The organism is Peribacillus sp. NPDC094092, assembly GCF_050279365.1.
Classification (GTDB): domain Bacteria; phylum Bacillota; class Bacilli; order Bacillales; family DSM-1321; genus Peribacillus.
Genome location: NZ_JBNNUC010000001.1, coordinates 57,672 through 980,417 on the forward strand (window position 1 = coordinate 57,672; position 922,746 = coordinate 980,417).

Genomic DNA, 922,746 nt, shown 5'->3' on the forward strand with positions numbered 1-922,746 from the left:
TCCCATGTGCGTAGATAACAACTAGTGGATAGCATAAAATCCTCCTCTAATCATTTGGTTTAAACCTTCATTTGACCAGTCAATCTAGAGGAAAAATACCCTGGAGTATAAAATAGGATGTTAATCGAGGTCCATTTAATTATAGTAGATTATGTATCCGCTTACAATATATAGATTTAGTTTACACAAAAAGCATCATGTGATCATTCACACGATGCTTCTCCATCTAACAATATAATGCGTTAGTTTTATGAAAATATAACCCCGCCATCAATCATGATGGATTGTCCTGTCATATAATCCGAATCCGGCGAAGCGAGGTAGGAAACGAATTTCGCAACATCTTCCGGCGTTTCGGAGCGTCCTAAGGTTATGGAATCTGTAAACTTTTTAAATGTTTCACCTTTCGCAAGATTCATATATTGACCCATTTTTTCATCGATTAAATCCCACATTTGAGTGCCGACAATTCCTGGACAGTATGCATTCACCGTAATGCCAAACTGGGCTAATTCCTGTGCAGCTGCTTGTGTAATGCCTCTTACGGCAAATTTAGTTGCCGAGTATGTACCTAGTAAACTAAAGCCTTTGTAACTGGCGATGCTGGCAGCACTTATAATTTTCCCGCCTTCTTGCTTTTTCATTTGTTCAGCAGCGGCTTGCAGGCAAAAGAGGACTCCATTTACATTTATATTGAAAATCTGTTCCAGATCCTCTTGAGTTACCTCCAATAGCGGCTTTATTTGGGCAATTCCCGCATTTGAAACCATCACGTCCAATTGTCCAAAACGTTCAACCGTTTGATTCACCATATCGAATACTTCCTGTCTATTGCTTACATCCGCTTTAACGGCAAAGCTTTCACGCCCAATTTCCCTGATCTCATTCACGACCGATTCAGCCGTATCCAAATTGACATCGTTAATGACCACATTCAATCCATCTTGAGCTAACCTTAATGCAATGGCACGTCCGATACCTCGTCCCGCACCAGTGACTATCGCCGTCCGTTGACTGCTAACCATACAAAAACCCCCTTTTTGTTTTTTTTATGAATGCACAGCTTGACCTACAACGTTCAAAAGTGCTTCATGTATGGATTCCGACAAGGTTGGATGTGCCGCTACAAAATCTCCCATCATATCTGCGGTTATCTCTGCATGCAGCATGACTGTACCTTGACCAATCAATTCTGTCGCATGTTGACCAACAATGGTAAAACCTAGAATTTCATTATATTGTGGGTTCACTAGGACTTTGACCTTTCCTGCCGGTTTATCGGAAAGGATCGCTTTCCCATTTGCAGAAAATGCGAATTCACCAACATTAATTTCCCTATATTTTTTACGCGCTTCTTTTTCAGTCAAGCCTACACTTGCAATCTCCGGGGAGGTATAAATGCAGCGAGGGATTGCACGGTAATTCACTTGTGCAAATTGACCACAGGCATTTAGAGCCGCAACTCGCCCTTCATGAAAAGCAACATGGGCAAGTTGAATACCTCCGATCACATCACCACAGGCATAAATCGAGGGATTGCTTGTTTGCATTCGATCATCCACCGAGATGCCAAGTCGGGAAAAATCAATATCATTTCCCTCTAAGCCCATTTCATTCACTCTTGGTTTTCTACCTATTGATATGAGTACGTAATCTGCATGAAATTCTTCCAATTCGCCATCGCTTTTCTCTAAAAATACTGTCTTACTGGCTGCATTGATGTTTTTGACAGATGTGGATGTATGGACCGTTACACCTTGGTTTTTCAATTCTCCATGCAGGATGCTCGAAATATCATCATCTTCCCCCGGAAGCAGCTTTGGCCCCATTTCAATAACGGTTACCTTGGTACCCATCCTGCTATAAATACTGGCAAACTCACATCCGATGACGCCGCCTCCGACAATTAGCAGCGAATCGGGGATGGCAGGAAGTGACATGGCATGGCCGCTGTGGATGATCCATTCACCATCAAACGGCGCAAAAGGTAAGGGAATCGGTTCGGACCCCGTTGAAATGATGATCTTACTTGCTTCAATCTCTTCATTTTTATTTCCGTTCTCGATCCGCAGCCGATGGCTTGTCAGGATAGACGCCCTTCCCTGAATGACTTTTATTTTATTCTTATTCATTAAATATCGAATACCGTTCACTAGTTTAGATATGACATCTTTCTTCCGTTCCTGTACGGTTTCCCAATCGACTTTAATCGGATTGGGCAGGCGAATTCCCATATACCCGGCATTTTTCACCAAGTCATACGTATCGGCAGTTTTCAATAAGGATTTCGTCGGCATGCAGCCTTCGTTTAAACAGGTGCCCCCCAACGGCCCATCGACTATCAATATGACTTCCTTATCCTGCTGGGCAGCAGTGATTGCCGCTACATACCCAGCAGGACCGCCGCCTATAATAGCTATACGATTCAAGAGCTTTCCCTCCTTTTCTATAAAATCACGGTGAACGGCTCTTCTAAATATCGTTTTAGTATTTGTAAAAAGGCGGCAGCGGGTGCCCCGTCGAGTACACGGTGATCAAAAGTTAAACTGAGTGGCAAGATCGTTCTTCTCTCCAATTTCTCGCCAATATAGAGCGGGGCATAGTATGCAGAGCCAATTCCCAGTATCCCCGTTTCAGGTGTATTGAGAATCGGTGTAAAATGCTCAACGCCATATGCCCCAAGGTTACTGATGGTAAAAGTGGACCCTTGCATGTCTTCAATAGGCAATTGACCGTCACGTGCACACCGGGCCAATTCTTTACACTTATTCGATAACTGCCTTAGGGTACAATTTTCGGCATTTCTTATGACAGGAACAACGAGACCATTCTCCAAAGCCACCGCAATTCCAAGGTGGATATGCTCATTCAAAATGATATTATCTTCAATATAAGCACTATTCATTTTAGGATGATCTTTAAGTGAAAGCACGATAGCCTTGGCAACAAAGTCCGTTATGGTCAATTTAGTTGATTGATTTTTTTGTAGGGCTTCAGAGGCTTGTTTTTGCAAAATGACTAAATCGGTGACGTCAACTTTCATCGTTAGAGTTAATTGGGCACTGCTTTGCAAGCTCTCTTTCATACGTTTGGCAATGATTTTCCTCATTCCGGTAACAGGGATCTGCTGCCGGCTCTCCAAAGTAGGTTGGGGAGAAACTATTCTTTCTTCTGTATTTACCGACATGGAATCCCTCTTATCGATTACTTTCTGTACATCTTCTTTAGTGATTCTTCCTCCTGGCCCGGTGCCTTGAATCTTCTCAATGTCAAGATTCGCTGCCTGGGCCATTTTTCGTGCAACAGGGGTGATCATCAAACGATCTCCCATTGGCAAAATCGGTGACTCTATTGTTTTCGGCTTTTCTTGTTCAGCAATTATCGACTGGGTTTGTTCAGCAACATGATCATTTATCACTATTTCTTCATTCGGATTTCCGATGTGACAGATTACGGTTCCTGGAGGTACTCCTTGTCCTTCTTGAACAGCTATATTCAGAATCGTACCTTCCGCCGGAGATTCAATATCCATTTCGATTTTTTCTGAATTGATGCTGGCTATTGCTTCACCCTTTTCTACCGGATCCCCAACAGCCTTACTCCACAACGAAACAGTTCCTTCTTTCATTGCCATGCCTAATTTCGGCATTACTACTTCGACCGCCATATCTTTTTTCTCCCTTCAGATTGGTTTCTGTGTCCATCATTGGTTTTGTTGCTCCAACTTTTGCCGTTCTATCCCGAAAAAGCTGGAGCATGCATCATATTGATTTATTTACACCCCAAGGATGGTATTTTCTCCTAATAATTCTGAAACCACTTGTATCACTTTTTCTGATGTCGGAAGGTAAATATCTTCTAGCGGTGGAGAAAAAGGTACAGGTGTATGTGGTGCCGTAATCCTCTTGATTGGCGCATCGAGCGTGTCAAATCCCTTATCCGCCACCAGAGCGGCAATATCCGTTGCGATGCTGCATCTTGGATTCGCTTCATCGATGACGATCAAACGATTTGTTTTTGCCACAGAGTTGAGAATCGATTCTTCATCCAGTGGTGACAAGCTCCGCGGGTCGACAATCTCAACTTCAATGCCTTTAGCAGCAAGTTTTTCAGCGGCCTCCATGGCGGTGTGAACTTGTTTACCGATGGCAACGACCGTCAAATCCGAGCCTTTCCTTTTAATTTCAGCTTTGCCGATTGGGATTGTATAGTAGCCTTCCGGAACCTCCCCGACCATATTGTATAGCGTTTTATCTTCAAAAAAGATGACGGGATCATTATCTTCTATGGCTGAAAGTAAGAGCCCTTTTGCGTCATAGGGGGACGAGGGAATAACGACCTTCAATCCAGGTATGCTAGTGAACAAGGCATAAAGGCTTTGTGAATGCTGTGCTGCAGCCCTGAATCCTGCACCGTGCATCGTACGGATTGTGACGGGAACCTGAGCTTTTCCTCCAAACATATAGCGGAACTTCGCGCCTTGATTCAATACTTCATCCAAACAGCTGCCAATGAAATCGTTGAACATTAGCTCGGCAATCGGTCGTAAGCCTGTCGAAGCGGCTGCCATGGCAGCTCCCATATAACCGGCTTCCGCAATGGGCGTATCAAGGATTCTATCGCGGCCAAACTCTTGAACCAATCCTTTTGTGACACCTAAAACACCACCCCATGCTTCGTCATCCTGCAAATGATCAACCTCTGCGCCTCCGGCTACATCTTCTCCCATAAGGATGACATTTTCATCTTTTCTCATTGCCATGGCCATCGCTTCATTTATTGCCTGTGACATACTGATTTTTCTACTCATCTCAATTCCTCCTTTTCATTTAATAGGATACATAAACATCTTTTAATAAATCGGAAGCCTCTGGATATGGGCTATCTTCACTGAACTTGACTGCTTGTTTAATAGATTCCTCAACGGTAATCTCAAGAGAAATCAGTTCTTTTTCCGCCAGCAGATTCTGTTTGAGTAAGTAATTCCTAAACAGGGCAATCGCATCTTTCTCTTGTTTATGCTCCTTTTTGTCTTGTTCTTTTTTATATTTCTGTGCATCTCCCTCGAAGTGTCCATAATTACGATAAGTAACGCATTCGATCAATGATGGACCTTCTCCCCTGCGAGCCCTCTGAACGGCTTCTTCAGCAGCCTTATACACAGCCAAAACATCTTTCCCATCCACTCGGACACCCGGGATATTGTAGCTAATCGCCCGATCGGCTATCGTTTTACAGCTAGAGGCATAATTGAATGGCGTGGCCTCACCATACCCATTATTTTCTGCGATGAAAATTACGGGTAGCTTCCATATTGCCGCCAGATTTATCCCTTCATGGAATGTCCCGTGATTATTGGCACCATCACCAAAAAAACAAACACTAACATGATCGGTCTTTTTATATTTCGCAGTTAATGCTGCACCGCATGCAAGTGGAAAGCCTCCACCAACTATCCCGTTTGCACCTAACATCCCCTTATCCAAATCGGCAATATGCATGGAACCGCCTTTTCCCTTGCAAAGCCCTGTCACTTTCCCATAGATTTCAGCCATCATCCCGTTAAGGTCACATTCTTTTGCAATACAGTGGCCATGCCCCCTGTGAGTGCTTGTAATGCTGTCCTTTTCGGAAAGGTGCGCACATACTCCTACAGCTACCGCTTCTTCCCCAGCATATAAATGGACAAAGCCTGGTAAAATCCCTTTTGCAAAAGATTCATGAACTTGGTCTTCGAATTTCCTGATCTCCAGCATTTTTTTGTACATCCAATAAGCCTTTTCCTGTGATAGCTTGATTTCATTCGATTGAACCGTTTCCATTTTTCAGCCCCCAATCAATAATAATGAGTCCATCTTTATATTGATATTGCAAATGCCGTGCCAAGTTGGGAGGACGATAAAATGAAGGTTTTATCTAATTTCAGTCGAAACAAAACGAGACAAAATGAGATTGTTGTCTCGTTTTGTCTCGTTTTTAAAATTTTTTATCCCAATACACGTATCCATGAAATGAAAGATTTATCACCTTCAGAAACAAAAAAAGACGGAGCTTTATTGCTCCGTCTTGATGCTAGAATATTTTTTTCTCATTCAACTCGAGAGCTAATTCTTTAAAGAACTGTAGCGATTCTGGATTTCCCATGGAGTCTGCATTCACTACCTTATCAAACTCAAACCCTAATAACAATTTACGAATGGGGACTTCCATTTTCTTTCCGTTCAATGTTTTTGGAATTTGTTCAATGACATGGATTTGGTCAGGAATAAAGCGGGGGGACACATGCCCTCGGATTTGTTCCTTGATTTTTGCCGTCAATGCTGTATCCAGGGTTTTATCGGGTTTAAGGACAACGAACAGCAGCAGTGAGGAACCCCTGCCAAGCACTTCCCTATCAATGACAAGGCTTTCCATAACCTCGTCTATCGCTTCGACGACCCGGTAGATATCGCTGGTTCCCATCCGTACACCAGAACGGTTGATGGTCGAGTCGGACCGTCCATAAATGATGCAGCTGCCCTTATCATCGATTTTTATCCAATCACCATGTTTCCATATGCCGGGATATGTATCGAAATAACTCTCGTAGTATCTTGCCCCGTCTTGATCATTCCAGAAGTATAGCGGCATGGACGGCATTGGTTTGGTTATGACCAATTCACCGACTTCATTAATCAATGTTTGACCATGCTCATCAAAGGCTTCCGCACAAACTCCTAAAGCCCTTCCTTGTATTTCACCGATTCTCACGGGCAATGTTGGGACACCGCCAACAAAACCGGCACAAACATCGGTTCCGCCACTGGATGAACTGAGCCAGATATCCTTCTTGACATTCTCATACACCCATTTATAACCGTCGCCAGACAATGGTGCTCCAGTAGAAAAAAGAGCCTTCAATTTGGATAAATCATATTTTCCCATTGGTTTGTTTCCTAACTTCATGGAATTGGTAAGGAAAGGTGCACTGGTTCCAAAGAAAGTCATGCCTGTATCTTCCGCCAATTCCCAAAGGACATCCATATTCGGAAAAGAAGGACTGCCGTCATAAATGACGATGGTCCCTGCATTTAGCAAACCTCCCATAAGGAGATTCCACATCATCCAGCCGGTCGTCGTAAACCAGAACACAGTATCCTCGGAAGTCATGCCTTGATGGATTCTTGTTGACTTAAAATGCTCCAATAATATCCCGCCATGCCCCTGTACAATTGGTTTTGGCATCCCGGTTGTACCTGATGAATAAAGAATCCACAGCGGATGATCGAACGGAACGCTTTCAAAAGATAATTCTGCCTTTTCTTTTAACAGGTCATCCCAAGGAATCACATCTTCCAGATTCACTTCCAAAATCTTCTTTTCTATGTAAGGAACCAACACGGTATGCTTGACGGTGATCAATTCCTGGATAAGCTGTGTGACGATTGATGTTTTATCATATACTTTTCCGTTGTACTGATACCCATCAACCGCGAGTAATACAACCGGTTCAACCTGTTTGAAACGATCTATGACACTTCTTGCCCCAAAGTCAGGTGAACAACTGGACCAGATGGCACCTATGCTTGCTGTTGCCAAGAAAGCTATGACCGCTTCAGGAATATTCGGCATATAGGCAACAACACGGTCACCGGGTTTCACACCGAGTTTCCTTAATGAATGGGCGACAGAAGCTACTTTTTCTTTCAGTTCTTTCCAGGTAACCTCTTGCTGCCTAATATGTTCGGAGCGAAAAAAAATCGCCGTTTTCTCTTCTTGATCATTCAATAATGAATTCTCAGCATAATTGAGCCTTGCCCCCTCGAACCATTTCGCACCTGGCATGGATTGCTCCGCGAAAACCCTGTCATATTTCCTTGTTGCTTTTACATCACAATAATCCCAAATTGAAGCCCAAAATTCCTCCAGTTCATCTACCGACCATTTCCATAATTCTTGATAACCATGAAATGTTAAACCTTTCCTTTCTTTTAACCATTTCACATATTGAGTCAATACCGTTTGCTCGATTTGTTCCTTTGTCGGTTCCCAAATGATTTGTCCATCTGTAAGCGATTTCATTTCGTCATCTCCCTTAGGTATCAAATGCGTTATTGAATCATTTCATAATATTGGTAGTTTACTTAAATTGTAATCTATGAGTTTAAAACAGTCAATTTACACTAAACTTACATAAGCTCGTTTCTATGTATTGGCAGGTTAATAGAGAAACATGTCCCTTTCCCTTGAACACTTGATACATGTACCGTTCCATCCATGCTTTTGATAACGCTATATGAAACCATCATGCCTAATCCCGTCCCTTTATTTTTTGTCGTGAAGTAAGGCTCACCTAAACGGTATATTTGTTCCTGTGTCATCCCGATTCCCTGATCTTGAATCTTAATTTGGATGGTGGTGGCAGCATGAATTAGATGGATGTATATTTGACCATCATGTTCCATCGATTCTATGCCATTCTTTATGATATTGAACAAGCACTGCTGGAATTTCTTCCTTTCGCCCATGACATAATAAGCCCCATCTTCGATTAGGGATAGCTTCAATTCTGTTCGATTATTGTTAGCCAATGGTTTTATGCTGTTCACGACATGCTGAATTTCCTCTGATACCCTTAATCGCTCTGTGTTATCAGGGCTTATGGCAGCAAAAGTCAAATAATCATTAATGACATCCGTGGCCCGATCTAATTCATTCAGTGCAATATTTGCATATTTGACCTTTGTATGGGAAGAAACGTCTTCGCTTAACATTTGAATATAGCCCCTGGTAACTGTAAGGGGATTTCTGACTTCATGAGATATGCTTGCAGCCAGATGACTAACGACCTGCAATTTTTCCGCTTTCACTAATTTTTCAAGAACCTGAAAGTTTGTGAGGATGACTTCCCATAATAAGATCACAACAACGATTCCTATGACATGAATCGAGAAGTATTGTTTCCATAAACTGATGCCGATCGTAAGTTCAAATACTACAGTTGAAATAAGCTGTGTGAGAATATGAACAATGAATATTAAAGATATACCAATGCAGATTTTTTTACTGACAGACATTTTTAGATAGTATTTAGATATAAAAAACAAGGAAACTCCCATTAGTGGAAATGTGATGCATGATATATAGAATCCATTATCCCCCCCTGATAAAGAGCGAATAAAAAGAGTGATGACGATCAATATGATTCCTAACCGGTAGCCTCCATATAATCCGCCTAAAAGAAAAGGGATCCATCTGAGGTCCCAAACAAAATCCTCTTCTATAACAACGGGAAATAACATGCATAGAACAAGTGAAAGAATAGGGAAAATCGATAGGAAGGATCCTTTTAAAGCATCTAAACGGTATACGTACTTCACTAGATAGCTCATTTGCAATAAAAAGATTGGAAAAAGGATAATTAAAAAGTTAATCAGTAAATCTTTTGTTATAAGATTCATTTTCACACCGAACTTTCGATATTTTTCGAAGATTTAGACAGATATATCAATCATAACAAGTTAGAGAATGATAAGCTAGTGAAATTTCCATGCGGGAACTTAAAAGGTTCCTCTACCGACATCCAGGAAAGAATTTGAGGTGATGTGATGTTATAAAAAATACCCGTTCGTAAAAGTGTACGTTTACGAACGGGTATTTTCTTCCCATAAATAATACTGTTGAATATTTAATTTCTCTATGAGCAAGTCTAGTTAGAATTCTTGTAGTTCCTAATTTATTTTATTTAGCTTTCTAATAAATATTTTCTAATCCTTCTGACAAAGACGCTTGTGCCATTTCCGAAATTTCCAGTTTTTCCGAGAGGACAATTTTCAATTTTGCATTAATGGGAAGAAGAAAACCCTATTGATTGAAATATGGACTGATCGATAAAAATGATCAGTCCAAAATTTTTCTTATTCGAAAAACGCCTGTACAGAAACCCTTTTTAGATATAGAAGTAAGATGTTACAGTTCATTCACTCTCATTGTTCTTGAATGTTTTCCCATCATGGTAATAAAGTTCAGAGCCTAAATGAACAGTGTCATTTTCTTTCAATTGACGAATAAGTTCTTCACTTTTTGTTTTATTCAGTTCTTTATACCAGGTTCCTTGTGGATATAGAACAGCGATCGGACCATGCTTGCATTGGCCGTTGCATAATGTTTTTGTTGTGTGAATCTCCTTTTGCAGCTCTAAGTTTTTCAATTCTCCCCTAATGGTCTCCGTTACTTCTTCTGCTCCATTTTTCGTGCATGTTTTCCCGTTACAAATTAATAGATGTTTGCTAACCCCATCTAAGTTCATAAAAATTCCCCTTTTTCGTTTTTATTTGACCTCTATAACAAATGGATAGCTATTGACTTTGCCATCAAATTTAAATTCTCCCCACACTTTGTAGATCCCAGCTTTATCAAATTTTGTTTCAAATAGTGTCTTTTCTTCTGATGTAGGGTGCACATGAACAAATTTTTTACCCTTATCGTCCAAAATAACAACATGGCCTAGAGCACCCAGATAGGGCTCTGGAGTAATCCCTTTCGTATCAAAACTTAACGTCACAGCTTTGTTTATTCCTAGCTCTGTAGTGGTTAATTCAACTGTTTTTTGATTGATTGTTTTTGTCAAGTTTGTATCAACCTTAAGTGGATTTTCCTTATGTTCACTATGACTTTTCCCTACCTGCAGCCCCACCGGACTAACCTGATAGGCAAGGTTTTTGGGTTTAATATCAACAAATGCTTTATAAGAGTTTTCAGGTAGGTCGAAATTCAGAGTATAAACGCCATTTCCTTTTTCCTCAGGATGTAAATGATAATAGTCTTCTAAGTCGGCACTTACAATAATTAAATGCATAATCTTTTCATGTGATATTTCTAAATTAGGTGAATTTTGTTTTTTATCCTTCACATCAATGGTAATTATACCTTTTTCATATTTTACGTTAGTGACCACTTCACTTTCTGAATGAGCTACATGATCTGAATGCTTATCATCACTTTTTTTGCTCGTATGATTACCGTTATGTGCTTTCTCATTATTAGATTCTTTTTCTTCGATACCATTTGTTTTTGCCGCATGGGCATCCAAGTGATCGTTATTACTGTTCAAGCTTGCATATATGAAATAACCGCCAATTACTAATCCAAGATACACAATGGCTGAAATAGCCCAAGTCAACATGTTTTTTTGTTTCATGAAAAAACCCTCTCTATTAAATTGATAGATTAACCTTTTAACTTAATCCTTTGTAATCTGAGTGCGTTTAAAACAACTGAAACTGAACTAAATGCCATGGCTACTCCTGCCAGCCATGGTGCCAGAAAGCCTAGTGCTGCAATTGGAACTCCTATAGCATTATAAGCAAAGGCCCAAAATAAATTTTGCTTGATATTTCGAATCGTCATTTTACTCATAAAGATGGCATCGGCAATACTATTTAAGTCTCCTCTAATTAAGGTAATATCAGCAGCCTCCATTGCAACATCCGTACCAGTACCGATTGCCATGCCAATATCTGCAGTAGCTAACGCTGGAGCATCGTTAATTCCATCACCGACCATCGCCACTATCTTTCCAGCTTTTTGAAGCTTTTTAACTTCCTCTGCCTTTCCTTCTGGCAGAACTTCTGCTATAACATGGTCAATCCCGACTTCATTTGCAATCGCTTGAGCTGTCTGCTTGTTATCCCCTGTAATCATAACGACGTCAAGACCCATATTTTTTAGCCTTTCAATCGCTTTTTGAGATGTATTCTTAATTGTATCTGCAACTGCAATCACTCCGGCAAATTGATAATCAATTGCAACTAGCATTGCAGTCTTACCTTGCTTTTCTAAGTTTTCCATCTTAGGTAATATGTTTCCAACATCAATGTTGTTTTTCTCCATAAGTCGGCGCGTTCCGATAAGTAAGGATTTGGTGTCAACTTTAGACTCGATTCCAAAGCCAGGAATGGCTTCGAAGTGTTCTGAGCTGCCTAGTTCAATACCTTTTTCTTTAATCCCCTCAACAATCGCCTCAGCTAATGGATGTTCAGAATTCCTTTCTGCAGCACCGACTAACCTTAAAAATTCCTTTTCTTCAAACCCATTTGAGAGAATAACATCTGTAAGTGTTGGTTTTCCATTTGTTACAGTTCCCGTTTTATCAAGAATCACTGTATTCACCCGATGAGTTGTTTCAAGATGCTCCCCGCCTTTAAACAAAATCCCATATTCAGCTGCGCGACCTGACCCTGCCATAATGGACGTCGGAGTAGCTAGGCCTAGAGCACATGGACAGGCGATGACTAATACGGCAATTAACTTTTCAAGAGCTACTGCAAACTCTCCCGGACTTACAGCAAAGTACCACAAAAGACACGTAATAATTGCTATCCCCACTACAATAGGGACAAATATTCCTGAGATGACATCGGCTAAGCGTTGAATAGGCGCTTTTGATCCTTGTGCTTCTTCGACTACTTTGATAATTTGAGCTAAGGCGGTATCCTTTCCTACCTTTGTTGCCTTGACCTTCAGAAACCCGTTTTTGTTAATGGTTGAGCCAATTGCTAAATCTCCTACTGTTTTATCAACAGGAATACTTTCCCCTGTAATCATTGACTCATCTAGGGCAGATCTCCCTTCAAATATTTCTCCGTCTACAGGTACCTTTTCACCTGGTTTAACATAAACGATATCTCCAGCTATTACCTCTTCGATAGGTAAATTCATTTCTTGACCGTCTCTTAAAACTGTGGCTGTTTTGGCTTGCAAACCCATAAGCTTTTTAATGGCTTCCGATGAACGTCCCTTTGCTTTTGCTTCAAATAACTTACCTAATATAATGAGAGTAATTAACACTGCACTTGTTTCAAAATATAATTCAACCATGTGCGCATCGGATCCTATTGACAAAATGCTTAAGTAAACACTATAGAAATAAGCTGCAGAGGTTCCAAGTGCAACTAAAACATCCATGTTTGCACTTTTATTCCTTAATGCTTTAAAGGCGCCTACATAAAACTGACCTCCAACTAAGAATTGAACAGGAGTAGCAAGGGCGAGTTGGACCCATGGATTCATGAACATCTCTGGTAGCCAAATAAATGATGTAAATTCAAAATGACTGACCATCGCCCAAAGTAAAGGGATGGACAAAATAGAAGAGAAAATGAATTTCCCTGTTTGTTTCTCAATTTCTTTCTGTCTATGATCAACCTTTTCGCCTGTAGTTTCTTGCTTTTGTTCTAAATGATAACCCAATTTCTTAATAGCATCCTTCATATCTGTGACCGAAACTTCGTCAGAATTATATTCTACAAGGGCTGATTCTAAGGCGAAGTTTACAGTTGCATTTTGTACTCCATCTACCTTGTTTAAACGTTTTTCAATCCTGTTAGCACATGCAGCGCATGTCATACCAGATATATCAAATTCCGCTTTTTCACTAACCACTTTATACCCTAAGGATTCAACTTTATCTTTAAGTTGGTTAACACTTGATTTGGATGGATCAAACGTTACTTTTGATTTTTCTAACGCAAAATTTACGCTTGCATCCTCTACTCCATCTATTTTTTTAAGACCTTTTTCTATTCTAACTGCACATGCAGCACACGTCATGCCAGCTATTTGAAGTGTTGTTTCTTTTTTATCGCTCATAACCTTACACTCCTATCACCACATACTATAGTGGGGTATATTTTTTTTGGAAGAAAACGTGCCGGGACGAGACAGCACGTTTTTTCAATTCCTTAGTGACAAATTTGATCTTTAGGTAATTTACTCAGCTCTACATCATAACCTTGGCCCTCTATAATGTCAGTAATTCCCTTTAAAGAAACTACTTTCGAATCAAATGATACATCTACTTTTTCTGCATTTAAGTGAACCTTTACAAAATAAACTCCCTTCATTTTTCCTACGTTCCCTTCAATTGAATGAATACAATGCCCACATGACATTCCTTTCACTGCTAATCTTACATTCTCCATTCTATTGTCCTCCTTAATTTATGTTAGATGATCTATCTCAATAACATAAACCATACCCGTGTATAGTATATTTCTTTCTAAAATAAATCGTGCTTTAATCAGCACGTTCTTTATTAATATTATTGTATATCATAACCGTGATCTTCTATAACGTCAGTAATCCCCATTAAAGAAACCATTTTTGAATTATATAATACCTCTACTTTTTCTTCATTTAAGTGAACTTTTACAAAATGCACACCTTTTAATTTTCCTACATTTCCCTCGATTGAATTTATACAATGCCCACATGACATTCCTTTCACTGTTAATCTTACATTCTCCATTTCTTACTCCTCCTTATTTTATGTCAGATGATCTATTTCAATACCATAAACCATACCCCTGTATAGTATATTTATTTCTAAAATAAATCGTGCTTTTTTCAAGACGTTCTGTATTAATTTTATTGTACATCATAACCTTGGTCATCAATTGTTTCTTTGATCTTATCAATACTAACTTCGTTCGGATTAAACTCCACACTAACAGTTCCAGAATCTAAGTTTACTTTAACAGTCGTAACTCCAGATAATTCGCCTACATTGCCTTCAATTGAATTTATGCAATGTCCACATGACATTCCCTTTACGTTAAGAGTCATTTTTTCCATATCGCTTAGTCTCCTTTTATTTTTTCATTAATTTTTGTATTGTCACCATTACCTCATCTAAAATCTCCGAATCCCCTTCTTGAATTCCTTCAATAACACATGACTTCATATTCCCTTCAAGTAAAATACCAACGGCACTATTTAAAACTGATTGAGTCGCAGATATTTGAGCAATGACATCTTCACAATACGTATCCTTTTCAATTAATCCTTTTATTCCTCGAATTTGTCCTTCAATTCAATTCAATCTTGTTACTAAATTATTTTTCACTTTATCTGAATGATGGCTCTTTCTTTAACCGTCTGATGAGCAGCATTGATCGATTTCAACAAATTCATCATAACTTTCTGAATTCACCGAATTGTCCCACCTCCTTAATTATATAATATTATACCCCGCCATGGTATGTGAAGGGTTTTTATAAAAAGTTTTAAAATAGGTATTTGACATAGATATTTATTTACGTTTCTACGGTTTGCTTAAAAATACTTAAGTGTATCTATACTAACCTAATGCATGTATAAATATATTTTTCATGTTGTTGGTTAAAGATTATTATAAAACTTTTACCAAAATGAAATTTCTGATGAAATCAAAATATGCCACCTAAAAGTTATAATTCTTTTAAATCTCACTCTCGATATTCAATAAAACTCCATTATGCTAAAGATACCTTTATTTAATTATCTTCCAGTTCCTTCGATCGTTTGACATGCATTGGATTTACCATGACTAGTGGTATGCCGTAATGATCTAAGTATTAGCTAAGTTCATCCAGTAGTGGCCTGTTGGCTCAATTACAACAATTACTTCTGTTTTCTTAGCTTCATTCATCGTTTGACGAATCTTTTCATTCAGGTGTTCAAAGCCCTCTTTTGATTGATGTACTGCGAAGGCTTTTTCTATCACGCGGCCTCGTTCATCAACAAAACAAGCGTAATGAACACGCTTTGACCAATGTTGTACTTAAAAACAACGAACTTACTTTTCTTAACGAAAAAAAGAGCATTAAACCTTTGTTTAATACTCCTTCTCAGCTATATAAATCGTAACTTATTCAAATAATGCAAAATAACGTCTAAAGTGACATTTACCCAATCCACTGCTTTACTCGGTGAATCCGGCGTGTCACCAGCCAATCCAAAAGAAAAACAAAAAGCAAAGATACTCCTACCAATGGAAATATAATACTAAAAATTACAATAATCAAAGCTAAGCCTTTTTCCATCTTGAAATTCTTTGGTTGAGGCGGTGCACCTAGTTTGTTGTTTGGTTTTCGTTTCCACCACATCAAAATTCCTGTAACAACGATGAGCACGATTCCTATACAGATGATGAGCCCCACAATTTGATTTATCAAGCCAAGCTCGGCTCCAATGTGAAGATAATATCCCGTGGTAATGGCCTTTCCTAGAAGACCATAATCTTTGTATCGAGAATCGCTTAGTACTTTCCCATTGTATTGATCGATATGTAATGTAGCTTCATCTGTAGATTTGGGAAGGAAAACCTGTACAGTGTAGACTCCTTTTGGAGCATCAGGGAAGTACACATCATATCCCGGATATAATTTCCGGGATTCAGCAATCCTTACGATCTCATCGATGGAAATAGAGGAAACATTCCCTTTTTCCGGTTCAATCGACTTCGGTGTTTCTCCCCATACAGGGGCTGGAATTCCCGTACCTGTGTTTGTCCCTATTTGTTGGACTTGCTGCCCCCAAAACCCAGTCCAAGGTAAACCGGTCAAGATTAAAAAAACAATACCTAATGACATGAGAAAGCCCGTCACTGCATGAATATCCCGCCAAAAGGCTCGCTTGCCCCGTTTTTGCCGGAGAATCAACCTTTTGAATACCCCCTTTCGATCCTTGGGCCTCCAGAGATACATGCCGGTGATTGAGAGAATCAAGCCCCAACACACTGCAAGTTCTATCAGTAGATCGCCAACTTTACCTACCATCAATTGACCATGCAACTTCTCTATTTGAGGCATGAATCGATCGGCGTCATCTAGTTCCCCAACGATTTTTCCATTATAGGGATTGACAAAAACCGTTAGTGATTTATTACCATCAAGAATCCCCACTTCTGAAGATCGATTTCCTTCAACACCAGGCTTGTATCGTGTGAATTGACCATCTGGATGAGATTCTTTTACTTTCTCAAATTGTTTGGAAGCTGGCAACTTCAGACCTTCTGCTTGAACATAGTAATAATTTTTATATAGGAGTGACTCGATCTGAGGCTTGAATAGATAAACGCCTCCAGTTATTGCTAAAATAATCAAAAATGGAGCGAATACCATCCCAGCGTAAAAATGCCACCTCCAAATGGCTCCAGACAAGGTGTTTACGGTCCTATGTTCGTTATTTAGGGCAATATTCAAATTGATATCTCCTTTCTTTCGGGGTCATACCAGCAAAGTGTTGGCGGTATAAAAATGACAAAAAAATGGGGTATCACTTATTTATATCTTTATTACTTAGTTTAGCTATATTTTCCAAGCTTTTTGCTTTTTTTCTTGTCATTAAACGCTTATAAAGTGGATAGCCCACCATATAATACCCGGAAAATGATAGTAGAATGAGAGATAAACCTGCGAATGTTAGTGCACTGTATCTATACCAATTACCAAAGAAGGATCCATCATGCAAAGTAATGAGGAAAGTTGAGTAATCTGGGTTTGTAGATAATACTTTTCCGGTACTCGCATCGATTTGAACACCTTGACTGTTATTAAAGCGAATCTGGTAAACATTTGCACTTGGTCTATATTCTATTCTAAAGATATCTTCTACCGATGTTACACCTGGAAGCCCCTGAGACGTGGCAATGGACACCACCTTATCCATAGGTATCGATTGACTTGGACTCGCCTCTTTCCCCGTCCTTAACTCATCAGCCACTCCGAGTGGTATCATATAAACAAGCAAAAGGCCTGTGACTGCTATGAACATAAAAAAAACAGATAAAATTAATCCTGCCCATTTATGTACTTTTCGACTTAATTGATATAACTTTACAGCATTTGACACTTTTCCTTCACCCCTTTTTTGAATTTGTTTAAACCCTTTATAAAGGCACTAGAGAACAAAAACATTAACAGAAATCCTAAACAGTACGGAGAGACAATTTGCCTCTTGCTAAATAGTGCATGTTGCCTTTCTTTCTTCAAGTAAACGCAATTTGTTGTGGCTCATTTGATTTCCGTCAAGGTCGATTATAAGGGGTTTTTTTCAAGTATCTTTTGCTTCTTTCATCAAGTGGTTTTTAAACTACTGTAGCTATAGTTCCAAACCGAAACTGTTGACCTGTTCACCGAACTCACCGGAACACTCGACTATGAAACCGGTGATCTTTTTTGCATAGATGAAGAACAGTATCACGCGAAGTTGATTCGACCTTATTAGAAGAGCATCAACTTCGCTTAGAACTGTTGATTTTTTACTTTAATTAAATCTGATTGAGGGATTGTGGAAAGGCTCAAATCAGATGTTGTTTATAATGTGTTCTATCAGTCAATGAAATCTCGAAAAATGTACAGGCTTTTAACCATCAGCTCAATCAAGTGCCTGAAAAATATTGAACGGTTATGCTCTAGAAGATAAATTCAATATACAGATAAAAAAGTTTAAGTGGATTTGGATATGTTATTCAACTTTTCTCTTAGTTGAAGCGCATTCTTTACCTCTTTTATACTCTTCCTCCCAGTAATCGGCATTCTTAATCCCCAAAGCTTTTGGATCAAATACCGGGTCTAGTATCCCTTGCTTTTTCTGATTTTCATAGTCTTTCAAAGTAATTAATGCAGGTTTGGCGAGTATTAAAATCGCAATAATATTTAGCCACACCGTAATCCCTAAACCAGCATCTCCTAATGCCCAGGCTAAGGTGGCTTCATTAGCAGCTCCATAGATAGATGCGGCTATAATAACAAATTTTAATATTAACATTGGCCAGCTACTGTTTTTACCACGGGTTAAGTAAGCGATATTTGTTTCAGCTATATAGTAATAAGCCATAATCGTCGTAAAAGCGAAGAAGAATAAAGCAACAGCCACAAATCCTGCACCAAATCCAGGGAATACACTGTCAATAGCAGCCTGAGTAAACCCAGGACCTACTTCGACTTCTGGTAAGTTATTTACCAGACGAGTGCCATCCGCTGTTTCTGTATTGTACATCCCGGTAAATAGAATCATAAATGCTGTTGCAGAGCACACAAATAATGTATCAATATAAACAGAAAAAGCTTGAACTAATCCTTGTTGTGCCGGGTGCGACACTTCAGCAGCTGCCGCCGGATGTGCCCCTGTTCCTTGGCCTGCTTCATTTGAATAAAGTCCACGTTTTACTCCCCATAAAATCGCCATTCCAATCATTCCGCCAAACATAGAATCCATGGCAAAAGCACTCCTAAAAATTAGAGAAAATATCGCTGGGACTGCTGTAATATTCATGGCTATGATAACGAGAGCTAACAGGATATAACCCAAAGCCATAAACGGAACGATGATTGTAGCAGCGGTAGCAATTCTTTTAACCCCACCAAATATAATGATAGCTAATAAAAGACCAATAACTATTCCGGTTATATTCTTATCAATTCCAAATGCAGTATCGATCCCTAGCGCTATCGAATTTGACTGAACACCCGGCATAAGAATGGCAAGCGCAACAAGCATTGCTAAAGCAAAGGCAACTGCAAACCATTTCCAGCCAATTCCCTTTTCAATATAATAAGCTGGACCACCACGATATTGCCCATCTTGCTTTACCTTATAAATCTGTGCAAGAGTAGATTCAATATATGCACTAGATGCACCAATGAAAGCAATGACCCACATCCAAAAAACAGCGCCTGGGCCGCCGAAAAAAATAGCTGTTGCTACACCAGCGATATTCCCAGTTCCGACTCGGCCTGAAAGTGCTATAGATAAAGCTTGGAAAGATGACACTCCTGCTTCCGAACTTTTCCCTTGAAACATAACCCTTAACATTTCCTTAATTTGTCTGACCTGCACAAAACGTGTTAAAATTGAAAAAAATAACCCAACACCCATTAACGCATAAATAACAGGAGTACTCCACAACAATCCATTTAATCCATTAACGAACTCTTCCAAAAATAATCCCCCTCGTATTGTTCTTTAAAAATCTATAAAAAACTAGTCATATAAAAAGACCAAAAAAGTAAACGCTTTCAAATTAATTTAGTTTTAAAAACTTAAATCTTCCTCGGCTGAAGCCGACAAACGCATTACCATATAATACTTTTTCACCTCTTTAATTGTTAAGGACTCGCCCGTCACACAATCATTTCCTACACCCCCTCATTCTTTTTTAAAACAATAAAAAGGAGGCCATATTGACAGACGGATCCCGTCCTCAATACAGCCCCCTATTTTCACTAAATAACTATAGGCTTTTAATTATTATAATGTGGTCTTTTTTTTGTAACTCCATTAAACCGACTTTTCCTTCTCCAAACGCCGATACATTCGCGTTCGCTCGCTTGTTAATGAGGATTCTTCCTATTTTTCTGCAAAAGTGTAAATGATTTCTTAGTGTTCGATTCTTCTGTCGAAATATTTTTTTAATTTTCTGAATTAACTAATAACTAATTTCATTTTACGCGTATACATACTGTTTAGTCAACTATTTTTATCCAAGTGGTTCTTCATAATCCTCTAGAAAAGCATTTAGTTTAGCCTTATTGGACATATCAGACCTTGCAAGAAAAGTTACTATAAGAATAAAGGTAATCACGTAGCTAGAATAAGGAGAGAATAAAATATCCATTAATTCACCTCGTTGACAACAACAATTTAAAAACCTGTTTTACCATAAAAAGAACCAATTAATTTGATTTAAATATCATTTACACTTTCATTGTTTAGTATTTATTGCACAGTTCGAATACACTATGCTGGTTGAACAATCCTGTCCCTTTACTTCCATAAAAAAAGGCCGCCGCAGCGCCCTTCTTATTGAAGTAAAAAACCCCGTTAGCCATCCATGAATCGCAAAGAATGAAAATGGTTAGAAAGTGTCAATAAATTGATACTGGCCTTAATCAGTCAACCCTAATCCATAGGCTAATTAATTAACTCTCTCCTTTTTTTAAAACGATTGAGCAGGGTCTTCTTAAGTATTGTCATTTTCATTTTTAAAGAAACTTATTTTCATGGAGTTTAACTAGATTTCTTCACAAACTTTTTAGTAGTCAATTAATACAGGAATGCTGTGCCTTTAGTTAAAAATCAATTATCTATAGAATATAATCCAAGATTATTTGACTTCCATCAATAGTACTTTATTTAACCTCTTTTGATATAAAGTGTTATATTTATTTTTCTTCATTTTTTCTATATTGCATTTCCAATTACATAACGGACTTGAAGTATTTTGCGAATTTTATTTAATATTGTTATTAAAAATATAACTGTAGAAATCTGGATATTCACTTATTATATTTTTAATTGATTCAGGCCGTTGTCATTACTTTTACTCTGTACTTCTTCAGTCAATTCACTTGAAATTTCCTCAGCCAATAACGGTCATTAAATCCAACCTCGTAAATTAATGTACCATTTTTCGAATTCACACCATACTTTATCATTTTTTGTATTAACTTTAATTCCGTTATTACATCTTCAAATTCTTTTTTATCATCAATGTATTGAATTAGTTCAATAAAAGAACCAACTACCATTCCGGTTTCCTTTTAATTTTAGCATAGAGGGATTTAGATAAAAAGAACAGAAAAAAACTGAAACGACTTAGTCATTTCAGTGCCATCAAAATATCCGAATACGAACTTAATAAAGAGCTGACTTTGCGAGCATGGTGATTGTCGCATCATCCATCGGAGGATTATGAAGTCCTGCTCGTACATCCCTATAGTAACGTTGCAGGGGATTATTTCGTTGTAAACTTTTAGCTCCGACAACCCTCATCGCTTTATCGACGATGGAAATCGATTTATTGACGACCGATAACTTAACAGCACCCAATTGCTTTGATAATTCATCATGATCTTCAGGGTTACGCACCCATTTTTCTGCGACAGAGTAGAGGAAATGGTGTGCTTCGCTCAATTCCAGTTCCATCTCCCCAATTGTCCTTTGAACATTCGGAAGATCCCTGATTGGTCCTGGTAAGCTATTGGGAGAATAGGTTTTCGCAAATTCGACTGCGTAATTTCTGGCAGCCACTGCGATCCCCAAGTAGCAAGCCGGTATATGTAATAGCCACGCTTCAGGTTTTCTTTTTTCACCAGGATTGCTTTTCATGACATAATATTTTTCAGGCAGGCTGACGTCTTTTAATATCAAATCATGACTTCCTGTTCCCTGCATCGAAATCATATCCCAAGTTTCTTCTATGCTTACTCCCAATACATCACGATGAATTAAAAATGTGCCTAGCCGTTCATCCTCGGGAACCCATGCCGTTACTAGAAAAATATCAAGGACGGGAGAGAGTGTAGTGAAAGTCTTTCTGCCATTCAAATTCCATTGTTGACCCTTTTTGATAGCGATTGTTTCCGGTCGGCCTCCGCGCGTCGGGCTTCCCGTTCCAGCCTCGGATGCCGCCGTGTTGATGAGAGCGCCTTTCGACACTTCATTAAACAATTCATTCATGACGCCTTTTTCCCATGGTCTCTTCTCCGTTAAGGATAGGACCGTTCCGACATGCCAGCCTATTCCTAAGGCTGTCGGGCCGCAATATTGGGCTATTTTTTCTTGGCATAGGAGAAAATCATATAAGGAACCGCCATATCCGCCATCTTCTTTTGCTAAAGTTAATTGGGGATATCCGAATTCCTTTAACTCCTGAATGTTTTCAAAAGGAAAGCCCTTTGAATCATCAAGCGCTTCAGATCGGCTGGAAAAGGACTTAATCGCTTCCTCTAATTTTTGTATATATTCTTTTTGCTTCTGTGATTGAAAAAACGACATGAAGATCATCCCTTCTGTAGAAAATCCTGAACCATACAGCAGCAGCAGTAACAGAACTGCCAACTCCACTTTATCATATCACCTTAGTGTAGTTTATGGTTTGAATCTGCCCATTAAGAATCAATATCTTCATTTTTATATTCTTTGTTTGCGTTCTTGTAAGCTTCCTTCGCCTGATCAATATCCTTGTTTTCAAGAAAGTAAGCTATCGCTGCTTGCCCGATTCCATATGTGACCGCGCCCGCTACCGCACCGGAAACGGCTAGACCGGCTCCTGGGATGAAACGGACTGCAGCCCTGACACCTTCCCTGACAAGGAGACCGATTCCAACATTGATCCCTAATGCAGCAATGAATTCACTTGCAGTTTTTGTATTGATTTCTTTATCGGCGATAAATCCAATCACCACGATCATCAAACCTTGAATGCCAGTCAAAATGGGGAAATCGGCGAAAGGTATTGGCTCTGCCCCTATTAAACCGGCTATTGCCGTAAACGTCCCCACTATCGTACGCGCGAATTTCCTCTTAACGAATTGGCTCTGCATCGCTTTGGCGGTCTTCAGCTTCGCCTCACTGGGTAAGGCCTCGATCAAGTAATCTGAAAGCAAATCTATGTTCCAACGCATATCATATTCAATATTTCCGTTTTCATCAAAATCAATATACGAACAAATAGGGATGATGTTCAATAGTGGTATGTCACTCTCTTTAAATCGTTTTGACATTAAAGCGATGGCTTCATCAATATTCTGTTTTTTCTTAGGATTGGCATCAAAAGGTGCTTGTTTATAATGTGGCGGATCTAATTCATCCACTTGGGTGACCACACAGATGACGGGTACATCATAATGGTGATTCTCCTTAACGATTTTGCGTAGCTTATTCAACTCTTGTAAATCTTCTTCAACCCTTGAATCCGTTTCTTTTGCTTTAATCAAGAAAAGCAACACATCAGGCTGTTCTTCGGTAACCGCTTTTATCAATTCATCCATTGGTGTTTCTTCTTCGAACTCTTCTGTAGGAGCTTCACTCTCACCCAGTCCCCGGGAGTCCAGCAATCGGATTTTAGGCTCGGCATCACTCGGGTACCAAAGCCATTTTCCCTTACCCGTGCCGGATTTAACGGAACTGACATATTGCCGTTCCTTACCAAACATCGCATTGATCAGTGATGATTTTCCGGACCCTCGTCTGCCGACCAGAGCAATTCGCGGTTCCCTTGCATCAACTGTCATCGTTTTTAGCTTTAGGAGCTGTTCGAGCATTTTGTTCTTTTTCGATTGTGAAATGGGGAGCTTATCTACCTGGCCTTTAATGAAACTGAATATGCTTCCCATTTCTTCGTGTTTTTCCGCCATCAGTCATTCCCCCTTGTTAAGAAGTTTTTAAGTAACATTTACCCTTGAAGGATTCATTTTAAGCATGTAAACTCATTCTCCTTGCAAAATTAAGGGGCACCATCTTCTAAATTCATTTAACTCTTTTCTTTTAAGAACATAACAACACTGGCCAAGTATTTTTGGATTTCCTGGACTTGAAAGGCGGCTGAATCCGCAATTTGTTTGTAATGATGCTGTCCTTCATCGGTGATTCGTAAATACCGTTTAGTTCGTTTTTCACTTTCCCATCTTCCGACAAGAAGGCCGTTCTCTTCCATTTCATGAGATAAATCATATAAATAGCCATTTGAAGCAATCCAACCGAACTGGTTTTTAAGCAAATCGCCAATTTCACCCATGTAAATGGGCTTCTTAGTGAAAGCGGCTTTTAATGTTACATAACGGACAAGGTCCTTCACCGATATTATTTTCGAGAAATATGACCTGTATTCTTCAGGAAGTTCATTAATAACCGTCGGGTTTTCACCAGAACCTCTTAAATCGAACATGAAGCGATCAATGACCTTTTTCACTTCGGAAAACCGTTCCAGGAAATTTTCTTGGTACCATATGTAAAGGTCTTTGCCTTTTTCAGTAATTTGATAATAATTTCTTCCTTTATTCGTATATAATGATAAATGGTTGGATTCGACTAGCGTATTGGATATTTTACATAGATAGTCATAGCTATGCACCTTTCCAGTGAACGTATTTTTTAGGTCCTGATGAATCGCCCTTGGATAATTCGCTTTTATTCTCAAAGAGTGCAGTAAAAAAATCGTTAAAAATTCCCGCTGGCTTAACCCAACCGTTTCAACTGTTGCAGACAGTTTCTCCCCTTTCTTCACTGTCAACCCCCCTTTATATATTAATGATTTCTTCCTTCCCCTTATTATCCTGTGCTCCCACATAATAGTAAAGTTTTTAATGCCTAATTGCCTAGTACTAATTTTTCGATTTTGATTTATTGTGGGATGAACCAATTCGGAATATTTAATAAAAACAAAAAGAAGAAACGGCACATGAAAAGGCCATTTCTTCTTTTTGTTTACTGTTCCGTTAAAATGATTGGATCTTCTTTTGTAATGACGAGGGTATGTTCATATTGGGCTGAGAGTTTTCCATCTGCCGTTCTCGCCGTCCAGCCGTCTTGGTCCATTTTCATATGCCATGTTCCTGCATTCAACATTGGCTCGATCGTGATGACCATTCCCTCTTTTAGACGGGCACCTTTACCTGGCTTACCATGATGTAGGACAGTTGGGTCTTCGTGCATGGTTTTACCGATTCCGTGCCCTGTAAAATCGCGAACAACAGAAAACTTTTCACCTTCGGCATATGACTGGATTGCATGACCGATGTCCCCAAGGCGATTTCCTGCCCGTGCAACTTCGATGCCTCTATATAAAGCATTCTTCGTTACATCCATTAAACGCTGAGCTTCATCGGAAACCTCACCGACTGCATATGTCCAAGCTGAATCCGCCAACCCTCCGTTAAGGTTCACCACCATATCAATCGTAACGATGTCTCCCTCTTTTAATGCTTTCTTTTGCGGAAAGCCGTGGCAGATTACATCATTCACAGATGCACACGTTGCATATTTGTAGCCGTTATAGCCCTTTTGTTCAGGAGTGGCACCATGCTCTGCCAAGTACTTATCGACAAATTCTTCGATTTCCCAAGTCGTGATGCCCGGCTTTATCATTTTTGCAATTTCTCTATGCGTCGCAGCAAGAAGTTTTCCCGCTTCATGCATTAAATTTATTTCTCGTTCACTTTTAATGGTTATCATTTAAAATCCTCTTTCGTTTTATAACTTTTCTGATTGAGACTCCTTTTTAATCATATGCTTTTTTTTATATAAAAAGCAACCAAAAACCCGGTAAAATATCACCGGGTTAATTAATTTATGACCTTTTCCGATACTGAAATTCAGAGAAAAATAAGCTTTGGAAAGACAAAAGCGATAAAAACACTTTATCCTATTCCATTTGCTCAAAGATTATTGTTCCGGGGTGAATTACATACTTCAAGATGATCATTATGGGACTTAATTGTCTCAAAGTTCTAGATAGGCCCATGGGCATTAATTGGATACAGATTCCCATTGAATGCGAATGAAACTCTTCCTGTTTCCTCTGATACTACCAATACAAGGGCATCACTTCGTTCAGATAAACCTAAAGCAGAACGATGGCGTGTCCCAAGTTTTTTTCCCTCTGTTGGCCTTTCTGAAAGCGGAAGGACATTTGCTGCGGAAACAATCTGATTTTGACTAACCAATACGGCACCATCATGCAGTGGATTTCCAGGGAAAAAAATTGATTCCAATAAAGAATGGGTTAACTCCGCTCCTATTGGAATACCTGATTGAATCAAAGTATCAAGTGAATCTCCTCGTTGAATAACAATCAACCCGCCATGTCTGGAATTTGACAAATTTTGTACGCAAATTGACAATTCGGGATATTTGTCCGTAAAAGGTGACAAATAACAGTTCAAATAAAATGTTGCTGCTTTCATATCGATGTATACGAATTGATCCTTTATTTTCTCGAAATTTCCAAGAAGGCAATAATTTTCATCACCCATTGCTTCTAAATTATCCTGTAATGCCGATATCACTTGACGAATTTCCTCTTTTAACATTTGTTTCATTGGAGAAAAATCACAATTGCCATTAGTCACAGGCATGCACCCCCTTTTTATCATAGGCTCTCTAAAGAACGACTTTATTTTCCATAGCTCTGTTTATGCCTCGATGAATTTATCATTATGAATGTACTTAAAGTTTGTCTTCAAGATAATTAATTATTCATCTTCACTATCAATCAGTAATGGCTTCACATTTTTTTATGTCATATGGACAAGGTAAGAGAATAGATATGTTAATGACCTTTTGAAAGATATCTTATAATAAGAGGTGGTTTTTCGATGCCTTACGTAACAGTATTTGACCATGGAACGTTTGAAGTTGAAAATGGAAAAAAGTTAGTATTAGCATTGGAAGATAACGGAATAAATATTCTTCACCGATGCGGCGGCAAGGCTAAATGTACAACTTGCAGAGTGGAAATATTGGCAGGTGATTTTATGGAGGTCACTCATAAAGAAAAAAAGGTCTTTGAAGAAAAAGGGATGGAGGATCATTTGCGTTTATCTTGTCAAATTTATGTGAATGGAGATATAACCGTCCGGCCGATCAAGACGATTGAGAACTCTGGACTTACTGCTGGGCCAAGACCCGAAGACTAAATAGCAGTATCAAAAAAACATCAAAACGACAAAAAATATTTTTTCTAGTCGTTTTGATGTCTTTTATCTTTAGCTAAATGATTTACTTCTTTTCCATCACCGCAAAGTAATTATCTTCATTATCAGCAAAATTGAAGACTCTTCCAGAAGGCATATTCACAAGTTCCCCCACTTTGATATTCTTCTCCGAAAAGTCTTTATATAACTCATCAAGATTATCCGAGTAAAACATTAACGAAGGTGTATGAAGATTTAATTCTGGCTGCATTTTAGCAATGAATTCCTTATTATGCAGGATGATACTCGTTTGTGCTTCCTTTGTTGGGGCTATTTCAATCCATCTTAGTCCTTGGCCATTATCTTCTTCAGATATGACACTAAAACCGAATTTTTCCGTCCAAAATTTCAATGACTCGTCTTGGTTATTTACATATAACATGATTTGACCGACTTTATTTATCATTTGCTTCTCTCCCTTTCTGCTGGCTCGTTATGAATGATATCCATAATGTAAAAGCATATTGTTGATTGGAAATATATAACTAATTGAATCGTATAATAAATACAAGATTTAATCAATATTTACCAAGATACCATTTCCGGACTTCGGAAAGTCCATTTCATAAGAATTTTGCTTAATTATTTCTTCCGTATGTGCGAATTCCCATACAGATACGCGTTACTGCCCTTTATGGGTACTAAAATTCCATCTCTCATATTGAAGTAAAAACCTTCTTTGTTTTAATGCTCATAATTTTTAGGAAGCTGTCCCCGGTAATTGAAAAAAGCTGTGGAAACTTACATACATAAATTTGCAGGACTTTTCGATTTTCCCCAGAACTTCTATACAGAGTAATTCTCAAAGGAGAGTGAAATGGTGGTTCTATCGAAAGAGGGTTTGTTAAATATATTAGAAAGCAACAGGAGATTAACGATGCGGGTGGTTGAAGCCTTTCCTGAAGAGGAATTATTTCACTATACCCCGGCTGGGGAGCTTCGCCCTTTCGCAGAGATGGTTAAAGAAATCATGAACATTGAGACTGGATATATGCGTGGTATCGCACTTAGTGTTTGGGAGTATCCAGATTCGTTCGCAGGAATTTCCACCAAAGGGGAACTAGTTTCAACTTGCGAAGCAGTAAGGGATGATACTAGGAAACTGTGGGAGGAAATAACCGAAGAAACGCTTGCAATGGTGGAAAAGGATCCCTTTTTCGGTCCCTCACAAAGCCACTTTGGTAGACTTCAATATGCTTTGGAAAATGAGATCCATCATAGGGGACAAGGCTATATCTATCTTAGAACGCTCGGAATTGATCCACCGGAATTTTTCGTCAGGTAATAATGAAACATGATGTCATTAAACTTGTAGCAACGAATAAAAAATAGGAGTGAGATAAATGTCAGTTGATGCATATCTTAATTTTAATGGAAATTGTCGAGAAGCAGTAGAATTTTACGCAGAGGTTTTTGGAACGGAACAACCAAATATCATGACCTTTGGGGAAACACCGCCTAATCCGGAATTTCCTCTTCCAGAAGCAGCGAAAGATTTAGTCATGCATACAAGGCTTAATATTAATGGAAGCAATGTCATGTTTTCCGATACTTTTCCTGGTATGCCCTTTGTTGAAGGTAACAATATCAGCCTGGCATATGTCGGTAATGATTTGGATGAAATTAAAACGATCTTTAACAAACTAAGTGTAGGCGGCACGGTTGGTATGGAGCTCCAAGAAACATTCTGGAGTAAAATTTACGGTCAGTTAACCGATAAATTCGGAATCAAATGGCAATTTAACTTCGAGAGCTAAGAATTGAACATGACCTTTTATTGATTAATCTTCATTTGGATATAGGTCTTTTCACTGGTGAAAAGTTTCTATATCCTTATTTTATTTTCATCAGCAGAGGCAAAGATACTGTTTCTAACATAAGGAAATAATACTCCGTTAACCTTAAGCGATGCTATAAATAGGTTATCAGTTAAATGATTGCCTAGTAAAAAATGAATGCTCAAAACGGTTTATTACTTCACCCTAACCCTTACATAATTTTCTTGGCTCCTGATAAATGGGTTATGGTAATAGGGTTCTTCCTTAATCGAAAAAACAAATTTCACTTATAACCCCAATGACGGAAGGGTTTAGTTATCAAACACTTGCTAAATATGTAACCGAAAGGAGAAATTATGAAAAACAAAATTCAAAAAATCACAACTAACTTGTGGTTTGATATTCAAGCTGTAGAGGCGGCAAAGTTCTACACTTCCATCTTCGAAAATTCTAAGATTGGAAGAATCACTCGCTATGGAAATGAAGGAAATCAAATCCACGGGAAGCAAGAGGGATCAGTGATGACAGTGGAATTTGAATTGGAAGGACAAGCATTCGTAGCATTGAATGGCGGTCCTCAATTCAAATTCACAGAGGCAATATCATTTATCATCCATTGCGCGGATCAAGAAGATGTGGATTACTATTGGGAAAAACTTTCCGAAGGCGGAGACGAAAATGCGCAAGTATGCGGTTGGCTGAAAGATCAATTTGGTGTTTCATGGCAAATTGTCCCTGCGGAACTAACCGAGATGGTAAACGACGCCAATCCTGAAAAATCGGAAAGGGTTATGAAAGCTTTGCTTCAAATGAAGAAAATTGATATAAAAACTTTAAAGCAGGCGTATATAGGTTAGGTTCCGTGCGAATTTGAAGTAAAATAAGCCTAGTTTTCCAGTACAGATGAGGTTTTTATATTTGAATTACCTTAAAGCTGTTAATCCCCATTTCCCTGGCAATCCCCCTAACAGAAACATTATTAAGTATAATGAAAGAAATGATAAGTTTTTAAGGGAGAAATAGAAACGATGGACAATTTATTTACACCAGCACTACAGCGTGGAGATGAAATAATAGAAAGAAAAATCCGCCATGACTCCTTAGTTGTGGAATATAACTGTTTGCTGTTAAAGGCACAAAATCAACATGTCGTGCTTTTTCATGAAATCATGGATTCGTTCACGATGAAAGCGGGTCCTAGAAAATTAACCATTCCTATGGGCAGTTATACGATTGCTCATTATTGGAAAGACCGTCCTTATAATTTATACATTTGGAGGGATAACCAAGGGAATTATTTAGGATCCTATTTCAATATTGTAAGGAATACATTTATGGAGGATAAGTTGGTATCCTTTGAAGATTTAATCATCGATATCTTGGTGCTTCCGGGTGGGGCCCATTTTATTTTGGACGAGGAAGAGTTACCTGTGCCTTTAGAGCAATATGAAAATGGTTCAGTTAAACTAGCCCTAAACTCTTTACTTGATTCCATCGATGTTCTTCTTTCACAAATCATTTCAGAATCCGAGAGACTCTATAACCATAAAGACCTCATTCCGTGGTTGAACAACAAATGACATTGGATTCCACAGAGCCCCATGAACAAAAAGCCTACTTCATTCAGTAGGCTTTTCGTTCTCCCTCACTCTCCATCAGCTTGGGCCGATATACTGTCGGCAAGCTCCTCCATGTTCTTAGATACCTTCTCACTGTATGAGTAGTCACCGTAGCAATATGGATATCGGAAATTCTCTTTGTCTCCGCCGCAATCATAAAGGGTAGGATTTTTTTCGACCTGAAGCATGGAAAACTTCTTCGCAAGCTCCTCGGTATGCTTGCCCCCTTTATTCGCGACGAAATCAATATAACCAATTCCCATGTTATATGCTTGAATGATCGTGGCAAAATCCACGTCCTTTTCATTGCCATATTCATTGATCCTCTTAAAATGTCTCACTCCATACTTAATGCTTTCCGTTGGATCTGTGATTGTATTGGGATCAAGACCTGCTGACTCAGACGCCTGCATTGGGTCACCGCCCCGTCCACGGCTTTCCTGCTGCATCAAAGCAATCAAAGTCGAAGTATGCTCCTCAAGCCCGTATTTAGCCAACTCGTCCCGGAGATGTGAACTATACTTTTTCACGTTCGCAAAAGAATCAAGCGTATGTACTGATGTGGAAACATTTTCGGAATTGGGTGTTCGCATGATTTCCTTTATTAGCAAAAAGGCGAAGATGAGGATAAAAATGATAAAAACATTCTTTGATTTCTTACGTTTCTTATTCACAATCTCTCTCCGTTATCTCTAAGTTATATATTTATATCTTAACAAATAGGAAGAGTAATAACTATTTAGAATACCAATTAAATGTTCTTGAAAATGAGATTACTAGCAATGAATGAGTATTTTATCTTTAACTCTTAACTTAAACGCAAGAAAACTTAGAAAGACCTGGTCATTCAGCGTATGTTTTTCGGATAATGAGACACCCTATTGTGTGGAGGTGATATGTATGGATAGGAAGAATGATAAAGAAGAAATCCTTGATGATAAAAAGAAAAAAAATACAAATGAGTTTGGTGCGGATCCTGATGAACAAGAAATGAATGGTCTGTATGGTATGTTGGAAACTGAATATGAAGATAAGCTTCATGATGAAGAAAAATAACGATTGGTTTCTTGAAATTTTGTTAAGCGCCTTGTATGGCGTTTTTTTATTGAGTTCATCTGTTTTGAGCTTCTTGAATCTATTCTAAAGGTTGTTCGCATTTAGACTATAAACAGTTTTTTTGCAAAAATGCCAATAAAACGAACACCCAGAAAGTCTTCGTTTTTTCAAAATTTGCATACGTTTGTCATAAACTAAAAAGGATACCATGAAAAGGGAGTGACCATATGCTGCCACTCCCTTGGTTTAATTAGTATTGTGAAGATTGTCCGCCATCAATCGGGATGACTACCCCATTGATGAACTCTGATTCCCCTGATAATAAGAAAGCGACTAAACGGCCGACTTCATCGGGTTTACCAAAGCGTTTCTTAGGATTCACACTGACGAAATCCGCCATTGCTTCTTCCCAATTCTCCCCTCCTATTTGCCTGAATGAACCTTCTACCATCGCTGTTAAAATAACTCCGGGTGCTATGGCATTTATGCTGATTCCGTATTGACCATATTCTATGGCAGCTGTTTTTGTTAATCCTGCCACAGCGTGTTTACTTGCAACATACGCAGCTTGGTTAAGCACAGCACGAATTCCGCCTACAGAAGCCACGTTCACCACTGCCCCAGATCCTTGTTCTTTCATGATTGGCAAGATGTATTTCATGCCATAAAACACACCATTAATATTGATGTCCGTTACCTTGTTGAAAACGTTGCTATCGTATTCAGCCATAGGTGCCTGTTTACCTTCGATACCCGCATTATTATAAAAACCATCGACTCTGCCATATTTGCTGACTGTTTGGTCTACATAGTTCTTTACTGCTTCTTCATCCGATACATCTGCAGTGATCAGAAGCACGTCTGAATTTGGTGCAATATCAAAGATTAATTTTTTTGTTGCTTCCAAAGATGCATCGTTTAAATCAACTAATGAAAGTTTAGCTCCTTCTTTAGCCATTTCCAAAGCGGCAGCTTGTCCTAACCCTGACCCTGCACCTGTAATGATTACAACTTTGCCATCGAATCGTTTGCTCATATGTTAAAACTCCCTTTTTAAGTTATCTGGAAAATCTTTTTGATAATAATGATTACCCCTTAAAGCTTAAGAATCCATCATCAACAGGAATGACTTGTCCATTAATGGCATCCGCTTTTTCTGAGAACAAGAACGTTACAACTTCAGCAACTTTTTCTGGCTGAATCAATTTTTTCCTCATATGAAGTTGAGCCAAACTGTCCAGGAACTCTTGATCATCACCAATGATCGGTGTTTCGATAAACCCTGGAGCAACACCGACGACACGAATCCCATATTGAGCAAGTTCAATTGCTCCAGATTTAGTCATGGCGATGACTGCAGCTTTTGCAGCATGGTAATTAAAACTGCCGATTGAAACCATCGTCCCATATATTGAGGCTGTATTAACGATTGTTGCGCCAGTTACACCAAGCTCAACCATCTTCCTTGCTGCATAATACATGCCATAATAAACGCCGTGTTGGTCAACATCTACGACTCTGTGGTAAGACTCTGGATCCATCTCTAAAAATGGTTTTACTAGTCCTATTCCAGCGTTGTTGAAAATGCCGTCGATGGTGCCATGATTGGCAACTGCAGCTTCGACCATCGCTTCCACTTCTTCCGATTTAGCTACATCCACTTTCACAAAAGAAGCCGTTCCTCCCTTTTGTTGAATAGATTCAGCCGTTTCTTTAGCAGCACCATCATTGTAATCAGCCGCTACGACAACAGCTCCCTGTTCAGCTAATTTAAATGCCGTTTCCTTTCCAATTCCGCTGCCTGCTCCAGTAATTACTATGACTTTTCCTTTTAAACTCATGGATTCGTCCTCCTATAATAAAGTTTATTGTTTATCAGGTTAAAATGGCCCCGCCGTCAATTACAAGTTCTTGACCCGTAATGTGGCTGGAAAGATCTGATACTAAGTACATCATTAGATTGGCAATTTCCTGCGGCTCAGCATACCGACCATCCGGAGTCGTTGCTTCCAATTGTTTTCTGGCCATTTCAGCTGCCGTGGAATCACCTTGACCAAACCCGCTTTCAATGGACCGCATCATAGCCGTGTTGACGACACCAGGGCAGACGGCATTCACCCGTACGCCATGGGGAGCAGCTTCGACACCGGCAGTTTTCGTCATTCCAAGAACCGCATGTTTACTTGCACCATATGCCACCATGTTTGGCGTTGCGAGTAAACCGGCTCCAGAAGCTGTATTCACGACCGCCCCGCTTTTTTGTTCAATCATATAGGGCAATACATGTTTCAAACCCAAGAAAACGCCGCGTACATTTATTGACATTAATTGATCGAAAACTTCAGTAGGATAATCGACAAGTGGCGTGATTTTGCCTTCCCACCCGGCATTATTCAGGAAAATATCAATTTTCCCATAAGAATCTATCGTTTTTTGAACATAATTTTTTATATCGTCTTCATTTGTAACATCGGCTTTAACGAACTTCGCTTCGCCGCCTTTTTCTTTGATTTCATTTACCGTTACCATGCCAGCCTCTTCAGAAAGGTCAACAACAACCACTTTGGCCCCATTCTCTGAAAGTGTAATAGAAGCTGCCCGGCCGATACCCCCGCCGCCGCCGGTAACAATTGCCACTTTTTTTGTAAAATCAAATGCTTGCATAATATTCTCCCTTTCTCCCTTAGATCTTGTGATGATATTCTTGTTTGAATACGATTACATTATATCACTATATTTGTCGATTGTCGACAATTTGGTTTTAGAGTCAAAGACTCTACATCACTCCACGATTCAGAGCTTCATGAATTTCATTTTTTGCCTTAACGAAATCGTCTTCGAGAATGGCCTCAATAGACATTTTTAATCTGAAATGAAAATTTTCCATCGTTTCTGTATTCCATTGACTTTGGGCAAAAACCATGAGGATTTGACTGGCTTCCTCAAAAAATCTTGATAACGCTTTGTTATTAGCGATTGAAAAAATATATCGAAATATCTGTTCAGCTTTTTTTTGATACTCGATCACATTACTTTTCTCACATTCATCCGTTGCACTTTCCAAATGCTTTCGTAATGATTGCCTATTTTCTTCGTGCCACTTTCCTTGGGAAAATTCAATGCCCATCTGGATCAGCCCGATTGTAACATCATTATATTCAACGATTTCCTTTTGTGAAAATGGCTTGACGATCGTTCCCCGCCTCGGTATCCTCTCAACAATACCGTCAACCTGCAATAGATAAAGGGCTTCACGTACTGGTGCACGGCTTGTATTCAATTCTTTGGAGATGTCTTCTTCGACGATTTTCTCTCCAGCTTCTATTTCCCCTTCAATGATTTTTTTTAAAATGTGTTTAGCGATTTGTTGTGGTAACGATTCCCCAAAATAAATGCCCTCTGTCAAATTGGAAGTATTTCCAAACATCTTTCAGCACTCCTATACTTCTATAATTGATTTTAGTTCTACTAGTATAACATATGGATAGGAATTAACTTCCTTAAAAATTACACTCCTTAATGTTAACCAACCAATAAATACGTATTAAACCATGCGAAGCTCATAAAGAAAGTTGACCGAATGCTTCTTCGAAGAGAGTAACAATCCTACTGAGCTTGAAGTGGAATTCAACTGATATGAGCCCCTTTTATAGAAAGGGCTCTATGGTGCACTTTTTTATTCCACTAACCTAGGTTTCGCTGGATCGCAGTTTGGCTTTTCTGTGTCTGTCGATTCAGCGAGTTTTGTTAAATAATAACATTCTTCCCGCCACATATGATCTGCCATTAATGGCGAAAACGTTCCAAGAGCCTGCGCACTGAGGTCAAGCTCCTCCAATTCAAGCAGAAAGTGTTGAAATAATTTAATTTCCAATGCAACGTCCTGATTCATTTTTTCCAATGCTGGGAATGTTGACAGATTGGTTCGTAAATATCCAGCCATTTCAACAGCTTTTAAATAAAAATCATTAAAATGCTGTTTATATTGGTCACTTTTCTCCTTTAATCTTTTTTCAACTTCATCCATATTGGATGATATTGCACTTGCATGCCCAGCTGCATCTAAAAGCCAAATCAAATGATGATGAAGTTCATGGAAAACAGGCGGCATTTGTTTGGAATTGAAGTATTTCAATAATCTTAAATATTCTTCTAATTCGTTCACCATATGATTAATGAATGAAGGTGAAAGATGTATTTTTATTTTACCTACCAGATGTTCTTTAAGTAGGCATAGCTTAAACTCTCGAAACCTTAATGCCTCTTCTTCTGCCGTGGTAGTTAGTTGCGAAATCTCTTCTGAATTGGCTTTACCAAGGAGATTATCAAAAATTTGAATGAATTCTGAGGCAATTTCAATGTTTTCCACTTCAACCGGAGCTAAAGAATCATGGATAAACCTGCCATGGTCCCCTAAAATTTGCAGCCAAAACCGATGCTCGAATCTTGCTGTTTTTTCTAGAAACTCGTTCATTCGCTCTCCCCCATGAATAAAAATATCGAAACTCACTTATAATTTGTATTCTAAAACCTGCAAACTTATTAATATAAATTGTAAGGTAGCGTAACAAAGCTTAAACTGCACGGATGATTTTCCCCACAAGAACTTAAGTTGTTCTTTTAAGTAGATTTTTCATTTACCTGAATATTTCGCTTAAAATCCCGCCTGCAGCGAAGGAAGTCAAACATGTGCATACTTTCTTCAAACTCGGTCATTTTAGTATTTATTTAACACCCTGACTGTTATCTGCAAATACAAACATCATATGTTTGGAGGAAGGTAGATTGTCAAAGGAAATAATGAGTTACATTGACTGTCTCATGGTGAAAATTCCAGGGGGGAAAATAGAATTAAGGGACGATAGAATTAAAAGCAAATGGAAAGCTGAAATTGGACCATTCCTTCTTGCCCGTTATCCTGTTACTACGGATTTCTACTATTCTATTACAAATAAATCGCCTAATTCTTATGTTCAAGATCAAAAACCTATTGTGAATATTTCTTGGAATGATGCAATTTCATTTTGTAATCTGCTTTCACGGGAAACTGGACTGGAAGAGTGTTATTCTACAAATGGTGAAAACATGGTGTGTGATTGGGAATCAAGCGGTTTTCGACTTCCTTCAGAAGCAGAGTGGCAATATGCATGTAAAGCTGGGACTGCTGGTTATAGATATGGTGAGCTGAATAAGATTGCCTGGTATAACGAAAATTCAGGGGGCATAATCCATGAAGTAGGAACAAGGGAACCGAATCCATGGGGGCTGCATGATATGTTAGGAAATGTTTGGGAGTGGTGTTGGGATTTATATGATGAAGAAGTGTACGGCACCTACCGTATTTTTCGGGGTGGTAGCTGGGCTGAGGTTGCCAGGGGTTGTGGAGCTTCATGTCGTCGGCGTAGCCACCCGACATTTTATATAGACGACCTAGGATTCCGTCTTGCCCGGTCTTTATAACTTCAGCAATCAAGCCAACTTCATTCAAGGTTTTTACAGTTTTACTAACGGATAATGGGAGTGAAAACAAAGAGATCAGCTGTATTTATTTGTGATGAACCCCAAAATAGGAGTAGGTTCAACAAAAGAGATCGATTAGAGATTTTATCCAGAAAAAAGAACTGTCTTACATGTATTTTAAGTCGTAGTGCTATTCATATTTCTTTCCAGTTTTTTTGGTTGGTTCCGATTGTGAACAAAATAAAAAACCTGATCATGTTTCAGGTTTTTTAATATTATCATCATTCGATTACCAGAGAAATGCAAGAAAAACTAAAGATGCAATTGCCCCAAAAGCAAATCCATTTGCAGCACCCCAACCAAATCCTGCATTAAAACCTCCATAACCAAACCCACCAAGGTTTCCACCACCGTTAAATGGACGAATATATACACGGTTCGGCGTAACCCGGTGTATGATTCCCCGATGAACGGTTCCTCTACTTGTACGAATTTCAACCGGCCTTCCAACACCTTGCCTGCATTTATGATAATAATTATGATAACCCATTTTACATCCCCCCCTTTTCCGTCGATTATACATCGTATGCATTCGGGGACTAGCCTGCATAAATTAAATACCCAGCGTACCTTTAAAAGTCTTTCCCGATGGTTAAACACTCTTTGAAACCAAAGCATAAAATACATTTATACATGTACAGAAGGAGTTTATGCCATGAACCACTCATATCAAGACGCGCTAGCCATAATTGGAATTGAAGGGGCACACCCTGGTGGATTTGAACTGACTAAGCAGCTTTTGAAAAATGAAGAAATCGATCAAACGTCAATAATCCTTGATGCCGGATGCGGGACTGGGCAAACCTCATCTTACTTGGCAAAAACGTTTCTTTGCCAAGTATCCGCGCTTGATAATCACCCAGAGATGGTGAAACATGCAAAAAAAAGATTCCAACAAGATAACTTAAGCATTGACCTATATAAGTCTTCAATAGAAGAACTGCCTTTTGACAATCATTCTTTTGACTTTATTATTGCCGAATCAACGACTGCATTCACGAATATACAAAAATCCCTCGGTGAATTTTTCAGGGTCCTTAAACTAGAAGGAACTTTGTTAACCATTGATATGACAGCAGAAACCAGCCTTGATTCTGCCTCAAAAAAAGAAATCATGGACTTTTATAATTTAAGGGAATTATTGACGCAATCAGAATGGTTAAAGGTCTTCCAACAAAACGGATTTACAGATTTAAAAATCTTGAGATCGAGTACCGTAATAGAGGAATTAATGAATTCTTCATCATCAAAAAGCCTAGTTCAACCATTGAACGGATTATTGGAACGAGTCATGGACGAACATTACCGCCTCATTCTATCTTATGGAAACAGCCTTGGATATAGAGTATACAGAGCAAGTAAAAAGTAGAGAATTTATTATCATTACACAGCTATAGATTATCAGGAATTATGAATACAATAAAAAAAACCTAGAACAAGTTCAAGGTTTAAAGAGATGGTTTTATTATCTTAAGTGATGATCTTTACACAATTTCGTCCATTCTTCTTTGCGGCATATAAGGCTTGGTCGGCACGTGGCATCAATGTTTTGATGGATTGGCTTCGGTCACCAGCTTGAATTAAGGCATGGGTCACCCCGAAACTGCAGGTAACGGAAATCTTCTTTTCGTTAACAACAGCAATGCTTTCAGAAACCTTTTTCCTTATACTATCGGCCAACTCATATGCAGTGGCTAAAGCGGTATCCGGCAAACATATGATAAATTCTTCACCGCCATAACGCCCCAATAGATCTGCATCCCGAATGTGTTCCTTTGCAGTATTTGCAACAAGCGTTATAACCGCATCCCCTGCTTCATGTCCAAAAGTATCATTTACATTTTTGAAATGATCGATATCGAACATGATGACTGAAACACTGCCGCCTTCCATGCCTAGGGCATCGAATAACATTTCCGATTTATTGATGAAAAATGTTCTATTCAATATTTGGGTTAATCCGTCCAAACTGGCCAGTTGTTTCAACTTTTCCAGCATAAGCACTCTTTCAGTTACGTTGGCGAAGGTGATGATCTGTCCGATAGGCAGGTTACTTTTGTTGAGCACGGGTGAAAAACCAATATGGTAATGTACCAACATACCATTCATGCTGCAATTAAAATCACTGTCCTTCTTATGGTCGATTATTTCGCTAAGATGATGATTCCCATTTAGCACACTTGTAATCGATTTACCTATGGAATATTGATCCAACATGGGTATGACTTTGCGCATTCCGTGGTTATAGTCAACAATCAAGCCCTGTTGATTTAAAACGATGACACCATCTTTCATACTTTCAAAAACAGTTTCCCGAGCGATCGGGGCAACATTGAACATTTGAAAAGTCAAAAGTGCCGCACCATGAAGGATAAACGTGATACTCATGGATACAGGTCCAAGATCGATACCATATGAGCTTAATCCATTTATATAATAGTAATTTGCCATTATAGGAATAAGAAGGCCTGCCACCATCATTGATATTTGCATCCTGAATCTGAATGAGGATTTTTTTACCTGCTTTAGCAATATGATTATACTTATCATGACACATAAAAAAAGAAAAAGGGATTGGACATAAAACCAAGGACCTCCCACCAATTTTATAACTGGAAAAGGACTATCGCTTCTCAATTCCATTGACTTGTAATACAAGTGATGAAGGTCATTTGTATAATGCAAGAAGATGGTGATGAACGGAATGATGAAGAGTGCATATTGCCAAACCTTCTTAATTCTCTGCTCTACATATTCAAGGCACATCAACAAAAGAAATACCGGGATGAATGGTAAGGCCAAGTACTCGACCCTTAACCAGAATATGATTTGTTCCAAAGATGTACTGGAAAGTTCGAAAGCATAAGAAAAAGTAAAAATGGAAGACAATAATGTCACGAGAATATAGGGTTTTGCTCCAGGTGCATCCTTGAACCTTAATTGTGCAAATAAACATAGGAACAAGCTTAAAACACCTGCCATTATAACTACAAGTATGTATAACAATAATTCCCGTGGCAATGCGACCAACTCCGTTTAGCAAAAAATACTTTTTCCGTATATTATATAGCACTTTGTGACTATGTGACCAGAGTTTATTCAGGGAATTCTGAATTATAATTTCAGGATTTTATAAACACGTCATCTGATAAATACATGTACTAACTTCCCAAACCGCCGAACCTAAAATGAAACAAAAAACCCTGCTTCATCGCTTGAACGTGGGTGGCAGGGTTACCAATTAAATTGTATATAATCGAAGTTTTAGAATTATATCTTCTCTGTTACTGCAGTGAATCGCTTTAAGAATGTGAGTATTTTTTGATAAACGGCAATTTCATTTTCTTTTTTGGAAAATCCATGTCCTTCATCTTCCAAAAGCATATAATCGACATCTCTTCCTTTTTCCTTCAACGCTTTAACGATTTGATCAGATTCTGCCTTGACGACACGGGGGTCGTTTGCTCCTTGAATGACAAGCATTGGCTTTATCATGGATTCTAAATAGGTGATAGGCGAATACTCGATTAGTTTTTCTTTATCTTTTTCCGGATTTCCTACCCACTGATCCATGACCGGCTTCCAGTCTTCTGGAACAGAATTAATAAATGAGAAGAGGTTGGATGGTCCGAAAATATCGACAACCGCTTTAAAATAATCCGCATGTCGTCCGTGTAGCAAAAGTGCCATATACCCTCCGAAGCTTCCGCCCATCAATAGAATGTTACCTTTTTGTGCATACCCTTGGTTTATGAGCCAATCAAGGCCAGCTACATTATCAAGTCTTGGTCCAGTTCCCCAATCTCCTTCCACCATTTTCATGAATTCCAATCCATAGCCAGTAGAACCGCGGAAGTTTGGCGCAAAAATACTGAAACCATGATTCAGGAAAAATTGAAATGATGCCCTAAAGGACTTCCGTTCTGCCGCTTGAGGACCTCCGTGTGGCCAAAAAATGACTTCACCATTGTCATTTTCCTTTTTTGCCCTAAAAAATAACGATTCGATCTCCAGGCCATCAAAGGAAGGGTATGTAATGATGTCCGGTTCAACCAATTCATCGGAATCGACGCCAGGAACAGTATATTTAGTTAATGATACCCAATCATCATCGGTTTTTTTATAGATATTATGAGGCTTTGTTGCGCTCATGCCAAATAAGTAAAGCGTGCCTGATGCAGCAACCTCAAGTTTATTAATGACGCTGCACGGAACAGGGATATTTCTCCAATCCCCATTTTGCAGATTGAATTCATATAATTGATCCTCTACACCCTTTTGACTGGTTATATATAATAGTTGATTCTCTTTACTATATTTAATGGCAGTAAAACTCTCATTCTCCAATACTTTAATTTTACTGAATTTGTTTGTTTCAAGATCATATGAAGCCAAATAGGTAAAGTCCGAATCATAATCAGTCAATAAATATATCATCGAATCCGAAACAAAAACACCATCATTCACTGTATGTTGTTTTTCAGAGGGCGGGGTAAGCAGGATTTCTTCGTTTCCTTTTTTTGCATAGAGAAGAGTATATGTATTAGCAAAGTGTTTATAGTAAAGGAAGGTTTCTTCATCTGGGCTGAAACCAAATAAATAGGTCGCTGCGTCTTTCCCCTCCAGTACCAGCACCTCCTGTCCTGATTCTAAATCTAAACAAAAGGAATTTAGAAAGGAAGGATTTCCTCTGGATGTCGTGTAATAGAGCTTTTTACTGTCATTCGATAATTTTGGCATGAAATTACGTGTATTTTCATGATGGACGATTTCCTTCATTTTCCCTCCATTCAAAGGAACTCCGTAAAACTGGGTATTTTCATTACCGTCTTGATCGAATCCAGCAATTATAAACCGGCTCTTCTTATCATATATCAGCCCTTGGCAGCTTTGATCAATGGATGTAAGCGGATATGGAAAAGAGTCTGGCAAATCCATTCCCCATAAATTATACTTGCCGCTCAAATTGGTACTGAAAACCAGATGTTTTTCATCTGGACTTACAGCAAAATCAGCAATGGAAAAGGTTCGTAAAAATTGCTCAACATCAGGTTTTGGAAAAGTGATCATTTTGGCAACCCCTCACATTTATAATATTAAGAAATATCCGCAAATAAATTATACCATATTTTCCCTCTCTGATATATGGAATTCGTAACCTAAGGAAGTAGTGAAATTAATGGATAATAATCATCCCTGAAAATATATTTAGTGTCATTTAATCTTAACTAAACACACTATAAGTATCCGGAACATCCAGGATATTCAAAACTATTCCTTTATAAAGACATAGGAGCATCGTTATGTCTCGATAGACTGAGAGAATATGAAAAAAGCTTAAGAGCCTTGGGCTCTTAAGCTTTTTAAGCATCAATCAATATATCTTCTTGCTCCGGCATATTCCTCTCCGTATCCCGATGTTTTTATTTCATCTATCCTTACATGTGTTGAGCTGTTAGGCGAATGGATCATTTTGCCGTCACCGATATACATGCCGACATGATGGACCCTTCCTTTCCCTTTATCATAGGCAAAAAATAGTAAGTCCCCTGGTTGAAGATTTTCTTGTTCCACCTTTTTTCCATGTTGCGCCTGAATGGAAGAGTCCCTTGGAATTGTTATTCCATTAGCATGGTACATTGTATAGGTAAATCCAAAACAGTCAAATCCAAAACCGGACATTCCAGCCCATAGGTAAGGAAGACTTAAAAACTCTTTTCCTGATTCAACGATGTCCATTCCGGTTGGAGCAGGTATTTGATTTTCATTTTGATAGACTGACACGTCTTGCTTTTCTATCCATTTTGCTCCATTACTCGGTGTCATTACCTTCACTTTATCTTTTTTCACCTGCAATAGCGGAAGGCGGGTATTGAAGCTGACCTCCATGAATTTGGACCGATTTTTCGAATCCGAATAAAGCCAAGTCTTCGGGGCCTTTACAAGGGCAAAACCTCGTTTAAATTGCTTTTCAAAAGAATTTCCGGCTTTTAATTGTGCCTTTGGCATCCATCCTGGATAACCAATATCATTTCGGGGCGTCGGTTGATTGGCAACGGCTACTTTCACCCATTCACCCCGATCTTCAAGAATTGTCACTTTAGATCCATATAAAGCTTGTGTTTCCAGGTTACCTACAAGCCACAGCTTGTCTTCATAATTCATAGAGCCGATCCAGGCATCCAAATCAACGGGATTCGATGCAGAAGGAGCATCGATATCCCTTAATAATCCCGGCTCAGTCCAAAGAGTTGCCACGGCTACATCTACATAGGCGATTCTCTCTTTCTCTCTTGAACTAGCTTCATTGGGACTGAATACTAAAATACCAATAGCAAATAAAGATAGCACCACAACGGTTAACCTTTTCAAAATACTCACCCTTTCGAGATTGTTTTTATTGAGTTAAAGAGGATTTCCTCTTGACTCCTGATCCAGGTTTATCGGAAATGAAAAGTTGATCTTTTAAAAACTGAATGCCTTCAAATGGTTCATCCTTAATCCATAAGGGGGCATCTAAATCAATCTTCGTTATATTTGGATGGGCAGTTGCCAGATGAGCAGCGGCCGCTACACTAACGGATGATTCCATCATACTCCCAATCATGCATTCCACTCCGGCTACTTCTGCCATATCGGCGATTTGGAGCGCACGTCGAATTCCGCCTGTTTTCATTAATTTAATATTAAGGAAATCAACAGCATGCTCATTCAGGATTCTCATGGCATCACGAGGGGAAAACAAACTTTCGTCGGCCATGATCGGCACTTGTACAGACCTTTTTATTTCTTTCAAACCTTCGATATCGTGGGCTTGCACGGGCTGTTCCACCAAATCAATGTTTAGCTTTCTTTCCTCGAATTGATGAATGATGGAAATCGCTTGTTTTGTTGTCCACCCTTGATTTGCGTCAATCCTGATCATAACCTGGTCGCCAACAGCAGCACGAATGCATGCAACCCGCTCCACGTCACTCTTCCAATCTTTCCCCAGTTTTACCTTCATCGTAGAGAATCCATCATCGATAAGGGACAATGCCGCCTTTGCCATTTCTTCGGGGTCATCAACGCTGATGGTCATATCATTTTTCAGTACATTAGATTCACCGCCAAGATATTGATATAATGGAAGCTGCCATCGTTTGCTGACTGCGTCGTACAAAGCGATTTCAACAGCTGCTTTTGCACTTGTGTTACCTACACAGGATCGTTGGATCAGCTGAGACAATGCATTGATATTCTCGATGTCACGTCCAATTAGATGTGGGGTGATTACCTCTTCAATGACCGTCATGATTCCTTTTGTAGAATCACCCGTTATGGCAATCGTAGGGGCTGCAGCCCCCAAACCTTCCGTTCCATCCTCCAATTTTACGGAAACCATGATGTTTTCAATTTCCATTGCGGTGCGTAATGCAGTTTTAAATGGCTTAACAAGTGGCAAGGTTTCCACTGATACTTGTAAACTTTCAATCTTCATATTAACAACCCTTCCTTAAAAGCTTGAGAGTATATATGATGTAAGAATTCCAAAATAGGTGCCCAGAAGACTGCCAAGTACAGCCATCAATATCCCGACCGGTATTAGCGCCCGGTTGAATGCACCTGCCAATATAGGTGCTGATGCCACACCCCCTATATTGGCCAATGAGGCAACTCCCATTGTAAATAGATCCAACTTAAAGATTTTGGCCAAAATGACCATGATCAATCCATGAAAGAATAGAATCATAAATCCGGATATAATATACACTGGTGCTTGAAACAGCTGTGAAAAATCGGCATGGGAAGCAATTAAACCAATGACTATATAAAGCATGACTTTGGAAATTTCCATGGAACCGGCAATACGTCCAACCTTCGTGACAGCCGGAATTAATCCTACGGTCGAAGCGATGATGATCGTCCATGTGGTTCCATTCACAGCTGCACCAAGTACCGGCAGCTTATCCCCAATTTTGGTTGCCCCTGCTGAAACAATTAATGCCAGCGCCAAGAAACCGATCAATTCCACGAATCCAAATTCCGTCTTGGCGGTTTCCCCCGCTTCAAGCTCGGAAGTCATTTGATCAATGAAAGATGTATCCGCTTTAGTCCAAATATTGAATTTTCCAGCAAGAGGCACCAGCCAAAACAAGAACATGACCCAAATGGAATAATTGACTGTATCCATGATCAACGCATAGCCAAAAATATTTTCAGGCACATCGAGTATGCCCTGCAAGATCACCATATTGGCAGATCCTCCTGTCCAGCTTGCGCTCAAAGCCGAGAATGCCTTCCAAGTTCCTTCCGCATAAAAGCCATGCATTAAAACGTAAGTAAGAGTGAACCCTCCAATGATGCTGAATGAAGCCGCAAAAAAAGTTAAAAGCATCTTTGGTCCAAGCCTTATGATTTTCCGCATATCGCATTGCAAAAGCATAAGCATCAACATGGCAGGCAGCAGAAGCCCCCGTATGGTGCTATATGCACTTTCGACTGACTCGCTATCTGAAAAGACCCCGAATGTTTTCATCAGTGCCGCTCCAATATAAATAAGGACAATACCTGGAACATACTTGAAGAACTTTCCTCCTATCTTTTTTTCCACAACCGCAATCAAGGCAGTAAATGCCAATAAAAAGCAGACAAACATCACACCATCTTGAATCATATTCCATACCTCCTTAAATTTTATAGCAATATGCAATTTCCATTTTACTCACACTCATCAATGAATTTTTGCATGCACTACATAGAAAAATCCAGCTGCCAAAGAGCGCCTACGCACTCTTTAACAGCTGGATTTCAATTGCGACTGACAAAAGAAGCAGCTATAACTTATAAAGTTGCTGATATTTGATGCTGGCATTTCTTAGGGCGACGGTCAGTGCTTTCTGAGATGAACCAAAGTACCGTTGCTCAATTTCTTTCTCCAATTCATCTGGCCGAAGAATAGATTTATCAACTAACATGGAATGAATGAAGCGTGAAGTAATCGATATCGTAGTCGAGCATTCCGCATCCACTATGTCATGCGTATCACGATCAATGACGATCCCGATAAAAAAGCAGTTGAATTGCTGTGTAATTGGATTATTGGACGCCGCCTTCGATTCGCCAACTATATATACTGTATTCTGTTGATACATAATTGTTGTGCCTCCTGCCATTACAGACATCATAACAGGTATAAATAGGGTGACTATCTATATTATTACAATATGGAATGGTTATATATATATTAATATATATAGTAAACATTTGACAATATATTTTGTATATTTAGTCAATTCTCGATTCCTTCGGCAAGAGAATAGATAAGTTCTATAACTATTACGCCGGAAAAATCACAAAGAATATCTAGGAATTGTTAAAGAACACGTTTCAGGGGTCATTTTATGATCTCCCCACTCACTTTATTGGACCTTCACATTCATCATTCGGACTATGTTTCGGGATTCAACACATTATTTCAGCCCTTCATAAGGCTCATATTTCGCATACATATCCTTTCGGCGATTACGATCTTTGAAAGTGGTCGCCGCACCATTCTTTCGGTTCTCATATAGTTCGTCCAGATCGACCGTACCGGAAATGATTGTATGTTCATTCATTTCCGCCTCTGCTACTACTCCATTTGCTGGCCAAGCGCTGTCACAGGGGCTAAGTATACTGGCGCGGCCGTATCCGTTCGGCAACGGTGTCCCTGGTTCACCAACAGTGGGGCAATGAACAAAATATACCTGATTCTCGATTGCACGTGCATGTGCGCAATGGCGAACCCGCCAAAAACCAGCCTCTGTAAATGTGTATGATGGGCAAAAAATGATGTCGGCCCCTTTCACTGATAATATCCTTGAGATTTCAGGTATTTCCGCTTCATAACATACCGCTATTCCTATCTTAACCGGACCTACGGAGTAAACTTCCAAATCATCACCTTCAGAAGTATGCCAATTCGCTTCAGCAGGAAAGATATGAGTTTTTTTATGCTCAACGACCGATCCGTCTTTATCAAAAATGTAGGCAATATTGAAGTATTCATTTTCCCGGCGTACCAGATGCGTACCCGCAATGATGACCTGCTTTCTCTTTTTTGAAAGTGTACTAAAAAGCTCTTTGTATTGATTGGTATATTCATCAATCCTGATAACGGACGAAGCATCTTGTTCTCCAAATGCCGCTGATAACCCGAGGGTTAACAGTTCAGGAAAAATGATATAATCCGAGTTTTCGGGAACTTGGGTGATCAAGTCTTCTATTTGTTCCTGAAATTCATTGAAATTTGACACTTTTTCTACTCGAAATTGACAAGCCGTTATTTTTATTTTCACAAAAGCCCTCCCAAATCATCTTCTTATTCCATTAGCCCTAAAAGAAATTAGGATATCTTGTCCAGATCATTTATTTCGGTCTGTTGCATAGAGATATGTTTAGTCAGTGCACTTAAAACGAATGTTACTAGAATATTAAACAACAAAGCTATGACGCCTGTACTGATATCATTAATTACATGTGGGATATCCGGCAGGAATGTAGCAACCTTCACATCTGCAATTGTCGCATATAAAACAATCAGGACGCCTGCCAAAATCCCTGCCATTGCACCATACTTATTGATTATGTTGGTTTTTGGTAAACTGCAAAACAAGGAAGGAGCCAGTTGTGTAATTAAACTGTATGACATGATATTCAAGATGGCCAAAGCCTCGCCGCCTGTTACCGTTACAAATAAGGCAATGATCGAGATACCGATGATGATGATCCTGGAGACAATCAACTGATGCGTTTCAGTCGCAGCAGGGACGAGAACTTTGTAAAAGCTATTTGTCAGACCTACCGATGCAGCCATAAGCATGACTGAAGCCGGTACTAGGGCCGTCAATAAACCTGCAGCTCCGATAACCCCTATCACCCAAGGATCGAATGTTTGAATCGCCAGCCTTAAGAGTGAGAGATCCCCATCAGCCCCTTGCAAACCCGGGATTTCCATGATGGCAGTAAATCCGATGAAAAATACGAATAGCAGTAACAATGTGTATAAGGGTAACGCAATCGCATTTTTTCGAAGGGTCCTTTCCCCATTGGACGATAAAACGACCATGAATGTTTGTGGCAGCAAATAAAATCCTAGTGCATTGAGCAAAACGGTGGACACAAACCAGGATTGGCTCAATCCCTGATCCGCCAAAACCAACATTTCCGGTTTAGCAGCTTGCACGGTCTCGAACATTGGCTGTATGCCTCCGAAGTAATGAAACGGAATGTAAATGCCTAAAAAGATAACGACTACCAAGATCATGAAATCTTTAAGTATGGCTGTCCATGCTGATCCATGAATGCCTGAAATCATTACATAGGTAGTTACGACAACAGCACCGATCACGCTTGCAGCAACTGGAGAAATCGCTCCATAAGATGCTTCAGAAACAATGATACCTAATCCTTTGAGCTGTATGACTATATACGGCACGAGGGCTAAGCTTCCCAATACAGCAACGATCATCCCCATTGATCTGCTCTTATATTTAGATGCAAAATACTCTGGTTGAGAGATGATGGAATGGCGTTTTGAATATCTCCATATTTTAGGGACGAGCCAATACGATAGGACGTAGGCTAAGAAAATATAGGCGGGAACATAATAAGCAGCGGCACCCTTCGAGTAAGCCCACCCACTTCCGCCCAGGAATGTAAAAGTTGTATAAATTTCACCTGCTATCAAGAGAAAAATGAAGAATGTACCGAAGCCCCTGCCCCCTACGGCAAATTGCTCCATGTCCATATCCTTCCCATTTCTTGCTTTTATCCCTAAATAAAGTGCCAGGACCAAGAAGATGGCAATGATGAGTAATGATAAATTCATTCAGACTCACTTCCTTTATTATCAGGATCGAACTTATAGACAATCATTAAGATGATCGACGCCATGACCATCCAAAATGCAACCCAAAATAACAAAAAAGGCATCCCCAATATGTACGGTTCTATTTTATTTGCATAGGGCAATAAACCTAAGAACCCTATAAATGGAACAAAAAGCAATAGCTTAATGGCATCCAAATTATACCCTCCCCTAATTAGGTTCCTAACATGGATGTATCCCCATCAGTCAAGCCTGTTTCAAACTAAACTGATGGTTTGATAGCATCCGTGGCTTACTGTCATTAGCTGCTTTCAACCAACCGTATATGCCCCTTAAACAGACTGGATGGCAAGGACCGTTTCCAATATTACATTGACGCCTTTTTCACAATCTTCCCATGTAGTCAGTTCCTCTTCACAATGACTTTTACCGTTGATGCTTGGAACGAAAACCATGGCAGTCGGTATATAACTGGCTATAAACTGGGCATCATGTCCTGCACCGCTTACCATTCTTTTATAGGGTAGACCTAATGTATGGCTCGATTGCTCTAGCAAATTGCAAATGGACTTGTCAAACCAAACGGTATCCCTGTCCCATAATTTTTTCACTTGGATGTCGCAGCCGCCTTCTGAACCTGTAGTTGTAAGGCTTTCAATGATTTCCTCCACCTTTTCGATGACTTTGGAATCTTTATGTCTCGCTTCTAGCGAAAAAACCACTTTATTAGGGATAACCGTATGGATATTAGGAAACACGTTTACCCTTCCCATCGTATAAACCAAATCGTCATCAAGCATGCCTAGCTTCTGACGAGCTTCCATAATCAAGCTATTCGCTGTGAAGAAAGCATCTTTTCTCATATTCATCGGGGTTGTTCCGGCATGATCGGATTCTCCTGTAACTTCTATCTCATAGCACACCATACCAAGGACACATTCTACGACACCGATCGTTAGTGATTCACGTTCAAGAATCGGCCCTTGTTCAATATGCAATTCTAGAAATGCAGTCGCTTCTTTTAAACGATTCTCTTTATGTCCTGCGTATCCAATGGCATTCAAAGCACTTTCGAAAGTCGTTCCGTCACTATCTGTTTTTTGCAGCATGATGGATTTTTCGAATTTACCTGAAAGAACTCCCGAAGACATCATGGAAGGTTCGAATCTGGCTCCTTCTTCGTTCGTAAAATTGACAATCATTACAGGAATATTAGGTTGGATATTATTTTCAACCAGAGTCCGCACGACCTCCAGGCCTGCAGCTACACCCAAGATTCCATCAAATCGCCCGCCTTTTTTTACAGTATCCATATGTGATCCCATCACAATAGGCGGTTTGTTTCCAAGTCCCGCTAATGTAGCGTAAATATTCCCCATATCATCAAGCTTAATGGTCATACCCAATTCTTTACAGCAAGCGCAAAAGTAATCACGGACTAATCGGTCTTCTTCGGAAAGGGATAGCCGTGTGACTCCATTGTTTTCTGTCCTTCCAAAATCAGCAAATTTCTCGAGCGTACGACTCAGCCTCTCACCATTAATTAATAATTTTTGCTTTTTCATAGCGAATATCCTCCTTTTTGATAAACTGCCAAATCTTACATACGTTCGCTAAAATGAAAGTGAAGGTATTGTTGTTTTAGAATGGTTACGCTAGATTTATATTTCTACTAATGTTTCCCTATGATAAAGAATCTCCCCATTCAAGACCGTTGACTCAACTTTCAACTCCTTGATATTTTGGAAATCCACTTTCAATATACTATCATTCAATACGACTAAATCGGCCAGCTTGCCTGCCTCCAGGCTGCCTTTGACATCTTCATCGAAACTCGCAAACGCGCCATTCCATGTGTATAGTTTTATCGCTTCCAATACGCTAATAGATTGATACGGACCTATTTTCGTACCTGACCTGCTTGTTCTATTAACAGCAACGTGTATGCCTAATAAAGGGTCGTGATCAGTTACGGGAGCATCGGAACCTCCTGCGGCCAAGATGCCATTATCAATATAATCACGGGCGGCGTACATGTGGTTGACCCTATTGCCGTAGTGTTCAATATATATATCACCGAATTCATAAGGAAATGGGGGGTTGGGGATTGGGATGACTCCAAGTTCTTTCATCCTCATTTGTAAATCTGGCGAAGATATTCCAGCATGCTCGATCCTATGTCTATGATTTTTTCTGGGCGATTCATTCAAAGCCTTTTCCACGCAATTTAAATACATCTCTATCGCTTTGTCGCCTTGGGCATGGACTGTGATCTGATAGCCTTTTTTATGTGCCTGACCTAATACTTGATAGATCTCCTCTTCTTTATAATAAAGAATGCCAAAATTGCCAGGATCACTCGAATAAGGCTCACGGGTAGCGATTGTCGGACCGGTACTGCTGCCATCCGTAAACAATTTAGCTGGTCCGATTTTGAATCTTTCGTCCCCAGTTCCGGTTATGACTCCCGAATCCACCATTTTATTAACAAATTCATGAGAATTATTCAATGAACCGACCATCGCATAGATACGGACACGAATATCGTTATTTTTTATGGCCTGCTGCATTAAACGGAAACTTTCAGGGCCATGAGCACCAGCTTCATGAATGCTTGTTATGCCTGCTGCGATGAAATGTTCCGACGCTATTTTCACTGCTTTCAACAGTTCACTTTCTGAATAACTTGCTCTGTCGGCCATTATCATATTTGCTGTTTCAATGAGTTTGCCTGTAATCCTCCCCGTCCTATCCTTTTCAATGATCCCTCCAGTTGGATTCTCTGAGTTGTCATCAATTCGGGCAAGCGCTAACGCCCTGCTATTCACTACGCTTATATGGCTGCATGTACGGGTTACCATGATGGGATGTTCTGTTGAAATAGCATCCAACTCCTCTCTAGTTGGATAACGTTTTTCTCTCACGGCGGTCTCATTAAAGCCCCAGGCGCGAATCCATTCACCTTTAGGGATCGTCGAAGCTTTTTTCTTGAGATCGATCAATAAATCTTCTACAGATTTGATATGTTCAGCTTTACAACTTACAGCCAGTTGATTGACTCCGTACAATATAAGATGAATATGAGAATCAATAAACCCGGGAAGTAATGACTTTCCCTGCAAATCAATCACATTTGTTTCTTCACCGATAAATGCCTTGATTTCATGATTCGTACCGACTGCCGAAATACGATTACCTCTAATCGCCAGGGCTTCTGCGACTTCATTTTTTTGATTTACGGTTATGACCTCGCCGTTTATGAACACGATATCAGCTTTCAAACAACACACCCCTTCCTTATTGTTTCACCTCTATTAGCATTTCCTCTTCCGTTTCGTCTCCCGTTTTCACTTATCGGAATATTCTGTTTTCAACAGATTCATTATATCCACACCAGATTTTGAAATCATTAGACAAATAGTCAAAAATTTCTTCGTTTTTTTATACCTTTTATATAATAATGTCATATTCCCCATGATTCGCTGATCCAGTTCCCTTTAATCACGCAAAATGCATTGATCATGTTCCTAAGGGGTCTATAACCAATCAAAAAAGGGATAGGTATAGCTGTTGATATGCTTCCCTATCCCGCCTTTCATTTTTTTACATTCCATTCAATCTTCCGATAATGCCAATGGTCAAATACTGTTTGTTTGCATTAAAATCCCATGTCCAGTAGCGAAGGCTTAATTCGCTTTTATCTACATTTTCAATAAACGTTTTTATCCCAATCAATGCTGCCCCATATCCCACGTTCGAGGCCAATGCAAAAATGGCATTCATTCCTTCATTAATTGTATCCATATACTCAGGTTCGATTTTTAAGATATCAGTCCATGTAATACAGAATCCATTTTGCTTGGTGCATTTAGAAATTGAGTGATTCATTTTACGTACGATTTCATCCCTTAAATCTAAAATTCCATTTTTAATCTCTTCTGTTTCTTTTTTCTGATATTGGTGTTCATAATCAGAAAACAGTTCCTTCGCCCAATTATAAAATAGTTGGGTATAAATGGCGGATGTTGCCACGATATCAAAATCATTATAATAATTAGCAAAAACACTTTCAGAAAGCTGACCTAACCGATTCTCGGTTTCCTTTAAATATTGAATAATCCCCTTTGCCGTTTCACCACGATCCAGCATGGAAGATAGGTGTTGATCAAAATCCACTTTATCAAGCCCTGTTGCATCGATTTCAACAAGTTGAATTTTCTTCCTGGTCCGTTCAGGCAAATTAGCTGTACCCTTTTCCATACTTTCCATATCAATATCAAATAAATATATGGATTTGCACTTAGCCGCCAGATACTCTAAATCCAAATCATCGCAATTGCCTGCCCCGACGATAGCCACTTTATCTGCGAACGCTTTTTTCAAAAAAACGGCATCGAATAGCCCTGTAACTTGTAGACGATGCTGCTGCCACCGCAACTTTCTGTATTCATCCCGATTATGATTCATTTTTCTTTGATAGATTTCCATGTCAATCTCTCCCTTTAGGGTACTAACCATTTATTAATTGTAACAAAGTATCCCGATATTTTGGAGGAAGGCAATATAGATTTCGCACAGGGAAATGATCGGCTCAAATTCCATGGTAAAATGAGCGATAATAATGTTAGAATAATATGGTAATTATTAATAAGTAGCAGAGATTACAGGAGGGTTTTCCTTGAGCAAAACAAAAAAGATTCTACTTGCTTTACTAGGTATTTTTTCAATCACTGTCGCTGGGGTGGTGATACTTGTGTTTTCATTCACACAGAGTATGAAAGCAGATCCCGCTGAAGAAAAGAAGGTCCGTAATCAAGCTGAACGATATTTAGAGAAAACTTTTGAAGATGGAACCGAAATATATGATGTCCTATACGACAATATGGGAAACCGGGGCTATTTTGAATACGCTGCTAAAGTTAAACACGAAAAATATGATACTCAATTTCTAGTTTTCTTTAATGATGAAACAGGGGAAATGGAGGATACATTCATATCTGATAAATGGCAAGATGATGCAGAAAAAGAAATCAGGCCTTATGTTGAAAAAGAACTTGGTGAAGTATTGATTTCCAAGGAAATGGGAGATATTGCAGAGAGTGATGAGTGGAAGGAGATTCAGGAAAAAATAGGCGATCATAATCAATTACTCTTGGTCTTTGATGAGGAGATCGGGAAAGAATTGAAGATTGACCCGAATAAACCAGCCAGCTATAAAGATTACGAAGTGTCGCCAACCATTCGGATTACCCTTTCACGTAAGAAACAGGACGCCGATGAAGGCCGCTTTACCAAAATTATCAATGCCCTAATAAAAGATGGCGTTCTTAAACATGGAAATATGATTGTAGAATATATTAGTACCAATGGTGTGCCACTTGAAGATGAGGAATGGAATAAAAAGTTTTAAAACAGTTTAACAGAATGGTAAAGAGCGGCATTCCAGCCTGCCGCTCTTTACCATTTTTGTTTTCGGGAAACAAGCCCATCAATATATTTTCTTTCTCTAGCAGTCTATACTATTTTTTGGTCGGGAATATTTTTGATTTTGCTGATTGTCTTTTTTTTCATCCCATTTGCCGTTAGTACGCATACCATGCTGAAGATGAATAAACAAAGGAAAAAGATCCAAGCTGCACGATAGCTTTCTGTCAAATCATAAATGAAACCCGAAACGATCACTCCAAATGAGCCTGCTGCCACAAAAAAAACTTGCACAATGCCAAAGATGGAGCCGAAGTCTTTCTTTCCAAAGATATCATTTGTCATGAAGGGAGGCCCTAGGGTGGATATCACAATGCTAAAGCCAAAGGCGATGGCGAATAGGAAAGCGAATGCATGTGTTTTCGCTAACAATAGTGCTGCCATTGCGATCGTCATGCAAACTCCTACATAAATGGCACCTCCTGCCGTACCGAACTTATCCAATACAGCTCCTAAAATCAATTTCCCTACCGTATTTGCCAAAGATAGTATTCCAAAAATGGTTCCAGCAAAGATGGCTGGATGCCCTATATCGATCAGGTATGCCGGAATATGCATTTGCACCCCGCCTGCAACCAAAGCAAAACAAACGATTCCAAGGACGAAAACCCAAAACATTGCCGTCTTCTTTGCTTCTCCCATCGTTAAGCCATTCTGTTCAGATTCCACATTAGATTCGGCCATTTCCATTTTGTCAGAGCCCAGTGGAGCAAGCCCCTTTTCTGCAGGACTTTTCTTTGCAAATAGTAAAACCAAGGGTAATGTTAAGACAATTATCAGTATCCCTGCTATTACGTAGGCCGTTCTCCAACCGTAATTTGAGATTAATTTTGTAATGATCGGACTTAGTACCGCTGCCCCGATCCCCGATCCCGCAAATGCCAAACCCATGGCCTTTCCTTTTTTCTCATAAAACCAATTGGTTAACATGATTGATATGGGAATATTGGAAAAGCCTGCAACACAAATGCCAATTACAAAGCCGATGATACAAAAATATACAGCTGAATTGGCAAGTGAGTATGACATGAATCCTGCTCCGGCCATTACTACACAAATTGACATGATCAATTTCATGTTCCCTTTAGCGAGTAGTTTACCCATGATTGGAGAAGCAACAGCCACTCCAAGACCAGCAATGGAAAGTGCTATGGAAAAAGTGGTTCTGCTAATTCCTAAATCTTCTGTAACCGGGACCATGAACAAACTGTGCAGGGAATTTATTATCGAGAAACCGACGAACATTATGAAAAAGCCACACAATACCACATACCATCCATAAAAAATGCCATTAGAATCTTGTGCCATTTACATAACCCCCAGTCGACTATTTCCAGTGAATCCCCTCATCCTATTTCCATATAGATGGTCTTCTCACGGGTATATTCAAGAATGGTATCCGTTCCGAATCCACTGCTTTTTTGGCCTCCGAATGGGAGTTCAGGTCCCACCCTGCGAAACAAGTTCACCCACACATTACCCGATTCCAGTTTGCGGACCATCCGATGTGCCCGATCCAAATTCGAGGTCCATACTCCAGCTCCTAAACCATAATCACTGTCATTAGCTATGGTGACGGCTTCCTCTTCCGTATCAAAGGGGATAACGGTCGCTACCGGACCGAAGATTTCTTCTTGACAGATACGGAGGGAATTACTATGGACCTTGATCAGTGTCGGCTCAACCCAATATCCATCAGCTAATTCAGGTTCATCAGGTAAAAGACTAACACCTCCATGCCGGCCACCGATGATGATTTCCCCTCCTTCCTTTTCACCTAATTCTATATATGAGAGGACTTTTTCATATTGAGCAGCGTTAGCGATCGGTCCCATTGAAGTGGCTGGATTCATTGGATCACCCAGGTGAATTTGCTGTTCTATCACTTCTTTCATCCTAATGATCATTTCATCGAATATGGACCTTTGAATCAGAATCCTCGATCCCCCTACACATAGTTGGCCTGCGTTGCCGCTAAATATCCCATATTTCGTCACCCCTTGTGCTGCTTTTTCAAGATTAGCATCCGCAAAGACAATGTTTGGCGATTTCCCACCAAGCTCCAAAATCATGGGCTTAGGATTTCGTGCAGTCGATTGTGCTATCGCCCTTGCCGTTCCACCAGAACCGGTCAAACTGATCTTGTTCACTTTTGGATGTCTTACTAGAGTATCTCCCACTTCCGCCCCGGTTCCTGATACGACATTCAGGATTCCTGGCGGGAGGATTTCATTAATCAGGTCCCCGTATCTTAATGATGCGATAGAAGCCAATTCAGATGGTTTGATAATGACTGCATTTCCTGCTGCAATTGCATAAGCCGCTTTAATGGTAAACGTGAAAAGCGGTGAGTTCCATGGAAGGATTCCTACTACTACACCTAAAGGTTCCCTCAATGAGTAGCCTACACTTGAGGGTCCCAATTGAACAGTATCTCCCTTACTCCCAATAGCTGTAGCACCTGCTGCATCATACCAAATGCTTGCTAAGCTAGGAATGAGGCCGTGGCTCGTTTCCCTGATCACCCAACCATTGTCTCTTGATTCCAACTCAGCTAGCTCTTCACCATGCTTTACGACTAAGTCACCTATTTTCCTCAGGTAAGCTGCCCTGTCCATGGCTGGCCTCGTAGCCCAATCGTCAAAAGCACTTCGGGCTGCTTCTACCGCCGCTTCAGCATCTTGTGCCATACTGCAAGGAATGGTCGCCCAAACTCTGCCTGTTGACGGATCGAAGCTCTCGATCCGCTTTCCGGAAGAAGAGGGAACCAGATTGCCATTAATCATATTCTGAAACTCTTTCACTTTATATGATATTTCCAATATTCATCTCCACCTTTCGTCTTAGCAAAACATGAACGTAACCCTTCTACTTTTCTACCAAGCTAATGCCGTAGCTGCCTGTTTGTAAAATTGTTCAGTACTTCCTAAATAATTCTCATAAAATCTGGCACGTTTAACAAAAAGGTGGCAATCAATTTCTTCTGTAAACCCGATTCCGCCATGAATCTGAATATTGTCTGATGAAATACGTACGAATGCTTTCGTGGCAAATATTCGTGCGCAGGAAATGGCTTGAACACGATCTTCTGCACCGCTTTCCAAAGCCCAGTTAGCATAATAAGCTAAAGATCTTGCTGTTTCGAGATCCAGTTTCATATCTACGATTCTATGTTTAATCGCTTGGAATCTTCCTATGGGCTGACCAAATTGTTCACGGATCTTCGCATACTCTGCTGCCATCTCTACCACTTTCTCCATACACCCGACAATTACTGCTGAGAGAGCTGCATTGAAATATAGTAACCCTTCTTGAAGGGCATCCCAACCTTGATGCATGGATCCAAGTACCTGATCCATGGGAATTTCAACATCATTGAAAGCCAAAGCTGCCAAATGCCGGGTTTCATCAATGTTTTTCTGGCATTTCGTAATATTCATTTCATTTCGATTGACGATAAGTAGTGTGATCCCATCCTTTCGTTTACCTTTGCCAGTGCGGACCAATACTATATAATGATCAGCCAACTCTGCATCGGGAACCATTGTTTTCACTCCACTCAATATCAGCTGACCGTTTAGGGATTTCGCCTCCATGTTAATGTCAGAAGGATTGTAACTTCCACCTGGTTCTAACCAAGCTAGCGAGAATGTTTTTGTACCAGCCGCAATTTCTGCTAAATACCTATCTTTTTGTTCTTCCGTACCGAATTTCTCTATTAATGGCACAGCCAGTGCATTTGTTTCTAAAAATAAACCCGGCAATAAAGAACGGCCGGTTTCTTCAAGTACAGGTATTAAATCAAGAGGACCTAAACCCATTCCCCCGTGATCTTCCGAAATATTAATACTTGTACATCCTAGTTCGGCAAGCCCGGATAATAAGGTGCTTAGAGATCCAGTTTCACCCTCTATGTAGGCGCGGGCCGTTTTAGTTTCACCAGCACCATCTAAATATTTCCGGACATAACCACGAAACATTTCTTGTTCTTGATTTAAAGAAAAATCCACCTTAATTACCCCCTTTTCATCTTAACGTCCCATATCTTTCGGTAAACCTAGAATCCTTTCCCCAATCGTGTTCTTTTGTATTTCGCTCGTTCCACCTCCAATTGTTTGTCCAAAAGAATAAAGATAATTATCCTGCCAATATGAGTTGGATGAGATGGCATCTTCTTTCCACAGAACACCCTTATGTCCCTGTAATGAAATAGATTGGGACAGCAGCTCTTTAGTAAGTTCACTTACCATCAATTTATCCATAGAACCTTCTGCACCTGGATGACCGTTTTTTAATGTCTTTGTCAGATTCCGATAATAGTTCAAAAGTGAACCGCGCGTGCGAGTATATAAATCTACCATTGTATGACGAACAAGCGGATTGTCCATCAACGGCTTATCATCTTCTTTCAATTCTTTAGCTAAGGCTACAAGTTCCTTGAATTGCTGCTCCAATGTAAAAACTTGCGCTCCGATTCCCGTTCTTTCATGCATAAGCAATGCAATCGTAACCTTCCAGCCTTCATCTACTTCCCCAACTATTTCGGCATCGTATGCAGTCGCATCATTCAGATAGACTTCATTAAAATCATGCTGACCATCCATTTGAATGATGGGCCTAGTTTCCACCCCCGGCTGATTCATATCTAAAAGGAATACCGTTATCCCTTTATGTTTTTTATCGAAACGATTCGTCCGAGCCAGTAAAAAGCATCGGTCAGCTAAGTGGCCAAAGCTAGTCCAAACCTTCTGACCGTTAATGATCCACCGATCACCGTCCTTTACTGCGCTAGTTTGAATGGCAGATAAATCAGACCCGGCATTCGGTTCGGAATATCCTTGACACCATACTTCCTCACCTGTAAGAATTTTTTGGATATATTTTGCTTTTTGCTCGTCCGTTCCAATCTGCATAAGAGTGGGGCCCACCATATGGATGCCCACATAATTCACAAGTGCCGGAGCCTTTACTCTAACCATTTCCTGTTGATAAACTATTTCCTCCATCAACGTCGCTTCCCGACCGCCGTATTTTTCGGGCCAAGCAATCGCTGCCCAGCCGCCTTCATATAATTTCCTTTGCCAATTCCTCAGGAAAACGGCATACTCACCTTCATCTTTAGAAACATTATTGGTTCCTTCAATCCAACCTTCAGGTAAATTCGCTTCAAGCCACGCTCTCAATTCAAGACGGAATTCTTCTTCTTTGGTTGTAAACGAAAAATCCATAGATTACTTTCCTCCTTTAATGCTTGCAAAATACACTTCTATAACTGAACCCATTGCGGCATTGACCGTTCATCCGTAATTTCCTTCCAAACCATCTTTACTGGCATGCCCATTTGTATTTCTTCTGGTGAGCAATGCAGAATATTTCCGATTAACTTGACCTGGGGCAACCTGTCTAATTCGACTATGGCAATTACTAGCGGTAAATCATCCTGGAATCCAGGTAAAAAGGGGCGGTAGGAAACGATATATGAATAGACTTTACCGTTAATATCACTGCCTTGGCTTTCCCAGCCAAGTTCAGAACTGCCACATTTTGCACAGCTCGGACCTGGAGGATGGGAATATTGATGACAGCAATTGCATATTTGAAGAATCAGTTCATGACGATCTGCACCATCCCAATATGGGCTATTGTCCTGTGTTTTAAGCGGAATTGGTTTTTGATATTCCATTTTGTTCCCTCCTAATTTCTTAAAATCATGGCCCCCGCCATATCGGGTCCAGCCCAACCAGTACAGATTCCGATTTCACAATCTTTCACTTGACGATCGGTTCCTTTGTATTCGTGGCGAACTTGACGAACGATTTCCAAAACGTTATTCATTCCATGTGTATATCCTTCAGATAGCATTCCGCCTGCGGTATTCGAAGGTAATTCCCCACCGATTCGCAGGTTTCCTTCGGCTACAAAGTTACCGACCTCTCCACGTGGAGCAAATCCATAAGCTTCCAACTGCCGAAGTACAACCCAGCTATAACAGTCATATATGGATGCAACATCGATATCTTCAGGTTTAACTCCAGCCATTTTATATACTTCAGGCGCGACATAGTCTGCAGCCACTTCAGTTAAATCATTCCAATAATGTGCGTGGGACACACACTGCCTAGCAGATAGACCCATGATAAATACCGGTCTGGACTTGCATCCTTCAGCACGTTCTGCTGTAGTGACAATGATTGCATTTGCTTCATCCGATTCCAGGCAGAAATCATGTTTTTTAAATGGATAGCTTAAATATGGCGTTTTAAGATATTCTTCCATCGTCAGTGGTTTACCGTAGAAGTATGCTTTAGGATTCCTTTGAGCATGTTCGTAAAAAGCTAAACAGACATGCCCTAGATGTTCCTGGGTCAGCCCGGTTTCATGCATATGTCGCGTTGCAAATAGTCCGAACCACTGAGCCGGACCGCCAGCGCCGTAAGGAATGATGAAGCTTCCGCCTTCTATGGCTGTTTGAAGCATATTCACATCCCAGCCGCCTCCGCCCATCCGTACTCCTGAGCGTCCATTCATGGAACGATAAATCAACACCGTATTCAATTGGCCTGATTCGATTAAGCCAACAGCGTCAGCTATCAACATTTCAGTACTGCTTCCCCCGCCCAGAATATCCTTAACATATTGGGGACGGACCCCTAAATAAGTTGCTAATTGATGAGATGTACAAGAATCGTTTTCTGAATAACTCATGAACCCATCGATATCTTTCGCTTTTAGCCCAGCATCATTCAATGCAGCTCGAGCAGCGTCCAATGCCAAATGTAACGGGGTTGTACCGGAATTCTTAGAACGCTCACTTTCGCCTACACCGACAATGGCATAGCGATTTTTAATGCTTTCCATACTAAAAACCTCCCTTATTGAATCCGTAAAACGACTTCACCTGAACCCACAACTTGCTCTGGTTCCTTTTCTGCAATAAGGTCCAGTCTTACAAAGCGTTGACCTCTTTTTTCATACAAACTTTTAACGAAAGCAGAACACGTGATTCGATCTCCTGGTACTGTTACGGCACCAAATCTCATTTTAAAGTTTGCCGGTGCAGCATGTTCACCAGCCAGTTGCATTACATATTCACCAAGAAAGCCCATTACCAGCATTCCATGTGCAATCACACCCTGCATGCCAATCTCTTGTGCGAATGCATCATCTGTATGTAATGGATTAAAATCCCCTGAAGCTCCGGCATATTTAACAAGTTGTACCTTGGTTACAGGTGTCTTGATGAGAGGTTCAAGTCTTTGACCTTCATGTAAACTTTCATATTTCAACATCTCTGATTCCTCCTGCTTGCAGTTTGCTAGAAATTAATATTGATACTTTAAATTTATAACTATCAGCATTTTTTCAAAGAGAAGCATGATCGCTCCTGATGGGCCGATAAATGATATTTGTTCGGCTTATGACCACCATTTCACCTGACTCATCCTTCATTTCTGTATCAAGTACCAAGAACTGCATCGTTCCTTTTCTTCCTTCCCGTTCGTATACATTTGAGACTTTCATCCGACAATGTAACCTATCACCAGGTCTAATGGGGCGGGAATAAATAAACTCCTGCTCACCATGAAGCATTCTCCTTTGTTCGAGGCCCAGGTCAAGACTTTCGCCACTATCCTGACCAATGGCAATCGGGAAGGTCGGCGGAGCTATAATGCCTCCATATGAAGTTCTTGCAGCATATTCTTCATCCACATATAAGGGATTAAAATCACCAATCGCCTCAGCAAATTGTCGGATATGCCTCTTTTCGACTTCAACTATAAATTCAGCTCCCGTTAAACCGTTCAAATGATCAAGTTCCATTTGCTTTCTACCCCCTAATAACGGTATTTTCATTCACATTATTTTTTACGACAATCATGGCATCAGCGGCTTTGATTCCGGTTTCATATACCATCAAAGGATTAATATCCAATTCGTCGATGGAATCTTTATAATCTGTAACTAGAGCGGAAACCTTTAATAACACATCAATGATGGCCTCGATATCAACAGAGGCTTTCCCGCGTGCTCCCTTTAAAATGTCCTTCCCCTTGATTTCTTCAATCATTTCAAGTGCATCCTGTCTTGACAGCGGAGCGATCCTGAACGAAATATCTTTGTAAATCTCAACAAATATTCCCCCTAGACCAAACATGATAACCTGTCCAAATACGGGATCATAACTTGCACCAACAATGATTTCCACTCCATCAGGTAACATTTCCTGAACGGAAATGCCATTTATTGTAGCCTCAGGGTTATAATTCACTGCATTCCGCTTAATATCTCTGAAAGCTTTCCTGACTTCAAGGTCAGTACTTAGATTCAATCGAATCGCATCCGCTTCCGTCTTATGTGGTATATCCGGCGAATCAACCTTTAACACAACCGGATAACCGATACTGTTAGCGAATTGTACAGCATCGTTTTCATTTTTAGCTATAACACGCTTCGTGGTAGCAATCCGATATCGTTCCAAAACAATACTTGCTTCGAATTCACTTAATGTAGTACCCGGCTTCAGCAAGTCCTGCAAGCTTTGTTTCTCCATTTTCTTTTTACTGTCAGAAACTTGAACTGCTTGATTTTTTCGATAATATTCACTGTATTCAACTAGTTTCGCCAGCCCTCTTATCGGATTAAGGTTTCCCGGAATCACTGGTATGCCATTTTTCATGAGCTCATCGGTACAAGGCGGGAGTGTCATGCCATCTAATGGAAATGTGGTAATGCATACAAATTTATCTGAGCATCTGCAAATTTCAATAAACTCTTGAAGCAAAGGATGCTCGGCAGTCCAATTAAAAGGAAACTCAGTAAAAATGATGTTATCGACATCCGGATCTTCTACAAGTGCCCGCAATGGTGCAAGGAATAACTCAGGATTGGAAACAGAAGCAGCCGCTGTTAGATCCACCGGATTGGAAGCGCTTGCATATTCAGGTAAATTACGTTTGATTTCTGTTATTGTCTTTAAGCTGAGTGGATTGATGGTAAGCCCGTATGATTCACAGCGATCCGCTTCATTTATCCCCCTCCCGCCAGAACTAGTGATGATTACCGTATTGCGTCCATTTGGAAGCTTCTTTGATAGGAATAGCTTTGAAAAGGATATGATATCTTCATAATCGTCGGCCCTTACGATGCCAGATTGTTTAAAAAAGGCATCATATACCTGATCCGAACCCGCAAGAGATCCTGTATGAGAAGCAGCCGCTCTGCTTCCGGCCTTGCTCCTACCGGTTTTCATGACAATCATGGGCTTGTTTCTATCCAATGCTTCCCTAGCAAGGCTTCGTAATTTATCCGGGTTTTTAGCACCCTCCAAGTAGCCGCTTATCACATTTGTTTTTGAATCATGAACCATATATTCAATTACATCCGAGAATTCAGTTTCCATTTCATTTCCTACACTCACGAAGTAATTGAAACTCAATCCATTCTGAGCTGCTGCCATATAGGTCAAAACACCAAATGCACCGCTTTGGGAGACATAGCCGACCCCTCTATGGTCATTTAATGGCACTGATAGGATGGCAGGGGAAAAAGTACCAATCAAACCATTCGACAAATTCACTAATCCAACACAGTTGGGACCCACTATCCGTATTCCATTCTTTCTTGCAATATCTGTTAGCAATTCCTGTTGCTTAATGCCTTCCATACCTGTTTCGGAAAAACCAGCAGCAAAAATGATGGCTGCTTTCACTTTCTTTTGTGCACATTCCTCTAATCCTTGCTGCACCTGGTTCGCCCCAAGGCAAAAAATGGCTAAATCAACTTCATTCGGGACATCTGACAAAGATTCATAGCACTTTATTCCTTCAATCTCTTTTGCTTTGCGATTGATCGGGTATATTTCCCCATTAAAATGACCATCCAAAAGGGCTTTGACCTGTAAATTCCCGATTTTGTATTCACTCTTGGAGGCACCTAGGATGGCGATGGATCTTGGATTGAATAACGGCTCAAGAGTTTCATGAGAATTGTTTGAATGTTGATTTTCTATCATGAATCTTCCCCCCTACATATAAAAAGATATCTTTGAACCCATCTTACATGGAGGGCGTTAATATTCTGAAAATCATGGTTTGTTAAATTCATTTAAAACATTAGGCAGTTAATTATTGTTAAAAGACGAAAATCCACATATTACACCAGGGTCAAAAGAATGGAATGAAAAATATGTGTTCTTGATGACCCCGACTTCTTACAGTGATAGCCCCGACATTGGAACAAGATAAACGCCCATGTTTTTTGTGTATACGGCAACACAAACAGGGGTATTCTTAAAATCCGGTTATCACAACACAAAAAAACCCCCCTCCTTATATGGGAAAAGGGTTTAATTTGTTTAAGATCCATTAATATGTTCCTGTTTTTCAAGCCATTTCTTCATTTTCGTTTGAATTTTATAGGATGGAATTTTCATTCCTCTCTCAATGTTACTGACATATGGCGCTGATATCTCCAGTTCTTCTGCTAATTGATATAAAGAGAGGTTGAGTTTTTTTCTTGTAATTCTTATCCGCTCACCAATATGTTCACTGCTCGTTAGATTAGCAGGGGCTTGCTTTGAAAGCCTATTTCCAGTGTGAGATTTTTGTTTTTTTTCTATAGAACGATATTGCTCCTTTATGATATCAGGCGGTTCTATTAATATCATCGAATTCAGCCAAATACTGGCCCAGCCTTTATAATCGGCTATGGATTCATCCCATTTTTCATAATGCCATGATGCGATTACGCCATCATCCAGTAAAACATCCAACGCTTTCTCGAAACGTTCCCTAGTACGGGATGGTGTACGGGCATTTAATTTTGCACCGATCGATTCCAATAAGGTACTAGTTTTATTCGGCTGTAAAAAGTCTCCTTTTCTTGCTTGGGTCCTCCAGCGCCAGCTTAAATATCTTGTAAGCCTTTTTTCCCAAAGTTGCTTATATGGATTATATTGAAGTGCTTTTATCGAAAGAAGGGCGACCTGTCTCGCAGAACCATTAAGATACTTAGCGAAAACCTTATCTATCGTGAACGTTATCTTTTTCCTGCAAGCTTCTTCAGATATATCATATTCCACACCAGCACGATCCTTAAAGATAAACGTCCTTCCTTGTAGCTTTGTCTGAACAGGCTTACCTTTATCATAGATGGTAGCTTTGTTAATGTTGATCCAGATGCTTTGTATATTTGTAAGCGATTTCAAAATTTGTTCACGCTGTTTAGCTTCGTAACCACCACGACGCCCGAATCCGCCAAGTTTTGGCTTTAATCCTCTTAGTGAAAGGAGGTCATTTAAATAAATTTCCACTGTTTCCTCATTATGAGCGGCCTTTGACAGGAAAAGGCTGCAAAGAGCATCAAAAACATCCACATCCACATCAGATAAAGAGTGGAATCGGTTCCAAGCTTCTTTTACATCCGTATGCTCAAAGGTTGTTTGATCGTTCCGAAAAGGGAGTATTTGTATGGAACCTTCCGTATTCCCCTTTAATATTGGTGTTGCAGGCCAAGGGTCGTTTCCGATGATTTCGAATTTTTTTTTATAAATTGCATCTCTAACCGACTGATATGGAGCACTATTCATTACAAGCAAATGATTTTGGACGGTAAAGTTGAAAGCAAAATCCCTCATCGTGGATAATAGTAAATCCGATGGTTGAAAGTCCCTCTTAAAACATAGTAGGTTTTCTATCTTTTCTATCGTATTGTTTTCGATATTAAATTCAGTCATGATCTTATCGATCCACTTTTTAATATACTCATTAACGATATCTGTTACTTTCGATAAAAATTCAGTGTTTTCAGTAAAATGTTTTGTGAGATGACTGTAAAATAACTTATTTAATGCTTGATCATCAAGTCTTTCCATTTCTTTAAAGCCTATTGTTAAGGCTATTTCCTCTAGGATCCATTCTTTTACCAGCAGTCTAAACCAGCTGTAAAAATCCTCCCAAACCGATTTCTCAGCCAAAAAGGTTTCATTTTTTAATTTTTTTTCCATTTGGTAAATCGAATCTTCCATTAAGTGTTTATCTTTTAAAATAGCATGATTTTTTGTAGAAATCCTTTCGTATTCTCTTAATAGATAGAATACGACATGTTGGGCAATATGTGATAATGTTTCGTTTCTCGCCGTTAACCTCAGCTTGGCAAATAGCTCTTCGTTCTCTTTATATGCATGTTCCCAAATAACGAAACTTTTGTTATTCAATCCTTCTTTAAAGGTTAGAAACCCTTTCGAATCTTTTAACTTGTGTGAGTTGAATTTATTATTGAAATCATGATGTTGGTTGTTTTGCTCATATATGCAAAGAACCAAAAAATTATTTATTTTGCTTGACAAGCGATTTGACTCAAGTCTTTGATTCTTTAAGTTCGGTTCCATTTTTCCACTATGTCTATCATTGCTATTCAACATGAATACCTCCCAATACAAACTGCTAAATACATAGTACTCAGTGTATTAGATGAAAAAAATTCGTGAAATTCTTTTAAGCTACTAAAATTTTTTTTGTCTTTTTTTATATATTCCATATAAAAATGAAAAATCCTTCCATGCATTTCATGTGAAACCGCCCTTTTTTTATGAATAAATGTAACTAGCAAAAAATACCTAATTCCTTCCGAATCACCCCTAGGAAAGATTCAGATCGGGAGCGCTACCACTTTCATCCTTGAGATGAAAATCTCACCAAACTCCAGATATAATGGGATCCAAACCACTTTCCTCATTAACCAACATACCCTGCATGGTAATGATTAAATGCTCATGAATAATTAATTGTAGGAAATTTAACCCAAGACTTTTACCCTTTTTTCAATCGTATAAATATTCAAAAAAATGTCTAGTTGAGTCATCCATCCTTTTACCCTTATACTAGGGAAGAAAAATCGAAGGAGGAATTACACATGAAGAAAGAAATTTCAATTATTGGTGTTCCAATGGATCTTGGTCAAACTAGAAGAGGAGTGGATATGGGGCCTAGTGCCATAAGATATGCAGGATTGAGCGAAAGACTAGAAAACATTGGCTATACTGTCCGTGATGAAGGTGATATTAAAGTAGAAATACAGGAAAGAGCACAAAGTGATATCGACACAAATTTAAAGAATCTGCAGGACGTTGCGGAAGGTAATGAAAAATTGAGTCAAAAAGTGGATGAAGTCATCCAATCCAATCGGTTTCCTTTAGTATTAGGCGGGGATCACAGTATAGCAATCGGGACATTAGCCGGTTTAGCGAAGCATTCTGAAAACTTAGGGGTAATATGGTATGATGCACATGGAGATTTAAACACTGCCGAAACTTCTCCATCAGGAAACATACATGGTATGTCCCTAGCAGTAAGTTTGGGTCTTGGCCACCCTGCACTGACTAACATTGGCGGATATTCTCCAAAGGTCAAACCAGAAAATATTGTCATTATTGGTGCCCGTTCTTTAGACCAAGGTGAGAAAGAGTTAATCAGGGAAAAAGGAATTAAAGTCTATACGATGCATGAGATTGATAGAATGGGTATGACAAAAGTGATGGAAGAATCGATTGCCTATCTGAAGGAACGTACGGATCTTGTTCATTTATCACTTGATCTTGATGGTCTTGATCCAGATGATGCTCCAGGGGTCGGAACGCCTGTAATGGGAGGTATTAGTTACCGTGAAAGCCATCTTGCCATGGAAATGCTAGCTGAAGCTAATATCATTACATCAGCAGAGTTTGTTGAGATAAACCCAATATTGGACGAGCATAACAAAACGGCTGAAGTTGCTGTCGCATTAATGGGATCATTGCTTGGGGAAAAATTACTTTTTGGCGCGGAAGACCAATTTAATACTGCTGATTTACTGGTTGATGTTAAATAGTCGACATCTTTTTAGATAACTGGTATTGTAAGAACTTATGAGAGATTTCGTTAAATAGATGGCCCAGTGGAAATAGCCCCTACTTCAACAGGGTGCTTGTTTCCCATTGAAGGATGGTCCACTTGAATCCATTCATCCCTAGTTTCCTGACGCTTGGCTTCCTTTTCTTTATAAGCGGCGCTACCTGAAATTAATTCTGCATTGGAACCTATCTATCTCTAAATGCAGAAATAATCTCTTATTCTAGGGAATTCAATTACATCTAAGATTCAAATCAAATCTTTTACATTTGTGAGTAAAATACACAAATTCCCTAATAACGTCCAGACATAAATGAAACCGTTTGCACCCATCAGGTAAAGGAGTTTTTCAATGAAGACAATAGAAAATCAACCAAATGAATTAAAACGGAGCATGAAAGCAAGACATTTATTTATGATTTCAATAGGGGGATGTATTGGTACGGGCTTTTTCATTGGTTCAGGCTATACCATTCATGAAGCAGGAGCCTTCGGTGCTATCCTCTCTTACATAGTCGGCGGCTTCATCATGTATTTAACGATGCTTTGTCTAGGCGAATTATCCGTTGCCATGCCTGTTTCCGGTTCGTTTCAGACATATGCGACAAAGTTCATCGGTCCTGGAACCGGGTTTGCCATCGGATGGCTTTACTGGTTAGGTTGGGCCGTAACAGTTGCTTTAGAGTTTTTGGCAGCAGGACAGCTTATGCAAAGATGGTTTCCCGAATCACCTGTTTGGATGTGGTGTGCAATCTTTGCTTTTCTCATATTTTCACTAAACGCCTTATCTGCAAAGGCATTTGGCGAATCTGAGTTTGTTTTTTCCAGCATAAAAGTATTGGCCATCATTTTGTTCATCATCGTTGGCGGTGCTGCTATGTTTGGAATGATTGATATGAAAGGTGGACAAGAAGCTCCATTTTTCTCCAACTTTTTCGCTGAGGGTCTTTTCCCCAATGGGATATCAGCCCTGCTAATCACAATGATTACAGTGAACTTTTCCTTCCAGGGCACAGAATTAATCGGAATTGCCGCTGGAGAAAGTGAAAACCCGGAAAAAGTCATACCAAAATCCATCAAACAAACCGTTTGGCGAACCCTTTTCTTCTTTGTTCTTTCTGTCACTGTACTTTCGGCGATGATTCCGAGGGAAAAAGCCAGCATCACAGAAAGTCCATTCGTCGTTGTACTAGATAGTATCGGAGTTCCGTATGCAGCTGACATCATGAACTTCATCATTCTAATAGCGCTTTTGTCCGTTGCAAACTCCGGACTTTACGCGGCAACACGTATGCTTTACTCGCTTTCTAAGGAAGGCATGGCAAGTCCAAAGCTCGGTCTAGTGAATAAGCGAGGAATTCCGCTTAATGCCTTGCTTATCACCCTTGCAATAGCTGGTTTGTCTTTACTTTCAAGTGTAGTAGCCGCCAAAACAGTGTTTGTCTTTCTTCTCTCCCTTGCAGGATTAGGTGCACAAATAGGCTGGATTGCCATATCGGCTAGTCTTCTTGCATTTAGAAAATCCTATACCCGCCAAGGTGGAAAGATAGAAAATCTGAAATTCAAAGTTCCGCTATACCCATTCATCCCCATTCTAGCTTTACTAACAAACTGCATCGTCATGATCAGTCTTGCGTTTGTTCCTGAGCAGCGAATGGCCCTTTACTGCGGGGGAACATTCTTCCTTGGATGTTATGCGGTTTATCACTTTAAAGTGAAGAAAAACAAGACCATAGAAACTCCCAAGCAGGAAGTTGAATTAAATGCCGGTAAAAAAATGGTCATTTAATCATGAAGGCTAAGGAGTTGAGTAAAAATGGTGAAAAGCGATTTTTACAATTCATAAAGATTGCTTTTCAAAGAAGAAAAACCCTGTATGTTTTCACATTCAGGGTTTTTCTTTTATTTAATCACCGTTTCTTACATAGCTATCCAATGGTAAACCGCTTTACAAATTCCCCCTTTCCCCTTCCAGCTTTTTTAGTTCCCCTAACTATACCCTTAAATATTATCTCCCTGTCTATGATAATACGCATATAATAGGAAGTTAAATTTCCAGTTCCATTTAGGCAATAAAAACAAGTGTCAAAACAAAAAAATCATCTTAATCGATGATTTTATTTTGTGCATATTCCTTTAATCTAGGCAGGATAGGCTCTAAAATTTCCTTGGCTATGTAATCCGTATCCAATCCAATGAAACGTTCACTTTCCATGTCGACCGATCTCGCGTTTTCCGGGTCATTACAAAATATAAACGATATGATCCCTTTATCTTCCGTCATATCTACATATTTAAATGTAATGTCATGTTCCGTAAGACAACTTTCAAACGCAATGCACAATTCATCTATATTTGATTGACTAATAGATGTGAATTTCATATTGATCATCCCCTCTGCTAAAGGATAGCAAAATAAAGCATGAATTTCAAAGCGAAATTCAAGTTCCATTTTTAAGATCATGATTCATCTGACACTATCGACCAAAGGGACATTAACAAAAACATGCCCTTGTATGGAATATCACCCTTTGAAGAATTTTGATAAAATACGGCATGTGTAGGACTTTCCCAAAATACGAGAATGTAACCAATCGATTTCATTCAAATCCCAACCCTTACCCTGATTTATTTTTTTTCTCACAACAACGAATAATAAGGATTCCCCTAGGCATAACCGCATTTTGTATCGCCGGGATAAGCTGTTCCTCATGAATATTCCATGGCATGTCTCATATCTTTATACAAACACCTTGTTAGGAGTGGGCCAACCATGAAGTCTTTTTATAAAGGAACGCTCATTTTGATCGTAGCAGCGTTTTTTGGTGAGTGTATCGAATTTTTAGTGAACATGCTCCTAGCCAGGGAATTACACGAAGAGGGCATGGGGCTATATATGTCCATATTGCCAATTTTCTTTTTGATATATGTGATTGCCAGCCTTGAATTACATATTTCCATTTCAAAATTCGTTGCGGAAAATAAACAGGCAATGCATTATAATCTTATCATTCATGCACTAAAAATGGCTGCAGTCGTCGTATTGGTAATGTGTATAGTCATGCCTTTCATACTTTCCTTTTCATCGATAATGGACAGATACCATCCCTATATTAAATGGCTGCTTATCACGTTGATCCCCATAGTTTCCTTTTCATCGATTGCTAGAGGCTATTTCATGGGTGTCCAGCAAATGGGAAAGATTGCCTTGTCCAACTTTTTAAAAGACATCATTCAATTCGGTTTGCTTTTCCTCATGTTTAATTTATTTCATTTTAACCAGGAAAAGTCATTATTGATGGCCTTTTTTGTTTTGATTGGCAGTGAGTTCCTCGTTTTTCTATACTTGATAAACCTTTTGGTTCTTCAAATGCGGATCATGAGGCGCGGTACGAACTCGTGGACAACCGGTAAACATGCACGACAAAAGTTATTGGCGGTTTCGCTGCCCACAATGGGATTAAGGATTTTTCATGCGATAACGAATGCCATCCAACCTTTTTTGATCCATACCGCCCTACTCTCGGCAGGATTCGGTGCAGTAGTGGCTACAGAGCATTTTGGAATGCTGACTGGGGTTGCGATGACGATTGGCTTCTTTCCGGCCTTTATCGCGCATTCCTTAATGATCATGCTCATTCCGAATGTTTCGAATGCCTACAAGAAGCAGGATAAGGAAAAATTGAGGGTACTATTGCAAAAATCAATGTCTTTCACCGTATTATATGGCGTTCCGGCCGTGATTTTCATTTATTTCTTTGCTGAACCTTTGACCTCCCTCTTTTTTTCTTCAACATCTGCCGCATACTATTTAAAATTATTATGTCCTTATTTCCTTTTTCATTTTTTTGTCATTCCCATGCAAGCTTATCTCATCGGTCTGGGTTTAGTGAAGGATGCTTTCATCCATACCGTATGGTCCCATATTGTTGCCTTTTTAATGATGTACATCCTGGGGTCTCAGGCTTCCCTTAATATGGGAGGAATCATTTTAGGAATGAATACCGGGGCTGTATTATTAACTTTCATGCACTACTTGACCATTTGCAAAAAAATCGGCATAAGCATCTTACTGACGAAGACGAGATCCATATCGATAAAGTAAGGCAAAAACCCCGCTTTATTGGTTTATAACGATTTAGATTAAAAATATTGAGCCTTTCCCTGTACATATCACATTCGTTACTGTATATTTCAACATACTTGGGTAATAATCAAGTAAAATGGTTTAAACTAACCATACATTTGTAATGGAGTGATTTCATGAGTAAAGCTAAGGCTAAGAGTGGAACGGGTAAAGGTACGGGGACTGGAACGGGCAAGAAGGGCTGGAATCGTTGGAAATCAAGTGCCAACAAGAAAAAAAGCGCCAAACCATATGTAAGTAAAGGCGTCAAGCATGCCAATGATTCAAAAACATCCGGAAAATAATTGCTTGTCCTATAATTAATCCAAACAAAAATGACTGTTTGTTCCATATTCATTCTCATACAGAGTGTTAAGAGATCTGTATGAGAGAAATGGGTCTTATAGATATAAACCACGGGCATTACCCATATGAAGCACATACTAGTACAGCTATTATACATCCCATCAAAAAAGACACTCCGAATCGCGGTAGTGTCTTTCATTTTTTAATATTTTCTTTTTATCTAAATTAATTTTTGGGTTTGATAGCGTTGATCTTCTTCGGGGAAAACTCTGTACGGAAACCGTTAGTGGCCTTTTTAACAGAGTCTGTAACTGAATGTATAGCTTCACCAACATCCTGGGCAGAATCCAATAATGGTTCAACCGTTTTCATTTTAGTTTTTACATCGTCCGTGATTTCGTTTGCAGTTTGCAATAGTTGTTTTGATTCGTCGGACAATTCGTGGATGGCATTTCTAACCTCAACCAATGTTTGATTGGCTTCACCTATCGTGATCATTCCTTTTTGAAGAGTACTGATTAAAAAAACGACCAACCAAATGAAGGCTAAAGCGATCGCAGCCACACTATATTGAATTATCAAGATAAAGCTCCCCCTCTAAATTAAATAATAGTAGAAACGATTATTTTTATTATGTTAGTGAATCCTGGGGTGCTTGTTTTTTAATGATAAATGATGATACTATTTGATTATTATTTGAACCCCCTCATCTCCAGTTCGAGTTGAAGGAACTTTCGGAGTGGATAAATCCTTAGGGCGGCCTTTCAAACTGGCTTCTTTCATGGAATTGGTTACATTATGAATCATTTCCCCAACATCTTGAGCTGATTCCAGCAACGGATCGACATTTTCCATCTTCCCTTTTACATCCGCTGTAATTTGATTGGCAGAGTGGATCAATTGTTTGGACTCCTGCGTCAATCCATGTACCGCATTTCTTACCTCTTCCAGTGTCTTATTTGTTTCTTCGAGCGTTCCCATTCCTTTACGAAGCGTCTGGTTGACATTATATATCAAATACAAGACGGCTCCGGAAACACTGGCCACACTTAATTTAATGAACATTTTCATATATCCACTCCTTTCATTTAAATTTATGCACCGCTCCTTCCATTAATTACCTAACACCCTTATCTTGTCCGGTATGTTTTATAAAAATTACCATTACCATAACCTAAAAAAGTTTAAAGGGTAATTTAAAGGATAATAGTAAGGGAGAGACAATACTATAGGAGGAGATTTGTTCATGTCACTTGAGAAATATTCATCTGTTATCGAGACTTTAAAAGATTGTATGACCGCATGTAATCAATGTTATGACGCATGCTTAAGAGAAGATCATGTAAACATGATGGTGGAGTGCATTCGATTGGATCGGGAATGTGCGGATATTTGCTCTTTTTTAGAACAGGCGATAGGAAGGGGTACCCCGTTTATTTCAGAGTTGGCTGCAGTTTGTGCCAAGATTTGTGAAAGCTGTGGGCATGAATGTAAAAAACACGATCATGAACATTGTCAAAAATCTGCTGAAGCATGCTTGAGATGCGCAGAAGAATGCAAAAAATTAGCCGCCTGATGTAAGGAATAGCACTAAGCTATTCCTTTTATTATGCTTCCACCTTACATACCCATTATTTTTTTAAACCTTTTTAAAGGATGATGATATTATCTATATATTCTAGCGAGGTATATGTTGGAATGTTTAATCTACATAAATATTTTAAAAATGAAATTTGTAAAAAAACACATAGTGAAAACCGCCATTTTTAGGCAAACTAGTAATAAAAACAGGAGGATATTATGACACCTCGAAATGTCCAGGCTAAAGATGATTTAGAATTGAAAGATTCCCCCGCTACATCTGATAAGGAAAGTGAAGTAACCAAACTCAATCGATTATTAGGTGCAGTCATGCGATATTTATCGGATGATGAGCAAGAAGAAATTGATATAGAGTATCTTCTCGAAAACACTGAAGGGCTGCGGGAATGGTGGAGCGAATATAGGGAGCTTGATCGAAAAAGGGTCGAAGAAGAAATAAAAAATTCCCTGACAGATCTATCCCTTGAAGAACTTGAAAGCATCCGTGAACAAATACGCAAAAAGGAATGATAAAAAATCCCTGCACTTGGATTTAACCAGAATCATGCAGGGATTTTTAGTTTCTTCCATATACAAAAATCATTCCGTTCATGAGGCACCAGAAATCATTTGATTTAATGACCACTCAATGAATGTAGTTGCAGATGATTGATCATGGAATCAACTAATGCTGGCAATGGATTCAAAACTGTCTTTCCTGTCAGAAGTTCATATCTTTTAGCTGCTTCGACCATTGATAGTTGAGCCAACGACAACTGTCTATTTTCGTCATTAGACTGGTATAGGAAGTTCAAGGTTTCCTGGTTATACCTCTCACCCAATCCCTGCATAATGAATTCAAAGGCCTTGTCAATGATGATCACTTCAAAATCGACAGCCCCATATTTATCAACATGGGCATTTAAACGTTTGACTGTTCCTTCAACAGTGGCAGGGTTCGTGAATACTATCATTTGCGGTTGCTGTAAATTTTCTCAAAATATGGTTCATCGATTTTAATGATTGGTATGGGTAAGGATAGCTGCTCTTCGTTTAAAAATGCGACGTAGTTTGTGCAGGTTATCAGAATGGCCTCCACTTTTACATTCTGCCATCCATTCGACTTGTTGCTTAACCCTCTTTTAAGCTTCCGAATCCTTAAAATTTTCATCCGTTGACACCCGCTGCATCATTCCTGGATCTACAAAATGAAGCCATTCAATATCGATTCTCGAGAATTCGGTTTCTATGTATTCTATATTTGTATAGTGTGCATGCAAACAGCCTATCTTTTTTCATGAATCTCCCGTTTTCACAGTTAGTATTCTGTTTAATCTAACATAAAAAAACGGCGTTACACTGACCTCTATCATCGGGAGTCAAAAGGCTGCTTCTTAGTGACAGTATGTTCAGTTGGTATGAATCCGGCTCTTGAGCATATATTTATCAATGCGATAGCAAGAGATAGCATGAGGAAAATGCAACTTCAGTAACCGAATTTCTTTTCGATTCAAGTAAAGCATATGTTTTATAATAAAAAAATATCGATAAGAGAAAAACAAACCGTAATCGTCATATAAAAAATTATATTGGAGAGTGTTCACCATTCTGTATTTAATTGCGATTCTTTTCCCTCCATTAGCCGTATTATTAGCCGGGAAACCCATCCAGGCTGTATTTAATCTGGTCCTTACACTATTTTTTTATGTCCCTGGTTTAATTCACGCAATCTTGGTTGTGCATGATAAGAAAGCTGATAAACGAATGAAGCTGCAAGCAGCACTTATTGCTAAGACGAAAAAAACGACAAAGTGATTGATACAACCGCTAATAACCCGAATGCCGGCATTCGGGTTAACAATTTGGCTAATTGTATCTGTGCGTCTTCCTAAGCCCTCTATGATAACAAGCATCACATATATGAAAACGTGAGTCATCCGGAAGCCTTTTTCCACAGCGCTTGCATTTTTTTTGATAATTCAACATTTCGTCTTTTAACTGATCATGAACGCCATCACTGATTTCTTCACGGATACGCTCCCAATAAACAGCTTCCGTCCGCTTACGCATCCGATATAAAAAGAGTAGATGAAGACCTATCGCTTTATAAGATAGCTCCAATTCCTCCAGATTTCTAGTCTTGATGATCGGTTCAGGAAGGTCACTGTTCTCGGCAATCGCCTCGACCGTTTCCAGCCACTGTCTGATCAAACTTGGTTCTTTTGCCGAAAAAGGAATATGCAGGAAACCATATAAATCCATTAAAGAAAATCGCGCTTCGATTTCAGTATCCCGTATCAGTTCGTAAAGCTCCCTTTCTTCCGATAAAGATGCCTTTTTCGTGCCTTTAGGAGGCTCAAACCTCTCCCACATTTCAAAAAATGTCCCTAGGTTCCGGTAATATTTTTGAAAACGTTCAAACACTGCAGAGGTTGGGGCAATAGTGAAGGTTTGAACTGGTTCATCTACTTGTTCCAGCAACTTATTCATGATTTTGATTTCTGCTGTAAAAGCTACCTTTCCAGTGTCATAAATTCCTTTTCTACCCGCTCGGCCTGCGATTTGTTTGATTTCTTGAGACGTCAATCTTCTTCTCCGTGTCCCATCGAATTTTTCATTTTCAAGAAAGACGATTCGGCGTATTGGCAAGTTCAATCCCATACCAATCGCATCTGTTGCAACGACAACTGATGTTGCGCCACGATTGAATAACTCTATTTGCCGTTTTCTATTTTCAGGAGGCATACTGCCGTATATCATACTGACATTATGTCCACTCTCTTTTAACCGGGACGCAGTTTCCAGTACCTGCCTTCTCGAAAAACAAATGAGGGCATCCCCTTTTTTTGTATACTTCAGTCCAAACTCCCTTTGTTCTACCTCAAGCGGTATTTCCCGTCTGTATTCGTGGAGTTCCAAATCAGCTTCATTCAGAAGGTTCAGAAGCATCATTTTGATATTATTGCTCCCGATTATGTGTACTTCTTTCGCATTAGCTTGCGTGATTGCCCTGAACCATGAAAAGCCTCGATCTTTATCAGCAATCATTTGGGCTTCATCTATGACGATTACTTCATGGTAGTCTTTCTCATGAAACATTTCAACGGTGCTGGAGACATGTTTAGCCCCTTCAACTGCCTTTTCTTCTTCACCGGTTTTTAATGAACAAGGTACACCATCCGCATTTAATTTATCAAACACCTCGAGGGCCAACAGTCTAAGGGGAGCTAGATACATTCCGCTTTCCGCTTCTTTCATTTTCTCCAAAGCCTTATGCGTCTTCCCGGTATTGGTTTCCCCGATATGCAAAACATATCTTACTTTTTTTCCTAATGAAGGAGTATAGGCCTTACCGATGATGTCATCGATCATCCTTTGCTCTTCTGCCCGCTTCTTGGCTTGCTCTGCCAATACTTCAGCTTTTCTTCTCTCCCTGTTCTCCACGTCTTTATCGTATATTTCTTCGTGCAATGTTTCATTAAAAGGAATTCCTTCAAGCTTCAGTAAATCAGAAAGGTATTCTTCCTGAAGTTCATCAAAACAGGACTGAGACAATTCAGACAATTCATCGCTTAGTATACCTTGGAGGGCAACAACGGTCAGCCTTTCCCCATAGTACTCAAAGAAATCATGATGCAGTGCAGCAGATAGATATTGCAAGTATTTGTCAGGGGCTGATTTCATAATGAAATCCGAAACTAATCTTTCATACCTGTAGAAGTAATTTTCATATTCATATCGGTTTCTTCCCCAACCGACTAATGAGTGAATATCGCCTGTCAGCTCTTCAAAAAAATCAGTGACCATTAAGTATTCGGCAGCTTGAAAGCCCCCCTCTTCAACCAATTGTTCTTCAAGCAAGTATGGATCGACATATTGGAATTTAGGCTTATTCTTAAGATCTTTTGTCAAAATTCCAGCAATATAATACCTGACATGTAAATATAAAAGAAGTGAGTTACTTTCGAAAAAACTATTGGCCTCTTCTTGCAGTCTTGCGCGTATCTTCCAGCGCTGCTTGGCAAGCCGCTGTTCTTCTTGTCTCCTAAAGAATTTTTCCCTTGCATTTTTATATCTCTTCTCCCAATCTTCTTGATTATCAGCAAAGGTTTTCTTTAACCACGTTAAGCCATCAAACGGGCGATACTTCTTTAATTCGTTCCGGAACATGCTATTGATCAGCTTATGATCTGAACCTTCCGTTACAAATCCCCTTTCGCTTAAAAACGCCTTTTTTTCCTTTCTGGGCACATCGTTAGATGCTTTATTTAGCCAAACATTTATCCAAATTTGTTCAATAAAAGTCGTCCTGTCTGATATATAAGCCGAATAAGAAGGCATGGTCTCTTGATTCTCTAAATAATAATCCATATCCTGGATTATTTTTCCCTTTGTATTCTCTATAGCAATAGGATATATACTTTCTAATTTTCCCATAATGATCCCCTTTTGAATTATCCAATATGTACTGTATTGCTTCCTTTTATCCTCCCCAAATTTTTTTTATAAATGAGCTCGACACATTCGTTTTATCTAAATTCATTTGTACCGTTATCATGAGAAGGTGCAGAAATACCAAGTTGCTTTACATTCGTATACTCCAGGGTAAATCAGAAAAGTAATCAAGATTGCACATCAAAGGTACTCTCCCCTTTTCATTTACAGTATAATGCATGATGAATAGTCTGAGATCATCACCTTAGACTTTATGGATCATGAAGTGATATCCGGATACGGAATGTTAGCTAGTTGATAATCCGGCGAATGAAATTCAATGATATTAAAAAAATGCCGAAAATAAAGAAAAGGCCTATTTTTCATCTTTCCCATTTACATGATTCATGAATAAAACGAATACAACCCTTAATTGAGTTTAGTGGAAATCCGGAAAACTGTCACGGTTTTCAGAATCCGCTTTTGTGTCTTTGTCGTTCAATATGAGAATTAACATCCGAAAATCTAAAAAGACTATATATAAAGAGGAGCCTGAGAATGATCCAGCAAGATATCAACTATTATAAAAATTTCGACTCTATCGCTAAAGAAGTATTAGCACTATTAGCTCAAACCATTGAGGTCAATACATTCTTCCTGTCTTTATTGAATCCCACCCAAAGTTTTATGATCAAATCCTTCAATAGAAATGCAATGTTAATTTGTGAAGGTGACATCCTTCCCTATAATATGGTTTACTGCAAATTAGTTGTTGAGAATGGCTTGGAGCCACTTGTTATCCCAAATTTGAGGGAACATGAATTGACTAGTGGCCACCCCGCGACGAAGTTTATAGGGAATGGATGTTTTATGGGGGCACCCCTAATAAATGAGGGTGAAATCATTGGGACACTATGTGCATTCGACATTAAACCTCATGTTTTTAAAGAATATGATCTGATACTCATTAAATCTTTGGCTGCTTTGATTAGCCATACCATACTTCTTGAAAAAGGGATTATCAGGGATCCTTTGTCAGGTCTATATAATCGGCACTTCATTGACCATTATTTCGATTATCATAAAGATAAAACAAACGATGAAATGGCCCTTCTTTACATCGATCTTGATCATTTTAAATTTTTCAATGATTCCTTTGGTCATGATGCTGGTGACGACGTTATTAAAAAGGCGGCGGAATGTTTTTTGCAAACCGTCCCCGAAGGCAGTCATGTAGCTCGAATTGGAGGAGATGAATTCATTGTATTATTACATCCATCGGATGGTGAAGATTTATTGAAAAACACTCAGCAAAACGCTGAATCATTACTGAACCATTTATCCACCATGCCCATTACGATTAATGGAAATGATCATTTTGTATCGGCTAGCATAGGGATAAGTTTTTATCCTCATAATGGTACGGAAATGGAGTCACTTTTGAAAAAAGCGGACCGTTCCATGTATATGGCTAAAGAGTCTGGACGTAAGAAAATTCAATACTTCCACCAGCAGCTATCATCTGAAAAATAAAAAAACCAGTTCTCCTTGGAGACTGGCTTTCTTTTACCTTAAAAAAATCCAACGTTTAGCTTTCAGCCTTTGTAAAAGCTTGATCAGATCAGCATTTCCCTTATGTATCCGTTGCTCGGATGGTGAAGCGGAGGGGACCGGGATGTTAACTCTCTCGGGTTTTTTGTTCATATTCTGAAAGACCCTTCCTATTCTTTGATTTTGAATAGTATATGCGGGTTCTTCATTAAATATCATAAGGAAAGGAAAAACACCTTTCCCTTCTTATAAAACATTTTTTAATCGGCTGAAGCGCGCAGCTTTTTCTTTTTGTTTCAGGATAATGCGTTCGTTCTGTTTCATCACTTTTTTTGTGTGGGGACTTAAACCTACATCCGGTATTTTCACCTGTGGTTTGATTACGGCAACTGACACATCATTGCCGGCTTTATCATAAATGCTCATTTATCCTTCACCACCTGGTTTTTGTTTTATGACCATATCGAACATCATGATTAATAATGCTATTAATAAACAATCGACTTCCGAAACGAAGCTTTCCGATTTAACGTCAAGGATATAAGGTTCCATTAAAATACTAACAGGCTGCAATGCCATTTTTTCTTCATCATTATAATACGTATCTTCTCTTTCCAATGTAGCACGAATGGTACTGCCATTCAAGTTCGGATGCCCATTTATCACCAATTGCTTGTCCTGTTCCGTCTTGAAAGGAAGGATTTTCACGCTCATCCCTTCCTTTGCCGCATAAGCTTGGAGGAGAATGCTCAAATAAGCCAGATATTCCTTATTCGTTTGATAATACTCAGGTATTCCTTCTTTTTTCAGGAGATGAAACATATTCTTGACCTTTTCCCTATTATCCGTTAAAAGTTTGTCACTTTCCGCAACGGCTTTTGTTGCATAGGATAGCTCGTTATCGCCAATCTTGGATATATACATGCTCAAGAACACAAACATATCAATCAGGATGAATACAATAGCCATAATCAAGAAATTTTTCCACTCATTAAAAATGCTCATAGGATAAAAATTCCAATAAATCAATGCACCCAGTATAAAAATGATATACCAGGTTTTTCGAATTGCTTCAATCCTTTTACTTACCTTTTCTTTATATTTCCAAGAAAGAATGACATAGGCTAATAAAGCAATGAATACTACCCATACAAAGACTCTGAAAAACATTAACAATCGATTTATCACCCTACCCTTCGGCTGCTACCTTCCTTATACCTCACTCTATATTATTCATTATATATACCTCTTTTCCCTGCCTGGGACGGGTGAAACTTAAACATTAGTCAGAAGTTTTCACTTTAGAAAAAACACTGTCTCAGAAGGGTTGATCTTTATCATTTTTCTAGTGGGTCATCATAGTAAATAACCTAATAAATTATGTGATATGATATGTTTTAAGAAAAGGTCTGATCAATACGGGAGGAAACTATCATGATGAAATTTATTAAGATTCTCATTTCTTCTTTTATAATATTGTTACTTTTTCTAAACCTCTATCCTCCACTTGGAAGACGGACAAACAAAGAAAAAGTGAGAAGTTTCACTGCAAAAGAGAATTTTGCCAAGGGAAAATTCCAAAATCAGATTCCTGCAAGTCAAGCGATGAGTTTTAAGCATACTGGTTCCATTTTACGTGATTTCATTAAACCTAATCCAAAAAGGAGGCCTGAGCGTCCCATTGTAATTGGATCAAAAGAATCTGCATCTGTGAATTCCAGTAAAATCACCTGGTTTGGTCATTCTGCATTCATGTTGGAATTAGATGGGAAAACTCTATTAGTGGATCCCATGTTTGGCAAAGCACCCACTCCCTTTCCTTGGTTTGGGAACAAGCGCTTTAGCGGGGAGCTGCCTATCGATTTGGATATGCTGCCTCCTATCGATGCCGTCCTCCTCTCGCATGATCACTATGATCACTTGGATTATTTCTCAATAAAGAAAATAAAAGATAAGGTAAGTCAGTTCATTGTCCCACTAGGTGTCGGGGGGCATCTTGAAAGATGGGGCGTTAAAAAAGAACTGATTCAGGAACATAATTGGTGGGATGAAGTTTCTTTCAAGGATTTGCAATTTGTTTGTACGCCTGCAAGGCATTTTTCTGGCAGAAGTTTACGCGATGGCAATACGACACTTTGGTGTTCTTGGGTAATTAATGGAAAACAAGAAAAGGTATTTTTCAGCGGCGATAGTGGATATGGCAGCCATTTTAAAGAAATCGGCGAAAAATACGGACCTTTTGATATAACTTTAATGGAATGCGGCCAATATGATGAACGCTGGTCAACCATTCATATGCTTCCAGAAGAAACCGTTCAAGCACACATCGATGTGCAAGGAAAACGGATGATCCCCATTCATTGGGCTGGGTTCACCTTGTCTTTCCATGACTGGACTGATCCGATAGAACGGGTAACAAAAGCGGCCAATGATCTTGGTGTCGAGGTCTGCACACCTCAAATAGGCGAACAAGTAGAGATTGATTCAACAGATTTCCCTCAAACAAGATGGTGGAAATGAAAATGGCCCATTCAGTTTGTATAAAAAAGGGAGTCGTAAACGTTTCTTTCATCAAAACATGTTCCAGAACCAACTGACCCAAAGCAAGCCTCTCAAAACCTAAGGTTCTTTTCCGTTTAAAGGGTATACCTATATTGATCGGAGCGTGTGGGCCGCTCCTGCTTAGAAAAGCGCGTCCAAGTGAGGCACCAAAGGAGGCAATTCAAAGGCGGGCCGCCCGCGAAAAGTGAATTCCTGGAGCGGAAACCAACGATCACATTGTACAAGACATAAAAATACCGTAGACAAACTGAATGGTCCATCCCTAATGGGACGGACCATTTTCATTCACATTTTCCCTTCAGTACATTCCAGATTCACTTTTATTGCATCCTCTTTCTTCAAACCAAAATAATTCGTGCCTATTACACCTAAAATGATTAATATCGACCCCAAAATATCGTAGATGGTAATCTTTTCATTTAAAATGAGCGCTCCTGCTGTTATCGTGACAACAGTGGAGAGATTAGCAAACACACTCATTTGGGAAGCTTTGATTTTTGATAAAATCGTATTGGATAATAACGAAGTGACCAATGAAGCCAAGATTCCCAAGTACAAAATGGAACTGATGAATTCCATGCTCGACCATGGTGAAAAGAATTCCGCCATCGATCCTTGTTTTAAGTTGGTGAAGAGCGCAGCCACGTTAAAAATGACAAAACCTGTTCCCATCATGAAAAAGGACATTTCACCTGGTGTATAATCCTTGGAAAGTGAACGCGTCATCGTTGTGTAACAGGCCGTTGCAATACAGGATAGCAAGATCAACAGCATCCCGAGCATGTCGGAAAAATCGATGGTGCTCCCTTTCATCACAAAAATAAAAATGACCCCGACTACCGACAAAACAATCGAAAGCTTTTGATATAAAGTAGTTTTCTCCTTCAGGAAATATCCAGCTATCATCAATGTTAGAATTGGGGTGACGGCAGACAGAATTCCAGCATCGGTGGATTGTGAATACTTAAGTCCAAAAGTTTGAAAGGCAAAGAAAAGAGTTGGGAACAACAAGGATAGCGGGATCAGATTTTTAACCGACTCCCAGGAAAAGTTCACCTTAATGACTTTAACGGCGACCAGGAATAAAATGATGACGAAAGAAACCGTGAATCGAAACGCCAAAGTATCAAGCGGATTCGATTCTGCAATCGAAATTTTCGTAAATAAAAAAGATAGGCCGACAATACTTGAATGAAATAGCGCTAACATGTATGCAACTGTTCGGGATTTCATGGCTGCAACTCCTCAACTAGATTACTATATTCCTATTTAGGTATAGTACCCTTTGCATCTGTTTTGCAATCCAAGTTACAGTTAAAAATCCTGGCCTTATTTTGGATATTTTACGTATTTAAAATGTTAAAAAGACAACAATGTAGTGTTGACATGCTCTTTTGTTGTTTTAATTTGTAAGAATACAGGAGAAAAATGGATGATCGCTCATCATGAGGTGCAAAACCCCCATTTTTCATTTAGTTTGAAATAATTGAGGATTATGAATGCATTTTTTGTTATGCAAGTTAAAGCCTATTACTATAATGTATGGTTGAATTAAAACTGAATGCATCATATCGTAAGAAAGTAATAATTATTAATCGACAATGACAGAGTTTTTTGGATAGGTTTCTTCTAATTCAATGCTATTGTAGGCAATCGGTTCTTCAAATGTGGTATGGGCTTTCCGTTTTCTTTTCAAATACATGCTAATTGCATAGGTAACGGTGAAGTTGATAAATAAAGCAATTAAGCCAATATTAATATTCAAGAAATTCACCTGCGCTAAATGCATACATATGGCGAACAGATCCCCTGCAATGAGGCCTGCTGCAATACCTGCAGGTCTTATGGACCGGAAAAAGAAAATCGATAATAATCCAGGCAGGAATTGCCCAAATCCATAATATGCCGTGTTAATCAAATTCAGCATCAAGCTTGGAGCCAGCAAAGTTAACCCCATCGAACACAACAGATAGAGAAGTACAATGATTTGGACCCATTTTCTCTGAGATTTTTCCGGAACATTACTTAATAAATTCCTGGAAACTAAGCCTCCAACTGCCAAACTAGTTACAGCAAGTACTAAAATACCTGAAAGAGCTGCCCCAGCAGCAACTAAACCGACTGCCCAAGGTGGAAGGATACTTGTTACCGTTGCCATGAAGGCATGGTTAGGATTATCTAAATTAGGTATGGATACAAGCGCAAAATATGAAGCTAGTATGAGAAAAGGATACATCAACATGTACAATGGCATGAATCTTTGAGTTCGCTTAATCGTTCCTTCTGACTTACTAGTGAATACGACAGCAACGATGATCGGCATGCAGTAGAAAGCTAATGATTGAAAAAATATAGTGGTCATACTAAAAACAATATCTTCCGATTTGTCTATCGTAACCATCGCCCCATGTTGCTTTGCCAAATTGAATAGGTTTGATACTCCATTGATTTCCTTTATAACTACTATCCCGGTGATTATGATCGCTAGAAGCATAATTATATCTTTAAGGATAGAAATGAGTGCGGGAGCTTTCACACCAGAAATCGATATATAAATAAATGCTAAGCACCCTGAAATAATGACTGACAGTGTTGGGGATAAATTAAAACCTAGGGCATGGAGAGCAACGACGAGTCCCTCAAACTGCAACTGCCCCCAAGGGATCATGAAGAGCAATGCGGAAATTGCCACTACGAGTTCCAAACCTCTATGGGAATAATGCCCTTTGAATATATCCGGAAGAGTCATTGCTCCATACCTTTTCCCCGCTCTCCAAATTAAAGGGGCTATATAATATCCAATGGGGTAAGCAAGGAGAATATAACCTAGAAACCAGATGCCATATCCCGGACCTTTGGCGTATATTCCTCCTGGAAATCCAATCATCGTTCCTATACTATAAATTTCGCCTACTGCGAGGAAGAATAGCAATATTCCGCTGAATGATCTGCCTCCAACCAAATATTCCTCAACACCAATTTTCCCTCTTCCACCTCGACTGTTCAATGCGATTCCAATTGAAAAGAGTATAATTGATCCAAACACAATCGCCGCCATTATCCATTCCTCCTTATCTACCCCATCTTTTCATTTTTATATTGATGACGATCATAAATATGCCAAGATACACAAAGACAAAGGGTAGTTAGTGGAAACCACATAAACACCCAAAAATAAAGGATGGGTATTCCCAGTACACTAAAATCAAGTTTCGCAATAAAAGGGATGATTCCGATAATGGCCAGAAATGGAATTATCACACCTATGAAGATACCAGCTAATTTTCGGCGAGACATCATTTTCTCCACCTTTCCTAAGATTTTTAGGTATGCGATTCCTATCGCATACTTTGCTAAGCGGGAGCATTTTTTTAGCGACTTAGGTTCAACAAATTAAACTCCAATCCTTTTGGTGAACAACTTGACCATCCACAATGGTGGCCATTACCGGAATATCCTTAATTTCTATTGGGTCGACCTTCAATGGATCTTCTGAAAGAATAACAAAGTCCGCTCTCTTTCCAATTTCAATACTTCCGCTGTTCTTTTCATCAAAATTAAGTTCAGCTCCCCATATCGTCATGGACCTCAGTGCACTTTCTACGTCTATCCTTTGTTCAGGCCCTAATACTTCCCCTCCCATCGTCTTGCGATTAACTGCAGCCCAAACTGAAAATAATGGTGAGATGGGTGTTACTGGACAATCGGAATGCAAAGTAAATAGTAAGTTATTTTGAAGTGCGTCTCTTAAGGGGTTCATTTTTCTGGCTCTTTCAGGTCCAAGAAACATTTTTTTATGCCTATCCCCCCAATAATAAACGTGATTAATGAAAAATGAACCTGCTACGCCAAGCTTTTTCATTCGATCTAAATCGTATTTAGTCACAGTTTGCAAATGTTCAATTCGATAGCGGTGATCTATACGTGGATTTTTTTTCAATGCGAATTCATAAGCATCTAAAATGGAGCCAATGGCCCTGTCGCCATTTCCGTGTGTTGTTATGCGAAACCCCCTTTTGTTTAAATCAAGAACTTCTTCATTGAATTCATTTTGTTCATGTAATAGTTCACCGGAAACTTTTGGTTTACAATGGTATGGCTGCCGCAATGCTGCTGTTAATCCTTGAATTGACCCATCTTGAAACAACTTAGCACTATCCAGGCGGGCACGACCATATGATTTTTCAATAATCTCCATATTGAGTTCACTAGCTGTATATTCCCCCAATTCATTTCCTTCCCGCAGGAGATTGTGCATGACCATTAATTGCATCCGCAATGGATTTTTTCTTTCTGCCATTGCCTGAAGATGGGCTTCTAGTTCAACTATGCCCATATTCAACCCTACACCGGCATCAGTATTTGTAGTGATGCCTTTTTCTAAGTAATCCTTCGAGCCCTCGCTTAATAGTGAAACCAATAAATCCAAAGACGGTGCCGGAATCTTCGTTTCCACCAAATTCATGGCAGGCAGTTCATATAAAATACCATTCAGTCGCCCTGAACTATCCCGACCTAGATGTCCACCAGGAGGGTCCAAAACAGTTTCATCAATACCTGCCATTTTAAGGGCTGCAGAATTTACCACTCCGAAGTGTGCGGAAACATGCCTGATAAAAACGGGATGATCTGGTACGACTGCATCCAATTCAGCCCGGGTTGGATGCCTTTGTTCTTTTAAAAGAGTATCATCATACCCAAAACCTAAAATCCAATTCTCTTTTTCAGTTTGTTTAGCCATAGAAAGAAGGCGGGCTTGTATATCTTCAATATTTTGGTTTAGAGGTGTGCTGCAGTTTGCTTGTTTACGAAACTGGGAATACATCAATAAATGGTTATGGGTGTCGATAAAACCAGGCAGCAATGTCGCGCCTTTTAAATTGATAACTTGGGTCCGGTTGGAGTATTCAAATGACGCGCGAGGAGGTTCCAATTCACTCCAGATTCCGATGATGATTCCATTACTTACCGCTACAGAACCTCCAATCCGACTTTTTTTATCTAATGTCAAAACGTTTGCGTTCGTTATCACGAGATCCACATGAACCATAAAAATGCCTCCTTAAAAGAGTTATTAAGTTTAATGGAGATAAAAGAAATTACATCATAGCGTTATATTTTCGCTTGTCTCTTTGGCTTTTAATAACCTGATCATCATCAATCAGGCGCATACATCCTTTCACTATACGTAATAACAATTCCGCTATTTAATTTCCTCCTTCTTTTAAATTGAATGTATTTTTACCACATTCACACTAACTCATCATAACGTCAGTACCACTCCTTAGTGAATGATACACACAACGTTTTAAAAAGTCAATTAAAAATTCAGAATATTCAGCTATATATGTTTTAATCGTTTTTTACTTTTATTTTTTTAAAATAGAACTTCACAAACAACCTCATAAATATTTCTTTTTAATGAATAAGCACGCTGTTGCTACTTTCAATAAATTAGAACTTTGTTGAAGTATGATCTATTACAGTTCATATATGATAAAATTTCAACGAGGAAGCGAGGTATATATTTATATGTTAGTTACTATTTTAATTTTCATTCTGGCTGGCCTTGCGGAAATTGGCGGCGGTTATCTAATTTGGCTTTGGTTAAGAGAAGGTAAATCCATTTTTCTAGGTTTAGCCGGAGGTTTCGGCTTGGTGTTATACGGCACCATTGCAACTTTCCAAACATTCCCTACCTTTGGACGTGTCTATGCTGCATATGGCGGTGTTTTCATTGTTTTATCGGTTTTATGGGGGTGGGGCATCGATAAGAAAACCCCCGATTTATATGATTGGGTTGGTGCAGTAATCTGTTTGGTCGGGGTTTCAGTCATTATATGGGGTCCTAGACACTAAAAAAATCAAAGGGCATGGGTCCTTTGATTTTTTTACCGAATTATCCACTTATTGTTTAACAGATCTACTTCTTATTTTCATACAGTGACTAAGCCTTCGCGTACGTTATATCAATTTCTTTTTCTCCTTGATTACAGTCATGTTGCTGAAATTATCCTGAATGAACCAAATCGCCGCTGCTGCAATGATGCATGGTATGGCAAAAGCTAAAAAATTGACTTGCAATGACAATTTCATATCAAGCAAGATCCCGCAGAAAGTAGGCGCCAGTATTCCGCCAATTCTGCCGATACCCAATGCCCAGCCGACACCTGTAGAACGGATTTCATTCGGATAATACTGGGATACATATGCATTCGTTACGATTTGTGTACCAGTTGTCGTACCTCCTGCAATGGCAATCAGGATATAAAGCATGATCATGCTTGGCTTGAAACTCAGCATCGTAAGGCTAATGAATCCAATGACCAAAAAAGTTACCAGAATCCTCTTGGAACCATATCTGTCTGCAAGCTTTCCTCCAACAATTGCTCCAAATACAGCTCCAAGGTTCAATACGACTAAGAATGTCAAGCTTGATCCTAATTCATATCCTGCCCCTCCCATGATCTTTGGAAGCCATGTACTCAAGCCATACATTACGAACAAACACATGAAAAATGCAATCCAGAACAAGAGGGTGCTTAATGTCCTCCCATTTTTGAATAACTGTTTAACTGGAAACCCTTTCATTTCACTTTTTAGTTGCTCATGAAGGAGGACATAATTATCATTCATGGTGTATTGCCCGTTTACATTCACTCGATTCAGAACGTCCACCAATTTGCTTTTTTTGTTTTTTGACATTAAATAATTAATCGACTCTGGCAACAATTTATATAATATGGGCATGAAGATTAAAGGGAGTGCACCGAGCCAAACCACTGCCCGCCAACCATAGTTCGGAATCAGATACATCGCTCCCATTGAAGCGACAACTCCCCCTAGAGCGTGCCCGCTGAACATGATTGCGACCAGGGTACTTCTAAGTTTTTTAGGAGCATATTCAGTAATGATTGCAATTAGGTTCGGCATGACCCCTCCCAGTCCAAGTCCTGCCGCAAAACGTTGTGTTCCAAAAGAAGTTGGTTCATTTGCAAAGCCCGATGTAAATGTAAATACGGAAAAAATGACCGTACAAATCAAAATGACGTTCTTTCTGCCGAACTTATCGGCCAGCGGTCCAAAGACCAACGCTCCTATCATCATTCCAAACAATGCATAGCTGCTGAATAACCCTGCCTCTACTGCAGATATCCTCCACTCCGCCATCAAAGATGGCAGGATTGTCCCAAGCATGAACATATCATACCCATCACAGATGATGATAAAGATACAACATAATAAAATCTGTAAATGAAAGCGGTTAAATTTTTGTCTATCAACCATTTCAGGCACTTGGATCGTGCGCATTTCCTTCCCCTCTTTCTGCTTTTCCTTGTGACATAGTCTTAAGGATGTCCCGATTTTTTTGGTAGAACTAATGTCAGCTGATCATGTAGTTGCAATCATTAATTATACATATATAGAACTAAGTTCACTATATATTAACTTAGTTTTTAGAATATTGTCAATAATCAAAGTTGAGCCATCTTAATCAACAAAAAATAGCCCTCTTATCAAAGAGGGCTTTTAACGAATATAAGGGTTAAGCTTCCAAGGCTTCTTTACGCTTTCTTTTCCTTGATTCTGTTATAAGATCATAACCAAGATAAAGGATGATGGCTCCGCCTAATAATTTAATATATAACGGAATGTCCGCGACAAAGAAATAAATCATTGAGAATAATGTCCCTATAATGCATAACCAAAAAATTACATGTTTTAAAATTTTCAAAGTAAGACTCCTCACAAAAGATGAGATTATTTTCTAGTTCGCTCCACTTCAAGGAGGAATATATTATCCGCACCATCATTCTAACATTTATTCTTTATATTAAGAGTGACTCATATTACGAAATTATGAACATTTAAGCAACTTTTCTCAAGAAAAGGTCAGGACCTGAAAAAATTAACTATATTTCTAGTAAATTTGCCATTTCATTACTACGTTAAAAGTCAAAAAAATATGCATGAAATGGCAGCGATGGTATCCGAGCACTGCATTTCATGCAATTAATTTTACAATACGTTCATTTTATTGGATTCTACGGCCATTTCTTCAGTTGGTTCCGAATGATCATGTTTATAATAAGCCATTTTCACTGGAACGAATGATAAAGCAACCGCAGCAATGAGACCCGGAATGGCAAAGGCAATGAAATTCAATTGGATGGGTAGCGAGATGGATAATAAAAATCCGCCGAGTATGGGCCCGAGCATACCCCCAATCCTTCCGATACCAGACGCCACCCCTAGTGCAGTCGATCTAATATTTGGTGGATAGTACTGGGAAACATAAGCTTGTACAAGGTTTTGGGCACCAATGGTACAGGCCCCTGCAATCGCTACCAATGTGTAAATCACAAAGGAGCTTCCGCCCATTCCTAATAAAGTCAAACTTACAGCCCCAAGCGCATACATCGGCACAAGCATTTTCTTGGAACCGTAACGGTCACAAAGTTTAGCGATGATAAGCGTGCCTACGATAGCACCACCTTGAAGCACGATCAAGAAGCCTAAGCTTGAATTCAGCGCATACCCTGCCTCTATCATTAGCTTTGGAAGCCATGTATTCAATCCATATACCATCAAAAGGCACATGAAAAAGGCAATCCAGAACATCATTGTGCTTAGAGCACGGGAATTCTTAAACAATCCAACAATCGGCATATTGGCTTCTGTTTTTTTCACTTCCACAAGTTCGTCCTTGATGTCGAATTTACTCTCAGGACTGACCTTGGATAATATTCCGATAAGTTCTTCCTTTTTGTTAATTCGGATCAGATGGGTCGAAGCCTCTGGTAAACGTTTCATCATGAAGGGTAAAAATAACAAGGGTATTCCGGCAAACCAGAATATTGATTCCCAACCAAGTGTCGGCATAACAAGGATGCCCAGTATCGGCGCAAGCATCCCGCCGAATGAGTAACCGCACAAAACGATGGAAACGACCATGCTACGCATCGTTTTCGGTGCATAATCCGTCAATAAGGCAATGACGTTAGGCATGATGCCCCCAAGCCCTAATCCCGCTAGAAATCGGAAAGTCGAAAACATCGTAGGCGTATCCGCAAATCCACATAAAAGCGTAAATAAACTAAATAAAATAAGTGTAATCGCGATTACGTTTTTTCTGCCAATCCGATCTGCCAATGTGCCAAAGAAGATGGCCCCGAACAACATCCCAAATAGACCGTAGCTGCCCATAGCCCCCGCTTCCACGGAAGTGAGGTTCCATTCCTCCGTCAATAATGGGACGACCGTTCCGTAAACGACAAGGTCATAGCCGTCAAAAAGGATAATGATAAAACACCATGCCAGCAATCCAAAATGAAAGCGGTTAAATTTACTGTTGCTAATTACCTCGGTCGTATTAATTTTAGCCATAAAATTTTTCTCCTCTCTAGGTGACTGCAGTAATCCCATCCAAATGATAGCGCTTACGTAATCATTCAAAAAATATTCGACTCACATATTTTTATACAAATAGTGAACCGAGTTATCTAATTATTATTATAAATGCTAATTCTCTGATATTTCAATAAAAATTTTCATATATTTTTCATACATATCTTAAAAAGTTTTCTGATCCTCCCGTTATATATAAACTTCCGAAAATAAGTAAAAACAACAAAAAACCAGTTCCTTATCGGAACTGGTTTCTAATTATAAAAATAGTAAGCCGCCATTGCCGTATTCAAGTAAGAAAGTTTTAAACCACCACTCCTCAAAGTGGGTGTTTGCAGAAAAAATCCTGTTGTCCAAGTCAGTGACGAGGCATAACATTCCTATTTCAATATAAAACTCCCTATTACAGCTTAAAGGTTAAAACTTAATTATCATTACGAACAACGCAGCTTGTATAGTTATAATACCGAAATATCTTCAATCTTGCAAGTTTAATCATTCCCAGACAACAAAAAAATTTCATGTTACACATTAAGCTGCTGGAGCCAATTTGTCATGCCCACACGGCAAAATTTATGGATGCACTCTGATTTCACATACTGTCCCCCTACTTTCATTGATATCTTTTAAAGGAATAGCATCCATGGGTAGGTAGTATTTTCAGATAGAATGTACAGAATAAAATTGGGACGAAATTGAAAGTGTTTGTTTTGCAAAAAATCACCGGATGCTGAACTGTATAGGATATCCTAAATAACATTTGCAAATACATGGAAGGAGTCTATAATATTAACTAACAGAATTGATTGGAGTGACTAGTTATGCTTTCAAACATTGGTTTTCCCGGTTTGATTTTAATCCTTCTTTTAGCTTTAATTGTTTTTGGACCGAACAAGCTACCTCAAATCGGTCGGGCAGTCGGCACCTCGCTAAGGGAGTTTAAGGATGCAACCAAAGGAATAACGGAAGAAATACAAGAGGAATTCAAGGATGACGTACAAGCTGCAAAAAAAGAATCGATAAAATGAAAAAGACGCCTGCACGCAGCAGGCGTCTTTGATGCGTTTGTGGCGCAGAACCGTCAGGCCACATCCCGACGTTTAGCTAAAAGCTTGTTCTTCGGCTTACACAAATTAGCTCATCGCTTTATTAATATAACATTAAACTTATTTTATATCAAGTGATTTATTGAGCAGCTTATTTACCAGCATCCTGGATTTGATTTTATTTCCTTCATGTTTGTTGCTACTCTATAAACCGCTTTAGGGCTTTTTACAAATATTCTATCGAGTTGTTTATTGAAATATGAATGTAACCCGATAAGGTGTTCTATTTAACAAAATTGCTAAACTTCACTACAAGTTTAGCGTCAATTGAGTCAATTGATCCGAGGAAACGGCCACTTGATTGAACGCTTCATTAATATCATCGAATATATCATTAAGCTCTGTCATCTCCTTTGTGATCTTAATATTCTGCTCTTTAACAGAAAGCATGGAATTAACTATTTCAGTAAAAAATATGCCAGTTTCTTTTCCTTGTTTCGTTCCTTTAGTAATTTCCCCGCTAACCAATGAAATGGACGTATTCATGACATCGGTAAAATGTGCAATTCCATTAACTAGTTTCACTACTTCCGAAACTGATTCCTTGGTATTTTCAGAAAGCTTCCTGACCTCACCAGCCACAACTGCAAATCCTTTACCATTTTCACCGGCTCTTGCCGCTTCGATCGCTGCGTTCAACGCCAACAAATTCGTTTGCTCTGCAATAGAAGTGATGATCGTGACAATTCGTTCAATTTCCTTTGACGTATTGGATAGCTGTTCCATATCTTGGGAGATGATCGTCATTTGCTCTTGTGTTTTTGCCAATCTTTTCTCTAATCCTAGTAACAGTTCGACACCCTCATTTGATTTTTCCTCTGCATGTATGGCAATCTCTGACCCTTTTTGAGTGAAATCATGAATTTCGCCTACCTTATTTGCCATTAATTGAGTTGCTGAACTAGTCTCTTGACTAATTGCTGCCAATTCCTTAGCATTATGATTGACCTGTAGTTTAATCGTTTCTTTTTCTGCTAAGTTATTTTGGCGAAGCTTCTCATTTTCAAGTTCATATGCCTCTAAAACTATTTGCTGCTCTAAATTTAAAATTTTAGTGACAGCCAGAATGTTTTCTTGATATTGCTCAATATTTTTTATATCGGAAATCACATGAATGATTAACGATTGCAATAAATCCTGAAAAGCGCTCATATACCATTTTGGCTGCAGTCCAATTCGAACATGTACTTGTGCGATAATATAACGCTGTTTAACGTACTCATCATCAATGGTACCGCTAAACATTTCGAACATATGGCGATGCAGTGTTTTTTTTAATCTCTCAACAGAACTATTGTCTGAAATGATTTTCATTAAAGAGGGTTCATTTTCTAGATTTTTATAAAAATTCCCTACAATTTGGTTCAAGTGTTCTTTCACTTTTTCCTGTAAAGATCGAATAATGCACAAATCCCCGATCGTCAAATGAATCATGTCCACTTGATTCAATACGCTTGGATATTCCCTGATATTGATACCTACTTGTTCTTTATATTGCATATAGTCTATTGGATCGATCTTTTGTTTACTTCTCCATATACTTTTCATGATTGAATTGCCTCCAATTTTTTCTGCCCATATATACTATTTCGACATAAAGTCTGTTAATCTTAATTCAATTTGATAAATCCCCCTCTTTCACACAAAACTTATGAACTATTTATGTCCAAAAAAAAACACTCCAGGGAGTGTCAAAAAAGAAATTGTCTGCCAAGCCTCCCCGCCACAAGCATCTAGCGGGGTCTCGACTTCCAGTTATTCGGCAGGAGTGTCGCAAATTTCTTCAATCCAATAAGGTTTACGGAAAAACATTAAGGATAATCAAGTCTTGTTTAACATCATGGTTTGGGGGGAGAGCATTCCATACCCCTTTTGACTTCAAGCTGAAATACTCCAGAGTATTCTCAATGATCATTTTCCTGTTAATTAAGATTGGAATGCTTACGGGAATAAGTGAAGTAAATGACGACTCCAATAGCCATCCAGATCAAGAACCTTATCCATGTATGACTCCCAAGCTGAACCATCAAGAATACGCAAAAAACGATTGCCAATCCTGGAACGAGCGGTACAGCCGGACAATAAAAAGCACGTTTTATATCAGGTCTTGTTTTCCTTAAAACGATGACCGCTATTGAAATCATCGTAAACGCAGTCAATGTCCCAATGTTGACCAACTCAGCCAATTCACCAAGCGGTATGAATGCTCCCAATAAGGCCGCTATCAAACCAAATATCCATGAAGCCGCATAAGGTGTTTTATACTTTTTATGAAGTTTTGATAAGGATTTTGGCATCAGCCCATCACGCGACATAGCGAACATGATACGGGTTTGTCCATACAACATAACCAAGATCACCGTTGTCATTCCGAGGAAGGCACCTAGATCGATGATCCCTGCAACCCAATTTTGTCCTGCGCTTTGCAAGACCAAAGAAATCGGGTGGTCGAGAGCCTTGCTGAATTGTGCATACGGTACCACACCAGTCATGATTAGACTTACAATCATATAAAGCGCAACACAAATGACTAAGGAACCGAGGATTCCGCGTGGTAAATTCTTTCCTGGATTTCTTGTTTCTTCAGCAGCAGATGCGACTGCATCAAAACCGATGAAGGCAAAGAACATTAATGCGGCAGTTGAAAATACCCCATCGATTCCAAATGGCATGAATGGCTGCCAGTTTTCCGGTTTCACATAATAAATAGAAGAAACGATGAACAATAAGACAACCAACACTTTAATAACGACCATAATATTATTGATTCTTGTCGTTTGTTTCGTACCTATGGAAATCAAAAAGGTTATCGCCATGACTATCAAAAAGGCTGGCAAGTTCATATAAGTCGTGACACCTTCGAGGGAACCCGGTGCCGCCGTCAATTTCTCCGGAAAATTAATCCCGAATCCACTTAAAAATGATTGGAAATAGCCCGACCATCCGGCCGAAACGGCACTAACAGCCAATAAATATTCAAGGATTAAATCCCAGCCGATTATCCAAGCGGCGAATTCACCTAAAGTTGCATAAGCATACGTATAAGTCGAACCGGATACAGGCACGGAAGCCGCAAATTCTGCATAGGAAAGTGCCGCGAATAAACAGGCAAGTCCAGCGATGACGAACGATAATGAAAGTGCAGGACCAGCATTCACTGCACCAGTACCTGTTAATACAAAAATGCCTGTCCCGATAATCGCTCCAATTCCTAGCATCGTTAAATCCCAAGCCCCTAGTTCCCTTTTCAATCCCTTACCGCCGGAACCTGCGGTTTTCAACAAGTCCTCAATGGACTTCTTTCTAAAAATACTCATGTTCTCTCCTCCATAAATTTTATAAACTATTCTGAAAACTACAAACAAATAAATTCACTTACATTTATATCAGAGAAATTTCGACAAATTTCTGCAATTCCTGAATTATCTGACTTTTAAATTATACGAATTACCCTTTCCTTCGTCAATAAATTATTATTGTAAAATTCTGTTTTTTAACCCCCTCTGGAATGTAACCTTTATTTTTCAATAAGATTATCCCTCATTAACAAAGAAAGATTAAAAAATCGTTATATTAATATCGAAAAATGAACTATTGAAGTATATTCCCTTAATTTGTTCTTGTAAAAGTTCTACTATTTTTTATCCAATAGAAAATCACTATTTATTTTTCCCTATGTATTTTTGAAATAATTCATCAATATTATTCTGTTCATTCGTGCACCAATCGTTTGACGGAATCAAAGTACATCACTATACTTATTAAGTCTTTAAAAAAGTACGGGATCATGCTTACTAATTGAAGAAGGTGACATTCATGGATTTTACGATTACCTATCTGTCTTTTTATCTAATTCAAGTTGATGGAAAAGGCGATCAGGCTGATAAGCGTTTTAAACATTTCCAAACTCTTGATACCCAAGAATACGAGGAAAGTCCTCTAAAGGATTTTTTGGATGGGGAATTAATGAAGATTTCCAAGCGAAAAGTGGACCGTCATCCAAAAACTGAACAAATACCGACGAAAATCGGTTCTTTTATTGTCGAAGAAGGACATGCACTTGATTCCAACCCTAATTACAATGTATTTAACCGTGTTCGATATGCCAAAACGAAAGAAGAATTCCAAGAGGAAAATGAACAATTCACGAGGTCCTATATTGATACAAGTGCCGTACGTGGCGGTGTTTTCATAATTGCATCGGCTAAATTAACGAAATATCTTGATGAGCCATTCGTTTTCTTATTAAAATGTGATTTCGAGCCCAAAGTCGCTTCCATTTCGGATGAAAGGACATTGATTAGGCACGTTGAAATGGCCATCACCACTAAAAATATGAAGTCCATTCAATACCCATACATGCCCGAAGAAGGAATGGTCGAAGAAGGCGAACTGAAAATCCATCAGGCCTCACATGCACGCTACTTCGAGGACTTCCTGAAATTCGTCGAGTACGGCGAGTCGATGCCTGAAATCATGAAAAACCAGGTCATCCACATGGTTCATGAACATGTATCCGCACAATTTGAAGAAAACAGTGACGAACTGCAAAAGTTCGAACAGGACCTGGAAATCTGGGAAACGAGTGAAAAGCGTGAAATCCAGGAACGTCTTGAAACCCATCAGGTCGTCGAAGCCACAGCCCAGATTGTCGAGCATACACCTGAAGCCGAACTGCGTATGAAGCTTGGCAGTACATCCATCAAAGGACTGTTAGCCGATTTCGGCGACAGCATTCATTTAGGGAAAATTAACGGGAAGTATGTATTAATGATAGAATCCGATACAATAGAGTTCGATAAAGGCGTTTCGCCGATTGAATTTCATAGGCCGGATGATCTGCAAGTTCTAATTGAAAAAATCATAAATAAAAGTTAAGAAATAGTCCGAGTTTTGTGAGCAAAAATGTGAGCAGTATGTGATCAATTTTAGACCTTAAAATACTATTAATACTCTTAAATCTAACTACTGACTTTTGTTAGTAGTTTCTCCAGTTTGTTTATTTTTCCCAAGTCCTATTTCCAATTAAGAAGTTGAATATATTTTTTAGAATGGAAGTTAAATATTTTCAAACTTTAACGAACATAAATACTGGCTGTTGTGAGGTAAATAGAAAGTTTCCTTATTATTTAAGTGATTTTTACAATACTCGGCAAAATATAAGTACTATTTGATTTATACAAAAAGCTCGGTTAGTCAAAAAGCCGAGCTTGTGTTACTCTATTTTTTCCATTTTTTAAAGCATTCATAATAACATTCGTAAATATTTTTCGAAGTTAACTCCTTCTACTTTAGGAATTTGCTCTAAGGAGGAATCATTGATAGCCTCTGTCAGGAATGCCACTGCGAGCTGTACGGATTTTTCTAGGTTCTCTCCACGCATCATGCTTCCCATAATCACAGATGCAAATAAATCACCAGTACCTGAATAGCTTTCACCGTTATACTGCGTCGCACTATAAAAGGTTCTACTTCCGTCCAAATACATATTTCCGATAAACTGCTTCTCTGAATCTGCTGACGGTGGATTCATTCCAGTGATGATAACCTGAGCTCCCGTTTCTTGCTGCAACATATTCCCTGCTTCTTCTATCCCTTTAATATAGTCCTCTTCGTTTGAATAGCTATGCAGCTTTTCATAAGACAATCCGGTTAATAAACAGCACTCTGTAACATTTGGTGTAATGACATCTGCACGCTTCACCAGTTCTCTCATAAGTACCAGTAATTCATCGGTAAAAAGTTTATAGACTTCTCCTATATCCCCCATTACTGGATCAACAAGTAAAATGGTTTCTTTTGTATAAAATTTATCTAAAAAATGGAAAATATTATTAATTTGCTCTTCACCAGTAACGAAGCCGGTATAGATTCCATCAAAGGTTACATTAAGCTTGCTCCATTCTTCTATGAAGTATTTCATTTTGGATGTAAAATCTTCACAAAAAAAACTTGGATATCCGGTTTGCGCAGTCAGTATGGCCGTTGGTAAAGGGCATGCCTGCACGCCCATGACCGAAAGAACCGGAATTGCAGCTGTTAATGAACATTTTCCAAAAGATGATAAATCCTGTAGTACAGCAACTTTTTTCATAATAACCTCCATATGGCCTATCCACTTTAAACTTTATTTATCTTATCATAAATCAGCTAAAAACAGTCACCTCCTCTCTCTTTTCAATACGTATAATATCTGTATTTTTTATCAACTGACCTCATAGTTTTTTAATAAATTGACACTTTTATAGACACCAGTCTTTTGCTAAAATCATAGGAAAATTCTAGTTAGGAAGGTTTACAGATATGCAAAATACACAAAGTTATTCAAGGTCAAGTCAAAAAACTATGGATTTAATTATTACCGCAATGTTGATTGCACTTGTGTTCCTATCTACTTTCTTTTTGAATATTAAACTGCCAATTGCCGCAAATGGAGGGTTAGTTCATCTAGGAACAGCTATGCTTTTTATTGCATCTATTTTATTTGGTCCTAAAAAAGCAGCTCTTGCTGGTGCGATAGGAATGGGGTTATTTGATATAGTTGGAGGGTGGGCATTGTGGGCACCTATCACCATTGTGGCGCGTGGTTTGCAAGGATATATAGTTGGTAAAATCGCTTGGTCAAAGGGTCGTAACGGTACTAGCATTGCTTTCAATGTAATAGCAACAATCGTTTCCATTCCATTTATGATAGCTGTTTATTATATTGGTGAAGGGATTCTATACGGTAATTGGATTGCACCTTTAGCTTCAATACCTGGAGATCTCGTTCAAAATATATTAGGAATTATCGTTGCCGTTCCAGTTTGTGTGGCTTTGAAAAAGGTTCCTTATTTTAAGTAAATTTGCTATAAAGGTAAACGTCAAGTAGTCCCCAAATACTACATGGATGGTGTATTTCGGGACTATGTTTTGTTTGCTTCCCTTTTTATCGGTACTCTGCATGCAGAGGGTAAACTAGATGACCACGACAAGACTTTATCTATTTCTTTTTTTCATTCTTAAGTCTTTTAACGTGAGCTCTCATTTTATCTAATTCCTTTTGTTTCCCTTCTTCATCATTTGCCAATGCAGAAAATAAAGCTATCGTGCCTAATTTGTCGAATTCTACATCTCCAGATCCACCTTTAGTAAAACTAAAGTATAGTTCCGTAAACGCCTTAGCCATTAATTCGTAGTTAGGTTCATTTACAAAATAGCCATTTCCTAGCAGTTCTTTTCTTGGTTTACTCTTTTTCACATTAGAATAGTCCTTTCAATTAAACTATTTATTCTTTTCCTTATACAAAAACAGCCTACTTTCTTCTTTGGCTATACACTCGAGAAGCTTCTTTCTAAAATATTCATTAATATCGATATTCTCCGTTGAAATAACTTCTACATCGGTCATTTCCACATCATTAAGATTTATTTTTGACTTTTTATCCAATCAATTATCACTCTCCTGTCCTACATAATAATCTCCAAACAAAATAACTTATATTCACATTTCACTAAATTTTCTATGAAAATAGTAACAAGTAAAATTATATAAAATAAAAAATCACTAATCGTTATAACTGGTGATTTCTATTCATTTTGTATATTTAGCTAAGATTTCCTTCACTTCTTTTTTCAAGTACTCATCTACTGTAAATTCATTTAGGAATGTTCTACTTTTAATCCACATTTTTCTTTTTGGTTTTGCTTTAGTCATTTTTTCACTCCATTACCTTCTACCGCTACAAGATCTTCAAACTTCACCTTAATAATATGTCCCTTCTCATTTTCCAGCTCCAAATATATCGCCTTTGTGAATGGATCTAGCCTGTGAATCATCCCTGTATACTCCCGATCAAATCCATCTTCCCAAACTGTAAACTTCACTGGTGAAGCAAACTCCATAGCAACATGTATTTTGTTCTCAAACTCCTCTAATTGATACTCATCTAATATTGGCTTTATTGACGGTAATAATCCTTATTTACGTCATTTAATAATTTTACGTATTCAGGCAGCATCAAACCAGGTTGCCATTTAAGCTTTCCACGATCTTTTATAGACATAAGAACATCTCCATTTCATTCTATAAATACACTACAGAACATTTGTTCTTAATTTAGTCAAAAAAATGAAGGGGGAAAATTTCCCTTCTAAAGATAACGTAGGTATTTTTCCTGTAACAGTGTTTTAATTAACTTCTCCATATCCAAGCTACCTTCTTCCGTTGCTATTCCAATTCCTTCGATTACTAGCGTTTTATCTGCTGCATTATCTTGCAAGTTTTATCACACTAACTATCTATTAGTTGGCGGGTATGGATCGAGTAAAACCAGTCAACAAGTTTAATTAAAACAATTGGGTCACTCCCTGCTTTGATTTTCGACAGTTTGAGGGAAATAAAGATTTATATCAAGCATTCATTACAATAAAACAAGCTTGTTGTTTTTCTTATTCAACCGATTCATTGTTGGAAAATTTATCCCTAATTTCTTCGAAAAACATATTGGCGGCATTGGAAAAAACCTGATGTTTCTTCCAAACAATATTTAATCCGGATTCAAGTCTCGGTTCTAATGGTCTAAAACAGAGGTTACTATCACTAGATGTATTTGCTATTTTATCAATGGTGACTGCGTATCCTATTCCTTCCTCAACCAATATGGCAGCATTATAAACAAGGTTATATGTAGTGACCACGTTTAATTTATCATAATCTTCCCCAAACCACTCAGAAAATTCATTTCTAGTTAATTCCGGTTTAATAGCTTGCCTTGATAAGAGAAGAGGGACATCTATTAAATCAGTCCTCTGTATGCTTTCTTTTACAGCTAGGGGACTATCTTTTCTCATAACAACTCCCCACACATCTTTGGCCGGGATATTGAAATAATTGTATTTTGACAAATCGGCTGGTTGAATTAGAATTCCAAAATCAAGTAATCCCTTATCAAGTTGCTCTGTCACATCATCGGAGTTTCCACTGTAAAAGTGATATCTGATAGTTGGATATTTAAACTGCAAGCCTTTTACTATCTGCGCTATTAGCTTCATAGCCTCTGTTTCTCCACCCCCTATGTAAATATCTCCCCCTATCGTTTCTTCCATAGAATAAAATTCCTCTTCTACTTTAACAACCATATTTATGATTTCTTCTGCTCTCTTTCTTAGGATCATTCCTTCCTCTGTAAGAACGATATGGTGACTTTTCCGGATAAATAATTTCTTTCCCAACTCCTCCTCCAACTCTTTTAATTGCCTCGACAAAGTTGGTTGTGTAACATGCAAGAAATTTGCTGCTCCTGTAATACTTCCTTCTCTTGCAACAGTAAGAAAATAACGAAGAACTCTAAATTCCATAATTCTCTCTCCCTTAGATATAAATTAATATACCTTTCAAGCATATCACAATATAAGATATAGGCATTGGTAATCCCTCAATAGTGAAAGTAAAATAAAAAGAGAAGATGTGCAAGAGAGGAGCTATTTTTTAATGAAAAGAAAAAGTTTACAAATATTTATTTTGACAGTTGGGGTTTTCGGTATCTTAAATACCGAAATGGGTTTTATAGGGATATTACCTGACATTGCCACCAACTTCGGTGTTAGTGTTTCAACAGCGGGATGGTTGGTAAGTATTTTTGCCATAGGCGTAGCAATATCGGCTCCAACAATGCCATTATTATTCTCAGGGATTAATCGAAAGAAAGTGATGATACTTGTATTAAGTGTTTTCGTTGTGGGGAACATCATATCTATATTTACATCCAATTTTACCGTTTTATTAATTGCCAGGATCATTCCAGCCCTTTTTCATCCAGTTTATGTTTCTTTGGCATTTTCAGCGGCTGCTGATTCGGTTAGCAAAGAGGAAGCCCCCAAAGCAGTATCAAAAATTTTTATAGGTGTGTCAGCGGGGATGGTAGCAGGCGTTCCAATCGTTAGTTTTATTGCTAGCGTGTCTAATTTACAAATAGCGATGGCGTTTTTTGCAGTTGTTAATATTATTGTACTTATTGCAACATTATTATTCGTTCCATCCATGCCGGTTAAAGAAAAAATCTCTTATGGAACTCAATTAAATGTGTTGAAAAAATCTGTTACATGGCTGTCTATTATAATTGTCATTTTGCTAAACTCAGCTGTTTTTGGGGTTTACAGCTATCTTGCAGATTATTTACAAAACGTAACGAATATATCACCAAATATAACTAGCTTGATGTTATTCATTTTCGGTGCAGCAAATATTATTGGTAATATTTTTGCTGGAAGGCTACTTACTATTAACCCTATCAAAACAATCGTATCTCTTCCTTTTCTATTGGGAGTTGTATATATCATACAATTTTTCATGGGACAACTTACCATTCCTATGATATTTATTATCTTACTTTGGGGAATACTAGCTGGAATAGCAGCAAACATTAATCAATATGTGGTTACATCTGCAGCACCTGAAGCTCCTGACTTTGCTAACGGCTTGTTTTTATCATCCGCAAATATAGGAACAACAATCGGTACGTCTGTAGGGGGCTTATTCATTTCAGCGATGGGAACGCAATACGTTATCCTAGTTGGATTATTATCCGTAATATTGAGTTTGGTATTTATTTTTTTAAGAAACAATATGTATAGTTCTAAATAAAAACTGTCGAGGAGAGAAAAATCAAATAAACAATTTGTTCCAAAACTTCAAGAAACCCAGTTAATCTTCTCTTATGAAAGTAGCTGGGTTTTAAAATTTACATGTGCAAATAGCACTTGAAATAAGGGTGAATTATCACCTAAGTAACATAAAGCAAATAAGACAGCTATTAACCTGCCTTACTCTTCTTCATAATCTATATTACCCTCGGAAAACTTAAACCATGGATTTTATAATAAAAAAAGACAATAAGAAACTAACCCCACTTAATACATTTAAAAAAAACTTAAAATATCCCTTTATCCTTTATCCTTCACTTCCATTTGGAATTTTCTAATTTTAATCTGTAATAATCCATTCAATTACTTCTTACTTCCTTTGGGAAAGATTCGATCGAAAAATGTTTTCTTTTTCTCAGGAGGCACAGGGAGAAAGAAACGATTCTTACTTGTCACATCAAGATAAGGGATTAATATGTCAGCCTTCTCCTCTACAGAAGTTGCCGTATTTAACTGTTCTTCAATTTTCGCAAAATGTTTTGCTATTGAGCCTTTTGGCGTATAGACAAAACGCCCATCTGGGAATTTTTGTGATTGAGCTGTTTCTTTATCAGTATATGCATGGACAGACGGACGTGCCCAAAAAACATTTTTCCGCACGACACGTGCAGGACTTCCTGCGGCTGCTACATTTGATGGGAGCGATTTTGCGACGAGTGACTTTGCACCTAAAATGGAACCAGTACCAACTTCCACTCCTTTAAGAATCATGACGTCCTGCCCAATCCAAATGTGGTCACCTAAGTACACACTCTTTGTTGGGTTAATCCGTTTTCGAGTTGTTCCATCGTATATCAAATGTGGATCTGCCAACCGAACGACTACACCAGTTGAAAACATATTATCATCACCGATGAATAGATTCTTTTGCTCAGAGAGAATAAATCTCGCTGCTCCATTAAATGAATAGTTGCGACCTAGGAAAAATGTATTGTCATTCCAAACATTGACTCTTATCGTTGCATTGCGTTTGGATTTCCCAATGATTATGAGCGAGTTATTGCCATTAAAACTTAGCGTCGCATCTTTAAATTCGGCTCCACGTTCAATAATTAACCGATTTCCTTCACCAAACCATTTGATTTTGCTATTCACAAACGAAATCGTATCTTCGGTATTTCCTATAAAGTGAATTTCATTATTTGTTTCTGGTTTTTGAAATATATTCGAAATGATTTCCATGCAATTCGTACCCTCTTTTTCTAAGTGTTGAAAACGTGTTCATTATACATCATTTTTCACTCAACACAAAGACCGCTTAAGAAAACCTGAGGAGATGTAAAGCTGAAGCCTGCAGATTTACTTTGATTAGTGCCATTATTTGGAAAAAAATAATTTTCTTTGGTTTGTATTGACTAAACGTTCATTCAATAATAAAATAATACTGAAAATTCAGTGAAAAATGGAGGGGTTGCATTGGATTTACATTTTGAGCTTACCGGCAGTGGTCATCCGGTTGTTCTTATTCATGGCGGTGGTGCTGATTTGCGGCAATGGGCATTTTTGGCTTCACTTTTATCTAGGGATTACAAAGTTATTGCTTTTGATGGACGTGGTGCTGGTAAATCACCATCCCCTATAAAACATGCAAACTATGTTGATGATGTATTGGCATTAATGGATTACCTGGAACTTAATCAGGCAACGCTTATAGGCCATTCCATGGGCGGTCAGATTGCAACTGATTTCGCTCTTAATTACCCTGAAAGAGTATCAAAACTTGTATTAATTGCTCCTTCTTTAACTGGTTTTCCCTATTCAAAGGAGTTTGTACAATATCATGACAAGATATTGGAAAGTGCCCCCAATATAGATGAGATGTTAGATCTTGCCCTTCATTCACCAACTTATCAGGTTGTTATCGATAGTCCGCACAAAGATCTCTCTGTTCAAATGCTCAGGCATCATTTCGGGCGCATGCTTAAATGGCCCGCTGATTTCTGCATGAAATGGCCTCATCCTCCAGCAATGGGACGATTAGAAGAATTGAACCCCGAAACTTTATTTTTTATCGGCAAAAAGGATTTGGAAGACAATTTTCGGGTTGCCGATTGTTTCCGTAAGGTTCCAAACATCCGTTTCAGCGAACTAGAGAATGCCGATCATATGCTGCCCCTCACCCATTCTGAAGTTTTATATCAAGAATTCACTGCTTTTATGGAGGATTGAAGTTAAAATGCCACGTACACCCGAAGAGAATGACCGCATTCGCCAAGCATCCAAAGAAAAAATCCGTGCTGCAGCCATGGAGTTATTTATGAAACAAGGATATTACGCTACTTCTATTAGCGATATAGCTAAGAAAGCGGGTATTTCTAAAGGGTTGCTCTATAACTATTACAAAGGAAAAGAAGGATTGCTATCTGAAATGGTCGAGGCCAGAATCAGGGAAGTGGTTGAAGTCATGGAAGAAGCGTTCACCTTAACTACACCTCGTGAACAGCTTGAACATATAGTCAATGGTGCCATTGATAATATCCACAAAAAACCGGATGTCCACCGCTTCTATCTACACCTGCAAACACAGCCAATGGCTGATGAAGAGTTGATAAAATACAGTCATCTCATAATTGAAGAAAATGCCAGACAATTTGAATTTCAATGTAAAATATTTGAACGTATGGGGGAAAAAGATCCAAGGAAACGATCATTATACTTTTCATCTGTGCTACAAGGTATTATGTTGATGATCTCCACCTATCAACAAGGGTTTCCGATTGAAGAAATAAAGAACCAGATTATAAGGGAGTTTTGTAACTAGTCTACCGTTTGAAAGGTTAATATCTTGAATAAAGATTATATGAGAAACTTCAACAATCGGGGTCTAAAATGTAGTAAAAGAATTCGTCAAATGAAAACAATCACATGATTAACCTTTTATTATGCCTCAATTTCAAACAGCAATAAATAACTTCATTCTTCGTGATCTTAGTTTGATGATCTCCATTCTAAAAAATCTCTTCAGCAAAATCTGAAGAGATTTTTTTTAGTTTATTCATGACGGCCGGTTTAAACTAAAACGAATATCACTACTTAAAGTTATCTTCTGAATATATGAAGAAGTTACTCTTTATCTCCTTTTATGTTCATCTATTATTTTACTAACAATATTCCGTCGGCAATCGGGCGTTCACCTGTCGCGTCAGACGGTCTTGTGACTCGGTCAGCGCCAACTGTCATGGTCGTCGATCCGCCGCCGTCAAGATTGATGGCATCTACTGCCCCTAATGACTTCATGACTTTTGCACTTTCTTCAAAATTTGCCCCCACACTCCATCCTGGTGCCCGTCCATCGATAGTGACAAATAATAGATTGCCATTCTCTTTTATTCCTGCAAGCGTTCTAGGGTTACGACGTTCCCCAAAACGATAATAAAACCCAGGATCTTCTTCCCAGTGAAAGCCTTCCTCTACGGCATTTATGGAAATCTCTCCGTTTTCCAATAATCGAGGACCTCCGTTAATCATGCTAGTTGTTTGGTCTAATTTTAATAGCTTTCCATCCCCGGTGATTTCACTCTTCACCTGAATCTTCATCCCTTGTCGGGCATGGTCACGAAGCCATACTGCCGCTTCCCCAGTACCCGCGAGAACAGACCCGCTGCTTGGAATTATTCCCCCGCGATGGTTACGAATTTCCGCCACTTCCCCGGCATGATTCACTACCACTTCCACACCATCGCCCGATTCTGTCATTTCTCCAAACACGGATGTATATTGAATAAGCTCACTTTCATCCATGCAAGTATAATCATGTTTCGGCCGTTCTGTTGTCGTATCTCCTCCAACTCCGCCACAATTGCGGATTAATCCCGGCTTACGATTTAATCCATCCACTTCCCTCGCCGTACCATCAGATGCTGTAGCCTGAATCGAAGTGGAAACAGACGCAATGTTTGCTTTCTCTTCAATAGAAGATAAAATCAGAGCCGAACGGCCCTTTATCGCTTCACTGACAAGTTCACCTTTGCTGGCGAATATACCGGCAAGATCGCCTGGTGTTCCGTCCTTGGCTACAACAACAAAGTATCCAGCATTAACACCTGCAATGGCATCCTTTCTGTCAGCCATTTGGGTCAATGTTTCTTTTCCCGACACTTCATCATTTGTTAATTCAGGCACAACATGCCCTTGAAATCGATCCTGATCCACTTCAAGTACGTTCACTACCCATGGTCCTGTTGTTTTCTCCCCGTCTTCACCCGTATACACAGTCCTTAGACCCGAATATCCCTTTTCGGATAACTTGTTTCTCATTTCGGCTGCATCCGCTTCCTGCTGATATTTCCCGATCCGAACAATGTATCCAAGCGGGCCATTTTCCCGGTCATCCAAGGCCCGATCCGGTTCCCTTATAATGCGAGCATTTTTGAAACCGTCTCTCTTTAAATTTCCCAACAATATCTTTGCCTGCTTCTGTGTTTCTTGAAATGCCACATCCACTGTGAAATAGTCTTTCGAAGATGTTTCACCACGATTGATTTTTGTATACGTCACTCCTGGTGCTGGATTCACTGAAGTTCTACGCTCATGCAAATTAGACGTTCCCAGCGGAAGCACTTGATTTTTCATTTGCACTTGTGAGTGAACATTCAATTCTGCTTTAACTGGAGTTTCTGGAATCGCATTTACAATCATCAATGATGCTAGACTTATAGAAGCGATAGGCAAAATTGGCTTTTTCCATATTTTTTTCATCTTTTTCCTCCAATAAAGTTATGTCCTCCTTTAACTTTATTGTCTAATTGTGATGGAAAATTAAAAAGACTATTATATTTCAGTCAATTTTAAGTGAAAGAAAATGAGCATAATTACTCGATAAATATTACAATTCATCATGCAAAAAGAAAAATTCCGGATATTTTTTTCTACTTAGTAAATCAACCTTTACTTTTAACAAATCCTTAACCTTGCCTAGTTTCCTAATCATTGGATATTATAAGATATCGAGTGGTGACTATCACTTAGGAGGTGAAATATATGGAGACAGTAAAAAAGAATTTGTTATTAATACCAACCATTTTGTCGGTTATCAATGTTATCTGCCTTGCTTCATTCCTTATTGGACTTAGTATTATGAACTATCCAATTTCAAGGATTTTAACAGATCTTGGTTTGCTATGCCCCATTATCTCAACCATATCATTCTTTTATTTAGTGATTAAACTCAAGGGTATAAAGCATTCCGTTTTAAATTACTTCCATATCGTAAATGCGGTTACATTTCTTGTCCCAGTATGTATTCTAACTTTTCTAATACTACGTTTCTTGAACGATTGGGATATTTACTTTTAACAAATTGCCATTATAAAAACCATTTTTTATTCAAACAAAAAAAGCCCTCATCTTTAGAGCTTTTTTTCTAAGCCATTTGCATTTAAGCATTATAGTTTTATTCTCATATATTATCCAAATAGTTTTGCAAACGTATTTTCACCTGCAATACCGTCTGCAGGTATCCCCTTGGCCCTTTGAAATGCCTTAACCGCTATTTCCGTTCCGCTTCCAAAGATACCATCTATGCCATGTGGATTTTGCCCTTCCAAATAAAGTGCAGCTTGAAGGATATAGGTGATATTCCCTTTCGCCCCTTCCCTAACATTAGGTGATGCCGCTTTTGTTTGGGGTCCCCATAATCCATCAACATCAATCTTTGCAGCATATTGTTTATTTAATTCGGTTTGAAAACCCTTTATCAAAGCTTTTTTAGTATTAGGACCATAATAACCGTCAACATCTATTTTTGCATTATAACGGCTATTTAATGTCTTTTGGATGGATTTGATCGTTTGATTTCCGCTGTCCTTTGGAGCCGTATCCTTTACAATGACCTCCGATTCGACTTGTGTTGCTGGAGGAGTGGTCCCTTCCACTTTTGATATCAATCCAGGCTTTGTCCCAGCTTTTAACTGAGAATAAGTTAGTCCGCCCGTCATATCCAAGTGCGGATAATCTTTAAAGCCTGACCAATCCCCGCCCCATGCAAAGCCTAAGGATTTACCGATGGCTGCTACCCGTTTCCAATTTGCATCAATTGTCCAAATGGCATTCTTTCCATCATCGCTGACTATGAAATAATCAATGGCTAGTCCATAGTTATGGTAAGATTGACCTGGCATCGCGTTGGTCACTCTCGGTTTCGATAAATCACCAAAGTTTTTTCCATCGTAGAAATAACCTAGGCGACCTTGACCATATAGCTTTGCTTGCTCTTCCATAGACCGATAACCTGCGCTGATTTGTACAAAAATGCCTTCTTCGTATGCCCGTTTAACCATTTCTAATGCTGATTCTTTTACGACTGGATGAATTCCGCTGCCCATATTCTTTTCCGAACGATCCAATAAGGTTTCTAATTTAACTGTCAATTTTATCACCTCCTAATATGTTATGGTTCTTATCAGGAAATGCTTGTACACCTAACTTGACGTTACAAGAAAACGTCCTTTTATGGATTTAGCATGGGTTCATCATCCATATAATTCTGGTAAAAAAAGCACAACCCTTAAGGGGGCTGTGCTCTTATTTTATAAAGGCTAATTTTGATTTTCTTTATAATTGCCTTTGCCAATAACTTTTATCAATTCATCCAGCTTTTCATTTCTTTCTTGATCCAACCTTGTCTTTGCATTGATGAATTTTATTATCTTAATTATGAAATAAACACTTAAAACAATAAGTCCCAGATAAAACAAAATCGGTATGATTGCAAAAAGCCCTATTAAACTACTGGCTTGGTCCATAAATAATTCCTCCTGAATGTAAAATATAGTAGTATTATACAGGAAAAACAGGCTAAATAGACCCCGTTCTAAATTTAGGACGGGGTTAAAACATTGTCGTTTAATTTTAAGTAATCGTGCTCATAAACTATGGTAAAAATAATGCTTGAATAAATAAAGTAAACAGATAATCAATAATATTAAATAACAAATTAATATTATTGATTTTTTTAGATTTAAAATTTAATTTTATTATTTATATTTTTAATTTATTATTATATAATCGAATCAAATGAAAGAAAGGAATGTCATTATGGCTTATAAAGTAATCACAAATTGTCCTGTCTGCAGTGAAACATTGAAAATTACAAAGTTGCAGTGCTCTCATTGTCACACCACGATTGAAAATGAGTTTGAATTATCTAAGCTGGCATCCTTATCAAAGGATCAGCTTCATTTTGTGGAAGTATTTTTAACATGCAGAGGGAATATCAAAGAAGTTGAAAAGGAACTGGGGATTTCGTATCCAACGGTTCGAGGCAAGCTGACAGACATCATTTCATCCCTTGGATATGTGCAGAAGAAGAAAAATGAAGTTGACGAGAAAAAAGTTATCACCATGTTGGAAAATGGAGAAATTACACCAGAAGAAGCTATAAAGCTCTTAAAAGAGGAATAAGGAGGAATTTATCATGAAAGAGGAAATTACAAAAGTGTTAACCATGGTTCAAGAAGGGAAGATTGATGCAGATAAGGGATCAGAACTGATTCAAGTATTAAAAGAGAAAGAAGAAACAGGCAACAAGCTTTTTGAAAAACCGACTAAATTTTTAGATAAAACATTAAAAATTCGTGTTGTATCAACAGAAAATGATAACGTCACGGTCAATTTGCCTATAAAACTCGTCAAGGTCGTATTAATGGCTGGACACAGCATCGCAGCTAGTATTCCTCAATCGGAAAAATACGTTAAAGATATAAACATAAATCTTATTATTGAAGCAATCGAAAACGAATTGGATGGCCAAATCGTTGATATTAAATCGGCTAACGGGGATACCGTTTCGGTCATCATTGATTAGTGATTTGCCTATGATGCATGTAAAAGTGAAAGCAAAAGACGTTCGGTTTTCCATCCCAATTCCATATGCTATTTTAAACATTGTTATTTCAATTTTGTCTTCAAAATTTTTTCAGCAAAATGCAAATAAATGGACAAGAGAGCACTTTGAAAGAAAAAAACTGGACTTTACCTTTCCGCTAATAGACAAAAAAATGCTAAAGCCTATCGTCAAGGAACTGAAAAATTATAAAGGGATCGTGCTAGTAGATGTCAAAGCTAAGGACGGCACTGAGATTAAAGTTAGACTATAAGTTTATGTAGGATGCACCTTGATTAAAATATCCATTAAAAGATGAGGTACATATAATCAAACTTTAAAAATCTCATACTTAGCATAGAGAGTGACTCCATTTTGAATCGATCCTTTTTCAAAATGGTTTTTTTACATTTGCTATTAATAAAGCTTAATACACTTTTTTAATCGCTCTTTATTTTAAAGCTACAAAAATGTTCTTATTAAATTATCGTGCAACTTATCACTAAAACAGATGCAAATCATCTCCTAAAGTGGCAGCTTCAGTTCCAATAGTCATCCAGCCACCAGCCCCCTTCGCCAATCATCAACCAGCGTTCGAATAATTTTCATTCGTTTTAATCCATTTTCAACCCCCAATGATTAAGCTGGCATATCCTTAATAAAGACGGGCATATAAACATACATCACGATTGATTGTACTTTCATCTTTATAGTTGCACTAATACATCTTATTCTAATCTACAACTGCATGTCTAATTAAAAAAGGCAGCCACAAGGACTGCCTCTGCTGAACAACTTTTTACGTTGCTTCATTTTTTTAGTGATTAATGGTTACGGTGCTTGTTTTTTTTGCATTTGCATTTACATTTACAACGCTTTCCAGGAAACCATACTGTACTGGGATCATTGTCCTCAAAACATTTTTCCTCAAAACAACAATTCATCTCCATCCTAACACCCTCCTTACTATTGTATATGCATGTATTGGTGGAAGGTGTGGACAAGTTGCTTAAAGTTTAGAAGTGAATGCAAATTATACATTTTCAAAGTATAAGGAAACAAACTAAATCTCCCCAATTTTTATGGCGATTTTTGGAGCTTTATATACCTATAAAAACTACTTCATTGATGATTCCAGAATTCTTTTGTTCAAGCATGAAAATCATATCACCAAATAGTAAATTATACTTTGGCAGCCATGTTGGTTTCACTGGGGGAGTATGATTCGATTTTCATATTTCCAACTGTTAACGATGTGCTATTGATTCCAGTCAAGGGGCAGGAGTTGTATGAAACCATACATCTTTTTTTATTACTTCCAAATGGTCTTCCATGATCCCTTATTTAATAGTTCATAATATAATTATGTTAACAACTATGCGAAAAATTGCATTATATAAACTAATCAACCTTTAAAAGGGGGGCATATAATGGCCAATACCAGACAACATCAAATCTATGAGCAGAAATATGCCTTTTTATATCCTTGAATATGTTGACAATATATTGGATACCCGGTCCCCTCCACCCTCTTGAAGTACACTCTAATGTCATCAATAGGTTCATGAAAAAACGGGGCATGATTCCTTAACATTTGAAGCGATACTCGGTTTTCATGTCCTAATTTACTCACTAATAAAAATATTCTTTTCGTTAATCATGGTTATTATTGGAAGCTTCCAGTTACACCCAACTTTATAAATGCAAAAAATTAACAAAATCCTGTTTTCACCCAAAATGGGACGAATCCAAGGCTAATTTCTATGGGCTTGAATATTAATAGTCGTTCCAAGATCTACTTATCAAGTACCATTTCTTTTTTTAGCCGGTCCATATAATAGTATTGATATAATCCCGGAAGCTTGTCCCTTTTCTCCAACCAGCCTCAAACATGTTGCTACAAGTAGTGTGACACTTTGGTTCACCGAGTTTAGCAATCTTCCAAAAGTTATTGACAATGATTATCATTACTATTAATATGTTGATGTAGTTATTGAAAATGAATATCATTATTAATTAGATGCTTTTTTGATATGTTTTTAACCTACACTATAATTAATAAGGAGAAAATCAGAATGAAAAAGCTATTCATCCCCTTTCTGCTCTTGTTCGTACTTATTCTTAGTGCTTGTGGGAACAAAGAGACAGCGAACGAAAATAATGAATCCAAGACAAAAACAGACACAATTACATATCAATCAGAAACTGGCCCTGTTGAAATTCCTAAAAACCCAAAAAGAATAATTGCTCTCTCCAATGGACCTAATGTATTGGCTCTAGAAGGTAATGTCGTCGGGATAGATCAATGGACTAACATGAATCCCCTTTTTCAAGAAAGGCTAAAGGGAGTCGAGGTCGTATCAGAAGATAACCTGGAGAAAATCATTGAACTGGAACCAGACCTAATCATTGCCGGATCCGAGATGAAAAATATTGCAAAGCTAAATGAAATTGCTCCAACTGTAGTATTCACTTGGGGAAAATTAGATTATTTATCACAGCAAATAGAAATTGGAAAACTATTAAACAAAGAAAAAGAAGCAAAAGAATGGGTTGATGATTTCAAAACGCGTGCAGAATCCGCAGGAAAAGCGATACGTGCAAAAATTGGTGAAGATGCAACCGTTTCTGTCATTGAAAATGATGCTAAAGAGTTTTATGTATTCGGAAATAATTATGCACGTGGGACAGAAATATTGTATCAAGCAATGGATTTGAAAATGCCTGAAAAAGTAAAAGAAAAAGCACTTAAATCCGGCATTTATGTCCTCTCATCGGAAGTGCTTCCTGAGTATACTGGAGATTATATTATCTTTAGTAAAAACCCGGATGTGGCAAATTCATTCGTGGACACTGATACGTGGAAAAATATACCTGCAGTCAAGAACGATCGTATATTTGAAATAAATAGTAAAGCATCCACATACAGTGACCCAATCACTTTAGAACATCTTCTCGAATTTTTCGAAAAATCATTTCTTAACAAATAGTATGCGAAGCAGGAATTCTTTATATAAGGATCCTGCTTTAGTGTGTTTTATACTTGAATTTCTTCTCAGAAAAACAAAAAGCACCTGTTGCCTTAAAGGCAATCAAGTGCTAAATCTAAATCTAATTGATATTCATATCAACAATGAAAAGACCTTAAACTTTGGCGTTAAGGCCTTACAAAAAAACAAGCTTTTCTTGCCCTACATCATTTTTTCTTAAGGTATTCTTCTAAAATACTCTTATCATATTCAGATTCAGGTAAAAGGTCCAAACGAGTATATTCCCAAATAACTCTTCTTTCATGATCATCTGCATCTGATAGATTTTCATAATCATAGTCAACTTTAAATTTTCCTGTACTTTCTAAAGTGAAAGTTAAATTGGTCCATTGTTCTTGATTATTATTTTTAAATTCATCTGACAATATTTTTAATTCATCTAATAATTGATACCATAATTTATCGTATTCTTCTTCATTTAAACTATATATTTCAGGTATATCATGACTATAAATAGGCACTTCACTTTTAGGAGTATAATAAAAAAAGAATGCAGTACCGGTACCGTCAGCAATTTCACCGTACATTAATACCTTTGACCACTCTTCTGGTATAGTTTCATTAATAATTTGAGCTATTTGTTGGTAGTTTTGATTCATACAATTCTTTTACTCCCATGCTCTATTAGTTCCACTCTCTTCTCTTGTTGTATATTTCCTCGACCCGGCCGATTCCATGCACTATCATCAACGCTTTCTGATGCTATTCTTCAATTTGTTCGTTTTTCTGAATGATATTAATAGCCATTAACCAATGTTTATAATTCTTTTGACCTTTTATACAAAAATAAACCAAATCTTAACTTTTATCAGGTAGCGTCTTATTTATCTACATATTAATTGTTGTATTCTCACACACAATATTCAGGCTTTATTTACTTGGCGACAAATAAATTGTCCATGAACTCTTTAAAATTTCCAGATATCGGTTTAATAAATTCTTTCCTTAATTCGTTATCCTCCTCAAAGTAGTCCATGTCACAAAAATAAACTTTACCTTTTTGTTCTCTATCTAAAGATAAACAGATTAAACTATTAGCCGGATCTAATCCTATAGGGAGAAAATCTTTCGGTACAATCCTACTTTCATTATACTTAATGAAAGTACTTTCTAAATTTTCTTCTATTTCATTAGATAAAGGAAAAAATAGTATAATCGAGGAAGTTATTGTTCGATCTTCTGTTTGAAATCTTCTATTTACAGCTTTTCCACCATTATTAGATAATAAAAATCTACTAAAATCTTCCGGTAGTACTAAATTAAATTTTTTCTCGAAATTTTCAAGTTCATTTACTGATATTTTTTTATATGTATATTCAAACTTATATTCCATTTTACAATTGCTCCCCCTTCTACTTTGTATCTTCTAAAGAATACATTTGCTCCAGCAAATCACTAAATGTATCACACACTTGTGATAACGCTTCTTCTTCATGATTGAAGAAAATTATTTTTGGAGAAGAATAATTATTTCTATAATCAAAACATAAGTAGTTTCCAAATGGATCTCTGGCAAAAGGCACAATTCCTTTTAACGCTGGACTAGAAAATTGCTCATAAAACATCCCTATATTTATATCATTATCAGTAAAGCTAATTAAATCATTAAATACTCCCTGTTGCCCTTCACCAAAATTAAAGATATTAGGCTCAGGAAAACCTCCGTTATATTTCATAACACACATTTTGTAATCATCAGGATATTCAATCTCAAACAATCTTTCAATCGAAGCAATTACACCCTCATCGGGTTTTTCTTCCTCTACAAATAGCCACTTTTTTAATCCCATGTTACCATCTCCAGAATTTCTTTTTTTATAATACCTTTTCTGCCCGATTCACCACCGCCCCATATAGCTCTCCCACCAGTATGTCCGGCTGCTTGGTGTTCAAAATAATCCACAATTTGCATTTTACCTGTTTCCTGATGATGATGCCAAGTAAGTGTTTTTGGAACTCTACCTTCTTTTAACACCTCATATTCCTTCGCTATGAACTTTTCAGCTAATTCTGGATTCCTTATAACTACTTCAGATAAGGTTTTAGATAAATATACAAATTGTGCAGCATCTGTTTCTAAAAAATACTTTTCTGGTAAGTAAATTTCAAATTTTGAATGAAAAATTGGGAATCCATCTTTATCATAAATTACTTGATATTCTTTTCCATTTTTGGTTGAAATAAAAGTGTACAGTGTAGTTCCGTCTTCATTACGTTCTTTATACTTATAATTTCTTGGTTGGTTAGGTCTTCTTGTATATGCTGGGAGTTTTCGAGCTGCTTCAACCATCGCATCGTCAGCCTTTGCCTGATTTACGGTAGACAGTCTCTTCACTGCAAACTTCTGTACTATATCCTTAATAGTCGTTTTATCAAAAGTGACGTTGTTTCCATACGCCGTGGCTAACTCTTCGACCCTGATACGAAGAGGTACTTCTACATTGCCGATTTGCCGGCCGAATGCTTTAGCGTACTGAACCTGCTTTTGCGCAAATTCCCTACTGTAAGGGACGAACTTTGTACCACTTTTTTAGACCTGACGGCCTTTTATCTGAGGTACATATGGCTTAATAGGGTACCTGTTTTTAAAGTTATTTTTATGTACGATAAATTACATTATTTATAACTAATAAGTGTAATCTCTGCTCTCTTAGTACCAAACTATTTATTCGGCACTAGGTAGCTCCCCAAAAAAAGAAACCTTGAAAGGTAATTAGCCAATCAAGGGTTTAAAAAATTATTTCAATGTTTTATTTTAGGTATTCAGCTTCCTATTTAAAGTTCTGCAATATCCTCATATCCATAAATATTTTTCATTTTTCCTGTGTTATCTAAAACTAGGGTGGTACCATCAAAGATTAAGTGATAAGTAGTGGTTAAATCCTTATAAAATCATACCAATCTCGCTTTTATTCATCACACTATGAACTTTTGATATAAATAAAAATTTATTAACTTTCTTGCCTAATTATTGTTTTACCTTTTTCTTTGGGCCACCTTCACGTCAAGGAAGTAGAACAAAAACTTAACTTAATTCTCAAAACCTTCATTTTCTATAAATAAAAATGAGCTAAAACATCTGGTACTTCTTGTTATATTACTCCACCTTAGAAATAAATTCACTAAATGTATTAGCTATAAAATATGTTTTGGGCTCTAATTCAGCTGATTCTTCATGATTCCAAACAACAACCATTGGATTTTCTCTATCTTTCCGAAAATCCAAACATACAAAATCACCTGCAAACAACACAGCAATTGGTAAAATATCTGCACCTATCAAATCTTCATTATCAGTCAATCTATCTTCAAGCTGTGTTAATGTAACATCAATATCATACATGCCTAACCTATGTTCCCTAGGTGTTTTTAATAAACATAAAAAGCGATCTATTGCGTATTCGTGGTTATTACATTTAAAACCTCCGTCTATTGTTCTTCCTCCATTATTTTCTTTCATAAAATCAATAAAATCTTTTGGAAGCTTCACTCGCCAAAATTTCTCTTTTCTCTCAAACAATTCATCTGTCGGCAACGGAAGTGTTATAGTCGACTTATCTATTTTCACATAAATTCCTCCTTAATAAATCATCTAGGGGCATCTGCCCACATACCAGTTGTCCTTCCACCATTATGCGGCGTAATATTGTGAATTCCATAAGGAACCAATTCCATTTTCCCGGGTATTTCAGTATGGTGCCAAGTCATTCCTTCACGGTGACCTCCAATTTGTTCATCAAGCCATGTAAATTGTTTTCTATCAGATAGCTTCCAAAAATCTTTTGGTAAATAAACAGTTTCTTCAACTAAACCAGCCCCAAAAAAATCAGCAAATCCATATCGCATTCCAGCAGCTTTATTTACTGTAATTTGTGGAATATGCACATCAGAAATAGCTTGTTCTTTGATAAGTCGTTTTTGTTTTAACGTTAGATTCTCTCCACCTAATATATCCTCTCCCCAAGACCAAGGTTCATTAGATTTTATTTTTTCAGCATATAGTTTAGCATAAACTTCAAGTACATCTTCAAAGTTTTTTTTACCTTTGACGAATTCTTCTATATTTTCTAGGTTTAGTTTTTTAGTTCCACTAGCTCTAACTTCACCCGTACCCTTAGGAATATTCTCCCTTGAAACACCCTCTACTTTACAATCCTTCACCGTAAATTTCTGATAGGCTTCTTTAATTGTCTGCTTTTCCATCACTACTTGGGGAAGGTTTGGTCCTCCTGCGAGGGATACTTGTTCCATACTTATCCATTTTGGGATTCTTTTTTACCGATTGTTTCACCTATATTTTTTAACGAGGTTTTTCCTGATCTCGCTATGTCTGTTATTATAGCTTGAGCCTTCCGAACCTGCTTTTGTGCAAATTCCCTACTGTAAAGGACGAACTTTGTACCACTTGCTAATATTTTTCCTTAGCCACCTTGCCTGAAGTAATTCTATATGATTTTAAGTCCTCACGGCCTATTATCTGAGGAACCGATAGATGCTACATATTCTATTTCAACAATGAAAAGACCTTAACTTTTGCGTTAAGGTCATAAAAAGAACAAGCTTTACTTATCCTCCATTATTCTTTCTTGAGGTATTCTTCTAAAATCCTCTTATCATATTCAGATTCAGGTAAAAGATCTAAACGAGTATATTCCCAGATAACCCGTCTTTCGTGATCATCTGCATTGGATAAATCCTCATAATTATAGTCAACCTTAAATTTACCGGTACTTTCTAAAGTAAAAGTTAAATTGGTCCATTGTTCTTGATTATTATTTTTAAATTCATCTGATAATTCTTTTAAGACCTTTATTAACCTCCGCCATGTATCTCTATACTCCCTTCTACTAATACTATGTATTTCAGGGATATCATGGCTATATATGAGTGTATCATTAATATTAGACTGATAGAAAAAGAACGCAGTTCCTGTCCCCTCCGTAATTTCTCCATACAAAACTACTTTACTCCATTCTTCAGGAATCATCTCGTTTACAGTTTGAGCTATTTTTTGATAATAATCATTTAGTTTTGATTCATTCAATTTTTTATCCCCCTGCTATATTTTCAAATGTTCTTAACTCCCAACGACCATGGTCAATTTTATACTCTATGTCGAAACTTTCAGGTCGAGTTGAATTTCCCTCATACACAGGATATATTTTCACTTCAACTGTTTTAGGAGGATTACTGTCTAAAGCTTTAGCCCAAGATATTTCGAGTTTTTTCCATTCCCCCATATTCAGGTTTGCATTCATAGGAACAAGGTTGTCTAGGTGACCAGATCCTTTAAAAATGCTTGCAATTAAATGACCCCCTTGATCATCTGGCAAGCGATCTTCTCTTCCGGCAATCCGCTGTGCATAATTGTTTCGTTTGCCACTGCCTAAGTCGAGAGAACCTTCTACACTTGTTATCCGACCCTTTTCGTCCGTTTTATATACATGACCACCAGGGGATGTATATTCAATATTCGGTTTTAAAACTTTCTTCATTCGTTCTCTTGTATAGTGCTTTCCATACGCCACTTTTGTAATTTCATTCGATCCTTTTGCTAGCACTACTTTGCCTGTACCCTTACCACCATCACCCTTCACCGCAAACTTCTGTACTATATCCTTAATAGTCGTTTTATCAAAAGTGACATGCTTGTAGTTGTTTCCATACGCCGTGGCTAACTCTTCGACCCTGATACGAAGAGGTACTTCTACATTGCCGATTTGCCGGCCGAATGCTTTAGCGTACTGAACCTGCTTTTGCGCAAATTCCTTGCTGTAAGGGACGAACTTTGTACCACTCGCTACTTTATCTGCGACCTTCGCCGCACCAGCCACACCGCCGATACCAAGTGCCATCAACAGGCCGTTCTGGCGCTGTTCCTCGGTTAGCTGGTTGCCGAACATGTCTTTGCCGGTTACGGCTTCGCCGAGGCCGTTGGCTGCGAGGAGGCCGTATATGCCGTATTCGGTTTTCTGGAGGAGGCTAAAGCCTTTTGTCGTTTTATAGGCATCGAGCGCGTGGTTCGCTGCGTTGAGTCCTTTGGCCGTTTTGTAGATGGCGCTGCCGCCTTTGATGGCACGGCCGGCCCAGCCGACGACGGGGATGAATCCAGCGGCGGCCATGGCGCCGGCGGCGATTCTTTCAGCATCGGACAGCTTGCGGCCGGTTACTGGATCGACCCCGGTTGAGGCCCTGATTGAATCATAATATCCCGTGAATTCGCCTGTAAAGGTTTTTGTCGTATCCCAGGCTTTTTCGTACCATGGGCGGTTTTCGAGTTCTTCCATTTCTTGTTCGATTTTCCGGGCTTCGGCTTGCTGCTTTTTGAAGGTCTGATAGTCTTTCATCTGACCGGCGACTTCATCCTTCACTTGATAGACATCACTTTTCTTGAAGGCCGATTGATTGAAGGTCATCGGCGAAACGTTGCCGTCCTGTTTGGTGGCATCGAGCAAGGCGCGGAAGAGGCCAACGGCCACGTTTTCCTGCCCGACGGACACATCATATTCCTCGACCAATTGCCGGTCGACATTCCCGACCTTTGTCACGGTGTCATCCAGCCTTTGTCCGGCCAGCGTGATTTTTTCATTAAAGTCTTTTTGGTCGAACATATCAAGAGGCAGGATATCGTCAATGCTGTTCAGGATCCTTTGGAGATCGTTCGCTTGTTCATCGACAAGTGACTTCGCTTGGTTGATGCCATTCGAGACTTCCCCATCTAAAAAGGGAACCTCGACCACCGTATTTCCGGAGAGGTCCGCCTCTTCCAGACTGGCCGGAATGCCTTCCAAAAAACTGATCTGGGCCGTGAATAGTTCCATCCAGGCGTCCGCCACCTCGATTTGCGCTTCATAGAAGCTTTTGATGGCGGCGGCACCGGCCCCTTGAAACTCGTTATCCAGGCCGACGATGCCCTGAAATTCCTTTTTCAGGGCTGTGACTTCCTTCTTTAGTTCTTCATATTGCTTGGCGCGCGACTTGGTTGCGGCCGTCAATGTCTCGGCTTCATATATTTTCATCGCGTAGGGTACCCATGTGAAGACGTATGGGCGATGGCTTCATCCTGTTCTTTTAATAAGTCAATGTTGGCACGGGTATCTTCCACATTTTTCTGGACGATTTTAATATATTGCTCGAAGACCTTCTCCAGGTTCGTTTCCCGGTCGATCCATTTCGAGGTGAATTCCAATTTATTGCTGCCAAGTTCGCCTGCCGGCAAATTTCCAAGCGTGACTGTACCAAGTGCCGTCTTCACCTGATCGACTTGCTTCATTACGGCAGGATGATTCAGTTTGATTGTCGTCATTAAAACAACCGCCTTTTTAAATCTGATATTTTACTCTCCAGCTGCTCAAATGCCTCTTCGCCTTTGCTCAAAAGGGAGTCGGCTTCTTGGGCTATATTCCCCGCTATGCTCAGAAGAGTATTTTCGGCATTCAACTTTGTAATCATTGCCTCGATTTTCCATTGGTAATCGTCATAATCGTCATGAATAATACTGAACATCACATTATAGGCATCATGACGGGCTTCCTGAAATTGATCCGAGCGATTCCCTGTCCAGCTGCCGCCCAGCTCAGGTGCTTTTATTTTCCTAATCTCGTTCAGACACATACTTTGCTCTTTTATAATATCGTTTTTCGCATTTTCTAAACGTTCTATTTTCACATTTAAATCAGCTTTCTTACTGGAGATAGCAGAGTGTATATTACTCAAAATATCTGCATAAACCATGAAACTCACCTCAGAAACAGTATAATCCTACACTAAATGTCATATTTTCCTATTTAATATTATAAGGATAAAAGTCCGTAAGTTAAATAGGGAGAAATATGCTATTTTGTCAGTTAAAAGAGAAGATTGGCATAAAAAAGTTCCTGCATACCATATTCTTTATACCCTGCATTTTACCAATTTTAAACAAGTGAACAGAATATCATCTCATTGAATTCTCTACAAGAATTGCCCTACTTCATTCAAACTGCCCTAAATTGTATCTGTGCAACAAATCATCCCGAACAAATTCCCTGCAAGTCGAAGATAGATGTGACCGCTCAGGATGTATCAAATCCCCAAAAGGCAAATCGCCGACAAATTTAACTTCACCTTCAAAATCCAGTCCGGATTCACCATCGAAACCGATGACTTTCACAAAACAAGTTTTGTGTCCGGTTTTCATAAAATCAATTACCGTTAACACATGATTATGTACATCATTCATTCTTTTTTCCTCCGACCATGAAAGTATTAAGTAAAATAGGCACTCCTATTTTCCATGATTCGCTATATTTTATTTATATTATGTATATTGGTTATTCTATTAACTATAACCTTATTAAAACTGACGTTGCATTTCCTGTCTTCCCAATTCATTCACTTATGCTTTTTTTACGTTACCCTGAATATACTAGCTTGTATATGATTTCATATTACTTCCATCGAAGGACAGGCTGGCAACCCACTCTTCTATATAGATTTATAACCTGCTATAATCTAAGGATTGGAGGTGTGAAAAATGAAAGAAATCATCCAGATATTAGCTGAAATCGTCAATAATCTTCACGATTTCATTTTATTCTTTGTGAGTGACACATTAAATTCAAATGCAACGGACAAAGATTTGCATTTTTGGATAATGGGAATCATCGGTATCATCATATTTTTGTTCGTGTTATTTCTATCTAATTTAATTTCCCGGATGCGTTTTGGGATAACGATACTTTCTTTCCTTTATACCTTTACGGTCATGGTTGTTTTAGTATTTGCCATTGAAATACAGCAAGCCCTTACCAGCAGGGGAAATATGGAGTTTCAGGATGCGGCGGTAGGACTTTGGGGGTTCATCGTATTTTTCATGGTTTTTGCTGTACTATCATCCATTTTCCTTTTGGTGAAAAACTTTTTCAAGCGATCAAAATAAAGGTAACGATGTCACCTTGCTTAAAACATTCCAAATGGCCTTTCAATAACTTTAAATTCGGATTTTGTATTGGCGGGAATGATAAACTCTCTGTAGCATCATCTTAAACCGGAAAGAAGGTTACAGAGAATAAAATTTGATTCGGGGTAAATAAGCATATACTATCAATTACTTCGGATCACTTTCATTGAATAAATCAATGCTAAACAGATTGAAAGAATCGTCGTCATTAATACGTTCCCGGTCATTTCCGGATAGATCAGGACTATTTTCCCTGCGGCGGCGATTTACTTCCTTTAATTCCGCTTCAAGAAATTCAGCTTGTTCGTGGGAAAGCTTGATCGTGATTTCATTATTTTGATCATCTGCAGCTTTCAAGAGGACATAACTATCCGCCGCATTACGTAAAGTCACATTGCTTACTGTTAAGTTCATGTTCGCGAGTTCATATCTTGCCTTCATAAAGTAAAAAGAACCTCCATCGGAAAATACCGGTTAAAATAATGTAATATTAAATATACTTTACTTCAAGATATCTAAATATACAAATTCTTTGTTTGGAAAAGCCTTGAAACACAAAGAAAACTGCCTCCTTATTGAAAAAAGGTACAGGTGAAGTATCCACTTGAAGAACCAGGAGTTCTGGAAACAATCGGGCGACTGAAAACGAATTCATCCCTTACCTTAAATCTAAAACAGGTTCTCGATGAATGAATTCACATTGACTATAAACAAAGGGAACCCTTCACAAGCAGAAAGGTTCCCTTTGTTTATAGTTCTTTCTCAATCGCGCAAGCATTATGGTATGGACCCAAGCTTTCATTAGAAGTAATGACGGTTTTCAATTGACTTGCAGTTTATACAGCTGAATTGAAACTTACACCAGGGTCATACCCCATAAGATGATATTTGAAAATCGCTTCATTTTTTTTACTGATCCATATGCCATATCCATAGTATTCTCCTTCATCTTCCGCAGCAATATGGGGTTCCAATAAAAGATTGGTATATTCTTGATTCACTAACTGATTCGAAAATAAGCCCTCCCAAAACCTGAACATATCCGATGTTGTACTATACGCCCCTCCATCTGCACCGCCTTTGTTCGGAAGGGAATAAACATTTGTTCTCCAGGCTCCATTTTCTTCGTCTATGTATCTTAATGCAGTATTTTTTGGGAGCTGGTCCATGGAAAAACAACCGGAATTTTTCGTTTCACAAGGCAGAAAGATGTTGTTGTCTATATATTCGGAAAATTCAAGTCCGGTAAGTTCCTTGCAATCAATCCTAATAAAATATAGCCTGCATTATTGTAATGAAATCTTTCCCCGGGTTCGAACATCATCTCCTCATCTTGAAACATTGGCAGGAAATCTTTTACTCTTTTTATATGGTACATCGGATTTTTCTGCCAAAGCTCTTCAAAATCAGCCATCACTTCTTCATCAAAGTAATCAGGAATGCCTGAAGTATGTGAAGAGGTGATGTATGCTTACATTTTGGTTGAAATTAGGAAACCCGGTTGGAAGACAGTCTTTAAGCTTAGAACTGAACATAAGTCGCAAATGGCTACCGCCGTATACAGTTTACAAGCAGAAGCATTTCCGAACCTTGTTTCGGTCGTATTCATGATTTCATCCGCTCGATTGGAATAGCCATATGCGCAGCTATGGATCAGGTCATCTCCCGCTTTCACACCGATTACACCAGAGAATACAATTCCCTTGCTGGTTTCTATTCCTGGATATATCCATATGTAGAGTCGGCATTTTGTTTTCCCCTTTGCCGGTAAAATTTGAATACTGATGCGTTGGCCAAGGTGCTCGTTATGTTCTTGCAAAAAAACCCGCATCTTATTTGATGCGGGAAAACTTTTCAGCTTCTTTTATTTCCACCAAGTATCATAAACGTTAATGGCTTCATTGCGTTTATGTTCGGTTTTAGTATACCAACCTTCGATGATTTCAGCAGCTTCCGTTCTGATTTCCTTGCCTTCAAGGTAATCATCGATTTCATCGTAGCTAACGCCTAATGCCACTTCATCAGGAAGTAACGGTTTGTCATCTTCCAAATCGGCCGTTGGTATTTTCGTATAAAGACGCTCAGGTGCACCGACGAATTTCAGGATTTCTTTTCCTTGCCTTTTATTTAAACGGTATAATGGAATGATATCCGCTGCGCCGTCACCATGTTTCGTAAAGAAACCTGTGATCGCTTCTGCTGCATGGTCCGTACCAAGCACGACGCCTTTATAAAGTCCGGCCAAATCATATTGTACCTTCATTCGCTCACGCGCTTTAACATTTCCCCTTAAGAAATTCGATAGCTTTTCAGAAACTGCTTCTTCCACAGCTTTTACTGAGGCATCAACCGCCGCCTTGATGTTGACTGTAACCGTTTGGCTTGGCTTGATGAATTTTAATGCAAGCTGCCTGTCTTCTTCATCAGCCTGTACTCCATATGGCAAGCTTACAGCAACAAACTTATAGTCGCTGCCATTCGTTTCTTCATTCAATTCGTTGACAGCGGTTTGGGCAATATACCCCGCCAGTGTTGAATCTTGCCCTCCAGATATTCCAAGTACAAAGCTTTTCAGAAACGTATTTTTCTTCATATACCCTTTTAATAGATCAACACTTTTCCTGAATTCTGCTTCAGGATCTATCGTTGGTTGGACAAGTAATTTTTTCACGATTTCTTTTTGTAATGGACGCATTGGCAAAGCCCCGCTTTCTAATAAAATAGGATTGTCATTTCGTTAGCATTCTTTCTACATTGGCTTTAACTTCATCTATATTCCTCATTTTATTATCCCAACAATCCTGGCTTAGATCTACCGGGTATTCCTCAGGATTAAGTGCACGCAGGTACTCCGGCCATAATACTTGGAGATTTTTTTGCGTGAATGCCTTGATTTCATCTATGGTTGGCAATTCGTAAATCAAACTTCCATCCTTGAAAATATCCATATGGAGATCGACCGCATCGAAATCCGTGACGAATTTACTTAGGAAGGTATGGACAGGATGAAACATTTTTAATTTTTCCTGTTCCTGAGGCTTCTCGTATTCCATCGCCAAATAATCACCTTCAGCATGATGGTTCACTTTATTGATGATGCGATATACTCGTTTTAAGCCAGGTGTCGTAACCTTTTCAGGGTTAGAAGAAATTTTGATGGTATCTCTCATATTCCCATCTTCGCCCTCTATTGAAACCATTTTATAAACGGCACCGAGCGCTGGCTGGTCATAAGCTGTGATCAATTTGGTTCCGATGCCCCAAATGTCAATTCTTGCCCCTTGTTGTTTCAGGTTGATGATCGTATATTCATCCAAGTCATTGGAAGCGACAATCTTCGCATCATGGAACCCTGCAGCATCAAGCATACGTCGTGCTTCTTTTGATAAGTAAGCTAAATCACCGCTGTCAAGACGGACGCCAATGAAATTGATTTTATCGCCCAGTTCCTTGGCAACACGGATTGCATTCGGGATGCCAGAACGCAATGTATCATAAGTATCAACCAAGAATACACAGTCTTTATGGGAAACAGCGTATTTATGAAAAGCGGTATATTCATCTTTATAAGCTTGGATCATGGAATGTGCATGAGTCCCTGAAACCGGAATGCCGAACAGCTTTCCAGCACGTACATTACTAGTGGAATCAAAGCCAGCAATATAGGCCGCTCTCGCTCCCCAAATTGCAGCATCCATTTCTTGCGCCCGCCTTGAACCGAATTCAAGTGCAGATTCTTCACCGATGACCTGTTTGATGCGCGACGCTTTTGTTGCAACGAGTGTGTGATAGTTCACAATATTAAGCAGGGCAGTTTCTATGAGTTGAGCCTCACCAAGCGGTGCCTCCACCCGTAAAATCGGTTCATTGCCGAAGACCAGCTCCCCCTCTTTCATGCAGCGAATAGCTCCCGTAAAACGGATGTTCCGCAAATAATTCAAGAATTCTTCATCATAGTGCAGATCATTTTTTAAATAGTCGATATCACTTTCCGAGAAGGAAAAGTTTTGAAGGTAATGGACGATTTTTTCAAGTCCCGCAAAAATCGCATATCCGCTATTAAACGGTAGCTTTCTGAAAAATACTTCGAAAACTGCCTTTCGGTTATGTGTTTTGTCCTGCCAATAAGTTTGGGCCATATTGATTTGGTAAAGATCAGTGTGTAATGCGTAACTGTCGTCGTTGTACTTTTTTTCCATGGATAGTTCCTCCCAAAAAGAGAAGCCTTCGCTTCCCTTCTATTCTGTTTCGTTAATGGATACTATAGAATGGTTGCTCCAAGAGATCCTTTAAAATGTCCAAGCGCCCAATGGTGACCGGCATCATTGAACGAGGCCACTGCATTTTCATATACAAAGATTTTATAGCCAGAATTATAAGCGTCGATTGCCGTATGTAAAATGCAAATATCTGTACAAACCCCGACTAAATATACATCGGTAATGTGACGTTCCCGCAGGCGGATATCAAGGTCCGTTCCTGCAAAGGCTGAATAACGTGTTTTATCTATATAATGAACATTCTTTTGATTTTTATTTGTTTCATATTCCTCTTTTAACGCCCCGTATAGGTCTCTACCCATTGTACCGTTAATATTATGCGGTGGAAACAAATTCGATTCGGGATGTAAGCGGTCACCTTCTTCATGTAAATCAATCGCGAATACCGTGTATTCACCTTGTTCGATAAAATCCTTGGTTATACTGACAAGAGCCTTCTCGATATCCTGGCCTGGCTTCCCGCAGGTCAATGCACCCCCGTCTGCCACGAAGTCATACGTATAATCTATATTTATCAATGCCTTTTTTCCCATAGCACAATTCCCCCTCAATAGTAAATAGAGTCCATGACAACCTCTGCATTAAATCGGTATAGCTGTGAAGGCCGATACGAATTACGTTTCGTTTTCTTCTGCATTCCCTTTTCATCCAAGACTTTCTCCAAAAACGGGAGTTTCGGGGCTTTTGCATAAAAAAGTGAGTCCGCGCTGATTTTTGCATCATCTCTGGCTGTCAGCAAAACCCGTTGCAATTCAGAAAGTGTAAATTCATCCGGCAGGAATTTTTGGGCTATCGTCGTTTGCACCATTTCTTTTTTCATTAAATTCATCGCATCGTTAATAATTGTATAATGATCGAATGCAAGATCTAATTGTAAGGCTTCCTGGATCGTGAACAATTCAACCTCGGCTGCATCGTCATTCGCTTTTCTTTGATGAAGAAATTCTTCCTGGACAATTGCATAAAAAGCATTGGATATGATCCATCCTCTGGGATCGCGTCCAGGCTGGTCATAAACCCCGAAATGCTTGAGATGGAATCCAGCTACACCCGTTTCTTCCTTCAATTCTCGCTTAGCAGCTTCATAGGCAGTCTCACGTGCATTGACAAAGCCTCCGGGCAATGCCCATTTATCTCCCTCTACATTGGGTCCTCCTTCCTTATCTTTTGTGGCACGTTTGATTAATAATAGCTTCAAAAACATTTCAGGCGGGGCTTTCTCTGCCGTTTTCTTCGTAGTAATCGTAAAGATCGCAATATCTGCTGTATAGCCATCTGGAGTAATATATTTCTTTTTTTCCTGCTGACCCATGGCAACTCTCACTTTCTTTCACTAAGTATGGGATTAAGTAATTAGTAAATCATTAATTACTAATTATAGTACTCTTCCTTGTGTCATTTAGCAACTCATTTCAGAAAAATTTTCTAATTATTTAAAAAACCATTAATTTTCATCCATGATAAAAAGCCCGGTCAAAATGACCAGGCTTGTTTATTGTACTCTTTAAACGGGATAGACCCCATGTTTACGATCGGTAAATGTCAATTGCTTACTGCTATACGCCTCAAACCTGGCACTCAATTCGTCACGCAGGTCATTTGGTTGGATGATGCCATCAACAATCATTTCGGAGGCTAGGCGGTAGATATCGATATCTTCATTATACTCATTGCGCTTCTGTTCGATGAATGCTGGGCGCTCTTCTGGTTCCATCGCATTTATTTTATTGGCATAGACTGCATTGACAGCGGCTTCTGCTCCCATGACTGCAATCAATGCCGTCGGTAAGGCAAGAACACAGTCAGGTTCAAAAGCGGGACCGGCCATCGCGTATAGTCCAGCACCATAAGCCTTACGGACTATGACAGAAATCTTGGGAACGGTGGCTTCGCTCATCGCCGAAATCATTTTCGCCCCATGGCGAATGATCCCTGCCTGTTCGACCTTCGTCCCAATCATGAATCCTGGAATATCAACAAGGAACAACAGCGGTATATGGAAAGCATCACATAAATTGATGAACTTGGCTGCCTTATCTGCTGAATCATGGAACAGGACGCCGCCCTTGACACGCGGCTGATTGGCTATGATCCCTATCGTTTGTCCATTTAGCCTTGCAAGCCCAGTAATCAGTTCTGGTGCAAATAGTTTCTTGATTTCACAAAACGATTGCCTGTCTATAACCCTTTCGATCAGGTCATACATATTGAATGGTGCATTCTGATTTTTGGGAATCAGGTCTTCCAATGTTTTTTCGAAATCCGCAGGCAGCTCAGGTTTTACGCTTTTAGGTTTTTCTTGATAATTTCCTGGAAAATAGCTTAAGTATCTGCGCGCAAACGCGATGGATTCTTCTTCCGACTTAACAAGCACATCCCCGCATCCTGACACAGAACAATGCATTTTCGCCCCGCCCATTTCCTCTTCGCTTACCTTTTCGCCAATGACCATTTCTGCCATTCTCGGTGAACCTAAATACATGGATGCATTGCCCTCAACCATTACGACGATATCACAAAAAGCTGGGATATATGCCCCGCCTGCGGCAGACGGACCGAACAATAGACAAATTTGCGGGACTTTTCCTGATAACTTCACTTGGTTGTAAAAGATGCGTCCTGCTCCGCGGCGTCCCGGAAACATTTCTACTTGATCCGTAATTCGTGCCCCGGCAGAATCGACTAAATAAAGAAGGGGCAGCTGCAACTTTTCAGCTGTTTCCTGAATGCGAATGATTTTCTCGACGGTCCTTGCTCCCCAGGAACCAGCTTTTACAGTCGAATCATTGGCCATGACACATACCCTCTGACCATTGATTTTGCCGATGCCTGTTACTACACCATCAGCAGGCAATCCATCACTGGCACAATTAGCAAAGAAAGCGTCCTCGATTTCAACCCCTTCATCCAAAAGCAGCTCTAGCCGTTCACGTACGAAAAGCTTTCCTTTTTCAGCGTTTTTTTGATGATATTTTTCTAAACCGCCTTTTTTAATCGTTTCAACCGTTTCGGTTAGTTTATCCGTCGTTACCATCCCTGTTCCTCCTTTAACTGAAATCATTGGCCCTTAAAAACCGGTTTGCGCTTTTCCTTGAATGCTGACAGACCCTCCAGTCGGTCACGGGTTTTTAAAGTTGTCTGATAGCAGTCTTTTTCAATTTGCAATCCGGTTTTCAAATCAGTCTCAGCCCCTTGATTGATCGCCGCTTTAGCAGCCCTTAGTGCCAATGGGGCATTGACCGCAATTTCCCGAGCCAATTTTTTCGCTTCCTCAAGTAAATGTTGGGGTGAATATACATGACTGATGATTTTCAAGGCATGTGCGGTTTTTGCATCCAACCTTCTTGCCGTGTAAATCAGTTCTTTCGCTGTCGGCATTCCGACTATCCGAGGCAGGCGCTGAGTACCGCCGGCACCAGGTATGATGCCTAATGACGTTTCTGTCAGTCCAACCTTAGCCGTTTCCGATGCGATGCGTATGTCACAAGCAAGTGCCAACTCCAGACCTCCGCCAAAAGCCGAACCGTTAATCGCGGCAATGACTGGAACTGGAAGGTTTTCTACAGCCGTAATCGTGTCACCAATCAACTTGACTGTCTCCCTGACTTTATCATCATTCATACCTGCTCGTTCCTTAAGGTCCGCACCCGCACAAAACGCCTTTTCACCTGCTCCCGTAAAAATGACCGTTCGTAAATCGGAATCTCTTTGCAATTCATACAGCCCCTCGACTAAACAATGAAGCAGTTCTGTGGAAAGGGCATTAGCAGCATCCGGCCGGTTCAAAGTCACGAGGGCAATCCCCTTATCTTCATGACTGATCTCCACTAATGAAGTCATACATTCACCTCAATTTCTCTTATTGTGCGTTATAAACAGCAATCTGATGGCTAGGCAATGGTTTTTTCAAAAAGTTTTGCATCATGGCCGCAGCCTTCATTAATTTTTCTGAATTGATTCCCGTTTGAATTCCCATTTTATGTAGCATATGGATCAGGTCGTCCGTTGCCACATTTCCGCTCGCACCTGGTGCATACGGACATCCTCCTAAACCTCCGAGCGAAGAGTCGAAAGTATCAACACCATAATTCAGTGATTCAAGGACATTTGCGAGTGCCATTCCCCTTGTATCATGAAAATGGAGGGCAATTCGGCTTATATCATATCTTTTTACTGCCTGTTCAAGGAACAAGGCAACTTGTTTTGGAGATGCCACCCCAATGGTATCACCCAATGAAACCTCATCGATTCCATGCTCAAACAGTTGATCACAAACACGGAAAACCTGATCGGTCGAAACCTCCCCTTCATAAGGACAGCCGAAAACGGTTGAAATATAGCCCCTAACCGTTTTCCCGCTGTTTGCTGCTGTCCCGATGACATCCTTCATTATTGGAAAGGTCTCGGAAATAGATTTATTAATATTTTTCAGGTTATGCGTTTCACTGGATGACATGAACACGGAAATTTCATCGATATTGGCTTCAAGAGCCGACTCCAGTCCCCTTTGATTGGGTACAAGGGCCGCATAAGTGATACCGGGATTGCGCTTTATTCCCTTAGCGACCTCAACGGCATCGCTCAATTGGGGAATCCACTTAGGATGTACAAAAGAAGTTACTTCAATATAAGATAATCCCGTATCAGAGAGCTGATCTATCCAATCCATTTTGCTTTGTGCAGGTATCATGACCTTTTCATTTTGCAGCCCGTCACGTGGACCCACTTCCTTAATTGTCACTTTTTCAGGCCAATTCATCTTACCCCTCCGTCCTTTTATTCAATGACGGCCAAAATGTCGCCCTCATTTACGAAATCCCCTTCATTCACTTTAAGTTCTTTGATGGTGCCAGCTTCTTCGGCCGAAATGGGGATTTCCATTTTCATCGATTCCAAGATAATGATGTCCTGTCCGTCTGTTACACTTTGCCCTTCATTCGCTACGATTTTCCAAACGCTTCCTGCCATGCTTGCCTTTAATTCTGCCATTTTACATTCCTCCTGATCATTAAGTTTTATAATATGCGTTATACAGTCAATTTTTTAATATATTTCGCAATGAAATCCGTAGTCGTATCTCCTTGGGAAAAAGCTTCATGAGAAATTATCTCCATAAGCAATGGAAGGTTTGTTTTTATTCCTTCTATTTTATAGTTTGCCAGCGCTTCTCTTAATCTCTTGATCGCCTTATCCCTTGAATCGCCGCTCACTACCAATTTGGCGATCATCGGATCATAAAAGTGGGATACGACGGAAGTTCCATGTACCGCCAATTCATGACGGATCCCTTCCCCTTCCGGAAGTTCCATGCTGGTGATTCTGCCCGGTGCTGGATAAAATGTTTTCGGGTCTTCAGCGTATATGCGAACTTCAATGGAGTGTCCATCCTGTTTAATTTCACTTTGAGTGAATTCCAATTTGTTGCCCGATGCAATGTTAATTTGCTGTTCGACCAAATCCAGCCCCGTAATTTCTTCGGTGACAGGATGCTCAACCTGAAGACGCGTATTCATTTCCAGGAAATAAAAGTTTTTATCACCATCAACTAAAAATTCGAGGGTGCCCGCATTGCTATAACCGATGGATTTTACCGCTTTGACTGCAGCCATTCCCATCTTGGTTCTTGTTTCTTCATCTAGGAAAAAAGAAGGGGCCTCTTCCACGACCTTCTGGTGGCGCCTTTGAACGGAGCATTCCCTTTCCCATAAGTAAACAGCATTCCCAAAGGAATCCGCCAATACCTGAATTTCGATATGACGAGGCTTCTCAATCAGTTTTTCTATGAACATATCTCCATTGCCAAAAAACAATTGGGCACGTTTTTGATTCCCTTCGAAGGCCTTGGTCAATTCATCTTCATTAGCAACGGCCTGCATGCCGATACCCCCGCCGCCTGCTGCTGCTTTTAACATGACTGGATAGCCAATCTTTTCGGCAACGGCTGCCGCTTCTGCACTATCAATTAACGGACGTGAAAATCCAGGCACCAACGGAAGTCCCGCTTGTTCCATCTTTTTCCGTGCCTCGACTTTATTGCCCATCTGTTGGATGATTTCTGGTTTTGGACCAATGAATATCAAGCCTGCTTCTTCGCATGAACGTGCGAAATCTGCGTTTTCACTAAGAAATCCGTATCCAGGATGAATAGCTTCCACTCCCGTTTTCTTAGCTATTTCCAAAATCTTATTGACGTTTAGATAGCTTTCCTGTACTCTCGGGCCACCCAATAAATATGCCTCATCCGCCAAACCCACAAATGGCGATTCCGCATCTGCTTCAGAATGGACGGCGACAGTAAGTATTCCCAACTTCCTGCATGTACGAATAATGCGTGATGCTATTTCTCCTCTGTTTGCGATAAGAATTTTTCGAATCATTCGATACCCTCCTTATTTAGTGCGTTCCGATAATAGATCAAGAGTTTGTTGCCTAAGCTTATACTTTTGGATTTTCCCTGATGCAGTCATGGGATACGCATCGGTAAACTGAATGTAACGGGGGATTTTATGAAAAGATATTTTCCCTTTGCAATACTCTATCAATTCTTTCTCCGTCATGATTTCTCCTGCTTTCAAAATGATCCATGCCGCTACCTCTTCCCCATACTTCTGATCTGGAACGCCGAGTACCTGGACATCGACAATTGCAGGATGTTGATAGAGGAATTCTTCGATCTCCCGGGGATAGATATTTTCCCCTCCGCGAATGATCATGTCTTTCAGCCTGCCTGTAATCTTGCAATAACCCCTTTCATCCATCACCGCCAGATCACCCGTATGAAGCCAGCCTTCCCGGTCAATCGCCTGCTCAGTGGCCTCTGGGTTATTATAATATCCCTTCATTACATGGTATCCCCTCGAACAGAGTTCCCCTTGTTTGCCCCGTTGGACTTCTTCCCCGGTAACTGGATCGACAATTTTCACTTCCACTTTCGGTAAAGCCCTTCCCACTGAGGAAACACGAAGTTCGATCGGATCGTCCGTTCTTGTCATCGTAATTCCTGGAGACGATTCGGTTTGACCATAAGTAATCGTGATTTCCGAGATTCCCATCTTATTCAACACGCTTTTCATGACTTCAATCGGACATGTGGAGCCTGCCATGATTCCAGTCCGCAATGAACTTAAATCAAACTTATCAAAGTCATCGAGATTAAGTTGAGCAATGAACATCGTCGGAACACCATGAAGTCCCGTACATTTTTCGGCTTCAACGGTCTGAAGGACTACTCGTGGATTAAATTCCACGATTGGCACCATTGTTGCCCCAACAGAAACCGAGGCCATCGTACCTAGTGAACAGCCGAAACAATGAAAAAACGGAACCGGGATGCAAAGCCGGTCAACTTCGGTAAGTTTCATGCATTCCGCGACATTCAATCCGTTGTTGACCAAGTTTGAATGCGTCAGCATTACTCCTTTTGGAAATCCTGTCGTCCCTGATGTATATTGCATATTAATCACATCATCGGGAGCCAATTCCTCCATCCTCATGTCCAGTGACTCTTCCGAAATGAATTCACTTCCGCTTATGACATCATCCCATGAAAACGTTCCGGGATAACGCGCTTCACCTAAAACGATGATATTTTTCAATTTTGGCAGTTTCTCAGATTGTAATTTTCCTGGTTCTGCATTTTTCAATTCAGGTACGATTTCATACAGCGTATCTATATATGAATGATCCTTATATTGTTCCATCAGGATGATCGTCGTCGAATCCGATTGCTTAAGCAAGTATTCCAGTTCACTTGTACGGTAATTAGTGTTGACCGTAACCAGCACCCCGCCCATTTTCGCGGTGGAAAATTGGGATATAAGCCATTCCGGTTTATTGGATGCCCAAATGGCGATATGTTCCCCTTTTTTTATATCGAGTGACATGAACCCCCTGGCCGCCTTTCGGCAAATCTTTTCAAATTCGCGGTAGGAATGGCGGAGTCCCAGTTCATGGTACACCACCGCTTCATTATCACCATATTGTTCAGCTGTCCTCTCAAGCAATTTACCGATAGTAATATCTAGCAAATCAGACATCAAACTCCTCCTAATCAAATAAAAGTAAGAATGAACACGTTTTGCTGTATAGATAAAATCTGCTTTCCACTAAAATGAACCAAAGCATCATCGTTCATTTTACGTTCCATAAAGATTAACAGCCTAATTGTCTGGCGATAACGATTCTTTGAATTTCGGATGTTCCTTCACCAATTTCCAATAACTTAGCATCTCTTAAATAGCGCTCCACTTCATATTCACGCATGTATCCAGAACCGCCATGTATTTGGATCGCTTGATTGCTGGCACGGAAAGCGGTTTCACTTGCAAAAAGCTTGGCGTATGCCGCTTCCTTTGCAAAAGGCTTTTTATTGTCTTTTAACCACGCCGCCTTATATACCATATTCCTCGCCAGTTCAATTTCCATCGCCATGTCTGCCAGCTTGAATTGAATGGCCTGGAAATTTGATATCGATTTACCGAATTGTATGCGCTCTTTTGAAAAAGCTAAAGCTTTATCAAAGGCAGCCTGAGCGATACCGACGGCCAAAGCTGCAATGGAAATCCTTCCTCCATCCAGAGTGAATAAGAATTGTTTGAACCCTTTGTCTGGATCTCCCAATAAATTTTCCTTTGGTACCCGGACGTTATCCAGAATGATTTCACAAGTATTGGAAGCCCGAACTCCCATTTTTTCATAATTGCTATTGATCGTAAGTCCTTGGGTATCCGTTGGCACGATGAATGCAGAGATGATATTCTTGCCCTTGGAATCTTTGCCAGATACAGCAGTGACGGTAACAGTTCTTGAATAGCTGGCATTTGTAATCCATGTTTTCTCACCATTGATCACATATTCATCACCTTTCAACACAGCAGTGGTTCTCGTACCGCCAGCATCGGAACCCGCATTGGGCTCTGTCAACCCGAAAGCTGCCAGAGTCTCACCGGTCGTGATTGGAACCAGATATTTTTGCTTTTGTTCTTCGGTTCCAAAATAGTAAATTGGACTTGCTCCGAGCGAAACTGCTGCAGCATAACTTAAGCCGGTTCCCCCGCACGCCTTGCCAACCTCTTCAACTGCAATGGCATATGAAATCGTATCTCCGCCCGAACCGCCATATTCTTCAGGAAATGGAATTCCAAGCAATCCGAGTTTCCCCATTTTTTTGAATACATCCTCCGCAAACATGGACTTTGCATCCAGCTCAATCGCAATGGGTTTAATTTCCTTTTCGGCAAATTCCTTAACCATTTCCTTAATCATCTGCTGTTCTTTTGTAAGTGAAAAATCCATGTTCATTCCCCTTTCAATTGAGACCGACTAGTTGGTCTGTACAAATCAAGTTAATTGTTTAATCGACAACAACATTGTTCTTCAGTAGAAATGGCTGGGTGATTTCTGCATCTTTTTCTTCATTTGTCAATAGGGCATTCAGAATTAAATCTACGTAAATATCACCGATTTCATCAATCGTTTTTCCACCGTCCCTTTTGTACCATTTGTAGGACCAGTTCACCATGCCTAGAATTGACATTCCGGTAATTTCCACTGGCAATTCGCTGCGGAACACTCCCTTGTCAATGCCTTCTTTAATGACGGAAAAAATGATTTCTTTATACATTTGACGCTTTTTTTTAATTGCTTCAACATAAGGTGGTTTTAAGTAAATGCTTTCTTGATAGAAAACTGAGATGTGTGGTTTATAGAGGTCAAAAACTTTAACGAATGATTGAATGATCTTTTGCATTTTTTCTGTTGGATGGGTACTTTCTGAAATGGCTTCCTGTGCTTTTATTAAAACATATGAAATAAAGTAATCATGAATGACAAATAGGAGTTCATCTTTGGAAGAGAAATGGTGATAAAACCCCCCCTTGCTAGTTCCGCATGCCTTAACGATTTCGTTAACGGAGACACCATGAAAACCATGCTGATCGAAGAGAGTCAGCGACGTTTCAATTATTTTTTCTTTTAACTCCGTAAGACTGCACCCCCTTTGTATCCGCTTACATTTAACAACATAAAAAGTGTGGTTATGTAGTTAATTTATTTAGATTTTACCAAATATTTAAAAATTGTCAATTTTTAAATATAAGCAAAAAAACAGCTCTCAAAGCCAAGAGCTGTCTTCCTGCCTTATTCAACTAAGAAATGCCTCATCTATTTCACAGACAAATCCACTATTTATTTCTTTCCTTGACCGGTTTAACTTGGGCTTTTACAAGCTGCCATCCATTGTTATACTTCCATACTGATTTGATTTCCAGAATCGAATCACGTTCATCGAATCCTTTTACATTTTGGACTCCCACAAGCGCTTTCCCTTTTCCAAAAACGTTCTTTAAGTCCAGGGAAGAATACGGATCAACCAAAAGCTCTGTCGGTTCATTTAATTTTCCATTTAGATAAATGCCCATTTCATCATAAGCTTGTTTTCTGGAACTGACATCTATCACCACAGGCTTCTGACCTTCTATAATGATTTCCGCTTTGTATCCGTCAAGAAATTGGGCCATTACAGGAACGGATGGAGGAATTTCCAGTTCCTTTACTTTTCCATCCTTGAACGTATAGGCGTAACTGGTTATCAACCTCTCTCTCCCTTCCATCAAAACCGTGACCAATACATCCTGAACCCCATCATTATTCAAGTCGGCAACCTTAAGGTCTGGATTATATCCAGCTTCAAGCGGGACGCTGATTGTACGGCGATTGCTTTCCACACTTAACTCAATTTTCTTCAGAAACTTGCTCCCTTCCTCATATGGCAAACCCTGAACCTGGATGATGTCTATTTTCTGGTCACCTGTTACATCTCTTTTTGTTGAAATATAAGTGCCATCGACCTGAAAATTTTTATCATGCGCTTCAACCGCTTGATAGCTCAAAAAGAGTGAGATGACTAAAACCGCATATTTTAGCAGATCTAACTTTTTCATAGTGATAACCTCTCTTTTCCAAGATGAACTAATTTGACATTTGCCGACGTTTGAACTTTCGACGCTGATCTTTCATGAAGATGGACCAGAAAAAATAGAATCCTGGCACTAATATCGCAAAGCCCACGATATAGGTGGCAAAAACGGCCCGGAAAGATGTTGGATCGGTAAATCCTGAAAGAATCGTGACATTTGGATATATGATATAAGGTAAATGTGCGATACCATAAACATAACTGCCGATTAAATACTGAATGATAATCGCTATTACGGCGACACGAGGCATCCCTTTAACCTCCTGCTTGGAAAAATGAGGTAAATACAGTGCTATCCCGCTAATGATGAAAAAAACGAGCGAGACGAATAACAATGCCGAGTTTTTCATCATTCCTTCATAAATCCAATTCGCTTCGTTTTTTAACGTGAGCATAACCAACAGAGCCATGACTAACATAAGCGGTCCCGTTATCATCGCATCCCTGCGATATATTTTGTATGCTTTCATTTCGTCTGCCTGTTTTGAGTAATCAGACAGGAGCAAAGATGATAAAAAAAGCGTGCTCATGATTCCAAACCCCACAAAAGCATACTCATTCGGACTCGTGAAAAGTTTAGATAGATTCAATTCTTCATTTCCTCTTACGCCTTCGACAAATCCAAGGTGGGTGATGGGCAATACACTGATTAATAACCCGGGTATGATCAATCCCGTCAATCCTGAGATATATGTTAACGCTTTTTCATATTTGTCTACGCTATGCGAGAAAACCAAGAAAGCGCTCCTAATACATAGCAGGACCAATATCAGGCTCGCAGGAACGATCAAGGCTACCCCAATCGGGAACACCGCACCAGGAAATAAACTGTAAATCGCAATAACAAGACCAACTACAAAAGTATTAGTCACTTCCCAAGTCGGTGATAAATAGCTATTTGCGATCTTCGTAGCATTTGTTTCTTCGTTTTTAATGTAAGTCATTGCCCAGAAGCCAGCGCCAAAATCCATAGAGGCCATGATGGCATAAAGAAATATAAAGCCCCAGACCAATGTTATTGCAAGAAGAGCATCACTCAACCGCCTTCCCCCCTTTTATGTATTCGAATCGAAATGCCTTACATCTTTCTGTTCTGCCTTATAAATATCATCCATAACGGAATGACGTTTGAAATAATACAAAAGTGTGAATACAACAGAAACGCATAAAATGATATATACAATAATGAACATCGTAAATAAAAATCCAAGGTTTTCGTACGAAGTGACTGAATCCTCCGTAGTCAGCATCCTGTATATCGTCCATGGCTGTCTGCCTGTACAAGCAAAAATCCAACCGCATTCAATCGAAATCACAGAAAGCGGACCTGCAGCAACAAACAGCCAGAGAATCCATTTCGGATAAGTCTCCTTTTTCAGCCATTTATTCCATACCAATGCAAACAGTGCCAAGGCGATTAAGCCGGAACCGATGACGACCATGGCGTTGAATAAAATATGGACATAAAGCGGAGGCCAATATTCTTCTGGAAAATCGTTCAAGCCGGTCACGACCGTATCGAAGCTATTACCGGATAGAAAGCTTAATAACCATGGGAATTCAATCCCATACTTCACTTTCTGGGCTTCCCTATCGGTATAACCGAACAAGGTAAGCCCGGCATGGTCCTTTGTTTCAAACAACCCTTCAGCCGCCGCCAGTTTCTCAGGCTGTTCCCTATATAAATGCTGTGTAGTCGCATGACCGTTCAGTGCCGTCAAGAAAGAAAAAACCAAACCCAATACAATACTGAGCCTCAATGCTTTTTGGTGAAAATTAAATTCAGCAGTGCCATATTTATTTTTCAGCATCTTATAAGCTGCAACGGCCGCTACGACAAATGCACCTGTCGTATAAGCGGTCAGGGCTGTATGACCTGCTGTCACCAAGAAACTTGGGTTGAAAAATGCCGCCCAAGGATCGACATCGACGATTTCCCCATTTTCAAACCGAAACCCAGCAGGTGTCCCTTCAAAAGCATGGACATTAGAAATCAAAACCGCCGAAGCCATTGCACCGAATGCAACAAAGAATAAACTCACGATACGGGCCCATGGCTTAATTTTTTCAGCAGCATACACGTAGATTGACATGAATAGCGCCTCAACCATAAATGCATAAATCTCGATCTGGAATGGAAGCGCCATGACACGTCCAATCACTTCCATGAACCCAGGCCATAATAGTGACAGCTGCACACCCGCAATCGTACCAGTCGGAATCCCGACCCCAAGCAAAACCCCTAATGTTTTGGTCCAGCGTTTAGCCATGACAACATACTGTAAATCCTTTGTCCTTTGATACATCAATTCCGCTGCCAACATCATCATCGGCAATCCGACCCCGATCGTTGCAAATATGATATGTACAGCCATATTCGTCCCGAACATCGCACGGGCCATTTGTATATGATCCATACTGTCTTCCTTTCTAATCTTTGTCTCTTGGTAGTATCTCCTCTGTAAAGGAAAATATTTAATAATATTCCACAAACTAAGTTTTCAAGATTTTGCAGAAAGACAGTATTTAACTTGATGGAGGTTTTGGTTATTTGTATTTCATGAATATTCTATCGAGGTTTATATTAGTATATTTACACTGGTTTATGGCTTCTTAACATTCCTTAGGTGCCGTCAAATCAGATCATTACTCCACTTCCACTCCACCAATACACCTGGTTGCCCTAATACGATATACTGCATGTTCCCTTCTATATTTCCCCGCCTGGTACCTGGCTGGCACCGTCAAAAAGCAAGATCGGTTGAAAGATTTCACTTAGAAACCTCCGTCCAAACCTTTTGGCTTGCCAGAACCATCTGTCAATTTATGGTTTCGGGCAACGAACAGGCCACCGAACAAACACTAACGATAACAATAGAGACACTCGCTAAATACACGAAATGTTCTTAATTTTCAATTTATATATTCACATGGCGCTAAATTAGAAAAGTCCATATTCAAGATTCCTAATCTTAAATACGCACCTTTTTATCAAATATTAGTCAATCATTTCAACAGGTTTCTTCCAGCACAAAGTTATCAAATAGACATTATGCGGCAAGCTGCTTACATGGCCAGGTGTAAAGATGATATTTGGAATCTCTCATTTATGTCTTTAGAAAGAGAGGTTTTTAGGGTGAAAAGAGTTATAGAACCTGTCAATTATCCTTGTTGTGGAAAAATTGAAAACATATTTGTTAGTCAGGGGCTTATTTTTATGAATGGGAAAAACGAAAGGTAGTTCATACAACGGACAATAAAAAAGTAGAAATGGAGACTCGTGTACGTGATTATGTTAATTAAGTAACAAAAAAATCAAATGTAATTTTTGTGCCATTCTTTCTGTCCAATAATAGCCTGATTGATTTGCATCCATTCAAGTATGCAGCCGTCAATCAACCAGACTAATTGTAGCCAAATTCCCTCGACTTAACCGATCTATTTCAAAAGTGGACATGTTACGGGGGGAACGTTACAAACAATAATCCTTAATTTTACATTCATCCATATGGATTCATCCTTTATTTCTGGATGAAAACGAACTCGTCCCTTTGTAGGACCAACTATTCATTATGTTGTGAATGATAGCCGGAGATAAGACTGGGTTGAACTTGGCAAATCTAATACTTCACTTTGCTTAATGTCCGGCTTTTCAAACTTGATCGATATTGATGGGGTTAACTCCACTTGCCTTCCATGCACCTAGTAGGTTATAAGTGTTATCATATGCAAGTTAAGGATAATCTACGTTCAAAAACATAGCCACATCTTTACTTTTTTGTTTTCTCTGTTGCCGCATACTTGCTCGATCTAATGCCGTTTCATGTAATTTTTTTTCTTCTTCTGTCTCCGGAATAACTTTTGGAACACGTGTTGGACGTTTATGTTCATCAAGTGCAACAAATGTTAATAGAGCAGTCGCTGCAATTCTACGAACACTGCTTTTTAAATCTTCAGCAATAATTTTAACGAAAACCTCCATTGAAGAAGTGCCGGTCCATGCCACATACGATATAAAACAAACTGAATCTGTAGTACGAATGGGGTGTAAAAAGTCAACTGAATCTGTTGATGCAGTTACACATTCACTTCGACTATGACGTGCTGCAGAAATGGATGCTACTTGATCGACATCACTCATTAATCTGCCGCCAAATAATGTATTATGATTGTTCACATCATTTGGAAATATTCGACTCGTTCTTATGACCCTTGATTCTCTGCAATATTTTGCTTCTATAAACCCGTCCTCCTAAAACATGGGACCTGAAATCATCACCTATGTAATCTTTTAGTATATGGTTATATTATGATACAATTTTGAGCTTTTTATCCTAAAAACACCCTCGTCGTACATTGCCTAGGAATGCGCAGCTTGCTTTCACCACCTGCTCAAGCCCATCCCTTGAAACAAATTCCCCTAAATGATCCAGTGTAAAAATCAAGCCTTCTTCACAAAATCATACTTTAAAAAGTTATTCTTTATATAGTAAAAACTCTATCATAGAATAGAGTTTTTACTATATGTTCAGGTTTTAACCGTTTTACGAATGATGATTATAGTGATATCCCCCCACCCTAGTAAAATAAAATAATTCAGAGGTCCGGAGTTTAAAACCTTTTTGTTACTTTTATGTACTCTCGGTAAAATATGAAACTATACTAACAATTGTCGCAATCAAAGTTCGGTTTCGAAAGAGCGATAATTGCTCAGTATTTAATATCCACTTTATTGCTTAATCAACTTTTATTGATCTATTTATATTGGCGGTTTTTCCCGAAATAAGGCCGCGAATAGCATGCTTCGTTATTTCATCCCATGTTCAAAAAAGCGGAACACTGCTTCCATAACATTCCAAATAAAATTCGGCGCCCTCATAAATCGTAGCCTTTAAATAGTTCGCCCTAAAAAATGCCAGAATATTTCGATAATAAATCAACATATTCATCCTCTGCATCTTTAAATTATCTAATAATTGAGGATTCCACATAAAAGATAAACCTAGAGGAATATGATAGAAGTAAACAATCATGACAAATTAATGAAGATTCTTCATAAATGGTGACCCAATAGGAATAAGATAGCTTAATCCCATATAGGAAGTGTTACAAGAGAGGAGAAAAACACTTTGTCCTTTTTCAATGATCCGCTATCACCCGATCAAATGCTTGCTGTTATCAGAAATGGCCTGGGGCCTTCCCAGATCCCCAAAAAAATCATTATCATTGGTGCCGGCATGTCTGGGTTGGTTGCAGCATCCCTTTTAAAACAAGCGGGGCACGAGGTTACGATATTGGAAGCAACCGGGAGGGTCGGAGGGCGTGTTTTGACCATACGTGAGCCATTTTCAGAAGGTTCCTACCTTGAAGCCGGTGCCATGCGCATTCCGAATTATCATTACTTAGTTGCTGAATACATCAAGAAGTATGGTTTACGAGTCAACACTTTTGTGAATGCGACTCCTAATGATCCCATTTATGCCAACGGAATCAAGACAACCGCTGCCATATATCAACGGAACCCGGATATACTGAGGTACCCTGTAGCTCCGCATGAAAGAGGTAAAACAGCTGAAGAATTACTCAACATGGCAATTAAGCCTGTGACTGACTTCATCCTTCAAAACCCACGTAGAAATTGGGAAATAGTAATCAAAGAGTTTGATAAATACTCCATGAGCTTCTTTTTGCAGTACAATCCGGTAGGAATCAGTCTTTCAACAGGGGCGATCGAAAGCATCAAAGTCCTAATGGGTTTAGAAGGATTTCCGGAACTTTCTTTTCCTGCCATACTTCGGGAGCTTATGCCACTCTTTAATCCAGACATAAAATTCATCGCAATCGATGGAGGAAACGACCGGCTTCCCTATGCTTTTCTACCGGAATTGAAGGATAATCTCAACTTCAGATATGAAGTGACAAAGATCATCCAACATGATAATCAAGTCACCATCCACTCTAAACATACTCAAAGCCAAAACCCCTTAACCGTTACCGGTGACCTTGCCATCGTGACTATCCCGCTTCAATTGTTGCAATTTATGGATATTGAGCCCCGGAATTCCTTTTCCCATAATAAGTGGAAGGCAATAAGGGAACTTCATTATGCTGCATCCACGAAAATCGGACTTCAGTTTACACATAGGTTTTGGGAAGATGAAGGAATCTTCGGTGGTAAATTGACCACTGATTTACCCATCAGATTTTCTTATTACCCCAGCCCAACGGGCAACCAGAATGAATCCGGTCTAATCTTGGCAAGTTATACATGGGAAGATGATGCCACTCTGTGGGATATACTTCCTGAGAATGACCGTATACAACACGCATTGAAAAACTTGGCTAAGGTCCATGGAAAACAAGTATACGATCATTTTTTATCAGGGGCTTCTTATAGCTGGACACTGAATCAGTATTCATACGGTGCTTTCTCCATGTTTAAACCTGGTCAGGAAACGGACTTGTTTCCATACATCCCGACACCTGAAGGCAGGGTCCACTTCGCCGGTGAGCATACCTCAACAGTTCCAGCATGGATTGAAGGAGCCATTCAATCCGGCATCAGGGTTGCACATGAAGTGACGAATCTGCCTAGATCATTCAGAGAGCCATGAATAAAGCTTTTCTTTGGCTAATAAGTAAACGATCAACTATAGAGCATTTACAGAGAAACCTTCCCATTCGGAAGGTTTCTCTGTAAATGCCCATTCACTTTATCCCTCCTTTTGAACCGAAGTCTATGACCCTTAAGTCCACTTCATAATTAATATCAGCTTTACTGAAAATTTCGTCCCATTTCTTTTTATTTTTCTCCCAAAACTTCGGATGCTGATTTTCCACATAACGAAACAATCCTGCTACTCCTGTTTTATATTCATGCTGTAATTTGTATACGACTTTCCCGACATCTTTCTCAACTTCAGCCTCGGCAATCCGCTCAACCTCTTTTAAATAGGCAGCTTCAAATGAATTTTCCTTGCCATACCAATCTTCCGAAAGTCTTCCTGTGTAACCGACTTTAACATTGATCGTTAGATGATCTCCGTTCAATTCCGTCGTGATTTTCCTCCTTGTCCTATTAATCACTTCAACACTTAAAGGCTTACCGTGTTGTACCGCTTCGATTATTCCGCCCTTCAAATTTCCGTTCAACCAATTTAATGCAGCTATATCTTCATCATTCATGACCCCGACCAACTTTGAATTGTTGATCACGCCTGCGCCCTCCAATATTAACTTACCTCCCCTAATATCAACGGCTTGAATGGCAAAGCTTCCATCAGATTGCAAACTTGAGGAAGCTTTGCCCAGTGTTAAAGGGGGGAGAATCTTATTTGTCCTGTTCTCATTATCTTTCAATTCATAAATTACATTTGAAGGGATCTCCCCGTCGCTGGAAAGTCCCAAGATTTCTTTCGTCGGTCTTTTTGTTAAATAAACAAGACAGCTTCTCCTTGTATTATTATCGCGAATTGCCTGATTAATGATCGCTTCCATCGGGATTTTCCTTAATACATCCTCATTAATGAGCATGATACGCTGATGATTGGTTAAAACCGTATTGGTTATGAGCAAAGAATCCCTAATTGCTTCATGCAGCGTTTTGGAACTGACGGTAACATTCTTAAATTTTAATTGAGCCTGATTCTCCGAAACTCCATTACTTGGAGGCACCAGAATTTGCTGGGTTAACATGATTTCGTCTTTCTTTTTCCCTTTATCGATCCCCATTCCCACGACAAGGGATAACTCTTCTATATTTTCACTGTCCCAACAGCCTGCAAGCAACGGAATAAGCAAGATCAACCATAATCTTTTCATCCGCTTCTTCTGCTCCTTTTCACTTGAACGATTACGAATGTAATAATTGGCAAGCCAATCAATATAAAGGGAAATACATATCCCAGCATATCGCTCATTTTAAAAATTTCGATTGTATTTTTAGGGATTTTGGCCAGAAAAAAAACAATTGGAACCAAAACAATAAGGTTCGTTGAATATGAATTGTTGAATATCTTCGTCATGCCTTCTGCCGCGAAGTAATAATAGATCGCATGTGTACAAAAGAACTGAAGAATCCAGGTGATTAAGAGAAACAGCTCTAAACGCTCTATAAATATCCCTTTAACTTCATACGATTGAATGAAGGAAATGGTTGGCCATGTTACAGATTGGACTTCTGGCACAGTCAGTGTACCGACTACCAGAACATATGTAATTACATATAATATCAGCGGAATGAAAAAACCGATTAAAACGCCACTTTTTACCTTATTTTGATTTTTAACGACGCCAAACAAAAAGATGAAAAGTTCAACTCCAAAAAAAGACAAAGTTCCGGAGCCCATTCCTTTCATGACAGGGAGCAATCCTTTTGAAAGAACAGGCTGGAGGTTTTTTAACTCTACTACTCTGAGACTGAACAAATAAATGACCAAGACGATGACTATTGTCAAAGGTAGAAAAAAGACACACGCCTTTGCTATGGCTTTAATTTTACCTGTCAAAAGATGCACACTTGCTAAAATCAAGGTAAGTATCACGATCTCAACCGGGGTTTCCTCCAACAAATAAAATCGGACCATTTCACTCATCGCAAGTACTTCAAAGCTGGCTACGCCTATAAAGTACATCACCAAGACTAATCCTATAAGTTTGGAGAACCACTTTCCATAGGCCTCCTCCATGTATGTGTAATAGTTAACGACCTTATGTTTTTTCAACAGTACAACCAATAGGCAAATCAAAAGGGCAATAGCGATCCCATTAAAAATCAGGACGATCCAACCATCGGACGAATGGATTTTTTCCGTTATCGTTCTAGGAAGCGTCAGCATCCCAATTCCTAACATGGCGCATGAAATGATTCCCGCCAATTCCCCACTAAGAATTTTGCCGTCGGATTGGCTCAAGAGAATTCCCCCCTTTTTTCCGCTTAGGTAACCTTAAGAACGCATCCTGCCAAGTTTTTTTACCGATAAAATCCATTGGTTGAAAATAAGGTTCTTGAAAGCTTGTCAATTTTGACAAATGGCTAATAATGATGATAAAGAATAATGTGGTTCCGTATAAACCTAAAACGGCGGCAAAAATCATCGCGCCGAACCTTAATGCCCTGAACGCCAGTCCAAAACTATATTGTGGTACCGTAAAAGAGGTAATTGTCGTGATCGCAACGATTATGACCATCTGGGAACTCACAATATTTGCCTGAACGGCGGCTTGGCCAATAATGACTCCACCAACCAATCCAACCGTTTGCCCAATGGGTGCCGGTAGCCGGATGCCTGCTTCTCGCAGCAGTTCAATCGTCAATTCCATGATGATTGCTTCTACAAAAGGCGGGAAGGGAACGTTCTCCCTTGTACCTGCTATTGACATGGCCAGTTCTGTCGGAATCAATCCAGGGTTGAACGAGACCAAGGAGATATAAATCCCTGAAAGAAAAACGGTAATAAATAAAGAAAAGTAGCGAAGCACACGTAAAAAAGATCCTGCAACCCATCTTTCATAATAATCATCCGGTGACTGCAGCAGCATCGTCATTGTCGTAGGTGCCATTAATGCAAATGGCGAGCCGTCAACCATGATGACCACTCTTCCCTCCTGCAGTGCAGCCAATACTTTATCTGGACGCTCCGTATTCTGAATTTGCGGGAAAGGAGTAAACGCTGTATCTTCAATTAATTCCTCAAGCATGCCCGAATCTTGTAGATCGGTAGCTTTCACTTCATTTATCCGTTTATTCACTTCTTTTAGCAAAGAATCGCTTGCTTTTCCTTCATAATAGATCAACGCAATTTCCCGCTTTTCCAGCGCCCCTAACTTCTGTTGTTTGACGATTAGGTTGGGATGGTTTGAATATTGCCTGATCAAGCCGAGATTTTCCTGGAGGCTTTCTATAAAGCCCATTTTCGGTCCCCGGACCACCCTCTCCGTAGAAGGTTCACCAAACGTTCGGTTTTTCTCCTTTTCCAGACTCAAGACATAACCATTTGCCATTCCATCTATAAATAAAAGCGTTTTCCCATCAAAAATATGCATTTTCGCTGTTTCATACGTTTCCACATCTTGTTCCCTGACAGAACAGATTTTGGAAATGACCAGCTGTTCGATGGAAACCGGATGCCTTGATTCGACTTGGGCAGCCGATAAATCCAGGACTATCTCATTGAAAGCTGCATAATCCATCGTTCCACTGACAAATACGAATAATCCCGAAATATCATAACCGGGAATGAATATCTGTTTAAAAACTACATCATCCTGCATATCCAATTCAGATTTCAATTTCTCCTGCTTTTGATCCAATTTAATATGCAAGGGTGTGCTTTTCATGGTGAACTCCTTTGGTTATTTGGGGTTTACTTAAGTTTCCACTTTCTTCAATATTTTATTCTAAAAGGAAATGGTGACAGTTTTTATAACTATATTTTTTTCAAAGTATACCCATTTCCTTTAACGAGGAACATTAACATTGTAAATGGTTAATTTGTAATTAAATTGCAAATGCTAGGATAACCAGCTTTAGATTAGAGGTGACAACTTTTGTTCAACCGCGGAAAGTTCAAAAAAAAACCCAATCAACCAAACGATAAAAATGATGAATTAAATAAAGTTTCGGAAGTAAGGGACTTATTCAATACCCTTTCTTCATCCACTGATTTCGTAAACCATCAAGGAACATATAATGGCAAAGGTTATTGGGTATCCTTTTATCGCTCTTTAATCGATGCAAAGGAACTTCACGAAAGTATTCTCTCTGTCATACCGACACTGGAAACGATAAATTTGGAGCAAATTAAGGAAAACGTCCCTATTGAAAATACACTGATTACCAGCACCAGGATTGTAATCGAAGAAAGGATCATGAGAGGCGAAATTGCACTTCGCTTAGATGGAAATCTTGATGAATGTTTATTGATCAATGCTGCGGCCCAACAAGGAAGACAAGTTGAAAAACCTGAACTAGAATTTGGGATCATAAGTGCTCAAGAAGCGTTTGTCGAGGATATTGATATCAATCTGAATCTAGTTAGAAAAAGGCTGCCTATCCCTGGATTGCAAGTAAGTGAAATGACTGTGGGATCCTTGTCTAAAACGAAAGTTGCCGTTTTATCGATCGAAGGAATCGTTGATCAGGAAAATGTCGATAATGTCATACAAAGGATCAATGACGTAGAATTTGATGAAATATTGGATGGGTCCTATCTCGCGCAAATGCTCTATGATAATTCATCTACCTTATTTCCCCTTTTTCTAAATACGGAAAGGCCTGATCGCATCGCAAGTGCACTGGCTGAAGGTAAAGTAGCCTTGTTAATCGATAGGTCGTCCTCAGTACTCATTACTCCAACCATTTTGTTGGAATACTTCATCACCATGGAAGATTATAATATGCCTTGGATTCCGGCATCTGCTTTCCGTTTATTAAGGATATTCGCGGTCGCTTTTTCGATATTTGCCACTCCCATTTATGTTGCCGTGCTGACTTATCACTATGAACTGATCCCGAAAGACCTTTTGGAAACGATTGTCACTTCAAGGAACTTAATCCCCTTTCAGCCATTGATTGAAGCATTATTCTTGGAGATTTCCATTGAGCTATTACGGGAAGCGGCTGCCAGGCTGCCAACGAAGGTAGGTCAGACATTAGGTATCGTCGGGGGTATCGTAATCGGTCAAGCAGCCGTTGTAGCTGGTTTGACCAGTAATATCTTATTGATCATCGTTGCTCTCTCGGCATTGGCATCATTTGTCACGCCTATTTACAAAATGGGTAATGCCATAAGACTGCTGCGGTTCCCCTTTTTAGTGGGAGCCCAAATTTGGGGACTTCTCGGAATTACCATAGCAGCCGTGTTTTTGATGACACACCTTATCAAATTAACGTCGATGGGACACCCGTACCTTGAACCGATATACCCATTTCGCTTGCAAGATTGGAAAGACAGCTTTGTTCGGCTTCCCTTTAATATTTTCAAATCTAGACCTGTAAATTTACGTCCTGATGATATATCCAGACAGCCACAGCCCAAAAAAGCAAGAATCAAAAAAAATGATTTTAATGAATGATTTAAATGAGGGGCCAATATGAACCAAGCTGGAGTTAATGAAAAATATAAGGTGTCACCGTTCTATGTGTTTTTTTTAGTGCATTCCATGCAAACGGGAGTAGGCGTTTTAAGTTTTCAAAGGGTTTTAGCGAAGATAACGGGAACGGACGGTTGGATTTCGATACTATTAGCCGGCCTGATCGTTCATATATTGATTTGGGTCATATATAAAATCTTCAGTATCGTGCCTGGAGATATCATTTCGGCAAATAATCACGCATTCGGGAAATGGTTCGGGAATTTCTTCAGTCTAATATTCATTGTTTACTTTTTGCTCCTTGGGATGACAGTCATGATTAGCTATATTAATGTCATACATGTATGGATGTTTGAAGAGGTAGCATCTTGGGCGTTTGCTTTAGTATTCCTGATCCTGATTTATTATATAAATACGGGGGGGTTCCGTACAATAACGGGAATTGCCTTTTTAAGCGTCATTTTGACATATTGGCTTTTATTTGTCCTTTTCTATGCCATGAAATACTCTGAATTAACCAATTTATTTCCTGTATTCCACCACACTCTATCGGATATATGGAATGGTACCAGAAATACTTCATTAACGATGCTTGGTTTTGAAATGATCATGATGTATTATCCGTTCATTAAAAATGCCAAAACTTCACAAAAATATGCCCATGGGGGGGCCATGACAACAACCTTAATGACCATATTTGTTTATTTGGTTTCACTTGTTTTTTATTCACAAAAACAGTTGCAGCTGAATATATGGCCGACGCTGTCATTGACCAGCATTGTCGAATTGCCCTTTATCCAGCGATTTGAATATATAGAAGTATCTTGGTGGGCCATCGTCATCATACCTAACATGACCATAGCCTTGTGGGCAGCAAGCCGAGGTTTCAAACGCTTATTCAATGTTCAGCAAAAGTATCCATTATGGGGGATGTCCATCATTATCCTGCTAATCAATATATTTGTTTTTGATGTCGATTCCCTATATATACTGAATAAAATAATCAATCCATATGGCGTGCTCTTCCTTGTTTTATACTTGCCTCTTCTTTTGGTCATCATCTATATAAAGAAAATGAGGGAACGCTCATGAGAAAATTATTTCCTTTTATTTTGGCTTTTCCCCTCCTATGGAGCTGCGCCGAACCAAGGGTGGTTGACGAAGTCAATATGTCCCAGGCCATCGGCTACGATATACTCAAGAATGATAATGTCGAAGGAATGTTCGTCATCCCTATCTTCCAACAGGACAAGATAGGTAAATATCAAATTTTAACTGGAGCATCGACGACAACGAGTGATGTCCAGGCTGTCGTTTCCAAAAAAGCGGATAAGCCGGTATTTCTAGGACAGACACGCATCATTTTATTCAGCGAGAAAATGGTTCGTGAAATCGGAATGACAGAACTTACCGATTATCTCTACCGTGAACCACAACTTGGAAACAGGGTCATACTGGCCATCGTCGAAGGAAAGGTCAAAAATGTCATAAATACGAAACCACCAAATACGAATGTGAATATTGGAATCTTTTTATCGGATTTGATCAATCAACAAATTGAAACAGGGAACGGGCCGGATACAAACCTCCATCTTTTTTTAGGAAACGCTCTAGAAACTGGCGGAGATTCTAATCTTCCTTTATTTAAATTAATTAATAATGAAGTTGCGGTTTCTGGAGTGGCCCTATTTCATGAAAATAAGATGGTCAGTAAAGTTCGAACGGAAGATATGTTCATTTTCAAGACATTAGTTCAACATCATAGGCGAGGGATATACAAATTCAAACTAAAAGACAAGAAAAAAAGCGATATTGTAGTGGAAAGTATCCGAAGCGGTTCAAATTATAAGGTATCAGGCTCAGATAAAAATCCCTCGATCACGATTAAGCTCAAAATTAAAGGACAAATCAAGGAATCCATGCGCAGTGACAACCTTACCAATAGAAAGATGATAAAAAAAATTGAAAAGGAAATGGAAGCTGATTTAACCAAGCAAGCAAACCGGCTTATTAAAGATTTCCAGAAAAAAAGCCTTGACCCGATTGGCTTAAAGGAGAAATATCACGCCAAAAATAAAAAAATGACCTATGAGCATTGGAAACAGATTTATCCGGGGATGGACATTCAAGTAGAAACTAAAGTTGACATCCTCCAAACCGGGGTCTCCGAATAATAAATGATTAGAAAAACTTGATAAGGAGCTGACTTTATGAAAAAAAACATGAAATCAGTCATTGCTACTTCAGTATTGGGTTTAAGTTTAATCACAGGAATCTCTTTTGCTTCCGCAGCTAAAGATAAAAATGGATTGAACTCAGATAAAGTGACCTTCTTTGGCTCCCCTACTTCTGAGATTTCCAGTTCGGTTGCTATACCTCAAAGTTATAACCGGTTATTGTTTAGCGGAACAGTCCCTCCTCTTTTAAACAAGGAAGGAAAAACCACTTATGAGAGATATGGCAATACAGAAAGACAGGCTATCGGAATCTTAGAAAAATTAAAAGCAGATTTGAAAGCTAAAGGACTTTCCCTCGCTGACGTAACCTATCTTCGTGTATATGTCGCGCCAGATCCACACAAAGGAGAAAAGCCAGATTTTCAAGGTTGGTTTGATGCCTATGCCCTGTTCTTTAATACAAAAGAAAATCCAGTAAAAACAGCTCGTTCTACAGTAGGGGTGCAAAGTCTGGCTTCGCCGGATTATCTTATTGAGATTGAAGCAGAGGTAGCCTATAAAAATAACAGCAAGTCAAAAAAATAGACGATGAGAGCGAAAAGTCATATTTAAATACCGGTGTTCCAGGATTAGTACTACGGAAAACTATTGAATTCAAAAAGAGACAGGAATTTATACCTGTCTCTTGCTGAATTTAATCAATCATGAAAATTCATTCCATCCGTCACTTCTTTAACAATGCCCGCATTGATGACAAAGTCTCCGAAATGCTCTCCTTGCTGACGTTCTTTTGCATACCGGGAAAGAAGTACACGCAACTCTTTCAATATCTCATCTTCACCGATGTTTTCACGATACATTTTGCTTAATCGGCTTCCGTCGAATGCAGCACCTAGATACATATTGTATTTGCCAGGTGCCTTACCGATAAAACCTATTTCCCCTAGTGCATGCCGGGCACAGCCATTCGGGCAACCGGTCATGCGTATCGTGATTTCTTCGTTTTTCAGCCCGTTTTCATCTACGATGGCCTCTACTTTATCAAGCAGAACCGGCAAATAACGCTCTGCTTCTGCCATTGCCAACCCGCATGTAGGAAGCGCCACGCATGCAATCGAACTGCGTCGGAGCGCCGAATGATGTGCACCATCCGTCAAACCGTATGTTTCAAGCAATTCTATGATTTTTTTCTTCTTCTGACTTGACACATCTGCAATGATCAGGTTTTGATTGGCCGTCAAACGGAAATCACCGGTATGGATCTTTGCGATTTCACGCAATCCGGTCATCAGCTTGTAATCATTGGAATCGGCAATTCGGCCACCCTCGACAAATAATGTAAAATGCCATTTTCCTTGCATGCCTTTTACCCATCCATAGCGGTCACCATTATTATCAAAATGATAGCTTCTCGCTTCATCCAGCTTCCATTCTAGACGATTTTCCAATTCTGCCTTTACCGTTTCGAGCCCAAGCCTGTCGACCGTATACTTGAACCGTGCATTTTTCCGTACGGAACGGTTTCCGTAATCACGCTGAATCGTAATGACCTTTTCAGCAACATCCAGTATTTGATCAGGGGTGCAAAAGCCGATTATTTTGGCTAGTTGGGGATATGTCGCCTTATCACCATGGCTCATTCCCATACCACCACCTATCGCCACATTAAAACCAATGAGTTTTCCATTTTCAACAATTGCTATGAAGCCAAGATCCTGGGAGTAGACATCAATGTCATTGGATGGAGGGACCGCAATGCCTATTTTAAACTTCCTTGGCAAATAAAACTTTCCGTACATTGGTTCTACTTCCTCCAATTCAGGAGTACCGACCACTTTTTCTTCATCCAGCCAGATTTCATGGTACGCCCTTGTACGTGGCAATAGATAATCACTCAACTTTTTCGACCATTCATATACTTCGGAATGGATTTCGGATTGAAATGGAATTGAATTGCACATTACGTTCCGGTTTACATCTCCGCAAGCAGCGATTGTATCCAGCATGGAAGCATGGATTTCCTGAATGGTCTTTTTCATATTCCATTTTAAAATACCATGCATTTGAAATGTTTGTCTTGTGGTCAATTTCAAGGTCCCATTACCGTATTTTTGGGCAAGGTCATCCATAACAAGCCATTGAGAAGGCTGTGCCACCCCGCCGGGCATACGGACACGCAACATAAACTGATAGGCAGGCTCCAGTTTTTGTTTCTGACGCTCATTGCGTAAATCCCGGTCATCCTGCAAATAACTGCCGTGATGCTTCATTAGTCGATTGTCATCATCCGGAATACCGGCACTAATCCGATCTTGCATTACTTTTCCTAGCGTCCCTCGCAAATAATCGCTTTTGTGTTTAATTTGCTCAACATCACTAGGCGGGCCTTCTGGTGCTTTCAATAGTGCTTTCAATAGTGGGTTCACCATGTTGTTATCTCCTTTTCCTCTAAATTTTCAGTACACATCACGTTGATAGCGTTTATTTTGTTGCAATTCTTCAAGATAAGCTTGCGCATCAGCATGGCTCATATTGCCTTCTTTTTCAATGATTTCAATAAGCGTATTATGGACGTCATGTGCCATGTTTTTCTCGTCACCGCAAATGTATACTGCCGCCCCTTCTTGAAGCCATTCATATAATTCTCCACTGTGCTCGCGCATCCGGTTTTGAACATACACTTTTTCATCAGTATCACGTGAAAAGGCAACATCCATTTTCGTAAGTACGCCTGTTTCCAACCACTTTTGCCATTCAGTCTGATAAAGGAAATCCGTCACGAAATGCTGATCGCCGAAAAAGAGCCACGTTTTCCCTTTCGCTTCCGCTTCTTCGCGATCCTGGATAAAGGATCTGAATGGAGCTATGCCCGTTCCCGGTCCAATCATGATTATTGGAGTGTCTGGGTTCTTTGGCTGCTTGAAATTCTGGTTATGCTGAATGTAAACAGGCAGCATGTCCCCAGGCTGTAATCGGTCTGCACATAAAATGGAGCAGACACCTTTTCTATCGCGTCCGTGACTTTCATACCGGACAGCTCCGATTGTCAAATGCACTTCATCCGGATATGCGGATAAGCTACTCGCAATTGAATATAGGCGTGCTGGAATTTTCCGGAGAATTGATACGAATTCTTGGGCCGATTCACCCCATGAGCCAAAATCACGGATAAAATCAAGCAAATCACGGCCTTCACGATATTCCTTTAATCTGTCTTCATTACCCGGCACTAAAAGTTCCTTTAAATCCTCGTTATCTGATAGCTGGGCCGCTTGTTCAATGAGGGATTTTGTCAAAACCGTAATTTCAAAATCGGAGATGAGCGATTCCCTAAGCTGACGAACTTCTCCCTGCTTATTGACCTTCACGGTTTCTTCTGGGTCCCAATTGAGTTCTTTAAGAAGCATATCCACCAAATCCGAATCATTTTTCGGATAAACGCCAAGGCTGTCTCCAGGTTCGAATGTAAGACCAGAGCCCTCAAGAGATAACTCGAGATGATGTGTCTCTTTATTGGAGCCACGACCGTTCAGGTTTATATTTTCAAGCACTTCCGCTTTAAACGGATTTGTTCTTGAATACGTTTGTTCACCTACTGGAGCCATCGTTGCGGGAACTGCAGCAACAGAACTGCCTTGCCCTTCATTTAAACTAGAAATGACTCCTTCCAGCCATTCGGAAGCAGGCTCATCATAATCAAGGTCACAGTCCATTCGCGGAAATAACCGTGTCCCGCCAAGTTCCTCCAACCGTTTATCGAATTGTTTTCCCGTTTCACAGAAAAACTCATATGAGCTGTCCCCAAGCGCCAAAACTGAAAAGCGGAGACCTTCAAGGCTTGGTGACCTCCTTCCATGAAGGTACTCATGGAAAGATAATGTATTATCCGGCGGATCACCTTCCCCATGCGTGCTAACGGAAATGAGGAGATTTTGGACTTTTTTCAAATTGTTGAATTTAAAGTCACTCATGGATGAAATGGTAACCTGAAAGCCATTACCCTCAAGCTTACTCGCCGCATTTTCTGCCAGCCCTTGAGCATTGCCCGACTGTGAACCATAAAGTATGGTCACTTCTTTTGATACTGTCTTTCCGCTGCTTTGAGCTTCCATTACCGGAGCGTCGGCTGAACTCATATTCGAAACTGACAAAGTTGCAGTCAGATAACCGCTCAACCAAACTTTTTGTGTTTCTGTCAAGCTAGGCAGGAGGCTGTTAAGGCGCTCTGCCTGCTCATTATTAAAGGGACTGTTACTTACCTGAAGTTGCACGATTTCCACCTCACAAAGGGATATTAACTTATCTTAGTTGACACTTTGGTATAACGAGTGGGTTAAACATTTTTCTTTCCATCCATAAAATAATTAACTCGTTTACTCCTATAGACGAAGTCGGTTTTAAATCCAAAAAAAATTGAAAATACAGTCTTATAGGTTCATAGCACGCTACAAATAAAAAATAAGGTTATAAAGGACCTTAACCATCCCCAGCTTATACTCTTCCTAAAATAAGTTTCTCATTAAAACTTTACTGGAAGGCACATCATTAGTAAAATATATATAATTTATTGTAACTATTAAGAATATTAATAATAAGGGGAAATTTCTATGTACTATGATGCTCTAAAAACATTTGTGACCCTTGTGGAAGTCAAGAATTTTACAAAAACAGCAGAAATGCTTCTTATGTCGCAACCAAGTGTTAGTTTGCATATAAAAAAATTAGAAGAAGAGTTCCAAACCAAATTATTTCTCCGTTCTCCTAAATTCCTAAAAGTCACCTTAACGGGAGAAATTCTTTACGACCGGGCCAAGCAAATGATCACAATCTATGAACAGACCAGACAAGACATTCAGGAACACGATAGGTCCATCAAGGGCGAATTGAAGATAGGAGCAAGTTTTACAATAGGAGAGTATATCCTTCCTTCTTTACTCATCGACCTTCAAGAGGACTATCCTGAGCTTGAACTTCAAGTCGTAATCGGAAACACGGAAGAAATCGTTCAAGCCGTTCGGCTATACGAAGTGGATATTGGTTTAATCGAGGGGCAAACTAATGAAAAAGAGCTTTCTGTTCACCCATTCATGCAAGATGAGCTATTCATTGTATCTTCTAACAACCATGAACTCGCTAATAAAGACGAAGTCGAGATTACTGATTTACATGACCAGGCATGGGTAACAAGGGAAGTTGGATCAGGGACACGTGAGTACCTTAACCACGTCATACGTTCAAATGGATTGAAAATTAAATCGATACTCACGATAAGCAGTAATCAAGGAATTAAAGAAACACTTATAAAAAACGGCGCAGGGCTAGCTCTGCTTTCCCGAAGTGTGATAGAAAGGGATGTACAAAATCAAATCCTCTCTATTATTCAGGTGAAAAAAGAATCCTTTAACAGAACACTTTCGTACGTCTATTCCCCAATTATGGAAGATAAAAAGAATGTCAAAACTTTTATAACTGAATTAAACAAAAAATGGCCTATGAAAGCAAAGCCCATAGGATGATCATTGAGAAAAATGCTCGCTTATTAATGCTGTATGAAAACCCATTGATAGGGTGATAGCTAAGTTTAGAAATTAAAATCGATCTAAAAACTAATATAAACAAGGGCAACGTGTAATTCTTCTACCTGTAACCTTAAGAACCTGTTTATTTCCAGGAAGCAGAACTATCTTAGATATCCTCCATTATTAATATCAAACGTTGCGCCTGTATAATGTTTGGCTTTATCTGATAATAAGAAGACGACAGTATCAGCCACATCTTCTGGGAGGACAGGTGTATGGATAAGTTGGTGACTTACATACTCCTCTTTTCTCCATTCAGGTATAGTACCCATCATGGGAGTATTAACCATCGTTGGAGCAACAGCATTAACTCGGATGAATGGTGAAAAATTCATGGCACAGCTTTTCGTTAAACCTAATATGGCAGCTTTTGATAACCCATAGATTGCATCTGAACTGCCCTCTATTCCTGACACTGAAGACATATTAACGATAACTCCCTCACTTTGGGCATGGAACAATCTTTTGCCGAACATTTGTGTGAGATAAATAAACCCTTTAACGTTTATATCCAGGACTTTATCAATTTCATTTACTTGATAATCCAGTATATTTTTCGCCAAATAAATTCCAGCATTATTCACTAAACCATATACATCAGAATGCTCTGCTTCAACATATACAAAAAATTTAACCACCTCTTCATGATTAATTACATCTAACTGATATGTATGCAGGGGATATCGATCGTCCATTGACAGCATTAAATCATTTAAAGAATGTTGATTAATATCGCATGCAAGTACTGAAGCCCCCTCAAATAAGCATTGTTTCACTATTTCCTTTCCTATACCAGAAGCTGCGCCTGTTACGATTACTTTTCTATTCTTGAGCACTTATTAAAGCTCCTCTCTATCTATTCTTTACTGCTATTAACTAAATTGTACCATGAGAGTTACCCATTAACATTGTCAACTCTCCTAAAAGGCCTTCAGATTTCCAAAATTACCCATATTAAACGATCCATTGATCGGCCCTTTTTAATCATCATAAATAACTTTATCCATATTTTGTTTCAGTTAATATATTTTTGCTTTTTAATATTGCGTGAATGCTTGTCCAAATAAGTTGTATATAAATAAAAAATTTGTTTAAAATTGTACTTTTATGAACGCAAACGATAAAAACAACAAAAAGAAAGCCTGAAGCGTTTTCGCTCCAGGCTAATTCTATATATTATAACTTTTAGAAAGCAGCAGTAAACAAAAATGCAATTTTAAAAAATTGTTTACTTTTCTATTTTTAAAATCATTCCTGCAACAAGGAAAAGAGCCAAACCTTTGGTAAACATAGATAAAGCTCTTGGATCTTTTTGTTAACTTAGGATTCAGTCGAGATACGTGTAGTTCCTGCTATAAAGTGTATTGTAATCATTTTTTCTGTTTCTTTGATTGTTTAGTTAATTCCACAAGTGTTGTAACGCAACCTGATTGTAAATTATCAGTAAATGTAACTTCACCTCCAATAGTTAGAGGTACTTTAATCGTTAGATTTCTATTATTAGGATCTAAACTAGCTTCTAGTTCACAGTTTCCACAATCAATGAAAGAATCTACAAGTAAGCGAGAACTTAAATTGTAAATAAGAGTTAAACAAATTGGTTGAGTTAAACCTTTTATCGTACAAGTCATTTTATCGTCATCTCCTTTTCTCTTTACTGCTAAAATGTCTAACATGAGAAATTTGAGCTTTGTCAAATGTCCCTCGTAAAGAGCATTTTAATCCTATATTCTATGAATATATGGACAATCTGTTTGTGCTTAAAAGGAAAATAGTGTAGAGGACTAAGCCTTTTCAGAATCGGAAAATACATGTCCCCTTAGAACGCTCTATTTTGCGTTTTAAGGCAATTCTCCTTTCTAAAAGTTACAAGTTCTAGAGGCTTTACCTTCGTTAGTTGCAATAAAATTCGCGAATTAACTTCAGGTGAATACAGAAGAAAAGCTACCCCAATAGGGTACGAAAATGATTCGATGAGTTAGAGGTCATTATGGTAGTAAATACCATTGAAACAATTTTGATAAGTGTATTTGAGACTCTTTAATGCCTTGATGGTGGGGTTTTAAATTGCCGTCCAGCTATGCTGAATTAATTATAAGGAAAAAAAGCAACTATTAAATATCCCAATCTCTCAGTGATATAAATGAGAAATTGGGATATTTAAAAATTAGAATCTGTCTGTTTCTTTAACTCTATAAGGCAGCACCTGTTTTTAAAGTGGTGGATGTTGTACACCTAGATGAATCCAATCTTCTTTTGGCGGTCCATAAACCCCAGAAGGTTTTATTCCTGCTTGGCGCATCAGAACCGTAACTTGTCCGCGATGATGAACAATATGCTTGATTAGACCCATAAGAATGGAAGCATTTGTTTCCTGTCTTCCAAACGCTTCTTGTGTTTGTTCAAGGGATTCGTCTGTCCATTGCTGTTCAATAATTGCGGCAGCATGAGAACTTACATTTTTAAAAGTGATAGCAATTTCCTGGGCTGAAGATGGGACGTTTACTGAACTTTCTATCCGGTCTATCTTGAACCCGAAATGAGCTAGATAATCTGGGATATTCGTGGTGAAATGCCATGCAATTCTTCCTAAAGTGCGACCTTCGGGATAAACTTGTTGTGCTAATGAATCATCAGTCAAACTATCCAAAACATTTTGGGTCAGTATCGCTTCTTTATTCCACTCTTTAATAAAATCCGAAATTGTACTATACATATAATACCTCCCCTTTTTCGATAGGTAATACTTTCTCAAAGCACATTATAAAACATACGTTCCCTCATTACAAATTCCTGATGCAATCCAGTTCCTTTTGAAACTAAACTTTTATTCTTTACCCTCATCCAACTTTATCACGCTTTATACAAGTCACCAGGAAAAATGTTGAACTGGGTTTTGCTACGTCAAAAGAAAACAATTTTTGCTATTCCATCCTTCAGGGTTGTAATGGTAAGCCCACGTCCATAAAATTGCAGCTCAACCTTTCCGTCCTGTATTCGACTTAAACCTGGAAGTGGAATGCAATCATCCTACTATTGGCTATACACAACAAGAATCACTACTTTATAATAAGAGAAAATCATGTTATTAATATAGATAAATTCTGTGTTGGTTAGGAGAAAAAGCCATGCAAAATAAGCTGAGTATAGGAGAAATGGCGAAGTTGCGAAGTGTAACGGTAGATACATTGCGTCATTACGATAAAATTGGATTGCTAAAGCCCTATCATATTGATCCTGAAACTGGCTATCGTTATTACTCCATTTCCCAGTATGAAGTTCTCGGAACGATAAAAGAATTAAGGGGAATCGGGTTTTCCTTAGGGGAAATCAAGCAATTTCTTACGAATCGCAATGTCAAAAAGTCGGTTCAATCACTTCAAAAATCAATGGCCGATATACAGGAAGAGATTAAGAAATTGCAAGATATCCATAATATATTGATGACACGATTAAACAATATTGAACATTTCACCAACAGTTACAGGAATTCGGATATCGTGATAAAACAATTTGAAGAACGGGAATACATCCAGCTAGCCAGGCCGGTAAGTTGGGGGGATACAGAAAATCTGTACCTTGGATTCTTGGAGCTCGAAAACAGGATAGGTGGAATCATTCCTGCATTGGCCAGCAATAAATTTGGAGATTTCATCAAGAAAGAGTACTTTGATATTATTCTTCAATCATCTGACTTTTCCGGTAACCTAAGTGACTATAAATCTCAATTATTCATTCTTGTTCAAGATGGAGAGTCAGAGCAACTAACCCAAAAGATTGAAAAAGGGCTATTTTTATGTTCCTATTATGGAGGACTCACAAGGGAGAAAATGCTAACCCAGCTTAAAAAGCTACTCCATTATTGTGATACTCATGGCTATGTTATTACTGGTGATGCCTTTCGAATCATGCAGGTTGACGTTTCTCTGACTGATCAATATGATGAAGCTTATTATGAAATACAAATTCCGATTCAGGAAAAAGTAAACTAGAAGTGAGCAGCCCTCGAAATGAAAGTATTATCATTTCAGGGCTGTTTTTTTGTATTGTAACTGTTTACTCTGGTGTTAGACGAGACTTTATAATGGATTTATACATACAGAATGGAGTGATGCTTTCCTATATGAAGCAGCAAGGAATTATTTGAAAATATCATTTTGTTTTTAAGGAGTGATGCCATTCATTAAAAAGTTTAAAATCAAAAAAAGACAATGCCGTTTTGATCGTGTTCCTGTCTTTTTCCTACTCTTCATTACCAACTCCCCTATGCGGCTAATTAGAGGACACACAATAGAGGAATTATGAAAACGCTTAAACAGCATCCAATCATAGAAGCTGTCTCCGTTCACAAGTTGAATTAAACTTTTCGAATATATACGGAATTCTAAATTTAATATTCGGAATAATCTATCAATTAGCGTAGTGACCGTTAGCAATTAATTTAAAAGGAGGATTGATTTATGGAAAATACGAATTCAGCAACTCTAAAACGTACTCTCACTTTGAAGTATGTCGTCTTTTTTGGATTGGCTTTCATGGCTCCAAAAACGTTTTTCTCCACCTATGGGGTCGCTGTACACAGTACCGACGGAATGGTGCCAACGGCTTATGCCATTGCTTTAGTTGTCATGTTATTTACAGCTTATAGCTATGCCCAATTAGTGAAAGCGTTTCCGAACGCAGGAGCAGCATATACGTTTACGCAAAAATCCATAAGCCCGCATCTTGGGTTCATCGTTGGTTGGACAATCATCATTGATTATATATTTAGCCCGATGATCAGCGCCCTAATCGTCGGAATTTCACTGAAAGCTTATTTTCCATCACTTCCGATGTTTGTTTGGATCATTTTATTTATTGTGGTTATTACCGCTGTCAACATTCTTGGCATTAAATTAGCAGCGAAACTTAATACGTATATGCTTTTCTTGCAATTTTCATTGTTTGCACTATTTTTTATTTTGTGCATTAAAGGGCTTCTTGCCGGAAAAGGAACAGGGACATTATTTTCAACCCTTCCCTTTTATGACTCTGAAATTAGCGTACCTGCTCTTCTTTCTGTCATCCCTATTCTATGTTTTAGCTTTTTAGGCTTTGATGCAGTAACTACATTGTCAGAAGAGACGAAGGATCCTAAGAGAACATTGCCAAAAGCGATTTATTTCATAACAATGATTGGCGGTTTTTTATTTATCACAGGTTCTTATTTTGCACAACTAATTTTTCCAAAGTTTCATTCTTTCAATAACCCTGAATCCGCCTATTTAGAAATCGCGATGTATATTGGCGGAAACATTTTTGTGAGCTTCTTTGTTGCCGTGGGGCTAACATCCACTACTGCTTCAGCCGTTGCATCGGGAACGAGCGCCTCCCGTATTTTGTATGCGATGGGAAGGGAAAATGTATTGCCGAAAAAAGTCTTCGGCTATCTTTCCCCTAAATACCGGACACCTGTGTTCAATATTTTACTCATTGGTGTGGTTGCGTTAAGTGCTCTTTTCTTAAATCTTACGACAGCTGTATCGTTTATTAGCTTTGGAGCGTTTTTTGCCTTTTTCTTTGTGAATCTTTCGGTTGTTTCTTACTATTTTCTTCAAAAGAAGCAGAGGTCTTTTAAAGGAACGGTTCAATATTTGATTATCCCGCTTACTGGTGCTGCATTAATTGGATTGTTTTTTATAAAACTAGATAAACATTCACTAATGCTAGGTGGAACTTGGCTTCTAATCGGTTTTATTTATCTATTAAACTTAACAAAAATGTTTAGACAACCGCCTCCTGAGCTTGCCTTTGAAGAAGCTTAATAATGAAGCTAAATAAAAGAAGGGATTGATTGATGATGAGTCAACGACTAGCTGACATAATTATTTCAAGCAATACTGTATTTACTGGTCTTTCCGACCTACCTGCACCCGCTTCCATTGCGATCATGGACAACAAAATTATTGCGATTGGTTCTGACGAAGAAATAAAAAAATACGCGGGTGAGCACACGAAAATCCACCAGTTTATGGACCAATTAATAATGCCGGGATTCCATGATTTCCATCTTCATATTATGCAAGGTGCCGTTGCCCTCAATAGTGTCAATCTGTTTGCAGCTCGTTCAGAAGATGAAGCGCTAGAAATGATCTCTGAATTCGCTGAGTCAAAACCGGAAAATCAATGGGTAATCGGATTTACATGGGATGCAGGTTATTGGGATACACAACAATTGCCGGCTCGGCACTCATTGGATCGAATTCTCCCTAAACGGCCAGCACTCATGTTTCACGCAGAAGGCCATTATGCATGGGTGAATACGAAAGCATTGGAAATTGCAAATATTACTCGTCATACGGAAGATCCTTCTTATGGCATTATAGGAAGAGACGAAAATGGAGAACCCAATGGTATATTATTTGAAAAAGCAATGGATGCAGTTATCCGTCACGCATTCAATTTTTCAAATGCATATAAGAATGAAATCTTCTCTAATTTCTTGGCACACACCGCAAGTTTAGGGATCACAGCTGTCAATGATTTACATGGTTTAAAAACAATAGAATCACTGGATGTTTTCAAAGAATTTGAAGACAAAGATAAATTAACAACACGTATTCATTTATGGCCTGCTTTAAATGGCGATCTTGAGCACTCCAAACACTTACGAGAGACGTATCAATCGGATAAGCTCCGTGTGTCTGGGCTGAAACAATTTATCGATGGCGTCATTACCGCCCGGACAGCTTATTTACTCGAGCCATATGCGGATCAACCAGAAACACGCGGTGAAACGTCTTTCCCTCCTGAAACGATTAATAAATGGGTCGTTGATGCCGATAAAGAGGGCTTCAGCATTCGTTTTCATGCGATTGGAGATGGAGCAATCCGTCTAGCTTTAGATTCTTATGAAGAAGCACAAAGAGTGAACGGTAAGCGAGATTCACGTCATTCCATTGAGCATATTGAAGTGATTCATCCAGATGATATCCATCGTTTCAAAGAGCTTGGTATAACTGCTTCGATGCAGCCAGATCACTTGGCGATGTCAGAAAGAGGAGTTTACATCGAGCGAATTGGTACAGAACGTGAACAGCATGTTTTCTCGATTAATGCCTTGCAAAAAGCCGGAGCGAATTTGGCATTTGGAACGGACTTCCCCATTGATATCCTTAATCCGCTTCTACAAATCTATCGTGCAGTAACGAGAATCGATAGCAGCGGAAAAACGGTATGGCATCCACATGAGCGCATCACACTTGCCGAAGCATTGAAAGCTTATACAGCCGGTCCCGCTTACGGTGCATTTAGAGAGCAGGAATTAGGAACATTGGAAGTAGATAAGCTTGCCGATATTGTAGTTTTAGAACGAAATCTCTTTGAGGTACCCGTGGAAGAAATATCAGATATTAAGGTACAGTTAACGATTGTGGATGGAAAAGTAGTTTATGATATTCTGGGGCAATAATAAACGGCTTCAAATTTAGATGCTCCACTAATGAGCGCCTTTATCACCTAATGTTTACTTTTTATTGAAGTAGCCATTTAAATATGGGGGACTGATATATGAATAACACAAACTCACCAACTTTAAAACGTACACTACCATTAAAAAATGTCGTGTTTTTTGGTTTGGCCTTTATGGCTCCAACTACTTTATTTTCAACATATGGAATAGCTGTTCAAAGCACGAACGGGATGATTACAACCGCTTATATCGTTGCCTTAATCGTTATGCTATTTACAGCATACAGCTACGCGCAAATGGTTAAAGCCTTTCCAAATGCTGGCGCTGCCTATACGTTTACGCAAAAATCCCTAAGTCCTCACATTGGTTTTCTCGTAGGTTGGACCATCATACTGGATTATATGTTCAGCCCAATGATTAGTGCTCTATTGTTAGGAATTGCAATGAAGGCCTATTTCCCTTTGATTCCTATGTACATTTGGATTATTCTATTCATCGTCACGGTTACGATAATAAATATTCTTGGGATTAAGATAGCAGCCAAGCTTAATACGGGGCTTCTATTCTTGCAATTCGGAACACTTGCGTTGTTCACGATTTTTTCAATAAAGGGTCTTTTAAATGGTCAAGGAGCAGGAACGCTTTTTTCTATCCTCCCATTTATTGATGCAAATATAAATATGCAGGGCTTCATGTCCATAATTCCTATTTTATGCTTTTCCTTTTTAGGATTCGATGCAGTGACGACTCTTTCTGAAGAAACGAAAAACCCCCGAAAATCTATACCTAGGGCCATCTATCTTGTAACAATCATTGGTGGAGTATATTATTTTATCGGTTCATATTTTTTACAGCTTGTCTGGCCAGACTACCAATCATTTAAAGCCCCGGAATCTGCCTATATGGAAATTGCCATGTATATCGGGGGTAATTTTTTGATAAGTTATATTCTTGCTGAAGGAATCATGTCAAGCTTTTCATCTGCCATTGCATCGGGAACAAGTGCTTCACGTATTTTATATGCAATGGGACGTGAACGTGTACTTCCTGCCAAAGTATTCGGATATCTTTCTCCTAAATTTCGTACACCTGTTTTCAACATATTGATTATAGGGGGCGTAGCTTTAAGCTCTCTGTTCTTAAGTCTTACGACAGCCGTTTCTCTGATCAATTTTGGTGCATTATTCGCTTTTACTTTCGTTAACTTCTCGGTTATCGCTCACTATTATTTCCGGAAAAAACGGCGTTCTTTAACGGGGACGATCCGGTACCTTATCATTCCGTTAATTGGTGCTTCTTTGACAGGTTTCTTTTGGATAAAGTTAGACATCTATTCGCTAATGCTAGGAGGAACTTGGTTTGCGATCGGATTTGTGTACCTTCTAAATCTTACGAAAATGTTTAAACAACCGCCTCCTGAGCTTGCCATTGAACAAGCTTAATAATATGGAAGCTATTCCATGGATTTGAAAGGAACGATTGATAATGAATCAACAACTTGCTGATGTGATTATTTCTAGTAATGCTGTATTTACAGGTCTTAATGATCAACCGGAACCCGCTTCGATTGCGATTAAGGACAACAAAATCATTGCGATTGGTTCTGAGGAGGAGGTTAAATCTTATTCAGGCGAGAATACGAAAATCTATCAATTTAATGAGCAATTAATTATACCGGGTTTTCATGATTTCCATCTTCACATGATGGATGGGGCCGTTTCGATGAATAGTGCCAATTTATTCTCAGCACGTTCAGAAGAAGATGCGTTGGAAACAATTCTTGAATTTGCCGAATCACGTCCGCAAGATCCATGGATAATCGGCACTTCATGGGATGCAGGATATTGGGATACGCAGCAATTACCGAATCGGCATTCATTGGATGGTATTCTCCCAGATCGTCCGGTGCTCATGTTTCACGCCGAAGGACATTACGCATGGGTAAATTCAAAGGCGCTTGAAATCGCTAATATCACCCGTCATTCGGAAAACCCTTCGTATGGATTTATTGGAAAAGACGAAACCGGTGAACCTAATGGTCTTTTATACGAAAAAGCAATGGACGCAGTTATCCTCCATGCCTATGATTTTACTAAAGAACAAAAGAGAGAACTTTTCACGAGTTTCCTCGCTTATGCAGCTAGTTTAGGAGTAACATCCGTTCACGACTTATTTGCTATGGAAGCATTGGAAATGCTTAATGATTATGATGTTTTCAAGGAATTCGAAGACAATGGCGAATTAACAGCCCGCATTCATTTATGGCCTGCTTTAAATGGCAATCTTGAACGAGTGAAACGATTACGAGATACGTATCAATCCGATAAACTTCGTGTATCAGGATTGAAGCAATTTATCGATGGCGTCATTACCGCCCGCACCGCTTATTTACTTGAGCCTTATGCTGATCAACCGAAAACATGCGGTGAATCTTCGTTCCCTCCTGAAACGATCAAAAAATGGGTCGTTGATGCAGATAAAGAAGGCTTCAGCATTCGATTTCATGCCATTGGCGACGCAGCGATCCGCCTCGCTTTAGATGCCTATGAAGTAGCGCAAAAGACAAACGGTAAACGTGATTCACGTCATTCTGTTGAACACATTGAAGTGATACACCCGAATGATGTTCATCGTTTCAAACAGCTAGGCGTGACTGCTTCCATGCAGCCGGATCACTTTGCAATGTCCGAAAGAGGAGTTTACACCGAGCGAATTGGTACAGAACGAGAAAAGCATGTTTTTCCGATTAAAACATTGCAAGAAGCCGGTGCAAAATTGGCATTTGGAACGGACTTCCCAATCGATACCCTTGATCCGCTACTGCAAATTTATCGTGCAGTAACGAGAATTGACAGCAGCGGAGAAACGGTATGGCATCCACATGAGTGCATCACACTTTCCGAAGCATTGAAAGCTTATACAGCTGGATCCGCTTATGGTACTTTTAGAGATGAGGAACTTGGTACATTAGAAGTGGGGAAACTTGCAGATATCATAGTATTGGAACGAAATCTCTTTGAAGTTCCAATAGAAGAAATCCCCAATATAAAGGTACAGCTAACGATCGCTGATGGAAAAGTCGTTTTTGATCATACGACGTCTTTAATCGAAAAGTAACAAAATCATAAAAGAGGATTCTACAAATGTAGAATCCTCTTTTATACATGGACAATAGTCTAATCCGCTATCAATTCGTTAGCACATTGGAGAACCGTTTCCTATTTCTTCTTTAAAATTCTTCTTTTAAGCGCTCTCCACTTGATCATAACAGGGCCTCTAAAAAACACTTAAATTCCATCAAGCCGTTTTCACACCAAGCAAAATTCAGCATGAAAGATTTCGATACATATGTTGATTAAGGCATACTAAATGATAAGCATTTCAATTAAATAGGGAAGTATTGGCGTATAACGATGAAGCACCGCCAGAGTGAACAAATAGGATGTTATCTTCGGGCTTAAATGTGCCTTTTTGTATTAAATCAATGAGTCCTGCTGCCGCTTTACCCGTATATACCGGATCCAGCAATATCCCTTCTGTTCTTGCCATTAGCTTGACTGCTTCCACCATTTCAGGTGTAGGCAAAGCATAACCCGGTCCGACATACTCATCAAAACACGTAACAGCCTCACGAGGTATCGAATTTGGAATGCCGATATGTGTTAAAGTTTCTTTAACAAGCTGAAAAACCTTCTCTTCTTGTTCCGCTTTTCCTCTGCTTACGTTAATTCCAATAACGGAAACTCCACTTTGACTTCCATGAAATCCCGACACCAAACCAGCATGCATTCCCCCACTGCCGCTTACACAAATCACTGCTTTCAAATCAATCCCTTGGTCAAAGGACTGTGCCAAGATTTCCTGAGCGCATGCAACATATCCCGTTGCCCCAATGACATTGGAGCCCCCAACCGGAATGATGTAAGGTCGATGTCCTTTCTCTGTTACCTCTTTAGCCACTTTCTGCATTTCTTGCATCAAGTCTGCTCCATTAGGGACGACTATTATTTGGTCAGCCCCCAATAAATGATAAAGAAAATAGTTACCGTTAAAATCCGGCTCTGAATTTTTTGAAATTCCCTCTTCCAACACAAGGATGCATTTCATTTTCTCTTTAACCGCAGCAGCCAGTGTCAAACGGCAATGGTTTGACTGAATGCCTCCACATGTAATCAATGTATCCGCGCCTTTTTCCAATGCATCGGCAACAAGGAATTCCAGTTTTCTTGTTTTATTTCCCCCGGCAGTCAGTCCTAGCATATCATCACGTTTCACATAAATGGATGGGCCCCCAAGAACTTCAGAGAAATGATCTAATCTCTCAACTGGTGTATATGTAGGTGTATATCGTTTTCTGGGAAATTGTGCTAAATTCATTTTGAACTCCTCCTGTTTCCTCTATGTATATTAAAGAAAAGCAAATATCAATCTGACATTCTCTTTTCTTTAAAATAAGCTTCGATTTCAATCATAGCATCTTTATGTAATCGAGCAACATGAATCTCACTTCTTGCATGGTAATATGCATTAAGAATCCCTTTATACATCATTCATCGAGGTATAGTGACCCATATCAAAACCGATGACTATATAACCTACTGTGACCTTATCTTAATACTCCATGTCACCCCTGTTTTCCCAAAATGGATCAGGCAGTTCCATAGTTTCAGCATGGGATGAGTGCTTCCCTGGATTTTATTCCCTGACAAATTATAATAGTTTCATAACTCCTCCCCCTTCCTTTAGTGCCGCAACAGAAACGACCCCTTGTATAAATAATTAAAAGTCTGAAGCATTGCAATGACTTCAATCGTTTTTTAAGATAAAATGAATATACTTGTATATAATTGGATTTTAGAAAGGAGCACCATGGAAACCAATCACTATCAATATATTACAGAACAAATAGAACATTATTCTTCTAAGCCCTTAAGGGAAGCTATATTTTTTGTAATAAAAAATGCGATCATTGAAGGGATATTTTTGCCTGGAGACCGTTTAACGGAAGATGATATCGCCCAACAATTCAATTGTAGCCGTACACCGGTTCGTGAAGCTTTGAGGAAATTGGAACAGGAGAATTTACTTCAGGTGAAACCTGGTATAGGGATGGTCATATCCAATGTGGATATTGAACTTTTACATCAGGAATTGGAAATCAGGAAAATGCTCGAAAACTATTCGATACAAAAAGCTTGTGAAGGAATTACGGAAGAGGAATTAAAAAAACTGGAATGGGCAACGGATAAACTGCAACAGGCAATCAATAGTAATGACCGAATAGCGGCAAGCCGTGCAAATATTGAATTTCACCGCTTATTATATTCCTACTCGAGAAATACCTTCCTCCAAAAAACGACGGATTCATTATGGTTATCTTTTCGAATTTCCTTTTTATCGGCCCGTAATGAAGATGTTACAATGGTTGATAAATCTTGGTATGAGGAACGAAACAACGAGCACTTGCAGGTAATCCATGCCATCCGTGACAAAGATGCAGAAAGAGCAATAAAGGTCAATACGATCCATATCCAAAAAAACTATGATTATTACCTTGATTACATAAAACGTGTTTCCGAATAAAATTAACATTAAAGGGTGCCTATTTGCGAGAATTCAGTCCGCAATTGTAGGAACCCTTTTACTAAATAGCTTTTCAGCATTTTGAAAGCTTCGGGGAATATTTCGACCTTCCCTTTTTTTTCGTCCTGCGTGATCTTTCACCAGGAATGACTCAGAGCATTTCAATGATTTGATTTCAAATGCAGTTTCACTTTAAGGAAGTCTTCAGGCGTGTCAATATCAAATCCCCACATCGAATTGTCAAAAGAAACGGTCTCAGTCACTGCATCATATTTTTTAATGATGCTTTTACCCCCTTGATCACCTTCTATTGAATGAAATTCCTTGAGTATTAGTGAATCCACTAGTATGGGATGTCCTAACTCTCCTTTATATTTCGGCCGGACGATCCGTACTCCTTCGTCTTTACACTCTATATATTTTTCTAGTAAAGCTTGTATGACGTCGAGGGAAATAAGGGGCTGATCCGCAAGGAAGATCATGACTGCATCCACATGTTCTTTAATGGACTGAACTCCAAGTTTTAGAGAAGTGGACATTCCATCTGCAAAATTCGGATTATGAATGATCTTCAATTCTGGATAATCTTCACTATGTTGACGGATTTCTTCTATATAATTTCCGGCAACCAAATAGATGGGATGCATGGAGCTGCCAAGGATGGAATCAATGACATGGCGAAATAGAGGTTGGCCACGTAAAGGAAGTAGCAGCTTAGGTTCTCCCATTCGAATCGACATGCCTGCCGCAAGGATGATCGCGCCTATATTAGGCATGAATCTTCACTTTTCCATGCAAGGGTGCGGGTATTCTTCCATTTCTAATCGACATCAATTCAGACACAATACTTATTGCGACTTCTTCCATCGTTTCGGCACCGATATCCAGACCAATTGGCGAGTGGATTGGACCGCTGTTGAAGTCTTCACCAATTATTTTGAGCATTTCCGTTGTACGGGAGATTGGTCCAAGCACCCCAATATATCGTGGGTCACTTTTCAAAGCCACTTGTAAGGTCTTCTCATCTAAGGACTGGACATGATTCATGACTACCCACCATGCCCCCGTGTAATCGCATGGGTTTATTTCATCTGGGCATTTTTGCAAATTAGAAGCCAAAGGAAACAACCGGTCATTATTGAAATTCTTGCGTGAATCCAATACCGTTACGGAAAACCCAGCTTTTGCTGCCAATTCGACAACTGGGACAGCATCCCTGCCAGCACCGGCAATAATCAAGTGCTCACTGGGGTTTATAGCATCAATCAAATATCGTTTTCCCTCCAGGTTCATCAATTCCGCCCGAGTTTGTGTATCCATTACCCTCCTTGCTTTCTCAACGACTTCATATGGCAAACTTCCAGAATTCCCAATAAGTTTGCCATATTTATCGACGATTAAACCATTACCGGAGGATACATCCAATATCATCGTGAATTTCTGTCCTTTCTGGACAATTTGATTTGTCATGCTCCAGAATTCGTCATCTGGCTCAATAGGGAGAATACATATATCCAATTTACCTTTGCATCCTATTCCCAACCCCCAAATTTCATTCTCGCTCAAGTCATATTGGTGTGTAACGCAAGCGTTAGTTTCCATAGCCTTTTCCGCCCAGCCATATAAATCGCTTTCCAAGCATCCTCCGCTTATCGTGCCGTACATACGACCGTCCGATGCCATCATCATCTTTGCACCTGGAAGTCTGTATGCTGAACCCTTTACACCTATCTGCATGACCATGGCTGCTTTTTCCTGCCGCTCCCATGCGGAGCTTATATTTTCCAACACGTCTTTTAATTCTTGTAACCTTGACATCATTAACCCCCTCCTCTAATTCTGGTATTTACATATTTGGAAGCAGAAAAAGGGAGACAAATAGAATATGCTATTTGCCTCTCCCCCATTATTCATTTTCAATGATTCTTCATAGCACTAATATCCCTTTCTGACTAAGAAAACACTTAAGAAAAGGGAAAGGGCAACAAAACATAAAAGGGCAATGAACCCGCCATTATATGAACCGCTCATTTGACTGAATAAACCGACAACAATGGGTCCAAGAGCCGCAATTAAATACGATACACACCCGAAAACCCCACTGATGCTCCCCATCACCTCGGGTGAAGCGACACGATGAAGCATGGTCATGGTCAGGGCAGCTGGCATAAATAGAAGACCTATCAATAAAATGCTCAAGATGGCCGCAAATGTGCTGTTAGAAGTGAAAAGGGAGAAAAGCATGAAAACGATGATAAGCCCGCATGCCCCTCCTACAAAAATAGCCCTCTTCATGAATCGATCGGAAAGAAAACCCGCCACCATTTGTACAACAATGGCTAATGCGAATCCTCCTGCATTTATAACAGCGGAATTAACAAAGGCAATCCCTTTTTCTTCTGTCAAATAACTTGGTAAAAAGGTCGAAATCCCATAATAAGCAATGGAAATGCAAGAATATACAATCGTTAAGATCCAGAACATCGGACTAGCAAGAACCGCTTTAACATTATCTTTACTTGCGGTTGGAGTTTTCCCCGTTTTTTGATTACTTTGAATATAGTTTAATTCCATTGAATTAACCGCATAATGCTTAGCTGGATTATCTCTTGTCATGATTACAAATAATATCAAACAGACGACAGATAAAGCTGCAAGAATAAAGTAACTTTCCCTCCAGCCATATGTGGACGCTATGATCGCTATTAACGGAAGCCCCAGAACTGGTCCTATCGCATTTCCGTTATACCAAGTTGTCTGTGCCTTTGCTTGTTCATTCTGCGGGAACCAGCTTGAAGTCAATTTCAATGCCATTGGATACAGGACTCCTTCACCTATTCCCAATATGGCCCTGGACCATAAAATCGCACTGATGGAATCGGCCATTCCACCTAAAACCATTGCAAAAGCCCACAGAGCGATCCCGATGAAACCGCTGCGCAATGCACCTATTTTATCAACGATGAAGCCCCAAGCTAATTGACCAAAAGCATAAGTGACTAAAAATATGCTGCTAAGTGTTCCTTTCACTAAGTTACCATCAATGCCCAAATCCATTAGAAAAGGCTTGTTGGCTAGCAAAATATTAATATTTGCCTTATCCATCATGGAAACAGTGAAAAGAACAAGCAAAGGAAAAGCCGTAAAGATCCAACGGGTATTCGTCATTTTGCCCGATGCATCATGCAGTTGTGGATTTAAATTATTCAAAAAATCAGCCCCTATTATCATGAAATGTTCAAAAACTAGTGTAATCCCCTATTTACACTTCCATTTTCATGCTCGTCTGTTCTTCTGTCATGGCATAGGGCATTATCCATCAACAATGAATTCTAAACGCCAAATGAATTTTTTAACCTATTTCGATTTTGTACTTTTTCGATTCCGCATCCTTAATCCAATTACGGAGTTTACTTGGGCTAATGGGCAATTGATTGATCGTGATTTCTAATGGTGCGAGCGCATCGACGACAGCATTCGCTATGGCTGCAGGCGGGGAAATGGCCCCTCCTTCGCCTACTCCCTTGATTCCAAGTGGATTTCTGGTAGAGAGGAATTCTTGATGGGACTTTTCAACAGTCGGAATCTCCATGGAAGTCGGCAATAAATAATCCATATAAGATCCTGTCAAAAGTTGGCCTTTCTCATCGTATACGACTTCTTCATATAGTGCTGCACCAATCCCCTGTGCTATGCCACCCTGCACTTGACCATCCACGATCATTGGATTGATGACCTTACCAGCGTCATGGACCACACTATAACCCTTCAACTCGACAAAACCCGTTTCCTTATCCACTTCCACCATGGCAATGTGGACGGACGAAGAAAAAGTAACGGTGGGCGGAACGAAGTAATGTGTGACTTGCAGGCCTGGTTCCATTCCAACAGGCACCTTGCATCTGTTTCCTGGACGCGCCGCTTCCGCAATTTCCTTATAGTTCACACATTTTTCAGGTTCGGCCCTAACGAAGACTTTTCCATTTTCCATTTGTAAATCAGATGATTCAACATCAAGCATGGCAGCTGCTACGGCCAATACTTTCCCCCTTAATTTCGCTGAAGCAATTTGAATGGCAGATCCGGCATTCACTGCACTCCGGCTTGCGTACGTTCCGGCACCAAAGTCCAAGTTCGCTGTATCCCCGACCCTTATTGTAATTTCATTTGGGCTAAGCATTAATTCATCCGCACAGATTTGGGAGAATACCGTTTCGTGACCCTGCCCCTGCGGGGATGCCCCAAGGTATGCCACAACCTGACCGGAACCATCAACCGTGACATGGGCACTTTCGAATGGACCTGCACCGGTGCCTTCTACATAAGTGGAAATGCCGACACCGAATAGCTTTCCTTGCTTTTTCAACTCTATTTGCTGCTCTCTAAACCCTTCGTAATCGACCATTTTCAACCCTTGATCCAGTGCAGCGGGATAGTCCCCGCTATCATAAATCAGTTTTGCTCCATCTTTAACCAAAATTCCTTGGTCATAGGGCATATCCTCTGCTTGAATCATGTTCTTTCGCATTACTTCCACTGGATCTTTTTTCAACTTTCTTGCGACCATATCGATTATTCGATCCATTACAAAAACGACCTCTGGTCTCCCTGCTCCCCGGAATGGAACATTCGGTGTTTTATTCGTCAAGACAATCTGGCAAGTAACATCATAGTTTGGAATCTTATATGCTCCCCTTAGATGGTAGGCACTATTGTAGGCACATGTTAATCCGAAATAATTGACGGCGCCACTATCAATAATGAAGTGATCTTTAATTCCCAAAATGGTTCCATCCAGATTATAAGCTACCTCAACATCATGGATTTGATCCCGTGAATGGCGGGCACTTGTCAAATGTTCCAGACGGTCTTCAATCCACTTGACAGGTCTCCTCAGTAACTTGGATAGATATGGAATCATGATTTCTTCTGGGTGTACCCCACCTTTTGGACCGAAACCGCCACCTACATCAGGTGCTGTCACCCTGATTTGCTGTTCAACCAAACCCAATGATCTAGCAATATACGTTCTGATTTCAAAAGGAAGTTGAGTGGAAGAATATACATGAAATTGATCTGTACGGTTTTCATAGGTGGAAACGACCCCCCTCGTTTCAAGCGGGTTGGATGAAACTCTAGGAGTTTGAATTCTTGCCTTCAGAATATGATCCGCATCTTTAAGCGACTGTACAGCATCTCCTGTCGCAACATGGAAATTTGACTGAACGTTATTCTGTAAATGTTCTTGAATCAAAGGTGCTTCTTTTTCCATTGACTTGAATGGGTCGACAACCACTGGTAACGTCTCATATTCCACTTTTATTAAATCGGCTGCATCTTCGGCCACATACCTGTTTTCTGCAACGACGACTGCAATGGGCTGCCCTACATACTTCACCTTATTCTTGGCCAGGACATCTTCATAGCAATAATGGATGGTGGGATTGATCGCTTCCTCCAGATTGGGAGGCAATGCACAGTGTGATTCAAATTGGACAAGAGGCTTTATGATACCATCTATATCCATTCCCGTGAGAATGGCATGCACCCCTTCCAATGCCTGAGCATCAGAAATATCAATCCCTTTGATTGTGGCATGTGCATGTGTGCTGCGGACAAAGACTGCTTCAACCATATTTGCCATTCGGATATCTCCCACGAATTGCCCTGTACCTGTAACCAAACGATAATCTTCCTTCCGCTTAACACTTTGGCCAACGTATTTTGTCATGCTGTTCCCTCCTTAATTGGACACAGTTTGGGCAGCCTGCTTCACAGCTTTAATAATATTGGAGTAACCCGTGCATCGACATAAATTTCCTGAAATGCATTTTCTTATTTCTTCTTCACCTGGATTTGAATTTTCTTTCAGAAAACTCGAAACAGTCATCAAAAATCCCGGTGTACAAAATCCGCATTGCAGGGCATGATTATCCGAAAAAGCTTGCTGTAGGTGATTAAGATTCCCATTTTCATTGATAAGGGACTCCACAGTCTTGACTTCACATCCATCCGCTTGGACTGCAAGCATTAAACATGAGCGGACAGGAACACCGTTAACATGGATTGTACAAGCACCGCAAACTCCATGTTCACAACCAATATGTGTTCCAGTAAGTAAGAGGTTTTCCCTGATAAAATCCGATAATAGCAATCTAGTGTCTACTACCCTCGATATATCTTGTCCGTTTACTTTTAGATTTATCTTAACTCCATCCATCACATCACCCTGCCCCCTTTTGCACGAACGGTCGCTTGCTTTAAGGCACGGATAACCATCGTACCGGATAGTTCCCTTCTATATTCAGCAGTACCATGGAGGTCGGATTCAGGTTCGATCATCTCCATGGTTAAGAAGCTCGCTTCCTTAAGAATTTCTTCAGTCGGTTCCTTTCCAACCAAAAGCTTCTCCACATCCTCTAAAGCTGTAGGAATGGAATTAACGCCGCCAATGGCTAATTTAACTTCGGAAAAACTTCCATCTTCACCCAACTCCACTACTGCTGCCACCTCAACCAAACCAAAATCCCCATGCCTTCTAGCCACCTCAACAAATGCAGATCCACTAGTCGGCTTCAATATCGGGAAACGGATCTCTTTAACCAATTGATCCGGCTGTAAAGATGTAAGCATATAGGTAAGGAAGAACTCTTCAGGGCTTACTATTTCTTCTCCGTTCACATCGGCAAGTACTATTTCTCCTCTCAAAGCGGTTAAAACGCATGGCAGCTCCGCAGATGGATCACCATGGGCAATGCTGCCGCCAACAGTTCCCCGATTGCGTATTTGTTCATGGCCTACCCACTGGATCGCTTCCGATAGCAATGGACACTTATCCTTGACCAATCCCGATTTTTCTATTTCCCTGTGTTTCGTCAATGCTCCGATGACCAGTGATTCACCATCTTCTTGTATATAACGCAACCCTTCTGCCCTGCCTATATCAATAAGGTATTTTGGAGTTGAAAGTCTCATATTCAATAATGGAATCAAACTTTGTCCCCCGGATAAAACCTTGGCATCTTCGCCATATTCCGATAAATAGTGGACCGCTTCTTCCAAGCTCGAAGGCCGAAGGTAATTAAACTTAGCTGGTTTGATAGGAACCCCTCCATTCGTAATTGAATGACCGGCATCAAATTCTTTGATGCGTTTTTAGCTGTTTCTCCATATCTTTAAAGAATTTACCTGCCATGAATTTTGCAATGCCACCAATGACCCTGCTTCCCACACCAGCGATCATTCCACCTATATCTGCCTCACATTCCCAAATTAATTGACAACCATCACCATCAGGGATGATTTTACAGTCCATTTCAGCAGAAACAAATCCTGGCTTCCCGCTGCCTTCAGCATTTAAAATATACTGATGTGGCACTTCCAAATCCTTCAATTTCACCTTTCCCGTGTAGTCACCTTTTACAGCTGCAACACCAAGCTTAAGTTCAACATCATATTCACCATCTGCAACTAATGAAAGGTTTTGACATCCTGGAATGGCATTCTTGAGTAATTCCGGATTATGCATGGCTTCCCAAATCACTTCGGCACTATAATCAAAGTTTATTTTTCCGGATATCTCCAATTCTCTTCGCCCCCGATCGTACAAATTTTTCATACCCATTTGCTTCTTAGAAAAAAGAATATCTCACCTGCATACATGTATACATCTTAGTATAAAAAAATCCAAGCCGATAACTACTTTTAATAATATTAATATTCAGAATTATTTGTCAATGGTTTTTTCCTATTTTGTTGTTAACTTTTCCACCTTTATGCCAACCGTACAAGGCCATGGTTGAAGTCCCCTTCCTGCCCATTGCCTTGTATTTGCTTTTTACAGTTTCACTTGACTAGTAAGTTGATCAGCTGATTAGGAAGGAAATGGCTAGGTTTTCGATTTAATGACAATTGGAGTTCTTTCCTCTAAACAATTGTATCCGGAAACCTTTTGATGTTCCATTGGTACATGATTACTCATCAAATCGTTCTAAAAGTTCAATAATCACTTTAAAGGTCGATGTTGTATCCATATAGGCATATCGGCCTTTTCCGTTAAAAAAGTTACCTGTCTGTATGACCGGATAGCCCATTTCTTCTAACATCTCCATTTTATCCTCCATGTCTTTAACGACAAAAGAGATATGGTGAACACCCTCACCAAATGCTTCAAGATGATCTTTCCACGTACTAGGTGATTCTCCCGGCTCGATCAATTCAATTTGAATCAACGGGGTATCGATGAACATATATTTTGATTTTCCTTCAGTGGGCTTCCCTTTGTATATCACGTTTGTAATATCGGTTGAACCAGAATGGATGATCGGAGGTTTTTGAATCCCCAACAACTTACAATATGCATCTGCAGCCGCATCCAGGTCTTTTACCACTAACGCAATCTGTTCCACTTTGTTAGTCCCTAATAGCGGCTGAACGCTTGCATCTTCCGGTCTCTCCCATGCCGTTTTTCTTGGCTCTGCACTTTCAAGCAGTTCAACTAACGTTTTATGATCATCTAATGTATCCACATATACATATCGGCCGTCACTTGAAGTGAATTCACCCGTTTGCAAAGCTGGGTATCCGCATTTCTCCATGACTGGCAGCCTCTTTTGAATAGAGTCTACATCAAAAGCTATATGGTGGATCCCTTCACCTACTTTATCCAGGAACTCACGCATCGTTCCTGGATTTTTATCGGGCTCTATTAGTTCAAATTGGACCGTTGGTGTATTCAGAAAAGCCAGTTTGGATTGTGATTCCGTTGGTACACCTCTAAAAGTGACTTTCGAAACAGAACTGTCACCAGTTAAAAATGGCTCTGCCTTCTTTATGCCCAGCAGTTTTGTGAAAGCTAGATTAGCAGCTTCAATATCTTTTACAACAAATGCTAATTGATTAATATTCCTATTTCCCAATAGTGATTCAGCCATACTTATAAACCTTCTTTCCAAAGTTTATTTTGTAATGAACTCAACCCAGTCCGCGAACTGACAATCCTCCATCACTGGAGATGACTTCGCCGGTAATCGCACGAGCTGCGTCCGATGCTAACAGTACATATGCTCCTACATGATCTTCGGGCATCTGTGCAAGCTGAAGAGGGTTTCTTTTTTTTATGCTATTGGCCTTCGTTTCATTATCCACGATTTTAACGAATGGACGTAGGGGAGGAATGACCGATAATGCTGTAAGAGTGCCACCAGGCGCTACAGCATTCACCCTAATGTCAGGAGCAAGTTCAAAGGCTAGTTGGCGCATCAACCCTATTTGGGCATGCTTGCTTGCTGTGTACCATACCCCGCCGCCATCCGGATAAAAACTAGCACCGGATACGGTGAAAATAATATTGCCATTCGTTTTTTGCAATTCTACAAGAGCGGCTTTAGCACCGAAGAAAGATCCTTTAACGTTAATATCGATCAGAAAATCATATGCTTCGGAAAGTGCATCGGGAGTTACGTCGGCAAATTTAGCAAATCCATCAAAAACACCTGCATTAGCAACGAAAACGTCCAGCTTTCCAAATTGCTCGACTGTAGCCTGGACAGCCCTCTCATTGTCTTCATATTTGCTTACATCGCCTTGGTTAATGAGAATCTCATCACCAAACTCCTCTTTCATTTTCTTCAGCGTTTCCATCGAGCGGCCGATGATGCTGACTTTTGCCCCTTCTTGTATGAAACGTCTCGTGACAGCTTCCCCGATTCCTGAATTGCCCCCGGTAATCAACACTACTTTATCCTTTAACGCCATTGCCATTGTAGCCAGCCTCCTTGTTATCTCTTTTTATCCAAGTCAATAATTATACGAAGATAGCAAGATTTCTGGTATTTATCGTTGATTGATCAACAATGAATATCCGTTTGGAAAGTTTCCATTTACCTTCTTCGAAGATGAATTCATCATTTCGTTCCCCCGAAATCAAATCATGTTGAATATCCGTGCTGCGGCTTCGATAGATTAGCAGATAGCTCTTCACGACTGCCTTTTCACCTTCTACAAAGTCTTTAACACGTACATTAGAGACAAAACGCCGTGTTCTTGATGGCGGTATTTCCGCCCAAGCATAATCCGTTTTCAAACGATCCACGCGCAATTTAAGAAGCTCAATATCATCATTAAATGTAAACATTTCCGTTGAATAATCCGGGCGTTCCACCCCTTCTTTATTAACACGTACAGGCATTTGGTAACGCAAGCTCGGGTGCATTAAATCGAACCAATCATCAAATTCAATATCATCCAGCAGTTGAGCTTCATCATACAGCCACTGTTCAAATTCACATTTGAGCAACATTTTTTCCACATTCATTTCCGTTCCCCCTCCCGCTTATCATTTCGTCATTAATTCAAGCCAGTACTTGTAAAAATTCCTTTGACTCGCTTCAGTGAATTTATCATCGTAAGCAACACCCGGTCCTATAAAATCAACTGGTTCACGATGAAGCCCCATTGTATAATTGTAGGTTAAATTCTTTAGGAAAGGCATTGGGCCTTGAGCTGCTTCAGTAATATCCGTAAACACTTCCGTATCATCCTGTTCGAAAATACCGGATGGGCTAAAGGTCAATATGAATGAATCCCTTGATCTATCTTTCCAATCTTGGGAGGCGTTCTTTTCCACGAGCATCCAAGCGATCACTTCCATTTTATTGTGACCGATTGGCCGCCACATTCTAATTGAAGTGTTGGAGATGAATTGGTCTTTGATTTTTGTATGGGATATTAAAAATGATAAGTTAGGGAAAACGTTACCGATCATATTCTTTAAGTTTGATAACACTCCATACTGTTCTTCAGACAAATTAGTTTTAAATTCCTCTTTCAATTCTTCCGGGAAAGCGAATTCAGGGTTAGGTGTCCCTAAGTTCAGTCCATGACCGTTATCCGTATGGATTTGAAAACCACGCTTTGAATAGGTAGCATTGGGAACCATGCCCAGTTTTGCAATGGAGCCGTGTGTGACCATCGTGTGATAGGAATCACCAACAAAGTTATCTGAACCAACTTTCCAGTTGGAATTGACAACGAATCTTTGCGGGACCCCGATTACTTCCATTTCTGCACGGCCTACAAGTATATCCAAATACCATTTAATGTCTCCAAGAAATTCTTCAAGCGGCTCTGCATCTTCATTCCAAGTTCCAAATAAAAGACCTTTATAGGATTCAAGCTTCACTTTATGAAGGCCCATTTCCGACCGGTCAAGGTTGCCCCCGTATATGTCCTTTTGTAATGGCACCCCTACGAGCTCACCAGTGTTTTTAAAATTAAACCCATGGTAGGGACACGTAAATAATGACTTGTTCCCTTTATCTGCACGGCATAGTTTCATTCCGCGATGTGTGCACATATTATAAAACGCCCTGATTTCCCCTTCGGCATCACGAGTGATGATGAGCGAGTAGCCAGCCAGTTCACGGGTCATGAAGTCTCCTTTGTTGGGTACTTCAGAATCATGACCGATAAAAACCCATGTTTTCAGAAACACTTTTTCATGTTCTATATCATAAACCTTTGGGTCTCCAAGGAGGTATGCAGGTATAGCGCCTTCCTCTGGTTTAACCGTTTCGTTCAGATAGTTAATAACTTGCTGTTTCGACATTTCTTCTAAGGATTTATCAGTTTTAAGCATACTTTTTCTCTCCCTTCCAAGCTTAAAATCATAAGTCTACCCGATTTGAACGCTCTTTTCCTTATTTTGCAGAGTAGCCAAAACACTTAATGCCGCTAGATAACTCGTTTTCGGATTATTTGGCATTGGATCATTTTCCACTTCCAGTTTCAGTTTCCCGAACGAACCTGACGCTTCTATCAAGTGATTGTTTTTTAACACATTGGGATCGGCAATGATTTTCACTTTCGTCTTTTCAGATCCAAGACCAGCCATAGACAGCACAATCGCAACATTAATGTTTCTCGGAAACTGTTTGATCGCTTCTGCAGCAGATCCTTCAAATAATACCGTTTCTTCAGTCACTGTAGAACCTGCTGGCAATGCGTTTGGCGGTTTTCTTGTGGTGATGCAAACAGATTCAAGGCCATTCACCGCTTTTGCAGACTTAAGTACATCGAGTCCTCCAATCGCACCAGACGGAAGGAGAATATTCACGTCATTCATTTTACAAATCGAATTTGATTGTTCTTCAAAGGCAGGATTCGCCATCACGCCAATACTGCTCAGCAAAAGATCCTTCCCGCTTTTAAGCACTTTCAATGCATACTCTTCAGCTGCTTCAATCGTTGCAGCCTCTATGACTAAATCTACATCGGTTTTAAGGAGTTCATCGACATCACTATATGGCTGTGTCCTGAATTCTTCAGCTAGTTGTGCCGCGATTTCTTCACGGCGGGCATAAATCGCAACGATTTTCCCACCTGGAAGAAGCCCGTCGTTATTAATGGCCTGAAGCAGAAATTTTCCGATATTACCGCACCCGATTAAACCTAATTTCATGTAATTTCATCCTTCCTCAATCAGCAAACCCGTATGAGTCCGCAAAGAATTCCAATCCGCAATGTCTTGTTTCCCGCGAAACACCACTTTCTTTTAAGCCAGGGAAATCCAGAGCCAAGTCGCTGAAAACGGTATGATTATTATGGAAAACCGCACCAGCTTCGAGGCGATCTGCCATTTCGACAGCGATATCTTCATTCTCGGTCCAAACAGATGCACGCAGCGCAAACTCACTATCATTCGCTAATTTTACAGCTTCATCAATATCTTTGAAAGGTAAAATTGGAATGATGGGTCCAAATTGTTCCACCCGAACCAGTTCGCTCTGCTGATTGACGCCAGTAATAATGGAAGGAAGCATATAATAACCTTTATCCCAAGTTTCCGGATTCAGCTGTATGCCGGTTGTGATTATATTCCCTCCTGCCTTAGCCGTACGTTCGATCAAGCCATTAACAAAGTCATATTGCGTTTTATTATTCAATGGACCCATGGTCACGTCAGGCTGAATGCCATCACCAATTACCATCCGGCTAAACTCTTTGGTCAGCTTTTCCACAACCTCATCATAACGTGATTCTTGGACGTACACCCTTTTTACTGCAGAACAGACCTGACCCGCTGCCCGTAAAATCCCCATCCTCAAACGTTTGATGGCCGCTTCATCCAAATTGGCATCTTCCAAAATGATGGCAGGATCATTTCCGCCAAGTTCCATATATATTTTTTGCAAATGTCCAGCCGATTTCTGCATGATATCTTTTCCGGTTTCCGTACTCCCGACAAACGCCAATGTCCGTACACGTGAATCGGAACAGAGTTTGTCGCCTATTGCTTTTCCTGATCCAGAGACTATATTGATGACTCCTGGCGGAAAATGTTCAGCAACTACTTTTAAACAGGTCATTATCGTTAAAGGACAATTCGTTGCAGGTTTTACGACAACGGAATTGCCTGCCAAAACAGCAGGTATCACACGTTTAAATGTTAATATCATCGGAGAATTCCACGGTGTGATTATAGCCGTGACACCTCTTGCCCTTCTCCGGACCTGAACTTTTTGATTTCCATGGAGCACTTCAGGCTTCCACCAATGTAGTAACTCTGCTGCACAGCCCCTCATGACTTCAACACAGCGCAGGAAATCCTTTTTAGCTTCAACAAGTGTTTTCCCATTTTCACGTACAAACACTGTAACATTTTCCTCGATTACTTTTGTAAGTTCTTCTGCAGCTGTGTTCATCCTGTTTGCACGGTCCCCAATATCAGAACGAGACCACGTTTCAAAAGCATTTTCTGCCGCTTCAATGGCGTCATTCGCGATTTCCTCTGAGCATTTTGCCACCTGGCCAACTACTTCCGATGTATATGCCGGATTTACTACATCGACTTTATCCGCCGATGTTTTCCATTCTCCATTAACTAGATATTTTCCTGAAACAAATGGATATGTCGAAATCATTGTCAATCCTCCTTATAGTTTTTTTGGCTTGAATGCTTCCGCAGCTCCTGGCGGTCCGCCAAATGGCTTGGCCATTGGCCCCACAGCTTCCATATCAACAACGATCATTGAAGGTTTACGTCTTTCCTTTGCCTTTTTCAGTTCGGATACGAATTCATCTCCAGAACCAATACGGACAGCATCAAAATGCATGGACTCAGCCAGTTTCACAAAATCAGGACTCAATAAATCAACGGCTACTTGCCGACCATATGCGGCGGTTTGAATATTACGAAGAACCCCATAGCCTGAGTCATCAAACAATACGATGATAATCGGTAAGTTTTCTTCAGCTGCAGTAACCATTTCCCCAACATTCACCATAAACCCACCATCTCCAGCCATAAGAACGACGGTTTTATCCTGACATCCCATTTGGGCACCGATTGCTGTTGGAAGACCTTGACCAATTCCGCCGCCTGATGCATGAATGGATGTTCTCGGTTCATAGATTTCAAATAAACGGCTGCCCCAAACGTTTGCCTGTACGGTTACATCACGAACCAGAATGGTATCGTCTGGTAATACCTCCCTCATACCATCCACAAATTGCTCATAAGGTCCAAGCGTTTCCCTGAGTTGGGCGCGCACTTCATTTCTAAGTGAAAGAACTTCTTGTAAATAAGAAGGTTCCGCATGAACTGAATGTTCTTCAAGCTTTTGAATGATGGCAGCCAGCATATCTTTTGCATCGCCAACCAAACCTAACGAAGCTTTATAATTCCGGTTAATGGCCTGCCAATCCGCATCGATTGCTATATGTTCTTGTGGCACCGGCACTTTCCAGTTGGATGTTTCATTCCCCCTAAACCTTACACCTACGCTAATCAATAAATCTGCATTTCTTAAAAACTCTTTTGTTGTTTCATATGCTGCAAAGTGTCCTATGCATTGTTCATGGTTTTCTGGAATCGCCCCTTTTCCAGACTGACTTGTTATAACCGCTGCACCAAGGAGTTCCGCTAATTTTTGCAGCTCTTGCGAAGCATTGGCACTGATGACTCCACCACCAGCCCATATTACTGGACGGCGTGCACCTACTATTTTTTGCACGGCTTGTTCAGGAATAAATGGCAATGGATTTGAATCAGAAGTTGAAGCCCGCAGCCCCTCGAGTGAAAGATCTTCAATGATCGCCGATTGATAGTCTATCGGGATTTCTAATGTAACCGGACCAGTCGGTGCGGTTAACGCTTCTTGGATCGCCTTCCTTACAACTGCTGCACATTGCTCAGGGTTTCTAAGCCTTACTGCACTTTTACAAGCTCCGCTCATCATTGAGAGCTGGTCTTTACACTCATGTATGTATCCTTTGCCCGTACCAAGATAAGAAGAAGCTACTTCACCGGTAAGATGAAGTAGGGGGACGCCAGCTGCCCATGCTTCAACCAGTGAACCAGCAGCATTTCCTGCCCCTGTTCCGGTACTCGTAATCACTACACCCAATTTCCCAGTGGCTCGGGCATATCCATCAGCCATGTTGACTGCGCCGCTTTCGCCGCGTGAACAAATGAGTTTGATGCTCCCTTCTCTTAGAATTGCATCATAGATGGGCATATTGTGAATGCTGACAATCCCGAAAGCAGTTTGCACTCCTGCTTGAACCAGCTCCTTTACGATGGAATCGGCGGTCGTAAACTCTATTTCTTCTTGTATTTTCATCGCGTTATCCTACCTTTTTTTGTAATATATTATAGTGCCTTTCCAATCGCTCCTGCCGTCTCAATCGTCGAACCCGCTACATAACTTGCTTTGTCTGAAGCAAGGAAAACAATGACACTGGCCACTTCTTCCGCTTCACCAACCCGGCCGAGTGGGATATTCCGTTTTTTCGCAAGGTTTCCGTAATACTCTTCAGGGTCCATATCGGGCGCATTTTTCAATCTTCTTCGCTCCCATTGATCGGTCCGGATCAATCCAAGACTCACTGAATTTACCAATATATTGTCTAAGGCCAATTCCTGGGACAAGGTTTTACTTAAATTAAGGAGACCAGCCCTTGCTGCTGCAGTCGCTACCATATGACGTTCAGGTTCTTTAGCAAGCGTTGCATTAATATTAATGATCCGCCCACCTCCCCTTTTCACTAAATGGGGATGCGTAGCACGAACAGCATATATGATGGCAAAGAACTTTAACTGAATCTGTTCATCCCACTGCTCATCCGTTATGTCAAAAAAGTGACCCATCACGCTTTGACCGGCTGCATTCACCAATATATCGATTCCGCCAAACTTCTCAGCGGTACCATTAATGAAAGAATCCACATCCGATTTTGAGGTGACATCACATGTTGATGCAAATATATCTGCCTTTTCACCAAATGAGAGCAATTGGGTTTGTGCACTTTCCATCCGCTCTGCACTTCTGCCGCATATAGCCACTTTAGCACCTTCAGCCAGAAACATTTCTGCTGTTTTTAATCCCACGCCCGACGTGCCGCCCATTATGACAGCCACTTTTCCTTGCAATCCTAAATCCACTTTCGCCACTCCTTTTCATAGCCATTTTCCTTAAACGCTGTCCTAACTACGCGCAAGAATAATGGGAGGAAATCAAATCAATATCCACTCATTTTTCCGCCATGACTGAATCATCTATATGAGAATCAACCCAGCCCGGATCGGGATCTCCTCCCATTGCTTTGCGGGCTTCTGGTTTCGGCGGACCTGCAATCCCCCACTGATCCATTAAATGCGGGACCCGTTTCCATACACGTGCTCTCCACTCCGATTCATCTTCAATCGTTTCCAGATAACATGTATACTCCATAACAAAACCGCCTGGATCTTGAAAATAACAGAAAATATTGTCTCCAGGCCCATGACGTCCAGGTCCCCAAAGTTCTGACAAGCCCGCTTTTCGCACATTGCTTATTCCACGCATCAGTTCATCCACGGAATCGACCTCGTATGCGATATGATTGACTGACGCATGCTCATCCTGATTGAAGGCAATGGAGTGATGTTTCCTGTTGCACCGCAGGAATGACATTTGGTGCTCACTCCAATCAGTAACTTTAAAACCAAGTACGTCCGTGTAAAACTCAACGATCATATCCAAGTTCTTCGTGTTCATTACAACATGGTTCAATTTCACTGGGTCAACATTTTTCTTGCTCCAAATAGACGTTTGCACTTCCACCCAGGCCGAAAGCTCTATTACGCGGTTTTCCGGATCAATAAACCGCAGGCCATAACCGGCACCTGCTTCATCCAAATATCCAGGCGGTTCAATAATTCGAACGCCCTTCGATTGTAAGATCCCTGCTGCACGATCCACCGCATTTTTATCGACCATTCCAAAAGCTATATGATGCAAACCCCTTTTTTCTCCCTTGTGAAGGCTTAAAATATGATGTTCCGGTCCAGCCCCGCGGAAATAAACCGTATTCTCCTCTTCCGGAACATCCACTCTATCAAGTCCCCAAACCTTTTCGTAAAACTCTGCTTGATCATCGAAATTCGGAGTTATCATGCTTATATGCCGTAAATGAGTAATCCCAAGCATTTTTTATACCTCCCTTAATTTAGATTGGCCTTTTGATTATTTGCATGGGCCATTTTTTACAATCTAATCGAAAAGGGCGCCTCATTAATTTTCATAATGCAGGTGCCCTTTTCAGCTAAATGATCAGTCTTTAATAATGGCTTCTCTTTCTTTAGCGCGCTGTTTACGCAGTTCTTCCAGGTCACTGCCTTCAGGATAAGTCGGTAAGTTAGGCTTCACTGCCCCTAGCATCACGAGCATGCGCGCCTCCACATCCCCATCATTCCTAATTCCCCGATAAACCCCTGGTGGGCTGCTGATGCAATCTCTGGCACTTAATTTAATTTCATGCACCTCGCTGTAGCTATCCTCTTGAATTAATGCCGTGACTTCACCCTCAAGAATGAAAAATACTTCTTCAACATCATCGTGAAGGTGCAAAGGCCCGATGCATCCCGGAGGAAGAACCATTGTACTTAAAGTGAAATGTACACCTGCAATTACATTCGTATCGTTATTGGCAGTTGCTCCACGTCCGATATATCTCATCTGTGCACGTCTATATGCGGGATCGATTTCTTCTTGGAACTTCAAGACATCCCAATCAAGCGAACGGTCTTTCAATCGGGCAACATATTTTTTTTCAAAATCCTTCACTGAAAAAGCTTCTTTAGTCATTTTAAAAATCCTCCCTTATTGGTTGTTTCAAAACTAGATTATGTTTCATAAGCAAAACATTGTTTTGTCTATGAATTAAGTCTAAAATGAAACCGCTTCATTGTCAATGAGTTTTTAGAATATTAAAAACTATTTTTATTATCGGAACGCTCAGTGCTTTGGGATAAACTTGTAACGTTCTAATCTAATATCCGCTTTTCTTCAACACAAAAAAGTGTGGATACCCTGTTGGGAGATCCACACTATTGAAAGAGGTTATTCACTTATTGACGATTGTCACTTTTAAGTTGTTCAGACATCTTCGTGCTGATATGGCTTAACCCCGCTATATCCCATATAGGCGGATAATTCACGAGATACTTCCAACAGTTTCGGCAAGGCAATTTTATCGATGAAATCCTCCTGATAAGCAGACTCAGTTGCCACGACATTTAAGGCAGCCAATACTTTCCCAGTCCTATCAAAAATCGGAGCGGCAACAGAACGGATGCCCGGGTGGAATTCCCCGCTTGTCATCGAATAACCATTCTGCCGAATTGAATCCAGCTGTTTTTGAAATTCACCCGGCGCGGTGAGTGTTTTGTCTGTATAAGGAGTCAGGTTTGAGATTTTGAACATTTGCATCAGCATTTCTTTCGGTTGATATGCCAAAAGTAATTTTCCATTGGCCAAAGCATGTGCCGGCAGCCGCAAACCTATGTTCACATTGACAGCGGATACACCTCTGATCGGGGCACTTCCAACATAAACAACTTCCTGTCCATCCAAAATGGATAAATGGCAGGAGGCTCCGATTTCATCACGCAAGTTCTCCATATATGGTTGGACGATTTCCTGGAATTTCAAGCTATTCAAATAGCTGAATCCCAATTCTAGAACCTTTGGCGTTAAACTATAACGTTTGGTATGTTCATCCTGAGACAAATAACCAATATTTTGTAATGTGAATAATAAACGATAAGGTACCGTTCTGCTTACTCCCAGTTGTTTTGCAATTTCTGAAAGAGACAAACTCGGCTGTACTTCATTAAAGAGCTTTATGATTTCCAATCCTCTAACCAATGAATTAGCACTATATTTCTCTTTCTCTTTTTCTTCGCTTGCCATTCGAGTATTCCCCCCGTTGTGAATAAATCTCATTTTCTCCTGAATATAACCCATTCAGTAAAGGCTTTCTTCATAAAAAGAAATGCGTTATATGTACATTTTTTTTCTGGTAGTCCATTTGGTGAATGTTTTGGATGCATACTTCCAATGGCTTGTCTATTAAACCCGTACCATAATCATTAACACACTTGGATCCTGTCGATAACATAATTAGACCAAATTCCCGAACAATGAAAAAACTGGAATTAGGAATCAATGTCCAAAAAATCCTTGACACACTATCAGTTCTCAACACAAGACCAAAGGCGGAACAGATATTGAAGATAGGATGTCCACTTGGTTTGAATTTGATAAAGAGAAAGAAAAATGACCGGTATCCTAAGCGGGAGCACTTGCGGCCAGATGCGTTTCGCTTCCATTACCAGACAGAAACACAGGCGCCAGTAGTGCACTGCCTCTGCTTTGCATATTGGTTAACGCTTCGATAGATAGTAATCATTTCAACTTTCCTCCATACTAACAACAGCTGCCCCAAGAGTTGCATTAGATAGAATCAACGCCTTGACCACTAAAGGAAAACGGCTAGTTGAATCGAGAGCGATAGCCACCCATCGAATGACCAGGCTCGTATCTCCTTGTTTCCAAACACTGCAGGATAACAAGCGCTTATCCTTATCCCTATTACAGATAATGAATCGGGCATTATTCTAATTGTCTAATTGGCATCCCTTCCACCCTTTATTCTTCATGTTTATATAGAGTGTATATGTGTCAATTAAAGCATATTTACATATATAAAACTATTTGGAAGGCCTAACTTAATTGTCGTATCGATAGAAAAGCTCGATACAACCAAATATAACCAATTTCACAAATGAAAACAAATAAAGAATTTTAATACACCGATATTTTCTGGCAAACCATGTTTTTTTCCATATTAAGTATTTCATATACAAAACAATATAAATGAATTATAGATTTTCCTGATTTTAAATTCAATATCAATAAGTCAGAATTTTTAATACTTTAATGATAATTTGTTTTTTGTCTCAGAGAAATGGATTTTCATTCATTTTAAGTCCTTGCTTGATAGTGGCCCATTTACTTAATGGGATGAAACGGATGTTCGTTTTCAAGTGAAAGCGCTTATAATTTTGTTTATTCTAAAGATAGAAAATTGTCTAAATATTAAATTGACAATCAAAATATTTTAATTTATCGTTAAGAAAGTAAAACTTTGTTTTCCTTACAAAACATTTCTGTGACTTATTATCTATCAAAATAATAAAGAAAGGCGGGAAAGCTCTTAAATGAAAAATCAAAACTAGTACCTTTCTAAAGGGAAAACCGTAATTCACTTATTCGCAATGGTAAGTGTTTTAAGGAAGGCTAAAAAGCGACAAGGAGATGGTATTATGTTAAAAGGGCAAAAAAGATGGTTGTATATTGCCGTTCCAATTTTTTTCTTTTGGTTTTTCGGACAAATTGATAAGGTTGGCATTTCCATCATTCAAACAGATCCTGAATTCTTGCATGCACTCGGTATGACAGGCGATGACAAAAATGCAAAGATCGGTCTTCTATCTTTTGTATTCACCATTGCTTATGGAGTTTCCAATCTTTTTTGGGGCTTCATCATTGATAAATTAGGTGCCCGAAAAACTGCCATTGCCGGTTTATTCGTTTGGACACTCACGATGATTATGTCAGGCCTGGCAAATTCATATGAAATGTTTTTAATAAGCAGGATCGTTCTTGGTTTTGGTGAAGGGATGATGATTCCAGTTTCAGGGAAATTCATTTCTAACTGGTTTAATAAACGCGAATTGGGGAGAGCCCAGGCATCTTGGCTGACCGGCAACTATTTAGGTCCGGCAATGGGAGCCGTTGTTTTGGTGCTCGTGATATCTTTACTCCACTGGCAAGCAGCTTTCTTTATGCTTGCAGCATTCAACTTATTGATAAATATCCCGATGTTCATCTTTATGACGCGTAATACACCAGAAGAGCACCCCCGTATAAGTAAGGAGGAACTGGCTTTCATTCGTCAAACGGATGATGGAGTGAAAGAAACCGCCGTCTCCGAGAATAAGAGTTTCGCCCAAGATTATCGTTTCTGGATTGTTTGGTTCGGCATGCTTGTATGCTCCTTCTTATTTTTCGGAATCAGCATTTGGCTTCCTACCTACCTCATTGAAGCAAAAGGATTCGAAAAAGAAGGAATGTCGAGCATCACTTCACTTTCCTGGCTATTCGCTCTGGGATTTGTCTTGGCATGCGGTTTTCTGGCTGACAAAACCAGACGTCCAAGTTTGATGGCCACGATTCTTTTTTCATTGACGGCAGTCTTTCTATCTGTAGCGATTTTCATCCCCAATCCTATTTTGGCCGGACTATGTATGGGACTGGCAATGGGATGTCAAGGCGGTGTGTTCCATTTAAGTAATATGCTCATGGTAAAATACTCAACACCTGAAACGGCAGGACGGGCCGCTGGTCTAATTGGATTCACGAATATCATGGGCGGCTTTTCGAGCTATATCATGGGATGGCTACGTGACTTGTCTGGCGGGGATTTCAGTTCATCGATCGCCATGCTGATTTTTACAGCCATCTTAGGTTTGGCAGCTTATTTATTTTCCATTAAGAGAGAAGCTGCAGAGCTGCGCTTATCACCTATACCTCTACAAAAGATACAAGCATGAAGCTGAAGTTCCAAGTAAAATCATTGCCAACATTTTTTATCATTTTGAGAACTATCCAACCCTTGAATTTCAAGGGTTTTTTCTTGAGCCGGTTTTTAAAAAAAGACGGTAGGATAGAAGTTAGCAAGTGTCCATACCAGTAAGTTTCGCTCTTTTTTTCATATCCCGATAATATTTTGTCCATTTTCCCATCTTGCCCGAATCATTTGTATAAATATGTCGATAGTTAAAATATTCAAAAAATGATATTTTCTTGAATAACCATGTTATATTGTTAATGGAAAAAAATACTTGTCAAGTAAGGTGAGTGTGTGAATATAGAAGTTTTAATCCTCCATTATATTCAGGAAAAACGTCAAAAGCCTAACCATGCCAATGAATTACTCGATTATATTCAGAATGAATATGTAAACGGGAAGCTGTCAATCTTCCAATATAAAAGTCTCTGTCAAGACTTATATATTCGAGGGGCAAAACAAACGTCTTCGGGATGAAATTACTTTTCACAGTCATTCTATTTCCTATTCTGACTTTTGTTTCTGATTACCGCAATCGACCTATCCTTTAGAGCTATGCCATTCATTTACTCCCTCCCCAGTACGTTCATAACTAAATAAAAGCCTCCTTATCTGTCACCAAAGACAGATCAAGGAGGTACTTTGTTTACTAAATGAATATATCCAAAATTAAAACCAAACCGAATGCCACGAAGGAAAGTAAAGTTTCCATGACTGTCCATGTTTTGAATGTTTCTTTAACGGTCAATCCCATATATTCTTTTACTAACCAGAAACCGGCGTCATTAACATGGGAAAACATTAATGAGCCTGCGCCCGTGGCAATAACGAGTAATTCTAGATTTACACCTGTCATATTGGCAACGACCGGTGAAACGATACCTGCTGCAGTAGTCAAAGCGACGGTTGCAGAACCCGTGGCAATCCGAATCAATCCGGCCACAAGGAATGCAAGAACGATCGGTGATAAAGAAATTTCTTCAGACATGGAAGCGATTGCATTCCCTACGCCACTATCAATCAAAATTTGCTTGAATCCTCCGCCTGCACCGATAATAAGGATTATGGAGGCTAATGGCAATAAGCATTCTTCCGTCAACTTTTTAATTAGCGATTTGTCCATTCCCTGTCTGTAGCCCAAGAGATAGTAAGCTGCAAAACAGGAGATTAATAGGGCAATCACCGGACTTCCGATAAACAAGAAGAATTTTTCAATGGAGCCTGGTAGCTGCAAATAAGGTGCCAAGACAGTTAAAACCATCAACAATACAGGCAAAAGGATGATGAAGAACGAAACTCCAGTCCCTGGTAACCCACTTGACTTTGTTACCACCCGAATCAATTCCGGTTCACCAACAGGAATAACCCGTTTTTGAACCCATTTTGCGAATAGAGGTCCGGCAATTACAGCAGTCGGGAATGCGATGATCAATGAGTACAGAAGTACGTGTCCCATGTTGGCATTATAGATCCCAATAGCTGTCATGGCTCCCGGATGCGGAGGTACCAACCCATGTACAATCGATAAACCAGCAAGTACTGGAATACCGATTAACAAGATGTTCACCTTGGTTGATTTCCGAATGGAAATGACCAAAGGCAGCAATATTACTAAACCAACCTCGAAAAACACCGGAATGCCTATGATGAAACCAGATAAAAGCATGGCCCATGGCAGGTTCTTCACGCCGAATTTATTAATGAAAAAGTCTGCAACCTGCATACCGGCTCCAGAATCGGACATCATCTTTCCTAAGATGGTCCCTAAAGCCAATATTCCAATAAGATGACCAAGGACTGCTCCTACACCCGTTTCATATGCTCCTACAATCTTGTCCATCGGCAGTCCAGAAAAAACCGCTAAAAATAAACTGGCTACAGTCAAACTAATGAATGCGTGCCATTTCCACCATGATACCCCCAAAATAACAATTACGATCGCTATCAGCGTAATTCCTAATAAATATAGATCCATATGTTCTCCCCACCCCATTGAAATCGCTTACAATCACTCCGATACAATAATTGGATTATTGTACCGGCTCATTATATGTCACGATGTAGTTCTGTTTAGCCGTATTGTAATACCCTTCACTGTATTCCATAACATTTCCGTCCCCATCACTTGAAATCCGAATCCTTTTTAGTACAGGACTATTGTTTTCGATTTTTAGTGTTTCGCAAATGTGATCCGGAGCGATATCAACGGCAAATTCATCTCTGAATGTTTCAAGTTTGACGTTTTGATCTTCCAAAAAGCGGTACAAAGAATTGATCTGGACCTCTTTCATATCTTCTTCGTTCATATCGAGTGAAACATAATGTGTAAAGTAAATATAAGGTTCATTGTCCAATAAATATATCCGTTCGATACTTATGCAATGGTCACCAAATAAAGAATGCAGCTTAGAGCCTGAAGAAAGGTCAACATGACTTATGTTTAACACCTTTTTTAAAATGGTGTGCCCTTCCTCCACCAACAGCTCTGTGAAACGCTTTCCTTTGGAAAGTTTGACAATGGAACCATTAGCTATGACCCGGGTGCCTTTACCGCTTTTCTTTTCAACATACCCCTCTTGCACAAGTTCTTTAATGGCATTTCGGACAGTGACCTTACTTACGTTAAATTCTTCTTCCAAAAGAGGCTCGGAGGGAATGTTTGTGTCGATGGCATAAACCCCATGTAAAATACGATCCTTTAATATTTCTTTTATTTGTAAATACATCGGTCCATTTTTTCTGTTCACATTCATTCCTAATCTCCTGCCTTTTATCTCTTAATATCTTCCATTTTACCTTTCATTGCCGAGAGTATCTCCTTTTCGGTTGCCAAAGGAGTATCTCCGACGACAGTACATGCCAGCATTCCTGAAACAGCCGCAAACCGAACTGTCTTTTCAGGGGAATATCCTCGTAATTCACCATGTAAGATTCCACTGGTGTATGCATCGCCTGAACCTATTCTATCATATACGGAAAATGATAGAATATCGGAAAAGTAAAATGTTTCTTTCTTGTATATATACCCCCTCAGCGTATGGCTATTATCATTGTTGATTGAACGATGTGTCCCTGCTATCGACTGAATATTGAATTTCTTTGCCACCTCAGGGATAAGCTCGATTAGCTGTTCTTCCCTTGTGGAGCCTTCAGACTTCATTCCTAAAATATATAGGGCGTCTTTCTCATTCATCATGACGATATCAGCCAAAGAAAGCATCTCTTCATAATGGGGCTTTGCATCAGCATAACCTCCCTCCCATAAAGAGGGGCGGTAATTGCAATCGAAACAGACTGTACCGCCTTTTTCTTTGACTTTTCTGGCCAGGACCTTCATACTTTCCCGTACACTTTCCGACATTGCAAGCGTGATTCCGCAAAAATGGATGATATCGGTATTTTCCGAAACCATATCCATATCATAATCAGATAAGGAGGCTGTATTAAAGCTGCTTTCCAGCCGATTGGAATATGTGACACGGCTCGCCCGCTGTCCAAAACCATTTTCCAAAAAATACATCCCCAAGTATTTGCCACCTCTAGAGATGAAGTTCCTTCCAATTCCTAAGCGCTGCAAAGATGAAATTGCTGAATCGCCAAGGGGGTTATCCGGTAACTTTGTCACAAGATACCCATCATGTCCTAGCTTTGTCATCGCAGAAGCAACATTTACCCCCGTGCCTGAAAAGGAGTATTGCAGAGTGTTGGCCTGTGATAGCAATTCATGGCCTGGTACCTGCAAACGCATCATCACTTCCCCGAATGCCACAATCCTTTTAGGCATATTTTTCAACCAATTTTTTCGTTATGGCCAATAATTTCCGTACATCCTCCCCATTCGTTTTTCCATTCTCTTCATCGATGATGGAAGAATATACATGGGGAATGACTTTAGGCACGTTTGCTTCTAATGCGATTTCTAGAATGGTCTCGAAATTATTTAAATCGATTCCGCCAGTTGGTTCCAAAGCAAATCCCTCTTCACCACAAGCTTTTGCCACTGCACGATATTCATCTTCATGCTTCAGGCCTTTCATCGGGAAGTATTTCAATGCATTTCCTCCCATATCGCGAACCAGCGCGATGGCAGCTTTGATTGGCACAATGGCAGTTTCGCTTGAACCTGCACTTACTGGACCAGTGGAAATGTTCACAAAACCTACTTTCCCAGTTGGGGAAACAAGTGAATTTATCCAGCTGTCCTTCTCACCTAAATTGGCCCTCGTAGCACCAACAGCGGGAAAAACCTGATTAATGTGACTGCCTGGATAGTATTTTGCTATTTCTGCGACAACCGCTGCCTGTCTATTATCGCCCGCACCCAAACCTATTGAAACGGCCTCATCAATGGCTTCCCCGTATTCTTTCATTGCTGTAACACCAGCTTCCACAGTTGGGTAATCCTTTGAGAGTACACCAACCAATACATGGCCTTCCGCTGCTTCAAAGACTTCCACTGCATTTTCCACACTATTTGCAAGTACATTTAAGGCTACACGATCATTCAATAACCGTTTATTTATCTTTGTCATCCTTGTTTTCCTCCTAATATGGTTCTTAATTGTGCTTCAATGACATGTATATCATCACCTTGCAATGGACGCGGATCTATATCGAAAAAGCCTTGGCGTATCCCATAATCACGTGTGTAAATGGCGATTTCCCCATTTCTGAGCCGGTCGTTCACTTCCTTCGCCGTTGTTTCCGTTATTAAAGGATCAATGGAAATACGTGCTCTATATATGGCACGCCCGGCTTCATCCTGAACTACCGTTACTTTTACGCCCTCAATGGATTCAAGTGATGTGAGAACTTGTAAACTAGCTTTTTCTTTTTCGCTATTATCCGTCTTGACGAAATATTCATCCAATGCCTGAAGCAGCCCAAAGGTAGTTTCCTTTCCAACCTTCATGCTCCTTCCGATACAGTGCAATTGAACCTTTACCCATTCGATATATTTTTTTCTGCCAGCAACGATACCGGATGTAGGTCCTTCAATGGCTTTTGATCCACTATAAATCGCCAAGTCGGAGAATTGTATATATTTTTCCAAATCCTCTTCCGCTGCTGCATCGACAATCAGAGGGATGTCATTCGTTTTGGCCACTTCCCATGCTTCTTCGACCGATATCATATTTTTCTGAACAGCATGATGCGATTTCACGTATAAAATGGCCGAAGTATTATCATTTATGGCATCCGCAATATGTTCTGCCTTCCCTTCGTTTGCATACCCAACTTCGACCAATTTTCCGCCACCAAGGGAAATCATGGTTTCTACCGGTGCACCATACTGAACGTTATGGCCTTTCAGCATGATGATTTCATTCTTTTGAATGAGATCTTGATGAAGCCTTTCGCTTTTCCTTCTATTTCCTTCAGTAACGATTGCCGCTACTGAAAGTGCGATTCCACTTGATGCTGAGTTGACGACGACTGCTGCTTCAGAATGTAACAAATTCGCTATATGCTGGCCTGACTTATCGACTAAATCAGAAATTTCAACATAATTTTGCCCACCTTTTTTCATCGCGTCCATCACTGTGTCAGTTGGGGCAGAGACACCCAATATGCTCATTCTTCCGCTGGCATTTATGACTCTTTTCAAACCGTATTTAGCATTCAATGAATTCTCCATTTATAACCACTCCTTTTACGACAACTCTTTTTTCTGCCATCCTTTTTTCTCCTTCGGAATCCATTAAAAGGGTCGGCTTATTCTTGATAGAGAATAAGGTCAAGTTCGCAATATCCCCAGTTGCAATCCTGCCAAGCTCGGGTTTATGCAACCAAGCCGCTGCATTGACCGTAACGGCATCTATTACTTCCTTTAATGGATAACCCAGATACAAAAATTTTGTAAGCACATTAGCCATATTAAAAACTGGTCCATTCTCTCTGTTTTTCCGGTATATATCGGTGCTGATCGTATTGAAGCGTATTCCCCGCTTTTTCGCCATTTCTGCAGTTTTAAAAGAAAAGCTTGCCGTTCCATGACCTACATCCAAATGGACACCACGTTCAATCGCCTTACTGAGCTCAGGCAGCGGTTCTTCTTTTTCATCAAATAAATTATTCGCTTTACCATTTAGGAAATGTGTAATAATGTCCTTTTCCTCAAGTAATTCAAGGACTTCCTTAATATCGGGCGGCCCTGAACCGATATGAACCATTAATGGTAAACCAGTTTCAGCCGAGAACTTCCTAGCGATTTTTAATGGCTCGACACCATTTGGACCAACCACGCTTTTACTTATTCTCGCTTTAAGTCCAATTACAAAATCCCCGTACTTGGAAATTGCCTTCCTTAATTCTCCTTCGTCCAGCCATGAAATATCCGATAACTCATCAATCCTTTTCAAGCCGATCCGCGAAATATTCAGAAAGGCAAAAACATTCGTTTTGGAATTTTCACAGCTGTTAACGAGATCAGATATCCTATCTGCCCCCGTGCTTCCCGCATCAATGACCGTTGTTACACCAGTTTTATATCCAATCTCATCAACCTTATCACCATAAGGATCGAATTCCGGGAAAGCATGTACATGCATATCAATCCATCCGCTGGAAATAAAAACTTTTTGATCATAATCTATTATCTTATCCCCTGTTGCAGTTCCGGGAAGTGCGATTTCTTTAATCATCCCATTTTCCAGTATGATATCCGCTGCATTTCCCTCTAACATCTTTACATTCTTCAGAACTAACGTATCTGTCATTTCCCTCATCCTTTTCGGTACATCCTATCAATCGCAAATACTTTGTATACGGTTACACTGAATTGTGTGAGAATTCATTTCATTTTTCTTTACAAAAATAGATTATCATATTTTGTTGAACTAATCAATATAACGTTATAATGTTTAAATAAATTTACAGAATTTTTAATGGATTTTCACTTATTTTTTCTCTGTGCTCTCTAGTTTCTTCCTTATATCGTGATCTAATTTAGTTTTTTTAAAATTTACCGTGCTATTCTTTACCAATTTTTACACAATAATGATTAATGTAAGTCTCTACTCTAATTACCCAGAAAAAATGCTTTTCCTTTTTCCGATAAAACACGCTTATCATCTGTCTCTATGCTAATGGTAAAAAACCAAGTTTATTTAAAATAACGGATAAATATTGCACTAAGTCAAACCTTTCATTGGGATGCATTCGTTCATTACTCTATGGTTCCCAGTAATGCAGAGGAAATGGCGCTTTCCATAATAATAAAGGCCAAGAATGCTTTTTAAATGCATTCTTGGCCTTGTTGGTTGCCGTACTCTATTTGATTTTAACAATTTATTACAACCCCGTTCATATGATGAAAGCCTTTAATTGACCTTTTTCGTTCCTTTCCAATGGATTTCCCTCAAACGGTATTTTTGGAGCTTACCTGTTGCCGTTTTCGGTAAAGACTCTACGAATTCAACCGTTGTTGGTGCTTTAAAGTGAGCCATTTTAGAGCGGCAAAAGGTAATGACCTCATTTTCTGTCACTTCCGCATTGGGGTGCAGCACAATGATTGCCTTAGGCGTTTCTCCCCACTTATCGTCTGGGATGGCAATAACAGCCGCCTCCAAAACATCTGGATGTTTATACAATACTCCTTCCACCTCTGTTGAAGATATATTTTCTCCCCCTGAAATGATTAAATCCTTAGCCCTGTCCTGTATTTCAATGTATCCATCAGGATAGGTCACTGCCAGATCTCCTGTATGAAACCAGCCATCCCTAATTGCTTCGGCCGTCTTTTCCGGATCCTTATAATATCCTGCCATTACAACATTGCCGCGCGTAATGATTTCCCCCAGTTCCTTTCCATCCCAAGCGACTTCTTTCCCATCTTGATTGATTACCATCGTTTCCCCATTGAAAACCAATTCAATCCCTTGTCTTGCCTTTATTATTGCTTGTTCGTCTGCCGATTTAGCTTCAAACTCAGCCTTCCACTCGTTATATAGGATGAAAGGGGAAGTTTCTGTTAATCCATATACGTGAATCATTTTCAGACCAAGGATTTCTTGCGCCTTTTGTATAAGCGCTGCTGCTGGAGGTGCACCTGCTGTCGCCATCCTTGTGCGCACTTTGATATTTGTTTCTTTTGCTTTAGGATCATTCACTAGCATATTGACGACAGTGGGTGCCCCACATAATAATGTAATATTATGACGGGCGAATAATTTGAGGATAAGTGGGGGATCGACTTTCCTTAAACATACATGAGTCCCGCCAGTAGCTGTTACCGACCATACACCTCCCCAGCCATTAGCGTGAAACATCGGCAGGGTATGCAAGTATACATCATCATGATTCACTCCAAGATGATAAATGAAATTAGCGGCGTTCATGTAATTTCCACGATGGGTTAACATTACCCCTTTTGGTTTTGACGTCGTTCCACTCGTATAATTTATGGTTAAAAGTTGATTTTCATCGATTGTAACCTCTGGCAGTGCCTCATCAATTGCATGCAAAATGAAATTTTCATAGTCTATTCCAGGTAAAGTGGTTTCATGTCCTTCAACTGGCACGATAATGATTTTTTCCAATGAAAGTCTAGTCATGATCTTTTCGATCGGAGCGGTGAATTCTTCATCGACTATTAACATTTTTGAATCGCTATGCTTGATGATATATTCCAAATCCTCTGCAGCAAGTCTATAATTCAAAGGAACCATTACCGCTCCCATTTGACAAATGCCATAAAAACATTCCAACATATAATGCGTATTTGGCAACATTACTGCAATATGGTCGCCTTTTTCAATTCCTGAAGAATACAGCGCTTTGGAAAGTTGATCTGTCCGCTGCCCGAATTCCTTGTATGTAAACTCTTTCTCTTCATCGATGACTGCCACTTTATGAGGATAATATTTTATGGCCCTGCGTTTCCAATCCATTGGAGTTAATGGGGAAAACATAATACCTACCATCTCCTTCTTTTGAGAATCTCTGCTTACAGCACACTTCCTCTGCCTGGTTCATCATGATGAGTCATTGAGAAAAAAATTTCTTAACCTTTTTGATACATATTCATTTTCAAAAATTCATATCTTCTTTAATGGATTTCTTCCATCCTTTAAAGAATCATTGAATACTAACCGTTATACTCAGGGGATTGCCCAATCCGGATATTATTTTTTAACTATTCTGATAATTCACCTCCTAAAAACAGTGGAATTCACTGCTTTAGTAAATAGTCTCTCTTCTTTCTATTATAATGGAAACTATACACGTCAGGAAGACTATATTTCATTCTCTATGCATGACGCTGCATGTTCGGTCAGTTTCCCAACGATTTGTTTGAGCCGTTGCGTTTCCTCTTCATTTAGGACGCTGTAAAAGTCACGAAAGATTTTGGCAAAACACTTATTTATGGAATGATAGGTTTTCCTTCCACTTTCGGTGGATTGGATAAAAACGAACCGCCGATCATCCTCACTGTGCACCCTCTCGATCAACTTCTTCCGTTCAAGCCGGTCAATTAGTGAAGTTCCTGCAGCAGGTTTGATTTTCAAATGATTCGAAACATCTTTAACTGCTATGGATTCAGTCAAGACAATTAATTGCAATGCGCGATACTGTACTGAAGTTAAATCATATTTAACCAATAACGGTTCCACCAATTCCTGTGAGAGGCTGCTTAGTTCCTTGATTTCTAGATGTAAATTATACAATTCACTTGAATGCATGTTTGACAATCCTTTCTTATTGACACTATCTATCTAAAACTATAACATAATTAACGTATCAAAAAATTAACCATGCGAATTAAATTGGTTATTGATTTTTAAAGAGAGAGAGAGGCTGTCCATGTCAGCAGAACAACGCAAAAAGATCATTATCCTCATGATCAATATGTTTATAGCAATAGGAAGTTTCGGTATCATCATTCCCATTTTACCAGCATATCTGGCCTCTATTAATCAAGGAGGAACCGCCGCTGGCCTAATGATTGCCATTTTCGCTGGTGCACAACTTATATTTTCACCAATTGCCGGAAAATGGACTGACCAATTCGGGCGCAGAAAAATGATTATTTATGGGTTGGTCGGTTTGACACTATCCATGTTTATTTTTTATGCAGTCAATTCCATTTGGTTATTATATGCTTCACGCATCATTGGCGGGATCGGGGCAGCATTGCTTATACCTGCAATTTTTGCTTATGTAGCCGATATCACCACATTTGAACAACGCGCTAAAGGCAATAGTTTAGTATCTGCCGCCATGTCACTGGGAATTGTAGTCGGTCCAGGAATTGGAGGTTTTTTAGCTGACTTTGGCTTGAAGTTTCCCTTTTTGATTTCTGCGCTGGTGTCCCTATCAGCTGTTGTATTTTCCATTTTTGTTTTAAAAGAAAGCGAAGCGGCACAGGTTACACAAGCCATGGATGCAAAAAACGAATCGATGGTTCGGAAGATTGCCTTATCCGTGAAAATGCCCTATTTCATCCCACTCATCATTACTCTTGTAATGAGCTTTGGGTTAATGGCATATGAATCTGTCATAGGCCTTTATCTTGATAATCAATTCAATTCAAGCCCTAAGGACATCGCCGTCATGGTTACAGCCACCGGTATCGTCAGTGTAATTGTACAATTGTTTGTCGTCGACCGGATTGTACACCGTTTCGGGGAAGTGAATGTGCTGAATATCTTTATCAGTGTTGCAGCCATCGGTTTCCTCTTATCACTTTTTGCTTCAAGTTACCTGATTTTCTTTTTAATTTCACTGGTCATCTTCCTTTCCACTTCCATCTTACGTCCAGTTCTTAACACACTTATTTCCAAGATGGCAGGAAATGAGCAGGGCTTTGCAATGGGTATGAATAATGCATATATGAGCATCGGAAACGTACTCGGACCTACACTTGCCGGAATGATGTATGATGTCCACATTACCTATCCGTTCATGTTGGGCCTTATCCTCTTATTCATTACTTTGATGATTACCATGGCTTGGCAAAAGCGATCTCTTCATGCAAAAGCATTATCCTAGGACTTAAAAGGTATTTCAAGTTTTATACCTAAACGAAACCCCCGAGTAGCAGCCGCCATTCGTGGGTTTTGTTTTTGTTTTTGTTTTGATTTTCATTTCAATTTAAATCCTCCAAAAAGTATATCCACCAGTTAAATACTTCTATCCCTTGAATATCCGCTCCGACTTCATGTGGAAAGTGTACTAAATCTTACGTAACATTCGAATTCACAAGTAAATGCGGCAAACTCACGAGTATTTGCTCCCATTTCACGAGTATATGGCACGAATTCACGAGTAAACACTCAATCTCTCGAATATCCACTCCAATGTTATGAGGAAACAGCTCCAATTCATACGTAGCATTCGAATTCACGAGTTATGATTTAACTTATAATTCGGAAAATCATGCATATGACCAAAATAAAAAGCGACCTTATTTCTGCAAATAAGGCCGCTTAACATTCCGTTTTCTCAATTCATATTGTTATAAGGGAAAATTGAATTTCATTTAATATAAATGGCTTTCTTTCCTTTACTGCTTTCAAAAGCCGCATCAATGATTTTAATGACCGATAACCCCTCGTGGGCAGTGACTGGAGCTTTTTTTCCGCTCAATATACTATCGGCAATTGCCTGGTAATAGGTTAAATAAGAACCGTGAAGTGTTTCAATGGTTTCATGTATCTCATTTTCTCCTTCGACCGTAACCAGCTTTCCATAGTGTTCGGGATCATCTGCACCCCAAGTGTCATCCATCGGTTTTTTCCCCTCACTTAGGGCGGCCTCTTGGCAATCAAGCCCGTACTTGATAAATGATCCTTTACTTCCATGCACCTGATAGCGCGGTCCATTATACGGAACGATTGAGCCTGAATGCAAGATAACCCTCAGCTTTTCATAGCCTAATATCACATGGAAATAATCATCCGTTTCGGCATTTTCTTTTTGGGAAAATACATCTGCCCAAACGAATTGCGGCAATCCAAACAAATACAGTGCTTGATCGATGAGGTGTGATCCTAAATCAAAAAGCATACCTGATCCCGGGCCTGGTTTTTCCCTCCATCTATCCCTGACCACAGGCCTGTATCGATCATAATGGACTTGGTATGTATTGATTTCCCCAAGCACTCCATCATCCATCAGTTTTTTCACTGTCAAAAAGTCATTATCCCATCTCCTGTTATGATAGACACTTAATAGCAGATCCTTTTCCTCGGCAATCTTAATGAGCTCCTCTGCCTCCGAAGCTTCCACTACCATCGGCTTCTCGAGGATGACATGCTTCCCGGCTAACAAGCTTTGTTTGGCCATTTCATAATGCAAACCACTCGGTGTGGTAATAACAGCCAAATCAATGGACGCGTCTTCAAGAATCTCCTCTAAGCTGCTTACCACTTCCACATCTTTCAAATCTTTTTGGACTTTTTCCTTCTTGGAGCTGACAACTTTCGTTATTTGAAACTGCCCTAAAACACTTAGTAATGGAGCGTGAAATGTAGCTCCTGACAATCCATAACCAACTATGCCCACTTTAATTTTTCTCATTTTCGTTCCCACTCGCTTTCTTGTTCCTCTTAAACATACATTTTATTATATTTCATTATCCGGGTATGTATCTCTCAAGAACTTGACAGATTGATTGATCAATTCTTTCAATACATTAATATCGATATCTGCCACTTTATTGATGTACACACACCCTTTTCCGGAAGTGTGTTTTCCAAAAGCCTGTAACAACTCTTCTCTTTTTTTATCCCCTGGAGAGAAATATAAACTGATTTTTGCTTTTCGGGGGGAAAAGCCTACCAAGGGTGCATCCCCTTCGTGACCTGATTCATATTTATAATGATAGGTACCGAACCCAATGATGCTCGGCCCCCACATCTTTGCCTCATAACCTGTCGTTTTGGTGAAAACATCCAACAATTCATAAGCATCTGCACGCTTTTTTGGATTATCGACGTTCTCAATGAACTCAATGACACTACTATCCGTTTCTTTGGTTTTTTGTTTATACAAGACCAGAACCTCCCCACACTAAACGTTTCGAAAAAAAATATACCTTGCTCAAAACTTCGTACACTATATGATCGTGTCTTTAGATTGACGTGTATGTATACTGCCTTTATTACCAAGGATTCCCTAATTATTTTTAATGATTGGCGGACGAGCTTCATTACTAATTCTCCAAGCTTCATGGCAAATCCTTCATTCTATTATAGAACATTGATTCGTTTTATTCTAATTTAAGCCAGAGTTAATAAAAGTACTTTATCATAAAAATCTCTACGATCAGAAAATATAATCCTGATCGTAGATTTTTAGTGTTTCAGCTATCGCCGCCGGATCTTTTCAATTTCATCAGCTATGAATTGTACTTGTGTCCCTACGATGACTTGAATGCTTTGGGGACCCACGATATGGATTCCGGCAACCCCAGTAGATTTGATTTTATTCTGATCTACAGCACCCATATTCTCCACCTCAACCCTTAATCGGGTAACGCAGTTATCTACTGATGTTACGTTAGCGTCTCCGCCTAAACCCTCATAAATAGCTGAAGCCATTACAAAGAATTTACTCTCATCATTCCAGCCATGACTGCTGTCTGCTTCCGCAATCACTCCTCCGTCATCAAGCTCATCTTCTGTATCATCTTCTCTGCCGGGAGTCATTAAATTGAACCTTTTTATCAAGAATCGGAATAAGAAATAGTAAATGACAGCAAAAGCCAGTCCTTGAAGAAGTAGCATATATGGTTCATTTGCCATTGGCAATCTTGAACTTAAAACAAAGTCAATGAATCCTGCACTAAAACCGAATCCGGCTGTCCATTGGAAAGTCGCAGCAATGGCCAACGATATTCCCGTTAATAAAGCATGCACAACAAACAGGGCTGGTGCAACAAACATGAAAGCAAATTCCAACGGTTCAGTAACGCCTGTGAAAAATGAAGCGAAACCGGCTGCGAGCATTAATGAGGCCACTTGTTTTTTCTTCCGTGATTTTGCCGAATGGTACATGGCAAGAGCAGCAGCCGGTAAACCGAACATCATGACGGGAAAGAATCCTGCTTGATACATGCCTGTGGTCCCTTTTATTCCAGTTCCAGCCCAGAATTTACCGATATCGTTTAGTCCTATTACATCGAACCAGAATACGGAGTTTAACGCATGATGAAGACCTGTTGGTATCAAAAGCCGATTGAAAAATCCATAGAGTCCTGCTCCAGCTGCCCCTAATTCACTTATTCCTTCCCCAAATATAACTAACCAGGAGTAGATGAGTGGCCATACGAAGAATAATATAAGAGAAACGAGTAACATGGCCACCGCAGTAACGATCGGGACAAGGCGTTTACCGCTAAAGAAAGCGAGTGCATCCGGCAGCTCGACCTTACTGAACCGATTATACATAGCTGCCGCTATAAGGCCCGAGAGGATTCCGACAAATGCATTTTCTATTTTCACAAATGCTGGATTTACATCTTTTGCATCAATTCCTTGCAGCATCGCTACCGAGTCCGTGGAAAGCAATGTCGTTACGACTAAATAAGCTACAAGCCCGCTCAAAGCGGCGGCTCCATCTTTTCCTTTCGACATCCCCAATGCAACTCCAACAGCAAACAAGATAGCCATATTATCAATGATCGAAGAACCCGCTTTTATTAAGAAAGCTGCTAACGGACTTCCCGCTCCCCATCCCGCTGGATCTATCCAATAACCGATCCCCATTAAAATGGCGGCTGCCGGCAATACGGCTACTGGCAGCATCAAGGAACGTCCAATTTTTTGAAGATATTTTTTCATCCCGCTTTCCTCCTGACATACTGATTTAGGGCAAACCCCATATTCTATTAGACATCGGTTCCTTCCATTTTAGAACTGCATTTCATTTATAAATTTAGCTTTATCCAGAAATAAAGTCTTAGAGATTTTCTCCTCCTTCAGGAGTTCATAAAAAAAGAAAAGTCCAATCGGACTTTTCTTTTTTCACTTATTTATAGAGCAAGTAATTTTTACGCACCTTTTTAAAAGCATCCTGCTTTTCTTGATATTCTTTCATGATTTCATTTACTGATGAACCTTCTTCGATTCTTGACATTACCCAGCCATTGCCAATCAATAAATTGAAATTTTTGGCTGCAAGGAATTCGAAGTCACCAGGATATAGATCCTGAATGGTCTTGATGATGTGAAGTCCGGTAGGGACAGCCTTGAATTCCTCTCTATCCGTTATATAGATTTCCACTCCGTGGCTGAGTTTGCCTGCATGTTTTGAAAATGTAGGTGTAAAAGAGGCTGCCCTGAATTTTACGCCAGGTAACCTTAATGCATTTAATTTCCCAGCAAGCTCATCACTATTTATATAAGGAGCACCAATCAACTCGAATGGTTTAGTCGTTCCTCTGCCTTCAGAGACATTCGTTCCCTCGATCAAGCCTGTAGCCGGATATACGAACGTAGTGGAAACTGTTGGCATATTCGGTGACGGCAAGACAAAAGGAAGACCAGTATCGTCATAATCCATATCTCGCTTCCAGCCTTTCATCTTGATGACCTTTAAATCTGCACCAATTTTAAATCCCTTATTGAACAAAGTCGCGAGTTCCCCAACAGTCATTCCATGTTTAAGCGGTATTGGGTACAAACCAACAAACGAAGAAAATTCCGGTTCAAGTACAGGCCCATCTACCGACTCCCCGCCTTGAGGGTTGGGCCGGTCCAGCACAATAAAGGGAATATCATTTTCTTTGGCTGCTTCCATTGCATAAGCCATCGTGTAAATATATGTGTAATAGCGTGTTCCGACATCCTGTATATCAAAAACAAGGACCTCAACATCCTTTAACATTTCAGGCGTCGGTTTTTTCGTTTTGCCATATAAGCTATAAACGGGCAACCCTGTTTTTTCATCAATATAATATTCAACGCTTGCACCAGCTTGCGCATCTCCACGCACTCCATGTTCAGGACCAAATAACGCTGTCAAATTAATATCCGGATCATCATTGAGCAGATCGACGATGCTGGTTAATTTAGAATCGATGCCAGTTGGATTCGTAATCAAGCCGACTTTCTTTCCTTTTAACATGTTCTTTTCTTCTTTTAAAAGAACTTCAATACCGGGACTGACCTTTTGTTTTTTCTTCTCTTTAACAGCGGTTACACTTTTTGAGGAAACCATGCCGAAAGTCAACAGACAAATGGTAAATAGGATTATCATTCTTTTCAAATTGCATCCCTCCTTATTTTTTTATGGGTCTTCCAGATTTAATATCTAATCCATATCCAAATTTATAAAGGCTTTCATTGGGCTTGGTTACTGATGGTATATCGACCGGCAACGTGCCCTTAGGTTTTGATTCCCCAAAAATGGTCGAGATGCCTGCCGGGATATTCGGCTGTCTATAACGCCCATTCGAATACCCTTTGAATCCGTAAACAGCAAGAACCGCTTTCGCTTCCTCAAAATTTGCAACATCATAAGGGTTTCTTAAACTCATTAAAACAAATTCTTTATCTTTCTTCTTAGCATGATTCATGACCGCCCTAGGGAAGGCTGTTGCCCACGCCGACGAATCTTGAATGCTATCATCTATCACTCCATCATTGACAGCCGGATCGTTTTTGACAATATAGGAACCAGTTATGACAAAGTCCGATTCAGCAATGAGCCTGGCCACTTGATCTGAAAATGACTTTCCTGAAAAACTCATGCCCGTTATTTGGACTTTCTTGATTTTCTTTTTATCAGCCAGTTCGCTGATGCTCCTGGACATGGATTCAACTTGGTCATCAAAAGGAGCAAGTATTAAAACTTTATCATTTTTCTTAGGTTTGAAAGGCAATGTTTTGTCTTCATTTTTCAAAAGAGTGATGGCATCTTCCGCGATTTTGCTTTCTTTTTCCAAGTGATCTTCATTCCCGACCACTTTGATCGCGGTTTCGATTTTTTTATCGATCGGAGTATCATCAGGGTTTAATATCCCTCTCTTCCCTTTCAGTTCAAGTATCCTCGTTACAGATTGATTGACTTGACCAAGTGGAATTTCCCCGCTTTCCACTGCTGCCTTCACTGCATTGAATACAGATGTTATATTCTTTTCCATTTGAAGCGAATTAACCTGTGCAGGCATCAGTGCAATATCAACCCCGGATTTCAGGGCAAGGACCACAGCTTCTTCCTGTCCGAAGTTGTCCGCAATGGCTTTCATATTCAAAGCATCTGTAACTACAACACCGTCAAAGCCCATTTCTTCACGTAAAAGACCCGTGATGACCTTTTGTGACAATGTTGCAGGAACCATAATTTCCTGACCGTCTTTTTTACTGATATACTTAGTGTCATCGAATGCTGGAAATTGAACATGTGCAGTCATCATCATATCGACTCCAGCATCGATGGCCCTTTGGAAAGGAACCAACTCGATGGAACGCAAACGTTCTTTATCATGAGAAACAAGGGGGAGACCATAATGACTATCGACTGCTGTATCTCCGTGTCCGGGGAAATGCTTGGTCGTCGCTATCATGTTCTGATTTTGCAACCCTTTTATCGTTTGTATGCCAAGCTTTGATACAAGTTCCGGATCAGAACTGAAGGAACGAACACCAATAACAGGATTCCCGGGATTATTATTGACATCGACAGACGGTCCGAAATTGACATTTATGCCAAGTGACGACAGTTCCTTGCCAATGATTACTCCAGTTTGATAAGCGTAACTTTCATTTCTTGCTGCACCAAGTGCCATATTACCAGGAAGGTTCGTTCCGGTTTGAAGGCGAGTTACGATCCCTCCTTCCTGATCGATCGTTATGAATAGCGGCAGATCCGGGCTTGCCATCTGCAAACCCTCTGTTAGCCTAACCGTTTGTTCGGTATCGACTACATTCTCAGCAAACAGAATCACACCTCCCAGATGATATTTTTTGATGATGCTTGCAACTTCCGAGTTCATTTCAATAAAACCGGTCGCCTTCGTTTCTCCTTGTTTTTGCCAATTTCGAAAATCCGGCATGAGCATTTGACCGACTTTTTCATCGATTGTCATGTTTTCTACGATTTCCTGAATATTCGATACAGATTTTCCATCCTCTGATCCCTTTGCTGTTGCATTCCCTCCCAGAATGGTTAAAACAAAGAATAATGCGATCCCAGCAGGGGCACATAACCTTTTTATCATTTAGGCTCTCTCCTTTGTATACTTTTTAGTTCCGTTAGAAACCACTCCATATCCACTTTCATGAAGGGGTAAAATGACTGGAAATGAACGATATAGATCCTATAAAGAAATCAAGGCAGCATTGGAAACCCAGCAGCCGCCTCATTTTACAAGCCTTCATGAAATATACCCATTTACCCCTTGTATAATTTGATTCAATTGGTCACTCAATTATAAGGTTTATCGTTTGACCAGGCCTTAGAAGGGACAGCAAGGGAATATCTTCTTCTATAACTTGACCTATCACATTAACTCGATGATTTTCCCCTAGTTCTCTCTTGCAAATTTGGACCTCTCCCCGATATCTTCCGTATGCATCATTGTCCATCGTTATGGACCCAGGGCTGCGAGCAACTGTATTATTCGGCTCAACATTTGCTGTGACCCGGGTATTCTGGAGCCGAAAAACATCTTGAGAAACATCTGGCCTCAATTTATACTGACCACTTTGTAAGATCCGGGATTCCATTCTAACAGTTAGAATATTTAGATTTTTATAAGCGATTAGATTCTCAAGCAGATTATTCTCCGTTCCTTGATCTCCAACGTAAACTCCTTCCACATGCTGAACCATCTCAATACCGGCAGCGTAAGGATTCATCAACCTGTGTTTTTCAAGTGTTGGAAGGCCCTCATGAAGGGGACCGCGTTTACTTCCTGCACCCGGGATGAAAGCAAAGATCGGTATGCCGTATTTCTTGAACATTCGATTTTGTTCATGAAAGAACTCTTCCTCAAGGCCCGTTTCAGGCCTCGGATAAAAGTTGTGCCAAGCTATCAGACTTTCCGTTCCCACACCGTCCCGAAGCACGGATAAAAGGTCTTCTTCATTCAATGTACTTGCATTTAGTGAGAGCGAAAACACCTTAGATAAAGATATGACCATTTCTTTATCAAACCCATCATCAAGGCGAATCCCTTTAATGCCTAATGACCTTAAATCCGTAAATTCGCTAATCCCCAAATGATCAAGCGTGTTTAATGAGACATCTGCATGGATTTCCATTCCATAGGCATCTGAAAGCTTGAAAAGCTTGATCATCCTTTTCACGAGATCACCCTTTTCTTCAGGAATATGAAGTGAAGTGAATGCTTTTTTCACTCCCAGGCTAGCAGCATGGATGATTCGTGTTTCTGCAAGCGGGTCTTGGAGATAAAAAGAGATTCCGATCACTTGAATTCAACTGCCATTTCATCTTTGAATCCAAACAAATACGTAAAAATAAATCCTGCTATATAGGAAATGAACAACCCAGCGAGGAACAGTCCGATTTGGTTTGGATGAACTAAAAAGGTAAGCGGCAGTCCGGACACACCGATGGATGACGTTGCGATTCCGAATTGAGCTTGGAAGGCTCCACCAACTCCTGCACCTAAACATGCAGTTAAGAAAGGCCTGCCCAATGGCAGGGTCACTCCAAATATAAGGGGTTCACCGATACCTAGCATCCCGGAAGGAAGGCCCCCTCCGATAGCTCGCTTCAAACTTGCTTTCTTCGTTTTCATATAGATGGCAAATGCCGCTCCAACTTGGCCCGCACCACCCATCGCCAAAATGGGGAGCAGTGGATCATCACCAATTGAATTGATCAATTCTAGATGGACGGGCGTTAAACCTTGATGCAAACCAGTAATGACGAGAGGGAGGAAGGCCGCACCAAGCACGAATCCAGCTACGACACCACCGAAATCCAAAACATTCAATAACCCAGTTGTAATGGCATCCGATAAAAACCCTCCTACCGGCATAAATACAATGTAAGTGACAATCCCTGTAAGGAGTAAAGCGATGGTTGGAGTCAAAATGATATCCAATGATTGTGGAATGAATTTCCTGACCTGTTTTTCCACCAAGGCTATGAAAATAGCTGCAAAGAGGACTCCTATCAACCCACCGCGGCCAGGGAGCAAATTTTCACCGAACAATGAAATGTCGCCGACGGCCGGGTTTATGACCAAGATACCTGCAAGTGCACCAAGTGCAGGTGATCCACCGTATTCTTTTGCTGCATTGGTCCCGACCAGAATCCCCAAGTAGGCAAACAGCCCCGATCCGATAACGGTTAATATGATGGCTAATTGCGATTCTGCTGCAAGCCAGCCCGCTTGAACGATTGCTTTTGTAATACCGGTAATCAAACCTGATGCCACTAAGGCGGGAATTAAAGGGATGAAAATGCTTGCAATCCTGCGTAAAAATAGTTTAAACGGTTTTGCGTTTTTCCTATCAATCTCTGATTTATTCTTCGATGCTACTTCTTTTAAGTTCAAGTCGCCAGTAGATTCCTCCAGAAGCTTTTGAAATTCTGTATGAACCTTGTTCACCACGCCGGGACCGAGGACGATTTGTATCGTTTCCTCTTCAATGACGCCGAAGACGCCTTCCATATTTTTTATATCATCCATATTTACTTTCGAACGATCGATAGGCAGTACCCTGAGTCTGGTCATACAATGTGCAACATCGGCAACATTAGATGCCCCACCTAATTTCCCCAATAACGCTTCTGCTAAACTGGCGTACTTATCCCCCTTACCCATTCAAAAGCCCCCTTTGTCAAATCTCGTATGAATCATTTATATCGATCTGTCATCGATTTAATGGCAGACCTGGTATTATCGATATATTTGACAGTCTCTTCATATTGTTCTGAAGCCATCCCCAAAAACAAAATGTCAATCATATATAATTGCGCCAATCGTGAGGAAGTTGCTGCACTTCGAAATGGTGCTTCATTCGAATAGGATGTATACAGTGTGGCGTCGCACAAAGAAGATACCGTTGTTTGGCCATAATGAGTCAGCCCGATTGTCTTGACCCCACGTTCTTTTGCCAGCTTCAATATATTGATAACTTCAGGTGTTTCCCCTGAGAATGAAATGGCAAAAACGATGTCATTTTCATCAGCATTTGCAATCAAGGTTGCAACTAAATGCATATCTGTAAAAGCGGTTGCCCCTTTATTGACGCGAAGTAATTTTTGCTGAGCGTCAGCTGCAACTATATTCGAAGCACCCACTCCGCAAAAGTGGACGGTTTTAGCATTCAGCATCAGCTTTATCGCATGTTTGAGATTATCGTGATCGATTATTTCAGATGTGTCCCTAATCGTCTGAATCGAATTACTCGTTGTTTTCTCCACGATCCGATACAGTGATTCGGAAGGCTCGATATCCCGATACCCCTGTTCAGCGGTCTTCATCAAATCTCCCGCAATCCTTATTTTCAAATCTTGAAACCCTTTTATTCCAAGCGATTTACACAACCTAATAACTGCGGCCCCGCTAGTTTGGGCAGACGTACTTAATTCCTGTACAGTGCTGTTCACAACTTCATGAGGATTCTGTAGAATATATTCCGCTAGTTTTTGTTCTGATTGCGGCAGCTTGCTCAACATCGTCTGTATGATGGATAATCCTCCCGTAGCCATTGCTTCCCTCCTTACCCTTCATAGATCGAGATGGCTTTTCTGACATCCCCATCCGCATTCTCCAGTAACTCCATTGCTTTTTCATAATCTGTTGCCGTTTTTATCATGACAATCGCTGGTTTAACTTGATTATTTGCCTTTTCAAGCGTATTCAAAGCTTGATCATAGTCAGCATCCGTAACTGATTCTATGATGCTTATTGCACGGTCCTTCAGTTTTTGATTACTGACATTAACATCAATCATCAGATTTTCATAGACTTTTCCCAACCGGATCATGGTTGCAGTTGAGATCATATTGAGTACCATTTTATGTGCGGTTGCCGCTTTCATTCTCGTGGATCCTGTTAACACTTCCGGTCCGACCACCACTTCGATCCCAATATCAGCCGCTTCCGTGATGCTCGCGTTTTTATTGCATGATAATGCCACCGCTTTAGCCCCAACTTTTCTGGCATAACGTAAAGCGCCCCTCACATATGGGGTACGGCCGCTTGCCGCGATGCCAATAACCGTATCATTTGCTGTAAGTTCCACGTCAATCAGGTCACATTCCCCGAACTCTTCTTTATCCTCTGCTCCTTCAACAGCCCGAACAAACGCCTTTTCCCCTCCTGCGATTATTCCCAGCACCCTGTCAGGTGGTGTGCTGAAAGTCGGGGGACATTCCACGGCATCCAGAACACCGAGCCTTCCGCTCGTTCCTGCTCCGATGTATATGAGTCTCCCTCCGTTTTTTAATGATTCACAAGCCCAATCAACTACCGTTTCAATCTCTGGCAATACCTCCTTAACCGATGCTGCCACTTTAAAATCTTCCTTATTGATTGCAGAAATGACTTCCATCGTATTTACACTATCGATATTCATCGTCTTTTCATTCCGTAATTCAGTCGTTAATGAACGCAAATGTTCCTCCATAGACAATTAGATCCCCCTATCAACAATTACTTAAATATAATTTCATTTTTTAGTAGAAAATAATGAAATTATATTTCATATTATATTCAATGATAGCGTTTTCATTACTCGGATACAAGTCATTTTTGTAAAATTTGTTAATTAGCATATTCTTTCCTCAAAACCTCACTGCCGGCGAACTCCTTAATAATAAAGTATGCATCTATGTATGGCCGCTTTCTGAATGCCGTAATTTACCCATAGAAGCCTACTATTTTTGGGTGTGGATTTTCTCAACAATAAAAAAACGTGTACCGTCCCTCTAATCAGGAACGATACACGAACAAGTAATTTAATAAAATGCTAATCTCGAATTATACTACACAGGATCCGGAACACCTGCATCCATTACCCAGTTAACGGACAGGGACTACTTTCCCGTTTTCTACTGCACCTACGACAATAGTTGATGCAAAACCTCCATTTTCATCAATTGTGGGAATATCGTATATTTTTTGATCTGGCCCTATATTTGAAAGTCCATCTTGCATATGTTTACGGATGGTCTTCGCATCATCAACGCTGCCTGCGGATTTCATCGCTTCCACAAACGCATACATGGCGATATAGTTCAATCCCACTTCGGAGCTTGGATCTTCCTTATACTTCTTTTGATATTTCTCGACGAATGCAGGCACTGCTTCTTCATCTGAGTCCATCAGTGGCAGAACGCCAATCGAGCCTTCCAATGTTTCATATGACCCCGCTATCGGCTTCATTTGATCCAGCTTTGCTTGATCCATGATGATGAAACCGCCTTTAAATCCTAGCTCCCGAGCTTGCTTCGCCACTTTTGCCGTAGGTTCCGAAGCACCACCGATAAATAGCACATCAGGATCTTTTTTCAAGGCATTGGTGACAATCGTGAAGAAATCGGTTTCTTTGGCGAAATCAATCGAGGAATTATAAACGACTTTTCCGCCTTTCTTTTCCCAATGTGGAAGCACGGCTTCCGTCCAGTCTTTACCGTATTGCGAAGAGGTTGGCAAAGCGGCAATTTTCTTGCCGAAATGTTCCATTGCATATGTTGTAAAAGGTTCGATATACCCCTCGTAATTCGGTGGAATCCGAACGGTTAATGAATTTCCGCTCTCAGTCACTGCCGGCTCACTCGTATACGCCCCAATGATGAATTCCTCTTGTTCATTAAAAACCTGAAGTGCCAGCACACCTCCGCTATGAGGTGTGAAAATAATCGGCGTATCATATTCCTGAATTAATCGTTTAGCATTCGAGCCTGTTTCATTAGGTAAGTATTTATCATCCAACGATACTAAATTCAGCGTGTATTTCTTACCATCTACTTCAAATCCGCCAGCATCGTTAATTTCATTGACGGCCATTTCGACACCGTTCAATGTCCGTTTTCCATATAAGGCTGCTGCCCCGCTTAAAGGACCGCTAAAACCGATGTTAACGACATTTCCACTTTTTCCTTTACTGCCACTGCTTGACACTGAACTATCCCCTTTATTGCAGCCGGTCAAAACAGTGATGATTAGCAGGAGAAAGACAAATAATACTTTCAGTTTCTTCATAAAAATCCCCCATTCAATTTTTTCAGGCCCCAATATACGCTTTCCTTACTTCATCGTTGGCTAATAACTCACTTGCTGTCCCTTTAACGACAATTTCACCATTTTCGAAAACATATCCTTTATCTGCAATGCCGAGAGCGGCATTCGCGTTTTGTTCAGCAAGCAGGACCGTGATTCCCTCGCGGTTTATTTCTTCAATGACTTGAAACATTTGTTCGACAATAAGTGGAGCGAGTCCCACCGAAGGTTCATCAAGCATCAACAATTTCGGTTTTGACATCAAAGCTCTTCCAATTGCGAGCATTTGCTGTTGGCCTCCGCTCAAGCTTCCCGCTTCATCATGATGTTTTTCTTTTAAAATCGGGAATAAGTGATAGACGTATTCTAGGGAATCCTTGATCTCCGATTTCTTCTTTCGATGTACATAAGCACCCATCCTCAGATTTTCCTGGACGGTCATCTGGGGAAACAGTTTTCGTCCTTCGGCACACTGGACGATTCCCTCCCGAACATTCTTATCCGGGGCACGGCCCCCTATCGGCATGCCCAGAAAATGAATTTCCCCCTTGGACAGCTTACTGATTCCGCTTATGGAACGAAAAGTCGTACTTTTCCCTGCCCCATTCGCTCCTAATAAAACTACGATTTCTCCCTTGGCAACTTCGATATTCACATGTTTTATCGCAGTAAAACTTCCATAATTCACGGCGACATCGGTTAACTTAAGCACTGGCACTACCTCCCAAATAGGCTTTAATCACCGCTTCGTTTCCGCGGATTTCCTTGGGTGTGCCCTCGGCGATTTTTTCTCCGTAATTAAGGACCATGATGTGATCTGCCAAGTTCATGATCATATGCATTTTGTGCTCGATTAAACAAACGGTAAGTCCAGATCGATTCAATTTTTTAATCAGTTCTGTCAGTCCTTCCGTTTCATCCGGGTTGATTCCTGCAGCAGGTTCATCAAGAAAGATAATTTCCGGTTCCGTTGCAAGGGCAAGGGCAATGGCTGTCCGTTTCTTTTCCTCCTGCGAGATGCTGGAGACCATTCTGTCAGCCGATTTCGTCAATCCAACAATATCAAGTACCTCCATTGCCTTATCCCTGCATGCCGCTTCCTCCCGTTTTAATCGTTTTGTTCTCAGAATGGCATCCACCAGATTGGATTTAGTTCGCAGTCTATGACCGACAATGACATTATCCAATACGGTCGATTGATCAAAAAGGCTTGTCGTTTGAAAGGTTCTTGAAATTCCATGTCCCGCTATTTCATTGGCAGGAAGTTTGGTGATATCAATCCCTTTAAAAAGGACCGTCCCAGAAGTTGGTCGATGAAAGCCGCTGATCAAGTTAAAAAAAGTTGATTTCCCTGCACCATTTGGTCCGATTATTGCATTGATTCTACCTTTTTCAATCGTAAAATCAACATTATTGACGGCCGCCAATCCTCCAAACCGCTTTGTTAAATTCTTCGTTTCGATTAGCAAATTCATCCCTCCTCAGCTTTTATGTGCATTTCGCCCCTCACCCCGGACAGCTCATTATCTTTTCGCTTTCTTCGCCAATCAAAGAAGGCCCCTGCGATTCCGCGCGGATAAAAGATAATGATCACTGTAAGCAATGGCCCGAATATCAACATTCGATATTCTTGAAGGAATTGCAAATTCTGCGAAAGGATGACTAACAATAATGTTCCTACCAACGGACCTGAAAGTGTCCCGATTCCACCAACCAATAAATACATCAATAGATCGAACATTATGGCAGTTGACCCGATATCAGGTCCAATGAAACGGATGAATGAAGCATACAAGGCGCCTGCCAATCCTGCAAAAAATGCGGATAGGACAAATGCGGTTAACTTATTCTTCATTGTGGATATACCAATCGTTTGTGCAAGATCCTCGCTGTTCCTGATGGCCATATACGTCCTGCCGGTCAACGAGCGTATAATTCGATACACGATTAAAATCACTGCAAGCAGGAAAATGAGTACTAGATAATATTGGGATGCTGCAGTATCGAATGTGATTGGCCCTATGTTCCCAGGAGCAGGGATACCTATCAATCCCCTAACCCCCTCTGTAAGTCCCTCCCATTTATCGATGACCAGATAGATGATGTAACCCACACAAAGAGTATAAATCGCGAAAAAGTGTTCCTTTGTCCTCAGCGCAATCAAACCAATCAAAAAACCAATGGCACATGTGATCAAACATGCCGCTAGAAGTGCCAGCCAAAAATTCATTCCCGCTTTTACCGTAAGAAGGCCAAGTGAATATGCTCCAATCGCAAAAAAACCAGCATGTGCAAGCGAGAGATATCCGGTATAGCCTGATAATAAATTGATTCCATAAACAGCTATCGCCCAGATGAACGAAAGTGTCAGCATATGGAGATAATAGTCGTTTTGCGCGATAAAGGGGAATGAAAAAGCAAAGATGATAAGTGCGATAATCCCATTTCTTTTCGTCAATATCTTCACGCTACCTCTCCCCCTTGGCAAAAAGTCCTGTTGGTTTCACGGTTAATATTACGACTAAAAGAATGAAGGCAATGATGTCTTTATAATCATTTGAGATATAAGTTGCGCCCAAGCTCTCACTGAACCCTAGTATATATCCGCCTACGATCGCCCCCGGGATGCTCCCCATCCCACCCAAGATGATAATGACGAATGCTTTTAGGATGACTAAATGCCCCATTCCCGGAAAAACAAGGTTAATCGGTGATGCAAGGGATGAAGCGATCGCTGCCAATCCACCCGATATCATGAAGGTAAGCATTGCAACTTTATTAATGTTGATTCCCACTAATGAAGCCCCTTCACGGCTTTGGGACATCGCTATTATCGTTGAACCTGCATAAGTTTTCTTTAGGAAAAGGTAAAGTAAAACCATCACTGCGATCGCTGACACGATGATCAATAATCGCTGAAGTGTGAATGTCAGGCCCATGATATTGACCACTTGGCCGTATGGGGATGTCATTGTATGGAAGTCGGCACCCCAGACAAATTGGGCAAAAGCTTCAAGAAAAAGGAGAATTCCGATTGCTGCAATCTTATCGTGCAATGGAGGCGCCTCCCTTAACAGGCGGAATACAAAACGTTCCAAAAGGACTCCCAACAAACCAACAACGATAATGGATACGAACATGGCAATCCAGTAATTCACCCCATATAATGTCATCATTGACAATGTGATATATCCACCCAACATATATAGGGCACCGTGGGCAAAGTTCGGGATATGCAAAATTCCATATACTAGCGTCAATCCCAGGGCAACAAGACTATATACGCTGCCAATCGTCAAACCATTAAAAAGCTGCTGGGTCAAAATTTCCATTTACTTCCTCCTTGAAAATTATTGAATTTCACTTTGCTGTTCATACCCTTGCCCACAATCCTGTACGCGCTCATCTGCGACGAAGAACACTTTCACTTATTTCCCCACAGGCTCAACCTCTTCGAAGGAACAGTAGGTTTTATTTCCCTATATTCACCACCAACAGATATAGCTTGGGTCGTAGCGGAAAAAGCCCCTCCACCGCTTGTTAGCGCTTTCATTTCTTTTGACCACTTAATTCAATTGGATAACATCAGAAATCAGTAACATTGACTCTATTTAAGTATTAAGTGGTATGCTGAAGGCATATGCCGTTTTGGGGTTAGCCAATGATTCCATCTTTTCTTGAATAAAGGCTTAGCCATCGCAATCCCTGGTTCGTTCACCCCTTTCACCTCGAACCTTCAATAGGAGGATCATTCCGTAGAGTAATTTCCTGTTAATAAATGCAAGTGCCGTGCCAAACATTAAATCACGTCAATAAGTCTATTTACCAGTCAGTGAATTCATTATTGAATTGTAAAAAATCAAAAGTATCGATACCTTATAGGATGTCCGTCATTCACTATTGACTGAAAAAATCATTTCTGAATCAATAAAAAGAATTAATTGAAAACATCAAATGAAAAGGATTCAAGAAACCCCCTTTATGACTACAATCATTTCATGTACCATCAGGTAATATTGCACAAAAAAACAACTTTAAAACCAATAAATTTCTTAGGCAATAAAACCGTTTCCTCCAAAATAACGTAAATATAGTTTGGAGTTTCAGTCCAAAAAACAGCACCTGCATTGTCGAATAATGTCCAACAATGCAGGTGCTGTTTATACTTACCTATTCTTTTCCACTGACCTTTAATCGATATTTTTTAAGTTTTCTCACAATTGTTGCCTGACTGGAATCTAGGGCTTCCGCGATTTCATATGTAGTTTGGTAGGTTTGAGCCGCTTTCGTCAAAATTTCCTTTTCGGCCCTTTCCACCGCTTCTTTTAAAGTTAGGGTAGCATTGAGGTTCGGATGATTCCGATTTTCCGGCTGGTATTCTTCCGGAAGGTCGTTAATCGATAATATTTGATTATCCGTCAGCACGACGAGCCTTTCCACTATATTAATCAATTCACGGACATTTCCTGGCCAATCATGTTGATAAAAATATTCCTTCAACCGAGAATCTATTTCTTTTGAGAATTTATATTGTTCGTTTGCCTTTGTTAAAAATAAGTCAGTCAATGCCAAGATATCCTCTCTTCTTTCCCTTAGAGGAGGAATCGTAATCGGAATGACATTCAGCCTGTAAAAGAGATCTTCACGAAAATCACCCGATTTGACCATCTCCGATAAATTTCGGTTCGTGGCCGCTATTATCCGAACATCGATTTTCTTTGGCTTTGTACCTCCAATTCTTTGAATTTCCCTTTCCTGAAGGGCCCTAAGCAGCTTCACTTGAAGTTGCAAGGGAAGCTCACCGACTTCATCCAAGAATAAGATCCCACTCTCTGCCAGTTCAAACATTCCTGGTTTGCCTTTTTGATTGGCTCCGGTAAATGCCCCTCCTTCATACCCAAAGAGCTCGGATTCCAATAAATCAGCGGGAATTGCCCCACAATTTATTTTAATGAAATCCCCTTTTTTAGATCGGATGCTCCGATTATAAATATTACGGGCAAGAACATCTTTTCCAACACCCGTTTCCCCCAGAATGAGTACGGTCGCATCGATATCCGATATTCTTTCAGCAATCTCATAGATCATTTTCATTTTATCACTGACAAATACGACTCCATCCTTGCTTGTTATCTTCCGCAGTTTCTCAATTTCCTGCTTATATTGATTATTCAGCTCATTAACTTTCGTCAATTCATGCATCAGTTCATTTAAATCAGATAAATCCCTTATATTCGTGACGACTTGCTCTATTTCCCCTTCGGCATTAAAAACGGGACTTCCTGTAATCAATGTTTCCTTTCCAGCAAAATTATCCTGTACGACCGATACCGTTCGTCTCAGCTTCACTACCTTATGCGTCACCGAAGCATTCAAGATGCCGCGTTTAATCAATTGGTCCACCGATTTGCCGATATAATACTCTTTTGGTATGCCAGTGATCCGTTCAATTGCCGAATTGGTATAAAGCGTGACTCCATCTTGATCGGTGATGTAAATCCCATCATAGGAATTTTCGATAATGGCATCCAGTGCGCGATTCAATTTATCCGTTTTATGAGCATCAATCAATAAATCGTCCAAAAATTCTGTTTCACTGCCTATATATAGAATATTATCAGTATCCATTTGTTTCATTAATAAAAATAAATACCGTTTATCATGCAGCCTTGCAGCTGCAAGCCTTTTATTATCGAGAAATTGCCACTCATCGAATTGTTCGGTTAGTGTAGTATTACCGTTATGTCTTAACAAGTGATTAAAATAGGTGCCGCAATCCTTTATCCGATTTGCAGAATCCACGACTAGTGCAGGAAAGGTCCACTCTTTGAGCAAATTAATCTGAGAATCCTGTTTCACTTGATTCATTACTATTCACCGCCGCAAAAAGAATTCTTTTTAAGTACAATTCTGGATAAATTTCGAAACTCCTTTAAAATTGTCGAATTTCGCTCCTAAAAAAAGTAGTGATGAAATAATTTTCATCACTACTTCCCCTCAGTAAATCTTAAAAATAACCTCTCCACTGATTGCTTCCTTACCTGACTGGTTAGTGGCCGCCACATTGAAAAAATATCTATCACCATTTTTTTCTTTCAAATCCGCATGAAGAGTTATGACATCATTCAAAAATACCATTCCTTTGAAGCGAATCTTGTATTCTTCGATAAACCCAGTTTCATAAAGATTACTGAAAAGCTTTGCAAGGTTTCCCATTGTCCACATTCCATGTGCGATGATACCGGGAAGACCAGCATTTTTTGCTTCTTCATCAATCGTATGAATGGGATTGAAATCACCTGATGCGCCGGCATATTTAATGAGGTCCAATCGCGTTACAGGCGGAAGCTCGATTGAAAGTAACGAGTCACCAATATGAAGTTCGGTTAATGTCGTCACCTACTCATCACCATCCTTCTGATTGTTTCATTTAAAATGACAAGCTGTTCAGCAATGAAGACTATTTCCCCATTTGCATCCGCCCCATAATTTTTAAAGGCTAGAAATCCCATTTCCCCTTGTTTCCCCTTTTTCTCATAGTAGTCTTTCACTTCCGTATAACAGGTGATTTCTTCCCCCACCTTCAGCGGCCTGTTATAGCGATATATCTGCTCACCATGTATCAATCCTTTACTCGGGAGATTTAAACCTTCAATCGTCCCGAAATCAAAGACCCTTGGGAAAGTTGGTGGAGCTATATTCGTTCCGTATCGTGATTGCCTGCCTATTTCTTCATCAATGAAAATCGGGTGGGGATCACCAATTGATAATGCGAATTTTTTAACGGCTCCCCGTTCAACTATATTTTTAACGGGGGTGGATCGTTTTCCAATGCTTTCGTTGAACATAACATCCCGCCTTTTCCCTTAATTTTTCGGACCGCCTGCAACATATAAAACCTGCCCACTAATGAATGAGGAAGCTTCATCGGCAAAGAATGCAACAGCATGGGCAATATCACTTGGCAAACCGCTTCTTGCAACCGGAATACTGTTTGCCCTATCCTGGATGAATTGCTCAAAACTCACTCCCACCCGCCTAGCTGTTTCTTTCGTCATCTCGGTTTCGATAAATCCTGGTGCGACCGAATTAGCCGTTATCCCGTATTTACCAAGTTCAATCGCCAGTGTTTTCGTTAACCCCTGAAGCCCGGCTTTAGCAGCTGAATAATTAGCCTGACCGCGGTTCCCTAGGGCCGAGGTGGATGATATATTGATAATTCTTCCGTATTTATTTGCAACCATATGCTTCTGAGCGGCACGCACTGCATTGAAGGTACCTTTTAAATGCACATCCATTACCGTCTGCCAATCTGAATCGGTCATTTTGAAAAGTAGATTATCACGGATGACCCCGGCATTATTCACGAGAATATCAAGCGATCCGAATGTGTCGGCTATTTCTTTTATGGATGCTTCCACCTCATCGGAATTGACCACATTGGCCACTTTGGTAAAAATGGTATGACCCTTATCCCTTAATTCATTTCCTGTTGATGTCAAAACCTCTTCATTGATATCGATAATCGCCACGTTTGCGCCTTCACTGGCAAATAGTTCGACGATCGCCCGGCCAATCCCCCTGCTTCCGCCTGTAACTAAAGCCGTTTTCCCTGAAAATCTCCCTGTCATGATCGTTTCCTCCTAATCTATTATAAGAATTGTCCTAATTTAACATGCCCCTTAATCAAATTGCGGGAAATGATCATACGCTGTATTTCATCCGTACCATCATAAATTCTCCAAAGCCTGGCCTCACGGTACCAACGCTCGATGGGAAGTTCCTTCGTATAGCCCATGCCTCCGTGTATCTGCAATACGCGATCAACGACCCGATTACCCATGTTGGCTCCATAAAGTTTAGCCATTGAAGCTAAATGGCGATTGTCTTCCCCATTATCAAGTGTAAAAGCGGCGTTCAATACAAGCCATCTTGCAGCTTCGATCTCTACGGCCGAATCAGCTATCTGCCATTGAATGGCCTGGCGCTCTGCGATCGGTTTACCGAAGGTGACTCGTTCTTTTGCATATTCTATAGCCATTTGCAGCAATCTTTCTGCAGAACCGACAGCGCGTGCGCCCACGATCCACCTTGCAAACCCAATCCATTCCAAGCCTAGTTGATAACCGCCATGCACTTCCCCTAAGATGTTTTCTTCGGGTACCCTGACATTATCAAAAACTAAACCGGCCGGCCCCCATTCTCCCATCGTATTGATATACTCTGATCTCCAGCCCATATCACGGTCTACAATGAAACAGGTTACCCCTTCCGTTCCGGTTGCCTGATGACGTTCTTTGTCGGTTACAGCAATGACCATGACGAAATCGGCATCATTTCCTCCGGTAATGAAAGTTTTTTCACCGTTAAGCACCCATTCGTTCCCTTCTTTTACTGCCGTCATTTTAATATTTCGCGTATCGGACCCAGCCCCCGGCTCCGTCATGGCAAAACAGGACTTTTTCTCACCGTTAATCGTAGGGATCAGATATTTCTGTTTCTGTTCTTCATTTGCATAATAAAGTATGTTATCAGCCGAACCTCCAAAGCTGAAAGGTACAAACGTTTTTGATACTTCCATCAAGACAATTGCCATCATAAGCTGCCCCAGGTCTGCCCCGCCATATTCCTCCGGGGTATTGATTCCCCAAAACCCAGCTTTTTTTGCTTTTTCCTGTAATTCTTTCAATGTCCCCTCTGGTAAACTAGGTTTGCCAGCCATTTCATTGCGAAGCACTTCATTTTCCAAGGGAATCAATTCATTTTCCACGAACTTGCGTATTGTTTTTTGTACCATTTTTTGTTCATCCGATAGTCGTAAATCCATATTTACCCCTCCTCTTTCCAATAAGACTAGTTTTGATATTTTCTCTTCAATTGTCCTGTAATGATATTTTTTTGGATTTCGGACGTGCCTTCATATATTCTAGTGATTCGGGCATCCCTATAGAAACGTTCAACCGGATAATCCTTCATGTATCCCATCCCGCCATGAATCTGAACGGCCTTATCAGCGACACGATTATATACTTCCGAACCATACAACTTAAGCATTGCCGCTTCTTTAATGATTTTTTCTTTCTGATCGACCATCCATGCTACCCGGTAGGTGAATGATCGCAGTGCTTCTATTTCCATTGCCATCTCGGCAATCATATGGGATACGGCCTGATGATCAATGATCGGGACATTGAATTGTTCACGTTCTGTGGCATATTTGGTAGATAGGTCGAGCAAGTATTGACAGGACCCCAAATTACGGGCAGCAAGGCCTGCACGGCCATTTGCAAGGATTTTCAATGCATTTACATACCCTTGGCCAACGTCCCCCAGTACGTTTTCGGCAGGAACCTCGCAATCTTCAAAAACCAATTCGGCAGAATGTGAACCTCGAAGACCCATCTTCCTTTCCAGGCTACCAACTCTAAAACCCGGAAAATCCTTTTCTACTATGAATGAGGTGATTCCTTTCGCCCCTTTATCTTTTTCCGTTACGGCCATGACTGTAAAAATATCCGCTACATCTGCATTCGTTATATAATGCTTGGTCCCATTTAGAATATATTTATCGCCATTTTTGACAGCCGTCATTTTGAGATTCGTTGCATGGGATCCCGCTGCAGGCTCAGTTAAAGCAAAAGCGCCAATTCTATTACCGCTTGCCATATCTGGTAGATACTTTTCCTTTTGCCTTTCATTGCCCATTTCAACTATCCCCACCGTCCCTATACCGGTGTGGGCCCCTATCAGAGTGGTATATCCATTATGGGTTTTGCCGATTTCCTCATATAAAGCACATTTTCCCACCATCCCGATTCCAAGTCCGCCATACCTTTCCGGGATACTAAGTCCGAATAGCCCCATTTCCTTCGATAAATTTATTATGGATTCCGGGATATGATCTTCATCCTCTATCTGCATGGAAAATGGATCGATTTGCTCTTCGATAAACTGGCGTATATTTTCTTTTAATAGCAAGATGTCTTCATCTAAGCGAAAGTCCATTTACATTCCCCTTTATCTGTAAATTAGTGTTAACGCTTTCATATTTTATCCTGATAAGCGATATGTTTTTCTTGAAGTTTGCGTTTTAAGATTTTACCGACCGCCGTCTTCGGAAGTTCACTTTCAAATGTGATTGCTTTTGGGACTTTAAAGGCAGCGAGCTGCTTTCGGCAATAATCCTGCAATTCATTTTCAGTTATTCTTTCATTTGGTTTTAGAACTACCGCAGCATGTACCGTTTCACCGCGATATTGATCGGGAACGCCAAAGACGGCAGCTTCCAGAACCTTAGGATGGCTGTATAGTATATCTTCAATTTCAATTGGATAAATATTGAAACCACCAGCTATGATCATCTCTTTCTTCCGACCCACAATGTAAAAGAAGCCATCTTCATCCATCTTGGCCATATCACCGGTATGCAGCCATCCGTTTTGAATCGTCTGCCGCGTCTCTTCAGGCACGCCCCAATAGCCTTTCATTACCTGTGGACCCTTTATGACCAATTCACCTGGTGTATCAACCAAAAGGGCTGGCTCTCCTGTAATACTGTCAATGATGGCAGCATCGGTATTTTGTATAGGAATCCCAATACTTCCGGGTTTTTGCAGGCCACTAACTGGATTCCGGTGCGTGACTGGTGACGCTTCTGACAGGCCATAACCCTCTGCAATCTTTGTTCCACTCAATTCGTTGAATCTTGACAGTACATTCAATGGCAATGGTGACGAACCCGAAACGCAAGACTTCAATGTATCCAAATCAAATGGATGGGACTGGTAATATTGTAATAAAGCAATATACATCGTGGGTACCCCTGGAAAAATAGTCGGTTTAAGATTATTGATAATATCGACGATCTCCGCCACCTGAAACCGGGAGACTAGAATTAATTCCCCGCCATTATAAAACGTCAGGTTCATCCCTGAAGTCATGCCGTAAACATGAAATAATGGGGAAACGCCAAGTACCTTTTCCTTCCCCTTTTGAGTATTGATTCTTGAAGTGGCTGCACTTTGCAGCGTATTGGCAACAATATTACGATGGGTTAGCATCGCCCCTTTAGAACGCCCTGTCGTTCCTCCTGTATATTGGAGAACGGCGACATCTTCGGCAGGTTCAATCTCCACAGTGAAATCCGCCTCATTTACAGATAGTAGCTTTTTTGTCATTTCACATTTGCCGATTTCCAGCGACACGCTCAACACCTTTTCAACATCGGTTTCAGCTAAAACGGCTTCGACTATTGGCATTAAATCGTCGAGCACAATGATGTGACTTGCACCTGAGTCTTTTAGGACATGTTTTAATTCGTTCGCCTTATACATTGGATTGATTTGGACAACAATGGCTCCATTCAAAAGGGTTCCAAAAAAACCAATTGGATATTGTGGACAATTGGGAAGCATAAGAGCCATACGATCTCCCTTTCCAATACCTTCATCAGCAAGCACGCGTGCACATCTTTTCACTAACCTCCCCAACTCCGAATATGTATACCTTTGCTCCATGAACGTAACCGCTGTTTTATTCGAATATTGTTCGACTGATTGATAAAATAGTTCAGTCAAAGACATTTCAGGAATATCAATCTCAATTGGATTTCCTTGCGGGATATGTTTTTTCCAAGGTCTATCCATCGGTCCTCCCCTTTCTTCATTCAAAAAAATAAAGAAGTCATACTAAACAATATGCAAGGAGTGTGCCAAAAATAAATCCTTATGTTACATAGATTTACTTCATGGGAAAATTCAAAATTGAATTATTTGCAGTCCTCTTAATCATATTAGGTTCATAATATTAGGATTTAAATTTGACTCGATAAGTCATTTTTGAATTGAGTGATTACTCTCGTAAAAGGACTCAACTTGTAGTGCGGGGCAGGTGGGGATTATTTTCCGAAAAGATATAACTTGTCATTTACAGAAAAAAAATGGGATGCTGATAAGATCAGCATCCCGTTCAAAAAAATGATTCACTGCTCTATGGCGGAGTCATCTTCCAATGATATTTTCCATAATTCTTTCGCTTTTCCACTAACCGTTTCATCAAAAACAAATGATCCATTCGTATATCGATCATGATTTTTTAATGAAGCGGCATGAATCGTTTCAATGGTTCCCTTCTCAGAAAGGATGAATAGGCTGTCGGTTTTGTTAATAATATCGAAACCAATGACCCTATGAGGATTCGATTTCAATTCCCTCAAGACCACGACACCCCGTTTTGCCCGGCTCGTCTTTTCAAACTCGGTTAATTTCATTTTCTTTATGGCCCCGCGCTGTGTAACGATAAAGATCGATTCTTTACTATCCTTGGCCAAAACCTTTCCGCCAATGACATAGTCATCTTCTTTCAAATTAATCCCTTTGACTCCTGCTGCCCGGACACCGACAACACTTACTTCTTCTTCATCAAACCATAAACCGTATCCGTTATGAGTGACGAGGAAAAGGTCAGCCTGTCCATCTGTATGGTGGACATCGACCAGTTCATCGTCACCTTTTAAATTGACACCAACCAGCGGTTTTGAATGACGCTGGGCTTTATAGGAAGCTAATTCTGTCTTTTTCACCATACCATTTTTCGTGATGAACACTAAGAATTCCGGCTGGGTAAAATCTTTGATAGGAATCGCTTTTATGATTTGCTCTTCCCTATCGATTGGGATGATGTTCGCGATATGCTGACCGGTTTCCTTCCAGCGAATATCAGGAAGCTGATGAACTGGACAGTAGAGGTAGTTCCCTTTGGAAGTGAACAGCAATAGGACATCTGTTGTATTCATCTCCAGCCTCTGGAGCAGGCGATCGGAATCCTTCATGCCAAAATCAAGACCTCCTGAGGCTGCATAGGATCGTAACGATGTCCGTTTGACATAGCCTTCTTTCGTCACGGTGACCATCACGTCTTCACTCGCAATCAAGACTTCAAGATTGATTTTGATTTCTTCAATTTCTTTTTCGATTTTGGAACGCCGTCCGTCATCAAAGCCCTTTTTAATGAATCTAAGTTCTTTTTTAATTACTTGAAGAAGAACTTTTTCACTGCCAAGAATCTTGGTCAATTCCTCAATTTTGTTCTTCAATTCCGCTGCCTCTGCTTCAAGTGCTGTAATATCCGTATTTGTCAGCCTATATAACTGCAAAGAGACAATGGCTTCAGCTTGCGCTTCTGTAAAAGCGAATTTAGCAATAAGGTTATCTTTAGCATTTCGTTTGTCCTTAGATGCCCGGATGACGGCGATGACTTCATCTAATATGGATAAAGCCTTCACTAAACCATCGACGATATGTGCCCTGTCATGTGCCTTTTGCAACTCATAACGTGAACGGTTCACGATTACCTCTTTACGGTGTTCGATATATGCATCGAGCATTTTGGGCAGGCTCATCAATGTTGGCCGTTTTTTATAAATCGCAACCATATTGAAATTGTATGCGATTTGAAGATCGGAATTTTTGTATAAATAATGCAGGACGCCATTGGCATCTGCTTCTTTTTTCAGTTCAATGACAATACGCAGTCCTGTACGGTCGGTTTCATCCCTTACTTCGGCGATGCCTTCCACTTTCCGGTCTAGACGGAACTCATCCATCTTCTTGACAAGGTTTGCTTTATTGACTTCATATGGGATTTCAGTGATGACGATTTGCTGCTTGCCGCCCCGAATCGTTTCCACTTCAGCCAAACCGCGAATGATTATTTTCCCTTTACCTGTTTCATAGGCCTTACGAATGCCTTCAATTCCTTGAATGATACCGCCAGTAGGAAAATCCGGTCCTTTAATGACCGTCATTAGTTCAGCGACTGTCGCTCCCGGCTTATCGATCCGCATAATGGCGGCATCAATGACTTCACCTAGTTGATGTGGCGGGATTTCAGTGGCATATCCGGCTGAAATTCCTGTAGAGCCGTTTACTAGGAGGTTAGGGAACATTGCAGGCAATACAATGGGCTCTTCTGAAGTATCATCAAAGTTCGGTACGAAATCGACCGTCCTTTTTTCTATATCCCTCAGCATCTCGGAGGCAATCGATGAAAGCCTTGCTTCCGTATACCGCATCGCAGCAGGAGGATCACCATCGATACTTCCATTGTTTCCGTGCATTTGGACCATGACCTTCCGCAGCTTCCAGTCTTGGCTCATTCGAACCATTGCCTCATAAACGGATGAATCTCCGTGAGGGTGATAGTTACCAATTACATTACCGACCGTTTTTGCGGATTTCCTGAATCCTTTTTCCTGAGTATTTCCTTCGACATGCATCGCATACAATATCCTGCGCTGCACCGGTTTTAAACCGTCCCTGGCATCCGGAAGTGCCCGATCTTGGATAATATATTTACTATAACGCCCGAAGCGGTCACCAATTACCTCTTCAAGCGGCAAATCTCGAAACGTTTCTTCAAATACCATCTTTAATGACCTCCTCTTCAATCGACATATTTTCATTATCTAAAATATTCGATTCTTCTTCGAGACCAAAAGCGACATTTGCTTCAATCCACTTACGACGCGGTTCAACCTTATCACCCATCAACGTTGTCACACGTCTTTCTGCACGGGCACCATCATCGATTTTCACACGTATCAATGTCCTTGTTTCCGGGTTCATGGTAGTATCCCATAATTGGTCGGCATTCATCTCACCCAGCCCTTTATAGCGCTGAATCAAATAGCCTTTCCCCACCTTGTCTATCGCTCCCTGAAGTTCTTCGTCACTCCAAGCATATTCAATGACTTCTTTCTTCCCGGTTCCTTTGCTCACTTTATATAGAGGGGGCAAGGCAATGTAAACCTTCCCTGACTCTATTAATGGCTTCATATAGCGATAAAAGAAAGTCAGCAGCAGCACTTGGATATGGGCGCCATCCGTATCGGCATCAGTCATGATGATCACTTTATCATAGTTAGTGTCAGGCGTGTTGAATTCAGCCCCGACACCACCGCCGATGGCATGGATGATCGTATTGATTTCCTCGTTTTTAAAAATATCCGCTAGTTTTGCCTTTTCCGTATTGATAACTTTTCCCCGTAATGGCAGTACTGCTTGGAAACGGCGATCCCTCCCTTGTTTAGCGGATCCGCCAGCAGAGTCCCCTTCCACAAGATACAATTCATTCCTTTCGGGATTTTTCGATTGAGCTGGTGTTAATTTCCCAGAAAGGATGGCATCGGATTTTTTCCGTTTCTTCCCGCTTCTTGCGTCCTCACGAGCTTTTCGTGCCGCTTCCCTTGCTTGGAACGCTTTAATCGCTTTTTTAACCAATAGGGTACTCGTGTTCGGATCTTCCTCAAAAAAGTAGGCTAAGTGCTCTGATACGATGGAATCGACTGCAGAACGGGCTTCACTTGTTCCAAGCTTGCTCTTGGTTTGTCCTTCGAATTGAAGAAGTTCTTCAGGGATACGTACTGAAATGATTGAAGACAAGCCTTCACGTATATCGGTACCTTCGAGGTTTTTATCTTTTTCCTTTAATAGACCCATTTTTCTGGCATAATCATTGAATGCCCTTGTCATGGCCGTTTTTGCCCCAATCTCATGGGTGCCTCCGTCTTTTGTACGAACGTTATTTACAAAACTTAAAATATTTTCTGAATAACCATCGTTGAATTGAAAGGCGAGTTCGACCTCTATCCCATTTTGTTCCCCTTCCAAGCTGATTACACTATGAAGGGTCTCTTTTTCTTCATTTAAATAATCAACAAATGCTTCTATTCCATTTTCATAATGAAAAATTTCATTATGGTCGTTACGCTCATCCGTCAATTCTATCTTCATGCCTTTTAAAAGAAAAGCCGATTCGCGAAGACGCTCACATAAGATATCATAATTAAAAGTCGTCACCGAAAATATTTTTGGATCGGGCTTGAAGTGGATTTTGGTCCCAGCTTGATTGGTTTTACCGATTTTCTCCAGTGTGGTTTCTGGCTTTCCGCCGTTGAAAAAACGTTGTTCGTAAATGAACCCGTCCCTTTTGATCGTCACGACAAGCCATTCAGACAACGCGTTAACGACCGAAGCACCTACTCCATGAAGGCCTCCACTCGTTTTATATCCGCCTTGTCCAAATTTACCTCCAGCATGAAGAATCGTCAAAATGACTTCAGGCGTCGGTTTACCTAATTTATGCATGCCAATAGGCATTCCACGTCCTTTATCAGACACACTTACACTGTTATCTTTATGTATTTTCACACTAATTTGGTCTCCATATCCAGCTAAAGCCTCATCTACGGAGTTATCTACAATCTCATACACTAAATGATGAAGTCCGCGTGCATCAGTACTGCCGATATACATACCGGGACGTTTTCTGACCGCTTCGAGTCCTTCCAGTACCTGAATTGCATCATCATTGTACTCGATTGTCTTTACTTTCTTTGCCACAGAAATTCCCCTTTCCTTACTAAACACAATTTCCGGGCCAAATCATACTGCAATGAAATGACTCACTAGCTTAACAAATCCATTAATACGTTAATATTATATAAAAAGTATAATACTTTCCGGAGAAAAGAACAAGCGTTCTGTTTTTCTGTCCTTTTTATTAGCATTTGCACATTTGTGTGGAACAAAACGTATCATAGCTACCATTCTAATTGTAGCGGTAAATTTTCATTTGGCAAATATACTTTTATTTTTTTAATCAAAATAAGCATGAATGGCCTAAATTTTCCCGACTGCTCCACACCCGCCATGGCTTCCTTTTGGTTTTCTCCGGTTGAGATACAGCGATGCCTAAAAAAAGAACGGAAGTTCCGCTCTTCATTTTACTTGGTAAGGGCGTGTTCGACTTTTATGCATCGATTCATGATGACAGTATATCCTTTTTCTTTCAAGAAATTATAGGCTTCTTCATTTTCCACCCCAAGCTGCGCCCAAAAGATATCTGCATCAATTTCTGCAAATTCCTTGGCTATCTCCGGAAGGAACTCTGAACGGCGGAAAACATTTACGATATCGACGTGACCTTCAATATCTTTCAGGGCTTTAACTGCCTTGACACCTAGCACTTCAGATATAGCAGGGTTTACCGGGATGATTTCATATCCGCTTTCCTGCATGGCCTTCGATACCATATAAGATGTACGCTCAGGGTTATCGGATAAACCAACGACAGCGATGCGCTTTGATTTTTTCAACATCTTACCCATTTCTTCTCTGCTTGGATTTTCTATCATTCTTTTCAATCCCCTTTATAATAAAATGTAATAGTTGACTATAGAGTATTCCTAACAAAGGTATTTTACAGACAAAAGCTGTTTATTACCATTATTAAGAAAAACCATTATACAAGAAAGAAAAAGTTTCGAAAAGGCATGACCCACTTAACTTTCTTATGTTCATACAGACTGCCACGTAATGTAACAATTTATACAAGGAGGCATCCTTCATTTTATATTGACGAAAATTAGGAAGGCTAAACCTTTCACCCTTCATGAACTTAACGTATATCAAATGTTGTAAGTTCATCAAGGAAAATTCATTTTTTTAGTGGATTTTTTTTGGACAGCCGTACCATTTTGTCACGAAAATGTTACAATAAGAGAAGCTTAACAGGTATTTTAAGGCTGTTTTTAGCTATTTCTTCACGTTTATTTTTAAATATGGGGGACAATCGACCCTTAAACGTGATAAAAAAAGAAGATTTTCTTAAAAGAAAGGGTAATAGAATGCTTACATTTATCACTATACTGGCTGCCTACCTGATCGGCTCGATTCCTTCCGGTTTAATAATTGGTAAAACATTTTACAAAATCGACATCCGGGAGCATGGCAGTAAAAATCTGGGCGGAACAAATACCTTCAGGACACTTGGTGTCAAGGCAGGGCTAACCGTTACCATCATGGATATACTTAAGGGTACCCTAGCAACTTTTCTGCCGTATATGCTAGGCGTGGATATGCATTTATTGCTGGCCGGGGTTATTGCGGTAATCGGTCATATGTTTCCAATTTTTGCAAACTTTCGGGGCGGAAAAGCGGTGGCAACTTCTGCTGGTGTCATTCTAGCTTATGAACCATGGTTTTTTGTCTTTGCCGTCATCATTTTCTTTATATCCTTATACATTTCCAAATATGTCTCGCTTTCATCCATGATCGCTTGTCTACTTGCCCTCATCTATAGTTTAGTTTTTCATAGTGATGATTTGGCGCTCATGATTGTAATCAGTATAATAACGATCTTCATTTTTTACCGGCATCGCGCAAACATCAAGCGGATTATCGATAAAACGGAACCGAAGGTAAAGTGGTTGTAAGAACATGCGCATATCCAAGTGAAGATAGGCCCGTATGCATGGGCCTATTTTCCATTATACAAATCATTTAGGCAGCCTTGAAACCTTTTCAGCAGCATTCCCGATTTCCTGGATGAATGTCACAAATCCCTGATTGATGTTTGAACGATTTGCACCTATCTCAGCTATTGATTTTTTTAATCTGTTCAGCAAGATTCCTGACTTTATTCGCCAAAAGCCGAATCCATTACGATGAGCCATCTTTTTTTGCTTTTTGTAGCCAAATTGCTTTTTCGGCTTCTCTTTCTTGAAAATCGCCATCTCCCGCCCCCTCTGGGTTTGTAACTCACATACATAAAGTGCATGCTAGAATCGCATTTACTTGACAGGTTTCTTTCTATCCATTTAATCAAAAAAAATGCCTTTAAAATAAATAATTCATTTAGACTAAAATATATTTATTTTGGCCTCATTTTAATTTCTTCGTCAAGGTAAAAGGGCCTAGATCATTTCCACATTCACTTCCCAGAAAAGGAATAGTATCGATTTCATTTAATGGAGAAATGGTCAAGTAAAGATTGAATAATAGTAGAACACAGGCTACACTGTAACTAGTTATTAAATATCGTTAGGAGAAAGTGCCATGAAGCCATTGCAAATATCACCTGAAACCGCATTAAAGTTATCCAAATCACTTAACTTGCCTTTAGAGCAAATCATGCATATGCCTACACCTGTCTTGCTAAGAAAGCTTGCCGAGGCAGAAGCAAAAGAAAATACAAAATAGCTGCAGGAATCTGCAGCTATTTTTGTGGGCATTCATATGTATGCAATCGACCTTACGGAGTATATTTTGAAAAACGTTCCATTCTGCCATTGATCTTGAAACTGAGCATACCCTTCCAGCCTTCTTAAAGGTGGGTATAGCATGCCTTTTTTTTAAAAGTAAATAACCATCCTTAACTGTTTGAGTTGTTCGATCATTCCATACCCTTACATATCCTTTTCAAACCAAAAATGAAAGCGGCACCATCTTCGTACTCCCTTTTAACGGGTCCTTTATCCCCAATGGAAATTAATTAGATGGTTTTTCACCTGCAGCTTAATAATTTTCAGAACCTTTCTTACCCCACTAAATATACCAATTCCCCGAATATTCCAGGAATCAAAATAAGCAAAAAAACCGCACTTGCGGTTTTCAATTGGTGAAGATCAATTCTTTTGCCAAATCAGGCAATGGCATCTTTTTGACTGATATCAAGAGTTCATCTTCATAGGTACAGGCAAACTCTTGTGTTGGTTCATCCTGTAAAATATCTTTAAGATAGTGCTTTATGTTGGATACAACTTCATTTGACTCCAAAACCCATTTATATGGCTTCCAGGCAAGTTCCCCTTCATCACAGGCAGATAGTCCGCCACCTGCATCTTCAGCCCTGTAAACATACATTCCGCCCGTTTGATTCCATGTCACGATCCCTCGAAAGGCCATCCCCCTTACCTTCAATCCAGTTTCTTCAAGAATTTCGCGTTCCATCGATTCATCGATGGTTTCACCTTGTTCAATTTTCCCGCCTATACCATTCCATTTATGCCTATTCGGATTCTTTTGGCGAAACAGCATCAACACTTCAACTTCGTTAGATTTTTTTCGAGTTATGAAACAAATATTATAAATGATATCCATGGTTGTTTCCTTTCTTAAACGCACATTATTCGCATCTACCTCATAATTACTTTATACTTAAATAACGAACCTCTAGGAAGGAGAATTAGTATGAAACTGACCATTTCCGATGAAGCAGCCAAGTGGTATATTGATGAGCTGGGGCTTCAAGAAGGCTCTCATTTGCGCTTTTATGTAAGATATGGCGGGCATAGTACCGTCCAAAGCGGCTTTTCATTAGGTATCATGCAAGAAGAACCTGAAACTGCAGCAGCAGTAACAACTATGAATGAGATTAATTTTTATGTAGAAGAAAAGGATTTATGGTACTTTGATGATCACGATTTACTTATTACTTTTAATGAAAAACTGACTGAACCAGAATTCCACTATGAAAAAAGTGCCTGACAATAAAGCAGCGGTGTTAACTGCTGTTTTTTCTTGTTCAATCGAGCAGGCGCTCTTTTATATGTTCCGCCCTTAAAATTTCCGCTTGCTTGTCCCCTAATAGATCGAAATGGGAATAGCCATCTTTCCTGTGGTGAATCCACTCTTTTTTAAGTCCGTATTTCTTACCCCACTCCGATAAACGCAGTAAATCCTTGCATCCCACTTTTGTAACTGTCTTGCAACCAGGAAATCGGTCATCTAGCCAATAATGAGTTAAAAAAGCTATGTGGCCTTGATCGATTTTCTGCTTCCAGGCTACTACGTCTCCCCGTTTAATCCCAAAAGCCATTACTTGATCACCTCAATAAATATAATTAAACCAATTCATCCTGCTTTTTATTTTTCTCATAGGCCTCATGCCATTCAGGATACATGCGTTTAATGGATATCGGGCGGAAGCTCTCCTTTTTAACGCAAACGTGAGAAGAATGACCTGTAGCCGCCACTTCATTTTTCCCATTAACGATTTCATACCCATAAATGACCCGTAAGCCGTCATACTTTTCGATCCAGGTTTTAACTTTTACCTTATCACCATATCTAACAGGGGTTTTATACGAAGCCTGAATATCCATAACAGGAGAGAGGATGCCATCCGCTTCCATATCAGCATAATAAAATCCTAAGTCATTTATCAATTTTGTCCTGCCTAATTCCATCCATATAAAATAATTCGCATGGTAAACAACACCCATTTGATCTGTCTCTGCATACCGCACTTCAATTTCGTTTTCAGCTATGAACATTATGTTTCCCCACTTTCATTTCTATTGCAATAAACATTCTACCATAACAAATGCGCAAATTTCATTTAAGCTGACTTGATTGATCTTCCCTGCCATGAAAAATTAAAAGTAAAGAGGAGAAAGATTGTGCTCCTCTTTCTCCCCTTTACTTAGTTGATTAAATATTATCGTTTCTATAACCGCTTTCCCGTGCTTCTTGCTCATCTTGCATTTCTTCTTTCATTCCTTCAATGCTCTTTCTTCTTCGCTCATTTTTGGCCTCAATTGCCTGTTTCTCCACACCTGAAGAGAATGATAACGTTTCATTTGCAGCGGATATGTTTTCTTCTGTATTTTGAATCGCATCCTGAATTTTTTCAACATTATCCAAACGGTTATCCTGATTGTGTTTATAAGAGCCCATTAATTTCACCTCATGTTTTTTTTCATAATTGTATTACGACATTTTTATTAAGGATTACTCGCCTTTAGTTTGAATGACCTGAGGATGTTTTCCTGATTTGTCCTGCATTTTCTTACCGTTATTCCCACCCGCTGCTATTGGTTGTGTTCCTAGATGGCTTGGTCTAAAGTGTTTGGAATCTTTTTTTGGATTACCCATTCTATCGCCTCCTTCTCTTATCATGGATTAAAAAGAGGAAATTCATGAATGCCAGTTTTTGAAAAAGCCATGAAAAAAGAGCCAGCACTTTGAGGGGTACTGGCTCTTTTTAATATATCTTTTGCAAAAACTATTCAGCCTTTTGCATATGTTTTTTTTCAAGACGTTCCTCAAGTCTTTCCATTTGTTTAACGTCCATCAATAATTCCCTTTTATTTTCTTTTATTAATTCTTCAAATGTCCTTTTTCTTTTTTTCATGCTTTTCACCTACTTATTTTAATATACTATTCAGCATTGCCAAATTAACGTAAAATTATGACTATATGGCTTTACCATAAAATTGTCATAATTATCAGATTTTTATCCCGGCAAAATTCCATTTCTCCACTCTCTATACTTTAACCCTTTTTTCATAACATTAACCATAATTTTTTAAATTTTTTGATTTTTTTCATTAAAATTTGACAACTTTGTTAACATACAATAAAACGGAACCTTAATTAGGTTCCGTCCAAAAACGTTCCTGTTCTTTTTCAGATATTATCTGATCCCCTACCGCCGACTGTCTGCCAAGTGAGGGTAGCTTGTTCAATACTGACAGAACTTCATAAAGGTTCCCCTACTGCATACTATTTATATTTCGCTCCATATCTTTAAGTTGCATGGCGGAAATCACCTTATTCCTGATAATGCCTTCTTTGTCGATGAAGTAAGTGGTTGGTATGCTAAGAATCTTGTAACGCTCATTCACTGGATTCTTGGCACTTTGACTGTCCAGCGGTATTGTAAAAGTAATTCCATTATCATCTACAAATGCTTGTACATCGTTTTCAGGGTCAATATTGACGGCTAGAACGACGACATCATCACCAGCTTGCTGTGCATATTTCTCCATATCCGGCATTTCCTTCTTGCAAGGCGGACACCATGTTGCCCAAAAATTCAGCATTACCTTTTTACCCTTATAATCAGATAATTCAACTTGTTTCCCATCCAAAGTTTTCAGGGAGAAATCCGGTGCTTTAGCGCCAATTTTCAATCCGCCCAAAGCATCTTTTTCGTCATTTCCCTTTTGTTCATTATCCATCGCCTGCACGATCGCTACCGTAATAAGTGACAGTAAGGCCACCGAAGCAATAATTTTTTTAAGCATACTCGTCCTCCTAGTCCCATTACAATAAAAATATTAGTCCATTTCCAGAAATAGAACAACTTCCCTATTCCCTATCTTAACAATAAAAGGACTTCCGGAAAAGTGTAATTCCATCAAATCATATCATGATATCGCTTTGTTTCATAATCTTGACACAAAAAAAAGCGGTAAACCTGACAAGTAGGTTTACCGCTTTCTAAAGCTTAAATTAGCCTTTTAATTTATTACGTAATACCATTTGAAGGATACCACCGTGACGGTAGTAGTCGATTTCGATTTCGGAATCGAAACGAACAAGTACATCAAATTCTTTTACGTTTCCAGCTTCATCAGTAGCTGTAACTTTTACGATATCACGCGGTTTAACTGTTTCGTCGATGTTAACTGCGATCGCTTCTTTACCAGTCAATCCAAGCGTTTCAGCGTTTTCGCCTTCTTTGAATTGAAGAGGAAGAACACCCATTAATGCAAGGTTAGAACGGTGAATACGTTCAAAGCTTTCAGCGATGACTGTTTTGATGCCAAGAAGGTTAGTACCTTTCGCAGCCCAGTCACGAGAGCTTCCCATACCATAGTCTTTACCAGCGATGACTGCAAGACCTGTTCCATCAGCTTTGTATTTCATACAAGCATCATAGATAGCCATTACATCGCCTGTTGGCCAGTAAGTTGTGAAACCACCTTCTGTTCCTGGAGCAACTTGGTTACGGATACGGATATTTGCGAACGTTCCGCGCATCATCGCTTCATGGTTACCACGACGAGAACCGTAAGAGTTAAAGTCACGCGGTTTCACACCGTTTTCACGAAGGTAGATACCAGCTGGTGTATCTTTACCGATTGCACCTGCAGGAGAAATGTGGTCAGTTGTAACTGAGTCACCGAATTTACCAACTACACGCAAGCCAGAAAGCGGGTTAACTGAACCTGGTTCTGGTGATAATCCTTCAAAGAATGGAGGATTTTGAATGTAAGTTGATTTAGAATCGAAAGCATAGATTGCTTCGTTGCTCGTTTGGATTTCGTTCCAACGTTTGTTATCGTTGAATACCGTTTCGTATTCTTTACGGAATAATTCCGGAGTTACAGTTGCTTTAACAGCAGCGTTAACTTCTTCTTGTGATGGCCAGATATCAGCAAGATATACATCGTTACCATCTTTGTCTTTACCAAGTGAATCGTTGTTTAAATCAAAGTCCACTGTTCCAGCAAGTGCATAAGCTACAACCAAAGTAGGTGAAGCAAGGTAGTTTGCTTTCACAAGTGGGTGAATACGCCCTTCAAAGTTACGGTTACCTGAAAGTACAGATGTTACCAGAAGATCTGCTTCAGCAACTGCTGCTTCGATTTCGTCAGCCAATGGACCTGAGTTACCGATACATGTAGTACATCCGTATCCAACTACGTTGAATCCTAATTGATCAAGGTATGGTTGAAGACCGGCATCACGAAGGTAACCAGTAACAACTTTAGAACCTGGTGCCAATGATGTTTTTACATAATCCGGAACTGTTAAGCCTTTTTCAACTGCCTTTTTAGCAATAAGACCCGCTCCAAGCATTACATATGGGTTAGAAGTGTTCGTACAGCTTGTGATAGCAGCAATTGCAATCGCACCTGTTTTCATCACTGTTTCTTTACCATCGGCAAATTTAACAGTTACTTCTTTATCCAATTCAGAATTGTCCATGCCGAAACCTTGGTTGCCCATTGGTGCATTGATAGCGTCATGGAAAGATTTTTTCATTTGAGAAAGTGGAATCAAATCTTGCGGGCGTTTAGGGCCTGAAAGGTTTGGTTCAATTGCTGAAAGGTCGATTTCCACAACGTCATTGTATGCTGGATCTTCGTTTTCAGGAGAGTAGAACAATCCATTTTCTTTGCAGTATGATTCAACCACTTTAATTTGTTTTTCATCACGGCCTGTTAAGCGCATGTAATCGATCGCTTCTGCATCAACAGGGAAGAAACCAACTGTAGCACCGTATTCAGGAGCCATGTTAGCGATTGTTGCACGGTCAGCAAGTGGAAGGTATCCTACTCCTGGGCCGTAGAACTCAACGAATTTACCAACTACGCCGTGAGCACGAAGAACTTGTGTTACTTTCAATGCAAGGTCAGTAGCCGTTGTTCCTTTAGGAAGTTCGCCAGTCAGTTTAACACCAACGACTTTTGGAACTGGGAAGTAAGAAGGCTGTCCAAGCATGCCTGCTTCTGCTTCGATACCGCCGACACCCCAACCAAGAACACCAATACCGTTGATCATTGTAGTATGTGAATCTGTACCGAAAACAGAATCAGGGAATACTTCGAAGTCGCCGTTTGGAGTTTCAACAGCATGAACCACGTTCGCAAGGTACTCAAGGTTAACTTGGTGAACGATACCAGTTGCCGGTGGAACTGCACGATAGTTGTTGAATGATTTTTGAGCCCAGCTTAGGAACTGGTAACGCTCTGCATTACGTTCGAATTCAAGATCCATATTGGCATCAAGGGAATCCATTGTACCTGCTCTATCAACTTGTACAGAGTGGTCAATTACAAGGTCAACCGGGATTTCAGGGTTGATTTTGTCAGGATCTCCACCAAGTGCTGCAAAAGCATTACGTAAAGAAGCTAAGTCAACAACAACTGGAACACCAGTGAAATCTTGTAGGATTACACGTGATGGCTTGAACGGAACATCTATATCTTGTTGCTCGCTTGTTCCCCATTTAGCAAGGTTCGCAACGTGTTCTTTTGTGATTACTCTTCCGTCCACTTGGCGAAGTACCGCTTCAAGTAGTACTTTAATGGAATATGGAAGGCGTGATACTTTGCCATCCCCTGCTTTTTCAATAGCGTCTAAGCTGTAGTAGTTGTAGCGTTGCCCATCAATTTCAAAGGACTTACGCGCTTGGTATACGTCATTTTTCGTCATGAATATTACCCCCTATTAAACTGTCAGAACTTATTCTGCACATAAAAGTAAAACCTGGTTCACTGAAACCATGTTTACTATAAATATAAATAAAAAAGTTAGTTTGTCGAATTTTCTCTCTCTTCTCCCATCCTAACTCTTCCTTCAACTTAATACTAATATAGAAATGAGTATAAGTAAATAACAAGAAAGTTATTGTTTTTTATAAGTTTCTCTTATAGAAAAAATTTCCCCACATATTAAAGTGCATTTAGGCAGGCTTGCTGTCCTGCATTTTATTGAAAATACCCCAATTTGTAGCCTGATAAATTATTCCAACAAAACATATTAGCACTTCATACATAATCATTCAACATTATCACATTCTATGGGTGGAGGTGTCGAAATGACAAAACAAAAGGCAAATCATGTTATACCCGGTATGAATGCTGCAAAAGCGCAAGGTAATGGAGCAGGATATAATGATGAACTGGGAAATGAACCGCCATTAACGGAAATGCAAAGGCAAAATAATAAAAAAAGAAAGAAAAATCAATGATTTCCCTCATTTCTAGGCTTTAAATAGGATAGGCTTTTTGAAGTGGCAGATGTACTGCATTTTTCAAAAAGCCTATTCCATTCTAAAATCAGGAAACGCATAAGTAAAACGCGAAATATTCATGAGTACAGCGCATGAACTCACGATGGAGGAACCTGTCACTCAATAGTCCTCAGAATTGACCTCATTGACGATTGCCTGAATATCCTGTTCGAATTTTTTCAGTTGCTCTTTCTGATGTTCGGAAGCGGTGACTAAAGCGGATTGTATTTGCTGATAGGCCTCGTTCACTTCCTGCTTCACATGTTTCAATTCCGTTCCGTAATTCGGTGCGTTCTTCTCAATGGATGAGTATACATCAAATACTTGTTGATAACTTTGCTGGGCTTCCTGGAAAGCCCTACGCTTATCTTGTTTATCCTGCATTTGGTTCAGCTCCTTAATTAGTGTCCATCCATAGCATGTACGAGGATTGCAAATATATGTATGTGAATAAAATTTCACGGACTGATTATCTTAAGAGATAGGAGGGATCGCACATGAACAAAAACGATGGTAAAGATATTCGAAAAAATGCACCTAAAGGAAATAACTCAGGTCAACCTGCACCTTTAAGCGGTTCTCATAAGGTGAAAAACAGGCAGCACACCCGTCAGAAGCATAATAGCAGTCATGATATGTAGGCTGCTTAAATAAACGCTCCAAAATAAAGCGGTGCCGCCCAGTAAAGGCAGACACCGCTTTCGTTTTATGTTTGCACAGCAAATGAGTAACATTAAAAATGTTCGATACCTTCCTATTATAAGGGCCACGGATTTTAACGTTTTAAGTCTTTGTCATTCCATTATTACAGTTCAGCCAATATAACGATGATATAACGTTTTTGCTTCTGCAATATCTTTTGTTCCATGAATCAACGCCCGCCCATCTTTAAAAACGACCAACCGATGGGTCCCGATCGTAAATGAAAGTAAATAAGGATTCCTAACAATCTTACCACCTTGTGCGACAAGATTTTTTTCGATTTCCGCCAAGTCTCTTTCAAGAATCATCGCAGGCCGAATCTGGACAGAATCCCTTCCGCATAAAACGGCTGTTTTCGTTCGATTTGAATAGGAGAGATGGGGGTACGTCCGATTTGGCCCGCATGACAAACAAGTATCTTTTTTTAATGGTGCTACATTTATGGATGAATGTTCATTTTTCCAAAGATCGAATGATATGATTTTGTTTCTTATTGATTCAAGATCTCCCACAAGGATTTTCAATGCTTCCGCCAGTTGATGGGCAACGACCATTTGAACAGCGGGGCTGATGATTCCCGCCGTATCACATGTCAGTCCTCCGATTGGAACCGTTTCCAGCAAACAATTCAAACATGGGGTCACCTCGGGGATCACCGTGTAACTTATCCCATAACTCCCTACACAGGCCCCGTAAATCCAAGGAATTTTATATTTTTGTGCAGTATCGTTTATAAGCATCCTTGTATCGAAATTATCTGTGGCATCCAATATTAAATCCACGCCTTCAACAAGGTTCGCCAGTTCATCGACCGAAACATCCGCCACATGCGATTTTACGATAACGTCAGAATTTAGCGCATTCAAACGATTCTTCGCTGCCACTGCTTTCGGTATTCTTTTTTGTGCATCATCTTCACAGTACAGCTGTTGTCTTTGAAGATTGCTCCACTCTACATAATCCCTGTCCACAATGGTGAGTTTCCCAATTCCTGCTCGTACAAGGCCTTCTGCACTTCCCGTACCGAGAGCACCCGCACCAATCACCAAAACGTGTTTTTTGCGAATATTCAATTGCCCTTCTTCCCCTATAGGGCCAAAAAGTTCTTGACGCGAATAACGTTCATTCATCCAATGCTCAATCCTTCAACTGGGCTGCTTGCTATCGCGTAATCATTTTTTGCGATTCTTCCTGCTTCATAGCCTAATCGACCTGCCTCAATGGCAAGTTTCATTGCCTTCGCCATTTTGACGGGATCTTTTGCACCGGAAACAGCAGTGTTAAGCAATACGCCATCCGCCCCTAATTCCATGGCGATCGCCGCATCGGAAGGCGTTCCAATCCCTGCATCAACAATTACGGGAACCTCAGATTGTTCCATGATGAATTGTAAGTTCAGTGGATTTATAATGCCTTGACCAGAGCCAATTGGTGAAGCGCCAGGCATAATTGCATGGCACCCCACTTCTTCCAGGCGCTTAGCGAGCAACACATCATCCGAAGTATAGGGTAATACGGTGAATCCCAGTTTCACTAATTCCTCAGCAGCTTTTAAGGTTTCAATCGGATCAGGCAGCAATGTTTTTTGACAGCCAATGACTTCTACCTTAATCATGTCACATAAGCCAGATGCCTTTGCAAGATGGGCTATTCGCACTGCTTCTTTTGCTGTTTTAGCTCCTGCAGTATTGGGAAGGAGTGTGTATTTTTTCAGGTCAAGCTTTTCTAAAAAATTGGGCTGACTGGCTTCAAAAATATTCATTCTCCGGACCGCAAACGTTAATATTTCCGTCTCCGAAACCTCAACTGATTGCTTTTGAACATCGAAGTTCGGATACTTTCCTGTACCTAATAACAATCTTGAAGAAAACTCATAAGTACCTATCTTTAACATATCATCCGCCTCCTACAAAATGTACAATCTCTACCTTGTCTCCATTTGACAAAAGTGTTTCACTTAGTCTTTCTTTTGCTAATATTTCATCATTCAATTCAACAATCACCACTTTTTGATTTAAATCAAAGTGTTGCAAAAGCCCCGTAACTGTTGATTCATCAGCAGGAATACGTATTTTTTCCCCGTTAATAATCAATTCCAATTCATCCACCTCCATTAAGAAAAAAGGGCGTGTATCGAACGATCCAATCGAAATGCGGCCCATTCGGCACTTGTCTTTTTCTCTAAAAGATCGGCTATAAGTACACCTGTAATTGGAGAAAGCAGGATGCCATTCCTGTAGTGCCCCGTTGCAACGAAAAGTCCTTTGCATGCTGGATGTTCACCAAAGTACGGCAATCCATCCCCAGTTTGGGGGCGTATACCTGCCCATGTCTTTTCCAATTCGGTTCCTTTAATCGCCGGAAGCAATTGCGTTGCCTTTTCTATTAACGTAGAAATTCCGTCAAGACTTACCCTTTGATCGAAAGTATTCGCTTTAACCGTTGCCCCGACAATGATTCTTCCGCCAACTTTGGGCACAAGGTAACAGCCATGTGAGAAGATTGTCTTTTCAAGCAATGGACGATCGGTCAGGACGGAAAAGCACTCACCCTTTACTGGATAACTGTCGAGTCTCACCCCTGATTTTTCAAGGAGGAAAGCACTCCAAGCCCCACCTGCCACGATGACATTTTCACTTGAAAATCCACCTATGTTCGTGACCACTCCCGTTACACATCCGTTTTCCGTAACTAAATCGGAGACATGAACAAATTCCTTTATATCTACACCAAGGGTAGCTGCAGATTCAGTAAAAGCGAGCGACAGCCTAGTGGCTGAAACTTGTCCATCCTCCGGAATGAACATGGCCCCCTTAATCTCATCCGATAGAAGCGGTTCCGTTTTTCTTATTTCGGCAGTCGATAGCCATTCAGCCTCAAGTCCCGCTTCTTGCTGGACTTTGATCATGTTCTTCAACTCGGCTACTTGATCATTCGTTAGCGCCACCTTAAACATGCCCTTGTTCACTAATTCGATGTCTATTCCACTTATGTCTTTTAATTCTTCCGCCAGTGCAGGAAACAACCCCCTGCTTCGGCTTGCCAATGTAAAAAGCGGGTTATCGGCATCCAACTCGGATTGTGCCCCTAACATCCCGGCTGCAGCACTGGATGCTTTACTGGCGAGTCTATCTTTTTCCAATAAGAGGACCTTTTTACCCCGTTTGGCTAATTGAAAAGCGATGGATCCGCCAATTACTCCTCCCCCAACAATGATTGCATCATATATGGAATTCATCTTATGTCTCCTTTCCCAAAGACTTCGAATATTCTTTAACGGCTCTAATCGGATTTTCAGCTTCAAGCACACCTGACATGACGGCAATTCCGCGTGCCCCCGCATCCAGCACGGCTTGGCAATTGAATGGTGTTATTCCGCCTATCGCAATTATCGGAAGATTGACATTTCTTGTGATTGCATGAAGTTCCTCAACTCCCTTAGGAGGAAGCCCGATTTTTGAACCTGTTTCAAAAACATGTCCATAAATCGCGTAATTGGCCCCTTTGCTGAATGCAGCCTTCGCTTCATCCATGGAATGAATCGAACAGCCAACATTCATCCCTGGAAATGCTCCTTTTACGACTCCCGCATCTAAACTATGAAAAGCCAATTGCACACCAAATACTTTGTGTACCCAAGCTACATCCACCCGGTCATTAATGATGATCTTTGAAAGCGGAATCTTATTATCATGTAATAGGGTCACTGCTCGATAGAGTTCCGATGCATTCAGATGCTTTTCCCTTAGATAAAAGAAATCAACATGTCCCTGAATGTTTGAAGCGATTTCAACAAACTTTTCAATTGGCTGTTTCCCAGTAGAAATAATATGCAATTCATGAGCATTCATACTAAGAGCCCCTAACTAGTAAATTACAATCTCATAAAATCAAATAGATACTAACGGGAATTGAATCGATAGATAAAAGCCGGCCAACAGCAGGATGATAAAATACAAAATGAAACCATGGTCCTTTTTTGAAAACCCAAATTCATAATAGTATGTTCGATCCCGAGTGTCTGTAAATCGCTTTGCCTCCATCGCAACCGCGATTCGGTGAGCACGTCTGATGCTTCCGGATAACAACGGTATGGAATAGGCTTTCATTTTAAAATATACCGTTCTTATCCCTTTTCCCCTTTCGAAACCGCGTACCTTCATCGCGTTTCGTATCGTTTGGAACTCCTCCATCATGATGGGAATCAGCCTTAATGCCGCCATGAAACTATAGGCATATTTCGGTTTAAGCTTAACTTGCTGCATTAACGAATAAAACAAGTTCACCGGCCTCGTCGTCAAGGAAAAAGTTAAACCAAGGGCCGCAAAGAACAACGCTCGAAAGCCCACCAATAATCCCCTCATGAAGCTTTCCTCCGTAATCGAAATGAGGCCCCACTCAAACCAGAGCGTCTCACCTTGCCCGAATAATATCATTGCTGAAGAGGTGGATATAAAAATGAAACAAAAGGGAATCGACAAAAGTAAGATTCGTTTTATCGAATGCCCGGTAAAAAACAAAAATAAAAGTAATACGCCAATGGTGATATTCATCATATAATTCAGGTCATGTATGAATAACGCCACGATGCATAACACAATCAGTACACCAAGTTTAAGGCTTGGATTAATTCCATGGAGCCATGTTTCTGCATTTGAAACATTCATCTACATGACACTCCTTTTAACTTTGGTCTCCAATAATCCTGATTGCGCAATCTTTTCATCACTAATTACGTTTCCGTCCTTAACCGTCCAGACCCTGGTTGCAAAGTTTTTTGAAATTTGATCATCATGAGTTACCATGATCACTGTTATTCCACGCCTTCGATATTCCTCAAACCATTCCAGTAAAGCAAAGGTATTTTTCGAATCTTGGCCAAAGGTTGGCTCATCAAGAAGAATGATTTTTTTGTCTATTACGATTGAGGCGGCTACGCTTAAGCGACGCTTTTGACCCATTGATAATTGAAACGGATGTTTATCCCGATGCGCCTCAAGGCGGAACACTTTAAGCAATGAGCGGACTCTCTCATCTATTTCTTGTTGCGGCCTTTTGTCCATTCGCAATGAATAGGCAATCTCTTCGTATACAGTATTTGCAACGAACTGAAACTCAGGATTTTGAAACACAAACGTCATATGATCCGTTGGTTTTTTCACCCTATTAATGGGGGTCCCCAATAATTCATACTTACCATTCGTTTTTATGAACTGCATAAGTGCATGCAAAAGAGTACTCTTCCCCGCGCCATTTTCTCCCCTGATAACAATCCATTCCCCTGAATGAACCTTCAGCTCTTTAACCTTGATTTTTTCCTCTTTATTCCGAAAACCGCTAAATCCTTGCACATGCATAAGGAGTGAACCATCTGTAAATTGTTCACGAATGGGTGCATAATTCTGTAAATATTCATCCCAAACACCAGGGAACCAAATTCCATGTTCTTTCATTTCATTTTTATATCGTGAAAGAATGGTGTCTCTCGGACCATCAGCCATAATTTGGCCTTCATCATTAAAAAGCACGATTCGTTCGATGAATTCTAAAACATGGTCGATTTTATGTTCGACGATAATAACCGTTTTGTCTCGTCCGACTTCCTTCAATAAGTCCCAGATTTCTTTTGTTCCTTCCGGATCAAGCATGGCGGTCGGTTCATCTAAAAATATCACTTCTGGTTCAAGGGCCAATACTGAAGCGATTGCCAGACGCTGTTTCATTCCGCCTGATAATGTTTCTATACTTGTATGGCCCAGGTTCAATCCTACATTACGGATATGATTTTGGATCTTCTCTCTCATTTCTTCCCTAGGGACGGAAAGATTCTCAAGTACGAAGGCAATTTCCTCATCGGCATATGGCATGCAAAACTGACTATCAGGGTCTTGAAAAACATATCCCCATGAAGAAGGGCATTTCAATTTCTCCGCTTTCATCGGTACTTCGATGGAATTCGGAATCAATCCGCTTAACACTTGCAAAAGTGTGGATTTACCACATCCAGATGGTCCCAACAATAACACTTTCTCCCCTTTATCAAACGATAAGGATAGATCCTTGAATAACAAAGATTCGTCACCGGGAAATTTCATTCTTAACTTCTCAACTGAAACGATTGGTTCCATGGCCCTCAACCTCTACTTTTGATCCAGTTCTGCATAATCTTTACTTGTAACCGGGCGAACAAGATTGGTTACTCCTGTTGCTTCCAGAACTTTGACTAGATAATAGGCAATCACACCTGCAAAGAATATGGAACCCACAAACCTCGCTATCATGAACAACAAAAGATTCCAAGTAGAAAGCGCACCTATTTCCCCGTATGCAAAATCCATTAGTACTGATGCAAGGCAGGAAGCTACCGCAGCTAAAACAGCCACCGACATATTGAATTTTTTATATTTGAACGCCATGAACACCAGTTCCGCGAACAAACCTTGTACCACCCCATATAACAGTACGGTCAGCCCCCAAGGAGAACCTAGAAAGAATTCCCCGGAAGCTGCAGCAATCTCCGCCAAAAGTGCCACACCCGGTTTCCGTAAAATTAAAAAGGCGACGGGGCCAGCTATAAACCACATTCCATAAATAAGTTGGTCCAAATGTAATCCTAATGGTTTAACGGAATAATAAATCGAACCCCAAAGGATGTAAACGATTCCGAATGCTACCGCAATCACGATCGTGACTAATATATCCGTTAATTTCAATCCTTTTTTCATTATTTCATTCTCCTTTATACTTCTAGTTTTTCTTGATGCACTGGCCATGTCTCTAAACGATAAGCCATTTCCCAAAAAGAGTATTCATATTGGCTGCTTAGGATAAAATGCTCTTTCATCCTTTCCTTATCTTCCTCTGTTACTTTTTCAGCAATCTCATCAAGCCTCGTAATTTGTTCTTCCACCAAAGTGCGGAACCACTCTCCTCCGTACGCCGCTATCCATTCTTGATAAATCGGCTCTTCAGGTGTGCATCCTTGCAGCCTTTCGCCTATTTCATAATACAGCCAGTAACACGGCAAGATAGCTGCAATAACATCCCCTAAATGTCCCGAATAAGCTGCACGATACATATGGGAGGTATAGGCGTACGCAGTCGGGGCGGGTTTGAAATTTTCCCTTTCCTCTTTTGTGATGCCTAATCTCTCAGAAAAATTCTCATGAAGCTTCAACTCCGCTTCATATGTTCCTTGTGCATGGCCGGCAAGCCTGCTTGTTGTATGTAAATCTGTAGCTTTGACTGCCCCTAGAGCTTGAACTCTAGCAAAATGAGATAAATAATAGGCATCTTGCATGACATAAAAACGGAAACATTCCAATGGCAATGTACCATCTCCTATTCCTGCAACAAACGGGTGATTAAAACTAGCTTCCCAAATATGATCAACTTCACGACGGATTTCCTCTGAAAACTTCATGTCCATTACCTCCAAATTGTATTTTTCAATGAATCTTAAAGAAAAAAAACTTTTATCACCCCTTTTTTTGCAAACAAAAAACCACTTTCTTTAACGTAAGAAAGTGGTTGTACTTGAAAAAATACAGAAAAGTATTGTTCCAGACCCCACTTCCCTACGCTGGTATAAACCAGATCAGGTTCTAAGGGTCTTAAAGTCATCTTTAATCTCAGCTTCTGCGGTAAAATCAACTTTTACCAATAAAGCACCCCTAGTGGTACAAATTGTATATTTAATTTCCATTTGCCTTTATATTAACACGATAAATCCAATTGTCAAACGTATTAGAAAAAGTTTTCACCTTAATTTTTTAGATCCAGTCTTGCATAAACACCTAACTTGATTGATTAAACCATTGTTAATCCACCATTTACGGAAAGAGTTTGCCCCGTAATATACCCTGCATCTTCCGAAACGAAATAGGCAACAGCACTGGCAATGTCCTCTGGTTGTGCTAACCGACGAAATGGAATCGCTTTTTCCAAGGCACCTGCTATACCTTCATTATAAGAGCCTATTTCTTGAAATAGGGGCGTATCAGCAGGACCTGGCGCAATACAATTTATGTTGAGTTTGTGACGTGCCATTTCTCTTGCTATCGTTTTTGTGAAGGCAATCACCCCTCCCTTTGCAGCCGAATAAACTGCCTCTCCACTTGATCCTACTCTAGCTGCATCGGATGCAATATTCACTACCTTTCCGTAACCATTTTCAATCATGAGAGGTAAAATTTCCTTGCAAGCATGGATCTGCCCAAGTAAATTAATATCGATAATCCTTTTCCAAGTGCTAGGATCACTTTTTAAAAAAGGTTCCACCTTATCCCAGCCAGCATTATTAACCAATATATCTATTCTTCGATAATGGTTCACTGATTCTTCAACGGCTTTTTTAACACTTTCTAATTTCGTTACATCACAATGGACCGCTCTTGCTTCAAAGCCCGACTTTTCGATTAAAGAAACCGTTTCCTCAGCATTTTTATGATTTATATCCGCCACGATGATGTTAAAATTTCGAGAAGCCAATTTTTTTGCAATCTCCCTGCCAATTCCGCTTCCGGCACCTGTAATAAATGCTATTTTTTTATTCATCTTAGTCCCCCTCCACTTACAACATTTAGTAAATATGGATATAGTTAAGCTGCTTATATATTGTCGATTATCTTTTCATTTATCATTTCCCGGAGCCGGAATTTCTGAATTTTCCCGCTTGCCGTACGGGGAAAATCATCCATTATTTCTAGAAATTCAGGCCAATATTGTTTGGCCAAACCCTTTTCCGAGAGAAATTCCTGCATGGACTCCATCGTGATCGGACTCTTCCCCGTTTTCATGCTGATACATGCACATGCTTTTTCCTGAAGACGGGAATCTGGAACTGCAATAACCTGAGCGCTGGAAATATCCGGGTGTTCATACAATACATTTTCTACATAAGCGACTGGAATATTTTCACCGCCCCGTATGATTATGTCTTTGTTTCTTCCAGATATTCGAATATACCCGTCTTCATCAATGAATGCTCGATCACCGGTAATGAACCATCCGTCCCTATACTCAGCTAAAGTATCATCGATTCGTTTAAAATAGCCGACAAAAAGAGCTGGCCCCCTTACTAATAAAGAGCCTTCTATATTCGGGGCGCAGACCTCTCCTTCAAAATCGACGACCTTTAGCTCCATTCCCGGAAACGGAATTCCGTCAGTATTCGTCAGTTTTTCTACTGGATCTTCAAGTCTTGTCAAGGTTACCAAGCCATCTTCTGTTTGCCCCCATCCTGACAAAATCTTGAACGGTATTTTTTCCATGGCTTCCTTTACTAAATGCCTGGGAATCGGAGCACCTAAAGCCACGAAGACTCGTAGCGAATTAAGGTCAAACCTTTCTACCCCCTCCATTTGAACCGTATCTTGCAGAAAAGGAGTAGCTCCTGCCGTAAACGTTATCTTTTCCCTCTCGACCCATTCAATAAATTCCCTCGGATTCCAAATGTCTTGATAGACTCCCGTACCTCCAATATGAGTAGGGAGCCTAACTCCATAACCAAAACCTGTTTGATGGGCGAATGTAGACGCCATGAAAAGAACATCATCGGATGTTAAATGTAAACGGTCAATCCAATAATTCGTTGATATACAAAGAGTATTATGTGTATGCATAACTCCTTTTGGACTCCCTGTGGTTCCCGAGGTAAAGATAATTTCAGTCACATCATTGGGGTCATGTGTGATTTCATCCAAAATGGATGAATCCATCCGTTCTTCCCAAGGTTCCTCAAATAAGGAGGAGAACAGTTTCATCCCATTAGGTGCACTGTCACCAATCACATAAATATGTTTCATTGACGGCCATTGTTGGCTTAGTCTTTCAATCATGTCAGGGTAATAAAACCCACGGAAATACTCTGGTACAACAATCATCTTAGATTCTGCCATCCTGACCATATAGCCAATTTCCCTATCTCGATAAATCGGTATCAATGGATTGCTAATGGCACCGATCCTCGTAACAGCATAGTGCAAAATTATAAATTCATTCCAGTTAGGCAGTTGAAAAGAGACAACATCCCCCTTACCCAATCCTATATGCAAAAGGCCCAAAGCGATTCGATCGACCAACTTACCAAGCTGCTTGTAAGTAAAACTACTTTTTTTATCGATAATCGCCACCTTATCTGGATGCTTTACTATAGCATCATTCAAATAATCCAAGATGGTTCGGTTTGGCCAAACGCCTTGAAATTCTGCCACATATTCCTGAGTCAAAATCGTCTCCAATTTCACCAGTTTTCATCCCCCTCATCATATTCTGAATTTTTTAAAATCTACAGGCCTCTTTTCTAAGAAGGCGTTTTTTCCTTCTTCCGATTCTTTAGTATTGTAAAACATCGCTAAACTGCCCATCGATAGTTGTGAAATCCCTTGAATGTTGGCACTATCTGCATTAAAGGAATATTTGAGCATTTTTAGCGCCGTAGGACTCTTATCAAGGATCTTTCTTGCCCATTCTTCTGCTGCATCGTGCAGTTGTTCCGAGGCAACGATTTTGTTCACAAGTCCCATTTCCTTTGCTTCTTGTGCAGAATATTGTTCACATAAATACCAGATTTCCCTTGCTTTTTTTTCTCCGACAATTCGTGCTAAATAAGCTGAACCAAACCCTGCATCATAACTACCGACCTTTGGCCCGCTCTGGCCAAATTTTGCCGTGTCAGATGCAATTGTTAGGTCACAAATGACATGAAGGACATGCCCGCCTCCGATGGCAAACCCATTAACCGCTGCAATGACAGGCTTAGGAATGTTCCGGATCGTTTGGTGCAGCGTTTCGATTTCCAGTCCCATTCCACCTCCTAGACCACCCGAATGATCATACCCCCCTTCTTCTCCCTTTTCTTTTTGATCGCCACCTACACAAAATGCCTTCTCACCTGCTCCTGTTAAAATCACTATACCGACACGATTATCATCCCAGGCGTCCCGGAAAGCCCAAATTAATTCCTGAATGGTTCTGGCACGAAAAGCATTATAAACTTTGGGTCTGTTCATTGTTATCTTTGCAATTCCATCTTTTTTTTCATAGATTACATCTGTTAATTCCATCGTTTTCATTCCCTTCATTAATCTTCGTCTATTAAGGATGTTTTGCCTTGTATTACATCAATTCACCGTTAATTAGGTTTATCGGTACCCAATACGACTGTGAATAATTTCAGTTTCTTCGTAATAGATTCCGTTTCAACTGAATGTAAAAATACTAATGCATTGGATTAATGAGAACGGAACTCCTTTCCTATAATGTCCTTTGCAATGACCATCATATTGGCCTGTGCAGTGCCATCACCAATTTCCAACCCAATCACATCACGCAAGCGTTGCTCTAGAGGCATTTCCTTCGTATAAGCATAATGACCATTCAACAGTAAACATTCATGGATAGCTTCTACACTATATTTAGGACCTAGCCACTTAACGGAAGCCGATTCTTTACTATGATTCAGCCCTTGGTCACGCAGCCAAAGTCCTCGGTAGGCTTGCCACTTCACCAATTCTAATTGGGTATAGTGGGTCACAATGGGGAAGGAGACCCCTTGATATGTCGCCAGCGGTTTACCAAATGAATGCCTGATTTTCACATATTCGATGGTTTCATCGATACTTTGTGAAGCGGTGCCCACACATTGCAGCCCTATTAACAGCCGACTTAAATCGAATCCATTCATCACTTGGGAAAACCCTTTGTTTTGAAGACCGATCATATACTCTTTTGGAACCTCGACATCGGTTAAATATATCGAACCTCTTCCAATGGGGATATTCCCCATGTCCGTGTACCCTCTACATTCAACACCCGGAATATCGGCAGGTACCATGAAAGCGCTTATCCCTCGATTTCCCCATTCAGGTTCGGTCTTTGCAAATAAAACAAAGGCATCTCCACAAGTAGCCACACTAATTCCAGACTTTTCTCCATTAAGCACATACTTATTCCCTTTATGTACAGCCGTTGTTTTAATTCCGCCCGCATCCGTACCGGCGGATGGCTCCGTAATGGCTATGCCAACAATTTTTTCACCACTTGAAATTTTGGGAAGCCACTCCTTTTTCAGTTCCTCGCTAGCATGATTATTGATAATTTCACCGATTAATGCATTCAGCATCACCGCGTAAGTAAGATTGAAATCTCCACGACCTATCTCCTCAGCAGCTATCCCCGTTGTCACACAATCCGCACCGCTTCCGCCATATTCCACTGGAATCCGAAGACCATTCACGCCAAGTTCCCCTAGCTTTTTCCACAAATGTTTTGGAGTAATCTCTTCGCGATCCCATTTTGTATAATGTGGAAGCAACTCTTCCTTCGCAAATTCTTTCAATATTCTACGAAAATAATCTTGCTCTTCCGTAAAAGAAAAATTCAGCACATCATTACCCCCTTGATTAATTACTAATTTATCTAACGCCCATATTTTGAACATTCTATGAAACATGAAACCTCTTACATGACAAACTATTATTGCAAGTTGTGTGCCAAATTGAATCCGCTGCAAATTTTGCCATGGTTTCCAAAATCATTCGCAAGTTTGCATTTTTTCTCATTTCTGCAAATCAAATTTGCGAAACTTCACAAAAAAATACACACTTTATAAGTGTGCCTAAATGGTTACCCTGATTACATTTCATTGGATGATACGGCTATTTCAATTTGTATTTGGCAATTTTCCTATATAAACTAGCAACATGAATTTTCAGCTTTTGAGCTGCTAAAGAACGATCACCTTCCGAATCTTTTAATGCTTGCTGAATGGCTGATTTTTCAGCATTCCCTACAACTTCATCCAACGTACCGGATATAGAATTATCCATGGAAGAGGAAACCCCCGATATGAAATCAGGTGTAAAAGATAAAGAATCCAGAGTTAGTGTCCCTCCATCCACGATATTCATTCCGCGTTCGATTATCGCTTTGATTTCACGGATGTTACCAGGCCATTCATATTGGATAAGCCAATCTTGAAGTTTAGGATCCATTTCTTTCACAGTGAATCCTAATTTGTTATTGAAATACTCGATGAAATGATATGCCAAAGGAAGAATATCTTCGTGCCGTTCCCTTAGAGAAGGAATTTTCAATTCAAAAACAAAAAGTCGATAATATAAATCTTGGCGGAATTTCCCTTCTTGAATAAGGGTTCTTAAATCTCTGTTCGTCGCCGCGATTATACGTATATCAACATTTTTAGTCCCTGTCCCGCCCAGTCTTTCCACCTCCCTTTCCTGTAAAACTCGTAATAGCTTTCCTTGAGCCTGATAAGGCAATTCAGAAATCTCATCTAAAAACAACGTACCATTTTGGGCTAATTCTATTTTTCCAGGCTTACCTTCTTTCTTCGCCCCGCTAAAAGCGCCAGCTTCATAACCAAATATCTCCGATTCAAATAATTCATCTGGTATCGCGGCACAATTTACCGGGACAAAAGGCTGTGCTTTTCTTGTACTCAAACCATGGATCGCTTGGGCAAAAAGTTCCTTTCCCGTTCCCGTTTCCCCTGTAAGCAGTACTGTTGAACTGCTAGTTGCTATTCTGGCGGCCAGCTCTTTTACCCTCTCAATCGCCTTACTCTTTCCAACAATCTCTTCGAAGCTATATCGACTTTGAACCCGGGAATTTTTCTTGGCTTTATTCTTTTCCAATGAGTTGGCAAAATACACTAAATCACTGTATTCCAGTTCGTCTTGGCGGATGATTATGGTATAAACGGTATCAGCTTCTCGTCGAAATACCCTTATGAAACAAGACTGTCCGCTGATCACACCAGAAAACACATGTTTGTGGGCAAGACCTTTCAAAGAAAAGGTGGAAGAAGTGTGAATGACTCTCGTAATGTACTTTCCTATTAAATCAGTCGGCATAATCTTGAAATATTCATAAAAATCAGCAGTTGCGCCTATAATCCTTCCATTTTCATCAACTTCAATCGATCCCCAATTCCTTATGATGTTTTTAACATTTTCCATTCACATCACCTAATACCTTGATTACTTAAAACAAAAATTACAACTTGCCCCTTAATGACTTCAATGCCTGCCTGATTAAAGCAAGTCACCTTTTGCGTAACCCAATCTCTATGCAAATTAATATCAATGACCTCCAGTTCCGCTGAAATCATATCGCCTATATGTACTGGATGATAAAAGACCAATTCCTTCTGTAAAAGTATACATGCACTACCAGGGAGTTTTTCACTGATCACTTGAGTGATAAGGCCTTCCGTCAACAAACCAGGTACAACCGGCTTACTGAAATTACTTTTCCAAGCTTCTTTATTCACTTGATAAATCGGACTGTAATCTTTTGTTAGTTCATTACATAATTTTACGTCAGATTCATTAAATGTACGTTGCATTCTAGCAACCTGGCCGATAAACAAATCAGTGATTGTTAAACTCATAACACCACTCCTCATTTTTCAGAATATTCAATTTCAATATAATTCTAACTATACATAACTTTCCAATCAAATACTATACAATGGAGGTCGTTTGCGGTTTTACTGTGAATTCTTATATTTTCTAAAAAATGACCTAAATGTCAGGGAACAGTTGCATGACTGTCCGCTGACATTTAGGTCATCTACTAAAAAACAATATTATACATTCGATGTTGCTTTTAGTTTTATATTTTCCTCAATCTGCGGTATATCATAGCTGCCATACCTCTCTTTCACAACGAGCAACGCCAGGGCAGCCATTATGCTCGGGATTGTGAAGGCCATGAATGCATTTTGTGGCGAATAGTTTGCAGCCAGTAATAATCCTATTAATGTAGGGGCCACTATCGCTCCAATTCTACCAAAAGCCAAGGCCCAACCTATCCCGGTGGTCCTTATTTCCCGCGGATAATACTCGGATATATACGTATTGGCTAAATTCATCGTGCCAACTGTACAGGCCCCTCCAAAAGCGATCAGAATATATAATGCCAGTACATTTGAGGTTAATCCCAATATCACAAAACAGACCGTGCCTATTGCACAGAGGGAAACAAGTACTCTTCTATGGCCTATTTTCCCAACTAAGTACCCTCCAATTATCGAACCGCCAATTTGTCCTATTCCCGATATAAGATTGAAAGATAAACTCGATGAAAGGCCATATCCGGACTGCTGCATGATTTTGGGTAACCATGTATTGAGTCCGTATACCATAAGTAAACAATTAAAGGCAGCTACCCAAAAAGCAAATGTGCTGAGAGTACGCTTATTTTCAAAGAGTTTCTTGACTGGAAAGCCTTTTGCCCTTTCTTGGACTTTGGCAAACTCATAATCGTCCGACTCTTTATAGTCGCCGTCAGGGTCGATGCGATTCAGAATTCCAGCAAGCTTCGCTCCTTTTTTTCGAATAACATAATAGGAAAGCGATTCAGGAAATTGCTTCATGAAGAATGGCAGTGCCAGTAAGGGGAGAGCCCCTATCCAATATAAAACCCTCCAACTCATTTGCTCCATTACATACATTCCAATTAAAGAAGCAAGTATACTTCCGATGGAATAACCACAGTACATAGTGGTTACAATGAGCACCTTGTTCTTTTTGGGTGAGTATTCCGCCATTAAGGATATGACATTTGGCATCAATCCTCCCATTCCCAAGGCTGCTATAAATCGCATGAACGAGAAAAAGGCGGGATTCGGCGCAAAACTTGATAGTAATGTAAAAACACTGAATAAACATATACAAATGGCAAGCACTTTTTTTCTCCCCAGTTTATCCGCCAGGGGGGCAAAAATGAGGGCTCCCACCATCATTCCGAACAATGAATAACTTGCTATTCCACCAGCTTCGACGGGCGTCAACTCCCATTCCTCCATCATTAAAGGTAAACCTACTCCATACATGGCTATATCAAATCCATCGAAGGTAATTGCGAACAAACACCACATAAAGACCATTAAATGAAAACGGCCAAATCTACTATTACCTACCACTTCCGAAGCATTAACTTCACGCAATCAATACCCTCCCCTTTGCCATATTTCACGATATAACATGTAATGTCAGTTTCCCTAGTTCACCGTAATCCGCTATTATTTCATCGTTTGCCTGTATGGAAATGGCATCTGTAATTCCGCCTACCAATACAATCATTCCAGCGTTAATGGAAAGTCCTTCACGGCTAATCATTTTTACAAGTTCCACAATCGAGTGAATCGGATGATCGAGTACAGCTTCTCCAAGACCCCTCTTTTGCATTTCACCATTTTGATAAAGCGTAACTTCTGCTTGAGCCCAGTCCGTGTGGTACGGAGAATAAGCTTGATTGCTAAGCAGGATTTTGGCTGAGGATGCGTTATCCGCCACTACATCGGTAAGTGTAAAAGAAAAGTTTTTATAACGACTGTCAATAACTTCCATCGCAAGAAATACACATTCTACAGCCCGCCAGACATCTTTCGCCGTTATATTTGCACCTTTCAGTTCGTCCTTGAACAAAAAAGCAAATTCAGGTTCCACTCTCGGATGAATGAGTTCCCCAACTTTTAATACCGGTTTAGTTAGTTCCATGGCAGATGTCAACCTGCCATAGATCGCTTCCTTCACTCCCACTTGCTGTTGTTTGGCTTTACTCGTCAAGCCCATCTTCCACCCGATGAATCTGTTATCACCATTGATCGTCTCATTTATGCTCAACTTCTGAATTTCATATGCTTGATTTACTGTTAGTTCAGGATTGGATAATGTCAGCTTATCCATTTCATGTCCGCTTTTTTGCGATTCGGCTACCCGTTTTGCTAGTTGATCTAGTTTCATCTTAAAGTCCCTTCTTTCTGAAACTTCATTTGCTCAGCAACTTCAATTATGGTATCTTCCTGACCGCCAACCACTTTTTGTCGACCAAGCTCCATCAATATATCCCGGGCATCCACTCCATACTTTTTCGCGGCTTTATTTGCATGCAATAAAAAGCTGGAGTATACGCCGCTATAACCCATGATTAAACTCGAGTCCGTTATTTCCTGGGGCTTGGACATGATTGCGTTTCCAACTTCCTCCGATAGATCGAGCATTTTATATAAGTCAATTTCGGTACGGATACCCATCCGATCCAGAACGGCAACAAGCACCTCCGTCTGGGTATTACCAGCACCTGCGCCGAGACAGCGGATGCTGCCATCGATTCTATTCGCACCTTCTTCAATAGCCATAAGCGAATTTGCCACAGCCAGCGATAAGTTATTGTGGGCATGGAAACCGATATCGATATTCAGCTTTGATCTTAATAACCGGATCCTCGTCTTCACATCTTGGGGCAAAAAAGATCCTGCGGAATCAACAACATATACAGCATCCGCTCCATAGGATTCCATTAACATGGCTTGTTCAAGAAGTTTTTCCGGTGATGCCATGTGAGACATCATTAAAAATCCGATGGCTTTCATACCGAGATGTTTCGCAGCTTCCAGATGTTGCTTTGAAACATCCGCTTCCGTTACGTGGGTTGCAATACGTGCCATTTTCGCCCCAACATGAGCAGCTTCCCTTAAATGTGCGATTGTCCCTATTCCAGGGATTAAAAGTACTGAAATAACGGATTGCCCTGCAGCTTCAACAGCGGCTTCCACCAATTCAATATCATTCACTTTTGAAAAACCATATTGTAAAGATGATCCGCCCAGACCATCTCCATGCGACACTTCAATATAAGGGATACCAGCAGCACTAAGTTTCCCGGTCATGTTCTTTACTTGATCGATGGTGAATTGATGTGCCACTACATGGCTCCCATCCCGCAATGCAACTTCAGTCACCAATACATCTTTACGCAAATGAACCCCACCTTTACAGTTCCGATTACCTTTTTCAAACAAATTGTTCGAATTGGCTTTTAGCAATTTCTTCCCCTACTTTTACAGCTGAAGCCGTCATTATATCCAAATTACCTGCATATACGGGAAGAAAATCCCCTAACCCTTTCACTTCCAGAAGGACTGTTATTTGTTTCCCATCAAATATCGGCTCGGTCTTCAGGCGATATCCTGGAACATATTCAGAGACTTTTTCCGCCATCTTATTTATGGACGTTGTTATTTCTTCCACATCAAAGGAGTCCGATTCAAGCAGGCAATGAATGGTATCCCTCATGATGAGTGGCGGTTCGGCCGGATTTAGCAAAATGATGGCTTTTCCTTTTTTCGCTCCACCCACCTGCTCCAAGGCCCTAGCCGTCGTTTGGGTGAATTCATCAATATTGGCACGAGTTCCCGGACCGGCACTCCTGCTGGAAATTGTCGCTATTATCTCGGCATACTCGACCTGGGCCACCCGACTGATCGCATGAACGATGGGGATTGTCGCCTGGCCTCCGCATGTAATCATGTTAACGACCGTCTCATTCAAATTTTCTTTTAAATTCACGGAAGGAACGATAAACGGCCCGATTGCGGCAGGCGTCAAGTCTATCAGCTTCTTGTTCACCTTTTTCAACGCTTTGCAGTGAAAAACATGCGCCTTTGCAGATGTGGCATCGAATAAAATGTCTGCAAGCTCCGGCTTTTCCAAAAAACCATCCATGCCATTTTCAATGACATGATGTCCGTGCATCCTAGCCTTCTTCAAACCCTCTGATTCCGTGTCGATACCAATCATGACTGACATTTCGAGTACATCCGACCGATGAATTTTCATCATTAGGTCCGTGCCGATATTCCCTGATCCTATAATGCCTACTTTTAGTTTTTTCAAGTCCGCTGGGCTCCTTTCACTCAAAATTAACCGTAACCTTTCCAAGTTTTTCTCCAAAGTCAGCAGAAAAACGGTCACCTGGTTTCGCTTCAATTGCTGCGGATAATGCACCGGACAAAATTACTTCTCCCGCATTCAATGAACCTTTAAACCGATGCAGTTTATTTGCCAGCCAGGCTACGCACGTTGCTGGATTTCCAAGTACTGCTTCACCTGTTCCTTGGTTCATGAATTCCCCATTTTTATATAGGCTCATTCGAATGGAGGGAAGGTCGATTTCACTCAAGTGAATTTTGCGATCTCCCAGAATATATAGACCCGATGATGCATTATCCGCCACAGTGTCCGGAAGTTTAATCTTCCAGTCCATCACCCGGCTATCGACCACTTCGATCGAAGAAACCACATAATCAGTGGCTTCAATTACATCATCAACCGTAATATTGGGACCATGTAAATCTTTCTTTAAAATAAAAGCTACTTCTGCCTCCACTTTCGGTTGGATCAACCGCAGCCTCGGAATATAGCCATTATTTTCTATCTTCATCCCATCAAGTAAATGTCCGTAATCTGGTTCATTCACTCCCAGAACCTCCTGCATGGCCTTTGAAGTCAAACCTATTTTCTTACCTGATATTTCAAGACCGGACTGGGTTTTCCTTCGAATCGTTTCTAGCTGAATTTGGTAGGCATCTTCCACGTCCAAATCAGGAATTTCACTAGTGGGGGCCGAAATCCCAATTCCTGTTTTTTCCGCTTTCAAAAACCTGGAAGACCATTCTGTTAAACTAGCGTTCATGTTGCTTCCCTCCTTTTTTATAATTTAATCGTGACGTTAGACAGTTCACTGTAAAATTCGAAACTATGAGACCCGCCTTCACGGCCGATGCCACTGTGCTTCATACCACCAAAAGGTGTGCGCAAATCACGCAAGTACCAGGTATTCACCCAGATAATACCCGCCTCAATTTTAGAAGCAACACGATGCGCTCTCCTTAAATCATTGGTCCAGATCGTTGCCCCCAGTCCATAATGAGTATCATTAGCGTGATCCAGTACTTCTTCTTCCGTTTCGAAAGGCATGACCGTTACAACAGGACCAAAAATTTCTTCCCGTACACAACGGGATTCACGCGTGACTCCGGCAATGATTGTCGGCTCAATGAAAAAACCTTTGTCAAACTGTTCGGCTCTCCTTCCCCCAGTTACTATTTTCGCTCCTTCTTCTTTCGCCAGGTCAATGTAACTCATCACTTTTTTATAATGTTCTTTACCTATAACTGCTCCTACTTCCGTTTCGGAATCAAACGGGTTCCCGACTTTTAATTTTTTCGTTCGCTCGACCATCTTTTCAAGGAATACGTCATACAATCCTTGCTGAACATAGATTCGTGATCCACATAAACAAACTTCACCTTGATTCATGAAACTTGATTTCATTGTCGTTTCGATTACTTCATCAAGATTCGAGTCTGCAAACACAATATTCGGATTTTTCCCACCCAGTTCAAAAGAAATTTTTTTCAGCGTGGGCGCGGCAGCTTTCATAATTGCCGTTCCCGTTTTTGTTTCCCCAGTGAATGTTATCGCATCGACGTCCGGATGCTCACTTAATGCAGCTCCAGCTGAATTTACACCATGTCCATGGACAAGGTTGACAACTCCATCGGGAACTCCCGCCTCCTTGCATATTTCCATTAACTTTGTCGCTGTCATCGGTGTCAATTCAGCCGGTTTCATAACGGCTGTATTGCCAGCTGCCAGGCATGGAGCCAATTTCCATGTCAACAATAGCAAAGGTAAATTCCAAGGATTGATCATCCCTACCACCCCTACAGGCCGCCTAATGGAATAATGAAGTGCAATATTATTCTGATTGAAGGATTCATTACCAAGTGTAGTGATATAGTCAGCAAAAAAGTGGAAATTGTGAGCTGATCGCTTAATGTCCATTTCCAGTGCAAGGCTATATGGTTTCCCAGTATCAAGGGTTTCCAACATTGTCAGTTCTTCTTTCTTTTCCAAAATGAGATCGCCGATTCTCCTTAGAACCGCAGAGCGTTCATTATCGGTAAAAGATTTCCAAGGACCTTTAAGCGCTTGTCTTGCTGCAGAAACAGCCTGATTCACCTCCTCTTTTCCCCCTTCTGCAACCCATCCAAGTATTTCTTCCGTTGCAGGATTGATATTGTCAAAAATCCTGGATTGATCTGGATTGAGGAATTCCCCGTTAATAAAGTGCCGGCAATCTATTGATTTAGTTGTATTTATACTATCTTTTGCTGCTTGCATGAAACATCCCTCTCCTTTATTGAGACACCCGCTTGGTTCAAGCGCCTCAATCTTGTATTTCCACTATCATTTCAATCTCAATTGCAGTGTTATTTGGAAGCTGTGCCATTCCCACCGCTGACCGGGCATGTCTGCCCCTCTCTCCAAATACGGCCACAAGCAGGTCTGATGCGCCATTCAATACTTTGGGCTGTCCTGTGAAGTTTTCGGCTGAATTAACCATTCCGAGAATTTTGATTACCTTCTTTACTCTGGATAGTTCTCCAAGCTCTTCCTTCAGGACCCTCAGAAGATTAATCATTGACTGCCTCGCTGCCTGATAACCTTCCTCTTCCGTCAGCTCTTTGCCAAGCTTGCCGTGATATTCATCTACACCTTGTCCGGATGTGAAAATCAAATTTCCCACCCGGACGCGGCTAACGTAGTTGCCGACCGCTTCCCTTGGCGGCTCAAGCATGATTCCAAGTTCTTCAAGGATTTGTTCTGGTGCTTTTATCTGTTTTTCCATGCTTCTCCCCTCGTGATTCCAAATTTAAAAACCTCAATGCATTTCTCCCTAGAAGATTTTCTTTCACTTCATCTGATAGATTTAGAGTGTCATCAATTACTTGACCTGGGGGCTTCTCTCTCAATAAAAATGGATAGTCGGAACCCATCAGCACTTTCTTATATCCAAAACGATCAATCAGATACTGAATATTCCGGGCATCATAGTTCAGGGAATCGAAATAAAACTTTTGCGCATAGTAACTTGGCGGCATGGATGTTTTTCTTAAATCAGGCCATACTTCCCATCCCTGATCGATCCGGGGTAGAATATATGGAAATGAGCCCCCGCCATGTGCAAAACAGATTTTCAGATCCGGGAACTTTTCCATGACGCCACTCCATAAAATGCTTGCTGCCGCCAATGCCGTTTCACTCGGCATCGCCACTGTATACATGAGGTTATGCCGTTCCGTTCGGTCTTTTGCCATTGTCTCCCATGGGTGTATAAACAGTGGGACATTCCACTTTTCAGCCATTTGGAAGAATTCCAATAAAACAGGAGAATCCAGGTTTTCTCCATTTACGTTAGTACCGATTTCGATTCCCGCCAGGCCAAGCTCGAATTTACAGCGCTCCATTTCCCCAATTGCCACTTTCAAATCCTGAAGCGGTACAGTACCTAGACCGATGAACCTGTCAGGATGCCTGTTCACTGTCTCGGCAATGAAATCATTCTGAAGCCGGGACATGTAAAGCGCCTGGTCAATTGGCGCCCAGTATGAAAATGTCACTGGCACCGGTGAGAGCACCTGCATATCGACTCCTTCCGCATCCATATCCTGAATACGTTTTTCTGGGTCCCATACCTGGTCAGTCACTTTCCTGAACAGCTTTCCGCTCACCATGATATCCGCCCCGCAAGAACATTTATGCTCTAGCACTGGCCAGCGTCCCTGACCAAATTTACAGGTAAAATCAGGCAGGTCCAACGGAAGAATATGTGTATGAAAATCTATTCGCATTTCCATGCCTCAACGTTTTCTGACATGACATGACCGCATTGACTACATGTGCGAAGTTCCTTACTTCCGTTGAAAGCCTCGATCGCCTCTTTCACCTGGACCTCAATATTCGTCAATTGGATTGTAACTTTGTGCATCTCATGATTACAATTCCCGCAGAACCAAACAAAATCTTCAAGTTCATCTTTAGCACGCTTGCGCTCTATGACAATGCCGTAAGTATCAGATACTCGATGAGGAGAATGAGGTACATCAGCTGGCAGCATAAACATTTCCCCCTCTTTCACCTCCACTACTTCACGCTCCCCGCTTTGGTTGATGCATTCTACATAGCAGGAGCCTTTTATCTGATAAAACAACTCGTCAGAAGGGTCTACATGAAAATCACGCCGATAATTCGGACCACCAAGAAGCATGACTATGAATTCGGAATCTTCCCATAGCACTTTGTTATTAACCGGCGGTTTCAATAAATTTTTATTGTCTTCAATAACTTTTAGTAGATTTAATGATCTAGCCTGTAATTTTGAAGATTGAGCATATCCTTTCATGAATAAACTACCTCCAATATTCTTAATAGTCGGAAAATTCAAGTTAACGACATATAACCAACCTGTTTTGAAATCATTTGTGCCGATCGTATCACAGACTGAATAATTCTCGTTTTTTCTTTCCCAATCATATAATTTCGATCCCCGACAAGGTTAAGTGCTGCAATAACTTGGCCATTATATGATTTAATGGGTGCTGCAACGCCATATAAACCATAATCATTTTCATCATCACTAATCGCAAATCCTTGTTTGCGGATGTCCTTTAATTCTTCATTCAATTCGTTGATGCAAGTAATCGTGTTAGTTGAGTGCTTCAATAGCCCTTTAGCAAGCGTAGGCTGAATAAAGGATGGGTTAAAGGCAAGTAATACTTTCCCGCTGCTCGTACAATGAGCAGGTTTTCTTGCTCCTATATATGTGGTCATATGCTCGGCATGAGGGGACGACATTTTCATCACAAACCTGACTTCGCCTTCGTGAAACATACCAATGTGAGAATTACCTTTGAATTGCAGGACAAGATTACTGATAATAGGACCTGCCTCATAATGAATATCCTGCTGATACATGACTTTACTGCTCCACTCAAGTAACTTCCATCCAAGCCGATACTTTCGATCTTTGCCTTGGATCAGCATCCCTTCCTTGCACATGGTTTTCACCAGATGATGAGATGAGCTTGGACTCATATTCAATTTTTCAGCTATTTCCTTATTTCCAAGTGCGGGTTCTTCATTAGTGAATAAATCCAGTATCTTTATAAGCTTCTCAACGGACGAAATCATGACGGCCCCCCCTCCCCATTCAACTATTAAAATTACTGGTTAACCGCATCGATGGCTACTTGCATCGGTTTATTAAGCACTTCATCAACCATGTTAAAGTTCTTGTTTTTCTTATATTTATTATAAAAAATGGCTCTTTTCCGAACTGGATCACCTGTGTAATAGCGTTCGTATTGAAGGAGGCGCTGCCCAAACGCTTCCCCGCATAAATCCCAAGCTAGTTTAAACACGCGAACGCGCTCTTCCGCTGAAACCCCGCTACGTCCTCCATAATATTTATCGATATCACTGCGCAATTCGGGATTATCAAAGTCAGCCCCTGTCGGAGACATCAACAGCCCACCAGCTCCAATGGTCTGGATAACCTCTATGGCACGTGGATACATCTCCGGAAGGAAACCGCGGATCGTTTCCAATGCATCCGGATTTGGCCGGGCCTCACCGTAGTCATTAATCGTGTACTCATATTCCGCTACCCGAAGCAGTGAACGGATGACTTCGACAGATTGAACAAGTTCACCCAAATCACGCTGTACATGCAGGAATCCATCGACTCCGATAGAGTCTGCCACTTTACAAGCGACTTCAACGGCAAATGCCAGTTTAATATATCCACGCACGCCTGATTGGTGAGCAGGCTGTTCAGCGATTCCGGTCATTGGATACAAGCGGTTTGCCGCCTCCACATTGTTGTATAAGAAGACACGATTCCAAGGAACCAGGACATCATTAAATACAAGCAGGGCATCCATTTCCTCATAGCGGGAGGCCAGTGGATGGTCAAACATCGAGCGTGTTCCGTCCTGCATTGGTTCCCGGCAGATTATGCGCAGTCCGGGCGTATCGATCGGCAGTGCAAATGCTACCGCATGACGTTCATCCCCTGGTGTGAATCCCGGGAAAGAATAGATGATTACCTCATCTGTAATCGGTGCAAGGGTTGCTAACATCTTTGCACCGCGTACAAGTATGCCTTCTTCTCTTTCCTCAACAGTCCCTAAGTGTGTATATGTTTCTTTTTGTTCATGAGATTGCTTGCTTCGATCATTTTGAGGATTTATGATTGCATGAGTCAAGAATAAATCATTGTCACGAATATAGGCATAATAATCATTGATGTTCTTAGACCAGTCTTTGTTGTACTTATCAAGAAACCAGGCATTATGTGCCATGGAAGTGACCACGACATTTAAAAAGTCAGGTGTTCTCCCCATTAGTCCATATGTCATCCTTGCATACACTTCAAATAATTTACTTCTTTTTTGCAGATCCTCCGATGTCTTCGGGAATAAGAAAGCATTGTTGACACGTTCACCGGTTTCTTTGCAAATGTGGGTGATTTCATCTTGATATTCCGGGTCATGTTGAATGTCATACAACTTCGCGATTTCTTGTATCGGCTGTTTAAAAATTGGCTCATTATAAATATCCTCAACCACTCTTCCACCAAGCCAGACTTCTGGCTTTCTGGATTTAATTCTATTAATATATTCTTCACCAGTTTTAATGCCCATCCGAATCCCCCTCATTTTACAAGTTGTTTAGCAGACCCCATTTTCCCTCGATAAAAAAGTAAGCGCTTCCAAATTTTCAAAATGTATCTCACCGACGAACAATACATGATTACCATCCTCAAACTCTATCCATGGTTTGCTTCCATCCAGGCAACACATCCATTTATTTTTGGCAAAATCCCCTTGTCATCCCAGTCAATTTCAAGTGTTTCCTGTTTACTGCGCTAGTGCAGGCTTTTGCTGTTTATGAATCGATACTAAAGCAGGCGGGGGGTCCAAGGAAACCGAGGGAACGAATTCACCGTAATGCCCTTTTGAACTTTCCCATCAAACCAGCTCACTATCGTGACTCCGGTTGGGAATTTACCAAAGCAATTTCTCAACTCGCGCCCATCCACCTTATCACCTCCTACTCTTTTATTATGAATTTATTATAGTAAACTTAATAATTTTAAAAATCATATAATTTCATAATATGAAATTTAAGGAAATTTTTTTAATAGCTCTTTTTGTGAATCATCGTAAAAAAGACTTTCATTACCGCATTACCAAAAATCAGTGTTAAACTATCCATGATCATTCATATTTCCAGCTTAATGAATAATGATCTTTTTCGACTCGAATATATGAAAGTGGTGAGGGAAGTTTCAATTTTGCGTTCCTTAAGAAAGATCTACCAATTTTTTGTGGATATTCCTTTAAAAAAAGGCGTGGTTTTGAATGGCCGTTACGAGGTGAAAACTGTAATCGGTACGGGAAGCTACGGTATTGTTTATCTTTGCAATGATTTGAAAATGAATGAAAATATAGTGATCAAGCAGCTCCGGAAAAGTAAGCGCCGCAGCAAAAAAGAGTTGAAACAGTTTGAAAATGAAATGATCATATTACGAATGTTAAACCACAAAAACATCCCCAAATTTCACGAGAAATTTTCACATGACGGAAATGTTTATTTTGTGATGGATTTCATAGATGGGGATAATTTGGAAGACCATATTTTCTTGAATCAATTAACGTTCAATGAGAAAGAGTCTCTATTTTTTCTGGATGAGCTGGTCGGTTTAGTATCTTATCTACATGACCATGACATTTGCCATCAAGATTTACGTATACCAAATATTTTACTTAAGAACCGTCAGCCCATTTTGATAGACTTTGGTTTGTCTAAAATGATCAATTCGGCCGATCTTGCAAAAGAGTCCATTTTGCAGATGAAAAGGCAGGATTTTTACGATTTGGGGGAAATACTTCTATATGTACTTTATACGACGTACGCTTTCAATAGTAAAAAGGCTCTTCCTTGGACAGAAGAGCTTTCGTTAGAAAAAGAAACCGTGCATATACTGAAAAGGTTATTAAGCATCCAAGAACCTTATTCAAATATTAAAGAAATCTCAATGGACCTGCAGGCTGCATTGAAAAGGGAATTGAATTAGCTGCTGCTGCCCCGCCCCTTTCTCTTGTAGCGGTCACTTCCACTCATGGGATACCTTTTATACCCTCGACTGCTGCTACTGCTGCCTCGGCGATAATGACCATGTCTTCGCTCACTGCTTCCTTGGGAAAGTTGTTTGATTTTTTTCATTATTTTCTTCAGCATATCTTTCACCTCTTTTATAATGGTTTTAAAGCTTGTTATTCATTTAGCCTAACATAGTCACAGTATAAAACTTATTAATTTGTACTATAATTTTTTTCATTTGTGTTACATTCCATCACTGCCTATTTTGTTCATGGAGTGGACATATTTCATTGTTGATCAAACGAGAAAATGGAATATTTAAAACAATCAATTAAAGAGACTTATAATGGCCTCTTCAAAAAATATCTTGATCACCAATAGATGGAAAAACGTTTTTTTATCTTACCATTAAAAATGAACCGGGTTAATTGTAATGACAGTATACAGAAAAAACCTGGCGAGCATTGCATCGCCAGGTTTTTTTCTTCATTCATCATTTATTTTACAGCGTCTTTTAATTCCTTACCTGCTTTAAAAGCCGGTACTTTACTAGCTGCAATTTGTATTTCTTCGCCAGTTTGCGGGTTTCTTCCTGTACGGGCAGCGCGGTCACGCACTTCAAATGTACCAAAACCAACTAATTGGATTTTTTCTTCTTTAGCAAGTGTAGCCGTGATTGTTTCAAACAATGCGTCCACTACTTTTTTTGCGTCGTCTTTTGTCAGTTCAGCTTGTGCTGCAACACTGCTCACTAATTCTGTTTTATTCATATGAACACCTCATCCTTTTATTTTGTATAAAGTATGTAGAGTAGACAACATAACATATCTTGTATGCCTCTGTCACTTATTATGGCTAAATAAAAGGAATCGCAGCTCTAATTGGAGCTTTTTTGGAAAAAAAAGCTTTGATTAACTTTCTGCAGTTTCCAGCTGCAGCCATTGATAGATGGTATCCATATCAATGTTTTCCTCCAAGTGGGAAGCCAAGAGATTGTACGCTTCCTCCCTGCGCTCCGAGTCGCTTTGGACGTTTTCCTTCACTTCTTCCAACCCCTTGTTCCGTCGAATCTGATTAACTAGCAATCTAGTGAACAGGCGATTATGGAATATCCCATGAAGATATGTTCCCATTACCTTGTTGTCATTGGAAATGGCTCCATCCTCTCTTCCATCCTTCAATAAAAGGAAGGGCCTTACTTGCGACTTCAATGTCGTTCTGCCTAAATGTATTTCGAAACCGTTAAGATTCATTTGACCATCCATTATCCCGGCAGAAAGGACCCCTTCCATTTGTACCGTTTTCTTTTCTGCTTGAAAAACGGTTTCCACCGGAAGAAGCGAGAGCCCTTCTGCGTTCTCGCCGTCACCTTCGACCGCATCAGGATCGAAAAGTTTAGTACCCAGCATTTGAAAACCGCCGCATATGCCAAAGATCATCGTTCCTTGTTTCCGCAGTTCATTGATGGCCCGATCTAACCCCATACGATTCAACCACTTTAAATCTTCAATCGTGTTTTTTGTACCAGGCAAAATTACCAAATCGGGATTACCTAGCTCACGGACACTGCTTACCAGGCGGACACCTACTCCGGGTTCATCAAAAAAAGGATCCACATCTGTAAAATTGGAGATTCGCGGAAATCTCAAGACGGCTACATCGATCGGAAACTCAGCCTTTTTAGGTTTTTTAAAACGTAAGGAAGAGAGGGCAAGTGAATCTTCCGCTTCAATATTGACGTCTAGATAGGGCAGCACACCGAGAACCGGAATCCCGGTTTCCTTTTCCACCCATTCAATGCCATCGTCCAACAATTCACGCATGCCCCGAAATTTATTGATGATGATTCCCTTTACACTATCTCGTTCCTCTTGATCCAATAAAGCAAGTGTGCCGATGATGGACGCAAATACTCCACCACGATCAATGTCGGCAACTAAAATGACAGCCGCATCCGTGAGTTTAGCCATTCGCATATTCGCGATATCCCGGTCCTTAAGGTTAATTTCAGCCGGACTCCCTGCACCTTCGAGTACAATGATGTCATAGTCTTCTTGAAGTTTTTGGACCGATTTACGGATGATGGGCATGGCTTCCTGGACAAATTGCGACCGATAGCTTTTTGCATTCATATCAAGAAAATGCTTTCCGTGCACGATGACTTCCGAAACCATATCCTGCTTCGGTTTAAGTAATATCGGATTCATATCGGTCGTTGCCGTGATCCGTGCTGCTTCTGCCTGTACTCCCTGAGCCCGTCCGATTTCACCGCCATCCAGGGTTACATAAGAATTCAAAGCCATGTTTTGTGATTTGAATGGGACGACACGTAATCCTTTATTGGAAAATACCCGGCAAAATGCCGTACAAATCAAACTTTTCCCTACATCAGATGACGTCCCTTGTATCATGATGGATCGTGCCTTCATTACGTTCACCCCCTAAAACTCTAATCCTTTGACAGCGCCGATGCCCTCGTCATAATAATGCTTGACCGCCTCAATCGATGAAACCAAATCGGCCATTTCCATAAGCTCCGGCCTGGCATCCCTGCCGGTAATGACTATATGCATATGAGCGGGACGATTTCGAATTGCATCAATGACTTCAGCCAATGGCAAGACATCTTCAATCGGGAATTTGGAGATCGCTAATGCATTATTCAACTCATCCAAAACAAGTAAATCAATGCCGGGATCACTAAGGGCCAGCCTCGCCTTTTCCCAAGCTAACGATAATGCGTTGCGATGTTCTTCTGGAGTTTTGGTCCATGTAAAACCAATGCCTAGCTGTTCCATTTCAACTCCTAATTTTTTCAAAGCCAATGCTTCCCCATATGTACGCTCTGGAGATTTTATGAACTGAAGGTATTTGACATTCATTCCTCTGCCGATTGCCCTTAAAGTCACCCCTAAAGAGGCAGTCGTCTTCCCTTTCCCGTTACCTGTATAAATAAGCATCAATCCTCTGCGTGCCACTCACTCACCTACCTTCATAGCCATACTGTTTTTTCTATGTAGGAAGTCCTTTTAGTGGCAGGAACCGGTTGATCGCCTTTAGGGTATCCGACAAAAATGGTGCCGATCACTTTTTTGTTTTCCGGTGACCCGATAAATTCGTACAGGCGTTCATCCCTGACTAGACCCACTCCTCTAGTGCGCCAAACGAATCCGAGACCAAGTTCTTTTGCGGCAAGCCACATCGAATGGACGGCACAACAAGAAGCGAATACATTGTCTTCGGATGAATCTGGATCTTCAGGCAAAATATCGGAAGTCACGACAATCATAAGCGGTGTCGTCTTTACAACTTCCAGTGAACTTTCTATCAATTTTGGTTTGGTCGGGAAGCGTTCATGTAAATACCTTTCTGCCAATCTTTCATAACGGTGCTTCGCTTCTCCCTTGATTACATAAAAACTCCAAGGTTCACGCAATCGGTCGTTAGGGGCATAGGTAGCCGCCTCCAATAACTGCCTGATTTTTTGGTCTTCCACTTCTTTTTCTTCGTAATTCCTTATTGCCCGGCGTTCCTTCAATTCTTGAATGATGGACATTCCGCCTCATTCCCTTCAATAATGGACTCTGATTCAATCACTCTTTCAAACCAATGGATTTTTTCCCTTAATTGGACGACATCCCCTACTAGAAAGATTGATGGATTTTGAATTTCTTCTTTTATAGCCTTCAAAGAAATCGAATTCAATGTACCGGTAATCGTCCTTTGTTTATTTGTCGTGCCCCATTCAATGACAGCCACTGGCGTATTGCCGTCCCTGCCATGCTCCATCAATTTTTCACAGATAAACGGCATATTACCTATTCCCATATAAAAGGCGATGGTATCGATGCCCTGAGCCAATGCCTGCCAATTCAGGTTATCCTGCCCCTTGTAATCACGGCCATGACCTGTCACAATGGCATAACTTGAGGCATGATCACGGTGGGTAACCGGGATGCCCGCATAAGCCGGTGCTGCGATTCCCGCTGTGATTCCTGGGACGATATCATATTCAATCCCGTTAGCAGCCAGTATCTCCGCTTCCTCACCGCCCCGCCCAAAGACAAATGGATCTCCGCCCTTCAGACGAGTGACGTCTTTCCCCTGTAAGGCTTTTTCCACTAAAAGTTCATGTATTTCATTTTGAATGAGATGATGCTTTCCTGGTGATTTCCCGCAATACACCAGTTCTGCACCTTCTTTTGCATAAGTTAATAACTCTGGATTGACAAGCCTGTCATATGCAATGACATCCGCCTTTTGGATACATTCCAGTCCATATACCGTAATCAGTTTCGGATCTCCGGGACCCGCACCGACCAGATGAACTTTTCCCGGTTTCATGCTCGCGCCTCCTCTTAATCTTCAAAAAATATCTTTTACTTATTGATAGTTTCATTGGCAGATCTGTTTTTTTGTTTTATGCAAGCATCGATCCAGTTCTTTGCAAGTGTTGGATTGGAAGCAAAATGAAAGTGAGTATACCCAGCAACAAGGTTACCCAATACACACCCTTCTTGTTTCGAACCGAATCGGCCTTTGGCTTCATAAGCATGTGTAAGATCATCATCCGCTTCGAATGTCGAGTAGTGGAATTCATGTCCTTTTGCCTGCTCCATTTCATTGATCAAAAAATTGCCTGTAGTTCCTGTAATTTCTCGATACCCAAGTGCTGCAAGTTTTTTCTGCATTTTAACCCTGCCGGGTATAATTCCTGCCATCTGATGCGTTTCTTTGGAAGTTGTTTCAATCGATTTGCTCAAAAACATGAAACCGCCACATTCCGCTAGAGTCGGCATCCCCTTTTCAATGGAGCTTCTGATGGAATTGATAGCACCCACGTTACCGGAAAGTTCAGCTGCAAATTCCTCAGGAAAACCGCCTCCAAGGTATAAACCATCAGCATCCAATGGTACTTCATCCCCTTTTAATGGGGAAAAATACTTGATGTTCGCCCCAAATGCTTCAAGCAACTCAAGGTTTTCCTGATAATAAAAATTGAAGGCTGCATCTTTTGCGACGGCAATGCACACTTCCTTTTCATTTTGCGGTTGAAATATATTTAGGTTACCACTGGAAATGGCGCTTGTCTTGGATAAATGGTACAACTGATCGATATCGATCGTTTCCATGACTAATTGTGCAAGCTTATCGAAAAACGGATTTAGTTCCCCGCGTTCAATAGCAGGAATTAGACCCAAATGACGGCTTGGAATATCAATATCCATTTCCCGCTTCATATAGCCCAGCACCGGTACATCGCATTCTTGCTCAATGGCTGATTTGACAATTTTGTAATGCCCTGCACTTCCCACTTGATTGGCAATGACACCAATGATGTTCGGACCGGTCGAAAAGTCCTGAAATCCTTTTACGATGGCAGCTGCACTCCGTGCCATGCTGGCACAGTTGACTACCAACAGGACAGGGCTTTGCGTGATGATGCTGATTTCAGCCGTCGATCCTGTATTGGATAAAGGACTTTTACCATCGAAGAAGCCCATGACTCCTTCGATGATCGATATATCAGCTCCGGTCCCTGCTTTGCTAAGGATTTCTCGGACTGTGTCCTGTTCGAACATCCAACTGTCAAGATTGCGAGAAATCCGTCCTGTAACTGCTGTATGATAAGTAGGGTCAATATAGTCAGGACCACATTTGAAACCTTGAACAGTATAGCCTTTCTTCTGGAGGGCTGCCATGATCCCGATCGTCAATGTCGTTTTACCGACACCGCTCCCGGTACCCGCAATTACCAATCTTCTATTATTCATATTTGCTTCTCCCTCCTCAAAAAGGAATGATCCCAACTGAAATGGTTACGTTCCCCGATTTTTTCTTAACCAGCTCCAATTTCTCTGCTTTAGTATAAATCCTCACAGCCGGTTCACTCACACCATATGCCCCCGTGTATTTAAATACCGTTTCCGATGGCGCTTCGATTTTGGCTTGATTAAGCTCTTCCGGTTCATAATGAACGAATTCCCACCCATATTTTTCAACCACTTCAATCAAGCCGATTTCGTCTTTCTTTAAGGAAATTGTACAGATTGCTTTAACGCTTTTTAAGGATAACGATAATTCCGCTAGCGTTTCTGCAATCACCTGCTCAATTTCAGCTGCCGCTGTTCCCCTATTGCACCCGATACCTAGAGCAATAACTTTTGGACGATATACGATCCCGTTTTCAAGGATCCTCTTTTCCGACTGGCCAAGAATACGGTGAGTTACGACCAGCGCTGCTTGCGGCTTTGCATGAAGGGCTTCTTCAATGGATGGGTATACGATTATTCGTTCAGGTAATGCCGTTTCATAAGTCCACCAATTCCGTTCACCTGATTCCTGTACAACGGCAACATGCTCTTCATTTACAACGGACGCACTTACTGGTGTCAACTTTTCTGCTGAATCCCAAATCCAGCCGAAGCGCTGGCCGAATAAATCGACAGAAATCGTTTTTTGCACATCTGAAGCCGTGGTGATTATAGCTCTTGCATCAAGGGCTGCAGCAACTTCCTTTGTCAGTTCGTTCGCTCCTCCCAGATGCCCTGACAGTACACTGATAACATTTTCCCCTTTATCATCAATGACAACGACACCCGGATCCGTTTTCTTATCCTTCAAAATTGGGGCAATCATCCTGACCACTGCACCGAGTGAAATAATCAATATGATTCCTTTATATTCCTTGAATAAAGCTGGTAATAGCATACGGACACTACCCGAAAAAAGCTGGATCTGTTTATGATCTTCGTCCCCTTTTTCAAACTTGCTCATGTAATATAGATCCGAATTCGAAAAAACGGTATGTAATTTCCGTGCCAGCTCGACACCATGTTTTGTAATCGCCACGATCGCATAAGTATGGGAACGTTTAATGGGAGCAAGTTCCGCTTCTTTCAGTTCAATGATCATGGCTTGACACCTTTTCTGAAACCGTGGGTAAAACTTGCGTCATATAATTTGGAACGGTATTCATCTTTATCATGAATGTTCGGATCCAAAGCCCATCCAGCCAAAATCATCGCATGCTTGCGGATACCATTTTGACGCATATCATCATCTAAGTTCACTAACGTGGTACGAACGATCTTTTGGTCCGGCCATGTTGCCCGTTGAATGACTGCTACCGGAGTATCATCCTTCCAACCGGCTTCCTGGAGTTCTTTAACGATTTTTTTGGTCAAGGTCGCACTCAAGAAAAGGGCAATCGTACAGTGGTGACTTGCCAAATCACGTAACTTCTCAAATTCCGGAACAGGCGTACGTCCTTCAGCCCTCGTCAATATGAGTGTCTGGGTTAAATCAGGGATAGTCAGCTCTGCTCCTATTGCCGCTGCCGAGGCGAATACCGAACTTACGCCAGGAATCACCTCATAACCAATACCCTCTTTCTTCAAAAGGACAATTTGTTCCATGATCGCACCGTACATGGCAGGATCCCCTGTATGGATTCTAGCAACCATCTTTCCTTCTTTAACACGCTCAACCATGATGCCAACAATTTCCTCCAAATGCATTCCAGCCGTTTTTAATACCTCGGCATCAGGTTTTGCCTTAGCGATCAATTCTTCATTCACTAATGAATCCGTATATAAAATCACATCAGCCGTCTGGAGTATGTTCAATCCTTTTACAGTAATCAAATCCGGGTCACCTGGGCCAGCACCTACAATATATATCTTCATTTTCTCACCACCATCAATGTTAAGTATTCTAGTTCAAGTCCTTCCAATTCACTCACTTTCCAAATCACTTCTTCATCGGAAGTGACTTTGGTTACGACCGAGGCCTTTTCAAGCAAGTCCAAATCTTTTAAAACATTAATCATTAAATCGATGACCTTAGCCACTTTGATGAACACTACGGCATCATGATCTTCAATCGCCTTCTTCATCGCTTCATAGTCATCCCTTGCAGGAACTATCGCAACATGATCATCACCATCAGCCAAAGCGATGCCCAGCCTTGACGCTGATCCATTAAACGAAGAAATGCCTGGGACCGTCTTGATTTCGACTTCGGGATGCAACTCCTGCATCAATTTCATCATATGTATGAACGTACTATATAAAAGCGGATCGCCTTCCGTAACGAAAGCAACATCTTTACCTTCATTTAATTTTTGCCAAACTTTTTCAACCGTTCCGTTCCATTCCCGATCCAAAATCGCTTGATCTTTCGTCATCGGAAAAACTAGACCCAGCATATCCTTCTCTTCAGGACGAATGTAAACTTCCACAATGCGGTGGGCGTAGCTTTTACTCCCTTTTCTTTTTTTTGGATACGCAATGACCGGGGATTCCTGAATCACGCGAAATGCCTTTACTGTAATTAGCTCTGGATCGCCCGGGCCCACGCCTAGGCCATATAATGTACCAAGATTACTCATTCATGTCTTCCTTTCGTTGTGCAGTAATGATATATACCGGATTAAGCGGAACAAATCTGTTCATACCCAATATTGGCTTACTTCTGGAGATTTGGGCATGCATGATGGAAGTGTGAAAACCAGCTTCAGCAAATGCCTCAATAGCTCGGTAAAGATTCTCAATCGTCGCAGCATTTAGAACAATCCTGCCGCCTTCTTTAAGCCGTTTGCAGCATGTATTGATTAGATCAACCATTTCGCCGCCAGTACCGCCAATGAAGATTGCATCAGGATCCGGAAAAGTTTCCAGTCCTTGCGGAGCTTTTCCATGAATGGCAGTTATATCAGTACGGAATTTACGCTGGTTTTGATAACAGTTTTCTAAATCGGGCTCATTTTTTTCAATTGCGAAAATTTGGCCTTCGGATGCAAGCTTGGCCGCTTCAATTGCCATCGAGCCTGTACATGTCCCAACATCCCAAACGATGCTGTTTTTCCTGAGTTTCAACGCATGCAGGCTTAGTACCCGAATTTCCTTTTTGGTTATGAGACCTTTGTCAGGTTTACGCTGCGAAAATTCTTCATCATCTATCCCCAAGGACCAGCTTGGACCTTCTGATTTTCTTTTCAAAATGACGACATTCAACGGGGAGAATTCCCGTTCCATCATTTCTTCAAGTTCATACCAGCCAGAATCTTCGGTTTCTCCTTGGAGATTTTCAGCCACAAATGCCCGGTATTCAGTCATTCCGAATGAAATGAGATATTTAGCAAGTTGATTGGGACTATTTTCGATGTCGGTAAGCAAAGCTACTTTCGCTTTCCCATCAATCCTTTGAGCCAGCCCTTTCATACTCCGGCCATGAACACTGACTAGGAAGGCATCTTGCCAGCTTTCACCCATTTTTGCAAAAGCAAGCTGTATGGAACTGAAATATGGGTAAACCTCTATGTTGATTTTGCTGGAAAGATAACCTCCAATTCCATAAAACATTGGGTCACCGGAAGCTAGGACAACTGTTGGACGAGTTTCATCCTGCAGTTGTTCCACCACATTTTTCAAACCGCCCTTAATGACAATCTTCTTGCCAGAATAGTTCGGGAAAAACGATAAGACCCGTTCACCTCCGACCAGCACTTCACTTTCTTCTATCCATTGGGCATATTGGGGCAGCAAGCTTTCCTGACCGTTATCCCCTATCCCGATCAATTTAATCGATTGACTCAATTCCAACAGCCCTTCCCAGTAATTGTCCTTTCAACGAATAAATCGCCGTTTCCATTTCAATTCCGCCCTTCACTTGCTTTATGGCAGAGTGACAGCAGGATTCACATAGTTTATTGAAAAAATCAAAATTATTTATCGCTGACATCATGTCCCCGACTTGTGACGCAGTGTTTGCATTCTTGATTTCAAGAACAAGGTCGCCTCCAGCTCCCACGCTTTGAGCTATTTCCGATAGAAAACCGAAGTCGACCGGGGCACTTTTTGAATGCACCATCATCACACCTTGGGCCACTTTGGAGAATTTCCCCATCATGCCGACCAATGATACCTTTTTAATTCCCTGCCTCTTACATTGCTTAAGTGAGAAGCCCACAAAGTCACCCATTTCAATAAAGGCTTCCTCAGGCAAATCCTGGAGAAGGCCCATCGCATACTTTTCACTGCGCCCGCCAGTAGTTAAGACAAGATGCTCGCACCCACTTGCTTTGGCAACACTGATAGCCTGGACGATGCTTGCCATATAGGCTGAACTGGAAAAAGGGACGACAGTGCCCCTTGTTCCTAGAATGGAAATGCCCCCCACAATCCCCAAGCGGCCATTTAATGTTTTTTTCGCTATTTCTTCACCTGCAGGCACGGAGATGACCACTTTCACTCCTCTATCGATCTTAAATTCTTCCAATGTTTGTTGCACAGTTGTTAAAATCATTTTGCGCGGAACAGGATTGATGGCCGCTTCTCCTACAGGAACAGGAAGCCCGGGTTTGGTCACACGCCCCACACCTATCCCTCCATCCAGGATAATCCCAGGGGCATCCGACCAGCTGACAGTAGAGATAATATGTGCCAGATGGGTGGCATCTGGATCATCTCCGGCATCTTTGATCGTTTCAGCACTAACCGCATTTTCCGATATTTCATATTTCTCAATAGTGAAAGTGGCATCTCGCCCTATGGGCAAGGAAATCGTGGCTTCCTCAAGTGCATCCCCCGTGATCAATGCAGTCAATGCCGCTTTGGTCACGGCAGTCGAACATGCCCCTGTCGTATACCCATGACGCATTTGCGAGGGGTCTTTTTTCACTTTCTTTTCCATGATTTTTAACTATCAGCTAAAAGGGAAATCGCGTTCAATGCAGCAACAGTGACAGTACTTCCACCTTTTCGGCCAATATTCGTAATGAATGGGACTTCCGTGATTTTGGCGAGTTCCTCTTTCGATTCTGCTGCAGAAACAAACCCAACAGGCATTCCAATGATTAAGTCCGGTTTAGCTATCCCCTCTTTAATAAGGCGAATGAGTTCAAGTAAAGCTGTAGGTGCATTACCAATGGCATAAATGCCCCCTTCATTTTCCTTTACGGCTTTTTGCATCGAAATGATCGCCCTTGTCGTATTCAAACGTTTTGCTTCGACCATCACATCCGGATCTGAAATGTAGCAATGAACGTCCCCGCCGTGTTTTTGAAATCTTTTTTTGCCTGTACCGCTCTCGATCATTTGCACATCCGCAATTACATGTCTACCTTTGCGAATGGCTTCCACACCAGCTTGAATGGCATTTGGATGGATGATGACACTTCTTCCCAATTCAAAATCCGCTGAAGCATGAATGACCCGGCGGACGATCTTCCATTCATCTTCAGAAAAATCATGATTGCCCATTTCTTCTGCTATGATCGAGAAGCTATAATCATATATTTTGTCTGGGTCTACCGTTAGTGGTTTAAAATCCGTTTTAAAATCCATCTTGCATTCCTCCTATTTTTCATTTAGTTGCTTATTCAACTCGGTGATGACATGATCAAAACTGGAATGGACATTTTGATAGTCAACATCCGGTCGAGATATCATAATCGTCTCTATTCCACATTCCAACGCAGCTTCCAATTTCTCATCAACCGCACCGACCTTGCCACTTTCTTTCGTTATCATCAATGTAACCCCATACTGTTCATATAGAGCTTTATTTAATTCTTTGGAAAATGGACCCTGAATCGCAACGATATTTTTTTGTTCAATGCCCAGCTGCGCACATTTTTCCATATTGTCCATTCGTGGCAGCATTCTCGCTATGACTCTGGTATTCTCTAGCCCTACCAATACTTTTGCGAACACCGCTAGCGTTTTACTTCCGGTCGTGAGCATGATGACTCCCCGTTTTTCAGCGGCAAGTTTGGCAGCCTCCTCATAATCACGGACAACTATCAATTTATCATTCTGAAACCGTTGACTTTCACGCTCATAACGAATATAAGGGACATTTGCTGCCTTTGCTCCGTTAAGGGCGTTTTTGGATGCTTCTTCGGCAAATGGGTGACTTGCATCAACTACAGCCTGAAAACCTTTTTCAAAGATTAAAGATGTCATATCCTCTGCAGTTAATCGGCCAATCCGGGTGGATATGCCTGCATCGTGCAAACTTTTAGCCGCCGATTCGGTTACAACAGTTGCCAAAACCTTGAATCCCACCTGCTGCATCTCAATCGCTAATTCCCTTGCATCACTTGTGCCCGCCAAAAACAAAATCATTTTGACGTCCCCACCACTTGTCCATCGTGATCATGGTGATGATCATGATCGTGGTTATGATCGTGATCGTGATGATGATCGTGATCATGATGGTGATCGTGATCATGATGGTGATCGTGATCATGATGGTGATGATGGTGGGCATGTCCATGTTCCTCGACATGTTTACGATAGTTTTCCAAATCACGTGCCCCGCTTGATCTGCCTTCACTAGCTTCAATTACACGTTCATGCAGAATGTTCTGTAACGTTGGATGATATCCAAAATACTTTGCCAAAATGAATTCTTGATCTTGATATTGCTCTTGATAACCTTTCAGCATATCTTCCATTCTTTCCATCAACACCCCTGTGAAGAGGAAATATGGCAGCATCACTACTTTTTTCGCCCCTAAGCGGATGCATCGTTCAATACCTTCGTCAACGTGTGGGTCCGTTACACCCATGAAAGCTGCTTCGACCCAATTTACGTTCAACTTTTCCCATAATAATCGTGAAATTTTATATATATCACTATTTGCATCAGCATCACTGCCACCTCGGCCAATTAGCAATACTGCTGTCCCATCCTGTTCAGAGGTTGTATCGAATCCCGCTTCCTCAAGACGGTCTGTCAGGATTGTCAATATATCATGGTGGACCCCGATCGTTTGGCCATATGTGAATTTCACTTCTGGATACTTTGTTTTCCCATCCTCTATTTCAGCTGGGATATGTAATTTCGAATGTCCTGCATGCAACAAAATGATCGGTATGACGATAACTTCAGAAGCCCCTCGTTTTACACAATTATCAATGCCTTTGGATATATTCGGTGCCGCAAATTCCAAGAAGCACGTTTCTACAAGGAAGCGCTCTTCCAATGCCGGAATCATATTTTCAATAAAATGAAGGACTTCTTCGTTTCCCGAAGCCAAGCGGCTTCCGTGTCCTACGAACAAAACTGCTTTCATTTACTTTCCCCCTCTTGATTAGTCTTCACAAGGCGCAGGCTCTATGTTTATTTTGGGAGCGATGTCCTGATAAGAAAAATTCTGTATCTTTTTCGAACGTTTGAAGTATTTAAAAAGCCGCTCATTTGGATGGGCATTTTGCTTATACTCCGCGACAATGTCCGTAATCAGTTCAACCAGCTGTTCCGGTTCGATGCCTTCTGCAACAGGCTGACCTGGATGGGCTGTTCTTCCAACCGGTTTAGCCCCAAGAAATAAGTCAAACTTCCCTTTTCGGAAGACAATCCCGATATCATCCATCACAGCACTATAACAAGCCATCCCACACCCATTAAAACCGATGTTAAGTTCCTTGGGCATTTTCATTCCGCCAAGCACCCGATGTATTTCATCCGCATAAGGAATGGATTCGGTTTTTTCACCATCACAGAAATCACATGCTTTTAATGACAGTACATCCCCAATCGGTGACAATAAAAAGTTTGCAGATTGCAATTTTCCCGTAATGACTTCCGGATCCGTTGTCGGAATCTTTAATACGATTTTATGATTTGGCGTATATTCCATCGTGCCCTTTTCCCCGACAACTTCCGCAAGTGTCATCATTTGTTTGGGAGTGAATTGTTTATTCGCCACACCTGGACTAACGGCAAGTTCGAATACCGACTCCATTTTTTGCTGAACAATTGGCTCAATGGATTGCAAAACGGTTTGACCCTTGACTCTTGACAGTGCTTCCATTGCCATTTCAAAGGAAGCTGGCTTCTTTTCAGGTGCTTTTGTAAGTAATCCAACTCCTCCAGCAGATTCGGTAAAGGCTTCTTGATCTAATGCCCACGGTTCCGCTTCCTTTTGCAGACGCTGATGCGGCTTCAATGGTTGCTTTTCCGAATTCAAAGTATATTTCCTTTGATAGCCTCTTGGTGTGATGATTTTGTCATCATATAAAAAGGTGGATGAATTACCAATGATGACGGTGGTCAGCATCCCAATATCGTGATTCAACATATCTTTCAAATTGGTTATGACAACATCCTGCCTATCGCGATATGCACTTTTCACCAACCCGACAGGTGTATCGGGCGAACGGTAGCGAAGGAGAATTTTCTGTGTTTCAACAATTTGCCTGGTCCGCCTGCCGCTGCGCGGATTATACAGGGCAATGACAAAGTCTGCCATTGCAGCTGCTTCAACCCTTTTAGCGATCAGTTCCCAAGGTGTTAAATGATCACTGAGACTGATCGTACACGAATCGTGCATGACTGGTGCCCCAAGTAAAGATGCACAAGAATTGATTGCAGAAATGCCAGGAATGACTTCAATGCCCACTCCAGTTTCTTCTTTCCAGCCTTTTTCAATCAATACTTCATAAACCAACCCAGCCATCCCGTAAACTCCGGCATCCCCGCTGGAAATTACCGCAACTTTCTTACCCAGCTCCGCTTGTTTCACTGCTTCCTGTGCACGTGATACCTCTTCTGTCATCCCCGTACTAATAATCGTTTGATCTGTAAGCAGTCCCTGAATGAGTTCAACATAAGTTTTATAACCAATGATGTAGTCACTTTCTTGAAGGGCTTCGACAGCACGTTTGGTAATGTGTTCAAAATTCCCTGGCCCAAAGCCCACGACGAATAATTTACCTTTTGTACTCATTAAGACATCTCCTTTTACGCTTTGTTCTTTGAAATACCCGTATGAGCAGGAAAATCTGGATTGGGTGTCATTTCCCCATCATTGAATTGGTAGATCATTTGTGGAACAAACTCCCCATCATCGATATGGCTGACAATCTGGCGACCGAAATCAGGCGTTTCCACTCGATACCAGTTTCCTTGGGGATAGGCAATCACAACACATGCATCCTTACATCTTCCGTTACACCGTGTCCTGGTTGTATGGATTTTCAAGTCCAGTCCTTTGGAAGCAATTTCATCGCGAATCGCTTGAGTTACTTCTTCCCCGCCCTTTTTCATGCAGCTACTCCCATTACAAATCAACAAATGTGTATTTGTACCCATTAAGTTCCAAGTAGTCATCTTCTTCCTCCTGCTTCAGGGAAAAGGCAAAATAAAAAACCTTAACAATAAGAGTTAAGGTTTAAAAAAACTATATGAATGAGGAGCACCAGGCAAGAATGCCCAATCTCCCAAAATCGTCATAGTCCTTCTACCTTTCCCTCCGAAAAGTATCATGCAATTTTAAAAGCAGGTTTCCTGGCTAACGCTTCATTTTACTTTGTCCCTTCCCGGCAACAATGCCAGTGGTTATCGACAATTTCATCAGCGTTTACAGTAGCGGGGGCTGCATCGGATTTTCACCGATTTCCCTATTATCCCTTGCTTATTCAAACAAGAGCACTTTTAAAATGAAATATTTGGTTTTAATATACATATATAACTAACTTTATCTATCATATAACAACTTTATGAAAATTCAATAGTTTATTCCGACTGTTTAGAAAAGTTTAATAGTGTATATTCTGCCACAAGCCTTTCCTTGCAACAAACTTAGTCAAAAAAAAAAAAGATAGTGTAGCTGGAATTATTTCTTTATGGTACACTATACGAGAATTTTCTAAATAATTACATAAGTTTTATGGTGTTGAATTTTTCGGAATTCAGCTTAAAAGGGAAGCCGGTGAAAATCCGGAGCGGTCCCGCCACTGTAAAGGGAAGTCCTATTACTTTAACTTTAATCCACTGTCAAATGAGATGGGAAGGATGTAATGGGATGATGAACCAAAGCCAGGAGACCTGCCATGAAGCGTGAAACTGTTTCAACCTACGAGGATGGGTGTGCGGATCAGGCAGAAAGGCCCATTGTTGGTTTATGCTGCAAAATTCCTGTTCATTACGCACTTCTTTCCTTTGAGAGAAGTGCTTTTTATGTTGGGTGCGCCTTTCTTCTCAAGATTGATCAGAAAAATTAAAAGTGTTGAAGGGAGAAAGAATGAAAAGAACCAATTGGAAAACCATTTATTTTGTCATTTTACTGCTTTTTGTTCCAAAACGGGCCATGGCCATGCATATCATGGAGGGCTTTTTACCCATTGAATGGGCAATATTCTGGTGGGCCGTGACGCTTCCATTTTTAATCTTGGGTTACCGGTCCATTAGAACCAAAGTAAGGGAAAATCCAGAAACAAAAATGATGCTTGGCCTATCGGGTGCATTTGTATTTATTTTATCGGCCCTAAAGATCCCTTCCGTTACGGGAAGTTCTTCACACCCTACCGGAGTTGGTTTGGGTTCCATATTATTCGGACCATTGGCCATGAGTGTCGTTGGCTCAATCGTTCTGTTATTTCAAGCTGTTTTACTGGCTCACGGAGGATTGACGACATTAGGGGCCAATGCATTTTCCATGGCTGTTTGCGGACCGCTCATTGCTTACTTCGTCTTCAAGGGCGCAACTAAATTGGGATGGTCATTTTCACTTGCCGTTTTCTTGGCAGCTGCTTTTGGAGATTTGGGTACTTATGTGGTAACTTCCGTTCAACTTGCTCTTGCTTTTCCATCCGAGGTAGGAGGATTCATGGCCTCTTTCAGTAAATTTGCAGGGATTTTTGCCCTGACCCAAATTCCCTTGGCAATCAGTGAGGGGTTATTGACAGTCGTCGTGATGAATTTCTTGAAAAAATACAATTTGGGCGAATTGAAATTGCTGCGAGTTTTATCTAAGGAGGCCCGTTAACATGAAAAAAAGTTTATTGCTGCTTTTCCTGGTCGTCGTTCTTGCCACCATACCGTTAATCACACAACAAGGAACGGAATTTGGCGGTGCCGATGGGGAAGCTGAAGAAGCCATCACTAAAATCCAGCCGGAATACAAGCCATGGTTCAACAGTATTTGGGAGCCGCCCGGTGCAGAAACCGAAAGCTTATTATTTGCGCTGCAAGCTGCAATCGGAGCTGGTTTCATTGGTTATTTCATAGGTGTAACGAGACAAAGGAATAAGCAAGCCAAACAAGAAATTCCTGAAAAATCGAAGCATGTTACTCATTGATAAATATGCCTATTTCAATGGGCTAAAGGATGTACATCCGTTGGAAAAGATGGTTTTTGCACTCTCCCTTTTGCTATTTTCGTTAACGGTAAGGGATATGATCGTTTCGCTCATCACTTTTACGGTGATGAGCGCTTTAATCATTTTTGCGGCAAAAATCCCGCTTTCTTATTATCTTAAATTACTTCTATTACCAGGATTTTTTATACTATCAGGAACAATTACCATCCTTATTTCTTTTACAAGCAAATTTACTTCGATTTCGAATATAAGGTGGTCCTGGAAGGTCGGGAACTGGCAAATATTCATCAGCGATGACAGCGTAGGAACAGTGATCAATTTGATCACTGTCGTATTAGGCAGCATCAGCTGTTTATATTTCCTTACCTTAACTACACCCATTACCGTCATCTTATCGGTGATGAGAACACTTAAAGTGCCTTCCTTATTGATCGAATTGATTGAATTGACCTATCGCTTCATCTTTATCTTTTTAGAAACAGCTTTGGCCATTCACCAATCACAAGCTTCACGGCTGGGGTATGGTTCGTTAAGGAAAGGCATTCGATCTCTTGGATTACTGATCTCATCATTATTTTTAGGAGTATTGCAGCGCTCTGGACATTTGACGATGGCCATGAACGCAAGAGGCTATCAGGAGAACCTTTCCTTTATCGAGGATACTTACACCTATTCCTTACGCAATTGGCTTATCGCGATTTTCATACTGGGAAGCTTGATATTCATTAATGGAATTTTGTAAATTGGAGGCAAACCAAGAATGGACGAGCATATTTTTCATATAGAAGGCCTCACCCATCAATTCGCAGATGGAACGTTCGCTTTAGACAATCTTTCGCTAACGATCCAACAGGGTAAAAAGATAGCATTATTAGGCAATAATGGTGCCGGCAAATCGACTTTATTCCTCCATTTAAATGGGCTTTTACAACCTACATCAGGTAAGATCAGATTTAAAGGCAAGAAAATGAAATATGACCGTAAATCATTACTATCATTACGAAAGCAAGTCGGGATCGTTTTTCAAGATCCCGACTCGCAGCTTTTTTCCGCTAATGTACAACAGGATATATCGTTTGGACCGATGAATTTAGGATGGGATAAAAATGCAGTCCAGGAGAAAGTAAATTGGGCAATGGCAGAAACGAAAGTAACCGAACTGAAAAACAGACCCACACATTTTTTGAGCCTAGGGCAAAAAAAACGTGTCGCCATTGCAGGGGTACTCGCCATGGAACCCGATGTGTGGCTCTTGGATGAGCCTACTGCTGGATTGGATCCTTATTTCTCAAGACAGATCATGGGTCTGCTGGACAGTATCCACCTCCCTGACAAAACGATAATCCTATCAACTCATGATGTTAATTTAGCTTATCAATGGGCTGATGAAGTCGTTGTCATGAACGATGGTAAGGTCATATACCAAGGAGACCCTGTTTCCGTTTTCCATGATGAAGACGTTTTGCTGCAGGCACATCTGGAGAAGCCATGGGTTTTTGAAATGTTTCAAGCCCTCCTTCAATCAAGGGAACCTGCAGAAGTGCACCTTTTCCCAAGAACGAAGGAAGAATTGCTTTTAATGTTGGAGACTGAAAGGATCTATTAATTAAGCATCCCCTAGCTTTTGTTTCATCCAAAAGCTAGGGGATATCTTTAAAATAGCAGGCGATAATTCTTGATCCAAAAAAACGAAAATCTATAATTACTTATCTTCCTCAGATCTTTCTTTTGCAAGCTCAATATCACTTCCGTTTACATCATCAACGACTGCTTTTATTTCGCCTTCCGCATAAGTATCCGAAACTTGTTCGTGGGTTGTAGCCAGTCCAGAAGATAAATCATCTTCCCGCTTATAATCATTAACTTCATATGTTCTTCCTGCGATTTCTGAAGATTCATTTTTTGTTTGCTTGCTATCCATTTTTTTCACTCCTAGTTTTTAAATTGTCCAATCATCAATTGACAGCAGTATTAAAGACAAAGGTATTTTGTGTAAAAACTGAAGCAATATTCAATAATGATAAAAAAGGAGGGAAAAGGCAAAAAAAGCTTACAAGTAAAATCCCCTTTCAAGGACTTTACTTGTAAGCTTATTGAGAGTTTAGGCTTACTTCTTCACATCCGTATTATCGGAAGGGTCACCCCAACATTCCACATTCTTCAAACCTTTAATATTGTTCACATGGAAGACAGGATTTTTCCCACTTTTCTTTTGCTTTTGATAATCCGCCAGTGCAGCAAATGCAATCTTCCCCAGTAATGCTATGGCAACCAGGTTGATAATGGCCATAAGCGCCATCAGCAAGTCAGCCAGTCCCCAAACAAAATCCAATGAGGCAAGAGAGCCGAATATCACCATCCCTACGACTGCTATACGATAGATGTTTAACCAAACCTTATTTTCATTGATGAAGCCAATGTTTGACTCTCCATAATAATAGTTGCCCACAATGGAGCTAAAGGCGAATAACAGTACAATGATGGCAAGGAATATACCCGCCCAAGATCCCAATGCCGTTCCAAGGGCATTTTGGGTAAGGACGATTCCATCCGTTTCCTTCGATGTATAAAGACCTGAAAACAAAATGATGAAGGCAGTCGAACTGCAAATGATGAGCGTATCGACAAAAACACCTAGTGACTGAATGAGCCCTTGCTTGACGGGATGACTGACATCCGCCGTCGCGCCGGCATTAGGTGCACTACCCATCCCTGCTTCATTTGAAAATAGGCCGCGCTTGATTCCCTGCATCATGGCTGCTCCCAGTACTCCACCAGCCACTTCTTTTATTCCATTAAATGCACTTTCAAAGATCAGAACAAAAACACCCGGTAACTCGGTAATATTCATGATGATGATAATCAACGCCACTATCACATAGGCTCCTGCCATGATCGGAACGATGACTTCAGAGACCTTTGCAACCATTTTGATCCCGCCAAAAATGATGACAGCCGTGACGATTGCCAGAATGACAGCCGTCACCCACTTTTCAATCCCAAACGATTCGTTGAATGCGCTTGTAATCGTATTGGCTTGCACCGAATTGAAAGCTAGTCCAAATGTAAGCGAAATCAACACAGCGAAAGTGATGCCCATCCAGCGGGCATTCAATGCTTTTTCCATATAATACGCAGGACCGCCGCGGAATGCATCCCCATCCCTGACCTTATAGATTTGAGCAAGTGTACTTTCAATGAAAGCCGAAGCAGATCCGATCAGTGCTATTAACCACATCCAGAAAACGGCTCCAGGGCCGCCCGTCGTGATCGCTATGGCAACACCTGCAAGGTTACCCGTTCCTACCCGGGAAGCCGTACTAATACAAAATGCCTGAAAGGATGTCACACCTTTTTTTTCCGCAGTGGCCCCTTCGCCCAATAGCCGGAACATTTCCCCTACCATTCTGAATTGAACAAACCTCGTGCGGACGGAAAAATAAAGACCCAATCCAATCAACATGATGATCAGTATGGAAGACCATAACACATCATTTGTCCCACTAATAAAATTTTCTAAGATCTCCATTAAAACAAACCCCTCTACTTCATGCTAATTATTATTATAAAAACATATACAGCTATAGTTTATTTCCCTATTCATTGGGGAGATAAACAAATGAAGCCATAAAAAAAGGAAATTCCGTAATGAATCTCCAATACAATAATATATTATATCCTAACATTCTATTTTTTTCATTCATGAATTGATGGAATCTATCGAAATATATACTATTTCAATATCATTTCCTTTGATTAAAAATCTTTCTTCACTTCATTTAACATTGTCTGCAACGTTAATTAAATACCTAATCAAATCAACTTAAATATAGAAAAGCCTCACACGACCTGTTTCCAGGTTAACGTGCGAGGCTTATTTTGCATTCCTCTCTCTTATATTCTGGTTAGCTGTTGGCCTCAATGTTGAAATTAGATCTTTTATGTCTGCCACTCCTATATGGTTAGAATACCTTGTGCAAACATCTTTCTTAATTCTTTCTTATCAATTTTTCCAATTGGCGTTAATGGAAACTTATCTAGAAAATAGATTACTTTTGGAACCATATACTTTGAGGTTCTTTGTTTGCAGAAAGCAATTAATTCCTCACTAGTACAGTTCAAACCTTCCTGCAGTGTTGCAATCACACACACTACTTCTCCCCAATCTGGATGGGGAACACCTATGCAAGCACTTAATGCAACAGAAGGGTGCAGGTTCACCACCCGCTCAACTTCTGAAGAATATACGTTCATCCCGCCTGAAATGATCATATCTTTCTTTCGATCCACAATATAAAGGTAACCGCTTTCATCCCATTTACCAATATCACCTGTGTAGAACCAGCCATCACGGATGTATTCCTCGGTAAGATCGGGTCTTTGATAATAACCTGCCATCATCGCTGGCGATTTTACGATAATTTCGCCAAGCTCGGAAGGTTTTACATCATTTCCTTCATCATCAATTAGTCGGATTTCCGTAAGAATGCATGGTTTTCCACAACTTTTCAAAACTTCCGAATTGTTATGATAAGCCCATACATGAGCGCTTTTCGATAGTCTTGTAATGACAATATTACATTCAGTCATGCCATATTGCTGGCGCATGATGGGCCCGAATACTTCAAAAGCCTCTTTAAGGCGCTTTTGTGAAATTGGTGACGCGCCGTAAAAAATATTGCGCATGGAGCTCATATCATATTCCATCTTCTTTGTCTGATCAAGTAGTCTATATAACATGGTCGGTACCATGAATGTCGTCGTAATTTCATATTCCTTTATCGCCCGTATGAATTCTGCAGCGTCAAATGAGCCCATCACATGGACATGGACGCCTGAAACTAGGGATCTCCAAAGTAATGAACCGGCTGAATGCACAATAGGCGTACTTAGCAATACCCGGTCTCGGTCGTCAAGTGGGTCTTCGATAGCGGCAGAAAGTATGGCAGCGCCGAGTCCCTTTTGGGAATGCATGACGCCTTTCGGTGTACCCGTTGTCCCGCCTGTATATGACAGAAGGGCAATGTCTTCCGCTTCAGCTAATGGCAAGTCTAAATTATTTATTTCAACGGGCCATTGAAACCGTTCAAACTCATCTGGATAATTAATATTAAAGCCAGGAAGCCCAATGACATGGACCTCTTCCTTCTTCATTTCTTCCAAATACTCAAAGAAGGTGTCAAAGTGTGTCTTTGTAGCTATTATGACCACTTCTGGTTTTGCTTCCTTTAGGATGAATTGCACTTCACGTTTCCCCAATTTTTCACTTAATGGCACTAAGGTAGCTCCACATTGCTGGATGGCCAAACCAAACATCACACTTTCCAAACTGTTTGGAATGATGGTCGCTATGCGGACACCTCTTCCTGCACCTATGCGAAGTAAATAAGAAGAGATAAGTTCTGTTTTCTTCCATAACTCGTCGTAGGTCACCGTTTCCCCGGTTGGCAGCAAGGTAATGGCAGGCAGTTCGCCGAATCGTTTCATTCCTTTATTCAACAGTGACTGAAATGTCAACTTATGAAGCATGTATTTTTTCCTCCCCCGAAAAAGGTTTTACCCTTTTAATAATGCTTTGGCAATTGTATTTTTTTGAATTTCCGAGGTTCCGCTCAGAATCCGATACATCCTTGCACTCCTGTACATTTTTTCTACAGGATGACCTTTTACCAAGCCTTTGGAGCCAAAAATTTGGATGGCCTTATCAGCCACACGGCTATTTACTTCTGAAGCAAATAGCTTTGCCATGGACGTACCGGCCCGATCCTCTTTTCCTTGATCAATTTTTTCAACCACATCATAGACCATGCACTTTGCTGCATAGATTTCCGTCGCCATTTCTGCGAGCATATGCTGAATTGCCTGAAAATCACCAATGGGCCGGCCGTGTTGGATTCGCGTTTTAGCATGCTCAATGGATAAAGTGAGAAGGTGTTGAGCCATTCCGATAAAGCCGGCCGCATGGGAAGCGCGATTTGTGTTTATTCTCTTCAATCCGAGCAGCAACCCTTTTCCTGGTTCTCCGATTATATTGGCGGCAGGCACTCGACATTGATCGAAATTCAATTCAGCATGTATGCGCTCTCCTGATAAGGGAACTTGAATTTCTCCTAGTTCGAACCCCGAATGGTTGGGAGTTTTTTTATCTACTAGGAAAGCAGTGATTCTTCCTTTATCTCCTTCCTGATATTCTTTCGCTATGACAATGGCGAAATCAGCATAGGGTGCAGCACTGATAAAATGCTTTTTTCCATTCAATATATAATCATTTCCGTCTTTAACGGCCGTTGTTTCGATAGCAAAGGCGTCAGATCCGGCATTTGGTTCTGTAAGGGCAAAGCAGCAGCCCGCTTCCCCCTTCACGACGGGCATCACATATTTTTCTATTTGCTCCGGTGTAAAGCTTTCCAACATCTGACCAATTCTTAGCGGCCCGCCAATCTCGCCGATAACCTGACCCCATAACACCGCTCCGGAACGGGCCAATTCCTCCTTGAACATGCATAATCCTTTTAAGCTAACATCTTGTCCACCATACTTTACAGGGAGGTTAATTCCGTAAAAACCCAATTCCCTTGATCGTTTTCTTGCCCATCTTATGGCTTCCATCGGGATATCCTCTTCAGCGTTCAATCCATGCTCCTGTTCATATGGAAGCAATTCATTTTGAATGAAATCCTGCAACTTTGCTTGAAGTACCTCTAATTTCTCTTCCTGCGTTGTTACCATATGTTTCCCCTTCCACTTTTTGATTTTTGTTAACTATTCAAATATTTAAAATGTTATAAAATTAATTTTAAATGTAAATAAAATTTAAGTAAAATAATGATATATGATATAAACATAAAAAAAATTGATATAAATAAAAAAAATATTAGTTCCCCTTGATCATGGGAAACTAATACTTAAGAGTAGTATAGAATTCGAGACATTTAATAAACTCCCTTGCAGCTTTTGAAAAATACTGCTTCTTAGAGCGAACATAACCGAATTCCATTGTATTATTTTCTAACTCCACCAAAGGAATGGCCACAAGTTCCCCGCTTAGGAAATAGGGGTCGCTGTTAACACCAATATCATAGGAAAAGGCAATGGCTAATCCCTCAGCGACGGTTTTTTTAATGATTTCTGTATTATTTGTAAAAAACAAAATATTCATCTCACCGTAATGATCAAAAAAACCTTTGATGAACGCCTTCATTCTTGGTCCGTTGTATACGACCAAATTTTCGTCCATCAGCTCTTGTGGGGTTATGCTTTTACGGGTAGCTATAGGGGAATTCTTACTGACCGATACAATCACTTTCGCTTCCATTAAAGGTTGAAATTCCAACTCATGTTCTTTTGGCTTAACCTTTGGAATGTTCAAGAGCCCTATGTCTATCTTATCATTCAGTACTTCTTCGGTTATCTCTTGTCCCCCTTTTTCTTCAATCACAATTTTCACCTCGGGATACTTCTTCTTAAATAAAGCCAAGGATTTAGGTAAAACCGTAAGAAATAAACCCTGTGTAGAGGATAGGCGTAACTCTTTTTCCATCGTATCTGAATGTATTTGCGCACTGTCCCTTATTTCTTCCAATTTACTTAATACTTCAAGAGCTTTCTGGATGATTTCCTTTCCGTCTTCTGTAGGTATGGTGCCTAACCGTGACCGCTTGAAGATTTTTATGCCTAATTCCTTCTCCAGACTGGTAATGGCCATGCTGATTCCAGATTGAGAGATATGGAGGCTCTCTGAAGCCGTGGAAATCGAATTTACCTCGGCCACCTTTATGATATATTCCAACTGTTCAATATTCATGGTTCATTCTCCTTCTAGCCTATTACCAATATCATACCTCGAACAGAAAGCCCTTTCAATTTTAGAGAAGAAGAATCAGGACATCTCGAACTGTCTTCTCGAAAGCAGTGTGCCGGTTTTATACAATGGTAGTCGTTTTCTCGTATTCTTTAACGGGTTGTTCCCGATTATTTTTAATAGAAACGGCAACAACAGTTCCCAATAACGCCATTATCACCAAAAACAGGAAAGCTGCATTATAGGAATCATTAAACAAACTGATAATCAAACCGAGGGCTAAAGGAGAAACCGCACCTGCAATTTGACCGGCAAAAGTTACAAGTCCGGAGGCAGAGCCCGTAAGTTCCTTTGGTGAGTATTTTATGATAATCGTATATAGAACGGTTCCAAAGAAAGACAGCGCTATGGAGTTGAGAGTGAGATAAGTGATGAAAAGTGCTATGGATGTGGCGTTAGACATTAAAAAGAGAAAAATTGCCGATAATAAAGCTCCTGCAGCAGCAAGATACTTCTCCCGGTTAGCCATATGCTTATCCAGAAGCCAACCGCTTACATTGAACATCAAGAAACCAAAAACATAAGGGATTGCCAATAAACCCCCGGCGGCTATTAAATCAACCCCTTTTTCCTTAACCAAATATATAGGCATCCAAGTGATCAGCCCATAGTTGATAACATTTGAGATAAACTTGAAAGTTATGAGTTTCCAAATGTTTTCTATCTTAAATAATAGTTTCAGAGCTACTTTTTTTTGTTTCGGGTTGTCTTTTTTAACCTCTTGAGTTCCTTGAGGCTTTAGAATGAACCAAATACCGAAAGAAATTAATATCCCTAGAACCCCAGCAATGGTAAACATGCCCCGCCAACCGAAAGTTACAACCATCGAAGCTGCAAGTGCAGTACCTAATATCCCGCCAATATTCTGGGCAGACAGGAAAAACGAATTCGCCCGGCCCCGCTCTTCTTCCGGGAAGTTATTTCTTATAGTGGACATACTGGCAGGATAGAAAGGCCCTTCCCCTAACCCGAACAGAAAACGAATGAATAATAAAGACATAAATGACCAAGCAAACCCAGACATAACAGTGAACAGGGACCAACTAAACAAAGAAACAGTAACCATTACCCTTGCTCCATATTTATCGGTCATCCATCCGCCAAGCGGTTGCATGAGTGAGTAACTAACAAAAAATATACTAATTAAAAAACCTGTCTGGGACGTATTGAGATGAAACTCATCTGCAATAGGAATAATTCCGACATTTATGGCCACGCGATCAAAAAAGCTTAAAATCATTCCAACAAATAAAAGGCCGCTGATCATTAATTTTCGCTTCTTACTTGCATACAGCTGCATTCCTCATCACTCCATCTTATATATTTTCACAAAACTTTTGAATTATAGGTGAAGCGCTTACAATTCCTTTCAAAATGCCAAAGCCTGAAAATTTACTTTTCACTTATTGATTTTTGTTCTGTGACTTTCAGGAGCGTTTCTTTCATTAAAAAACAATGAATGAATTAACGAAACTGGATGCCTACAAGATTATTTGATACATTCAAACCCACGAGACTAATAATTAGACTCGTGGGTAACCGATCCATTCCGTTTACAGAATATAATATAGTTGATTATCACGGAGTAACGATATTAACCTTTGGTTGAAATTGATCCAGCAAAGATAGGAAATCTTCAAACTGTTCTTTATCACCGGAAATGGAAACTTTACCGGCCGCTTCCATTTTGGATAAATCTTCGCGTCCTAGTGCAATTTGATAGAAGGTTATTCTATCCAGTGTTAATGTTGCATCAGCGGTGGACGCCATTTTCCCTTTCTTGAAATTCAATACAGAATTATTTAGATCCATTCTGTAATTGGTTTTCGAATCTGTAAATGTCAAATTGAATGTCATATTTTTATTTTCCGCTTTTGTTCCGTTTAATTTAATGGACAGGAATTTCATGAAATCATCCATTGGCATATTGAGCAACGTATCAAGACTCATCATTCCGCCAGTTCCCTTGGAGTCTGCCACACCATTCCTTAACTCATCTGCGCCTGTTAGATAGAAATTACGCCACACAGAAGATTCAGCTGTGTATCCTAATTGTTCATAAGCATTAGCCAGTAAATTTTTTGCTTCTTCATTTTCGGGGTTAGCCATGACCACATGCTTTAAGACTTGAGCCACCCAGCGATATTCCCCTTTTTTATAATCAAGTTTTGCCTGTTTAATAACCTTCTTTTCCCCACCCATATATTCTATATATTTAGCGCCCGATTCCTCTTGTGGTAAAGTATCCAAGTCGGATGGATTACCGTTGAAATATCCTAAATAAAAGTTATACACCGCTTTTACGTTGTGTTTCAATGTTCCGTAATACCCCCGATTGGCCCAAACTTTATCCAACTTTTCAGGAAGCTTTATCTTTTCAGCAATTTCATCAGGCGTTAGTCCTAAATTGGCTAATCGTATGGTTTGGTCATGAATATATTTATATAAATCACGCTGACTTTCCAACTGCTCCAGTACATGGTCCCTTCCCCATATGGGCCATGTATGGGCCGTAACCATAGCATCTATCTCTTCATTTCCAAACAAATCAACCGTTTCATCAAGTGCTTTCACCCATTTTAAGGTATCTCTGGTTTTAGCTCCCCTTAATGTATAAATGTTATGTAACGTGTGTCCGGTGTTTTCGGCTACCACTAACGTTTTGTAATCATCGATATAATAATGCATCTCAGATGGAGCTTCTGAATCCGGCGTCAATAAAAATTTAAATGTTATCCCGTCTACTTCCACCGTTTGAATATTATCCTTTATTTCCATTGTTGGAGGTAAATAGCTAAAAGTTCCGTTACTCAATCCCGGGCCAATACCAGAAGTAACAAATCCCCTTTCATTTGCGGGTAAAAGATTTCCGAACATATAACCTGCACGGCGAGACATTATATTGCCTAAAAGAATGTTTTCACTTAGCGCTTCATCGTTAAAACCTGCGGGAACGATAATGGGCACATTAGCTGGATTTTCAGCGTACTGAGCAATGCCTTTTATTCCACCAAAGTGATCCGCATGGCTATGACTAATAACAATGGCACTTACCGTTTTTTTGGGTCGATGTTCAAAATACAGCTCCATCGCAGCTTTGGCCGTTTCAATTGTAGAAAGTGCATCCAAAACTATTATTCCTGTTTTTCCTTCCACAATGGTAAGCACTGATAAATCCTGGCCCCGAACTTGATAAACGCCATCAACCACCTTAAATAAGCCCGTTATATTCTGTAATTGTGCTTGTCTCCACAAGCTAGGGTTTACGGTATTACTTGCCGGCTGGTCTTCTTTTATGAATGAATATCGATTACTATCCCATACTACGGCACCTTTTGAGTTTTTTATTGGATTCATATTCAAGGGTGCAATGAATCCTTTATGTGCATTCTTGAAATCTTCCTTGTCTTTAAAATTCAACTGTTCATAAAAAGCCTTATTTGCTGAAATAGTTGCATTTGTTGCCGGCATTGGCTCAACGGATGCAGCATTTGTAACACAAGATCCCGAGAGTATAGCAAAAATAATGGGAACGGAAACAATTCCTTTAATAATAGATACTTTGGACATTTCATACCCCTTTCTCGTTTGAATAGCAGATATCATGTCTATATTCCGTGTGTTGTAAAAGTAAACTTTCTCTTTTTATAGAAATTTTTAGAATAATATGAATTTATTTTATAATTAATTAGCCATTAAGTATATTTCCTATTTCTAATAGTAACTTCAATTTTATTTATATATAAACTGCTCTTTCCATACTTCGGTTAACCGTAAACTGAACATCCAACTACAAAATGCCCCTCCCGATAGAGAAGAGCTTTTATGATATTTCATGCGGTTATTCAATTTTCCATGACTTTTTCTAGGTAAGGTGGGGGCACATCGTTAACCGCGAAACCGAAAACGCTGCCAAATTGTAATGGTGAACCAAAGTGCCTTTCCTTCCTTATTGAAGAAAATGAACAAATTTAGAAACCCCTATTTTATTAAAACGATTGTTTTTCCTGACTAGCCATAAATTTCTTTTTATATCTATTCTGGAAATACCCACTTCCCGCAAATAGCCTTGCTGCAATTCCCTGGCCACTGTCAACCTTGGCAAAATGCTGATTCCAAGTCCAGCCTCAACCGCACTTTTTATCGCTTGTGTGCTACCAATCTCCATGTAGCTGTCTATTTTTTCTAAAACCCCATGCTCCCTTAACATGTTTTCTACTATAAGCCGTGTTCCTGAAATGGATTCACGCCAAATCATCCTTTCATTTCCCAATTCCTCAAGCTGAATTTCCTTTCTGTCCTTCCATGGGTGGTCAGACGGACATACCAATATCAATTCGTCCTCGGCGAACTTGTCTACAATAAAATCACTGTTTTCTACTAGTCCTTCCACCAAGGCCAAATCAATGACATCATTTGAAAGATCCTCCAGAACCCGGGGGGTATTTTTTATCGTTAATGTCACTTTTATTTCAGGCTGTTGTTTTTTAAATCTCCCAAGCAAGCTCGGCAACAAATACTCACCGATAGTCAAGGACGCCCCTACAATGAGGTTTGCATTGTACTTGCCAGTTGATTGCTGAATCACTTCTTTTGATTGGTTGAAGTCATTAACGATAGCTTTTGCAAAAGGGTATAACAACTTCCCTGCTTCTGTAACTCTCAGCCTTCCTTCCTCACGGTCGAATAACAAAGTGTTATAATAATTTTCCAATTGATGGATTTGTCTTGTTACAGCGGGTTGAGATAGGAAACTTAACCTCGCTGCCTGGCTTATGCTTCCTTCATCCACCACTAAACAAAACATTTTTAGATTTTCCAATTTCAAGAAAACGACCTCCATGTTTTTAGATAGTTTATTAAAATGATAGCATCATAAAGGTAAATGGTGAAATGAAATAAGAGTGCTGCATCCCTGAATAAGTAAGGCTGATAAATTATTGGCGACATTCTTTATAAAACGGATAAATCTTCTGGGTATAACGTTTTGTTATACCCGATGATTTTGTTGCAATTTACCCATTCCTTTTTCTTTGATATGTTAGTAATAAGATTTAATCTTAGCGGCAAAGGAAGTGACTGATGTCAATGAAAGGACAATGGAAAACTCTATTCCATTTATTTTGGACCTTTGTTAAAATAGCACCTGTCACATTCGGAGGCGGGTTTGCGATGATCCCATTAATCGAAAAAGAAGTGGTCGAAAAGAGGAAATGGATGAAAAGCGAAGAAGTTACGGATGTTTTTGCTTTATCTCAGTCCGTACCGGGAGCTGTCGCCATTAACTCCGCCACCTTTATCGGACATCGAATTGCCGGAATGAAGGGGGCAATGGCCGCTATGATCGGTGTTTCATTACCTACCTTTTTCATTGTTCTGGCCCTAGGCATTTTGTATTTTTTCATTCAGGATAATCCAAAGATAGAATCTGCATTCATATCGATCAGAGCTTCCATAGTAGCCATCATCGCCTATGCGGCTATGAAGATAGGAAAAACGGCTGTTGTAGACAAATCAACTTTATGTATTTTACTAGCAGGAATTCCAGTCCTCTTCTTTCTCCACCCTGTGATAGTAATTGTAGCAGGAGCTGTAGTCGGTATTGTGACAATCTCCATTAAGAGAAAATTAGGTTACGATGTCAAGATGGACAGAAAAGATAGAGAAGAAGAAAATGATTTCGAACCTTTCATGGGTGCTGGCATATAGGCAAATCCAAAAAAGGGATCTAACTAATTTTCAAGAAAGCGTGTGATAGAATGATGGAATTGTGGGAGTTGTTTAGCACCTTCTTCATTATCGGCTTTGTATCGTTCGGAGGCGGATACGCCATGATTCCCGTAATTGAATCGGAAGTCTCACAGCATGGATGGATGACGACGCAACAATTTACCGATATAATCGCTATTTCCGGGATGTCCCCAGGACCTGTCACAGCCAATAGTGCCATTCTCGTTGGCTATTCGACTGCTGGATTAGCAGGAGCCATAGCATCGGCTCTCGGAATCTTGTTACCTGCTATTATATTCGTGACCGTTATTGCCACCTTCTTCTGCAAATTGAACCATTATCCAGTTATTCAATCCATGTTTTATGGATTAAGACCCATTGTCACTAGTTTAATCCTCTTTGCAGCAATAAGTTTAGCACTTTCCAATCATATGATTGCACGGAGCTTTTCATGGCATACGATAAGCTTATTACTTGTTTTTGGATTATCGTTATTTGCCCTAATGAAATTACGCTGGCACCCAGCCTATGTAATTATTCTTTCTGGATTAGTTGGTGTCGTCCTCTATTCATGACAAACAATATGGACCGGAATGATCATGAAAATAATGGTTTAACATAAATTAAAGAAATACCAAACAGATGAATTGGAATTTTCAGTTCAGCTGAAGACGGCCTTGACTAGTTTCTGGACACTGAGGAACACGTATGCTGAAAAAAGCAAGGATGACTTCCTGATATTTTTTAGATGTTTCAGTATTCGTTCATACAGAAAACACCCTGTATCCAATGATTCAGGGTGTTTTTTCATTATTATCCTCTTTTTAAGAAGTCCGTTTCTTCGTTTCATCATTTCCCGGCTGAAACCGTGGATAACCAATCAAGATGGCCACTACTCCACAAAGTCCAATTAGGATTGGGTAATATGAATACGGCAAGATGCTTATCGGAGAAATCTTAGCTACCCCTGCTGCAACAAGCAGTTGTGCCCCATATGGAATTAACCCTTGGATACAACAGGCAAAAACGTCAAGTAAACTCGCCGATTTACGCGGATCAATCCCATACTTTTCAGCGATATTTTTGGCAAGCGGCCCGGCAATAATAATCGAAATCGTGTTATTTGCCGTTGAAAGGTTCGTCAAACCAACAAGCCCAGCAATGCTGAATTCCGCCCCTTTTTTGGATTTGCTATTTCGGGTCACGAGTTGGAGCAGATAATCGATGCCACCATTATGTTTGATTACAGCAACCATTCCTGCAATTAAAATGGCAAGGAAGGATATTTCATACATTCCCGCCATTCCTTCACCAACTTTTTGAATGACACCCAACAGTTGATAACTTCCATCCGCCAAGCCGATAATTCCGGCAAATACGATTCCGATGGAAAGGACCAGGAACACATTGACTCCTGCCAATGCAGTGATCAATACGCAAAGGTATGGAAGAATCTTCACCCAGTCATAAGAATTTTGGGTGATGTCGGCTTGTTCACCCATCGTTAATATTCCTAGAATGGCACATGTGATGATGGCCGCAGGTAAAACGATGAAAAAATTCACTTTGAACTTATCCTTCATTTTCGTTCCCTGTGTTCGAACTGCAGCGATTGTCGTATCCGAAATGAAGGATAGGTTATCCCCAAACATTGCACCACCAATAACGGCAGCCATTGAGAGGGCAAGCGAAATATCGGTTTGCTCGCTAATTCCCACCCCGATAGGTGCTAATGCTACAATCGTTCCCATGCTCGTCCCCATAGATAGAGAAATAAAACAAGCGATAATGAAAATCCCTACCATTAAAAGATTTTGCGGAAAAACCGCTAAGGCAAGATTCACCGTTGATTCAACCGCCCCCATGCCATTCGCAACTTCGGAAAAAGCGCCTGCTAAAAGGAAAATGATAACCATTAACATTATATTGGCGTCACCGGCACCTTTACAGAAGATATCAACTTTTTCATTTAAAGTCTCTTTCCGATTCATTGCCAATGCAGCTGCTGATGCAATGGAAATCGCTACAATTACCGGAAATGAATAAAAATCTTTAGTGATGATTCCGGACCCTATAAATAAAAATAAAAATACGACAAATGGGATCAATGCCCATGGATTCCCTTTATTGTTTGCACTCATGATGTACACCTCTTTTTATTTTTCCCATGACATGTGTCACAGCTTTTATTTTTCAACAGTTATCACAAATAACACCAATTCGATTTTGATTCTCAAGTCATGGAGCTATAGTTAACAAAACTGTCAGCATAAAAAAGACCCCTTCTATTAAACAACAAGAAGAGGTCTTTTAATTTATAAAAAACACCCTCCTTATCTTTCAGGCAAGAATCAGCCTGCTGGATTTGGCACAGCACTCCTATTAAGTCCGCTGCCGAGACATCTTCGGGCCAGTCCCTCCGTCTCTCTTGATAAGAAGATCAAAATTATATATTTATCAAATAATACGATACCTGCCAGAAAAGTGCCAGGCTGGAAATTTACCGAAACCAAACTGAGTTTGTGAAAGTGACATCGAAGTAGTTTTGAAAAGCAAATATAAGAGTACAGCATTTTGCCTATTTTCGCAAGGTTTAGTTTTAAACTTTTTCACATGCACTTCTTACCTATTAATAAGTGATCTTGACTTAATCAGTACAATGAGTTTTCTGTGATTTTTATCGGGACGGAATTAATATAAAAAGAGGTCTAATGACCTCTCAGCAAATTTGTTGTATTAAGTTAGGTGAATTATTTTTAGTCGAGTTCACATCAGTTGATACCTCAAAAGCTTCCATTTGTTCCGAATCGAATGACTTTAAATATTGTTGCAGATATGCAGGATCATTAATGGATGGATTCAACCAATCTTTTTCATCTTCTGGTTTAAGGATGACAGGCATACGATCATGAATGCTGGTCATCAGCTCATTAGGAACGGTTGTTATGACGGAGCACGAGTAGATGCTGAGGCCTTCAGGAGATTTCCAGGATTCCCATATCCCGGCCATTCCAAATGGAGCATGATTCTTCAGTTTTATCCGCATCGGTATTTTTCTTTCTGGTGTCTTCCTCCATTCATAAAATGAGTCAGCGATTATCAAGCATCTCTTCTTCTTATACGCATTCTTGAAGCTTGCTTTCTCTGCAATGGTTTCCGCTCTGGCATTGATCATTTTATAGCCCACTTTTTCATCTTTTGCCCAGAAAGGAATGAGTCCCCACCGAAGATATCCAAGTCGGTTCCTTGCCCCGTCATTAATGACCGATAGCACGGATTGGGAGGGAGCAATATTGTAGCTGAATTGGTATTCCTCATCAAATGATCCTTGTACATCGAACCGATCTTTTATTTCCTCAATGCCAGTGAAAAGGGTGAAACGTCCACACATAATATCGCCTACCGTATTAAGATTTATTACAGTGTAACAAATGGAATAGGAAGCCACAAATCAGCGTTCCAAAATCCTGATGTCGGTAAATGGCTGATTAAATAATTCGCTGGAAATCAAAAGGGTGCCTAGGACTTCTCTTTCATCTTCAGCTTTAATGATTTCCGATAAAATTAAGGTACTGCCATTCCTTACCGTTACTTTATATTCATTCATGGAATCCCCCCTCTAAAGGCTAGATGGTTGTTATTATAAACTAAAAACTTATAAGTATCAGTATTGAACTTTGGCAGAGTCATGGCTACTCCTTTAATTGGTCTAGGCAGCGTAAAAAAGACTGTCCATGAAATGGACAGTCAGGCGCCGGAAACGGGTTTCCTCTTCAATACTGATAATTGATTATGGAGATGGCATTGAGAAAAGCCATAAATTATTTAAAATGCAATAAAACCTCATTTATTAAATGTGCTGCCAATGTAACGGTTTTATTATTTTCGTCCAACGAAGGATTCACTTCCGAGATATCAAAGGAGAGGATCTTTTCATTCGATACGATATGCCTGATAATGGCACGGACCAATTTCGGATTCAGTCCAAACGGCGATGGAGCACTTACCCCAGGTGCATAGGCTGAATCAATAACGTCCGTACATAATGTAAGAATAATGTAGTCATTTTCCTTGGCGAATTCATTTATCCGCCGCTTAGTTTCATCCATTTCTTCCAATGATAAATCTTCTTCCAAGATGTGGTCAACCTTACTTCTCTCGGCCGTTTCAAACAGTGCCTTCGTATTCCCCTGCTTCTGAATTCCGATACATAAATAGCCACAGCTTTGATCTTCGTCCAAAATCTGCTTAAACATCGTTCCTGATGAACTTTCTTGTTCATAAGGCCTCATATCAAAGTGAGCGTCAATATTAATGATTCCCAATCTAGCTTTTGGTCCAATGTATTTCCTAATACCAAGATAATGGCCATACAAGGTTTCGTGCCCTCCCCCAAGTATGATAGGAATCGATTTACTCTCCAATATCCGGGTAACAGCCGACCCCAGTTGGGATTGGGCGGCCTCCATCTCTGTACCTTCACATATTACATCACCAGCATCCACCAGTTCGGTTTGGGAAGGTAAATGACAGGGTAATTTTGCCAATGACTGTCGAATATGATCAGGACCCTCTGCAGCACCAATCCTGCCTTTATTCCTTTTGACGCCTTCATCGCATTTGAAGCCGATCAATCCAAAGGTCCTTGATGCATTGGAAAGGGTGGCTAATTCCGAAATCGGTGCCAAGCGTACTCTTTGGTGGTATCTGAAGCTGTCCATGTCAGATTGGGAATCAATTCTTCCATCCCAATACTTTAAAGTTGGATTAGTATACATAATTTCTCCTTTATTTAAAAAATTCCGAAATATCTTTTTTTAAAATTATAATTGAGATAATATATAATTACCAATACAAAATTTCAATATATCTATAGTTTAAAGCTATAGAAAGGAGAATAAATGGATCTTCGTCAACTTCGATACTTCACTACCATTGTCCGGGAAAAGAATTTCTCAAAAGCGGCAAAAATGCTGCATTTATCACAACCTTCCCTAAGTAATGCCATAATGAAATTAGAAAATGAAGTTGGTTTTCAGCTTTTGGAACGCAATACAAGGGGGCTTGAGCTTACGGAAGCAGGGGGGATTTTTTATACGAGATCTGTTGATCTGTTAAGAAGATTCGAAAATATGCAAGTGGAGCTTATGGAAATGAAGGATGTTGGAAGCGGAACCGTATCAATAGGTTCCATCGAATCATTCAAATTTTGGTTCCCGAAGATAATCAGGAATTTTAAAATCAATTATCCTAATGTTCATTTAAAAGTCAGGGAAATATTAGGGGAAGAGAAGGTTTTCGATTCATTAAATCGGTATAATGTTCATTTCACCATCACGAACCAGCCCATCAACAACGATGAAATTCTGTCCACTCCCCTTTATAATGAAAGATTCATGCTTTTGATCCATAAAGATGACGAGTTAAACGAAAAAGAGTCCGTCACTTTCCAAGACATAGCAAAGAAAGAATTGATCATCAGTACAACTGGATTTCAAACGAGTGACGATATCTTAAGAGCATTTAAGGATGAAAATGCAATTCCCAATATCCTTTACGAAATAGAAAGGCTAGAAACGGCTTGCAGTTTGGTTGAAGCAGGGCTTGGGGTTACAATTTTACCGGAGAACTATATAAGATCCGCTGCCCCCCCCAATACTGCAATCCGCGCGATCGATTCGAATTATTTGGAAAGGACTGTTTACCTGGCTTATTTGAAAGATCGATATCTGTCTCCTGCAGTATGTAGGTTAATCAAGGACATACATAGCTTTTTTAAGAGCGATGTCAGGAACGATGACTAAAAAAATACGATAATGCAAAAAAACATCCCCCTTTTATGCACATCGTACAAGGGGAATGTTTGATTTAATTTCTCTAGCCATTTTCCTTGGTTTCCTTAATAACGCCTTGCTAGAGGAATTTCAAAAAAAATCGTCATGGTAAAATTAATTCGTGACACTGCCATCATCGTCTGTATCTTCAATATCCGCCGGATCTTTTTCCAATAGTGCCTCTTTTTCTTTTTCCTTCCATTTTGCTTTATACCCTAATGATTGCGCTACTCTTAACACAGGTAGATACGATTTTTTATCCGGTTTAAATGTTTCCAAGTCCCCTGTTCCAATTGCACCCAAACCAAGTAACAATTTGTCTGATTGGATATAGGGTTTTTCATCTATCAGTTTCATTTGTTCAGCTGTATAAGGATAAACGGCTCCATTCACTTTTAAGGTAAACGGTCCCTTTTTTTCTTCCTTTATTTCTTTTGGCTTTTTCGATTTATAGGAAACATTATACACTCCTTGAACAGTTCCTTCTCTCGTATTATCGGCTCCTCCATACATTTTCCCCTTTTCATAATCATAAATAACAGCTTGCACATTTCCGATATGCTGGGGTTTTTCTTCATAAACATGGCCTTTTGCCATTAACTCCAACCTTGTATTTTGTTCAATTCCCGGTTCCCATCTAACTGTCGGATATCCAGCAGAATAAATACGTGGCGCTAATATGGCATCTTGAATTAGCATTTTATGATCAAGCACGTTCATAATCGTTTCAGATACAGATGCTATTATCGTCGCTCCCCCTGGTGAACCAATGGCCATGAATGGATTGCCATCTTTTAATACGAAGGTCGGGGACATACTGCTTCTTGGTCTTTTTCCTGGTTCCACCTGGTTAACTCCACCCGGTGTTGCATCAAAATCTGTCATTTCATTATTTAGCATGAATCCATAATCAGGTACCATGATACCTGATCCGAATACTTGCTCGATTGTAGTCGTATAAGCAACCATATTTCCCCATTTATCCATTACTGAAAAATGGGTTGTTTGACCGATCGGTGTTTTCTCCTCTTTTACCTGCTTCATTGAAACGGGTTCTTTACCCTCATACTTCCATGGATCGCCTGCTTTGACTTCAGCTGTTGATCTATTTGGATTGATGAGTTTTCGTCTTTCTTTAATATAGTCTTCATCCAAAAGTCCTTTTGTAGGTATATCATAAAAATCTTCATCTGCCATATAGGCAGCCCGATCGGCAAAAGCGAGATGCATGGCTTCCGTGAGATAATGAAGGTACTCAGGTGTGTTCGCCCCCATCTTTTGTACATCGAATCCTTCCATAAGCTCCAGGATTTGTAGAACGGTCAAACTGCCTGAGCTTGGTGAAGCTGCCCCTACCACTTCAAATCCCCTATATTCCGATTTAATCGGCTCTCTTTCTTTCACCTGATAGTTTCGCAAATCCTCAGTCGTCATCGTTCCTTCACGCTTTTGAACTTCTTTGGTAAGCGCTTTCCCAATTTCACCTTTATAAAAAGCCTTGGAACCTTGTTTTCTTATTAACTTAAAAGTCTTTGCAAGATCTGGCTGAACGAGGGTGTCCCCCTCTTCCAATGGCTTTCCGTCTGGAACAAAAACTTTTGCTGCCGCTTGGTTATTTTTAAGCTTTGTAACATTTTCATCGATATATTGTGCTGTTGCCCAATTGACTTTTACCCCTTGTTCAGCTTGTTTAATGGCCGGGCCTATGACCTGTGATAATTTCAATGTTCCATATTTCTCAAGAGACGTCTCTACGCCCATCAGAGTTCCAGGAACAGCAACCGCTTTACCAGATGTGTGCCGCTTACTAAAAGGAATAGGTTTTCCCTTTTCATCTAAAAAAAGTTCAGGCGTAACATTTTGCGGTGCCATTTCGCGATTTTCAATCATCGTTATTTTATTTTCCTTTTTATTATAAATCATGATAAAACCACCGCCACCGATACCAGACATCATTGGTTCAACTACATTCAACGATAATTGAATGGCTGCTGCTGCATCGACTGCGTTTCCACCTTGTTTTAATATCTTTATGCCCGCTTCAGCTGCTAACGGGTGGGAAACTGATACGATTCCTTTTGTTGCTCCCTTTCCCATTGACCCATCCACTCCAGGGACACTTGCAAAAGCTGGTGTGATCATACAAAAGAAACTGAAAGTAACTAAAATAAAACTTTTTAAAAATTTCATGAATTAGTCTCCTTTCAAAAATAAAACAAATTGGGTTTTACCATAAGTCAACTGAATTTACGAGCAAATGACTATACTTCTGCAAATAGGGATATGCTGGTCGACCTCTATAATTGCAGCCTGCACATTCCCGGCCCTCTTTGGTGTTTCACTTCAAAATATCACCCCCCGATTGCCGCGATAATACCTCTTAACATCAAAATCATGAGCAAACACTTATGAATTTTTTTATAAAACTCCATCACATGTGTTATCATCAACTGCAAAAAATTATAATGTTATTATTCTACCAACCACCTTATTTTCCTTTTTTTCACAAAGTCAGGTGCACACTTCGAAAGCACTAGTCATCCATGAAAAAGCCTTATATAAATCAAAACAACAAGCATAAATGTGTAATAACACCTATTAAAAACAAGATAAATCAGTGATTTTATAGGGAATTTTTACCTTTTATTACCTTTTCTTCCTTTCTTTAAGGATAATATTGACTCTTCCAATTTAGAAATATATTATTGTTATAAACTTATAAGACAATGTTATAAAATCAACATCCTAGCAATCCTATCCTTTAATCTTTATTTCCTGCTTTTGTTAGAGAGGGAATTAAAAGTCCACCCTTTCTTTTACCATCCGGTTTTAGCCTTGTTTTTTCAAATCCAACTGAAGTGGGTGATTGTTTGAATTTCCTATCCCTCCGCTATTTCATAGAGGTTTCTAACCATCTTAGTTTCAGTGAGGCTTCAAAAACTCTGCATATATCCCAGCCCGGACTTAGTCAACAGATTTTATCCCTTGAAAAACAATTAGGCTTTAAACTATTGAATCGAACGACAAGAAAAATTACATTGACGGAAGAAGGGGAGTACATCTATAAAAAACTAGCTCCTTCCTTTGAAGATATTGAGAAAACAGTGAATTACATAGTTGAAAATAAAGCCATCCCCAAGCCTAAACTGAAGATTGCTACCGTCCCTTCTGCAGCTAGTATATATATCCCGAAATTGTTGAAAAAGATCGTGGGGGAATACCCGGATACAGAATTTTATGTGCATGAAACAACATCTTCAAGGGCTGTAAAACTCTTAAACCATCAAAATTATCACATCGGTTTCATCCGAACGCCCATTCACAGTAACATCATTGCCAATGAAGGATTAAGTATGATTGAATTCATGAGGTTTCCTTTACAATTAGTCGTCTCCATTGATCATCCACTAGCACAAAAAGATGCTATACATTTATACGAAGCAAAAGATGAACCTTTTATCCATTATGATGCCGTTCATGCACATTCCCTTCAATTCCTTTTGGAAAAGGCTTGTCTGACTGCTGGGTTTTCACCTAAAGAATTATGTAAAGGCTCAGAATTACTGACGATCGCCAATCTAATATCCAATAACTTAGGCGTAGCCCTTATGCCGGAAGATATGGTGAGTTTATTGGGAAAACGCCAAGTCAAAGCCTTGAACATCGATAACTCGGAATTATCAAGTTCCATATCTGCTGTTTGGAAAAACACGGATGAATCAAATCTGACTAAGCATATTTTGAATACGTTAAAAAATGACCATGCTTTTAGCAATATATGAGTATCTTGTTTAAAAAACCTGAAGCGACCCGGGATGAAAAAGGGTCAATTAGAATAAGAACCATACTAATCGGTATAAAAAAAGCCCCATTTCTCTTGTGGCACTGAGAAATGGGGCTTTTTTTATGGGATAATTTCAACTCTTAAACTTCTAATTCGAGATGTGGCGGGAATCTACTTTAACTTATTAAAGTTAAAATAGCAAACTCTCCATAGTGGCAGTGACAAATTATATCAATGCATAGCCTGCTTTGACTTAAGAAAATATAAATACTCCATACCCTCTGGGGTGATCTTAGTGCCGGCCCTTCCCCTGCCTTTGACGACAAATCCTTCGATTTCTAAAATATCCAGACGGCGGCGGATTTGCTGAGGGGACAAGACAAAGTTCGATTCTTGACTCTTACTAGAAATAAGTTCTCTGCTTGCCGCTTTTCCTTTATCATTGTATTGCTTTATTACTTCCAGGATGAAAGTGCGCTCCTGAATTTCCAGCATACTTTCACAGACGGGATAATCTGCCGTAACACTTTCTTCCGCATGCCCGTGCATGAACGGAAGATCACTTTTCGTCACGACAGTCCCCTCACATATCGTCAGCATGTAATCAATCGTGCTTTTAAGTTCCCTTATGTTGCCGGGCCATTCATATTGCATGAAATATTCCAGAACGTCTTGCTCTACTTTTACCCACTTCCCGCTTTTTGTGATGAGATGCTTTATCAAAAGTGGAATGTCCGCTCTTCTCTCTTTTAGTGACGGTATGTAAAGGTTAAGTACATTCAGTCGGTAAAACAAGTCTGTTCTGAATGTACCGTCCCGCATCTTTTCATGAAGATTTTTATTCGTCGCGGTGATCACCCTAACATTTATGGGAATGATTCTCTTGCCGCCAATTCTGCGGATTTCACCCTCCTGAAGAACTCGAAGCAGATGGGATTGAACTGTGAGACTTATGTCACCAATTTCATCCAAAAAGATCGTCCCGTTATCCGCCATTTCAAACAGTCCTTTCCTGCCTCCCCTTTGTGCTCCTGTAAATGTCCCTTCTTCGTATCCAAACAATTCACTTTCAAGTAAAGTCTCTGTTAAAGCACTGCAGTTGACCGCTAGAAACGGCCCGTTCTTTCGCAATGAATGCTCATGGATCGCATGAGCAAACAGCTCTTTTCCTGTTCCGGTCTCTCCCTGAATCAAAATCGGATGCTCAGACAGGGCAAGCTTCTTGGCAATCTGCTTACGCTCTTTCATCACTTCATTCTCGCCAATAATATCTTCAAAGCAGTATTTTGAATAAAAGCCTTGATTTCGCATCTCTCTTTGTGCAGTCTTTTCTATTTCGAAAGCTTGATGTACACTTTTGAAGGTTGCGACGATTGTATTTTCTTTCATCATTTGCAAGCGAAAAATCACGACATCCACTCCGTCAATATTGAAGAACTTGCTTTCATCAATACTTCCCATGATGAAATCGATAATATCCCGGCGATTCAATACATGCTTCAGATACTTATTAACCACATCTTTTGCATCAACATGGAACAATGCAGCAAGCTGGTTATTGAATACCGTTATCAGCCCTTCCTCGTTAACGACCAATATGCCGTCATCGACAGTCCCCAACACATTTTGGATATGATCGCTCATTTGCTTGGCATCTCGCTCTGCATATAACAGCTTACGTTGTAATTCAATGATATTGCTAATATACCTTTCTGAAATCTTCGAGGATATATCCTTATGTAAACCACAGCATTCTACAACTTCCAAAATTGTTGTTATATCAAAAAGACGAACCCCTATATCGATCACTTCTTTTATGTAAGAGGGACATAGGTGAGTTTCTCCTGGTGAAACGGCTATTTGGACATTCTCATAAAATAATATCCCCTTCCTGAATGGGATAAATTGAACATGATCAACACCAAGCTGATATAGGGATTCAATAAGGTTCATAGTTGCATCGTCATCATCATTCACCAAAAGAACTGCCGAACCATCCGGTATTCTTAATAGCTTGTCAATGTATTCATGATTAACAGTTCTCTTTCCCACGATTATTTTCTCGGTATTTATGCTATATTTTCCCTCTTTCTTATCATAGGCGGCATCTGATGAAAACAAGATAATTCCATCTTCCAGAGAACGAGGTATTCCCTCATCGGTTGAATGGCTTTTGATATGCACGTAGTCTCCAAGCAGTTGTTCCAGTTGCTCCTGCAAGGCTTCCTTTGTTTTTGAGCTTCCCGCTATAAGTGTAAGTGAAGATTTTGACATAAAACACCTACCTATCTTTAATTGGTACTATTATATCACCAAAAAGAACCAATAAAGACCTAAAACTTCAATTCACCCATTAAGTTTTCATAAAAAACAATTACCCCGTATTGGCACAGATTTTGCATATATTGAAATTGACATTGACGTGCCAATGGTTTTGAAAAGGAGGAAAACAGCAGAATACTAGAAAAACAGATGAAAGGTGATAGGCCGGCAATATTTTGTAAATCTATTAGTTTCGTGCACTTATTTTAAATTCAAAGGAGAGACACTTATGAGCCGAATAGAAGAGAAAGCTGTTTTGCTTGAAACATCGGGGAAAAAAGAGATAAAAATCAATGTTTTTGTATTGCTGCTCTGCATTCTCGCCATATCAACTCTATTTACTTACATTTTGCCGGCCGGGGAATATACACGGGTCGAAGCGGATGGACGGACAACTGTTGACGCCACTTCTTTTAAATGGATGGAATCTGCACCGGTGGAATTTTTCGATATGATAAAAGCTATTCACACAGGAATGGTTGAAGCCGGCAATATCATCTTTTTCTTATTGATTATCGGAGGGTTTTTCGGTGTTTTAAGAGCAACAGGGACGGTTGATGTGCTTATCGCCACAATGGCTCGGAAGTTGGCGACACGTGAAAAGCTATTAATTCCTGTCGTGATGCTGTTTTTTGCTGCAGGCGGTTCCTTAATGGGAATGGCGGAAGAAACACTAGCATATCTTCCTCTTATCATTCCACTGGCGTTGGCTCTCGGATTCGATACAATTACAGGCACCGCCATCGTCATTGTTGGAGCATTGTCGGGGTTCACGACTGCCATCATGAATCCATTCACAGTAGGACTTGCGCAAGGAATTGCTGAATTGCCGATGTTCTCAGGAATAGGATTGCGCCTTATTTTATTCATTATCGTCTACCTCGTTTCCGTTCTTTATATCCATCGTTACGCAATGAAGGTAAAGAAAAATCCTTCCATCGGAATCTATGGAAAATATACAAAAGAAGAATCGAAAAAACTGCTGCAATCAAGTGTGAAGTTAACAGCGAGACATAAGTTCATCTTAGGCAGTTTCTTAATTAACTATATCGTCTTGGCGTTTGGAGTCATTAAGTTCCAATGGTACATGACAGAAATCGCTGCCTTATTCATTATATTGACAATTGTCATTGGAATTATCGGAAAATTGTCTGCGGATCACATCGTCAGCTCTTTTACCAATGGATCTGCAGCCTTGCTGGGCGGTGCGTTGATCATTGGCGTATCCCGAGCCATTCTTGTTGTATTGAATGAGGGACATATCGTCGACCCTATGCTCCATCAAATATCTGAAGCCATTCAGCATATTCCGGCCTATTTAAGCGTTGCTGGCATGTACAGCTTCCAAACTCTCATTCATTTTATTCTAGCTTCCGGAACCGGTCATGCGATGTTGACCATGCCAATTATGGTTCCGCTCGCAGACTTATTGGATATTACACGCCAAACTGCAGTGTTGTCTTTCTCTTTTGCGGATGGAATTGGAAATATGATTTTCCCGACCGCTACCACCTTGATGGCGAGCTTGGCAATTGCAGGCATACCATGGACAAAATGGGCGAAGTGGATTCTGCCCCTGGTACTCATTCACTATCTCATCGGATTAATAGCCGTCATCATGGCTCACTTCATCGGATATGGCCCATTCTGATAAAAACACGAATTAATTACAGGAGGAGAAACACATTGCTTACTTTAATCAAAAATGGCGAGATATACTCACCCAATTACTTAGGACGGAAAGACGTTTTGATCACAAATGATAAAATTGCATACATCGATGACAGAATCGAAATTCCTGACAACTTTGCTCCTATTCATATCATTGATGCGGCCAATCTTTTAGTTGTTCCAGGTTTCATAGATTCACATGTTCATATTATTGGCGGAGGCGGTGAGGGAGGATTCAAAACCCGCACCCCTGAACTGATGCTTACGGATATTACGACTTCCGGCATTACAACGCTGGTCGGCCTGCTCGGTACGGACGGAACTACGCGTAGAATGGAAAGCCTGCTCGCCAAGGCCCGGGCGCTTGAAGAAGAGGGTATTTCCTGTTTCATTCATACAGGTTCCTACCAAGTGCCAGTAAAAACATTGACAGGTAAAATCGAAGATGACCTTATTTTCATCGACAAAATCATCGGTGTCGGGGAGATTGCCATTTCCGACCATAGATCATCGGAACCCACTTTTGAAGAATTGACCAAAATCGCCGCAGCGGCACGCAACGGCGGTATTCTGTCAGGAAAAGCAGGTATATTAGAAGTTCATGTAGGAGACGGAGATGGCGGGCTCTCGTTGTTACATTCAATTGCTGATATAACCAACATTCCGATTCGGCAGCTCCATCCGACACATATCAACCGAAATGAGGAATTATTCAAGGCGGGAATTGATTACGCTAAGCGCGGCGGGTATGTAGACTTTACAACAAGCACCATACCTCAGTTTCTGGATGATGGCGAAGTGAAGTGCAGCATTGCCTTACGGAAGATGCTTGAAGAAGGGATACCAGTCGGACACATAACCTTCTCTTCAGACGGACAGGCCAGCCTTCCGTTTTTCAACATCCACGGGGAGTATGCGGGCCTTCAAGTGGGAAAAGTATCTTCGCTATTTCAAGAAGTGCGTGATTCTGTTTTAGAAGAAGGAATCCCCCTTGAAACGGCACTGAAGGTCATCACCACGAATCCTGCCCAAGTGCTGAAACTATCAAATAAGGGCAGTATCCAAACCGGGAAGGATGCGGATATCGTACTATTACAAAAGGAAACTTTGGCAATTAGCACTGTAATGGCAAGAGGACAAGTTATGGTAGAAAAAGGTATTCCTTTGATAAAAGGAACATTTGAATGAGTTATTAATATTGGGAACCTTTAACGGGGCGTTACTTTGACCAAACTAAAAAGTCGAATTCCTAACCGTGAAGGAATTCGACTTTTTTTCAGTCATCTTAGCCTGTCCCTTATGCTGAACTATCAACCAAATAAGGAAGTGCTATGCAATGGCTGAACTTTCGCCATGGGATCAATATAAGCTTTGGCATTATTAACTGCCGTAGGACCTTCACCAAATCCCGAAGCAATTAATTTAACCTTTCCATCATACGTACAAATATCCCCGGCAGCGTAAATGCCTGAAATGTTTGTTTCTTGTTTGGAATTAACGATGATTGCATTTTTATGGATGTTCAGACCCCATTCTTTAATCGCTCCAAGAGAAGAGACAAAGCCATAATTAATAATTAAATCATCAACATCAACCACTTCTTTTTGTTGAGTCTTTGTCTGTTCTAAAACAATCTGAGTAATTTGATCTGCTCCAACCAGTTCGGTGGGAATATATGGTGTTTTGACCTCAACAGAGGAATTCACCAATTTTTCTACACTATGTTCATGGGCCCGGAATTTATCTCTCCTATGTATCAATGTTACCTTTTCTGCAATCGGCTCTAACATGAGGGCCCAATCAACAGCAGAATCCCCACCGCCTAGGATCGCCACTTTTCTTCCTTTAAATCGGTTCATATCATTCACGAAATAATGCAAATTCTTATTTTCGAACTGTGTTGAATCTTCCAATTCAAGTTTACGGGGTTGAAAGGCACCATTTCCAGCAGTAATGATCACTGATTTAGAATAATGAGTATCGAGGTTTGTGGTGATCTTAAATGTTCCATCTTCTTGCTTTTCCATCTGTTCAACTGCTTCTTCAAGACAAATTGTCGGTTCGAATACTTTCATTTGTTCTTTTAAATTCTCTATCAATTCCTGTGCCCTTACTTTTGGAAATCCAGCAATATCATAAATGAATTTTTCGGGATAAAGAGCCGAAAGCTGTCCTCCCAATTGAGGAAGACTTTCAAGAATTTTAACCTTTGCTTGCCTCATTCCGCCATAGAACGCAGTAAACAAACCAACTGGGCCGCCGCCAATAATTGTTATGTCATAGACCTTTTTATCTTCTGTCAATGTAATCACTCCTTGTTTTTCTAGGTTGGTTGTTCATAATGTACGTAATCTACAGGTTGTAAGGGATTGACTTGTAATGTTTATACAAGCGGTACTTCCTTTTCCCCTACTAATAATGATGGATTAGATCGTTAAATATCCACCCTTTCAAACTAGTGACGTCAATTCCCCCAGTTTCAAAATCTTTCTATCTATTATCAGAACAAACGCCCTCATTGAATATATAAATATCATTCAAATTTATTAGGGTTCCCATCAAAGGATACTTGAGCCACTTTTATAGAATCGGTTGGACAGCCTTCTGAAGCATCTATCATATCTTCCTCGAGTTCTTCAGGTATGATCGCTGCCCCGACATTATTATCCAATATAACAAACGCAATTCCTTCTTCATCGTAATCATAAATATCCGGAGCCGAAGCACCACAGGCTCCGCATGCAATACAAGTTTCTTTATCCACGATTGTATAATTAGCCATTTTTACTATCCATTCCCCTCTATAACCTAAAACCTGTTTTTTTACTAAGGCATTTATAGAAACCTTAAACAATCGAATTCGTTTTTTGCTTACTCAATATCGTTCAAAAATCCCAAAATGCTTGAATTAAACTTTTCAGGGTTTTCCTGGTAACACAAGTGACCGCCTTCTGGAATTATCACTAGCCGGGAGTTTATTAACCTTTCATGAATGGCTTCCGACTCCTTTATAGGAGTTACAGTATCCAACTCACCACAAATCACGAGAACAGGTACAACTATATGGGATAACGAATTCATTTGATTTAGATGATAAAGTGAATACGCTACCGAACGATATCCTGCTGGTCTTATCTGTGTCATAATCTCTTTTACTCGTGCATGGACTTTTTCTGAAGCATGGGGAGAAAGCAATGCTTGTATCCTCTTCTCAGCTATCTCCTCAGTAGATAGGTTTTCAATTGAAAATAAACGATTTTTCAATTTCGTCTGGTTCTCTTCTGGGGTTAGAGCAGCAGCCCCTCTTGTAGAATCGGCTAATATTAGTTTATTAATCTTATCCGGGTACAGACTACAATACTCTATCGCAATTGCCGCTCCCATTGAATGGCCGAGCAGATGGATTTTTTCCAAATTTAGCTGATCCACCATACCGTTCAGAATACGCGCAAATTCTTTAAAATTTCTAAATTCTTCTGCTGGATCTGAACTTTTCCCATAACCCGGGGCATCCCATGCAATGACTGTATATTGCTCCTTTAATTCCTGGATCTGTTCCTTCCAGGACTGTGAATTATTGCTCATACCATGCAATAATACTAACGGTTCCCCCTTGCCTTCCATTTCATAATGTATACGTAAATCTTCGACTTTTACATATGGCATACTATCAGTCCCCCTTATTTGTTTTTGGCATAAACTTTAACAATGTTTAGGATAGCTGAAATAACTTGAAATATATTTCTTAAAATAGCAAATGATCTACTAAATTAACATTTTTCCCGGAAATAGCTTTCTTTTTGTTTGATAAAGAAAGTGGTTCCTTTTTCTTGAGGGTAAGCAGAAAAATGCCTTCCATTCCCGTTTTACAACTTAACTAATACAGTATTCAAAACTCTGCCAGTTAGCCAAGTCCTCGCACTGACAATCCGCCGTCGCTGGAAATGATTTCACCTGTGATCGCGCGTGATTCGTCAGAAGCTAACAGTACATACGCCGCAACGTGATCTTCCGGCATCTGGGCAAGTTGAAGAATGTTACGCTTTTTAATGCTGCTTGCTTTCGTATCATTATCCACGATTTTCACAAATGGACGCAGCGGCGGAATCACCGTGAGTGCTGTCAATGTCCCCCCTGGGGCTACCGCATTTACCCGGATGGAAGGAGATAGTTCGAACGCAAGCTGGCGCATCAAACCAATTTGGGCGTGTTTACTCGCTGTGTACCAAACACCGCCGCCATCTGGATAAAAACTTGCACCGGACACGGTAAAAATAATATTGCCATTTGTTTTTTTCAGTTCTTCAAGAGCGGCTTTCGCTCCGAAAAAAGAGCCTTTTACGTTAATATCGAGAAGGAAATCATACGCTTCGGAAAGCGCCTCAGGAGTCACATCGGCAAATTTGGCAAATCCATCGAACACGCCGGCATTCGCAACGAAAACATCCAACTTTCCGAATTGCTCAACAGTAGCTCGGACCGCTTGCTCATTGTCTTCGTATTTGCTTACATCTCCTTGATAAGTAAGGATATTTTCACCAAATTCTTCTTTCATTTTCGCTAACGTGTCTATAGAGCGGCCGATAATGCTCACTTTTGCTCCTTCTTGTATAAAACGGCGTGTGACAGCTTCTCCTATTCCAGAAGCTCCCCCTGTAATCAAGACGACTTTATCTTTTAAGGCCATGCCCATTGTCTCCACCCCTTCTTTTATCTTTCAACCGTGATGAACGGTTATCCAAATACATTCAAGTATACGATCTAGTAAGCGAGCACATTTTTTCATAATGATCGCATTTGTTTTGTATACAAAACAATGTTTTTCTATATAAACAATTCTAAAATGTAATCGCTTTATTGTCAATGTAAGCTGTAAAAAAACTAAAGCCATCGTACAGAAAAACGTTACTTATTCCCTATCAATCTGTGGGTATCTTTACTACTATGTACTCGTCAATGAGCATTTAAGATTTTATTGTGGTTTCTCAGCAAGAACCCATCGCCCTTTCTTACTGAGAAACCCAACTGAAAAACGTATGATATTAACTTTTTGCTCTCTATAAAGTTAGTTTGTTTCCTGTCGTATTGCTTAGGTGATTTTCGGCAACTTCTTGTTTAATCATAAACAAGTACGCCACAAACCCAAGAGTGGCTGCTACGATCAGCATGGCAATTGAGGGACCAAAATCACCACCGGACAAATCGCGGCTCCACCCCATAATATAGCTTGAAAATCCACCCATAATATTCGTGAATCCCATTAAACCGGCTGCGCGGCCCGCTGTTTCAGGTGTTGAAAATTTGATGATGAAGAAATTGGTTAGATGAAACATCCCACCCTGAGTTCCCATTGCGAGCCCCATTGAAACGCCGGCAAAAATAGGATTCGGTGCAATGACAGCGATTGTCAAAAATACAGCGGTTAGTATGAACAGAATCGTCGCAAGCAAACTCGGGCGCTTCGTTTTGTCCGCCAAAAATCCGCCAGCCAGGACGAATCCAAGCGCGAATAGCCACGATAATGAAGTGATGCCAGTCATTGCCTCCCTTTCAAAGCCTTTTGCCTCAACGAGATATGTAGGCAGCCAAATACTGATTCCAAAGAAAAGAAAGGACGACATCAAATTGCCGAACCAAACAATCCAATAACGATAATCCTTAGCGAAGAATTGCTTCGACTGAATATCTTCCGCTTCGCCTTTTTGGCGAATATAGGAAACTTCTTCTTTACTCATGCGTGGATGTTCTTCTGGCGTATTACGAGTCAAAAACAGGAACATTGGAATATTTATAAACAAGTTAAAGGCAGCGAGAACAAAGAACGCGGCCTGCCAATGAAACGTTGAAATAATTAGAATGAGTATAACGGTACCCACTGCCGGGCCAAGGTAGTTTCCAGTTATCCAGAATGACTGTGCCCTTCCAAGCTCTCGTTTATTAAACCAATTCGAAATGAATTTACCCGATATCGGGATCATCATACCTTCCCCAATTCCGAGGATGACTCTACTAATTAAAAACATTTCGTATGAAGTGGACAGACCTCCCATGACCATTGTCGCTGTCCATACCAGTAAACCTAGAACTGCCGTTTTCCGTGCCCCTAACTTATCGATAATAACTCCCCAAAAAATGTTGGAACAGGAGTATGAAATCATGAATATAAAGGAGATCAAGCCAATTTTTGCATTTTTATCCGGGCCAGTTAAACCAAGATCACTTAAAAATCCAGGATCGGTTTGGATAACAGAGATGCCTACTTTATCAATCTGGCCGAAAAACCAGAAGAAAAAAATAGGAATCGCAATGTACAACCATCTTTTTTGACCTTGTAACATTTTATTTCCCCCTTATAATAGGCTCATTTGAATGCGCTTTCATGATTTTCAATAATGAAAATGACTGTCATTCCATCAAACTTCACCAACTCCCCCTTAAAAATATCAGCCACTATTGTTTTATATAAAAAACAATGTTACCGGTATTTAATGTTATATTGAATTTTCATAATAGTCAATAATATTCAGATTAATATTTTCACAACAAAAAGTAGTTTTATATACAAAACTAAATAAGGGTGTTGTTTCGATGAAAACAACCCGAAACAACACCTTAACCAAGCTTAAGGTAATGCAGCTCATTAATTATTTGAAACTTCACTAACCGAAGCGAGTGTCCATCATGCCTAAAATCCTGGGATACTACGGACTGAAGCTCTCCCTAGTGTCCTTTCAAGCAAAAGGTTTTAACCGGGAACCGTATGGCTGTTTCTCCAAAGGAATAACCTTGGATTCATGTCAATACCACAGCATATGCTGCCGCTTGAGGTAAACCGTAATTACACAAACACGCGATGGGTAACCCCCATGATGAAGTATGATTCTCCACTATATCGCCTCATTCATTGCCGTATTTCCTTTTATAATGATTCTTTATACATATATAAAAATTAACTATTTTTATTATTTATCACTCAATGTTAGCATTTTGTTATAAGTTATTTGAAAGGATGAGAGATGAATGACAATACAATTTTCTGAATTCACAGTATTCGGGCTAGGTCCCATCGGAATCGAAATCCTGCGCAGTGCTTATCAAACGAATCCTCAATCGATTATCGGTGTTGTCGATATTGATCCCAAAAAGGCAGGAAAGGATATTGGCTTACTGATCAATGAAAAGGAAACGAACAAGTATGTAGTCTCCCATATACAGGAAGTAAATACCGAAGCTGACCATCCTATTGCATTACATGCAACCGGTTCCAACGCAAAACAAGTATGGCCTCAAATCAAAGAGCTTCTAGATCACGGCTTTTCAGTGGTATCCACCTGTGAACAGCTTTCCTTCCCTTGGCATCGCTACCCTCTACTTTCAAAGGAAATAGATGATTATGCCAAAGCAAAAGGGCTTAGTGTCATTGGGACCGGAATCAATCCAGGTTACATCATGGATACTATGGCCATTTCTTTTACAACAGTATTGACCACGGTTAACCAAATCAAAGTCAATCGTAAAGTTGATGTTTCGAAAAGGCGCCTCCCCTTACAAAAAAAGGTCGGAATCGGGATGACCAGAGAAGAGTTTGAATTTTTAGCTGAACAGAATAAAATTGGGCATGTAGGTCTTGAGGAGTCTGTTAGGTTAATCGCTTATGGACTGAATTGGGAACTTTCAAGTGTTATCAATACCATTGAACCAACGATTGCATGTGAAAATATGACCGTTCCGCTTACCACTATAAAACCAGGGGATGTTAATGGGCTTCATCAAATCTCCACGGGCAAGACCATGAACGGGAAGGAAATTTCCTTGGATTTAACGATGTCTGCAGGCATTAAACAAGAAGATGAAATCGTTATTGATGGGAACGAAACCCAAAGGCTGATTATTCCCAACGGAATTTTTGGGGATACCGCAACCGCTGCGATGATTATCAATACCGCTAAGCAAATTGATGCCCTCCGTAAACCAGGTTTACTTACAATGGCCGACATCGGGGTGCCGAGAAATATAAATCAATCTGACTATGTGCATATTTAATGGTTAAACAACAATCTTGGGTATAAGTCTTGCTATATTTGAAAAGGTGAACCGCTCATTGTTCACCTTTTCGTCCTGGCCAGATAGTATTGCAGCAACATGCCAAAAAACCACCATAAGCGGTGGCTCTGCTTCTTACATATAGAATCATTAACTTATGTACTTATCTTATTTAAGGAAAATATATTCCGAAAATGACATGACTTTTCCATTTTCGTTATTGTGTTTGAGAACCCAGTTTAACGGAAATGGCCTTGGCGGCTTTCGTTACTTTGTCAATCAATTCAGGCAAGCGATCTTCCTGAAATCTTGCTTCAATCCCAGCCACACTTATACCAGCTACTATTTGTCCTTTACCATTGAGTATCGGCGCACTCACCGATTTTGTATAATCCTCAAGTTCTGATGAAGTTATCGTATAACCATCCAATCTAGCTTCATCCAAGACATGACGGAGTTTAGTTTTATCTGTTATCGTTCCAAAGGCTATTGGTTTTAATTGAACGCTTCCCAAATAATTTTCCCGCTCTTCTTCCGGCAAATACGCTAGGATGATTCGTGAATCGCCAGCGTACAATGGCGAACGTCTACCAATGGACGTATAAAGTCGAACAGGATGCAAGGTGTCCACCTTTTCAATATACATCGCTTCATCCTTATCCCTCACAATTAAATTCACCGCTTCTTCAACATCATCCCGAAGGTCTTTCATGATGGGATAGGCGATTGACCTGATATCCAAACGCTCTCCCACCAATTGGCCAAACTGCAGGAATATCAGTCCAAGAGAATAATGGCCATCATCGTCCTTTGTTAAAAACCCCATTTCCTCCAATGACCCCACCATACGGTGTAACGACGTTTTCGGCAAATTGGAAAGTTCCATCATTTCATTAAAAGTCAACTTCGGATGATTTATGAAAAGGGTTAGGATTTGCATGGATTTCACGACGGTTTTGTTATGTGCCTGCATACGTTGTCTCCTTTCATGATACATGTTTTCCTTACCTATCAATCTATTATAAAACATGGAAGAAAGGATGTAATGCAATATAAGCGTATTCATTGTTTTTTCGAAAAAAGCCCTGACTGTATTCTCGTTTGATTTTTAAGCTTTATTTTCATTGTGATCGAATCATTTTAACATCCTGCAAGTTCATAATAAGAGCATCTACAAAGGCATTTTCAATATTACTTTTGTTCCTTTCCCTTCACCAGAATGAAGGATAAGGTTTCCTCCGGAAGCTCTGGCTCTTTCCTCCATACTGAATAAGCCTACTCCGCGGTTAACTTTTTCAATATCAAAGCCCTTTCCTTTATCTTCTATTTCCACACGAACTTCTTCGTCTATTTCCCGGATCGTCACCGTAGCATTTTCGGTTTGAGCATATTTCCGTATATTTGTTAATGCTTCTTGAATAATACGGTAAATGGTAATTTCTTTGTTTGTATTCATACGGCAATTCAAATAGCAGTCAAAATGGACCTTGATATGATGATGCTCTGAAAATTGCACCAATAAAGAGCGAATCGCAGGGAACAAACCAAGATCGTCAAGTACGGATGGCCTTAATTCCCAGGATAGATGCCTGAGTGCTTCGATAATTTCGGTCGTTTCATCCTGCATCTGATCTAACAGGGGGTGATCCATTTCTGTCTGCAGCCTGTTAATCGTTATGAGGTGGCTGTATAAGTTTTGTCCGATATCATCATGAAGCTCCCGGGAAATGCGTTTTCTTTCATCTTCCTGCACATCAATGATTTTTCCTGTCATTTTCTGAATCTCTTCTTCCGCAAGCTTACGCTGGGTCACTTCATGACGAATCGCTAAATATTGGTAAGGTTTATTGAACTCATCAAGAAATGGCACGATTGTCGTATCCACCCAATAATAAGTACCATCCTTGGTCTTATTTTTAATCTCGCCTTTCCATACCTCCCCAGCTGATATCGTTTTCCATAGATTGTTGAAAAACTCTCTTGAATGAAATCCCGAGTTAATAATTCGATGATCTTGTCCGATCAGCTCTTCTTTTGAAAACTTTGAAATACGGCAAAATTGATCATTGACATATTTGATCGTCCCTCTTTGATCGGTTATTGCCACAATTGAGGAAGAATCCAAAGCAAATTGAAAATCGGCCATTTTATTAACGGATTTTCCTAATTCCTCCAAAACTCGTTTATATTCTGTGATTTCCTTCCGGATAGCCAGGTATTTATAAGGGATCCCGTCTTCATTTAAGAAAGGGACAATCGTGGTATCCACCCAATAATAGGTTCCATCCTTCGCTTTGTTCTTAATTTCTCCGCGCCATATACTTCCTGATGAAATTGTTCGCCAAAGATCTTGCATAAATCCCTTTGAATGAAAACCTGAATTGATCATTCGGTGATCCTTCCCGATGAGCTCTGCTGCTGAATATTTGGATACCTCACAAAATTTCTTATTCAAGTATATTATCTTGCCCTTTTCATCCGTAAATGCAACAATCGTTGATTCATCAAGTGCGTAAATTAAATCAACCAGCTCATTTATCGGATAGGATTGCTGCTGGTTGATCCGGGATTGGTCTTTCACTTTATGGACCACGATTAAATAATAGAGCTCTTCTGCAAGCTGAAAGGAGTTCACCCTGAAGAAAAGCGAAAAAGCATGCCCATCCCGGTGGATTCCAAAATGGTGGATAATTTCCCCTTCCCCACTTGACTGAAGGTTTACCCCTGGTATAAGATTCAGGATCTTTTCCCCATTCAATTCATGATGTTCATAGCCAAAGTTTTCATATACTTGTTGATCCGCAAAAGAGATGACTCCTGATCCATTAACAAGAATTGTCGCATCGCTTGATCCAGGAGAAATCCCTTTTTTCATTTCCAAATGTTTATTCAAGTCCATACATAATCCTCCTTGCTGCCATGTTAAATCGAGCTGTTCATTTCCTTTTCCAATTTTTTCGCTGCATCAAGGATCGTATGCTGGTCACTTTCAGAAATAGGCTGATCTGTCCTTTTACCTACTAATAATACCCCTTTAGGAACACCTTTAAAATGAATGGGTACTGCGAAGGCGCAATTGAGATTTTCCGCAAGCATGATGGGATACTCTAAGGCTTTGCCGTGAATATTATTTGGAAAACCTTCGATTTTCATTGGCCTCCCCGTTGATATGACCTTACCCGCTATTCCTTTTCCATATCGAACAGTTATCCTTTTGTATTTATCATTTCTGTTTCCGGCGGCATGATGCCAGCTTATGTCAGGACCTTTACTGTTTTGTAAGGCAAGGCCTACAAAGTCACAGTTCATTTCTTCTAATGCATGTTCACATGCTTCTTTAAACGGTTGATCCCCTTTCGATTTACTGCCCCCGCTAAATTCCATACCCTAATAACCCCTTTTTTAAAGCGAATGCAACAAGTTCATGCCTTGTTTTCATCTTGAGCTTTTCCATTAGGTTTCCTTTATGGCTTTCAACCGTTTTCACACTTATGACAAGCTGTCCGGCAATCTCTTTATTGGAAAACCCTTTCGCTATCAACGTCAGTACTTCTTTTTCCCGGTCAGACAATAGATTGAAAGAATCCGCGGCCCCCTGCTTAACACTGCCTAAGTATTCTTCCATTACTCTTTTTGTTGCAGATGGATGAAGGTAAGCATTTCCGTTCGCCAAAGATCGGATGGCTACCAATAATTCTTCATGTGGTGCGCTTTTTAAAATACAGCCTGAAGCCCCCGCTTGGATAGTTCTGAACAAATATTCATCATCATCATGCATGGTAAGTATTAATATGGCCACCTCAGGCATCAGTTTTTTCAATTCGGAAGTCGCCGATAAGCCATCTTTCCCATGAGGCATGCTTAAATCCATGACCACCACATCAGGCTGAAGTTCTAGTGCTCGTTGTATTCCCTCGTTCCCGTCTGAAGCTTCCCCTATGACTTCCATATCCGCATGATTGTTTAATAGCATCTTTAAGCCCATTCTTACAACGGCGTGATCATCGCAAAGCAAAATTTTTATCAAAGCAGCTCCCCCTTAGCTTTGTTCGTATTCTATCGTAATTAATGAATATGAAACAACAATGGGGATTGCAAAATTCGCAAACCCCTTGTTTAGCATTTTAATATAATGGCAGAGAAATCTCTATAGAAGTCCCGTCATCTATTTTTGAAACAATGGTACAATTTCCGCCGATCAAATGCATCCTTTCACACATGGCAGCAAGCCCGCTCAACTTATTCAAAGCGGCTTCAACCTCAAACCCTTTCCCTGAATCTTTAATCATAATCAATAACCTGCTTTTTTCCCATCTAAATATCATACATGCCTTCGTTGTGTCAGCATACCTTGCAATATTCACCAATGCTTCTTGGCAGACCCTGAATAGAGTAATGCTTTCTCTATCAGAGATTTGCGATTCAATCCCATGGTTCTCCAGCTCAACCTCAAGACCATAGGTTGAAGTGTATAATTTTATGTAGCTTTTTATAGCTGAAATAAGTCCAAGAGTCGTAAGGGTAGGAGGATGCAATTCTACAGCCAAAAGCCTGATTTCTTGAATTGCCTTTTCCAATAACTGATTCATATCACTTGCATAGCTTTTCATGGCAGGCTGATCGATTGCCGATTCAATGAGCTGCAATCCGGAAAAGAGACTGGAAAGGGACTGCCCCACGCCTTCATGAAGCTCCATGGCAATTCTTTTAATCTCTTCTTCATGTGTTTGTATGATATAAGAACTGAGGTTGTTTTTGAGTGGCTGAGTATTCATTCCCACCCTCCTTCTTCGATAGTCGCTGATTATTGGCCATTCAATTAGAATTTCTTGTTCTTGAAAGCTCCCATTCAGCCTTCAAATCCAATGATTTCATGTACGCAGTTCATTTTATGCCTTTTTCACCCTATTACCTGAAATGTCACTAAACATCCCTGCATATTGAACGACATCCCCCGCATCATTCTTTATCGAACTAATGGTCAGCCATTGTAGATATTGCTGTCCATCCTTTCGGCTATTCCAGATTTCACCTTGCCAGGACCCATTTATCTCAATGGATTTCCACAAATCCTCATAAAAAGTTTGAGGCTGTCTACCTGACTTAAGTATACTAGGGTTCTTTCCTATTACCTCATTTTCCTGATAACCCGTAATACTGCAAAACGAGGGGTTTACTGAAATGATCTTGCCGGTGGTATCGGTAATAAGAATCCCTTCTATTGTATGATCAATCACTTCTTTGGCAAGCCCCATTTTGCCTTGGAAATACATCCAGACAACTAAAATCAAACTTGCAAGGGCAACTTCTGACAATGCCATGAACCCGATTGCATAATGTCCTGTGATATTGAATAACAAAGATAAAATTAATGGCGGAAAAAAACCTCCCAAACCGCCCATTGCGGAAACGATACCATTCACAATACCAGCCTGCTTTTGGAAATACATGGGCACCAGTTTAAAAATGACACCATTTCCCATTCCTGCACAGAGGGCAATGCTCAGACAACCAAAAGTGTACCAGCCAATCGATGGAGCAAAGGATAGAATCATCGCTGAAACCGTATACACTCCGAAAACGAACATGAGAAGAATGAGGGAATGAAAGCGATCTGCAAGCCATCCGCCAATTGGTCTCATTAGAGTAGCAAGAACAATAAAGCCTGCTGTCCTCAAACCGGCGTCAACTTTATCCAATCCAAAGTTCGCTACAAGAAAATTTGGCAGATAGATAGTAAATGCAACAAAAGAACCGAATGTTATAAAGTAGAATAAACTTAGCAGCCATAGTTTTTCATTTTTGTAGACACTCTTCACTTGTTCTAAAAGCGGTGTTTTTACTTTCAGCTCTTTTTTGTCCCCTAACAGAAAGTTACCTGCGATAAAGACCGCCAAAATGACAAGATAAAGCTGTACAGTTGTTGACCACCCAAAATTCTCGGCTACAACAGGTGCTGCAAAAGCCGATACGGCCGTGCCAAGGTTCCCTGCACCGTAAATTCCGTTAACAAAGCCATGACGTTCCTTTGGGTAATACTTAGGTAAAGAAGTAACCCCAACAGAGAATACGGCTCCGCCAATACCTAGGAAAAGTCCTCCAATCAACAAATCAGCAAGAGAATCGGCAATACTGATATAATAAACAGGGAACAATAGTAAAATAAAGCTAATCAGGAAAATTTTCCTTGCCCCGAACTGATTGGCGTAAAAGCCAAGGGGGATACGAAGTACTGATCCCAAAATAACCGGAACGGCTGTCACCAGTGCAAGCTGACCTTCAGGTATAGCAATGTCTTCTTTAATAAAAGGCATCAGGGAAGAAATTAATACCCAAACCATAAATCCTACTACTAAGTTTAAAGTCTGTAATGGAAGCTGTATTTTCCTAATCATTCTGATCACACTCTCTTCTAATTACATATTGTAATCCTGTGCTTTCGTCAAAAGCTGACCACTCATTTTTGTTTTTAGCGATATGGCATGCCAAAGGGACAGCGAAAAAATTATGGTGGTCAAAATATATCCGCAGATGTGTCATGTCAGGACAAATCTCCATCTTAACAATCGTTTTAGAAACAAAATTCGCTTTATCCTGCCCATCATCATCCAAGATTGCCACTCTAGCTTTTTCCGAGACTAATGATTGTAAACTTTCCAATTTAATGTTTTCCACATGTATTGCACCCTCTCTTTGCGCTGTATACATATATTTGATAACCGTGCAAACACTTCCATAATCTATCATCTGCATGATTCTCGATAAATTCAATTGTTTCCTCTTCAGATTCCCAACCACTCATACCCTTTACTTCTGCAACTACAATATCTAACCCATCTATTGACTTTTCATCCAAATACCAGTTAAGGCGGGAGCCTTTAAATAGGTCCGAAAGGAGCTTATCGATTTCAGAAGAAAAGTTTACGGATGCTGCTTTTACAAAACATAAATCAATGTAAGTTTCGCTGTTCATTTGATTCACGCCTTTTCGTATTTAGTTTTTTTATACGTAAATAACGCTAATGGAAACACAACAATGTTTAATCCACCAAATATCAGGACATTTATATAATTTTCATAATAATATTGATGAACCATGAATTGGGTGAATACAATATTCATCATCAAGAAGGCACAAAGCAACGTGACACCGATAAACTTAAACTTCATAACGCTTCACCCTTACTGCGTATACCGCCCCATTTTCCACTTTCACCTGAATCTCAGGGAGCGGCCTTCTTGGCGGCCCCGCCGTCGGAACACCTGTTTCAACATCGAATTTCCCATGATGGCAAGGACAGATCATCTCCCCCTCTTCCTTCACCCAGAAAACCGGGCACCGAAGATGTGTGCATGCATTTTGGTATGCTACGTATTTCTTTTCTGACAATCTGATTAAAATGGCATCATCATGATCACCTGGAAATTTAAAATTCATTGCGTCACCAATGGCTAGTTTGCTTACATCTGTGATTTTTTTGTGAGGGTACTCCTTCTCCCCAAGCCCCATTAATTCTTTAGCCGCTATTGCCCCCCAAGGGAGGGAGGAAATGGCGAATACGCCAGCAGCACCCACCAATGTTTTCATGAACCCACGTCTGTCAAGCTTTCTTTCATTATTCCGTTCAATATTATGAGTGTAATTATCTTCATTAAAGGGAATTTTATTATTTTTATCTGACGGCATCTTAATCCCTCCTAATATAGCTTAGTTATCCCCTGTAAAATACCCGAGAGATTTACCTTGACGTTCGTTTCACTTTCAAGATAAGGAAGGCTGGTCACCCATTTTCCATTATCTAAATTAAATTGTTTTCTCTTATTTTCAATTTCTTCATCTGTCAACCATTGAAGTGTATTGGATGGACAAACACTTGCACACATTGGCGGGATACTGTCTTTTGTCCGGTCGATACATAAATCGCATTTGTACATTAAGTTTTGTTCAGTGTCAAATTTCGGTATTCCATACGGGCAAGCAATCGTACAATTTTGGCAGCCGATACATTTTTCAACGAGTGCTGATAATACGGCCCCTGTCTCATGGATTTGGATTGCCTGGGCCGGACAACTCCTTGCACAGGCAGGATTTACGCAATGAAGGCACATAAGAGGCATCGTTTGCCTATTGACCAGAGGGTTTACATCATATACATAGTTTCTGTTCCGCTCTTCATGCCCTCCGCATTGTGTACAAGCCGCCAGGCATGACCTGCACCCTATGCAGTTTTCAAGTTCTAAGTAGAGCCTCTTTTTCATTTATTGCACCTTCTTTATTTCGACTTTTTCCATTTGGGCTGCACAGACCTTGAATTCCGGCATACGGGACATTGGATCAAGCGCGGCAATGGTTAATAGATTGATTGATTGCTCGTGCCCAAAGTGGTATGGAACAAATACCGTATCTTCACGAATTGCTTCTGTAATCTTCACTTTATAGATTGCCTCGCCTCTTCGGGTATACAGGCGGACCTTATCCTCATGGTCCATATTGTATTTTTTTGCTGTATCCGGATGTACTTCCACGTAAGGTTCCGGACACATATCACGAAGGAACTGAATTCTTCTCGTCTGGTTCCCTGATAGATAGTGGTAAACGACACGTCCAGTTGTTAAACGAAGCGGATATTTTTCATCTGGCTCCTCGGCAGGGGGACGGTAAGGAAGTGCACATATTTTCGCTTTACCGTCTGCGTGATAGAATTTTTTATCCAGGAACATATGCGGCGTTCCCTTGTCATTTTCATCCTTACAAGGCCAAAATACCCCGTCCTGTTTGTCAATTTTATCCCATGTGGCGCCATAATAATCGGCATTTCCCCCTTTACTAGCCAGTCTGAATTCTTCTGCGACATCTTTTGCAGTTTTCAAATGTGAAAAATATCTTCCCCTCCCAAGACGTTCTGCAAGCTCTACTTGTATTTGCCAATCGGGCTTAGATTTTCCGATTGGCTCTTGTGCCTTATTTATCTTAATAATTCGCCCTTCAAGGTTTGTAACTGTACCTTCATCTTCCGACCACGTTACGGAAGGCAGGATCACATCAGCAAACTCTGCTGATTCGGAAAGATAGAAATCTGAACACAACATAAAATCCAGGTTTTTCATCGCCCTTCTGACAAAATTCAGGTTAGGCGCAGATACTGCAGGATTGGAACATAGCAGATACAATCCGCGAATCGTTTTTTGCTCCATCAGTTCAAACATTTCATATGCAGAAACACCAGGCTTAGGCATTTCCTCCGGAGTGATATTCCATACGTTACAAACTTCTTTCACATGCTCAGGATTCGTGATTTTCCGGTAACCTGGCAATAAATCCGCTTTCTGACCATGCTCGCGTCCACCCTGTCCGTTTCCTTGACCAGTGAAAGTTGCTACACCAGACTTCGGGCGGCCAATCTTACCTGTCACAAGCGCCATGTTTGTATATCCAGATACATTGTCAACGCCCTTATGCTGCTGTTCAATTCCACGGGCAAACATGACAACTGCATTCGGTGATTTTCCATAAATCTCTGCTGCGCGAATGATTTTTTCCGGTGCAACACCTGTAACCTCACTCGTATATTCCGGGGTAAATTCTTTTACAAGTTCTTTTGTTTCTTCAAATCCATTCGTATGATTATTAATAAATTCTTCATCTGCATAACCCTTTTGAATTAATTCATTTAAGATTCCATTAGCAAGGGCAAGGTCCGTTCCCGGTTTCAAGTCAAGGTGGACATCCGCCCTTCTCGCAACAGGCGTTTCGCGGGGATCCGCCACGATAATGTAACCGCCCCTTTCTTGAACGTTCCAGATTCTGAACATGGAAGTTGGATGGCATTCTGCTGTGTTGCTTCCTGCAAGAAATAAGCAATCAGTTTCATGAATATCCGTCCAGGGTAATGTTGAACCTCTATCTACGCCGAAAGAACGAAGGAATCCCCCGGCCGCACTGGACATGCAGAATCGGCCATTATAGTCAATGTAGCGTGTGCCAAGAGCCACACGTGCAAATTTCCCTGTTAAATAACATTTTTCATTCGTCATTGATACGCCGCTGAAAACGGATATTGAATCTTTTCCATAATTTTTTTGAAGCTCACTGAATTTTTTCGCGATTAAATCATATGCTTCATCCCAGCTCGCTTCCCGGAAGCCTTCCTTTGTTCCCTTTAATGAAGCATCATCACGAATAAGCGGTGTTAAAATGCGATCATCATGGTTCGTCTGCTGGTAAGCTGTAACCCCTTTTGGACACATTTTCCCAACAGTTACCGGCCAGTCATAACGTGGTTCAACCCCTATGATTTTATTTGTCGCTTTGTTTACCCTTAAATTCATCCCGCACTGCATTCCACAATATGCACAATGCGTTTTAACCAATGTTTCATTAGGGTGTAACACATTCTCTACTTCTTTGAAAAACTTATCCCTTTGCATTCTGGTTAGCCTCCTTAACTTTTAACTCGTGGATAGGAAAACCGGAAAATTGGGCAATCCGGTATTTTCTTCGGCAAGGTAGGCACATTTCGGCGAGATGGTGGCCATCTTTCGTTTGAAATTTTATATCATTCTTACCGAGGACCTCTATGACATCTTTTGATTGTTCTGTTGAAACAAATTCATTACCACAAACTTTGCATTCTTTCATGGATTGTTCCGCATAATGCTCTCTGTAGTTTCTAGCAAATACACTCAGTGGGCGGAAAGGTATGTGAGCAAGTTTTCCGAACGGAAGATAAATCAATGTAATAATGACTGACCACTGGTGAATCAGGGACATGGCTGGCTGTCCTGAACCGTGCATAAAGATGTTCATAAACGTTAATGCCAATCCTGTAACGCTGACCAATAACAACATGAATAATGGAAGGAAGTCATACATGAATTTTTGTTCTGCCCTTGCCTGCATATTTTTCAAGCGGCGGTAAAGAGCCATGCATACTCCGGCAATTACCATTACAGCCGTAATGTTCAGAGCGTTATATGATAAGTACGCAATGATTCCATTAGCTGGTACTGTCATTACTTTCGTTCCCATTGCGATGATGTTGTAGTAACCGTTGTCGTCCATGGTGAAGTACATCCATCCAAATACAAGCGGAAAAGTCACAAAGCAAGAAAGAATGCATCCCCAACCCATTAGAACGTGCTGAGTCCATCGGTAAATTCCCCTGTTCCAGATGAAGTTATATGTTGCTAGATGTTCAACTGTAGTTTTAGGCGTTGATTTTCTAAATAGGATCTTGATTCCTTTTTTTATAAAAACCTTTGTTGGCGGCCTTTCTCCCCAAGCGATAAATCTGTAAAAGAAACCCCCAATAAAAATAAACGTCCCCACCATATATCCATAAAGGTTTAAATCTACATGTGTAAACATTCTCGTACCAATAAACGATAAAATAACAAGTCCGCAAACTGTAAGAAACATAGACTTGGCAAAATGTGATGCAAAAGCATTATCAATCGATTTTCCTGTTTTTTGATTTACTGCGACTTTTGCCTGCATGACGATTCCTCCTTATTACAAACAATTACCATACCCATATTGTAAGCTCTTCCCCGGTTGTTCTAAATCGGGGAACTGCCCTATCCTTTTGGAAAAATCCCCTTAACTTTTGAAAATAAAAAAACCGTTCTGATGTTAGAACGGTTGTTATCATAAATTCCCATTATTACCCTTTTAGAAAACTCTTAATTGGGAGTAAAGTGCATATCAACTTTCCCCTTCTTCCGAAAAAAAGCCAGTATTGGTTAAAGAGGAAAGAAATGAAACGTTTATCATTTAGTTTGTATAATGAAACAAAAAAGAAAGCCTCTTAAAGAGTACTTTCTCATCGTTTGCGATTGGAATTATCTATCCAGCCATTTGTTCAGGGCTAAGGAAATCGAAACCTGTAATTCCTTCAATTGTCGTTCTTTTTGCAGCAAAAGCTTTTCAGCCTCCTTCAAGTTCACCCGTGAGAACTGAATGGATTCCCCTGGTTTAACCTGCGCGATAATTGGTAAATCTGCCGTGATCACCTGTGCTATCTTAGGATATCCACCAGTCGTTTGGCTATCCGCAAGGAGAATGATCGGGTTTCCATCAGGCGGAACCTGAACGGACCCATTTGTGACCGCTTCAGATAATAACTCCCCATTATCCTTTAATTCCAGTGTCGATCCTGATAATCTATATCCCATGCGGTCGGATTGATTGGAAACCTTATATGTCCCCGCTACAAAACTATCTTTACTTGAATCTGTGAAACGTTCATATTGGCTTCCATCGATGAAGCGGATGAGAGGTTTTCCTCCTGGCATGAACTCCTTCTCATTGACAAACCATTTTGGGAAGGAAAATGAACCTTTGAACGCCCGATCACCAATAATTTTTAAAGGTTCATCAAACGCCAAGACATCGTCAGCCTTTAATGCCCTCCCCATATAGCCGCCAATCCCAGCCCTTAGATAAGTGCTTTTACTCTCCATAACTTCAGGAATGGCGAAGCCTCCCGACACTGATAAGTATGCCCTGCATCCTGATTTACAACCTTCAAATCGAAGTATCGATCCTTTTTTCACAAGAATAGGCTTCCACATCGGTACAGCCCGATTATCAATTGCTGGTGATAAATTTCCACCCGTTATCGAAATCAGGCAATTTTTCTCGATCATAATGGTCGGACCCATTAAAGTAATTTCCAAGACCGCTTCCCCTTCTTCATTGCCAACCAACATATTGGCAATCCGTAAAGAATGTCCATCCATTGCCCCGCTGACAATCACCCCATGTTGCTGAAATCCTTTTCTTCCAAGATCCTGTATACTCGTCAATAATCCCGGTTTGATAACTCGCAGGCTCACTGTAATCCCCCCTTAAGGATCATTTCTTTATATTCTTGATCCGAAATCGGTTGGAACTTCACGATGTCCCCTGCTTGTAATAGACTTGGAGGATTTACATTCGGTAAAAATAGTTTGGTTGGCGTCTGTCCGATCAATTGCCATCCACCAGGTGTTGATATAGGATATACACCCGTTTGCATACCTGCGATTCCTACAGCCCCTGCGGGAATGGTCATTCGGGGAGAGGAACGCCTAGGTGTAGCGATTTCCTCCGACATTCCGCCAAGAAACGGGAAACCAGGTGCGAACCCGATCATATAGGCCAAATACTCCCCGGTTGAATGAATATGGATGACTTCATCAGTAGTCAAATCATTATAACGGGCAACATATTCCAAATCCGGTCCATATTCCTTCCCATAGCACACGGGAATGGAAACTGTTCGATGTGAGAGATTCTTAGTTTCTTTTAAATCCTGTAATTTCATTTCCAGGATGGAACGGACCACTTCATAAGGAGATATTTCCGTATCATTTCTTTGTTTTTGATCCTTATGAACAACAAATGGATCATAAAAAACCGTTAAATTAGTAAATGCAGGTACACATTCTATAAATCCAGTAAAAGGTTCATCTTCAAGTAAATCCATTAACAATTTTATTTTTTTGTGTATGCTGTATTCCATTCCATTCCCGAATGTGATCACGATTGCGGAATCGCCCAATGGAGAAAGTGTACATGCAGTTATATTCAATAGCTTTTCTGGCATAGGGACTCATCTCTTTCTGTCAGTTATAAAACTCCTAATTTTTCATCACGAATGTCCGTAATGAACATATGTCCAGGTGCATGCGTGATCATGATCTCCGGTTTGGTCTCCATAGCAATGGATTGCGGCGTTACACCACATGCCCAAAAAACAGGGACTTCCCCATCACGAATCGTGACTGGATCACCAAAATCAGGATGCTGAATGCTGGAAACACCGATCGCCTCAGGCTCACCAATATGGATTGGTGCCCCATGAACTGCTGGAAACCGAGATGTCACTTGCGTTGCCCTCACCACATCCTTTTGCGGAATCGGCCTCATGCTAGCAACCATTTTCCCATGAAATATACCTGCTTCAATGCATGGAATATTGGTTTTATACATAGGTACATTGCAACCCTCTTCAATATGACGAATCGATATATCATTATTCAAAAGGGCGTGTTCGAATGTAAAGCTGCACCCGATTAAAAATCCAACCATATCATCTTCCCAGTAGTTTGAGATATCCGTTACTTCTTCCACTAATTCTCCATATTTATATACCCTATATTTAGGTATATCGGTACGTATATCCCCAGACTTTGCTGCAAATGCAGGAATGGGTGAACCAATTTCCGTAACGTCCAGCAATGGACAGGATTTAGGGTTGCGCTGACAGAATAATAAAAAATCAAAAGCATGCTCTTTTTTTAGGATGGCTAAGTTCGCTTGTGCATAACCGTTGGCCATGCCGGCAGTCGGTTTTATCAATTCATTGTTTCGAATCATTGAACGCAACTCAGCCGGGGTAGCTTGAGAAAGATCGATCATTAGTATTCATCTCCTATTAAGAACTGGCAGTCAGTGACAAACTGGCAAACCACTTCGACCTGTATTTATGGATCTTCGTTCATTAATCATGAAAAGAGTGCGGGAAGTTGTTTCATGATTGTATATACGCCCATTAACGCCATGATGATTACCACGAACACACCGGAAATCGTTAACCATAAAGGATGCTTATAATCACCCACGATGTTTTTCTTATATGCAGCGATTAGCAAAGTTCCAAGAGCAATTGGTAAAATGAGCCCATTTATGGCCCCGACTATAAGCAGTACTTTAACCGGTTGACCAATTAATAGAAAGCAAATGGTCGAAACGACGATAAAACCAATGATTATCCAGTTCGCCTTCTTATTTATTTTTTCGCTGAATGTTCTGATAAAAGAAACGGAAGTATATGCCGCTCCGACTACTGATGTGATGGCGGCAGCCCACATGACGATACCGAAGATTTTATATCCCACATTACCAGCTGCGAGTTGAAAAACGGATGCTGCAGGGTTACCCGAATCGATTTGTAAACCTTTCGATACAACACCCAATACAGCTAGAAATAACGCAATACGCATGACCGTAGTGATCAATATCCCCATAATCGAACTCTTTGTGACCTCAGGTAATGCTCCAACACCTTTCACGCCTGCATCCAAGAGACGGTGTCCCCCTGCAAATGTAATATAGCCGCCTACAGATCCACCCACTAATGTAACGATTGCGATAATATCGATTTGATCAGGCACAAAAGTCCTCACTACCGCTTCCCCGACAGGAGGAGAGGTTGTCCAAGCAACGTAAATCATCAAACAAATCATGAAAAAGCCGGCAATTTGCGTAAAACGGTCCATCGCTTTTCCTGCTTCTTTTACTACAAAAATCAGTATGGCAATGACTGCACTTATTGCCGCCCCGGTTGTTGGGGATATTCCAGTCATCGCATTTAGACCTAATCCAGCTCCTGCGATATTACCAATATTAAATGCCAGCCCGCCCATAACGATCAGTGCTGCCAGTACATAGCCCAGCCCTGGAAGGACCATGTTTGCAATTTCTTGTCCCCGTTTTTCGGAAACAGCGATAATGCGCCATACATTTGTTTGGGCAAATATATCAAGAATGACCGAAATAAGAATAACGAATCCGAAACTTGCCGCAAGACTTTGGGTATAAACGGTTGTTTGCATTAAAAAACCGGGTCCTATTGCCGAAGTTGCCATTAGGAATGCTGCACCTAACAATAAAGTGCGATTTGTTTTTGGCTTTGTCGGATTGCTTTTCTGTTCTGTTGTATTTTTGATTGGCTCCAATGGAATCTACCTCCTGATGGTTTTGATTTTCAAGAAAAGGACTTGACTGTTATTTCAGATAATTTTAAAGATTCTTTAACATGCCGAGCAAAGGTTAAAGCATGCGCCCCGTCCCCATGAATGCAAATGGTATCTGCTTTTAAATCCACATCCGAGCCTTGTTGAGACAGAACCTTTCCTTCCTTCACCATGCGAATGACTTGCGCAACGGCATCATCATCGTTTTCGATCAATGCGTCCTTTTCCAATCGGGATGTCAATGAACCGTCATTTTGGTAGGTGCGATCGGCAAATACTTCACTCCCTGTTTGCAATCCGATAGCCTGTCCGGCACGTATTAATTCACTGCCTGACAAACCAAATAAGATAAGCTCGGGATTCACATTATAGACCGCTTCGGCGATGGCCATGGATAACTCTTTGTTCTTTGCGGCCATATTGTATAAAGCCCCATGCGGTTTCACATGCTGCATTGTTCCGCCTTCCGATTGCAGAAATCCATTTAATGCACCAATTTGATAGACGACAATATCATAAGCTTCCTGTGGTGAAATATTCATATTGCGTCTGCCAAATCCTATTAAATCCTGTAAACCTGGGTGGGCTCCGATTTTGACATCTTTACCCAAAGCAAGCTGAACCGTTTTTCTCATGACTGTCGGATCACCAGCGTGGAATCCACAAGCAACATTGACAGATGTTACATAATCCAAAATTTCTTGATCATTGCCAATACGGTAAGCGCCAAAACTTTCTCCTAAATCACAATTCAAATCAACTGTGTTCATACGACCCTCTCCTTTTTTAACGGAAATTCCAGTAAATAATCCATATGAATATGTAGGTACTCTTTCATTCATTTAAAACTATAAGGTCCGAAATTCGGAATTGTAGTTTCGTATTTCGGAATATTCTTATTCTATCATATTCTAATTATTTCGACAATACTTTGTTAGATAACCTAACATTAAAGTTGGTTTAAGATCAGCTCTTAATAAATTATTAAGCAATACTTAAAAAATGCCGTTGTTTCCTTTGGAAGGAAGCAACGGCCTGATTAGAACATTGAAGTTTGAAGAATATTATGACATTCAATGATTGAATCGATTAATAGAAAATAATGAAATATCTTCCTTGCTAGTACCGGAGATAATCAAGTCACTCAAAATTTCACCGATGACACTGCTGAATTTAAAACCGTGTCCAGAAAAACCTGCCGCTATTGCAATGTGTGGATAATAAGGATGTTTATCCACTATAAAATGCTCATCAGGGGTCATGGTGTAGATGCAAGTTTTCCCATATTTCAATTTTTGATCAGAAGGCATATATTCTCTTAAAAATTTCACCAAATCACCCTCATCATCATCCAATTCACCAAACCCTTCAATACAGCCATCAGGATTTATACGGTTCCCTCCATCATGTCTCCCTATTTTCAATCCAGAACCATTTATACTAGGAAAGCCATAGTATGTACCAACTGAAGTATCAAAAGAAAAAGCAGGAAAATCATTATGATTATATAATTTTTCATTTGCATGAAACCAAGCAAAAGTTTTTCTAAGGGGTTCTAGCGGCAGATTTAAATCTAACATCGCCAGTATTTTCGGAGCCCATGCCCCAACTGCAACCACTAAAGATTCTGAGTGGAATGTCCGTTCATCCGTTTTAACCGTGACCCCATCTCCATGAACAACTATCTCCCTTGCTTCACTGTTTACAATGATGTCGGCACCATTAGATTTCGCAAGTTGTTGATACGCCCTTATGCACTCTTCACTTTTCAACACGCCCGAAGTCGATTCATAGCACCCAATGTAATCTTCTGGCAGTGTGATACCAGGCCATCTATCATGAATTTCTTGTGAATCCAAGATTTCCATAGGTAAACCATATTCCTTTGACCCCGCTTTCACTTGTTTAATAAAAGTGGAATTTTCGCTTCCGGCATTCAGGACCCCCGTTGGAAGAAATAATTGTCCCCCCGAATTTCTTTCCAATTCACCCCATAGCTTTTGGGCTTTAAGTGCCAACGAAACATACTCCCTTCCTTCACCATAAGCATGTCTAATAATTCTTGTTTCCCCGTGATGGCTGCCCTTATTATGAGGTGGAGCAAAGGAATCCAATAATAATACTTTTTGTCCTTTTTTTGAAAGGTAATAACCTGAGGACATGCCCATAGAACCAGCTCCAATTACAATTACATCATAGTGCATCTTACATCCCTCCCCTTTTAAATATGAACCTTCATTTAAAAAAAAGGAAGCCGCTTTACCTTATAAAATAAAGTAAAACAGCTTCCCCATGGCTTTTAGCACTCTAGTTCCCCGATTTTCATTTCAACGAGTTTCACTATTTCCCCTTCATGGATTTGCCTATAGACCTCTTCAATGTCAGGATGGAAAAAGCGATCTTCGTCAACCATCGGGACCTCGCTCCGAACTAATTGATATACCCCCTCCGTGACCGGTGACGGTTTCAATGGCAGATGAAAATCCATTGCTTGCGTTGCCGTCATCAGTTCAATGGCTAAAATATATTCAACTTTCTTCGACATCCGATAGGCTTTCTTTGAAGCGAAATAAGCAAAACTTATCACGTCTTCTTGATTTGCGCATGTAGGGGTATTATCTATTGTGGCTGGATGCGAGAGCACCCTGATTTCATTTAATAGCCCGGCAGCTGTATATTGCGGAATCATGTAGCCACTGTTTAAACCTGGATTAACCACTAAGAAATTAGGTAATTCACTAAGATGATGATTTACAAGCCGATCTATTCTGCGTTCTGTAATTTTTGCTAAGTTTGCTAGTGCTATGGAAATTGCATCCGCATAAATCCCCACAAATGAACCATCAAAATTTCCAGCCATCAGTGCAATCCCATCTTCCTCTTCCGGAAAAATCAGGGGATTGTCACTTACGGAGTTCATTTCATTCTCAATTGAAACGGCAGCGTCTTTCAGTACTCTTTTGATAGCTCCATGGACTTGTGGAATGCATCGTAAGCTAAGTGCATCTTGTAATCTATGATCCTTGTATGTTTCAATGATTTGGCTTCCATCAAGAATCCTTGTTACATTTCTGGCTGTCTTTGCCTGTTCCTCATGTTTTTTCAATGTATGGGGACGGGGATCAAATGCTTTTATTGTACCTTTTAGCACTTCTAAGGACATAGCTCCCGTAATGTCCGCGGTCTTCGCCGCTTGCATGCTATTGTATAAAGCCAGAACGGCCATCGCAGTGACGGAAGAAGTTCCGCTTATAAGTGCGAGTCCTTCTTTACATCCAAGCGAAACTGGCTTCAATCCAGATTGCGCTAACGCATCCTTTCCCGGGACAAGCTCACCGTTGTACCATGCACGCCCCTCCCCGATCACCAATAAGGACATGTGTGCTTCAGGAGACAGGTACCCAACAGACCCCTCACCTGGAACATAGGGAAGTATATCGTGATTTAACAGAGAAGCGATCAGCTTTAAAACTTGTAAACGGACTCCTGAATAACCCTGGCCTAAATTCACCAGGATCATCAATTGAATGGCCCTTACAACTTCTTTTTCAAGAGTTTCCCCTACTGAAACAGCATGTGAACGAACAATATTCCGTTGAAGGGTTTCTGCGTCCTGTGGAGAAATCACTTCTGTCATATTACTGCCAAAACCAGTCGTTACTCCGTAAATCAATCTATTATCATCTAAAAACTTTTCTATTAAGCTTCGTGATTTATTTACCCTTTCACAATATGTCTCAGTGAAAGTAACTTTTGCACCATATCTTGCAACCGCAATTACCTCTCGGATCGAGATGGCACCTTCCCCAAGTGCCACCTCCTTAATGTCCATAGGATGTAAACAATCGGTAGTTGTCATCCTTACACCTCTCCTCTCAAATGACTCATCAAGAAGGAGAAAAAAGTTTTGGTCCTTCTCAATTATTTGCTGGAAAATTAAGCTTATGTTATTTTTTCATTTTTTGTAAAGGGAATTTCGGTTTCCACCGGAGGGTTCCCCGCTTCAAGTAAAGGATTACTGGCATCATTAAGTGAAAGTGATTTTGTCTCAGGTGCCAAAGCGATCGATACGATCAAGCCGACCAGCAGAATGGCAGCCATTCCTGCCATTGAGGCACTTAATCCAAATGAACTTAAAGAAACAGGCAGCAGAAATGTTCCAATCGCAGATCCAATTCGACTAATTGCCGTAACCATGCCTATTCCCGACCCTCGAATCTCAGTTGGAAAAAGCTCTGCTGGGTATACTAATGTAAGGTTCGATGCTGCTGACATGAAGAAAGTAAAGATCAAAAAGGCTATCAACATTAAGATTTGAGAACCATTGTGTAAGAAGCTGAGTGAAAACAATGAAACCGTAAGGATTGTAAATGCCCCAATGGTAAATCCTCTACGAGAGAATTTTGCAAGCAGCCAAAGACCAACAATTGCCCCAACAAGCAAGAATAGATTCAGCATCGTATCGGCAAAAAAGTTTTGTTCAAAACCCATTGTACTTAGGATGGATGGAAGGAAAGTGTAAATAGCAAAGTACGGAATAACAAGAGTTAATTTGAATATTCCGCCAAAAGCCATCCGCTTACGAAGCTTTTTACTGAAAAGTCCACGAAATCCTAAAGTCTTTTGGTTTTCAGTGCCAGTCGTCGTTTCTCCCATTTCAACGTTCGGTCCAAGGTGTTTTTTTACTATCTGGCGAGCTTCTTCGACACGCCCCATGCTGACAAGCCATCTTGGTGATTCAGGGGTTCCGATTCTTAAGATTAAAACCACTATAGCTGGAATGGCAGCACTGACAAGCATCCAACGCCATGAGTCTGAACCACCCTGCCCCAGGTAATGACCAACGAAGTTTGATGCTACATATCCCAGCGTCCAGACTACGTTTATGGACGCGAGGAGCGAGGAGCGATACTTTTTTGGTGAAAACTCGGCGAGTAAAGTCGTACCGACAGCATAATCTCCTCCAAGTCCAAAACCAATTAGCAACCGTAAAATAAACAGCTCTTCTGGACTGCTGACAAAAAATTGTAAAATAGTAGCGACCGTAATAAGTAAAAAGTTTACGAGAAAGATTTTCTGTCTGCCTACACGATCGGAAAGTCTTCCAAGTATTAAAGATCCCGCAAACAGGCCGATTAAAGCAGAACTTCCGATCAGCCCTGTCCACATCGCATTCATATTCATTTGAGGTCCGAATACTGTCAAGGCCATCGCGATGATTCCAAGGGAATAGCCATCACAGAAACTTGAACCGAATGTAAGTCCAGCAATTCGAAAATGAAACTTTTTAAATGGGGCATCGTCTATCGTGTATTTTTGTTCGTTCAATGAATTCCCTCCATTTTTTGATTGATCAGATTTATGAATCAAAAAAATTTTACTGCAATACTCCGGGATTGACCTTGAAATTAATGAATAGATTTCCATTCACACTAAATAATGGTATTTTACTGACCTTCCCAACATGGAAGCTACTCCTGCATGCATGTTAGAAATCTAGCACTTACAGGCAGTTTTCATTTTATGGTTAAGACTAGTACTAAAATGAAATTAAGCAAAGAATATTATGAAATAGCAATCTTTTTATGATCTATTTCATAATATTCTACCTCCTTCACACTTCGATTTAACTTATGAAAATATAGTTTTAGGATTTGATCATTTGTATATCATTGAAATAAATGACTTCACTAAGGATTTTACAGCCTTCTATTACCTCAAATTTTTCCCTAGCTTCCTTTTCAGTGGTAAACTCGAACATTTTTATGCCATTTTTCGAATGGATGGTAATTACCCACATAAAATTCCCTCCACATGGAAGATTCATTTCCACGATTTCCTTAAAACACTTTCATTTAATTTCACTGTAAAGCAGTAAAGTGTTTACCCCTGCCAATGGGTAGGATGATGACCACCATCCTACGATTCAGCACCATTACATGTGATACATACTTCTAAAAGCCCAATTCATTAGCCATAACTTTTTTAGTGATTCTTAAAAACCAGTCATGCTTTAGCAATTACTCTCAACAAATGGCGTTAAAAATGTTTCACTTGAAAAATTCATGCACGGCCTTTATTATCCCTTGGAGCTGCATGGGCTCTCAAAGAAAGTGATTACTAGATCAATCGGATGTTCCTCTTGTAAATTTCTTCTGAAAGTGAAATACATAATCCGTAATCAATAGACATCCATTCATGCCATATCTTGCCTAACCACATTATTTTCCGATGAGTTACCTTGTTTGCCCGGCTTCACGAAAACCATGGCTATCATGCCAATCGTGACAGCTATTGAAGCTGCAGTAAACATGGCATTATATCCATATATGGCGACAAGACTACCTGTCAAGGTAGGGGCAATAATGGTAGCCAGATTGGCAATGAAATGAGTGACCCCGCCAAATGTTCCAGCTTTATTCGGCTCTGTATCCAGAACCACGATCCAATAAATGGAATTAGGTAAATAATTAAAGGCATTCCCTATACACATTAAAGCAAGTACGGCCGCCGCACTCTCGACAGTCGGAATCAACATAAAACATACAGCTGTACAAAATAAGGAGACTACTGTGAACCAAGATCTGGCAATACGTAAATTCCCTGTTTTTCTACGTAATATATCCGAGATTTTACCACCTAATAATCCAGTGATAATAGCTCCTACCCAGGGAATCATACCAATATATGAAAGAGAAGAAAGTGAATAATTAAATTCATCTTGCAGATATTTGGGGGTCCATGTAAGTAATAGAATATTTACATATAAAAAGGCAAAATATCCAATTGCATTAAATACTAATGTAGGGTTTTTAAAAAAATGGTACCATGGTACATGAATTTGTTCGTCTAATTTCGTCTCACCTTTTATTAAAATATCCGCTCTTCGAATTTCTTCTAGTTCGGTTTTCGAGACTCTTGGATGATCTTCAGGTAAGTTTGTAAATACTTTGTTCCAAATTGCTACCCAAATAAAGCCTACTATACCGAGAATAACAAATGTTACTTTCCAGTTAGTGAATGTTAGAAGACCTACTACGATGGGTGCAGTAATTAATGCTCCAATTGGCGTTCCAACTAATCCAAGTGCTACAGCAAACCCTTTTTCTTTAGGAGATACCCAGTTTGCCATCGTTCGGTTCATCGTTGATAAAGTAGGTCCTTCAGCTAAACCAAATAAAACACGAAACACCGCAAATCCTGCCAATGCAGATCCTCCGAATAATGCTGCACCTATGTGACCTGCGAATATTGTCCCAATTTCAAAAAAAGACCATGTAGTTCCGGCAATGATCCACATGAATTTAGGACCTTTCTTATCTGCTAATGCACCACCAAATAGTGCACCGAATATATATCCATATCCAAAATACCCCAGGATCGCGCCCCAACTTACTGGATCTAAATTGAACTCCTTGATTATTTCAGCTTGGGCATATGAAAGTGCACCTCTATCAATATAATTTATGATCGTAATAACAATAATCATAAAAATGATAAAATAACGATAGTTATTTCTCAACATGTAATCACTCCTTGATGTTTGTTAGAGAGCAGCAATACTGACTGATTTTAATCATAAAAACAGTAATCTTAATACCCTAAATCTAGCCCGCATTATTCAGCCTGTAATTAATTGAGCCAAGAATGCCCTGGTCTTGACGGTTTTGCTCCCCATAGATCAGCTCGAATCAAGGCAGAAGAAATCAATTTGCATGACAATCTTATACTGGCCAAATTCTAGTAAAATATTAAAAAACCCATAGCACGCATTCCACCAAGGGTAGAAGCGTATACTAGTGCAACTGAAATATCAGATACATCTCTAGTTTGGCATTAAATCATGTTGTACGTATCAAAGCCTTTTTACATCCGCCAAAATTCCAGCGGATGTAAAGAGGCTCCTGATACATTGATTGAAGTTCATTAAATGGGCATTTCATGAGAGATCCGGTCACCTAATGATGGGTCGACCGGTATAGCCTCTCTTCTTTTAGCGAATTTTATAGACCAGTCAGGCTTTTGGAATCTGTATTCACTTCATCATTCACAACCTGAACACCATTTTTCCATACAGACTTAACGTGATTGACCCCAAATAAATATTGCAACTCCTGATAGTTTTCAACATTCCATAAGACGACATCCGCTTGTTTTCCGACTTCAAGGGATCCGACCCTTTCTTGCCTGTTGATTGCACAAGCAGCATTGTATGTCGCCGCCGTCAGAGCTTCTGCAGGGGTAAGCCGCATCGAAATGCATGCCAGATTCATGACAAGAGGCATGGATGTTGTCGGTGAAGATCCAGGATTGCAATCGGTCGAAATGGCAACAGCCACACCTTCATCAACCATTCGTCGTCCCGGGGCCGCTTCTTCTCGTAAATACAAGGCAGTGGCTGGAAGCAAGCAGGCAATGGTGCCTGACTTCGCCATAGCATTAATCCCCTCATCGGAAGCTTTTAACAAATGCTCAGCTGAAATGGCTCCCATCTTCGCAGCTAATTCAGCTCCACCGTATGGCTCAATTTCATCAGCATGAATTTTAGGGATCAAGCCGTACTTTTTCCCCGCATTTAAAATCCGCTCTGATTGTTCAGGGGTAAAAACCCCCTTTTCACAAAAGACATCATTGAATTCAGCAAGCTTTTCTTCAGAGACGATTGGAAGCATATCATTAATCAAATGATCGACAAATTCATCCTCACGGCCTTTATAATCCTTTGGAACCGCATGGGCTCCCATAAAAGTAGGAACTAGATCAATCGGATGCTCTTCCTGTAACTTTTTCATCACCCGCAACTGCTTCAATTCGGTTTCCAAATTCATTCCATAACCGCTTTTACCTTCTACTGTAGTCACGCCATGAGCTAGAAACGAATCAAGTCGGCGCATGGTTTGCTCCATCAATTCTTCTTCACTTGCTTCCCTTGTCATGCGGGTGGTAGCATGAATGCCCCCACCTGCGTTCATAATGTCCATATATGTTGCGCCTTCAAGACGCATTTCAAATTCACGTTCCCGACTCCCGCCATATACAACATGAGTATGTGGGTCAACTAGCCCAGGTGTCACCAAATGGCCAGTTGCATCAAAGACTTCAGCTTCATGCATTCTATCTGCATAGAGTTCTTCCAATTCTTTGGTCGTACCGATCGCTTGGATCAAACCAGATTCCATCCATATACTTCCATCTTCAATCAATCCAAGCTCTGACATTGCCTCTTTGGAACGAGGACCTTTCATATCAGAGGTAAGGGTTGCAAGTTGAGCGGCATGTTTTATCCAAATTGGTTTTGTCATTATTTATCAATTCCTTTATCAAGCATCGGGATATTAATACCTCTTTCACGTGCTGTTTCCTCTGCCAGTTCATATCCTGCGTCAACATGACGCACTACACCCATCCCAGGGTCCGTTGTCAACACTCGCTCAATCCTTGCTGCTGCTTCTTTTGTGCCGTCTGCCACAATTACAACGCCTGCATGCATGGAGTAACCCATTCCTACGCCCCCGCCATGATGTACGGAAACCCAGGTTGCACCGCCCACAGCATTCACCATTGCATTTAGGATCGGCCAGTCAGCCACTACATCGGAACCATCCTTCATGGCTTCCGTTTCGCGATTCGGCGAAGCGACAGAGCCAGAATCCAAATGGTCACGCCCAATTACGATCGGGGCTTTCAATTCACCGCTTGCAACCATATCATTGAGGATTTTACCAAAACGGGCGCGCTCCCCATAACCAAGCCAGCAAATGCGGGAAGGCAGACCTTGGAACTGAATTTTTTCCTGAGCCATTCTAATCCAGTTACATAAATGTTCATTATCAGCGAATTCGCGTAAAATGGCTTGGTCTGTTTTATAAATATCTTCTGGATCACCAGATAATGCCACCCAGCGGAATGGACCTTTACCTTCACAGAATTGTGGACGGATATAAGCTGGAACGAAGCCCGGGAAGTCAAAAGCATTCTCTACCCCTTCATCTTTCGCAACTTGACGGATATTGTTGCCATAATCAAACGTCACAGCTCCTTTTTCCATCATTTCAAGCATCGCTCTTACATGTTTGGCCATCGAAGCTTTAGAGAGTTTAATGTACTCTTCTGGATTTGCATTCCGTAATTCTGCAGCATCCGCCATTGAAAGGCCTGAAGGAGTATATCCATTTAGCGGATCATGGGCCGATGTTTGATCAGTCAAGACATCAGGAATGAAGTTCCTTGCGATCATTTCCGGAAGAATATCTGAAGCATTCCCAATCAAACCAATCGATAATGCTTTCCCTGCAAGTTTAGCTTCATTGGCTAAACGAATGGCTTCATCCAATGAATCCGTTTTCACATCGGTATAACGAGTCTCAATCCTCCTGTCAATTCTTGTCTCATCTACATCGATCCCGATACAAACACCACCGTTCATCGTAACTGCCAGCGGCTGTGCTCCTCCCATTCCGCCTAAACCTGCCGTTAGAGTAATGGTGCCTTTTAACGAGTTATTGAAATGTTGTTTTGCAAGCTCGGCAAAGGTCTCGTAAGTACCCTGTACGATCCCTTGAGATCCGATATATATCCAGCTGCCTGCTGTCATCTGCCCATACATCATCAATCCCTTTTTATCAAGTTCATGGAATGTTTCCCAGTTCGCGTATGCAGGGACGATATTTGAATTTGCTAGCAGGACACGTGGTGCATCAGAATGCGTTTTAAAAATGGCCACCGGTTTCCCTGATTGGACAAGTAAAGTTTCATCTTCTTCAAGCTCTTTAAGTGATTTGACGATTGCATCAAAGCATTCCCAGTTACGAGCTGCTTTCCCAATCCCTCCGTATACCACCAAATCTTCTGGACGTTCAGCAACTTCAGGATCTAAATTATTCATTAGCATTCTAAGCACTGCTTCTTGTTGCCATCCTTTAGTATGCAATTCTGTTCCTGTATATCGGATAACCTTGTTTGTAATCGTGTTCATTTTCATTTCCCCCTTGTTTTTGTTATATATTCATTTTATAAGGAAAATTCAGAATAATTAATTATAATTTAATGATTATTTTATAATTTAAATCAAGTTTTTGTAGTTAACTTTATTTTTTTATGAATAATTGCAATAATTACATTGTTTATGAAATAAATAAAAAAGGACGATTCATTGATTGAATCGTCCTTTTTTATAGTCCAGACCGATATGCTGACGGTGTACAACCTTCAAGCAGTTTGAATTTGGCATTGAAATAAGTTTGATGGGAATAGCCAGCTAATTGTGAGATTTCCTCCAATGATAAATCCGTTTCCTTTAATAGGCGTTTAGCTTCCCTAATTCGAACTTGATGCAGGGTATTTCGAAAAGACTCGCCGGATTCAGCCACAAAACGACGGCTGAGTGTGCTTTTATTGATACGCAGCGTATCTGCACAACTCGCTAGATTCCACTGGGCATCCCAATAGTTTGACTCGATCAGCTCCCTTGCTTTTTCGCTAAGTGTGCGTGCCCCTTCCTGTAATTGTCCATGATCCTGCAGAAGCATATGGGTGGTGAACGCATGCAGCTCTTTTACTATTTGATGGATGACAGGTTTATGTACAATTTGCTGAAATACATCATAGTATATTGCTTCTAGAGAAGCATTTTGCAAGTTGTATGATTTCATATGCCTACGAATTTGTGCGAGTACACTTGTAAGGCGGATACGAACGATTTCCGGGTCGGGGTATGGTCGTTCAAAAGTAAGGAATTCACGTTCAATCCAGTTCCTGATGGCTTTCGCATCCCGCCTTTCGAGCATTTCTATCCAAAGTCTTTGTTCAAGAGGCGTGAGGAATGGGTCCATCTCTAGAGGCGAAGTCTGTTGACTTTCGGCTAAAATGATATCATATCCATCGAAAAAGATTTGTCTCGTAAATTCACGTGTTTGCTGATACATCCTTTTTAAAGACTCATCTGAAGTTGCCGCTTTTATTATGATGGCAAGGGGCTCATCCATTCTTTCTTTCCAGTGAGCAAGGAACGCTTGGTACTCTTCCTTATATACTTCATTATCCTTTGTTTCCTGGACACATAAAATAAAATCCGATAAAGCGAAGATTTGATTCTTCCCAGTAAAAGAATATCGTTGCAGTTCATCATAAACTAAAGGTAGGGTCTTCTTATCAGGTGTCAAAAAAGCGACCATGGTTATTCGACTTTCATGCCTCCGGTCTGTCAAGAAGAAATCCGGATATCCAATATCCAGAGCATTCCCATCATCCATCGTGTTTGCCGAAAGAAGACCTGGACCATTTCTCAATTGAAATCGCAATTGTTGGATATGTTTTACCAAATCCGCCGAAGAAAAGGGACGGAATAAAACATCTTCAGCACGAAAACGCAAGGCTCGATAGGCCGTTTGAAAGATTCGCTCAGATGAAATGCCTAACCATCTAATTCCCCTCCGCTTTAACGAAACACCCATCGCCTCACTTTCTTCCGTCCAAATATCCATATCCAAAATAACGAATTCCGGTTGCTGATTGCGGATGCCCTTTTCAAATTCTTCAATCGTTTTCCATAAGATCAGTCTAACTCCCGTTAGGTGGGACTCCACTATCCAACGAATTCCTTGAGCCTCAATTTCATCTTTCGCCACCAAATGAATTTCCACATCATCACCTCATTTCTGCTGTTATTCCTGTAATGAATGAATTGAAGTCAGTACATGAAAAGAAAAGGACTCCCTTGCCTTTTCGAAAGCACTTGTATCTCATCTCCATTCTAATCCCGCCGAAAACCACAAACAAGACTTATTGGGCAGAACCATCGATTTAGTTTGAATTTTGACATGCCCAACCGGGATTTTCATCACATATATTTGTACTTCCTATATGAAAATATAAAAAACATCATGGAAACCTTATGATTTCCAATGATGTTTCTATTTTAGGCATATTTATCTTCCATACATTTGGAATCTTTATAATTCTTTTAGATTGACTTCAACTTCTTTTACGATATTTTCATCTGAAGCACTTGTCAATTTTAATGATAATAGGGTGATGACCCCTATCATAAGTAACCCGGATAAAATAAACATCCCTTGAGTAAATGCAACAGTTCCGAGAATCATCGGTCCTACAAAACCGCCTAAAGCCGCAAAAGAATTGACTATGGCTATTCCAACTGGCGCAGTGGACTCGGTGAAGAAAAATGTCATATAGGCAAAGAAACATCCACTGAACCCGTATAACCCGAAAGATGTAATCGTTAACATAAGCACCATCATAAAGACGCTATCTGAAAAGCCGCACCCGATAAATCCGACCACCGCTATCATGAGGCAAACGAGCAAGTGTGATTTATGTTCATTGGTCCGATCTGAATTCCAGCCTACAAACATAATGGCAGGAATACCGACTAACGATGGAATCATCGCTAACCAGCCAATTTCCAAATTGGTTGTGGCATTTTCCGATAAAGATTTTATGATGGTTGGCATCCAGAATGATAATCCATAGATAGATGTGTACCCTGCGAAATAAAAAAGGGCCAACTTCCAGATTTTCGAATCTTTCAGCATAGCAAGCTTAGTAACTTTATTTATATTCGAGCTAACTTTTCTTTCCGCAATCAATTCCGCTTCCAGCCACTCACTTTCTTCCTTAGATAACCATTTAGCGTTGGCCGGTCTATTAGTTAAATAGAAAACAACAACAATTCCAATAATAATGGCCGGAATTCCTTCAAGAATGAACATCCATCTCCACCCTGCCATACCCAACCAGGAAATATTGTCAAGAATCCATGTCGATGCAGGAGCACCAATCAATCCGCCAACCGGCAGCGCTAAAAGCAAAACCGCTGTGGCCCTCCCTCTTTCGCTGGCCCTGAACCAATAAGTTAAATACAAAATTATTCCAGGAAAAAACCCCGCTTCGGCGACACCTAGTAAAAAACGGAGAATATATAAGTGCATCGTTGTTTGCGCAAAACCTGTTAATATTACCACGAGTCCCCACGAAATCATTATACGGGCAATCCATATCCGAGCTCCCACTTTATGCATGATCATGTTGCTTGGAACTTCGAAGAAGAAATAACCTATAAAAAAAATGCCAGAAAGCAATCCAAAAACTTCAGCGGATAAGGCTAATTCTGCATTCATTTGCAAAGCAGCATAGCCTAAATTGACCCTGTCCAAGTATGCGATGATATAAAGGAGCAAGATAAATGGAAGAATGCGTTTCATCGTTTTACTGGTCGTTCTTTTCTCTACTTCAGCTCTCGAATGATTCATGATTATTTCCTCCCTTTTCATGCTACTATTTCCCCAAAAATAATCCGTTTACCGCACATCTCTTTTCCTGCTTCCCGACACTCCGGTACCTACCCAGTCCCTTCAATTCACCCTGGTCCCCCTCTATTTCATACAATCCATTTACTCATGGCTATAGTGGATGACCGTAATTAATTGTATAGGAATCTTCCTTTTCACCTAATTCTCCTACTTAAAAACCTCAAATTTAAACTGAATCAGCCTCCCCCCATACTTGACCCCAATATTTTGTAAACGCTTTCCAAAATTACTAAATACAATTAAGAAAGCGTTGTGATTATTGATGATCTACGTTAGATTGAATAGACCACCAATCGTTTAACTAGACTGTAGTCTGATATTAAACTAAACAGGAATATTCTGTCAATTATCATTTGGAGGTTTTTTATGATGGAACCTAGAAAGAAACAGCTTAGGGGAGAAAAAACTCGTGAAAAAATTTTAAAAATATCTTTAAAGCTATTTAGCGAAAAAGGTTATGATAAAGTTACCGTTGACGAGATCGTGGAAAAAAGCGGCACATCAAAAGGGTCATTTTACCAACACTTTTCAGCGAAATCGGACATTTTTTTAGTGAAATTCATAGAAGTCGATGATTACTATCGTGAAGTCTTCCGTTCGTTCCCAGTCGATATGGACGCTACAGAGAAATTGTTTATTTTCATACGCAAATTGATGCGTTTTCTGGAAGAAGAAATGGGCAAGGATTTAATGAAAGTAATTTATAGTTCCGCCCTAGATTCAAAAGAACATACTTACTTTATAAATTCAAATCGCTCACTCTTCCAAATTATTCGTTCATTACTTGAAGAGGCGAAAGAACAAAACGTCATTGGCACTGACCAATCAGTTAACGAAATTTCACAACTTATCACTCAAAGCCTGATGGGAATCATCTATCATTGGGGATTAAACAACTCAGAACAAAGCTTGGAATCACTATCCATACCGCTAACCAAAACAATCATAAATGGGATTAAAACCAAGAAGTAATACATAAATCAAAAAATTCATTTTCAATCACACTGAATGGTCAAGTAGCTCCCTTAATCTATAAGTCCATGCATTTTCATTATTTCAATTGAGTGTCAGACATTTTAAAAGAGGAGTCGAAAGCCAGTTATCATGAAACAATTTTTCTTTATCGTCCTATATGCACTATTATTCGGTTCATCACTGCAGGCTTTTAATTTCAAGCTTGACCACCCTATTGCAGAAGATATAAGCCGTCTGATGCCAGTTAAAATGAAAGCGATAAAAGCAGAAGATAGTGAAGAAGCAATCAAAATGGTCGTTTTGGATGCCCAAAAAAACGATGAACCCATTTCCATCGCCGGAATGCAACATAGCCAAGGTGGTCAGACATTATATCCAAATGGTATTCTTCTCGATATGAAACATTACGATAAAATACTAGATTTGGATATAAAAGAAAAACGCATCACGGTCCAAAGCGGGGCAACCTGGGCTGCTCTCCAGGAATATATCAACCCATATGGACTTGCGCTGAAGGTCAGTCAATCCCAGAACATTTTTACCATTGGCGGTTCTTTGAGCGTAAATGTCCATGGCCGCGATATTCGTCATCATGCCTTAATAGAAACCGTGGAATCTTTTAGGTTGCTTAACGCAAAAGGAAAAATCCTAACAGTGAGCCGCAAAGAAAATTCGGAGCTCTTCCATTCGGTTATTGGCGGGTATGGTTTGTTTGGAGTAATACTTGATGTAACACTCCACCTCACCGATGACGAACTTTATAAAATAAAAACCAAATCACTCCATTATGATGAATATACTTCGTACTTTAAAAGAGAAGTTCTTCAAAACGATGATGTTAAAATGCATCTTGCAAGAATATCTGTGGCTCCTGGCTCCTATTTGGATGAAATGTATATAACGGATTATTATAGGAAAAATGACCAAACACAGCTATCTAACTATAATACTCTCAAACGGGAAACGATCATTGCCGTGCCTAAATTCTTTCTTGGTCTTTCACGTTATAGTGACTGGGGTAAAGAAAGGTTTTGGGAAACGCAAAAAACCTACACATCCAATATTGATGGTAACTTGGTTTCGAGGAATAATGTGATGCGGTCGGACTCAGCCTTTATGGATTACAGTAATCCGACCAAAACTGATGTGCTGCAAGAATACTTCGTTCCGATTGATCAATTTGCTGATTATATCGATGATATAAGAAAAACTCTATCTGATGAAAAAGATTTTAACTTATTAAATATTACAATTCGTTATGTGGAGCATAATGATGAATCACTCATGTCCTATGCCAAAGATGATATGTTCGCTCTTGTAATGCTCATCAATCAAGGGACAGATAACGAAAGTAAGGCACATACGGGAAGGGTCATCAGAAACATGATTGATGTGACGCTAGACCATAACGGCAGCTACTATTTGCCCTATTATGGCTATCCAACCAAGACACAATTATTTGAAGCGTATCCGCGCACTGAGGAATTCTTTCAATTAAAAAAGAAATATGATCCTGATAATCGCTTCTTGAATCTTTTCTATGAGGAGTACCATCCATGAATTATAAACGTTTTGTTTTTTACCAAGGCACTGTTGGCATGGCTGCAAGCATGATTTTCCCTTTTTATATTTTGCTAATCAAAAATGTAGGCACCAGTTATTCGCAGTTCGGTTGGGCATATGGAATATTCTCACTGACTGCTGCACTTAGCTATCCGTTAATCGGAAAATTCACTGACAAATCCGGTGACAAAGCATTTCTCCTTATCTATTCATGGGGGATGGCACTTATCCTTCTTGCCTTTCCCCTCGCATATGAAATTTGGCATGTTTATCTCCTGCAAATCATTATGGGGATACTTGGGGCAGTACAAAAAAACACAGAAAAAACGGTACTTGCAAGATATGTTACGAAGAAAACAGCGGGTGAGGAAATTGGAAACTACCATGTTTGGACATCCATCGGTGCAGCAGCTGCGGTTATCGCAACCGGATATTTAGTCGACTTTTTAACGATCGGCAGCATCTTTTACATTGCTTCCTTAATGTTTGCCTGGAGTGGATTCATGATAATGAAGATGGAAAAAATCACACCACAGCCGTTGGAGGAATGAAATAAAACACGCCATCCCTCTTTTGCAAAGACAGGAAACAGCAAAGCAACAGACTTTCTTAACTATAAAATTGCCTGTTGCTTTGTTTTTTATTTTGTTTGGCCAGCCTTTGTGAATGCTCCGGCTTTTGTGGGAAAGTACTTGGAAAGTGACTTCATCTCGCTCATTTATAAAATTTTATACGATCCTCAAGTGGTTTGAATTCTTTATCACCCGGTTGAGCTGTTGGATTTCCAAATGGCATTTGCGCAATCAATTTCCAATTACTTGGAACATCCCATTCTTTTTTCACTTCATCATCAATTAGAGGATTATAATGCTGTAAAGTTGCCCCCAACCCTTCTGCTTCAAGTGCAGTCCAAACAACTAATTGGTGCATGCCTGATGTTTGTTGTGACCAGATTGGGAAGTTATCGGCATAAGTTGCAAATTGTTCTTGAAGTGATTTCACAACGGATTCATCTTCAAAGAATAATATTGACCCATATCCAGCTTTAAAGGAATCCATTTTTTGTTGAGTTCCAGAGAAATCTCCCTCACCAACCGCTTTCCTTAAAGCCTGTGTCGTAATATCCCACAATTTATCATGGGCCGAGCCTGTCAAAACAACAAGGCGGGAAGATTGGGAATTAAAAGCCGATGGCGTGTGTTTTACCGCAAACTCAACAATTTCTTTAATTTTTTCATCCGATACTTGGACCTCTTTATTGATTCCATAAAATGAACGTCTCTCTTTAATGGCCGTGTAAAAGTCTTTTGTCATGATTCATTCCTCCAGAGAATTTTTTCTTTTTCAAATGATTCCATCTTTTATTTCTACCTGTTTTAGTATGGGCATAAACCCATATATCATTCGCTATAGAATGTCAATCATTCCTTAATGAATTCCTTGGTGCTTCTTACTGTATCAATGGGACGGACCAACTTTTCGATTTGATCCCTTTTCGGTTCCAAGAACGGTGGTAAAGATAACTTTTCCCCAAGCGTTTCATACGGCTCATCCCCCATAAAACCAGGACCATCCGTGGCAAACTCGAATAATATTTGCGGCGCCACTCGTACGTAAAGCGACTCAAAAAAGTGGCGATCAACATAACCGGACGTATGAAATTGGAAGCTTTCCATTCGTTTGATCCATTGCTCCAGAACGGAACGGTCTTCAACACGGAAGGCTGTATGGTGAACAGTCCCGAAACCCTGCCGTGCCTGAGGAAGGATCGAATTATGCTCGACAATCACTTGTCCACCATTCCCGCCTTCCCCTACTTCAAATAGGTGAAAAGATCCTTCCTTGTCTATTTCTTTGAATAATAGAACTTTTTCCAACATTTCTTTAAAGTAATCGAAGTTGGCGATCCGAATGAAAATGGGACCTAATCCTGTAATGGCATATTCAAGGGGAATCGGTCCTTTTTGCCAAGGAATCCCTGCTGCAACCCCTTCATTGTTTTCATCGGAGATCAATTGATATTGCTGATCATCAAAATCCATAAATGAAATGACCTTTTTACCAAATTGCTCCTGGATCCCTTCATTCCTTACTTCCAAACGGTCGAACCGCTTAACCCAATACTCCAGTGCCGCATCATTCGGTACACGGAAGGATGTTTTTGAAATCTCATTAGTCCCATGCACGCCTTTAGGAATACCAGGAAAATCAAAGAATGTCATGTCAGTACCTGGTCCGCCAACATCGTCTGCAAAAAACAGGTGATAAGTTTGGATATCATCTTGGTTAACTGTTTTCTTGACTAAACGCATGCCTAATATATTTGTGAAAAATTCATAGTTCTTTTCTGCACTACTTGTTATGGCCGTGACATGGTGTATACCTTTTAGTCCATTCATAAAATATTCCTCCCATTAAAACGATTCCATTTTTGGATGTTCAGCTTTTGAATAAACCCCCTATATTTTCCCTTCAAGAAGAGTGGCTATTCATTAAAGGTAGTGCATATGGTTTTTCATGATTTTCATTATCTTGAATTAAATTATCTTTACTTAAAGATAATTTACCATGAATAAAATCCACTGTCAACAACTTATCTCAAATTAAAATATCTCAGAGATGAAATAAATTCTAAAAAAACTCTGCCAATTTTCATTCTAAATATCTTTTGAAAGAATTATGGAAACAGAGTATCCTTTCTAAAGCAAATTCCATTCTGAATATGGGTTACTGTCTATAGCTATGATTCGCGGCTTGACAATCAATACGAAAGTCCCCCAGGCAAAAACAAAACCTTTACGTGAGGGCCATTTCGTTTTGGTTTCTTATTTTACATGACGCAAATCCCCTTGTTTTCCCGATGAAGAGTTAGCACCATCTTTTTCTTTTGACTTCTTAGAAGAAAGATAAACCCCTGCGAAAATGATCAACTGGCCAATAATTACATGAGGATTAATCGCTTCTCCAAGCAGGACATAGCCCCAAACCATAGCGCTTGCTGGAATAAGGTATGTAACCGTTGCGGCTAACTCTGGGCTCCCATTTTTATTGATGTAGAAATAGATCAGCTGGCCGAGCCCCGAGCCAAAGCACCCAAGACCGACTATGGAGAAAATCGTTAGCGGATCCATCAACAACACTGGCTTGATCGGCCCTGTTATTAGCATCCCGATCAAACCGATAATGGCACCCGTGAGCAGCGTAAACGTAGTAATGACCAATATGCTTGTACTGGAAAGAAATCTTTTCGTATATTGGCCGGCAAAACCATAACAGGTGGATGCTAGCAGCATTGTCCCGACCCCGATGAATTCCTTGCCGAAAAGCTGACCGACTTGAAAATCCATCAATACTAGAATTCCAAAAAAACCGATAAGAATACCCATCCACTGTCGGGCGGTTAATACATAAGAAAAAATGATAAATCCGATGATACCCGTCCAGATCGGAGTGGTTGCATTAAGAATCGATGCCGTGCTGCTGTTAATCTCGGTTTCACTTAAAGCTATTAAACCCCATGCTAATCCGCAATTGAAGATTCCGACAACAACCAGCGCTTTCCATGGTAATTTCCAGTTGATTTCATTGCGCTTCCACCATAAAATGGGAAGCAGAACAACAGCACCCGCCAAGCAGCGGAGAAACACAATCCCCCAAATACCCGCGGGCGGGAGCAGCCACTTCATAAAAACAAACGATAAACCCCATATCAAACTAAGGCCGATTAAAGCCCCATATAATCGAATCATGATGTTCCCCCTTCCTACAATCTTATTATGACAAACATTGTTATGGATTTCATATCAAATCTTGCTATTTAAGATTAACCTGAAAGTTATTTTCTGCCAAATTCAGTATAGAATAAACAAAACGTAATAATGGCAGGGTAAAAAACGCGTCCGTGCGATTTCTCCTATAATTTTTTAGCTCTGTTACCCTTTATTTTTTTTCATGTCTTAAAAACTAAAAAAGCTGGAAATCATTAAAGAAGGCAAGCCAGTGTATAGGCTTGCCTTAAAAACGCAGCATGTTATTTCATTTCCTTCTACCGTCCGTTTATATTCAGTGCTAAAGTAATTCGATTGACTAGACTTAAGATAGTGATAGTAGTCTTAGCTCGTTTTACCTTTTCAATTATTTTTATGTTTGTCGCCTAATAAACGAAGTGACTACTATATTTTCACATTCGCATCAGAATTGACCATTATTTTCATGTTGGCTATGGCTACAGTTACTCCGTTTTGTTTTTTAATTTCTTGGATGACTGTTACAACACCTTGATCTCCCTTTTCTAAAAGGTCGATCACCTTTAATTCAACATGTATCGTGTCCCCAATAAAGGTAGGGTTTATAAATCGAACTTTCTCCAATCCGTACAATGCAACAACGATTCCCGGTTCAAAATGAAATAAGCCGGTTGCAACCGAAAGTACAAGCATTCCGTGGGCTATGCGCTGCTTGAATTGTGTATTTGCTGCATACTCTTTATCAGTATGGAGAGGAAACCAGTCACCGCTAAATGAAGAAAACATGACTAAATCAGCCTCGGTTATAGTACGTCCTTTCGACATCCATGTTTCTCCGATTTCATATTGATGAAAATATTTATTAAACATTACTTCATCCTCCTTTATTGTAATCGAACCATCTGTCGGAAAATTCTGATATTAAATGTTAAAAGTGATATTTCTAAAAACCAACACGTATAAATTTTTTTTCCTTTAGGAGATGTATTATTCCATAAATAGCGGTTAAAGCTAGAAATAGAAATGTATATTCCTATGTTCAATGGTTAAACGATAGCAAACAAGCTGAATATACCAATTACAAAGAATACAGCAAGTGTCTTTATAATGGTAATAACAAAAATGTCTTTATATGCCTGGCGATGTGTGAGTCCCGTAACAGCTAGAAGAGTTATTATAGCTCCATTATGTGGCAAAGTATCAAATCCACCTGCTGACATTGAAATGACACGATGTAAAACTTCCAACGGGATGTCAAAATGAGCAGCAGTTTGTATATACGTATCCGCCATTAAGCTCAACGTAATGCTCATCCCACCAGATCCTGATCCAGTGATGCCACACAAAACATTTGTCATGATCGCCCCATTAATTAAAGGATTCGAAAACATTCCAGTGAGATAATCTTGTACCACAGTAAAGCCGGGTAAAGCTGCAATCACACCGCCAAAGCCATATTCGGTTGCCGTATTCATGGTTGCTAGCAATGCTCCACTTATGCCTATATTAATACTCGAATTGAAATTTAATTTGACAGCTTTAAAGTTTAATAAGACGATTGCCATTATCCCGAGAATCAGGGCCATCTCTACAGACCAGACACCAATGACTTTAGACATATCGACAATACCGTAATCTTTTAACCCAATCGTAGCAAAATCGAATCCTTTGGCATACCAAAGAGGAAAAGAATCAGTAAAAAACTTATTCATCACTCCGACTAAAACCAACGGAATAAAAGCAAGCCAGTCTTTTCTACTTATAGCTTTTTCAGAATCCATTCCCAACTTATTAGCCGTTTCCACTGATATAGCAGAACTGGCAGCCATTTCTGCTTCAGCAGCTTCCTTATCAATAGCTTTATCACCAATTCCAAAATACCCTTCACCATTTCTAGCTGCCTTATGCCGACAATGATTTAAGTATAAAAGACTCAAGGAAATGATAAATATTGCCCCAATAACTCCTAATGTCGGTGCAGCATAGATGTCAGTTTTAAAGAAACCAGTTGGAATGACATTCTGAATTTGCGGAGACCCTGGAAGTGAATCCATGGAAAAGGTAAATGCACTAACCGCTATTGTCGCAGGAATTAATCGCTTTGGAATATTAGCCTCGCGAAACAGCTGAGCAGCAAATGGATAAATGGCAAACACTGCAACAAATAAACTAACTCCGCTATATGTCAGGATAGCGCCCATTATCACAATGGCTAGAATGGCTTGTTTAGCACCGATAAAACGGACGATGATTTTTGCTATGCTCTTTGCAACACCGCTTATTTCAACCAGTTTCCCAAAGATAGCACCTAGTAGAAAAACCGGGAAATATAATTTAACAAATTCAACCAACTTAACCATAAATATATTAGAGAAGAAAGGTAAAACATGACCAGGATCTGTTAAAAATACAGCAAGCAAAGCGCACAATGGTGCAAAAAGTATAACAGAAAATCCTCGATATGCTAGAAACATAAGTAATCCTAGTGAAATAATTATGATCATTACATCCAATTCGACTTCCCCCTTTTTCTCAAAATATAATATGTTATCACTTGTTGCTGGGTTGAATGCTTTGCCCTAAGACTTATTGGGCATTATAGGATAGTTTTCCAGTGTACATTTAGTAAAAAACTCTCAAGAGTAAATCCACTGTTTCTATTAAACGATTTTGTTTATTAACAAAGATGAGTTAATTTAGAATCTGCCCTTTTTCCAATCCCTGCATCAGGACCTTTTTTAAAATTGGACTTGTCTTGTTTGGTCATGAGGGATTACTGATCAATGAAGTTTGGCTCTCTTTTATTGATAAAGGCTTCAACTCCCTCCTTTACGTCCTTAGTCTGAAAAACATGACCAAAATTTTCAGCTTCAATCACGAGTCCATCTTCAAGTGTTCGTTCATAACCAAAATCAATAGAATGCTTTGCAAAAGTTAAAGATTGTAAAGAATAATTGCAAATACATTTTGCCATTTCCTTTGCCTTTTCTAAAGATTCACCCTTTGGCACAACATGATTAACAAGCCCTATTTGTTTGGCTTCTTCTGCATTCAGTGGCTCTCCTGTAAAGATCATTTCTTTTGCTTTGGCTTTACCTATCAGTCTAGGAAGTCTTTGAGTTCCACCTGCACCTGGAAACAATCCCAATTTAATTTCAGGAAGCCCAATCCTAATATGTTCCTCCGCAATTCGAATATCACAACTTAAGGCAAGTTCACACCCTCCACCTAGTGCTAACCCGTTGATTGCAGCAATAGTTGGTCGAGATAACCGTTCTATTTTATTGAGTGGTTCCTGAAGCCAAAGTGATTTCCCCCTTCCTTCCTCCACTCCTTTTCCAATCCATGCCGGAAATTCTTTAATATCTCCTCCAGCAACAAAAGCCCTTTCCCCTTCACCGGTAAGTATAATGACCTTAATATTGTAATCGCTTTCAATTTCATCAACCACCAGATTCAACTGTTCTATAACCTCTGCGCTTAATACATTAACAGGTGGATTATCAATCATAATCGTTGCAATATTACTCTGTTTTGACCATGAAACAACTTGATCCTTATTCTTCATCGGCTTTCCTCCTAAACCTAAAGTGCACTTCCGGGTTCCATATACTCTGGCATTATTAAACGTGAATCAGTTGATGGCTCCAGATATCTATGATAGAATCCTTTGTGGTTATGTGACTATTAAAACAAAGTGAAATAATGTATTCACAAACCTTTTTCACCCCTCCATAAACCCCTTATTTATCCATTCCACTAAATTGTTTACGAAGAATAAACTTCTGAACCTTCCCGGATGGGGTACGTGGTATTTCATCAACAAATGTGACCTTTCTAGGCTTTTTGTAGCTAGCAAGATGTTCCTTACAGTAGTTAACAACATCTTCCTCCGTCAGTTTGGCTCCTTCTTTTTTAACAATAACAGCACATACAGCCTCAATATATTTGGGATCAGGAATACCAATTATTGAAACTTCCTTCACTTCCTCATGGCGATATAAGACATCTTCAATTTCCGCTGAATAAATGTTTTCGCCACCGCTCCGAATCATATCCTTTTTTCTGCCTGCAATTGATAGATACCCATCATGATCGAATTTTCCCATGTCTCCTGTTTTACACCATCCATTCACGAAGGTTTCCATTGTGGCATCTGGTTTCCTCCAATACCCCTCAGAAACCGCTGGACTTTTAATAGCGATTTCACCAATTTCACCAACTGGCAAAGAGTTTCCATCCTCATCGATAATATTTATTTCCGTAAGTGGCATCGGCTTTCCAACGGTATTTCCTTTTGTAAAAGCGTCCTTTGGTTCAAGCGAAGCCGCAATTGGCTGTCCTTCAGTTAACCCGTAAACTTGAACAACTCCAATTTGAGGAAACCTCTTTTTTAATTGTTCCAGTGCCCATGGCATTAGCGGGTCACCACCAGTATAAATAGTTTTTAAAGATTTCAGCTTATACTTTTCAATTTCAGGCAAATTTAGCATTTCATAAATCATGAAAGGAAATAAAAAAGAATCGGTCACATTTTCCTCTTCAATAACGGAAAGAATTCTTCCAATCTCGAATTCTTGGCTTTTTGTAATGATTACCCTTCCACCCATCAGGAGAATGGGGAGTGCGATATCTTCCATCGCTCCAACATGGTATAGTGGTCCTGTCGTCATCGCAACTTCCCGCCCCGTAAATTTCCATTTCAGAGCTTGTATTGTGGAAAACCAGAAAGTTGTATCATGTGTCCAAATCGCACCTTTAGGTCTTCCCGTTGTTCCTGATGTGTACATAAGCATGACTGGGTCGTTTAATTTAATGTTATCGACTTTGACCTCATCTACCGAACCACTTTCTAAAACACTCCATGATTCAGCCCAACCCGGGGTTGATCCATTTCTATGAGGAAGACAAAAATAACGCTCAACGGAAACATGATTACAAACTGATTCCAGCTGATCGGCTAAGTTAGAATGGAAGCACAATATTTTTGTCTGTGAATCATTTAATGCATACTCAAGCTCTGCACTTGAAAGCCTAAAATTAAGTCGAACTGCAATTGCCCCGATTTTCGCAATGGCAAAATATAGACTAAAATATTCGAGACAATTGTAAAGTAAAATACCGACACGATCCCCTTTTCGCACTCCCATTTCGTGTAGCTTATTTGCATACGCATTTGATATAAGGTGAAGATCCATGTACGTCATCGAATTTCCCGCTTCTTCTTTTATTGCTATTTTTCTAGGATTTATATGATTTAAATCATTCGCCATTTTTCTCGTGATAAAACCGACATCCAATGAAATTCCTCCTTTTCAATTAAAAAAATACAGACAAAAATTCAAGCTGCAAGGCCGCTAAATTCAGTTCAAATCAATTCTCATACTTCCAAGCCATTAACTTGACCACTCGTCTTTATCGTTTTCTTTCCTCCTTTCTTCTAATTTTGAATGCAAGATTCATTCCAAAACGGAAATAACCCTTACAGACTTACTGTCCTTAATAATCAAGGAAAACCCAATAAAAAAATTTCTGTTTTTTCGGAAAATAACCAAAAAAAAATCAACTGAAGTAATGTCAGCTGATTTTTCATTCATTGATTTTCATCATTTATTGCCTTGTTCCTCCTGTAATGAAAACTATATTAACTTTAAGTCGGAAATAAAAAGATAAATCCGGGATTTAGGAATGAATTCTGTAATCCCGGATTTATTTTTATTGATCAGAAATCTTATATTTTCGAATTTTATCGTAAAGGGTAGAATTCCCTATTCCAAGAGCTTCCGCAACCCTTTTTTTATCATACTTAAACTTCATTAACGCTTTTTCGATTGCCTTCTTTTCTGCTTCCTCTACACAATCCTTTAAACTTAATTCTTTCATATTCACATTATGAACTTTAAGATAATCAGGTAAAGCATCCTTTCCCATCACCTCTTCATTTGATAGGTGAACACCTGCATCAATCACATTCTCTAGTTCTCTGATGTTCCCTGGCCAGTTATATTGTTTTATTAATGAAATCACCTCTGGGTGTATGGAGGTTACTCGTTTTCCTAGTCGAGATGTGATTTTTTTAAAAAAATAATCTATAAGTAAAGGGATATCTTCCATTCTATCTCTTAAAGGAGGAACAAATAATTGGACAGCATTTATTCTATAAAATAAGTCTTCACGAAATAGCTTTTCTTCAATCAATTTTTCTAAAGGTCGATTTGTTGCAGCTATCACTCGAACATTCAGTTTTTTTGGATAAAGCGAACCTACAGGCTCAAACTCTTTCTCCTGAAGGACCCTTAATAACTTGACTTGCATTTGCTGAGGCATATCACCAATCTCGTCAAGGAAAACCGTTCCACCCTCGGCAAATTGAAACTTTCCCATTTTACCTCCCTTTTTTGCCCCTGTAAAGGCACCTTCTTCATAACCGAAAAGTTCAGATTCCAACAAGTGTTCCGGAATTGAACTACAATTTATTTTCACAAGCGGTTTGTCGCTTCTTCCACTTAACTGATGAATGCTATGTGCTATTATTTCCTTTCCTGTACCGCTTTCTCCTCTAATTAGTACAGAGATATCACCGCTGGCCAACCTTTTCACACGTTCTTTTAACTGTTGTATTTCTTCTGCATTTCCAATTATGTTGTGTAATGAATACTTTACTCCATTTGTAACATCTATTTCATTTCTGTAAAAATTATGTTTTGTCAGTATCTCCTTAATGTGACTATTCATTTTATTCCAGTCATCAAGATCCCGAAACATTATAGTCCCTATTGCACCAATTATTTCATTATTTTCGATGATAGGAATGCGATTAGCGATAACAAAATCTCCTCGAAGAAAATGTATATCAGCGATTTCCGATTTACCTATTTGCACTACCAGATGTAGTCTAGTATTCTCAATTATATTCGTCACATGTTCACCAATCACTGTGTCGCGTTCAACATTTAAAAATTCACAATATTTATTGCTGATATATTGAATTTTCCCATTACTATCGACAATTACAATTCCATAATATGTACTTTCAAACACCATATCTAATAGTTTATTATTGGAGAATTGTCCAGTATTCATCTTAAGCTCCTTTGCCTAGAATCGTTTACCATATAATACCACGCATTTCGTTCAATATATATTTACGAAGTGAAAATTCATTAAAAAACACAACTAAATAAAAGAAATCGGTGGGGATATTATGTGCCCTCCCTAGTGTACGGATTAGTTATTTACGCTTCTATAATCGAAAAAAAAGCCTGACAACCTTTTTATAGGTGTTAGACTTAAGTTCATTTTTAAGATTCAACCCCAATATAAACACTCTTAATCATATGAACTAATATAATGTTCACCTTTTCCATTCCCCTTACAATTCCATTCAAGTGCTTGGTCTATACGAATCGCTATAGCCTGTAGTCTCGCCTTCAATAAATACTGGTATAGTTTATTTTGCCGACTTGCTTTACCCTATAAGATTCGGGAAAAGTCAAATGCCGTTTCCTTGATTTTCATCGGCATGATCAATCACGGGAACAACAAAGCATCCCACAGATGCAGGATGCTTCATTTGTTCTATATTAAGGTTCGTTCAATAGGCAACAAGGTCCCTAAGTGCCTTTTCCACTTTTTCAGGATTCACCATGAAGGATTTCTCCAATGATGGTGAATATGGCATAGCTGGGACATCCGGTCCCGCGAGTCTCATGATTGGGGCATCGAGATCGAAGAGGCAGTTTTCTGCAATGATCGCCGATACTTCACTAATGATGCTTCCTTCCTTATTATCTTCAGTAACCAATAGGACTTTTCCTGTTTTAGATGCAGCTTCCATAATGGCTTCTTGATCTAATGGATAAACGGTTCGTAAATCAAGAATATGAACGGATATGCCATCACTGGCCAGCCTTTCGGCTGCCTGAAGCGCAAAATGAACACAAAGGCCGTAAGTAATCACTGTAACGTCCTCGCCTTCACGTTTTACATCCGCTTTACCAATCGGTAAAACATAATCATCATTCGGCACTTCTTCTTTAATAAGCCGATAGGCACGTTTATGTTCAAAGAAAAGGACCGGATCTTCATCGCGAATGGCCGCTTTCAATAAACCTTTCACGTCGTAGGGTGTAGAGGGCATGACAATTTTTAGTCCCGGTTGATTGGCAAAAATGGCTTCAACGGATTGTGAATGGTATAACGCCCCATGTACACCCCCGCCGTATGGGGCTCTTATGACGATAGGGCAATGCCAGTCATTATTAGAGCGATAACGGATTTTTGCAGCTTCCGAAATGATTTGGTTGATTGCGGGCATGATAAAATCAGCGAATTGCATTTCCGCAATCGGCCTCATTCCATACATGGCCGCGCCGATGCCAACTCCTGCGATTGCGGATTCAGCAAGCGGGGTATCAATGACACGCCGTTCCCCGAATTGTTCGTATAACCCTGAAGTCGCTTTAAACACGCCGCCTTTTACCCCTACATCCTCACCTAGTACAAATACACGGGGATCACGTTCCATTTCTTCCCGCATCGCCATTATCACGGCATCTATATAAGATATCACTGCCATATTCTTTCCTCCTTACTTACCTGCGTAAACGTAATTAGAGAGCGTGTCTTCATTTGCAAATGGAGCATTTTCCGCATAATCCGTCGCTTCGTTCACAACTTCCATTATTTCCTCGTTCATTTGTTTCTCCATTTGATCATCCATGATTCCAACTTCTTTTAAGTAGGCACCAAAAGTGATGATCGAATCTATTTTTTTGGCCTCCGACACTTCATCAGGCGACCTGTATTGACTATCATCATCATCGCTTGAGTGTGGTGTAAGCCTATATGAAACTGTTTCGATTAAGCTTGGTCCTTCACCACGCCTGCCTCTCTCTGCCGCTTCTTTCACTACCCGGTATACTTCGATCGGGTCATTTCCATCAACCGTCACCCCTGGCATGCCATAACCAATGGCCCGGTCCGACACTTTCCCGCAAGCCAATTGCTTTTCAATCGGTACGGAAATGGCATACTGATTATTCTCGCACATCAAGATAACCGGAAGTTTATGTACACCTGCGAAATTCGCCCCTTCATGGAAATCACCTTGGTTTGATGAACCCTCTCCGAATGTAACGAATGAAACAATATCTTTTCCTTCCATCTTTGCAGCGAGTGCAATCCCCACTGCATGTGGCACTTGAGTGGTAACTGGCGAAGATCCCGTCACGATGCGATTCTTTTTTTGCCCAAAATGCCCAGGCATTTGACGCCCGCCCGAATTTGGATCTTCCGCTTTTGCAAAACTGGATAACATTAAATCCCTTGCTGTCATCCCAAACGCAAGCACCACTCCGAGATCCCGGTAATAAGGAAGGACATAATCCTTTTCACGGTTCAATGCAAATGCAGCTCCCACTTGAGCTGCTTCCTGCCCTTGACAGGAAACGACAAAAGGAATTTTCCCAGATCTGTTCAACAGCCACATCCGTTCATCTATACGTCTTGCCAACAACATTATTCTATACATCTCAAGCACCTGCCCATCACTTAGACCTGCCTGTAGATGACGGTTTTCAACCATATGTCATCATCCCTCCTGGTATTAAATCATTTTTCTGTTAAAACAAACTTTAAAATCCGGTTATTTATCTAAGGAAGAAACATCTCGTTTATGTATGTATGCTTGCCATCTAACACCCTCAAATGCGTTATCATCTAGTATTATTACCTGGTACTAACTCAATGCAATCTTATCCTACCACTTTTTATCTCAAATTTCCAACTAATTTCACTCTATTGAAAGGACATTTTTATGTCTATTGAATCAAGTACATGAAAAAGTGGGTGTTTTCACACGAAACAATGATGAATTGCCTAGACAACTCAGATTTTACTAGAGTTTTATGTACGACCAAGATTTAGATAAACACCGAAATTATGTGATCGTTTTTTATTGACTACGCGGAAAAATAGCTGTAAATTAAATTGATTCATAAAATTAAATGTTCGATATGGAACAGTTCAAAACAGAAAGAATGGTGATGTTGAGTGGAGAATGAAAAACAATTGATGCGTTCCGTACAACTATTGCGTTCATTTTGGAACGTGCAGAAAAATATAATGCGGTTCGTTCAAAAGACAGCCGCAGAAAATGGATTAACAGTTCCTCAATATTCCATTTTGATGACCATTACCCTTTACAAAGAGACCACTCAAAAAAATGTCGGGGAGAAAACATTTCTTCCAAAAAGCACCTTGAGCCAAGCGGTCGATGGACTCGTTCGGGCCGGCATGCTCCATCGTGAGCATGTGGAGGGCAATCGGCGTGAGATTCAGTTGTCAATCACCGATCAGGGGAAAAATTTATTAAAAACGATTCATTTTCACGAAGGAAGCATTCACCAAGTCTTTCAAACGGCCATTGAAATGCTTTCCGAGGAACAGTTTGAAGAATTGCTAGAAACGCATCTTCAAATTACAAACTTTTTAGAAGCACAAGCTACCGAACAGGGAGAGTGTTCAAAATGATAAAAATACTGAAAAATTTATCCGTTTATAAGTGGATCATTTCAGCAGTTATCTGTCTGGTTTTTATTCAATCCATGTCGGACCTCTTTTTGCCTACACTAATGGCTGATATTATTGACAAAGGCGTCGTTCGGGGAGATACTCCATACATTTGGAAAATTGGTGGTTTGATGCTGTTGGTTTCCGCACTTGGTGCCTGTGCATCCATAATCGCAAGCTACTATTCGTCCAAAGCGGCAATGGGAATGGGACGCGATCTCCGTCTAAGGGTCTTTAATCATGTTGAAAAATTTACGTTACAAGAATTTGATGAAGTCGGTACGGCATCATTGATTACACGGACGACCAATGATATAACGCAAGTCCAGCAAGTGGTTATCATGATGCTTCGTATGGTTATCAGTGCACCTATCATGTTAATCGGCGGAGTGATCATGGCTGTATCCATGGATGCTAAATTATCCCTTGTCATTGTTGTCACAATGCCTTTATTAATTGGGTCGATCTTACTTATTCTATATAAAGGTGTACCGCTCTTTCAAACGGTGCAAAAACGATTAGACCGGTTGAATCTTGTATTACGAGAAAATTTAACTGGTATTCGCGTCATTCGAGCCTTCAATCGTGAAACACAAGAGAAAGAACGTCTAAAGAAAGCGAATAAAGAATTGACGGATGTCTCGATCAAAGTCAATAAAATCATGGCATTCATGATGCCTGTAATGATGCTTGTAATGAACTTGACAGTTGTTGGCATCATTTGGTTTGGTGGGATACGTATTGATAACGGCGGGATGCAGATCGGGGACTTAATGGCATTTATCCAATATGTCATGCAAATCATGTTCGCTCTCGTTATGGCATCCATGATGTTCGTTATGGTTCCACGGGCGGCCGTGTCGGCAACAAGGATAAACGAAGTCCTTGACATGAAACCTTCATTCCTGGATGAGGGGACAGAAAAGGCAGATCATGAACACGGTACAATTGAATTTGAACATGTGACGTTCAGTTACCCAGGAGCAGAAGAGCCTGCATTATCGGATATTAATTTTACTGCAAGTCCTGGTGAAATCACCGCAATAATCGGTGGAACAGGATCAGGGAAAACAACGCTCGTCAATTTGATCCCTCGCTTCTATGATATTTCAAGGGGAACGATTCGCGTAAATGGCGTTGATATTCGTAAGTCATCACAAGAAGAAGTTCGTTCAAAAATTGGCTTTGTACCACAAAAGGCCGTCCTCTTTACAGGTACGATCGCTGAAAATATTCGCTTTGGAAAACAAACGGCCACACAAGAGGAAGTTGAGCATGCGGCTCGGATTGCGCAAGCGGAAGATTTTATCAGAAACATGAAAGACGGTTATGAGGCAGAAATCGAACAAGGCGGTTCAAACCTATCAGGCGGGCAAAAGCAACGGCTTTCGATTGCAAGGGCACTCATTCGAAAACCCGATATTTATATATTCGATGATAGTTTTTCTGCACTTGACTTCAAGACGGATGCCAACCTTCGCTCAGCCTTGAAAGATGAAACGAAAAAATCGACGGTACTGCTCGTTGCCCAGCGTGTCAGTACGGTGGTTGATGCTGATCGAATCATTGTGTTAGACGAAGGACACATTGTTGGTATGGGCACACACCAAGAGTTGCTAAGTACAAACGACATATACCGTGAAATCGCCTTATCACAGCTTACGGAGGAGGAAATTGCATGAGTAATCAAAAAAAACCTCAAAGCGGTGGTCATGTTGGGCATGGTCCTGGTGGCGGTAACATGATGATGATGGGTCAAAAAGCAAAAGATTTTAAAGGAACACTAAGACGTCTCTTAACTTATTTAAAACCTCGGCGCAACAAATTGATTTCCGTGTTCTTTGCTGCAATCATGAGTACGATTTTTATGATTGTCGGACCAAAAATCATGGGTACGGCAATTACGGAATTATTCGAAGGGGCATACGGAAAGTTCCAAGGAATACCAGGGGCAGCCATTAACTTTGATAAAATTGGCCATATCCTCCTACTCCTTGCTGGACTGTATGCCTTAAGCAGTCTTTTCAACTATGTACAACAATACATTATGTCAAGTGTTGCACAAGACACAGTATATGATCTTCGAGAAGATGTTAACGAAAAGCTCAAGAAACTTCCACTCAAATATTTTGAAGGACGTCCAAACGGAGAAACACTTAGCCGAATGACAAATGATATTGACACAATTGGGAGCACCCTTCAGCAAAGCTTAACTCAGTTCATCACATCAATCGTAACGATTTTGGGGATTATCATCATGATGCTTTCAATTAGCCCGTTATTGACATTAATCTCGATAGTCAGCTTGCCTTTATCAATATTTGCAATCCGGCCTATTTTGAAGAAATCCCAAAAGTATTTTGCCGATCAGCAACGTAAACTCGGACAATTAAATGGACACATTGAAGAGATGTATACCGGCCATCAAGTCGTTAAAGCATTCGGACATGAAAAAAAGGCGAGTGCCCAGTTTACTGCGGTTAATGATGAATTGTATAAAGCGGCAAGCAGAGCCCAGTTCATATCTGGTATCATCATGCCCCTGATGTTCTTTATCGGAAATTTGAGCTATGTCCTCATCAGTGTTGTCGGCGGAATATTGGTAACGCAACGCTCGATTTCAATTGGTGATATTCAAGCATTCATCACTTATTCAAAGCAGTTCACCCAGCCAATCACACAAACGGCAAACATCGCAAACATTATTCAGTCGACGGTTGCGGCAGCTGAGCGTGTATTTGAACTACTTGATGAAGAAGAGGAAATGAAAGAACAAACCACAGCTAATTTAAAAAGGGCAAATGGTGCTGTCTCTTTCGAACATGTGGACTTTGGATATGGGGAAGAAATGTTAATTAAAGATATGAACATCGATGTCTTGTCTGGGCAGACGGTCGCTATCGTTGGACCGACTGGAGCTGGAAAAACGACCATGATAAATCTCTTGATGAGATTTTATGAACTCAATGGCGGAAAGATTACGATTGATGGTCTTGATACACGGAATATGTCACGGAGTGATCTTCGAAAGAGCTTTGGGATGGTGCTTCAAGATACATGGCTCTTTAATGGCACGATTAAAGAAAATATCGCTTATGGAAAAAATGGAGCGACTGATGAAGAAATTTTCGCAGCTGCTCGTACGGCACATGCCGACCATTTCATTCGGACACTGCCTGATGGTTATGAGACAGTATTAAACGAAGAAGCTTCTAACATCTCGCAAGGCCAAAAGCAGCTTTTGACAATCGCCCGAGCAGTTCTGGCAGATCCACCAATCATGATATTGGATGAAGCGACGTCCAGTGTGGACACTCGGACCGAAGTCTTTATCCAAAAAGCCATGAACCGGCTGATGGAAGGCAGAACTAGCTTTGTCATTGCCCATCGCCTCTCAACGATTAAGGATGCAGATTTGATTCTTGTTATGGATCAAGGAAAAGTGATAGAGCAGGGAACGCATTCCGACCTTTTAAGTGTGAATGGTTTCTACGCAGATCTTTATAATAGTCAGTTTACTGAAAAGGCAGCTGGATACTAAGAAAGAGGCTCAATTCCCATTCGGAATCGAGCCTCTCTTTATAAATTCTCCATTCACAACCATTCCTTCGATGCTGACACCAATTAGGCATCCATGAATCAGTGATAGCTTTTAAGCTGTATCAATACCCCCTTTTGTTTCCCTTTTTCACAAATTCCCAATCTACCTCAATATTTTTTCTGACCCTTTCAAGAAGATGCAACATCGTTTCCGTTTCTTCCATAGAAAATCCCGATAATGCAACCTTGTCGGTATACTCCCCTTCTTTTTTCAAAAAGGGATAGACCTTTTCACCTTTATCAGTAGCATATAACTTTTTAATTTTTTTGTTGTCCTCATCATTTTTCTTTTCAATAAAACCTTGGATTTCAAGTTTTTTAATGGCACGAGCCGCCGTCGTTCGGTCAACCTTTATCATTTCTGCTAACTTTTCCTGAATGATTCCTGGATTTTCACAGATTCTGACAAGATACAAATACTGCCCTTTTGTAAGGTCAAATTCTTTAAATTCAATATTACTTATAGAGTCCAATGCCCTTGCTATCATTCCAATTTCACGGAGTATTTCTTTCATTCAAAGTGCCCCTAACTTTTTTGTTGTATTTACAACAATAATATTTTCATTTATACTAAAAAAGGATATACATTTATTATGACTTGTCTTATTACATAAATCTAGAAAAGGGATGAAGAACATTGGATTCAAAGAAAATTACTACAGAAACTGATTTAAAAATAGCCTTTCATATCAGAAAAGAAGTATTTGTTGAGGAACAAGGTTTCCAATTAGAAACTGAATTTGATGAATTTGACGCACTTAATGCTTCTTCTGAACACATATTAGTCTATTATAATGAAAAACCAGTCGGAACTGGAAGATTAAGAGTTGTTGATGGTGCAGGTAAATTGGAGAGAATTTGCATCTTGGAGCCTTACCGTAAATTTGGCCTTGGAAAAATAATAATTAAAACGTTAGAAGAGATTGCAAAGGAAAAGGAACTATTCAAGGTTAAATTACATGGACAAACACAGGCAGAGGGTTTTTATAAAAAACTCGGCTATCGGACTTCATCCGATGTCTTTATGGAAGATGGCGGTCCACATCTCTTAATGATAAAAGAATTATATAATGAATAAGGGTTTAGTTGTGTTATCGTCAGTTCTGCGGCTTTTCCAGTCTTCGAGGCAGTGATATTTTTCATTTTGGCGGGGACAACATTTTAAACACCAACAACGGGCAATAGGAATAAGCGCGAACAAGCCCTTAATAACATGAAATGTTATTAAGGGCTTGTCATTTATTACACAACGGGTGCTGTTTCATGAACAATCGGGTGAAGTGCCCGGGTTTCATCAATGTAAATAAAAGCATCATATCTATCTGATATTACAGAAGGTACATAGTTTCCATATTGTTCATATTCCGGTCTGTATACAACCCCAATCGCCCGATGTCCGATCCTATCTTGGAATAGATGCCGATTTTCATCAGTGAAAATGAGCAGCTTATCATACGCCCCCGAAAGGTGCATAGCCTCCTCCCAACTTCCATTAATTGCAGGGGGTACTGTTTTTATTTCAAGGTCCTTGCCCCACTCATCTGCTGCAATGACGGTTCCTCTGTAAGTTCCGAATCCTGTGATAAATACATCCCCAGCTGGGTTTTGCTCACGAATGACCTGACCTACATTAATCATCCCGGAATCTCTCATATCAGTAGCGCTGGCATCGCCAACATGTGTATTATGTTCCCATATAATCGCCTTGCCTTTTGAACCGTAAAAATCCATAATTTCATTAAGTGCATCAACCATATGCATATCTCGAATATTCCATGATTTATCATCATGAACCACCATTGTCCTGTAATAATTTTCTGCATTATACGCTACTAATGCATTCACTTGAAGATTCAAATTCAATTCTTCATGATGAGGGTATTTTTCTTTTTTCCGTTGTATGGTTGTCAGTAATTTGGCCACTTCCTCTATACAGCCCTCTGAAAAAATGCCTGCGGAAACTGCGTACTCCTCATTATTGCGATTGAATGGCTCAAAACATGTGAACGCCTGTCTTGCAGCTTCGAGGTCAGGCGAATCAATTTGTTTTAAGTAATGGATAACTTCATCCATGGATTCCCAAAGACTATAGATATCTATCCCATAAAATCCAACTTTTGTTTGACTTTGGCCAGACTCATTATATTCTTTCATCCATTCAATCAGGTCTATCATTTCCTCGTTTGCCCACATCCAGGTCGGCCAGCGGTCAAAAATTCCAAGTACATCCTTTGCCGATTCAGATACTTGGTCATAGCCTTTAACATACCTATTGATTGCCTGGCATGCGGGCCAATCTCCTTCAACGGCTACAAAGGTGAACCCTTTTTCTTGAATCAGCTTTTTTGTTATTTCGGCTCGGGCCGTGTAAAACTCGGATGTTCCATGCGATGCCTCTCCCAGCAAAACAAATTTTGAATTTTTAACTTGTTGAATGAGCTTATCCCAATCCGCTTCACTTGTAAGCTTTACCGATTGTTCGATTATTGATTGAACCAGATTATGGTGCACTGTTTTTCCTCCTTGTTCTTTTACGAACATTATCGTTTGTATTCTGCATTATAAGAATTTGAACCAGCGTGTACGGAGAGTAAAGTATCAGCGTATCCTACTAGACGATTAATAAGTTCATCACAAATAGAGTAAACCAGCTGAAAATTTTCTTCATCAAAGAGAATAGGGTCATCCAGAATTACTGTCGTATTAATGAACATATCTTTGTTTCCATATAGATTGTAGTGAACTATAGCCTTTCCTGCAGCCCCTCCAGTAACTGGATCATTAAAGCCGGGAATGAAAACAAACCATTCTTCAGCAGTAGCGGACCTGAAGTTTTTTTGTAAAAGACATTCGCTCGGTTACCATCATGATCTCTTCCGGATTTATATCCTTGATCTTGTTCATTCCATTGCCACCTTAACACCATGGTAATAATCCTCCATTATATATTTACCTTAAGTGACCCATCCTATAAATATTTAGAAAAGTCGAACACGCACACTCAAAAAAGGATCATTATTTACATGAAACTTGATCTTAAATAACAGCCGATAATCATGGAACAACTGCATATAAAAATTATTATTGGGGTATCAAAAGAGGGAAGATAATATCCTGGATTGGGTTGGACTGGTCTGGAGTGGAGGGATTGCTCATGGAAAAGATGAATCGGGGAATTTTAACGGCGCTGTCAGCAATCGGCATTGCGCAAGGGCTGAAGATTTTAACGCATTATAAGCTGACGGGAAAGTGGGACTTGAAGCAGGCTTTCACAACAGGCGGCATGCCTAGTTCGCACTCTGCCGGCGTGGCCGCACTGGCATCCTATGTCGCAGCGAATAAAGGCTGGCTGCATACGGAAACAGCGCTTGCGACAGTGTTTGGCGTGATTGTGATGTATGATGCTCAAGGGATTCGACGCCATACAGGCGAAATTGCCAAGCTTGTGAATGATCTTGAAGATAATATGGCGAAGTTTTCGGGAGAGTTTCCGAGCTTTGAGTTTGTGGAGCGTGAGAAAGAACTGAATGAACTGCTCGGACATCAGCCTGTCGAAGTGGGAGCAGGTGCGCTGCTAGGAGTGGCACTTGGGCTTATTTCAGCTAAATTGGAGGATCGCAAGCCCTCCATAATCAAACGCTTGACTAGATATTATAAATATTGAATAAACATAGACTAAATTAAAACATACCTATGTTATCATTTTTTCAATATAATTCCTTTTGATATGGGAATTTTAAACGGTTCAAACCAACTCAATAGCAAAAATGACCTAAGCCTCTCTGCTTCTTAGAAAGACTTAGGTCATTTTATGTGCAAAATCAATTCTTCCGAGACATTTTCATTGCGAATGAGTACATATCCGATCGGAATAACCCTTTATAATATTCTACTAAGTTTCCGTCAGAATCAAAAATCATCCGTTCTGTAATCAGTAAGCACATCGTTTCGGCTATACCTAAATGTTCTGCGTCTTCTTTCGTTGGAAAGCCGCAGGTTATGATTTGTTCCGCTTCACAAAAGTCAATATTCAGATCACCTTCGAGTGCATCATACAATACGGTTGTACTTAAATCGAATTTCGTCAATTTTTTTCCTAGATCCAAAGAATAATAATGCAATTCTATGGCTATTGGGACATCCCCCTGCAACCGCAGCCTTTTAATATGGTAAGATTCATCATCAAACCCATTTGCATCAGCTATATTTTCTGGTGTCATTACACGGCCATGATCTAGTAGTTCAATCCCCATGCTTTTAGTGGTTTCCGTAAAACTTATCATCTTAAGCCATTCTTGTACAGGTTTAAGGGAAACGAACGTTCCCTTCCCATGCCTTTTTTCCAATATCCCCTCACGAACCAGGATGGATACGGCTTCCCGTACAGTGCTCCTGCTGACAGAATACATATCCATGAGTTCCCTTTCACTTGGGATTTTATCTTTATAATAACCTTCCAAAATCTGATTTTCCAATATGGTTTTCAATTGAGCATGTAAAGGGATTGGATTTTTAAAGTCTAACTCCATAAAATTTCCTCCAAACAGAAAAAGACATCGTAATGTTCGTATCAGTTCTTATATTGTAAACCAAATAATTATAATATTCAAACATGCCAGCGGTCGATTTTTCCTTAAATTAGGATTTTCGCGATTTCCACTCCTTCTTTTCCAATAAAACGTTTCTTCAGATGAAAAAAAACCTGAATAGATCTATGTATTCAGGGCTTATCCTATATGCATCCTTCATCAAGTTTAAGGCCTATTTAATGGGCAAAAATAGACCTTATCTATTAAACGATAAAGTATGAGATTATCGAGAGCAGCAAAGAGGTAATGGTCATGGCTAAAAGAGGACGCATGGCTTTTGTCCGCAGTGCCTGCAGGCTAACATTCAGTCCAAGACCGATCATGGCCATCGTCAAAATAAATGTAGTCGTTTTGGAAATACCATCCATTACGAGAGGAGACACCGTGATATACGTTCCAAACACATAACTTCCTATTAAACTCATGATTATAAAACCAACGAGGAACCATGGAAAATCAATTTTGGCATCTTGGCCCATTTTCCCGGATGTGCGTTTTTTCATCCAATACATAAAAATGAAACATAATGGGATAAGTAAAAAGACACGGCCCAATTTTGCAAGAAGTGCAATCGCTAGCGCATCTTCACCAGCCGGGGCTCCCGCCAAGGCAACATGGGCGATTTCATGAAGACTGATCCCGGACCAAATTCCATAATCCAAAGCAGATAGCGGAAGGATAGGACGTAAAAGTGTATAAACAATGGAGAAAAGTGTTCCCATTAACGCGATTATCCCGACGCCTATGGCTGTATCTTCTTCCTTCGCTTTCACGATTGGAGATATTGCCGCGATGGCTGCTGCACCGCATATCCCGGTTCCTACAGCAAGAAGTAGGGAAATGGAGGCATCTGCTTTAAACCACTTTGCAATCAAGACCATCACGACTATAGCAAAAGTCACTGTTCCTATGTCACGTACCAGCAATGGCAGACCCTGATTGAAAATCACATCGATATTTAATTTCAACCCGTATAAAATAATGGCAAAACGCAAAAGTTTTTTTGCGGAAAATTCTATTCCCGTCCGGAACTTTTCAGGATATCCTGCAATTTGACGATATATCACGGCAATGATGATCGAGCAAGCAAGTGGACCGATTCGATTGAATCCTGCAATCTTGGACAGCCCCAAGCCTAAGAGAGCAATAAAAAAGGTGAAAGCGATACCGCCCAGCCATAAAACCACCCTGTTTTGAAGCAATTTTTGCTGCTCTTGTGGTGTTTCTTCCAGTGGCTCATATTTTTCTAATTCCATATATTCCTTCCCCCTTTCCAGATAAACTAAAGCCCAAATTACGTATCATCCCATCCTTTCAATCGTTTGAAAAAAATCGGTTTCTTCTATATTAGTAGGTGAATTCCCTTTGATAAAACACTCGGATTTCTTTAAAAAAGGCAAGCTTGAATTTTGCTTCCCCCACAATTCAGGAACGGACAGGGTCTGGGAACGATGGGACCTTAAGGCACGAATCTTTTTCTGTAAAGTCCCTGCTATATTCACTCTTGTGATACTGCTCAGCCCGTTTTCCTTTATCCATTCATCATAAAAAGCATGCCAAAGAACAAAGTACAGACTATGAACCTTAAAAGCTGGAAAAACTGGATCTGGATAAAAATCGGGATCACCGGATTTTAGAAAAGCAAATTCGGCAGCACGGCCAATCGCACAATGGTCTGGATGCCCCCCATATTTCCCGTGGAATGTTACTAGTGCATCCGGTTGTACTTCACGAATCACCTTTACGATTCTCTCCGCCAATAAATCGAAGCTTTCAAATTCAATCGTTTTATCCCTTACGTTTAAAAATCGCAGGTCGTTTATCCCCAATTCTTCACAAGCTCTTTTTAACTCCTCTACCCTTAGTTCAGGCAATGCCTCCCTTGTTGTAAGAATGGGATTTCCCATGCGCCTGCCCATTTCGCCTTTTGTCGCACAAAGTAATGTAATATGAACACCTCGCTCAGACATTTTGGCAATGGTTCCGCCACACAGGAATGACTCATCATCGGGATGTGCAAGAACTACCAATAACCTATGTTGTGATTGCATATTTCCTCCTACTTCGGATTCTCCAGTTTTCCCACTGCTAGACCCTCCATGAAAAAATGGACATGGATGCCATAACGGTTAGACAAATCATGCCCATCTTCATTTTTCTAAATAGCCCCGAAAGCTCAATCATCTATTTTGGTTAGCATAATTCATATAAAACGGATTTAACCGTTTCTATGACAAAGCGTAAATCTTCAACGGTCGAAGATAAAGGCGGTGCAATGATCAATACATTTCCATATCCAGGAACTGTATCACCATTACGGCCGATGATAAGACCCTTTTCCTTGCAAGCACCGATTATTTTACCCATGAATTCATCGGAAACTGGCGTTTTTGTCTTTTTATCTTCCACTAATTCAATGCCATATAAAAACCCTACTCCCCGAACTTCCCCAACTTTATCCAGGGCTGTCAATTCAAAGAGCTCACTTAGTGTCGATTCACTAAGCTCAGAAACACGTTGAACGATTTTTTCATCTTCCAAAATTTCAATGTTCTTTAACGCAACTGCGCAAGATGCAGGGTGGCCTCCATATGTTGACACATGCCTGAAATGATTTAAATTTCCGCTCTCCTTGAATTTCTCATAAATCCTGGAATTCACTGCCGTTGCTCCAAGCGGAAGATAACCGCTGGTCAACCCCTTCGCCATTGTAACTATATCAGGCTGAACCCCATCCGAATGCATGAATCCGAACATTTTTCCGGTTCTCCCAAAACCTGAAACCACCTCATCCACAATTAAAAGAACATCATGCTTCTTACAGATTTCCGAAACCCTCGTTAAGTATTCTTTCGAAGGAATAAGGACCCCGCCACCAGAGATGAATGGTTCAAGAATAACACCAGCTACCGTTTCAGCCCCTTCAAAGTTAATGACCTGATCGATATATTCAGCTGCAAGCAAGTCGGAGTTTTCAACATTTTCCCCAAACGGACTCCGATAACTGTACGGTGGCGGAACATGCAGGAAGCCTGGAACGGCAGGATCATATTTCACTCTCCGATTTGCCTGTGCGGTTGCGCTTAGCGCGCCAAAAGTATTACCATGATAAGCTCTGTACCTAGAGATGAATTTGTATTTACCCTGATTGCCATTTTGGGAATGATATTGCCTGGCTATTTTAAAAGCTGTCTCATTCGCCTCAGAGCCGCTGTTCGTAAAAAACGTTGTATAGGAGCCCTTTAAATGTTCACTTATTTTTGCAGATAATTCGATTGCCGGCTTATGGCTTAACGTTAAAGGGAAATAAGATAGGTTAATCATTTGTTCATAGGCTGCCTGCGCAATCTCTTTTCTCCCGTGCCCCAGGTTCAAGCACCATAACCCGGAAACCCCATCTAGATATTTATCACCTTTTGTATCCGTAAACCATGAGCCTGATCCTTCTGTAGCCATCATGGGAGCATCCTTCTCATTATAGCGATGCATCGCATGCCATAAATGGTCTTTATCCATTTGAACAAGGTCTTTCGTTTCAGTCTCCATCTTCACAATTGAAACCCCCTTATTATTCATTGAACGCAATTAAGTTAAGTTCCCATGCTGTTACAGACCTTTATAGAGGCGAATTGGTGATGGTGCGATGACCAAAATAGTCCATCCATTCATCGCACCTGTCATATCACCTTTTCACACCATTATTTATCCCAGTTTTTATGATCTAAATGAGAATATTTTTCTAACAATCTAGTAGGCATTTTTAATGCATCTTTTCTAAACGGAGGAGCTAGTTGTGTTCCATCCACTTGTATATCAATGACAGTCGGTTTGTTTGATTTTATTGCTTCTTCAATGACAGCACCTAACTCCTCAGGTTTTTCCACTCTAATGCCAACAGCACCCATGGATCGGGCGACTTCCGCGAAATCAGGATTTTGGATATCCGCCCCTACAAAACGATTATTATAAAAATCAACCTGATTCTTTTTCTCTGCACACCATGCATTATTATTGAACACACATGCTATGACCGGTATGTTTTCTTCAACGGCCGTACTCACTTCATGTAAGCTCATGCCCCAAGCGCCATCTCCAACAATGGCTAAAACAGGCGTGTTCGGTTCAGCTAATTTTGCACCAAGTGCGGATGGGTAAGCGAATCCCGTGTTTCCGAATGTAAGCGCAGCGATATGCCTGCGGCTCTGATTGAATTTTAAGTAAGCGTTTGCAGTTGACGATACATTACCGATATCTGTAGTAACGATGGCATTTTCCGGCAACACTTTAGTCAATTCCAAAAGGGCTCGACGCGGATTGATCGGGGTTCCATCGATCATCGCAAGTTTCACCAATTCTTCTTCCCATTTTTGTTTTTCATTCGTTACTTCGACCATCCTCTTTTTTTCTTGTTTTAGGTTAGGTTTACTGGCCTTCAACCGTTTCAAGATTTCATGGCTCGCTTCACGGGCATCTCCGATGATCCCAACTTCCACAGGGTGTGTCCTCGCTATTTGCCTTGGATTAATATCTATTTGGATGATTTGTGCATTTTTAGGGAAATAATCAATGTCATAGCATGGTAACGTTCCAAAAACCGATAATCTTGTACCGACCGCCAATATGACGTCCGCTTTCTTTAGTGTATTCATGGCTGCCTTTGAACCCATGTACCCGATTGGGCCGACTGACAATGGATGATCTGCAGGAAAAGCATCATTATGCATATAGGAGACAGCTACCGGAGCTGTTAAATATTCTGCAATATTCTTAATTTCCTCGATGCCATCTGAATCAACCGTTCCTCTCCCGGAAATAATGACAGGATACTCAGCCTCAGCTAAAATTTCTGCCGCTCTATCCAAGGATGCAGATGATCCGCAGCCACGTTCATCTACGCGATATTGATGTGGTTGAAGTATTTGATCTTCCACTTCACCATAGAAGTAATCACGTGGGATATCGAATAAAACCGGTCCCCTCTCGGCATAGGCAATCCGAAATGCTGTCCTAAGGCAATCAGCGACCCGGCCTGGGTGTGTCACTCTAACCGTTTCCTTAGTGATGGCCTTGAAGATGGAAACCTGATCACATTCTTGGAATCCATCCCATCCAACCGTTGGTGTGCCGGCAGAAGGTGATATGACCACCATTGGAGTATGAGCTTGATTGGCCGCTGCAACAGAGGTGACCATATTCGTCATTCCAGGTCCATTTTGCCCGATGACAACACCTGCAACACCAGAGACACGACAATAGGCATCTTCCATATGTGCTGCACTTTGTTCATGGCGGACACCGATGAAACGAATGCCTGCAGTTGGCAATAAATCAAGCATATCCATGAATGCAGATCCCAGAATTCCCGAGATATGTTTAACTCCCTCGGCCACTAATGTCTCAACGATGGCTTCACTTGGTGTCATTTTAACTTTCGTTCCTCTTAACATTTTTGTTTCGACCATAGCACATTCTCCTTAATTATAATTATTTCTGATAATGACGTTGCGACGTCCGTACCAGTTATAAGATGTATAATACTATCATTGGATGAAACAGTCAATGAATAAATTGAATATTTTGAATTTATTTAAAATATCTTACCATCATCGCCACTAACTCACGTATTTGAATCTTTCTTCCTTATCCAATAAATATATCCTTTTTTTCTGTCAATCTATAATTAATCCTATCGATGATTTCCAGTAAATCACCTATTTCATCAATTACGAAATCAGCTCCAGCATTCCAAAATCGATTTTCTGCATGTTTCATCCGTTTTTGTAGTTCATATGGCTCCATTTCGTTGATTTCCGCTTCTGAAAGGCCGATTTCACTGCCTCCTTTCAATACGGCAACAGTCCACATTCCCGCAGAAATACCTTCTTTGATGTCACTGATCGTATCACCGACTTTAACGATTTTACTGAGTGGATACACTTGGAGATTCATCGCCGTCTTAAAGCACATCCAAGGGGCAGGCCTTCCTGCAGGCACTTCATTGGACGCAACGATGGAATCTGGTTGATAGCCCCATTTCTCAGCCTCTTGTTTAACAACATCAATCATTTCACGAGTATACCCTGTCGTCGAACCGATTTTTATTCCTTGCTGCCTTAAACGGCTGACTAATTCAATTACTCCTGGTATTGGCTTGGCGTTTTCCTTGAGAACCTTAAAAAGCAAAGCCTCAAATTCCATATATAATGTTTTTAGATCTTTTTCGTCCGGTTCTTTCCCGAATTTAGCCATCCATAAATTGGAGATTCTTTTCATTTTAAGGAGTTCCATGATATGATCCATTTTCAATAAACCCATAGGTTCCCTTGCTTCCTTAACGGTAATATCTATTCCCCTTATCCTGAATATCTCAACAAATGCCTGGACCGGCGCAAAACAACCATAATCCACCGTCGTTCCTGCCCAATCAAAGATCACTGCCTGAACCTCTTTGCATTCTTTTGCACTTTCCAACCTATGTTCCCCTCCTCATCCTTACCCCCTTAAAATCACTAAACTTGCTAAATTCATTTCACTTCTTCCAAAAATAACTGTAAATCTTTTTTAGTAGCCTCAGAGAGTCGTTTCATTTTTTCAAGGTCCTTATCCGGATTCCCGGACTCCCCTATTAATGGGTAAAGGTTTTTCTCAATCCGCTCATACCATTCGGGGTATTCATCTTCCACTTGCTTTTCTATCGAATCCCATCTAGAACTGATTTCTTTTCCCATTTCTTGAATTTCCCCTGAATCCGCTTCCGTACTTATTTCTGATTCCAATCCTTTTATGGATTGAATCACATCGCCGACACCTTTTTTAATAACCTCTGCATACTGGGTTTCACCCGTATTTGCATCCGAATTTTCATTCATGACTGGACTTTTTTCTTGTTGAGACTCGTCGGGTTCACTTGAATTGTTGCAGCCTGTTAGCAATATCGTTCCAAGGATAACCCCACTAGTCATTACACGGAAACCATTCAACATAATCCCTCCTTCATGATTTAAAAGACAGATGGCGCCAAGCACCTGTTGGCACGACTCTCTTTTTCTATGGGAATCACATTCTAGTTGTTTAGTGATTGAAGAATTTTGTCTGAGGAGTTCCATAGAAGCAAACAAAGCATTTCGTTAAAATGGTATAGAGCAAGCTATAATTTTTCAGAATTAGGGGAACTAGAAACAATATTTAATTCATTCTCCATATACTTCGCTTTTTTTCGCCGTATGAAAAAGAATGAACAGATAACGATCAAGCTAAATAGCATGGTAAAGATAAACTGTGGACGCTGCGAATCGATAAATGCCATTAATATTAAAACGGAAACCATGGAAAGTATGGTTGCATAAGTCAAATAAGGGAATAACCACATTTTGATCTTGAAAATTCCCGGATTCTCTTTCTCCATTCTCTTCCTTAATCGGAGATGGGAAACCGCAATGGCCAGATAAACAAGAATTCCCACTCCACCCGAGGAATTCACTAAAAAGAAAAAGATTTTATCGGGTGAAACATAACTGAAAATGGTGCTGACAAAGGCAAATAAAGTGGAGCCGAATACAGCAAATATAGGAACACCGTTCTTGCTCACTTGTGAGAATAGCTTTGGAGCATCTCCCTTTTGTGCAAGTGAAAATAACATGCGTGAACTCGTATATAACCCCGAATTCAAACAGGAAAGCAATGCAATGAGAATCACTATATTCATGATCAAGGCAGCAGAAGGAATTCCCAGCAATTCAAGTACGGCAACAAATGGACTTTTCAGCAAAGAAGCCGAGTTCCAAGGTAATAGTGTCACTAGAATAGCGATGGACCCAATATAGAAAATGAGGATTCGCCATACGACACTATTCAATGCACTTCTAACTGACTTAACCGGATCACTCGTCTCACCAGCGGCAATCGCTGGGATCTCCACTCCAACAAATGCATGAAAAACAATTGCGACGCCAACAAGTACAGAACTTAGCCCGTTCGGAATAAAACCGCCAAAATTCAAAAGATTAGAGGCGCCAGGTGGTTCTATCGTCGGGATAAACCCTAATATCACTGCCACACCCAGGCACAAAAATAGGATGATACTGATTATTTTAATGATTGAAAACCAGTATTCGAACTCACCAAATGATTTTACGGAAAAAATATTCGTCAGTTTCAATAGTATAATCAAAGATAGACTTATGACCCAGACGGGAACGGAAGGAATCCAGCTGTGTATGATTGCAGCCCCCGCTGTTGCTTCCAAAGCAATGACGATAACCCAAAAGAACCAATATAACCAACCGGTTGTAAAACCGGCCCATTCACCAATCCCCTCTCTTGCATAAACGGCAAAAGATCCAGTATTGGGATTAACTGTGGCCATTTCCCCAAGCATCCTCATGACCAGAACAACGATCAAACCTGCCAAAACATACGATAATATCGCCCCGGGGCCAGTTTGACCAATAATGATACCGCTTCCTACGAACAAACCAGCGCCTATGACACCACTTAAGGATATCATCGTTAAATGTCTTTGTTTCAGACCTGGTTTCAGTTCTTCCTGTTGATGTTTCATACCCTCCACCAACTTTCAATATTTTGGGGAATCAACTAAAATAATCGCTACTTGCATGTAAAAACAAAGCTTTTTCAACTGCCTGTCCTTTACACTTTCACAAAAATAGTGGGAACTTGGAAACATGGCATTTTAAAACGACACAGGAATGAAGCTATGAAATTAAGGCTCTATATCATTATTCCCCCTTCCTAAAGGCTATTTTGAAATTCAAAGCGGATATAACATCACTACGTCATGATGTTAGTACCACTTTCTATGTGTATAATACACTCTGATTTTTTTAAAGTCAATTTAAAAATCAGAATATTTAGATAACAAAATGAAAATTTTCAAATAAAAAAATGCCCATTAATACTGCAAAACCTCAAATATATTTCATTTTACTTCTTTCACATTGGAGGATTCGTCTAACACGCTTTCCGTTGCCAATTTTACGATATTCTGCTTCCTATCCAGCATTTTCTTTAGCAGGTATGAAAAAAGCAATGTAAATGCAATGCCCTTAACGATCGATGTATAACCATAAACAAGAAGGCCCAATATCAGTACGGTAATATTAATAATCCTTATTGTCGCTGCAATATCTATTTCTTCATTTTTATGATGTAAAATTAAGGCAATTACATCAAAGCCAACGGTGGAGGCATTTGCTGTTATACATAAATAATATCCTATCGCTATCAAAATGGACGAAATGATAATCACTAAAGCGATATTTATATCAAAATTAATATTCAATGAATAGAAAAAATTAAAAAAAACCATATAGCTAAGCGAACTTACAATCGACTTAAAAAAGTACTCTTTCCCTAGAAAGACTAAACAAATGATTAACAGTAAACCTGTAACGATATTGGCTAGCATGGCAATGTTATAACCCGATAACGCATTCAATAATAATGCCGAGCTAGTTACCCCGCCATTGATAATCTCATTGGGAACGATTAAATAAGCATAGGCAAAGGTCATGGAAATGTTTCCTGCAATAATTTTCACTAAATCCTTCATAAACTTCTCACCATCCCGATCGATATTTTGATAATGCTTTCCCCCCCTAAATATATATTAATACTTGAACCATAAGATACACATTCACCTCTTACAACCATTTATTCGAACCTGAATTTACGAAGTATGCATTTTATGGTTCAAGTGAATACAATAATTCGCTAACCGGAATCCTCTCTCCTTCTTATAAATAAAATAAAACATCCCCCTTAAAACTTGAGGATGCTCATGTTTACTATTTTTTGTACAACATAACGCTGTTCAGAAGCCTTTAAGTTCACATGAATGAATAAGACATTCCAAAAAATCCCCAAATGGTTTTACAAGGAGAAGTCTATTTATAAACTCGCTTAAATAGACTTAGTCCAATATTGAACAATGTGACATAACAAGTAAGAAAAGCATTTATGTAAGAAGGAAACGCAAGCACAAGTCCCCTAATTATTCCCTTCAAGCATTATATCGCAATAAAAAAGTTGAGGGGTATGCCCCTCAACTTTATAGTGTTCAATAACTATTTCCCAAGAAATGTTTCTTAGATTGTGGATGATCCTTTTCATGTAACAGGTAATGCCGTCTCTTCTTTCATTAGCCTTTTTCGGTAAACCATATTGGACAGCTGTACGCTCACTTCATAGAGTGCAAGCAATGGGACGATAACCAAAATGTCCGAAATGATATCGGGAGGCGTAATCAGGATCGAGATGACAACCAGAACGAAATAAGAAATCTTACGAGACTTTTTCAACACTGTTGGATTGATGATGCCTAATCTGGTCAGGAACATGACCACAAGCGGCATCTCGAATAAAATTCCGAAAGGTAAAATCAAATTAATCATGAACCGAAAATACTTTTCCGCTGTGAACATCATCTCGAACTGCCCGGCCGATAGGGAAGTGAGAAAACCCAGCACTATTGGAAACAACACAAAATATCCAAATGAAATACCAGTGATGAATAGAATGAAGAGCCCGGGTATGAACCGAAATGTAACTCTTCTCTCTTCCGGTTTCAGCGCTGGAGCCACAAAGCGCCATAATTGATAGGCTGCTAGCGGAATCGTTGCAGCTATTGCACATACTGCCGCGATAATCATGTATACCCATAAGATTTCACTTGGTCCGAGCACGGCAAGCTTTCCGTCCAAATCCTTAATGAGCAGTTCATAAATATCCTGTACGAATATGAAACTCACTATGAAAAAAGCCAGGAAACCGATCAGTGTTTTGATGATTCTGCTTCTGAGCTCCTCCATATGCTCAATAACGTGTAAATCCTTACTTTCCACCTTCACTCCTCCTTTTTAGACATTTTACTTGCACTATTGCAAATAGCTTCTCCCTCGAACTCTTTTCATGAAAAGAAGGAGGCGAGTCTTTCCGCCCGCTCTCCCCCTTTAATTCATCCCTCTTTTTTAACAGCTCTTAACGCAGCTTTATTCTCGTTTTCATCCTCTTTTTCTGAATCATTCACCAATCCCTTTGTTGCACTTTTGAATTCGGACAATGTCCGGCCAAATGCACGGCCGATTTCCGGCAGCTTGGACGGTCCAAAAATAATCAGTGCAATCACGAGTACAATCACCAAACCGGGTATTCCTATATTTGAAAGCATTCATATTCACTCCTCTTATTTTCTCATTTTTCTTTGCTATATTCTTGTCAAGCATCACTATGGTTTCCTATCAATTAGTCACTTTCCCCTGCTTTTTCATTCTTTGTTTTTCATGTGCGCGATTATGGGCACGTGTCCGATCTTCCTCGACCTCGTTCGTTTTTTGTACCCCTTCCATAACCGCTGCTGATGCAACCTTACGCAGCCCTGTTTGATCCTTATCGAAAACAAAGGATGCTCTTGTCGATATGTCCGCGCCTGGTTCTGTCACGAATGGGACTACACGGTAGTCAGCCTTCCATTGTTCTGGGGTTACTTTACAGCGGACATATCCCCGGTAATCATTAAAGAACTTTATATGTGGATTCTGACTTAGTATTTTATCAGTATCCGCACGCTTATCCGCTCCATTTCCACCAGAAGTGATGGAAGTTCCGACAAACTCCACACCGAAAATCTTTGAATTTGGATCACCGAAATCCGCCTTTAAATTGGCTGCCCAGCTAGCATGTACATCACCGGTCAACACGACCAGATTTTCTAGATTGTTACTTTGGATTACATCAATTAAGCGATCGCGTGCAGCCGGGTAGCCATCCCAGGAATCCATGCTGAATTTTGGAGCGGTTGGCGTTCCATAATTCCTTTGTGCAAAGAAAATCTGCTGAGGCAGAACGTTCCACTTCGTATTAGATTTTGATAGATTGTCAGTTAGCCATTGTTCCTGCTCTGGACCTAGCAATGTCCGTTTCGGATCAAGTGACTCAGCCGTTTGCGGGGAACTTCCATCGCCGTTAGCCTGATCATCCCGGTATTGACGGGAATCCAATACAAAGAAAGAGGCCAGATCTCCATATGTGAAATTTCGGTATAACCGCATATCCGCTCCCTTAGGCAAAGACGATTTACGCAGGGGCATATGCTCATAGTAAGCCTGATAGGCGGCGGCCCTTCTCTTGATGAATGCTTCTACCGACTGTCCTTTTTCCGGGATGACATTTGCATAATTGTTCTCAACTTCATGATCATCCCAAGTCACGACCCATGGGAAAGCTGCGTGTGCCGCTTTTAGATGGGTATCAGAGCGGTATTGTGCATATCTATTTCGATAATCCTCAAGCGTGATGATCTCCGGACCACTATGTACACGGACATTACCTGTAGATGAAACATATTCATTTGGTCCATATTCATATATATAATCGCCAAGGTGAAAGACAATATCCAGATCTTCTTTTGCCAAATGTTTATAGGCCGTATAATAACCATGCTCAAATTGCTGGCATGAAACAAACGCGAATGACAAGCTCGATACACTTGAACCTATTGGCGGAAGTGTTTTCGTTTTCCCAGTCTGACTTACTTCCCCTCCGCTTTTAAAACGATAAAAATAGACCTTATCAGGTTTTAACCCGCTTACTTCCACATGAACGGAGTGGCCAAGTTCCGGCCTGGCTATTTCCTTGCCTTGCTGGACAATCTTTCTGAAATTCTCATCCTTCGCCACTTCCCATTTAACGGAAATGGCTTCTTTTGGCATTCCTCCGCCATTCAACGGATCAGGTGCCAACCTTGTCCATAAAACTACACTGTCCGAAAGCGGATCACCTGAAGCTACTCCGAGAGTAAATGGATAATCACTGAATTTCGGGGCAGCATTCACTTCAATCCCTCCCATTGATTGGGCAAGGGCAAGACCTAATGAAAGTCCGGCAAGCTTACTTGCTCCCTGGATAAAGTTTCGGCGGTCCATATTCTTGCCTAATTCGCTCCAATTCTTAATTAAATCATCCATTGCTCTTTCATTATTCATTGATCTTTCCCTCCTAATATTTAAATCTGGTTCAAGTATAGAAGGGCATTTTTAAAGGTGTATGAAGAAGTGTAAATCAATAAGTTCCCATTTAGGAATTTTCAAGCAGGACTAATGGTCCGCATCTAACACAACAAGAGAAATGATTCACCCATACAATACCATTCACCTACAAACTTTTACATATATCGACAGTCTTTCATCCTATTTCTCTTCATGAATCATTTATTTAATCGTTACAAATAACTGCCATGGGTTATTTTAACAATAACAAAACTTCAATAAACTTATAGTATTTAATCTGTTTATGTAAAGTTTGTGAATAAGTAGAATAAAAGCACGATCGATATCAGACTAACGAATGTACAGGAATTTCATGAGTGATTACTCACTTTTTATTTAAAAACATCCTAATTTATGTAATAATGGTTTCATAATAAAAAATGAAAGTACTTGAGGGATTCTGCTTTGAAGAGTTTGGAAGAATTACATGAAAAAATTGAAATATTGAGGAAAGAATTAATATCTACGGGAATGTTATATGGTTTTACAGCCCCAACAACATTATATAAAAGCCAGGAACTAGATAAACTATTGAATTTACTTAAGAAATGAAAAAAATCAATTGATTAAAAAATGCCTAATTCTGTAATAATTCTTGGAATCATTACAACTGCATACTTGGAGTTATTTTAGAATTATTTTTTAATGGTCACTATGTAGTTCATGCAGCATATTTCTATCACTTAATCACCTCGTAAACTTTCTTGTGCCCGCTGACTAATTTTTCTGTAATATCCGATCACTCCTCCTTTTGGAACGGTTTATCATACATAAAACTTACCTAGACAAGTCTTCAACGTCTTAATTTGTTGGTTGGAATCGTGCCGTGGAACAAATGGTTTAGAGTCATTTTTGAACTTTCTTTCTCCCCCATTTAAAAAGCATCCACATTGAATGGATGCCAAATTTAATCGAATTTTCTTTTATATCCTGCTTTTATAAAAAACGATCTATCTGAGGTAAGTTTTTGAATGGTATGAGTTTTTAATTGTCATGGACAACCTAATATTTTCGCTGTGTTAATGATTTTTTACTATTTTAGTGACTGATGCCCCTTCAATTCAGGGACAACATTGCTTACCTCCCTTCCGGTAACCGCTGCAATGAGGTTCTTTGCCGCAAGCATGGCCATATCAAATCGTGTTTGATAAGTAGCTGAGCCTATATGCGGCAGGGTAACCACATTCGGCATGGCTAAAAGCGGATTGTCGGGCGATACGGGTTCCTGTTCAAATACATCCAAACCGGCTGCAAGGATTTCCTTATTTTGCAGTGCTTCAATAAGGGCCATTTCGTCCACCGTCTGACCGCGGGATGTATTGATAAAAATCGCGGATTTTTTCATCATTGCGAATTGCTCACGTCCCATAAGATGCCTGGTCTCCGGAGTATATGGGACCATTAAAAGGACGAAATCGGATACCCGTAATAGACTCTCTAAAGAGGAGTAGGTTGCACCTAGCATTTCCTCCACTTCGGATTTTCTTCGCCGATTATGATACAAAACTTCCATGTTAAAACCGAATTTGCCTCGTCTTGCAATAGATTCCCCAATTCTCCCCATACCGATGATGCCCAATGTTTTTCTATGAACATCAACGCCAAAGAGGGGTTCATCACCTTCATTTCCCCACTTGCCATCCTTTACAAGCTTGTCCAGTTCCGGAATACGGCGGGCTGCTGAGAGCATTAAGGTTAAAGCTAAATCAGCCACGGTTTCATTGAGGACATCTGGTGTATTTGTACCGATTATGCTTCTCTTTTTCATTGCCTCTAGATCAAAGTTGTTGTAGCCTACCGAGATATTGCTGACAGCCTTTAGACACGGTGCTTGATCTAGAAATTCATCATCTATTTTTTCTCCGGTGATGAGCAGTCCCTCCACATCGGAAATTTCCTTTAACAGCTGGCTCCTGGTGATTGGTTCAGGGCCGTTCCATTTTTCATACTGGCAATACTTCGAAATAAATGCCTCTACTTCGGGCGGTACTGGTCTTGCAATATACACTTTTGGCATCAATTTATGTCCTCCTCTGTTACTCTATTCTTGAATAGGTTGTTTTACAATGAACCAATAACAGATTGCAGCGCATCCGGCGATTAAACCGCCAGATATAAAGGCAAGTGAGTAAGAACCAGTTGCATCCACGATCATGCCTGCCACAACAGGGGAAAAGGCTCCACCAAAATAACCGCCAAAATTCTGAATTGCACCTACGGAAGCAACCATGGAAGGAGGAGCGATGTCGCCGGCAAGTGCCCACGCACTGCCTGTAATGGCAGAAATAAAACAAAGAGCAAGGGTCAGTAATGTTAAGGTAATGGCGAGCCCTTTGACAAGTGGAACTGCACAAACAACGATAGCGGCCGAAATGGCACATATACTAATTAAGGCACGCTTTGCTTTAATAGGTGTAGTAATTCCCTTGTCCACCCATTTTTTAGTAAGATATCCTCCGAAAATATTGCCAAAGATTCCGCCAAGCCAAGGAATACCTGCATATATACCCATTTCTTTAAGTGAAACATGATGGACATCAAACAAATAAAGGGGAAGGAAGACAAGGAAAATGTTCCAAATCCAAATGGTACAGAAGAAGCCCAGAATCATTCCCCACACGCTTCGATATTTAAATAATGAACCCCATTTTATTTTTGATGATTGAATGCCTTGCTCCACCCCACCTCCTTCCGACTTAATGTAATCAAATTCCTCCTTGGAAAGCTTTTGGCTTTTTTCAGGATTTTTATAAAAAATAACAAAACCGATCGCGAAGATGATGCCGATCACACCCGTTATATAAAACAATGCCCTCCACCCAAAAGTCACCATGATGAAAACGAGAATAGGCGGTGCGATGGCTGGCCCCCATTTGGACGAAGAATCCCAAATTCCAGTTGCCAAGCCTCGTTCCTTTTTAGGAAACCAATACGAAGTGATTTTAGCCATCGTCGGAAAACACGGTGCTTCTCCCACTCCGAGTAAAATCCGTGCAGCAATAAATGAACTCATTTTATGAACGGCTCCGGTTAAAATGGTCGCACCGCTCCACCAAATAAGCGCAATTGTATACACCTTTTTGGTCCCGAACCGATCAATCAGCCAGCCGGAAGGAAGCTGCATTAATGCATAACTCCAAGAAAAAAAGGTTCCCAATAACCCGATTTCGGTCACGCTTAGTCCGAGATCCTTCATCATTTCAGGAGCTGCAATGGAAAGGTTGGCCCGATCTAGGTAGTTGATTATCCCCCCAATCAATAACCAGATGACGACGGTCCAGCGAAATTTCCGGCCAAAATTTAATGGCTTTTCTTGCTTTGTTTCCATTCTTGCTTCCATACCTTATCCCCCCTTGTTATATAAAACGCCATAATTGGCAGCGCTTCCAAAATAAGAAAAAGTCAGAGTTCACGCTTGGAGAATATGTAAAAACAAGGAGGTTGTTGTTTTATAATATAAAACTAGGTTTTTGTTTTGTGGCAAAAAAATAAAAAGAAAATTCTTTTTATTCTGTAAAGTATCGTATTATGAGGATGTGTAATTGTCAATCTTTATTCTTATTTTCGGGATTTTATTCCTAGTGATCGGTTTTATGCCAAGTGGGGAAATTGGTAGATCGGTTTTTTTGAGAATAAAACCATTACAAACTGTTAGCCCAAGATCCATTTCCATCACTACCTTTACTGCCAGAAAAGCATAGACGTTTTTATTATATTTCTATAAGATAAAAAAATGCCCTGTTACTTGCAGGATGTCCCTAGACGTACCTGACAAAGCAGTACGATGTGTACAAGATAAGTGGGACGCTGCTTGTTTGCTTGGCGCTGCTGAATTTATCTTTCCAATGGTATTATTAAATCTTAATGGAGTTTCCACAACTTCCTGATAAGCAACCGGAATACTGAATTCATCCCTTTGCATATGTACTGCAACTATATTTTTTAATAGAGGTATGAAAAGGCTGGCTCATCATCCGTTCCTCACAGTGACATTGAGTTACTCCTATCTCTTCCCCTTTAGGCTGTTCATAATTTATAGCGGAAACGATGCATTCGTTTGATCCATCTCCTGAATCCGGTAAGGAAGTTCTTACTCTTATATTTCCGTTTTATTCATTTAAAAAATTCTAAAATAATATATCATGTTAATTTTTTACGATTTCGTATATCCACTTATTGCTTTTAAGCTCAAGACTTCCATGCCTCATATTAAACTATTGATCGTTCGTTCAATAAGAAAAAGAGCCGTTGTAACAGCTCCTTGCCACTTATTTGAAACGAATGCGAATGTTTCTCCTACTTATTTTTTACTCTTAGCATCCGTTTGAGCTTATATTGTTCAAAATCCCACTCTGACAAAAATTCTTTTGCAGAAGTATAGCCTGATTGATAGAGAAAGTCGATTTCATCCTCACTTAGTTCAAAATCCGTTGCGTTGATGCCGCCAGTAGGAATCTGAATCGTGCGTTCAATCGTTTCTTCGTTCATATGTCGTAAATCATGGGCTTGAAGCATCGTTTTAAATATATTTTTGAAAAGGTGGATTGGCGTTGGTATGACCGGATCTATATTAACTTCATCTTTCACAAAATGGAATCCAAATGTTGGAAAGCGAGGATTATCTGTATCGAAAATCCATATTGGGAAGTTACTAAGTAAACCACCATCTAAAATGTAGGATTTTTTCCGGTCTTTTGATTTCCAGATAACCGGACGGAAGAAAAATGGTAGAGAGGCACTCATCATTACGGCAGTTGAAACTTTTAAATCAGCAGGGGACATTCCATAGCGTACCAAATCATCTGGCAAAATAAGCATCTGGCCATTCGTAACATCAGAAGCAATTATCTTCAACTTTCCATCTGGAAGATCCGCGAATGTCTTAATCCCTTTTTCTGAAAGAAGAGAATCCACCCATTTTTCCAAATAGTCGTTTTTGAAAATCCCAAGATGAACCATAAGTTCCAAAAAGAAACCCAAAATGGGAATTCGATTCAGAATTGTCCTGCCTCGCATCTTTGAGTAGTTGATTTCACTAAACCTCTCTCTAATTTCATGGCTTTTATAGCCACTCGCCAAAAGAGCTGCTATTACAGCTCCTGCTGATGTTCCAGCAAGTCTCTCCCATTCTACTTTTTCCTCTTCCATTGCTTGTATCGCACCAATAAAAGCAATTCCCCTGACCCCCCCACCTTCAAAAACGGCATCTGCTTTCATTTTTATCCACCTCTCTCGATAAGAGTTATACTAATTATTAACAATAATTTCATATAAAGCGAATTTACACACTCTTGAATTCCAAAAATCAACCCATTGATTGAAGAATAAAACAGCTTGTTTTCCATGGTTGGAATTAATGACGGTTCTATTTTCTAACAAATTAATTCGCTAGTTTATGCTTTCCATCCCTGAATGACAATTAGTTGCATATCCACCCGTTTTTTTTATTTTATATCACCTTTTACCATTACTTCATGTCTGTGGATTTCCTCCTTGAGGAAACCCTTAATCATTTACAGTAGTAGGATGTCATCTTCTATCATGGTATGTATAAAACGAGGCATTGGCATGGACAAATTATCAGATATCTACTAAAAAACTTCATCGAATCAAAATATTAATTATAATATCGAACCCATGCCTCAAAATGGGTAAAAAAAATAGTAAAGTGTCTACTCCATCACTTCTTTTATTTAGGTCTGCTAAACTTAATTTTATTGCTTGTCTTACTAAACTTAATAGACTGAATCCATAAAAGAGGCAAGCCAGCTGCCCATATGAAACGTTTTCTATTGATAAACCAGTACTTTTTGGTGAAAAAGCAGTTTATTCACTTATCAAAAAAGTAATTTTTTTACAGGATGACCGTTATTTTTTTAGAGGTATTTTTTTAAATATGTCGAAAAGGATATGTAACAATTGAAGGAGTGAAAAAATGGAAATGAACCGTGTAAGGAAAATGTATGATTATCATGTGTGGGCTAATCGGCAAGTGTTTCAAAACCTAAAACAATTACCGGACGGAGTCTATGGTGACACAATAAAAAGTGTCTTTCCATCCATCAAAGAAGTCCTTGTTCACCTTTATTCAACAGATCTTACCTGGTTGGAGATAATGAAAGGAAGCACCGTTCAAGATACTTTTAAGAAAGTTGAACAGCGGCGAAAAGAAGTGGGTGGGTTCTCACTTCTTGAACTTGAATCCTCCTATGATGAACTTGCAAAGGATTATGATAATTTTTTCACTTCACAGCCTGATCTTGAACGGACCATTGTAACCGAACATCCCAAAATGGGGGTTTGTGAGTTTGTACTTGCCGACCTCATCCATCATGTAGTGAATCATGGGACCTATCATCGCGGTAATGTATCAGCGATGCTCCATCAACAAGGCGAGCGAGGCGCACCAACCGATTATGTATTCTACTGTTTAAAATGACGATTTGGCAACCGAAAGGATGAAGGAACACCATTTAGGAGTCGTTATAAACATAAAAAAGCACGGCTCCAGATGAAAGCCGATGATTCATTGCATGGAATCATCGGCTTTTATTTGTTGGGTATGAAAATCCCAACGCTCGTGGCCTGGTTATAATCAGTCAGTACAACTGCCTTTTATATGTTACATGATTTTTAGAGCTTTACCCGTTGAAGGCGAAGAGCATTCAATACGACTGATACAGAACTGAAAGCCATGGCAGCACCAGCTAACCAGGGGGCAAGCAGTCCGATTGCCGCAATTGGTATCCCGATCACGTTATAGGCAAAAGCCCAGAATAGGTTTTGTTTGATATTCCGCATCGTTTTCCTGCTCATGAGGATTGCATCTGCAATACTGTTCAAATCCCCCCGGATCAAAGTGATATCGGCAGCTTCCATGGCTACGTCTGTCCCGGTTCCTATAGCCATTCCTATATCGGCTAGTGCCAGCGCGGGAGCATCATTGATCCCATCTCCGACCATTGCCACTCTTTTACCGTCGGCCTGAAGTTTTTTCACTTCTTCCGCTTTCCCTTCTGGAAGGACTTCTGCAATCACTTGGTCAATCCCCACTTGATGCCCGATGGCATTTGCTGTCCTTTGATTATCCCCGGTTATCATGATGACCTGGATATCCATGGCTTTCAACCTTCTAATTGCCGTTAGCGAGGTATCTTTTATCGTATCGGCAACGGCAATGAGTCCTGCATATTCACCCTCAATGCTAGCGAGCATTGCTGTCTTCCCTTGCTCTTCAAATGCTTCCATCGCTGTTAGGGCCTTAGAAATATCCACGTTATTTTGCTTCATCAATTTACGAGTTCCAACGTACAAAACTTTTTGATCCACTACAGCTCTAACGCCGTGACCAGGAATCGCTTCGAATTCCTCAATCGCAGCAAGTGATATCTGTCTTGCTTGAATTCCTTGAACGATTGATTGCGCAAGAGGGTGTTCAGATTGTTTTTCAGCTGCGCCGATTAGAGATAGAAACTGTTCTTCCTCCATACCGTTCTCGATGAGGACATCGGTCAACACAGGGGTACCATTTGTCACTGTTCCCGTTTTATCCAAAATGACCGTATCTATATGGTGTGTGGTTTCCAAGTGTTCCCCGCCTTTAAATAAAATACCGAATTCAGCGGCCCGGCCTGATCCCGCCATGATGGATGTGGGGGTGGCCAGACCTAAAGCACATGGACAGGCTATGACTAGCACTGCAATCATCGCTTCAAAAGCTGGTGTGAATTCTCCAGGGTTAACCCATATCATCCAAACCAGAAAAGTTAAAAGAGCGATTCCGACAACAATGGGAACGAAGACCCCGGAAATTTGATCAGCCAGACGTTGAATCGGAGCCTTGGACCCTTGAGCATCTTCGACCACTTTTATGATTTGAGAAAGAGCTGTATCCCTTCCGATCTTTGTCGCTTTCATTTTGAGAAAACCATTTTTGTTCAATGTTGAACCGATCACAGTATCCCCGTTTGTTTTATCCACTGGAATGCTCTCACCCGTTAACATGGATTCATCAACCGCTGAGTTCCCTTCGACCACTTCTCCATCGACAGGGATCTTTTCACCCGGCTTCACCAATATCGTATCTCCCACGATTACTTCCTCAAGTGGTATTTCACGTTCTTCCCCATTCCTAAACACCAGTGCCGTTTTGGCCTGAAGCCCCATCAATTTTTTGATGGCTTCGGAAGAACGTCCTTTTGCTTTTGCTTCAAAAAGCTTCCCTAAGAGAATGAGGGTGATAAGAATCGAACTAGTTTCGAAATAAAGTTGTGCCGTATTGTGATGGGATCCCATCGAGATGAGCGCCTGATAAACACTGTAAAAATAGGCTGCGGATGTTCCCATTGCGACTAATACATCCATATTGGCACTTTTATTTTTCAAGGCTTTATAAGCCCCAACATAAAATTGCTTTCCAATCAGAAATTGCACAGGGGTGGCAAATGCCATTTGCACCCAAGGATTCATGAGGAAATCAGGCATATAGATAAACGAAGTAAAACTAAAATGGCTTACCATCGCCCATAACAATGGAAATGATAATATGACCGAAAAAATGAATGTATTCTTTTGTTTTTGAATTTCTTTTTGACGGAAATCCTCGGATTCGGGGTTATCTTCCTTGATGATTGCCCCGTATCCTAACTTCTCCACCCGTTTAATGATGTCAACCGGGGAGGTTTCGGAAGGATCATATTCGACTGTCGCATTTTCGAGCGCAAGGTTCACATTGGCCATGCTTACTCCATCCAGCTTATTTAACCCTTTTTCAATCCGGTTAGCACAGGCAGCACAGGTCATGCCCGTAATCGTAAATTCCTTTGTCTCTTTTACCACATCATAGCCAAGATCTTGAATTTTCTTTTCAAAGTCCTTGTTGCTTAATTTTTCCGTATCATATTTAATGACCGATTTCTCAAGAGCCAAATTAACGGTGGCTTCCTCAACGCCTTCCATCCGGTTTAGCCCTTTTTCAATCCGATTAGCACAGGCAGCGCAAGTCATACCTGTAATCTGCATGGTTGTTTCTTTTATTTGGCCCCTCACATCATCCCCGCCTTTGTATACCGTTATGGGGTATATTTTTTTGTAAAAAAAAGTGCTTAAAAGCACTCCCATGACCTATTCGACATCGTAGCCTTGATCATCGATTGTTTCTTTTATTTTCTCAAGTGTTACTTTTTCCTTATCAAACGCTACATCTACTTTTCCTGCGTCCAAATGCACTTTTACGCTTTCAACACCTGCAAGTTTTCCTACATTCCCTTCAACTGCATTCACACAATGACCACAAGACATTCCACTTACACTCAATGTTACATTTTCCATTTCCACATCTACTCCTTTATTTTTTCATTAATTTTTGAATCGTTACAAGCACTTCATCTATAACCTCTGTGTCACCTTCATTCAGGCGTTCGACCACACAATTCCTTAGATGGCCTTCCAATAATATCTTGGCTACACTATTCATCGCGCTTTGTGTAGCTGCTATTTGGGTAATCACATCATCACAATACGTATCTTTTTCAATAAGACCCTTTATACCGCGGATCTGACCTTCAATTCGATTTAACCGGGTCGTTAAATTCTTTTTTACTGCTTCTGAGTGATGACTTTTTCGGCCGTAGGAAGAGGTCGTACAGCATTCTTCTTCATTCACAGAATCTTTACCATTCAACATTTCATCCATTTCCCATCCCTCCTCGAAAATAATATACCATACCCTACTACCCTATGCAAAGGAAAAGATTTATGTTCCTTATTTATTACTATTTGTTTAATAATGTTTTCTATTCTTACGCTAAGAAATGTACATTTTTTGTATGTTGCACTTTCATGGACCTAAAACGCCAAAAACCTATTTGCCTAAGAAAAGGAGTGGTATGTCTAATTAAACCAGATAACATAAAAACACTGAGGACAAACAAACAACATACAGATGATTTCAGAAATCCCCTCCCTTTCCGATTTGGCTGCCAATCGTCTGTGGGATCCCGACCAGCCACTTTTACTGCAGGAGTGCCGCAAATTCCTTCAATCCCGAATCGTCGGGGAGGCTCCCAGACCGCCCGCGGAAAGCAAGTTCCTGGAGAGGAAATAAACCATTCCCGGTTCGGGGTGAGAGCATTCCGAACCTCATTATGTCAAAAAAATGACTGAGGATACTAGTGCATCCTCAGCATTTTTATTTTCTTATAAAAAGCAATGCCTACTGTTCTTTTGAAATATTATTATTCCTATTCTTCTTCACTAAAAGAATGGTGGCAATGATAAAGGCTACTGCGCTATATATCCAGGTAAACATAAAGGCGAGGCCCAATCCGATATTTGCATCGATATAATCATTTTTCACATGATCAATAGCTAAATATAGAAGCGGTGCCCCTCCAATTATGAGCAGGATGACCCAGAGTACATTCATTTTCAGATTCCTGCTAGATAAAATAATAATGATGAAGGATAGCAAGAGAAACGCTTCTGAAGCTATCGTCAACGTTACCAGATTGCTCATAATCATTCACTCCTAATCGTGGTTGCCTCAATGGAATATATTTATGTTCCCTAATATCTATGTTGCTTTTCATTCCTTTTTTATCTTAGTAAAAAACCTTCATGTTAATTTTTCTTTGATAATTGCAAGGCATTCTTGATGCTTTTCAGTGATTTTGAGCTTCCGTACATCAAGACTCCGCCACGATATATTTTTGCCCCGATTATGCCCAGTAAAACAATGGTTAAGATCAACAGAGCAATGCTGATGGCGATTTCCCAGAATGGAACTTCAAGCATCCCTACGCGTAAGAACATGATCATTGGCGTGAAAAATGGAATGAATGATGTAATCGTAATATAACTCGCTGACGGATTCCCCAGTCCAAACATCGCAATCATGAAGGCAATGACGACTAACATGGTCATCGGTGAAATCATTTGCTGGACATCTTCAATTTTGCTGACAACGGATCCAAGACATGCCGCAAGAGTCGCGTAAAGAAAATAACCAAGCAAAGCGAAGATGATCGCATAAATGATTGTTGAGATATCGATGCTTCCGAAACCGAAAAATGAAAAGAATCCTTCATCCATACCAGTCAAGTTTTGTTTAATCGAGAAATAGCCCACACCAAAAAATAAAATCATTTGCGTAAGACTAAGCAAAGCAACACCCATTATTTTGGCAAACATCTGTGTGACTGGCGGGACACTTGAAATCAGGATTTCCATGACCCGTGATGTTTTCTCAGTAGCCACTTCCATTGCAATCATCGTTGCATACATCAATACTCCGAAGTAAATGACGAATAGGAGCACATACACGAGACCGCGTGCTTGGTTGAGATCCTCTTCCGTTTTTGCATTTTTCTGAAGCGCAATCGTATCAAATGCTGGCGGCGCATTCAATTGAGCGATTTGCTGCTCTGTCAAATTCAATTCCTTCGCAGTTATTTGACCCTTCAATTGGGTAAGCGCTAAAAGCAAGTCATTACTTACCGCAGAGTCCGAAATCTGATTCGCTTTATACGTTCCCTTGAAGCCGACGGTTTCATCCTTTTCTATTAACAAATACCCAACGATATCTTCCGCGCTTACCATTTCTTCCGCTTTCTTTTCATCCTGGGCGGAAATTATCGATAGGTCGTCGTTCACACCTGCTACCGCTTTTTTGTAAGAATCAAATAAGCTACCTTCAGTCTTATCGATGACGGCAACCTTTTCCTGTTCATCACTGTCGAATTTATCAATGAGATTCGAAATATTCGTAAGGACAAGAATCAGGGCCATCATGATGATTGTCGAAATGATAAAGGATTTCGTTTTTAATTTTGATAGATATGTATGGGAAAGGACAATCCAAAAGTTATTCATAGACGGCACCCACTTTTTCAATGAAAATATCCGTTAGTGATGGTTCTTCCAATTCGAATTTACGGACGAAACCTCTTGGAACAAGATCACGAATCATGTTCTCAGCCACATCTTCCCCAGTTACTTGAAGAATTTTTCCTTCCATCGTGTTCTTTACTTTTGTTACACCTGAATAATTATCCAAAAAGGATAAATCAAAATCAGCTTTAATTGACACATTCTTTTTACCAAAAGAACGCTTGATTTCTTTTAATTTTCCAGCCACAACGGGGGAACCTTTATGCATGATGCAAAGATGCTCACACATCTCCTCAACATGCTCCATGCGATGGCTCGAGAAAACGATTGTCGTACCGCTGTCCCTTAAGTCGATGACGGCTTTCTTCAGTATTTCCACATTTACTGGATCCAGTCCGCTGAAGGGTTCGTCAAGGATAAGTAATTCAGGTTTATGAATCATGGACGCGATTAGCTGGATTTTTTGCTGATTTCCCTTTGAAAGCTCTTCAACTCGCTTATCGATATACTCGGGAACCATAAAGCGGTCTAGCCAATACTCTAATTCTTTCAAAGCATCCCTTTTGTTCATCCCTCTTAATCTAGCCAAATACACAATTTGGTCACGGACCTTCAGTTTTGGATATAGTCCGCGTTCCTCAGGAAGATAGCCAATCAATGAACTGGTCGTATAATCGATTTTGTTACCATTCCATGTCACTTCCCCTTCAGTCGGGTCAAGCAGGCCGAGTATCATTCGGAACGTAGTCGTTTTCCCCGCTCCGTTCCCACCTAAAAAACCGAACATTTCTTTCTCGGGGATAGTTAAATCAAGCTGATTGACAGCTGTGAATTCCCCGAATTTTTTCGTAACTTCTTTAATTTGTAAAGCCAATGGACAACCTCCTATTCTATGATTCTTAATATATGCTACCGGAAAGGTTTTCCAATTTCAACTGTCGAGAAGACTTTAAGAACTCTTCCCCCCATCATTATTGACATTTCCAAGAAACAAATTTCCACTATCCACCCTTTGAAAAGAAATGCAAAGTTTGCAATAAGATTTTTCTAAGAATCTTAGGAAAATACCACCTTTCCCCTTCTTATTGCGTGACATAGAGCTATTCACATCCCGTAACGTCTCCATCCTACACCTAACAGTAATTAAGTCATGAATCTGAATAGCCTTATGTACTCTATCGCTTCCGGTTTACTCATTTTCAAAGTATACGATTGCAAAGCAAGGTATATGTCAGCTTTGCTATTCATCACTTCGACAAAATGTTGTCGATGAAATATAAATGGTGGTCACCTGTTTCTTCAAATTTTTTTTATCTTTCGATTCACTCTTAATAAACAAATATACAGTGTTCCAACGTAACAAAAAATAGATTGGGTACCTTAACCTCTATAAATTATAGATTGCTCGCTTTAAAGGACACATTTCCCAACTGTCGCTAATGAGTCTATCTTATTTTACACTCGTTACTTTTACATTTCTTTTTTCAAGCAATTTTCTTGATACTTCATCTATTTCTCTATCCGTAATGACCTCATCCACTTCAATAGCTAGTACGATTAACGAAAACGCCTTTTTTCAAAACTTTGAGGAATCCACCATCAGGATCACGTGTTCGAAAACATTCTTGACTCCTCCTGATACACCAGTTGCCTTAAGGACGTAAACACTCTCTCTATGATTTAAGGATGTTATAATAACCACTCCACTTCATTTCAAATTTTTTAAATGCTTCAAAGTTTTTTTGCATGTAAAATGGGTTTTTTTGATGCCCACCTCTTGTTTTTCCTTCCAAATGGATTGCAGCAGCTTGACCGCAGTAAATCACTTTCCACCCTTTCAATCTCGCTCTTAAGCAAAATTCTACGTCTTCATAAGCAGTAAAATAATCTTCAGAGAAGTGTCCTAAATCAGCAATTACATCTTGATAAATCAAAAATAGGGCACCTGTAACAGCTTGAACCTCCTCAACGACTAAGGCCGGTGAATATTCTGCTGGGAGTCCAACATATCTATGAAAAAAATCTGAGCTCATTCCTCCATGTTGAATAGTTTGATCGGGATAAAGTAATCTTGCTCCTACAACACCAATTTCAGAAGAACTTTGCATTGTATGAATCATTTTCCCAAGCCATTCAGGCTCACTAAAAATAATATCATTATTTATCAATAATACATATTTACCTTTGGCCTGTTTTATACCCTGGTTAACAGTACAACTAAATCCTTCGTTTGATTTTTTTAGAATAATTTCTACATTTTCCTCCTCCCCCCAGTCAAAAAGCTGCCGTTGGATTTGTGGTTTGCTTCCATCATCAACATCGATAATTTCATAAGAAATTTGAGTAGTTGTAGCTTTGAGTGATTTTAAGCATTGCTTTACTAATGCAACTTGATTAAAGGATGGGATAATACAACTTACTATATTTTCAAAATGTTTTTTCCAAGTTGGACTTGAGGAACCTAGAATTGAAATGCTTTCTTCTGAAGTTAAAATTGCTATCAAAACAGAAAAGCGTGATTCTCCTGCCATAAGAAAATTTACAAAACCTTGAAATCCCGCTTGATCAGGTTCACGATATAGGAATTCCCGGTATAGACATTTTACAAATAATGTTTCTTTGGACTGGGAATACGTTCTCAATATTCCGACAATCGTTATATTATTTCTATTAAGAATTACAGGTGGTTGATTGTAATGTTGCACACATTCCTCAATTTTTAGAATTGACTCGATAATAGATATTTTGCTGTGCTTCGAAGTAGCTAGGTTAAAATAATGATCCAATTCAATTGATTTCGGTTCCCTTAATAATAACTCCTTAAATAAGCAAACAACAAACTTCTTCCATTCCTTTTGATAAATCTCATAAAACTTTTGAATGATTTCTCAAATAGGATATTAGTTTATTGATAATAGAATAATCACATTTGGATGTCATGAAGAGAAATAAAAAGGTAAATTTTTTTATATCCATGGAGGATTTTTATGAGTAAGAAGTTCAGTGCATTCTGGAGATGTTAAAATAGATTCTATTACAGTAGTTCGACTTCCTCCATGCCTTAGATAGGTGACAAATCCGTGTAGTCCCCCTTCATCAGGTTCACGAAACAGCAATTCTTGGTACAGGTTTTGTACAAAGTCTACATCAGGTAAGCAATATCCTCCAAATCCACACCCCGGATATACATAATTAGTCATACCTGCCGGTAATCCTGACCAGCTTTTGTCAAGATGAAGTAATTTAAAAGCTTCTTTGATATCAATTCCACCAATTGTTTTTGCAATCATGGAAAGTTCATTTGAGAAACAATTAGCGAAGCTAAAAGTTTATTAGATAAATATTTAGTAAACTCGGAAGTATTTAATGAAACTCTAAATATGGGTGCATGAAATAGTTGATATAGTTCTTCAATTAAATCCCCACTTTTCTTGTCACTTTCACCAATAATAATTCGATCTGGATTCATAAAATCATTCCAAGCGTGTCCCTCCCGTAAAAATTCAGGATTATTTACGATTCCTAAATCTTCTCCTACTTTAAAACCTAAGCTTTTAATATATGGTATTATTTCTTGTTCTGTAGTTGAGGGAGGAATCGTTGATTTTATCACGAAAACCTTGTGTGGTTTATTTTTCATACATTTCAATGTTTCATCAATTCCATTAAACATATATTCTAAATTACATGAACCATTCTCTTTACTTGGTGTACCCATGCAAAAAAATATGATGTGACTGTTTTCTATTGCACTTTCCAAGTTGTTAACTAATTTTAAATTTTCGCCTAAATGTTTTTCTAAATAGTTCTTTAAGTGAGGTTCATAAAAAGGTATCTCACCTCTTTTTAACTTTTCTATCTTTTCCTTATTTATATCATAACCATAAACAATTTGTTTTTTCTCACACAATCCCAATGCTGTAGTTAGACCAACAAATCCCATTCCCAAAACAGTTATCAATTGATATCACCTCCTGTTGTTAAGAATGTTAAAAATTTATACACTCCTTCCTCCACTTCAATTGTTGGATTATAATTTAATAAAGACTTTGCCTTAGATATATCTGGACACCTTCGAGTAGGATTATCCGATAAGTAATTGGGATCATTAGATGTTTTATAAACGATATTTTTATTAAAGTTCAACAGACTTTTACCAATCGTTTCGTATATTTCGGCCAATTTCTTAATAGAGATTTCTGGTTTATCTATCCCGATATTAAAAACATCGAAAGATTGATATAACATCGCTTTAATATAACCAACAATTCCGTCAGTTACATAACAGAAAGTTCTAGTTGGTGAACCATCGGAATACACAAATATATTTTGATTATTAATAACTGATTGAGCGAAATCTGCAGCTACTCTTTTATCATTAAGCCTCATTCCTGGGCCAAAAGTATTAAATGGACGGGCAATTTTTATAGGTAAAGAATATTCTTTGGAATAAAGATAGCAGAGTGTTTCTCCAAATCTTTTGGATTCATCATAAGATGCACGAGGGCCAATTGTAGATACATAACCTCTATAAGTTTCAGGAGTGGGAATGAAGGTTTGATCAGGTTCACCATATATTTCACTAGTAGACATATACAAAAATCCATTAATATCTTTATTTATATAGATATCTAATAGATTTCTAAGACCCCAAACATTGGCTTCTACTGTCTTTAAAGGGTATTTTCTGTAAAAAGGTGGTGAGGCAATGGAAGCCATATGAATAATGTAATTACAATTATACAGATTTTTAGCATCAGCTACTTTAATATTGGCTATATCTAAATTTAAAATTTGTACATTTTTATTATTTATTTTTTGAACCCATAAAGGACATCCAAGCTGGAAATTATCTATACCAATAACTTTTTTCAATTTAAGTTCATTGAAAAATTCTGAAAAAAAAGACATGAAATAAAAGCCAAGTAGCCCAGCACAACCAGTAATTAATATTGACGAATTTTCAAACTTTTTTTTTTCTTCTTCACTTAATTTTGCAAGTATATAGTTTAAATCAGAATAATATACATCATTTTTAAAAGAACAATCCAAATTATTCATCTACCTTTGTAATATAAAATCTCAGTTTACCCCCAAATTTTCCAAGGAGCATTTTTTTGCTTCCACAATGTTTCTAAATGATTCTTATCTTTTAGAGTATCCATAGGATGCCAGAATCCTTCATGTTTAAAAGTGAATAACTCCCCCATTTTTGCAAGTAACTCTAAAGGATCATTCTCAAAAACAGTATAATCTCCTTCAATTAACTCAAATATTTCGGGTTCCAATACAAAAAAACCTGCATTGATTCTCTTATCTTCATTATCCTTTTTTTCTTTAAAATCTATTACTTTGTTTTCGGCTGATATTGTTAAACTACCAAATCTTCCATTAGGTACAACTGAAGTTAGTGTAGCTATTTTTCCATGCTTCTCATGGAACTCAACTAATTTAGGAATGTTTATATCTGCAACTCCATCACCATAGGTTAACAGAAACCTCTCATTACCAACATATGGTTTTATTTTACGAATACGACCACCAGTCATTGTTTCAATACCTGTATCTACTAGTGTTACTTTCCAAGGTTCTGCATTTCTGGAATGTATAGTTTTATTATTATTATTAAAATCAATGGTTATATCTGAAGTATTCCAATAATAATTACAAAAATACTCGATAATACAGTTACTTTTATATCCTAAACAAAGTACAAATTCATTAAAACCGTAAAAAGAATAAACTTTCATAATGTGCCAAATAATAGGGAACTGTCCTATTTCTATCATTGGTTTGGGTTTTATATCTGTTTCTTCACTGATTCTTGTTCCATAGCCACCTGCTAGGATAACGACCTTCAATTGGGATACTCCTTTCCTAAATGATTTCTTTGCTCAAAGTTCATCCTTGATTAAGATACTTTTGTTTAAATTCATCAAAATATTTTTGCATTAACTCCAATCTTTGTTCATAAGGAAAGCCTGGAAAGTGAAAAATTACAGGATTTTCAGAAGAATCACCATGTCTACTATTCCACTTTAAATCTAATGTTCCCACCCAATCCGAATATTTCGTTGTGCCTTCGTATTTCGGTTCACCTAAAAATGGATTTCTATACCCAATTAGCTCTATTAAGGCATGCTGCTCCCACCAGGCTGAATTAATTGTATGTGTTTGTTGCCAAATCGCGTCCAATAAGTCATTTGAACGAGAATCTTTTTGCACTACCCAAACACCAGTATTTGGGAATATCGGGTTAATATTATTATGTGTAACCAACTGCATAGGATAATTAGTATTAATATCACCCCTTATATCAATAGTTGGGTTATAAATAAGCGCATCAGAATCTATCCAAATGACCGTTTTATAAAAGTTTAACAATTTTTTAATTATTATGATTTTTCCCCAAGGCGCTGGGCGAGTAGAATCAAGAGGAGTAGGGAAAACTTTTAGATAGTAATCCATCTTGTGCAACTTTGTATATAATTTAACTGTAGGTTCCATTAATTCAAATAATTTTTCTTGTAACGGACCTACAGCTGAGCTACAAAAAACGATTTCATTACTTGGCCTAATCGTATCATTGAAATCAGGTATTGTTAAATTGTTCAAAGTTTTCCTCCTTATTATCATCATATTGATCATTATTTTTTATATTAATGGATTTGCATTAGATAATGAAGTTAATCGTAACCAGCGCATTCCGCTAGGTCGAAGTTCATCTAAAACTTTATGTGGATAATGATAATTATTTAATATTGGATATTTTTTTGTGCTTCGTGGATAATCTACAATCATTTCGATTCGATGTGTATTATAAAATTCATTGATAAGAGAGTCAGTAATACCAGCTTCAATAAAATCATGTGTTTCAATAATTAAATCTGATTTTATCAAAGATGCACTCTTTTTTAGTGAGAGTAAATTCTTTTCAGCCCCTTCAACATCACAAATAATTAATGTGTTTTTATCTACAATATTGTCTAGTTCTTCATGCGTACATTCACCTTTTAATTTAATTCGGTTAACGACCTTATTTCTAATTGCTAATTCATAACATGCATTTCTTGCCATCTCATCAATATCAAATGCATGAATTTCAATATCTGCCATCCTATACGCTACTCCAACTGCATAAAATCCTTCAGCACAGCCAATATCTATTAATTTACTATAATTTTTAGTGATCGCTTCACTAATCCAATGCTGAATTGGTTCTTCATAGGAACCTAATATTTTAGGTAATAACTGGCTTCCTAGCGATTTATTTATATATTTCATTCCAGCAAAAGGACCGTACCTTACCGATAGATCATTTCCAAAAAAATCTTTTATTACATCATTGTCCGTTAACATACTTCACCAACCTAATTCAGTAAATAAAATATTTTCAATGTTTCGATACTGTTTTTTTTTAGCAAATAAACATGATAAACTATTTTAATACAGTTCCACACAATTTGGATCGTCATGACCCGTAATTCCAGTGAATATTACAACTTTCAGTGTACAACACCTCAATATTCTTATTTACAAACCCAATTAACAATACTATATGTGTTCAACGAAATATCGTTTGGATTAATGTCTCTATTTACGGAATTTGTTCTTTTTCAAGTTGGCATAACCTTTTTGTACTAATGCTTAATTTAAGGTTTACACATACTAATGGCAGTGAAACAAACAGATAAATTTTTTCACCAAATTTATATGTATTTCAAAAAATAATGAAAAAGCTTGTACCAATCATATATAAATTCATAGAAAACAGTATCACCAGAAAGGGAGTGTGAAAAAATTCCTATTTTATCATCTACTAGATTAATAAGTGGTTCTGGAGCGGGAACTTTTAGAAAATTTGTAGCATTAGACAGACCAACAGCAATTGCAGAAGCATTAGCTGGAGCAGGAACGATAGCAACCAATGTAGCAAGATTTCCACAGTGGCCTCAATTGCTGCCGTACACCAATGACAACTCAGGTCTTACTTTGCTCCAAACTATGTTTAGGATTCATTTACTACCTCTCCACAAATTAGATTTTTCGCAATAGCATCAAACATTGTTGTTGGGGCCCTTACAGAGATTGCAGTTGCTTTACGAGATTTTTGCGATAATGCTCATGACGTACAAATTGGTATATATAATGCTCTTGTTTTTTTATCGATACCATTCTATCGTCTTTTTAAAAGAGACAGTTGGCATCCAACCTAATTCTCTTGTGATTTTTGAAGAATCCATAGAGTATCGACGATCATGCCCTTTTCGATCTGTTACATGTTTGATTAAACTTTGGCCTTTTCCTAATTCCTTCAAAATACAGGCTATAATTTCGTGATTCGTTTTTTCTTTAGAGCCACCGATCTCCCTTTTCAAGTACAGTATGAATGGCACTGCAATGATCCTCTACATAAATCCAGTTACGAATGTTTAATACATCACCATAAAGAGGGATTTCTGTATTATTTAAAGCATTGGTAAACCTTACTTTTCTGTATGTTGCATCGAACCAAAGTTATTGCTACGAGTTATCGCTACTTGAAGGTGATGAGTTTTATTATAGGACCTTACTAATAAATCAGCACAAACAATCCGAGAAAATTAGAAGCCCACCAAAACTCAGGAGCCAATGTTGTAGGCAGAGTTCCGTTATGGGAGATATTTCCGGGTTTAATGAAAAATATTTAAAAACTAAAGTGGTACGTTCCGGTCATTTAAAAGATAATAAAAATGAATGACTGATTTGTTTTATATGAAATTGTTTATACCCCTGATTAGGTTTATACGAATATTTCCGAATTGTTGGAATAATCGGGGGAACCACAAGAATCATTGAATGTATTATCCTTTAAATATTCTTTAAAAAATCATTTGTCATGGAAATTAAATGTGTTATTAAAAGATTATTTGATAAAAAGTAAGAAAAGATTTTCGATTCGACCAAACTAGTTGTTGAAAAAAGAATTTATTCCATAAAGACATATTCCACACTGAGTTCCTCACAATGGCATTCAATCTCAGATTTTGGATGAATTTAAAAAAAGAGGGAATATCCTCCCTCTTTTTATATTAGCATAACAAATAAGGTTATAACCGCAGCGACATAGATAATATCTATTCCTAATGGATTACCGATAAGATGCCACTGCTAAAACGCGGGAAATAAATCATCAAAACAACAATAACGGCTAGAGTGTTTCTTAATGCCATAGCAAAGAAGATAATACTTAGTATATTTGGAGCAAAGATCGCTAATTGAAGGAATCGGCTCTATAACAATTGTGGCAGTCCTAGTAAATCGCAGTGATTTCATGTCATTATTTCTTTATTAAAAATTAGATTGTAGAAATTCTTTAGAAGAGTAGCTGGAGTCAAATTACCAAAAATTCCTTAATGTATTTCCTAACCCTTCTCAATTAATCTTGGATTTTTCCATTATGACAACACACTTCCCATTTGTAGGTTGCTTTATCATCTTTCCATCCTTGATGTATATAGTGTAAGTATTATTGACTTTAGCATCTAATCTTGCTATGTCTCCCATTCCTGATATGATATTTTTGACAGCTTCCCTCTTCAGATTATTCATAACTTGCTTTTTCCATTGTCCCCGTTTGTTTTTTTGTTTATTTTCATCAACCATCAGGATCCCATCCTTCTTGTTTGATTTATGTCTTCTCCGATAAATGAGCAAAATAAAAAGCCCGCCAGTCGTTAGTCTTCCCCGACTTCTGGAAGACTCTTTTTTGCAATCTTATCTCATCATTGATAAAGAAACTAAAAAGCGAATAACCTCTCTTAGTCCATACCTCATAGCATTTGGATTATTGCGCTTTCAAATCTGTACGTTAATTGTCTATGATCGCTTTTATCTCCGGATCTGCAGGAACATTTGTGACGTCGTAGAGGATTCCATCGGATTCGTCCAAAGTCAATTTGCCGGCAACGACTTTAAAAGTCAAATCCAGGCGGCCCAAATAATGTTCTTCATCTCCGATGGCTTGAGTAATTGGCACCATCACTTCTCCGTTGAATTCGTATTCGGGAGTTTTGATAGCCTTGTGTGTATCTGCGACGATTACCGCTGAAACTCCTGAAAACTTTGCCAACTTGAGGTCTTCAGTGTTTCCGGCATGCGAAAGGACAATATTAATGTCCGACTTTTCACTCACTTCAGGAAGTGTATGTACTTTCCTGTTTCCCTGTCAATGACATTACCTGTAAGGATTCGGAAATTTACGTTAGGTGGTAATCCTTTAAATGGTTCATATCGGCTGACTGGTGTGCATTCCCCGGCATGGTAACGCTGAAGTCGTTATTTCCGAGAGCCATTGCATCATAGTTCAAAGCTTTCAAAAGAGACATCTCCAACTCTCCTTGATCCGCCTGAAACCGTGCAGGAAGACATCCCCGCCATCGACGAGAAGCATATTCTCCTCTTTATAGTGCACATTTTCGATGATTGTTACATACTTGGCACTAGAAATTGTGATGAGCGGTTCCATAATCCAGCGTGACGATGTCATCCAAATGGCCATGAAAGTCATTAGTCTGGAGAATGGTGGGTTCAAACTTCTCTCCCTCCTTGAGTTTTTCCACAGCATCTGAGTAACAGGAATAGTCACAATAGCGACAGTCATCGCTAGCGAATAGCAGCCAGAAAATGGAATCCCCCCCATTTCATTCATGATATTTCCTCCAATCAATGACCCTATTATTTTGTTGTTAGGAAATCAAAAATCTATTGAAAAACAAAAAAGGAGTGCAAAAATAAAAAGACTAAAACCCCTTATATATCTAGAGTTCCAGCCTTTATAACAAGATGATCTTTGAGAAATTCGTAACCACGCCCCCTCCCTGTCAAGGTCAAGTCAGATCGTTCCTCAAGACACGATTCCGACCCATGTTTTCACAGCCGTCGCTAAAATCAATAGAGCCAGTATGACTTGCAGGACTTTTACATTCATTTTTTTACCGGCCATCGCCCCGAGCGGAGATGCCACTAAACTAGCAACAACCATGATTAATGCCGGATAGTAATCAACTTGTCCCGTCGAGATTTTCCCTACGGTTGCACCGATGGATGAAATGAAAGTGATGGCTAATGAAGATGCGATCGTCACCCTGGTTGGAATTCTTAAAACGATAAGCATGATGGGAACTAATAGAAAGCCCCCTCCGGCACCGACAATACCAGCGCCTATTCCGACGATTAAGGCAAGGATGGCAGCAAGCCATTTGTTGAAAGTAACTTGATCCAAAGGAATGTCATCTAGCCCTTTCTTCGGAATGAACATCATGACAGCCGCTATCAACGCCAAAACGCCATAGACGATATTCACTCCGTTTTCCGACATCGATCGTGATCCAAAACTCCCAACCACGCTTCCGATTAACACAATGATCCCCATATAGAGAATAAGCGTTTTATTTAAATGTCCGCTCTTACGATAGCTCCATATACCTCCGATGGAAGCGAATAAGACTTGTACAGCACTTATTCCTGTCACATCATGGGCACTAAATGCCGCTAAACCAAAGATCGGGGGAATGAACAGCAGCATTGGATAATTTATTATCGAGCCGCCGATGCCGAGCATTCCAGAAACGTATGAACCTATAAAACCAATCAAAAAGATGGTCATGATAAAGGTGATATCCATTGTAAGTGCCTCCCTTAAAAGAAGGGAACCCTAATGGTTCCCTTCCCTTCATCAGCCTTTTCTGATCCAAAATTTCAGTATATCATTTTCTTCTGCGGTTTCCACCAGTTCATGGCCACCAGATCTTGACCAAGCCGCTAAATCGGCTTTTGCTCCTTTATCTGTTACATGTATTTCCAGCACTTGTCCTGTTTGCAATTCATTCATCGCTTTTCTCGTTTTGACGATTGGCATTGGACATGCAAGTCCCTTAGCATCTAACACTTTATCTGAATTCATATTTCTTCTCTCCCACTTTCTTGGATTCTATTTTTACTAGTATTAGCGAACCGCACAGCGATTTGGTCCGATTTCCATTTCGCGCTGTTTTTCATCATCAGGCTCGATTTTCCCCATATTGGTTTCGCGAATTTCTTGATAAGCGTTTGGTTGAGGCGGTAAATTCCTTGTAACCAGCTCTCTGAATTCCGTTTCATCTTCAATGTTCAATCCATGATTGTCAGCAAACAGCGAACCCAGCTTTTTAGCGACACTTCCATCTTCATTCAGTTCATCGATGATCATGAAATGTGATGGCAATACAATTAACTCGTCTGATAATTCCCTATAACGTGCATAAAGTGTTTCTCTCAAGTCCCCTACCCAATCCTCAGCCAAGCCAGCTAGGTCCGGTCTGCCAATGGAATCGATGAATAGTATATCCCCGGAGAGCAAGTATTTTTGATCGACCACAAATGAAGTGGATCCAATGGTATGGCCCGGGGAGTATAATGCTTGGATATCAATCGCCGTATGACCGATCGTTATCACTTTACCGCTTTCTAATGGCTGATATTCAAAAGCTACTTCAGCCGCATCTTTTGGCGGCAGCCAATAGGCTGCATTTGTTACTTCCGCTATTCGTCTTCCACCTGAAATATGGTCGGCATGTAAGTGAGTATCCAGTACATGCGTAATTTTCACTCCGATACCTTCGGCGAAATCAAGATAAGCATCTATCATTCTTGTAGAATCAATAACGGCTGCTTCACCATTGGAGATGACCATGTAAGATAGACAGCCTTTACCAAGTCGAACAAATTGATAAATTTCTGCTCCATTGGTCAATTCACCGACCCTCACTGGTTCCAAGTGTTCACTCCATGCTTTCATGCCGCCCTTCAAATATGAAACATCCAATCCTGCCTCAGATAGCATTTCAGCCACCATTACAGATGAGCCTTCCTTTGCACATACTACCAGGATTTCTTTATTGGCCGGGATTTGATCAAGGATTTCTTCCACGCCATCCAGTAAATCAAAGTAAGGGATATTAAGGAATTCAAAGTTCTGCCCTTCAATTTTCCAATCATGAAAGTCACTTTCATTTCGTACATCCAAAATAAATAATTCTTTTTTATTAATTACTTTCTTTGAAACCTCAGCGGCTGTCATTTGCTTAAATGCCATTCTATATACCCCCTATAGTATTAAAAATCCTAAATTTTTTTAAAAGGTCAATGTAACATCAGCATCTTTAGCGAACTCTAAAAATGTGATTGCCCCACCTACTTCGATACCGTCAACGAAAGCTTCTTTTTCTATGCCTAAAACGTCCATGGTCATTTGACACCCAATAAACTTGACATCCATTTCCTGTGCCATAGTAACTAATTCCGGAATTGAAGGAACATTAGTCTTTTTAAGACCTTCGGCAAAGTGCTCCTTACCTTCAGGCAATGGAAGTTTTCCATTCATTTCTTTATGAATTAAATTCAAGCCTTCAAAAGTAAAGAAAATGGCCACTTCTTGATCTGTTGCTGCCGCTGCCGTTGCGATGTTAAACACTTTATATGCGTCAAATAAACCACCATTACTTGCAATTATCGCTACTTTGTTAGTCATGATATTTTCCTCCATTATAGAGTCACCTTTATTCTTTAACGGATTTTTGCGTAGGTCCGTTCCATTGGCTCATGCCTGGTACAACATTCAATACCTGTTCAAATCCTGCCGACGTCAGCTTTTGTGCAGCAAGATCACTTCGGCTGCCAGAACGGCAAATCACGAAAATCTCTGACTCTTTATCAAGTTCACCCATACGTTGTTCCAATTCACCCATTGGAAGGGATTTCGCTGCTGGAATATGATGAAAAGCATACTCTGCGGATTCTCGCACATCCAGAATGATCATATTTCGATTTTCTTCCATTACTTGAAGAAATTTTTCATTTGAAATGATTTTTTCATGCTTCTTCACTTCTGTTTCTTCTCCGCTCGCTTTCCGAAGATAATGTTTTAGTGTGGACCCTTCTTCCACTGTACCTATATATTGATGACCTGTACTTTCCGCCCAGGCTTTCATATCGGCAGTTGACCCTTTATCAGTCGCTTGAATTTCCAGTACTTCACCTGCTTCCAACCCATTCATGGCTTTTTTCGTTTTTACGATTGGCATTGGACATGCTAAACCTTTAGCATCCAAAACGGAATTTGTTTTAATCATTTTATTTCCTCCTTGTTTTCCCTATAGGGGTAGGGGTATATACGAACTTAAAATTATTCTATGGGACCTTCCCATTCATTCATACCACCCACCATGTTCAACACTTTATATCCATGACCCTCAAGTATCTGTGCGGCCATTGAACTTCTGCCTCCTGACCGGCAGACCATGATATACTCTTTTGATTTATCCAGATCCTGCATTCTAAATTCCACAAGACCCAGCGGGATATTCAAAGCATTTGGTATTTTCCCTGCCTTTACTTCCTCCACCTCCCGCACATCAATAACGTGGACTGGCGAGTTTCCCTTCAACAATGCACTTACTTCATTCGGTAAAATTTCTTTCATCTTTTAAGATCCTCCCTTTTATTCGCGCCAAGAACTCATGCCGCCTTTTACGTTGGTTACTTCTTCAAACCCTGATTTTTTCAATACTTTACATGCATTACTGCTCCGCATCCCGCTTTGGCAGATCACAACCACTTCTTTATCTTTTGAAAGTTCTTGGGCCCTTTTGCCAAGTTCGCTTAAGGGTATATTTTTAAAGTCCTTAATATGATTGCCCCTATATTCATTAGGAGTACGGACATCAATGAATTGCTTATTTCCTTTGTTACTCAGCTCAGCTTTTAACTCTTTTGCATTTATATTTTTAATCCCCTTAGCCGGGACAAATCTCTGATATAAAAACCAAACGATGAAACCTAATATGATGAGATTGAATATAGTTCCCATTTGAACTCATTCCTCCAGTACCCCAAATTTATATAAATAAGTTTACATTTCCATCCTCTGCTTCAGCTAAATAAGCCGCAACACCTGCATATTCAATTCCATCCAATAATTCCTCTTGCTGCAAACCCAATAAATCCATTGTCATCGTACAGGCTATTAGTTTGATTTCTTGTTCTTGGGCCAACTCAATTAAATTTGGGAGTGACATGGCGTTATGCTTTTTCATCACATGTTTGATCATTTTAGGACCCATCCCAGCAAAATTCATATTGGAAAGACCCATTTTATCTGAGCCACGCGGCATCATTTTTGCAAACATTTTTTCCAGGAATCCTTTTTTTAATAAAACCGGCTCATCCTTCCTTAAGGCGTTCAATCCCCAGAATGTATGGAAGATGGTCACTTCATGATCATAAGCCGCCGCCCCATTTGCAATGATATAAGCAGCCATTGCCTTATCATAATCACCACTAAATAATATGATTGTCGTTCTTTTCTTTTCAGTCATTATGTTTTCCCCCTGATCGATATTTCATTTCCCTTTATACCCCACAGGGTATATATTATGCTAAAAAATATAGTTCGTCAACCTACTTCACTGAAAAATGAATGGAATAGGTTTTTCTTTATTTAATTGGTCCATGATTGATTGAAGTCAAACCTTCATTCACTTCGAATATTTTTCCATTAACCTTCTCGATACCAAACCCTTTTAACCGAGCTATGTGCATAGTCAAGTACTTACTTGCGAATGCCTTCGTTTCAAACAAATAAATGCCACCAGCTTCCTTTGCCTCATTGTCTTCGGTCCAAATTTTCCAGATCAAGCCTTCTTCATCATTAATGCTTTTTGCTAAATCAGTAAATTCTTTTACCATTTCGTTGCCAAATGGTCCATCCATTTTAAAATCCACTTGTAAAATATAAGCCATGGATAACACTCCTTTTTCTAAAGTTCAGGTCAGATTCTTTTACCTGCTTTTTATCAGTAAATTAACCGCTTCCTTGACTAGATGATCAGTGCCTTCGCCTTTCTCAACGTTTTCCCGAACGCATTGCTCAAGATTGGCACTTACGATAACACCCATGGTCCTATCGATGGCATTACGTGCAGCCGACAATTGAGTGACGATTTCCCTGCAATCTTTTCCCTGCTCCATCATTCCAAGTACACCCTTGATTTGTCCTTCAATCCGCTTCAAGCGATTAATGACACTTTTATCATACTCCATACTCTGCCCACCCATCTATTTACAAATGCAATTACTAACCTCAACTGATTGCCTTATTTCTTAACCGTTTAAGAAGCGAAGCCCTAAGTTTACTTCCAATATCATCCCTTCGCATAAGTAATATGCAAGACCTTCACGATTTCCTCGTGAGTTTGAGTGCTTTGCTCGTGAAATTATGCATTTTTAACTTGTGAGTTCATATTATACCTATGGGGGTATAATGTCAAGCCGTTTATTCCCACTTTTATTTAAAAATAAAAAGCCGCCATATACGGCAGCTTTCACTAATTATATGTCAGCACAAAAAGAATAGCGTTTTTTCGTTATTATATTATGTTAATTTTTTGCCAAGGTTTGATTGAAAGAACCTGAAACAAAATTCCCTTTGTGCATAACCGCAAGCCGCCTTGCACGTCTTGCGACTGCTTCCGCTGAACAGCTAGCTTCCACAAAAACAGCATCCGCTTTATCACCAATGGTCGGCCAAACTCGCTCCCCCTCTGAATTGAGAGGCATTTTCCCGCCTGTAATAAAACCAAGGGCCCGTCCTAAAGACCACTCATCAATCCAAGCGAAACGTTCAGCCATCAGACTAGCTTTGTAAAGAACGTCCCCTGTGCCAAATGGGTCCCAATGATCCGTTATGCTGTCATTCACAAGCGAGACATTTATACCCTTTTCATGAAGCAACGGTATGGGAATTGTGGGAATATCGATAGGTACAGTAGAAGCAATTGAAATACCCGCTTGAGCTAAAGTTTCCGCCGCATCGGCTGCCGCTTCAACTGGAACTTCCCCGAGTCCAAACGCGTGTCCAATTGTTACTCGTCCCTGCCAGCCTGCTTCTTCCGTAAGTTTAGCCAATCGTTTCATCGTATAAATTCCCAGATGACCGGGTTCATGTAAATGCAAATCTATATCTGCATCCGCTTCAACTGCAAGTTCTATGAGTGCATGCAATGAAGCCTCAATATTTTCATCTACTATGGCCGGATCCAATCCCCCTGCAGCAGTAGCTCCCATTCGCAATGCTTCCCTTACAAGTGGAACGGAATTACTTCGCAAGAGTCCATGCTGAGGAAAAGCAACTAACTCGTAAGAAATCTGTCCATCGTATGATTGTAATGCCTGTAAAACTGCTTCCATGTTTTTCAACCCAATTATGGGGTCCACATTACACTGAGCCCGTATGTGAGTTACCCCATTGTGTAAAAGCAGCTCCAAAATCTTCTTCGCCCTTTCTTCCGCAACAGGAAGAAGAGAAAGAAGCATGTCTTCTTCTTCTTTCATTCGGCCAAATACATCCACAAATGGGGTACATGCTTTCCATTTACCTCCATAATATGTTTTGTCCAAGTGAATATGCATATCCTGAAAACCTGGAAGCATAAGCAGTCCGCCCGAATCCTGAACTGGCAAGTCAACGGGTAATTTCTCATGGGCTGGGATTATTTTAGTGAACTTTCCTTCTTCAACTAGGATATGGCAGTTTTCCGTTAGTGTTTTTGTAACCAATCCACCTTTACGAAGGAAACCGCTTTCAAGTAAAACATTTGCTAACCAATATGATTGTGTCATTAAAGTATCATCCTTTCATTTCATTCATATTTAATTCCGGTGGTAGTTTTTTGAAGAAATTCGTATTGAGTCCTAAGTAAATAACTCCAACAGTCAACCAAATCAAACCTGCAGTTTTAGCATACATATCCAACTTGTATAAAAAGAATAGCGTGATCATTGCTCCAACGGAAGGGAATAACAAATAGCGTACAATATTTATGCCTTTACGCTTTTTCTGCTTAATAAAATAATAGAATATAACGGATATATTTACGAAGGTACAGCCAAATAGTGCGCCGAAGTTCACTAAGGAAATGACTGTTTTTACATCAAGAAACAAAGCAGTTAAACTAAGCGATCCGATAAATAAAATACTATTTGCCGGAGTAGCCTTTTTAGGGTGAATGTAGCCAAAAAACTTTGGTATAATTCTGTCGCCACCCATTTTGCACAACATACGGGAACAAGAGGTTTGTGCAGCTAAAGGGCCCGCTATGGCTCCAATCAAGGTGAAGAAAGGATAGATAACAGCGAGTATCCCTATTCCAATCTTTTTAAATAATTCAAGTGCCCCCGTATTTACATCCGTGAATTCACTCCAGCCTGCAGGCCAGGCTAATAGCATTAAATAAGATACGGTTGTAAATAAAAGCCCCGCACCCGCACAAATTATCAATACAGCTCTTGGAACATTTACTCTCGGATTGATAGCTTCTTCCGCTACCATTGTTACAGCATCAAAACCAAAATATGATAGTACCAGTATAGATGCACCAGTAAAAATGACGCCCCATCCTACTTCCGGTTTAGCAAACTCACTAGAGTTTACAAATACATCCCACGAGAAAAAGGATCCCATTCCCCCTCCTTGGGCGATAAATTTAATTAAAAAAATCGTTACAATCGCTATAATGGAGAGCTGAACCAAAACAATTATATTGTTTACTTTGGCAGTAACGTTAATGCCAACGTAACTAATCGTTGTCACAAGGACAGTTAATCCGAGGATCCATATCCAATTAGGTATTTCAGGGAAAATCGCATTCATATAATTAGCAGCAATAACGTAAGACAGCATGGGTACAAGAAGATAATCCATCATAACAGTCCAACCTGTTAAAAAGCCGATATATGGATTTATCGCCTGTTGGGCATACGTGTATGCAGAACCTGAAACCGGGAAAGCGGCAACCATGCTTCCATAACTAAATGCTGTGAACAGTATGGCTAATGCTGTTAACGCGTGAGTTAAGGAAAACATTCCGTGAGTTATATTCGATACAATTCCATACATATCAAATATTGTAGTAGGTATTAAATAAGCAAGGCCGTAAAATACAAGGGAAGGGAGGGTTAGAACTCTCTTAAAATTTGGCTCTTCTTGAATTAAACCTGAATTAACGATGGTTTTAGCTTTCAATTTATTTCCCCCTATTATTGGTATCAGGTGTGAGTGTTTTGTACGCTCTTATACTCCTCTACCATTTTGATATAATGGCTTTTCACATCTTCGATATGTTCTTTCATCAATTCAGAACTTCTATCTGAATCCCCTTTTTTCACCGCCTCCAAGATTTGCTGATGGTAATATAGTGCATTTTTTGCATCATCATAAGTTGCCATTTCAATCCTAACCTTTTTGAAAAATTCCGAAATATTATTGTACATATCAATAATCACTTGGTTATTAGTCGATCGTGCAAGCGTTCTATGAAATACAAGGTCGGGAACGATAATAGAGGATCCCATTTTAATACATACTTCTAAGTCGACAAGAGATTGTTCAAGAATATGGATTTCACTCGGTTTTATCCTTTTTGCAGCCAAATAAGCGATTTCAGCTTCAATTACTTTGCGAAGTTCTAATAAGTCTAGAGAATTATCGATATTGACAGATATTTCGAACGTGCTTGAAAATGCCTTGTCATGGAGATGTAAACTTTTCTTTACATACACCCCCTTCCCTACTTTTTTTTCTATAATTTCTTTTTCAGAAAGTGATTGCAATGCCTCTCTTACAGAAGACCTGCTTACTTCTAATAGTTTTGCCAATTCTCTTTCAGATGGGAGCTGGTCACCACTCATAAGATTGTTCTTAAGAATAAAATCACATAAAAATTTTTGAACAGTTTCACTTACAATTGTCATCTTTAAGTTCAACTCCATAGCTTTAAATATCAGACCGGTCAGACCAGTTTATACAAAAAATAACCTCGTTATTTGGAAATATACATTTCCCTCGTCCCCTTTCTTATTTGTTTGAATTTTCTATCTATTTAATATGCAAATCCTATTCCAAATTAACAAAATACCGTTTTAACAGCTGTTCATCAGTAAAATCGGAAATATCATCATGCGTTTCAGAATAAAAAATTCAATAGTGCATAATTTTTATATTTGGATTTTAAAATTTCGAGCTGCAAAAATCGTAAATGTATCGGATGGCTCACCACTTTATTATTGAAAAAACTTGCGCCAAAACCCCAGCAACAAATAGCACTTTGCAGCATTACATAAACATTAATATATCCCCTCACTCCTAAGAATTGGAGGTGGGGGGATATGAATTCAATCAAACTTCACGCCAATTGCATGATGATAAAAAAGTTACTCAGAATATATAAATAAACTCGTGAAAGCCAAAAATAAAAACGTGCCTATTTATGGGCACGTTTTCATATGAAAGGAAAATTCGTTGGTCCTTCCTGTTCCTTAATTCGCATATAAGCGATATTGGTCGCTTAATGTATCCCCATTACCGTAAATATAGGCTTTAGAGCCTGATGTATAGGAAGAATTGTCGTACTTCCATTTAATCCTTAGTCCCATGTTTCCGCCTGCTCCATATGTTTCATTACCATACTTTTTTATATATTGCGAGAAGCTATCCCACGTCCGGGGGCCAACCACACCATCCACTTTCAAGTTGTTTTCTTTTTGATATTTCTTTACGCCCGCTTCTGTCTTTGGTCCAAAAATCCCATCAACGTCAACCACTGCTGAATCCGTATAAAAACCCATGACATTCAGGATATACTGCATATTCCTGATTTCCACCCCATGAGAGTCCTTCCGCAAAATAGAGTTTTTATCCCAGTTTTCTGGATGGTGAAACCCTCCAGCTGATGCTGAAGCAGTGGAAAAAGATATCCCAAGGGCCATTGCTAATACTACCAAACCAGTAAGTAATTTCTTCATAGCTCCATCTCCCCTTTTTTTTGTACATCCGAACTACCTTACCATTTCCCCTCAGATTTTATATTTCCCTTCCGACCAATATCCTGTTTTGAGCTTGTTAAACAAACACTTATCAACCATGGCTAACCTCCGGCCGGCATCATGGTCATCCAGTAAGTAAGCAGACGATTCCTCATCCTCCCATTTTTCCTTTCGCTGCAAAAGAAGGGGTTCTTTCATTAAGATATAACTTTTGGTCATCACCTTCGCTATACTATCAAATCCTTCTTCTTCGGCTAATTTTGGGAACATAGCACTTCGAACAATAAAGGATTTCTGGCCGAAATTCCTGGTCAGAATTTCCCAAAAAATGGCGCACCCTGCCTAGTGCATTGATGCCTCTGATTTTGGTCTAACATTATAGATAAGTGCCATTACAACAAGTGCAACAGCAATAAATGATAATTAAACGACTTGCGATTTCCATTTTGCTTCTCCAAATTATGACTATCGAGGTTAATTTACTTAAACGGGAATTTCTTTATAGTTCAAAATGGTTTTAACATTACTCAAGTACATAATTTCCAGTAGACAAAGCCAACATAAAGGGAAAGAAATGAAGAAATCGAAATGGTCTAGGAGGGAATAATTTGAAGGCATCTGATTTGTTTGTAAGATGTTTGGAGAATGAAGGGGTTCAGTATATTTTTGGGATACCTGGTGAGGAAAATACCGATCTTATTGATTCTCTAATTAGCTCTGATATTAAATTTATCTTGGTTCATCATGAACAAGCTGCAGCTTTTATGGCAGACATCTATGGCCGGCTAACAGGAAAGCCCGGCGTCTGCTTGGGTACATTGGGACCGGGTGCAACAAATTTATTGACAGGGATAGGAAGTGCTTATCTGGACTATTCCCCTGTTGTCGCGATTACAGGTCAAGCGGGCCTTGATAGGATTCATAAGGAGTCGCATCAATATGTGGACATCATTGGGGTTTTTAAGGAAGTAACGAAATGGAATCAACAAATTAAGGTGCCGCATACGATTCCCGAAATTATCCGGAAAGCATTTAAAACTGCAGTCATAGAGAAGCCGGGAGCTGTTCATATCGAACTCCCCGAAGATGTGGCGATGATGGATACAGAAGGTGAACCTCTTCCGGTTACACCAATGCCTAGATCCCGCCCTGCCGAGGAAGAAATCAAAAAAGCCGTGGAATTAATAAATCGAGCAAAAAAGCCTATTATTCTAGCTGGTAATGGCGTGGTCCGCGATGGAGCTGCTGAGTCCTTACGGAAATTTGCAGAAGAGAAGCAAATTCCCGTTGTGAATTCCTTCATGGCCAAAGGAGTTTTACCTTCCAACCATCCATTGACCCTTTTTACAGTAGGGATGCAAGCAAGGGATTATGTTCTTTGCGGGTTTGATTTGGCCGACCTAATTATCACCGTCGGTTATGATTTCGTCGAGTATTTGCCAAAGTATTGGAACGATGAGGCAAAGAATCCGATTATTCATATTGATGCTCGGCCGGCTGAGATTGATGCTTATTACCCCGTCCAGGCAGAATTGGTCGGGAACGTTACGGAGGGACTTGAAGCCTTGTCCACTGGTGTAGTGGAAAAAGAACTATGGCCCGAAGTGAAAAAGTTAAGGTCTCAAATCATAGAAAAATTTCATTCTTCGGATGATGTATCAGGAAGTCCAATCATCCCTCAGCGAATCATCGCCGATTTGAAAAGGGCGGAAAAGGGCAATGCCATTGTCATTTCGGATGTGGGAGCCCATAAATTATGGATGGCACGGATGTATCAGCCGGAAATGCCTAATCACACTATCATTTCTAATGGATTTGCATCGATGGGAATTGCCATTCCTGGCGCAATTGCAGCCAAACTGGCAAAACCTGATAAACCTGTCATTGCGGTTACAGGGGATGGCGGATTTCTGATGAATGGGGTTGAATTGGCAACCGCAAAACGTCTAGGTCTTGCCTTCGTGATCGTCATTTTCCATGATTCAAAATACGGCCTAATCGAGTGGAAGCAATTGAATAAATTTGATCGTACGAATGCGATTGAATTTACAGACCCAGACTTTTTAGGCTTTGCAAGTAGTTTTGGTGTTAAAGGAGTTAAAGTAACCCACTCCGATGAATTGCTTCATGCATTGGAAGAAGCGATTTCGAGTCAGGAAATTGTCTTGATTGATGTGGATGTCGATTATTCGGAAAATGTAAAGCTCTCGAAAACACTAGGTGACTATATTTGTAAATTATAAAGGCAGATATTATTGGAGGGATTTCAGATGAAGAAAAAGTGGCAATTGTGGATTGGTGGTAAATGGCGGGAGGCTAAATCATATGAGCCATTATATAATCCCCATTCAAACGAAGAAATTGCACAAATCGGACAGGCTGAACCAGCGGATGCCGTTGAAGCGATTGTCGAGGCAAATGCAGCTTTTCAGAAATACCGATCCTACCCGGCACATGCACGAGCAGAAATTTTATATAAAGCTGCCGCAATCATGGAAGAACGCAGTGAAGAACTTGCGAAAATCATTTCTCTAGAGGCGGCGAAAACGATTCGAAATGCTCGTGAAGAAATGAATCGTACGGTCCAGACCTATCGTTTTGCTGCAGAAGCGTCAAAGAACAATTATGGAGAACAAATCCCGATGGATGCGGCAGTGGGTGGGGTAAACCGTTTTGGATTCACGGTTCGCACCCCGATTGGCGTCGTTACCGCGATTACCCCATTTAACTTTCCATTTAATCTGGTCGCCCATAAAGTTGGTCCAGCTATTGCGGCTGGAAATTCGATTGTGTTAAAACCTGCCGAACAAACCCCGTTGAGTGCACTGTTTCTGGCCGATATTTTTAAAGAAGCAGGGTTGCCCGATGGAGTATTGAACATCATACCAGGCAAAGGGGATGTTTTAAGTGAAGCGCTGACGACCCATCCACATGTAAAAAAAGTGACTTTCACAGGCAGTGTAGAGGTCGGGCACCTTATCCAGCAACAGGCAGGCTTCCGTAAGCTTACACTAGAACTCGGATCCAATTCGCCTTTCATCATTGATGAAGGTGTAGACATCGATAAAATTATTCAACGGAGTGTGATGGGTTCATTTACGAATAATGGGCAGGTGTGCATCTCGATTCAACGAATTTTTGTCCACAAATCACTATACCAACAATTTTTAGATCGATTCGTCAGTGCAACAAAACAGCTTGTCATCGGTCCTCCGCTTGAGGAAAATACAAATATTACAGCGGTTATTTCAAAAAAATCATTGGAACGTTTACAAAGTTGGATTGACGAGGCTGTACAGGAAGGAGCAAAAATTGAGTGCGGTGGTACAGTGGAGGGCAATGTACTATTGCCTACGGTCTTAACCAATGTAAATCGTGACTCAAAGGTATTTCGTTTCGAAGTATTTGGTCCAATTGTCTGCATATTCCCATTCGATACGCTGGATGATGCCATCACTGATGCAAATGATTCTCGCTATGGTTTGAACTCAGGTGTGATGACACCGAGTATAGAACGAGCTTTTTATGCGGCGGAACGCTTGGAAACGGGTGGGGTCGTAATCAATGATATCCCAACTTACCGAATTGATAATATGCCTTATGGCGGCTGGAAGGATAGCGGTGTTGGCCGGGAAGGTATAAAATATGCAATGCAAGAAATGATGGAGCAGAAGTTTATCAGCTTTAAAATAAGGGACGAATGAACATAGGGAAAATTATTATTTATAGTATAAGAGACGGCGATATCTTAAAGATTTCGCCTTCTTCTTGTCGTAAAATGAATGTTTTTTGTTGTAGTCTTAGAAGGTATTTATTTGCTAAAAAAAATAAAAAGCCACCATATACGGCAGCTTTCACTATTTAATTCAATTCTTCTATTATTTCAGCACCATAAGAGTTGTCGATTATGCAGCGCCATGTACCAGTGGAATTTTTTTTAAATACATATGTCGCAGTTCTTTCCATAGAGAATTCGGAATCATCCTTTTGATTGGCACTAAGCTGGGCTTTTGCCACAACCAATGCCGTATCACCCGTTTCGATTATCGCCATCTTTTCTTGATTGACGATTAAGCTGTGATTAAAGTATTCAGCGATAGCAATGAATGCCCGACGAATTTCCTCTTTTCCTTTCGCTAATGTTCCAGGTTTGACAACTAAAGTCGCTTCCTCTGAATAGAACTCCATTAAAAGATCAAAATCCTCATTGTTTATTGCCCTGTCCGCATTTTTTATGACTAGTTCCAGCTCATGATTCTGCATAATCACCCTCCTCTTCAACTTCACTTCATACTAATTGGTGTTCGACTGCCATGATGGGGATTCCTGCTGCTCATTAAAAAAAGAGAATGTTTAATTAAATTAATGGTGAATGAACATAAGGGTTCTAGAGAATGAATGACCACGGTTCATTATCATTACGATATGTTTCATGCAACTTCAACTTGATGCAAACTGAAATGCAAAAAATAAGAACTACTTCAATCAAAAAAAGAGCACCTATTGGCCGCTCTTTTTTCATCATTTATACTTCCACGTGATTTACATGTTCAACACTATTTCAGGCGGAACCAAGAAATTCGAAGTGTACTGAGGTTTTTTCTAAAACTCGAACCCAAAGTTCTAATACTCAATCTTGACCTGGAACCACAATCACTTCTACCACATGTTTTTTAAGTGTTTCCTGCATGTTTTTTGGTACTTCTTTGTCTGTAATCACTATATCCACGGAGTCTAAGTCACATACCTTTTGAAAAAAAGTTTTATTAAATTTCGTTGAATCTGCAATCACAATGACCTGGTCAGAACGCTTAATCATTTCGTGAACAAGGAGGCCTTCTTCCTCGATGGAAGTGGACAGTCCTTCAGAAGAGATTCCGCAAGTACCAATGATGCATTTATTCACCTTATAATCTTGTACATCCCTAATGGCTCTTGAACCATATATAGCTTGGTGTCTAGTGCTTAATGTTCCACCCAATAAATTAATTTTCATATCTTCTCTTCTGCTTAATACACTGGTAACGTTAATCGAATTAGTCACGACCGTATTGTTTCGACTCTTTAAATATTTAGCTAGAAATTGCACGGTTGTGGAGGCATCCAAAATAAGGTGATCCCCATCGTTTATCAAAGAAGCTGCAAATTTTCCAATCTTACTTTTAGCTTCAGATGCCATATTCATACGCTCACCATAATTATGGACTTCATTGGAAAGCAGAGCCTTTTTCGCCCCACCCCGTATTCGAATGATCTTCCTCTCCTCTTCTAAATTTATTAAGTCTCTTCTGGCCGTATCTTTAGAAACATTATTTATTTTACAAATTGTATCAATATCAATCCGTTCATTTTCATTTAAATATTGAATAATGGCGTATAATCGTTCATCCTGTAGCATGATCTCACCTCGTAGATTTAATTATACGTTAATCCAAGTTCATTCACAATGAAACCTGAATTATATTAAGGATAATTAAGCTTTAGAGGGTAGATTATAAGTAAATGCTGAACACTATTTTTAGTTATCAGAATTCCAAATCGAGGATATTAACCACCAGGATTTGAATATCCCGACCATAGGAAGAGGTATATGCCGGTTATGCCTAAAAATAACCTTAACATGGAAATATTCTTTCTGGTGCCAGGCCCTTTTTAGACAGATTCATACATCTCTTTTTTACCTTCTTTTTCCCTTTGATGTCGTTTATATACGAATTTGGATAGGCTTACACTGCTTTCATATAATAGTAGTAAAGGTATCGTCACAAGGATATCTGATAGAAAGTCTGGTGGAGTAATCAAAATGGAAATAACTATTAAAATAAAGTAAGAATATTTCCTGATTTTTTGCAAACGATATGGATTTATTATTCCTAAACTTGTTAAAAACATAATGACAACCGGCATTTCAAACAGAAATCCAAAAGGCAGTGTCATATGAAGCATAAATCGGAAATATTTCTCCGTTGTAAAGAAAGTTGTAAACATGTCGTTTGATAGAGACATTAAAAAATTCAGAACGAGCGGAAATAAAATGAAGTAACCAAAACTGATTCCTAGTGTGAATAGAATAAATAGTGCTGGTATATAAGCGCTAGTAACTTTGCGTTCTTTTGGTGTTAACGCTGGACGTACAAACAGCCAAGTTTGGTGCGCAGCAACCGGTATAGTGGCCGTGATGGCAACGACGGTAGCAATAATTAAATAAACGAGTATGATATCACTCGGTCCTAACAGAGCTAGCTTAAACGGCAAATCTTTAACTATAATATTATATATATCTTGAACAAATATAAATGTCAGTACCAGGAACAGCGTGAAAACGACTAAAGTGATGATAATACGTTTACGCAACTCCTCAAGGTGCTGAATCATGCTCGTTATTTTTTGATTTTCCAACATCATCACTCCAGGAAAAAAAGATGTAAGACAGATCCTACATCCCCTCTTCATTTATTTGATTAGCTTTCTTTCTTATTGATCACATCCGCATTAGTGTCATCTGCTACAAGGTCTCTGGTAGACTTTTTAAATTCCCTTAATGTTGAGCCAAACGCCCTTCCGATTTCCGGTAACTTAGAAGGGCCGAAAATAATGAGTGCAATCACTAAAATTAGCATCAATCCTGGTATTCCAATATTTTGTAGCATAACTTCCCCCATTGGTATTCATATTTTGTCATTCTTTTAAATCGTTAAACGTTGCTTATTGAACCTATCCCCCTTCTTTTTTACCAAGGTTCCTTAACTATGTCATACCCTTTTAATTGGTATGAAGCTTAGGCTTCACGCTATCCAGAGAACCTGAAGAAAGAGTTCCCTTATGCAAAACGGCAGCACGCTTTGGCAGCCGGGCTACGGCTTCGGCCGAGCAGCTTGCTGGAATGAGTACGGCGGTCGCGGCATCGCCTACCTTTGGCCATATTTGCTTACCGGACTCGTCTAGCGGTGTAATGCCGCCGGTAGCAAGGGATAGTGAGCGAGACAGGTTGTATTCGTTTGACCATCCATACAGATCTGCAGCGAGATGCGCCTTCTGCAACGTATCGCCAATCCCGAATGGTGACCAATGATCAGTAATACTATCATTACCAAGCATGACGTTCACCTTATGCTTCTGAAGCAGCGGAATCGGCATTACGTCTTTGCCGATTGGAACGGTTGAGGCAATGGAAATACCAAGCGATGCAAGGCGTTTTGCCATTTCTATGTCGGCACCATCCCCTAACGAAGCGAGCGAAAATGCATGACTGATCGTCACTTTCCCCTGCAGACCGGCTTCCTCAGTCAGATCAGCCAATCGTCGAATTGCCTTCAAACCCGTTTCGCCACCTTCATGAAGGTGAATATCAATTCCTGCTTTGTAATCAACCGCGATCTGTACCATCGTTTGCAACGATTTTTCCATATCAACGTCAACTAAGGTTGGATCTAGTCCGCCAACATGTGTAACTCCGAGCTGCATGGCTTCGCGTATCAGTCCCTGTGCATTTGAACGGAGCAAGCCATGTTGGGGAAAGCCAACGATTTCATGTGAGATTTTATCTGAATAGTTTGCCAAGGCCAGATTGAGTTTCTCAAGATTTTTTAGACCAATGACTGGATCGATGTTGCAATGGCTTCTGACATATGTAGAGCCGTAGCCAAGAATTAGTTCAATTAATTTCTCCGCACGCTCCTGCGCTGTTGGAAGGAGCTCCAGTAGCAGTGTCTGCTCCAAGGTTATCATGTCAAAAATGCCATTTTTCCTCGTCGCAGCCGCTCTCCAAGGACCCCCATAAAAGGTTTTATCCAAATGAATATGCATATCTCTAAAAGAAGGAAGTAGCAGCATGCCTTTGGCGTCATAGCAATCGATCCCTTTTCCATAAGGGGACTTAGTATCTAGTATTCTGGTAATGGTACCTTTAACAATATGGAGGTTCCTCAACACGGTTTCGGTTGCGACGACCTGGCCATTTTCATACTTGTAACCACTTTCCAATCTGACATTCATCAGTATGTAGGAACTGTTCTTTCCTGGTTTTTTGGTGTTATGGGCAGCCTTCTTCCCAGCATCCGCACTTGCCGTCTCAGGCATGAATAATCCCATCGTGTCCGTGACACCGAGAACCGCGGAAGCGCTTCCAATTTTACAGACGTTACCTATAAACTTTCTGCGTGACAAACCTTCCGTTTCCTGATTCACCTGTAAATTCCTCCTCAAGTAAGTTTGTATTTTAAGATGATCATGATTAATAGACTTCATTGGGAAACAAGAGGCACCCATCCAGAATTTGATTGAGTTTACCCTTGCCTCCCAAATTTCATATCTCTTCTAGTGATGGTTTTTTGGATTTTATTTAACAAATTGTTTCGATATCATCCATTTCATTTTTGTCGAAATAGTCACTTGTCCATTTACATGATTTCACCCTATAGGTCCAATTATAAGTCCATTTAATTTTAATAGCAATGAAATCTGCATTATTTTAAGTAATTTTAAGTTTTTTTAATAATTAATTGATTTCTCAGTTTTGATTTCGAAAAAAGAATTTTTGTCTTTGGATTCCTTGCTAATGGACAAAAGGGAATGGTAAAATCCACCCCCTTTTTGACTGTGTGCAAAGCCCTTTTAGTGAAAATTTAACCCTGAACGCCAAAAGGCCGCCAATCGGCGGCCTTTTACCTTTTAACAATTACCGTAACCCTCTTTTATCCAGTCCGTTATTCGTGCAAATATGCCCAGGCATATTGAGCGTAAAGTTCTGCACCGGTAGTAAGCGCATCTTCGTCAATGTTGAATTTCCCGTGATGATGGGCCCATTCCGTATCTTTTTCAGGGTTTCCGGATCCTACCAAAGCGAAGCTTCCAGGTACTTCATCTAAATAGAAACTAAAATCTTCTCCACCCATTGTTGGCTTTTCATTATATACTGTGTCTTCGCCAAAAGCATTTGAAGCAACTTTTTGCACTAATTTTGCACTGTATTCATCATTAATGACAGCTTGCGTTCCACGGTAATATTCAACCTGTGCGGTCGCACCGTAAATATTAGCAACATTTTCAGCATATATCTGGAGCTGTTTTTCAATATGGTCACGTGTTTCAGGATCAAAACAACGGACCGTCCCTTCAATAACGGCATTTTCTGCAATGACATTAAATCGTGTGCCCACGACCATTTTTCCAACTGTCAAAACTGCGGGATTTTGTGGGTCGACCGTTCTTGATACGACGGATTGTACATTCATGACGAATGAAGAGGCCACAATAGTTGCATCGATACAATCCTGTGGCATTGCACCATGTCCGCCTCTTCCTTTAAACGTTACTGTAAAGATATCTGCTGAAGCGAATGAAGGCCCTTGAGAACAAGCAACCTTGTTTGTTGGCATTTGCGACCAAATATGGATGCCAAAAACATTATCAACACCTTTGACAGCCCCTTGTTTAACCATTTCCCTTGCACCTGTTGCTACTTCTTCTGCTGGTTGAAAGATTAATCTCACATTCCCAGGTAATTCTTCCTTTATTACGTTTAGTGCCTTCGCTGCAATCAATAGCATGGATGTATGTGCGTCATGACCACATGCATGCATTTTTCCTTCTTCTTTTGAAGCATACGGCAAGTCTTTATTTAATTCTTCAACAGAAAGGGCGTCCATATCCGCTCTTAATGCTACCGTTTTTCCTGCCATACCGCCTTTAATTTCTGCAATGACACCTGTTGGTTCTGCTTTGCGATAAGGTATTCCTAATTTTTCAAGGTATTCACAAATAAAGGCCGTTGTATTTTCTTCTTCCCATGACAACTCAGGTTCGCTATGAAGTTTTCTGCGTATTTCTATTAACTCATCACTATAATTTTGAATCGCTTCTTTTATCGTTTGATTAATCATTCTCATTCTACCTCCGTTAAACATTTAGCCACTTCGTAAAATATTTGCACTCCATTTGCTAAATGACGTGCATCAGACCATTCTTCTGGACAATGACTTAGTCCCGCTTTACTTGGAACAAAGAGCATGCCAACATCAGTCACATCGGAAAAAACCATCGCATCATGACCTGCTCCACTATTAATGGAACAGTATGGAATTTCCAAATCAGAACTTTTATCTTTTAATAAAGCTTTTATTTCATCACTCAATACCTTTGGCGGCATATATAACACCTGTTCCGCAGTTGTATGGATCCCCTGTTCATGAAAGGATTCGATTAATTCTTTCATTCGCTTGATGACATTGTTAATATGTTCTTCCTTGCTAGATCGGATATCTACCGAAAATTCGACTTTATTTGGAATGACGTTGGCTCCATTTGGTAACACATGCAGTCGTCCTGTCGTGATAACCGTTCCTTCACCTTCCTCCATTGCAAAGCTCGGTAATTGAGAAATAATCTGAGCGGCTGCAACCAATGCATCCGTACGGCGATCCATCGGGGTTGTGCCTGCATGTCCTGCCTTTCCTTCAATGGTTATTTCAAATTGAGTTAAACCAACAATAGCCTCTACAACACCAATGGGGATATTCTTCTCTTCAAGGATTGGCCCTTGTTCTATATGCAATTCGAGAAATGCTTTAATGCTATTAGGATTTCTCCTTTTCGGAAGTGATGAATCCAGGCCAATTTTTGACATCGCTTCAATTGTCGTGATACCTTCTTTATCCCTTAAGTTTTTAAAACCTTCCTCACTAAGTGTTCCCACCATTCCTCTCGAACCCATTAGGCCTCCGCCAAAACGAGCACCCTCTTCTTCAATCAGGGCAACGATTTCCAATGGATATTTAGGTGTTAGTTGATTTTCTGCAAATAGGGCAGCCACTTCAAGAGCGACAATTACACCGGCTGGTCCGTCATACGCACCACCATTTGGTACAGAATCAAAATGTGAGCCGATCAAAACGCTTGGTGCATCTTTTAAAGTACCTTCAAGCTTTCCAAAAATATTTCCAAGTCCATCCTCCTGTACTGTTAGACCGGCTTCCATCATTTTATTTTTAATATAATTTCGTGTAAGTAAGTCTTCCTTGCTATACGTAAGCCGGGTAGTTCCTTTTCCGGGTGTTGAGGTAAATTCGCTCAAATCATTTATTTGTTTTTCGATACGTTCGATAAGACTCACTTAGAATCCCTCCTATTTTACAAGAATTGTACAAATATTCCTGCCAAAATTACCGATACGATTGTAACTGATATAAATCCACCAACAAGCATCGGCGGCAGCATGTGGCTTAGCAATGCTTCTTTTTCATTTTCATCTTTTGTTAATGAATTGACGACTTCATTGGTGATAATGTAATCGGCAGGAAACCCGTATAATGCTGTTAAAGATACAGCGAAGGCCATTTCTTTGCTGACTTTTAACAATTTCCCTGCAATGAATGAGAATATATACATGCCAATAACAGCTAGGAAAATGCAAACAATAAGTGGGTAAAGGATCTCCATCATCATACTTGGTGTTGCACTTTTCAATCCGTCAAAGACGAAAAGCATAAGGGCCATGATGGCAAATCCAAATCCATTTGCTTTTTGCAGAGTCTGCTTTTCCAAGAAACCTATACTTTTTCCGACAACACCGAATAGTAAGCAAAGAACAAATGCATTTATTGATATAATCGGCTCTAATCCAGTCGATACAAGGTAAGCGAAAAAAGCAACAATCGCAAGTCTGAAAAACTTAAAATATTCCGTATTATATTTTTCAGGAAGTTTTTTAAACAGCTTAAGTTCCGTCATACCTTCTGCAGCGGCGGCAGTATCACTCTTTTTTACCGTTAATTGCCCATTGCGATATTGCCCCAAAAGCTTCTTCCCTTCTTTCTTCAACACAATTGAAGTTAAAGGATATCCAGCAAAGCCTTGCATTACATAAATCACAATGGCAAAAACGGACAAACTTGTAAGTCCTGCGTCTGCCGCTCCTTCTGACATGATTATTGAAGATACCATTCCGCCCACTAAAGGTGGAATCGCTACAAGGACAGTTTGCAGATCAAATATAAATGTGCCAATTGCGAATAATAGTGCAACAATACCAAGAATGCCAGATAAGGAGATGACAATCGTTTTCCATTGATTTACCAACTCTCTTATTGAAAGCAATGTTCCCATGTTCGTGATCAATAGGTACATCATCATGGTTGCCACTACCGGTGGAACACCTGCTATCGAAACGATATCTTGCGGGAAGAATGTCCAATAACCACATAGAAATAGGATGGCGGAGACGAAAACGGAAGGTACCCAGGCTTTTGTTCGGACCGCCACAATGTCTCCTACAAATAAAATCAGAATAACAATTACTAAAGCCAACATCTGTGACATATGAGTTCCTCACCTTCCAATTTAATAGTTTGAATATTCTAAAATAATATCATTAAATCGTTTGAATTTAAAGACAATTTTATATTTTCAGGTAATTGTACACAGATAATAGGAAATGTAAGTGTTTTAATTCTGCTTTCACATACCGAACATTCCCAAATTGGGTATTTCAAAATAATATTAATCATAAAATTAACTTTATAGACTTTTCATCTCCTTAAGTCACAGAATATATTGATTTATTTTTAAAAACAAAAAGCCGTCCAAGGACAGCTCTGATTAATGATTATTTAATATCCTGTTTACTTTTCATTTAAAAAAACTGAAAAAAGTAAACTCTTTCTGCTTTCATAATCTTATATATTTCTGGCACTATTGCAGAACCCATTGTCAACCATTAGGCTGTGAAAGTGCTGACGTCAAATCACGTCATGGCGCCGGCACTAACTGCGCGGATTTACTAAAGCAGAAGGATGCCTTTGGCAAACGGGCTAGTTGCTTTTGAAATGATAATGCCCTCAAGAACAATCCGGGTTTCATCTGCAGGGTCTCCCATTTTTCTGATTTACCTTTTACCAGCACAATTTGCAGAATACGATACTACTAAGTTTTTTTCACTAGAACCAGATTTTCCATCAATAAAAAATACTTACCTTAATAATTGTTGCAGTTGTGCCGTCTTCGTAATTGGATAACTTTAAATTTACATTATCGCAGAAATGATCCATGTTCACGATTACCAAGTCTCCTTGCCCTAAAACAATCGTCTCTTTTTCATCGATACTCATTCTACTTTTTCCTTTGAAACAATAATAGACTTCTGATCTTTTCATAGATTGCCCATTACCCAACACTTCAGAATGGATTCCATCATTCAAATGAATCTTGCTAAGGTCTCCCTCGCATCCTTCTGCTAACATCAAATTAAAGTCCGTAACCCTCCCCATACTTCGCGTTGTCCAGCCTCCATCAAACCGATCCTGTTCAAATGGCTGTAGTTGCACACGGTGATTTCCTTTATGGTCCAGCAACATTTCACCATCAAGGATCATGATGATTCTCTGAATGCCTGGAAGGTGAGTGAATATGGATTCGTCCACCTCGACATCCGCGGTGCTTATCCGCCAATTAAATTCACGCTTCGAGTAATCTCCATCTTCAGGATAAATGGCAAGTTGTGTTGTTTTACCACCTGACCAAAGACTGGTTATTTGTTCACTTTTCCTTATTATTTTTAGTGAATATGACAACTATTTTCTCCCCTTTTACTATTAGTTTCCTTCGTTGAAAACAAATTCGACCAGAGTGCAGATCAAAAAATTGTTTATTGTGGATAACAAAGAGGCATAACTGAGATTAGATGTACTGGCCTCCGATCATCGTAGCACAATTTCATTCTTACTTGATTACACAATGTCATTCATACCTCCTGTCCAGTTGCATAAACAAACAGAAAAACCAATGTGCATTACCTACTACATGGACAATTTTTGAATAAAGGCAATAACCGAATGTTTTGGTACAACAACCAAAAACATTCGGTATCAACACTATATTCTAAACTTTATTTTGACCATTTCGGACTTTGCATTGAAACCACTTTTTTCATGCAATTATAACCCGGAAAACATGAAATTCGTTCTATCATTAAGGACAAATTATCATTTTAATAGATTAATACTTATAATGATAATTGGCATGGCAAAAACATCAATAAGAAATGCACCCACTATCGGTACGATTAAATAAGCTTTACTTGAGGGTCCATATTTAGCAGTGATTGTCGACATATTGGCCATAGCATTTGGTGTAGCACCTATACCATGTCCGATGAACCCTCCAACCATAACTGCTGCATCGTAGTTTTTGCCAAGAAAGCGAAACATGATGAATATACTTAAGAGTATAATGAAAATTACTTGTACCACCACAATCAAAATAATAGGTAACGCAAGGTCAGCAACTTCCCATAGTTTTATACTCATTAATGCCATTGATAAGAAAATACCTAAAGTAATATCTCCAATAAAGTTTATACTAGGCATTTCGATGATTTTTCCATTTATTTTATCCAAAATATTCCGAACTATTACAGCCACTATCATTGCTCCAACATAATTCGGTAAAACATAACCTGTCTTCGCCGAAAATAACTCTCCTAAATATGAACCTACAGCCATACAAAATGTCAGTATCAATACTTGTTTCATAAATGAAGCTGCATTCAATTCTATTTTGTCTTCCATTTCTTTCTTTTCCTGAATTTCAATATCCTTTTTACTTGGTGTTAATTTATGTTTATTAATTAGATATTTTACAGTTGGACCTCCAACCAATCCACCAAATACTAACCCTAAAGTAGCTGCTGCTATTCCAATTGCTTGGGCAGATTGAATTCCCAGCGATTCAATGGTGCCGCCAAATGCTGTAGCTGCACCTATGCCGCCTTCCATGGAAATTGCTCCTGCCATCATGCCTATCAATGGATCTATCCCAAAAACGGGTGCTAAAGAAATTCCAATTAAATTTTGAGCAAATGCCAGAAAACCACATAACAACCAATATATTAATAATAATTTACCGCCGACTTTCACTAATTGAAAACTAGCACCCAATCCAACAGTCGTAAAAAACGTTAACATAAATAATCCCTGGAGGGTCGTATCTAATGAAATGGTTACATTTAGAAAGGTTTTAAGACTTGTAGCGACTATCGCAAACAGTAATCCCCCTACAACAGGTGCAGGGATGCAAAAGTGTTTAAATATTTTGACATTCTTAACGATAATCCCGCCTAGTGCTAAAAGCAGTACCGCTAAAAAAATTGTGATCGTTTGATTAATCTCGATGTTCATATTGCCTATCTCCTCTCCACACACAAGAATACTTCATTTATTAGGTTTGCAGCTAGTTTTACAGTGCGATTATCGTTATCCAATGATGGATTTACTTCACAAATATCAAATGAAATAGTTTTCGGATGTGAAGTAATATTACGAATTAACTGCCTAACCGTTTTTCCAGAAAGACCAAATGAAGAAGGCGCACTAACACCTGGTGCTTCTGAAGCGTTAATAACATCCATACAAAGCGTTAAAATAATATAATCATGTTGATTCATAAAATTCAGAATTTCATTTTCAGTTTCCCCAGAAATCCCATCTACCAATTCTTCTTCCAATATCCAGGAACAACCAAGAGAGGTTGCAGCGTCAAATAATTTTTTTGTATTTCCGTAACGTTGAATACCAATAGGCAAATAACTTGCTTGATGATCATGATCTAATATTTGTTTAAACATCGTTCCAGAAGAAGTAGTTTCTTCATATGAGCGTAAGTCAAAATGAGCATCAATATTAAGAATGCCTATTTTAGCTTTGGGTCCTACACTCGACCTAATCCCTAGATAATGACCATAAAAGGTTTCATGTCCGCCCCCCAATATAACAGGAAACATATTTTTAGATACTATTTTCTCTACGTGACTCCCTAATTCACCTTGTGCTGCTTCTAACTGTTGATCTTCACAAATGATATTCCCGAAATCAACTAGACTATCTGCTCCTTGTCCGTGCCAAGATAAAGAAGATAGAGATTTACGTATTTCATCGGGAGCTTCTTTGCTTCCAAGTCTTCCTTTATTCCTGCGTACGCCCTCATCACAAGAAAACCCTATTATTCCACATGCATGATTTATTGAAGTGAATTGATTATCTTTAACAATTTGATGAATTCTAAATTCATCTTTATCTACTAGACTATCTGTTCTGCCTTTCCATAACTCCATATTTGGTAACGCATACATTTATTTTTCCTCCCCATTGATAAAAATACTTCATATTTGCAATCGCCACTCATTCGGGTTGTACAATCATAAAAGATCTGAAGCATTTTGCACATCCCCGCTCCCGCTGCACTGTAATTCCCAGTTCAGCACTGTAAACCATTATGGTGTAATATCTATATTCCCTCCATTCTGCTTAATGGTTTTACTGCAATATTAACTAAGCAAGTTCCATGCCATGTTCATCGCCTTAAAAACAGTGGATAATTAAGATATATACAAAATAAAAAGTAGGCGAAAATTGCCGCTCGGCAATTTCCGCCTACTTTTCTTCCCGATATTTCTTCAACTTGTCTCTCAATGTCCTTTCCCCGATGCCGATTGTTTGAGCGGTCCTCCTTTGATGGCCGTTAAAAGCGGCAAGGTTATGAAGAATCACTTTTTTTTCGATATCTTCAAGCGGTTCGCCGACATAGACAGGGATTAAAGTGTTGCCAAAAAATGCGCGCGAACTTTTTTGGATGTCGGAAGGTAAATCGGATTTCTGTATATAAGACTCATTCGTAAGCGCAATGGCTCTTTCAATCACATTCTGCAGTTCCCGAATATTTCCTGGGAAGTCATATTGCTGTAAAAGCTGCAGCGCTTCATGGGAAATTCCTTCTACAGGTTTTCCCATTCTATCACAAATTTTGGCAATGAAAAATTCCAACAACAACGGAATGTCTTCTTTTCGTTCACGTAAAGCCGGAAGGTGAATCGGAATCACATTCAATCTGTAATATAAATCTTCACGAAATCTATTTTCTTTTACTTCCTTGACCAGGTCCCTGTTTGTCGCAGCAATGATACGGACATCGATGCTGACTTCTTCCATCCCTCCAACGGGCATTACCTTTCTCTCTTGTAGAACGCGCAAAATTTTCCCTTGCAGCGCCAAATCCATCTCACCGATTTCGTCAAGAAAGATTGTCCCCCCTTCCGCCAATACAAAAAGTCCATACTTCCGCTGGGTCGCCCCTGTAAATGCGCCCTTTTCGTATCCAAATAATTCTGATTCCAACAGGTGAGTCGGAATGGCGGCACAATTAATAGCCTGAAACTTTTTGTTTCTGCGCTTGCTTTGATTATGGATCGTCCTGGCGACGACTTCTTTGCCGGTTCCACTTTCCCCTTCTATGAGAATGTTAGAATCGATATCCTTCACTTTTTCGATTAGGGAGAATATTTTGCGCATTGACAAACTTTCACCGATAAGGCCGTTCACACCTGCTACCTTATCCAATTCTTCACTCAGCCATTTCACTTTGGACTGAAGCGTATACACTTCTTCCGCTTTTTGCATCAGCACTTCCAATTCATCAATATGAAGAGGCTTTGTTGCATATGAAAAAGCTCCCTTACGCATTGCTTCCACTGAAGATGGAATGGTTCCATAGGCCGTCATCATGATGACAACTGTAGAGGGGGAGAGGCGCTTGATTTCTTCTAGCACTTCCATCCCATTGTATTCCCCGATTTTCAAATCCAGCAAAACTATTGCAATTTCCGCTCTTTCGAGTAGTGGAAGCGCTTCACGTGGGTCTGTAAAAGAATAAACGTGATACTGGTCTTCCAATGCAAACGTAAGTGACTGACAAATGGTTGGCTCATCATCAATAATTATGATATCGTGCATCATTTTCACCCTTTCTGTATTAATGCTGTAAACAAATGGTCACTACTGTACCCTTTCCTACTTCACTTCTTGTCTCAATAGTACCACCGTTTTCTTTGACAAGCTGGTACGAAATAGAAAGCCCAAGCCCGACACCGTTCCGTTTCCTGGTGTAAAATGGTTCAAAGATCTTATCAATGTCTTCTTCCGAAATGCCGATGCCTTCATCCTCGATTTCAATAACTGTGAACATATCCCGATAATATGCCCGGAAAATAAGGGTTCCCCCTATATTGGACGCCTGAATGGCATTGAGAATGACGTTCACCAGCACTTGTTTGATCTGCTGTGTATCTGCAGTTGCCTGAATGTCTCCAGTGAACTCACGAACAATGCTCAAATTTTTTTCTTTGATTTTCGGTTTAAGCAATAGCTCAATCCCATCAATGGTCTCATTCAGCGAAAACGTGACAGGCTCTGATTTTTTAGGGCGGGAATAATCGAGCAAATCGTTAATTAATGTATTAAGTCGGGTAATTTCACTAGTGACCTGTTCGGAAAAGAATGTACGGAAATCTGCGCTCGCAAATTTTTTTGGCAGTAATTGGGTATAAGTAAGGATCGAAGTTAATGGGTTTCTTATCTCATGTGCGATACCCGCCACAAGTTGTCCCAATGAACGTAAGCGGTCATCCTGGGCCACTTTTCTCTCCAGCTGTTTTTGTTCCGTAATATCGAAAAAATTCAACACCGCACCTACACTATCTCCCCCAATAGTCTGAATTGGGTACACGCTGTAAGTAATATACCTTTTTTTGCTCGCATTCTGAAACCACACCGTTTCCTTTTGTAAGAAAACTCTCTTTCTCTCTAACGCCGCCTTGATTTCCTTTTCCGGGATGAAACAGGTAATGGGCAGATCCTGAAAAGGTTTTCTGACTACATTACCGTCCAACTCCAAATAATCCATAGCCCTAACATTGATCATTGAAACAAGTCCTTGCTGATTCAGTGTAATAAGCGAACTGTAGGCACTGTTTAATACTTGCTGCTGAAAATGGATGTTTTCCTCAAGCAGCAGCATCTTCTCTTCCAAGTCTTTATTCACGTGCCCAATTTGCTCGGTTCGTTTAGCTACTTCTCGTTTAAGGCTGAGATTCCACCATAAGATGAGAGAAATTACAATGAAGGTAATAAAAAGACCAATTTCCAAATACAACAGCGTTTTGCGTAGTCGTTGAGTATTTGGCAGGATGTATTCCCCGAACCATTTTTTCTCTATCTTTTCATACGTCCCATCTTTCTTGATTTGAGAAATTGCCTGATTGAATAGTGTCAGCAGCTCTTTGTTTTTTGGCATCACAGCTACCGCATAATTTGTGGTGTCAAGTGACTCACCGACAATCTTAATGAGTGATTGCTGCTCATTTTTCTGTAGAAAATATTGACCCGTAATCCGATTTCCAATGAAAGCATCCACTTTTCCGTCGATTAACGACTGAACGGCTTCTTGTTGATTATTAGTTTCCACCAATTGCAACCGATCTACTTTACTTAGTAGACCGCTTGCAACATCACCTTTTTGTACGGCTACTTTCCGGCCTTTGAGATCTTCGATTTTTCGGATATACATGTTATCTTTCAACACAAAAATCCCTTGTGAACTTGTGAAATACGGAGCTGAAAAATCATAAATCTCTTCACGTTCCTGATTGTATTTCATGCCTTGGATCGCATCCACTTTACCAGAGCGCATAGCTTGTACTGCCTCGTTCCAAGGCATAGGATAGTATTCGAACCTAATGCCAGTCTCGATAGAAATGGCGTTCATTATATCTACATTAAAACCGGTATAAACTCCCGAATCGCTCAAGTATTCGAAAGGCGGAAAGTTATTATCCCCTGCAACCCGTATCACTTTTTCGGCTTCCGAATGCACTGCTGAAGGAAAGAAGCAGCCAAAAAAGAAAAGGTAGACGGTTATAACGGCACAGATAGTATATAAATTTCGCATCGCCTCACCCCTTTTTTCCATACATACAGTTTTGTATCATATATGTGTATATATACAATGTACAAAGACTCTATCATGATAACTTTTTAAAGTATATAAGAAAAGCTAATGTGCATTTCATAACGCTTGAATTACAATATGTTTTTGTGAATGGAAAAAGGATTGTAGAAAATGTTCATTTAATCAAGAAATAAAGGGAATCCTCTTAACTTTTTGATTTCAAGAATTTTATTCTGTGCAGAACTTGCGTAAAAGCAATTGTGATTTCGCCGTTCGCAAACTGTTTTCTCGCTAAAACAAACGTTGAAACTGACTTTTTTGCAAAGAAATCGCACCGTTCGTTTAAGCGTACTTTTACGAACGGTGCGATTATTTCCCCAATGGCAATCGAATTAAAGGGACATCCCTAAATATCCATTTGTTGTAAAGGGTATTTAAAACTTCAATGAATAATCTTACTTTTTTAAAGCTATCCCAGGACGAGTAATATCACCCTTATTAGCAAACATGGCTTCATATAGAATTTGGAATATATTTATTGATTACCTTTTTTAACCCATCCCGCAACTGTAACTGTACGTTTAGCTTGATGTTTTACAGCATCTTTAACATCCTCAATCATCTTACCATCTTGGCCGACTGTTACACTTGTTCCATATGGATTTCCGCCTGCACCAAATAGTACCGGATCCGTATAACCAGGAGGAGCAATGATAGCACCCCAGTGCATCATGGAAGTGTATAGGGATAACAATGTAGCTTCTTGACCACCATGTGGGTTTTGTGCAGAAGTCATCGCACTTACTACTTTATTCACTGTCTTACCGCTTGCCCAAAGCCCACCTTGGATATCGAGGAACTGTTTCATTTGTGATGGCATATTCCCAAAACGTGTTGGGACACTGAAGATAATGGCATCTGCCCATTCTAGGTCAGCTGATGTTGCGACTGGAACGTCTTTTGTTGCTTCGACAGTTGCTTTCCATCCTTCATTTCCTTCAATAACAGATTCTGGAGCTAATTCTTGTACTTTTAATACTTTCACTTCAGCACCTGCTTCTTTTGCCCCTTCTTCAGCCCATTTTGCTAATTGATAATTTGTTCCACCCATACTATAAAATACCACTGCTAATTTAACGTTTGACATATTTTCCATCTCCCTTGATTTATCGAATAATTTGTTTAAAAATCCCATGAATTACACCTTCTTTTTTAATGCAGATATCTTCTTTTTTCAGATAGTATCCCTCAGCAAAGACATAAATATTATTTGTTAGATAAAATCCATTTTGATTAATCTATTATTCAAAATGGATTTTTACCATAAATCTGAGTTTATTTGGTAATTTTGAATACACTTTATTTCAAAGTTATATTTGATTTTGTTTGTTATTTAGCCATTCTTAATTTTGATTCTTCAATAGCCTTGTTGATATCTTCTTGACCATGCACGGATGGAAAAATTTTTTTAAAAAAAGAGCTGCTTTTATTTAAGTACATGGCAACACAATCAAGTTGCTTAGCAAAAGTTTTCCACTTTTTCGTAAATATTTGTTTTGTATAATATTTTTTTCCTTTTATTCTTTAATGAATTCCTTTGTACTTCTCACTGTTTCAATTGGGCGAACTAATTTTTCTATTTCTGCACGTTTAGGCTCTAAGAATGGAGGTAAAGATAATTTTTCCCCAAGGGTTTCATAAGGTTCATCTCCCATGAAACCCGGACCATCCGTAGCAAACTCAAATAAAATTTGCGGTGCAATTCTTGCGTATAATGACTCAAAAAAGTGACGGTTTACATAACCGGATGTATGGAACCCAAAACTATTCATCCGTTCAATCCATTCTTCTAAAACAGAGCGATCCTCTACACGTAATGCCGCATGGTGAACCGTACCAAAACCTTGCCGGGCTTCAGGAAGAATGGCATTATATTCTACAATGACCGAGGCACCATTGCCGCCTTCCCCCACTTCAAATAAATGAAATGACCCTTCTTTATCTGTCTCTTTAAATAATAGGACTTTTTCCATCATTTCTTTAAAGTAATCAAAGTTCGCAATACGGACAAAAATCGGTCCTAAACCAGTAATTGCATATTCCAGTGGAATTGGACCTTTTTGCCATGCTGTTCCAGATTCCACCCCTTTGTTGTATTCATCTGAAATCAATTGATATTGCTGATCATCAAAATCAATGAAAGAGAGGGTTTTCTTGCCAAATTGCTCTTTGATACCAGTATGTTTTACTTCTAAACGATCAAAACGTTTCACCCAATAGTTTAATGATTCATCACTCGGTACACGGAAAGATGTCTTTGAAATCTCGTTTGTACCATGTACGCCTTTAGGAATGCCGGGGAAATCAAAGAAAGTCATGTCTGTGCCTGCGCTGCCTTTATCATCTGCAAAGAATAAATGATAGGTTTGAATATCATCTTGATTTACCGTTTTTTTAACTAAACGCATACCTAAAACATAAGTGAAGAATTCATAGTTCTTTTCTGCACTACTTGTAATGGCTGTTACATGGTGTATTCCTTTTAGTCCGTTCATTATATTTTCCTCCAAGATTTAATTTAAGAATAATGGTCGCAATTTTTCTTCGATCTCTTTTCGATTTGGCTCCAAAAATGATGGAAGTGATAGTTTTTCCCCCATTGTTTCCATTGGTTCATCTGTCGCAAATCCTGGTGTATCCGTAGATAATTCAAATAATATACCATTGGGTTCCCTGAAATATAATGCCTTGAAGTAATACCGTTCCACTTTCCCTGAATTCGATAGCCTGTATTCATTCAAACGATCTGCCCATTGATCATATTCTTCCTCATTCGGCACACGGAAGGCAACATGGTGAACACCTCCACGACCTAAGCGGACTCTCGGCAAATCTGGTCTTGTTTCAATATGAACTTCCGTACTGCTGCCGCCTTCACCCGTTGCATAAATCAATATATCTGGATAATCCCCTTCAAGTGATGGATAAGAACCGGTAAATCGAAAACCCATAACTTCTGTCAAAACACCGATTGTTGGTTCTGCAATTGCGACTGTAAGGGTTACAGGTCCTAAACCAATAATGGCGTTTTCCAGTGGAATGTCATCCTTTTTCCAAGGAATACCCGCCCTCACACCTTTTTCACCGTTATCGGCTACCAGTATTAAGCGAGTCCCCTCGAAATCTCTGAAAGCCAATGTATCACGATTTGCTCTTTTTTGAATATCATCATGTTCAACTCCAAATTGTTTAAAACGTTCTTTCCAAAATAACAATGAATCTGACTTTCTAACCCTTAGTGATACAGTAGAAATATCTGAAGTTCCCCTGTATGTTTGCCCAAGATGAGGAATGTCAAAGAACGTAACTTCAGTTCCTGGGGTTCCTTCCGCGTCAGCATAAAATAGGTGATAGGATTCTGTATTATCTTGGTTAACCGTTTTCTTTACCAATCTCATTCCTAAAATTTTTGTATAAAATTCATAATTTTTTTCCGCTTTTCCTGTTAAAATCGATACATGATGTAGTCCTAAGAGTTCCATCCCATTTCACTCCTGTCACATTATTTGTATACCACTCAACTGCGGTTTCAACTTCTTCAATGATCAATTGATGTCCCCTATTTTCCCAATGAATCTCAAAGTTCGCCCCAGCTGATTTCATTTTGATATTAATGGATCGTTTGTTCCCGTTAAACCTAGCTACCTTAATTTGCCCATTTATAATGGCTGGCACATGTTGAAAAATTTTATTTTACTATTTAATTTGAGGTATTTTAGAATAAAAATGAATCTAAAGCATATTGACCCGGACCGACCAAGGCTATACCGATAGCAACTGCAAGCAAAGTTAAGTTGTATTCATATCCGTTAGCTGTTGCCCATAATCCATTTGGAGCATGCACTTTTACGATAGCCATTATCATAGTTCCCGCAATCATAATTCCTGCAAGTGGCGTTAATAGACCTAAAGCAAACAAAAGTCCACCAATAAGTTCTGCTACCCCTGCGAAAAGAGCCATGGTTACTCCTGGTTTCATGCCAATGGATTCAAACCATCCACCTGTTCCTTGCAATCCGTAGCCACCGAACCACCCGAACAACTTTTGAGCACCGTGCCCAATGAACAATAAACCAATTACCAAACGAATTATTAATAAACCTATATCTATCATATTAAATTCCCCCTAAATATTTTTATCTCGAATTCGAGATATCATTCCAAAAAAACACTTTAAACTTTATTCCTTACTTTCTCAAAAGATTCACAAATGTCTCTGCCTCATCAGAATTTAATGATCAAACATACCTTCAACTAATTCATGATATTTCGGCATGATTTCATTCATCATTTGACCATCGTCAGTTAATCTTACATGTAGCATACGGCGGTCATCCGGGCAGGCATTTCTGCTTAATACACCTTTTTGTTCTAGCTTATCTATAACATAGGTCAACGTTTGAAATCAGTATGCAATTTCCAATTTGCTGAATTGTTTGTTTCCCTTTTGATAAAGTACCTCTAAAACAGAAAATTCCGTAATACCAAGCTTGTTTTTTCCATTTCTTTCTTTATTCGATCATGAATTGCTTTAGATGTTTGCATTAATATCAGAAAGTACAAATTGTTGCATTTCCTCTCCTTTTACTTCACCCCCGGAAAAGTCTCGAATTAAATTATCTTGAATATGAGATAATAATACTGCTTATATATTTTTTTGTCAATAACCTTTTTACTTTATTGAACTAAACTTCCTGGTTCCGGTCTTCTCAAGGTAAATTCATTCAGAAAACTGTTTAAAAGCGTCGACTATCCCATCCAATATATCGGCTAATTCCAATGGTCCCATCGGATGAGTTTTTCCCAAAGGAATAAAAGGAAGGTGAAAACCCTTCCTTTTTCTTTATCTATAAGTGAGTTTCGTGCGACGATATATATGAATACGTCACCATTTATTAGTTTAAAACTTCAACAAGACTGGCGGACAATATGATTTGCCTGTCTATGGACAAAGATTCGTTAGAAAGAACCGGGCCAGCTGCTGCCTGGAAGGAAGAATACTATTACCCGCCCTACATACAAACCTTGAACACCATGTATTTGAGTGGTCATCACCCTTCCTTCATGTGCTAGATTCATGCATGGCAGCACATTTTTCTAACTTACATTAAATGTTTGACTGTGTATTGTATACTTATTGATTTTTTCCAAGCTTGGTTCATAGCCAATTCCAGGCAATTCCGGAACTTTGATCATTCCGTTTTCCACTGTAACTTCAGGGTCAATGATATCTTCTGCCCAGTAGAGAGAGGAAGCTGCGGTATCTCCCGGAAGAGTAAAGTTTGGAAGTGAAGTGATTGCAATATTATGCGCTCTTCCAATGCCTGATTCCAGCATGCCCCCACACCATAGCGGAATTTCATGTTCAAGACATAAATCATGGATTTTCTTGGATTCAGTCAAACCTCCGACCCGGCCAATCTTAATATTAATAATTTTACAGCTGCCCAATTTAATAGCTTTCCTGGCATCCTCTAAGGAGTGAATGCTTTCATCCAGACAAATGGGTGTTTTTAACCTTGACTGTAAATCTGCATGGTCAATGATATCGTTATAGGCAAGCGGCTGTTCAATCATCATTAAGTCATAATCATCCAAGGCGGATAACCTGTCTATATCTTGTAAGGTATAAGCTGAATTTGCATCTGCCATGAGCGGGATTTCAGGATATACTTTTCGGACCTTGTCTATTAATTCAACATCCCAGCCTGGTTTGATTTTTAGTTTAAACCGTTTATAGCCTTCACCGAGACGAGCTCCAATCATATCTATGGTCGAATCGATCGAATCCTTTATTCCGATGCTTACCCCCACTTCTATTTTCTTTTTTGTTCCACCTAACACACTTGAGAGAGAAGCATCTTGCTTTTTCGCATAAAGATCCCATACAGCACCCTCTAAAGCTGCTTTTGCCATATAGTTACCGCGAATATGGGAGAAATATTTTTCAGAGAGTTCATCCGGATGCTTGATTTCATTTTTAAGAATAATTGGAATTAGATAATCCTCGAGTATATGCCAGTTTGTTTTTAAGGTCTCTTCATTATACAGAGGGTCGAGCATCGCAACCGATTCAGCCCACCCGGAAATGCCATCCTCGCTTTTTGCTTCTACAAGGATAAAATCCCTATTGTATTCCGTTCCAAAGCTAGTTGTAAAAGGTTCAAGCAAGTCCAGCTTTAGATGCCTTAGAATAACTTGTTTAATTTTCACTTGGCCATTCTCCTTTTGTGATGAAACTGTTAAAAGATACAGTCTTACCAATTTTTTATTAAATAGGCTTACAGCAGCCTGAAATTACGGGTTCTTATTAAAATCTACCTGCTTATTTCCTTGTCAGCACATAAAACTGAACGGGAATTTCTGTCATGGAATTCTTTATAAAATCCGTTACCTCCCACCCTTGCTGAAATAAATCGGTAAATATGTCCCTCGTTTTCATCCGCCATTCATTGGCAGCTTGACTATTTGTGGCCCTTATTGTCCGGAAGTCCTTTGGGATGGCCACAAAAGCGGTGTCACATTTTTGTTCAGGCAGCGAAAGAGAGAATGATGGAACAGGCACACCCTTTTCAATGGTCTCCCACTGAATAAGCGATTTTTCTATCACAACATCCAGCGGAATTTCCCGTCCACTAGAATTGGCTTTCTTTTTTTCACCGATATGCCATTCGACAAGAAAGCGGTCAGAAGGAACTCCACTATTTAAAAGATCTTCCATTTCTCCATAGCAGTTCGCAATATATGTGGAACATCCACCACCAAGCTTGGCAATATTCAAATACCCATTAATACTTTCCAAAGGATCGTAAGTCCAGGTAATAAGGGAATAACCGAGCTTTAACGCTTCTTCACGTTGGGCCAACTTTAACTTCTCCCCTATACCTTTGTTGCGAAATTGCTCATCTATGCCTAGTATATGTGAACAAAGATAGGTTGACTGCCCATTGAATCCCGGAAAGCTGTATTGAAATCCAATTAGCTTTTCCCCGCAATACGCTCCTAGAACCAGACCACCGTTTTTCACAGCTGTTATGGTTTGGTGTGTGGGGATCGAGTCGTTTTCTCCCCAAATGGCGGATTCTAGCTTTCTTATGTCCTCTAGCTCTTCAATTCGATGAATGGAACGAATTGCAATTTCCTGTGTTTTCGTCATGTCCAACCTCCTCCTAGGAAAATCTCCAGCGCCTTGATCGACCCAACATAAGATGGACAAGTTAGTTCCACTGCCGACGGCTTGTCGTTACTAGGCACTGGAGCTTTCGTTTATGTTTAAAATATATTTCTACTTTTTTCACAAAAGAAATTATTCCACTTTACTGAAATCAGCATCTTGCATTGGAATCATTTTTGTTCTCTTTAAGATTTTATAACCTAGAAAAGCCAGGAAAAATAAAGGAAGCCCGATATAAGAAATTAAAATTCCATACCAGTCGATCTCTGGGCCAAAAAAAGCAGAGTAATTTTGTCCCAGGATCGCCGTAACACATAAAAATGTGGCTAATATCGGTCCGAACGGGTACCATTTTGATACATAAGGCAAATCTTTCAAATCTCTTCCTTGTGCAATATATGCCTTCCGGAATCGATAATGTGTAATCGAAATTCCTAACCAGGATAAAAAGCCTGATAATCCTGCGGCATTCAATAACCAAGTATAAATCGTGCCTTCTCCAAAAAGAGAGGTCAGGAAAGCTGCCATCCCGACGATGGTAGAAAAGTACACAGCGTTAACCGGAATGCCGCCTGAATTCACTTTTTTCAGGAACGAAGGGGCTTTGCCTTCTTTCGCCAGTACCCAAAGGACGCGAGAAGCTCCGTACATGGCGGAATTGCCTGCAGAAAGAACAGAAGTAAGAATGACCACATTCATAACGGAGGCAGCGATGGCAAGCCCGGCGTTTTGAAAAACTAGAGTGAAGGGACTTACCGCTATATCTTCTATATCCGAGCTTAACAAACGCGGATCATTATAGCTGATCAAAAATCCAATCACGATTATCGCCAATACATAAAACAAGAGAAGTCTCCAGAAGATTTGCTTAATGGCCTTGGGTATATTCTTTCTCGGATTTTCACTCTCGCCGGCCGCAATTCCTACTAACTCGGTGCCTTGAAAGGCAAATCCGACCACCATAAAGACACTAATGACGGATAAAAATCCTCCTTTAAACGGTGCCTCCCCTTTGGTGATATTTTCAAAACCTACGGCATCCCCTCCCATGATTCCTACAATCATTAATAACCCCACGGCTATAAAAATGATAATCGTCAAAACCTTAATAATGGCAAACCAGAATTCTGATTCTCCATATCCTTTTACCGATAGAATATTCAGGCCAAATATGAGGGCAAGAAATAATGCGCTCCAAATGATCCCTGGAACAGAAGGCAGCCAATATTTCATAATCAGGGAGGAAGCTGCCAGTTCCAACGCGACTACGATTGCATTGTTATACCAATAGTTCCATCCGATCGCAAATCCTAAAGCCGGATCGACAAACCTTGATGTATAGGTACTAAAAGAGCCTGTAATAGGAATGAAGGCAGCCATTTCCGCTAAGCTTGTCATCAGGAAGTAAACCATGATTCCTGCAATTATATAGGCAGCTACAGCTCCTCCGGGACCCGCAGTATGTATAATGGAACCGCTTGCTAAAAATAGCCCCGTTCCAATGGTTCCGCCGATTGCAATCATGGAAAGATGTCTTGGTTTGAGTTTGCGCTCCAATTGTGTTTCATCAGTAGCTGTTTGATCCCCATTTTGTGATGTTTGTGCGGTATTTTCCATAAAACACCCCTTCATTAATTTTTCGAGTGAAAATTTATTCTCCTGCCGCCAACATTACTGTGTTAGTTAAAATTTTCGTTCCATAAATTAGCGATTGTAAATTAAACTTCATATCCGGATGGTGCAGACCAGGCGTTAAATCGCATCCTAACCCTATCATGGTTGCTGCTATTTCAGGTTTTTGGGCTGTATAAAAATGAAAATCCTCTCCTCCTTGAGAAATACAGACTGGAACGACATTTTCCATCCCAAGGATATCTCCTATGGCGGCCTCAGCCAGCTTTATCGCTTTTTCATGCAAGCTAGCAGCTGGGACGAATTCTTCCGCAGACCAGGAGATCGATGTCTCTGAATGTTCCATTGTCTGGTCAAAAGCTTCCTTCGTTAAGCGATTTAGTTCATTCATTACATCATTTGACTGTGCTCTGGCATCAATTGCAAAGACAGCTGTTTCCGGGATAACGTTTGATGCTTTGTTGTTTGTTTGAAATTGAGTCATTTTGATGGAATAAGGCGTTTCGGTTTCCAGATTAATCTGCTGCAATTTTTGGACTAGCAAAGCTGCTGCGTCGATGACATTTATTCCATCTTGCGGTCGGGATGCATGGGCCTGAATACCTTTGATCGTTCCCCTTATTGTTTCGGCAGAGCCATGGACAATGACTGGGGAAGCTTTCATATAAGGAACCTCCGTACTGGGTCTTACATGTACCCCGAATAAGTATGTAACATCCTCCAATGCGCCATCATTGATCATTTGAAGAGCGCCTTCCCCTTTTTCTTCCGCAGGTTGGAATATGAATCGGAGAGTATGTTTAGGCCGGATTCCACTGGAGGCAATGGCCAATGCTGTATATAAAACCATTGTGCTATGTGCGTCATGTCCACATGAATGATTGGCCTTTACAATTCCATCTACTTCCTGTACAAGCGCATCCATATCAGCCCTTAATGCCACAACCTTTTTTGAGATGCCTGGAATCTCGGCGATGATTCCATGATGGCTCTGAAATGTTTTTGTGGGTATTCCCGCTCTCCTAAGACATTTCAATAAATAGCAAGAGGTTTTTTCCTCCTGCCAGCTTGGCTCAGCCAATGAATGCAGGTCATGGTAGGACTTCAGCAATGATTCTTGTTGCTGATCAATATATTGAATCGGGTTCATAATGATGCACCTCCTCCTTTACATGGATTTTTACCTTTATTAAAAACTCATTCATTAAACACTTCATAACTTGAATATAGCCTTTCTAATTTTTGCTGATGGGTATGGATCCGTTTTTCGTCTTTTTGATGTATGCCTGCAATAACCAAGTCCAATAAGCTAATGACAGAAGCTATTGAATTGGTTCCGGTTTCTGCGTTTTCTTCAGTTGTCAAGGCGATATCAGCGATGCGGCCAACAGGTGACAGAAGGCGATCTGTAACTGAAATTAAACAAACTCCTTGTTCTTTGGCACACTCAGCAACTTTTAATGTTTCATTCGCATACCTCGGAAAGGAAAAAACAACCATCACAGACTTGGTAGTGAGGTTACAAAACTTCTCATAGAAGTCACCTGTTGGTGAACATAAACTTACATTTTCCCTTAATGAACTTAGCGTATAGGAGAACCAATAGGCGGCGGCATGGGAAATGCGATGCCCTGCAATTAATATTTGATCAGCCTGGATCAAGACATCGACTGCTTTCCATATATCCTGAACGTTCGTATGATCTAATAGATGTCTTAAAATATGAACTTCGTTTTCTATCACTTTGGTAAATGGATCTTGCTTGTCATCAATTCGGAGAAGGGAATCACCATTGGATAAGTCCATATGATTTTGGTGAATCAGCTGTTTTTGAATTCTGTCCTGCATTTTACTAAACCCTTCAAATCCTAATGAATAGGAAAACCGAATGACCGTCGTTTCACTAACCTCCGCTTCCCGACCAATTTGAAATGCCGTTTTAAAGGCGGCTTCATCCAAATTTTCAATCAGGTAAGCGGCAACCTTTTTTTGACCTGCCGATAAATGGTCAAATTTTTCCTTTACTAATAATTTAAAAGGAAGCTGTTCCAAAATATTACCCCTTTCTGACGAATCAAATACTTCTTTTTATTAAAATGATGAAGGTAATCCTTCTTTGTTATATACACTATCACAATTTAATTAGAAAAAGAAGAAGATTTTTGATTTTTTTGATAATTAATAACTTTTCAAACAGATAGTAGGCCATTTTGATAAAACTATAAGAAGGTAGACAAAATCGGAGAATAGCGCATCTAGGGAGAGACCCCTCAGGCACAAGCCGCGGAAAGCAAGTACCTGGAGTGGAGATAACGTTCAAATTTTACAAACCCTAAAAAACATCCAGTTAATTTCAGAAATCCGCTCCCTTCTTCATTTTCGTTTACTTTATTTGTAAACCTAACAACTTCATTAACATTTAACATCCAGATATATGTTAGAATATTCTGTAGTTTCAACTATTTCAAGGGAGGCAATTTAATGGGGGAATCACTTAAAGGACACGAACTTTTACAGGTTTTAACAGAGGGGAAACAACCTCCGAATTGTGATGTAACGTTACAGATCGAAGCAAATTATGCCCAGGATGGAATTGCGAGAGGTGTATGGAGAGTAGATGAAAAGTTTATTAACGGAATTGGTGTAGCAATGGGTGGATTTGTTACTTCTGCGGCAGATATAATGATGGCTTATGCGATATCATCTAAATTAAGCAGCGGGCAATCCTTCGCATCCATTGATTTACATACTACCTTTCATCGACCAGTGAGATTAGGAGACGTACAGGTAGAGGCAAAAGTAGACCGAATCGGAAAAAAAACTGCTTATGTACTCGCAGACTTATTTCAAAATGATAAAAAAGTGGCAAGCGTTGTGTCATCAGTTATGATCCTGTAAACCAGATAAAAAAGCATGTTGCACAAAAGGCCCTTCGTAACATGCTTCTTTCATCTAGACAAGAACGGCCATACGATTTACCGCTTCGCCTAATCACTTTATTGGAATATCCATTTTGAATTTTCTTTGGAGAGCCCCCTCATCAAACAAACCATCGCAGTACAGGGCTGTTGAGATCTAGGGTGAATAGCCCATAATCAGTGACTACCATTTCATCATTTTCGTTATATCCGACATTATCTAAACGCAAATCTATTGGTATAATACCGTACCTCAGGAATTTTAATTCCAACTTGATGAGTTTCGCATATTCCTTGATTGCCAACGGCACTCTCGTGTCCACCTTCTTCATGATGATCCACCCCGTGCCATGCTCCTTAACCGGACATAAATACTTTTTGACTTCCACATTACAGTTATTATATATATAGGCTTCATTTGCATTGCTTATTAAGCCTACTTCTGAAAATGCAACTTTTAATATATATCCATTATTTAAATCATAGACAACCCGGTTAAAACCATGTCCAATGATAGTATACTTTAACTTTAGCGACTTTCTTGCAGTAGATATTCTTTGTCCAGCTGTTTTATAAAATTGGAATTTCCCCATTTGAGATATCCAGTTCTCTATGGCATTTATCTCTTGCATGGACAGCATTGTACTTTTATTCGGCTGATTTTTCCTTTCCTCACCATTGTCAAATGGCCACATTCCCAAAACGTCTCCTTTTTTAAAAATTTGTTAATAGAGAGAGGTGGGGTCCAGGGATGAAAAGACAGCACATAGAATAATAAGGAAAAGATTTTTGCAGCAGTTCAATGAGCGGCAAGAATTTTTATAAGCAAAGGGTATGCTATTTGTCGTTCATTAGCCATATTCATCATCCATGGATTCATTACCCATCATGTTTTCAGTTTTTCAAGATTTCCCCTTCGTCATAGGATATGTCTTTATAATATAATGGCTTGTACTGTAGCTGAGGATAACTATAAAAAACTACAACTATTTCAATAAAGGGAATGAAAGAGAAAAACCTGCCTTGTTTTTGAGTCTTCTTAAATAAATTCAAAAACCCCGGGGGTGGTTTTCAAGGCCAAATCCGGGGTTTTTCCTTTTCATCTATTATGCTAATAAATCAACATCTTTTGGTTGCTCCATATGATTATTCTTTTTAATGGATAGCGCAGCAATTATTGAAAGGGCGGAACAAGCGATTAAGAACCAAAAGGCCCCGTTGTAGGATCCCGTAAAGGTGATGATGAAGCCCATGACAAGAGGTGATATGAATCCTGCTGCCTGTGCCCCCATATTAATTACTCCCATTGCGGATCCGATAACCTTTTTAGACATGATTTTATGCGGCAAAGCAAAAGCAACTGTAAAGGCAAAGCTTTTAAAGACCATACAAAGATTCAAATATACCATAGCTGCTACAATGGAGGTCGAGGTAAACATCATATACAAGAATATCCCTGACATAAGCATGCCAAATGCCGCATAATATTTTTCCAAATTATTGAAATACCTGTCAAGAAGCCATCCGCTGAACAACATCGCAACTCCAGTGGAGATACCCGGTAATGCTGCATAAAAACCCATGGATAACAAATCCATTCCTCTGGCTTCCATCAAATAGGATGGAATCCAGGAAGAGAGTCCCCAATTCACTATTCCGGCAGCAAACCACATGACCGTTATTTTCCACAAGCCAGAATTCATCAGCAATTCCTTCATTGGAACGCTCTTGTCTCTTGATGGGGCAGTGCTTTCTTTGGGTTTAAAATATACCCAGAATGCTACCGTTAACAATATTCCTAGCAATCCGATTACATAAAACATGTTTCTCCAGCCCATAAATAAAATCATCGGCGCAGCAACCAGTGGGGCAAGTGCCATCCCAAAGTAATTTGATGACATCAAGTAAGCAGAAGCCTTAGGCCTTTCATCCCGGGGAAAATAATCCGCTATCCCCTTTTGGGAAGCGGAAGGATATCCACCTTGACCAAGCCCGAAAAGAAAACGTATGACAAGTAACGAAATAAGAGACCAGGCAAAACCGGTAAATACGGTAAAAACAGACCATACAATGATGGACCATATCAAGACTCTTCTCGAACCAAGTTTATCTGTTAGCCATCCTCCTGGTATTTGCATGATAGCATAGGATAAGAAGAAGCTACTCAAGATTGCCCCGACAGCAGCAGCATCCAAATTAAATTCTTCCTTAATAGATACAACAGCCACACTCATGACCATCCGATCCAAATAATCAACCAGATAACCAACGAACAGCAAAAATAATATAAAGTGCTTATTTTGGGACCCTCCAATGTAACGTGTCATCTTATTCCTCCCTTTTTCTACTAATCTTTCTTTTTTCTTTTCATACGCAAATTAATGGGGTTTATCTATTGATCCTAAATGTTGCCACTTATTTTTGATGTATGGAACCTTCTAATTACCTTCCCATCCCGTGCTCCTGTGTATTCCCCATGATAAATGGTCAATTTTCCATTAATATAAACTGCATGTATGCCTTCAGGCTCTAATAGCGGCTCTTCAAATGTAGCTCGATCTTTAATTTTTCCCGGATCAAATATAACAATATCTGCCTGATATCCCTCTTTTAATAATCCCCTATCCTTTAATCTCATTAGCTGCGCGGGAGCGCCTGTCATTCGACGAATCGCTTGTTCTAGTGCCAAAGCTCCTTCTTCCCTGACATATTTGCCTAATACTCTCGGAAATGTCCCGGATAATCGAGGATGAGGCTTACCTCCAAAAATCCCATCAGATCCCACCATTTGCAGTGGATGGCACATACTCTGCAAAACATCTTCCTCAAAGCCCCAATGAATGATCATTGCTACATTCCCTTTTTCCTCAATGAGAATATCAAATGCGGCATCTTCAGGGGATTGCTGCCTGATTTCTGAAATTTCAATCATATCCTTACCTTCTAAGCATTTATTAGAATCCGTTTGAACGGAGGTGATCATGATATTTTTCCAGCCACAATTCAAAACCCAATTTTCATACTCTGTGTTTGTTTTAAATTCATCCGAAATTCTTTTTCTGATTTCCGGAATACCCAATCTTATCAGCGTTTCTTCCGTTCCCCCTGCATGCATCCAAGGTGGAAGTATGGCATGAAAAACGGTTGAAGCGGCTGAATATGGATATTGATCAAAGGTAATTTCTATACCTTCCTGTCTAGCGGCATTCATCTTGTCCAGTGCTTTCCTAAATTTATCCCTATTTCCTTGGCCGATTATCTTAAAATGCGAAATATGTAATCTTACACCGGATTGTCTGGAAACATCTATGACTTCATCCAAAGCTGATAAAGAGTGAATGCTTTCATTCCGAATATGGACAACGAAACAGCCGTCATATTTTGCGGTACCCTTGCATATTTCAATCAATTCTTCCTTATTGGAGAAAACATTTGGGGGATATACCAATCCTGAGGACATGCCTACCGCTCCCATGCGCATTCCTTCCTCGACGAGCAAACGCATTTTTTCCAATTCTTGTTTAGTAGCCACTCTATCCTCAAATTCCATGACCAAGGACCGAACCGCGCCGTGAGGCACAAGGTAAGCCGCGTTTCCTATCATTTTTGAACTTTCTAGAAATGAAAAGTATTCATCAATACTATTCCATGGCCACTCCCCAATATCTCCATTTAGTCCACTTAATTGTTTTTTCCATAACGGCTTTGTTTTCTCCGAAACAGGAGCAACAGAAATACCATCCTGTCCAAATAATTCCGTAGTCACCCCCTGAAGTGCCTTTATTTTATGAACTTCAGGAACAGTGCAAAGTAAATCGGAATGAACATGAGGATCAATAAATCCTGGTGAAACTGCCAACCCATTGGCATCTATAGTTTGCCCAGCCTGTTCACTGCTTAAATCCCCCATGAGAGTAATTCTTCCATCCTCGATTCCAATGTCAGTTTTCGTCCAAGGGTTCCCTGTTCCATCATAAACCCTTCCATTTTTTATTATCACGTCTAGCATTTGACCACATCCTCAATATATTAGTTAGACTAATTGATGATTTAAAATAGTATCAAAAGGGTAAATCGGTCTTCTTATATTCTTGTAATCAAAGGTTGATAACTTCGCACTGCTTAACCCAGGCGAGTCAACCGTTATAATTTCCTTAGCTATAGGCATGAAGGCTGCGCGAAAATGATGAGATGATTTCAATCCAACAATACTCAATTTTTCGACATCTATTCCATGAAGGAGGAAAATTTGTTCATCAAAAGTCTGGGAATTTACAGAGCATACAATGATATCCACGTTACCAACCAATAATCTTGCACTTCTCCCCAAGTTCACCTTGCTTCCATTCCACATTGGTGAGGACTGTATAAACTTGCCATCTGAAAGGTTTTTTACATAAGCTGATATTTTTAAAGGGCTACCATGGAAACGATCTGTTTTACCACCTAACTCGACATGAATTAAGGACCCCACACCTTCTTTATGGGCCATTTTCGCTACTTCTGGATCAAAAATAAACCCAAAGCAGCTATTTGGAATGTTTGCTTCTATCATTTCCTTCAATAAAAAGGTGCCATCACCCGGTGTACCAGCACCAGGGTTATCAGAAGCTTCATTAATGATGATGGGCATTTCATTTCGAGAGAGAGCATATGAAATGGCCTTCTTTGGTGACGGCAATAGTGGAAAAAATTCATCTTTCTTCTCAAAAATTCTAGAAGCTATTTCATTTGATATTTTTTGTGCTAAAGAGGGTTCATTATTCGTAATGGTAATTACCGAAACTCCCGCTTGAGGGATATCTGAATATGGAAAACCGTGGAATAAGGTACAATCAAGGACCTCAGGATGCTTTTCCCATTCCGCGCACCATTCATTGATTTCTTTAATTGGAGAAAAGTAGGAGGTTGTAGTGGGAATGAGTAATGGTAATTTAGATAGAGCCATTTCCGGGTTAACTTTTCCTTGAATGATGCGAGCAGTAATATCAATTGCTTCACTCCCCCTTTCATAGGAATCCGTATGACGGTAATCTATATTCCCGAGCAGTACATCAGCTTTTTCAACCATGGTTTCCGTAATATTACCATGTAGGTCCAATGCAGCTACTATTGGAATCTTTGAACCCAGAATGCTTCTTAATTCCGATAGGATCTCACCTTCAATATCGTCGACTCCTTCCGCCACCCCTGCACCATGAAGAAATAGACAAACACCATCCAATTTTCCAGAATTCAAAATACTTGATATTAATAGATTCTTTGCTTTTTGAAACGTTTCCTGTGTTATCGTCCCTGAAGGATTGGCCATGGCTGCAAAAGTCGGCACAATTTCAATCCCCAGCTCTTCTCCCCGATCGATCATTCCACCCAAATAATCCAATACACCAGTATGCCTATCGAGAAGTACCTCTCCTTGGGTCCATTCCCATACTTTAAATAAGTCGACTGTCGTTCTTACCCGGGAAAATGTATTCGTTTCATGTGCCAACTGACCGATTGCTATCCTCATAAAAATTCCCCTTTCTTACTATCAAATGAATATAACCTCATCAAACTGACTCTCTAGAAAATTGAAATTCATATAACTGTCTGGGTCTCCCCCGATTTATGGGCTGTTCCTCACCCACGATGACAGCAAGATTCGCATTCTCAAGGGTATTCAGAATTCTCCTTGCGCTCCTGATGGTCAAACCTAGTCCGTTAGCAAGATCATTTGCTGTGATGCACCTATTGCCAAAGCACTCACAAAAGGAAAGTAATTTGTTTATGGTTGCAATACTGAGCCCAGCTGTTTTTGCTAAATTCATTAGGTGTGGGTCATCACTCCGCAAGGAATATTTCAATCTCCCATCTTTTCCGACAGGTCCATAAACAGTTCCATCCATGTCAACCACAAAGCAACTCGGTTTATTAACCCTCGCTTTCATAAGCGCTTTACGAGCACTCACTTCCGCTTCGTTTGCTGTATGTCCAAAACCTATTCCAATGGTGGTCTCTACAGCAATTTTCATGGTTATCTCATCTAAAAGCGGAGCTTTTTTATATTTGTGGGTAGTCCTTTCAATTGCGCCCCGAGTGGTTATAAATCGGACTTCATCCCGTTCTGACCAGTCAAAGATAGCCTGGGCCTCTTCACAAAAATCGATTAGAAGATTTTGAAGTGCAGTCTTTTTTCGCTGTTCTCCATATTCTGATATGGGCTTTTTTATAGAAGAAAGCAAGTTATTAAAATGCAGGATTCCAATGGCAATTTGTGTATCGCTTTGAAGCAAGGCCTTCCCCTCCAAGAGAACATTATTCAGGCTAGTTCGAATGGCGGACATGGTAGGGAGAACCCTGAATACCAGCACCCCTAGCCCTTTTAAAGATTCGTATACGGATTTAACACAGGTAACGGCCACCTGAGTTTGATTATTTCTCCATAACTCATAATGAAAATGAACCAATTCATCCGCTTTGTTATCAGCTGTAAGAAACATCTTTTCTGGATATATCTCTAAATCCTCAAAACACTCTTTCACTTCTCTATTTGGCAATGTATCTATACTAAGTCTTAACGGTTCCTTGATTGGATTAAACGAAGTTTCTGTAATGATCTTAAAAAGAGTGCGATACAAAGATGTTCCTGTTGAGGGGATAAATACCATCGGTTTTGTAATCTTTTGATTCTTTGCCATTTGATAGGGAATCGTGCCTAAAAAGAATAAAACATCCGCCTCGTCGACTTTTCTTTTAATCAAATCTATTGTTTCCAGTTCATGTTTGTAAGGTGCAGGTATCATGGTGATGTCAGAGTACGATTGGCCGATAGTAAACACTAGTTCTACTAAATCTATAGGACCTATTACTAATACTTTTGTATTCATCCAATCCTCCACTTTTATTTTTCAAATAATACTGAATAGTTAGTTTTTATTATTGTTTATAACTTTAACTTTCTAAATAATAAAAGTAAATGTCTGTTAATGGACCGAAATACGTTTTTTTGTGCATTATGTTATCTATTTGATCTTTCTCCATTCCTTTTCCACTAGAGAATACTATTTCTTCGTGCATCCGGTTCAACCTTGGCATTTTTCATATATTATCCATATCATATGTTAAATTGAGCGATATTGGAGAAAACATATCTATTTGCCACATATCAAGATTTATCAAGACCTGCATTTAATGAAAATAAAGCATACAATTTTATAGTGACCGATTTATCAGGCATTAGCTAAGCAGTTAGAACGTGACATTTAAAGAGGGTCGCTCAATTCCAGGCACAAAACTACCACCGCAAAGAGAGTAAGCAGATTATTGGGATGTGAATCTAAGTATGCTACAAGATCGTGTATCATATGAACCTTTACATGAAGAGTATAAATGGTTATATATTACGTTTTATATTTTACTAATCATATCCACTGAAAATTAGATACCAATCCAGGAACCTAATATATCAGTTTTAACTGGGGAAATTGATGCTTTCCCTTGCATAAAAAACGCCCGATTCCTATTGGAATCGGGCGTTTTTAAAGCTAGTAAAGTTAAGATAAAGCTGTTCGGCTCTTTTGACATCCCATGCAGCGTAGGCACCTCAAAATTCGTTCACTAATCGCCAGGATTTTTTTCAATTTTTGGTTTCCTTAAGTAACATACGAGCAGCATGATCACAAAAACTTAATGGAATTTACCAGTTAATCTAAAACCAATTTCTGCAACTAGAGTTGATAGTAAAAATGTTCCTGTATATACAACTAGAGATATGACAACTATACGCCATCCTAATTTTTTAAATTCTTTCAAATCTTTCCCGAAGGAAAGGCCAGCATAAGCCAAAATAGGTGTTGCCAAGGCCATAAAATTAACTTGTTCTGTTACTTTAATGATTGATGCGTTTCCTGGAAAAATCGGAGTTGTAACCAGTAAGGCTAGCATAGAAACCCAAACAACAATTGGTAGTTTGATAGGGGAGATTTTTGCGAAAAAGAACCCTAATATCGTTACAGCAACAATGATCATCATACCTGGTAATGCGTCAATTGGTGAAACATTGTATCCAATCCAATTTCCCATAATAGCAATTATACCAATAATTATAAAAGTCAATATTTTATCTTTCATATAAAATCTCCCCTTAATGTCCTATGCTTCAATATTTTTCATTTGATCTTTTTTTGTCTTTCGCCCTAAAATAGGCTCAAACTTTTTGTATAAATAGTTTGTAAAAGGAAGAGAAAAGAATACACATATATACGTTCCTAAAATTGTTGTGATTAAGTTAGCAGCACCAGCAAAAACTGCGATATCCTTTGCGGATTCTGGGAAGATAACAGCTAATGCCCCAGACATGGCAGCCATCATACTACCTGAACCTACACCCGCACCCATGGCTAGTGAAATTGGATGAAACCAACCAGTTTGAGCCAAAAAACTTGCTAACACAGACAGATACAAAGCCCCAAACAAAGTACCGCAAACATAAACGCCCAGTGCTCCCCGTCCTTCTGGTGAATCCGAGCCATATTTTTCAGCAATAATCGCTAAGTTAGGTTCTCTATCGATTGAAAAAGTGGCTCCGACTGCTTCTCTTTTCATTCCAAGTAATAAAGCAATCGGTAACCCTAATAGGATTGTCCCTGCGAAATGTCCCACTTCTTGTAATCCTAAAGAAATCCCGGCATCAAATATCTTCGGCAATGAAGGCCCCATTAACATTCCCAATTTGGCTACAAATAGCATGAATGAAATGCCTAAAATATTGGCCGCTACATTCATTTCCTTCATTTTTAAAATTTTTAAAGAAGGTAAACTAATAATGGCTCCGATAATTAATGCATACAGCATTGGAAATAATGCAATGGCCCCAATCCCAATGTTAAACGTTTTGACGCCAATAAATTCTGTAACACAGACCAATATCAAAACAAATAAATGAATTTTCCAATTACGCAGAGAATTTTCTTGCACTTTTTTACACTCCTTTTCTACCAATTATGCTGATTCTAAAAGAAAACTTATCATTTTTTACCTTATTGGATTTTTTCAGTAGTATTTAAAGCTAGTCCTACAATAAGGGAAATCCCTTGGATCATAGCTTTTTCATCTGGTAAAAATATGTCACTATGCAGCTTCATCGGATCCTCAGGGTTTTCTCCTACTCCCAAGAAGACAAATGTACCCGGGACTTTTTCTAAATAGAAAGCAAAATCTTCACTTGCCATACTTGGTTTAGACAACCACTGCACTGAATTTTCTCCAAATAAATCAGTAGCAATAGCAGCAACATGTTCATTGAATTTTGGATCATTCATTGTGACAGGATACCCCACTGTAAAGTTATAGTTTATTTCAACTTCTAATTTAAGTGCAGAAGCCACGCCTTCGATGATTCGTTGAATACTTGCAGCCACTTCCTTGCGTGTGTTCGCATTAAGTGTTCGTACAGTTCCTTTAAAACTAGCTTTTTCAGGAATAATATTATAGCCATCCCCTGCTTCAATTGTTCCGATTGTAATAACAACGGAATCTACTGGATCTGTTTCTCTGCTAACAATTGTTTGTAGCGCCGTTACAACATGAGCAGCCCCCACAATAGCATCTACTCCTTGATGCGGTGCTGCCCCGTGACCTTGTTTACCTTTTAATACGACATCAAAGGAATCCATGCTTGCCATTATCGCACCATTTCTAAAACCATATGTACCAGTAGCTAATTCAGGCCAAACATGAAAAGCAAAAGCATGGTCAACGGGAGGGTTGCTTAATACACCTTCTTCAACCATCATTATTCCCCCGCCCTTCATCTCTTCAGCAGGTTGAAAAATGAATTTTATTGTACCCGCAATATGATGCTTATTTTGAGATAAAACATTAGCAGCAGATAGTAACATTGCGGTATGCATATCATGTCCGCAAGCATGCATAACCCCAGGATTTTTAGATTTGTAGCTTACATCCGTTTTCTCCTGTATAGGTAAAGCATCAATATCAGCTCGTAAAGCAAGCACTGGCCCCTCTTTATCTCCACGAAGTATACCCACAACTCCTGTCTTAGCTACTCCGGTAGTCACTTCAATTCCAAGCTCTTTTAAATAATTCGCAATAATTTCAGCCGTTTTATGCTCTTCAAATCCAAGCTCAGGATTTTCATGTATCTTTCGTCTTAATCTCACAGCTTCTTCATATATTCCAGATGTTTGTTCTATTATTTCAGTTGACTTTATTGCATTTGACATTTTTTTGATACTCATCATCATTCATCCCCTCACGAAAAATAAATACAAAATATTGGAGCAATAATATCAATATTTTAGTTAAAAAAATTTTTATTATTATAAAAAAATGATTTTTTTGAATAAACCTAATAATATGATAATTCTTAACAGATATTGTTATACTACCATTTCAAATATTGACTGTAAATATTGAAAATGCAAAAAAATTATTATTCTCTTAAAGCGAGTGTTTAAAAAGGAGAACACAAGAGCCAAAAAGTTCGAAGAGCGATTGTCTCGAGGATCCGGAACGTATCATACGCGAGGACCAGATTTGCACAACATAAGGAAAGCTATGAAAGCGATTCATCGACGAAGGAAAGAGATAGCTATTTTTAGGACGGGTACGACTTTAGCAGAAGGTCAAAAAAAGCGACACTTCGTTATTGAAGTATCGCTCCATTACGTTGAATAATTCAAAAATTCAAAAATTGAAGCCGAGATTATGGCAGTTTAAATGGGCAGATCAGAATGCAGCATTCTTAAATCTTGAATAGTTTTCATCTCGCTATCATCCATAGGTAATACCTTTCTCTTTATCCACTTATCCCCATTTAAAACCTTGACCTTAATGTCCCGAAGTCATTTTAATACCTACAGCCCCTGCAATAATACACATAATAAATAGGGTTACTCTTAAACTTCTAGGTTCATTAAAGAAGATCATTCCTGCTAAAACACTTCCAACAGAGCCGATACTGGTCCATATTGCATAGGCAGTCCCCACCGGAATGGAAGTTAATGACAAAGAAAGAAAATAAAAGCTTAAACTCCCCAAAAAAAGACAAGCTACAGAGGGAAGCAATTTTTTAAACCCGTTTGCACTTTTCAGGCTTATAACACTGCCAATCTCGGCAAATCCGGCAATAAGAAGAAAAAACCAAGCCATTGAATCGTCCCCTAACCTTGAATAAATCATTTCACTTCCTTTAATGTTTAGGTTGTGCTGGATTGATTTTTATTCCAATTATCCCTAATATCATTAAAGCCATAAGAAATACTTTCAGTGGATTAATGGGCTCTCCAAAAAAAATCATCCCAATTACTACCGTTCCCACCGTTCCCAATCCAGTAAAAATGGCGTAACCAGTTCCTAAGGGAATGGAATGTAAAGCTTTTGAAAGTAACAAGAAACTAAAGATTATAATAACTACCGTTACTATACTAGGTATAATTTTGGTGAATCCGTGTGAATATTTAAGACCGATCACCCAGACGATTTCCAAAAGTCCTGCCATTATGATATATATCCATGCCATTTTATCGCTCTCTCCTTCGGCATTGGCACTTATTTTTGAACCACGAAGTTCTCCATATATCGATAAATCGCATAAGCTACCCCATCCTCATCATTTTTAAGGGTAGTCGTTGTACAAACAGCTTTTATGACATCTTTCGCATTTCCCATCGCTACGCTGTATTCAACTTTCTCGAACATGGATAAATCATTGTTGCTGTCCCCGATTGCCATAGCCTGATCTAAGGAGCCATTCATCAAAAAAGACAATTTTTCAAGAGCCATTCCTTTTGAAGCTCTCTTACTAGTAATTTCAACGTTGTGATCAGCAGATGAAACAACCATCAGCTCATCAAACTGTTTGAATTGGTTCCATGCTTCCTCTAATTTTTTTTTATCAAAAGAACATGCCAATATGTTATAGAATTCTTCCTCCTTTTTTAAGATATCATGATAGTTTTCAACTAAAACATATCCAAACTGGTCAAATTGCCTTTCCGCTACCTCAACTAATTCTTTCATATCTGCATTCAAATCTGCGTTTTTCAAACTTTTAATCTCATTATGGAAATGTTCTCTACCCTTTTTAAGAGTATAAATGGCTTTATCAGTAAACACTTCGTAATAATAATTCCGTTCATCTAACCATTGGAGAATAGATTCGACAGTATCTTTAGTTATCGTAATAGAAGAAATGCCCTTTCCGCTTTTTGAATGAATGGTTGCACCATTTGTTCCAATTACAAATGCGGAAATCCCGGCTTTTTCACAAATTGTTTGAACGTCAAAATAAGCCCGTCCTGTTGAAATAACTACTTCAAAGCCTCTATCTTGGGCATATTGAATCGCTTTTATATTTTCTTCACTAATTTCATTCTGGTCGTTTAATAATGTTCCGTCTAAATCTATCGCAATGAAACTCATGCTAATAGCTCCTTTTCTCATTCTATCTTTTAAATTCTCTTTCTAGCTTTTTTACCTGCTATCAATAAAAATCTAATTAAAAAAGAGAATACCCCCTCTTCCATCCAGAAATGTCCCATTATGTGCTATGCTTGAATCCAATTGATTTCCTCTAACTTTGAATGATTTCTCCATTCCTCTGGAAATGGTTGTTCGCAAACAATCACATCGACTTTTTCTAGAGGACAAACTTTACTAAATGTGTCGACACCAATTTTGGAGTAATCCGTTAGCAATATAACTTGCTTTGATACCTCGACCATTTTGCGTGAGACTAATGTTTCATGTAAATGATAATTACTAACCCCACTTCGAATGGAAACACCACCAGCTGAAATGAACGCTTTATCAATATTAAATTGATTTAACATTTGTTCAGTGAGACTTCCGCCTATAGATTGATGCTTTGGATCAATTTGTCCTCCTAGTAATAGAATTTGCCCTGTAAACTTATTTTCATTGAGCAATTCGGTTAACACGGACGACACAGGAAGAGAATTGGTTAAAATCGTAATGTCTTTTTTATTTTCGATACACTGCGCAAATTCAAGCATGGTTGTCCCTACATCAATGGCAATCACATCTCCGTTAGAAACGAGTTCTACTGCTTTTTTCCCAACCTTGATTTTCGCTTCTTGATTCACCGTTGTACGGTGTGTAAATGGAGGCTCCTCAAATTCAAAGACTGTTTTAATCGCTCCACCGTAAACCCTCTTTAAAAGTCCTTTTTCCTCTAATATCATCAAATCGCGTCGAATCGTTTCCTCTGAAACATTAAATTGATCAACTAATTCCATAACTTTTACTTTTCCCATTTTGTTAAGTTCTTTTAAAATTTCATTCTTTCTTTCTTCTGGCAAAACAGACATATTTCTTCCCCCGTGATCATTAATAATTTATAAAATAATGCATTCTTCCTTCGGTACAAGAATATGAACGCGTGCTCCTTGCTCAAACATTTTCCCTCGGTGGTGAAGATAGTCTACAAAGAAAGCGGACTCATCTGTTTCTACTTCATATCTTAAAACATTCCCTGTCATAGAAACATCTTTGATGAACCCTTTAATTCCCCAGTTCTCTTGTAAATCCAAGCTATCCTCACCAGCAGAAACTAATTGTAAAACTTCAGGACGAATGGCGACTTCATTCCCTTTTAATTCTGTGCTGCGAACAAGTTTATGGAACACTTCCATATTACAAACATTATAATTTCCGATAAATTTTGCAACAAATGTATTGACTGGAGAAGTATAAATTTCTGATGGAGAACCGGATTGTACAACTTTTCCTTTATTCATGACAAAAATTCGATCAGACATCGTCATTGCTTCTTCCTGATCATGAGTAACAAAAATAGTTGTAATATCTAACTCTTTCTGTATTCTCTTTAATTCTTTTTGCAAACTTTTTCTAATTTTAGCATCCAATGCGCTTAACGGCTCATCCAAAAGCAGTACTTTTGGCTCCATGACAAGGGCACGGGCAAGAGCAACCCTCTGCTGTTGCCCGCCAGATAACTGATGAGGATATGAATCTTCTTTTCCTATTAAATCAACCATATCAATCATCTTTTTCACTCTTGATTTAACATTTTTCACCTTATTCATTTTAAGGCCGTATGCTATATTGTCAAAAACGGTCATATTCGGGAAAAGCGCATAAGACTGAAATACCATACCGACCTCACGCTGACGCGGTGATAAATTAGTAATATCTTTTCCATCAATTAAGATTCTACCTATATCAACACCGTCAAGCCCCGCAATGGAACGTAATAATGTACTTTTTCCGCATCCACTTTGCCCAAGAAGTGTAGCAAATTCTCCTTTTTTTAATATTAACGAAATGTCATTTAGAACGACTTGATTTTCATACCCCTTAGTCACTTGATCGATGGTTACATAGCTCATTATTTTTCACCTTCTATAGCGGTATTTTTATTACTATATTGTTTTTTTAAAAATGAAAGAATACGCTTCTTATTTGACACAACACGATTTTTTTCTTTTCTAAACGTAAGTTTTAATACAGTCCCCGTTAAAAGTAATATCAGTGAATAATAAGTAATAACAATTGCACTTGTTAAGTGACCACTGCTGTTTAGTTTGTCGGCAAGATAAATTTGAATGGTTTCAAATCGGCCCCCAACAAGCAAATTGGCAAAAGCAAACTCACTAAATAAAAGAGCGACTGATAATAAGGTAGACACTAAAATACCGGATATAATATTGGGAAAGACCACTGTGCGAAACGCCTGGAACTTTGTGGCACCGAGTAATTCAGCTGCATCAACAAGCTGCACAGCATTAATCGTACGAAGACTGCTACGAATACCTTGATACATAAATGGCAGAATCGTTATAAAATAGGCACCGATTAAAATCCAAGGTGTTCCGGCAATTTGAATCGGTCCATCTGAATATACCTTGATTAATCCTACAGCTCCAACAATGGGAGGAATTCCATAAGGAAGCATGGCTGCTGCTTGAAGTAATCCTTCCCATTTACTGAAATATACCGTGATGATAAAAATGGTCGGAAGCATAATAACGACACTAAGACCTACAGACATGACAATTAAAAACAGCGTTCGTCGAAAAGCATCATAAAACCGTTCATCTTGAAATAACTCAATATACCATTTCATTGTATAACTCTCAGGTAAAATGGTATGATCCCATTTTCCGGCAATCGAGAATAAAAATGTTCCTACAAGCGGAATTAATAAATACATGACTAGTAACCCAACAATCACCTTATGAAAAGTCAATGAAGGTTTCATCGTAAATCCCTCCTAATGCGGCGCATCATTCGTTCATTGAACCACATCGCTCCTATCATTGTCGCTGCTAGAAGTACTCCCATCGCACTGCCTAGCTGCGGCTTTAATGCAACGTCACTTGCTACTAGTGAGGCAATTTGCAATGACAATAAGTTATAGTTGCTGCCTACTAATGCATAGGCTGTAGCGTAAGCTCCCATCGAATTAGCAAACAAAATACTGAATGTACCTACAATACTAGGTAAAAGAACTGGAATCCCAATGTGAAGCCAAAATGATAATGTTGATCCTCCTAATAATGAAGAGGCTTCTTTCCATTGTTCCTTAATTCCTTGATAAGACGGGTAGATGAGCATAATAGCAAGCGGAATTTGAAAATATATATAAACAAGAATGAGGCCTGTCCATGAATATAAATTAAAATCCGCAAACACATCCCCACCAATCTTAGAAAAAAGCAACGTAAACAACCCATTGTTTCCAAGTAAAATAATAAATGAAAATGAAAGGGGAATCCCCTCAAAGTTCGACGTCATATTGGCAATCATCAGTAATCGATTTTGTATTTTTTGTGAGAACTTTGTAAACGAATAGGCTGCAATGACCGCTACAATCACAGAAGTTACAGCAGAAAATAAAGAAATGATTAGGCTATTTTGAATGGCTTGCAAGTAAAATTCACTTTTAAATATAGTGAGATATTGATCGATCGTAACTTGAATTCCATCGTCTGCATAAAAACTATTTTTAATCATTGCTACTAATGGTCCTAATTCAAATCCAATCACAAACAAAATAAATGGCAGTAAAAGAGCTAATAAGTAAATTTTTTGTTTTTTTATTTTTCGCAAGACTTCTCGCTCCTCTTTGTTCTCTAACAATTTGGGAATTGGTTCAACAGTACGTTCGTTAAACCAATTCCCGTCAACCTTCATTCTTCATTTTAATGTTGAATAGTGTATCTTTATTAAAGGGTATTTTTTACTTTCAGACCTGGAAATTGATATGAAATCATTTTATTGGACGGCTCTATATTTAAAAGTTCACAAACGAGCGGTGCAAAAGCTAATTGCGGAACCACTTCACTGTAAACACCAGGCTCAACTTTTGGACTCATGATAAAGAGCGGTACATCACGCTCTCCATCAGTTATGCCGCCATGGTTGCCATATTCACTCATGCCATGATCAGATGTAATTAAAATGTGGTATCCTTCTTTGATCCAAATTGGCAAAAGTTGTGCCAACAAGCTTCCCATTTTTAAGATTTGTTCACGGTATTCTTTCGATTCCGAACCGAAAATTTCTCCTTTTACATCTACACCGAGCGGATGAATATATAAAAAGTGTGGGTCATGCTTTCTGCGCAAAGCTTCTGCATCCATTAACACATGGCTGTCTGGATAGTCATCATCCCAATAAAACTTTCCATATTGAATTGGCTTAGTCTCATCCTCTTGCTCACGATCTTCAATAAATTGGAATGGCGCGCGATTATAAAGTTCGCTTACCCAGTAATAAGATACCGTTCCGTTTCTTAAGCCGTTTTCTTTCGTAAGATGAAAGAGACTTTTCTCAGTAGATAAGCGAACGGCTTGATTGGACGTAATTCCGTTAACTGATGCCGGTGTACCCGTTAGTAACACTTCATATAATGGACGGGAAAGACTTGGGAGTTCCGACTTTACTTTGTATAGTGCTGCCTGATTTATTTCAACTAGATGTTGAATAAATCCAAGAGCCTCACATGCTTTATCATATCTCATACCATCAACAATAATTGCTATCACTTTATTTGACATGGACTAACACCTCTTCTTGCCAAAGCTGCGGTAATTTTTTAGCCGTTTCTTCCCAAGCTTTGTAATCTTCAATTGGTTTTGCATTTTTGTACTGTTCTTCTGGAACCATTTTTTCAGCTACTTCTTTCGGTAGTTCTACATCACGAATTGGACGGGCAAATCCTTTAGCTAAGTTAATTTGTCCTTCATCGCTTAAGATATATTCTCTAGTTGCCATTGCCGCATGCGGATGCTTTGCATTTTTGTTAATAATAGTTGCGTAGCCGCTTACGACTGAACCTTCACTTGGAATGGTGACGTCAAATTGATCGCGGTTAATTTGGTCAGCGTAACCAAGAGCATTGAAATCCCAAACAAGGGCAACTTCCACTTCCCCTTTTTCGATGTTTGCCGGCTTGGCATCAGTTAAGCTAAGGCGGCCTTGCTTGGCAAGCTTAGCAAAATAGTCAATTCCTGGTTGGAGATTTGTTTCATCACCCCCGTAGGCCTTAGCGGCAGCAAGAACGGCCATTTGGTTCTGTGTACCACGCTGAACATCTCCAACTGTTACTTTATAATCTCCATTTAATATGTCATCCCATGATTTTGGCGGGTTATCTACTAATTCTTTATTAGTTAAGAATGCAATCGTTCCTTGGTAGCCAACAACCCAATCTCCATTGTCATCTTTTGCCCAGTCAGGTACCTCATCCCAATAGGAAGTTTTATATGGCATCGTTAATTCTTTTTGTTCCGCGATGGGCCCAAAGGAAACCCCTACATCGCCGATATCAGCTGTTGCATTTTCTCCTTCCGATTCCATTTTGGCAATCTCTTCGGCACTGGATAAATCTGTATCATTGTGTTCCAATGTATATTTTTTCATCACTTCATTCCACGTTTCTCCCCAGTTAGCCCATGAATCAGGCATACCCACACTATTAATTTTCCCCTCTTCTTTTGCCTTTGTTTCAATTTCTTTCAGGGTTAACGAACTTGGATCCTTAACAACTGGAGCAGCCTCCTCTTTAGTAGATCCACAAGCAGCTAATCCTAGTACACTCACTCCTAACATCACAGCTTGAATAGACTTGTAACATTTCTTCTTGAATGTGTAATTCATAAAAAGTGCCTCCAATTAATGTGGGATTATTAATGTTCATTACTGTTTATTACGGTTTAATCATAATCATTTAATATAAATCCCACATTAATCCAATGTTAAGATTTTGTAAATCAGTTCTTTAGCTGTCCAAATCATCATCAGTTATTATGTTCATACAATTGAAAAGGAAGGCTTTTTAATAGATTCGCGGGATTTGATAGGTTGACATTTTGCATCGTATCAAAGACAAGCTCCTTTGCTTGTTTTTTATTCAATGAGGTATGATGCCTAATCGTTTCAACAAATGGATGCCAATTGTACAAACAGGCGTAAATGCCTTCATTGGATTTTGCATAGTAAAGGCACTTTCCTTGCCTCGATTTTCATGCATTTCTTTTACATCCCGCCATTTGCGAAAAAAATGGTATATTATATTTTGTCATCAATGGTTTAAAACAAGGAGTGATGAAGTATCCGTAAAAGGTGGATCATTTCAGGAGTTGTTGGATTATTGCTTATTTGTTCAAGTGTAATTGCCTTCAATTATTTCGGGAGCGATAATACTGAAAAAGGAAAAAATGCGGAAGCCAAGGATTCCAAAATTCCTGAAGTGCAGGAGTATGGCGGGACCCATCTAAAAAAAGCCGGCGATAAGGTTCGCCAAAAAAATTGGGGAACCTTCACATTGCTAGAAACGAAGTCCATTAATGAGTCATTTGAATTGGCACCCATGGTCATCACAATCAAGGATATCCGTTGGATTCAATTGTCTTCACTCACAGATGAAGTAAAGGAGGAGCTCAAATCCTATACGGGATTGAGTTTTGAAGAGGCCTATTCGATATATTATAAAGAAAATTTATCCATGGAGGAAATCGATCAACGGGCTGCGTTGTCTAAAAGGGATATTGATGAAGAGGTTTCCTATCTAGAGATAACTTATTCCGTGGAAAATAAAGCTTCGAAGGAACTTCAGTTCTTCAGCATGGAACATGTTACTTTCAATGATGATCTTACATATGATGTACCTTCTAAAAATTTCATCCATTACGGAGATACTTTTATAGGGACAAAAAAAGTAACCCGATCAGATTACCAATCAGGGGAAACAAGAAAAGGCACAATCGGCCTTTTGGTTAATCCCGAGGAAAATTTTAAAAAGCTCGATTCCTTTTCATTCACTACTGATGACATAGCGGATGGTGAGTCTCATGATTTATTGGTGGAGGGGACTTCTTTTGAAATTCCGCTAAAAGGAAAGTAGTTTTATAGTCTATAAAAATATGATGGAAACCCTAAATAAGGGGAACCTCGAAAAAAGGTTTCGCTTATTTAGGGTTTCATTTCAGTTCCCTAACGATAAATGAAATGCTTATCTCCCCCCGACAGTAGGGTTCTGTGTTACTTCCTCCATTAATATTCTGCGCAATATTTTCCCAACAGCTGATTTTGGCAGCTGTTCCCTGAACTCAATACTTCGCGGCACTTTGTATCTGGCCAATCGTTGCACGCAAAACTCCCTGATTTCCTGCTCCGGGACTGACTTTCCTTTCTTTAAGACAATGACCGCTTTTACCGTTTCCCCACGGTATGAATCCGGTACCCCATATACACATGTCTCTTTTACGGCTGGGTGCTGATAAATAATATCCTCGACTTCGATTGGATAAACATTAAAACCGCTTGCAATGATCATATCTTTCTTCCTGCCTACGATATAAAAATATCCGTCTTCATCCATCGTAGCGATATCCCCAGTATAAAGCCATCCATCACGCAAAGCCGTTGCCGTTTCCTCTGAATTCTTCCAATAGCCCTTCATTACTTGGGGACCTTTAATGATCAGTTCGCCTCTTTCACCTGCTGGCAATTCATCAATGCCTGTTTTCAGGTCGACGATTTTAGCGTCGGTATTTGGATATGGGATTCCGATACTTCCTGGTTTTTTCTGTCCTATGACTGGATTGCGATGGGTAGTGGGTGAAGTTTCCGACATCCCAAACCCTTCCAATATTGTAACCCGTAATTTTTTTTCGAATTGATGAATGATTTCTATCGGGAGCGGGGCTGAACCACAACTGCAGTACTTAAAGCAGCTTAAATCGTCCGCCGTTAAATCCGGGTGATTCAGTAAAGCAATATACATGGTCGGGACACCTGGAAAAATGGTTGGCCGATGTGTCCGGATCAAATCCACCACCTTGTTTATTTCAAATCTCTCCAATGTGATAAAAGTCGATCCGGCATAAATGGCACTATTCAGTCGTCCATTGCCAAACACATGGAATAATGGTGTCAATCCAAGCATCCGTTCCCCAGGCCTTTGGAGTTGAAGGGCATTTGCCGTAAAGGCAAAATCTTGATAAACATTTGAAATCAAATTAAAATGCGTGAGCATGACCCCTTTTGATTTTCCTGTAGTCCCCCCTGTATATTGGAGTACAGCCACAGCTTCCTTAGGATCGATGGCCGGAGCAGGAAGTTCCTGATCTTTCCTTGATAAAACCGTTCCAGTTTCCATTAATTGTTCGGCAGTTATGATCGTTAACCTATCAGAAAAACTTGTTAGCACTAATTTTTCCCGCTGTTCCTCACGCCCAATGAAAAAATTGGCTTCGGAATCCCGTAATATATATTCCAATTCACCCGACTGATACAGTGGGTTCACTTGAACGACCACACCTCCCAAACGATGAATGGCATAATAGGCAATGATATATTCTAGACAATTCGGCAGCATGATTGCTATACGGTCGTCTTTTTGAAATCCACGGTTGTCTAAAATCACAGCAAAACGATCTGAGGCATCCTTTAATTCCATATATGTCATTTCCCGATTCCCATCTATTACGGCTTTGCAGGTTGGGTAAAGCCGGGCTGAACGTTCAAGGAGTCCATATAAAGACAATATTGGAATGTCAATTTCAGCAGGAGTTTCTTTCGGATAAAATCCATGCCAATTTCTCGTCAATTTTTTTCACACCTCATTCTTTTCTATTACGCATAGTCATTTGTCAGCCAACTTGTTCATCCAACCCTCATTTATCACGAATGATCTTAAAAATACCTGTGCCCTTTGCAATTGTGTTGCCTTCAGTATCTTTTATTTCTCCTTCAGTAAAGGCAATTTTATATCCTTTTTGAAGAACTTTTGCTTCCGCAAATAGTTCCCCGCTCGATATGCTGGCTAAATAATGTACAGTTAAGCTTGTCGTCACGACTTTGGATTTCGTAACGGAACGAGTCACCATTCCTAGAATGGTATCCAGCATGGTAGCATGAATGCCTCCGTGCAATGTTCCATTAACATTAAGCAAATGTTCTTCTATGTTCAACTTTATGGTAACATTTCCCTCTTCAAATCGAATGATTTCAAAACCTATATGTGAAAAGAATGCACTACTTTCGAATTGATTCCGAATATCTTCCACTTCAACAGGCAATCTTCCTCCCCCTCACTTTGGCGCGATTCAACTTATATGGAAGGAGCAGAAACGTATGGGGTTTCCACTCCTTAATCGTCGGCCGATACGGCTTCAATCATGATAGCCATTCCCTGTCCGCCGCCAACACAAAGTGTAGCAACACCATATCTTTCTTTCCTGCGAATCAGTTCATATATTAGCGTTGTTACGATTCGGGCACCCGTCGATCCGACTGGGTGTCCAAGAGCGATCGCTCCCCCATTTACATTAACTTTGTTTTCATCTAGCGATAAATCCCTGATTACTGCCAATGACTGTGAAGCGAACGCTTCATTTAATTCGAAAAGCCCAATTTCCTCTACTTTTTTCCCGGTACGCTCCATAAGCTTTCCGACGGCTGGTACTGGGCCAATTCCCATCACTTCAGGCGAAACTCCCGCGGTCGCCCAATCGACAATCTTTGCGAGTGGTCGTATTTGTAACCGTTTCGCTTCACTAGCTTTCATTAATACCAATGCAGCAGCCCCGTCATTACGGCCGCAAGCATTCCCTGCAGTGACGGTTCCATTTTCCCTGAATGCCGGTTTTAGACTTGCAAGTTTTTCCATTGTGGTTTCAGGACGTGGATATTCATCCATTTCAATGGTAACCGTACTCTTCCTGTCAGAGACCTGAACAGGAACGATCTCATCCTTGAACTTTCCTTCTTCTATCGCTTGCCCCGCTCTTCGTTGACTTTCCACTGAAAAGGCATCTTGTTCTTCCCTGGAAATGCTGTATCGTTGTGCGACATTTTCAGCGGTGATTCCCATTCCCAAACTTTTTCCGTAAATTTCTTGAGGCTGCTGTCCAGCTTCAGTATTGGAATCCACTAGCTTGGTCCTGTCTCCTCCAAAACGGGCACTTCTTAAATAAAGCGGTGCGCGGCTCATGCTTTCCGTACCGCCGGCAACGACTATATTTGCTTGACCTGAGCTTATCTCCTGTGCTGCCGAGGTGATGGCCTGCATTCCAGATGCACATAACCGGTTTACCGTAAAAGCCGGTGCAGAATCTGGAATTCCTGAGCGCAGAGCTGCCACCCTCGCGACATTCGAGGACTCGGTCGTTTGCCTAACCTCCCCGAAAATGACTTCATCCACTTGTTCTGCTACAATATTCGCTCGTTTGATCGCTTCTTTGATGGCTATGCTCGCCAAATGACCGGAACTAATCTCTTTAAATGCACCACCATACCTGCCAATCGGTGTTCGAACAGCACTGACGATTACGATATCTTCTCCCATTAAGATCCTCCCCTTGAAATTCCAGATTCATAGGCAAAAAGCTGCCTGCCTGAATAGATTAACACTCTTCCAAGACATTCCTTGCTATGATTAAACGTTGGATTTCATTCGTTCCCTCATAGATCTTCGTTATGCGGGCATCCCGATAAAAACGTTCAACTGGATATTCAGCCATATATCCCATTCCGCCATGAATTTGAACCGCCTTATCCGCGACCCGATTAAAAACGTCTGAAGCGAACAGCTTTGCCATTGATGCTTCCTTGATCACTTTTTTTCCTTCATCAATCTTTTGTGCCGCCATCATCGTCAATGCTCTTGCGGCTTCCGTTTCGGTTGCCATATCAGCAAGCATCCATTGAATCGCTTGGTTGTCCGCAATTGGTTTGCCGAATTGAATGCGCTCTTTTGCATACTTGGCTGATAATTCGATCAATTTACCGCTTGATCCAACTGATCTTGCAGCCAAACCTACACGCCCTTCACCTAAAATTTTCAGGGCAGAGATATATCCCATTCCAACTTCACCAATAACATTTTCTTCAGGTATGATACAATCCTCGAAAATGACCTGTGAGGTATATGATCCCCTTAACCCCATTTTTTTGTCCTTCTTGCCGACAATTAAACCGGGAAAATCTCTTTCTACTAAAAACGCTGTAATCCCTCCCTTTGCTCCTTTATCTTTATCCGTTAAAGCAAATACGGTATAAACATCAGCTACCGGCCCATTCGTAATGAAATGTTTCGTCCCATTCATGACCCAGTAATCACCCTTCTTTTCTGCAGTTGTTGCCAAATTGGTTGCATCAGATCCCGCTCCCGGTTCTGATAAGGCAAAGGCGCCAATTTTCGTGCCTGCTGCCATTTTAGGCAAGTATTTATTTTTCAAATGTTCGGATGCAAGCTTAACCAGACCTGTACTGCCAATTCCGGTGTGGGCGCTTATTAATGAAACGAATCCATTATGGGTCCTTCCTAACTGCTCTAATACTGTGGCCTTTCCAACAGCATTCAAGCCAATTCCACCGTATTGTTCTGGAATGCTTATCCCGAATAAGCCAAGGTCTTTTGCTTTTTCCACCAAATGCTCCGGGATGGCATCCTCTTCTTCAATTTGGATGGCGTAGGGCTCGACTTCCCTTTCAACAAAATTACGGATCATTTCCTTCATTTGCTGCATTTCCTTGGTTAACGTGATTGTCATCAGTTTTTTCCTCCTTAGTTCTGTTCATGAGTAGCCGTTTTTAAGCTTTCTTCATAGGGCATATAGGGTTGTTATCATCAAATCATTCAATGGACATTGTATTCCGATAGATTAAATTCCTAATTTTTATAAAATCAGGCTTCACGTTCAATTATCGTGGCAATTCCCTGCCCGCCTCCAATACAAGCTGTAATTAGGGCAAACCTTCCGGCAGAGCGCTTCAATTCATAAACCGCTTTCGTAATGAGAATGGCACCCGTCGCACCTAGTGGATGTCCATGCGCAATGGCTCCTCCGTTCACATTCACTCTTTCGGGATTCATATCAAGCTCCCTATTACAAGCAATGACTTGAGCGGCGAAGGCTTCATTAATTTCAATGATGTCCATCTCATTTAAGGAAAGACCTGATTTCTCCATTACCTTTCTAATAGCGCGAACAGGTCCTATTCCCATATAATTCGGATCTACCCCTGCAACGGCATGTGCCCTTATCGTCGCTAAAGGCTTAATCCCCAATTCCCCCGCTTTTTCCCTCGACATTATGACCAGGGCCGATGCGGCATCATTCAATCCCGAACTATTGCCTGCAGTCACGGAACCGCCTTCTAAAAACGCAGGTGATAATTTGGCTAGTCCTTCTTTCGTTATTTGGGGACGTGGATGTTCATCCATTTTAAAATCGATATCGTCGCCTTTTCTGACGGGAATGTGAATAGACGTAATTTGCTCATTGAAACGGCCCTCTTCCACGGCTCTGGCCATCTTTTTTTGGCTTTGAAGAGCGAATTCATCTTGTTCTTCCCTGCTGACCTCATATTTTTCCGCTAAGTTTTCAGCCGTGATTCCCATCGGGGGATCGCCAATCTCTTTTGGGGACAACCGGGATTTTCTAAACTGCGGTGGCTTTGCACTGTATGGTTTTTCCGGACGATCCATCAAGTATGGCGCCCTGCTCATGCTCTCGACCCCACCGGCGATATAGACATCGCCTTCGCCTGCACGAATCGCTAGTGCAGCCAAGTTGACAGCATTTATTCCCGAACCGCATTGACGGTCGACGGTCAGTCCCGGAAGATGAAGCGAGAGGCCTGTTTTCAGCGCCGTTAACCTGGCAATGTTTCCACCCCCGCTTAACACATTCCCCATGATTACATCATCTATCATTCGGGGTTCGACATTCGCTCGTTTTATGGCTTCTTTCATCACTTCTGCTCCAAATGCGTGGGCGGTAACCGATGCAAGTGCACCTCCCTGTTTTCCAATGGCTGTTCGAACTGCAGAAACTATGACAGCATCTCTATTCATTTTCCCATCCGCTCCTTTTCCTTTTTTCACACCCATTTGAAGACATTCCTTCATTTCACAAGTGTCATTGAATGTAACCAGGTTCGACCTGCTTATGAGGACTTAAGGTCAAAGTTATCCGAACTTTTATTTTTATGTTTCCCTTTTGATTTGGCTGGTTTAACGAATATCGCAAACAGAATGCCAAAAGCCAGGACAAGGATGGCCATGAACAATATCGATAAGTTATATCCCAATAATTCATTTCCTCCTGCTAAACTTATGATATAGCCGGTTAATAGAGGTGCAATAATCCCTGCTATATTTCCTGATGATGTTAAAATGCTTGTCATCAATCCCCCCCGCTCTTGCATTTCATTGATCATGATCGTTGGACCGATCGGTAAAATTGCATATGTAAGCCCCTTTGCTAAACACATGGCGACTATCACCCAGATTGGATTTTGAAATACCATGATCGAGGAAAAGAACAATGCACCCAGAATCATGGCACCCGCGACGACAAATACCCTCGATGACCGCCAATTCTGATTCTTCTTGAATAAATGATCAGACATCATCGAAACACCCATATAAATACATACCGAAACGACTCCGATTATTGCAACGCTTGTTCCCATTTGACCTGGAGTCATTTTTACGGCTTCAACTAAATAAATCGGGAGCCAAACAGAAAACCAAACAACTAAAATATATGTTGAAAAATATGCAAGCGTAGTAAACAAAGCAGTAGGTGATGCGAGTAGCAACAAAAAGTCTTTCACTTTTATTTTTTCCATTTGCATTTTCTTTTTCTTTTGCACGTTTTCATATACCTCAACTGGATTTTCCTTTGTTAAAAATTGAAAGAGGAAGAACCAAACAAGGCTTGCTCCACCAAGGACGGCAAAGGCAGCTTTCCAGCCGAATATCGTAATTAAAGAAACGAGGATCGGTGCCACGATCATCGCACCAACGGTTCCTCCGCCAACCACTACCGAATTGGCAAAGCCTTTCAGTTTCGGTGGAAACCACTTATCGGCATGACTGTAAGCGATTGGGCTATAAGGTCCTTCGAAAGCGCCCAGTAAAATCCTGTATAGAATCAATAATGGAAGAGCGGTGATGGCTAAAACGCCGAATTGCAATACAGTCCATGTCAGCATGATGAACCCAAGCACTTTTTTAGCCCCCAGCCGATCAGCCCATGCTGCCCCAAAAATCCCTGTAACTGGGTAGAGCCAATAATAGCTGCTTCCAACAAGGCCCCACTCTGCATAGGTAAGATTGAATTCCTTCATGATGGGAACAGCTGCGAGACCCACGATCGATTTATCTGCAAAATTGATGACGGCTCCAAAGAATAATAGAATGAGAACAACCCAACGCATATAATTCCCTCCTCTGCTTCATTTTTGTTCACACATTGATCTACCATCCAACATAGGTTACATAAATGAAACCACATCCCCCTCTTTCAATCCTTTTCCAATTCTTCTTTAACTAACAATCTTTTTAATAGTTTACCCACTGTGTTCCGCGGAAGTTCTTTTCTCAATTCAAATACTTTTGGTACTTTATAAGGAGTCAATTGGGAATAACAATATCCTTCTATTTCTTCAAGATCCACGGAAGCGCTTTCTTTAGGTACGATGAACGCTTTCACAATTTCTCCTTTTTCTTTATGGGGGATGCCCACTACAGCTGCCTCTTTTATTGCCGGATGTTCATATAGAACACCTTCCACCTCCTGCGGATAAATATTGAATCCGCCGACGATGATCATTTCTTTTTTCCTGCCGACTATATAGAAATATCCTTCATCATCCATCACCGCAAGATCGCCAGTATATAGCCAGTCATTCTGTAAGGCCTTTTTTGTTTCGGCTTCGTTATTCCAATAACCCTTCATGATTTGCGGGCCTTTTATGATCAACTCCCCGACACATGTGTTAGGCACTTCATTGTTTTCATCGTCAATGATCATACAGTCCGTACCTGGAAAAGGGATGCCGATGCTTCCAATTTTCCTTTTTCCGAATGGCGGATTGCGATGAGTGGAAGGAGAAGCTTCCGACAATCCGAAACCCTCTCCGATTTTGGCACCTGTCAGCTCCTCAAATCGCTTGATTACTTCGACCGGCAGGGGCGCAGAGCCACAAGAACAACTTTTTAAACAATTCAGTCCATAGTTTTCAATTCCAGGATGATTGACGAAAGCATTATACATCTTTGGAACTCCTGGAAAAAAAGTCGGACGGTAGTTTTTTATTTTTGCAAGTACATCTTGAAGTTCGAATTTAGGAAATAAGAGGATGGTAGCTCCAATATAGATCCCTAGATTCATCGCACTTGTCATGGCATAAACATGGTAAAGCGGCGTAGCTGCCAATACGATTTCTTCACCAGTTTTCAGGGAATCCCCATACATTTCAAAACTTTGCACGACATTGGAGGTTAAATTATGGTGAGTTAGCATGACGCCCTTCATCCTCCCAGTCGTGCCGCCAGTATATTGGATGACTGCAGTATCTTCATGCGGGCTTATCATTTCGGGCTTCTTAATGGCATCTCCCGTTTGAATCATCGTTTGAAGGGAACAGGAGCCATTTCGATCATTTTCCGTATCAATGCAAACATCAAATTCATATATCGTTTTCGTTTCTTCGATTGTATTTACGGCCGTTTGGTCAAATACAATATTCTTGGTATCCGAGTCTATTAAAATTTGCAAAAGTTCCCGCGGTTTATACAGGGGATTAATCTGTACAACTATCAGACCCAGTGCCTGTGCGGCGTAATAACTGATTATGAAATTAGGGTGGTTGGCCATCATCAGACCAATGCGTTCCCCTTTGACAAAACCCATTTCTCTCCATTTCCCTGCAAGTTTGTCTACCTGCATTTTTAGATGCTTATAATCCATTGAATGGTCTTCATAAATGATGGCTGTATGGTGTGGAAACTTCCTTGCTGTTATATCAAGCAGTGAATAGACCGATATTTCCGGCAGCTTCATAGATTTCATACTTTCAACATACCATTGCTCCCATGGTTTATTTATTGTTTTTCGCACCAGTTATCCCTCCGCACATAAATGAATTTCATATCGTGCATGTTAGATTTATTATGATTATGATTATGATTATGCAACTTGCATGCCAAGCCCCATTTTTGTGTTAAATCGCTAAGTAGTAAAACCAATCAATTCATAAATGAATTTTATTCAGTTATAATGCCTTTCTATAAAGGATTCATCGAAATGCCAATAATTCATTTTTGAATTTTCAAACAAACTCTAATTTGTTTTCTAGCGATTATAAAACTAGTTTTTTACCATATTATAGATTATACCTACTCACAAATCGTAAATTTAATTTTATCCATGGGTTTTAAAATTTAAATAGCCCATCCAGTAACGGATGGGCTATTGCATTACTAGTGAAATTTAAAAATCAATTGCTCAAGTTCCATTTTTCAGCTTATGCGATTCACGGATTGGTTTGGGTAACCGCTGTCTCCAAGAATCGTCCTTAACTGATTCAATCGTTTGGACCATCCAGTAAAAATCATATATACACCAGTCACTTTTTAGTCTCGTTAATAAAGTATAAAAAGCGCAAAAAATTCAGGACCGATTTGCAGTTTTGCAGTTCCCAGCGATTTTTTGATGGGCCGCATTAACAAAAATCAGGCTGCCGTTTCCCAGCTATGGTGATACGGCAGCCCTTGAGCCAAAACTATTAAATACCAATACCATTTATTCCTTTCTACGCTTTCATTTCGTTTAAAAAGTTCGTCATGGATGTGGAAGGGGATAGGAATCTATCGGTTTTCACATCATATAGCCCAAAGGGATTTAAACGCAGCGCAGGAAGAAAATCACAAGTTAAGAATAATAAAGTATACAAAATGTCGTGAAAAGGAAAGCCTCTCGCTTGGAGCACCTTTAATAATTTATCATTAAATTCAACTGCCTTATCAAATGAAGGATCTGTAGACATCATTCCAGTAAGCTGTAATGGAATCTCAAGTATTATTTCATTTCCATCGACAATTACAATTCCTCCTCCCAGTTCATGAACTCTGGAAGCAGCTTTTGCCATAGCCTCCGGATTTCTTCCGATCGTGAGCAAGTCTGTCGTTGTATTAAAGGTCGAGGCCATCTCATCCCATTTATCTTCATTTCCCCTACATATGCAATGCAATCTTTATACAGCGCAATATTTTGCTGAAGAAATTCACCAGAATAAACATTAATAACCGTTCCGCCTTTAATGAAGATATCAGCGGGTCGGATTCCTTATGCCATTTCGACCAATTCATGCCGATATGCTCTTGCCTTCAATTCCCTCGCCCCCACCATTCAAATGACAATTTAACCTTTTTTCTTGCTGGATGAATCCCCAATTCATTTAGAGTATACATTCAAGGAATTGAATCTTCCTTCTTGTTTACGATTGTGTTTTGAATCTCTGACTCTCTTAATTTAAATCGTTGTATCTTTCCTGTCGAAGTCTTTGGCAACTCGTTCACGAATTCAATGTCGCGAGGATATTTATACGGTGCTAACACTTTTTTGACAAATCCTTTTAATTCCTCTTTAACTCCTTCACCTGATTCCACATTAGCTTTTAATACAATAAAGGCTTTTGGCTTCACTAAACCATTTTCATCCTTTACAGCAACCACAGCGGTTTCCAGTATATCGGGATGGGATAAGAGAGTGTTTTCTATTTCTATTGGCGATACCCAAATTCCATTTACCTTCATCATGTCATCATCGCGGCCCGCGTACCAATAGAAGCCATCTTCATCTTTGAAGTATTTATCTCCTGTCACAAGCCAATTACCAATAAACTTCTTTTTGTTTTCTTCATTTAGATTCCAATAAGAGGCTGCAATGCTTTCTCCCTTAATTAAAAGGTCTCCCACTTCATTCACCTGAGTTTCATGGCCTTGTTCATCGACTATTTTAGCTTCGTAACCGGGAACGATTTTCCCTGTGCTTCCCTGCCGAATAGCATCTACTTGATTGGAAAGGTATATATGAAGTGATTCTGTCGAACCAATCCCGTCTATAATATCCAATCCGAAAACCCTCTTCCATCGTTCGATATAAGAAGCAGGCAGTGCCTCTCCTGCTGATACGCATAGTCTAACTGAAGAAAGATCATAGGTTTCCTTCGTCTTCTCAAGGTAATTGAGCATCAATCCATAAAGAGTCGGGACACCAAAAAAAATGGTTGGACGATACTTTTCTATCGTCTCGAACACCTTTTCTGCAGTCGGTCGGTCCGGCATCAAAACCGTTGCAGCTCCGGCTCCAAGAGGAAAATACATCGCGTTTCCCAAACCATAAGCAAAGAAAAGCTTCGAGGCCGAAAAGGTAATGTCATTTTCGGTGATTTGCAAAATGTTCCTGGCATAGTTTTTAAAGGCTTCTTCCATATCGGTCTGAAGGTGAATAACCCCTTTTGGCTCACCTGTACTTCCCGATGTATAGAGCCAGAACGCTTGATCATTAATGTTGCTAAAACATGGAGGCAGGTCTTTATTTTGTTTGCGAGTAAGATCCCGGAAAGAATGTTCGTTATCTTCCTTCAACTCAACCCCATCAACCAAGATGACATGCTTCAAGAAAAGTAATCTATTTTTTATAAGCTTTAAATTCTCCCACTGTTCACAAGTAGTAACCAACACTTTGGAACGACTATTATTCAAAAGATACTCATAATCCTTTATGGGCAAAAGCGTATTGGATGGAATCGGGATTGCCCCGACCTTTATTGCACCGAAGAAACTAATGATGAATTCTGGAGAATCATGTAATAAAAGCAGGACGCGCTGTTCCATCTCCATGCCCAGTTCTTTTAATGCCGCACCAAATTGATTACCAAGGGTATCGATTTCTTGATAGGTATATGATTGATTTTCATAATAAATAGCGGTTTTATCCCCTATGCCTGCCTCTATGTTTTTCTGGAAGAAATTATAGGAAGCATTGTACATTGCGCCCAATCCTCTAATTTCACACTCGGTTTTTATCACACATTTACCTCCTCAAAAAGCTACTGGTTTTAGAAGCGGCATCCCACCGTTTCCTTTATTTCATAAAGAAAACGGGGCTGCCATATAAAACCGGTTTTAAATTCCCTACCTTCCATTTTCAAAATCCCCTTTGTGGAAAAAGGCCATTCATTGGAAACGCTATTCGAACTAATTTGAGCAAATCCCCTTGCTAGTAATTCAATCAGGCTATGAAACTTATAGTCTCATATCCACCCCAATAATTACTCATTCACGTGTGCAAAATGCACTGGAAAGGCTTTTAACAAGCAATGACTACCCATTCAGATCAGTTGGCTCATATGATCAATCAGCAGAGAGGGAACCTTTCCATCGTATACTTTCAAAAACCGTTGTACAGTTTAGGCAATAGTATTGCCTAACGAGCTGTGCAGTACCGAAGGATGAATATAATTCAACATTTTTGCCATCACAAAATGGACATGCTGGATTTTCCTTATATTATCTCCTCGTCCCATAAACATGGAATCAAAGCTTCCTTATAGGAGTTTACTAAATTACCATTTACAGGAAAAATCTCGTTTTCTTGATTTTTTGCCATTATCATTCCCCCCCACTATATATCTAGTGAATCCATAATAAACTAAGTTTCAACTTGTTTAATTCCAAAAGTGATCAGTGGGATTTCAAAAATGATACGGTTCCGCAACAAAGTTTGCTAATGAGGTAACAGTTCGAAGATATTTTCTGAATTGCAATTATTTTTGGTAAATTATTTAAAATTTACATTTAATACGTTATTTTTAACTGTATTTGGAATGATATGGTAATCATATTGACAGCAGTAAAAAATCTGGTTTCGAATATTAAAATATAGAAGGTAGCAGTGTACGAGCTTAATAGAAACATGATTGATTATAAAGAAATGACCAACTCATATAGAATTGGTCATCACTTTCATTACCTTCCTGCTAATTTTCAAGTCCCTTCAATACCCACCACGCATACGTTTCTTTGCTTTGATTACTTTTCTAAAGTCCTTGGTTGCTTTTACATTTTTTGAACCACTTTTCCGGTATCTTTTCATCATCCATCAATTTCACTTTTTCAGTCACCATTCTTCATGCTCCAACATATAATACCTCAAAGGAAAACCGGGGGTATCAACATGCAAGACAATCAACATGGATCGCAAATGAATGAGGTTGAAAAGTTTGATGAATGGGTAAAAAGTTTTTTTCTGGATCCGGAAACTTGTGCGTTGGATCATCAACTTTTTTCAATTGATATATACGAAAGTGACGATGAGTATATGGTGGAAGCGGTTTTGGAAAATCATGATGTGAAAGATATAAAAGTTTGCCTATGTGATAATGAGCTATCGATCATCGTTGACGATACTGATAAGCCAATTCTTGAAAAAAAACATGATACACTGCCCACACAGAGAAAGATCCCTTTCCCCTTTTCGATTTGCTCTCGAAGAATTACCGCTGAATTCTCGAATCCGATATTGGTGATTCGCATCCATAAGTTTTCCCCCGGAAAAACAGCTGAAGATATTAATATTGAGTAGTTCATTCATAAAAATAAAAAGAATGGCCCAGGGAACCACATCTCCCTTAGCCATTCTTTTTTCTTGATTATCCAGCAAAATAAAAGGTCGTTCGACTTCCATTTTGTGTCGAAATGACTTGCAGCTGTGCATCGATTCTTTCTTTCAATTCAGGTACATGGGAAATGATTCCGACCAATCTGCCGGTGCTTTGTATATCCATTAATGCTTCAATCGCATGATCAAGAGATTCAGGGTCGAGCGTACCGAAACCTTCATCGATGAACATCGTTTCAAGTGAAATACCGCCTGCATTTTGCTGGACCACATCCGCAAGACCCAAAGCAAGTGCAAGGGATGCCTTAAAGCTCTCGCCTCCCGAAAGGGTTTTGACATGCCTCTCATGCCCTGTATATTGGTCATACACAGATAATTCCAGACCGCTCTGGATATTCCTGCGTGTAGGATCAAGCTTTCGCAACAGCTGATACCTGCCGCTTGTCATTTTCAGCAGCCTTGAATTGGCTTCTTTTAAGATATCATCTAAAAAGGCTGCCAGTACATATCGTTCAAACGTAATTTTGAAGGTGTTTTGACCTTTGGAAATCTCAGACAGATGACCGACGATACTGTACCTTTCATCTAAACTTTTCTGATCTTCCCTGATTTGCGCCAATTTCCTTTCGATTTCTTCGTTAGTCCGAATTTCAGCCTGTAATTCATTCTGATTTTGGCGTAACGACTCCAATTCACCATCAATAAAATCGAAAGTCTTTTTCAATCCTTCAAGATCTGGTTTGGCCACATCTTTTAATTTCATTTCCAAATCATGAAACAGACTTAAAACACTTTGCCAATTTTGATTATACTGTTGTACTTGGTCCTCCAAATTTCCAAGAGCCGCTTCCGATCTTTTTGCTGCCGTATATTCTTTATAATTGGAAAAGCCTTGATTGGTCATATCCGTAATTAACTTTTCCCGCTCCTCTTTCAATTCTGTATTTAAGGCCTCTATATTTCCACTTAGGGATTCTTTTTTTGCAAGGATGGCCGATTCTCTTTCCTTCACCAGTTGAAGGTTTTTTTGTGCGTCATCAAAGGCCGATTGTAAGCGTTTCTGTGTATTTACAGCCACTTGATAAGCTTCATTATATTCTTCCTCATTCCGTATTCCGTCTGGCAGGGAATCAGTCAATCCCGTTAGTTTTGTAGAGTTTTCAATATACCTCGTTTTCCCTTGGTCCTCTTTTCTCTCTAAAGAGATCATATTATCTTTAAGCTGGGATGCTTTCTCTTTTAAATCGTGCAACCTTTTTTCCAGATCATTGAATACAGACTTTTTCCGCATCAATTCTTTTAGCTGCTCTTGCAGCACTTTTCCTTTTTGTACAAACTGTAGCAAATGCCCATCAATATTTTCACACCTAAACTCAGGCATGTCATTTTGTAACTCACTAAGCTTTTCTTGTGAAGACTCTACAAGTGCATCATATTTGGATTTCGCTTGATAATATTCACTTTCCGCTTGACTTTTTTGTTGTTCTGCAGTTTTCAGCTTGTTTTCTTGCTCTTTCAGTTCCAAATCCGTCGGCATATGTTCATGCAATTGCGCTGGTTTTGGATGACTTTGCGAACCGCACACAGGACAATTTTCTCCAGAGTGCAGCATGGAAGCAAGCATACCCGCTTGGCTAGATCTCCAGTTTCGGTTCAGGGTTTCCAGTTTTTCCTTCTCCTGAATTTGTATTCTTTGTAACTCTTGGAACCGATTATCCTTATCACCCAAAACTCGTTTCGTATTCTGGATTTCATAAAGAACTTCTTGAAGCTTTTTAATCTTCGATAACGATTGATTATTTCTTTCTGCTTCAATTTCCTGATCACGATAAAGAATAGCCGCTTTTTCCGCTTCTGCTTTTTCTTGCGAGACTTTCTCTGCTTCCGCTTCAACCGACAGATGTTCGGAAACAGTTTTTTCACGAAGCCGTTTACTAGTTTGCCACTCTTTTTCATCTAAAATAACTTGCGCTTTTAAGCTTGCAAAAGTCATGACAGCCTCTTTTACCTGTTCAAGCTGATGAACAGTTCGTACTGCCTGCTCTCTTTGATTACCCTTCAACTTTTCCTTATCATAGGAATCCTGCTTCTCAATAAGCTCAATCCGTAACTTCTCGGAATGCTCACTTAACTTTTGAAGTTCGGCATTCGCATCTTTTACTTGTTTGCCAATTCGCAAATAGTATTGTTCCTGCTTTTCAAGCGAAGCCGCTTTGTGTGCCATTTTTATTTGGACTTTCACTAATTCCATTTCTGGCAGCTTTGCTTCAAGGGCTTCCTTTTCATTTCGCAGTTTTTCTTTTTCCGAAAATCGGCTTAATAAATCGACAGCTTTTGAAAGTTCTTGATTTAATTGATCACGGGCTTTCTGCTTTTCCTGTATTTGTTTATTTATATACTCACTTTTTTCTGCCGCTTGCAAAATGACTTCCTGTAACAGTGGTAAGACCTGTTGTTCATTAGGCTCTTCCCCTTGTATTTGTGCCTGTAATTCATCATTATTGCCAGACTGGATACCTTTCATCAATTCAATTCGCCGCTGTGCACTTTTTTCATTTTCCTTTTTCAGGATGGAAGCCTCTTCTTTTAATTTTTCTTCTATTCGTTTATAAAGTTCAGTATGAAATAATTTTTGGAGAATCTGTTCTTTATCTTTGCTGTCGGAAGTTAAAAGTTTTCGAAATTCATTCTGTGGAATCATCAGGATTTGCCGGAATTGATTAGCGTCAAGTCCAATGAGTACTTTGATTTTTTCTTCAACTTCCCGTACATTGGCTCCCAGCAATTTTTTTCCTTCGGCCATTATCTCATATAATTCAGCCTTTGCTCCAACCGTTGTTGTTCCTTCACCTGATTTTTTCTTGCGTTCCTGCTGCGGGGAGCGGGTAACCAAATACGTTTTTCCACGAAGGGTAAATTGTAACGAGACTTCTGTCAAAATATCATCTTCGGCAAACTGACTTCGTAAATCTTGCCCGCTTCGATCTTCACCACTGGCTTTTCCATATATCGCAAAACTAATGCCATCAAATATCGTTGTTTTCCCTGCGCCTGTCTTTCCAGAAATGACAAACATCGTCCGTTCTCCAAGGGAATTAAAGTCAATGGTTTCCCTTCCTGCATATGGTCCGAATGCCTGCATCGTTAAAATATCGGGTCTCATTTCAAAGCCTCCTCTTTCTTAACTGCCTCAATTACCGAAACCATTAAATCCTGCTTTTGAGAATCAAAGTCCCGATCTGTCATTTCTTGATAAAACGTTTCAAACAAGTCCAATTCTGATTTCCGTTCATCTTTTACAGAAGAGAAAGACTTTTTTCTTCTAAGGTCGGTCAAATCCCATTTACGTTCTAGATGCAGGACGTTCGGATAAATCTGACGCAAGCGGTTAATAGGATCGATGAGTGCCCCCTCATCATTTAGTGTGATTTTCAAATAGTCATCCCTTTTTTGCGATTGATAGAAAGCGGGATCGAGTAACTCTTCCATAACTCCGGATATTTCCCTCATATCGAACTTGGGCGCCAAACAACGATAGCGTAAATCAAAGCTTCCATCTTCTTGCATATCGACGATGGAAAGCGACTTATTTTGCTTGGCCTCGGAAAAAGAATATTTTAATAGTGATCCAGAGTAAAACACCTTAGGATGACGTATTGCGTCTGGGCTATGTAAATGCCCAAGTGCCGTATAATCGAACGCATCGAATAAGTCGGATGAAACACATCCGGAGCCACCTACAGACAAGACCCTTTCCGAATCGCTCGTTTTTCCGCCTAATACAAAAGCATGTCCCACAAAGACATTCGGTTCATCCTTATTGAAATTCTCGGCAATAGTTCCGGTTATCCGCTTCATCGCTTCTTGATGGGAATGGATGCTTTCATCTCCAAAAAGATGGCGGACCGTCCCAGGTTCTGCATATGGAACACAAAAAAAGTTCACGCCATTGATGCGAACTGGCTCACATGTTTTCGTCAATTTCCCATGAATGTATAACTGACTATGACGATACCAAGATGAACCGAATGAGAGCCTTTCCGCAGAATCATGGTTTCCCGATATCGCAACGATCGGAGTATTCATTTTTACATTAATCGTATAAAGGATTTCATCAAGAAGCTCCACCGCTTCAGTCGGCGGAACGGAACGATCATATAGATCACCGGCAATTACAACCGCATCCGGTTTTTCCTCTTCGACAATTTCTATGAATTGCAAGAGTGCATGCCTTTGGTCATCTGTCATATGTACACCGTGAACGATTTTCCCTAAATGCCAATCAGCCGTATGGATAAATTTCATAGTTTCACTCCGTCCTAATTTTTACTTACTATTATTATATCAAAAATTTAACGAATCGCATGGTTTGGGTACAAACGTTCTAATTTTTACCACACTGCCACATTCTTTTGAAGGATCCAAAATAAAAAAGCAAACTCGAAAAGAGTCTGCTTTTTTCATCATTAGCTGAATAAGTGTTCATATGGACCCATATTCACCTTTCTTTCAGCCAATTTCTTTTGTAAAAATTTATGGTCACGTTTTGGTGTGGCAATGATATAGCCGCGTATCACTAAATCTTCCGAAATATCGTCCGCTTTTTCCTTTAGCGCCAACTCTCCGATTTTCCCCGCGATTTTATGACGTGCAACATCACGAAAAAGTTCTGGCACAGGGCTCACTAAATCTTCCAGTAATTCTTTTTGCTGCTTTGACCATAAGTGCTTTGTTTGTTCCAAATAGTATTCTTCCCAATCCATATCGGATTTCCCATCTTCTTTCGGAAATCTTTTCAGGAACTTTCGAAACATGAAAAAGCCACCTATGCTCATCAATATAATTAAAAGGGCTACCCAAAATAGAATAAACCACAAAAACCATCCACTAAGCAAAGTACCACCTCATATGTATAGAATGATCGTCACTATTATTATAGACAGTAACCCATATCTTTACAAGACTGGCAATCCAATCATTCCTGACCGTTCACTTCCAGCAAGACAAGCGAAAATTCCCCGACCGCATTTTCTTCATATAGATTCGTGACCGAAGTAGCGTAGTTAAAGATCTCCGCTCGAAATTCCTCATTTGACTGTGGAATCTTTAAATCAAATACCATTTGATAAAGCAGTGTTGTGATATCATGATATTCACTATGTGTAACCCTGAAATTGAAACTGACTTTTTTGATTTCCTTGCCTTCAGAATCCTTTACCGTTTCAGAAAGAAAGTCAGTGACTTGCAGTGGAACATCGTTTAAAATGACCTTGTCTACCATTATCAACATCTCCTTAATAAATTGGTTAAAGACATGTTATCACTAGAAACTTTCAACTTCCAAATATTCACCCTCGAAAAAATAAAAAAACGTGCACAGGAAACCCGAGCACGTTTTCTTCAAATCCATTTACTTTGCCTTTTTCACGATTATACGCCATTTAGCGTCATCGATTTGTTCAAACTCCGTGATTTCATGACCTTCGGTAGCAGCCCAACGCGGAATGCTCTCCGTTGCTTGTGTGCAATCGAAATTGATGATCAATTCCTCTCCTATTGCCATGTCCACAATCGCTTCTTTTGCTTCCACTAAAGGGAATGGACATACCATTCCAGTCGTTTCCAATACTTTCGCCATTTATATTCCGCTCCTCGATTTAAATATTTTTGACTCGTATCTTATGCCGCTTTGGGTGCAGCAGCTGTTTGTTTTTGCTTTCGGATAATCGTGAAATAAGTTGCTACCCATGTTCCCAGCAGGAAGAAGACAATCGCGATCCACCCCTGCCAAGCAAATAACGCCGAGTTCACCAGTCCATTTCCGATTGTGCAACCCCCGGCAACACTTGCACCGAATCCCATGATTACACCGCCAATTGCATTGTTACGTACCGTTTTCATATCAGGCAAACGCCAACGGAATTCCCCGCTCCCTTTGGCAGCAATGAAAGCGCCAAGGAAAATGCCCAATACTAAAAACGTACCCCAATCGATTAATGCATCATCGCCTGTTATAAGGAAAGTTAGAATGTTCGCGGAAGGCGCTGTAATTCCAAGTCCGAACATCCTGCCTGTCATTGCACTTAGCGGCCATGCCATGATTGCAATTAGGCCGACCAATAATGCTGTAACAAAGGGATGCCACCGTTTCTCGAATAAGATGTGGGCCAATCCCGTTTTTTTCGGTTTCATTTTAAAGATTGGAAGTTTCGGTTTTCTCAATTCACGAATCACCAATAAACCAACCAAAAGTGTCACAATAATAACAAGCACCCATGGCGAGACATTTAATGTTTCATGAATATACGTATCACTTGTACGATAAGATAACAGATTATCCCCAGCCACTTTCCATACTCCATACTTCGTCATAGCTGCCCCTAGCATATATCCAAAAAGAGCAATCCAACTTCCGATCATGCCCTCTCCGGCACGATACCATGTTCCAGTGGCGCAACCTCCTGCCAGAACCATACCAATGCCAAAAATAAAGCCGCCCACGATTGTTCCCAACCATGGAAAACCATCTTTTCCAAACTGAATGACCCCTGTATCATTCAATGCATAAACACCAATACTTTGTATTGCTATTACAATAAATGTAGCTAAGAACATCCGTCCATCTTTAGCTAAAATCAAATCACGATATGCACCAACAACACAGAAACGGCCTCTTTGAAGCACAAATCCCAGCAGTAAACCACAAATAATACCGAATAGAACCATTTGTAACATGAACCGTTTCCTCCTTAAGTAAAATATTATAATACTAATATAATATAATCCAGATAAAATTACTAGGTTTTTAGATGAATTTTTTTACCCTCATGAAAACCAGGCAAATGAAAAACCTGAGTCATTTATCGACTCAGGTTTTTTGAATGATCCTTTGTTTAAATCCTACAGTACATGTATTACACCATGCTACTTCTGCCGAAGCTGGCTGCTTTAACTTTTTTATATTGGTAAAGCATGGCAATTCTCCACGGAACGATCATCGCAAAAGCAAGTAAGAAAAACATTCCACTCAATACACCGATTTCAATCGTGCTTCCCAGCATCAGTTTTGCCACAAGTCGAATCACCATGAGACCAATCAATATGAATATGAACGCTTTAGAGCGCAGAATATAAATTTTTTCATCTCTCACTTCAAATTTAGAAGTTTTAATCAATAAGATGGAAAATAACATCCCCGCAACAAGAGCCTCCAACAATTCGTATCGAGTCACCCGGAACATCGGGAAAATAAACATCAAAGCACCCGTACTCATAAAAAGCGGCGGTAAAATGATTTTCTTTTCATTCACTGGTTTTTTCGTTTCCTTCATCCGTAACATGAAAACACCTATAGCCATCACAATCGCTATACCTGTTGATATATATATCATCTCTTAACCATCCCTTTAAACTAAAAATAGGTAAGTACCATTAAAAATTATATATGACTTCAATTTATAAACAAAGTATATATTACCTATTTAAGATAAACAAGGAGAGTGTTATTAATCAAGCACCGTTTTAATGTCATCCCATGCCCCCACCAGAATGCTTGACGTTAAAATAACGCGCCCCAGCTTCTGTATCCTCGACAACCATTTTTTGCTGACCCATGGCAGAGCACATTTTCCTTATTAATTTGTTTAACGGCATCGAGCCCGATCAAGATTGGCATGGGGATATCCACGGTCAGAACCGAATTTCAATATCATTCAATGGCTCCCGTCCATTCCCGTCCTCACTGATCTAAAATAATTGATTCGCGCCAAAACAGTTCTGCTTCATAAACAGCATGGGAAAGACTATCATTTAAATAAAAAAATTAAAAAAACAGCATAAAACCTAATTAAAGACAATCCATTTTGAATTTTATTGAAAAAATAGCTTATTATGGACTAAAATCCTGTAAAGCCACCGAATAGTCTAGACAGGACTGCGATTATTTTGGTCATCCAATCAAAAAACAAGATCACACCCATGACAATCATCAAATATCCGCCAATCTTCATGATGTATTGGCTATACTTTTTGATCCATGTCAATTTTCCGACAAAGAAGGATAATATGAAAAATGGTATGGCAAATCCTAAAATATAGGCAGTCATATAGCTCATGGCCGCACTAGGATTGGTTGCACCCAGTGAAATGACAGCACCTAATAGCGGACCTGCACAAGGGGTCCATCCAGCCGCAAAGGCAAGTCCGATAAGAATGGAACCTATATATCCGCTAGGCCGGTTCTTAAATTCAAAACGACTGTCTTTCATCAAAGATTTCGGCTGAAAGACCCCTACAATGAATAAACCAAAAATGATAATCAGGATGGCTCCAATCTGACGAATTAATTCTTTATAATTCGAGAAAAAAGAACCTAAGTATGATGTGCTGAAACCAATAGCAATAAAAACCAGGGAAAACCCAATAAGGAAGAATAATGTATGCAGCATGCTTCTTCTTTGGAGCATGGCGTTCTCGGATTTGATTTCACCAACACTCATACCTGTGATATAAGATAAAAAGGCCGGATAAAGCGGTAAGCAGCATGGAGAAATAAAACTCAGAAATCCCGCCCCGAAAGCTAAAAAAATATTAATATCATCCAAATAAGCTCACTCCTATGTATGTCAACCTATAAACATTGTAACAAATAAGATAAAAAAATACATTTATGGAACTGTGAATATTTCATGACAACCAATTGTTTATAACTTGGATGGGACACGGAATAAGTTAACTTATTTGAATTCATTAGTCCAAGCCGATATAATTGTTATATTCATACATATTTTACAACGAACACATAAATTAAGGGTACCTTAAAAAAATGTTGGGGCCAGAAAGGAAATAGAATGGCTAAAAAGAATGAATTTCTCGAACAGATTGAATTAAAGAGAAATGAACTTATCAAGATTGTCGCTAAAGATGGTTTAAACTCGAATGTTGCCGTTGAATATAGCCAGCAACTTGATCAATTATTAAATAAATATAATGAACTTTTTTATAAAACCGGTACAAATTTTTAACTCAGTCCATCTCCATTGATAAGCACATATATTATTATATGAATTATTTTGCTGTCATTCTCCCATTTTTACATTCATTCTCAATTTGAATACTTAGGCATGACCTTTGCTATATAAAAAACAGGCAAGCGCTGTGTGGGCTGCCTGTTTTCCTGTTTTGTCATTTAAAATAATGCAACGGAAGAACCGCCGGAACAGCGATCACAAATTTACTAACCACGATGAGATTCATTGGAGTAAGATAGATGCAGCATTGGCATGCAGTACGCTGGTAATTGCAGAAGCTGAAAGTAAACTTCCCTCCTCTTTTCAATCGGGCTCATCTCCCCATAGAACAGAACCTCGTACCTTTTTTTCTGCAATCATTTAAATGAAAATGAGAAAATTACATTTGACAAATCGCTCAAAAAATATTATCTTTAATTAAAGATAAATTAATTCGAGATACTACCCCTTATTTTTTAATATAAATCTCGAATTAAAGATATCTAAATTAAAAATAAAATTCCAGGAGGAATCATAAATGATTGGTATAGGTTTATTAGTTATACGTGTAATAATCGGGTTATCGTTTATTGGACATGGAGCTCAAAAATTATTTGGATGGTTTGGCGGTCATGGCTTGAAAGGTACAGGAGGCTGGTTCGATTCGATAGGCATGAAGCCAGGAGTTACCATGGCCCTATTTGCAGGACTTTCGGAACTTATTGGCGGAGCGTTATTTGCTTTAGGTCTCCTTACACCCTTTGCAGGTATATTAATTGCACTTACAATGATTGTTGCGATCGTTAAAGTCCATGGAGCAAATGGCTACTGGGCAACTCAAAATGGTTATGAATATAATCTTGCCGTTCTTGCAGTGGCGATTGGCGTTGCTTTAACCGGAGCCGGCCCATACTCACTTGATTCCTTTCTGTTTTAAGGAAAGCTTGGCTTTATAATCTCTATATTATGAAAAACACGGTGTTGGGTAAAACCGCTCCGTGTTTTTATTTTTCCTAAGAAAAAACCAGGATATATTCTCTCCTGACTCTAATCTTTGGTAAGAATGTATAAGGATCAGACTTCCAAAAGTGATATTCGTCTCTTTAGATGAAAATTCTTAGGTCATTCCCCTTTGTTATATTCCGAAACAGCTTGAAATAGAATACTCAGTTATTCATTCTTTTAAAGGATTGAATTCGAAAATACTTCAATCATATAAATGATTCTCCCATAAACTTAAAAACCCCTGACCAAGGAACACCTTAATATGTGTATCCTTGGTCAGGAGTTGTTTTTCCAAGTATAATCATTTCAAAATGGTTTTGAACACCATTATGCATTTTTTTGAATGTCTATTTATTCAATCCCTGGAAACCATCCTGGAGAGTGGATGATCGCTTGCCATAATGGATCTGGAATATCAAGTTGTTCCTGATTATCCTTGTTTATTTTTGTCACGATTTCTGCTTCCCTGCCTTGTTCCACTTTTTGTACCCATTCCGGATCGATAATGATTTCACGGCCTAATGCGATTAACGGAACCCCCGATTGCAGTGCTTTGATTGCATCATCTGCTGTATAGATGGAACCAACGCCAATGATCGGTACTTGATCTCCGATACGTTCTTTTATAATTTCTATCCGAGGTCTGTCAACCTCGGCTCCCCGTCTTGCTTTCGACCAGAAATCCATTAATGAAACATGTAGATAATCAAGATCTTTCATTACAAGTCCATCCATTAATGCAAGTGTATCATCCATGGTGATTCCTGGCGTTTCCGGTTCCTCCGGTGAAAAACGATACCCTACGATGAACGGATCCTTGGCATGTTCAGCAACAGCCTTTTTCACTTCATCCACAACCGCTAATGGAAAAGTCAGGCGCTTTTCAAGGGAACCGCCCCACTTATCTTCACGCCGGTTTGAATGAGGCGAAAAGAATTGCTGTAACAAGTAACCATTTGCACCGTGAATCTCGACACCGTCAAATCCTGCTTCAATGGCACGTCGGGTGGTTTCACCAAAGTCGAGAATGATCGATTCTATTTCCTTTTCAGATAGTGGGCGCGGAACTGCTTTCCCTTCGCCTTCCGATGGGATATTGCTTGCACTGACAACATCGCCATTTACTAATTCCGGTGGTACCTCACGTCCGCCATGAAAAATCTGTAGAATTGCTTTTGCACCTTTCGCTTTAATCGCTGATGCTAAACGCCTTAGACTAGGTATCAATTCATCCTGATCCCCGCCAAACTCTCCATGAAAACCTTTGCCATTAGCCGTCACGTAAGTACATGCCGTTATAACCATGCCGACCCCGCTTGACCTACGTTCATAATAGTTAACTTCGGCGTCGGTTACAGTCCCGTCAGGATTAGAAGAGAAATTAGTCATAGGCGCCATCACCAATCGATTTTTCACTTCTAATTTCTTTCCTAAATTGAACGATTCAAATAATGGTGCATATTTAGAATTCATTTAGTAATCCTCCATTTAGTTACCCGCCATGTTGGTTGGTATAAGTCCTTAATTCATAATACACATCAGCATTATCATGATAATGCTTCTGCATGTTTTGTGATTAATGCCGAAATGGCTTCTTTTGGCTGGAAGCCAATAGCTTGATCCACCTTTTCTCCATCTTTGAATAGAATTAGAGCGGGGATTCCCATCACTCCATATTCGTTTGTCGTATCTTCATTTTCATCCACATTAAGTTTTACGATTTTAACCTGATCACCCATTTCTACATCAATTTCATTAAGCACTGGGGCAATCATTTTACAAGGACCGCACCACGGTGCCCAAAAATCAACCAATACTAAACCTTCCTTGATTTCACTTGCAAAATTTTCATCTGATACATGTTCTATTGTCATGTTCATTTCCTCCTTGTATTATCCGAAATATTTATGGTCTTTACTCATCATCGATTTAAATCAAGTTTAGCGATTCTATTTCCCGGGATAACAAACTCTGATTTCCTCGAATTTATTTTCGGATGGATTTTGATGGATTCCAATTTACCGGATAACTCCATAAACCATGTTTCATCTTTAGAAAGTAACGCTAAATCAATTAGGGCCAAAAGATGATTTTCGTTACTGATTTCTAGGTCCGGCAGTTTTTCAGTCCATTTACTCGGAACCCAAATCGATTTCCCAACCGCTTTCTCATTGTCACTTTCCACCACATTCACTTTAACGATTTCTTGATTATCACTTACCGTTTCAATGAAACCATGAATAAGCTCCCCATCTCTGGATTTCCCTTGTACCCAATCCCCATTTTTGAACTGATCGTTTTCAACCATTTCCTTAACACCCCTTTTATGTCCATTTGATATTTAAACTATAGTTATTAACTGTAATAATAAAATATACATTTCAAGCAAAGAAAAAACTAAATCAATATCACGGACATTGTTTAATTTTTTCCAAAAAAGTGCTGAGAGTTATATCTTCTAAATATTTTTCAAAATATAATTCTGCTTCATCGAATATTTGATTCATGACTATCTGGGTATTGGAAGATATGACACATTTTTTCTCCGGGTCACCTGTACACCACTTTGGTTTCAAGGTCCCATGTGAAACAGTTATATAAATATCTGCCAAACTTACCTCTTCAGGGTTACAGTCTAGAATATAGCCTCCGCCGACACCTTCTTTAGTTTTAACAAATCCTTTTTTTCTTAAGCAGCTCATCATCTTTCGAATCCTTGCCGGGTTTGTACAAACGTTTTCTGCGATGGACTCACTGCTTGCCATATGATCTGGTAAATAAGCTAAATAGACCAAACTATGCACAGCTATTGTAAAATCACTATTCACTTCCGTATCCTCCTCAAGAAGATTACTGTAATAATAATATTTACAGTTGATAAAGTCAAGTCAAAAAACTCAATATCCTCCTCAACTGTGTTGATTATATTATTGTAAAGAAATCCCGCTACACAGATAATAGGAATGCTTTTTAGAGAGAGATCCCGTTGTTGAGGAAGGTTCAATGCTCATATGCCGATATTAGAATAACCTAGATTGATCACTTTTATCCTGAAAATGATAATAACGTTTTGAAAACATTGAATCACGCCGAAAAGAATTTAAAAATACCCTTATACCAAAACATCAGCCATTTGCGGTTAGGATTTGCCAAACTAAACTAATGGGGGCGGCGAGGAAGTCAGTCATGGTGTCAATACAATCCTATATAAAAAATAAGCACTCGACCAATTTAGGTTTATTCCTTTTCTATTTATAATGTTCTTTTAAAACAAGATGCTTACCTTTAATCAATTTAATATGAACTCACTCTCAATTGGTTAAGTGCTTAAATAAAAAGATTAATAGAAAAGATCTTTATTTTTTACACTTACATTTCCATTTGAATTTAGATTCCCATTTGTTGTCTTTAAATTTACTTTTGTGTTCAAATTTATGTTCACATATAGGAAACCAAACCTTACAAGTATCCTCCAAGCATTTTTTCACGAAATCATTTATCATTCTAACACCCTCCTTACTACTGTATATGCACCTTTTGATAGAAGGTGTGGACAAGTATTGTTATTAATTTGAGTGTTTTATTTTCAAAATAAAAAAGCCCTCACATAGAATGAGGGTTTACCTTGCAATACAAAAACAAAAACCACCTTTACTGAATCATTCATTCAGAAAAAGTGGCTTAAGAAACAAAAATGAAAGATAAACCAAAATTTTATATAAAATCGCTGGAAGAATTCAGTCTATTGGATCAACCATTTCGATATTATATAAAATTTTGCATCAAATCTTCCAAGAACATTGATATATCAAGGTTTTATGCTATCTTATTTTGTTTGTTGTTTATTCATGGCGCTCATCATTTGATTAATTTTCTTCTGGGATGGTTTCATACCCATTTGCATCATCATCATTTTCAGCATCTGTTCGTTAATTGGCGGATTTTTCTTTAAGTAATCCATCATGTATTTACGAGCGATGAAAAATCCCAGCACTACTCCAGCAATCAATGCCAGTACGCCAACTAGAATGTAAACCCACATACTATTTCCTCCTTCATGTTGTCTAACATCAGTGTACTAGACCAAAGGTTATTATACAATACCCGCTACCGAAAAGTCCCCCATTTAGACAAATTTTCTTTCTTTTATCGGTTTTAACCAACCGTATTTTTCATGTTCAAAATCAATGGCCAGAAAACTCGCTTCATATTTTCGAATACTTTCAAAGAAAGCGGTCTCCGCTTCATAGTCTCCTTCAGCTTTAAGAGTAATGGACTCATTCTGAATGATTAAAACGGCTTTGCTTGTTCCATTTGTTTTTTCTAAATAGTATTTTCCATTTTGAGTCCAATAATTCATCTTTTTTTGCAAACGTTGTTCAATGGCTACCTGTAACTGGTTAATCGGGACTGATTTGGTGACATATTCGATTTGTTTTTGCAAAATACTCTTCAGTCTGCCCCTTGCTTGAATATATTCCAAAAACAAATTGAAAAATAGCTTTTCTCTTCCATAATAATGATGGGCAAATTCATCTTCGATTAAATATATTTGATAGGTTCTCATCAGCCAATGCCTCCTAGCTCTCCTATTTTGGTCACAAAACATCTAACCACCAGGACCCTTTCTCCACTATTTTCCACTATTGATGACTTTCCCCTTTAACTGACACATTTAAACGAAATTTATTTATTCTCATTATATATTGACAAACTAAAAAGATATGTTGTTTGCTGGAGAAATTTTCTTCTTTTTTTGTCGAATGGAAGACTTCCTTAAGAATAGGAACCCATTCAATATAAAATAGACCTGTTTTTGGTAAAAAAACTGACACCAATCCAATTGGTGTCAGTTCCCCATTACTATTATTTAAGCATTTCCTTAACACGAGCAACTACATTTTCTACAGTGAAACCGAATTCCTCCATGATTTTACCGCCTGGTGCAGAAGCTCCAAAATGATTGATGGCCAATATTTCACCCTCATCACCTGCATAACGATCCCAGCCAAATGGTGAAGCCACTTCGATGGCTAGACGTTTTTTCACTGCCGGATTGATTACGCTTTGTTTATATTCTTTAGATTGAGTTTCAAATCGATCCCATGACGGCATGCTGATTACCGAAACATCAATACCTTCGTTCGCTAAAGCATTCTGTGCTTCCACAGCCAAGTTCACTTCCGAACCAGTTGCAAGAAGTAATGCATCGGCTACTTCTTTCTTAGAAGCAGAGATGATGTAAGCACCTTTTTTCACACCTTCATATGCAGTCTCGAAAGTGTCTTTTATTGTTGGCAATCCTTGACGAGTCAGTACAAGAGCAGTTGGTTTATTTGTAGACTCCATTGCCACTTTCCAGGCTGCTGCCGTTTCATTGCCATCAGCTGGACGTATGACCCCTAGGTTAGGCATTGCGCGCAATGATGCTAATTGTTCGATTGGCTCATGAGTCGGTCCGTCTTCCCCTACAGCAATGCTGTCATGAGTGAACACATAGTTTACAGGCAGTCCCATTAGTGCTGCCATTCTTATGGCAGGACGAAGATAATCTGAGAATACAAAGAATGTTCCTCCGTAAACCTTTAATCCACCATGAAGTGCCATTCCATTTAAAGCAGCACCCATAGCGAATTCACGTACACCGAACCATATATTACGGCCACTGTAATTACCAGGTAATAGATCTGTCTCACCTTTGATGGCAGTATTATTAGAGCCCGCTAAATCCGCAGAACCCCCAATGAAACTAGGGACCTTTTTGGCAATCGCATTTAGTACTTCCCCACTTGAAGCACGGGAAGCTAATGTCTTACCTTCTTCATAGACTGGAATTTCCTGATCCCATTCTGCAGGCAGTTCACCTTTAATGGCAAGCTCCAATTGCTCTGCTAACTCAGGATGTGCTTCTTTGTAATTTTTAAACAATTCATTCCAAGCTTCTTCTTTTTTAGCGCCTGCATCAACAACAGCTTCATTGAAGTGTGAATAAACTTCTTCCGGAACATGGAAGTCCTCTTCGAATGTCCATTTATATGCTTCTTTTGTCAATTTCAGCTCATCAGCACCAAGCGGAGCGCCGTGAACAGCAGATTTACCTGAACGGTTTGGTGAACCGTAACCAATTACCGTTTTCACTTCGATTAAAGTCGGGCGTGCATCGTCGGTTTTCGCTTCTTCAATCGCTTTAGCAATTTCCTGAAGATCGTTCCCATCCTCAACGCGGATATATTGCCACCCATAAGATTTGAACCGGTCCGCTACGCTTTCACTAAATGATTGACTTAAGTCTCCGTCAAGGGAAATATCATTAGAATCATATAAAACAACAAGTCTTCCGAGTTGCAGATGTCCAGCTAATGAAGCCGCTTCTGCAGAGACGCCTTCCATTAAATCCCCATCTCCACAAATGCTATATGTATAATGATCGACCACATTATAAGAATCGCGGTTATAGCTTTCTGCCAAGTGACGTTCTGCCATTGCCATTCCGACTGCCATGGCAATTCCTTGTCCAAGCGGACCAGTAGTTGCATCTACACCAGCGGTATGTCCGTATTCAGGATGTCCTGGAGTTTTACTACCCCATTGGCGGAAGCTTTTCAAATCATCGATAGATAAGCCATAGCCAGATAAATGAAGAAGGCTGTATAACAGCATAGAGCCATGACCAGCTGAAAGAACAAAGCGGTCTCTATTAAACCAATCTGGATTTTTCGGGTTATGGTTCATATATTCGGTCCATAGTTTATACGCCATCGGCGCTGCACCCATCGGCATACCTGGATGGCCAGAATTAGCCTTTTCAATTGCATCAATCGATAATGTACGAATCGTATTAATAGATAGTGCATCTAATTTATCTAACATCTCGTAAAAACATCCCTTCCTGTAATGTACCTCTTTATATTATAGTGACAAGCTTAATATCACAACTAAAATCACTATTTACTGCCCCAATATTACAATTTTCTAGAAATAAGAGAAGTCCCCTATTTAGATTAAACTAAATAGGAGAATACATACATGAATGCACTCTCTTTTTACTCCTATATGCTAATAGAGTCCTCAAATGGCATGTTCCATCAGCAGAATCCAAGCAGTATTAATGTAAGTTTCTTTTTTCTTTTATATTTTTAATCTTTTGAGGAGTGACATCATTACCTTCTGGATCCACGACTTTCACATGCTCTAACGTATTGGTCATGGACTTTCTGAATGTTTCCAAATACTCACTTCTCAATTGGGTTTGCTCTTTCGCCTCAACTTCCGTCAAACCTTCAGCCTTTGCCTTTTTAGAAAGTTCATTAATACGGGCTAATTTCTCTTTTGATAACATAATTTCGCTCCTTCATAATCTGCGGATATTGTCATGGTATTAAAAAAATAACGAAATTACAAGTTCTATGATTGACTATCCAGTGTATTCAGTTGATGTTCGAGGAAACGCCTGTTTACAGTTGCCTTAGATACATTGTATCCAAAGCCCCTTAAAGTTGCTGCGATCTCTGCAAATGTCAAACCATTGGCCCGAAGTTTAATAATTTCCTCTATAGGGATATCCTTACGGTCCCTTCCAGTGGAATTCCTTTGATTCCGAAGGTTTTTTTGAGGACGATACCCTTTTTCAACGGCCCTCATCATCCCGCGCTTTATTTTAAGATTATGTAGTTTCCTTTGGTATTCTTCTACAATTCCGACTATCTGGATGACCATCGCATCCGAATCAGATAGCTCAAGTTCCCCATCGTGTGAGAGCGTATAAATTTTCACATCTTCTTTAAGGATGACATGGAAAAGCGCTATTTTGGCATTCCCTCTTCCCAGCCTTGTTTCGTCCTGGATTAATAATACTTCAGCTTCTTTGGTTTTAAATAGTTCGAGCATGTCAAAAATGCCATCCCGATTCAACTCATAACCACTTGCCTGTTCTTTTATTATGGAAATGACTTCAACATCCATCTTTTCTGCCAATTTGACTAATTCATCTTCCTGCCTTGCCAATGATGTTTCCTGTGACTCTTTTTCTGTGCTGACCCTACAATAGATTACCGCTTTCATAATACCCTACCTTCACTGCTCACTGGCCAAATTCTGGACAAGTTCTTCCCCCTTAACCGGTATGACGATGACTTGACCAGGTTTAATCGACTCCGCCCGTACTCCATTATGCTCTTCTATCCAACCAATGAATTCTTTCTTTGTCAAATTTGCTTCTTCATATTCTTCGGCAATTCCCCATAGGGTGTCACCTTCACTTACTTCTATGGAAAGGAAATCATTTTTTTGATCATTGTTCAATGTACAAGAGAATAAAATTGAAAAGATGAATACGGATCCCGCTAATAGAATCGTATAAATATAATTTTTGTATAATTTTTTCATAAATATCCCTCCAAAGCGAATGTTCGTTCGTATGTTATGATCAAATTATAATACGAACGTTTGTTTCAGTCAACAACTAAATTCGAACTTATGTTTGTATAGACTTTGGGGCCATGCTATAATATAGCAAAGAACATTGGGGAAGAGGTGCACAAATGACTAAACTATCAAAACGGCAGCAAGATATTCTTGATTTCATCAAAGAAGAGGTTCGCCAAAAAGGGTATCCACCTTCCGTACGGGAGATTGGCGAAGCAGTGGGACTTGCATCAAGTTCAACAGTTCACGGACATTTATCCCGCCTGGAAAGTAAAGGCCTGATTAGACGCGACCCAACCAAGCCAAGGGCCATTGAAATAATGAATTCGGAGGAAGCGAACAACATTCCCAAAGCCAATGTCGTGAACGTGCCGTTACTTGGAAAAGTAACAGCGGGCATGCCTATAACGGCCATCGAGAACATAGAAGAATACTTTCCGCTTCCCGAAAGCATGGTTCCACATGATGACCATGTATTCATGCTGGAAATCATGGGTGAAAGTATGATCGAAGCTGGAATTCATGATGGAGACTATGTCATCGTGAAACAACAAAGCAATGCCAATAATGGAGATATCGTCGTGGCCATGACGGAAGATGATGAAGCCACTGTAAAACGATTCTTTAAGGAACCGGATTACATAAGGCTGCAGCCTGAGAACTCAAATATGGAACCCATTATTTTACGAGATGTTTCGATACTTGGAAAAGTAATAGGCTTATATAGGCAAATACACTAAAAGCGCTACCCGCGCTTTTTTTGTTTGTTTAATTTATGTTCCGGATTCTCTCAATATGCATATGGAAGAGTAGGTTTTGATATATTTTTTTAATAGAATCGATTTACGTGTGAAAATTACATCATTTATAGCGGATGTAAAGTTCACTATCCCTCTTGTTATAAATACTTTGGAAAGAAGCTCATTCATAAGGAAGGAGAGCGTTGAAATACCGCTCACTGTTAAAATCATTTTTGCCTGGATAATGACAGACTCGCCCTTAAAGCCTTCTTTTGTACTGAATATATTTTTACTTTAATTACCGATATCACAAAAAAAAGCCACCAATCCGCGAATAATATGGATTGACGGCTTTAAAATTGAATTCTGAAAATCTTCAAAAAATGGTGCATACCCTTTTATTTATTAGTTTTAAATATGAATTTACTTATTATTGTATAAAGCCTTGATAAAAAGTGAAAATTAATTTTGATAACTTCATTTTAAGGTGGTGAAATTATGGACTTCCCAACCATTCATACAAACTTTTGGGATGCAGTAATTGCCATTCCTATCATCATGATTCTCACTCAACTTATTAAGGTCATGTTTCCTATTCATCCGAAATTCATCCCTACCATCGCTTTGGGACTTGGCTTATTCATTTCCATTTTCATCAGTCATCGTCATCACTTGGTTGCAGGGATTTTCATGGGCTGGTTTTATGGCTATGCAAGCATTGGCAATTATGCTGCACTTAAAACTGGTATTTTGTCTTATAGAGGATCTTATCAAAAGACAGATTAAACCAGTTGTCTTGGATTGCAAGGAGCCAGACTTGCTTCTATCTCCACCTATATTTGCCATTACAACCTGGATGTTTACATTGGCTGAATCACCAACTCCCATGTTACCCAGACCATTAAACATGACCCAAAAAATACCTTTTCAATTAAGAAAAGGTATCCATTTGGTAAAAAAGGTTCGGAATGCTTATATCCCGAACCATGATTTTTTAAAGAAAACACTAAATATTTTTATGAAAAAAACTGTACTCAACCTGACTTTTCTTCGATTTTGATTCCTATCAATAAGTGAAGGCATTTTGCTATTTCTCGATATAAACCGAACGAACCAGCGTCCGGGTTCTTTCAGTGCCATCCACATTTTTTTCCTTGACGTCAATGGTTACATTATAAACACCTGACTTAGGCACTTCAGGAAGGGTACCAGTAAAATTTTCGGTCTCCATTTCTTTTACAGAGCTTTTCCTACTAATTTCATTACCGGTTTCATCGACTAAATGAACCAAAAATGTTGTGCTTGTTGGCGTTTTTTTATCATTCATTGGATTCTTTATTAAAAAATTTGCATCTTTTTGCTTAACTTTCCCGGCCATACTTAATGTAATGGGATTCTTTTCGTTAAATTGTGCTGTGAACAGATAGGCGTCTATTGGCGCTTTAGTCTTCATTCGCACTTTCCAGTCACCGATTTCGAGGTTGTTTCGATTGAATGTTTGAACGGTTGCACCATTAAAAAAGGATGTTTCATTTTTGGCTGAATCTACCTTTAAGGAAGGTGAATATTTTTTATTGGATGGAGAAATCAATACAACCTCGACATCGTTTGAGGCTGTATATATGGTTATATTACCCGGGGCTGCTTCATTTACATGAAAACTTTGTTCCATCCAAACATTTTGTTTCAGGGCATCACCCAGAACGGTTTGAGCGAGTGCTGTTGTAATGACATCATCTTCAACTCGTTCTTTATAATTGACATTAAATCCAGGAATCCCAGCGGTGGAAGTACTCCTTAAATAGGGTTCAATTCTTGAAAATACAGCTGAACCTACTCGGATATTGTCGTGATCAAAGTTGGGATCCGTAAATAAATGTGTTGCGTATGGTATTTTTGTACTCCATACATTTACTAAACCATCATTTTCCCCATATGAAGATAAATATTGTCCACCCATTGATAAAGCTGAAAGAACCGGGCCTCTATTCATCCCTGCAACAGTGAAATACATGTTTTTACGAGAGTTAACATGGTTATCCGTAACAGAACGAAATTCCGCCATTTTACCAACTTGTAAAGAATAAGTTCCATCATCTTTTTGACCTAATAGGGAACCAAGCCAGCCCGCATACCAGCTATAAGCCAAATCAGCAAGGTAAGAACCATGATGAGGGGAAGCTAAGGTGATGACCCTTCCAACATATTGGTGTGCTCCATAGTGTACTAGAGCCGCTTGGGTGTCTGTCCCCCCTTTGCTGTGAGCGATGATATTAACTTTTTCACCCCCGAAATGGCTACTGATTTCAGAAAGCATTTGGGCTAAAAGCCTTCCATTAGCATATTGGCTCACTGATCCATTTCCAGCTGAATCATGAAGCTGAACAAAAACCGTTTGGTAGCCTGCTTCATATGCCTTGGTATACATATCATTGATCCCATGATATTCCGTTTCACCGTACCAGCTGGTTGAACTGCTGTTTCTCCCTTGAACAAACACGATCGGTGGTTTCTCTTTGTCAAGATTGGGAGGAACGCTTCCAAGAAACCAATCCCCTGGGCTGAAAGTTTCGGAGGGCGGCTTCAATTTCCCTGCTGAGGATATGTCTGGCTTAGCCATAATTAGTATGGTTAGAATGAGGACAAGAAAAACGACATAATTGAATACATTCCTTCTCAATTGTTACCTCCCCCAATATCCTGTGTTATTTTTTCAATCTCATCCAATTATCAATGCCCCCTTCCCAGTACTTCCATAGCCTTCATTAATATATAATTGTACTTTTACATACCATTACCTGCCATCTTCATAAAGATGGGAGAAAAAAACTAGAAAAAGTTCATAAAAAATGAAGATAAAGTATGAAGATTCGCTATCAATTCATTTAGGTGTGCAGATATTTTCATATTATGAAGACGTACTTACGGAGGAAATCGGAGTGCTCCACGTTCACAAAAATGCATACAAGCCCTTATCCTGCAAAGGATAAGGGCTTGTTCATCCATATTAACTTTTTCTTCGAATTTGCCATTGTCCAATTGCTCCTATTCATGGTGTTTTGAAAATCCGTCCTATGGTAAATAAAAACTGTTTCACAGCAATTGGCTGTCATTCATTGGGATCTCAGTATTAAACGTCCATTTCATATAAAATATCAGCATACAGCGCTTTTATTAAGGAACTCCCAAGAAGTTTGGTTTTTTACTTCTTGAAACTATCTCCTCTTCTTCCTACAAATGCGTATTTCATCCTAAGAACAAGATCAATAATTATAATGATAAGCCATTTCGACAACAGCGTCGTGTAAGATCATTTCCCCAATGACCTCTTCACAAATTCCTTCCTATCTTAAATGAGCCAACGGCAGCAGCCCCTACTGCAACTTCCCTTTCCACATTATTCACCTTCCTTCCATCATTCCTTTAATCTTCAACTACATTTAAAGTGTAGATGAGGGTCAAAAAAAATGATCTCGTCGATTGAGAATCCTACACATTCAGCAAATAAATAAGCCTTATCGATTCGCAAAGGAATCTTATATTGCTCATAGTCAATGTAAGTCCTCTTGGCCATCTTCAGCACTTTAGCCATTTCATCTTGAGTTAATCCTTTATACTTCCTCGCTTGTTTAAGTGTGAACTTAATGTTTGTCATATCTTGTCACCACCTGTCTAAAAAAATGATATCACACTTGAAGTATAGTTTCCAACAATTTTTCGCAAAATTCACGCACTTTAAGTTTACTCACTTTCACTCATAGTGTATATTCAAGTAAGAGGTGAAGAAATATGCACATTGGTGAACGGATTAAAATGTTAAGAAAAGAAAGAAAAATGACACAAGAAGATTTGGCAAATATATTAAAAGTGGCCCCAACGGCAGTATCAGCCTGGGAATCCGGACGGAATAAACCTTTAATGGATAAATTGAGCTTGATGTCCACATGTTTTGAAATACCGCTATCCCACCTCATTGAAGGAGCACCTGTCGTTAGAAATAATCCTGGAATGGAATTCCTAAATGAAAAGAATGTAAGATTAATTGGTGTTTACGGAAATATTCCTGCTGGAGACCCCATTTTCACCAATGAATATATTGAAGCCTATATGCCGACATTAAATTCGATGCTAAAATCGAATAAAGAATATTTTTTCCTTAGGGTGAATGGCGATAGCATGAACAAAGAATTCAGAGACGGATCATTGATTCTCGTTGAAAAAACAACCTACGTCGAAAACGGAAAAATTGGTGTGGTTTTAGTAAATGGTCACGATGCTACAGTCAAAAAAGTGAATATCAATGAAGGAAACATCACACTCACTCCCTGCAGCACGGATCCTTTTTATGAAGAAAAAACCTATAACATCAAAAATGATAGAGTCCGTATTTTAGGCAAAGTGGTTCAAGCCATTAAGATATACGATTAATATCCAACTCGAGGGATTCTTTATATAAAGGAAAATTAAGGAGTAATGAGCAGCAATACATAGATTCAAATCAGGTATTTTTTTGATGCATTTTAGGTACAAGCCATTATGGTTTGTGCTTTTTAGTAATTTTCTTTTTATACCTGCCATTACAAAGGATCCAGGTAAATTTGTATCAGCCTATCTGAAAAATCATACCTTACATTGGTTCGAATTCCCTCAGAGGCTTGTTTCCTAATAAATGCGATGACAAGTTCACTTTTGCCTTCTGTGCAAATTTATTATTTTCCCATACATGCATATTCTTGAACCTGGAAAAGCCCCTCTCTTTTTGAGAAGGGCTTCCTGCGTGGAGTGCTTCTGGAAGTTATAAATAATTTAACCAGTCAATCATTAATTATTCATTTCACCCGCAACTTCTGGTTTACTGTAATGGTGTATTGACTGTCAAGACCATTCCAATCTTTAATTTGCTGAACCGTACTGCCATAAGCGATGCTTAAGGAGTATACGGTATCCCCAATAACGACAGTGTGGTATACAGTTGTACTTTTCTTTGTAAGATTAAAGCATTTTACTAAACCGTTTACATGTCCGCGAGCCAGTGCTTCGATAAAGGAAGCCGTTTTCAATTTGGCTGCGTCATTGACATTATCGATAAATCCATTTTCAGACAGGAGCGCAGGCATGTCCGTTTCACGGAGTACATGTAAATCTCCTGTTTTTTGTCCTCTGTCCTGGATATTGATAAGCTTCATGACCTCTGAATGAATATGATCTTGATACGTTTTCGTGATTTGGTTAGTGGACGTATAGATGTAATCCTCGTACCCAGTTCCGCCGCCGGCATTAATGTGGATGGAGAGAAAAAAGTCAGCTCCCCATATGTTCGCTGCATTCGTACGATCGTTTAAGGAGGGGTACGTATCTTGGGTCCTGCTCATTTTTACATAAACGTTATTATATTCTATTAATAGGATGTCTTTGATTCGAGTTGCAATGGATAAAGTTAAATCCTTTTCTCTTAATCCATTCCCCACCGAGCCGGGGTCTGTACCTCCATGGCCGGGATCAATAAATACTTTTACCATTTCTATCACCTCTATTAATCTTATGTCATGCATGAACAAATGCTTGTACACATAACTATCGGATTAAAGAAATTTCAAAATAGTATAGAAGTCTTCATCTTGCCTGCCGTTCCAAAAAAAATACACCCCAAAAGGTGTTTTTCGCATATTATATTATGACCTTCGCCCAATGGACGAGATTTTTTAAAAAAGGCTCAACAGGAATTATTGGGAATAAGCCAACTATAAAAAATAGTGTCGGTAAAAGATAGAGAGATTTTAAGAAAAAGTAACAATAACAATAATCCCTATCAAAAACCTTAGCATTTATAGGTGATGGTTTTTTTATTTATTGCTTCTGCACAATCTGCTATGGAGTCAATCACTATGGCGGGTTCTGATAATTGTGGAAAATGCCCACTTTTTTCAGCGATAACGTGTTTGCTGTTTTTTGACAATGAAAGTAATTCCAATTGATTCTCAAGTCGTTTTTTTCGAACTTCCTCTGGCATCATTCGATTTTCTTGTCCACCAGTGATTACAAATACAGGTATTTCCGGGAATGTACCAGTTTGCTGGATTTGATCCACAGTTTTTCCCACAAAATTAACTTCATTGAATTGTTTATGTGAAGAAAAGGAATCAACCATCTTGAACATCTTATTAATGGTTTTTACTGCCTTGCCTTGAAATTCATTAAGGTTGATATCTTTAGTGGTACTGGATTCTATAAAAACAATTCCACCTACTTCTTTTGGGTAAAGTCGGGAATATAAATTAGCATATAAGCCGCCTAGTGAATGTCCCACCAATAAAAATGGAGGTTCAAATCCCACGATTGTTAATGCTTCTCGTAAAGTGTCTTACCTTCGGTTTATCGCTGCCAGCAACACCAAAACGATTATAGGAAAATACTGATGAAGATTCCGAAATTGCCGGTAGGATTTTCATCCAACCCTCTATCGGTCCAGAACCACCGATAATCAAAACTATATTTGGCTTGCCGTTTCCGCTAATATTATATTGTAACGTCCCATTTGTTGTATCCACTTTATATTTTTCAATTTTTAATGTCAGCACACCTCACTTGTTTAGTTTACTTTACGTGTGTAAAAAGCTTCTGGTTTCATTTTTTGAAATTGCAGTCAAATATGGGGCATTTGAATTTTTCATGAATTATAGGAAATGTGAAGTTTAATACCTTAACATTAAACGGGATTAAGGAGATGTCATATGATGAACGAATATGATAAGTTTGAACGATTGGTTCAAAAGTTTGATCAAGGAAACAAGCTAATTCGCGCATGGGAATTAAATGGCGGAATTTCTGCACAGGTGACAGGAATTGAAATATTGCAATCATCAGGACGGATCGTAAAAATGATCGTTCGTCAGCATGGTGATAATGACTTGAAACACAATCCAAATATTGCAGCAGACGAGCACAAGCTCCTAGGGATATTGAAAGCTGCCGGTTTACCTGTACCGATGTCCTATTACGTCGAGCAATCCTGCGAGATATTTTCCAAGCCATGCATTCTAATCGAGTTTATTGAGGGTAAGTCAGAATTCAGCCCCTCAAATCTTAATGATCATATCTTACAATTGGCAAACAATCTAGCTAAAATCCATCGTGTTCATTGTGCAGATCTACCTATATCATTCCTGCCTAAAGTAGAAAATACATATGTCGAGATGTTAAATAATAAAGAAAGGGTAATCCTGGACGAAACATTAAATCTGAGCATGATTAGAGAATTGTTAATATCTTTATTGCCATTACCCTCCAAGAATAAAGAAGTGATCCTTCATGGTGATTATTGGCCAGGAAATATATTATGGAAAGAGGGTAAACTAGTTTCTATAATTGATTGGGAAGACTCAGGCTTAGGTGACCCTTTGGCTGACCTTGCCAATAGTCAACTCGAAATTTCATATCATTTTGGAATGCAGGCAATGAATGACTTCACCCATCAATATAAATCCATGATGCAGGAGTTGAACTATACAAACTTACCCTTCTGGCAATTATTTGCCGCGTTAAGGTTATCTACATTCCCTGCATGGGGCTTGGAAAAAAGCAAGGAAAATAACTGGAGGAAAATACACAAGTCATTTGTTCGTCAAGCAATTAACCAAATTCATTTTAATTAATGTTTATCTTATTTTTTTAAATAAGTGAAAGATCTGATATCCCATGAACTTTTGATAAAGGCATTTACACCAGTCCCTTTATCAATTTTTTTCATAAACTAACAATGACTTTCAAAAAAAATCCAGGAGGTGTTTACATGTATAATAAGCCCTGGGGGCATCCGAAAGGCGGTCAATATCCGCCACAATATTGCCCATCTCACAGAATGCCCACTCCGAATGATTCACCTCAAATCTTCTCCCCGACTAAGCAATATGTTAAAACTAATGTCATTAACAATGTGATTCCAGTTTTTCATCCGACACATACAACTACCGTGAATAAACACTTCAACACATATATACCGCATACCCGAAGTATCATGAAAGAGTGTTATTCCCAACGCTTTGTTTGTGGTGTTCCTCAACCCCCAAGTTATTCGAGGAGAATGTTAAGATATTAATTTAAAAAACCCCGAATCGGGGTTTTTTATTAATTCCTTCAACCTCTTGAATTGACTTACAAAGGATTTCCAACTTCGTAAATGCAAACTCCCTATAGTTTTTAAATTTTGTTTCTTATAAAACTCTTTTGCAGCCATGTTTTCACTCCAATAATTCAGTTCATTACCTATATCTTTATTGCAGCGGAAAAGCACGTACTTAACGAACTCCGTGGCAATTGGACACTGGCTGCACTGAATATATGAATGCACTATCTGAGAAGTTAGTTCCAAAAACAGCAATTCTTCCGGTGGATGATTGTTTTGGAACAGTTAACATGTGTATCTGCATTCCATTTATGTGTTTTTTTACAACACATCATATGGAGAGTTGATAAAGAAATATTATTATATTGAAACTTAGAGGATTAAACTCCTGTTTCAAAAAAAGCAGCAAAGTTGATCGCTCCGTATCAAGTTGAAGCTCTTCCGGCTCGTTATCCGGTGGGAAATACGTACGACTAAGTTGATCAATTAAAATGACTCCATAAAAAATAGCACCTCAACTTGTTAGAGGGTGTCTAACAAGTTGGGCGCAGTACATATGGAGGAATACTTTTTATGGGAGGGTATATGAAATCTAGTTTTTCCCCTAGTGTTGAGGAAAGTACCTTCATATTGCCGTTCTTATTTTCAATGAACTGTTCGTTGAAGAAGTAGTAAAAAGGGATTTTCATTTGGAAGATCCCTTTTTACATGCCGATAACATCTGATTGTATGAACTAGTTTTGTATAGTTTATGCACCAGCATTATTGAAGCGGATACTTAAAAAGTGTTGGGAAATTGACCTATTCGCCGCAGACTGGGACTCCTAATCCTATTAAAGTGGATGCTAATACAGATGAAATACGGATTCTAAGTGTAGCTATATCATCAATTTCAGTGACTAAAAAGAATTGGCCATTAACTTCTAAAATACAAGGTGATTGCACTCTTACTTCCCCCTTTCTATTAAAAGATATAGTAGTATATGAAAGATATATAATAGTGTAATAGGTTAATAGTTTGTTTCGAAGAATACACAGTATATTTGAATTACTATGTAGGAAAAAGAACAATCAGAGTGGGTTCGTTTTGCATTCCGAAAAAGGCATTTTTGTTATCTAAATTGGGTTCATAAGAAAGGCTTGAAGCGAACATTGAACTTCCTTCCACTTTCGACCTTACTGTCTTATCGAAGTGGCGGAATACTAAGAACAAAAGGGAGAACAGGTCATATGCTTGACTTATTTTCCCTTTAATTTCATTCCAAACCCTGGCATGGATTTACTGCATATCCTCAGCTTTGTATTTTTCCGCTGCTATAAAATGAACCTTCTGTAATTTCTCAGGTACCCTTCTTGGGGCATTCCTTTCCGAACATAGGAGAATAAATCCTACTGAAAAAAAATCATGAGCATTCAGCTATTGTAGGATCATGTTCAATTATATATTCTACCGAGGTTTATCTTAAAATAAATAAACGGCATGGCTGGCATCTGCAACAAATAAAATTCCTGTTCACCCTTCATATTTGTTGATATAAGGGTCGAAGAATCGGCTTATTGTATCTCTTTCAGCCTAATATTTGAGCGTAAACTGCAAGGACAGAAAATATGAAACTAACTATAGGTAGTATTTGTTTTATATGAGTCCTTTAGATGATAATATTCTTGGGGGAAGTGATTGAAAAATAGATCTATAATTAGGAGGAGTCCATCTTGAATCCTTATGCATTTTTGGCAATAGCCATCCTAAGTGAAGTGTTTGGCAGTTCGATGTTAAAAGTATCAAACGGGTTCAAAAGGCTATTCCCTTCAATTGGCGTGGTAATTGGAATGGGTTTGGCCTTTTATTGCCTATCGCTATCATTAATAACCATACCGCTTGGAACGGCTTATGCCATTTGGTCGGGAATAGGCACAGCTTTAACGGCTTTAGTCGGAGTTATCATTTATAAAGAAAGCTTTAACGTGAAAAAATTTTTAGGTTTAGTCCTGATCATTGGAGGGGTCGTGGTTTTGAAGCTCTCAAGTGGAGGCAATTAACAATTTAGTTATCGGAGGTAATAGTATGAAAGGTTACATAGCTTTAGGAATATCCATCATAAGCGAAATATTTGGTACGACCATGCTTAAGCTGTCTGAAGGATTCACGCATTTATTCGCTTCATTTGGGGTTATTATAGGATTTGGAATTGCATTTTATAGCTTATCTATATGTCTCAAAACAATTCCGTTAAGCCTGGCTTATGCCATTTGGTCAGGGATAGGCACAGCTTTAACGGCATTAATTGGCGTACTATTATGGAGTGAGCCATTTAGTATCACTACATTAGGTGGCTTAGTATTAATCATTGGTGGAGTGGTGTTACTAAATGCTTCCCATACTCCCAAACAAGCAGAAGGATCGTCAAACTAATGGTTTGGCGATCCTCCACTCCCCCCTCGTTTAGAAATAAAAAGAGTCCAATTCGATGTCTATAAGAAGTGCACGATCATTGAACACCATTAAAAAAGGCCGCCACGGCGACCTTTTTTAATAACTTTAGCCTTCACCAAGTCCTTCTTGCAAAGTCCGTAAACTTGAATTTATCGGGTCTATGCCTGGATTCGCTATACTGAAACAAGCTTCCATCGATTAAATGGACCGTACTTTTCACAACTGCCACCATATCAAAGTCCTCAATGTCCAATAATTGTCTATCTTCTTCACTGCATGGCTCCACGGTGATTTCCTTATTGGAAAAACCGATTTGGAGCCCGAGTTCCTTTTCGATATATCCATAAATCGAATCCTCACAAATTTCCTTCGTCAGGTTAGTTACGAACTCGCTTTTGAAATAGTCTTTGTCCAGGATGATTTTCTTGCCATTGATTTGCCGTACCCGAAACACTCTCCATACTTTACCACCATCGGTTATGTCCAGAAGCTTGGTCATGTTTGAATCGGGGGTCACAAGCTCCAACTTATGGATGATCGTTTTGGAATGCAAATTCAACTTTTCCACCATTTCTTTATAGGAAATCAACCCTGCTACAGGAAAATTAAATTTGCTGAAGTCCAAGACAAATGAACCCTTGCCTTTGATTTTATGAATATATCCATTTTGTTCAAGCAACTGCAATGATTTTCTCACAGTATCCCTGGATAAGTCATACTCTTCCATGAAGCTGCTTTCGGAAGGAAGCTTTGAATTTGTCGGATAGGTTCCTTCTTCAATTTTTGATACGATATCACCATATAGTGATAGATATTTGCTGTTCATTTCATCACCACAATATATTTTTCTTAGTCTGCTCCTTGTCCTTTTTCAACAAATAGACAACCGATTCATAGGGACGAAGGATAAAATCACCTGCAAGTTCTTTCGAATCGATATAGTTTGAGAGCAAGAGCTCTGAGCTGTATCCGAATAGGTCAATATCTTTTGGAATCTCGAAGGACGCTTCTTTTGCATAAAAGTTATTGATGACCAAAAGTTTCTCGTCTTCATAACCGCGAACATAAGCGAACAATTGGTCATGGTCGCCAAGAATTTCCTGGTAGCCCCCATATGCAATGATATCATGTTTCTTGCGTAAGAATATAAGTTTTTGGTAATGATGAAAAATGGAACCCTGATCCTTCAGTGCGTGTTCAGTGTTGATCACCTTAGCATTATCAGGCACTGAAATCCATGGCGTACCTTTTGTAAAGCCTGCGTGCTCGGTATCCTCCCACTGCATGGGAGTTCGAGAATTATCACGGGATTTAGCTTGAAGAATTTCGATTATTTCCTTTTCATCCTTTCCTGCCTCTTTTAAAATATTATAATAATTAATCGATTCCACATCCCGATATTGTCCAATATCATTGAATTTCGGGTTGGTCATTCCTATTTCCTCCCCTTGATAAATATAAGGGGTGCCCCTAAGCATATGAATGGCTGTTGCCAGCATCTTGGCAGATTCCTTATGATACTCTTGATCATCCCCAAACCTGGATACGATCCTCGGCTGGTCATGGTTGCACCAGAACAGGGCATTCCATCCATTTCCCTCTTGCATCCCATTCTGCCAGCTGCTTAGGATCTCCTTTAACTGCCTGAAGTCAAAATCTGCAAGTGACCACTTTTCCCCATCTTTATAATCCACCTTTAAATGATGGAAACTGAATACCATGGACAGTTCCTTTTCAACTGGGGATGAATATTTGATGCAATGGTCAATGGTCGTCGATGACATTTCCCCTACAGTCATCACCTCTACATCCTTCCCAAATGTTTCTTCATTCATCTCTTTAAGGAATTGATGAATTTTGGGACCATCTGTATAAAAGCATCGTCCATCTCCATCATTATCATTTTCATAGAAGTCAGGTTTCGAAATAAGATTGATCACATCCAAACGGAATCCTTTGACACCTTTATCCATCCAGAAGTTTACTACATTGAAGATTTCCTGCCTTACTCTGGGATTTTCCCAGTTAAGATCAGCTTGGGTCCGATCGAACAAGTGAAGGTAGTATTCATCATGTTCCGCTACATATTCCCATGCAGATCCTCCGAATTTCGAAATCCAATTGGTAGGGGGCTCTCCATCTTTCGATTTCTTGAAAATATAATAGTCCTTATATTCTTTCTCTCCAGCCAATGCTTTTTGGAACCACTCATGCTCTGTTGATGTATGGTTGAAAACCATATCCAGCATGATTTGGATATCCCTCAAATTGGCTTCCTTCACCAATCTTTCGAAATCATCCATCGTCCCGAAAACAGGATCAATGGATGTATAATCCGCTACATCATATCCATTATCATTTTGAGGTGAACGATAAAAAGGGGTCAGCCAAATATAATCCACTCCCAGTTCATTCAGATAATCAAGTTTTTCAATAACACCATTTATATCACCGATGCCGTCACCGTTCGAATCCTTAAATGACTTCGGATAAATTTGATAGATGGTACTTTTTTTAAAATCCTTCATTTTGATTCCTCCTCTGCTATCCCTGATGTCTCTTTTGCCAGTATGGTAAAAAAGAGGGAGAATGCTCTCCCTCCGCGTTATTAAGCATTTAATTTCGTTGTTTTCGTTCTTGTTTTCAAATTCATTTTAGGACGTTTGGAGAATGCTATAGTCAAGATGAATGGCACAACGAAAGCAACTAACATCGCAAGTGCAAACATTCCCATGTGCTGTGGCTGGATGGATAGGATACCTGGGATCCCTCCAACACCGATGGAATTTGCCATTACTCCAGATCCGACGGAAACGATGCCTGCGAAAAGTGAACCGATCATACCTGCCAAGAACGGAAAGCCGTATTTCAGGTTAATCCCGAACATGGCGGGCTCGGTTACACCGAGATAACATGAAATTGTAGCGGGTATGGAAACTTGTCTTTCCTCCTGGTCCTTCCTGTTGATGTAAATCATCGCAAGCACTGCAGTTCCTTGTGCAATATTGGATAAAGCGATCATCGGCCATAGGTTCGTACCGCCAAGTTCACTCATGAGCTGAAGATCGATTGCGTTTGTCATATGATGCAGTCCCGTGATGACAAGCGGTGCATAGGCAAAGCCGAAAACGGCAGCAAATAGCCATCCAACTGATGAATTCAAACCGGAATATACAACCGTAGAAATGACAGAACCGATTTTCCAGCCTAAAGGCCCCAAAACGGTATGGGCAATGATAACAGTTGGAAGTAAAGCGAAAAATGGAACGACGATCATGGAAATTGAATTGTGCACTTTATCTCTCAAGAACCGTTCTAAGTACGCCAAGACGAACCCTGCAAGTATCGCCGGGATGACTTGAGCCTGATAGCCGATCATATCGACCTGGGCAAAACCGAAATCCCAAAAAGGTATGTCACTTGCCTTTGTGTTTGCCACTGCATATGCATTAAGCAGTTGTGGGGAAACCAATGTCAAACCAAGGACGATTCCGAGAATTTGAGTCGTGCCCATTTTCTTCGAAATCGACCATGTGATCCCAACAGGAAGAAAATGAAAAATAGCTTCACCTATCAGCCAAAGGAAGGCATGTACTCCTGCCCAAAATTGGGAAATATCCACAAGGGTCTTTGTGCTATCATCGAACATCTTAATATCGCCAATGATATTGCGGAATCCAAGAATGAGTCCGCCAACGACTATGGCAGGAATCAGCGGCGTAAAAATATCCGCAAGATGGGCAATCATACGCTGAAGCCAGCTCATATTCTGTTTAGCTGCTTCTTTCACATCTTCTTTTGACGCTTCCTGAAGTCCAGCTATGGAAACGAATTCATTATAAAACGATGATACTTCGTTACCGATTATGACCTGGAACTGGCCAGCTTGTGTAAACGTTCCTTTCACAAGCTTAATCGATTCGATATTCGTTACATCCGCCTTGGAAGGGTCTTTCAAAGCGAAGCGCATTCTTGTCGCACAATGCGTAACCGTCGCAATATTCTCTTTGCCTCCGACATGTTGAAGCAAGTCCGTTGCTGGTTCTGTGTATTTACCCATTTCACTACTTCCTTTCCCTAGAAAGCAAAATATAGTTGTTTTATAACCTGTACGTATAGGTTCTGTATACGCTTTCATATTATCCTGTACGTACAGGTTCTGTCAAGAACTTTTTTCCTCACTTTAAAAGGATTGATTCTCAACTGTTATTGACAATATAGATGTTTCACCTTTTTTAAACGGGACTGTGTTAATCGTTTTAGTGGCATTGTTAATTAATAATTTGCTCAGTAACCGGAATGATCCAACTTTTTGAATTTGATTGTTTTTTAATGAGTTTTTTTGCAATGTTTCACTATCAGGAAATAATTAAAAACGAAGAGCTCTCAGCTCCTCGTTTTTGTTAGTTATAAGTGCAGGACTCCTGTAATTAATCAAGAACTCCCATATTCATTAAGATCGTTTATCCTTCAGCGTTTAGTTTGATATGCGTTTCTGCAAATTCCACGCCGTTTATGAGTAGGAAGATTCGATGGATTCCCATGTAATGTCGACGAGTCGTCAGGTCTTTCCAATTGTGAATCCTCACTCTTTCAACTCCTTCACCAACTGAGAAATCCCTATCTGCCAAAAGGAAAATTTTACGGGACGTTTTCTGATTGGCTTTTACGAAATCGATGGCATACTCAATGCGAAGTTTCGCTGTATTTTTCGCATGCACTTGAAAGCCGAAATGAAGTTCACTGGTTTCCCCAATATAAATCGATTCAGGTACATTTCTTATAAAAGCATTTGTAATGATATTCGGATTATTCAATACATCCGTGTATCCAAATAATGAAAGGACTTCTGGATTTCCTTGACGAACTAGGGTCCTGCATCCCCGCCGGACAATCCAAATCGTTTTAGGGTCTCCGCTTTCATGCCAGCGCTTGGCAGTTTCTATTACGGTTTTAGGATGATCTTTGGCAATATCATTCAAGTTATTGGCCACACTTTTGCGAACATATAGGGACGAGTCGTTTTTCAGTTTCTCTAGTACTTCCAAGACTGGTGCCGGATCGGATTTAAACATCGGTAAAGCTTGTCCCCAAGGTAATCTGGGCCTGCATCCTTCACTTGCCAGCCTGCGGACATGCTCATCATCATGATTGGTCCATTCCTTCATCTTCTCGATCATTAAAACGGGATCAAGCAAAATAAAAGCACGGATGGCAAATTCAGCTGATGACCTTGCAGTAAAACGCTTCAACGCATCTAGCGATAACGGCCAATCCTCCTTATTCAATCCATGTACCTCGACAAAATCCGGGAAAAATAAATATCTAAACCCTTCACAATCCTTATCTATTCGATATAAAACACCCAAAGCCTCTTGGTAATCACTTGGAAGATACTTTCCAAGGATAATCGAAATATGTCTAATTCGCTCTTTTAATTTCCTTTCATCCCAATGCTCATCCATAACTTCCCCAATAAACGATTCACTAGAAAAAGACGTATGCACGCCGCTTACTTTTTCACTGAATTCACGTATGAATGTTTCATTATATAAATCCTTTAAGGGCTCGGCCATTTATTTCACTTCTTTTCTTTATAATGGACTTCCTAATGTAACTCAACCATATCATTTTCCCCAATTATATTACAAATAGATATCCAATAACCTGAACACACAACATCCTTGATAATCATATCTAAAATAAGTCTTTAGCTTTCCTTGCCATTCGCCACCCTTAAATCAAGGAGAATCATTTTTGATACAAAACATTCCACATTTGGAATCATTCACTTTGCTTATTATGGAATTAAGATGTCAAAATATCTGATTACTCTCAAGTAAGTCAAACAGCTGGCATTACATCTTCTGTAGGAACTATAAAGTTTAATGATTATAAAATGAAAGGATATGACTCAACCAAAAGAAAAAATGTAGCGAACATGAAATTGGACATGCTCATGGTTTAGTTCACAATTTAAATGGAGATGTGATGTATCAATATGTTTCTACAAAGACTACTTTAAGTTTTAATGATAAAGCTTCTTACGACGCTGCTTATAGAAAATGCTAATGAGGTGATGATGATGAAACGATTAAATAGACGATATTCTTTTATATTCGTGTCTATTCTATCAATAATTGCACTTGTTGGTTGCAGTGAAAATATTAAAAATCCAAAAATCGAAGTAGCACCTTTACATGCAAGTTTTAGTATTAATGTGAACAATGTTCATGAGGTCGTAGGTGACGCAGATAACGTATTTGTAGGATATGTGGAAAAAAGGCGGGAACAGAATATAAATATCCAGTAACGATAGAAACGGAAAACGGAACTAAAGAAGTGACAGATCCCTATACTAATAACTTAATTACTGTTATAGAAAATATAAAGGGAAAATTGAAAAAAAACACAGCGATTCCAATGCAAAAATCAGGAGGTATCACTGAAGAGAAAGACATGTATATTTTGTATGAAGATGATTTTTTGCCTGAAGAAGGGAAATTTTACATCTTTAATACCTACAACCAACCAGATGGTTCAATATTAATTAATGGACCTAATTCAAACCTTGAAATAGATGTAAATAAAAAGAGTGAAATTGTAAGCTCTAAAGAATATAAAAAATATAAAGATGCAGTTAAAAATGAAGTGAAGACAAATCGTGAAAGATCGAAATCAAAGTATGAGGAATAAAAGATAGATGATTATGTAGCGCAGCGTCCCTTTTGTTTTTAGTTTTTTTACATCAATTATATAACTTTCAATCTCCAAATGGCTTTGAGAGCTTAATTTTAGCTTTCTTTGCTTTGTTTTTTCTGTATATATATAATTACGTTATAATATAAACAGTACCGCTCCAACTTAGATTATTTGAATGACATTTACATCTGTTTTCTTAAGCAGAACTTTTACTGAAGGAACCATCGATTTCACGCATCATTACAACAAACCCAGTTAGCCTTCTACACATATCCTTCAGTAATAAAGCATAACTGCCCATTCGCAAATTCGGTATTTCTTCCGGGACGAAACAACCTTTTTCAAACTGATCAGTAACCCTAGCTGTTAATGCTATTTGCCCCCTGGACAAAGTGCTTACGGTAGGAACTGCATCAGCAGAAGTTAATTTAAAACGATAAACATTCAACCTATCTGGCTTTATGTGAATAGGGAAAGCGGTTAAAACGACCTTTTTTTGTGATTATTTACACTATGAGGAGATTCGTAGAGAAATCCATGAAGGATTAAATACAGTAGAACAATGGAACTCAGTCAATGCCTTTATTTTTCATGGGAAAAACAGTGAAGGGCGTTCCAATACTATAGAAGATCAAGAGGTAGCTTCCTTATCGCTTCAATTGCTGCAAAATTGCTTAGTCTATATGAATACCTATTGGAACAGAAGTACTTTATGACAACAATCAATATTGGTTGAAGATAATGAACGCAGAAGATTTTTTGAATCAGCTAATACCTATTAAGTTGAAAGTGATATAGTTTTCCATCATTTTGTTCGGAGATAAAACCAGCTAAGACAAAATATTAGCTGGTTTTTTGTAATGATACTTTGCTACGAAAATAGCGCAATCTTTTGTTTAAATCCCGTCATTTTACGTAATTCTCTCACTTTTTCATTTAGACAAATGAACAAAAAGGGGGCGGAGAAATCCATATACTTTTCGGATGTATGCCATGACCTATTTAAATTTTTTAGTGAATTTTGGTTTAAGATCACCTTTATAAGGTTCATGTTCAACGAATACAGTTATGTCCTTGCCATCTTTGTCCTTACCAGTTCTTTTATACGTAAATTTATTATTATTAAGTTCTGTAAGTTCAAGAGCGGCACCATACTTATTCTCTCCAATTGAAACATGGGCTCTTATTTTATTTTCGTGTACAATATCGAAGTAGCCATAATCTCCGCGGCTTTTGCCTGTTTCAACATTAAAAAATTCATATTGATTCGTCTGGTCATCAAATTTTGCCAGACTAATGAACATCGAATTATACTTTGTTACATCATTGCCGTCCTCATCTAATACCTTTGTCCCGTTCCAAAGGGTGCCACCTAAAATTTTATCTCCATCGACGTCTTTCACGATATCTCCTGTAGTAGTGTCCAACTGCTTGTCCGGATCAGTAAAAGAAAGCTCCTTGTCTTTATATGGAACATGTTCAACGAATACCTCTATATCGTTGCCATTAGGATCTTTCCCCATTCTTTTATAAGTAAAAACATCCTCATTTAGCTTTGTCATATCAACAACGGCTTGGTAATTCATCGATTCTGAAATTAATATTCTCTTCTTCCCATCATTAGTGATAAAGAACGTTCCTTTATCGCCACGACTTCCGCCCGTTTTAGCATCAAAAAATTCATATCTTCCCGTTTTCACATCATATTTCGCAAGACCGATGAAGTTTGCATTCTCTTTTGTTAAGTCATTATGATGTTTGTCATAAACTCTTGTACCTTGCCAATTTGTGCTACTAAGAATGTTAGCCATTTTCTGACCTTTAGTCAGTTTGTTTTCGGACTGCATTTCTTTATGTGAATGTTGGGATTTAGCAACTTGATGATTACTAGCGGCTTGTACGTTTAACATTCCATTACTTCCCACAATTCCAGATGATATAACAGATACAGCTAATACAACTGGTACTACACGTTTTTTAAAATTCATTTTTTCTCTCTCCCTTTTGATTACATGTCAATCTTTATAGTTGTTTTTTAATAAGTAAATTTTGGATGAAGGTCTCCTTTATAAGGTTCATGTTCAACGAATACAGTTATGTCCTTGCCATCTTTGTCCTTACCAGTTCTTTTATACGTAAATTTATTGTTATTAAGTTCTGTAAGTTCAAGAGCGGCACCATACTTATTCTCTCCAATTGAAACATGGGCTCTTATTTTATTTTCGTGTACAATATCGAAGTAGCCATAATCTCCGCGGCTTTTGCCTGTTTCAACATTGAAAAATTCATATTGATTCGTCTGGTCATCAAATTTTGCCAGACTAATGAACATCGAATTATACTTTGTTACATCATTGCCGTCCTCATCTAATACCTTTGTCCCGTTCCAAAGGGTGCCACCTAAAATTTTATCCCCATCGACGTCTTTCACGATATCTCCTGTGGCAGTTTCCAAAGTCTTGTCCGGATCAGTAAAAGAAAGCTCTTTTTCTTTATAAGGAACATGTTCCACGAATACCTCTACGTCGTTGCCGTTAGTATCTTTCCCCATTCTTTTATAAGTAAAAACATCTTCATTTAGCTCTGTCATATCAACAACGGCTTGGTAATTCATCGATTCTGAAATTAATACCCTCTTCTTCCCATCATTAGTGATAAAAAACGTTCCTTTATCGCCACGACTTTCACCCGTTTTAGCATCAAAAAATTCATATCTTCCTGTTTTTTCTTCATATTTCGCGAGACCAATGAAGTTTGCATTCTCTTTTGTTAAGTCATTCTTGTCTTTGTCATAAACTTTTGTGCCTTGCCAATTTGTGCTACTAAGAATGCTAGCCATTTCTTGACCTTTGGTCAGTTTATTTTCGGATTGTTTTTCTTTATTCGAATCTTGGGATTTCACTTGCGTTTGTTCTGTTTTTGTTTCTTTCGTTTGTTCACTTGCGTTGTCTGGCGTACTTGTGTTACACGCTGCTAATACTACTGTCACTCCAAGTAAAGATGATAATATTTTTGTTTTTTTATTCATGTTGTCATCTCCTATTACTTCATTTTTTATGAACCTTATTCTGCCCCTGCCTTGACTAATATTTGCTCAATTTCTTTAAAACCTTTTTCTCTTGCATGCTGTAAAGGTGTGATATTATTATGATCTGTAATATTCACATCTGCACCATGCTCGATTAGCAATTGTATGGCTTGCTGTTGTTTTCCCCCCCCATCATTCAACACGATCGCTTCCATTAATGCAGTCCAACCTAGGTTATTTACATGATTTACATCTATGTCGGTTTTGGTAAGAAGTTCCTTGATTACATCCACATATCCATGTTCAGAGGCAGGGATTAAAGCAGTTCCTCCATACCGGTTTGTAATCGTTGGGTCAGTACCCGCTTCAATCGTAAGCTTTAGGATTTCAATATATCCTTCTGCACCAGCATATAAAAAGGGATTGTTTTTCATGTCGTCCAGAATATTGACGTCCGCTCCCGCTTTAATCAAGACTTTAGCGGTTTCTATATCATTGTTATAAGTTGCAATCATTGTGGCTGTTCGCCCTTGGGAGTCCCGTGAATTAATATCGACTCCTTCCTTAATCAATCTTCTTATGGTATCCGTTTCTTTGTGTTCTGCAGCTTGAATTAGTTGTTCATTCACATCTATTTCTCCTTTTATTTCTTTTTCCTGTTTATTTGGATCTCCATCGTAATCAGAAACACATCCCTGAAGAATGAAAAAACATCCAATGAATATCGTAAACCACCTCCACATGAGAATTTCACCTACCTTTTTGTATTATTACTTAAATAATGTTAAAACCTAATTTTGAACTCCATCTAAATAATTTCTTAAAAAAAGATAAACTTTTTAATAAAATTTCTTAATATTTTAAAGAAAACCGCTACTTTTGTAACGGTTCCTAAAACACAGTATTTAATTTAAACTTTAAATCGATAGACCGCTCCCCAAACAGTTTCCAAGAATTTCGGAAATGCAGGACCACTTTCAATTTTCCCTCGTATTTTCTTGATATGAACGGAAAAGTAATTATAAAACCAGCTGCCAAAAATAAAGTGATAGAGAAAGGATTACCCCACACTTGCCTATGTATTAATTCAGGATTTATTTTCCACCTTTTTTATAGAGGATGATTATTGTGTAACTAGTGCAGCTAATAGTCAACGAGTAATTGAAACTACTCATGTGAAAAAGAAGGATAAGAAATATACCGAGTGGTCTAGTTATAAAAGGGTTTCGCAAAATCTAAATCCGAAGGGCGCTAAAGGTGGTTCCATAAGTTTCGAAAGAACTGTTACTTTTAGTCCTGAATCCATACCCTTTCATCTATTTCCGGTTCATATTGATGCTTGAAGAATACCCATTGTGTGAGCCATCAATACCCGGTATTCCTCCATTATAACCCCTCACTCCCAATCTTTAGTTACACCAGGACCATAATCTTGACAAGCACCTCCTCTTTTAAGATGTTTAAGTATATAAAATAAAAATTATCCAACAAAATATAGCACAAAACCCCATGTCCATTTGAGTTAGGGTTTGTGCTATGTTCAATGTTTCTTACAAATGGCCTCTAAACCGCATTCTATCTTTCCTCCACTTTTTCCTTATCTCTTAACTTCTCCACTTTTTCGGGAGTGAGAGTGATGTCCCGGACAGGGGAAACTCTTCCCCATTCATCCTTGTGAACGATGTGTTTTCGTTCAAATTTGGTCGGAGTATCAATACCTGCGGCAGCTGCAAGATTAAACAGCCCTTCACGGAGGGAAATCACGTAATTGGCGACCCGATATTGTTTTTCCTCAATAACCAGCCCTTCCTGCAACTTTGAATCAGTTGTGGCTACCCCCGCAGGGCAATGGTTTGTATGGCAGATTTCAGCCATGATGCAGCCAACGCTAATCATAAAACCGCGGGCTATATTGACTAAATCTGCCCCCATCGCTAAAGCGACCGCCACTTTATCTGGAGAAGTCAGCTTGCCGGATGCAATCAGCTTGACCCTGTTACGTACACCATATTTTTTTAACATCTCATCTACAAGTGGCAAAGCTGACATAATTGGAAGTCCGACTGCATCTGCAAGCTCCTGATAGGTTGCCCCAGTTCCGCCTTCTCCGCCATCCACTGCGATAAAATCCGGCCCTTTACCTGTATCTTTCATGGTTTTCGTCATTTCCTCAAGTGCATCAAGATCCCCAACAACTATTTTGATACCGATAGGCTTTCCGCCTACATCCCTCATTCTTTCCACAAATTCGAACAATTCATTAAAATTCTTGAATTCATAGAACCGGTTCGGACTGTTGATCGTTTGGCCAGGTTCTACCAGGCGGATTTGGGCAATTTCTTCTGTCACCTTTTGTCCTTCAATATGACCACCTCTGATTTTAGCACCTTGTGCCAGCTTAATTTCAAATGCCTTTACTTGCTCAATTTCACTTTTCTTCTTGAATGCTTCCCAGGAGAATTCCCCACCTGGTGTCCGTGCTCCAAACAGTCCTGGACCTATCTGCATTATGATGTCGGGATTTCCGGAGAGATGGTATTTGGAAAGACCGCCTTCACCAGTATTCATCCAGGTTCCTCCTGCAATCCCTAATCCTCTCGACAGTGCAGTGATGGCATTCTCCCCGAGTGCACCGTAGCTCATTGCCGATTGTCCTACGAGCCCCTTTAATTTAAAGGGATTCCGGCATGTATCCCCTCCTATTATGACGGCATCCTCGTCTCGTAAAAAGTACGGCTCTATTTGTCTGTCTTCCCGATTCTCCTTTCGGGTCAATAGACCTTCTTCCTCTACTTCATATACCTTTGTATTGATTTTTTGGCTATTATCTATTCTCAATTCTTCCCGGAGATTTGGGAACATGCTATTTCGAATATAGTATCCAGCTTCATTGAAGTCACGTTCCGATCCAAATCCGATTAGACGCTCCTTATATTTACCAGCTTTTACAACATCCTCGAATTCCTTTCTTGAGAAAGGGGTGCCTTCATTATTATTTTCAAATAAATACTGCCTAAGTTCTGGTCCTATTTGCTCTGTCATGTATCTAATTCTACCGATTAGGGGGAAATTCCTCAGGATTGAGTGTTGTTTTTGTGTATCATCCTTACGGTAAAAGTACGCTGCGGCGGCAGCTGTCCCTAAAACGGCAGAACCTTTTAAAACTGCAGGAAGGTATTTTTTAAACTTGGACATTTTATCACCCTTTAATTCTTATTTTGTGTGCAAGTTACCCGTGCTATCTATAATCTCAGGAGTGCTTCTTGAATCAGAATTTCTCCAGAAGTTACATTGAACGTTTTATTAAATACTTCTTTAGTATCCAGCGCTTCGACCAATACCGAAGCAATATCCTCTTTTGGGATCTCGTCTTTGTCATGCACAATTGATAGTCCGGCTTCTACCTTACCTATTCCCGGCTTAGCCACAGGCATGCTTGTCCGTATAACCGTATATGTAAACTTTTCCTGTCTTAATAGCTCTTCTGATTTAACACGGAATGAACAAGCATCTCGACTCCCCATTTCATTAGCTCTCATTGCGCTCATTAGAACAAATCGCTTCACTCCATGTTTCTTAGCAGCCTCAACTGAGTCAATTACTGACTGATGGTCAACCAGTATTGGTTTGCCCTCCCCAGTCCGAGGGCTGGCGCTACCCAAGTAGATTACTGCTTCACAGTTCGAAAAAGCACTGGAAAAATCCTCTCCTTCCAAAGAAACCACATCTGATGCTCCAAGTTTAACCATTTCCTCTACTCTATTTTCAGTTCCCACCAGTGCCACCGGATTATGGTGCCTGTCTGCCAGCAGTTTTACAACATGCTCTCCGGTCATATCCTCTGTTCCTATTACTAGTACCCTCATTTTAATACCTCCCTGCTAGTTTCATAATATATATTTACCACTTTAAAAGTTTAATGAAACAATTAAACTTCTTCTGCCGGATCGTTTATTTGAACGATCCTGTTCATTTTTATTTCAACTAATTTTCTTTTCTTGTCTACACTTTATTCGTTTCATAAAGTACACCATCTTATGTTCTACCAAAGTTCTTTCGTTTGTCCCCGTACCTTTAGGCACGTTTTTTATCACTTGCCTGGAGTTGATGTTTATCAGGTTATGAAGAGTCTGGGTCATGAGCAGCTATCCATTACAGAAACGTATTTGAAGAAAATTTTTTTAAAAAAGTCTATGCTATTCATTTATGGAATCAACTAGATATGTTTGGAGAATATTCACAATGGGAGGAATTCGTCAGTGTTATAGGAGTTTTTGCTGAATCTTGCATGGCTCACTCTTAAAAAGTTCGATTTTCGAAGATGATTCAAAGATTAAAAATAGATTAAATAAATCGTTAAGACTTTGGAGATTTCATATCTTGCAAGTATTTTAACCAGGCGTCTATACAAACTCCCAGATGGTTATTTATTAGGGGAATTCCGGTTTCTTCAGGGGAACAGAGAGTAACATCGTTGAAAAAATTCATAGGAACAAAAACAACTCAAAGAAAAGTATGAGCAGCTAAAATTCTTTTTAATAATTGAAAATTAATATTCAAAAGATCACTGGTTTTAATTATTATCTATTTTAATTCAAGGTTTTACCGACCCGTAACACCAAGAGGCACAACAATTGGAAATGGCCTTTATTCCCCTCTCTCTAAATCTTCAGTAATCAAGTATTGTTTATGTTTTACTGATTCCATCCATTCAAAGAATTCAGCCCATAAGCGATGTTATAGGAATATGAAAAAGAATCTTCAAACAATAAAGGAAGCACCGTTCAGAAAATGAACGGTGCAAAGGTGTGGGCATTAAGGGGTTATTATTTTTAAACGATAAACATCTCGTTTTTCAAGCAGCTGTTCTGTTTGCTGGCGATAATGCTTATAATGATCCGTTTCAATATGTGAAGCAAGTGCCTTTTCATCTTTCCATCTTTCGTAGAAAATAAATGTATCATTATTTTCAACGGATTCATGAAGAGTATATTGAAGGCAGCCATCCTCGGCTCGAGATGCTTCAATAATATTTAATAACTCTGTTCGAAACAGTTCTCCTTTTCCCGGTTTAGCTTTTAAAACTGCATTGATTATAATTTCGCTCATAATTCTCCCCCGTTCCTTATTTATTATGAATTTCGAAAAGCACTAAACCAATAAAAATAAACTTATCAGGGTCTGAATCGACTCGATGCTTTTTTTCAATTAATGCATTTATTTTTTCAACCCCTTAAGTTGATTATCAAAATCAAAAATGCATTTTAATTTTGCATAATCCTATGGTTCGTTTATTCATTTCTATGATGGTTAGCTCCGCCAATTGCTCGGCTTGTATAATGAGTAAAATGCAAATCATTCGGCTTATCATCTTTCTCTTTGACAGAGTACAATGTTAGTTTCTTTTGTTGTTTATTAAAATACACTACGTACTAATCCCCCATCTATTCTCAACGCGGAACCATTAATGGCTGAGGAAAGAGGACTACTTAAGAATGTGGCAAGATGCGCAATTTCTTCTGGTCGAATAAATCTTTGAATAATCGAGGTTGGCCGATTCTCTTTCATAAATTGCTTCTCAGCTTCTTCTATTGTCAATCTGTCATTAGGATAAAGACTATTTAACATAGTTTCCACTCCTTCTGTTAGAGTGGAACCAGGCATAATAGTATTGACAGTTACATTTGTTCCTTTAGTCAACTCAGCTAAACTACGAGAAAGTGAGAGCTGCATAGTCTTAGTGGCACTATAATGAGCCATTTCTTGAGATGGCATAATGGCTGCTTCGCTAGCAATAAAGATAACTCTACCTTCTTTTCTTTGAATCATTTGTTTTAGATACCAGCGAGTAAGTCGAACACCACTCATAATGTTGACTTCAAACATCTTAAACCAATCTTCATCAGGGATATCAAAATAATCTTTAGGTTCAAAAATTCCTAGGTTGTTAATAAGAATGTCTACTTCAGAGTACTTCTCAATAACCTTTTGACACCCTTGTTCTGTTCCTAGATCAGATACTACAGATTGAAGGGTGGCATCAGGATAATGTGCTCGAATTTCTTTTATAGTTTGATTAACATTTTCTTCATTACGTCCATTTATAAGTACAGTGGCACCTTCCGCCACTAACGACGTAGCAATTGCCTTCCCAATTCCTGCCGTAGACCCAGTAACCAGTGCCGTTTTCCCTTTTAAATGCAGGTGCATGTAAATCCCTCCCAGATTCGTGTTTCAAATCATTGACTTATGTAGGAATGAATAATTACTGTTATATTGTTAATAGTGTGGATTTCTCCTCTTATTTTTAAAGAAAATAAGAGGAGCCAATCTTTATAAAGGGTCTCTAATGCTCTCCAAGCATCTTTGTATTTGCCTTCTACAGGCCAGTGAATGAGGTATATGCTGCCATCGTAGATTCGTACCCTAAATCGTTATTCCAAACTTTAGAAGTCGCAAACAACTCTTCTCTTGAAATACCTGCTTCTTGAATCCCTTCACGAATACCTTGTCCGACTCCTTCTTCATTTACATAGATGGCTGCCGTATCAACACTACGATAACCATACTTAATAGCTGCTTTTACAGAGTTAACTAACACAGGCCCTTCTTCTACTTTAAATACCCCGCGATACCACACCAAGGCATTTTTACGCCGTTATGCAAAATTCTTACAGTGAATCTCCATTATTATTTGATTTGAATTGATAAGATTCAGTGTTAAAATGTTCTACTCTTAGAAAGAAAGTCTTTATCTGCTCCCGTTACACCACTTTGGCCCCAGTTTCCTGGAATCATTTCACGAATGACGATAAGTACTTTATCCAAAGGTGCATGAGTATATTTAGATGTTATTTGTGTAAGCTGGTTTACCCACTTATCCTTTATATCTTGATCAAATGTATTCCAAATATCAATCTTGATGATAGCCATTCCATCTATGTTACTATCCGGCGAATGATAAGACTCTTTTGTATCCCAATCGACCATCCTACTCTTCTCAGCAAAGGTAGTATCGATTGCTACTGCCCCAGCTTTACCCCAGTTTTCTTTCTCAAGTTCCTTTATCAATACTTGAATTTTGTCAGGGACAATCTTTAATAATTTTGTTGTAAGTTCGGTTATAGTATAAATGAATTCCTTTTTTTCTTCTGTTGACATGGTTGGCCAAGTATTTAGCTCAATTAATGGCATAGTATCCTCCTCTAAAACTGATTATTTAAATAATTTTTAACTGCTCTAATAACCAATTCATGATCTTCTTCAGGGGTTAATCCTGATACTGTTATCATCCCAATAGCGCCTACTTTTTTTATTTGGATGGGAAATGCTCCACCAAATGCAGCGTATTCCGAGGCATCTAAACGGTATTCTTCATGATGTGGAATTCCACTTAACTCACTTTGTATCTGCATATAATAAGAGCTATGATTATGCAACGAAACGACCCGTTTTTTCCGCTCAATCCATTTGGCATTTTCCTCGGTCGTCCCTGTCATCTTGAAATGAAATAATTGCACACCATTTTTTGTTATATCAACAGCAATCGATTTCCCCTCTTGTTTTGCTGTTTCAACGATTAATAAACCCAATTGAAAGGCATCTTCATTCGTAAAAGAGGAAAATTGAAGTGTTTCCTCCTCAATTAAAATTCTTTTTCTTATATCATCCATATTTGATTTACTCATATATTTCACCCCCATGGATACATTCATGCAACCTTTTCACTTTTTTGATCTATTCTCTCTAAAGCCATACTCCAACTTGTAAGGATTACAGCTCAAAGAACCATAACTGCGCCTATCCAAGCAGTATGGATAAGTCCAATGGAATCAGTGATCACACCTCCAAGGTATGAACCTAGTGTAATTCCGGCGTTGAAAACTGCGATATTGATTGCGGATGCTACATCAACTGCTTCTGGAACAAAGCGTTCCGCTAATATTACGACATATACTTGAAGACCAGGTGCCCATGTACTTTTTTATTTTTCATGGTCCTTCCTCCTTTCTAGTGATGGTGAAATTTTTCTAGGGCATCAACTGCAAAAAATTTGGTAGAAAATGTCCTCAAGATGTATTATAAGGAGTGCGTTTTATAAAAGTAAGTACGCACTTTAAAGTTATATAAGCACCCAAAAGTGATATAGGTACTTTTTAGTGCTTATAAATATTGAGTAGGATGATAAGTATGTCCACTAAAAAGTATAATATTTCGGTTGAAGCTACACCTTGAGGTTATAGGTAGGAAATGGAAGTGTGCAATCCTTTGCCACTTAACACATGGTAAGAAACTTATGCCTGCCATCACACAGAAAATGTTAACTCAACAAATCCGTGAATTAGAACAAGATGGAATTATTAACCGGATTATTTATAATGAAATTCCCCCAAAAGTGGAATATGAGCTTAGCGAATATGGCAGGAGTTTGAAAAGTATTTTGGATTCTTTATGTGCTTGGGGAGAAAATCATCTGTCTTAGAGGACAACATCTTAAACAAAAAGATTGATTTTTTGCCATCATAACGTAACATAGTCCAGCAATAATCGCAAAACCATCGGGCACGATTGTGTAATAAGACAAATCAAAAAATCCGATTCCTCAAATATTTAGGGAATCGGATTTTTTTGTTTGAAAATCTTCTTTGTATACAAAATCCCGGCATACCCTTTTATGCGTCATTTTCGTTGATAAAAAAACGACAAAACAAATGAAAAGTTTCAATTCCCCCTCCAAATAACCATTCGAAATGTCTAGAAGTTAGTATAGAATTAAATTACAGAAGTTAATTAACTTTTAGACAAGTGAAAAGAGGTTATACATAATGGCTATTATTAGGATACGGACGTGTAAGTACCATTGATCAATCATTAAATCTATAGGAAGAGAAGTTTAAAGAATATGGCTGGTGAGAAGATATTCATGAAGAAACAAAGTAGAGAGTACGGCGTCATCTCAAACAAACGACTCATGGAGAGTCGATGAAACCTATATAAAAGTAAAAGGACAATGGATGTACTTATATCGTGCCATTGATTAAAACAAGAGATCATAAGGCTGCAAAGCACTTTTTCAAAAAAGCTTTGCGGTCTTTTCATGATTCAAAGCCCCGTGTGATTACTAGACAAGAACCCAGCCTATCCTATAGCGATTGAAGAGTTGAAAAAAGAGAAAAAGATGCCCGCAGGCATCCAAATAAGGCAGATAAAATATCTTAATAACATTGTGGAACAAGATTATCGTTTTATTAAAAAGAGAGTTCGTTCTATGTTAGGATTGAAATCTTTTTGTACAGCCAAATCTATTCTTTCGGGAATAGAAGCGATGCATATCATTAAAAAAGGATAACTTACTTTGCAGGACAAGTCCATCCAAAATCAAGTGAAGTTCATTCATCAACTATTTATAATGGATGCATAAGAGCTGATTCCATAGGAATCTATATACCTCTTTCCAATGGATGTAATCTTTGCACCAGAACCAGTTAAATTGCTTTATTGTCATGTATCAAGATCTTATCGTTGATTGCTTACTTTACCCAGTTTGTTTGGCTTTTTGTCCACTAACTGTTTCAAGTTATCCACATTGACCAGAACGATTCCGATGATAATCGTGATTCCCCCTGCCAACGACAGTAATGTAAGAGGCTCATGATATAAAAGAACTCCCAAACTAAGGGCAATCAGGGGAGAAATATAGAGCCAAGTGGATGGAAAAACAGGATTCGTTTTGGCTACAAGCCAATAGAATAGAGTATGTCCCATCATGGAACCGACGATAATTAAATATAGAAGCGAAGTGAGAGCCTTTGGGTTTAACATCGATTCAATGTGCACTTTCTCCGTGAACAACGATAAAACAAGCAGCATCCCTCCACCATACACCATCTGAGCTGCATTCAAAGTGATGGGGGAGGTATTTTGAAATCGTAGTATTACACGGCGGGAATAGACAGCACCGGCAGAATAAAAGACTTGGCCTAATAAGATAGCAATGCAGCCGATCATCCAAAACTTATTAAATGTGATAGTAAAACTAGGTAAAAGTAGTAAGATCACACCGGCAAATCCAACGAGGCAACCTGCCCAGGATGTAACAGAGAGCTTTTGGCGAGAAATGCCGGCCTGAAGCAGCAGAATCATGAGTGGAGCTGTTGCTGATAAGACCGCTGCAATTCCGGAACTCAAATACTGTTCTGCCCAATACAATGGCGCAAAAACCCCGAAGGTTAATGCGATTCCTGTAAGAAACATCTCCTTACAGAGCAGAAGCGATAAACTCGCCTTTCTTTTCCAAACCATCAATAAAAACAGAATCATACCTGCAAGCATAAAACGAATTCCGGCTGAGAAAAAGGGCGATGCCCCCGAATCAATCCCTACTTTGATAGCTAAAAAAGTCGTCCCGAAAATCAAGCACATCAAGATATAATTGAATAATACCATTTCTAATTCCTCCTTTTCTTCATCATAAGTGGGAAGGAATAGAACAGATCACATAAAATAGAACAGATTTAGGATAAGTCGTATATAATAATGGGAAAGGGGTGAGGACGGTATGAAAAGAGAGATTCTCTCAAACATTCATTCAGATAAGCTGTTTGAACAAATTTATGACTATCTTCTGGAGAGGATCAGTCGCGGAGAGTGGAAGGCACATGAGAAGCTTCCTTCTGTTCGCACGCTCGCTATGGAATTCAATGTGCATCGGCTAACTGTCTTTAAAGCGTATCAATTGCTGAAACAGAACCAAAAAGTGTATGTAAAGGATAAATCCGGATATTATGTTCAACCCAGCAGCATTCTGTCAGTGGATTCACAGCATGATCCGATTATTTCAGCCTACGTACACGAAAGCCATCTTTCCGAAATTCATCAGGTCCAAGCTACCTATCAATTTTCCAAAGCACTGCTCGATCCTAATCTTTTGCCAAATCTTTATTTTTCGGAATACGTTAAGAAAGTGTTTGATCTGTATCCAAAAGTGCTAGGGACATATTCTACCACTCAGGGGGATCATGAACTGAGGGAAGCTCTGTGCCGATATTTCACAAATCAGTATGATTTCTACCTTTCTATGGATGAATTGTTGATCACATCCGGTTCGCAAGAAGCCATTGATTTGATAGCCAGAGTCTTGATAAAGCCGAGAGATGTAGTATTGCTGGAGAGGCCCACCTACAGCCCTGCCATTGATGTTTTCAAAAGACAAGGCGCTAAAATCATCCCAATCGAAATTCACCAGTACGGCTATGATTTGGATCAGGTAGAAATAATCATGCAAAAATATAGACCGCGCCTTTTTTATCTTAACCCTACCTTTCACAATCCAACAGGATACACCGTTCCGGCTGAACAACGGAAGAGATTGGTAGATATTGCCCAGAAATACCAGTGTCTATTGATAGAGGATGACCCCTGCCGTGATATTTACTTTGGGGAAGAACCCCCTCTTCCGCTTTTTTCCTATGACACGGCAGGATATGTCATCTATATTCGTAGCTTTAGTAAATACGTAGCTCCCGGTCTGAGTATTGCCTGTGTGGCTTGTCATCCATCCTTGGTGAAATTTTTCTTAAGCGCGAAATCATTATCAGACAGCGGAGCGCCATTGCTGAATCAAAAGATCTTTTTGCATTATTTCTTTTCCGAACGGATGCAGCAACATTTGGAAAAGCTGCGGATTGCCTTGGCAATTCGCAAGGAAATAATGGAAGAAGAGTTGTCTGTCACCGACTGGAAATGGTCCAGCCCGACAGGAGGCTTTAATTTATGGATTATGCTACCTGAGTCGATCCCAATGGAAAGTCTTCTTAGCAAGTGCATGGAGCAATCCATTACTTTTGTCCCCGGTTCCATCTGTGATCCACTCAGGGAGTTAAGATCATGGATACGAATGAGCTATTCCTATCTGAATGAACACCAATTGCGGGAAGGTTTAAAACGACTTGTCAGCCTATCCCGTTTGTGTTCAGATGGTAACTAGCGGAAATGGCTTATTGACAGTAGCACAGCAATAAACTTACATTACTGTTGTATAAAAAATTTGTCAGCTGAGAAAAAAATTACTCCTTCTTAGCTTTAGATACAAGGATAATTATTTTATAGAAAGAAAAAAAGCCTGATTATAATACAGTTCAGGCTTTTAAAAATGGACTTTTTCAAGCGGTACAAGATTCAATAAAACGAGTTAAAGTTCCTTTAGATCATACTGTCTATTTCTTTTTGTACTAGGCCCTCTTCATCAATTGGGTGCAGTTCAACGCAAAAGAACCAATTTTCTAGATTGGATTGCCTAGCTTAAGCACCCGTTGCACAAAACATTATTCGCATGGTTAATTCGTTAAAGAATCATCTTTCATGATTGTCTGAGATGTTTGCTTTTTGATTACAATTACAAATAAACTTCCAAATAGACAAAATACTCCTGCCAAGAAAAAAGCCCAAGTGTAAGAACCAAATATTTTGTAAATTAATCCACCACCGAATGCTGCGACTGCTGCACCAGCCTGATGCGAAGCAGAAATCCATCCATATACTATACCACTCTTTTCAATTCCGAAGACTTGCCTTGAGATGCCAACAGTCGGTGGCACTGTTGCAATCCAATCCAATCCGTAAAATACAGAAAAAATAATGAGTAAAGTGAAGGAGCCTTTAGATAACGCAATTGGAAGTAAAACCAGTGATACTCCTCTTAAGCCGTAATACCAAAATAATAACCATCTATTATCAAATCGGTCTGATAACCAACCTGAAAGAGTGGTTCCTACCAAATCAAAAACTCCCATAAATGATAGTAGCGATGCGGCTGTAACCAAAGGTACGCCATAACTCATACAATAAGAAACAAAGTGAGTACCAATTAATCCACTTGTTGAAAGACCGCAGATAAAGAAACTACCTGCTAACAACCAAAATTCTTTCACTTTTACCGCCTCAAATAAACCATTGAATGCAATAATAATAGGATTTTTCTTCTGTTCTTTAATATTATCTTCTATTTCTTTTTCAAGACCATAAGGAAGAATACCAATTTCTTTTGGAGAATTTTTCATTAAAAATAAAATGAGTACTAGCATGATCACACTAAGTATCATAATTAAAGCAATTGCCCAACGCCACGAATATCTTTCTATTATATTTGCTAAGACGGGAAGTAGTATTAACTGACCAGTTGCTGTGCTTGCTGTTAATATGCCTAACACAAGCCCCCTTCTTTTTTCAAACCATCGGTTCGCTACATAGGGACTTAGCACGGTTAGGAATAACCCTGAACCTATCCCTATAATAATGCCCCAGATGATTATGAGTTGCCACGAATGCTGAATAGTTAGGGTAAGCAAAGTTCCTGTCAACAATGTTACCATAGATAAAAGCATCATCTTCTTTAAACCAAATACTTCAATCAGTGCAGCCATAAAAGGACCTGATATACCATATAAGAATAAACCCACAGCAAAAGCTAGTGAAATAATTGAACGGTCCCAGCCAAATTCATTTTCGAAAGGTTCTATGAAGACCCCTGAAGATGACCTTACAATTCCAGCCACAATAATCGAGAAAAAAGTAATAATTAAAATAATCCAACTATAATGAATACGATTTCGAATCAAAATCTCACCCACAATCCTAGTTAATGAAGTATCCTTATCCCTAGCTTTCCAATAATCAGGATACAGCACGGTATAAAAGTAACAACGCCATTACCACATTAAACTGACTTCTATATCTTGTTAAGAACATTTGAAACAAGGAGCCAAACACGCTCCAACAAACAGTACCAGCAAAACCGACAAAAGCAAGAAATAACGAATATAATATTAAACTAAAATTAGAATTATTAAATGGTGTGAGAAAGGTTGAAATAGCTGTTAACCCATTATTACTTTGGGATGTATTTTTTGATATGCAAAGTGTTAATTTGAAACCTAATCCAATGAAGGGAAGAAAGTTTTTCTCACAAAATAATTTCTACAAAATAATCATTTTATACATATAGAAAACACACTAATTTGCAAAACAATTCGTTTTCTTGCACGTTTAACAGCTGTCCCTGCTCCTGAATATTCGCCTTCGGTGTTCTCGTGAATAAATAGCATATCGATGTCTTCCCATTTCACATCCACCAACCATTTTTCGCAGATAGAAAAGTTACCTTTCTTTGGCTGAGCAGATTATTTAGCCACACAATCGATACTTTTATCGCTATTCGACTTTTCTTGCAGAAACTTTTTGAATTGTTCTTTTGTAACATCCGATTTCATTGCCAATGTTACTAATTCCAGCCATTCGGCAGGAAGATTTTCATCAAAATCCTTCATATCATCATCTCTTTCTTTTTATTTTCAGTTAGTGATCTCCCTTTAACAGTTTCACAGGCCGAATATTAATATACTGTCAAGCCTTTACGTAATTTTCACAACCAATCCCACAGTGAAACATGATCAGGAACTCCAGAAATAAATAGCATAGATCTATATATCTAAAAATATAGATATATAGATGCAAAAAATAAAAAAGCCCCCCCTTTCTCTAAAGTTCCTTTTGAATGTATTCAGCAAATTGCTGAATCGTTTCTTCATTACGTCGGTAATACGTCCACTTTTCTACGCGTGTTGATTGAAGCAGCTTTGCCTTTTGTAAGGTATGCAGATAGCTGGAAATAACGGATTGTGCTAGACCTGCTTTTTCCTGGATATCTTTCACACATACGCCAAGTTTCATATTACCAACATGATACTGTTGACCAAAGTATTTCTCAGGATGTTTTAGCCAAAGTAAAATGTTACAACGAGTTTCGTTAGATAGGGCTTTAAAAATTAATAAATGGTTCATAGTTGCTATTGTATCTATTTTTATAGAAATGTAAATATGAAAAATGAATTTTTTATATTGGGCCACTTAAAAACTTGATGATGTGTTCAAAAAATTTTCTATTATTAAATCGATAACGAGTTGTATAAAACAAACCAGTCCACGTTGTGATAATACCAAATATAGTAGCAAATTTAAAAAATCCGGTACGCGGAAGTGGGTTAAAGGGAAAGCAGTAGTACTGCCACCCCATCAGAAATATAGCCTAATCCTTTCCGTTATAGCAATCGCTGAGATAATTGTTTAAGAACTCAGCAGCAAGCGTTTAGCATTTTTCAATTAGCCAAAGCCGGATTCAGCAATGAATCCGGCTTTGGCTACCTCTACTAAACAGCAATCACACGCAGGAACAAAGCTCGTTTTGAAAAGACTAGGTTTTGATGTGACAGAAGTTACGCCAGTCGAAGTGGCTAAAAATACCCTTTACGGTTTTGATATTTTTGTCTATAGTGGAACGGAAAGTCTCATTTCTACCAACCTATCTGAAGCTAATAAAGAATTTGGATTACAGAACGACGGGCAACTTAATGCGTTTAAAGACAATGTGACAAGCTTCTTAAATGAAGGAGGCAAATATATAGCTGTAGGTGCTGGTGCATCTAGAGCAACTAAGACAATTGGTCTTACAGACGACATCATTAATGTAGGAGGTTCCAAACAGTAATGGTATCGTAAAAGTCGATTATGAGGGAACCGGTTTAACAGCAGGATATGGAGAGGATGATATCGGCTTTGTCTATCGTCCAACATGGTTCACGGGTACGTATAATGATGAAGTCGTCGCGACCCTTGCAGATTCAGATAATTTCTTCGTTGCTAGTCACTGGAAAAATAACATAACCGCCAAGGGCCAAGCCGTAATCGTTAAAGAACAGAATAAAGATGTAACTCTTATTGGATTAGAAGCAGGTTTCCGTGACCACCCGGATTATTTGTTCCGTCTTCTATCAAATGCAATTTTTGTTTAATCTGCCTCAGGTGTTCTACCTTTCTACTTATCTATTTAATTGTTTCACTTTTTCAGGCTTTTTTTCCTTGCTTACTTTGATGATTTGCCCGATAATACTGATGGCAATTTCTTCTGATGTTTCCGAACCAATTTCCAATCCGATTGGAGAATGGACCTGCTCCAACTGTTCTTGCGTGACCCCTTCACTTTTTAACTTTTCAAATATGCTTATGACCTTGCGTTTACTGGCGACCATCCCAACATATGCAATCGGAAATTGCAGTGCCGTTTTTAATACAATATCATCACAATCTTTTGTTACAATTACCACATATGACTTTTCATTTAGATTGGCTGCGAGCAAAGCCTTTCCAATATCCTCGTTCACAAATAGGTTTGCCGCATTAGGAAAGCGTTCCTTCGTACAATAATCAACGCGATCATCGACAATGCAATAAGGATATTCGAGGAAATCAGCGAGCTTAGCCAACGCATAGCCTAAATGACCGGCCCCAGCCAGAATGAGTTCTGGCCTGCTTGTATAGACTTCAATAAAGACCCGTAACGTGCCGCCACAATTCATCTGAATTCCGTCTTTTGCCTGTTTATTCAATTTATATTCAACGATTTTCGATTGGCCATTTTGGATCGCCTTTACACTGTCTTCGATCACATAGTGTTCAGCCAAGCCCCCTCCGACAGTCCCTTCTATGGTACCATCCCGGTAGACAATCATTTTTCCAACATGCCTGGGAGTAGAGCCCTTTGATTCAATAATCATGGCTAAAGCAAAGGTTTCGTTTTGACGCGTCAGCATGGACACTTTTTCCATCAGCAGCATGAAAAGCTCCCCCCTATTTTTAATCATTAATTCGGTTGATATTGCTTCATGCTAAGAAAATAACGTAAAAGATGTAGTGCAACGGTTTTTCTGTAAGCCGCAGTGGAGCGTTGATCGTCGATTGGTCTAATGATCTTATCGAAGGCTGCCACAATCGCAGCGATGTCTGCATCGGCTAATGGAATCGTTTTTCCAACCAGCTCCTTCTCAATATCAATGGAACGAACCATCGTAGGTCCGACTGCCCCGAAGGCAAATCGAATGTCATCGATTCGATCTTTGCTTATCCGGATGAAACCTGCAAACGAAACTTTGGCAATGGCATCTGCGTTGCGGTTGCCGACTTTCTCAAAAACGACATGTGAATCTTCTAATACGAACGGCAGAATAATCTCCGTTACTATTTCATTGTGAAAGCGTTGAACCCGTCGTGGACCTTGAATAAAATCGCTAATCGGAACCATGCGATCACCATTTACGGAGCGCAGCAGAAGCTTTGCATTGTATACATATAATAAAGGAAGCATGTCACCGGCTGGAGAGGCGTTGCAAATATTACCGCCTAATGTTCCCCGGTTTCTAATTGCCGGGGCAGCAATTGTTTTAATTGCATTCTTTAAAGCAAAAGGAATCAACGGATTTTCAAGTAATTCACTATAGGTACAGCAAGCCCCGATGTGGAGATCCTTATGATGTTGATACACCTGCTTTAATTCGGAAAGATGATCAATAAAAACAATCGGTTTAGGGATTTTCGGAGGTACACCCCTTCTACTTTTGTGAAGAACCATAACATCGGTGCCTCCGGCTATGATTGTACAATCTTCTCTATTCAATTGGCTCAACGTTTCGTCTAAACGCCCGAAGCGATACGCCGTTATTTTCTCTTCCATAAGCCATCACCTTTTTTAGCCGCTAGGTTAATTGCCTCAACAATCATATTGTAGCCCGTACATCGGCACAGATTTCCGGAGATTCCTTCACGAATTTCAGCCTCTGAAGGATGGGGATTTTTAGATAACAAAGCTTCACTTGCCATAATCATCCCCGGAATGCAATAGCCGCATTGCACTCCCCCGGCGATGGAATAGCTCTCATCTAAAATTTTAAATTGTTCCGTTTCAATGATGCCTTCGATCGTTTGAATATCGGCACCAGCAATCGAGCCAATTGGAATAAGGCAGCTGTTTTGCAGAAGGTTATTCACAAAAACACTGCAGGCCCCGCACTCCCCTTCACCACAGCCTTCCTTTGTTCCCATTAACTCAAACTCATCTCTTAATAAATCTAGTAATCTTGCTGTAGCAGGGGCGTCAGTTTCTACCGTTCTTCCATTTAGTGTAAATTTAATCAACCCTCTTCACCTTCTTTCATCCAAAAACTTTCAATAATGACTTCTGGTGTAATCGGAATTTGCTGAAAAGAAGTTTGCAGGGCATCCTCGATCGCAGCTTGGACTGCTGGAGCGCCTCCGATTAAAGTCAATTCACCTGCGCCCTTCGCCCCGTATGGACCGTCAGCATAGGGGTTATCAAAGACCTTGCTTTCAATTGAAACAACATCCATTGAAGTCGGCGGTCCATAATCCGATATGCTTTTTTGTTGGATTCTACCTTGCTTTGACGTCATCTTTTCCAGATAACCATATGCTAGCCCTTGAGCTAAACCACCGTCAATTTGACCTTTCATAATCCGTTCATCGATGACCTTTCCAACTTCATAATTGCCGTATACTTTTTCTAGCTTTATATTTCCTGTTAACGTATCAACTTCTACTTCAACGATATTAACGCCCCAAGAATAAGCCGGGTAGGCATCTCCAGTGAAGGTTTTCTCGTCCCAGGGAATCATTTCACGGTGAACATAGTGCTCAACCACTTCCTGTTCCACCCCTGTTTGCCACTGATCCTTCAGTTTTTTTGCGGCCCGTTCAAGTAATTTTCCGACAATCATCGTCGTCCTGGAAGCTACGGTCGGACCCGAGTCGGGAACCTCTTTTGTGTCGGGATAAGGGTACAAAATATCTTCGAACGGGAGGTTAAGTTCTTTGGCGACAATTTTACACAACGTCGTCAAAATACCTTGTCCCATATCAGAGTTTGAGATTTTTAGTGATACCTTGTCGTCCTTTGATTTAACCAGTTTCACCGTTGCTTTAATATGATCTCTTTCGCCACTGCCTGTAAATCCACACCCGTGGAGGAACAGAGAAGTTCCCAAGCCTTTTTTATAGCGCTGATTTTGTTGATTTAAGCGCTGAAAGTCTTCTTTTTTCTTTTTGTATTCTGACGCGTTGAGTATGTCCTCAATCATTTCTTCCACTAATATCGGGTCGCGGAATTTACCTTTGGTGATGGTGGGGTCTCCTTGCTTGACGAGGTATTTTCGTTTATATTCAAGCGGGTCGATTTTTGCCAGTTTACTAAGATGTCCAATATGACTTTCGATTCCGGCAAAGCTTTGTGGAGCACCAAAGCCTCTGAAGGCGCCGTTCGGAACAGTATTAGTTTTTAAGACATAGCCTTTTGCATGGAAATGAGGAATTTTATAAACACCGGCACCGTTTAGTAATGCGCGCTGCAGCACGACAGAGCTCAATCCCACATTTGCCCCTCCATCGAGAAAAATGTCAACACACATGCTCATAATATTTCCTTCCTTATCAAGGGCCGTTCGATATTTTAGTTTGGCCGGGTGTCTTTTCGTCGTAACCAGCATGTCCTCAGAACGGTCAAACACGAGCATTACCGATTTCTTGACTGCTCTTGCAGCAACGGCTACGTGACAAGCCATCATCGAAGGATAATCTTCTTTGCCGCCAAAACCTCCGCCGGTAGGACTTTGAACAACTCTAACTTCATCGTCACCACAGGCTAACGCGCTTAGCAATGCATTTTTTATATAATAAAGACATTGCATCGATCCCTGGACGACAATTTCATCATCCTTATATACGGCGAGCATTCCTTGCGGCTCAAGGTAGACATGCTCCTGATAACCCGTATCATATTCTTCTTCGATGATTTGATGGGCTCCCTGCTCGATAGCTGAAATGTTCTGTAAGCTTTCCCCAAATTCATAGCTTGCCAAAACTAAGGATTCTGATTTTTGCTTGATCGCTTCGTCCAATGTATAGACAGCCTGATGTTCTTCAAATTCAATCTCCACTTCATTTAACAAACTGTACAGGATATCCAGGTCTTTGCCCGTGAGCATGAGAATCGGCTCACCAATATAATTGACCCACTCATTGGCAAAAATGGGCTGATCTTCTTTGATAATTTTGACATAATTCGGTCCGGGGATATGCTCTGCTCCAACAGCTTCATACCCTAGCGGAAGGATAGGTAATTGAATGGATATGATTTTCCCATAAGCAATTGGCGATCGATACAAAACACCATAAACCATATTTTCCAATTTCACGTCACTTATATAGGGCAACTGGCCCGATACTTTACCTTTATGGTCCTTTTTGGGCACTGAGGTGCTTATGTCTTTGAGATTCATTGCAACAACACCCTTCGTCTCATTTTTTTAAAGGGACATATTCCGAATAGAAACCTCTTCCTATGATTTTATCAATGAGAAAGATCTTTTATGATTCATTTCTATTCAAGCTTTTAGTAGTTTTTAATTATATTTTTACTTAGATAAATTTAAAGCTTTATTATAATCAATGGCATTTTGGTAATCTTCCGGTGTATCAATATCCATTAATACTCCCGCATCATCTACATTCATGTATTGCTTTTCGTAATCACCCATGACCACACGCAAATTACTTTCTGGATTGGTTTTGAGAATTTTCTGTTTCACTTCGCTTGATAATTTAATGGGATGGCCGCCTTTATAGTCAAAGCTGGGTATAACCACGTTTCCTTTGTGTTTTGCTAGTAGCTGAACAGTCTCTTTTTTAACAAGCGGACAATCTCCGGGTGTTATAAAGAAGGTTGGGGCATGTACTTCGTTGCAGCCCTTTTGAATGGAATGAAACATTCCCTTGTTAAAGTTTTCATTATAAACAAACTTGATCTGAAATGAATAGGCATTTTTACTGATGATTTTGGCAATTTCCTCTTGGATGATTTCCGCTTGAAACCCAGCTACGACGATGACCCTGCTGCATAATCCATCAAATTTAGAGATCGTTTTCTCCAACACGCTCGTTTGCCCCATCGGCAAAGTCATTTTAAATGCATTCGCTCGGCTGGAATATCCAGCAGCTAGGACGATTGCTTCCATGTTTGTCACCTTCTACCTATCATTTTTCTTAATTCTCACAATATAAGCACAAGCGGAATAATGATTTGCTGTATGGAAATTGATTGTTTATGCTTTGAATTTTAATTAAAGAATCTGGATAGTGTTTTGTTCTTTATATGCGTAAAAGCAGCATTATATTACTTATGGTACGCTTCAGCGTAACGCATCTAAATGAGGTTAAATAATTTTTAATGGAGGTTTACAATGAATATTTTCGTAATTATGAAACGCACCTTTGGTACGAAAAGAAATAATGTTTTTTAATGACGGTCCAAACGATGTCAGTGGTGCGGAACACATTTAATCCATATGATGAAAATAATAGATTTAGATGACCTTGAATTAGAGAAGAAGAGGTTCATGCAAAAACCAATAAGTAGTATTTTTCATGCCGCCTCAAAAACAAGCAGGAAAAGTTTTAAAATGAAAGTGAAAGCAATATCCTTATTTTGGCGGGTGATCTCGTCGGACATGGAATCGGCATTAATCTTCTCCACTTTTTGCGTCATATACATATCCAGGGCGTGACAGGCACCGGCTAAATACCCACAATTAATAGAATTTTAGATGTAACAAAAATTTAATGAGCCCTGTATCCCCCAAATCTCTAGAGCCCTACAATCTATATAAACATCAAAAAGGAGAGTTAATCACTATGGATAACTCTCCTTTTACGTTACATCCTTTAAAAATCAATCGCTTCACAGCAACCGATAAAATTAATGTTTATTCCCAGGGCTTACACCTAGGGCAGTGTTTGGGATCGCATCATAGACAGCAGGATCGGCGTTTTCAAGGGAACCGTCTGCTAATCCGTTAAGAACCGCTATGACTGGAACCTTTGCTGTTTCTTTAAGCATTCCGTTTTGCTTCTGACCGAGCGTTTGTGTTTGTCCTTTTATTTCAATTAACATCGTGGCTGTGCCATTTAACTGGATGGCCCCAAGCCCAGAGCCTGGGTAGTTCACGATCGGATATTTTTGAATCGCGCCGAAAGAAGAGTTTCCAAGCTGCAACGACTCATAAGCGACGGCATTGACTTTTTTGCTCAAGGTAAGGACATTCTCGTCTAACACATAGTTCTTCCCGCTGAACGGATCCACATAAGGCTTGGTTGTAAATTGAGCAAGCAGCTGGATGGAAACTGAACGGCTGTCCTCTTCTGACAAGCGGTTAAAGCCTCGGTGATGAATGTCAATGGCAACATCCGGACTTAGTTCTTGGGTCAATTCTGTAAGCGCACGTGTTTCCGGTGAAAAGACAAGTGATGCGTTTGCTCCATTATTTGTGGCATTATTGTTTAACACTTCTGCCACTTTCTGTGGATCCTTTTTAATCTCTTCCTTTATGTCAAAATCATAATTCGGATGGAAATCACGATTTAAGTCGAAACCAGGGATTCCGTAAACCACGCTTCCATCATTGTTTTGAGCTCTCTCGCTACCTTCTGCATTGTAATACCAAGGTGCTTTTGTATCAGCCGGAAGGCCTAATTCTTTTGGATTCCATGTTTGATGGGAATACCTGGTTGGAAATGGTTTTCCCTCGTATTGGTTCGCTGTTCCATCAGGATTTAAACGTGGCACAAACCAGACACTCACCTCATCCAAAATATCATTTACTTCTTTACTGCCCGATGAGAGATGCTGCATTAACTCAACGATTGCTTCTGTGCCGAGTGGCTCATTTCCATGAATTTGAGTATAAACAAGGACCCTCTTCTTCTTTGGATCATTGTCACCATATTTCGCTACATATAGTGGGTACCCATCGTTGGATGTTCCAAATTGCTCAAGAACCATCTTCCCTTTCGCGGCCTTTTCGATCTGCTTTAATTTGCTTTCCAATTGCTCATTTGACATCAGACCTGATAAGGAAAGGTTCTGTCCATCCTGTAACCAAGGACCATTTGGAGTGGTGACAGGCTCAGCAAAAGCTGTGGTTCCTACAAGAGTGGAAGCCAAAATCCCACTAGTGAGAATGTACTTTAATGCTTTTTTCTTCAATCTTTTCTCCCCCTTATATCTATATAACAAGACAAATATTAGCATATTCTGACTATTTTCGAAATGATATATTTAAAAATTTTGAAAATTCACTCAAAAAGACGATTCTTGGCGTAGCGTATAAGGCGGATACGAATGGATTCAGCGCTGCGTTTAGAAGCTACCTTATCTAGCTTTATTGATGAACTCAGAAGGCTCATCGAAGACAAATTCGATATTGAAATTTTTTTTAAACGAGTCAGAACTTGCGATTGGGATAATTCATCTTATATAGAGAAATATCCTAAAAATTGTGTAGGGAGTTGATGCATACCAAGAAAAAACTAAGAGTATATAAGGAAAATGGCGAATAATGAGAGCAAAAATTCGATACCTTTTGGCAGTAGTACTTACTTTTTTTTATCGTTTATGTTTAAGGACAAATGCTATGTTCTACTGCATCATCCCAACTAGGAAAGTAACACAATGCGTTTTTGATTAACTCAGGATTTGACTTCTTTACCTCTTTCTTCAGTGGTGGCTTCCCTTCTTTTTCTACTAATTCAGAAATTTGATTCACGGCTTCTTCAACACTCATATTCACTTCCATGCTTCCCCTCCTTTTCGTTCTTGGTTATATATTTTCCCAATTTTTGCACATACAACTTTAAAACCCAGCTACCTTCACATGAGAAGATTAGCTGGGTTTCTTAATTATTTACATCTACTTATTTATAGAACTATTTGGATCCGGCTAGTATAAAAGCTACTTCTCATTGTTCACAATCGGGCCCGATTGCCAATAATATATGTTGATAAATAAGTATCAGTTTTAAACTCATTTAAGTACACTTTTAATTATTTTTGTATAAGAGCCATCTTCATGAATACGTATTTGTTTATAATAATGTATATATATTGATTTAAAAGTGGAATTACCTTAGAATTAAAACAAAGATTACCTTTTTAGGATATCGAACCCACCCACCTTTAGCAAAGAATGGAAGGGTTCAATGAAAGGCATTGTCGTTAGAAGTCTCCTTTACGGGGCTGCTAACGACAATGCCTTTTTCTTTAACTAAATCTAAATATAAGAAAGACAAAACATTTCTAATAAAATGAATGAGTGTTTCCGCTATTTATTTGAATAATTTGAAACAAGGTAATTTCAAAGACTAGGAGGTCCTATAAATGGAGTTTGATACAAGTGTAAACTCATCAGTCAACATTAAAGTAATGGGTATTGGCGGCGGAGGAAATAACGCCGTTAACCGTATGATCGAACATGGAGTTAAAGGTGTAGAATTTATAGCTGTTAATACAGATGCACAAGCTCTTAATTTATCAAAAGCAGAGAACAAGATACAAATCGGTGCAACATTGACAAAAGGTTTAGGATCAGGGGCAAATCCAGAGGTAGGCAAACAAGCAGTTCAAGAAAGCAAAGAGCAGATCCAAGAAGCATTAAAAGGTACAGACATGGTACTCATTACAGCCGGAATGGGTGGCGGTATAGGAACGGGTGCTGCCCCTGCCATTGCTCAAATTGCCCGTGAGCTTGACATACTAACCATTGGCGTTGTAACACTTCCGTTTGCGTTTGAGGGCAATAAGCGTGCAACACAAGCAGCAGGCGGAATCGCCTTAATGAAGAAAGCAGCGGACACATTAATTGTTATTCCAAACGATCGCTTATTGGAGATTTTACATAAAAATACACCCATGCTTGAAGCATTTCTTGAAGCGGATAATGTTATTCGCCAAAGTATCCAAGGTATATCGGATTTAATTGCTGTACCAGGCTTAATCAACATTGATTTTGCAGACGTGAAAACAATCATGTCCAATAAAGGGTCTGCCTTAATAGGCATTGGCAGAGCAACAGGTAAACATCGCGCTATGGAAGCTGCAAAGAAAGCCATTTCCAGTCCGTTACTTAACACTTCCATCGACGGAGCCCAAGGTGTGCTAATGAAACTCACAGGCGCCAATATAAGTCTATATGAAGTACAAGAGGCAGCAAATATTGTTACTTCTGCGGCAGACTCAGAGTTAAATATGATTTTCGGTTCTGTTATTAATGAAAACTTAAAAGATGAAATTATAGTAATTGTCATTGCTACTGGCTTGAATGATCAGGAGGTTCCAACATTAAAAATGTCTGCCCGCGGTTCAATAACAGAGATGGAAAAACGACTGTCATAAGGATTCTGATGCAAATTTTACCGTTTAGTATTTGACCGAACTGGAAGTGTAATACCATTGTAATTAACTAAAAACCTTGATAAACGAACTAAAAGAAAGAGCGTGTTTTGAAAAATAGTTTGATCAAAACACGCTCTTCTTATATTAAGTTGAATCATCTTAAGCTTTAATAACAAAAATAAGTCTAATTCCTCGCACTTTAATCATTTTCGGAGAACTTAGCGGGCTAGAAATTTATTGGTGACTTTTTTACTTGTTATCTCTAGAAAAAGTTTCAATGACTGCCCTTGTTAGTATTTCAATACCCGTGAAAATGGCATCATGATTGAACGCCATATTGGGATGGTGTAAACCTGGCTCTAAATCGCAGCCCACCCCCAGCATCGTTGCCTTGATTGCCGGCCTTTCTTTTGTATAGAAATGAAAATCCTCACCTCCAGGAGTGATGATGGGCCTCACTACCCCTTTGGCCCCTAAGGTTTTTTCAATCGCCTTCTCCATAAATCGTTCTGCTTCTTGATCAATGGATGCGGCATATACCCTTTCTTTATGCTGAAAGCTAATTTGGCATTGATGGAAGACGGACATTTTTTTCAGAACATCCTCCACCTTTTCAATCAATTCATCCATCGCTTCATTCGACTGGGCGCGTAAGTCAAGACTGAACTTGGAGGACCCAGGTATAATATTCGCATTTTCCCCTCCAGCAGAAACCTGTGTCATTTTGACTGAATATGATATTTGCGGGTTTAGCCGTATTCCTTTAAGCTGGTCAACAATGGACGTGATCACTTCAATGGCATTTAAAGTCAATTGAGGTCTGGCACCATGTCCGTCAAATCCGTGAATTTCACCATACACTGTATCGGCTGACCCGTGAATGATGCCTGATGAGGCTTGTCCAAGTTTCATTTCCTGAATGGGGCGCAAATGAAGACCATATAGAAAATCAACATCTTCCAATACCTGTTTTTCAATCATCTTTAAAGCACCTTCACCAACTTCTTCGGCAGGCTGAAAGATAAATTTTAATGTACCTGGCAGATTGATCTTCATTTTTTTTAATACCAGCAAGACGCCCAATACAATCGTCATATGAGCATCATGCCCACAGGAGTGGTTGGCACGTATTGTCCCATCCACCTCCTGAAAGAGAGCATCCATATCGGCACGCAATCCGACCGTTAATTTTTTATGCTCTTTTTCTGGATACCAATTCCCCACAACCCCAGGCATATCAACAAAACTGGTCACCTCAATATCATTTTGATGGAGGATTTTTGAAATATAAGACGTAGTCTGATATTCTTTCCAGCTCACTTCAGGATTCTCATGAAGATGGTTGAAAATTTCTAGTATTTGAGGTTTAATTTCATTCAATAATTCCTTCATCAAACCACTCCTTATTCTCTCAGGAGATCCCGAGGGCCACTGCAGCCATTAATGCAATGCAAGCAATTAAAGCCCACCCGAGAATTAATTTCCAAATGAATTTCACCCATCTCTCATAGGGAATCCCTGCGATGGCCAAATATCCCATTAATGCTGAAGACGTAGGAATGATGGAATTCGTAACCGAATCCCCATATTGGAAGGCAAGAACGGCAAGTTGCCTTTCCAAGCCCAAAATATCCGTAATGGGAACCATGATTGGCATTGTTGCCGCAGCCTGCCCGCTACCCGAAGAGATGAATAAATTCAGGATTGATTGGGTGAAGAACATGCCTACGACATTCAATGCCTGCGGTAGGTGGCCGATCCCGGACGCCGCCATGAAGACCAAAGAATCTATGATTTTCCCTTCTTCCAACACTACTGTTATTGCTCTTGCAAAGCCGACGATCAAGGCGCCAAATGTTACTGCTTTGGCCCCATCGATAAATGAATCGAAAATTCTCCCAAGCTTTAATCCGCCTACAATACCGCTTACAATACCCATAATCAAAAATGAAGCGGTAAGCTCGGTTAAAAACCAACCCCATTTAAACACACCATAAATGTTAAAAGCCAGGCCGAAGATCATCGCGATGAAGACTAGCTTGTGACGCCCCGTCAATTCAGGAAATTCGGCTAGACCAACCGTTCTTTTTTCTTTTTGTTCAATATCATAGATTACACTATTTTCAGGATTCCTCTTTACTTTATTCGCATAACGGCTAACATACCAAATGGCAAATGCAAGTACAAAAATATAAACTACAAAGCGAAAACCGATTCCTGAGAATAAAGGTACTTCAGCAAGTGATTGCGCCACCCCTACCGTAAAGGGATTGAGCATGCCCCCAAAAAATCCGCTGGCTGCACCAAGTGTAATCATGGCCGTTCCAGTAACTGCGTCAAAGCCCATGGCCCTGGCTATAGCGATACCAATCGGTACAAAGATGATGGTCTCTTCTGCCATCCCCATGCTAAAACCGCCTATCGAAAAAATCAGCATACTCAATGGAATCAAAAGCTTTTCCCGGCCCTCAAGTGATCGGACCCCTTTGTAGACTCCCGCTTCAATGGCCCCGGTCGTGCGTATTATCCCAAATACACCACTTACTAGAAAGATATAAAAAATGATTTGGGCTCCTTTTTCCAATCCCAATGGAATGGAGGTGAAAAGGTCAAAGAAGCTCACAGGGTCTTGTTCAATAGAATGATAGCTTCCGTCAACTACAAGCATTCTTCCTGATTCATCTTCAACCCTGTCGAATTCGCCGGCCGGAATAACATATGAAGCAAGTCCTGCCAAGATTATTATGATAAAGATAAGCGTGTATGTATGAGGTACTTTCAACCTTGCTTTTTTCTTTACCGTCACACTATTTTTTTCCGTTTCCATCCGTTCACCCCATCCTTTACGGCTTATGTTTAAACCAGCTCTTTTTTTATCGTTAATTGCTCAAGAACTTCCTCGTTAATTACGATTCCAAGCCCAGGTTCTTTTGTAAGATGGACATATGGAATTTCATAATCTAGATTCCCAATATCAAGACTGAATAGAAGCGGGCCCGTCAATTCAGTACTGGTAATATTCTTTCGTGAAATGGCCGTATGGTATCCGGCTGCAGACCCGATGGATGATTCCACCATCGAACCGATTTGGCAGCTGATTCCTGCAACCTCTGCTGTCTTTGCCAATTGAATAGCCTGATAGATTCCGCCGCATTTCATTAGTTTAATATTGATTTTATCCACTGCATTCTTTTTGATGATTTCGAGTAGATGGGTTCCGTTATGGATGCTTTCATCTGCCATAAGTGGAATGGTCGTTTTTCCCTTCAGTTCAGCAAGACCGTCTATATCCCCCATTCTAATCGGCTGTTCCAACCATGAAAGGTTTAATGGTTCCAGAGCTTTCACTGCTGGAAGTGCGTTGGCAAATGTCCCCCACCCTTGATTTGCATCGACCCGAATTGGAATCTTCTTCCCGACCTTTTGTCGGACAGCAGCAATCCGTTCTATATCTGACTCAATATCCCAGCCAACTTTAAGTTTTAAAGAACTATATCCTTTATTGAGAGCTTCCTGTGCTTTTTCAGCCATAATCCCCGGTTCGTCTATACTCAATACCTTAGCGAAAGAAAGGGATTCATGGAATTTTCCGCCCAATAAATCATAAATCGGTAATTTCGCGCTTTTCCCCATCAAGTCATGGCAAGCTATATCAATGGCCGCTTTTGCTGAGGGGTTTCCAATGATGGCGGAATTCATGATATCGTGAATCTTTTCTAAATTAAATGGGTTTTCCTGCTTTATAGCAGGTAAAAGGACATGCTTTAGTACTTCAAATGTCGCAAAAAACGTTTCCCCGGTTACATGTTCATCAGGCACCGCCTCACCATACCCCACCAGTCCGTTATCCGCTATTAATTTTACGATAATGGATGGCATATGCTTGTATGTTTCATAGGAAATGACAAATGGCTCTTTTAATGGCAAATGAACAGCATGAATTTCAATTCGTTCAATAAACAATACTACCTCCCCTTCCGTTGTCGCTATATGTCGTTAATAAAAATAATATATACTAATCACCTTTTTCTGTAAAGTCTGAAAATTTTAATTTTCAGTAAGTTTCTTGAATTTTTCCTCAGGTACATATAAATTCCGGGGTCTTCCTTGCCCATAAGGATGTTCCTCTCCAACTTTGCTTAGACAGTCTCCTTCAGTAAGTCTTTTAACGAATCTTTCTGCCGATCGTCTGGTACAACTCATGTATTCCTCCAGCTCTGCTGCAGAAAAAGCCCGAAATTGGTTTATCGAAATAAACTGATGAATCATTTTTATATTTTTTGCACTCATTTTTAGTTCACTGGCTAATTTTTGTATGCCTTCATCTTCATTTTTCAATTCCACTTGGTGGTTCCCTTCGAATAATGGCCCCTTGAGTTTTTGATCTTCATCCACCAAGCAAACTACCGTTTTATTCCTAAGAAATTTATTGGTGAAAAATAGTGCCTGAGCCGAATGTTTTTCCGCCTCTTGAATCGTATATCCATATCCAATACCAATTTGGAAGAGGGATTGAAATTCTTGTTCCATTTGTCCGATAATTTCATCATATATACCTGATTCAAACGCCTGCAATGCACCGCGTGTAGTATAAATCAAATTTGGATTACAGTATTCAAGTGAAACACGAGCCTGTAATCTCTTGCTCAATTTCTGTAAAAAATTTAATAATCGTTCACTTTCATTAGCGTTTTGTTGATAATCTTGAATGGAAATGACAGCAATCTGGGATTCTTCCGTTTTCTTTAATTTTAATATGGAAATAGCTCTTGTAATGCTGTCTACTAAGGTATGTTTGGGCTGGACCATAAATCTGGAAGGAATGGACAGTCTTTGAAGCTCCTGATATACAGCGTGTATGCTCGTTAATGCGATATATGTTTTTCCTTCTTTATGCAGGTTTCTGTGGAATTGAACGAATTCGGCTATATTTAGTGTCTGGGTACTTTCTTCCCTCTTGTATATCCAAGGATAATCTTTCACACAAAGAAATTCTTCTGCAATTTCCGATTCCTCCAATACATTCATTAACCTTTTTCTGTCCGGTAAATCTATTGAGATTTCATTTATAGTAACCTGTTCCCGATGAGAAATCGATAACAACGAAAGCGCAACTGTCAATTCATCAAATGGGACAAAAATAGCTTCTATTAAATTCCTTTTAACCTTTTCGTATCCATAATAAAAAGGTATGGAACCTGAAAACAGTACTAGATCGGTTTGTTTTCCCGCATTTTCTATTAATAGACTGCTTTCTTCCGGCATATCATATTGAAAGGAAATGAATTGTACCTCAGGAAACATGGGAAAGTGGATTGATATGGATTCCAAAAAATACTTTGAGCCTATAACCCCGATTTTCATGTTGTTTCACCTCGAAAATGAAATAGTATTTTTATTATACGGCAGAATCTTATTAGTACTATAAAAATCATGGTTTAAAAAGTGAAATTCCATCTCGTCCTTGTTTATTATTCATTAATGGGGACCTCTTCACGGAGGTCCCCATTAATGAAGGCATGGTTTCTTGTTTAACGGTACCGTTCATTACGGGATATCATGTCCCATCGAGCTGGTTAAAATATTGAACCATTGCTCTTTCTCCATGCTTAGGTTTAGTGAATCGATGGCGCTGTCCAGTCGTTCTTTCTTACCGGATCCAACGATGGGAATGATTTTTGCAGGATGTCTCAATAGCCATGCATACATCACTTCATCTATTCCATTAGCACCGACTTCTTCTTTTACGATTTCTAACGTTTTTCTTAATCGGGCAGCCTTTTCATTCGATTCCTCAAAGATGCTTCCTCCTGCAAGAGGTGACCAAGCCATGGGAGCCACGCCCGCTTGTTGACATAGATTAACGGTTCCGTCCTCGAAGTTTTCAAGATTATATGCGGAAAGTTCCAGTTGATTCGTCACTAGGGGATATTCAAGGTAAGATTGAAGCATATCCCATTGCGGTTTTTTGAAGTTCGATACGCCAAAGTTACGGACCTTTCCTGATTCCTTTAATTGACTAAACGCCTCAGCTGTTTCCGCCGGGTCCATCAGGGGATCCGGGCGATGGATAAGCAATAAATCAATATAATCCGTTTTAAGATTCATAAGAGATTGTTCAACAGACTTTATTATATGGGTTTTACTAGTGTCATAATGGTGACTTTTATGAGAAGGACGGTTTTCGGATTTAAGAACTATGCCACATTTCGTAACGATTTCCATTTTATCGCGTAAAGATGGCTTTAATGAAAGTGCTTTCCCAAAAATCTCCTCACACGTATAGCTGCCATATATATCGGCATGATCATATGTAGTGATGCCCCGATCCGTACCATGTTCAATAAGAGATAGGATTTCATCTGTAGAAAATCTCCAATCTGCCAGCCTCCACATACCGTGTACAATGCGTGAAAGACTAAAATCTTCTGTTAGATTGACTCTTTGCATGTTTTTCTCCCCTTTTATACCTTGATTAATCTTGCTAATCATTTGTTTGTTCTGCTATCCATCATGTTTATCCTTCGTTACTTTATGTCAGCATCATTGGCCAGTGCCCTGAACATTAGTATAATTTAAAATTCCGGAGAATCCTAATCTTGGGTGACCCTTAAATGCCATAGCTTAGGTTCATGAATGCATCGCCATCTTTTTCGTGCAATTTCACGATTTCCATCGCTAAATCTTTTGTTGTCATCGAAGTCATCAGGTGATCTTGAGCATGAATCAGGAACATTGGAATTTCGAATTTCTCACCGTTCACTTCTTGTTGAATCAATGCGGTTTGGATTTCATGTGCAGCAACAAACTCATGTTCCGCTTCCATTAATTTTTCCTGGGTATCACTTGATTTACCTTGTTTTGACAAGAAGATGGCTTCCATTGCAAAGCTGCGGGCATTCCCGCTATGAAGAATTAATTGTAATGAAAATTCAGATAGATCCTCATTCGTTTTCGCCTTATTAACACCCCTTTTGATAGTATATTATTTTAAAGTTAATTGGAGGGCCGTACGCAATACTTCCTTGCCATTACATGATCCATAATGCATTGGAATAATGTATCTACCAGTACTCCTTTTTCATTCCCTATTTTCTTTATATCATTAAGTAAATAACGAACTTGAGGTCCTAAAAGTATTTCGCCACCTCATTTATGTGGTTTCTTACTTCCATTGTGGCAAACGCCTGTATCCCCTCCTCTACAATTCTGTACAATCCTACATACATATCCCTACACATATTTGTTTAACTTCAAATAAAGGTGTATGATAGATAAAAAGATTGTAGGTGGAACAACTTATTAATTCTGAAACGAGAAAACCAATAAACATTACCCTCAATCCATATTTGATAAATAGACTTACTAATCTGGCTGAAGAAAGAAATATCCCCATCGAAAGACTGATGGATAAAGCTGTAGACTTGTTGCTTGAATACATGGAAGATAATGAGACCGTTGATCAGGTGAAATACAGTAATAACGAAGCGATTGAAAAGAATAAAGAAATGATTGCAAAAAGTAGAGAATACATTAATAAAAAAAAGCACTTAACCCCTAGGTAAAGTGCTTTTTTCATATTGTAGGCACCTCGCTTTCCGCGGGCGAGTCCGCCCTAGACCGCTTTCCCCGCAGGAATCTCAACCTTCCGTTCCAATCGGCTTTGTTTTAACATTCGGATAGTACTCCTATTGCCTACTGCCTTTTTTTGTATTATTACGAATGATTAAACTTGAGGTGATGTTTCTAAAAATGGTTCACATTCATGATTCCATGATGCCCCACTGGGGATTCCAAACCACTTCCCAAAGGTGTCCATCAGGGTCTTGAAAGTGTGCAGAATATCCTCCCCAGAAAGTGTCATGTGCCGGATCGGTTATCACCGCGCCAGCTTTTTTTGCTTTTTCCAACACCCTATTCACTTCCTCTTTACTCCCTACATTGTGACCAAGGGTAAATTCAGTAGGACTTGCCGGAGACAAAGGAACCTTGGCCTCATGAGCTATATCCCTTCGATTCCATATGGCAAGCTTCAAGCCTTCTTGCAGGTCTAAAAAGGCTACAGCTCCATGCTCAAATTCTTTGCCCACTATTCCTTCTGTTTGAAACCCCAGGCCATCCCGATAGAATTTCAGCGATTTTTCCAAATCATCCACACCTAATGTTATGACAGTAATACGTGGTTTCATGATTGACCTCCTTCTTACTTACTTTCACCTTCTATTGGTTACCAACGCTTTTAGTTCATAACAGATTAAAATTAATACGTTTTTTTGTCAACCTAAATGGGATTCCTGTATAGTAGAATGATTAACTGACCAAGCTCGATTACAGGGTATACTCATTCACTTTATTTAAATTGTGATGAAACCGAAAGGAAAAGAAAGTACCGATGATTTCATTTATCCTACCTTGAAACGTTTCCTAAAAGCTCTGTGGTCCGCTTTTGAAGAACTTCCAGGTTCTTTTCGTATTGGTCCTGGTTTGTTACTTTCCGGCACAATTTTCTATGTAAGCAGGAAGGTCTGACTGTGATGGACTCCCTTTACTTCTGTGTTGTTACTCTTAGTACGGTTGGGCATCCCAGTTTTGAACCGGAGACAACATTAGAAAAAGTGTTTACGATGATTTATATTGTAGGCGGCACCGGATTATTTGTGGGCTTAATAGGATACCTTGCATACGCAATCATAAAGAAACCGGAAAATGAGAGTAAAAACAATAAAATCTGAATGCTTACAATAATTAGCATTCCTTTTTGATTGGTGTACAAAATCCCCGTTCAAAAGGAACAAGTGAAGGTTCTCCCTCAAATCACTGAAGTTTGAGCAAGGACCTTTATTCTCTATGTATTGGTTTTCTTCAGTTGTTTTGATTACAAGTCCCGCCGTGGCAGGTTAAGGATTACCCCTTTCCCCATATATCGTCATTGAAAGTATAGGACTATGAAATCTTGTAATGGAGATTGTACGTTGGAAAAACAGCCATTTGATAAAAACTCCATATAGTTCTTATACCAATCAAGATGGACTAATCCATTTTATCGCTATTCTATCCTCACCTACCATAACCGCTTTTATCCATTATTAAAGGCCCCTCTCGATTAAGAAGGGCCTTTAATAATGGATGGCACTTAATCTTCAAGCTCCTTTTTCTTGTTCAAGAGTTGGAGGTATTCCCTATCCAATTCCTCCTTCTCCTCTTCCTTCATAACACTGGACAGCTTCCCAAGTGTCTCGATGATTTGCACTTCAATCATAAGAAGTTCAGCCTGTTTATCTTGATTACCATCTTTAAGCGTAACCGTTTTTGAATTCTGATTAATAGTACGTACTCTCGGAGGTTCATCCTCAAATGAAAGTGAATGTGTTGCAAGCGATTGGATCAATGAACGATCATGTGTCACAAAAACGATGGTTCCTGGATAGGCTTTTAACACTTCGGTTAACGCCTCTTTAGTTTGAATATCCAGGTAATTTGTAGGTTCATCCAAAACCAATACATTATAGTTTCCCAAAAAAACTTTTGCCAGGGAAGCCCTGACTCTTTCCCCACCGCTTAAAAGTGATATTTGTTTGTGAACATCATTTCCTTTAAAAGCTAATCGTGATAATAGCGTACGAATAAAGGCTTGATTATAGGGACTGTCCTCCAATATATTTTCCAGTACCGTTTTACTTTCATTCAGATTTTCTTGTTGTTGCGCAAAAAAACCAATCTTTGCTGGCTTCGCGACATATAAATCTGGGTGATGCTCCACTATCTTTTTCAATAATGTCGTTTTTCCTGAACCATTTTGACCATTGATAGCGAGTCTGCAAGCTAGCGGGACATCTCCAAAAATATGTTGTTTCAGCATCTTTGACCCGACTTTAAGGGAACAACCATTAAATCGAATCACCCTTTTGCTATGCAAAGATGGAAATTCTGAAATATCAAAAATTATAGGGGAATCTTCCCTCGGTTTTTCTTTTTTTACTAATTTTTCGATTCTAGTTTCAATCGCTTCAGCAGAACGGTTCAATTTCGCCTTCTGTTTCCCGGCGCTCCGTTTATGGAGCCTTGCTTCTGAATTGCCCATTCGTTTAGGGGCTTTCCTAATTGAATCAGATTTGGCTTGGAGGTTTTGTGCAGCCTGTTTCAAGCGACTCTTTTCACGGGTGTACTCTTCATAGAGTTTATTTTCTTTTTCTGTTTTTGCTTGCTTTTGTTTGATGTACGCTTCGTAATTCCCTTCATATACAGTTACCTTGCCTTGCTCGACTTCCCATATTGTTGTACATAAATGATTTAAGAAAGCCTTATCATGTGAAGTAAGCAAAATAGCGCCATTAAAAGACTTTAAATCCTTTTCCAATTGTTCAATTCCGGATATATCCAAATGGCTGGTAGGTTCATCCGCAATCAATACTTCCGCATTGGAGGACAGAGCTGCAGCAATTTTTCTTCGGGTACGTTCGCCGCCGCTTATGGTTTCTTGGTTCTCACTGGGCAGTTTCCATATGCTCGTTAACTCCCCGCTTATTTCTTGTTCATTTTCTTCAATTTGCGGGATATAGCCGACTGTTCCATAGCTTTCTATATGGCCGCTATCAGGTTTCCTCATGCCCGCTAGAATAGAAAGCAAGGTCGTTTTACCTTCTCCATTCCTGCCAACCAAACCAACACGGTCATGGCTGTAAAGATGAAGTGAATCAACGGAAAGAACTTCACGGTTCCCGTAACTTTTCTTTATATCCTTCGCTTTTAAACATAACATGAAAAATCCCCCTCTATTTTTCTAGAGAGAGATCGCCTGTTACTAAATTAATATACATAACCTAATATACCTCATCTGATTTGATTACAGATAAAGCAGCCGTATATGAATTAGTACCTATAAACGAACAGACGAATCCCATCTCTAAACATAATCATAAAAAATCTCACAAGGGTATCTAAAAAAAGTCTTGTTCAAATGAAAAATGATCCACTTTACTCTCCAATGAATCTGGTAAGCAACGTACTTTCATTGAACATAACTAACCGATTACACCCTTTGATATAGATTTAGATTTACTGTTTATTTGATAAGATTACTGCTTCATTGTATGAGGTACCTTTTCCTTCCAATGTAATAAATTAATGATTGCATATTATTCTTATGTTTGTAAAGTCATTTTATTCCCTTTTTTATTAATGCTCATAAAAAAAGAGCGAACTAATTGGGCTCAACATGGACATGAACATCATACACGCCATGATCTTTCATCATCACTTTCTCTACATGCGTCGCTATATCATGTGCTTCTTTTATATCCAAGGTAGAATTGACAAGGATGACAACATCAATCACTTCATTATTCCCATAGTTTCTCCCTTTAATTTCTTTTATCCCCTTGACTCCATCCACATTTATAATTACATCCTTATAAAGATGAATTTTATTTTCATCAAATCCGTCAGAAAGTTCATGCGAGGCTTGAATGAAAATTTCCCAGGCTGTTTTGCATATTAATAATCCAACAATGATGGCAGTAAGGGAATCCAGCCAAGGCATATTTAATTGGGAACCGAAAATCCCAATTGCTGTTCCGATACTTACCCAAGCATCTGAAATATTATCTTTTGAAGCTGCCATGACGGCTTTACTATTAATTTTTATAGCAAGCTTTTTATTATATCGGTATACAAAATACATGGCAATTGCTGATAAAACACCTACATACCCTGCAATAATGTCAGGTGATTCCTTTCCACCTTTAAGCATGGAAGCAACGGCATCTATTAATACTTGTAAACCGACAGCAAACATGATGAATGAAGCAACCATCGAAGCAATCGTTTCACTTTTCCAATGACCATAACCATGATCTTTATCGGGGGGTCTTTGAGCTAGCCTTAAACCGACCAGCACGGCAATGGACGCGATAATATCAGTCGTGTTATTCAAACCATCCGCTTTCAAGGCCGCTGAGTCGCTTATGTATCCTATAACCAGTTTCATGATTGATAGACAAATATAAGCAATTATACTAATGATTGCACCACGTTCGCCTAATTTGAGGTCTTTATATTTTTGTTCTTCCATTCAACTTCCCCCCACAATTAAGTACCTGAATATCATATCAACTTAAAAATGGGTGGGTCTATAGCAACCTTTTTGTATCGCTTTATATAAGTAAGTGATAGATAACTATGTTGCATAAGGTAAACTATCTGAAAAGAAAAATATTGATGAACCCTTGATAAACTCCCCGGATGTCAAAGCCTCAAAAACAACGAATCAAGTGAGATTTATCTCGTTTTTTCGACGGTAAAACAAAATAAAGTTCCGCTTTCGTCTGATTGCAAATGATATTTTATCTGCAGTGTCTTAGCTATATCCTCAATAATTTTTAATCCAAGCCCCTTACTTTTACTATCGATATCAAAACCAATACCATTATCCTTGATACTGACTCCATTATGTTCAATGGTTATCACAAGTTTATCAGCCCTCGAGTGATTCAACACATTTTGGAAAACGTTATCGAATAACCTTTGAAGCCACAAGTCATTACTTATCCATTCCAACTCTCCATTTATTGGATGATAAATTAATTCAATACCATGCATGTTATACAAATAACCCCATTTTTTAACCATCATTTCTATTAAATCATGCATATTCACGTCATCACTTAAGATGTAAGAATTATCTAATGCCTCTGTGGATTGAATATTATATTCATTTGTTAATTCGGAAATATAATCAATTTGTTGATATAGTGATTGTAATAGTGGAACATGATCCATATATTGACCTTCCAAATAAAACAATTGTAATCTCATCGCTGTTAAAGGTGTATTGATGTCATGCCTTAATTTATTCAAGAGTTCCTTTTTCATTTCCTCCTGTTGTATGAGTTCCAATTCCCGATAGGTCGTTCTTTCTATTAATAAGTTCACCGATTTAGTTAATCTCCCGATTTCATCATTGCTTTTAATCTCTAATTTATTCGGAATCTCCTTATCACTAGCTAAATTCCCGATAGTTTCATTCAATATATTTATTTTATTTAATAGGGAGTTAATAGATTTGGAAAATAAGAAGGCTAACAATAATAATGATAAAAAGAATACCCCAAGCATTGTTGGATATGCAAAAGATTCATGAAAAGGAATGTCATCATTTTTGGTTTTAAAGCCCAAATCATAAATTACTGACATTAGGATACTGATTAACAGTAATATAAATGGCACGCTAATAACGGCGATAAATAATAATAGCTGGTATTTTTTCTTTAATTTCATTTCTTTATATAGGTATTCAATCTATACCCTTCCCCATATATATTTTGGATGATCTCACCGGTGTTATCATTGATTTTTGTTCTGACTTTTTTTATATGTACAGGAATGATATTTTGATTCCGATCATCGAGCTGCCATAAATATTCAAAGAAATGTTCTTTCGTTAAAATTCGATCCCTATTTTCATATAAATAGAAAAATATTTTACGCTCTATCGCAGTAAAAACCACTTCATTATGCAAGTCATTATTGAATACCCTTTTATGTTCGGCATCTATATATATATGCTTAATTTGCGTGAAAGTACCATATTGATTATCCAGCAATTTCTGCATTCTTAGTAATAGCTCCCTGGGATCAAAAGGCTTGGTCATATAATCCTCACCAATTGTCAAACCTTGGAGTTTGCTTTCCATATCATTTCGGGAGGATAGAAAAATAACTGGAATATTTAATCCTAGGCTTTTTATTTTCTTTGTAATTTGATAGCCATCATCTCCTGGCAGCATAACATCCATAATGACTAAATCCATCTCATGGATTATATCTACAATATCTTTTCCTTCTTTCACCCAACGTACATTGTAATCTTCACGTTGTAATATTTTTTTCAATAAATCACCAATCATCCAATCATCTTCAACAAGTAAAATATTATATCTTTTCATCACAAATCCTTTCTTTATTCATTTGATAAATTCCATGGCAAGATCATATATCTCATCTGGCGCATATAAATAGATGCTGTGCGTCCCCTTCAGTTTTATTACATCCGCTTTTAATAGTTTCTGTGCAAACTCCTCATAGTCTACATTTTTTTGTTTTGTATATTTTGAATCCTTATTTTCATCGGCAATCGCATCTAAAAATAAAATGGGTGTTTCTTTTGGAAGCGGTAATTTAACTGATTTTTCCCCATTACTGTAACTTTGTAAAAGCTCTTGCTCCATATCATCATTAAAAAACTGTTTATATGATAGTGCTTTATACAATTCCTTTTCATGATCACTTAAGAATGATTGCCGAATCACTTCGGGATTATAAACAGCAGAAGGAACAAGGCGGTGCAAACCCATTTTCGTTAAAATATTCACTCCCCTTACTGTCAGTGAATCTACCATGCCCATTTTATGAGTTACATATTGGTGCGGTAAACCAATATCCAAAGCAATGATTCCCTTTACTTCACTTGGATATTTTTGTGCCCAGTAAATAGCTTCGATACCTGATATTGAGTGTGGAACCAAATAATAAGGAGGTGTATTTCCACTTTCCATCAACGATTTCCTGCTTTGCTCCAATATTGTATCAATATCCCTATCATCGTGAAAAACATCGCTGTATCCATATCCAGCTCTTTCAATGACTGCAATCTTATTTTCTTTTGCAAACTTACTATATAATCCTTTCAATTCATAAACTGGAGCCGCAATCCCGGAACCGGACATAAAAACGTAAGTATCCTCACCGCTGCCTTCCGTATATACATTAATTTCTTTGTTATTAAAATCAACGGATCTTCCGTCTCTAATGAATGATGATTCCTTGCCCTTTTGATAATTATCGTAAATAAAAACAGCTATTGATACAAATATGATAATAGCAATGAAGATAAAAAATATAGTCTTTGATACTTTCAACAATTTCCTCATAGAAAAAAACTCCTTTCAAGTGATACTGAAAGGATATATGTTAATAATAAATTTCTAATAAATTTTCTTTAATTTTTTTCTCTTTTCACATTTAATGACCAGTGAATTTCATTAGAAAAAGGCTGCCCCAAAGCAGCCCTAACCATCTTTCCAAATGAAGTAATAACATCCCTCCACCGTATTCCTAAGTATAAATAATATTATATGTAGGTTTAATCACTCCGTTTGAATATTGCTTCATTTCAACTAAATCCAATTTTAGACTAGGCTTAACGCTTCCGAAAAGAGGGATGCCCTCACCGATTATGACTGGATTCACTTTCAATACCAATTGATCAATGAGTTTATGTTTCAATAACGTTCCAGCCAATTCTCCGCCCCCGCAAAGCCATAGCTTTCCGTCACCTTGCTGCTTGAGGTTTTCAATGAACGCAACGGCGTTTCCTTCGATAAGTTCTACCTCCTCATTCGATTCAAACTTAAGGGAGCTCGAAAATATATAATGTTTCAAGCCCTTATAACCCGGTTCACCAGGTTTGGCTCCGAATTGAAATCCAAATTCATATGTTTTACTTCCCATCAACACCGCATCATATTGCTGAATATCGGATAAAAAGTCCGGGACATGATCTCCTTCAAATAAGAAAAAAGATTGATTGATATTCCCATCCAACATTGCTTGATCGGCAATGAAATTGTCCAAAGAAACCGCTACATGATATACCAATTCCGCCACTTAATCATCCCTCCAACCATCCCTTTTTTTGAAAAACCAGCAAAGTAATATATATTCGTGAATCAAGAATATAATCCCTTCCGAAGAATTTCAGTGCCAGTGCTTCTCACTCCTTATTCTTCTTGGCGTATATCAAGCCTGGCATCTATCCATGTCCTCACCTATGTGGTATTATTTTGAATATTAAGTTAAAAGGAGGCATCATTTCATGTTTCTTGAAAAAACTCCCGAACCACCCTATTACGCTTGTATTTTCACTTCTCAAAGAAGCGATAAGGATACCGCAAGCTATAATTCAACCGCAGAACTCATGGATGAACTTGCCGCTCAACAAGATGGCTATTTAGGAGTCGAAAGTGTAAGAGATCAAAACGGAGTAGGAATTACCGTATCCTATTGGAAATCCCTGGATGCCATAAAGCTATGGAAAGAAAATGCCGCTCACAAAAAGGCACAAGAAAAAGGGATGAAAGATTGGTACTCGTCATACTCAACCCGAATTTGCAAAGTTGAAAGAGATTATACAAGTAGATAAGAAACTAAGATTTCTTGTACATACATGGTTTTTCATAAAATTTTCAGCTATAGAAAAAGACCGCTTTTTTAGCGGTCTAAGACTGTAGACAAACTCGAATAGAAGAGAGTTTGCCTGCAGTATAAACGTTTCAGTTGATTTCAGAATCCAATACCAGTTTATGAACAAAAAGGTTTCACTCTAAATTTCAAAACAAAGTTGTTTGGATCTGGTGTTCGAGACCCTGCGGGGAAAGCGTGTCTAAGGGAAACCCCCAGGCGCAAAGTCTACCGACCGCGGAAAGTGATTACCCTACGTTCAAATTTTATAAACCATCAAAAGTAAAAACATAACCAAATTTTCTTTTAAAATCATGATAAAGAATTAAAGGAAATGCCATTTAGATCTTCTTTTATGAGTGAGTACATATATAAATCGTCGAATTTGCCACAAGTATATTCATAATGCCTTAGCAATCCTTCTCTTCTAAATCCTTGTTTTTCCACGAGTTTTTGGGATGGGTGATTATCTGGTTCAATTAAAGCTTCTATCCGTTCCAGGTGAAAGTGGCGATAACCATACATAACAACGGCTTCCAACGCTTCACTAGCAATGCCTTTCCCCCAATGATCTTTACTTAATTCATATCCAATTTCCGCTCGATGATGTTTGGTGACCATATTCAGAAAACCGCAACTTCCTATAACCTTACCGGAATCTTTTAATGTAATCCCCCATCTGATTCCCGTACCTTCCTGGAGTATAGTTTCGTACCACTTAATTTCATCCCATACGTCATTTACAGTTTGGCACGGATCTAATCCCATTGGCTTCACTACATCCATATCAGATAAATATTTAAACATATCATCCGCATCTTTTATTGTTACTTCCCTTAAAATCAATCGTCGTGTTTCAATAAGCGGAAATGCCTTCCCCATCGAATTTTCCTCCTCCAAAGTCCCCTTTTCCAATACGTTACTGTTTTAATCATTACCTAATTAAAGCCATTAATCAACGCTATTGTATAAAGAAATAATGATCATAACTAAAAGGCGCCCCTACATTCGTAGAAACGCCTTTTTCCATTCACTTGATTTCTTCATTAAAAGAATTCGCTTCCTTTACTGCTGAAATCATTAAAAACATGGTCATTCGATTTTCAACGTTCATTTCAGGCCCACTTTTTAACCATTCATCAGAAGGCATCGGTTCCTTTACGGCAGTTTCGCTGAAACCGGCACCACTCAAGTCATTTATATATGTAGAGATCGTACGATGATACTATTTTGACAACAATAAATAGGCAGCCCTATTTCATCGTCCATCTTTGTCCATAAAGGACACATCCCCCCCTTTGTACATAGTCTAAAAGGGTAAACAATAAAGGAGGATTTCTTGAATGTATAATTACCCTTATTACCCTACTAATGTGCCTTATTATATAGATGGAGAACGAATACCGGGCCCGGGCGGCCGTCAATGGGACGGACACGGCGGCGGTCATGGCGGCGGCCAATGGGACGGACACGGTGGCGGTCATGGCGGCGGTCAATGGGACGGACACGGTGGCGGTCATGGCGGCGGTCAATGGGACGGACATGGTGGCGGTCATGGCGGCGGTCAATGGGACGGACATGGCGGCGGACATGGCGGCGGACATGGTGGCGGACATGGTGGCGGACATGGTGGCGGTCATTGGGAACACGGGCACTGGGTTCCACGATGCAGGAGAGTATGGGTTCCCGGATTTGGTTGGACTTGGATTTGTAGGTGGTGAAAAAAAGACAGCTTATGGCTGTCTCTTTTTTTGCTTTTTCTTCGTCTTGTCCATTAACTCCAATTGTTTTCCTCCCCCATCTTAAGTTCAAATTACTGCATTGACAATTAGTTTCAATCTCAGATTTCAATAAGATAAATTTTACACATTAGGACTTATATCCTGATTTCCTTTAAAAGAATAAGTCTTTTTTACTCATCCTTAATAAGTTATCGAGAAGATAAGCAAACTATACCATATTGCAGCTATACGGAATCTACCTAGGCTTATTTTCGCTACAAATTAATCCAGGTAATAAAAAGGATAAATGTGTCTTAATCAAAATTTAATGGGGTGAATGTTTTATGAGAATGAAAAAAGCATTAATAGGTCTCTCACTCTTATGTATAGTTGTTCCTGGTATTGCCAAATCGGCTGATTCCGTTGCTGAAAATAATCGAAGCAATATCGTAGCAAATTGGAAATTCACAAAACAACATGTTAAAAGCGGTTCAATCGATAAAGGTAATTTAATTATAGAAGATACAAGCAAACATGGAAATGATTTAGAGTTGGTGACGATAGGCGATCCTGCCTCGCCTGAATTAAAAAATATGATTCAATGGTCTGAAGAAGATTATCATGATCAAGAAAAAGTGGCTAGCCTGGAGTTCGCTAATTACGAAAACGCCCCTTCAGGCAGGTATTTCAAAACCAACAAGAATGCACCCATCAATTCGGAGAAATTCGATAAGGGTTTTACCATTGAAGCGATTTTTAAGCTGCCAAGTGATTCCAAGAGTGTCATGGGACTTTTTTCTAGACAAGGACAGGCTGCCGATCTTAATAAAATGGAAGGCGAGAAGAAAGTCCTTTCTGCTTTAACTGTATCCAGTGATCAAAAAATCCACTGGACAAGTCACCCATCAAATTTAAATTATAATGTAAGCAATTGGTCTCGATCTTTAAACGCTGATGAATGGTACCACTTGGCAGTTGTTAATGATGGTAACACGACGGCTTTAACTTTGAATGGCATAAGTGATTACGGAAAGTCAGAAAAAGTAATAGGTATTGCTGCAGTTAAAGGAAAAGGCTGGAACATCGGAGCATCTGAGTGGGGAAATAAGTTTAATGCACTATTCAAAGGGAATATCCAGGAAATACGAATTGCTAAAAAGGCTTTAACCGAAAAAGAATGGCTTGTGCAGGATGCCCGTGACGATAAACCATTTGAAGGATCAAACAAAGCTTTACCGTTTCTAACGAATAAAAAGAATTATAATTTTCTTTTTGTACCAGATACCCAGAAATATTCAAGCCAAAATCCAGAGATTTTCTATAGCCAAATGAACTGGATTTCCAATAACGCCAAGAAAAACAATATTATCATGAATACATTTGTTGGGGACATTGTCGATAATGATTCAGAAAAACAATGGCAGAATTCCCTCGGGGCCATTTCCCTTTTGGATAAAAAGGAAGTTCCATATATGATGGCGGCAGGGAATCATGACTATGCGGCCGGTGACCCTTTCCTAACACATTATGGGCCGGATCGCTTTTTGAATAAAAAATACTATAAGGGGTCGTCTCCCTCTGGATATAGCTCATATGCAATCGTTAAGGCAGGAAGTTATGAATACATAGTCTTAATAGTGGATATGAAAAATCTGCATAAAGACCTGGAATGGTCAAAAAAGGTTCTAGAGCAGCATAAAGATAAACCGACAATCCTCGTCTCACATGATATTATCTTTCCAAGGCTTAAGGATGATAAAACTCTCGCCGTCGAGTCGTCTAATGGCCGGCTGATTTGGGATGAACTTGTAAAGGACCACAATCAAGTATTCATGACGGTTAATGGACATTATTTCGGGTTAGCACATCGGGTAAAACAAAATTCAGCAGGAAATGATGTCATTCAAATGCTGGTCAATTACCAAACGAATTATCGAGGGGGAAATGGCTGGCTAAGACTTGTAGAGTTTAATGAAAAGGAAAATGTATTGGTATTCCGTACCTATTCGCCATTTGTCGACGAAATGTCTAAAAAAGAAAAATCCTATATGGATTTTAAATTTTTAACAGGTGAAAATAATTCATTTAAACTGGATTGGGACTTTAAAAATAGATTTAATTTTAAGTAATTATATAAAGGAGGAAAAATCCCAGGTGTAACTGATTGATCTTAGCAACCTGGGTGAATTCCTTTATTGGGTGCACTCCTATATGTTGATTCGTTCAAGATGGATAAACGTTCATTCTTCATGATGAATTTAAAATGCTTCGATTTTTTCCAGTTCGATTAAAAACGATCATGCTGCCTTTTTCATTACTGACTTATACTTTCCAAACCCATTAACGACAAGAACCCCTAATATTGCAATTCCTCCGCCCATGACTGAAAGAGGACTAGGCACTTCCCGCAGCCAAACCCAAGCGACGAAAATGGCAATCACAGGTTCAAGGTATAACAAACTGGACACGGAACTGGCTTTTCCTAATGATAGTGCGACTGCCCAAGTTACATAACCGATGGCCGCAGGGAAAATACCAACAAAAATCGCTGATAAATGACCTTCCATTGTAGCGTGTTGAATTTCTTGAAATAACCCAGGAAAAAATATGAAAAAGGGTATTGTACCGATCCATGTGAAATAAGCTGTCAATTCAATCGGATTATAGCGGCTAAAAAGTGGCTTTTGGAAAACAAAAAACACCGCAGAAGCAATAGCAGACATTAGCACTAAAAAGGCCCCTTCAGAAATATTCAGGGAAGGTCCTGCAGTACCTAATGTTATTAAGGTGATCCCTGTGAATCCTATGCCCAAACCAATCCATCCGAATAGGCCGAGGCGTTCTTTTAACACGAACGCAGCAATGATCGCGATGAAGACAGGTGCTGAACCAATCAGCATTCCAGCCGTTCCCGCCGAAACGGTTTGTTCCCCGAATGTCACCCCGATATGATAAATACTAATACCAATAAATGCAAGGATCGATATCCTCAACAAATCGTCTTTTTTCGGGAGTCGAAATTTCACCCCAGGCCATAGAGCATAAAGGACAAAAATCCCTGATGCTATAAGATAACGAACAAGCACCAAATGGCCGGCTGAATACCCGCCATGTAAGCTTGCACGAATAGCGGCGAATGTAGATCCCCAAATAATAACTGTAATAGATGCCAATAAAAATGCCTTCGTGTTCAAAACCTATTCCTCCCAACCATTCACTATAAACTGAAGGTATCATGGATACAGGATAACTTCAATAAATTTTCTATCTCGCTGTGAAGTGGAACAGTAAAATAACGAATATGTGTACATTCTGGGATGTAATATCGCTGAAGAAATTCTATTCCATATGGGATTGAATTGGAAATCTTCATTTAAAGGTGGATTAGGTTTGAATATCATGCTGAACAAAAGGTGCTTCGTATAAGAAGCACCTTTTGTTCAGACTATAGACAAACTCGATATTAAGATTACCTACTTTTTTTGAGGGTGTGTAAAATATGAACGTTGATTTCCACTCCAGGCACTCGCTTTCCGCGGGCGGTCCGGGAGCCTCCTCGGCGCTCTTGGCGCCTGTGGGGTCTCCCTTGGACGCGCTTTTCCCGTGGAGTCTCTTACCTTCCGATCCAATCAACTTTGTTTAAAAATTCAGAAGGAACCCCTTTTGTATACAAACTCGTTTACAATTACCTTTTCCAAATTTAAGCTTACCTGGAATATTCTCGAGGTTTTTAAACTGTAACAGTTTTGTGCAGCAATACTGCAATAAAAACTTTAAAGTGTAAATTTAATTAACTATTATCTGGTTTCCAAGATGAAAAGCGTCTTTCAATAATGCCTAATAATGAAGTAAGAATGATTCCCGTAATCGTAATGACCAACACTCCAACAAACATACGATCTGTTTGTAGATTTTGGCCATTGCTTGTCAATTGATATCCGATACCAGCTGTCGAAGCGAATAATTCACCTACAACTACAGCAATTAGTCCTTGACCTATTCCTAAGCGAATACCGTTCAAAAGGAATGGTACCGTCGAAGGCAAAGCAATCGTTTTAAAAATTTGAAATTCACTTGCACTAAATGTTCTGGCTGCTTTTATTAAGTTTTGATCTAATGTTAACATAGCTTTTTGAGCGCTCATCACTATTGGAAAGAAGGCCATCAAAAATACTATAACGATTTTTGATGCTGGTCCTATTCCGAATGCAATTATGATCACTGGTAAAAGGGCGACTTTAGGCGTTACATATAATCCTGAAATGAAGGGGTTAACGACTGCATTAAAGTTTGAATTCCAGCCCGATAACACACCAATTGGAATTCCAATAAGTATGGCTAAAACAAAGCCTGCAATAAATTCGTAGCCACTTACTTTCATATTTTCCCAAAAAGAAATTTCTTGAATCATTATAACTGCCGCTTGTGCAATTTCAATTGGTGAGCTAATGAACAATGGATTTATCCATTCATTTTGAGAAGCAACTTCCCAAAGCAACAGGAATATGAAAACAGAAGCAACACTGATGAAAAATGACTTCTTTTCTTTTTTTATTTTCTTCGCCTTTTTTATCTTGTGCTTTGATTGTGTTAGTTGGATAGTCCCCTTCGTCATATTATTCTCCTTTCCCTTTATTATTTTTCTTTATTATCGAAACCTTGTTTTGAAGACTCCTGTTCAATGATGGACCATATATGATCGACAAACTCTAAAAATTCCGGGCTACGCTTCACATGGAGATTTCTCGGTCTAGGGATGTCAACATCCACAACCTCCACGACACGTCCTGGTCTTGCCCCAAAAACAAAAACTCGATCAGCTAAAAATACCGCTTCATCAATTTGGTGTGTAATAAAAAGACTTGTCTTTTTTGTCTCATCCCATATTCTAAGTAACTCACCTTGCATGAACTCCCTGGTTTGTGCGTCTAATGCGGAAAATGGTTCATCCAGTAATATTAATGACGGGTTAACCGTTAATGCCCGAGCCAAGTTTACCCTTTGCTGCATTCCTCCTGACAATTCGTGGGGATAATGATTTTCATAACCTTTTAAACCGACCATTTCAATAAATTCTTTGGCCTCTTTCTTTTTCTCTGGTGTTACTTGCTTTTGCAGTTCAACTCCATAGATAACATTTTCCAAAACTGTTCTCCAAGGTAATAGACTAGGGTTTTGAAAAACCATTGCCCTGTCCTTGCCGGGACCATCAATTTTTTTCTGATCTAATAGAATTTCTCCCTTACTTGGCTTCAGTAATCCAACGACAGTATTTAAAAAAGTGGTTTTACCACAGCCGCTCGGCCCTACAATACATATAAATTCACCATCTTTGATATTTAAGTTTATATTCTGCAGGGCAATCACTTCTGCACCGGTTTTATTGTTCACATAAGTAACATCCAAAAAATGAGTGGACAATTTAAACTTTTCCAGTTGTGCATTTTCCATCTTGACTATCATCTCCCTTCTATCTAATTATTTTTTAAAAGCTTCTTCTATATAACTATTTGTCCAAATAACATCTTCAGTTGTATCCTGTTTAGTAGAAACGCCTGACAACTTGCCAAACTCAACTAATGGATCCTGGGCATTATCCCAAGCTTCTTGATTCATTTCTCCATAACCTTTAAAAGTGTTTTTCAATCCGATAATTGATTCCTCTAGAATATCAACATCAATTCCATCAAAATAAGATTCGATTGATTCAGCTGCCTCTCTTGGATTATTACGTGTGAATTCCATACCTTTCCCTATTGCCCGAACTACTTTCAAAGATGTTTCGCGATTTTCTTCTAAATATTCTTTTTTAGCAAAAACAGCTTCCCAGACCATATTCCCATACATCGGCTCTTCACTTGTATTGATTACAATTTCACCAACATCTTTACTTTCCGCTTGTAAACCCATTGGAGGTGAAGCTATTCCCCCGTCAACAACCCCCTCCTGCATACCGCCAATCTTCGGTCCATCTCCAGCTAATTTGACTGCTTTAAGGGTATTGGGATCAACACCATGCATTTGCATTAAATATCGGGTGTATACGTCTCCAGAATCGCCAACAAGATTTGTACCGATAGTTGCGCCGTTCAATGAAGCAACTCTATCTTCAAATGATGAGTCTTTAGAAACATTCTTTTTCTTTTGATATTGTTTAGAGAGAGTAATTTGATAGGTTAGTGCTGAATTTAAAGATTGAATCGCCAATAAATCTTCACCTTTGTCAAGAGGAGTGAACATGCTTCGAGGACCTGAGACCGCAAACTGTGCTTCCCCCGATAATACAGAAGCGATGACTTGTGCTCCTCCTCCACCAGATACAATCTCAGCTTCAATTCCTTCTTTTTCAAAAAAACCTTGCTCAATCGCTACATACAAAGGGGCAACTGACAATAACCGTGCAGGTTCCGTAAAAGTAAGCTTAACCGCTTTCCCTCCTGAATTCCCCTTATTTTCCGTAGTTGTTTCCTCACTTGAACTGCATCCGGATACTATAAACACCAAGCAAAGCAGAACGAACGCCAATTTTTTCTTAAACATATTACTTACCCTCCTAAATCAATTTTTAGTTCAATTGAAAATTGTCCATACAAAGATATTACTATTCCTCCTTATTTTTGTTTTATATATAAAACATTATTTCATATACATATCAATTCTAAATCAGCCTTCCCGGTATGGTCAATTATAATTTTGGAAAATTTAGATAATTCGGCGGATTACAGCACAAAAAAACACTCTTGTAAACTCTAAGTGTCTTTTAACCCTTAAAATACAATTTCCTGCTTCATCACTGGGTACCTGCACTGTTCAAATGCCGCTATTCCCGATGGTAACATCGGTCCTGATTCTGTTTTACTTCACATCGATGACCATCTAGATGATGTTCCTGATGGCTTATACTTAGATGGCATTCGATCAGCTAGTCAATGGGAAGAATTTCTTAACCTGACAAGAACGGAAAAAACATTTCTTATAATTGCAATAAAAAAAGCCCTCTCACTGAGGACCTCGAAAAAACCTACTATAATGTAAATCTTCCGGAAATTGCTTGATCGAGCAAATCTTTTTATAAAAACTTATTTAGCTGCTCTTCAATCATCACAAGCAATTCTTCCCCCCGCCTTACATAATTAGTAGGTTTTCAACTTCCATTTCTATTTAAATAGACTTTATCACTGGTCTCTATCCGTCCCCTTGTTTTCCAAAGGTTTTTATGCCTTTATATTCCCCAAAGCGTTTCTTTTATCCTTGAATCGGTCAAACATACTGAAATATATGGCTACTATACTAATGAGAACTATTAATGCTCCCGAAATAATAAAAGATGCATCTAATAATAAAATAAACCCTAATCCTGCTATAGAAGTAATAGTGGAAAGTATTGTCCATGTTGAAAACGTTTCCTTCATGCTTAACCCAAAATATTCTTTAATCATCCAAAATCCTGCATCATTAACATGCGAGCAAATTGAGCTGCCTGCTCCAGTTGCAAGGGTTACCAAAGCCAAATTAGCATCGTATTGAGCCAGCATTGGAATAACTAATCCTGCAGTGGACATAGCTGCAACTGTGGCTGATCCTAAAGATATTCGTAATATCGCAGCAACCAACCAAGCAAGTATGATAGGTGACATTGAAGTTCCTGTAAATAATTCCGCTACATAATCCCCTACACCACCATCAATCAGTACCTGCTTGAAAGCACCCCCAGCACCAATAATTAATAGCATCATACCAATTGCTGCAATTGCTGATGTACAAGAATCCATCACTTCTTTTATTGGAGTATTTCTTGCTATTCCCATTGTATAGAATGCAAGAAATAAAGAGATCAACATTGCAGACGAAGGGTTTCCTATAAGACGGACAATTTCTAATAATGTATTCCCTTCAAACCCTGCTGATTTTTGAATTATATCAATAATTGTAGATATAGCCATTAATAAAACGGGGAACATTGCAGTCAGTACACTTATACCGAAAGCTGGTGTTTCTTCAAGCTGGAATGTTTTTTGTTCGCCTAAAGAAGCTATATTACCTGTTTTGTTAAATGCATCAGGTACAACTTTTTTAGCAGCCTTAGTATATAGAGGGCCTGCTATAATGACAGTCGGTATTGCGACAATAATACCGTATAGTAAAACCATGCCAATATCTGCACCATATTCACCAGCTATTACTGTTGGCCCTGGATGTGGGGGTAAGAAACTATGAGTTGCTAATAAGGCTGCAGCCATGGGAATACCTAGGTGCAAAATAGAAACTCTTAATTCTTTCGCAATTGAAAATACAATCGGAATTAATAAAACTAAGCCTACTTCGAAAAATAGTGCTATACCCACAATAAACGAAGCAACTACAACAGCCCACTGAATTCTTTTTTCTCCAAACTTGTTAATTAAGGTCATTGCAATACGCTGGGCTCCCCCTGCATCAGCAATTAACCTACCAAGCATTGCACCAAGTCCAAATATTAAAGCGATATGACCAAGTGTACCCCCTAATCCGCCTTCAATTGATGCAACAACATTTTCCAGCGGCATCCCAAGTGCTAAAGAGACTATAAAAGATACAATAATTAATGAAACAAATGTATTCAATTTGAATCCAGTAATCAAAATTAGCAACAGGATAATCCCAATCGCTACTATAAGTAATGGCATAATAAACCTCCAAAAAAATAATTAAAATATTTCTTTTTGCTCAACTTATAAAAATACTGACCTTATATTTTAATTAGTAAGTAACTCTAGGATGCTTATGCTATTTTGTTTACTAGTCATAAAGTGCAATTATTTGAAAAAACGCAAAATAGAAATCGCTTTCATTTGAAGCCATTACTAAATTTTCATCGTACACTACTATTTAATTAAAATGGGAGAATAAACTATGAATGAAAAAAGTAACGTCTTAAATGTGCTTTAAAGTGATGCCATTATAGGTTATTTTTGAACTAATGTTTTTTCTTCACCTAATGCTTTTACGCCCGCATTTAGAACTTCAATAATTCGATCTGTATCATAGATGTTTCCGCGCCAAGTTCCTCCACTTACTGATTGAAGCGCAGCCCATAAACGAGTATCATCCGGAAGACCGGGATCCGGTTTGAGGTCTGGATGAATGTCACGTTCTTTCAAGACATTCGTTGCTTTCTCTAAAGAAAGTCTTTCATTCTCAGTTCCAACAAAATTAACGGAACCCACTAACTGATTGCGGTCAACAATGATTTCAATCACATCTCCATCACGCAATTTCCCAATTGCTCCCCCGGCCAATGCCTCAGGTCCAATATGTCCAATACATGCGCCTGTCGAAACACCCGAAAAACGCGCATCTGTAATTAAGGAGACATGTTTGCCAAAAGACAAATGTTTTAATGCCGATGTTAGTTGATATGTTTCCTCCATCCCGGTTCCTGAAGGACCACCGCCCATGACTACCATTATATCTCCTGCTTCAATGCCCCCTGTTTTAATAGCTTTTATAGCTGTCTTTTCTGAAGTAAAGACTTTTGCTTTTCCTGTATGCCGATACACTCCGTCTTCTCCTACCACAGATGGATCAATAGAAGTTGATTTAATTACTGAACCCTCAGGAGCAATATTTCCTTTTGGGAATGTAACTGTAGAAGTTAGACCTTTTTCTTTTGCTTTGACTGGATCCATGATAATATCTTCAGGATTAATTCCATCATTTTCTAACAATTGCTTTTTCATCATTGCACGTCTTTCTGATTTTTCCCACCAATCGAGGTTTGCACCGAGGGTTTCTCCGGTAACGGTTAGTACATCTTCATGCAAGACACCTAATTTTCTTAGATGTAGCATAACCTCTGGAACCCCCCCAGCCAGGAATACCTTAACGGTTGTGTGACCAACAGGACCATTTGGCAGTACATCGACCAAGCGAGGAACCCTCTTATTGATTCTAGTCCAATCTTCAACTGTCGGGATCTTACAATTAGCTGCATGAGCAATTGCTGGGATATGAAGTAATAAATTTGTTGAACCTCCGAAAGCGGCGTGAATCACCATAGCATTTTCTATCGCTTTATCCGTAATAATATCTTTGGTATATAACTTTTTCTTCTCCAATTCTAAAGCTGCACGTGCTGATTGCTTAGCCATCTCCATCCAGATTGGCTGACCTGAAGGTGCTAGTGCCGAGTGAGGTAAAGCCATTCCAATGGCTTCAGCAACTACTTGTGAGGTGCCAGCTGTACCAAGAAATTGACAGCCTCCACCCGGTGTAGCACAAGCACGACACCCGAGATCGGCTGCTTCTTGTAAAGTAATTTCGTTGTTGGCGTATCTTGCCCCAATTGTTTGAATCTTTCCTGCGTCTTCTCCATTTGTAGGCGGAAGAGTAACACCTCCAGGGACAATGATAGTTGGCAAGTCGTGCATGGACGCCAGGGCTACCATCATTGCTGGAAGACCTTTATCACATGTAGCTACCCCAATAATTGCACGACGCGTAGGCAATGAACGAATTAATCTTCGATAGACTATGGCTGCATCGTTTCGAAAAGGAAGGGAATCAAACATACCGGCAGTTCCTTGAGAACGACCATCACATGGATCACTTACAAACCCTGCAAAAGGAACTCCTCCTTGTCTACTAATCTCTTCAGCTGACGCCTTCATTAATAAACCTATTTCCCAATGGCCAGTATGATAGCCTAATGCAATTGGAGTGCCATCATGATTCCTGATTCCACCTTGAGTACCGAGGATTAGAACTTGTTTTCCAAGGAGGTTTGAAGGTGCCCATCCCATTCCAACATTTTGGGATAATCCAAAAAGGTCACCACTTGGTGAATCTAGTAACATTTCTGATGTAAGCGGGAGTGAACCATCTGCCCCTTTTGAATGAGTTTGAACTTTGTATAAAGATGCATCCTCTTCGCCAAATATCGATTGCAATGACATATGTAGTCCTCCGTTAATAAGTTTTTATATTTCAAAAAAAGAAATATTTTTATGTTGCTCACATAATTATCTGCTAATTTCCAACCTGAATTTATAGCCATTACTATCATGCTAGCCTACTGCTATTTCAATCTTATATCTGAAATATTGAATATTCTTAGGACTGTTTGTCTTTTTATATTCTCTATAAAAGCCTCCCCTTAGTTTGATATTATAAAACCTTGTTTATCTATGTTAAACTTTGGTTGCCATTTAAAATAATCATATTTTTTCTGAAAAGTCAATCAACTTTTCAAAGCCAATTATAGAGTAAGATTTCAGTTATTTACAGGAAACCTCTACAATTTACTCAAATTTACGTAAGAAATCTAATTGTTTTAATAACAGAAGGTATAATCCTAAAAAAATTCTAATTTCCATACAAGATATTAACTCTTATAAATCTTACGTAGATACGTGCATCGCTTAATAAATACGCTTTATAGAATGAGAATGATAAATGAATTCTTTATAATTTTTCTTTGGATAAAAGATATCCATATCTTTTATTATGTTTCTTGACATTTTAAAAAAACTAGTATTATATTTGAATTGCAAGAATGTTTGTAATAGTAAAAATAGGTTTTATAATTTAAAACAAGTAGGTGAAATTCATGCCTGTTATTCAATCAGTAGATCGTGCTCTTCGTATTCTTGATTTGTTTGACGAACATACAGCAGAATTGAAAATAACAGATATAAGTAATCAGTTAGGACTCCACAAAAGCACTGTTCATTCTTTATTGAAAACGCTTTTAATTCATGGTTATATCCGTCAAAATCCTGAAAATGGGAAGTATGGATTGGGAATGAAGCTCTTTGAAAGAGGAAACTATGTCATTCAGTCTTTAGACGTTAGAGATTTATCAAAAAGATATTTAATGGACTTATCGGTAAAAACCGGACAGACTGCCCACTTGGTTATACTAGACGGCAAAGAGGGAGTTTATATTGATAAAGTTGAAGGTCCTATGGCTGTTATTCTTTATTCAAAAATAGGGAAACGAATTCCACTTCACTGCTCCGCTGTCGGTAAAGCTTTAATAGCTTTTAAAGATCAGGATGAAATTAAACAAATTCTAAATGGATATGACTATATTAAACAAACTGAATTCACCATTACAGGTGAATCTGAATTTTTGCGTGAGCTTCAACAAGTTCAATCTCAAGGTTACGCAGTTGATAATCAGGAAAACGAGCCAGGTGTTCGCTGTATTGCAGCACCTATTCGAAATCATGAGAATAAAGTTATTGCAGCAATTAGCCTTTCTACACTTATAGGTCATATAGATGAGGCTCAGCTGGAAATTTTTATTGAACAACTGAAACAGGCAGCTTTCCAATTATCAGAACAAATGGGAAATGGGATACCAATTTCATAGAGGTGTTCCCCTCTCTTTTGGCTATAAACAAAAACTCAGTTTTATAATACAAAACAATAGGAGGCGATTTTTATGCGTATTATCCGATATTTAAATGAGCATTCAAAAACAACTCTAGGAGCTGTTACAACTGAGGGAAAAGTATACCCTCTCCCTCAAGCAGGATTGATTGAATTAATCCAACAGGCAAACGAACAAAATGTTTCCCCACTCTCTTTTGTAAAATTCACCATCTCCAAGTCAAAACCAATTTCATACTCTGTAGAAGATTTATCGTTGCTTGTTCCTATCGAAGCTGAAGAAGTATGGGCTTCCGGTGTTACATATGAACGCAGCCGCGATGCACGTAACTATGAGGCAACAGGCGGAAAGCTTGATGCAACCACTTTCTATGACAAGATATATGAGGCTGAACGGCCAGAAATTTTCTTTAAGTCTACGGCTGCTCGTACGGTTGGTCCAGGACAGGAAGTTTATATACGCAGTGATTCTAATTGGCAAATTCCTGAGCCAGAATTGGGCATTATCATTAATCGAGATGGTGAAATCCTTGGATATACGATTGGAAATGATATGAGCTGCCGTGACATTGAAGGAGAGAACCCTCTATATCTACCACAAGCAAAAATGTGGAAAAATTCATGTTCCATTGGACCGGCAATTCTACTTGCAGAGTGCGTGGAAGATCCCTACAATTTTGACATCACATGCCGAATCTACCGCAATGACGAGCTTAAAGTAGAGGGAAAAGCGAATACTAAGCAATTAAAAAGAAAATTTAATGAATTAATATCCTTCCTCATACGCGACAATGAAATTTTTGACGGTACTGTATTATTGACTGGTACATGTATTATTCCACCAAATGACTTTACCTTATTAGATGGCGATCAGATTGAAATCGAAGTCTCTAACATTGGTGTCTTGAAAAATAGTGTAAAGTTACCAAATAAAATATTAGTTTGAGTAAATCAGATCATACACTAATCATGCAGAAAACTACTTATTCCAACCGCGCATCGAGGCACTAGTAAAGAAATACACGAAGGCCTTTAACTCCAATAAATTCATGTCCCCATACAAACTGAGGCATACATATGGGACGAATTTAATGTTGATGACTCAACTCGGTCAGACGTCGACCACAACGGCTGCCCTCTATACAAACCCTGAGCAAGAGAAGGCTAAATAGGCTGCGAAACTGCCGGGAGAGAGAAGAACCAATTATCATGAAAAGGATTAAAAAAGGAGAAGATTTTCTTAACGGGTTCCCTTTTGAGGTGCAAACATTGCAAATCACATCATGTTTTTTGTCACTAATATCAATGAAATTCTCAATGGAATTCTCTGAGTAAATAACATCAATAAACGCAAAGTAGGGATGGCTTAATGGCTATCCCTTAAATCTCTATCGACTGTTGAAAAACGAACCGCTTTTGCTTTCCCATTTTTCAGAATGGAAAGATTCGCCATACTAATTCCAACCCTCCCAGAAAGCTCCGTTACGCTCATTTTTCGTTTTGCTAACATCACATCAATATTAATAATAATTGCCATATCCTCCACCTCAGACCGTTAAATCATTTTCTGATTTTATGTTAAGCGCTTCTTGTAGAAGCCGTTGAAGTATAGCAGCAAAAACGGCGATAACCAACGAAGCAAAAATGATGATGAGTCCCATTAATTCAATAGGAGGGTCAACTTTCTTCGCTATAAAATGAAAGAGTGGCAAACCTAATACATACAAACCACTGATTGTAATCGCGCAGCACTTTATGTTCTTTAAGGCCTTTACAGATAATTCCGAGAACGTTGTGCTCTCGTCAATGTACCGTAAAAGATTGAAAGCCTGATAGAGAGCAAAGTAAAAAGGCACAGCCGCTCCATACATCACGATGAAAACGAGATATTTCATTGGGACAATATTTTGATACAATTTTGCTGCGAAATTCGCCATATGGGGCACTAAAAATATGCACAATGCAAGAACTGGGATTCCTAAAAATAACAGCTAGCTTTAAAAAGAGTGTCGTAATTTGTTTCATAAAAAGTACCTCATTAATTAAATTTTCTCAAACCGTTATTCATTTTTTGAATTAATATCTGGGACATTTTTTAATGGCTTTTGAAGTGCATCCACAATGGCTGCGATGATACTTGTTGCTAAAATACCCATTAGACTTAGTGATATAGGACCTGCTGGGTCATCTCCTGTGATTTTAGAAATCACCTTTAAGCTTAATATCATTAACACAATGAAGAAAATGGCTGTAAAAGCACATTTTTTTATAACCTTCAAAGATTTAAGAGATAACTCGGAGAAAGCGTTGTTCCTTTCGATATAGGTTAATAATTTATATACTTGATACAGCGTAAAAGAAAATGTAATACAGATTCCATACGCACATACTAAAAGGGGATATAGCGAGTAATCCCCGCCTGGATGTGCTTTTACATCTCTAATGGTTAACACAGGCATCCAATAAATACACAAAGTAAGCACTGCAATTCCAGCCAGAAAAATAATTACCTTTAAGAAAGTGGTTGAACCTTGTTTAACATTCATTTAGCACCTCACTGATTTAATAATAAAATGACTTTAACACATATTTTATCGTTTTACAATAAATTCATATCGTTTTTAATTATATTATTATTGTTATACCCTTTTAATTTTGATAAAAGTAAAAGCATTTCTCATTACAAAGAAATGCTCTTATTTTAAAATGTTAAAATTTGCACCCCTACCTTTAGTGCTAGTATTTATATTCGTTTTGAGCATTTAATGAATTTATAATTTTTATCATAACAGTGCTTTTGTATATAAAAAGTGAAGTCTTAAGTCTGCTTCTTTTTATATACAAAAAAAGAATAAATTTGTTATTGTCACTAAATAGAAATATAATTTAGTAGATAAATGATACGTAAGTATGAAAAGGTGGAGTTTTATTGGATATTTTATGGTGGGGATTAACTATTCTCTTGTTCGCTTTAAGTTTTGTAGGAATTGTCTATCCTATCATCCCTTCGGTTGTGGCCATATGGGGTGGATTTGCAGTCTATCAATTTCTCATTAATTCGGATGCGTTATCATTATGGTTCTGGTTCAGTATGGTGGTGTTAAGCGGTGTATTAATCGCGGCAGATATTATTGCGAACAGTTACTTTGTTAAGAAATATGGAGGTTCGAAAACATCCGAGACAATAGCAGCTATTGCTACGATTGTTGGTTCATTTCTCTTCCCTCCTTTTGGAATTATTCTTGTTCCATTTTTAGCGGTCCTTGTTACGGAATTAATCATACATAAAGATATGATGAAGGCTACTAAAGTTGGATTTGCTACCATTATTGGCTTTTTAGGTGGCAGCTTAGCCAAAATATTGATTCAATTGTTGATGATGATTTGGTTCATTTTAGCTGTAATCTTTTAATTAAAAACAATTTAGAGTAAGGAAAAAGCTGACCTGTATCGGTCAGCTTTTTTTATTTAATTTAAATTTAACCTATAGGCTCTGGAACAAGTTTTTCTTTGTATTTAATTTCTTCTCTAAGGATTTCCTCTTTCGTTAATGTTTTTGGTAACTTTTGAAGGTTCGTGTATTTGAAAGTATGAATTCGCCGAGGGGGATTTTATCCGGATCCAGGGACGTTCATTCTCCCATTCTACTTTTACTGGGACACGAAAGGTCTCGTCCAATAATGATTCGGTTAATACGTCCCTTTTTTCTCCTTTATCCATAACGTTCCCCGCATTGATTAACATAGCATGGGTTATAGATGGTACAATTTCTTCAATTCCAAGTTTCATAATGCGAATTTCTAATGGCATTTGTTTGCTCTTCTTATTCTGAAAATTGTTAAGGCCTTCATTCATATATGGGTTAATCTATATTGATGTAACCATCCCACCATCGACAAGTAAAGAGCTACCCGTAATATATGTGCTTGCCTCTGATACAAGAAAAGTTACGACTTTTGCAAATTCTTCAGGTGTGCCATACCGTTCCAGAGGAATAGTCTTTTTCGACTGTTCTGCTGCTGCTTCTCGGGATATCCCCTGTTTATCAGCATTCATCTGATCAATATGGTTCGTTCTTTCTGTTGCAATTCTGCCTGGTGCAACCGTATTAATTAAAATATTATAAGGTGCCAGTTCTACAGAAAGTGTTTTAGACAAACCAACGATTCCTAAGCGGAATGTGTTAGAGAGAATGAGCCCTGGAATCGGCTGCTTAATGGAGGTGGATGCAATATTAATAATTCTTCCGCCTCCCTTCTTCATGTCTGGGAGCACTTCACGAATAATCCGAATATAGCTAAAGAGGTTCAATTCGAATGATTTCTGCCAATCTTCATCAGAAATCTGTTCAAAATTTCCTCCTGGAGGCCCACCTGCATTATTAATTAAAATATCAATATGGCCATATTCTTTGCGAGTCTTCTGTACTAATGAACTTATATCTTCCACCTTCGTAATATCGGAACGATGGTAAGCGACCTGCCCTTTACCCAATTGCTGTAGTTCTTTCTGTACCTTTTGTAACTTTTCCTCGTCACGACCGGAAATCATAACATTTACACCTTCTTGGACCAAATGTTGGGCTACAGCTTTTCCAAGTCCTTGACTTGAGGCGATAACAAGCGCGTTTTTTCCCTGCAGGTTCAAATCCATATTCCACTCTCCTTTTACTATTTTTCTTAATTTAGTTTTAGGGCAGAAACTACACAAGAGCATTTCTTTTTGTATTAAAGGCTTTGCTATAACATAATCTTTTTAATCTCAATCAACAGGTTGAGAGGACCATTCAACTTCGTCATTGCACTTATAACTTGATGATGCCGTTCTTGCCTCTTACTTAAATGTAATCTTGTCTATAAGATTATGATCTCGTTTTCCTTTCAGTTAATAAAACAAAAATCATTAAAGTAAATAACTTCAGAAAGAATTTTGCAGCCGTGGATACTATTGAAAGCTTCCCTCGCTTTTTCTTCTGTGGTAAATTCAAACATCGAAATATTTCCTTCTGAATAGAGCGTGATGATCCACATAAAACAAACCTCCAATTAAAAAGTGGCTTTTTCTCTTCCCACAGACGATTAACCTACATAATCCCCAATTCCATTAATGGTAAAAAAACCTGCAACATTGTCTCTAAAAATAGAGATTCAGTATACAGGCTAGAATAGCGAGAAATAGTTCATTTTTTTATTATAATTACTTCTATCAAAATCTCCGACATTCCATATTCTTCGCTGCTTTCCGTGCAGCTTCCTTGCAACTATATTCAAAGAGGCGTACTTGTTTTTATAAAAACTGTTTTTCCAGCTTCCCCTACAAATGTTTTATTTAATGAATACTGTCTTGATGGATGTGAAAAATTCTTTCGCCGCTTCGCCCTGTTCACGCGAGTGGGAGCTTGAATTTTTCATACCGCCAAATGGAGCCTGCAGTTCAACACCTGCACTTTCTGAATTAATACGAATCAATCCGGCTTCCATGTCATTAATGAATGACAGCAGGTGCTGAATGTTCGTCGTGAAAATGGAAGCACTGAGGCCATACTCTACATTGTTCCCCAGTTGAAGGGCTTCTTCTACCGACTCAGCTTTCAGCAGTGCAATCACGGGACCGAAAATTTCCTCCTGCACAATGGCCATATCCGGTGTGCAGTTGTCAAAAATAGTTGGTTCTACGTAATAGCCATTCGCCTGAATACCTTTTTTCGCGCGTTTTCCACCAGTTAGAAGAGTGGCTCCTTCTTCCAAACCTTTTTCAATATAGAAAAGAACTGTATTGAGTTGGTTTTCACTCGCGCAAGGTCCCATCCATGTGTCACTGTCCAAACCATCACCAATAGTGATTTCTTTTGTTTTTTTAACAAGAATCTGCTTGAATTCTTCATAGATTTCAGAAGATACGATAACACGACTTGTCGCAGTACACTTTTGACCCGTTGAACGGAAAGCACCAGCAATAACCGCATCTACAGCTAGTTCCAAATCCGCATCCGCTGCAACGATTACGGGATTTTTACCACCCATTTCAAGCTGGTATTTCGCACCGCGTGCCAGTGCAGCCTGACCAATTTGTTTACCGACCCCATTGGATCCTGTAAATGTAATACCGTTGATATCCTCATGGTCTGCAATTCCCTGACCAACTATGCTTCCCGGTCCCGTTAGCATATTAACGACCCCCGCCGGGAATCCAGCTTCTTCAAAGCACTCAATTATTTTTGCACAGGTGACAGCCGTTTCACTAGCCGGTTTTACAACAATTGTATTTCCGTAGACAAGAGCAGGTGCCATCTTCCAGATCGGAATAGCAATCGGGAAATTCCACGGTGAAATAATACCTACAACACCGAGTGGTACACGCGTAGTAAACATAAGGGCTGAACTATCCGTTGAGGGAATGACGTCACCCACTTTACGCATACCTTCCCCTGCGTAATACTTTAAAATAGCAATACCTCTCGCTGTTTCCCCTTTGGTTTCTGCGAGTGTTTTGCCCATTTCACGAGTGGCACATTTTGCTATTTCATCGATTCGCTTTTCAAGAACATGGGCTGCTTTATATAAATATTCGCCACGCTCCGAACCAGAAAGTTTACGCCACGCCTCTTTTGCCTGTTTTGCTGCCTGCACTGCTTCATTTAAATCTTCTTCATTTGATTTTTGTACGTAGCCAATAACATCATTTTTATCTGCAGGATTCAAACTCTTATTTATTTCGTTGGATACCGAAGGAGCCCATACGCCATTTATAAAATTATAGTATGTTTTTATTTCAACAGTTGTTGTCATATTTCATCCCGCCTTTTTAGGTATAATGATCCCAACTCCCCATAGAAAACACGCGTAGTAACCTTTATAACTTCATTATCTCTAGCTGGAATCAAATTCTCCAACTTTACACATGCATATCCGGAGAATTAACAAGAAAGTTTATTAGTTACTTAATTGGAGAAAAATCAGCTGCATACATTAATTTAGATTCTTGTTTTTCTAACATTGGGAAAGCTATCGGGACAAATTTTTCTAACCAATCAGCATCACGATAAAGTGCTTTTCTATTTTCCGCTCTTTGATCAAGGCTTTCATATTTCCAAATATGAATAATTTGATTTAATTCCCCGATATCCGTATACCACCAACCAACTAATGTTGTATATTTCGAGATAATTGGCAATCCAACCTTCTCAAAATGCTCTAAGTATTCATGTACTTTTCCTACTTTAATTGTGTACGTTCTCATTTCGTGAAACATCATATTCTCTCCCTTTTTCTATAAAGTTTATCTTTTGAAAGCTACCGTGGTACGCACTTTCGATAATTTGTTTTATATCATCTGCTGTTGTAATTCGTGGATTTGATATAGTATTTGGACTTCTCATCGAATCATCAACCATTCGTTGCAGCAACTCTAAATCCACCCCGAGCTCTTTGATTGTATTCGGAATCCCAATCGCCTTATTAATCTTAATTACTTCTGTAATAGCCTGTTCAGCAGCCTTTTCCAGTGTTAATTCAGATGTATCTGCTCCAAGCGCAATTGCAATGTCCTTCATTTCATTAGGACAAGCAAGTACATTGAATTCCATTACATACGGAAGTAATGTTGCATTTGCAATCCCATGTGGGATATTAAAAATCCCCCCAAAGGTATGAGAAATGGCATGCACATTACCTAAACGGGATTGAGAGAAGGCCATTCCTGCCAACATCGATGCCACAAGCATTTTCCCCCTGCTGTTGACATCGGTTCCAACGTAATAAGTATTCAATAAACTTTCTCCAATTAGCTTAATTGCCTCAATCGCCAATGATTTACTCACAAAGTTCGAATTTTTTGACGTGTACGATTCGATTGCATGTGTAAGAGCATCCATACCTGTTGCAGCCGTAATTGATGAAGGCAGCGTTATTGTAAGCAACGGATCTAATATAGCTACTTTTGGAAATAAATACTTACTCATAATCACCGTTTTAAATAATGTATCTTTGTTAGTGAAAACAGTCGATGCCGTCACTTCTGCTCCAGTTCCTGATGTCGTAGGTATTGCTAGAATCGGAAGGGGCTGATTTTTGATTTTATCGATTCCTTCATAATCCAGGATACTTCCCGGATTTGTGGCCATTGCTGCAATTCCCTTTGCCGTATCAATACTACTTCCTCCACCTACTCCTAAAACAGAATCACATTGATGCATCTCCAAGAATTCAATTCCTTGTGCCAAAATTTGTGTACTGGGATTTGCTTCTACTTTATCAAAAACCTCATAACTAATTTTGTAATGCTTAAGCGACTCCTCAACTTTCTTCAAAATCCCTGCCTGCTTTACTCCATAATCGCTGACTACCAGAACTTTTTGTTTCACATAAGGCTTTAATATCTCTCCTATTCGTGAGCATATTCCAGAGCCGAATTCAACTCTCGTTGGAATTGAAAACGAAAAATCCATTGTTCACAACCGCCCTTCTAAAATACATATTAAACTATCTTGCTGTTTGGCAAGGTGGTCCTACCAATATTATTTATCTGGGTAAGGTGGTCCTACCAGGATAACTCATCAAGGTAAGGTGGTCCTACCACAAAATCGATTAGTGAGGTAAGGTGGTCCTACCACAATAATTGTTATTATCGTAACATTAACTTTCTTTAAATTCAATCTATTTGGATTAATATTATATGAACTAGGCTCCAATTTTTTTATTGAAATTAATAAATAAAGATGCCAAAGCTAAAGTTAATCCAAAAAAAACAAATAACAGAAGAGCAATAAAATATGATCCAGTTAATGAAATGGTAAACCCAATAACAATTGGTGTCACAATGCCAGCAATATTACCTGCAGTATTCATGAATCCTGCAATTGTACCAACATGTTTACGTTGTGAGATAGTTGCTGGTATTGTCCAATACAGGCCAGCCCAACGTAAGAAAAAGAGTGCCGTAGAGAGTAAAACGATAACTCCTATTAATGAGGTCGCAACTCCTAATCCTAATAGTAAAATACATATGGCCGTCATAAGACCTCCGATAAACAACAATGAACGCATTACCGTATTATCTTTTCCGCCTTTAGAACGCCAAAAATCCGCAAGCCAACCACCAATTAATTCACCAATAACACCAAAGCCAAAAATGATTAAAATTGAGCTTCCAATGATTTTAATGTCTAAATTTTGAGTTTTCTCTAAATAATTGGGTCCCCAAGTCATTAGCCCATAAAAGACTGTATTTAAGGAATAATATCCAATACACATAGCCCAAAAATTCCGACTTTTAAAATAATCGGATATTTTGATCGCTGATTTTGAATCTTGAATATCCAAATTATATTCTATTTCTAAAGCGTTCTTGATATGTTCTCTTTCTGCATCATTCATCCGTGAATTCGTCTCTGGAGTTCCTTTAATTACCTTCCAGACCACCCAGCTAACTATGATTGTAAGTATCCCCGCACCGATCAATGCCCCTCTCCACCCACCAAACCATGCGATGAATGCAATAATAACCGGTCCGCCAATTGCAGTACCAAGTGAAGAACCACTATCAAGCAAAGTTGCCCCTCGTCCTCTTTCTTTAGACGTTAACCAAACAGACTGTAATTTTGCCCCGCTTGGATAAAGTGGAGCTTCCGCTATTCCAAGTATTACCCTCAAAAAGATTAATAGCTTACTCCCGTTCACAAATCCTGTCAAAGTTTGTACGATTCCCCATAATATAGAGGATCCAATGAGTAATTTATCAGGTCGGTATCGATCTGCAATCCAACCGGATGGAATTTGCATTAAAGCATACCCCCAAAAGAAGGAACTTAAAATAATTCCTACTATAGCAGGGTCGAGTTCTAAATCCTTTTGAATAAGAGGCATCGCAATAGATAAAACAGCGCGATCTACATAATTAATCGCACACAGAACAAGGAGCATAATGAACACATGCCAACGAACATTCGTTGGTTTCCTATACTCCGTTGCAGTCACTTTCAAAGGCTCTAATGAACTACTCTTTTTTTCTAACATAGACTACATCCCTTCTCCCCTTCATTGTGATACCGCTTACAATGTTAAATAATGAAAATTATCTCCTCCTTAACTAGGAAATAAAGGTTAAAAAGAAATAACCCTAAAAGTTAGAGGATAGGTGGTCCTACCACAAAACCCTTAGGGCAATTGTATCATATTTCCTTTACAATTCAATAGTTTATTTTCGCTAATACTAAACAACCTAACTTTCTTGATCTAAAGCATTTTTATATTTCTTCACACTCTCTAGGTGTGTAATCACCGCTTTGCGTGCACGATCCGGATCCATATTTTTAATCGCTTCGTATATTTTTTTATGTTCATCCATAGCAAGCTTATCTTGACCTGGTATCATTAATGCATCCGTACGAGACTCATTTAATCCATGTATAATGGAATCAGAAATAAGGCTTAACGTATGAACCATCATGGAATTGTGACTCGCTTCCGCTACAGCCATATGAAATTCAAAATCCTCAACAGCTGCAACTTTCCCTTTCTCAAAGCAATCTTCTAATTTATCCAATGCGTATTTTATTTTTTCTAATTCTCTCTTGCTTCTTCTTTCAGCCGCATAATAAGCAGCTTGACTTTCGATACTTTGTCTGAGTTCAAGTAATTCAATAAGTGATGAATCTTCGTTTTCTAGTAACGAGTTTAAAAGCCGGAATAATTCTTCTTGCTCGTTTTTGGCAAAAAATACTCCTATTCCAGGTTTTACTTCTACCACCCCTTTTGATTCTAAAACACTTATGGCCTCACGTACAACTCCACGTGATAGAGAAAATTGTTTTGCTAAATCTCTCTCGGGCGGGAGTTTATCCCCCGGTAAAAAATCTCCATTTTGTATCGCGCTTTTTATTTGCTCTATAACAATTTTAGAAGCTCGATCTTTCTTAATAGGATTAAAACTCATAATTCACCTCGATATAATACTCTATCAATTAATAAAAAAAGGTAAAAGATTGCACATTTTCCGGAATGACCTCTATATGACTACATATAAAATCTTAGATACGTATGTGAAAAATTATAACATATATTACTCTAATCCTAAAGCTCATTAAGGATTAGAAGCCATAAAGCAGACATTTGTCGATTCATTGGCACTGCAATTTTGAAATCCATTTCTTATAAAGGATCTTATGTCACCAGCCTTTTTGGAAAGATGATCTTCGATTCTTTTACAAAATTCATCCATTCCAGTCTATCCTATGTTTTTAAAAATTTTTTTAGGTACCATTCTCTTTTAAGGGCACTCATTATACAATTATCCTCCCTGTTTTTTAAGGGTGTATGAATATGTATATAACGCACATTTAATAGTTCATATAGTGTCCTCCAGGAAACAAAAAAGGGTGTTTCAAAGCCGAAAATCCGACTTTGAAATACCCCATTGTCACTTGTTAAATATTTCAGTTTAGAGATATCCATAGATTCAAAATTAATCTCAATCCGTCCTCCAGTCTGGACATCTCAACCTTGAAACGGTTTGCATCCAAATGTTCAATCCAGAAATGCTTTTTGCAATGCCTCTAGGCCATCCTTGTAGATCCCATGGAACAGATTAATTGCCTCTTCATCACTAACTCCTACAGGCGTGAAACTGCCAGACCACTCTACCAACGATGATTTACCATCCGTATCTTCTTTAACATGGATTGTAGATAAATAATCCGTAACCGGAAATGGAGCTTTCATAATTGAATATGTGTAGTAACGCTCCTTGTCGTTAAATGCTTCTAAACGTTCTACAATCGTATCGCCATCAGGATTAGCCAAATGACGTACACGTCCCCCTTCAGTTACTTTACTGCTAGGGATATAAGGTAACCAATCTGGAAGGGAATCAAAACCTCCAATTAATTGCCATACTTGTTCAGGCGAAGCAGAAATTTTAATTGATGTAGTAGTCTTTGCCATATTTATTAATCTCCTTTTATTTAACGTTGATTGGTAGTGGTGCATAAGGTGATACCAGTCTTTGTTCGAGCATTTCTTCCCAGAATGCTGCAGGGACCACTGTATCCAATGCAGCTTTGTCTTCTGCAATTCGCTCAGGTTTACTAGCACCGGGAATAACAGCAGCAACCGCCGGGTTAGCCAGTGAAAACTGTAAAGCAGCAGCCTTGATGCTGATTCCGTGACGATCTGCAATATTTTTGATTTTATTAACTTTTTCAATAATTTCTGGTGATGCTTTTTGATATTCGAAGTGAGTACCTCCAGCTAGAACACCTGAGCTATATGGACCACCAACAACAATATCCATATTGTGTTTTTCAGCTGAAGGCATGACTCGTTGCAACGCACGCTCATGGTCTAATAATGAATAACGACCAGCTAGCAAGGATACATCTGGCTTCGCTTCTTCCAAGTCCAGCATGAGCTCAATTGGTTCTACCCGGTTTACTCCCAGTCCCCAACCTTTAATTACGCCTTCTTCACGTAAACGTGTAAGCGTACGGAATGCTCCTGTTCTGGCAGCTTCAAATTGTGTAAGCCACTCATCGCCATAAAAGTCTTGCGCGATATCATGAATATAAACAAAGTCCAGACGATCTGTTTGTAAACGTTTCAAACTATCCTCAATAGAGCGAAGGGTTGCATCCGTGCTATAGTCAACGATGATTTTATTCTTACGACCGAATTCGAAAAGTCCCCCTTTTTCTCCTAAATCACGTGCAGATGGATCTTCCAGTTCATCCGAAATGATTCGACCTACTTTTGTACTTAAAACGTAATCATTACGATTTATTTTCGATAGTGCTTCACCAAGACGAATCTCCGCTAAGCCCGCTCCATAAAATGGAGCTGTATCAAAGTAACGAACGCCACTCTCCCAAGCAGTATCCACTGTTGCGATTGCTTCTTCTTCTGGGATATTACGATACATATTACCAAGTGGTGCCGTACCAAAACCAAGTTTTCTTTGCAGTATATTTCTCATTTAAGGTATCCTCCTAAAATTCATTTAAAAAATGATTGAATTGATCATTTCAATAAATGACATTTCATCGTTTGACAAAATGCATAAAGAGTCAAAAAGTACGCACTTTAAAGTATGATAGACTCATTTGCCTCTTACACACGTTATTATGGTGTATATCAAAAACTATGGGAAGTACGCACTTTAAAGTGGTATAGGTACAAAAAAGTAATATAGAGTTTCAGGTAACATTCTACTCATTTGCTTCTTACACACGTTTTTATGATATATATCCAACATGAAGATAAGTACGAACTTTTAAGTAGTATAGGCACTAATAAGTAATATAGATACTTTTTGGTAATGTACTATTCGTATGCCTCTTACTTATGTTAGTATGAAACAAATTCAACGCATTAAAAAGTACGCACTTTTAAGTACTGTAAACACTAAAAAGTAACATTTCAGGTTTTTAGCTTGTTTTGCTCAAAGCTGAAATTATCTAAAATTATCAAAGGAGATTCCTATAATGAAGAAATACAATATTCCTGTGGAAGCAACTTTAGAGGTGATCGGCGGTAAATGGAAAGTCGTTATCCTTTGTCATTTAAAGACAGGCCAAAAGAGAACATGTGAATTAAAACGTTTAATGCCTGGTATAACACAAAAAATGTTAACACAACAATTACGTGAACTAGAAGAAGACGGTGTTATCCATAGAAAAGTATATAACCAGGTACCACCGAAAGTAGAATATTATTTAACTGATTACGGTTGGTCTTTAGATTCCATACTAGATTCCCTTTGTAATTGGGGAGAATGTCATCTCGAAAAGAATGGGAACACATCCATGCTTATTACAGTAGATGAATAATAAAAAGGCAAAAACGAACATACTTCTGTTCGTTTTTGCCTTTTTAATCCTTCCATGACTTACTTACCAATTTCCATTTCTTTTTTCAACCGGTCTACAAAATGATCATTGATGTAATCCTGGATAAACTTATCCTTTTTTTTAAAATCGCTGTCTTTTCTAAAAAAACCACCCTCTTAAGGCATTGATTCTCAGGCAAGTTGGTCCAAGCCTGCTTCGCCTCCTCTTCCAGTGAACTTTCAATCTTTCTCTGGATCACCACCGCTTGAAAGCTTTGGTTCTTTCTTCCATAAATGTGCTTTGGGTAAGCTGTTTAGTAACTGTTTATCGTTTAATTGTGAATTTACACTTGTTGACATTCTAAATCACCCTCTGCCAAGTACAGAATGATTGGGAGTTCATTATATGATTTTAGAAGCATTTTCAAAGGCTCAACTTCATCCGAACATTATTGCCGAGTGCTCTGATATCTCCCTTTTATTAATTTTAGTCGTATCTGATTTTGGAACAGCCATTGTTCCAAAAACTGTAATTAAACAACATAAAAACTACAATATCCAAGCTTACAAAATTAAAGATACAGAGCTAACTGCTTCAACTGGGTTAATTTAGTGAAGAATCATTATCTATCAAAAACCGCTCAAAACTTTGTTAACCTTTTAACAGCACACATGAATGATTGAGTCAGGTTTTAAAAAATAAAGTAGGGACAGTCATGACTGCCCCTACTATTAAATGGGAAGAACCCTACTCGATGTTTTTATTGACTATAAAGTTAGCCCGCCATCTACAAGAACAATTGAACCGGTCATATAGCTTGCTTTATCTGATGCTAAGTAAGCAACCATTTCAGCGAGTTCTCTCGGATCAGCATAACGACCCATTCTCATATTGGAAACCTCTTCTGGAACGTATCCACCTTCTGCAAACTGAGCTTCAACACTTGTTGTTAATGCTGTTTTCACACCGCCAGGACAGAGTGCATTTATACGAATTCCTTTTTTCGCATATTCTAATGCAGCACCCTTGGTTAAGCCTACAACCGCATGTTTGCTTGCAGAATATACAGCTACACTGTGTTCAGGACGAACCCCTGCAGTAGAAGCAGTATTAATAATAGAGCCACTTCCTTGCTCCTCCATCACTTTTAACACATATTTCATTCCAAGGAAGACCCCTTTTACATTGATAGACATAATGCGGTCAAATTCGTATTCTTCTACTGAAGTGAAAGGTGCGAACTTTTGGATAACACCTGCATTGTTGAAAAATATATCAATACGTCCATATGTTTCGACAGCTTTATTTACATAACTTTGCACATCTTCAGTTTTCGAGACATCGGCCTGGACGAAGATGCCTTCTCCACCTTGCTCTTTCACAAGTTTTAACGTTTCTTCCCCTGTTTCCTGATTGAAATCGACTAATACAACTGTTGCACCGTTACTAGCAAGTTTCAAACTGCTTGCTCTTCCGATTCCACTTCCTGCACCAGTTATGACAGCAATTTTATTTGATAATTCCATGTTTAATTCCTCCCTACTTATTCTTCTTACACGAATCATTTTATGGCTTGTTTAAAAATATTTATTGTATTATCTTACGAATAATAGTACATATTAACTTTAAAAATAGACCGAATAAAAAAAAATTTGAATGGAGTTTATAGAATAGATGGAAATAGCCATACAAGATTTACAATATATATGTGAGCTTATTTATAAAGTTCATAAAATACCTGTTTATTATGTCAATCAATTTGGTAAGATTGAATACGAATTTTCAAGTAGAGACTTACGGGATCATCCATATTACTGCTCGTTCAAAGAGCAGATAAGTGTGTATACTTATGAAGATAATCCAAATGATTTTCCTATATTCTTCTCTAATTCAAATTTGAAATTTTTCTTTGTCAATCTAAAAAAAACGAATCTATTTTTAGGTACCATTATTTTAGGCCCTACCCTTGAATCAGAAATATCTGATGAAATGATTAGCAAGATCATAGATGCTTTTAAAGGAAATCTTAATAAAAGGAAACTCATTGAATACTATCATTCCATCCCCATTATTGATAGTCAACAATTCCTATCGATTAGTCTATTAGTTTATTATTTGACGTACCATAAAAAGCTTGATAAAACGATGGTCATCCAAAACAATGAAGCGTTGACCCTTGATATGATTGAATTAGAGAATCCGGATCTTGAGCTTTCAAAAGGGAGAAGGAATTTCATTTTTCATTCCAATCTTTCATATGAACGGGTTTTGCTTGATTATGTAAAAAACGGACGTATAGATAAATTAAAGGATATCTTCGATTACTCTATTATCGGTGAGGCGGAATTAGGATTATTATCGAAACGAAATCGCCTAAGAAGTGAAAAGAATTTAATGATAACTGGAATTGCTCTTGTTTGCAGAGCAGCTATTGAAGGTGGTTTAAATGATGAAACTGCCTTTACCTTAAGCGATTTCTATATTCAACAACTCGAGGATTTAGGAAGCTTAAAAGCAATATTGAAATTAACGGAAGAAGCTATAATGGATTTTACCAATCGTGTGCACCAATTAAATGAAGAAAAATATTCTGCAACAATAACAGCTTGTCAACATTATATTTATGACCATCTTTATGACGATATCACACTTGATCACCTTGCACAAATGTGTCGTTTAAGCCCAAATTACTTATCATCACTTTTTAAAAAAGAGGTTGGTAAACCAATAAGTGAATACATTCAACGGCAACGAGTTGACGAAGCAAAAAAGCTATTACTTTTAACAAATTATTCGATTTCAGACATCAGCACATGGCTAAATTTCAACGACCAAAGTTATTTTATAAAAATCTTTAAAAAATATGCAGGTTTAACCCCCAGGCAGTTTAGAAATGATCATTTTTCCAATCATAAATCGACATAATTATATATAAATGAAAATTTGAGCAACAGATCAAATTGGGGTCCCCCCGCAAAATGCGAATTTACAAAGGTAAGGAAAATCCAAAATAAAAAGCCCAATTTTAGCATTAAAATTGGTGATTTCTCTATTGATGGGAAACTGCTCCCGAATATCAATTACATTATCAGACCAGTTATAGCTTTAAAATAAAGTTAATCAAAAACTTTCAACAAACCCATATTCTGCGGAACAAAAAAGAATCCATTGATCAATCTTTTTATCAAGACCTAAATTATAAAAAAATGAAGACAAGCACATATTAGGCCCAAACCCAGCAACTGACTACTAGGCCCATAACCAGCTTTACTGTAACCAGGGGCAAAGTAGCCAATAACAATAACCATACGTTTTTTCTACTCTGCCCCGATTCATGTGCCTTACTAGTTACCTTTCTGTTGTATCTTACGATACAATGTCATACGAGAGATACCAGCTTTTTCAGCAGCATCCGTCCGGTTCATTCCCTGTTCTATAAGATATAAGGCGTAATTAATTTTTTCCTCATCAGCTTTTGGTCTTCCAGGAAGTTTACCTCGCTTCTTTGCAGCCAGAATCCCTTCCTTAGTCCGTTCAGAAGTCAGATCCCTCTCAAATTGTGCAATTCCAGCAAAAATAGTAAATAACATTTTCCCATGTGCTGTTGTTGTATCAAGCCAGGATTCTTTTAAGCTCTTTAGATGTGCTCCCTTTTTGGAAATGAGTTCCGTGATTTCACTGAGATCCTAGAACAGGATAGGCGAGTTAGTTCTGTTACAACAACCGTATCTTCTGATACTGGGTTTATTTTTTATCAGTTAATAACAGGGATTTAATCCGGATCCAGGGACGCTCATTCTCCCATTCTACTTTGACTGGGACACGAAAGGTCTTTTCCAATAATGATTCGGTTAATACGTCCCTTTTTTCTCCTTTATCCATAACGTTCCCCGCATTGATCAACATAGCATGGGTTATAGATGGTACAATTTCTTCAATATGATGTGTAACATATAAAATGGTTGGACCGTTCGGTGCAGAAGTCATATCTTCAATAGATGTTAACAGCTCTTCCTTAGAGTAAATATCCAGTCCATTGCAAGGCTCATCTAAGATTAATAATTGCGGTGAAGACATGAGGGCCCTTGCAATCATCACTTTTCTTTTTTCACCTTGAGAGAGTGTGTGGATAAATTGGTCTGACAAAAATTTGATTCTGAATTGATCAAGTAATGCTTTTGCTTTCTTTACATCATCCTCTGTAATTTCCTCATATAATCCAATTGAAGCAAATTTTCCGCTTAAAACTACTTCAAGTGCTGTATCATTTGGGCGTGACTGATACTCCTGATCTAATGAAGAACTGACCCAGCCGATGGATTTCCGAAGTTCTGGAAGATTCGTTTTTCCAAAAAGATTTCCTAAAACGGACACTTCACCACTATTTGGCCATTGATAACCTGTAATCATTTTTAAAAGAGATGTTTTCCCAGATCCATTTAGTCCTAGAAGAGCCCAATGTTCCCCTTTTTGGACCTCCCATGAAACCCCATTCAATAACAGCTTTCCATTTCGTTTCCAGATAATGTTTTTAAGTGAAATGATGCTTTTCGTTCGACTCACTTTTTCTCCTCCTTAAGGTATTAAAGCCTTTTGCAGACGGTTTTCCCCAATGTTCAATATTTTTAAAATGTTTCCATGGTCCTTTGCTACGTTAATAGACGATAACCAATGTCCCCTAGCAATCAGGGTTAGTGTAAAAAACAAATTAACTGAATAATATAATTATACTTACATTTTAATATTTTAAAATATAGGTCCTATCTTATAGAGCTCCAATTCGTAGACAAAAAGGTTTCGGAAAGTAACCGAAACCTTTTTAATTTTTTTAAACAGATATATAGAATAGTGATTTTTCCTATGTTATTTAGGTATTTCTTGCTCTTCAAAAGTCCTGTTGGCTACCGTCTTTACATTCATCTCAGAGAAAAAGGTGATCTTTTTACAATGATTGAAGTTTGCAGGACCTGCAAGCTGTTACCAGCCAGAATTCAAGTGAACCCTTACCCTCGTTTGTTACAAAAGCAAAAGCTCTCTTACCTGCATGCTTATCAAACTGTTAATAGCAATATTGCGGTAGTCAAGTTAATGAGACGATTGAATTTCTTAAATAACATGCAAGTTGAACTTTTAAAATGTCTTCTGGATTCGAAAAGGAAATTTGAAGCTTGTCTTCGATTCTTTTTAGCCTTTGATATAAAGTATTAACATGGATATGCAAAATTTTGGCTGTTTGTGTAGCTTGACGGTCGTTCTCCATATAGGCAAGCAGGGTTTGTTCTAAATCCAAAGCACCGTCTTTATCAGATTGGAGGGGATTAAAAACTTCATTTACAAAAGAGTTCAAGTCATCAATGGGTTGGTTAACAAAAAGATGATTGATGCCAATATCCTGATAATTCACGATACTTTTAAGCTGCCTCGAAATCAGAAAAGAAAGGGCTTTATCCGCTTCGGAGTAACTTTTTGCTATATTCTCCATACTTGGATAGCAGGTACCCATCCCTATTTTTAGCGATTCTTCATGCACATTAAGCCAGTTGGAATGAATAAGCGCTATTCTCTTTTTTACATAACCTTGATCTGCAAAGTTATTAAATTGGCATACCAACGTCACTTTATTTCCATAACCAAAAACGAGTGAAACAAATATTCCTAAATGCCTTTTAATTTGGGCAATTAGTTTGTGCATTTGCATATGAACAAAATGGAAATCTGCATGAGGATGTAGATGAATGACGATCGCCATATAATAGGGATGATCATTAATTCTAAGCCCAATGGCCTTCTTTCGTATCAGGTTATATTCGCGGCTCTGAATAAAATCATTGAATAGATCATTTGTTTTTTGATAAAAAGAATCCACTAATGTTTGTTTTCTGATAATCTCCAATGCAATTACTGAGCTTGCCTGTTCAATAATCATTTTGTTTAAAGGAAAAAGGTCATCTTCCTCCATTTCTACGGCCATTATTCCAATTGGAACATCAATAGCAATAATAGGGTGAATGTACAATGACTGACTATTATAGGACTCAGTAAAATAAGATTGAGTTGGTAATTTTGTATTTATTTTTATCAGCTCTGAAGGAAGCTCCACTTTCCATGGGGTTGGACTTGAATATAATTGATCATCTGTTAAATCTACTATCAGTAATGGATGGTTTATCATCTTTTTTATTTCATGTGCGATTTTTTGTAACCCTTTACTTTGAAGTGACAGTTTTATTAAAGAATTGTGTATGGTATCTCGTTGAATTAAAAGATCATTTTGTTTTTTTAGATCTTGGTATAGCTTCGAATTTCTTAAAACAATAGAAACCTGATCGGAAAAACTTTCTAACAGTTGTTGATCATCTTTCGTTAAAAGAGGATATAGACCATTTTGGTAGACGATCAAAACACATAAAGTACTCTCCTCAACCTTTATTGGAACGGAAATAATGGATTGTAAATCGTCAAATTGGACAGAGTTATACAAATGAAAAAGATTACCTGGTGAAATATTAGAGGATTCTGAGAGAATACCCTCTTTATTTGTAAGAATAAAGGATATGTTACCTTTAAATGTTTTCCCGATAATTCCCTCCCCCACCCTCATTCTCATTTTCCCGATTTCTTCATTAGGACCGCCTGTCCATGCTTTTGGAAAAAGCACGTCTAAGCTTGGTTCGTATATCCATAGAACTCCCATATTCGCTACAGGGATGACAGATAAGGCATTTTCTAATATTTTTTTTAACAGGTCATCTAAATCTTCGTGTACGGATATATCACGGATGCTCTCCATCATTTTGTTCCTAATATATTTTTCTCTATCTAGCATTATCTGCAAGTAATGTAAATCGATGATTGGTTGAAGTTTTTGCTTGCTTTCGATTTTTAATACGGATGATTTGCTGAGCCTGAGGACAATGGTTGTATGATTGGCGTAATGATAGTAAATATCGGTGTAATTTTCATGGGTGCGTATTGTTTCATGGAAAAATCTTTCTGGTACGGGTGTTTCTTTGTCAACATGATGAGATAACACAAGTGAAAAATCTAATCCATTTAGGCTTTGCCACAGCTGAAAATAGGAAAGGCAACAGTCCCCCACTAAAAATTGTTTGATTTGCATCAATGTGTCCACTTTTTATAACCTCCATAGGAATATGTAGACCTACACATAGTTTATGTAATTATTATATAGATTCAAACATTGTTTGAATAGTTAGAATTTTCTATACTAATACAGAACTCAACTAATTTGCTAGGGGGAATTATATGGTATCTAAATTGTCGCAGAACTGGAAGTATGTCATTATCATCTTGCTATTTTTAGGATGGTCAATTGGAAACTTTGATCGATTCTTTATGAATTATGCGATTTTAGGTATTTCAGAGGATCTACATTTAAGTGCCTCCCAGACTGGAATTGTTTTAAGCAGCTTTTTTGCAGGTTATGCCTTAATGCAAATTCCCGGTGGATGGCTCGCAGATCGGTTTGGTTTCCGAAAGATCATTATCATGGCTGTTTTTGCTTGGTCCGTTTTCACGATTTTGTCAGGAATGGCATGGTCCTTCATGTCCTTAATCCTCATTCGATTTCTTTTTGGACTTGGGGAAGGCAGCTTTTTTCCATCTGCGTCAAAAGGTATTGCGAGTTGGTTTCCACAAAATGAACGGAGCCGTGCCATGTCCTTCATGCTCACCTCTGGGACGATTATGGGGGTTATCACACCAATCATTGGTACCCAGTCCATGCAAAGTATCGGTTGGAGAGCAATCTTTTATATTGCGGGAGCCATTGGTATTATATTTGCCTTCCTCTATGTATTTTTCATAAAAGAGCGGAAAGGTTCAACTGTAGGAAAAAGTGAAAACCCTTCCAACAATAAAGCACCTTTAAGAGAAGTGTTAAAAACTCCGATTATCTGGAATCTGTTCATTGCCTATTTTGCCATTTATGCCGTGCAATGGGGATTAATGGCGTGGATGCCAACTTATTTAGTAGCGGAACGCCATCTCGACTTAACATCGGTCGGGTATATTTCAGCTATTCCAGCATTTGCAGGAATTATTGCCATGATTATAAGCGGCTATGTTTTGGATAAATTGCCTGAAGGGAAAGACAAGGTAATTGCGGCGGTATTTGCCGTATTAACGGCGGTTTTTCTATATTTAATGGCTTATGCGCCCAATATAGCCATGTTTACTGTCTATCAAAGTGTTGTTACGGTATTCATGTCGTTTAATATTATTCTGATCATCTCATCTCCATTAAAAATGTTATCAGAAGAAGTTGTAGGTACGGCAAATGGGTTCATTAATACCGGTGCCCAATTCGCTGGTGTTCTGACTCCGATGTTAATAGGATTTTTAGTCGATGCTTTTGACGGCTCTTATACAGTTGCTTTTATCATGCTGATTATGTTTGCTCTATTGTGTGCGGGATCTTTATTCTTAATTCGCTCTAAGAAAGAGGTTCCTTCTTTCAAAAAAAATGCCATGTAGGAGATGGGAAAATTGACTACTCTAACAGAAAAAATTACAAATTTAATAGATACTAAACGCACCTTGTTTACACAGCTAAGTGATCAAATTTGGGAATTTGCAGAAACCAGATTTGAGGAATTCCGTTCAGCTGATTTGCTTAGCGAAGCAATGGAAAAGGAAGGGTTTACCGTAAAAAAAGGAATAGCTAGTCTTGAAACAGGTTTTATCGCCTCCTATGGATCTGGTCATCCGGTCATTGCGATTCTCGGGGAATATGATGCCTTGGCAGGGCTAAGCCAACAAGCGCGCAGCAGTAAATCTGAGCCCATTAATAAAAATGGAAATGGCCATGGCTGTGGACATAATTTGCTGGGAGTGGGTTCCTTGGCTGCAGCCATTGCGGTGAAGGATTATTTGATGGAAAATAAGCTTGGTGGAACCGTACAATACTTTGGCTGTCCAGCTGAAGAAAGTGGATACGGGAAAACCTTTATGGCAAGAGACGGTCTTTTTAAAGAGGTTGATGCTGCCTTCTCCTGGCATCCTTCAACCATGAACGCTGTCATGAACTCCACTGCCAATGCGGTCATCCATGCACACTTTAAATTTAAAGGGAGAAGTGCCCATGCCGCTGCATCACCTCATTTAGGAAGAAGTGCCCTAGATGCAGTCGAACTTATGAACGTTGGAGTCAATTATTTGAGAGAACACATGATTGATGAGGCTCGGATACATTATGCTGTAACCAATACAGGAGGATTGGCTCCAAACGTCGTTCAGGCTGAGGCAGAAGTGACCTACTTAATCCGTGCACCGAAGCCAGATCAAGTAAAAGAGCTGTATGACAGGGTGGTTAACTGTTCCCGCGGGGCGGCTCTTATGACGCAAACGAAGGTTGATTACGAAATTCAAGGGTCCTGCCATAATTTAATTCCTAATCTGACCCTTGAAAAAGTGATGCACCAATATATGCAGGAAATAGGCGCTTCTCTTGCTTCTGAACAGGATATAAACTATGCAAAAACAATCTATGAAACGTTGACTGACGAGGAAAAGCGTACGGCAGCTTTACAAGTGGGGAAACAAGGAGCTTCTCGATTAGCAGAACGACCGATTGCCGACTTCATCGTTCCTTTTTCTGAAAAAGAAACATTTATGGGAGGTTCTACAGATGTTGCCGATGTTAGCTGGAATGTTCCAACCGCACAATGTGTTACATCCACCTGGGCGTTTGGAACACCCTTTCATACTTGGCAGGCCGTTGCGCAAGGGAAAGAAGGCTACGCCCATGATGCCATGTTATTGGCTGGAAAGGCAATGGCATGTACCGCTATTTCGGCTCTTGAAAACCCAGAATTACTTGATCATGCTAAAAAAGAGTTAGCGGAAAGACTCGACGGGGAAACGTATACCTCACTAATTCCCAAAGAGCTTACCCCTCCGAAAAATAAACAAGAGGGTATCAAACAAGAATTGTTATATTGATAGTTTGATAAAGGGAAAATAACGAAATCATTTAGATGCATTACTGGTACCATAAGGTAAGGCATTTTTGTAAAAATAAATAAGCCTATTCGAGATTTGTTCTCGAATAGGCTTATTCCAAATAATAATGGTTTCCCACTACTTCCCCCTTTAAAAAAATAAATTAGGAAGGGGCACTAATCTCTCCCTTTACTACTTCCACAATCTTGCCAACCCCCTGATTCTGGATACTTTTCACAAAGTTTTTTTCAATTCCCTCAATTAACTCCCAAATAACCCCGAAATTTTTCGAACAAAAATCATTTGTAAATAAGATTAGATATACTCAGTTGGCCAATAATTTATCCCAACTTGCACTACTCAAGCTAAACATTTCAACTTAGGTTAGGGACTTTAATCCTTATGGCGATGCACCGCCAAGCGAACAAAAGCCACGTTTTTTCAATTCAGTAAAACAATTGATTAACTAAGAAAACCTACAATCCACTATGCATCGACAAGTGTACACGAGCAGTGACTCGCATCGAATGTTCTTATGATGATTTTCTCATTATTTCTTTGTTTACAATTCTCGTTCCAAGTTCTCCTTTTAGAGCCGCGTCGGCTTTGTCAAGGGAGCAGATGATGGATGTGCCTCCGAATTCGGCGAATGCTATGGCGGATTCTACTTTAGGGCCCATGCTGCCGGCGCTGAATTGTCCTTCAGCGTCATAACGCTTCATTTCGTCTAAAGAGATGGTTTCTATCGCTTTTTGGGTTGGCTTTCCATAATTGACAAAAACGTTATCGACATCGGTAAGGATCATAAATACATCAGCCTCGACTTCCTGTGCGAGCTTAAATCCGCTTCGATCCTTGTCAATTACGGCTTCAATCCCGACCGTCTGCCCATCATCATGTTTCACCACCGGAATGCCGCCTCCACCAGAAGCAATGACAATTTTTCCTGCCTCTGTTAACGATTTAATCACTTCAGTGCCAATAATTGATTTCGGCATTGGCGATGGAACGACCCGTCGCCATCCTCTTCCGGCATCTTCCTTAACGACCCAATTTTTTTCCGCTGCTAATTTCTCCGCTTCTTTCTGGCTGTAAAATACACCAATCGGCTTTGTTGGATTTTTAAAAGCTGGATCTTCAGGCGATACCTCCACAGCCGTGAGCAAAGTTACTACGGATTTCTTTATTCCAAGCTTCTTTAGTTCATTTCTTAATGACATCTCCATCATATAGCCAATGAAGCCCTGAGTTTCAGAGCTGCACACATCTAAAGGAAATGGCGGAACGACCTCCTTCGCTTCCTCATTTTGCCGCAAAATATTTCCTACCTGAGGGCCATTTCCATGGGTAATAATCACCTGATTGCCATTTTGGATGATTTTCGAAATCACCTCACAGCTTTTACGAATATTATTTAGCTGGTTTTCATAAGTGGCTTTTTGTTTTGGCTGCAAAATCGCATTTCCGCCTAATGCTATGACAACTTTTTTCATATAGAAATTTTCCTCCTTAAGGACAATAGTCCAATGAACATGCCGAATGCAGTATCAAAGCCGGAACTGTGCCCGGTTGAAAGCAATTTAAATAACTTTGCTTCAAATTCAATGCTATGGCTAAAAAAGACAGCTTCAGCCGCTTCCTTCACGACCGAACTGTATTCATTCCCCAAGGCATACAATAAAAATTCTCTGCTTACATCTGTGGTGATGATATTGTTCAACAGAATGCTTTTTAGTGCCTGCCGAAAATCAGCTGAAAAAAAGTCAGCGATAGCGTCGACTGAAAGTAAACCAATCAGTAAATCATCCCCTGAAGGAGTTAACCCTTTGCCGCGGCCTAAGAAAAATTCGAGGCTAAATGTAATCGTCGTGCTGTCCCTGCTAAAAACTGCATCCATTAATTGCAGCAACTGTTTTTCGATATTTACTGCCGGTGCAACTCCAGCGAAAGTTTCAATCAAATGTTCAATATTTACGTCGAGCCCGCACTGGTTATCGTTATTGAGCAAAGTTTCCAGTAAACAAACCAAATTATTCTCTAAATGATTGCTTTTAGTCGTTTTATAGACAAGCCGATTGGAATATTCTGAACCACCGACTAAGGATATTTCAATGCTGCTTAAAGGGAAATGTAGGCTTTGCGATTCTCCTTCCCAATATACAGGTGCGTGGCGCATCATTTGATTTACAACAAAACCAGCATCCTCATCGTTAATATGAATACCAAAAGGGATCTGTCCATTTTTTTTATTTCCAATAAAAATAATCGAATCACCCATTTTGATATTAAAGCCGTTCTGGAAAGTACTATGAACAGCTCCTTTTGCATGCTTTTTTAGAAGGAGAGGAATGCATTGGTGGTATTCCTCTCCGAAATAAACTTGTTTTAGCACGTTGATGACAGGCCCCTTAAATCAAAACATGCTTTTTCGCATAGGCTTCAATTGCTTTTTCGAAGCAGGCTAGGGGTGCACGGACTGTTCCTGCTCCAACTTGACCAACGCCGGCTTTTTTGTGTGCGATCCCTGTGTTAATAACTGGCGTAATACTAGTTTCTACTACTTTGCGGGCATCAATTCCGAGGCAGATTCCTTGGAAATCCCACGTTGGTACGGTGAAGTTTGGATTTTGATCAATACAGATTTCCATCATTTCATTGCTTGTATTTAGCGCGCTGTCAAATCCGCCTGTCCCGACAAAGCGAGTAACTCCAGGTGCTGCAATCATTGCCATGCCTCCGACACCAAATGCTTCGGTAATCGCGCTGTCACCGATATCTGGGTTAGCATCTTCCTGACTGTAGCCTGTAAAGAACAAGCCTTGAGGAGTATTAACCGGTGCTGTGAACCATTCGTCACCCATTCCGCTGATGCGAATGCCAAACTCTTTCCCATTTCTAGTCATTGCCGTTACAACGGTACCCTCTTGGATCGTTCTCGCACCATCAAGAATTGCTTTACAAATGGCCATTGCAACATTCAGGAAAAATTGATCGGTGTTAGCTAAAAACTGAATAACCTCTAGACGCTCTTTTTCGTCCACATCTGCCTGCAAAATAAATGGACTTACTTCTTTTAAGAAAATAAGGGATGCTGCAATATTCCGTTGATGAAATTCGTCTCCCATCGTTACAGCCTTGGCAATCATAACATTCAGATTGAGACCCTCTTCCGTTAGTTTTAACGCTTTGGAAAGAACAGGTCCTAACACATCGCGCATCCATTTAAGGCGTGTTACAACCTCTTCAGAGTAAGCACCAAAGCGAAGTACCTTACCGATTCCCTCATTCATCGTGCAATACGCGCGGTTTCCTTCTGAGCGGTTTTCGACAACAAGGACAGGCATGTTGGCTGATGTTATCCCGCCCATTGGCCCGACTGCATTCACATGATGGCATGGAATAAATTGAATTTCGCCTGCTTTTAACATTACAAATGCTTCCTCTTCTGTTTGCGCCCATCCTTCAAAAAGAATCGCCCCTACACAAGACCCCTGCATCGGGCCGGTCATTTCTTCATATTTAATCGGCGGGCCTGCATGAAGTAAAACTTTTTCATTTAATTCATCGATAACTGTTTTAGCTGGAACAACATCCACTAAGAATGGGGATGATCCTATGATTTTGCTTAGCACTGCTTTATTAGCTTCATCAATTGTTTTAAACATATCTTTTCCTCCTAAATAAGAATCTATTGTCCTCAAATTTATTTCAATAATGCTAAAATTTTACGCATTCTTTCATTACCGCCGGCAACAGGTCTCCAATCAAATTGCACCACTTGGCCGCCATGATTTGTAACTGCCTGGGTAAACTTCTTTAGACCGACGTTCACAATTGCAGGCTTTTCATTTACTAGCTTGCTAATTTGATCTGAAACAAGTAACGATTCTTTCTTTTCTAGTGTTCCCACTGGATGAAATGCTCGTTTTGTTCCTGGAACCTCAATATTTAATAGTTTTAAAGTTGTTTTTATGGCTTGAACATTGCTTTCTCTTACAATTACTCCGGCACTTTCAAGCTTTGTCTTTTGCTCCTGATAGTCTTGCGGGTCTTTCTCAGTTCCGCAAACGGTGGCAATAAAATAAAGGTTTCTTCCGTTTGCAGCGGCTTCGTCCTTCGCAGCCACTATGGCTGGTAAAAGAGCACCCGCCATATCGTCATGAGATCCGTACCCAAGAACCACATCCAATAGGATAATAGCGGTGCACTCATCCTTCGCTGCCTCTTGAATAAACTGAATTCTTGTATCAGGATCGATCATTGGATGCGGCTTTCCTTGTGTATATTTGTCATCACCAAGGTCAATTACTTCATGACCATTCACCTTCAATAAATAGCCTTCTTCATGGATTAAGCCTCGCAGTCCTAATGCCTCGCTAATAAACATAGCTGCTTCTGCGGCAAGAGTTCCTCCGGAAAATAGTCCTTTAATCGCTGTTTGTTTAGCTTTAAGTTCAACAGCTGGAAGCGAAATACTATTTTCTGAATTTAAGCCTGTCAGTTCATTTCCATTTGCCAACTGAACGGATAAGACAGCTGTTTCTTCAAGAGTCCCTGCATAGATGACATGGCCTTCCTGCTCTGCAGGCTTTTCCTCCATAAAAAGAGCGACCACTGGTTTCGAGACACTGCGCAGTAATTCAACCACCTGATTTCTAACCCCTTTTGCTGGTTGCTTCGAAATAATTGTAATCACCTTGGTGCCGCTATGATTCTCTAAAGCTCTAATGCTATCCATCATTGTAATTGCACCAATCGAATTGGATAAATCACGTCCCCCTGTACCAATCGCATGGCTTACGCCGCCGCCAAGCCGGTCAATAATCGTCGTTACCTCCTGTATTCCAGTACCGGATGCTCCAACAATACCGATATTTCCTTCAGTGACAACATTGGCAAACGCTAACGGAATCCCTGAAGCGATTCCAGTACCGCAGTCAGGCCCCATAACCAATAGACCTTTTTCATGGGCAAGCTTTTTCAAACGTAGCTCATCCTCTATTGGGACATTATCGCTAAATAAAAAGGCATGCAGTCCGTTGTTCAGGGCTTTTTCTGCTTCCTCTGCTGCGTATTGGCCAGGAACAGAGATAATTGCCACATTTGCACCTGACAATGTTTTCATTGCTCGATCCCAGGTGCGGACCGTTTGAAATTCCTTCGCACTGCTGCTGACAGCCTGATTTTTCAAGAAACTATCAAGTTCAGCCAGAACTCTCGCCACTGTTTCTTCAGAATCAGCATCAACAACAATACACATATCATTTGGCTTTGCCTCTTCCAAATCGATTGTATAAAGTCCAGTATTTTTAAAAATGTCGAGGTTCGCAGATGTACCCATCATGACAGAGATTTTATTTACGCCTTCCATTGCGGAAAGCCTGTTGGTTAAAAGCATTAAGTTAACAGAGTCTTGATACGAATTTTCCTTGATAATGGTATGAAGCATACTTTGTTACACCTCTTTATCTATAATTTTTCATCTGCCCAGCTTGCTGGGAGCTAAGCGGATGGATGAAGCAATTTACGCAGCCGTTTTCTTGGTGGGCTCTTCTTTCGCAAACAGCATTGCGACAAAACCGACTATCAATAGAATCATGGCTAAGAAGAATCCAGTCTGCATGCTGCCTGTTGTGTCGGTTAAATATCCGGTAATATATGGCGCTAAAATAGAAGAGGACATTCCAACAAAGTTAAACAAACCGAATACTGTACTGTACCCTTGCTGAGGAGCGTTTTTCGAAACGAATGAAATCAACACTGGATCAAGCGCCAATTTACCGGTCAATCCATAAACGATAAGCGCAATGACCATCAATGGAATGCTCTTAATGTAAACAACGGCAAAGATCGAAAACGCAGCTAATGGAACTAAGAAAAAGATTAGCGGCTTTGTTCTACCAATTTTGTCTGTTAAATAACCGAATAACAAAGCACCTGGAATTGATGCCCATGGAATTAAAGAAGAGATAAAGCCTACTTCACTACCGGCAAAGCCGCGTTCCGTTTGTAAAAATTGAGGTAGCCAGGTCAAAATCATAAAGAAGCCGTATAAGGAACAGAACGCCATAATAAACGTGCAAATTATATTTCTATTCCTTAAAATCTCACTGATTTTCACCTTTTCTACTGGTACACTTGCAGCAACAGAGGTTTCGTTAACAAGTTTCCGTCTTTTTTCCTTAACGGTGAACCAAATTAGTACCCCTACAAGAACGGTTGGGATCGTCATGATATAGAAAGGAATCTCCCAGCTTATTCCACGCTCAAGTGTTAGGTAACTCGATGTTATATACCCCAAAGAAGTTCCAATCGCCATACCGCTATTAATAATAGCTGTTCCCATAGTGCGATTTTGCTGGGGAATGGAATCAGCAGCAATCGCGTAACATGGACCGTAGAATGTTCCTTGACCTAGGCCGGCGATCGCACGTGCAAACATAAAAAAAGCAAAACTCATTGCCAGCCCGGTAAGACCCGTGAAAAGACCGAATAGAATAAAACCTGGAACTAAGATATACTTTCTGCCAAATTTGTCTCCGAGCGACCCCGATGGAACCTGGGCAAAAGCATAGGTAAGGAAGAAAACACTGTTGATCAAACCGAGCTGTGCATTGCTTAAACTAAACTCGTTCGCAATATTCGGCATGACCGGGTTTAAAATTGTGCGGGTTGCGTAAATGAATACCCAGCCTAAAAACATAACGGCAACTATTTTCCACCAATACTGAATGCCTATTTTGGTATCCGTCTGGCCATTCGTTTTTAATGCACTTTGCGACATATTACTACCTCCTAACATGTGATATATCTGTTTACAAGCGCTGTGCTACTGACCAATGACTTGTCAATCGTAAACACCTTCGCTGTTACGAAGAGGGTAAATTAAATTGCTAAAATAAAACCCGATACCATGCTCCCCGTTTGATCTGCCAAATAGCCGCCAATATAGGGATGCAAGGATGGAGAAAGCTATGCCGATAATATTTATTAATATTGAACATCGTCATGTGGAATTTTTCGGAAACGTTATTCGCTAACTGTGAAATCAACACAGGATCCCTTGCCAGCTTTCCGTAAAATCGTAACAATAAGAGTAGTAATTAATACGGCTTTGTTATCAAAAAAAAGACAAAGGAAATTGATAAAACGGCAATGGGGACTAATGTTAAAATCAGGCGTTTTCTTTTTCCAACGTATCGGAATTAAATACAAAAAAGATTGCTGCTGGACTCTAGCCCACGATAGGCCTGTTAAATTCGACTCAGCAAAAATGCCCAAGAGGTTTTGCTAGCCAAGACAATCCCGTAAGAAAACCGAAAAAAAGGATGTAATCTGATTAGTCACCTTTATGAACGTTTCCATAACCCCCTCCCTTTGTAAGCGTTTTATTTACACTCAAACTATACAATTCCGGGCATAACAATCGAATTAAAAATAGCGGCAGAACATTAAAAAAACATTAAATATCATCAAAAAAAAAAAACCGCCTCACTCGAGACAGTCTTTCCCTTTTATTCTAGCTTTGATTTCAACATATAACCGAGACCTGGATACGTCACAATCAGCTTATCCAAATTCCCGCCATTTTTCATTTTCCTTCTGATTCTGGCAATCGCAACCCTCAAATATTCAATATCATCCCGATACTCTGCTCCCCAGACATAAGTCAAGATTTGTTCATGTGAGACTACTTTGTCGACATTAACCGCTAACATTTCCAAAATTGCAAACTCAATATTGGTCACCTTTAATTCTTCGTCCCCAATCCAGACACGCTTTTGTCCAAGATTAATCTTTAAGGATTCACAAACAATCTCTGAGAGCAGGCAAAACTCTTGAACACCTGGTTTTGTCCTTCTTAAAACGGCATTAACCCGTGCAAATAATTCCTCAAGCGAGAACGGTTTTGTTAAATAATCATCTGCTCCGAGGTTTAATCCGTAAACTTTATCATGGGCATTACTGCGGGCTGTTAAAAGAATGACAGGAGTATCGGAAAACTTTCTAATTCGCTCGAGAACTTCAAAGCCATCAATTTCCGGCATCATCACATCTAATAAAATTAAGTCCGGCTGGTGCAAGTCAAAATTCTCCAATAACTGTGTACCACTTAAAAAGGATTCCACCTCATAGCCTAATGATAGTAAATTTGCTTTAATAAACCTAATAATTTTCGGTTCATCATCCACAATAACCATTTTATGCTTCAAGCTTTCCCCTCCCACTCTATTTAATCGGCAGTGTAATCGTAAATGTGCTCCCTTTGCCCAACTCGCTCTCAACAAAGATTTTACCAGCATGGGCCTCAATAATTCCTTTCGAGATCGATAGCCCCAGGCCCGTTCCACCTGTTCTTCTAGTTGCTGTACTTTCCACCTGGTAGAAGCGATCAAATATCTTTTCATAAAACCTCTCCTGGATTCCTATTCCATTGTCTTTAACAGAAAGATGGACTTGGTTTTTTTCAATAAAATAGGAAATCACAATCTGTTTATGGACCTGATCATTATAGCGGATCGCATTGGTCATCAAGTTTACCAGCACTTGGCGAATCCTGCTTTTATCAACAAATACAATAGGCACCTTCCCAACAGCAGGTTTTATAAACTGAATATCAGCACTGCCTTCCGGAATCTGATTTATCACCTGCTTAATTATTCTCTGAAGCGACACACTTTCTTTCACTAATGTCATCGAACCCGATTCAATCTTCGAAATATCCAACCAATCATTAACTAACTCTTGAATTCTATTAATATCCTCATGTACACCCACCAGCAATTCCCTTTTAAACTCTTCCTCCCATGAGGCATCAGCACGCAAAAGCGTTTCAATACTCCCTTTAATAGTTGTTATCGGTGTTTTAAATTCATGCGAAGCAATCGAAATAAGATTGCTTTTTAGAAAATCAATTTCATCCTCTGTCGTGATGTCCCGAATCACATAACCCTTTCCAAATCTTTCATTTTCATGCTGAACATTGAATTTCCAAATGAAGTAAGTTTTTTCAGTTCTATTCGGGAGCCTTAAACGGAACTTCATATTGTCACTGCTTTCATCTAGAAAATCGGAAAATTCTTGCTCATTATAATCACCAAGAGACTCGATCAGTCTTAGCAAATGTTCTTCCGCAAACGGGTGCTGTCCCGCTGTCTCTTTCCCTAACAATTTTGTAATAAAGCTATTAAAATAAATCACTTTATTCTCATTATTAACGAGAACAATTCCTTCTGACATACTCTCTAAAACGGCATTCAATTCCGCATGCTTAATTCGATACTGGTCAAATAACACTTTGTTATGGATCATAATACTAAATGAGTTCGCCAGCATTTTTAAAAATCTTTGGTCTCCCTCTGAAATGGATTCCTTTTCCATTAGATCCACGATTAAAAATCCACTTTGAGCCTGATCTAAATAAATAGGTTCAATATGCCATGTTTCACCTTTTGTTTGTGTAGCCAAGTATTCATTAATATTGATATCATGAAGGATCCTCTCAGCCGAAACGGACTGAGTTTTAAAAAGAAAATGAAGTGGAAATGGAATAATCGGCTCAATTTCCTTTAAAAAGCTTTGGATAAAACGGCTTATATTTTCAGTTTTCGTAATGGAACCGATAAACTTATTGATGGCTAATAATTCATTGTTTGATTTCTGCAGACTTTTCGTTCGTTCAATAATCCGTTTCTCCAAATCCTCATTTAGATCAAGCAATTGTTTCCGTTTTTGTTGCACCGTATTGGCTAAAATTTGGAACTTTTCGGCAACAACAGCAATCTCATGCGGTCCTTTTATGATTTGTTCATACATCTTTGAGTCAGTTGTATGATTCTCTAAAACGGTCTGCTGCACATATTTAACCAATTGCTTCAATTGATTTCCAAAATTATTGGCTAAAAAATAACTGATGATGGCAATGACAATGATTGCAATAAATAGAAGGGTCCCCATTTTAAACAAGGTTGCTAAATACTCATTCGTTACTTCCTCAGCAGGCCTGCTGATCCAAACCTTCCATTTGAGCTCCGGTATTTGTGCATAGGTAATATATTCTTTTATTTTTGTTAGATTTGAATAAAAGTAACCATCATTTTTTGAACAAGCTAGAATACCAATGTCCTTATTTGTTAGTTGGGTCATATTTATCCTAAGTTTTTCATTTTTATGAACGACAATCGTATTATTCTGATCTAATACGACTGGAGATGTTTGCTGTCCATAACTCTTATTTAACAGCTCATTGCTAAATTCATTTAAATTAATCGCCCCTAGAACGTACCCACTAAACTCGCCCTCTTTGTTAAAAATAGGAGAAGCAATCGCAACCAGAGGATTTTTCGTCCCTCCTCTTCCTTTAAAAACAGGAGAAATAACGGTTTCTTTTTTTTTCATCAGCTCTTTATAGTATTCACGGTCAAGGAAATTGACTCCTACATTCGCTTCACCCTTATCATTATAGAGCGGGTAAAACACTCTGGCAGTTCCATCAGAGTCGGCAATATACATGTTCAAAAAACCGGGATTTTGCGACTTTACAGCTAATAATAACTTCTCAGTTTCAGCATCACTAATTTCACCTTGCTTAGTAATATAAAAGGCTATGGTTTCAACAACCTTCTTATGCTTATCAACAAAGTTAAATACATTCGCCGTTAAATATTGTGTTGCCTGCTTCTGCTGGTTCTTGTTTTCATCTATTAATGAGGCAACCTGCAAAAACTGCACTACCCCAAACAAAAGGATGGCAAGCGATAAAACAACCGTAAATGACAAGATTAATTGGCCATTTAATGATCTTTTAGACAGCACTCACCATCACCCCTCTATGCAATTTCATTAACTCTTTTAATTTTGCATACCTTAGTTAGGACATCGATATTTTCACTTTGAAAGAAACCTTTTTTGTTACAAGAATTTGACTATTAGTTGGATTCTGATACCTATATGATGTATATTCTTCGACTAGTCGTTTCTTCGAAATAATGTCTCTGGTCCACTGGCGGTATCCCTAATCCACCTTGACTAATACAAATTGACATGGCTCCATTAAGACACTCGATAATTTTTTTCACTTGGTTTGGCATTGTCCATCGTTTTATTTTGAATAAGACTAACGGCTAGTGAAACAATCACATTTATCATTAATGCAATTAATCCGATATTAATGTCCTTCAATACTTGAGGGAAAGAAGGAAATAGTGATCCGATTGTTGTCCCTGTAAAGGTAAGATAGGAAACGATTGTTATGCCAGTTACAATTCCTGCAAATGAACCTTGTGTTGTAAGTAAAGGTTTTTTAGGCAAACTCAAAAATACAGAGGGTATTAATTGAGTGATTAAACTAGAACCTATGATGATTAGAGAAGCAATCGTATTTGTCCCGTAAAGAGTGAACCATACGGCAGCTAACCCTATAAAAGGAACGATCCACCTTGCCACCATCATTACTTTACGATTATCTGCAGAAGGGGCTACCTCTTTATAAATATTCTTGGCAATTAAAGTGGAAATGGCCATTAACATCATTGATCCCGGTACTAGGGCTGTTAACAATCCAGCTGCTCCAATTAAACCAACTACCCAAGGATCAAATGTCTGTAAAGATAATCGGAACAATGCTAAATCAACATTTTCCCCTTTTAAACCAGGAACTTTCAATATGGCTGCAAATCCCACAAAGAAGACAAAAACTAAAACTAATGAGTATAAAGGCTGAATACTGACATTTTTACGTACCGCATTCGCATCTTTAGACGAATAAATAGCACTAAACGAGTGTGGATACATATAGAAACCTAAAGAAAGCAGAACAGTGGTTGAAATAAACCAAGTGGAGCTCATTCCTTCGGAAGGTAAAACCAGAAAGCCCGGTTTAGCGCTTTCAATAGTTTGAAACATTTCTTGTAATCCTCCAAAGTAATGGAGTGGCAAATATAAACCTAAAAATACAACAACTCCCAAAATCATGAAGTCCTTTATAACGGCAGTCCATGCTGAACCGTGAATGCCTGATATCATTACATAGATAACAAGAGTGGCCATTGATACCCAAACGGATATACTGGGAGAGATACGGCCGTAGGAAGCTTCCGATACAATAATTCCGAGACCTTTCAACTGCATTATCAAATACGGGATCATGGCAGCAACCGAAACAACCGCTACCAATAGGCCCAATCCTTTACTCTTATATTTACTTACAAAATAGTCTGTTTGTGAGACTAAACGGTTTTCTTTTGCATACTTCCAAATACTAGGCAACACCCAATAACCGATAATATTTCCCAGTGCTCCATATACAAGAATAAACATAACGGGGCCACCAATACCGTACGCCATACCGCTACCACCTAAAAATGTAAACGTCGTATATGTCTCTCCAGCCAATAATAAAAATACAAAAACAGTTCCAAATCCACGTCCTCCGACAGCCCATTGTTCCAAATCCATATCTTTCCCTTTTCTAGCTTTAATGCCTAGCCATAGAGAGAATAAAAGAAATAGTCCAATAATAAATAAAGAAATCACTATTCTAAATCCTCCTTTGCTGCATTATCAAATTTATTGATGATAAGTAGAGTAAGAGAAGTTACCAATACAGATAAACAAGCAAAAAACATGAAAAAGGGTAAGCCTAAAATGTAGGGTGTAACCTTATTTGCAAATATTGGGGTTCCGAATATGCAAAAAATAGGAATTAATAAAAGAAGATAAATCTTTTGCATCGTTTCTTCATCCTTTCTTATATCTTTAGATAATTATCTATGTGTTTACAGTTACGCCATAAGATTTTCAATTAGTCGTGCCAGCGTATCAAGTTAAATCTTTGTCAAGAAAATAAGTTGAAATCTGTTAATGGTAAAATACCTGCTACAATGTTCCCTTTCTAGATAAAAGCATGACGATTCGATACTCTGGCAACCGCTTCCGCTTACCAGGATGCCTCAACTAATGTAAGTAAGGTTTGCAGGATCTCCAATTTTAGGACACTGCTGAGTTCCGTTCTCATTAAGAAGGGCTTGTCCATTTGTATCAAAACCTAATACTTTTGCAAAAGCCTGCATTAAATCAATTTCTTTGCATTGTTCCGAAAATGATTTTGACTATCATGGAAGGAACCCCAGTATCCCGCTCTTTAAAATGGACCATAGTTAAAGATTTGAGCCAAAATGACAGAAAATGCACCGATACAGAATTGAATCAAAATTAGCGGCCATATCCACTTGATCCATCGAACCCAAGGGATTCCTGCAATTGCAAGCGCAGCCATCAGAACTCCGTTGGTAGGAAAGACGATATTCCCAATGCCATCCCCCATGGAGAAGCTCAGCACAGCGGTTTGCCGGGTCACACCCACTAGATCAGCAAGAGGTGCCATAATCGGCATCGTCAACGCTGCTTGCCCGCTGCCGGAAGGAACAATAAAGTGAAGGAAGGTTTGCAGTACATACATGCCTAACGCACTTAACATGGGCGGAAATTGTTGAATTGACGATGAAGCGTGGTACAGAAAAGTATCAATAATATGCCCTTCAGATAATACGACGACAATTGCCCTGGCTACTCCAATGATCAGTGCACCTGACAAAAGTCCCCCAGCACCCTTCATGAATGCACTGACTGTCTGATTGGCAGGGAGCTTTCCAAGAAAAGCAATCACGATGCCAAGCAGAGTAAACAAACCGGAAATTTCAGTAATGTACCATTCATACTTGATAACACCGTAAACAAGAACTACAAAATTAAGGAGAAAAGCAAACAGAACAAGCTTGTGCCTGGTTTCCAGCTTTAGCTTAGACGCATCCGTTGTTTTTTCAAATTTTCCTTCTGCATAAAAACCGTATGATGGATCACGTTTTACTTTCATTGCATAACGTTGAATATACCAGACTGATACCAAGTACATGACAATAAATAAGATGATTCGATAGGCGATTCCAGAGAAAGGAGGCAATTCGGCAATCCCCTGTGCAATACCTACTGTAAACGGATTCAAAATAGCTGTTGTAAACCCTACGGACGCGCCAACCAACACGATAGCCGTCCCTGTAATGACGTCAAAACCGAGAGCAATTGCAATCGGAATCAGAATGCCTATATAAGCAAGCGTCTCTTCTGCCATGCCTATCATGGCGCCACACAAAGCAAAAAACATCATCATGACCGGAATCAACCATTTTTCCTTACGAGCCAGTTTTCGGGAGAGATTAAAAATTAATGCATCAATAGCCCCAGTAGACATTAAAATGCCAAATGTTCCGCCTATTATAAGAACAAAAAATATAATAGGGGATGCTTCTTCCAAACCTGTATGAATCGAACTGATGAGGTCCATCAAACTGATAGGTGTTGATTCAATCGTATGATAAGTACCGGGTACTACCACATTGCGCCCATTTACTTCCGACTTGTTATACTCGCCGGCAGGAATGAGATAGGTAGCGCATGCCGCGATTACAAGAATCGTTAACAGTAAAACATATACGTTGAGTTCCTTGGTCTTTTTCTTTTTTGTCTGTGGATTTCCCTGTGGATGCGGATTTACCTTTAAATGTGCCATATTTCGAATAATTCCTCCTTTTGCATTCAACTTTTATCATAGAATTCACTGCCTGCCTCAGCCATCCCTTCGGATTCAAGGGATGGCGGCAAACATTTTTTACACTTTTAGGGAATTAATCCATAAACCACGTTCCCTTTGAATAGAACAGCATGTCGCTTTGCACGGCGTGCTACCGCCTCTGCCGAACAGTGTGCAGCGACCAATACGCCGCTTGCTTCGTTGCCCACTTGTGGCCAGACCCGCTCCCCTTTTTTGTTCAGCGGGATTACTCCGCCTGTGATAAAACCAAGTGTTTCTGCTAATGCACGCTCATGGCTCCAACGAAATCTTTCTGCCAATCGACCTGCACGTTCTAGGCTGTCGCCTTGACCAAATACAGACCAGTGGTCGGTAATGCTGTCATCTCCAAGCGATACCCTCACACCTTTTTCTTTTAGCAACGGAATTGGGATGGTTGTACGGTGAATCGGCACATATGTCGTTATAGAGATGCCAAGGGATGCAAATAGCTCTGCCAATTCAGCTTGCTCCTGTGGCGGCACATCTGCCAGGCCAAAACAATGACTGATGGTAACGCGCCCCTGCCACCTGGCCTCCTCGGTCAACGCTGCCAGCCGTTTAAATGTGAAGGTTCCTAGGTGTCCTGGATCATGGATATGGATGTCCACACCAACGTTTGCTTCTACAGCTAACTCCATGATAGTGCTAAGGGATTTTTCAATGTTGAGATCGATAGAAGCCGGATCAACGCCTCCTATATGTGTTGCGCCCATGCGAAGCGCTTCACGAACGGAGCCTGCAACGTTACTGCGCAAGATACCGTGTTGAGGAAAGGCGACGATTTCATGGGTCTGTTTACCTGCATAGTTTTCAACTGCTTGCAGGGTTGCTTCGAGATTTTTTAACCCGATAATTGGGTCGATGTTGCAATGCGTCCGTACCTTCGTTGTCCCGTTCGACAGGAGCAGACCCAACAGTTTCTCTGCACGCGATTGGGCAGTGGGCAAAAGTTTAGGCAAAAGCTCCTCTTCCTCTTTAAGAATGGAGGCTAGGCTGTCACAGGGAGAACATGCTTTCCAGGGGCCGCTATAATAGGTTTTATCAATGTGAATGTGCATATCGCGGAATGCAGGTAAAAACAGCAATCTCTTTGCATTCATCTGCTGCAGTCCGTCATTTAGAGGAATATCAGCCGACACAATCTGGAAAATTTGTCCATCCTTGATTTTGAGATGGTATATTTTCGTCTCCGTACCTGTTATCCGATCTTCTTCATAACGATAGCCGCTTTCTAAACGGACATTAACTAACCAGTATGCTTTGTCCATATTAGTTTTCATACCGCTTTCCTTCACTGTATCCACGTGCATGACCCCAGAAATATTTTGACGGCTGCGTATATTTTTCCAGACCGGCCCTCTTGATTGTTTGTTCCGCTTCCGAGAGTGCTTCGGCCAGTGATTGTTTTTCATCGACATGAAGAACTTGCCGGTTCTCCAGCACGAGTCGGCCATTGACAATCACGTTGTCTACATCGCTTGCCACAGCTTGGTGCACAAGGCGATGGACATACATTAACTCTGGAGCGAGATGCGGCGAATTCATGTCTACTGTGATGATATCCGCCTTTTTTCCCGGTTCGAGTGAGCCCAGTTCATCAGCCCACCCCACGCACCGAGCTGCATCTATGGTAACCATTTCCAGTAATTTGCCTGAAGGGAGATAAGATTCGTCTTTTAATGCGGCTTGATGGTACATTTGCGTTTTGCGCATGGCCTGGAACATGTCAAAGCTTGTACACGGCGAGGTACCATCGGTGCTAATGGCAACAGTTACCCCCATCTCGATTAGCTCTGTTACCGGTGTTCGGGCATTTACCTGCCCAAAGCTTGCTGAAGTACTAACATTGGTGCCAGTTTCAGCAAGAATGCGTGCCTCATCAAATGAAATGCCTCGGCAGTGCTGTAGGTGCACGTCTGGTCCTAATAGTGCATTTTCTTTATCCTGAAAAGCCAGATGAATCATTCCTCCAAAAGCGTCGGAATGAATACGGGCGTTATATTTACGGGCAATCTCACGTATCCGTTTAGCCTGATAGCGATCATGATCGGTCAGTCCGTACAGCATATCAGCAGGTGTCGGATATGACGGGTCGACCGAAGTAACGATTACAAAAGGGGTAATAAAGGTACGTATGCGATCATCATGGGAGTGATTCAATGCTTCAATCACAGCCTCCGCTCCATGCAGCACTTCCTCATAGGTAACTTCATAAGTCACACGCTTTCCGTCAATCCAGCGGCTGAACGGATGTGGCCAAGGCGGATTGCAAGGACCGGTAGCGACGATTTCTCGTATACCCACTTCTGCATAGGCTTTCGCATGGTTAAGTGCAAAAATCGGTTCATCCGATCGAGGCATGGAACCCAGAACACAAACGCCGGTCGTGACGCCTGCCCGGAGACGTTCGAGCGCGCTCAGTTTCCCTTCGTAATACCAGAAGTCGTCGGTTACATAATGCTTGTAGGTCTCGGTCATAATTTGCATCCATAAGCTAGGATCCTCCATCGCGACCGTTTTGAACATGGAATGTCCTCCATGGCCGTGTGCGTCGATAAAACCTGGCAAAACGCAATGATGCTTGCAGTCGATGACTTTTTTTGCTTCATATTTGCCTAACAGTTTCTCAGTATCCTGAACTTCTATAATTCGTCCATTGTGAATGGCAACAGCCCCGTCCTTTAGGATGCGCCTCTGTTCATCCATTGTGATCACAACACCATGAACCAGCAATAAATCAATCATTTTCCAATCCTCCTGCAACTATATTTCCTCGAAAAATTACCGCCTTCCTCTTGGTACGACGAGCCACGGCTTCCGCTGAGCAACTAGCATCCACCAGGATCATGTTAGCTTCATCTCCCGGTTGGGGCCATACCCGTTTTCCTGCTTTATCTAGCGGAGTTTTCCCACCGGTGATCGTACCAAGTGCTTGACTCAACGAATATTCGTTTCTCAGATTGAATCGTTCCGTTAATCGGCACGCCCGTTCCAATACATCTCCATTGCCAAACGGTCTCCAGGAATCAAAAATATTATCGCAGCCTACCGCAACCGTTACTCCATTTTCCTGCAAAATCTGGATCGGTGGCATAGTTTCACTGTGCTGCAAAGCGGTAACAATCGTAATACCCGCTTCCGCCAGCATAGACGCAACTTCCCTGGCTTCTTCGTCAGGAATTTCGCCAAGTGCGAATGCATGACTGATTGCCACCCGTCCCTGCCAGCCTGCTTCGACTGTAAGCGCTGCCAATCGATTCATGGTAAAGATGCCTAAATAATCTTCATCATGGAGATGCAAATCGACCCCTACGTTTGCTTCAACTGCCAGGTCCATCATCTCAACCAAAGACGCTTCAATATCGCCATCCACTGTTGCCGGATCAACTCCTCCTACCAAATCAGCTCCCTGTCGGAGGGCTTCACGAATAAGAGATTTCGATTGAGAACGCAAGAGTCCGTGCTGCGGAAAAGCTACAATCTCATGAGTAAGTTTTCCAGAAAAGCGATCTAACGCTTGCTTTACTGCTTCCAAATTTCGAAGTCCGATCTCCGGATAAAGATCCACATGCGTCCGTACATGAGTGGAGCCGTTACCGACCAAGATTCCCAGCATCGTTTCCGCCCGCTCCTTGGTGGTTGTCGGCAGAGAATGCAGGATGCGTTTTTCCATTTCGCTACAATCCACGACAGTATCGGCCGGAATCACCGCCCGCCATGGCTCTCCAAGATAGGTCTTGTCGAGATGACAATGTTTTTCTATAAAAGAAGGAAGAACCAACAACCGTTTCGCATCTTTTTTTGGTAAATTGTCTGTAAAGGTTTCAATAGAAGATACAATCTCTGCTATTTTCCCATCCTTAATCAATAAATGGGAACACTCTGTCTTTGTACCTGTTATGACGCCATTGTCAAGTTGGTAACCACTTTCTAATAAAGCGTTTGTTAGCCAAAAAGTTGAGCTCATTTTTTACTCTCCTTCTTCTCAATAAAACATCTATTCTTTTTGCTCTCCTTGCAAAAACGAAAATGAGAAAGGGGTACACCTCCAGTAATTCCTCTGACAAGGGAAAGTTTAGGCAACTTCTACTTAATCAAGTGTAAAATCCTTCTATCATGAAGGATTTTATACTTCATATAACTATAATCATGCATTAACAACTTCTTTTTAATTGATAAAAAAAACAGTTAGTCGTTACTTTCAACATCGCTAACGTTGGTGTTTTTAGTGGTTTATACTAATTTTGAATAGAGAAGAACCGCCTCCTCTAAAACATCAATTCCATTTAAAATATCATCAAGTTCAGTAAACTCGTTGGGATGGTGACTAAGTCCGTCTTCTGAAGGGACAAAAATAAGTCCAACAGGGCAAAGTTTTGCCATGTTCATAGCATCATGCCCAGCTCCGCTTTGCATAAATTGATAAGAAAGGTATTTCTTTTTACAAATATTTTCAAGAGAAATACTCAGCTCTTTTGAAAGAAGGACTGGTTTCTCTGAACTGATTTCTTCACTAACAATCTCAACCTGTCGATTCCTTTTTACGAGTAATATTGTATCGAATAAATGTGTTACCACCCGCTGTCTTGACTCTATGGAAGTAGACCGTATGTCGATTTTAATTTCCACCTCACCAGGTACTACGTTCATTGCCCCAGAGTGAATGTCTATAACACCGACAGTAGCTACTGTTTCATATTCCAGTTCACATTTTGCCGCCTTCTCAATCTCCACAATAATCTCAGCAGCACCAAGAAGAGCGTCTTTTCTCATATTCATAGGGGTCGTTCCAGAATGTGAAGCTTTCCCGATAATTTTCACATGAAATCTTACGGGTGCAGCGATACCAGTGACAATCCCAATCTTTTTATTATTGTTTTTCAATACCGGTCCCTGTTCAACATGTAATTCAAAAAAGGCTTTAAACTTTTCGTTTACTCTACTTGCTTCATCAATATTATTTAAATCAAAAGCACAAAGGGAAAACGCTTTTTCCATTGTTATTCCATCACGATCTTTTAAATGTCTGTATTTCTCCTTTTCTATTAGTCCCGCCATCGCTTTACTGCCAACGGTGGATACACCAAAACGAGCTGATTCTTCACAGGCAAATGAAATAATTTCAATAGGATGATCAGTCACAATGCGTTTCTCATTTAGACGTTTGATTACTTCAAGTGCAGCTGTAACACCAACAACACCATCATACTTTCCACCCTGATAAACGGTATCCAAATGAGAGCCCATTACAACTGGCGGTAGCTCTTTCATTCTTCCTTCTCTTCTGGCAATAACGTTCCCGCATTGGTCCATTCGAATATCTAAATTTTCCGCTTTGCACATACGCATAAAAGCATGTGTACAAGTCTGCTCTTCATTTGTATAGGCGATCCTTGTAATGCCCTTTTCACCCGAATTGTATTGATTGATCTTGTTAAACAATATCTGATATCTATTCTTGCTATCCATGCAGGTATCTCCTGTCTTGATATTCAAAGCTATAATCTTAATATTAAGTAATTTCTAAATAATCATCATCGTATATCTATCACAAAAAGAATCGGTTTTAATTGTGCATGATGTACAATAATTTCGGTTCGAAAAAATGACAGTTACTATCTGGGGATTTAATGATCTGCTCTGTTCATTTTGGTATACTGTTTATCATTACGGGTACAAAAATTATCTTAAAAATTATTCCTCTGACGGGCGGTAATACAATCATGAAACATTCAGTTATATATAAAAAAAATAGCCTCTTTTCAATTAAGGCCAATTTTTATGATTCTAACTGCGATAATGCTCAGGTTATCGTCTATATTCATGGCGGCGGCCTGCTCTTGGGATCTAGAGACGATCTCTCTGAAGAAATGATAAACCTATATACAAGTAATGGTTTTTCACTTTTTTCTATCGACTATCGGCTATCTCCTGAATCGAAACTGTCAGATATCCTTGAAGACATCCAAGATGCACTTGATTGGTTAGAGAATGAAGGACCTAAACATTTTTCGATCAACCCAAAAAGAATAGCGATAGTGGGGAGTTCTGCAGGTGGTTTTCTTGCACTTTGTACAGGAACATTCAAACGAAAACCGTGTGCAATTGTCTCCTTTTATGGATACGGTGATATTAGTGCAAAGTGGGCAACAGATCCGAGCAATTACTATTGCCAGAAAAGCCATATCTCTAAAGGAATTGCCATGAAGTTTATTTCTGATCAAATTATTACAAATGGAACTGTTGAACAGCGCTTTCTCCTCTATTTATATGCAAGACAGACAGGTGAATGGATTGAAACAGTAACAGGGATTGATCCATCAGTAAATAGGGAGGGGATTCTTAAGCTTTGCCCCATTTATAATATTACGATAGACTACCCGCCAACATTGTTATTGCACGGAACTAACGATATGGATGTTCCCTATGAACAATCGGTTTTTATGCGAGCTGCCCTTATAAAAGAAGGGATAGAAACGAAGTTAATTACGATTCCGAATGGTGAGCATTTTTTTGACAAGGATTTTCATAACCCCGTCGTTCAAGATGCTCTAAATCAGGTGATAGAATTTCTTAAAATGAAACTAAATATATAAAGGGTTTAGTGGACATCAATAAAATATCTATTAAATTACCCAAGAACCGGCAGGACCATCTGCACTTGGGTATGGTGTCCAAATTTTGCTTGGATAAAAGAACTTAACCCAACCATAAAAAAAGTTCTTTGCATTAGGCCGGTAATTTCAGTTTCTGAAAGGTAAAATACATTTCATTATCAATTGGCAGAGCTAACGGATTAGATAGTAAATAGATAAACCATTGAAATGGTATATAACATTGTTTTTTCATTATTCAATAATTCCTTTATTCAACTTCCTAAAAATCATTATTGCTTTATCTATGAAATGTCAAAATCCGATGCTATCAATATAGCACCGGTTATAATTTTATATATATGACAAAAGATTTTTTTACCTTATGGACACGCTCCCATAAATAGTCACACTCATCACAATCCCCAGCCTTGATTATTTTTTAAACGCGCCTTCATTTTCTATATTACATGTTTACGGTGGTGCAGGTACTATCAATCCTAGTAATATGGGTTCCTGCTTTTTCTTTGATGGCATCCTTCAAGCTTTCTGGGTTTGTTATAATAACTCTAGCACCATTATTTTCTATAAATTTAAGGCTTGCCTCAATTTTTGGCAGCATACTTCCAGGAGAGAATTGGCTTTCAAGGACATATTGTTTTGTTTCCTCAACGGTAATTTTCTCAAGTGCCTGCTGATTAGGCTTACCAAAGTTGATGAAAACTTTTGAAACACCAGTCGTAATGATCAATGTCTCTGCATTTATTTGTTCAGCTAGTAGACAAGTAGCAAAATCCTTATCAATAACTGCGTCTATACCTGCGTATGTGTTATCTCCAGTTTTAATTACCGGTATTCCGCCGCCACCCACAGCGATAACTACATAGCCAACTTCAATCAATGATTTAATGGCTTCTTTTTCAACAATATCAATTGGTTTAGGTGAAGGAACAACTCTTCGATATCCTCTTTGAGAGTCTTCAACGAAAATCCAATCTGGGTGTTCATTTTTCATTTCTTCAGCTTGCTCTTTTGTAAAGAAAGACCCCACAGGTTTTGTCGGATTCTTAAAATTTGGATCATCAATGCTGACCTCTACCTGTGTAATTAAGGTAGCCACTTTTTTGTTAATGCCCCTTTTCGCAAATTCATTCATTAAAGCCTGATGGATTTGATATCCAATACCGCCTTGTGTATCAGCTACACAATTTACAAGCGGCACTGGCGCCATTCCCGCTACTTCATCCGCAATTTCAGATCTTCTAAGTTCAAACCCTACCTGTGGTCCGTTTCCATGAGTAATGGCAACGTTGTAGCCCTCTTGAACCATATCTGCAATATTTACTGCAGTTTCGCACACAGATTCATATTGATCCTGAATCGTGTCACGTCCATTATCTCTTACCAATGAGTTTCCTCCGATAGCAACTATGACTAGTTTCTCCACTATCTTATTCCCCCACCTTATATTTGTTTGCGTTTTTTTTAAGTAATGTAAGAGATTGATTTTTATGCAATTGATATAAAGGATTGGTCGGGTCATTTACGATTGCATTCTCAATTGCTTTAATCGCTTCCTCATGTTTGCCTAGTGACCTTAAGCTGTTTGATTTATGAAATGAAAAATCGTATCGATGGGGCTGAAGCTTTATAAGCTTATCCATTTCAATAACAGCTTCTTCATGCCTGCCAAGTTCTCTCAGGTAATTTGATTTATGGTATCGGTAGAACGTCTCTCTATGATCCAACTCACAAGCCTTTTCATATTCAGCAAGAGCTTCTTCAGGCTTCTTCATCAGCCTTAAGCAATTAGCAGTGTAGAAATAAAAGTCAAGGTCATTCGGATTAAGTGCCAATGCCTTTTTGTATTCTCCAAGTGCATCTTCATACCTTTTTAATTCCTGCAAACATAATCCTTTAATGAAATAAAAATCAAGATTATTATTATCGATTGCAAGGCCTTGATTGATCACGGTAATTGCCTGTTCATAGTGATCTCCTTTATAAAGTGCTTTTGCTATTTTGGTATGTTCATTGTACTCTTGATATTCTTTGTTTAGGATTTTTAAAACCTTTTGCTGATTTAATTCTTTAGCATGCTGAACGGATGACTTACCAACTCGATCAGCCAAATGAACATCTGCACCAGCTTCAACAAGTATTTCTGTGATGATAGAGTATAATCTTCCTCCATTCCCCAAAATAACTGCCTCGAGAAGGGCTGACCACCCTAAATTGTTAACATGATTTACAGGAACCCCAGCATTTAAACAAATTTGGACAGTTTTTAAGTATCCTTTTTCGCTAGATGGTAATAATACTGTGCCGCCAAATCGATTGACTATATTTATGTCCGCACCAAACCTTAGCATCATGTTTATTATTTCATAAAACCCGTTTGCTCCAGAGCAAATAAATGGAGTTAATTGAGTAATATCCCTCGTGTTTACGTCACTACCAGCTTCAAGCAACAATTTTACTGTTGCAATTTGATTTTTTTGTGTCGCTGCCATTAAAGCCGTACGTCCATCCTTATCTTTATAATCTACGCTGGCGCCATTAGTTAATAGCTGTTCAATTTCTTCAATATCTCCTCTTTCACTCGCATAAATTAGTTTCATATTTAAGGATTGATCATCCATAATGGTACTCTCCTTTACACGATGTCATTTTTCCGAAAAAATTCTTAGCCCACTTATCCTGCGAAGAAACAATTTTCACAGAAATATACCCTTCAATTTCGGGTTTACTTTTCTTTTATTTTAGGAAGATTTTTCTTCATTTGGTTTATTTCGGTTAATCCCAAAAAATGAGTAATAATGTAAATTAGGGATTTTTTTATGCTCGTCCTGACCGTACCAGGAACAGCTATATGGTTCATTTGGATCACTTTACTGAATGATTTCGCTAAGCGCAAGAAGTGCTTTTTCAAATGCTTCAACTGGAGGATGAGTAATACCCGCACCAATCATTCCAATTCCAGCTTCTTTATGTGCAATCGCCGTATTGATAATTGGCATAGTCCCTGTTTGAATTACTTTTCGAACATCAATTCCTGTTGGGATCCCCATGAAATCAAGCAAGGGAATCGTTACATTTGGATTCTCTGCTGTTGTGATTTCTTTCATTTTAGTGGAGTAGCTGATTGCTTCGTCTATAGTTCCTCCTACAAGTGCAATAATTGCCGGAGCTGTTGCCATTGCAAAACCGCCAATCCCATATGTCTCAGTAATCGCACTATCTCCAATATCAAGTCCAGAATCTTCTGGTTTGTAACCTGCAAACATGGGTCCCACTACTTTTTGTGCTGGCCCAGTAAACCATGTGTTCCCACCTATGCCGCTTATACGGATGCCAAATTCTACTCCATTACGGGCCATAGTTGTCACAATCGTACTGTTTTTAATACCGTGTGCAGCATCAAGTGCACATTTTGCAAGAGCCATCCAAGTTGGACCAGAGAAATAGTCACTGCTAGCTACAAATTCAAATACCTTTTTCTTCTGCTCTGTGGTGAAAACTGTTTGTAAAATATACGGAGTTATTGCTTGAATTAAAAGAGTTGTCCCCGCGACGTTCCTATTATGACACTCATCTCCCATATGAAGAGCTTGTGCGAGCATTAAACGTAAATCAATTCCATTTGGATTAAGCTTCATTGCATCTCTTAACATAGGACCTAATACATCGCGCATCCAAATCAATCGATCAATAACGCTTTGATCATTTGCACCCATCCTTAAGATTTTTGAAAGCTGCTCACTTAAATTTGTATATGCAATGTTTCCATATGTCTTGTTCTCTACAATGTGCATGAACATTGAAGCCGAAGTGACCCCTGCCATTGAACCTACACAGTTGTGCTCATGACATGGTGCGAAAGTAATTTCTCCAGATGCAGCAAGTTCGGCTGCTTCCCCCAAGTCCTTAGCTAACCCTTCAAATACGAGCGCCCCTGTAACCGCTCCCTTCATTGGACCATTCATTTTTTCCCAAGTGATAGGCGGTCCCGCGTGAAGGATCGTTTTTTTTGTCATACCTGGAACAACGTTAATTGCTTGATCAAAGCCAATTAATACAGGTTGTGATTGAATGATTCTTTCTACCGCTTCCTTGTTTGCCACTTCTATTTTTTCTGCCATTACAGGATCTTCTAATTTATCTAGCGCAGCAATTATTTCCGATTTTCCCCCGCCAGGAGGAAACCACTCTAAATGAGTTACATTTGCATTTTGCTTTAACAAATCATCTTTAAAAGACTCAATTCCTACGTTAATGACATTAAGTTTACTATTAAAAAGTTCATTGATTTTACTCATGACTATTCCCCTTTCACTACAAACTCTCTAGCCAAAAGACCAGCATTTTGACTGCTGCTGGCATGTGTAACACCTGCAGCTAATAATTTATTCACTTGATCCTCAATATCTTGGCTATCTAATTCTGTTCCAAGGACATATCCGATAATTTCTAAATGCCTTCCTTCTTCTTCAGCCAATTGCTTAGCTTCAATGATGGCAGGAAGCATTGCACCTACCGGATCCTCATGAGCTCCATATCCTAAAACAAAATCCATTACGATGACACCAACGGACGGATCCTTTGCCTCTTTTATAAATCTAGCAATCCGGGTAGACGGATCAATCATTGGGTGTGGTTTACCTTGTGTAAATTCATCATCACCGAAATCAATAAATGTATGCTCTTGGCTGACATTTATATCTTTTAAGCGATATTCAGGATCTCTTTGAATATTGCTGTAAATTTTTTCGAATTTATCCAATGCTGCATGCATTGCTTCATCACAAAGTGTACCGCCGCTAAATAATCCGCGAATATATTTTTGTTCAGGCTTTAATTTTGTACGGACTTCTTCAATTAACGGAATGTTTAATGCACGTTTATTTAACTTGCTTTCATCTGCACCAGCTAATAGCACTGCTTTTAGAGCCGCCTCTTTTGACATTTTTGCAAAATGGCCGCCAGCTTCTAATACTTTTTCTTCATCCCCACCAACAAACCAAACAACAACAAGTTTTTTACATTGTTTTATTTGAGCAAGCACTTTCTCTTCGACAGTCGATGCCGGTGGTTTGGAAACTAGCACGATAACCTTTGTAGCTTCATCTTCCTCGAGTGCCATGATGCCATCTTGCATCATGATTCCGCCAACTTCTTCACTAAGATCTCTGCCGCCTATTCCGATCAGCTGCGAAATTCCACCTCCGAATTCATGAATGCGGACACTGACTTCTTGGCTTCCAGTTCCTGATGCTCCAACGATGCCGATGTTACCTTTTCTCACTGCATTGGCAAAGCATAACGCAACATTGCCAATAATGGCTGTTCCACAATCAGGACCCATCATTAACAAGCCTTTTTCATGAGCCAATTTCTTTAATTCAATTTCATCTTCAATGCTTACATTGTCGCTAAATAGCATGACATGGAGATTATTTTCTAGAGCTTTTCTCGCTTCTCTAGGTGCATAGGCTCCATTTACTGCAATGACCGCTAGATTTGATTCCGGAATATTCTTTGCAGCGGAAGGAATCGTTGAATAGATAACCTCACCCTTCCCTTTTGAAGAATTCTTTTTCGTAAATAAATCTTCAATATTTGCGAAAGCGTTTTCACCCGCTTCATCAGTTGTCGTTTTCACAACGATAATCAAATCACTTGTTTTTGCCTCTTCCACTTCCGAGGTCATTAAACCAACGTTTCTCATTACTTCTTTATTCATTTCAGTCCCCATTGCGATAATGGCCTGCTCTACACCTTCAACTTGATTCGCTTTTGTTGATAGAGACATTAACGAAACGGAATCGAAATATGTGTTTGGCTTAATCAAAGTCTTTATTCGCATAATTTACCTCCCAATTTAAATTGGCTTCCAATCCTGAGACAATTCCTAGAGCTAAATCTGTCCCTGATGAGGAGCCGATTTTTAATACTTCATTTAGAGAAAAAAGTAAATCCTCTTCTTTTCTATTTAACAAAGACTCTACTAAATAAATGATAGACTCTCTTACTTTTCCAATGGATGCTTTTTTCAAGGCCATATAGCTTATATCATTCGTTAAGGTTTTCGCCATTTTTACCACGTCTTCACAAAATGATTGATGTGAAAAGCAAGGACTATTTCTGATATTCAAAATAGTAAATAATCCAACAAGAAAATCATCACCAGATGGAGTTAACCCTGGTCCAAGACCTATTAGTGAAACTGCATGTTGTATTGGATTGGACATTTCTTTATTATTCAGCTCATTTAAAAGCAAGTTCGTTCGTTCAGTAAGAATTTTAAATATTTCATCTTCATATGGGCCTTTGGAAATTTCATTTCTTTTAATTCCTCCGCCCTTGCCAAATATGTCTATGTAATGCTTCATTTTCGCTAAATTTATTTTTAAATTGTCCGTCTCTCTAGGATATAACGGTAATACACAATCCCAAATTTCAGCTTTATCAATGGTTATAACTATTTTGTCTTTAACCAATAAAATTCTATTTTCAACATGCACGATATCATTTACTTTTATATCCATTCTTTCAAAACTAATCACATCTATAATAAGTGTATTGGGTCCATTATCCATTTCCCTGCATGCAATGGTATATAATTCACCACTCTCTAAACATTGAATATTGAATGTCCTTTTAAATGTACTATGAACATAGCCACTTAGCTTTGAATGTTTAATTCGCTGAATGAAATGATAATCGCCGGATATTGCAAATTCCACAAGAGTCACCCCTAATGCTTAAAAGGATCTGAACAAGACTTGATTTGGATACAGAAATAAAATATCCCCTTTTTTTATGTGAATAATAAAAATTCAACGCCTAATTTCCACTATCAAAATATCTTTTTCTGAAAATATTTCATTAGATTGATTTATTGCATGAATTTCACACAATAATAATGGGTATAGGAAAGTATTTTTTGTATAATAAGAATTAAATTGTAACCAATCTAATTCTTTCTTAAAGTTATGAAGAACTTATTATCACCACACTTCCAATGGTTACTCATACAAACAAAATTTTCCACTTTCTATAGAAATAACAATCCTTCCATGTTCATTTTAGTTATAATGCATAAAAGGGTCATCGTTTAATCAAACTAAAAAGCTATCATATCATTTGTGCATCTTATACGAATAATTGTGTTTAAATTATGACTAGGAGTGAGAAAGGATTGCTAACAGTTAAAGACTTATTGGAGATAAAGGCCATCGATGGTCTAAAGATCGTAGCTGGAGAAAATGGCCTAAACAATGAAATTTCCATCGTAAATATTATTGAAAATCCTGATGCCTTTGACTGGCTTTCTCCAAATGAACTACTGCTATCAACAGGTTATATATATAAAGATAATGAAGAACTCCAAAACAGAATTATCCAGGAGATTTCAGAAATTAACTGTGCTGGGCTTGTCATTAAAATGAAACGATACTTTGATAAACTTCCGCAAAATATGATTGATCAAGCAAACAAATATGGTTTGCCACTGTTAGAGCTGCCATTTAGTTACACACTATCAAAAGTAATATCAATAATTAATGAAAAAGCATCAGGAAGATACGATTTATTAAATAGAAAAACCCTAGACATGCATAATCTATTTTTTAGAATTACACTTGAAGGCGGAGGAATTGAAAGAATATCTTCCATGTTATCTGGAACAATTAATAATCCAATCATTATCGTTGATAAGGATTGGAAATTATTACACTACACAGAACATATGGAAAACAAGTTCCCTCTTGAATACTGCCTTGATTTAATAAAAAACAGGACTGTTTTTAAGAGGGAGTTCATTGAATCCATTCCTCAAACTTTAAGTGAAATGAAGAGGTCAATCAAAAGGATCCATCATTTAGATGGAATAGAAATAAAAAGCAGAATCCTGCCTATTGTCGTATCTAAAGATATTTATGGTTATATAGTGGTATGGCAAACTGTCCGTGAACTGAATGAATTTGATTACATTATTTTAGAGCAGGCTTCCACTATAATGGCACTGGAAATGATCAAAGCGAAGGAAATTGAAGAAGTTAAATTGAGAATCAAAAATGACTTCTTTGATGATCTGATTTCTGGAAAAATCACATCAGATGATACCCTTCAAACTCTTTGTGATTTGCATGGATTAAATCCAAATTATATGTATTACAGTATAGTCATTCATATCGAACCAAAAGAAGTTAATAAAAATGAAGACATGATCGTTGGGAAATATAGAATGGACAACACAGCAAAAAAATGTGAGGATATCATTTATGACTCTTCGTATAAGGCTAATGGAGAATTCACGTGCTTTCATAGAAATAATCGAATTATTATTTTGATTGGAAAAAATGAGGATAGGCCGTCGCTTTCTATAGGTGAAGCAAAGCTATTTGCAAACGAATTACATGATTCACTTGTTAGAAATGTTAAAGAAACATCTTTTTTAATTGGTATAGGTAAACAGTACAAAACAATAAAGTCACTGCACAAAAGTTTTACAGAGGCTAATGAAGTAATTCGATTGATGCAGCAGGTTAATGAAAAAAATGAAGTCTCTCATTTTGAGGATTATTCTGTTTACCACCTTTTGAATTCAAATATTAAGGATGCTGCATTGGAAGATTTCTTTGAAAAATGCCTTGGGAATATCTATGATCATGATAAAATACATGGCACAGGTTATATGACCACGTTAGAAAATTATTTTATTAATAATCTAAATTTAACAGAAACCTCCAAAGCAATGTTTATTCATCGAAACACTCTTATCTATAGAATTGAGAGAATTAAGGAAATATTAAACACTGACTTGAAACATTCGGAAGAACTGCTCCGTATTCAAATAGCCTTAAAGATCTTTAGAATCTTAAAGAAGGATGTCTGACAAACCAACCAAAAAATATTAATCCCGTGTACATATAAAGAGAATGGATCTTTCTTATGTTAAGAATACCCATTCTCTTCAACAGCTCACATTAAATCATGTTAATTTGCACTTTAATGAATAAGTTTAAGTAAAAACCCTCACTATCTTCTGAACTAATCCAATCATTTCACTAGATTTCTCACTTTTAATGTCGCAAAAGAAGTTCTCGTTGTTTCATTCCTTGTTTATGAAAATCAGAAAGGGAATGGAGAAATCCATTCCCTTCTTGACGACAAGTCAATCTTACTTAAAACTAAATTTCGGTTTAAAATCACCTTTATAAGATTCATGTTCAACGAATATAGTTATGTCCTTGCCATCTTTGTCTTTACCAGTTCTTTAGCAGCTCTCCACGATAGAAATCTATTTGGAAAAGGATTTTGAAAAAGAACGCCATGCGATTTATTTGTGAAAATCCGATGTGTTTGGGGAGTATATATAATAGAATAAACTCGTCTTATTCAGAGCAGATTTACTAATTTTCGGACGCTAATTGACATAAAAGGTCTATTCTAAAATGATTACTCAAAATACAGACACTCAATCATGGCGTCTGTATTTTCGGGTTTTGTTTACTTATTGGGGTGAATATCCTTATAGGATTATAAAATCTCAGGTTCTTTACTTGATTAAATTCAACGTTTCTTTGATGATACTTCCTTTTTTCTGATCTTTCCACTGACTTTTCATTCTAACATGTACATCTGGGTCACTCGGTATCGTTTAAAGAGATAGTTAAAACGACTTGTCGGACATGGAAAGGAAAGTTTCTTTAAGACCAGAGAACAAGGATATTAGAAATTAGTCAAAATTCTGATGAAAAATAAATAGGGATTTTCTGGAACTTGATATATTAAATAAGCGTTTCCCCCCCACTGGCAGCCCACAAAGGGATAACCATGTTGACAATGATAATGATGAACCACCAAGAAACGACTATGTATTCAAAACGTTGAATGAAAGGCCATTCAATAATACTGGTCATCGTAAGAGTTGGCCAAATTGTAATTGCCAGCTCATGCTTTAAATAAAAGACAATCGAAACTAAATAAAGTAATGACTTCAATAACGTAGTGGCAAGTGCTCCTCCATGAGCATACTTTTTAGATGTTTCGGCATTTTGGATGAATGGATAATACATCAGCAGCATTTCAAAACCAATCATGGATAATGAAGTACTTTTAGTTCCTTTCAATATTTCCAATAAAGTGTAATCAAGCGGAACGAGATTTGAAAATCCATAAAACGGTACAAATAATAGCCAGTATGAAACAACCATTGTACAAAAGGCGATACCCGTAACGGTTTCGAAACATAATAGATCAGGATCAGGAAACCAATGAAAAAGCCCAAGAAGGAACCTCTTTAAACATCCAAAGATGTATGACATTAATAAATCCGGTAATGATGGTCATTCCAAGAATGAAACAGTAAAAAATGAATAAAAGGCTAAAAAACCACCAGCTCAGTGGCAAATGAATGACAACTCGTTATTTCTCCCAAAGCTCGATCAGTCGACCGTCAGGATCTTTAATCCAAATAAACTTTCCAAATTCACTAATCTCTTTTTTCTTTGCAAGAGGTACACCCATCTTTTCAAGATGTTGAATAGTTTCGTTCAGATTATGTACTTGAAAATTTAACATCACTTGTTGTTCTGTTGGAAAATAAGGGTCACTCTCGGTAAAGAAAGAAAAGATCGTCTCATTTCCTAATTGGGGTTTTATCACAGTCCCATTCCAATTTTCTATTTCAATCTTCAACACTTCACTGTACCATTTTTTTATAACTTCAAGATTCTTAGTTCTCCAAAATATTCCTCCGAAACCTTTTATCATCGTACCTAACTCCTGTCTGTCATCAAATTTTAAGCTATCCGATTATATTAGATATTCGAGATTTAAATTTAAGTTCCTTTTTCAACTATACTGCCCGACCCTTCATTAGAAAAGAGCCAGTAAAGGAAGCCCTTAAAGTTGCGTACTTATAGATTTTGTTGATTAACATTCAGTTCAATCAAATTACCATCAGGATCGGCACAGAAAATTTGTGCGAATCCGCTTTTTCCGTATGGTTTTTCAAGGATTTCAACTGCATTCTGTTTCAACCATTTAAGAGTGTCATAGTAGTTCTCGACTCTAAGGGCAAAGTGACCTTCCCTGCTGGATAATCTTTTATCCTTACGAATCGTCTGTGAAGAGGGATCGACTATCAAGTGAAGTTGTTGTCCCTCTATTTCATACCAGGCACCTGGAAAATCAAAATTAGGACGCTGTATTTCTTTTAAACATAAACTTTTGCCATAAAATTCTTTTGCTCTTTCCAAATCTGTCACGGTAAGACTTACATGATGGAGACATTTATATGTAATCAAAACATTCACTTCTTTCATTTCAACTAATTTATTTTTTACGTTAGTCGTTTTGTGACTAAGTTTCCCTCTCTCACCGCATCTAAAGCTTGATCGGTTAATTTAAACAATTCGGCAAATAGAATCAATAATCCTTCTTCAACTAAACTGCGCTCGATAGATGTAAAAAGAAAAAGCTACTTTTAGTCAGCTTAGATCTTCGCACCTGTTAGCCATCCATAAAGCGCAAAAATCAGCGCTTTACTTGCAAACGGCGGGTTAAAGTAAAGTGAGCATGTTGAAGAAAGCATTATTGTAAGGGAAGAAGATAGAAGGAAGCGGCTTGGCGGTCGTCTTTTCCTACCCGCCATCTTGATTCCCATTCTAACCCTAGCTGGTTCTAAGCTGCTAGACGATGTTAAAATTGGGGGAAAGGCTTAGCTGGATCCATCTAATGTAACGATGGTTGCTTTAGGTCTGGCGTGTTTGACTGCCATTATTTTTGCGATGGTGATGAAACGCGGAACACCTACAGGAGCTGTGAAAGAATCACGTCGTCTGCTAGAATCTATTGGTTGGGCAGTATTTCTGCCACAGCTACTTGCAACATTGGGAACCATTTACACAAACTCAGGGGTTGGTACAGTCGTTTCCAAAGCTGTGACAGCAATCATTCCCGAAGGTTCGTTATTTTGGGTTGTGGTCATTTTCTGTCTCGGCATGGCTATATTCACTATGATCACGGGAAATGCCTTTGCTGCCTTCCCAGTTATGGCTGCATGTATCGCCATTCCTTTTCTGATTAACCAATTTGACGCTAATCCAAATCATATAGCTGCCATTTCTATGTTTGCGGGTTATTGTGGAACTTTAATGACACCAAAGGCTGCCAACTTTAATATTGTGCCGGCAGCCTTGCTGGACCTGAAAGATAAAAACCATGTCATAAAAGTTCAAGTTCCAACAGCTTTGGCAGTATTGGCTTTCAATATCGTATTTATGTACTTACTTGTTTCATTAGGAGTATAGGAGGGATTTTCATGAAGCAAAAAGTGTTATTAACCGGGTTTGAGCCCTTTGGCGGAGAAAGAGTTAACCCTTCTTGGGAAGCAGTAAAACAGTTACACGGAGAAGTAATTGATGATGTGACTCTAGTTGCTGAACAAATCCCAACGGTATTCGGGAAATCCATTGCATTAATGGAGCACCTTATCCAGCAGCATAATCCTGATATCGTTATCTGTGTAGGACAAGCCGGGGGACGGCTTCACATCACACCTGAACGGGTGGCAATCAATATGGATGATGCGAGAATCCCAGACAATCATGGAAAACAGCCTATTGATGAGCCAATTGCAGACAAAGGACCAGTAGCCTATTGGTCTACAATCCCCGTCAAAAGAATTGTCGAAAACATGAAGGAAAGCAACATTCCTGCATCGGTATCCCATACCGCAGGAACATTTGTATGCAACCATATATTCTATGGTTTAATGGACTATATCGCCCGAAACTCATCATGCATCCGGGGTGGATTTATCCATATTCCTTTCATTCCGGAGCAAACCATCAATAAAGAAGCGCCTAGCTTAAGCCTTGAGTCAATTGTTAAGGGCATAAAAATAGCTGCTGTCACATCTGCTAAATATGAATCGGATATTCATACGGTCGGCGGGACGACCCATTAATTGTACCTTTTTTTAAACTTGACCGATTTACAGATTTGGTTTTAATTCATGATTGGCCACATGTTTATGATGAAAGTGTCCTTTTCGCTTGCTTGGGACACTTTCATCATATCAAGAGGTCTTTTTTGTGCACAAATCTCAATTTCGTTCATTACAACCAGTTAAACCCTATATTCAAGAGAAATACTCCTATTTAGGTAATCTGGATACTTAAAGGGGAGCATTTCTTACGTATAAAAGGCCTTACTTTACCGGATAAAAAAGGAATTTATATTGATAGCCTTTAGCCGTTTGAACAAGAGAGTTAGCCTGTTTTTTTAGTTCATATTGTTCTTTTTAACAAAATTCAATCAAGAAGCTGAACTTCATCATCCACATGAATGTTACCTGTATTTATCACAGAAGCATAAACGCCAAAATTATTATTTCTTTCTTTTATAAGAGTTTTATGCAAACTCGCTTCTCGTTCTGCATTATCAGGATTAACAGTAATAATCATACACCTTTTACAATGTCCTACTAATTGAATTTCTACTTTACTTCCTATTTTTATTCGTCTGCCAATCCATTCTTCTTCTATAAATGGTATTTTTTCTTTTAATGAAATAAATAAATTAGGGCGAAAACGTCGAAAATCGACCTCATCATTCCCCCAGATTTCTTTCAAATTTTCTAATGAAGCATCTGTTGCAAGTAGAATGTGTTCTACTGCAATTGGTCCAATAGGCACATGTGAAGGAGTATATTCAATAGTAGAAATTTTTCGTTTCGATTTGTTTTCCATTTCTTCTATTAATACCCCATCTTCCCAATCATAGAACTTACCTTCAGGTGTCATCACTTCGACTTTAGGATATTCCTCCATCAATTCATCTCCTACAAATCTTGCTTTATATCGCACCATTTCAGGGAATTGGGTTATAGTTAAGAAATCACCTTTTTTAGTTTCATCTGTATAAGCATGGCTACGGTCTCCATATAAACCATAGTCCATTATTTTGGATTTCTGTACAAATTCACCACCTAAAGATTTTATAGGGTGACGAATAATTTCCTTGATATGACCAATTAACATTTTATTCACTCCTATGAAAATATTTTACCCCATAAATATACAAGGGAATTTTTCAACACTTGCCCCGCCACCGTTTGTCAAATAAGGACTTTCTCTTTTGTTCCTGAATATTATCTGTACTATTTGGTTTTTCCTCATCTATGTCTATTCTAAATGAACTATTAATTTTCTCGCCCAAAAAGAAAGCTGCAGGCAGATTAGTTTGAAAACCCATTTATATACATTTAGTTTATAGAAAAAGTTTTAAATAGTGTAATATATTCAACTATGAACGCAAAAACCCTCAAGAATTATTAATCCCGAGGGTCTTTGCTTTCACATGCAAACGCCGAAGACTTTCAAATCCCGTGTTCTCTCTCTTATTTTAAGACATTTTTTAATTCGCCCAACGATTCAATTGCAACGACCATTTCGTCCCCGGATTTTAACCAATCCCTCTCCCCTTCAGGATAGCCCAAGATTACACCCTCGGGAGTTCTTGTATAAATAAGATCACCCGGCTTTAGTGTTATATATTGGGAAATGTAACTAATCAAGAAGGCACAGCTAAAAATCATGTCCCGAGTATGAGCCTTTTGACGTACTCCGCCATTCACCCGGCATTCAATGGCAAGGTTATTCGGATCCACTTCCTCAGCTGTCACAATATATGGACCGACCGGTGCAAAACCATCCGGTGTTTTTCCCAATAACCACTGACCAGATTTAAATTGCAAATCACGGGCTGAAACATCATTTCCAACACTGTAGCCAAAAACATAAGATAAAGCATCTTCTTCTGAGACATTTTTAGCCGTTTTCCCCATTATTGCGACAAGTTCTGCTTCATAATCCATATTTTTTGCTTCTTCCGGGATTGAAATAGTCTCCAAATGGGCTGATAGGGCATTGTTAAATTTACTAAATAAAACAGGAGACTTCGGAGTATCCATATTTGACTCTTTTGCATGGTCTATATAGTTTAAACCTACACAGATAATCTTTTCGGGATTGCTTACAGCAGGTGCGTATGTAAGTGTACCCTCAGACACAAATAATTCGTTTCGATTGCCTTCAAGAGCAAGGTGAACTAAGCTGTTGATTTTTTCCAGTCCCTCTTCACCCTCGAGAAGCAATTCCTGAAGTGATACGAATGTAGATTTTTCTAGCTTATCTGCCGCATCTTTGACATCTAAAATACCATGCGAGGTTTTTACACCTAATCGGAGCTCGTCCTCTTTTAGAAATTGAAGTTTTTTCAAAGCTATCTCTCCTTAAATTCATAAAAAACTAACTGTTTTTATCTAATAACATGTTGAGGTCTTCCACAGCTAGATCTTTTTGGGCAGACCATTTAATTAGCAGTTTTTTCCGATGCGAAGCTGTCTTGTTCTATTTCCTTGGATTTGTTGAGGGAACTGGCTTCCGTTAAACTCATATTCTTTGTTTCCGGGGCCATGAATAAAGAGACTAAAAATCCAATGAAAAGTACCGCCCCACAAATATACAACGTAGTTGACAACCCATAGCTCGCCATAATGGCCGGAGAGAAAAACGTACCAATGGAAGAGGCAACCCGGGCCACTCCTGTGGTAAAGCCCCCTGCCGTTCCCCGTATATGGGTTGGGAAAAGCTCATTCGGATAGATCCAGCAATGGGCTCCCATCCCGGTATTAAACGTTCCATAGATTACAAAGAGAGCTAGGGTGAAAATAAAGGGCATATTCATTCCAGATGTTGCTCCCAGTACGAATAAAGAGATGGAACATACGAAAAATGCCCAAATGAGTGTAGGTCTTCTTCCATATCTTTCAACAAGAAAAAGGGCAGGAAGCAAGCCGATAAGATAGATGATATTAATGACCGCAGCTCCCAGGTATTCCCTCGTTCCATTAGCAAAACCAAATTGTGCAAGGATCTCAGGAATATAGGTATTTATTCCATAGAGGGGGAGGACTTGAAGCGAATAGAAAGCTGTCACGAAAATGACCATTTTCCCATAGCCATTTCGAAATATATCGAGATAGGTGGTTTTCTCCTTAGTCTCTGGTTCGGCCGACATGATGACATGTTCCCCGAATATTTTCTGCACAATGGCGTTTGCTTCCTTTTCCCTTCCTTTACTGGCCAGCCAACGAGGGGATTCTGGCATATTTAAGCGTGAAATTAGCATGATGATTACTGGGACCGCACTGCTTGCAAGCATCCATCTCCAGCCATCATCACCGATGGACAACATAAGATAACCGACCACAAAGGAACTCGCGTAACCGACATACCAGAGTCCATTAAGCCCTCCAAGTAAGGCACCACGATTTTTTGCCGGTGAAAATTCCGTCATCAAGGCTCCTGCAATGGGATAATCTGCCCCTACCGCAACCCCTAAAATAAATCGTAAAATGACCAACTGCATGGGATCATTGACATAAAACTGAAGGATTGACACAATGGCCATGACAAGCATATCGATGAGAAACATCTTTTTCCGGCCAATAAGGTCCGTAAGATAGCCTCCTAATATTCCACCAAATAACATACCCGCAAGAGTTGCCGCTCCAATCAGACCTATCATGGTTACAGACATATCAAGTTGAGTCTGCATGACAGAAAGTGCTACCGCTACAATTCCGATAATATACCCATCGAGGAAAGTACTCCCACTGGCATATGCAAACATTTTATAATGAAATCGACTTAAAGGCATTTCTTCCATTGTGCGGACCTTACACATAAATTCCCTCCTGTGACTTATTAAAATGGCTGTAATTTAATAAGTCTTGATATAGTTTTTAAATGAGTTTAAGTGAGTCGCTCTACAAATTCATCGTGACTGATGAAAAAATACAGTCGTGAACTTCTTTCTTTGACATTGAAGGGGCGAGGTTCCTAGTAAGCTATTAATATTTTGTGCTATGCGAACTGGGAACACATAAGCCGATCCTATGTACGGATAAGTTTGGAGCTACGGCGATAACATCGAAAAATCTCTAAGGCATGTCTAAAGCGTTTACATTTTTCCGAACCTGAGGTCCGTTTCATTAGTTTAAAAAGCAGCTTAACGTGGAACATCAATAATCGTATCAAGAGCTTCTCCAATCACACGCAAAATGTCTACTGCTATTTTGCGTGTGATTGGAGAAGGAGTTGCCAGGACTGCATAGTGTGCTTGCAACTCCTTCTCTACTCCATTTTGGGTATGGTATACTATGACAGACTAAAAAGGATATTACCCTTTTACAAATACTGTTTTAATATTTGTGAAAAATTCGATTGCTGCTTGACCTTGTTCACGTGAAAGAGAACTGGATTTTTTCATCCCGCCAAATGGAGCCTGTAGTTCAACTCCGGCACTCTCAGCATTGATGCGTACAAGGCCCGCTTCCATTTCATTGATGAACGAAAGCATTTTCTGAATATTTGTTGTGAAGATGGACGCACTAAGTCCAAACTCTACATCATTTGCCACTGTTAATGCTTCTTCCATCGTATCCACTTCCATCAATGCTAATACAGGTCCAAAAATTTCTTCTTGAGCGATTGTCATGTTGGAGTTTACGTTTTCAAATACAGTCGGTTGGACATAAAAGCCATTCTCCAAGCCAATAGCTTCACATTTACTTCCACCATGTAAAAGGACTGCCCCTTCCTCTTTTCCCTTTTCAATGTAATCCAATACCGTATTTAATTGGCTTTCACTCGAACATGGCCCCATCCAAGTGTCACTATTTAATCCTTCTCCTACTTTTATTTCTTTTACTTTAGCTAGCAGCTTTTCTTTAAATACATCATAAACAGAGCTTTGAATGATAACGCGGCTAGTAGCCGTACATTTCTGGCCTGTTGAGCGAAGGCCGCCATTTATTGTTGCTTCAACAGCAAGATCAAGATCAGCATCCTCAGCGACAATCACTGGGTTTTTCCCACCCATTTCCAACTGGTATTTAGCTCCGCGAGCAAGCGCTCCTTGACCAACCCGTTTTCCTACAGTATCTGAACCAGTAAATGTAATCCCATTTATATCAGGATGATCAATAATCCCTTGTCCAATAATGGCACCTGAACCTGAAACCATATTAATGACACCAGCTGGCATTCCCGCTTCATGGAAACATTCGATCACTTTTGCTGCCGTTACGGCTGTTTCGGTTGCTGGCTTTAATACAACTGTATTACCGTATACAAGTGCCGGTGCCATCTTCCAGATTGGGATCGCGACTGGAAAATTCCACGGTGTAATCACTCCCACAACCCCCAGCGGCACTCGACTTGTGAACATGAATGCTTCACTATCTGTAGAAGGGATTACATCTCCTACTTTACGCATTCCCTCTCCGGCATAATAACGAAGAATGGCTACACCACGTGCCGTTTCACCTTTCGCCTCTTGAAAAGTTTTTCCCATTTCCCTTGTCATCGTTTCTGCCACTTCTTCTAATCGTGCCTCTAATACATTGGCAACTTTATAAAGATACTCCCCTCTTGCAGGAGCCGATAACTTTCTCCAAGCAATTTGTGCCTTTTTAGCCGATGCAACTGCTTGATCCAAATCTTCTTTTGTTGATTTCGAAGCATACCCAACGATTTCGTTTTTATTAGCCGGATTAATGCTGGCCTGAACTTCATTGGTAGATGAAGATTTCCATTCACCATTTATATAATTTACATATGTTTTACTTTCCGCTTTCACGGTCATCAAATCCATCCTCTCTGTAATCCAGCCTTATTTAATAAATACCAATTTTCAAAATATTTTACTTCCTAAGAAAACCATAAAGGGTACTGTCAAGATTGCACAGATTGTTGAATAAACCGCTGCCTTCACCCCTATTTCTTCATCTTGTGTATAACGTGCTAATAAAACAGGGGCGATTGTCATGGTAGGCATTGCGACTTGAATAATAATTACTTGCTTCATTAACATGGAAAAGTTAGTAAACACCACAACTACTATTGTTAGAATCGGGAAGATGACTAACTTCAATAATATAGGTACTGTCAATCTACTGATTGATATGGTTCCCTTTTGTTTAAGCATCACCCTTATAAGAATTCCAATATAAAGCATTCCAAGAGGGGTTGCTAAACTCGCTAACATCCCATTTAATTGTTGAATGATTTCTGGCGGTTGAACTTCAGCAATGATAACAAATAAAGCTACAATTATTGAAATAATTGGGGGATTCATTAATTGTTTTAAAGATGCCAGTGTAAACTGATAATTTTCTTGCAATAGCGCAATAGCCACTGTGAATAAAACAATGCCTACCCCTGTATCAAATGCTGCTGCCAACAGAGCCCCTTTTGGACCGAATATCGCTGCACATAAAGGAATCCCAATAAAACCCGTATTCCCCAATCCAGCAATGAAAGCCATTTTCCTTGCACTACTAGGAGAATAGTTGAAAATCCTTGCAAAAACACATCCTAATAGTAACAATAATAAAGTGATGATGATTGAAAGAATAAAAATAATGATCAGCTGGGACATTAACTCTTTCCCGACCTTGGTTTTAAAGGCGCCATCCAAAATGATGCACGGAATGGCTACATTGATCATAATACTTATGATCAGCTGCTTTGATTCATCTGTAATTTCATTGGTTTTTGCAATAAAATATCCAATTACAGATATAGCCGCCATAATGAACATTGGACCTATGATCGATAGAAATACCAAGTAAAGCTCCCCTCTTAAAAAGCAAAAGTAAATATAATGTTTAGAGTCTATTTAATTAGATAGCTCCTATCATCTTGTGAATGTAACTTTCACTTCCCCTAAATGATCAAATACAGCTGTAAATTCATCACCTGGTACAACATCAATGGTAGTAGCAAGGGCACCAGAAAGAATCACTTCTCCAGCTTTTAATACCACATCGAACTCTGCCAATTTATTGGCAAGCCATGCAACACAAGCTGCAGGGTGCTCCATAGCGTTTTTTCCTACGCCTTCTTTCATCAATTGACCATTTTGATACACTTTCATGGTGATATCAGGAAGATTAACTTCATCCACTGAAACAGGTTTATCCCCAAGGACATAAAGACCAGAAGAGGCATTATCCGCTACCGTATCTTGCAATTTCACCTTCCAATCTTTAATTCTACTATCGATTATTTCAATAGAAGGGAGAACATAATCGGTTGCTTGAAGAACATCTTCAACGGTAACATTCGGACCCTTTAAATCTTTCTTTAACACAAAGGCGATTTCACATTCGATCTTCGGCTGGATGACATCTTTAAAGGATACCTCATGGTTATTTTCAACCATCATATTTTCAAATAAATGACCGCAATCCGGCGTATCAATGCCATACATGATTTGCATATCACGAGAAGTTAGACCAATTTTTTTACCAACAATTTTTAGTCCTTGTGATAGTTTTTCCTGAACCACTTGCAGCTGAACTTCATAAGCTTCGTCTAATGTTAAATCTGGCTCCACTTCAGTTAATGGGTTATTCGGTTTTTGACTCTTCTCGGCTTCAATTAAATAATTTGCAAGATCTTTAATTTTATTAGACACTACTCTATTCATATAGAGAGCCCTCCTCGTATTTGAATTAATTCTCTAGCTTATTTTGCAATATTACTTTCCCGAATTTTTCTGACCTTTTAAAGTATTCCTGAGCGTCTCGCGCTTTTTCTAATGGAAAAACCTTATCGATAAGAGGTTTAATTTTCTCTTCCCGGATTGCATCCAGCATTCGATTGAATTCTTTCCGAGTACCTAACGTGCACCCTATTATTGAAAGGTGGTTTAAATAAACTGTACGGATATCAAGCTGTGTAATCGCCCCGCTAACAGCACCAGATATTGCTAACCGTCCCCCATTTCTTAGTACCTTCAAACAAATTGAAAATAAAGGATCCCCCACCACATCCAGTACAACATCCACCTTGCAACCTGCAGCCTTTATAACATCATCTGCTAAAGTTGTTGATTTGTACGATAAAACTTCACTTGCACCCAGTTCCATCATTTTTTCTTTTAAAGATAGATCTCTTACCAGTGCAACGACATTTGCACCAAATACTTTTGAGGCGATTTGAACTGCATAGGAACCAACCCCTCCGGTTGCCCCAGTAATAAGAACCTTTTCTCCAGGAACAACTTTACTTTTTTCAAGCATATGCCATGCAGTAAAACAGCTAACAATAAAAGAAGAACTTTCAACATAACTAGACAGCGGCATGGGTCTGCACAATTCCTTAGGCCATGTAATATACTCGGCATATCCACCGTCACACTCGGAACTCATTAACGTTATATCATCTGCCATATGTTCCAAACCATCAGGGGCTGAAGAGAAAAATGGAAATAACACTACTTTTTCTCCCAGGCATGCTGGATTGATATTTGCACCGACCGCTACGATTTGCCCCGCAACATCTGTTCCAGGAATACGCGGAAAAGAAATAGCCTCCCGTTTCCAACCCGCTTTTTCGGTGGATTTCGCATCAGTGCCGTAGCCACCTTCACGCATTAAAATATCTGAATTATTTACAGCACAAGCATGGATTTTTACGAGTACCTCATTTTCCTTAGGAATGGGTACAGGTACTTTCCGTTCCTCAAGCTTTTCTACTCCCCCGTATTCTGTTACCACTACAGCTTTCATTTTGGATGGAATCGATTGTAACAAACTATTTGTCCCCAATTTTCACTCCCCTATCATTTTTGCTGCTAATTGTATAAGACTTACTATATTGTCCCTATCGCTAGTGATTCCATTAAGATCTTTTTCCTTACTGATAAAGTATCTCTGGATGTTACGCTTCACAGTAAGGATTACCATCAAAAGGCACAGGTGCTAATTTAATAGAGTCGGTTGGACATCCTTCAAAAGCATCTATCATATCTTCCTCGAATTCATCAGGTACGATAGCCGTTCCCTCATTATTATCTAATATGACAAACGCAATACCTTCTTCATCGTAATCATAAATATCAGGAGCTGCAGCACCACAAGCTCCACAGGCAATACAAGTTTCCTTATCTACAATCGTATAGTTAGCCATCCTTGCTCGTCTTTCCCCTCTCTAACTTCTGTTTTATCTCGGCCCTTTCCAAAAAGGATTTAGAAAGCTAAGGTGAGTATCCTAAAATCGCCGCCTGCAATCCATTCTTTAAATAAACTCACTCATCAGTTTCTCAAAATACTTCGGATCAAGTTCAATGTTGGAATGAGCCAGTGATTGATCTGCATAACCATTTGCGAGATCTTGATAGGATGGACGTTCTTTGTCTTGATAAATAATGCCTTTCACAAGACTTTCATATTTGATTAAAGTTTCCATGGCCATTTCCCGGCTAGTAGGATCGTACCCGTCAACTTCATTCAGGTTGACCAAGTGTTCTTTAAACCAGTCATATGTGTTTACTTTATTATAGGTGACGCAAGGGCTGAACACATTTATCATAGAGAACCCTTTATGCTTAATACCGGCTTCAATAATGGCAGTCAAATCCTTTAAATCGGTAGAAAAGCTTTGAGCCACAAATGTTGCTCCGCTTGAAACAGCCAATTCCATTGGCGACAGTGTTTTTTCAATTGCTCCTTGCGGTGTCGATTTTGTTACAAATCCAGCAGCAGAACGTGGAGAAGTCTGCCCTTTTGTCAGTCCATATATCTGATTATCCATTACAATATAAGTGAGATCGATATTACGGCGCATAGCATGGATTGTGTGGCCCAATCCAATTGCGTAGCCATCACCGTCGCCGCCAGAAGCAATGACAGTCAAATCTCGATTAGCCATTTTGACACCTTGGGCAATTGGCAGTGAACGCCCATGAATGCCATGAAGACCATACGATTTAATGTAACCAGAAATCCTACCTGAGCAGCCAATTCCCGAAATAACAGCCATATTTTCCGGTGTGAGTCCTGCACTGGCTGCAGCCCGCTGGATCGCTGCCTGAACAGAAAAATCACCACAGCCAGGACACCAATTTGGCTTTACATCGTTTCTAAAATCTTTAAACGTAGTTGTGGACATGTTCAAACAGCTCCTTGCTTGCATTGTAAAGATGAATTGGCTGAAATGGATTTCCGTCATATTTCAATACACTCTTCATTTTATCTATATATCCAACATTCATCTTTATTAAATTCGCTAACTGACCGGTGGCATTGTTCTCAACAACAAGCACATTTTCAGCAGCTTCGATAAATGGCAATACAGCCGCGGTAGGAAACGGATGGATAAGCCGAATGTGCATATGGTTGACTTTTATCCCTTCTTTTTCAAGGCGACTCATTGTTTCTTCGATTGCCCCGCTTGTAGAATTGAACCCAATTAGCAAAAGCTCAGGCTTTTCATGAGGCGCATGCACCCTTATAGGATTTGGAAAACGTTCTGGTAAATGGTCTAGCTTGCGCATACGTTTATCCATTTGTAGCTTCCGATTAGCTGACCCTTCAGAAGGCCTTCCTGTTTCATCATGCTCTACACCTGTCACATGATGGATGCCATTTTTTGTCCCTGGTATCACTCGTGGAGACACACCATCCTCCGTCAATTCATATCGTTTAAAATACGCTTTTTCATCCTCCACTACGATTTCGTCTGTTTTCAGTTTTCCACGGCGAATTTCTATATTATTGAAATCGAATGGTTCAACAGTTTGCTTTCCTAATGAAAGCTGCAAATCAGTCAGTAATATAACGGGGCATTGATAGACTTCAGCGATATTAAATGCTTCAATTGCATCGTAGAAAGCCTCTTCAACAGTGCTCGGTGCTAACACTACTTTCGGAATCTCACCATGTGTGCCATAGATCATCGCCATTAAATCTGATTGCTCTTGTTTCGTAGGCAAGCCAGTGGAAGGCCCCCCTCGTTGTGTATCGACAACCACAAGAGGCGTTTCAGTCATTCCTGACAATCCGATAGCTTCCATCATCAGAGAAAGCCCCGGACCAGCGGATGCGGTAAACGAACGGGTACCGGCGTAGTTAGAACCGATTGCCATCGTGGCCGCAGCAATTTCATCCTCTGTCTGGATGACTGCCCCACCCACTTCAGGCAGCTTATCAATGAGATATTCCATGATCTCAGAAGCAGGCGTGATTGGATATGCAGCCATAATACGGACTCCTGCCGCGAGTGCTCCGAGTGCAATTGCGTCATTGCCGATCATGAATAGGCGCTGCTGCCCATCTGCCTGAGCTAGTGCTAGTGGAGGCGGCACATCCCCTAAACTTCCCTGCATGGATGTATAACCTTGATAGATTGCTTCCATGTTTTTCTGAACGACACTATTGCCTTTTTTACTGAAGATCTCTTTTACGACATCCGCAAAAACGGCTGGATTGAGATTAATGATGGCACAAGTCGCTCCAATGGCGACCATATTTTTCATAAGCGGAGTACCGAGTTCCGCTGCCATTTCGGTGAATGGTACAGCGAAAAATTTTGCTTCCGTATCCTCCGGTTTGACCGGTTTAAATTTTGAATCAGCAATAATAATGCCCTCACTATGAAGCTCGTAATAATTCAGATCAATTGTTTCCTGATCAAAGGCTACTAATATATCTAGATCATCAGCAATTGTACTAAATCTGCTGGTACTCACTCGAACCTTGTTGTTTGTATGACCGCCTTTAATTCGAGATGAAAAGTGGCGGTATGCATATAAAAAATAGCCTAATCGATTTAAAGCCTTGGAAAAGATTTCTCCCGTACTCTCAATGCCTTCTCCCTGCTGGCCACCGACTTTCCATGAAAGTTGATATTTCACCAATTTCACTCCTCATAGTATAAGGCCATCTGTTCAGTTAAATACCCCATGAACATACCCTTACCTTCGATTGTCAAATAAATTAAAGTGTCGTCTATATCGCTATTCAGTGATCTCAATTTTTTTAACACTTTGTAAATACCGTTCTGACCATTGTGTCATGGCTTGAGTTAAGTCTGTTAAAATGTAGCTGGCTCCCCATTGAACAGCTTGCCTTGTTTGTTCTGCATCACTAACATACATACCAGCTATTTTTCCTTTTTTATGAATCAGGGTGATACATCGCTCAATCATTTGTATGACTTTAGGATGCCTTGGGTCATGTGCATATCCCATTGATACAGCTAAATCAAAAGGCCCTATAAAAAAGACATCGACACCTTCTAACGTTAAAAGCTGTTCAAGGTTTTCCGTAGCTTCTACCGTTTCAATTTGCAGAATGACCAACGATTGTTCATTAGCTTTTCGCATATATTCCATTTTATTAGGATATAAACTGTAGTCACAGGCCCTTGGTAAAAAATCGAATCCTCTTTTACCAAAAGGAGGATAGTATGCTGCATCTACCGCTTCTTTTACTTCATCAAGTGTGTTGACCATCGGGATTTGAATGCCATTTGCACCGCTGTCCAATGCCTTTTGAATATATTCTGATCGATTAGCAGGCGTTCTTATTATTGAAGGTACCCCCGCACATTGAGACCCACGGATCATATTTTCTAGAACTATGTAATCCATTGTTCCATGTTCATTATCAATACATGTAAAGTCAAAACCCATTTGAGCTATGAACTCTGTTAAACCAGGAGATGGAAAAGTGACAAAACAACCAAACATTGGCCGTTCTTCCATCTTTGTTTTCAATTCACTCCACAGCAAATTCTCCACTCCTTTCATGCACCATTAACCTTGAAAAATTAATTTCTCAAAGGTAATTTTCATACACGATGAAACATGACAGTTTTTTTTTGAAAAGATCCATTAAAAATATAATATTTTCATAAAAAGATCATGATGCATAAAAAGATCACGATCTTTTTATGGCAATAAAAAACCTTTATGTTAATTTTTACGAAACAATGCAAGCGTGGGTTTCAATTAATGAAACAGTATTCGGCTCTTTAGTAAGATACAAAACAATAGAATCCCCTTCTTGATCTACATCATAAGTCTTTAATTTACAATTTTTCGCATCAAACAAGGATTCCCCCGTTTTAATATCAAATCCCCATCCATGTAAAGGACAGCGTAAAATCTCATTGTGTTTTCCATATTGATACGTATGAGGATCACTTGGTAACATAGTGCCATCTATCGAACCATATACCATTGATACTCCTTGATGCGGACATTTATTTCGAACAGCATATAAACGACCATTATTATTAAAGATGGCAATTTCTGATCCATCAACTTTTACTAATTGTCGTTGGCCAGGTTTTAAATCCTCTGATGAACAAACTGTAACGCTTTTTAATTCACCCATTTTTCATTTTCCTTTCTACTGTCGATTGAAATTATAAGTATTTAAAGCGTTTTCATAAAAGATTTTATTTCTTAATTCCTTTGGAAAAGTATTAAATACTCGTTCTGCTTCATCTCCATCCCAGTGTGGATAATCACTGCAGTAAAGAAGCATATCCTCAATCCCAGCCATTTGGATGATTTCCAATAAATCCTTTGGACGATATGGTTCTTCAATTGGCTGTGTTCCTAAGCGGACATTTCGTTTAATATATTCGCTAGGTAATTCTTTTAACCACGGCACCTCCTCACGAAGAGTCTTCCAATTTTTATCTATTCTCCACAAAAGCGGTACAATTCCAGCGACACCATATTCTACAAATACAAATTTTAGTTTAGGAAACTTTTCAAAAACCCCTTCACAAACTAAACTCACAATATTTCTTTGCGCATTCAGCCCTAAGCAAGTATGCCATTCCATGTAAGTTGATGCTGGTCCTACTGCTTGTGCTGGGCCGTTCTCCCCTGAGGCCTCGGAATCTGGGTGTATCAGCATTTGCAGTCCATAGTGCTCCGCTGCTTCATAAATAGGATAAAAGTGTCTATTGCCGAATGGAATACTAGTGGTTTGTAAATTGACTGCCACAACTCCTGGTTTTTTCCCGATTCTCTCAATTTCCTTTACCGCTGCCACGGGATCAAGAGGTGAGACAAGCATAGACATCGTATACCGGCTGTCTTTTTCAATCCAATTCTCATATTGCCAATCATTAAAAGCTGCATTAAATCCATTAGCGACATCTATATTATGAAAAGCACCCATTGTTGCATTACATGAATTTAAAATTCCATACTGTGTGTTTGAACGATCAAACAAATCTTTAGCTACAAATTCAGGATCAGAACCCGGGATGGCCCCTTCTGGTGAAAAAGCATCTCCACGTACAACCGAAACGGGGTTGATATACCTGCATTCCGGGAAGCGAAATTCTGCTGCAGAGATTAGCTTCCCCTCAAATGCTTGCTTTTTAAATTTACCAATATTCAAACGCTTTTGAAGAGACTCATTACAGTATGGTACAAGGTCATCAAGTGAACTTAAATACGAATGCACATCGGAATCAATAACCAGCTGTTTTGTTTTTGTCGAACCTGTAACACTCTTTTCGGTAATTGCATTAATCATTTTAAAAACTCCTCCCTTAATCAAAGTTTGTTAGCTTTCCATGATCACTAAATTATCTTCTGCTTACGCTCGCTTGAAAGCGCTTTATAAATCTTGATATTTTAATGATCGCGATTTCTTAACCACAGTATAAATCGTTTTGCGGTTTTTGTAAATATCTGAAAAGATAAAATTTTCTATTTTTTAACTCCTCTCAAATCTGATACATAAAAGAGGCAGAAAAACAAAACTGTTTTTCTGCCTCTTAAATAGTAAGACTATTTACTTACTTTCTAACATATTTGCCGTATTTAATGTTACATCTCGGATATATTCCATCGTCTTTCTTGAAGCTTCTTCAGATGTATAAGTTACCCGATTATTAAGGAGAGATGTAATCATTCCTTGCCATATCAAGATGGTTATTTCACTAAGTTTTTCAACGTCTTCTTTCTTAAATACCCCTTTTTCTGCATATTTTTCTAAAACTGATCTACTTCTTTTACTTAAATTTTGCTCAGTAAGAATTCCCTCTAATTCTTCCGGAAGCTGAATCGTATCTGACTTATATATGGATGAGTAATATTTTAAGAGTTCCTCCGGATGTTCTCCTAGATCGGCAATAAATATTGCATGATATAATTCAGGTTCTCTAAAAGAATGGTCACAAAAACATTCCCATCCTAATAAATATTTTTCTAATGGATCTTTACCTCTTGCAGTATATTTTGGTAAATCCTCATTATAGTCATCTAGGAAGCGCATTCCAGCAAAAAATATGAGGTGAGAAACCTCCGAAAAATAATTATAGATAGTAGAACTTGTGTATCCTGCTTCCTTTGCAATTTTTCTTATACTGATATTTTTGATTCCTTCTTCTTTTATTAGTTTGGCTGTTGCATCAATAAAATAATTTAACATTCGCTCAATTTGTATATCACTTCTCGCCATTATTTTCCCCTCCCTTTTCGCATCAAATATTCATTAATGGACTTAGTGTCCAATACTAAAAGATATTTCCAAATTATATTTACACATTTAACATAACACGAGTCATGTCATGTATCATTAGTTATTAAGTTATTTTATATGATCACGATCATAAATTATACTGTGATAATAACATAGTTGTTATAGCTGAACAAGTTGAAACACTAGTATAAAAGCCATTCTTACCGTTCAGAATCTCTTAAAATTCTCTTACTAACTCCATTCCAATCCCTGTTTTTTGATAATTAGGATGAGCCACTATGCCTTTCATATAACCATGTTCTAATCCCATACCTGTAAAATAACCAAAAGATATCCGTTTATTAGTTTCGTCTCTTGCTCCAGCCCAAAATTACAACGTTCAAACAATTTGGGTTCCCCTTTTCCTCATCTAAATTAGAATTAAAAGTACCGATTTTATAGGATGAAGTTTAATTCGTTGTTGAACTATCCTGCCCCTTTAATTCCATAAGAAAAGAGCTACTTAAAGACATCTCCGATCTTCAGCTAACGCACTTGTTAGTTTAATAATTCCCTATGTAAACTCATAACGGTTTCCAATTAGGATCCTTTATATCGTATTTATTTGGCTTTCTTACAAATTGTAAACTTCTTTCACCTTTAGCCCCAAAGTTGTGCTTCTCTAAAGGTAACATAATTTGCTCCATCCTCATCTGGATGTTCATATTGGTAACCATCATCTTCCCAAAAACAGATTTCACAAATATCATACGTTCCTTGAGGTTCTTCATCTAAAGTTTTATATCCACAACAAGGACAAGTTTATTTCATACAATCACCTCGACAATTTTAATGAATTTCACCATGATTTCTTGTTCAACTAAACTGCCCCGATAAGAAAAAGCTGCCTTAAAGACAGCTCCAATCTACAGCTATAGCACCAGTTAGTTTCATAGCACACTATCATATTTTCACATTACCTCATATTTCTTCTAAAGACTTCCATCCAATGTTGCCTGTTGTAGTAGCCCCTCCGTTGTACAAATGATTGTAAAACTTATTACCAAGGTGTACCAATTAGACTAAGAAATGATCGTTTGTTGAGGCTGAGTCCCATCTTCTTCATCTCAGTTCACTCGCCACTTATTAAGTTACTGACCACGTTATACGTTTTGTTATCACTAACCGTTTACGATTTGTTCACTTTTGAAATAGCATTTGGGTATAATAACTTAGGTCTTTTCTATTTTTAGTATTTTCTTTGGTTAATTTAGCCTTCTTATAGATTTAAAGAATCACCTTAATCCTTAACAAAACTCAGGCTTTGGCAATTCGACCTTGACTCTTTAACTGTTTTAAAGTAAATAGATAAATAACATTTCTATATTATTTCCTGAAAAATCATCTATATTTGATATTTGATTAATCTCTCATTGAGATATATAATAAAAACAAGAAAAAAAGAAAGCGTTTTCAATTTTTAAATACTTCGTTACTTCTCATACTATAAGGAGGATTTAAGATGAGCCAAGTAGAAAGAAATTCCAAATTGCAGAAATTAATTGAGCAACAAAAATTCAATGAGAAAGAAGTTTCCAGTATGACAGATTCACAAATTGAATATTATCACTGGCTCTATTTTGATGACTCTGTTTATGATTATATGTAACTAAAATATAAATTGATAAAACATGGTCTTTCATAGAACAACTTATTATCCCACTCTCAGAGTGGCCTTACAAATATTGATATTATGTTTGTAACATTCATTCAAAGACAATCGATTGTTTCCTGAACAAAAAACTACCAGTTGTGATATTCTCCTCAGCTTTAAATATCCATTATATAAATTTAGAGACTCTCCATATGGATAGTCTCTTTACTCAAGGAGTTATCTTATCTCTTTCAATTAGTCAACTTTTCCTGATTCAATTTGACCTAAAAATGGTTGTGTTTCTTTATGGGGGGGCTTTTCACCAAAACCATAGTTTCGCCTTTAGATTCAATGAGTAGCACTTCCACCCCCACACTCGAACTGCTATTTGTAATGATAATGGTATTATAGATCGAAGTTGTTGTCTACACGATTAGCACTCTACTTTAGTCAATTAAACACAAAAAAGCCAATGCTGAGATTGTCTCAAAGCATTGACTTATAAGGGTTAAGCCCTTTAGATGTTACCAGCGGCCGGGGTCGAACCGGCACTTCAGAGGAACACGATTTTGAGTCGTGCTAAAAATTTAAATCACCAATAACTCACTATTATCAAGGCATTCCGCCTAATTGTTATTTTCCATCACGCATTAATACCATTATTTTACGCTTGTTATTTCCAAATAGTCAAGAACTTTTAGGGGATGTATGTGAAATGGTAACCTGATTTATGCTGACTTCCCCTTCTAATACAACTAATAATAGTGGAACGATTAATGCCCAATTTCTTACATGTTTCGGCAAGTGATTCGAACTTTATACTCTCATTCTTGTTAAATGCCAATATGGATTTCTTTTGTTTTTCACGACTCATACTTTGATTTTCCGAAGATCGAATGACCGTACAAGTATCCAAAGAATATGTATTGCCACTTTTAAGGTCTTTGTCCAAATCGTATCCATTTTCATAAAGCAAATTCCCATTGAGTAAATGATTGTCCACATCATATACAAAATTCCAGAAGTCATGCCATCGTTCATCAACGGTAACACCTTTGGCACCGTAATATTTATAATGTGAATGATATTCTTTATAACACCGATACATCATGCCATTCCATGTGTAATAAAGTGGATGGTGTTTTTTGTTCATTATTATTCCTCCTTCAAACCAGCATTGACTGTTAGTGCGGTCAGCATGACGTGAGCGGATCATTTCTGTATCAATCCATATAAAAATTTAAACCACCGATGCTGAATGCACCAGTGGTTTTCGTGATGTTATTGATAAACCGAACAAGTTTTTTCAGCCTGTTCCCTTACATATTCCATTGTATTTTTTGCTTGGTCTAATCCTTCACTAATATTTTTAATTTCAGCAAAGGTTGTTTCAGCATTTTGATTTATGCTTTCACCAATTAAAAAATATCTTTCACTTTTATCTTCAAAATAAACTGCGTGCATTTCGTAAAGATCCTCTTTATTTTTATCTAGCATTAAACTTAAAATTCCTTCACGTTTTTTAATACCTAGCGTTAAAAATTCGTCCCATTCATTAGCCCGCAATTCGATTCCTTCTTCAATTAATAATCCAATCAGTTTTTGAGACCCGTCTATCAGTTTTTGTACTTTCTTTGCATTTATTTTCATAATTTGTTTCCTCCAATGTTTTTAGTTTATCTTACTTTCACTATTGCATTGTATTGATCCATTTCATTTTGTTAGGTAAAACACAAAAAAACTTTTAAATAATTTTTAAAAGTCGTGTTTCTTCATATTAAATAAGAAAAACACCCTTGAAGGGTGTTTACTTTGTTGGACCTTGTGGAATTGTACTTTTGATTAATTCTGCTGCTATTTTAACCGTAAAATCTTTTAGTTCGTTGTATCCCCATGCTGTAACTTTTTTGATACTTCTTTAACTTTTTCACCAGCACTCATTGTCGGCTGTATTCCCAACTTATCTTCAACATAACGTAATCCATAATTTGTTACCATTATATAATCCGTAAATGCCATTAAAGGAACTGCTCCACGACCACCTTTAGCGTATTTTGCACCTGTTAAAAGACCTTCATTTTCTAACTTTTGAATTGCTATTGTAAATTGATCTTGACTAATGCCTATTTCAGAAGCAATCACTCTCCTCATATTAGGTATATCTTTTTGATATTCAGTATAGAAAGCAACAAGCACTTTTTGTTTTGTATCTAATTCGCTCATAATCACAATTCACCCCTTCTATTTTTTCATGTGAACTTCGATAGCATTTATCATTGTTTCTAAACCATCTTTAGGTTCTTTAATTACCATCCAAGGAACACTTCTGTCCTGACCGCCTATTTCAATTGCTTTTCCACGATATTCAAATTTTTTATCAGCAATAAATACTTCCCAAGTAACTCATGGTTCCATTACCATACGGACTATCAATTTCTATCAAATAATGTTCATTAACTGTGAAAATTCGTTTATTATTCATTTCACTATAATCTCCTTTTTCTTCATATAGATATTTTCGACAAATAGGACGATTTTCCTGCGACCTAGAAAACAATACGGGTCAGTGATAAAATGTAAATGAACTAAATTGCAGGAGGAATCATATGAGTTGGAATGGATGGGAACTTTTAATAACTTCATTAGTTACACTTGTAGGTGTGTTTTTGGGGAGTTGGTGGGCAACACGTGGCACTCAAAAATTACAAAATCAACAAACGAAAACATATGAACTGAAAACTAATTTCATATTAATACGAAATATCCGCAGTATACAAAATCGACTAGATAGATTGCAATTTTTTTATGAAGCAGAACAACAGGGTTCTTTTCAAGATTTTGAGTTAAATGAAGACCTTAAAGATGGATTAGAAAAAGTTGAATACTTTATGGGGAATATTGATTCTCTCGACTATCATCATTTTTCCATGAAGTACATTGCAGAATTACAAAACTTTTTACACTTAATGGACAAGTTAATTGAAGAATCTCATACATATCTTAAATATGACGGGATGGATGATTATCACCCTAAAATGGATGCTCTAATAAAAGATGCAAAACAAGGGACTGAAAAATTATTGGGTATTGCTGTCCTTCTAAGGGTTGAAAAATAAACTTTCAAAAGGCTTGTTTCTACATATTAAGTAAAAAGCGTCCTCGAAAAGGCGCTCTTATTATCTTTCTATCAAAAATTTGTATATTTTTTTAATATTTTCAATATATTCATCATTCCAGTTACTATTGGAATCTTCCGAACTATTTAAGGAAATTACTTCTTTACCTTTATTTTCCAAATTTAATTGTACTCCTTGATAAGCGTATTCTGGAATTTCTAATGAAATTTCACCTTTAGGAATAGGGATACTTTTCAAGAAATATCTTTCGTCTTTTTGAAATGTTACGGTTACAATATACTTTTCCAAAAAGAAAATAAATTCTTTTTCCTCGTTGCTATTATATATATTTTTTGGATAAAAACACTTTATTTTGCTTCCTTCAATATAAGGTTCTATGATATCAAGCAATTTTTTATAAAAGCGTGATCTTTCATCAAATCTATTATTTACAAGATCTTCTTTAAATTCGCTAATCGTAACCCACAAAATAATTATCCCCTTTCTTTTCATTCCCTTATTATACCTCTTTTACAATATAATACTATTATCATATTAAAAAAAGACACTTCATAATCGAGGTGTCTTTTTCATATTTTCTTCATTTAGTAAGTTCCAATAGGTCTTTAATCAATATGGGAGTATCTTTGAACACAAAAACTTGGTACTTGGGGTTTTCCCTATTACGCATAGTGTGTTCGATGTCGTGACCTCGCCTGCAAAGTGCCATCGCAATACTCTTTTTGTATATATTTTTCAATTTTGGTTTTTCTTCTAGCACTGTGTTAATTGTTGGAGGTTCCGTCAATAAAGTCTCGACTTCCCATCCTGATATAAATTTCTCATAAGTTCTTTGCATTGCTTGGGGATTTAAGTGCGTGTATATCCAATATCCTTCCTTGACGAGGATATTTTTCTTCTTGCTTCCATTTTTCGCTTTCAGAATCGGAAGTTCGGATACCTACACTTTCAATTGTTTTAATGGTTTTGTCCATATCAAGATTCATGAAGTATGCCCAGAACTGACGGAAGATGCCTGCATGAGATTTATCCTTTAATGTAATTTCCATTCCATTTACAGTGAATTCATATTTATGCTTTACTTCCATCATCATTCCTCCTATATATTGGTGGCAAGAGTACTTACATCTTCAAAGATTACGATCACTATTCGTACCTTGGAATATTCTTTAATGCTCCGATAGCACTCGTAACCTGCTGTTTATCCATCATATAGCCCCCTGTTTTTCTATTTATTTAGTTACTTGTAAATCATAAAAATTTGGCAGCCTAGCCCATTTCTGAAAAAAGTTGTGCAAGTGTTGATACTGCTGGTTTTTTATTTTTACTTGTACTGGCTAACGGTATAAGTTACATCGTTCCTTGAGAATAGAATAAAAACGCTACAAGATTCAAATCGGTAATACTTATACTCATATATTAACGATTTAAAAGATGTAGCGTTTTGAATTGAATCAAAAAAACTCCAATAAACTGAGTGGAAATGTGAAGCACTTGAAATATGGTTGTATAGAACCATCAAGACTCAAGATCTGGTAAAATATCTGTTTTATGTATATAAAAAAATGAGGAGCACTCGGTGAGTACTCCATCAATTATTTAAATAGTAGAGGTTTGTAAATGCCACGAATAAACATTAACATTTGTGACTTCATCATCGGCATAAACTTCGGCTTTTTGCCTGCAACTACTTGTGCGTGAAAATAGGAAAATTTCACTGTGATATATTCCGTTTAGTGATAAAATGGATGAATGTAACAGAGGGGGAAACAACATGAAATTTACTTATTTAATCGGCACATTGACCGTAACTTCTGCTTTACTTTTGGCGGGGTGTAACGCAACAGAAACAAAGGTGGAAAAGGAAGCAACGACAGCTCAAGCGAATAATGTTGAAAAAGAAAAAAAAGTTGAGCTTACGAAAGAAGAAAAGCTTGCGGAACTTCCTTCACCTTATGATGAAATTGGGAAGCATTTTGCAGAATGGGAACTTCCGAAAGAAGGACGCCTTCCGAAAGACGACCCACAATGGAAAGAAAGTATTCCCGAAAACGGAAAAGACCCATATGACGCATATGTTTATTATACAAACGGATATGGCTTCGATAAAGAAACGGGTTCAATGTTTACAGTTGCTTACATGACGGATGATGAAGGTCAAGGAGAACCGCCCCACCCAACGCCCGACCAACGTGAAGGTGTGATTATGGGGTATATTGACGAAATTGTTCAAGACGGCGACTATGTTATTGAAGGTGAACCAATGTATGTCAAAGATAAAAACGGAAAGACAATTCCGAACTTGACTTTTATGGCAAATATTAAAGTCGATATTGAAGCACACGTAATTGACGCAATTCACAATGTAAGATATTACGCTGAAAAAGATGAATTGAAACCGCTCGAAGAATGGGCGAATGAAACACTTAATCTTTTTTATGATGCAAGTGAAACAAACGACATTGAAGAATGTTGGAAGTCGTATTCGAAAGGTATGGATAATATCGAACAATTGGACAAAGCAATCAAACTTGCACGTGAATGAATCAGGCGTCCCTTCGGGGGCGTCTTTTTTGTTTTCATTATTGAACTATTAGTTGATCCGTTATTGCGATTCTATGATCGCCTTCATAGGATTTATCGGATAAATATAAAAAACCACCCAATGAATCGACCAGGGCGGTTTAGTGACGTATTATTTAAAATTCGAATAAGTATTAAGAAGTTCATAATTACCCAGCTTGTCGATTACTGAATTATATCTACTACCTGCTTTCCTAATATTAATTTTAATTCAGTATCCACAATTCTCACCCTTTCTTATTCCACGTCTGTTATTTCTAAAACAATAATATATCCTTCTGTAGAGCCTTCATCAACTTTTGGAATTACAGAATGTAAAATTGCTCCTTCTTCAGACCAAATTCTAATCACATCGTCAATTTCTCCAGCATCTATACTCAGACTTTTGGTGGGCACATATTTTGTTGTATATTGAGCCATCATTTCACCTCCAATCATTTACTTTATTCGACAAATTAGGTGAATTATCCTACAAAAAGGACCCCGCCATTTATGCGGAATCCTTCAATATTCTTCATTTTCAGTTTCAACTTCAAAAAGGTTGAAACTTGATGATTCATCTGGGTTGAATGCAGGTTCTTCATTTTCATATTTATATTTATGTTCTTCTACATATTTAATTTTCTGATATTCCTCTTTTGACATACCTTCCCAAATCTTTGGACTATGGTCTTCATGGCCAGGTTGAGGATGTATAGTTGGTGTTGGATCCAAAATAAAGCTACCCATAAATATGGCTGTGTAGAATAGGGGCATTGCCATAAGCAACGCAATTAAGCCCAACGCTCCAACTATATTTATGTATTTTTTCATTGGTGACATACCTCCCAATTTTTGAATCTTTATATTCAATTAATGTACAACCAGCATATTTTAGTCCTTCCAAAGCCAGTCACGAAACCACTTGACGGGAAGAACAGCCAATAAACAAATTACAATAAGTATGAATGCAATATACAGCATTCCCAAATCAATCAGTATGCCCATTACTACAGCTACACAAGAAATTATAATACCGATAGAGGAACGTTCAGTCATTGTTTCACCTCCTTTTTGGTCGGCTCCATCGTGAAACACGACATACCTCAAGAACTGTGTAACAGCTTGCTTTCAACATTACGCAACACTCCAGAAGCAAAGCTATCAGCAACAAGATATTGCAAGGTCCTCGTAGCTGTCATTCGTTTGTCTGGATGCTTCAATTGCAGGTGAGCTTGAATGGCTCTGAACAGCTCATTGTTCTCTGGTCGGTTAGCATTATAGATTTCTTGTAAACTATTCGATTTTTCCATGGCTTATCCTACTTTCCAAATGGGTCAATATTCATATGGTCTATATTTCTTTCTCAATGACTCCAATTCCTTCTTTTTTTCAATTAAATCATCACGTAGAAACAGCGAAGTTGCTCCGGATTTCTTGCAAGGTGTGATTTTCCCCGACTTCACTAAGCTACGGAGACGAGCTCTCGTTATTCCGAGCAGTTCGATAGCTTCAGATGTTAAAAGAACATCATTTTTTATGAACTCCCGTTTATCAAACCGTTGTAATATATAAAAATCATTCGTCATGACGATATACCTCCTCCCGTTTGGTCAGTTCCAACAAATCTTTAATCAATTCATCCGTATGAGGAAAGACAAACACCTGGTATTTCCTGTTGTTTCGATTCGGCATTGTGTGATGAAGGTCATGTCCACGTTTAATTAGCTCAATGGCTAAAGATTTTTTGTAAATGTTTTTGAGTCCCATGATATTCACCTCCATTTATGAAATTGGAAAAGGAGGTAAAGTACCTCCTTGAATTCATTCCTTTTCCTTTTTTTCTTTCTTTTCCATTTTATGAAGAATGATTGAACTAATAATCGTATAGACCACAAATGCCATCCAATAATAACCTGTATAATCCTTATCATTACCAATGGACGAAAATATGGGTATCAAAAATAGCAAATTTGGAATGGTCAATAACAGTCGGAGTTTCCAAAGGTATCGTCCCCACATCGGCAATTCCTCCTTTTGAAATTATTAGCAGTGCTTTTGGGATTTTTTCCATTCTTCAAATATTATGTCACTGGCAATAATTTCAGCATCCGTAAATTCCAATCCACATAAAGCAACTTCAATTTCATCAGCAGCTCTGGCATCGAAAGATCGAAATTTTGCAACGAGAGCATAAGCTCTTTGTCTATCAATTTCCACAGCTACAGATTTGATATCACCAAGTAAATCCAGGTCGTTGATATAATGCTCTAAAGTTCTTTTGGCAAGAAAGTCGGTTCCGTTATTGCTATCACGGAAAAATAGGTCTGTTAGCGTTTTTATTGCAGTTGATAAGATTTCTGTTTTCATAGTTTCACCTTTCTTTATTATTCTGAATTTTCTATTTTTTTATATTACTTCAATATTATGAAGGACTGTTTTTAGGCTGTAAACTACAAATTCCAAAAAGACCTAGGATTAATTCCTCAGTCTTCAAACTGAGCGTTGTTAAAATTTTCTCCCAGCTTTGAATTCGACTAGTCCCTTAGACTCATCTTTCAACTTTTTTGCACTTTTACCTAACATTCGAAAAGTTTCCAATATAATAGCGGTGTCTTGAAAACGAATATAAAAAAATTTAACTATAGGTTGCATCAAACGACATAGTCTTCAAATTCTCTATAAGAAAATCTCAGGAGGTTGTCGTTCAGGGAGGAAATTGAACAGAAGAAATTAGAACAAATGAACAAAATTAAGCCACAGGAAGTCAATCCATTGATGGCATTATTACAAAAGGAGAGTAAATGATGTATAAATCAGTTGAATATGCCACTAAAGTGTTGTCAGGGGAAATTGTGGCCCCTTCTCAAGTAAAGAAAGCATGTGAAAATTTCTTGCATGAATACAACGTGTTACAACATCAAGACGACTACGATTTTAAGTGGAATGATAAAATTGAATTAATCGTAGATGAAATCATAAAACAACTGAACTTCGCTCGTGGAGCGAAAAGTGCTCAGCCAATGCACCAAAACTTAGCGCTGTTCCAATGGTTCTTGATACAGAATACATTTTGCTGGGTTTACAAGGAATTTCCAACCAAACGGAAAGTTCGTGAAGTCATCTTCACTGTAGCACGGAAAAATGCTAAGTCTGTATTATCTTGTATCATTCAATTGATAGCATTTTTCCTTGACGAGGAAATCAAACGCATTACATCGGCTCGAATACCAAACAACAAGCCAATATCATTTTTGAGGAGCTTGTCAATATTATCAAGAGTTCTCCGAACATGTTGCCATTGTTCAACATAAAAAAACTTACGTTGAGTTCGTGCCAAAAAATTGTAAGATTGTCGCACTTTCAGGTGATGCTCAAAAAGCCGATGGAACAATGGTTTACGTGGCTAGTGTCGATGAATTAGGGGCTAGCAATGAAATATTCAAGATGGTTTCATCATTGGAAACAGGTCAATTTGGACCTAGGAATCCATTAATCATTAAAATATCTACGTCCTCCCCTATAGAAAATGGCTTCAACTATTGGAATGAAACAGTTGAAGACCTACGTAAAAACACGTTTGCTGACGTTCCTAATCCACGTAAATTCGGTCTAATCTATAGTATCGACAATCCCAAGGAACGTGTTCAGTACGATGGCAGGGACGTAGAACGGTGGGAAGTTCCTGAAAATTGGGCAGAATCAAATCCACTTGTTGCCGAACTACATGATCTCGCTGAAAAACTTATCGAAGATTACAAAACGAAAAAAGATATTCCGAAAGATTTTTTCTTGTTCAAAGTCAAGAACTTAAATCTCATGTATGTTTACTTCTTTTTTATAAAGAAAGAAAATGATAAAAGAGGGAGAACAAATCATCTGGATGACTTGTTCTCCCTCTTTTTTAGAATCCCTTAGATAGGCTTGACGTAGAAATGATAGGACATGGGAGGGCAAGCCTCCATGGCGGCGTTGGAAAATGTTCATAACATATCTCATTTTGCTGAAGGATGCAAAATTTCTTCGCAGATTAATACCAAGTAGTTTTTGCTGTGCCACCTCCAGCAGCTCCAAAGGCGTAAGCCTTATACCCAACACCATTATACACTTGTGCGCTATGACAGGAGGTTTGACCACGATTTATCCTCCCGTTACCACCACTACTAGCACAAGAATAAGATGTTCTTTTAGTCCCGCTACTAGTATAACTATACACCGTTGCATTCCCAAAGGCATCTATCGGAGCAGCATTTGTAAGCTTCATATAAGCCCAAGATGTTTGACACTTATAACTCCATTTTAGGTATACAGTTCCAAGATAATAACCGTTGGAGTCAATGATTTGTTTTGAAGCTTTGGTGACTCCATCACTTGAACAACCTGTTGTAATAGGATTTGTACCATCATAAGATAGGGCAAATACTTTTTCAGCTGGTGAAACCGCAAATATCAGACCAAAGACAAAAGTAAATATCATCCCAATATTTAATAATTTTTTCATTATAACACCCCCCCTCTAAAATTTACCATGTAAAAATTTGCATCGCGATGAACTAAGGGACTATTTTACATTAAAAAAACGACCATTTTTTAGACAGCAACTAAGCAAAAAAAGCTACTAAAGTATTAATCTTCTGAAAATAAATTAAAAAAGAAATCAAATGAGTACTATATACAAATCTAGTTAACATAATGCCCTTTTATCGGTATAAAAAAGAGAGTATAGCATAAAGCCATACTCTCCCCACAAATAGAATTAGGATCTTCGATTTTAAGAAGATCCTTTTAACTTCTTGTTCAAATTAAGAAATCTGTTAGTTAATAATCCCTTGCGCTTTCCATTAGTCAAAATACTTTTGGTAACCCATCCTTTCAGCAGTCTAACCAAGATTTAATTCTTTTTGGAAACCTAAATGAAAACAACAAAGCAGTGTATCCCGAAAATTGGGATGCACTGCTTTGTTGTTTGTTCGAAAGAAACTGACTTTATTTTACCTGTTTTAAATGTCTTTCAAGTTAACCTAATCATTGTGGTTCACAACAATATCTTCCTTAAGTCCATAGACACTTGCAATCGATTCTACTCGGGCGCGAAAAAAGGATTTTTAGTTTAAAAAACTCGGATTCAAATCTTTAATTCTTCTTTCCGAACTCTTTTCCTGCTGATTTTTGATCCTTTATTTTAAAAGAAATGAGAAAGCTAATTAATGAAAGTACAGCGATGACAATAAATGAGATTTGCGCGCCATACATATCAGGATGGACTATCTCGGGACGCTGTTGAGCATTTTCGGTAGCTGATGTCATTACAGTAACAAGTATTGCTGTACCTACAGATGCGGCAATCATTTTCATCGTATTATCCATTGCAGCACCATGGGCGATTAATCGTTTAGGCAACTGGTTTAAGGCGGCCGTTGAAACAGGCATCATAACCATGGCTAATCCGAACATCCGAACACTGTACATGACCATTATGAATGTAAAACTTGTCGAAGGACCAACATCCATAAAAGAAAAAGAGGAAGCGGTTATAAGGAGTAATCCGCCAATAACCAACCACCTGGCCCCAATCCGGTCAAAAATACGGCCAATGAAAGGGGACATTAATCCTGTAATAAGTGCTCCAGGAAGTATCGCTAATCCTGCTTCAAACGCAGTGAATCCACGCATGTTTTGCATAAATAGCGGGATGAGCGTTTCGGCACCTATCAGACCCATAAAGGTAATGGCTCCAATAATAATGGCAATCGGGAATAATGAATACGTGAACACACGGAACTCCAGCATTGGATGCTTCAATCGCAATTGCCTTTTAATAAACCAAACAAGTGAAATTGTTCCGATGCCCAGTGATACGATGGTACTCTCGTCGGTCCAGCCATAATTACCTGCAGCTGTAAAACCATACAATAATCCACCGAAACCTACGGAAGATAAAACAATCGAAAGCACATCCACTTTTGGCCGTGTAACTTCTGTTACATTTTTTAAAGCAAAGAACGCAACTATGATATCAATAATAGCAATTGGAAGAATGATAAAGAATAATACCCTCCATGAGTAGGTCTCCGTAACCCAGCCCGACAAAGCGGGCCCAATAGCCGGCGCGAAGGAAATGACCAGACCGACCAATCCCATAGCTGCACCCCGTTTATGAACAGGGAAAATCATTAGGAAGACTGTTTGCATTAACGGGAGCATAATTCCGGCTCCGCTCGACTGAATCATCCTTCCTAGCAGCAGCATTCCAAAATTAGGAGCTAGCCCCGCTACCAATGTACCAATTGCAAAAATCCCCATGGCTGAAAGGAAAAGCTGTCTTGTGGTAAAGCGCTCCAGTAAAAACGCGCTAACAGGGATCATGATCCCATTAACCAGCATAAAAACGGTAGTTAGCCACTGTGCACTATTTGCCGTAATATTCATTTCCTCCATTACAGGAGGAATTGCGGTAATCATTAATGTTTGATTCAAGATCGCAATAAATGTACCCGCAAGCAAAAGGGCGACAATCGTTGTCTGTTTACTTTTTGTTGAACTCACTTATGATCCCCCTTTACGATTAAGAAAAAAACATACTTTTGTAGATTACACGAATTCACATCAGATATCCAGTTATTTGCTGTTAAAAATAAAAGCAAATAAGTCGGCATTAAATAATGAACTGCACCCCAATTGTTAGACACAACTAACAATTGGAGGGAAGACAAAGTTGAGACACTGACATGCCCCAAGTGTTCTATTCTAAAGGTATGCTAACAGGTGCATTAGCTTAAGTTCGGATCTGTCTTCAAGGCAGTTTTTTCTTAATCCAATTATCGGGGCAGTATAGTTTAGAAAGAATGTTTAAATCGTAAAGAATGATTTTGATATTAATGAAATTTATAAGAAAAATGAGGGTGGGATTTTAGTGCAACGTGTAAAATGCTCTTGCTGTGGATTTCCGACATTAGACGAGCGCAGGAGTTATGAAATATGTGAACTTTGTGACTGGGAAGAAGATGGACAAGAAGATCTATATACAGATGAAGTTTGGGGTGGTCCAAATTGAGATTACTCGCTTCATTAAACATCTCAATATATATAGAGATAAAATATATGAAAATCATTGGTTACTATATAACCCTACTTACCAAGGATTCCATGATCAATTATTACAATATCTCCAATTTCAGCGTATTCTTTGCTATGTGTCATAGTTCAATGTGGTGGATTGGATTTGTTGTATTCTTCGTCATAATAACACGCCCAATCATTAAATGTAATAATCCCTGGTAGGAAAGTTTAATACTAGTTTCTGGCAAAAAAAGAGAATATACGGTAATCCACTAGAGTTCAATAGATTATCATACATTCTCATGTAATAGACTATATTCTGTTTTTAAATAGCAGATTCTGCTTCTGTGCGGTTGTTTCTTGCTTGTTGTAGCACATAACTTCCATTTCCATCGTATCATTTTTACGGTCAATTGCTTTACCGATAGCAAATCCGGCAAATAGAGACCAAATTCCAAGACCATCAAAAGTCAGCAACATTCCAATTCCCATACCGGTATCACCAGCATAAAATCTATGACCGCCCCAAACTCCTGTGATCCACCAAAGACATAAGCAATTCCTTTTGATTTTGACTTACTTACTTCGGATTGTACCATTGCCAATTGTTCTGCAGTCATTCCTTATTTAGCTAATAATGTTGTTATAATTCCTCCAAGTTGTTTGTTAGTTTGTAAGTCATTCAAAATCATAAGTGTTAGTTCTTAATTAATCAATAGGCAAATTAGCGTTCTACTTTTTCAATAGACATACCTGGAATGGATATATCTCCACCCATTGTAGATTCATAAGTTATCAAACCGGTTGATAATCCCATGATCGTGATTTTGTCATCTTCTAGAATCCTAGAGTCAACGATAGAAGAGTCAAACTCTGCATAAAGGATAGTGTCGTAATCATCACCAACAGCAAATCTTATTTGAGTGGTACCGTCACCTTCCATTACTTGAACAACAGTCCCATGGAATTTTACTTTTTCACCGAAATAGTCATCAGGAGTTCTAGCTAATTGGTCATAGGTGATTCCTGTGTCATAACCTTTCTTTTCTTCCTCTTCTGCTAATCGGTCAGCTTCTTCTTGAGCCTTTTCTTCAGCTTCACGCGCTGCTTTTTCCTCAGCCTCTTTCTTAGCCTTGGCAGCTTCTTCTTTTTTCTTTAGTTCAGCTTCTTTTTCTTTACGTTCTTCATCTTTTAACTTGAAGAAAGGTTCCGCTTCTTTCACTTTAGCTTCAAGCTGCTTGTTTTCTTCTTCCCATTGGCTATTTTCTAATGTCAATTCTTCATTCCTATTGTCCAGTTCTGCATTCTTACGAACAGCAGCATCATATTCTTCACCGGAAGGGCCAAACAATGAACCAATAAACAGAGCGATAATGGCAGGGAGAATGTATCTCCAATTTTTTTGGGTGAACCTAAGAAATTTTTCAAACATCTTAATAAACTTCCTTCCCTAGTGAAAAAATTGATTTTTTATCATTTATTACCAATAACTAAAGACCCCGATGTGGAGCTGTATCTTTCTCAACGGTTTGATCACAACCCGCCATAATCCTCGAGGCTAATGCTGGATTACCTAAAATTTTTCTATATTTCCTCTCCCTACCCTCCATATTGACTATGTTAATTATTTTTCGCCATTACTATAGTAACGCATTAAAGATGTATTTAATATACTTTTTTTAAAATTTGATTAATTATTTTACATTTTTATTTCATATTTCACTCATTCACTTACTTTCGTAATATTTATCTGTTGTCTTAGTAGACATTGTGTTTTAACCTATCTAAAGGAGACTCACATAACATCAAAAATTAAAAATCATATCAGACAAAACCAATACTAGTGAATATAAATAGGATATTAAACTCCTTGTGGATCCGAAAATCCTGGAATTCCCGGTTATTTTAACGCTTTTATTTCATTCTTTAAAAAGTTCAATATCTTTATCCCTCCTGCAAATAAAAAGCACCCAATTTAATGGATGCTTAGATTTCCTTTCTTTCGTAATCTTATTTCGAATTTTTCACTGAAAAATTCATTTGCATTAAATATAGTACTAATGTCAGAAATATCGCCTACGTTCACGATTAAAGCTTCATCAACTTCTTGATCTGTTAGAACTATGCGATATTCATATTGATTTTCAAAATATTTATCTTTCCAAAAATAAATATCAGTCCCTTGATTTTTATAAGAACTCATCCTCGCTGAGGAATTGATGTTATAGTCATCATATTTTACCAACCCTCCTCTGTAAGCATAACCTTTTTCATTGAGTGTTCTGGTAATTCTGTCAATAAATTGCGATGGAGTGACAAAAATCAAGCTATCCCCGAACTCCCTGATCATTTTATCGATTTGTTCATTAGGTAAATCAAATTTGGTATAGTAATACTTTTCATCCTCCTTAACCACTTTTAACATATCTCCGACAATTGCAAACATACAATATAATGGTCTTTTTTCATTAATATTTTTTCTGAAATTCATTTTTTTAGTTCGCCCCGACATAATTAATTCATGGGTATCTTGAGTGAAGAAATTCATTGTTAAATCCGTAAAAACATGTGTTGCTTCAAATTTGTCTCCTACACCTTTTTCTCCTGAAGCACTTTCCATATCAATATATTTTTTGAAATTATTCATATATAAATCTCCAGACAAGAAACTTTCCACAAAAGGTGTGAACTTTATAAATCCAAGAACTTGGCTTTTAAATCCAACGTCTGATATTTTCATACTGTTGATTCCCTCCTTTTTGACTACTAATTTCGACAAAAGGGACTATTCACCGGTATTTACTGTTAGTGAACATGTAAATATGTATGCCTAGTTCACAAAGAATATACTTCAATAACAACGCATACCCAAAGGATAGACAGTCTTTCTTCTATTTAGTTTCCATAAGCATATCCGTTATGCTTTCCTGTTGTCTTAACAAATTACGAAGGTCTTAAAGCTGAATTCATCCATGCACACACGAATGGTTCGCATCTATTGCGTATGTTTTTACCTTCCACGAACTGGAATTATTTTCAGGAAAATATCCGTAACGGCTTATTAACAAATATTTAAAGCTTGAATCGTGAATATACGAATATCACCAGGGCAGCGGTACTGTATAATAGAAAAATAAGTTTACATATTTTAAAATGCAATTTACTTTGCGTTCATCTTTTTCAAACTAAAACGCAACTGAAATATCGGTAGAAAGGTTGGGAACTAATTTGAGTATAAATCCAAATATGGTGGAGATAGCCTCCCTTCTTGGGGAAAAGTCACGTGCAACAATTCTTGCAAGTTTACTGGATGGGCGTTTTCATACGGCAGGTGAATTAGCATTGATGGCTGTAATAACACCTCAAACTGCCAGCTTTCACCTTTCTAAATTAGTGGAAGGTAACCTTGTCAAAGTTGAAAAGCACGGAAGGCATCGTTACTATCAGTTAGCAAATGGAGAAATTGCGCGCATTTTAGAATCATTTCTGGCCATTTCCCCGCCTCCTGAAGTTCGGTCGTTAAAACAATCACACCAAGCCAAACTGCTTAAGGAAGCCAGAACTTGCTATGATCATTTGGCAGGAAAACTAGGAGTCCAAATAACTGAATCGATGTTGGAAGCTGGATATTTGAAAAAAGAAGAGAGAGAGTTTACAGTCACACCCAAAGGAGATCGTTTTTTTTCTGAATTCGGCATCGATTTACTTGATTTAAGGAAAAAACGCCGTTCCTTTTCCCACTCATGTTTAGACTGGAGTGAACGTCATCATCATCTTGGAGGTGCTTTAGGAAATGGGCTCCTTACACATTTTTTTGATTCAGGCTGGATAGTCCGAGTTCCATCTATTCGCGCAGTAAAGGTAACTGCTAAAGGGAAAGAAGGATTTAAGGAAGTTTTTTGTTTAGAGGTATAATTTAATAATCCCTCGTGAAAAAGAAAAGAGGCCTTTTCTTTTTCACGAGGGATTTTCTGTCCTTGCAGTTTAGGACGATCCATACGATTACTATAAAGCTCTTTTAACAAATTTATTTTCCTTTTGAAAATTGCTGTTTACAAGATAGATGCCAATGATAATGAACAGTCCGCCAATTAAGAGTGAAGTGTATATCTGTTCACCTAATAGTGCCCATCCTGATAATACTCCGAAGAAAGGTGCCAAAAATAAAAAGGCACTTGTTTTTCCTGGATCACTCTTTTGTAAAAGGTAATACCAAACAGCGAATTGCACGATCGATGACATGATACTTAACCATAATAAAATGAACAACGAATGACCATTCATTATGAAATAAGGTTTTTCAAGAATAAAGCTGCCAAGAAAAAGCAGTAAACCGCCAAAAAGCATTTGATAAGCGGATAATACCCATGTATCGGAAACCGCTCCCCATTTTTTCGCCAATAAAGTGGAAATGGCCCAGAAAACAGCAGAAAGAATCCCGAAAAGAATACCAACCTTAAATTCAAGTTGGGCTCCCATCGTTATAATTACTCCAACTATTCCTAATGAAACTCCAATCCATTGATACAGTTTATAGCGCGTTTGTGAAAAGATGGTACCGAATACAACAACAAGTAACGGGTTCATGAATGTAAGTATGGAGGATTCACTTGCTGTAATCGTGCGTAAACTCAGGAAAATGCACCCCATTACCCCGGCTGTTTGAAAAGTGCCGATAATAAGCATTTTAATCCAGTCCCCTTTAGAGTTTGGATGCGGTCTTTTTAAAAAGATTACGATCATCGCCATTATGAATCCGGCAAGTGTGAAGCGCAATGCTGCTAATAATAATGGGGATGAATAAGGCAGACCAATTTTAACCACTGCAAAAGAAGAACCCATTAAAAATGTCGTTAAAAGTATCAACAGTGTAAATTTGTAAACATTCATTTTTTTATCTCCTGACATATTTAAATGACCGATCTACAGATATTATATCTGTTGATTATTTCAGCTCTCATCGAAATATGGAATACAAGTGGAGATAATTCAATAGTATCGACCTATCAATGGGAATCATCATATTCATCTGTTGAAATCAAATAAAAAAAGAGTTTACCTCAATTCTTGAAGTTTTATCTCTTTAATCAAACTTCATGCCTTAAAGTCCTCTAAGCTTGTAATCCCTATTTTTCATATATTTCAAGAGGTAAATCATCCGGATCACAAAAAAAAGTAAACCTTTTTCCTGTTAACTCATCAACACGGATTGGTTCGACTGGAATGTTTTCTTTTTCTAAATCCTCAATCGCTTGATTAATATCTTCCACTTCAAAAGCAAGATGTCTAAGCCCTCTTGCTTCAGGATAACTAGGTCGCTGGGGGCTATCAGGAAATGAGAATAATTCCAGCTGATATTCCCCCCCGACGATTAGATCCAATTTATAGGATTTCCTTTCTGACCGATATGTTTCCTTCTCGATATCACACCCTAAAATATTGACATAGAAGTTCTTTGATTTTTCATAATCGGAACAAATTATTGCTACATGATGTATTTTATTTACCTTCATTTGCTACCTCCCTAAAAGAAGTGGTTAGTTTTAAAATCTAATTTCACCAAAGATATACAATAATAAAAACCAAGATTTCAGTGCTTCCTTCTGACTTTACTGCTACATGCATTTCTTTTTCACTGGTCCACCATTTGGAAAATCCAAGGTCAATGATATTATAGATAATATCATATAAAAAATAAAAAGCCTTGTTTACTGAAATTCAGTAACATCAGGCTTACAAGAAGACTTATTCCACTATAGTATTAAAATGAAGGGATCATCTTTTTGGGTTCACTTCATTCGGGTATGCTTTTCTTTACCAGTTATCCGTTTTTTCTAATAATTGATCAATATCAAAGGCATCGAGATGAAATGGAATTGACTCTTCAGCAAGTTCTTCAGTAGCTAAAAGCAATTGGTCAATATCTATTATAGTCAAAAACAATTCGCCTCCCTTTTCATACCTTTACCCTCAAACATTACTTCTAATAGTTGATTCTTTTGAGGGTATCATAACTACATTCGACATTTATTTAAGGGGTAGTTCATAGGAATTGATAACACTCTTTGTTCCTAAAAGCTCTCCAAAACTAGCCAAAAAAATAGATTTGTTCAAAGGACGAACAATTTCCAAGCTAAAGATTTAATAGCCTTGTATGGCGGTTAAGCCAAAAAGCAGGAGTTCTTCACCAAAGTTATATAGCTGTCACTCTTTAACTGAGTCTTGATAAGTCTGAAGGATTTCAATGGATGTACTTATATCGAGCATTCTATTCAGGAGGAAGTACCATTGATTTTTGCTAAAACTATATGGCGGCCACATTCGGGATTTTCACCCTATAGCGAGCGTGAACAGCCTCTCACTTACTGCCGATTCAATAGAAAAAGGGAAATACGTGGTTCGGTACACTCTTAAGTCTCATCCAACCGACACAGCGACAGTTTCTCAATAAATCCAATATAAAATTGATCTTTGTGCAAAATCCGATCATATGCATACCACGCACCGAGCCAGCGTCCATATGTATTATTCGCTGCTCTCGGAATGTATCGAACCAAGAATCTTACATCTCCAGTTCCAGCCCCTTCATAAGCGGCAAGTGGAAATTCCTCACATTCATATTCTTCAGGCTTACTTAGTTTGGAACACACTGCAACTTCCGTCTTTCTATTGGCGTTTATTCTGCACCAAATCATATTTAGAATACATTCGGGTAGGGGGGCTCCCTTGTATTCCAGGAATCATTAAACATTTCTAATAATTCCCATTATACCGGAAAATGGAACTGTATAACTTTACAATTGTATAACAATTATAAATTAGTATTTACGGAGAATGCATTGAATTTTCAATCAATTACAAAAAATCTTATGGGACTTTTTATTTTTGTAAGAATGCTAATAAAACGGAAGGGTGCAATTGGATTTATTATTTTTATTGAGCCTTAAATAATTGTGGAAAAAGAACCGGTTGACATTAAACTAATTTCAGGAAGTTTCAACCATATTCTTTTTCGTTTTTTACTGGTATAATATGGATGATTTTGTTGATGAGAGGAGAGAAAAAGATGAATCAACTTGTATTTAAGCAATTTGAGATGACAAGAGAGTACTTCATCAAGAATGTAGAATCCGTTCCTAAGGAACAAACCGACAAGCAGCCAGAAGGTTTTAATAACACAATTCATTGGCATACTGGTCACGTTTTGACTATTACAGAACAAACGATGTTTGGTTTCCCGCATGTAACAACACATCTTCCCACGAATTATATAGAATTGTTTGGGAATGGCACAAAACCAGCTGATTGGACAGGGAATATACCTGCTATGGATGAGCTGGTTGTACAGTTGAAAGATCAATTAACTCGTTTAAAACAAATTCCTCCTGAACAGCTAGGTCGAGATTTGGATACACCATTCCTAGGTTGTAAGACTGTTATGGAACTTGCAGGTTTAACATTAATGCATGAAGCGACTCATATGGGGCAAATTCAGGCAATGAAGCGTATGATTGAACATGTAAGTCTTAAAAACTAATTTAACAAAGTGTTATATTAAGATGAAAAAACCAGTCTAATAAAGCTGGTTTTTTCTTTTGATATATTTTATATATCATTAGTCTCCATAACATTCTCTATTTTCATTTACTCCATAAACTATTGAACACCCTTATACCCATTTTTATTGAGCTATTCTGCCCCGTTAGCAATCCTGTAGAGCATTATTATCGGATTTAAAAAACAGAGCCCCTCAGTATGATGAGAGTACACATAAACCAAAACTCATCTAGATACTTATTACTTCAATTAACCTGTCATAAAGTGAAAACTTTTAAAAACGCTCTCACCTTAAACGTTCGTTAATGGTGCCTCCTTCTTCATCTAAAGGGGAAGATCAAACACAAATCCCGTATTCAATAAAGTATACGGGATTTTGTTTAAGGTTAACATTAAGTGATAATATGACTAGAAAATTCAAATAGTCTAACTCTCTCGTGGCTATCTTAGTCCGTATTGACTTGGACTTGCCCAAAACTTTCGAACTTCTGAGTAAAATAACTTGAAGTAAGATCAGATATATGAACTCCCGTATTCCTTGTTGTATGAATAAAGCGACCATCCCCTAGATAAATACCGACGTGGGTTATCTCATGACTTAAGTCTGTATCGCTGAAAAATACTAAGTCCCCTGCCTTTGGATCGCTGAGTTTCGGCAGTGAGGAATAGTAGTCCGCTGCCGAACCACGTTTAAGGGAAATGCCCTGCTCCTTCATGGCCCAATAGATAAAACCGCTGCAATCCATTCCGATCATCGGATCAAATTCCCCGAAAACATAGGTAAATCCACGCAGAGTATAGGCATACTTTATGACATCATAAGCTTTATCATAGGAAGCCTCTTGATTTGTATAAAATGGATACAACGGATTGCTGTATATTTGAAGATACTGTCCCTGCATCAAGCTATCAGTTGGTAATGCGTTACGCTTTTTGATTGTATCCACCGATACACCGTAATTATCCGAGATACTTTTAAGTGTTTCATTATTTTGAACGATATGCTCTCCTTTTGGTGTATACGTTTTATACTCGACTTGGTATTGTTCAAAATATTTTTCTGTGGTAGATCTCACCTGAACTGTCTCTGCTCCGTATCCAGAATTAATGAACTGATTTCCCCCCAGATAGATCCCAGCGGTCACGGCTTTTGAACTGCCCTTTTCCAGGAAAAATATGATATCTCCAGCCTTAGGCGTATTTGTATCCATTCCTTGCTTATAATAGCCTTCAACTGACAAACGGTCGATAGGCACCATTTGTCGGGAGAGTACCCAATGAATCAATCCGCTAGAATCAAACCCTTTGATAGGTGTCTCTTCTCCAGTCGTTTTTTTAAATCCTATAAAAGATTTCGCATAATTCCCAATTTGTTTCCCTCTCTCTGACCACTGATAGTTCGAAGGAGTATAAGCAGTCTGAATGGTTAACTTCTGGCCAATATATAACTTGCCATCCGGTAAACCATTCATATTCATTAATTGCTCTTTCGATATATCATAGATCGCTGCAATCGATTCTACCGTTTCGTGAGAGGATACAGTATGCACTCGATCTGCCGCTTCAACTTTTAAGCCAGATAAAAAAGAGAAACTAACCATGCCTAGTAATATAAGCAACATACTACCTACTATTCTTTTCGCCATTTAACCCTTCCTTTATTCAACAGATTTTGTTTCTTCCTAATGAAATTCAACTTTACAACTTTATCATAAAAACACTATTAATTGGATTTACTTCCACTTTAATATTCAACTACATATAATTTATATAAAAAGGAGGAAATGGTGTATATACCTACTGGGAGATACCCGGACGTATATAAAAGTTATAGAGAGCTATTAACCGATCTAGATCGTAATCGAATGATCCGTTTGCCTTATTTATCGCCGCACACTCAAAAAGAGTTTAAAAGTATCCTCGATAGACATAAAATTACTGAATCCCCTCTCCCCTGCAACTGCTTGTATCGTTTCATCTTCCAAGGAAATGTTTTTAGCATTCCGGGGATTTTTTCATTATATGCAAAAAAAAGAGCCCTCCAGTAGAGTTGAGTAATCTAATACCACTCATCTTACGGAAGAAGCTCTATTTTACATGTAAATCACATCAAACGAATTTGACTGTTTGAGAGCACCAGACGTGCCCTTATTATACGGCCGTATAACCGCCGTCCACAATAAGGCTTGTGCCTGTAACAAATGATGCATCGTCACTTGCAAGGAAGAGAACGGCTTTCGCCACTTCTTCCGCCCTGCCTAAACGGCCGATTGGATGTAAATCGATCAAACCTTGTCTGATCTCACCTTGTGCTTCCGCAATAAGTGGTGTATCAATATATCCTGGGCAGACTGCATTGACACGAATGCCATCTTTGGCATAAGTCGAACCTAATGTTTGTGTTAATAGTTTGACCCCGCCTTTCGCAGCGGAATAGGCTGTTACCCCCGGTTTCCCTGCATGGCTATGGATGGAGCCTGTATTGACAATGGCGCCGCCTGTAGATTGTTTTCGCATTTGCTCTATCGCATATTTATCGGATAGGAAGACACCGGATAAATTAATATCAATTGTTTTTTGCCATTGTTCATAGCTTAACTCATGGATGTTTCCGTCCCTTGCAATTCCTGCGTTTGCGAACATGATATCCAGTTTTCCATATTTATTAACCGTCTCTTCAATCATACTCTTTACGTCATTTTCATTTGTCACGTCGGTTTTAACAAAAAGAGTATCATACCCTTTTCCATTTAACTCTTCTGACACAGCTTGTCCATGATCAGCAAAATCGGCAATGACCACCTTCGCTCCTTCTTCTGCAAATAATTGAGCCGTACTTGCTCCAATCCCGCTTGCTCCCCCAGTTACGATCGCCACTTTATTTTCCAATCTCATAATTAAACACTCCTTCGTTTTTAGTTTCTAATACCCGTTAGAAAGTGATATTAGCGAGCAGTCGCTCCGCCATCTATTACAAATTCAGTACCCGTAGTATAGGAAGATTCGTCCGAGGCAATGAAAAGCACTGTATTCGCCACATTATTGACGCTGCCCAGATGTCCCAACGGGAATTCTTTACCCAATTCATCTTTTGAACTGCCCGTTTGTTCAGATGCATAGTCCGCCATCCCGGTATCGATATACCCTGGATGAATCGAGTTTACCCGGACCCCTTTTGAAGCATACTCGATAGCAGCATCTTTAGTCATTGTCCGGACCGCTCCCTTGCTTGCACCGTATAAAACATGGCCAGGGGCGCCAATCAAGCCTGCTATGGAAGAAGCGTTTATGACAGAACCTTTATTTTGTTCCGCCATCAGTGGCATAATATGCTTCATTCCCAAGAATACGCCGGTCACGTTAATCGACATGAGACGATTCCACTCCTCCAATTCAATCTCCGCAACCGGTTTAATGATATAAATACCCGCATTGTTGAACAGAACATCCACCTTATCAAAAGTATCGATCGTTTCCTTTGCAACCTTTTTCCAATCTTCTTCATTACTGACATCATGATGAATGAATAGGGCCTCTCCGCCGATTGCCTGAATGGCTTTCACAGCTTGATCACCGGATTCCTGGTTTATGTCAGTGATGACGACTTTTGCTCCCTCCCTGGCAAATAGCAAAGCTGTTTCCTTCCCGATTCCTGTACCCCCGCCAGTAATGATTGCCACTTTGTTTTCAAGTCTCATGATTTCATCAGATCTCCTTTACTTATTTTCCTGATACTGAAATCCTCATCCTTAGAGGTTCTCACTAGACAAGTATTCTTATACAAGTAAATGAAGCTGACTTTAACAATTGCCCATCCCTATGAATGGTATGCCGCTAAAAAAAGCTTCATTGTCTGTCTATGCCTTTATTTTACTCCTCGTAATGTGAAATACTATCCTATAATATGCTGTATAATAATAGTGTAAGTATCCCCCTTATATAGGGGTATTTTGTTTAAGGAGAAGAGACCCGTATGACCCAGCCCTCTCATGCTTATGAAGAAATATCGTTTCAGCAATTCATATTATTCATAAAAAGCCATAACAAACAAATTGAAGAAAACATCAATATTTATTTGAATCTTGAGCCGCTAATATTAGAAAATGAACGTAAGGTGATACAAACATTACTGGAATCATTTCTACTATTTTTATCCGCTCCAAAAATGGAAGAAATAAATGAAACATACGATAATTATCTGGAAACTTGGCTCCAATCACATCTACCCATTTTAAATGTGAACCATTTCAGCATGTTCCGATTAATCTTTGAAAAGTCCATCGTCACCTTAATGGCCAACATAAAACATGCCCATGCCTTCTCCATCCTAATGTTCTTATTATCCATTTTCTCTCATCTCATCCATAGCTATAATAAATGGAAGGATGTCGAACCAACGCAACCTTTAAAAACCCACGAAGAAAATGCTGAACTTAAAAGGCTGAAACTATTAGATCAGTTAGATGAGCTTCTAATCAACTCATCCGGAATTAAGGATTTTGCTCATATCCTAAAAAAATGTGAAGAGTTCTTTCACTATAAAAGATGTGTTTTCTATGCTTATATTCCTTGGTCCAATCAATTTTATGGCACCATTGGATTGGAGCTTTCCAAGGTTCAAAGCATGAGAGGACAACTCAGCTTAAAGCAATCCTTTGTTTTCAATTCAAAAAAGCCTGTATTTTTAAAGGATCCCAATCATTATATTAAAAAGGAACATATAACGTTGTTTAATCTTTCATCTGTCATATTTGTGCCGATCGTTCATGACCAGCAAGTTTTCGGCTGGCTGACCTTTGATCAATTAGGAGAGGAATTTGATTATTCAAAAGATGAACTAACTTTACTTGAACAGGTCGGAAAACGGTTAGGCTTATATTTATCAAGAAAGGATGATGAGGTATCCATTGATACAGATCTACAATTGACGGAACGGGAATCCATGATTTTAAATTTGCTGGCGGAGGGGCTTAACAATAAAAAGATGGCCGAATTATTGCAATTAAGCGAGCATACTATAAGGGATTATATAAGCAGTTTAATGACAAAGTTTAAAGCCAAGAACCGTACACAAGTCGTAGTCTATGGATTTCGTTTTGGTCTATTAAAGTAAAATCCGGTTTCCTTTAATCGTTATGTAAGTCAAAATAAATCCTTACATAGTTAGTTGTTGAAGTGGCTGCCATATCATATTCATTGGAAACGACTTTGAAGAAAGATTCTGTCATGGCAGCCTGTGTTCCACTTCTGAAAGGATCAATTCATGTACTCATATTTATAATCGCCTGTTATTTTAATAGCACTATCCACCTGAATATTACGGATGGATCCTTCATTAAGGCTAAAACCCGCTTTAGAAACTTCTTTCCATTTTTTCAAATCCTTCCTGTAGATAACTCCTTCTAAATTATAGATGTCTATATTTTTTTCAAGAGCATATTGGTACGTATCCCTAATTTCTTTCTCTAATGCCCTCTGTATTTTTTCTTTAAGGTGTGGTAAGGGGATGTTTTCTTCCATATCCGTTACGGCACCTTCTACTTCAATGGAAATATCGAATTCGACTTCATCATTTACATAGATTGGCTTTATATTGAATTTTGGCCTCATTAAAGATATTTGAACATTTTTGTTTTTGTTGATTTTTATTCCAATTGGGGACCTTACCGTTGATTTTGTTAACCATCTCATCCCCCCAAGATGTTTATTTGGTATCTCCCCCATTAGATGATTATTTTTAATAAGGTAGGACCCTGATAGCTTTACGGTGTTCTGTGATTTTTCTTTTGCTTTCCACACCTCATTTTTCAACGAAATCTTTGGTAGTTTTATTGTCATTCCTGTTTCATAATTTTGCGTATAAAATCTTTGGATCCGGATGGGCTCGACAAAGGATCTTAATTTATAAATATCATCCGGATTGAAAATGCTTGTTTGCACTGATGAGCCGAATAGACTATTGACAAAGAGGATCTTTTCCAAGGAATCATCGGTACCATATAACCAAGTTGTTTCCCTGATTTGCTGAAATCTTAAAATGGGATCGTTTACGTTGACCAATCCATGTTTTAGTAAGCTTTCAGAGAAAATGATCAATTTAACATGGGCCCAATAAATATACTGGTTTGACCTTTTATAAATGTCATTCATGGCCTCGTTCATGGTTTTCCCCCGCCCTTTCGCGACCCAAACTGTTGTTGGTTTTGGTTCCAAGCCTTCTTGTTTAGCCACACCGGCAAAAGACGTCACCTGCACATAAATGACATACTGACTATTTTGATAATCTATTCCCATTGCACTTATATATTGAATATCTTGAATATCCTTGGTATCCCAGCAGCCGCTTAAAAGAGCAAGGCTCAATACAGATAGTATAATTCTAAGGATCATTTTCATTAGCGATTTCCTTTTGTATTGTCCTTGGTTTTCAACGATTCGGCTCGTTTCTTTCTAAAGAGATATGGCTTCACAAAGACACCTCCCCCTAGAAGATCTTTCAAGGATATTGGTGAAATAGGCGCTAAGTAGGGTAAACCATAAACCTGCAGCCTTGATAAATAAAGAACAATAGAGAAAACACCGAGAAAGAATCCGAATAAACCTAAAACAGAAGAGAGAAATAATACAAAAAACCTGGCCATGCTTACAATGCCACCTAATGATTGATTGATTAATGTATAGGTGGCTACCGCAGTTGTACCTGCCACAACCAACATCGTCGGCGATGTAATCCCGCCTCTAATTGCCGCATCACCAATGATTAATCCACCAACAACAGCCAGTGATTGACCGATTGCTTTTGGGAGTGTGATCCCTGCCTCCCGAAACAGCTCAAATAAACCCAAAATCAAGAAAGCCTCTTGTTGAGGTGAAATGGGCAACCCAAATCTTGATACGGTTATCGTCGCCAAAAATGAGAAAGGGAGCTGGTCTAATTGAAATGATATTAGTGCTATATAAAAACCTGGCAGGAATATGGATACCACCAGTCCGATAATGCGAAAGAAATATTCGAAATTCGTATAGTAAGATGGAGTATGACGATCTTCCGCGGCTTTTAACAAAAGTGTAATATTACCTGGCCCAATTAAGGCAGTTGGTGACCCATCCACTAAAATGGCAAAGCGCCCATTATTTAAACTGGCTACAGCATAATCCGGCCTCCCTGTATAATCAAAAAACGGGATCAGTTTGAACTTTCTGTCTGATAAAAATTCCTCAAGTTCAGTAGTTCCCAACAAGATATCTGTGTTTATTGAGGAGATTTGCCTTTTTACTTTTTCAATGGTTTCTGGATTTACAACATCTTTCACATATAATAAATTGATTTTTGTCTTGCTCCTTTTCCCAATGGTGAATGCTTGATTTTCGAGTGATGCAGTTTTATATCTTTTTCTGATCAACCCTAAATTAACAGAGATATCTTCGATAAATCCATCACGTGGACCTCGGATAGAAATTTCACTACTTGTTTCCTCGGGACTTCGATTCGGGATGCTAGGCAGGGAAAACATGAATAATAATTCCAATTCTTCAAAAAGCATCAGAACCATCCCGGAAAATACGTTTTCCTCCACATCTTCTTTTAAAGTGAAGGAAGGGAAAACCCTACTGACTTTAAATTCGTCTTGCGGATCCTCTATAACGTCTTCTTCCTTCAGTTTAGAATTTATGAATACACTACCTTCAAGCCGTGCTACTGATTCCCACAACTTTTTGACATCCACCAACACCTCTGAATAAATCAACGTGCATAGAAGGGGCGGATCTATTTTCCCTTTAGATGTAATGGTATGCTTTTTAAATTTTACATCCGAGCTCATTCCGAATACTTCTTTGAAATACTCCGTCTTTAGTTGGATCTCCGAAGAACTCCCCTTATTTTCCTTGTTCAATAGAGGCTCCATTCTTTTTCACCCTTTCTTTCAAAAAAATGACCAAGATAATGAAAAAGGTTATAAACAAAATGCTAATCACACTCAATTTAAAATAATATCGTTCCGTAAAATTCCTGTATGTTGGAATGTCGATTGGTATACAAAGCGCGATGATTAAGGAGACTGATATAGCAAGCAAAACAATATTTTTTATTTTCCTTGATTTAATTTGAAACAGTTCCCCCATTAAGAATATCGATAGCGATACACGGATAAATGCACCTGAAAGCCATTGGTATATTGATAAGAAATCCAGCCGGTTCAAATACTTACCCATGGTTAGTAACCGCCATTGAGCGTATGCAGGATTGCTGATTTTTGCAGCCTGTACCGGACCAAACTCCGTTATGGAACCTATTATGGGTCCCATGCTGATAAACAGAAGAAATAAACTTAAAAAAAGTAAACTCCTGAACTTTATTTCTGTCTTTATAAACTGTTGGATCAAAACAAGTAGAAATATCTCTGTAAAACCTCCACCTAGTATTACGACCCCGTCCCAAACAGGTGTAATCCCATTTTCAAAAATAGGGAAAAGCAAGGAGTAATCCTTAAACTGTATATTCGCTGTCATTATCATAAATCCAAGTGCCACAACAAGGGGCAAAACCAATCCCCCGGCAATGGCTATCGTTTTGATTCCAGCCTCGGCAGCAATAAAACATAGGATGATGAAAGGTATAAACAATATATATTCTGGCGTTTGAATCATATAAGTACTGTTTACCCAGGAAAATGTGCTAAATAAAGTGACAAACAAGTTCAATAAAAGATAGAAGAAAAGAAGGATCTTTATGGACCAGGCAGCGAGCGGGTGACTGTGAGTATGAAGCCAGCCAATGATATGCTGTTGCTTTGTTTTATTTATGATCCAATAAACCATGGGAAGCCAAAATAGAAAAAGCATCCCGGTGGCTAAATTACTGATCCATGAATCTCTTCCGGATGCCCCAAGCAGTGAAGGCAAAACGATAACATGGTTCATCAACCCAATGGATAGAATCAACACAATTGTCGCTTGAAAAGTAGATATACTTTTTATCATGTGACACATCCCCTCATTATTAATATGAGGAGGCATTTTTGTTTTTATTCATACGGTGCATCGTTTCTTTAATGAATAGGTAGGTATTCCAACGGCCATTCCCGTCAATAAGCTCCCTGAATCAACTGCCGTCTTGGCGATAAATAATTTAATGGCATTTTTGTTTACAAATCACGCCAAACAGGCACCAGCTGATTTTTAGCTGGTGCCTGTTTGCTTTTTCCCTTATACTGTACCTCCCAGTTTGAATGATGCTTTAAGATGTTAGTTTTGTAGGTTCTTCATTGATTGTTTTTTCTATACTGCTGCTTCCTGCCTGATCCTCTTTAATCCATTTAATGAGCGATATCGATGCCATTGCCATTATTAAGATGAGTGGAACGGAAGTAATGACCACTACTGATTGAAGAGCATGCAGTCCTCCACCGAACATCATGGAAAACGCTACAAGCTCTATGACCAACGCCCAAAATATTTTGTGCCATCCAGCTGGTTCTTGATCTAATGATAACTTTTTGGATGCAGCGCTTGCTAATGTGAATGATGAAGAGTCCAGTGTAGCTGAAAGAAAAATAAGGGTGATAACCATAATCGCAAACAAGGCAATACTGCCGCCGGGAAGCCCCAGGTAAATGGCAGCGATGGCTGCTTCCCCACCTTTTTTCTCTAAGATGTCAATGACAGGAACAAGTTTATTGAGTTCAAAGTAAAGACCTGTATTACCCATGATGGAAAAAGCTGCCCAACACCCTACTGTTCCTCCAATACATTCAGCAAAAATGACTTGTCTTATCGTTCTTCCTTTCGAGATTTTTGCTACAAATATGCCCATATAAGGAGCACAAGCAAACCACCAGGCCCAGTAAAATATCGTCCAAGCTTCCGGAAAGCCAGAATTGGCAACAGAGTCGGTGTAGAAACTCATACGAAAGAAATTCTGCAACAAAATCCCAACGCTATCCGTAAACCTGTTTATTATAAACAAAGTTGGACCAGCTAAAAGGACGAAGGCAGAAAGTGCCAAAAAAAGGTACGTATTGATATTAGCTAATCTTTTCAGGCCTTTTTTCAGACCAAAATACGTGCTAACACAGAAGATTAATGTCAAGGCCACTATTAGCGCCATATCTAACATAAAGCCTCGTGGTATATTAAATAATTCAGAAATACCTTCAGAAATCATCGGAAGCCCCAAGCCCAAAGCCGCCCCTATTCCACCAACCAGTCCAACCATGAAGAAAACGTCAATCGCTTTTCCTAACCAGCTATTTGCTCCCTTTTTGAGAACGCCTTCACACGCTGAACTCAATTTAACACTCGGGTTTTTCCTCACATATAAGTTATAGGCAATCGGCAAAGCAGGCAGACAGTATAGTACCCAGGCGCTAAAGCCCCAATGAAATAATCCATACGTAGAAGCCCAATCCGCCGCCGCCGCAGTTTTTGGTTCGGCCCCAAAAGGCGGAGCAGTGTAATAATACGCCCATTCAATCGCGCTCCAGTATGTAATGCTTGCACCGATACCCGCCGTAAATAACATAGCTAACCAACTGAATGTCGAAAATTCCGGCTTGGTATCAGGCGCACCAAATTTTATCTTTCCGTATTTACTGAATGCCAGCCAAATCAAGAAACCTAAAGCCGCCACCACAGCCCATAAATATAATGAACTCAAACTCTCGGCAATTAAATGATGAAGATCTCCGAGGATTGCAGTCCCTCTTTTTGGATTTAATAGTACAGGAATTGATAAAGCAGCAAGTATAGCTAGAGCCGGCCAAAAGATTGCTTTATCAACATTTGATTGTTTCATAATAAAAGAACCCCTCTTTCATTGCTTTTTGATAGGATGAAAACTTACACTTTCAGCTCCAGCTTTTACCAACATATATAAACGCTTTCATTTTTAAACCATAGGTCAGTTATGGATTACAGACTAGCTTTCCATCGCTCTTGTGACTAATTGATGAAAATGTTTCAAACCGTGCTCGGTCGGAGAATATACTCCTCTTCCACAAGCCCTGGAATGTAATCCACTTTGTAGTAACTCAACCAATTCGAAGTCTTCTTCCCGCACTTGATCTACAAATTTGATTAAATCTTCCTCTTCTTCAGTCAAGTTTTCATCAGCAAAATAATAACGATAAATGGCCAATGAACTCTTTTCATCAACCGGGATAATATGGCTCGTCGTCATATTCCCAGTACCTGGGTATATACTTATCATGGTATTCGGCCAAACCCAGTAAAAACGTGCACCGGGACCTTCTTCTTCATCACTAGCTGTCGTACATTGATAAGAAAAATTATCACAGGGAGTAATACTATATTTAGTTAAATCGAAGGCCTTCGAGAAGCTAGGATGTGCAATTTGACAATGATCACATTCCAAATAATTATCAATGATTGATTTCCAGTTAGCTTGAACAATTCGACGGTTTTCCCTGACCTTTTTTAAGGAACTAAGAAATGTATATTCATTTATGTTATTTAAAAAAGATTGATAATCTGTTTCGAAAGCAGGTGCATCCTGATTTAGATTTACAAATATCATCGACTGATGTACTTCTAAACGAATGGGAGTCATGCAGCTAGGTTTTTCTATATCATTTGTTTTGAAATTTGGAGTCCTGTTCACCTTACCATCTAAATGGAATGTCCATCCATGATAGATACACTGGAGAATTTTTTTATTTCCCTGTTCTGTACGCTCGACTATCGCACCACGGTGAGGGCAAATATTATAAAATGCATGCAATTCCCCGTCCTTGCCCCGTGTTACAATAATCGGCTCCCCGACCAAATCAAATGTAAAGAAGTCTCCAACCTTCTCCACCTGGCTTGTATGACCAACCATGATCCAATTTTTATAGAAAATTTTTTCCCTTTCCTCCTTCATGACTTCAGGATTCACATACTTATCATAAGGTAGTGTATAGTCCAGCCTTTTCATTTCTTCTTTTGTAGACATAATGGCAGTTCCTCCTTTTATTATCCATAAAAATAAAGACTTCGCTGAATAAGGATACAGGTATTCCTTTTAAACCTCCTCTGCCGATTGGCTTCATACTTCCTTATTTCTGCAGCATGCTCTACTTAACTCTTATGCAAGGATAATGCCATTTCGAAAGCTCCTATTATTACCGATATTTTACTATTTCCCCCTTCTTTAATGTATAAATATGATTTATAATTGACTCAATTTAACCATAATAGACTCATTCTAGTTATTATAGACTCACTTAAACAATTAAAAGGGGATGAAGGGGGCAAACTGATGGAAAACTTTATGAATAATGAAGGAAAAATTGAAATGAGTACAGAGATATTGAAAAAAATTTTAGATCATTCACCTAATGAGATATATGTACTTAACAAAGATGCCTGCATTATTTATGCAAATAAAGCGTATGAAAGGCATTATGGAAAACAGTTAAGCGAAATAGCCGGAAAACATAACAATGAAATTTTCTCCAAAGGATATTGGAAACCCAGTATTTTACCCTTTGTTTTGAAAGAAAAGAAATCGGTTACAATCAAGCAAGTTTCATATATTGGAAAGGAAATGATTACAACGGCCATTCCTTTACTCAACGATGAACAGGAAATTGAACTTATTATTACAACAGCACAAGAACCAAGCTATAAAGGGTTATACCTTCCGGACGAACATGAACCAGAAAATCTAAGTGAAAAGAATTTATATAAAGATAGCGTAATTACGAACAACGAAAAGATGAACAATGTAATGGAGGTCTGCGATAAGATTTCTATGGTCGATGCGACCATTTTGATTCAAGGGGAGTCTGGTACAGGGAAAGGAGTGTTGGCTAAATACATTCATAATAGAGGACTTCGAAAGGATTCGCCCTTCTTATCCATTAACTGTGCTACCATACCGGAACAATTAATAGAATCCGAACTTTTCGGATACACCGATGGTTCTTTTACCGGGGCAAACAAAGGCGGAAAAAAAGGTTTACTTGAAATGGCTAACGGCGGTACCGTATTTTTGGATGAAATTGGGGAAATCCCGATTAATATTCAGGCTAAGCTTTTGCAGGTCATTCAAGACCTTGAATTTCTTCCTGTCGGGGGAAGAGAACTAAAGAAAGTGGACATTCGGATTATTTCCGCTACCAATCGAGACTTATTTGAGATGGTGCAGAAAAAAAGATTTAGAGAAGATTTATATTATCGACTTAATGTAGTTAATTTACAAATACCGCCATTAAGGGAAAGAAAAGAAGATATCATTCCGCTTTCTTACCATTTTCTATCAGTATTCAATAAAAAGTATCAAGTTAATCGGATTATATCGAAGGAAGTCCTCGACATTTTTTATGACCATCCTTGGTCAGGAAATATAAGGCAATTAGAGAATTTAATAGAAAGCTTAGTTGTAACGAGTGATGCTATCATCCAAGTATCTGATTTACCGACAATGCTACAGCAAAAAAATGCTCAAATAACCCCAAGTCAAGAAACACCACTTAGTCAAAACGGCACCGTCCAAAACAGATCAAGTCAAATGCCCCAAGATTATTCATTAGATAAAGCGTTAGAAGAACTTGAAAGAAACATGATTGTTACCTCCTATACAAAATTCAGGAATACAAGGAAGATCGCTCAACATTTATCCATTAGCCAATCAAAAGCATCACGGTTAGTGCGGAAATACTGTAAAGATTTAGACCTATATGATTGATTCATAATATGAGTGTGTGGGCTTATTGATAAAAATTTTTGGGCGGTGCCATAAAACAAAGGTTGGTACTAGCGGATGTAGAACTGGTCATCGGGTAGGATATAAAAAGCGAGTCCGGAGTAGACCAACTGGCGCAAAGAAAGTGCTTGGAGGCAAAAAAGACCGAAATTGAGTTCGGTCTTTAAATCCTATTTAGAAAGCATAAGGTATACAAAAATCAACACCAAGATATTTCAACTCTTTTTGATTCTGATAACATTAGTCATTTTGCTTATCATTTTTCACTGTTTTTCCAGATAAAAACCATCCGCCTATAGCAATAAGAAGCATGACTGTCCAAAAGATAATATTCCAAACCGGCCCTTCAACAAAATCATGTGGGATAATGTGCACGGCTGGATGTGCAAGGGTATGCATTAATAACTTAACCCCTACCCAGCCAACGATTAACATCGCTGCCGTTTCAAGGCTAGGTCGCTCCGTCAGTATCTTAACAAAGTATCCTGCTGCAAACCGGATAACAATTAAACCTGCAATTGCTCCTAATAAAATGACAATGAATTTTGCCCCATCCATACCTCCAATATCACCCATAGGAGTATCCGGCAAGGCAATGACAAGGGCGACTGCAGCTAAAATGGAATCGATCGCAAAAGCAATATCAGCCAATGCAATTTGCGCAACGGTCATACGATAGCTCTTCCCTTTTCCCTCTTTCTCCCCATGGTCTTTTTTTAGTAAATGCTTTAAGGAGATGAAAATCAAATATGCAGCACCAATTGCTTGAACTTGCCAGACATGGAAAAGGTACGAAATAATAAAGATTGCACCAATCCTAAATATAAAAGCTAAAAGCAACCCAATATTAATCGCTTTTTTTTGCTGTTCTTTTGGTAAATGCTTTGACATAATGGCTAAAACCAATGCATTATCGGCAGATAATAATCCTTCTAAAAAAATTAGAATAATTAACACCCAGCCATATTCCAATAATAACGATACTTCCATGATACCCCCCTAATATAAGAATGTGTATGGACTTCAAACCAAACAACACTTTCTCCTCAATATTGTCCCATCTTATCTGCTTCCTTATACAACCCTTCCGTCCCATTGCCTCCATATGAATAGTGGTACCTAAGCGACTCCCTCATTGAAAGCAAGGCATCCGTTAGCTCTATAACATATTCTTTTTTGCTTTGGACTTAGCCCATTGAGAAAAACTGGGGTTCCAGTCTGCGATTCTTCAAATCCATTACCTCAAGATTCATTTTACAATATTTTTAAGATTAAGAATTCATTTCTTTTCATTACAAATATCATTCACGACGGATAATGAGGAAGGTTAAACATCATCGTGCCTTAAATGATTTATTTACACCATTAAACCCTGAATAAACGAATAAAATTAGGCCTTTCCCCAAATAATAGGTAGACTAATCAGCAGGGAGGGATATAGGTGGATGTTAAACGTGTAAAACAGATACTTTCTTCTTCATCCGACATTGAGGTGAGATATAATGGTACCTCAGTATGGATTGATAATTTAAATGAAGATGGAAGAACGGCTACAGTACATTTAAGAGGACCATTAGAAGAAAGATCAGAAGTAGCAATTGACGAACTTAAAGAAATATAAGGAATATCCATTAAAACTAAGCTCCTCTTCAAAGAGATGAGTGGGGTTTGTCTACAAGGGTTTGTACATTTTTAACGTTAATTTACTCTCCAGGCACTCGCTTTCCGCGAGCGCGGTCCGGGAGCCTCCTCGGCGCCTTTGCGCCTGCAGGGTCTCTCCTGGACGCGCTTTTCCCGAGGAGTCCCGCACCTTCCGTTCCAATCTACTCTGTTTTAAATTATGAAAACTAAGCGCCTCTCGTAATGAGAATAGCTTATTTCAACCTTATTTTTTGACCGATATAAATTTTGTCGGGGTCTTTAATTCCGTTAAGACTAACAAGTGATTTTACCGTTGTATTATGTTTTTTTGCAATGAAGCTAAGTGTGTCGCCTTTTGTTACTGTATAAGTTGTGGTTGATCCGGTTTTCAATGCACGGGTGTTTTGCGTCCTAAAAGTTTTTATTGTATTTGTAAAATCCCTATAGGCTATATTCAAATCCACCTTCGTACCGATGCCCCTTATTTTACCCGAATCAGAATGCTGCCAAATATCTGCACTACGTCCCAACGTGCTGTTGTATCTGGCAATCCACAAAGCGTAATTCGTCAACCTTGATTCATCTAAAGTATTTTCGAGAAAGTATTTACCAGTATACAGCATGGCCGTGTATCCAGCTTCTTCAATAGCTTCTAAAAAAGCTAATGCTGCATCGGTCAGCGTTTTTTTCTTTGCCCTTTTTTTATTTTCCTCAAGATCAAGAACTAGAGGGTAATTTAAAGCAAAAGATCTGATTGAATCTATAAAATAAGCAGCCTCAGTCTTTGCTTCTGCAACAGTTGCAAACTTTGCATAGTGATAAGCCCCGACTTTCAATCCCGCTGCCAATGCTTGTGGTGCATTTTCCTTGAAATAGGATAACTTGGAATAACTCGTTCCCTCTGTTGCTTTAATGAACACGAACTTCACGTCTGCCTTTGCAACTTCCCCCCAATTAATGGCACCTTGCCAATGTGAAACATCGATTCCCTTTATATATTCCATAATCCTGTCCTCCTTAAGGAAACAACCCTATGGCAGTAAATGTTTCATGAATTTATCTCAGCCTTATAACACATCATTCAGGAAAAATGCAATCCTAATGCTCACCTTATCATAAGATATTTAATGTAGTTAAACCAATAATAAATCTTTGAAATTGGATTGACATCATGCTGTTTCCTTTTGTTTTCAAAGATGAATTTATGCTATACTGATTTTATTACTATCAGAAGGGATGATGGGTGGCCGATGATTAACTAATCTTATTTTCACAATTTGAAATCACATATTTCAAATCATACGAAATAGGATTAGTCTGCCCATTTTCTATAAATTACAGAGCTATACTCAAAATAGCTCTTATTTGATAATGCACAGGTACGGCTAATCCTTCCATATGAATTGGGAGGATTTTTTTTGTTCTCCCATTAAGGAGAGGGATGGATTATATGAAAGAATTATTAAAATTAACCAATATTAGCTATGAAGTAATGGATGTAAACATTTTTGAAAAGGTGAATGCCAGTGTTCAACAAGGCGAAATCATCGGTATCATTGGCAAAAATGGTGCCGGTAAATCAACATTGTTGCAATTAATTTACAATGATATAGAGCCAGTACACGGACAAATCCAATGGCTGCAGCAAGACTTGAAGGTTTTTTTGGTTGAACAAGAAGTCGTGTCGCATCCTTCAGAAGATAAGACCCCTTCCGAAGTTAAACTGCTTGATAAAATGCATGTACCAGACCATGAATTCCAACAATTAAGCGGGGGAGAAAAACTGAAAGCCAGACTTGCAAAAGGACTTTCTAAGGATGCAGACCTGTTACTATTAGATGAACCGACGAACCATCTTGATGAGGACAGTCTAGAATTCCTCAAGGGACAAATAAAAAATTATAGAGGCACCATCATTTTTGTTTCCCACGATCGTTATTTTTTGGATGCTGTTGCAACGAAAATTTGGTCGATTGAAGATAAAAAGCTAATTGAACACAGAGGGAATTATTCTAGTTATATGGAGGTTCGCAAACAGAAAAGACTCACACAACAACGTGAATATGAAAAACAGCAAAAAATGGTTGATCGGATTGAGGGACAAATGAATGAGATCACTTCTTGGTCGAAAAAAGCCCATTCCCAATCGACGAAAAAAGAAGGAGTTAAGGAATACTATCGCGTAAAAGCAAAACGAATGGATGCACAGGTTAAATCTAAACAAAAGCGTCTTGAAAAAGAGCTTGAAAAAGTAAAGGCTGAACCTGTTGAATCCGAATATACTGTACGCTTTTCAATTAAAGCAAAAAATAAGATGGGAAAACGATTTTTGGAAGTTAAGAATTTAACGAAGTCTTTTAACGATCGTTCACTATTTAAAAACGTCAATTTCACGATTCAGCATGGTGAGAAGGTATCCATAATAGGTCCCAATGGCAGCGGAAAGACGACATTATTAAAAATAATTCTTGGTCATGAAACTTTTGCGGGCAATGTTTGGAGTTCACCATCTGCAAAAATTGGCTATTTGACGCAAGAGGTGTTTGATTTACCACTTGAACTAACACCCTCCCAGCTATTTCATAAAGAAACTTTCGAGTCGAGAGGGAACGTTCAAACTTTAATGAAACACTTAGGCTTCACGGCATCTCAATGGACAGAACCCATTAAGAACATGAGTATGGGTGAGCGAGTGAAGTGTAAGTTAATGGAATATATCCTGGAAGAAAAAGATGTGCTTATTTTGGATGAGCCGACAAATCACCTGGACTTAGCTTCACGGGAACAACTTGAAGATACATTAGCACAGTATACTGGTACGCTAATCGTGGTTTCACATGATCGATATTTTCTAGAAAAAACGACAAGCAGCAAACTCATCCTTTCAAACCATCACATACAAAAGCAATTGTATGAATCATCCTCAAAAAGAGATGATCTAGAAGAACTACGATTAACACTTGAAACAGAAAGACAAGAAGTTTTGGGAAAGCTTAGCTTTATGACTCCAAACGATAAAGCGTACACAGAACTCGACCAAAAGTTTAATGAGCTTACGAAAAAAATAAATGAACTTAATGACAAATGAATATCAATAGTAACCTATTGATATTGCTGGATTAAAATACGAGAACCCTTAGAATGAATAATGTCTAAGGGTTCTTTTATACAAAGTGGCTGCTGAAATTTTTCTAGAAAATACATGGTATTCGATTCCCCCCTAATCTTTAAGGTTACTTGCTTTTGGTGCCATCCTATGATCAGAATCCTTTCCCTTTCTCGTTAAAATGCAAATCTTCACATATACGGCAAGAACATGGATGAATCATGGCATTCCCCTTCAATAGATTCAAAAACTCATCATAAAGAACGCCATCAAGTACCACTTGGGGGCAAAAGGATATTAGTAATTACTTTTATTTATATTCAAATTGAGCAGAATACTAATGTCCCTTTGTTAATAAGATTTAATGATGGTTTTGTTTTAAAAAGGGGGCTTTAGTTATGAATGAGGACTTACAGGAAGCTATGAGGAATAAATCAGGAATGTTTGTTGCACGTTCTTTGGATGAGATTCGTTTTTGGTCAAGAATAATGAAGGAACACTCGTTATTTCTAAGACTAGGCTTTAGATGTGAAGATACACAGCTAATTGAGGAGGCAAATCAGTTTTATCATTTATTTGAACGGATAGAACAGCAATCCCATTCATTAACAAATCAAGCTGATCCAGAACAAATCAGGAGATTTAACTCGGAAGTGCAACAAGCTGCTACAGGAATATTTTTATTCAAAAGGAAGGTATTGGGGTTGATACTCACCTGTAAGTTGCCTGGTGCGAACAATTTCCCACTTTTAGTCGACCATACAAGCAGGGAAGCCAATTATTTCAGAAAACGATTAAAAGAATTAAATGAGGGTAAATTGAAACCACTTGCGGATGCCATCATCAAAGAAAATGTGTTCTTTTTAAGGATCATGGCGGATCATGCAAAATTCATCGGACATCTCCTTGATCCTTCAGAAAGAAAGCTGGTGGATATGGCGCGTGATTTCAGCAATGATTTTGATCAATTAGTCTTTCAAGCAGTGGACTTAGAGTCCATGAAACCGCAATCTCAAACCGCTCCTCTTTTGGATCAATTTCTCGATCAGAACCGAGTATCCGTCGTTTCACTTCGAGACTTTAAGAAAACCGCCAGAGATTTAATCGAAGAATGCAAAATCAAGAGCATTATACATCCTCTATTGGCAGATCACGTTTTCCGTGAAGCTGAACGTTTCCTTGAAATCATCGATATGTTTGAATCCCATCTTACAGGTGAAACATACAATTGATTGAGTAGGCAGGATATAGAAATATAGTATTTTGATAAAATTGCTATTATGGATTAATAAATTCAAATAAAATTGGCCCCTCTCGATAAAGAGAAGGGCTTTTATATGTAAAAAGTTAAGATAGTGAGTTCACCAATGTTTTAAGTTTCTCTTTATCAGAAACATGAATCCATGGTAAATCCAGCTTTTCATCGTCAATACCAGGTTGGATAACGCGGCTATATAAAAGGTCCCAAATACAATCATTTAATAACTGGATATCCTGGTCTGATATTTTCCGGTTATATGCTACATTAGCGGCTTCTGATTGTTTATTCATTCCCCCTATCAAGCCTCTTTGTTTTAATGAACTTCTGATCACTTCCCTAATAGCCCCTAGACTAGTCAACGGAAATACATCAAGGTGCTTAACGATCATTCTAAAAATATCATCTTTAGATAAGTCCTGTTCAATATGTTGTCGCAATTATTCCACCCCCATTCGTCAAAATATTCTTCATATGAAACGTAAAATCCTCCTTTATTCATAAAAAGGACGACGCACACTGTCTTTGGAGTGGGCACTGACCTTTCAACTCATAAAAAACAGATTGACTGAAGACTAACCGCCACGAATACAGCGCCTGAATCCTTCTTTTTGCAAAGGATTCAGGCGCTGTTTAGAAGCCCAAGTTTATTACCAAATTACCGTTGGGAAATATTTGAATTGTGGTAAAATACATATAAAATAATGAATATTTAACGAGGGGAAAGTTGCTTATCTTTACGTTCATTCTGTTCATTCATATTTTCGCTGGATCAATATGTCTTATAAGTGGAATTCGTGCTATGTCTTCAAAGAAAAGAAGAGGCAAGCATACAATTTGTGGTGAAATTTATCACAGTGCATATGTGGTAGTCTTTATAACATCCCTGACAATGGCATTGTTGAATTGGGAAAGCAGCGCATATTTATTTTTCATTGGGATATTTTCATATTCTTTCGCATTTATAGGCTATCTTGCTGGTAAGAAGAAATGGAAAAATTGGATCGCCTCTCATATTAGCGGGATGCTCGGTTCCTATATCGCTATTTGTACTGCAATTCTTGTAGTGAATATACCCAATATAACTATCTTGAATGAATGGAACCCTTTAATTTTTTGGTTTCTTCCTAGCATTATAGGTTCACCGCTTATATTTTTGGTTGGACAGAAGTATAAAAAGTTCAAACCCTTCTAAATACTGTCAATCAAACTTCCATTCACAAAAACCATTTAACAAATCCCAAAACAAAAAAAACCTCTCAATTAAGAGAGGGCTTTTAACAATGGAGGAGTACCACTTAGGGGGTAGTACAATAATCTAATTATCGCCAATCAAAAACATTTATATTCATTGTTAGGAGGCAAACAAGGTAGTGTTCAAGCCTTCTTCCACTTACTAGAAAAAGCAAAGCTTCCTCTTCACAGTAAATAGCTAAATTACAGTCCCCTGCCTGCTACACCAATTCATTCATTTCAGACTGGGCTAAATCACCAGCTGCTTTCACACGAATACGGGTTGCATTCCCAGGCATATACGCTAAAGGTACATCTTCTATGTCGACAATAACAAGCGTTTCGGGATCGGCACCGGCGCTGATCGCTTCTGACATCGCTATTTCCTTTGCCTGTTCCAATGCTGTTTCCCTTCCTATTTCAGCTAGTGCATATACTTTTTCAATCTGCCCGCTAACCTGGGAGATAGCCGACCCAATGGCATTTGCTACACCTGAATGTAATGGGCGTATGACTTCAGATGCACCTTTTAATTCCTCAGGTAAAAGGATGCTTCCACCTCCAACGAGAATGACTGGGACTGGTGCAGCACTTGTTTTCATCTTATCAATAGCTTCTTCGACCAGATTGACCATATTTAAATAGACTCTATTTAATAATTCCTTATCAAGGTGAGCCACTTTTGAAGCATCCCCAAGTTCCACCTTTCCAAGAGCCACAGCAACATCCGTTGTCGTTAAAGTATCACCACCGAAAATCAAGGCTTTTTCTGGCAGCCGGTAACCGACACTGTCCGGTCCAATCGTGAACTCTCCATTCTCTCCTATGCGGATTATTGTCCCTCCGCCAAGTCCAATCGAGATTAAATCAGGCATCCGGAAGTTTGTTCTGGCTCCTCCAATCTCTACTGCCAGAGATGATTCCCTTGGAAACGATTGAACTAGAACACCAATGTCCGTTGTTGTTCCCCCAACATCCAAAACGATTGCATCGGTTAATTCACTCAAATAGGACGCTCCCCTTAATGAGTTAGTCGGACCGCAAGCAACAGTGAAGATAGGGTATTTGACCGCATATTCAATTGACATCAATGTTCCATCATTTTGGCAAAAGAAAACTTTTGCCTCAATTCCTTCATTTTTCAGTGCATTGATGAATCCGTCCGCAGTGGACTTAGCGACGTTTACAACAGCCGCATTAAGAATCGTCGCATTTTCCCTTTCCAATAAACCGACAGAACCAATTTCTGAAGATAAAGAAATTGAGATTTTTTCTCCCAGTACTTCTTTGAAAATTTCACTTGCTCTTTGTTCATGTGTTTGCGATACAGGTGAGAAGACAGATGTAATCGCGATGGAATCCACTTTCCCATTGATATCTTCGGCAATTTGATACAAATGCGCTTCATCTAATTCAACAATCTCCCGGCCATCAAATTCATGTCCGCCTCGGATTAGGTATACGTATTTCCCGAGCACTGCTCGAAGGTCTTCAGGTACGCCGATCAGCGGCTTAACCGCTAAAGTAGCCGGAGCACCAATGCGGATTACTGCGATATTGTTTAACCTCTTTCGTTCAACGATAGCATTTGTACAATGGGTCGTACCCAGCATTGCATATTTAATTTGCTCACGAGGAACCTTTGCGTCATCGATTATTTTTCTCATTGCTGTATAGATGCCTATGGAAACATCTTCCGTTGTAGGTGATTTCGTTTCCGAAATGACCTGATTATATTGATCTAAAAGCACTGCATCTGTATGGGTTCCCCCGACATCAATTCCTATTCGATAAACACCCATTATACTAATCCTCCTTTTTTCACTAGTTCTTCAACAGGAACATAACCGACTTCATAGCCAAAGTATTTTGGACCAACTGCTTCAATTCCTTTTTCCGTTCGCCACTTTGGATTGCACGGCATTCCGATCACCACGCATCTTGCTCCATATCTGATCCCTTCAGTAGTGATCGGCAATCCGGTTTCAGCATCAAGCACGGCGATCAAATCTGGAGTGACACAAAGCAATCGTTCCTCTGTCTGTGCAATTAAATGCTCATTTTGGAATCGCAACTCAAGTTTTTCTCCCTTATACTCATTGATTCCCTCGAATGTTGCCACACCTCTAGCAAATCCCGTCTCTGTCTTGCGGTTGATATCACTCACTTTTCCACGGAACAATTCAAACCCGTCCGCCTTATTCAATACTTCTTTTATTGGATCAACATTGTTTTGCTTTGCAAGCCTTATTGTCTTACCGATTTGTTCTTCTAAACTTAGTATATTTCTAATTCCGCTTTCCTTTATATTCTTTCCTGTCATTGGATAGATGGCAGTCATGGTTGAACCGCCCATTTCAATCGTTGCTGCACGGGCAATCCTTTCTGTCCAGACATTATTTATGGTTGAAAGCAGTGACGTATTGCCTTTCTCATCCGCAAGAACCATCGGAGTGGCTGCAATTCCATCTAAATAAAAAGTGACCATCTGCAACTCAGGGAATGCTCTTCCCATCCCATCAACATCCACCACAGGCAAGCCAAGCTTGGCAGCAAGTGCTAGGGGCACCATCGAATTCACTCCGCCTGCTTCGATCGGCATCGTTGCAAAAATCTTTTTCCCTAAATAAGATTCGAGGTTTTTGAAAGCAGCCGTTGCTTCTTCACCACTTGGAGCTTTTTCCAACATAACCGTCGGTGCACCCATCATTGCGGAAGGAACTACTAATGCGTCATCAGGAACTTCATCCACATCCAACAATGTGATTTCCCCGTATTCTTCGATTGCCTGTAAAGCCATCAGTTTACCAATGTAAGGATCTCCTCCTCCACCCGTTCCGAGTAAAGCCGCACCTACTGCGATATCCTCAATTTCCTGTTTACCTAATTTCCTCATTTCTCAAAACCCCCGATTTTCAAAAATTATGATGCGATATGATCCCTATTCACTTTTTTCCCTTTGATGGATTTTATAAAAAACACTCCTGCGTAATAGATAATGCCGCTTATTAGAAGGGAATTGATAGATGGTATGCCAACCGTAATAAAATAGCCGCTTGCAAATCCTGCTCCCCAGGCAACTAATGTAACTGGATTCAATTTTTCAGGCTCGGATGGCAATGTCCCTTTCTCCCTGCTTTCATCAAGAGCCTTTCGATACGTTTTTAGCACGAAGTAATCAACCACCATAATTCCAGCTATTGGAGGTATCATGATTCCAAGTAAAACAAGGAAGTCTACAAATCTATCGAGGATGCCCATAATGGAAAGCAAAGTGCCGATAGCACCAATTACCAGTGTAACGAGTCCTCGATTCATCTTGACCTTAAAAACTGAATCGAAAATATTCGTAAAGCCAAGAGAAGAGGAATATAAATTTACGTTATTAATTTTCACTGTGGAAAAAACGACAACGGCAGCGCCAAGCCAGCCAGACGTTTGGAGCATGATGCTGACAACATCGCTCGTTTTTGCTGCATGGGCCATTAACACAGCGATCATTCCTATACCAAGTTCACCGACTAGTGTACCAATGGTAGTCATCCAAAAAACATCCTTACCGTTTCTGGCAAACCGACTGAAGTCAGGTGTGATTACGGCACCAATAATGAATCCTCCAGCAACCATCGTTGCACCCACGCCAAAAGGAAGACTCTCTCCCGGAGGCGGCGTTCCCATTAAACTGAAAATGGAATGATCACTGAGAACTTGATAGATTCCGATCCCTACCACCAATAGAAAAGCAGGAACGGTAATTTTGGCAGTCATGCTTAATAGCTTAAAGCCAAATATAACCAGTACAGTTACACCTAATCCGGTAATGGCAGCTGCAATTGGCAGGGTCAATTTACCGTCGGTGGCTTCAACCAATCCATTTGCAAAAACAGTGTTCTGTACTCCAAACCAGCCAATTGTACAAAAAGCAATGACAGCGCCAATGATACTCGAACCATACCTGCCAAATCCTGTCCAACGTGACAATAGACTGGTTGAAAGGCCTTCACGTGCACCGGCATAGCCGATTAGAAAACTTATAACTTGTAAAATGACACTTCCAAACATCATGGCCCAAAACGCCTGCCAAAAAGTCATTCCGTATCCTAATGCCGCACCTAACATAAATTGAGAAAGTGTAGCCAGGGCACCGACTCTGACAATCATGATATCCCACATTGGCAATCTCGCATTTTGTGGAACTCTCGATAGAGAGTAATCGTCTCCCAACTTAGTATTATCTTCCATAAACTTCACCCCCTATGAATTACTTCTCAGCCTTATCGATCAACTTGGAGATTTCCCTGCCTTTTTTAAAGCTATCTCGAATCTAAAATATCCTGAATATTCCGTTAATTAACTTTACAAGATTCGGTGTTTTCTTTTTCTTAAAAAAGTTTATGAACTTTTTACTCTCTGTTTAGAAGGTGGAGTCATGTAGGTCAAGCGGCTTTGTTTAACCCCCATAGCAATTAAAATTTCAAGCATCTTTGTAGCTGCAAATGCGGGATCAATAACCGGAACGTCATAACCTTTTTGCGATAATCGTTCCTGAAGCTCCGCTGCAACACCCATAAAGCCTGTACACCCTAACACTAAAGCATGGGCATTGTCATGTTCAATCGCCTTTATCATTTCTTCAAACAACGCACTTTTTAACTTTTCCTTGTCTTGTACTTCCAGAACAGGAATATTTACATATCTAATGGAGGCGACATTCCCATCTACACCTAGAGTTTTACTTATGTTTTCAATCATGGGCACAACATTAGGCAGTACCGTTACAATAGAAAAGGATTTTGCTAATGAGCTCGCAACAAGCATGGAAGACTCACACGGCCCAACAACGGGAATATCCAATATTTCTCTTGCAGGCTTCACGCCTGGATCTCCAAAACAATCACTAATTACACCCTCATATCCCTCTTCTTCAGCCAGCTTTGCTTTCTCCAGGAAATTAGGTATACATAGTGCTTCATCATATTCACTCTCAATTGATTCAGGTCCGTAATCAAGGTTGCAAACTCCAACTTCAGTGTTTTCAGAAACATAAGATTTAATCTCTCTTCTAATTTCTTCATTAAAAATATCCGATATAACCGGCATGATCACTTTAATTTTCATTGGAATACACTCCTTTGTTTTTTTATAGACTCGCTGAAACATTTTTATTTCATGATTTTATTATTCATATCACCCCCTTTTAGCAACAAATCCATTTCTGCCATCGTTATGACTTCACCTTTTTATTATTCACTTTTGGGGTATTTCCTTTCTATATCACTAAACATGGAACTGATGAATCGATCTGCAATATGAACTTGTTCCATTAAATCTTGTCCCTCATACAAGTTTATTCCCCAGAATAATCCATTCCCGAGTAAAACAAATTGCTTAATGATTTGGTCCACTTCGCCTGCGGAAATGCTCGGATACCTCTGCCTCAATAGATCCTCAAGTGAACTGGCCATCCAATCATTAAAATGCAACAAATACTTTTGTAAATATAGTTTAATTTCCGGGATGGGTGACGTAACTAACGATATGTACGCCATAGTCCCACGCTCATCTTCTTTGTGATACTTAACGATTCCATGAAGCATTTCACTAAAAATCTGATTAACTGATCGAGAACTTGTTTTAGCTAAAATCCGTTTCATTTCGGCTAAATGGTTATCAAGCAATTGTTGAAAAGCGGCGATAAATAATTCCTCTTTGTTTTTATAAAAAAAATAAATGGATGCTGGTTTTATTCCCACTTCATCCGCAATCTTCTTCATGGTAGCTCCCTGATATCCATGTAATGAATAATGTAAAAGGGCTGCATCTATCAATTCTTGCTTTTTCAATTCATCCCCACCTAACGTTTGTTAGGTAAATTATATAGTGTATTTTTCGGAAAAACAATAATTTTCTGAAAAATGACCCTGAATGATTAATTATCATTGTGATAACCTTTAGACGAGAAATATTGTAGTTTAACGTTAATTCGGGAAAACCGATTCATGGTTTTAAAATTTTTTTACTTACAAATAAAACAAAAAATCCATTGATCATTTAAGAATGATCAATGGATTTTAATAAACTTTTATAGAATTCTAGTTAAGACTCACATGATTCGTATAATGAATTTTGAAAAAAACTATTTTTCCAATACAAGTAACGTTTCATTTGGCCACAATGCCTTGTCCAAATCATCCAGATAAGGAACTTCTTTTCGCACCTCGGATATAATTGAAAAATCCACATCATGAATTAGGATACTCTGCTCCGTTCTTGAAGCTTCACATAGCACCTTACCGTTCGGAGCAACAAGTTTACTCTTTCCGCAACTTCCCTCGTTAACCGTGTTTACACCAAGAATATAAACCGTATTATCGAGTGCACGTGCCGGAAGTTGGATATCCCATCTTGTTTCAGCCCCGTAACTCCATACTGAAGGAACAATAATAAGTTCTGCACCTTGAAGTGCTAGAATTCGGCTTGGTTCAGGAAATTCAATATCTGCACAAATAAGGACCCCTATTTTTCCTTTCGATGTTTCTATTGCATTATAGACTTTCTCACCAGGAGTAAATATTTCCTTCTCTCTTCCCCATAAAAATGATTTTCGATAAGTGGCAATGACTTCCCCTGATGACTCAATTACAGCTAAGGATATGTAAAGGCTTCCATTTTCCCCCTCAACAAAAGGTACGATGAGTATTACTTTTAACTCTTTAGCGAGCCTTTGAAATAATGAAACTGTCTCTCCAGTCGGAACCTCTTGCATCGATTGAAATTGCTCCTTCGATAAATAGTATCCACTCACCCAAAGTTCAGGTAATACGATTAATTCAGCTCCCTGTTTAGCCGCCTCTTCAACCATTTCTATACATTTTTTAATATTTTTATCCCTTTCTCCAGGGATAGCTTGTAATTGAACTGCAGCAACCTTAATCAACAAAAGCACATCCTTTTCTGCAAATGTAAATTATCAGATTTTTTAGAAACCTGTGTTTAATTTAATAATATTTTATTTCATTTAATTAAGCAATGATTATTTCTTTTAGCGTTTAGTTTTGAATTTTTTATTTCAAAAAGTCTAAAAATTGTGTAAACTATAATCAATCCAGTTTCAGTTAGGGTAATGATAGAGTTTTACACAAACATTTTTCAGGGAGGTCTTACATGAAAAAACAACAGAATGATTTAGAACAATCACTCAGTTCTCGTCACATGTCAATGATTGCAATCGGAGGCGTCATTGGTGCAGGTCTTTTCGTAGGTAGTGGCGCTGCCATACATAAGGTCGGGCCTGGCATCTTGATCTCTTATGTAATTGCCGGTGTATTAGTGTTCTTGATTATGAAGAGCCTTGGTGAAATGGCCACTTCCAATCCATCAAGTGGTTCATTTTCAGAATATGCCCGGGACGCAATTGGGCCTTGGGCAGGTACAACAGTTGGGTGGCTTTATTGGTTTCAATGGGTTGTCGTTATTGCCATTGAAGCCATTGCAGGTGCAGCCATCATCCATATGTGGTACCCAGGCATTCCATTATGGTTTCTTGCTTTGGCCTTGACGATCGCTTTGACTTTAACCAATATCTATTCAGTGAAATCCTTTGGGGAATTTGAATATTGGTTTGCCATGATTAAAGTAGCGAGCATCATCGCCTTTTTAATTTTAGGCGTATCGTATATATTTGGATTTTCAGGGGAATCGACGGTAGGAATTTCTAACCTTGTACAAAACGGGGGATTTTTCCCTAATGGTGTAAGTTCCGTCTTCGTGGGAGTCATCACTGTATTTTTCTCTTTTGCCGGTACAGAAGTAGCAACCATTGCAGCAGCTGAATCAAAGGATCCTGTTAAGTCGGTCTCTAAAGCTATCAATAGTACAATTTGGCGTGTCTTGATTTTTTATGTAGGCTCGATAGCCGTAGTTGTGACATTACTTCCTTGGAATTCTGCTAATGTATTACAGAGTCCATTTGTTGCCGTTTTAGAAAACCTAGGCATTCCTTTTGCAGCCCACCTCATGAATTTCATCGTTCTAACTGCTGTTTTATCTTGTCTAAACGCTGGATTATATACTACATCCCGAATGCTTTTCTCTTTAGCTAAAAAAGGGGATGCCCCTCAATATTTTAGTAAGTTGAATAAAAATGGCGTACCTGCCAGAGCTGTTTTCGCAGCTACCATATTTTCTTATATTGCTGTAGTGATGAGTTATGTTTCGCCTGAACTGGTTTTTCTGTTTCTTGTTAATTCATCCGGAGCGATTATATTACTGGTTTATTTGGTTATTTCCATTTCTCAGTTAAGGATGAGAAATCGATTAGAAAGAGAGAATCCCGAAGCTTTGATAGTGAAGATGTGGTTGTTCCCTTATTTGACATATGCGACAATCCTGGGGATTTCCATCATTTTAATTTCCATGGCTTTTATCGATTCTACAAGAAGCCAACTATATTCAACACTTTTACTAACTGGGGTAATTATTGTGTTGTCGCATTTTTTCGAAAAAAAGAAAACCAGTGGTGCAGAGGATAAGAGTAAACTATACAGTAATTTGCCTCCAATGAAATAAGCTATGGCAGAATATCATTATGTGTAATTAAAAAGCCTTACTCTTCCACATTGGGAGAGTAAGGCTTCATTCTATTGCATTTTCTTTCTTTGAAAAACATCAAAATGACTCCAGATGTCTTCCAAAACTTCTAATCGATCGTGTATATCTTCCTGCTTCTCTTTTCCGACAAACATGATCAAAGCATTAATCAAGCTTAATGGTGCAACGAAAGAGTCAATGAAGCTGGGCATCTGACTGGATGCTGTCAACGGAATGTCCGCATGAGGAATAAGCGGTGAGAGTAAATTATCCGTAATGGCAATTGTTTTCGCATTTTTTTCCTTTGCAAAAGAAAACATTTGTATTGTACTTTTCGTATATCGTGCAAAACTGACACCAATCACTACATCTTTTTCACTTAAATTATATAACTTTTCCGATGAATTCTCCAATGACTGCAGAAGCTCCACATTATCGAGAACAATTTGAAGATAATATTCCAAAAACACGCCTAGGGAAGTGGCACTGCGGTTTGCGATAACATATACTCTTCTCGCTTGTAATAAGCATTGCACTGCTTCATGGAATGCATCTTCATCCAATTTCTCCATCGTGGATTTTATGTTTGCGATGTCATCTTGGAAAACTTCGTATACCCCTGAAGACTCTTTATTGTACACCTTTTGGGACATCTTTAATCGCTCTGTAGTTGTCAGTTGCTGCTTAACGGAATTCTGCATATACTGCTGCATCTCTGGATAGCCTGAATAGCCAAGCGAGGTTGCAAACCGCACGACAGTGGCATCACTTACCCCTGCCATTTTCGCTAATTTTCCAACTGTAAAAAAAGGAACCGTCGTTTGATTCTCTAATATATAAGTAGCTATTTTCACGTGGGACTTGCTCATTTCCCCTATTTGTCCAGCGATGTTTTGATAGACGTTTGACATTAAAAAGAGCGCCCCTTTATTTATATTTATGTATTGTAGGAACATCTATTTTCTTTTTGTGAGTGATTATAATTTAACAATAGATTTTTTCATCCTTTATTGTCAAGTTAATTGCAAGTGGCATTGTGGAATCAAAAAAGGCCAGGTCAATTGAAATAGCTTTGATCCGGCCTTTTTCCTTTCATCCACCACTCAGTTAAGCTGTATTATTTCAGGATCCGTCCAATTGCTTCATCATGCGCTTCCACAGTACGAAGAATATCATCCTCCGTATGTACAACAGACATCGAATAACGATTAAGCGGCTTTGTATAAATACCTAATTTTAATAATTCGTAGTCAATCTCTTTTCTTAATTTCGTATTTGCCCTGCTCATATCACGATAATTTTTAATCGGGCCCTCGGCTAAGATTATGTTAAAAATACTGCCCATACCGACTGTTTGCATGTTTAAGCCGTGTTTTTTATATACATTCTCAAGTTCTTTACGTAAAGATTGCGTCTTTACAAACAAATCTTCCATTGTTCCTTCTTCTTCCAATAAGGCAATAGTAGCTAAACCGGCAGCCAAAATGGTTGGATGACCATTGTATGTTCCACTATGATATAACGGATTTTGTTTATCTGTATTATCTGCTCCAGCAGTTAAAATATCTCGTCCGCCTCTAGCAGAGGTAATCATCATGATTTCTTTTTTACCTCCAATGGCCCCCACTGGGAATCCGCCGCCCAGAACTTTTCCTAATGTAGTGATATCCGGTTTAATGCCATATACTTTTTGAGCTCCCCCAATCGATATCCTGAAACCTGTTTTTACTTCATCGAAAATAAGCACTATATTAAGTTCCTCTGTTATTCTACGAAGTCCTTCCATGAATTCTTGTTCAGCAGGTATGAACCCTCCTTGAATTGGCTCTAAAATAACACCTGCTAATTCATGTGCATGTGCACGTAAAATCTTCTCGGTGGATTCCAAATCATTGAATGGAAGAATGATAGTATTTTCAATATAGTAATCTGGTATTCCTCTTGATTCTCCTACCGCTTTAGGGGCTGTTGCGCTGCCTGCCTGATCCATATCAGGGTTAACACTCACTAAAACTTGATCATATCCTCCATGGTAATGTCCTTCAAACTTTGCCAATTTCGGTTTTCCGGTATAAGCCACCGCCGTACGAATTGCAAGAAGTGTAGCTTCTAAACCCGAATTCGTATAACGAACCATTTCAATACCGGGATATAACTCTACTAATTTTTCCGCCATTGTTGTTTCCATCTTGTGAGGCGTACCGAATATGGTAGTTCCAGACTCTAACATTTGTTTTGTCACAGCATCAAATACTTGTTGATGACCATGACCTAATATAAGTGCTCCATAACATAATAAATAATCGATATATTCATTGCCATCTACATCATATAACTTACTGCCTTTTCCTTTTTCCATCATTAATGGATGTGGCGGAAAGTATTTAATATGTGCTGTGACCCCGCCCGGAATAACATCACAAGCTTTTTCAAATAAACCAGCTGATTTTTTTGTTTTTTCCGATAATAAATTCTTGTCGTGTAGTATCATCATTAATTTCCCCTTTATATAGATTTTTTTTCATGCCAATTATTTATAAATAATTGAAGAGATTTTTAAAAAATTTAATCAAACTTCTATTGTGGATATTTTTCAGACTAAACCCAGATATTGATTAAGCAAGCATGTCCAGCCTGACCATAAGAAGATTAAAGAAAATAAGCTATACAATTTGAAATTGCTTCCACCAACCTTCATTTCAGCTTCTCATTCACTTCTTGTTCTAATCCATCGTAAATTTTCTTATTATTAAAATATATATTTCATTATAAAATATAATATGAAATAAATATTACAAAGTCAAGATTAATAAGGAGATTTTTGCTGATTTTTAAGATCCCAGAAATAGAAATGCTGGCCCTACGGATGAAGCGATTTAACGACTATTCAAAAACCAGAAAAAATTTCTCAATAAATAAGCTGCAATCAATATTTTCGACGGATATCTGCCTTAAATGAGTAAACGCCAATTAAGCGCACCAAGAAAATGGCGCGCTTAATTTTGACGTTATTTATCATGCACTTCGATCATGTCTGTGTCACTTGGCCTCTACCGGAGCAATTCTATATCACCGTCGTTATTTTGGGATGCAATATCCACTACATATTTTTAGAGGTTCATCAGGCCTGCACAGATTCCTAGAGTAAAGAAGAAAAATGAGATTGAAACTATGGAGTTTCCTGCATGGAACGGAACTCAACTCTATTGCTTTTTCGGTACTATTACCCCTTCCCCCCTTATCTTAATTCACGGGGGGGAGGAGGCTTATTTAGCACGCTCCATTTTTCAAACCAGAAGTCCACTTTAATATTTTGAATTTCATTCTGATGAAGGCGGAAATTTGGAATACGTAACTGCACCTACATCGTTTCATAGTTTTTTATTTCAAATTCACTTTGGGGCCGATTAATCGACTTACTCAATTTATTAATAAGCTCTTGGTAATCCTTAGTATCATTTGGATCTATACCTTCCCTGACGTTTAGTATCTCGTATCGGTCATACTGTTCTGGAATAAGTTTTCCGTCTACATGGATATAAAGCCTATATTTGATCCTCAGATTCATAAAAATACCATCTCCTTTACTATCAGTTCGATATAAGGAGCTGTTTTCCTGCAAAAAAAACTCTAATATGACCTTCATTACTATTCATTTTTGTAACCAGAATGGTACGCAGCCCATATTATCTTACCCCCCCTTTTTATACCTTGGAAATCCGCGGCGAGCGCACGAACGGCTAGGAGGAATTGTTATATAAATAAGAGAATAGCATATTAATAAATATACTTTATTGAATTCACCTGATTTATTTGTTTTTGCTGCATAAATGGTTGACTACGAAAAAACTAGTATATATGGGGGTTTTTAAATGAAGCATCCCGAACCAGTATTAAAAATGTATACCTATCACTCGTGGGCCAATGGGGTCATCATCGATCGGTTAAATGAACTTCCTCAGCACATATACCATAAGGAAATTCAGAGTGGTTTTTCGTCGGTATCAAAAGTGTTGTCTCACATTTATCTCACGGATTATGTGTGGTTTGACATTATTTCAGGTAAAAGTATGGATGAAGCAATGGCATCTTCCCATCAATTAAGAGAAGAGGTGGAAAAGAAAAATATTGAGGAGATGAAAAAAATATTTCTGGACTTATACGAAAGAAACACAGCATTTCTAAGTAAAGAGGATATGGAAAAGGTAATTGTCGTGGATAATCCATATGCTGGGTTGCTTGAAACTACCATTTCCGAATCGGTATTACACGTTGTTACACACGGATCATATCATCGTGGCAATATCGCTACCATGCTGCGTCAAATGGGGCACACTTCCGTTATGCAAGATTTTGGCCTTTACCTTTATTCAAAATAGAAAACCAAACTATATCCGATTTCAGAATAAGGGGATGTATCGATGGACGAACTAGTTGGCACTTGTGTTCGATGTGCACGTAATGTATATTGTACTGCTGGATTTCTTAACGGCATTCTGTTAGATAACAAGAAAATCTTATGTTTTACTTGTAAGGATATTTTATATGCAATGATCAAAGAAGAAAGAATGGAAGATGAGAGTTGAAGGGGTAATACACCAAATCAAAATGTGAAAACATTTTTCAATACTTCAAAATGGGTCATGCCAATAATTTGGCATGACCCATTTTGCCCGATGAACAGTCAGATTGACCTTGTTCGTTTCGCACATGAACGTTGAAAGATGCACGGGTCGGTCGTTTGCATTGAAGGCGATTTTTAATATTCTAAATAAATTGGCGCCAATATCACATTCTAAAAATTTAGCATAGTTTTTTGTAGCACCAATCACGTCTATAATTTTATCGTTACTGACTATTTCTGTATGGTAATCTTCCAAAAGGATTTTATAAGTTGATTCATCCCTTGCAATCTTCTTTTCTAAATCCGGAAAACGAATTAACGAATAATGAGCAGTATCGTAGAAAAGCGGACGATCATTTACATACATGAGTCGCTCAAGTTCGAGAACGGGGCTACCTTCTTCAATCAGGAGATGACCTGCAACGTCTTTCGGCGCTGGCATGACCTCACTTCTTAAAATCCGGGAATTGGGTATCATCCCAAGCTGATGACTAAACTCCGAAAATCCACTTATGGATAACAATTCATTATGGAACTTATTAGATGCAAAAAGGGTGCCTCGACGCGGAATCCGTGTCAGTGTTCCTTAAAATTTCTCAACATAGGAAAAGGCGTGATTTTATTATTCAACACACCTTTTTATCAATTAACTATTTTTTAGTGAATACGAATGATAGAATGTTAAAGTATTTATACGTAAGCGGAACAATTTTTCTGATACGTAGTAAGTATTATACTGGTGATTATTGTTCGAAGTATGATATACCTGTAGGATGGATGTTAAACTGGGGGATTCCCTAAAAAAGAGAATATATCCTGGATATTGTCAAGTGAGTGGTTAATAAAGAATAAATGCCTCCAAAATCCATGAATTGAGGTAATCTCCTTAAGATGGTGTATATCATTGGAAAATATAGGTTGGATAACCTGAAACTTCGTGAAGCCGCTTTAATCTCTATAATTTTAAAAAATAGCAGGCTGTACAATACGTACTAACCTGGCGGAAAGGACGTGACATAATAGTGAATCACGACAAAACAGCCACCACTAAAATTCGCACGGGTCCCATGTTTGCAGTGATGCTGGCTGGGGCTCTGGTCGCTTTCTTAAATCAGACTTTAATTAATATCGCATTGCCTCAATTAATGAATCACTTTGAAATCTCAGCTGCAACAGCTAACTGGCTTACTACAATCTTCCTATTGGTCAATGGGATTGTCATCCCTATCACCGCTTTCTTAATGGAACGTTTCAATACAAGACAACTATATCTTGCTTCAATGGGACTCTTCGCTTTAGGAACTTTCCTATGTGGGATTGCCCCCAGCTTCTCCGTCTTATTGATCGGACGTGTGGTTCAAGCTGCCGGGGCGGGGATTTTATTCCCTTTGATCACAAATGTGATTTTCACTATATTTCCACCTAACAGACGCGGTTTTGCAATGGGTATATTTGGTATTGCGATGAATTTTGCCCCTGCTGTAGGACCGACGTTATCAGGATGGATTATACAAAATTACTCTTGGCGGGTTCTATTTTTTGTCATTTTCCCATTTGCACTGCTTGACTTCATCTTTGCCATTTTCATCATTAAAAAAGTAGGGAAAACGAGTAGGCCTAAACTTGATAAAATGGGTGTGATTCTATCCACTATCGGATTCGGCGGAGTTCTGTATGGATTTGCTACAGGCGGTACCAAGGGCTGGGACAGTCCCGAAGTAATGACGATGTTCCTTGTTGGGGGAATCAGTTTAGTTTTATTTGTCTGGAGGCAATTTACTGTATCTCATCCTATTTTGGAATTTAGAATTTTTCGGTATAAGATGTTCACTTTAACGACAATTATCAACATCATCGCCACTATGGGTATGTTCTCTGGAATGATCATCATGCCAATCTACATGCAGAATATCCGTGGGTTTACTCCAATGGAATCCGGTCTCATGCTATTGCCTGGCGGGATTTTAATGGGGATCATGTCTCCTATCACAGGTAAACTGTTCGATCGATTTGGTGCGAGATGGCTTGCGGTGAGCGGACTTGCCATCACTATCATTACAACCTATCTTTTAACGCGGCTTGAAACAGATACTTCCTATTCATATGTGGTGTGGGTATATACTATTAGAATGTTCGGTATGTCGATCCTGATGATGCCTATCTTCACAGCTGGATTAAATGAATTGGCACTTAGCCTAAATAAATATGGAACAGCAATGGTCAATACATTGAGAATGGTAGCAGGTGCTGTTGGCATGGCATTCTTTGTATCCATCATGACAAACCAGGGAACGAAACATGTTCATGAAATCTTATCTCACAGTAACATATCACCAGATAATACATCACAAATGGCCATGGCCATTAAACAAGGCAGCGTAATGGGAGTGGATGATGCATTCATGATTGCAACAGGTTTGACCATAATTGCATTCATATTGGCCTTTTATATACGGCAAACTTCACCTCAAGAAGATACCATTACAAATCGCCTATCAAAAAAAAGAGCTTGAATAATTAAGGCAAAATTCAACCTATTTTCCAAGGTATAAAATTCTATAAAACTGACTTGCCCCATTAACGCCAAAAAAGAGACACTATTTATGAGTGTCTCTTTTTTTGGCCAAATTACTTCATGTGCCCCAATGTGACGGCCATCATCTTGATCCTGCTGCTTACTCCAATGCATCTAAAACTTCAGATTATCATTTGAAGAACAAATACAACACAAATATCAATCGTAATTTCCAATCAGCTAAGTATATATTTAGATACCTCTCATATATTTTAAGATAATGATTTGGACAAGGGGAATGTATTTATGAAAAAGTTCGTTACTCTGCTTTTTTCAAGTTTTTGCATTGGAGTAGGTCTTAACCTGTTCATTGTCCCCCTTCATTTAATAAATGGCGGGATATTTGGAATAAGTTTGTTGATCAAATATGTTTGGGGACTCCAGGTTGGACATACCATGATCATGATCAACCTTCCCATATACCTTCTATCCCTTCTATACGATAAGACTTATTTCTTCAATGCCATCCTTGGGTTAGCTTTTACTTCAACCATTATTGATTGGCTCACACCACTAAACGGTTTGGTTCATCTACCGATCATAACGAGTGCCATTATCGGTGGAATGACGATTGGGATTGGTGTTGGTTTTATGCTTAGACAGCATATTAGCCCCGGTGGAGTGGATTTACTGGCACTATTAATCTCTAAAACCACAGCAACTAATCCTGGAATCATTATTTTTATTATTGATTCACTCATCGTAATTGCGGGAATTATTATATTGAAGGACTTAAAGCTAATGTATTCACTCCTCACGATTTCCTGTGTCGGGATATGCGTCATTTTTATCAATTCTTTTAAGACAATAAATATTTTTATAAGATAAAGACATATCTCTTTCGATATATTTGCTCGTACTGGGTCCATGATTTCGCACGTTTACTCGTGGAGCGGATTTCTGAAATCAACTGAATATTTTTTCAGAAAAAACCGCAGGCAAACTCGCTTCTCCTCGAGTTTGCCTACAGACGTGGCGCGATACTTATTAAAGAATCGATTTGCGACGTTGAAGTTCAATAATATTGAATGCATTAAAAAAGGAAAACGGAATATGATTAAAATGTCAACCTAAGGGAGGGAATGAGAATATATGAAAAAAATGAAAATTATATATTGGATTTTCACTGGGCTGTTGGTGGCACTAATGGTTTTGGGTTCTATTCCAGATATAATGTCTGTTCCCGATGCAGTCGCTTTATTTAATCATTTAGGTTATCCTACCTACCTCCTACCCTTTATTGGAATAGCCAAATTATTAGGTGTCGTGGCAATACTCATTCCAGGTTTTCCGAGAATTAAGGAATGGGCTTATGCCGGTTTTGTATTTGATTTGACGGGTGCTATGTATTCAAGCATATCAGTGGGCGACCCCGCCAGTGGATGGCTGCTTTTCATCATCGGATATATATTGATAGCCGGCTCTTATATTTACTATCATAAAATATTAAAATCCACTACATCGAGCACATTGAGCAATAAGGATAGCTTAACAATATAATAAATTGGAAATTAAAAGAGTCCCGATAAGGTTTACCTTATCGGGACTCTTTTTTTAGATGCTTATTAACTTACTTTTTTTGAAGACAAATAAGCGACAAGTATATAGCGTTCAGGTGCCGCCCCGATATAATCAAAGGGATAACAGGTACTGACGGTTAGCGTTGCCCGTGGCTTTGGCACGATTACGGTTCGATCATCCTCATCGACTATTCGAACTTTGTTGACTTTGTATGTGAACTCGCCTGCCGATGTTCTTACAATCAACAAATCTCCTTCGCCAACTTGCCCGAGTTTACGGAATACCGTATCTCTATGGCCGGAAAGAACGGAATTGTCATTTTCACCTGGTAGTACACTTCCTGCAAAGTGACCAACGCCTTTTTCCAATTCATCCTCGTTTGTGCCATGGAAAATAGGGAGTTTGGCTTTTAGTTTGGGTATATACAGTTCCCCGATTTCTTCACCCGTTTCAGGGCGGACAGGATATAGCTCTTTCTTTGTTGTTTTTTTACTTATTGGCTCACTACTTGGTGGTTTCTGTTCAGTTTCATTCACTTGGCTACTTGGAGTATGAGTCTTGTAAAGAAGGTAGCCTTTTGCAAACTTATACATATTGGATGTGGAAAACCAAACCCCAAATAAAATGATGGCAATTGTACAAGAAAGCAGAAGCAATCGCCTTTTCTTTAATTGTTTCATATTAAGCTTTCCTGATTTTTCGATACATCAAGCTTCCGAACAAGATAATGCATAGTCCTAAAAGGGCATTAGGGATATAATCGGAAGCGGTATTGGGAAGTTTAGCCCCTTTTACAGTTTGATGTTCCGATTTAGTATCAGTGCTGATTTTTTGTTTTACTGGTTTAGCAACTGGTGCCTTTTCAATGGTCTTTTGCACCTCTTTAGCAGATTCCTTTATTTGTCCTCCTGCATTAGTAAGAGTGTCAGAGTCCACCATATCACCTGTTATTAAAAGGTCAGCCAAGAACTTTCCATCAGTAGAGTATATCGAAATTTTCAGGTTAGCGCCTTTCAGTTCTTCCAATTTCATTAAATCCAAAAGGGATACAGGTGATTCAGAGCCGCTTTTCACAAGGGCATACGATACCTTAAGCTTAAAGATGGAAAGTAATTCTTCATAGATTGATGCCATTTCAGCTATCTGTTCAGCTGTAAGCTCGGTTGCTACATCAAATTCCTCGAAAGCCATCATGCGGTTGCCCAATTCTTCAAGTTGCTTAGCTGTTTCCGGATTGGAAAGATGCCCTTCCAAAGACATTAAGTGGTCTTCAAGCCTCTGTAGTTCCTCTTCCGTTAAACCGAAGTCTTCCTCGAAAATAGGAAGAAGATCTTCAGCAACTTCACCATCCATCCCCCCACCAGTAAGGTTCCAAACAGTTTCTTCAAGATTATCTATGTATACATAATCGCTAATATCTTCACCGTTTTCTTCCAACAATTGAAGCAACGCTTGTTTATCCAATCCATAATTCTCATTAAAATAATCTAAGTTGCTTAAGTCTGCCTTTATGACGTCACCTAAGAATTCGCTAAGCTCATCAACAGATTCGAATTCTTCCGTGCTAAAATCATAAATTTCCAATGACGCTTCGATATCTTCTTTTGTTACTTCGAAGCCTCTTACTTTGCTAACCTCGGCTAAATAATTGACAAATTCTTTGTCAAAGTTTGGATCTCGTTCAAAATCGCCTTCTTCTGAATAGAAATAAACAGCTTCATCGAGGTCCCAGATAAAGATATAATCATCTAGTTCTTCCCCATTTTCATTCAATAGTTTAATAAGGCTCTCATTAGTTAGATTATAATCTTCATAAATGGCATCTAAATTACTTAAATCTGCTTTAATAACTTCGCCCAAGGCATCTTTAAGATCTTCAATGGAATCAAAGTTTTTAATACTCTCATCGTAAAAAGAAAGAGACGTTTCAATATCATCCTTCGTCACTTCAAAACCCCTAACAAGGCTTACCTCTTTTAAATACTTTGTGAGTTCTTGCTCAAAATTTTTGCTTGGTGCTGCCGATGCTAATTGCGGAAATAAGCTAATTAACAAAGTAAATGAAACTAAAATGGCCCACAGTTTTTTCATACTTTTCTCCTATTCATAACATTTCATATGTTTCTAGAAGATTATAATTCAATAACAATAATTTAACAATGAAGTTATTTTTTCCGATTCGGGAAAATTTCTATCCTACTTACTTTGCTAAGAAACTTTTTTAACCCATATACATCCGTTTTCGCTAATTACGGCGTGTTTCATCCTATTAATTTACCGATTACAAAAAGACGGGATTAAAACATCCCGCTTCTGTACCTCAGCTCCATAGTTTCACCTTCCTTTTACTCTCGGTTAAATTCAGCCGATTTTTCATTTCACGGTACTATTCAATGTCAACTCTACTTAAATCCTTATATTCTGTAAGTGTGTTCTTCCGACTTATAAAGGTTATCATCGATTTCGAGCGCCAAGGGCTATATACAATGGGGAATGCATCCGGAAAGTTTTTGGTGACAGACCTACAAATTCTCTTCATTTCAACGCTCTCTTTAAGTCATTTGCTGTTCCCCTACTTTATAATTTGGGACATTAAGTATTTTCCCTAATTTATTCCTTTAATAAAAAGTCACAGGCGACCGAAAAGAATGCCAATAATTTTTTATAATATTCTGAATACAAAAGGTGAAACGCTCCCCATTTTAAATGTGAGCGTTTCAGTCCCTTATAGTATCTCAGCCGCTACAGTTACAATAATCGCAACGACTTGGACAATTGATTTCACAACTTATTATTTTCACTCCAAATTTACCCAAACACTCTTCACCTCGGTATAACTTTCTAAAGCATAGGCACTTAAATCTCTACCAAATCCAGACTGTTTATATCCCCCAAAAGGGGAGGCTGGGTCTATTACATCATAACAATTAATCCATATATTTCCTGATTTTAATTGATTAGCAACTGTATGTGCCATTTTTACGTTCTCTGTCCAAATCCCCGCACCTAAACCGTAAGGAGAGTTATTCGCACGTTCTATTACTTCTTCCACCGTATTGTAAGGCATGACAACGACGACTGGTCCGAAAATTTCCTCTTTTGCAATCGTCATATACTCTTCTACATCAATAAAAATAGTCGGCTCAACAAAGAAACCTTTATCCGATTTTCTTCCGCCCGTTACTGCCTTTGCTCCTTCTTCTTTGCCAATTTTAATAAATTCAAACACGCGGTCTTGCTGTTTTTTAGAAACAAGAGGACCCATCGTTGTATCTGTATCCAACCCATTTCCAAGCTTAACGTTTTCAGCTAGGGAAACCATACCGGAAACGACTTCATCGAATTGATCTTTATGAACGTATACTCTCGAACCAGCACTGCAAACTTCCCCTTGGTTAAACATAATGCCGTTGAATACTCCAGGAATCGCTTTTGAAAGGTCCGCATCCGGGAGTATGATATTAGGCGACTTTCCCCCAAGCTCCAGCGTCAGCCGTTTCATTGAATCTGCGGCTTGTTTCATTATTTGCTTCCCGATAGCCGTCGAGCCGGTAAACGAAACTTTATCTACATCTGGGTGATCCACTATTGCATGACCGGCTTTCGCACCGAATCCGGGAACAATGTTAACAACACCTGCAGGAAATCCTGCTTTTTCAACAAGCTCAGCAAAATAAAGTGCCGATAACGGAGTCTGTTCAGCGGGCTTCAAAACAACAGTACAGCCTGCCGCTAAGGCCGGAGCTACTTTCCATGAGACCATATTAATAGGGTAGTTCCAAGGGATAATTTGTCCAACTACTCCGACTGGCTCATGACGAGTATAGTTTAAGAATGGACCGGAAACAGGAATTGTTTGCCCCATATTCTTTGTCGCCCAACCAGCAAAATACCGGAACGTTTCAATCGTCCCTGGTACATCGACGGCCCGTGTTTCATTTATTGGCTTTCCATTATCCAAAGTATCTAATTGTGCAAGCTCTTCTTGATGTTTTTCAATAAGGTCAGCTAATTTCAAGATGAGTTTTGCTCTTTCAGCGGCACTCATCTTTGACCATGGTCCCTCATCAAATGCTTTCCTTGCTGCCTTAACTGCCGAATCTATATCTTTTTCTTCCGCTTCATAGACCGTTGCCAATATTTCTTCAGTAACTGGATTAATTGTTTCAAATGTTTTTGAAGAACAAGATTCCACAAATTTTCCATCGATGTACAACTTTTTCGTACCTTTTAAAAACTCCCTCACCTTATTGCTCATTTCAAGTGTTTGGTTCGCCATTCTTGGTTCCTCCATTCTAAAAATAAACATGCCAGAGATCGAGCCGCTAAGCCTTCAAGCTCTCTAGCATGTTGTATGGATCCAATCATTTATTTAATGGTTTTATTAAATTCAGTCACTGCTGTATCGATGATATTGATCATTTCCGAAATTTCTTGTTTATTAATGATAAGCGGCGGAGCAATGGCAACAATATCCTTGCCCTTTTCAAAGTCTGCAGCTCTTAAAATCAATTTGCGCTTGAAGCACTGATCAACGACAAACGATGCTGGTTTTACTGATTCTGCAAATGGTACATCCAAGTCACGATCCTGCTGAAGCTCAAATCCGGCAAGCAAGCCGACCGCCCTTGATTTTGTAAAATACCGATGTTTATCGGTTAAGTAGTCAAACCCTTTCTTAAGCTCTTTCTCCATGTTGTTAACGTTATCAAGAATGTTATCGCGCTCGAGAATTTCAATCGTTTTCAATCCAACGGCACAAGCTGTTGGATGTCCGCTATACGTAAAGCCATGACCTAATATTTGATCATATTGTACGATAGTATCTCTGATTTCTTTATTTACCAAAACGCCGCCAAGCTGTGCATAACCGCTCGTAATCCCTTTTGCTACACTCATGATATCAGGTACGACGTCCCAGTTATCGACACCGAACATTTTTCCGGTACGTCCAAATCCACAAATGACTTCGTCAGAAATCATCAGGATATCATTTTCTTCACATAAGGCTTTAACTGCTTTTAAATAACCATCAGGTGAAACGTGAACTCCTCCTGCACCTTGAATTGGTTCAAGGATAAGGGCAGCGATGGTTTCTGCTCCTTCTTTTTCGATGACATCACGAATGCATCCTTCATAGTTCGGATCATTTTTATCGCCAAGCTCACAATTAGTCAAATGTGATTTTGCCCTCACCATATCGGCATCTCTTGAACCTGCAAAACTATGGAAAGCATCTATGCCAGTTGCTGTTCCGGCAGAAACCGTTGCGCCATGGTAGCTACGGCTTATCGATAATATTTTTTTCTTTGTTGGTCGACCTTTTAAATTCCAATAAAAACGTGCTAGCTTAAAAGCCGTATCGTTTGATTCCGATCCACCGGATGTGAAAAAGATAGCACTTAAATCACCAGGTGCAACGGAAACCACTTTTTCGGCCAAGCGAACAGCTTTTTCATTTGAGTAGCCATAGAATGAAGAACTGTAAGCAAGAGTAGACATCTGGTCATATGAAGCTTGCGCAAGTTCCTTGTTTCCATGTCCTAAATTTACATTCCAAAGCATGGAAGCGCCATCAATATATGTATCACCTTTAATGTCTGTTACACGGATTCCGTTTCCTTCATGAAAAATTATTTTTGGGCCATTTTCAATAAACAATTTAGGTACAGTCGTTGGATGCAGATAATGTTTTTTGTCTAATTCAATTAATTTTTCGATTTTCGACTCGGTTTTAGAAACAACCATGTTCCATACCTCCTAATGTAATAACTATTTAAAATACCTAAAATGAAACACTTTCACTATTAACTTAGTAAAGTTTATATTGAGAATAAATAAGGAATTATTCCTTAAATAAAATATATATTATACTTAGACTATTGTCAATAATCTGAATAATCAATCTAGTCATTTTTTTATGATTTTTATTCCATTGGAATTGAAGATTCGAGCTCTTTACCTTTATTGTCCCTTCTTGTTCCAACTGGTTCGTCTACTTCTAAACGGTTAATTTTTATATTTAAATATCCAAAAGCGATAGCTACAAAAGTACTAATATAGCAAAAGAATGCATATGGAGCATATTCAATCGGAGAAACACCCAGAACAGAGAACATAAAAATACCACAAGTGGTCCATGGGATTAGACTTGCTGTTACTGTCCCGCAATCTTCCAATGTACGTCCGAGCAATTTCGGATGCAGCCCCCGTTTTTTATATTCATTCAAATACATGCGTCCAGGTATAATAACGGACATGAATTGGTCACATCCTACGATGTTTGAAGCGATACACGTTCCAGCAGTCGCTGTTACTAAACTGCCTGTCCGTTTTACTTTCCGAAGCAGCGATCCAAGGAGAGTTTCCAATATCTTTGCTTTTTCGAGAATAGCGCCAAATGATAGCGCAATAAGGATTAAAGAAACCGTATACATCATATCTTGAATCCCACCTTGGTTTAACAATTCATCCGTTACTTTGTAACCCGTTTCGGCAGAATAACCATTATTCATGATGTTTATCAAATGACCTAACGAAGTTTTTTGGACAAATAGGGAACAAGCCCCACCAATAAGGACCCCGACAGTCAAGCCAGGAATGGCCGGTATCTTTAAAATGAAAATTAGCGCAATAAATAGTAACGGAATTAATAAAAACGGCGAGATAACAAATTGATCTGAAAGAATTCCTTGAATCTTTTCAGCCTGTGACAAATCTGCTCCTTCTCCACGAAATTTAAACCCGAGAAATGTATACAGCATTAGCGATATAATGAGTGTTGGGAATGTTGTGTTCATTAGGTTCCTAATGTGTTCAAAAAGGTCTACACCCACAACCGCGGACGTGAAGTTCGTCACATCCGATAAAGGACTCATCTTATCACCGAAATAAACACCCGATACCACTGCACCAGCAACCATCGGTAATGGAACACCCAAGCCATGCCCAATTCCCATTAACGCGACTCCAATCGTACCAGCAGCAAACCAGGCATTTCCAGCGATGCTGACAAGAACAGAAATGATGCAGGCTGTAACAAGAAAATACGTTGGAGATACAACCCCTAATCCATAATAAACCATCGATGGCACAATTCCAGATGCCACCCAAGCTCCAATAAAGGCCCCGATTATCACTAGTATCAGTAAGGCTTTGATTGATACACTAATTGTTTTTACTAAGTGTTCTTCAATTGAATGCCAATTATGACCAAGCTTCAAAGCGACGATCACTGCAACGACCGTACTTATTAAAAGGGGTACATGTGGATCAGCACCATAAACACCAATTCCAATTGCCAGGGCACATGCCATAAACACGATTGGTATTAAAGCAAGCCAATTAGAAGGGGTTTTTACCACATTCACATTATTATCCTGTTTCACTCATCTTCACTCCCCGTTTCCTTTTTAACTCCAAGTTTCGATTACTATCTAAGAATCTCCAAATTTGATAGCGCTTACAATCTTAAACGGTTAAAATGAGCGTTTTTCAGTTAAAAATGCCATTAATCAATCCCCCTGACTTTTTAAATTGGCTTCATGTAATTAAAAAGCTCCATAATAGAATTTAACTCTATTTAATCTCTAAAGCCATACTTATTTAATAATAGAGGGCATTACTCTATCATTTTTTGTAAAAAGTAACGAACCGAGCAATATTTCTAATAGAAAATACAGCAAGGAGCTTATTTGTTTAAAAATGTAAATATCCTTCATGAAAAATTGGAGCCATCATGTAAAGCTTGCTATACTATTTGAAAACTTGAACTCTAAACTGTGGATTTCTACGTCAATTCCCGATCAATTTTCATAATTCCCTGCAAAATTAAGTTACCGGCTTTTTCAATATCCTTAGGCAGACTGTATTCTTCTGGGCAATGACTCTTCCCATCAATGCTTTTCACGAAGACCATGGCTGATTTTGTAATCAGTGCCATATGAGCTGCATCATGTATCGCCATACTGGAGAACGTCATAAAAGGTTCTTCCATCTCCTGAGCTGTGCTTTGTAATATATGAACAATATCCTCATCTAAAACAACTGGTTTTTGATCAAGAAAAACTCGGTGCTGTATGTCCACCTTTCTTTTTCTGGCGATTTCTTCCCAAGCGCTCTGTATTACGTTGACCTTATGTTGAATCCCCTCTTCTGTTTCTCCTCTGACTTCATAGATAAAATCAACTTGTCCTGGAATAATATTTGCCGCATTCGGAAAAACTGTCAATTTGCCGACTGTTCCGACTACACTGCTGCCGCTTTCTTGGCAATGACGTTCCATTTCAAGGATCATTTCAGCTACAGCAGTCAGTGCATCCTTCCGATGTTCCATCATTGTCGTACCGGAGTGATTAGACTGCCCGATAACCCTTACTTTACTTCGATAGGTTCCGACAACTCTGTTGATGACCGCCATGGATATATTTTTACTTTCCAACCGCTGCCCCTGTTCAATGTGCAGTTCAATAAAACCCTTTTTGTCTTTTCCCATTTCCTTCATCATCGGGAATTTATCAAGGCCTCCCCCAGCTTTAATCAGTTCATCACTAAGCCGGGCACCTGTTGAATCAAAGACATCTTTCAGCATCCCGATTTTCAATCGGCCGACGAAAGAACGGCTTCCGAACGTTGATAAGTTAAAATCATTCGATTCTTCAGCCGTAAATGAAACGATTTCCAAGTCATGGTCAAGAATCACGTTATTTTCAATTAATGTTTTAATGATTTCTTTCGCCATTAGAACACCTAACGGGCCATCATACTTGCCTCCATTCGGAACGGAATCAAGGTGTGAGCCAATGACAATACTGCCAAGTTTTTTTCCATTCCCCTTGCGCCTTCCCCAAATATTAGCGGCCCCGTCAATAGTGACCTTTAAATCCATATCCTCTAATTCCTTAATAAACCGTGCACGCACTTCATGATCGGCTTGTGAAAAACTGGGCCTTGTCACCCCTCCTTGATCATTTTTTCCGTATTCAGCATACTTCTTAATGTCCGACATTAATCGGTCAATATTGATTTTCACAGCTGCTCACTACCTCCTTTCTCCTAGGAACTCCAAACTGGCAAGCGTCACCTTTTATTCGTCACTTTTTATTCGTCACCTTTTACCCCATAAGAAGGTGCTAGATCCGGCTCAATTGCCCTAGATTTATAATTTTCTGCTTGCGGACTATAAATTTCCCATAGTTTTTTCAAATCATTTAGTGGATCATCGCTATAATCAACACGCAGATCTACAAAAGCGAAAGGAGTATCCGGATGATAGACCAAGAGTGCAATAGAATGTTCTTGATCAAGCTCCCCTCCCATGTTAAAACCGAGTTCAAGAGAGGAAATTAACCGCTCAGGTAAAGAAAGGACCTTCCGTTCAAGAAAATGTTCGCCCATCGCTTTTGGGATTTCTGGATTGCTTAACAGATTTCCTATGCTGGCAACATTATCTGCAAAATAGTCTCCGTGTACTCCAAGCGCTTTTTCACCTGTAAACACCCCTGATTCCCCGTTGGCATCGACAACAGCCAGCTGTCTAAAATCAGGAAAATCCGAGGCTGCCACCATTGTCCGAATTGACGCCTGGGCACTGTAACCTTTTTCCAAAGCTGAAAGTCCTATGTCCGCTAGTCTGGGATCTGTGACATTTTGTGTCAGGATGACACCTATATTTGATTTGACCCAAGGACATCTTGCCCCAACAGCGGGGCTGCTGGAAGTGACAATAGCTCCTAATGCTCCTGTTGAAGGGCAACGTCCTGCCACGGAAAACGTACTTGTTATGCTCATTTTTAATCCTCCCTTGAGAAAATAAGGAGCAACAAACATGATTCTTTACAATAGTTGCTGCTCCATTCATTTAATTTATATTCGCCATATCCCCTTATTCCTTACTGCTAATAATGGCTTCAACGTCTATTTCCACAAGCATTTCAGGAAGAGCCAGCCCATTGACGACAAGTCCTGTACTAACTGGATATACGCCTTTAAAATGCTTAGCAATAACAGCGTAGGCTTCTTTTCGATAGGAACGATCAGTGACATAAGTCGTGAGTTTGCAAACGTCTTCCATTTTCCCCCCTGCTTCTTCAAGCAACTGCTTGATGCATCGACAAGCATTCTCTGTCTGTTCAGTAACATCATTCTCCCCGTGAAAATTACCTTCCAGATCAAATGCAGTTTGCCCTCTCATAAAAATACGGTTTCCAGCACGAACAACCATAGAAAACTCATTTGCTACGTGATGAGATTCCTCCCCCATATCGGCTGGATAAAATTTATTCGTTTCAAATTTACGGTATCTTTTAATTTCCATTTTTCTTAATTCTCCCTTGCTTTTTATTTATATTAATGAATTTCCAACCTATTTTTTCTGCCACATGGGTTCTCACGCATTGAAATCATCGTGAAATACTCGGCCCCTAGCAGCTTTTTTGCCAGAGGGTAGTTTCCTTGTTGCAAAAGCTGGCGAATGCGTGAAGAGGAGATCATTTCACCTCGTTCACATGTCAGGGGCTGTAACACTTCCACTTTAAAATAACGGCGTAATACTTCGATGGTCCCCTTTCTATTTTTTCCAAATAAGAAGTTAGGGCCTTCCCAGATTTCAATGGGATTTGTTTCTTTTAATTCTTCAATGAATACTGAAACTTCCTTTTGAGTAAACGCTTCATCAAATGGACCGACTATAACATGGTCAACTCCTAGCATTTCGAGGCGCTGAAGCTTCTCTTCCACTGACATTAACAGTTGGCAACCTTTAAAAAAGACTTTTGGAGGGGGATCAAAAGTATATACAACAAAAGGAACTCCAAGCTTCATGGCCCGTTCTTTTGCCTTTAATAGCAATGCTTGATGCCCCCTGTGGATACCGTCGAGTGCACCAATCGATAGAACCGATGCAGAAAGCTTTAAGGTACCTTGTGTATGTATTTCCAATGAAAACTTCCCCTTTCTTTATTTAAGATTACTGATTAGTAACAGTAATAGCTGCGTTTAAATCCGCTGCTTTACGAACCATTTCGCGCTGTGCTTCCATATCGAAGCTATTGAAAACTGACATCTGTTGAGCAAATGGAGGACTTTGAGCAAACAATTCAAAGGTAGTTCTATGCCCTGCATAAGAAGAATTCAAAAGGTCTCTCGCAAAGTATAGTAATTTTCCTCTTTCTTTCGCACTCCACTCACCAACGGAATAGTACTTATCTACATATTCTTGAATCGCTGGATCTGCAAACGTTTCGGAATCCGGTGTAACGGCCAGCTGTCCTCCTACGAGTTCCCTCGTTAAATGCGCCATCGCCGGGAAATTTGTTAGTGCAAATACACGGCCAGTATAAAGAAGAGATTGATTAGGCATCATTAAACCGCCGGGGCTTACTTCCGCATTTGCAACAGCAGCTGTTAAATGAGCATTAATTCCTTCACGATAATTAATTAGCTGAGATATTTTTTCCCTTACTGCCTGCAGTTTTGTCAGACCTGTTTGTTCAACGTTCAATAAAGCCGTTCCTAGCAAATAATCTGCTCTGCGCAATACTCTAAGGACGTAGTTAAAGGCAGAATACCGATGCAGTGTGGAACGAATGTACGCAGCAGAGGCCAAAGAACGATGGAACAAAACGTTTTCCCATGGAATAAGTACGTTATCGAATATTAGCAATGTATCAATTTCTTCAAATTTTGTAGAGATCGGATAATCTGTATCATTTTTTCCTGTCCCGAGGGACGTACGGCAAATATGCTTTAATCCAGGAGCTCCCATATCAGCGATGAATCCACAAGCAAATGGCGCCATTGTTTCTTCACCGGCTTCCCAGTTCAAGATAGTCGGTTTAACGAATGCCTGGTGAGCATAGGCGGCAGCCGTTTCAAACTTCGCACCTTTTACGACAATTCCTTTATCGTTTTCTTCAACAACATGCAACAGGGTTCCGCCATCTTTTCCGCTAAAAAGTTTGCTTCGGTCACCTTTTGGATCCGTATTGGCGGAAACATGGAACAAGTCTTCTCTTGCGACTCGATCGATATGCTTCGCAATATTTTTCGCATAAGTAGGGTTAATTTCATTTAATTTATCCTGTGCGTCATATAAGGACCACATTTCACCTATCGTTTCATCACCAACACGGTATACAACACCGCCAAGATCATCAAGTACAGTTTCCACGTGATTGCGTATTCCAGTTAAATCTTCTTTAGTCTTAGGAGCTTTATACGCTCGTGAAACGACTTCGCCATCTTCCAATCGAGTTGTTAACTTCTCCTTATTTTCAGATTCAAAGGCCATGTCATACATTCTTGCTTTCACATCAACAATCGGTTTAAACGATGGGTGTTCAGCTACATTTGTGACCCTTTCCCCATCGATGAATACTTCCCTGCCGTCATTCAATGATTCACGATATTGCTTACCAGTCATTAAAGCCATACTATTTCCTCCTGTTAGATGATTTGTTATCTACTTTTCATTTTGAAAGGATTTAGACAAACAGCCTAATTTACTTGCGGTTTTAAGCTTTCTTAAACGAACCAAATTCTCCTTTGAAATACACGAGCGGATCCCCTATGAGTGCATGGGCTTTTTGAACCTCCGCCACAAAGATGGAATGAGTACCTCCTGTTACTTCTTCGACCACCCGGCATTCAATTTGGGCAAGTGTGTTATTTAAAACAGGGTTACCCAGTTCGCCATAGGATATTTCCACACCTTTGAACTTCTCAGTGTTCGACCTGGCAAACTGCATCGCAAGCTCCCCCTGGTTTTCCGCAAGAATGTTCACGGTAAAAGATCCTGCATTCGAAATAGCATGGCATGTGCCCGTATTTTTATTGGCACATACAAGTAGCATTGGAGGCTCAAGAGACACCGAACTAACTGCGCTGGCAGTAATCCCATAATCTATTTCACTTTCCCTTACTGTAATTATCGATACTCCGCTGGTGAAATGACTGATTACATTTCTAAATGATTCAGGACTCACCAACTGTAATGATTGATTATCCCGAGATGAGCTATTACTCATAAAATGCTTCCCCCTTTTTATTTAAGGAATTATTCTCAATGTATTCCTTAAATAAATCATAAAAAAAATTCAGTTGAATGTCAACTGAATTTTCTAACAATTCTTATAATTTTATTTTTTTGATTCATCCATTAAATTCCGTTTCTATTAAAGGAAGAAATGCTGCTTGTTGCAATAGAGCAATTCATTCAACATATATACTAATGTTTACTATAATTGTTATAATCAATTAAAGAAAATCCTAACAAATTAGTAAGCAAAAATACTGGAATTTATCGATTCATTAATATATTTCCCGATAATAATACATAATGTTTTTGAAAAATTTGCAAGTAATCCTATTAGGTGGTGTGTTCGACTATGAAAATAAAAGCCGGAATTGTTGGTCCAAGTGACTACGTACAGATTATATGTGATATTGCAAAAGAATACTCCGATAGACTGTACCCGATTCCATTTGGATATCAAAATGCTGAAGAGGCGACAAATATCGTGAAACAAAATCAACAGTTGGTCGACATTTGGATTTTTGCGGGTCCAGCCCTCTATCCTTTTGTTGAAAAAAGCGGTTCTAAACAACCTTTTTTTTATCTTAACTTAGATGGGGCAAGCTTAACAAAAACGTTGGTGGAAGTAGGCTATAAAGATTCTAAAAGTCTTAATCGGATGAGTATAGATTTGCTTAAAGAAAGTGATGTATATGAGACATATCATGATCTCGGCATTTCATATGAAGATATTCATGTACATGAATATTTTCATGATACTTCTCTCCAGGATCTTCTTGCATTTCATCAAAAACTATTTAAAGAGGGACAAGTTGATATTTGCATTACCTGTCTATACTTTGTATACGAACAATTGAAGTTACAAGGGATTCCTGTGTATCGAGTAACCCCTACACGTAGCAACATACGTGAAACGTTAAAAACAGCGATTCAAAAATGGGAAACCCTTCATTTTAAACAATCACAAATTGCTGCTATATTTATCAAAGTAGAGAATATGGATACAAACATGAATCACCACACCATATCCTACGATTTACATCGCTTGAACTTAAAAGTACAAGATGCCGTATTAAACTTCTCCGAATCAATTTTCGGCACTTTTGTACCTCTTGGGGTTGGAACATTTGTAGTTTTCTCCACGAGAGGTTCCATAAAAGAAACAGGGCAACAAATTGGAGATCTTTTGGAAAAACTAGCTTTAATTTCTGAATTGCCATCGAATGTCGGGATCGGCTATGGAGAAACTGCATTGGCTGCAGAGGAAAATGCACGACTTGCTTTAAATCATGCACAAAATTACGATTCTTTTTGTGCATTCCTTGTTGACGATAGAGGGATTATTGAAGGTCCTCTTAAAGAACAAGAAAGCATTTCTTTTGGCTATCGAACGGAGAATAAGGAAATCAGTGAAAAACTTAAACAGTGTGGCGTCACGATTACAACACTTAACAAGATTTTGTCTGTACAAAAAAGAACGGGGAACCACTCTATAACAGCATCAATTCTTGCAGAATGGTTAAAAATGACACCTCGGAACGCACGGCGAATTCTTAATGGTTTAGTTGAGCAGGAGATTGCCGAAATAATTGGTGAAGAAGCACCTACAGCTAAAGGAAGACCTAGAAAGATATATCGAGTTAATAATGAATTGGAGACTATAACGGAATAGACCGGGGAAAAATAGAGGGCACCATATTCCTAAGGTTGGAATCCTCACATCTTACATTTCAATTAGGAGCTAAATGCTCCTTTCAAAGGGTAAATCGGAAGTTTTGTGTGTTGTATTTTTAAAGATTCAAGAAATCTTGTAGATAAACCCTACCATTAACAAAACGCCATTTAGAGCGTTTTAGCCTGTAGGCGAACTCGATAATCGAGTTTGTCTACAGCTTTTTAACGGTTTGTACAATTTGAACGTTTCCTCTAGGGACTCGCTTTCCGCGGGCGTTCCATCAACATTATTGTTTTAACTTTTATATAAACCTACTTTAGTCTACGGTTTAAATGCCATTTAGGGCGTTTAAAATTACCTACTGGGTTTGGTAGGTAAAAACAACTTAGTTCCCCCACCTATCTAATTCCGATTATCTTTTAAAGTTGATAGTTTAGGGTAGCAAATATGTCATGTTCGCAAAGTTTGGCCAAAATAAGAAAAAGAGCAATGTACTTGCTCTTTTCAGACTCAAAGATATTATAATAACTCGCTAGCTATTGGCTGCTTTCCTATTATGCTTACTTCCATAAAAGATTCACATGTTCAAATAGCCTCAATGATTACTGAGATTCCTTGCCCTCCTCCAATACAGAGGGAGGCTAGTCCATACTTCTTTCCTCGATTCCTTAACTCTAGTGCCAATGAATATATTATTCTAGCTCCACTAGCCCCAACTGGATGACCTAATGCGATTGCTCCTCCATTTACGTTAACTTTTTCCCGTTTCAACCCAAGCTCCCTTTCTACTGCAAGATACTGGGCAGAGAATGCTTCATTGATTTCGAACAAATCGATATCTTTAATATTGAGTCCAGCTTTCCGTAAAGCTAATTGACTAGCAGGAACTGGTCCAATGCCCATAATATTTGGGTCTACCCCCGCAATCCCCCAGGATATGATTCTTGCCAATGGCTTCACATTGTGATTGGTTTGAAGGAAGGATTCACTTCCAAGTATTAAGGCAGCTGCCCCATCATTAATACCACTGGCATTACCTGCCGTTACGGTCCCATCCTTTTTAAAAGTTGGTTTCAGTTTCGCTAATCCTTCAATTGAAGTATTATGGCGAATATGTTCGTCTTCTAAAATGGTTATTTCCTTTCCTTTTTTGGTGAATATCGTGACAGGGGAAATCTCTTGTTGAAATCGCCCCGTCAGTTGGGCCTTTGCTGATTTTTGGTGTGATTGAACAGCCAAACTATCTTGATCGTCTCGGGTTAGTTCATATTTTTCAGCAAGAGTTTCCGCTGTTACTCCCATCCCACATCCTATATACTCATCTCTCAAAGTCGCCCAAAGCATGTCGTCCATCTGTGGAGACTGTAAACCTGTACCAAAGCGGACATCTCGTAATACGTGAGGAGATTGGCTCATATTTTCGGTTCCCAAGGCTAGGGCGACTTCAGCATCCTTTAAAAGGATCGACTGCGCTGCCGATACGACCGCTTGCAATCCAGAACCGCATAAACGATTGAGAGTTAAAGCGGGGCTATCTACTGGAATTCCAGCTTTCAAAGCAATATGCCTGGATAGGTAGGAGGCATTTTTCGAAGTATGTATCACATTCCCTGCAAAAACATGCTCAACCTCTTCAACTGAAATATTACTTTTTTCAATGGCTCCTTTACTTGCGATCACTCCAAGATCGATGGCAGAAACATCCTTTAATTTCCCTCCAAAACTCCCGAACGGCGTCCTAGCTCCGCCTAAAATATAAACATGACTCATAATTCATTCTCCTTTATTGAAGGTTGTTTGATTCGATTTGATGGGTGGAAAACAACTTTTCCTTTTCTTTGTTTTACCTTCTAATTTTATACTGCACCGCTTCTATAGAAATTCCTGAACTACAATATCCTTCCTCGTTTGCTTTTGAAACCTGGATAAGAGCAATATCCACATTCGAATGATTCATTCATTTTGGAATTTCCGATAGATTGATCGGGGAAATAATCGCAGTTTCCTTTTTCCATTGCATTTTTCAACCCTGAAGTAGATAAAAATGTCCTAACTTAAAAATAGGGGAAAATATTCTTCTCGTTCATACTATAAAGGGCTTCCAGCTATATTTATGTATAAATCAGAACCTTTTAAACGTTTTTTCTGATTGACCAATTCTTCCACAAAAGTTTGTGGTTCGTTGCAATATCCGGTAAGAAAAATATTTTGATTAACTGAATGCTTACGAGAACGATATAATATCTCCCAATGGTTCTTATTTTCACCCTCCTTTTTTTAGTGCCCTTAACAAACATTTGAATTGCTTGATTTAAGAAACTTATTTTTATTATCAGATAAATAACTAAGCTATTGATAACTATAAAAGCCTATTCCACTCTTTTTCCCAAGATGTCCTGCCCTTACTAATTTCTTAAGTAACGGGCATGGCCGATACTTGGAATCTGCCGTTTCGGAATATAAAGTTTCAATGACGTATAACAACGTATCAAGTCCGATTAGATCTGCCAATGCTAAAGGACCAATTGGATGATTTGCTCCTAACATCATTGCTTGATCAATGTCCTCAGCACTAGCAGTTCCTTCGTACCGAAGAAAGATTGCCTCATTAAGCATAGATGCTAATATTCGATTCACTACAAACAGAGGGGCATCATGAACCAAAATACTCTTTTTTCCTAAACGATCAACCAAATTACTGATCAACTGAATAGATTCCTCCGATGTACGCGATCCTTTAATAATTTCTACTAACTCCATCACAAGGACTGGATTGAAAAAGTGCATTCCTATAACCTTATCTGGTCTGTTCGTAGAGCCTGCAATTTCCGTAATACTTAAACCAGACGTATTGGACGCCAAAACTGTAAATCCTTTACATATCGAATCAAGACGCTTGTATATTTCCTTTTTCACTTCCATTTTTTCAATAATTGCCTCAATAACAACGTCAACTTCTGACAAATCATGCAAGTTCACTGTGCCATGAATTAGCGATAATATCTCCTGAGCCTCTTTCCCTTCCATTTTTCCTTTAGTGACCTTTCTGTGGAGATTTTTTTTAATTGCATCTAGTCCTGCTTGTACATATTTTTCATCGATATCCTGAAGTATGACTTGATAACCGGCCTCAGCAACTACTTGAGCAATCCCATTCCCCATTGTTCCAGCTCCCACTATTCCTATCGTTTTTACCAAACATTTCCCCTTTCTATACTTTCTAATGGTTTATAAGGTTATATGAAAAACCTTCCTTATCCCATCTCATCATAAATATTGAATAATTGTTGGACTGCGAGTGTGGGAGAAGTATGGCCGTTAAGAAGTAATCCTTCCATTTTAGTAATGTTTTTTTTCATCGATGGATTACCATAAAATCTCGCCTTTAATTGGTCCTCTATCATAGAATGAACCCAGTCGATCATTTGTTCTTTTCTTCTTTTTCGAAAGCATCCATTCCTACTGGTAACTTGTTTATATTTCTGAATGACTTTCCAAATGTTAGATACGCCTTCACCCGTCATGGCAGACACAGTAAATGCTTTTGTTTCCCAACCCTCGGTGATTGGCTGTAAGAAATGAAGGAAGCGATTGTATTCCGCCTTTGCATTCATGGCAGCTTGTTTGTTTTCGCCATCCGCTTTATTAATGAAAATAGCATCAGCTAATTCCATCACCCCTTTTTTCATTCCTTGTAGCTCATCCCCTGCACCAGTCAGCATAATAACTAGGAAAAAATCCACCATGGAACGGACGGTTATTTCACTTTGGCCGACTCCGACAGTTTCCACGATTATTACGTCATACCCTGCTGCCTCACAAATAAGAAGGGTTTCACGGTTTTTTCTGGTGACCCCTCCTAACGTCCCACTTGACGGTGACGGTCGAACATATGCATGTGGGTGGCAAGAAAGATGTTCCATTCTTGTTTTGTCACCTAGAATACTTCCTCTAGATACACTGCTAGTTGGGTCAACGGCTAAAACCGCTACACGGTGATTTTGCTCACAGAGCATCATACCAAAGGATTCAATTAACGTGCTCTTACCAGCCCCAGGAACGCCTGTAAAGCCGATTCGAATTGATTCCCCTGTATATGGAATCAGTTCTTTCAGCACTTTTTGTGCCATTTCCATGTGTTTAGGTAAATTGCTTTCAACTAAGGTGATCGCTTGAGCAATAATTGCACGATTTCCATTCATCACACCCTGCACATAATCATCAACAGAAAGGTGTCTTCGTCTTGGCGATAAGAGTTGCTTGGATTGAATGCTTTCTTTTTCTGTCATTTAAGTAACCAATCCGAGACGACGATTTAATTCTTTAATCACCTGTTGTGCGGCAATCGGGATAACCGTTCCTGGTCCAAATATGGCAGCCGCTCCTTTTTCTATTAAGTAACTGTAATCTTGAGCAGGAATAACACCGCCAATCACGACGGCAATATCTTCACGGCCTAAACGCTTCAGCTCTTCAATGACTTGAGGAAGTAATGTTTTATGACCAGCAGCAAGAGAGCTCATCCCTAGAACATGTACATCATTTTCCACGGCCTGTAAGGCTGCTTCCTCTGGTGTTTGGAATAAGGGACCGATATCAACATCAAAACCAAGGTCTGCAAATGCGGTCGAAATCACTTTTGCTCCACGGTCATGTCCGTCCTGTCCCATCTTTGCAATCATAATCCGAGGGCGTCGGCCTTCATTTTCTTCAAATTGATCGGACATTTCACGGACAATTTTCACTTGTTCCTCTTCCCCAAACTCTGCACTATACACTCCGCTAATAGAACGAATAATTGCTTTATGTCTCCCTACTACTTGTTCGTATGCATTCGAAATTTCTCCTAGGCTCGCCCTAGCGCGAGCTGCATTTACCGCTAGCTCTAGGAGGTTTCCTTCTCCAGTTTCAGCCGCTTTTGTAATCGCTTGAAGTGCTGCTTCCACCTTTGCTTTATCTCTTTCTGCCCGGAGCTGCTCTAAACGGCGAATTTGCGCTTCACGAACAGCAGTATTATCAATATCTAATATCTCAAGAGGGTCCTCTTTTTCTAAACGGTATTTATTCACTCCAATGATCGATTCTTTACCAGAATCAATATGCGCTTGTCTTCTGGCAGCCGCTTCTTCTATTCTCATCTTTGGCAGTCCTGTTTCAATGGCTTTTGCCATTCCGCCAAGTGCTTCGATTTCTTCAATATGTTCCCAGGCTTTTTCAAGTAATTCAGCCGTAAGTGACTCCACGTAATAGGAGCCGCCCCATGGGTCTAATACGTTGGTTATCCCCGTTTCATCCTGAAGGTATAATTGGGTATTTCGAGCTATTCGGGCAGAAAAATCGGTCGGTAAGGCAATCGCCTCGTCCAGTGCATTCGTATGAAGTGATTGGGTATGTCCTAAGGCAGCGGCCATCGCTTCAATACAGGTGCGTGTCACATTATTAAATGGATCTTGCTCTGTCAGACTCCATCCAGAAGTTTGTGAATGGGTTCGAAGGGCTAGCGACTTTTCATTTTTAGGATTAAAACGTTTCATTAATTTTGCCCAAATTAATCGTGCAGCTCGCATTTTAGCCACTTCCATATAGTAATTCATTCCGATTGCCCAGAAGAAGGAAAGACGTGGAGCAAATCGATCAATATCAATCCCTGCTTTTAAACCCGTTTTGACATACTCTAATCCATCTGCAAGGGTATAACCCAACTCTATATCGGCCGTAGCCCCCGCTTCTTGCATATGATAACCGGAGATGCTAATGGAATTAAATTTAGGCATATGCCGGGACGTGTATTCGAAGATATCTGCTATGATTTTCATTGACGATTCTGGAGGATAAATGTACGTATTACGAACCATATATTCTTTTAAAATATCATTTTGAATGGTTCCAGTAAGCTTCTCCTGGGGAACTCCTTGTTCTTCAGCTGCCACGATGTAAAAAGCCATGATTGGCAGGACAGCTCCGTTCATCGTCATCGAAACAGACATTAGATCTAATGGGATTCCATCAAATAAAATCTTCATGTCTAGAATGGAATCAACGGCAACGCCGGCTTTCCCCACATCGCCTACGACTCTAGGATGATCCGAATCATACCCACGATGTGTAGCCAAATCAAAGGCGATCGAAAGCCCTTTTTGTCCTGCAGCTAAGTTTCTGCGGTAAAACGCATTACTTTCTTCCGCCGTAGAAAAGCCAGCATATTGACGAACGGTCCAAGGTTGTGATTTATACATTGCTGGGTAGGGACCTCGAAAGAATGGTGCGATTCCCGACACATAATCTAAATGTTTCATTCCTATTGTGTCCATATTTGTGTAAAGAGGCTTTACATCAATTTTTTCATAAGTCGGAACGGCTAAATTATCAAAAGACATTCCAGAAAGTTTCTCAGCATGTTTACTCCATACTTTAAATTCTCCTTCTATTTCATCTGCATATGCTAATTTTGTAAAATCTGGTTTTGTCATGAAACAGCCACTCCTTTCATCTGTAGTAGTTGACTTAATACGTCATAGCAATTTGAGCCACCATGAACAAATTCAGCTACTCCAGCCTCTTTAAATCTAACTTCATCTACTTCGCTAGGCTTTCCTGCTAATAATACGGTTATTTGTGCATCCGTTTTTTTAATAGACATTACAAGTGGAATGGCAGCTTGTTGATAGTCTTCATCTTTTCCACAAATGATTACAAAATCTGCCATGGACGCAACGATTGCCTCGGCTGCTTCTTTTATAGAACCAAATCCATTGTTTTGAATAACATCGAAACCGCCTACCTCAAAAAATCCTGCAGCAAAATCTGCTCGCACTTTATGATCTGAAATAGGTCCTAAGTTTGCTAGAAATACACTCGGTCGATTTCCAGTTTTCTGTGCCATTTCATCAATGGATTGACGAAGTTCTTCAAACTTAAGTGCACCTCTGGTTGACTTGATTGCTTTAACACAAACCGCAGCTTCTGACTTCCTACCTGTTGCTTTGGCTATTTCACCTAATGATGCACCTTGTTTTGCAGCTTGGATCGCGGCCTCTGTTTTATTTGAGATTTCGGCTAAACTTCCTACCGATATATGTGCTCGGCCTACTACTTGATTAATATGATCATTAATTTGGGGCGTTTCATTTAACGCTATCCAATCCATCCCTTTTTCTGCCAAATCCACATACATATTGGTACCAACGAATATATCTTTTCGATGAGCGATGCCCCTCACTCGCTTTGAAGCTGTTTGTTGAACCACATTTTGTGGGAATTCTTTTATTAATGACTGGAAAATCCCACCTTTTCGTTCTACTTCCTGGAAAAGCCCCCATGCCTTTTTGGCAACCTCATTTGTTAGTACTTCTACGTACCAAGAGCCACCGGCTGGATCGATTGTTCTCGCAATATGAGCCTCTTCTTTTAAAATAATGGAGGCATTCCGTGCAATTCGTCGTGAAAAAGCGGTAGACTTTTGAATCGCTTCATCAAAGCAACTAACATGAATGCTGTCAGCTCCACCGACTGCTGCAGAAAAGGCTTCTGTTGTAGCACGCAGCATATTCACATAGGGATCAAAAACAGTTTTTGTCCATGCAGATGTTCTTGCATGCATCGTCATCTTCTGGGCTTCCTCATTCCCACCAAACGTTTCTACAATTTTGGCCCAAAGAGTTCTTGCGGCCCGAAGTTTGGCAATTTCCATAAAATAACCGGAACCGATTGAGAACGAGAAACGGATACTGCTGGCGGCTTTATTTATATCAATTCCTTGGGAAGTTAGTGCTTGTAAATATTCGACACCTGTAGATAAGGAAAAAGCCAATTCTTCAACCGCACTACTTCCACCGTCATGATAGACATTTCCATGGATTAGAACCGTTTGTAAATGCGGGGTATTCTCGTTTGCCCATTTTGTTATGTCGGCCATCAATGTATAACAATCTTCCAACTCGTAAGCTAACGTTCCATTTTCTACTAGTTCTGCGAGTGGATCCATTCCTATACACCCATGTAATTCCTCCACTTTTCGTCCAGACTGTTTTAGATGAGCGATAATCAAAGCTAGGATTGGCAATGAATTTGCCCCAGCACTTACGTGAAGAGGAACATTACCAAAGTCAATATCTTTTAGTGCATCGGCTACATCGGTTACTCCTGAAATCGATAGTCCCGCTTTCCCTACTTCTGAGGTAGCTTCATTCGCATTAATTCCACGTTTCGTTGGTGTATCAAGGACGATATTTAATGAGGTTTGCCCCTTGCTAAGGTCATGCCGTGCTACTTTATTAAAAGAAGTGGGTATTCCAACATTGATTTCCTGATTAATTTCCCATCCATTTATAAGCGTTTTAGTGCCGCGAGTAAAAGGAGCCATACCTGGCAAAGACTGCAGAAAAGGAAGATTGGCGGCATCCTCCTTTCGATACATCGGCTGAAGTAAAATCCCTTCATATGTTTCTGTAATAAGTCTTTTTTCAAAAGAAGCTCCTTTTAAACATTTTTCTGTTAGGTCACGCCACTGTTCATAACTTGGGATCTCAAATTCTGAAAATTGGTCCACTATTTTTTTATCCATTTTAAGTTGCGCTAAGCATCAATCCCTATGCTATCGCTCTCTCCCTTCTATACCATCTCAATTTACGCTAGGTTTTTTTTCATTTGTCGTCTTTAGACGTTTTTCTTCTATTAATATAAGTAGTTCATAAACTATTAAAGAAAAGGTTTATAAAGGGATATTTCCATGCCTTTTCTTAGGTAATGCTTTCTTCTTGTTTTTTAGCATTTCCAATGCACTAGCGATACTTTTTCTTGTATCCCTCGGGTCAATTACATCATCAACAATGCCATTAGCTGATGCGACGTAAGGATTGGCAAACCGTTCGCGGTATTCGTTGATTTTTTCTTGCCTAAAGGCCTCCGGATCTGTACTTTCATTAATCTCTTTTGCAAAAATGATATTGGCCGCCCCGGATGGTCCCATAACCGCAATTTCCGCATTAGGCCAAGCAAATACTAAGTCTGCCCCGGTTGCTTTACTGTTTAGGGCAACGTAAGCCCCACCATATGCTTTTCGAAGAATCACTGTAATTTTGGGAACCAAAGCTTCCGAATAGGCATATAAAATTTTCGCTCCATGCCGGATAATCCCGCCATGCTCTTGTTGAATTCCCGGGATAAAGCCACTCACGTCTTCAAATGTAATTAATGGAATCTTAAAGCAATCACAGAATCGAATGAAGCGAGCACATTTGTCAGATGAATCAATATCAAGACCACCAGCCATCATCTTCGGATTATTTGCGATTATACCGACTGTATCGCCGTTTATACGGCCAAAGCCAACGACAATGTTTTTAGCGAATTTCGGCTGGACTTCCATGAAATCTTGATCATCAACAATTAAATGAATCACCTTACGCACGTCATAAACCTTCGTTCCATCAATCGGGACAACATCAAGAAGTTCATCGATTCTTTCATCTAAAGGAACTTTATTTACTGGCTCTTTGTAAGGTGGATTTTCTTCATAGTTTGATGGCAAGTAGCCAATTAATCTCCTGACTTCGTTTAATACGTCTTCTTCCGTTGGTCCAGTAAAATGGGCATTTCCACTTATTGTGGAATGAACGGACGCACCACCTAAATCCTCACTATTAATTTTTGCACCCGTTACCGACTCAATTACCTTTGGTCCTGTAATAAACATTTGACTTGTTTTTTCTACCATGAAAACGAAATCTGTTATCGCAGGAGAATAAACAGCCCCCCCGGCACAAGGTCCCATAATCACGGAAATTTGTGGAATTACGCCTGAATAAATGGAGTTTCGATAGAAAATGTGTCCATATCCGTCTAGTGATAAAACCCCTTCTTGAATTCGTGCTCCACCTGAGTCATTTAACCCGATTATAGGTGCTCCATTTTCTGCTGCTAAATCCATGATTTTAGTGATCTTCGTCGCATGCATTTCGCCAAGGGCTCCGCCGAAAACAGTAAAATCTTGAGCAAAAAGGAAAATAAGGCATCCACCAACCTTACCGTATCCTGTAACAACCCCTTCTCCTGGCGCCTCCCCGGATCCATATTCAAGGCCGCGATTTTCTATGAATGGGTTTATTTCAACGAATGTCCCTTCATCCACTAATATTTCGATACGCTCTCTAGCAGTAAGCTTCCCGCGTTCATGCTGGGCATCAATCCGTGTATAACCGCCCCCCAGCTTCACTTTTTCCCGTCGTTCTTCCATGATCTCGATTTTATCGAACATATCCATGCTGTGGATCCTCTCCTATCAGTGGTTAAATTTTAATGCTTATGCTGTTTTTACGAGGAACAAGGGCTGGCCATATTCAACAACCTGACCATTTTCCACAAAGATTTCAACAATTTCACCACTAACTTCCGCTTCAAGTTCATTCATAAGCTTCATGGCTTCGACAATACAAAGCACTGTGTCTTCTTTTATTTGATCTCCCACTCTTACATAGGCATCAGAATCAGGTGATGGAGCCGAATAAAATGTTCCCACCATTGGGGAAGTAATTTTATGAACCGCTGTGCCCTCAGTATTTGTCGAGGGTGTTTGTATTTCTTCCTGCTTTTGAACGGGGGCGACTTCTACTTTCACAGGAGCGACAGCAATAGTCGCTGGGACTTGTGTTTCTTCGATAAGCGCTACTTGACCGACATTCATTTGTTTACTAATTGTTATTTGCTGATCATTTTCACCTTTAATCTGTAATTCTCCAATTGTAGAACGGTCCACCGCTCGAATTAATTCTTTAATGTCATTCATTTTAAACATGAGGAAGCACTCCTTCTATAATTTAATTTCTGTTATTTTTTCGTTACTCATTTCAGATTTCTTAGGATCTATGAAATCTCCCCCATAGGTTCAGTCCCGATTATCCGGTCATCCTCATCACCAATTACAAAAAATTGTTTTTCCACCATCACCTCCTCTCTTAACTAATTAATCCAGTGCCACTGCATACTTCAAATCACCACTAGTTACTTAGTGGAAACCGTTAAATCATTCATCTCTAAAAATTTCGTGTTAAAATTACCAGCTTTAAAATCCGGGTGTTCTAATAAGCGAAGGTGGAAAGCGATTGTAGTATCAATTCCTTCAATGACGAACTCGCTTAAGGCTCGCTTCATTCTTGCAATTGCTTCTTCACGATTTTTTCCATGTACGATTAATTTGGCAATCATCGAATCATAAAATGGTGAAATCGTATATTCTGGATAAACTGCGCTATCGACTCGGATTCCAAATCCACCTGGAGGTAGGTATAATCCAATTTTCCCAGGGGATGGCATAAATTTTTTATCAGGATTTTCTGCATTTATCCGACATTCGATCGCCCAACCATTGATATGAATATCTTCTTGTTTGACAGATAGCCTATGACCTGAAGCAATAAGTATTTGTTCTTTGATTAAGTCTACTCCTGTTATAAGTTCTGTAACTGGGTGTTCAACTTGAATACGGGTATTCATTTCCATAAAGTAAAAATTTTTATATTTATCTAGTAAAAATTCGATCGTACCTGCCCCTGAATATTGTACGGCCTTCGCGGCTTTCAATGCCGCCTCTCCCATTTTCGTTCTTAGTTCTTCATCAAGTGCGGGGGATGGCGCTTCTTCAATTAGCTTTTGATGGCGTCTCTGGATTGAGCAATCACGTTCCCCTAAGTGCACGACATTGCCAAATGAATCACCCATAATTTGGATTTCTATGTGTCGAGGCTCTTCAATGTACTTTTCTAAATAAACACCTGCATTACCAAAAGCTGTAGCTGCTTCTTGCTGCGCCATTGAAATCGCATTTTTTAACTCTTCCTCGCATTCAGCAACCCGCATCCCTTTTCCACCACCACCAGCAGTGGCTTTAACAATAACGGGATACCCGATACTTCTTGCTGTAACCACAGCTTCGTCAATATCTTCAATAATCCCATCCGTACCTGGAACAATTGGTACGCCAGCGTCTTCCATCGTTTCTCTCGCTACCGCTTTCGCCCCCATCTTACTAATTGCCTCAGCTGATGGCCCAATAAAAATGATATCGTTTTCAACACATATATTAGCAAATTCTGCACTTTCTGCTAAAAATCCATAGCCAGGATGGATAGCATCTGCATGTGATACTTGAGCAACAATTAATAGATTTTCCATATTCAAGTAGCTCTTAGATGATAGGTGTGGTCCAATGCAATAGGCTTCATCTGCTAGACGTACATGCAGAGCTTCACGGTCTGCCTCAGAATATACAGCGACCGTTGATATCCCCATTTCCTTACAAGCCCTAATCACACGGACAGCAATTTCTCCTCGATTAGCAATAAGAACCTTTTTAAACATATACGATTTCCTTTCCTAAAGCTTATTATTGTCTATCAATCTCTACATTGATAGCAGATTTTTATTAAGAAGAGATGCACTTATTAATCAGAGTAATACATGCTCTAGCCCGGATTTTTTTAAGAATTTACTAGAACTTTTTTAATTTCTTTCGTTAGAAGCGGGATCACCTAAATCCCCCACAATACCGCAGTCCGCTACTTGCAAGATAGTGGCTTCGGGATCTTTGTTAATCGAAACGACAACTAGAGAGTTAGACACCGCGGCTAATGCTGACTGGTACCTGAAATTCCGCAGGCAATGTACAAATCAGGTTTATGACTTTTCCCGACTGTCCAATTTGAAGTGAATACTCTCATTATTCGTCACATACCGCCCCACCTAGCACATCAGCCAATTCTTTTATTTTTCCTTTTTCAACTGCCATGCTGTAAGGCTCTAACTCATGCTCAAGCAAACCTTTCACGCTTGACATACCCATTCGACTCTTTTTAATAGATTACACTCCTGTTTTCGTTAATTTTGAGTTTTTTCTATGCTTTAAGCAGATTTCCGGCAATTACAAGACGCTGAATCTCTTGCGTCCCTTCATAGATTTGGGTGATTTTAGCATCTCTCATATAACGTTCTACCGGGTAATCCCTTGTGTATCCATATCCGCCGAATACTTGAATAGCCTCCACCGCTACTTCCATGGCGGTGTCTCCAGCAAATAGTTTGGACATTGCAGATTGATGTCCGTAAGGAATTCCTTGATCCTCACGCCATGCTGCCTGATACGTCAATAAACGGGCAGCTTCGATTTTTGTGGCCATATCGGCTAATTTGAATTGAATAGCTTGGAGTGAGCTAATCGTTTTGCCAAATTGGACGCGATCCTTTGCAAATGCTACAGCATTATCAAATGATCCTTGAGCGATTCCAACAGCTTGGGAAGCGATTCCGTTCCGACCGCCGTCAAGAGTCATCATGGCAATCTGGAACCCTTCACCCACTTGGCCCAAAAGATTGTCCTTTGGAACGCGGCAGTCCCCAAAAATGACCTCAGTCGTGGCGGAGGAGCGAATGCCCAGCTTTTTTTCCTTCTTTCCCACAGAGAAACCTGGAAAGCCCTTTTCCACAATAAACGCAGAAATGCCTTTATGCTTTAGTGCCGAGTTGGTCTTTGCGAAAACGATATAAGTGTCGGCATAGCCTCCGTTGGTGATAAAAATCTTCGATCCGTTCAAGACCCATTCATCTCCGTCTAGAACGGCTGTTGTTCTCATTCCACTGGCATCAGATCCGGATCCAGATTCCGTCAAGCAATACGCACCAATGTTTTTCCCTTCCGCCATGGCCCGCAAATATTTTTGCTTTTGATGTTCCGTCCCAAACTTGTAAACAGGCCATCCGGCTAACGATGTATGTGCGGAAAGCGTAGTCCCAATTGAAGCGTCCACCCGTGACAATTCCTCCACCGCAATCACATAACTCAAGTAATCGGCACCTGCACCTCCGTACTCTTCTGGCCAAGGAATGCCGCATAAACCAAGTTCCGCCATCTTGTGCCATATCTTGATATCAAAGTATTCCTCTTCATCACGTTGAGCAGCAGTAGGTTCACATTCGTTTAGAGCAAACTCTCGCACCATTTTTTGCATCATTTGGTGTTCCTTAGATAATAAAAAATTCATCATTGGTCCCCTTTTTTGATTTTTTTATTCCAAACAAGATGTTTGAAAAACTATGTAAGCTATTTTCCATCTTAAATCTATAAAGATAATGCACTTAAAAACTTCAACCCTTTCAAGGACAGGACTTCAATGCTATTTACACTTTTTGTTCGATAAGCTTTCTGGTATAGATGGTTACCCATTTCCTTGGCAGCAATCTCACAGATTTAGCCATGAGTTTATTTTTGAAGCCTGGAATGATAACAGTTTTATTCTTCATTAACCCTTCAAATCCACACTTGGCTACAGCTTCCGGTTCAATTAAATTCTTAATGAAAATTTTTGTTCTTGTTGAAGCCAACCCTTGCGTGAGCTGCGTTTTGGTAGAAGGGGGACATAATACAGAAGCTTGAACTCCGGTTCCTTTAAGTTCTTCCGCAATCGCTTCCGTAAAGAATAAGACGTAAGATTTGCTGGCCCCATACATCGACATCCGTGGAGTTGGCTGAAAGGCTGCTGTTGAAGCCACGTTTAAAATTTTACCTTGCTTTCGTTTCACCATGTCACCCGCAATAAGTCTAGTTAAATACGTGAGAGAGATCATGTTGAGCTGTAGGTATTCCATTTCTTTTTGAATATCCAATTCCGTCATCAACCCTAATCCGCCAGCTCCAGCATTATTAATCAAAATATCGATTTCGATTCCTGCGCTTTTCAAGTATCGATGCAAACTCTCTACCGTTGTATGGCTACTCAAATCGCCGGCAAAAGTATTCACTTGCACGCCATATTCCTCATTTAGACTCTCGGCTTGTTGTTCCAACAACGCCGAATCTCTGGCAACTAATACCAAGTTATAACAATGCTCTGCAAAAACTTTTGTGAATTCATATCCGATCCCTTTTGTAGCACCAGTAATTAAAACCGTCTCTACTGTCATTTATCATTATTCCTCCCAACATTATTATCTGTTAAGTTTGAATATTAGAAATTATAAAAATATTGTTATATTAATGATTATACTTATTAGTTTTAATAAAATAAAATTAAAAAAAATTATGTATAAATTATTATTACTAATATATTAAATTAAAAAGCCCAGAAAAAAGAGAAGCCTCTAGGTCATGTGGACGCCGGACTTCTCCTTTTTTTATGAATCTAAGTATCAAAATTTTGTCACATCAATAGGTTCAATTCCTTCAGCCGCGCAATGTTCATAGTATCTTTTCAGGAATGTTTCCCAATTGTCTCTGGCAAGAATTTCTCCTTCTTCACCCAAATAGTCTAATGTTCCTTCTACAATATTGAAGGTGATAACATCTTCATCCCCTACAGCTATCGGCGTATGTTTGGAGCCTGCAGGCTCATAAACCATGTCACCAGGTTTGGAAATCCAAGGCTCCTCGAGATATCTCCAAGTCCCTTGGACGGTATATACAATGACTGTTCCAGGATGGAAATGGGCCGGAAGTTGCATTTTCGCAGGAACACTTAATAAAGTAACCGTCTGTCCTGTCACAGGGTTGGCTTTAAGCAATTTAAATTTAGAATCTCCAAAATATGGAATCCAAGGCAATTCATCTACACTAACATTCCCTGCATGAAATACTTCTACCTCTTTTACATCTTTTAAATTACTCACTTAAAATCCCCTCTTCCAATAAGTATTTAATAAATCCGCATATTGTTATCGCTTTCATCAGTAAGCATGATAACTAGTTTGGCTTTATTAATTTCAGTATATTTGTAATTATCAGTTAAGTAAAATTGATATTTTTTAATTGCAATTAAGTATGATTAATTTATGCACTCACGTTATTTGAATGAAATTCACTTAGCCCCAAGTCCACCATCAAGCGTCAAAATATGTCCAGTACAATAATCAGATGCTGCTGAGGCAAAGTAAAGGAGTGCACCCACCACATCATTGTCACTGCCTAATCTTCTAACTGGGACTTGTGAGGCAATGAAAGGGCCTGCTTTGTGTACAAGAGTTCCCGGTATTTCTGGGTTATTCATTCCTGTAGTGAAAACTCCAGGGGCAATTGAATTTACGTACACTCCATGTCGGCCCCACTTAACTGCAAGGTCCTTCGTTAAAGTCATGACTGCACCCTTACTAGTCGTATATCCGACAGAATCTACAGCTTCCGGGTCAACACCTTTAAAGCCGATACTGGAAGAAATATTAATAATTTTACCGTATTCGTTATTAATCATATGTTTTCCAACTGCCTGACACATCAAGAATGTTCCTGTCACATTTGTATCCAGCATAGCTTGCCATTGTTCTAAAGGCATATCAGTAGCAGGAGACTCAAAAACTGTTCCGCTGCTATTGACTAAAATTTCGATTTTCCCAAAATGAGAAACTGCTTTCTCCACACCTTGAACGACAGATTCCTGATCTGTGACATCCACTGATAGAACAAGTGCCTGTCTTCCTAACGCCACGATTTCTTTTACAACTGCTTCGCAAACCTCTAAACGCCGTGAACATACTACAACGTTTGCTCCGGCTTCTGCCAACGCCAGTGCCATTACACGCCCTAACCCGCTGCCTCCTCCGGTAACGATTGCTGTCTTACCATTTAATTCAAACAATTGGTTTAATGACATTCAAATCCTCCTCCTGTTTTTTTGAATATTCAAATATTTTTAAATATTATTGATATTGATTATACTAATAAATTATAATTAAATAAAATTAAAGATTTTAATTTGGTAAGTAAGTATTACTAATATAAAAAAGGAGAACGGTCATGAATATTGAACAATTACTATATATCGTGGAAGTCGCAAAATACAGTTCCCTGTCCATCGCAGCACAGAATCTACATGTGACTCAATCCAACATCAGTCAGTCCATAACCAACTTGGAAAAGGAGCTGGGGATTAAAGTTCTTAAGCGGTCACGGGGACACGGCGCTGTTCCAACCGATGAAGGAAGAATCATTCTGAAACTCGCCTATGAAGTACAAAAAAAACTTGAGGAAATAAAAGTGACTGCTAACTTATTAAACTCCACGGAAGTGGGGGAACTAAAAATTTCGTCATTACCCGGATTGATGACGTTCCTGGTAAAAGCGATAGCATCGTTTAGACATGATTATCCGCACGTGAATTTGGAGGTTGCCGATAAAAGTGGATCTGCTGTAATTGAAGATGTTCGACAGCATAAGACTGACATTGGACTGATTACGTATTCAAGTGATTTGAACATAAACATGGAAGGAATAGCTTTTGAAGCATTAATCGAAGGAAAGCAGAAAGTATATGTTTCTAAGCATTCTCCCTTAGCCATTCTTGGCACTATAACTCCGCATGATATACTTGATCAAACTCTCGTTACGTATAAGGGTGAATTCATGCAGTATTTTGTACAAGATTTCTTTCAGAAATATAAGCCCTTGAAAATCTTATTTACTTCAAATAATATGGATGGAGTTCTCCAAGCCATCAATGAAAACTTGGCAATTACATTTGCTCCTGATTTCGTAATGAAAAATTCCCCCCTTATCATTAATGGCGATATCGTTCCAATTGATTTGATGTATCATCCGACTGTAAATATTTCTTTAGGATTAGTTCGATCAGAGAATAAACATTTGTCCACTTTTGCCAACAAATATATTCATTATTTAAAATCAGAAATAATTACGAATTAAAAAGAAAAAAAGAGAAGGTTCTTCGTCTCAAGGTGGGCGGAAAAGCTTCTCTTATTACAATTCTATCTCTACCTTAACAGGAATGTGCAGTGTTATCTCTTTACCTTGTAATAGAAGTCTTTTGGCGATCCCCTTTACTACATGTCAAATAGGCGCTGATTGTAAAGGAAGCCTCCGTCTTTTCTATCACTTCATCAAGTGAAACACCTTCTTGAGTTTCTACGAGAATCATTCCCTCTGGAGTGAAATCAAATACAGCCAAGTCAGTAATCAGTCGATTTACCACCTTTTGACCTGTCAATGGAAGGGAACAGCTTTTTTTGATTTTGGATTCATTGTATTTATTGGTGTGCTCCATTATGACCACAATTCTTTTGGCACCATGCACAAGATCCATCGCACCTCCCATCCCTTTGACCAATTTTCCCGGAATCATCCAATTTGCCAAGTCACCTCGTTCGGAAACCTCCATACCTCCCAAGATAGCCAGATCAATGTGTCCCCCACGAATCATGGCAAAAGACTCAGCACTGTCAAAGAAAGATCCACCGATTACCGCTGTAACCGTTTCTTTCCCTGCGTTAATAAGATCAGGATCTTCCATCCCCTCAACTGGATAAGGTCCGATGCCAAGCAACCCATTTTCTGATTGCAATAATACATGTAATTCTTTCGGTATTTCGTTCGCAAGTAAAGTAGGCATTCCAATTCCCAGATTCACGTTCATCCCATTTTGAATCTCTTGAACCGCACGCTTAATGATTTTTGTCCTGGTTTCCATACAGTTAATCCTCCTGAAAAATTGCAATGTAATTTTTGCGGTAAGTTACCCTAAAGGTAAGTTAAGTAGGTATGACGGTACGGCGTTCAATTCTTTTCACATAATTTTTCCCTTCCAATATCCTTTGAACATATATCCCAGGTGTATGAATCTCATCCGGATCAAGAGCGCCCACTTCAACCATTTGCTCCACTTCGGCAATCGTAATCCTGCCGGCCGTTGCTGCGAGTGGATTAAAATTCCGCGCTGTCTTCCGGTAAACAAGATTTCCTAACGGTTCACCTTTCCATGCCTTGACGAAGGCAAAATCCCCAACAATCCCTTCTTCAAGAACGTGCGTTCTGCCATTAAATAATCGGTGCTCTTTGCCCTCTGCAATCGGTGTACCCACGCCAGTCGGCGTATAGAATCCAGGGATGCCTGCTCCTCCTGCCCGAATTCTTTCCGCCAGTGTACCCTGGGGAACAAGCTCTACTTCCAATTCTCCACTTAAAAATTGCTTTTCAAAAATCTTGTTCTCACCTACATAGCTTGCCACCATTTTCTTAATCTGTTTATTGGCAAGCAGTAAACCCAGTCCCCAATCATCCACCCCACAATTGTTACTGACAATCGTTAGGTCCTTTGTTCCTTTTTCACGCAATGCTAGAATTAGATTCTCGGGAATCCCCGTCAGACCAAACCCACCAACAATGATGGTTGCACCATCTTGAATATCTTGAATCGCTTCAAGAAATGTTGTGTTTAACTTTCCTTGCACAGCCAATATTTTCACTCCCTGCATTATTAACTTAATCATTAGAATTTTTAAAAATATAGATTACACTCATAAGTATTAATTAAATAAAATTAAACTTTCATTTACTTAATCCTCCACTTTAATATGATCATCAGCGTAAGTCTCGGATATCTTATCCTGACAACTCCAGCACTTACTCCGATTTTGCTCCACAATAGCTAATTCTTCATGACACAATACACAACAGTCCATCTCGGAAATGGCCTTTTCATTTTTACACATAGTTTATTTCCCTCCTTGATTCACCTATAATGATTTTTATACAATAACTTGTTCCTCAGGTTTTACCGTTGTTTGACTTCGGTTCGCGGGGCGGACAATGTTCCAAAACAATAATCCGATTACGAACATGACCAAAGAAGTTACTTGGAAGCCATAACGATATCCAATTGCCTCACTTCCTGCATACTGGATAAAATACCCGAATATGAGCGGAGCAATGATGCTTGCTGAACTTGATAGAGCAACATAGGACCCTTGAGCCTTTCCAATGTTTTTGGGAGAAAAGAATTCCATTAATATGGCGGGTGCCAGTGAAAGAATAACAACCGCAAGACCCGGAGCAAGGATGAAGAATAGAATGGAGATAGCACTAGAATTAAAGGAACTTGCAAGAAATAAACAAATAGCGGATAGCACCATCGTAATCCCTGCAACATTTATTCGTGCTTTACGAATATCTCCTGTTTTGCGATAAATCCTATCCGATAACAAGGCAAATACAATTTGGCAAATGGCAGCAAAAAGAAAGGGTAAAGACACTGCAAGTTTTAACATTTTCCCATCAAAATGTTGAATTTCGGTAAAATATGCAGGAAACCATACCGCTTGAACGGACAATAACCAATAGGCACAACCTGCACACAAAACGATAAAAATAAAATTTTTAGATATAAGATACGGAAGAAACTGACGCCAAGAAACATTGGAAGAAATTATTGAGTCCTTATCTTCTTGATCAAAAGTATACGAACCGATTTCTTTTGGGCTTTCTTTTCCAAGAATCAACCATAAAACTAGCACCAATAGTCCAACAATCCCCATTGCTATAAAAGCAGATCTCCATCCATATCCATTGATCAAGGAGATTAATAATGGCGAAGCAATCGCGGGCCCGATTGTTGCTCCAAAGAGAACAGCGCCAAAACCTATACCATGTCTATGTTTAGGGAACCATTTTCCTATTATTGAAGTTGATATAGCAACGGCAGGACCTTCTCCTGCTCCCAAGACCATTCTTGTGATTACTAGCAGAGACAGACTGGAAACAAAAGGTGTGGTAAATTGAACAATCAACCATACAAACGAGATCCAAGTAAACATTTTTTTCGTATTTCTTGAATCGGCCATTCCCCCTAGAATGAAAGAGGAAAAGGTAAAGAACCAAAAGAACGAACTGCCGACCATTCCCCATTGTGAAGGACTTAAATGTAACTCTTTCATTAGAGGAACAGAAACCAAACCAATGATAATTTTATCAACCTGGTTGATCATGCCTGAAGCTACAAGAATTAATAATATGATCCAAGAATATTTAGGTGTTTTCAAATTAATAATCTCCCCTTCTATTCCGTTAACATGAATCAATTGGTGTTTTAAAAGTTTTTAATGGTAAATCTTCCGTGTTTAACCTCGTCTAAACTCTTTATATTTATTAAACACATTACCTCATTTTTTCTGCAATACCTCCAGCTGTTTTTTCACGTACAGGAATACCGCCGCGACCCGCTTTCCCTGTTTTCTCATCAATGAACATCGCAAAGTCTGGCGCAATTTCTCGCCCATTTGGCATCGTGAGCCACAATCTTAATAAATGACGTTTGCGTTCGGGTTCTTCATAGTCTTCGTATACAGTACGTGAATGAAGAACAGTATAATTATTAACAAATTGCATATCACCCGGTTCCATCATCATATCAATATGCATGTTTTCATCATATAAGAGGGAATCTATTAAGTCATATGCTTCAGTTTCAACTTTTGACAAATATTTACCTGTTTTCGCTTGTGCTGATTCGACATATCCGCGGTTATATCTGCAGCTTAATTTACCTTCGTAATAACTAAAGACTGGTGATGAATAAACAGGAGATTCACCTGGTGTTTCCTCACCACGACGATCCAAGAAATATGGAAGATAGATAATTCCAAGATACTCTGGGTACCTATCCAGAATTTCATTGTAAACCGCGATGGAACTTACGATACTACTATAACCGCCAGATTTAGCTTTTCGAAGACTTAATAATCCGACTACGTCAGATCCATCTGGGTGAAAGGGAAGATGAGCATTCGTTTGGTAACCACGTACATTTGAATCATTAATGTCGAGACCTTGGTCAACAACATGTCCTAATAGATCACCCTTTGCGTTTTGCGTTACCGGGATGCCCAGGTGGACTCCGAGACCCCAGTAAATGATGCTTGCTTCTTCATCTGTATACTTTTCAATTGGTAAGCCACGAATTAATAGAAAACCTCTCCCATTTTCCAGCTCGTCTATAAAGTAGGCTATTTCGTCAGAAAGCTCCGGAATTGGAAAGTCCTCCTTGTTAAAATCAGGTGCCCTTAACCCTTTTTGTTTTACATAGAATAAAGCGCTTTCAAGATCTGCAATCGTTTTCTCTGACAAATAATAAATCCATGAATCATCTTTAGCCAAATCAATACCTTTCCAAGCTACTGGTCCTTGAATTTTTTTCTTTAAAATAGACGGCACTGAGAATCCTCCTTCGTTTTCTATTGAAATTTAACTATAGTACTAAAGTTTGGGCTGTTTTCCTACTTTAAAAGCGACTGCAATTATCTTTAAAACCCTTATACAAAAAATTATTGCTTAATAAATGATGTTCCTTGTTCCCCCCTTTCTTTTCATGAAAGCGCTTTAAATAACTTCTGACTGTTATAAATGTTATTCTGTTAATTATATTCATAATTTTCAGTTAAATAAAATTAAAATTTTTAATTTACAAATAAATATTACTAATAAATGGAAAATACAACCCCCTTATACATGCAATTTTACAACACATATCATTATATTAATAAAACTTAAGTGCAATTTAAAATCTTTAATTTTATATAATTATCATTTATAGGTAGAATCAAAGATAGAAATGATTAAATATTCCAATAAATCACTTTCAAGCAGAGTCTTATACAAGTTAATTCGAAACAGGAGGTTTAACTATGGACTTAAAATTATCTGGAAAAAAAGCACTTATCGTTGGGGGAAGCAGGGGGATTGGTAAAGCTATTGCCCGTCAGTTGGCTTTGGAAGGTGTGGATTGTACGATTTGTTCAAGAAACGAATCTTCACTAAAGAATGCAGCAAACGAATTATCCAAAGAAACCAACAGAAATATTTATCCAATCGTGGCAGATACTAATGATCCTGACTCCATCCTAAACTTAGTTGAAAAATCAGCAGCAGAAATGGGAAGCATTGATATTTTAATCAACAGTGGAGCCCGTGTTGGGGGCCATGAACCAGAGGACTTTAACAGCATTAAAGACGAACTTATCTTGAAAGATTTTGAAGAAAAGTATATGGGCTATTTTCGTTGTGTCCGGGCTGTTGCTCCTTATATGATCCAAAATAATTGGGGACGTATTATCAATATAAGTGGTCTGGCAGCTAGAATTGGCGGCAATTATTTTAGTTCCGGTCCTCGTAATGCATCTGTTGTCCATATGACAAAATCCGCATCGATAGAATTAGGAAAGCACGGAATTACTGTCAATGCTGTTTATCCAGGGATAGTCGATACGGAAACATTTAGAGGCCGTGTCACTAATGAGGAAACTATACGCCAGGCAGCATCAATGAATGCCCTCGGCAGCTTGATTACACCAGAAGAAATTGCTTATGTCGTGACCTTCCTAGCCTCACCTTTGGCTGCATCGATAACTGGCGATGTCATTTCGGTAACCGGTGGAATCGGAAATACCGTTTATTACTAAATGCCTAGAGTTGATATTGTTACTGTTTCGTTGATTATCAATAATTTCCATTTGAAAATTAAATAGGTTATTTTAAAAAGCGAGCCTCACTAAATTCTGAGGCTCGCTTCATTTAGAACATTTTCTTTCAATCTATCCCTATTGTATATTTTAAGGAACTCAAGAACTTCTCGATCTTAGAAACAGTCAATTCTATGTTCTTTGAGAAAATGGACATTTGTACAAAAAAACCGTGGACCATCCCGGTTTCACATTCATATTCAACTTGAACACCAAAATCTTTCAGACGTTCAGCATAGGCCATTCCTTCATCCCGAAGTACATCATTTTCCGCTGTAATAACAAGTGCTGGCGGGAGACCACTTAAATCTTGAGCGACCAAGGGGGAAGCATACTCATTACACCTGTCCTCATTATTCCTTAAATAATGATTTCGGAACCAAATCAACTGCTCGCGATCAAGTCCAAATCCTTTTGCAAACGTTCGATGGGATTCCGTATTGAACTCAAGATTTGTCGAAGGATAGATTAATACCTGTGCAGTGATGTTTGGACCTTTTTTGTTTCTCGCCATCATCGTAACTACAGTCGCTAGATTTCCACCTACGCTATCCCCTCCAACTACCAATCGAGAAACTTCTCCGTTAAATGAAGTCCCTTTTTCAAAAACCCATTGCAATGCAGAATAGGCGTCTTCTACTGGAGTCGGAAACTTATACTCTGGAGAAAGACGATAGTTTACGGATACAACAATACTTTCCGTTCGATTCGCTATCATTCGGCAGCTTGCATCCGTTGATTCAATGTCTCCTAGAACCCATCCTCCACCATGGTAGTAAATAAATAGAGGGAAAGGACCTTGCCCTTCCGGTATATATACCCTACATTTGATTTTTTCATCCTGGCTTACCGGAATCATGAAATCCTCAACTTTTGAAATCGGTTCTAATTTTACAGCAGGACGCGGTGCTTTAGAAAGCATCGCTCTTACTGACTTATGATCCATCGTATGAATAGGTGGCAGATGATTATATGCTTGTAAATATATTTCTGCTTGCGGATCTAAATTTGCCAAAAAACATCATCCTCACTTCAGGTTATTTTTAAATTATCCAGTCTATATGAGAAACCATTAGTCCTGTCACGAAACTCTCACTTCAAAATAAAAACATAAAATGGTGATTTTATTCATTATTTTCCTTGAATAAAATCACCATGCAAGAAATATTGGTGACTATTATCACCACCGGTTTTTATCTAATTAAAGGAGCTCCTCCTATATAAAACTCGAAACCTGGAGCAATTTTTCGGCCATTTGACATCATGAGCCACAATCTTAATAAATGACGTTTGCGGTCATCTTCTTCATAATCTACAAATAGTGTACGTGAATGAAAAACGGTATAATTATTAACGAATTGCATATCACCTGGTTCCATCATCATATCAATATGAAAGTTTTTATCAGCAGTAAGGGAATCTATAAAATTAAATGCTTCGATTTCCTCTTTCGACAAAGAGATACCTGTTTTCGTTTGTGCTGATTCGACATATTGACGCATATATCTGCAGCTTAATTTACCATCGTAATAGCTAAAGATTGGTGATGGAACTACTGGAGATTGACCTGGCGCTTCTTCCCCTCGAAGATCATGGGCGAATGGACGATAGAGAATTTCAAGGTACTCTGGGTGATTATCCAGAATTTCATTATAGATGGACATCGCACTAGCGATGCTGCTTAAACCGCCTGATTTCGCTTTACGAAGACATAGTAATCCGACAACATCAGCGAGATCTGTGTGATAGTCAAGACGTACATTCGTTTGGTAACCCCTTACTGTTGTATTATCATTAAAGTCTTTACCCATGTTTTTGATATGCCCTAAGAGTTCACCCTTTTTTCCTTGGATGATCGGTAGGCCCAAGTGAAGTCCAAGACCCCAGTAAATAGAACTAGCTTCATCGTCAGTATATTGATCCATTGGTAATCCACGAATCAATAGAAAACCTCTCCCATTCTCCAGCTCGTCAACAAAATAGGCAATTTCATCTGCGAGATCAGGAATTGGGAAATCTTCCTTGTTAAAATTTGGTGCCTTTAACCCTTTTTGTTGAACATGTGATACAGCCTTATCAAGAGTTGCAAGGGTTTTATCTGACAAATAATAAATCCATGAATCATCTTTTGCTAGTTCGATACCTCTCCACGCTGAACGCCCTTGAATTTTTTCCCTTAAAATAACGGACATACATATTCCTCCTTTATATTTGTTAACTCACCATAATAGACAAAATATTTCGAATTCACGCTGTACACTTATTATTATTAATTAAATGAAATTAACATTTGTAAATTATTATCAAATTAATTTTATCTTACTAAGAAACTTTCGATCTACGTTTATATCTCTTAAGTACTCACTTGCTCATCTGTTTCAATTATTGTGTGGCTTTCCTTTGCGGGACGTACACCGATCCAAAACAATAATCCGATAATGAGCATCCCTAAAGAAGAGGCTTTAAATGCATATCCGTATCCGATAGCCTCAGTCGCTGCATTTTGAATAAGATAGCCAAATACGAGTGGAGCAATAATACTTGTAGAACTCGCAAGTGCAATGAACGTCCCTTGTGCCTTTCCAATATTCTTGGGAGAAAAAAACTCCATCAATATTGCGGGTGCGAGTGAAAGAATGACATACGCAAATCCCGGGGCAAGGGTGAAGAACAATATGGACATTGCAGTGGAATTCGCGGCATTTGCTAAGTATAAACATAGAGCGGATAACATCATCGTTATACCGGCAAGATTTATTCTTGCTTTACGAATATCTCTGGTTTTTCGATAGAGCCGATCTGATAGAATGGCGACTCCTAATTGGAAAAAGGCTGCAAAAAGAAAAGGTAAAGACACGGCTAATTTTAATGTTTGACCATTAAAATGTTGAATTTTGGTAAAATAGGCCGGAAGCCATACCGCTTGTACGGACAATAACCAATAGGCACACCCTCCACACATAACGATTAATATAAAATTTTTAGATAATAGATGCGGAAGAAACTGGCTCCAAGAAACTTTAGAGAGGCTGGATGATTGCTGTTCCTTTTGCTGTATCGACGGCCAGCCGATTTCTTGAGGACTTTCTTTACCGAAAATCATCCATAAAACCAGCACGATCAGTCCCAGAATACCCATCGCTATAAATGCAGATCTCCATCCATAATGATCAATCAAGGAGATTAATAATGGTGAAGCGATTGCAGATCCCCCTGTCGTTCCTAATAGAACCGCACCAAAGCCGATGCCGTGCCTATGTTTCGGGAACCACTTTCCCATGATTGCCGTGGATAGAGCGGGTGCAGGACCTTCACCAGCTCCCAAAATCATTCTGGTTAACAAAAGCATAGACAAACTGCTAACGAAAGGGGTGAAAAATTGAACGATCAACCAAACCAACGACATCCAAGTTAACATTTTTTTCGTGTTTTTCGAATCAGCCATGCCGCCAAGAATAATAGAGGAGAAGGTAAAGAACCAAAAGAAAGAACTTCCTACGACTCCCCATTGCGATGGACTTAAATGTAACTCTTTCATTAAAGGAACGGAAACCAAACCAATAATTATTTTATCCACTTGGTTGATCATCCCGCTAAGAACTAGAAATAATAAGATAATCCAAGAATATTTTGGAGTGCTTGTCATGTAAATCTCCCCACGTTTTCCTATATAAGGAACACCTTTTTCTGACCTTTGAAAAGGTGTTCCCACTCGTTCTTACTAAACGTTTTATAAAAAATCACTTCAGGGTTTCTACAATACCTCCAGATGTCGTTTTACGTTGCGGTACGCCGCCGCGACCTGGCTTACCCGTATTTTCGTCAATAAACATCGCGAATTCCGGGGAAATTTCCCGGCCATTTGGCATCGTGAGCCACAATCTTAAAAGATGACGTTTGCGTTCCGGCTCTTCATGGTCTTCGTATTGAGTACGTGAGTGAAGAATCGTATAATTATTGACGAACTGCATATCACCTGGCTCCAACATCATGTTATAATGTAAATTCTCATCATGAAGGAGTGAATCCAGTAGGTCTAATGCTTCAATTTCCACTTTTGACAATTGGATGCCTGTTTTTGCTTGGGCTGATTCGATAAATAAACGGACATATCTACAGCTCAGTTTACCATCATAATAATTAAAGATTGATGATGTAAATACTGGAGGTTCTCCCGGCGCTTCCTCTCCACGACGATCAAAGTAAAATGGACGACAGAGAACTCCTAGATATTCTGGGTTCTTCTCCAGAATTTCATTGTAAACAGTCATCGAACTGATGATACTGCTGTGACCTCCAGATTTTCCTTTTCTTAGGCTTAATAATCCAACAACATCAGATCCATCAGCATGAAATGGAAGATGCAGTTTCGTTTGGTAACCACGTACATTAGAATTTTCTAAGCTAAAACCTTGATCTTTGACGTGCCCTAAGAGGTCACCATTTGCGTTTTGCGATACCGGAATGCCCATGTGAAGTCCGAGACCCCAGTAAATGATGCTTGCTTCTTCATCTGTATACCTTTCAATGGGTAATCCACGAATTAATAGAAACCCTCTCCCATTCTCCAGCTCTTCAACAAAGTAAACGATTTCTTCATAAATATCAGGAATCGGAAAATCCTCTTTGTTAAAATCTGGTGCTTTTAAACCCTTTTGTTTAACTTGAACTAAAGCGTTCTCAAGCGAGGCAATTGTTTTTTCAGACAAATGATAAACCCATGAATTATCTTTAGCCAGGTCAGTGCCTTTCCACGCTACTTGCCCTTTAACTTTTTCCTTTAAAATGGTTGACATAGTTAATCCCCCTTTAGTAAGTTGGTTCATTTCTTACTTCACTTCAGTCAATTCTCTTAACTCTCTCCGCAAAATCTTTCCTGTTGAGTTCTTAGGCAACTCTTTAAAAAATTCTACTCGTTTAGGAAGCTTGTATTTCACCAGCTTATCCTGACAGAATTGAATAATGTCATTCATGGTGATCTGCTCATCCTTGACTGCGACAAAAGCTTTAACTTTTTCACCGTATTCCCCATCGGGGACTCCGATTACGGCCGCCTCTACCACAGCAGGATGTTGATACAGGACTTCCTCCACTTCACGAGGATATACATTGTAACCTCCAACGATAATAATGTCCTTCTTGCGGTCAACAATATAGATGTATCCTTCTTCATCCATTGTTGCGAGATCACCAGTGTAAAACCACCCGTCATTAAAAGCAGCTGAAGTACCTTCCGGCATCCCCAAATATCCCTTCATTACATTTGGCCCTTGAACAACTAATTCTCCGACTTCTCCTCTCGGCAATTCTTTTCCGAATTCATCTACAACTTTGCTTTGGACAGCTGGAATATTCAAGCCGATAGAACCTGGCTTACGAGTCCCTTTTAAAGGATTAATAGCGACGAGAGGAGCAGTTTCCGAAAGCCCATATCCTTCCAAGATAGAAACATTAAACTTGTTTTCAAATGTATGCAACAGCTCTGCCGGAATCGAGGCACCTCCTGAGATGCACATGCGTATAGATTGGAAATCCTCCGCAATCGCTTCAAGCAATTGATTGATAAAACTGTACATTGTAGGTACTCCAGCAAACACGGTTGCTTTTTTTTCCCGAATGGTGGTGACCACGTCATGAGGGCTGAATTTAGGCTGGATCAGGACTGTTGCTCCACAAGCAATTGGCGCATTCAGACAAACTGTCATACAGAATACATGGAACATTGGCAGAACAGCTACGATACGATCATTAACATCGAGTTCTAGTAATTTTGAAATGGAGTCCGCATTTGAACCCAAGTTTCGATGCGTTAACATTGCACCCTTGGGTTTCCCGGTAGTTCCTGATGTGTATAGTATGACTGCAAGGTCTTCCTCATCAATGTAGGGGCTTTCGTAAACATTAATGCTTGTGCTTGTTTCCATGAGATGCTCCCATGTCGATTCCTGATCCGTGGCTTCGGTATAAACCACAAGTTTCAGATTTTCCAATTGCTTTTTTACTTCTGATAACTTCGGTTCTACAGATACATGGGCAATGACCGCTTTGGCTTGACTATTGTCTAAAAAGTAGTTGATTTCCCCTTGGGTATACAAAGGATTGATCGGAACAACGAAAGCACCAAGCCGTAAAATACCGTAGTACGCAATGAGAAATTCAGGGCTATTTCCTAAAATAAGAGCCACTCCATCTCCCTTCCTAATTCCTTGTACATACAGACCAACAGCCAATCGATCCACCTTCTGATTTAGTTCTTGATAAGTAACAGTTTTATCTCTAAAGAAATAAGCGATACTTTCTGGGAAATTACTTGCGCTTCTTTTTAAATTTTCGTTTAAGTTATACCTCATTAAATGTATTCCACCCCTTTTCTCACATAGGAGGCTTTGAATGCCTACTATTTTGAATTTTTTAAATATTATTACATTTTAAGTATACTCATAAATAAAAATTAAATAAAATTAAAGATTTTAATTTGTATGTAAGTATTAATAATATTTAGAAGGAATTCCAGGATAACAGGAGGGGCTATTTTATGATTTCTACATCAACTTTAAGTTCTAAATAAAAAGACAAAGCCCCAGTAAAGAGCTTTGTCTTTTTATTAATTTATAAAATAGAGCTATTGCAATAATTGGTTCTTTAGATATTTTTCTATTAACTCAATAAATAAGTTCATAGATTTCGTATGCAATTCCACAGATTCTGTTATAACTGAAAAATTTCTTTTTATTGGTGTCCCTTTGACATTTAATACTTGAATGGTACCAAGCATTCTTTCTTTTTTAACAGTAAGTTCAGATAAATAACTAATGCCAAGCCCGGCTTCAACTGCTTCTTTTATAAGTTGTGTGCTGCCGAACTCCATTAACTTGGAAGGACGTATTTGTAAAGATTGAAATAATGTTTCTGTTGCCTCTCTTGTACCAGAACCTTCTTCACGGACAATCCAATTCTCTTGTTCTACCTGTCTTAGTGTAACTTCCTTATTGAAATAAATTGGATATTTACCCCCTGCCACGATATACATTTGGTCGGTGGAAACGGATTTTATATATATATTTCTAAGAGAAATTTCCCCCTCTACAATTCCTACATCGATCTCATGACTTGTGATTGCTCTGGCAATATCCCTTGTGTTGCCAATCTGTACCGAAGGGAAGATATTAGGAAATAGGTTTTTCATCCTTGCAAGTATATGTGGTAATACATATTCTCCAAAGGTATAGCTGGCACCAATTTTTAATGGTCCTGTTGGCTCGTTATTTAATTCATTCACCAATATTGACATTCGTTTATATAAACCTGTTATTTCTTTAGCATGTAAATAGACTATTTCTCCTGCTTTAGTTAGCTGTACAGATTTGTTTGTTCGCAGAAGCAGCTTTGATCCTATATGTTTTTCCAATTGTTGAATTTGCTGGCTGACTGCAGGCTGAGTCATATGAAGCTCTTCTGCTGCTCTGGAAAAGTTTCTTTTATCAGCTACAGATATAAATACAGATAATAGTTGATCCATATGTTCCCCTTCTGACTATCTTATTTACTTATTATAACTATAATAATCATTTATTTTCCTTATTGTAAATCATTAGTTACGATAAATTACAAATAATCCAAATAAGGGGTTGAAAAACATTGGAACAAAAAGCGTTAATAACTCCCAGTCCAAATGAGCAGAAAAAAGCGGCAAAAAAGCTAAATGTATCTTTGGTTTCTGGAATTGGTTTTACATTCATCATAGCCGTGTTAGGTTTTATTTTGGCAGCGTTACCAGGTTTAAATCATATTGGACCTCTTGCGTGTGCCATTTTACTAGCTGTGGTTTATAGACAGGTTTTTGGATATCCGGAAAAATTACGTACTGGTATTCATTTTTCATCAAAAAAACTATTGAGATTTGCCATCATACTTTATGGATTAAAGCTTAACATGATTGTGATATTTCATCAGGGTTTCCCTCTATTGCTTAGAGGGACAATAACGATCATTTTTTCAATTGTTGTTCTTATGATCATTGCAAAATGGCTGAAGGCAGATTTTAATCTTTCTTTATTATTAAGTGTCGGCACAGGCATTTGTGGTGCGGCTGCCATCGCGGCCGTATCGCCAATTATTAAAGCAAAAGATGAAGATACGGCTATGGGAGTAGGCATCATCGCATTAGTCGGCACAGTGTTTTCAATAATCTATACGTTAATATATCCTATTTTATCTATTGGTCCTATGAACTACGGAAATTGGGTTGGAATCAGCCTACACGAGATAGGCCATGTTGCTTTAGCTGCTGCACCGGCAGGCCAAGATGCTCTTGCTCACGCATTACTTGCCAAACTTACACGAGTATTCCTATTGATTCCGGTTTGCTTTATCCTCATGTTTTTGATGAAAACGAAAGGAAAAATAGAAGGGGAGGCAAGATTCGAGTTTCCATGGTTTTTAATTGGCTTTATCGTTATGAGTTTTGTGGGGAGCTATATCATTGGTAATAAGGTTATGGTATCGCAAAAAGTGATGTCTGATATTGCAGGGTTCACATCATTTATGTTAACCATGTCAATGACCGGATTAGGATTAAATATTAGCCTGAAAGAATTACGTACCAAAGCAATACGTCCACTTATCGCCATTATTATTACATCATTTCTTTTATCATCGCTAACGTATATTAGTCTTTAACGAAGTATAAAAAGGTGAATTTTCACCCATTGCAATACATGTATAACGTCATGAATATGTTCTAACCGAATATTTTTTAACTCATAATAGATTCATGGATCATAGCAAATTCGTAATTTCCTTGTTGAAATTCTGAATAATATCTGTAAGGTTTTGCTCAACTAATTTAAGTCATCATCATATCTTTTAGCATAAAATTAAAATATATAGTGAATTAATAATTACGTTAATCTGATGAAAAAGGAGATGAATATAAGTATGCTTGATAACCCATTGAATAAAGAGAATTACGGAACCTATATAGAGTCAGTTGAAGGTGAAGCTGCCATCAGCTCACCTAATGAACAATCCGACGCCCCTCCAATAACTCAGACAAAAGATCCTGAATTCGATCTTTTCGGCACAGGATTAAATGAGTATCCGTTTTAATTTAGATTCCTTATCACATGATACCTAACGAAAATAGTTGATGTTACCAAGGCATTTCATCGCTGCATTCGTTTTAAAGAACTCATCGCTCGCTCATTGGGATGGTTTGTTTAGGGTACCATGTCAATTTTCTTTACGGAAGTTACTGTAATGCATTATATATAAATAACAAAAAGAAATGGAAGTCCATATTGGTAGGCCATTGATATTAGGATGCAGAAGAGCAGCTGCCAGCCCATAACTTGATTTAATGATCATACGAACATACTCTAATGTAGTATCAGGATACTGGTCAGTGGTAGGTAATGTTCTAAGGAGAAGTAGACTATGAACAAACGAAAAATAAATTATTGTTGTGGTGTAAATCGAGGGTTGAGGGAGAAAGGGGCCAAAATTCGAAAATGGTCAAATATTTTTGGGTTACAATGTGCAAAAGTAAATGTTGGACCGCCAGCTACTGGATCAGTTTCCACTCCGTCAGGTCCAACTCCTCCGCCCACAGTGGGCTATAGTAGCGTAAGTATTTATAATTGCCATACTGATAGGAGGGGTAATGACGGCTCAGATTTGCAGCCAGTAGCCACTCTAAATCATCAATATAATGATATTGGCACTTGTGTCCTGAAGGAGAGCCTCATGTGTTGGAACTGAAAAATGGCGTATCGAATCATGTTTTTGTGTTGATGTGGGAACTGGAGAATGCGGAGTAAATGTTCCCACTCCAGTTACGTGCCGTGATACGAATTTTCACTACTCACTTCCCCATGCTCCATCAAATTCGTTTCACTTAATAAAACCCAAACATCCCAAATAAATAGGAACCCCCATCTAAGACTGGAAGTTCAAAAAACAATAGCGTTATCAATATTACCCAAAAAGACAATACTAAGTTTGATAATTTAGCCTAACGCGTTTGTCGCATAACATAGTATTCTTAATGAACTATATTGCCCTATAGTTCATTAAGGATATATTAGTTCCTTATAATTTTTTTCATGGATTAAAACAATCGATTTACCTAATTTCAGCGATATTCAAAATTCTGATTTTTTCTACTATCCCTGACTCGATTGGATAACTTATATTTCTTCTTGATTATTACTACCAGGGTAACAAAATTTTTTATAAAGTTATTCTACCTTTACTTTAATTTTATCAATGGCATTATACCCATAACCTTTTTTATTCCAAAATGGTAAATTAGGCTGCATTTGACCATACGAATCAGTTGCCCTGGATTTAATCGTATACTCACCTTTTTCTAATATAGTCCAGTTAAATGACCAACTAACCCATCCATACCCCATATTCTTATCAGGTATTAAATCCGCCTTTCTCCATGTATACCCCTCATCCATACTAACTTCAATCTTTGTAATTACTCCTTTTCCTGTCCATGCAATCCCTTTTATTAAATGTTTACCAGTATTTAAAATGTCCATATCCAGCGGTTTTTGGATAGTCGAATTGATATTTATTGTTGTGACCGGAAATGAATTTTGATCATTGTCTTCATTTGGATAATACACGTAATCAATTGTTTGGAAAGGCCCATTGAATTTTGAATTAATTACACTGATCTGCTTTATCCACTTAACAGATGCCATTGCATACCACTGCGGAACTATTAACCTCAGTGGATAACCATGTTTAAATGGGATTGGCCGATTATTATACTCATAAGCAATAATGGTATCCGGATGCAGTGCTTTCTCGATGGGCAAACTCCTGGTGTAGGTGTAAACCTCATCTAGATCGGTCCTATTTCCATAATCATAACCCTCCACGACAACTTCTTTAGCCCCTTCACCAAGTCCAGATAGTTCAAGGAAGGTTCGTAATGGTACACCTTTCCAACTACCTTGGCTAATAGCTCCCTTTCCCCATTGTTCCCCAAATATTTTAGGTTCGAATAGATTACGCTTGTCACCCGAGCATTCAAGGACAACTTCCAGCGTTTTTGCCGGGTATTGAAGAATGTCTTGCATGGACAGAAGTAAAGGAGCGGATACGAACCCATTTATAGGGAGCCAATAGTTTGAATAAGTAAGAGTGGGATACGAAAAGTGGTTCCTTCTATAAAATAATTGGTTTTCCATGCTATCATTATTGATGAATTGAATCGGTGTCTCCTGATTTTCCGGCAGCAAACTACGAGTCAATAAATAGGGTTTCACTTTATGTGGATTTGTCATAATTCCCCCCTGATTATAATGAATCATTATAGATACGTTCGTTACAGCCTAATTAGGTTATTGGATTAATAGCCCTAAAGAGTATTTACATGCTATCTGATCAGCAGGAATACCAAAAGTTATTGTACGTATATTTTTTATTTGCATTTGTCTTTAGGTTATTAATCCCATTGCATATTTCAGTACTTTCGGCGCCTTTTTAATTCCTTCAGTTCCAATAAAACTGCTCGCACTCGCTATTAATACACTTGAAGAAATGAATTTGACCACATAAAAAATTCCTGATCCAATAATTAGATCTAGGATTAAAAACCTTTTAATTGTTGAGCCTTTTATTATATAAATAACGATTTGGTCGTTTTTCTTCCTACCCAGCATTGTCACATCCTTATCTTTTTCCTAAATGTTATGAAAAAGAGGGGTTGTCATATTCTTCTGTATCATTTAATGCCGAAGCGACACGTACAAAATTTCAGAAAGCTGTTCTTTCCCTTTTAAACTGTCTGTAGTGCTATCCTCACGAAGCAGGCTCTCCGGTCCAATAATTAGCAAGATTGGATATTTTTCATGAATATCCAGTCGGACAAACCTTCCTAAATAAGAACGAACGCTCCTATTTTTCGGAAAATGAAATATAAGAATTTTCATGCCGAAATAAAAAAAATTTCAAGGATGCTGGCCAGGGGTATTTTAAAAATTCTTAACCCTCAAACCGGATGAAACACAGATTGTTGACTTTGAACGCTGAATTTTATTTTAACAGCCTCTTTTAATTCTTTAACTGGTTTAAAAATAGAAGCAAATGAGGTAATTATTTTCAGAACTTGCAATAGTCCGATAAACAGAAATATGTAAACAGAAGTGAATAAACATTCTACAGGACATGTACCTACTAAATTTGTTGGTGAGTAAATTTATAACCATAACACAGGGAACTATGTTTCTATTCTTCATGTGTGTCAAATTTATGTGGCAACACATGGGTTGCTGGGGGGATTGGTTATTAATAAATTGTTGTAATCAACCTTTGACTTTGTTAAGACACCAAACTTTCCTTATGATAATTAACAAGAAAGAAGGATTTGTTCAATCAACAACACATCGAGCTCATTGATTGATTATAAGAGTTCTGTTTCTATTAATAGAAATAAACAATGGTTAGCATATATAGTTTTGTTATAATGAAATTTATAGAAGTATATTTAATCCAAAAGGTGGCTTTTTTATGCATATTGAACAATTTGAATATGTAATTGAGATAGCTAAGAGGGGGAACATTTCCAAAGCCGCCGATAAGCTGCATGTTTCTCATTCTGCTGTAAGTCAGGCGATATCCAACCTCGAATCAGAACTTGGTATCCCAATCTTTATCCGGTCTCGTTCAGGAACCACGTTCACTGATAAAGGAGAAGCAGTCCTAAAATTATCGAACGAGATTCTGAACAAAATCAAGGAGTTAAAAGAGTTAGGGCATCATTCCAAAGATATACCAGGCAGCTTAGCCATATCAGCCTCAGCAATATTCTTTTCTACCTTTCTGCCAGAAACATTAAAAACATTCAAATTAGAATACCCACATATCCAAATAGAAATCGATTCAAATACTCTTGATCCAGTTATAGAAAAAGTTAAAAGTTTTCAAACCGATATCGGTTTAATACTGGGAACGGATGAAATCCTCAAGGAAGTATCCCATTTTGCAAATGCCCGAATTATCTATTCAATCAAGTTAATGGTTGCGGTTAGCAAGAACTCTCCATTAGCAAAAATGGATGTAATTACACCTAAAGAATTGCTTAAATACCCCTTAGTCATACGGAATGAAAGACCTCCCCGAAAAACATGGGATAAAATCTTTTCTCTGTATGGCCAAGGGAACGTATTATTTTATACAAACAATGACGAAGTAATGAAAAATGTGATAGCAAATGATTTAGCCATCTGCTTTTTTACTGATTTAATGAAAAAAGATCCATTGGTTTTAAGGGGCGATATTAGTTTAATCCCTTATTTCGATCCAATTGAAATGCCTAATTACCATCTCATCTGTATTCAGGCGAAGAATAAATACTCCTCCATCGTCGAAAAAGACTTCATTCTTCATTTGATGAAATCTCTGGAATCCTACAAAGCAGAAATACAAGACTTATAGCCACGACATTAACATGCTCCAATGTAATAAACAAAAATACACCCTTAGTAAGTAGTAAGCTATTTCAAAAACCTACTACCTACTAAGAGTATTTTGACAAGCTTTCTATAAACCGTCTGTAACGATTCACTCTTACATTATGAATGTTTAACCGATTTGAGTGGATTCTGCTTTTAATACTCTTTTTTCACTTGGTCTAAGAAGTGTTAAAGCGATTATGGAGATGATGCAACAAATCACGACATACATACTAATCGCAGATGTCGTTTTGAATTTTTCAAGTAAGGTTAAAGAAATGGTCGGTGCAAGACCTCCTGCAATAATGGAGGCAAATTGATAGGCAATTGATGATCCACTAAAGCGTAAATGCACTGGGAAAATCTCTGAAATTAATGCAGCCTGTGGACCATAAACCATTGCAGGCCCTATGCTTGCAATTATAGTAGCTAAAATAATCAAACTTTTTTCCCCTGAATTTACTAAGTAAAAATAAGGGAAAGAAAATAACAGTGTAATAATCATACCGGCAAGAGTTATATTTTTCCGATTAAATCTATCCGATAAATGAGCTGACAAGGGTACAACGACTAAGAAAACGATCGAAACAAGTAATACGGCATTCGTAATAAATTGTTTATCTAGTTTAATATGCACTGTAGCATAGTAAATTGCAAAAGTAGTATAAATGTAGAAAGGTACATTGTCCGCAAGACGAGTAAGGGCTGCAAACACAATCTCTCTAGGATATCCTTTAATAGATTCTAGTACAGGTGATTTTGCTGTGCGATTCTCCTCTTTCATTTTTGTGAATTCTGGAGACTCTTCTATGCCAAGACGAATAAATAATCCAATGAAGACTAGGACTATACTTAAAAGAAATGGAATTCTCCATCCCCATACGCCGAAGTTTTCTCCCGTTAGAAATATACAGAGTGAAACCACTGATGTAGAGATTAACATTCCAATTGGAACACCTAATTGCGTCATACTTCCCATTAAACCACGGGATTTTTCCGAGCTCCATTCAACTGAAAGGGTTACCGATCCACCCCATTCTCCTCCAACCCCGATTCCTTGGAGAAACCTAAGAATAACAAGCAAGACGGCTCCAAAAATGCCTATGGTGTCGTAGGTAGGTAATAATCCCATAACCGTGCTACTAATACCCATTAACAATAAAGAAGAAACCAAGGCCGCTTTTCGTCCAATTTTATCTCCATAAGAACTAAATATAATAGCCCCAATAGGACGAGCCAAAAATCCTACAAATAGCGTGATAAATGCTTGCAAAACCCCCATAAAAGCATTTGATTCCGGGAAGAATAATTGAGGAAAAACTAGTGCAGCCATAGTTCCATAAAGGAAAAAGTCATACCATTCGATGGAAGTCCCCACAATACTTGCAAGTGCTACTTTTTTCATCTGTTTCTTACGTGCTTGTTCATTTATCTCCATTTTCCATACCTCCTCTATAAATGTAATTTATTAATAGTTTTACATGATGAGGGAGCGTCAACGAAGGAAAAAACGATTAATGAAATTCATGATTTTTATCATTAGCTTCACTAAAAAGCTGGCGTAAAAAATTCTTATTATACTTCCCATTGGCATTTTTAGGTAAATCATTTGTAAATACATATCGATCTGGCAGCCACCATTTAGGGAATTTTGCTGCTAACCATCGGGTTAACTCTTCTTCAATCAAAGTTTTATTTCCTTCTTGTTTAAGAACAATATACGCTAAGGGACGCTCTAGCCATTTCTCGTCAGGCATAGCAACAACACAAGCTTCTGCCACTTCTGGATGAGCGATTAGTTCATTTTCAAGTTGAACCGAGGAAATCCATTCCCCGCCGCTCTTAATCATATCTTTATTCCTATCTACAATTCGAATAGATCCTTGATTGTTGATTGTGGCGATGTCACCGCTCTTCCACCAACCATCGACGAATGAAGATGAAGAACGTTCATCATTAATATACTGGTTTGCAACCCACGGGCCACGGGCCATTATCTCTCCCATTTGTTGATCATCCCATAAGATTTCTTCTCCAAATTCATCCACGATTTTCATTTCAATTCCAGGTATTAGGGTCCCTTGTCTTGCACGTAATTGAATATTTTCACTTTCAGAACGATTTTCTTGGTCTTTTCTATAATGTAAAAATGAAATTAATGGGGAGGTTTCAGTTGCACCATACCCTTGGACTACGGGTACGCCATATTTATAAAAGAGCTTTTCAATTATTGCCTTGGGTGGCGCCTGGCCCCCAAGAAAAAGCGCTCTCAAACTAGAAATTCGATAAGGATTTTCTTCTAAAATATTTACCATTTCCACGCCAAGTGTGACAGCTCCAGCAGCTAAAGAGACACTCTCAGATTCTGTTAATGACAATAACTGATGAACACTCGGACGTTGACCTGGCAAGACCAATTTAGCCCCAGTAGCTATAGCTGCATAAGGCAGCCCCCAAGCATTTACATGGAACATGGGGACCATTGGCATAATGCAATCTTTCTCTGAAATTCCGGTTACATCCTTATAAAGTAATGCTGAAGTATATAAATACAGACTTCTTTGAGTATAGGAGACTCCTTTAGGAAGCCCTGTGGTAGCGGATGTAAAGCAAATGGTTGCAGGTGTATTTTCGTCCAGTATTTCAAGTTCGAAGTGCGGTTCTGCCTGTTCAAGAAGCTCTTCATAACAATAAAGTGGCGAGAGCTTAGTTAGGGGAAGGTTCTTACCAAGGAACACGTAGGCCTCGATATTAGGTAATTGTTTTGAAACCGCTTCCAAAATTGGCAATAAATCTTCATCGAAAAATATAACCTTATCTTCAGCATGGTTAATGGTATAAACAATTTCCGGATTACCATATCGAATATTAACGGTATGCAGTGCTGCACCATAGCATGGAACTCCTAAGTACAGCTCAAGATGTCTATGATTATTCCAGGCAAGTGAAGCAACTTTATCTCCTTTTTCTATGCCTAAAAATTTTAAAATGTTGGCTAATTTTTTTACCCTTAAATAAAAATCAGCATAATTGTAACGAAATAGCGAACCATCAGAATCTCTTGAGACAATTTCTTTATCAGGAAAGTATCTGGCAGTTCTTTCTAAAAACGTCTTTAGATTCAATTGTATCGAATTCATATACATCTCCATTTCTTGTTAAAATAAATTTGAGGTCTTTTCATTTCATTATGAAGCTTTTTTAAAATAGACTGTAAAAATCATTTTTATCGAAACGTTCCTGCCTGTTTTGCACCTCCTCATTTTGAAAATAATAGAAAATTTTGAATTATATATATATTTTATAATTTAATTTACCAAATAAAAAGTTAACAATACCAACATAAACGTAAGTATTACTTACATAACTTATCTAATATCCTTTTATTCTCATTAAACATCTTACCTAAATTAAGGATTAGACTGCCTTCTCAAATCCAGCCATTTATAGAAAACTTCATAAATCAGCTCGGAAATTATGCACTGTTATTACAGTTCCACAAAAAAACTCCCGTGAAGCTTTCGTCCACGGGAAAAATGAGTTGCATTTTTTTATTTTTGAAAGTCTGTAAGAGCTAAATTACTTTAAATTCTACAATATTTTACTTCAATATCATGCTTTGTTTTTTATACAAGTGAAAAAGTCCCCTCCACGAGCTTTGGCTTTTGCCAACGAGAGAAGTAGAAAAGGCTAGATTTCTTCTGCCCTTATCATTCATTTGAGGAAACCAATATTATTGCTGTAATTATTATTATAGTTGAAATGTATGAACATTACGGTTCCATTCACACCTTTATTGGTATCATGACCATTCCTCCTTGACGAGAATCAAAAACGAAAAAATTTTGCCCTCTATCAGGTTCTTAGTACTAATCTCTTTTTCCCTTAATAAACTTAATAAACTAACTATTTAGGAGGGGTATAATGTTTAATCAAAGGCTGGATAGTAATAGTCCACTTATTTATAAAATGAATGACGTCACCTACCAAAAGTACAAACTATATAAGAAACCATACAATCGGGAAGTATTCGTCATAAAAGATTACGGAGAAGACCGCGGTATTACCAATAAAAGTATTGCGTTATTTGAAGCAGTTAAAGATCATTTTGACCGTTTTAAGATTGCAAAAATTGTTAAAGGAATTAATAAAGACAATATTTTGCTTGATAGCGATCTCATCCTTATAGACAAAAAAGGAAATGAGCTACACCTATCTGGTTGTAGTTGCGGGTATGCTGGCACTGGTTCGCATGGAACCGTTGAAATTTTGAATAAGGCAGGATTCGAGATTGATAGAAGGTTTGTGTTTTGCGCAAAAGGATTCACTCTTTTTCATCCGAATGAAGAAAAGGAACTATATGGCGAACGTTTATAAATTATCTAACCCACTATGTAATTATCACAACCTATTTGCGGATAGTAGCCGGTAAAGTATCTACAAGAGTGCTTGGGACAAGGTAATATGCCAATTACAAAAAAAGTGAAATGATTATTCAAATAAAATGAAATGCGGTCAGCCAGCTGGCTCCCTTTCATTATTTAATAGATAAAACAAAGCCTTGGTAACTGAGAAATCAGTAATACCAAGGCTTTAAAGTGATTAATACATTGACATTAAATGAAAAACATCCTTCTCTGAAAAGTTTTTAAAGCAAGATGGAGCACTTTATATCGACCAAACTAAGTTATATCTCCGAAATACTACAATATATCGACGAAATTCAGGATATATCTCCGAAATCCAGCATTATATCAGCGAAAATCAGGATATATCTTCGAAATTCAGCAATATATCAACGAAACTAGAGATATAAAACAGTTATTCGGATAAATGGGGAATCAGACTTTTCTCCATAAGAAAAGTCCATGCGACTAGGATTTGCCTCATGGACTGGTTTGTTTCTATAATTGCTCAATATACCGATGAGACCTACTTACAAAACCTGTTATTCCTCCAGCATGCCTTTCACGCGCTTTACTTTGTCTTCCATCTTGCGTTCTTTATCACGACGGTCATCGATTCGGATATTTGTACAAACTCTAGCAAGACCTTTTTCAAAAGGTACTTCGTGCATCGCTTGGATCACTTCAAACAACTTAGGCAGGTCGCCTTCAATGATTGTATTCATGGGAGTCAGTTGAAAACGAATTTCTCCCTTTTCTTCATATTGCTTTAATACTCTTTGAATATCTGCCACATAACTGCTAACACTTGGAGTTTGTGTACCGACAGGAATAACCGTTACATCAACTATTGCCATACTTATTCACCAATCCTTTTTATGTATTAATCAAGAAGCTTACTGACATCTCTATCCTATAGACGGATGTTTTTACTATTATAACCCAAACTCCAAACTTCGCACCTACGAAAACAGATATAAACTTAGTTTGCGCTTAGTAAATCCAAGCACTTCTGCTGGTGAGAAAATCACTGTAAATCAGCGAAATAGAAAATGACACTTGTCCTAGATGCTAGGACATTAGCTGTTTTTAAACAACCCGTATAGGCTCACTAAAAGAGTTTATTTTTGAATGCTCCTTTGTAAAGCCATATTATAATCCAGCAAACAAATCCACCTCAATTAACGTAGAGGTGGATAGTTTTCTATCGATTTATATATTTTTATACCTTGACTTTTCAGTTAAATAATCCTTATATACTAAAACTGCAACAACAATAAAACTTAGACTAACAAACCTGAAAATCATCTCTAAACTAATCCATTCAGCTAAAATACCTAATACAAATGCGCTAATTCCAACACCAACATCAAAGCTTGAAAAAAAGGTTGCGTTGGCTGCGCCTCTTTTTTCTTCTCTTACATTTTGAACAGTCCACGTTAGTAAACATGGCATAACAGTTCCATAACCTGCCCCAAATAAAACCGCCGCAATGATGAGTTGAAGATCATTTGTTGCATAAGACAGGATAAAAAGTGACAAAAATCCTAACACAGCTGACATAATGATAATAGACCAAGGTCCTTTTTGGTCATACCATTTTCCCGTAAACGGACGCAGTAAAGTAGCGACAGTTGCATTGATAAGGAAGAATAGAAAAATATGATCCAATTCCTTTTGTTTTCCAAATAGAACGACAAATGTAATGATCGCTCCAAAACCAAGTGTTGTAATAACCGTCAGTAACGCTTGAAACCAGACATCTTTTTCAAAAATCATATCCAATAATCGAAATGGTTCCTTCTCAAGCTTTACAGTGGTAGGTGAATATACAAATTGTAGCGCAATTACTGCCAATAGGCTCAGTACTACTGATGACCAAATTAAAATATCGAAGGAAAAAGAGTCATAGATAAGGATGCCTATACTTGGTGCAATGATAGCCCCTACCGTTGTGGATATAGAAAAATACCCTATTCCTTCTCCTAATCGTGTCTTAGGAATTAAATCGACGACTATTGTACTATTAGCTGTGGTCGATACTCCCCACGCTGCACCATGGAAAAGTCGTAACAATAGAAGAAGCCATATAATATTAAGAAATGGATAAAGCATTGTAATAATCATTAAAGCTGCACTTGCACAAATGGCTAGACTTTTTCGCTGGTTATCAATTAAATAGTAACCTACGAAAGGTCTGATTAGAACAGCACCTATAGTAAATAATGTTGTTACTAGACCTACTTGAATGGAAGATGCATTCATGCTTAACATATAAGCCGGCAAAATAGGAAGCAACATTTCAAACCCTATAAAAGCTAATAAGTTGCTTATAAATAAAAAAAGAAATGATTTATTAAAGATTCTTTGATTTTTCATATAACTTTTCCTCGCTTCTAAATTATTTGTCTAAGTTAGAAGCGTTTGGAACACTGAAACGTTTTTCAATTGTCTAAGTTTTTTAGTCAATTGACTCACCCTCTCTAAACCTCTTAAAAATTTTCAAATAATCATATCAGAATCTCCCTTTATAAACAAGCTAATTTTTAAATTAACAACACAGTTTTTGTCATTCTATATTTATACAATTAAAAAAGATGTAATATTCATGAGGAAAACTCCTTTCAGGTAATCCATATATTACATCTTAAAATCAATTGGTATATAGTATATTATTGCAGGATCATTAGGGTTGCTTCAGAAAACATACTGAATATTTCAATCATTCTTCTGGTATTAACCCTATAGGTTACCTTTCATGAAACGGGAGTACATGATCCATAAAGAACATTGCACAATTTCCAAGTTACACAATCAACCGCATTGATAGATGCTTGGAAATCGTATAATCCTCTGATGCCCCCTCAATATAAACTTACCTATATTAAATGTGTAAAAAGTTATTGGGAGTAAAATGTTTTTTTCTACTGTCAATTAAAGCAATACTGTGAGCCAATCGCTCTACCCCTAGTTTTATTTGGCTCTTGTTCACTTGAGAGATGCACAATCGAACGATGTTTTCCTTTTTATATTCCGCTAAAAACATTCTAGAGGCATCATCAACATATACATGCTGCTCATTTAACATATGAACCACCTGTTTTGCTTTCACGTTTTCGGGCAAACTGATGGAAAGATAGAATCCGGAAGTCGGTTTTGAAAAAGAAGTATTGGCCGGCAGAAATAATTCACATGCTTCTTGAAGGATTTGCATTTTAGTTCTATATACCTCTTTAACTTTCTTGAGATGGCTATTAAACATACCGCTTTTTAAATAGATTTCTAGAGCACCTTGAGAAAGTGCTGAACTATTAAAATCCGAACTGAATTTATATCGTATGAAATTCTTAATCATTAATTCAGGAAGAACGACAGTTCCAATCCTTAACCCAGGGAGAAAAATTTTCGAAAGGCTTTTAATATAGATCACTCTCCCAGAGGGATCATATGAAAATAAGGGATCTGATTTTGAATTTGGATCAAGGTCTCCTAATATATCATCCTCCACTATATATACATCGTATTTTTCAGCTAACTCCACGATTTTTTTCTTTTCACTATTCGTATAACAATGTCCAAGTGGATTGTGAAATCTCGGTATAATATAGAAAAATTTTATATCATTATTTCGAAATATGTATTCCAGACGATCAAGATCAATCCCTTCCATTGATAATTCAATTCCAAAAGTAGTAGTTTGATGCAGATTGATCGACTCAATGAACCCGAAATAAGTAGGCTGTTCAATTAAAATATTGTTTTTCCCATTTGGAAATGGCATAGACACCAATAAATTAAGGGCTTGCTGCGAGCCAGATACAACGACCACTCTTTCTGGTTGAGTGAAAACCTGTAAATTTTGCAGATATTTCACCAATTGTACCCGTAGTGAGTAAAGCCCTTGTTGATCGGAGTATGTAAAAAGCTCTTCTTTATAATGGTCAATTGCTTGATTCATACAATGTTGAAATTCCACATAAGGCATAACATTTTTATCCGGACCGGCAGACAAAAAATCAATCACCTCATTTTCTTCCGGCGCTTTTTGGTATTCATTCACAACATAGTAGCCGCTTTTAGGAACAGAATAAATTACATGCTCTTTTTCAAGTTCTGCGTATGCTTTAATGACCGTATTTTTGCTACATGAAAAATAATCAGATAACTGACGAACAGAAGGCAGTTTACTGCCTGCAATTAGCGAACCATCTTCCAATCGAAGCTTAATGTCTTCCATTATCTTTATATATTTTGAATTCATTAATGATCCCCCTCCAACTGTACCAGGACAGATAGGTAAAAAAACGGTTTAATTTTATTGAATGTACTCATAGTATGTTAATTATAACAAAACTGTTTTTAAGATAAATAAAAAACGGTACAGATTTGGTACAAAGTATGAATGGAGGTCAGAAATGATGCAGGGAGAAACAAGAGGAAAATTCGGATTATTTTTGGGGTTGGTGGGGGTCATTTGTTTTAGCTTAACACTCCCTTCTACAAGTATTGCAGTAGAATATTTTGGGACTACGATCGTTGGTTTAGGAAGAACAGTTGTAGCCGCTATTTTAGTAGCCGTGGTACTAATTGTTCGAAAGGAAAAACTGCCTTCTCTTCGCCAATTCAAACGTCTAATCATTGTTGCTTTTGGTGCGGTTTTAGGATTTCCTCTCCTCACTTCTTGGGCAATGGAATCCTTGCCTGTTTCTCATGGAGCTGTGGAATTAGCTCTGTTACCGTTAGCGACAGCCGGATTTGCTATATTTAGGGCAGGTGAAATCCCATCTCTCAAATTCTGGATTTCAAGTATGATCAGCTCATTAGCGGTAATTATGTATGCACTTCATCTTGGATTCGGCCAATTGCAATTTGCCGATTTAGCTTTACTGGCAGCAGTGATCATTCTGGGACTTAGTTACGCAGAAGGAGGAGAATTAGCGAAAGAATTAGGTAGCTGGCAAGTGATTGCTTGGGCAATTATGATCGGTGCTCCATTTTTCATTATTCCAGTTGGGCTAAACCTGACAACTGAAATGCTTCATGCCCCAATACAAGCTTGGATTAGTTTTATTTATCTCGCAGTGGTTAGTCAATTTCTAGCATATGTTGCTTGGTATAGCGGAATGGCCATGGGCGGGATAGCAAGAGTCAGTCAGATTCAATATTTACAACCGTTTTTGATGATTCTATTTGCAACAGTATTTCTAGATGAATCCATCACAATTTTCACACTTGTAATAGCAGTTATTGTTGTCTTTTCTGTTATATTAGGCAAAAATGCACCCGTGTCAAAAAACGGAGCTGTATCAGAGAAAAGCTAACTTAATGAAAGTTAGCCTTTAGAAGACTAAATTGTATAGATGAGAAATGGTCATGAATATAGACTTAACTAGAAATACATCAAAAATCAAACTGCCTTAGCTATTTTTCATGGCCTGCATTGTTCTCTCTCTTCATCTTGTCATGAGACGGATAAAGCAGTAATAATATGGAATGATGTGACCGTTCATGAGAAGTCGAACTGCAAGAAGATCAATATAAGTTAATTAGCGCCCTACAAGATATGGTATCTAAGCACGAAGCATCTGACTTAAATCCCATATTGTAAAATACTTATTTGTAAAAGCATTCATATTCATTGCTCTTCCAGATCTCCACGACTTAGCTTCACTGGCTTCTTAACCGGTTTTTTCTCATCATGGTTCATCGTTCTCACCCCAATAAAAAAAGCACCCAAAGTAATGGGTGCCTTCTCCTTTTATTCGTCAATTTTGAATTCTTTCAATAAATCATTTCTATACGAAATTGCATCTCGTTCAAAGACTTTTTTAAACCTATCTTCGTACTCTTCGCGGGTTATTAGTCCTTTTTCACCCAGTAATTCTACTATAGCTCTAACCCTTACTCTACTCGACACTAATTCGTTTGTCATATTGGATAATAAAATACCGATTTTCTCATATTCATCATTCATTTTTTCATCCCCTTTGTTTAACTAATTTGACAAAGGGGACTAATTCCCTGCAAAGAAAAGCACCAAAAAAAATAGATGATTTTCAATAGATATAATATATAAAATAAAGGCGGGCTGTCGGTTCCTCTTTTACACCCTCCATTTAACTATGAGCCATATAAGCATAGCACCCAACCACAATCATCTCCGATTATGGAAAACTTTATGGTTCATTTTTTACGGTCTCCTTTATTGCACAAGCCGTACCACATAACAATAGGTGGTACGGCTTTGTTGATTAAAAAATATTTTCCTACACGAATTAATTAGAAGTGTTTTTTCAATGATCTTGGTCAGTCACACCACTTTAAAGCCTTAATAAATTGGCTGAATTCCCCCCCACTATTTCATTTCACAAATCGGCGTGTGGTATCACGCGGACGAGTGATGGCACCAACAACAACAGAGTGTGCGCCGAGTGCCAGACATCTTTTATACATTTCCGGTGTCTTGACATTGCCTTCTGCGAAGACAGGAATGCTCACTTGATCCAAGACGTTTTTCAAAAATGAAAAGCCGTAATGGTATCGTTCATGACCAGATGTATCTGCTGTGTATCCGTGTAGGGTAGTCGAAACGCAATCAAATCAATTGTATGGCATCTTCTACTGTCGCGATATCTGGAATAAGTTCGACATTTGGTGCCTTTTCTTTGGCATAATGATCAAGTCCCTGCAGTGAAATACCATTAGGGCGAATCCGATTGGTTGCAACCACTGCAATCCTTTCACAACCACTTTCTATCAATTCATCTATTTGTGTGTTGCCTTAGTGAATTATAAGAGTAATCACAATTATTAATCGGCTAAAAAACTACTTATTGATAAGCATCGTCCTTCAGCGGTTTTTGCATAGATAATTTAAAAGTAATGAGTTCAAGGCAAGCGTTTAGCATTACTCAAATAGCCAAAGCCGGATTCAGTGCTGAATCCGGCTTTGGCTATTTCTGCTATTTTTCGAAAATTGCATTTGATAGAAGACGGAACAAGTAATCCGGGTGGTCGCGGAATCCTGCTTCTAAACCAATCAGAGTTACATCTTTATTCTGTTCTTTTACGATTATGGCTTGGCCCTTGGCGGTTATGTTATTTTTCCAGTGACCAGCTACGAAGAAATTATCTGAATCCGCAAGGGTCGCGAAGACTTCATCATTATTCGTACCCGTGAACCATGTTGGACGATAGACAAAGCCGATATCATCCTCTCCATATCCCGCTGTTAAACCCGTTCCCTCATAATCAACTTTTACGATACCATTACTGTTGGAATCTCCTACATTAATGATGTCATCTGTAAGACCGAGTGTCTTAGTTGCTCTAGAAGCACCAGCACCTACAGCTATATACTTGCCACCTTCATTTAAGAAGCTTGTCACATTGTCTTTAAACGCATTAAGTTGACCGGGGTCCTGTAATCCAAATTCCTTATTAGCTTCGGATAGGTTGGTAGAAATGAGGCTTTCCGTTCCACTATAGACAAAAACATCAAAACCATTAAGGGTATTTTTAGCCACTTCCACTGGCGTAACTTCTGTCACATCAAAACCTAGTCTTTTCAAAGCCAGCTTTGTTCCTGCGTGTGATTTCTGTTTACCTATACCTCCATCGTTTAATATAGCCACTTTTAATGACGTTATAGCCACTGCATCTGCTGGTACCTCAGCAGTTCCAATCTGTAACCCAGATTCTTTCACCGCTGCTGATACCTGATTAGCTACTGCTTTTGCAAAGAAGTTGCCTTGTGCATCACGTACTATAGGTATTCCTTGCTTAAGCAATGCATTTACTAAATTTACCGATTGGACAGAGCTGTTCGGAATCATAAACGGTCCTTTTCCTGAAACCGTTCCTTGACCTGTAATCTGGTTTACTTTCTTTGCACTGACTTTAATAGGATTTTGTGTGGCTACTGCCTCGAATCCCCAAAGCTCCGGTAAACTCCATGCGGAAATGTCGTACATTGCTGGGGTATCGTTCGTGATGTCTTCCCCATCCCAGAGCATCGTGTTTGCTAATCCGGCTTTCGCCTGATCCATCTCAACGAGATACGTTCCTTTTGGATATGACACTCCATCCGCTTTAAATGCATTCACGGCTTGAACAACTTCAATATCATTATTGATCAAATGATTTACTGCCTTATTCGTAACAGTCGGATCCATAGGGTCTAGTGGAAGTATGTAGGTTTTTGGAAATAACCCTTCCTCATGAAAAGGATGGTCAAAGTTTATTCCTCTTTTAAAAATTTCAATTTGATCAGTAATCATGGATTGCTTGTTAGCTGTTGCAAATTTCAGTGCCCCCATAATCGAATTATACATCCATCGTACGCCATCCCAATCATTTGTTGGAGCTTCTAATGTATGACCGTAAGCACCATGGTACATCGCATACATTGGTGTGAAAATTGGTGGGTAATCATCCCAGCCGGCGGAATCATCGCGCAGCGGAATATAGGTACCTTTCATGTTTTGATACAAGGATCCTGAATAGTTCTCATGATCCTTCATTATTTCCGCTTCCATCGCTTCTGCCTGTTTATAGGCCCATTTTCCGTATAGGTCATACTCGTAATTAGGATTATGCGGTGGCGTACAAGGCTCAATTAACCCCTGCAGATTTGGCTGATAATTCTTCACATAACCATGAGTATCAAGGAACACCATCGGGTTCCATTCTTTAATGAGCTCAACCATCTCTTTTGTTTCTGGCTGCGACTGGGTGATAAAGTCACGATTTATGTCAATTCCTTCGCCATTAAATCGGGTGGCACCAATACGTCCATCAGGGTTTTGTACGACATTGAAAATAAGAATATTATTCTCTAAAACATCTTTAGTTATTGCATCATTTTGGGTAGCAAAACGTTCAATTAATTGAAGGATTGCATCGCTTCCGACAAATTCAGTCCCATGAATAGAACCATTAATCATGATTGGAACTTTAAAGTCAGGATTATCGGCAACCCATTCTTGAGCTTTGCCTGGATTCTTAAACATTTGCTTTCTAAGTGCCTTCAGTTTTCCGAACTTCCCTTGCGTTGTTGGGTCAGCAATCGTGACAACATAGAGTGGGTTCCCATCAGCTGATGTTCCACGGACTTCAACTTTCACACGGTTTGAAAGTTTTTCAATCTCTTTTAATTTGGAACCAATTTGTGAGAATTTCACAAATTCATAGTTTTCGCTATTAAACTTGCTTCCGTCCTGTTCCTCATATGTATTCACATTTGTCCATTGAGGTTTCTCAGCATGTCCAGAACTCCACGGAATTACAGTTAGTAAACTCGCAGCCATCAGGCCGGATAATGCTTTTTTCTTCTTCATCCTAAAACCTCCAGTATGTAAATATAGTATTTTTTTGTATATATTAATTAATACATAGATTAATTAAATACAACACGAAATGACTGGCTAATGGGCTGAATAAATTCTGTTGAAAGCGCTTTAATTTTATAACGTCTAACTAATCACATCGTTAAAAATATTCTGTATAAGCTCCCCCAGCAAGTAACGCTACATGAAGTTGAGCTTCCGAAACTAGTGCTGCAATAGGAGCGAATCCCAATAAAATAAACATTGAACGACTTGGTGGAAACACAATACCTAAACCCGCGTTCTTAGCGGCTACTGTAGCTGCTTTAATTCCTTTCTAGACTAATAAATTTCTCCTTTTCTGCATCCTGCAAATATTTCCTTTCTAAAAAATAAATTTCCATACATGTTTAAGAGTATCACCTCCTTATTTAGAAGTAGTAACCCACAAACTTAGATACCTGTTTTATAATATTATATACTTATTTTTGTTTAAATTGGGAATTTTCGGTTAATAACAACTGGATTTTTATCCTATATTCCTCACTTAAGAAGGATAAAAGTATTTACAAATAATTTCTATGCGCTAAATTGATAAAAATCTCGTTTAACTGTTTTGTAGTTTGTCCCCAACGGTCAAGTTTCATGGAAAATCCCTCGAATCCTATGAAATTCATGTGCTATTTGATTTCCTCTAATCGTAATATAAATTTCAAACTATGGGTGAAGTTAGTTTCTCCCCTTTTCACCTTCAATATAAGATAGTAAGTACAGATGGTCCCTCATTTAACTAAACATTCATTCACATGTCCATTTATTCGTAAAAGATAAATTTTACGCGTAGTTTTATTGTATACTCCCCCTCTTCACAACGAGTTAGAGTGAATCATTTTTTTCTTTCCTTACTACAAACTTTTAAATATCACCTTCTTCCATAGGTTATAAATGATCAAACCCTGTAGACAAATTAAACTATAGATAATTAAATTCATTTATATTCTAACGAGATTTATGTAAAAATAGATTATTCTTTTGATAGCATTGGTAATAATCCATAAAAGAAGGGCTTATATTTGGAAAGGTCAAAGGGTATTATAATATTTCGTTGTTAATTCGTTTTTCTTTGAGGTCACCTGGACTTCCTCTTCCCTTTGCTTTAAAGAAAAAAGGGAACATATTCGTCACCCTTTTCTTTAAATAACTGTATCGCTTTATTTTTCGTGAACACCTGATAAGTAAAACAAAAAAAAAACAGACGCTCATGTTTGAGTGTCTGTTTTCCAGTAGTCATCCTTTGAATGGGTGCTTCATGATTTCATTTATTTTTCTCTTTCTTCCGTTTTCCACCATAGGGAATCTTTTGGATTTTCAACAGCTTCTTGATAATCAGATTTAGAAGCAACGGTTGGGTAAGAACCTTTTAGGGATTTTCCTGAAGTACTATTGAACAAGAATAATATCACTAAAAATCCGATCACATTCACGGCTGTTAAATAGAAACCAGGTGCTAAGTTATTCCCCGTTTGGTGTACTAACCATGTGGAAACTAATGGGGTAGTTCCACCAAATATTGAAACCGAGACATTAAAGGTCACTGATAATGTTCGATATCGAATATCCGTATAGAACATGGTTGGTAAAGATCCAGGAATAGTGCCTTCATAAATTGAAAGAAGAACACCTAGAATTAAAATACCTAACGAAATAAATACTAAAGCATTCAAGTTGATTAAATAAAAAGCAAGGGCAGATAATAGGCTTAATCCGCCTAAACCGATTAAGAAAACAGTCTTATTTCCAATTTTATCACTGAGCTTTCCAAACATTAAAGTAAGTGGCACCATGATAATCATTAGAACCGTAATTAATAGGGTTCCAACTGAACTAGATAATCCAATAATTTCATCTAAATAAGAAGGCATGTATGATAATAGCATATAGCTTGTAATATTAAAGAATGCAACAGCTACAAAACAAACAAGAATATCTTTTTTGTGATTTTTAAAAATAGAGAGAAAGCTTTCTCCTTGGACTTCTTCATCAGAAAGTTCATTTTCAAAAATCGGTGATTCTTCTAAACTTTTTCTTAAATACAACCCAATAAGCCCTAAAGGTAAGCCGAGTAGAAATGGTATTCTCCAACCCCATGAGGCCATCTGTTCATCAGATAAAGTGATAAAAAGCGCACTGGCAAGTAACGAAGCTAATATATAACCAATGAGCGTACCAATTTCTAATCCACTTCCAAGCATATTGCGCTTATTGTCTGGGGACGATTCTGCAATATAGACCATTGCACCGGCGTATTCGCCACCAGTTGAAAAACCCTGAATAATTCTAGCTAGTAATAAGAGTATAGGTGCCCATATACCGATTTGATCATATGTAGGTAATAAACCGATTAGTAATGTTGAAAAAGCCATTAAAATAATCGTCGTTGTTAAAACGACTTTTCTTCCTAATTTATCTCCGATTTTACCAAATATAATACCGCCCACTGGGCGCATTAAAAAGGCAATCGCAAAGGTAGCAAAGGTAAACACTAATTTTAGCTCATCATTCTCAACAGCACTAAAAAAGTTTTGACTAATGATCACAGCTAAATAGGAATATAGGCCAAAATCAAACCACTCCATAGCGTTTCCTACCCCTGTAGCAAACACACTTTTCTTCGCTTTTTGAATATCTACAACGTTAATTTTTTTCTTGTTAAATTTCATTTTCTCATGTCACCTCCATTGGATACAATTATGTAAGAATTAGAAATAAAGCAAGACTGGAGTACAAAAAGATTTTGGGTGGTTTTCTCTAAATGTTTTATTATGGAAACATCTCCAACTACATTAGACTACCTTCACCAGAGTTCAAAAAATCCTTTGGACATTAATTATCTTGATACAAAAACAGATAAATATTCATTTTTTGCTTAATCTATCTCTCTTTTGGGTTGTTAGGTCCCCTACTTAGAGAAGAAAGCAGGGGAAAAAGAAAATCCCGATCCAGTAAGGCTTGTCTTTCTGGGCTAGCTTCTTTCTTGTGTCGTCATGTGAACTTAGGATGTATCTGAGATACAATGAAACAGATATGAAAATTTGAACAAAGATCAAGCACTCTCATTACTTATAAAATAAGCCTATGCCCAATGGTGATGATTTAACTGAGGAAATGATAGATTAGTATGCAGGTGAGGTTCCATGAAAGATTAGAAAGGAACAAGACGAAGAGGTGTGGGAAGAACTAAAACAAGCCAATTCAAAATTAGAAATCATTTTTCTATGTTTGTTATATGAGAACAAATTTATAGGGGGAGTCAAAAAAATTCATCCATTCTTTTGCTAAATACTAATTCATCATAATGTTGCTGACTTAATCGCGGTTATCTCTTTAATATAAATAGGGATAGCCCAATCACTATCCCTAACAGTACCTATGATTTCAATTAACGAGTTCTTCCACCTAATTGTTGTTCAGCCATTTGGACTAAACGTTTTGTAATTTCTCCACCAACAGATCCGTTTGCCCGGGATGTTGTATCAGCGCCTAGTGTAACACCGAATTCACTAGCGATTTCGTATTTCATTTGTTCTAGAGCTTGTTCTGCACCATTAACTACTAGTTGATTACTGTTGTTATTTCTAGCCATGTTGTCAGCTCCTATTAATGTAATGTGTTGCTAATCATAGGTTTAGATATTGTTAAGAGTTATATACATAGAATTTAAAATAAAGTAAGGAAGTGATAAAGTAAATTAAAAAACTCACCTGTAGATCAACAGTGAAGATCACTGTAAACATTGATTCCCCTGGTCGCATGGCAAGGTTTTCAGGAGCCCCAAAAAGAAAATAAGCCGATGCAGTTGTAAACCCCTGCCGGTGAATATCCGTAGAGAAGCGTGTTACCCCCTAGCTAGGCTTACGAAATGAGTGCGGGTTCGAATCCTGTCAGAAGCTTTCTCCTTCGCACAGATTTTGTCTTATGCGCTATAAAAGGCATGTTGGTCATATGGTTACTAACCTGCCCCCGTTAGTGCCGTAAGAAAAAGCTTCCTTAAAGACAGCTCTGAACTGAAATCTATTTCTTTCACATGCTATATCTTATTTTTGATCCAGCTTGACATATCGAGAAATCTAGATATATAATTACACCCATGGAACCAATTAATGTATTCAAAGCGTTATCTAACGAAACAAGACTTAATATCCTAGAGTGGTTAAAGGAACCCGAGAAGCATTTCCCAAAACAAGGCGCTCACCTGCCAAAGGAGGTAAGTTACAAAGGCGGAGTATGTGTTGGGGATATTCAAGAAAAAGCCAAAATTTCTCAATCTACCGTTTCTAGCTACTTAAACATGATGCAAAAATCTGGTCTACTTGAATCGATTCGTCATGGACAATGGACATACTACAGGCGCAATGAAGAATTTATTCAACAGTTAGCTAAATATTTTAAAACAGAAATCTAATTTATGTTGGATTTCTGTTTTTTCGCCATTTACATCTATTTTTCTAGATATTTAATTATGCAAAAAAGGAGATTTTATCTATGCGTATTATATTCTATTTGCTAGCCCTATTGGCTGGAGCAGCACTTAGCTTTGAAGGAGCTATCTATGCTGAACTAGGAAAAACAATTGGACAAATAGAAACAAGTTTTTATAACTTCTTTATGGGTACGGTTATCATGGGGCTATTGTGGCTCTTTTTTGGAATAGGTAAGCTTTCCTATATACTTGAAGCACCTAAATGGTCATTACTTGGAGGTGTCTTGGGTGTTATTTATTTAACCTCCATTGTTGTAAGTGTCCCATTTGTTGGGGTTGGTATAACGATGGTTGCGGTAATTATCGGCCAATTAGTAATGAGTATGATTATTGAACATTTTGGTTGGCTTGGAAGTAAGAAAACCAGGATTAATAAGGAAAAGATTTTTGCTGTTATTTCAATGATTATCGCACTTATTTTAATAAACTAGGAGGTCTATAATTATGGGTTTATTTATGATTTTATTTACATTGATTGGCGGTATCACATTAAGCGCACAATCATCTATCAATGGAACATTCAGTCGAAAAGCTGGAACAATTGAAACAACATTTTTAACCTTTCTCACTGGAACAATGTTTCTTACCATTTTTATTTTATTTTTTGGTAGTGGAAATGTACTTGCACTCCTAGAAGCACCTAAATGGCAATTAAGTGCAGCATTTTTGGGCACCATGTATTTACTTCTGACTGTAATGGCAGTTCCTAGAATTGGGGTTATCGCAACTAATATTGCTGGTATAGCTGGTCAACTTGTGATTGGTTTAATTATTGATCATTTTGGATGGTTCAATAGTTTAGTCATAGAATTAGATATTAAACGTGTATTCGCATTACTATTTATGATTATTTCCCTTTATTTTATCTTTATAGGGAATAAACGCTTAAGCGAAGAAATCCAAGCAGTAAATATTAAATTAAACTAACATGATGCAAACGTAAAAAACTTAATTTCAAATAAACGTTGTTCCCTGCAATAGAAGCTGATTTTCCTAATTAGGAAGATTGGCTTTTTCTAATGCATTGTGAAATATTACATTTAAACTATCCTGTACGGTTTTGTACTTGATATACTATTAAGGTTTTTCAAACACATAGAGCCAAAGGATTTTATAATCCTTTGGCAAAAGAGAAACTTAATAGTTAACGACTCTTTTATCTATTGAAGGTGCCCTTCTATTGCTTGGCTATTTCTAAGTTCCAATAAACTCTCCAATTTTCTCTTCACTCTCTGCAACGCATTATCTATAGACTTGGGGTGAGTATTTAATTTATCAGACATTTCTATATAAGTAAGGCCCTCTAAGTAATATGCCAAAACCTTCTTTTCTAACGGACTTAGAACCTCAGATAATTTTAATTCCAAGTCATCAGCAGATTCTTTATCTATCAATATCGCAACGGGATCAGAAATAACGGTGTCTGTCGTTACTTCCATAAGAGTATGATCCGGATTTTCTTCATATATAGGCATATCAAGCGAAATAGAAGAATTTAAAGGAGTATGTTTTTGACGAGTAGCTGCCTTGATGGCTGTAATAATCTGCCTCGTGATACATAGTTCTGCAAACGCTTTAAAATAAGATTGTTTCTCGCCATTAAAATCCCTGATGGCTTTGAATAATCCTATCATCCCCTCTTGGATAAGATCTTCTCTATCTGCCCCAATTAAGAAGTATTTGTTAGCCTTAATCTTTACAAAAGATTGATATTTCTTCATAAGAACTTCCAGTGCCTCCATATTTCCTTGCCGGACCTTTTCTATTAATACTCCATCTTCAAAATTAGCACATAGGAATGACGGTTTTTCTTCGATAGCTATACTCACAAAAATCCCTCCACCGGCTGTATTCAGTTGAGCCTTGTTGTTTAAACAGACGATCATATTATATGCGATAAATTAACAGTTTATTTAATAATATCCTAAAGCAACCTCAGATAATATTAGATTATTTCGACAATTAACTACATTCCTATACACCTTCGTTTAGTTTGAAGGAACCGTTTATATCTTTTTTTAGGCTATTTTCTAAAAGATCGTTGTTCTAAGCATAAAAAACTAATAACTTGAATTATATGGTAAAATATATGTAACCTTATTCAATAACGAGCAGTTTAATGGAGTTGCATTCTTATTAATACTCCAAATAGATAATTAAACGTAAATAGTTGAAATATTACATCACCAATATTCATATTAGTCCCTACCTTTACAAATGGTGTTAGCGTACAATATTTTTACTGATTGCTAATGGAACTAACCTTCCCCGTTAGTTGCATAAAGAAAAAGCTGCCTTAAAGACAGCTCCGATCATAAGCTAACGCACCCAATTGTTTATGTACATTTTTCACTTACTGGTTAATTCAATAGTGACAGCTACCTCTTTTCAATCGCCATACGCAAGTTCGAAATGACACCAAGAAGCACTAGTAACGAACAAAACATTTTTTCAAAAGGTGTTCCTAATAATTGTTGCAAAAACCCAAAAGACCAAAGGACAACAAAAAACCAACATATAACGGTTCTTCCTCTTTTATGTTTATAAAGTCTATTTCCACCAACAATTTTGGTGAAGAATCCTCCCATAATACAAATAATGATACTGATAATAGATATTGGTAGTTGAGCAGCAAAGGAATCAGACCTTCCACCATTAACCCATGTGAATGGAATAACACCGCTAATAATAAGAACATGGAGTAACAATGTTATTCCGTAAAAACAAATTCCCATAAATACAGCTATTTTCAGCTCAATTTTTCTAACTCTTCTTAGCATATATAACCTCTCTTTTTCCCAACTTTACTGTATTACACGTTACCCTTATTATGTTGAAGACTACGGAGATGAATCATTACCAAATTTATGCTTTAACAGAAAAATCCATGCTAATTCAAATTAAAATATAGGTTTAGGGATTCTTGTTAAACTATCGCACCCTATAGTTTAAGTAGAAACCTTCACATCTCTTATGTGTATCATAAAAAAGGATGGAACCAATACAGTCCCATCCTAAAAATCTTTATTGTTCATGTTTCTTTTCCTCTTGTTGTTTATGTTTCTTTTCCTCTTGTTTATGTTTCTTTTCCTCTTGTTGTTTATGCTTCTCTTCCTCTTTTTTATGTTTTTTATCCTCTAATGGTTTATTTTTATTATTTTTTATAACAGGTGGAGCTTCTTCAGGATTTGCACCTTTAATGAACAGTTCATTATTCACCCGGTATACATCACTAGGCTGCTGGAAGCTATTTTGGTCTGTTCCAAACGCTTCCAGCATAGCCTTAAACATTTGGTGCGAGATTTTAGTTGTATTTCCATCCATATAATTACCTGGACCATTTTTAGTATATCCAGTCCAGACTGCCATAGTGTATTGCGGTGTATAACCAGCGAACCAACTATCATTTACCGCACCGGTTGGATATCCATATTGTGCTCTGGTTTTACTGTCAAAATTGGTTGTGCCAGTTTTTCCAGCAACATCTAGTCCAAGGACATTTGCTGTTTTTCCTGTACCAGATTTTACGACTGTCCGTAACATATCCGTCACCAAATAAGCTGTGTAATCATGCATAGCACGTTTTGGCTTTGGAGTTAAATTAACAACTCTGCCATCAGGATAGACAACTTTACGAACAAAATGTGGTGTATTGAATTCACCGTTATTTCCAAAAGCACTATATGCCCCTGCCAACTCTAATGGATTAACCGTATTACTTCCAATCGCATATGATTCGTACACCTTATTATTATTAAAAGTAATACCCAGATTTTCTGCAAAATTTTGTGCTTTATCCATCCCCACATCTTGAAGGGTAAGAAGTGCTGGAATATTGTATGACCATTGAAGTGCTGTTCTAATTGACATCATTCCGTGATATTGATGATCCCAGTTAGAAATAGACTGACCATTTGAGTAGGTTATCTCATGATCATTAATTTGGTGTGCTGTAGACCATTTTGAATTTTCAATAGCCGGACCATAATCAAAGACTGGCTTGAAAGTAGATCCTGGTTGACGTTTAATATCAACCGCAAAGTTGTTGCCTCGGAAGGAAGCTTTATATTGGTTTCGACCGCTTCCAATAGCTCGAACTTCTCCTGTTTTTGTATCTGAAAATACGAAGGCTCCTTGAAAATTGTCATTTGGATAAGAAATAATCGTATCGGTGTTCATTATTTTGTCCGCAAAGGTCTGAGCTTTTGGATCTAGCGTCGTATAAATAGATAATCCATCCGAACTGATATCTACATTTTTCAGCTTTCTTTCAACTTCTTTTACAACAGCGTCCAAAAACGCCTCGTACGGCATTCCTTGCTGTTTCGTTTTTGGAACAAGTCCTGCTGTAACTGAAACTTTCTTTGCATCCTCCAATTGCTTTTTCGTAATATACCCTTGTTTATACATAGCTTCTAAAACAATATTACGACGATTTGTTGCAGCTTTCACATGTTCGGGTTCAGTGGGATCGTAATTACTTGGACTCTGTGGGAGCCCCGCCAACATAGCGGCCTCCGGAAGCGTTAATTTATTTAGATGATCGGCATCGATTCCGTAGTAATTTTTGGCGGCAGCTGCTACACCATATGTCCCGTCCCCAAGGTATATCTTATTTAAATACATCATTAAGATTTGATGTTTGGAATACTTTTGCTCAAGCTGATAGGCCAATCTCCATTCCTGTACCTTCCGCTTTATTGTTTTTTGAGGTGACAAAAAGGAGTTTTTAATGACCTGCTGTGTAATGGTACTTCCGCCTTGAGATCCGAAATCCCCTTTTAGGCTCTTGGAGATTGCTCTCGCAGTTCCTTTTATATCAACGCCATTGTGTTCATAAAAATGTGCATCCTCCGTGGCAATGAAAGCATATTCCAACATTTTTGGAACTTGAGAATACTCAATTTTTGTCCGCTTTTCTTTACCATATTCGTAAAGGAAATTCCCGTTTTTATCGTATAATTTGGTAGAAAGCGGATCGACTAGTTTTGAAGAATCTATTTTAGGTGCATCCTTAATCATTGCTGCAACCGTAACTGTCCCTATTCCAATTGAAACAACACCTAACAGCAAAAACCAAAGTAAAACTTTATTCAAGAAAGACCTTCTTTTAGGGGAATTTTTTTCTTTTTTTTGATCTTGTTTTGTTTTTTCCACTTGTTTTCGTTCCTGACGAGAACGATACGTTTCTGACATTAATCTTCTCTCCCATATTCAAGTTATTCAACAAAATTTAAGAAAACTATGCAAAGGAATAACCTTTTATTTACTCACTAGCAATTGATAGTCAGTATGGTATTTATAACAATGCATTTCATGCAAAACCTGTATATAACGAATTAAGGAAGAATTTATCCTATACTCTCCTTGGTCGGTTTTCGCAATAAAGTAATCACTTCGTACTATCTCATCTTATGCATCTTGTAGAACGTATTCCTTCTTTACATCTGGCCCTTTTAATATTTTTTCTCGTTTAATATCATTATCCAAGGTATAACAAACAGTGACATATAGTGAACAAATAAAAAAGACAACGTACCACGCTGCCTCTTTTTGTTTGAGTTAAAGAAAACGAAGAATTATTTAAACTTATCTAGTGAAATTATTCTATGTTTTAATTCTGAATTCATATCTAAAACACCTATCACAAATTGATTATCTTCCGTCAATGTTATGTATCTGAAATACTCATCATCAGAAATCAGCAAATCGGTGTCATTCGTCATTTTTTCTATTTTGGCAAATACATCTTCTGTGTACTCAAGGTGAAAAAAATCATCCAATCCCTTGCTTGAGCTACCTACCCAGGTATACAGAAAATCTTTCAGTGTGATTTGTTCAAGCATCGATAATTGTTTCTTGAATTTTAACTTATCTACTGTTACGTTTATCATCTTTCAACACTCCTTAACGAGGGTTAATTATATCCAATGAAGTCTCCTCCAACAATGCTATTTGTATAACAATCCGTTTACAGTTTAGTTACTATAGGGGTACCGCCACATCGCCATCAAGCTAAGAAAAAGGATTATCCCCGAAACGAAAAAATGCGCTATTCTTTGTAAATGCTACTGAAAAGAAATTCCTATCATTTATAAATTTTAGATAATAGGCCTTTAATTAAATAAGGAGGAAAAGCCATTGAAGACTAGTATCATCATCATCGATGACCATCAGCTTTTCCGTGAAGGCGTTAAGCGTATATTAGATTTTGAATCATCCTTTGATGTTGTTGCCGAAGGCGATGACGGAAGCGAGGCTATGGATCTTGTTACACACAAACCAGATGTCGTTATCCTGGATATCAACATACAGAATATGAACGGTATCGAAGCAACTAAAATACTTGTAAACCGTTACCCTGAAACGAAAGTCATCATTTTATCGATTCATGATGATGAAAACTATGTACAGCATGCATTGAAAACAGGAGAACAAGGTTATCTGTTGAAAGAAATGGACGCAGATGCGTTAATTGATGCTGTTCGTGTAGTCGCAGAAGGTGGCTCATACCTTCATCCGAAGGTGACATCTAATCTAGTCAAAGAATATCGCCGTTTAGCTACTGATCGTGATTCAGTGCATGCTGTAGAGATCAGAAGACCGCTTCACCTATTGACTCGATGCGAGTGTGAAGTTCTTCAAATTTTAGCATACGGAAAAAGCAACCGTGCCATCGGCGAAACTTTATACATCAGTGAAAAAACAGTAAAAAACTATGTGACTAACATTCTTCAAAAAATGATGGTAAACGACCGTACACAAGCTGTTGTTCTAGCTATTAAAAACGGATGGGTAGAAGTGAAATAATTCCAACTTATGTTAAGTCCCGCTCTTCAGATTTCGCAATACGTGCTGAAGAGGCGGGCTTTTCTCACGAAACGATCCTTAGAAACAAGAACTAGCAAAATATATAGAATACTATAAACACAAACGAATCAAGGCAAATTAAAAGGCATGAGCCCGGTACAATACCGAGCACATGCCCAAAGGGCTGCCTAACGAAATAACCTGTCTAACTTTATGGGGTCAGTTCAACGTTAAGGAATCGACTTTTTTTACTTTTTCTTAAGGAACTAAACCAGCTAATAGGATGTCAATATCTTTCTCTAAAATTTTCATTTCCCTTATGATATACTATTTTTGACCATGTCAAATAAACCCTCCAAAACCCTTTTGGAAGGATTTTTCTCTGTTTCACAAAACCGTTAATTAGGCTAAATCTAGGAACGTTTCTTTTCTCTTTAATAGAGCGTAAATCCAATGAAGCAACTTATTCATACAGGCAACGATTGACACTTTGGCCGGTTTTCCTTCTGATTTTTTCTTATCATAGAATTCTTTAAGCTTTTTGGTCCTTGAACTTCTTATGCCGCATAGTACGGCAAGATACAGAGAATGACGTAGCCTACTCGAACCTCTTTTTGTCATACGATTAATGGTTGCCGTAAACTTACCCGATGCGTGAACACTTGGATCTACTCCAGCGAAGGCAACCAGTTTTTTCGGATGATTAAACCGATCGATTTCACCAATTTCAGAGATAATCGTGGCTGCGATTTTTTCTCCTATACCGGGAATCGATTGGATGATCTTATATTCTTCCATTTCATTTGCCAGGGCCACTATACGATCTTCCAAATCAGAAGGTGTCCCTGGTAATGAAAAAGCAATTCAATATACATACGAAGATTGATTACGTGACTTTCATACACGTTTTTTTGAAATGGATTTCGAGATGCGGAATCCATTATTTTTTTTGCTTTTCCCCATGCCCATTCACCTGATCGGCTAGAACAGAACTCTATAACACTCTCTGCTAGTTTACTTTCCCCGGCTGCTAATACCGCCTCTGAAGTGGGATATTCCTTTAACATCAATAAAGAAACCTTCGAATATAGATCCCCAAAAACCTTCCGGTATTCAGGAAACACTTGATCTAAAATGGTGTGAAACTGAAGTTTAGCTTCCACATACATATTCGTTACGATTTCCTGTTGTCTGGACAAATTCCGAAGGTCTAATAGCTGTATTCCTCTAATTTTATGAGGTTCAAAATCCTCTTTGTAATACAGCACACACAACTGGTACGCATCGATAGCGTCTGTTTTTACCTTCCGTAAACTGGTCTTCTTTGCCTGATAAGAAATAATCGGATTTAGTAAGATATATAGAATCCCTTGTTCCTCCAAGTATTGAATAACAGGAGTATGGTAATGCCCTGTAGATTCTAAAATAACCATAGGTATCTGCCCTGTCACCTCTTCAATTTCTTTTAGAAAGTCTAAAAAATGATCTAGTTCCTCTTTGATATGCATCATTGAAAAGCTCTTCCCATACGGTTTAGATTGATCTAAAAATGCCTGAACTTGGCTCTCTCCTTTTGCCACATCCAAACCAACAACTGGATTCATCGTTTTTTCCTCCTCTACTTACTAACCAGTACCCCTTAGTCCTCCATCTAGTGTCATAGCTTCGCTTGTTATACGAGATCTATGTCCCAACCAGCCTCAAACATGTTTCTACAAGTAGGGGGCGGACAGTTTAGTTCACGGGATCAAGTCCCACGCACCCGTACGTCCTACCCTGGCTACTAATATAATAGATCCTATTAAAAAAAGGTCAACCAGTAATTTTTACTGGTCAACCTTATAATACGAACGCACCCGTTAGTTGAAAAATACTTATTATAGAGTTGATACAAACTATGTATTAGTGATCGGCTTTTTTCTTATCAAAATCTCCAAATAACCAACTTAAAAGTGAATGAAATGCTACGAAACAGAATGCGTATGCTAAATTCCCTAACCAATTTATCGTTTGCTCCCTGAAGTATTGCAGACCAGAGCTTGCAATATACATGATTATGAAACCCACTATATAACTAATGAAGATTCTTTTCCTTGTTATTGCCATAAATACAAACCACTCCTATTCTTCGGCAGGCAATCCAACTAACCTGACCCTTTAGTTCCATAAGAAAAAGCTGCCTTAAAGACAGCTCCGAGCTTCAGCTAACACACCCATTAGTTCTATAAAACTTATCACAAAGTTGACACAAACTGTGACGCAAATAAGAAGGTATAAAAATTAATTATATGCTTTGTTTTTTATGTTGAGATAAACGATAAAGGCCACTAATGAGGTAGTACAGAAAGAAGTAACCACAAATAATAATGGTAGGTAATATATTGGTGAAGATATTTATAAAAATAAAACCTAAAAGTAGAAAAATCAAAGAAACTATAAAATTAAATTTATAACTTTTATTACTATTCAACAAAATCACCTTTATCTAACTTTACCATTAAAAAACTTTATTGGAAATAATCCACAGTTCGAATACACTACGCTTATCGAACTAAACTGCCCCTATAGTTCAACAAGAGCAATGAACAAAAAAAGAACCCCTTTGCAATAAAGAAGTCCTTATTCATTCAATTTCAGTTGCAAATTGAAACAATTCCGGGTGATCTGCCATGTCTTGCATCGCTTTTTCTCTATGTTTTTTGGCTGTTTTAATGTCATCTTCAACTAAAGTGTCACTTCCAGGTCAAAGAATAACTTCTTCATCTACTGGTACTGGCGCATTTGCTAAATCAGATTGGAAAGAAAAAAGACCAATGAAAGTGATTCCAAATAACATAAGGATTTTCTTAAACTTAATCTACCTCCTTAGAATATGAGCTACAATCTCTAACAACCATTCATATCGTGAGTATGTAACACCCCAATAAGAATAATTTCCTCTTGAAGTTCGAAATCTGTAAAATTCATATATTTATCTTCTAAAAATTGATGACTTTTTATCAATGCTTCTTTCATCTCCTTTAGACTTTATATGAAACACTTGAATAAAATTTATTCATCTTGTCTTGGGATGCCCCGTCCGAAATAAGCGAATCAGCTTCACAAATAATAGCAATGTGTTCTAACAGCTCTCCTATGGAATGCTTGTTGGGTGTAGGTCTTTTTTGCAAGTCGTTTTCTGCTAACTTTCTATCATCTCAACAATTGTCATTACAGCGACTTTAATTTGATGTAATGCACTCTTACAATATGTATTCATCTTATCCTCCTTTACTTCAATCCTCTATTCAACTATCCTGTCCCTTTAGTTCCCATAAAGAAAGCTCCGATCTTCAGCTAACGCACCCGATTGTAGAACAACTCTATTGTCACTCAACAATTACCTGATCCACTTTTAATTCAGATGTTTTTTCCTTTCACTATAAAATAATCTTTTAGATAACATCCAAGGGGCAAAGCATCACAAAACATCGCAACTTTTTTATAAACAACGTGACTTTATTTTAAATCCACAATTGGCCCAACGACTATTAATTACCCTTAATTTATTTGATTTGCTCCGCCAACTCTAAAATAATCCCCTCTGGTCCACGACAGTAGCATAACTTATAACTTTCTTCATAGTGTTGTATCTCACTAAAGATTTCCGTACCTTTCTTTTTCAATTTGGCAACAACAGCTTCAATATCTTCAACAGCAAATGCAATATGCCGGATACCCAGGTTATTTGCAAAAGGTTGCTGAATATCTTTTTCATCTGTCGGCGTATAAAATTTAATTAGCTCTATCCATGCTTGACCGTCTGGCATCCCCAATCCTACACATGATACTTTAACGTCATTAAGCCCACTCATCTGATCCATCAACTCTCCTTCCAATTCCCATTCCCCTTGCACTTCAAGTCCAAAATCGAGAAAAAACTCTTTAGCAGCAGAGAGGTCATTTACGATTACACCTACATGATCTATTCTGAGGATCTTCATATCTCATACCTCCTATGTTCCTGTTATTTTGCAATATCCCGTATTCTTAAATTCTAATTCTCTAAATACAGAAAATATCCTTTTTAAACAAACTGGCCCAATTGTTGAATAAGGTCAAAGAGCACTCTTCAACTATCCTGTCCCTTTAGTTCCATAAGAAAAGGAGCTGTTGATCAGCTCCTGGCATTGAAGTAAAGCACCCGTTAGTTTGCAATGAAAGTGTTTACTCTTTATTCCACTCTAACAATTCCATACGGTTACCAAAAGGGTCGGAAATATAGAACCTTATAGCTCCTGGAAGTTTTTCGTCTTCCATAACATCAATCCCGTTTGTTACCAGATGTTTTTTTTATTCCTCTATATTTTCTATTTCAAAAGCAGGATGTGCCTTTTTGGCTGGATAAAATGGTTCTTCGATTCCTATGTATTTGATAATTTCCAAGTTCAAACCAAACCCCGCCACGCTTCTTTAATACTTCAGGTTTTTCAACTTCGTCAAAACCTAAATAATTTTAAAAAACTTTCTTGCAGTTTCCTCACTAGCTTTAGGAGCAACGAGCTGAATGCCAGGAGAAACCTAAACAAACAGGGGCATGATCCTTCTGATCAACGTCCCCGTTTGTTTAAGTTTATTACTTCAAATTCTCGGCAAAGAATGATTCCAACATGTCGAACGGAATGAAATCTGTCTTGTCGTACAAATCAACATGTCCTGCATTTGGAACGATGTACAGCTCTTTTGGTTCCTCAGCCAATTCGTAAGCATCTTCACTAAAGTATCGTGAATGAGCGTGCTCGCCAATGATAAACAAAATCGGGCGCGGCGAAATCGACTTAATGTGTGTAAGCAGCGGAAAGTTCATAAATGACATACTGCTTGTTACGGTAAATTGAGTAATGGAGTTCGGGTGATACCCACGAGGCGTAGAGTAGAACTCCCCAAACTCGCGACCAATAGGGTCTGTATTTTCATCAAATCCAATAGGTGCTCCTCGCTGCGCAAGCGTTGGCTGGCCTGACTCAAAATCCACATAACGTTGCTCGGCAATCGCGTCCAGTATACTGTTACTACCTTCTTCAGTAAATGAATCCTTCCAGCCGTTTGCCGCTACGCGGGATATATCATACATGCTGACCGTGGCTATAGCCTTGATGCGCCTATCTACCTGCGCAGCACTGATCGCAAAACCACCACTGCCACACATACCTATTGCACCAATTTTTTTCTTATCCATAAATGGACGTGTACCTAAATAATCAACGGCTGCACTGAAATCTTCTACGAATAGATCTGGAGAAGAAATGTGTCGTGGTTCACCACCACTATATCCGTTGTACGACGGGTCAAATGTAAGTGCTACAAAGCCACGCTCTGCCATGTTTTGGGCATAAATACCAGACCCCTGCTCTTTTACACCACCATAAGGGGCACCTATAATAATACCTGCGTGTTTCTTTGTCTCATCAAAATCCTTTGGCATGTAAAGATCTGCTGCAATTTTGATTCCAAACCTGTTTTTGTATGAAACAGATTTTCTTTTTACTTTATTACTTAACTCAAAAATATAGTTATCTGTCTGCGACATTTTTTTCATCACCTTCTTTTCAATATTTTTCAAGAGATACCGCAAACAACTAGTTATATAGATATTAACCATATGTTAACTCTAAATTTCGACTGATTAGGAGTATGGCTTATCAATTTTATAAACCACCTATAGATTGTTCTATCGCTGTCTTACAAGCAGTTTGGATCGTAATTTAGCAACTTAGATTGTACTAGTGTCAATAACAAATCGATACTTGACATCCGATGCTAAGACACGTTCATAGGCTTCATCAATTTGATCAGCAGAGATTACTTCAATCTTAGGAACAATATGATGTTTTGCACAGAAATCCAACATTTCCTGAGTTTCACGTATGCCACCAATCGCGGAACCTGCAAATGATCGACGATGACCGATAAGGGATAACACATTTAGGGACAATGGCTCTCCAGGAGCACCGACATTCACCATAGTGCCATCAAGGGTGAGCAAGGAGAAATACGAATCAAGATCAATCTTTGCACTTACTGTATTGATGATTAAATCAAAAGATCCTGCAAGCTTCTCAAATGTATCTCGGTCGCTAGTAGCATAGTAGTTGTCTGCGCCAAACTGTAAGCCGTCCTCTTTTTTATTCAATGTTTGTGATAGAACGGTAACATCTGCACCCATAGCATGTGCAATCTTGACTGCCATATGGCCAAGACCTCCCAATCCAACAACCGCTACTTTCTTGCCTGGACCAGCTCCCCAATGGTTTAATGGTGAGTAGGTTGTAATGCCTGCGCAAAGTAATGGTGCTGCGGCGTCAAGTTCAATGTTATCAGGAATTCTTACAACAAAGCCCTCAGTTACGACGATATGTGTTGAATAACCACCTTGTGTAGGCTCACCATATCGGTCGACACCAGCGTAAGTTTGAACATTTCCTTTAAGGCAGTATTGCTCTTCTCCTTTAAGGCAGTTCTCACATTTCCCACAGGAGTCAACCATACATCCGACTCCTACACGGTCACCTACTTTATACTTTGTTACCTCGGCTCCAACATCGGTAACAATTCCCGCAATCTCATGTCCTGGTACAAGTGGATAGTTAACGGGACCCCATTCGCCGTGCGCAACATGGATGTCAGAGTGACATATGCCTGCATATTTAATCTCGATTAAAACATCATGTAAATCTAGGTCACGCCTTTTAATTTCGGCTGCTCGAAACGGTTTGTCAGGACCGTCGACAGCTCTTGCTTTAGCAGTTACCATCTAAAACCCTCCAATTAAATTTATTTTTCAAGACAAGAGGAGAACTGAAAAATCAGGTTTGAAAGCTCACATTCCTTCATTACTACTCCCCTTTTACTCTTGCAAAACAATGTTAATCCTTATAGTTAACTCTAAGTCAAGTCATTATTTATATTTTTTTCTCATTCGTTCAGGAGACAATTTTTCTAGCAATATAGGACTTTAACAAATTTATATAGTTAAATTTGATTTAAATGTGATTTTGACACTCAGCAATACCCATGTTAAAATCGCTTCACGTCTTAGAGTTAACTCGAAATTTATGCTTAAGGAGAATAGGAGTGAAACAATGAACAAATATTCTATCAGTGAAGTTGCAAATGAATTGAACCTTACAACATATACCTTACGTTACTATGACAAGGAGGGACTTTTGCCTTTTGTAGAACGAACACCAAACGGAACAAGACTGTTTAAGGACTCCGATATTAATGCTTTAAAAATCATTGAATGTCTTAAATCCACCGGGATGCCTATTAAAGAAATTAAAAATTTCATTGATTGGTGTACTGATGGGGATTCCACCTTACAGCAAAGATATAACATGTTCTTAGAACGTAAAGCCGCTGTAGAAGCACAGTTGGAAGAAATGAACAAGACTATGGAACTAATTAATCTTAAATGTAACTATTATAAAACTGCCTTGGAGGCTGGAACGGAAGATATTCATAAAAACGATAAAATTGGGAGTTTTAATTAACATAGAGCAACCGATCCTTCAAACCTAATTTGTAGGATCGGTTGCTCTATTTGCGATATTTACTGTGCCAATAACCGCTGCATGTGCTCTAATCCCACTTCATCTAACGATACAAAGTGGCTTAATCTAAAGTTAACAATAAGCGAATAAAAAAATTATTTATTAATTATTAACTTCCCCCTTGAATTAGAGTCTACTCTAACCCTTATACTTAGTCTTATAACTAATCATAATTACTAAGCGTGATAAATGATATTTTTAAAGATTCTTCTGGGAAAAGGGTTGATTCCTTCATTTTCTAGATTGTGTAATCATCTACTCTTGCCTATGATTAACAGGCGAAAAGGAGGATATTGGAAAATGCCAAAAGATACAAAAGTTGCGCTTGTCACCGGCGGTAATCGAGGAATTGGATATGAGCTGGTCAAACAAATGGCTTTGGAAGGTTTTAAGGTCATCTTGACAGGTCGAGACCCAATAAAGGGTCAAAAAATTGCCGAAAACCTTAAGAAGTCAGATTTAGACGTATCATTTCAGGTAATGGATGTAGACAATCAAGAAAGCATTTTTCAGGCCGCGATCACTGTATATGAGCAATATGGAAGATTAGATGTATTGATTAATAATGCAGGCGTGTATTTGGATGGGGATGAAAAGTTAGTGGCTATGGACCCTTCCATTTTGGAAAAAACAATGGAAACCAATTTCTTTGGAGTTTACCATGTAATCCGTTCCTTTATTCCCATCATGGAAAAACAAGGCTATGGCAGAATTATTAATGTTTCCTCAGAATATGGCGGGATGAGCCAATTGTCATATCCCGGAGTAGGGGCATATAAGTTGTCTAAGTTTGCCTTGAACGGATTGACACGATTGCTTGCTGGAGAAGTCAAAGGGGATATTAAAATAAACGCTGTCGATCCAGGATGGGTAAGCTCAGAGATGGGTGGCCCATCTGCTCCAACGACACCTCAGCAAGCCGCTGAGTCTTTCTTATGGTTAGCAACAATCGGTTCTGAAGGACCAAACGGAAAATTTTTCAGAAGTGGAAAACTAGTGGATTGGTAACAATTCAGTTTAAGAAATATTAAGTGTTTAGGTATTGGATGAAACCATCCGCAATTGATGCTGACCGCATTGATGGTGTAATTGCCTTTCCAATTGGGGCAACTATCTGATGCTGTCATTCATATGGTAATTCGATCAACTGTTCAAGTTGGTTATTAATATTAATTAAAAATGAAATTATTGGAGGTAGTAAAATGGCAAAACATGAAGAAGTAAAAAATGGCGTTATTTTCCCTGTGGGCGAAAAAAATGAAGCATATGCTCAATTTTTTGTCGGACAAAGTTATCTTAAGACATTAATTGCAGATCCTAAAGTAAATGTTGGTGTTGGGAATGTAACCTTTGAACCAGGATGTAGAAATAACTGGCATATTCATCGTAATGGGTTTCAGCTTTTATTAGTAACAGGTGGCGAAGGTTGGTACCAAGAAGAAGGAAAACCTGCTCAATTCATAAAAGCCGGTGATGTTATTGTCACCCATGATGGTGTAAAACACTGGCATGGTGCTACAAAAGACAGCTGGTTTGAACACATTGCAATTACTGCAGGTACGCCGGAATGGTTGGAACCAGTAATAGATGAGGAATATAACAGATTAAAATAATTGGCCAGTTGCAGTTTTCACTGACTCATCTTCTCCTTTTACAATAAGATAAATAAAACATCTTCTTCAAAATAAGAATGACGAGAATATTCTTTACAATTTTGGTGAAGAATGTGTTTCTTAACCTTATTAATAGTATTTAATTAAAAAACACAAAAAAAGAGTACAAAAAATGTACTCTTTTCACCTACTTTATACTTTAAACTCAGAAATCAAAGTTATCAGGGTCTGGGCCAACGCGGTGATTTTCATTTAACGCATCAATTTTTTCCATATCTTCTTTTGTTAATTCAAAATTAAATACATCAGCGTTTGCAATGATGCGGTGCTCTTTCGTTGATTTTGGAATGGTTATAACTCCATTTTGTAAATCCCAACGTAAAATGACTTGCGCTGTTGTTTTACCGTACTTATCAGCAATTTCTTGTAACGTTTCGTTATCAAATAATTGACCTTGCATAAGCGGTGACCATGCTTCCATTTGAATACCTTGCTCTTTACAGAAAGCTTGTAATTCTTTTTGCGTTAAACGTGGGTGGTACTCCACTTGGTTGATCATCGGCTTAATTTCCGCATCTTTCATTACATCTTGGAGGTGATGGATTTGGAAATTACTTACGCCAATTGCATTTACACGCCCTTCTTTATATAGTGTTTCTAACGCTCTCCACGTATCTTTATATTTCCCTTCTACAGGCCAGTGAACAAGATATAAATCTAAATAGTCTAGTTCCAATTTTTTTAAGCTCTCTTCATATGCAGCGATTGTTGTTTCATATCCTTGATCTGCGTTCCACACTTTTGAAGTGATAAATAAATCTTTTCTTGAAATCCCCGCTGCTTTGATACCTGCACGGATTCCTTCACCTACTGCTTTTTCATTCCCATAAATTGCAGCTGTATCAATGCTGCGGTATCCCGCTTTAATCGCTGCTTTTACAGCCTCTACAAGTTCTGGTCCCTCTTCCACTTTAAATACACCTAAACCGATCAAAGGCATTTCTACACCATTATGCAATGCTGTTTTACTTTGTAAATTTTTCATTTTGTTTTCTCTCCTTTATTTTGCTTGATCTCTTTTTTCTAATGTCATACTCCACGCTGTTAAAATAACAGCGGCTGCAACCATAATGCCACCTACCCAAGCGGTATGGATTAACCCTAAAGAGTTCGTTACAAGACCGCCTATATAAGAACCTAAAGCAATTCCTCCGTTAAATGCGGCAATATTAATTGCTGAAGCAACATCAACCGCACTTGGAACAAAGCGCTCAGCCAATATAACGACATATACTTGTAGTCCTGGAACATTCATAAATGCGAATAGTCCCATGAAAATAATTGTGATTAATCCAGCGACTTTAAATGGTGCTGTAAATGTTAAAACAAATAATATAATCGCTTGAATAAAGAACATGTAAAATAGCGCTCGAATTGGATTATGATTCGATAATTTTCCGCCGACCATATTCCCTATCGCAATGGCGATTCCATACACTAATAGAACGATGGTAACCGTACTTGCTTTAAATCCTGTTACTTCTTGTAATAGTGGTGATAAATACGTAAATGTTACGAATGTTCCACCGTATCCTAATGCAGTAATGATGAAAACAAGTAACAATCTTCCATTCTTAATTAGTTTGAATTGATCACGAAATGATACAGGTACACCATTTTTTAAATTAGATGGGACTAGTATACTGTTTGCGATTAAGGCAATAATTCCAATTGCCACAATCGCCATAAACGACGCTCTCCAGCCAAATTGTTGACCAATAAATGTTCCAATTGGCACACCCGTAATAGTCGCGACTGTTAATCCAGTGAACATAATTGCAATTGCGCTGGCACGTTTATTCTCTGGTACGATTTCAGCAGCAATTGTAGATCCTATCGACATAAACACACCATGCGCAAACGCAGAAATAACTCTCGCAATAAGTAGCACAGTGAAACTAGTTGCAACAGCTGCAATTCCGTTACCGATAATGAAAATAACCATAATCCACATTAGTAATGTCTTTCGCGACATACTAGCGGTAAGAGCTGTTAAAACAGGAGCACCTAATGCCGCACCTAACGCATATAGGGAAACAGTTAAACCAGCTGTTGTAACCGAAACATGTAAATCTTTCGAAATGGATGGTAATAAACCAACACTAATAAACTCGGTTGTACCAATGCCGAACGCACTAATCGCCAACGCTAATAAAGCAAACATACTTCTTCGATTCGTCTGAACTTCTGAAGAAGATACAGTATATGAATTCAATTGAAATCCCCCTTAATCTTATAATTCACATAAATATAGTAGGATAAAAAGCATAAATATTTCCTACAAAAATTTACTTTCAATGAATGCTATCATCATGGTTTCATTCTTTTTTAAAGAATGCACTTTAAAGTACGATAGGTAATTCCTAGTACCGTACTACCCACTTTTCTCTTACTTACGCTATTATGAATGATATTCAACATAATAAAAAGTACGAACTTTAAAGTGCTATAGGTACTAAAAAGTAACATATGTTGGTTGTCATGTTTGTGATTAATTCGTTAACAGCAGGAACATCTCCACCTTTTCCACTCATTTACAATGCAGGGAAATGAGGAAGTACTTCTTCTCCTAGTTCATCCAATACTTCATTGGCTGGACGTTTGCCATCAAATAGAGCAAGGAATAAATGATTAACACCAATAATTCGATATAAATCCAGCAATTCAATCAGCGCATTACGACCTGTACGGTAGCCTAAGCGTATTGGTGTAGGACGTTCATTCGGATCTTCAGACAAATCTAAATGCATAGGCTGTATAAATGGTTTGAATACACCTGGATGATAGTCCTCTACTAGCTCTCGCCATTGTCCAATTGCTGCAGCCTGATGTACCGGACTGCGTGGATAATACATCCACCCATCGCCATGTTCAGCAAACCATTCCATCGTTTGCTGACTAAAGCCTGTTATAAAGGTTGGAACACGTTTAGACGGTTTTGGAACTAGATTTGCACCATGCACTTCCCCTAGTTTCGATTGGATGGATGGAAAGTTTTTATACAAAATATCTTCCAAGTAAGCAAAAGCTTCCCTAAATTTTTCACCTCGTGTTTCATGACTAACACCTAATGCCTTAAAATCAGCACGTCGGTCACCGGATGAAACACCGAGCATAATTCTTTCTGGAAATAGTTGATCCAATGTAGCGATTTCTTTCGCCACACGAAGCGGATGACGAAGTGACAATACGGTTGCCGACGTTCCAAATGCGATTTTCTTTGATTGGCTTGCTAAATACGTCAAATAAATCATCATATCGTAAATTTGACCTGTTGCAGGATCACCAAAGTCAGGATCCTGCAACAGAACATCGCGAAGCCATACGCCTGTAAAACCATATTGTTCCGCTTTTTGAACCAATTCTACTTGTTTTTCCATTGTCGGTGCATGAAACTGATAATTTTCAATCGGAATATGGACTCCTAATGTCAGTCGATCTTTCGCAATCATGCGATTATATCCAAAATGATTTGCAAACTGTTCCATTTGTTTCACTCACTTTCCTTCACGAATATAAACCTATGATTTTATTGGCTATTAGTCTTTCTTCTCTAAATACATACTCCATCCCATTAACACCACAGCCCCTATACCATATCCATTCAGCATGGAATAAGCCCATAAAATCTGTTACAGTTTTGTCAAAATAAAAAACTATTGCCATCGTAATACCTAAAACGTATTACAAAATGATTAAAATCACTGTTGTAATAAAAACTAATAAATCTTAGAGATTCCAAGCAATATTCCTAAACTCATAAATTCTATTGTGTTAATAGCCAAGATCACTATCGATAATGTACTTCTTTTTTGTCATGTACTACTTTCCCAACAGAATTTGATGTGATCACTTTACGACTGCTGAAACTATTATTAATAAGAACTTTTCGGAATGAATTCTGAATCCTATCAACTTTGTGCTACGGATGTTAGTACAAAACGGTCATAATCTCAATAACTGTAACGAACCGCCAAGGCTTTTTTGAAAAGCGCTTTGCTGCTTTGATATCTCTAGATTTATTTAAATAAAACTCGATATATCCATGATTTAGAAGTTAGTTTCAAATCAGCCATTCCATCTAAATCGATTTATACCGATTAATCCAGTTTTTGCAATGCCTCCAGGCCGTCTTTGTAGATTCCATAGAACAGATTAATTGCCTCTTCATCACTAACTCCTACAGGAGTGAAACAACCAGACCACTCTACCAATGATGTTTTATCATCCATACCTTCTCTAACACGGATTGTAGATAAATAATCAGTAACCGGAAATGGTGCTTTCATAATTGAATACGTGTAGTAGCGTTCCTTGTCGTTAAATGCTTCTAAACGTTCTACAATCGCATCACCATCAGGGTTTGCAAGATGACGTACACGTCCACCTTCAGTTACTTTACTGCTAGGAATATAAGGTAACCAGTCTGGAAGAGATTCAAAACCTCCGATTAATTGCCATACTTGTTCAGGTGAAGCAAAAATTTCAATAGATATGGTAGTATGGGCCATATTCATTATCCTCCTTTTATTTCACATCAATTGGTAGTGGTGCATTAGGTGCTACCAGTTTTTGTTCGCGCATTTCTTCCCAGAAGGCTGCCGGAATCACTATGTTTAATGCAGCTTTGTCTTCTGCAATCCGTTCAGGTTTACTAGCACCAGGAACAACCGCAGCAACTGCCGGATTAGCCAGTGAAAATTGTAAACCTGCAGCCTTGATGCTGATTCCGTGACGATCTGCAATGTTTTTGATCTTATTAACTTTTGCCATAATTTCTGGTGACGCTTTTTGATATTCGAAGTGAGCACCTCCAGCAAGAACACCCGAGCTATATGGACCACCAACCACAATATCCATATTGTGCTTTTTAGCTGCAGGCATTAATCGTTGCAACGCACGCTCGTGGTCTAATATTGAATAACGACCAGCTAGCAAGGAAATATCTGGTTTTGCTTCTTCTAAATCCAGCATAAGCTCCATTGGTTCTACTCGGTTTACTCCAAGCCCCCACCCCTTAATTACTCCTTCTTCACGTAAACGCGTAAGCGTACGGAACGCTCCTGTTCGAGCAATTTCAAATTGTGCAAGCCACTCATCACCATAAAAGTCTTGCGCTGGATCATGAATATAAACAAAGTCCAGACGATCTGTCTGTAAACGTTCCAAACTCTTTTCGATAGAAAGAAGGGTTGCATCTGCGCTATAGTCAGGGATGATTTTATTCTTACGACCAAATTCGAAAATCCCTCCTTTTTCTCCAAAATCACGTGCAGCGGGATCTTCCAGTTCATCTGAAATAAGTCTACCTACTTTTGTACTTAAAACGTACTCATTACGATTTCTTTTCGATAGTGCTTCACCAAGACGAATCTCTGATAATCCAGATCCATAAAGTGGAGCTGTGTCAAAATAACGAACGCCACTTTCCCAAGCTGCGTCCACTGTTGCGATTGCTTCTTCTTCTGGGATATTACGGAACATATTACCGAGTGGTGCTGTACCAAAACCAAGTTTTCCTTTTAATAAATTTCTCATTTAAGGTATCCTCCTAAAAATTCATATTAAAAATTGGTGTGAAAATCAATGAATGATCAAATGCATGATAAGGCATTTAAATAGCAAAATGGTATGCACTTTAAAGTACTCTAGGTACTAAAAAGCAACATAAGTACTTTCTAATTCCTCTACTCACTTCCTCTTACATATACTATTATGGAGTATATATAACATAATAAAAAGTACGCACTTTAAAGTGCTGTAGGCACTAAAAAGTAATATATGAACTTTCTAGTATCGTTCTACTCATTTTCTTCTTACATGTGCTATTATGGAATATATTTAGTGTAATAAAAAGTACGCACTTTAAAGTGTTATAGGCACAAAAAAGTAATATTATTAGTATTAAACTTATTGGGGCCGAAAACACGTAACAAACATTACATTCCTTTTATAAACATTCTTATATACAGTAAAACCAAGTTTTTCACCCAAAAAATTCCTCATCGTACAAAGGTCGCTTTTTGATGGAGACCCCTAATACAAACCGCACCCCTTAGTTGATATAAAAAAGGATAGACCTTTTTAGGCTATCCCGCATACTTTGTTTTTCAAATCAGATTAAAAAGAAGCTCTTTCATAACAGTATCCTGCTTCTTAACTTAAGTTTGCAAATCATGTTATTAAACTTCTTCTAGATTCCCTAATTTAATGGGGATTTTTCAAAACCAAATCCAGACAAAATGAAACCATCGATTGATCTTACCGCAACTAAAAATACCGAAAAAGATTATATTTATAATAATCTTTAAACTCCCCCATTAACTAACTGTTTTATCGCGTTTAATTTTGAAGAAAGCACGATAAACCATTCTTCATCCCCTGTTAATAATGCCAAGTCTATAAGAAAAAGGATTTGAGCTTTGTTTATTGCCTTTGAATCAGGGAGTTTTTTAACGTCTTTGCTTAAAATTGAAATTGTTTTGCTTATTGTATCTTTATTGTCACAACTTATAACCGTTATCTTCACTAATTCTCCTAGGATATCAAAGGATTTAATATAACCAGTTATTAATTCACCCTCCCTTGATTTTCCTCGAACCCAATCTCCTACTTTTAAAACGGTATTATTATTTGACTTCATACTTTTTCCCCTTCTTACAAATGATTTTAGTATAAATAAAATAGGATTAGTTCCTCATTTTTAGTGACGGCAAGTAAGATGTAAAAACCAACTCAAACTGTAAGATTTTTTATTACACTTAAGCATTAAGAACTCCACGGCTATATAACAATCAAACCGCTTATCGTTCTTTATTGATAAGATCAACTACTTCTTTCATTATTTCATTCAAGTTCAACTAGGCTCAATAACTGCATCTAACCATTTATCCTTTATGCTTGCTTTTAAGTCTGAAAATAAATTTAGAGATTCCATTGTTTCTTGACTTGTTCTTCAGCCAACTGTCTAATTTTTGTCCATATCGTATCTTTATTCACAATGACATTTGTTTGATAATTTTTATTTTTATAATTTACTGTAAAGAATACTTCAATCATTTCCTGCTACCTCCTAAAATCCCCTTCAATACTAGTCTCTTATCCCTTAAACTATATTACTTATTAATTAGCCAATTTTTGCAATTCAATGTTCAAAAATGTTCGAATGCTACGTGGCAAAAATTTACGAATTTCTTCCTCATTAAAACCAACCTGTAACCTTTTTTCGTCTAGAATAATTGGCCGACGTAACATTTGAGGATACTCAATTATTAATTTATAAAATTCATTAAGCGAAAGTGCCTCGATATCAATTTTTAACTCCTGAAAAGTTTTCGATCTAGTTGAAATAATTTCAGTAGCGCCATCATCGGTTAAACGAAGAATCGATTTAAGCTCATCGACTGTCATAGAATTAGATACTATGTTCTTTTCAATATAATCAATATGATGTTCCTCGAGCCATGCTTTTGCTTTCCGGCATGAACCACAGCTCGATGTTGTATATAGAATTACCATATTCCGCACCTCTCTTTCCTATTTTGCTAAATAAAAAATACCCGACTATTTCAAGAATGAGGTATTGAAATGCATAAAAAAAAATTACAGTTTAGAATCAACAACACTAACGTTATATATACGACAATATTTAATTTATCTTAACTGAACTATTCATTTTTTAATTCATATTATTTTATCTACTTCCATGAAAATACTGTAACTATATGATATGGTATTTGTTAAACAACATTTTACAAGCTATGGCAAAACACTTTTATCTCACATGATTTATTTCCAATAACCATACTGTAATTTTAAAATTTACAGTTACCCTAGTCAACTGTTAAATACTGGACTTAACCTATTAGCGTAACCAAAGGTTATTCATATCTCTTACATATGCTATTATGAGTGATATTCAACATAATAAAAAGTACATACTTTAAAGTGCTATAGGTACCAAAAAGTACTTTTTCATTATTATTTTGCTCCCGTTTCTGGGTAACCTTGAAATAAAAGAACCTTTAAAATATGTATAATGACAAGTAGCCAAGGCTTTTAAAAAAGCCTTGGCTGCTTTGATATCTCTAGATTTACTTCAATAAAGGTCGATATTCCAAGATTTAGATTTTTCTCAAGTCAATTATCCTTTCCATCTAAATCGATTTATACCATTCAATCCAGAAATGCTTTTTGCAATGCCTCTAGGCCGTCTTTGTAGATTCCGTGGAACAGGTTAATTGCCTCTTCATCACTAACTCCTACTGGAGTGAAACTGCCAGACCACTCTACCAACGATGATTTACCATCCGTACCTTCTTTAACGCGGATTGTAGATAAATAATCAGTGACAGGGAATGGTGCTTTCATAATTGAATACGTGTAATTGCGCTCCTTTTCGTTAAATGCTTCTAAACGTTCTACAATCGCATCACCATCAGGGTTAGCTAAATGACGTACACGTCCCCCTTCAGTTACTTTACTGTTAGGGATATAAGGTAACCAATCTGGAAGAGAGTCAAAACCTCCAATTAATTGCCATACTTGTTCAGGTGATGCAAAAATTTCAATAGATGTAATAGTATTTGCCATGTTAATTACTCTCCTTTTTATTTAACGTTGATTGGTAGTGGTGCATAAGGTGATACCAGTTTTTGTTCCCGCATTTCTTCCCAGAAGGCTGCCGGAATCACTGTGTTCAATGCAGCTTTGTCTTCTGTAATCCGTTCAGGTTTACTAGCACCAGGAACAACCGCAGCAACCGCCGGATTAGCCAGTGAAAACTGTAAAGCAGCAGCTTTGATGCTGATTCCATGACGATCTGCAAGATTTTTAATCTTCTCAACTTTTGCCATAATTTCTGGTGACGCTTTTTGATATTCGAAGTGAGTACCCCCAGCAAGAACACCAGAGCTATATGGACCACCAACGACAATATCCATATTATATTTTTCAGCTGCTGGCATTACACGTTGCAGCGCACGCTCATGGTCTAATAGAGTGTAACGACCAGCCAGCAAGGATACATTTGGTTTTGCTTCTTCCAAGTCCAGCATAAGTTCAATGGATTCTACTCGGTTTACTCCAAGTCCCCAACCCTTAATTACGCCTTCCTCACGCAATTGTGTAAGTGCACGGAATGCCCCTGTTCGGGCAGTTTCAAATTGCGAAATCCACTGATCACCATAAAAGTCTTGCGCTAAATCATGAATATATACAAAGTCCAGACGATCTGTTTTTAAACGTTTCAAACTATCCTCAATAGAGCGAAGGGTTGCATCCGCGCTATAGTCATTGATGATTTTATTCTTACGACCGAACTCGAAAAGCCCGCCTTTTTCTCCTAGATCACGTACAGAAGGATCTTCCAATTCATCCGAAATAATTCGACCTACTTTTGTACTTAAAATGTAATCATCTCGATTTCTTTTCGACAGTGCTTCACCAAGACGCATCTCAGCTAAGCCAGATCCATAAAGTGGTGCAGTGTCAAAGTAACGAATGCCACTCCCCCAAGCAGCATCCACTGTTGCCATTGCTTCTTCCTCTGGGATATTGCGGTACATATTACCGAGTGGCGCCGTACCAAAGCCAATTTTTCCATGCAGTATATTTCTCATTTAAGGCATCCTCCTAAGAATTTATATTAAGAATTGATGTAAGAACCAAAGACTTATCAAATCCATTTCATCGTATGATAAAATGCAAGATAAAACGTATAAGCAGGAAAAAAGTACATACCTTTAAGTACCATAGATGCTAAAAAGTAATATAAGATCTTTATAGTACCGTTCTACTCATCATTTTCTACGTATGCTATTATGAAATATATTTAGCATAATGAAAAGTACGCACCTTAAAGTGTTATAGGTACTTAAAAGTAATATAAGAACTTTTTAGTATCGTTCTACTCTTTTCCCCCTTACATGTGCTATTATGAAATATATTTGGCACAATAAAAAGTACGCACTTTAAAGTGTTATAGGCACAAAAAAGTATATTTTAGTACTAAACTTATCTAGGTCCAAAACTAAAATCTAAATCCATCAAAGGAGGGTTTTCCATGAAGACATACAATATTCCTGTAGAGGCGACTTTAGAGGTTATTGGCGGAAAGTGGAAGGTTGTTATTCTTTGTCATTTAATGAAAGGGACAAAAAGAACAAGCGAATTAAAACGTTTAATGCCTGGTATTACACAAAAGATGTTAACACAACAATTACGTGAACTAGAAGAAGACGATGTAATCGAAAGAAAAATATATAACCAAGTACCACCGAAAGTAGAGTATTCTTTAACTGATTACGGTTGTTCTTTAAATTCTATATTAGATTCTCTTTGTAGTTGGGGAGAAGATCATCTTGAAAAGAATGGAAACACTTCCATGCTGATTACAGCAAACGAATCGTAAAAAAAGCAAAAACGGGTTTTAGTGTAAAGATCATTTTGGATGATCTTATTCTACAATGTTATTTAGATATTTTATCTTACTGATGGATGCCTGATGGCATCCTTTTTTTTTTCAATTCCTCAGGGTTACTGAATAAGCTTTTTTTTCATCAGTAGTCTTTTAGAGACATGAAAAGATTGCACAGCTTTATTGAAGAATCTTTTGCAGCCTTAAGTTTCCAAACCCTAAAACCACAAAATGGCATTTGTGTGTTTTTCAATGAATTTCAAATCAAAAAACATATTTTATATTTTCATTCCCAAAAAGGTTATTGACTTGGAGTTAACTCCAAGTCATACACTTGTAGCGAAAGGAGAGCATCACAAATGAACGATATATTCACCATATCAGATGTGGCTAAAAAAACAGGATTAAGTCCAGACACAATCAGGTACTACGAAAAAATTAACCTTCTTCCCACTGCTAAGAGAAATGAAAATAATATTAGGCAGTATGTTCAATTAGATATAGATCGAATACTTTTCATTAATCATCTTAAGAGAACACAAATGCCCTTAAAAAAAATACAAGAATATATGAAATTCTCACTAGCCAAAAACGAGGAAGCTTGTAAAGCGATACTTGAGGAACATAAAAACCAAATTACAAGTCAAGTAACTGATTTACAAGCTACTTTGGATATTATAAATTATAAAATTACCCACTTTCAGCATATAAAAACAGGGAAAATTAATGAACAAGTGGAGATGGAGTTAAATGATGAACGAGAATAATGAAAGTACCATCCAAAAACCAAATCATTCTGGATTCAGCTCAAGAACTACCGCTAAAGAGTCTCTAGGAGGAAGAAATTTAAGTGGAGAGGTAGCTATTGTAACAGGGGGATATTCAGGGTTAGGACTTGAAATAACCCGCGTACTTGCGGAAGCTGGAGCAACAGTTATAGTACCCGCAAGAAGAATTGAACAAGCTCAAGAAGCTACTTCAAGTATTCCACGAGTGGAATTGGAAAAACTGGATCTCATTGATCCAAATTCAATAGATGCTTTTGCAAAAAAATTTCTTAAAACCAATCGCCCACTACATATTCTAGTGAACGGCGCAGGGATAATGGCTAATCCATTGAACCGCGAAGCACGAGGGTATGAATCTCAGTTTGCAACTAATCATTTAGGACATTTTCAATTAACAGCAAGACTCTGGAAGGCTTTAGTTCAAGCTAAAGGAGCAAGAGTTGTTTCAGTTAGTTCGCGCGGTCATCGTATTTGTGGTGTTGATTTTAATGACCCAAACTTTATAAATCGCGATTACCATAAATGGCAAGCCTATGGGCAATCCAAGACGGCAAATGCATTATTTGCAGTTGAATTAGACAAACGGGGTAAGAAATTTAATGTACGTGCATTCTCTGCACACCCAGGAACGATTGTAACGAATTTATCTCGAAATTTAACTGATGAAGAAATGCGTTCCATGGGAGCGTTGGACGAGCATGGAAATCGAGCTTTAGTGGAATATGATGAAGAATTTAAAAGCATTACAGAAGGGGCAGCTACAATTGTATGGTGTGCAGCAAATAATCAACTTGATGGCAAAGGTGGCGTTTATTGCGAAAATGTTGACATTGCGAAAGCTGTTTCCGCCGAAAATCCAGAACCATCAGGAGTTAGGCCTTGGGCTGTTAATACAGAATATGCAGAACTGCTTTGGAGACTAAGTGAAAGGCTAGTTAGAATTAAATTTTTAGATTAATTCAAAATACAGAAGGACTTAAAATGAGTAATGAAGGTAATTCCATAATAAATCGAAATTTGAGATATAAAGGTAACTAAATGAGTGAAGAAGAAAAAACGTGGGTTGCAACTTTTTTTACTCCAAGCGATATTAAATGAAACAGACTCTAATTTATATGGAAGTTCAGCACCTCTTCTATGGTAGTGTTTTCAAGTCAATTCACTATACAATTGATGAGGTGTTTACACCGTGCATGAATTTCATGTGGCGAAATTGCCATTTGCATTATATTGTTATTTACAGTTAATGTCATTAAATTAATATTAACTAATCTGAGTCGCCCTAATGCGGGTTTTACTCTTAAAAAAACAAGACGGCCAGTTTTTTCAGATAGTATAGTAGATTGAATCAATGGCGTTCTATATACAATCGAAGCGATTCGTTTTCTTGCTTCCCAAACGGACACGGATTTTCATACCTTTTCTTTCCTTCGTTGGTTTTTTATTCGTCATGTTATCCTTTCCTCCTTGATCATTATTCTAGGTTTTCATAAGATAAATACTAATTCCTTCTATAGGATATAACAATTGTCAATACTGGCTATAAAGGTGAAGATTTTCATGCAATTTGTTTTATAAAACTAATAAAGTTTAGTTGATATAACATAATACTATAATAGATTGAAACCATTCTAATACTCTAGCCTAGCGAGTCTTTAATACCTTTTTTTAAAAGTATGAATTGGACTTTTGTGGTAAATTATTAATGTATGATTAAAAGTTATTGTTTAAAGCGAAGAATTTATACTATATTTAAGAATCAATAAGGAGAGAGCCAATGGGAGATATACACAAACCGACTATTCTTTTATTTAGTCCTATTCAGGCAGAGGTTGAAGCTTATGCTGATTGTATCCGCAATAATGGGTTTATATCGGTAAAGGCAGCGAAAACTTTGGAGGAAGCAGAAAAATATTTACCAGGCACTGAAGTTATTTTGGGCTGGAATTTCCCTACACATTTACTATGTAAACCAATTGCCTCATCTGTTCGCTGGTACCAGTCAATGGGAGCCGGAGTCAATGATTTGATTGCTGACAAATCGATACCTAAAAACATTATATTAACCCGAATTATTGACCAATTTGGTACTTACATCTCTGAATACGTATTTTCGTTTCTCTTGGACATAGTGAAAGACGGTCCTCGGATGAAACAATCGCAAATGGAGCGAAGGTGGGATCCTTTCATTTCTGACACTCTAAAGGGGAAAACAATCGGGGTGGCTGGACTTGGATCAATTGGCGCTGAACTTGTACGTAAAGCTCGAGCATTTGATATGATTGTACATGGATTAAGCTTTAGTGGAAAACAAGCAACTCTAGTGGATAGCCACTTTACTCCAGATCAATGGGGTGAATTTGTAAAAGATCTAGATTATTTGGTCCTAACCCTTCCTTTAACGGATTCCACATATCATATCATTAACAAGGACCTTCTTTTAGCGATGAAATCCAATGCCTACCTTATCAACGTTGGACGAGGGGCATTGATAGATGAAGAGGATCTAATATCTGTCATTCGAGCAGTACATCTTCAGGGAGCAGTCCTCGATGTATTTGAGACAGAACCGTTGCCAAAGGAACATGTCTTCTGGTCAATGCCAAATGTGTTTGTCACTTCTCATCTGTCAGGGCCAAGTACGATTAACGAAGTGAGTAACTTTTTTATAGAAAATTTAAGGAGATTTTCAAGAGAACAACCATTAAATGGATTGGTAGATCGGAACCGAGGATATTAAACCACATTGCTATTGTGCTTTCCAATTATCCATTTATTGATACTGCCGCATATTTCAACAGAGGAAGATGGTAAACTAGTCCATGCAACAAAAGCAGCTTTAGAAGACGATGCTAAAGTTTCTCTAGGAATTGGTACATCCTCTCAATCTTCTACTCATGCAGCTCATAGTAATTAATGTTGCAAACGTCCTTTTTATTTAATATAGAACATGGCAAAAGCCCTTACTCACTTGGGTAGGGGCTTTTTAAAAAAATCATCCAGTTTATTATTTGTATATTAAGAATTATTTTTGGGATATGGCTGTATATAGAATCCTTCTGTTTCTGACCATTCTCCATATAGGATATTCTCAATTGTTTTATAATTTCTTTTCTGAAGTTCTTCCAGAAGCCACTCTCTTGATTTTTCCACGGATTGAAGTTCTTCCTCTTTTATTTGGCCTTTCTCAATTACTAATATAGAAGGTGCCTCGTCCTCAGGATCCAGGCCAAGCATATCCGGTGTGACGCTTGCTGCCTTAGTATAAAGATTTACACTGATCTCCCCAGCAGGCTCAAGATATAAATCACGTACTTCCCGGAGAGTAAATACACCCTGTTTCCGCAACATGGTACGAACCTGTTCAAGATCCAGATGATTTTTTTCCATTTGTTTTATATCAAATTTGCCATTACGAATAATTAAAGAAGGGCGCCCTTTGAGCAGTTTCTTCATTCCATCTCTTTTTAGTGCGCAAACCTCTATGATATATATGGAAATTCCCCAAAGGCAAATGGCAAATAGAATCTGCCAAATCGACACTTTTTCGTCGTACATGCCTTCTTCTAGAATGCCGCCTAATACTAAAGCGTAAATAAAGTCAAAAGGGGTCACCTGAGACATTTCTTTTTTTCCAAGAAGTCTTGTCACTGTCAGAAGACCAACCAGCCCAATTATCAGCTTCATTGCTATTTCCAAATAAATCATTATATCACCTCATCCCTTTTCTTTCTCTCTCCCCTTTAAAGAATTATTTAAACCATGATCTTTAGATTACAAAAATAACCCACTTCTCGATGAGGAGGATGTGCAGGATGAATAAAAAGGTAAATGAAGGAATAGAATTTTAATAATCCTTGAAGCAAAACAATCCCCCCTTCTTCTAAATCGAGGGGGGGTTGTTTATGTATGGATGAATATAATTGAACAATGTAGATGCCTAAGTTTACACCTTGTTTTAAACTGATAATCATTAAACCAAAAATAATTATCAAAATGGCCCCTGCTTGTCTAATTAAAATCAATATATTCATAAAATAGACCTTGAATAATAGATGGTTCGATACAATTATACGTGCTGTTAACTTTGCAAGTAGCTTTGTTTTTATAGTTGGATTCTTCCCAACCTATGCGTCCTACATTACCATTGTTTGGGCAGAATCCCATGGTTATCAAGTTAACGTCTTCTCCGTCTCCTTGCGAATTCCCCCCAAGGAGTTTATAGAGTAAATTTTGCTTAATAATTTCGTTTATCTTTTCAGGAATACGAACGGTTCTTTTCTAATGGTAATTCCCTTTTCTACCAAACGTTTTTGAAATTACCAATGACTTTATGAGCTGGCATGGCAGAAATAAATGCATGATCATCTATGCTTTGTACAGTTTGACATAATTCTGCCCATTGGATATTCACGATTACACAAAGTATGACTTGTTTTTCACTATGTGAGTATGCCCCTAAAGCTTCCCAGGATGTAACACCGCGATGGAACGCTTGATTGAGAGCTTCAGATATCTCTTCTCCCTTATCCGTCACAATAATTACAGAACTTCTTTCTGCTATATTAAGTAAGGATTCATATGTTTTAGCTCCGACATATAACGAAAGAATGGTAAACATGGCTGCCTGAACATCAAAGATTACGGCAGATATGGCAACAATAATCAGATTAACGATAAGACCAAATTTTGAAATGGACAGATTTTTGTGTTTAGCGATGATTCGTCCGAGGACGTCTAAACCTCCATTGGATCCTCCTACACGAAGCATGATGGCTCCCCCAGCAAACGAAACGATTCCCCCGAAAATGGAAGCTAAAATAACATTTTCTGTCCACATGAGACGAATAGGGATATAGTGTAAGAATATAGTGTCAGAAATGACAGCAAGAATCGTATAAAGGATAAATTTTTTCCCTAAATGGATATATCCTAAAATTAAAAGTGGAATATTATATATAAAATACTGCACTCCCACTGACCAATTGAAAAAATGGTACAAAATCATACAAATCCCTATGATACCTCCAGAGAGTAAATTAGCTGGAAGTAATAATGTATTTGCACCAATAGCAATTAATAAGCTACCAAATATAATACTCAATACCTCAATAACAATATGGTATTTCCCTTTATTTCTCATAATGCGTCCCTTCTTCAATTCATTGTTAAAATAAAATATTCTCATTCAGAATTATACATGATAATTCAATTAAACGGTTACTAATCAACAATTTGTCCCGCTTGGTACAGGATACAAAACTACTACTTCTTTCTACCTTCTCCTATCACTAATTGAGGAAGTTTATTAAAATTCATTACCGTCGTCACTTTTTACGAATGCTCTGTATACTGAAGATTATCTGGTATTTCTCCAGTTCATTTTGAATCGCAACGCCACTATTTCTTTTATCTCATCATTTGAACGTATTAAATTAAACTAAACTGCCCTTTTTCGTTTCACAAAGAAAAAGCTGCCTTATAGACAGCTCCAATCATAAGCTGACGCACGGTTAGTTTAACCCATTCCACCTATTTAACAGCTCATTTTCGTTGGTTTATTATTCAAACTTCTTATCAACAGTTTTTCTTTTATGTTTTTCATTAATTATTTTTTTATTGAGTATCCTAACTTCCCCAACCATTAGCAACCTCATATCCTCTACGATATACCTCGCTAGCTCTTCTTCAGTAATGTCATCTTTATTAATATCAAGACGAAAATCCTGCCCCTGTAATCCACCACCATTAGTAAACTCGATTTCAAAGTCGAATTGAACTCTTTTCTCCATTTTAAATCCACCTTATATTGGTTTTTATTTATATATATATTCTAGTTGAATGAAACAATACCTTCTTGAACTATCCTGCCCCGATAGTTGATTAAGAACAAACTAAAATGGACCCTTGTTTGTTCCTTCCTTGATTTTGGAAGCAGGATTTCCATTAATTAAATTTTCTTCCTGAACCCATCTAAATAAAAAATAAATCGAATTCTGTGACCCAGACTAGATGGCTTAAGCTTATTAGATGCTTTTCCCAATAAACGAATTAGTTGATAGTTCATGAATCGATATATTTCCAAAACCATTTACCAACATGGCTTAAAAATGGATTCAGCAAATCAAAAAAAACTTCGCAGCTAGTGTGGATTTTCATATAAACCAGGTGCTTTATAATGAGCAGATTGATATCACGGAGTTGGTGAAGAAGGTTAAGCCGACCTTTTAAAGTTTTAAAACTAAAGTTATTCCACGGGATCACAGGCAAGTTTTTTTATATTTGACACCTCACCTATTTTTTATTTAAAGCTTTATGTTCTGGCATAATCAATGCTGCTTGTCATTCCAGTAAACTCTCTGACACGAGTTGTCCCCAACAGAAAAAAACCCCTTCCAAGTTAAGGAGGAGGGTATTATTTAAGGGTTAATCTATTGCCATATCCGATGATCTTCTTCAGAGGCCAATGCATCAGCTTTGGTAACATGAACAGTGCCAAATGGATGGTTAGGAGGAGCATATATCGAATAAAGTTTTAGCGGAATATTACCTGTATTGGTTACATTATGCCATGTACCAGCAGGTATCATTATTGCATAATCATCGTAGACGTTTTTTACGAAGGTTAAATTATCCTGTCTATTCCCCATTTGAACAACCCCTTGACCTTGTTCAATACGTAAAAATTGGTCAACGTTAGGGTGAATTTCTAAACCAATATCTTCACCAACTTTAAGGCTCATTAATGTGACTTGCAAGTGTTTTCCTGTCCATAAAGCGGTACGGTAGGTAGTGTTTTGTTTCGTAGCTTCATTGATATTCACTACAAAAGGTTTTGGTCCATTATCTTTTACCTCAATATTATTTCTTCCGTTTGATGATTGTGAATAACCCATTTGGTTTGCATTATTAACACTCCAATAATCAGGATTTCTTACATAGTTATACATTGGAACGGTAACATAATATGGATTTTGATATTGATAGGGATAGATATAAGGAACATAATACATTTTTCTCAACCCTTTACAGTATTTGAAATTATCATATGCACTTGTTAAGTGAATGTACTTTAAACAAAGCTATAAATAATACGCCCCTACTCAAAGCGAGTTTTTATTGAAGGTGCCCTTACGCTGATTTGAACGTAAATACCTTCTTTGCAGGCACGTTTAACATCTCTAATGCTGAGCTTTCACAACTGAATGAATACCTCAGCCCATTTTTAATTGGTCGATCCAATAACGTTTATAATAGTACGGTCATTTTCCATCGTCTCCTTTTAATTTTTTCAATTTAGGTAACAAAAAAAACGCCTTAAAGCGTTTCATCATTTTCTAAATCATTAGGTGTTTTAAATGCAAAATGCTTCTGTATTATTTTGTAATAACCATAAACTATTAAATAGGCCAGTAAATAACTGACTGCAGACCAATATATATTCCACCCATTTCGATATTCTAACTTGCCAAGTAGGACAATAACTAATTCAAAGATATTTGTACCTAATGTAAATACTAAAAAATTTGTTATAACAGACATTTTTTCAAAATGTATGCTGGCAATAAATAAGCAGCACACTATCGGATAAAATCCTAAATCATATAAAATTGCAACAAGTTCTTTATCCATCTTCCAAAAGTAAGCAAATCCAATTTCATTTATGAAAAAACTTGTCGCTGATCCAATCGGATAAAAAATAATGAATAGCCTTGTTTGATTTCTAAACAAATATAACCCTAAGAACCAAGGAAGTATAAAACCAACAATAATATGAAAAAGCATACTTCACTCCTTCTTCACTTTATAACCATATTAAATATCTTGCCCCATTAATTGTACAAAGCATACAAAATACTTTTTACGGTGCATTAAAATAAAAATCACCTAATGGGCAGCTTATTTTCAATTAACTCATAAAAGCCAGTTCCACCTAGGCAAGCGAAAGCTCCGGCCTGCCTACCCAACGGGGTAGACACTTAGATATATATTCAACAAAAGACAGAATGCGGAGCAAAGCGATTCTTTGTATAATTCTGAATTTCACTCTACATTTAATTTTTAATAGGGAGAGTGCTCATACACTTTTTGAAACTGTTCATATAATAGGACATACAGGGATACTTGTCCAAAATAATTCGACCTTGAAAAGTAAAGCAAATAAAGGAGTGATCTGGTTATGTCTTATCACGAGGATTGTTGTAAGAAGAAAAAACGCTGTGATTATGAACATCATGATGATTGTTGCAAGAAGAAAAAACGCTGTGATTATGAACATCACGATGATTGTTGTATGAAGAAAAAACGCTGTGATTATGAACATCATGATGATTGTTACAAGAAGAAAAAACGCTGCGATTATGAACATCACGATGATTGCTGTATGAAGAAAAAACGCTGCGATTATGAACATCATGATGATAGTAACCGTAAATTAGAAAATATTCAATTCCAACTTCAACAACAGCAACAAAAACAAGAACAACTTCAGGCTCTGCTTCAAGCCCAGGCTCAACTTCAAGCCCAACTTCAAGCCCAACTTCAAGCCCAGGCTCAATTCCAAGCCCAACTTCAAGCTCAACTTCAAGCTCAACTTCAAGCCCAAACCCAAAATGATACCGATACTATTTCAAACGTAGGTAATCCAGTTGTGAATGTAAATGTATCCTATGATACTCTCTAGTTATAATAGTTAGTGTCATAGTGAAATTAAATGCCGGAGATATCGTAAAAATTTTTGCTTCTAGTACAACTCAGGGTGTCCTTTTGCCAAGGAAAGCAACTCAGATGCGAGCGATTCTTTAGGAAAACGAAACCTGCGGTGAGTGCGAAGAGTAACAAATTCAAGAACAAAATGATACAAGCAGCTGGCTAAAGATGTAGTGGGTCTTGATGTTGAAGTGAAATAAATCAGGTTCATATTAATTATTACCCCACAAATAAAAAAACCTGACACCAGAGGTGCCAAGGCTTTAAAGCTATTCATACATGGACATATATTGTTCGCGTTCCCATGGGGATACTCTTTGGATTTGATGCATTTGTCAGAACACCCGTTCATATAATCTTTTACTAGAGAGCCACTAGGTACGCTTTATTTCTAGTCCTTTTTTTTTTGAAAAGTGAGTTAGCACCAATATAAATTAAATAAATACCACCCATAACTTTTAGTGCTGTAAAGATTACAACCGTTAAACTCAATCCCTAAATGTGTTGTACATGCAAAAAGACGCCTTCTTATTTAAGAAAAGCGCCCGACTGTCGAACAATGAAATATGCGAAAGATCGCTATGCAAATACGTTCTAATTTATTTGACTATCATACTTTAGCCATCCAGAAAGCAGGAAAACCACCCGCTCCACCATAGAGAAAGAAAAGGGCTTCACACCGTCAATACTGCTTCTACGGCTGGGCAAGGAAGGTCGCTGAATTATGGTGCTTTAGGACCAATCAACGCCACCCCAAGAGGATTGCAACTTTCGCAACAGAACAATTTGGCCGAGATGATACGTATCGTGCATCATGATATTGCTGAGTAAACGCTCAATAGAGTACCTGTTAGCTGCATACGGAGCTTTTAACTTTTCATCGTTAAGTTCCGCAATGACCGTTTTTAATTTATTCATGACTTCATTGAGGCGCTGCACTGTCTGCGCCCATCCAATTTCGTCTTCTGGATCCCCCGGATTTCCGAAGGTTTCTTCATTGTCTTCTGCCTTATGCGGATTCTCTGTGCCCTTAATTCGATGGATTACATCTTCATTCCAAAATATCAAGTGGTTGACAATCTGCCAAATCGAATTGCTGATTCCCGAACTTGTCCATGCTGCCTCAGCTGCGATGACTCCATGAAGCGCCTGATCCATGGATGCAAACCAATCATTCTCATGGCAATGCATGTCGAATTGTTCTAAAAACATTTTTGTTACAACTTGCATACAACCAATCTCCTCACTGTTTAGTGTAATCTTCCAAAGTTAAAAGACAAGAAAAAATCTGACTAAAGTATAAATTAATCGGTCCTAAAAAGGTAAAAACCAAATCCAAGCGGTCCCTTCCATATTGGATATGCCTTTCCCCTCCAGCTTCTAATTCTCCCCAACATGGCAGGGTAATCGAAATTTCCGGGTGACGATAACAATAATCCTCAATCAATTTCAAAAAAATCATTCATACGCATAAAATAACCTTCATTTTCGACTGTCGGCCATTTAACGAAAAAATATTCTCAATGAAATACTCCAATCAATTTATTTTGAGAATACAACAAAACCATGATCACTAAGACTTATTCGGCTCAACCAGCTTTTATTCCTTCATCATGACAAATAAAGTACCCTAGAGGGCAGACCTTTTTAAGTGTCTACCCTCTAGGGTACTTATTTTTCTGGTTGACCTGTTGGCTAAACGACATACCTGGCCTTTGATTTTATAAGTGGCTTAATTCATATAATGCATTGGCATAGATGGCTGTCGCTTTGATTAAATCATCGATTTCTATAAATTCATCAATTTGGTGAGAGCTATCTACCTTACCAGGGAAAAGCGCACCGTAAGCCACTGCATTTTTCATTAACGCTGCATATGTTGCCCCGCCTGATGTTAAAAGTGTGGGTTCATCCCCTGTAATCGATTGATAAGCCGATTGTAGTGTTTTAATCATTGGATGATTGGCAGGAATATAATGTGTAGAGAATTGTTGCGCATCTGCGATTGTAAAATGGCAGGTCTCAGCTTTTTTCGTGATCATTTCAATAGTATGTTGGTAATCATTATTTAATGGGAATCGAATGTTCAACTGAATTGAGCCACCAGCTGTATGATTGTAATTAAAAATGCCGGCATTAACCGTTAAAGGTCCGAGCACATCTTCACTGTATTTGATTCCCAATTTTCCCCCAAAAGGATCTCTATATAGGCTGTTTTCGGCAAATGAGATAAATGATTGGTCACTACCCGCAAAGCTTAATGAGCTTAAGAAATGCAGGCACTCCAGTCCGGCATTCACTCCATTTTGCGGTTCCATACCATGCACGGTTTTACCGTAAAGGGTTAAAGTAATCGTTTCATCAGACTTGCTGACCTCTCCATGCAGCCCCTGTTCCGTACAATATGTTTTAAAACGATTCACAAGTTCCTCAGGTTGTTTCGTTTTAATTTCAGCAGCGGCTTTTCCAGGTACCATGTTTCCCCTGTCACCCGAAGAAAAGTTAACTAAAATAGTTCCATGTTTTTCTTCTTCATTGCCACTTAAAGTCAGTTTCACGTTAATTTGCCCTTTTTCGGCGTGCACCATCGGAAATTCATTATCAGGAGAAAAACCGTAAGTTGGCGCGGGTTCTACGTCAAGATAATGTTTCATACAGCGCATACCGCTTTCCTCATCTGTGCCATAAATCATGCGGATTTTCCTTTTTAAAGGAAGGCCAAGGCTTTTCAATATCTTTAACGCATAAAATGCTGCCATTCCCGGTCCTTTATCATCAATGGTACCGCGGGCATAGAGCTTTCCTTCTCGAATAGTTGGCTCATAAGGTGGTGTTGTCCATTTTCCAGGAGCAGGAACCACGTCGACATGGGCAAGTACCCCAATGTAATCTTCAGACTCTCCCCATTCAGCAAACCCGGCAAAGCCGTCTAAGTTTTTTGTATTAAAACCTTCATTTTTGGCTAATGCCAAAACATAATCCAATGCTTCGCCAATCTTTTCCCCCATTGGATATTCGGGAGTACTCGTTGTTAAATCCTTAACACTCGCAATACGCAATAAGCCTTCCAAGTCCTTTAAAAGATCATCTTTTCTTTTTTCCACTTCTGCCAGCCAATTGATTTCCATCACAACCTCAACTCCCTTCTCTATTATATTAATTTTATCAAACTGAATGTATAAATAATCCTGATGAAATAAAAGATATCAAAATGGTTAATTCGGCCTTATAACGTGAATCATTAACATTATCTTTATAAAATATTGGAAATAAGCAGTAAACCCATTCTCATACTTAATATGATGTATCCTTTATACTTTGGCTGCCCTTTGTAAAGTAAGTTGTTAAAACCACAAATAATTAATGATAGCGAATTAAATGGCAACGACATTAGTAAACCCATTCCAACAATGAGGCTTTTAGTATGAATTACACAGATAAGACGGTCATTAAATTACCCCTTTACCCTACCCTTCCTTTTCAAGAGAAAGAATAATCCCATCACATTCCCACAGTAACATCGATAAAAAGTTGTTTATACTTACTAACCCTCGGTAATACTGCAACAACGAATGCTATTAATTAAGTCACTTAATATGAAAAATGTCCTTGAATAATTTTTTTTATTTTTTTCGGGCATTTATCGGGCAGTTGATAACTTCATTAGATTTTATGAATGAATGCCCGAAATAAAAAAAACCCTGACACTAGAGGTGCCAAGGGTTTGAAAGATTAATATATTGACATATATTGTTCGCGTTCCCATGGGTGAACTTGTGTGCGGAACATGTACTATCCGTTAATATAGTGTCAATCTTGCACAAAAACACCTATTTATAAGGGTTCCTTTGAAATTTACATCAAAAAAAATAAATCATAATAACTCAAGCATTATCGGGCATTTACCGGGTGATTTTCGGGCATTATTTTAGGTTTATTACACGAAAGAGTATGTTTCAATAAGAGAATTTTTTATTATTCCTTTAGTTTATCCGATCAATCTTTTCTATTAAAGGTTTTTGCTGATTTTCTTATGCTACTAAAGGGGCAGGATAGTTGAGAAGAAATCGAAAGATTAAATAATGTTTTCTACAAAGAGGTGAGAAAATATGATTGATAAAATCAGAAGTAGTTGATTAAGATTTAAGTGATATTGTGAGTGAGGTCAGATTTTAGTTATTTAATTAAAGGCGCTTTAAATGAATAAGGATCATAGAAATGATCAAACTTTTTTATAAAAAGAAGATTTATATCTACTAGGTAAGAATCCATTTTGATCAATCTTTTTTTCAAAATGGATTCTTTTTATAATCGTAAAATACCGGTTTGCGAAGTGCTTTTGATCAAAGTTTATTTCAAAGCTACAGTTGGGCCGAATCAGTATCAAACTTTTCCAGTACTTTTAATAAAATGGTTAAAATGATTGTGAACACAATCTCTACAATTAAAAATACCGGGCGATAATTCAACTGAAGTTAATCCGATTTTTGCTATTCCAAAGTATCCTACATACGCAGCTAAGAATGATAACTACTGAAATTGTAAAGCCTAAAAATCCAAGTTCGTTTAACTTTATCTCAGTCAATCCACACATGCTTAAAAGTGAAAATAGCTAAATTCAGGCTAGAGAAATATTGATTTTTGAACAAATAAAAGAGACCACTTAATGCCGCTCTTCTTATATCCCCTATGGAACTAACACACCCATTAGTTTAAGTGAAAATATTCACAGTCTTTATTTTTTAACACCTTTTCTTTTTTAAGCCACCTGCCCATACATAGGTGAATAAACACCATATTATATAAAAAATTTGGTCATTTATTTTTCCCACACTCTTCTTTCGTAATTATCCATACCATTAAAATGAAAGGAATGTTTTCCTTCGATATGTCTAACCACACACCAAGAATTATCAGCTTTGATTCTCATTTACAAAATTCCCCTTGTTGTTCAGAAAGAATCCTTCCACCCCAAGGGTGCAATTTCTTTCCGCCTCGTTGTGAACCAAAGATTCAAATGACGATTTCTAATGGTGTCAACGGTTGTACCTTTAACATTACTGGTACAGTTACATGTTCAGGGCAACCAGTTTTGTCCGGAACGGTTTCCTTAATAGCATCATTGACTTCTGGGATAGGTTCAGTTACCGTTAGTCCTACTTTTGCATCTGTCAACAACGGCACATTCTCTGCAACATTAACAGCAACACAAGTTACAATTGGAATCGCAGAGGTAATGGCAACTACCATAGTAAATGGAATTACTGTATCAACGACTGCGACGACTAGTATAATATGCCCAAGTTCTTGTGCTTTTAGAACTTGTACCGTTGATGTATCCTGTGGAGGAACATTTCCTTGTCCTCCCCCATCTGGAATAACCATAACTGTTGGTCCTGGACCTGGCTTTAATTTTTCTACTATTCAAGCCGCAGTAAACGCCGCAAATAACGGAGATATAATACTGGTGTTTCCAGGTACTTATCCTGAACAAATTACCATTCCTGCTGGTAAGGATAACCTCACCATCATTTCTCAAACACCGCAAGCAGCAATCATTACACCACCTCCAATGGGTTTGATAGGAAACTTTTCAATTGTTACTGTAAACGCACGATGTACTAGAATTTCAGGTTTTACCATTACTGGTCCATCAACGGCCCAGGGAAATTTAAGAAATGGAATTTTTGTCACGATGGGGGGGTCAGCAGTAATTGAAAACAATTTAATTACAGATATAAGGGATAATCCATTATCCGGTCTCCAACAAGGGGCAGGTATAAATGTAGATATGGGTTCTGCACAAATTATTAACAACATAATTACCAGCTACCAAAAGACAGGAATTCGAGTGAATGGTGCTGAAAGCTGCAGTGCTGTTTTAAATAATACAGTCACTGGGGTAGGAGCAACAAGCGTTATTGCCCAAAATGGAATACAAATATCTCGTGGGGCAACAGCAATTGTTCAAAATAATACTGTAACAGGTAATATTTTCACTGGTCCAGGGGGTGTTGTATCCACTGGTATCTTATTATTTCAAGAAGTTGCAACAGCACCTGTTTGTGTCGAGTTCAATAACATGTCCAATAACGATGCTGGTCTCGCTTTGGCCTCGACCACTGGGGCATTGGTACAAGGAAATAACTCATCTAACAATACCCAATTGGGCATATTGGTAGATTCGGACTCCACTAATAATGTATTTATTCGCAATACTGCACTAGGTAATCCAACTTTTGATATTGAGGATGACTCAGTAGGTCAGCTATCTGCTATGACAGGTAACTTTTGGCTATGTAATACGTGTAATAAAGATAATAAAGGCGGGGCAATATGTTCATCTGTTAGTGAATTCCCAGAACTACCGGTACCTGCACCAGTGCTAAGCAATGTATCAGTATTAGTGGATTAGTTTCAAAGGCGATTTTTGGTTGTTGAGTTATTTTTAACTACTTTCATCCGATTTAAAATAATCAAATTCGTCTTAAGAATTTGACAATGTGAAAACCCATTCTTACAAAAAAAGAACTGGGTTTTTTGCTTTTAGAATTTAATTTATCGGTACTTTAAACCAATCAAATAGACTTTTGAGCTCTTGATGACCTTATTAGGAGTTATCAAGGGCTCTTAATAATATATCATTATTTATAGAATCTAGAGCATCCTGTCTTAGATAATTCCCTAAGTTCTGCGGCTACCTCTGGTCCAAATAAAATATCTTTTGAAATTACTTTTGCAGTCTGGGCCATTGCTTACTTAGAGAAAGGACATGCAACAGCATGTGTATTTACTGCTCTCACTCGGAAGTACCATTGTTCATTTGCGTCTGCCTTATGAGTGTGCATGCTGGATATGCCATTCCAGACTAAAGTGAACCCTGGAATCTGGGAAGCATATACCTCATAGTTGGCAATATAAAGTGCATTTACAAAATCCCATTCCACTAAAAAATTTTGGAATAACCCTATAGCAATGAAATTCTCTGGTTTAGCAGGTGTCATATTTTCAATTTTTCCGTCTGTTATCAGCTTATTCCCACTATTGTTCCAAATACCAGTATTATCATTCAATTTTGATTCCATTTGATCAAGACGAGCATCATCAGAATACAAGTCGATGAAGTTTCCTAGTTCTACCGCACCCGAATTTTCCGGATCCGAAACATCATACTCAAAGCTTATTACTCTTTCCTCGACCTCTATAGGTTTAGAAAAAGAACGGTCAATAGCGAAGGTTGTATCACCCAGGCGAACCTTTTCATGTTCATAACCAGTGACGTCTTGGGGTAAAAACACATCCATTTCATAATTTTCAATAGGGTGCTTTTGTTCTTGCAAAGCTTCCCACTTTTCTTGAAGCAATGCTGCGGCATCTTCTTGCTCACTACTTTCGAAAATTCCTTTTCGATGACGTAAAGTACCATCCTTATTTTTACGTCTAAACATATCCTTCACAGATGAAGCAGATTTTTCTTTTCTTTTTCGCTCTTATCAATTTCTTGTGTAGGATTTACAGCCTCATACACAAAAGGAATAAAAACAGGTGTAAGATACTTCACTGTTTCAATTTCATCTTCCTTTACTTATTTTACCAATTCGATCATGTTTCTTTTTAAATTTGCCATTTCATAACATTCCTTCTTTTTTTAAACTAGGCTTGAAACAAATAAAAAGAGACCACTTATAATTGCGGTCTTCTATAGTGCATTCTATGGAACTAACGCACTCTTTAACTAAATTTGGAAATATCTTTTAACAAATCATAGGATATAGTGAATCTGACCTTTTAAAAGGTTTAAAAAACCGTTCTAAACGCGGTCTTTCCTTATTTATTCAAATGTTAACTACTGCTCTCTTCACTACTTTCATCATGAGGTGAATGTGGAGGATAATGGTGATGATGGTCGCTGCTTTCTTCCCGGTCACACTGGTAAGCTAGTGTTGCAGGGTCCGTATTGCCAAACGTCAGATACCACGGCATTCCTAACGGTCCTCCCGACATAGCTGGAGGCACGAACACATCATATGTCTTGTGATGGACGTTGTAGCGGCGTACCGAACCTGTGTATGGTCCCGCAGGAGCCCCCGTATCAGGGTCAGACGGGCCATTAATGGGGACAAACAGTTTTCCGTCCGGTCCGAACAGGATTTCCTGTGCAAAAGCGCGCGGCTGTCCTACGACATCAAGATCAATTTTTTCAAGTAACTTGCCCTTGCGTCCGTCGAAGATTAGAATTTTATCCGTGTCACTCGCGTCCCTTCTAAAACTTGTGATATAGAGGTTGCCGTCAGGACCGAATACCAAACCTTCAGGACGATTGAGGTCGCTGAAGGGGGAAATGAACACTCCACCGAACGCCCCTGTTTTTGAGTTATAGCGCACTACCGATCCACCAAGCTGACCTTCCGCAGTATTAGGATTGTTGCGGATGGATACATACAGATCGCCATCCGGCCCTATGACTACACCGCGGGGAAAGAACTCCCCACTGGGTGGGTGGGTAAGGTTCCTCATAAACGTCGCGGTATTGCCATTATACTTATACATCCGAACTTCCCCATGCTGGCCGTTTTCTTCAATCACCAGGTCAGCCACAAACAGGATATTGTGTTTCGAGAGGACGATGCCTCGCGGAGCGAATGGGGCGCCAGTTGCGTCAGATTTAACAATTTCACCCAGAAACTCCCCAGTTTTACCATCGTACTTCAAAACGTTGCCGGAACCCTCATTGACTTTCTGGTTTGTGACAAGTAGATTGCCTTCATGGTCGAAGATAAGTCCCCGCGGACCATTCAAGCCGTTGTTGCCTGATGCGACAAAACTGCCAAGGAACCATCCCGTTTCTGAGCCAAAAGTCTTCACGGTGTTATCGAAACCGTCTCCAATATAGAGAAAGTCGCATTCGAAGGACCTGTCCTGATTTTTTTGTTTATGCATTTTATCACCCTTTTAAAAACATATTTTCAGTAAAAGACTAGATTTTACCTATATTAATATATTCTTAAGGAGATTTTTCGTATAGGACTTGACTGCTGATAAAATAGCATATTTTTAAAGTAGCCTGCCCCGTTAGTTCATCAAGGGAATCAACAACATCCTTAAACAGAGCCTTCTAATACAAGAGCAGGCATTAAGCCACTCTTAGATTTATTTAATGACTGGTTTACCCAGCTTGTTCTCAGAGGACAATAGTTCCTCTATTCGTTATTCCTCAACCTTTTTATTGCCTGGTTTCGGAAATGTATCCCCTTTTCAATAAATCTTTCCCTTGTCCTGAAGGTCTTTAAAATCAACTGTGACTTGAGAGGTTTTTACAAAAAGCCTTAGGGAGATATATTGAAAAATACGGCGATTATATGTATCACGAAAACCTTATTATTCAATTGAATCCACTCAATATTTTTGAAAAGAAGGAGAGGAAATATGGCTAAATTTTATAAATACAAAAAGAAAGGCCAACAAAGATTTTTGGGAATATCGAATCTACTATCAGGATCCCATAACAAGAAAGACCAAAGAAAAATCAAAAAAGGATTTGAAAGTAAAAAAGAAGCCCAACTAGCAGCTGAAGAAATGGAAGGAATGATTCGCGAAGGCTACGAAATAACACCTGAATCATTAAAGACGTATTGAATGCGTGGCTAAATGAATATAAACGTGGTACAGTCGCCAAAAATAAATGTGAATTATTATACCATATTTCAAAAACATATTACTTATTAATAAATCTCTTGATTTTCAAGAAGCAAGTAAGGATCAAAGTAAAACTTTGGACAAGTTTCCACCCTTTTTATTTTCGCTTTTCAGCCACAAATAGAAAAACCCCTGACACCAAAGGTGTCAGGGGTTTGAGATATTAATACATTGACATATATTGTTCGCGTTCCCATGGGTGAACTTGTGTTCTAAACATATCCCACTCGATTTCTTTTGCTTCGACGAAGTGTTCAAGTAAATGTTCACCTAATGCTTCTTTGATGACTTCATCGGATTTTAATGTTTCCAATGCAGCATATAAAGTAGCTGGTAGATCAACGATACCTACTTCTTCACGCTCTTCTTTATTCATAACATAGATGTTGCGGTCAACTGGAGCTGGAGGAGTCAAGTCGTTCTTGATACCGTCAAGACCAGCTTTTAGCAGAACTGCAAGTGCCAAGTATGGGTTTGCTGCTGGATCGACACTACGTACCTCTACGCGAGTACTTACTCCGCGTGAAGCTGGGATACGGATTAGCGGGCTACGGTTTTTAGCGGACCATGCAACATAACAAGGAGCTTCGTAACCAGGAACTAGACGTTTGTATGAGTTAACAGTTGGGTTTGTTACCGCAGTGAAGCTTGGAGCATGCTTAATGATACCTGCGATAAATTGCTCAGCTGTTTTACTTAATTCCAATTTACCTTCTTTATCATAAAATGCATTTTCGTTGCCTTTGAATAGGGAAACGTTACAGTGCATACCTGATCCGTTAACACCGAACAATGGTTTTGGCATGAATGTTGCGTGTAAACCATGTTTACGGGCAATCGTTTTAACAACCAATTTAAATGTTTGGATGTTATCGCAAGCTGAAACTGCATCTGCATATTTAAAGTCAATTTCATGTTGTCCTGGAGCTACTTCATGGTGGGATGCTTCGATTTCAAATCCCATTTCTTCAAGCTCAAGAACGATATCACGACGGCAGTTTTCTCCAAGGTCTGTAGGTGCAAGGTCAAAGTATCCGCCTTTATCGTTCAATTCTAGAGTCGGCTCGCCTGCTGCATCCAATTTGAATAGGAAGAATTCAGGTTCAGGTCCAAGATTGAAATCTGTGAAGCCCATTTCTCTTGCTTCTGCAAGAACACGTTTTAGGTTTGCACGTGGATCTCCATCAAAAGGTGTTCCATCTGTATTGTAAATATCACAGATTAAACGTGCGACTTTACCTTTTTCGGAAGTCCAAGGGAAGATAACCCATGTATTTAAATCAGGATATAGGTACATATCAGACTCTTCGATACGTACGAAGCCTTCGATTGATGATCCGTCAAACATCATTTTATTATCAAGTGCTTTTTCTAATTGACTGACTGGGATTTCAACGTTTTTAATTGTCCCTAAAATGTCAGTAAATTGTAAACGAATGTACTTAACATTTTCTTCTTTCGCTAAACGAGTGATGTCTTCACGTGTGAACTTTGCCAATTTCTATTCCCCCTAATAATCATTCATAAATCATATTTTTATTGGAAAAAACGGGACATATCCCCTTGTCGAAGAGATGTTCGATGCTTGCTTCCTTGTAATAGCTCTGCACGCAGAAGCTTGCGAAGCTCCTCGTCACTAAGGTCCTGTCTTATCTTTTCCGCTTGTTCTAATTCTTGAGTTTTAGGTAAATTCTGTTCCTTTACAGTGAAAATCTTTTTGATGCCGGCCAGATTGACTCCTTGTTCGATTAAGTCTTTAATCTCAAGCAGTCGATCGATATCGTTTAATGAAAAAACCCGACGATTTCCATCTGTTCTCATAGGAGTAATAAGTTGATGCTCTTCGTAATATCGAATTTGGCGTGCAGACAACTCAGTTAGCTGCATGACGATTCCGATGGAAAAAAGAGGCATCGAACGCCGAATGTTGTTGCCGCTCATTCTTAGCATCCTCCTTTTGTTTATCTAAAATTATCTTATACCATGTTATTAAACTTGTCAATACGATGTTACATTTTATGACGTGGTTTTTTTCGGAAAAATTAAATGATTTATTACTACTCAAATATTATGACTATTACTTTTGCAGGAATCCAATTGTATTTGGATTCCCCTAACATACCTACCTTAATTTCATTTACAATTGAATCAGCTTTTTGTCCATTAGCGCATTCACCGCAGTCAATACAGCCACTTTAACATGGGCATATGTCAATCCGCCTTGAACGTAGGCAACATATGGAGCCCTTGTCGGACCATCTGCCGTAAGTTCAATGCTGGCCCCTTGTATAAAGGTGCCCGCAGCCATGATTACATCGTCTTCATATCCTGGCATATAGGCAGGATATGGCGTCACATGTGAATTGATTGGTGAAGCATATTGGATGGCCTGGCAGAAAGCAACCATCTTATCCCTGTCATCGAATTGCACGGATTGAATCAAGTCAGTTCGCTTCGCATCCCATTTTGGAGATGTATTCATACCGAGTTTTTCTAAAAAGGCAGCAGTGAACATGGCTCCTTTTACAGCTTGGCCCACGACATGTGGTGCAAGGAAGAATCCTTGGTACATTTCCTGCAGACTATAAAGCGACGCACCTGCTTCAGCCCCTATTCCTGGGGATGTTAACCGATAGGAGCAAGCTTCAACCAGGTCCTTTTTACCAACAATGTATCCTCCGGTCTTCACGATCCCGCCACCGGGGTTTTTAATGAGTGAACCTGCCATTAAATCCGCTCCGACATGACATGGTTCTTGTGTCTCGACAAACTCTCCATAACAGTTGTCCACAAACACGATGATTTCAGGGTTAATGCCTTTTACAAAAGAAATCATTTCCCTTATTTCATCAATCGTAAAGGAAGGCCGTGTAGCATATCCTTTTGACCGTTGTATACCGATCATCTTCGTATTTGGTTGAATGGCTTGTTTGACGGCTTCGAAATCAACGGTTCCGGTTTCCTCTAACGGAACGGCCTTATAGCTGATCTGAAAATCACGCAAAGATCCGATACCCGAACCCCGGATGCCTACAATTTCCTCCAAAGTGTCATACGGCTTTCCAGTTATGTATAACAATTCATCCCCTGGGCGCAATATGCCGAAAAGAGCGGTGGAGATGGCGTGTGTGCCTGAAATAATTTGGGGGCGCACCAATCCAGCTTCCGCTCCAAAAACATCTGCATATATCAATTCCAGCGTATCGCGGCCCATATCGTCATATCCATACCCTGTAGTCGGGATGAAATGGGAATCACTCACTCTATGTGTTTGATAACTTTGTAATACGCGGAATTGATTTTCTTCAATTCGTTCGTCCACTTGCTTATGTAATGGAGAAATCATTGCTTCCACTTCCTCGGCAATGGTTTTCAACACTTCTCCATTAGTTAACTGCTGATACATCAAAATTCCCCTTTATAATGAATATTTCTCCAGCTGCCCGGTTATTGGATGATCAGCTAGACAAAAACCCTTGCATTCATACCTTTCCGATTCTTCATTAAAGGAGAGGGTGCGCAATATGGTTTCATTTTTCAGCTGTGATAATAATTTACCCTCACTCGACGGCAGGAAAACATGATACGGGACCATTTCTTCAATCACGTACTTTTCAATTTCTTCCATGATTTGATTCAGGTCCGATTTTTCATAGGCACTGATCATTAATGAAGCACGGCTTGCTGACCTGACAAAATCAGTGTGAATCTTATCTTTCTTATTATACAACGTTAGCTGTGGAATGGAAGGGACATCTAAGTCATTAAGCAAATCCTGCACCGTTTTCTGATGATTAAAGTAATCTGTACTTGAGGAATCGACCACATGGAGCAAAAGATCCGCTTCTTTCACTTCTTCCAGGGTGGAACGGAATGCGGCAATTAAAGATGTCGGCAAATCTTGTATGAATCCAACCGTATCCGTCAGCAGCACGGTAAATCCACTAGGAAGGATCGCCTTTCGTGTCATGGGATCCAAAGTGGCGAACAATTGGTTCTCTTCGTATGAATCCGCCTCTGTCAAACGGTTGAACAGCGTTGATTTACCTGCATTCGTGTATCCCACAAGTGCAATTTGAAAGGCTTTATTACGTTTCCTTCTATCGCGATAGCGTTCACGATGCTTCACTATTCCGCTTAATTGTTGTTTGATTTCATCTATTTTCCCGCGGATGTGGCGTCGGTCGCTTTCCAGCTTCGTCTCCCCCGGTCCCCTGGTGCCGATTCCGCCTCCTAGCCTGGACATCTCCGTTCCCTGTCCGACCAAACGCGGCAATAAATATTGGAGCTGGGCAAGTTCAACTTGAAGCTTCCCTTCTCTGGATCTCGCCCGTTGAGCAAAAATATCCAAAATCAGCTGTGTCCGGTCAATGATCCTTGCCTCCAATTGTTTCGAAAGGTTCCGGATCTGGCTCGGGGATAGTTCATCATTAAAGATAAATAAATCCGGTTCCAGCTCCTCTTCCAGATTCCGAAGTTCCTCCACTTTTCCTTTTCCTATATATGTAGCCGGATCGACACTCTCCCTCTTCTGGGAGATGGTCATTAAAACCTCCCCATTCGCCGTCTTCGCCAAAGAAGCCAGTTCATCGAGTGAATATTCAAAACGTTCATTAGCATCAGTTGTTTGACACCCAACCAAAATGGCCGTTTCCTTTTTTGTTTCTTCCAAATCACATGCACCACTTTCTGGTAGATTTCAGTTAATCATAACAAAAAAATTGAATATATAAAAATTTCCTCAAAACGAAGCTTTTAACCGTTTTAAAAATTCCGATAACATGCTAAAATCAAATTTGGCTTTACCATCAAAATCGAAAAGACATAGAGGGACATTCATATGACATGGGAAGTATTAAGCTTAATAGGTACGATTGCATTCGCTATTAGCGGAACCATCATCGCCATGGAAGAAGAGTATGATATTTTAGGGGTTTATATTTTAGGAATCATAACCGCCTTTGGCGGAGGGGCAATACGTAATCTGTTGATCGGTGTCCCCGTTTCAGCTTTATGGGATCAAAGTTTCTATTTTGTCATCGCTTTAGTATCCATCACCATCGTTTTTGTTTTTCCTACAAACCTTTCAAAGCACTGGGACAGATGGGGAAACCTCAGTGATGCCATCGGCCTTTCAGCCTTTGCCATCCAAGGGGCGATGTATGCTGTGGAACTTAACCACCCAATAAGCGCAATCATTGTATCAGCTGCATTAACCGGATGCGGCGGCGGGATAATCCGTGACGTGTTAGCTGGAAGAAAGCCATTGGTCTTCAGAAAAGAAATCTACGTAGTATGGGCCATCATTGCAGGCTTGGCTTTAGGCAGTGGTGTATTATCCCAGTCATGGCAGCTTTATTCGCTCTTTGCCGTCATCACGATATTGCGAGTCCTATCTTACACCAATAATTGGCATCTTCCTAATAAGAAATGGGTGCCTAAAACATAAATTTAAAAAGCCCGCCATCTTGGTGGGCTTTTCCATGTCTATTCTTTCTCATCCTCCTCGAAAATCAAATCTTGGCTGGTAAGCGTCAGTAAATCGGATTTTTCAAATGAATCTTCCAGTAAAAGCCTCATTGCCTGCGCCCTAATAGACTTTTCAAGTACATTGCGGATATAACGTCCGTTGGAAAATGAAATAGGACCCCGGAATGAACGCAATATGATTAAATGTTCTTTTAGTTTCCTTTCGGCATCCCGATTCATTAGATACTCCTTTTCCTGCAGCATCCGATCGGCTATTTCCATTAATTGTTCAATCGTATAATCCGGAAAATCAATAACAAGCGGGAACCTGGAATGAAGGCCAGGATTAAGGCTGAGGAAATAATCCATCTCCCTCGAATATCCAGCAAGGATCAAAATGAATTCGTGCTGCCGATCCTCCATATGCTTGACAAGGGTATCTATGGCTTCTTTTCCAAAATCCTTTTCGCCGCCTCTTCCCAAGGAATAGGCTTCATCAATAAATAGGATCCCGCCAATGGCCTTTTTAATTAAATCCCTTGTTTTTTGGGCAGTATGACCAATATATTCACCGACCAAATCTGCCCTCTCCGCTTCAATTAAATGCCCTTTCGAAAGTACATTCATTTTTTGAAACAACTTACCGATTAAACGCGCAACCGTCGTTTTCCCTGTTCCGGGGTTTCCTTTAAACATCATGTGCAGTGCTTGCCTGCCTGTTTTCAACCCCTTTGCCTCACGTTGTTTATTGATGTAAATCCAGGCATATATCTCTTTTATCATCCGTTTCATTTCTTCCATTCCGACCAGCGATTTCAGTTCATCTTCAATTTCTTTCAATGCCACATGCTGGTGGGGGATTTCCTGCACCAAAATTTCTTTTATCGGCAGATCCTTTTGTAACGCTTTTCTGTTTTCCGCATTAAACACAATATTGATTTGCCCGTTATTTTTCATACGGATCGGTTGTTCCAATGCATTCACCTCTCCATCTTGGACCCTGACTCCAACACCACAAATTCGATTTATGATGGTCATAGGCATATGCAGCATAGCCAAAACCAACCCATCGGAAAATTCGTTTATTTCTTTTCGAGATTAAGCGCCTTTCCTACCTTGTAAGCGACTTATTCTGACAGGATTTTTTCTTCGAAGGATTCATTTTGACAAACTCCATTCCCTTTCACCATTTTATTAGGGGTAATGTCATTTCCTGCGGTTTCCCGGAAAATAATCCGTTCCTTAATATATATTCAAATCAGGTTGGTAAAATTATCGATTCTTTGAAAAAGAACGGAGAAGTGCATGCAAAAAAAAAAAAAACAGGTCGCTATTAGCTAAACCTGTTTTTTACATTCATTTATATGATTATTCCTTCACTTCGTAATCAATCTGAACATTACGTTGTGGAGCAAATGTAGAGATCGCATGTTTATAGACTAATTGTTGTTTGCCCTCTGATTCAAATAAAACGGTAAAATTATCGAACCCTTTCACTTGTCCTCTAATCTGGAAACCGTTTAATAAAAATACCGTCACATACGTACCATCTTTACGTAATTGATTAAGAAACTGATCTTGAATATTTACTGATTGTTTCATGTATTAGTCCTCCTCTTTTCTCTCTAAATTTATGTATTCGCCTTCACTGAAAAGCTTTCCTGCTATAAATCCAGATATTTCATGTATTTTTTTTGGAAAACCTTCGAGATCGGTCATATCAAACCAAATTACATCCATTTTATTCCGAAACCAGGTCAATTGCCTTTTTGCATATCGACGGGAGTTTTGCTTTAATGTCTCAACTGCTTCATCCAATGAAGCCCTTCCATCAAAAAAATCATAGATTTCTTTATAGCCTATAGCCTGGATTGATTGGCAATCCCTCAAACCTTTTTCATAAAATGACTCTACCTCTTTAATCAGCCCTTCTTCCACCATGCCATCAACACGCTGATCGATGCGTTGATATAACTTTTCCCGCTCCATAGTCAATCCAATGATGCACGTATCATATTTCAATTCTGTAGGCTGTTCAGTCAACTGCTCACTCATTGTTTTACCAGTACAATGAAAAATTTCTAGTGCCCTTATCACCCTTCTTACATTATTAGGATGAATCCGATTCGCGCTTTCCGGATCAACGCTGCGTAATTGTTCGAAAATGGGATCAATTCCTAACTCCCTAACCTGTTTTTCGAGTCCCTCCCTATAAACAGGATCGGATGGCGCCTCCGAAAATTGATAATCATATATGACCGATTGTATGTATAATCCTGTTCCGCCGACGATAATGGGAAGTTTCCCCCTGCTTTGGATCTCCTCGATACAAGCATTAGCCCGTTCCTGGAACTCCGCCGCACTAAATGGTTCATCAGGGTCTTTAATATCAAGTAAATAATGAGGAATACCCTCTGTTTCTTCCCTCTTGATTTTTGCAGTCCCAATATCCATCCCCTTATACACCTGCATGGAGTCTCCGCTAATAATTTCACCATTAAATAACTTTGCCATCTCAATGCTCATCTTTGTCTTCCCAACAGCAGTCGGTCCAATGATAACGAGAAGTTTTCCTTTTTGTTGTTTCACAATCTCACTGCCTTAATTGATTTTTTCCCTATCTTATCATAATCTCGATGAAAGCAGCTAAACATCTACCCATTATGTCCAATTCAGGTACTTTTATTCAACTTTCCCCCGTAACAACCGACATCTTTATATCACTTAGAATGTCAGAGTGTAAAATGCCGATGCATTTGAGGCTCACGGCCCCATTGCTCCTTCCCCTGCCAGAAGGGCTATAATCCATTTAATAGAATCGTAAAAAAACATGATTCCTTCTGCATTTAAGGAATCATGCCTTTTTTCCATTGTATTTCCTTTAGATCAATTTAGCCAATTTTTCCATTTACGGGTATGATCATCGTAACGGTCGTTTCTTTTTCTGAGGATTGTACATGAATCTCTCCATCGTATCTGTTCACTAAGTCTTTAACGATGAACAATCCTTGTCCGCGAACTTTGCCCTTTTGTGCCTTTTTGGTTGAAAATCCGCTGGCGAATATATTCTCCAAATCTAATTCCGAAATCTTTGGTCCGGTGTTCGTGACCATAAATGTATACTTTTCATCATCAGCTTTGCAGGCAATATTCATCCGGCGTTCTTGCTCTGGCAATTCAATTGTTGCCTCAATCGCATTGTCGATAACATTTGATAGCAATTTAATCAAATCGATTGTTTTAATTCGATTGAAAGATTCGGATGAAACATCAACATCAATATCGATGTTATAATTCTGGGCCGAGAGCCTTTTTGTCTCTAACAGAACAGATAAGCCCGGGTGAGTCACATCCAATTTCATCGATTCAATTGAATGCACTTCTTTTGAAAGACCGGTTAAGTATTCGAGTGCCTTTGCGTTCTCCTCTAATTTAAGCAGCCCATGTATCACCTGAATATGATTGGAAAAATCATGCCTTAATGAGCGGACTGAAGCAATGAGTGATTGAAATTCCGATTGATACGTATCTTCGGTATCCCCCACTTCACGTGTCAGTTCCTTTTGATACCATCTTTGAATGACAAAAAAGGTAACCAGCAGCATGATAACAAATCCACCATTATACACAAGAATGGCAATGCTGCTTTTCAATACCTTGCCGTTAATGGCATTAATATCTTCTGCGCTCACATCAATGCCCAAAAAACCAATTATATCGCCAGCTTGATTTTTCATCGGCACTCCAACAGTCAAATACTCACCATATTCCGGGTCTTCTAGAATCCCGGTAATGAAGTTTTTGCCTTCATACCCCTTTTTAACCTGCTCCGGCGGAACAGTACATACACCACCGATAGGAAAATCCCCTTTATGATCCTTAGAAAATCCAGTAATCATTGCCTTAGATACTTCCGGATTATCAATCATGATCGTATAAACATATAATGCTCCTATTTTTTCACGGGCATCCTCTAAGTAAGCTTTTATATCCCAATAATCCCGGCTTTTTACTGGGTTATTGAGAAATCGCTGATACGCCTCTATATCCATCGAGTCGGCAATAGATCTAGCAGCTACCAAGTTTTGATTAGCAACGGATTTTTGCACAGAATTTTTAATGCTTAAATATGTTGAAAACATATTTAGAAGAATGAAAACAATCAATAAAAGAATGGTCAAATAAAGAAATGCCCTTAACTTTTTATTTTTCATAGGATTAAAACTTACCTCATCTCTAGCAGCTAAAAGTTAACGAACCTATTCTGAGTTTACTATATAAAGTGACAAAGAAATAGAAAAAAATCTAATAATCTCTATAATTCCAGGTATATAATACTATATTTTATCAAGTAATTAACAGATTACCCACTAATTTTCGATCATATAACTTTTTCATATTTTATCTGCATTGAATCAACTAATATCTTTTCCAATTAATCATTCATTCCCAATAATTAAATTAATATAATTATTTGTAAGAAAAAGGGGAAAATTGACGATGTTGGGTTTGGCATTTCCTCTTCAAATAAATAATTTTACCCTTTATATGAAAATATTACAAGAATCTAGAGGTATTGTCTGTAAAATTACACCATAATACACATATTTTATATTAAGTTGTGCGGAAATAGTGAATCATTTCTCTTTCAATAGTTCATATTAACTAGTTCATCATCCAGGAAAATAAAAATGGAATCAGGGCCTGACCCCTGATTCCATTTACATATGATAGCTTTTATTTAATCGAATTGATGACTGCCCGCTCATACATCTTTTTTGTTACTTGATAATATAGCAGTTGAAAAAGAAAATACATTCCGATGACCATAGCAGAATAAACGAACAAGTTGGATCCCAATAAATTGCTTAATGCCACGTAGGCGATGATGGCATGAATCATCCCTATCAGAAAAGGAGCGAAAAAGAGGATGCGTATTTCCGCACTTAAAATTTGCCGTATTTCTTTTTTGTCAGTCCCAACCGATGAAGGGCATGAATTTGGATTTTCTTATCTTCTAAACTCGTAAAAACTCGCAGATACAACATGCTTCCTTGGACGATAAAGAATAATAAACTGACAAACAAGCCGATAAAAAGGATCAAAATGCTTCCCTGTTTCATTTCTTGATAAATCGGAGCTCTTGTTTGCAATTGATCATGGGCTGGATCATTAGACATTTTTTCGATTTTACTGGATGTTTCCATTGATTCTTCCCAATCTCTAATTTCATACCCTCTTACTCTTACCTTTTCTTTTAAAGGCACATCAGCCGTTATTTCTTGAAACAGCCGATCATCGCTTTTTCCGTATAAAGCGTTAATCCATCCATTTCCTTTATAGGATATTTCCGCATATTCACCATACCCCCTGCGTAGGACGCTCTTTATTTTCGCTAGTACCACTTCCAAATGAAACGGTTTTGTTAAATAATCATCTCCCCCATATTCAATGGCCATGACTTGATTCATCTCATCTGTCCTTGCAGAGATGAATATGATGGGAACCTTTGAGACCGTCCGTATTAGCCGACACCAATGAAAACCATTATAATAGGGCAGATTAATATCCAATAAAACAAAATCTGGCTTTACCTCTTGGAACTCCGCAAAGACTTGGTCCATTTGCTTCACTTCAAATACCTCATACCCGTACCTTTTTAAATAATTGACCAAGATTCCCGCTATTTTGAAATCGTCTTCAACCAATAATATTTTATACTTCCTTTTCTCCTCATTAACATGACAATCCTTCCTATCAATCCAGCTATTGAAATGAAAATAAAAAACCTTGAATGGTATGACCAATCAAGGGGATTCAAATAAAATTAGATTTCTTCCGGGATTTTCAATCCCTCAATGAATGATTTAAAACTCGATGCAACTTTATAAATATTTTCATCCTGACTTGATGGATCCGAATACCAACCCTGATCCCAGAAATAAACTCCCTTTTCCTCTTCGTTATCTATCAGCAAGATTTTACCTGCACATGTATCATTACCTATTATAATGCAATTCTTATGTAAGTCTTCCCTATTTTCTTCATGCCATTTCCGTAAATCAAGTTCTTTATCTTGAAGCTCTAATCCATAAAGTAGATTTAAGCAAACGAGCGTGTCTAATCCATCTACATAAAACTTACTGTTTTGTACCGTAGTTGTACCGCCATTATGCGTAAGGAGAAATTCTTTATAATCTGCAGGGATTTCAAAACCCACAAATTCCTGAAAATTATTCACTGCTTCTTGTGTCACTTTTCCATATCCTGTAATATTAACCATTCTATCACTCCATTTCAGTTTATTGTAGCAAAATCAATTGATAATCTTATTCTGTATGCCTGCTCATTGCTGTTTATAAAAAGGTCAGGCCCTACACTCCATTTATGGAGATTCTTGAAAAACATTACTTAGAAAATAATACTTTTTTTAAATATATTAACATAATTTTACTATCCTTATCAGTATTTTCTGATATTTTTTTTGACAATTTCGTTGCATTTCAATAAGAAAATAGCTTTTTTATATAGAGTTTTTGTCGAAAAATCGATAAATTGTATAATTCGTAGATTAATCAGAAGTTTTCGAAGATATATCTCCATTTTCGAAGATATATAGGGAAAAGATGATGAAAATAAAAAAAGGCACAAAACCATCATCTTCTAGGTTATGCGCCTTTCTCCTATTTATGAATGATCCCAATACATCTCAGACAATTTTATAGTCATCATAAGTAATTAATAACCTGCTCATAGAAACTGTCTCAGCACGAAGCCTATTCTTATCACGACAATAAGCAATGATGGAACTATTGGGAATTTTGGCTGTACAATTCCATTTACTATATTTTTCATTATATCTGGAGGATATTTCGATATTCTCACCACGGATCTTTAATATCCTGCGTTCTACCAAGGGCATCATCTCCAATTCCGATAATATTCTTTACCCTAAATCAGATAAAATATTCCTGCGTCGCATTCAGGCATGGCCTCTTCAAAGATTAGGGACATTATAGCAAACCAAACATATATTCAAAACAAAAGATGTCTATATATTCTGCCGAAAGCCGGCGATATTCCCCCCTATTATTATAGGAAATAAGGTGAATCCCGGTCTTAATCTTTTAGAATGTTCCTGTATTTAAGGAATTATATCCAGAATAATCTTTATATTTTTTTGGAATATTAAGAGAAATCACAAAACCCACCTAATAACTGTTAATAATAACTATAAAAATTATATTCGTATCACAAAAGAAATATTTGAAATTAAGAGGTTAGAGTCGTATGATTAGTAGTATCGGCGGAAAACACATAAAACAAAATAATTAAGTTTAAAGGGGAATTAGATATGGTAGATGTAGTCTCAAAACCTGAACATGAAACAATTAATATTTCTGCAAACCCAGAACAATTGGATATCCTTGATCAGCTTTTAAAGCCCGAGGTACAGGAATCATTGAGCACTTTGGTTGAGCAGTTACCAAAACTGACTGAGTTAGTGAATATTTTAACAAAGTCTTATGATTTCGCTCAATCGGTTGCGACTGATGATGTTTTGAAAAATGATACGGTCAGCGCCATTTCAGAGATCGCGACACCTGTAGTCCATTCAGTGAAAGGGCTTGCGGCTACTGCCATCGAAGCCAAGGATCGTGCTGAAGTGAATCATGACGTGATCGGTCTTTTTGGTCTGTTAAGAATGTTGAAAGACCCTCAAGCACAAAAACTTTTCCGTTTCGCCCAAGCTTTTCTTGAAGTCTCTTCAGAACATAAAAACCAAAAATAATTTGAAAACTTTCAATCAGTAAGGACGGGGGATTAACTATGTCAAAACAAATCGTCATCTTAGGTGCAGGTTACGCTGGATTACTATCTGCCTTATCCGTACGTGAATATTACAAAAAAGATGAAGTACAGGTTACAGTGGTGAACCAATTTCCAACACACCAAATCATCACTGAATTGCACCGTCTTGCAGGCGGATCCATTTCTGAACAAGCCGTTTCCATTCCGTTGGAAAAGCTTTTCAAAGGAAAAGATATCGACCTTATCATTTCCAAAGTGGAGTCTTTCTCCGTCGATAACAAAGAAGTGAAACTTGCCAATGGTTCCACTTTATCTTATGATGCCCTGGTTGTTGCTTTAGGAAGCCAAACAGGATTCTTCGGCATTCCGGGACTTGAGGAAAACAGCATGGTCCTGAAATCCGTAAACGATGCAAACAAGATTTATAAACATATCGAAGATCGCATCCGTGAATATGCACAAACGAATAATGAAGCGGACGCAACCATCGTGATCGGCGGCGGCGGATTGACGGGCGTCGAGTTAATCGGTGAAATCGTGGACCATTTCCCTAAAATCGCCAAAAAATTCGGAGTGGACTTCAAGGACTTGAAAATCAAGCTTGTAGAAGCTGGTCCAAAAATCCTTCCGGTCCTTCCTGACCACTTGATCGAACGTGCGATGACAAGCTTGGAAGCACGCGGCGTTGAATTCTTGACAGGTCTGCCTGTAACGGGTGTTAAAGGAAATCAAATCGAATTGAAAGATGGACAAACGATAACGGCCAATACGCTTGTATGGACAGGCGGAGTTGCGGCTCTTCCTATCGTAGGCGAGTCAGGTCTTGAAGTGGATCGCGGCAAAGCGACCGTAAATGAGTTTTTGCAATCCAAATCCCATCCTGACGTATTCGTTGTCGGGGACAGTGCCGTTGCGTTCCCTCCAGAAGGCGGCCGTCCATACGCCCCTACTGCACAAAATGCTTGGCAAATGGGTGAGCTAGTCGGATACAACCTTTATGCAGCCTTTGAAGGCAAGAAACTTGAAGAATTTTCACCTGTAAACTCAGGTACACTTGCAAGCCTGGGCCGTAAGGATGCGGTGGCAACCGTTGGGGCCAATAACACTTCCCTTAAAGGCCTGCCGGCTACATTGATGAAAGAAGCAAGTAATGTTCGCTATCTATCACACATCAAAGCCCTATTCAGCTTGGCTTATTAATTTTTAGATATAGCTCTCATTGAATGTAAAAGGACCATTCATCATTGGATGAATGGTCCTTTTTTGCAGTTAAAGAAATCAAATCTTAACTTGGTTGATGTTGAATCTAAGGGAAAATCCCTCAGGTAATTTTGCATTCGTCAAAATCCGGGTTTCTTTCAAGCGTTTATCATTATAAGAGGAGACTTCCATCAATTCTTCATCCATATAAGCAGGATGTGTCATGATCTCCACGCTCGCCCCATCCGTTACCCTCCCCTTCAGGTTTTGAAAATAATCTTCAACGACCATATCTCCATAAAAATCATCAAGGAATACATCTGTAACGGTTTGAATTCCAGCCAGGTGCTTTCCGGCATTACGCACTGGCAATCCATATTTATCAGACAGCTTTTTTATTACAGGTAGAAATGCTGTGATCCCGTGTACATGATGATGGCTGTCGAAATGAGTCGGATATAAACCAAATTCCAAGAATCTTTCGATTTGTGCTGACCACTCCCTCTCCAATTCCCTCAAGGAAATACCGTCAGGATCCCCATATATCGATCCTTGCTTTTTAAAGAAACCTGATTCGTCAACTAAACTAGGAACATCACTCAATAAAGGTTTACCCCAAGTCAGCACTAAGTGTATACCTACCTTCAACGAAGGTGTCTTCTTTGCGATTTCAATTGCATGCTCCGTTGCTTTCGCATTCATCATGATCGTTGTTGAATTGACAATTCCATATTTGTGGCTATCCAAAATCCCATAATTCACCGCTTTAGTTAACCCGAAATCATCTGCATTTACAAGGACTTCAATCATGATAAATTATCCTGCAACTCCTTTTTTTCAAAAAACTGCGGCAAATAATCTTTATGTGCCTCCAGCATTTCATCTAAGATAAGTTTTGCAACCCGATCACTTGGAACGAGTGGATTGATTGTCATGGCAAGCAAAGCAGTATCATAGTCCCCTGTAATAGCAGCTTCGATGGCAACCCTTTCAAAGGATTTGATTTGCTGAATTAAACCTCGGACTGCAACAGGGAGCTCACCCACATTGATTGGCTTGGGACCATCCTTAGTTATCACGCAACTGGTTTCAATCGCCGAGCCATAGGGGATGCCTTCAATCGCTCCATGGTTTACGGTATTTACCGCTTGAATATCTCGATTATCAGTATGCATCGAGCAAATCAACCGCACAGCAGCATCACTGTAGTACGCACCGCCGCGCTCTTCAAGCTGCGGCGGCTTGATAGCCAGATCCTTGTCTTTGTATAGCTCGAATAAATCTGTTTCAAGTCTTTGGACGACCTCTGCACGTGTTTCCCCTTTTTCTGCATCCTTCAATTCTTGGGCTAGCACATCTCCCGTTTTATAATAGTAGTTATGGTATGGACACGGAAACAGGTTTAACGCTCTTAGGAATTCCGGTTCCCAGCCCATTGCATGGATATTCTTCATCGTGACAGCATTAGATGGATCTGTAATCAATTGGATGATTTGTTCTTTGACACTCTCGCCATCAATGAATACATCCAGGCCGTAAACCATATGGTTCAAGCCAGCAAAGTCGATCCGGACTCTCGATGGCTCTACATCCATTAAATCCGCAACCCCTCGTTCCATACCTATCGGCACATTGCAAAGGCCGATGATTTTGGAAATATTACTGTGGCGCAGAACTGCTTCCGTTACCATTCCTGCAGGATTCGTGAAGTTAATCAGCCATGCTTCCGGACATAGCTCCTCCATTTCATGAGCGATATCCAGAATGACGGGAATCGTTCTAAAAGCCTTGAAAAGCCCGCCTGGTCCGTTCGTCTCCTGTCCTATCACTCTGTGTTTCAATGGAATCTTTTCATCAAGCGCCCTTGCTGCGAGCTGGCCAACCCGCAGCTGGGTCGTTACATAATCAGCGCCTTTAAGCGCTTCCTTTCTGTCTAGCGTGAGATGGACTTCAATATCCACACCAGCCTTTTCGATCATCCTTTTTGCCAAATTCCCGACAATTTCAAGCTTTTCCTTTCCCGCTTCGATGTCCACGAGCCAAATTTCACTTACAGGAAGTTTTTCATGATATTTGATGAAGCCTTCAATCAGTTCAGGCGTATAGCTCGAACCTCCGCCAATCGTGACAATTTTCAACCCCTTGCTCATTCAGCAGTCCTCTCCTTTACAGCATCTGCATGTAAGAATTCTTCGCGTAGATCAATCATTTCAATTGCAAGATCCTTTATAGTCATCGCTGTCATTAAATGATCTTGTGCATGCACAAGGATAATGGGAAGATCAAAATGGTCCCCGCCAGCCTCAGCATGGATTAATTGGGTTTGGTATTTATGGGCCTGCAGCAATTCCGTTTCGGCCTCGGCTATTTTCACGCGAGCAGTATCAAAATTCCTTTTCTTTGCTTCCTGCATCGCTTCCATTGCAAAGCTTCTTGCATTCCCGCTATATAAAATCAATTGGAAGGATAGTTGATATAATTCTTCTTTTTCCATTTTCATCACTTCTTTCTTAGACGCTTAGCGTTTCTGAATCTTTTGTAAGCTCTGTTTTATTTTTGGAGTCTATCTTCACTTGTGCATAAACGAATGGTAAATAAATGGCTGTTGAAATGACTAAGTTGATTGCAGCCAAGACCGCTCCGGACATATGCCCGCCTGTGGCCAGGAATCCCCCCACAATCGGAGGGGTAACCCATGGAATCTTGGCGACGATCGGGAAAACCATTCCGCTGCTTACCGCGATATAAGAAATCACCGTTGTAATTACCGGGCCGAGAACAAATGGGATGAACCACATTGGATTCAGAACGATAGGCAATCCGAAAAGAATGGGTTCGTTAATCTGGAACACTCCTGGTGCCCCCCCGAGTGCAATCATCTGTTTATACCGTTTCCGACCGGCAATGATCATTGCAATGATAAGGCCCAAAGTTGCACCAGATCCGCCTAAATAAACAAATGCATCCAGGAAAGAACCCGCCAATACCCCGTATTGATCCATGTCTTTGATGCCTTTTGCATATAAATCGATATTTTTCACTCCCGAACTTTCAAAAAGCGGTGTCGTGATCCCGCCAAGGATATTGGGACCATGCAAACCGATCATCCATAATAAATGAACAAGAAATACTAGTAAAATAGCGAATGGCAATGAATCTACTGCACTTTGTAATGGAGATACAATCACTTTACTAAGCCAGTCATTCAATATCTGCCCATCCGTAACTTTACGGAATAGCAGTCCGAAGACACCAGCGATAAAGATCGTCGCCATACCCGGCACTAACTTTGCAAATGAACGGGCTACCGCAGGGGGTACTCCATCGGGCAGCTTGATGACTAAATATTTCACCCGTGAAAGTCTCACAAAAATTTCAGTGGCAATCAAGGCAACGACAATTCCTGTAAACAGGGCTGTAGCATTAAAATAGTTAACGCTTACAAAACCCCATGCACCGCCTGTTACATCCTTATCATCGATGGTTAAAGTGACATTTCCGATTTGAGGCAATAATAAGAAGAAACAGGCTGCGGAAACCAGCATCGCTTCAAAACCATCGTCCCCGTATGATCGTGCCAATTTATAAGCGATGCCGAATACTGCGAATACAGTCATGAATGCAAAGGTTCCAAACCAAATATCACCGCCCAGCGTATTCCATGCAGGACCGAAGATGGCCTCCATCATTCTTCCATAAGGCTTGATGACTTGCCCGAGATTATTAAACAGGACGGCGAATGACCCAATCATTGTAATCGCTATCATTCCGATCAATGTGTCACGAATCGCAAGCAAATGCCGGTTGTTTCCTACCTTTACCGCCCCAGGCATAATATACTTATCAATAAAAGTCATCATATCCTTATTCTCCTTTTATTAAAGTAGTGGCTTGTTTCAGTACTTCTTCACCATTACATAGTCCATAGAACATTGGATTGATGGTTGCGACTGGAATACCCTTTTCTTTCCCCGCTTCCTGTAACTTGGATAGAAGATATCTAACCTGCGGGCCTAATAAAATTACATCGGCCTTATCTATTTCATTGTTCACTTCTGTAGAACCCACAGCCCATATACGACATTCTATCCCTTGTTTTTTAGCGCTTTCCTCCATCTTGGTAACTAATAAACTAGTAGACATTCCCGCAGAACAACATAATAAGATATTCATTGAAATTACCCCCCTTTTAATGATTGATTATTCAGTATTTTCAAGTAAGACTAAACCGCATTTTTGTAATGATCCATGGTGCTTGCTTGTTGCTTTGTTTTATCACTTCCCTTGAAAGCTATATGAAATGGGTATTATTACCCTATAGATACATTGTAGTTACAAATCTAAAAAATATCAACACAATTTTTAATTTGTTACTACAAATTTTAGATTTAAAGTTGATTATTGCACTTATCCGATATAATCTAGATGTATAGATTGGGAATGAACATAGGAGGAATCACTGTGGAGACCATGAATAAAGAAGCGGCATTGCATTCCATAGTCAAGGAATCGATTATCGATCTCATAAAAAATGGCGAATATCAACCAAATACAAAATTACCGACCGAGGCTGAATTTTGTAAAATATACGGAGTAAGCAGGACAACAGTTCGTACGGCCTTACAGCAATTGAACGTCGAAGGCTACATCTACCGTGTTCAAGGCAAAGGGACTTTCGTTTCGGAGAATAAAGTGAAGCAATTTCTTTCAAGCACGGTTGAAAAATTCTCTGAGCAAGTCACGATGCAAGGTAAAAACCCTTCTACAAAGGTCATTAGCTTAAAGGTGATTGAAGCTAACGCTACCCTTGCCAAGCTATTCAAACAAAATATTGGAGACCCCGTAAACAAACTGGAACGGATACGTTACGTAAACGACATCCCCCTCCAATATGAGATTGCCTTTCTCCCTTGGTATAAAACACCCGGGCTTAATATCGAAGCCTGTGAGAAATCACTCTTTAAAGTACTTGAGACACAATTCAATTTAAAAGTAAAAAAAACCGTCGAGCACTTGGAGTTTTCACTTGCCGACGATTCTATTTCTGACAAATTGGATGTTCCGAACGGCTCACCTTGTTTTTCCTTGGAAACTTACACATATGAAAATGACGGATCGGTCATTGAATTCTCTAAAACTCTCTTTAGAGGTGATCGTGCACACTTTGTCATCGAGCGGAACTATTGATTATTAATAAATAAAAGAAGACGGATGCCTTATTAAGGCTTCACTCATTGCCCCCAAGCACCAATGATTGTTTGGGGGCTTTTAATATTTACTTGAATATCACCAAAAAACGAGTATCCATTCAATTCAACAATTCGTATATGACGAATTTCTCAAAAGGATTAGATTCAGTCAAGCCAGGTAACATCACTTCGTTTTTCAGCTCGAAAACGGTTTGATTTTCGAGGAAGAAAATATAATCCTGTGATGGATAAAATAATATAAGTTCGATTTGGCGCGGTTCTTTTTCAAAGGAATGCAAAATGTTATTGATGATTTTCATGAAAATTTGTACCGAGAACGGATTAAAGAAATAAAAACGATTGTCTTTCGTATCAATATCATATTCTTCTGCCAAACAGCAGTGGAATTCTATATTGCCATTGTTATTTTTCCTTTTCTTCATGTAGTCATTCAGATTATCGATTGCTTCTTTATAGAAATTCCGATTCATCTCCACGCCAACTACAGATGATTGATATAAGTGATGGATAAAAAAATTCAAGCGACCTTTACCGCATCCAAAATCCACAATGCGATCATTTCTTTTCAGTGCATAATGTTTGAACAAATATTCCAATGCACTGTATGGCGTAGGTTCATAGCGGTGATAATGCAAAGAATCATTGAAATTTTTTTGTTCACCTGCCGTCCTGATGTTCAGCATTTCATCATATTTCGTTTCTCCCATTGTTATATTCACCTGCTTCATGTTTTTTAAAATATAGGGCCTCCTAACTAAAAACCCCGGATAAGGTTGATCTTATCCAGGGTAAGGTTTTGATCTAAGAATGTCCAGACAATTAATTGGACTTTGCTTTAGTTATATAATCATTAAAATCGGAGATGCTTGGGTTGGCTATATAATGACCGCCTTCCACTTGGATCGTCTGACCCGTAATGAATTTGGACTCGTCAGATGCAAGGAATAGAACGGTATAACCGATATCATCCGCTTCACCATGATAGGGCAATGCATTAAATTTGGCAAAAATATCAAGTACGGCAGGAGGCATATTATTTTTCGCTGCAGGAGTTAAAATAAGGCCAGGTGCCACCCCATTACAACGAATATGATCTTTACCATACTGTGCAGCGATATAACGGGTCAAATTCACTACCCCCGCTTTGGACGCACCATATGCAGATCGTACGGAGTCACCTGTAAACCCAGCCATGGAGGCCGTATTGATTATCGATCCCCCTCCCGCTTTAATCATGTGAGGAATAACAAACCTGCTTCCCAAGAGGACGCTTTTTAAATTCACATCCATAAGTCGGTCCCATTCTTCCAAATCTAAATTGACGACATCCAGATCTTTATGCAAGTTCGTTAAACCCACATTATTAACAAGTACCGTAACCGTACCATATTGTTCAATGGTAAAGCCGACTGCTGCCTGGATAGAATCTGCTTGTCCAGCATCCAAGAATACTCCCGCCGCTTCCCCACCTTGTTTTTTAATGTTTTCGGCAGCTTCTTTTGCTCCTGCTTCGTTAAAATCAGCAATCACGACTTTTGCGCCTTCTTTAGCCATCAGTGTGGATATGGATAACCCGATACCCGAAGCTCCACCTGTCACTAATGCTACTTTACCTTGTACTCTTCCCATAATAACCCACCTGCTTTTCAAAATTGAATATCACTTCTTTATTACTCATGACTACCAGTACAAGAATACAATATCTATAAAGCTATTACAAATAATTATACTCATAGTTCATTTTCGTGAGGATAGATTATTAGGATGTCTTAAACTTTTGTTTTACCAAATTAAAAACAGAAAAAAGCTGAAGCATCAAAAAGAGCTTCAGCTTTTTTCATTATTCTTCTTCATCATTCCATATGATCCAATCATGAGCCTCAAGAATTTCTAGAAATTTCATCAACCGCGGTATGGCTGGTTCTGCTTCCTCACCAAAATGTTCACTCATCGCTTCAGAAATCTGATTGACATTCTTTTGGAACTGCATCTGTTCAATGGCATATGCCCCAAACTTATCAAGCTTGATTTTACGGACTGATGGTTGTTTAAAGAATCGAATAGTAATTCGTTCCACAAAATTGGTCCTTTGAATGACCAAAAAAGTTGCTTCCGAAGATTCTTGTAACATAGTGACGCGTTTTTCCAAAAGGGGAACCATGGTTAACAGGTTCCTCTTTTTTGATTGGCGTTTACGAAGCATCTTCTTTTTTCCCTTTGCTGGATACGAACCATAGCAATCCAGCTAGAGCAAGGAATAGTAGGAATGGCAGCAAATTGCTGGCTAATTTAGCCGCAGCCGGAACCTGGACACCAGCTGCGATCAATATGGCAATAAGAACACCAATCAATGATTCACCCGCTATCAAACCAGAGGCAAATAATACACCTCTATCAACCCGTGCTTTAAGCGCTTCTTTTGTTTTCGAGAAGAATTCAACAAAGAATCGAATAAATCCACCGATCATGATTGGGACACTAGTATGAACCGGCAAGTAAATTCCGACAGCAACAACAAGTGAATTCAGACCGAAAAATTCTAATGTGATGGAAATAGCTGCACCGATAAAGATGAGGGTCCAAGGCAAATCCCCACCTAGAACACCTTCAGCAAGTATTTTCATTAGTGCCGCTTTAGGTGCAGGAAGTTCTGCAGATCCCATCGTATATGCATTATCCATCAGAACCAGGATAAAACCAATGACGGAAGCGGAAGCCACAACACCGATCATCATGGCAACTTGTTGTTTCCATGGTGTTCCGCCGACGATATATCCTGTTTTTAAATCTTGAGAAACATCACCTGAAACCGCAAGTGCTGTACAAATGATTGCAGCGACGGTTAAAGCGGCTACCATTCCAGCCGTACCAGTAAAACCAGTAGCTTTATAAACAATGGCCACAATCAACAGTGTAGCTATCGTCATTCCAGAAACAGGGGAAGAAGAACTTCCGACGATTCCAACAACCCTTGAAGCCACTGTCACGAATAAAAACCCAAAAATCGCAATTGCGATCGCACCGATGATTCCTACATCTGTTATAGGTGTGAAAGCAATGATTAAAATTACGATGATCGTTCCCAGCCAAACATATTTAGCCGGCATGTCTTGTTCTGTACGGATCGAACCTGATTTTAGTTGCCCTTTATTGGCTTTTACGCCTTTAAGAGTATCAAAAACTGAACTGAAAAGTATTGGTAAGGTTTTGATCAATGTGATCAATCCGCCAGTTGCAACGGCACCAGCACCAATATAGCGTATATAATTATCCCAAATTCCCCATGCATCCAATTCACCGATCGGTACATCAGAAGGGAAAATGGCTGTTCCATTGCTTCCTCCAAAAAAGCTGATGGCCGGTATTAGAACGACCCAGGCTAATAAACCCCCACCTAGCATTTGTCCTGCAACACGCGGTCCAATAATATAACCTACACCCAAAAGGGAAGGAAAGGCATCAAGACCAACCACTGCATTTTTAAAATTCGTGATTCCTGTTTCAACCTCTGTCTTGAAAAGCTTAAACCCATCACCAAGCCCTTTAACGACACCGCCGATAACCAAACCGGCTCCGATAAGTTTCGCGCTTGTACCACCCTTTTCTCCTGACTTCAGTACCTCGGCACATGCCGTACCTTCAGGATATGGTAATGTTTCATGTTCCCTTACAATCAAAAGCTGGCGAAGGGGAACCATCATGAAGACCCCTAAAAATCCCCCAGTTAATACAACGAAAATGATGAATGCTTGACTCACGTCCATGTCCCACATGAATAATGCTGGTATGGTAAATACAGCACCGGCACCAATAGCCTCACCTGCCGTGGTCATCGTTTGCACAATATTGTTTTCTAATATTGAATCCCTGCGAAAAACCCCTCTTAAGATAGCCATTGAAATTACCGCTGCGGGTATTGAAGCAGAGACAGTTAAACCAATAAGTAGGCCTAAGTATGCATTTGCCGCCCCGAATACGATTGCAAGAATGACCCCTAGAATGATTGCAGTTGCAGTCAATTCCGGCAGAGATTTAGATGCAGAGACGTAAGGGACGAATTTACTCTCTTTTGAATTGTTCGACAATTTAGCCACTTCCTATGTTAAACTTTAAAATCACAGAGAACATTATATCACTGTAATTTAAAGTCACGCAATGGGAAAATTCTGCTTATTAAAAGTTTGATTATATTAAAAATTCAGTTTAGTAGTTTTCGTTTTTAAAATATATAAAATAATTTTGATATAATAACCACAGCTATACGTTACACGGAAACACGGCCTATCATTATTCAATGACAGTATCATCAGCTCCATAAGCAAATAACCCACTGGGTTATTGCACATTAAAATGAGGTCTGACATATCCTGAAAAATCAAGTCTTAAAAAAAGGAATGATAAATTCATGGTCTCCTATATGGACTATACTTCACCATCCACACAATTCTTTTTTGATGTTAATAAAAGCAATTTGATGAAAAAAGACAATCAAAACTATATAAATGTATTAGGTATCAAACAATTGAACACACTCGAAAATGTTTCTTTATTAGATATTTACCTTAGTTCAAACAATGTCGTAGAGCCGCATTATCACCAAAATGCTGCAGAGCTAGTGTTTTGCATTTCTGGAGCGGCAACCGTTTCATTACTGAATCCTTTTACTAAGCAAATACAAAATTACCCCATTAAACCTGGCCAAGTAGCCAACGTTCCCCAAGGTTGGTGGCATTATGAAGTGGCTAATACAGATAATACTCACCTGCTGGCCATTTTTAATGCACCAACACCTGAGGTGATCCTCGGTTCGGATATCTTGAAATTGACACCTGCAAATATTATGGCACATACGTATTGCCTGGATGAAAACCAATGGAAAAAAGCAATTGCACCGGTTCAACCCTCAACATTCATCGGTCCTCCAGCAAACTGCCATCGAGCGTCCGAAGAAGACATGCAGCAATATCCCCAATATAATAATCACTATGATAACCAAATGTATACTGCCCCGGCATACAACTATCAATTCCAGCCCACTCCCCCATATTATTATTATTGATGATAAGTAATGGGAACTTAAATAACCCCATCCAAGTCCTATTCCCCCTTCATGGATGGCGTCTAAGAAATCAGAATCGAAAAAGGCAATGGAGAACCCCATTACATCAGGATTCTCCATTGCTTTTAATTTACATGAACTTTTTAAAAAGCCACACTCATTTACTTTCGCAACATCTTTCATTATGGTGGTCAGCCAATCTAGTGTAAGGGTATTTTAAAATCCATACACACTTGGATACCATTTTTCATTATACAATCATTATATATTCTACCGAGTTTCTTCCTATAATATAAAAGATTCTCAACTCCACTATAGAAACAGATTATTCTTTTAAAGGATTTCAAATATCAAAGTGTTGTTCGGTTCTTTAAATTACTTCGGCGGAAATTTAGTTTTTGATTATCGTTGTTTTCGTAATCAATCCTTCTGTGTGCAAATTTTCTTCTGCATTATATCCAGAAACCATTTTAACAAGTATTCGTCGCCTGGTTCCATCAGTTATGGAATGTTAGCAATCAACGTCGCTTCCTCGTCGAGATTAATGATACTAATGTAGGACACAAGAGCATGGTCAATTACTAAAAAAGCAATGGAGAACCCTATTACATAAGGCACTCCATTGCTTTTCATTACATGATCCTCTTGAACATTTTCTCCATTTCATAAATGGAATAAGAGATGATGATAGGTCTTCCATGAGGGCATGTGAAGGGATCGGTTGTCCGCCTTAGTTCATCCAATAGTGCTTGGATTTCATCATTGCGCAGATGACGGTTTGCCTTTATTGAGGCTTTACAGCTCATCATGATGGCTGCTTCTTCACGCAGTTTTTTGATGTCGACCTTTTTCATCGATAGCAATTGTTCTATCATTTCTTCAAGGATTTCCTGTTCAATTCCTTTAGGGAACCATTGTGGATGCGATCGGACAATATAGGCATTATAGCCAAACTCTTCTAAATAGACTCCGACTTTTTCCAATTCATGCCGATATTCATTTATCCTGATACATTGGTCTGTTGAAAATTCAAGTGTGATGGGAACCAGCATATCCTGCAGCTCGTTTTCCACACGTCCGACCTTTTCTTTAAAATATTCGTATTTGATCCGTTCTTGTGCAGCATGTTGGTCTATGATGTACAAACCTTTTTCGTTTTGGGCGAAAATATAGGTACCATGCATTTGCCCAATTGGGTACATGGGAGGGATGCGGCTATCCGGTTCATTCTCCTCTATTTCTTCCTCTTGTTCGACAGTGTAGGTTGTATACTTTTCAGCTGACTCGTAATTTGGTTTGCTTTCTTCATCTTGCAAGACCGGAATATAGGCATCTGCCATTTGCTGCTGTTCATTGCTATAGATTATTTCCTTTATTGGTTCAAGATTGAAATCTTCATGATGATCCACGAAACTCTTTTGTTCCTGCTTTTCCCGAATCAAGGTATCCTTCAAGAGTGAAGCTTCTTTCTTGGCTTCTTCAAGGACCCGCTTGCCGTTTTCCACAACATGGTCCAATTCCAGTGCAGTTTGCTCACTTTTCACCTGCTCCGCCTTTGGTGTTGGTGTATATCCACTTGGTATTAGAGTCATCTTTTTAAACGAAGATTTGATCGTTTCCGATACAAGACTGTACAGTTCCTGTTCCTTGCTGAGCCTTACCTCCATTTTAGATGGATGTACATTGACATCGACAAGAATGGGATCCATTTCAATATTCAACAAAGCAATTGGAAAACGTCCAATTGGAAGAAGTGTATGGTACCCATCCAGGATTGCTTTCACGAGCGCATAGTTTTTAATGAAGCGGCCATTTATCATGGTTGAAATATAATTCCTTGAAGCCCGGGTGACCTCAGGCATAACGATATATCCTGATAACTTGAAATCCAAGGAGCTTGCCTGTATCGGAATCATCTTTTTGGCAATATTCGTACCATAGATTGCGGCTAGCACCTGCCTGACATCACCGTTACCATTCGTATGCAGGATCCGCTTCTCGTTGTGTGATAACCGTATAGAAACATCCGGATGCGAGAGTGCGAGCCTGTTAGCGACATCCGTGATATTTCCTAGCTCTGTATGAATGGTTTTCATATATTTCAACCTAGCAGGAGTATTGAAAAACAAGTCGGAAACCAGGATATCCGTTCCTTTTCGGCTTGATGAAGCCTCGAGTTCTTTAACCATGCCGCCTTCAAGAAGTATGCGCGTTCCCACACCTTCGCCTGTGCTGCTTTTCATTTCAAAACGGGAAACTGAAGCAATGCTGGGCATTGCTTCGCCGCGAAAGCCAAGTGTCCGAATTCGGAAAAGATCATTTTCATCTTTTATTTTACTTGTGGCATGGCGTTTAAATGCCGCTTCTATGTCGTCAGCCAAAATCCCATCGCCATTATCCACGATCCGGATTGAACCAAGTCCAGCTTCCACCAATTCAATCTCTATAATGGTACTGTTTGCATCTATTGCGTTTTCTACAAGTTCCTTAACGACTGAGGCTGGGCGTTCAACAACTTCGCCAGCTGCGATTTTATTAGATAAAGCCTCATCAAGCTGTATGATTTTTCCCATTTTTATCGCCTCGCTTTAATTCTCATTTAAGTTTCTTTTGTAATTTATAAAGGGTATTCATTGCCTCAAGCGGCGTCATTTCAAGGATATCCAGTGCTTTTATGTCATCCAGCACCTTTTTTTCCTTAGGTGAAGAATTCACTCTTTCTTTAGGAGCCTCTTCCCCAAAGAAGGAAAGCTGTGCCTCATTGACGGATGTTACCGGGGCAGCTTCGACAAGAGGTGCTTCTACAGCAGCAGGCTGTTCAGGCATCGCCTTTTCCTGTCCATTTTCATTTTCCAGCTGCGCTAAAATAGCGGCAGCCCGATCTATTAACTGCTCCGGTAAATCAGCTAGCTTAGCCACATGGATTCCATAGCTTTTATCTGCTGGCCCTTCTTTAATTTTATGAAGGAAAACGACATTTCCATTTTGCTCAATGGCACTGACATGAATATTTTTCAATTTTGGCAGTTCCGCCGCCAAAACAGTCAATTCGTGATAATGGGTCGAAAATAGAGTCTTTGCCCCAATTTCCTCATGAATATATTCAATGATGGCCTGTGCAAGCGCCATCCCATCATAAGTTGATGTCCCCCGCCCTATTTCATCAAATAATATCAAACTGTTATCTGTCGCATTCATGATGGCATTTCTTGCTTCGAGCATCTCGACCATGAATGTACTTTGACCGGAAATCAAATCATCTGCCGCGCCAATCCTAGTAAACACCTTATCAAAAATAGGCAATTCAGCTAAACTTGCGGATACGAAGCATCCAATTTGCGCTAGAATCGATGTTAGTGCAATTTGACGCATATACGTACTTTTACCCGACATATTGGGCCCTGTGATCAAAAGTAATTCCCTGTCTCCATCCATAAAGCAGTCATTGGGGACATACTCCTGTGATTGGAGGACTTTCTCGACCACTGGATGCCTGCCTTCCTTCAGTACGATTCTTCGATCATCAGAAAAGACTGGCTTCACATAATGGCGTTCTTCGCTAATCGTTGCAAAGCACTGCAGGACATCCAGTTCACTGACGCCTTTCGCTAAATCCTGTAAGCGCGGGATATAGCTTTTGACCTCTTCACGAAGATTGAGGAATAGGTCATACTCCAAGCTGATGCTTTTTTCTTCTGCTTGTAAAATCAAAGCTTCCTTTTCTTTCAATTCAGGTGTGATATAACGTTCGGCATTCGTCAAGGTCTGCTTCCGTTCATACCGGCCTTCTTCAAGAAGATGCAAATTGGCTCGTGTGACCTCAATGTAATAGCCAAATACACGATTATATCCGATTTTCAATGATTTGATCCCGGTACGTTCCCGCTCTTCGCGTTCAAGCTGCGCAATCCAAGTTTTCCCGTTTCTGCTGGCATCCCTGTATGTATCCAGCTCCTTATGGAAACCATCCTGAATGATATTCCCTTCCTTCACGGACAATGGCGGGTTTTCTACAAGCGCCGTTTCAAGCAAATCCGTCACTTCTTCGCAAGGATCCAATTTATCGGCCAAAATTGAAATATCCTGATTGGAAGCCATTGACTTCACGATTTCACGAATGATCGGCACCTGTTGCAATGAACGTTTCAGTTGAATCAAGTCCCGAGCGTTAACATTCCCGAAGGCCACCCTTCCGGCAAGCCGCTCCAAGTCGTACACTTCCTTCAGTCGTTCACGTAAGTCCTGCCGTTCAAAGTATTGATTTTTCAGGGTTTCAACAAGGCTTTGTCTCCGCTCGATCTGTTTTTTATTAATGAGCGGTCTATCAATCCATTGTTTCAACATCCTTCCGCCCATGGCTGTTTTCGTTTCATCAAGCAGCCATAATAATGAGCCTTTTTTACCTTTGGAACGGATGGTTTCAGTTAATTCCAAATTGCGTTTGCTATAATAATCAATTTTCATATATTGTGAAGTTTCATATGCAAGCACTGGCTGTAAATGATCCAGGCTTCGTTTTTGGGTACGGTAAAGATAATTCAATAAACGTGAGGTCGTTGTCGCTAGTTTCTGGTCTTTCAACAGATGAAGCAATGCAACGAATGACTCGCTTTGAACCAAATTATTCTCTAGCGATAGAGCGGCAGCCCCCCGCTCTTGCAGCCTTTTTTTCCATTCTTCATTGAAATCCTCGGCAATGACCACTTCACTCGCACCAAGGATGGCAAATTCATTCAGGACTTCCTCGAAACTCTCAATCAACGTTACCTTATTTTCCCCTGTCGATAAATCATTGTATCCAAAGCCAAACTGACCATCCGGGAAATGAGTGATGGTGGCTATATAATTATTTTCCTTTTCACGTAGACCCTTACTATCCATTTTCGTTCCCGGAGTAATCAGCTGGACAACTTCCCTGCGTACCACACCTTTGGCTTGCTTCGGATCTTCGGTTTGTTCACAGATCGCTACTTTAAAACCTTTTTCTATCAATATATCAATATAATTAGCAGCCGAGTGATACGGAATGCCGCACATCGGAATTCGCTCTTCACTACCGCCTTCTCGGCTAGTTAATGTGATTTCGAGCTCTTGTGATGCATTCAGTGCATCGTCAAAAAACATTTCATAAAAATCACCTAAACGAAAAAATAAAAAGGCATCCTGATACTCTGCCTTAATTTTTAAATATTGCTGTATCATCGGAGTATATCCAGCCATTCCTTCAAAACCTTTCCAAACTAAAATCTATTTCACATTTATGTCCTTCATTATAACATACGGGAAAGCAACATTGCCTGTATTCAAAATTGCATGGTAAATCATTTAAACTTTGAATTCAAACTTTTCTTGAGCTGCCTATGCAAAACATATGCATTGATATAGCAGCATTCCATCCCTATTTTTAATCATGGCCTGGCATGCTTGTCCCGCTTCAAATTAAATAAAACCGGATGAAGGGAATGTCATCCGGTATTAATTTCTAAATTCTATTCGTCTTCGAATTCATCAAGGAAATCCGGATCTAAATCTTCGAAATCCTCATCATCGAAATCAGAGCCCCAGTCATCCTCACAGCGGCCATCTGGACTAACAGCGACACAAATTTTCGTTTCGCCGACGACTTCCACAAAGAATTCCCTTTCCACATGGACAATGATTTTTTGTCCACATGGGGAGATGCAAGCTTCTAAACAATTCGGCTGTTGGACAGCTTTTGCAACGATTTCATGGTCATCAAGACAATCGGGATCACGGTATTTCAGTGAAATAACGTCGGTATATTGCACTTTTTCAGTTACAACTTCCGTCTTCGAATTATGGTTATAAGAATACCAGACGTTGATTTCGTAGCTGCCGTGAATTTCTACCTTTTTGCCGACTTTCTTTGCATCGTATTTATGGTTGATGATCCAACAACCTAGAATGCTAGAAGGATGATGAGCCGGGCAAATGGTGTGAGAGGACTTTGTGAATTTACGTCCTTTTGCCACCACCGCTTTAGTAATTATCTCTCTATATTGTGACATGCTAGCGAACCCTCCTCATACAGTTTCCATTCATCCTATGCGTGGTAAAAGTCTATTGTGCGTAGAATTTTAATTGTTTGAAAACTGCTGTAATGTTTTAAACCTAGGTTATTTTATGCGCAAGTTTTGGGATATGTGTCACGAATGGGCACTGTATAAGGATTTCCGAATATAAAAAAGCCCTTCTGAAATCAGAAGGACTTTTTTATATTCATGAACAGCTTCCGCCGCCTGCTTGTACCTGTGAACCTGTCTCACCGCGAAGGACGTCCCCTTCAGTCGATTCAATGATCAGGTCCGTCACTTTATTCGATACTTGTGATGAGACCATTTGTAAAAGATCATTTACATCCACTTGGGATTGTTTGAATTCCTGCACGATCGGAAGTTCATCCAATTGTTTTTCCAATGCATCAATTTTGGCCTGAACTTGGCTGTATGCTTTCTCTTTGCCGTAATGTTGGAAGTTTACAGCCTGTTTTTGCAAGCTCTTGATGCTGGCGATCATTTCACGGATTTTTTGGTTTTCATTGATGTGAGCTTCTGCCCGTTTAAAGAAATCGACTTCTTCCGTGCTGGCGATCATTTCAGCAAGCTCGGCCGCTTTGTTCAGAATGTCATCTTTAGTATATTTAGTCATATTACTCCACCTCAATCGCCGTTGCTTCTTCAACCATATCCCCATTTAATGACCAAGTTTTCGTTCCGGTGATTTTCACTTTTACGATTTGGCCAATAGCGGATTTTGGTCCTTTGAAGTTCACGAGCTTATTTTTCGTTGTATAACCTGCTAATACTTCCGCATTCTTCTTGCTTTCGCCTTCAACGAGCACTTCAACAATCTGTCCATCATACTCTTTCATTTTCAATGCACACGTTTCATTGACAAGGGCATTCAAGCGTTGCAGACGTTCCTTTTTCACTTCCATCGGTACATTATCCTGCATTTTCGCAGCCGGTGTTCCCTCACGTGGTGAATAGATATAAGTATAGGCCGCATCGAAACCAACTTCACGGTATAAAGACATCGTTTCTTCAAAGTGCTCTTCCGTTTCATTCGGATAGCCCACAATGATGTCAGTGGTTAGCGATGCACTTGGAATAGCTTCCCTGATTTTTTTTACGAGCTCTAAATATTGTTCACGTGTATATTTGCGGGCCATGATTTTAAGTGTGTCCGTACTTCCCGATTGAACTGGAAGATGGATATGGTCAACGAGATTACCGCCTTTTGCAAGCACTTCAATCAAGTGATCATCGAAGTCACGGGGATGGCTTGTCGTAAAACGAATTCGCGGAATATCGATTTTGCGGATTTCATCCATCAAATCACCGAAACGGTATTCGATATCAGTAAAATCTTTACCATAAGCATTCACATTCTGTCCAAGCAGGGTTATTTCCTTGTAGCCCTGTGCCGCTAAATGACGGACTTCCTGTATGATATCTCCAGGCCTGCGGCTTCTTTCTTTCCCTCTTGTGTACGGTACGATGCAGTAAGTACAAAACTTATCGCAGCCATACATGATATTCACCCATGCCTTCGTTTTTCCTTTACGCACTTTCGGAAGGTTCTCGATTACATCACCTTCTTTAGACCAAACCTCAATGACCATTTCCTTGGAAAGATAAGCTTCATTAAGAATTTGCGGCAGGCGGTGGATATTATGCGTCCCGAAAATCATATCCACAAAATGGTGCTTCTCTAGAATCCGCTTTACAACTGATTCCTCTTGTGACATACAACCGCATACTCCAAGCAATAGATCCGGCTTTTCCAATTTCAACGATTTTAAATGCCCCAATTCACCGAACACTTTATTCTCTGCACCTTCCCGAATCGCACAAGTGTTAAGTAAAATGACGTTAGCATCATCCACCGTGTCTGTCGGCTGATAACCAAGCGCCATAAAGATGCCCGCCATGACTTCTGTATCATGCTCGTTCATTTGACAGCCATAAGTGCGAATGTAAAACTTTTTACCTTCTCCCATTCCGCGGAAACCTTCAGGAATTGCAAAGTCATCATGATATTCTACTTCTTCTTTTCCTCGCTTTTTCGCATCTTTTAAGGAAGGCGGAATATAAACGGCTTGAAAGTACTTACTGAAGTCCTTTTCGGATTTTTTGTCCGCTGGATTCTCAGCCTGTACTTGTTGTGATTCTAATCGTTGTTTCTCGTTCATCGTTAATCTCCTTTCAAAATAGTTAGTTTATTTCTTTCCCCAACTATTTCAAGACCTATCTTCTAATGGTTTTATTCGGATTCCTTTTTAGGAATTACCAGTAAATATTTGCTATTAAGTGTGATATATCCACATTATCATAGTATAAAGCTTTTAACAGCAAGAAACAATCATTCTGTCATGGCTTCTTGAATTGTAAGAAATTTTTCAAACAAATACCGAAAATAAGAACATGAAAGAAGAGGCTATGACGAAATTAGCCTCTCCTTCCCCTTTCAAGATTTTTCAAATGCAGACCATGCAATTTCCACCGTTTCCAGATGCTTAAGGTATCAAGAGCACCTTACCACACTGACCTTTAATCATCAGTTCAAATCCCTTTTCAAAATCGCTTAGTGAAAAACGGTGGGTAATCATTGGGTTTACATCAACCTTGCCACTTTCAAGCAGACTTGAAACCTGTTGCCAGGTAGAAAACATCTTCCTTCCGGTTATCCCTTGGACAGTAAGACCCTTAAATACAATATCCTCCGTTATATTAAGCGTGACGGGCTTAGAAGGCAGACTTAGAATGGATATCCTTCCACCATTCGTCGCCATCTTAAACCCCTGTTGGATAGCTGCAGGATTACCGCTCATTTCGCAAACGACATCCACGCCATCCGCACTTGTAAGGTTTTTCGTGATTTCCAATGGATCCTGTTTAATTGAATGAATGAGGTCTGTAGCCCCCATCTTTTTGGCCAGCTGAAGTCGATAATCATTAATATCCAGGGCGATTACTTTATCAGCTCCCGCGGCCTTTGCTACAGCAACCGCCATAAGCCCGATTGGACCACAGCCGATTATTGCCACCGTTTTACCCAGCACCTCGCCAGCTAGCACTGAATGGACTGCATTGCCCATCGGTTCTTGGATGGTAGCCATATCGAGTGGCATATCACTTGGATTTTTCCATAAATTCTTGGCAGGCAGAGCTATATACTCTGCAAAACACCCTTGTTTATCAACACCGATAATGTTTGTTTTTTGACAAATATGGAATTTTCCAATTAAACATTGCCTGCATGTACCGCAAACGATATGTGTTTCGGCAGATACACAATCACCAACTGAAATATTGCTGACTCTTGCTCCTATCTCGATTACTTCCCCAGCAAATTCATGCCCAAATACGTATGGTGGACTCACTCTTCCCTGTGACCAATCATCCCAGGTGAAAATATGAATATCCGTTCCGCAGATCGAGGCCATTTTCACCCGAATCAAGACCTCGTCATCACGAATATCCGGTATATCGACAAACTGTAATTGTGCCCCATAACCTCGGTGGTGTTTGACGACGGCTTTCATTTTACCTCTCAACATGTACATTCCCCCTGAAATAGGGCTGCTCTCTTCATCTACCTTAATATGTTAAAGATATGAAAAATGAATCACAAAAATACCATAATCGCTTTTGTACCGGCCATTTCACATTAATAATGATGATTTTTAGGGCATCCGTACATTTTTGTTAAATGGGGCATGTTTCTATAACATCTCGTCCCCTCTCGAATAAGATATCTTGTACAACAAAATTATGAAGGAGTGACTTATATGTCATGTGGATGCAATAATCACGATCATCATGATCGGGACCGCGATCGGGACAGAGATAACGATAGAATCGCAGACGATTTTTGTCGTGCTGTGAGGGGCTGCAATAGGCGCGACCGCGACCGCGATCGGCACCACGACCGGGATCGGGATCGGGATCGGGACAGGGACCGCGATCGGGATAACGATAGAATCGCAGACGATTTTTGTCGTGCTGTGAGAGGCTGTAATAGGCGCGATCGGGATCGGGATCGGGATCGGGACAGAGACCGTGATCGGGATCGGGATCGGGATCGCAACCGTCATTGTCGCAGAAGGAACCGTTGCAATCTCTTCTCATTCGGCTGTGGATGCAATAACGGTTGGTAATAAGCTAATTTAGAAAGGATAGTGATTCTTTCTTCTTGAGCTTCCCAATTCATCACAAAAAAGGCTCACCCCATCTCAGGGGTGAACCTTTTATTTTTTACATAAATTCAGCCACAAGCTTATCAAAGTGCGCTTGATCCAGTGTCAGATCGGATTTATTTAACGCTTTTTCAGCATATCCTGGCACTAATTCCTGGTACGAAGGGCGTGAAGAGTCTTGATAAATAATTCCTGTCACAAGGCTGTCATGTTGCATCAAAGTCTGCATGGCCTGTTCTTTATTTGATGAATCATAGCCTTCAATCGTATTCAATTTAGTCAAATTTTGTTTAAACCAATCATACGTATTGATCTTATTATATGTTACGCATGGAGAGAAAACATTGATAAAGGAGAACCCTTTATGGTTTATTCCTGCTTCAATGATCGCCGTCAGGTCTTTCAAGTCAGTGGAAAAACTTTGGGCGACAAACGTAGCACCAGCTGACAATGCTAATTCCATAGGTGAAACAGCTTGTTCTATCGATCCTTCTGGAGTGGATTTGGTTTTAAATCCAGCAGCGGACCTTGGAGAAGTCTGGCCTTTTGTCAATCCATAAATTTGGTTATCCATGACAATATACGTAATGTCGATATTACGGCGGATCGCATGGATGGTGTGTCCCATCCCGATTGCAAAACCATCTCCGTCACCGCCTGAAGCTATAACGGTCAATTCACGGTTGGCCATTTTTACTCCTTGGGCAATTGGCAGTGAGCGTCCATGTATACCATGGAAACCATAGGACTTGATGTAACCCGATATACGGCCTGAACAGCCGATACCGGAAACAACGGCCAAATTCTCCGGCTCCAATCCTACATTGGCTGCCGCACGCTGCATGGCAGCCTGAACGGAGAAATCTCCGCAACCAGGACACCAGTTAGGTTTTACATCATTCCGAAACTCTTTAAACGTTGCCATATTCGAACATCTCCTTGCATTGTGTGTGAATTTCATGCGGGAGGAATGGGTTGCCATCATATTTTAGGATGCTTTTAATTTTATTAACATGTCCAACATTCATCTTGATAATATTAGCCAATTGTCCAGTCGCATTATTTTCAATAACTACTACTTTCTTAGCACTTTGCACCAACGATAGGACTTCATCTGCTGGGAAAGGATGAATCAAACGGATATGCGCATGATTCACTTTCATTCCATCCGTTTCTAACCGGCCGATCGCTTCATCAATCGTCCCGCGTGTTGAGTTAAAGCCGAGAATTAATAAATCCGCTTCTTCATGCGGTGTGTTTTTGTATACTGGTGTTTGGAATGTGTTAGTTAAATTATTCAGCTTACGCATCCGTTTATCCATTTGCAATTTACGATTCAAAGCAGTCTCAGAAGGTCTGCCCGTTTCATCATGTTCAACACCTGTAACATGGTGAATTCCATTTTTCATACCAGGCACCACACGTGGTGAGACTCCATCTTCCGTTACTTCATAACGCTTGAAGTAAGATTTGTTTTCAGACTCTTCAATTTCAAAGTCAACCAATTTTCCGCGTCTTATCTCCACTTTGCCGTAATCAAGCGGCTGAACCGTTTGTTTACCTAATGATAGCTGTAGGTCGGATAAAACGATAACTGGACATTGATATTCCTCTGCAAGGTTGAATGCTTCTGCCGTATCATAAAAAGCTTCCTCAACTGTACTCGGGGCCATGACGATTTTAGGTATCTCACCATGTGTACCATAAATCATCGCCATTAAATCGGATTGCTCCTGTTTTGTAGGAAGTCCCGTAGATGGACCGCCACGTTGAGTATCTACGATGACAATTGGCGTTTCGGTAATGCCTGCTAAACCAATCGCTTCCATTTTCAAGGAAAGACCAGGTCCAGCTGAAGCTGTGATGGCACGTACACCGCCATAGTTTGCACCGATTGCCATTGTAGCCGCCGCAATTTCATCTTCAGTCTGAATGACCGTCCCACCAAATTGAGGAAGTTTTTTAATTAAGTATTCCATAATTTCAGAAGCTGGAGTAATCGGGTAAGCTGCCATGAAACGACAACCGCCTGCAACTGCGCCTAAAGCGATGGCGTCGTTACCAATCATGAACATTCGTTTTTGGCCGTCTGCCTTTTCCAGTTCCATTGCTCCCAGTTTTTCTCCAAGCAACACTTCCATTGCCTTATAGCCAGCAGTAATGGCATCCATATTCTTTTTAACGATTTCTTCACCTTTGCGGCCAAAAATTTCATCAACCACATCGTTGAATACGGAAATTTCCATTCCTAGAACAGCACATGTCGCACCGATCGCCACCATATTTTTCATTAATGATGTTCCTAATTCGGCTGCTATTTCCGTAAATGGAACAATATATAATTCTGCCTTTGTATCTTCTGGGCAGACAGGTTTGAATTTTGCATCTGCGATTATGATGCCACCCTCATGTAATTCTTTATAATTGACGTCAATTGTTTCTTGGTCAAAAGCAACTAAGATGTCTAAATCATCAGAGATAGCACGAGTTTCCGTAGTACTTACACGAATTTTGTTATTCGTGTGTCCACCCTTGATTCGGGATGAGAAATGACGGTAGCCATACAAGTAATAACCTAAGCGATTGAGGGCAATACAGAATATTTCTCCTGTACTTTCAATACCTTCACCTTGTTGTCCGCCAACTTTCCATGAAAGTTGATTGATCATGTCTTACACTCCTTTAGGACGTTCGTATATAAATGCATTTAACCGCACCTCTCTTCAGAACATTCAACTATGTATAATTAATCGTTCTATTTTAGGAAAGGTGTACTAAACGCTTTCAATTCTATCGGTTAAATCATTAAATTGCAACCTTTTTGCTTTTATTTTTTATATTTTCAGAATATTAATTCATATCTATATAGTAAGAATTGAAAATCACTTAAGATATTACCTTTTCATGCGGAAAATTACGAGTGAAATTATCAAAAAGGAGTCCTTTTACAAACTCACTGGAATAAAGCCTGTTCAGTTCATTGATTAAGTTATGATAATCCTTATATGACATTAAATTTTCTACCATATGATCGATTCCATCGAAGTCAGACCCTAACCCAATTTGTCTTTCCCCGCCCAAACTGCATATATGTTCTATATGTTTCAAGATATCCTTTATGGTAGCCGAACCGCCATTTGAAAGAAATTGCGGGACAAAGGTTACGCCGATCACCCCATTTTTCTGCAAAAGGGCTTTTATCTGCCCGTCCTTTAAATTTCGTGGATGCGGACAAAGATGATGAGCATTCGAATGGGAGGCTATTGGGAATTTCGCCAACTTTAGGGTGTCCCAAAATCCAGCTTCAGATAAATGGGATAAGTCACACCAAATTGACTTATCGTTCAATAGGTCCACGACCTCTGTTCCAAACCCTGTCAAGCCGCCCCCTCTTGTTTCTAATGCCCCATCCGCTACCAAGTTGGCGTAATTCCAAGTTAGACCTACGGAGGACACTCCAAGGTGAATAAGTGTTTTCAGTTTCAACAAATCATTTCCGATGCAATCGCACCCCTCCAAAGTTAGCATTGCACCTATTTCCTTTTCTTTTAAAGATTCGATGTCTGCCTTAGTCTTTATAAATTTCATTTCCGGCTCTGATAAAATCTTTTCATGAAAAATATCCACCATCGCCAACGCGGCTTGAAACCTCATATCAGGGTGTACCTTTTCAGGAATATATATTGCAAAACATTGGACCTTTCCCCCTTCATCCAATAATCCTCGCTTTGTTATATGTAATGTATCACTATTCGTAAAAGAAATATCCGGATCGATGAACATTTTCATCAGCACATCACAATGTGCATCAAAAATCGCCAATGTAATTCCCCTTCCTGTATCTTTTTTTAAAATTATATATTCCATTATAAAGGGACAGTGATTTTTCGTCATTCGGATTTCAGGACAAAAAAGAGCCTGCTCGCCATCCGACAAACAGGGCACCCAAACATGAAATTATCTTGGTTCAATGATTAGTTTTATTGCCGTTCTCTCTTCGCCATCAATAAGTATATCTGTAAAGGCAGGAATACAAATCAAGTCGACTCCACTAGGTGCGACAAACCCTCTCGCGATTGCTACTGCCTTGACGGCTTGATTTAACGCACCTGCACCGATAGCTTGAATTTCGGCTGCTCCTCTTTCCCTGAGCACTCCCGCTAGTGCGCCTGCTACAGAATTAGGATTAGATTTTGCTGAAACTTTTAATATTTCCATTCCTAGTCCTCCTTGTTTTCCCTGCCGATTCTAACTTGGCTCAATAGTTATAACACTTTCCACTGCTACTATATTCATCAAGTAAAACTTGTATGACAAAGAAAACCGGGATTGTCCACCATTTATTAATGAATGGAAAAACGGATGGACAGTTTGACTGTCCATCCGTTCGAATCATTGATAAAATGGATGATCTTCGTTAATCAGTATCCTTTCTATTTTTTTTGCCTTGCCGGTTTTATCATCAATTTCAAGGAGAACCCCGCTTAAAAGTGTCCGCCCCTCTTTTGGCACTTCAAAACGAACAGGAAGGCTCGTTAGGAACCGATGGATGACTGCCCCTCTTTCCATACCAAGGATGCCATCATATGGTCCTGTCATGCCTACATCTGATATGTAAGCGGTGCCTGCAGGTAATATACGGTTATCGGCTGTCTGGACGTGTGTATGTGTACCGACAACGGCTGTAACCTTCCCATCCAGGAACCACCCCATAGCTTGCTTTTCACTTGTAGCTTCTCCATGAAAATCGACAAAGATGATCGGTGTCTTTTTTCGGGCCTCCGCCACGAGTTCTTCCGCCTTTTTGAATGGGCAATCCAAATCAGGCATGAAAGTTCTCGCTTGCAAATTGATGATCGCTATTTCATGATGATTCAATTTTAAAAATTTCATTCCTTCTCCAGGTGCCCCGTCTGGAAAGTTAGCTGGACGGACAAGATATTTCGCTTCATCAATAAATTTGAAAATATCACGATTATCCCATGTATGGTTTCCCATCGTCACCGCCTGCGCTCCCCACTCTAAAAAACTGCGGTAAATCTTTTCTGTAATTCCCCGGCCACTTGCTGCATTCTCTCCATTGATGACCGTGATATGCGGGCGATACTTTTCTTTTAATTTAGGAAGGTATTCTTGGATCATGTCACGACCAGGAGACCCCACTACATCTCCGATAAATAGCAATTTCATTGTAAAATCCTTTCTAGATTCACCTAATAATATGAATTATTCAAGTATGTATTGTAACATAATTTGGGGTAATTATAGGAATCACTTACGACCAATAGCGGAAATAGAAAAAACGAAGTGGTTTGCACCACTTCGTCTTTCATTAACAATTATTTAGCGTATTCAACTGCTCTTGTTTCACGGATGACCGTGACTTTTATATGACCTGGGTAATCGAGCTCTTCTTCAATCCTTTTCCGGATATCACGTGCGAGTCGATGGGCCGAAAGATCATCGATTTGTTCTGGTTTCACTAGAATCCGAACTTCTCGTCCGGCTTGAATCGCAAAGGATTTTTCCACTCCATCATAGGATTCGGAAATTTCCTCTAGTTTTTCAAGTCTTCTAATATAATTTTCAAGCGTTTCACTTCTAGCTCCCGGTCTTGCAGCTGATAATGCATCAGCGGCAGCCACAAGCACTGATATGATGGAAGTTGGTTCCGTATCGCCATGATGTGAAGCGATGCTGTTAATGACAGTTGGATGCTCTTTATATTTGGTTGCTAACTCAACGCCAATTTCAACATGGCTTCCTTCCACTTCGTGATCAATCGCTTTCCCAATATCATGCAATAAACCTGCACGGCGGGCAAGAACTTCATCCTCACCAAGCTCAGCTGCCAGTAAACCGGAAAGCTGGGCCACCTCAATTGAATGTTTAAGTACGTTTTGCCCATAACTCGTACGGAACTTCAAACGTCCTAGTATTTTGATGAGATCTGGATGGAGACCGTGAACTCCAACTTCAAATGTTGTTTGTTCACCAATTTCACGAATATGTTCATCTACCTCACGTCTTGCTTTGTCAACCATTTCTTCAATGCGAGCCGGATGGATCCGTCCGTCTTGAACAAGTTTCTCAAGAGCCAAGCGTGCCGTTTCCCGTCTAATTGGATCGAATCCGGATAAAATGACAGCTTCAGGAGTATCATCAATAATAAGGTCAATACCTGTTAGCGTTTCTAACGTCCGGATATTTCGGCCTTCACGTCCGATTATCCGTCCTTTCATTTCATCGTTTGGAAGATTTACTACAGAAACGGTGGTTTCTGCAACATGATCAGCCGCACAACGCTGAATGGCAAGAGAAAGGACTTCTTTTGCTTTTTTATCAGCTTCTTCTTTGGCACGGGTATCACTTTCTTTAATCATAAGCGCTACATCGTGAGCCAGCTCGTTTTCCATTCGGTCGATAATGATTGCTTTAGCTTCTTCACGAGTTAAACCGGAAACACGTTCAAGCTCTGTTTGCTGCTTACGAACCGTCTCGTCCACTTTGCTTTCCATCTCTTCAATATGCTGTTGTCTTTGGTTTAGAGAATCTTCTTTTTTCTCCAAAAGGCTCTCACGTTTGTCTAACGTTTCATCCTTGCGGTCCAGATTCTCTTCTCTTTGCAATAACCGATTTTCTTGTTTTTGTAATTCGTTCCTTCTTTCACGGGCTTCCCGATCCGAATCGGCACGAACTTTATGAATTTCATCTTTTGCTTCCAACAAGGCTTCTTTCTTAAGTGCTTCCGCTTCACGTTTTGCATCCTCAAGGATGTGTTCTGCAGAGCCCTTTGCCCCTGCTATTCTACTCTCAAATTTTGATTTGTGAATAAAATAACCAACAACTGCACCGACGATTAGGCCAAGCAAAGTGAAGATGATTGTCATGGGTTCCATCGTTTCACCTCCCCTTGCTATGAACTTTTTACATAAAATGTTGAACTGTCGGCAAGTACATTGCACATAAATTCAATATACAGCACTTAATTTTCAAAATTTTAGTTTGAAAAATTGTAAAATATACATATTAATTGTATAGTTGAGAATTTTTATTGTCAAGCGTTTGTCCCTTATGTATCAATGATTATTCAAGTTTTCTTAATATCAACCATCATAATCTACAGCATTCATTATGGGAGAAGTCAGTAAATCTGATTTCAATGCCCTTTAATACGCTGAAAATTCCCGCACTTTTCTTAAAATATACATAAAAGGCCTAAGCGAACAAGCTTAGGCCTTTTCCAAATATCATTAATCAAGCAAATCAAAATGCTCTTCTGGTTCATTGTCTTCTGGCGGTAATTCATGCTCTCCATCGAGATTATAGTGATCTCTGATTTTCTGAGAAATTTCCTTAGCGATATCCTGATTTTCTTTCAAGAACAGCTTCGCATTTTCGCGACCTTGTCCGACACGCTCTTCATTGTATGAATACCACGATCCGCTTTTAAGGACGATATCAAGATCTGCACCCATATCGATGATCTCACCTTCCTGTGAAATCCCTTGACCATACATGATGTCAACTTCTGCTTGACGGAATGGTGGAGCAACCTTGTTTTTTACAACTTTGATTTTCGTTTTATTACCGACGATTTCATTACCTTGTTTTAATTGTTCCGCACGGCGCACTTCCAGACGAACAGTTGAATAGAACTTCAATGCCCGGCCTCCCGGGGTCGTTTCCGGATTCCCAAACATAACACCGATTTTTTCACGGACTTGGTTAATGAAAATGGCAATGGTATTTGATTTATTAATGGAACCAGACAGTTTTCTAAGTGCCTGAGACATCATCCGGGCTTGAAGACCCATATGGGAATCTCCCATTTCGCCTTCGATTTCAGCTTTAGGAACAAGTGCTGCCACCGAGTCAATGACAATGATATCCACCGCTCCGCTTCGAACTAGCGCTTCAGCGATCTCTAAGGCTTGTTCACCCGTATCAGGCTGTGAAAGCAGTAACTCATCAATATTCACACCCAGTTTTTCTGAATAGGCTGGATCTAAAGCATGCTCGGCATCAATGAATGCAGCCGTGCCTCCAGTCTTTTGTACCTCTGCAATAGCATGTAATGCAACAGTCGTTTTACCGGAGCTTTCAGGTCCATATATCTCAATGACCCGGCCTCTTGGATAACCGCCCACTCCCAATGCTACGTCCAATGCTAAAGAACCGCTTGAAATCGTTGAAATCCTACGATCTGACTGTTCCCCAAGTTTCATAATAGAACCTTTACCAAATTGTTTTTCAATTTGTTTTAACGCCATATCTAAAGCCGCTTGACGATCGCTCACTCAATTTCCTCCTCTATATTCAAATAATCGGCTGCCCGATTAAAGGTGTACTTCGTTAGCCATTATTTGAGATCAAGGTTTGCCCCCTGTCTCAAAACCTATCTTTACTATATACTCTTTTTACTATTTTGCCAAGCAAAAAGTCGAACATTCATTCGTTTTTTTCTTTCGGGATATTCTTTGTAAAAAAACGTTTTATATATAGGAAATCTCCATTTCGTTTCACTTACTCCCCCAAAAAAACATTTTCATTGAATTAACTTTTTTCTTTTTCCCCTATTTTTCAAGAAACAAACTTCTAAAACCAAATAAAAAGCAGAGCTGTGAAAAGCTCTGCTTTTAGCGTTTATAAATCCCTTAATAGGTAATGACAGCCGTACTTCACACTCCGAATACGGTTTTGCGCCCTGCTTCCTGAAAGATTCAACTCCTTGAAATGAGTGTTTCCATCCCGATAGGAAATGCCAATAAATACTGTACCTACAGGCTTGCCTTCTTGTTCATCCGGCCCTGCAACGCCCGTAAAGCTTATGCCTACATCCGCATCGAGCTTGTTACGGACATTAGAGGCCATTTCCATTGCACACTCTCCGCTGACCACCCCATACTCGGATATGGTATCGTCACTGACACCGAGGACATTAGCCTTCGCATCATTCGTATAGCAGACAATTCCGCCTTTGAAGACTTTACCGGCGCCCGGGATGGTTGTCAGCTGTTCTTGGAACATCCCTCCGGTCAAGCTTTCAGCTGCCGCAATCGAAAGCTTGCGGACCGTTAGTTCTTTTACAAGTTCCTTTATTAGCGAAGTATTATCACTACCATAATGGAACTTGCCGACCCTGCTAAGAATTTCTTTTTCCGCTTCCAAAATAAGCTCTTCGCATTTTTCCTTAGATGAGTCTTTAGCGGTGATCCTTAACGTCACTTCCCCTTCGGCTGCCAGCGGAGCAATTGTCGGATTCGTTTGATTGACAAGGAGATCTTCAATCACCGTTTCCAGTTCGGCTTCACCTATACCGTAGAACCGAAGGACCTTGGAATCGATCCGTTCATGTTTTTCCAATTTATTCATGATCTTTTCATAACCATAACTTAAAAACATCGGCTCCATTTCACTTGGCGGACCCGGTAGAAGCATATATGTAATCCCAGATTTGGACAAGACCATTCCCGGTGCCATCCCATGATCGTTTGCCAACACTTCACTGCCTTCTAAGACAAGGGCCTGCTTTTTGTTGTTTTCCGTCATCGGACGTTCCCGTTTTTGGAAGTAAGCTTCAATGGATTGCAAAGCTTCATCATTAAAAACGAGCTTTTTCCCTATATGGCGAGCAATCGTTTCTTTCGTCAAATCATCTTTGGTGGGACCAAGTCCACCGGTAAAGACAATCAAGTTCGCCCTTGATTCGGCGATTTCTATAGCTTGTTGTAAACGGCGGTCGTTATCCCCGACCACAGTATGGTAAAAAACGTTGATCCCCATTTCCGCAAACTGCTGCGATAAGAATCTTCCATTAGTGTTATTGATTTGCCCTAAAAGAAGCTCTGAGCCCACTGCAATGATTTCTGCATCCATCTTTTCAAAACCACCATTCGTTTTACTTTGAATTAACAAATACTTCTTTGTTTTTTATAAAATAATCCAAACCTGACCAGATTGTAAAGATTAATGCAATCCATAATGCGATATTGGCAAAAGGAAGTGAAATGAGGGCAAATGGAAGGTTGTGCAGCAATAAGGCCGAAATAGAAACAATTTGTGCCCATGTTTTAATTTTTCCAAGCTGGTTCGCTGCAACCACTTCCCCTGTACCCGCTAATACCAAACGCAATCCGGTGACTGCAAACTCGCGACTTATGATCACGATGGCAATCCAGGATTGACCGTACATTAAATCAAGATCGACCAAAACGATTAAGGCAGCCGAAACCAGAAGTTTATCAGCCAATGGATCTAAAAATTTCCCTAAATCGGTAATCATATTATATTTTCTGGCAAAATGGCCATCGATCCAATCCGTAGTGGAAGCGATAATAAAGAGGATGGCCCCAGCCAGGTGCGCCACTGGCAAACTGTATTCTCCCCAAGTTAGCGTCCCCCATGAAAAAGGAGCGAGCATGATGATTAAAAACACTGGTATTAAACAGATTCTTGCTACTGTGATCTTATTAGGCAGATTCAAAACTTTTACCTCCAAAATTCACGCCTGCCATTCTGGCAATGCGTCTTAGACTAAAATAATGCTTATATGTATAATTTAACTCAAAATCCAATCTTATATGCCGGATATACCATTTACCGCCGCCTTACTATTATATAGAGCAAAAATAGTCATCTATAAGATGACTATTCGGCTTTCGTAAATTGTATCGTAACCAATTGCGTATTCACTTCAGTCGGTGAAATGGAATACTCCAGCTTCTCATCATTCACATAAATCTCAGTTTCATATGCTCTGCCTATATTGATGACAGCTTCTTTCTCATTGGTGAAATCAATTTCCTGGCTTTTGTCCTTGTCGATAGTGCCCTGGAAAAGTAATTTACCTTCACCATTTTTTATGCCTACCCAAGGTGAACCTTTGGAGGTCACCTTTAATTTAAAGGTATCGGTATTTTTTAATTCATACGTACTATTTTTACCGCTGGAACTGGTGACGGCAAGTTTTTGCTCTTTCTTTTCATCCTTGACAACTGCATCATCTTCATTCTGTTTTTGGTCTGCATTCTTTTCTTCATTATTAAACTCTTCACTTTTATTGTAATCCACGGCATCGCTCTGTTTTGCGTCCTTTTTGTCATCGTTATCCGGATTACTCATATAATTCAATACCAGCACCCAAATCAATACGGCCGCACCAATGACTAAAACGGCAGCCAAGATCTTTGGTAACATTTCTACAACCTTCGAATCTCCTGCCGGCATGGTTTTCCGGGATTGGACCCTTGAAAGCTGTTCTGGCAATTCCTCGCTGTAGACCGATGGTATCTCACTTTTATATTGTTCGAAAATCTCTTCTGAATCCAGTCCGACCGCTTCACAATATTGCTTTATGAATGCCCGAACATAGAACTTCCCAGGCATCATGCTGTAATTTCCCTCTTCAATGCCAATGAGGTAACGCTTTTGAATCTTTGTTAATTCCTGCAAATCATCCAAGCTAAGACCTTTGGCTTCCCTAGCTTCCTTTAATCGATTACCTAACTCAGTCAAATAAAACACCTGCCATTTTAAAAGTCAAAGGAACCAAAATCGGACCCTGAAAACTGATCTTTTTGGTCGACAACTTCATATGTTATTTCTTCTTCAGGATTGTTTCGCAATTCAATAATATAATCAAAGTCTTCAAGCGTATACTCCGTATTTTGGACAAAAACATCCGGATGTTCGATTACTTTGACAGCGTCAAGCCTCATAATTTCCCGAATCAACTGCCAATGACGCTCATTTGCACGGCGAGTGGAAACAATTCCATCTAAAATGAACAAATTGTCATTATTATATTCATCCTCAATAAGCTGACTGCGGATAGTCTGCTTCAAAAGGGTCGATGACACAAACAACCATCTCTTATTGGCGCATACACTCGAGGCTACGATAGATTCCGTTTTCCCGACACGCGGCATCCCACGTATCCCAATTAATTTATGACCTTCCTGTTTAAATAGCTCGGCCAGGAAATCGACAAGCAAGCCTAGTTCATCACGAACAAACCTAAAGGTGTTTTTCTCATCGGCATCACGCTGAATATAGCGTCCATGCCTGACTGCGAGGCGATCACGCAATTTAGGTTCCCTAAGCTTAATGACCTTTATCGTATCCATCGTCCGGAGGATCGACTCGAATCTTTCTATATTACGGCTGTCTTTCGCCAACAAAAGTAAACCCCGCCTGCCTTCATCGACCCCATTGATGGTGATGATGTTAATGGAAAGCATACCCAGAAGGGATGAAATATCCCCTAATAAACCGGGACGGTTGACTTGAATTTCATATTCAAAATACCATTCTTTATTATCCACGATAACACTCCTTAAGCCTAAAAGTCTTTACCCTTTCATGGGCAAAAAACTTATCCATCGTAAATTTTCAAGGTCTGAACACTTTAATATTTATTGTCTAGCTTCTATAATATAGCATTTCGTGATAAGTTAAAAGGAAAAACCCTAGAAAAATATTCATTTTTATATAAGGGAATAATTAGTCATCCACTTCAATCCAAAAGGCCCTGTTATTTAATAACAGGGCCTTTTGGATTGATATTTTACTTTGTTCCATTGTTCTCGACTAACTTGACCATGACGCTTGCCATGGCATGCTTTTCTTGATCGCTTGCGACCGACCAAAGATCAGCAAGCACTTTCTCTTGATCATTCTGGGGCTCAACCTGATTAGCCAGGTAATCACCAATTTCGAAAGCCAAGTTGTTAACAGCACTTTCTGACAAACCTTGTTGTTCACCTTGATTTAATCTGTCGCCTAAGAAATTTTTCCATTGATCCCAATTGTCCAGTACAGACATGAATGGTCACCCTTTCCTTCAAAGTAGTACATAGATATTTTGTGAAGGAAGCGAGCAAATTATACATGTCTAAAAAAAATCATGTGTACCAACCGCCGTTCACGCCTAAGATTTGCCCGGTTATATAAGATGACTTGTCGGAAAGCAAATAATATACGGCCTCGGCGACCTCTTTGGAATGCCCCATCCTGCCCATCGGGATATCGCCTTTGATGATCTCGAGGTCTTCCGCACTGAATGATTCGAGCATGGAAGTGGATATCGCACCGGGAGCAACGGCATTCACCCGGATTCCATTGAGCGATACCTCTTTGCTGAGCGCCTTGATAAAAGCATTTTGACTGCCCTTGACCATAGAATATAATACTTCACAAGAGGCACCTGTCTGCCCCCAAATCGATGTGACCGCAACGATGGCAGCCTGATCTTGGTACATAAGCTTTGGAAGCAGTTCCTTTGTTAATTGGAAAGGGCTCGTTACATGCAGCTGAACCATTTCATTAACGATTGCCTCATCCATGTCCGATATAAGCCCATAATAGCTATTGCCACTATTAAGGACGATTGCATGGAGGGCAAAAATATTTTCTGCCAATTTCTTGTATCCATCCGGTGAAGCCAAATCGGCTTGAACCGGAATAAGTTCAACTTGATGAGGCTTCAATTCTTCAATCAGTTCAAGTATCGCTTCTTCATTGCTGTTATAATGTAAATAAAGTGAGTAATTCTCCTCGGCAAGCTTTATAGCGATTTCCCTGCCGATTCCTCCGCTGGCTCCAGTAATAAGGGCAAAACGTTTCCCCACATTGCCGCCCCCTTTATATTATTTAGGAAGTACCTGGCAGACAGTCATCCGTTGATCGGATATTAAGTCCTCGGCGACCTCCCTGATATCTTCGATCGTTAGTTTTTCCAATACCGATACAACATCGAACAAGTTCATATCATTGAATGCATATCTGGTGAATTGATTCGCTATATATTCCGGCGAGTTGAGGGAACGAAGGAAAGAACCGATTTTTTTCTTGATTGTCCTTTGCAGGCTTTCTTCATTCAGGCCAGTGCCGGTTTTTGATTTTTGCAGGATACCAAATAAAGACTCCGTCAACTCATCAGGTTTGGCACTGTCCCCGCCAATTAACGCAAACCCAAAACCTTGTTCCTGTGTATAATCATAAGAAAAGCTTTGATCGATCAACCCTTCCTCATATAGCTCCTCATGCAAAGGTGAACTCTTGCCAAACAGCATTTCCAAATAAATATTGGTCGCCAGTTCCCTTTTCAAAAGCTGTAAACCGGATTGATGCACATTGGTGGCCTTGATGCCCAGCATCACTTTTGGTGTCTGGACATTCATCCTTAAGACTTCCTTATCCTTGGCAACGTTTTCCGGCTCTTCGTCGAATTTACGTTCCACTGCAGGTTGTTCGTTGTACCCTTTATTATTTTGATTATCCCGAATCAGTTTCATGGTGCTTTCGACATCCACCGGTCCTACAACGAATAGGAGCATGTTGCTAGGATGGTAAAACGTATTATAACATTCGTAAAGCATATCCTTCGTAATATCCGCAATGGATTCCACAGTACCGGCAATATCGATTTGCACTGGATGTTGATGATACATATTGGCTATCGTCCCGAAATATAATCGCCAGTCTGAATTATCGTCATACATATTGATTTCCTGCCCAATGATTCCTTTTTCCTTCTCTACCGTCTTTTCCGAAAAGTAAGGATCTTGGACAAAGTCAATTAAAGTTGTTAGATTCCTGTCGAAATCGGACGTGCTGGAAAATAAATATGCCGTACGGGTGAAAGAAGTAAAGGCATTTGCAGATGCTCCCTGCTTTGAAAATTGCTGAAAGACATCACCATCTTCCTTTTCAAAGAGTTTATGTTCAAGAAAATGGGCGATCCCATCAGGTACTTTAGAGAATTCCGTTCCATTCAATGGTTTGAAATGATTGTCAATTGAACCATAATTCGTCGTGAAAGTCGCAAATGATTTATTGAACCCACTTTTTGGAAGAATATATACTTCGAGACCATTATCCATTTTTTCATGGAAAAGTTCTTCTTTCAATTGAGTGAATGCTATTTTTTCCATTACCCTTGCACCTCCGCTTCCGTTAGGAAATAAATCGTATCAAGCTGAATCTTTTGACCGACGGCTATGATTTCTTCCTTTGTCGTCTGCTCTGTTTTTGCAAACCAATCGTCGAGTGATATATCCTGCCCGGAAACCACATTATGATATAAAATTTCCACAAGCCCTCTCGAAACGTCAATGGTTTCAAGGAGTTGGTTCTTAACGACCGCCTTCGTCTGTGACAGTTCTTCTTCGGAAAAGTTCCCTTGCTTCATTTCCTTCATTTGTGCATGGATGATATCCAATGCCTGCTTGTAGTTGGCATTCTCAATGCCTGCCATGACCATTAAAAGTCCTTTATGACTTTCGAGCCTTGAAGCTGCATAATAAGCAAGGCTGGCTTTCTCCCTGACATTAATGAAAAGTTTCGAATGTGAAAAGCCACCAAAAATCCCATTGAATAGCTGAAGAGCATAATAATCCGGATCACCGTATGCAACTTGGGTTCGGTAACCGATATTCAATTTACCTTGTTTCACATCCGCATTTTCAATGATTTCTTTTTCCTTCTCCACTACCTTGCCCGGCTTACTTGGCAGTCTCACAGGCACTCGTTCTTGCAATGACACATACTTGTCAGCAAGAGCCTCCACTTCCGATTCATCAATGTCACCGATTACATATAAATCGATTTCATCCTCCGTCAGCACCTTTTTATAATAGGCGTAAAGGGATTCTGGAGTTATCGTTTCCAAGTCTTGAAGATTGCCGCTCGCTTCTAAAGCATATGGCTCGTTTTTGCACATTTCCTCTACAAGGCGTGTTGCTGAATATCGCATCTTGTCATCGGAAATGGATTGAATCCGCTGTTTCAAAGAACGGATTTCATTTGAAACCGTTTTAGAGTCAAAGGCTTCGCCGTTCTTCTTCGGATTAAAGATCACTTCTGATAATAACCCAAAAGCCTTTTCGAGAAGCGGGGTTGAATCACTAAGGAACTTTTCATTTACGATATCAATCGTAAAACTTATGATTTGATATTCTCCTTTTTTAGCTACATCGACATAAAACCCTGCTCCATACAAATCATCAAGATAAGATCGAAGCTCGGGTGTAGTAGGGTATTTACTTGTATTACTTTGTAACACATATGGCAGCAATGCACGATATGTAACGTCCTCTTTTGTCAACGGGGCTTTCATCTTCAGCACGAGAGTATTGGTTTTATATTTATCCGTCTGGACCACATGAAGCTTGTAGCCGCTTTTTTCCGTAATTGTATCGGAAGCAATAGACATGAATAATCCTCCTCATTATATAAATCACCATTATTAGCTTATTGTTTGTAGATTGGAACCCTTTTAAACATCTACTTAAAATATACATGTGAAAGGAAAAATCATGCAAGTCACAACTACTTTTTTTAGATTTCACCAGCCCACCTTCACTTATGGCTCGATCTTAAAAGAAAACGGCCAGCAAAGTTTTGCTGACCGGTTAAAAAATTTATCTTTTCCCTTTGATGTATGGCTGTCCGGATGCCTTCGGAGCATCTGCACGTCCAATGAAACCAGTAAGTGCAATGATCGTCAAAACATAAGGAGCGATCAAGAGGTAAACCGACGGAATATCCTTGAAGAAGGGAAGGCTCGAGCCAACGATACTTAAACTTTGAGCCAAACCAAAGAATAACGCTGCGCCCATCGCCCCGATTGGGTGCCACTTACCAAAAATCATGGCGGCAATGGCCATGAAACCTTGACCATTAATTGTCGCATGATTGAATTCATTCGAAAAGATGGTGGCATAAATCGCTCCGCCGATACCGCCAAAAGCACCAGATAATAAAACGGCGGCATAGCGGATTTTCGTAACATTGACGCCCATCGTGTCAGCAGCCATCGGATGCTCACCCACTGCACGGACCCTTAACCCGAATGGTGTCTTATAAAGTACATACCAAACGACAAAGGATATTAGGATCGCTATATATACGATATAGTAACCATTTGCGAAAAAGATGGGACCTATAAATGGGATATCGCTTAGTAACGGAACATCAATCCTTGGGAATGTTTCTGTGATTCTATCGGTTTGACCTTTGTCAAAAATCAGCTTCACCAAAAACATGGTCAGCCCAACTGCCAACAAGTTGATGGCGACCCCACTGACCGTTTGGTCCGCCCTGAACGTAATGCATGCCACAGCATGCAGAATGGAAAACAGCAAGCCGGCAATCATTGCCGCTAAAACTGCAAGCCAAGGAGTCCATTCCCCAAATACATCAGCAAACATTAAGTTAAAAACAATCCCTGTAAAGGCACCAATGACCATCAATCCTTCTAAACCGATGTTTATGACACCTGCCCGTTCAGAAAACACTCCTCCGAGTGAAGTAAAAATAAGTGGAGCAGCTAGAGCAATCATAGATGGAATAATAATTTGTAATACTTGGTAAAAATCCACTTATTTCACCCCTTTCTTAAATCGAGCGGCAATCCAACGAATAAAATAACTGGATGCGACGAAGAAAATGATCAACGCTATGACAATATCTACAATTTCACTTGGTATGCCGGTTTCTAGCGGCATATTTAAGGCACCTGCTTTCAGTCCCCCAAATAATAAGGCTGCCAGCACAACACCAATAGCCGTATTCGCTCCCAGTAAGGCTACTGCAATCCCGTCAAAGCCCATACCTGTGAACCCGCCTTTGACTGCAGCATAACCGAAAGTTCCAAGGCCTTCCATCGCACCCGCAAGCCCTGCAAACGCACCTGAAATAACCATGGAGAGTATGATGTTCTTATTTACACTCATCCCTGCATATTCGGACGCATGCTGATTAAAACCTACCGCTTTCAGTTCAAAGCCCGTTTTTGTCCTTTCAAGAAGGAACCACATGATGATCACGCAAATAATCGCAACAACTATTCCCCAATGCATCCGGGAAAAATCCGTAATGCTTTCGAAAAAAGGAGACCGCAGTGATGCTGTATCAGCAATTCTTTCTGTTTTATCCAGTTTGTCAGTCATTACATTCCTAATTAAATAATTCGTCACATATAAAGCAGTATAATTCAACATGATAGAAACGATTACTTCATGTACGCGGAACTTAGCTTTTAAATAACCAGGGATAAATGCCCACAACGCGCCAGCAGCTGCACCAGCCAAGATGGCAAACGGCAAATGGATGATCCTTGGAAGATCAAAAGCAATTCCGACCCAAACTGCCGCCAGCCAGCCTACAATTAATTGCCCTTCCACCCCGATATTGAATAGGCCCGTACGGAAAGCAAAAGCCACTGCCAAACCAGCAAGGATATAAGGGATGATTGTCCTGACTGATTCCCCTACATAATAAGAATCCCCAATAATTCCATTTATCATGGAGCCATAGCCGGCAACTGGGTCATAGCCGCTTACTAACATGATAATGGCCCCAACGGCTAAGCCGAGGATAACTGCTATTAACGGACTCGTTAATTTAGATAAATACTTAGACATGTTGTTTTCCACCTGCTTCCGTCCGTTTACTGCCGGCCATAAGAAGGCCAAGCTCCTGTTCAGTCGTTTCTTTCGGATCGACGATTGCGACGATTTCCCCTTCATATATAACGGCAATTCTATCGCTCACATTCATGATTTCTTCCAATTCAAATGATATGAGAAGTACCGCTTTTCCTGCATCACGCTGTTCAATTAGACGTTTATGGATAAACTCGATCGCTCCGACATCAAGGCCGCGTGTTGGCTGTGCGGCAATCAATAAATCCGGGTTCCTATCAACTTCCCGGCCGATGATCGCTTTTTGCTGGTTTCCTCCAGAAAGCGCCCTTGCCGGGGTATATTCACTCGGGGTGCGGACATCGTAACTTTTGATCAATGAACGGGCTTTTTCGAATATTTTCTTTGAGTTCAGGATACCGGCTTTTGAAAAGGGCTTTTGATAGTAGGTTTGCAAGACAATATTTTCCCCAATGCTGTAATCGAGTACCAAACCATGCTTATGTCTGTCTTCTGGAATATGGCCGACACCTGCTTCAGTGATTTTACGCGGCTTAAGATTCCTGATCTCTTTTCCATTTAGCTTTATCGAACCTGCTGTTGTCTTCCTTAGGCCAGCCAATGCTTCAATTAGTTCGGATTGGCCATTCCCATCTACACCAGCAATACCGACGATTTCTCCTGCACGGACAGTTAAATCCAAATTCCGAACAGCTGAAACGCCACGGGAATCCTTGACTTCCAATTCCAGAACCTCAAGAACTACATCAGAAGGCGTAGCTGCCGTTTTTTCCGTCTTGAATAGAACTTCCCTACCGACCATTAAGCTGGCCAATTCATTGGGATTCGTTTCGTTAACATTCACTGTACCGATTCCTTGCCCTTTGCGTATAACCGTTACCCGGTCACAAACCTCCATGATTTCCTTAAGTTTGTGTGTAATTAAAATGATAGATTTCCCTTCTTTGATAAGGGCTTTCATAATAAATATCAATTCCTTGATTTCTTGAGGAGTCAATACAGCGGTCGGTTCATCAAAAATCAATATCTCCGCACCACGGTAAAGCGTTTTAAGAATCTCGACACGCTGCTGCATCCCTATTGAAATATCGGCAATTTTTGCGTAGGGGTCAACACGAAGCTGATATTGTTCTGATAGTTTCCTAACTTCCTCGCTGGCTTCTTTCAAATCGATCTTACCCGCTTTTGATGGTTCTTTTCCTAAAATGATATTTTCCGTTACTGTAAAAGGGTCAACGAGCATAAAATGCTGATGGACCATCCCAATCCCTAAATCATTGGCAATGTTAGGACTGGTAATCTTGACTGGCTTGCCATTCACACGAATTTCTCCCTGTTCAGGCTGATATAAGCCGAATAAAACATTCATCAAAGTGGATTTACCCGCGCCATTTTCACCTAATAATGCGTGAATCTCCCCTTTTTTAACCTGAAGGGTAACGTTATCATTTGCGACGATGCCGGGGAATTCCTTACGGATATTGAGCATCTCAATTACATATTCCACGTATTATCAACTCCTAAAATGAGTGTAAACATTCTTGATTCATTTATTTGCTGCTATTAACTTAATGATTTTAAAAAAAATCAAATGAAAAACTACAATTCTATTCATAGTTTTTCATTCGATATTTTTCAGTTGGGAAAAGAAAGAATAGAGGGCAAGTCTGCCTCCCTATTCTTTCTGGCATTACAGTTTATAAACCAAGTTTTTCGAATTCTTCATCCGTTCCCGGAACTACGAATTCACCTGATTTAATTTTTTCTGTCCACTCTTCGACCGCTTTTAAAGATTCTTCTGTTACGTTATCTTTTGTATCGGAAATGCCTACACCATTTTCTTCGATACCGTACTCAATTACTTCTCCGCCTGGGAAGTTTCCTTCTTTCGCTTTCTCGGAAAGGTCTTTAACTGCTACGTCAACACGTTTTAGCATGGAAGTCAGTGTGATATTGTCATCAGTTCCCGGAACTGCCCCTAATTTAGCTTGGTCGCTGTCTACACCGATAACATAGATTTCTCTCTTAGGATCTTTTTGCTTTTGCTCAACAGCTTCAGTGAATACACCTTTTCCAGTTCCTCCAGCAGCATGGTAAATGATATCGATACCAGAAGAATACATGGAGCCTGCAGTGGATTTACCGATATCAGCTTTATTGAAATCTCCGGCATATTTAACTTCAACTTTCGCATCAGGATTTACAGATAAAACCCCAGCCTTAAAGCCAACTTCGAATTTCTTGATTAATTCAGATTCAACTCCGCCGATAAAACCGACCTTGTTTGTTTTCGTTTGCAACCCGGCAATTACACCTACAAGGAATGAACCTTGCTGCTCTTTAAAATTAATGCTGGCTACGTTCTTTTTATCAACAACGGTATCCACGATAGCAAAGTGTGAATCCGGACGTTGGTCAGCCACTTCACCAACAGATTCAGCTAAAAGAAAACCGATGCCATAGATTAGTTGGTAATCTTCACGTACAAGCGTATTCAAGTTTTTAGCGTAATCGGCATCAGATTTAGATTGCAGGTAGTTATAGCCATCTTTACCTTTTTCCAGACCGTTATCCTTACCGAATTCCTGAATGCCCTTCCAAGCGGATTGGTTGAACGACTCGTCATCCACGCCGCCAGTATCAGTTACCATCGCAACTGTGAAGTTATCTTTGTTTTTCCCATTTGAAGATTCTTTATCATCATTCTCTGAATTACCACATGCCCCTAGTAGCGTACCGGCTGCAAGAACAAGTGAAAGAGCTAGACCTAATTTGCGCTTTTTCAATTTTTATCCCCCTAATTTACATAGTTTTTTGAGCAGGAATGTTCTGAAAAGTCATTTATGTTTGCGTTTTCACTTCTCGTTAATTTTTTTTGCATACGTTTGATTTGCCTTTTACAAAATCAAAACAAACGCTTGCATTCACGTATGCAGAGCAGAGGCCTACACACGTTTACGAAGAACATGAAAGCTGAACATATTGGCTTTAAAGTAGTTAACAGAATACAGGATAGGCTGGTCCCAATCATCCAGATGCATCTGCTTTAGAACGAGTAGTGCGGCTTCTGGAGAGCATTTAAGGATAGGAGAAACTTTCTCATGATATCCAATAGGCTCAATCTCCGCTACGGCATGCGTAATTTTCCGATGCGCATCTCTTTCCAAAATATCAAAAAGCGATTCATCATTACGATCAAAATTTTCTGATAGTATAGATTCAGGAATTTTGTCAATGCAGTAGACAACTGGCTCCCCATTCGCTGTCCTTACCCGCTCGATGATGACGATGCGTTCATCTGCCGAACAAGAAAACCTGCGTATATCCTCTTCTGTAGGTTCTTGGGCCGTCGAGCTTAAGAAAATCGTACCCGGATTCATTCCTGCCTCTTCAATCATGTTCGTGACACTTTTTAATTGCTCGATACCTGAAGTGAACCGAGGTTTCGGATTGACGAAAGTCCCAACTCCATGGCGGCGAATGATGATGTTTTCTTCTTCTAAAATTCGCAGCGCTTCTCGAAGTGTCGCCCTACTCACTCCCAATTTTTTTGCAAGATCGAATTCTGAAGGGAATTTTTCATTTTCCTGATAGACTCCTGCTTCAATATCCTGCTTCAGGTAATCAATGACCTGCAAATATAAATGTCGACTATCTGATTTTATTGACATACAGTTTCCCCCAGCTAATTTCTTAAGACATCAGACCTCTGATGTTGAATCATTCCTACTAATCGAAAATAATATAACATTTTTTTTGATATAAATAAATAGTGTTTTACTATTTACTTTAAAAGAATTTAGGAAAAATTACCCTACCCTGTGTCTTTCAATCTAGATATGGACGCGGAATTTGTACGATTATTCTCCTAAATCAGATAAAATTCATTTTGAACATGCAAAATGAATGCCGCTCTGTTCAAGATGATGTTTTCCTGTATAATAGGATTTATCTTCTTTGAAGGGATGTACACAAGATGTTAAAGATTACAGAATACACGATCGAAAAATTGAATGATCCATTTGGTATTTTGTCCGGGGAACGTTACGAGTTGTTCTTGGATATTGAAGTGCCTGAAGAGGATGAGCTCTTTTCAGAAAATGGTTTATATATCCGGGTGCTTTTTGCAGTGGAAGAACAAATAGGCAAATTGATTAAATATGATATTTTTGAAAAAGGTAATGAAGTCGCACTCGAATTCGATTTAGAAGAAGATGAAGAAGCGATGATTACCGACTTCTGCCATAAACATTTAGACGAGGCGATGAATAATTAAAAAACCGGGCTGCTGCCCGGTTTTTTTTTACCTATGATGAATGCGCTTCATCCTGTTCATCTTTAGTGACCAATACATTCCGTGGTTTACTGCCTTCATACGGACCGACAATTCCCCTCGCTTCCATTTCATCAATCAATCTCGCTGCCCGCGTATAGCCAATCCGGAAGCGGCGCTGCAGCATGGAAACAGATGCAGTCTGCATTTCTACGATCAAGGACACGGCCTCCCCGTATAAATCATCTTCGACTTCACCATTTGAAGTTTCTGCAATTTCATCCGGTATCATCTCTTCGTTATATTGTGCTTTTTGCTGTGAAATGACATATGTGACAACTTCCTCGACTTCATTGTCGGATAAAAAGGCCCCTTGGACGCGAACCGGCTTTGAAGCTCCTGAAGGCAGGAAGAGCATGTCACCCCGGCCTAACAGTTTTTCGGCTCCGCCCATGTCAAGGATCGTTCTCGAGTCGGTCATTGATGAGACACTAAAAGCAATCCGAGAAGGGATGTTAGCTTTAATGACCCCTGTAATTACATCCACGGATGGCCGCTGTGTGGCAATTATCAAGTGGATGCCCGCAGCCCGTGCCATTTGTGCAAGCCGTGTGATGGCATCTTCTACATCATTTGAGGCGACCATCATCAAATCCGCCAGCTCATCGACAATGACTACGATATAGGGCAAGAGCGGTTGTTTGGCATCTTCTTCAATGTTATACCGGTTAATATAATCATTGTAGCCTTCAATATTACGGGTGCCGGAATGGGAAAATAGTTCGTAGCGCCTTTCCATTTCACTGACCACTTTTTGCAAAGCCTGTGCTGCTTTCTTTGGATTGGTCACTACAGGTGCGAGCAAGTGGGGAATTCCATTATAGACATTCAACTCCACCATTTTTGGATCGATCATCATCATTTTCACCTCATGCGGTTTTGCCCGCATCAGAATACTCGTGATAATTCCGTTGATACAAACGGATTTCCCGCTGCCGGTGGCACCAGCCACTAGTAAATGCGGCATTTTATTAAGCTCCGCCTTAACCGCTTCACCAGAAATATTCCGTCCTAAGCCTATTTGCAGTTTTGCGTCAGGCTTGTCAACTTCTTTGGCCTCTAAAACTTCCCTTAATGACACCATTGCCACTTCGGAGTTAGGCACTTCAATACCGATAGCCGATTTTCCGGGAATTGGAGCTTCAATCCTAATATCCTTTGCGGCAAGTGCAAGTGCCAAGTCATCGGATAGGCTGACAATTTTACTTACCTTCACCCCTACATCCGGATGGACTTCATATTTGGTTACGGCTGGGCCTAAATGAACTTGAGTGACCCTCGCTTTCACTCCAAAGCTATGAAAGGTGCGCTCAAGTTTAGCCGCATTTTCATGGATCAATTGGTACTCACCGCTTTGGTCAGTCTTTTTGGGCTGCAGTAACAAAGAAAGAGGCGGTAAAAGATATTCTTTATTCTCCACTTCCGTAAAATTCATAGGCGGAACGGCGTCATCCTGTTCCTCTGCACTTTCAGCTGCAGGTTCCGTCGTTACGGGAATTATTTCGTTTTCGTCGCTATACGCTTTATCAGCAAAACTGGAAATGATCCGTTCAGTCGCCATTTGCTGTGTTTCCTCTTCTTGATGAAGGGGCTGATCGGTTTCCTCCACCGGATCGTTTTCCCGTTTCTTCTTTTTCACGGTATTCTTCTTCTTTTCCTTTTTGTCGTCATTCCATGTTTTCATATCATCTCTGAATGCGGACCATTGCTTTTTGAAAAAGCCGCCAAGACCCATGAAAAACTTCCCGAGGGTTTCACCTAACGTTTTCCCGGTCAATAGGACGGCACCTACAATGATAAAAAGGAATGAAACGATTTTTGAACCAGCTTCGTCGAATAAAAAGTATGAGGCTGCAAATAATATCGCTCCAATCATACCGCCCCCAAGATCCTTTGTGCTGGCCTTGCCGGTCACTTCCATCCAGAATAGTTCCCATGTATTAGAAATGACGCTTGGCTTCGTGAACGGTCCTCCATCTGCAAGCATGTTAAAAAGTGTCACATGACTTAGCAGGAGCATGCTCGCGACAAGAAAGTACATCCCTACGAATTGCCGTTTTAACAGGTAAGGGACCTCCCTCTTTATCATCAAATAGAAGCCGGCTGCAATTGCTCCCAACAAAAAGAGGATATACCATTCCCCCATGAAGAAGCGGATTAAAAAGACCGTCCCGTTTCCCACTGCTCCAAGCTTGGCAATGGCGATGATGGCCAAACCTATTAAAGTGAGGCCGATCAATTCATATTTAAGCGTTAGTTTTAACTTCTCTGTACTATTCTTTTTTCTTCGTTTCTTCTTTGCCATCATATCACCTGATTCTTCATGAAACTATTCTAACTTTCCTATTCAACATCACTACATGATTTCCCTTCTCGAAACAAATGTTCGCTCACTGATTATATCAAATATAGATGAACCTGTCCTTGATATATATACCATTTATTATTTAGACGAACATTTTGCCCATATAATGAATAAAGCAGCCAAGGCGGCTGCTGATTTTCATTCCAGTATATCATAATTTACCTCAGTTAGTCGTTTTTACTATATGATTCATCTGTTCGAACACATTTATGACAGCCCCCGGCTGAATGTGTACATTCATGTAATCTTCAGGATCCGTGCTTACAATTCGATCGATGCGAAACGTGCGGCCGCCGTCATGTTCAACCATTACATGTACACCATTATAGATCATCTCTATTAAATTTGCCGTCTTCTCATGATGGTGAGGGAAAATGATTTCTTCAGGAACGATCGTATAAAGCGTCATTGCAGAAGCCCCTCCTCTTCCCCGGCACTTTTTAGCCTTCTTTCTTCCATGAAGCTATTCAGTTTTCTCATGGCCTGGCCAACTCCACCTACATCATCGATCATACCGATTTCAACAGCCTCGGCCCCGATTACATTCGTGCCGATATCACGGGTTAAATTTCCTTTAGCAAACATTAAATCCTTAAAACTTTCTTCCGTAACGTTGGAGTGCCGCGTAACAAATTTAATGACTCTTTCCTGCATTTTATCCAAGTATTCAAAGGTTTGAGGCACGCCAATGACTAGCCCTGTCAAACGAATGGGGTGAATCGTCATCGTTGCTGTTTCTGCTATATAGCTATGGTCACACGAAACCGCAATCGGAACACCGATCGAGTGCCCGCCCCCAAGAACAATCGAGACGGATGGCTTTGAAAGGGAAGCCAGCATTTCTGCGATGGCCAGTCCCGCTTCGACATCTCCTCCGACTGTATTTAAAATAACAAGCAGTCCCTCTATATTGGGATTTTGTTCAATTGCCACAATTTGCGGAATAACATGTTCATATTTGGTCGTTTTATTTTGAGGCGGCAGCTGCATATGTCCTTCAATTTGTCCAATGATCGTCAAACAATGGATTTTTGAGTCCTGTGATAGTTGCGGAACATTAGTAGCCCCCAGCTGCTGGATCTTTTCGATTAAAGTTGAATTCTTACCTTCCTGCTTGCCTTCATTTTCATTTGGTAATGGTGCATTATCCACTATGCCAACCCCTTTCTCTTAAGCCTATAGCTTTATTATGTCTCGAGTCTCTGACTTCATTCTTCAAGATAAAAGTGGTTTGACACATAAAAAAGAACCCCTGACTGTTTAAACCAGGGGTTCCTTACTTAATATTCCATGATTATTGGTAAAATCATTGGGCGGCGTTTCGTTTTTTCATAGAAGAATTGGTTTAACGCATCACGCATTTCCTGTTTCAGCGTGGACCAATCAAAAGGTTGGCGCGAGCCATTTTTCTTTACGATTTCACTCACTATTTCAGTTGCTTCCCCAATCATTTTTTCAGATTCGCGAACATATACGAACCCCCTTGAAATGATTTCAGGTCCTGCTGCAATGCTTTTATCTTGACGGTTCAACGTGACCACCACAATCAAAATGCCATCTTGGGATAACAAGCGCCGATCACGAAGGACGATATTGCCCACATCTCCAACGCCGCTGCCATCTATCAAGATATTTCCCGCAGAGACTTTGCCGGAAAGACCCATTTTATTGCCCTTTAGTTCGATGACATCACCTTTTTCGGCAATTATGATGTTTTCACGTTCAATTCCCGCAGCAACCCCAACTTTTTGATGGGCATATAAATGGCGGTATTCCCCATGGACAGGGATCAAGAATTTTGGATTCATCAAATTAATCATCATTTTAAGTTCTTCCTGGCTGCCATGCCCTGTTACGTGCACTTTATATTTATTTGCAGATACTACTTCAGCACCTACCCTGTAAAGCAAATCGACGGTTTTGGATAAAATAAGTTCGCCGCCCTGTAGCGGAGATGCACTGATCAAAACTGTGTCTCCCTTTTTGATCGTTACCTGCTTGTGGGTCTGTTTTGCCATTTTTTGAAGTGCCGCAATGGGCTCTCCCTGATGACCTGTCGATAACACGACGATTTCACGGTCGTCATACTTGCTAATTTCATTAATCGGGATTATCAGCTCTTCTTCGACCTTTAAGTAGCCAAGGTTCAAGGCTGTTTCATAAACGCGTTGCAGGCTTTTTCCTACAACTGCCACTTTTCTGCGACTTGCTGTTGCAGCATTGAAAACATGTTGAATCCTGTTGATGTTCGAAGCGAAGCACGCTACGATGATCCTTCCGGAGGCTGCATGAAAAACCTCTGTAATATCTTTGGCCACAACGGCTTCCGATGTCGTATAACCCGGCCTCTCGGCACCGGTACTATCCGAAAGCAAGCATAGGACACCTTCTTCACCGATACTAGCCATTTTACCGATTTCCGGTTTATATAAATCTGTTGCTGCTTGATCGAATTTGAAATCTCCAGTATAAACGATTGCACCTTCACGAGTGTGGATCACGACTCCGACGGAATCGGGAATACTATGGTTTGTCCGGAAAAAGGACACGGCTGCTTGAGGGAAACTCAAAAGAGAATCAGAATCGATTTCAGTGAATGTTGCCCTGCCGTTAAAGCCATCTTCTTTTAATTTCGTTTTGATTAAAGCTAGTGTAAGCTTTGTTCCATAAACAGGTGCCGGTAAATATTTCAAGACATAAGCAAGCGCTCCCATATGGTCTTCATGACCATGGGTAATGAAAATCCCCTGCACCCGTTCCTTATTATCCATCAAGTAAGAAATATCAGGGATAACCGCATCGATTCCGAGCATTTCGTCTTCTGGCAGCATTAATCCTGCATCAAGAAGATAGATGTCCTCGTTCACCTCAACGACGTACATATTTTTACCAAGTTCCCCTTGTCCTCCAAGAGAAATGACTTTTATTCCATTATTTTTATCTTTACCCAATCGAATATCCTCCTTAAAAAATCCCGTTCATAATTTCCCAATGAATTCATTATAACCGATGTTCAAAAAACATGACAACACTTACCATTTTCAAAGGGACTTTTTCATTTCATTCAAAAAAACAACCTATTATGTAAGAGATCCTTTGTACTTTTATCCAGTTCCGATTGATAATAAAAAAAATTCAAATATTTTCATCCCGAAATCGGAAAGGATATCCCATTCATATACATCATTATGTAAAAACAAGCCAATCTTCAACGATCAGCTTGTTCCTTGTCTTTTTATTTATTTAATACTTTGGTTAATGCAAGGCGCTCCTGTTCCGTCAATGGCACGATTGGAAGTCTCACCGAGCCAACGTCAATCCCTTTTAACTGAAGCGCTGTTTTGACTGGTGCAGGGCTTGGTGCCGCAAACAAACCTTTTATAAGCGGCAACAGTTCCTGATGCAGCCTGGCTGCCTCTTTCAAATTCCCGCTGATGAAGGCCTCCACTATTTTCTGCAACTCATTACCAGCAATATGTGAAGCAACCGAAACTACACCCACACCCCCAATCGCCAATACTGGGAGTGTTAAAGCGTCATCCCCACTATATAACGCAAAATCTTCATCCGTGCCGGCAATGATTTGGGTCATGGCGTTTAAATCCCCGCTCGCTTCCTTAACGGCTACGATATTAGGAATTTTTGAAAGGCTGATGATCGTTTCCGGTTCAATGTTAATCGAAGCGCGCCCAGGGATATTATATACCATGACAGGGAGAGTCGTACTAGCTGCGATTGCCTTAAAATGCTGGTACAGACCTTCTTGATTCGTTTTACTATAATATGGGGCCACCAGCATTATCGCATCGGCACCATTTTGTTCCGCTTTTTTTGTCAACTCGATGGAAGCATACGTATTGTTGCTTCCTGTACCCATGATGACGGGCACACGTTTATCAACAACCTTTGAAACATGACGCAATAACGCAATTTTTTCCTCCGAAGATAATGTCGGAGATTCCCCTGTCGTTCCCGAAATCACAAGCGAATCGGTTCCATTCGTTAATAAGTAATTAACCAATGAAGTCGTCTTTTGAAAATCGACATTTCCCTTGCCATCGAAAGGGGTGACCATTGCGGTTGATACTCTACCAAATATCATCATCTAACACCTCTTTAATTTTTAAAACCTTTATTCATAAAAAAACCAGATCATTGGACTTCCCTTTCATGCAATTGAAATGCATAGTGCAGGGAATTAACAGCTTCTATTAAATCTTCCTCTTTTACGAGTACCCAAATTGTCGTATGGCTATCCGCTGACTGGAGAATGGCAATTTCCTTTTCGGAAAGCGCTGTGACAATCTTCGCTGCAACGCCTGGCACTCCATTTATTCCTGCACCGACTACAGAAACCTTGGCACAATTTCTTTCAATGACTGGTTCATGACCAAGCTCGGCCAAAATCGAGAGGGCAAGTTCTGTCATCTCTTCCGAAACGGTATACACTACGCCGCTTGGATATATATTTATAAAGTCCACTGAAATAGAGGCATTGGCCATTGCTTTAAAAACTTCTGCCTGTAGATTATATTGATCTTTTTTCGCACGGACCTTGATTTGAGTGATCTTCGGTACATGGGCAATCCCGGTCACGAGCCTTTCACGTATATCACTGCCCTGGCTTCCCTTGTTCATGCTTGTAACAAGGGTCCCCAAACCTTCGCTGTATGTTGATCTTATCCGGATCGGGACTTTCGCCTGCATCGCAATTTCAACAGCTCTCGGATGAATGACCTTCGCACCTTGATATGCCATATTGCAAACTTCTGTATATGAAACGATTGATAATGGACGAGCTTGATCGGCAATACGTGGATCTGCCGTCATGATTCCATCCACATCCGTAAATATATCGACCCGTTCAGCTTGCAATGCGGCACCTAGTGCAGCGGCTGAAGTATCACTTCCACCACGGCCGATGGTCGTGATGTCCCCGTTTTTAGCCGCTCCCTGGAAACCAGCTACAACGACTACATCCTTTACCTCAAGCTCTTTCATCAGACGGTCGCATTTCATTTCGATAATTTTCGCACTTGAATAGTCGGTATTCGTCAAGAATCCCGCTTGGGCTCCAGTATAAGCGACCGCATCAATACCATGTTCCAAAAGCATGTTCGTAAATACGACTGATGATATCGTTTCTCCAACTGACATAAGTAAATCCTGTTCCCGTTTTGAAAGGCTGGCCTTCGCTCCATTTACTAGGGAAAGCAAGGTATCCGTTGCATAAGGATCGCCTTTTCTTCCCATTGCTGAAACCACAACCACCACTTTATAGCCTTCTTTAAGCGCATGTTCAATATGCCCCTTGGCAAATGAACGGCTTTCCTCATCGCGAACGGATGTCCCGCCGTACTTCTGGACGATAATTTTCATAATATGCACCCCAAATATAAGCCAGCTTCCCAATCCGGGAAGCTGACAAAAACTCTCTATCCTATTGGAATTTCATTTTTTATCTAGTTCATTAAAAATAAATTATTACTTAACGGTAACCAAACCTAATTTTAAAAGGCTCTCAGCAATTTGAACGGAATTCCAAGCTGCTCCTTTTAATAGATTATCGGAAACCACCCATAAATGGAAGCCTTTATCTTCATCCAAATCTTTGCGAATCCGACCGACGAATACATCATTCTTGCCGACGGATGAAGCAGGCGTAGGATAAACTTGTTGTTCCGGTTCATCTTCTAACACTACTCCAGGTGCCGTTTGCATTAAATCTTTGATTTGGGAAGCCGCTATGCCTTCTTTTTCAACTTCAATGTATACAGATTCCGAATGACCTGTTACAACAGGAAGCCTCACGCAAGTTGCAGCCACTGGAAGATCTTGCATATGCATGATTTTCTTTGTTTCATTAATCATTTTCATCTCTTCGAATGTGTACCCGTTATCTTGGAATTTATCGATTTGGGGAATGACGTTAAATGCGATTTGATAATGCTTTTCGTCCCCTTTTACCGGTAAAATCTTCGGATCTATTTCTTTTTCATCAAGCAAGTCGCGAGCCTGTTCCTTTAATTCATTTATCGCTGCTGCACCTGCACCCGAGACAGCCTGATAGGTGGAAACAACAATTTTTGATAAACCGTATGCCTTGCGGATAGGTTCTAATGCCACAACCATTTGGATAGTTGAACAATTCGGGTTTGCAATGATCCCATTATGCTGTTTCAAGTCTTCTTCATTTACTTCAGGAACGACTAGCGGAACATTTTCATCCATGCGGAATGCGCTCGTATTGTCCACTACTATCGCACCGCGTTTCACTGCTTCTGGAGCCAATTCCTTAGACACGCTTCCTCCAGCACTGAATAAAGCGATATCGATGCCTTCAAAGCTTTCAGGTTTTGCTTCCTGCACTTCGATTTCCTCGCCCTTAAACGTAAGTTTGATTCCAGCGGAACGAGCCGATGATAAAAAGATGATTTTCTTTATCGGTAAGTCCCTTTGTTCGAGTGTTGAAATCATTTGTTGTCCTACTGCTCCAGTTGCTCCCACAACTGCAATACGCAATCCCTGTGTCTCAGTCATTTATCCATACTCCTTTTCTATCTCTTAAAATAGTTATTTATTGGATTTACTGCTTCTTGTTCAGAATATCATTTATTTTATCACATTAACATTCCAAAGGGTCGCACTTTAACAAAATATTCTGGTAGTGGAGTGGTTTTTCATAACTTCAACCTACAAATTTATGCATATATGTCAGTCGTTAGAATGCAGGATGGAGGCAGAAATAATTGTTAGACTAAATCATCCTTGAACCTTTCGACGATGACAGGCTGAATCTGTTCCCTTTCCAGTGCAGATATGATCGTATCCCTTATCATGCTCATCCTTGCAACCATGGAACTTGGTTTGCCTGTGGGATTATCCTGGCCATATGGTACGAAATAAATATCCTTTGCAGCCATCAGCCTCATTAGATTGACACCATTTAACCCAAGTGCATCATTCGTTGATATCGCGACCACTACTGGACGGTGATTTCTCATCGTCGCTTTCGCAGCCATAAGTACTGGCGAATCGGTAAGAGCATTTGCCATCTTACTCATTGAGTTACCCGTTAAAGGAGCGATCACCATGCAATCAAGTGGCAATTTAGGTCCTAAAGGCTCCGCTTTGACGATTGTATCAACGACATGATTCCCCGTCAATTTTTCTATTCTTTCGACCCAATCCTCGCCCTTTCCAAAACGGGTTTCCGTGTTTTGAACTGTGGATGTTACGATCGGAATGACTTCTGCCCCTTCATCTACAAGTTTTTCTATTTCCGGGAACACTTCATCATATGTGCAATGTGATCCTGTTAATCCGAAACCAATCCGTTTACCTTTGAGACTCATATCTTTTTCCCCTTCCTTTTCGTGAACTCGCCCTGTATCAATAGTCCCAGTGCATTCGCTAATATCTGACCAGCTGTTTTCGGGGCAACTATACCCGGCAGGCTTGGTGCCAACAGCGCCTTAATTCCCCTTTTCTCAGCGTAACGAAAATCCGTCCCCCCCGGTTTTGAAGCAAGGTCGATGATTAATGTATGAACGGGCATTTTGGCTATAACTTGTGCGGTAATTATCGGAAAAGGAATCGTATTGATACATATATCAACATTTTTCATTTCAGCAGCAAGATCATTTAAATGAAAAGGGGCTAATGCCATTTCACTGATTCTCGCAATATCTTCGCTTTTTCTTGCCCCCACCTTCACTTTTGCTCCCAGTGCATGGAATGACCGGGCTACACTCATACCGACCCTTCCCAGTCCGAGAACGGCAACATTCGATCCATGGATCGTGAAATCCGTATGTTGAATGGCCATCATGATCGCCCCCTCAACAGTTGGAATCGAATTATAAATAGCCACATCATCACGTTCGAACAATAGTACGAGTTTGCGATCCACTTTCTTGAATATCTCATCGAGGTAATCGTTACTGATTCCTGCATAAAAGGTGCAATGTGCCGGGGTCTTTTTTATCATTTCTTCAGTTAAAACAACCTCTTCACTGGAAAAAATCGTTTCTACTTTCCCATCTGAATCCGTGCCCCGGACAGGTAAAATAACTGAATCTAGTTCCTTGAAATTTATATCCTCCATTTTTTCCTTAACCGCTCCGGTAAAAGCATGGTCGAGCTGTTCAAAACCTACCAATAATAGCTTTGCATCAAGCTCCGTCAGTTTACGGACAACTTCAAGCTGACGCGCATCTCCACCAATTACAGCGATTTGCATGCCTGTGAGCATTAGAACCGTCACCTTCTTTATATAAAAGATCCTAAACATTCCTTGCCCTGTGATACAATCCCTTCAGGAAGCAATTCGGTTTTTGCTACATTCTCTAGTTACCCTGCCATCTTATGTTTTTAGTTAAAAAACGGTGATAAGAAATCAAAAAACGCCTTAGCTATTGCCAGCTAAGGCGTTTTTTGATTTCATTTCGAAAAATCTTATCCGTCCATTTGCTCTCCATCTTTTAGTGAAAGTCCTTCTTGAAAATCAATGATGACCATATCCGCACCGATTTTTTTTATGTGATCCCATGGCACTCTTATTTCACTGCCACTCCTTAAAAGGCCGAACCATTTGACAGATGGGATGATCAACGAGGTAATTTGTCCAGTTTCATCTATTTCCAAATCCGTCTGACCAAGGATTCCTAACCTTTCCGCCCTATTCACATCGACTATTTCCTTACCGCTCAATTCGCTTAACCTCAAATTTGGTTCCCCCTTTTTCGCCTTCTATTCAATCTATATCCGAAAAAGGTAAACTTAGAAGGCATTTATCCAAATATTGTCCAAAACACTGGACCCTCCCATATTCAAAGAAAAAAGCCTGCCCTCCCTTTAATAAAAGGAAGGTTCAGGCTCAGTCGTTATTATTTGTCCCAGTTTTCCAGCGGGCTCACTAATGACAAGGAATGTTCCGTAAAGATCTGATTTGCCAATTCATTGACCGTATCCTCCGTCACTTCGTCAATCTTGATGATGATATCATCAAGTGTACGGTGCTCACCCAACATCAGCTCATTTTTTCCATTCCGGCTCATGCGGCTATTCGTGCTTTCAAGGCTGAGCATTAAACTTCCTTTAAGTTGCTCTTTACTATTCCGTAATTCCTTTTCCGTAATGCCATCCCTTTTTAGAGTATCCAATGTTTCCTGAATGGTTTCATACAGGCTGTCGAGCTGATTTGTGCCTGTCCCCCCATATACTGTCACCATTCCGCTATCTTGATAGCTGGAATGATAGGAATAAACGGAATAGGCAAGGCCGCGTTGCTCCCTGACATCCTGGAATAGGCGGCTACTCATGCTTCCTCCAAGAATATTATTTAAGGTAATCAGGCTGTATGTTTTATCATTGCCGATTTCCAACCCTTTGTAACCAAGGCATAAGTGGGCTTGTTCCGTATCTTTTTTACGAGTGATCCTATTTTCATGGAAGGAAGGTTTGACCAATTCAAGTCGCTCTTCCCCTCCTTGATACGAGCCAAAGTAGTTTTCGACTTCCTGAATCAATTTTTCATCCACATTCCCAGCGATGGACACTACTACTTTATCTGGTGTATACATGTCATGAACGTATTTTTTTAATGTATCACTATTAAAGGTTTCAAGCGTATTTTCCGTCCCAAGTATAGGATAGCCAAGGGGATGGTTTTCATATACCGCCTTGCTTAAAAGGTCATGTACAATGTCATCTGGTGTGTCTTCGTACATTTTGATTTCTTCGTACACGACATTTTTTTCTTTTTTCAATTCTTCCCCATCAAATGTTGAGTTGAAGAACATATCAGCAAGGATTTCAAGCGCATAGCTTGCATGATTATCCATTACTTTAGCATAGTAGCATGTATATTCTTTAGAAGTGAATGCATTCACCTGTCCGCCAATACTATCGAACGATTCGGCGATTTCACGCGCATTTCTCGTAGTTGTCCCTTTAAAGAACATATGCTCCAGGAAATGTGAAACCCCATTCAATTCTGGTGTTTCATTTCTTGAACCTGTTTTGATCCATACTCCAATGGCTGCTGAGCGTACAGTTGGAATATTTTCCAATACAATTCTTACTCCATTTTGACACGTGTATTTCTTAATCAACTAACATTCCTCCCAATCATTCTATGCTGATATCGTTACCAATGTTTTATGGATTCGATCGCTCTTCATCTACTGCTTCCGAAACGGTAACAACATCTAAATCTTTCTTTTTTATTTCAATTATTAACGTCTCCAATGATTTTGCAGTAGATTCCGTCGGATGCATCAATATAAATGCTCCAGGGTGTATCTTAGAAAGCACTCTTTGTTGAAGGACTTCAGGGCTTGGCTTTTGCCAGTCGATCGTATCCACACTCCACATGGCGGTCTCCATACCGAAAGAATCCGCGATTTTCACCGTTTCATCCCGGTAGCTTCCACTTGGTGGTGCGAACCATTTCATTTTCAAACCTGTCACCGCTTCAATGACTTCATTCGTTTTTCGAATTTCCTCGCGTGTAGCTTGTGCGGATATGTTTTTCATATCGGGATGTGAATAAGAATGATTTCCAATTTCATGCCCGCCGCCCTTTATCATCTTGGCCAAATCAGGATTGTTCTTGGTCCAATTCCCTTCAAGGAAAAAAGTGGCCTTGACATTATTCTTTTTTAACACAGCCAACATATCTTGTAAGTATTCATTCCCCCAGGCCACATTGATTAAAAATGAAACCACTGGCTTTTCCGGGTGAGCCCGGTAAATCGGGGCCGGATCCAGATCCTCCATATGAATCTTTGCAGGGACCTGCTTAAATACCAGCTTATCCTTATCGAACACGCCCTCCTTCTTCATGGCTTTATACGATTCATCAATATTTACCTTCAGGCCGTTATATGCAGGAACGGTTTTCCAAACAGAATCTATTCGTGCATCCTGTGGTGCAATCTCATATTTTTTTGTTGATTCTTTTATTTGTAAAAGAAGCTCGTCTTCTTGCTTCATTGAAGCAACTGAATCATTGGTTAATTGGGTCAAATAAACTTGTGTATATGGATTTTGCACTAATAACCATGATATACCTGCAATGGCACTTATCGCAACTATCTGCTTCCATTTATTATTCATTTTTTACGCCCCCTTCATACCAAAATGTATGAAGAAAACGGACAAGGTAGAACATGGCATGCATATAACGCCTACGCAATATGGATATCGCAATACTTTTCAAACAAAAAAAGCATGCAGATTCACAAGGAATCGCATGCCGGATTTTCATTTTCCATTACGATTGAGAAGGGTTCGCTGCCTCTTTTTGCTCTTTCAAGACCGCTTTACGGGAAAGGTTTACCCTTCCTTGCTTATCGATCTCAGTAACTTTGACCAATAATTCATCTCCAAGTGAAACGACATCTTCCACTTTTCCGACTCTTTCCTCAGCCAGTTCGGAAATATGTACCAAACCGTCTTTACCATTGAAGATTTCAACGAAGGCACCGAACTTTTCGATACGTTTAACTTTACCTAAGTATAGTTCGCCCACTACGACTTCACGTACGATATCCTCAATGATTTTCTTCGCCTTTTGAATCATTGGCTCATCAGTAGAAGATATGAATACCGTTCCATCCTGTTCGATGTCGATTTTCACGCCAGTTTCTTCAATGATTTTGTTGATATGTTTTCCGCTCGGTCCAATTACATCACGGATTTTATCCGGATTGATGGACATTGTAACGATTTTTGGAGCATATTTGGATAACTGCTCACGCGGTTGATTGATTGTTGACATCATTGATTCCAAAATATGCATCCGGCCATGTTTGGCTTGTAGTAAAGCTTCTTCAAGAATCTCTCTTGAAAGACCCTCAATCTTAATATCCATTTGTAGGGCAGTAACACCTTTTGAAGTCCCTGCGACTTTGAAGTCCATGTCTCCCAGATGATCTTCCATACCTTGAATGTCCGTTAAGATTGTATAGTGCTCACCTGTTTTGACAAGACCCATAGCAATACCGGCAACTGGTGCTTTCAATGGGACACCGGCATCCATCATCGCCAAAGTGCTTGCACAGATACTTGCTTGTGATGTTGAACCGTTTGATTCAAGGACTTCAGAAACAAGTCTGATTGTATATGGGAAGTCTTTATCGTTTGGAATGACAGGCTCCAATGCTCTTTCACCAAGTGCACCATGACCGATTTCACGGCGTCCTGCCCCACGGATAGGGCCAGTTTCACCAACACTGAAATGCGGGAAATTATAGTGGTGCATAAAACGTTTTGACTCTTCGGTACCAAGTCCGTCCAGAATCTGCACATCACCAAGTGCACCTAATGTACAGATGGATAGGGCCTGGGTTTGTCCACGCGTGAACAATCCGGAACCATGAGTACGTGGCAGAATCGTAACTTCTGATGATAATGGCCTGATTTCGTCAGGATTACGGCCATCCGGACGCACTTTTTCTTCCGTGATTAAACGGCGGACTTCCGATTTGACCAATTTATTCAGGATTTCTTTGATTTGCTTTAATTTTTCTTCATCTGTTTCTTCTTCATAATGAACCAACACACGATCTTTTACTGCTTTGATGGCGTCTTCACGAGCATGTTTTTCCTGAACTTGTACAGCTTTGTTCAAGTCTGCTTCACAAAGTCCTTTCACTTCTGCTTCCAGTTCAGCATCCAGTTGATATAAAGTGACCTGCATTTTTTCCTTGCCGATTTCAGCAACGATTTTCTCTTGGAATGCAATGATCTTCTTGATTTCATCATGACCAAACATGATTGCTTCAAGCATGGTTTCCTCTGGTACTTCATTTGCTCCTGCTTCAACCATGTTGATAGCATCTTTAGTGCCGGCAACCGTCAGATTGATATCACTTTTGGCTAGTTGGTCAACAGTAGGGTTAATAATGAATTCATTATTGATTCTCCCCACTACAACCCCAGCAATTGGACCTTCGAACGGAATATCGGAAACTGAAAGTGCAAGGGAAGAACCTAGCATGGCTGCCATTTCCGTAGAGCAATCTTGATCGACACTCATGACCATGCTGATGATCTGAACATCGTTCCTGAAGCCATCTGCGAAAAGCGGACGGATCGGACGATCGATTAAGCGGCTTGCAAGAATTGCCCTTTCACTTGGTCGTCCTTCACGTTTGATGAAGCCTCCCGGAATTTTTCCGACTGCATAAAGTCTTTCTTCATAATTCACTGTCAAAGGGAAGAAGTCGACATTTCTAGGTTCCTTTGAAGCTGTCGCAGTACTTAATACAGCAGTTTCTCCATAACGGACTAAAACTGCCCCGTTCGCTTGTTTGGCTAATTGCCCTATCTCTACCGTTACATTACGGCCGGCCCAGTCAAATGAATACGTATGTTTTTCCTGTCCCATTTATTAAACCCCTCTCTGAATCTTCACTTAGAGGCTTAGTTTACCTAAACCTGTATTGGATTAAATCATTTATATGTGAAAGTAACTGAACTCGAGTTAAAACCAAACTATTCCTATTATGCACGAAAAAAACAAGCATTAACAGTAAAATGAATAAAAATTTCATTCATTTGATTATGTATATCCTTATCATTTATAAATGGAAAAGGACCCGGCTACTGCCGAGTCCCAAGGACGAAGGCCCAGCCTTAAGTAGAACACGTCCAAATCATTTGATTAACATCAAAAAAGCGGGAAATTTCCCGCCTTCCTGAAAAAATTATCTACGTAGACCTAATTTGTTAATTAGTGTACGGTAACGAGTAACGTCTTTGTTACGTAGGTAAGTTAAAAGATTACGACGTTTACCTACCATTTTTAGAAGACCGCGACGTGAATGGTGGTCTTTTTTGTGTGTGCGTAAGTGACCGTTCAAGTTGTTGATTTCTTCTGTTAATACAGCGATTTGAACTTCTGGAGATCCAGTGTCAGTATCGTGAGTTCTGAACTCAGCGATAAGTTCGTTTTTGCGTACTTGTGTAATTGCCATGTTATTATTCCTCCTAAAATTCTGTAAAATCACCTATTACCGAGCCAGCGTCGGAGTCTCGACTAGCCAAGCAATGGTTATTTTCATACATACAATAGAATACATGTTTTTCATTAAAATTGCAAGTCTTGTCTTTTATGCTTCAAGCTTTGCAAAATAGGCTATTGCATTTTGCTTATCCGTTTCAATCTGAGCGACCAATGCTTCAAGTCCGGAAAACTTTTGTTCACTCCGAAGTCTTGTATGCCATTCCACCGATACCTGGTTGCCGTAAATATCTCCCGAGAATTCCAATGCATGAACCTCTACAGTGGGATACTTAGGCTTTTCTTCGTGGAACGTAGGTTTGTAGCCTACATTGCACACTCCATTATACCATTTACCGTTTATTTTAATCCTGACGGCATATACGCCTGCAGCCGGGAAGATATAATCGTCACTTACTTCAATATTAGCGGTGGGGAAACCAAGCTTCCTGCCCCTTTTTTCACCGTGAACGACATGCCCCTTCGTTAAATAGCGGCGGCCGGCTAAATGATAAAAGTCGGAAAAGTTTCCATTAGCGAGCGTTTCCCTGATTCTCGTCGAGCTAACCTTTTCATCTTCAAGTGTCTGTTTTTCAACGACTGTCTGCGAAAACCTTCCCTGTGCGTAAACAGGCAAATCTTCCATCGACCCTTGACCATAGCGGCCGTATGAATAATCAAAGCCGGCAACTACGTGACGGACATTCAGCCCGGCAATATATTCGTCAACGAACCGTTCCGGAAGTACCGAAGCAAATTCCTTGCTGAAATGGACAATGAATAAATAATCGATCTCCATCGACTCTATGATATCCACCTTATCTTCAAGTGGAGTGATATAGCGGATATTTTCCGTTTTCCTACCCAATACTGCAGAAGGATGCGGGTCAAATGTCATGACTGCTGACTTAAGATTCATTTCATCGGCTTTTTTCTTGGCGGTTTGAATAACAATCTGATGACCTTTATGTATCCCATCAAAAAATCCAAGCGCCATTACAAGCTCGGGAAAATCATCTGAATTAAATTGATGAGGATGCTCTATTGCGATCACTTTCACCTTTCAATCTCCTCTTTCCGGCGGTAAAACGGTCTATAATTCTTGTGCCAATACTTTTACAGGTTTAATTAATCCCTCTTTTGTCGGATGTATTTGATAAATGGCAATGGCCTTATCTGCTGAATCGACCATCACAAAAGGCTTCCCTTTTTCGCCAACAACATCCTTTGTTTGTTCCAATACCGCACCGTTAAGTACTTTCTTTGCTACTTTATCACTAATCTGAAATTTGGGCAAATGAAATAATCCCCGCTCCAAAGGCAACAAAAATTCATCCGTTTGTCCGCTTTCCGTGAACGCTTCCACTTCAGCAAATGTGAAACAGTCTTCCTGCTTAAACCCTGCTGATTCAATACGCGTCAATTCTGACATATGGGCAGGAAAACCCAGTTCTTCACCCATCATGACTGCAAGCGTCCGAATATACGTTCCTTTGCTGCATTTGACGCGAAAACGAAATGAAATGGTTTCCCCTTTAAATTCAGAACGATCATCGAGAAGGGTAATTTCATAGATGGTGACCTCCCTTGTCGGCCTCTCCACTTCTATCCCTGCACGGGCATATTCATATAGCTTCTTCCCATTTACTTTTACCGCTGAAAACATCGGCGGCGTCTGTTCAATTTTTCCAGTCAATGATTCCAGCACCTCAAGAATACGTTTACGCTGAATCACTTGGTCAATCTTTTTCTCTTCCACTTTTTCACCGCTCGCGTCTTCCGTTGTCGTTGAAAAACCAAGGGTCACTTCCCCTTCATACGCTTTACCGGCTTCTGTCAAATATTCGGCTATCTTAGTTGCCCTGCCAATGCAAATAGGCAAAACCCCTGTTACATCAGGATCTAAAGTACCTGTGTGCCCAACCTTTTTTGTCTTTAAAATCTTTCTTAATCTAAAAACACAATCATGGGATGTCAATCCCTTTGGTTTCCATAATGGAAGAATACCGTTCACGCTTTCACCTCATCATTTATAAAACACCTTAAACCACTATCATAAAGCAAAATGAATTCTCATTCCGAAAGGTGTTTTTCCTTTTTCAAAAAAAAGGAGACCGACTTCAAGAAGTGCAAAGCACTTGTTGAGTCGGCCTCCTTTTACTGCTTGCTTATTCCTCGTCTTTTTCAGCCGGTTTATCCTCTGAATTGATTTGGGAAATCAATGACTCGATGCGATTACCATAATCGACCGATTCGTCAAATTCAAAAAACAGCTCAGGGGTTTTGCGAAGGCGGATTCTCTGCCCAATTTCTGAACGCATGAATCCTTTCGCCTTAGCAAGACCTTGCAGGGTCTTCTCCCTTTGTTCCTGGTCACCCAAAACGGAAATATAAACTGTTGCCTGTTGTAAATCGCCTGTAACGGCAACATCCGTCACTGTTACAAATCCGATTCTTGGATCTTTAATTTTTCGGCCGATAATTTCACTCAGCTCTTTTTTCATTTGTTCGCCAACACGATTTGAACGAAGGCTCATAATATCACCTCGATAGCCTAAAGCCAGTCTATATCTGTTATTGTTCGCTCTAGTTCCGGAAAAGAATCTAGAAATTTAAGGGCATTTTGAAGTTCCCGTTCAGTAGCCTTCCTAGAGGATGTTACGGTTACGATAGTAATCTTTGTCCGCTGCCATAAATCCTGAAAATCGGTCTCTGCTACAGAAATATTGAACTTTTGCTTTAGCCGTGTCATGACACGCTGAAGCACGGCCCTTTTTTCTTTCAATGAATGGGTGTCATGGATGATGCATTCACATTGGACAGAGCCAACGATCATTTACGTTCGATCTCTTCCATTACAAACGCTTCAATTACATCGCCTTCTTTAAGGTCGTTGTAATTTTTAATCGTAATACCGCACTCATAGTTCGTTGCCACTTCTTTTACATCATCTTTAAAACGTTTCAATGCATCAATTTCACCTTCGTAAATGACGACACCTTGACGAATTAAACGAATTCCGCTATCACGTGTAATTTTTCCTTCTGTAACGTAAGAACCGGCAATCGTACCTACTTTGGATACTTTGAAAGTCGTACGAACTTCAGCCTGACCGATAATTTTTTCTTCGAATTCAGGGTCAAGCATCCCTTTCATAGCCGACTCGATCTCTTCGATCGCTTTATAGATGATGCGGTGAAGACGGACATCAACATTTTCTGATTCAGCCGCACGTTTCGCATTCACGTCAGGGCGGACGTTAAATCCGATGACGATTGCATTAGAAGCTGTAGCTAAGATGATGTCAGACTCTGTAATGGCACCGACGCCAATGTGTATGATTTTAACTTTAGCGCCTTCCACTTCTATTTTATTCAGGGAAGCGGCTACTGCTTCCGCAGAACCTTGAACATCTGCTTTTAGAATGATGTTCAATTCTTTAATTTCCCCTTCTTTCATTTGTTCGAATAACGTATCTAGGGTTACACGGGATTTCTCATTACGTTGAGAAGCAAGTTGTCTCTGTGCACGCACTTCCCCAACTTGACGGGCCGTTTTCTCATCTTCAAAGACGATGAAACGATCGCCAGCCTGTGGCACTTCGTTCAATCCAGTGATTTCAACCGGTGTTGAAGGACCTGCATCCTTAACACGGCGTCCAAGATCGTTGACCATGGCACGAACACGTCCGAATGTATTACCGATAACAATCGGATCACCGATTTTCAACGTTCCGTTTTGAACAAGCAATGTGGCAACAGATCCGCGCCCTTTATCCAAACGTGCTTCGATAACCGTTCCATTTGCATTACGAGCTGGATTCGCTTTATACTCCTCCACTTCACTGACAAGAAGAATCATTTCAAGCAAGCTATCGATACCCTCACCGTTTTTAGCTGAAATTGGTACGAAAATTGTATCTCCGCCCCATGCTTCAGAAACTAAACCATGTTCTGTCAATTCCTGCATGACACGGTCCGGATTGGCAGCCTCTTTATCCATCTTATTGACAGCGACGATAATTGGAACTTCTGCCGCTTTGGCATGGTTGATCGCTTCAATCGTTTGAGGCATGACACCATCATCTGCAGCGACGACAAGAATGGTGATATCGGTAACCTGTGCACCGCGGGCACGCATTGTTGTAAACGCGGCATGACCTGGTGTATCCAAGAAAGTTATTTTCTTATCGTTCACTTTAACTTGATATGCACCGATATGCTGAGTGATTCCGCCAGCTTCGCCTTCAGTAACTTTTGTATGGCGTATAGAATCAAGCAATGTCGTTTTACCATGGTCAACGTGTCCCATGATCGTCACGACAGCCGGACGTTCAATCAAATCTTCCGAAGCGTCCTCAGTGACAAGTGATTCAAGGTCTGTTAGGTCGACACGAATCTCTTCTTCGGCTAATACACCGTATTCCGCACAAATCAATTCAATTGCATCTTTATCCAAAGTTTGGTTGATTGTTGCCATAACACCTAGCATAAAGAGCTTTTTAATGATTTCAGAAGGTTCACGGTGAAGTTTTTTTCCAAGTTCCATAACCGTCAAAGACTCATAAAACGTAATTTTCTCTGGAAGTTCTCTTTCTTTACGTTTTGTAACAGGTGCCTGAGGCGCTTGTTGTCTTTGTTTATTATTTTTATTCTTGTTATTGCGACCCTTTTGAAACTGACCTGTTGGTTTTTTCGTACCTACAGGTTTAACTGGTGGTTTCTTCTTCAATTTTTCTTTATTGACTGTGCTCTTTTCATCCGCTTCAGCTTCGTACTTCGCGACCGTAGCGTTAGCTTTTGGTTCAGCGGCTTGGCTTTTATCTTCGTTTTTAGGTTTGATTGAATCGTTTAATTTATTTACAGTTGAATCGTCTAATGCTGTCATATGGTTTGTTACCTCTATATTCATTTCTTTAAGTTTATTTATTACATCCTTGCTTGAAACGTTCTTTTGTTTTGCATATTCATATACACGCAATTTTGTCATACGTTCACCCCCGTAAAATTTAATCGAGCAGCGTTCGGAGTTTTTGTGCAAAACCTTCATCCAGAACTGCGACGGCAACTCTAGCATCCTTACCTATCGCATGGCCGAGCATTGACCTGCTTTCGACTCTTTTTAAAGGAACCTGATAAAATGCGCACTTATCAGATATTTTTTTTTCAGTGTTTTTTGAAGCGTCCGCGGATAAAATAACAACTTTGGCATTACCGCTTCTAATCTCTTTAACCACTAATTCTTCACCCGAAATTAGCTTGCGTGCTCGATTGGCCAAACCTAATAGAGACATCCATTGTTGTTGTTGGGTCATGTTGTTAGTTTTTCTCCTTATTCACTAATTCAAGCAATTGTTCATAAAGGGAAGAATCGATTTGGGTACTAAGGTGATTAGCCAGCACATTTTTCTTTTTGGCCAGCTCGATAACATCCCGATCAAGAGTCAAATAAGCTCCCCTTCCCGATTTTTTTCCGGTCGGATCAAGGCTGACTTCCCCTTCTTTAGATCGAACGATGCGAATGAGTTCTTTCTTTGGCTTCATTTCACCTGTTGCCACACATTTACGCATCGGGATTTTTTTTCGGCTATTCATCTTTTTCACCTCGAATTACTCGTTATCCTCTTCGAAATCTGTTTCCTCTTCAGTAACATAACTATCTCTGCTTAAAAGGAATTCCTGTTCTTCCACAGGATAAATACCAGCTTCGCGGGCTTCCGTTTCACTCTTGATATCAATTTTCCAGCCTGTAAGCTTGGCAGCTAAACGGGCATTTTGTCCACGCTTACCAATTGCCAGGGAAAGTTGATAGTCCGGAACGATTACAGTCGTCGCCTTTTCCTCTTCTTTAACAATAACTTCAAGTACTTTTGAAGGGCTTAAAGCATTCGCAACGAATATGACCGGATTCTCCGACCATTTAACGATATCGATCTTTTCACCTTTCAATTCATTGACGATCGCCTGGACACGCTGTCCTTTTTGGCCTACACAAGAACCGACAGGATCGACTTCTTCGTTATCGGAGTGCACGGAAATTTTTGAACGGTCGCCTGCTTCGCGGGCAACTGACTTAATTTCTACTGTTCCATCAAAAATTTCTGGCACTTCGATTTCGAATAAACGTTTTAAAAGACCTGGGTGTGAACGGGATACAAAAATTTGCGGGCCCTTGGAAGTCTTTTCAACTTTAGTGATGAAAACTTTAATGCGGTCATGAGGTTTATACTGTTCATTCGGCATTTGCTCATTCACCGGGAGCAAAGCTTCGATTTTACCTAGGCTCACATAAATGAATCGGGAATCCTGGCGTTGAACGATGCCAGTCATGATATCCTCTTCACGATCGATGAATTCGGCATAAATGATGCCCCGTTCAGCTTCACGCACTCTTTGAGTGACGACTTGTTTTGCTGTTTGTGCAGCAATACGGCCGAAATCCTTAGGTGTTACTTCCATTTCGACAATATCCTCTAACTGATAGTTGGGATCAATTGCTCTTGCTTCTTCAACAGAAATTTCCAGACGTGAATCGAATACTTCGTCAACAACGTCTTTTCTGGCAAATACACGCATAGTTCCTTTACCAAGATTCAAGTCGATACGTACATTTTGCGCTTGGTTAAAGTTACGGCGATATGCCGATATAAGGGCAGATTCAATCGCGTCGATCAAAACCTCCCTGGAAATTCCTTTTTCGTTTTCTAAAATATAGAGAGCATCCAATAACTCATTGCCCATGGTGATCCCCCTTACGGATATTTAAATTAATGATTTGCCTGACTTAAGAGAAGGTAATCGCCAATCTTGCTTTGGCTACCTTTTCGAATGGTATGACGATCGTTTTCTTTCTTGTCTTGATTTTGACTTCGAGTGTCACTTCTTCACCATCGAAACTGGTTAAGATTCCTTCGAATTCTTTTTCATCTAAAATGGGCTCGTATGTTTTTATGTAAACATTTTTACCGATAGCATTAAGGAAATCCTTCTCTTTCTTCAGAGGCCTTTCAGCTCCGGGTGATGAAACTTCGAGAAAATAATTTTGTGGAATCGGATCAACCTCATCAAGCTTTTCACTGAGTTTTTCACTCACATTTCCGCAATCGTCAATATCTACGCCTGTTTCTTTATCAATGTACACTCGAAGGAACCAGCTTTTACCTTCCTTCACATACTCCACTTCGACTAATTCAAGCTGCAATTCTTCAAGAATTGGTAATGCTAATTCCTCTACGACTTCCGTTACCTTTTTACTCATTTGTTTCCTCCATACGTGCGTTGTATGCGCTTGGTTTCGGATTCAAAATTAAATGGTCAATACAACACGAAAGAGTGGGTTTCCCCACTCTTGCCATTGGTTCCTCTTAGTATTTCCAATAAAAATATACCATAATCAAGATATTTATGCAAATATCATGTCTGTTTCTTCCTTTTTGGAATCCGTTTCCTCTTTAAAATAAAGATAACTGATTTTGTTCAGGCAATGACTCCAGACAGCCTTGTTTATCAAGGTATTCAAGGATGGTCTTTGAAACCTTCCCCCGTTGCTGAAGGTCTTCTTTGGAAAGGAATTCACCATTTTCCCTTGCATTGACGATATTGATTGCCGCATTCGTTCCAAGACCAGGTATCGAATTGAAAGGCGGTATCAAAGTATTTCCTTCAATCAAGAATTGATCCGCACTGGATTTGTACAAGTCCACTTTAGCGAATGAATATCCGCGTTCACACATTTCCAGAGCTAGTTCAAGGACCGTCAATGTATTCTTTTCCTTGGTGGATGCATCCAATCCCTTTACCATGATTTCTTCCATTTTTGATTTGATCGATTGCGATCCACGAGTCATGGCGTCGATTTCAAAATCATCGGCACGTACTGTGAAATAGGCTGCATAATACAATAAAGGCAGATGCACTTTAAAATAGGCAATCCGGACAGCCATTAAGACGTAAGCTGCAGCATGGGCTTTCGGGAACATGTATTTAATTTTCTTACATGAATCGATATACCATTCCGGCACCTCATTTTTCCTCATTTCCTCTTCGAATTCCTCCGAGAGCCCTTTCCCTTTACGTACAGATTCCATAATTTTAAACGCCAGGGAAGGATCTAGACCTTGGTATATCAGATAGACCATAATATCATCCCGGCAGCCTATAACCTCACTTAGTGTACATATGCGGTTGTGAATCAGTTCCTGTGCATTGCTCAGCCATACATCCGTACCGTGGGAAAGCCCTGAAATCTGAACAAGCTCGGAAAATGTCGTAGGTTTCGTATCTTCAAGCATCTGCCGGACAAAACGCGTACCAAATTCCGGGATGCCCAGCGTACCCGTTTTACACATGATCTGTTCTTCGGTAACTCCTAAAGATTCAGTACTGCTGAATATTTTCATTACTTCTGGATCATCGGTAGGGACGGTCTTAGGATCGATGCCACTTAAATCTTGAAGCATCCGGATTACAGTCGGATCATCGTGACCAAGTATATCAAGTTTCAAAATATTATCGTGAATGGAATGGAAATCGAAGTGAGTTGTTTTCCACTCAGAATTCCTATCATCCGCAGGGAACTGAATTGGTGTGAAATCATAGATATCCATATAATCCGGAACAACGATAATTCCGCCCGGGTGCTGTCCAGTCGTCCTTTTCACACCAGTACAACCGGCAACAAGGCGATCAGTCTCGGCTCCACGCATATGGATATTATTATCAGAGGAATACCCTTTTACATATCCATAAGCCGTTTTTTCAGCGACCGTACCAATTGTTCCGGCACGATATACATATTCTTCACCGAATAAGACCTTCGTATAGTTATGAGCCTTCGGCTGATATTCACCGGAGAAGTTCAAGTCAATATCCGGAACCTTATCCCCTTTAAATCCAAGGAAAGTTTCAAACGGGATATCATGCCCGTCTTTCGTATAAGCAATTCCACAATCTGGACAGTCTTTATCTGGCAGGTCAAACCCGGAACCTACAGAACCGTCATTGAAGAATTCGGATTTCTTGCACTCCGGACATACATAATGCGGCGGAAGCGGATTTACCTCTGTAATTTCAGTCATGGTTGCAACGAAAGATGACCCAACCGATCCCCTTGAACCAACTAGATAACCATCATTCAGGGATTTTTTAACAAGTTTGTGAGAAATTAAATAAATAACGGCAAAACCGTGGCCAATGATGCTTTTCAATTCTTTCTCAAGACGGGCTTCCACGATTTCCGGCAGGTTCTCTCCATAAATCTTCCTTGCCATGCCATAACTCATTTGACGCATCTCATCTTCTGCACCTTCAATTTTAGGTGTGTATAACTCATCCTTGATTGGCTTGATTTCTTCAATCATATCAGCGATTTTATTCGTGTTGGTTACCACGACCTCCTTGGCTTTCTCAGAACCAAGGAAGGAGAATTCACGCAGCATTTCATCTGTTGTCCGAAAATGTACGTCAGGAAGCTTATGACGATTCAGCGGATTTGCGCCACCTTGTGAATTCACAAGGATTTTACGGTAAATTTTATCATTCGGATCTAAATAATGCACATTTCCCGTAGCTACGACTGGCTTATCCAATTTTTCACCAAGCTTGACGATATTGGAGATGATCGTTTCCAATGATTTATCATCCCGAACATATTCAAGCTCAATCAAATGCTGATACACATCCTTCGGATGGATTTCGAGATAATCGTAGAATTCTGCGATATCGACGACTTCCTCAAAACCCTTCTGCATCATCCCTTCAAAAACTTCTCCTTTATCGCATCCCGATCCGATCAAGATTCCTTCACGATACTTTTTAAGTTGTGAGCGTGGCAGTCGGGGCACACGATAGAAATAATCGATGTGTGATATTGAAATTAATTTGAAAAGGTTTTTTAAGCCAGCCTGTGTTTGCGCGATCAGCGTACAATGGGACGGCCGGGAACGCTGATAAGCATTGCCTTTACCCATATTGTCATTAAGTTGATCATGATGGGTAATCTCCTTTTCCATTGCATCCTTTAGCATCTTCAGCATTAGGTAACCTGTAGCTTCGGCGTCATAAATGGCCCTATGATGCTGGGTCAAATCAATATCGAACTTTTTACATAATGTATTTAACCGGTGATTTTTAAACTCCGGATATAGGAAACGGGCAAGTTCCAATGTATCAAGAACAGGATTGGAAGCTTTAGGGTAACCCAAGTTTTTATAACCTATATTCAAAAACCCCATATCGAAGGCTGCGTTATGGGCAACCAGAATAGCATCGCCCGCCCATTCCTTGAACTTTTCAAGTACTTCCGAGACTTCTGGAGCATTTTCTACAAGATCATCAGTGATTCCGGTCAATTCTATCGTCGTATTGGATAGTGGGTGATGCGGATTAGCAAATGACTCGAATCGATCAATGATGTCACCGTCACGAACTTTCACTGCAGCAAATTCAATGATCGTATCATAAACGGCTGACAGACCTGTCGTCTCTACGTCAAACACCACATATGTGGCATCTGCCAAAGCGATATGCGACTCATTATAAACAATGGGTACACCATCATCTACAAGATTCACTTCGACACCGTAAAGGATTTTGATACCATTCTTTTTCCCGGCACTATAAGCTTCCGGGAATGATTGTGCTCCCGCATGATCTGTAATGGCCACAGCCTTATGCCCCCACTTTGCAGCCTGGGCAACAAGCGCAGAAGTAGGTGTCACTGCATCCATCTGGCTCATTGGGGTATGCATATGCAGTTCTACACGCTTTTCCCCTTCTGGAGCCTTATCTTGCCGACCTTGTTTAGAAATTTCATTTATATCATTTGCGATCATCACAAGGTCACGTACGAATGTATCATTTTGGATGCTGCCTTGGGCACGTACCCACATCCCTTTTTTCACTCGGGCAAGTATGGCAGCATCTTCTTTATCACGCGAAAACATTTTGACCAATATCGAGCTCGTATAATCAGTGACTTTAAAAGTCAACAGGCTGCGTCCGCTGCGTAACTCACGCACTTCTGCATCAAATACGAAACCTTCGATAGCAATCCTGCGCTCTTCATCGATAATTTGTTCGATCCTGCGGAAATCCGCATCTTCTTTAATCGTATAGCCAATTTTAACCGGCCCATCGTAGACGGCATCGTCGCCGCCTTTCTCCGATTCTTTTTTCTGCATTTCCACTAGGGCAGCAAGTCCCTTTTCTGCGTCTTCCTTTTGTTTCTCTTCCAAGAACTTCTGGTAATCAGGATTCGAAACCGTTTCCTTCACTTCCGCTTCAAGTGTCAGCGGAGGAAAACCGAATGTTTGGTAGATATTCGAAATGATGCCGGAGTATTTCCGCTTCAACTGACCAGCCTCCGCATCATTCCGGGCGCTAATGATGAGCTTATATCCATTCACCGTCGGCACTTGTTCATTTAGAAGTGATAACAGTGCAGGAGACATGCCTTCAAGCTCGCCAATGCAGCTTTTCCAATACTCCTTCACCAATTGTTCCGTCACTTGCGGATTGGCCACATTCAAGTTGAATGTGACCTTCGCAATATGGGAAAACGTACTTGCTAGGTGAGTAGCAAGTCTTGTATGAACACTGCAAGGAATTAATGCAGGTATATTAAAGGCAAAATGCCATGTTTTGGACTCCCTCTCGATTGAGAGTTTATCAATTTCGGCGCCTAAGAAATAATTCACAAAGGCATCCTCAGTCAAGCCCATTTGCTGGAGCAAGAGTTGAAATCTCTCTCTACCGCTATTTGGATTTTGATCCATTCCCTCTCTCCCCTATCTACTATCTCTTATTTTTCACTATCATTTTCTTTTGATGCCAGAGGCTATTATAACATATCATGAATGTTTCACTAGTATCCAAATCCATGAAAAGGAAAGGCATCATCCAAATGAATGATGCCTAATCCCGCTAGTTTTAAATTATGCCATTATTTCGTGAAGCTTTTGAGTCAGTTCAGCTCTTTCAATTTCAAGAACCTCACCCGTTTTACGGATTTTCACTTCGACGATTCCCTCGGATGCCTTTTTACCAACAGTCACCCTGACAGGAAGACCCATCAAGTCAGAGTCTGCGAATTTTACGCCCGCACGTTCTTGACGATCATCCATAAGAACTTCCATGCCTTGTGCCCTTAGATCATTATATAACTCTTCTGCCAGGGCAGCCTGAGCCTCATCCTTCATATTGATCGGAATCAAATGGACTTGGTATGGCGCTAAATTCGCTGGCCAGACCAATCCTTTTTCATCGTTGAATTGTTCAGCAACAGCGGCAAGAGTACGGGAAACACCAATGCCATAACAGCCCATGATCATAGGCTGCGTCCGTCCATTCTCATCCAGGAATGTCGCATTCATAGCTTCGGAATATTTAGTTCCCAGCTTGAATACGTGGCCTACCTCAATTCCTTTGGCAAACTTAATATTTCCGTTTCCGTCCGGTGATGGGTCACCCTCTTGGATGAAACGAAGATCAATATAATTTGCCACGTTAAAGTCACGAGCGGGATTTACGTTCACATAATGGTAGTCTTCCTCATTTGCACCACAAACTCCATTAACCATGGCCTCGACGGCAACATCCGCAATCACTTCGACTTCAGAAGTGACATTGATTGGTCCAAGAGATCCAATTGTACATCCTAAGACTTCTTTCGTCTCATTTGGATCGACCAATTCAACTATTGAAGCGTTATAGAAATTCTTCAGCTTGATATCATTGACTTCATGATCTCCTCGTACCAAAACAAGCACATACTTTTCATCCACTTTAAACAATAACGATTTTATTAGTTTATCTGCACCAGTATTCAAGAATGAAGCAACCTCTTCAATCGTTTTTTGACCTGGTGTATGAATTTTTTCAAGTGCAATTTGTTCTTCGGAGCTTTTTTCATATTTTACGCTTACAGGTGCCATTTCAATATTAGCTGCATAATCGGAAGTATCAGAATAGGCAATGGTATCCTCCCCTATTTCAGACAGGACCATGAATTCATGTGTATCCTTACCACCCATTGCCCCAGAATCAGCAATGACGGCACGGAAGTTCAAACCACAGCGGCTGAATATATTCGAATATGCTGCATATAAATTTTTATAAACAGCATCCAGGCTTTCTTGATTAGCATGGAAAGAATAAGCATCTTTCATGATGAACTCACGTCCCCGCAACAATCCGAAACGAGGTCTTTTTTCATCACGGAATTTGGTTTGGATCTGGTAAACCGTTAATGGTAGACGCTTATAGGATTTCACTTCATCACGAACTAAGCTGGTTATCACTTCTTCATGTGTGGCTCCAAGCGCAAATTCACGGTTGTTGCGATCCTTAAGCCTCATCAACTCTGGACCATAAGTATACCAGCGTCCGGATTCCTGCCAGAACTCGGCTTGTTGTAGAGCCGGCATCAACAATTCTACCGCACCAGCATTTTCCATCTCTTCCCGAACGATTTCCTCAACCTTTTGTAGCACTTTTTTCCCAAGCGGCATAAAACTATAAACCCCGCTGGAGTTTTGTCTCATAAATCCTGCACGTAATAGCAGCTGATGACTTTTGATTTCAGCATCAGCAGGCACTTCCCTCAATGTAGGGATCAACGTCATACTTTGTTTCATATCTGCACCTCTTCAATATTTCCTTTAAATTAATGGCGGCTACGGTAAACTCATACCGCAACTTGAATACGGTCATTTCATACAAAAAAGACTTTCCGCGTTTTTCAGAAAAGCTAATTTAATATACTCATTCTCGATTATACTTACGATTTCCCTAGAAAACAAACAATTTCCCCAAAACGGTTAAAAAACTAGGAAATCCATTCAGATAAGAAAACGGCCAACAGATAAATCTGCTGGCCTGTTTTTCATTATCCAAACTTATCTTACAGAAAGAATCGCTGGATGTCATTCCATGTAACGACAATCATCAATAACATCAGCAAAGCAAAGCCTATGAAGTGTACCATTCCTTCTTTTTGACGGTCAATTGGTTTCCCTCTTAAGAATTCGACCACAAAGAATAACAGTCTTCCTCCATCCAATGCCGGCAGCGGAAGCAGGTTCATGATTCCAAGGTTAATGCTGAGCAGCCCCGCCCATTTCATTAATGTGAATAAACCTTGTTTCGCTACTTCCTCAGTTGATTTGTAGATTCCTACAGGACCGGATAAACTGTCAATCGTAAATCCACCCGTTACGAGGTCACCAAGGATGATGAATATTTGTTTTGTCCAAAAATACGTTTCTGTAAAACCATATTGTATAGCTTTAATCGGTGCTTTTTCAACCGGAGGGTAAACACCGATAATGCCGATTTTCTTCCCTTCCCTCTCCACTTCCTGTGGAACAACCGGAACTTCTAATGTTTTCCCGTCCCTGTCAACGACGAACTCGATCTCTTGCCCTGGGTTCTTTTGAATGCTTTCCTGTACATCTCCCCAAGTGGAGACTTCCGTACCTTCTATGGATTGAATGACATCCCCCGATTTTAAACCGGCATTTACAGCCGAACCATCCGGAGTCAACTCACCAAGTTTCGCCTCATCCACCACGACTCCTTGAAACAGGCCGATCAACACGAAAATGACAAAAGCCAAAACGAAGTTCATTGCCGGTCCAGCTACAATCGTCA

The 922,746-nt window shown here is 39.2% G+C and carries 831 protein-coding genes, 1 other RNA gene, 31 pseudogenes and 4 riboswitches (2 of these 867 running past the window's edge); of the genes and pseudogenes, 164 read left to right on the forward strand and 699 right to left on the reverse strand.

Features of this window, described 5'->3' with window-relative positions:
* The 18 genes and pseudogenes from ACQKNS_RS00250 to ACQKNS_RS00335 form a co-directional block, all read right to left on the reverse strand.
* On the reverse strand, positions 1-35 hold the 5' portion of the coding sequence (locus tag ACQKNS_RS00250) for a sigma-54-dependent Fis family transcriptional regulator (RefSeq protein ID WP_427640598.1). The gene continues 1,852 nt to the left of window position 1, outside the view; 35 of the gene's 1,887 nt are visible here — the first part of the coding sequence; its start codon is at positions 33-35; its stop codon lies beyond the left edge, outside the window.
* A 213-nt stretch (positions 36-248) separates the two neighbouring features.
* Positions 249-1,025 carry an acetoin reductase gene (locus ACQKNS_RS00255; protein ID WP_427640600.1) on the reverse strand — a complete coding sequence of 259 codons (777 nt, stop codon included), beginning with the start codon at positions 1,023-1,025 and terminating at the stop codon, positions 249-251.
* A 24-nt stretch (positions 1,026-1,049) separates the two neighbouring features.
* A complete protein-coding gene (lpdA, locus tag ACQKNS_RS00260) occupies positions 1,050-2,429 on the reverse strand; it encodes a dihydrolipoyl dehydrogenase (protein ID WP_427640601.1) in 1,380 nt (459 codons plus the stop codon).
* Between the two features lie 17 nt (positions 2,430-2,446).
* Complete coding sequence (locus tag ACQKNS_RS00265) at positions 2,447-3,667, reverse strand: dihydrolipoamide acetyltransferase family protein (protein ID WP_427640603.1); 1,221 nt, start codon at positions 3,665-3,667, stop codon at positions 2,447-2,449.
* A 108-nt stretch (positions 3,668-3,775) separates the two neighbouring features.
* Positions 3,776-4,810, reverse strand: a complete 1,035-nt coding sequence (locus ACQKNS_RS00270; protein ID WP_427640604.1) for an alpha-ketoacid dehydrogenase subunit beta — start codon at positions 4,808-4,810, stop codon at positions 3,776-3,778.
* Between the two features lie 19 nt (positions 4,811-4,829).
* A complete protein-coding gene (locus ACQKNS_RS00275) occupies positions 4,830-5,822 on the reverse strand; it encodes a thiamine pyrophosphate-dependent dehydrogenase E1 component subunit alpha (RefSeq protein WP_427640605.1) in 993 nt (330 codons plus the stop codon).
* A gap of 250 nt (positions 5,823-6,072) precedes the next feature.
* Positions 6,073-8,061 carry an acetoacetate--CoA ligase gene (locus tag ACQKNS_RS00280; protein WP_427640606.1) on the reverse strand — a complete coding sequence of 663 codons (1,989 nt, stop codon included), beginning with the start codon at positions 8,059-8,061 and terminating at the stop codon, positions 6,073-6,075.
* A 107-nt stretch (positions 8,062-8,168) separates the two neighbouring features.
* The gene (locus tag ACQKNS_RS00285; RefSeq protein WP_427640607.1) at positions 8,169-9,440 is read right to left on the reverse strand and encodes an ATP-binding protein; all 1,272 of its coding nucleotides are present in this window, start codon (positions 9,438-9,440) and stop codon (positions 8,169-8,171) included.
* 515 nt (positions 9,441-9,955) lie between these two features.
* On the reverse strand, positions 9,956-10,288 hold the full coding sequence (locus ACQKNS_RS00290) for a (2Fe-2S) ferredoxin domain-containing protein (protein ID WP_427640608.1): 333 nt from the start codon (positions 10,286-10,288) through the stop codon (positions 9,956-9,958).
* 21 nt (positions 10,289-10,309) lie between these two features.
* A complete protein-coding gene (locus tag ACQKNS_RS00295) occupies positions 10,310-11,179 on the reverse strand; it encodes a hypothetical protein (RefSeq protein WP_427640609.1) in 870 nt (289 codons plus the stop codon).
* 29 nt (positions 11,180-11,208) lie between these two features.
* Positions 11,209-13,629: a heavy metal translocating P-type ATPase gene (locus tag ACQKNS_RS00300; protein ID WP_427640610.1), complete on the reverse strand. Its 2,421-nt coding sequence runs from the start codon at positions 13,627-13,629 to the stop codon at positions 11,209-11,211.
* A gap of 92 nt (positions 13,630-13,721) precedes the next feature.
* The gene (gene copZ / locus ACQKNS_RS00305; protein WP_427640611.1) at positions 13,722-13,961 is read right to left on the reverse strand and encodes a copper chaperone CopZ; all 240 of its coding nucleotides are present in this window, start codon (positions 13,959-13,961) and stop codon (positions 13,722-13,724) included.
* A gap of 119 nt (positions 13,962-14,080) precedes the next feature.
* Positions 14,081-14,287: a copper chaperone CopZ gene (gene copZ / locus ACQKNS_RS00310; RefSeq protein ID WP_427640612.1), complete on the reverse strand. Its 207-nt coding sequence runs from the start codon at positions 14,285-14,287 to the stop codon at positions 14,081-14,083.
* A 119-nt stretch (positions 14,288-14,406) separates the two neighbouring features.
* On the reverse strand, positions 14,407-14,613 hold the full coding sequence (gene copZ / locus ACQKNS_RS00315; protein ID WP_403060691.1) for a copper chaperone CopZ: 207 nt from the start codon (positions 14,611-14,613) through the stop codon (positions 14,407-14,409).
* Between the two features lie 16 nt (positions 14,614-14,629).
* Positions 14,630-14,908, reverse strand: a pseudogene (locus ACQKNS_RS00320) (metal-sensitive transcriptional regulator); the annotation flags it as partial.
* 388 nt (positions 14,909-15,296) lie between these two features.
* Positions 15,297-15,568, reverse strand: a pseudogene (locus ACQKNS_RS00325) (IS110 family transposase); the annotation flags it as partial.
* Between the two features lie 136 nt (positions 15,569-15,704).
* A complete protein-coding gene (locus tag ACQKNS_RS00330) occupies positions 15,705-17,003 on the reverse strand; it encodes a PepSY-associated TM helix domain-containing protein (RefSeq protein WP_427640614.1) in 1,299 nt (432 codons plus the stop codon).
* Positions 17,004-17,076: 73 nt separating this feature from the next.
* The gene (locus ACQKNS_RS00335) at positions 17,077-17,652 is read right to left on the reverse strand and encodes a PepSY domain-containing protein (protein ID WP_427640615.1); all 576 of its coding nucleotides are present in this window, start codon (positions 17,650-17,652) and stop codon (positions 17,077-17,079) included.
* 285 nt (positions 17,653-17,937) lie between these two features.
* Here ACQKNS_RS00335 and ACQKNS_RS00340 point away from each other — a divergent pair.
* Positions 17,938-18,225, forward strand: a pseudogene (locus ACQKNS_RS00340) (hypothetical protein); the annotation flags it as partial.
* Positions 18,226-18,267: 42 nt separating this feature from the next.
* Here ACQKNS_RS00340 and ACQKNS_RS00345 read toward each other — a convergent pair.
* From ACQKNS_RS00345 to cdaS, 6 genes are all read right to left on the reverse strand, one after another.
* Positions 18,268-19,743, reverse strand: coding sequence for an alanine/glycine:cation symporter family protein (locus tag ACQKNS_RS00345; RefSeq protein WP_427640616.1), 1,476 nt, complete (start codon positions 19,741-19,743; stop codon positions 18,268-18,270).
* 1,695 nt (positions 19,744-21,438) lie between these two features.
* Positions 21,439-22,581, reverse strand: coding sequence for an acyl-CoA dehydrogenase family protein (locus ACQKNS_RS00350; RefSeq protein WP_427642088.1), 1,143 nt, complete (start codon positions 22,579-22,581; stop codon positions 21,439-21,441).
* 113 nt (positions 22,582-22,694) lie between these two features.
* Positions 22,695-23,942, reverse strand: coding sequence for a GTPase family protein (locus ACQKNS_RS00355; RefSeq protein ID WP_427640617.1), 1,248 nt, complete (start codon positions 23,940-23,942; stop codon positions 22,695-22,697).
* A 116-nt stretch (positions 23,943-24,058) separates the two neighbouring features.
* Entirely contained in the window at positions 24,059-24,811 is a 753-nt protein-coding gene (locus tag ACQKNS_RS00360) for a helix-turn-helix transcriptional regulator (RefSeq protein WP_427640618.1), read from the reverse strand.
* A gap of 200 nt (positions 24,812-25,011) precedes the next feature.
* The gene (map, locus tag ACQKNS_RS00365; protein WP_427640619.1) at positions 25,012-25,758 is read right to left on the reverse strand and encodes a type I methionyl aminopeptidase; all 747 of its coding nucleotides are present in this window, start codon (positions 25,756-25,758) and stop codon (positions 25,012-25,014) included.
* Positions 25,759-26,033: 275 nt separating this feature from the next.
* The gene (gene cdaS, locus ACQKNS_RS00370; protein WP_427640620.1) at positions 26,034-26,660 is read right to left on the reverse strand and encodes a sporulation-specific diadenylate cyclase CdaS; all 627 of its coding nucleotides are present in this window, start codon (positions 26,658-26,660) and stop codon (positions 26,034-26,036) included.
* A 240-nt stretch (positions 26,661-26,900) separates the two neighbouring features.
* Here cdaS and ACQKNS_RS00375 point away from each other — a divergent pair, with 240 nt between their 5' ends.
* A complete protein-coding gene (locus ACQKNS_RS00375; protein WP_427640621.1) occupies positions 26,901-27,221 on the forward strand; it encodes a 2Fe-2S iron-sulfur cluster-binding protein in 321 nt (106 codons plus the stop codon).
* A gap of 82 nt (positions 27,222-27,303) precedes the next feature.
* On the opposite strand, the gene ACQKNS_RS00380 is transcribed toward ACQKNS_RS00375, so the two are convergent.
* On the reverse strand, positions 27,304-27,684 hold the full coding sequence (locus ACQKNS_RS00380) for a VOC family protein (RefSeq protein WP_427640622.1): 381 nt from the start codon (positions 27,682-27,684) through the stop codon (positions 27,304-27,306).
* Between the two features lie 411 nt (positions 27,685-28,095).
* Between ACQKNS_RS00380 and ACQKNS_RS00385 the strand changes: the two genes are divergently transcribed.
* From ACQKNS_RS00385 to ACQKNS_RS00400, 4 genes are all read left to right on the forward strand, one after another.
* Positions 28,096-28,563 (forward strand): DinB family protein, encoded by a 468-nt coding sequence (locus tag ACQKNS_RS00385; RefSeq protein ID WP_427640623.1) that lies wholly within the window; start codon positions 28,096-28,098, stop codon positions 28,561-28,563.
* 58 nt (positions 28,564-28,621) lie between these two features.
* Positions 28,622-29,035: a VOC family protein gene (locus ACQKNS_RS00390; RefSeq protein ID WP_427640624.1), complete on the forward strand. Its 414-nt coding sequence runs from the start codon at positions 28,622-28,624 to the stop codon at positions 29,033-29,035.
* A gap of 377 nt (positions 29,036-29,412) precedes the next feature.
* Positions 29,413-29,913, forward strand: a complete 501-nt coding sequence (locus ACQKNS_RS00395; RefSeq protein ID WP_427640625.1) for a VOC family protein — start codon at positions 29,413-29,415, stop codon at positions 29,911-29,913.
* A 171-nt stretch (positions 29,914-30,084) separates the two neighbouring features.
* Complete coding sequence (locus ACQKNS_RS00400; RefSeq protein WP_427640627.1) at positions 30,085-30,636, forward strand: DUF402 domain-containing protein; 552 nt, start codon at positions 30,085-30,087, stop codon at positions 30,634-30,636.
* 65 nt (positions 30,637-30,701) lie between these two features.
* On the opposite strand, the gene ACQKNS_RS00405 is transcribed toward ACQKNS_RS00400, so the two are convergent.
* On the reverse strand, positions 30,702-31,349 hold the full coding sequence (locus ACQKNS_RS00405) for a lysozyme family protein (RefSeq protein WP_427640628.1): 648 nt from the start codon (positions 31,347-31,349) through the stop codon (positions 30,702-30,704).
* Positions 31,350-31,575: 226 nt separating this feature from the next.
* On the opposite strand from ACQKNS_RS00405, the gene ACQKNS_RS00410 reads away from it, so the two are divergent.
* On the forward strand, positions 31,576-31,731 hold the full coding sequence (locus tag ACQKNS_RS00410; RefSeq protein ID WP_427640629.1) for a DUF4021 domain-containing protein: 156 nt from the start codon (positions 31,576-31,578) through the stop codon (positions 31,729-31,731).
* Positions 31,732-31,981: 250 nt separating this feature from the next.
* On the opposite strand, the gene ACQKNS_RS00415 is transcribed toward ACQKNS_RS00410, so the two are convergent.
* From ACQKNS_RS00415 to ACQKNS_RS00435, 5 genes are all read right to left on the reverse strand, one after another.
* Positions 31,982-32,767: a glucose 1-dehydrogenase gene (locus tag ACQKNS_RS00415; RefSeq protein ID WP_427640630.1), complete on the reverse strand. Its 786-nt coding sequence runs from the start codon at positions 32,765-32,767 to the stop codon at positions 31,982-31,984.
* Between the two features lie 52 nt (positions 32,768-32,819).
* Complete coding sequence (locus ACQKNS_RS00420; RefSeq protein WP_427640631.1) at positions 32,820-33,572, reverse strand: SDR family NAD(P)-dependent oxidoreductase; 753 nt, start codon at positions 33,570-33,572, stop codon at positions 32,820-32,822.
* Between the two features lie 34 nt (positions 33,573-33,606).
* Complete coding sequence (locus ACQKNS_RS00425) at positions 33,607-34,395, reverse strand: SDR family NAD(P)-dependent oxidoreductase (protein WP_427640632.1); 789 nt, start codon at positions 34,393-34,395, stop codon at positions 33,607-33,609.
* Between the two features lie 112 nt (positions 34,396-34,507).
* A complete protein-coding gene (locus ACQKNS_RS00430; RefSeq protein WP_427640633.1) occupies positions 34,508-35,158 on the reverse strand; it encodes a GntR family transcriptional regulator in 651 nt (216 codons plus the stop codon).
* 249 nt (positions 35,159-35,407) lie between these two features.
* Positions 35,408-36,205 carry a DUF2935 domain-containing protein gene (locus ACQKNS_RS00435; protein WP_427640634.1) on the reverse strand — a complete coding sequence of 266 codons (798 nt, stop codon included), beginning with the start codon at positions 36,203-36,205 and terminating at the stop codon, positions 35,408-35,410.
* A 326-nt stretch (positions 36,206-36,531) separates the two neighbouring features.
* Between ACQKNS_RS00435 and ACQKNS_RS00440 the strand changes: the two genes are divergently transcribed.
* Positions 36,532-37,191, forward strand: coding sequence for a formylglycine-generating enzyme family protein (locus ACQKNS_RS00440; protein ID WP_427642089.1), 660 nt, complete (start codon positions 36,532-36,534; stop codon positions 37,189-37,191).
* 289 nt (positions 37,192-37,480) lie between these two features.
* On the opposite strand, the gene ACQKNS_RS00445 is transcribed toward ACQKNS_RS00440, so the two are convergent.
* Complete coding sequence (locus tag ACQKNS_RS00445; protein WP_427640635.1) at positions 37,481-37,741, reverse strand: hypothetical protein; 261 nt, start codon at positions 37,739-37,741, stop codon at positions 37,481-37,483.
* Between the two features lie 165 nt (positions 37,742-37,906).
* Here ACQKNS_RS00445 and ACQKNS_RS00450 point away from each other — a divergent pair, with 165 nt between their 5' ends.
* Positions 37,907-38,620 carry a class I SAM-dependent methyltransferase gene (locus tag ACQKNS_RS00450; RefSeq protein ID WP_427640636.1) on the forward strand — a complete coding sequence of 238 codons (714 nt, stop codon included), beginning with the start codon at positions 37,907-37,909 and terminating at the stop codon, positions 38,618-38,620.
* A 101-nt stretch (positions 38,621-38,721) separates the two neighbouring features.
* Here ACQKNS_RS00450 and ACQKNS_RS00455 read toward each other — a convergent pair whose 3' ends face one another.
* From ACQKNS_RS00455 to ACQKNS_RS00510, 12 genes are all read right to left on the reverse strand, one after another.
* Positions 38,722-40,272, reverse strand: coding sequence for a histidine kinase N-terminal 7TM domain-containing protein (locus tag ACQKNS_RS00455; RefSeq protein WP_427640637.1), 1,551 nt, complete (start codon positions 40,270-40,272; stop codon positions 38,722-38,724).
* 249 nt (positions 40,273-40,521) lie between these two features.
* Positions 40,522-42,321 (reverse strand): S9 family peptidase, encoded by a 1,800-nt coding sequence (locus ACQKNS_RS00460; protein WP_427640638.1) that lies wholly within the window; start codon positions 42,319-42,321, stop codon positions 40,522-40,524.
* 300 nt (positions 42,322-42,621) lie between these two features.
* Entirely contained in the window at positions 42,622-43,623 is a 1,002-nt protein-coding gene (locus ACQKNS_RS00465; RefSeq protein WP_427640639.1) for an NlpC/P60 family protein, read from the reverse strand.
* Between the two features lie 25 nt (positions 43,624-43,648).
* Positions 43,649-44,731 (reverse strand): dipeptide epimerase, encoded by a 1,083-nt coding sequence (locus ACQKNS_RS00470; RefSeq protein ID WP_427640640.1) that lies wholly within the window; start codon positions 44,729-44,731, stop codon positions 43,649-43,651.
* Between the two features lie 15 nt (positions 44,732-44,746).
* Entirely contained in the window at positions 44,747-45,907 is a 1,161-nt protein-coding gene (locus ACQKNS_RS00475; RefSeq protein ID WP_427640642.1) for a DUF819 domain-containing protein, read from the reverse strand.
* Between the two features lie 160 nt (positions 45,908-46,067).
* Entirely contained in the window at positions 46,068-46,385 is a 318-nt protein-coding gene (locus tag ACQKNS_RS00480; RefSeq protein WP_427640643.1) for a DUF3870 domain-containing protein, read from the reverse strand.
* Between the two features lie 318 nt (positions 46,386-46,703).
* Positions 46,704-47,570: a carbon-nitrogen hydrolase family protein gene (locus ACQKNS_RS00485; RefSeq protein WP_427640644.1), complete on the reverse strand. Its 867-nt coding sequence runs from the start codon at positions 47,568-47,570 to the stop codon at positions 46,704-46,706.
* 47 nt (positions 47,571-47,617) lie between these two features.
* Entirely contained in the window at positions 47,618-49,102 is a 1,485-nt protein-coding gene (locus ACQKNS_RS00490; protein ID WP_427640645.1) for a sodium:solute symporter family protein, read from the reverse strand.
* The gene (locus ACQKNS_RS00495; RefSeq protein WP_053534973.1) at positions 49,099-49,299 is read right to left on the reverse strand and encodes a DUF3311 domain-containing protein; all 201 of its coding nucleotides are present in this window, start codon (positions 49,297-49,299) and stop codon (positions 49,099-49,101) included. Before ACQKNS_RS00495 ends, ACQKNS_RS00490 begins: the two co-directional genes overlap by 4 nt.
* Before the next feature lie 135 nt (positions 49,300-49,434).
* Positions 49,435-50,667, reverse strand: coding sequence for a Zn-dependent hydrolase (locus ACQKNS_RS00500; RefSeq protein ID WP_427640646.1), 1,233 nt, complete (start codon positions 50,665-50,667; stop codon positions 49,435-49,437).
* A gap of 96 nt (positions 50,668-50,763) precedes the next feature.
* Positions 50,764-52,383: an amidohydrolase gene (locus ACQKNS_RS00505; protein WP_427640647.1), complete on the reverse strand. Its 1,620-nt coding sequence runs from the start codon at positions 52,381-52,383 to the stop codon at positions 50,764-50,766.
* Between the two features lie 322 nt (positions 52,384-52,705).
* Positions 52,706-53,590, reverse strand: a complete 885-nt coding sequence (locus tag ACQKNS_RS00510) for a hypothetical protein (protein ID WP_427640648.1) — start codon at positions 53,588-53,590, stop codon at positions 52,706-52,708.
* A gap of 190 nt (positions 53,591-53,780) precedes the next feature.
* Here ACQKNS_RS00510 and ACQKNS_RS00515 point away from each other — a divergent pair, with 190 nt between their 5' ends.
* Positions 53,781-54,512: a hypothetical protein gene (locus tag ACQKNS_RS00515; RefSeq protein ID WP_427640650.1), complete on the forward strand. Its 732-nt coding sequence runs from the start codon at positions 53,781-53,783 to the stop codon at positions 54,510-54,512.
* Between the two features lie 104 nt (positions 54,513-54,616).
* On the opposite strand, the gene ACQKNS_RS00520 is transcribed toward ACQKNS_RS00515, so the two are convergent.
* The 10 genes from ACQKNS_RS00520 to ACQKNS_RS00565 all read right to left on the reverse strand — a co-directional run bounded on the left by ACQKNS_RS00520 (position 54,617) and on the right by ACQKNS_RS00565 (position 67,004).
* Positions 54,617-55,894: an MFS transporter gene (locus ACQKNS_RS00520; protein ID WP_427640651.1), complete on the reverse strand. Its 1,278-nt coding sequence runs from the start codon at positions 55,892-55,894 to the stop codon at positions 54,617-54,619.
* Positions 55,895-55,932: 38 nt separating this feature from the next.
* A complete protein-coding gene (locus ACQKNS_RS00525) occupies positions 55,933-57,408 on the reverse strand; it encodes an aldehyde dehydrogenase family protein (RefSeq protein ID WP_427640652.1) in 1,476 nt (491 codons plus the stop codon).
* Between the two features lie 54 nt (positions 57,409-57,462).
* Positions 57,463-58,596: an acyl-CoA dehydrogenase family protein gene (locus ACQKNS_RS00530; protein ID WP_427640653.1), complete on the reverse strand. Its 1,134-nt coding sequence runs from the start codon at positions 58,594-58,596 to the stop codon at positions 57,463-57,465.
* Positions 58,597-58,617: 21 nt separating this feature from the next.
* Entirely contained in the window at positions 58,618-59,814 is a 1,197-nt protein-coding gene (locus tag ACQKNS_RS00535) for an acyl-CoA dehydrogenase family protein (protein WP_427640655.1), read from the reverse strand.
* Positions 59,815-59,852: 38 nt separating this feature from the next.
* On the reverse strand, positions 59,853-60,269 hold the full coding sequence (locus ACQKNS_RS00540; protein WP_427640656.1) for a Zn-ribbon domain-containing OB-fold protein: 417 nt from the start codon (positions 60,267-60,269) through the stop codon (positions 59,853-59,855).
* A gap of 11 nt (positions 60,270-60,280) precedes the next feature.
* Positions 60,281-61,444: a thiolase C-terminal domain-containing protein gene (locus ACQKNS_RS00545; protein WP_427640657.1), complete on the reverse strand. Its 1,164-nt coding sequence runs from the start codon at positions 61,442-61,444 to the stop codon at positions 60,281-60,283.
* 14 nt (positions 61,445-61,458) lie between these two features.
* Entirely contained in the window at positions 61,459-61,875 is a 417-nt protein-coding gene (locus tag ACQKNS_RS00550) for a MaoC/PaaZ C-terminal domain-containing protein (RefSeq protein WP_427640659.1), read from the reverse strand.
* A 73-nt stretch (positions 61,876-61,948) separates the two neighbouring features.
* Entirely contained in the window at positions 61,949-62,407 is a 459-nt protein-coding gene (locus ACQKNS_RS00555) for a MaoC family dehydratase N-terminal domain-containing protein (RefSeq protein ID WP_427640660.1), read from the reverse strand.
* 7 nt (positions 62,408-62,414) lie between these two features.
* Positions 62,415-64,598: an acetate--CoA ligase family protein gene (locus tag ACQKNS_RS00560; RefSeq protein ID WP_427640661.1), complete on the reverse strand. Its 2,184-nt coding sequence runs from the start codon at positions 64,596-64,598 to the stop codon at positions 62,415-62,417.
* A gap of 342 nt (positions 64,599-64,940) precedes the next feature.
* The gene (locus ACQKNS_RS00565; RefSeq protein ID WP_427640662.1) at positions 64,941-67,004 is read right to left on the reverse strand and encodes a helix-turn-helix domain-containing protein; all 2,064 of its coding nucleotides are present in this window, start codon (positions 67,002-67,004) and stop codon (positions 64,941-64,943) included.
* 494 nt (positions 67,005-67,498) lie between these two features.
* On the opposite strand from ACQKNS_RS00565, the gene rocF reads away from it, so the two are divergent.
* Together rocF and ACQKNS_RS00575 are read left to right on the forward strand one after the other, a co-directional pair.
* Entirely contained in the window at positions 67,499-68,452 is a 954-nt protein-coding gene (rocF, locus tag ACQKNS_RS00570; protein ID WP_427640663.1) for an arginase, read from the forward strand.
* A gap of 372 nt (positions 68,453-68,824) precedes the next feature.
* The gene (locus tag ACQKNS_RS00575; protein ID WP_427640664.1) at positions 68,825-70,261 is read left to right on the forward strand and encodes an amino acid permease; all 1,437 of its coding nucleotides are present in this window, start codon (positions 68,825-68,827) and stop codon (positions 70,259-70,261) included.
* A 315-nt stretch (positions 70,262-70,576) separates the two neighbouring features.
* Here ACQKNS_RS00575 and ACQKNS_RS00580 read toward each other — a convergent pair whose 3' ends face one another.
* Positions 70,577-70,855: a hypothetical protein gene (locus ACQKNS_RS00580; RefSeq protein WP_427640665.1), complete on the reverse strand. Its 279-nt coding sequence runs from the start codon at positions 70,853-70,855 to the stop codon at positions 70,577-70,579.
* A gap of 390 nt (positions 70,856-71,245) precedes the next feature.
* On the opposite strand from ACQKNS_RS00580, the gene ACQKNS_RS00585 reads away from it, so the two are divergent.
* On the forward strand, positions 71,246-72,577 hold the full coding sequence (locus ACQKNS_RS00585) for a polysaccharide biosynthesis protein (protein WP_427640666.1): 1,332 nt from the start codon (positions 71,246-71,248) through the stop codon (positions 72,575-72,577).
* A gap of 158 nt (positions 72,578-72,735) precedes the next feature.
* Entirely contained in the window at positions 72,736-72,903 is a 168-nt protein-coding gene (locus ACQKNS_RS00590) for a DUF3934 family protein (protein WP_427640667.1), read from the forward strand.
* A gap of 226 nt (positions 72,904-73,129) precedes the next feature.
* Here ACQKNS_RS00590 and ACQKNS_RS00595 read toward each other — a convergent pair whose 3' ends face one another.
* Positions 73,130-73,486 (reverse strand): DUF948 domain-containing protein, encoded by a 357-nt coding sequence (locus ACQKNS_RS00595; RefSeq protein ID WP_427640668.1) that lies wholly within the window; start codon positions 73,484-73,486, stop codon positions 73,130-73,132.
* Between the two features lie 99 nt (positions 73,487-73,585).
* On the reverse strand, positions 73,586-73,975 hold the full coding sequence (locus ACQKNS_RS00600) for a DUF948 domain-containing protein (protein WP_427640669.1): 390 nt from the start codon (positions 73,973-73,975) through the stop codon (positions 73,586-73,588).
* Positions 73,976-74,150: 175 nt separating this feature from the next.
* Between ACQKNS_RS00600 and ACQKNS_RS00605 the strand changes: the two genes are divergently transcribed.
* Complete coding sequence (locus ACQKNS_RS00605; RefSeq protein WP_427640670.1) at positions 74,151-74,480, forward strand: four-helix bundle copper-binding protein; 330 nt, start codon at positions 74,151-74,153, stop codon at positions 74,478-74,480.
* A 224-nt stretch (positions 74,481-74,704) separates the two neighbouring features.
* Positions 74,705-75,016: a hypothetical protein gene (locus ACQKNS_RS00610; RefSeq protein ID WP_427640671.1), complete on the forward strand. Its 312-nt coding sequence runs from the start codon at positions 74,705-74,707 to the stop codon at positions 75,014-75,016.
* 104 nt (positions 75,017-75,120) lie between these two features.
* On the opposite strand, the pseudogene ACQKNS_RS00615 reads toward ACQKNS_RS00610, so the two are convergent.
* A pseudogene (locus ACQKNS_RS00615) lies at positions 75,121-75,774 on the reverse strand (hypothetical protein).
* Positions 75,775-76,090: 316 nt separating this feature from the next.
* Here ACQKNS_RS00615 and ACQKNS_RS00620 point away from each other — a divergent pair.
* Positions 76,091-76,300: a YqaE/Pmp3 family membrane protein gene (locus tag ACQKNS_RS00620; protein ID WP_427642090.1), complete on the forward strand. Its 210-nt coding sequence runs from the start codon at positions 76,091-76,093 to the stop codon at positions 76,298-76,300.
* A 51-nt stretch (positions 76,301-76,351) separates the two neighbouring features.
* Here the strand turns inward: ACQKNS_RS00620 and ACQKNS_RS00625 are convergent, their stop codons facing one another.
* Positions 76,352-78,922, reverse strand: coding sequence for a helicase-related protein (locus tag ACQKNS_RS00625; RefSeq protein ID WP_427640672.1), 2,571 nt, complete (start codon positions 78,920-78,922; stop codon positions 76,352-76,354).
* Positions 78,923-79,477: 555 nt separating this feature from the next.
* Here ACQKNS_RS00625 and ACQKNS_RS00630 point away from each other — a divergent pair.
* Positions 79,478-80,452 carry a sensor domain-containing diguanylate cyclase gene (locus ACQKNS_RS00630; protein WP_427640673.1) on the forward strand — a complete coding sequence of 325 codons (975 nt, stop codon included), beginning with the start codon at positions 79,478-79,480 and terminating at the stop codon, positions 80,450-80,452.
* A 264-nt stretch (positions 80,453-80,716) separates the two neighbouring features.
* Here the strand turns inward: ACQKNS_RS00630 and ACQKNS_RS00635 are convergent, their stop codons facing one another.
* Together ACQKNS_RS00635 and ACQKNS_RS00640 are read right to left on the reverse strand one after the other, a co-directional pair.
* Complete coding sequence (locus tag ACQKNS_RS00635) at positions 80,717-80,896, reverse strand: hypothetical protein (RefSeq protein WP_076369116.1); 180 nt, start codon at positions 80,894-80,896, stop codon at positions 80,717-80,719.
* Complete coding sequence (locus ACQKNS_RS00640; RefSeq protein ID WP_427642091.1) at positions 80,897-81,640, reverse strand: type II toxin-antitoxin system SpoIISA family toxin; 744 nt, start codon at positions 81,638-81,640, stop codon at positions 80,897-80,899.
* Between the two features lie 267 nt (positions 81,641-81,907).
* On the opposite strand from ACQKNS_RS00640, the gene ACQKNS_RS00645 reads away from it, so the two are divergent.
* Positions 81,908-82,990, forward strand: coding sequence for an MBL fold metallo-hydrolase (locus ACQKNS_RS00645; protein ID WP_427642092.1), 1,083 nt, complete (start codon positions 81,908-81,910; stop codon positions 82,988-82,990).
* Between the two features lie 327 nt (positions 82,991-83,317).
* Here ACQKNS_RS00645 and ACQKNS_RS00650 read toward each other — a convergent pair whose 3' ends face one another.
* The 4 genes from ACQKNS_RS00650 to ACQKNS_RS00665 form a co-directional block, all read right to left on the reverse strand.
* Positions 83,318-84,265, reverse strand: coding sequence for a DMT family transporter (locus tag ACQKNS_RS00650; RefSeq protein WP_427640674.1), 948 nt, complete (start codon positions 84,263-84,265; stop codon positions 83,318-83,320).
* Between the two features lie 358 nt (positions 84,266-84,623).
* Positions 84,624-86,090, reverse strand: a complete 1,467-nt coding sequence (locus ACQKNS_RS00655) for a sodium:solute symporter family protein (protein WP_427640675.1) — start codon at positions 86,088-86,090, stop codon at positions 84,624-84,626.
* A gap of 17 nt (positions 86,091-86,107) precedes the next feature.
* Positions 86,108-86,329, reverse strand: coding sequence for a DUF3311 domain-containing protein (locus ACQKNS_RS00660; protein ID WP_427640677.1), 222 nt, complete (start codon positions 86,327-86,329; stop codon positions 86,108-86,110).
* A gap of 88 nt (positions 86,330-86,417) precedes the next feature.
* Positions 86,418-88,082 (reverse strand): amidohydrolase, encoded by a 1,665-nt coding sequence (locus tag ACQKNS_RS00665; protein ID WP_427640678.1) that lies wholly within the window; start codon positions 88,080-88,082, stop codon positions 86,418-86,420.
* A gap of 482 nt (positions 88,083-88,564) precedes the next feature.
* Here ACQKNS_RS00665 and ACQKNS_RS00670 point away from each other — a divergent pair, with 482 nt between their 5' ends.
* Positions 88,565-88,891, forward strand: coding sequence for a YnfA family protein (locus ACQKNS_RS00670; protein ID WP_427640680.1), 327 nt, complete (start codon positions 88,565-88,567; stop codon positions 88,889-88,891).
* A gap of 105 nt (positions 88,892-88,996) precedes the next feature.
* Here the strand turns inward: ACQKNS_RS00670 and ACQKNS_RS00675 are convergent, their stop codons facing one another.
* The 4 genes from ACQKNS_RS00675 to ssrS all read right to left on the reverse strand — a co-directional run bounded on the left by ACQKNS_RS00675 (position 88,997) and on the right by ssrS (position 92,895).
* Positions 88,997-90,343, reverse strand: a complete 1,347-nt coding sequence (locus ACQKNS_RS00675; RefSeq protein WP_427640681.1) for an MFS transporter — start codon at positions 90,341-90,343, stop codon at positions 88,997-88,999.
* A 235-nt stretch (positions 90,344-90,578) separates the two neighbouring features.
* The gene (locus ACQKNS_RS00680) at positions 90,579-90,767 is read right to left on the reverse strand and encodes a hypothetical protein (protein WP_427640682.1); all 189 of its coding nucleotides are present in this window, start codon (positions 90,765-90,767) and stop codon (positions 90,579-90,581) included.
* Between the two features lie 284 nt (positions 90,768-91,051).
* A complete protein-coding gene (locus ACQKNS_RS00685; protein ID WP_427640683.1) occupies positions 91,052-92,419 on the reverse strand; it encodes an MFS transporter in 1,368 nt (455 codons plus the stop codon).
* A gap of 288 nt (positions 92,420-92,707) precedes the next feature.
* Positions 92,708-92,895: non-coding RNA, 6S RNA (gene ssrS, locus ACQKNS_RS00690), on the reverse strand.
* Positions 92,896-93,261: 366 nt separating this feature from the next.
* Between ssrS and tatA the strand changes: the two genes are divergently transcribed.
* Complete coding sequence (gene tatA, locus ACQKNS_RS00695; protein WP_048686086.1) at positions 93,262-93,468, forward strand: twin-arginine translocase TatA/TatE family subunit; 207 nt, start codon at positions 93,262-93,264, stop codon at positions 93,466-93,468.
* Between the two features lie 327 nt (positions 93,469-93,795).
* On the opposite strand, the gene ACQKNS_RS00700 is transcribed toward tatA, so the two are convergent.
* A complete protein-coding gene (locus ACQKNS_RS00700; protein ID WP_427640684.1) occupies positions 93,796-95,094 on the reverse strand; it encodes a protoglobin domain-containing protein in 1,299 nt (432 codons plus the stop codon).
* A gap of 374 nt (positions 95,095-95,468) precedes the next feature.
* Positions 95,469-96,863 carry an amino acid permease gene (locus ACQKNS_RS00705; RefSeq protein WP_427640685.1) on the reverse strand — a complete coding sequence of 465 codons (1,395 nt, stop codon included), beginning with the start codon at positions 96,861-96,863 and terminating at the stop codon, positions 95,469-95,471.
* A 499-nt stretch (positions 96,864-97,362) separates the two neighbouring features.
* On the opposite strand from ACQKNS_RS00705, the gene ACQKNS_RS00710 reads away from it, so the two are divergent.
* A complete protein-coding gene (locus tag ACQKNS_RS00710) occupies positions 97,363-98,424 on the forward strand; it encodes a DUF3900 domain-containing protein (protein ID WP_427640686.1) in 1,062 nt (353 codons plus the stop codon).
* A 367-nt stretch (positions 98,425-98,791) separates the two neighbouring features.
* On the opposite strand, the gene ACQKNS_RS00715 is transcribed toward ACQKNS_RS00710, so the two are convergent.
* Positions 98,792-99,640 carry a pyridoxamine kinase gene (locus ACQKNS_RS00715; RefSeq protein WP_427640687.1) on the reverse strand — a complete coding sequence of 283 codons (849 nt, stop codon included), beginning with the start codon at positions 99,638-99,640 and terminating at the stop codon, positions 98,792-98,794.
* 209 nt (positions 99,641-99,849) lie between these two features.
* Between ACQKNS_RS00715 and ACQKNS_RS00720 the strand changes: the two genes are divergently transcribed.
* Positions 99,850-100,389, forward strand: coding sequence for an ECF transporter S component (locus ACQKNS_RS00720; RefSeq protein ID WP_133346028.1), 540 nt, complete (start codon positions 99,850-99,852; stop codon positions 100,387-100,389).
* A gap of 139 nt (positions 100,390-100,528) precedes the next feature.
* On the opposite strand, the gene ACQKNS_RS00725 is transcribed toward ACQKNS_RS00720, so the two are convergent.
* From ACQKNS_RS00725 to ACQKNS_RS00740, 4 genes are all read right to left on the reverse strand, one after another.
* On the reverse strand, positions 100,529-100,786 hold the full coding sequence (locus tag ACQKNS_RS00725; protein ID WP_427640688.1) for a hypothetical protein: 258 nt from the start codon (positions 100,784-100,786) through the stop codon (positions 100,529-100,531).
* Between the two features lie 333 nt (positions 100,787-101,119).
* Positions 101,120-101,242: a hypothetical protein gene (locus tag ACQKNS_RS00730; protein WP_427640689.1), complete on the reverse strand. Its 123-nt coding sequence runs from the start codon at positions 101,240-101,242 to the stop codon at positions 101,120-101,122.
* Positions 101,239-101,490, reverse strand: coding sequence for a YolD-like family protein (locus ACQKNS_RS00735; RefSeq protein WP_427642093.1), 252 nt, complete (start codon positions 101,488-101,490; stop codon positions 101,239-101,241). The genes ACQKNS_RS00730 and ACQKNS_RS00735 overlap by 4 nt, the downstream gene beginning before the upstream one ends.
* A gap of 486 nt (positions 101,491-101,976) precedes the next feature.
* Complete coding sequence (locus ACQKNS_RS00740) at positions 101,977-102,885, reverse strand: LysR family transcriptional regulator (RefSeq protein ID WP_427640691.1); 909 nt, start codon at positions 102,883-102,885, stop codon at positions 101,977-101,979.
* A 133-nt stretch (positions 102,886-103,018) separates the two neighbouring features.
* Between ACQKNS_RS00740 and ACQKNS_RS00745 the strand changes: the two genes are divergently transcribed.
* Positions 103,019-104,170: an MFS transporter gene (locus ACQKNS_RS00745; RefSeq protein ID WP_427640693.1), complete on the forward strand. Its 1,152-nt coding sequence runs from the start codon at positions 103,019-103,021 to the stop codon at positions 104,168-104,170.
* Between the two features lie 362 nt (positions 104,171-104,532).
* On the opposite strand, the gene ACQKNS_RS00750 is transcribed toward ACQKNS_RS00745, so the two are convergent.
* Positions 104,533-105,411, reverse strand: coding sequence for an acyltransferase (locus ACQKNS_RS00750; protein WP_427640695.1), 879 nt, complete (start codon positions 105,409-105,411; stop codon positions 104,533-104,535).
* Positions 105,412-105,645: 234 nt separating this feature from the next.
* On the opposite strand from ACQKNS_RS00750, the gene ACQKNS_RS00755 reads away from it, so the two are divergent.
* Both ACQKNS_RS00755 and ACQKNS_RS00760 read left to right on the forward strand, forming a co-directional pair.
* Positions 105,646-106,398 (forward strand): alpha/beta fold hydrolase, encoded by a 753-nt coding sequence (locus tag ACQKNS_RS00755; protein ID WP_427640697.1) that lies wholly within the window; start codon positions 105,646-105,648, stop codon positions 106,396-106,398.
* A 7-nt stretch (positions 106,399-106,405) separates the two neighbouring features.
* Entirely contained in the window at positions 106,406-106,990 is a 585-nt protein-coding gene (locus ACQKNS_RS00760) for a TetR/AcrR family transcriptional regulator (protein WP_427640699.1), read from the forward strand.
* Positions 106,991-107,322: 332 nt separating this feature from the next.
* Here ACQKNS_RS00760 and ACQKNS_RS00765 read toward each other — a convergent pair whose 3' ends face one another.
* From ACQKNS_RS00765 to ACQKNS_RS00775, 3 genes are all read right to left on the reverse strand, one after another.
* Positions 107,323-108,927 carry a phosphodiester glycosidase family protein gene (locus ACQKNS_RS00765; protein ID WP_427640701.1) on the reverse strand — a complete coding sequence of 535 codons (1,605 nt, stop codon included), beginning with the start codon at positions 108,925-108,927 and terminating at the stop codon, positions 107,323-107,325.
* A gap of 707 nt (positions 108,928-109,634) precedes the next feature.
* On the reverse strand, positions 109,635-110,597 hold the full coding sequence (locus tag ACQKNS_RS00770) for a peptidoglycan-binding protein (RefSeq protein ID WP_427640703.1): 963 nt from the start codon (positions 110,595-110,597) through the stop codon (positions 109,635-109,637).
* A 168-nt stretch (positions 110,598-110,765) separates the two neighbouring features.
* Positions 110,766-110,972 carry a hypothetical protein gene (locus ACQKNS_RS00775; protein ID WP_427640705.1) on the reverse strand — a complete coding sequence of 69 codons (207 nt, stop codon included), beginning with the start codon at positions 110,970-110,972 and terminating at the stop codon, positions 110,766-110,768.
* A 292-nt stretch (positions 110,973-111,264) separates the two neighbouring features.
* Here ACQKNS_RS00775 and ACQKNS_RS00780 point away from each other — a divergent pair, with 292 nt between their 5' ends.
* The 4 genes from ACQKNS_RS00780 (at position 111,265) to ACQKNS_RS00795 (ending at position 115,041) form a co-directional block, all read left to right on the forward strand.
* Positions 111,265-111,630, forward strand: a complete 366-nt coding sequence (locus ACQKNS_RS00780; RefSeq protein WP_427640707.1) for a DUF2089 domain-containing protein — start codon at positions 111,265-111,267, stop codon at positions 111,628-111,630.
* Between the two features lie 13 nt (positions 111,631-111,643).
* The gene (locus tag ACQKNS_RS00785) at positions 111,644-112,033 is read left to right on the forward strand and encodes an SHOCT-like domain-containing protein (RefSeq protein WP_427640709.1); all 390 of its coding nucleotides are present in this window, start codon (positions 111,644-111,646) and stop codon (positions 112,031-112,033) included.
* A 10-nt stretch (positions 112,034-112,043) separates the two neighbouring features.
* Positions 112,044-112,325 (forward strand): hypothetical protein, encoded by a 282-nt coding sequence (locus ACQKNS_RS00790; RefSeq protein ID WP_427640711.1) that lies wholly within the window; start codon positions 112,044-112,046, stop codon positions 112,323-112,325.
* A 1,801-nt stretch (positions 112,326-114,126) separates the two neighbouring features.
* Positions 114,127-115,041 (forward strand): iron-hydroxamate ABC transporter substrate-binding protein, encoded by a 915-nt coding sequence (locus tag ACQKNS_RS00795; RefSeq protein WP_427640712.1) that lies wholly within the window; start codon positions 114,127-114,129, stop codon positions 115,039-115,041.
* Between the two features lie 206 nt (positions 115,042-115,247).
* On the opposite strand, the gene ACQKNS_RS00800 is transcribed toward ACQKNS_RS00795, so the two are convergent.
* The 11 genes from ACQKNS_RS00800 to ACQKNS_RS00850 form a co-directional block, all read right to left on the reverse strand.
* Positions 115,248-115,700, reverse strand: coding sequence for an immunity protein YezG family protein (locus tag ACQKNS_RS00800; protein ID WP_427640713.1), 453 nt, complete (start codon positions 115,698-115,700; stop codon positions 115,248-115,250).
* A gap of 275 nt (positions 115,701-115,975) precedes the next feature.
* Complete coding sequence (locus ACQKNS_RS00805; protein WP_427640715.1) at positions 115,976-116,434, reverse strand: SMI1/KNR4 family protein; 459 nt, start codon at positions 116,432-116,434, stop codon at positions 115,976-115,978.
* A 19-nt stretch (positions 116,435-116,453) separates the two neighbouring features.
* The gene (locus ACQKNS_RS00810) at positions 116,454-116,891 is read right to left on the reverse strand and encodes an SMI1/KNR4 family protein (protein ID WP_427640717.1); all 438 of its coding nucleotides are present in this window, start codon (positions 116,889-116,891) and stop codon (positions 116,454-116,456) included.
* The gene (locus ACQKNS_RS00815; protein ID WP_427640719.1) at positions 116,882-117,391 is read right to left on the reverse strand and encodes an HNH endonuclease; all 510 of its coding nucleotides are present in this window, start codon (positions 117,389-117,391) and stop codon (positions 116,882-116,884) included. The genes ACQKNS_RS00810 and ACQKNS_RS00815 overlap by 10 nt, the downstream gene beginning before the upstream one ends.
* 807 nt (positions 117,392-118,198) lie before the next feature.
* On the reverse strand, positions 118,199-118,669 hold the full coding sequence (locus tag ACQKNS_RS00820) for an SMI1/KNR4 family protein (RefSeq protein WP_427640721.1): 471 nt from the start codon (positions 118,667-118,669) through the stop codon (positions 118,199-118,201).
* A 20-nt stretch (positions 118,670-118,689) separates the two neighbouring features.
* Positions 118,690-119,352: an HNH endonuclease gene (locus ACQKNS_RS00825; RefSeq protein ID WP_427640723.1), complete on the reverse strand. Its 663-nt coding sequence runs from the start codon at positions 119,350-119,352 to the stop codon at positions 118,690-118,692.
* A 325-nt stretch (positions 119,353-119,677) separates the two neighbouring features.
* Positions 119,678-120,145, reverse strand: coding sequence for an antitoxin YezG family protein (locus ACQKNS_RS00830; protein WP_427640725.1), 468 nt, complete (start codon positions 120,143-120,145; stop codon positions 119,678-119,680).
* Positions 120,146-120,149: 4 nt separating this feature from the next.
* A complete protein-coding gene (locus ACQKNS_RS00835; protein ID WP_427640727.1) occupies positions 120,150-122,120 on the reverse strand; it encodes a DNA/RNA non-specific endonuclease in 1,971 nt (656 codons plus the stop codon).
* The gene (locus ACQKNS_RS00840) at positions 122,117-122,407 is read right to left on the reverse strand and encodes a YwqI/YxiC family protein (protein WP_144478758.1); all 291 of its coding nucleotides are present in this window, start codon (positions 122,405-122,407) and stop codon (positions 122,117-122,119) included. The genes ACQKNS_RS00835 and ACQKNS_RS00840 overlap by 4 nt, the downstream gene beginning before the upstream one ends.
* Positions 122,407-122,835 (reverse strand): YwqH-like family protein, encoded by a 429-nt coding sequence (locus tag ACQKNS_RS00845; RefSeq protein ID WP_427640729.1) that lies wholly within the window; start codon positions 122,833-122,835, stop codon positions 122,407-122,409. Before ACQKNS_RS00845 ends, ACQKNS_RS00840 begins: the two co-directional genes overlap by 1 nt.
* A 238-nt stretch (positions 122,836-123,073) precedes the next feature.
* Entirely contained in the window at positions 123,074-123,322 is a 249-nt protein-coding gene (locus tag ACQKNS_RS00850) for a hypothetical protein (RefSeq protein WP_427640731.1), read from the reverse strand.
* A gap of 294 nt (positions 123,323-123,616) precedes the next feature.
* Between ACQKNS_RS00850 and ACQKNS_RS00855 the strand changes: the two genes are divergently transcribed.
* Entirely contained in the window at positions 123,617-124,021 is a 405-nt protein-coding gene (locus tag ACQKNS_RS00855) for a hypothetical protein (RefSeq protein WP_427640732.1), read from the forward strand.
* Positions 124,022-124,189: 168 nt separating this feature from the next.
* Here the strand turns inward: ACQKNS_RS00855 and ACQKNS_RS00860 are convergent, their stop codons facing one another.
* The 19 genes and pseudogenes from ACQKNS_RS00860 to ACQKNS_RS00950 all read right to left on the reverse strand — a co-directional run bounded on the left by ACQKNS_RS00860 (position 124,190) and on the right by ACQKNS_RS00950 (position 143,537).
* Positions 124,190-124,483, reverse strand: coding sequence for a hypothetical protein (locus tag ACQKNS_RS00860; protein ID WP_427640734.1), 294 nt, complete (start codon positions 124,481-124,483; stop codon positions 124,190-124,192).
* Positions 124,484-124,791: 308 nt separating this feature from the next.
* A pseudogene (locus ACQKNS_RS00865) lies at positions 124,792-125,777 on the reverse strand (serine hydrolase domain-containing protein).
* A gap of 129 nt (positions 125,778-125,906) precedes the next feature.
* Positions 125,907-126,737, reverse strand: coding sequence for an ammonia-dependent NAD(+) synthetase (gene nadE / locus ACQKNS_RS00870; RefSeq protein WP_427640736.1), 831 nt, complete (start codon positions 126,735-126,737; stop codon positions 125,907-125,909).
* 34 nt (positions 126,738-126,771) lie between these two features.
* On the reverse strand, positions 126,772-128,241 hold the full coding sequence (locus ACQKNS_RS00875) for a nicotinate phosphoribosyltransferase (protein WP_427640738.1): 1,470 nt from the start codon (positions 128,239-128,241) through the stop codon (positions 126,772-126,774).
* 62 nt (positions 128,242-128,303) lie between these two features.
* Positions 128,304-128,855 carry a cysteine hydrolase family protein gene (locus ACQKNS_RS00880; protein WP_427640740.1) on the reverse strand — a complete coding sequence of 184 codons (552 nt, stop codon included), beginning with the start codon at positions 128,853-128,855 and terminating at the stop codon, positions 128,304-128,306.
* Between the two features lie 14 nt (positions 128,856-128,869).
* The gene (locus ACQKNS_RS00885) at positions 128,870-129,634 is read right to left on the reverse strand and encodes an NUDIX domain-containing protein (protein ID WP_427640741.1); all 765 of its coding nucleotides are present in this window, start codon (positions 129,632-129,634) and stop codon (positions 128,870-128,872) included.
* 192 nt (positions 129,635-129,826) lie between these two features.
* A complete protein-coding gene (locus ACQKNS_RS00890) occupies positions 129,827-131,356 on the reverse strand; it encodes an acyl-CoA carboxylase subunit beta (RefSeq protein ID WP_427640743.1) in 1,530 nt (509 codons plus the stop codon).
* Between the two features lie 23 nt (positions 131,357-131,379).
* Entirely contained in the window at positions 131,380-132,162 is a 783-nt protein-coding gene (locus ACQKNS_RS00895; protein WP_427640745.1) for an enoyl-CoA hydratase, read from the reverse strand.
* Between the two features lie 19 nt (positions 132,163-132,181).
* Entirely contained in the window at positions 132,182-133,081 is a 900-nt protein-coding gene (locus ACQKNS_RS00900; RefSeq protein ID WP_427640747.1) for a hydroxymethylglutaryl-CoA lyase, read from the reverse strand.
* A gap of 17 nt (positions 133,082-133,098) precedes the next feature.
* Positions 133,099-133,311 carry an acetyl-CoA carboxylase biotin carboxyl carrier protein subunit gene (locus ACQKNS_RS00905; RefSeq protein WP_427640749.1) on the reverse strand — a complete coding sequence of 71 codons (213 nt, stop codon included), beginning with the start codon at positions 133,309-133,311 and terminating at the stop codon, positions 133,099-133,101.
* Between the two features lie 38 nt (positions 133,312-133,349).
* Entirely contained in the window at positions 133,350-134,699 is a 1,350-nt protein-coding gene (locus ACQKNS_RS00910; protein ID WP_427640750.1) for an acetyl-CoA carboxylase biotin carboxylase subunit, read from the reverse strand.
* A 12-nt stretch (positions 134,700-134,711) separates the two neighbouring features.
* Positions 134,712-136,349, reverse strand: coding sequence for an AMP-binding protein (locus tag ACQKNS_RS00915; protein WP_427642094.1), 1,638 nt, complete (start codon positions 136,347-136,349; stop codon positions 134,712-134,714).
* Between the two features lie 124 nt (positions 136,350-136,473).
* Positions 136,474-137,616 (reverse strand): acyl-CoA dehydrogenase, encoded by a 1,143-nt coding sequence (locus ACQKNS_RS00920; protein ID WP_427640752.1) that lies wholly within the window; start codon positions 137,614-137,616, stop codon positions 136,474-136,476.
* A 58-nt stretch (positions 137,617-137,674) separates the two neighbouring features.
* The gene (locus tag ACQKNS_RS00925; protein ID WP_427642095.1) at positions 137,675-138,325 is read right to left on the reverse strand and encodes a TetR/AcrR family transcriptional regulator; all 651 of its coding nucleotides are present in this window, start codon (positions 138,323-138,325) and stop codon (positions 137,675-137,677) included.
* A gap of 178 nt (positions 138,326-138,503) precedes the next feature.
* On the reverse strand, positions 138,504-139,262 hold the full coding sequence (locus ACQKNS_RS00930) for a hypothetical protein (protein ID WP_427640753.1): 759 nt from the start codon (positions 139,260-139,262) through the stop codon (positions 138,504-138,506).
* A 28-nt stretch (positions 139,263-139,290) separates the two neighbouring features.
* The gene (locus ACQKNS_RS00935; protein ID WP_427640754.1) at positions 139,291-140,337 is read right to left on the reverse strand and encodes a cytochrome d ubiquinol oxidase subunit II; all 1,047 of its coding nucleotides are present in this window, start codon (positions 140,335-140,337) and stop codon (positions 139,291-139,293) included.
* 15 nt (positions 140,338-140,352) lie between these two features.
* The gene (locus ACQKNS_RS00940; protein ID WP_427640756.1) at positions 140,353-141,714 is read right to left on the reverse strand and encodes a cytochrome ubiquinol oxidase subunit I; all 1,362 of its coding nucleotides are present in this window, start codon (positions 141,712-141,714) and stop codon (positions 140,353-140,355) included.
* Positions 141,715-142,700: 986 nt separating this feature from the next.
* Positions 142,701-142,890 (reverse strand): annotated as a pseudogene (locus tag ACQKNS_RS00945) (glutamate dehydrogenase); the annotation flags it as partial.
* A gap of 140 nt (positions 142,891-143,030) precedes the next feature.
* A complete protein-coding gene (locus tag ACQKNS_RS00950) occupies positions 143,031-143,537 on the reverse strand; it encodes an acyl-CoA thioesterase (protein ID WP_214786697.1) in 507 nt (168 codons plus the stop codon).
* A 925-nt stretch (positions 143,538-144,462) separates the two neighbouring features.
* On the opposite strand from ACQKNS_RS00950, the gene ACQKNS_RS00955 reads away from it, so the two are divergent.
* Positions 144,463-145,911, forward strand: a complete 1,449-nt coding sequence (locus ACQKNS_RS00955; protein WP_427642096.1) for a flavin monoamine oxidase family protein — start codon at positions 144,463-144,465, stop codon at positions 145,909-145,911.
* Between the two features lie 94 nt (positions 145,912-146,005).
* Here the strand turns inward: ACQKNS_RS00955 and ACQKNS_RS00960 are convergent, their stop codons facing one another.
* Genes ACQKNS_RS00960 through ACQKNS_RS00970 form a run of 3 tightly spaced genes read right to left on the reverse strand, consistent with a single transcriptional unit; the run spans position 146,006 to position 149,635 of the window.
* The gene (locus ACQKNS_RS00960; RefSeq protein WP_427640758.1) at positions 146,006-147,118 is read right to left on the reverse strand and encodes a Ger(x)C family spore germination protein; all 1,113 of its coding nucleotides are present in this window, start codon (positions 147,116-147,118) and stop codon (positions 146,006-146,008) included.
* The gene (locus tag ACQKNS_RS00965) at positions 147,115-148,209 is read right to left on the reverse strand and encodes a GerAB/ArcD/ProY family transporter (protein WP_427640759.1); all 1,095 of its coding nucleotides are present in this window, start codon (positions 148,207-148,209) and stop codon (positions 147,115-147,117) included. Before ACQKNS_RS00965 ends, ACQKNS_RS00960 begins: the two co-directional genes overlap by 4 nt.
* Positions 148,181-149,635, reverse strand: coding sequence for a spore germination protein (locus ACQKNS_RS00970; RefSeq protein WP_427640760.1), 1,455 nt, complete (start codon positions 149,633-149,635; stop codon positions 148,181-148,183). Before ACQKNS_RS00970 ends, ACQKNS_RS00965 begins: the two co-directional genes overlap by 29 nt.
* A 210-nt stretch (positions 149,636-149,845) precedes the next feature.
* Here ACQKNS_RS00970 and ACQKNS_RS00975 point away from each other — a divergent pair, with 210 nt between their 5' ends.
* Genes ACQKNS_RS00975 through ACQKNS_RS00990 form a run of 4 tightly spaced genes read left to right on the forward strand, consistent with a single transcriptional unit; the run spans position 149,846 to position 154,152 of the window.
* Entirely contained in the window at positions 149,846-151,372 is a 1,527-nt protein-coding gene (locus tag ACQKNS_RS00975) for a spore germination protein (protein WP_427640762.1), read from the forward strand.
* 18 nt (positions 151,373-151,390) lie between these two features.
* Complete coding sequence (locus tag ACQKNS_RS00980; protein WP_427640763.1) at positions 151,391-152,482, forward strand: GerAB/ArcD/ProY family transporter; 1,092 nt, start codon at positions 151,391-151,393, stop codon at positions 152,480-152,482.
* The gene (locus tag ACQKNS_RS00985) at positions 152,479-153,564 is read left to right on the forward strand and encodes a Ger(x)C family spore germination protein (RefSeq protein ID WP_427640764.1); all 1,086 of its coding nucleotides are present in this window, start codon (positions 152,479-152,481) and stop codon (positions 153,562-153,564) included. The genes ACQKNS_RS00980 and ACQKNS_RS00985 overlap by 4 nt, the downstream gene beginning before the upstream one ends.
* 36 nt (positions 153,565-153,600) lie before the next feature.
* Positions 153,601-154,152: a RidA family protein gene (locus ACQKNS_RS00990; RefSeq protein ID WP_427640765.1), complete on the forward strand. Its 552-nt coding sequence runs from the start codon at positions 153,601-153,603 to the stop codon at positions 154,150-154,152.
* Positions 154,153-154,265: 113 nt separating this feature from the next.
* On the opposite strand, the gene cysI is transcribed toward ACQKNS_RS00990, so the two are convergent.
* On the reverse strand, positions 154,266-155,996 hold the full coding sequence (cysI, locus tag ACQKNS_RS00995; protein WP_427640766.1) for an assimilatory sulfite reductase (NADPH) hemoprotein subunit: 1,731 nt from the start codon (positions 155,994-155,996) through the stop codon (positions 154,266-154,268).
* 27 nt (positions 155,997-156,023) lie between these two features.
* On the reverse strand, positions 156,024-157,838 hold the full coding sequence (locus ACQKNS_RS01000; RefSeq protein WP_427640767.1) for an assimilatory sulfite reductase (NADPH) flavoprotein subunit: 1,815 nt from the start codon (positions 157,836-157,838) through the stop codon (positions 156,024-156,026).
* Positions 157,839-158,174: 336 nt separating this feature from the next.
* Between ACQKNS_RS01000 and ACQKNS_RS01005 the strand changes: the two genes are divergently transcribed.
* Positions 158,175-159,083, forward strand: coding sequence for a LysR family transcriptional regulator (locus ACQKNS_RS01005; RefSeq protein WP_427640768.1), 909 nt, complete (start codon positions 158,175-158,177; stop codon positions 159,081-159,083).
* A 164-nt stretch (positions 159,084-159,247) separates the two neighbouring features.
* Here the strand turns inward: ACQKNS_RS01005 and ACQKNS_RS01010 are convergent, their stop codons facing one another.
* From ACQKNS_RS01010 to ACQKNS_RS01020, 3 genes are all read right to left on the reverse strand, one after another.
* The gene (locus ACQKNS_RS01010) at positions 159,248-159,982 is read right to left on the reverse strand and encodes an SDR family NAD(P)-dependent oxidoreductase (protein WP_427640769.1); all 735 of its coding nucleotides are present in this window, start codon (positions 159,980-159,982) and stop codon (positions 159,248-159,250) included.
* A 534-nt stretch (positions 159,983-160,516) separates the two neighbouring features.
* Positions 160,517-160,843, reverse strand: coding sequence for a hypothetical protein (locus ACQKNS_RS01015; protein WP_427640770.1), 327 nt, complete (start codon positions 160,841-160,843; stop codon positions 160,517-160,519).
* 515 nt (positions 160,844-161,358) lie between these two features.
* Positions 161,359-161,862 carry a DinB family protein gene (locus ACQKNS_RS01020; RefSeq protein WP_427640771.1) on the reverse strand — a complete coding sequence of 168 codons (504 nt, stop codon included), beginning with the start codon at positions 161,860-161,862 and terminating at the stop codon, positions 161,359-161,361.
* A gap of 412 nt (positions 161,863-162,274) precedes the next feature.
* Here ACQKNS_RS01020 and ACQKNS_RS01025 point away from each other — a divergent pair, with 412 nt between their 5' ends.
* The 5 genes from ACQKNS_RS01025 (at position 162,275) to ACQKNS_RS01045 (ending at position 169,713) form a co-directional block, all read left to right on the forward strand.
* Complete coding sequence (locus ACQKNS_RS01025) at positions 162,275-163,138, forward strand: MerR family transcriptional regulator (RefSeq protein WP_427640772.1); 864 nt, start codon at positions 162,275-162,277, stop codon at positions 163,136-163,138.
* Between the two features lie 468 nt (positions 163,139-163,606).
* Positions 163,607-164,950, forward strand: coding sequence for an APC family permease (locus ACQKNS_RS01030; RefSeq protein ID WP_427640773.1), 1,344 nt, complete (start codon positions 163,607-163,609; stop codon positions 164,948-164,950).
* Between the two features lie 35 nt (positions 164,951-164,985).
* Positions 164,986-166,596, forward strand: a complete 1,611-nt coding sequence (locus ACQKNS_RS01035) for an amidohydrolase (RefSeq protein ID WP_427642097.1) — start codon at positions 164,986-164,988, stop codon at positions 166,594-166,596.
* Positions 166,597-166,694: 98 nt separating this feature from the next.
* The gene (locus tag ACQKNS_RS01040; protein ID WP_427640774.1) at positions 166,695-168,038 is read left to right on the forward strand and encodes an APC family permease; all 1,344 of its coding nucleotides are present in this window, start codon (positions 166,695-166,697) and stop codon (positions 168,036-168,038) included.
* Positions 168,039-168,081: 43 nt separating this feature from the next.
* Positions 168,082-169,713: an amidohydrolase gene (locus ACQKNS_RS01045; protein ID WP_427640775.1), complete on the forward strand. Its 1,632-nt coding sequence runs from the start codon at positions 168,082-168,084 to the stop codon at positions 169,711-169,713.
* A gap of 264 nt (positions 169,714-169,977) precedes the next feature.
* Here ACQKNS_RS01045 and ACQKNS_RS01050 read toward each other — a convergent pair whose 3' ends face one another.
* Complete coding sequence (locus ACQKNS_RS01050) at positions 169,978-170,973, reverse strand: D-cysteine desulfhydrase (RefSeq protein ID WP_427640776.1); 996 nt, start codon at positions 170,971-170,973, stop codon at positions 169,978-169,980.
* A 492-nt stretch (positions 170,974-171,465) separates the two neighbouring features.
* Here ACQKNS_RS01050 and ACQKNS_RS01055 point away from each other — a divergent pair, with 492 nt between their 5' ends.
* Positions 171,466-172,179 carry a GntR family transcriptional regulator gene (locus tag ACQKNS_RS01055; RefSeq protein WP_427640777.1) on the forward strand — a complete coding sequence of 238 codons (714 nt, stop codon included), beginning with the start codon at positions 171,466-171,468 and terminating at the stop codon, positions 172,177-172,179.
* Between the two features lie 161 nt (positions 172,180-172,340).
* Here ACQKNS_RS01055 and ACQKNS_RS01060 read toward each other — a convergent pair whose 3' ends face one another.
* The 19 genes from ACQKNS_RS01060 to ACQKNS_RS01150 all read right to left on the reverse strand — a co-directional run bounded on the left by ACQKNS_RS01060 (position 172,341) and on the right by ACQKNS_RS01150 (position 192,076).
* On the reverse strand, positions 172,341-172,955 hold the full coding sequence (locus tag ACQKNS_RS01060; protein ID WP_427640778.1) for a nucleotidyltransferase family protein: 615 nt from the start codon (positions 172,953-172,955) through the stop codon (positions 172,341-172,343).
* On the reverse strand, positions 172,948-173,997 hold the full coding sequence (locus tag ACQKNS_RS01065; RefSeq protein ID WP_427640779.1) for an XdhC family protein: 1,050 nt from the start codon (positions 173,995-173,997) through the stop codon (positions 172,948-172,950). Before ACQKNS_RS01065 ends, ACQKNS_RS01060 begins: the two co-directional genes overlap by 8 nt.
* Positions 173,998-174,114: 117 nt before the next feature.
* A complete protein-coding gene (locus ACQKNS_RS01070; protein ID WP_427640780.1) occupies positions 174,115-175,389 on the reverse strand; it encodes an MFS transporter in 1,275 nt (424 codons plus the stop codon).
* Between the two features lie 142 nt (positions 175,390-175,531).
* On the reverse strand, positions 175,532-177,910 hold the full coding sequence (locus tag ACQKNS_RS01075) for a xanthine dehydrogenase family protein molybdopterin-binding subunit (protein ID WP_427640781.1): 2,379 nt from the start codon (positions 177,908-177,910) through the stop codon (positions 175,532-175,534).
* A gap of 12 nt (positions 177,911-177,922) precedes the next feature.
* Positions 177,923-178,399 (reverse strand): (2Fe-2S)-binding protein, encoded by a 477-nt coding sequence (locus tag ACQKNS_RS01080; protein WP_427642098.1) that lies wholly within the window; start codon positions 178,397-178,399, stop codon positions 177,923-177,925.
* Positions 178,399-179,328, reverse strand: coding sequence for an FAD binding domain-containing protein (locus ACQKNS_RS01085; protein ID WP_427642099.1), 930 nt, complete (start codon positions 179,326-179,328; stop codon positions 178,399-178,401). The genes ACQKNS_RS01080 and ACQKNS_RS01085 overlap by 1 nt, the downstream gene beginning before the upstream one ends.
* The gene (locus ACQKNS_RS01090) at positions 179,315-179,797 is read right to left on the reverse strand and encodes an SRPBCC family protein (RefSeq protein WP_427640782.1); all 483 of its coding nucleotides are present in this window, start codon (positions 179,795-179,797) and stop codon (positions 179,315-179,317) included. The genes ACQKNS_RS01085 and ACQKNS_RS01090 overlap by 14 nt, the downstream gene beginning before the upstream one ends.
* A gap of 355 nt (positions 179,798-180,152) precedes the next feature.
* Complete coding sequence (locus tag ACQKNS_RS01095) at positions 180,153-181,112, reverse strand: VOC family protein (protein ID WP_427640783.1); 960 nt, start codon at positions 181,110-181,112, stop codon at positions 180,153-180,155.
* A 40-nt stretch (positions 181,113-181,152) separates the two neighbouring features.
* Positions 181,153-181,941 (reverse strand): SDR family NAD(P)-dependent oxidoreductase, encoded by a 789-nt coding sequence (locus tag ACQKNS_RS01100; RefSeq protein ID WP_427640784.1) that lies wholly within the window; start codon positions 181,939-181,941, stop codon positions 181,153-181,155.
* Between the two features lie 43 nt (positions 181,942-181,984).
* Positions 181,985-182,494 carry an aromatic-ring-hydroxylating dioxygenase subunit beta gene (locus tag ACQKNS_RS01105; RefSeq protein WP_427640785.1) on the reverse strand — a complete coding sequence of 170 codons (510 nt, stop codon included), beginning with the start codon at positions 182,492-182,494 and terminating at the stop codon, positions 181,985-181,987.
* 21 nt (positions 182,495-182,515) lie between these two features.
* The gene (locus ACQKNS_RS01110) at positions 182,516-183,817 is read right to left on the reverse strand and encodes an aromatic ring-hydroxylating oxygenase subunit alpha (protein WP_427640786.1); all 1,302 of its coding nucleotides are present in this window, start codon (positions 183,815-183,817) and stop codon (positions 182,516-182,518) included.
* Positions 183,818-183,853: 36 nt separating this feature from the next.
* Positions 183,854-184,639: an aspartate dehydrogenase gene (gene nadX, locus ACQKNS_RS01115; protein WP_427640787.1), complete on the reverse strand. Its 786-nt coding sequence runs from the start codon at positions 184,637-184,639 to the stop codon at positions 183,854-183,856.
* A gap of 16 nt (positions 184,640-184,655) precedes the next feature.
* Positions 184,656-186,101 (reverse strand): aldehyde dehydrogenase family protein, encoded by a 1,446-nt coding sequence (locus ACQKNS_RS01120; protein WP_427640788.1) that lies wholly within the window; start codon positions 186,099-186,101, stop codon positions 184,656-184,658.
* A 12-nt stretch (positions 186,102-186,113) separates the two neighbouring features.
* Entirely contained in the window at positions 186,114-187,802 is a 1,689-nt protein-coding gene (locus ACQKNS_RS01125) for a thiamine pyrophosphate-binding protein (protein ID WP_427640789.1), read from the reverse strand.
* A 29-nt stretch (positions 187,803-187,831) separates the two neighbouring features.
* Positions 187,832-188,623: an SDR family oxidoreductase gene (locus tag ACQKNS_RS01130; RefSeq protein WP_427640790.1), complete on the reverse strand. Its 792-nt coding sequence runs from the start codon at positions 188,621-188,623 to the stop codon at positions 187,832-187,834.
* 88 nt (positions 188,624-188,711) lie between these two features.
* Positions 188,712-189,650, reverse strand: coding sequence for a VOC family protein (locus ACQKNS_RS01135; RefSeq protein ID WP_427640791.1), 939 nt, complete (start codon positions 189,648-189,650; stop codon positions 188,712-188,714).
* Positions 189,651-189,773: 123 nt separating this feature from the next.
* Positions 189,774-190,307, reverse strand: a complete 534-nt coding sequence (locus ACQKNS_RS01140) for a cupin domain-containing protein (RefSeq protein WP_427640792.1) — start codon at positions 190,305-190,307, stop codon at positions 189,774-189,776.
* A gap of 291 nt (positions 190,308-190,598) precedes the next feature.
* Complete coding sequence (locus ACQKNS_RS01145; protein ID WP_427640793.1) at positions 190,599-191,414, reverse strand: IclR family transcriptional regulator; 816 nt, start codon at positions 191,412-191,414, stop codon at positions 190,599-190,601.
* Between the two features lie 500 nt (positions 191,415-191,914).
* On the reverse strand, positions 191,915-192,076 hold the full coding sequence (locus tag ACQKNS_RS01150; protein ID WP_427640794.1) for a hypothetical protein: 162 nt from the start codon (positions 192,074-192,076) through the stop codon (positions 191,915-191,917).
* A 753-nt stretch (positions 192,077-192,829) separates the two neighbouring features.
* On the opposite strand from ACQKNS_RS01150, the gene ACQKNS_RS01155 reads away from it, so the two are divergent.
* Both ACQKNS_RS01155 and yppF read left to right on the forward strand, forming a co-directional pair.
* Complete coding sequence (locus tag ACQKNS_RS01155) at positions 192,830-194,119, forward strand: MFS transporter (RefSeq protein WP_427640795.1); 1,290 nt, start codon at positions 192,830-192,832, stop codon at positions 194,117-194,119.
* Between the two features lie 311 nt (positions 194,120-194,430).
* Entirely contained in the window at positions 194,431-194,613 is a 183-nt protein-coding gene (yppF, locus tag ACQKNS_RS01160; RefSeq protein WP_427640796.1) for a YppF family protein, read from the forward strand.
* Between the two features lie 172 nt (positions 194,614-194,785).
* Here the strand turns inward: yppF and ACQKNS_RS01165 are convergent, their stop codons facing one another.
* From ACQKNS_RS01165 to ACQKNS_RS01200, 8 genes are all read right to left on the reverse strand, one after another.
* Positions 194,786-196,111 carry a gluconate:H+ symporter gene (locus ACQKNS_RS01165; protein WP_427640797.1) on the reverse strand — a complete coding sequence of 442 codons (1,326 nt, stop codon included), beginning with the start codon at positions 196,109-196,111 and terminating at the stop codon, positions 194,786-194,788.
* 55 nt (positions 196,112-196,166) lie between these two features.
* Positions 196,167-196,889 (reverse strand): GntR family transcriptional regulator, encoded by a 723-nt coding sequence (locus tag ACQKNS_RS01170; protein ID WP_427640798.1) that lies wholly within the window; start codon positions 196,887-196,889, stop codon positions 196,167-196,169.
* A gap of 17 nt (positions 196,890-196,906) precedes the next feature.
* On the reverse strand, positions 196,907-197,920 hold the full coding sequence (locus ACQKNS_RS01175; protein WP_427640799.1) for a sugar kinase: 1,014 nt from the start codon (positions 197,918-197,920) through the stop codon (positions 196,907-196,909).
* The gene (dagF, locus tag ACQKNS_RS01180; protein ID WP_427640800.1) at positions 197,913-198,668 is read right to left on the reverse strand and encodes a 2-dehydro-3-deoxy-phosphogluconate aldolase; all 756 of its coding nucleotides are present in this window, start codon (positions 198,666-198,668) and stop codon (positions 197,913-197,915) included. Before dagF ends, ACQKNS_RS01175 begins: the two co-directional genes overlap by 8 nt.
* On the reverse strand, positions 198,665-199,774 hold the full coding sequence (locus tag ACQKNS_RS01185) for a DgaE family pyridoxal phosphate-dependent ammonia lyase (RefSeq protein WP_427640801.1): 1,110 nt from the start codon (positions 199,772-199,774) through the stop codon (positions 198,665-198,667). Before ACQKNS_RS01185 ends, dagF begins: the two co-directional genes overlap by 4 nt.
* Positions 199,752-200,855, reverse strand: a complete 1,104-nt coding sequence (locus tag ACQKNS_RS01190; protein WP_427640802.1) for an amidohydrolase/deacetylase family metallohydrolase — start codon at positions 200,853-200,855, stop codon at positions 199,752-199,754. The genes ACQKNS_RS01185 and ACQKNS_RS01190 overlap by 23 nt, the downstream gene beginning before the upstream one ends.
* 603 nt (positions 200,856-201,458) lie before the next feature.
* On the reverse strand, positions 201,459-203,048 hold the full coding sequence (locus ACQKNS_RS01195) for a long-chain-fatty-acid--CoA ligase (RefSeq protein WP_427640803.1): 1,590 nt from the start codon (positions 203,046-203,048) through the stop codon (positions 201,459-201,461).
* Positions 203,049-203,372: 324 nt separating this feature from the next.
* Complete coding sequence (locus ACQKNS_RS01200; protein WP_427640804.1) at positions 203,373-203,819, reverse strand: MarR family winged helix-turn-helix transcriptional regulator; 447 nt, start codon at positions 203,817-203,819, stop codon at positions 203,373-203,375.
* Between the two features lie 121 nt (positions 203,820-203,940).
* Between ACQKNS_RS01200 and ACQKNS_RS01205 the strand changes: the two genes are divergently transcribed.
* Positions 203,941-205,128: an MFS transporter gene (locus ACQKNS_RS01205; RefSeq protein WP_427640805.1), complete on the forward strand. Its 1,188-nt coding sequence runs from the start codon at positions 203,941-203,943 to the stop codon at positions 205,126-205,128.
* Between the two features lie 486 nt (positions 205,129-205,614).
* Here the strand turns inward: ACQKNS_RS01205 and ACQKNS_RS01210 are convergent, their stop codons facing one another.
* The 24 genes from ACQKNS_RS01210 to ACQKNS_RS01325 all read right to left on the reverse strand — a co-directional run bounded on the left by ACQKNS_RS01210 (position 205,615) and on the right by ACQKNS_RS01325 (position 235,481).
* Positions 205,615-206,658 (reverse strand): oxidoreductase, encoded by a 1,044-nt coding sequence (locus tag ACQKNS_RS01210; RefSeq protein ID WP_427640806.1) that lies wholly within the window; start codon positions 206,656-206,658, stop codon positions 205,615-205,617.
* A 45-nt stretch (positions 206,659-206,703) separates the two neighbouring features.
* Positions 206,704-207,132, reverse strand: coding sequence for a DUF1801 domain-containing protein (locus tag ACQKNS_RS01215; RefSeq protein WP_427640807.1), 429 nt, complete (start codon positions 207,130-207,132; stop codon positions 206,704-206,706).
* Between the two features lie 314 nt (positions 207,133-207,446).
* On the reverse strand, positions 207,447-208,922 hold the full coding sequence (gene nagE / locus ACQKNS_RS01220; protein ID WP_427640808.1) for an N-acetylglucosamine-specific PTS transporter subunit IIBC: 1,476 nt from the start codon (positions 208,920-208,922) through the stop codon (positions 207,447-207,449).
* Between the two features lie 187 nt (positions 208,923-209,109).
* Entirely contained in the window at positions 209,110-210,348 is a 1,239-nt protein-coding gene (locus ACQKNS_RS01225) for an exo-beta-N-acetylmuramidase NamZ family protein (RefSeq protein ID WP_427640809.1), read from the reverse strand.
* A 13-nt stretch (positions 210,349-210,361) separates the two neighbouring features.
* Positions 210,362-212,302 carry a glycoside hydrolase family 3 N-terminal domain-containing protein gene (locus ACQKNS_RS01230; protein WP_427640810.1) on the reverse strand — a complete coding sequence of 647 codons (1,941 nt, stop codon included), beginning with the start codon at positions 212,300-212,302 and terminating at the stop codon, positions 210,362-210,364.
* A 202-nt stretch (positions 212,303-212,504) separates the two neighbouring features.
* On the reverse strand, positions 212,505-213,515 hold the full coding sequence (locus ACQKNS_RS01235) for a MupG family TIM beta-alpha barrel fold protein (protein ID WP_427640811.1): 1,011 nt from the start codon (positions 213,513-213,515) through the stop codon (positions 212,505-212,507).
* Entirely contained in the window at positions 213,512-214,882 is a 1,371-nt protein-coding gene (locus tag ACQKNS_RS01240) for a PTS transporter subunit EIIC (RefSeq protein ID WP_427640812.1), read from the reverse strand. The genes ACQKNS_RS01235 and ACQKNS_RS01240 overlap by 4 nt, the downstream gene beginning before the upstream one ends.
* 32 nt (positions 214,883-214,914) lie before the next feature.
* Entirely contained in the window at positions 214,915-215,772 is an 858-nt protein-coding gene (locus tag ACQKNS_RS01245; protein WP_427640813.1) for a MurR/RpiR family transcriptional regulator, read from the reverse strand.
* An 11-nt stretch (positions 215,773-215,783) separates the two neighbouring features.
* Positions 215,784-216,692 carry an N-acetylmuramic acid 6-phosphate etherase gene (gene murQ, locus ACQKNS_RS01250; RefSeq protein WP_427642100.1) on the reverse strand — a complete coding sequence of 303 codons (909 nt, stop codon included), beginning with the start codon at positions 216,690-216,692 and terminating at the stop codon, positions 215,784-215,786.
* 395 nt (positions 216,693-217,087) lie between these two features.
* Positions 217,088-218,269 (reverse strand): ABC transporter substrate-binding protein, encoded by a 1,182-nt coding sequence (locus ACQKNS_RS01255; protein WP_427640814.1) that lies wholly within the window; start codon positions 218,267-218,269, stop codon positions 217,088-217,090.
* A gap of 22 nt (positions 218,270-218,291) precedes the next feature.
* Positions 218,292-218,999, reverse strand: a complete 708-nt coding sequence (locus ACQKNS_RS01260) for an ABC transporter ATP-binding protein (protein ID WP_427640815.1) — start codon at positions 218,997-218,999, stop codon at positions 218,292-218,294.
* Positions 218,992-219,756, reverse strand: a complete 765-nt coding sequence (locus ACQKNS_RS01265; RefSeq protein WP_427640816.1) for an ABC transporter ATP-binding protein — start codon at positions 219,754-219,756, stop codon at positions 218,992-218,994. The genes ACQKNS_RS01260 and ACQKNS_RS01265 overlap by 8 nt, the downstream gene beginning before the upstream one ends.
* Before the next feature lie 2 nt (positions 219,757-219,758).
* Positions 219,759-220,754 (reverse strand): branched-chain amino acid ABC transporter permease, encoded by a 996-nt coding sequence (locus ACQKNS_RS01270; protein ID WP_427640817.1) that lies wholly within the window; start codon positions 220,752-220,754, stop codon positions 219,759-219,761.
* 1 nt (position 220,755) lies between these two features.
* Entirely contained in the window at positions 220,756-221,619 is an 864-nt protein-coding gene (locus ACQKNS_RS01275) for a branched-chain amino acid ABC transporter permease (RefSeq protein WP_427640818.1), read from the reverse strand.
* 838 nt (positions 221,620-222,457) lie between these two features.
* Positions 222,458-224,155 (reverse strand): sigma-54 interaction domain-containing protein, encoded by a 1,698-nt coding sequence (locus ACQKNS_RS01280; protein WP_427640819.1) that lies wholly within the window; start codon positions 224,153-224,155, stop codon positions 222,458-222,460.
* Positions 224,156-224,284: 129 nt separating this feature from the next.
* The gene (locus ACQKNS_RS01285) at positions 224,285-224,686 is read right to left on the reverse strand and encodes a MaoC/PaaZ C-terminal domain-containing protein (RefSeq protein ID WP_427640820.1); all 402 of its coding nucleotides are present in this window, start codon (positions 224,684-224,686) and stop codon (positions 224,285-224,287) included.
* Entirely contained in the window at positions 224,683-225,135 is a 453-nt protein-coding gene (locus ACQKNS_RS01290) for a MaoC family dehydratase N-terminal domain-containing protein (protein WP_427640821.1), read from the reverse strand. The genes ACQKNS_RS01285 and ACQKNS_RS01290 overlap by 4 nt, the downstream gene beginning before the upstream one ends.
* Before the next feature lie 18 nt (positions 225,136-225,153).
* On the reverse strand, positions 225,154-225,918 hold the full coding sequence (locus tag ACQKNS_RS01295; RefSeq protein ID WP_427640822.1) for an SDR family oxidoreductase: 765 nt from the start codon (positions 225,916-225,918) through the stop codon (positions 225,154-225,156).
* A 20-nt stretch (positions 225,919-225,938) separates the two neighbouring features.
* The gene (locus tag ACQKNS_RS01300) at positions 225,939-227,114 is read right to left on the reverse strand and encodes an acyl-CoA dehydrogenase family protein (protein ID WP_427640823.1); all 1,176 of its coding nucleotides are present in this window, start codon (positions 227,112-227,114) and stop codon (positions 225,939-225,941) included.
* A gap of 26 nt (positions 227,115-227,140) precedes the next feature.
* On the reverse strand, positions 227,141-228,292 hold the full coding sequence (locus tag ACQKNS_RS01305; RefSeq protein ID WP_427640824.1) for an acyl-CoA dehydrogenase family protein: 1,152 nt from the start codon (positions 228,290-228,292) through the stop codon (positions 227,141-227,143).
* Positions 228,293-228,330: 38 nt separating this feature from the next.
* Positions 228,331-229,932, reverse strand: coding sequence for a long-chain-fatty-acid--CoA ligase (locus ACQKNS_RS01310; protein ID WP_427640825.1), 1,602 nt, complete (start codon positions 229,930-229,932; stop codon positions 228,331-228,333).
* A 335-nt stretch (positions 229,933-230,267) separates the two neighbouring features.
* Entirely contained in the window at positions 230,268-232,712 is a 2,445-nt protein-coding gene (parC, locus tag ACQKNS_RS01315; RefSeq protein ID WP_427640826.1) for a DNA topoisomerase IV subunit A, read from the reverse strand.
* Positions 232,702-234,687, reverse strand: a complete 1,986-nt coding sequence (gene parE / locus ACQKNS_RS01320) for a DNA topoisomerase IV subunit B (protein ID WP_427640827.1) — start codon at positions 234,685-234,687, stop codon at positions 232,702-232,704. The genes parC and parE overlap by 11 nt, the downstream gene beginning before the upstream one ends.
* A gap of 383 nt (positions 234,688-235,070) precedes the next feature.
* Entirely contained in the window at positions 235,071-235,481 is a 411-nt protein-coding gene (locus tag ACQKNS_RS01325; protein WP_427640828.1) for a CoA-binding protein, read from the reverse strand.
* Positions 235,482-235,973: 492 nt separating this feature from the next.
* Here ACQKNS_RS01325 and plsY point away from each other — a divergent pair, with 492 nt between their 5' ends.
* A complete protein-coding gene (gene plsY / locus ACQKNS_RS01330; RefSeq protein ID WP_427640829.1) occupies positions 235,974-236,561 on the forward strand; it encodes a glycerol-3-phosphate 1-O-acyltransferase PlsY in 588 nt (195 codons plus the stop codon).
* Positions 236,562-236,624: 63 nt separating this feature from the next.
* Here the strand turns inward: plsY and ACQKNS_RS01335 are convergent, their stop codons facing one another.
* Complete coding sequence (locus tag ACQKNS_RS01335; protein WP_427640830.1) at positions 236,625-236,861, reverse strand: hypothetical protein; 237 nt, start codon at positions 236,859-236,861, stop codon at positions 236,625-236,627.
* 322 nt (positions 236,862-237,183) lie between these two features.
* Between ACQKNS_RS01335 and ACQKNS_RS01340 the strand changes: the two genes are divergently transcribed.
* A complete protein-coding gene (locus tag ACQKNS_RS01340; RefSeq protein WP_098371894.1) occupies positions 237,184-237,327 on the forward strand; it encodes a YycC family protein in 144 nt (47 codons plus the stop codon).
* A gap of 411 nt (positions 237,328-237,738) precedes the next feature.
* Here the strand turns inward: ACQKNS_RS01340 and ACQKNS_RS01345 are convergent, their stop codons facing one another.
* Entirely contained in the window at positions 237,739-238,227 is a 489-nt protein-coding gene (locus ACQKNS_RS01345) for an NUDIX hydrolase (protein WP_427640831.1), read from the reverse strand.
* 90 nt (positions 238,228-238,317) lie between these two features.
* Between ACQKNS_RS01345 and ACQKNS_RS01350 the strand changes: the two genes are divergently transcribed.
* On the forward strand, positions 238,318-238,614 hold the full coding sequence (locus tag ACQKNS_RS01350) for a HesB/YadR/YfhF family protein (protein WP_427640832.1): 297 nt from the start codon (positions 238,318-238,320) through the stop codon (positions 238,612-238,614).
* A 37-nt stretch (positions 238,615-238,651) separates the two neighbouring features.
* Here ACQKNS_RS01350 and ACQKNS_RS01355 read toward each other — a convergent pair whose 3' ends face one another.
* From ACQKNS_RS01355 to acnA, 7 genes are all read right to left on the reverse strand, one after another.
* Positions 238,652-238,945 carry a hypothetical protein gene (locus tag ACQKNS_RS01355; protein ID WP_427640833.1) on the reverse strand — a complete coding sequence of 98 codons (294 nt, stop codon included), beginning with the start codon at positions 238,943-238,945 and terminating at the stop codon, positions 238,652-238,654.
* A 25-nt stretch (positions 238,946-238,970) separates the two neighbouring features.
* Positions 238,971-239,402 (reverse strand): acyl-CoA thioesterase, encoded by a 432-nt coding sequence (locus ACQKNS_RS01360; RefSeq protein ID WP_137018482.1) that lies wholly within the window; start codon positions 239,400-239,402, stop codon positions 238,971-238,973.
* Between the two features lie 157 nt (positions 239,403-239,559).
* Positions 239,560-239,805 carry a small acid-soluble spore protein Tlp gene (tlp, locus tag ACQKNS_RS01365; protein ID WP_283902423.1) on the reverse strand — a complete coding sequence of 82 codons (246 nt, stop codon included), beginning with the start codon at positions 239,803-239,805 and terminating at the stop codon, positions 239,560-239,562.
* Positions 239,806-239,859: 54 nt separating this feature from the next.
* Entirely contained in the window at positions 239,860-240,003 is a 144-nt protein-coding gene (locus ACQKNS_RS01370) for an acid-soluble spore protein N (protein ID WP_057275900.1), read from the reverse strand.
* A 130-nt stretch (positions 240,004-240,133) separates the two neighbouring features.
* Positions 240,134-240,262 carry an FbpB family small basic protein gene (locus ACQKNS_RS01375; RefSeq protein WP_072272906.1) on the reverse strand — a complete coding sequence of 43 codons (129 nt, stop codon included), beginning with the start codon at positions 240,260-240,262 and terminating at the stop codon, positions 240,134-240,136.
* Positions 240,263-240,623: 361 nt separating this feature from the next.
* Positions 240,624-241,157 carry a TlpA disulfide reductase family protein gene (locus tag ACQKNS_RS01380; protein WP_427640834.1) on the reverse strand — a complete coding sequence of 178 codons (534 nt, stop codon included), beginning with the start codon at positions 241,155-241,157 and terminating at the stop codon, positions 240,624-240,626.
* Positions 241,158-241,365: 208 nt separating this feature from the next.
* A complete protein-coding gene (gene acnA, locus ACQKNS_RS01385; protein ID WP_427640835.1) occupies positions 241,366-244,077 on the reverse strand; it encodes an aconitate hydratase AcnA in 2,712 nt (903 codons plus the stop codon).
* A 385-nt stretch (positions 244,078-244,462) separates the two neighbouring features.
* On the opposite strand from acnA, the gene sspO reads away from it, so the two are divergent.
* Positions 244,463-244,615: a small acid-soluble spore protein O gene (gene sspO, locus ACQKNS_RS01390; RefSeq protein ID WP_268591845.1), complete on the forward strand. Its 153-nt coding sequence runs from the start codon at positions 244,463-244,465 to the stop codon at positions 244,613-244,615.
* A gap of 162 nt (positions 244,616-244,777) precedes the next feature.
* Here the strand turns inward: sspO and ACQKNS_RS01395 are convergent, their stop codons facing one another.
* Entirely contained in the window at positions 244,778-245,041 is a 264-nt protein-coding gene (locus ACQKNS_RS01395; protein ID WP_096338565.1) for a hypothetical protein, read from the reverse strand.
* A gap of 113 nt (positions 245,042-245,154) precedes the next feature.
* Between ACQKNS_RS01395 and ACQKNS_RS01400 the strand changes: the two genes are divergently transcribed.
* Positions 245,155-245,298, forward strand: coding sequence for a small acid-soluble spore protein P (locus ACQKNS_RS01400; RefSeq protein ID WP_377393613.1), 144 nt, complete (start codon positions 245,155-245,157; stop codon positions 245,296-245,298).
* A 171-nt stretch (positions 245,299-245,469) separates the two neighbouring features.
* Here ACQKNS_RS01400 and ACQKNS_RS01405 read toward each other — a convergent pair whose 3' ends face one another.
* From ACQKNS_RS01405 to ACQKNS_RS01530, 26 genes are all read right to left on the reverse strand, one after another.
* Positions 245,470-246,489, reverse strand: a complete 1,020-nt coding sequence (locus ACQKNS_RS01405) for a thiazole biosynthesis adenylyltransferase ThiF (RefSeq protein WP_427640836.1) — start codon at positions 246,487-246,489, stop codon at positions 245,470-245,472.
* Positions 246,486-247,253 (reverse strand): thiazole synthase, encoded by a 768-nt coding sequence (locus ACQKNS_RS01410; RefSeq protein WP_427640837.1) that lies wholly within the window; start codon positions 247,251-247,253, stop codon positions 246,486-246,488. The genes ACQKNS_RS01405 and ACQKNS_RS01410 overlap by 4 nt, the downstream gene beginning before the upstream one ends.
* A 1-nt stretch (position 247,254) precedes the next feature.
* Positions 247,255-247,458 (reverse strand): sulfur carrier protein ThiS, encoded by a 204-nt coding sequence (gene thiS, locus ACQKNS_RS01415; protein ID WP_427640838.1) that lies wholly within the window; start codon positions 247,456-247,458, stop codon positions 247,255-247,257.
* 14 nt (positions 247,459-247,472) lie between these two features.
* Positions 247,473-248,597: a glycine oxidase ThiO gene (gene thiO / locus ACQKNS_RS01420; protein ID WP_427640839.1), complete on the reverse strand. Its 1,125-nt coding sequence runs from the start codon at positions 248,595-248,597 to the stop codon at positions 247,473-247,475.
* 1 nt (position 248,598) lies between these two features.
* Entirely contained in the window at positions 248,599-249,210 is a 612-nt protein-coding gene (locus tag ACQKNS_RS01425; protein WP_427640840.1) for a thiamine phosphate synthase, read from the reverse strand.
* A gap of 39 nt (positions 249,211-249,249) precedes the next feature.
* Entirely contained in the window at positions 249,250-250,026 is a 777-nt protein-coding gene (locus ACQKNS_RS01430; RefSeq protein WP_427640841.1) for an energy-coupling factor transporter transmembrane component T family protein, read from the reverse strand.
* On the reverse strand, positions 250,027-251,487 hold the full coding sequence (locus ACQKNS_RS01435) for an ABC transporter ATP-binding protein (RefSeq protein ID WP_427640842.1): 1,461 nt from the start codon (positions 251,485-251,487) through the stop codon (positions 250,027-250,029).
* Between the two features lie 12 nt (positions 251,488-251,499).
* Positions 251,500-252,084, reverse strand: a complete 585-nt coding sequence (locus ACQKNS_RS01440; RefSeq protein ID WP_377450261.1) for an ECF transporter S component — start codon at positions 252,082-252,084, stop codon at positions 251,500-251,502.
* Positions 252,085-252,098: 14 nt separating this feature from the next.
* Positions 252,099-252,782, reverse strand: coding sequence for a thiaminase II (tenA, locus tag ACQKNS_RS01445; RefSeq protein ID WP_427640843.1), 684 nt, complete (start codon positions 252,780-252,782; stop codon positions 252,099-252,101).
* A gap of 134 nt (positions 252,783-252,916) precedes the next feature.
* A riboswitch (TPP riboswitch) is annotated at positions 252,917-253,044 on the reverse strand.
* A gap of 124 nt (positions 253,045-253,168) precedes the next feature.
* Positions 253,169-253,915, reverse strand: a complete 747-nt coding sequence (locus ACQKNS_RS01450; protein WP_427640844.1) for an SDR family NAD(P)-dependent oxidoreductase — start codon at positions 253,913-253,915, stop codon at positions 253,169-253,171.
* A 53-nt stretch (positions 253,916-253,968) separates the two neighbouring features.
* Positions 253,969-255,606: an AMP-binding protein gene (locus tag ACQKNS_RS01455; protein WP_427640845.1), complete on the reverse strand. Its 1,638-nt coding sequence runs from the start codon at positions 255,604-255,606 to the stop codon at positions 253,969-253,971.
* An 18-nt stretch (positions 255,607-255,624) separates the two neighbouring features.
* On the reverse strand, positions 255,625-256,425 hold the full coding sequence (gene menB / locus ACQKNS_RS01460) for a 1,4-dihydroxy-2-naphthoyl-CoA synthase (protein WP_427640846.1): 801 nt from the start codon (positions 256,423-256,425) through the stop codon (positions 255,625-255,627).
* A 167-nt stretch (positions 256,426-256,592) separates the two neighbouring features.
* The gene (locus ACQKNS_RS01465) at positions 256,593-257,747 is read right to left on the reverse strand and encodes an acyl-CoA dehydrogenase family protein (protein WP_427640847.1); all 1,155 of its coding nucleotides are present in this window, start codon (positions 257,745-257,747) and stop codon (positions 256,593-256,595) included.
* A 271-nt stretch (positions 257,748-258,018) separates the two neighbouring features.
* Positions 258,019-259,341 (reverse strand): sigma-54 interaction domain-containing protein, encoded by a 1,323-nt coding sequence (locus tag ACQKNS_RS01470; RefSeq protein WP_427640848.1) that lies wholly within the window; start codon positions 259,339-259,341, stop codon positions 258,019-258,021.
* 5 nt (positions 259,342-259,346) lie between these two features.
* The gene (locus ACQKNS_RS01475) at positions 259,347-259,775 is read right to left on the reverse strand and encodes a MaoC/PaaZ C-terminal domain-containing protein (protein WP_427640849.1); all 429 of its coding nucleotides are present in this window, start codon (positions 259,773-259,775) and stop codon (positions 259,347-259,349) included.
* Between the two features lie 198 nt (positions 259,776-259,973).
* On the reverse strand, positions 259,974-261,335 hold the full coding sequence (locus ACQKNS_RS01480; protein WP_427640850.1) for an MFS transporter: 1,362 nt from the start codon (positions 261,333-261,335) through the stop codon (positions 259,974-259,976).
* 25 nt (positions 261,336-261,360) lie between these two features.
* Positions 261,361-262,134 (reverse strand): 2-keto-4-pentenoate hydratase, encoded by a 774-nt coding sequence (locus ACQKNS_RS01485; RefSeq protein ID WP_427640851.1) that lies wholly within the window; start codon positions 262,132-262,134, stop codon positions 261,361-261,363.
* The gene (gene dmpG, locus ACQKNS_RS01490) at positions 262,131-263,150 is read right to left on the reverse strand and encodes a 4-hydroxy-2-oxovalerate aldolase (RefSeq protein ID WP_427640852.1); all 1,020 of its coding nucleotides are present in this window, start codon (positions 263,148-263,150) and stop codon (positions 262,131-262,133) included. Before dmpG ends, ACQKNS_RS01485 begins: the two co-directional genes overlap by 4 nt.
* A 34-nt stretch (positions 263,151-263,184) precedes the next feature.
* Positions 263,185-264,066, reverse strand: a complete 882-nt coding sequence (locus ACQKNS_RS01495) for an acetaldehyde dehydrogenase (acetylating) (protein ID WP_427640853.1) — start codon at positions 264,064-264,066, stop codon at positions 263,185-263,187.
* A 16-nt stretch (positions 264,067-264,082) separates the two neighbouring features.
* A complete protein-coding gene (locus ACQKNS_RS01500) occupies positions 264,083-264,865 on the reverse strand; it encodes a 2-keto-4-pentenoate hydratase (RefSeq protein ID WP_427640854.1) in 783 nt (260 codons plus the stop codon).
* A 17-nt stretch (positions 264,866-264,882) separates the two neighbouring features.
* Positions 264,883-266,358, reverse strand: a complete 1,476-nt coding sequence (locus ACQKNS_RS01505; RefSeq protein WP_427640855.1) for an aldehyde dehydrogenase — start codon at positions 266,356-266,358, stop codon at positions 264,883-264,885.
* 46 nt (positions 266,359-266,404) lie between these two features.
* The gene (locus tag ACQKNS_RS01510; RefSeq protein WP_427640856.1) at positions 266,405-266,866 is read right to left on the reverse strand and encodes a RidA family protein; all 462 of its coding nucleotides are present in this window, start codon (positions 266,864-266,866) and stop codon (positions 266,405-266,407) included.
* Complete coding sequence (locus tag ACQKNS_RS01515; RefSeq protein ID WP_427640857.1) at positions 266,829-267,875, reverse strand: amidohydrolase family protein; 1,047 nt, start codon at positions 267,873-267,875, stop codon at positions 266,829-266,831. Before ACQKNS_RS01515 ends, ACQKNS_RS01510 begins: the two co-directional genes overlap by 38 nt.
* Positions 267,860-268,420: a 3-hydroxyanthranilate 3,4-dioxygenase gene (locus tag ACQKNS_RS01520; protein ID WP_427640858.1), complete on the reverse strand. Its 561-nt coding sequence runs from the start codon at positions 268,418-268,420 to the stop codon at positions 267,860-267,862. Before ACQKNS_RS01520 ends, ACQKNS_RS01515 begins: the two co-directional genes overlap by 16 nt.
* Positions 268,421-268,458: 38 nt before the next feature.
* Complete coding sequence (locus ACQKNS_RS01525) at positions 268,459-269,208, reverse strand: IclR family transcriptional regulator (RefSeq protein WP_427640859.1); 750 nt, start codon at positions 269,206-269,208, stop codon at positions 268,459-268,461.
* A 32-nt stretch (positions 269,209-269,240) separates the two neighbouring features.
* On the reverse strand, positions 269,241-270,722 hold the full coding sequence (locus ACQKNS_RS01530) for a 4-hydroxyphenylacetate 3-hydroxylase family protein (protein ID WP_427640860.1): 1,482 nt from the start codon (positions 270,720-270,722) through the stop codon (positions 269,241-269,243).
* A gap of 653 nt (positions 270,723-271,375) precedes the next feature.
* Here ACQKNS_RS01530 and ACQKNS_RS01535 point away from each other — a divergent pair.
* A complete protein-coding gene (locus tag ACQKNS_RS01535; RefSeq protein ID WP_427640861.1) occupies positions 271,376-272,158 on the forward strand; it encodes a protein kinase domain-containing protein in 783 nt (260 codons plus the stop codon).
* Here the strand turns inward: ACQKNS_RS01535 and ACQKNS_RS01540 are convergent.
* The 17 genes from ACQKNS_RS01540 to ACQKNS_RS01620 all read right to left on the reverse strand — a co-directional run bounded on the left by ACQKNS_RS01540 (position 272,155) and on the right by ACQKNS_RS01620 (position 287,307).
* Positions 272,155-272,322 (reverse strand): hypothetical protein, encoded by a 168-nt coding sequence (locus tag ACQKNS_RS01540; RefSeq protein ID WP_153246085.1) that lies wholly within the window; start codon positions 272,320-272,322, stop codon positions 272,155-272,157. The genes ACQKNS_RS01535 and ACQKNS_RS01540 overlap by 4 nt on opposite strands.
* 359 nt (positions 272,323-272,681) lie before the next feature.
* Complete coding sequence (locus ACQKNS_RS01545) at positions 272,682-272,954, reverse strand: HU family DNA-binding protein (RefSeq protein WP_427640862.1); 273 nt, start codon at positions 272,952-272,954, stop codon at positions 272,682-272,684.
* A 141-nt stretch (positions 272,955-273,095) separates the two neighbouring features.
* The gene (locus ACQKNS_RS01550) at positions 273,096-274,613 is read right to left on the reverse strand and encodes a cobyric acid synthase (RefSeq protein ID WP_427640863.1); all 1,518 of its coding nucleotides are present in this window, start codon (positions 274,611-274,613) and stop codon (positions 273,096-273,098) included.
* 12 nt (positions 274,614-274,625) lie between these two features.
* The gene (locus ACQKNS_RS01555; protein ID WP_427640864.1) at positions 274,626-275,162 is read right to left on the reverse strand and encodes a cob(I)yrinic acid a,c-diamide adenosyltransferase; all 537 of its coding nucleotides are present in this window, start codon (positions 275,160-275,162) and stop codon (positions 274,626-274,628) included.
* Between the two features lie 14 nt (positions 275,163-275,176).
* Positions 275,177-275,740 (reverse strand): nitroreductase family protein, encoded by a 564-nt coding sequence (locus ACQKNS_RS01560; RefSeq protein ID WP_427640865.1) that lies wholly within the window; start codon positions 275,738-275,740, stop codon positions 275,177-275,179.
* Positions 275,719-276,528: a uroporphyrinogen-III C-methyltransferase gene (gene cobA, locus ACQKNS_RS01565; protein ID WP_427640866.1), complete on the reverse strand. Its 810-nt coding sequence runs from the start codon at positions 276,526-276,528 to the stop codon at positions 275,719-275,721. The genes ACQKNS_RS01560 and cobA overlap by 22 nt, the downstream gene beginning before the upstream one ends.
* Positions 276,529-276,563: 35 nt before the next feature.
* Positions 276,564-277,958 (reverse strand): cobyrinate a,c-diamide synthase, encoded by a 1,395-nt coding sequence (locus ACQKNS_RS01570; RefSeq protein WP_427640867.1) that lies wholly within the window; start codon positions 277,956-277,958, stop codon positions 276,564-276,566.
* A gap of 16 nt (positions 277,959-277,974) precedes the next feature.
* On the reverse strand, positions 277,975-279,099 hold the full coding sequence (locus ACQKNS_RS01575) for a cobalt-precorrin 5A hydrolase (RefSeq protein WP_427640868.1): 1,125 nt from the start codon (positions 279,097-279,099) through the stop codon (positions 277,975-277,977).
* On the reverse strand, positions 279,096-279,872 hold the full coding sequence (cobM, locus tag ACQKNS_RS01580; RefSeq protein WP_427640869.1) for a precorrin-4 C(11)-methyltransferase: 777 nt from the start codon (positions 279,870-279,872) through the stop codon (positions 279,096-279,098). The genes ACQKNS_RS01575 and cobM overlap by 4 nt, the downstream gene beginning before the upstream one ends.
* The gene (cobI, locus tag ACQKNS_RS01585; RefSeq protein ID WP_427640870.1) at positions 279,869-280,576 is read right to left on the reverse strand and encodes a precorrin-2 C(20)-methyltransferase; all 708 of its coding nucleotides are present in this window, start codon (positions 280,574-280,576) and stop codon (positions 279,869-279,871) included. The genes cobM and cobI overlap by 4 nt, the downstream gene beginning before the upstream one ends.
* Positions 280,569-281,783, reverse strand: a complete 1,215-nt coding sequence (gene cbiE, locus ACQKNS_RS01590; protein WP_427640871.1) for a precorrin-6y C5,15-methyltransferase (decarboxylating) subunit CbiE — start codon at positions 281,781-281,783, stop codon at positions 280,569-280,571. The genes cobI and cbiE overlap by 8 nt, the downstream gene beginning before the upstream one ends.
* Positions 281,767-282,879, reverse strand: a complete 1,113-nt coding sequence (locus ACQKNS_RS01595; RefSeq protein ID WP_427640872.1) for a cobalt-precorrin-5B (C(1))-methyltransferase — start codon at positions 282,877-282,879, stop codon at positions 281,767-281,769. The genes cbiE and ACQKNS_RS01595 overlap by 17 nt, the downstream gene beginning before the upstream one ends.
* A gap of 5 nt (positions 282,880-282,884) precedes the next feature.
* Complete coding sequence (locus ACQKNS_RS01600; RefSeq protein ID WP_034312499.1) at positions 282,885-283,532, reverse strand: precorrin-8X methylmutase; 648 nt, start codon at positions 283,530-283,532, stop codon at positions 282,885-282,887.
* 12 nt (positions 283,533-283,544) lie between these two features.
* Complete coding sequence (gene cobK, locus ACQKNS_RS01605) at positions 283,545-284,315, reverse strand: precorrin-6A reductase (protein WP_427640873.1); 771 nt, start codon at positions 284,313-284,315, stop codon at positions 283,545-283,547.
* Complete coding sequence (locus ACQKNS_RS01610; protein ID WP_427640874.1) at positions 284,312-285,268, reverse strand: sirohydrochlorin chelatase; 957 nt, start codon at positions 285,266-285,268, stop codon at positions 284,312-284,314. The genes cobK and ACQKNS_RS01610 overlap by 4 nt, the downstream gene beginning before the upstream one ends.
* Positions 285,269-285,286: 18 nt before the next feature.
* Complete coding sequence (cobJ, locus tag ACQKNS_RS01615; RefSeq protein ID WP_427640875.1) at positions 285,287-286,924, reverse strand: precorrin-3B C(17)-methyltransferase; 1,638 nt, start codon at positions 286,922-286,924, stop codon at positions 285,287-285,289.
* A 14-nt stretch (positions 286,925-286,938) separates the two neighbouring features.
* Entirely contained in the window at positions 286,939-287,307 is a 369-nt protein-coding gene (locus tag ACQKNS_RS01620; RefSeq protein WP_098371847.1) for a (2Fe-2S) ferredoxin domain-containing protein, read from the reverse strand.
* Between the two features lie 150 nt (positions 287,308-287,457).
* A riboswitch (cobalamin riboswitch) is annotated at positions 287,458-287,648 on the reverse strand.
* Between the two features lie 202 nt (positions 287,649-287,850).
* A riboswitch (cobalamin riboswitch) is annotated at positions 287,851-288,046 on the forward strand.
* Between ACQKNS_RS01620 and ACQKNS_RS01625 the strand changes: the two genes are divergently transcribed.
* From ACQKNS_RS01625 to ACQKNS_RS01645, 5 genes are all read left to right on the forward strand, one after another.
* Positions 288,030-288,200: a hypothetical protein gene (locus ACQKNS_RS01625; protein ID WP_427640876.1), complete on the forward strand. Its 171-nt coding sequence runs from the start codon at positions 288,030-288,032 to the stop codon at positions 288,198-288,200. (Overlaps the previous riboswitch by 17 nt.)
* A 20-nt stretch (positions 288,201-288,220) precedes the next feature.
* Positions 288,221-288,964, forward strand: a complete 744-nt coding sequence (locus ACQKNS_RS01630) for an energy-coupling factor ABC transporter permease (protein WP_427640877.1) — start codon at positions 288,221-288,223, stop codon at positions 288,962-288,964.
* 1 nt (position 288,965) lies between these two features.
* Positions 288,966-289,277 (forward strand): energy-coupling factor ABC transporter substrate-binding protein, encoded by a 312-nt coding sequence (locus ACQKNS_RS01635; RefSeq protein ID WP_427640878.1) that lies wholly within the window; start codon positions 288,966-288,968, stop codon positions 289,275-289,277.
* A complete protein-coding gene (gene cbiQ, locus ACQKNS_RS01640; RefSeq protein WP_427640880.1) occupies positions 289,264-290,040 on the forward strand; it encodes a cobalt ECF transporter T component CbiQ in 777 nt (258 codons plus the stop codon). The genes ACQKNS_RS01635 and cbiQ overlap by 14 nt, the downstream gene beginning before the upstream one ends.
* 18 nt (positions 290,041-290,058) lie before the next feature.
* Positions 290,059-290,904, forward strand: coding sequence for an energy-coupling factor ABC transporter ATP-binding protein (locus ACQKNS_RS01645; protein ID WP_427640881.1), 846 nt, complete (start codon positions 290,059-290,061; stop codon positions 290,902-290,904).
* A gap of 96 nt (positions 290,905-291,000) precedes the next feature.
* Here ACQKNS_RS01645 and ACQKNS_RS01650 read toward each other — a convergent pair whose 3' ends face one another.
* The 8 genes from ACQKNS_RS01650 to ACQKNS_RS01685 all read right to left on the reverse strand — a co-directional run bounded on the left by ACQKNS_RS01650 (position 291,001) and on the right by ACQKNS_RS01685 (position 301,987).
* A complete protein-coding gene (locus ACQKNS_RS01650) occupies positions 291,001-291,219 on the reverse strand; it encodes a YozQ family protein (protein ID WP_427640882.1) in 219 nt (72 codons plus the stop codon).
* A gap of 186 nt (positions 291,220-291,405) precedes the next feature.
* A complete protein-coding gene (locus ACQKNS_RS01655; protein ID WP_427640883.1) occupies positions 291,406-292,827 on the reverse strand; it encodes an alanine/glycine:cation symporter family protein in 1,422 nt (473 codons plus the stop codon).
* Positions 292,828-293,252: 425 nt separating this feature from the next.
* Entirely contained in the window at positions 293,253-294,827 is a 1,575-nt protein-coding gene (locus ACQKNS_RS01660; protein WP_427640884.1) for a class I adenylate-forming enzyme family protein, read from the reverse strand.
* A gap of 27 nt (positions 294,828-294,854) precedes the next feature.
* Complete coding sequence (locus tag ACQKNS_RS01665; RefSeq protein WP_427640886.1) at positions 294,855-296,027, reverse strand: acyl-CoA dehydrogenase family protein; 1,173 nt, start codon at positions 296,025-296,027, stop codon at positions 294,855-294,857.
* Between the two features lie 169 nt (positions 296,028-296,196).
* Positions 296,197-297,102 carry a LysR family transcriptional regulator gene (locus ACQKNS_RS01670; protein ID WP_427640888.1) on the reverse strand — a complete coding sequence of 302 codons (906 nt, stop codon included), beginning with the start codon at positions 297,100-297,102 and terminating at the stop codon, positions 296,197-296,199.
* Positions 297,103-297,220: 118 nt separating this feature from the next.
* Positions 297,221-298,459 (reverse strand): MFS transporter, encoded by a 1,239-nt coding sequence (locus tag ACQKNS_RS01675; RefSeq protein WP_427640889.1) that lies wholly within the window; start codon positions 298,457-298,459, stop codon positions 297,221-297,223.
* Positions 298,460-298,737: 278 nt separating this feature from the next.
* Positions 298,738-300,729 carry an alkyl/aryl-sulfatase gene (locus ACQKNS_RS01680; protein WP_427640890.1) on the reverse strand — a complete coding sequence of 664 codons (1,992 nt, stop codon included), beginning with the start codon at positions 300,727-300,729 and terminating at the stop codon, positions 298,738-298,740.
* A 379-nt stretch (positions 300,730-301,108) separates the two neighbouring features.
* Entirely contained in the window at positions 301,109-301,987 is an 879-nt protein-coding gene (locus tag ACQKNS_RS01685; RefSeq protein ID WP_427640891.1) for a LysR family transcriptional regulator, read from the reverse strand.
* A 254-nt stretch (positions 301,988-302,241) separates the two neighbouring features.
* Between ACQKNS_RS01685 and ACQKNS_RS01690 the strand changes: the two genes are divergently transcribed.
* Complete coding sequence (locus tag ACQKNS_RS01690; protein ID WP_427640892.1) at positions 302,242-302,868, forward strand: chromate transporter; 627 nt, start codon at positions 302,242-302,244, stop codon at positions 302,866-302,868.
* A gap of 50 nt (positions 302,869-302,918) precedes the next feature.
* On the forward strand, positions 302,919-303,464 hold the full coding sequence (locus ACQKNS_RS01695) for a chromate transporter (protein WP_427640893.1): 546 nt from the start codon (positions 302,919-302,921) through the stop codon (positions 303,462-303,464).
* Between the two features lie 249 nt (positions 303,465-303,713).
* On the opposite strand, the gene ACQKNS_RS01700 is transcribed toward ACQKNS_RS01695, so the two are convergent.
* The 4 genes from ACQKNS_RS01700 to hutG (ACQKNS_RS01715) form a co-directional block, all read right to left on the reverse strand.
* Positions 303,714-305,030 (reverse strand): Na+/H+ antiporter NhaC family protein, encoded by a 1,317-nt coding sequence (locus ACQKNS_RS01700; protein ID WP_427640894.1) that lies wholly within the window; start codon positions 305,028-305,030, stop codon positions 303,714-303,716.
* Positions 305,031-305,219: 189 nt separating this feature from the next.
* Positions 305,220-305,327: riboswitch (SAM riboswitch) on the reverse strand.
* Between the two features lie 281 nt (positions 305,328-305,608).
* Complete coding sequence (locus ACQKNS_RS01705) at positions 305,609-306,280, reverse strand: SOS response-associated peptidase (RefSeq protein ID WP_427640895.1); 672 nt, start codon at positions 306,278-306,280, stop codon at positions 305,609-305,611.
* A gap of 60 nt (positions 306,281-306,340) precedes the next feature.
* Positions 306,341-306,496, reverse strand: coding sequence for a hypothetical protein (locus tag ACQKNS_RS01710; protein ID WP_153246094.1), 156 nt, complete (start codon positions 306,494-306,496; stop codon positions 306,341-306,343).
* Between the two features lie 214 nt (positions 306,497-306,710).
* Positions 306,711-307,667, reverse strand: a complete 957-nt coding sequence (gene hutG / locus ACQKNS_RS01715; protein ID WP_427640896.1) for a formimidoylglutamase — start codon at positions 307,665-307,667, stop codon at positions 306,711-306,713.
* 123 nt (positions 307,668-307,790) lie between these two features.
* Here hutG (ACQKNS_RS01715) and ACQKNS_RS01720 point away from each other — a divergent pair, with 123 nt between their 5' ends.
* Positions 307,791-308,693: a LysR family transcriptional regulator gene (locus tag ACQKNS_RS01720; protein WP_427640897.1), complete on the forward strand. Its 903-nt coding sequence runs from the start codon at positions 307,791-307,793 to the stop codon at positions 308,691-308,693.
* 144 nt (positions 308,694-308,837) lie between these two features.
* Here the strand turns inward: ACQKNS_RS01720 and ggt are convergent, their stop codons facing one another.
* Positions 308,838-310,913, reverse strand: a complete 2,076-nt coding sequence (gene ggt, locus ACQKNS_RS01725; protein ID WP_427640898.1) for a gamma-glutamyltransferase — start codon at positions 310,911-310,913, stop codon at positions 308,838-308,840.
* A gap of 680 nt (positions 310,914-311,593) precedes the next feature.
* Between ggt and ACQKNS_RS01730 the strand changes: the two genes are divergently transcribed.
* Complete coding sequence (locus ACQKNS_RS01730) at positions 311,594-312,505, forward strand: LysR family transcriptional regulator (protein WP_427640899.1); 912 nt, start codon at positions 311,594-311,596, stop codon at positions 312,503-312,505.
* 233 nt (positions 312,506-312,738) lie between these two features.
* On the opposite strand, the gene ACQKNS_RS01735 is transcribed toward ACQKNS_RS01730, so the two are convergent.
* Positions 312,739-314,781: a sigma-54 interaction domain-containing protein gene (locus tag ACQKNS_RS01735; protein ID WP_427640900.1), complete on the reverse strand. Its 2,043-nt coding sequence runs from the start codon at positions 314,779-314,781 to the stop codon at positions 312,739-312,741.
* A 277-nt stretch (positions 314,782-315,058) separates the two neighbouring features.
* On the opposite strand from ACQKNS_RS01735, the gene ACQKNS_RS01740 reads away from it, so the two are divergent.
* Positions 315,059-316,480, forward strand: coding sequence for a YfcC family protein (locus tag ACQKNS_RS01740; RefSeq protein ID WP_427640901.1), 1,422 nt, complete (start codon positions 315,059-315,061; stop codon positions 316,478-316,480).
* 35 nt (positions 316,481-316,515) lie between these two features.
* Positions 316,516-317,688 carry a beta-aspartyl-peptidase gene (gene iadA / locus ACQKNS_RS01745; RefSeq protein WP_427640902.1) on the forward strand — a complete coding sequence of 391 codons (1,173 nt, stop codon included), beginning with the start codon at positions 316,516-316,518 and terminating at the stop codon, positions 317,686-317,688.
* A gap of 122 nt (positions 317,689-317,810) precedes the next feature.
* Here iadA and ACQKNS_RS01750 read toward each other — a convergent pair whose 3' ends face one another.
* The 5 genes from ACQKNS_RS01750 to ACQKNS_RS01770 form a co-directional block, all read right to left on the reverse strand.
* Positions 317,811-318,803 carry an NAD(P)/FAD-dependent oxidoreductase gene (locus ACQKNS_RS01750; RefSeq protein ID WP_427640903.1) on the reverse strand — a complete coding sequence of 331 codons (993 nt, stop codon included), beginning with the start codon at positions 318,801-318,803 and terminating at the stop codon, positions 317,811-317,813.
* Positions 318,804-319,033: 230 nt separating this feature from the next.
* Positions 319,034-319,282, reverse strand: a complete 249-nt coding sequence (locus ACQKNS_RS01755) for a ferredoxin (protein WP_133345650.1) — start codon at positions 319,280-319,282, stop codon at positions 319,034-319,036.
* 89 nt (positions 319,283-319,371) lie between these two features.
* Positions 319,372-320,166, reverse strand: coding sequence for an alpha/beta fold hydrolase (locus ACQKNS_RS01760; protein WP_427640904.1), 795 nt, complete (start codon positions 320,164-320,166; stop codon positions 319,372-319,374).
* Between the two features lie 238 nt (positions 320,167-320,404).
* Positions 320,405-321,193, reverse strand: a complete 789-nt coding sequence (locus tag ACQKNS_RS01765) for an SDR family NAD(P)-dependent oxidoreductase (RefSeq protein WP_427640905.1) — start codon at positions 321,191-321,193, stop codon at positions 320,405-320,407.
* A gap of 364 nt (positions 321,194-321,557) precedes the next feature.
* On the reverse strand, positions 321,558-322,838 hold the full coding sequence (locus ACQKNS_RS01770; protein WP_427640906.1) for an MFS transporter: 1,281 nt from the start codon (positions 322,836-322,838) through the stop codon (positions 321,558-321,560).
* A gap of 682 nt (positions 322,839-323,520) precedes the next feature.
* Here ACQKNS_RS01770 and ACQKNS_RS01775 point away from each other — a divergent pair.
* The gene (locus ACQKNS_RS01775; RefSeq protein ID WP_427640907.1) at positions 323,521-324,543 is read left to right on the forward strand and encodes a hypothetical protein; all 1,023 of its coding nucleotides are present in this window, start codon (positions 323,521-323,523) and stop codon (positions 324,541-324,543) included.
* 217 nt (positions 324,544-324,760) lie between these two features.
* Here the strand turns inward: ACQKNS_RS01775 and ACQKNS_RS01780 are convergent, their stop codons facing one another.
* The 27 genes from ACQKNS_RS01780 to ACQKNS_RS01910 form a co-directional block, all read right to left on the reverse strand.
* A complete protein-coding gene (locus ACQKNS_RS01780) occupies positions 324,761-325,516 on the reverse strand; it encodes an IclR family transcriptional regulator (RefSeq protein WP_427640908.1) in 756 nt (251 codons plus the stop codon).
* A gap of 198 nt (positions 325,517-325,714) precedes the next feature.
* On the reverse strand, positions 325,715-327,442 hold the full coding sequence (locus ACQKNS_RS01785) for a PAS domain-containing protein (protein ID WP_427640909.1): 1,728 nt from the start codon (positions 327,440-327,442) through the stop codon (positions 325,715-325,717).
* A 23-nt stretch (positions 327,443-327,465) separates the two neighbouring features.
* Positions 327,466-327,927, reverse strand: a complete 462-nt coding sequence (locus ACQKNS_RS01790; protein WP_427640910.1) for a GAF domain-containing protein — start codon at positions 327,925-327,927, stop codon at positions 327,466-327,468.
* Positions 327,917-328,570 (reverse strand): response regulator transcription factor, encoded by a 654-nt coding sequence (locus ACQKNS_RS01795; protein ID WP_427640911.1) that lies wholly within the window; start codon positions 328,568-328,570, stop codon positions 327,917-327,919. The genes ACQKNS_RS01790 and ACQKNS_RS01795 overlap by 11 nt, the downstream gene beginning before the upstream one ends.
* A gap of 97 nt (positions 328,571-328,667) precedes the next feature.
* Positions 328,668-329,318, reverse strand: coding sequence for a sensor histidine kinase (locus ACQKNS_RS01800; RefSeq protein WP_427640912.1), 651 nt, complete (start codon positions 329,316-329,318; stop codon positions 328,668-328,670).
* 114 nt (positions 329,319-329,432) lie between these two features.
* Entirely contained in the window at positions 329,433-330,938 is a 1,506-nt protein-coding gene (locus tag ACQKNS_RS01805; RefSeq protein WP_427640913.1) for a nitrate/nitrite transporter, read from the reverse strand.
* Positions 330,931-331,218 carry a hypothetical protein gene (locus tag ACQKNS_RS01810; RefSeq protein ID WP_427640914.1) on the reverse strand — a complete coding sequence of 96 codons (288 nt, stop codon included), beginning with the start codon at positions 331,216-331,218 and terminating at the stop codon, positions 330,931-330,933. The genes ACQKNS_RS01805 and ACQKNS_RS01810 overlap by 8 nt, the downstream gene beginning before the upstream one ends.
* Positions 331,205-331,516 carry a hypothetical protein gene (locus tag ACQKNS_RS01815; RefSeq protein WP_427640915.1) on the reverse strand — a complete coding sequence of 104 codons (312 nt, stop codon included), beginning with the start codon at positions 331,514-331,516 and terminating at the stop codon, positions 331,205-331,207. Before ACQKNS_RS01815 ends, ACQKNS_RS01810 begins: the two co-directional genes overlap by 14 nt.
* 5 nt (positions 331,517-331,521) lie before the next feature.
* A complete protein-coding gene (locus tag ACQKNS_RS01820) occupies positions 331,522-331,713 on the reverse strand; it encodes a hypothetical protein (RefSeq protein ID WP_427640916.1) in 192 nt (63 codons plus the stop codon).
* A complete protein-coding gene (locus ACQKNS_RS01825) occupies positions 331,703-332,230 on the reverse strand; it encodes a ubiquinol-cytochrome c reductase iron-sulfur subunit (protein ID WP_427640917.1) in 528 nt (175 codons plus the stop codon). Before ACQKNS_RS01825 ends, ACQKNS_RS01820 begins: the two co-directional genes overlap by 11 nt.
* A gap of 11 nt (positions 332,231-332,241) precedes the next feature.
* Complete coding sequence (locus ACQKNS_RS01830; protein ID WP_427640918.1) at positions 332,242-332,802, reverse strand: 4Fe-4S dicluster domain-containing protein; 561 nt, start codon at positions 332,800-332,802, stop codon at positions 332,242-332,244.
* Entirely contained in the window at positions 332,803-334,971 is a 2,169-nt protein-coding gene (locus ACQKNS_RS01835) for a molybdopterin oxidoreductase family protein (RefSeq protein ID WP_427640919.1), read from the reverse strand.
* Complete coding sequence (locus ACQKNS_RS01840) at positions 334,958-336,040, reverse strand: hypothetical protein (RefSeq protein ID WP_427640920.1); 1,083 nt, start codon at positions 336,038-336,040, stop codon at positions 334,958-334,960. Before ACQKNS_RS01840 ends, ACQKNS_RS01835 begins: the two co-directional genes overlap by 14 nt.
* A gap of 344 nt (positions 336,041-336,384) precedes the next feature.
* On the reverse strand, positions 336,385-337,380 hold the full coding sequence (locus ACQKNS_RS01845; RefSeq protein ID WP_427640921.1) for a biotin-dependent carboxyltransferase family protein: 996 nt from the start codon (positions 337,378-337,380) through the stop codon (positions 336,385-336,387).
* Complete coding sequence (pxpB, locus tag ACQKNS_RS01850; protein WP_427640922.1) at positions 337,377-338,132, reverse strand: 5-oxoprolinase subunit PxpB; 756 nt, start codon at positions 338,130-338,132, stop codon at positions 337,377-337,379. The genes ACQKNS_RS01845 and pxpB overlap by 4 nt, the downstream gene beginning before the upstream one ends.
* 23 nt (positions 338,133-338,155) lie before the next feature.
* Complete coding sequence (locus ACQKNS_RS01855; RefSeq protein WP_427640923.1) at positions 338,156-338,947, reverse strand: putative hydro-lyase; 792 nt, start codon at positions 338,945-338,947, stop codon at positions 338,156-338,158.
* Between the two features lie 86 nt (positions 338,948-339,033).
* The gene (locus ACQKNS_RS01860) at positions 339,034-340,176 is read right to left on the reverse strand and encodes an NRAMP family divalent metal transporter (protein ID WP_427642101.1); all 1,143 of its coding nucleotides are present in this window, start codon (positions 340,174-340,176) and stop codon (positions 339,034-339,036) included.
* 119 nt (positions 340,177-340,295) lie between these two features.
* Positions 340,296-341,054, reverse strand: a complete 759-nt coding sequence (gene pxpA / locus ACQKNS_RS01865) for a 5-oxoprolinase subunit PxpA (protein ID WP_427640924.1) — start codon at positions 341,052-341,054, stop codon at positions 340,296-340,298.
* Positions 341,055-341,357: 303 nt separating this feature from the next.
* Positions 341,358-342,488 carry an N-methyl-L-tryptophan oxidase gene (solA, locus tag ACQKNS_RS01870; protein ID WP_427640925.1) on the reverse strand — a complete coding sequence of 377 codons (1,131 nt, stop codon included), beginning with the start codon at positions 342,486-342,488 and terminating at the stop codon, positions 341,358-341,360.
* Positions 342,489-342,583: 95 nt separating this feature from the next.
* Positions 342,584-344,143: a histidine ammonia-lyase gene (hutH, locus tag ACQKNS_RS01875; protein WP_427640926.1), complete on the reverse strand. Its 1,560-nt coding sequence runs from the start codon at positions 344,141-344,143 to the stop codon at positions 342,584-342,586.
* 83 nt (positions 344,144-344,226) lie between these two features.
* Positions 344,227-345,612 (reverse strand): MFS transporter, encoded by a 1,386-nt coding sequence (locus ACQKNS_RS01880; protein WP_427640928.1) that lies wholly within the window; start codon positions 345,610-345,612, stop codon positions 344,227-344,229.
* A 319-nt stretch (positions 345,613-345,931) separates the two neighbouring features.
* Complete coding sequence (locus ACQKNS_RS01885; protein WP_427640929.1) at positions 345,932-346,084, reverse strand: hypothetical protein; 153 nt, start codon at positions 346,082-346,084, stop codon at positions 345,932-345,934.
* 396 nt (positions 346,085-346,480) lie between these two features.
* Entirely contained in the window at positions 346,481-347,809 is a 1,329-nt protein-coding gene (locus ACQKNS_RS01890) for an MFS transporter (RefSeq protein WP_427640930.1), read from the reverse strand.
* Positions 347,810-348,287: 478 nt separating this feature from the next.
* Positions 348,288-349,586 carry an imidazolonepropionase gene (gene hutI, locus ACQKNS_RS01895; protein ID WP_427640931.1) on the reverse strand — a complete coding sequence of 433 codons (1,299 nt, stop codon included), beginning with the start codon at positions 349,584-349,586 and terminating at the stop codon, positions 348,288-348,290.
* Positions 349,586-351,259 (reverse strand): urocanate hydratase, encoded by a 1,674-nt coding sequence (hutU, locus tag ACQKNS_RS01900; protein WP_427640932.1) that lies wholly within the window; start codon positions 351,257-351,259, stop codon positions 349,586-349,588. Before hutU ends, hutI begins: the two co-directional genes overlap by 1 nt.
* 196 nt (positions 351,260-351,455) lie before the next feature.
* A complete protein-coding gene (locus ACQKNS_RS01905; RefSeq protein WP_427640933.1) occupies positions 351,456-352,925 on the reverse strand; it encodes a helix-turn-helix transcriptional regulator in 1,470 nt (489 codons plus the stop codon).
* Positions 352,926-353,234: 309 nt separating this feature from the next.
* Positions 353,235-354,554 (reverse strand): MFS transporter, encoded by a 1,320-nt coding sequence (locus ACQKNS_RS01910; protein WP_427640934.1) that lies wholly within the window; start codon positions 354,552-354,554, stop codon positions 353,235-353,237.
* Positions 354,555-354,980: 426 nt separating this feature from the next.
* On the opposite strand from ACQKNS_RS01910, the gene ACQKNS_RS01915 reads away from it, so the two are divergent.
* The 3 genes from ACQKNS_RS01915 (at position 354,981) to ACQKNS_RS01925 (ending at position 357,703) form a co-directional block, all read left to right on the forward strand.
* Entirely contained in the window at positions 354,981-355,586 is a 606-nt protein-coding gene (locus ACQKNS_RS01915) for a TetR/AcrR family transcriptional regulator (RefSeq protein ID WP_427640935.1), read from the forward strand.
* 132 nt (positions 355,587-355,718) lie between these two features.
* Positions 355,719-357,149 carry an FAD-binding protein gene (locus ACQKNS_RS01920; RefSeq protein ID WP_427640936.1) on the forward strand — a complete coding sequence of 477 codons (1,431 nt, stop codon included), beginning with the start codon at positions 355,719-355,721 and terminating at the stop codon, positions 357,147-357,149.
* Positions 357,146-357,703, forward strand: coding sequence for an MFS transporter (locus ACQKNS_RS01925; protein ID WP_427640938.1), 558 nt, complete (start codon positions 357,146-357,148; stop codon positions 357,701-357,703). Before ACQKNS_RS01920 ends, ACQKNS_RS01925 begins: the two co-directional genes overlap by 4 nt.
* Before the next feature lie 163 nt (positions 357,704-357,866).
* On the opposite strand, the gene ACQKNS_RS01930 is transcribed toward ACQKNS_RS01925, so the two are convergent.
* The 10 genes from ACQKNS_RS01930 to ACQKNS_RS01975 form a co-directional block, all read right to left on the reverse strand.
* Complete coding sequence (locus ACQKNS_RS01930) at positions 357,867-358,466, reverse strand: nitroreductase family protein (protein WP_427640939.1); 600 nt, start codon at positions 358,464-358,466, stop codon at positions 357,867-357,869.
* A 107-nt stretch (positions 358,467-358,573) separates the two neighbouring features.
* Complete coding sequence (locus ACQKNS_RS01935) at positions 358,574-359,551, reverse strand: ring-cleaving dioxygenase (RefSeq protein ID WP_427640940.1); 978 nt, start codon at positions 359,549-359,551, stop codon at positions 358,574-358,576.
* 426 nt (positions 359,552-359,977) lie between these two features.
* Complete coding sequence (locus ACQKNS_RS01940) at positions 359,978-360,901, reverse strand: DMT family transporter (RefSeq protein ID WP_427640941.1); 924 nt, start codon at positions 360,899-360,901, stop codon at positions 359,978-359,980.
* A 423-nt stretch (positions 360,902-361,324) separates the two neighbouring features.
* The gene (locus ACQKNS_RS01945; RefSeq protein WP_427640942.1) at positions 361,325-361,768 is read right to left on the reverse strand and encodes a MaoC/PaaZ C-terminal domain-containing protein; all 444 of its coding nucleotides are present in this window, start codon (positions 361,766-361,768) and stop codon (positions 361,325-361,327) included.
* A gap of 176 nt (positions 361,769-361,944) precedes the next feature.
* Positions 361,945-363,411 carry a GntP family permease gene (locus ACQKNS_RS01950; protein ID WP_427640943.1) on the reverse strand — a complete coding sequence of 489 codons (1,467 nt, stop codon included), beginning with the start codon at positions 363,409-363,411 and terminating at the stop codon, positions 361,945-361,947.
* A gap of 260 nt (positions 363,412-363,671) precedes the next feature.
* Positions 363,672-364,466: an enoyl-CoA hydratase/isomerase family protein gene (locus ACQKNS_RS01955; protein ID WP_427640944.1), complete on the reverse strand. Its 795-nt coding sequence runs from the start codon at positions 364,464-364,466 to the stop codon at positions 363,672-363,674.
* Positions 364,467-364,641: 175 nt separating this feature from the next.
* Positions 364,642-366,198, reverse strand: coding sequence for an acyl-CoA synthetase (locus ACQKNS_RS01960; protein WP_427640945.1), 1,557 nt, complete (start codon positions 366,196-366,198; stop codon positions 364,642-364,644).
* Positions 366,199-366,613: 415 nt separating this feature from the next.
* Positions 366,614-367,981, reverse strand: a complete 1,368-nt coding sequence (locus ACQKNS_RS01965; protein ID WP_427640946.1) for a sigma-54 interaction domain-containing protein — start codon at positions 367,979-367,981, stop codon at positions 366,614-366,616.
* A 511-nt stretch (positions 367,982-368,492) separates the two neighbouring features.
* A complete protein-coding gene (locus tag ACQKNS_RS01970; RefSeq protein ID WP_427640947.1) occupies positions 368,493-369,476 on the reverse strand; it encodes an alpha-ketoacid dehydrogenase subunit beta in 984 nt (327 codons plus the stop codon).
* Positions 369,477-369,488: 12 nt separating this feature from the next.
* On the reverse strand, positions 369,489-370,484 hold the full coding sequence (locus ACQKNS_RS01975; RefSeq protein WP_427640948.1) for a thiamine pyrophosphate-dependent dehydrogenase E1 component subunit alpha: 996 nt from the start codon (positions 370,482-370,484) through the stop codon (positions 369,489-369,491).
* Between the two features lie 467 nt (positions 370,485-370,951).
* On the opposite strand from ACQKNS_RS01975, the gene ACQKNS_RS01980 reads away from it, so the two are divergent.
* Genes ACQKNS_RS01980 through ACQKNS_RS01990 form a run of 3 tightly spaced genes read left to right on the forward strand, consistent with a single transcriptional unit; the run spans position 370,952 to position 375,011 of the window.
* Positions 370,952-371,431 carry a MarR family winged helix-turn-helix transcriptional regulator gene (locus ACQKNS_RS01980; RefSeq protein WP_214791918.1) on the forward strand — a complete coding sequence of 160 codons (480 nt, stop codon included), beginning with the start codon at positions 370,952-370,954 and terminating at the stop codon, positions 371,429-371,431.
* Complete coding sequence (locus ACQKNS_RS01985; protein ID WP_427640949.1) at positions 371,428-373,152, forward strand: ABC transporter ATP-binding protein; 1,725 nt, start codon at positions 371,428-371,430, stop codon at positions 373,150-373,152. The genes ACQKNS_RS01980 and ACQKNS_RS01985 overlap by 4 nt, the downstream gene beginning before the upstream one ends.
* The gene (locus ACQKNS_RS01990; protein ID WP_427640950.1) at positions 373,149-375,011 is read left to right on the forward strand and encodes an ABC transporter ATP-binding protein; all 1,863 of its coding nucleotides are present in this window, start codon (positions 373,149-373,151) and stop codon (positions 375,009-375,011) included. The genes ACQKNS_RS01985 and ACQKNS_RS01990 overlap by 4 nt, the downstream gene beginning before the upstream one ends.
* A 121-nt stretch (positions 375,012-375,132) precedes the next feature.
* On the opposite strand, the gene ACQKNS_RS01995 is transcribed toward ACQKNS_RS01990, so the two are convergent.
* On the reverse strand, positions 375,133-375,585 hold the full coding sequence (locus ACQKNS_RS01995) for a MarR family winged helix-turn-helix transcriptional regulator (RefSeq protein ID WP_427640951.1): 453 nt from the start codon (positions 375,583-375,585) through the stop codon (positions 375,133-375,135).
* 122 nt (positions 375,586-375,707) lie between these two features.
* Between ACQKNS_RS01995 and ACQKNS_RS02000 the strand changes: the two genes are divergently transcribed.
* Positions 375,708-376,148, forward strand: a complete 441-nt coding sequence (locus ACQKNS_RS02000) for a GNAT family N-acetyltransferase (RefSeq protein WP_427640952.1) — start codon at positions 375,708-375,710, stop codon at positions 376,146-376,148.
* Between the two features lie 164 nt (positions 376,149-376,312).
* Here ACQKNS_RS02000 and ACQKNS_RS02005 read toward each other — a convergent pair whose 3' ends face one another.
* Both ACQKNS_RS02005 and ACQKNS_RS02010 read right to left on the reverse strand, forming a co-directional pair.
* Positions 376,313-377,581 (reverse strand): erythromycin esterase family protein, encoded by a 1,269-nt coding sequence (locus tag ACQKNS_RS02005; protein WP_427640953.1) that lies wholly within the window; start codon positions 377,579-377,581, stop codon positions 376,313-376,315.
* Between the two features lie 29 nt (positions 377,582-377,610).
* Positions 377,611-377,907 (reverse strand): annotated as a pseudogene (locus tag ACQKNS_RS02010) (hypothetical protein); the annotation flags it as partial.
* Between the two features lie 317 nt (positions 377,908-378,224).
* Here ACQKNS_RS02010 and ACQKNS_RS02015 point away from each other — a divergent pair.
* Entirely contained in the window at positions 378,225-378,734 is a 510-nt protein-coding gene (locus ACQKNS_RS02015; RefSeq protein WP_427642102.1) for a divergent PAP2 family protein, read from the forward strand.
* A gap of 157 nt (positions 378,735-378,891) precedes the next feature.
* Here ACQKNS_RS02015 and ACQKNS_RS02020 read toward each other — a convergent pair whose 3' ends face one another.
* From ACQKNS_RS02020 to ACQKNS_RS02075, 12 genes are all read right to left on the reverse strand, one after another.
* Complete coding sequence (locus tag ACQKNS_RS02020; protein ID WP_192204444.1) at positions 378,892-379,599, reverse strand: GntR family transcriptional regulator; 708 nt, start codon at positions 379,597-379,599, stop codon at positions 378,892-378,894.
* Between the two features lie 263 nt (positions 379,600-379,862).
* Positions 379,863-380,915: a YeiH family protein gene (locus ACQKNS_RS02025; RefSeq protein WP_427640954.1), complete on the reverse strand. Its 1,053-nt coding sequence runs from the start codon at positions 380,913-380,915 to the stop codon at positions 379,863-379,865.
* 45 nt (positions 380,916-380,960) lie between these two features.
* Positions 380,961-381,710, reverse strand: a complete 750-nt coding sequence (locus ACQKNS_RS02030; protein WP_427640955.1) for a PIG-L family deacetylase — start codon at positions 381,708-381,710, stop codon at positions 380,961-380,963.
* A gap of 142 nt (positions 381,711-381,852) precedes the next feature.
* Positions 381,853-383,205: an aminotransferase gene (locus ACQKNS_RS02035; RefSeq protein WP_427642103.1), complete on the reverse strand. Its 1,353-nt coding sequence runs from the start codon at positions 383,203-383,205 to the stop codon at positions 381,853-381,855.
* Between the two features lie 152 nt (positions 383,206-383,357).
* Positions 383,358-385,121, reverse strand: coding sequence for a sulfoacetaldehyde acetyltransferase (xsc, locus tag ACQKNS_RS02040; RefSeq protein WP_427640956.1), 1,764 nt, complete (start codon positions 385,119-385,121; stop codon positions 383,358-383,360).
* A 178-nt stretch (positions 385,122-385,299) separates the two neighbouring features.
* Entirely contained in the window at positions 385,300-386,130 is an 831-nt protein-coding gene (gene phnX / locus ACQKNS_RS02045) for a phosphonoacetaldehyde hydrolase (RefSeq protein WP_427640958.1), read from the reverse strand.
* A gap of 53 nt (positions 386,131-386,183) precedes the next feature.
* Positions 386,184-386,639 (reverse strand): hypothetical protein, encoded by a 456-nt coding sequence (locus ACQKNS_RS02050; RefSeq protein ID WP_427640959.1) that lies wholly within the window; start codon positions 386,637-386,639, stop codon positions 386,184-386,186.
* A gap of 167 nt (positions 386,640-386,806) precedes the next feature.
* The gene (locus tag ACQKNS_RS02055; protein WP_427640960.1) at positions 386,807-388,219 is read right to left on the reverse strand and encodes an amino acid permease; all 1,413 of its coding nucleotides are present in this window, start codon (positions 388,217-388,219) and stop codon (positions 386,807-386,809) included.
* A gap of 378 nt (positions 388,220-388,597) precedes the next feature.
* Positions 388,598-389,230: a YitT family protein gene (locus ACQKNS_RS02060; RefSeq protein WP_427640961.1), complete on the reverse strand. Its 633-nt coding sequence runs from the start codon at positions 389,228-389,230 to the stop codon at positions 388,598-388,600.
* 556 nt (positions 389,231-389,786) lie between these two features.
* Positions 389,787-390,488, reverse strand: coding sequence for a twin-arginine translocase subunit TatC (gene tatC, locus ACQKNS_RS02065; RefSeq protein WP_427642104.1), 702 nt, complete (start codon positions 390,486-390,488; stop codon positions 389,787-389,789).
* A 146-nt stretch (positions 390,489-390,634) separates the two neighbouring features.
* A complete protein-coding gene (locus ACQKNS_RS02070; RefSeq protein WP_063233420.1) occupies positions 390,635-390,847 on the reverse strand; it encodes a twin-arginine translocase TatA/TatE family subunit in 213 nt (70 codons plus the stop codon).
* A 70-nt stretch (positions 390,848-390,917) separates the two neighbouring features.
* A complete protein-coding gene (locus ACQKNS_RS02075) occupies positions 390,918-392,660 on the reverse strand; it encodes an alkaline phosphatase D family protein (protein WP_427640962.1) in 1,743 nt (580 codons plus the stop codon).
* Positions 392,661-393,137: 477 nt separating this feature from the next.
* On the opposite strand from ACQKNS_RS02075, the gene ACQKNS_RS02080 reads away from it, so the two are divergent.
* Entirely contained in the window at positions 393,138-393,275 is a 138-nt protein-coding gene (locus ACQKNS_RS02080; protein ID WP_427642105.1) for an aspartyl-phosphate phosphatase Spo0E family protein, read from the forward strand.
* A 481-nt stretch (positions 393,276-393,756) separates the two neighbouring features.
* Here ACQKNS_RS02080 and ACQKNS_RS02085 read toward each other — a convergent pair whose 3' ends face one another.
* The 3 genes from ACQKNS_RS02085 to ACQKNS_RS02095 all read right to left on the reverse strand — a co-directional run bounded on the left by ACQKNS_RS02085 (position 393,757) and on the right by ACQKNS_RS02095 (position 397,940).
* Positions 393,757-394,740 carry a 2-hydroxyacid dehydrogenase gene (locus tag ACQKNS_RS02085; protein ID WP_427640964.1) on the reverse strand — a complete coding sequence of 328 codons (984 nt, stop codon included), beginning with the start codon at positions 394,738-394,740 and terminating at the stop codon, positions 393,757-393,759.
* A gap of 24 nt (positions 394,741-394,764) precedes the next feature.
* A complete protein-coding gene (locus ACQKNS_RS02090; RefSeq protein ID WP_427640965.1) occupies positions 394,765-396,063 on the reverse strand; it encodes an MFS transporter in 1,299 nt (432 codons plus the stop codon).
* A 956-nt stretch (positions 396,064-397,019) separates the two neighbouring features.
* Positions 397,020-397,940, reverse strand: coding sequence for a patatin-like phospholipase family protein (locus tag ACQKNS_RS02095; protein WP_427640966.1), 921 nt, complete (start codon positions 397,938-397,940; stop codon positions 397,020-397,022).
* Between the two features lie 718 nt (positions 397,941-398,658).
* Between ACQKNS_RS02095 and ACQKNS_RS02100 the strand changes: the two genes are divergently transcribed.
* Positions 398,659-399,162 (forward strand): DinB family protein, encoded by a 504-nt coding sequence (locus tag ACQKNS_RS02100; RefSeq protein WP_427640967.1) that lies wholly within the window; start codon positions 398,659-398,661, stop codon positions 399,160-399,162.
* Between the two features lie 194 nt (positions 399,163-399,356).
* On the opposite strand, the gene ACQKNS_RS02105 is transcribed toward ACQKNS_RS02100, so the two are convergent.
* The 16 genes from ACQKNS_RS02105 to ACQKNS_RS02180 all read right to left on the reverse strand — a co-directional run bounded on the left by ACQKNS_RS02105 (position 399,357) and on the right by ACQKNS_RS02180 (position 413,069).
* A complete protein-coding gene (locus tag ACQKNS_RS02105) occupies positions 399,357-401,744 on the reverse strand; it encodes a heavy metal translocating P-type ATPase (RefSeq protein ID WP_427642106.1) in 2,388 nt (795 codons plus the stop codon).
* Positions 401,745-401,846: 102 nt separating this feature from the next.
* Positions 401,847-402,053 carry a copper chaperone CopZ gene (copZ, locus tag ACQKNS_RS02110; RefSeq protein WP_427640968.1) on the reverse strand — a complete coding sequence of 69 codons (207 nt, stop codon included), beginning with the start codon at positions 402,051-402,053 and terminating at the stop codon, positions 401,847-401,849.
* Positions 402,054-402,069: 16 nt separating this feature from the next.
* A complete protein-coding gene (locus ACQKNS_RS02115) occupies positions 402,070-402,408 on the reverse strand; it encodes a metal-sensitive transcriptional regulator (protein ID WP_427642107.1) in 339 nt (112 codons plus the stop codon).
* Between the two features lie 528 nt (positions 402,409-402,936).
* A complete protein-coding gene (locus tag ACQKNS_RS02120) occupies positions 402,937-403,239 on the reverse strand; it encodes a hypothetical protein (protein WP_427640969.1) in 303 nt (100 codons plus the stop codon).
* 104 nt (positions 403,240-403,343) lie between these two features.
* A complete protein-coding gene (locus ACQKNS_RS02125; protein ID WP_427640970.1) occupies positions 403,344-404,594 on the reverse strand; it encodes an ABC transporter permease in 1,251 nt (416 codons plus the stop codon).
* Entirely contained in the window at positions 404,587-405,486 is a 900-nt protein-coding gene (locus ACQKNS_RS02130) for an ABC transporter ATP-binding protein (RefSeq protein ID WP_427640971.1), read from the reverse strand. The genes ACQKNS_RS02125 and ACQKNS_RS02130 overlap by 8 nt, the downstream gene beginning before the upstream one ends.
* Positions 405,487-406,285: 799 nt before the next feature.
* Positions 406,286-407,317, reverse strand: coding sequence for a glycosyltransferase (locus ACQKNS_RS02135; protein ID WP_427640972.1), 1,032 nt, complete (start codon positions 407,315-407,317; stop codon positions 406,286-406,288).
* A 261-nt stretch (positions 407,318-407,578) separates the two neighbouring features.
* On the reverse strand, positions 407,579-407,902 hold the full coding sequence (locus ACQKNS_RS02140; protein WP_427640973.1) for a DUF4214 domain-containing protein: 324 nt from the start codon (positions 407,900-407,902) through the stop codon (positions 407,579-407,581).
* Positions 407,899-408,573 carry a nucleotide sugar dehydrogenase gene (locus tag ACQKNS_RS02145; RefSeq protein WP_427640974.1) on the reverse strand — a complete coding sequence of 225 codons (675 nt, stop codon included), beginning with the start codon at positions 408,571-408,573 and terminating at the stop codon, positions 407,899-407,901. The genes ACQKNS_RS02140 and ACQKNS_RS02145 overlap by 4 nt, the downstream gene beginning before the upstream one ends.
* Positions 408,570-409,673: an NAD-dependent epimerase/dehydratase family protein gene (locus ACQKNS_RS02150; RefSeq protein ID WP_427640975.1), complete on the reverse strand. Its 1,104-nt coding sequence runs from the start codon at positions 409,671-409,673 to the stop codon at positions 408,570-408,572. The genes ACQKNS_RS02145 and ACQKNS_RS02150 overlap by 4 nt, the downstream gene beginning before the upstream one ends.
* Before the next feature lie 26 nt (positions 409,674-409,699).
* A complete protein-coding gene (gene rfbF / locus ACQKNS_RS02155) occupies positions 409,700-410,473 on the reverse strand; it encodes a glucose-1-phosphate cytidylyltransferase (RefSeq protein ID WP_427640976.1) in 774 nt (257 codons plus the stop codon).
* Positions 410,474-410,513: 40 nt separating this feature from the next.
* Complete coding sequence (locus tag ACQKNS_RS02160) at positions 410,514-411,227, reverse strand: hypothetical protein (RefSeq protein ID WP_427640977.1); 714 nt, start codon at positions 411,225-411,227, stop codon at positions 410,514-410,516.
* 39 nt (positions 411,228-411,266) lie between these two features.
* Positions 411,267-411,971, reverse strand: coding sequence for a 50S ribosomal protein L11 methyltransferase (locus ACQKNS_RS02165; protein ID WP_427640978.1), 705 nt, complete (start codon positions 411,969-411,971; stop codon positions 411,267-411,269).
* Between the two features lie 350 nt (positions 411,972-412,321).
* A complete protein-coding gene (locus ACQKNS_RS02170; protein ID WP_427640979.1) occupies positions 412,322-412,540 on the reverse strand; it encodes a hypothetical protein in 219 nt (72 codons plus the stop codon).
* Between the two features lie 234 nt (positions 412,541-412,774).
* Positions 412,775-413,008: a GDP-mannose 4,6-dehydratase gene (locus ACQKNS_RS02175; RefSeq protein WP_427640980.1), complete on the reverse strand. Its 234-nt coding sequence runs from the start codon at positions 413,006-413,008 to the stop codon at positions 412,775-412,777.
* Positions 412,965-413,069, reverse strand: coding sequence for an NAD-dependent epimerase/dehydratase family protein (locus ACQKNS_RS02180; RefSeq protein WP_427642108.1), 105 nt, complete (start codon positions 413,067-413,069; stop codon positions 412,965-412,967). Before ACQKNS_RS02180 ends, ACQKNS_RS02175 begins: the two co-directional genes overlap by 44 nt.
* A gap of 128 nt (positions 413,070-413,197) precedes the next feature.
* Here ACQKNS_RS02180 and ACQKNS_RS02185 point away from each other — a divergent pair.
* Positions 413,198-413,352 (forward strand): annotated as a pseudogene (locus ACQKNS_RS02185) (GTP cyclohydrolase); the annotation flags it as partial.
* A 674-nt stretch (positions 413,353-414,026) separates the two neighbouring features.
* Here the strand turns inward: ACQKNS_RS02185 and ACQKNS_RS02190 are convergent.
* From ACQKNS_RS02190 to ACQKNS_RS02280, 19 genes are all read right to left on the reverse strand, one after another.
* Positions 414,027-414,257, reverse strand: coding sequence for a hypothetical protein (locus ACQKNS_RS02190; RefSeq protein WP_427640981.1), 231 nt, complete (start codon positions 414,255-414,257; stop codon positions 414,027-414,029).
* A gap of 205 nt (positions 414,258-414,462) precedes the next feature.
* The gene (locus tag ACQKNS_RS02195) at positions 414,463-414,630 is read right to left on the reverse strand and encodes a hypothetical protein (protein WP_427640982.1); all 168 of its coding nucleotides are present in this window, start codon (positions 414,628-414,630) and stop codon (positions 414,463-414,465) included.
* Between the two features lie 220 nt (positions 414,631-414,850).
* The gene (locus ACQKNS_RS02200) at positions 414,851-414,979 is read right to left on the reverse strand and encodes a hypothetical protein (protein WP_427640983.1); all 129 of its coding nucleotides are present in this window, start codon (positions 414,977-414,979) and stop codon (positions 414,851-414,853) included.
* Positions 414,967-415,185, reverse strand: a complete 219-nt coding sequence (locus ACQKNS_RS02205) for a hypothetical protein (protein WP_427640984.1) — start codon at positions 415,183-415,185, stop codon at positions 414,967-414,969. The genes ACQKNS_RS02200 and ACQKNS_RS02205 overlap by 13 nt, the downstream gene beginning before the upstream one ends.
* 312 nt (positions 415,186-415,497) lie before the next feature.
* Positions 415,498-416,277, reverse strand: a complete 780-nt coding sequence (locus tag ACQKNS_RS02210; RefSeq protein ID WP_427640985.1) for a sulfite exporter TauE/SafE family protein — start codon at positions 416,275-416,277, stop codon at positions 415,498-415,500.
* A 51-nt stretch (positions 416,278-416,328) separates the two neighbouring features.
* On the reverse strand, positions 416,329-416,556 hold the full coding sequence (locus tag ACQKNS_RS02215) for a sulfurtransferase TusA family protein (RefSeq protein WP_427640986.1): 228 nt from the start codon (positions 416,554-416,556) through the stop codon (positions 416,329-416,331).
* Between the two features lie 42 nt (positions 416,557-416,598).
* Positions 416,599-417,726, reverse strand: coding sequence for an MBL fold metallo-hydrolase (locus ACQKNS_RS02220; protein WP_427640987.1), 1,128 nt, complete (start codon positions 417,724-417,726; stop codon positions 416,599-416,601).
* 39 nt (positions 417,727-417,765) lie between these two features.
* Positions 417,766-418,161 (reverse strand): DsrE/DsrF/DrsH-like family protein, encoded by a 396-nt coding sequence (locus tag ACQKNS_RS02225; RefSeq protein ID WP_427640988.1) that lies wholly within the window; start codon positions 418,159-418,161, stop codon positions 417,766-417,768.
* A 28-nt stretch (positions 418,162-418,189) separates the two neighbouring features.
* Positions 418,190-418,762, reverse strand: a complete 573-nt coding sequence (locus tag ACQKNS_RS02230) for a sulfurtransferase TusA family protein (protein WP_427640989.1) — start codon at positions 418,760-418,762, stop codon at positions 418,190-418,192.
* Between the two features lie 53 nt (positions 418,763-418,815).
* The gene (locus ACQKNS_RS02235) at positions 418,816-419,112 is read right to left on the reverse strand and encodes a rhodanese-like domain-containing protein (RefSeq protein WP_427640990.1); all 297 of its coding nucleotides are present in this window, start codon (positions 419,110-419,112) and stop codon (positions 418,816-418,818) included.
* A gap of 18 nt (positions 419,113-419,130) precedes the next feature.
* Positions 419,131-419,499: a rhodanese-like domain-containing protein gene (locus ACQKNS_RS02240; protein ID WP_427640991.1), complete on the reverse strand. Its 369-nt coding sequence runs from the start codon at positions 419,497-419,499 to the stop codon at positions 419,131-419,133.
* Between the two features lie 28 nt (positions 419,500-419,527).
* Positions 419,528-420,007: a DsrE/DsrF/DrsH-like family protein gene (locus ACQKNS_RS02245; RefSeq protein WP_427640993.1), complete on the reverse strand. Its 480-nt coding sequence runs from the start codon at positions 420,005-420,007 to the stop codon at positions 419,528-419,530.
* Positions 420,008-420,125: 118 nt separating this feature from the next.
* The gene (locus tag ACQKNS_RS02250) at positions 420,126-420,431 is read right to left on the reverse strand and encodes a monooxygenase (protein WP_427640994.1); all 306 of its coding nucleotides are present in this window, start codon (positions 420,429-420,431) and stop codon (positions 420,126-420,128) included.
* 39 nt (positions 420,432-420,470) lie between these two features.
* Positions 420,471-420,731: a metal-sensitive transcriptional regulator gene (locus ACQKNS_RS02255; protein WP_427640995.1), complete on the reverse strand. Its 261-nt coding sequence runs from the start codon at positions 420,729-420,731 to the stop codon at positions 420,471-420,473.
* A gap of 336 nt (positions 420,732-421,067) precedes the next feature.
* Complete coding sequence (locus ACQKNS_RS02260) at positions 421,068-422,309, reverse strand: amidohydrolase (protein WP_427640996.1); 1,242 nt, start codon at positions 422,307-422,309, stop codon at positions 421,068-421,070.
* 7 nt (positions 422,310-422,316) lie between these two features.
* Positions 422,317-423,711: an APC family permease gene (locus ACQKNS_RS02265; protein WP_427640997.1), complete on the reverse strand. Its 1,395-nt coding sequence runs from the start codon at positions 423,709-423,711 to the stop codon at positions 422,317-422,319.
* A gap of 23 nt (positions 423,712-423,734) precedes the next feature.
* The gene (locus tag ACQKNS_RS02270) at positions 423,735-424,439 is read right to left on the reverse strand and encodes a FadR/GntR family transcriptional regulator (RefSeq protein WP_427640998.1); all 705 of its coding nucleotides are present in this window, start codon (positions 424,437-424,439) and stop codon (positions 423,735-423,737) included.
* Positions 424,440-425,003: 564 nt separating this feature from the next.
* On the reverse strand, positions 425,004-425,489 hold the full coding sequence (locus tag ACQKNS_RS02275; RefSeq protein ID WP_427640999.1) for a peptidoglycan-binding domain-containing protein: 486 nt from the start codon (positions 425,487-425,489) through the stop codon (positions 425,004-425,006).
* A gap of 51 nt (positions 425,490-425,540) precedes the next feature.
* Positions 425,541-425,780, reverse strand: a complete 240-nt coding sequence (locus ACQKNS_RS02280; RefSeq protein WP_427641000.1) for a hypothetical protein — start codon at positions 425,778-425,780, stop codon at positions 425,541-425,543.
* A 338-nt stretch (positions 425,781-426,118) separates the two neighbouring features.
* Between ACQKNS_RS02280 and ACQKNS_RS02285 the strand changes: the two genes are divergently transcribed.
* Both ACQKNS_RS02285 and ACQKNS_RS02290 read left to right on the forward strand, forming a co-directional pair.
* Complete coding sequence (locus ACQKNS_RS02285) at positions 426,119-427,753, forward strand: acetolactate synthase large subunit (RefSeq protein ID WP_427641001.1); 1,635 nt, start codon at positions 426,119-426,121, stop codon at positions 427,751-427,753.
* 27 nt (positions 427,754-427,780) lie between these two features.
* Positions 427,781-429,214: an aldehyde dehydrogenase family protein gene (locus tag ACQKNS_RS02290; protein WP_427641002.1), complete on the forward strand. Its 1,434-nt coding sequence runs from the start codon at positions 427,781-427,783 to the stop codon at positions 429,212-429,214.
* A gap of 157 nt (positions 429,215-429,371) precedes the next feature.
* On the opposite strand, the gene ACQKNS_RS02295 is transcribed toward ACQKNS_RS02290, so the two are convergent.
* The 23 genes from ACQKNS_RS02295 to ACQKNS_RS02405 all read right to left on the reverse strand — a co-directional run bounded on the left by ACQKNS_RS02295 (position 429,372) and on the right by ACQKNS_RS02405 (position 456,198).
* On the reverse strand, positions 429,372-429,773 hold the full coding sequence (locus ACQKNS_RS02295; protein WP_427641003.1) for a YybH family protein: 402 nt from the start codon (positions 429,771-429,773) through the stop codon (positions 429,372-429,374).
* Positions 429,774-430,140: 367 nt separating this feature from the next.
* Positions 430,141-430,908, reverse strand: coding sequence for a DeoR/GlpR family DNA-binding transcription regulator (locus tag ACQKNS_RS02300; protein WP_427641004.1), 768 nt, complete (start codon positions 430,906-430,908; stop codon positions 430,141-430,143).
* A 254-nt stretch (positions 430,909-431,162) separates the two neighbouring features.
* Complete coding sequence (gene tatC / locus ACQKNS_RS02305; protein WP_427642109.1) at positions 431,163-431,885, reverse strand: twin-arginine translocase subunit TatC; 723 nt, start codon at positions 431,883-431,885, stop codon at positions 431,163-431,165.
* An 86-nt stretch (positions 431,886-431,971) separates the two neighbouring features.
* The gene (locus tag ACQKNS_RS02310) at positions 431,972-432,160 is read right to left on the reverse strand and encodes a twin-arginine translocase TatA/TatE family subunit (protein ID WP_427641005.1); all 189 of its coding nucleotides are present in this window, start codon (positions 432,158-432,160) and stop codon (positions 431,972-431,974) included.
* A 112-nt stretch (positions 432,161-432,272) separates the two neighbouring features.
* On the reverse strand, positions 432,273-433,697 hold the full coding sequence (locus tag ACQKNS_RS02315) for an amidohydrolase (RefSeq protein WP_427641006.1): 1,425 nt from the start codon (positions 433,695-433,697) through the stop codon (positions 432,273-432,275).
* 518 nt (positions 433,698-434,215) lie between these two features.
* A complete protein-coding gene (locus ACQKNS_RS02320) occupies positions 434,216-435,391 on the reverse strand; it encodes a M20 family metallopeptidase (protein WP_427641007.1) in 1,176 nt (391 codons plus the stop codon).
* 2 nt (positions 435,392-435,393) lie between these two features.
* Positions 435,394-436,620 carry a Zn-dependent hydrolase gene (locus tag ACQKNS_RS02325; protein ID WP_427641008.1) on the reverse strand — a complete coding sequence of 409 codons (1,227 nt, stop codon included), beginning with the start codon at positions 436,618-436,620 and terminating at the stop codon, positions 435,394-435,396.
* Between the two features lie 17 nt (positions 436,621-436,637).
* Entirely contained in the window at positions 436,638-437,825 is a 1,188-nt protein-coding gene (locus ACQKNS_RS02330) for a hypothetical protein (protein ID WP_427641009.1), read from the reverse strand.
* A gap of 635 nt (positions 437,826-438,460) precedes the next feature.
* Complete coding sequence (locus ACQKNS_RS02335) at positions 438,461-439,075, reverse strand: HutD/Ves family protein (RefSeq protein ID WP_427641010.1); 615 nt, start codon at positions 439,073-439,075, stop codon at positions 438,461-438,463.
* Positions 439,076-439,486: 411 nt separating this feature from the next.
* Entirely contained in the window at positions 439,487-440,680 is a 1,194-nt protein-coding gene (gene gltS, locus ACQKNS_RS02340) for a sodium/glutamate symporter (protein ID WP_427641011.1), read from the reverse strand.
* A gap of 5 nt (positions 440,681-440,685) precedes the next feature.
* Positions 440,686-441,630: a formimidoylglutamase gene (gene hutG / locus ACQKNS_RS02345; RefSeq protein ID WP_427641012.1), complete on the reverse strand. Its 945-nt coding sequence runs from the start codon at positions 441,628-441,630 to the stop codon at positions 440,686-440,688.
* 301 nt (positions 441,631-441,931) lie between these two features.
* Positions 441,932-443,287, reverse strand: a complete 1,356-nt coding sequence (locus ACQKNS_RS02350) for a sigma-54-dependent transcriptional regulator (protein WP_427641013.1) — start codon at positions 443,285-443,287, stop codon at positions 441,932-441,934.
* Positions 443,288-443,306: 19 nt separating this feature from the next.
* Positions 443,307-445,280 (reverse strand): transporter substrate-binding domain-containing protein, encoded by a 1,974-nt coding sequence (locus ACQKNS_RS02355; protein WP_427641014.1) that lies wholly within the window; start codon positions 445,278-445,280, stop codon positions 443,307-443,309.
* A 535-nt stretch (positions 445,281-445,815) separates the two neighbouring features.
* Positions 445,816-446,427 carry an NAD(P)H:quinone oxidoreductase gene (gene wrbA, locus ACQKNS_RS02360; RefSeq protein WP_427641015.1) on the reverse strand — a complete coding sequence of 204 codons (612 nt, stop codon included), beginning with the start codon at positions 446,425-446,427 and terminating at the stop codon, positions 445,816-445,818.
* 430 nt (positions 446,428-446,857) lie between these two features.
* Positions 446,858-447,835: a ring-cleaving dioxygenase gene (locus ACQKNS_RS02365; protein WP_427641016.1), complete on the reverse strand. Its 978-nt coding sequence runs from the start codon at positions 447,833-447,835 to the stop codon at positions 446,858-446,860.
* An 18-nt stretch (positions 447,836-447,853) separates the two neighbouring features.
* On the reverse strand, positions 447,854-448,822 hold the full coding sequence (locus ACQKNS_RS02370; RefSeq protein WP_427641017.1) for a ring-cleaving dioxygenase: 969 nt from the start codon (positions 448,820-448,822) through the stop codon (positions 447,854-447,856).
* Between the two features lie 233 nt (positions 448,823-449,055).
* Positions 449,056-449,454, reverse strand: a complete 399-nt coding sequence (locus ACQKNS_RS02375; RefSeq protein ID WP_427641018.1) for a DoxX family protein — start codon at positions 449,452-449,454, stop codon at positions 449,056-449,058.
* 117 nt (positions 449,455-449,571) lie between these two features.
* Positions 449,572-449,736, reverse strand: coding sequence for a MarR family transcriptional regulator (locus tag ACQKNS_RS02380; protein ID WP_427641019.1), 165 nt, complete (start codon positions 449,734-449,736; stop codon positions 449,572-449,574).
* A 701-nt stretch (positions 449,737-450,437) separates the two neighbouring features.
* The gene (gene menC, locus ACQKNS_RS02385; RefSeq protein ID WP_427641020.1) at positions 450,438-451,553 is read right to left on the reverse strand and encodes an o-succinylbenzoate synthase; all 1,116 of its coding nucleotides are present in this window, start codon (positions 451,551-451,553) and stop codon (positions 450,438-450,440) included.
* A 112-nt stretch (positions 451,554-451,665) separates the two neighbouring features.
* Positions 451,666-452,496 carry a GNAT family N-acetyltransferase gene (locus ACQKNS_RS02390; protein ID WP_427641022.1) on the reverse strand — a complete coding sequence of 277 codons (831 nt, stop codon included), beginning with the start codon at positions 452,494-452,496 and terminating at the stop codon, positions 451,666-451,668.
* A gap of 150 nt (positions 452,497-452,646) precedes the next feature.
* Positions 452,647-454,131, reverse strand: a complete 1,485-nt coding sequence (locus tag ACQKNS_RS02395) for an amino acid permease (protein ID WP_427641023.1) — start codon at positions 454,129-454,131, stop codon at positions 452,647-452,649.
* Positions 454,132-454,165: 34 nt separating this feature from the next.
* Complete coding sequence (locus tag ACQKNS_RS02400; protein WP_427641024.1) at positions 454,166-455,296, reverse strand: amidohydrolase; 1,131 nt, start codon at positions 455,294-455,296, stop codon at positions 454,166-454,168.
* A gap of 47 nt (positions 455,297-455,343) precedes the next feature.
* Complete coding sequence (locus ACQKNS_RS02405; RefSeq protein ID WP_427641025.1) at positions 455,344-456,198, reverse strand: MurR/RpiR family transcriptional regulator; 855 nt, start codon at positions 456,196-456,198, stop codon at positions 455,344-455,346.
* 429 nt (positions 456,199-456,627) lie between these two features.
* On the opposite strand from ACQKNS_RS02405, the gene ACQKNS_RS02410 reads away from it, so the two are divergent.
* The gene (locus tag ACQKNS_RS02410; RefSeq protein ID WP_427641026.1) at positions 456,628-457,044 is read left to right on the forward strand and encodes a PaaI family thioesterase; all 417 of its coding nucleotides are present in this window, start codon (positions 456,628-456,630) and stop codon (positions 457,042-457,044) included.
* 142 nt (positions 457,045-457,186) lie between these two features.
* Here the strand turns inward: ACQKNS_RS02410 and ACQKNS_RS02415 are convergent, their stop codons facing one another.
* The 18 genes and pseudogenes from ACQKNS_RS02415 to ACQKNS_RS02500 all read right to left on the reverse strand — a co-directional run.
* Complete coding sequence (locus ACQKNS_RS02415) at positions 457,187-457,759, reverse strand: hypothetical protein (RefSeq protein ID WP_427641027.1); 573 nt, start codon at positions 457,757-457,759, stop codon at positions 457,187-457,189.
* A 411-nt stretch (positions 457,760-458,170) separates the two neighbouring features.
* Positions 458,171-459,391: an MFS transporter gene (locus tag ACQKNS_RS02420; protein WP_427641028.1), complete on the reverse strand. Its 1,221-nt coding sequence runs from the start codon at positions 459,389-459,391 to the stop codon at positions 458,171-458,173.
* 74 nt (positions 459,392-459,465) lie between these two features.
* On the reverse strand, positions 459,466-461,073 hold the full coding sequence (locus ACQKNS_RS02425; RefSeq protein ID WP_427641029.1) for an N-acyl-D-amino-acid deacylase family protein: 1,608 nt from the start codon (positions 461,071-461,073) through the stop codon (positions 459,466-459,468).
* Positions 461,074-461,097: 24 nt separating this feature from the next.
* On the reverse strand, positions 461,098-462,576 hold the full coding sequence (locus ACQKNS_RS02430) for a M81 family metallopeptidase (RefSeq protein WP_427641030.1): 1,479 nt from the start codon (positions 462,574-462,576) through the stop codon (positions 461,098-461,100).
* Positions 462,577-462,616: 40 nt separating this feature from the next.
* On the reverse strand, positions 462,617-463,933 hold the full coding sequence (locus tag ACQKNS_RS02435) for a transcriptional regulator (RefSeq protein ID WP_427641031.1): 1,317 nt from the start codon (positions 463,931-463,933) through the stop codon (positions 462,617-462,619).
* 799 nt (positions 463,934-464,732) lie between these two features.
* A complete protein-coding gene (locus ACQKNS_RS02440) occupies positions 464,733-465,176 on the reverse strand; it encodes a hypothetical protein (RefSeq protein ID WP_283902218.1) in 444 nt (147 codons plus the stop codon).
* Between the two features lie 21 nt (positions 465,177-465,197).
* Complete coding sequence (locus tag ACQKNS_RS02445) at positions 465,198-466,022, reverse strand: DUF3100 domain-containing protein (RefSeq protein ID WP_427641032.1); 825 nt, start codon at positions 466,020-466,022, stop codon at positions 465,198-465,200.
* Between the two features lie 62 nt (positions 466,023-466,084).
* The gene (locus ACQKNS_RS02450) at positions 466,085-467,305 is read right to left on the reverse strand and encodes a M20 metallopeptidase family protein (RefSeq protein ID WP_427641033.1); all 1,221 of its coding nucleotides are present in this window, start codon (positions 467,303-467,305) and stop codon (positions 466,085-466,087) included.
* A gap of 592 nt (positions 467,306-467,897) precedes the next feature.
* Positions 467,898-468,218, reverse strand: a complete 321-nt coding sequence (locus ACQKNS_RS02455; RefSeq protein WP_427641035.1) for a DMT family transporter — start codon at positions 468,216-468,218, stop codon at positions 467,898-467,900.
* 40 nt (positions 468,219-468,258) lie between these two features.
* The gene (locus ACQKNS_RS02460; RefSeq protein WP_427641036.1) at positions 468,259-468,588 is read right to left on the reverse strand and encodes a DMT family transporter; all 330 of its coding nucleotides are present in this window, start codon (positions 468,586-468,588) and stop codon (positions 468,259-468,261) included.
* Between the two features lie 29 nt (positions 468,589-468,617).
* Positions 468,618-469,490 carry a Cof-type HAD-IIB family hydrolase gene (locus tag ACQKNS_RS02465; RefSeq protein WP_427641037.1) on the reverse strand — a complete coding sequence of 291 codons (873 nt, stop codon included), beginning with the start codon at positions 469,488-469,490 and terminating at the stop codon, positions 468,618-468,620.
* A gap of 125 nt (positions 469,491-469,615) precedes the next feature.
* On the reverse strand, positions 469,616-470,398 hold the full coding sequence (locus ACQKNS_RS02470) for a DeoR/GlpR family DNA-binding transcription regulator (RefSeq protein WP_427641038.1): 783 nt from the start codon (positions 470,396-470,398) through the stop codon (positions 469,616-469,618).
* Positions 470,399-470,425: 27 nt separating this feature from the next.
* Positions 470,426-471,439, reverse strand: coding sequence for an ABC transporter ATP-binding protein (locus tag ACQKNS_RS02475; RefSeq protein ID WP_427641039.1), 1,014 nt, complete (start codon positions 471,437-471,439; stop codon positions 470,426-470,428).
* A complete protein-coding gene (locus ACQKNS_RS02480) occupies positions 471,439-472,311 on the reverse strand; it encodes an ABC transporter permease (RefSeq protein ID WP_427641040.1) in 873 nt (290 codons plus the stop codon). Before ACQKNS_RS02480 ends, ACQKNS_RS02475 begins: the two co-directional genes overlap by 1 nt.
* The gene (locus ACQKNS_RS02485) at positions 472,308-473,162 is read right to left on the reverse strand and encodes an ABC transporter permease (RefSeq protein WP_427641042.1); all 855 of its coding nucleotides are present in this window, start codon (positions 473,160-473,162) and stop codon (positions 472,308-472,310) included. The genes ACQKNS_RS02480 and ACQKNS_RS02485 overlap by 4 nt, the downstream gene beginning before the upstream one ends.
* A gap of 116 nt (positions 473,163-473,278) precedes the next feature.
* Positions 473,279-474,112: an alkaline phosphatase family protein gene (locus ACQKNS_RS02490; protein WP_427641043.1), complete on the reverse strand. Its 834-nt coding sequence runs from the start codon at positions 474,110-474,112 to the stop codon at positions 473,279-473,281.
* A complete protein-coding gene (locus ACQKNS_RS02495) occupies positions 474,102-475,214 on the reverse strand; it encodes an ABC transporter substrate-binding protein (protein ID WP_427641044.1) in 1,113 nt (370 codons plus the stop codon). The genes ACQKNS_RS02490 and ACQKNS_RS02495 overlap by 11 nt, the downstream gene beginning before the upstream one ends.
* Before the next feature lie 158 nt (positions 475,215-475,372).
* Positions 475,373-475,593: pseudogene (locus tag ACQKNS_RS02500) on the reverse strand (nickel import ATP-binding protein NikD); the annotation flags it as partial.
* Positions 475,594-475,707: 114 nt separating this feature from the next.
* Between ACQKNS_RS02500 and ACQKNS_RS02505 the strand changes: the two are divergent.
* Positions 475,708-476,460, forward strand: coding sequence for a hypothetical protein (locus tag ACQKNS_RS02505; RefSeq protein ID WP_427641045.1), 753 nt, complete (start codon positions 475,708-475,710; stop codon positions 476,458-476,460).
* Positions 476,461-476,568: 108 nt separating this feature from the next.
* Here the strand turns inward: ACQKNS_RS02505 and ACQKNS_RS02510 are convergent, their stop codons facing one another.
* The 10 genes and pseudogenes from ACQKNS_RS02510 to ACQKNS_RS02555 all read right to left on the reverse strand — a co-directional run.
* Entirely contained in the window at positions 476,569-478,167 is a 1,599-nt protein-coding gene (locus tag ACQKNS_RS02510; protein ID WP_427641046.1) for a long-chain-fatty-acid--CoA ligase, read from the reverse strand.
* A 67-nt stretch (positions 478,168-478,234) separates the two neighbouring features.
* Positions 478,235-478,639, reverse strand: a complete 405-nt coding sequence (locus ACQKNS_RS02515; protein ID WP_098373178.1) for a PaaI family thioesterase — start codon at positions 478,637-478,639, stop codon at positions 478,235-478,237.
* Between the two features lie 71 nt (positions 478,640-478,710).
* The gene (locus tag ACQKNS_RS02520) at positions 478,711-479,907 is read right to left on the reverse strand and encodes a thiolase family protein (RefSeq protein WP_427641047.1); all 1,197 of its coding nucleotides are present in this window, start codon (positions 479,905-479,907) and stop codon (positions 478,711-478,713) included.
* A 58-nt stretch (positions 479,908-479,965) separates the two neighbouring features.
* The gene (locus ACQKNS_RS02525; protein ID WP_427641048.1) at positions 479,966-481,114 is read right to left on the reverse strand and encodes an acyl-CoA dehydrogenase family protein; all 1,149 of its coding nucleotides are present in this window, start codon (positions 481,112-481,114) and stop codon (positions 479,966-479,968) included.
* A 134-nt stretch (positions 481,115-481,248) separates the two neighbouring features.
* Positions 481,249-482,421 carry a thiolase family protein gene (locus ACQKNS_RS02530; RefSeq protein ID WP_427642110.1) on the reverse strand — a complete coding sequence of 391 codons (1,173 nt, stop codon included), beginning with the start codon at positions 482,419-482,421 and terminating at the stop codon, positions 481,249-481,251.
* Between the two features lie 92 nt (positions 482,422-482,513).
* On the reverse strand, positions 482,514-483,791 hold the full coding sequence (locus ACQKNS_RS02535) for an MFS transporter (protein ID WP_427641049.1): 1,278 nt from the start codon (positions 483,789-483,791) through the stop codon (positions 482,514-482,516).
* Between the two features lie 86 nt (positions 483,792-483,877).
* Positions 483,878-485,476, reverse strand: coding sequence for a long-chain-fatty-acid--CoA ligase (locus ACQKNS_RS02540; RefSeq protein WP_427641050.1), 1,599 nt, complete (start codon positions 485,474-485,476; stop codon positions 483,878-483,880).
* 694 nt (positions 485,477-486,170) lie between these two features.
* Positions 486,171-486,572 (reverse strand): annotated as a pseudogene (locus ACQKNS_RS02545) (adenine deaminase C-terminal domain-containing protein); the annotation flags it as partial.
* Between the two features lie 256 nt (positions 486,573-486,828).
* A complete protein-coding gene (locus tag ACQKNS_RS02550; protein WP_427642111.1) occupies positions 486,829-488,412 on the reverse strand; it encodes a benzoate-CoA ligase family protein in 1,584 nt (527 codons plus the stop codon).
* Positions 488,413-488,775: 363 nt separating this feature from the next.
* Positions 488,776-488,913 (reverse strand): annotated as a pseudogene (locus tag ACQKNS_RS02555) (hypothetical protein); the annotation flags it as partial.
* Positions 488,914-489,598: 685 nt separating this feature from the next.
* On the opposite strand from ACQKNS_RS02555, the gene ACQKNS_RS02560 reads away from it, so the two are divergent.
* A complete protein-coding gene (locus ACQKNS_RS02560; protein WP_427641051.1) occupies positions 489,599-490,006 on the forward strand; it encodes an Hsp20/alpha crystallin family protein in 408 nt (135 codons plus the stop codon).
* Positions 490,007-490,073: 67 nt separating this feature from the next.
* Here ACQKNS_RS02560 and ACQKNS_RS02565 read toward each other — a convergent pair whose 3' ends face one another.
* The 8 genes from ACQKNS_RS02565 to ACQKNS_RS02600 all read right to left on the reverse strand — a co-directional run bounded on the left by ACQKNS_RS02565 (position 490,074) and on the right by ACQKNS_RS02600 (position 498,645).
* Positions 490,074-493,205, reverse strand: coding sequence for an AAA family ATPase (locus ACQKNS_RS02565; protein ID WP_427641052.1), 3,132 nt, complete (start codon positions 493,203-493,205; stop codon positions 490,074-490,076).
* Entirely contained in the window at positions 493,202-494,347 is a 1,146-nt protein-coding gene (locus tag ACQKNS_RS02570; RefSeq protein WP_427641053.1) for an exonuclease SbcCD subunit D, read from the reverse strand. The genes ACQKNS_RS02565 and ACQKNS_RS02570 overlap by 4 nt, the downstream gene beginning before the upstream one ends.
* A 161-nt stretch (positions 494,348-494,508) precedes the next feature.
* Positions 494,509-494,937: a DUF2621 domain-containing protein gene (locus tag ACQKNS_RS02575; RefSeq protein WP_427641054.1), complete on the reverse strand. Its 429-nt coding sequence runs from the start codon at positions 494,935-494,937 to the stop codon at positions 494,509-494,511.
* 80 nt (positions 494,938-495,017) lie between these two features.
* Positions 495,018-495,323, reverse strand: coding sequence for a DUF3219 family protein (locus ACQKNS_RS02580; RefSeq protein ID WP_427641055.1), 306 nt, complete (start codon positions 495,321-495,323; stop codon positions 495,018-495,020).
* 129 nt (positions 495,324-495,452) lie between these two features.
* Positions 495,453-495,680 carry a sulfurtransferase TusA family protein gene (locus ACQKNS_RS02585; protein ID WP_427641056.1) on the reverse strand — a complete coding sequence of 76 codons (228 nt, stop codon included), beginning with the start codon at positions 495,678-495,680 and terminating at the stop codon, positions 495,453-495,455.
* 41 nt (positions 495,681-495,721) lie between these two features.
* A complete protein-coding gene (locus ACQKNS_RS02590; RefSeq protein ID WP_427641057.1) occupies positions 495,722-496,777 on the reverse strand; it encodes a YeeE/YedE thiosulfate transporter family protein in 1,056 nt (351 codons plus the stop codon).
* A gap of 179 nt (positions 496,778-496,956) precedes the next feature.
* On the reverse strand, positions 496,957-497,433 hold the full coding sequence (locus tag ACQKNS_RS02595) for a CcdC family protein (protein WP_098372929.1): 477 nt from the start codon (positions 497,431-497,433) through the stop codon (positions 496,957-496,959).
* A gap of 504 nt (positions 497,434-497,937) precedes the next feature.
* Positions 497,938-498,645 (reverse strand): cytochrome c biogenesis protein CcdA, encoded by a 708-nt coding sequence (locus ACQKNS_RS02600; protein WP_427641058.1) that lies wholly within the window; start codon positions 498,643-498,645, stop codon positions 497,938-497,940.
* A gap of 246 nt (positions 498,646-498,891) precedes the next feature.
* Here ACQKNS_RS02600 and ACQKNS_RS02605 point away from each other — a divergent pair, with 246 nt between their 5' ends.
* Together ACQKNS_RS02605 and ACQKNS_RS02610 are read left to right on the forward strand one after the other, a co-directional pair.
* Positions 498,892-499,065 carry an aspartyl-phosphate phosphatase Spo0E family protein gene (locus ACQKNS_RS02605; protein ID WP_101221656.1) on the forward strand — a complete coding sequence of 58 codons (174 nt, stop codon included), beginning with the start codon at positions 498,892-498,894 and terminating at the stop codon, positions 499,063-499,065.
* Positions 499,066-499,588: 523 nt separating this feature from the next.
* Positions 499,589-499,987 (forward strand): DoxX family protein, encoded by a 399-nt coding sequence (locus ACQKNS_RS02610; protein ID WP_427641059.1) that lies wholly within the window; start codon positions 499,589-499,591, stop codon positions 499,985-499,987.
* A gap of 419 nt (positions 499,988-500,406) precedes the next feature.
* On the opposite strand, the gene ACQKNS_RS02615 is transcribed toward ACQKNS_RS02610, so the two are convergent.
* The 10 genes from ACQKNS_RS02615 to yneA all read right to left on the reverse strand — a co-directional run bounded on the left by ACQKNS_RS02615 (position 500,407) and on the right by yneA (position 508,440).
* Positions 500,407-501,528, reverse strand: a complete 1,122-nt coding sequence (locus ACQKNS_RS02615; protein ID WP_427641060.1) for an NADH-dependent flavin oxidoreductase — start codon at positions 501,526-501,528, stop codon at positions 500,407-500,409.
* Between the two features lie 74 nt (positions 501,529-501,602).
* Positions 501,603-501,929, reverse strand: coding sequence for a thioredoxin (gene trxA, locus ACQKNS_RS02620; protein ID WP_427641061.1), 327 nt, complete (start codon positions 501,927-501,929; stop codon positions 501,603-501,605).
* A 47-nt stretch (positions 501,930-501,976) separates the two neighbouring features.
* Positions 501,977-502,363 carry an IDEAL domain-containing protein gene (locus ACQKNS_RS02625; RefSeq protein WP_427641062.1) on the reverse strand — a complete coding sequence of 129 codons (387 nt, stop codon included), beginning with the start codon at positions 502,361-502,363 and terminating at the stop codon, positions 501,977-501,979.
* Between the two features lie 100 nt (positions 502,364-502,463).
* Positions 502,464-502,883, reverse strand: a complete 420-nt coding sequence (locus tag ACQKNS_RS02630; protein WP_098372923.1) for an RrF2 family transcriptional regulator — start codon at positions 502,881-502,883, stop codon at positions 502,464-502,466.
* Between the two features lie 998 nt (positions 502,884-503,881).
* Complete coding sequence (locus tag ACQKNS_RS02635; protein ID WP_034312934.1) at positions 503,882-504,097, reverse strand: YneF family protein; 216 nt, start codon at positions 504,095-504,097, stop codon at positions 503,882-503,884.
* An 84-nt stretch (positions 504,098-504,181) separates the two neighbouring features.
* Complete coding sequence (sirA, locus tag ACQKNS_RS02640; protein ID WP_427641063.1) at positions 504,182-504,622, reverse strand: sporulation inhibitor of replication protein SirA; 441 nt, start codon at positions 504,620-504,622, stop codon at positions 504,182-504,184.
* A 299-nt stretch (positions 504,623-504,921) separates the two neighbouring features.
* Positions 504,922-506,925: a transketolase gene (gene tkt, locus ACQKNS_RS02645; protein WP_427641064.1), complete on the reverse strand. Its 2,004-nt coding sequence runs from the start codon at positions 506,923-506,925 to the stop codon at positions 504,922-504,924.
* Between the two features lie 235 nt (positions 506,926-507,160).
* A complete protein-coding gene (locus tag ACQKNS_RS02650) occupies positions 507,161-507,394 on the reverse strand; it encodes a DUF896 domain-containing protein (protein WP_076368840.1) in 234 nt (77 codons plus the stop codon).
* A gap of 65 nt (positions 507,395-507,459) precedes the next feature.
* A complete protein-coding gene (locus ACQKNS_RS02655) occupies positions 507,460-508,116 on the reverse strand; it encodes a YneB family resolvase-like protein (RefSeq protein ID WP_427641065.1) in 657 nt (218 codons plus the stop codon).
* Positions 508,117-508,128: 12 nt separating this feature from the next.
* Entirely contained in the window at positions 508,129-508,440 is a 312-nt protein-coding gene (gene yneA, locus ACQKNS_RS02660; protein WP_427641066.1) for a cell division suppressor protein YneA, read from the reverse strand.
* A gap of 155 nt (positions 508,441-508,595) precedes the next feature.
* On the opposite strand from yneA, the gene lexA reads away from it, so the two are divergent.
* On the forward strand, positions 508,596-509,219 hold the full coding sequence (lexA, locus tag ACQKNS_RS02665) for a transcriptional repressor LexA (protein WP_098372919.1): 624 nt from the start codon (positions 508,596-508,598) through the stop codon (positions 509,217-509,219).
* A 498-nt stretch (positions 509,220-509,717) separates the two neighbouring features.
* Entirely contained in the window at positions 509,718-510,005 is a 288-nt protein-coding gene (locus ACQKNS_RS02670; RefSeq protein WP_427641067.1) for a hypothetical protein, read from the forward strand.
* 301 nt (positions 510,006-510,306) lie between these two features.
* Here ACQKNS_RS02670 and ACQKNS_RS02675 read toward each other — a convergent pair whose 3' ends face one another.
* Both ACQKNS_RS02675 and ACQKNS_RS02680 read right to left on the reverse strand, forming a co-directional pair.
* Positions 510,307-511,839 (reverse strand): esterase/lipase family protein, encoded by a 1,533-nt coding sequence (locus ACQKNS_RS02675; protein WP_427642112.1) that lies wholly within the window; start codon positions 511,837-511,839, stop codon positions 510,307-510,309.
* 810 nt (positions 511,840-512,649) lie between these two features.
* The gene (locus tag ACQKNS_RS02680) at positions 512,650-512,874 is read right to left on the reverse strand and encodes a helix-turn-helix transcriptional regulator (protein WP_427562467.1); all 225 of its coding nucleotides are present in this window, start codon (positions 512,872-512,874) and stop codon (positions 512,650-512,652) included.
* Between the two features lie 134 nt (positions 512,875-513,008).
* Here ACQKNS_RS02680 and ACQKNS_RS02685 point away from each other — a divergent pair, with 134 nt between their 5' ends.
* Complete coding sequence (locus ACQKNS_RS02685; RefSeq protein ID WP_427641068.1) at positions 513,009-513,647, forward strand: LexA family protein; 639 nt, start codon at positions 513,009-513,011, stop codon at positions 513,645-513,647.
* A gap of 401 nt (positions 513,648-514,048) precedes the next feature.
* Here ACQKNS_RS02685 and ACQKNS_RS02690 read toward each other — a convergent pair whose 3' ends face one another.
* From ACQKNS_RS02690 to ACQKNS_RS02700, 3 genes are all read right to left on the reverse strand, one after another.
* Positions 514,049-514,738 carry an N-acetylmuramoyl-L-alanine amidase family protein gene (locus ACQKNS_RS02690; RefSeq protein WP_427641069.1) on the reverse strand — a complete coding sequence of 230 codons (690 nt, stop codon included), beginning with the start codon at positions 514,736-514,738 and terminating at the stop codon, positions 514,049-514,051.
* A gap of 299 nt (positions 514,739-515,037) precedes the next feature.
* Positions 515,038-515,553, reverse strand: a complete 516-nt coding sequence (locus ACQKNS_RS02695) for an alpha/beta fold hydrolase (protein WP_427641070.1) — start codon at positions 515,551-515,553, stop codon at positions 515,038-515,040.
* Positions 515,543-515,797 carry a hypothetical protein gene (locus ACQKNS_RS02700; RefSeq protein WP_427641071.1) on the reverse strand — a complete coding sequence of 85 codons (255 nt, stop codon included), beginning with the start codon at positions 515,795-515,797 and terminating at the stop codon, positions 515,543-515,545. Before ACQKNS_RS02700 ends, ACQKNS_RS02695 begins: the two co-directional genes overlap by 11 nt.
* Positions 515,798-515,950: 153 nt before the next feature.
* Here ACQKNS_RS02700 and ACQKNS_RS02705 point away from each other — a divergent pair, with 153 nt between their 5' ends.
* Positions 515,951-516,871: an aminoglycoside phosphotransferase family protein gene (locus ACQKNS_RS02705; RefSeq protein WP_427641072.1), complete on the forward strand. Its 921-nt coding sequence runs from the start codon at positions 515,951-515,953 to the stop codon at positions 516,869-516,871.
* 206 nt (positions 516,872-517,077) lie between these two features.
* On the forward strand, positions 517,078-517,314 hold the full coding sequence (locus tag ACQKNS_RS02710) for a CotD family spore coat protein (RefSeq protein ID WP_427642113.1): 237 nt from the start codon (positions 517,078-517,080) through the stop codon (positions 517,312-517,314).
* Positions 517,315-518,142: 828 nt separating this feature from the next.
* Here the strand turns inward: ACQKNS_RS02710 and ACQKNS_RS02715 are convergent.
* Positions 518,143-518,286: a DUF3956 family protein gene (locus tag ACQKNS_RS02715; RefSeq protein WP_427641073.1), complete on the reverse strand. Its 144-nt coding sequence runs from the start codon at positions 518,284-518,286 to the stop codon at positions 518,143-518,145.
* Between the two features lie 768 nt (positions 518,287-519,054).
* Between ACQKNS_RS02715 and ACQKNS_RS02720 the strand changes: the two genes are divergently transcribed.
* Both ACQKNS_RS02720 and ACQKNS_RS02725 read left to right on the forward strand, forming a co-directional pair.
* A complete protein-coding gene (locus ACQKNS_RS02720) occupies positions 519,055-519,381 on the forward strand; it encodes a DMT family transporter (RefSeq protein WP_427641074.1) in 327 nt (108 codons plus the stop codon).
* A 25-nt stretch (positions 519,382-519,406) separates the two neighbouring features.
* Entirely contained in the window at positions 519,407-519,754 is a 348-nt protein-coding gene (locus ACQKNS_RS02725) for a DMT family transporter (protein ID WP_377410730.1), read from the forward strand.
* 133 nt (positions 519,755-519,887) lie between these two features.
* Here ACQKNS_RS02725 and treR read toward each other — a convergent pair whose 3' ends face one another.
* The 4 genes from treR to ACQKNS_RS02745 all read right to left on the reverse strand — a co-directional run bounded on the left by treR (position 519,888) and on the right by ACQKNS_RS02745 (position 525,351).
* Entirely contained in the window at positions 519,888-520,601 is a 714-nt protein-coding gene (treR, locus tag ACQKNS_RS02730; protein ID WP_427641075.1) for a trehalose operon repressor, read from the reverse strand.
* Positions 520,602-520,605: 4 nt separating this feature from the next.
* Positions 520,606-522,303 carry an alpha,alpha-phosphotrehalase gene (gene treC / locus ACQKNS_RS02735; RefSeq protein ID WP_427641076.1) on the reverse strand — a complete coding sequence of 566 codons (1,698 nt, stop codon included), beginning with the start codon at positions 522,301-522,303 and terminating at the stop codon, positions 520,606-520,608.
* A gap of 80 nt (positions 522,304-522,383) precedes the next feature.
* Positions 522,384-523,835, reverse strand: coding sequence for a PTS system trehalose-specific EIIBC component (treP, locus tag ACQKNS_RS02740; RefSeq protein ID WP_427641077.1), 1,452 nt, complete (start codon positions 523,833-523,835; stop codon positions 522,384-522,386).
* A 403-nt stretch (positions 523,836-524,238) separates the two neighbouring features.
* Positions 524,239-525,351 (reverse strand): DNA alkylation repair protein, encoded by a 1,113-nt coding sequence (locus ACQKNS_RS02745; protein ID WP_427641078.1) that lies wholly within the window; start codon positions 525,349-525,351, stop codon positions 524,239-524,241.
* A gap of 509 nt (positions 525,352-525,860) precedes the next feature.
* On the opposite strand from ACQKNS_RS02745, the gene ACQKNS_RS02750 reads away from it, so the two are divergent.
* The 3 genes and pseudogenes from ACQKNS_RS02750 to ACQKNS_RS02760 all read left to right on the forward strand — a co-directional run.
* Positions 525,861-526,088: a hypothetical protein gene (locus ACQKNS_RS02750; protein WP_427641079.1), complete on the forward strand. Its 228-nt coding sequence runs from the start codon at positions 525,861-525,863 to the stop codon at positions 526,086-526,088.
* 29 nt (positions 526,089-526,117) lie between these two features.
* Positions 526,118-526,471, forward strand: coding sequence for a hypothetical protein (locus tag ACQKNS_RS02755; protein WP_427641080.1), 354 nt, complete (start codon positions 526,118-526,120; stop codon positions 526,469-526,471).
* Between the two features lie 401 nt (positions 526,472-526,872).
* Positions 526,873-527,275, forward strand: a pseudogene (locus tag ACQKNS_RS02760) (Tn3 family transposase); the annotation flags it as partial.
* Between the two features lie 200 nt (positions 527,276-527,475).
* Here the strand turns inward: ACQKNS_RS02760 and ACQKNS_RS02765 are convergent.
* The 11 genes and pseudogenes from ACQKNS_RS02765 to ACQKNS_RS02815 form a co-directional block, all read right to left on the reverse strand.
* Positions 527,476-528,465 carry a DUF4822 domain-containing protein gene (locus tag ACQKNS_RS02765; RefSeq protein WP_427641081.1) on the reverse strand — a complete coding sequence of 330 codons (990 nt, stop codon included), beginning with the start codon at positions 528,463-528,465 and terminating at the stop codon, positions 527,476-527,478.
* Between the two features lie 47 nt (positions 528,466-528,512).
* Entirely contained in the window at positions 528,513-529,505 is a 993-nt protein-coding gene (locus ACQKNS_RS02770; protein WP_427641082.1) for a DUF4822 domain-containing protein, read from the reverse strand.
* Positions 529,506-529,540: 35 nt separating this feature from the next.
* A complete protein-coding gene (locus ACQKNS_RS02775; protein ID WP_427641083.1) occupies positions 529,541-530,248 on the reverse strand; it encodes an ankyrin repeat domain-containing protein in 708 nt (235 codons plus the stop codon).
* Between the two features lie 832 nt (positions 530,249-531,080).
* Entirely contained in the window at positions 531,081-532,700 is a 1,620-nt protein-coding gene (locus ACQKNS_RS02780; RefSeq protein WP_427641084.1) for an FMN-binding glutamate synthase family protein, read from the reverse strand.
* 47 nt (positions 532,701-532,747) lie between these two features.
* Entirely contained in the window at positions 532,748-533,371 is a 624-nt protein-coding gene (locus ACQKNS_RS02785; RefSeq protein ID WP_427641085.1) for an NAD(P)H-binding protein, read from the reverse strand.
* Positions 533,372-534,320: 949 nt separating this feature from the next.
* Positions 534,321-534,614, reverse strand: a complete 294-nt coding sequence (locus ACQKNS_RS02790; RefSeq protein ID WP_427641086.1) for a putative quinol monooxygenase — start codon at positions 534,612-534,614, stop codon at positions 534,321-534,323.
* 306 nt (positions 534,615-534,920) lie between these two features.
* Positions 534,921-535,715: an SDR family NAD(P)-dependent oxidoreductase gene (locus ACQKNS_RS02795; RefSeq protein ID WP_427641087.1), complete on the reverse strand. Its 795-nt coding sequence runs from the start codon at positions 535,713-535,715 to the stop codon at positions 534,921-534,923.
* 119 nt (positions 535,716-535,834) lie between these two features.
* Positions 535,835-536,153, reverse strand: a pseudogene (locus ACQKNS_RS02800) (aldo/keto reductase); the annotation flags it as partial.
* 72 nt (positions 536,154-536,225) lie between these two features.
* Positions 536,226-536,699: a tautomerase family protein gene (locus ACQKNS_RS02805; RefSeq protein ID WP_427641088.1), complete on the reverse strand. Its 474-nt coding sequence runs from the start codon at positions 536,697-536,699 to the stop codon at positions 536,226-536,228.
* Between the two features lie 11 nt (positions 536,700-536,710).
* Positions 536,711-537,193 carry a heme-degrading domain-containing protein gene (locus ACQKNS_RS02810; RefSeq protein ID WP_427641089.1) on the reverse strand — a complete coding sequence of 161 codons (483 nt, stop codon included), beginning with the start codon at positions 537,191-537,193 and terminating at the stop codon, positions 536,711-536,713.
* Positions 537,194-537,285: 92 nt separating this feature from the next.
* Positions 537,286-537,474: pseudogene (locus ACQKNS_RS02815) on the reverse strand (MFS transporter); the annotation flags it as partial.
* Between the two features lie 221 nt (positions 537,475-537,695).
* On the opposite strand from ACQKNS_RS02815, the pseudogene ACQKNS_RS02820 reads away from it, so the two are divergent.
* Positions 537,696-537,987: pseudogene (locus ACQKNS_RS02820) on the forward strand (winged helix-turn-helix transcriptional regulator).
* A 475-nt stretch (positions 537,988-538,462) separates the two neighbouring features.
* A pseudogene (locus tag ACQKNS_RS02825) lies at positions 538,463-538,926 on the forward strand (IS6 family transposase); the annotation flags it as partial.
* 95 nt (positions 538,927-539,021) lie between these two features.
* Here ACQKNS_RS02825 and ACQKNS_RS02830 read toward each other — a convergent pair.
* Positions 539,022-539,951 carry a DMT family transporter gene (locus tag ACQKNS_RS02830; RefSeq protein WP_427641090.1) on the reverse strand — a complete coding sequence of 310 codons (930 nt, stop codon included), beginning with the start codon at positions 539,949-539,951 and terminating at the stop codon, positions 539,022-539,024.
* Between the two features lie 112 nt (positions 539,952-540,063).
* On the opposite strand from ACQKNS_RS02830, the gene ACQKNS_RS02835 reads away from it, so the two are divergent.
* A complete protein-coding gene (locus tag ACQKNS_RS02835; protein ID WP_427641091.1) occupies positions 540,064-541,491 on the forward strand; it encodes a PLP-dependent aminotransferase family protein in 1,428 nt (475 codons plus the stop codon).
* A gap of 349 nt (positions 541,492-541,840) precedes the next feature.
* Here ACQKNS_RS02835 and ACQKNS_RS02840 read toward each other — a convergent pair whose 3' ends face one another.
* From ACQKNS_RS02840 to ACQKNS_RS02850, 3 genes are all read right to left on the reverse strand, one after another.
* Positions 541,841-543,121, reverse strand: coding sequence for an MFS transporter (locus ACQKNS_RS02840; RefSeq protein ID WP_427641092.1), 1,281 nt, complete (start codon positions 543,119-543,121; stop codon positions 541,841-541,843).
* Positions 543,122-543,682: 561 nt separating this feature from the next.
* Positions 543,683-543,829, reverse strand: coding sequence for a DNA-binding anti-repressor SinI (gene sinI / locus ACQKNS_RS02845; protein ID WP_427641093.1), 147 nt, complete (start codon positions 543,827-543,829; stop codon positions 543,683-543,685).
* A 211-nt stretch (positions 543,830-544,040) separates the two neighbouring features.
* The gene (locus ACQKNS_RS02850; RefSeq protein ID WP_427641094.1) at positions 544,041-544,343 is read right to left on the reverse strand and encodes an ArsR/SmtB family transcription factor; all 303 of its coding nucleotides are present in this window, start codon (positions 544,341-544,343) and stop codon (positions 544,041-544,043) included.
* Positions 544,344-544,683: 340 nt separating this feature from the next.
* Between ACQKNS_RS02850 and ACQKNS_RS02855 the strand changes: the two genes are divergently transcribed.
* Positions 544,684-545,046 (forward strand): hypothetical protein, encoded by a 363-nt coding sequence (locus tag ACQKNS_RS02855; protein ID WP_427641095.1) that lies wholly within the window; start codon positions 544,684-544,686, stop codon positions 545,044-545,046.
* A 331-nt stretch (positions 545,047-545,377) separates the two neighbouring features.
* Here ACQKNS_RS02855 and ACQKNS_RS02860 read toward each other — a convergent pair whose 3' ends face one another.
* The 7 genes from ACQKNS_RS02860 to ACQKNS_RS02890 form a co-directional block, all read right to left on the reverse strand.
* Positions 545,378-546,172, reverse strand: a complete 795-nt coding sequence (locus tag ACQKNS_RS02860) for an XdhC family protein (RefSeq protein WP_427641096.1) — start codon at positions 546,170-546,172, stop codon at positions 545,378-545,380.
* A gap of 26 nt (positions 546,173-546,198) precedes the next feature.
* Positions 546,199-547,065: an FAD binding domain-containing protein gene (locus tag ACQKNS_RS02865; RefSeq protein WP_427641097.1), complete on the reverse strand. Its 867-nt coding sequence runs from the start codon at positions 547,063-547,065 to the stop codon at positions 546,199-546,201.
* Positions 547,050-547,526, reverse strand: coding sequence for a (2Fe-2S)-binding protein (locus ACQKNS_RS02870; protein WP_427641098.1), 477 nt, complete (start codon positions 547,524-547,526; stop codon positions 547,050-547,052). Before ACQKNS_RS02870 ends, ACQKNS_RS02865 begins: the two co-directional genes overlap by 16 nt.
* Positions 547,523-549,682: a xanthine dehydrogenase family protein molybdopterin-binding subunit gene (locus tag ACQKNS_RS02875; RefSeq protein ID WP_427641099.1), complete on the reverse strand. Its 2,160-nt coding sequence runs from the start codon at positions 549,680-549,682 to the stop codon at positions 547,523-547,525. The genes ACQKNS_RS02870 and ACQKNS_RS02875 overlap by 4 nt, the downstream gene beginning before the upstream one ends.
* A 135-nt stretch (positions 549,683-549,817) precedes the next feature.
* Complete coding sequence (locus ACQKNS_RS02880) at positions 549,818-550,417, reverse strand: nucleotidyltransferase family protein (RefSeq protein WP_427641100.1); 600 nt, start codon at positions 550,415-550,417, stop codon at positions 549,818-549,820.
* 407 nt (positions 550,418-550,824) lie between these two features.
* A complete protein-coding gene (locus ACQKNS_RS02885) occupies positions 550,825-550,947 on the reverse strand; it encodes a hypothetical protein (protein ID WP_427641101.1) in 123 nt (40 codons plus the stop codon).
* A gap of 210 nt (positions 550,948-551,157) precedes the next feature.
* Entirely contained in the window at positions 551,158-552,444 is a 1,287-nt protein-coding gene (locus ACQKNS_RS02890; protein ID WP_427641102.1) for a M14 family zinc carboxypeptidase, read from the reverse strand.
* A gap of 135 nt (positions 552,445-552,579) precedes the next feature.
* On the opposite strand from ACQKNS_RS02890, the gene ACQKNS_RS02895 reads away from it, so the two are divergent.
* Positions 552,580-552,750, forward strand: a complete 171-nt coding sequence (locus tag ACQKNS_RS02895) for a hypothetical protein (protein WP_427641103.1) — start codon at positions 552,580-552,582, stop codon at positions 552,748-552,750.
* 106 nt (positions 552,751-552,856) lie between these two features.
* On the opposite strand, the gene ACQKNS_RS02900 is transcribed toward ACQKNS_RS02895, so the two are convergent.
* Entirely contained in the window at positions 552,857-553,033 is a 177-nt protein-coding gene (locus ACQKNS_RS02900; RefSeq protein WP_427641104.1) for a hypothetical protein, read from the reverse strand.
* A gap of 581 nt (positions 553,034-553,614) precedes the next feature.
* Between ACQKNS_RS02900 and ftsZ the strand changes: the two genes are divergently transcribed.
* Complete coding sequence (gene ftsZ / locus ACQKNS_RS02905) at positions 553,615-554,628, forward strand: cell division protein FtsZ (protein ID WP_427641105.1); 1,014 nt, start codon at positions 553,615-553,617, stop codon at positions 554,626-554,628.
* A gap of 249 nt (positions 554,629-554,877) precedes the next feature.
* Here the strand turns inward: ftsZ and ACQKNS_RS02910 are convergent, their stop codons facing one another.
* The 7 genes and pseudogenes from ACQKNS_RS02910 to ACQKNS_RS02940 all read right to left on the reverse strand — a co-directional run bounded on the left by ACQKNS_RS02910 (position 554,878) and on the right by ACQKNS_RS02940 (position 561,803).
* Positions 554,878-556,020 carry a M20 peptidase aminoacylase family protein gene (locus ACQKNS_RS02910; protein ID WP_427641106.1) on the reverse strand — a complete coding sequence of 381 codons (1,143 nt, stop codon included), beginning with the start codon at positions 556,018-556,020 and terminating at the stop codon, positions 554,878-554,880.
* 19 nt (positions 556,021-556,039) lie between these two features.
* Positions 556,040-557,455: a YfcC family protein gene (locus ACQKNS_RS02915; RefSeq protein WP_427641107.1), complete on the reverse strand. Its 1,416-nt coding sequence runs from the start codon at positions 557,453-557,455 to the stop codon at positions 556,040-556,042.
* 29 nt (positions 557,456-557,484) lie between these two features.
* On the reverse strand, positions 557,485-558,591 hold the full coding sequence (locus ACQKNS_RS02920; RefSeq protein WP_427641108.1) for a mandelate racemase/muconate lactonizing enzyme family protein: 1,107 nt from the start codon (positions 558,589-558,591) through the stop codon (positions 557,485-557,487).
* Between the two features lie 84 nt (positions 558,592-558,675).
* On the reverse strand, positions 558,676-559,992 hold the full coding sequence (locus ACQKNS_RS02925; protein WP_427641109.1) for a MarR family transcriptional regulator: 1,317 nt from the start codon (positions 559,990-559,992) through the stop codon (positions 558,676-558,678).
* A 183-nt stretch (positions 559,993-560,175) separates the two neighbouring features.
* On the reverse strand, positions 560,176-561,078 hold the full coding sequence (locus ACQKNS_RS02930; RefSeq protein WP_427641110.1) for an aldo/keto reductase: 903 nt from the start codon (positions 561,076-561,078) through the stop codon (positions 560,176-560,178).
* Positions 561,079-561,238: 160 nt separating this feature from the next.
* Positions 561,239-561,607, reverse strand: a complete 369-nt coding sequence (locus ACQKNS_RS02935; RefSeq protein WP_427642114.1) for a PTS lactose/cellobiose transporter subunit IIA — start codon at positions 561,605-561,607, stop codon at positions 561,239-561,241.
* A 6-nt stretch (positions 561,608-561,613) separates the two neighbouring features.
* Positions 561,614-561,803, reverse strand: a pseudogene (locus ACQKNS_RS02940) (hypothetical protein).
* A gap of 114 nt (positions 561,804-561,917) precedes the next feature.
* Here ACQKNS_RS02940 and ACQKNS_RS02945 point away from each other — a divergent pair.
* Positions 561,918-562,193, forward strand: coding sequence for a ribbon-helix-helix domain-containing protein (locus ACQKNS_RS02945; protein WP_427641111.1), 276 nt, complete (start codon positions 561,918-561,920; stop codon positions 562,191-562,193).
* 198 nt (positions 562,194-562,391) lie between these two features.
* Here ACQKNS_RS02945 and ACQKNS_RS02950 read toward each other — a convergent pair whose 3' ends face one another.
* Positions 562,392-562,817 carry a VOC family protein gene (locus ACQKNS_RS02950; RefSeq protein ID WP_427641112.1) on the reverse strand — a complete coding sequence of 142 codons (426 nt, stop codon included), beginning with the start codon at positions 562,815-562,817 and terminating at the stop codon, positions 562,392-562,394.
* A 345-nt stretch (positions 562,818-563,162) separates the two neighbouring features.
* Between ACQKNS_RS02950 and ACQKNS_RS02955 the strand changes: the two genes are divergently transcribed.
* Positions 563,163-563,360, forward strand: a complete 198-nt coding sequence (locus ACQKNS_RS02955) for a potassium channel family protein (protein WP_427642115.1) — start codon at positions 563,163-563,165, stop codon at positions 563,358-563,360.
* A 401-nt stretch (positions 563,361-563,761) separates the two neighbouring features.
* Here the strand turns inward: ACQKNS_RS02955 and abc-f (ACQKNS_RS02960) are convergent, their stop codons facing one another.
* The 6 genes from abc-f (ACQKNS_RS02960) to ACQKNS_RS02985 form a co-directional block, all read right to left on the reverse strand.
* Positions 563,762-565,387: a ribosomal protection-like ABC-F family protein gene (abc-f, locus tag ACQKNS_RS02960; protein WP_427641113.1), complete on the reverse strand. Its 1,626-nt coding sequence runs from the start codon at positions 565,385-565,387 to the stop codon at positions 563,762-563,764.
* A 441-nt stretch (positions 565,388-565,828) separates the two neighbouring features.
* Positions 565,829-566,698 carry a cation diffusion facilitator family transporter gene (locus tag ACQKNS_RS02965; protein ID WP_427641114.1) on the reverse strand — a complete coding sequence of 290 codons (870 nt, stop codon included), beginning with the start codon at positions 566,696-566,698 and terminating at the stop codon, positions 565,829-565,831.
* A gap of 206 nt (positions 566,699-566,904) precedes the next feature.
* Positions 566,905-567,903, reverse strand: a complete 999-nt coding sequence (locus tag ACQKNS_RS02970) for a sensor histidine kinase (RefSeq protein WP_427641115.1) — start codon at positions 567,901-567,903, stop codon at positions 566,905-566,907.
* Positions 567,900-568,571, reverse strand: coding sequence for a response regulator transcription factor (locus ACQKNS_RS02975; protein ID WP_427641116.1), 672 nt, complete (start codon positions 568,569-568,571; stop codon positions 567,900-567,902). Before ACQKNS_RS02975 ends, ACQKNS_RS02970 begins: the two co-directional genes overlap by 4 nt.
* A gap of 18 nt (positions 568,572-568,589) precedes the next feature.
* Positions 568,590-569,555, reverse strand: a complete 966-nt coding sequence (locus ACQKNS_RS02980) for an alpha/beta fold hydrolase (protein ID WP_427641117.1) — start codon at positions 569,553-569,555, stop codon at positions 568,590-568,592.
* Between the two features lie 184 nt (positions 569,556-569,739).
* Entirely contained in the window at positions 569,740-570,291 is a 552-nt protein-coding gene (locus tag ACQKNS_RS02985) for a dihydrofolate reductase family protein (protein WP_427641118.1), read from the reverse strand.
* 208 nt (positions 570,292-570,499) lie between these two features.
* Between ACQKNS_RS02985 and ACQKNS_RS02990 the strand changes: the two genes are divergently transcribed.
* Entirely contained in the window at positions 570,500-570,826 is a 327-nt protein-coding gene (locus tag ACQKNS_RS02990) for an antibiotic biosynthesis monooxygenase family protein (protein WP_427641119.1), read from the forward strand.
* Between the two features lie 350 nt (positions 570,827-571,176).
* Here the strand turns inward: ACQKNS_RS02990 and ACQKNS_RS02995 are convergent, their stop codons facing one another.
* Positions 571,177-571,746 carry a GNAT family N-acetyltransferase gene (locus ACQKNS_RS02995; RefSeq protein WP_427641120.1) on the reverse strand — a complete coding sequence of 190 codons (570 nt, stop codon included), beginning with the start codon at positions 571,744-571,746 and terminating at the stop codon, positions 571,177-571,179.
* A 461-nt stretch (positions 571,747-572,207) separates the two neighbouring features.
* Between ACQKNS_RS02995 and ACQKNS_RS03000 the strand changes: the two genes are divergently transcribed.
* Both ACQKNS_RS03000 and ACQKNS_RS03005 read left to right on the forward strand, forming a co-directional pair.
* On the forward strand, positions 572,208-572,585 hold the full coding sequence (locus tag ACQKNS_RS03000; RefSeq protein ID WP_427641121.1) for a hypothetical protein: 378 nt from the start codon (positions 572,208-572,210) through the stop codon (positions 572,583-572,585).
* A gap of 344 nt (positions 572,586-572,929) precedes the next feature.
* Complete coding sequence (locus tag ACQKNS_RS03005) at positions 572,930-574,714, forward strand: LamG-like jellyroll fold domain-containing protein (protein ID WP_427641122.1); 1,785 nt, start codon at positions 572,930-572,932, stop codon at positions 574,712-574,714.
* Between the two features lie 168 nt (positions 574,715-574,882).
* Here ACQKNS_RS03005 and ACQKNS_RS03010 read toward each other — a convergent pair whose 3' ends face one another.
* The 6 genes from ACQKNS_RS03010 to ACQKNS_RS03035 all read right to left on the reverse strand — a co-directional run bounded on the left by ACQKNS_RS03010 (position 574,883) and on the right by ACQKNS_RS03035 (position 583,519).
* Entirely contained in the window at positions 574,883-575,779 is an 897-nt protein-coding gene (locus ACQKNS_RS03010; protein ID WP_427641123.1) for a DMT family transporter, read from the reverse strand.
* Between the two features lie 596 nt (positions 575,780-576,375).
* Positions 576,376-577,200 (reverse strand): ABC transporter permease, encoded by an 825-nt coding sequence (locus tag ACQKNS_RS03015; protein WP_427641124.1) that lies wholly within the window; start codon positions 577,198-577,200, stop codon positions 576,376-576,378.
* Positions 577,201-577,220: 20 nt separating this feature from the next.
* Complete coding sequence (locus ACQKNS_RS03020; RefSeq protein WP_427641125.1) at positions 577,221-578,036, reverse strand: ABC transporter ATP-binding protein; 816 nt, start codon at positions 578,034-578,036, stop codon at positions 577,221-577,223.
* Positions 578,037-578,063: 27 nt separating this feature from the next.
* Entirely contained in the window at positions 578,064-579,125 is a 1,062-nt protein-coding gene (locus ACQKNS_RS03025) for an ABC transporter substrate-binding protein (protein ID WP_427641126.1), read from the reverse strand.
* A gap of 674 nt (positions 579,126-579,799) precedes the next feature.
* Positions 579,800-581,251: a GntP family permease gene (locus tag ACQKNS_RS03030; protein WP_427641127.1), complete on the reverse strand. Its 1,452-nt coding sequence runs from the start codon at positions 581,249-581,251 to the stop codon at positions 579,800-579,802.
* A 279-nt stretch (positions 581,252-581,530) separates the two neighbouring features.
* Positions 581,531-583,519, reverse strand: a complete 1,989-nt coding sequence (locus ACQKNS_RS03035) for a YjhG/YagF family D-xylonate dehydratase (RefSeq protein WP_427641128.1) — start codon at positions 583,517-583,519, stop codon at positions 581,531-581,533.
* Between the two features lie 653 nt (positions 583,520-584,172).
* Here ACQKNS_RS03035 and ACQKNS_RS03040 point away from each other — a divergent pair.
* Both ACQKNS_RS03040 and ACQKNS_RS03045 read left to right on the forward strand, forming a co-directional pair.
* Positions 584,173-584,940, forward strand: a complete 768-nt coding sequence (locus ACQKNS_RS03040) for an IclR family transcriptional regulator (protein ID WP_427641129.1) — start codon at positions 584,173-584,175, stop codon at positions 584,938-584,940.
* 72 nt (positions 584,941-585,012) lie between these two features.
* Positions 585,013-585,906: a fumarylacetoacetate hydrolase family protein gene (locus ACQKNS_RS03045; RefSeq protein WP_427641130.1), complete on the forward strand. Its 894-nt coding sequence runs from the start codon at positions 585,013-585,015 to the stop codon at positions 585,904-585,906.
* Between the two features lie 444 nt (positions 585,907-586,350).
* Here ACQKNS_RS03045 and ACQKNS_RS03050 read toward each other — a convergent pair.
* The 3 genes and pseudogenes from ACQKNS_RS03050 to ACQKNS_RS03060 all read right to left on the reverse strand — a co-directional run.
* Positions 586,351-586,497 (reverse strand): annotated as a pseudogene (locus tag ACQKNS_RS03050) (helix-turn-helix domain-containing protein); the annotation flags it as partial.
* A gap of 10 nt (positions 586,498-586,507) precedes the next feature.
* Positions 586,508-586,985: pseudogene (locus ACQKNS_RS03055) on the reverse strand (DUF2975 domain-containing protein).
* 35 nt (positions 586,986-587,020) lie between these two features.
* Positions 587,021-587,506, reverse strand: a complete 486-nt coding sequence (locus ACQKNS_RS03060) for a DUF2975 domain-containing protein (RefSeq protein WP_427641131.1) — start codon at positions 587,504-587,506, stop codon at positions 587,021-587,023.
* Between the two features lie 383 nt (positions 587,507-587,889).
* Between ACQKNS_RS03060 and ACQKNS_RS03065 the strand changes: the two genes are divergently transcribed.
* Positions 587,890-588,372, forward strand: coding sequence for a DUF456 domain-containing protein (locus tag ACQKNS_RS03065; protein ID WP_427641132.1), 483 nt, complete (start codon positions 587,890-587,892; stop codon positions 588,370-588,372).
* Positions 588,373-588,488: 116 nt separating this feature from the next.
* Here ACQKNS_RS03065 and ACQKNS_RS03070 read toward each other — a convergent pair whose 3' ends face one another.
* The 9 genes from ACQKNS_RS03070 to ACQKNS_RS03110 all read right to left on the reverse strand — a co-directional run bounded on the left by ACQKNS_RS03070 (position 588,489) and on the right by ACQKNS_RS03110 (position 597,926).
* Positions 588,489-588,770 (reverse strand): hypothetical protein, encoded by a 282-nt coding sequence (locus ACQKNS_RS03070; protein WP_427641133.1) that lies wholly within the window; start codon positions 588,768-588,770, stop codon positions 588,489-588,491.
* A 57-nt stretch (positions 588,771-588,827) separates the two neighbouring features.
* On the reverse strand, positions 588,828-589,613 hold the full coding sequence (locus ACQKNS_RS03075; RefSeq protein WP_427641134.1) for an SDR family oxidoreductase: 786 nt from the start codon (positions 589,611-589,613) through the stop codon (positions 588,828-588,830).
* 671 nt (positions 589,614-590,284) lie between these two features.
* Positions 590,285-591,748 (reverse strand): alpha-ketoglutaric semialdehyde dehydrogenase GucD, encoded by a 1,464-nt coding sequence (gene gucD / locus ACQKNS_RS03080; protein WP_427641135.1) that lies wholly within the window; start codon positions 591,746-591,748, stop codon positions 590,285-590,287.
* Between the two features lie 148 nt (positions 591,749-591,896).
* The gene (locus ACQKNS_RS03085; RefSeq protein ID WP_427641136.1) at positions 591,897-592,211 is read right to left on the reverse strand and encodes an NIPSNAP family protein; all 315 of its coding nucleotides are present in this window, start codon (positions 592,209-592,211) and stop codon (positions 591,897-591,899) included.
* A complete protein-coding gene (locus ACQKNS_RS03090) occupies positions 592,180-593,406 on the reverse strand; it encodes an iron-containing alcohol dehydrogenase (RefSeq protein WP_427641137.1) in 1,227 nt (408 codons plus the stop codon). The genes ACQKNS_RS03085 and ACQKNS_RS03090 overlap by 32 nt, the downstream gene beginning before the upstream one ends.
* A 232-nt stretch (positions 593,407-593,638) precedes the next feature.
* The gene (locus ACQKNS_RS03095) at positions 593,639-594,973 is read right to left on the reverse strand and encodes an MFS transporter (protein WP_427641138.1); all 1,335 of its coding nucleotides are present in this window, start codon (positions 594,971-594,973) and stop codon (positions 593,639-593,641) included.
* 205 nt (positions 594,974-595,178) lie between these two features.
* On the reverse strand, positions 595,179-595,892 hold the full coding sequence (locus tag ACQKNS_RS03100; protein WP_427641139.1) for a FadR/GntR family transcriptional regulator: 714 nt from the start codon (positions 595,890-595,892) through the stop codon (positions 595,179-595,181).
* Positions 595,893-596,482: 590 nt separating this feature from the next.
* Complete coding sequence (locus ACQKNS_RS03105) at positions 596,483-596,899, reverse strand: SRPBCC family protein (protein WP_427641140.1); 417 nt, start codon at positions 596,897-596,899, stop codon at positions 596,483-596,485.
* A gap of 16 nt (positions 596,900-596,915) precedes the next feature.
* Complete coding sequence (locus ACQKNS_RS03110; protein ID WP_427641141.1) at positions 596,916-597,926, reverse strand: aldo/keto reductase; 1,011 nt, start codon at positions 597,924-597,926, stop codon at positions 596,916-596,918.
* A gap of 508 nt (positions 597,927-598,434) precedes the next feature.
* On the opposite strand from ACQKNS_RS03110, the gene ACQKNS_RS03115 reads away from it, so the two are divergent.
* Both ACQKNS_RS03115 and ACQKNS_RS03120 read left to right on the forward strand, forming a co-directional pair.
* Complete coding sequence (locus ACQKNS_RS03115) at positions 598,435-598,779, forward strand: winged helix-turn-helix transcriptional regulator (RefSeq protein ID WP_427641142.1); 345 nt, start codon at positions 598,435-598,437, stop codon at positions 598,777-598,779.
* Between the two features lie 405 nt (positions 598,780-599,184).
* Entirely contained in the window at positions 599,185-599,391 is a 207-nt protein-coding gene (locus ACQKNS_RS03120) for a LysR family transcriptional regulator substrate-binding protein (protein WP_427641143.1), read from the forward strand.
* A 155-nt stretch (positions 599,392-599,546) separates the two neighbouring features.
* On the opposite strand, the gene ACQKNS_RS03125 is transcribed toward ACQKNS_RS03120, so the two are convergent.
* Positions 599,547-600,305: an SDR family NAD(P)-dependent oxidoreductase gene (locus ACQKNS_RS03125; protein ID WP_427641144.1), complete on the reverse strand. Its 759-nt coding sequence runs from the start codon at positions 600,303-600,305 to the stop codon at positions 599,547-599,549.
* 148 nt (positions 600,306-600,453) lie between these two features.
* Here ACQKNS_RS03125 and ACQKNS_RS03130 point away from each other — a divergent pair, with 148 nt between their 5' ends.
* Positions 600,454-601,704: a helix-turn-helix domain-containing protein gene (locus ACQKNS_RS03130; protein ID WP_427641145.1), complete on the forward strand. Its 1,251-nt coding sequence runs from the start codon at positions 600,454-600,456 to the stop codon at positions 601,702-601,704.
* Between the two features lie 419 nt (positions 601,705-602,123).
* Here ACQKNS_RS03130 and ACQKNS_RS03135 read toward each other — a convergent pair.
* From ACQKNS_RS03135 to ACQKNS_RS03145, 3 genes and pseudogenes are all read right to left on the reverse strand, one after another.
* Positions 602,124-602,512 (reverse strand): annotated as a pseudogene (locus tag ACQKNS_RS03135) (recombinase family protein); the annotation flags it as partial.
* An 11-nt stretch (positions 602,513-602,523) separates the two neighbouring features.
* Complete coding sequence (locus ACQKNS_RS03140; protein WP_427641146.1) at positions 602,524-603,342, reverse strand: ABC transporter ATP-binding protein; 819 nt, start codon at positions 603,340-603,342, stop codon at positions 602,524-602,526.
* Between the two features lie 517 nt (positions 603,343-603,859).
* Positions 603,860-605,911 (reverse strand): helix-turn-helix domain-containing protein, encoded by a 2,052-nt coding sequence (locus ACQKNS_RS03145; protein WP_427641147.1) that lies wholly within the window; start codon positions 605,909-605,911, stop codon positions 603,860-603,862.
* Between the two features lie 134 nt (positions 605,912-606,045).
* On the opposite strand from ACQKNS_RS03145, the gene ACQKNS_RS03150 reads away from it, so the two are divergent.
* A complete protein-coding gene (locus ACQKNS_RS03150; RefSeq protein WP_427641148.1) occupies positions 606,046-607,275 on the forward strand; it encodes an MFS transporter in 1,230 nt (409 codons plus the stop codon).
* A gap of 12 nt (positions 607,276-607,287) precedes the next feature.
* Entirely contained in the window at positions 607,288-608,742 is a 1,455-nt protein-coding gene (locus tag ACQKNS_RS03155; protein ID WP_427641149.1) for a M20 family metallopeptidase, read from the forward strand.
* A 533-nt stretch (positions 608,743-609,275) separates the two neighbouring features.
* Here the strand turns inward: ACQKNS_RS03155 and arcC (ACQKNS_RS03160) are convergent.
* From arcC (ACQKNS_RS03160) to ACQKNS_RS03225, 14 genes are all read right to left on the reverse strand, one after another.
* The gene (gene arcC, locus ACQKNS_RS03160; RefSeq protein WP_427641150.1) at positions 609,276-610,235 is read right to left on the reverse strand and encodes a carbamate kinase; all 960 of its coding nucleotides are present in this window, start codon (positions 610,233-610,235) and stop codon (positions 609,276-609,278) included.
* Positions 610,232-611,134, reverse strand: coding sequence for a DUF2877 domain-containing protein (locus tag ACQKNS_RS03165; protein ID WP_427641151.1), 903 nt, complete (start codon positions 611,132-611,134; stop codon positions 610,232-610,234). Before ACQKNS_RS03165 ends, arcC (ACQKNS_RS03160) begins: the two co-directional genes overlap by 4 nt.
* 16 nt (positions 611,135-611,150) lie before the next feature.
* Entirely contained in the window at positions 611,151-612,407 is a 1,257-nt protein-coding gene (locus ACQKNS_RS03170; RefSeq protein WP_427641152.1) for a DUF1116 domain-containing protein, read from the reverse strand.
* Between the two features lie 38 nt (positions 612,408-612,445).
* Positions 612,446-614,191: an acyl-CoA synthetase FdrA gene (fdrA, locus tag ACQKNS_RS03175; protein WP_427641153.1), complete on the reverse strand. Its 1,746-nt coding sequence runs from the start codon at positions 614,189-614,191 to the stop codon at positions 612,446-612,448.
* A gap of 75 nt (positions 614,192-614,266) precedes the next feature.
* Complete coding sequence (locus tag ACQKNS_RS03180) at positions 614,267-615,526, reverse strand: MFS transporter (protein WP_427641154.1); 1,260 nt, start codon at positions 615,524-615,526, stop codon at positions 614,267-614,269.
* A gap of 730 nt (positions 615,527-616,256) precedes the next feature.
* Entirely contained in the window at positions 616,257-616,955 is a 699-nt protein-coding gene (locus ACQKNS_RS03185) for a response regulator transcription factor (RefSeq protein WP_427641155.1), read from the reverse strand.
* A gap of 16 nt (positions 616,956-616,971) precedes the next feature.
* Positions 616,972-619,557 carry a sensor histidine kinase gene (locus tag ACQKNS_RS03190; protein ID WP_427641156.1) on the reverse strand — a complete coding sequence of 862 codons (2,586 nt, stop codon included), beginning with the start codon at positions 619,555-619,557 and terminating at the stop codon, positions 616,972-616,974.
* Between the two features lie 237 nt (positions 619,558-619,794).
* The gene (locus tag ACQKNS_RS03195; RefSeq protein ID WP_427642116.1) at positions 619,795-621,279 is read right to left on the reverse strand and encodes a sodium:solute symporter family protein; all 1,485 of its coding nucleotides are present in this window, start codon (positions 621,277-621,279) and stop codon (positions 619,795-619,797) included.
* Complete coding sequence (locus ACQKNS_RS03200) at positions 621,276-621,473, reverse strand: DUF3311 domain-containing protein (RefSeq protein WP_427641157.1); 198 nt, start codon at positions 621,471-621,473, stop codon at positions 621,276-621,278. The genes ACQKNS_RS03195 and ACQKNS_RS03200 overlap by 4 nt, the downstream gene beginning before the upstream one ends.
* Before the next feature lie 410 nt (positions 621,474-621,883).
* Positions 621,884-623,308 carry a YfcC family protein gene (locus ACQKNS_RS03205; protein ID WP_427641158.1) on the reverse strand — a complete coding sequence of 475 codons (1,425 nt, stop codon included), beginning with the start codon at positions 623,306-623,308 and terminating at the stop codon, positions 621,884-621,886.
* Between the two features lie 107 nt (positions 623,309-623,415).
* Positions 623,416-624,639 (reverse strand): amidohydrolase family protein, encoded by a 1,224-nt coding sequence (locus ACQKNS_RS03210; RefSeq protein WP_427642117.1) that lies wholly within the window; start codon positions 624,637-624,639, stop codon positions 623,416-623,418.
* Position 624,640: 1 nt separating this feature from the next.
* Complete coding sequence (locus tag ACQKNS_RS03215) at positions 624,641-626,116, reverse strand: amidohydrolase family protein (RefSeq protein ID WP_427641159.1); 1,476 nt, start codon at positions 626,114-626,116, stop codon at positions 624,641-624,643.
* Positions 626,109-627,338, reverse strand: coding sequence for an amidohydrolase (locus ACQKNS_RS03220; protein ID WP_427641160.1), 1,230 nt, complete (start codon positions 627,336-627,338; stop codon positions 626,109-626,111). Before ACQKNS_RS03220 ends, ACQKNS_RS03215 begins: the two co-directional genes overlap by 8 nt.
* A 266-nt stretch (positions 627,339-627,604) precedes the next feature.
* Complete coding sequence (locus ACQKNS_RS03225) at positions 627,605-628,840, reverse strand: M20 family metallo-hydrolase (protein WP_427641161.1); 1,236 nt, start codon at positions 628,838-628,840, stop codon at positions 627,605-627,607.
* Between the two features lie 254 nt (positions 628,841-629,094).
* Between ACQKNS_RS03225 and ACQKNS_RS03230 the strand changes: the two genes are divergently transcribed.
* Positions 629,095-629,967, forward strand: coding sequence for an alpha/beta hydrolase (locus ACQKNS_RS03230; RefSeq protein ID WP_427641162.1), 873 nt, complete (start codon positions 629,095-629,097; stop codon positions 629,965-629,967).
* A 36-nt stretch (positions 629,968-630,003) separates the two neighbouring features.
* Here the strand turns inward: ACQKNS_RS03230 and ACQKNS_RS03235 are convergent.
* From ACQKNS_RS03235 to ACQKNS_RS03260, 6 genes and pseudogenes are all read right to left on the reverse strand, one after another.
* Positions 630,004-630,220 (reverse strand): annotated as a pseudogene (locus ACQKNS_RS03235) (purine/pyrimidine permease); the annotation flags it as partial.
* 210 nt (positions 630,221-630,430) lie between these two features.
* Positions 630,431-631,411, reverse strand: coding sequence for a carbamate kinase (gene arcC / locus ACQKNS_RS03240; RefSeq protein WP_427641163.1), 981 nt, complete (start codon positions 631,409-631,411; stop codon positions 630,431-630,433).
* A 4-nt stretch (positions 631,412-631,415) separates the two neighbouring features.
* Entirely contained in the window at positions 631,416-632,606 is a 1,191-nt protein-coding gene (locus tag ACQKNS_RS03245) for a tetratricopeptide repeat protein (protein WP_427641164.1), read from the reverse strand.
* A 249-nt stretch (positions 632,607-632,855) separates the two neighbouring features.
* Positions 632,856-634,283, reverse strand: coding sequence for a DUF1116 domain-containing protein (locus ACQKNS_RS03250; RefSeq protein ID WP_427641165.1), 1,428 nt, complete (start codon positions 634,281-634,283; stop codon positions 632,856-632,858).
* A gap of 2 nt (positions 634,284-634,285) precedes the next feature.
* Entirely contained in the window at positions 634,286-635,830 is a 1,545-nt protein-coding gene (fdrA, locus tag ACQKNS_RS03255; protein WP_427641166.1) for an acyl-CoA synthetase FdrA, read from the reverse strand.
* Entirely contained in the window at positions 635,808-636,710 is a 903-nt protein-coding gene (locus ACQKNS_RS03260; protein ID WP_427641168.1) for a DUF2877 domain-containing protein, read from the reverse strand. Before ACQKNS_RS03260 ends, fdrA (ACQKNS_RS03255) begins: the two co-directional genes overlap by 23 nt.
* A gap of 455 nt (positions 636,711-637,165) precedes the next feature.
* Here ACQKNS_RS03260 and ACQKNS_RS03265 point away from each other — a divergent pair, with 455 nt between their 5' ends.
* Positions 637,166-638,863, forward strand: a complete 1,698-nt coding sequence (locus tag ACQKNS_RS03265) for a PucR family transcriptional regulator ligand-binding domain-containing protein (protein WP_427641169.1) — start codon at positions 637,166-637,168, stop codon at positions 638,861-638,863.
* A 285-nt stretch (positions 638,864-639,148) separates the two neighbouring features.
* Here the strand turns inward: ACQKNS_RS03265 and ACQKNS_RS03270 are convergent.
* The 4 genes and pseudogenes from ACQKNS_RS03270 to ACQKNS_RS03285 form a co-directional block, all read right to left on the reverse strand.
* Positions 639,149-639,244, reverse strand: a pseudogene (locus ACQKNS_RS03270) (DUF4822 domain-containing protein); the annotation flags it as partial.
* A gap of 514 nt (positions 639,245-639,758) precedes the next feature.
* Positions 639,759-640,295, reverse strand: coding sequence for a GerAB/ArcD/ProY family transporter (locus tag ACQKNS_RS03275; protein ID WP_427641170.1), 537 nt, complete (start codon positions 640,293-640,295; stop codon positions 639,759-639,761).
* Between the two features lie 100 nt (positions 640,296-640,395).
* The gene (locus ACQKNS_RS03280; RefSeq protein WP_427641171.1) at positions 640,396-640,743 is read right to left on the reverse strand and encodes a VOC family protein; all 348 of its coding nucleotides are present in this window, start codon (positions 640,741-640,743) and stop codon (positions 640,396-640,398) included.
* A gap of 146 nt (positions 640,744-640,889) precedes the next feature.
* On the reverse strand, positions 640,890-641,279 hold the full coding sequence (locus tag ACQKNS_RS03285) for a VOC family protein (RefSeq protein ID WP_427641172.1): 390 nt from the start codon (positions 641,277-641,279) through the stop codon (positions 640,890-640,892).
* 300 nt (positions 641,280-641,579) lie between these two features.
* Here ACQKNS_RS03285 and ACQKNS_RS03290 point away from each other — a divergent pair.
* Positions 641,580-642,284, forward strand: a pseudogene (locus ACQKNS_RS03290) (5-oxoproline transporter, DUF979 family subunit); the annotation flags it as partial.
* Positions 642,285-642,295: 11 nt separating this feature from the next.
* Entirely contained in the window at positions 642,296-642,943 is a 648-nt protein-coding gene (pcp, locus tag ACQKNS_RS03295) for a pyroglutamyl-peptidase I (protein WP_427641173.1), read from the forward strand.
* A gap of 346 nt (positions 642,944-643,289) precedes the next feature.
* Here the strand turns inward: pcp and ACQKNS_RS03300 are convergent, their stop codons facing one another.
* The 15 genes and pseudogenes from ACQKNS_RS03300 to ACQKNS_RS03370 all read right to left on the reverse strand — a co-directional run.
* A complete protein-coding gene (locus ACQKNS_RS03300) occupies positions 643,290-644,018 on the reverse strand; it encodes an MOSC domain-containing protein (RefSeq protein WP_427641174.1) in 729 nt (242 codons plus the stop codon).
* A 359-nt stretch (positions 644,019-644,377) separates the two neighbouring features.
* Positions 644,378-645,259, reverse strand: a complete 882-nt coding sequence (locus ACQKNS_RS03305) for a fumarylacetoacetate hydrolase family protein (RefSeq protein WP_427641175.1) — start codon at positions 645,257-645,259, stop codon at positions 644,378-644,380.
* Positions 645,260-645,351: 92 nt separating this feature from the next.
* A complete protein-coding gene (locus ACQKNS_RS03310) occupies positions 645,352-646,728 on the reverse strand; it encodes an MFS transporter (protein ID WP_427641177.1) in 1,377 nt (458 codons plus the stop codon).
* Between the two features lie 495 nt (positions 646,729-647,223).
* Positions 647,224-648,690 carry an alpha-ketoglutaric semialdehyde dehydrogenase GucD gene (gene gucD, locus ACQKNS_RS03315; protein ID WP_427641178.1) on the reverse strand — a complete coding sequence of 489 codons (1,467 nt, stop codon included), beginning with the start codon at positions 648,688-648,690 and terminating at the stop codon, positions 647,224-647,226.
* Positions 648,691-648,738: 48 nt separating this feature from the next.
* Positions 648,739-649,674, reverse strand: coding sequence for an AEC family transporter (locus tag ACQKNS_RS03320; protein WP_427641179.1), 936 nt, complete (start codon positions 649,672-649,674; stop codon positions 648,739-648,741).
* A 69-nt stretch (positions 649,675-649,743) separates the two neighbouring features.
* Positions 649,744-650,538, reverse strand: a complete 795-nt coding sequence (locus tag ACQKNS_RS03325; protein ID WP_427641180.1) for a 2-keto-4-pentenoate hydratase — start codon at positions 650,536-650,538, stop codon at positions 649,744-649,746.
* Between the two features lie 25 nt (positions 650,539-650,563).
* Entirely contained in the window at positions 650,564-651,661 is a 1,098-nt protein-coding gene (locus ACQKNS_RS03330; RefSeq protein WP_427641181.1) for a zinc-binding dehydrogenase, read from the reverse strand.
* 112 nt (positions 651,662-651,773) lie between these two features.
* Positions 651,774-652,022 (reverse strand): ferredoxin, encoded by a 249-nt coding sequence (locus ACQKNS_RS03335; RefSeq protein ID WP_427641182.1) that lies wholly within the window; start codon positions 652,020-652,022, stop codon positions 651,774-651,776.
* 108 nt (positions 652,023-652,130) lie between these two features.
* Complete coding sequence (locus tag ACQKNS_RS03340) at positions 652,131-653,003, reverse strand: 2-oxoacid:ferredoxin oxidoreductase subunit beta (RefSeq protein ID WP_427641183.1); 873 nt, start codon at positions 653,001-653,003, stop codon at positions 652,131-652,133.
* Positions 652,984-654,747, reverse strand: coding sequence for a 2-oxoacid:acceptor oxidoreductase subunit alpha (locus ACQKNS_RS03345; protein WP_427641184.1), 1,764 nt, complete (start codon positions 654,745-654,747; stop codon positions 652,984-652,986). The genes ACQKNS_RS03340 and ACQKNS_RS03345 overlap by 20 nt, the downstream gene beginning before the upstream one ends.
* Positions 654,748-654,849: 102 nt before the next feature.
* Complete coding sequence (locus ACQKNS_RS03350; RefSeq protein WP_427641185.1) at positions 654,850-655,611, reverse strand: HpcH/HpaI aldolase family protein; 762 nt, start codon at positions 655,609-655,611, stop codon at positions 654,850-654,852.
* A gap of 205 nt (positions 655,612-655,816) precedes the next feature.
* On the reverse strand, positions 655,817-656,233 hold the full coding sequence (locus ACQKNS_RS03355) for a Rieske (2Fe-2S) protein (RefSeq protein ID WP_427641186.1): 417 nt from the start codon (positions 656,231-656,233) through the stop codon (positions 655,817-655,819).
* Positions 656,234-656,248: 15 nt separating this feature from the next.
* Positions 656,249-657,397, reverse strand: coding sequence for an amidohydrolase family protein (locus ACQKNS_RS03360; protein ID WP_427641187.1), 1,149 nt, complete (start codon positions 657,395-657,397; stop codon positions 656,249-656,251).
* 261 nt (positions 657,398-657,658) lie between these two features.
* The gene (locus ACQKNS_RS03365) at positions 657,659-658,327 is read right to left on the reverse strand and encodes a TetR/AcrR family transcriptional regulator (RefSeq protein WP_427641188.1); all 669 of its coding nucleotides are present in this window, start codon (positions 658,325-658,327) and stop codon (positions 657,659-657,661) included.
* Positions 658,328-658,911: 584 nt separating this feature from the next.
* Positions 658,912-659,149 (reverse strand): annotated as a pseudogene (locus ACQKNS_RS03370) (CPCC family cysteine-rich protein); the annotation flags it as partial.
* Positions 659,150-659,849: 700 nt separating this feature from the next.
* Between ACQKNS_RS03370 and ACQKNS_RS03375 the strand changes: the two are divergent.
* On the forward strand, positions 659,850-659,996 hold the full coding sequence (locus ACQKNS_RS03375) for a BH0509 family protein (RefSeq protein ID WP_427641189.1): 147 nt from the start codon (positions 659,850-659,852) through the stop codon (positions 659,994-659,996).
* A 682-nt stretch (positions 659,997-660,678) separates the two neighbouring features.
* Here ACQKNS_RS03375 and ACQKNS_RS03380 read toward each other — a convergent pair.
* The 3 genes from ACQKNS_RS03380 to ACQKNS_RS03390 all read right to left on the reverse strand — a co-directional run bounded on the left by ACQKNS_RS03380 (position 660,679) and on the right by ACQKNS_RS03390 (position 662,204).
* A complete protein-coding gene (locus ACQKNS_RS03380; protein WP_427641190.1) occupies positions 660,679-661,134 on the reverse strand; it encodes a hypothetical protein in 456 nt (151 codons plus the stop codon).
* Positions 661,135-661,262: 128 nt separating this feature from the next.
* The gene (locus ACQKNS_RS03385) at positions 661,263-661,631 is read right to left on the reverse strand and encodes a hypothetical protein (RefSeq protein WP_427641191.1); all 369 of its coding nucleotides are present in this window, start codon (positions 661,629-661,631) and stop codon (positions 661,263-661,265) included.
* 225 nt (positions 661,632-661,856) lie between these two features.
* The gene (locus ACQKNS_RS03390; protein WP_427641192.1) at positions 661,857-662,204 is read right to left on the reverse strand and encodes a YjcQ family protein; all 348 of its coding nucleotides are present in this window, start codon (positions 662,202-662,204) and stop codon (positions 661,857-661,859) included.
* A 383-nt stretch (positions 662,205-662,587) separates the two neighbouring features.
* On the opposite strand from ACQKNS_RS03390, the gene ACQKNS_RS03395 reads away from it, so the two are divergent.
* Complete coding sequence (locus ACQKNS_RS03395) at positions 662,588-663,097, forward strand: hypothetical protein (protein WP_427641193.1); 510 nt, start codon at positions 662,588-662,590, stop codon at positions 663,095-663,097.
* Positions 663,098-663,157: 60 nt separating this feature from the next.
* Here the strand turns inward: ACQKNS_RS03395 and ACQKNS_RS03400 are convergent, their stop codons facing one another.
* Positions 663,158-663,586: a DUF3908 family protein gene (locus tag ACQKNS_RS03400; protein WP_427641194.1), complete on the reverse strand. Its 429-nt coding sequence runs from the start codon at positions 663,584-663,586 to the stop codon at positions 663,158-663,160.
* Positions 663,587-663,939: 353 nt separating this feature from the next.
* The gene (locus ACQKNS_RS03405; protein WP_427641195.1) at positions 663,940-664,206 is read right to left on the reverse strand and encodes a hypothetical protein; all 267 of its coding nucleotides are present in this window, start codon (positions 664,204-664,206) and stop codon (positions 663,940-663,942) included.
* A gap of 686 nt (positions 664,207-664,892) precedes the next feature.
* On the opposite strand from ACQKNS_RS03405, the gene ACQKNS_RS03410 reads away from it, so the two are divergent.
* The gene (locus ACQKNS_RS03410) at positions 664,893-665,663 is read left to right on the forward strand and encodes a hypothetical protein (protein WP_427641196.1); all 771 of its coding nucleotides are present in this window, start codon (positions 664,893-664,895) and stop codon (positions 665,661-665,663) included.
* Positions 665,664-665,938: 275 nt separating this feature from the next.
* Here ACQKNS_RS03410 and ACQKNS_RS03415 read toward each other — a convergent pair whose 3' ends face one another.
* The 8 genes from ACQKNS_RS03415 to ACQKNS_RS03450 all read right to left on the reverse strand — a co-directional run bounded on the left by ACQKNS_RS03415 (position 665,939) and on the right by ACQKNS_RS03450 (position 668,050).
* Positions 665,939-666,121 carry a hypothetical protein gene (locus ACQKNS_RS03415; protein WP_427641197.1) on the reverse strand — a complete coding sequence of 61 codons (183 nt, stop codon included), beginning with the start codon at positions 666,119-666,121 and terminating at the stop codon, positions 665,939-665,941.
* Positions 666,122-666,205: 84 nt separating this feature from the next.
* Positions 666,206-666,514: a hypothetical protein gene (locus tag ACQKNS_RS03420; protein ID WP_427641198.1), complete on the reverse strand. Its 309-nt coding sequence runs from the start codon at positions 666,512-666,514 to the stop codon at positions 666,206-666,208.
* A 60-nt stretch (positions 666,515-666,574) separates the two neighbouring features.
* A complete protein-coding gene (locus ACQKNS_RS03425) occupies positions 666,575-666,739 on the reverse strand; it encodes a hypothetical protein (protein WP_427641199.1) in 165 nt (54 codons plus the stop codon).
* Positions 666,740-666,786: 47 nt separating this feature from the next.
* Positions 666,787-666,993, reverse strand: coding sequence for a hypothetical protein (locus ACQKNS_RS03430; RefSeq protein WP_427641200.1), 207 nt, complete (start codon positions 666,991-666,993; stop codon positions 666,787-666,789).
* 24 nt (positions 666,994-667,017) lie between these two features.
* Positions 667,018-667,269: a helix-turn-helix domain-containing protein gene (locus ACQKNS_RS03435; protein WP_427641201.1), complete on the reverse strand. Its 252-nt coding sequence runs from the start codon at positions 667,267-667,269 to the stop codon at positions 667,018-667,020.
* Positions 667,259-667,450: a hypothetical protein gene (locus ACQKNS_RS03440; protein WP_427641202.1), complete on the reverse strand. Its 192-nt coding sequence runs from the start codon at positions 667,448-667,450 to the stop codon at positions 667,259-667,261. Before ACQKNS_RS03440 ends, ACQKNS_RS03435 begins: the two co-directional genes overlap by 11 nt.
* 54 nt (positions 667,451-667,504) lie before the next feature.
* A complete protein-coding gene (locus ACQKNS_RS03445) occupies positions 667,505-667,702 on the reverse strand; it encodes a hypothetical protein (RefSeq protein ID WP_427641203.1) in 198 nt (65 codons plus the stop codon).
* A gap of 24 nt (positions 667,703-667,726) precedes the next feature.
* Positions 667,727-668,050 carry a hypothetical protein gene (locus ACQKNS_RS03450; protein ID WP_427641204.1) on the reverse strand — a complete coding sequence of 108 codons (324 nt, stop codon included), beginning with the start codon at positions 668,048-668,050 and terminating at the stop codon, positions 667,727-667,729.
* 437 nt (positions 668,051-668,487) lie between these two features.
* Here ACQKNS_RS03450 and ACQKNS_RS03455 point away from each other — a divergent pair, with 437 nt between their 5' ends.
* Positions 668,488-668,994, forward strand: coding sequence for a hypothetical protein (locus tag ACQKNS_RS03455; RefSeq protein ID WP_427641205.1), 507 nt, complete (start codon positions 668,488-668,490; stop codon positions 668,992-668,994).
* Between the two features lie 19 nt (positions 668,995-669,013).
* On the forward strand, positions 669,014-669,598 hold the full coding sequence (locus tag ACQKNS_RS03460; RefSeq protein ID WP_427641206.1) for a hypothetical protein: 585 nt from the start codon (positions 669,014-669,016) through the stop codon (positions 669,596-669,598).
* A gap of 112 nt (positions 669,599-669,710) precedes the next feature.
* Here ACQKNS_RS03460 and ACQKNS_RS03465 read toward each other — a convergent pair whose 3' ends face one another.
* Positions 669,711-670,181, reverse strand: a complete 471-nt coding sequence (locus ACQKNS_RS03465) for a DUF2690 domain-containing protein (RefSeq protein WP_427641207.1) — start codon at positions 670,179-670,181, stop codon at positions 669,711-669,713.
* A 632-nt stretch (positions 670,182-670,813) separates the two neighbouring features.
* The gene (locus tag ACQKNS_RS03470) at positions 670,814-672,226 is read right to left on the reverse strand and encodes a DHA2 family efflux MFS transporter permease subunit (RefSeq protein WP_427641208.1); all 1,413 of its coding nucleotides are present in this window, start codon (positions 672,224-672,226) and stop codon (positions 670,814-670,816) included.
* A gap of 367 nt (positions 672,227-672,593) precedes the next feature.
* Here ACQKNS_RS03470 and ACQKNS_RS03475 point away from each other — a divergent pair, with 367 nt between their 5' ends.
* Positions 672,594-672,734 carry a CPCC family cysteine-rich protein gene (locus ACQKNS_RS03475; RefSeq protein ID WP_427641209.1) on the forward strand — a complete coding sequence of 47 codons (141 nt, stop codon included), beginning with the start codon at positions 672,594-672,596 and terminating at the stop codon, positions 672,732-672,734.
* Between the two features lie 317 nt (positions 672,735-673,051).
* Here ACQKNS_RS03475 and ACQKNS_RS03480 read toward each other — a convergent pair whose 3' ends face one another.
* The 3 genes from ACQKNS_RS03480 to ACQKNS_RS03490 all read right to left on the reverse strand — a co-directional run bounded on the left by ACQKNS_RS03480 (position 673,052) and on the right by ACQKNS_RS03490 (position 675,479).
* The gene (locus ACQKNS_RS03480; RefSeq protein ID WP_427642118.1) at positions 673,052-673,309 is read right to left on the reverse strand and encodes a TM2 domain-containing protein; all 258 of its coding nucleotides are present in this window, start codon (positions 673,307-673,309) and stop codon (positions 673,052-673,054) included.
* A gap of 154 nt (positions 673,310-673,463) precedes the next feature.
* Complete coding sequence (locus ACQKNS_RS03485; RefSeq protein ID WP_427641210.1) at positions 673,464-674,171, reverse strand: toxin regulator; 708 nt, start codon at positions 674,169-674,171, stop codon at positions 673,464-673,466.
* A gap of 543 nt (positions 674,172-674,714) precedes the next feature.
* A complete protein-coding gene (locus ACQKNS_RS03490) occupies positions 674,715-675,479 on the reverse strand; it encodes a hypothetical protein (protein ID WP_427641211.1) in 765 nt (254 codons plus the stop codon).
* A gap of 488 nt (positions 675,480-675,967) precedes the next feature.
* Between ACQKNS_RS03490 and ACQKNS_RS03495 the strand changes: the two genes are divergently transcribed.
* Positions 675,968-676,654, forward strand: a complete 687-nt coding sequence (locus ACQKNS_RS03495) for an ArsR/SmtB family transcription factor (RefSeq protein WP_427641212.1) — start codon at positions 675,968-675,970, stop codon at positions 676,652-676,654.
* Positions 676,655-676,744: 90 nt separating this feature from the next.
* Here the strand turns inward: ACQKNS_RS03495 and ACQKNS_RS03500 are convergent, their stop codons facing one another.
* From ACQKNS_RS03500 to ACQKNS_RS03515, 4 genes are all read right to left on the reverse strand, one after another.
* Entirely contained in the window at positions 676,745-677,629 is an 885-nt protein-coding gene (locus ACQKNS_RS03500; protein WP_427641214.1) for a DMT family transporter, read from the reverse strand.
* A gap of 236 nt (positions 677,630-677,865) precedes the next feature.
* The gene (gloA2, locus tag ACQKNS_RS03505; RefSeq protein ID WP_427641215.1) at positions 677,866-678,252 is read right to left on the reverse strand and encodes an SMU1112c/YaeR family gloxylase I-like metalloprotein; all 387 of its coding nucleotides are present in this window, start codon (positions 678,250-678,252) and stop codon (positions 677,866-677,868) included.
* 301 nt (positions 678,253-678,553) lie between these two features.
* Positions 678,554-678,676: a hypothetical protein gene (locus ACQKNS_RS03510; RefSeq protein ID WP_427641216.1), complete on the reverse strand. Its 123-nt coding sequence runs from the start codon at positions 678,674-678,676 to the stop codon at positions 678,554-678,556.
* Between the two features lie 473 nt (positions 678,677-679,149).
* Positions 679,150-679,389: a hypothetical protein gene (locus ACQKNS_RS03515; RefSeq protein WP_427641218.1), complete on the reverse strand. Its 240-nt coding sequence runs from the start codon at positions 679,387-679,389 to the stop codon at positions 679,150-679,152.
* Positions 679,390-679,805: 416 nt separating this feature from the next.
* On the opposite strand from ACQKNS_RS03515, the gene ACQKNS_RS03520 reads away from it, so the two are divergent.
* On the forward strand, positions 679,806-680,276 hold the full coding sequence (locus tag ACQKNS_RS03520) for a DinB family protein (RefSeq protein WP_427641219.1): 471 nt from the start codon (positions 679,806-679,808) through the stop codon (positions 680,274-680,276).
* Positions 680,277-680,742: 466 nt separating this feature from the next.
* On the opposite strand, the gene ACQKNS_RS03525 is transcribed toward ACQKNS_RS03520, so the two are convergent.
* The 3 genes from ACQKNS_RS03525 to ACQKNS_RS03535 form a co-directional block, all read right to left on the reverse strand.
* Positions 680,743-681,942 carry an NlpC/P60 family protein gene (locus ACQKNS_RS03525; RefSeq protein WP_427641220.1) on the reverse strand — a complete coding sequence of 400 codons (1,200 nt, stop codon included), beginning with the start codon at positions 681,940-681,942 and terminating at the stop codon, positions 680,743-680,745.
* 505 nt (positions 681,943-682,447) lie between these two features.
* Positions 682,448-683,191 carry an SDR family NAD(P)-dependent oxidoreductase gene (locus ACQKNS_RS03530; protein WP_387594890.1) on the reverse strand — a complete coding sequence of 248 codons (744 nt, stop codon included), beginning with the start codon at positions 683,189-683,191 and terminating at the stop codon, positions 682,448-682,450.
* Positions 683,192-683,241: 50 nt separating this feature from the next.
* Complete coding sequence (locus ACQKNS_RS03535; RefSeq protein WP_427641221.1) at positions 683,242-683,994, reverse strand: SDR family NAD(P)-dependent oxidoreductase; 753 nt, start codon at positions 683,992-683,994, stop codon at positions 683,242-683,244.
* Positions 683,995-684,269: 275 nt separating this feature from the next.
* Between ACQKNS_RS03535 and ACQKNS_RS03540 the strand changes: the two genes are divergently transcribed.
* Positions 684,270-685,409 (forward strand): LuxR C-terminal-related transcriptional regulator, encoded by a 1,140-nt coding sequence (locus ACQKNS_RS03540; protein WP_427641222.1) that lies wholly within the window; start codon positions 684,270-684,272, stop codon positions 685,407-685,409.
* 143 nt (positions 685,410-685,552) lie between these two features.
* On the opposite strand, the gene ACQKNS_RS03545 is transcribed toward ACQKNS_RS03540, so the two are convergent.
* The 5 genes from ACQKNS_RS03545 to ACQKNS_RS03565 all read right to left on the reverse strand — a co-directional run bounded on the left by ACQKNS_RS03545 (position 685,553) and on the right by ACQKNS_RS03565 (position 692,249).
* Positions 685,553-686,692 carry a Ger(x)C family spore germination protein gene (locus ACQKNS_RS03545; RefSeq protein WP_427641223.1) on the reverse strand — a complete coding sequence of 380 codons (1,140 nt, stop codon included), beginning with the start codon at positions 686,690-686,692 and terminating at the stop codon, positions 685,553-685,555.
* Positions 686,692-688,203 (reverse strand): spore germination protein, encoded by a 1,512-nt coding sequence (locus ACQKNS_RS03550; RefSeq protein WP_427641224.1) that lies wholly within the window; start codon positions 688,201-688,203, stop codon positions 686,692-686,694. The genes ACQKNS_RS03545 and ACQKNS_RS03550 overlap by 1 nt, the downstream gene beginning before the upstream one ends.
* Positions 688,175-689,278 carry an endospore germination permease gene (locus ACQKNS_RS03555; protein ID WP_427641225.1) on the reverse strand — a complete coding sequence of 368 codons (1,104 nt, stop codon included), beginning with the start codon at positions 689,276-689,278 and terminating at the stop codon, positions 688,175-688,177. Before ACQKNS_RS03555 ends, ACQKNS_RS03550 begins: the two co-directional genes overlap by 29 nt.
* Before the next feature lie 256 nt (positions 689,279-689,534).
* Positions 689,535-691,091 (reverse strand): BCCT family transporter, encoded by a 1,557-nt coding sequence (locus ACQKNS_RS03560; RefSeq protein WP_427641226.1) that lies wholly within the window; start codon positions 691,089-691,091, stop codon positions 689,535-689,537.
* A gap of 123 nt (positions 691,092-691,214) precedes the next feature.
* Entirely contained in the window at positions 691,215-692,249 is a 1,035-nt protein-coding gene (locus ACQKNS_RS03565) for an aromatic ring-hydroxylating oxygenase subunit alpha (protein WP_427641227.1), read from the reverse strand.
* 306 nt (positions 692,250-692,555) lie between these two features.
* On the opposite strand from ACQKNS_RS03565, the gene ACQKNS_RS03570 reads away from it, so the two are divergent.
* Positions 692,556-693,986 carry a sigma-54 interaction domain-containing protein gene (locus ACQKNS_RS03570; protein ID WP_427641228.1) on the forward strand — a complete coding sequence of 477 codons (1,431 nt, stop codon included), beginning with the start codon at positions 692,556-692,558 and terminating at the stop codon, positions 693,984-693,986.
* Positions 693,987-694,244: 258 nt separating this feature from the next.
* Here the strand turns inward: ACQKNS_RS03570 and ACQKNS_RS03575 are convergent, their stop codons facing one another.
* Positions 694,245-694,994: a TerC family protein gene (locus ACQKNS_RS03575; protein WP_427641229.1), complete on the reverse strand. Its 750-nt coding sequence runs from the start codon at positions 694,992-694,994 to the stop codon at positions 694,245-694,247.
* A 451-nt stretch (positions 694,995-695,445) separates the two neighbouring features.
* Here ACQKNS_RS03575 and ACQKNS_RS03580 point away from each other — a divergent pair, with 451 nt between their 5' ends.
* Positions 695,446-695,625 carry an H-type small acid-soluble spore protein gene (locus ACQKNS_RS03580; RefSeq protein WP_076368724.1) on the forward strand — a complete coding sequence of 60 codons (180 nt, stop codon included), beginning with the start codon at positions 695,446-695,448 and terminating at the stop codon, positions 695,623-695,625.
* A gap of 253 nt (positions 695,626-695,878) precedes the next feature.
* Here the strand turns inward: ACQKNS_RS03580 and ACQKNS_RS03585 are convergent, their stop codons facing one another.
* Complete coding sequence (locus ACQKNS_RS03585) at positions 695,879-696,649, reverse strand: GH25 family lysozyme (RefSeq protein ID WP_427641230.1); 771 nt, start codon at positions 696,647-696,649, stop codon at positions 695,879-695,881.
* A gap of 446 nt (positions 696,650-697,095) precedes the next feature.
* Here ACQKNS_RS03585 and abc-f (ACQKNS_RS03590) point away from each other — a divergent pair, with 446 nt between their 5' ends.
* Together abc-f (ACQKNS_RS03590) and ACQKNS_RS03595 are read left to right on the forward strand one after the other, a co-directional pair.
* Positions 697,096-698,733 (forward strand): ribosomal protection-like ABC-F family protein, encoded by a 1,638-nt coding sequence (gene abc-f / locus ACQKNS_RS03590; protein WP_427641231.1) that lies wholly within the window; start codon positions 697,096-697,098, stop codon positions 698,731-698,733.
* Positions 698,734-699,149: 416 nt separating this feature from the next.
* Positions 699,150-699,983, forward strand: a complete 834-nt coding sequence (locus tag ACQKNS_RS03595) for a DUF2935 domain-containing protein (protein ID WP_427641232.1) — start codon at positions 699,150-699,152, stop codon at positions 699,981-699,983.
* Positions 699,984-700,098: 115 nt separating this feature from the next.
* Here ACQKNS_RS03595 and ACQKNS_RS03600 read toward each other — a convergent pair whose 3' ends face one another.
* Positions 700,099-700,449, reverse strand: coding sequence for a hypothetical protein (locus ACQKNS_RS03600; RefSeq protein ID WP_427641233.1), 351 nt, complete (start codon positions 700,447-700,449; stop codon positions 700,099-700,101).
* Positions 700,450-700,736: 287 nt separating this feature from the next.
* Here ACQKNS_RS03600 and ACQKNS_RS03605 point away from each other — a divergent pair, with 287 nt between their 5' ends.
* Positions 700,737-701,204: a DUF2306 domain-containing protein gene (locus ACQKNS_RS03605; protein ID WP_427641234.1), complete on the forward strand. Its 468-nt coding sequence runs from the start codon at positions 700,737-700,739 to the stop codon at positions 701,202-701,204.
* 259 nt (positions 701,205-701,463) lie between these two features.
* On the opposite strand, the gene ACQKNS_RS03610 is transcribed toward ACQKNS_RS03605, so the two are convergent.
* The 6 genes from ACQKNS_RS03610 to ACQKNS_RS03635 all read right to left on the reverse strand — a co-directional run bounded on the left by ACQKNS_RS03610 (position 701,464) and on the right by ACQKNS_RS03635 (position 708,188).
* Entirely contained in the window at positions 701,464-703,044 is a 1,581-nt protein-coding gene (locus ACQKNS_RS03610; RefSeq protein WP_427641235.1) for a hydantoinase/oxoprolinase N-terminal domain-containing protein, read from the reverse strand.
* Entirely contained in the window at positions 703,044-704,138 is a 1,095-nt protein-coding gene (locus ACQKNS_RS03615) for a DUF917 domain-containing protein (protein WP_427641236.1), read from the reverse strand. Before ACQKNS_RS03615 ends, ACQKNS_RS03610 begins: the two co-directional genes overlap by 1 nt.
* Before the next feature lie 26 nt (positions 704,139-704,164).
* A complete protein-coding gene (locus tag ACQKNS_RS03620) occupies positions 704,165-705,484 on the reverse strand; it encodes a purine-cytosine permease family protein (protein ID WP_427641237.1) in 1,320 nt (439 codons plus the stop codon).
* A gap of 150 nt (positions 705,485-705,634) precedes the next feature.
* A complete protein-coding gene (locus ACQKNS_RS03625; protein ID WP_427641238.1) occupies positions 705,635-706,360 on the reverse strand; it encodes an aspartate/glutamate racemase family protein in 726 nt (241 codons plus the stop codon).
* 125 nt (positions 706,361-706,485) lie between these two features.
* Positions 706,486-707,085, reverse strand: coding sequence for a TetR/AcrR family transcriptional regulator (locus ACQKNS_RS03630; protein ID WP_427641239.1), 600 nt, complete (start codon positions 707,083-707,085; stop codon positions 706,486-706,488).
* A gap of 293 nt (positions 707,086-707,378) precedes the next feature.
* Positions 707,379-708,188, reverse strand: coding sequence for a nitrilase-related carbon-nitrogen hydrolase (locus ACQKNS_RS03635; protein WP_427641241.1), 810 nt, complete (start codon positions 708,186-708,188; stop codon positions 707,379-707,381).
* A 218-nt stretch (positions 708,189-708,406) separates the two neighbouring features.
* Between ACQKNS_RS03635 and ACQKNS_RS03640 the strand changes: the two genes are divergently transcribed.
* A complete protein-coding gene (locus ACQKNS_RS03640; protein ID WP_427641242.1) occupies positions 708,407-709,810 on the forward strand; it encodes an amino acid permease in 1,404 nt (467 codons plus the stop codon).
* A gap of 71 nt (positions 709,811-709,881) precedes the next feature.
* Here ACQKNS_RS03640 and ACQKNS_RS03645 read toward each other — a convergent pair whose 3' ends face one another.
* The 3 genes from ACQKNS_RS03645 to ACQKNS_RS03655 form a co-directional block, all read right to left on the reverse strand.
* A complete protein-coding gene (locus tag ACQKNS_RS03645) occupies positions 709,882-710,742 on the reverse strand; it encodes a MurR/RpiR family transcriptional regulator (RefSeq protein WP_427641243.1) in 861 nt (286 codons plus the stop codon).
* 206 nt (positions 710,743-710,948) lie between these two features.
* Positions 710,949-712,325 carry an aspartate aminotransferase family protein gene (locus ACQKNS_RS03650; protein WP_427641244.1) on the reverse strand — a complete coding sequence of 459 codons (1,377 nt, stop codon included), beginning with the start codon at positions 712,323-712,325 and terminating at the stop codon, positions 710,949-710,951.
* A gap of 867 nt (positions 712,326-713,192) precedes the next feature.
* Positions 713,193-713,399, reverse strand: a complete 207-nt coding sequence (locus tag ACQKNS_RS03655; RefSeq protein WP_427641245.1) for a hypothetical protein — start codon at positions 713,397-713,399, stop codon at positions 713,193-713,195.
* Positions 713,400-713,703: 304 nt separating this feature from the next.
* Between ACQKNS_RS03655 and ACQKNS_RS03660 the strand changes: the two genes are divergently transcribed.
* Together ACQKNS_RS03660 and ACQKNS_RS03665 are read left to right on the forward strand one after the other, a co-directional pair.
* Positions 713,704-714,210, forward strand: coding sequence for a DinB family protein (locus ACQKNS_RS03660; RefSeq protein WP_427641246.1), 507 nt, complete (start codon positions 713,704-713,706; stop codon positions 714,208-714,210).
* Positions 714,211-714,252: 42 nt separating this feature from the next.
* The gene (locus ACQKNS_RS03665) at positions 714,253-714,417 is read left to right on the forward strand and encodes a hypothetical protein (RefSeq protein ID WP_427641247.1); all 165 of its coding nucleotides are present in this window, start codon (positions 714,253-714,255) and stop codon (positions 714,415-714,417) included.
* Positions 714,418-714,462: 45 nt separating this feature from the next.
* Here ACQKNS_RS03665 and ACQKNS_RS03670 read toward each other — a convergent pair.
* Positions 714,463-715,041, reverse strand: a pseudogene (locus tag ACQKNS_RS03670) (UTRA domain-containing protein); the annotation flags it as partial.
* A 481-nt stretch (positions 715,042-715,522) separates the two neighbouring features.
* On the opposite strand from ACQKNS_RS03670, the gene ACQKNS_RS03675 reads away from it, so the two are divergent.
* The 3 genes from ACQKNS_RS03675 (at position 715,523) to ACQKNS_RS03685 (ending at position 718,530) form a co-directional block, all read left to right on the forward strand.
* Positions 715,523-716,968: a DHA2 family efflux MFS transporter permease subunit gene (locus ACQKNS_RS03675; protein ID WP_427642119.1), complete on the forward strand. Its 1,446-nt coding sequence runs from the start codon at positions 715,523-715,525 to the stop codon at positions 716,966-716,968.
* Between the two features lie 308 nt (positions 716,969-717,276).
* The gene (locus tag ACQKNS_RS03680) at positions 717,277-717,858 is read left to right on the forward strand and encodes a YitT family protein (protein ID WP_427641248.1); all 582 of its coding nucleotides are present in this window, start codon (positions 717,277-717,279) and stop codon (positions 717,856-717,858) included.
* Between the two features lie 264 nt (positions 717,859-718,122).
* Positions 718,123-718,530 (forward strand): DoxX family protein, encoded by a 408-nt coding sequence (locus ACQKNS_RS03685; RefSeq protein ID WP_427641250.1) that lies wholly within the window; start codon positions 718,123-718,125, stop codon positions 718,528-718,530.
* A 65-nt stretch (positions 718,531-718,595) separates the two neighbouring features.
* On the opposite strand, the gene ACQKNS_RS03690 is transcribed toward ACQKNS_RS03685, so the two are convergent.
* The 11 genes from ACQKNS_RS03690 to ACQKNS_RS03740 form a co-directional block, all read right to left on the reverse strand.
* Positions 718,596-719,180 (reverse strand): class D sortase, encoded by a 585-nt coding sequence (locus tag ACQKNS_RS03690; protein WP_427642120.1) that lies wholly within the window; start codon positions 719,178-719,180, stop codon positions 718,596-718,598.
* A 52-nt stretch (positions 719,181-719,232) separates the two neighbouring features.
* Complete coding sequence (locus ACQKNS_RS03695; protein ID WP_427641251.1) at positions 719,233-720,642, reverse strand: processed acidic surface protein; 1,410 nt, start codon at positions 720,640-720,642, stop codon at positions 719,233-719,235.
* Positions 720,643-721,348: 706 nt separating this feature from the next.
* Positions 721,349-722,830 carry an aldehyde dehydrogenase family protein gene (locus ACQKNS_RS03700; RefSeq protein WP_427641252.1) on the reverse strand — a complete coding sequence of 494 codons (1,482 nt, stop codon included), beginning with the start codon at positions 722,828-722,830 and terminating at the stop codon, positions 721,349-721,351.
* Between the two features lie 89 nt (positions 722,831-722,919).
* Positions 722,920-724,299: an aspartate aminotransferase family protein gene (locus ACQKNS_RS03705; RefSeq protein ID WP_427641253.1), complete on the reverse strand. Its 1,380-nt coding sequence runs from the start codon at positions 724,297-724,299 to the stop codon at positions 722,920-722,922.
* 179 nt (positions 724,300-724,478) lie between these two features.
* On the reverse strand, positions 724,479-725,939 hold the full coding sequence (gene nhaC, locus ACQKNS_RS03710) for a Na+/H+ antiporter NhaC (RefSeq protein ID WP_427641254.1): 1,461 nt from the start codon (positions 725,937-725,939) through the stop codon (positions 724,479-724,481).
* A gap of 401 nt (positions 725,940-726,340) precedes the next feature.
* On the reverse strand, positions 726,341-727,582 hold the full coding sequence (locus ACQKNS_RS03715; RefSeq protein ID WP_427641255.1) for a M20 family metallo-hydrolase: 1,242 nt from the start codon (positions 727,580-727,582) through the stop codon (positions 726,341-726,343).
* A 68-nt stretch (positions 727,583-727,650) separates the two neighbouring features.
* Positions 727,651-728,340 carry a DUF1028 domain-containing protein gene (locus ACQKNS_RS03720; RefSeq protein WP_427641256.1) on the reverse strand — a complete coding sequence of 230 codons (690 nt, stop codon included), beginning with the start codon at positions 728,338-728,340 and terminating at the stop codon, positions 727,651-727,653.
* A 94-nt stretch (positions 728,341-728,434) separates the two neighbouring features.
* A complete protein-coding gene (locus ACQKNS_RS03725) occupies positions 728,435-728,866 on the reverse strand; it encodes a RidA family protein (protein WP_141994127.1) in 432 nt (143 codons plus the stop codon).
* A 32-nt stretch (positions 728,867-728,898) separates the two neighbouring features.
* Positions 728,899-729,489 carry an FAD synthetase gene (locus tag ACQKNS_RS03730; RefSeq protein WP_427641257.1) on the reverse strand — a complete coding sequence of 197 codons (591 nt, stop codon included), beginning with the start codon at positions 729,487-729,489 and terminating at the stop codon, positions 728,899-728,901.
* Positions 729,490-729,517: 28 nt separating this feature from the next.
* Positions 729,518-730,981 carry a 4-hydroxyphenylacetate 3-hydroxylase family protein gene (locus tag ACQKNS_RS03735; protein WP_427641258.1) on the reverse strand — a complete coding sequence of 488 codons (1,464 nt, stop codon included), beginning with the start codon at positions 730,979-730,981 and terminating at the stop codon, positions 729,518-729,520.
* An 82-nt stretch (positions 730,982-731,063) separates the two neighbouring features.
* Positions 731,064-731,576, reverse strand: a complete 513-nt coding sequence (locus ACQKNS_RS03740; RefSeq protein ID WP_427641259.1) for a flavin reductase family protein — start codon at positions 731,574-731,576, stop codon at positions 731,064-731,066.
* A 360-nt stretch (positions 731,577-731,936) separates the two neighbouring features.
* On the opposite strand from ACQKNS_RS03740, the gene ACQKNS_RS03745 reads away from it, so the two are divergent.
* On the forward strand, positions 731,937-733,256 hold the full coding sequence (locus ACQKNS_RS03745) for a hypothetical protein (protein ID WP_427641260.1): 1,320 nt from the start codon (positions 731,937-731,939) through the stop codon (positions 733,254-733,256).
* A gap of 588 nt (positions 733,257-733,844) precedes the next feature.
* Here ACQKNS_RS03745 and ACQKNS_RS03750 read toward each other — a convergent pair.
* The 13 genes and pseudogenes from ACQKNS_RS03750 to ACQKNS_RS03810 form a co-directional block, all read right to left on the reverse strand.
* Positions 733,845-735,029, reverse strand: coding sequence for an acetyl-CoA C-acetyltransferase (locus ACQKNS_RS03750; RefSeq protein ID WP_427641261.1), 1,185 nt, complete (start codon positions 735,027-735,029; stop codon positions 733,845-733,847).
* Between the two features lie 579 nt (positions 735,030-735,608).
* Positions 735,609-736,457: a 3-hydroxybutyryl-CoA dehydrogenase gene (locus ACQKNS_RS03755; RefSeq protein WP_427641262.1), complete on the reverse strand. Its 849-nt coding sequence runs from the start codon at positions 736,455-736,457 to the stop codon at positions 735,609-735,611.
* 56 nt (positions 736,458-736,513) lie between these two features.
* The gene (meaB, locus tag ACQKNS_RS03760) at positions 736,514-737,548 is read right to left on the reverse strand and encodes a methylmalonyl Co-A mutase-associated GTPase MeaB (RefSeq protein ID WP_427641263.1); all 1,035 of its coding nucleotides are present in this window, start codon (positions 737,546-737,548) and stop codon (positions 736,514-736,516) included.
* On the reverse strand, positions 737,549-739,729 hold the full coding sequence (scpA, locus tag ACQKNS_RS03765; RefSeq protein WP_427641265.1) for a methylmalonyl-CoA mutase: 2,181 nt from the start codon (positions 739,727-739,729) through the stop codon (positions 737,549-737,551).
* Positions 739,726-741,822 (reverse strand): methylmalonyl-CoA mutase family protein, encoded by a 2,097-nt coding sequence (locus tag ACQKNS_RS03770; RefSeq protein ID WP_427641267.1) that lies wholly within the window; start codon positions 741,820-741,822, stop codon positions 739,726-739,728. Before ACQKNS_RS03770 ends, scpA begins: the two co-directional genes overlap by 4 nt.
* 147 nt (positions 741,823-741,969) lie before the next feature.
* Positions 741,970-743,520, reverse strand: coding sequence for an acyl-CoA carboxylase subunit beta (locus tag ACQKNS_RS03775; protein ID WP_427641268.1), 1,551 nt, complete (start codon positions 743,518-743,520; stop codon positions 741,970-741,972).
* A 39-nt stretch (positions 743,521-743,559) separates the two neighbouring features.
* The gene (gene accB / locus ACQKNS_RS03780; protein WP_427641269.1) at positions 743,560-744,051 is read right to left on the reverse strand and encodes an acetyl-CoA carboxylase biotin carboxyl carrier protein; all 492 of its coding nucleotides are present in this window, start codon (positions 744,049-744,051) and stop codon (positions 743,560-743,562) included.
* Positions 744,052-744,257: 206 nt separating this feature from the next.
* A complete protein-coding gene (gene accC, locus ACQKNS_RS03785; RefSeq protein ID WP_427641270.1) occupies positions 744,258-745,613 on the reverse strand; it encodes an acetyl-CoA carboxylase biotin carboxylase subunit in 1,356 nt (451 codons plus the stop codon).
* Between the two features lie 119 nt (positions 745,614-745,732).
* A pseudogene (locus ACQKNS_RS03790) lies at positions 745,733-745,968 on the reverse strand (FAD-binding protein); the annotation flags it as partial.
* Between the two features lie 178 nt (positions 745,969-746,146).
* Positions 746,147-747,289, reverse strand: a complete 1,143-nt coding sequence (locus tag ACQKNS_RS03795; RefSeq protein WP_427641271.1) for an acyl-CoA dehydrogenase — start codon at positions 747,287-747,289, stop codon at positions 746,147-746,149.
* 136 nt (positions 747,290-747,425) lie between these two features.
* A complete protein-coding gene (locus ACQKNS_RS03800; protein WP_427641272.1) occupies positions 747,426-748,208 on the reverse strand; it encodes an SDR family NAD(P)-dependent oxidoreductase in 783 nt (260 codons plus the stop codon).
* A 225-nt stretch (positions 748,209-748,433) separates the two neighbouring features.
* Positions 748,434-748,910, reverse strand: coding sequence for a 2,4'-dihydroxyacetophenone dioxygenase family protein (locus tag ACQKNS_RS03805; protein WP_427641273.1), 477 nt, complete (start codon positions 748,908-748,910; stop codon positions 748,434-748,436).
* A 188-nt stretch (positions 748,911-749,098) separates the two neighbouring features.
* Positions 749,099-749,887: an SDR family NAD(P)-dependent oxidoreductase gene (locus ACQKNS_RS03810; protein ID WP_427641274.1), complete on the reverse strand. Its 789-nt coding sequence runs from the start codon at positions 749,885-749,887 to the stop codon at positions 749,099-749,101.
* A 143-nt stretch (positions 749,888-750,030) separates the two neighbouring features.
* On the opposite strand from ACQKNS_RS03810, the gene ACQKNS_RS03815 reads away from it, so the two are divergent.
* On the forward strand, positions 750,031-750,936 hold the full coding sequence (locus ACQKNS_RS03815) for a LysR family transcriptional regulator (protein WP_427641275.1): 906 nt from the start codon (positions 750,031-750,033) through the stop codon (positions 750,934-750,936).
* A gap of 100 nt (positions 750,937-751,036) precedes the next feature.
* Here ACQKNS_RS03815 and ACQKNS_RS03820 read toward each other — a convergent pair whose 3' ends face one another.
* From ACQKNS_RS03820 to ACQKNS_RS03835, 4 genes are all read right to left on the reverse strand, one after another.
* Positions 751,037-751,717, reverse strand: a complete 681-nt coding sequence (locus ACQKNS_RS03820) for a 3-oxoacid CoA-transferase subunit B (protein WP_427641276.1) — start codon at positions 751,715-751,717, stop codon at positions 751,037-751,039.
* 61 nt (positions 751,718-751,778) lie between these two features.
* On the reverse strand, positions 751,779-752,477 hold the full coding sequence (locus tag ACQKNS_RS03825) for a CoA transferase subunit A (RefSeq protein WP_427642121.1): 699 nt from the start codon (positions 752,475-752,477) through the stop codon (positions 751,779-751,781).
* A 297-nt stretch (positions 752,478-752,774) separates the two neighbouring features.
* Positions 752,775-754,064 carry an MFS transporter gene (locus ACQKNS_RS03830; protein ID WP_427641277.1) on the reverse strand — a complete coding sequence of 430 codons (1,290 nt, stop codon included), beginning with the start codon at positions 754,062-754,064 and terminating at the stop codon, positions 752,775-752,777.
* Positions 754,065-754,179: 115 nt separating this feature from the next.
* Positions 754,180-755,235: a TauD/TfdA family dioxygenase gene (locus ACQKNS_RS03835; RefSeq protein ID WP_427641278.1), complete on the reverse strand. Its 1,056-nt coding sequence runs from the start codon at positions 755,233-755,235 to the stop codon at positions 754,180-754,182.
* A gap of 470 nt (positions 755,236-755,705) precedes the next feature.
* Between ACQKNS_RS03835 and ACQKNS_RS03840 the strand changes: the two genes are divergently transcribed.
* Complete coding sequence (locus ACQKNS_RS03840) at positions 755,706-756,479, forward strand: SDR family NAD(P)-dependent oxidoreductase (RefSeq protein WP_427641279.1); 774 nt, start codon at positions 755,706-755,708, stop codon at positions 756,477-756,479.
* A gap of 127 nt (positions 756,480-756,606) precedes the next feature.
* On the opposite strand, the gene ACQKNS_RS03845 is transcribed toward ACQKNS_RS03840, so the two are convergent.
* The 6 genes from ACQKNS_RS03845 to ACQKNS_RS03870 all read right to left on the reverse strand — a co-directional run bounded on the left by ACQKNS_RS03845 (position 756,607) and on the right by ACQKNS_RS03870 (position 764,058).
* The gene (locus ACQKNS_RS03845) at positions 756,607-757,554 is read right to left on the reverse strand and encodes an alpha/beta hydrolase (protein ID WP_427641280.1); all 948 of its coding nucleotides are present in this window, start codon (positions 757,552-757,554) and stop codon (positions 756,607-756,609) included.
* Positions 757,555-757,732: 178 nt separating this feature from the next.
* Entirely contained in the window at positions 757,733-758,731 is a 999-nt protein-coding gene (locus ACQKNS_RS03850; protein WP_427641281.1) for a TauD/TfdA family dioxygenase, read from the reverse strand.
* Between the two features lie 161 nt (positions 758,732-758,892).
* On the reverse strand, positions 758,893-760,185 hold the full coding sequence (locus ACQKNS_RS03855) for an MFS transporter (RefSeq protein WP_427641282.1): 1,293 nt from the start codon (positions 760,183-760,185) through the stop codon (positions 758,893-758,895).
* 94 nt (positions 760,186-760,279) lie between these two features.
* The gene (locus ACQKNS_RS03860) at positions 760,280-761,335 is read right to left on the reverse strand and encodes a TauD/TfdA family dioxygenase (protein WP_427641283.1); all 1,056 of its coding nucleotides are present in this window, start codon (positions 761,333-761,335) and stop codon (positions 760,280-760,282) included.
* A gap of 33 nt (positions 761,336-761,368) precedes the next feature.
* On the reverse strand, positions 761,369-762,889 hold the full coding sequence (locus tag ACQKNS_RS03865; protein WP_427641284.1) for a long-chain-fatty-acid--CoA ligase: 1,521 nt from the start codon (positions 762,887-762,889) through the stop codon (positions 761,369-761,371).
* A gap of 272 nt (positions 762,890-763,161) precedes the next feature.
* Entirely contained in the window at positions 763,162-764,058 is an 897-nt protein-coding gene (locus ACQKNS_RS03870; RefSeq protein WP_427641285.1) for a LysR family transcriptional regulator, read from the reverse strand.
* A 119-nt stretch (positions 764,059-764,177) separates the two neighbouring features.
* On the opposite strand from ACQKNS_RS03870, the gene ACQKNS_RS03875 reads away from it, so the two are divergent.
* Entirely contained in the window at positions 764,178-765,218 is a 1,041-nt protein-coding gene (locus ACQKNS_RS03875; protein ID WP_427641286.1) for a YeiH family protein, read from the forward strand.
* Between the two features lie 258 nt (positions 765,219-765,476).
* Complete coding sequence (locus tag ACQKNS_RS03880) at positions 765,477-765,647, forward strand: hypothetical protein (RefSeq protein WP_427641287.1); 171 nt, start codon at positions 765,477-765,479, stop codon at positions 765,645-765,647.
* Between the two features lie 1,130 nt (positions 765,648-766,777).
* On the opposite strand, the gene ACQKNS_RS03885 is transcribed toward ACQKNS_RS03880, so the two are convergent.
* Positions 766,778-767,842 (reverse strand): sulfite oxidase, encoded by a 1,065-nt coding sequence (locus tag ACQKNS_RS03885; protein ID WP_427641288.1) that lies wholly within the window; start codon positions 767,840-767,842, stop codon positions 766,778-766,780.
* Between the two features lie 1,225 nt (positions 767,843-769,067).
* Here ACQKNS_RS03885 and ACQKNS_RS03890 point away from each other — a divergent pair.
* Positions 769,068-769,994 carry a LysR family transcriptional regulator gene (locus ACQKNS_RS03890; RefSeq protein WP_427641290.1) on the forward strand — a complete coding sequence of 309 codons (927 nt, stop codon included), beginning with the start codon at positions 769,068-769,070 and terminating at the stop codon, positions 769,992-769,994.
* A 147-nt stretch (positions 769,995-770,141) separates the two neighbouring features.
* On the opposite strand, the gene ACQKNS_RS03895 is transcribed toward ACQKNS_RS03890, so the two are convergent.
* On the reverse strand, positions 770,142-771,449 hold the full coding sequence (locus ACQKNS_RS03895) for an MFS transporter (RefSeq protein ID WP_427641291.1): 1,308 nt from the start codon (positions 771,447-771,449) through the stop codon (positions 770,142-770,144).
* Positions 771,450-771,525: 76 nt separating this feature from the next.
* Positions 771,526-773,151, reverse strand: a complete 1,626-nt coding sequence (locus ACQKNS_RS03900) for a long-chain fatty acid--CoA ligase (RefSeq protein WP_427641292.1) — start codon at positions 773,149-773,151, stop codon at positions 771,526-771,528.
* A gap of 784 nt (positions 773,152-773,935) precedes the next feature.
* Between ACQKNS_RS03900 and ACQKNS_RS03905 the strand changes: the two genes are divergently transcribed.
* On the forward strand, positions 773,936-774,388 hold the full coding sequence (locus ACQKNS_RS03905; protein WP_427641293.1) for a hypothetical protein: 453 nt from the start codon (positions 773,936-773,938) through the stop codon (positions 774,386-774,388).
* A gap of 571 nt (positions 774,389-774,959) precedes the next feature.
* On the opposite strand, the gene ACQKNS_RS03910 is transcribed toward ACQKNS_RS03905, so the two are convergent.
* From ACQKNS_RS03910 to ACQKNS_RS03920, 3 genes are all read right to left on the reverse strand, one after another.
* Entirely contained in the window at positions 774,960-775,274 is a 315-nt protein-coding gene (locus ACQKNS_RS03910; RefSeq protein WP_192204175.1) for an MTH1187 family thiamine-binding protein, read from the reverse strand.
* A 355-nt stretch (positions 775,275-775,629) separates the two neighbouring features.
* The gene (locus ACQKNS_RS03915) at positions 775,630-776,796 is read right to left on the reverse strand and encodes an MFS transporter (protein WP_427641294.1); all 1,167 of its coding nucleotides are present in this window, start codon (positions 776,794-776,796) and stop codon (positions 775,630-775,632) included.
* Between the two features lie 505 nt (positions 776,797-777,301).
* The gene (locus ACQKNS_RS03920) at positions 777,302-778,678 is read right to left on the reverse strand and encodes a PLP-dependent aminotransferase family protein (protein WP_427641295.1); all 1,377 of its coding nucleotides are present in this window, start codon (positions 778,676-778,678) and stop codon (positions 777,302-777,304) included.
* Between the two features lie 157 nt (positions 778,679-778,835).
* Between ACQKNS_RS03920 and ACQKNS_RS03925 the strand changes: the two genes are divergently transcribed.
* The gene (locus ACQKNS_RS03925) at positions 778,836-779,738 is read left to right on the forward strand and encodes a DMT family transporter (RefSeq protein ID WP_427642122.1); all 903 of its coding nucleotides are present in this window, start codon (positions 778,836-778,838) and stop codon (positions 779,736-779,738) included.
* 437 nt (positions 779,739-780,175) lie between these two features.
* Here ACQKNS_RS03925 and ACQKNS_RS03930 read toward each other — a convergent pair whose 3' ends face one another.
* From ACQKNS_RS03930 to ACQKNS_RS03950, 5 genes and pseudogenes are all read right to left on the reverse strand, one after another.
* Positions 780,176-780,391, reverse strand: a complete 216-nt coding sequence (locus tag ACQKNS_RS03930; protein ID WP_427641296.1) for a hypothetical protein — start codon at positions 780,389-780,391, stop codon at positions 780,176-780,178.
* A gap of 386 nt (positions 780,392-780,777) precedes the next feature.
* Positions 780,778-781,189: pseudogene (locus tag ACQKNS_RS03935) on the reverse strand (tRNA-dihydrouridine synthase); the annotation flags it as partial.
* A 190-nt stretch (positions 781,190-781,379) separates the two neighbouring features.
* The gene (locus tag ACQKNS_RS03940; protein WP_427641297.1) at positions 781,380-783,755 is read right to left on the reverse strand and encodes a M14 family zinc carboxypeptidase; all 2,376 of its coding nucleotides are present in this window, start codon (positions 783,753-783,755) and stop codon (positions 781,380-781,382) included.
* A 1,307-nt stretch (positions 783,756-785,062) separates the two neighbouring features.
* A complete protein-coding gene (locus ACQKNS_RS03945; protein WP_427641298.1) occupies positions 785,063-786,463 on the reverse strand; it encodes an MFS transporter in 1,401 nt (466 codons plus the stop codon).
* 719 nt (positions 786,464-787,182) lie between these two features.
* Complete coding sequence (locus ACQKNS_RS03950) at positions 787,183-787,386, reverse strand: alpha/beta-type small acid-soluble spore protein (RefSeq protein ID WP_034304517.1); 204 nt, start codon at positions 787,384-787,386, stop codon at positions 787,183-787,185.
* A gap of 504 nt (positions 787,387-787,890) precedes the next feature.
* Between ACQKNS_RS03950 and ACQKNS_RS03955 the strand changes: the two genes are divergently transcribed.
* The 3 genes from ACQKNS_RS03955 to ACQKNS_RS03965 all read left to right on the forward strand — a co-directional run bounded on the left by ACQKNS_RS03955 (position 787,891) and on the right by ACQKNS_RS03965 (position 789,210).
* Positions 787,891-788,205, forward strand: coding sequence for an ArsR/SmtB family transcription factor (locus ACQKNS_RS03955; RefSeq protein WP_427641299.1), 315 nt, complete (start codon positions 787,891-787,893; stop codon positions 788,203-788,205).
* A gap of 80 nt (positions 788,206-788,285) precedes the next feature.
* A complete protein-coding gene (locus ACQKNS_RS03960; RefSeq protein ID WP_427641300.1) occupies positions 788,286-788,714 on the forward strand; it encodes a DMT family transporter in 429 nt (142 codons plus the stop codon).
* A 13-nt stretch (positions 788,715-788,727) separates the two neighbouring features.
* Complete coding sequence (locus ACQKNS_RS03965) at positions 788,728-789,210, forward strand: DMT family transporter (RefSeq protein ID WP_427641301.1); 483 nt, start codon at positions 788,728-788,730, stop codon at positions 789,208-789,210.
* Positions 789,211-789,443: 233 nt separating this feature from the next.
* On the opposite strand, the gene sigH is transcribed toward ACQKNS_RS03965, so the two are convergent.
* From sigH to ACQKNS_RS03985, 4 genes are all read right to left on the reverse strand, one after another.
* Positions 789,444-790,169 (reverse strand): RNA polymerase sporulation sigma factor SigH, encoded by a 726-nt coding sequence (gene sigH / locus ACQKNS_RS03970; RefSeq protein ID WP_427641302.1) that lies wholly within the window; start codon positions 790,167-790,169, stop codon positions 789,444-789,446.
* Between the two features lie 492 nt (positions 790,170-790,661).
* Positions 790,662-791,063: a hypothetical protein gene (locus tag ACQKNS_RS03975; RefSeq protein WP_427641303.1), complete on the reverse strand. Its 402-nt coding sequence runs from the start codon at positions 791,061-791,063 to the stop codon at positions 790,662-790,664.
* 244 nt (positions 791,064-791,307) lie between these two features.
* On the reverse strand, positions 791,308-793,479 hold the full coding sequence (locus tag ACQKNS_RS03980; protein ID WP_427641304.1) for a transglycosylase domain-containing protein: 2,172 nt from the start codon (positions 793,477-793,479) through the stop codon (positions 791,308-791,310).
* A 383-nt stretch (positions 793,480-793,862) separates the two neighbouring features.
* Positions 793,863-794,177, reverse strand: a complete 315-nt coding sequence (locus tag ACQKNS_RS03985) for a hypothetical protein (protein WP_063592358.1) — start codon at positions 794,175-794,177, stop codon at positions 793,863-793,865.
* A gap of 247 nt (positions 794,178-794,424) precedes the next feature.
* On the opposite strand from ACQKNS_RS03985, the gene ACQKNS_RS03990 reads away from it, so the two are divergent.
* Together ACQKNS_RS03990 and ACQKNS_RS03995 are read left to right on the forward strand one after the other, a co-directional pair.
* Positions 794,425-795,093, forward strand: coding sequence for a response regulator (locus tag ACQKNS_RS03990; RefSeq protein ID WP_427641305.1), 669 nt, complete (start codon positions 794,425-794,427; stop codon positions 795,091-795,093).
* Positions 795,094-795,175: 82 nt separating this feature from the next.
* A pseudogene (locus ACQKNS_RS03995) lies at positions 795,176-795,285 on the forward strand (IS3 family transposase); the annotation flags it as partial.
* Positions 795,286-795,495: 210 nt separating this feature from the next.
* Here the strand turns inward: ACQKNS_RS03995 and ACQKNS_RS04000 are convergent.
* The 5 genes and pseudogenes from ACQKNS_RS04000 to ACQKNS_RS04020 form a co-directional block, all read right to left on the reverse strand.
* A pseudogene (locus ACQKNS_RS04000) lies at positions 795,496-796,697 on the reverse strand (IS110 family transposase).
* A gap of 1,941 nt (positions 796,698-798,638) precedes the next feature.
* The gene (locus ACQKNS_RS04005; RefSeq protein WP_427641306.1) at positions 798,639-799,076 is read right to left on the reverse strand and encodes a VOC family protein; all 438 of its coding nucleotides are present in this window, start codon (positions 799,074-799,076) and stop codon (positions 798,639-798,641) included.
* A 223-nt stretch (positions 799,077-799,299) separates the two neighbouring features.
* Positions 799,300-799,641: pseudogene (locus tag ACQKNS_RS04010) on the reverse strand (VOC family protein).
* 67 nt (positions 799,642-799,708) lie between these two features.
* A complete protein-coding gene (locus ACQKNS_RS04015; RefSeq protein ID WP_427641307.1) occupies positions 799,709-800,695 on the reverse strand; it encodes an alpha/beta hydrolase in 987 nt (328 codons plus the stop codon).
* 150 nt (positions 800,696-800,845) lie between these two features.
* Positions 800,846-801,886, reverse strand: coding sequence for an NAD(P)-dependent alcohol dehydrogenase (locus ACQKNS_RS04020; protein WP_427641308.1), 1,041 nt, complete (start codon positions 801,884-801,886; stop codon positions 800,846-800,848).
* A 328-nt stretch (positions 801,887-802,214) separates the two neighbouring features.
* On the opposite strand from ACQKNS_RS04020, the gene ACQKNS_RS04025 reads away from it, so the two are divergent.
* The 3 genes from ACQKNS_RS04025 (at position 802,215) to ACQKNS_RS04035 (ending at position 804,298) form a co-directional block, all read left to right on the forward strand.
* Positions 802,215-802,625, forward strand: coding sequence for a MerR family transcriptional regulator (locus tag ACQKNS_RS04025; RefSeq protein WP_427641309.1), 411 nt, complete (start codon positions 802,215-802,217; stop codon positions 802,623-802,625).
* Positions 802,626-802,985: 360 nt separating this feature from the next.
* Positions 802,986-803,693: an SDR family oxidoreductase gene (locus ACQKNS_RS04030; protein WP_427641310.1), complete on the forward strand. Its 708-nt coding sequence runs from the start codon at positions 802,986-802,988 to the stop codon at positions 803,691-803,693.
* 194 nt (positions 803,694-803,887) lie between these two features.
* A complete protein-coding gene (locus tag ACQKNS_RS04035) occupies positions 803,888-804,298 on the forward strand; it encodes a cupin domain-containing protein (RefSeq protein ID WP_427641311.1) in 411 nt (136 codons plus the stop codon).
* Between the two features lie 205 nt (positions 804,299-804,503).
* Here the strand turns inward: ACQKNS_RS04035 and ACQKNS_RS04040 are convergent, their stop codons facing one another.
* The 10 genes from ACQKNS_RS04040 to ACQKNS_RS04085 form a co-directional block, all read right to left on the reverse strand.
* Entirely contained in the window at positions 804,504-805,343 is an 840-nt protein-coding gene (locus tag ACQKNS_RS04040; protein WP_427641312.1) for an aldo/keto reductase, read from the reverse strand.
* A 15-nt stretch (positions 805,344-805,358) separates the two neighbouring features.
* On the reverse strand, positions 805,359-806,573 hold the full coding sequence (locus ACQKNS_RS04045; protein ID WP_427641313.1) for an MFS transporter: 1,215 nt from the start codon (positions 806,571-806,573) through the stop codon (positions 805,359-805,361).
* Positions 806,574-806,892: 319 nt separating this feature from the next.
* Positions 806,893-807,846 (reverse strand): LLM class oxidoreductase, encoded by a 954-nt coding sequence (locus tag ACQKNS_RS04050; protein ID WP_427642123.1) that lies wholly within the window; start codon positions 807,844-807,846, stop codon positions 806,893-806,895.
* Positions 807,847-808,458: 612 nt separating this feature from the next.
* Positions 808,459-808,875, reverse strand: a complete 417-nt coding sequence (locus ACQKNS_RS04055; RefSeq protein WP_427641314.1) for an SRPBCC family protein — start codon at positions 808,873-808,875, stop codon at positions 808,459-808,461.
* 10 nt (positions 808,876-808,885) lie between these two features.
* On the reverse strand, positions 808,886-809,896 hold the full coding sequence (locus tag ACQKNS_RS04060) for an aldo/keto reductase (protein WP_427641315.1): 1,011 nt from the start codon (positions 809,894-809,896) through the stop codon (positions 808,886-808,888).
* Positions 809,897-810,665: 769 nt separating this feature from the next.
* Entirely contained in the window at positions 810,666-811,001 is a 336-nt protein-coding gene (locus ACQKNS_RS04065) for an IDEAL domain-containing protein (RefSeq protein WP_427641316.1), read from the reverse strand.
* A 281-nt stretch (positions 811,002-811,282) separates the two neighbouring features.
* A complete protein-coding gene (locus tag ACQKNS_RS04070; RefSeq protein ID WP_427641317.1) occupies positions 811,283-811,417 on the reverse strand; it encodes a BA3454 family stress response protein in 135 nt (44 codons plus the stop codon).
* Between the two features lie 63 nt (positions 811,418-811,480).
* On the reverse strand, positions 811,481-811,876 hold the full coding sequence (spxA, locus tag ACQKNS_RS04075; RefSeq protein ID WP_427641318.1) for a transcriptional regulator SpxA: 396 nt from the start codon (positions 811,874-811,876) through the stop codon (positions 811,481-811,483).
* A gap of 657 nt (positions 811,877-812,533) precedes the next feature.
* Complete coding sequence (locus tag ACQKNS_RS04080; RefSeq protein WP_427641319.1) at positions 812,534-812,950, reverse strand: SRPBCC family protein; 417 nt, start codon at positions 812,948-812,950, stop codon at positions 812,534-812,536.
* Positions 812,951-812,967: 17 nt separating this feature from the next.
* Positions 812,968-813,978, reverse strand: coding sequence for an aldo/keto reductase (locus ACQKNS_RS04085; RefSeq protein ID WP_427641320.1), 1,011 nt, complete (start codon positions 813,976-813,978; stop codon positions 812,968-812,970).
* Positions 813,979-814,421: 443 nt separating this feature from the next.
* On the opposite strand from ACQKNS_RS04085, the gene ACQKNS_RS04090 reads away from it, so the two are divergent.
* The 4 genes from ACQKNS_RS04090 (at position 814,422) to ACQKNS_RS04105 (ending at position 818,303) form a co-directional block, all read left to right on the forward strand.
* The gene (locus ACQKNS_RS04090) at positions 814,422-814,769 is read left to right on the forward strand and encodes a winged helix-turn-helix transcriptional regulator (protein ID WP_427641321.1); all 348 of its coding nucleotides are present in this window, start codon (positions 814,422-814,424) and stop codon (positions 814,767-814,769) included.
* Between the two features lie 365 nt (positions 814,770-815,134).
* The gene (locus ACQKNS_RS04095) at positions 815,135-815,542 is read left to right on the forward strand and encodes a MerR family transcriptional regulator (RefSeq protein WP_427641322.1); all 408 of its coding nucleotides are present in this window, start codon (positions 815,135-815,137) and stop codon (positions 815,540-815,542) included.
* Positions 815,529-816,521 (forward strand): oxidoreductase, encoded by a 993-nt coding sequence (locus tag ACQKNS_RS04100; RefSeq protein ID WP_427642124.1) that lies wholly within the window; start codon positions 815,529-815,531, stop codon positions 816,519-816,521. The genes ACQKNS_RS04095 and ACQKNS_RS04100 overlap by 14 nt, the downstream gene beginning before the upstream one ends.
* A gap of 819 nt (positions 816,522-817,340) precedes the next feature.
* Positions 817,341-818,303: a D-2-hydroxyacid dehydrogenase gene (locus tag ACQKNS_RS04105; protein ID WP_427641323.1), complete on the forward strand. Its 963-nt coding sequence runs from the start codon at positions 817,341-817,343 to the stop codon at positions 818,301-818,303.
* Between the two features lie 278 nt (positions 818,304-818,581).
* Here the strand turns inward: ACQKNS_RS04105 and ACQKNS_RS04110 are convergent, their stop codons facing one another.
* From ACQKNS_RS04110 to ACQKNS_RS04130, 5 genes are all read right to left on the reverse strand, one after another.
* Positions 818,582-819,271, reverse strand: coding sequence for a DUF421 domain-containing protein (locus ACQKNS_RS04110; protein WP_427641324.1), 690 nt, complete (start codon positions 819,269-819,271; stop codon positions 818,582-818,584).
* A 592-nt stretch (positions 819,272-819,863) separates the two neighbouring features.
* On the reverse strand, positions 819,864-820,706 hold the full coding sequence (locus ACQKNS_RS04115) for a YitT family protein (protein WP_427641325.1): 843 nt from the start codon (positions 820,704-820,706) through the stop codon (positions 819,864-819,866).
* A 418-nt stretch (positions 820,707-821,124) separates the two neighbouring features.
* Positions 821,125-821,355 carry a cyclase gene (locus tag ACQKNS_RS04120; protein ID WP_427641326.1) on the reverse strand — a complete coding sequence of 77 codons (231 nt, stop codon included), beginning with the start codon at positions 821,353-821,355 and terminating at the stop codon, positions 821,125-821,127.
* 639 nt (positions 821,356-821,994) lie between these two features.
* Positions 821,995-822,576, reverse strand: a complete 582-nt coding sequence (locus ACQKNS_RS04125; RefSeq protein ID WP_427641328.1) for a cupin domain-containing protein — start codon at positions 822,574-822,576, stop codon at positions 821,995-821,997.
* A gap of 304 nt (positions 822,577-822,880) precedes the next feature.
* Entirely contained in the window at positions 822,881-823,348 is a 468-nt protein-coding gene (locus ACQKNS_RS04130) for a hypothetical protein (RefSeq protein ID WP_427641329.1), read from the reverse strand.
* A 394-nt stretch (positions 823,349-823,742) separates the two neighbouring features.
* Between ACQKNS_RS04130 and ACQKNS_RS04135 the strand changes: the two genes are divergently transcribed.
* Positions 823,743-824,246 carry a hypothetical protein gene (locus ACQKNS_RS04135; RefSeq protein ID WP_427641330.1) on the forward strand — a complete coding sequence of 168 codons (504 nt, stop codon included), beginning with the start codon at positions 823,743-823,745 and terminating at the stop codon, positions 824,244-824,246.
* Between the two features lie 758 nt (positions 824,247-825,004).
* Here ACQKNS_RS04135 and ACQKNS_RS04140 read toward each other — a convergent pair.
* The 3 genes from ACQKNS_RS04140 to ACQKNS_RS04150 form a co-directional block, all read right to left on the reverse strand.
* Entirely contained in the window at positions 825,005-825,502 is a 498-nt protein-coding gene (locus ACQKNS_RS04140) for a DinB family protein (protein WP_427641331.1), read from the reverse strand.
* Between the two features lie 491 nt (positions 825,503-825,993).
* The gene (gene pepV / locus ACQKNS_RS04145) at positions 825,994-827,400 is read right to left on the reverse strand and encodes a dipeptidase PepV (protein ID WP_427642125.1); all 1,407 of its coding nucleotides are present in this window, start codon (positions 827,398-827,400) and stop codon (positions 825,994-825,996) included.
* 1,885 nt (positions 827,401-829,285) lie between these two features.
* Positions 829,286-829,657, reverse strand: coding sequence for a hypothetical protein (locus ACQKNS_RS04150; RefSeq protein WP_427641332.1), 372 nt, complete (start codon positions 829,655-829,657; stop codon positions 829,286-829,288).
* Positions 829,658-829,739: 82 nt separating this feature from the next.
* Between ACQKNS_RS04150 and ACQKNS_RS04155 the strand changes: the two genes are divergently transcribed.
* On the forward strand, positions 829,740-830,687 hold the full coding sequence (locus ACQKNS_RS04155) for a right-handed parallel beta-helix repeat-containing protein (protein WP_427641333.1): 948 nt from the start codon (positions 829,740-829,742) through the stop codon (positions 830,685-830,687).
* A 340-nt stretch (positions 830,688-831,027) separates the two neighbouring features.
* On the opposite strand, the gene ACQKNS_RS04160 is transcribed toward ACQKNS_RS04155, so the two are convergent.
* Positions 831,028-831,720, reverse strand: coding sequence for a phage tail protein (locus ACQKNS_RS04160; RefSeq protein ID WP_427641335.1), 693 nt, complete (start codon positions 831,718-831,720; stop codon positions 831,028-831,030).
* A 394-nt stretch (positions 831,721-832,114) separates the two neighbouring features.
* Complete coding sequence (locus ACQKNS_RS04165; protein ID WP_427641337.1) at positions 832,115-833,212, reverse strand: hypothetical protein; 1,098 nt, start codon at positions 833,210-833,212, stop codon at positions 832,115-832,117.
* Positions 833,213-833,698: 486 nt separating this feature from the next.
* Between ACQKNS_RS04165 and ACQKNS_RS04170 the strand changes: the two genes are divergently transcribed.
* A complete protein-coding gene (locus ACQKNS_RS04170) occupies positions 833,699-833,908 on the forward strand; it encodes an Arm DNA-binding domain-containing protein (RefSeq protein ID WP_427641338.1) in 210 nt (69 codons plus the stop codon).
* A gap of 223 nt (positions 833,909-834,131) precedes the next feature.
* Here the strand turns inward: ACQKNS_RS04170 and glnA are convergent, their stop codons facing one another.
* The 4 genes from glnA to hflX form a co-directional block, all read right to left on the reverse strand.
* Positions 834,132-835,466, reverse strand: coding sequence for a type I glutamate--ammonia ligase (gene glnA, locus ACQKNS_RS04175; protein WP_076368570.1), 1,335 nt, complete (start codon positions 835,464-835,466; stop codon positions 834,132-834,134).
* Between the two features lie 38 nt (positions 835,467-835,504).
* Positions 835,505-835,909: a MerR family transcriptional regulator gene (locus ACQKNS_RS04180; RefSeq protein WP_076368569.1), complete on the reverse strand. Its 405-nt coding sequence runs from the start codon at positions 835,907-835,909 to the stop codon at positions 835,505-835,507.
* 196 nt (positions 835,910-836,105) lie between these two features.
* Positions 836,106-837,374: an aminotransferase class I/II-fold pyridoxal phosphate-dependent enzyme gene (locus tag ACQKNS_RS04185; protein ID WP_427641340.1), complete on the reverse strand. Its 1,269-nt coding sequence runs from the start codon at positions 837,372-837,374 to the stop codon at positions 836,106-836,108.
* A gap of 12 nt (positions 837,375-837,386) precedes the next feature.
* Entirely contained in the window at positions 837,387-838,640 is a 1,254-nt protein-coding gene (gene hflX, locus ACQKNS_RS04190; protein ID WP_427641341.1) for a GTPase HflX, read from the reverse strand.
* Between the two features lie 168 nt (positions 838,641-838,808).
* Here hflX and ACQKNS_RS04195 point away from each other — a divergent pair, with 168 nt between their 5' ends.
* Entirely contained in the window at positions 838,809-839,417 is a 609-nt protein-coding gene (locus ACQKNS_RS04195; RefSeq protein WP_260288877.1) for a trimeric intracellular cation channel family protein, read from the forward strand.
* A gap of 38 nt (positions 839,418-839,455) precedes the next feature.
* Here the strand turns inward: ACQKNS_RS04195 and spoVK are convergent, their stop codons facing one another.
* The 6 genes and pseudogenes from spoVK to ACQKNS_RS04225 all read right to left on the reverse strand — a co-directional run bounded on the left by spoVK (position 839,456) and on the right by ACQKNS_RS04225 (position 845,720).
* Positions 839,456-840,412, reverse strand: coding sequence for a stage V sporulation protein K (gene spoVK, locus ACQKNS_RS04200; RefSeq protein ID WP_427642126.1), 957 nt, complete (start codon positions 840,410-840,412; stop codon positions 839,456-839,458).
* A gap of 393 nt (positions 840,413-840,805) precedes the next feature.
* On the reverse strand, positions 840,806-841,039 hold the full coding sequence (hfq, locus tag ACQKNS_RS04205; protein ID WP_034313436.1) for an RNA chaperone Hfq: 234 nt from the start codon (positions 841,037-841,039) through the stop codon (positions 840,806-840,808).
* 3 nt (positions 841,040-841,042) lie between these two features.
* Entirely contained in the window at positions 841,043-841,963 is a 921-nt protein-coding gene (gene miaA, locus ACQKNS_RS04210; protein WP_427642127.1) for a tRNA (adenosine(37)-N6)-dimethylallyltransferase MiaA, read from the reverse strand.
* A gap of 365 nt (positions 841,964-842,328) precedes the next feature.
* A complete protein-coding gene (locus tag ACQKNS_RS04215) occupies positions 842,329-843,651 on the reverse strand; it encodes a sensor histidine kinase (protein WP_427641342.1) in 1,323 nt (440 codons plus the stop codon).
* 1,098 nt (positions 843,652-844,749) lie between these two features.
* Positions 844,750-845,151 (reverse strand): annotated as a pseudogene (locus ACQKNS_RS04220) (response regulator transcription factor); the annotation flags it as partial.
* Between the two features lie 113 nt (positions 845,152-845,264).
* Positions 845,265-845,720 carry an SMI1/KNR4 family protein gene (locus tag ACQKNS_RS04225; protein ID WP_427641343.1) on the reverse strand — a complete coding sequence of 152 codons (456 nt, stop codon included), beginning with the start codon at positions 845,718-845,720 and terminating at the stop codon, positions 845,265-845,267.
* A 1,071-nt stretch (positions 845,721-846,791) separates the two neighbouring features.
* Between ACQKNS_RS04225 and ACQKNS_RS04230 the strand changes: the two genes are divergently transcribed.
* Together ACQKNS_RS04230 and ACQKNS_RS04235 are read left to right on the forward strand one after the other, a co-directional pair.
* On the forward strand, positions 846,792-847,229 hold the full coding sequence (locus ACQKNS_RS04230; RefSeq protein WP_427641344.1) for a DUF1641 domain-containing protein: 438 nt from the start codon (positions 846,792-846,794) through the stop codon (positions 847,227-847,229).
* A 38-nt stretch (positions 847,230-847,267) separates the two neighbouring features.
* Positions 847,268-848,449, forward strand: coding sequence for an NAD(P)/FAD-dependent oxidoreductase (locus tag ACQKNS_RS04235; protein ID WP_427641345.1), 1,182 nt, complete (start codon positions 847,268-847,270; stop codon positions 848,447-848,449).
* Positions 848,450-848,527: 78 nt separating this feature from the next.
* Here ACQKNS_RS04235 and chbG read toward each other — a convergent pair whose 3' ends face one another.
* Genes chbG through ACQKNS_RS04260 form a run of 5 tightly spaced genes read right to left on the reverse strand, consistent with a single transcriptional unit; the run spans position 848,528 to position 852,622 of the window.
* Positions 848,528-849,259, reverse strand: a complete 732-nt coding sequence (chbG, locus tag ACQKNS_RS04240) for a chitin disaccharide deacetylase (RefSeq protein ID WP_427641346.1) — start codon at positions 849,257-849,259, stop codon at positions 848,528-848,530.
* Positions 849,256-850,599: a 6-phospho-beta-glucosidase gene (locus ACQKNS_RS04245; RefSeq protein ID WP_427641347.1), complete on the reverse strand. Its 1,344-nt coding sequence runs from the start codon at positions 850,597-850,599 to the stop codon at positions 849,256-849,258. Before ACQKNS_RS04245 ends, chbG begins: the two co-directional genes overlap by 4 nt.
* Positions 850,596-850,943, reverse strand: a complete 348-nt coding sequence (locus tag ACQKNS_RS04250) for a PTS lactose/cellobiose transporter subunit IIA (protein ID WP_427641348.1) — start codon at positions 850,941-850,943, stop codon at positions 850,596-850,598. The genes ACQKNS_RS04245 and ACQKNS_RS04250 overlap by 4 nt, the downstream gene beginning before the upstream one ends.
* Positions 850,944-850,959: 16 nt before the next feature.
* Positions 850,960-852,309 (reverse strand): PTS sugar transporter subunit IIC, encoded by a 1,350-nt coding sequence (locus tag ACQKNS_RS04255; protein ID WP_427641349.1) that lies wholly within the window; start codon positions 852,307-852,309, stop codon positions 850,960-850,962.
* Positions 852,310-852,313: 4 nt separating this feature from the next.
* Positions 852,314-852,622: a PTS sugar transporter subunit IIB gene (locus tag ACQKNS_RS04260; RefSeq protein WP_076366378.1), complete on the reverse strand. Its 309-nt coding sequence runs from the start codon at positions 852,620-852,622 to the stop codon at positions 852,314-852,316.
* 297 nt (positions 852,623-852,919) lie between these two features.
* On the opposite strand from ACQKNS_RS04260, the gene ACQKNS_RS04265 reads away from it, so the two are divergent.
* Complete coding sequence (locus ACQKNS_RS04265; RefSeq protein WP_427642128.1) at positions 852,920-853,636, forward strand: GntR family transcriptional regulator; 717 nt, start codon at positions 852,920-852,922, stop codon at positions 853,634-853,636.
* 121 nt (positions 853,637-853,757) lie between these two features.
* Here the strand turns inward: ACQKNS_RS04265 and ACQKNS_RS04270 are convergent, their stop codons facing one another.
* The 4 genes from ACQKNS_RS04270 to ACQKNS_RS04285 form a co-directional block, all read right to left on the reverse strand.
* Positions 853,758-854,366: a methyltransferase gene (locus ACQKNS_RS04270; protein ID WP_427641351.1), complete on the reverse strand. Its 609-nt coding sequence runs from the start codon at positions 854,364-854,366 to the stop codon at positions 853,758-853,760.
* A gap of 112 nt (positions 854,367-854,478) precedes the next feature.
* Positions 854,479-855,288 (reverse strand): SDR family NAD(P)-dependent oxidoreductase, encoded by an 810-nt coding sequence (locus ACQKNS_RS04275; protein ID WP_427641353.1) that lies wholly within the window; start codon positions 855,286-855,288, stop codon positions 854,479-854,481.
* Between the two features lie 211 nt (positions 855,289-855,499).
* Positions 855,500-855,862 carry a PqqD family protein gene (locus tag ACQKNS_RS04280; RefSeq protein WP_427641354.1) on the reverse strand — a complete coding sequence of 121 codons (363 nt, stop codon included), beginning with the start codon at positions 855,860-855,862 and terminating at the stop codon, positions 855,500-855,502.
* Entirely contained in the window at positions 855,852-857,744 is a 1,893-nt protein-coding gene (locus ACQKNS_RS04285) for an OPT family oligopeptide transporter (protein ID WP_427641355.1), read from the reverse strand. The genes ACQKNS_RS04280 and ACQKNS_RS04285 overlap by 11 nt, the downstream gene beginning before the upstream one ends.
* A 320-nt stretch (positions 857,745-858,064) precedes the next feature.
* Between ACQKNS_RS04285 and ACQKNS_RS04290 the strand changes: the two genes are divergently transcribed.
* On the forward strand, positions 858,065-858,718 hold the full coding sequence (locus tag ACQKNS_RS04290; RefSeq protein ID WP_427641356.1) for a cupin domain-containing protein: 654 nt from the start codon (positions 858,065-858,067) through the stop codon (positions 858,716-858,718).
* Positions 858,719-859,219: 501 nt separating this feature from the next.
* Here the strand turns inward: ACQKNS_RS04290 and ACQKNS_RS04295 are convergent.
* The 27 genes from ACQKNS_RS04295 to ACQKNS_RS04425 all read right to left on the reverse strand — a co-directional run bounded on the left by ACQKNS_RS04295 (position 859,220) and on the right by ACQKNS_RS04425 (position 891,060).
* A complete protein-coding gene (locus tag ACQKNS_RS04295; protein ID WP_427641357.1) occupies positions 859,220-859,351 on the reverse strand; it encodes a hypothetical protein in 132 nt (43 codons plus the stop codon).
* Entirely contained in the window at positions 859,351-861,291 is a 1,941-nt protein-coding gene (mutL, locus tag ACQKNS_RS04300; RefSeq protein WP_427641358.1) for a DNA mismatch repair endonuclease MutL, read from the reverse strand. Before mutL ends, ACQKNS_RS04295 begins: the two co-directional genes overlap by 1 nt.
* A gap of 22 nt (positions 861,292-861,313) precedes the next feature.
* Positions 861,314-863,938, reverse strand: a complete 2,625-nt coding sequence (gene mutS, locus ACQKNS_RS04305) for a DNA mismatch repair protein MutS (RefSeq protein ID WP_427641360.1) — start codon at positions 863,936-863,938, stop codon at positions 861,314-861,316.
* A gap of 269 nt (positions 863,939-864,207) precedes the next feature.
* Positions 864,208-864,747, reverse strand: a complete 540-nt coding sequence (locus tag ACQKNS_RS04310; RefSeq protein ID WP_192204090.1) for an outer spore coat protein CotE — start codon at positions 864,745-864,747, stop codon at positions 864,208-864,210.
* 211 nt (positions 864,748-864,958) lie between these two features.
* The gene (locus ACQKNS_RS04315) at positions 864,959-865,387 is read right to left on the reverse strand and encodes a RicAFT regulatory complex protein RicA family protein (protein ID WP_034313499.1); all 429 of its coding nucleotides are present in this window, start codon (positions 865,385-865,387) and stop codon (positions 864,959-864,961) included.
* A 1-nt stretch (position 865,388) separates the two neighbouring features.
* Positions 865,389-866,933, reverse strand: coding sequence for a tRNA (N6-isopentenyl adenosine(37)-C2)-methylthiotransferase MiaB (gene miaB / locus ACQKNS_RS04320; RefSeq protein ID WP_427641361.1), 1,545 nt, complete (start codon positions 866,931-866,933; stop codon positions 865,389-865,391).
* A 324-nt stretch (positions 866,934-867,257) separates the two neighbouring features.
* Positions 867,258-868,298, reverse strand: a complete 1,041-nt coding sequence (gene tdh / locus ACQKNS_RS04325) for an L-threonine 3-dehydrogenase (protein ID WP_427642129.1) — start codon at positions 868,296-868,298, stop codon at positions 867,258-867,260.
* Between the two features lie 700 nt (positions 868,299-868,998).
* Positions 868,999-869,865 (reverse strand): 2-oxoacid:ferredoxin oxidoreductase subunit beta, encoded by an 867-nt coding sequence (locus ACQKNS_RS04330; protein WP_057278380.1) that lies wholly within the window; start codon positions 869,863-869,865, stop codon positions 868,999-869,001.
* Positions 869,852-871,609 (reverse strand): 2-oxoacid:acceptor oxidoreductase subunit alpha, encoded by a 1,758-nt coding sequence (locus ACQKNS_RS04335; protein ID WP_076366399.1) that lies wholly within the window; start codon positions 871,607-871,609, stop codon positions 869,852-869,854. Before ACQKNS_RS04335 ends, ACQKNS_RS04330 begins: the two co-directional genes overlap by 14 nt.
* 217 nt (positions 871,610-871,826) lie before the next feature.
* A complete protein-coding gene (locus tag ACQKNS_RS04340) occupies positions 871,827-872,762 on the reverse strand; it encodes a dipeptidase (protein ID WP_427641362.1) in 936 nt (311 codons plus the stop codon).
* A 135-nt stretch (positions 872,763-872,897) separates the two neighbouring features.
* Positions 872,898-873,158 carry a stage V sporulation protein SpoVS gene (spoVS, locus tag ACQKNS_RS04345; protein ID WP_029281188.1) on the reverse strand — a complete coding sequence of 87 codons (261 nt, stop codon included), beginning with the start codon at positions 873,156-873,158 and terminating at the stop codon, positions 872,898-872,900.
* A gap of 174 nt (positions 873,159-873,332) precedes the next feature.
* Positions 873,333-874,130: a TIGR00282 family metallophosphoesterase gene (locus ACQKNS_RS04350; RefSeq protein WP_427641363.1), complete on the reverse strand. Its 798-nt coding sequence runs from the start codon at positions 874,128-874,130 to the stop codon at positions 873,333-873,335.
* A 149-nt stretch (positions 874,131-874,279) separates the two neighbouring features.
* Complete coding sequence (gene rny, locus ACQKNS_RS04355) at positions 874,280-875,839, reverse strand: ribonuclease Y (protein WP_260284302.1); 1,560 nt, start codon at positions 875,837-875,839, stop codon at positions 874,280-874,282.
* A 354-nt stretch (positions 875,840-876,193) separates the two neighbouring features.
* Entirely contained in the window at positions 876,194-877,240 is a 1,047-nt protein-coding gene (recA, locus tag ACQKNS_RS04360; RefSeq protein WP_427641364.1) for a recombinase RecA, read from the reverse strand.
* Positions 877,241-877,586: 346 nt separating this feature from the next.
* Positions 877,587-878,819, reverse strand: a complete 1,233-nt coding sequence (locus tag ACQKNS_RS04365) for a competence/damage-inducible protein A (protein ID WP_427641365.1) — start codon at positions 878,817-878,819, stop codon at positions 877,587-877,589.
* A 22-nt stretch (positions 878,820-878,841) separates the two neighbouring features.
* Positions 878,842-879,426, reverse strand: coding sequence for a CDP-diacylglycerol--glycerol-3-phosphate 3-phosphatidyltransferase (gene pgsA / locus ACQKNS_RS04370; RefSeq protein ID WP_427641366.1), 585 nt, complete (start codon positions 879,424-879,426; stop codon positions 878,842-878,844).
* A 164-nt stretch (positions 879,427-879,590) separates the two neighbouring features.
* Positions 879,591-880,466 carry a RodZ domain-containing protein gene (locus tag ACQKNS_RS04375; protein ID WP_427641368.1) on the reverse strand — a complete coding sequence of 292 codons (876 nt, stop codon included), beginning with the start codon at positions 880,464-880,466 and terminating at the stop codon, positions 879,591-879,593.
* 8 nt (positions 880,467-880,474) lie between these two features.
* The gene (locus ACQKNS_RS04380; protein WP_034313530.1) at positions 880,475-881,266 is read right to left on the reverse strand and encodes a DUF3388 domain-containing protein; all 792 of its coding nucleotides are present in this window, start codon (positions 881,264-881,266) and stop codon (positions 880,475-880,477) included.
* Between the two features lie 242 nt (positions 881,267-881,508).
* Complete coding sequence (locus ACQKNS_RS04385) at positions 881,509-881,766, reverse strand: DUF3243 domain-containing protein (protein ID WP_305159451.1); 258 nt, start codon at positions 881,764-881,766, stop codon at positions 881,509-881,511.
* Positions 881,767-881,845: 79 nt separating this feature from the next.
* On the reverse strand, positions 881,846-882,571 hold the full coding sequence (gene ymfI, locus ACQKNS_RS04390) for an elongation factor P 5-aminopentanone reductase (protein ID WP_427641369.1): 726 nt from the start codon (positions 882,569-882,571) through the stop codon (positions 881,846-881,848).
* A gap of 18 nt (positions 882,572-882,589) precedes the next feature.
* Entirely contained in the window at positions 882,590-883,876 is a 1,287-nt protein-coding gene (yfmH, locus tag ACQKNS_RS04395; RefSeq protein ID WP_427641370.1) for an EF-P 5-aminopentanol modification-associated protein YfmH, read from the reverse strand.
* Positions 883,876-885,156 carry an EF-P 5-aminopentanol modification-associated protein YfmF gene (gene yfmF / locus ACQKNS_RS04400; RefSeq protein WP_427641371.1) on the reverse strand — a complete coding sequence of 427 codons (1,281 nt, stop codon included), beginning with the start codon at positions 885,154-885,156 and terminating at the stop codon, positions 883,876-883,878. The genes yfmH and yfmF overlap by 1 nt, the downstream gene beginning before the upstream one ends.
* Before the next feature lie 208 nt (positions 885,157-885,364).
* The gene (locus ACQKNS_RS04405) at positions 885,365-886,324 is read right to left on the reverse strand and encodes an ABC transporter permease (protein WP_342604873.1); all 960 of its coding nucleotides are present in this window, start codon (positions 886,322-886,324) and stop codon (positions 885,365-885,367) included.
* Positions 886,325-887,368: an ABC transporter permease gene (locus ACQKNS_RS04410; RefSeq protein WP_427641372.1), complete on the reverse strand. Its 1,044-nt coding sequence runs from the start codon at positions 887,366-887,368 to the stop codon at positions 886,325-886,327.
* The gene (locus tag ACQKNS_RS04415) at positions 887,361-888,896 is read right to left on the reverse strand and encodes an ABC transporter ATP-binding protein (protein ID WP_427641373.1); all 1,536 of its coding nucleotides are present in this window, start codon (positions 888,894-888,896) and stop codon (positions 887,361-887,363) included. Before ACQKNS_RS04415 ends, ACQKNS_RS04410 begins: the two co-directional genes overlap by 8 nt.
* 190 nt (positions 888,897-889,086) lie before the next feature.
* Positions 889,087-890,175 carry a BMP family lipoprotein gene (locus ACQKNS_RS04420; protein ID WP_427641374.1) on the reverse strand — a complete coding sequence of 363 codons (1,089 nt, stop codon included), beginning with the start codon at positions 890,173-890,175 and terminating at the stop codon, positions 889,087-889,089.
* A gap of 159 nt (positions 890,176-890,334) precedes the next feature.
* Entirely contained in the window at positions 890,335-891,060 is a 726-nt protein-coding gene (locus ACQKNS_RS04425) for a GntR family transcriptional regulator (RefSeq protein ID WP_427641375.1), read from the reverse strand.
* A gap of 305 nt (positions 891,061-891,365) precedes the next feature.
* On the opposite strand from ACQKNS_RS04425, the gene ACQKNS_RS04430 reads away from it, so the two are divergent.
* Complete coding sequence (locus ACQKNS_RS04430; protein WP_427641376.1) at positions 891,366-891,665, forward strand: DUF6509 family protein; 300 nt, start codon at positions 891,366-891,368, stop codon at positions 891,663-891,665.
* Between the two features lie 31 nt (positions 891,666-891,696).
* Here the strand turns inward: ACQKNS_RS04430 and ACQKNS_RS04435 are convergent, their stop codons facing one another.
* The 26 genes from ACQKNS_RS04435 to rseP all read right to left on the reverse strand — a co-directional run.
* Positions 891,697-894,027: a DNA translocase FtsK gene (locus ACQKNS_RS04435; RefSeq protein ID WP_427641377.1), complete on the reverse strand. Its 2,331-nt coding sequence runs from the start codon at positions 894,025-894,027 to the stop codon at positions 891,697-891,699.
* Positions 894,028-894,250: 223 nt separating this feature from the next.
* Positions 894,251-894,496 carry a YlzJ-like family protein gene (locus ACQKNS_RS04440; RefSeq protein WP_427641378.1) on the reverse strand — a complete coding sequence of 82 codons (246 nt, stop codon included), beginning with the start codon at positions 894,494-894,496 and terminating at the stop codon, positions 894,251-894,253.
* Positions 894,493-895,242 (reverse strand): ClpP family protease, encoded by a 750-nt coding sequence (locus ACQKNS_RS04445; protein WP_427642130.1) that lies wholly within the window; start codon positions 895,240-895,242, stop codon positions 894,493-894,495. Before ACQKNS_RS04445 ends, ACQKNS_RS04440 begins: the two co-directional genes overlap by 4 nt.
* A gap of 125 nt (positions 895,243-895,367) precedes the next feature.
* Positions 895,368-897,038, reverse strand: a complete 1,671-nt coding sequence (locus ACQKNS_RS04450; protein WP_427641379.1) for a ribonuclease J — start codon at positions 897,036-897,038, stop codon at positions 895,368-895,370.
* Between the two features lie 284 nt (positions 897,039-897,322).
* Positions 897,323-898,192: a 4-hydroxy-tetrahydrodipicolinate synthase gene (gene dapA / locus ACQKNS_RS04455; protein ID WP_427641380.1), complete on the reverse strand. Its 870-nt coding sequence runs from the start codon at positions 898,190-898,192 to the stop codon at positions 897,323-897,325.
* Between the two features lie 47 nt (positions 898,193-898,239).
* Complete coding sequence (gene dapG / locus ACQKNS_RS04460) at positions 898,240-899,466, reverse strand: aspartate kinase (protein ID WP_427641381.1); 1,227 nt, start codon at positions 899,464-899,466, stop codon at positions 898,240-898,242.
* Positions 899,467-899,571: 105 nt separating this feature from the next.
* Entirely contained in the window at positions 899,572-900,627 is a 1,056-nt protein-coding gene (gene asd / locus ACQKNS_RS04465) for an aspartate-semialdehyde dehydrogenase (RefSeq protein WP_427641382.1), read from the reverse strand.
* Positions 900,628-900,839: 212 nt separating this feature from the next.
* Positions 900,840-901,442 carry a dipicolinate synthase subunit B gene (locus ACQKNS_RS04470; protein WP_427641383.1) on the reverse strand — a complete coding sequence of 201 codons (603 nt, stop codon included), beginning with the start codon at positions 901,440-901,442 and terminating at the stop codon, positions 900,840-900,842.
* A complete protein-coding gene (dpaA, locus tag ACQKNS_RS04475) occupies positions 901,439-902,341 on the reverse strand; it encodes a dipicolinic acid synthetase subunit A (protein ID WP_427641384.1) in 903 nt (300 codons plus the stop codon). Before dpaA ends, ACQKNS_RS04470 begins: the two co-directional genes overlap by 4 nt.
* 203 nt (positions 902,342-902,544) lie before the next feature.
* Complete coding sequence (locus tag ACQKNS_RS04480) at positions 902,545-902,814, reverse strand: YlmC/YmxH family sporulation protein (RefSeq protein WP_192204062.1); 270 nt, start codon at positions 902,812-902,814, stop codon at positions 902,545-902,547.
* A gap of 161 nt (positions 902,815-902,975) precedes the next feature.
* A complete protein-coding gene (locus ACQKNS_RS04485) occupies positions 902,976-904,202 on the reverse strand; it encodes a M16 family metallopeptidase (RefSeq protein WP_427641385.1) in 1,227 nt (408 codons plus the stop codon).
* A 46-nt stretch (positions 904,203-904,248) separates the two neighbouring features.
* Positions 904,249-905,208: a polysaccharide deacetylase family protein gene (locus ACQKNS_RS04490; RefSeq protein ID WP_427641386.1), complete on the reverse strand. Its 960-nt coding sequence runs from the start codon at positions 905,206-905,208 to the stop codon at positions 904,249-904,251.
* A gap of 157 nt (positions 905,209-905,365) precedes the next feature.
* The gene (pnp, locus tag ACQKNS_RS04495; RefSeq protein WP_427641387.1) at positions 905,366-907,483 is read right to left on the reverse strand and encodes a polyribonucleotide nucleotidyltransferase; all 2,118 of its coding nucleotides are present in this window, start codon (positions 907,481-907,483) and stop codon (positions 905,366-905,368) included.
* 319 nt (positions 907,484-907,802) lie between these two features.
* Complete coding sequence (gene rpsO, locus ACQKNS_RS04500) at positions 907,803-908,072, reverse strand: 30S ribosomal protein S15 (RefSeq protein WP_053345367.1); 270 nt, start codon at positions 908,070-908,072, stop codon at positions 907,803-907,805.
* Between the two features lie 135 nt (positions 908,073-908,207).
* Positions 908,208-909,158 carry a bifunctional riboflavin kinase/FAD synthetase gene (ribF, locus tag ACQKNS_RS04505; RefSeq protein WP_427641388.1) on the reverse strand — a complete coding sequence of 317 codons (951 nt, stop codon included), beginning with the start codon at positions 909,156-909,158 and terminating at the stop codon, positions 908,208-908,210.
* Positions 909,159-909,191: 33 nt separating this feature from the next.
* Complete coding sequence (truB, locus tag ACQKNS_RS04510) at positions 909,192-910,112, reverse strand: tRNA pseudouridine(55) synthase TruB (protein WP_427641389.1); 921 nt, start codon at positions 910,110-910,112, stop codon at positions 909,192-909,194.
* Between the two features lie 154 nt (positions 910,113-910,266).
* Positions 910,267-910,635: a 30S ribosome-binding factor RbfA gene (gene rbfA / locus ACQKNS_RS04515; protein WP_034313607.1), complete on the reverse strand. Its 369-nt coding sequence runs from the start codon at positions 910,633-910,635 to the stop codon at positions 910,267-910,269.
* Between the two features lie 17 nt (positions 910,636-910,652).
* Positions 910,653-910,934, reverse strand: coding sequence for a DUF503 domain-containing protein (locus ACQKNS_RS04520; RefSeq protein WP_057913375.1), 282 nt, complete (start codon positions 910,932-910,934; stop codon positions 910,653-910,655).
* Positions 910,931-913,087 carry a translation initiation factor IF-2 gene (gene infB / locus ACQKNS_RS04525; protein ID WP_427641390.1) on the reverse strand — a complete coding sequence of 719 codons (2,157 nt, stop codon included), beginning with the start codon at positions 913,085-913,087 and terminating at the stop codon, positions 910,931-910,933. The genes ACQKNS_RS04520 and infB overlap by 4 nt, the downstream gene beginning before the upstream one ends.
* Positions 913,088-913,106: 19 nt before the next feature.
* Positions 913,107-913,412 carry a YlxQ family RNA-binding protein gene (locus tag ACQKNS_RS04530; protein WP_061144653.1) on the reverse strand — a complete coding sequence of 102 codons (306 nt, stop codon included), beginning with the start codon at positions 913,410-913,412 and terminating at the stop codon, positions 913,107-913,109.
* Positions 913,413-913,416: 4 nt separating this feature from the next.
* Positions 913,417-913,692, reverse strand: a complete 276-nt coding sequence (rnpM, locus tag ACQKNS_RS04535) for an RNase P modulator RnpM (protein WP_061462443.1) — start codon at positions 913,690-913,692, stop codon at positions 913,417-913,419.
* Positions 913,693-913,707: 15 nt separating this feature from the next.
* Positions 913,708-914,838, reverse strand: a complete 1,131-nt coding sequence (nusA, locus tag ACQKNS_RS04540; RefSeq protein WP_076366463.1) for a transcription termination factor NusA — start codon at positions 914,836-914,838, stop codon at positions 913,708-913,710.
* Positions 914,839-914,881: 43 nt separating this feature from the next.
* Positions 914,882-915,355, reverse strand: a complete 474-nt coding sequence (gene rimP, locus ACQKNS_RS04545; RefSeq protein WP_427641391.1) for a ribosome maturation factor RimP — start codon at positions 915,353-915,355, stop codon at positions 914,882-914,884.
* A gap of 193 nt (positions 915,356-915,548) precedes the next feature.
* Complete coding sequence (locus tag ACQKNS_RS04550; protein WP_427641392.1) at positions 915,549-919,871, reverse strand: PolC-type DNA polymerase III; 4,323 nt, start codon at positions 919,869-919,871, stop codon at positions 915,549-915,551.
* Between the two features lie 159 nt (positions 919,872-920,030).
* A complete protein-coding gene (locus tag ACQKNS_RS04555; protein ID WP_427641393.1) occupies positions 920,031-921,731 on the reverse strand; it encodes a proline--tRNA ligase in 1,701 nt (566 codons plus the stop codon).
* Positions 921,732-921,997: 266 nt separating this feature from the next.
* Positions 921,998-922,746: the 3' portion of an RIP metalloprotease RseP gene (gene rseP / locus ACQKNS_RS04560; RefSeq protein ID WP_427641394.1), read on the reverse strand. 520 nt of this gene lie beyond the right edge of the window; only the last 749 of its 1,269 coding nucleotides appear in the window; its start codon lies beyond the right edge, outside the window — the gene reads right to left on this strand; it ends in the stop codon at positions 921,998-922,000.

Coding starts and splice junctions, on each gene's coding strand:
- ACQKNS_RS00255 (WP_427640600.1), bottom strand. CDS start 1,025: ATGGTTAGCAGTCAACGGACGGCGATAGTCACTGGTGCGGGACGAGGT.
- ACQKNS_RS00265 (WP_427640603.1), bottom strand. CDS start 3,667: ATGGCGGTCGAAGTAGTAATGCCGAAATTAGGCATGGCAATGAAAGAA.
- ACQKNS_RS00270 (WP_427640604.1), bottom strand. CDS start 4,810: ATGAGTAGAAAAATCAGTATGTCACAGGCAATAAATGAAGCGATGGCC.
- ACQKNS_RS00275 (WP_427640605.1), bottom strand. CDS start 5,822: ATGGAAACGGTTCAATCGAATGAAATCAAGCTATCACAGGAAAAGGCT.
- ACQKNS_RS00280 (WP_427640606.1), bottom strand. CDS start 8,061: ATGAAATCGCTTACAGATGGACAAATCATTTGGGAACCGACAAAGGAA.
- ACQKNS_RS00285 (WP_427640607.1), bottom strand. CDS start 9,440: ATGAATCTTATAACAAAAGATTTACTGATTAACTTTTTAATTATCCTT.
- ACQKNS_RS00290 (WP_427640608.1), bottom strand. CDS start 10,288: ATGAACTTAGATGGGGTTAGCAAACATCTATTAATTTGTAACGGGAAA.
- ACQKNS_RS00295 (WP_427640609.1), bottom strand. CDS start 11,179: ATGAAACAAAAAAACATGTTGACTTGGGCTATTTCAGCCATTGTGTAT.
- ACQKNS_RS00300 (WP_427640610.1), bottom strand. CDS start 13,629: ATGAGCGATAAAAAAGAAACAACACTTCAAATAGCTGGCATGACGTGT.
- copZ (WP_427640611.1), bottom strand. CDS start 13,961: ATGGAGAATGTAAGATTAGCAGTGAAAGGAATGTCATGTGGGCATTGT.
- copZ (WP_427640612.1), bottom strand. CDS start 14,287: ATGGAGAATGTAAGATTAACAGTGAAAGGAATGTCATGTGGGCATTGT.
- copZ (WP_403060691.1), bottom strand. CDS start 14,613: ATGGAAAAAATGACTCTTAACGTAAAGGGAATGTCATGTGGACATTGC.
- ACQKNS_RS00350 (WP_427642088.1), bottom strand. CDS start 22,581: ATGTCGTTTTTTCAATCACAGAAGCAAAAAGAATATATACAAAAATTA.
- ACQKNS_RS00355 (WP_427640617.1), bottom strand. CDS start 23,942: ATGGCGGAAAAACACGAAGAAATGGGAAGCATATTCAGTTTCATTAAA.
- map (WP_427640619.1), bottom strand. CDS start 25,758: ATGATAACCATTAAAAGTGAACGAGAAATAAATTTAATGCATGAAGCG.
- cdaS (WP_427640620.1), bottom strand. CDS start 26,660: ATGCCTGTGACTAATGGCAATTGTGATTTTTCTCCAATGAAACAAATG.
- ACQKNS_RS00375 (WP_427640621.1), top strand. CDS start 26,901: ATGCCTTACGTAACAGTATTTGACCATGGAACGTTTGAAGTTGAAAAT.
- ACQKNS_RS00380 (WP_427640622.1), bottom strand. CDS start 27,684: ATGATAAATAAAGTCGGTCAAATCATGTTATATGTAAATAACCAAGAC.
- ACQKNS_RS00385 (WP_427640623.1), top strand. CDS start 28,096: ATGGTGGTTCTATCGAAAGAGGGTTTGTTAAATATATTAGAAAGCAAC.
- ACQKNS_RS00390 (WP_427640624.1), top strand. CDS start 28,622: ATGTCAGTTGATGCATATCTTAATTTTAATGGAAATTGTCGAGAAGCA.
- ACQKNS_RS00395 (WP_427640625.1), top strand. CDS start 29,413: ATGAAAAACAAAATTCAAAAAATCACAACTAACTTGTGGTTTGATATT.
- ACQKNS_RS00400 (WP_427640627.1), top strand. CDS start 30,085: ATGGACAATTTATTTACACCAGCACTACAGCGTGGAGATGAAATAATA.
- ACQKNS_RS00410 (WP_427640629.1), top strand. CDS start 31,576: ATGGATAGGAAGAATGATAAAGAAGAAATCCTTGATGATAAAAAGAAA.
- ACQKNS_RS00415 (WP_427640630.1), bottom strand. CDS start 32,767: ATGAGCAAACGATTCGATGGCAAAGTTGTAATCATTACAGGTGCAGGG.
- ACQKNS_RS00420 (WP_427640631.1), bottom strand. CDS start 33,572: ATGAGTTTAAAAGGAAAAGTCATAGTAATTACTGGAGCAGGCAGCGGA.
- ACQKNS_RS00425 (WP_427640632.1), bottom strand. CDS start 34,395: ATGCAAGCATTTGATTTTACAAAAAAAGTGGCAATTGTTACCGGCGGC.
- ACQKNS_RS00430 (WP_427640633.1), bottom strand. CDS start 35,158: ATGTTTGGAAATACTTCCAATTTGACAGAGGGCATTTATTTTGGGGAA.
- ACQKNS_RS00435 (WP_427640634.1), bottom strand. CDS start 36,205: ATGAACGAGTTTCTAGAAAAAACAGCAAGATTCGAGCATCGGTTTTGG.
- ACQKNS_RS00440 (WP_427642089.1), top strand. CDS start 36,532: ATGAGTTACATTGACTGTCTCATGGTGAAAATTCCAGGGGGGAAAATA.
- ACQKNS_RS00445 (WP_427640635.1), bottom strand. CDS start 37,741: ATGGGTTATCATAATTATTATCATAAATGCAGGCAAGGTGTTGGAAGG.
- ACQKNS_RS00450 (WP_427640636.1), top strand. CDS start 37,907: ATGAACCACTCATATCAAGACGCGCTAGCCATAATTGGAATTGAAGGG.
- ACQKNS_RS00460 (WP_427640638.1), bottom strand. CDS start 42,321: ATGATCACTTTTCCAAAACCTGATGTTGAGCAATTTTTACGAACCTTT.
- ACQKNS_RS00470 (WP_427640640.1), bottom strand. CDS start 44,731: ATGAAGATTGAAAGTTTACAAGTATCAGTGGAAACCTTGCCACTTGTT.
- ACQKNS_RS00475 (WP_427640642.1), bottom strand. CDS start 45,907: ATGATTCAAGATGGTGTGATGTTTGTCTGCTTTTTATTGGCATTTACT.
- ACQKNS_RS00480 (WP_427640643.1), bottom strand. CDS start 46,385: ATGTATCAACAGAATACAGTATATATAGTTGGCGAATCGAAGGCGGCG.
- ACQKNS_RS00490 (WP_427640645.1), bottom strand. CDS start 49,102: ATGAATTTATCATTACTCATCATTGCCATCTTCTTGGTCCTGGCACTT.
- ACQKNS_RS00500 (WP_427640646.1), bottom strand. CDS start 50,667: ATGAAAAAGCAAAAATTATTAATTAATGGTGAGAGGCTGAGTCGTACG.
- ACQKNS_RS00510 (WP_427640648.1), bottom strand. CDS start 53,590: ATGGAAATCTATCAAAGAAAAATGAATCATAATCGGGATGAATACAGA.
- ACQKNS_RS00520 (WP_427640651.1), bottom strand. CDS start 55,894: ATGGCACAAGATTCTAATGGCATTTTTTATGGATGGTATGTGGTATTG.
- ACQKNS_RS00535 (WP_427640655.1), bottom strand. CDS start 59,814: ATGGATTTTTCGTTTACAACCAAAGAAGAAGAATTCCGTCTTGAATTG.
- ACQKNS_RS00540 (WP_427640656.1), bottom strand. CDS start 60,269: ATGGAATATCAAAAACCAATTCCGCTTAAAACACAGGACAATAGCCCA.
- ACQKNS_RS00545 (WP_427640657.1), bottom strand. CDS start 61,444: ATGGAAAGCATTAAAAATCGCTATGCCATTGTCGGTGTAGGCGAAAGT.
- ACQKNS_RS00550 (WP_427640659.1), bottom strand. CDS start 61,875: ATGTTGAAATATGAAAGTTTACATGAAGGTCAAAGACTTGAACCTCTC.
- ACQKNS_RS00555 (WP_427640660.1), bottom strand. CDS start 62,407: ATGGAACTTGATCATTTGAACGGTTTAACGGGAGCTGAATTTATAGTT.
- ACQKNS_RS00560 (WP_427640661.1), bottom strand. CDS start 64,598: ATGATAGAAAATCAACATTCAAACAATTCTCATGAAACTCTTGAGCCG.
- rocF (WP_427640663.1), top strand. CDS start 67,499: ATGAAGAAAGAAATTTCAATTATTGGTGTTCCAATGGATCTTGGTCAA.
- ACQKNS_RS00575 (WP_427640664.1), top strand. CDS start 68,825: ATGAAGACAATAGAAAATCAACCAAATGAATTAAAACGGAGCATGAAA.
- ACQKNS_RS00580 (WP_427640665.1), bottom strand. CDS start 70,855: ATGAAATTCACATCTATTAGTCAATCAAATATAGATGAATTGTGCATT.
- ACQKNS_RS00585 (WP_427640666.1), top strand. CDS start 71,246: ATGAAGTCTTTTTATAAAGGAACGCTCATTTTGATCGTAGCAGCGTTT.
- ACQKNS_RS00590 (WP_427640667.1), top strand. CDS start 72,736: ATGAGTAAAGCTAAGGCTAAGAGTGGAACGGGTAAAGGTACGGGGACT.
- ACQKNS_RS00600 (WP_427640669.1), bottom strand. CDS start 73,975: ATGAAAATGTTCATTAAATTAAGTGTGGCCAGTGTTTCCGGAGCCGTC.
- ACQKNS_RS00605 (WP_427640670.1), top strand. CDS start 74,151: ATGTCACTTGAGAAATATTCATCTGTTATCGAGACTTTAAAAGATTGT.
- ACQKNS_RS00610 (WP_427640671.1), top strand. CDS start 74,705: ATGACACCTCGAAATGTCCAGGCTAAAGATGATTTAGAATTGAAAGAT.
- ACQKNS_RS00625 (WP_427640672.1), bottom strand. CDS start 78,922: ATGGGAAAATTAGAAAGTATATATCCTATTGCTATAGAGAATACAAAG.
- ACQKNS_RS00630 (WP_427640673.1), top strand. CDS start 79,478: ATGATCCAGCAAGATATCAACTATTATAAAAATTTCGACTCTATCGCT.
- ACQKNS_RS00635 (WP_076369116.1), bottom strand. CDS start 80,896: ATGAGCATTTATGATAAAGCCGGCAATGATGTGTCAGTTGCCGTAATC.
- ACQKNS_RS00640 (WP_427642091.1), bottom strand. CDS start 81,640: ATGTTTTTCAGAGTCTTTGTATGGGTAGTATTCATTGCTTTATTAGCC.
- ACQKNS_RS00645 (WP_427642092.1), top strand. CDS start 81,908: ATGAAATTTATTAAGATTCTCATTTCTTCTTTTATAATATTGTTACTT.
- ACQKNS_RS00650 (WP_427640674.1), bottom strand. CDS start 84,265: ATGAAATCCCGAACAGTTGCATACATGTTAGCGCTATTTCATTCAAGT.
- ACQKNS_RS00655 (WP_427640675.1), bottom strand. CDS start 86,090: ATGGCGGCGATTGTGTTTGGATCAATTATACTCTTTTCAATTGGAATC.
- ACQKNS_RS00660 (WP_427640677.1), bottom strand. CDS start 86,329: ATGTCTCGCCGAAAATTAGCTGGTATCTTCATAGGTGTGATAATTCCA.
- ACQKNS_RS00665 (WP_427640678.1), bottom strand. CDS start 88,082: ATGGTTCATGTGGATCTCGTGATAACGAACGCAAACGTTTTGACATTA.
- ACQKNS_RS00670 (WP_427640680.1), top strand. CDS start 88,565: ATGTTAGTTACTATTTTAATTTTCATTCTGGCTGGCCTTGCGGAAATT.
- ACQKNS_RS00675 (WP_427640681.1), bottom strand. CDS start 90,343: ATGCGCACGATCCAAGTGCCTGAAATGGTTGATAGACAAAAATTTAAC.
- ACQKNS_RS00685 (WP_427640683.1), bottom strand. CDS start 92,419: ATGGCTAAAATTAATACGACCGAGGTAATTAGCAACAGTAAATTTAAC.
- tatA (WP_048686086.1), top strand. CDS start 93,262: ATGCTTTCAAACATTGGTTTTCCCGGTTTGATTTTAATCCTTCTTTTA.
- ACQKNS_RS00700 (WP_427640684.1), bottom strand. CDS start 95,094: ATGAAAAGTATATGGAGAAGTAAACAAAAGATCGATCCAATAGACTAT.
- ACQKNS_RS00705 (WP_427640685.1), bottom strand. CDS start 96,863: ATGAGTATTTTTAGAAAGAAGTCCATTGAGGACTTGTTGAAAACCGCA.
- ACQKNS_RS00710 (WP_427640686.1), top strand. CDS start 97,363: ATGGATTTTACGATTACCTATCTGTCTTTTTATCTAATTCAAGTTGAT.
- ACQKNS_RS00715 (WP_427640687.1), bottom strand. CDS start 99,640: ATGAAAAAAGTTGCTGTACTACAGGATTTATCATCTTTTGGAAAATGT.
- ACQKNS_RS00720 (WP_133346028.1), top strand. CDS start 99,850: ATGCAAAATACACAAAGTTATTCAAGGTCAAGTCAAAAAACTATGGAT.
- ACQKNS_RS00730 (WP_427640689.1), bottom strand. CDS start 101,242: ATGACTAAAGCAAAACCAAAAAGAAAAATGTGGATTAAAAGTAGAACA.
- ACQKNS_RS00740 (WP_427640691.1), bottom strand. CDS start 102,885: ATGGAATTTAGAGTTCTTCGTTATTTTCTTACTGTTGCAAGAGAAGGA.
- ACQKNS_RS00745 (WP_427640693.1), top strand. CDS start 103,019: ATGAAAAGAAAAAGTTTACAAATATTTATTTTGACAGTTGGGGTTTTC.
- ACQKNS_RS00750 (WP_427640695.1), bottom strand. CDS start 105,411: ATGGAAATCATTTCGAATATATTTCAAAAACCAGAAACAAATAATGAA.
- ACQKNS_RS00760 (WP_427640699.1), top strand. CDS start 106,406: ATGCCACGTACACCCGAAGAGAATGACCGCATTCGCCAAGCATCCAAA.
- ACQKNS_RS00765 (WP_427640701.1), bottom strand. CDS start 108,927: ATGAAAAAAATATGGAAAAAGCCAATTTTGCCTATCGCTTCTATAAGT.
- ACQKNS_RS00775 (WP_427640705.1), bottom strand. CDS start 110,972: ATGGACCAAGCCAGTAGTTTAATAGGGCTTTTTGCAATCATACCGATT.
- ACQKNS_RS00780 (WP_427640707.1), top strand. CDS start 111,265: ATGGCTTATAAAGTAATCACAAATTGTCCTGTCTGCAGTGAAACATTG.
- ACQKNS_RS00785 (WP_427640709.1), top strand. CDS start 111,644: ATGAAAGAGGAAATTACAAAAGTGTTAACCATGGTTCAAGAAGGGAAG.
- ACQKNS_RS00790 (WP_427640711.1), top strand. CDS start 112,044: ATGATGCATGTAAAAGTGAAAGCAAAAGACGTTCGGTTTTCCATCCCA.
- ACQKNS_RS00795 (WP_427640712.1), top strand. CDS start 114,127: ATGAAAAAGCTATTCATCCCCTTTCTGCTCTTGTTCGTACTTATTCTT.
- ACQKNS_RS00800 (WP_427640713.1), bottom strand. CDS start 115,700: ATGAATCAAAACTACCAACAAATAGCTCAAATTATTAATGAAACTATA.
- ACQKNS_RS00805 (WP_427640715.1), bottom strand. CDS start 116,434: ATGGAATATAAGTTTGAATATACATATAAAAAAATATCAGTAAATGAA.
- ACQKNS_RS00810 (WP_427640717.1), bottom strand. CDS start 116,891: ATGGGATTAAAAAAGTGGCTATTTGTAGAGGAAGAAAAACCCGATGAG.
- ACQKNS_RS00815 (WP_427640719.1), bottom strand. CDS start 117,391: ATGGTTGAAGCAGCTCGAAAACTCCCAGCATATACAAGAAGACCTAAC.
- ACQKNS_RS00825 (WP_427640723.1), bottom strand. CDS start 119,352: ATGGAACAAGTATCCCTCGCAGGAGGACCAAACCTTCCCCAAGTAGTG.
- ACQKNS_RS00835 (WP_427640727.1), bottom strand. CDS start 122,120: ATGAAAATATATGAAGCCGAGACATTGACGGCCGCAACCAAGTCGCGC.
- ACQKNS_RS00840 (WP_144478758.1), bottom strand. CDS start 122,407: ATGACGACAATCAAACTGAATCATCCTGCCGTAATGAAGCAAGTCGAT.
- ACQKNS_RS00845 (WP_427640729.1), bottom strand. CDS start 122,835: ATGGTTTATGCAGATATTTTGAGTAATATACACTCTGCTATCTCCAGT.
- ACQKNS_RS00850 (WP_427640731.1), bottom strand. CDS start 123,322: ATGAATGATGTACATAATCATGTGTTAACGGTAATTGATTTTATGAAA.
- ACQKNS_RS00855 (WP_427640732.1), top strand. CDS start 123,617: ATGAAAGAAATCATCCAGATATTAGCTGAAATCGTCAATAATCTTCAC.
- ACQKNS_RS00860 (WP_427640734.1), bottom strand. CDS start 124,483: ATGAAGGCAAGATATGAACTCGCGAACATGAACTTAACAGTAAGCAAT.
- nadE (WP_427640736.1), bottom strand. CDS start 126,737: ATGCGTCCATTACAAAAAGAAATCGTGAAAAAATTACTTGTCCAACCA.
- ACQKNS_RS00875 (WP_427640738.1), bottom strand. CDS start 128,241: ATGGAAAAAAAGTACAACGACGACAGTTACGCATTACACACTGATCTT.
- ACQKNS_RS00880 (WP_427640740.1), bottom strand. CDS start 128,855: ATGGGAAAAAAGGCATTGATAAATATAGATTATACGTATGACTTCGTG.
- ACQKNS_RS00885 (WP_427640741.1), bottom strand. CDS start 129,634: ATGGGTCAGCAGGAAAAAAAGAAATATATTACTCCAGATGGCTATACA.
- ACQKNS_RS00890 (WP_427640743.1), bottom strand. CDS start 131,356: ATGGTAACGACGGATAAACTAACCGAAACGGTTGAAACGATTAAAAAA.
- ACQKNS_RS00895 (WP_427640745.1), bottom strand. CDS start 132,162: ATGACTTCATTAGTGGAGATCAGTCATGAAGATAAGGGGATTGCCCTC.
- ACQKNS_RS00900 (WP_427640747.1), bottom strand. CDS start 133,081: ATGAATTGGCCTGAAAAAGTGACAATTAAGGAAGTGGGTCCACGTGAC.
- ACQKNS_RS00905 (WP_427640749.1), bottom strand. CDS start 133,311: ATGGCAGAATTAAAGGCAAGCATGGCAGGAAGCGTTTGGAAAATCGTA.
- ACQKNS_RS00910 (WP_427640750.1), bottom strand. CDS start 134,699: ATGATTCGAAAAATTCTTATCGCAAACAGAGGAGAAATAGCATCACGC.
- ACQKNS_RS00920 (WP_427640752.1), bottom strand. CDS start 137,616: ATGGATTTTTCACTTACAAAAGAACAGCAGATGATTAAGGAAATGGTT.
- ACQKNS_RS00930 (WP_427640753.1), bottom strand. CDS start 139,262: ATGAAAAAGTTAGATCTGCTAAAATATGCGGTTTTAGTCATCTCACTC.
- ACQKNS_RS00940 (WP_427640756.1), bottom strand. CDS start 141,714: ATGGATCATATACAAATGGCCCGTGCGATGTTCGGGACGAATATGGCT.
- ACQKNS_RS00955 (WP_427642096.1), top strand. CDS start 144,463: ATGCTTGCTGTTATCAGAAATGGCCTGGGGCCTTCCCAGATCCCCAAA.
- ACQKNS_RS00960 (WP_427640758.1), bottom strand. CDS start 147,118: ATGAAAAGATTATGGTTGATCTTGCTTATTCCGTTGCTTGCAGGCTGT.
- ACQKNS_RS00970 (WP_427640760.1), bottom strand. CDS start 149,635: ATGAAAAGCACACCCTTGCATATTAAATTGGATCAAAAGCAGGAGAAA.
- ACQKNS_RS00980 (WP_427640763.1), top strand. CDS start 151,391: ATGAACCAAGCTGGAGTTAATGAAAAATATAAGGTGTCACCGTTCTAT.
- ACQKNS_RS00985 (WP_427640764.1), top strand. CDS start 152,479: ATGAGAAAATTATTTCCTTTTATTTTGGCTTTTCCCCTCCTATGGAGC.
- ACQKNS_RS00990 (WP_427640765.1), top strand. CDS start 153,601: ATGAAAAAAAACATGAAATCAGTCATTGCTACTTCAGTATTGGGTTTA.
- cysI (WP_427640766.1), bottom strand. CDS start 155,996: ATGGTGAACCCACTATTGAAAGCACTATTGAAAGCACCAGAAGGCCCG.
- ACQKNS_RS01005 (WP_427640768.1), top strand. CDS start 158,175: ATGTACTATGATGCTCTAAAAACATTTGTGACCCTTGTGGAAGTCAAG.
- ACQKNS_RS01020 (WP_427640771.1), bottom strand. CDS start 161,862: ATGTATAGTACAATTTCGGATTTTATTAAAGAGTGGAATAAAGAAGCG.
- ACQKNS_RS01025 (WP_427640772.1), top strand. CDS start 162,275: ATGCAAAATAAGCTGAGTATAGGAGAAATGGCGAAGTTGCGAAGTGTA.
- ACQKNS_RS01030 (WP_427640773.1), top strand. CDS start 163,607: ATGGAAAATACGAATTCAGCAACTCTAAAACGTACTCTCACTTTGAAG.
- ACQKNS_RS01035 (WP_427642097.1), top strand. CDS start 164,986: ATGAGTCAACGACTAGCTGACATAATTATTTCAAGCAATACTGTATTT.
- ACQKNS_RS01040 (WP_427640774.1), top strand. CDS start 166,695: ATGAATAACACAAACTCACCAACTTTAAAACGTACACTACCATTAAAA.
- ACQKNS_RS01045 (WP_427640775.1), top strand. CDS start 168,082: ATGAATCAACAACTTGCTGATGTGATTATTTCTAGTAATGCTGTATTT.
- ACQKNS_RS01050 (WP_427640776.1), bottom strand. CDS start 170,973: ATGAATTTAGCACAATTTCCCAGAAAACGATATACACCTACATATACA.
- ACQKNS_RS01055 (WP_427640777.1), top strand. CDS start 171,466: ATGGAAACCAATCACTATCAATATATTACAGAACAAATAGAACATTAT.
- ACQKNS_RS01060 (WP_427640778.1), bottom strand. CDS start 172,955: ATGCCTAATATAGGCGCGATCATCCTTGCGGCAGGCATGTCGATTCGA.
- ACQKNS_RS01065 (WP_427640779.1), bottom strand. CDS start 173,997: ATGTCAAGGTTACAAGAATTAAAAGACGTGTTGGAAAATATAAGCTCC.
- ACQKNS_RS01075 (WP_427640781.1), bottom strand. CDS start 177,910: ATGACAAAATACGTTGGCCAAAGTGTTAAGCGGAAGGAAGATTATCGT.
- ACQKNS_RS01080 (WP_427642098.1), bottom strand. CDS start 178,399: ATGGATGGAGTTAAGATAAATCTAAAAGTAAACGGACAAGATATATCG.
- ACQKNS_RS01090 (WP_427640782.1), bottom strand. CDS start 179,797: ATGAAAAATTTGTACGATCGGGGGCGAAGAGAATTGGAGATATCCGGA.
- ACQKNS_RS01095 (WP_427640783.1), bottom strand. CDS start 181,112: ATGGCTGAATCACTATTGGGAAATAGGAATATTAATCAATTAGCATTT.
- ACQKNS_RS01100 (WP_427640784.1), bottom strand. CDS start 181,941: ATGGCAATGGCGTTAAAGGATAAAGTAGTGTTGATTACCGGGGGCAAT.
- ACQKNS_RS01105 (WP_427640785.1), bottom strand. CDS start 182,494: ATGAATGTGGAAAAAATGTTGCTCAAATGTGAATTTGAACAGTGGCTG.
- ACQKNS_RS01110 (WP_427640786.1), bottom strand. CDS start 183,817: ATGCTTAAAACTGATAAATCCTTAGAAGAAATGTCGAAACAGCAAGTT.
- nadX (WP_427640787.1), bottom strand. CDS start 184,639: ATGAAATTAGGTTTAATCGGGTGCGGTAATATCGGAAAATTTCTGCTT.
- ACQKNS_RS01120 (WP_427640788.1), bottom strand. CDS start 186,101: ATGATTTCGACATATCCATTTGTTTCAGGAAAATATCTAGTTAATGGA.
- ACQKNS_RS01125 (WP_427640789.1), bottom strand. CDS start 187,802: ATGAAAATACAAGAAGAAATAGAGTTTACGACCGCCGATTCCATCGTA.
- ACQKNS_RS01135 (WP_427640791.1), bottom strand. CDS start 189,650: ATGCTTGGGATTACTCATTTACGGCATATAAGCATGATAACTCCGAAT.
- ACQKNS_RS01140 (WP_427640792.1), bottom strand. CDS start 190,307: ATGACTAAAGAAGCTTTTTCAGTGAAGGATTTTGAAAAAAAATATGTT.
- ACQKNS_RS01145 (WP_427640793.1), bottom strand. CDS start 191,414: ATGGCAAGCGAAGAAAAAGAGAAAGAGAAATATAGTGCTAATTCATTG.
- ACQKNS_RS01155 (WP_427640795.1), top strand. CDS start 192,830: ATGTTAAAAGGGCAAAAAAGATGGTTGTATATTGCCGTTCCAATTTTT.
- ACQKNS_RS01165 (WP_427640797.1), bottom strand. CDS start 196,111: ATGGATCTATATTTATTAGGAATTACGCTGATAGCGATCGTAATTGTT.
- ACQKNS_RS01170 (WP_427640798.1), bottom strand. CDS start 196,889: ATGAATGTGAACAGAAAAAATGGACCGATGTATTTACAAATAAAAGAA.
- ACQKNS_RS01175 (WP_427640799.1), bottom strand. CDS start 197,920: ATGCCTAAAAGGATTGTGGCATTCGGGGAAGTGATGATGCGTTTGCAG.
- dagF (WP_427640800.1), bottom strand. CDS start 198,668: ATGACAAAGATAAATAAACGGTTATTGAATGATCGTGTAGCCTTAAAT.
- ACQKNS_RS01185 (WP_427640801.1), bottom strand. CDS start 199,774: ATGGAGAATTCATTGAATGCTAAATACGGTTTGAAAAGAGTCATAAAT.
- ACQKNS_RS01190 (WP_427640802.1), bottom strand. CDS start 200,855: ATGACAGATACGTTAGTTCTGAAGAATGTAAAGATGTTAGAGGGAAAT.
- ACQKNS_RS01195 (WP_427640803.1), bottom strand. CDS start 203,048: ATGTTTTCCCCATTAACTCCAATGGATTGGAAACGCAGGGCCATAAAA.
- ACQKNS_RS01200 (WP_427640804.1), bottom strand. CDS start 203,819: ATGCATTCAAGTGAATTGTATAATTTACATCTAGAAATCAAGGAACTA.
- ACQKNS_RS01205 (WP_427640805.1), top strand. CDS start 203,941: ATGTCAGCAGAACAACGCAAAAAGATCATTATCCTCATGATCAATATG.
- ACQKNS_RS01210 (WP_427640806.1), bottom strand. CDS start 206,658: ATGAGAAAAATTAAAGTGGGCATAGTTGGTTATGGATTGTCAGGAGCT.
- nagE (WP_427640808.1), bottom strand. CDS start 208,922: ATGAAAAAATATCTTCAAAAAATTGGACGTTCCTTGATGCTGCCAGTA.
- ACQKNS_RS01230 (WP_427640810.1), bottom strand. CDS start 212,302: ATGATAAAAAGGTTATGTGCCCCTGCTGGGATCGCATTATTCTTTGTT.
- ACQKNS_RS01240 (WP_427640812.1), bottom strand. CDS start 214,882: ATGGGTAAGGGGGATAAGTACGCCAGTTTAGCAGAAGCGTTATTGGGG.
- ACQKNS_RS01245 (WP_427640813.1), bottom strand. CDS start 215,772: ATGGCTACGGGAGGATTATCCATCATACAGACGATGTTGAGCAAGCTG.
- murQ (WP_427642100.1), bottom strand. CDS start 216,692: ATGGAGGAACATTTGCGTTCATTAACGACTGAATTACGGAATGAAAAG.
- ACQKNS_RS01255 (WP_427640814.1), bottom strand. CDS start 218,269: ATGAAGAAACTGAAAGTATTATTTGTCTTTCTCCTGCTAATCATCACT.
- ACQKNS_RS01275 (WP_427640818.1), bottom strand. CDS start 221,619: ATGGAAATTTTGACCCAGCAGCTTTTTAATGGTTTGACGATTGGCAGC.
- ACQKNS_RS01280 (WP_427640819.1), bottom strand. CDS start 224,155: ATGAATCAAGTGAAACAGGATTCTCAGATTAATTTGCTCAAAGAGTGG.
- ACQKNS_RS01290 (WP_427640821.1), bottom strand. CDS start 225,135: ATGTTCAACGAAAGCATTGGAAAACGATCCACCCCCGTTAAAAATATA.
- ACQKNS_RS01295 (WP_427640822.1), bottom strand. CDS start 225,918: ATGACAGGGAGATTTTCAGGGAAAACGGCTTTAGTTACAGGCGGAAGC.
- ACQKNS_RS01300 (WP_427640823.1), bottom strand. CDS start 227,114: ATGGATTTACGACTATCGGATGAACAAAAAATGGTACAAAAAACAATA.
- ACQKNS_RS01305 (WP_427640824.1), bottom strand. CDS start 228,292: ATGGACTTTCGCTTAGATGAAGACATCTTGCTATTAAAAGAAAATATA.
- ACQKNS_RS01310 (WP_427640825.1), bottom strand. CDS start 229,932: ATGGATAGACCTTGGAAAAAACATATCCCGCAAGGAAATCCAATTGAG.
- parC (WP_427640826.1), bottom strand. CDS start 232,712: ATGGTATTTGAAGAAACGTTTCGAGATTTGCCGCTTGAAGAGGTAATT.
- ACQKNS_RS01325 (WP_427640828.1), bottom strand. CDS start 235,481: ATGATAGAAAATCCAAGCAGAGAAGAAATGGGTAAGATGTTGAAAAAA.
- plsY (WP_427640829.1), top strand. CDS start 235,974: ATGCTTACATTTATCACTATACTGGCTGCCTACCTGATCGGCTCGATT.
- ACQKNS_RS01335 (WP_427640830.1), bottom strand. CDS start 236,861: ATGGCGATTTTCAAGAAAGAGAAGCCGAAAAAGCAATTTGGCTACAAA.
- ACQKNS_RS01340 (WP_098371894.1), top strand. CDS start 237,184: ATGAAGCCATTGCAAATATCACCTGAAACCGCATTAAAGTTATCCAAA.
- ACQKNS_RS01345 (WP_427640831.1), bottom strand. CDS start 238,227: ATGGATATCATTTATAATATTTGTTTCATAACTCGAAAAAAATCTAAC.
- ACQKNS_RS01350 (WP_427640832.1), top strand. CDS start 238,318: ATGAAACTGACCATTTCCGATGAAGCAGCCAAGTGGTATATTGATGAG.
- ACQKNS_RS01355 (WP_427640833.1), bottom strand. CDS start 238,945: ATGGCTTTTGGGATTAAACGGGGAGACGTAGTAGCCTGGAAGCAGAAA.
- ACQKNS_RS01360 (WP_137018482.1), bottom strand. CDS start 239,402: ATGTTCATAGCTGAAAACGAAATTGAAGTGCGGTATGCAGAGACAGAT.
- tlp (WP_283902423.1), bottom strand. CDS start 239,805: ATGGGCTCTTATAAACACAATCAGGATAACCGTTTGGATAATGTTGAA.
- ACQKNS_RS01370 (WP_057275900.1), bottom strand. CDS start 240,003: ATGGGTAATCCAAAAAAAGATTCCAAACACTTTAGACCAAGCCATCTA.
- ACQKNS_RS01375 (WP_072272906.1), bottom strand. CDS start 240,262: ATGAAAAAAAGAAAAAGGACATTTGAAGAATTAATAAAAGAAAATAAA.
- ACQKNS_RS01380 (WP_427640834.1), bottom strand. CDS start 241,157: ATGCTTAAAAAAATTATTGCTTCGGTGGCCTTACTGTCACTTATTACG.
- acnA (WP_427640835.1), bottom strand. CDS start 244,077: ATGACGAAAAATGACGTATACCAAGCGCGTAAGTCCTTTGAAATTGAT.
- sspO (WP_268591845.1), top strand. CDS start 244,463: ATGACAAAACAAAAGGCAAATCATGTTATACCCGGTATGAATGCTGCA.
- ACQKNS_RS01395 (WP_096338565.1), bottom strand. CDS start 245,041: ATGCAGGATAAACAAGATAAGCGTAGGGCTTTCCAGGAAGCCCAGCAA.
- ACQKNS_RS01400 (WP_377393613.1), top strand. CDS start 245,155: ATGAACAAAAACGATGGTAAAGATATTCGAAAAAATGCACCTAAAGGA.
- ACQKNS_RS01405 (WP_427640836.1), bottom strand. CDS start 246,489: ATGAATGAACGTTATTCGCGTCAAGAACTTTTTGGCCCTATAGGGGAA.
- ACQKNS_RS01410 (WP_427640837.1), bottom strand. CDS start 247,253: ATGTTAAAGATAGGTACTTATGAGTTTTCTTCAAGATTGTTATTAGGT.
- thiO (WP_427640839.1), bottom strand. CDS start 248,597: ATGAATTCCATATATGATGCAATCATTGTTGGGGGAGGAGTAATTGGC.
- ACQKNS_RS01425 (WP_427640840.1), bottom strand. CDS start 249,210: ATGAATGCTCATGAATTGCATATTATTTCTACTGGGAAACAGCCAATT.
- ACQKNS_RS01430 (WP_427640841.1), bottom strand. CDS start 250,026: ATGAATGTTTCAAATGCAGAAACATGGCTCCATGGAATTAATCCAAGC.
- ACQKNS_RS01435 (WP_427640842.1), bottom strand. CDS start 251,487: ATGGAACCAATCGTTTCAGTTGAGAAGTTAAGAATGAAATTTCCCGGT.
- ACQKNS_RS01440 (WP_377450261.1), bottom strand. CDS start 252,084: ATGAAAAAAGGATTGAAATTAACGGATATATTAGTCACGATCGTGATT.
- tenA (WP_427640843.1), bottom strand. CDS start 252,782: ATGAAGTTTTCAGAGGAAATCCGTCGTGAAGTTGATCATATTTGGGAA.
- ACQKNS_RS01450 (WP_427640844.1), bottom strand. CDS start 253,915: ATGAATAAAAAAATAGCATTTATTACAGGTGCCGGAAGCGGAATTGGC.
- menB (WP_427640846.1), bottom strand. CDS start 256,425: ATGGAATTAACAGATGTAATCTATGAAAAAAAAGATGGAATTGCAAAG.
- ACQKNS_RS01470 (WP_427640848.1), bottom strand. CDS start 259,341: ATGGAAAATGTTAAAAACATCATAAGGAATTGGGGATCGATTGAAGTT.
- ACQKNS_RS01475 (WP_427640849.1), bottom strand. CDS start 259,775: ATGAGTTTAACAATCACTGATTTGTTTATCGGCCAGGTTGCTAGAATG.
- ACQKNS_RS01485 (WP_427640851.1), bottom strand. CDS start 262,134: ATGAAACTAGATCAACTAGCAAAACGGGTAGCCGAATCGCAAAAAAGC.
- ACQKNS_RS01500 (WP_427640854.1), bottom strand. CDS start 264,865: ATGAACGCTAGTTTAACAGAATGGTCTTCCAGGTTTTTGAAAGCGGAA.
- ACQKNS_RS01505 (WP_427640855.1), bottom strand. CDS start 266,358: ATGCAAGCAGCAAAAGATAGTATAAATACAACTAAATCAATAGATTGC.
- ACQKNS_RS01510 (WP_427640856.1), bottom strand. CDS start 266,866: ATGGAAAAACAGATAAAAGCACCAGAACAAATCCTTGAAGAACTTGGA.
- ACQKNS_RS01515 (WP_427640857.1), bottom strand. CDS start 267,875: ATGGAAATGCGAATAGATTTTCATACACATATTCTTCCGTTGGACCTG.
- ACQKNS_RS01520 (WP_427640858.1), bottom strand. CDS start 268,420: ATGAAAGGATATGCTCAATCTTCAAAATTACAGGCTAGATCATTAAAT.
- ACQKNS_RS01525 (WP_427640859.1), bottom strand. CDS start 269,208: ATGATTTCGTCCGTTGAGAAGCTTATAAAGATACTGGATTTATTCACT.
- ACQKNS_RS01530 (WP_427640860.1), bottom strand. CDS start 270,722: ATGGGCATTAAAACTGGTGAAGAATATATTAATAGAATTAAATCCAGA.
- ACQKNS_RS01540 (WP_153246085.1), bottom strand. CDS start 272,322: ATGCTGAAGAAAATAATGAAAAAAATCAAACAACTTTCCCAAGGAAGC.
- ACQKNS_RS01545 (WP_427640862.1), bottom strand. CDS start 272,954: ATGAATAAAACAGAATTAGTGAGCAGTGTTGCAGCACAAGCTGAACTG.
- ACQKNS_RS01550 (WP_427640863.1), bottom strand. CDS start 274,613: ATGAAGGCACGATCCATCATGATACAAGGGACGTCATCTGATGTAGGG.
- ACQKNS_RS01560 (WP_427640865.1), bottom strand. CDS start 275,740: ATGTCCATCATTCAAGAATTGAAGGAACGCCGGGCAATAAGGAATTAC.
- cobA (WP_427640866.1), bottom strand. CDS start 276,528: ATGAAACCGGGAAAAGTTCATCTGGTCGGTGCGGGTCCCGGAGATCCG.
- ACQKNS_RS01570 (WP_427640867.1), bottom strand. CDS start 277,958: ATGAATAATAGAAGATTGGTAATTGCGGGTACCGGGAGCGGTGTCGGT.
- ACQKNS_RS01575 (WP_427640868.1), bottom strand. CDS start 279,099: ATGATCATTGAACTGAAAGAAGCGGAACTTGCTCCCATTAAACGTTCC.
- cobM (WP_427640869.1), bottom strand. CDS start 279,872: ATGAAGATATATATTGTAGGTGCTGGCCCAGGTGACCCGGATTTGATT.
- cobI (WP_427640870.1), bottom strand. CDS start 280,576: ATGAGTAATCTTGGTACATTATATGGCCTAGGCGTGGGCCCGGGCGAT.
- ACQKNS_RS01595 (WP_427640872.1), bottom strand. CDS start 282,879: ATGGAAAAGAAAGTGAAAAAAGACCCCTCGCAAATGCGTCATGGGTAT.
- ACQKNS_RS01600 (WP_034312499.1), bottom strand. CDS start 283,532: ATGGATTTTAAAACGGATTTTAAACCACTAACGGTAGACCCAGACAAA.
- cobK (WP_427640873.1), bottom strand. CDS start 284,315: ATGATTTTGTTTTTGGCGGGCACAAGTGATGCAAGGGAATTAGCGATT.
- ACQKNS_RS01610 (WP_427640874.1), bottom strand. CDS start 285,268: ATGAAAGCAGTTTTGTTCGTAGGACACGGAAGCCGCTTGGCTTCGGGA.
- cobJ (WP_427640875.1), bottom strand. CDS start 286,924: ATGAGTACAAAAGGTAAATTATTCGTCGTGGGCTTTGGGCCAGGGAAT.
- ACQKNS_RS01620 (WP_098371847.1), bottom strand. CDS start 287,307: ATGACTACTTGGAACTTAATGGGTACAAATACACATTTGTTGATTTGT.
- ACQKNS_RS01625 (WP_427640876.1), top strand. CDS start 288,030: ATGAAGCGTGAAACTGTTTCAACCTACGAGGATGGGTGTGCGGATCAG.
- ACQKNS_RS01630 (WP_427640877.1), top strand. CDS start 288,221: ATGAAAAGAACCAATTGGAAAACCATTTATTTTGTCATTTTACTGCTT.
- ACQKNS_RS01635 (WP_427640878.1), top strand. CDS start 288,966: ATGAAAAAAAGTTTATTGCTGCTTTTCCTGGTCGTCGTTCTTGCCACC.
- cbiQ (WP_427640880.1), top strand. CDS start 289,264: ATGTTACTCATTGATAAATATGCCTATTTCAATGGGCTAAAGGATGTA.
- ACQKNS_RS01645 (WP_427640881.1), top strand. CDS start 290,059: ATGGACGAGCATATTTTTCATATAGAAGGCCTCACCCATCAATTCGCA.
- ACQKNS_RS01650 (WP_427640882.1), bottom strand. CDS start 291,219: ATGGATAGCAAGCAAACAAAAAATGAATCTTCAGAAATCGCAGGAAGA.
- ACQKNS_RS01655 (WP_427640883.1), bottom strand. CDS start 292,827: ATGGAGATCTTAGAAAATTTTATTAGTGGGACAAATGATGTGTTATGG.
- ACQKNS_RS01660 (WP_427640884.1), bottom strand. CDS start 294,827: ATGCTTCATAAGTTGACATTTCAGTCACTGTTGAATAAAGGAATGAAA.
- ACQKNS_RS01665 (WP_427640886.1), bottom strand. CDS start 296,027: ATGGTAACAACGCAGGAAGAGAAATTAGAGGTACTTCAAGCAAAGTTG.
- ACQKNS_RS01670 (WP_427640888.1), bottom strand. CDS start 297,102: ATGAATATTGAACAGTTGGAATATATCATAAAGGTGGCCGAGGTAAAT.
- ACQKNS_RS01675 (WP_427640889.1), bottom strand. CDS start 298,459: ATGCAGCTGTATGCAAGTAAGAAGCGAAAATTAATGATCAGCGGCCTT.
- ACQKNS_RS01680 (WP_427640890.1), bottom strand. CDS start 300,729: ATGTCCAAAGTATCTATTATTAAAGGAATTGTTTCCGTTCCCATTATT.
- ACQKNS_RS01690 (WP_427640892.1), top strand. CDS start 302,242: ATGTCAATGAAAGGACAATGGAAAACTCTATTCCATTTATTTTGGACC.
- ACQKNS_RS01695 (WP_427640893.1), top strand. CDS start 302,919: ATGATGGAATTGTGGGAGTTGTTTAGCACCTTCTTCATTATCGGCTTT.
- ACQKNS_RS01700 (WP_427640894.1), bottom strand. CDS start 305,030: ATGAGTGCAAACAATAAAGGGAATCCATGGGCATTGATCCCATTTGTC.
- ACQKNS_RS01705 (WP_427640895.1), bottom strand. CDS start 306,280: ATGTGTGGACGTTTCACCCTTTTCACTGGCATTGAGGAAATAAAAGAT.
- ACQKNS_RS01710 (WP_153246094.1), bottom strand. CDS start 306,496: ATGAATGAATATAAAGTAACGGTAAGGAATGGCAGTACCTTAATTTTA.
- hutG (WP_427640896.1), bottom strand. CDS start 307,667: ATGTATACTAATCCAACTTTAAAGTATTGGGATGGAAGAATTGATTCC.
- ACQKNS_RS01720 (WP_427640897.1), top strand. CDS start 307,791: ATGGATCTTCGTCAACTTCGATACTTCACTACCATTGTCCGGGAAAAG.
- ggt (WP_427640898.1), bottom strand. CDS start 310,913: ATGAAATTTTTAAAAAGTTTTATTTTAGTTACTTTCAGTTTCTTTTGT.
- ACQKNS_RS01735 (WP_427640900.1), bottom strand. CDS start 314,781: ATGTCAAAATCTTCACTTACACTTATAGCGGGAAGCTCAAAAACAAAG.
- ACQKNS_RS01740 (WP_427640901.1), top strand. CDS start 315,059: ATGAGCCGAATAGAAGAGAAAGCTGTTTTGCTTGAAACATCGGGGAAA.
- ACQKNS_RS01755 (WP_133345650.1), bottom strand. CDS start 319,282: ATGGCTAATTATACAATCGTGGATAAAGAAACTTGTATTGCATGCGGA.
- ACQKNS_RS01760 (WP_427640904.1), bottom strand. CDS start 320,166: ATGCCATATGTAAAAGTCGAAGATTTACGTATACATTATGAAATGGAA.
- ACQKNS_RS01765 (WP_427640905.1), bottom strand. CDS start 321,193: ATGGGCATGGCCTTAAAAGATAAAGTCGTCTTGATTACAGGGGGAGCT.
- ACQKNS_RS01770 (WP_427640906.1), bottom strand. CDS start 322,838: ATGTTACAAGGTCAAAAAAGATGGTTGTACATTGCGATTCCTATTTTT.
- ACQKNS_RS01775 (WP_427640907.1), top strand. CDS start 323,521: ATGACAATACAATTTTCTGAATTCACAGTATTCGGGCTAGGTCCCATC.
- ACQKNS_RS01780 (WP_427640908.1), bottom strand. CDS start 325,516: ATGCAGGCACATAACAAAACCGTCGTGAAATCCATGCAAATCCTAACC.
- ACQKNS_RS01785 (WP_427640909.1), bottom strand. CDS start 327,442: ATGGACTTGAATAAACATTTGGAAATGAAAAAAGGGATTTCTCCTGGA.
- ACQKNS_RS01790 (WP_427640910.1), bottom strand. CDS start 327,927: ATGGAATTTAGCGGGGGCAGTAAATCGAAAGGGGATCAACCGTTTAAA.
- ACQKNS_RS01800 (WP_427640912.1), bottom strand. CDS start 329,318: ATGAATACTCAGCCACTCAAAAACAACCTCAGTTCTTATATCATACAA.
- ACQKNS_RS01805 (WP_427640913.1), bottom strand. CDS start 330,938: ATGATTAGGAAAATACAGCTTCCATTACAGACTTTAAACTTAGTAGTA.
- ACQKNS_RS01815 (WP_427640915.1), bottom strand. CDS start 331,516: ATGAACAGCGAAACTTACATTGATTTATGTTTTGTAAAAGCAGCATCC.
- ACQKNS_RS01820 (WP_427640916.1), bottom strand. CDS start 331,713: ATGAAGTTTAAGTTTATCGGTGTCACGTTGCTTTGTGCCTTCTTGATG.
- ACQKNS_RS01825 (WP_427640917.1), bottom strand. CDS start 332,230: ATGCCGTCAGATAAAAATAATAAAATTCCCTTTAATGAAGATAATTAC.
- ACQKNS_RS01830 (WP_427640918.1), bottom strand. CDS start 332,802: ATGAAAAAGAGGCTCTACTTAGAACTTGAAAACTGCATAGGGTGCAGG.
- ACQKNS_RS01835 (WP_427640919.1), bottom strand. CDS start 334,971: ATGCAAAGGGATAAGTTTTTCAAAGAAGTAGAGAATGTGTTACACCCT.
- ACQKNS_RS01840 (WP_427640920.1), bottom strand. CDS start 336,040: ATGCAGGCAAAAGTCGCAGTAAATCAAAAAACAGGAAAATCGATTGAT.
- pxpB (WP_427640922.1), bottom strand. CDS start 338,132: ATGCCAGAAAAGCTATTGAATATAACTGCATGTACACTTTCTCCATTG.
- ACQKNS_RS01855 (WP_427640923.1), bottom strand. CDS start 338,947: ATGATCGATCTTTCTCAAGCTACCCCGGCTGAGTTGCGTTCAATGATT.
- ACQKNS_RS01860 (WP_427642101.1), bottom strand. CDS start 340,176: ATGGCAACTTCGGCAATAGGACCCGGTTTTTTAATGCAAACAACCGTT.
- pxpA (WP_427640924.1), bottom strand. CDS start 341,054: ATGAACACAGTTGATTTGAATTGTGATTTAGGAGAAAGTTTTGGCGCT.
- solA (WP_427640925.1), bottom strand. CDS start 342,488: ATGCACTATGATGTAATTGTAATTGGAGCTGGTTCTATGGGCATGTCC.
- hutH (WP_427640926.1), bottom strand. CDS start 344,143: ATGACAACTACCGATTGTTTACATCCTATGGACATTAAGGAGGTGGCA.
- ACQKNS_RS01885 (WP_427640929.1), bottom strand. CDS start 346,084: ATGTGGGTAATTACCATCCATTCGAAAAATGGCATAAAAATGTTCGAG.
- ACQKNS_RS01890 (WP_427640930.1), bottom strand. CDS start 347,809: ATGTTGAGAAATAACTATCGTTATTTTATCATTTTTATGATTATTGTT.
- hutI (WP_427640931.1), bottom strand. CDS start 349,586: ATGACAAAACCAATTTGGATAAAACATGCCGCTCAACTTGCAACCCTT.
- hutU (WP_427640932.1), bottom strand. CDS start 351,259: ATGAACACGATTACAAACAAGGTTATCCGATATACAGGAACAGAATTG.
- ACQKNS_RS01910 (WP_427640934.1), bottom strand. CDS start 354,554: ATGAATCATTCGAGAGCTGAAGTAGAGAAAAGAACGACCAGTAAAACG.
- ACQKNS_RS01915 (WP_427640935.1), top strand. CDS start 354,981: ATGATGGAACCTAGAAAGAAACAGCTTAGGGGAGAAAAAACTCGTGAA.
- ACQKNS_RS01920 (WP_427640936.1), top strand. CDS start 355,719: ATGAAACAATTTTTCTTTATCGTCCTATATGCACTATTATTCGGTTCA.
- ACQKNS_RS01925 (WP_427640938.1), top strand. CDS start 357,146: ATGAATTATAAACGTTTTGTTTTTTACCAAGGCACTGTTGGCATGGCT.
- ACQKNS_RS01930 (WP_427640939.1), bottom strand. CDS start 358,466: ATGACAAAAGACTTTTACACGGCCATTAAAGAGAGACGTTCATTTTAT.
- ACQKNS_RS01935 (WP_427640940.1), bottom strand. CDS start 359,551: ATGAATGGACTAAAAGGTATACACCATGTCACGGCCATAACAAGTAGT.
- ACQKNS_RS01940 (WP_427640941.1), bottom strand. CDS start 360,901: ATGATTCGATTATATGGGGCTTTAATCGGCCTTAGTTTGATATGGGGT.
- ACQKNS_RS01945 (WP_427640942.1), bottom strand. CDS start 361,768: ATGTTTAATAAATATTTTCATCAATATGAAATCGGAGAAACATGGATG.
- ACQKNS_RS01955 (WP_427640944.1), bottom strand. CDS start 364,466: ATGAAGAATAAGGATCAAGTTGTTTCATGGTCAAAACAGAGTAATATT.
- ACQKNS_RS01965 (WP_427640946.1), bottom strand. CDS start 367,981: ATGAATACTGGACAATTCTCCAATAATAAACTATTAGATATGGTGTTT.
- ACQKNS_RS01970 (WP_427640947.1), bottom strand. CDS start 369,476: ATGGCAGTGATATCTTATATAGATGCCGTGATAATGGCGATGCGGGAA.
- ACQKNS_RS01975 (WP_427640948.1), bottom strand. CDS start 370,484: ATGGTTGAAAACCGTCATCTACAGGCAGGTCTAAGTGATGGGCAGGTG.
- ACQKNS_RS01985 (WP_427640949.1), top strand. CDS start 371,428: ATGATAAAAATACTGAAAAATTTATCCGTTTATAAGTGGATCATTTCA.
- ACQKNS_RS01990 (WP_427640950.1), top strand. CDS start 373,149: ATGAGTAATCAAAAAAAACCTCAAAGCGGTGGTCATGTTGGGCATGGT.
- ACQKNS_RS01995 (WP_427640951.1), bottom strand. CDS start 375,585: ATGAAAGAAATACTCCGTGAAATTGGAATGATAGCAAGGGCATTGGAC.
- ACQKNS_RS02015 (WP_427642102.1), top strand. CDS start 378,225: ATGGAAAAGATGAATCGGGGAATTTTAACGGCGCTGTCAGCAATCGGC.
- ACQKNS_RS02020 (WP_192204444.1), bottom strand. CDS start 379,599: ATGGAGTTAGACTTTAAAAATCCAATCCCTTTACATGCTCAATTGAAA.
- ACQKNS_RS02025 (WP_427640954.1), bottom strand. CDS start 380,915: ATGGAATTAGAAAAATATGAGCCACTGGAAGAAACACCACAAGAGCAG.
- ACQKNS_RS02030 (WP_427640955.1), bottom strand. CDS start 381,710: ATGCAATCACAACATAGGTTATTGGTAGTTCTTGCACATCCCGATGAT.
- ACQKNS_RS02035 (WP_427642103.1), bottom strand. CDS start 383,205: ATGGAGACTGAAACGAAAGACCTTGTTCAAATGGATAAAGACCATTTA.
- xsc (WP_427640956.1), bottom strand. CDS start 385,121: ATGGTCGAAACAAAAATGTTAAGAGGAACGAAAGTTAAAATGACACCA.
- ACQKNS_RS02055 (WP_427640960.1), bottom strand. CDS start 388,219: ATGAAACATCAACAGGAAGAACTGAAACCAGGTCTGAAACAAAGACAT.
- ACQKNS_RS02060 (WP_427640961.1), bottom strand. CDS start 389,230: ATGAAGGATTTAGTGAAAATTATTGCAGGAAACATTTCCATGACCTTT.
- tatC (WP_427642104.1), bottom strand. CDS start 390,488: ATGGAGGAGCTCAGAAGCAGAATCATCAAAACACTGATCGGTTTCCTG.
- ACQKNS_RS02070 (WP_063233420.1), bottom strand. CDS start 390,847: ATGCTTTCAAATATAGGAATACCCGGTTTGGTGATTGTACTCGTGATT.
- ACQKNS_RS02075 (WP_427640962.1), bottom strand. CDS start 392,660: ATGAATAATGAAAGAGCAATGGATGATTTAATTAAGAATTGGAGCGAA.
- ACQKNS_RS02085 (WP_427640964.1), bottom strand. CDS start 394,740: ATGCCAAAAGTGTATATTGCAAGACCAGTACCGCCCGAAGTAGAGGCA.
- ACQKNS_RS02090 (WP_427640965.1), bottom strand. CDS start 396,063: ATGGAAGCAAGAATGGAAACAAAGCAAGAAAAGCCATTAAATTTTGGC.
- ACQKNS_RS02095 (WP_427640966.1), bottom strand. CDS start 397,940: ATGAAAGCAGATGCCGTTTTTGAAGGTGGGGGGGTCAGGGGAATTGCT.
- ACQKNS_RS02100 (WP_427640967.1), top strand. CDS start 398,659: ATGGAAATGAACCGTGTAAGGAAAATGTATGATTATCATGTGTGGGCT.
- ACQKNS_RS02105 (WP_427642106.1), bottom strand. CDS start 401,744: ATGCAGATTACAGGTATGACTTGCGCTGCCTGTGCTAATCGGATTGAA.
- copZ (WP_427640968.1), bottom strand. CDS start 402,053: ATGGAAAATGTAACATTGAGTGTAAGTGGAATGTCTTGTGGTCATTGT.
- ACQKNS_RS02115 (WP_427642107.1), bottom strand. CDS start 402,408: ATGTTGAATGGTAAAGATTCTGTGAATGAAGAAGAATGCTGTACGACC.
- ACQKNS_RS02120 (WP_427640969.1), bottom strand. CDS start 403,239: ATGAGCAATCTGGTAACGTTGACGATAGCTTCAGAAGCGTTTCTCTTG.
- ACQKNS_RS02125 (WP_427640970.1), bottom strand. CDS start 404,594: ATGAATAACTTTTGGATTGTCCTTTCCCATACATATCTATCAAAATTA.
- ACQKNS_RS02140 (WP_427640973.1), bottom strand. CDS start 407,902: ATGATTGCAAAAACAATTGGTGGAATTGATATCAAAGAAGCTTTTAAA.
- ACQKNS_RS02150 (WP_427640975.1), bottom strand. CDS start 409,673: ATGAATAATTTGGATTGTTCTTTTAAAAATGATGTATATTATTCTGAT.
- ACQKNS_RS02165 (WP_427640978.1), bottom strand. CDS start 411,971: ATGTTAACGGACAATGATGTAATAAAAGATTTTTTTGGAAATGATCTA.
- ACQKNS_RS02190 (WP_427640981.1), bottom strand. CDS start 414,257: ATGGTTGATGAAAATAAACAAAAAAACAAACGGGGACAATGGAAAAAG.
- ACQKNS_RS02200 (WP_427640983.1), bottom strand. CDS start 414,979: ATGTCTCTTTTGAAAGCTTTGAACTATGATGCAATGGCTCTCGGAAAT.
- ACQKNS_RS02210 (WP_427640985.1), bottom strand. CDS start 416,277: ATGGATATCACCTTTATCATGACCATCTTTTTGATTGGTTTTATAGGT.
- ACQKNS_RS02215 (WP_427640986.1), bottom strand. CDS start 416,556: ATGAATTCAGATAAAGTGTTAGATGCTAAGGGACTTGCATGTCCAATG.
- ACQKNS_RS02220 (WP_427640987.1), bottom strand. CDS start 417,726: ATGGCATTTAAGCAAATGACAGCCGCTGAGGTTTCAAAGAAAGTAATT.
- ACQKNS_RS02225 (WP_427640988.1), bottom strand. CDS start 418,161: ATGACTAACAAAGTAGCGATAATTGCAAGTAATGGTGGTTTATTTGAC.
- ACQKNS_RS02230 (WP_427640989.1), bottom strand. CDS start 418,762: ATGATTAAAACAAATTCCGTTTTGGATGCTAAAGGTTTAGCATGTCCA.
- ACQKNS_RS02235 (WP_427640990.1), bottom strand. CDS start 419,112: ATGAAAGAAATTTTACCGAATGAAGTAAGTGCATTGTTGAAGGGAAAC.
- ACQKNS_RS02240 (WP_427640991.1), bottom strand. CDS start 419,499: ATGGGAACTATATTCAATCTCATCATATTAGGTTTCATCGTTTGGTTT.
- ACQKNS_RS02245 (WP_427640993.1), bottom strand. CDS start 420,007: ATGACTGAAAAGAAAAGAACGACAATCATATTATTTAGTGGTGATTAT.
- ACQKNS_RS02250 (WP_427640994.1), bottom strand. CDS start 420,431: ATGGCTTATATTTTACAAGTGGATTTTAAAATGGATGGACCATTTGGC.
- ACQKNS_RS02255 (WP_427640995.1), bottom strand. CDS start 420,731: ATGGAGTATGATAAAAGTGTCATTAATCGCTTGAAGCGGATTGAAGGA.
- ACQKNS_RS02260 (WP_427640996.1), bottom strand. CDS start 422,309: ATGACACAATCATATTGGTTAGCAAATGTTTTACTTGAAAGCGGTTTC.
- ACQKNS_RS02270 (WP_427640998.1), bottom strand. CDS start 424,439: ATGACAATTGTAAGTGAAACTGTTCAAAAATTTTTATGTGATTTTATT.
- ACQKNS_RS02275 (WP_427640999.1), bottom strand. CDS start 425,489: ATGAAGAAATTACTTACTGGTTTGGTAGTATTAGCAATGGCCCTTGGG.
- ACQKNS_RS02280 (WP_427641000.1), bottom strand. CDS start 425,780: ATGTTCCCAAAATTAGCCGAAGAAGAAGGATTTGATAGTATAGCGAAG.
- ACQKNS_RS02290 (WP_427641002.1), top strand. CDS start 427,781: ATGAAGAAAAAGTGGCAATTGTGGATTGGTGGTAAATGGCGGGAGGCT.
- ACQKNS_RS02295 (WP_427641003.1), bottom strand. CDS start 429,773: ATGCAGAATCATGAGCTGGAACTAGTCATAAAAAATGCGGACAGGGCA.
- ACQKNS_RS02300 (WP_427641004.1), bottom strand. CDS start 430,908: ATGCTACAGGATGAACGATTATACGCCATTATTCAATATTTAAATGAA.
- tatC (WP_427642109.1), bottom strand. CDS start 431,885: ATGATTCAGCACCTTGAGGAGTTGCGTAAACGTATTATCATCACTTTA.
- ACQKNS_RS02310 (WP_427641005.1), bottom strand. CDS start 432,160: ATGCTACAAAATATTGGAATACCAGGATTGATGCTAATTTTAGTGATT.
- ACQKNS_RS02320 (WP_427641007.1), bottom strand. CDS start 435,391: ATGATTAATCAAACGATAAAAGAAGCGATTCAAAATTATAGTGATGAG.
- ACQKNS_RS02330 (WP_427641009.1), bottom strand. CDS start 437,825: ATGTCACAGATGTTGGCTTTAGTAATTGTTATTCTGATTTTATTTGTA.
- gltS (WP_427641011.1), bottom strand. CDS start 440,680: ATGAACATCGAGATTAATCAAACGATCACAATTTTTTTAGCGGTACTG.
- hutG (WP_427641012.1), bottom strand. CDS start 441,630: ATGTATGCGTTACCAAATATGGAGTTATGGAAAGGCAGAACAGATAGT.
- ACQKNS_RS02350 (WP_427641013.1), bottom strand. CDS start 443,287: ATGCACGATATCATAATTATTGATGATGAGCCAACCATTTGTCAGTCA.
- ACQKNS_RS02355 (WP_427641014.1), bottom strand. CDS start 445,280: ATGCGAAATTTATATACTATCTGTGCCGTTATAACCGTCTACCTTTTC.
- wrbA (WP_427641015.1), bottom strand. CDS start 446,427: ATGTCAAACGTTAAATTAGCAGTGGTATTTTATAGTATGGGTGGAACA.
- ACQKNS_RS02365 (WP_427641016.1), bottom strand. CDS start 447,835: ATGAACGGACTAAAAGGAATACACCATGTAACAGCCATTACAAGTAGT.
- ACQKNS_RS02370 (WP_427641017.1), bottom strand. CDS start 448,822: ATGGAACTCTTAGGACTACATCATGTATCGATTTTAACAGGAAAAGCG.
- ACQKNS_RS02375 (WP_427641018.1), bottom strand. CDS start 449,454: ATGATAGATATAGGTTTATTAATAATTCGTTTGGTAATTGGTTTATTG.
- ACQKNS_RS02390 (WP_427641022.1), bottom strand. CDS start 452,496: ATGACGAAAACACAGGAAATTGCAATTCGTTCCATTCATCGAATTGAA.
- ACQKNS_RS02395 (WP_427641023.1), bottom strand. CDS start 454,131: ATGGAAAATACCGCACAAACATCACAAAATGGGGATCAAACAGCTACT.
- ACQKNS_RS02400 (WP_427641024.1), bottom strand. CDS start 455,296: ATGAACCCGATTCAATATATTGATCAGCAACAAGAATCATTGCTGAAG.
- ACQKNS_RS02410 (WP_427641026.1), top strand. CDS start 456,628: ATGGGGGAATCACTTAAAGGACACGAACTTTTACAGGTTTTAACAGAG.
- ACQKNS_RS02415 (WP_427641027.1), bottom strand. CDS start 457,759: ATGTGGCCATTTGACAATGGTGAGGAAAGGAAAAATCAGCCGAATAAA.
- ACQKNS_RS02420 (WP_427641028.1), bottom strand. CDS start 459,391: ATGACACGTTACATTGGAGGGTCCCAAAATAAGCACTTTATATTATTT.
- ACQKNS_RS02425 (WP_427641029.1), bottom strand. CDS start 461,073: ATGCTAGACGTGATAATAAAAAATGGAAGGGTTTATGATGGAACAGGG.
- ACQKNS_RS02430 (WP_427641030.1), bottom strand. CDS start 462,576: ATGAGGATAGCAATCGGTCAGTTGGCACATGAAACGAATACATTTTCC.
- ACQKNS_RS02435 (WP_427641031.1), bottom strand. CDS start 463,933: ATGAATACAAAAGTATTAGTAATAGGTCCTATAGATTTAGTAGAACTA.
- ACQKNS_RS02440 (WP_283902218.1), bottom strand. CDS start 465,176: ATGAAAGATAAAATATTGACTTTTATAATTATTGGTATAATTGCTATT.
- ACQKNS_RS02450 (WP_427641033.1), bottom strand. CDS start 467,305: ATGAGTATCAAAAAAATGTCAAATGCAATAAAGTCAACTGAAATAATA.
- ACQKNS_RS02455 (WP_427641035.1), bottom strand. CDS start 468,218: ATGGCTTGGTTTTTTCTTCTTATTGCCGGATTTGCCGAGATTGGCAGT.
- ACQKNS_RS02460 (WP_427641036.1), bottom strand. CDS start 468,588: ATGGCATGGATATATATCATAATGGCAGGACTTTTGGAAATCGTCTGG.
- ACQKNS_RS02465 (WP_427641037.1), bottom strand. CDS start 469,490: ATGAGTTTCATTGCGATAGATTTAGACGGAACATTATTAAACGACCAG.
- ACQKNS_RS02470 (WP_427641038.1), bottom strand. CDS start 470,398: ATGTCTGTTTTGCCAGAAGAAAGAAAGAATGAAATTTTAAAAGAACTT.
- ACQKNS_RS02475 (WP_427641039.1), bottom strand. CDS start 471,439: ATGAGCTATGTAACCATCGATCAAGTGACTAAGGGGTATGAAAATCAA.
- ACQKNS_RS02480 (WP_427641040.1), bottom strand. CDS start 472,311: ATGAAACCTTCATTGACTTTTCATAAGGTGATTGTTGGGTTACTAGTC.
- ACQKNS_RS02490 (WP_427641043.1), bottom strand. CDS start 474,112: ATGTCAAATAAAGTGATAGCAATTATTGTTGATGGTATGAGATATGAT.
- ACQKNS_RS02495 (WP_427641044.1), bottom strand. CDS start 475,214: ATGAATTACACATTCAAGAAGAAATGTTACAAGTCTATTCAAGCTGTG.
- ACQKNS_RS02520 (WP_427641047.1), bottom strand. CDS start 479,907: ATGGGAGAAGATATCGTAATCGTCAGTGCTGTTCGAACACCGATTGGC.
- ACQKNS_RS02525 (WP_427641048.1), bottom strand. CDS start 481,114: ATGACAATCACGTTAACCAAGGAAATGCAGCAAATGAAGGAAATGATC.
- ACQKNS_RS02530 (WP_427642110.1), bottom strand. CDS start 482,421: ATGAATAGAGATGCTGTCATAGTTTCTGCAGTTCGAACAGCCATTGGA.
- ACQKNS_RS02535 (WP_427641049.1), bottom strand. CDS start 483,791: ATGCGTTGGGTTGTTCTCATTCTATTATTCTTTGGAGCCGTCATCAAT.
- ACQKNS_RS02550 (WP_427642111.1), bottom strand. CDS start 488,412: ATGTACAATGCTTCCTATAATTTCTTCCAGAAAAACATAGAGGCAGGC.
- ACQKNS_RS02560 (WP_427641051.1), top strand. CDS start 489,599: ATGCAAGACAATCAACATGGATCGCAAATGAATGAGGTTGAAAAGTTT.
- ACQKNS_RS02565 (WP_427641052.1), bottom strand. CDS start 493,205: ATGAGACCCGATATTTTAACGATGCAGGCATTCGGACCATATGCAGGA.
- ACQKNS_RS02570 (WP_427641053.1), bottom strand. CDS start 494,347: ATGAAATTTATCCATACGGCTGATTGGCATTTAGGGAAAATCGTTCAC.
- ACQKNS_RS02580 (WP_427641055.1), bottom strand. CDS start 495,323: ATGGTAGACAAGGTCATTTTAAACGATGTTCCACTGCAAGTCACTGAC.
- ACQKNS_RS02585 (WP_427641056.1), bottom strand. CDS start 495,680: ATGGCGAAAGTATTGGAAACGACTGGAATGGTATGTCCATTCCCTTTA.
- ACQKNS_RS02590 (WP_427641057.1), bottom strand. CDS start 496,777: ATGTTACAAATGGTTCTATTCGGTATTATTTGTGGTTTACTGCTGGGA.
- ACQKNS_RS02595 (WP_098372929.1), bottom strand. CDS start 497,433: ATGATATATATATCAACAGGTATAGCGATTGTGATGGCTATAGGTGTT.
- ACQKNS_RS02605 (WP_101221656.1), top strand. CDS start 498,892: ATGGCTAAAAAGAATGAATTTCTCGAACAGATTGAATTAAAGAGAAAT.
- ACQKNS_RS02610 (WP_427641059.1), top strand. CDS start 499,589: ATGATTGGTATAGGTTTATTAGTTATACGTGTAATAATCGGGTTATCG.
- ACQKNS_RS02615 (WP_427641060.1), bottom strand. CDS start 501,528: ATGAATTCTAAATATGCACCATTATTTGAATCGTTCAATTTAGGAAAG.
- trxA (WP_427641061.1), bottom strand. CDS start 501,929: ATGACAATAGAACATGTATCAGATGAAAATTTTGCAAGTGAAATCAAG.
- ACQKNS_RS02625 (WP_427641062.1), bottom strand. CDS start 502,363: ATGGTTGAAAACGATCAGTTCAAAAATGGGGATTGGGTACAAGGGAAA.
- ACQKNS_RS02635 (WP_034312934.1), bottom strand. CDS start 504,097: ATGTGGGTTTACATTCTAGTTGGCGTACTGGCATTGATTGCTGGAGTA.
- sirA (WP_427641063.1), bottom strand. CDS start 504,622: ATGAGAACCTATCAAATATATTTAATCGAAGATGAATTTGCCCATCAT.
- tkt (WP_427641064.1), bottom strand. CDS start 506,925: ATGTTAGATAAATTAGATGCACTATCTATTAATACGATTCGTACATTA.
- ACQKNS_RS02650 (WP_076368840.1), bottom strand. CDS start 507,394: ATGTTATCAAAAGAGAAATTAGCCCGTATTAATGAACTTTCTAAAAAG.
- ACQKNS_RS02655 (WP_427641065.1), bottom strand. CDS start 508,116: ATGAAAGCGGTAATCTATTGTAGGGTCAGCACAGAAAAAGAGTCACAG.
- yneA (WP_427641066.1), bottom strand. CDS start 508,440: ATGAAAAAATTATACAAAAATTATATTTATACGATTCTATTAGCGGGA.
- lexA (WP_098372919.1), top strand. CDS start 508,596: ATGACTAAACTATCAAAACGGCAGCAAGATATTCTTGATTTCATCAAA.
- ACQKNS_RS02670 (WP_427641067.1), top strand. CDS start 509,718: ATGGACTTCCCAACCATTCATACAAACTTTTGGGATGCAGTAATTGCC.
- ACQKNS_RS02675 (WP_427642112.1), bottom strand. CDS start 511,839: ATGGCTAAGCCAGACATATCCTCAGCAGGGAAATTGAAGCCGCCCTCC.
- ACQKNS_RS02680 (WP_427562467.1), bottom strand. CDS start 512,874: ATGACAAACATTAAGTTCACACTTAAACAAGCGAGGAAGTATAAAGGA.
- ACQKNS_RS02685 (WP_427641068.1), top strand. CDS start 513,009: ATGCACATTGGTGAACGGATTAAAATGTTAAGAAAAGAAAGAAAAATG.
- ACQKNS_RS02690 (WP_427641069.1), bottom strand. CDS start 514,738: ATGGTAAAAGTATTTATTGATCCCGGCCATGGAGGTACAGACCCCGGC.
- ACQKNS_RS02705 (WP_427641072.1), top strand. CDS start 515,951: ATGATGAACGAATATGATAAGTTTGAACGATTGGTTCAAAAGTTTGAT.
- ACQKNS_RS02710 (WP_427642113.1), top strand. CDS start 517,078: ATGCCCACTCCGAATGATTCACCTCAAATCTTCTCCCCGACTAAGCAA.
- ACQKNS_RS02725 (WP_377410730.1), top strand. CDS start 519,407: ATGAAAGGTTACATAGCTTTAGGAATATCCATCATAAGCGAAATATTT.
- treR (WP_427641075.1), bottom strand. CDS start 520,601: ATGAACAGCAAATATCTATCACTATATGGTGATATCGTATCAAAAATT.
- treC (WP_427641076.1), bottom strand. CDS start 522,303: ATGAAGGATTTTAAAAAAAGTACCATCTATCAAATTTATCCGAAGTCA.
- treP (WP_427641077.1), bottom strand. CDS start 523,835: ATGGGTAAATACACAGAACCAGCAACGGACTTGCTTCAACATGTCGGA.
- ACQKNS_RS02745 (WP_427641078.1), bottom strand. CDS start 525,351: ATGGCCGAGCCCTTAAAGGATTTATATAATGAAACATTCATACGTGAA.
- ACQKNS_RS02750 (WP_427641079.1), top strand. CDS start 525,861: ATGAAACGATTAAATAGACGATATTCTTTTATATTCGTGTCTATTCTA.
- ACQKNS_RS02765 (WP_427641081.1), bottom strand. CDS start 528,465: ATGAATTTTAAAAAACGTGTAGTACCAGTTGTATTAGCTGTATCTGTT.
- ACQKNS_RS02770 (WP_427641082.1), bottom strand. CDS start 529,505: ATGAATAAAAAAACAAAAATATTATCATCTTTACTTGGAGTGACAGTA.
- ACQKNS_RS02775 (WP_427641083.1), bottom strand. CDS start 530,248: ATGTGGAGGTGGTTTACGATATTCATTGGATGTTTTTTCATTCTTCAG.
- ACQKNS_RS02780 (WP_427641084.1), bottom strand. CDS start 532,700: ATGTCCAAGTTTAAAAAATACCTTCCTGCAGTTTTAAAAGGTTCTGCC.
- ACQKNS_RS02785 (WP_427641085.1), bottom strand. CDS start 533,371: ATGAGGGTACTAGTAATAGGAACAGAGGATATGACCGGAGAGCATGTT.
- ACQKNS_RS02790 (WP_427641086.1), bottom strand. CDS start 534,614: ATGAGCGAAATTATAATCAATGCAGTTTTAAAAGCTAAACCGGGAAAA.
- ACQKNS_RS02795 (WP_427641087.1), bottom strand. CDS start 535,715: ATGCACCTGCATTTAAAAGGGAAAACGGCACTGGTTACTGGGTCTACG.
- ACQKNS_RS02805 (WP_427641088.1), bottom strand. CDS start 536,699: ATGCCATTAATTGAGCTAAATACTTGGCCAACCATGTCAACAGAAGAA.
- ACQKNS_RS02810 (WP_427641089.1), bottom strand. CDS start 537,193: ATGAGTAAATCAAATATGGATGATATAAGAAAAAGAATTTTAATTGAG.
- ACQKNS_RS02830 (WP_427641090.1), bottom strand. CDS start 539,951: ATGGTATTATTCAATTATATCTTGATGTGCTTGATTTTCGGGACGACT.
- ACQKNS_RS02835 (WP_427641091.1), top strand. CDS start 540,064: ATGAAAAGAGAGATTCTCTCAAACATTCATTCAGATAAGCTGTTTGAA.
- sinI (WP_427641093.1), bottom strand. CDS start 543,829: ATGAAGGATTTTGATGAAAATCTTCCTGCCGAATGGCTGGAATTAGTA.
- ACQKNS_RS02850 (WP_427641094.1), bottom strand. CDS start 544,343: ATGAACCATTTATTAATTTTTAAAGCCCTATCTAACGAAACTCGTTGT.
- ACQKNS_RS02855 (WP_427641095.1), top strand. CDS start 544,684: ATGAATCCGGCTTTGGCTACCTCTACTAAACAGCAATCACACGCAGGA.
- ACQKNS_RS02860 (WP_427641096.1), bottom strand. CDS start 546,172: ATGCTGCTGATGGAAAAAGTGTCCATGCTGACGCGTCAAAACGAAACC.
- ACQKNS_RS02865 (WP_427641097.1), bottom strand. CDS start 547,065: ATGGAAGAGAAAATAACGGCGTATCGCTTCGGGCGTTTAGACGAAACG.
- ACQKNS_RS02875 (WP_427641099.1), bottom strand. CDS start 549,682: ATGAATCTCAAAGACATAAGCACCTCAGTGCCCAAAAAGGACCATAAA.
- ACQKNS_RS02880 (WP_427641100.1), bottom strand. CDS start 550,417: ATGGAAGCAATCGTCCTAGCTGCTGGATATTCCAGCCGAGCGAATGCA.
- ACQKNS_RS02885 (WP_427641101.1), bottom strand. CDS start 550,947: ATGACGCAAAAAGTGGAGAAGATTAATGCCGATTCCATGTCCGACGAG.
- ACQKNS_RS02895 (WP_427641103.1), top strand. CDS start 552,580: ATGGATTCAGCGCTGCGTTTAGAAGCTACCTTATCTAGCTTTATTGAT.
- ACQKNS_RS02900 (WP_427641104.1), bottom strand. CDS start 553,033: ATGGAAGTGAATATGAGTGTTGAAGAAGCCGTGAATCAAATTTCTGAA.
- ftsZ (WP_427641105.1), top strand. CDS start 553,615: ATGGAGTTTGATACAAGTGTAAACTCATCAGTCAACATTAAAGTAATG.
- ACQKNS_RS02910 (WP_427641106.1), bottom strand. CDS start 556,020: ATGAAGGAATTATTGAATGAAATTAAACCTCAAATACTAGAAATTTTC.
- ACQKNS_RS02915 (WP_427641107.1), bottom strand. CDS start 557,455: ATGGAAACGGAAAAAAATAGTGTGACGGTAAAGAAAAAAGCAAGGTTG.
- ACQKNS_RS02925 (WP_427641109.1), bottom strand. CDS start 559,992: ATGAAAATCGGGGTTATAGGCTCAAAGTATTTTTTGGAATCCATATCA.
- ACQKNS_RS02930 (WP_427641110.1), bottom strand. CDS start 561,078: ATGCAAAGAGTCAATCTAACAGAAGATTTTAGTCTTTCACGCATTGTA.
- ACQKNS_RS02950 (WP_427641112.1), bottom strand. CDS start 562,817: ATGAAACCACGTATTACTGTCATAACATTAGGTGTGGATGATTTGGAA.
- ACQKNS_RS02955 (WP_427642115.1), top strand. CDS start 563,163: ATGGACTCCCTTTACTTCTGTGTTGTTACTCTTAGTACGGTTGGGCAT.
- abc-f (WP_427641113.1), bottom strand. CDS start 565,387: ATGTTATGTTTAAAAGCGAAGGATATAAAGAAAAGTTACGGGAACCGT.
- ACQKNS_RS02965 (WP_427641114.1), bottom strand. CDS start 566,698: ATGGAAGAACAAAAATATAAAGACCTCAAATTAGGCGAACGTGGTGCA.
- ACQKNS_RS02970 (WP_427641115.1), bottom strand. CDS start 567,903: ATGAAATTAAAGAAAAAATACCAGCTATTATTATTTATCGCCGTTATT.
- ACQKNS_RS02975 (WP_427641116.1), bottom strand. CDS start 568,571: ATGAAAAGATATAATATTTTACTTGTTGAAGATGATTGGATGATTGGT.
- ACQKNS_RS02980 (WP_427641117.1), bottom strand. CDS start 569,555: ATGAGGAAATTGTTGAAAGTATCAAAGACTATATTTTTTATCTTCATT.
- ACQKNS_RS02990 (WP_427641119.1), top strand. CDS start 570,500: ATGTTTCTTGAAAAAACTCCCGAACCACCCTATTACGCTTGTATTTTC.
- ACQKNS_RS02995 (WP_427641120.1), bottom strand. CDS start 571,746: ATGGGGAAGGCATTTCCGCTTATTGAAACACGACGATTGATTTTAAGG.
- ACQKNS_RS03000 (WP_427641121.1), top strand. CDS start 572,208: ATGTATAATTACCCTTATTACCCTACTAATGTGCCTTATTATATAGAT.
- ACQKNS_RS03005 (WP_427641122.1), top strand. CDS start 572,930: ATGAGAATGAAAAAAGCATTAATAGGTCTCTCACTCTTATGTATAGTT.
- ACQKNS_RS03015 (WP_427641124.1), bottom strand. CDS start 577,200: ATGACGAAGGGGACTATCCAACTAACACAATCAAAGCACAAGATAAAA.
- ACQKNS_RS03020 (WP_427641125.1), bottom strand. CDS start 578,036: ATGGAAAATGCACAACTGGAAAAGTTTAAATTGTCCACTCATTTTTTG.
- ACQKNS_RS03025 (WP_427641126.1), bottom strand. CDS start 579,125: ATGTTTAAGAAAAAATTGGCGTTCGTTCTGCTTTGCTTGGTGTTTATA.
- ACQKNS_RS03030 (WP_427641127.1), bottom strand. CDS start 581,251: ATGCCATTACTTATAGTAGCGATTGGGATTATCCTGTTGCTAATTTTG.
- ACQKNS_RS03035 (WP_427641128.1), bottom strand. CDS start 583,519: ATGTCATTGCAATCGATATTTGGCGAAGAGGATGCATCTTTATACAAA.
- ACQKNS_RS03040 (WP_427641129.1), top strand. CDS start 584,173: ATGCCTGTTATTCAATCAGTAGATCGTGCTCTTCGTATTCTTGATTTG.
- ACQKNS_RS03045 (WP_427641130.1), top strand. CDS start 585,013: ATGCGTATTATCCGATATTTAAATGAGCATTCAAAAACAACTCTAGGA.
- ACQKNS_RS03060 (WP_427641131.1), bottom strand. CDS start 587,506: ATGAATGTTAAACAAGGTTCAACCACTTTCTTAAAGGTAATTATTTTT.
- ACQKNS_RS03070 (WP_427641133.1), bottom strand. CDS start 588,770: ATGCCATTAGAAATTCGCATTATGAAACTTGGAATTGAAGAAATTGTA.
- ACQKNS_RS03075 (WP_427641134.1), bottom strand. CDS start 589,613: ATGGATTTGAACCTGCAGGGAAAAAACGCGCTTGTTATCGCCTCAAGT.
- gucD (WP_427641135.1), bottom strand. CDS start 591,748: ATGACAACAACTGTTGAAATAAAAACATACTATAATTTTATAAATGGC.
- ACQKNS_RS03085 (WP_427641136.1), bottom strand. CDS start 592,211: ATGTTTCACGAAATGAGAACGTACACAATTAAAGTAGGAAAAGTACAT.
- ACQKNS_RS03090 (WP_427641137.1), bottom strand. CDS start 593,406: ATGGATTTTTCGTTTTCAATTCCAACGAGAGTTGAATTCGGCTCTGGA.
- ACQKNS_RS03095 (WP_427641138.1), bottom strand. CDS start 594,973: ATGTTAGAAAAAAAGAGTAGTTCATTAGAGCCTTTGAAAGTGACTGCA.
- ACQKNS_RS03100 (WP_427641139.1), bottom strand. CDS start 595,892: ATGAGTTTTAATCCTATTAAGAAAGATCGAGCTTCTAAAATTGTTATA.
- ACQKNS_RS03105 (WP_427641140.1), bottom strand. CDS start 596,899: ATGGCAAAGACTACTACATCAATTAAAATTTCTGCTTCGCCTGAACAA.
- ACQKNS_RS03110 (WP_427641141.1), bottom strand. CDS start 597,926: ATGAGAAATATACTGCAAAGAAAACTTGGTTTTGGTACGGCACCACTT.
- ACQKNS_RS03115 (WP_427641142.1), top strand. CDS start 598,435: ATGAAGAAATACAATATTCCTGTGGAAGCAACTTTAGAGGTGATCGGC.
- ACQKNS_RS03120 (WP_427641143.1), top strand. CDS start 599,185: ATGATTTTAGAAGCATTTTCAAAGGCTCAACTTCATCCGAACATTATT.
- ACQKNS_RS03125 (WP_427641144.1), bottom strand. CDS start 600,305: ATGGAATTATCAAATAAAATTGCTGTCATAACTGGTGCAGGAAGTGGA.
- ACQKNS_RS03130 (WP_427641145.1), top strand. CDS start 600,454: ATGGAAATAGCCATACAAGATTTACAATATATATGTGAGCTTATTTAT.
- ACQKNS_RS03150 (WP_427641148.1), top strand. CDS start 606,046: ATGGTATCTAAATTGTCGCAGAACTGGAAGTATGTCATTATCATCTTG.
- arcC (WP_427641150.1), bottom strand. CDS start 610,235: ATGAAAAAAGTTGTCATAGCATTAGGCGGAAATGCGATTTTGCAGCCA.
- ACQKNS_RS03170 (WP_427641152.1), bottom strand. CDS start 612,407: ATGTTTAAAACAATTGATGAAGCTAATAAAGCAGTGCTAAGCAAAATC.
- fdrA (WP_427641153.1), bottom strand. CDS start 614,191: ATGCTTCATACCATTATCAAGGAAAATTCGTATCAAGACTCTGTTAAC.
- ACQKNS_RS03180 (WP_427641154.1), bottom strand. CDS start 615,526: ATGTCGCAAAGTGCATTAAAAACGAATGGCCAGACGGATACCAAAATA.
- ACQKNS_RS03200 (WP_427641157.1), bottom strand. CDS start 621,473: ATGCAAAAGATTTATCTTCTTTTATTAATTCCTATTTTTTGCATATTC.
- ACQKNS_RS03205 (WP_427641158.1), bottom strand. CDS start 623,308: ATGGCACATTTAAAGGTAAATCCGCATCCACAGGGAAATCCACAGACA.
- ACQKNS_RS03210 (WP_427642117.1), bottom strand. CDS start 624,639: ATGGACAAAGCATACTGGTTAGTTAATGTCCGTTTAGAAAGCGGCTAT.
- ACQKNS_RS03215 (WP_427641159.1), bottom strand. CDS start 626,116: ATGATTGATTTATTGCTGGTTCATGGTGTTGTGATCACAATGGATGAA.
- ACQKNS_RS03220 (WP_427641160.1), bottom strand. CDS start 627,338: ATGAGCTCAACTTTTTGGCTAACAAACGCTTTATTAGAAAGTGGTTAC.
- ACQKNS_RS03225 (WP_427641161.1), bottom strand. CDS start 628,840: ATGGATAGCAAGAATAGATATCAGATATTGTTTAACAAGATCAATCAA.
- ACQKNS_RS03230 (WP_427641162.1), top strand. CDS start 629,095: ATGAAACATTCAGTTATATATAAAAAAAATAGCCTCTTTTCAATTAAG.
- ACQKNS_RS03245 (WP_427641164.1), bottom strand. CDS start 632,606: ATGGATGATCAATCCTTAAATATGAAACTAATTTATGCGAGTGAAAGA.
- ACQKNS_RS03250 (WP_427641165.1), bottom strand. CDS start 634,283: ATGAGTAAAATCAATGAACTTTTTAATAGTAAACTTAATGTCATTAAC.
- fdrA (WP_427641166.1), bottom strand. CDS start 635,830: ATGCGAATAAAGACTTTGATTAAGCCAAACACATATTTCGATTCCGTT.
- ACQKNS_RS03275 (WP_427641170.1), bottom strand. CDS start 640,295: ATGTCATACATCTTTGGATGTTTAAAGAGGTTCCTTCTTGGGCTTTTT.
- ACQKNS_RS03280 (WP_427641171.1), bottom strand. CDS start 640,743: ATGATAAAAGGTTTCGGAGGAATATTTTGGAGAACTAAGAATCTTGAA.
- pcp (WP_427641173.1), top strand. CDS start 642,296: ATGAAGCAAAAAGTGTTATTAACCGGGTTTGAGCCCTTTGGCGGAGAA.
- ACQKNS_RS03300 (WP_427641174.1), bottom strand. CDS start 644,018: ATGTTAATTGGTCATATCAAGGAAATTATTCGTCACCCTATAAAATCT.
- ACQKNS_RS03310 (WP_427641177.1), bottom strand. CDS start 646,728: ATGTGTAAGGTCCGCACAATGGAAGAAATGCCTTTAAGTCGATTTCAT.
- gucD (WP_427641178.1), bottom strand. CDS start 648,690: ATGACCGTGAAAGCGGAAAGTAAAACATATGTAAATTATATAAATGGT.
- ACQKNS_RS03325 (WP_427641180.1), bottom strand. CDS start 650,538: ATGAATAGAGTAGTGTCTAATAAAATTAAAGATCTTGCAAATTATTTA.
- ACQKNS_RS03335 (WP_427641182.1), bottom strand. CDS start 652,022: ATGGCTAACTATACGATTGTAGATAAGGAAACTTGTATTGCCTGTGGA.
- ACQKNS_RS03340 (WP_427641183.1), bottom strand. CDS start 653,003: ATGTCCACAACTACGTTTAAAGATTTTAGAAACGATGTAAAGCCAAAT.
- ACQKNS_RS03355 (WP_427641186.1), bottom strand. CDS start 656,233: ATGGGTGAATTAAAAAGCGTTACAGTTTGTTCATCAGAGGATTTAAAA.
- ACQKNS_RS03360 (WP_427641187.1), bottom strand. CDS start 657,397: ATGATTAATGCAATTACCGAAAAGAGTGTTACAGGTTCGACAAAAACA.
- ACQKNS_RS03365 (WP_427641188.1), bottom strand. CDS start 658,327: ATGGCGAGAAGTGATATACAAATTGAGCGAATGTTAAATTATTTTATT.
- ACQKNS_RS03375 (WP_427641189.1), top strand. CDS start 659,850: ATGAGCCAAGTAGAAAGAAATTCCAAATTGCAGAAATTAATTGAGCAA.
- ACQKNS_RS03380 (WP_427641190.1), bottom strand. CDS start 661,134: ATGAACAAAAAACACCATCCACTTTATTACACATGGAATGGCATGATG.
- ACQKNS_RS03385 (WP_427641191.1), bottom strand. CDS start 661,631: ATGAAAATAAATGCAAAGAAAGTACAAAAACTGATAGACGGGTCTCAA.
- ACQKNS_RS03390 (WP_427641192.1), bottom strand. CDS start 662,204: ATGAGCGAATTAGATACAAAACAAAAAGTGCTTGTTGCTTTCTATACT.
- ACQKNS_RS03395 (WP_427641193.1), top strand. CDS start 662,588: ATGAGTTGGAATGGATGGGAACTTTTAATAACTTCATTAGTTACACTT.
- ACQKNS_RS03405 (WP_427641195.1), bottom strand. CDS start 664,206: ATGGAAGTAAAGCATAAATATGAATTCACTGTAAATGGAATGGAAATT.
- ACQKNS_RS03410 (WP_427641196.1), top strand. CDS start 664,893: ATGAAATTTACTTATTTAATCGGCACATTGACCGTAACTTCTGCTTTA.
- ACQKNS_RS03415 (WP_427641197.1), bottom strand. CDS start 666,121: ATGGCTCAATATACAACAAAATATGTGCCCACCAAAAGTCTGAGTATA.
- ACQKNS_RS03420 (WP_427641198.1), bottom strand. CDS start 666,514: ATGAAAAAATACATAAATATAGTTGGAGCGTTGGGCTTAATTGCGTTG.
- ACQKNS_RS03425 (WP_427641199.1), bottom strand. CDS start 666,739: ATGACTGAACGTTCCTCTATCGGTATTATAATTTCTTGTGTAGCTGTA.
- ACQKNS_RS03430 (WP_427641200.1), bottom strand. CDS start 666,993: ATGGAAAAATCGAATAGTTTACAAGAAATCTATAATGCTAACCGACCA.
- ACQKNS_RS03435 (WP_427641201.1), bottom strand. CDS start 667,269: ATGACGAATGATTTTTATATATTACAACGGTTTGATAAACGGGAGTTC.
- ACQKNS_RS03440 (WP_427641202.1), bottom strand. CDS start 667,450: ATGGGACTCAAAAACATTTACAAAAAATCTTTAGCCATTGAGCTAATT.
- ACQKNS_RS03445 (WP_427641203.1), bottom strand. CDS start 667,702: ATGTGGGGACGATACCTTTGGAAACTCCGACTGTTATTGACCATTCCA.
- ACQKNS_RS03450 (WP_427641204.1), bottom strand. CDS start 668,050: ATGAAAACAGAAATCTTATCAACTGCAATAAAAACGCTAACAGACCTA.
- ACQKNS_RS03455 (WP_427641205.1), top strand. CDS start 668,488: ATGTATAAATCAGTTGAATATGCCACTAAAGTGTTGTCAGGGGAAATT.
- ACQKNS_RS03465 (WP_427641207.1), bottom strand. CDS start 670,181: ATGAAAAAATTATTAAATATTGGGATGATATTTACTTTTGTCTTTGGT.
- ACQKNS_RS03485 (WP_427641210.1), bottom strand. CDS start 674,171: ATGTTTGAAAAATTTCTTAGGTTCACCCAAAAAAATTGGAGATACATT.
- ACQKNS_RS03490 (WP_427641211.1), bottom strand. CDS start 675,479: ATGAAAATATCAGACGTTGGATTTAAAAGCCAAGTTCTTGGATTTATA.
- ACQKNS_RS03500 (WP_427641214.1), bottom strand. CDS start 677,629: ATGAATGTTTACAAATTTACACTGTTGATACTTTTAACGACATTTTTA.
- gloA2 (WP_427641215.1), bottom strand. CDS start 678,252: ATGAAGGTAAATAAAATACATCATGTAGCAATAATTTGTTCCGATTAT.
- ACQKNS_RS03520 (WP_427641219.1), top strand. CDS start 679,806: ATGAATCAACTTGTATTTAAGCAATTTGAGATGACAAGAGAGTACTTC.
- ACQKNS_RS03525 (WP_427641220.1), bottom strand. CDS start 681,942: ATGGCGAAAAGAATAGTAGGTAGTATGTTGCTTATATTACTAGGCATG.
- ACQKNS_RS03530 (WP_387594890.1), bottom strand. CDS start 683,191: ATGAGATTGGAAAATAAAGTGGCGATCGTAACTGGGGGAGCAAGCGGG.
- ACQKNS_RS03535 (WP_427641221.1), bottom strand. CDS start 683,994: ATGAGACTTGAAAACAAAGTGGCAATCATTACTGGCGGGGGTACAGGA.
- ACQKNS_RS03540 (WP_427641222.1), top strand. CDS start 684,270: ATGACCCAGCCCTCTCATGCTTATGAAGAAATATCGTTTCAGCAATTC.
- ACQKNS_RS03545 (WP_427641223.1), bottom strand. CDS start 686,692: ATGAAAATGATCCTTAGAATTATACTATCTGTATTGAGCCTTGCTCTT.
- ACQKNS_RS03550 (WP_427641224.1), bottom strand. CDS start 688,203: ATGGAGCCTCTATTGAACAAGGAAAATAAGGGGAGTTCTTCGGAGATC.
- ACQKNS_RS03555 (WP_427641225.1), bottom strand. CDS start 689,278: ATGATAAAAAGTATATCTACTTTTCAAGCGACAATTGTGTTGATTCTA.
- ACQKNS_RS03560 (WP_427641226.1), bottom strand. CDS start 691,091: ATGAAACAATCAAATGTTGATAAAGCAATCTTTTGGCCGGCTCTAGCT.
- ACQKNS_RS03565 (WP_427641227.1), bottom strand. CDS start 692,249: ATGTCTACAAAAGAAGAAATGAAAAGGCTGGACTATACACTACCTTAT.
- ACQKNS_RS03570 (WP_427641228.1), top strand. CDS start 692,556: ATGGAAAACTTTATGAATAATGAAGGAAAAATTGAAATGAGTACAGAG.
- ACQKNS_RS03575 (WP_427641229.1), bottom strand. CDS start 694,994: ATGGAAGTATCGTTATTATTGGAATATGGCTGGGTGTTAATTATTCTA.
- ACQKNS_RS03585 (WP_427641230.1), bottom strand. CDS start 696,649: ATGGAATATATAAAGGGAATCGATGTTTCACATTGGCAAGGTGCCATT.
- abc-f (WP_427641231.1), top strand. CDS start 697,096: ATGAAAGAATTATTAAAATTAACCAATATTAGCTATGAAGTAATGGAT.
- ACQKNS_RS03595 (WP_427641232.1), top strand. CDS start 699,150: ATGAATGAGGACTTACAGGAAGCTATGAGGAATAAATCAGGAATGTTT.
- ACQKNS_RS03610 (WP_427641235.1), bottom strand. CDS start 703,044: ATGGGTGTTTATCGAATAGGAATTGATGTCGGGGGAACCCATACAGAT.
- ACQKNS_RS03615 (WP_427641236.1), bottom strand. CDS start 704,138: ATGAGGAAATTAGGTAAACAGGAAATTGAGGATATCGCAGTAGGTGCG.
- ACQKNS_RS03620 (WP_427641237.1), bottom strand. CDS start 705,484: ATGGAAGATAATACTAAGTTGGGAGACGATTACTCTCTATCGAGAGTT.
- ACQKNS_RS03625 (WP_427641238.1), bottom strand. CDS start 706,360: ATGAAAATTAAAGTGATCATGCCGGTTATATCGGATATTTTTAATGAA.
- ACQKNS_RS03640 (WP_427641242.1), top strand. CDS start 708,407: ATGAAAAAACAACAGAATGATTTAGAACAATCACTCAGTTCTCGTCAC.
- ACQKNS_RS03645 (WP_427641243.1), bottom strand. CDS start 710,742: ATGTCAAACGTCTATCAAAACATCGCTGGACAAATAGGGGAAATGAGC.
- ACQKNS_RS03650 (WP_427641244.1), bottom strand. CDS start 712,325: ATGATGATACTACACGACAAGAATTTATTATCGGAAAAAACAAAAAAA.
- ACQKNS_RS03655 (WP_427641245.1), bottom strand. CDS start 713,399: ATGAATCTGAGGATCAAATATAGGCTTTATATCCATGTAGACGGAAAA.
- ACQKNS_RS03660 (WP_427641246.1), top strand. CDS start 713,704: ATGAAGCATCCCGAACCAGTATTAAAAATGTATACCTATCACTCGTGG.
- ACQKNS_RS03665 (WP_427641247.1), top strand. CDS start 714,253: ATGGACGAACTAGTTGGCACTTGTGTTCGATGTGCACGTAATGTATAT.
- ACQKNS_RS03675 (WP_427642119.1), top strand. CDS start 715,523: ATGTTTGCAGTGATGCTGGCTGGGGCTCTGGTCGCTTTCTTAAATCAG.
- ACQKNS_RS03680 (WP_427641248.1), top strand. CDS start 717,277: ATGAAAAAGTTCGTTACTCTGCTTTTTTCAAGTTTTTGCATTGGAGTA.
- ACQKNS_RS03685 (WP_427641250.1), top strand. CDS start 718,123: ATGAAAAAAATGAAAATTATATATTGGATTTTCACTGGGCTGTTGGTG.
- ACQKNS_RS03695 (WP_427641251.1), bottom strand. CDS start 720,642: ATGAAAAAACTGTGGGCCATTTTAGTTTCATTTACTTTGTTAATTAGC.
- ACQKNS_RS03700 (WP_427641252.1), bottom strand. CDS start 722,830: ATGGCGAACCAAACACTTGAAATGAGCAATAAGGTGAGGGAGTTTTTA.
- ACQKNS_RS03705 (WP_427641253.1), bottom strand. CDS start 724,299: ATGGTTGTTTCTAAAACCGAGTCGAAAATCGAAAAATTAATTGAATTA.
- ACQKNS_RS03720 (WP_427641256.1), bottom strand. CDS start 728,340: ATGAGCATAACAAGTACGTTTTCCGTGGCAGGACGTTGCCCTTCAACA.
- ACQKNS_RS03725 (WP_141994127.1), bottom strand. CDS start 728,866: ATGGAAATTAAAAGATACCGTAAATTTGAAACGAATAAATTTTATCCA.
- ACQKNS_RS03735 (WP_427641258.1), bottom strand. CDS start 730,981: ATGGCTTTAATGACTGGTAAGCAATATCGTGAATCATTGAATGACGGC.
- ACQKNS_RS03740 (WP_427641259.1), bottom strand. CDS start 731,576: ATGAGTAATAGCTCATCTCGGGATAATCAATCATTACAGTTGGTGAGT.
- ACQKNS_RS03745 (WP_427641260.1), top strand. CDS start 731,937: ATGAAAATAAAAGCCGGAATTGTTGGTCCAAGTGACTACGTACAGATT.
- ACQKNS_RS03750 (WP_427641261.1), bottom strand. CDS start 735,029: ATGAGTCATGTTTATATTTTAGGCGGAGCTAGGACGCCGTTCGGGAGT.
- meaB (WP_427641263.1), bottom strand. CDS start 737,548: ATGACAGAAAAAGAAAGCATTCAATCCAAGCAACTCTTATCGCCAAGA.
- scpA (WP_427641265.1), bottom strand. CDS start 739,729: ATGACAAAACCAGATTTTACAAAATTAGCATATGCAGATGAAATAGAA.
- ACQKNS_RS03770 (WP_427641267.1), bottom strand. CDS start 741,822: ATGGATAAAAAAATAGTGGACCAATTTTCAGAATTTGAGATCCCAAGT.
- ACQKNS_RS03775 (WP_427641268.1), bottom strand. CDS start 743,520: ATGGATATGTTCGATAAAATCGAGATCATGGAAGAACGACGGGAAAAA.
- accB (WP_427641269.1), bottom strand. CDS start 744,051: ATGTTTAAAATGAATGACATTAAAGAATTAATTCGAGCGGTGGACCGT.
- accC (WP_427641270.1), bottom strand. CDS start 745,613: ATGTTTAAAAAGGTTCTTATTGCTAATCGAGGAGAAATTGCTGTCCGT.
- ACQKNS_RS03795 (WP_427641271.1), bottom strand. CDS start 747,289: ATGAATTTTTTATTATCTAAGGAACACCAAATGATGCAAAAAATGGTG.
- ACQKNS_RS03800 (WP_427641272.1), bottom strand. CDS start 748,208: ATGACAGTAGAGACGGTTTTAATTACTGGTGCTACAAAAGGGATCGGA.
- ACQKNS_RS03810 (WP_427641274.1), bottom strand. CDS start 749,887: ATGTCATTAAACCAATTGTTTGAATTAAATGGTAAGACAGCAATCGTT.
- ACQKNS_RS03815 (WP_427641275.1), top strand. CDS start 750,031: ATGAATATTGAACAATTACTATATATCGTGGAAGTCGCAAAATACAGT.
- ACQKNS_RS03820 (WP_427641276.1), bottom strand. CDS start 751,717: ATGGAAACCAGGACAAAAATCATTAAGCGTGCGGTTCAAGAGATTCAA.
- ACQKNS_RS03840 (WP_427641279.1), top strand. CDS start 755,706: ATGGACTTAAAATTATCTGGAAAAAAAGCACTTATCGTTGGGGGAAGC.
- ACQKNS_RS03850 (WP_427641281.1), bottom strand. CDS start 758,731: ATGTCCGTTATTTTAAGGGAAAAAATTCAAGGGCGTTCAGCGTGGAGA.
- ACQKNS_RS03855 (WP_427641282.1), bottom strand. CDS start 760,185: ATGACAAGCACTCCAAAATATTCTTGGATTATCTTATTATTTCTAGTT.
- ACQKNS_RS03860 (WP_427641283.1), bottom strand. CDS start 761,335: ATGTCAACCATTTTAAAGGAAAAAGTTAAAGGGCAAGTAGCGTGGAAA.
- ACQKNS_RS03865 (WP_427641284.1), bottom strand. CDS start 762,889: ATGAGGTATAACTTAAACGAAAATTTAAAAAGAAGCGCAAGTAATTTC.
- ACQKNS_RS03870 (WP_427641285.1), bottom strand. CDS start 764,058: ATGGATCAACTATTATCTGTATTTATATCTGTAGCTGATAAAAGAAAC.
- ACQKNS_RS03880 (WP_427641287.1), top strand. CDS start 765,477: ATGCTTGATAACCCATTGAATAAAGAGAATTACGGAACCTATATAGAG.
- ACQKNS_RS03885 (WP_427641288.1), bottom strand. CDS start 767,842: ATGACAAATCCACATAAAGTGAAACCCTATTTATTGACTCGTAGTTTG.
- ACQKNS_RS03890 (WP_427641290.1), top strand. CDS start 769,068: ATGCATATTGAACAATTTGAATATGTAATTGAGATAGCTAAGAGGGGG.
- ACQKNS_RS03895 (WP_427641291.1), bottom strand. CDS start 771,449: ATGGAGATAAATGAACAAGCACGTAAGAAACAGATGAAAAAAGTAGCA.
- ACQKNS_RS03900 (WP_427641292.1), bottom strand. CDS start 773,151: ATGAATTCGATACAATTGAATCTAAAGACGTTTTTAGAAAGAACTGCC.
- ACQKNS_RS03905 (WP_427641293.1), top strand. CDS start 773,936: ATGTTTAATCAAAGGCTGGATAGTAATAGTCCACTTATTTATAAAATG.
- ACQKNS_RS03910 (WP_192204175.1), bottom strand. CDS start 775,274: ATGGCAATAGTTGATGTAACGGTTATTCCTGTCGGTACACAAACTCCA.
- ACQKNS_RS03915 (WP_427641294.1), bottom strand. CDS start 776,796: ATGAAAAATCAAAGAATCTTTAATAAATCATTTCTTTTTTTATTTATA.
- ACQKNS_RS03920 (WP_427641295.1), bottom strand. CDS start 778,678: ATGAATTCAAAATATATAAAGATAATGGAAGACATTAAGCTTCGATTG.
- ACQKNS_RS03925 (WP_427642122.1), top strand. CDS start 778,836: ATGCAGGGAGAAACAAGAGGAAAATTCGGATTATTTTTGGGGTTGGTG.
- ACQKNS_RS03930 (WP_427641296.1), bottom strand. CDS start 780,391: ATGAATGATGAATATGAGAAAATCGGTATTTTATTATCCAATATGACA.
- ACQKNS_RS03940 (WP_427641297.1), bottom strand. CDS start 783,755: ATGAAGAAGAAAAAAGCATTATCCGGCCTGATGGCTGCGAGTTTACTA.
- ACQKNS_RS03945 (WP_427641298.1), bottom strand. CDS start 786,463: ATGAAATTTAACAAGAAAAAAATTAACGTTGTAGATATTCAAAAAGCG.
- ACQKNS_RS03950 (WP_034304517.1), bottom strand. CDS start 787,386: ATGGCTAGAAATAACAACAGTAATCAACTAGTAGTTAATGGTGCAGAA.
- ACQKNS_RS03955 (WP_427641299.1), top strand. CDS start 787,891: ATGGAACCAATTAATGTATTCAAAGCGTTATCTAACGAAACAAGACTT.
- ACQKNS_RS03960 (WP_427641300.1), top strand. CDS start 788,286: ATGCGTATTATATTCTATTTGCTAGCCCTATTGGCTGGAGCAGCACTT.
- ACQKNS_RS03965 (WP_427641301.1), top strand. CDS start 788,728: ATGGGTTTATTTATGATTTTATTTACATTGATTGGCGGTATCACATTA.
- sigH (WP_427641302.1), bottom strand. CDS start 790,169: ATGATCGTCTGTTTAAACAACAAGGCTCAACTGAATACAGCCGGTGGA.
- ACQKNS_RS03975 (WP_427641303.1), bottom strand. CDS start 791,063: ATGCTAAGAAGAGTTAGAAAAATTGAGCTGAAAATAGCTGTATTTATG.
- ACQKNS_RS03980 (WP_427641304.1), bottom strand. CDS start 793,479: ATGTCAGAAACGTATCGTTCTCGTCAGGAACGAAAACAAGTGGAAAAA.
- ACQKNS_RS03985 (WP_063592358.1), bottom strand. CDS start 794,177: ATGATAAACGTAACAGTAGATAAGTTAAAATTCAAGAAACAATTATCG.
- ACQKNS_RS04005 (WP_427641306.1), bottom strand. CDS start 799,076: ATGAAGATCCTCAGAATAGATCATGTAGGTGTAATCGTAAATGACCTC.
- ACQKNS_RS04020 (WP_427641308.1), bottom strand. CDS start 801,886: ATGGTAACTGCTAAAGCAAGAGCTGTCGACGGTCCTGACAAACCGTTT.
- ACQKNS_RS04025 (WP_427641309.1), top strand. CDS start 802,215: ATGAACAAATATTCTATCAGTGAAGTTGCAAATGAATTGAACCTTACA.
- ACQKNS_RS04030 (WP_427641310.1), top strand. CDS start 802,986: ATGCCAAAAGATACAAAAGTTGCGCTTGTCACCGGCGGTAATCGAGGA.
- ACQKNS_RS04035 (WP_427641311.1), top strand. CDS start 803,888: ATGGCAAAACATGAAGAAGTAAAAAATGGCGTTATTTTCCCTGTGGGC.
- ACQKNS_RS04040 (WP_427641312.1), bottom strand. CDS start 805,343: ATGAAAAATTTACAAAGTAAAACAGCATTGCATAATGGTGTAGAAATG.
- ACQKNS_RS04050 (WP_427642123.1), bottom strand. CDS start 807,846: ATGGAACAGTTTGCAAATCATTTTGGATATAATCGCATGATTGCGAAA.
- ACQKNS_RS04055 (WP_427641314.1), bottom strand. CDS start 808,875: ATGAATATGGCCCATACTACCATATCTATTGAAATTTTTGCTTCACCT.
- ACQKNS_RS04060 (WP_427641315.1), bottom strand. CDS start 809,896: ATGAGAAATTTATTAAAAGGAAAACTTGGTTTTGGTACAGCACCACTC.
- ACQKNS_RS04065 (WP_427641316.1), bottom strand. CDS start 811,001: ATGAAGTCAAATAATAATACCGTTTTAAAAGTAGGAGATTGGGTTCGA.
- ACQKNS_RS04070 (WP_427641317.1), bottom strand. CDS start 811,417: ATGATTGAAGTATTCTTTACAGTAAATTATAAAAATAAAAATTATCAA.
- spxA (WP_427641318.1), bottom strand. CDS start 811,876: ATGGTAATTCTATATACAACATCGAGCTGTGGTTCATGCCGGAAAGCA.
- ACQKNS_RS04080 (WP_427641319.1), bottom strand. CDS start 812,950: ATGGCAAATACTATTACATCTATTGAAATTTTTGCATCACCTGAACAA.
- ACQKNS_RS04085 (WP_427641320.1), bottom strand. CDS start 813,978: ATGAGAAATATACTGCATGGAAAAATTGGCTTTGGTACGGCGCCACTC.
- ACQKNS_RS04090 (WP_427641321.1), top strand. CDS start 814,422: ATGAAGACATACAATATTCCTGTAGAGGCGACTTTAGAGGTTATTGGC.
- ACQKNS_RS04095 (WP_427641322.1), top strand. CDS start 815,135: ATGAACGATATATTCACCATATCAGATGTGGCTAAAAAAACAGGATTA.
- ACQKNS_RS04100 (WP_427642124.1), top strand. CDS start 815,529: ATGAACGAGAATAATGAAAGTACCATCCAAAAACCAAATCATTCTGGA.
- ACQKNS_RS04105 (WP_427641323.1), top strand. CDS start 817,341: ATGGGAGATATACACAAACCGACTATTCTTTTATTTAGTCCTATTCAG.
- ACQKNS_RS04110 (WP_427641324.1), bottom strand. CDS start 819,271: ATGATTTATTTGGAAATAGCAATGAAGCTGATAATTGGGCTGGTTGGT.
- ACQKNS_RS04115 (WP_427641325.1), bottom strand. CDS start 820,706: ATGAGAAATAAAGGGAAATACCATATTGTTATTGAGGTATTGAGTATT.
- ACQKNS_RS04120 (WP_427641326.1), bottom strand. CDS start 821,355: ATGGAGAAAAGAGTTCAATTCGACTTTGAAATCGAGTTTACTAATGGT.
- ACQKNS_RS04125 (WP_427641328.1), bottom strand. CDS start 822,576: ATGTATTATGTTCCTTATATCTATCCCTATCAATATCAAAATCCATAT.
- ACQKNS_RS04130 (WP_427641329.1), bottom strand. CDS start 823,348: ATGCTTTTTCATATTATTGTTGGTTTTATACTTCCTTGGTTCTTAGGG.
- ACQKNS_RS04135 (WP_427641330.1), top strand. CDS start 823,743: ATGTCTTATCACGAGGATTGTTGTAAGAAGAAAAAACGCTGTGATTAT.
- ACQKNS_RS04140 (WP_427641331.1), bottom strand. CDS start 825,502: ATGCAAGTTGTAACAAAAATGTTTTTAGAACAATTCGACATGCATTGC.
- pepV (WP_427642125.1), bottom strand. CDS start 827,400: ATGGAAATCAATTGGCTGGCAGAAGTGGAAAAAAGAAAAGATGATCTT.
- ACQKNS_RS04150 (WP_427641332.1), bottom strand. CDS start 829,657: ATGGTTATTCCAGATGGGGGAGGACAAGGAAATGTTCCTCCACAGGAT.
- ACQKNS_RS04160 (WP_427641335.1), bottom strand. CDS start 831,720: ATGTTTAGACGTAAAAATAAGGATGGTACTTTACGTCATCGAAAAGGA.
- ACQKNS_RS04165 (WP_427641337.1), bottom strand. CDS start 833,212: ATGCATAAACAAAAAAATCAGGACAGGTCCTTCGAATGCGACTTTCTC.
- ACQKNS_RS04170 (WP_427641338.1), top strand. CDS start 833,699: ATGGCTAAATTTTATAAATACAAAAAGAAAGGCCAACAAAGATTTTTG.
- ACQKNS_RS04180 (WP_076368569.1), bottom strand. CDS start 835,909: ATGAGCGGCAACAACATTCGGCGTTCGATGCCTCTTTTTTCCATCGGA.
- ACQKNS_RS04185 (WP_427641340.1), bottom strand. CDS start 837,374: ATGTATCAGCAGTTAACTAATGGAGAAGTGTTGAAAACCATTGCCGAG.
- ACQKNS_RS04195 (WP_260288877.1), top strand. CDS start 838,809: ATGACATGGGAAGTATTAAGCTTAATAGGTACGATTGCATTCGCTATT.
- hfq (WP_034313436.1), bottom strand. CDS start 841,039: ATGAAACAATCAGTAAATATTCAAGATCAGTTTCTTAATCAATTACGT.
- miaA (WP_427642127.1), bottom strand. CDS start 841,963: ATGAGCATTGAGATGGCAAAGTTATTTAATGGTGAAATTATTAGCGGA.
- ACQKNS_RS04215 (WP_427641342.1), bottom strand. CDS start 843,651: ATGAAAAATAAAAAGTTAAGGGCATTTCTTTATTTGACCATTCTTTTA.
- ACQKNS_RS04225 (WP_427641343.1), bottom strand. CDS start 845,720: ATGGTTAATATTACAGGATATGGAAAAGTGACACAAGAAGCAGTGAAT.
- ACQKNS_RS04230 (WP_427641344.1), top strand. CDS start 846,792: ATGGTAGATGTAGTCTCAAAACCTGAACATGAAACAATTAATATTTCT.
- ACQKNS_RS04235 (WP_427641345.1), top strand. CDS start 847,268: ATGTCAAAACAAATCGTCATCTTAGGTGCAGGTTACGCTGGATTACTA.
- chbG (WP_427641346.1), bottom strand. CDS start 849,259: ATGATTGAAGTCCTTGTAAATGCAGATGATTTCGGGTTAACTAAAGCG.
- ACQKNS_RS04245 (WP_427641347.1), bottom strand. CDS start 850,599: ATGAGCAAGGGGTTGAAAATTGTCACGATTGGCGGAGGTTCGAGCTAT.
- ACQKNS_RS04250 (WP_427641348.1), bottom strand. CDS start 850,943: ATGGAAAAAGAAGAATTATATCAACTATCCTTCCAATTGATTTTATAT.
- ACQKNS_RS04255 (WP_427641349.1), bottom strand. CDS start 852,309: ATGATGACTTTTATTGATAAGTATATTATGCCTGGGGCGGTAAAGGTA.
- ACQKNS_RS04260 (WP_076366378.1), bottom strand. CDS start 852,622: ATGAATATCTTATTATGTTGTTCTGCGGGAATGTCTACTAGTTTATTA.
- ACQKNS_RS04265 (WP_427642128.1), top strand. CDS start 852,920: ATGAATAAAGAAGCGGCATTGCATTCCATAGTCAAGGAATCGATTATC.
- ACQKNS_RS04270 (WP_427641351.1), bottom strand. CDS start 854,366: ATGGGAGAAACGAAATATGATGAAATGCTGAACATCAGGACGGCAGGT.
- ACQKNS_RS04275 (WP_427641353.1), bottom strand. CDS start 855,288: ATGGGAAGAGTACAAGGTAAAGTAGCATTAGTGACAGGTGGAGCTTCG.
- ACQKNS_RS04280 (WP_427641354.1), bottom strand. CDS start 855,862: ATGCTTCGTAAACGCCAATCAAAAAAGAGGAACCTGTTAACCATGGTT.
- ACQKNS_RS04290 (WP_427641356.1), top strand. CDS start 858,065: ATGGTCTCCTATATGGACTATACTTCACCATCCACACAATTCTTTTTT.
- ACQKNS_RS04295 (WP_427641357.1), bottom strand. CDS start 859,351: ATGAAAAGCAATGGAGTGCCTTATGTAATAGGGTTCTCCATTGCTTTT.
- mutL (WP_427641358.1), bottom strand. CDS start 861,291: ATGGGAAAAATCATACAGCTTGATGAGGCTTTATCTAATAAAATCGCA.
- mutS (WP_427641360.1), bottom strand. CDS start 863,938: ATGGCTGGATATACTCCGATGATACAGCAATATTTAAAAATTAAGGCA.
- ACQKNS_RS04310 (WP_192204090.1), bottom strand. CDS start 864,747: ATGTCACAATATAGAGAGATAATTACTAAAGCGGTGGTGGCAAAAGGA.
- ACQKNS_RS04315 (WP_034313499.1), bottom strand. CDS start 865,387: ATGACTAAATATACTAAAGATGACATTCTGAACAAAGCGGCCGAGCTT.
- miaB (WP_427641361.1), bottom strand. CDS start 866,933: ATGAACGAGAAACAACGATTAGAATCACAACAAGTACAGGCTGAGAAT.
- ACQKNS_RS04330 (WP_057278380.1), bottom strand. CDS start 869,865: ATGGCAACGTTTAAAGAGTTTCGGAATGATGTAAAACCTAACTGGTGT.
- ACQKNS_RS04335 (WP_076366399.1), bottom strand. CDS start 871,609: ATGATCAATCAACTTTCATGGAAAGTTGGCGGACAACAAGGTGAAGGT.
- spoVS (WP_029281188.1), bottom strand. CDS start 873,158: ATGGAAATATTAAAAGTTTCAGCAAAATCTAATCCTAATTCTGTAGCA.
- ACQKNS_RS04350 (WP_427641363.1), bottom strand. CDS start 874,130: ATGAAATTGCTATTTATCGGAGATGTAGTGGGGTCTCCTGGTCGTGAC.
- rny (WP_260284302.1), bottom strand. CDS start 875,839: ATGGAACCCATGACAATCATCTTCACTTTGCTTGGCCTAATCGTCGGT.
- ACQKNS_RS04365 (WP_427641365.1), bottom strand. CDS start 878,819: ATGGATGCAGAAATCATTGCAGTGGGCTCAGAGCTTCTTTTAGGGCAA.
- ACQKNS_RS04385 (WP_305159451.1), bottom strand. CDS start 881,766: ATGTCTGTACTGGACAATTGGGATCAATGGAAAAATTTCTTAGGCGAC.
- yfmH (WP_427641370.1), bottom strand. CDS start 883,876: ATGGAAAAAATAGCATTCACTCAATTGAAAGAAGAACTTTTCCATGAA.
- yfmF (WP_427641371.1), bottom strand. CDS start 885,156: ATGTCTATTGCTTCCGATACAATTACGGAAAAAAGCGGCTACAAGCTT.
- ACQKNS_RS04410 (WP_427641372.1), bottom strand. CDS start 887,368: ATGTCTAAGTATTTATCTAAATTAACGAGTCCGTTAATAGCAGTTATC.
- ACQKNS_RS04425 (WP_427641375.1), bottom strand. CDS start 891,060: ATGTCAATAAAATCAGATAGTCGACATTTATATTTGCAGGTCATTGAT.
- ACQKNS_RS04430 (WP_427641376.1), top strand. CDS start 891,366: ATGTTAAAGATTACAGAATACACGATCGAAAAATTGAATGATCCATTT.
- ACQKNS_RS04435 (WP_427641377.1), bottom strand. CDS start 894,027: ATGGCAAAGAAGAAACGAAGAAAAAAGAATAGTACAGAGAAGTTAAAA.
- ACQKNS_RS04440 (WP_427641378.1), bottom strand. CDS start 894,496: ATGACGCTTTATACGATCGTTCCTGAAGAAATCATTTTCCCTCACCAT.
- dapA (WP_427641380.1), bottom strand. CDS start 898,192: ATGATGATATTTGGTAGAGTATCAACCGCAATGGTCACCCCTTTCGAT.
- dapG (WP_427641381.1), bottom strand. CDS start 899,466: ATGAAAATTATCGTCCAGAAGTACGGCGGGACATCCGTTCGCGATGAG.
- asd (WP_427641382.1), bottom strand. CDS start 900,627: ATGACTGAGACACAGGGATTGCGTATTGCAGTTGTGGGAGCAACTGGA.
- ACQKNS_RS04470 (WP_427641383.1), bottom strand. CDS start 901,442: ATGAGTCTCAAAGGTAAACGGATTGGTTTCGGATTAACAGGATCACAT.
- dpaA (WP_427641384.1), bottom strand. CDS start 902,341: ATGCTCACAGGCATGCAAATCGCTGTAATTGGTGGAGATGCGCGTCAG.
- ACQKNS_RS04490 (WP_427641386.1), bottom strand. CDS start 905,208: ATGAATAATAAATGGAAGCAGATAGTTGCGATAAGTGCCATTGCAGGT.
- pnp (WP_427641387.1), bottom strand. CDS start 907,483: ATGGGACAGGAAAAACATACGTATTCATTTGACTGGGCCGGCCGTAAT.
- rpsO (WP_053345367.1), bottom strand. CDS start 908,072: ATGGCAATTACACAAGTACGCAAAAACGAACTTATCGCTGAGTTCAGA.
- rbfA (WP_034313607.1), bottom strand. CDS start 910,635: ATGAGCCTTCGTTCAAATCGTGTTGGCGAACAAATGAAAAAAGAGCTG.
- ACQKNS_RS04520 (WP_057913375.1), bottom strand. CDS start 910,934: ATGATCGTTGGCTCTGTCCAATGTGAATGCATCATCCATGACACCCAT.
- infB (WP_427641390.1), bottom strand. CDS start 913,087: ATGACAAAATTGCGTGTATATGAATATGCAAAACAAAAGAACGTTTCA.
- ACQKNS_RS04530 (WP_061144653.1), bottom strand. CDS start 913,412: ATGACCCAACAACAACAATGGATGTCTCTATTAGGTTTGGCCAATCGA.
- rnpM (WP_061462443.1), bottom strand. CDS start 913,692: ATGAATAGCCGAAAAAAAATCCCGATGCGTAAATGTGTGGCAACAGGT.
- nusA (WP_076366463.1), bottom strand. CDS start 914,838: ATGGGCAATGAGTTATTGGATGCTCTCTATATTTTAGAAAACGAAAAA.
- rimP (WP_427641391.1), bottom strand. CDS start 915,355: ATGAGTAAAAAGGTAACGGAAGTCGTAGAGGAATTAGCATTACCAATT.
- ACQKNS_RS04550 (WP_427641392.1), bottom strand. CDS start 919,871: ATGGATCAAAATCCAAATAGCGGTAGAGAGAGATTTCAACTCTTGCTC.
- ACQKNS_RS04555 (WP_427641393.1), bottom strand. CDS start 921,731: ATGAAACAAAGTATGACGTTGATCCCTACATTGAGGGAAGTGCCTGCT.